This is a genomic window from Cloacibacterium caeni (assembly GCF_907163125.1).
GTDB lineage: Bacteria > Bacteroidota > Bacteroidia > Flavobacteriales > Weeksellaceae > Cloacibacterium > Cloacibacterium caeni_B.
Genome location: NZ_OU015319.1, coordinates 173,014 through 1,095,759, shown reverse-complemented (window position 1 = coordinate 1,095,759; position 922,746 = coordinate 173,014). Strand labels below are relative to the sequence as shown.

Annotated in this window: 824 protein-coding genes, 12 tRNA genes, 1 other RNA gene and 12 pseudogenes (2 of these 849 cut by a window edge); 406 read left to right on the top strand and 443 right to left on the bottom strand. The window is 33.5% G+C overall.

The genetic code is table 11. The features are described from left to right. The 5 genes in view from KKQ79_RS05055 to KKQ79_RS05030 are tightly spaced (at most 31 nt apart) and all read left to right on the top strand, a layout consistent with a single transcriptional unit that may run on beyond the window. A protein-coding gene (locus KKQ79_RS05055; RefSeq protein WP_250131192.1) for a type I restriction endonuclease crosses the window boundary here: on the top strand, positions 1 to 2,168 show its 3' portion. The gene continues 892 nt to the left of window position 1, outside the view; 2,168 of the gene's 3,060 nt are visible here — the last part of the coding sequence; the start codon falls outside the window, past its left edge; it ends in the stop codon at positions 2,166 to 2,168. Between the two features lie 6 nt (positions 2,169 to 2,174). Continuing rightward, positions 2,175 to 3,791, top strand: coding sequence for an HsdM family class I SAM-dependent methyltransferase (locus KKQ79_RS05050; protein WP_213189201.1), 1,617 nt, complete (start codon positions 2,175 to 2,177; stop codon positions 3,789 to 3,791). Then, entirely contained in the window at positions 3,784 to 5,001 is a 1,218-nt protein-coding gene (locus KKQ79_RS05045) for a restriction endonuclease subunit S (RefSeq protein ID WP_213189200.1), read from the top strand. The genes KKQ79_RS05050 and KKQ79_RS05045 overlap by 8 nt, the downstream gene beginning before the upstream one ends. Before the next feature lie 31 nt (positions 5,002 to 5,032). Beyond that, positions 5,033 to 7,207 carry an AAA family ATPase gene (locus KKQ79_RS05035; protein WP_250131191.1) on the top strand — a complete coding sequence of 725 codons (2,175 nt, stop codon included), beginning with the start codon at positions 5,033 to 5,035 and terminating at the stop codon, positions 7,205 to 7,207. Continuing rightward, entirely contained in the window at positions 7,188 to 8,564 is a 1,377-nt protein-coding gene (locus tag KKQ79_RS05030) for a 5-methylcytosine restriction system specificity protein McrC (protein ID WP_213189199.1), read from the top strand. The genes KKQ79_RS05035 and KKQ79_RS05030 overlap by 20 nt, the downstream gene beginning before the upstream one ends. 29 nt (positions 8,565 to 8,593) lie before the next feature. On the opposite strand, the gene KKQ79_RS05025 is transcribed toward KKQ79_RS05030, so the two are convergent. Then, a complete protein-coding gene (locus KKQ79_RS05025) occupies positions 8,594 to 9,823 on the bottom strand; it encodes a hypothetical protein (RefSeq protein WP_213189198.1) in 1,230 nt (409 codons plus the stop codon). A 328-nt stretch (positions 9,824 to 10,151) separates the two neighbouring features. Here KKQ79_RS05025 and KKQ79_RS05020 point away from each other — a divergent pair, with 328 nt between their 5' ends. The 16 genes from KKQ79_RS05020 to KKQ79_RS04945 all read left to right on the top strand — a co-directional run bounded on the left by KKQ79_RS05020 (position 10,152) and on the right by KKQ79_RS04945 (position 22,829). Next, positions 10,152 to 11,750, top strand: coding sequence for a reverse transcriptase domain-containing protein (locus KKQ79_RS05020; protein ID WP_213189197.1), 1,599 nt, complete (start codon positions 10,152 to 10,154; stop codon positions 11,748 to 11,750). A 178-nt stretch (positions 11,751 to 11,928) separates the two neighbouring features. Beyond that, on the top strand, positions 11,929 to 12,102 hold the full coding sequence (locus tag KKQ79_RS05015) for a hypothetical protein (RefSeq protein ID WP_213189196.1): 174 nt from the start codon (positions 11,929 to 11,931) through the stop codon (positions 12,100 to 12,102). A 152-nt stretch (positions 12,103 to 12,254) separates the two neighbouring features. Continuing rightward, a complete protein-coding gene (locus KKQ79_RS05010) occupies positions 12,255 to 12,560 on the top strand; it encodes a helix-turn-helix domain-containing protein (protein WP_213189195.1) in 306 nt (101 codons plus the stop codon). Beyond that, positions 12,557 to 13,786, top strand: coding sequence for a type II toxin-antitoxin system HipA family toxin (locus KKQ79_RS05005; RefSeq protein WP_213189194.1), 1,230 nt, complete (start codon positions 12,557 to 12,559; stop codon positions 13,784 to 13,786). Before KKQ79_RS05010 ends, KKQ79_RS05005 begins: the two co-directional genes overlap by 4 nt. A 610-nt stretch (positions 13,787 to 14,396) precedes the next feature. Then, entirely contained in the window at positions 14,397 to 14,735 is a 339-nt protein-coding gene (locus tag KKQ79_RS05000; protein WP_213189193.1) for a helix-turn-helix domain-containing protein, read from the top strand. A 259-nt stretch (positions 14,736 to 14,994) separates the two neighbouring features. Beyond that, positions 14,995 to 16,320: a site-specific integrase gene (locus KKQ79_RS04995; RefSeq protein WP_228378468.1), complete on the top strand. Its 1,326-nt coding sequence runs from the start codon at positions 14,995 to 14,997 to the stop codon at positions 16,318 to 16,320. Positions 16,321 to 16,537: 217 nt separating this feature from the next. Continuing rightward, complete coding sequence (locus tag KKQ79_RS04990; RefSeq protein ID WP_034867728.1) at positions 16,538 to 16,726, top strand: hypothetical protein; 189 nt, start codon at positions 16,538 to 16,540, stop codon at positions 16,724 to 16,726. Between the two features lie 21 nt (positions 16,727 to 16,747). Continuing rightward, a complete protein-coding gene (locus tag KKQ79_RS04985; RefSeq protein WP_123860968.1) occupies positions 16,748 to 17,140 on the top strand; it encodes a single-stranded DNA-binding protein in 393 nt (130 codons plus the stop codon). 44 nt (positions 17,141 to 17,184) lie between these two features. After that, a complete protein-coding gene (locus tag KKQ79_RS04980; protein ID WP_123860967.1) occupies positions 17,185 to 18,258 on the top strand; it encodes a DUF932 domain-containing protein in 1,074 nt (357 codons plus the stop codon). Positions 18,259 to 18,316: 58 nt separating this feature from the next. Next, the gene (locus tag KKQ79_RS13870; protein ID WP_228445162.1) at positions 18,317 to 18,694 is read left to right on the top strand and encodes a hypothetical protein; all 378 of its coding nucleotides are present in this window, start codon (positions 18,317 to 18,319) and stop codon (positions 18,692 to 18,694) included. 17 nt (positions 18,695 to 18,711) lie between these two features. Further along, positions 18,712 to 19,050: a molybdenum ABC transporter ATP-binding protein gene (locus KKQ79_RS04970; RefSeq protein WP_123860966.1), complete on the top strand. Its 339-nt coding sequence runs from the start codon at positions 18,712 to 18,714 to the stop codon at positions 19,048 to 19,050. Between the two features lie 221 nt (positions 19,051 to 19,271). Continuing rightward, the gene (locus KKQ79_RS04965; protein WP_123860964.1) at positions 19,272 to 19,874 is read left to right on the top strand and encodes a PRTRC system protein E; all 603 of its coding nucleotides are present in this window, start codon (positions 19,272 to 19,274) and stop codon (positions 19,872 to 19,874) included. A 27-nt stretch (positions 19,875 to 19,901) separates the two neighbouring features. Then, positions 19,902 to 20,120 (top strand): PRTRC system protein C, encoded by a 219-nt coding sequence (locus KKQ79_RS04960; RefSeq protein WP_213189192.1) that lies wholly within the window; start codon positions 19,902 to 19,904, stop codon positions 20,118 to 20,120. Between the two features lie 17 nt (positions 20,121 to 20,137). Next, entirely contained in the window at positions 20,138 to 21,304 is a 1,167-nt protein-coding gene (locus KKQ79_RS04955; protein ID WP_213189191.1) for a hypothetical protein, read from the top strand. Then, positions 21,301 to 22,023 (top strand): PRTRC system protein B, encoded by a 723-nt coding sequence (locus KKQ79_RS04950; RefSeq protein ID WP_123860962.1) that lies wholly within the window; start codon positions 21,301 to 21,303, stop codon positions 22,021 to 22,023. The genes KKQ79_RS04955 and KKQ79_RS04950 overlap by 4 nt, the downstream gene beginning before the upstream one ends. Then, entirely contained in the window at positions 22,023 to 22,829 is an 807-nt protein-coding gene (locus tag KKQ79_RS04945) for a PRTRC system ThiF family protein (protein ID WP_055133019.1), read from the top strand. The genes KKQ79_RS04950 and KKQ79_RS04945 overlap by 1 nt, the downstream gene beginning before the upstream one ends. Positions 22,830 to 23,107: 278 nt before the next feature. Here KKQ79_RS04945 and KKQ79_RS04940 read toward each other — a convergent pair whose 3' ends face one another. From KKQ79_RS04940 to KKQ79_RS04860, 17 genes are all read right to left on the bottom strand, one after another. After that, positions 23,108 to 23,557 carry a response regulator gene (locus KKQ79_RS04940; protein WP_066439708.1) on the bottom strand — a complete coding sequence of 150 codons (450 nt, stop codon included), beginning with the start codon at positions 23,555 to 23,557 and terminating at the stop codon, positions 23,108 to 23,110. Positions 23,558 to 23,831: 274 nt separating this feature from the next. Further along, complete coding sequence (locus KKQ79_RS04935; RefSeq protein ID WP_066439707.1) at positions 23,832 to 24,131, bottom strand: helix-turn-helix domain-containing protein; 300 nt, start codon at positions 24,129 to 24,131, stop codon at positions 23,832 to 23,834. Continuing rightward, positions 24,112 to 24,423: a helix-turn-helix domain-containing protein gene (locus KKQ79_RS04930; protein ID WP_066439706.1), complete on the bottom strand. Its 312-nt coding sequence runs from the start codon at positions 24,421 to 24,423 to the stop codon at positions 24,112 to 24,114. Before KKQ79_RS04930 ends, KKQ79_RS04935 begins: the two co-directional genes overlap by 20 nt. 153 nt (positions 24,424 to 24,576) lie before the next feature. Further along, complete coding sequence (locus tag KKQ79_RS04925) at positions 24,577 to 25,377, bottom strand: TIGR02391 family protein (protein WP_066439705.1); 801 nt, start codon at positions 25,375 to 25,377, stop codon at positions 24,577 to 24,579. Positions 25,378 to 25,439: 62 nt separating this feature from the next. Then, entirely contained in the window at positions 25,440 to 25,721 is a 282-nt protein-coding gene (locus KKQ79_RS04920; protein WP_066439704.1) for a molybdenum ABC transporter permease, read from the bottom strand. A gap of 111 nt (positions 25,722 to 25,832) precedes the next feature. Further along, the gene (locus KKQ79_RS04915; protein ID WP_066439702.1) at positions 25,833 to 26,282 is read right to left on the bottom strand and encodes a DUF3872 domain-containing protein; all 450 of its coding nucleotides are present in this window, start codon (positions 26,280 to 26,282) and stop codon (positions 25,833 to 25,835) included. Positions 26,283 to 26,293: 11 nt separating this feature from the next. After that, entirely contained in the window at positions 26,294 to 26,854 is a 561-nt protein-coding gene (locus tag KKQ79_RS04910; RefSeq protein ID WP_066439701.1) for a conjugal transfer protein TraO, read from the bottom strand. 21 nt (positions 26,855 to 26,875) lie between these two features. Next, complete coding sequence (gene traN / locus KKQ79_RS04905) at positions 26,876 to 27,769, bottom strand: conjugative transposon protein TraN (protein WP_066439697.1); 894 nt, start codon at positions 27,767 to 27,769, stop codon at positions 26,876 to 26,878. 24 nt (positions 27,770 to 27,793) lie between these two features. Continuing rightward, on the bottom strand, positions 27,794 to 29,128 hold the full coding sequence (gene traM / locus KKQ79_RS04900; protein WP_066439696.1) for a conjugative transposon protein TraM: 1,335 nt from the start codon (positions 29,126 to 29,128) through the stop codon (positions 27,794 to 27,796). Further along, on the bottom strand, positions 29,115 to 29,402 hold the full coding sequence (locus KKQ79_RS04895) for a hypothetical protein (protein ID WP_019974903.1): 288 nt from the start codon (positions 29,400 to 29,402) through the stop codon (positions 29,115 to 29,117). The genes traM (KKQ79_RS04900) and KKQ79_RS04895 overlap by 14 nt, the downstream gene beginning before the upstream one ends. 19 nt (positions 29,403 to 29,421) lie before the next feature. After that, complete coding sequence (locus KKQ79_RS04890) at positions 29,422 to 29,850, bottom strand: hypothetical protein (protein ID WP_066439692.1); 429 nt, start codon at positions 29,848 to 29,850, stop codon at positions 29,422 to 29,424. 12 nt (positions 29,851 to 29,862) lie between these two features. Beyond that, a complete protein-coding gene (gene traK, locus KKQ79_RS04885) occupies positions 29,863 to 30,486 on the bottom strand; it encodes a conjugative transposon protein TraK (protein ID WP_026357463.1) in 624 nt (207 codons plus the stop codon). A gap of 21 nt (positions 30,487 to 30,507) precedes the next feature. Further along, positions 30,508 to 31,503, bottom strand: a complete 996-nt coding sequence (traJ, locus tag KKQ79_RS04880) for a conjugative transposon protein TraJ (protein ID WP_059333820.1) — start codon at positions 31,501 to 31,503, stop codon at positions 30,508 to 30,510. A gap of 2 nt (positions 31,504 to 31,505) precedes the next feature. Then, positions 31,506 to 32,138 (bottom strand): DUF4141 domain-containing protein, encoded by a 633-nt coding sequence (locus tag KKQ79_RS04875; RefSeq protein WP_019974899.1) that lies wholly within the window; start codon positions 32,136 to 32,138, stop codon positions 31,506 to 31,508. A gap of 26 nt (positions 32,139 to 32,164) precedes the next feature. Continuing rightward, a complete protein-coding gene (locus KKQ79_RS04870; RefSeq protein WP_123860958.1) occupies positions 32,165 to 34,669 on the bottom strand; it encodes a TraG family conjugative transposon ATPase in 2,505 nt (834 codons plus the stop codon). Further along, complete coding sequence (locus KKQ79_RS04865) at positions 34,666 to 34,998, bottom strand: DUF4133 domain-containing protein (protein ID WP_019974897.1); 333 nt, start codon at positions 34,996 to 34,998, stop codon at positions 34,666 to 34,668. The genes KKQ79_RS04870 and KKQ79_RS04865 overlap by 4 nt, the downstream gene beginning before the upstream one ends. An 11-nt stretch (positions 34,999 to 35,009) precedes the next feature. After that, positions 35,010 to 35,315, bottom strand: a complete 306-nt coding sequence (locus KKQ79_RS04860) for a DUF4134 domain-containing protein (protein WP_002979435.1) — start codon at positions 35,313 to 35,315, stop codon at positions 35,010 to 35,012. Positions 35,316 to 35,519: 204 nt separating this feature from the next. Between KKQ79_RS04860 and KKQ79_RS04855 the strand changes: the two genes are divergently transcribed. The 3 genes from KKQ79_RS04855 to KKQ79_RS04845 are packed head-to-tail and all read left to right on the top strand — an operon-like array spanning position 35,520 to position 38,837. Then, complete coding sequence (locus KKQ79_RS04855) at positions 35,520 to 35,819, top strand: helix-turn-helix domain-containing protein (RefSeq protein ID WP_019974895.1); 300 nt, start codon at positions 35,520 to 35,522, stop codon at positions 35,817 to 35,819. 55 nt (positions 35,820 to 35,874) lie between these two features. Continuing rightward, the gene (locus KKQ79_RS04850) at positions 35,875 to 37,080 is read left to right on the top strand and encodes an SIR2 family protein (RefSeq protein WP_019974894.1); all 1,206 of its coding nucleotides are present in this window, start codon (positions 35,875 to 35,877) and stop codon (positions 37,078 to 37,080) included. 2 nt (positions 37,081 to 37,082) lie between these two features. Next, complete coding sequence (locus KKQ79_RS04845) at positions 37,083 to 38,837, top strand: ATP-binding protein (protein ID WP_026357461.1); 1,755 nt, start codon at positions 37,083 to 37,085, stop codon at positions 38,835 to 38,837. 56 nt (positions 38,838 to 38,893) lie between these two features. Here KKQ79_RS04845 and KKQ79_RS04840 read toward each other — a convergent pair whose 3' ends face one another. Genes KKQ79_RS04840 through KKQ79_RS04825 form a run of 4 tightly spaced genes read right to left on the bottom strand, consistent with a single transcriptional unit; the run spans position 38,894 to position 41,031 of the window. Further along, positions 38,894 to 39,529 carry a conjugal transfer protein TraD gene (locus KKQ79_RS04840; protein ID WP_123860957.1) on the bottom strand — a complete coding sequence of 212 codons (636 nt, stop codon included), beginning with the start codon at positions 39,527 to 39,529 and terminating at the stop codon, positions 38,894 to 38,896. A 12-nt stretch (positions 39,530 to 39,541) separates the two neighbouring features. Then, positions 39,542 to 39,847, bottom strand: coding sequence for a DUF3408 domain-containing protein (locus tag KKQ79_RS04835; protein WP_066434593.1), 306 nt, complete (start codon positions 39,845 to 39,847; stop codon positions 39,542 to 39,544). Continuing rightward, complete coding sequence (locus KKQ79_RS04830) at positions 39,847 to 40,251, bottom strand: DUF3408 domain-containing protein (protein ID WP_066434606.1); 405 nt, start codon at positions 40,249 to 40,251, stop codon at positions 39,847 to 39,849. The genes KKQ79_RS04835 and KKQ79_RS04830 overlap by 1 nt, the downstream gene beginning before the upstream one ends. Before the next feature lie 12 nt (positions 40,252 to 40,263). Beyond that, on the bottom strand, positions 40,264 to 41,031 hold the full coding sequence (locus KKQ79_RS04825) for a ParA family protein (RefSeq protein ID WP_123860956.1): 768 nt from the start codon (positions 41,029 to 41,031) through the stop codon (positions 40,264 to 40,266). A gap of 697 nt (positions 41,032 to 41,728) precedes the next feature. Here KKQ79_RS04825 and mobA point away from each other — a divergent pair. The 3 genes from mobA (at position 41,729) to mobC (ending at position 45,554) form a co-directional block, all read left to right on the top strand. Further along, positions 41,729 to 42,160, top strand: a complete 432-nt coding sequence (gene mobA / locus KKQ79_RS04820; RefSeq protein ID WP_066440844.1) for a conjugal transfer protein MobA — start codon at positions 41,729 to 41,731, stop codon at positions 42,158 to 42,160. Positions 42,161 to 42,168: 8 nt separating this feature from the next. Beyond that, positions 42,169 to 43,455, top strand: coding sequence for a conjugal transfer protein MobB (gene mobB, locus KKQ79_RS04815; protein ID WP_066440843.1), 1,287 nt, complete (start codon positions 42,169 to 42,171; stop codon positions 43,453 to 43,455). Positions 43,456 to 43,556: 101 nt separating this feature from the next. Further along, positions 43,557 to 45,554, top strand: coding sequence for a conjugal transfer protein MobC (mobC, locus tag KKQ79_RS04810; protein WP_109568746.1), 1,998 nt, complete (start codon positions 43,557 to 43,559; stop codon positions 45,552 to 45,554). A 65-nt stretch (positions 45,555 to 45,619) separates the two neighbouring features. Here mobC and KKQ79_RS04805 read toward each other — a convergent pair whose 3' ends face one another. The 8 genes from KKQ79_RS04805 to KKQ79_RS04770 form a co-directional block, all read right to left on the bottom strand. Next, positions 45,620 to 51,064, bottom strand: coding sequence for an N-6 DNA methylase (locus KKQ79_RS04805; protein ID WP_213189190.1), 5,445 nt, complete (start codon positions 51,062 to 51,064; stop codon positions 45,620 to 45,622). After that, positions 51,051 to 51,488, bottom strand: coding sequence for a DUF1896 domain-containing protein (locus tag KKQ79_RS04800; protein ID WP_066434609.1), 438 nt, complete (start codon positions 51,486 to 51,488; stop codon positions 51,051 to 51,053). The genes KKQ79_RS04805 and KKQ79_RS04800 overlap by 14 nt, the downstream gene beginning before the upstream one ends. A 146-nt stretch (positions 51,489 to 51,634) precedes the next feature. Further along, positions 51,635 to 52,516 carry an ORF6N domain-containing protein gene (locus KKQ79_RS04795; RefSeq protein WP_109568747.1) on the bottom strand — a complete coding sequence of 294 codons (882 nt, stop codon included), beginning with the start codon at positions 52,514 to 52,516 and terminating at the stop codon, positions 51,635 to 51,637. Continuing rightward, a complete protein-coding gene (locus tag KKQ79_RS04790; RefSeq protein WP_213189189.1) occupies positions 52,506 to 54,599 on the bottom strand; it encodes a type IA DNA topoisomerase in 2,094 nt (697 codons plus the stop codon). Before KKQ79_RS04790 ends, KKQ79_RS04795 begins: the two co-directional genes overlap by 11 nt. A 6-nt stretch (positions 54,600 to 54,605) precedes the next feature. Beyond that, positions 54,606 to 56,084 carry a DUF3945 domain-containing protein gene (locus KKQ79_RS04785; RefSeq protein ID WP_213189188.1) on the bottom strand — a complete coding sequence of 493 codons (1,479 nt, stop codon included), beginning with the start codon at positions 56,082 to 56,084 and terminating at the stop codon, positions 54,606 to 54,608. Positions 56,085 to 56,169: 85 nt separating this feature from the next. Then, positions 56,170 to 56,478, bottom strand: a complete 309-nt coding sequence (locus KKQ79_RS04780) for a helix-turn-helix domain-containing protein (RefSeq protein ID WP_002978404.1) — start codon at positions 56,476 to 56,478, stop codon at positions 56,170 to 56,172. 11 nt (positions 56,479 to 56,489) lie between these two features. Then, positions 56,490 to 56,843, bottom strand: a complete 354-nt coding sequence (locus tag KKQ79_RS04775) for a helix-turn-helix domain-containing protein (RefSeq protein WP_109568748.1) — start codon at positions 56,841 to 56,843, stop codon at positions 56,490 to 56,492. A 262-nt stretch (positions 56,844 to 57,105) separates the two neighbouring features. Then, positions 57,106 to 57,951, bottom strand: coding sequence for an RteC domain-containing protein (locus tag KKQ79_RS04770; protein WP_066436109.1), 846 nt, complete (start codon positions 57,949 to 57,951; stop codon positions 57,106 to 57,108). A 229-nt stretch (positions 57,952 to 58,180) separates the two neighbouring features. Here KKQ79_RS04770 and KKQ79_RS04765 point away from each other — a divergent pair, with 229 nt between their 5' ends. The 9 genes from KKQ79_RS04765 (at position 58,181) to KKQ79_RS04725 (ending at position 66,045) form a co-directional block, all read left to right on the top strand. Continuing rightward, a complete protein-coding gene (locus KKQ79_RS04765; protein WP_066436106.1) occupies positions 58,181 to 58,744 on the top strand; it encodes a helix-turn-helix domain-containing protein in 564 nt (187 codons plus the stop codon). Between the two features lie 90 nt (positions 58,745 to 58,834). Beyond that, the gene (locus KKQ79_RS04760) at positions 58,835 to 61,246 is read left to right on the top strand and encodes a heavy metal translocating P-type ATPase (RefSeq protein WP_066436105.1); all 2,412 of its coding nucleotides are present in this window, start codon (positions 58,835 to 58,837) and stop codon (positions 61,244 to 61,246) included. An 88-nt stretch (positions 61,247 to 61,334) separates the two neighbouring features. Next, the gene (locus KKQ79_RS04755) at positions 61,335 to 62,285 is read left to right on the top strand and encodes a cation diffusion facilitator family transporter (protein WP_066436104.1); all 951 of its coding nucleotides are present in this window, start codon (positions 61,335 to 61,337) and stop codon (positions 62,283 to 62,285) included. A gap of 48 nt (positions 62,286 to 62,333) precedes the next feature. Next, positions 62,334 to 62,723, top strand: coding sequence for a hypothetical protein (locus tag KKQ79_RS04750; protein ID WP_066436101.1), 390 nt, complete (start codon positions 62,334 to 62,336; stop codon positions 62,721 to 62,723). Positions 62,724 to 62,973: 250 nt separating this feature from the next. Next, a complete protein-coding gene (locus tag KKQ79_RS04745) occupies positions 62,974 to 63,312 on the top strand; it encodes a four-helix bundle copper-binding protein (RefSeq protein ID WP_066436100.1) in 339 nt (112 codons plus the stop codon). 169 nt (positions 63,313 to 63,481) lie between these two features. Beyond that, positions 63,482 to 63,991: a plastocyanin/azurin family copper-binding protein gene (locus KKQ79_RS04740; RefSeq protein ID WP_066439840.1), complete on the top strand. Its 510-nt coding sequence runs from the start codon at positions 63,482 to 63,484 to the stop codon at positions 63,989 to 63,991. Between the two features lie 107 nt (positions 63,992 to 64,098). Then, positions 64,099 to 64,344: a heavy-metal-associated domain-containing protein gene (locus KKQ79_RS04735; protein WP_066439837.1), complete on the top strand. Its 246-nt coding sequence runs from the start codon at positions 64,099 to 64,101 to the stop codon at positions 64,342 to 64,344. A gap of 105 nt (positions 64,345 to 64,449) precedes the next feature. Next, entirely contained in the window at positions 64,450 to 64,866 is a 417-nt protein-coding gene (locus KKQ79_RS04730; RefSeq protein WP_109568750.1) for a helix-turn-helix domain-containing protein, read from the top strand. Between the two features lie 108 nt (positions 64,867 to 64,974). Next, positions 64,975 to 66,045, top strand: coding sequence for a flavin reductase family protein (locus tag KKQ79_RS04725; RefSeq protein WP_164467814.1), 1,071 nt, complete (start codon positions 64,975 to 64,977; stop codon positions 66,043 to 66,045). Between the two features lie 61 nt (positions 66,046 to 66,106). Here KKQ79_RS04725 and dapB read toward each other — a convergent pair whose 3' ends face one another. The 3 genes from dapB to KKQ79_RS04710 are packed head-to-tail and all read right to left on the bottom strand — an operon-like array spanning position 66,107 to position 67,542. Continuing rightward, the gene (gene dapB / locus KKQ79_RS04720; RefSeq protein ID WP_066439833.1) at positions 66,107 to 66,907 is read right to left on the bottom strand and encodes a 4-hydroxy-tetrahydrodipicolinate reductase; all 801 of its coding nucleotides are present in this window, start codon (positions 66,905 to 66,907) and stop codon (positions 66,107 to 66,109) included. Positions 66,908 to 66,918: 11 nt separating this feature from the next. Next, positions 66,919 to 67,230 carry a hypothetical protein gene (locus tag KKQ79_RS04715; protein ID WP_066439832.1) on the bottom strand — a complete coding sequence of 104 codons (312 nt, stop codon included), beginning with the start codon at positions 67,228 to 67,230 and terminating at the stop codon, positions 66,919 to 66,921. A gap of 45 nt (positions 67,231 to 67,275) precedes the next feature. Then, positions 67,276 to 67,542 carry a hypothetical protein gene (locus KKQ79_RS04710; RefSeq protein ID WP_050377136.1) on the bottom strand — a complete coding sequence of 89 codons (267 nt, stop codon included), beginning with the start codon at positions 67,540 to 67,542 and terminating at the stop codon, positions 67,276 to 67,278. Positions 67,543 to 67,749: 207 nt separating this feature from the next. Here KKQ79_RS04710 and KKQ79_RS04705 point away from each other — a divergent pair, with 207 nt between their 5' ends. The 12 genes and pseudogenes from KKQ79_RS04705 to KKQ79_RS13935 all read left to right on the top strand — a co-directional run bounded on the left by KKQ79_RS04705 (position 67,750) and on the right by KKQ79_RS13935 (position 85,810). Beyond that, positions 67,750 to 68,340, top strand: a complete 591-nt coding sequence (locus tag KKQ79_RS04705; protein WP_066439830.1) for a helix-turn-helix domain-containing protein — start codon at positions 67,750 to 67,752, stop codon at positions 68,338 to 68,340. Between the two features lie 239 nt (positions 68,341 to 68,579). Beyond that, positions 68,580 to 69,650, top strand: a complete 1,071-nt coding sequence (locus KKQ79_RS04700) for an efflux RND transporter periplasmic adaptor subunit (protein ID WP_050377138.1) — start codon at positions 68,580 to 68,582, stop codon at positions 69,648 to 69,650. Between the two features lie 3 nt (positions 69,651 to 69,653). After that, a complete protein-coding gene (locus KKQ79_RS04695) occupies positions 69,654 to 72,785 on the top strand; it encodes an efflux RND transporter permease subunit (protein ID WP_066439828.1) in 3,132 nt (1,043 codons plus the stop codon). A gap of 9 nt (positions 72,786 to 72,794) precedes the next feature. Beyond that, complete coding sequence (locus KKQ79_RS04690; RefSeq protein ID WP_066439822.1) at positions 72,795 to 74,090, top strand: TolC family protein; 1,296 nt, start codon at positions 72,795 to 72,797, stop codon at positions 74,088 to 74,090. Between the two features lie 118 nt (positions 74,091 to 74,208). Continuing rightward, positions 74,209 to 74,736, top strand: a complete 528-nt coding sequence (locus KKQ79_RS04685) for a DUF2652 domain-containing protein (protein WP_185113527.1) — start codon at positions 74,209 to 74,211, stop codon at positions 74,734 to 74,736. 114 nt (positions 74,737 to 74,850) lie between these two features. After that, positions 74,851 to 75,276, top strand: a complete 426-nt coding sequence (locus tag KKQ79_RS13960; RefSeq protein WP_082738301.1) for a Fur family transcriptional regulator — start codon at positions 74,851 to 74,853, stop codon at positions 75,274 to 75,276. Between the two features lie 124 nt (positions 75,277 to 75,400). Then, positions 75,401 to 75,808, top strand: a complete 408-nt coding sequence (locus KKQ79_RS04675) for a hypothetical protein (RefSeq protein WP_146193372.1) — start codon at positions 75,401 to 75,403, stop codon at positions 75,806 to 75,808. Between the two features lie 40 nt (positions 75,809 to 75,848). Continuing rightward, a pseudogene (locus KKQ79_RS04670) lies at positions 75,849 to 80,166 on the top strand (CusA/CzcA family heavy metal efflux RND transporter). Between the two features lie 19 nt (positions 80,167 to 80,185). After that, entirely contained in the window at positions 80,186 to 81,475 is a 1,290-nt protein-coding gene (locus KKQ79_RS04665; RefSeq protein WP_250131190.1) for an efflux RND transporter periplasmic adaptor subunit, read from the top strand. Positions 81,476 to 81,632: 157 nt separating this feature from the next. Further along, a complete protein-coding gene (locus KKQ79_RS04660; protein WP_066434355.1) occupies positions 81,633 to 83,840 on the top strand; it encodes a heavy metal translocating P-type ATPase in 2,208 nt (735 codons plus the stop codon). Between the two features lie 260 nt (positions 83,841 to 84,100). Next, positions 84,101 to 85,183 (top strand): annotated as a pseudogene (locus tag KKQ79_RS13940) (Nramp family divalent metal transporter); the annotation flags it as partial. A 93-nt stretch (positions 85,184 to 85,276) separates the two neighbouring features. After that, positions 85,277 to 85,810: a universal stress protein gene (locus KKQ79_RS13935; protein WP_308196694.1), complete on the top strand. Its 534-nt coding sequence runs from the start codon at positions 85,277 to 85,279 to the stop codon at positions 85,808 to 85,810. Positions 85,811 to 86,003: 193 nt separating this feature from the next. Here KKQ79_RS13935 and KKQ79_RS04650 read toward each other — a convergent pair whose 3' ends face one another. From KKQ79_RS04650 to hppD, 3 genes are all read right to left on the bottom strand, one after another. Next, positions 86,004 to 86,414: an OsmC family peroxiredoxin gene (locus tag KKQ79_RS04650; RefSeq protein WP_066434354.1), complete on the bottom strand. Its 411-nt coding sequence runs from the start codon at positions 86,412 to 86,414 to the stop codon at positions 86,004 to 86,006. 100 nt (positions 86,415 to 86,514) lie between these two features. Continuing rightward, entirely contained in the window at positions 86,515 to 87,348 is an 834-nt protein-coding gene (locus KKQ79_RS04645) for a helix-turn-helix domain-containing protein (RefSeq protein WP_066434353.1), read from the bottom strand. A 63-nt stretch (positions 87,349 to 87,411) separates the two neighbouring features. Beyond that, complete coding sequence (hppD, locus tag KKQ79_RS04640) at positions 87,412 to 88,572, bottom strand: 4-hydroxyphenylpyruvate dioxygenase (protein ID WP_066434350.1); 1,161 nt, start codon at positions 88,570 to 88,572, stop codon at positions 87,412 to 87,414. Between the two features lie 370 nt (positions 88,573 to 88,942). Here hppD and KKQ79_RS04635 point away from each other — a divergent pair, with 370 nt between their 5' ends. The 20 genes from KKQ79_RS04635 (at position 88,943) to KKQ79_RS04540 (ending at position 110,206) form a co-directional block, all read left to right on the top strand. Continuing rightward, positions 88,943 to 89,164, top strand: coding sequence for a heavy-metal-associated domain-containing protein (locus KKQ79_RS04635; RefSeq protein WP_027384830.1), 222 nt, complete (start codon positions 88,943 to 88,945; stop codon positions 89,162 to 89,164). A gap of 35 nt (positions 89,165 to 89,199) precedes the next feature. Next, positions 89,200 to 89,643, top strand: a complete 444-nt coding sequence (locus tag KKQ79_RS04630) for a DUF3347 domain-containing protein (protein WP_082738211.1) — start codon at positions 89,200 to 89,202, stop codon at positions 89,641 to 89,643. 66 nt (positions 89,644 to 89,709) lie between these two features. Beyond that, positions 89,710 to 92,010: a multicopper oxidase family protein gene (locus tag KKQ79_RS04625; RefSeq protein WP_066434340.1), complete on the top strand. Its 2,301-nt coding sequence runs from the start codon at positions 89,710 to 89,712 to the stop codon at positions 92,008 to 92,010. A gap of 163 nt (positions 92,011 to 92,173) precedes the next feature. After that, complete coding sequence (locus KKQ79_RS04620) at positions 92,174 to 93,370, top strand: MFS transporter (RefSeq protein WP_066434337.1); 1,197 nt, start codon at positions 92,174 to 92,176, stop codon at positions 93,368 to 93,370. Between the two features lie 182 nt (positions 93,371 to 93,552). Further along, complete coding sequence (locus tag KKQ79_RS04615) at positions 93,553 to 94,407, top strand: heavy metal-binding domain-containing protein (RefSeq protein ID WP_219071571.1); 855 nt, start codon at positions 93,553 to 93,555, stop codon at positions 94,405 to 94,407. 122 nt (positions 94,408 to 94,529) lie between these two features. After that, positions 94,530 to 94,751 (top strand): heavy-metal-associated domain-containing protein, encoded by a 222-nt coding sequence (locus KKQ79_RS04610; protein WP_066434334.1) that lies wholly within the window; start codon positions 94,530 to 94,532, stop codon positions 94,749 to 94,751. A 151-nt stretch (positions 94,752 to 94,902) separates the two neighbouring features. Beyond that, positions 94,903 to 95,730 (top strand): RteC domain-containing protein, encoded by an 828-nt coding sequence (locus KKQ79_RS04605; protein WP_066434328.1) that lies wholly within the window; start codon positions 94,903 to 94,905, stop codon positions 95,728 to 95,730. Positions 95,731 to 96,796: 1,066 nt separating this feature from the next. Continuing rightward, the gene (locus KKQ79_RS04600) at positions 96,797 to 97,936 is read left to right on the top strand and encodes a tyrosine-type recombinase/integrase (RefSeq protein WP_213189187.1); all 1,140 of its coding nucleotides are present in this window, start codon (positions 96,797 to 96,799) and stop codon (positions 97,934 to 97,936) included. Positions 97,937 to 97,949: 13 nt separating this feature from the next. Then, positions 97,950 to 99,062, top strand: a complete 1,113-nt coding sequence (locus KKQ79_RS04595) for a hypothetical protein (protein WP_213189186.1) — start codon at positions 97,950 to 97,952, stop codon at positions 99,060 to 99,062. A 70-nt stretch (positions 99,063 to 99,132) separates the two neighbouring features. Further along, on the top strand, positions 99,133 to 99,414 hold the full coding sequence (locus tag KKQ79_RS04590; RefSeq protein WP_213189185.1) for a helix-turn-helix domain-containing protein: 282 nt from the start codon (positions 99,133 to 99,135) through the stop codon (positions 99,412 to 99,414). Further along, complete coding sequence (locus tag KKQ79_RS04585; RefSeq protein WP_213189184.1) at positions 99,402 to 100,508, top strand: BT4734/BF3469 family protein; 1,107 nt, start codon at positions 99,402 to 99,404, stop codon at positions 100,506 to 100,508. The genes KKQ79_RS04590 and KKQ79_RS04585 overlap by 13 nt, the downstream gene beginning before the upstream one ends. A 576-nt stretch (positions 100,509 to 101,084) precedes the next feature. Continuing rightward, on the top strand, positions 101,085 to 101,732 hold the full coding sequence (locus tag KKQ79_RS04580; protein ID WP_213189183.1) for a hypothetical protein: 648 nt from the start codon (positions 101,085 to 101,087) through the stop codon (positions 101,730 to 101,732). Positions 101,733 to 101,846: 114 nt separating this feature from the next. Next, positions 101,847 to 102,728 (top strand): hypothetical protein, encoded by an 882-nt coding sequence (locus KKQ79_RS04575; RefSeq protein ID WP_250131189.1) that lies wholly within the window; start codon positions 101,847 to 101,849, stop codon positions 102,726 to 102,728. Next, positions 102,721 to 103,920, top strand: a complete 1,200-nt coding sequence (locus tag KKQ79_RS04570) for an AAA family ATPase (RefSeq protein WP_213189182.1) — start codon at positions 102,721 to 102,723, stop codon at positions 103,918 to 103,920. The genes KKQ79_RS04575 and KKQ79_RS04570 overlap by 8 nt, the downstream gene beginning before the upstream one ends. 158 nt (positions 103,921 to 104,078) lie before the next feature. Further along, positions 104,079 to 107,315 carry a T9SS type A sorting domain-containing protein gene (locus KKQ79_RS04565; protein WP_213189181.1) on the top strand — a complete coding sequence of 1,079 codons (3,237 nt, stop codon included), beginning with the start codon at positions 104,079 to 104,081 and terminating at the stop codon, positions 107,313 to 107,315. Continuing rightward, on the top strand, positions 107,312 to 107,986 hold the full coding sequence (locus KKQ79_RS04560) for a hypothetical protein (protein WP_213189180.1): 675 nt from the start codon (positions 107,312 to 107,314) through the stop codon (positions 107,984 to 107,986). The genes KKQ79_RS04565 and KKQ79_RS04560 overlap by 4 nt, the downstream gene beginning before the upstream one ends. Positions 107,987 to 108,354: 368 nt before the next feature. After that, on the top strand, positions 108,355 to 108,819 hold the full coding sequence (locus KKQ79_RS04555) for a hypothetical protein (protein ID WP_213189179.1): 465 nt from the start codon (positions 108,355 to 108,357) through the stop codon (positions 108,817 to 108,819). A 12-nt stretch (positions 108,820 to 108,831) separates the two neighbouring features. Continuing rightward, positions 108,832 to 109,224: a hypothetical protein gene (locus KKQ79_RS04550; protein ID WP_213189178.1), complete on the top strand. Its 393-nt coding sequence runs from the start codon at positions 108,832 to 108,834 to the stop codon at positions 109,222 to 109,224. A 28-nt stretch (positions 109,225 to 109,252) separates the two neighbouring features. After that, positions 109,253 to 109,597, top strand: coding sequence for a phage holin family protein (locus tag KKQ79_RS04545; protein WP_213189177.1), 345 nt, complete (start codon positions 109,253 to 109,255; stop codon positions 109,595 to 109,597). A 165-nt stretch (positions 109,598 to 109,762) separates the two neighbouring features. After that, complete coding sequence (locus tag KKQ79_RS04540; protein ID WP_213189176.1) at positions 109,763 to 110,206, top strand: DUF2147 domain-containing protein; 444 nt, start codon at positions 109,763 to 109,765, stop codon at positions 110,204 to 110,206. A gap of 35 nt (positions 110,207 to 110,241) precedes the next feature. On the opposite strand, the gene KKQ79_RS04535 is transcribed toward KKQ79_RS04540, so the two are convergent. Then, the gene (locus KKQ79_RS04535; protein WP_213189175.1) at positions 110,242 to 112,011 is read right to left on the bottom strand and encodes an AMP-dependent synthetase/ligase; all 1,770 of its coding nucleotides are present in this window, start codon (positions 112,009 to 112,011) and stop codon (positions 110,242 to 110,244) included. Positions 112,012 to 112,133: 122 nt separating this feature from the next. Between KKQ79_RS04535 and KKQ79_RS04530 the strand changes: the two genes are divergently transcribed. The 3 genes from KKQ79_RS04530 (at position 112,134) to KKQ79_RS04520 (ending at position 114,683) form a co-directional block, all read left to right on the top strand. Beyond that, positions 112,134 to 113,276 carry an acyl-CoA dehydrogenase gene (locus KKQ79_RS04530; RefSeq protein WP_213189174.1) on the top strand — a complete coding sequence of 381 codons (1,143 nt, stop codon included), beginning with the start codon at positions 112,134 to 112,136 and terminating at the stop codon, positions 113,274 to 113,276. 90 nt (positions 113,277 to 113,366) lie between these two features. Further along, positions 113,367 to 114,431 (top strand): DUF2891 domain-containing protein, encoded by a 1,065-nt coding sequence (locus KKQ79_RS04525; protein WP_213189173.1) that lies wholly within the window; start codon positions 113,367 to 113,369, stop codon positions 114,429 to 114,431. Positions 114,432 to 114,446: 15 nt separating this feature from the next. Further along, positions 114,447 to 114,683 (top strand): hypothetical protein, encoded by a 237-nt coding sequence (locus KKQ79_RS04520; RefSeq protein ID WP_213189172.1) that lies wholly within the window; start codon positions 114,447 to 114,449, stop codon positions 114,681 to 114,683. A gap of 235 nt (positions 114,684 to 114,918) precedes the next feature. Here KKQ79_RS04520 and KKQ79_RS04515 read toward each other — a convergent pair whose 3' ends face one another. Continuing rightward, positions 114,919 to 116,085, bottom strand: a complete 1,167-nt coding sequence (locus KKQ79_RS04515) for a DUF4349 domain-containing protein (protein WP_213189171.1) — start codon at positions 116,083 to 116,085, stop codon at positions 114,919 to 114,921. Between the two features lie 182 nt (positions 116,086 to 116,267). Then, positions 116,268 to 117,863 (bottom strand): peptide chain release factor 3, encoded by a 1,596-nt coding sequence (locus KKQ79_RS04510; protein ID WP_213189170.1) that lies wholly within the window; start codon positions 117,861 to 117,863, stop codon positions 116,268 to 116,270. Positions 117,864 to 118,424: 561 nt separating this feature from the next. Here KKQ79_RS04510 and KKQ79_RS04505 point away from each other — a divergent pair. The 4 genes from KKQ79_RS04505 to KKQ79_RS04490 all read left to right on the top strand — a co-directional run bounded on the left by KKQ79_RS04505 (position 118,425) and on the right by KKQ79_RS04490 (position 121,773). After that, positions 118,425 to 119,264 carry a CPBP family intramembrane glutamic endopeptidase gene (locus KKQ79_RS04505; RefSeq protein WP_213189169.1) on the top strand — a complete coding sequence of 280 codons (840 nt, stop codon included), beginning with the start codon at positions 118,425 to 118,427 and terminating at the stop codon, positions 119,262 to 119,264. Between the two features lie 46 nt (positions 119,265 to 119,310). Beyond that, positions 119,311 to 119,880: an RdgB/HAM1 family non-canonical purine NTP pyrophosphatase gene (gene rdgB, locus KKQ79_RS04500; protein WP_213189168.1), complete on the top strand. Its 570-nt coding sequence runs from the start codon at positions 119,311 to 119,313 to the stop codon at positions 119,878 to 119,880. Positions 119,881 to 119,986: 106 nt separating this feature from the next. Then, a complete protein-coding gene (locus KKQ79_RS04495) occupies positions 119,987 to 120,901 on the top strand; it encodes a ribonuclease Z (protein WP_213189167.1) in 915 nt (304 codons plus the stop codon). Positions 120,902 to 121,005: 104 nt separating this feature from the next. Beyond that, positions 121,006 to 121,773, top strand: a complete 768-nt coding sequence (locus KKQ79_RS04490) for a TIGR02757 family protein (protein ID WP_213190679.1) — start codon at positions 121,006 to 121,008, stop codon at positions 121,771 to 121,773. A gap of 9 nt (positions 121,774 to 121,782) precedes the next feature. On the opposite strand, the gene mgtE is transcribed toward KKQ79_RS04490, so the two are convergent. Continuing rightward, on the bottom strand, positions 121,783 to 123,132 hold the full coding sequence (gene mgtE / locus KKQ79_RS04485; protein ID WP_213189166.1) for a magnesium transporter: 1,350 nt from the start codon (positions 123,130 to 123,132) through the stop codon (positions 121,783 to 121,785). Between the two features lie 133 nt (positions 123,133 to 123,265). On the opposite strand from mgtE, the gene KKQ79_RS04480 reads away from it, so the two are divergent. Further along, the gene (locus KKQ79_RS04480; protein WP_213189165.1) at positions 123,266 to 123,793 is read left to right on the top strand and encodes a coiled-coil domain-containing protein; all 528 of its coding nucleotides are present in this window, start codon (positions 123,266 to 123,268) and stop codon (positions 123,791 to 123,793) included. On the opposite strand, the gene rsmA is transcribed toward KKQ79_RS04480, so the two are convergent. Next, a complete protein-coding gene (gene rsmA / locus KKQ79_RS04475) occupies positions 123,790 to 124,563 on the bottom strand; it encodes a 16S rRNA (adenine(1518)-N(6)/adenine(1519)-N(6))-dimethyltransferase RsmA (protein ID WP_213189164.1) in 774 nt (257 codons plus the stop codon). The genes KKQ79_RS04480 and rsmA overlap by 4 nt on opposite strands. Before the next feature lie 89 nt (positions 124,564 to 124,652). On the opposite strand from rsmA, the gene KKQ79_RS04470 reads away from it, so the two are divergent. The 6 genes from KKQ79_RS04470 to rluF all read left to right on the top strand — a co-directional run bounded on the left by KKQ79_RS04470 (position 124,653) and on the right by rluF (position 128,745). Further along, the gene (locus KKQ79_RS04470) at positions 124,653 to 125,552 is read left to right on the top strand and encodes a cell division protein FtsX (protein ID WP_213189163.1); all 900 of its coding nucleotides are present in this window, start codon (positions 124,653 to 124,655) and stop codon (positions 125,550 to 125,552) included. A 12-nt stretch (positions 125,553 to 125,564) separates the two neighbouring features. Continuing rightward, positions 125,565 to 125,840 (top strand): DUF3098 domain-containing protein, encoded by a 276-nt coding sequence (locus KKQ79_RS04465; protein ID WP_213189162.1) that lies wholly within the window; start codon positions 125,565 to 125,567, stop codon positions 125,838 to 125,840. 78 nt (positions 125,841 to 125,918) lie between these two features. Continuing rightward, positions 125,919 to 126,734 (top strand): undecaprenyl-diphosphate phosphatase, encoded by an 816-nt coding sequence (locus KKQ79_RS04460; RefSeq protein WP_213189161.1) that lies wholly within the window; start codon positions 125,919 to 125,921, stop codon positions 126,732 to 126,734. A gap of 21 nt (positions 126,735 to 126,755) precedes the next feature. Then, complete coding sequence (gene truB, locus KKQ79_RS04455; protein WP_213189160.1) at positions 126,756 to 127,454, top strand: tRNA pseudouridine(55) synthase TruB; 699 nt, start codon at positions 126,756 to 126,758, stop codon at positions 127,452 to 127,454. Between the two features lie 2 nt (positions 127,455 to 127,456). Beyond that, positions 127,457 to 128,011 carry a hypothetical protein gene (locus KKQ79_RS04450; protein WP_213189159.1) on the top strand — a complete coding sequence of 185 codons (555 nt, stop codon included), beginning with the start codon at positions 127,457 to 127,459 and terminating at the stop codon, positions 128,009 to 128,011. 14 nt (positions 128,012 to 128,025) lie between these two features. Next, positions 128,026 to 128,745 carry a 23S rRNA pseudouridine(2604) synthase RluF gene (gene rluF, locus KKQ79_RS04445; protein WP_213189158.1) on the top strand — a complete coding sequence of 240 codons (720 nt, stop codon included), beginning with the start codon at positions 128,026 to 128,028 and terminating at the stop codon, positions 128,743 to 128,745. A 9-nt stretch (positions 128,746 to 128,754) separates the two neighbouring features. Here the strand turns inward: rluF and KKQ79_RS04440 are convergent. Together KKQ79_RS04440 and KKQ79_RS04435 are read right to left on the bottom strand one after the other, a co-directional pair. Further along, positions 128,755 to 129,123 (bottom strand): annotated as a pseudogene (locus KKQ79_RS04440) (DUF779 domain-containing protein); the annotation flags it as partial. Positions 129,124 to 129,198: 75 nt separating this feature from the next. Next, the gene (locus tag KKQ79_RS04435; protein ID WP_213189156.1) at positions 129,199 to 130,704 is read right to left on the bottom strand and encodes an aldehyde dehydrogenase family protein; all 1,506 of its coding nucleotides are present in this window, start codon (positions 130,702 to 130,704) and stop codon (positions 129,199 to 129,201) included. Positions 130,705 to 130,899: 195 nt separating this feature from the next. On the opposite strand from KKQ79_RS04435, the gene KKQ79_RS04430 reads away from it, so the two are divergent. After that, on the top strand, positions 130,900 to 131,844 hold the full coding sequence (locus KKQ79_RS04430; protein ID WP_213189155.1) for an AraC family transcriptional regulator: 945 nt from the start codon (positions 130,900 to 130,902) through the stop codon (positions 131,842 to 131,844). 62 nt (positions 131,845 to 131,906) lie between these two features. Here KKQ79_RS04430 and KKQ79_RS04425 read toward each other — a convergent pair whose 3' ends face one another. The 8 genes from KKQ79_RS04425 to KKQ79_RS04390 form a co-directional block, all read right to left on the bottom strand. Beyond that, complete coding sequence (locus KKQ79_RS04425; RefSeq protein ID WP_213189154.1) at positions 131,907 to 133,682, bottom strand: acyl-CoA dehydrogenase family protein; 1,776 nt, start codon at positions 133,680 to 133,682, stop codon at positions 131,907 to 131,909. A gap of 21 nt (positions 133,683 to 133,703) precedes the next feature. Next, complete coding sequence (locus tag KKQ79_RS04420) at positions 133,704 to 134,888, bottom strand: thiolase family protein (protein ID WP_213189153.1); 1,185 nt, start codon at positions 134,886 to 134,888, stop codon at positions 133,704 to 133,706. Positions 134,889 to 135,019: 131 nt separating this feature from the next. Then, positions 135,020 to 137,413: a 3-hydroxyacyl-CoA dehydrogenase/enoyl-CoA hydratase family protein gene (locus tag KKQ79_RS04415; RefSeq protein ID WP_213189152.1), complete on the bottom strand. Its 2,394-nt coding sequence runs from the start codon at positions 137,411 to 137,413 to the stop codon at positions 135,020 to 135,022. Positions 137,414 to 137,426: 13 nt separating this feature from the next. Next, the gene (locus KKQ79_RS04410) at positions 137,427 to 137,879 is read right to left on the bottom strand and encodes a MarR family winged helix-turn-helix transcriptional regulator (protein ID WP_213189151.1); all 453 of its coding nucleotides are present in this window, start codon (positions 137,877 to 137,879) and stop codon (positions 137,427 to 137,429) included. A gap of 165 nt (positions 137,880 to 138,044) precedes the next feature. Then, complete coding sequence (locus KKQ79_RS04405; RefSeq protein WP_213189150.1) at positions 138,045 to 138,968, bottom strand: ABC transporter ATP-binding protein; 924 nt, start codon at positions 138,966 to 138,968, stop codon at positions 138,045 to 138,047. 31 nt (positions 138,969 to 138,999) lie between these two features. Next, entirely contained in the window at positions 139,000 to 139,332 is a 333-nt protein-coding gene (locus KKQ79_RS04400; protein ID WP_213189149.1) for a hypothetical protein, read from the bottom strand. 35 nt (positions 139,333 to 139,367) lie between these two features. After that, positions 139,368 to 140,339, bottom strand: a complete 972-nt coding sequence (locus KKQ79_RS04395; RefSeq protein ID WP_213189148.1) for an iron ABC transporter permease — start codon at positions 140,337 to 140,339, stop codon at positions 139,368 to 139,370. 138 nt (positions 140,340 to 140,477) lie between these two features. After that, positions 140,478 to 141,032, bottom strand: coding sequence for a TlpA family protein disulfide reductase (locus KKQ79_RS04390; protein ID WP_213189147.1), 555 nt, complete (start codon positions 141,030 to 141,032; stop codon positions 140,478 to 140,480). Between the two features lie 180 nt (positions 141,033 to 141,212). Here KKQ79_RS04390 and KKQ79_RS04385 point away from each other — a divergent pair, with 180 nt between their 5' ends. From KKQ79_RS04385 to KKQ79_RS04305, 17 genes and pseudogenes are all read left to right on the top strand, one after another. Continuing rightward, positions 141,213 to 141,785: a SanA/YdcF family protein gene (locus KKQ79_RS04385; protein WP_213190678.1), complete on the top strand. Its 573-nt coding sequence runs from the start codon at positions 141,213 to 141,215 to the stop codon at positions 141,783 to 141,785. Between the two features lie 78 nt (positions 141,786 to 141,863). Next, positions 141,864 to 142,481: a uridine kinase gene (gene udk / locus KKQ79_RS04380; protein WP_213189146.1), complete on the top strand. Its 618-nt coding sequence runs from the start codon at positions 141,864 to 141,866 to the stop codon at positions 142,479 to 142,481. Next, positions 142,481 to 142,840, top strand: coding sequence for an FtsB family cell division protein (locus KKQ79_RS04375; protein WP_069798999.1), 360 nt, complete (start codon positions 142,481 to 142,483; stop codon positions 142,838 to 142,840). The genes udk and KKQ79_RS04375 overlap by 1 nt, the downstream gene beginning before the upstream one ends. A gap of 63 nt (positions 142,841 to 142,903) precedes the next feature. Continuing rightward, positions 142,904 to 144,061, top strand: a complete 1,158-nt coding sequence (locus KKQ79_RS04370; RefSeq protein ID WP_213189145.1) for a methylmalonyl-CoA mutase family protein — start codon at positions 142,904 to 142,906, stop codon at positions 144,059 to 144,061. 1 nt (position 144,062) lies between these two features. Continuing rightward, positions 144,063 to 144,491 carry a hypothetical protein gene (locus KKQ79_RS04365; protein WP_213189144.1) on the top strand — a complete coding sequence of 143 codons (429 nt, stop codon included), beginning with the start codon at positions 144,063 to 144,065 and terminating at the stop codon, positions 144,489 to 144,491. A gap of 3 nt (positions 144,492 to 144,494) precedes the next feature. Then, positions 144,495 to 145,643: a THUMP-like domain-containing protein gene (locus tag KKQ79_RS04360; RefSeq protein WP_250131187.1), complete on the top strand. Its 1,149-nt coding sequence runs from the start codon at positions 144,495 to 144,497 to the stop codon at positions 145,641 to 145,643. A gap of 77 nt (positions 145,644 to 145,720) precedes the next feature. Then, positions 145,721 to 145,939 (top strand): hypothetical protein, encoded by a 219-nt coding sequence (locus KKQ79_RS04355; protein WP_213189143.1) that lies wholly within the window; start codon positions 145,721 to 145,723, stop codon positions 145,937 to 145,939. Between the two features lie 72 nt (positions 145,940 to 146,011). Continuing rightward, positions 146,012 to 147,394: a dipeptidase gene (locus KKQ79_RS04350; RefSeq protein WP_213189142.1), complete on the top strand. Its 1,383-nt coding sequence runs from the start codon at positions 146,012 to 146,014 to the stop codon at positions 147,392 to 147,394. A gap of 363 nt (positions 147,395 to 147,757) precedes the next feature. Beyond that, positions 147,758 to 148,504, top strand: coding sequence for an electron transfer flavoprotein subunit beta/FixA family protein (locus KKQ79_RS04345; protein ID WP_213189141.1), 747 nt, complete (start codon positions 147,758 to 147,760; stop codon positions 148,502 to 148,504). An 85-nt stretch (positions 148,505 to 148,589) separates the two neighbouring features. Beyond that, positions 148,590 to 149,537 carry an electron transfer flavoprotein subunit alpha/FixB family protein gene (locus KKQ79_RS04340; RefSeq protein ID WP_069799018.1) on the top strand — a complete coding sequence of 316 codons (948 nt, stop codon included), beginning with the start codon at positions 148,590 to 148,592 and terminating at the stop codon, positions 149,535 to 149,537. 227 nt (positions 149,538 to 149,764) lie between these two features. Next, the gene (locus KKQ79_RS04335) at positions 149,765 to 150,364 is read left to right on the top strand and encodes a bifunctional nuclease family protein (protein WP_213189140.1); all 600 of its coding nucleotides are present in this window, start codon (positions 149,765 to 149,767) and stop codon (positions 150,362 to 150,364) included. A gap of 79 nt (positions 150,365 to 150,443) precedes the next feature. Then, positions 150,444 to 151,816: pseudogene (locus KKQ79_RS04330) on the top strand (nucleoside permease). A gap of 103 nt (positions 151,817 to 151,919) precedes the next feature. Further along, complete coding sequence (locus tag KKQ79_RS04325) at positions 151,920 to 153,098, top strand: acetyl-CoA C-acyltransferase (RefSeq protein ID WP_213189139.1); 1,179 nt, start codon at positions 151,920 to 151,922, stop codon at positions 153,096 to 153,098. 108 nt (positions 153,099 to 153,206) lie between these two features. Then, positions 153,207 to 154,730: an MFS transporter gene (locus KKQ79_RS04320; protein WP_213189138.1), complete on the top strand. Its 1,524-nt coding sequence runs from the start codon at positions 153,207 to 153,209 to the stop codon at positions 154,728 to 154,730. A gap of 136 nt (positions 154,731 to 154,866) precedes the next feature. Next, positions 154,867 to 157,698, top strand: a complete 2,832-nt coding sequence (gene uvrA, locus KKQ79_RS04315) for an excinuclease ABC subunit UvrA (RefSeq protein WP_213189137.1) — start codon at positions 154,867 to 154,869, stop codon at positions 157,696 to 157,698. 43 nt (positions 157,699 to 157,741) lie between these two features. Further along, positions 157,742 to 158,233, top strand: a complete 492-nt coding sequence (locus KKQ79_RS04310; protein WP_213189136.1) for a GNAT family N-acetyltransferase — start codon at positions 157,742 to 157,744, stop codon at positions 158,231 to 158,233. Between the two features lie 82 nt (positions 158,234 to 158,315). Then, positions 158,316 to 158,687, top strand: a complete 372-nt coding sequence (locus KKQ79_RS04305) for a hypothetical protein (RefSeq protein ID WP_213189135.1) — start codon at positions 158,316 to 158,318, stop codon at positions 158,685 to 158,687. A gap of 49 nt (positions 158,688 to 158,736) precedes the next feature. On the opposite strand, the gene KKQ79_RS04300 is transcribed toward KKQ79_RS04305, so the two are convergent. From KKQ79_RS04300 to KKQ79_RS04290, 3 genes are all read right to left on the bottom strand, one after another. After that, complete coding sequence (locus KKQ79_RS04300) at positions 158,737 to 159,207, bottom strand: methylglyoxal synthase (protein WP_104794106.1); 471 nt, start codon at positions 159,205 to 159,207, stop codon at positions 158,737 to 158,739. Between the two features lie 81 nt (positions 159,208 to 159,288). Next, positions 159,289 to 159,921 (bottom strand): peroxiredoxin, encoded by a 633-nt coding sequence (locus KKQ79_RS04295; protein ID WP_213189134.1) that lies wholly within the window; start codon positions 159,919 to 159,921, stop codon positions 159,289 to 159,291. A 157-nt stretch (positions 159,922 to 160,078) separates the two neighbouring features. Next, positions 160,079 to 161,278 (bottom strand): pyridoxal phosphate-dependent aminotransferase, encoded by a 1,200-nt coding sequence (locus KKQ79_RS04290; RefSeq protein WP_213189133.1) that lies wholly within the window; start codon positions 161,276 to 161,278, stop codon positions 160,079 to 160,081. 94 nt (positions 161,279 to 161,372) lie between these two features. Between KKQ79_RS04290 and rsmG the strand changes: the two genes are divergently transcribed. From rsmG to KKQ79_RS04265, 5 genes are all read left to right on the top strand, one after another. Beyond that, a complete protein-coding gene (rsmG, locus tag KKQ79_RS04285; RefSeq protein ID WP_213189132.1) occupies positions 161,373 to 162,008 on the top strand; it encodes a 16S rRNA (guanine(527)-N(7))-methyltransferase RsmG in 636 nt (211 codons plus the stop codon). A gap of 12 nt (positions 162,009 to 162,020) precedes the next feature. After that, the gene (locus KKQ79_RS04280; protein ID WP_213189131.1) at positions 162,021 to 162,437 is read left to right on the top strand and encodes a hypothetical protein; all 417 of its coding nucleotides are present in this window, start codon (positions 162,021 to 162,023) and stop codon (positions 162,435 to 162,437) included. A gap of 121 nt (positions 162,438 to 162,558) precedes the next feature. Next, positions 162,559 to 162,975 carry a DUF922 domain-containing protein gene (locus tag KKQ79_RS04275; protein WP_213189130.1) on the top strand — a complete coding sequence of 139 codons (417 nt, stop codon included), beginning with the start codon at positions 162,559 to 162,561 and terminating at the stop codon, positions 162,973 to 162,975. After that, the gene (locus KKQ79_RS04270) at positions 162,975 to 163,886 is read left to right on the top strand and encodes a glutaminase (protein WP_213189129.1); all 912 of its coding nucleotides are present in this window, start codon (positions 162,975 to 162,977) and stop codon (positions 163,884 to 163,886) included. Before KKQ79_RS04275 ends, KKQ79_RS04270 begins: the two co-directional genes overlap by 1 nt. 2 nt (positions 163,887 to 163,888) lie before the next feature. Beyond that, positions 163,889 to 166,576 (top strand): PD-(D/E)XK nuclease family protein, encoded by a 2,688-nt coding sequence (locus KKQ79_RS04265; RefSeq protein ID WP_213189128.1) that lies wholly within the window; start codon positions 163,889 to 163,891, stop codon positions 166,574 to 166,576. 327 nt (positions 166,577 to 166,903) lie between these two features. On the opposite strand, the gene KKQ79_RS04260 is transcribed toward KKQ79_RS04265, so the two are convergent. From KKQ79_RS04260 to gpmI, 20 genes are all read right to left on the bottom strand, one after another. Further along, positions 166,904 to 168,178: a dihydrolipoamide acetyltransferase family protein gene (locus KKQ79_RS04260; protein WP_213189127.1), complete on the bottom strand. Its 1,275-nt coding sequence runs from the start codon at positions 168,176 to 168,178 to the stop codon at positions 166,904 to 166,906. 26 nt (positions 168,179 to 168,204) lie between these two features. Beyond that, complete coding sequence (locus KKQ79_RS04255) at positions 168,205 to 168,522, bottom strand: hypothetical protein (RefSeq protein WP_213189126.1); 318 nt, start codon at positions 168,520 to 168,522, stop codon at positions 168,205 to 168,207. Then, a complete protein-coding gene (locus tag KKQ79_RS04250) occupies positions 168,519 to 168,809 on the bottom strand; it encodes a hypothetical protein (RefSeq protein ID WP_213189125.1) in 291 nt (96 codons plus the stop codon). The genes KKQ79_RS04255 and KKQ79_RS04250 overlap by 4 nt, the downstream gene beginning before the upstream one ends. A 422-nt stretch (positions 168,810 to 169,231) precedes the next feature. Next, on the bottom strand, positions 169,232 to 169,600 hold the full coding sequence (locus KKQ79_RS04245; protein WP_213189124.1) for a hypothetical protein: 369 nt from the start codon (positions 169,598 to 169,600) through the stop codon (positions 169,232 to 169,234). Between the two features lie 91 nt (positions 169,601 to 169,691). Next, complete coding sequence (locus tag KKQ79_RS04240; RefSeq protein WP_213189123.1) at positions 169,692 to 170,150, bottom strand: hypothetical protein; 459 nt, start codon at positions 170,148 to 170,150, stop codon at positions 169,692 to 169,694. Between the two features lie 2 nt (positions 170,151 to 170,152). Then, positions 170,153 to 170,611: a hypothetical protein gene (locus KKQ79_RS04235; protein ID WP_069797584.1), complete on the bottom strand. Its 459-nt coding sequence runs from the start codon at positions 170,609 to 170,611 to the stop codon at positions 170,153 to 170,155. Between the two features lie 11 nt (positions 170,612 to 170,622). Next, on the bottom strand, positions 170,623 to 170,817 hold the full coding sequence (locus KKQ79_RS04230; protein WP_213189122.1) for a hypothetical protein: 195 nt from the start codon (positions 170,815 to 170,817) through the stop codon (positions 170,623 to 170,625). Positions 170,818 to 171,008: 191 nt separating this feature from the next. After that, positions 171,009 to 172,190: an acyl-CoA dehydrogenase family protein gene (locus KKQ79_RS04225; RefSeq protein ID WP_213189121.1), complete on the bottom strand. Its 1,182-nt coding sequence runs from the start codon at positions 172,188 to 172,190 to the stop codon at positions 171,009 to 171,011. 142 nt (positions 172,191 to 172,332) lie between these two features. After that, on the bottom strand, positions 172,333 to 172,824 hold the full coding sequence (locus KKQ79_RS04220; RefSeq protein ID WP_213189120.1) for a hypothetical protein: 492 nt from the start codon (positions 172,822 to 172,824) through the stop codon (positions 172,333 to 172,335). 181 nt (positions 172,825 to 173,005) lie between these two features. Further along, positions 173,006 to 173,611 carry an alpha-ketoglutarate-dependent dioxygenase AlkB family protein gene (locus tag KKQ79_RS04215; protein WP_213189119.1) on the bottom strand — a complete coding sequence of 202 codons (606 nt, stop codon included), beginning with the start codon at positions 173,609 to 173,611 and terminating at the stop codon, positions 173,006 to 173,008. Between the two features lie 141 nt (positions 173,612 to 173,752). Further along, complete coding sequence (locus KKQ79_RS04210) at positions 173,753 to 174,970, bottom strand: IS4 family transposase (RefSeq protein WP_213188435.1); 1,218 nt, start codon at positions 174,968 to 174,970, stop codon at positions 173,753 to 173,755. Positions 174,971 to 175,136: 166 nt separating this feature from the next. Beyond that, the gene (locus KKQ79_RS04205; RefSeq protein WP_213189118.1) at positions 175,137 to 177,539 is read right to left on the bottom strand and encodes an alpha/beta hydrolase family protein; all 2,403 of its coding nucleotides are present in this window, start codon (positions 177,537 to 177,539) and stop codon (positions 175,137 to 175,139) included. Between the two features lie 303 nt (positions 177,540 to 177,842). Continuing rightward, positions 177,843 to 178,253 carry a DoxX family protein gene (locus KKQ79_RS04200; protein ID WP_213189117.1) on the bottom strand — a complete coding sequence of 137 codons (411 nt, stop codon included), beginning with the start codon at positions 178,251 to 178,253 and terminating at the stop codon, positions 177,843 to 177,845. A 52-nt stretch (positions 178,254 to 178,305) separates the two neighbouring features. Then, a complete protein-coding gene (locus tag KKQ79_RS04195) occupies positions 178,306 to 179,619 on the bottom strand; it encodes an IS1380 family transposase (protein WP_213189116.1) in 1,314 nt (437 codons plus the stop codon). A gap of 166 nt (positions 179,620 to 179,785) precedes the next feature. Continuing rightward, positions 179,786 to 180,661, bottom strand: coding sequence for a GTPase Era (gene era / locus KKQ79_RS04190; protein ID WP_213189115.1), 876 nt, complete (start codon positions 180,659 to 180,661; stop codon positions 179,786 to 179,788). A 238-nt stretch (positions 180,662 to 180,899) separates the two neighbouring features. Beyond that, the gene (locus KKQ79_RS04185) at positions 180,900 to 181,664 is read right to left on the bottom strand and encodes a class I SAM-dependent methyltransferase (RefSeq protein WP_213189114.1); all 765 of its coding nucleotides are present in this window, start codon (positions 181,662 to 181,664) and stop codon (positions 180,900 to 180,902) included. 113 nt (positions 181,665 to 181,777) lie between these two features. Beyond that, the gene (gene map / locus KKQ79_RS04180; RefSeq protein ID WP_213189113.1) at positions 181,778 to 182,587 is read right to left on the bottom strand and encodes a type I methionyl aminopeptidase; all 810 of its coding nucleotides are present in this window, start codon (positions 182,585 to 182,587) and stop codon (positions 181,778 to 181,780) included. Between the two features lie 51 nt (positions 182,588 to 182,638). Further along, positions 182,639 to 182,986, bottom strand: a complete 348-nt coding sequence (locus tag KKQ79_RS04175) for a four helix bundle protein (protein ID WP_213189112.1) — start codon at positions 182,984 to 182,986, stop codon at positions 182,639 to 182,641. A gap of 53 nt (positions 182,987 to 183,039) precedes the next feature. Then, positions 183,040 to 183,471 carry a BT0820 family HAD-type phosphatase gene (locus KKQ79_RS04170; RefSeq protein WP_104794096.1) on the bottom strand — a complete coding sequence of 144 codons (432 nt, stop codon included), beginning with the start codon at positions 183,469 to 183,471 and terminating at the stop codon, positions 183,040 to 183,042. Between the two features lie 101 nt (positions 183,472 to 183,572). After that, complete coding sequence (gpmI, locus tag KKQ79_RS04165) at positions 183,573 to 185,102, bottom strand: 2,3-bisphosphoglycerate-independent phosphoglycerate mutase (RefSeq protein ID WP_213189111.1); 1,530 nt, start codon at positions 185,100 to 185,102, stop codon at positions 183,573 to 183,575. A gap of 160 nt (positions 185,103 to 185,262) precedes the next feature. On the opposite strand from gpmI, the gene KKQ79_RS04160 reads away from it, so the two are divergent. Both KKQ79_RS04160 and KKQ79_RS04155 read left to right on the top strand, forming a co-directional pair. Next, on the top strand, positions 185,263 to 185,586 hold the full coding sequence (locus KKQ79_RS04160) for a translation initiation factor (protein ID WP_069797522.1): 324 nt from the start codon (positions 185,263 to 185,265) through the stop codon (positions 185,584 to 185,586). Between the two features lie 106 nt (positions 185,587 to 185,692). Then, the gene (locus KKQ79_RS04155) at positions 185,693 to 186,547 is read left to right on the top strand and encodes a nucleoside phosphorylase (protein ID WP_104794098.1); all 855 of its coding nucleotides are present in this window, start codon (positions 185,693 to 185,695) and stop codon (positions 186,545 to 186,547) included. A gap of 71 nt (positions 186,548 to 186,618) precedes the next feature. On the opposite strand, the gene KKQ79_RS04150 is transcribed toward KKQ79_RS04155, so the two are convergent. After that, the gene (locus tag KKQ79_RS04150) at positions 186,619 to 187,179 is read right to left on the bottom strand and encodes a DNA-3-methyladenine glycosylase I (protein WP_213189110.1); all 561 of its coding nucleotides are present in this window, start codon (positions 187,177 to 187,179) and stop codon (positions 186,619 to 186,621) included. Between the two features lie 306 nt (positions 187,180 to 187,485). On the opposite strand from KKQ79_RS04150, the gene KKQ79_RS04145 reads away from it, so the two are divergent. From KKQ79_RS04145 to KKQ79_RS04135, 3 genes are all read left to right on the top strand, one after another. Next, the gene (locus KKQ79_RS04145) at positions 187,486 to 187,764 is read left to right on the top strand and encodes a hypothetical protein (RefSeq protein ID WP_213189109.1); all 279 of its coding nucleotides are present in this window, start codon (positions 187,486 to 187,488) and stop codon (positions 187,762 to 187,764) included. Positions 187,765 to 187,856: 92 nt separating this feature from the next. Next, positions 187,857 to 188,666 (top strand): enoyl-ACP reductase FabI, encoded by an 810-nt coding sequence (locus tag KKQ79_RS04140; RefSeq protein ID WP_213190676.1) that lies wholly within the window; start codon positions 187,857 to 187,859, stop codon positions 188,664 to 188,666. A gap of 213 nt (positions 188,667 to 188,879) precedes the next feature. After that, positions 188,880 to 191,831 carry a VPS10 domain-containing protein gene (locus KKQ79_RS04135; RefSeq protein WP_213189108.1) on the top strand — a complete coding sequence of 984 codons (2,952 nt, stop codon included), beginning with the start codon at positions 188,880 to 188,882 and terminating at the stop codon, positions 191,829 to 191,831. A 200-nt stretch (positions 191,832 to 192,031) separates the two neighbouring features. Here KKQ79_RS04135 and KKQ79_RS04130 read toward each other — a convergent pair whose 3' ends face one another. Then, positions 192,032 to 193,372, bottom strand: a complete 1,341-nt coding sequence (locus tag KKQ79_RS04130) for a M28 family metallopeptidase (RefSeq protein WP_213189107.1) — start codon at positions 193,370 to 193,372, stop codon at positions 192,032 to 192,034. A gap of 19 nt (positions 193,373 to 193,391) precedes the next feature. Beyond that, complete coding sequence (locus tag KKQ79_RS04125; protein WP_213189106.1) at positions 193,392 to 194,423, bottom strand: threonine aldolase family protein; 1,032 nt, start codon at positions 194,421 to 194,423, stop codon at positions 193,392 to 193,394. Positions 194,424 to 194,907: 484 nt separating this feature from the next. Between KKQ79_RS04125 and KKQ79_RS04120 the strand changes: the two genes are divergently transcribed. Together KKQ79_RS04120 and rpe are read left to right on the top strand one after the other, a co-directional pair. After that, positions 194,908 to 195,774 carry a sigma-70 family RNA polymerase sigma factor gene (locus tag KKQ79_RS04120; protein WP_069797503.1) on the top strand — a complete coding sequence of 289 codons (867 nt, stop codon included), beginning with the start codon at positions 194,908 to 194,910 and terminating at the stop codon, positions 195,772 to 195,774. Between the two features lie 123 nt (positions 195,775 to 195,897). Further along, complete coding sequence (gene rpe / locus KKQ79_RS04115) at positions 195,898 to 196,548, top strand: ribulose-phosphate 3-epimerase (protein WP_069797499.1); 651 nt, start codon at positions 195,898 to 195,900, stop codon at positions 196,546 to 196,548. An 81-nt stretch (positions 196,549 to 196,629) separates the two neighbouring features. On the opposite strand, the gene KKQ79_RS04110 is transcribed toward rpe, so the two are convergent. Beyond that, entirely contained in the window at positions 196,630 to 197,049 is a 420-nt protein-coding gene (locus tag KKQ79_RS04110; protein WP_213189105.1) for a nucleoside-diphosphate kinase, read from the bottom strand. A 227-nt stretch (positions 197,050 to 197,276) separates the two neighbouring features. Here KKQ79_RS04110 and KKQ79_RS04105 point away from each other — a divergent pair, with 227 nt between their 5' ends. Next, on the top strand, positions 197,277 to 197,927 hold the full coding sequence (locus KKQ79_RS04105; RefSeq protein WP_213190675.1) for a metal-dependent transcriptional regulator: 651 nt from the start codon (positions 197,277 to 197,279) through the stop codon (positions 197,925 to 197,927). A gap of 54 nt (positions 197,928 to 197,981) precedes the next feature. Then, positions 197,982 to 199,336 (top strand): IS3 family transposase gene (locus KKQ79_RS04100; protein WP_213190656.1). Its coding sequence is split into 2 segments (ribosomal slippage): positions 197,982 to 198,456 and positions 198,456 to 199,336, totalling 1,356 coding nucleotides; the frame shifts between segments, so codons are not numbered across the junction. Positions 199,337 to 199,403: 67 nt separating this feature from the next. On the opposite strand, the gene KKQ79_RS04095 is transcribed toward KKQ79_RS04100, so the two are convergent. The 3 genes from KKQ79_RS04095 to KKQ79_RS04085 form a co-directional block, all read right to left on the bottom strand. Then, positions 199,404 to 200,792, bottom strand: coding sequence for a tetratricopeptide repeat protein (locus KKQ79_RS04095; RefSeq protein ID WP_213189104.1), 1,389 nt, complete (start codon positions 200,790 to 200,792; stop codon positions 199,404 to 199,406). 58 nt (positions 200,793 to 200,850) lie between these two features. After that, the gene (gene gyrA, locus KKQ79_RS04090) at positions 200,851 to 203,412 is read right to left on the bottom strand and encodes a DNA gyrase subunit A (protein ID WP_213189103.1); all 2,562 of its coding nucleotides are present in this window, start codon (positions 203,410 to 203,412) and stop codon (positions 200,851 to 200,853) included. Between the two features lie 153 nt (positions 203,413 to 203,565). After that, positions 203,566 to 203,937 (bottom strand): DMT family protein, encoded by a 372-nt coding sequence (locus KKQ79_RS04085; RefSeq protein WP_213189102.1) that lies wholly within the window; start codon positions 203,935 to 203,937, stop codon positions 203,566 to 203,568. A gap of 41 nt (positions 203,938 to 203,978) precedes the next feature. Here KKQ79_RS04085 and KKQ79_RS04080 point away from each other — a divergent pair, with 41 nt between their 5' ends. After that, entirely contained in the window at positions 203,979 to 204,293 is a 315-nt protein-coding gene (locus KKQ79_RS04080) for a DUF4286 family protein (protein WP_213189101.1), read from the top strand. 37 nt (positions 204,294 to 204,330) lie between these two features. Here KKQ79_RS04080 and KKQ79_RS04075 read toward each other — a convergent pair whose 3' ends face one another. Together KKQ79_RS04075 and KKQ79_RS04070 are read right to left on the bottom strand one after the other, a co-directional pair. Then, positions 204,331 to 205,020, bottom strand: coding sequence for a Bax inhibitor-1/YccA family protein (locus KKQ79_RS04075; protein ID WP_213189100.1), 690 nt, complete (start codon positions 205,018 to 205,020; stop codon positions 204,331 to 204,333). Between the two features lie 47 nt (positions 205,021 to 205,067). Further along, positions 205,068 to 206,105 carry an acyl-CoA reductase gene (locus KKQ79_RS04070; RefSeq protein ID WP_213189099.1) on the bottom strand — a complete coding sequence of 346 codons (1,038 nt, stop codon included), beginning with the start codon at positions 206,103 to 206,105 and terminating at the stop codon, positions 205,068 to 205,070. 136 nt (positions 206,106 to 206,241) lie between these two features. On the opposite strand from KKQ79_RS04070, the gene KKQ79_RS04065 reads away from it, so the two are divergent. The 6 genes from KKQ79_RS04065 (at position 206,242) to KKQ79_RS04040 (ending at position 211,804) form a co-directional block, all read left to right on the top strand. Next, entirely contained in the window at positions 206,242 to 206,592 is a 351-nt protein-coding gene (locus tag KKQ79_RS04065; protein ID WP_069799317.1) for a 4Fe-4S dicluster domain-containing protein, read from the top strand. Between the two features lie 79 nt (positions 206,593 to 206,671). Then, positions 206,672 to 207,727, top strand: coding sequence for a 3-phosphoserine/phosphohydroxythreonine transaminase (serC, locus tag KKQ79_RS04060; protein WP_213189098.1), 1,056 nt, complete (start codon positions 206,672 to 206,674; stop codon positions 207,725 to 207,727). 15 nt (positions 207,728 to 207,742) lie between these two features. Further along, complete coding sequence (locus KKQ79_RS04055) at positions 207,743 to 208,702, top strand: D-2-hydroxyacid dehydrogenase (protein WP_213189097.1); 960 nt, start codon at positions 207,743 to 207,745, stop codon at positions 208,700 to 208,702. Positions 208,703 to 208,776: 74 nt separating this feature from the next. Further along, entirely contained in the window at positions 208,777 to 210,027 is a 1,251-nt protein-coding gene (locus tag KKQ79_RS04050) for a DUF1015 domain-containing protein (RefSeq protein ID WP_213189096.1), read from the top strand. 59 nt (positions 210,028 to 210,086) lie between these two features. Continuing rightward, entirely contained in the window at positions 210,087 to 211,451 is a 1,365-nt protein-coding gene (locus KKQ79_RS04045) for a M20/M25/M40 family metallo-hydrolase (RefSeq protein WP_213189095.1), read from the top strand. Beyond that, complete coding sequence (locus tag KKQ79_RS04040; protein WP_213189094.1) at positions 211,451 to 211,804, top strand: diacylglycerol kinase family protein; 354 nt, start codon at positions 211,451 to 211,453, stop codon at positions 211,802 to 211,804. Before KKQ79_RS04045 ends, KKQ79_RS04040 begins: the two co-directional genes overlap by 1 nt. A 6-nt stretch (positions 211,805 to 211,810) precedes the next feature. On the opposite strand, the gene KKQ79_RS04035 is transcribed toward KKQ79_RS04040, so the two are convergent. The 6 genes from KKQ79_RS04035 to KKQ79_RS04010 all read right to left on the bottom strand — a co-directional run bounded on the left by KKQ79_RS04035 (position 211,811) and on the right by KKQ79_RS04010 (position 217,921). Beyond that, entirely contained in the window at positions 211,811 to 212,578 is a 768-nt protein-coding gene (locus KKQ79_RS04035) for a patatin-like phospholipase family protein (RefSeq protein ID WP_213189093.1), read from the bottom strand. Positions 212,579 to 212,657: 79 nt separating this feature from the next. Then, positions 212,658 to 214,046, bottom strand: a complete 1,389-nt coding sequence (lpdA, locus tag KKQ79_RS04030) for a dihydrolipoyl dehydrogenase (RefSeq protein ID WP_213189092.1) — start codon at positions 214,044 to 214,046, stop codon at positions 212,658 to 212,660. A gap of 122 nt (positions 214,047 to 214,168) precedes the next feature. Then, on the bottom strand, positions 214,169 to 214,405 hold the full coding sequence (locus KKQ79_RS04025) for a hypothetical protein (protein ID WP_213189091.1): 237 nt from the start codon (positions 214,403 to 214,405) through the stop codon (positions 214,169 to 214,171). 3 nt (positions 214,406 to 214,408) lie between these two features. Continuing rightward, entirely contained in the window at positions 214,409 to 216,838 is a 2,430-nt protein-coding gene (locus tag KKQ79_RS04020) for an alpha-ketoacid dehydrogenase subunit alpha/beta (protein WP_213189090.1), read from the bottom strand. Between the two features lie 274 nt (positions 216,839 to 217,112). Further along, positions 217,113 to 217,334 carry a hypothetical protein gene (locus tag KKQ79_RS04015; protein ID WP_213189089.1) on the bottom strand — a complete coding sequence of 74 codons (222 nt, stop codon included), beginning with the start codon at positions 217,332 to 217,334 and terminating at the stop codon, positions 217,113 to 217,115. 341 nt (positions 217,335 to 217,675) lie between these two features. Then, positions 217,676 to 217,921 carry a hypothetical protein gene (locus tag KKQ79_RS04010; RefSeq protein ID WP_104792739.1) on the bottom strand — a complete coding sequence of 82 codons (246 nt, stop codon included), beginning with the start codon at positions 217,919 to 217,921 and terminating at the stop codon, positions 217,676 to 217,678. A 184-nt stretch (positions 217,922 to 218,105) separates the two neighbouring features. Here KKQ79_RS04010 and KKQ79_RS04005 point away from each other — a divergent pair, with 184 nt between their 5' ends. After that, complete coding sequence (locus KKQ79_RS04005; protein WP_213189088.1) at positions 218,106 to 219,890, top strand: helix-turn-helix domain-containing protein; 1,785 nt, start codon at positions 218,106 to 218,108, stop codon at positions 219,888 to 219,890. Between the two features lie 268 nt (positions 219,891 to 220,158). After that, positions 220,159 to 221,883 (top strand): helix-turn-helix domain-containing protein, encoded by a 1,725-nt coding sequence (locus KKQ79_RS04000; RefSeq protein WP_213189087.1) that lies wholly within the window; start codon positions 220,159 to 220,161, stop codon positions 221,881 to 221,883. On the opposite strand, the gene KKQ79_RS03995 is transcribed toward KKQ79_RS04000, so the two are convergent. The 10 genes from KKQ79_RS03995 to KKQ79_RS03950 form a co-directional block, all read right to left on the bottom strand. Beyond that, on the bottom strand, positions 221,864 to 222,841 hold the full coding sequence (locus KKQ79_RS03995; protein WP_213189086.1) for a polyprenyl synthetase family protein: 978 nt from the start codon (positions 222,839 to 222,841) through the stop codon (positions 221,864 to 221,866). The genes KKQ79_RS04000 and KKQ79_RS03995 overlap by 20 nt on opposite strands. Before the next feature lie 97 nt (positions 222,842 to 222,938). Beyond that, the gene (locus KKQ79_RS03990) at positions 222,939 to 223,796 is read right to left on the bottom strand and encodes a hypothetical protein (protein WP_213189085.1); all 858 of its coding nucleotides are present in this window, start codon (positions 223,794 to 223,796) and stop codon (positions 222,939 to 222,941) included. Positions 223,797 to 223,801: 5 nt separating this feature from the next. After that, a complete protein-coding gene (gene rlmN / locus KKQ79_RS03985) occupies positions 223,802 to 224,839 on the bottom strand; it encodes a dual-specificity RNA methyltransferase RlmN (protein WP_069799345.1) in 1,038 nt (345 codons plus the stop codon). A gap of 92 nt (positions 224,840 to 224,931) precedes the next feature. After that, a complete protein-coding gene (queA, locus tag KKQ79_RS03980) occupies positions 224,932 to 225,981 on the bottom strand; it encodes a tRNA preQ1(34) S-adenosylmethionine ribosyltransferase-isomerase QueA (RefSeq protein ID WP_069799285.1) in 1,050 nt (349 codons plus the stop codon). 98 nt (positions 225,982 to 226,079) lie between these two features. Further along, on the bottom strand, positions 226,080 to 226,739 hold the full coding sequence (locus tag KKQ79_RS03975; protein ID WP_213189084.1) for a hypothetical protein: 660 nt from the start codon (positions 226,737 to 226,739) through the stop codon (positions 226,080 to 226,082). Further along, positions 226,736 to 227,227, bottom strand: coding sequence for a DNA-deoxyinosine glycosylase (locus KKQ79_RS03970; RefSeq protein WP_213189083.1), 492 nt, complete (start codon positions 227,225 to 227,227; stop codon positions 226,736 to 226,738). Before KKQ79_RS03970 ends, KKQ79_RS03975 begins: the two co-directional genes overlap by 4 nt. A gap of 101 nt (positions 227,228 to 227,328) precedes the next feature. Then, on the bottom strand, positions 227,329 to 229,320 hold the full coding sequence (locus KKQ79_RS03965) for a S9 family peptidase (protein WP_213189082.1): 1,992 nt from the start codon (positions 229,318 to 229,320) through the stop codon (positions 227,329 to 227,331). A 64-nt stretch (positions 229,321 to 229,384) separates the two neighbouring features. Next, positions 229,385 to 229,918, bottom strand: a complete 534-nt coding sequence (locus KKQ79_RS03960) for a DUF1697 domain-containing protein (protein ID WP_213189081.1) — start codon at positions 229,916 to 229,918, stop codon at positions 229,385 to 229,387. A 9-nt stretch (positions 229,919 to 229,927) separates the two neighbouring features. Beyond that, entirely contained in the window at positions 229,928 to 231,418 is a 1,491-nt protein-coding gene (locus KKQ79_RS03955) for an LTA synthase family protein (RefSeq protein ID WP_213189080.1), read from the bottom strand. Positions 231,419 to 231,544: 126 nt separating this feature from the next. After that, on the bottom strand, positions 231,545 to 235,030 hold the full coding sequence (locus KKQ79_RS03950; RefSeq protein WP_213189079.1) for a glycosyltransferase family 117 protein: 3,486 nt from the start codon (positions 235,028 to 235,030) through the stop codon (positions 231,545 to 231,547). Between the two features lie 271 nt (positions 235,031 to 235,301). Here KKQ79_RS03950 and KKQ79_RS03945 point away from each other — a divergent pair, with 271 nt between their 5' ends. The 6 genes and pseudogenes from KKQ79_RS03945 to KKQ79_RS03920 all read left to right on the top strand — a co-directional run bounded on the left by KKQ79_RS03945 (position 235,302) and on the right by KKQ79_RS03920 (position 242,849). After that, on the top strand, positions 235,302 to 236,339 hold the full coding sequence (locus tag KKQ79_RS03945) for a PLP-dependent cysteine synthase family protein (protein ID WP_213190674.1): 1,038 nt from the start codon (positions 235,302 to 235,304) through the stop codon (positions 236,337 to 236,339). Between the two features lie 74 nt (positions 236,340 to 236,413). Further along, entirely contained in the window at positions 236,414 to 237,688 is a 1,275-nt protein-coding gene (locus KKQ79_RS03940) for an aminotransferase class I/II-fold pyridoxal phosphate-dependent enzyme (RefSeq protein ID WP_213189078.1), read from the top strand. A 103-nt stretch (positions 237,689 to 237,791) separates the two neighbouring features. Then, a pseudogene (locus KKQ79_RS03935) lies at positions 237,792 to 239,543 on the top strand (B12-binding domain-containing radical SAM protein); the annotation flags it as partial. A gap of 96 nt (positions 239,544 to 239,639) precedes the next feature. Then, a complete protein-coding gene (locus KKQ79_RS03930) occupies positions 239,640 to 240,881 on the top strand; it encodes a transposase (protein ID WP_213189077.1) in 1,242 nt (413 codons plus the stop codon). 24 nt (positions 240,882 to 240,905) lie between these two features. Beyond that, positions 240,906 to 241,343, top strand: coding sequence for a hypothetical protein (locus KKQ79_RS03925; protein ID WP_213189076.1), 438 nt, complete (start codon positions 240,906 to 240,908; stop codon positions 241,341 to 241,343). Between the two features lie 151 nt (positions 241,344 to 241,494). Continuing rightward, positions 241,495 to 242,849 (top strand): IS3 family transposase gene (locus tag KKQ79_RS03920; protein WP_213190657.1). Its coding sequence is split into 2 segments (ribosomal slippage): positions 241,495 to 241,969 and positions 241,969 to 242,849, totalling 1,356 coding nucleotides; the frame shifts between segments, so codons are not numbered across the junction. Positions 242,850 to 242,912: 63 nt separating this feature from the next. Here KKQ79_RS03920 and KKQ79_RS03915 read toward each other — a convergent pair. After that, entirely contained in the window at positions 242,913 to 243,197 is a 285-nt protein-coding gene (locus KKQ79_RS03915) for a FoF1 ATP synthase subunit delta/epsilon (RefSeq protein ID WP_104792726.1), read from the bottom strand. 84 nt (positions 243,198 to 243,281) lie between these two features. Beyond that, positions 243,282 to 244,790 carry a F0F1 ATP synthase subunit beta gene (gene atpD, locus KKQ79_RS03910; protein WP_213189075.1) on the bottom strand — a complete coding sequence of 503 codons (1,509 nt, stop codon included), beginning with the start codon at positions 244,788 to 244,790 and terminating at the stop codon, positions 243,282 to 243,284. A gap of 104 nt (positions 244,791 to 244,894) precedes the next feature. On the opposite strand from atpD, the gene KKQ79_RS03905 reads away from it, so the two are divergent. After that, positions 244,895 to 245,821 (top strand): bifunctional riboflavin kinase/FAD synthetase, encoded by a 927-nt coding sequence (locus tag KKQ79_RS03905; protein ID WP_213189074.1) that lies wholly within the window; start codon positions 244,895 to 244,897, stop codon positions 245,819 to 245,821. Between the two features lie 88 nt (positions 245,822 to 245,909). Continuing rightward, a complete protein-coding gene (locus KKQ79_RS03900; protein WP_213189073.1) occupies positions 245,910 to 246,668 on the top strand; it encodes a TerC family protein in 759 nt (252 codons plus the stop codon). Between the two features lie 35 nt (positions 246,669 to 246,703). Here KKQ79_RS03900 and KKQ79_RS03895 read toward each other — a convergent pair whose 3' ends face one another. Beyond that, positions 246,704 to 247,057: an MmcQ/YjbR family DNA-binding protein gene (locus KKQ79_RS03895; RefSeq protein ID WP_213189072.1), complete on the bottom strand. Its 354-nt coding sequence runs from the start codon at positions 247,055 to 247,057 to the stop codon at positions 246,704 to 246,706. A 135-nt stretch (positions 247,058 to 247,192) separates the two neighbouring features. Here KKQ79_RS03895 and KKQ79_RS03890 point away from each other — a divergent pair, with 135 nt between their 5' ends. Then, complete coding sequence (locus KKQ79_RS03890) at positions 247,193 to 247,849, top strand: NAD(P)H-binding protein (protein WP_213189071.1); 657 nt, start codon at positions 247,193 to 247,195, stop codon at positions 247,847 to 247,849. A gap of 130 nt (positions 247,850 to 247,979) precedes the next feature. Here the strand turns inward: KKQ79_RS03890 and KKQ79_RS03885 are convergent, their stop codons facing one another. The 10 genes from KKQ79_RS03885 to KKQ79_RS03840 form a co-directional block, all read right to left on the bottom strand. Then, complete coding sequence (locus tag KKQ79_RS03885; protein ID WP_213189070.1) at positions 247,980 to 248,516, bottom strand: glutathione peroxidase; 537 nt, start codon at positions 248,514 to 248,516, stop codon at positions 247,980 to 247,982. 91 nt (positions 248,517 to 248,607) lie between these two features. Further along, on the bottom strand, positions 248,608 to 249,270 hold the full coding sequence (locus tag KKQ79_RS03880; protein WP_213189069.1) for an outer membrane lipoprotein-sorting protein: 663 nt from the start codon (positions 249,268 to 249,270) through the stop codon (positions 248,608 to 248,610). Positions 249,271 to 249,366: 96 nt separating this feature from the next. After that, positions 249,367 to 250,104, bottom strand: coding sequence for a 3-deoxy-manno-octulosonate cytidylyltransferase (gene kdsB, locus KKQ79_RS03875; RefSeq protein WP_213189068.1), 738 nt, complete (start codon positions 250,102 to 250,104; stop codon positions 249,367 to 249,369). A 39-nt stretch (positions 250,105 to 250,143) separates the two neighbouring features. Then, positions 250,144 to 250,500 carry a four helix bundle protein gene (locus KKQ79_RS03870; protein WP_213189067.1) on the bottom strand — a complete coding sequence of 119 codons (357 nt, stop codon included), beginning with the start codon at positions 250,498 to 250,500 and terminating at the stop codon, positions 250,144 to 250,146. Between the two features lie 24 nt (positions 250,501 to 250,524). Then, a complete protein-coding gene (locus tag KKQ79_RS03865; RefSeq protein WP_213189066.1) occupies positions 250,525 to 251,778 on the bottom strand; it encodes a pyridoxal phosphate-dependent aminotransferase in 1,254 nt (417 codons plus the stop codon). A 124-nt stretch (positions 251,779 to 251,902) separates the two neighbouring features. After that, positions 251,903 to 253,615 carry a phospho-sugar mutase gene (locus tag KKQ79_RS03860; RefSeq protein WP_213189065.1) on the bottom strand — a complete coding sequence of 571 codons (1,713 nt, stop codon included), beginning with the start codon at positions 253,613 to 253,615 and terminating at the stop codon, positions 251,903 to 251,905. Positions 253,616 to 253,748: 133 nt separating this feature from the next. After that, on the bottom strand, positions 253,749 to 254,462 hold the full coding sequence (locus KKQ79_RS03855) for a GIN domain-containing protein (protein ID WP_213189064.1): 714 nt from the start codon (positions 254,460 to 254,462) through the stop codon (positions 253,749 to 253,751). Positions 254,463 to 254,637: 175 nt separating this feature from the next. Beyond that, positions 254,638 to 255,591 (bottom strand): glycosyltransferase family 2 protein, encoded by a 954-nt coding sequence (locus KKQ79_RS03850; protein ID WP_213189063.1) that lies wholly within the window; start codon positions 255,589 to 255,591, stop codon positions 254,638 to 254,640. 6 nt (positions 255,592 to 255,597) lie between these two features. Next, positions 255,598 to 256,143 (bottom strand): hypothetical protein, encoded by a 546-nt coding sequence (locus KKQ79_RS03845; RefSeq protein ID WP_213189062.1) that lies wholly within the window; start codon positions 256,141 to 256,143, stop codon positions 255,598 to 255,600. Beyond that, the gene (locus tag KKQ79_RS03840; protein WP_213189061.1) at positions 256,143 to 256,721 is read right to left on the bottom strand and encodes a DUF4199 domain-containing protein; all 579 of its coding nucleotides are present in this window, start codon (positions 256,719 to 256,721) and stop codon (positions 256,143 to 256,145) included. Before KKQ79_RS03840 ends, KKQ79_RS03845 begins: the two co-directional genes overlap by 1 nt. Positions 256,722 to 256,794: 73 nt before the next feature. On the opposite strand from KKQ79_RS03840, the gene ffs reads away from it, so the two are divergent. Continuing rightward, positions 256,795 to 256,892, top strand: an RNA gene (ffs, locus tag KKQ79_RS03835) — signal recognition particle sRNA small type. A gap of 32 nt (positions 256,893 to 256,924) precedes the next feature. On the opposite strand, the gene KKQ79_RS03830 is transcribed toward ffs, so the two are convergent. From KKQ79_RS03830 to KKQ79_RS03815, 4 genes are all read right to left on the bottom strand, one after another. Beyond that, positions 256,925 to 257,605, bottom strand: coding sequence for a metal-dependent hydrolase (locus KKQ79_RS03830; protein ID WP_213189060.1), 681 nt, complete (start codon positions 257,603 to 257,605; stop codon positions 256,925 to 256,927). A gap of 15 nt (positions 257,606 to 257,620) precedes the next feature. Continuing rightward, a complete protein-coding gene (locus KKQ79_RS03825; RefSeq protein WP_213189059.1) occupies positions 257,621 to 258,052 on the bottom strand; it encodes a hypothetical protein in 432 nt (143 codons plus the stop codon). 124 nt (positions 258,053 to 258,176) lie between these two features. Next, positions 258,177 to 259,106, bottom strand: coding sequence for a 1,4-dihydroxy-2-naphthoate octaprenyltransferase (gene menA / locus KKQ79_RS03820; RefSeq protein ID WP_213189058.1), 930 nt, complete (start codon positions 259,104 to 259,106; stop codon positions 258,177 to 258,179). An 83-nt stretch (positions 259,107 to 259,189) separates the two neighbouring features. After that, the gene (locus KKQ79_RS03815; protein ID WP_104792711.1) at positions 259,190 to 260,029 is read right to left on the bottom strand and encodes a 1,4-dihydroxy-2-naphthoyl-CoA synthase; all 840 of its coding nucleotides are present in this window, start codon (positions 260,027 to 260,029) and stop codon (positions 259,190 to 259,192) included. A 211-nt stretch (positions 260,030 to 260,240) separates the two neighbouring features. Here KKQ79_RS03815 and KKQ79_RS03810 point away from each other — a divergent pair, with 211 nt between their 5' ends. The 3 genes from KKQ79_RS03810 to KKQ79_RS03800 are packed head-to-tail and all read left to right on the top strand — an operon-like array spanning position 260,241 to position 263,111. After that, positions 260,241 to 261,377, top strand: a complete 1,137-nt coding sequence (locus tag KKQ79_RS03810) for a Re/Si-specific NAD(P)(+) transhydrogenase subunit alpha (protein ID WP_213189057.1) — start codon at positions 260,241 to 260,243, stop codon at positions 261,375 to 261,377. Positions 261,378 to 261,389: 12 nt separating this feature from the next. Further along, positions 261,390 to 261,698, top strand: coding sequence for an NAD(P) transhydrogenase subunit alpha part 2 (locus KKQ79_RS03805; protein ID WP_213189056.1), 309 nt, complete (start codon positions 261,390 to 261,392; stop codon positions 261,696 to 261,698). 6 nt (positions 261,699 to 261,704) lie between these two features. After that, positions 261,705 to 263,111, top strand: coding sequence for an NAD(P)(+) transhydrogenase (Re/Si-specific) subunit beta (locus KKQ79_RS03800; protein WP_213189055.1), 1,407 nt, complete (start codon positions 261,705 to 261,707; stop codon positions 263,109 to 263,111). A gap of 112 nt (positions 263,112 to 263,223) precedes the next feature. On the opposite strand, the gene KKQ79_RS03795 is transcribed toward KKQ79_RS03800, so the two are convergent. After that, positions 263,224 to 264,150 (bottom strand): cation diffusion facilitator family transporter, encoded by a 927-nt coding sequence (locus KKQ79_RS03795; protein WP_213189054.1) that lies wholly within the window; start codon positions 264,148 to 264,150, stop codon positions 263,224 to 263,226. Positions 264,151 to 264,271: 121 nt separating this feature from the next. Here KKQ79_RS03795 and KKQ79_RS03790 point away from each other — a divergent pair, with 121 nt between their 5' ends. Both KKQ79_RS03790 and KKQ79_RS03785 read left to right on the top strand, forming a co-directional pair. Further along, positions 264,272 to 264,763 (top strand): hypothetical protein, encoded by a 492-nt coding sequence (locus KKQ79_RS03790; RefSeq protein ID WP_213189053.1) that lies wholly within the window; start codon positions 264,272 to 264,274, stop codon positions 264,761 to 264,763. Positions 264,764 to 264,808: 45 nt separating this feature from the next. After that, entirely contained in the window at positions 264,809 to 265,225 is a 417-nt protein-coding gene (locus tag KKQ79_RS03785; RefSeq protein WP_213189052.1) for a DUF4844 domain-containing protein, read from the top strand. An 89-nt stretch (positions 265,226 to 265,314) separates the two neighbouring features. Here KKQ79_RS03785 and KKQ79_RS03780 read toward each other — a convergent pair whose 3' ends face one another. The 3 genes from KKQ79_RS03780 to KKQ79_RS03770 all read right to left on the bottom strand — a co-directional run bounded on the left by KKQ79_RS03780 (position 265,315) and on the right by KKQ79_RS03770 (position 271,970). Beyond that, complete coding sequence (locus tag KKQ79_RS03780) at positions 265,315 to 266,727, bottom strand: APC family permease (protein ID WP_213189051.1); 1,413 nt, start codon at positions 266,725 to 266,727, stop codon at positions 265,315 to 265,317. A gap of 224 nt (positions 266,728 to 266,951) precedes the next feature. Then, positions 266,952 to 270,584: an LAGLIDADG family homing endonuclease gene (locus tag KKQ79_RS03775; RefSeq protein ID WP_213189050.1), complete on the bottom strand. Its 3,633-nt coding sequence runs from the start codon at positions 270,582 to 270,584 to the stop codon at positions 266,952 to 266,954. A 279-nt stretch (positions 270,585 to 270,863) separates the two neighbouring features. Further along, positions 270,864 to 271,970: a M14 family zinc carboxypeptidase gene (locus KKQ79_RS03770; protein WP_213189049.1), complete on the bottom strand. Its 1,107-nt coding sequence runs from the start codon at positions 271,968 to 271,970 to the stop codon at positions 270,864 to 270,866. Between the two features lie 359 nt (positions 271,971 to 272,329). Here KKQ79_RS03770 and KKQ79_RS03765 point away from each other — a divergent pair, with 359 nt between their 5' ends. Together KKQ79_RS03765 and KKQ79_RS03760 are read left to right on the top strand one after the other, a co-directional pair. Further along, on the top strand, positions 272,330 to 273,427 hold the full coding sequence (locus KKQ79_RS03765) for a TerC/Alx family metal homeostasis membrane protein (protein ID WP_213189048.1): 1,098 nt from the start codon (positions 272,330 to 272,332) through the stop codon (positions 273,425 to 273,427). Between the two features lie 145 nt (positions 273,428 to 273,572). Then, positions 273,573 to 274,169, top strand: coding sequence for a helix-turn-helix domain-containing protein (locus KKQ79_RS03760; RefSeq protein WP_347813930.1), 597 nt, complete (start codon positions 273,573 to 273,575; stop codon positions 274,167 to 274,169). A 125-nt stretch (positions 274,170 to 274,294) separates the two neighbouring features. On the opposite strand, the gene rplS is transcribed toward KKQ79_RS03760, so the two are convergent. Together rplS and rpsA are read right to left on the bottom strand one after the other, a co-directional pair. Further along, positions 274,295 to 274,648: a 50S ribosomal protein L19 gene (gene rplS, locus KKQ79_RS03755; protein ID WP_069799210.1), complete on the bottom strand. Its 354-nt coding sequence runs from the start codon at positions 274,646 to 274,648 to the stop codon at positions 274,295 to 274,297. Positions 274,649 to 274,881: 233 nt separating this feature from the next. Further along, positions 274,882 to 276,660 (bottom strand): 30S ribosomal protein S1, encoded by a 1,779-nt coding sequence (gene rpsA / locus KKQ79_RS03750; RefSeq protein WP_213189047.1) that lies wholly within the window; start codon positions 276,658 to 276,660, stop codon positions 274,882 to 274,884. A 269-nt stretch (positions 276,661 to 276,929) separates the two neighbouring features. On the opposite strand from rpsA, the gene KKQ79_RS03745 reads away from it, so the two are divergent. Beyond that, positions 276,930 to 278,237 (top strand): DEAD/DEAH box helicase, encoded by a 1,308-nt coding sequence (locus KKQ79_RS03745; protein WP_213189046.1) that lies wholly within the window; start codon positions 276,930 to 276,932, stop codon positions 278,235 to 278,237. Between the two features lie 45 nt (positions 278,238 to 278,282). Here the strand turns inward: KKQ79_RS03745 and KKQ79_RS03740 are convergent, their stop codons facing one another. Beyond that, positions 278,283 to 279,182 carry an SMP-30/gluconolactonase/LRE family protein gene (locus KKQ79_RS03740; protein ID WP_213189045.1) on the bottom strand — a complete coding sequence of 300 codons (900 nt, stop codon included), beginning with the start codon at positions 279,180 to 279,182 and terminating at the stop codon, positions 278,283 to 278,285. A gap of 80 nt (positions 279,183 to 279,262) precedes the next feature. On the opposite strand from KKQ79_RS03740, the gene KKQ79_RS03735 reads away from it, so the two are divergent. Both KKQ79_RS03735 and KKQ79_RS03730 read left to right on the top strand, forming a co-directional pair. Further along, positions 279,263 to 279,610 (top strand): MerR family transcriptional regulator, encoded by a 348-nt coding sequence (locus tag KKQ79_RS03735; RefSeq protein ID WP_069799204.1) that lies wholly within the window; start codon positions 279,263 to 279,265, stop codon positions 279,608 to 279,610. A 55-nt stretch (positions 279,611 to 279,665) separates the two neighbouring features. Further along, on the top strand, positions 279,666 to 280,997 hold the full coding sequence (locus tag KKQ79_RS03730; RefSeq protein WP_213189044.1) for a ComEA family DNA-binding protein: 1,332 nt from the start codon (positions 279,666 to 279,668) through the stop codon (positions 280,995 to 280,997). A 12-nt stretch (positions 280,998 to 281,009) separates the two neighbouring features. On the opposite strand, the gene KKQ79_RS03725 is transcribed toward KKQ79_RS03730, so the two are convergent. Then, on the bottom strand, positions 281,010 to 282,896 hold the full coding sequence (locus KKQ79_RS03725) for an endonuclease (protein WP_213189043.1): 1,887 nt from the start codon (positions 282,894 to 282,896) through the stop codon (positions 281,010 to 281,012). Positions 282,897 to 283,083: 187 nt separating this feature from the next. Between KKQ79_RS03725 and KKQ79_RS03720 the strand changes: the two genes are divergently transcribed. From KKQ79_RS03720 to trpA, 17 genes are all read left to right on the top strand, one after another. Further along, on the top strand, positions 283,084 to 284,223 hold the full coding sequence (locus tag KKQ79_RS03720) for an acyl-CoA dehydrogenase family protein (RefSeq protein WP_213189042.1): 1,140 nt from the start codon (positions 283,084 to 283,086) through the stop codon (positions 284,221 to 284,223). 156 nt (positions 284,224 to 284,379) lie between these two features. Beyond that, positions 284,380 to 287,640 carry a zinc-dependent metalloprotease gene (locus KKQ79_RS03715; RefSeq protein ID WP_213189041.1) on the top strand — a complete coding sequence of 1,087 codons (3,261 nt, stop codon included), beginning with the start codon at positions 284,380 to 284,382 and terminating at the stop codon, positions 287,638 to 287,640. Between the two features lie 108 nt (positions 287,641 to 287,748). Further along, positions 287,749 to 288,216, top strand: coding sequence for a pyrophosphohydrolase domain-containing protein (locus KKQ79_RS03710; protein WP_213189040.1), 468 nt, complete (start codon positions 287,749 to 287,751; stop codon positions 288,214 to 288,216). A gap of 19 nt (positions 288,217 to 288,235) precedes the next feature. Further along, positions 288,236 to 288,751 (top strand): TlpA family protein disulfide reductase, encoded by a 516-nt coding sequence (locus tag KKQ79_RS03705; protein WP_213189039.1) that lies wholly within the window; start codon positions 288,236 to 288,238, stop codon positions 288,749 to 288,751. Beyond that, positions 288,751 to 289,362: a DUF4230 domain-containing protein gene (locus KKQ79_RS03700; RefSeq protein WP_213189038.1), complete on the top strand. Its 612-nt coding sequence runs from the start codon at positions 288,751 to 288,753 to the stop codon at positions 289,360 to 289,362. Before KKQ79_RS03705 ends, KKQ79_RS03700 begins: the two co-directional genes overlap by 1 nt. A gap of 76 nt (positions 289,363 to 289,438) precedes the next feature. Next, complete coding sequence (locus tag KKQ79_RS03695) at positions 289,439 to 289,636, top strand: hypothetical protein (protein WP_213189037.1); 198 nt, start codon at positions 289,439 to 289,441, stop codon at positions 289,634 to 289,636. A gap of 101 nt (positions 289,637 to 289,737) precedes the next feature. After that, positions 289,738 to 291,657 carry a threonine--tRNA ligase gene (thrS, locus tag KKQ79_RS03690; protein ID WP_213189036.1) on the top strand — a complete coding sequence of 640 codons (1,920 nt, stop codon included), beginning with the start codon at positions 289,738 to 289,740 and terminating at the stop codon, positions 291,655 to 291,657. 137 nt (positions 291,658 to 291,794) lie between these two features. Further along, a complete protein-coding gene (gene infC, locus KKQ79_RS03685; RefSeq protein WP_069799165.1) occupies positions 291,795 to 292,325 on the top strand; it encodes a translation initiation factor IF-3 in 531 nt (176 codons plus the stop codon). Between the two features lie 130 nt (positions 292,326 to 292,455). After that, positions 292,456 to 292,653, top strand: coding sequence for a 50S ribosomal protein L35 (gene rpmI, locus KKQ79_RS03680; RefSeq protein ID WP_069799163.1), 198 nt, complete (start codon positions 292,456 to 292,458; stop codon positions 292,651 to 292,653). Positions 292,654 to 292,782: 129 nt separating this feature from the next. After that, complete coding sequence (gene rplT / locus KKQ79_RS03675) at positions 292,783 to 293,127, top strand: 50S ribosomal protein L20 (RefSeq protein ID WP_069799160.1); 345 nt, start codon at positions 292,783 to 292,785, stop codon at positions 293,125 to 293,127. A 251-nt stretch (positions 293,128 to 293,378) separates the two neighbouring features. Continuing rightward, positions 293,379 to 294,812, top strand: a complete 1,434-nt coding sequence (locus tag KKQ79_RS03670) for an anthranilate synthase component I family protein (RefSeq protein WP_213189035.1) — start codon at positions 293,379 to 293,381, stop codon at positions 294,810 to 294,812. Further along, positions 294,809 to 295,402, top strand: coding sequence for an anthranilate synthase component II (locus tag KKQ79_RS03665; protein ID WP_213189034.1), 594 nt, complete (start codon positions 294,809 to 294,811; stop codon positions 295,400 to 295,402). The genes KKQ79_RS03670 and KKQ79_RS03665 overlap by 4 nt, the downstream gene beginning before the upstream one ends. A gap of 52 nt (positions 295,403 to 295,454) precedes the next feature. Beyond that, positions 295,455 to 296,444, top strand: coding sequence for an anthranilate phosphoribosyltransferase (gene trpD, locus KKQ79_RS03660; RefSeq protein ID WP_213189033.1), 990 nt, complete (start codon positions 295,455 to 295,457; stop codon positions 296,442 to 296,444). Positions 296,445 to 296,518: 74 nt separating this feature from the next. Continuing rightward, positions 296,519 to 297,295 (top strand): indole-3-glycerol phosphate synthase TrpC, encoded by a 777-nt coding sequence (gene trpC / locus KKQ79_RS03655; protein ID WP_213189032.1) that lies wholly within the window; start codon positions 296,519 to 296,521, stop codon positions 297,293 to 297,295. 112 nt (positions 297,296 to 297,407) lie between these two features. Continuing rightward, on the top strand, positions 297,408 to 298,028 hold the full coding sequence (locus KKQ79_RS03650) for a phosphoribosylanthranilate isomerase (RefSeq protein WP_213189031.1): 621 nt from the start codon (positions 297,408 to 297,410) through the stop codon (positions 298,026 to 298,028). Beyond that, positions 298,025 to 299,218 (top strand): tryptophan synthase subunit beta, encoded by a 1,194-nt coding sequence (trpB, locus tag KKQ79_RS03645; protein WP_213189030.1) that lies wholly within the window; start codon positions 298,025 to 298,027, stop codon positions 299,216 to 299,218. Before KKQ79_RS03650 ends, trpB begins: the two co-directional genes overlap by 4 nt. Before the next feature lie 2 nt (positions 299,219 to 299,220). Beyond that, positions 299,221 to 299,952, top strand: coding sequence for a tryptophan synthase subunit alpha (gene trpA / locus KKQ79_RS03640; RefSeq protein WP_213189029.1), 732 nt, complete (start codon positions 299,221 to 299,223; stop codon positions 299,950 to 299,952). Between the two features lie 29 nt (positions 299,953 to 299,981). Here the strand turns inward: trpA and hisIE are convergent, their stop codons facing one another. The 8 genes and pseudogenes from hisIE to hisG (KKQ79_RS03600) form a co-directional block, all read right to left on the bottom strand. Beyond that, complete coding sequence (gene hisIE, locus KKQ79_RS03635) at positions 299,982 to 300,566, bottom strand: bifunctional phosphoribosyl-AMP cyclohydrolase/phosphoribosyl-ATP diphosphatase HisIE (protein ID WP_213189028.1); 585 nt, start codon at positions 300,564 to 300,566, stop codon at positions 299,982 to 299,984. Continuing rightward, positions 300,563 to 301,315 carry an imidazole glycerol phosphate synthase subunit HisF gene (hisF, locus tag KKQ79_RS03630; RefSeq protein WP_213189027.1) on the bottom strand — a complete coding sequence of 251 codons (753 nt, stop codon included), beginning with the start codon at positions 301,313 to 301,315 and terminating at the stop codon, positions 300,563 to 300,565. Before hisF ends, hisIE begins: the two co-directional genes overlap by 4 nt. Before the next feature lie 3 nt (positions 301,316 to 301,318). Next, positions 301,319 to 302,029 carry a 1-(5-phosphoribosyl)-5-[(5-phosphoribosylamino)methylideneamino]imidazole-4-carboxamide isomerase gene (gene hisA, locus KKQ79_RS03625; RefSeq protein WP_213189026.1) on the bottom strand — a complete coding sequence of 237 codons (711 nt, stop codon included), beginning with the start codon at positions 302,027 to 302,029 and terminating at the stop codon, positions 301,319 to 301,321. A gap of 65 nt (positions 302,030 to 302,094) precedes the next feature. Continuing rightward, positions 302,095 to 302,679, bottom strand: coding sequence for an imidazole glycerol phosphate synthase subunit HisH (gene hisH, locus KKQ79_RS03620; protein WP_213189025.1), 585 nt, complete (start codon positions 302,677 to 302,679; stop codon positions 302,095 to 302,097). A 104-nt stretch (positions 302,680 to 302,783) separates the two neighbouring features. Then, positions 302,784 to 303,881, bottom strand: a complete 1,098-nt coding sequence (hisB, locus tag KKQ79_RS03615; protein WP_213189024.1) for a bifunctional histidinol-phosphatase/imidazoleglycerol-phosphate dehydratase HisB — start codon at positions 303,879 to 303,881, stop codon at positions 302,784 to 302,786. A gap of 1 nt (position 303,882) precedes the next feature. After that, positions 303,883 to 304,911: a histidinol-phosphate transaminase gene (gene hisC, locus KKQ79_RS03610; protein WP_213189023.1), complete on the bottom strand. Its 1,029-nt coding sequence runs from the start codon at positions 304,909 to 304,911 to the stop codon at positions 303,883 to 303,885. After that, positions 304,901 to 306,193, bottom strand: a complete 1,293-nt coding sequence (gene hisD, locus KKQ79_RS03605; protein WP_213189022.1) for a histidinol dehydrogenase — start codon at positions 306,191 to 306,193, stop codon at positions 304,901 to 304,903. The genes hisC and hisD overlap by 11 nt, the downstream gene beginning before the upstream one ends. 45 nt (positions 306,194 to 306,238) lie before the next feature. Further along, a pseudogene (gene hisG / locus KKQ79_RS03600) lies at positions 306,239 to 306,652 on the bottom strand (ATP phosphoribosyltransferase); the annotation flags it as partial. A 66-nt stretch (positions 306,653 to 306,718) separates the two neighbouring features. Here hisG (KKQ79_RS03600) and KKQ79_RS03595 point away from each other — a divergent pair. Next, the gene (locus tag KKQ79_RS03595; RefSeq protein ID WP_213189007.1) at positions 306,719 to 308,293 is read left to right on the top strand and encodes an IS1182 family transposase; all 1,575 of its coding nucleotides are present in this window, start codon (positions 306,719 to 306,721) and stop codon (positions 308,291 to 308,293) included. A gap of 90 nt (positions 308,294 to 308,383) precedes the next feature. On the opposite strand, the pseudogene hisG (KKQ79_RS03590) reads toward KKQ79_RS03595, so the two are convergent. Then, positions 308,384 to 308,833: pseudogene (gene hisG / locus KKQ79_RS03590) on the bottom strand (ATP phosphoribosyltransferase); the annotation flags it as partial. 312 nt (positions 308,834 to 309,145) lie between these two features. Here hisG (KKQ79_RS03590) and KKQ79_RS03585 point away from each other — a divergent pair. Both KKQ79_RS03585 and KKQ79_RS03580 read left to right on the top strand, forming a co-directional pair. Further along, on the top strand, positions 309,146 to 309,961 hold the full coding sequence (locus KKQ79_RS03585; protein ID WP_213189020.1) for a glycosyltransferase family 2 protein: 816 nt from the start codon (positions 309,146 to 309,148) through the stop codon (positions 309,959 to 309,961). A gap of 88 nt (positions 309,962 to 310,049) precedes the next feature. Further along, the gene (locus KKQ79_RS03580; protein WP_213189019.1) at positions 310,050 to 310,868 is read left to right on the top strand and encodes a glycosyltransferase; all 819 of its coding nucleotides are present in this window, start codon (positions 310,050 to 310,052) and stop codon (positions 310,866 to 310,868) included. A gap of 225 nt (positions 310,869 to 311,093) precedes the next feature. On the opposite strand, the gene KKQ79_RS03575 is transcribed toward KKQ79_RS03580, so the two are convergent. Genes KKQ79_RS03575 through KKQ79_RS03560 form a run of 4 tightly spaced genes read right to left on the bottom strand, consistent with a single transcriptional unit; the run spans position 311,094 to position 313,671 of the window. Further along, complete coding sequence (locus KKQ79_RS03575) at positions 311,094 to 311,846, bottom strand: glycosyltransferase domain-containing protein (protein WP_213189018.1); 753 nt, start codon at positions 311,844 to 311,846, stop codon at positions 311,094 to 311,096. Further along, entirely contained in the window at positions 311,847 to 312,659 is an 813-nt protein-coding gene (locus KKQ79_RS03570; protein WP_213190672.1) for a 2,3,4,5-tetrahydropyridine-2,6-dicarboxylate N-succinyltransferase, read from the bottom strand. 19 nt (positions 312,660 to 312,678) lie between these two features. After that, positions 312,679 to 313,143 (bottom strand): hypothetical protein, encoded by a 465-nt coding sequence (locus KKQ79_RS03565; protein WP_213189017.1) that lies wholly within the window; start codon positions 313,141 to 313,143, stop codon positions 312,679 to 312,681. Positions 313,144 to 313,146: 3 nt separating this feature from the next. Further along, on the bottom strand, positions 313,147 to 313,671 hold the full coding sequence (locus KKQ79_RS03560; protein ID WP_213189016.1) for a C40 family peptidase: 525 nt from the start codon (positions 313,669 to 313,671) through the stop codon (positions 313,147 to 313,149). A gap of 206 nt (positions 313,672 to 313,877) precedes the next feature. Between KKQ79_RS03560 and KKQ79_RS03555 the strand changes: the two genes are divergently transcribed. Next, on the top strand, positions 313,878 to 314,522 hold the full coding sequence (locus KKQ79_RS03555; RefSeq protein WP_213189015.1) for a hypothetical protein: 645 nt from the start codon (positions 313,878 to 313,880) through the stop codon (positions 314,520 to 314,522). 1,056 nt (positions 314,523 to 315,578) lie between these two features. Here KKQ79_RS03555 and KKQ79_RS03550 read toward each other — a convergent pair. The 7 genes from KKQ79_RS03550 to KKQ79_RS03520 all read right to left on the bottom strand — a co-directional run bounded on the left by KKQ79_RS03550 (position 315,579) and on the right by KKQ79_RS03520 (position 322,480). Then, positions 315,579 to 316,781 (bottom strand): IS256 family transposase, encoded by a 1,203-nt coding sequence (locus KKQ79_RS03550; protein ID WP_213189014.1) that lies wholly within the window; start codon positions 316,779 to 316,781, stop codon positions 315,579 to 315,581. A gap of 209 nt (positions 316,782 to 316,990) precedes the next feature. Next, positions 316,991 to 317,935: a S41 family peptidase gene (locus KKQ79_RS03545; protein ID WP_213189013.1), complete on the bottom strand. Its 945-nt coding sequence runs from the start codon at positions 317,933 to 317,935 to the stop codon at positions 316,991 to 316,993. An 87-nt stretch (positions 317,936 to 318,022) separates the two neighbouring features. Further along, entirely contained in the window at positions 318,023 to 318,835 is an 813-nt protein-coding gene (locus tag KKQ79_RS03540; protein ID WP_213189012.1) for a GLPGLI family protein, read from the bottom strand. A 416-nt stretch (positions 318,836 to 319,251) separates the two neighbouring features. Continuing rightward, positions 319,252 to 319,842, bottom strand: a complete 591-nt coding sequence (locus KKQ79_RS03535) for a DUF6624 domain-containing protein (protein ID WP_213189011.1) — start codon at positions 319,840 to 319,842, stop codon at positions 319,252 to 319,254. A gap of 341 nt (positions 319,843 to 320,183) precedes the next feature. Further along, positions 320,184 to 321,068: a hypothetical protein gene (locus KKQ79_RS03530; RefSeq protein ID WP_213189010.1), complete on the bottom strand. Its 885-nt coding sequence runs from the start codon at positions 321,066 to 321,068 to the stop codon at positions 320,184 to 320,186. Continuing rightward, positions 321,065 to 321,451 carry a hypothetical protein gene (locus tag KKQ79_RS03525; protein WP_213189009.1) on the bottom strand — a complete coding sequence of 129 codons (387 nt, stop codon included), beginning with the start codon at positions 321,449 to 321,451 and terminating at the stop codon, positions 321,065 to 321,067. The genes KKQ79_RS03530 and KKQ79_RS03525 overlap by 4 nt, the downstream gene beginning before the upstream one ends. A 318-nt stretch (positions 321,452 to 321,769) precedes the next feature. After that, positions 321,770 to 322,480, bottom strand: coding sequence for a hypothetical protein (locus KKQ79_RS03520; protein ID WP_213189008.1), 711 nt, complete (start codon positions 322,478 to 322,480; stop codon positions 321,770 to 321,772). Between the two features lie 361 nt (positions 322,481 to 322,841). Between KKQ79_RS03520 and KKQ79_RS03515 the strand changes: the two genes are divergently transcribed. Beyond that, positions 322,842 to 324,416 (top strand): IS1182 family transposase, encoded by a 1,575-nt coding sequence (locus KKQ79_RS03515; protein ID WP_213189007.1) that lies wholly within the window; start codon positions 322,842 to 322,844, stop codon positions 324,414 to 324,416. A 118-nt stretch (positions 324,417 to 324,534) separates the two neighbouring features. Here KKQ79_RS03515 and KKQ79_RS03510 read toward each other — a convergent pair whose 3' ends face one another. Next, positions 324,535 to 325,551 carry a hypothetical protein gene (locus KKQ79_RS03510; protein WP_069797055.1) on the bottom strand — a complete coding sequence of 339 codons (1,017 nt, stop codon included), beginning with the start codon at positions 325,549 to 325,551 and terminating at the stop codon, positions 324,535 to 324,537. 426 nt (positions 325,552 to 325,977) lie between these two features. Then, positions 325,978 to 326,523, bottom strand: a complete 546-nt coding sequence (locus KKQ79_RS03505) for a hypothetical protein (RefSeq protein ID WP_104792580.1) — start codon at positions 326,521 to 326,523, stop codon at positions 325,978 to 325,980. Between the two features lie 503 nt (positions 326,524 to 327,026). Here KKQ79_RS03505 and KKQ79_RS03500 point away from each other — a divergent pair. The 3 genes from KKQ79_RS03500 (at position 327,027) to KKQ79_RS03490 (ending at position 330,402) form a co-directional block, all read left to right on the top strand. Further along, the gene (locus KKQ79_RS03500) at positions 327,027 to 328,322 is read left to right on the top strand and encodes a tetratricopeptide repeat protein (RefSeq protein WP_213189006.1); all 1,296 of its coding nucleotides are present in this window, start codon (positions 327,027 to 327,029) and stop codon (positions 328,320 to 328,322) included. After that, positions 328,297 to 328,734 (top strand): helix-turn-helix domain-containing protein, encoded by a 438-nt coding sequence (locus KKQ79_RS03495; RefSeq protein WP_213189005.1) that lies wholly within the window; start codon positions 328,297 to 328,299, stop codon positions 328,732 to 328,734. The genes KKQ79_RS03500 and KKQ79_RS03495 overlap by 26 nt, the downstream gene beginning before the upstream one ends. Before the next feature lie 735 nt (positions 328,735 to 329,469). Further along, positions 329,470 to 330,402, top strand: a complete 933-nt coding sequence (locus tag KKQ79_RS03490) for a hypothetical protein (RefSeq protein ID WP_213189004.1) — start codon at positions 329,470 to 329,472, stop codon at positions 330,400 to 330,402. Positions 330,403 to 330,939: 537 nt separating this feature from the next. Here KKQ79_RS03490 and KKQ79_RS03485 read toward each other — a convergent pair. The 5 genes from KKQ79_RS03485 to KKQ79_RS03465 all read right to left on the bottom strand — a co-directional run bounded on the left by KKQ79_RS03485 (position 330,940) and on the right by KKQ79_RS03465 (position 335,136). Continuing rightward, the gene (locus KKQ79_RS03485; protein WP_213189003.1) at positions 330,940 to 331,584 is read right to left on the bottom strand and encodes an SOS response-associated peptidase; all 645 of its coding nucleotides are present in this window, start codon (positions 331,582 to 331,584) and stop codon (positions 330,940 to 330,942) included. A 138-nt stretch (positions 331,585 to 331,722) separates the two neighbouring features. Next, a complete protein-coding gene (locus KKQ79_RS03480) occupies positions 331,723 to 332,031 on the bottom strand; it encodes a hypothetical protein (RefSeq protein WP_213189002.1) in 309 nt (102 codons plus the stop codon). 480 nt (positions 332,032 to 332,511) lie between these two features. Continuing rightward, a complete protein-coding gene (locus KKQ79_RS03475; RefSeq protein WP_250131185.1) occupies positions 332,512 to 333,804 on the bottom strand; it encodes a Y-family DNA polymerase in 1,293 nt (430 codons plus the stop codon). Continuing rightward, positions 333,777 to 334,244 carry a LexA family protein gene (locus KKQ79_RS03470; protein ID WP_213189001.1) on the bottom strand — a complete coding sequence of 156 codons (468 nt, stop codon included), beginning with the start codon at positions 334,242 to 334,244 and terminating at the stop codon, positions 333,777 to 333,779. Before KKQ79_RS03470 ends, KKQ79_RS03475 begins: the two co-directional genes overlap by 28 nt. A gap of 658 nt (positions 334,245 to 334,902) precedes the next feature. Continuing rightward, positions 334,903 to 335,136: a hypothetical protein gene (locus KKQ79_RS03465; protein ID WP_213189000.1), complete on the bottom strand. Its 234-nt coding sequence runs from the start codon at positions 335,134 to 335,136 to the stop codon at positions 334,903 to 334,905. Between the two features lie 105 nt (positions 335,137 to 335,241). On the opposite strand from KKQ79_RS03465, the gene KKQ79_RS03460 reads away from it, so the two are divergent. Further along, the gene (locus KKQ79_RS03460; RefSeq protein ID WP_213188999.1) at positions 335,242 to 335,601 is read left to right on the top strand and encodes a hypothetical protein; all 360 of its coding nucleotides are present in this window, start codon (positions 335,242 to 335,244) and stop codon (positions 335,599 to 335,601) included. Positions 335,602 to 335,630: 29 nt separating this feature from the next. Here KKQ79_RS03460 and KKQ79_RS03455 read toward each other — a convergent pair whose 3' ends face one another. The 4 genes from KKQ79_RS03455 to KKQ79_RS03440 form a co-directional block, all read right to left on the bottom strand. Then, positions 335,631 to 335,801, bottom strand: coding sequence for a hypothetical protein (locus tag KKQ79_RS03455; RefSeq protein WP_213188998.1), 171 nt, complete (start codon positions 335,799 to 335,801; stop codon positions 335,631 to 335,633). A 9-nt stretch (positions 335,802 to 335,810) separates the two neighbouring features. Beyond that, on the bottom strand, positions 335,811 to 339,509 hold the full coding sequence (locus KKQ79_RS03450) for an Eco57I restriction-modification methylase domain-containing protein (protein WP_213188997.1): 3,699 nt from the start codon (positions 339,507 to 339,509) through the stop codon (positions 335,811 to 335,813). 10 nt (positions 339,510 to 339,519) lie between these two features. Continuing rightward, on the bottom strand, positions 339,520 to 342,945 hold the full coding sequence (locus KKQ79_RS03445) for a helicase-related protein (protein WP_213188996.1): 3,426 nt from the start codon (positions 342,943 to 342,945) through the stop codon (positions 339,520 to 339,522). A 127-nt stretch (positions 342,946 to 343,072) separates the two neighbouring features. Beyond that, a complete protein-coding gene (locus tag KKQ79_RS03440) occupies positions 343,073 to 343,498 on the bottom strand; it encodes a hypothetical protein (RefSeq protein ID WP_213188995.1) in 426 nt (141 codons plus the stop codon). A gap of 12 nt (positions 343,499 to 343,510) precedes the next feature. Here KKQ79_RS03440 and KKQ79_RS03435 point away from each other — a divergent pair, with 12 nt between their 5' ends. Further along, complete coding sequence (locus KKQ79_RS03435; RefSeq protein ID WP_213188994.1) at positions 343,511 to 343,945, top strand: hypothetical protein; 435 nt, start codon at positions 343,511 to 343,513, stop codon at positions 343,943 to 343,945. Positions 343,946 to 343,959: 14 nt separating this feature from the next. Next, complete coding sequence (locus KKQ79_RS03430) at positions 343,960 to 344,811, top strand: IS3 family transposase (protein WP_213188993.1); 852 nt, start codon at positions 343,960 to 343,962, stop codon at positions 344,809 to 344,811. Positions 344,812 to 344,967: 156 nt separating this feature from the next. Here KKQ79_RS03430 and KKQ79_RS03425 read toward each other — a convergent pair whose 3' ends face one another. From KKQ79_RS03425 to holA, 10 genes are all read right to left on the bottom strand, one after another. After that, a complete protein-coding gene (locus KKQ79_RS03425; protein WP_213188992.1) occupies positions 344,968 to 345,612 on the bottom strand; it encodes an ATP-binding protein in 645 nt (214 codons plus the stop codon). Positions 345,613 to 345,623: 11 nt separating this feature from the next. Beyond that, entirely contained in the window at positions 345,624 to 346,526 is a 903-nt protein-coding gene (locus KKQ79_RS03420; protein ID WP_213188991.1) for a transcriptional regulator, read from the bottom strand. 138 nt (positions 346,527 to 346,664) lie between these two features. Then, positions 346,665 to 346,925 carry a helix-turn-helix domain-containing protein gene (locus tag KKQ79_RS03415; protein WP_213188990.1) on the bottom strand — a complete coding sequence of 87 codons (261 nt, stop codon included), beginning with the start codon at positions 346,923 to 346,925 and terminating at the stop codon, positions 346,665 to 346,667. 82 nt (positions 346,926 to 347,007) lie between these two features. Further along, positions 347,008 to 347,820: an RteC domain-containing protein gene (locus KKQ79_RS03410; protein WP_250131184.1), complete on the bottom strand. Its 813-nt coding sequence runs from the start codon at positions 347,818 to 347,820 to the stop codon at positions 347,008 to 347,010. 165 nt (positions 347,821 to 347,985) lie between these two features. Beyond that, positions 347,986 to 349,221 (bottom strand): site-specific integrase, encoded by a 1,236-nt coding sequence (locus KKQ79_RS03405; protein ID WP_213188988.1) that lies wholly within the window; start codon positions 349,219 to 349,221, stop codon positions 347,986 to 347,988. Between the two features lie 261 nt (positions 349,222 to 349,482). Beyond that, positions 349,483 to 349,567 (bottom strand) — tRNA-Ser (locus KKQ79_RS03400). Positions 349,568 to 349,684: 117 nt separating this feature from the next. After that, the gene (gene crcB, locus KKQ79_RS03395; RefSeq protein WP_213188987.1) at positions 349,685 to 350,050 is read right to left on the bottom strand and encodes a fluoride efflux transporter CrcB; all 366 of its coding nucleotides are present in this window, start codon (positions 350,048 to 350,050) and stop codon (positions 349,685 to 349,687) included. A gap of 4 nt (positions 350,051 to 350,054) precedes the next feature. Then, positions 350,055 to 350,996 carry a thioredoxin-disulfide reductase gene (gene trxB, locus KKQ79_RS03390; RefSeq protein WP_069796472.1) on the bottom strand — a complete coding sequence of 314 codons (942 nt, stop codon included), beginning with the start codon at positions 350,994 to 350,996 and terminating at the stop codon, positions 350,055 to 350,057. Positions 350,997 to 351,142: 146 nt separating this feature from the next. Then, the gene (locus tag KKQ79_RS03385; protein ID WP_213188986.1) at positions 351,143 to 352,105 is read right to left on the bottom strand and encodes a YitT family protein; all 963 of its coding nucleotides are present in this window, start codon (positions 352,103 to 352,105) and stop codon (positions 351,143 to 351,145) included. Between the two features lie 2 nt (positions 352,106 to 352,107). Beyond that, positions 352,108 to 353,139 carry a DNA polymerase III subunit delta gene (holA, locus tag KKQ79_RS03380; protein ID WP_213188985.1) on the bottom strand — a complete coding sequence of 344 codons (1,032 nt, stop codon included), beginning with the start codon at positions 353,137 to 353,139 and terminating at the stop codon, positions 352,108 to 352,110. A 4-nt stretch (positions 353,140 to 353,143) separates the two neighbouring features. On the opposite strand from holA, the gene KKQ79_RS03375 reads away from it, so the two are divergent. After that, the gene (locus KKQ79_RS03375) at positions 353,144 to 353,578 is read left to right on the top strand and encodes a type I restriction enzyme HsdR N-terminal domain-containing protein (RefSeq protein WP_213188984.1); all 435 of its coding nucleotides are present in this window, start codon (positions 353,144 to 353,146) and stop codon (positions 353,576 to 353,578) included. Positions 353,579 to 353,590: 12 nt separating this feature from the next. Further along, positions 353,591 to 354,199 (top strand): HAD family hydrolase, encoded by a 609-nt coding sequence (locus tag KKQ79_RS03370; RefSeq protein ID WP_213188983.1) that lies wholly within the window; start codon positions 353,591 to 353,593, stop codon positions 354,197 to 354,199. A gap of 75 nt (positions 354,200 to 354,274) precedes the next feature. Here the strand turns inward: KKQ79_RS03370 and KKQ79_RS03365 are convergent, their stop codons facing one another. The 4 genes from KKQ79_RS03365 to KKQ79_RS03350 all read right to left on the bottom strand — a co-directional run bounded on the left by KKQ79_RS03365 (position 354,275) and on the right by KKQ79_RS03350 (position 357,189). Next, complete coding sequence (locus KKQ79_RS03365; RefSeq protein WP_069796477.1) at positions 354,275 to 354,736, bottom strand: Lrp/AsnC family transcriptional regulator; 462 nt, start codon at positions 354,734 to 354,736, stop codon at positions 354,275 to 354,277. A 210-nt stretch (positions 354,737 to 354,946) separates the two neighbouring features. Then, positions 354,947 to 355,726, bottom strand: coding sequence for an alpha/beta fold hydrolase (locus KKQ79_RS03360; RefSeq protein ID WP_213188982.1), 780 nt, complete (start codon positions 355,724 to 355,726; stop codon positions 354,947 to 354,949). A gap of 138 nt (positions 355,727 to 355,864) precedes the next feature. Continuing rightward, entirely contained in the window at positions 355,865 to 356,227 is a 363-nt protein-coding gene (locus KKQ79_RS03355) for a cupin domain-containing protein (protein WP_213188981.1), read from the bottom strand. Between the two features lie 2 nt (positions 356,228 to 356,229). Further along, a complete protein-coding gene (locus tag KKQ79_RS03350) occupies positions 356,230 to 357,189 on the bottom strand; it encodes a LacI family DNA-binding transcriptional regulator (RefSeq protein WP_213188980.1) in 960 nt (319 codons plus the stop codon). Positions 357,190 to 357,427: 238 nt separating this feature from the next. Between KKQ79_RS03350 and KKQ79_RS03345 the strand changes: the two genes are divergently transcribed. From KKQ79_RS03345 to KKQ79_RS03330, 4 genes are all read left to right on the top strand, one after another. Further along, positions 357,428 to 359,737, top strand: coding sequence for a TonB-dependent receptor domain-containing protein (locus KKQ79_RS03345; RefSeq protein ID WP_213188979.1), 2,310 nt, complete (start codon positions 357,428 to 357,430; stop codon positions 359,735 to 359,737). A 302-nt stretch (positions 359,738 to 360,039) separates the two neighbouring features. Beyond that, a complete protein-coding gene (locus KKQ79_RS03340) occupies positions 360,040 to 361,434 on the top strand; it encodes an MFS transporter (protein ID WP_213188978.1) in 1,395 nt (464 codons plus the stop codon). A gap of 104 nt (positions 361,435 to 361,538) precedes the next feature. After that, positions 361,539 to 362,465 (top strand): carbohydrate kinase family protein, encoded by a 927-nt coding sequence (locus KKQ79_RS03335; protein ID WP_213188977.1) that lies wholly within the window; start codon positions 361,539 to 361,541, stop codon positions 362,463 to 362,465. Positions 362,466 to 362,475: 10 nt separating this feature from the next. After that, positions 362,476 to 364,386 carry an amylosucrase gene (locus KKQ79_RS03330; protein WP_213188976.1) on the top strand — a complete coding sequence of 637 codons (1,911 nt, stop codon included), beginning with the start codon at positions 362,476 to 362,478 and terminating at the stop codon, positions 364,384 to 364,386. A 65-nt stretch (positions 364,387 to 364,451) separates the two neighbouring features. Here the strand turns inward: KKQ79_RS03330 and ccsB are convergent, their stop codons facing one another. Then, complete coding sequence (gene ccsB, locus KKQ79_RS03325; protein ID WP_213188975.1) at positions 364,452 to 367,634, bottom strand: c-type cytochrome biogenesis protein CcsB; 3,183 nt, start codon at positions 367,632 to 367,634, stop codon at positions 364,452 to 364,454. 320 nt (positions 367,635 to 367,954) lie between these two features. Here ccsB and KKQ79_RS03320 point away from each other — a divergent pair, with 320 nt between their 5' ends. The 4 genes from KKQ79_RS03320 to KKQ79_RS03305 all read left to right on the top strand — a co-directional run bounded on the left by KKQ79_RS03320 (position 367,955) and on the right by KKQ79_RS03305 (position 374,294). Continuing rightward, positions 367,955 to 370,378 carry an FtsK/SpoIIIE family DNA translocase gene (locus tag KKQ79_RS03320; protein WP_213188974.1) on the top strand — a complete coding sequence of 808 codons (2,424 nt, stop codon included), beginning with the start codon at positions 367,955 to 367,957 and terminating at the stop codon, positions 370,376 to 370,378. A 113-nt stretch (positions 370,379 to 370,491) separates the two neighbouring features. Beyond that, positions 370,492 to 371,121: an outer membrane lipoprotein periplasmic chaperone LolA1 gene (gene lolA1, locus KKQ79_RS03315; RefSeq protein ID WP_213188973.1), complete on the top strand. Its 630-nt coding sequence runs from the start codon at positions 370,492 to 370,494 to the stop codon at positions 371,119 to 371,121. A 252-nt stretch (positions 371,122 to 371,373) separates the two neighbouring features. Continuing rightward, a complete protein-coding gene (locus KKQ79_RS03310; RefSeq protein WP_104792549.1) occupies positions 371,374 to 372,828 on the top strand; it encodes an LptF/LptG family permease in 1,455 nt (484 codons plus the stop codon). A 111-nt stretch (positions 372,829 to 372,939) separates the two neighbouring features. Continuing rightward, a protein-coding gene (locus KKQ79_RS03305; protein ID WP_213190656.1) for an IS3 family transposase occupies positions 372,940 to 374,294 on the top strand; the annotation gives its coding sequence in 2 pieces (ribosomal slippage) (positions 372,940 to 373,414 and positions 373,414 to 374,294; 1,356 coding nt in all). 66 nt (positions 374,295 to 374,360) lie between these two features. On the opposite strand, the gene frr is transcribed toward KKQ79_RS03305, so the two are convergent. Both frr and pyrH read right to left on the bottom strand, forming a co-directional pair. Continuing rightward, complete coding sequence (gene frr, locus KKQ79_RS03300) at positions 374,361 to 374,915, bottom strand: ribosome recycling factor (RefSeq protein ID WP_213188972.1); 555 nt, start codon at positions 374,913 to 374,915, stop codon at positions 374,361 to 374,363. A gap of 29 nt (positions 374,916 to 374,944) precedes the next feature. Continuing rightward, a complete protein-coding gene (gene pyrH, locus KKQ79_RS03295; protein WP_069796895.1) occupies positions 374,945 to 375,652 on the bottom strand; it encodes a UMP kinase in 708 nt (235 codons plus the stop codon). Positions 375,653 to 375,824: 172 nt separating this feature from the next. On the opposite strand from pyrH, the gene porQ reads away from it, so the two are divergent. The 4 genes from porQ to KKQ79_RS03275 all read left to right on the top strand — a co-directional run bounded on the left by porQ (position 375,825) and on the right by KKQ79_RS03275 (position 380,395). Continuing rightward, a complete protein-coding gene (gene porQ, locus KKQ79_RS03290) occupies positions 375,825 to 376,823 on the top strand; it encodes a type IX secretion system protein PorQ (RefSeq protein WP_213188971.1) in 999 nt (332 codons plus the stop codon). A gap of 100 nt (positions 376,824 to 376,923) precedes the next feature. Continuing rightward, positions 376,924 to 377,514: a hypothetical protein gene (locus tag KKQ79_RS03285; RefSeq protein ID WP_213188970.1), complete on the top strand. Its 591-nt coding sequence runs from the start codon at positions 376,924 to 376,926 to the stop codon at positions 377,512 to 377,514. A gap of 548 nt (positions 377,515 to 378,062) precedes the next feature. Continuing rightward, positions 378,063 to 378,599, top strand: a complete 537-nt coding sequence (locus KKQ79_RS03280) for a tRNA methyl transferase PRC-barrel domain-containing protein (protein WP_213188969.1) — start codon at positions 378,063 to 378,065, stop codon at positions 378,597 to 378,599. 5 nt (positions 378,600 to 378,604) lie between these two features. Further along, a complete protein-coding gene (locus KKQ79_RS03275) occupies positions 378,605 to 380,395 on the top strand; it encodes an endonuclease (RefSeq protein WP_213188968.1) in 1,791 nt (596 codons plus the stop codon). Positions 380,396 to 380,496: 101 nt separating this feature from the next. Here KKQ79_RS03275 and KKQ79_RS03270 read toward each other — a convergent pair whose 3' ends face one another. The 8 genes from KKQ79_RS03270 to KKQ79_RS03235 form a co-directional block, all read right to left on the bottom strand. Further along, complete coding sequence (locus tag KKQ79_RS03270) at positions 380,497 to 382,341, bottom strand: DNA topoisomerase 3 (RefSeq protein ID WP_250131183.1); 1,845 nt, start codon at positions 382,339 to 382,341, stop codon at positions 380,497 to 380,499. Between the two features lie 136 nt (positions 382,342 to 382,477). Then, a complete protein-coding gene (locus KKQ79_RS03265) occupies positions 382,478 to 383,770 on the bottom strand; it encodes a TolC family protein (RefSeq protein WP_213188967.1) in 1,293 nt (430 codons plus the stop codon). A 76-nt stretch (positions 383,771 to 383,846) separates the two neighbouring features. Continuing rightward, positions 383,847 to 386,276, bottom strand: coding sequence for an ABC transporter permease (locus tag KKQ79_RS03260; RefSeq protein WP_213188966.1), 2,430 nt, complete (start codon positions 386,274 to 386,276; stop codon positions 383,847 to 383,849). Between the two features lie 65 nt (positions 386,277 to 386,341). Next, positions 386,342 to 388,753 carry an ABC transporter permease gene (locus KKQ79_RS03255; protein ID WP_213188965.1) on the bottom strand — a complete coding sequence of 804 codons (2,412 nt, stop codon included), beginning with the start codon at positions 388,751 to 388,753 and terminating at the stop codon, positions 386,342 to 386,344. Positions 388,754 to 388,857: 104 nt separating this feature from the next. Next, positions 388,858 to 389,580: an ABC transporter ATP-binding protein gene (locus KKQ79_RS03250; RefSeq protein ID WP_213188964.1), complete on the bottom strand. Its 723-nt coding sequence runs from the start codon at positions 389,578 to 389,580 to the stop codon at positions 388,858 to 388,860. Between the two features lie 304 nt (positions 389,581 to 389,884). Then, positions 389,885 to 390,583 carry a GIN domain-containing protein gene (locus KKQ79_RS03245; RefSeq protein WP_213188963.1) on the bottom strand — a complete coding sequence of 233 codons (699 nt, stop codon included), beginning with the start codon at positions 390,581 to 390,583 and terminating at the stop codon, positions 389,885 to 389,887. A gap of 5 nt (positions 390,584 to 390,588) precedes the next feature. Then, positions 390,589 to 391,992: a DUF4932 domain-containing protein gene (locus KKQ79_RS03240; protein WP_213188962.1), complete on the bottom strand. Its 1,404-nt coding sequence runs from the start codon at positions 391,990 to 391,992 to the stop codon at positions 390,589 to 390,591. Positions 391,993 to 391,998: 6 nt separating this feature from the next. Continuing rightward, a complete protein-coding gene (locus KKQ79_RS03235; RefSeq protein ID WP_213188961.1) occupies positions 391,999 to 393,243 on the bottom strand; it encodes an efflux RND transporter periplasmic adaptor subunit in 1,245 nt (414 codons plus the stop codon). Positions 393,244 to 393,404: 161 nt separating this feature from the next. Here KKQ79_RS03235 and KKQ79_RS03230 point away from each other — a divergent pair, with 161 nt between their 5' ends. The 3 genes from KKQ79_RS03230 to KKQ79_RS03220 are packed head-to-tail and all read left to right on the top strand — an operon-like array spanning position 393,405 to position 396,387. Continuing rightward, positions 393,405 to 393,671, top strand: coding sequence for a TfoX/Sxy family protein (locus KKQ79_RS03230; RefSeq protein WP_213188960.1), 267 nt, complete (start codon positions 393,405 to 393,407; stop codon positions 393,669 to 393,671). A 29-nt stretch (positions 393,672 to 393,700) separates the two neighbouring features. Next, positions 393,701 to 395,035 carry a sigma-54-dependent transcriptional regulator gene (locus tag KKQ79_RS03225; protein WP_213188959.1) on the top strand — a complete coding sequence of 445 codons (1,335 nt, stop codon included), beginning with the start codon at positions 393,701 to 393,703 and terminating at the stop codon, positions 395,033 to 395,035. A 23-nt stretch (positions 395,036 to 395,058) separates the two neighbouring features. Then, positions 395,059 to 396,387, top strand: a complete 1,329-nt coding sequence (locus tag KKQ79_RS03220) for a sensor histidine kinase (protein WP_213188958.1) — start codon at positions 395,059 to 395,061, stop codon at positions 396,385 to 396,387. Positions 396,388 to 396,434: 47 nt separating this feature from the next. On the opposite strand, the gene KKQ79_RS03215 is transcribed toward KKQ79_RS03220, so the two are convergent. The 7 genes from KKQ79_RS03215 to amaB form a co-directional block, all read right to left on the bottom strand. Further along, positions 396,435 to 396,508 (bottom strand) — tRNA-Ala (locus KKQ79_RS03215). A 14-nt stretch (positions 396,509 to 396,522) separates the two neighbouring features. Then, positions 396,523 to 396,756, bottom strand: coding sequence for a putative signal transducing protein (locus KKQ79_RS03210; protein WP_213188957.1), 234 nt, complete (start codon positions 396,754 to 396,756; stop codon positions 396,523 to 396,525). A gap of 30 nt (positions 396,757 to 396,786) precedes the next feature. Beyond that, on the bottom strand, positions 396,787 to 398,055 hold the full coding sequence (locus tag KKQ79_RS03205) for an amidohydrolase family protein (protein ID WP_213188956.1): 1,269 nt from the start codon (positions 398,053 to 398,055) through the stop codon (positions 396,787 to 396,789). A gap of 12 nt (positions 398,056 to 398,067) precedes the next feature. Next, positions 398,068 to 400,989 carry an amidohydrolase family protein gene (locus KKQ79_RS03200; RefSeq protein WP_213188955.1) on the bottom strand — a complete coding sequence of 974 codons (2,922 nt, stop codon included), beginning with the start codon at positions 400,987 to 400,989 and terminating at the stop codon, positions 398,068 to 398,070. Between the two features lie 176 nt (positions 400,990 to 401,165). Further along, complete coding sequence (lat, locus tag KKQ79_RS03195) at positions 401,166 to 402,503, bottom strand: L-lysine 6-transaminase (protein WP_213188954.1); 1,338 nt, start codon at positions 402,501 to 402,503, stop codon at positions 401,166 to 401,168. A gap of 50 nt (positions 402,504 to 402,553) precedes the next feature. Beyond that, positions 402,554 to 403,171: a hypothetical protein gene (locus tag KKQ79_RS03190; RefSeq protein ID WP_213188953.1), complete on the bottom strand. Its 618-nt coding sequence runs from the start codon at positions 403,169 to 403,171 to the stop codon at positions 402,554 to 402,556. Between the two features lie 68 nt (positions 403,172 to 403,239). Further along, positions 403,240 to 404,793, bottom strand: a complete 1,554-nt coding sequence (gene amaB / locus KKQ79_RS03185) for an L-piperidine-6-carboxylate dehydrogenase (protein WP_213188952.1) — start codon at positions 404,791 to 404,793, stop codon at positions 403,240 to 403,242. A 227-nt stretch (positions 404,794 to 405,020) separates the two neighbouring features. Here amaB and serB point away from each other — a divergent pair, with 227 nt between their 5' ends. Next, on the top strand, positions 405,021 to 406,247 hold the full coding sequence (gene serB, locus KKQ79_RS03180; RefSeq protein ID WP_213188951.1) for a phosphoserine phosphatase SerB: 1,227 nt from the start codon (positions 405,021 to 405,023) through the stop codon (positions 406,245 to 406,247). A 247-nt stretch (positions 406,248 to 406,494) separates the two neighbouring features. After that, positions 406,495 to 406,635 carry a hypothetical protein gene (locus tag KKQ79_RS03175; RefSeq protein ID WP_164467601.1) on the top strand — a complete coding sequence of 47 codons (141 nt, stop codon included), beginning with the start codon at positions 406,495 to 406,497 and terminating at the stop codon, positions 406,633 to 406,635. Here the strand turns inward: KKQ79_RS03175 and KKQ79_RS03170 are convergent, their stop codons facing one another. From KKQ79_RS03170 to KKQ79_RS03090, 17 genes are all read right to left on the bottom strand, one after another. After that, positions 406,636 to 407,163 carry a GNAT family N-acetyltransferase gene (locus KKQ79_RS03170; protein ID WP_213188950.1) on the bottom strand — a complete coding sequence of 176 codons (528 nt, stop codon included), beginning with the start codon at positions 407,161 to 407,163 and terminating at the stop codon, positions 406,636 to 406,638. 360 nt (positions 407,164 to 407,523) lie between these two features. Next, complete coding sequence (locus KKQ79_RS03165) at positions 407,524 to 407,730, bottom strand: YgaP family membrane protein (protein ID WP_213188949.1); 207 nt, start codon at positions 407,728 to 407,730, stop codon at positions 407,524 to 407,526. Positions 407,731 to 407,740: 10 nt separating this feature from the next. Continuing rightward, the gene (locus KKQ79_RS03160; protein WP_213188948.1) at positions 407,741 to 408,043 is read right to left on the bottom strand and encodes a hypothetical protein; all 303 of its coding nucleotides are present in this window, start codon (positions 408,041 to 408,043) and stop codon (positions 407,741 to 407,743) included. 15 nt (positions 408,044 to 408,058) lie between these two features. Beyond that, on the bottom strand, positions 408,059 to 411,304 hold the full coding sequence (locus tag KKQ79_RS03155; RefSeq protein ID WP_213188947.1) for an efflux RND transporter permease subunit: 3,246 nt from the start codon (positions 411,302 to 411,304) through the stop codon (positions 408,059 to 408,061). A gap of 77 nt (positions 411,305 to 411,381) precedes the next feature. Further along, positions 411,382 to 412,470 (bottom strand): efflux RND transporter periplasmic adaptor subunit, encoded by a 1,089-nt coding sequence (locus KKQ79_RS03150; RefSeq protein WP_213188946.1) that lies wholly within the window; start codon positions 412,468 to 412,470, stop codon positions 411,382 to 411,384. A 15-nt stretch (positions 412,471 to 412,485) separates the two neighbouring features. Beyond that, complete coding sequence (locus tag KKQ79_RS03145; protein ID WP_213188945.1) at positions 412,486 to 413,793, bottom strand: TolC family protein; 1,308 nt, start codon at positions 413,791 to 413,793, stop codon at positions 412,486 to 412,488. 237 nt (positions 413,794 to 414,030) lie between these two features. Then, a complete protein-coding gene (locus KKQ79_RS03140) occupies positions 414,031 to 414,744 on the bottom strand; it encodes a peroxiredoxin (RefSeq protein WP_213188944.1) in 714 nt (237 codons plus the stop codon). Between the two features lie 122 nt (positions 414,745 to 414,866). Then, on the bottom strand, positions 414,867 to 415,010 hold the full coding sequence (locus tag KKQ79_RS03135; RefSeq protein ID WP_213188943.1) for a hypothetical protein: 144 nt from the start codon (positions 415,008 to 415,010) through the stop codon (positions 414,867 to 414,869). 29 nt (positions 415,011 to 415,039) lie between these two features. Then, positions 415,040 to 416,500, bottom strand: a complete 1,461-nt coding sequence (locus tag KKQ79_RS03130) for an NAD(P)/FAD-dependent oxidoreductase (RefSeq protein ID WP_213188942.1) — start codon at positions 416,498 to 416,500, stop codon at positions 415,040 to 415,042. A gap of 87 nt (positions 416,501 to 416,587) precedes the next feature. After that, positions 416,588 to 416,953, bottom strand: a complete 366-nt coding sequence (locus tag KKQ79_RS03125) for a NifB/NifX family molybdenum-iron cluster-binding protein (protein ID WP_213188941.1) — start codon at positions 416,951 to 416,953, stop codon at positions 416,588 to 416,590. A gap of 159 nt (positions 416,954 to 417,112) precedes the next feature. Beyond that, positions 417,113 to 418,297, bottom strand: coding sequence for a cytochrome d ubiquinol oxidase subunit II (gene cydB / locus KKQ79_RS03120; RefSeq protein WP_213188940.1), 1,185 nt, complete (start codon positions 418,295 to 418,297; stop codon positions 417,113 to 417,115). 38 nt (positions 418,298 to 418,335) lie between these two features. Then, complete coding sequence (locus KKQ79_RS03115) at positions 418,336 to 419,871, bottom strand: cytochrome ubiquinol oxidase subunit I (RefSeq protein ID WP_213188939.1); 1,536 nt, start codon at positions 419,869 to 419,871, stop codon at positions 418,336 to 418,338. 13 nt (positions 419,872 to 419,884) lie between these two features. Then, positions 419,885 to 420,127 carry a DUF4492 domain-containing protein gene (locus KKQ79_RS13955; protein WP_213188938.1) on the bottom strand — a complete coding sequence of 81 codons (243 nt, stop codon included), beginning with the start codon at positions 420,125 to 420,127 and terminating at the stop codon, positions 419,885 to 419,887. Between the two features lie 110 nt (positions 420,128 to 420,237). Beyond that, positions 420,238 to 421,113, bottom strand: coding sequence for an AraC family transcriptional regulator (locus KKQ79_RS03105; protein ID WP_213188937.1), 876 nt, complete (start codon positions 421,111 to 421,113; stop codon positions 420,238 to 420,240). 6 nt (positions 421,114 to 421,119) lie between these two features. Next, on the bottom strand, positions 421,120 to 421,485 hold the full coding sequence (locus KKQ79_RS03100) for a rhodanese-like domain-containing protein (RefSeq protein ID WP_213188936.1): 366 nt from the start codon (positions 421,483 to 421,485) through the stop codon (positions 421,120 to 421,122). 161 nt (positions 421,486 to 421,646) lie between these two features. Next, the gene (locus tag KKQ79_RS13930) at positions 421,647 to 422,690 is read right to left on the bottom strand and encodes a bifunctional transcriptional activator/DNA repair enzyme AdaA (protein WP_213188935.1); all 1,044 of its coding nucleotides are present in this window, start codon (positions 422,688 to 422,690) and stop codon (positions 421,647 to 421,649) included. Positions 422,691 to 423,009: 319 nt separating this feature from the next. Beyond that, positions 423,010 to 426,756 carry an nSTAND3 domain-containing NTPase gene (locus tag KKQ79_RS03090; RefSeq protein ID WP_213188934.1) on the bottom strand — a complete coding sequence of 1,249 codons (3,747 nt, stop codon included), beginning with the start codon at positions 426,754 to 426,756 and terminating at the stop codon, positions 423,010 to 423,012. A gap of 126 nt (positions 426,757 to 426,882) precedes the next feature. Between KKQ79_RS03090 and KKQ79_RS03085 the strand changes: the two genes are divergently transcribed. The 5 genes from KKQ79_RS03085 to KKQ79_RS03065 all read left to right on the top strand — a co-directional run bounded on the left by KKQ79_RS03085 (position 426,883) and on the right by KKQ79_RS03065 (position 433,937). Further along, positions 426,883 to 427,971 carry an AAA family ATPase gene (locus KKQ79_RS03085; RefSeq protein ID WP_213188933.1) on the top strand — a complete coding sequence of 363 codons (1,089 nt, stop codon included), beginning with the start codon at positions 426,883 to 426,885 and terminating at the stop codon, positions 427,969 to 427,971. A 2-nt stretch (positions 427,972 to 427,973) separates the two neighbouring features. After that, a complete protein-coding gene (locus KKQ79_RS03080) occupies positions 427,974 to 430,337 on the top strand; it encodes a S8 family peptidase (RefSeq protein WP_250131181.1) in 2,364 nt (787 codons plus the stop codon). Positions 430,338 to 431,044: 707 nt separating this feature from the next. Continuing rightward, positions 431,045 to 432,391 carry an IS5 family transposase gene (locus tag KKQ79_RS03075; protein WP_213188932.1) on the top strand — a complete coding sequence of 449 codons (1,347 nt, stop codon included), beginning with the start codon at positions 431,045 to 431,047 and terminating at the stop codon, positions 432,389 to 432,391. A gap of 199 nt (positions 432,392 to 432,590) precedes the next feature. Next, positions 432,591 to 433,034, top strand: coding sequence for a transposase (locus KKQ79_RS03070; RefSeq protein WP_213188931.1), 444 nt, complete (start codon positions 432,591 to 432,593; stop codon positions 433,032 to 433,034). 42 nt (positions 433,035 to 433,076) lie between these two features. Next, positions 433,077 to 433,937, top strand: a complete 861-nt coding sequence (locus tag KKQ79_RS03065) for a hypothetical protein (RefSeq protein ID WP_213188930.1) — start codon at positions 433,077 to 433,079, stop codon at positions 433,935 to 433,937. A gap of 40 nt (positions 433,938 to 433,977) precedes the next feature. Here KKQ79_RS03065 and KKQ79_RS03060 read toward each other — a convergent pair whose 3' ends face one another. The 39 genes from KKQ79_RS03060 to KKQ79_RS02870 form a co-directional block, all read right to left on the bottom strand. Beyond that, positions 433,978 to 434,955 (bottom strand): HNH endonuclease, encoded by a 978-nt coding sequence (locus KKQ79_RS03060; protein WP_213188929.1) that lies wholly within the window; start codon positions 434,953 to 434,955, stop codon positions 433,978 to 433,980. Next, entirely contained in the window at positions 434,952 to 437,030 is a 2,079-nt protein-coding gene (locus KKQ79_RS03055) for an AAA family ATPase (protein WP_213188928.1), read from the bottom strand. Before KKQ79_RS03055 ends, KKQ79_RS03060 begins: the two co-directional genes overlap by 4 nt. Positions 437,031 to 437,043: 13 nt before the next feature. Beyond that, the gene (locus tag KKQ79_RS03050; protein ID WP_213188927.1) at positions 437,044 to 438,150 is read right to left on the bottom strand and encodes a hypothetical protein; all 1,107 of its coding nucleotides are present in this window, start codon (positions 438,148 to 438,150) and stop codon (positions 437,044 to 437,046) included. Positions 438,151 to 438,162: 12 nt separating this feature from the next. Beyond that, positions 438,163 to 439,986: an ATP-dependent helicase gene (locus KKQ79_RS03045; protein WP_213188926.1), complete on the bottom strand. Its 1,824-nt coding sequence runs from the start codon at positions 439,984 to 439,986 to the stop codon at positions 438,163 to 438,165. Then, positions 439,976 to 441,718 carry an ATP-dependent nuclease gene (locus tag KKQ79_RS03040; RefSeq protein WP_213188925.1) on the bottom strand — a complete coding sequence of 581 codons (1,743 nt, stop codon included), beginning with the start codon at positions 441,716 to 441,718 and terminating at the stop codon, positions 439,976 to 439,978. Before KKQ79_RS03040 ends, KKQ79_RS03045 begins: the two co-directional genes overlap by 11 nt. A 110-nt stretch (positions 441,719 to 441,828) precedes the next feature. Then, positions 441,829 to 446,958 carry a helicase-related protein gene (locus KKQ79_RS03035; RefSeq protein WP_213188924.1) on the bottom strand — a complete coding sequence of 1,710 codons (5,130 nt, stop codon included), beginning with the start codon at positions 446,956 to 446,958 and terminating at the stop codon, positions 441,829 to 441,831. Then, positions 446,951 to 447,628 carry a hypothetical protein gene (locus KKQ79_RS03030; protein WP_213188923.1) on the bottom strand — a complete coding sequence of 226 codons (678 nt, stop codon included), beginning with the start codon at positions 447,626 to 447,628 and terminating at the stop codon, positions 446,951 to 446,953. Before KKQ79_RS03030 ends, KKQ79_RS03035 begins: the two co-directional genes overlap by 8 nt. 71 nt (positions 447,629 to 447,699) lie before the next feature. Further along, entirely contained in the window at positions 447,700 to 448,623 is a 924-nt protein-coding gene (locus KKQ79_RS03025) for a DUF6449 domain-containing protein (RefSeq protein ID WP_250131180.1), read from the bottom strand. A 36-nt stretch (positions 448,624 to 448,659) separates the two neighbouring features. Next, entirely contained in the window at positions 448,660 to 449,379 is a 720-nt protein-coding gene (locus KKQ79_RS03020) for a hypothetical protein (protein ID WP_213188922.1), read from the bottom strand. Beyond that, complete coding sequence (locus tag KKQ79_RS03015) at positions 449,369 to 450,208, bottom strand: M23 family metallopeptidase (RefSeq protein ID WP_213188921.1); 840 nt, start codon at positions 450,206 to 450,208, stop codon at positions 449,369 to 449,371. Before KKQ79_RS03015 ends, KKQ79_RS03020 begins: the two co-directional genes overlap by 11 nt. Further along, the gene (locus KKQ79_RS03010; RefSeq protein ID WP_213188920.1) at positions 450,209 to 452,200 is read right to left on the bottom strand and encodes a type IV secretion system DNA-binding domain-containing protein; all 1,992 of its coding nucleotides are present in this window, start codon (positions 452,198 to 452,200) and stop codon (positions 450,209 to 450,211) included. It abuts the gene before it with no gap. Then, positions 452,200 to 452,556: a hypothetical protein gene (locus tag KKQ79_RS03005; protein ID WP_213188919.1), complete on the bottom strand. Its 357-nt coding sequence runs from the start codon at positions 452,554 to 452,556 to the stop codon at positions 452,200 to 452,202. The genes KKQ79_RS03010 and KKQ79_RS03005 overlap by 1 nt, the downstream gene beginning before the upstream one ends. Before the next feature lie 11 nt (positions 452,557 to 452,567). After that, the gene (gene traN / locus KKQ79_RS03000; RefSeq protein ID WP_213188918.1) at positions 452,568 to 453,437 is read right to left on the bottom strand and encodes a conjugative transposon protein TraN; all 870 of its coding nucleotides are present in this window, start codon (positions 453,435 to 453,437) and stop codon (positions 452,568 to 452,570) included. Beyond that, positions 453,437 to 454,651: a conjugative transposon protein TraM gene (gene traM, locus KKQ79_RS02995; RefSeq protein WP_213188917.1), complete on the bottom strand. Its 1,215-nt coding sequence runs from the start codon at positions 454,649 to 454,651 to the stop codon at positions 453,437 to 453,439. The genes traN (KKQ79_RS03000) and traM (KKQ79_RS02995) overlap by 1 nt, the downstream gene beginning before the upstream one ends. Next, on the bottom strand, positions 454,648 to 455,037 hold the full coding sequence (locus KKQ79_RS02990; RefSeq protein ID WP_213188916.1) for a hypothetical protein: 390 nt from the start codon (positions 455,035 to 455,037) through the stop codon (positions 454,648 to 454,650). Before KKQ79_RS02990 ends, traM (KKQ79_RS02995) begins: the two co-directional genes overlap by 4 nt. 2 nt (positions 455,038 to 455,039) lie before the next feature. Further along, the gene (gene traK / locus KKQ79_RS02985; RefSeq protein WP_213188915.1) at positions 455,040 to 455,654 is read right to left on the bottom strand and encodes a conjugative transposon protein TraK; all 615 of its coding nucleotides are present in this window, start codon (positions 455,652 to 455,654) and stop codon (positions 455,040 to 455,042) included. 87 nt (positions 455,655 to 455,741) lie between these two features. Then, positions 455,742 to 456,989 (bottom strand): TraJ family protein, encoded by a 1,248-nt coding sequence (locus KKQ79_RS02980; RefSeq protein ID WP_213188914.1) that lies wholly within the window; start codon positions 456,987 to 456,989, stop codon positions 455,742 to 455,744. Positions 456,990 to 456,991: 2 nt separating this feature from the next. Next, positions 456,992 to 457,819, bottom strand: a complete 828-nt coding sequence (locus tag KKQ79_RS02975; protein WP_213188913.1) for a hypothetical protein — start codon at positions 457,817 to 457,819, stop codon at positions 456,992 to 456,994. A gap of 18 nt (positions 457,820 to 457,837) precedes the next feature. Then, on the bottom strand, positions 457,838 to 458,503 hold the full coding sequence (locus KKQ79_RS02970) for a hypothetical protein (RefSeq protein ID WP_213188912.1): 666 nt from the start codon (positions 458,501 to 458,503) through the stop codon (positions 457,838 to 457,840). A gap of 1 nt (position 458,504) precedes the next feature. Continuing rightward, complete coding sequence (locus tag KKQ79_RS02965) at positions 458,505 to 459,191, bottom strand: hypothetical protein (RefSeq protein WP_250131179.1); 687 nt, start codon at positions 459,189 to 459,191, stop codon at positions 458,505 to 458,507. Positions 459,192 to 459,198: 7 nt separating this feature from the next. Then, positions 459,199 to 459,912, bottom strand: a complete 714-nt coding sequence (locus tag KKQ79_RS02960; protein ID WP_250131178.1) for a hypothetical protein — start codon at positions 459,910 to 459,912, stop codon at positions 459,199 to 459,201. After that, complete coding sequence (locus KKQ79_RS02955; protein WP_213188911.1) at positions 459,899 to 462,976, bottom strand: TraG family conjugative transposon ATPase; 3,078 nt, start codon at positions 462,974 to 462,976, stop codon at positions 459,899 to 459,901. The genes KKQ79_RS02960 and KKQ79_RS02955 overlap by 14 nt, the downstream gene beginning before the upstream one ends. Continuing rightward, on the bottom strand, positions 462,948 to 463,262 hold the full coding sequence (locus KKQ79_RS02950; protein ID WP_213188910.1) for a DUF4133 domain-containing protein: 315 nt from the start codon (positions 463,260 to 463,262) through the stop codon (positions 462,948 to 462,950). The genes KKQ79_RS02955 and KKQ79_RS02950 overlap by 29 nt, the downstream gene beginning before the upstream one ends. A gap of 1 nt (position 463,263) precedes the next feature. Continuing rightward, positions 463,264 to 463,557: a DUF4134 domain-containing protein gene (locus tag KKQ79_RS02945; protein ID WP_317615415.1), complete on the bottom strand. Its 294-nt coding sequence runs from the start codon at positions 463,555 to 463,557 to the stop codon at positions 463,264 to 463,266. A 149-nt stretch (positions 463,558 to 463,706) separates the two neighbouring features. Continuing rightward, positions 463,707 to 464,243, bottom strand: a complete 537-nt coding sequence (locus KKQ79_RS02940) for a hypothetical protein (protein WP_213188909.1) — start codon at positions 464,241 to 464,243, stop codon at positions 463,707 to 463,709. Positions 464,244 to 464,253: 10 nt separating this feature from the next. Next, on the bottom strand, positions 464,254 to 464,904 hold the full coding sequence (locus KKQ79_RS02935; protein WP_213188908.1) for a ParA family protein: 651 nt from the start codon (positions 464,902 to 464,904) through the stop codon (positions 464,254 to 464,256). Next, complete coding sequence (locus KKQ79_RS02930; RefSeq protein ID WP_213188907.1) at positions 464,901 to 466,373, bottom strand: relaxase/mobilization nuclease domain-containing protein; 1,473 nt, start codon at positions 466,371 to 466,373, stop codon at positions 464,901 to 464,903. Before KKQ79_RS02930 ends, KKQ79_RS02935 begins: the two co-directional genes overlap by 4 nt. After that, on the bottom strand, positions 466,363 to 466,719 hold the full coding sequence (locus KKQ79_RS02925) for a hypothetical protein (RefSeq protein ID WP_213188906.1): 357 nt from the start codon (positions 466,717 to 466,719) through the stop codon (positions 466,363 to 466,365). Before KKQ79_RS02925 ends, KKQ79_RS02930 begins: the two co-directional genes overlap by 11 nt. A gap of 28 nt (positions 466,720 to 466,747) precedes the next feature. Further along, entirely contained in the window at positions 466,748 to 467,542 is a 795-nt protein-coding gene (locus KKQ79_RS02920) for a hypothetical protein (protein ID WP_213188905.1), read from the bottom strand. A gap of 755 nt (positions 467,543 to 468,297) precedes the next feature. Continuing rightward, complete coding sequence (locus KKQ79_RS02915; RefSeq protein ID WP_213188904.1) at positions 468,298 to 469,602, bottom strand: HlyD family secretion protein; 1,305 nt, start codon at positions 469,600 to 469,602, stop codon at positions 468,298 to 468,300. Continuing rightward, entirely contained in the window at positions 469,592 to 471,787 is a 2,196-nt protein-coding gene (locus tag KKQ79_RS02910) for a peptidase domain-containing ABC transporter (protein WP_213188903.1), read from the bottom strand. Before KKQ79_RS02910 ends, KKQ79_RS02915 begins: the two co-directional genes overlap by 11 nt. A 1-nt stretch (position 471,788) precedes the next feature. Next, positions 471,789 to 472,781 (bottom strand): hypothetical protein, encoded by a 993-nt coding sequence (locus KKQ79_RS02905; protein ID WP_213188902.1) that lies wholly within the window; start codon positions 472,779 to 472,781, stop codon positions 471,789 to 471,791. Beyond that, a complete protein-coding gene (locus KKQ79_RS02900; RefSeq protein ID WP_213188901.1) occupies positions 472,753 to 473,958 on the bottom strand; it encodes a radical SAM protein in 1,206 nt (401 codons plus the stop codon). The genes KKQ79_RS02905 and KKQ79_RS02900 overlap by 29 nt, the downstream gene beginning before the upstream one ends. A 65-nt stretch (positions 473,959 to 474,023) precedes the next feature. Continuing rightward, entirely contained in the window at positions 474,024 to 474,233 is a 210-nt protein-coding gene (locus KKQ79_RS02895; RefSeq protein WP_213188900.1) for a hypothetical protein, read from the bottom strand. Between the two features lie 216 nt (positions 474,234 to 474,449). Then, positions 474,450 to 475,277: a thiopeptide-type bacteriocin biosynthesis protein gene (locus KKQ79_RS02890; RefSeq protein WP_213188899.1), complete on the bottom strand. Its 828-nt coding sequence runs from the start codon at positions 475,275 to 475,277 to the stop codon at positions 474,450 to 474,452. Between the two features lie 5 nt (positions 475,278 to 475,282). Next, entirely contained in the window at positions 475,283 to 477,454 is a 2,172-nt protein-coding gene (locus tag KKQ79_RS02885) for a lantibiotic dehydratase family protein (protein WP_213188898.1), read from the bottom strand. After that, positions 477,455 to 479,569, bottom strand: coding sequence for a prolyl oligopeptidase family serine peptidase (locus tag KKQ79_RS02880; protein ID WP_250131177.1), 2,115 nt, complete (start codon positions 479,567 to 479,569; stop codon positions 477,455 to 477,457). A 68-nt stretch (positions 479,570 to 479,637) separates the two neighbouring features. After that, the gene (locus tag KKQ79_RS02875) at positions 479,638 to 479,787 is read right to left on the bottom strand and encodes a hypothetical protein (RefSeq protein WP_213188896.1); all 150 of its coding nucleotides are present in this window, start codon (positions 479,785 to 479,787) and stop codon (positions 479,638 to 479,640) included. Positions 479,788 to 479,915: 128 nt separating this feature from the next. Then, positions 479,916 to 481,643, bottom strand: a complete 1,728-nt coding sequence (locus KKQ79_RS02870) for a helix-turn-helix domain-containing protein (RefSeq protein WP_213188895.1) — start codon at positions 481,641 to 481,643, stop codon at positions 479,916 to 479,918. A 310-nt stretch (positions 481,644 to 481,953) separates the two neighbouring features. Here KKQ79_RS02870 and KKQ79_RS02865 point away from each other — a divergent pair, with 310 nt between their 5' ends. The 8 genes from KKQ79_RS02865 (at position 481,954) to KKQ79_RS02830 (ending at position 490,153) form a co-directional block, all read left to right on the top strand. Then, positions 481,954 to 482,124, top strand: coding sequence for a hypothetical protein (locus KKQ79_RS02865; protein WP_213188894.1), 171 nt, complete (start codon positions 481,954 to 481,956; stop codon positions 482,122 to 482,124). A gap of 68 nt (positions 482,125 to 482,192) precedes the next feature. After that, complete coding sequence (locus tag KKQ79_RS02860; protein WP_213188893.1) at positions 482,193 to 483,299, top strand: aspartyl protease family protein; 1,107 nt, start codon at positions 482,193 to 482,195, stop codon at positions 483,297 to 483,299. Positions 483,300 to 483,305: 6 nt separating this feature from the next. After that, positions 483,306 to 484,316: a hypothetical protein gene (locus KKQ79_RS02855; RefSeq protein ID WP_213188892.1), complete on the top strand. Its 1,011-nt coding sequence runs from the start codon at positions 483,306 to 483,308 to the stop codon at positions 484,314 to 484,316. 36 nt (positions 484,317 to 484,352) lie between these two features. Continuing rightward, the gene (locus KKQ79_RS02850; RefSeq protein WP_213188891.1) at positions 484,353 to 484,628 is read left to right on the top strand and encodes a hypothetical protein; all 276 of its coding nucleotides are present in this window, start codon (positions 484,353 to 484,355) and stop codon (positions 484,626 to 484,628) included. Between the two features lie 17 nt (positions 484,629 to 484,645). Next, positions 484,646 to 485,725: an HlyD family secretion protein gene (locus KKQ79_RS02845; protein WP_213188890.1), complete on the top strand. Its 1,080-nt coding sequence runs from the start codon at positions 484,646 to 484,648 to the stop codon at positions 485,723 to 485,725. Positions 485,726 to 485,821: 96 nt separating this feature from the next. After that, a complete protein-coding gene (locus KKQ79_RS02840) occupies positions 485,822 to 487,981 on the top strand; it encodes a peptidase domain-containing ABC transporter (RefSeq protein WP_213188889.1) in 2,160 nt (719 codons plus the stop codon). 6 nt (positions 487,982 to 487,987) lie between these two features. Then, positions 487,988 to 489,286, top strand: a complete 1,299-nt coding sequence (locus tag KKQ79_RS02835) for a TolC family protein (protein WP_213188888.1) — start codon at positions 487,988 to 487,990, stop codon at positions 489,284 to 489,286. Between the two features lie 327 nt (positions 489,287 to 489,613). After that, positions 489,614 to 490,153 carry a transposase gene (locus KKQ79_RS02830; protein ID WP_213188887.1) on the top strand — a complete coding sequence of 180 codons (540 nt, stop codon included), beginning with the start codon at positions 489,614 to 489,616 and terminating at the stop codon, positions 490,151 to 490,153. Positions 490,154 to 490,328: 175 nt separating this feature from the next. Here KKQ79_RS02830 and KKQ79_RS02825 read toward each other — a convergent pair whose 3' ends face one another. The 17 genes from KKQ79_RS02825 to KKQ79_RS02745 form a co-directional block, all read right to left on the bottom strand. Beyond that, a complete protein-coding gene (locus tag KKQ79_RS02825) occupies positions 490,329 to 491,156 on the bottom strand; it encodes a PRTRC system ThiF family protein (protein WP_213188886.1) in 828 nt (275 codons plus the stop codon). After that, complete coding sequence (locus tag KKQ79_RS02820; protein WP_213188885.1) at positions 491,153 to 491,875, bottom strand: PRTRC system protein B; 723 nt, start codon at positions 491,873 to 491,875, stop codon at positions 491,153 to 491,155. Before KKQ79_RS02820 ends, KKQ79_RS02825 begins: the two co-directional genes overlap by 4 nt. An 11-nt stretch (positions 491,876 to 491,886) precedes the next feature. Next, positions 491,887 to 493,071, bottom strand: a complete 1,185-nt coding sequence (locus tag KKQ79_RS02815; RefSeq protein WP_213188884.1) for a hypothetical protein — start codon at positions 493,069 to 493,071, stop codon at positions 491,887 to 491,889. Between the two features lie 107 nt (positions 493,072 to 493,178). Next, positions 493,179 to 493,397: a PRTRC system protein C gene (locus tag KKQ79_RS02810; RefSeq protein WP_213188883.1), complete on the bottom strand. Its 219-nt coding sequence runs from the start codon at positions 493,395 to 493,397 to the stop codon at positions 493,179 to 493,181. A gap of 25 nt (positions 493,398 to 493,422) precedes the next feature. Beyond that, positions 493,423 to 493,980: a PRTRC system protein E gene (locus KKQ79_RS02805; RefSeq protein ID WP_213188882.1), complete on the bottom strand. Its 558-nt coding sequence runs from the start codon at positions 493,978 to 493,980 to the stop codon at positions 493,423 to 493,425. A 4-nt stretch (positions 493,981 to 493,984) separates the two neighbouring features. Continuing rightward, positions 493,985 to 494,188 carry a hypothetical protein gene (locus KKQ79_RS02800; protein WP_213188881.1) on the bottom strand — a complete coding sequence of 68 codons (204 nt, stop codon included), beginning with the start codon at positions 494,186 to 494,188 and terminating at the stop codon, positions 493,985 to 493,987. Between the two features lie 31 nt (positions 494,189 to 494,219). Continuing rightward, the gene (locus tag KKQ79_RS02795; protein WP_213188880.1) at positions 494,220 to 494,711 is read right to left on the bottom strand and encodes a DUF1281 family ferredoxin-like fold protein; all 492 of its coding nucleotides are present in this window, start codon (positions 494,709 to 494,711) and stop codon (positions 494,220 to 494,222) included. Then, entirely contained in the window at positions 494,695 to 494,940 is a 246-nt protein-coding gene (locus KKQ79_RS02790) for an addiction module toxin RelE (RefSeq protein WP_213188879.1), read from the bottom strand. Before KKQ79_RS02790 ends, KKQ79_RS02795 begins: the two co-directional genes overlap by 17 nt. Positions 494,941 to 494,958: 18 nt before the next feature. Beyond that, entirely contained in the window at positions 494,959 to 495,363 is a 405-nt protein-coding gene (locus KKQ79_RS02785; protein ID WP_213188878.1) for a single-stranded DNA-binding protein, read from the bottom strand. Positions 495,364 to 495,937: 574 nt separating this feature from the next. Continuing rightward, the gene (locus KKQ79_RS02780; protein WP_213188877.1) at positions 495,938 to 496,792 is read right to left on the bottom strand and encodes a toprim domain-containing protein; all 855 of its coding nucleotides are present in this window, start codon (positions 496,790 to 496,792) and stop codon (positions 495,938 to 495,940) included. A 420-nt stretch (positions 496,793 to 497,212) separates the two neighbouring features. Further along, entirely contained in the window at positions 497,213 to 498,310 is a 1,098-nt protein-coding gene (locus KKQ79_RS02775) for a hypothetical protein (RefSeq protein WP_213188876.1), read from the bottom strand. Between the two features lie 44 nt (positions 498,311 to 498,354). Further along, positions 498,355 to 499,098 carry a hypothetical protein gene (locus KKQ79_RS02770; protein WP_213188875.1) on the bottom strand — a complete coding sequence of 248 codons (744 nt, stop codon included), beginning with the start codon at positions 499,096 to 499,098 and terminating at the stop codon, positions 498,355 to 498,357. 1 nt (position 499,099) lies between these two features. Beyond that, on the bottom strand, positions 499,100 to 499,351 hold the full coding sequence (locus KKQ79_RS02765; RefSeq protein WP_213188874.1) for a DUF3853 family protein: 252 nt from the start codon (positions 499,349 to 499,351) through the stop codon (positions 499,100 to 499,102). A gap of 36 nt (positions 499,352 to 499,387) precedes the next feature. Then, positions 499,388 to 499,672 (bottom strand): helix-turn-helix domain-containing protein, encoded by a 285-nt coding sequence (locus KKQ79_RS02760; protein ID WP_213188873.1) that lies wholly within the window; start codon positions 499,670 to 499,672, stop codon positions 499,388 to 499,390. A 92-nt stretch (positions 499,673 to 499,764) separates the two neighbouring features. Then, positions 499,765 to 500,673, bottom strand: a complete 909-nt coding sequence (locus tag KKQ79_RS02755) for a hypothetical protein (RefSeq protein ID WP_213188872.1) — start codon at positions 500,671 to 500,673, stop codon at positions 499,765 to 499,767. 139 nt (positions 500,674 to 500,812) lie between these two features. Further along, positions 500,813 to 502,030, bottom strand: a complete 1,218-nt coding sequence (locus tag KKQ79_RS02750; protein WP_213188871.1) for a site-specific integrase — start codon at positions 502,028 to 502,030, stop codon at positions 500,813 to 500,815. A gap of 557 nt (positions 502,031 to 502,587) precedes the next feature. After that, a complete protein-coding gene (locus tag KKQ79_RS02745) occupies positions 502,588 to 503,205 on the bottom strand; it encodes a DUF2911 domain-containing protein (protein ID WP_213188870.1) in 618 nt (205 codons plus the stop codon). Between the two features lie 131 nt (positions 503,206 to 503,336). On the opposite strand from KKQ79_RS02745, the gene KKQ79_RS02740 reads away from it, so the two are divergent. The 3 genes from KKQ79_RS02740 to KKQ79_RS02730 are packed head-to-tail and all read left to right on the top strand — an operon-like array spanning position 503,337 to position 505,892. Continuing rightward, positions 503,337 to 504,314, top strand: coding sequence for a hypothetical protein (locus KKQ79_RS02740; protein WP_213188869.1), 978 nt, complete (start codon positions 503,337 to 503,339; stop codon positions 504,312 to 504,314). Positions 504,315 to 504,317: 3 nt separating this feature from the next. Next, the gene (locus KKQ79_RS02735; protein ID WP_213188868.1) at positions 504,318 to 505,181 is read left to right on the top strand and encodes an ATP-binding protein; all 864 of its coding nucleotides are present in this window, start codon (positions 504,318 to 504,320) and stop codon (positions 505,179 to 505,181) included. Between the two features lie 24 nt (positions 505,182 to 505,205). Then, a complete protein-coding gene (locus KKQ79_RS02730; protein WP_213188867.1) occupies positions 505,206 to 505,892 on the top strand; it encodes a protein NO VEIN domain-containing protein in 687 nt (228 codons plus the stop codon). Between the two features lie 2 nt (positions 505,893 to 505,894). Here the strand turns inward: KKQ79_RS02730 and KKQ79_RS02725 are convergent, their stop codons facing one another. From KKQ79_RS02725 to KKQ79_RS02710, 4 genes are all read right to left on the bottom strand, one after another. Next, positions 505,895 to 506,800 (bottom strand): helix-turn-helix transcriptional regulator, encoded by a 906-nt coding sequence (locus tag KKQ79_RS02725; RefSeq protein ID WP_213188866.1) that lies wholly within the window; start codon positions 506,798 to 506,800, stop codon positions 505,895 to 505,897. Between the two features lie 119 nt (positions 506,801 to 506,919). Continuing rightward, positions 506,920 to 510,099 (bottom strand): carbamoyl-phosphate synthase large subunit, encoded by a 3,180-nt coding sequence (gene carB / locus KKQ79_RS02720; protein ID WP_213188865.1) that lies wholly within the window; start codon positions 510,097 to 510,099, stop codon positions 506,920 to 506,922. Between the two features lie 291 nt (positions 510,100 to 510,390). Further along, positions 510,391 to 511,470, bottom strand: coding sequence for a glutamine-hydrolyzing carbamoyl-phosphate synthase small subunit (carA, locus tag KKQ79_RS02715; RefSeq protein WP_213188864.1), 1,080 nt, complete (start codon positions 511,468 to 511,470; stop codon positions 510,391 to 510,393). A 61-nt stretch (positions 511,471 to 511,531) separates the two neighbouring features. Then, a complete protein-coding gene (locus tag KKQ79_RS02710) occupies positions 511,532 to 512,422 on the bottom strand; it encodes an aspartate carbamoyltransferase catalytic subunit (RefSeq protein WP_213188863.1) in 891 nt (296 codons plus the stop codon). A 232-nt stretch (positions 512,423 to 512,654) separates the two neighbouring features. Between KKQ79_RS02710 and KKQ79_RS02705 the strand changes: the two genes are divergently transcribed. The 10 genes from KKQ79_RS02705 to acs all read left to right on the top strand — a co-directional run bounded on the left by KKQ79_RS02705 (position 512,655) and on the right by acs (position 524,061). After that, positions 512,655 to 513,074 (top strand): IS1/IS1595 family N-terminal zinc-binding domain-containing protein, encoded by a 420-nt coding sequence (locus KKQ79_RS02705; RefSeq protein ID WP_213188862.1) that lies wholly within the window; start codon positions 512,655 to 512,657, stop codon positions 513,072 to 513,074. Between the two features lie 95 nt (positions 513,075 to 513,169). Further along, positions 513,170 to 514,411, top strand: a complete 1,242-nt coding sequence (locus KKQ79_RS02700; protein ID WP_213188861.1) for a hypothetical protein — start codon at positions 513,170 to 513,172, stop codon at positions 514,409 to 514,411. A gap of 44 nt (positions 514,412 to 514,455) precedes the next feature. After that, the gene (locus KKQ79_RS02695; RefSeq protein ID WP_213188860.1) at positions 514,456 to 516,039 is read left to right on the top strand and encodes an MFS transporter; all 1,584 of its coding nucleotides are present in this window, start codon (positions 514,456 to 514,458) and stop codon (positions 516,037 to 516,039) included. 127 nt (positions 516,040 to 516,166) lie between these two features. Beyond that, a complete protein-coding gene (locus KKQ79_RS02690) occupies positions 516,167 to 516,394 on the top strand; it encodes a DUF6814 family protein (RefSeq protein WP_213188859.1) in 228 nt (75 codons plus the stop codon). Positions 516,395 to 516,484: 90 nt separating this feature from the next. Continuing rightward, positions 516,485 to 516,679: a hypothetical protein gene (locus KKQ79_RS02685; protein WP_213188858.1), complete on the top strand. Its 195-nt coding sequence runs from the start codon at positions 516,485 to 516,487 to the stop codon at positions 516,677 to 516,679. After that, on the top strand, positions 516,672 to 519,332 hold the full coding sequence (locus KKQ79_RS02680) for an ATP-binding protein (protein ID WP_213188857.1): 2,661 nt from the start codon (positions 516,672 to 516,674) through the stop codon (positions 519,330 to 519,332). Before KKQ79_RS02685 ends, KKQ79_RS02680 begins: the two co-directional genes overlap by 8 nt. A 52-nt stretch (positions 519,333 to 519,384) precedes the next feature. Next, the gene (locus KKQ79_RS02675; RefSeq protein ID WP_213188856.1) at positions 519,385 to 519,738 is read left to right on the top strand and encodes a four helix bundle protein; all 354 of its coding nucleotides are present in this window, start codon (positions 519,385 to 519,387) and stop codon (positions 519,736 to 519,738) included. A 35-nt stretch (positions 519,739 to 519,773) separates the two neighbouring features. After that, a complete protein-coding gene (locus KKQ79_RS02670; protein ID WP_213188855.1) occupies positions 519,774 to 520,136 on the top strand; it encodes a response regulator transcription factor in 363 nt (120 codons plus the stop codon). 77 nt (positions 520,137 to 520,213) lie between these two features. Then, positions 520,214 to 522,106 carry an acetate--CoA ligase gene (locus tag KKQ79_RS02665; RefSeq protein WP_213188854.1) on the top strand — a complete coding sequence of 631 codons (1,893 nt, stop codon included), beginning with the start codon at positions 520,214 to 520,216 and terminating at the stop codon, positions 522,104 to 522,106. Between the two features lie 2 nt (positions 522,107 to 522,108). Then, complete coding sequence (acs, locus tag KKQ79_RS02660; protein ID WP_347813939.1) at positions 522,109 to 524,061, top strand: acetate--CoA ligase; 1,953 nt, start codon at positions 522,109 to 522,111, stop codon at positions 524,059 to 524,061. A gap of 121 nt (positions 524,062 to 524,182) precedes the next feature. Here the strand turns inward: acs and KKQ79_RS02655 are convergent, their stop codons facing one another. From KKQ79_RS02655 to KKQ79_RS02640, 4 genes are all read right to left on the bottom strand, one after another. Further along, positions 524,183 to 525,532, bottom strand: a complete 1,350-nt coding sequence (locus KKQ79_RS02655; RefSeq protein WP_213188852.1) for a RagB/SusD family nutrient uptake outer membrane protein — start codon at positions 525,530 to 525,532, stop codon at positions 524,183 to 524,185. Positions 525,533 to 525,542: 10 nt separating this feature from the next. Next, positions 525,543 to 528,335, bottom strand: a complete 2,793-nt coding sequence (locus KKQ79_RS02650; protein WP_213188851.1) for a SusC/RagA family TonB-linked outer membrane protein — start codon at positions 528,333 to 528,335, stop codon at positions 525,543 to 525,545. A 120-nt stretch (positions 528,336 to 528,455) separates the two neighbouring features. Next, positions 528,456 to 529,286 carry a cyanophycinase gene (locus KKQ79_RS02645; protein WP_213188850.1) on the bottom strand — a complete coding sequence of 277 codons (831 nt, stop codon included), beginning with the start codon at positions 529,284 to 529,286 and terminating at the stop codon, positions 528,456 to 528,458. 6 nt (positions 529,287 to 529,292) lie between these two features. Further along, a complete protein-coding gene (locus KKQ79_RS02640; protein ID WP_213188849.1) occupies positions 529,293 to 530,300 on the bottom strand; it encodes an isoaspartyl peptidase/L-asparaginase family protein in 1,008 nt (335 codons plus the stop codon). Positions 530,301 to 530,575: 275 nt separating this feature from the next. On the opposite strand from KKQ79_RS02640, the gene pheA reads away from it, so the two are divergent. Then, positions 530,576 to 531,415, top strand: coding sequence for a prephenate dehydratase (gene pheA / locus KKQ79_RS02635; protein ID WP_213188848.1), 840 nt, complete (start codon positions 530,576 to 530,578; stop codon positions 531,413 to 531,415). Positions 531,416 to 531,593: 178 nt separating this feature from the next. After that, positions 531,594 to 532,031: an Hsp20/alpha crystallin family protein gene (locus KKQ79_RS02630; RefSeq protein ID WP_250131176.1), complete on the top strand. Its 438-nt coding sequence runs from the start codon at positions 531,594 to 531,596 to the stop codon at positions 532,029 to 532,031. A gap of 37 nt (positions 532,032 to 532,068) precedes the next feature. Here the strand turns inward: KKQ79_RS02630 and KKQ79_RS02625 are convergent, their stop codons facing one another. The 6 genes from KKQ79_RS02625 to KKQ79_RS02600 all read right to left on the bottom strand — a co-directional run bounded on the left by KKQ79_RS02625 (position 532,069) and on the right by KKQ79_RS02600 (position 537,958). Beyond that, positions 532,069 to 532,758, bottom strand: coding sequence for an SCO family protein (locus KKQ79_RS02625; protein WP_250131175.1), 690 nt, complete (start codon positions 532,756 to 532,758; stop codon positions 532,069 to 532,071). Between the two features lie 9 nt (positions 532,759 to 532,767). Beyond that, positions 532,768 to 533,034 carry a YHS domain-containing protein gene (locus tag KKQ79_RS02620; protein ID WP_213188846.1) on the bottom strand — a complete coding sequence of 89 codons (267 nt, stop codon included), beginning with the start codon at positions 533,032 to 533,034 and terminating at the stop codon, positions 532,768 to 532,770. A 52-nt stretch (positions 533,035 to 533,086) separates the two neighbouring features. Further along, positions 533,087 to 533,446 (bottom strand): hypothetical protein, encoded by a 360-nt coding sequence (locus tag KKQ79_RS02615; protein ID WP_213188845.1) that lies wholly within the window; start codon positions 533,444 to 533,446, stop codon positions 533,087 to 533,089. Positions 533,447 to 534,450: 1,004 nt separating this feature from the next. Continuing rightward, entirely contained in the window at positions 534,451 to 535,731 is a 1,281-nt protein-coding gene (locus KKQ79_RS02610; protein ID WP_213188844.1) for a replication-associated recombination protein A, read from the bottom strand. 375 nt (positions 535,732 to 536,106) lie between these two features. Then, positions 536,107 to 536,931 carry an SDR family oxidoreductase gene (locus tag KKQ79_RS02605; protein ID WP_213188843.1) on the bottom strand — a complete coding sequence of 275 codons (825 nt, stop codon included), beginning with the start codon at positions 536,929 to 536,931 and terminating at the stop codon, positions 536,107 to 536,109. Between the two features lie 55 nt (positions 536,932 to 536,986). Beyond that, positions 536,987 to 537,958, bottom strand: a complete 972-nt coding sequence (locus KKQ79_RS02600) for a beta-ketoacyl-ACP synthase III (protein WP_213188842.1) — start codon at positions 537,956 to 537,958, stop codon at positions 536,987 to 536,989. 198 nt (positions 537,959 to 538,156) lie between these two features. Between KKQ79_RS02600 and yidD the strand changes: the two genes are divergently transcribed. Together yidD and lgt are read left to right on the top strand one after the other, a co-directional pair. After that, positions 538,157 to 538,402: a membrane protein insertion efficiency factor YidD gene (gene yidD / locus KKQ79_RS02595; protein WP_069796578.1), complete on the top strand. Its 246-nt coding sequence runs from the start codon at positions 538,157 to 538,159 to the stop codon at positions 538,400 to 538,402. A 28-nt stretch (positions 538,403 to 538,430) separates the two neighbouring features. Next, positions 538,431 to 539,288 carry a prolipoprotein diacylglyceryl transferase gene (gene lgt, locus KKQ79_RS02590; protein ID WP_069796581.1) on the top strand — a complete coding sequence of 286 codons (858 nt, stop codon included), beginning with the start codon at positions 538,431 to 538,433 and terminating at the stop codon, positions 539,286 to 539,288. A gap of 35 nt (positions 539,289 to 539,323) precedes the next feature. On the opposite strand, the gene KKQ79_RS02585 is transcribed toward lgt, so the two are convergent. Beyond that, positions 539,324 to 540,823 (bottom strand): NAD(P)H-hydrate dehydratase, encoded by a 1,500-nt coding sequence (locus KKQ79_RS02585; RefSeq protein ID WP_213188841.1) that lies wholly within the window; start codon positions 540,821 to 540,823, stop codon positions 539,324 to 539,326. Between the two features lie 134 nt (positions 540,824 to 540,957). Between KKQ79_RS02585 and mscL the strand changes: the two genes are divergently transcribed. After that, positions 540,958 to 541,341: a large-conductance mechanosensitive channel protein MscL gene (gene mscL / locus KKQ79_RS02580; RefSeq protein ID WP_213188840.1), complete on the top strand. Its 384-nt coding sequence runs from the start codon at positions 540,958 to 540,960 to the stop codon at positions 541,339 to 541,341. Positions 541,342 to 541,384: 43 nt separating this feature from the next. On the opposite strand, the gene KKQ79_RS02575 is transcribed toward mscL, so the two are convergent. Then, positions 541,385 to 542,341, bottom strand: a complete 957-nt coding sequence (locus KKQ79_RS02575) for a D-2-hydroxyacid dehydrogenase (RefSeq protein WP_213188839.1) — start codon at positions 542,339 to 542,341, stop codon at positions 541,385 to 541,387. Positions 542,342 to 542,633: 292 nt separating this feature from the next. Between KKQ79_RS02575 and idi the strand changes: the two genes are divergently transcribed. Next, a complete protein-coding gene (gene idi, locus KKQ79_RS02570; RefSeq protein WP_213188838.1) occupies positions 542,634 to 543,143 on the top strand; it encodes an isopentenyl-diphosphate Delta-isomerase in 510 nt (169 codons plus the stop codon). 112 nt (positions 543,144 to 543,255) lie between these two features. Further along, the gene (gcvT, locus tag KKQ79_RS02565) at positions 543,256 to 544,338 is read left to right on the top strand and encodes a glycine cleavage system aminomethyltransferase GcvT (protein ID WP_213188837.1); all 1,083 of its coding nucleotides are present in this window, start codon (positions 543,256 to 543,258) and stop codon (positions 544,336 to 544,338) included. Between the two features lie 49 nt (positions 544,339 to 544,387). Here gcvT and KKQ79_RS02560 read toward each other — a convergent pair whose 3' ends face one another. Continuing rightward, positions 544,388 to 544,735: an arsenate reductase family protein gene (locus KKQ79_RS02560; protein WP_213188836.1), complete on the bottom strand. Its 348-nt coding sequence runs from the start codon at positions 544,733 to 544,735 to the stop codon at positions 544,388 to 544,390. 69 nt (positions 544,736 to 544,804) lie between these two features. Here KKQ79_RS02560 and KKQ79_RS02555 point away from each other — a divergent pair, with 69 nt between their 5' ends. Together KKQ79_RS02555 and KKQ79_RS13855 are read left to right on the top strand one after the other, a co-directional pair. Then, positions 544,805 to 545,134, top strand: a complete 330-nt coding sequence (locus tag KKQ79_RS02555) for an acyl-CoA thioesterase (RefSeq protein WP_250131174.1) — start codon at positions 544,805 to 544,807, stop codon at positions 545,132 to 545,134. Continuing rightward, positions 545,125 to 545,268: a hypothetical protein gene (locus KKQ79_RS13855; RefSeq protein WP_250131173.1), complete on the top strand. Its 144-nt coding sequence runs from the start codon at positions 545,125 to 545,127 to the stop codon at positions 545,266 to 545,268. Before KKQ79_RS02555 ends, KKQ79_RS13855 begins: the two co-directional genes overlap by 10 nt. Positions 545,269 to 545,542: 274 nt before the next feature. Here KKQ79_RS13855 and rny read toward each other — a convergent pair whose 3' ends face one another. The 6 genes from rny to KKQ79_RS02525 all read right to left on the bottom strand — a co-directional run bounded on the left by rny (position 545,543) and on the right by KKQ79_RS02525 (position 550,176). After that, on the bottom strand, positions 545,543 to 547,114 hold the full coding sequence (rny, locus tag KKQ79_RS02550; RefSeq protein ID WP_213188835.1) for a ribonuclease Y: 1,572 nt from the start codon (positions 547,112 to 547,114) through the stop codon (positions 545,543 to 545,545). A 231-nt stretch (positions 547,115 to 547,345) separates the two neighbouring features. Then, the gene (locus KKQ79_RS02545; protein WP_104792506.1) at positions 547,346 to 547,633 is read right to left on the bottom strand and encodes a cell division protein ZapA; all 288 of its coding nucleotides are present in this window, start codon (positions 547,631 to 547,633) and stop codon (positions 547,346 to 547,348) included. After that, the gene (locus KKQ79_RS02540) at positions 547,633 to 547,935 is read right to left on the bottom strand and encodes a hypothetical protein (RefSeq protein WP_069796602.1); all 303 of its coding nucleotides are present in this window, start codon (positions 547,933 to 547,935) and stop codon (positions 547,633 to 547,635) included. Before KKQ79_RS02540 ends, KKQ79_RS02545 begins: the two co-directional genes overlap by 1 nt. Before the next feature lie 146 nt (positions 547,936 to 548,081). Next, positions 548,082 to 548,828, bottom strand: coding sequence for a type IX secretion/gliding motility protein PorT/SprT (porT, locus tag KKQ79_RS02535; RefSeq protein WP_213188834.1), 747 nt, complete (start codon positions 548,826 to 548,828; stop codon positions 548,082 to 548,084). A gap of 6 nt (positions 548,829 to 548,834) precedes the next feature. Further along, positions 548,835 to 549,551, bottom strand: coding sequence for a bifunctional demethylmenaquinone methyltransferase/2-methoxy-6-polyprenyl-1,4-benzoquinol methylase UbiE (ubiE, locus tag KKQ79_RS02530; protein ID WP_213188833.1), 717 nt, complete (start codon positions 549,549 to 549,551; stop codon positions 548,835 to 548,837). A 58-nt stretch (positions 549,552 to 549,609) separates the two neighbouring features. Beyond that, positions 549,610 to 550,176: a hypothetical protein gene (locus tag KKQ79_RS02525; protein ID WP_213188832.1), complete on the bottom strand. Its 567-nt coding sequence runs from the start codon at positions 550,174 to 550,176 to the stop codon at positions 549,610 to 549,612. Positions 550,177 to 550,281: 105 nt separating this feature from the next. On the opposite strand from KKQ79_RS02525, the gene KKQ79_RS02520 reads away from it, so the two are divergent. Beyond that, positions 550,282 to 551,349, top strand: coding sequence for a 3-oxoacyl-ACP synthase III family protein (locus tag KKQ79_RS02520; protein ID WP_213190666.1), 1,068 nt, complete (start codon positions 550,282 to 550,284; stop codon positions 551,347 to 551,349). Between the two features lie 73 nt (positions 551,350 to 551,422). After that, the gene (locus tag KKQ79_RS02515; RefSeq protein WP_213188831.1) at positions 551,423 to 552,628 is read left to right on the top strand and encodes a metallophosphoesterase; all 1,206 of its coding nucleotides are present in this window, start codon (positions 551,423 to 551,425) and stop codon (positions 552,626 to 552,628) included. Positions 552,629 to 552,798: 170 nt separating this feature from the next. Here the strand turns inward: KKQ79_RS02515 and KKQ79_RS02510 are convergent, their stop codons facing one another. Together KKQ79_RS02510 and KKQ79_RS02505 are read right to left on the bottom strand one after the other, a co-directional pair. Continuing rightward, positions 552,799 to 553,551: a polysaccharide deacetylase family protein gene (locus tag KKQ79_RS02510; protein ID WP_213188830.1), complete on the bottom strand. Its 753-nt coding sequence runs from the start codon at positions 553,549 to 553,551 to the stop codon at positions 552,799 to 552,801. A 112-nt stretch (positions 553,552 to 553,663) separates the two neighbouring features. Beyond that, on the bottom strand, positions 553,664 to 554,632 hold the full coding sequence (locus KKQ79_RS02505; protein WP_213188829.1) for an NAD-dependent epimerase/dehydratase family protein: 969 nt from the start codon (positions 554,630 to 554,632) through the stop codon (positions 553,664 to 553,666). 254 nt (positions 554,633 to 554,886) lie between these two features. Between KKQ79_RS02505 and ggt the strand changes: the two genes are divergently transcribed. Then, complete coding sequence (gene ggt, locus KKQ79_RS02500) at positions 554,887 to 556,575, top strand: gamma-glutamyltransferase (RefSeq protein ID WP_213188828.1); 1,689 nt, start codon at positions 554,887 to 554,889, stop codon at positions 556,573 to 556,575. Here ggt and KKQ79_RS02495 read toward each other — a convergent pair whose 3' ends face one another. From KKQ79_RS02495 to ribA, 8 genes are read right to left on the bottom strand one after another with little or no spacing between them, the layout of a single operon-like run. Then, positions 556,576 to 558,003: an SDR family oxidoreductase gene (locus tag KKQ79_RS02495; protein ID WP_213188827.1), complete on the bottom strand. Its 1,428-nt coding sequence runs from the start codon at positions 558,001 to 558,003 to the stop codon at positions 556,576 to 556,578. After that, positions 558,000 to 558,485, bottom strand: a complete 486-nt coding sequence (locus tag KKQ79_RS02490; protein ID WP_213188826.1) for an SRPBCC family protein — start codon at positions 558,483 to 558,485, stop codon at positions 558,000 to 558,002. Before KKQ79_RS02490 ends, KKQ79_RS02495 begins: the two co-directional genes overlap by 4 nt. Positions 558,486 to 558,504: 19 nt before the next feature. Next, entirely contained in the window at positions 558,505 to 559,224 is a 720-nt protein-coding gene (locus KKQ79_RS02485) for a lycopene cyclase domain-containing protein (protein ID WP_213188825.1), read from the bottom strand. Between the two features lie 22 nt (positions 559,225 to 559,246). Then, positions 559,247 to 559,717, bottom strand: coding sequence for a sterol desaturase family protein (locus KKQ79_RS02480; protein WP_213188824.1), 471 nt, complete (start codon positions 559,715 to 559,717; stop codon positions 559,247 to 559,249). A 9-nt stretch (positions 559,718 to 559,726) separates the two neighbouring features. Then, complete coding sequence (locus tag KKQ79_RS02475) at positions 559,727 to 560,182, bottom strand: hypothetical protein (RefSeq protein WP_213188823.1); 456 nt, start codon at positions 560,180 to 560,182, stop codon at positions 559,727 to 559,729. Between the two features lie 11 nt (positions 560,183 to 560,193). Then, on the bottom strand, positions 560,194 to 561,042 hold the full coding sequence (locus tag KKQ79_RS02470) for a phytoene/squalene synthase family protein (protein ID WP_213188822.1): 849 nt from the start codon (positions 561,040 to 561,042) through the stop codon (positions 560,194 to 560,196). Positions 561,043 to 561,094: 52 nt separating this feature from the next. After that, positions 561,095 to 562,549, bottom strand: coding sequence for a phytoene desaturase family protein (locus tag KKQ79_RS02465; RefSeq protein ID WP_213188821.1), 1,455 nt, complete (start codon positions 562,547 to 562,549; stop codon positions 561,095 to 561,097). A gap of 14 nt (positions 562,550 to 562,563) precedes the next feature. Further along, entirely contained in the window at positions 562,564 to 563,166 is a 603-nt protein-coding gene (ribA, locus tag KKQ79_RS02460) for a GTP cyclohydrolase II (protein ID WP_213188820.1), read from the bottom strand. A gap of 176 nt (positions 563,167 to 563,342) precedes the next feature. On the opposite strand from ribA, the gene KKQ79_RS02455 reads away from it, so the two are divergent. Genes KKQ79_RS02455 through KKQ79_RS02440 form a run of 4 tightly spaced genes read left to right on the top strand, consistent with a single transcriptional unit; the run spans position 563,343 to position 566,240 of the window. Next, positions 563,343 to 563,999 carry a TetR/AcrR family transcriptional regulator gene (locus KKQ79_RS02455; RefSeq protein ID WP_213188819.1) on the top strand — a complete coding sequence of 219 codons (657 nt, stop codon included), beginning with the start codon at positions 563,343 to 563,345 and terminating at the stop codon, positions 563,997 to 563,999. Between the two features lie 3 nt (positions 564,000 to 564,002). Then, positions 564,003 to 565,328 carry an ABC1 kinase family protein gene (locus KKQ79_RS02450; protein WP_213188818.1) on the top strand — a complete coding sequence of 442 codons (1,326 nt, stop codon included), beginning with the start codon at positions 564,003 to 564,005 and terminating at the stop codon, positions 565,326 to 565,328. Continuing rightward, positions 565,321 to 565,476, top strand: a complete 156-nt coding sequence (locus KKQ79_RS02445) for a DUF2256 domain-containing protein (RefSeq protein WP_213188817.1) — start codon at positions 565,321 to 565,323, stop codon at positions 565,474 to 565,476. The genes KKQ79_RS02450 and KKQ79_RS02445 overlap by 8 nt, the downstream gene beginning before the upstream one ends. Further along, the gene (locus tag KKQ79_RS02440) at positions 565,428 to 566,240 is read left to right on the top strand and encodes a deoxyribodipyrimidine photo-lyase (RefSeq protein WP_213188816.1); all 813 of its coding nucleotides are present in this window, start codon (positions 565,428 to 565,430) and stop codon (positions 566,238 to 566,240) included. The genes KKQ79_RS02445 and KKQ79_RS02440 overlap by 49 nt, the downstream gene beginning before the upstream one ends. Here the strand turns inward: KKQ79_RS02440 and KKQ79_RS02435 are convergent. Continuing rightward, positions 566,229 to 567,542 (bottom strand): IS1380 family transposase, encoded by a 1,314-nt coding sequence (locus KKQ79_RS02435; protein WP_213188815.1) that lies wholly within the window; start codon positions 567,540 to 567,542, stop codon positions 566,229 to 566,231. The two genes, KKQ79_RS02440 and KKQ79_RS02435, sit on opposite strands and share 12 nt — an antisense overlap. A 77-nt stretch (positions 567,543 to 567,619) precedes the next feature. On the opposite strand from KKQ79_RS02435, the pseudogene KKQ79_RS02430 reads away from it, so the two are divergent. From KKQ79_RS02430 to KKQ79_RS02405, 6 genes and pseudogenes are all read left to right on the top strand, one after another. After that, positions 567,620 to 568,132, top strand: a pseudogene (locus KKQ79_RS02430) (FAD-binding domain-containing protein); the annotation flags it as partial. Then, positions 568,114 to 569,595 carry a cryptochrome/photolyase family protein gene (locus KKQ79_RS02425; protein ID WP_213188814.1) on the top strand — a complete coding sequence of 494 codons (1,482 nt, stop codon included), beginning with the start codon at positions 568,114 to 568,116 and terminating at the stop codon, positions 569,593 to 569,595. The pseudogene KKQ79_RS02430 and the gene KKQ79_RS02425, both read left to right, overlap by 19 nt. Continuing rightward, positions 569,592 to 569,876, top strand: coding sequence for a TIGR03643 family protein (locus KKQ79_RS02420; RefSeq protein ID WP_213188813.1), 285 nt, complete (start codon positions 569,592 to 569,594; stop codon positions 569,874 to 569,876). Before KKQ79_RS02425 ends, KKQ79_RS02420 begins: the two co-directional genes overlap by 4 nt. Before the next feature lie 77 nt (positions 569,877 to 569,953). Beyond that, positions 569,954 to 570,652, top strand: a complete 699-nt coding sequence (locus KKQ79_RS02415; protein ID WP_213188812.1) for an SDR family NAD(P)-dependent oxidoreductase — start codon at positions 569,954 to 569,956, stop codon at positions 570,650 to 570,652. 5 nt (positions 570,653 to 570,657) lie between these two features. Further along, positions 570,658 to 571,305, top strand: a complete 648-nt coding sequence (locus KKQ79_RS02410; RefSeq protein ID WP_213188811.1) for a MarR family winged helix-turn-helix transcriptional regulator — start codon at positions 570,658 to 570,660, stop codon at positions 571,303 to 571,305. Between the two features lie 2 nt (positions 571,306 to 571,307). Next, positions 571,308 to 572,612, top strand: a complete 1,305-nt coding sequence (locus KKQ79_RS02405; protein ID WP_213188810.1) for a cryptochrome/photolyase family protein — start codon at positions 571,308 to 571,310, stop codon at positions 572,610 to 572,612. Here the strand turns inward: KKQ79_RS02405 and KKQ79_RS02400 are convergent. From KKQ79_RS02400 to KKQ79_RS02380, 5 genes are all read right to left on the bottom strand, one after another. Further along, positions 572,604 to 573,452, bottom strand: a complete 849-nt coding sequence (locus KKQ79_RS02400; RefSeq protein WP_213188809.1) for a diacylglycerol/lipid kinase family protein — start codon at positions 573,450 to 573,452, stop codon at positions 572,604 to 572,606. The genes KKQ79_RS02405 and KKQ79_RS02400 overlap by 9 nt on opposite strands. 120 nt (positions 573,453 to 573,572) lie before the next feature. Then, the gene (locus tag KKQ79_RS02395) at positions 573,573 to 574,373 is read right to left on the bottom strand and encodes an RsiV family protein (RefSeq protein ID WP_213188808.1); all 801 of its coding nucleotides are present in this window, start codon (positions 574,371 to 574,373) and stop codon (positions 573,573 to 573,575) included. 83 nt (positions 574,374 to 574,456) lie between these two features. Next, on the bottom strand, positions 574,457 to 576,391 hold the full coding sequence (gene gyrB / locus KKQ79_RS02390) for a DNA topoisomerase (ATP-hydrolyzing) subunit B (RefSeq protein WP_213188807.1): 1,935 nt from the start codon (positions 576,389 to 576,391) through the stop codon (positions 574,457 to 574,459). Between the two features lie 250 nt (positions 576,392 to 576,641). Beyond that, on the bottom strand, positions 576,642 to 578,339 hold the full coding sequence (gene lysS / locus KKQ79_RS02385) for a lysine--tRNA ligase (RefSeq protein ID WP_213188806.1): 1,698 nt from the start codon (positions 578,337 to 578,339) through the stop codon (positions 576,642 to 576,644). Positions 578,340 to 578,474: 135 nt separating this feature from the next. Further along, positions 578,475 to 578,867 carry a c-type cytochrome gene (locus tag KKQ79_RS02380; protein ID WP_213188805.1) on the bottom strand — a complete coding sequence of 131 codons (393 nt, stop codon included), beginning with the start codon at positions 578,865 to 578,867 and terminating at the stop codon, positions 578,475 to 578,477. A 153-nt stretch (positions 578,868 to 579,020) separates the two neighbouring features. On the opposite strand from KKQ79_RS02380, the gene lipB reads away from it, so the two are divergent. Further along, positions 579,021 to 579,743, top strand: coding sequence for a lipoyl(octanoyl) transferase LipB (gene lipB, locus KKQ79_RS02375; protein ID WP_213190664.1), 723 nt, complete (start codon positions 579,021 to 579,023; stop codon positions 579,741 to 579,743). Between the two features lie 16 nt (positions 579,744 to 579,759). Here lipB and KKQ79_RS02370 read toward each other — a convergent pair whose 3' ends face one another. Further along, complete coding sequence (locus KKQ79_RS02370; protein ID WP_213188804.1) at positions 579,760 to 580,050, bottom strand: putative quinol monooxygenase; 291 nt, start codon at positions 580,048 to 580,050, stop codon at positions 579,760 to 579,762. 180 nt (positions 580,051 to 580,230) lie between these two features. Between KKQ79_RS02370 and KKQ79_RS02365 the strand changes: the two genes are divergently transcribed. The 15 genes from KKQ79_RS02365 to KKQ79_RS02295 all read left to right on the top strand — a co-directional run bounded on the left by KKQ79_RS02365 (position 580,231) and on the right by KKQ79_RS02295 (position 594,361). Next, positions 580,231 to 581,574, top strand: a complete 1,344-nt coding sequence (locus tag KKQ79_RS02365) for a dihydrolipoamide acetyltransferase family protein (RefSeq protein WP_213188803.1) — start codon at positions 580,231 to 580,233, stop codon at positions 581,572 to 581,574. Positions 581,575 to 581,788: 214 nt separating this feature from the next. Beyond that, the gene (locus tag KKQ79_RS02360; RefSeq protein WP_213188802.1) at positions 581,789 to 582,397 is read left to right on the top strand and encodes a hypothetical protein; all 609 of its coding nucleotides are present in this window, start codon (positions 581,789 to 581,791) and stop codon (positions 582,395 to 582,397) included. A 3-nt stretch (positions 582,398 to 582,400) separates the two neighbouring features. Continuing rightward, positions 582,401 to 582,877, top strand: a complete 477-nt coding sequence (locus KKQ79_RS02355; protein WP_213188801.1) for a GNAT family N-acetyltransferase — start codon at positions 582,401 to 582,403, stop codon at positions 582,875 to 582,877. A 185-nt stretch (positions 582,878 to 583,062) separates the two neighbouring features. After that, positions 583,063 to 583,404, top strand: a complete 342-nt coding sequence (rpsF, locus tag KKQ79_RS02350) for a 30S ribosomal protein S6 (protein ID WP_213188800.1) — start codon at positions 583,063 to 583,065, stop codon at positions 583,402 to 583,404. A 26-nt stretch (positions 583,405 to 583,430) separates the two neighbouring features. Beyond that, the gene (gene rpsR / locus KKQ79_RS02345; RefSeq protein ID WP_213188799.1) at positions 583,431 to 583,733 is read left to right on the top strand and encodes a 30S ribosomal protein S18; all 303 of its coding nucleotides are present in this window, start codon (positions 583,431 to 583,433) and stop codon (positions 583,731 to 583,733) included. 74 nt (positions 583,734 to 583,807) lie between these two features. Beyond that, positions 583,808 to 584,284: a 50S ribosomal protein L9 gene (rplI, locus tag KKQ79_RS02340; protein ID WP_213188798.1), complete on the top strand. Its 477-nt coding sequence runs from the start codon at positions 583,808 to 583,810 to the stop codon at positions 584,282 to 584,284. Positions 584,285 to 584,449: 165 nt separating this feature from the next. Beyond that, the gene (locus tag KKQ79_RS02335; RefSeq protein ID WP_213188797.1) at positions 584,450 to 586,429 is read left to right on the top strand and encodes an alpha-ketoacid dehydrogenase subunit alpha/beta; all 1,980 of its coding nucleotides are present in this window, start codon (positions 584,450 to 584,452) and stop codon (positions 586,427 to 586,429) included. A gap of 22 nt (positions 586,430 to 586,451) precedes the next feature. After that, complete coding sequence (locus KKQ79_RS02330; RefSeq protein ID WP_213188796.1) at positions 586,452 to 586,619, top strand: hypothetical protein; 168 nt, start codon at positions 586,452 to 586,454, stop codon at positions 586,617 to 586,619. A 41-nt stretch (positions 586,620 to 586,660) separates the two neighbouring features. Next, entirely contained in the window at positions 586,661 to 587,338 is a 678-nt protein-coding gene (locus KKQ79_RS02325) for a DUF4197 family protein (RefSeq protein WP_213188795.1), read from the top strand. Between the two features lie 89 nt (positions 587,339 to 587,427). Next, positions 587,428 to 589,083, top strand: coding sequence for a peptidase domain-containing ABC transporter (locus KKQ79_RS02320; RefSeq protein WP_213188794.1), 1,656 nt, complete (start codon positions 587,428 to 587,430; stop codon positions 589,081 to 589,083). Positions 589,084 to 589,087: 4 nt separating this feature from the next. Continuing rightward, on the top strand, positions 589,088 to 590,389 hold the full coding sequence (locus tag KKQ79_RS02315; RefSeq protein ID WP_213188793.1) for an HlyD family secretion protein: 1,302 nt from the start codon (positions 589,088 to 589,090) through the stop codon (positions 590,387 to 590,389). Further along, complete coding sequence (locus KKQ79_RS02310; RefSeq protein ID WP_213188792.1) at positions 590,376 to 591,773, top strand: TolC family protein; 1,398 nt, start codon at positions 590,376 to 590,378, stop codon at positions 591,771 to 591,773. The genes KKQ79_RS02315 and KKQ79_RS02310 overlap by 14 nt, the downstream gene beginning before the upstream one ends. Continuing rightward, complete coding sequence (locus KKQ79_RS02305) at positions 591,770 to 592,078, top strand: DUF493 domain-containing protein (protein WP_213188791.1); 309 nt, start codon at positions 591,770 to 591,772, stop codon at positions 592,076 to 592,078. Before KKQ79_RS02310 ends, KKQ79_RS02305 begins: the two co-directional genes overlap by 4 nt. Before the next feature lie 58 nt (positions 592,079 to 592,136). Continuing rightward, the gene (locus KKQ79_RS02300; protein ID WP_213188790.1) at positions 592,137 to 593,036 is read left to right on the top strand and encodes a TIGR01777 family oxidoreductase; all 900 of its coding nucleotides are present in this window, start codon (positions 592,137 to 592,139) and stop codon (positions 593,034 to 593,036) included. Between the two features lie 93 nt (positions 593,037 to 593,129). Further along, positions 593,130 to 594,361, top strand: a protein-coding gene (locus KKQ79_RS02295) for an IS3 family transposase (RefSeq protein ID WP_250131172.1) whose coding sequence is annotated in 2 segments (ribosomal slippage) — positions 593,130 to 593,478 and positions 593,478 to 594,361 — 1,233 coding nt in all. Because the reading frame shifts where the segments join, the coding sequence is not laid out codon by codon here. 35 nt (positions 594,362 to 594,396) lie between these two features. Here the strand turns inward: KKQ79_RS02295 and KKQ79_RS02290 are convergent. From KKQ79_RS02290 to KKQ79_RS02220, 15 genes are all read right to left on the bottom strand, one after another. After that, on the bottom strand, positions 594,397 to 594,738 hold the full coding sequence (locus KKQ79_RS02290; RefSeq protein ID WP_213188788.1) for an arsenate reductase family protein: 342 nt from the start codon (positions 594,736 to 594,738) through the stop codon (positions 594,397 to 594,399). Positions 594,739 to 594,816: 78 nt separating this feature from the next. Further along, positions 594,817 to 595,431 carry a deoxynucleoside kinase gene (locus KKQ79_RS02285; protein WP_213188787.1) on the bottom strand — a complete coding sequence of 205 codons (615 nt, stop codon included), beginning with the start codon at positions 595,429 to 595,431 and terminating at the stop codon, positions 594,817 to 594,819. A 5-nt stretch (positions 595,432 to 595,436) separates the two neighbouring features. Beyond that, on the bottom strand, positions 595,437 to 596,198 hold the full coding sequence (locus KKQ79_RS02280; RefSeq protein ID WP_213188786.1) for a hypothetical protein: 762 nt from the start codon (positions 596,196 to 596,198) through the stop codon (positions 595,437 to 595,439). A gap of 59 nt (positions 596,199 to 596,257) precedes the next feature. Then, positions 596,258 to 597,277, bottom strand: a complete 1,020-nt coding sequence (locus KKQ79_RS02275; protein WP_213188785.1) for a glutaminyl-peptide cyclotransferase — start codon at positions 597,275 to 597,277, stop codon at positions 596,258 to 596,260. A gap of 83 nt (positions 597,278 to 597,360) precedes the next feature. Beyond that, positions 597,361 to 597,783 carry an SRPBCC family protein gene (locus KKQ79_RS02270; RefSeq protein WP_213188784.1) on the bottom strand — a complete coding sequence of 141 codons (423 nt, stop codon included), beginning with the start codon at positions 597,781 to 597,783 and terminating at the stop codon, positions 597,361 to 597,363. Positions 597,784 to 597,844: 61 nt separating this feature from the next. Next, a complete protein-coding gene (locus tag KKQ79_RS02265; protein WP_213188783.1) occupies positions 597,845 to 598,291 on the bottom strand; it encodes a VOC family protein in 447 nt (148 codons plus the stop codon). Between the two features lie 18 nt (positions 598,292 to 598,309). Next, positions 598,310 to 598,765 (bottom strand): GNAT family N-acetyltransferase, encoded by a 456-nt coding sequence (locus tag KKQ79_RS02260; protein WP_213188782.1) that lies wholly within the window; start codon positions 598,763 to 598,765, stop codon positions 598,310 to 598,312. 3 nt (positions 598,766 to 598,768) lie between these two features. After that, the gene (locus tag KKQ79_RS02255) at positions 598,769 to 599,140 is read right to left on the bottom strand and encodes a VOC family protein (RefSeq protein ID WP_213190663.1); all 372 of its coding nucleotides are present in this window, start codon (positions 599,138 to 599,140) and stop codon (positions 598,769 to 598,771) included. Positions 599,141 to 599,223: 83 nt separating this feature from the next. Then, on the bottom strand, positions 599,224 to 599,679 hold the full coding sequence (locus KKQ79_RS02250) for a DUF1569 domain-containing protein (RefSeq protein WP_213188781.1): 456 nt from the start codon (positions 599,677 to 599,679) through the stop codon (positions 599,224 to 599,226). Between the two features lie 107 nt (positions 599,680 to 599,786). Beyond that, positions 599,787 to 600,347, bottom strand: coding sequence for a Crp/Fnr family transcriptional regulator (locus tag KKQ79_RS02245; protein WP_213188780.1), 561 nt, complete (start codon positions 600,345 to 600,347; stop codon positions 599,787 to 599,789). A 91-nt stretch (positions 600,348 to 600,438) separates the two neighbouring features. Beyond that, positions 600,439 to 601,635 (bottom strand): ABC transporter permease, encoded by a 1,197-nt coding sequence (locus KKQ79_RS02240; protein WP_213188779.1) that lies wholly within the window; start codon positions 601,633 to 601,635, stop codon positions 600,439 to 600,441. Positions 601,636 to 601,781: 146 nt separating this feature from the next. Then, the gene (locus KKQ79_RS02235) at positions 601,782 to 602,741 is read right to left on the bottom strand and encodes an HlyD family secretion protein (protein WP_213188778.1); all 960 of its coding nucleotides are present in this window, start codon (positions 602,739 to 602,741) and stop codon (positions 601,782 to 601,784) included. Between the two features lie 36 nt (positions 602,742 to 602,777). Then, positions 602,778 to 604,184 carry a TolC family protein gene (locus KKQ79_RS02230; protein ID WP_213188777.1) on the bottom strand — a complete coding sequence of 469 codons (1,407 nt, stop codon included), beginning with the start codon at positions 604,182 to 604,184 and terminating at the stop codon, positions 602,778 to 602,780. A 192-nt stretch (positions 604,185 to 604,376) separates the two neighbouring features. Next, positions 604,377 to 606,023 (bottom strand): hypothetical protein, encoded by a 1,647-nt coding sequence (locus KKQ79_RS02225; protein WP_213188775.1) that lies wholly within the window; start codon positions 606,021 to 606,023, stop codon positions 604,377 to 604,379. Positions 606,024 to 606,180: 157 nt separating this feature from the next. Continuing rightward, entirely contained in the window at positions 606,181 to 612,192 is a 6,012-nt protein-coding gene (locus KKQ79_RS02220) for an alpha-2-macroglobulin family protein (protein ID WP_213188774.1), read from the bottom strand. 113 nt (positions 612,193 to 612,305) lie between these two features. Here KKQ79_RS02220 and KKQ79_RS02215 point away from each other — a divergent pair, with 113 nt between their 5' ends. From KKQ79_RS02215 to KKQ79_RS02200, 4 genes are all read left to right on the top strand, one after another. Continuing rightward, positions 612,306 to 613,046, top strand: coding sequence for a UbiA prenyltransferase family protein (locus KKQ79_RS02215; protein WP_213188773.1), 741 nt, complete (start codon positions 612,306 to 612,308; stop codon positions 613,044 to 613,046). 9 nt (positions 613,047 to 613,055) lie between these two features. Continuing rightward, on the top strand, positions 613,056 to 614,135 hold the full coding sequence (recF, locus tag KKQ79_RS02210; protein WP_213188772.1) for a DNA replication/repair protein RecF: 1,080 nt from the start codon (positions 613,056 to 613,058) through the stop codon (positions 614,133 to 614,135). A 33-nt stretch (positions 614,136 to 614,168) separates the two neighbouring features. Beyond that, positions 614,169 to 614,408, top strand: a complete 240-nt coding sequence (locus KKQ79_RS02205) for a hypothetical protein (RefSeq protein WP_213188771.1) — start codon at positions 614,169 to 614,171, stop codon at positions 614,406 to 614,408. 92 nt (positions 614,409 to 614,500) lie between these two features. Then, positions 614,501 to 614,791 (top strand): hypothetical protein, encoded by a 291-nt coding sequence (locus tag KKQ79_RS02200; protein WP_213188770.1) that lies wholly within the window; start codon positions 614,501 to 614,503, stop codon positions 614,789 to 614,791. Here the strand turns inward: KKQ79_RS02200 and KKQ79_RS02195 are convergent. Genes KKQ79_RS02195 through KKQ79_RS02185 form a run of 3 tightly spaced genes read right to left on the bottom strand, consistent with a single transcriptional unit; the run spans position 614,769 to position 618,546 of the window. Further along, entirely contained in the window at positions 614,769 to 616,796 is a 2,028-nt protein-coding gene (locus KKQ79_RS02195; RefSeq protein WP_213188769.1) for a recombinase, read from the bottom strand. The genes KKQ79_RS02200 and KKQ79_RS02195 overlap by 23 nt on opposite strands. Positions 616,797 to 616,809: 13 nt before the next feature. Continuing rightward, positions 616,810 to 617,454: a monofunctional biosynthetic peptidoglycan transglycosylase gene (gene mtgA / locus KKQ79_RS02190; RefSeq protein ID WP_213188768.1), complete on the bottom strand. Its 645-nt coding sequence runs from the start codon at positions 617,452 to 617,454 to the stop codon at positions 616,810 to 616,812. Positions 617,455 to 617,499: 45 nt separating this feature from the next. Next, the gene (locus KKQ79_RS02185) at positions 617,500 to 618,546 is read right to left on the bottom strand and encodes an ABC transporter substrate-binding protein (protein ID WP_213188767.1); all 1,047 of its coding nucleotides are present in this window, start codon (positions 618,544 to 618,546) and stop codon (positions 617,500 to 617,502) included. 45 nt (positions 618,547 to 618,591) lie between these two features. On the opposite strand from KKQ79_RS02185, the gene KKQ79_RS02180 reads away from it, so the two are divergent. Both KKQ79_RS02180 and KKQ79_RS02175 read left to right on the top strand, forming a co-directional pair. Next, positions 618,592 to 618,665 (top strand) — tRNA-Arg (locus KKQ79_RS02180). Between the two features lie 145 nt (positions 618,666 to 618,810). Continuing rightward, positions 618,811 to 619,521 (top strand): ABC transporter ATP-binding protein, encoded by a 711-nt coding sequence (locus tag KKQ79_RS02175; protein ID WP_213188766.1) that lies wholly within the window; start codon positions 618,811 to 618,813, stop codon positions 619,519 to 619,521. On the opposite strand, the gene KKQ79_RS02170 is transcribed toward KKQ79_RS02175, so the two are convergent. From KKQ79_RS02170 to dnaE, 8 genes are all read right to left on the bottom strand, one after another. Continuing rightward, complete coding sequence (locus tag KKQ79_RS02170) at positions 619,518 to 620,030, bottom strand: threonine/serine exporter family protein (RefSeq protein WP_069796791.1); 513 nt, start codon at positions 620,028 to 620,030, stop codon at positions 619,518 to 619,520. The two genes, KKQ79_RS02175 and KKQ79_RS02170, sit on opposite strands and share 4 nt — an antisense overlap. A 1-nt stretch (position 620,031) precedes the next feature. Continuing rightward, a complete protein-coding gene (locus KKQ79_RS02165; protein ID WP_213188765.1) occupies positions 620,032 to 620,826 on the bottom strand; it encodes a threonine/serine exporter family protein in 795 nt (264 codons plus the stop codon). 121 nt (positions 620,827 to 620,947) lie between these two features. Then, positions 620,948 to 622,366, bottom strand: a complete 1,419-nt coding sequence (locus tag KKQ79_RS02160) for a hypothetical protein (protein WP_213188764.1) — start codon at positions 622,364 to 622,366, stop codon at positions 620,948 to 620,950. A 152-nt stretch (positions 622,367 to 622,518) separates the two neighbouring features. Further along, positions 622,519 to 625,704, bottom strand: a complete 3,186-nt coding sequence (locus tag KKQ79_RS02155; RefSeq protein WP_213188763.1) for an efflux RND transporter permease subunit — start codon at positions 625,702 to 625,704, stop codon at positions 622,519 to 622,521. 8 nt (positions 625,705 to 625,712) lie between these two features. Next, positions 625,713 to 626,777, bottom strand: coding sequence for an efflux RND transporter periplasmic adaptor subunit (locus KKQ79_RS02150; RefSeq protein WP_213188762.1), 1,065 nt, complete (start codon positions 626,775 to 626,777; stop codon positions 625,713 to 625,715). A 12-nt stretch (positions 626,778 to 626,789) separates the two neighbouring features. Further along, on the bottom strand, positions 626,790 to 628,148 hold the full coding sequence (locus tag KKQ79_RS02145; protein WP_213188761.1) for a TolC family protein: 1,359 nt from the start codon (positions 628,146 to 628,148) through the stop codon (positions 626,790 to 626,792). Positions 628,149 to 628,183: 35 nt separating this feature from the next. Further along, complete coding sequence (locus KKQ79_RS02140) at positions 628,184 to 628,813, bottom strand: TetR/AcrR family transcriptional regulator (protein ID WP_213188760.1); 630 nt, start codon at positions 628,811 to 628,813, stop codon at positions 628,184 to 628,186. A gap of 119 nt (positions 628,814 to 628,932) precedes the next feature. Further along, the gene (dnaE, locus tag KKQ79_RS02135; protein WP_213188759.1) at positions 628,933 to 633,537 is read right to left on the bottom strand and encodes a DNA polymerase III subunit alpha; all 4,605 of its coding nucleotides are present in this window, start codon (positions 633,535 to 633,537) and stop codon (positions 628,933 to 628,935) included. A 125-nt stretch (positions 633,538 to 633,662) separates the two neighbouring features. Between dnaE and KKQ79_RS02130 the strand changes: the two genes are divergently transcribed. The 3 genes from KKQ79_RS02130 to KKQ79_RS02120 all read left to right on the top strand — a co-directional run bounded on the left by KKQ79_RS02130 (position 633,663) and on the right by KKQ79_RS02120 (position 638,550). Next, entirely contained in the window at positions 633,663 to 635,792 is a 2,130-nt protein-coding gene (locus KKQ79_RS02130) for a S8 family peptidase (RefSeq protein WP_213188758.1), read from the top strand. A 100-nt stretch (positions 635,793 to 635,892) separates the two neighbouring features. Further along, positions 635,893 to 637,971: an alpha-ketoacid dehydrogenase subunit alpha/beta gene (locus tag KKQ79_RS02125; protein ID WP_213188757.1), complete on the top strand. Its 2,079-nt coding sequence runs from the start codon at positions 635,893 to 635,895 to the stop codon at positions 637,969 to 637,971. Between the two features lie 3 nt (positions 637,972 to 637,974). Then, positions 637,975 to 638,550, top strand: a complete 576-nt coding sequence (locus tag KKQ79_RS02120; RefSeq protein WP_213188756.1) for a Crp/Fnr family transcriptional regulator — start codon at positions 637,975 to 637,977, stop codon at positions 638,548 to 638,550. Positions 638,551 to 638,666: 116 nt separating this feature from the next. Here KKQ79_RS02120 and KKQ79_RS02115 read toward each other — a convergent pair whose 3' ends face one another. Both KKQ79_RS02115 and KKQ79_RS02110 read right to left on the bottom strand, forming a co-directional pair. Further along, the gene (locus KKQ79_RS02115) at positions 638,667 to 640,007 is read right to left on the bottom strand and encodes an ammonium transporter (RefSeq protein ID WP_213190662.1); all 1,341 of its coding nucleotides are present in this window, start codon (positions 640,005 to 640,007) and stop codon (positions 638,667 to 638,669) included. A gap of 712 nt (positions 640,008 to 640,719) precedes the next feature. Beyond that, a complete protein-coding gene (locus tag KKQ79_RS02110; protein WP_069796750.1) occupies positions 640,720 to 640,920 on the bottom strand; it encodes a hypothetical protein in 201 nt (66 codons plus the stop codon). A 1,232-nt stretch (positions 640,921 to 642,152) separates the two neighbouring features. Here KKQ79_RS02110 and KKQ79_RS02105 point away from each other — a divergent pair. Further along, a complete protein-coding gene (locus KKQ79_RS02105; protein ID WP_213188755.1) occupies positions 642,153 to 642,902 on the top strand; it encodes a hypothetical protein in 750 nt (249 codons plus the stop codon). A 644-nt stretch (positions 642,903 to 643,546) separates the two neighbouring features. Here the strand turns inward: KKQ79_RS02105 and KKQ79_RS02100 are convergent. The 4 genes from KKQ79_RS02100 to KKQ79_RS13850 form a co-directional block, all read right to left on the bottom strand. Further along, on the bottom strand, positions 643,547 to 643,891 hold the full coding sequence (locus KKQ79_RS02100; protein WP_213188754.1) for a hypothetical protein: 345 nt from the start codon (positions 643,889 to 643,891) through the stop codon (positions 643,547 to 643,549). After that, positions 643,878 to 644,480 (bottom strand): transposase, encoded by a 603-nt coding sequence (locus KKQ79_RS02095; RefSeq protein WP_213188753.1) that lies wholly within the window; start codon positions 644,478 to 644,480, stop codon positions 643,878 to 643,880. The genes KKQ79_RS02100 and KKQ79_RS02095 overlap by 14 nt, the downstream gene beginning before the upstream one ends. A 153-nt stretch (positions 644,481 to 644,633) precedes the next feature. After that, positions 644,634 to 644,939 (bottom strand): hypothetical protein, encoded by a 306-nt coding sequence (locus KKQ79_RS02090; protein WP_213188752.1) that lies wholly within the window; start codon positions 644,937 to 644,939, stop codon positions 644,634 to 644,636. A 219-nt stretch (positions 644,940 to 645,158) separates the two neighbouring features. Further along, complete coding sequence (locus KKQ79_RS13850) at positions 645,159 to 648,767, bottom strand: type ISP restriction/modification enzyme (RefSeq protein ID WP_250131171.1); 3,609 nt, start codon at positions 648,765 to 648,767, stop codon at positions 645,159 to 645,161. Between the two features lie 742 nt (positions 648,768 to 649,509). Here KKQ79_RS13850 and ligA point away from each other — a divergent pair. Next, positions 649,510 to 651,516, top strand: coding sequence for an NAD-dependent DNA ligase LigA (ligA, locus tag KKQ79_RS02070; RefSeq protein WP_213188751.1), 2,007 nt, complete (start codon positions 649,510 to 649,512; stop codon positions 651,514 to 651,516). 543 nt (positions 651,517 to 652,059) lie between these two features. On the opposite strand, the gene KKQ79_RS02065 is transcribed toward ligA, so the two are convergent. Continuing rightward, positions 652,060 to 652,488: a hypothetical protein gene (locus KKQ79_RS02065; RefSeq protein WP_213188750.1), complete on the bottom strand. Its 429-nt coding sequence runs from the start codon at positions 652,486 to 652,488 to the stop codon at positions 652,060 to 652,062. A gap of 7 nt (positions 652,489 to 652,495) precedes the next feature. Further along, positions 652,496 to 652,888 carry a hypothetical protein gene (locus KKQ79_RS02060; protein ID WP_213188749.1) on the bottom strand — a complete coding sequence of 131 codons (393 nt, stop codon included), beginning with the start codon at positions 652,886 to 652,888 and terminating at the stop codon, positions 652,496 to 652,498. A 139-nt stretch (positions 652,889 to 653,027) separates the two neighbouring features. On the opposite strand from KKQ79_RS02060, the gene KKQ79_RS02055 reads away from it, so the two are divergent. After that, positions 653,028 to 654,593 carry a SulP family inorganic anion transporter gene (locus KKQ79_RS02055; RefSeq protein ID WP_213188748.1) on the top strand — a complete coding sequence of 522 codons (1,566 nt, stop codon included), beginning with the start codon at positions 653,028 to 653,030 and terminating at the stop codon, positions 654,591 to 654,593. A gap of 73 nt (positions 654,594 to 654,666) precedes the next feature. On the opposite strand, the gene KKQ79_RS02050 is transcribed toward KKQ79_RS02055, so the two are convergent. Continuing rightward, entirely contained in the window at positions 654,667 to 655,143 is a 477-nt protein-coding gene (locus KKQ79_RS02050; RefSeq protein ID WP_213188747.1) for a hypothetical protein, read from the bottom strand. Between the two features lie 146 nt (positions 655,144 to 655,289). Here KKQ79_RS02050 and KKQ79_RS02045 point away from each other — a divergent pair, with 146 nt between their 5' ends. Beyond that, a complete protein-coding gene (locus KKQ79_RS02045) occupies positions 655,290 to 657,428 on the top strand; it encodes a S46 family peptidase (RefSeq protein ID WP_213188746.1) in 2,139 nt (712 codons plus the stop codon). A 209-nt stretch (positions 657,429 to 657,637) separates the two neighbouring features. Here the strand turns inward: KKQ79_RS02045 and KKQ79_RS02040 are convergent, their stop codons facing one another. Continuing rightward, on the bottom strand, positions 657,638 to 660,508 hold the full coding sequence (locus tag KKQ79_RS02040; protein WP_213188745.1) for a M16 family metallopeptidase: 2,871 nt from the start codon (positions 660,506 to 660,508) through the stop codon (positions 657,638 to 657,640). Between the two features lie 18 nt (positions 660,509 to 660,526). Then, positions 660,527 to 661,528 carry an N-acetylmuramoyl-L-alanine amidase gene (locus KKQ79_RS02035; protein WP_213188744.1) on the bottom strand — a complete coding sequence of 334 codons (1,002 nt, stop codon included), beginning with the start codon at positions 661,526 to 661,528 and terminating at the stop codon, positions 660,527 to 660,529. Positions 661,529 to 661,661: 133 nt separating this feature from the next. Here KKQ79_RS02035 and KKQ79_RS02030 point away from each other — a divergent pair. From KKQ79_RS02030 to KKQ79_RS01975, 12 genes are all read left to right on the top strand, one after another. After that, positions 661,662 to 661,746, top strand: a tRNA-Ser gene (locus KKQ79_RS02030). Positions 661,747 to 661,758: 12 nt separating this feature from the next. Further along, positions 661,759 to 661,836: transfer RNA gene (locus KKQ79_RS02025), tRNA-Pro, on the top strand. A 103-nt stretch (positions 661,837 to 661,939) separates the two neighbouring features. Continuing rightward, positions 661,940 to 662,013 (top strand) — tRNA-Arg (locus tag KKQ79_RS02020). A gap of 55 nt (positions 662,014 to 662,068) precedes the next feature. Then, complete coding sequence (locus KKQ79_RS02015; RefSeq protein ID WP_213188743.1) at positions 662,069 to 663,283, top strand: glycosyltransferase; 1,215 nt, start codon at positions 662,069 to 662,071, stop codon at positions 663,281 to 663,283. Between the two features lie 65 nt (positions 663,284 to 663,348). Further along, the gene (locus KKQ79_RS02010; RefSeq protein WP_104792430.1) at positions 663,349 to 664,509 is read left to right on the top strand and encodes a THUMP domain-containing class I SAM-dependent RNA methyltransferase; all 1,161 of its coding nucleotides are present in this window, start codon (positions 663,349 to 663,351) and stop codon (positions 664,507 to 664,509) included. 133 nt (positions 664,510 to 664,642) lie between these two features. Continuing rightward, positions 664,643 to 665,188, top strand: coding sequence for a DUF1599 domain-containing protein (locus KKQ79_RS02005; protein ID WP_213188742.1), 546 nt, complete (start codon positions 664,643 to 664,645; stop codon positions 665,186 to 665,188). Between the two features lie 110 nt (positions 665,189 to 665,298). Then, on the top strand, positions 665,299 to 666,423 hold the full coding sequence (locus tag KKQ79_RS02000) for a BT_3928 family protein (RefSeq protein ID WP_213188741.1): 1,125 nt from the start codon (positions 665,299 to 665,301) through the stop codon (positions 666,421 to 666,423). A 17-nt stretch (positions 666,424 to 666,440) separates the two neighbouring features. Further along, positions 666,441 to 666,788 carry a hypothetical protein gene (locus tag KKQ79_RS01995; protein ID WP_104792781.1) on the top strand — a complete coding sequence of 116 codons (348 nt, stop codon included), beginning with the start codon at positions 666,441 to 666,443 and terminating at the stop codon, positions 666,786 to 666,788. Positions 666,789 to 666,976: 188 nt separating this feature from the next. Further along, entirely contained in the window at positions 666,977 to 667,738 is a 762-nt protein-coding gene (tpiA, locus tag KKQ79_RS01990; RefSeq protein ID WP_213188740.1) for a triose-phosphate isomerase, read from the top strand. A gap of 153 nt (positions 667,739 to 667,891) precedes the next feature. Beyond that, the gene (prmA, locus tag KKQ79_RS01985) at positions 667,892 to 668,719 is read left to right on the top strand and encodes a 50S ribosomal protein L11 methyltransferase (protein WP_213188739.1); all 828 of its coding nucleotides are present in this window, start codon (positions 667,892 to 667,894) and stop codon (positions 668,717 to 668,719) included. 110 nt (positions 668,720 to 668,829) lie between these two features. Further along, positions 668,830 to 671,487 (top strand): alanine--tRNA ligase, encoded by a 2,658-nt coding sequence (gene alaS / locus KKQ79_RS01980; RefSeq protein WP_213188738.1) that lies wholly within the window; start codon positions 668,830 to 668,832, stop codon positions 671,485 to 671,487. Positions 671,488 to 671,618: 131 nt separating this feature from the next. Further along, positions 671,619 to 674,078: a DUF5686 family protein gene (locus KKQ79_RS01975; protein WP_213188737.1), complete on the top strand. Its 2,460-nt coding sequence runs from the start codon at positions 671,619 to 671,621 to the stop codon at positions 674,076 to 674,078. 51 nt (positions 674,079 to 674,129) lie between these two features. Here the strand turns inward: KKQ79_RS01975 and KKQ79_RS01970 are convergent, their stop codons facing one another. Next, positions 674,130 to 674,600, bottom strand: a complete 471-nt coding sequence (locus KKQ79_RS01970) for a thermonuclease family protein (RefSeq protein WP_213188736.1) — start codon at positions 674,598 to 674,600, stop codon at positions 674,130 to 674,132. An 86-nt stretch (positions 674,601 to 674,686) separates the two neighbouring features. Between KKQ79_RS01970 and prfB the strand changes: the two genes are divergently transcribed. Together prfB and KKQ79_RS01960 are read left to right on the top strand one after the other, a co-directional pair. Next, positions 674,687 to 675,799 (top strand): peptide chain release factor 2, encoded by a 1,113-nt coding sequence (gene prfB, locus KKQ79_RS01965; protein WP_213188735.1) that lies wholly within the window; start codon positions 674,687 to 674,689, stop codon positions 675,797 to 675,799. Positions 675,800 to 675,864: 65 nt separating this feature from the next. After that, the gene (locus KKQ79_RS01960; protein ID WP_213188734.1) at positions 675,865 to 676,173 is read left to right on the top strand and encodes a hypothetical protein; all 309 of its coding nucleotides are present in this window, start codon (positions 675,865 to 675,867) and stop codon (positions 676,171 to 676,173) included. A 19-nt stretch (positions 676,174 to 676,192) separates the two neighbouring features. Here KKQ79_RS01960 and KKQ79_RS01955 read toward each other — a convergent pair whose 3' ends face one another. Both KKQ79_RS01955 and KKQ79_RS01950 read right to left on the bottom strand, forming a co-directional pair. Further along, positions 676,193 to 676,852: a VTT domain-containing protein gene (locus KKQ79_RS01955; protein WP_213188733.1), complete on the bottom strand. Its 660-nt coding sequence runs from the start codon at positions 676,850 to 676,852 to the stop codon at positions 676,193 to 676,195. A gap of 5 nt (positions 676,853 to 676,857) precedes the next feature. Continuing rightward, positions 676,858 to 677,490, bottom strand: a complete 633-nt coding sequence (locus KKQ79_RS01950) for a VTT domain-containing protein (RefSeq protein ID WP_069798028.1) — start codon at positions 677,488 to 677,490, stop codon at positions 676,858 to 676,860. A gap of 120 nt (positions 677,491 to 677,610) precedes the next feature. Between KKQ79_RS01950 and dnaG the strand changes: the two genes are divergently transcribed. From dnaG to KKQ79_RS01915, 7 genes are all read left to right on the top strand, one after another. Continuing rightward, a complete protein-coding gene (dnaG, locus tag KKQ79_RS01945) occupies positions 677,611 to 679,539 on the top strand; it encodes a DNA primase (protein WP_213188732.1) in 1,929 nt (642 codons plus the stop codon). Between the two features lie 49 nt (positions 679,540 to 679,588). Beyond that, entirely contained in the window at positions 679,589 to 679,888 is a 300-nt protein-coding gene (locus KKQ79_RS01940) for a nucleotidyltransferase family protein (protein ID WP_213188731.1), read from the top strand. After that, positions 679,881 to 680,219 carry a HepT-like ribonuclease domain-containing protein gene (locus KKQ79_RS01935; protein WP_213188730.1) on the top strand — a complete coding sequence of 113 codons (339 nt, stop codon included), beginning with the start codon at positions 679,881 to 679,883 and terminating at the stop codon, positions 680,217 to 680,219. Before KKQ79_RS01940 ends, KKQ79_RS01935 begins: the two co-directional genes overlap by 8 nt. A gap of 7 nt (positions 680,220 to 680,226) precedes the next feature. Further along, a complete protein-coding gene (clpP, locus tag KKQ79_RS01930; protein ID WP_069798035.1) occupies positions 680,227 to 680,901 on the top strand; it encodes an ATP-dependent Clp endopeptidase proteolytic subunit ClpP in 675 nt (224 codons plus the stop codon). Positions 680,902 to 681,146: 245 nt separating this feature from the next. After that, complete coding sequence (locus KKQ79_RS01925; protein ID WP_104792416.1) at positions 681,147 to 681,383, top strand: hypothetical protein; 237 nt, start codon at positions 681,147 to 681,149, stop codon at positions 681,381 to 681,383. 1 nt (position 681,384) lies between these two features. Next, on the top strand, positions 681,385 to 681,921 hold the full coding sequence (locus KKQ79_RS01920) for a hypothetical protein (RefSeq protein WP_213188729.1): 537 nt from the start codon (positions 681,385 to 681,387) through the stop codon (positions 681,919 to 681,921). An 8-nt stretch (positions 681,922 to 681,929) separates the two neighbouring features. Then, complete coding sequence (locus tag KKQ79_RS01915) at positions 681,930 to 683,393, top strand: M28 family metallopeptidase (RefSeq protein ID WP_213188728.1); 1,464 nt, start codon at positions 681,930 to 681,932, stop codon at positions 683,391 to 683,393. Between the two features lie 30 nt (positions 683,394 to 683,423). Here KKQ79_RS01915 and folP read toward each other — a convergent pair whose 3' ends face one another. Beyond that, positions 683,424 to 684,272: a dihydropteroate synthase gene (folP, locus tag KKQ79_RS01910; RefSeq protein ID WP_250131170.1), complete on the bottom strand. Its 849-nt coding sequence runs from the start codon at positions 684,270 to 684,272 to the stop codon at positions 683,424 to 683,426. Between the two features lie 68 nt (positions 684,273 to 684,340). Here folP and KKQ79_RS01905 point away from each other — a divergent pair, with 68 nt between their 5' ends. The 4 genes from KKQ79_RS01905 to KKQ79_RS01890 all read left to right on the top strand — a co-directional run bounded on the left by KKQ79_RS01905 (position 684,341) and on the right by KKQ79_RS01890 (position 688,009). Further along, the gene (locus tag KKQ79_RS01905) at positions 684,341 to 685,345 is read left to right on the top strand and encodes a glycosyltransferase family 2 protein (RefSeq protein WP_213188727.1); all 1,005 of its coding nucleotides are present in this window, start codon (positions 684,341 to 684,343) and stop codon (positions 685,343 to 685,345) included. 70 nt (positions 685,346 to 685,415) lie between these two features. Then, positions 685,416 to 686,414, top strand: a complete 999-nt coding sequence (locus KKQ79_RS01900) for an adenosine deaminase (protein WP_213188726.1) — start codon at positions 685,416 to 685,418, stop codon at positions 686,412 to 686,414. A gap of 97 nt (positions 686,415 to 686,511) precedes the next feature. Continuing rightward, on the top strand, positions 686,512 to 687,267 hold the full coding sequence (locus KKQ79_RS01895; protein WP_213188725.1) for a class I SAM-dependent DNA methyltransferase: 756 nt from the start codon (positions 686,512 to 686,514) through the stop codon (positions 687,265 to 687,267). 49 nt (positions 687,268 to 687,316) lie between these two features. Further along, positions 687,317 to 688,009 (top strand): ZIP family metal transporter, encoded by a 693-nt coding sequence (locus KKQ79_RS01890; RefSeq protein WP_213188724.1) that lies wholly within the window; start codon positions 687,317 to 687,319, stop codon positions 688,007 to 688,009. A 74-nt stretch (positions 688,010 to 688,083) separates the two neighbouring features. Here KKQ79_RS01890 and KKQ79_RS01885 read toward each other — a convergent pair whose 3' ends face one another. Both KKQ79_RS01885 and KKQ79_RS01880 read right to left on the bottom strand, forming a co-directional pair. Next, on the bottom strand, positions 688,084 to 689,493 hold the full coding sequence (locus KKQ79_RS01885; protein ID WP_213188723.1) for an OmpP1/FadL family transporter: 1,410 nt from the start codon (positions 689,491 to 689,493) through the stop codon (positions 688,084 to 688,086). Positions 689,494 to 689,522: 29 nt separating this feature from the next. Then, on the bottom strand, positions 689,523 to 690,503 hold the full coding sequence (locus KKQ79_RS01880) for a hypothetical protein (protein WP_213188722.1): 981 nt from the start codon (positions 690,501 to 690,503) through the stop codon (positions 689,523 to 689,525). A 142-nt stretch (positions 690,504 to 690,645) separates the two neighbouring features. Between KKQ79_RS01880 and proS the strand changes: the two genes are divergently transcribed. The 20 genes and pseudogenes from proS to KKQ79_RS01780 all read left to right on the top strand — a co-directional run bounded on the left by proS (position 690,646) and on the right by KKQ79_RS01780 (position 711,103). Next, on the top strand, positions 690,646 to 692,121 hold the full coding sequence (gene proS / locus KKQ79_RS01875) for a proline--tRNA ligase (protein WP_213188721.1): 1,476 nt from the start codon (positions 690,646 to 690,648) through the stop codon (positions 692,119 to 692,121). A 103-nt stretch (positions 692,122 to 692,224) separates the two neighbouring features. After that, positions 692,225 to 693,457: a DUF937 domain-containing protein gene (locus KKQ79_RS01870; protein ID WP_213188720.1), complete on the top strand. Its 1,233-nt coding sequence runs from the start codon at positions 692,225 to 692,227 to the stop codon at positions 693,455 to 693,457. 117 nt (positions 693,458 to 693,574) lie between these two features. Continuing rightward, entirely contained in the window at positions 693,575 to 694,897 is a 1,323-nt protein-coding gene (locus KKQ79_RS01865) for an Nramp family divalent metal transporter (RefSeq protein ID WP_213188719.1), read from the top strand. 211 nt (positions 694,898 to 695,108) lie between these two features. Then, a complete protein-coding gene (locus KKQ79_RS01860) occupies positions 695,109 to 695,648 on the top strand; it encodes a nucleotide exchange factor GrpE (RefSeq protein ID WP_213188718.1) in 540 nt (179 codons plus the stop codon). A 102-nt stretch (positions 695,649 to 695,750) separates the two neighbouring features. Further along, a pseudogene (dnaJ, locus tag KKQ79_RS01855) lies at positions 695,751 to 696,879 on the top strand (molecular chaperone DnaJ). A gap of 88 nt (positions 696,880 to 696,967) precedes the next feature. After that, entirely contained in the window at positions 696,968 to 697,567 is a 600-nt protein-coding gene (locus KKQ79_RS01850) for a hypothetical protein (RefSeq protein ID WP_213188717.1), read from the top strand. A 56-nt stretch (positions 697,568 to 697,623) separates the two neighbouring features. Further along, entirely contained in the window at positions 697,624 to 698,622 is a 999-nt protein-coding gene (locus tag KKQ79_RS01845) for an isoaspartyl peptidase/L-asparaginase family protein (RefSeq protein ID WP_213188716.1), read from the top strand. 270 nt (positions 698,623 to 698,892) lie between these two features. After that, the gene (locus KKQ79_RS01840; protein WP_213188715.1) at positions 698,893 to 699,822 is read left to right on the top strand and encodes an ABC transporter ATP-binding protein; all 930 of its coding nucleotides are present in this window, start codon (positions 698,893 to 698,895) and stop codon (positions 699,820 to 699,822) included. A 63-nt stretch (positions 699,823 to 699,885) separates the two neighbouring features. Then, positions 699,886 to 701,202 carry an ABC transporter permease gene (locus tag KKQ79_RS01835; RefSeq protein WP_213188714.1) on the top strand — a complete coding sequence of 439 codons (1,317 nt, stop codon included), beginning with the start codon at positions 699,886 to 699,888 and terminating at the stop codon, positions 701,200 to 701,202. Between the two features lie 205 nt (positions 701,203 to 701,407). Next, positions 701,408 to 701,854: a hypothetical protein gene (locus KKQ79_RS01830; protein WP_213188713.1), complete on the top strand. Its 447-nt coding sequence runs from the start codon at positions 701,408 to 701,410 to the stop codon at positions 701,852 to 701,854. Between the two features lie 104 nt (positions 701,855 to 701,958). Further along, a pseudogene (locus KKQ79_RS01825) lies at positions 701,959 to 702,332 on the top strand (DUF1304 domain-containing protein). A gap of 88 nt (positions 702,333 to 702,420) precedes the next feature. Then, positions 702,421 to 704,133: a DEAD/DEAH box helicase gene (locus tag KKQ79_RS01820; protein WP_213188712.1), complete on the top strand. Its 1,713-nt coding sequence runs from the start codon at positions 702,421 to 702,423 to the stop codon at positions 704,131 to 704,133. Between the two features lie 184 nt (positions 704,134 to 704,317). Further along, positions 704,318 to 705,040, top strand: a complete 723-nt coding sequence (locus KKQ79_RS01815) for a DUF2490 domain-containing protein (RefSeq protein WP_250131168.1) — start codon at positions 704,318 to 704,320, stop codon at positions 705,038 to 705,040. Between the two features lie 89 nt (positions 705,041 to 705,129). Continuing rightward, positions 705,130 to 705,768: a DUF47 domain-containing protein gene (locus KKQ79_RS01810; protein WP_213188710.1), complete on the top strand. Its 639-nt coding sequence runs from the start codon at positions 705,130 to 705,132 to the stop codon at positions 705,766 to 705,768. Between the two features lie 34 nt (positions 705,769 to 705,802). Continuing rightward, the gene (locus tag KKQ79_RS01805; RefSeq protein ID WP_213188709.1) at positions 705,803 to 706,945 is read left to right on the top strand and encodes an inorganic phosphate transporter; all 1,143 of its coding nucleotides are present in this window, start codon (positions 705,803 to 705,805) and stop codon (positions 706,943 to 706,945) included. 101 nt (positions 706,946 to 707,046) lie between these two features. Next, positions 707,047 to 708,018 (top strand): polyprenyl synthetase family protein, encoded by a 972-nt coding sequence (locus KKQ79_RS01800; protein ID WP_213188708.1) that lies wholly within the window; start codon positions 707,047 to 707,049, stop codon positions 708,016 to 708,018. Between the two features lies 1 nt (position 708,019). Beyond that, positions 708,020 to 708,970, top strand: a complete 951-nt coding sequence (locus tag KKQ79_RS01795) for a GSCFA domain-containing protein (protein WP_213188707.1) — start codon at positions 708,020 to 708,022, stop codon at positions 708,968 to 708,970. A 50-nt stretch (positions 708,971 to 709,020) separates the two neighbouring features. Next, positions 709,021 to 709,722, top strand: coding sequence for an SIMPL domain-containing protein (locus KKQ79_RS01790; protein WP_213188706.1), 702 nt, complete (start codon positions 709,021 to 709,023; stop codon positions 709,720 to 709,722). A gap of 73 nt (positions 709,723 to 709,795) precedes the next feature. Beyond that, positions 709,796 to 710,305 carry a GNAT family N-acetyltransferase gene (locus KKQ79_RS01785; RefSeq protein WP_213188705.1) on the top strand — a complete coding sequence of 170 codons (510 nt, stop codon included), beginning with the start codon at positions 709,796 to 709,798 and terminating at the stop codon, positions 710,303 to 710,305. Between the two features lie 33 nt (positions 710,306 to 710,338). Further along, positions 710,339 to 711,103, top strand: coding sequence for a TatD family hydrolase (locus tag KKQ79_RS01780; protein ID WP_213188704.1), 765 nt, complete (start codon positions 710,339 to 710,341; stop codon positions 711,101 to 711,103). A gap of 113 nt (positions 711,104 to 711,216) precedes the next feature. Here the strand turns inward: KKQ79_RS01780 and KKQ79_RS01775 are convergent, their stop codons facing one another. From KKQ79_RS01775 to polA, 15 genes are all read right to left on the bottom strand, one after another. After that, positions 711,217 to 712,467, bottom strand: coding sequence for a DEAD/DEAH box helicase (locus KKQ79_RS01775; protein ID WP_213188703.1), 1,251 nt, complete (start codon positions 712,465 to 712,467; stop codon positions 711,217 to 711,219). Positions 712,468 to 712,839: 372 nt separating this feature from the next. After that, positions 712,840 to 713,823 (bottom strand): GTPase ObgE, encoded by a 984-nt coding sequence (gene obgE / locus KKQ79_RS01770; RefSeq protein WP_213188702.1) that lies wholly within the window; start codon positions 713,821 to 713,823, stop codon positions 712,840 to 712,842. A gap of 83 nt (positions 713,824 to 713,906) precedes the next feature. Further along, on the bottom strand, positions 713,907 to 714,485 hold the full coding sequence (locus KKQ79_RS01765) for an adenylate kinase (RefSeq protein ID WP_213188701.1): 579 nt from the start codon (positions 714,483 to 714,485) through the stop codon (positions 713,907 to 713,909). Between the two features lie 68 nt (positions 714,486 to 714,553). Beyond that, positions 714,554 to 714,931 (bottom strand): four helix bundle protein, encoded by a 378-nt coding sequence (locus KKQ79_RS01760; protein ID WP_213188700.1) that lies wholly within the window; start codon positions 714,929 to 714,931, stop codon positions 714,554 to 714,556. Between the two features lie 52 nt (positions 714,932 to 714,983). Beyond that, the gene (hpt, locus tag KKQ79_RS01755; RefSeq protein WP_213188699.1) at positions 714,984 to 715,538 is read right to left on the bottom strand and encodes a hypoxanthine phosphoribosyltransferase; all 555 of its coding nucleotides are present in this window, start codon (positions 715,536 to 715,538) and stop codon (positions 714,984 to 714,986) included. 237 nt (positions 715,539 to 715,775) lie between these two features. Further along, positions 715,776 to 717,254, bottom strand: coding sequence for a lipopolysaccharide biosynthesis protein (locus KKQ79_RS01750; protein WP_213188698.1), 1,479 nt, complete (start codon positions 717,252 to 717,254; stop codon positions 715,776 to 715,778). Between the two features lie 97 nt (positions 717,255 to 717,351). Beyond that, positions 717,352 to 718,146, bottom strand: a complete 795-nt coding sequence (locus KKQ79_RS01745) for an FkbM family methyltransferase (RefSeq protein ID WP_213188697.1) — start codon at positions 718,144 to 718,146, stop codon at positions 717,352 to 717,354. Between the two features lie 7 nt (positions 718,147 to 718,153). Further along, on the bottom strand, positions 718,154 to 719,278 hold the full coding sequence (locus KKQ79_RS01740) for a hypothetical protein (RefSeq protein ID WP_213188696.1): 1,125 nt from the start codon (positions 719,276 to 719,278) through the stop codon (positions 718,154 to 718,156). A 4-nt stretch (positions 719,279 to 719,282) separates the two neighbouring features. Beyond that, positions 719,283 to 720,407 (bottom strand): hypothetical protein, encoded by a 1,125-nt coding sequence (locus KKQ79_RS01735; protein ID WP_213188695.1) that lies wholly within the window; start codon positions 720,405 to 720,407, stop codon positions 719,283 to 719,285. Between the two features lie 35 nt (positions 720,408 to 720,442). Next, a complete protein-coding gene (locus tag KKQ79_RS01730) occupies positions 720,443 to 720,694 on the bottom strand; it encodes a hypothetical protein (protein ID WP_213190749.1) in 252 nt (83 codons plus the stop codon). 15 nt (positions 720,695 to 720,709) lie between these two features. After that, the gene (locus KKQ79_RS01725) at positions 720,710 to 722,398 is read right to left on the bottom strand and encodes an amidohydrolase (protein WP_213188694.1); all 1,689 of its coding nucleotides are present in this window, start codon (positions 722,396 to 722,398) and stop codon (positions 720,710 to 720,712) included. A gap of 133 nt (positions 722,399 to 722,531) precedes the next feature. Continuing rightward, positions 722,532 to 723,002 carry a transposase gene (locus KKQ79_RS01720; protein ID WP_213188693.1) on the bottom strand — a complete coding sequence of 157 codons (471 nt, stop codon included), beginning with the start codon at positions 723,000 to 723,002 and terminating at the stop codon, positions 722,532 to 722,534. 91 nt (positions 723,003 to 723,093) lie between these two features. Further along, a complete protein-coding gene (locus tag KKQ79_RS01715) occupies positions 723,094 to 724,068 on the bottom strand; it encodes a glycosyltransferase family 2 protein (RefSeq protein WP_213188692.1) in 975 nt (324 codons plus the stop codon). Between the two features lie 3 nt (positions 724,069 to 724,071). Continuing rightward, entirely contained in the window at positions 724,072 to 724,341 is a 270-nt protein-coding gene (locus tag KKQ79_RS01710) for a YciI family protein (RefSeq protein WP_213188691.1), read from the bottom strand. Positions 724,342 to 724,772: 431 nt separating this feature from the next. After that, positions 724,773 to 727,616, bottom strand: a complete 2,844-nt coding sequence (gene polA, locus KKQ79_RS01705) for a DNA polymerase I (RefSeq protein WP_213188690.1) — start codon at positions 727,614 to 727,616, stop codon at positions 724,773 to 724,775. A 120-nt stretch (positions 727,617 to 727,736) separates the two neighbouring features. Between polA and KKQ79_RS01700 the strand changes: the two genes are divergently transcribed. Both KKQ79_RS01700 and KKQ79_RS01695 read left to right on the top strand, forming a co-directional pair. Beyond that, entirely contained in the window at positions 727,737 to 728,516 is a 780-nt protein-coding gene (locus KKQ79_RS01700) for a HipA family kinase (RefSeq protein WP_213188689.1), read from the top strand. Further along, the gene (locus tag KKQ79_RS01695; RefSeq protein WP_213188688.1) at positions 728,503 to 728,886 is read left to right on the top strand and encodes a DUF3037 domain-containing protein; all 384 of its coding nucleotides are present in this window, start codon (positions 728,503 to 728,505) and stop codon (positions 728,884 to 728,886) included. Before KKQ79_RS01700 ends, KKQ79_RS01695 begins: the two co-directional genes overlap by 14 nt. A gap of 100 nt (positions 728,887 to 728,986) precedes the next feature. Here the strand turns inward: KKQ79_RS01695 and KKQ79_RS01690 are convergent, their stop codons facing one another. From KKQ79_RS01690 to KKQ79_RS01660, 8 genes and pseudogenes are all read right to left on the bottom strand, one after another. Continuing rightward, complete coding sequence (locus tag KKQ79_RS01690) at positions 728,987 to 731,314, bottom strand: ATP-dependent helicase (protein WP_213188687.1); 2,328 nt, start codon at positions 731,312 to 731,314, stop codon at positions 728,987 to 728,989. Positions 731,315 to 731,522: 208 nt separating this feature from the next. Beyond that, complete coding sequence (locus KKQ79_RS01685; protein ID WP_250131167.1) at positions 731,523 to 732,749, bottom strand: WG repeat-containing protein; 1,227 nt, start codon at positions 732,747 to 732,749, stop codon at positions 731,523 to 731,525. A 24-nt stretch (positions 732,750 to 732,773) separates the two neighbouring features. Next, positions 732,774 to 733,073, bottom strand: a pseudogene (locus KKQ79_RS14005) (WG repeat-containing protein); the annotation flags it as partial. Then, complete coding sequence (locus KKQ79_RS01680; protein ID WP_213188685.1) at positions 733,070 to 733,789, bottom strand: hypothetical protein; 720 nt, start codon at positions 733,787 to 733,789, stop codon at positions 733,070 to 733,072. The gene KKQ79_RS01680 and the pseudogene KKQ79_RS14005, both read right to left, overlap by 4 nt. Positions 733,790 to 733,889: 100 nt before the next feature. Next, positions 733,890 to 734,738 (bottom strand): hypothetical protein, encoded by an 849-nt coding sequence (locus KKQ79_RS01675; protein WP_213188684.1) that lies wholly within the window; start codon positions 734,736 to 734,738, stop codon positions 733,890 to 733,892. Then, a complete protein-coding gene (locus KKQ79_RS01670; protein ID WP_213188683.1) occupies positions 734,722 to 735,441 on the bottom strand; it encodes a hypothetical protein in 720 nt (239 codons plus the stop codon). Before KKQ79_RS01670 ends, KKQ79_RS01675 begins: the two co-directional genes overlap by 17 nt. Next, the gene (locus KKQ79_RS01665; protein WP_213188682.1) at positions 735,441 to 736,616 is read right to left on the bottom strand and encodes a hypothetical protein; all 1,176 of its coding nucleotides are present in this window, start codon (positions 736,614 to 736,616) and stop codon (positions 735,441 to 735,443) included. Before KKQ79_RS01665 ends, KKQ79_RS01670 begins: the two co-directional genes overlap by 1 nt. Positions 736,617 to 736,664: 48 nt before the next feature. Further along, a complete protein-coding gene (locus KKQ79_RS01660; protein WP_213188681.1) occupies positions 736,665 to 737,687 on the bottom strand; it encodes a PDDEXK nuclease domain-containing protein in 1,023 nt (340 codons plus the stop codon). 117 nt (positions 737,688 to 737,804) lie between these two features. Between KKQ79_RS01660 and KKQ79_RS01655 the strand changes: the two genes are divergently transcribed. Together KKQ79_RS01655 and secG are read left to right on the top strand one after the other, a co-directional pair. Next, positions 737,805 to 738,287, top strand: a complete 483-nt coding sequence (locus KKQ79_RS01655) for a hypothetical protein (RefSeq protein WP_213188680.1) — start codon at positions 737,805 to 737,807, stop codon at positions 738,285 to 738,287. A 67-nt stretch (positions 738,288 to 738,354) separates the two neighbouring features. Further along, entirely contained in the window at positions 738,355 to 738,693 is a 339-nt protein-coding gene (secG, locus tag KKQ79_RS01650) for a preprotein translocase subunit SecG (protein ID WP_069799356.1), read from the top strand. A 52-nt stretch (positions 738,694 to 738,745) separates the two neighbouring features. Here secG and KKQ79_RS01645 read toward each other — a convergent pair whose 3' ends face one another. Genes KKQ79_RS01645 through recR form a run of 3 tightly spaced genes read right to left on the bottom strand, consistent with a single transcriptional unit; the run spans position 738,746 to position 741,003 of the window. Next, the gene (locus KKQ79_RS01645) at positions 738,746 to 739,585 is read right to left on the bottom strand and encodes a glycosyltransferase family 2 protein (protein WP_213188679.1); all 840 of its coding nucleotides are present in this window, start codon (positions 739,583 to 739,585) and stop codon (positions 738,746 to 738,748) included. Further along, positions 739,585 to 740,370 carry a glycosyltransferase family 2 protein gene (locus KKQ79_RS01640; protein WP_213188678.1) on the bottom strand — a complete coding sequence of 262 codons (786 nt, stop codon included), beginning with the start codon at positions 740,368 to 740,370 and terminating at the stop codon, positions 739,585 to 739,587. Before KKQ79_RS01640 ends, KKQ79_RS01645 begins: the two co-directional genes overlap by 1 nt. A gap of 21 nt (positions 740,371 to 740,391) precedes the next feature. After that, positions 740,392 to 741,003, bottom strand: a complete 612-nt coding sequence (gene recR, locus KKQ79_RS01635; protein ID WP_213188677.1) for a recombination mediator RecR — start codon at positions 741,001 to 741,003, stop codon at positions 740,392 to 740,394. A 70-nt stretch (positions 741,004 to 741,073) separates the two neighbouring features. On the opposite strand from recR, the gene KKQ79_RS01630 reads away from it, so the two are divergent. From KKQ79_RS01630 to KKQ79_RS01605, 6 genes are all read left to right on the top strand, one after another. Then, positions 741,074 to 741,676, top strand: a complete 603-nt coding sequence (locus tag KKQ79_RS01630; protein ID WP_213190660.1) for an LURP-one-related family protein — start codon at positions 741,074 to 741,076, stop codon at positions 741,674 to 741,676. Positions 741,677 to 741,723: 47 nt separating this feature from the next. After that, positions 741,724 to 742,107, top strand: a complete 384-nt coding sequence (locus tag KKQ79_RS01625; protein WP_213188676.1) for a hypothetical protein — start codon at positions 741,724 to 741,726, stop codon at positions 742,105 to 742,107. A gap of 77 nt (positions 742,108 to 742,184) precedes the next feature. Then, positions 742,185 to 743,627 (top strand): aminoacyl-histidine dipeptidase, encoded by a 1,443-nt coding sequence (locus KKQ79_RS01620; protein ID WP_213188675.1) that lies wholly within the window; start codon positions 742,185 to 742,187, stop codon positions 743,625 to 743,627. A gap of 233 nt (positions 743,628 to 743,860) precedes the next feature. Then, entirely contained in the window at positions 743,861 to 744,337 is a 477-nt protein-coding gene (locus KKQ79_RS01615) for a T9SS type A sorting domain-containing protein (protein ID WP_213188674.1), read from the top strand. 91 nt (positions 744,338 to 744,428) lie between these two features. Continuing rightward, the gene (locus KKQ79_RS01610; protein WP_213188673.1) at positions 744,429 to 745,193 is read left to right on the top strand and encodes a hypothetical protein; all 765 of its coding nucleotides are present in this window, start codon (positions 744,429 to 744,431) and stop codon (positions 745,191 to 745,193) included. A 116-nt stretch (positions 745,194 to 745,309) separates the two neighbouring features. After that, complete coding sequence (locus KKQ79_RS01605) at positions 745,310 to 747,811, top strand: M14 family zinc carboxypeptidase (protein WP_213188672.1); 2,502 nt, start codon at positions 745,310 to 745,312, stop codon at positions 747,809 to 747,811. A 72-nt stretch (positions 747,812 to 747,883) separates the two neighbouring features. Here KKQ79_RS01605 and KKQ79_RS01600 read toward each other — a convergent pair whose 3' ends face one another. Both KKQ79_RS01600 and KKQ79_RS01595 read right to left on the bottom strand, forming a co-directional pair. Beyond that, a complete protein-coding gene (locus KKQ79_RS01600) occupies positions 747,884 to 748,213 on the bottom strand; it encodes a 2Fe-2S iron-sulfur cluster-binding family protein (RefSeq protein ID WP_213188671.1) in 330 nt (109 codons plus the stop codon). A gap of 91 nt (positions 748,214 to 748,304) precedes the next feature. Continuing rightward, a complete protein-coding gene (locus KKQ79_RS01595) occupies positions 748,305 to 749,357 on the bottom strand; it encodes an NAD(P)/FAD-dependent oxidoreductase (RefSeq protein WP_104792358.1) in 1,053 nt (350 codons plus the stop codon). A 185-nt stretch (positions 749,358 to 749,542) separates the two neighbouring features. Here KKQ79_RS01595 and KKQ79_RS01590 point away from each other — a divergent pair, with 185 nt between their 5' ends. Then, positions 749,543 to 750,307, top strand: a complete 765-nt coding sequence (locus KKQ79_RS01590) for a DUF3108 domain-containing protein (protein WP_213188670.1) — start codon at positions 749,543 to 749,545, stop codon at positions 750,305 to 750,307. A gap of 133 nt (positions 750,308 to 750,440) precedes the next feature. Further along, entirely contained in the window at positions 750,441 to 752,867 is a 2,427-nt protein-coding gene (locus KKQ79_RS01585; protein WP_213188669.1) for a DUF5916 domain-containing protein, read from the top strand. Positions 752,868 to 752,942: 75 nt separating this feature from the next. Here KKQ79_RS01585 and pheS read toward each other — a convergent pair whose 3' ends face one another. Beyond that, positions 752,943 to 753,953 carry a phenylalanine--tRNA ligase subunit alpha gene (gene pheS / locus KKQ79_RS01580; protein ID WP_213188668.1) on the bottom strand — a complete coding sequence of 337 codons (1,011 nt, stop codon included), beginning with the start codon at positions 753,951 to 753,953 and terminating at the stop codon, positions 752,943 to 752,945. A 138-nt stretch (positions 753,954 to 754,091) separates the two neighbouring features. Next, positions 754,092 to 754,748 carry a YceI family protein gene (locus KKQ79_RS01575; RefSeq protein ID WP_213188667.1) on the bottom strand — a complete coding sequence of 219 codons (657 nt, stop codon included), beginning with the start codon at positions 754,746 to 754,748 and terminating at the stop codon, positions 754,092 to 754,094. A gap of 91 nt (positions 754,749 to 754,839) precedes the next feature. Here KKQ79_RS01575 and KKQ79_RS01570 point away from each other — a divergent pair, with 91 nt between their 5' ends. Next, positions 754,840 to 755,778, top strand: a complete 939-nt coding sequence (locus tag KKQ79_RS01570; protein ID WP_213188666.1) for a sulfate/molybdate ABC transporter ATP-binding protein — start codon at positions 754,840 to 754,842, stop codon at positions 755,776 to 755,778. Between the two features lie 305 nt (positions 755,779 to 756,083). On the opposite strand, the gene KKQ79_RS01565 is transcribed toward KKQ79_RS01570, so the two are convergent. Continuing rightward, the gene (locus KKQ79_RS01565) at positions 756,084 to 756,416 is read right to left on the bottom strand and encodes a zinc ribbon domain-containing protein YjdM (protein WP_213188665.1); all 333 of its coding nucleotides are present in this window, start codon (positions 756,414 to 756,416) and stop codon (positions 756,084 to 756,086) included. A 24-nt stretch (positions 756,417 to 756,440) separates the two neighbouring features. After that, positions 756,441 to 757,184: a DUF3575 domain-containing protein gene (locus KKQ79_RS01560; RefSeq protein WP_213188664.1), complete on the bottom strand. Its 744-nt coding sequence runs from the start codon at positions 757,182 to 757,184 to the stop codon at positions 756,441 to 756,443. 29 nt (positions 757,185 to 757,213) lie between these two features. On the opposite strand from KKQ79_RS01560, the gene KKQ79_RS01555 reads away from it, so the two are divergent. The 9 genes from KKQ79_RS01555 to KKQ79_RS01515 all read left to right on the top strand — a co-directional run bounded on the left by KKQ79_RS01555 (position 757,214) and on the right by KKQ79_RS01515 (position 767,971). After that, entirely contained in the window at positions 757,214 to 757,663 is a 450-nt protein-coding gene (locus tag KKQ79_RS01555; RefSeq protein ID WP_213188663.1) for a hypothetical protein, read from the top strand. Between the two features lie 173 nt (positions 757,664 to 757,836). After that, positions 757,837 to 759,039, top strand: coding sequence for an RsmB/NOP family class I SAM-dependent RNA methyltransferase (locus KKQ79_RS01550; protein WP_213188662.1), 1,203 nt, complete (start codon positions 757,837 to 757,839; stop codon positions 759,037 to 759,039). Between the two features lie 246 nt (positions 759,040 to 759,285). Then, positions 759,286 to 760,956 (top strand): asparagine synthase B, encoded by a 1,671-nt coding sequence (gene asnB, locus KKQ79_RS01545; protein ID WP_213188661.1) that lies wholly within the window; start codon positions 759,286 to 759,288, stop codon positions 760,954 to 760,956. A gap of 162 nt (positions 760,957 to 761,118) precedes the next feature. Beyond that, the gene (locus KKQ79_RS01540; RefSeq protein WP_213188660.1) at positions 761,119 to 761,994 is read left to right on the top strand and encodes a carbon-nitrogen hydrolase; all 876 of its coding nucleotides are present in this window, start codon (positions 761,119 to 761,121) and stop codon (positions 761,992 to 761,994) included. Further along, positions 761,994 to 763,049, top strand: coding sequence for an agmatine deiminase family protein (locus KKQ79_RS01535; RefSeq protein WP_213188659.1), 1,056 nt, complete (start codon positions 761,994 to 761,996; stop codon positions 763,047 to 763,049). The genes KKQ79_RS01540 and KKQ79_RS01535 overlap by 1 nt, the downstream gene beginning before the upstream one ends. A 51-nt stretch (positions 763,050 to 763,100) precedes the next feature. Next, positions 763,101 to 764,501: an MFS transporter gene (locus KKQ79_RS01530; RefSeq protein WP_213188658.1), complete on the top strand. Its 1,401-nt coding sequence runs from the start codon at positions 763,101 to 763,103 to the stop codon at positions 764,499 to 764,501. A gap of 69 nt (positions 764,502 to 764,570) precedes the next feature. Continuing rightward, positions 764,571 to 766,028, top strand: a complete 1,458-nt coding sequence (locus tag KKQ79_RS01525) for a sodium:solute symporter (protein WP_213188657.1) — start codon at positions 764,571 to 764,573, stop codon at positions 766,026 to 766,028. 123 nt (positions 766,029 to 766,151) lie between these two features. Further along, positions 766,152 to 767,003 carry a transketolase gene (locus KKQ79_RS01520; RefSeq protein WP_069799409.1) on the top strand — a complete coding sequence of 284 codons (852 nt, stop codon included), beginning with the start codon at positions 766,152 to 766,154 and terminating at the stop codon, positions 767,001 to 767,003. 20 nt (positions 767,004 to 767,023) lie between these two features. Further along, on the top strand, positions 767,024 to 767,971 hold the full coding sequence (locus KKQ79_RS01515) for a transketolase family protein (protein WP_104792343.1): 948 nt from the start codon (positions 767,024 to 767,026) through the stop codon (positions 767,969 to 767,971). 77 nt (positions 767,972 to 768,048) lie between these two features. Here the strand turns inward: KKQ79_RS01515 and ric are convergent, their stop codons facing one another. The 5 genes from ric to KKQ79_RS01490 form a co-directional block, all read right to left on the bottom strand. Further along, entirely contained in the window at positions 768,049 to 768,768 is a 720-nt protein-coding gene (gene ric / locus KKQ79_RS01510) for an iron-sulfur cluster repair di-iron protein (RefSeq protein WP_213188656.1), read from the bottom strand. A 95-nt stretch (positions 768,769 to 768,863) separates the two neighbouring features. After that, on the bottom strand, positions 768,864 to 769,298 hold the full coding sequence (locus KKQ79_RS01505) for an RrF2 family transcriptional regulator (RefSeq protein WP_069799414.1): 435 nt from the start codon (positions 769,296 to 769,298) through the stop codon (positions 768,864 to 768,866). A 63-nt stretch (positions 769,299 to 769,361) separates the two neighbouring features. Further along, the gene (locus KKQ79_RS01500) at positions 769,362 to 769,736 is read right to left on the bottom strand and encodes a hypothetical protein (RefSeq protein ID WP_213188655.1); all 375 of its coding nucleotides are present in this window, start codon (positions 769,734 to 769,736) and stop codon (positions 769,362 to 769,364) included. A 69-nt stretch (positions 769,737 to 769,805) separates the two neighbouring features. Then, positions 769,806 to 770,276, bottom strand: a complete 471-nt coding sequence (locus KKQ79_RS01495) for an Lrp/AsnC family transcriptional regulator (protein WP_213188654.1) — start codon at positions 770,274 to 770,276, stop codon at positions 769,806 to 769,808. A 134-nt stretch (positions 770,277 to 770,410) separates the two neighbouring features. Continuing rightward, complete coding sequence (locus KKQ79_RS01490; protein ID WP_213188653.1) at positions 770,411 to 775,183, bottom strand: translocation/assembly module TamB domain-containing protein; 4,773 nt, start codon at positions 775,181 to 775,183, stop codon at positions 770,411 to 770,413. Positions 775,184 to 775,188: 5 nt separating this feature from the next. On the opposite strand from KKQ79_RS01490, the gene tsaD reads away from it, so the two are divergent. The 5 genes from tsaD (at position 775,189) to KKQ79_RS01465 (ending at position 779,024) form a co-directional block, all read left to right on the top strand. Beyond that, entirely contained in the window at positions 775,189 to 776,205 is a 1,017-nt protein-coding gene (gene tsaD / locus KKQ79_RS01485) for a tRNA (adenosine(37)-N6)-threonylcarbamoyltransferase complex transferase subunit TsaD (protein WP_213188652.1), read from the top strand. Beyond that, complete coding sequence (locus tag KKQ79_RS01480; protein ID WP_213188651.1) at positions 776,205 to 776,666, top strand: WapI family immunity protein; 462 nt, start codon at positions 776,205 to 776,207, stop codon at positions 776,664 to 776,666. Before tsaD ends, KKQ79_RS01480 begins: the two co-directional genes overlap by 1 nt. Before the next feature lie 51 nt (positions 776,667 to 776,717). Continuing rightward, positions 776,718 to 777,599 (top strand): DUF808 domain-containing protein, encoded by an 882-nt coding sequence (locus tag KKQ79_RS01475; protein WP_213188650.1) that lies wholly within the window; start codon positions 776,718 to 776,720, stop codon positions 777,597 to 777,599. A 154-nt stretch (positions 777,600 to 777,753) separates the two neighbouring features. Beyond that, positions 777,754 to 778,206 carry an IS200/IS605 family transposase gene (gene tnpA / locus KKQ79_RS01470; protein ID WP_213188649.1) on the top strand — a complete coding sequence of 151 codons (453 nt, stop codon included), beginning with the start codon at positions 777,754 to 777,756 and terminating at the stop codon, positions 778,204 to 778,206. 125 nt (positions 778,207 to 778,331) lie between these two features. Further along, the gene (locus KKQ79_RS01465) at positions 778,332 to 779,024 is read left to right on the top strand and encodes an RsmE family RNA methyltransferase (RefSeq protein WP_213188648.1); all 693 of its coding nucleotides are present in this window, start codon (positions 778,332 to 778,334) and stop codon (positions 779,022 to 779,024) included. Here the strand turns inward: KKQ79_RS01465 and KKQ79_RS01460 are convergent, their stop codons facing one another. Then, positions 779,025 to 779,480, bottom strand: coding sequence for a hypothetical protein (locus tag KKQ79_RS01460; RefSeq protein WP_213188647.1), 456 nt, complete (start codon positions 779,478 to 779,480; stop codon positions 779,025 to 779,027). Between the two features lie 10 nt (positions 779,481 to 779,490). Beyond that, a complete protein-coding gene (locus KKQ79_RS01455; protein WP_213188646.1) occupies positions 779,491 to 780,156 on the bottom strand; it encodes a TrmH family RNA methyltransferase in 666 nt (221 codons plus the stop codon). Positions 780,157 to 780,242: 86 nt separating this feature from the next. Between KKQ79_RS01455 and KKQ79_RS01450 the strand changes: the two genes are divergently transcribed. From KKQ79_RS01450 to KKQ79_RS01395, 12 genes are all read left to right on the top strand, one after another. After that, the gene (locus KKQ79_RS01450; RefSeq protein WP_213188645.1) at positions 780,243 to 781,268 is read left to right on the top strand and encodes an asparaginase; all 1,026 of its coding nucleotides are present in this window, start codon (positions 780,243 to 780,245) and stop codon (positions 781,266 to 781,268) included. Between the two features lie 23 nt (positions 781,269 to 781,291). Continuing rightward, a tRNA-Ser gene (locus KKQ79_RS01445) sits at positions 781,292 to 781,378 on the top strand. Positions 781,379 to 781,627: 249 nt separating this feature from the next. After that, positions 781,628 to 782,860, top strand: a complete 1,233-nt coding sequence (locus tag KKQ79_RS01440) for a site-specific integrase (protein ID WP_213188644.1) — start codon at positions 781,628 to 781,630, stop codon at positions 782,858 to 782,860. A 394-nt stretch (positions 782,861 to 783,254) separates the two neighbouring features. Further along, the gene (locus tag KKQ79_RS01435) at positions 783,255 to 783,959 is read left to right on the top strand and encodes an RteC domain-containing protein (protein WP_284070066.1); all 705 of its coding nucleotides are present in this window, start codon (positions 783,255 to 783,257) and stop codon (positions 783,957 to 783,959) included. Between the two features lie 136 nt (positions 783,960 to 784,095). Continuing rightward, complete coding sequence (locus KKQ79_RS01430) at positions 784,096 to 784,356, top strand: helix-turn-helix domain-containing protein (protein WP_213188642.1); 261 nt, start codon at positions 784,096 to 784,098, stop codon at positions 784,354 to 784,356. 116 nt (positions 784,357 to 784,472) lie between these two features. Then, positions 784,473 to 785,447 (top strand): transcriptional regulator, encoded by a 975-nt coding sequence (locus tag KKQ79_RS01425; RefSeq protein WP_213188641.1) that lies wholly within the window; start codon positions 784,473 to 784,475, stop codon positions 785,445 to 785,447. A gap of 27 nt (positions 785,448 to 785,474) precedes the next feature. Continuing rightward, positions 785,475 to 786,116 (top strand): AAA family ATPase, encoded by a 642-nt coding sequence (locus KKQ79_RS01420; RefSeq protein WP_104792564.1) that lies wholly within the window; start codon positions 785,475 to 785,477, stop codon positions 786,114 to 786,116. Between the two features lie 133 nt (positions 786,117 to 786,249). Further along, positions 786,250 to 787,797, top strand: a complete 1,548-nt coding sequence (locus KKQ79_RS01415) for a type I restriction-modification system subunit M (RefSeq protein ID WP_213188640.1) — start codon at positions 786,250 to 786,252, stop codon at positions 787,795 to 787,797. Next, complete coding sequence (locus KKQ79_RS01410) at positions 787,794 to 788,780, top strand: virulence RhuM family protein (RefSeq protein WP_213188639.1); 987 nt, start codon at positions 787,794 to 787,796, stop codon at positions 788,778 to 788,780. The genes KKQ79_RS01415 and KKQ79_RS01410 overlap by 4 nt, the downstream gene beginning before the upstream one ends. Continuing rightward, positions 788,777 to 789,901, top strand: a complete 1,125-nt coding sequence (locus tag KKQ79_RS01405) for a restriction endonuclease subunit S (RefSeq protein WP_213188638.1) — start codon at positions 788,777 to 788,779, stop codon at positions 789,899 to 789,901. The genes KKQ79_RS01410 and KKQ79_RS01405 overlap by 4 nt, the downstream gene beginning before the upstream one ends. Before the next feature lie 14 nt (positions 789,902 to 789,915). Then, on the top strand, positions 789,916 to 793,017 hold the full coding sequence (locus tag KKQ79_RS01400; RefSeq protein WP_213188637.1) for a type I restriction endonuclease subunit R: 3,102 nt from the start codon (positions 789,916 to 789,918) through the stop codon (positions 793,015 to 793,017). 10 nt (positions 793,018 to 793,027) lie between these two features. Next, positions 793,028 to 793,900, top strand: a complete 873-nt coding sequence (locus KKQ79_RS01395) for an Abi family protein (protein WP_133159950.1) — start codon at positions 793,028 to 793,030, stop codon at positions 793,898 to 793,900. Positions 793,901 to 794,096: 196 nt separating this feature from the next. On the opposite strand, the gene KKQ79_RS01390 is transcribed toward KKQ79_RS01395, so the two are convergent. Beyond that, positions 794,097 to 794,288: a hypothetical protein gene (locus tag KKQ79_RS01390; RefSeq protein WP_213188636.1), complete on the bottom strand. Its 192-nt coding sequence runs from the start codon at positions 794,286 to 794,288 to the stop codon at positions 794,097 to 794,099. A gap of 353 nt (positions 794,289 to 794,641) precedes the next feature. Between KKQ79_RS01390 and KKQ79_RS01385 the strand changes: the two genes are divergently transcribed. The 17 genes from KKQ79_RS01385 to KKQ79_RS01310 all read left to right on the top strand — a co-directional run bounded on the left by KKQ79_RS01385 (position 794,642) and on the right by KKQ79_RS01310 (position 820,013). After that, the gene (locus KKQ79_RS01385; RefSeq protein ID WP_213188635.1) at positions 794,642 to 795,814 is read left to right on the top strand and encodes an IS4 family transposase; all 1,173 of its coding nucleotides are present in this window, start codon (positions 794,642 to 794,644) and stop codon (positions 795,812 to 795,814) included. Positions 795,815 to 796,583: 769 nt separating this feature from the next. Next, positions 796,584 to 796,967 (top strand): hypothetical protein, encoded by a 384-nt coding sequence (locus tag KKQ79_RS01380; RefSeq protein WP_069797733.1) that lies wholly within the window; start codon positions 796,584 to 796,586, stop codon positions 796,965 to 796,967. A gap of 26 nt (positions 796,968 to 796,993) precedes the next feature. Then, a complete protein-coding gene (locus tag KKQ79_RS01375) occupies positions 796,994 to 797,617 on the top strand; it encodes a DUF3347 domain-containing protein (protein ID WP_213188634.1) in 624 nt (207 codons plus the stop codon). A 14-nt stretch (positions 797,618 to 797,631) separates the two neighbouring features. Beyond that, entirely contained in the window at positions 797,632 to 798,915 is a 1,284-nt protein-coding gene (locus KKQ79_RS01370; RefSeq protein ID WP_213188633.1) for an efflux RND transporter permease subunit, read from the top strand. Positions 798,916 to 798,917: 2 nt separating this feature from the next. Further along, complete coding sequence (locus KKQ79_RS01365) at positions 798,918 to 800,876, top strand: efflux RND transporter permease subunit (RefSeq protein ID WP_213188632.1); 1,959 nt, start codon at positions 798,918 to 798,920, stop codon at positions 800,874 to 800,876. 18 nt (positions 800,877 to 800,894) lie between these two features. Next, the gene (locus tag KKQ79_RS01360) at positions 800,895 to 802,142 is read left to right on the top strand and encodes a TolC family protein (protein WP_213188631.1); all 1,248 of its coding nucleotides are present in this window, start codon (positions 800,895 to 800,897) and stop codon (positions 802,140 to 802,142) included. Then, positions 802,139 to 803,389: a heavy metal-binding domain-containing protein gene (locus KKQ79_RS01355; RefSeq protein WP_250131165.1), complete on the top strand. Its 1,251-nt coding sequence runs from the start codon at positions 802,139 to 802,141 to the stop codon at positions 803,387 to 803,389. The genes KKQ79_RS01360 and KKQ79_RS01355 overlap by 4 nt, the downstream gene beginning before the upstream one ends. An 11-nt stretch (positions 803,390 to 803,400) precedes the next feature. Beyond that, positions 803,401 to 804,606, top strand: a complete 1,206-nt coding sequence (locus tag KKQ79_RS01350; RefSeq protein WP_213188630.1) for an efflux RND transporter periplasmic adaptor subunit — start codon at positions 803,401 to 803,403, stop codon at positions 804,604 to 804,606. Between the two features lies 1 nt (position 804,607). Then, positions 804,608 to 805,069, top strand: coding sequence for a heme-binding domain-containing protein (locus tag KKQ79_RS01345; RefSeq protein WP_213188629.1), 462 nt, complete (start codon positions 804,608 to 804,610; stop codon positions 805,067 to 805,069). A gap of 10 nt (positions 805,070 to 805,079) precedes the next feature. After that, positions 805,080 to 807,206: a heavy metal translocating P-type ATPase gene (locus KKQ79_RS01340; RefSeq protein WP_250131164.1), complete on the top strand. Its 2,127-nt coding sequence runs from the start codon at positions 805,080 to 805,082 to the stop codon at positions 807,204 to 807,206. 7 nt (positions 807,207 to 807,213) lie between these two features. After that, complete coding sequence (locus tag KKQ79_RS01335; protein WP_250131163.1) at positions 807,214 to 809,961, top strand: multicopper oxidase domain-containing protein; 2,748 nt, start codon at positions 807,214 to 807,216, stop codon at positions 809,959 to 809,961. A gap of 200 nt (positions 809,962 to 810,161) precedes the next feature. Further along, a complete protein-coding gene (locus KKQ79_RS13945; RefSeq protein ID WP_430982092.1) occupies positions 810,162 to 810,482 on the top strand; it encodes a DUF6660 family protein in 321 nt (106 codons plus the stop codon). A 110-nt stretch (positions 810,483 to 810,592) separates the two neighbouring features. Next, positions 810,593 to 814,921, top strand: coding sequence for a CusA/CzcA family heavy metal efflux RND transporter (locus KKQ79_RS01330; protein ID WP_213188628.1), 4,329 nt, complete (start codon positions 810,593 to 810,595; stop codon positions 814,919 to 814,921). 21 nt (positions 814,922 to 814,942) lie between these two features. Continuing rightward, on the top strand, positions 814,943 to 816,178 hold the full coding sequence (locus KKQ79_RS01325) for an efflux RND transporter periplasmic adaptor subunit (RefSeq protein WP_213188627.1): 1,236 nt from the start codon (positions 814,943 to 814,945) through the stop codon (positions 816,176 to 816,178). A gap of 48 nt (positions 816,179 to 816,226) precedes the next feature. Continuing rightward, a complete protein-coding gene (locus KKQ79_RS01320; protein ID WP_088359974.1) occupies positions 816,227 to 818,335 on the top strand; it encodes a heavy metal translocating P-type ATPase in 2,109 nt (702 codons plus the stop codon). Between the two features lie 372 nt (positions 818,336 to 818,707). Beyond that, on the top strand, positions 818,708 to 819,028 hold the full coding sequence (locus KKQ79_RS01315) for a hypothetical protein (protein WP_213188626.1): 321 nt from the start codon (positions 818,708 to 818,710) through the stop codon (positions 819,026 to 819,028). Positions 819,029 to 819,587: 559 nt separating this feature from the next. Then, entirely contained in the window at positions 819,588 to 820,013 is a 426-nt protein-coding gene (locus tag KKQ79_RS01310; protein WP_213188625.1) for a DUF6943 family protein, read from the top strand. A gap of 119 nt (positions 820,014 to 820,132) precedes the next feature. Here KKQ79_RS01310 and KKQ79_RS01305 read toward each other — a convergent pair. The 5 genes from KKQ79_RS01305 to KKQ79_RS01285 form a co-directional block, all read right to left on the bottom strand. Further along, positions 820,133 to 821,487, bottom strand: a protein-coding gene (locus tag KKQ79_RS01305) for an IS3 family transposase (protein WP_213190657.1) whose coding sequence is annotated in 2 segments (ribosomal slippage) — positions 820,133 to 821,013 and positions 821,013 to 821,487 — 1,356 coding nt in all. Because the reading frame shifts where the segments join, the coding sequence is not laid out codon by codon here. A gap of 83 nt (positions 821,488 to 821,570) precedes the next feature. After that, positions 821,571 to 821,762 carry a hypothetical protein gene (locus KKQ79_RS01300; protein ID WP_104793489.1) on the bottom strand — a complete coding sequence of 64 codons (192 nt, stop codon included), beginning with the start codon at positions 821,760 to 821,762 and terminating at the stop codon, positions 821,571 to 821,573. A gap of 40 nt (positions 821,763 to 821,802) precedes the next feature. Further along, positions 821,803 to 822,015, bottom strand: a complete 213-nt coding sequence (locus KKQ79_RS01295; protein ID WP_213188624.1) for a hypothetical protein — start codon at positions 822,013 to 822,015, stop codon at positions 821,803 to 821,805. A 165-nt stretch (positions 822,016 to 822,180) separates the two neighbouring features. Next, positions 822,181 to 822,588, bottom strand: a complete 408-nt coding sequence (locus tag KKQ79_RS01290; RefSeq protein WP_213188623.1) for a DUF5675 family protein — start codon at positions 822,586 to 822,588, stop codon at positions 822,181 to 822,183. Between the two features lie 7 nt (positions 822,589 to 822,595). Then, positions 822,596 to 823,354 carry a hypothetical protein gene (locus KKQ79_RS01285; protein WP_213188622.1) on the bottom strand — a complete coding sequence of 253 codons (759 nt, stop codon included), beginning with the start codon at positions 823,352 to 823,354 and terminating at the stop codon, positions 822,596 to 822,598. 275 nt (positions 823,355 to 823,629) lie between these two features. On the opposite strand from KKQ79_RS01285, the gene KKQ79_RS01280 reads away from it, so the two are divergent. Both KKQ79_RS01280 and KKQ79_RS01275 read left to right on the top strand, forming a co-directional pair. Then, positions 823,630 to 823,833, top strand: coding sequence for a hypothetical protein (locus KKQ79_RS01280; protein ID WP_213188621.1), 204 nt, complete (start codon positions 823,630 to 823,632; stop codon positions 823,831 to 823,833). A gap of 233 nt (positions 823,834 to 824,066) precedes the next feature. Next, a protein-coding gene (locus KKQ79_RS01275) for an IS3 family transposase (protein WP_213190656.1) occupies positions 824,067 to 825,421 on the top strand; the annotation gives its coding sequence in 2 pieces (ribosomal slippage) (positions 824,067 to 824,541 and positions 824,541 to 825,421; 1,356 coding nt in all). A gap of 43 nt (positions 825,422 to 825,464) precedes the next feature. Here the strand turns inward: KKQ79_RS01275 and KKQ79_RS01270 are convergent. The 9 genes from KKQ79_RS01270 to KKQ79_RS01230 all read right to left on the bottom strand — a co-directional run bounded on the left by KKQ79_RS01270 (position 825,465) and on the right by KKQ79_RS01230 (position 836,142). Next, on the bottom strand, positions 825,465 to 825,824 hold the full coding sequence (locus tag KKQ79_RS01270) for a hypothetical protein (RefSeq protein WP_213188620.1): 360 nt from the start codon (positions 825,822 to 825,824) through the stop codon (positions 825,465 to 825,467). A 27-nt stretch (positions 825,825 to 825,851) separates the two neighbouring features. Beyond that, positions 825,852 to 826,889 (bottom strand): NAD(P)/FAD-dependent oxidoreductase, encoded by a 1,038-nt coding sequence (locus KKQ79_RS01265; protein ID WP_213188619.1) that lies wholly within the window; start codon positions 826,887 to 826,889, stop codon positions 825,852 to 825,854. Positions 826,890 to 826,954: 65 nt separating this feature from the next. Then, positions 826,955 to 828,043 (bottom strand): type IX secretion system ring subunit PorN/GldN, encoded by a 1,089-nt coding sequence (porN, locus tag KKQ79_RS01260; RefSeq protein ID WP_213188618.1) that lies wholly within the window; start codon positions 828,041 to 828,043, stop codon positions 826,955 to 826,957. Positions 828,044 to 828,079: 36 nt separating this feature from the next. After that, on the bottom strand, positions 828,080 to 829,648 hold the full coding sequence (gene porM / locus KKQ79_RS01255) for a type IX secretion system motor protein PorM/GldM (RefSeq protein WP_213188617.1): 1,569 nt from the start codon (positions 829,646 to 829,648) through the stop codon (positions 828,080 to 828,082). Positions 829,649 to 829,695: 47 nt separating this feature from the next. Beyond that, entirely contained in the window at positions 829,696 to 830,382 is a 687-nt protein-coding gene (gene porL, locus KKQ79_RS01250; protein WP_213188616.1) for a type IX secretion system motor protein PorL/GldL, read from the bottom strand. A gap of 42 nt (positions 830,383 to 830,424) precedes the next feature. Continuing rightward, positions 830,425 to 831,834: a T9SS ring complex lipoprotein PorK/GldK gene (gene porK, locus KKQ79_RS01245; protein WP_213188615.1), complete on the bottom strand. Its 1,410-nt coding sequence runs from the start codon at positions 831,832 to 831,834 to the stop codon at positions 830,425 to 830,427. Between the two features lie 113 nt (positions 831,835 to 831,947). Further along, complete coding sequence (glmS, locus tag KKQ79_RS01240; RefSeq protein WP_104793370.1) at positions 831,948 to 833,798, bottom strand: glutamine--fructose-6-phosphate transaminase (isomerizing); 1,851 nt, start codon at positions 833,796 to 833,798, stop codon at positions 831,948 to 831,950. 6 nt (positions 833,799 to 833,804) lie between these two features. Continuing rightward, positions 833,805 to 835,346, bottom strand: coding sequence for a DUF4270 domain-containing protein (locus tag KKQ79_RS01235; RefSeq protein WP_213188614.1), 1,542 nt, complete (start codon positions 835,344 to 835,346; stop codon positions 833,805 to 833,807). Between the two features lie 25 nt (positions 835,347 to 835,371). Next, the gene (locus KKQ79_RS01230; RefSeq protein WP_213188613.1) at positions 835,372 to 836,142 is read right to left on the bottom strand and encodes a glycogen/starch synthase; all 771 of its coding nucleotides are present in this window, start codon (positions 836,140 to 836,142) and stop codon (positions 835,372 to 835,374) included. Positions 836,143 to 836,254: 112 nt separating this feature from the next. On the opposite strand from KKQ79_RS01230, the gene panC reads away from it, so the two are divergent. After that, positions 836,255 to 837,097, top strand: a complete 843-nt coding sequence (gene panC, locus KKQ79_RS01225) for a pantoate--beta-alanine ligase (RefSeq protein WP_213188612.1) — start codon at positions 836,255 to 836,257, stop codon at positions 837,095 to 837,097. A 90-nt stretch (positions 837,098 to 837,187) separates the two neighbouring features. Here panC and KKQ79_RS01220 read toward each other — a convergent pair. The 3 genes from KKQ79_RS01220 to KKQ79_RS01210 form a co-directional block, all read right to left on the bottom strand. Continuing rightward, positions 837,188 to 837,260: transfer RNA gene (locus KKQ79_RS01220), tRNA-Lys, on the bottom strand. 44 nt (positions 837,261 to 837,304) lie between these two features. Beyond that, positions 837,305 to 837,387, bottom strand: a tRNA-Leu gene (locus KKQ79_RS01215). 36 nt (positions 837,388 to 837,423) lie between these two features. Continuing rightward, positions 837,424 to 837,496: transfer RNA gene (locus tag KKQ79_RS01210), tRNA-Lys, on the bottom strand. 89 nt (positions 837,497 to 837,585) lie between these two features. On the opposite strand from KKQ79_RS01210, the gene KKQ79_RS01205 reads away from it, so the two are divergent. Continuing rightward, positions 837,586 to 838,107, top strand: a complete 522-nt coding sequence (locus KKQ79_RS01205) for a shikimate kinase (protein WP_213188611.1) — start codon at positions 837,586 to 837,588, stop codon at positions 838,105 to 838,107. Here KKQ79_RS01205 and KKQ79_RS01200 read toward each other — a convergent pair. Further along, positions 838,085 to 838,516, bottom strand: coding sequence for an RNA-binding S4 domain-containing protein (locus tag KKQ79_RS01200; RefSeq protein ID WP_213188610.1), 432 nt, complete (start codon positions 838,514 to 838,516; stop codon positions 838,085 to 838,087). The two genes, KKQ79_RS01205 and KKQ79_RS01200, sit on opposite strands and share 23 nt — an antisense overlap. A gap of 74 nt (positions 838,517 to 838,590) precedes the next feature. On the opposite strand from KKQ79_RS01200, the gene KKQ79_RS01195 reads away from it, so the two are divergent. After that, positions 838,591 to 839,331, top strand: coding sequence for a hypothetical protein (locus KKQ79_RS01195; RefSeq protein WP_213188609.1), 741 nt, complete (start codon positions 838,591 to 838,593; stop codon positions 839,329 to 839,331). A gap of 77 nt (positions 839,332 to 839,408) precedes the next feature. Then, a pseudogene (locus tag KKQ79_RS13845) lies at positions 839,409 to 840,466 on the top strand (IS3 family transposase); the annotation flags it as partial. A 43-nt stretch (positions 840,467 to 840,509) separates the two neighbouring features. On the opposite strand, the gene KKQ79_RS01180 reads toward KKQ79_RS13845, so the two are convergent. The 5 genes from KKQ79_RS01180 to KKQ79_RS01160 all read right to left on the bottom strand — a co-directional run bounded on the left by KKQ79_RS01180 (position 840,510) and on the right by KKQ79_RS01160 (position 846,446). Beyond that, a protein-coding gene (locus KKQ79_RS01180; RefSeq protein WP_213188606.1) for an IS3 family transposase occupies positions 840,510 to 841,777 on the bottom strand; the annotation gives its coding sequence in 2 pieces (ribosomal slippage) (positions 840,510 to 841,438 and positions 841,438 to 841,777; 1,269 coding nt in all). A 39-nt stretch (positions 841,778 to 841,816) separates the two neighbouring features. Continuing rightward, on the bottom strand, positions 841,817 to 842,500 hold the full coding sequence (recO, locus tag KKQ79_RS01175) for a DNA repair protein RecO (protein ID WP_213188605.1): 684 nt from the start codon (positions 842,498 to 842,500) through the stop codon (positions 841,817 to 841,819). Continuing rightward, positions 842,500 to 844,737: a type IX secretion system anionic LPS delivery protein PorZ gene (porZ, locus tag KKQ79_RS01170; protein ID WP_213188604.1), complete on the bottom strand. Its 2,238-nt coding sequence runs from the start codon at positions 844,735 to 844,737 to the stop codon at positions 842,500 to 842,502. Before porZ ends, recO begins: the two co-directional genes overlap by 1 nt. Before the next feature lie 9 nt (positions 844,738 to 844,746). Continuing rightward, entirely contained in the window at positions 844,747 to 845,697 is a 951-nt protein-coding gene (locus KKQ79_RS01165) for a bifunctional metallophosphatase/5'-nucleotidase (protein WP_213188603.1), read from the bottom strand. Beyond that, on the bottom strand, positions 845,697 to 846,446 hold the full coding sequence (locus KKQ79_RS01160; RefSeq protein WP_213188602.1) for a 5'-nucleotidase C-terminal domain-containing protein: 750 nt from the start codon (positions 846,444 to 846,446) through the stop codon (positions 845,697 to 845,699). The genes KKQ79_RS01165 and KKQ79_RS01160 overlap by 1 nt, the downstream gene beginning before the upstream one ends. Positions 846,447 to 846,789: 343 nt before the next feature. On the opposite strand from KKQ79_RS01160, the gene dapA reads away from it, so the two are divergent. The 14 genes from dapA to KKQ79_RS01090 all read left to right on the top strand — a co-directional run bounded on the left by dapA (position 846,790) and on the right by KKQ79_RS01090 (position 860,614). After that, the gene (dapA, locus tag KKQ79_RS01155; protein WP_213188601.1) at positions 846,790 to 847,662 is read left to right on the top strand and encodes a 4-hydroxy-tetrahydrodipicolinate synthase; all 873 of its coding nucleotides are present in this window, start codon (positions 846,790 to 846,792) and stop codon (positions 847,660 to 847,662) included. 57 nt (positions 847,663 to 847,719) lie between these two features. Further along, a complete protein-coding gene (locus KKQ79_RS01150) occupies positions 847,720 to 848,208 on the top strand; it encodes a GNAT family N-acetyltransferase (RefSeq protein WP_213188600.1) in 489 nt (162 codons plus the stop codon). A 69-nt stretch (positions 848,209 to 848,277) separates the two neighbouring features. After that, entirely contained in the window at positions 848,278 to 848,667 is a 390-nt protein-coding gene (locus tag KKQ79_RS01145) for a hypothetical protein (protein ID WP_213188599.1), read from the top strand. A 66-nt stretch (positions 848,668 to 848,733) separates the two neighbouring features. After that, positions 848,734 to 851,904 (top strand): efflux RND transporter permease subunit, encoded by a 3,171-nt coding sequence (locus KKQ79_RS01140; protein WP_213188598.1) that lies wholly within the window; start codon positions 848,734 to 848,736, stop codon positions 851,902 to 851,904. A 94-nt stretch (positions 851,905 to 851,998) separates the two neighbouring features. Further along, positions 851,999 to 853,219, top strand: coding sequence for a TolC family protein (locus KKQ79_RS01135; protein WP_213188597.1), 1,221 nt, complete (start codon positions 851,999 to 852,001; stop codon positions 853,217 to 853,219). 7 nt (positions 853,220 to 853,226) lie between these two features. Further along, complete coding sequence (locus KKQ79_RS01130; protein ID WP_213188596.1) at positions 853,227 to 853,793, top strand: cytochrome b/b6 domain-containing protein; 567 nt, start codon at positions 853,227 to 853,229, stop codon at positions 853,791 to 853,793. A 52-nt stretch (positions 853,794 to 853,845) separates the two neighbouring features. After that, on the top strand, positions 853,846 to 854,979 hold the full coding sequence (locus tag KKQ79_RS01125; protein ID WP_213188595.1) for an efflux RND transporter periplasmic adaptor subunit: 1,134 nt from the start codon (positions 853,846 to 853,848) through the stop codon (positions 854,977 to 854,979). A 66-nt stretch (positions 854,980 to 855,045) separates the two neighbouring features. Further along, positions 855,046 to 855,489: a thioredoxin family protein gene (locus KKQ79_RS01120; protein WP_213188594.1), complete on the top strand. Its 444-nt coding sequence runs from the start codon at positions 855,046 to 855,048 to the stop codon at positions 855,487 to 855,489. Position 855,490: 1 nt separating this feature from the next. Further along, on the top strand, positions 855,491 to 856,411 hold the full coding sequence (locus tag KKQ79_RS01115; protein WP_213188593.1) for an FAD:protein FMN transferase: 921 nt from the start codon (positions 855,491 to 855,493) through the stop codon (positions 856,409 to 856,411). 2 nt (positions 856,412 to 856,413) lie between these two features. Beyond that, positions 856,414 to 856,632: a DUF4266 domain-containing protein gene (locus KKQ79_RS01110; RefSeq protein WP_104793350.1), complete on the top strand. Its 219-nt coding sequence runs from the start codon at positions 856,414 to 856,416 to the stop codon at positions 856,630 to 856,632. 30 nt (positions 856,633 to 856,662) lie between these two features. Continuing rightward, the gene (locus KKQ79_RS01105) at positions 856,663 to 857,967 is read left to right on the top strand and encodes a DUF3570 domain-containing protein (RefSeq protein WP_213188592.1); all 1,305 of its coding nucleotides are present in this window, start codon (positions 856,663 to 856,665) and stop codon (positions 857,965 to 857,967) included. Positions 857,968 to 857,977: 10 nt separating this feature from the next. Further along, entirely contained in the window at positions 857,978 to 859,075 is a 1,098-nt protein-coding gene (locus KKQ79_RS01100; RefSeq protein ID WP_213188591.1) for a VIT1/CCC1 transporter family protein, read from the top strand. An 89-nt stretch (positions 859,076 to 859,164) separates the two neighbouring features. After that, positions 859,165 to 859,557, top strand: coding sequence for a hypothetical protein (locus KKQ79_RS01095; protein WP_104793347.1), 393 nt, complete (start codon positions 859,165 to 859,167; stop codon positions 859,555 to 859,557). Positions 859,558 to 859,639: 82 nt separating this feature from the next. Beyond that, the gene (locus KKQ79_RS01090; RefSeq protein ID WP_213188590.1) at positions 859,640 to 860,614 is read left to right on the top strand and encodes a cytochrome b/b6 domain-containing protein; all 975 of its coding nucleotides are present in this window, start codon (positions 859,640 to 859,642) and stop codon (positions 860,612 to 860,614) included. A gap of 68 nt (positions 860,615 to 860,682) precedes the next feature. Here KKQ79_RS01090 and recG read toward each other — a convergent pair whose 3' ends face one another. The 5 genes from recG to KKQ79_RS01065 all read right to left on the bottom strand — a co-directional run bounded on the left by recG (position 860,683) and on the right by KKQ79_RS01065 (position 866,530). Continuing rightward, positions 860,683 to 862,776: an ATP-dependent DNA helicase RecG gene (recG, locus tag KKQ79_RS01085; protein ID WP_213188589.1), complete on the bottom strand. Its 2,094-nt coding sequence runs from the start codon at positions 862,774 to 862,776 to the stop codon at positions 860,683 to 860,685. Between the two features lie 351 nt (positions 862,777 to 863,127). After that, positions 863,128 to 863,200: transfer RNA gene (locus KKQ79_RS01080), tRNA-Phe, on the bottom strand. A gap of 75 nt (positions 863,201 to 863,275) precedes the next feature. Beyond that, positions 863,276 to 863,348, bottom strand: a tRNA-Phe gene (locus tag KKQ79_RS01075). A gap of 122 nt (positions 863,349 to 863,470) precedes the next feature. Further along, the gene (locus KKQ79_RS01070) at positions 863,471 to 865,285 is read right to left on the bottom strand and encodes a bifunctional lysophospholipid acyltransferase family protein/GNAT family N-acetyltransferase (protein ID WP_213188588.1); all 1,815 of its coding nucleotides are present in this window, start codon (positions 865,283 to 865,285) and stop codon (positions 863,471 to 863,473) included. A gap of 6 nt (positions 865,286 to 865,291) precedes the next feature. Then, a complete protein-coding gene (locus KKQ79_RS01065; protein WP_213188587.1) occupies positions 865,292 to 866,530 on the bottom strand; it encodes an aspartate kinase in 1,239 nt (412 codons plus the stop codon). 127 nt (positions 866,531 to 866,657) lie between these two features. Here KKQ79_RS01065 and fbp point away from each other — a divergent pair, with 127 nt between their 5' ends. The 3 genes from fbp to KKQ79_RS01050 all read left to right on the top strand — a co-directional run bounded on the left by fbp (position 866,658) and on the right by KKQ79_RS01050 (position 869,058). Continuing rightward, positions 866,658 to 867,674: a class 1 fructose-bisphosphatase gene (gene fbp / locus KKQ79_RS01060; RefSeq protein WP_069797829.1), complete on the top strand. Its 1,017-nt coding sequence runs from the start codon at positions 866,658 to 866,660 to the stop codon at positions 867,672 to 867,674. A gap of 85 nt (positions 867,675 to 867,759) precedes the next feature. Further along, the gene (locus tag KKQ79_RS01055) at positions 867,760 to 867,981 is read left to right on the top strand and encodes a PLDc N-terminal domain-containing protein (protein ID WP_213188586.1); all 222 of its coding nucleotides are present in this window, start codon (positions 867,760 to 867,762) and stop codon (positions 867,979 to 867,981) included. Next, positions 867,982 to 869,058 (top strand): o-succinylbenzoate synthase, encoded by a 1,077-nt coding sequence (locus KKQ79_RS01050; RefSeq protein ID WP_213188585.1) that lies wholly within the window; start codon positions 867,982 to 867,984, stop codon positions 869,056 to 869,058. It begins immediately after the preceding gene. 116 nt (positions 869,059 to 869,174) lie between these two features. Here KKQ79_RS01050 and KKQ79_RS01045 read toward each other — a convergent pair whose 3' ends face one another. The 4 genes from KKQ79_RS01045 to KKQ79_RS01030 all read right to left on the bottom strand — a co-directional run bounded on the left by KKQ79_RS01045 (position 869,175) and on the right by KKQ79_RS01030 (position 872,111). After that, entirely contained in the window at positions 869,175 to 869,966 is a 792-nt protein-coding gene (locus tag KKQ79_RS01045) for a sensor histidine kinase (protein ID WP_250131162.1), read from the bottom strand. A 19-nt stretch (positions 869,967 to 869,985) separates the two neighbouring features. Beyond that, positions 869,986 to 870,528 (bottom strand): hypothetical protein, encoded by a 543-nt coding sequence (locus tag KKQ79_RS01040; RefSeq protein WP_213188584.1) that lies wholly within the window; start codon positions 870,526 to 870,528, stop codon positions 869,986 to 869,988. Between the two features lie 112 nt (positions 870,529 to 870,640). Further along, positions 870,641 to 871,462 (bottom strand): hypothetical protein, encoded by an 822-nt coding sequence (locus KKQ79_RS01035; RefSeq protein ID WP_213188583.1) that lies wholly within the window; start codon positions 871,460 to 871,462, stop codon positions 870,641 to 870,643. Between the two features lie 19 nt (positions 871,463 to 871,481). Then, entirely contained in the window at positions 871,482 to 872,111 is a 630-nt protein-coding gene (locus KKQ79_RS01030) for a response regulator (RefSeq protein ID WP_213188582.1), read from the bottom strand. Positions 872,112 to 872,342: 231 nt separating this feature from the next. Here KKQ79_RS01030 and KKQ79_RS01025 point away from each other — a divergent pair, with 231 nt between their 5' ends. Continuing rightward, a complete protein-coding gene (locus KKQ79_RS01025; RefSeq protein ID WP_213188581.1) occupies positions 872,343 to 874,016 on the top strand; it encodes a glutamine--tRNA ligase/YqeY domain fusion protein in 1,674 nt (557 codons plus the stop codon). Between the two features lie 50 nt (positions 874,017 to 874,066). Here KKQ79_RS01025 and KKQ79_RS01020 read toward each other — a convergent pair whose 3' ends face one another. From KKQ79_RS01020 to KKQ79_RS00975, 10 genes are all read right to left on the bottom strand, one after another. After that, positions 874,067 to 878,287, bottom strand: a complete 4,221-nt coding sequence (locus KKQ79_RS01020) for a T9SS type B sorting domain-containing protein (RefSeq protein WP_213188580.1) — start codon at positions 878,285 to 878,287, stop codon at positions 874,067 to 874,069. 206 nt (positions 878,288 to 878,493) lie between these two features. Further along, complete coding sequence (locus KKQ79_RS01015; RefSeq protein ID WP_213188579.1) at positions 878,494 to 882,729, bottom strand: T9SS type B sorting domain-containing protein; 4,236 nt, start codon at positions 882,727 to 882,729, stop codon at positions 878,494 to 878,496. Positions 882,730 to 882,809: 80 nt separating this feature from the next. After that, positions 882,810 to 884,135 (bottom strand): hydroxymethylglutaryl-CoA synthase family protein, encoded by a 1,326-nt coding sequence (locus KKQ79_RS01010; protein WP_213190654.1) that lies wholly within the window; start codon positions 884,133 to 884,135, stop codon positions 882,810 to 882,812. A gap of 165 nt (positions 884,136 to 884,300) precedes the next feature. Continuing rightward, positions 884,301 to 886,802 carry a M1 family metallopeptidase gene (locus KKQ79_RS01005; protein WP_213188578.1) on the bottom strand — a complete coding sequence of 834 codons (2,502 nt, stop codon included), beginning with the start codon at positions 886,800 to 886,802 and terminating at the stop codon, positions 884,301 to 884,303. Positions 886,803 to 886,986: 184 nt separating this feature from the next. Next, a complete protein-coding gene (locus tag KKQ79_RS01000) occupies positions 886,987 to 887,781 on the bottom strand; it encodes a thymidylate synthase (protein WP_104792324.1) in 795 nt (264 codons plus the stop codon). A gap of 59 nt (positions 887,782 to 887,840) precedes the next feature. Next, positions 887,841 to 888,281, bottom strand: a complete 441-nt coding sequence (locus KKQ79_RS00995) for a GreA/GreB family elongation factor (protein WP_213188577.1) — start codon at positions 888,279 to 888,281, stop codon at positions 887,841 to 887,843. 116 nt (positions 888,282 to 888,397) lie between these two features. Then, a complete protein-coding gene (locus tag KKQ79_RS00990) occupies positions 888,398 to 889,747 on the bottom strand; it encodes an alpha-amylase family glycosyl hydrolase (RefSeq protein ID WP_213188576.1) in 1,350 nt (449 codons plus the stop codon). A gap of 100 nt (positions 889,748 to 889,847) precedes the next feature. Beyond that, complete coding sequence (locus KKQ79_RS00985) at positions 889,848 to 890,429, bottom strand: IS1096 element passenger TnpR family protein (RefSeq protein WP_213188575.1); 582 nt, start codon at positions 890,427 to 890,429, stop codon at positions 889,848 to 889,850. Positions 890,430 to 890,618: 189 nt separating this feature from the next. Further along, entirely contained in the window at positions 890,619 to 891,638 is a 1,020-nt protein-coding gene (locus KKQ79_RS00980; protein WP_213188574.1) for a sensor histidine kinase, read from the bottom strand. Between the two features lie 27 nt (positions 891,639 to 891,665). Next, positions 891,666 to 892,343, bottom strand: a complete 678-nt coding sequence (locus tag KKQ79_RS00975; RefSeq protein ID WP_213188573.1) for a response regulator transcription factor — start codon at positions 892,341 to 892,343, stop codon at positions 891,666 to 891,668. Positions 892,344 to 892,525: 182 nt separating this feature from the next. Here KKQ79_RS00975 and KKQ79_RS00970 point away from each other — a divergent pair, with 182 nt between their 5' ends. Next, the gene (locus KKQ79_RS00970) at positions 892,526 to 895,123 is read left to right on the top strand and encodes a TonB-dependent receptor plug domain-containing protein (protein ID WP_213188572.1); all 2,598 of its coding nucleotides are present in this window, start codon (positions 892,526 to 892,528) and stop codon (positions 895,121 to 895,123) included. Positions 895,124 to 895,168: 45 nt separating this feature from the next. Beyond that, complete coding sequence (locus KKQ79_RS00965) at positions 895,169 to 896,362, top strand: hypothetical protein (RefSeq protein WP_213188571.1); 1,194 nt, start codon at positions 895,169 to 895,171, stop codon at positions 896,360 to 896,362. A 123-nt stretch (positions 896,363 to 896,485) separates the two neighbouring features. On the opposite strand, the gene KKQ79_RS00960 is transcribed toward KKQ79_RS00965, so the two are convergent. The 3 genes from KKQ79_RS00960 to nadE are packed head-to-tail and all read right to left on the bottom strand — an operon-like array spanning position 896,486 to position 898,223. Next, positions 896,486 to 896,773, bottom strand: a complete 288-nt coding sequence (locus KKQ79_RS00960; protein WP_124878722.1) for a barstar family protein — start codon at positions 896,771 to 896,773, stop codon at positions 896,486 to 896,488. A gap of 60 nt (positions 896,774 to 896,833) precedes the next feature. Then, positions 896,834 to 897,394, bottom strand: a complete 561-nt coding sequence (locus KKQ79_RS00955) for a ribonuclease domain-containing protein (RefSeq protein ID WP_250131161.1) — start codon at positions 897,392 to 897,394, stop codon at positions 896,834 to 896,836. Positions 897,395 to 897,431: 37 nt separating this feature from the next. Then, on the bottom strand, positions 897,432 to 898,223 hold the full coding sequence (gene nadE / locus KKQ79_RS00950; RefSeq protein ID WP_213188570.1) for an NAD(+) synthase: 792 nt from the start codon (positions 898,221 to 898,223) through the stop codon (positions 897,432 to 897,434). An 89-nt stretch (positions 898,224 to 898,312) separates the two neighbouring features. Between nadE and gldB the strand changes: the two genes are divergently transcribed. From gldB to KKQ79_RS00910, 8 genes are all read left to right on the top strand, one after another. Then, complete coding sequence (gene gldB, locus KKQ79_RS00945; RefSeq protein WP_213188569.1) at positions 898,313 to 899,293, top strand: gliding motility lipoprotein GldB; 981 nt, start codon at positions 898,313 to 898,315, stop codon at positions 899,291 to 899,293. Between the two features lie 81 nt (positions 899,294 to 899,374). Further along, positions 899,375 to 899,698 carry a gliding motility protein GldC gene (gldC, locus tag KKQ79_RS00940; protein ID WP_069797807.1) on the top strand — a complete coding sequence of 108 codons (324 nt, stop codon included), beginning with the start codon at positions 899,375 to 899,377 and terminating at the stop codon, positions 899,696 to 899,698. 80 nt (positions 899,699 to 899,778) lie between these two features. Continuing rightward, positions 899,779 to 900,918 carry a trans-sulfuration enzyme family protein gene (locus tag KKQ79_RS00935; protein ID WP_213188568.1) on the top strand — a complete coding sequence of 380 codons (1,140 nt, stop codon included), beginning with the start codon at positions 899,779 to 899,781 and terminating at the stop codon, positions 900,916 to 900,918. Positions 900,919 to 900,924: 6 nt separating this feature from the next. Then, on the top strand, positions 900,925 to 901,371 hold the full coding sequence (locus KKQ79_RS00930) for a GNAT family N-acetyltransferase (RefSeq protein ID WP_213188567.1): 447 nt from the start codon (positions 900,925 to 900,927) through the stop codon (positions 901,369 to 901,371). 75 nt (positions 901,372 to 901,446) lie between these two features. Then, entirely contained in the window at positions 901,447 to 901,953 is a 507-nt protein-coding gene (locus KKQ79_RS00925) for a DinB family protein (RefSeq protein WP_213188566.1), read from the top strand. A 43-nt stretch (positions 901,954 to 901,996) separates the two neighbouring features. Further along, entirely contained in the window at positions 901,997 to 902,584 is a 588-nt protein-coding gene (locus KKQ79_RS00920; RefSeq protein WP_213188565.1) for a hypothetical protein, read from the top strand. A gap of 2 nt (positions 902,585 to 902,586) precedes the next feature. Continuing rightward, positions 902,587 to 903,135 carry an L-threonylcarbamoyladenylate synthase gene (locus KKQ79_RS00915; RefSeq protein WP_213188564.1) on the top strand — a complete coding sequence of 183 codons (549 nt, stop codon included), beginning with the start codon at positions 902,587 to 902,589 and terminating at the stop codon, positions 903,133 to 903,135. Between the two features lie 131 nt (positions 903,136 to 903,266). After that, on the top strand, positions 903,267 to 904,682 hold the full coding sequence (locus tag KKQ79_RS00910) for a CCA tRNA nucleotidyltransferase (RefSeq protein ID WP_213188563.1): 1,416 nt from the start codon (positions 903,267 to 903,269) through the stop codon (positions 904,680 to 904,682). Positions 904,683 to 904,741: 59 nt separating this feature from the next. Here KKQ79_RS00910 and hemL read toward each other — a convergent pair whose 3' ends face one another. From hemL to KKQ79_RS00890, 4 genes are all read right to left on the bottom strand, one after another. Then, entirely contained in the window at positions 904,742 to 906,040 is a 1,299-nt protein-coding gene (gene hemL, locus KKQ79_RS00905) for a glutamate-1-semialdehyde 2,1-aminomutase (protein ID WP_213188562.1), read from the bottom strand. A gap of 185 nt (positions 906,041 to 906,225) precedes the next feature. After that, positions 906,226 to 907,266: a glucosaminidase domain-containing protein gene (locus tag KKQ79_RS00900; protein WP_213188561.1), complete on the bottom strand. Its 1,041-nt coding sequence runs from the start codon at positions 907,264 to 907,266 to the stop codon at positions 906,226 to 906,228. A gap of 268 nt (positions 907,267 to 907,534) precedes the next feature. Beyond that, complete coding sequence (locus KKQ79_RS00895; protein WP_213188560.1) at positions 907,535 to 908,452, bottom strand: 1-aminocyclopropane-1-carboxylate deaminase/D-cysteine desulfhydrase; 918 nt, start codon at positions 908,450 to 908,452, stop codon at positions 907,535 to 907,537. Between the two features lie 251 nt (positions 908,453 to 908,703). Next, positions 908,704 to 909,033 carry a hypothetical protein gene (locus tag KKQ79_RS00890; RefSeq protein ID WP_213188559.1) on the bottom strand — a complete coding sequence of 110 codons (330 nt, stop codon included), beginning with the start codon at positions 909,031 to 909,033 and terminating at the stop codon, positions 908,704 to 908,706. 81 nt (positions 909,034 to 909,114) lie between these two features. On the opposite strand from KKQ79_RS00890, the gene KKQ79_RS00885 reads away from it, so the two are divergent. Together KKQ79_RS00885 and KKQ79_RS00880 are read left to right on the top strand one after the other, a co-directional pair. Further along, complete coding sequence (locus KKQ79_RS00885; protein ID WP_104792305.1) at positions 909,115 to 909,306, top strand: C1orf53 family protein; 192 nt, start codon at positions 909,115 to 909,117, stop codon at positions 909,304 to 909,306. A gap of 4 nt (positions 909,307 to 909,310) precedes the next feature. After that, entirely contained in the window at positions 909,311 to 909,838 is a 528-nt protein-coding gene (locus tag KKQ79_RS00880) for a DUF4136 domain-containing protein (protein ID WP_213188558.1), read from the top strand. A 138-nt stretch (positions 909,839 to 909,976) separates the two neighbouring features. On the opposite strand, the gene pafA is transcribed toward KKQ79_RS00880, so the two are convergent. Both pafA and KKQ79_RS00870 read right to left on the bottom strand, forming a co-directional pair. After that, a complete protein-coding gene (gene pafA, locus KKQ79_RS00875; RefSeq protein WP_213188557.1) occupies positions 909,977 to 911,647 on the bottom strand; it encodes an alkaline phosphatase PafA in 1,671 nt (556 codons plus the stop codon). Positions 911,648 to 911,787: 140 nt separating this feature from the next. Further along, positions 911,788 to 912,714, bottom strand: a complete 927-nt coding sequence (locus KKQ79_RS00870) for a malate dehydrogenase (protein ID WP_213188556.1) — start codon at positions 912,712 to 912,714, stop codon at positions 911,788 to 911,790. A 191-nt stretch (positions 912,715 to 912,905) separates the two neighbouring features. On the opposite strand from KKQ79_RS00870, the gene epsC reads away from it, so the two are divergent. Then, the gene (gene epsC, locus KKQ79_RS00865) at positions 912,906 to 913,730 is read left to right on the top strand and encodes a serine O-acetyltransferase EpsC (protein WP_213188555.1); all 825 of its coding nucleotides are present in this window, start codon (positions 912,906 to 912,908) and stop codon (positions 913,728 to 913,730) included. Between the two features lie 203 nt (positions 913,731 to 913,933). Beyond that, the gene (gene cysK, locus KKQ79_RS00860; RefSeq protein ID WP_069798709.1) at positions 913,934 to 914,869 is read left to right on the top strand and encodes a cysteine synthase A; all 936 of its coding nucleotides are present in this window, start codon (positions 913,934 to 913,936) and stop codon (positions 914,867 to 914,869) included. A gap of 497 nt (positions 914,870 to 915,366) precedes the next feature. Here cysK and KKQ79_RS00855 read toward each other — a convergent pair whose 3' ends face one another. The 9 genes from KKQ79_RS00855 to KKQ79_RS00815 all read right to left on the bottom strand — a co-directional run. Next, a complete protein-coding gene (locus KKQ79_RS00855; protein ID WP_213188554.1) occupies positions 915,367 to 916,422 on the bottom strand; it encodes a nucleoid-associated protein in 1,056 nt (351 codons plus the stop codon). Between the two features lie 176 nt (positions 916,423 to 916,598). Further along, entirely contained in the window at positions 916,599 to 916,877 is a 279-nt protein-coding gene (locus KKQ79_RS00850) for a hypothetical protein (RefSeq protein ID WP_213188553.1), read from the bottom strand. Positions 916,878 to 917,155: 278 nt separating this feature from the next. Next, complete coding sequence (locus KKQ79_RS00845) at positions 917,156 to 917,860, bottom strand: hypothetical protein (protein ID WP_213188552.1); 705 nt, start codon at positions 917,858 to 917,860, stop codon at positions 917,156 to 917,158. A gap of 395 nt (positions 917,861 to 918,255) precedes the next feature. After that, complete coding sequence (locus KKQ79_RS00840; RefSeq protein WP_213188551.1) at positions 918,256 to 919,731, bottom strand: DUF2779 domain-containing protein; 1,476 nt, start codon at positions 919,729 to 919,731, stop codon at positions 918,256 to 918,258. A 42-nt stretch (positions 919,732 to 919,773) separates the two neighbouring features. Further along, positions 919,774 to 920,691 carry a helix-turn-helix transcriptional regulator gene (locus tag KKQ79_RS00835; RefSeq protein WP_069798717.1) on the bottom strand — a complete coding sequence of 306 codons (918 nt, stop codon included), beginning with the start codon at positions 920,689 to 920,691 and terminating at the stop codon, positions 919,774 to 919,776. Between the two features lie 31 nt (positions 920,692 to 920,722). Continuing rightward, positions 920,723 to 921,526 carry a hypothetical protein gene (locus KKQ79_RS00830; RefSeq protein ID WP_213188550.1) on the bottom strand — a complete coding sequence of 268 codons (804 nt, stop codon included), beginning with the start codon at positions 921,524 to 921,526 and terminating at the stop codon, positions 920,723 to 920,725. Between the two features lie 127 nt (positions 921,527 to 921,653). Continuing rightward, positions 921,654 to 921,875, bottom strand: coding sequence for a hypothetical protein (locus KKQ79_RS00825; RefSeq protein WP_213188549.1), 222 nt, complete (start codon positions 921,873 to 921,875; stop codon positions 921,654 to 921,656). Positions 921,876 to 921,895: 20 nt separating this feature from the next. Then, a complete protein-coding gene (locus tag KKQ79_RS00820; RefSeq protein ID WP_213188548.1) occupies positions 921,896 to 922,126 on the bottom strand; it encodes a hypothetical protein in 231 nt (76 codons plus the stop codon). A gap of 367 nt (positions 922,127 to 922,493) precedes the next feature. Further along, positions 922,494 to 922,746, bottom strand: the end of a protein-coding gene (locus KKQ79_RS00815) for a HipA domain-containing protein (protein WP_165135960.1). It continues 689 nt past the right edge of the window; the window shows 253 of its 942 coding nt (coding positions 690-942); its start codon lies beyond the right edge, outside the window — the gene reads right to left on this strand; its stop codon occupies positions 922,494 to 922,496.

Below are 922,746 nucleotides of genomic sequence, written 5' to 3'. Positions count from 1 at the left end.
CTTCTAAAGCCATTACTCATAAACTGGATGAAGGCATTAAAAAAGGCATCATCTGGCATACACAGGGAAGTGGTAAAACTGCTTTGGCGTATTACAATGTAAAATACCTCTCTCATTATTACCAAAAGAAAAATACCATTGCTAAGTTTTATTTTATTGTAGATAGAATAGATTTGGCGATACAGGCACAGACTGAATTCCGTTCCAGAGGCTTGTCAGTAAAAATGGTAAATTCCAGAACCGAATTTATACAGGACATTAAAAAAGCAAGTGCCTTATTAAACAGTTCGGGGGAACAGGAAATAACTGTGGTAAACATTCAGAAATTCTCGGATGACAGCACTGTTTTAGAATCTTTTGATTACGACTTGAACATCCAAAGGGTTTATTTTATAGACGAAGCACACCGAAGCTATAATCCTAAAGGGAATTATTTGGTGAATCTTTTGCGTTCAGATAAAGAAGCTGTAAAAATTGCTTTAACAGGTACCCCTTTGCTGAAAGAAGTCGCTAAAGATTATGATTCTAAAGCCCTTTTTGGTGAATACATCCACAAATATTACTATAACCGTTCTATTGCAGATGGTTATACCTTAAGGCTTATTAGAGAAGGCATTGCCACCACCTACAAAATGCAGATGCAGGATGTAATGGAACAAATAAAAATTCTGAAAGGCGAAATTTCTAAAAGTGAAATCTTTGCCCATCCTAAGTTTGCAGAACCGATGCTGGGATATATTCTGAATGATTTAAAAGATTTCAGAAAAAAAGATGAAACCGTAGGAGGAATGGTGGTTTGTGATACTTCTGAACAAGCAAAAGAACTCTTTGCCCAATTTGAAAAAATCTACGGAAGGCAAGAGTTTGATTATGCCGTAGTGCGTGAAGAAAGAGAAAAATTTGGCAACAATACTCCTTTGAAAGCCAGTCTTATTTTACACGATGTTAATTCTAAAGATATTAGAAAACAGGAGATTGAAGCCTTTAAAAACGGAGATATAGACCTCTTATTTGTGTATAATATGCTTTTGACGGGTTTTGATGCGCCACGCCTTAAAAAACTGTATTTAGCAAGAGTAGTAAAAAATCATAACTTATTGCAGACTTTAACCCGAGTAAACCGACCATACAAGAAACACCGTTTCGGGTATGTGGTAGATTTTGCAGACATTACCAAAGAATTTAAAGAGACCAACGAAAACTATTTCCAAGAGTTGCAGCAGGAATTAGGAGATGAAATGCAGAACTACAGCAACCTCTTCAAGTCTAAAGAAGAAATAGAGCACGATGTTTTAGAAATCAAGGAAAAGCTCTTTCAGTATGATGTGAAAAATGCTGAAAATTTCCGTTTGCAGATGGATGATATTAAAGACAAAAAGCAATTGGCAGAACTCATCAAAGTTTTGCAAAATGCCAGAGAACTTAAAAATATCATCCGATTACAAGGCGAAGATGAATTGTTAGATTTATTAGATTTCTACAAACTCAATCAGTTGCTGAAAGAAGTTCAGAGAAGATTAGACACGCTGAATTTGGTGGACAGCATCAACAATGAAAACGATAACACCAACCTTATCAACACCGCTTTAGAAGATATTTTCTTCCAGTTTACCAAAATTTCGGAAGAAGAAATGATTTTGGCAGACCAGCTCAGAAATCAGCTCAGACAAACCCGAGAAGAATTGCAACGCAATATAGACCCTGCCGATCCTGAATTCGTTACCCTAAAAGAAGAGCTAGAACGTATTTTCAAAAATAAAAATCTAGATGAGGTAAACCAAGAAGATATGCGAGACAACATCCATATTCTCAGCAGAATTTATGACGAAGTAAGAGAACTCAATCGTAAAAATGCACTGCTAAGAGCCAAATATGAAAACGACGAGAAATACACCAGAATTCACAAAAGATTGGTAGATAACCCAACCATTAATGCTAAAGAAATACAGATTTACGAGGCACTTTTGGGAACGAAAACCATCATAGACGATATTTGTCTGCACAATGTAGAATTGGTGAAGAATGAAACCTATTTTAATCAGGAAGTGATGAGCATTGTGATACAAAATTTTATAGACCAACAGAAAATAAAATTAGACGCTCAAACTACAGAAAACATCAATAATCTTATTGTAAAAGAATACAAACAACAATATACTTACAACTAATATATAATGACGGAGATACAGTTTATCACGCAAACCAAAACTTTAATAGACGGACTCAAAAGCGTTTGCGCCAACTACGGACTGGGAAATGATGCCAGTGAATTCAATATTATTTCGCAGGTTTTTTTATACAAATACCTGAACGATAAATTTATCCACGAAGCCAAAAAACACAATGAGGATTTGGCGAATGCAGAAGATTTTCAGAAAGCCTATGAAAATTTAAGTGAGGAAGACAAAAAATTTCTCTTCTTTAGAATAGGAAATAAAGCCGCAAAACTGCAACCCGAACAATTAATTACCTTTTTGTTCAACAATTCTAACCAACCCAATTTTGGAGATGCCATTTTTGATGGTACGCTTAGAAGCATCAGTGCAGAGAATATCGATATTTATTCCGTGAGTTCTGCAACGGGGGTAAAAGATAAAATGTTTGATGACATCAGTCTGTTTATTCGAGATGCTTCTCAACGAGATGCTTTTTGCCGTGCTTTGCTCAATAAACTGGTGAATGTAAGTTTCGAGAAAATGTTTACCGAGAAATACGATTTCTTTGCCACCATTTTTGAATATCTGATCAAAGATTACAACAGTGATAGTGGTGGTAAATATGCAGAATATTACACCCCTCACGCTGTAGCCAGAATTATGGCAGCTATTCTTGTGAACGAAGAAGTAAAAAGTGCCAAAGTATATGATCCGAGTGCAGGTTCGGGAACGTTATTGATGAATATTGCACACGCGATTGGCGAAAAAAACTGCACCATTTATTCCGAAGATATTTCCCAGAAATCTGCCAATATGCTCAGACTGAATCTCATCCTGAATAACCTGCAACATTCTATCCCAAATATTATTAAGGGAAACACGATTTTGCAACCTGCACATCTTGAAAAAAAGTTTGATTATATTGTTTCTAATCCGCCGTTTAAATTAGATTTTTCTGATTATCAGGCAGACCTTACCAAAGACAGTTTTAAAGAACGTTTTTTTGCAGGCATTCCCAATATCCCGAAAAGCAAAAAAGAATCGATGGCGATTTATTTGTTGTTTATTCAGCATATTATGTACAGTCTGGATACCAAAGGTAAAGCTGCCATTGTAGTACCTACAGGTTTTATCACGGCACAAAGCGGGATTGAAAGAAAAATAAGAGAAGCACTGATAGAACGCAATTGGTTGCGAGGTGTAGTAAGTATGCCGAGCAATATTTTTGCCAGTACAGGAACCAATGTTTCTATTGTGTTTATAGACAAGGAAGGCGACAGCGAAAAGATAGTCTTGGTAGATGCTTCTAAACTGGGGCAAACCATCAAAGAAGGCAAAAACCAAAAAACGGTACTTACTGCAACAGAAGAACAACGCATTATAGATGCGATGAACCAAAAGAATGCAGAAGAAGATTTTTCTGTAGTAGTAACCAAAGAAGAAGTGATGGCTAAAAACTACAGTTTTTCTGCGGGGCAATATTTTGAGGTGAAGATAGAATATATAGAAATTACCGCAGAAGAATTTGCGCAGAAAATGCAAACGTATGAAACCAATTTGAGCCAATTGTTTGCAGAAGGAAATGATTTGGATAAAAAGATTTTGGAGAATTTGAAAGGATTTAGTTATGAATAATTACGAAAAATTAACAATCAATGATGTTTGTGATTTTATTGGAGGAAGCCAACCTCCAAAATCTATATTTTCTGATAAAAAATTACCAAACTATATTAGGTTAGTACAAACAAGGGATTTTAAAACTGATAATTTTATTACATATATCCCTAGAGACTCAACTACTAAGTTCTTTAAAAAAGACGACATTATGATTGGAAGATATGGACCACCAATATTTCAAATTTTCAGAGGTATGGAGGGTGCTTATAATGTTGCTTTACTTAAAGCCAAGCCAAAGTCAAATATTAATAATGATTATCTGTTTTATTTTTTAAAACAAAAAAATGTTTTTGAATATGTTGATAAACTCTCTGCAAGAACAGGAGGACAAACAGGAGTAGACTTAGTTTCTCTTAATAAATATCCAATTTTTCTTCCCGATTTACCCACCCAACAAAAAATAGCCTCTGTATTATCTGCTTTAGATGATAAAATAGAACTCAACAACCGCATTAATGCAGAACTGGAAGCGATGGCAAAAACGCTGTATGATTATTGGTTTGTACAGTTTGATTTTCCATATTCCCCTCTTTCAGAGGGGTGTCAAAATTCAGAGAATTTTGACGGGGTGTTTAAACCTTATAAATCTTCCGGCGGTAAAATGGTGTACAACTCAACCCTGAAAAGAGAAATTCCTGAAGGGTGGGAGGTGAAAACTGTTGGAGAATTTTCAAAAATTAAAAAAGGAACACTTATAACTGAAAAAACGGCTAATACAAAAGGTAATGTAAAAGTTGTATCTGCGGGATTAGATTTTTCTTATTTTCATTCAGAATCAAATTTTCCAAGTAATACAATTACGATAAGTGCTTCAGGTGCAAATGCAGGATATATTAATTTTTGGAGAGAACCAATATTTGCCTGTGATTGTACAACTGTAAGAGGAAATAATGATTTTGAAACTTTTTATATTCTACATTTTTTAAAATCAGTTCAAGAATTTATTTATTCTCAAGCTAGAGGTTCTGCACAGCCTCATGTATATCCAAAAGATATTGAAGCATTGAATATTATTGTTCCTAATGAAAAAATTCTAACTAAATATGGAGAAATAGTTTACTCAATGAATGAAAAAATAACTAATAACCTCAAACAAAACCAAGAACTCTCTGCCTTACGAGACTGGCTCTTACCCATGCTCATGAATGGGCAAGTGAAAGTGGGGTAGAGAAGAAAACTAATAATTAAAATTACAAATAATGACTTTCAATAATTTTGAAGAACTTGTCCATACTATCGAAAATGATCTTGGACAAGAATTTAAGAATGATTTTCGAAATTCCAGAAAATTTTTAGCGGGATTAACTAATTTGCCTAATTACATCATGTTTTCAGAATTCGATGACAAGAAATCTGAATGGGTTTATAATAGAGGTGGAAAAAAGGAAATACAGTATCACATTTTTTTAAGAGAAGGGAAAATTGGGTATGGTTTAGCTATAAATAGCCAAAGAGGTTCTTTTAATAATGACGATCCAGCAGAGATTGCAAATGATTTCGGAAAAGCCTTTAAAAATATATCAGATAAAATTTATCAAATTTTACCAGATTATTCCTTCATAATAGGTAGTCAAGATGAATTAGGTGTTATGGAAGAAGGAGAATTTATTCTTTTTGGAAATTTAATTCCTATTACTAATAATACAATACAAAATGATGATTATCAAAAACTCTTATCAGATTTAATTAAACAATTAGAGGTTTATAAGTTGGTTTACAAAGAAAAAAATTTATTAACAAGAAATAAAAAGAACTTATCAATACAAATGGAAAGCATTCAAGAAAAAATTGATATTTTAAAATACAAAAAACAAATCATCTTACAAGGTCCTCCAGGTACTGGTAAGACGAGAATGGCTGAAGAAATTGCAAATCAATTTATTGGGAATAAGTCTATTGTTTCTATTTCAGACTATGCTGAAGAATATATAAAGAATTTTAAAGCAACTGATCTTACATTAGAAATTGATACAAAATCTGAGAAACTTTTAAAAGAATTCCAAGATATTTTCCCAATTTCAAAATTAGAAAGTATTGATATTGAGGATTATGCTTTAGGTAATGGCTCGAAAGAATCATTTTGTTATTACATAGAAAAAGCATTAGCATATACGTGTCGCTTTAGTCCTGGTCCTGCTGGAACTACGGCATACGGTATTTCCTTTAATAAAGATAATGGAGATGTTAGAGTAGACTTTGGTGAAAATCCAGAATCATATATGGCTAAATTAAGAAAAATGTTGGTAGATTTAGCCTCATCTAAAGACTATTCAAAAGCTAGAGAAATGAAGTTTTGGTATAGCTTTATACTAAAAGTTTTACATTCTTATTTTCCTAATGATTATTTTCCTGTTCTTTCAAAAAAGCATCTTAAAATTTTTGCAAAGATTTTTAAAATAGAGATAAATAATTACGATGATATTCAATTGAATATATTAATCAATAATAAATTTAATGAATTAAAAACTAATTTGAAAAGCCCTATTTCTTCTATAGTTTTAATGAAGCATTTATATGAAAAATTTGATTTAAAAGACGAAAATTTTAATGATATTATAATTTCTGAAGTTGTATCAAAAGGAGGAGAATATAAAATAATTCAGTTTCACCCAAGTTATACTTATGAAGATTTTGTAAGAGGAATAAATGCTGTAACTACTACTAATGGAATAATTTATAAAGCTAAAAATAAAATTCTTGCTGATTATGCAGACAAGGCATTTAAAAATGAGAATGAAAAATATATATTAATTATTGATGAAATTAACCGTGCAAATTTATCTTCAGTTTTAGGTGAATTAATTTATGCCCTAGAATATAGATATAAATTTAATGATACACAAAGAGAACGTGAGAAGGCTGAAGTTTTAAGCATGTATGGTATAATTGATGACGAAGGAGAAAATAAAGAGAATTTTACTTTACGTTTACCAGAAAATCTTTACATCATCGGTACCATGAACACCGCCGATAGAAGTGTGGGGCATATAGATTACGCCATCAGAAGAAGATTTGCATTTGTGGAGGTATTGCCAGAAAAATTAGAAGATAATAGTGAAATCTATTTTAATACAACTGATTTTATGGATGTTGCAAAATTATTCATCAAAATAGGAGAAGATGATGTAGTAGATTTTGAAAATGCAGAAAATTCTGATTTCCTTTCAGATGATTTTTCAGCAAAAGATGTCGCTCTAGGACACAGTTATTTTATAGCAGACAAAAAGAAAATTTCGGAAGATAACAAGCAGGAATATTTTAATATGAAAATGAAATATGAAGTGATTCCTATTCTCAACGAATATCTAAAAGATGGTGTTTTCAATGAAAAAGCAACTGTTAAAATAAAAGAAATTGAGCAACGATTCGCATAGACTTATAAGACTTTACGAACATTGGGGGCAAGAAATTGAGCATCTTGAAATAAAAAAAGGATTATATTTCAAGAAAGATAATAATTGTCCTGTTTTTCAATATGAGAATAAGACAGAAAATGATGTTCAAAAGTGTACCATAAAAGCTAATTATTATATTGGAGTGGGAACAATTCCCAATGGTCATCCTATTTTTATTTCTCCAAAAGTAAATAGTAAACTTCTAAAGCTTATTCATGAAAATCTAGATGATGAAAATATTGATAATGCAATAAAAGCCAAGATTGAAAATGAAGATGAGGTAAAGTCATTGCCAGAAGTAGATGTTGTGAAAATGCTCTCTGAAATAGTTAAGCTTCCCAATGCAACCAAAGAAATTTCAGCACTTTTAGATATTGACTGGAACGCTACTGAAATAGAAGTAGATCATTTGGATAATGATTATTTATCTCCTTTTTTAGTTCTACAGTTTTTATATATAATGAAAACAATTGTTAAGAAAGGACTGAAAAAATCTTATTATTCTGTAGAAGAAAATCTGAACAGCAGGATAAAAGGTAAAATTTTAGTTCCACAAACAATAAAATTAAATCATCTTAAGAACAGAGTCACCAATACCTATTGTAAATATCAGGAATTTGGCTTTAATAGTATTGAAAACCAATTTCTAAAAAAAGTATTGGAATTTGTGAAAAACTACCTATCAGCTAACAAAGGACTGTTATCATCAGCGAATTCAGAAATCCAGCATACTTTAAATTATATTTCTTCTGCATTTGATTTGATTACTCCGCTTGATAACATTAGAGAAATAAAAGGAATAAAACATAATAAGTTTTACAAAGAATACAAAGATGCAATACAGATAGGTGAGCTTATTTTAAAAAACTTTTCCTACTCTATAACCAAATCAATTAAAACTATGCGAAAAACACCTCCATATTGGATAGATATGAGCCGCTTATTTGAGCTGTATGCCTATAAAAGATTGTTGGATAACCAAGAGTATAATCTAATTAAATATCATTGGAGAACATTTGGAAATGAAGTAGACTTCATAGGTTTTTATAAGAATCCCGAGAAAGAAAATATTTCACCAGTAATCATTGATGCTAAATATAAACTACACTATGAAAACAGTAAAGAGCATCAGGATATGAGACAGGTAGCTGGCTATTCACGATTAAAAAGAGTGTATAACTATTTTTCTGATAAGGTAAATAATAATCAAATTATCGATTGTCTTATCATTTATCCTACTCTTAATAAAGATATCGAACTTAAAATATCTGAAATAAAAGCTTATCAGAATATCTATAAAATGGGGATTTGCTTACCAATAAAAAACAGCGTTTAAAAGATTTAAACGCTGTTTTATTTTTACTTTTACTTATCATGGGGTTTAATGCCATAACCAATAATATCTTTAAAATCATCTTTTAATTCAGACCTTGCTGTAATATTGCTTACTCTAAAATGTCTAATTTTACCTTCTCGTAAAAGACAATTGGCAATGACAAATTTTACATCTTTCTCTTCATCTTCAGTTTCAAATTCTTCTACTTTACAATTTGTAATAATTCTAGTTGTAAATTTTCCTTTTTTATCTAAATAGTCAATTTTGTAAAATTTATCTTTTTGCCATTCCAATTTTAGTGGATTGTTATACTCGATATTTGAGTAATTAGGAAATTCTGAATCTACAAATTGTTTAAATTCCTTTTCTGAATCTATGATTTCTAAATTTTCAATTGTTTTACTTTCTATTTTATTGTTTATTAAGTTTTTATAGAAAATTTTTATTGTATGATTTTGAATTACAACTTCTTTTAATTCTATGATATATTTGTTGAAACTATATCTTAAATTTTCTAATGAAATATTTAAATCTTTTTCTATTAGTTGGAATACATTTTTTGTATTTATCCCCCTTTTTATGAGTTCTATTTTATTTGAATTAAATTCAACTATTTGCAGAATTTTGTAAGGTATAATTTCTTCTGAAAAAGTTTGCTTAATAGGATTAAACCATTTGCATTTCAAAAGAAATTTACAAGACTCCCTTTTAATTTCTCCATTTTTGGGATTGACTCTATCTTTATTGAAATTTTGATTCTCCACTACTTCAATTACAGTCATTACTGGAGATAAGAATTCTAAAAAAGCTTGAGTCTTATTGATGTCTTCTTCTTTGGTTCTTGACCAAGTTGTTTTCTTTTTACTTAGTTCTAAGTCAGCGGATTTTAAAACTACAAGGTTGTCTTTATACTTATTCAATAAACTTACTTTATCTTCAGTTTTTGTGACTTTTCCTTGATTGTTTTCAGTATCAGAATCTATTTTTTTTATTTCATTTTGTTTGAACCAATGTTTTTCAAATGTAGAAGTTTTAGAAGAATAAAAATAACATAGATATTGATTGGGTAACTTTTTTGCTTTCTTAGTTTCTATATCTAGTTCTTCGGATTCAGTATCATAAGAATTAGATTTTAAAACTTCAGAAATGACCATAATGGGAGGTGTGTTATCAACAAAAGCACCAATTAAAGATTCATTAAAGATATTAAAAGGGTGAGACTTTAGAGATACTAAATCCCCAATGTTTAATTTGTCCATGATGTTAGTTTTTTTTATATTTGTTTACCTTGTGGTAAGTTGATTTTTTACAATTGGTAAGGACTACAGGACTTTTAGTCTTACTGCTTTATGCAGGCAATTAATTTATCAACCAGGTAGTCTCCAACAATTGAGATTCCACCTGTAAAGATAATAAATAGGAACTTAATAATTGTTTTCATTAGATAATTATTTATAGTTAAAGTTAAATCTTGTCCTAGTTTACGAAAAATACAATGACTCAGTAATTGGGTGCTAGTCCGCTCTTAGGAGGTTTATGTAAAATAAATATCACTATTGCTAGAACTTTACCACAAGGTTTTTTATTATGACTCAAAAAAACGAAATGCCAATTTGGATGAAAACTAAGGGATATATTCATGTCTCTAAAAGTTTACATATTTCTGAAAATTGGAAACATTACAAAGCTAAAATTGAAAACCCTGATTTTGTTGCTAAATATGCTTTTTATCCTCTTTTGCATTCCATTATTCGTGAAAGAAAATTTAAAAAGGTTGATTCGTCTAAACATCTGAATAAAACATTAAGAACTCATAATTTTAAACTAGAAAAAGGAGGCAATGAAAAGACTGCTAAAAATAGACCTCTACATTACGCAAGTCATTTTGATGCGCTAATTTATGGTTATTATGCAAGTCTGATAAGTGAAAAATATGAGAATGAACTCAAGAAAAATAATGAACTAAATGAATCTGTAAATGCTTATAGGAAAATAAAAGTTTCATCAACATCGGAAAAAGGTAAAAGTACTATTCATTTTGCAAATGAAGTATTTGAAGAAATAAAAAGGAGAGGGGAAGCAGACGAAGTTGGTGTTTTAACTTTTGATATTAAAAGTTTTTTTTCAAGACTAGATCATTCTATATTAGAGAAGAGATGGGCAAATATTATGGGTTTTAATGAGCTCCCAAAAGACCATAAAAATGTTTTTAAATCTTGTACACAATTTAGGTATATATTAAAAGATGATTTAAGAATTGGAAATGTTAAATCTGGTAGAAGAAAAGGATTTGATGAAAAAAAGCTTTGCAATATTAGGAAATACAAAGGTTATAAATGTTTTTTTGAAGACAATAAGGATTTTAGAGAACATATTAAATCGGGAAAATTAAGGATTTATCAAAATCCTTTTTATCATAATAAAGTTAATGTAGGTATTCCACAAGGACTTCCAATTAGTGCAGTTTTAGCAAATTTATATCTTTTAGAATTTGACAAAAAAATTATTGAAAATGTTGTTTTAAAAGAGAATGGTTTTTATAGAAGGTATTCAGATGACATTATTCTTATTTGTAATATTGACTCACTAGAAAAAAATAAAAACTATATTGAAAATTTAATTAAAGAGAGCAATCTTGAAATTAGTACTGAAAAAACCGAGAAATTTGTTTTTAAAAATGAGACATATAATTTAAATAAAGAAACTAGGCTTACTTCCTTTAAAATTATAGAAAAAAAAGAAATAAAAAATGCACCTTTAATCTATTTAGGTTTTGAGTTTCGAGGGTATAATGTATGTATTAAATCTACTAATGTTGCGAAGTTCTATAGAAGATTAATAAGTATAGTTAAAAGAAGAGCAAAAAGAGCTAAAAAAGATAACAATCCAATGATTCCAAAAGCTATTTTTAAAAATCAAGTTAAAAAGCTTTACAAAAGACCTCTAAGGCAATTGGATAATGAACATAATGAAATAAAACAAGTCTTTAGAAAGAAAACATTTTTAGTTAAAAACGAAAAAGGAGAGTTTGATTTGATTTCAAAAAAAATAGACATAAAAAAACAATCTAATTACTTTAGTTATCTAAATAGATGTGTTAAAATATTTGATTCAAAATTATTTATACATCAACACAGAAAGAAAAGCCATATTTTGAATTCTGCAATTAAAAAGTATTTAGTTTAGTCTCTAGAATTTGTTTTGTTTTCTAACTTTCTAAATTTATTTCACACAATAATAATCATAAAATCATGCAGTTAAGTTTAACTGATTTTTGTAATTATATTGAGTAAATAAATAGCTATGTCAACCCAGAAAATGCCAAAAATGTGGTAAAACAACTGTAGTGAAAATCCTTTATGGTATGCCAACAGAAGAGGCATTTAAACTTTTAGAACAAGAAAAATTGGTAATAGGAGGATGTTGTATCACAGAGAAAAGTCCAGATTGGGCTTGCTCAAACTGTAAAACGGAATATTTCAAACAAAAGAATTCTACAATATTAAGTACGATTTTCAGAATATTTATTGATAATTAAAATACCTATACCCTAAAAGAGATTCCATAAAATTTTACCTCAATAGAAAGTATAAAAATATCAAATACCACCTTAAACCTATCAGTTTTTTAGTATATTTGTAATACAATAATGATATTTATTGATGTAAATTACAATTAAATACTACTATTATGTTATTTGTTTCATCATCAAAAGCACAAAAAAAATTAGCTGAAAATATCCGTGAAAGAAGATTGCAAATGGAGCTTACGCAGGAAGGCTTAGCAGAAAGATCAGGAGTGTCTTTGTCCACATTAAGGAAATTTGAACAAAAAGGAAGCATTTCTTTAGAATCGTTTTTAAAATTGCTTTCCGTGACAGGTGGTTTGGATGAAATTGTAACCGCTTTAAAGCCCAACAAACCCAATTTTAAATCAATTGATGAAGTCTTAAAAGCAGACGAGGAAATCACCAAAAAAAGAGGAAGAAAAAAATGAAAACAGCTATTAGAGAAATAAAAGTAGGATTAGATTTCGGTTCTAGTGTTCAATCTGTTGGGCGATTGGCGATTCGAAATGGAATCATCTATTTTGAATACGATGATGATTTTCTGCAAACAGGAATAGAAATATCGCCTATTCAACTTCCTTTGCAACGTGGAGTGGTAGAACTTCCAAGAGAACCATTTGAAGGTTTGGCAGGAGTTTTCAATGATAGTTTGCCAGACGGTTGGGGAAGATTACTTTTTGACCGTATGCTCCGTAATGAAGGAATTTTATCATCAGAAATCACTCCGCTAGATCGCTTGGCTCATGTTGGTTTACAAGGGTTGGGTGCTTTGGTTTATGAGCCAGATGAAAGCCCTAAATTTTATGATGAAATAATTGATTTAGATGTATTAGCTTCACAAACAAAAGAAGTTTTGGAAGGTGATTCTGATGATATAATTGCTGAACTTTTAGCATTGAATGGATCTTCTGCTGGTGCAAGACCAAAAGCATTGATTGGCGTAGATAAAAAAAGAAAAAATATCTCGTATGGAGCCCATCAGTTAAGCGATGGTTTTGAACATTGGATGGTGAAATTTCCAAACTCACAAGATGGCAAAGATGCTGGAGCGATTGAATATGTATATGCTTTAATGGCTACAGAAGCAGGAATAACAATGCCAAATGTTCATTTATTTTCTTCACAAATGGGAAATGGTTATTTTGCGGTAAAACGTTTTGACAGAAGCGAAAATAAGCGCCTTCACATGCATACTGTAAGTGGATTAATTCACAATAATTTTAGATTTCCTTCTTTGGATTATGAAGATTTACTATCATTAACGAGTTTTTTAACCAAAGATATTCGAGAGGTAGAAAAAATGTTTCGTTTAGCGGTTTTCAATGTCATGGCACATAACCGAGATGACCACGCCAAAAATTTCACTTTTCTAATGAATGAAATTGGCGAATGGAAATTATCACCAGCTTATGATCTTACTTTTTCAAATGGACCTGGTGGAGAACAAAGCACTATGGTAATGGGTGAGGGTAGAAATATAAACCTAAAACATCTTTTAAAATTAGGTTCAGAAGCTCAACTGTCAAAAGGTTTTATAGATAATGTTATTGATAAAACTCGTTCTGCGCTTAATAAATGGGAAATTTTATCTAAGAATTATGGAGTTAATGATTCAAATATTCAGTTGATTAATCGTAATATGTCTAAATTCTAATTTTTAAATTTGGAAAAAACTATTTCAATAATTTTAAAACATAAAAATAGTTCGCCAGAACCTTAAGGTTCTAAAATTTTGAATTAGGAAATGTTATCTATTTGAAAAACAGTAATTTATCCAATAAATTTTGTACAAAAGTAGTACAAATTCATTATTTTTGAACAAGAAAAAAAGGTGCAAAAAACAAAAAACCCTTTATTCATGGTGGTTTCGGAAGACGAAAGTTTCGTTAGAATCTTACAAAATAATATGTTGTGGTATGTTGGAAATGTACTACTTTTGTACACCTCAAAACACCTGAAAGTACCATTAATAAAAGAAAAATAAGATTCTGTATCGGGAAGTAATCGCTGATTTCTAAGTACTATATTTCAACTATTCAACCCGCACTAGCAAAGGAAAATCAGAAAGTGTTAATTGACATTTTCTGACATTTGTTGACATATTTTATACTACTAAATGTGATACTCCGTTGTTTTTAATCTCTAAAAAAATGAATTTTAGGATACTCTAAGAGAAATTTAAACGGTAAATAATAGTAAATACACGCAAATACCGCTAAATACTGAGAGATATTATTAACATAAAGAAAATCGGAAAGTATCAAATGAGCAGTAACATTAGGATTGAGAAGATTTGTATATTTTGTAAAGAGAAATTCATTGCTAAAACATTCTCCACAAAATATTGTTCTCATAGATGTAATCAAAAGGATTATAAGAAGAAAGTTAAGGAGGAGAAACTCCAAAAATCAAAAGAAGAATTCCAAACAGAGGTTAAACTTAAACAACTCAAAGTGGTCTCTATTGAAGATGTTCAGAAGAAAACATATCTCACAATAAAAGAAGTATGTTTAATTATGAATATTTCGGAATCTACTGTTAGAAAATTAATAAAGACAGGATTCATCAAAACAACACGTTTAGGAAAGAAACATTTTTATTAAAAAAGATTAGTAAAAAGCAAAAATAAGCAAAACGATTAAACCCGTTGCTATACAATGCTTTATAAAACAGTAGTCTTAGTTTGGAACTCGGTGTCTGATAGGTTTTGGGCTTGAAAACACAAGGTTAGGTTACTAATTCGTTACCGATTGATAAAGGTAACTACATAGCTTAACTGTTTATATTTCAGTCTTTTGCACCCTTTTTTACATTCCCTTGTAACTCAATGTAATTTAATTTTAAACATTAAACATTTGAGTTATGGAACAGACAAAAAAGTCCACGTTCAAACTGCTTTTCTACCTGAAAAAGAACGAACTGAAAAAGAACGGTAATGCACCGATTATGGCACGTATTACCATTGATGGAACAGCTAAAACTTTGGGAACAAAGTTAGAAATTAACCCGAAAAATTGGGATTTAAAATACGGAAGAGTTGAGGGCAAGAGTGCCACCGCTTTGAACATTAACCAAAAGCTGGATAACGTACGGGGTCGTATCGACAAGATTTACGAAGATATGCTGAAGCACGAGGGTTTTGCGACCGCACAGAAAGTAAAGCTCTCGTTTTTGGGTGTTGGTGTAATGGACGATGCCGTACTAAAAGTCTTTAAAGACCAAAATGAAGACTTTGAAAAAATGGTCGCTAAGGGAAAACGCTCTCAAAGCACGTATAGCAAATACAACACTGTTTACAACCATCTTAGCGAATTTATAAGGGAGCGTTACCATCGGGACGATATGGCTTTCCGGGAACTCACTTCTGATTTTATTCGTGAGTTTGATTTCTTTCTTCGCATTGATAAGGAATGTACCCATAATACGGTTTGGGTTTACACAATGCCAGTTATTGCTTTGGCAGAATTGGCTATTAAAAAAGGCTTGATACGGGATAATCCTTTTGAGGATTATGAAATCAGTATGGAAGAAACCGACCGCAGCTACCTTTTAAAAGAGGATGTAGAAACCTTAATGCTCCTGAAACCATCTAAGCCTCGATATGAACTTGTAAAAGACCTTTTTATTTTCAGTTGCTTCACAGGGCTTTCTTACATAGACATTAAGAAACTGAAATGGAGCAATATCCAGTCTTTCTTTGATGGACACCAATGGATAATCAGCAGGAGAAAGAAATCAGATGTTGCCTCCAACGTCCGTCTTTTGGAAATCCCCAAACGCATCATTGAGAAATATCGTGGAGCTACAAGAAATGATTTTGTATTCCCAATGCCATCCAATGCGACTTGCAACACGCATATAGGTAAACTTATTGAGGAAGCGGGTATTGTTACAGAACAGAAAGTTACATTCCACACCGCCCGTCATACATTCGCCACAATGTTTTTGACCGAGGGTGTTCCGCTTGAAAGCCTTAGCAAAATGATGGGTCATAAGAATATTTCCACTACACAGATTTATGCTAAGATTACCAGCCAAAAAATCAGTAAGGATATGGATTTGGTTTCGCCTAAATTTAAGGCAATGGAAGATGCGTTTATTATTAAAATGGAACGGGAAGAAATAGCATTATTGAATGAACATACAAACGCAGATAAAATTTACAATACCGAAGAAATTATGGTTTAAAAATTAGTGCATTCTTTACTTATCAGATTGAAGCAGGATTTAACTATCCTGCTTTTTTTATGCCCTTACTTTTCGATTATTCCAACCTCTATTTCAGGCTCTCATAGCCTGGTCATTTATTCCATAAAAATTAGAACAGAATATTTCCACAATCAACCGGTAAAAAGGCAGCTAAGTTATAGCGGGCAGCCACCGCACACACCCACCAATAAAAAAAATGAATGAACGGTTTCCCCCTAAAGGAACCCCCATTAAATCATTTTTTTTCTTGGTTTTCGCTATTGCCCGCTTGGATTATCTGCTTTCTTTTTTCCGGTTTTTCTTTTGGAAAAAATTATGCGAAGCGAAGCGGAGCAAACCACAACAGGAAGCAGGAAACGAGAAAAGCGAACGTAACAAAATGTAAAACTTTTAAAACAGGACGATTATGAACATTATCGGAAGACTGACAAAAAATGCGGAAGTACGCACATTGTCGAACGAAAAACAGGTAGTAAACTTTTCAGTAGCGACCAATGAAAGCTACAAAAACAAGCAAGGTGAACGAATAGAGCAAACAACCTATTTCGATTGTGCCTATTGGATTTCTGCAAACGTGGCAAGCCTACTCACAAAAGGCACTTTGGTAGAACTCACAGGCAGAATAAGCACAAGGGCGTGGATAGGCAAAAACGGCGAAGCACATTCGGGGCTGAACTTTCATACCTCTCAAATCAAACTGCACGGAGGTAGTAAGAGAGCCGAAACCATACAGGCTACTGCACAAGCCGAGAACAACAGCTTTACTGCACAGGGAGCAGATGACGACCTCCCATTCTAACAACGAGTATTCAATCATTTTTTAAACATCAAATTTTAAGCATTATGGCACATAATATCAATTTCAACGAGAGAACAGGACGTTATTCATTTTTTAGCGTACAACAAAAAGCGTGGCACGGTTTAGGTCAAATCGTAGAACAATACCCGACAAGTGAGGAAGCAATCAAATACGCAGGGTTAGATTACGAAGTCGTAAAATCCCCACTATTTACCAAAGGTTCGGGCATTATCGAAACCACCAACGGCATAGAGATAGGCAGTAGCGAATTAGAAGTACCTAACTATTTCGCCAACATACGCACCGATAACAATGCAGTATTGGGCGTAGTCGGTAAGGATTACCATATCGTACAAAACCGTGAAGCCTTTAATTTCTTTGATGCCATTGTAGGCGGTGGCGAGGGCATTCTGTACGAAACCGCAGGAGCGTTAGGCAACGGAGAACGTGTTTTTATCACAGCCAAATTGCCCGACTATATCCGTGTAGGCAATGGCGATGATGTTACGGAAAAGTACATTTTCCTAACCACTTCGCACGATGGTAGCGGAAGTATCACAGCCGCATTTACGCCTATCCGTATTGTATGCCAAAACACGCTGAATGCTTCGTTACGCAGTATGACCAATGTAGTCCGTATCAAGCACACTTCGGGAGCAAAACAACGTATCGAGAACGCTCACAAGATTATGGGACTTGCCAACACATTGAGCAACCAATTAGAGGGCATTTTCAACGAATGGGCAAAAGTAAAGGTAACAGACCGAGAAGTAAGAAAGCTAATACAGTTGGCACTTTGCCCAAATAAGGAAACGCTTGACCTAATCAAAAAAGGTGCGGAAGATGAAATTTCCACCGTGTTCAAAAATGTCGTTGAGGATGCTTTTGCGTATGCTATGATAAGCGACACCCAACAAATGGACACTACCAAAGGTACGTTGTTCGGAGCGTACAATTCTGTGACAGGCTACTATCAGAATGTAAGGAGTTACAAGAATGACGAAGCCAAGTTGCAGAGCATTGTATTGGGTGGTACTGCCCAACTCAAATCGCAGAAAGCATTTGAACTATGTACTGCATTTGCTCTGGACGGTGCGGAAATCCTAAACCTTAATTAGATAACCACAGGCTACCGCCTTAATCGGTGGTAGCCTATTATAAACAACAGCTATGACAATGGAAACCTATAAAGCAACGCTGAAACACGACACAGGCAAAGTAACGCTGACAGTAGTATCACTTAGCGGAAAGCAGAGAGCAATACAGCAGATAACAGCCGTAGAGGGTTGTCCCGAATGTGCCATTGTGGATATAGTAAAGATTGATAACGATACAAAACAGCAGAATATGAAAGCAAAAACCATAGACGAAGCCAAAAGTATGGCTAAAGAAAAAAGCCTTGAAACGCAATACAGGGATGAAGCTATATACATCATCTATTGCAACAGAACAGAGTATTTCTATGTAGATACCGACAGCCTAATACGGCTTTGGGAACGGCTTATAGGCTACTATGAAAATGGAAAATACACCGATGCTGAAACTAATTCATAACACTTAAAGCAGATACAATGGAAACGACAGCAATAGCCACAAAGTTTGTACGCTACGATGTTCCCGAATTGGAAACCCTGCAAAATGCAAAGGTTTACCTACTAAGGGAAAAACTGAACAAAAGCGACAAGTTGAGCCGAGCAGAAAAAAATTGGCTTGCGGAAGCAGTAAACCGAAATGCCTACTTCAAAAGAGCCGTACCCCTTATGGGTTATCGCTTCGGGTTTGAGGATATTTTGAAAACCTATGTAGTGAAGCAGTACGGCAGTTGGGCAGAATACAACGCCCCCGACAAAACAAGCCTTAGAAGTATTGTTTACGGCAGGATTGACCAAATAGCGGAAATCACTAAATAAGAATTAGAACAGGTATGAAAATAACGGATTTGAACGGTTACGAAATTGAAGTAACCGACCTAAAAGAAGCTATCTGTATTGCCAAACGAAATACAGGGTATAGCCACGAGGACAAAAGTTTTTCAGACTTCGATAAAAGGCAAAATGCCTATTGGATGGACATATACGAGAAACTAAAAGCAATCAAAAAACGGTTAAACAACAATTAAAATCAAAGAACGATGAACACAAATTTTTTCAATCAGATACAGCAGTTGGACTTTACAGGAGTATTGCAACTGAACATTTCAAAAGGAATAGAAAGCAACCTAATCGTAACAGTATTGCTCAATAACGAACAATGCGGAGATAGTGCCAAAAACCTTATTCCCCCATTGACATTTAACGCCACACCCCAAGAGTTTGACGAGGGATTTTTTGAACAGATTACCACACCTATACAAAAGGTATCGGGCTTAATGGTGGATATGGAAAAATTCTTAAAGCAATTGGAAGAAGTTAAAAAGCAATCGGCAATCGAGAAAGAAAAAGCAGAAAAGGAGAAAAAGGAAAAAGAAGCCAAAGACAAGAAATTTAAAGATGCTATGGTAAAGGCTGACGAGTTGGAGAAAGAGGGCAAGTTCCGCGAAGCGTGGATGAAAGTACCCGATATAACGGAGTTTCCCGAAAAAGCGGACGAGATACGCAAACGCAAAACTTCATTGTCCGACAAGTTCGCAACACCGAGCCTTTTCGGAGCAATGGAAGAAGCTACACCCGAACCGCCAAAGGTGGAAGAAGTTACTGCCGATTATCCTATTGATGAAGCGGACGAGGAAGAATAAAAGTGTTAACCCCAAAATTAGAAAGTTATGTTATTAGCAACGCAATTAGAACGAGTTTTCATACTCAAAGACAAAGAACAGGACATCAGACTGACCGACCCAGAGCCACGTTGGAGCGTGGAAGCCGTAATGAATTTTTACGCCAATATGTACCCGATTTTGACAACGGCAAAAGCATCTGCACCACAGATAAAAGACGATGCGGTAGAGTACAAATTTGAGAGCGTAATGGGTACGAAAGGTTAAACCAAAATTTTAAAACGATGAATTATGCAACGCAACATCATATCGGGAACAATCAATATACCCGAACAGAAACGACAACAGCAGTTACACCGACAGTTGGGCGAGTTCGCAAATTGGCTACAAAGACCAAAGGACGCAAACCAAGTGCAGAAAGACAAGCAGAAATCCGTACCGATAGCAATGCTACCAATGGTATTCTAAAGTGTACGTTTCTGCCTAAACTGAAAACAGCACAATCCGTACAGGCTTGTCAGAAAACGGAGAGGGATTTTTACAAGTCCCTTTCCCGACTTGCCGAGCATTACAGCATTGAACCGATGCAAACCCAAGATTTTGAGTTTCCATACAATGTAGTATTATCTATGTGGGATATGGAAACCAAAGTAAAACGTACCAACATAAATTGGGACAGTTTCAAATTGGTACAGGATAGTAAGAAAACCTTTTTTGTAAGTGAGGAAAGGTATAATGTAGGTACAACCTTGTATTATATTCCTATTGCACCACTCTTTAAAATGCTCAAAGACCCGAAGCGTAAAAAGACCGCACAGCTACTTGTATCGGTATGCAGTTATCTGTACCATATTGCCGATGTGCCGTATTACAGGCAGGAAGACAGCTATTTGTATTGGTTGTATGAAACGCATAAAGATTGGGTAGAACAGGACGAGGAAACGGACGAAACAGAAACATATAGAAGTGAGTTGAGAAATGCCGAATATATTGGCGACAGGATAGAACAAAAGTTATTTAACCGAAGCAATCTAAAGATATTTGAACAGCGTTTGAACCGATTTAAAAGCCTTGACACGTTCGACAGGGAATGTTGGCAGGTAGCGTGTAATGCGTTTGCCCTTTGTACTGAATATCCGAAAGCAACTTTTTTTAGAAACGCACCATTGCCCGAAGAAGACCCTTATGACGATGATTACGAAACCGAAGCAATCGGAATGGAAAAGTACATTTCATTTATCGCAGATACCAAAGGTTGGCTATATGAAAGCCTTTCCGAAAGCATCAACAATGAGTTCAACGAATACGGAAAAATGGAAGAGCCGACCATTTGCAAAGCATTTGACGGCAGTAAAATAACACAAGGCAACCTTGATTTTGAAAATCGCCTGTTTGAATTGTTGGATGACCTTTCTTACTTATTATATAACTATAAAACAACAGAAAAATGAACACCGTAAACGACATAACCAAAGATTTCGGCACATTATACTATCCAAAATCCGCTTTGGTTTTCTATGAAACCAAAGGAACAGATACAGCAATGTACGTGGAGCATTTCGATATGGATAGCAACGGAACGCCTATCAATGCCCACCCATTGACCGTAAAAGAAGCCAACGTATTGGCAAAGGCGTTACAGACCGATGAAGAAAAGAACACAGCCTTTTTAAAGTCAAAGGGAATATTGCCTACAAACATTCTGCATATCAATCCAAATGCTGAAAAAGGTATAGTATTATGGTACACCAAAGCACAGCAAAGACAACTGTATTTTGTGGATAGTTTGGGCATATCCAACGGAATGGCACAAGTACCGCCAATGCTTTGGTTAGCGAGCAAAAGCAGTCTTACTGTATTTGCTTTGGCAAGCGACAGAAGACCCACCGAGAAAACGCCATTGCATTACGCACCTTTCTTCAATATCTACGAAAAGGGCAATGTATGTATGGGTACTGTTAGTATTGATATTAAAAATTCGGCTTCGGTTGAGGAATTTACACAGGCGTGGGAACATTATTTTTTTAATTCCTATTTCAGCCATTCATTATGCGAGAACCTCACGAAAAAAAACATTGTAAACCTTTGGAAAGACCTTATCAATACTGATAAACCTTTTCCGAAAGAAGTATTAAAAAAGAATAACAAAACCCTTAAAAATCTATTGTGATGAATACAGCAAAAACAGCAATCCATTTTACGGACAATTATCTGCTCAATCCGACAAACCCAATTTCGGTAAACCTTATCGGGGCAGGTGGCACAGGCTCAAAAGTATTGACCGCTTTAATGGAAATAAACGAGAGCTTGATAGCGTTGGGACACGCAGGGTTGCAAGTCCGCCTTTGGGATGATGATGTTATCACGAGTGCCAATTTAGGCAGACAGCGTTTTTTTGAAAGTGAAACAGGATTGTACAAATCGGTTGCATTGATAAACCGTATCAATCGTTGCATCGGTACAAATTGGAAAGCCGAAACGGTAAAATTTGAAAAGGACAAGTTTGGCAGAATACCCGAAAAAGCAAGGGCAATCATTACTATTACTTGTGTGGACAATGTACAGGCGAGGTTTGGCGTTGCTGAAATTCTTAAAGAAATAAGTTACCGCAGACACTACCAAGATGAGCCGAAATATTGGTTGGATTTTGGCAACAGCCAAGATACAGGACAAGTGCTACTATCTACTATCGGAGAGATAAAGCAACCCAATTCAGAGAAATACCAAACGGTGGCAAGCCTGCCATTTGTTACCGATGAATTTGGCGAATTGCTGAAGCAATCCGAACAAGAGGATAACACGCCAAGTTGCTCACTTGCCGAAGCGTTGGAACACCAGGACTTGTTTATCAATTCCTCATTAACCCAAATGGGTTGTTCTTTGCTGTGGAACTTATTTCGCAGGGGAATGACTGAATACAAAGGATTTTTTCACAATCTGAAAGATTTCCGCACCCACCCGATAAAAGTCGCCTGACCCGAAAAGTCGGGCGGCAAAAAGACAGATCCTCCCGATGGTCGGGACAGTCTTTTTGCATCAAATCGGTGCAACCCCTTTGTCAAAATGCACCGCTACACAATTTCCTTTCTCTACCTTTTACCAAACAGGTTGCGACATTATTGTGTGGGATATTCATTATCCCAATGATTAGGTATGCAATGACTTCTTTTCTTTTCACATAAGCGACCAAAGAAAAGAAGCAAAAGAACGCCGCTTGATTAGAACAGATATTTTATACTATTATAATCGGAACGTTACTTATTACTGAAATATTCCTGTGCAATTTCCGCTACTCCCACACTAAAATATCTACCGCCATTGGTAACAACATCAATAGCTTTTTTAAAATCGTCCGTATCGCTACCAATGAGCAAATAACCTGTAAAACCAATTTCCAAAAGAGGTTTTACGGCTTTTTCTGCATCAATATCATTATGTGCAATCAGGTTAATGGTTGGATATTGTGTTCTCAATTCTTGAAGCTGTGCCAGCACATTCTTATTGTAAAAATCAAGGTCAATAATACAAATGTTGGGAAGTGTTTTTAATGCTGGTAATTGAGATAGTCCGTCTTCAATGTTTTCAGAACGGAACAATACTTCAATTCCTGAAGCAACGAGGTCGTTGCAGGTCAAATCCAAAATCGGGCTTTTATCATTGATAAAGGCGAGGGCAATTTTTTGTTGTGCTGTACCAGTTTCCATATCATTACTTTTTTGAGTTGATGTAGCCCTGCACAAAAAAAAGAAGCGCAGGCAACCACACTTACCGATACTGAGGCACTGGTACGCCTTAATCCCCGAATAAGCGAGCGCCCACGCCTATGACGTGAGCGTTCTTACTTATTGTCTTGGGGATACAAAAAATTACCAGTTTTCAGTACCAAGACCTAAAGCAAAAACACTTTAAGTATTGTTATATTTTACATAGCAAATATACTAAAGTCCTTCCGTTGAAACATAGTCAGAACCAAATTAATTAGAAGCAATGTCTGTCATTGGTTATATAGTTCTGTTCTAAGACGGTCAGAATATCCGTTTCCTTATAAATAATCTTACCCCCAATTTGTATATACGGCAGGATATTATCGTCACGGTATTGCTGTAAAGTCCGTTTACTGATATGTAACAGCCTACACACATCTTCGCCCGACAAGTATATTTCTCCGTTCATTACAGGACGGTAATTTTTTAATATTTCTTCAATACGGTTTCTCAACTGCATTATCATTTCCTGATGGGCGATGATTTCTTCCGTTTCATTCGTCAGTAAATCCATTGTCGTTGGTATTGTACGGCTGTCCGGCTTCGAGTAAAGCCTGTACGTCCGAGCGTTTATAATAATTCTTGCGGTTCAGTTTGGAATATGGTAATAAGCCTTTGTCCTTGTAGGTCTGCAAAGTCCGTTTGGTAATGTTCATCATCAAACACACTTCCTGGTTATCGAGCCATTGCTCCTCTTTGAAAATCGGGGTATATTTTCGTGTGGCATTTTCGGTCATTTCCAAAAGTTCCCTTAGGTCATTCTTCATTCCGTCCAATGCGGTTTTTTGTATTGCAATAACTTCCATTGTTTGCTCATTTTTTCTGTGGAAGTCGAATTTATAAAGGCTTATTGCAGGATTGGGAAAGGTTGCATTGATTGGCGTTGAAAGGCAGTGTTTGGCTTTTTACTTTTGCCATAAACGAAAAATCGGATAACCTTTTGAGCTATCCGATTTTTTTTATTTAAGCCCCGTTTTATAAGTGTTATCAAGTTTGTTGTGAATAATTGTTGCTACAACCAAAACTTCTGTCATTTGTGAAAGTTGGGTATCTTCCAATATTTTGGGGTTGTGTGCTTTTGGATTTCTGTACATAGAAAAAAATCCTTTGCAGAAATTTCCAAAACCTTTGTGTTCACTTTCTTCGCTTTGATTTTTCAGAGTATTGAAAGCAAGCATAGGTCTTTTGTCCTTTCCCAACGCAAAACAATCATCAACTAAATCTGCTCCGTCTGAAGTATAGCCACTTTTTTGCCTAAGCCTCTCTGCTACACTTTTCGTAATTTCAAGTATAGCGTGAAAATAATTTTCCTTTAACCATTCAGCTTCACAATAAGGCAAAATTTCTGAATGAACTCCAATTCCGTGTACTTTTTCTTTGATTTTTAGTGACCTGCTTTTTGCTTCCGAAATAGTTTTCGCCTTATCAACTTGTCGGGGCTGTCCACTTTTATCAATTTCTATCCCTTCATAAACAAGTTTCTCATTGATAGTTGTTCTATCTTTTTCAAATTCATCTTCGGAATTATATCTTTTAGGATTTAATAATCTAACAACAAATGCCAATACATTATTTCCACATCTGTCTTGTGCTTGTCTTTCTTTTAAAGCATAAAACAATCTGTCTGTTTTATTTGTGCCATATTGAGATTGAGAAATACCAGCACCTGATAAATGTTCTGTAATTTTCGTATGTGTCAGTATATTTGATATAATATCAGATATATTTCGTAGGGTTATGTCATCAAAGGATTTTGTCATTTTATAATTTTCCTCTTTATTATGAATACTAAATCATATAATCTAAATTTCCATAAAAATACTTATTTCGAGTTAGGTATCTCCACTTGTTGCTTCTCTTTGTCCTTTTTCATTTGGCTATAAGTCCATATACAGACAATACCGAGAATTATCAAAGCGTATGCAATCCATTTGCCGACACGTTCTATAAAACGGGTAAATACAGATGCTTCAAAACTCGAAAATCCCTCTGCACCCATACCATTACGCCTATAAAATTTCCTGCGGTTTATCCAATAAATAAGCACTATCGCAATAACGATAACAATAATACCAAACACCAATTGAGCCGTAACTGTATCCATACCCGTTAAGATTATAATTCAAGTAAATTTAAACAAAAAACAACGTACACCGAAAGCTGAAAAGCAAAAAACCGACCTGTAACAGTCGGTTTTGCTTTTATATAAGTAGCATTAATCACTACTGTTGAACTGAAAGCTCAACTGCTTTTCGTTACCGAAGTTATCGGAAATCCAAACCTCAAAGGATTGTGATACGGTAGATGCCGAAGTGTAATACAACCGGAACTGCTCCGTTGGCAACGAATACAAATCGTTTGGCAAATACGGTGGTTCGTCATAATACCGCAATGTGCCTTGACCGTCAAATTGAAAGTAGCGGAGAAAATATTGCGTGTTGCTGTAATTGCCTGTTCGCTGTATGGTAATCCGTATCTCTACGGTCTGCCCACTGGCAATATCTTTGGGTACAGGCATTACTTTGACCTCAAAAGGGAAATCGTTCTGTATTTCGAGTTCATCGTCTTTGCTACAAGATACCAACGTAACCGAAGCCGTGAGGATTGCCAAGAGTATATATATTGAGCTTAATCCTATCCTGAATTTATTGAATATTGCTATCATCATTTTACATTTTAAAAATTAAACCTTAATCCCACGCCTGCGGACGGTCGGAATTGTTCCAAGTCTGTACCCCACAAAACCTTTGTACGCCCTTGCAGGACTAACACAAAACGGTCGGACAGGTACGTTTCAAATGTGAGCCGTCCGCCTGCTCCGTAAACAAAATTGTCTTCGCTCAGTATCTTCGCTCCGTCATACAACATTGCTTCGCCACGGTTGATGCTTTCGTAACCGACTACGCCTGTTATTCCAAAGTTCAGCGTGATGTTCTTACGAACATCGCCCAACAGGAAGAAACTGTAACCGCCCTCTGCGGTATAAGTTTCCTGAGGTATGCGGAGGTCTTTATAATCGTGGTATTGGTGTGTATATTCCAACGCCCAAAGCTGGTAGTTACCATTTTTGCCGTTTACGGTCATTGCTACATTGATGTAATAATCGTTACCGATTTTATCATCGGACAGCACACCCGTACTCACTTCCAATCCTTTCTGTTTAGGTAACATTCTTTGTGCCTGTGTGACCGTGATGGCCATAAAGATGAGCATCACGGTATAGATATACTTTTTCATATTATTTACTTTAAAAGGTTATTAAAATTTCAGGTGCATATCGTTAATCAAACGAGCTTTGATTAAGTCGGAATTTTCTATCTGGAGTGTCTGATGCCTGCCACCGTTTTTCTCGAAAATCTCAATAAGTAGTACCTTGTCATCGGCAATGGTAAATTGGTCTAACAGGAACACGTTTTGCTCGGTCGTTTTTCCGCCAATCTCATCCAATGGTTTGTAAGTCCTAAGCGGTATCATCGGGCGTTCCTGCACTACGGTACGTTTGGCTACCTTTTTATCCACCACTTTGAAATTCACAAAATCAATCTGAAACGGCACATTGGTACGGTTTCTCAATTCCGTATGGAAATAGTATTTGCCGTTGTGTATGTAGATACCTTTGAGGATAAACTGAATACCGAAACTCTTAGCCCCGATATGCTTTACAATACGTTTGTCCTTTTTGTAAATGGTTTCCAAAAGCAAGCCTGCCAATGATGGCGAATTGTTGCCCAATTCTTCAAAAAGCACATCGTTTCCGTTGGCTTTATCAACCGCCTTTTGCATTGTCAAGAGGTCATAGCTCAACGCTTCGGGATAGGGACTGTAATACACATTGAAACTGTAAAAACGCCCGTCATTTGTGATAACTGAAAAATTGGTTTCCGCTTCAAATTCCCTTACCGATGCTTTTACACGCAATACATTTTCCGCATCTTCCGCTTTTCCAGCAATCAGGTATTCGCTTCCCAAATCCACATAACGGATGGCGGTCGGAAAAATAAGATGTGAAGTTTTATCGTAGGTAACTTCCATTCTATACGGTTCTATCTTGCCTAATGCAAGCGGAGTTTTTGCACTATCCTGTGCGTAAGATTGTACGGCAAAGCCGAGTATCAGGGCAAATGCCCAAAAGGTTTTTAAATGATTTTTCATTGTTTAAATTATTTGAGTTCAACATTATTTTTTAGATACAAGGAAGACCTGATGCCCTGCTTTTAGCGTAACCTTTGGGGTTCTTACCTTTTTGGCGAAATAGCCCGAAACACCCTGTACCACGCCACGGCTTAAATCAGCAGCAACCTGTTGTCCTGCATTCTGCGTGAGCATTATGCTTGTTCCCGAAGTCTGGCTCATATTGCCCGCCATTTCGGTAAGGGCGTTCATTTCGGGCGAATACGGAACGTACAAGCCTTGCTGTCCGTCCAAATCGTAAATAGTAATATCAACCGGAATGATGTTGCCCTCTAATTCTACGGAGGTAATCTTTAGCTGCAATCGACCTCCCTGAAATTTGGCATTAGCTGTTACAATCGTTCCTTTCGGAATGGTACGTTGAGGCGTTTGGGCTGGCTCTAACAATCGCAATCGTACCCCTGTTTCGCCAATAACCGTTTGCGCATCGTGTACACAGGCTTTGATACTGTTTTTCGGTTGTGCCGTTTGCTCAATAGAACCTGCGGTATAAAAGCCCCGGTTTCTTGTTTCGCTCCAATCGGCTAAAAAGGCACTGTCCGTAGGCTCACGATACAAAGCGGAAACGGTGTTCTTTCTTGTAGGTGTGAATGCCACAAAATGCTCCTTTTGAGTTGAACCTGCGGTAGCCGTACCTGCATCCTTAGCAGGTGGGGCTTCTGTCGAATTTGTACCTGTTGGCAGATACTTTGCCGCCATCTGGTAGGATTTCTCCATTATGGCAAGCTGGTCATCAACGGTTACAGATTTAGGTACATCTTTCTCGGCTAATTGTTCTTTTAGTTCGTCCAATTGCCTGCGGAGTTCTGTTGTTTCAGAGTTGTTATCCTGATAAAATGAACCCAATGTGCTTTGTGCATTGCGGTAACTGCTCAATGCAGGATTGCCGTTTCTTCCCGAACCTCTGCCAACGCCATAGCTGCTGTTTTCGTCTTCTTCGGGAAATTCATCATTAGGCTCTTTTTTGTCTTCAGTATTCCAATAGTCAGAAAGCGTGGTAAGTGCATTGCGTTTTTCTTGCTCTTTGCGTTCCAGCATTTCCAACTCGTAAGCCTTGCCTTTGTCGGCAGGCATTCCTGCTCCGGTAGCCTCCGGTACTGCATCGTTCAGCCCGATGTTCTCAATTTCCTTTTTGTCTGCGGATGGTTTAAATATGAGGTACATACAACCTACGAAGACAATTCCCATTAAGCCAAATATGAGTGGCTTTTTGAGCTTTTCGGCTTTGTTCTGTGTACCGTCTTGCAGTACATCAGTGGTTGCTGCCTGGTTCCCTTCCGTTACCCGAACAACCGACTTTTTGTTCTCATTTTCTTTCATAAATCTTGTTTTTTAGAATTGTTGATAATGTGTCCTGCAATCTTGCAGGACTTTCACTTTTTTTGAGGACAGGGTTTTCGATATGCTCAATGACCATATCGTTACCCGACTTTGAGGTATCGTACCATACTTTGCAAATGACACCTGCCGTAAGCAGTAGATACCCCACAAAAAAGTAAAGTGTGTATTGGTGCTGTTTCCGCAAGGGCAATGCCCGCCAGCGTTCGTCCAGCTTGTCAAAGTACCTGTCCATATTTGCTCTTAGTTTTTTCATAACCTTACTATTTCTGTTGTTATAGCTTGAAACGCTTAGGACTTTGACCTGCCTTTTGCTTCGGTTCTTCATTGACCAAAGCGACTGCCTCAACCGCTTTGGGTGCGGATATGACTGACAGGTTTGTCAGTTCCGATTTTTTCAGCAGTTGCCCAAATTGGTCTTTCCTTGCAACCTCCATTCTGTTAAGCGAGAATTTGCCGTTCAGGTATTTTACCCACATACTGCATTCTACACTTGGCTTGTCTTCGCCCGACCATTGCAGGTAGCCCGTCAGCAACAAGTCCTGTTTAGGCAAACTATCTGTACCTTTTTGGCAGTTTTCGAGGTATTCGCCGATACTTTCCTTCAACTTTCCAGCATACGCTCCCTGCGTATGGAAATAGCCGTTATATCCTTTATCGGTAAGGATTTTTGCAAACGTGCTTAAATCTGATAATGCTTCCATAAGATTGTTTTTTTAGCGTTCGATAACTTCTATATCCCTGTTTTCTATCACTGCAAACTTTTCGATGTTGAAGCCTTGCGGGTTGTTGTCCGAACGGACAGAGTTCACGAGATAACAGGAAGTAATCAGGTTACGCCTGGTCACGTTGCTCGAACGGATAATGAATTGTTTGGCGTAGGTACGCACCGCATAAGGATAGGTGTCGAAATTGCACACGACACTATCCACCTCAATGCGTTGCTGTACATTCCCCGAAATAATCCTGCTGTAATAGCCCTTTTCCGACAGGTCTTTGTAATAATCAAAAGCTGATTTATCGGCAAGGTTGAATGCCCTGCTCATATTGCTTTCGATAGCGTTCTTGTCGGGAGCAAGCGTAAAAAAGAGTTCGTGAAAACGCCTGACGTGTTCCCTTGCTTCCACAGGTCGGTTGATACTTGCATCTTGCGATAAGGCAAGCATCAACGATTTTCCATTATCCAGCACATAGATTTTTTGGCGTTGTTCGTCTGCAAAGCTGTAAGATTTCCAAAGTGAAAATCCTACCACGCTTAGGCAGAGAACGGCAAATACAATGGCATACAGCCGTATTTGCCTAAAACTGTTTTCGATATTTCTTAATGTTTTAAATTCCATTTTTAAATGATTTGATTGTTTTTATTTCCCCATTAACTTGCCACCGATATTTCCAACTGCCGAACCTGTTCCTGCTCCGGCGATATTTCCGGTTTTCATTGCGGCTTGGTTTACGTTACGGGTAAAGTTCCCTGCACCGCCTGCCTGAATAATCCAGCCTGTTACCGTTGGGATAGTGAAGTAGCCCACGATACCGATTATCATAAAGATGATGTACACGGTATTTGAGGTATCAGGAATGTAAGTCGGGTCGGCAAGCATTGCTATATCCTTTTCGATAATGAGGGATTGTATTTTGGCAAGCATAGAGCTGAACAGGTCTGCCACAGGCAACCACAGGTAAACGCTGACGTATCGGGTCAGCCATTGCGTGAGCGTGGACTGAAAACCGTCCCACACGCTTATCGCAAAGGCTATCGGCCCGAGTATGGACAGGACAATGAGAAAGAACGTCCTTATGGTATCAATAACCAAAGCTGCCGCCTGAAACAGTACCTCTAACAGATTGCGAAACCAATTCTTAATAGCTTGTTCGGTTTGGTAGGCAAACCTATCCATATACATTCCCGACATCGTAATCAAATCGCCGGGCGACCAGCCCAATTCTTCGAGCTTTTTATCAAATTCCTCATTTGATACGAGATAGGCTGTTTCAGGATTTCGTAGCATAGCTTCCCGTTCGAGCAGGTCTTTTTTCGCCTGCAAATTGTTGAGGTCAAGCACCTGATTTTCGAGGATTGTGTGAGTACCCTGTACCACCGGACTTAACACGGCATTGATTGTTCCCAATACGATAGTTGGGAAAAACATAATGCAAAGCCCCAAAGCGAAAGGACGAAGCAAAGGGTACATATCAATGGGTTCAGCCCTGCTCAAAGCCTGCCATACTTTTATGGCAACATAGAACAAAGCCCCCAATCCGGCTATCCCTTTAGCCACTGCCGCCATATCGGCGGACAGTGGGAGCATCTCATCATATAATGAGCGTAGGACTTCGTGAAGATTTTGAAATTCCATAACTACCAGTATTTTTGGTTAGGAGTTCCATAGAGGTCAAGCACTCTTTTGGTATTGTTCTGCTTTTTTGCTCTTAGAATACTTACAGAGATATTCTTATTGGTATAGTAGCGTACCAAGCTGTGGTATTCCTTTACTTCTTTGTACACTCTATCAATAATATCCATACGCTCTTTGTCGTTCAGCGAAAGGCTTGATGAGGTTACAATCTGTTTGAGTTCTTTCAGCAGTTCGGTACTTTCATTCAGCAATGCCGAATAACCATTGCTGATAGCTGCCAATTCCTGTGCAGAAAAATTCGGGTCGTTCATCATCTTACCGAAGTTGGTAACATACATTTCGGATACGTCACCGACAAGCAATACAGTCTGCTGTACCTTACGTGCATCTTTTACAAGATTATTTACAGCTTGTAGCTTGTCGTAATACTCCTTACCCTGTTTATACACCTTTTCCACTTCCTTGAAATTTTTAATTACATTGGATACCGTGGAAGAAGTCTGTACGATTTCATTCGCACTGTTGAGAATACCCGATGCCAGATTTGTGGGGTCGGTTACTACCCATTGTGCTTTTGCGGACGGTGCTACGGCGAGCATTAGTGCCGTACACACCATAAAAAGGAACTTTTTCATTTTTATGAATTTTAAAATGTTAATGACTATTGATTTGCTTTGTCACGCCTTTGCATTGCGATATGCTTAATGGCGAGTTCTACGTTACCGTCCAATTCGGAAGCTAATTGCATTACCTCCATTTTTTCGGTTTCTTCGGTGGTGTATGCGAGGTATTCCTCCAAACTAACTTCGGTGGCATAGACTGCCGAGTTCGTACCACCTAAGCCAATCCAAACCTCTTTGTACAGTCGGCTTGCATCGTTGTTCATATTGATAGAAAGTACCTGACCTTTTTCCTTATCTGTAAGCCCCAACATTGCCTGTATGTCATCGAATTTATTCATATACTTACGCTGGTCTAAGAGGATTTTACAGTCGGAATTGTTGATGATACTTTCTTTTACAATGGGCGACTGGATAATATCATCTACCTCTTGCGTAACGACAATCGCCTCTCCGAAGAATTTGCGGACGGTTTTAAATAAATATTTTATATATTCCGCCATTCCTTCTTTGGCAATCGCTTTCCACGCTTCTTCAATCAGGATGAGTTTTCGGATACCTTTCAGCCTCCGCATCTTGTTGATAAAAACTTCCATAATGATAATTGTGACTATGGGAAAGAGGATTTTGTGGTCTTTAATCGCATCAATTTCAAACACGATAAAGCGTTTGGAAAGCAGGTCTAACTGCTTGTCGGAGTTCAACAGATAATCGTATTCGCCACCCTTGTAGTAGGGTTCGAGGACGTTCAGGAAATTTGCAATGTCAAAGTCTTTTTCCCTTACCTGTTTTTCTTCGAGTACCTTGCGGTAATCACCTTTGACATACTCGTAGAAACCGTTGAATGATGGGTAAACATCATCTGTTTTGATACGTTCAATATAACCTGATACGGCATTGGATAATGCCACTTCTTCCGAACGGGTTGGCGGTTCATCATCACGTTTCCATAGTGTCAATATTAAGGTCTTAACACTTTCTCTCTTTTCGATGTCGAAAACCCCATCATCCGTGTAAAATGGATTGAATGCAATCGGGTTGCCTTCGGTGTACGTAAAATAAACACCGTCTTCACCTTTGGTCTTTCCTTTGATGAGTTCGCATAAGCCCTGATAAGAATTACCCGTATCTACCAACAATACGTGTGCGCCCTGTTCGTAGTATTGCCTTACCATATGGTTTGTGAAGAACGATTTTCCCGAACCTGACGGACCAAGTATAAACTTGTTCCGGTTCGTGATAATGCCACACTTCATAGGCAGGTCGGAAATATCCAAATGGATAGGTTTTCCTGTAAGCCTGTCAGCCATCTTGATACCGAACGGCGAGGGCGAATTGTGATAGTTGGTTTCTTCTGTGAAGAAGCACAAGGCAGGTTCGATAAAAGTGTAAAAACTTTCCTCACTCGGAAAATCGCCTGCATTGCCGGGCATTCCAGCCCAAAACAAAGTGGCTACGTCCGTAGTGTTGTGGCGAGGCTTACACTCCATCAATGCCAATGCACTACCGCAATCGTTCTTTAACTGTTTCAGCTCCGCAGGGTCTTCCGACCACGCCATAATGTTGAAGTGTGCCCTGATAGACGACAGACCGAAGCTGTGGGCTTCGTTCAGGTATTTTTCTATCCACTCTTTGTTGATTTGGTTTGCCCTGCTATACCTTGCCAAAGAGTGCATATTGCGGGCGGACTTTTCAAACTTTTGCAGGTTGTCTTCGCTGTTATCCAAAAACAAATATTGGTTGTAGATATGGTTACAGCTAAGGAGTAATCCCACGGGAGCAGCGAACGACAAACGGCAGTCGCTCCGGTCGGTGGATAGCTTTTCAAAACGGGTATCAGCCGATACCGTTCCGGGCAAATCGTCTGTATCGGACAAGGTGTGCAGGCTCAACCTTTTGTTTCCGATACGGACTTCTTCCGTTCCGAGTGCGATGTCCTGCATCGGTGTTCCGCTTTCCCTTGACAGGGTTAGGTACTGTTCCAACAATCCCTGCTTTTCGTCCGTTCCGATGATTTCATCTTCGGTAAGGCGTTGCAGGGTTATGAAACCGCTATCGTTCACGATACGCTCAAACTGTGCCACCGCTTCCATAAAGCGGTGTATCGTTTCCTTGTTCCTGATTTCCTTTGGTATGAGCGTACCTTTGCAAAGCGAACTGAAGTTGCTTTGCATACGCATTCTTTCCTTAGTGGTCTTGGTCAGGAACAGGTAACAATAATGGTTCAGAAATGGTCGCTCATTAAAATGGCGTTGGTAGGATTTAGCCAAAAAACTTTGGTCTTCCTTTGCCAAATCGGGAGCATAGCTTTCTTTGATGTACCAATCCTGTTTGTGGATGACCGTAAAATCCGGCAAGGTCTTGATAGCCTTATGCCAGGCGGAGTGAATAGCTTCGTATTCCGCCGATGCTACCGTAAACAGTTCCGGCAAACGAACCTCAAAGCAGGCGGTAATGTCCGCATCTTTGGAAAGGATGCAGTTGTTTTCTACTGCCAACAAAGGAAATTTGTTTTCCAGCGTTGTTGTCTTTGCAACGTTTCTCATAGGGCATTCGATTTAGGAGTGAATTTCAGATAGCGGTGTACAGGCTTGCGACAAATGATGTATCGGGGATGTCTTTTTCCTGCTCCGATTTTCATTAGCCCGTGTTCGCCGTACTTCCTGTTTAGTGAAAAGGTCTGCCACACAATGAGCGAAGCACCGCCTGCTCCGAGGAACAGGCAGATGTAAGAGTTTACGCCTGCCATATACAGTATCATCACGAGGATGAGCGTACCGAGCAGTCCGCCAGCGAAAATGAACAGGTATTGTGCTTTCAGTCCCTTAAATTCCACTGTCCTGCCAATGCCTTTGTTTATGTTGTAATTGTTCATAAAGCAAAGGATTAAAGGAAGAATGAACGCAGGATGGTAGCCGCTACGATTAAGAAGATACACGCACCGAACCAGCTTGCCGCAGTCTTCGATGTGTCGGGGTCGCCCGAACTGAACTTATTGTAAACTTTAACGCCCCCTATCAAGCCCACGACCGCACCGATGGCGTAGATTAATTGGGTTGCGGGGTCGAAATAGGAAGTTACCATTTGGGTAGCCTCGTTGATACCTGCCGAGCCGTTTCCCTGTGCGAACGCACCAATTCCTGACAGCATAGCCACGGCTGCCAGCAAAACTTTTTTTCTCTGTTTTTCCATAATTGAAACACATTAATTTGTTATTGTTATCCCGCACCTTGCGGACTTTCGGAACAAAGGTGTTTCAGAAATCAGGGCGTTATAATAAAGTGGCAGTCAAAGGAATGATTTGGCAGTGAGTGGCTTTATAGAAAGTCTAAATCCGTATTTATTAAACTATTTTGCTTAAATTTGACATATTTAGACAAGTCTTAAAAAAGCAAAATGGCATTTGGAAAACACATAAAAAGACTAAGAGAAAGTAAAGGATTGTTCCTACGGGAAGTTGGGGCTGCATTGGAACTGGATAGTGCTTTTATCAGTAAAGTCGAAAATGAAGAAAGACCATTGCCAAGAAAACACATCGAAAAGCTTGCAGAATTTTTGAATACCCCAATTGATGAGCTATTGGTTTTATGGTTTTCAGATAAAATAAAGGGACTTATTGACGATAAAGAAATAGGAAAGCAGGCTTTAAAAATTGTTTTAAAAGAATTAAATGCAATCAAGAATAATGCAGATTAGGTTTTTAACAACTCTTCTTTGGCAATAAAAAGGTTAACAAATAAAATATGCGAATATGAAATACATTTTACTCAACAATAACAGTTCTGTTGCTTATGATGATAGTGATGCTACTGATATAAAAGTATATATCGACGGCAAACTTCACGATTTCAAAGAAAGTACCGAAAATAGAATTGATTATGCAATTGCAACAAATAGGAATAAATACTCCCAAACTCTAAATAATCAGTTTGAGAATTTATTACTTCTAACTGGTGCAGGGTCATCTATTGGTTGGGGAAAAGATGGGAAGTTGGGTAAGTCGATGGCAAATTTATGGGATGATGCGGAAGCTCTTTTAACAGCCGATGTTTTTGGAAAGTTACTTGAAACTATTGGCTACGATGAAAAATGGGATGATGGCTCTATAGTAAAGAATTTAGAAAAGGTTCTTTCTATGGCAACACCTGCTATACCATATATACCCAAAGAGGATATAGATATTGAGGATTGTGTAAACAAAATTAAAGATTTTATCAAAGAAGCCTGTCAATTGAGTTTGCCAGATAATTCGCCACATACGCTCTTATTAAATAAAATAACGAAACGCAAAGTTACTTTACCAAGATTTAAGCTGTTTACATTGAATTATGACCTAATGTTTGAACAATCAGCTTGTGAAAGCAATTTTGTTGTTATAGACGGGTTTTCATTTTCTCAACCAAGAATATTTAGTGGGCGTAATTATGATTACGATATTGTTTCCCGCAATCAAAGTAGAGTAAAAGAAGAAGACAATTTTATTCAAAAAGTTTTCCATTTGTACAAATTACACGGTTCTGTAAATTGGGAAAAGCAAGACAACAAGATTATACAAAAAGAAGAACCTGACGAACCATTGATGATATATCCACATCAATCAAAATATGAAAGCTCTTATGAACAGCCGTATTTTGAAATGATGTCGAGGTTCCAGTCCAATTTGAGAAAGGAGAATGTTTTCCTTATTACAATAGGCTTTAGTTTCGGGGATAAACATATCGTAACCGCAATCATCGAAGCCTTGGAACAAAATCCAGGCTTTCAATTGATGATTGTAAATAAAGGGATAGATGAAACCAACGAAAATATGAAACCCTTTATTGATGCTGCAAACAAATATTCCAATATATCTATTGTTTCAGAAACCTTTGAGGATTTCGCTAAGAATTATCCTGACTTAAAATCTTACAATCAGGAAGATACACGACAAATAGTAATTAATATCCCTAATAGTTAGATATGAGCAATAGCCCCTTTAATCACAGTCATTTTCTTGGGTATGTAAATTTTGTATCCCCTGCATTTGTGAAAGTGCATTTCCCGTCTTCTGTTTTGATGAAAACATTTGTTCACCACGCAGAAGTGTTGAGAGGTGGACTTGTAGGAAACTATATTGTTGTTGAGGGAGAGGAAAAAGGTTTTCTGGGAAAAATGTTGGAAATATCGTTACCTGAAAAAGAACGGTTGGAATTAAGTGAAAGAACTTTTTCAACTAAAGCATTTCATCCAGTAGGAAGAATAGAAATTCTTTTATCATTTGATTTGTTTGACCCGAGTAGAATAGAAAAAGGGATAAATAGCCTCCCACTCATTGGTTCTAAGGTATTCATTTGTTCGTCGGAATTTCTTTCTACACATTTCAAAACCTTTGGCATAAAACCCGAAAATATCGAACATTCTCCTACTTTTAGAATGGGGAATTTGATATACGATAAAAATGTTCCCGTAGATATTTCTTTGCAAGCGATATTTAGTCGTCATTGTGCGGTTGTTGGTACAACAGGAGGAGGGAAAAGTTATACCATCAGCAAATTTATTGAGGGAGTTATAGAAACCGGAGCAAAAGCTATAATCTTAGACCCAACGGGAGAATACTCTACATTTGATGCTCATCCAAAAGTTGACCATTCAACACTGATTTCAGAAAGCTATTTTCCATATCAGAATTTAACCATTAATGATTTATTCGTTCTGTTCAGACCATCAGGACAAGTACAGCAACCCGTTTTATTGGAAGCTATTAAGTCGTTAAAAGTTGCACATTGCTTATTAGGGAATATTCCTAATAATGGACATAATAATGATGGAACTAACGATACTTTTACATTCAGGGGTCAGCAAGTAGTTATAAATAATGGATTAGTTGTAAAACAAAATAATATTACTGCGGCATATAATAATGCCTACTTTACTTATAAATCTATTATAGAAGATTTCACAATAAATAATTTCAGTATAAATCTACTCCACAGGCAAATAGGGAATGAATGTTTTCAAATATTCAACGACCGTTGGGCAAACAATAGAGATGAAAGAAATTATGGAAATGCAACGAGTTTAATAATGCGTGTTAACAATGTAATATCGGACAATGATTATTCCGGTATGTTTGGATTTAATGCTCCAACCACAAATAACCTAATAACCAAGATAGACGAGTTTTTGAATAATCCAGAATTAAATATTTTAAGAATTGGTTTTGAAAATGTACCTTATAATTTTCAGGCAAGAGAAATCTTGGCAAATTCATTGGGAAGATACTTATTGAATAAAGCTCGAACTAATATTTTCAGAGAAAATCCTCTAATTCTCTTTGTAGATGAAGCCCATCAGTTTTTAAACAAGAAAATTAAGGATGAATATTTTGAAAGCACAGAATTAAATGCTTTTGATAACATTGCTAAAGAAAGTCGTAAATATGGATTATTTCTATGTTTATCAACACAAATGCCAAGAGATATTCCTGTTGGTACGCTAAGTCAAATGGGAACATTCATTACTCATAGGCTGATAAATTATCAAGATAAGGAAGCAATCGCGAGTGCTTGCTCGACTGCCAATAAAGAAACTCTTTCTTTTTTACCATCTTTAGGGTCAGGAGAAGCAATTATTATGGGAGTTGATTTTCCAATGCCAATATCAGTCAAAGTAGATATGCCAACAATTACACCGAAGTTCGATACTCCAAAATTTGTAAAAATAGCGGGCACTTAGTTTTATAGCGTTTGAACAATTTTTAATTTGTGTCTAACATACAAAAGGGAGCTTGCCTAAACAAACTCCTCAATGTCAAAATCACTCAAATCACTTTTCCGCAAAGTGGAAGAACTGTCTTCCGTTTCAGATGAAAGGGTGCTATCCAAAAGCTCGGCTATTCTTCGGGAAGCATCTTCCATAGAATTCTCCAATAGGCTGAATAATTCGGTTCCCTGTATTTTTTGAACTATGGCTATCGCTGTTTCCTTTTGGGCTGGTTCCAATTCTTCTTTTTGGAGCAACACCCCCACGGAGCTTAGTTCTTCAAAGGTAACCCCTTGGGCAAAACCGTCATCGCCACCGGATATTCCGTACCTGTTCCAATCTTCTTCCTCTTCCTCCAAATCAGGTATATTACTGAAAACTTCGTCCAGCTCTTCCTTGCGGATTTGAATGCCGACGTTTTCATTTTCGTCGTATTCAATGTCTAAATTAGCGGGGTTTATCTCCGGTTCCTCAATTTGGCGTTCATTGGCAGCGTTTGGCATTGAAAGGCGTTCTACGGATTTTGGCTGCCCCATAATATCGGGCAGGTTCGGATTGACTTTCTTCTGCGGAGGTACTTGTTTTGTCCTTTTCTTAATGACAATCTTATCCTGTAAAAGCAGGACAATGACTATCAGCAGGCATATCACAATTACTATTTCCATAACGTAGGTTTTTTAAAACAAGCCTTTGTACTTTTCGTTGAACTCTTTTGTAATCATATCTTCAAATACTTTAAAATGATGTTCAAGAATATTATTGAGATAGGCAAACAAGGGTATTTTATCATCGCCTATAATCTGGACTATGCGGGTTAAACGCTCGTGATGTTCAGGACTTAGGTATATGCTTTTATTGCCTCTTTTCTGCATTTTATTCATTTGCATAAATGCGTTTTCATAGGTTGTTTTAGCTGTATTGCTAACTGTATCGGAGTTGCTGCCGGCTGCAACAGTATTCCTGTTCTTTTTATCTTTCTTCATTATAGAATGGGTTTAAAATGTTCATTGAAATAATCGGTAATATCGTCCCCGTACTCCCTGAAATGATGTTCAAGAATATTGTCAATGTAAGAGTAGAGCGTTGTTCTTTCTTCCCTTGTCAGTTGAACGATGCGGAGCAATCTTTCGTGGTATTCAGGGCGTATGTAAACGACCTTGCCATTACGCCCCGATGGAAAACGATTGACCAAAAACGTTTCCTCGTAGTCCGCTTTCTTTGATGAACTGTTACGGGCTTTTTCCCTGGGCTTGTTTTCCTTTGGTACATCCTGCTTTTTGTTAATGGTCGGTGGAGCAACAGGCTCATCGCCGCTTATGACGTTCATAAGGTATTCCTCATCAACATTGGGCTTTTCAAAATCGTTGTTTTTGTTATCTGAAGCCATACTTTACTATTTTTATAGATGAGTGATTTTTAAAAATTCCTCGACAAACAAATCCATTTTAGTTGCTTTCATTAACTGTGGTTCGGCAGGCAGCAAACTTGACCTGAATACATAACTGGCTGTGTCGTCTGTTTCCTTTCGGAAACGCTTGCTGTCCATTATCCTTGTTTCCATTATGGGCAGGTTGAGTTCTTTGATGACACTTTGATACGCATCATACAAACCTGTTTTTTCCCTGCCATCCACTTGGTTCCAGAACAGCCACATCTCTTGTTCGGGATTGCCCTCGTCCGTTTGGGGAAGTCCGAGAAAGGCTTTGGTAAAGCCCAATGTACTTTCCACTACCAAACGGTCGGCAGTAATGGGCGAAAAGATGAAGTCCATTTTTTTTAAGGTTGTCAGTACACCTTTGGTATTGGCTGTTCCCGGCAGGTCGAAGAAAATAACATCCGGCACAACCGCCGACTGGCTTCTGTATTCCGATGCTTTCTCCAGAGCTGTTTCAGCCTTGCATTTGATAATCGGGTACGCTTTTTTGTTGATGGCTTGAAACTGCTTCATTGCCGCCTTTTTATGGTAGTCGTTCTGCATTATGGTTCTCTTATCCCGTTCACGCATATTGGTCAGGCTGTGTTGCGGAAAGTCGCAGTCCATCACCAGCACATTAAAACCTAAACGGTAGTGAAGCACACTTGCCAGCAAGGTGGTCATTGTAGATTTTCCCACACCGCCTTTTTGGGTGGAGAAGCTGATTTTTAAAGTTTTCTTTGTTGTTTCCATTATTTAAAAATTTATTGTTACACACTTTATTTGTTTTGCAGGATTGAATATTGGTTTATCTGATTATTACCTCATTCCTATATTCCTGCATTCCCTTTTGCGTACTTTCCTGCACAGGTATTTGCTTTCATTTTTGCCTTGTCAGGCACATTCTTTAGCAAGTGGCAAACCTTACAATAGGTAAATTGCTTTACCGCTTTTATGCTTTTACACTTTTATTGTTTTATGCTTTTAAAACCTTATGCTTTTATTCCAAACTGCCTGTTTGCAAACCTGATTTTCTTCTTTGTCGAAATACATTTTTTACTACCTGCACTAAAATTATACGGCAAATAAAGCGATTGATTTATCCGCTGATTGAGGTGTGGCAGTGTTTGGCACTCAAAGGCAGTCTTTGTCCGGGTATCGCATTGCAATACTCTTACAGGTAGGGCTTTACTTTGTACAATGATTATTATTAACGGATTTATGCAAAAGTCTTTTGACAAAATGGAGGGTAACGGGAACGGCATCGAGCCGTTTTCCCTGTTACATTTAATCCGTCCCGAAGGGCGGATTTTTGTGTTCAACGGAACACGGCAAGTTGTGTTTTGAGCATCTCGGAATGATTTCCGATGCTCAAAACAACTTGCCCTTTGCAGGGGCAGAAAACACCTTCCGAAGTCAGGGTTTTGTATGGATTTAAAATGGATTAGTGATGAATGATAATAACAATAAGCAACAGAAGAAGACCGGACGCCGCCCGAAAAAAGACCCGGCGAACATCCGATACACGATTTCCTTTAACGAGCAGGAACACGCCCGTTTTCTTGCTCTTTTTGACAAATCAGGTATGCAGGTAAAGGCGCATTTTATTACGTCCTGCATCTTTGACAAGACCATAAAGACCATTCAGATTGACAAAGGAACAGTTGATTTTTATATGCGGCTGACCTCTTTTCACAGCCAGTTCCGTTCCATAGGCGTGAACTACAACCAAATTGTAAAGCTGTTGTACAAGAATTTTTCGGAGAAAAAAGCCGCAGCATTCCTGTACAAACTGGAAAAACAAACGGCTGAAATGGCGATGCTCTGTCAAAAAATCATTCAGATGAGCGAGGAATTTGATGCAAAATACCTCAAAAAATAGCGGTAGAAATGATAGCAAAGATTGGCAGAAGCGGGAATTTATACGGAGCATTGGCGTACAATCAGCTCAAAGTAGAAAATGAAAACGGACAAATTTTGTTCGCCAATAAGATAATTGAAACCGCTAACGGGCATTATTCCGTTGCACAATTAGCCCAATCTTTTGCGCCCTATCTGATTGCCAACCGAAATACCGAGAAACATACTTTGCATATTTCGCTCAACCCCGACCCGAATGACAAGGTAAGCGATGATAAATTTCGGGAAATAGCAGAGGAATATATGCGTGAAATGGGTTACGGCGAACAGCCTTTTGTAGTATTCAAACACACCGATATTGACCGCAGCCACATCCATATTGTATCGGTTTGTGTTGATGAGCAGGGCAAAAAAATTTCGGATAAGTTCGAGAAAATGCGGTCTATGAACCTGTGCCGGGAGTTGGAAAAAAAACACGGGTTGATACCCGCAACAGATAAAGAGCGCAATCAGAATGATAAGGTTTTCCGTCCGGTAGATTATAGGGCAGGCGATGTAAAAAGCCAAATCGCTTCGGTAGTCCGACACCTGCCGAACTATTACCAGTACCAAAGTTTGGGCGAATACAATGCCTTGCTATCTCTTTTCAATATTACCGCCGAGAAAATCGAAGGAGAATTGCAGGGAAAAATGCAGCAGGGTTTATTGTACATTCCATTAAATGAAAAAGGCGAAAGAGCCGGGCATCCGTTTAAGGCTTCCCTCTTCGGCAAGGGCGCAGGGCTACCTGCTTTGGAATTGCATTTTGCGAAATGCAAAACAGCTTTAAAAGACCACCCAAGCAAGCAAACCCTAAAAGCTGCCGCTACCATTGCCCTGAAAACAACGAGCGATGAGCAGGCTTTCAAAAAGCAATTGGCTGAACAGGGCATTAACGTAGTGGTACGCCGGAATGATACAGGTCGCATTTACGGAATGACTTTTATAGACCATAATTCTAAAACGGTTTGGAACGGTTCACGCTTAGCAAAGGAACTTTCTGCCAATGTCTTTAATGATTATTGGAACAATAACATCAAACCGGAGATAAAAGAACCTGCTTTACAGCAACCCAAAATATCCACATCAAATGATGCGGATCTTCCTGCGGAAGAAGCACACCATTTGTTCGATTTCTTAACTACGGAAAAACACGAAGACGGTTTGATTGAAGCATTGGGCGGTTTGCTACCCGAAGCCCAGGGCGAGGATTATGAAGAATTGGATTTTGCTAACAAGATGAAGAAGAAACGCAAACGCCAAAGAGGTCAGAAATAGTAATCAGCCAAATACTGCCACACAACGCCACTGGCTGCCACTTTCTTATAGCCACTCCATAGAGCCTTTAAATTCACGCCCGAACATTAAAACTTAAAATAATGCAGGGAGAAGACGATTTAAGAGGGCTTGCCAAGATAATGGCTTTTATGCGGGCAGTCAGTATTCTTTTGGTACTGATGCACCTTTATTGGTTCTGCTACGGTTTCTTTTTAGAACGTGGGTGGACGTTGGAAGTAATCAACAAAATACTGGGCAATTTCGACAGAACGGCAGGTTTGTTCTCACATACCTTATACACCAAAGCATTTGCTTTGGTTTTGTTGGCTTTGAGTTGCTTAGGAACGAAAGGCGTAAAAAATGAGAAGATAACCTGGTCTAAAATTTATGTGGCTTTGGGGGTAGGCTTTGTGCTGTTTTTTCTTAATACCTCATTATTAAAGCTATCTCCGGCAACAGGCACATTTCTGTATATCCTTACCATCTCTTTAGGTTATATCTCCTTATTGATGGCAGGTGTATGGATGAGCCGTTTGCTCCGTACTAACCTTATGGACGACGTTTTCAATAATGAAAACGAGAGCTTCCAACAGGAAACCAAGCTGATGGAAAATGAATACTCCGTCAACTTGCCCACCAAATTTTACTACAAGGGCAAATGGAACAACGGTTGGATAAACATCGTAAATCCTTTCAGGGCATCTATCGTGTTGGGTACTCCGGGTTCAGGAAAATCCTATGCTATCGTAAATAACTACATCAAGCAGCAGATTGAGAAAGGCTTTAGTATGTATATCTACGATTTCAAATTCGACGACCTTTCTACCATTGCCTACAATCACTTACTGAAGCATCGCGACAAGTATAAAATTCAGCCGAAATTCTATGTGATAAATTTTGACGACCCACGCAAGAGCCATCGTTGCAATCCACTCAATCCCGACTTTATGACGGATATTTCCGATGCTTACGAAGCAGCTTATACCATAATGCTGAACCTCAACAGGTCGTGGATACAGAAGCAAGGGGATTTTTTCGTGGAAAGCCCAATTATCTTGCTTGCAGCTATTATTTGGTATCTGAAAATCTATGAAAACGGCAAGTATTGCACATTCCCGCACGCCATTGAATTACTGAATAAAAAGTATTCGGACGTATTCACAATTCTTACCTCATACCCTGATTTAGAGAATTATTTATCGCCCTTTATGGATGCTTGGCAAGGCGGCGCACAAGACCAGTTACAGGGGCAAATTGCTTCTGCAAAAATTCCTTTATCAAGAATGATAAGCCCGCAGCTTTATTGGGTAATGACTGGCGACGACTTCACGCTCGACATCAACAACCCGAACGAGCCGAAGATTTTATGCGTTGGTAACAATCCTGACCGTCAAAATATTTACTCCGCAGCTTTGGGTTTGTACAATTCAAGGATTGTAAAACTCATCAATAAAAAAGGGCAGTTAAAGAGTTCGGTTATCATAGATGAGTTGCCCACAATTTATTTTAGGGGACTGGATAACCTTATCGCAACGGCGAGAAGTAATAAGGTAGCCGTTTGCCTGGGCTTTCAGGACTTTTCGCAATTAACGAGGGATTACGGCGACAAAGAGAGCAAGGTAATACAGAACACGGTTGGTAATATATTCAGTGGTCAGGTGGTTGGAGAAACGGCAAAAAGTTTATCTGAACGCTTCGGCAAGGTGTTGCAGAAACGCCAAAGTATGACCATTAACAGAAATGATAAATCTACTTCGATATCCACACAGTTAGACAGCCTCATACCTGCATCAAAAATCTCAACTTTGACACAAGGTATGTTTGTAGGTTCTGTATCGGATAACTTTGATGAACGTATCGAGCAAAAAATATTTCACGCCGAAATTGTGGTAGATAATGAAACAGTTGCTGCCGAAACAAAAGCCTATCAGAAAATACCGGAAATCCTGTCCTTTGTTGATAAGCAGGGTGAAGATAAAATGAAGCAGGAAATTGAAGCCAATTACAAACAGATAAAATCAGATATACTAAATATTGTTGTAAGTGAAATGGAACGCATCAAGAATGACCCCGATTTACAGCATTTGGTACAGGAGTGATAAAATAAAAGGGAAGTCTAACACCGTCTAACACCTCCCTTTTATTTTGCCCGTATGCTATATTACTACAATATACCACGAGGTATATGAATACCTTTTGCCCGTACAATGCTTTCCTGAACCATTGGGGTTTCTTTCTGCTTTTCCACTTGTTCCGGAGTATCTGCTTTTGTTTCCGGTGTAATGGATAGCTGTATTTTCCTCTCAACAGCAGCCAGTTCCGTTTTAAGTTCGCTCAATCGGCTTTCCTTAGCCCACGTACCGTTAACCACTTCCTGAAGTATGGGCAGGTCTTTTTGTATTTCAGAAATTTTCTCCTGCTCCTGCTTAATAAAGCCCGGCAGCTTTTCTAAAGCCCTCAAAAAATTCATTGCTGCGGTTTCAGGGTCTTTCGCCATTATGCCGTTGTTGTAGGTGTATTTGATGTTGCCCTCGCCCTGAACCAAAAAACGGTTTACCCTAATATCTGCTCCCTCTTTTTCAGAGATTTCAGTTTTAACCAACAGCGTAAAACCATACAAGCTGCCGATTTCTTCATATCGCCCTGCGGTACGAGCTTTATCCGCAATCTGGTTGAGTTTCGTACCGATTTGTTTCGGGTTTGCATTCGGCGGTAAGCCATCCAACAGCACCGGATTTGCGATTGTTCCGTCTGAATGCTTTTGTAGGCGTTGCTGCAAGTTTTCCCAGTCTGTACTCATCCGGTTCAAACGGGATTGGGTACTTTGCAACATTTCCGTATAATCCTGCACCTTAAATTTGGCACTGGATTTAGAACGGTTAAACGCCTGCTTTTCGCTTTCCAATCCGGCAATCTGCTTTTCAAGTTTGGCTTTATCCAACAGGTCTGTATTTCCTGATAGGATTGCCACATATTCCGAAAAGTTCATTCCCGATTTTTCGTCCATACTTCCCTCATCAATCGTTCTTTTGCTTAGGTTATTAGTCTTTAACTGGTCGATAAAAAGTTGCTTGTTATACAGCAGGTTGAACTTATAACTATCCAAAGATTTTTCAACGGCATAGATAATCACAGCAACTTTATTATCAGCGAAGAATTTGGCTATCTCGTTGCCTTTTCGGATAGCCCGCCCGTCCCTTTGTGCAAGGTCGCTCGGTCGCCACGGCGTATCTAAATGATGAACGGCAACGGCTCTTTTCTGTGCATTAACACCCGTTCCCAACATACTGGTAGAGCCGAACAGCACACGGATTTTACCCTCGTTCATTCCGTTGATGAGGTCTTTACGCTGCTTATCATTTTTGGCTTCCTGAATAAACCTTACTTCGTTTGTAGGTATGCCGTGGTCTTCCACGAGCTTGCGTTTTATTTCGGAGTACACATTCCATTCGCCTGGCTTGTAGGTTCCCAAATCAGAGAAAACGAACTGTGTTCCTTTTTGTGCATTAAACTGGTTGTAATACTTGGCAATATTTGCCGCACAATGCGAAGCCTTGTTGTCGGGATGGTCGTCATACATTCCGCTTACCATTCGCATATCAAGGGACATCTTACGGGCGTAGTCCGTAGCAATGAGCATCTTTGCTTTTTCTTCCCTTTGCGATAACGGTAATCTTCCGAGCAAAGTAGCATCGCCCGTTTTAGCAAACTGCATCAGGCTTTGGATAAAATCTTCTTGGTCGGGCGTTGGCGGTATATTGTACAATACCTCATTCTTTTCGGGGCGGTCAATACCAATATCCTTTGCCGTCCTGTAATCTGTGATTTCAGAATAGAACTGTGCCAGTTCCGGCACTTTGATGAAGTAGCGGAAACGCTCTTTAGCGACTATATTATTGGCTACCGAAAATTCATAATCGGTCGTTTTCCTTGCATAGATAGCTGCCCACGCATCAAAAGAATGAATGCCCTGTTTTTCCAATGCACGAGGGCGCAGGTATTTGAACAGCAGGTACAGTTCTGTTAAGGAATTGCTGATGGTTGTACCTGAAAGAAAGGTTGCACCCATATCCGCATTGGTTCGCTCCTGAATGGTGCGGATAGCAAAGAGCAGGTTAAGTGCCTTTTGGCTCCCGTCCACATTACCCAGTCCGGCTACCCTTGTATGACGGGTGTTGAACATCAGGTTTTTGAACTGGTGGCTTTCGTCCACAAACAAATGGTCTATACCCATCATTTTGAAGTCCACAATATCATCCTTGCGGTTTTCAATATCGTGTTGGAGTGTTTTCAGTTTTACTTCAAGATTTTCTTTCCTTTTGATTACACCCGCAAGCATCCCTCTTGTTACTTCCTTACCTTGCGATTGCAGGGCATCGAGGTTGCGCTCTACGCTGTCTAATTCTATTTCGAGGATTTCCTTTTGTATTTCGGGCGATTGCGGTATCATTCCGAACTGGTCGTGCGTGAGTATCACACAATCCCAATCGTTGTTTTTAATATCCCCGAAAATCCGGAGGCGTTTTTGAGGTGTAAAATCATCAATACCTGGATAAAGGATTTTAGCGTGTGGATAGGCTTTGCGGTAGTCTTCAGCAATGGCAGGTATATTCGCTTTCAGCCCAATTATCATTGGTTTATGGGCTAAGCCCAACCGCTTCATTTCCTGTGCTGCTGTACACATTATCAGCGTTTTTCCTGCACCTACTTCGTGGTCGCAGATAGCGCCGTTGTTCAGTTTTATCATCCAAACGGTGTCCTTTTGGCTTGAATACAGGTCTTCAATACCTGCTGCCTTTCGGTCTAATCCCGGAAAGTCCTGATGGCTGCCGTCATAGTTCGGGCGAACAAAACAGTTAAAGGTATCGTTGTATTGGTCGGTCAGCCTGTTTTTAAACTCATCGTTCTGTGCGTGTAGCCAGTCGGTAAAGGCGGTACGGATTTCATCAATCTTGGTGTTCGCCATTTGTATGGCTTCCATATCCCGTACCTTGACCTCTTGGTCGCCAACCATTACTTTTTTGGTAATATCCGGCGTGGTATTGACAAGGGCGTGTTTGAGCAGCGCAATACCATCAAATGTTCGGCTTTCTGCCTTGACTGCATATTTTTCCCAAATGTGCATATTGCCCTGATGACACTTTACGGAAAAGTCGTCGGAGCTTTCCGAATAATGAACCAGTACATCGGCATCAAACAAATGCGAAGCAAACCGGGCATAAATTCCCGTGGGTATCCACCGTTCACCGAGGTTAAAATCAAGTTCCTCAAATTCAATCCGTCTTGGTCGGGCTTCTTCTAAAGCGGTAAGGCTTTCTTTGGCTTCCTTATCATCAGGATTGTTTTCGAGATATGCTCGTACATCATTTGCTTTCTCAACAACATTGCCCGCTATCCACCGTTCAGCAATTTCATATTCCTGTTGTAGCGGATTGTAGAACAACCGCCCGTGCAAGGCTTCTTTCAGCGTATAGGCAGGCAGGCTGCTGATTTCGGACATAAAATCCAAATCCACGCTTCCGTATTTGTTCAGCGATGACGCTAAAGCCTCTTCGGGATTGTCGGTTGCTAATGTGGTAGTAGAAAAACTAACGGGGCGGCTGAATATATCTGCTTTGTGAATTACGCCCCCGATAATACGCTCCAGATACGGTATTTCCTTACCTGCGCTGTCTGTCTTTATGAGCTTGGCATTGTCGGCAGCATTCAGATTGCCGTATTTTTTAGTAAAGGCATCATAAAGGAGGTTCAGCGTTTCCCGTTCTTCCTTGTGTTCGGTTTGCCTTTCAGCTTCTTTTTGATAGAGGTTAATATAACTGTCCCTTACGGCAATATAGGCTTCGGCTCTTGCTTTTTGTAAAGTCGGTAATTGCAATGTATGAAAGGTTGCTGATGATTTTTCTTCGTTTCTTTCGACATCTTGCAGATAACCAACCCAACCATTATCCGCAACAAGGCAATCATTACGGTGGAATGATTGCAGTTCGCCACTATACGGGGTAGGTTCGGGAATGGCGTTATTAATGGCATTGGGAACGGCTGACTTATCAGTCTGGCCATTCCCGTTTATTTGTGAAAACAGGTCGCCAATTGCTTCCTGATTTTTGCTGTTTATCTTTGGAGTACCGTTAGCAGTACCGTTGGTTTTTGGCGGTATATAGGTTTGCTGCAATGCACCACTGAACAGATCGGTTTGGCGACCTATTGTATCTCTGCTTTTTCGGGTGCTTTGCTTTTTGCTTCGGGTAGTTCTTTTGGGTAACGCAATTACGGCAACAGGTTCGCCCGCACTTTCAAACAGGTCGAAAATGCTTAGTTGTTTCAATTCCTGCGGGCTTTCCTGACGGACTACCGGAGTTGGTTCGGGTTGTAGTTTTTGCCGAATGGTTACAGGCTCTATTACCGGAGGTATAACCTTTGGCTCAATCGGAATTTGTATAATAGGCTCATCGTTCCGTTTGCCTTTGTATAAACCCAAATTCAGATGCTTACCGAAATCTTCGGAAAGCATTTGTTTCAAATCTTTGGCAATCCCATCAACACCATTTTTATGCGTATAGATTAAGGCAGGCTGTCCGTATGGGTCAGTATCTAATTTGTAGTCTGTATGCACAATCCTTGCACTGTTTTGAAACAAGGCATTGCCTGGTGTATTGTATTCGGTTGGATTGCTTCGGCAAAACAGATCTTCCCTGTCGGTCAGATTTTCTTTTGCCGTATTTTTTTGCAGGATAATCAGGTCGCTTCCCACTTCCGTACCTGCATATTCTGTAAACAGGTTGTTAGGTAATCTTACAACCGATACCAAATTATTATCCTGCATTAACGCCCTGCGTATGGGTTCGTTTTTAGGGCTGTTCAATATGCCTTGTGAAGTGATATAAACTAACAAACCACCCTCACGGAGCATATCAGCACCTTTCAGAAAGAAGTAATTGTGTATGCTTCGGGCAGCCTGTATTTTTGCATTGTCCTTGCTTCGGGAATAAGAAAGGTCGAATACGGAAGTATCGCCAAAAGGAATGTTACTGGCTACTACATCATAGCTGTTTTGTTCCCTTTCGGGAATTTCCTCAAAACCGCTTACACGTACATTGCTTTCGGGATAGAGCTGCTTTAAAATCTTGCCTGTCAGCAAGTCCTTTTCATAGGCAGTAACATTGGCTTTTTGACTTTCCGAAAAGGATTGTATGAATGAGCCGATACCTGCGGAGGGTTCGAGGAATTTATCAATATGCAGACCGCTATCCCGCAAGGCTGATGAAATGGCATCTATGACCTCTGGCGGGGTATAAAAAGCCGTTAAAACAGAACTTTTCATACTATCCACATACCTGCGGTATTGCTTATCGTCTTCGGAATTTTCTTTGAGTAGTTGGTGGAGTTCCTGCGTAATCGGAAAGAGGTCGTGTTCCGTTTTTCTCCAATTATTGATGTCTATTTCATTTTCAAAGGGGTTCAGAACGAATTTAAGACCGCCAAATCCGCTGTATTGCATCATTAGCAGTCTTTCGCCTACGGTGGCTTGCCGTTTCTCCTTTTCCAGTTTAAAAACAATTCGCAGGGCATCAATATTCTGTTGGAGATGGAACCGCTTACTGAAGCCCATTTTCCTCAATCCATATTGCGATGGTTCCGGTCAGTTCGGTATAGAGTAAATCGAACTCAAACCCGTGGATGAAATCATCGGTTAATTCATATCCTGCAAATACAGGTTCGCAAACAGGAAACATTTTCAGGGCGAACGGTCGCAGTTCCTCATCTGCCATTATGGTATCAAACTCATTGCATACCACTTTAAAAACCGTGTCGAACTTGGAGAAGTGTAAGCCCTCAAACAATATGTAATTAGCTATTTCATTGCATTGCTCTAAGGCGTTTCCCGACCGGAACGCCCCCTCATAAGCGTTGGCAGCCCACGAAGACCGTTGGTCTATAAATTTTTGGTCGTGTACCTTTTCGGGGAAGCTGCTGTTTAATAATTCTTGCAGTCGTAATCTGAAATACGATAGGTCTTTTTGCTGTACGTCCATACTATATTTTGTTTAGAATTTTACTTAAATCCTAAAATTATAAGCGAAAGCAAATGCCTTTGTGAATGTTGCAGGGTTTGGCTTTGAGAGGCGGTATTTGGCGTAATGGACAATAAAAAACCTCTGAAAAATTCAGAGGTTCATTTTTATGGCTTGTTAAGGATTTGGAGCATCCTGCCGACTTCAATATCCATTCGAGAAAAGGCAAACCATTTTTTGCCCAGGTCTTTGAGCGATGCCCCTATATGGTAAAGCTCTGTATTGTCAATAATTAAAAAACGGTCGTGGGCATCGGAGAAAATCTCAATATCTATTACAGTATATTGGCTGTTGTAGCGTTGTAAATCCAACCGTAACTGGTGACTGATACTTTTGGTAAGGATAGTGGCAGTTACATTATCATTGCGCTTACCCAATAAAGTAAGCACCGTATCATCCACATAATTATCAAGCAGGATAATGGAACTTCCGGCACTACGGATAATATCAGAAACAAAAGCATAGGCATCAAAAACCTGTCCGTTGTAAAAGATACCTTTTTCGCTGTGCAGCTTGTCGCTTTCCAAAGCCTTAAAAATCTCTTCAAATTTTTGGTCGGCTTCCAGTTGTTTCAATTCAATATTATCTAGCCGATGAAACAAAGAAGCATTGCTAATGAGCATACGCCGCATTTCTACAAAGGCTTCCATTATTTGAACACTCATTCTTACCGCTATGTCCGAACGGAGTATGGCAGATGCCATTGCAACCCCCTGTTCGGTAAAAGCATAGGGTAAATAACGTCTGCCACCGTAATTTAAACTTGAGGTTCCAAATTGGAACCTCAAGTTTTCAACTTCCTTTTCAGTCAGTTGAAAGCAGAACGAAGCAGGAAAACGCTCGATATTCCGTTTTACGGCTTTGTTGAGGTTCTTTGTTTCCACCTGATACAAGGCAGCAAGGTCACTATCCAACATTACTTGTTTGCCCCGAATAGTATAAATCAGGTTCCTTATTTCTTTGGGTATAATAGACGATTTATTTTCCATTACGCTTATTGCTTTTGTTTTTTTCAAACTCAAAGGAGGTTTCTGCATTTTCTTTCAGCACGATATAAGCATCGAATTTCTTTCCGGCTTTGCTCGTCATTCCTTTGATTAAAGCCGTTTTACCCTTATTGATAAGGCTTACAATATTTTCGATACTGATTTGTACCCCGCAGACGGTACGGAACTGCACCCAATTACAAGCCTCATCAGAACATTTCACAATCTTGTCACGAATGATGAGTTGCTGACTTTTGCATTTCGGACAGGTCAATTTTGGCTGATTAGTATTTGCAATAGAAGTTTGCAGCAGTTCATCGGTAATAGATTTCGCATAGGTTTCCATTTCCTTTTGAAATGCTCCGGCATCCGCTTCGTTGTTTTCAATTTTCTGCAATGCCAGTTCCCATTCTGCGGTCATAGCTACATCTGCAATCTTGCGTTCTTTAACAAGCCCGTACACCTGCAATCCTTTTTCTGTAGGTATTAAAGAACGCTTATCCCTTTGGATATAATTACGGGTAAACAAGGTTTCGATAATGGCGGCTCTTGTAGCCGGAGTACCAATACCAATATTTTTCAGGGCTTTCCGTTCTTCCTCGTTTTCAATTTCTTTTCCGGCGGTTTCCATAGCCGATAGAAGCCCGGCTTCGGTATAAAGGACTGGTGGTTTGGTCTGCTTTTCCAAAACGGCAGCTTCTTTTATTTTGAGTTCATCGCCTTTAGTCAGTTCGGGTAGTTCCTGCACTGGCTCTTCGCCATCATCGGTAAAACTTCCTTTGATGGAACGCCAACCTGCTTCCTGAATTTTACAACCTTTTGCCGTAAAATCGTAGTGCAACACCTGCAATGATACATCGGTTATCTCTTTGACACAGGCTTGTGATATGGCTTCGAGCAGGCGAAGTGCAATCATATTGTAAATCTTATCTTCATCTGCATTCAGTACAGACGGCACTTTGTCGGTAATCAATAAACCGTGATGGTCCGTTACACGGAGGTCATTCACGATACGTTTATTGAACCGTCCCCATTTGATTTTGGTAAGGGCTTGTTTGCAATCTTCACGGTTCTGCAATGCCCGCACAAGGTTGGGAATTTCTGCCCACATATCTTCGGGTATGTATTTGCTTCCGGTACGGGGATAAGTAATAAACTTCTTTTCGTACAGGCTTTGCGCAATATTGAGCGTTGCTTCAGCAGATAATTTCAGCCTTTTGTTGGCTTCTTTTTGCAAGCCCGTCAAATCAAAAAGCAAGGGCGGTTGTTCTGTAACGCTTTTGGTTTCTACCGATGTAACGGTTGCAATTTCATTGCGCTGAATGGCTTTCAGCGTATCATCAGCAAGATGCTTTTCATCCCACTTGGTAACGGAAATACTTTTGAAATCAACCTGTGCTTTGTGATGTAGCAATTGTATCTGCCAATATTTCTTTACAGAGAAATTTTTGTTTTCGAGATAGCGTTTGCATATCAAAGCCAACGTCGGAGTTTGCACTCTTCCGAGCGAGTAAATACCATTGCCTGCGGCAATGCTCAACGCCTGTGTAGCGTTGATGCCTACAAGCCAATCGGCACGGCTTCTGCCTTGTGCAGCCTGATATAACCCGTCAAATTCTTTTCCGTTTTTAAGGTTGTCAAAGCCCTGCCTAATTGCCTTTTCTGTAAGCGAACTAATCCAAAGGCGTTCAAACGGCTTGTTGCATTTCAGGTATTCATAAATGTACCTAAAAATGAGTTCGCCCTCACGACCTGCATCTGTCGCCACGATAATGCTATCGCTTTTATTGAACAATTCTTTGATTACTTTCAGTTGCTTTAATGCGCCAGCATCGGCAGTATAGCCTTTATCTTTTTTGACTTTGCGAACGGTCAATAAAAACGGGTTAGGCAATATAGGCAAAGCGGCTTTGTCAAATCCCGTAATCCCATAATCTTCGGGCATTCCCAGTCCTATTAAATGACCGAATGCCCACGTAACAAAATAGCCGTTACCTGTCAGGTAGCCGTCCTTTTTTTCAGATGCTCCCAACAAGCCGGCTATCTCCCTTGCTACGCTTGGTTTTTCTGCTATAATTGTTTTCATACTGTATTACATTTTTCTGCCTTTGGATTTTGCAGGAGTTTCGGGTTTTTCTTGTTGTTCCTGCTGCTTTTCATTTTTCGGTCTTTGTTGCCCGGACTTCAAAGGCTCTTTGATGTTCTTGGTTGCTTCATTGGTCTTACCCTCTGAATTAACGGCAGTCTGTGTTTTATGGGTTTCGGCAGTTTCTACCCGTGCTTTATACTGACCGGGAAATTCAAAGTTGGTCTTTCCGGTATCTTTGTCGAAAGTGATATAACCCTTGTAGGGTTGGTCTTTTTTATCTTTCAATTCCACATATATGGTTTGCCCGGCTTTGAATTTGTTGTACTGCTCATCGTCCAGTTCTTTGCCCCTGAAAGTTTTCGGAGCTTCCTGCGGTTGGCTTTGCTGATTATTCTGCTGATTGCCCTGTTGATTGGTTTGTTGGTTGGTTTGCGCCTGCTGATGGTTATTGCTTCTGTCAAACAGGAACTCTACATATCGTTTGTCCGCATTAAACTGTACCATTGCAGAAAACTCTGTTCCTTTGGTAGAAATCATACCTTGCAGATAAAGCGGTTTGCCTTCCATTAAGGTTTGCTTTTGCTCGTCATTCAGTTTCACACCTTTTAACTCATCAGGTATTTTTATGAAATCAGTTCGCAATGCCACTACATCATTGGTAAGCCTGTCAATGCTGATAATAGACGGCATCAGTTCGCCCGTTTTAGAATTTACCAAATTGACTACACGCCCCATATTGCCCGTTTCAAGCAGGTTTTTCTTGTCTTCGTCCGTAAACTTGTGACCGAAAAACTCAAAATGGAGGTTAGGCTCTTTTTTGATACCGTGTATTGCCACGATAACATTACCGTCTTCCGCTTGCTGTAAAGACAAGCGGGCATCCGTGCGCAGAATAGAACCGCCGAGGTTAATGCCTATCGGTAAGAGTTCATTGGTTTTGTAACCTCTTAATAGAGGGTCAAGCAGGTTTCTTTTTTCAAGATACTCTTTGCTTAATCCGAGGTTTTTCATTGTGTCCCAATCAATCTGCTCCGGCTTGTAGCGATATTCACTCGTTTCCGTTGTTGTTTGTGCTGTTGCCATATTATTTTGATTTTCTTGTTTTTTGTCCTGTTGCGGTTCTGCCTTTACTTCGAGTTCTTTCAGCACTTTCTCGCCATCGGGAGTGGGCTTATCTACGTGCTTTTGTAATTCCTGTGCTTTTTCAGCAGCAATAGGGGCGGGTACTTTGAAGAAAGTAAAGTTTGTAGGGTTCTTTAACTGGCTGAAAAAATTGGAAAAGAAGTTGGAAAAGAAATCGCCGCTTTTGTCCACACGCATAAACTGGTTTTGGTTTTTCTTCGTGGGTTCGACGGTTTCCATTTTCCCGTTTTCGTCGATACTCTTCACTGCCTGGATTTTCATTTTTTCTTTATCCAGTACGAGTAATATGTCCGAAAGCTGTTCGGGCATTTCCTGTTTATTAGTTGTTTCTTCACTCATATTCTGAAAATTTTAAAAGTTCGCTGTCGAATGTAAAGGAAGCCTGCACCGTATTGCACTATGTGGCACTCAAAGGCAGTGTTTGTCACTTATTGGCATCCAGTTTGGGCAAAGGCGGGTTAAAACTTTCCCTGATGAACTGATGCACATCGGATAGTTTGTAATACAATTTTCCGCTGATGGTATAGTAAGGCAGCTTACCGATGGAGCGATACCGTTGCAGGGAACGGTTGCTGATTTTCAGCATTTGTAATAAATCCTGATTATCCAGTAATTCTTCTCCGTCTATGCTATTGCGCTTCTTTTGTAAATCGTCTATGTGGTTGCCGAGAATGTCAAGCCTATCCATTATGCGTTCCATCCACGCCACAAATTCCATTTTGTCGATATTCATACCCAAAACTTTTACTTATTACCTGATTTTAGCTTTCTGCCTTGTTTAATGTAGCTTTTGCCTTTCGCCATAAGCTGCTCCACATACTCATCGGTAGTTTGTACGGCATTGGCGTTAAGCATTTCCTTGATAGCACCAATCGTATAGTAATACTGCCCGTACATTTTTGAAAAGGCTATCTGCCCGTTGGTGCGCATACGCCACAATGTTTTTTCGCTGATGTGGAGGTACTGGCAGACTTCGTGATTGTTGAGCCACAAACTATCATAGCTTGTATCTTCCAGTTTCAGGATATATTCGCTAATGGCTTTCAACCGTTCGTTAAGGTGCTGCCACACTTCTTCGTCAACTGTTATTATATTCATTGCGCTGTCGTTTAATGTTCACAGGGCAAAATTCAGAATTGTGGCAGTGTTTGTCCGCCAATGCTTGCCAATTGAAAAAGCGGTTTTTTGAAAATTTTACAATTTGCCGGAAAGCCTTATTAAATAAGCGTTTCGGCAGATTTTCCGATTTTGGGATAAGGAAATATGCCCGTTCGCCAATTGCCATATATTGGCGAACGCAGGCACAAAAAAAAGCAATACGGAATGCGTATTGCTTTCAAAGCCTTTATTGATGGAGTGTTTATAAGTCTTTATCCATATATTCTTCCAGTGCTTGTTTCAACTGGTCTAAAAACAAGGTGCGAGAGCCTGCACGGGTTTTCATACGGTGGAATGCGTGATGCACATCGGTCAGTGGTATTCGGAACAACACTTGTGAAATAGCAGTGAGCTTCCGGATGCCTAACTTACCTCCTGAAATAGCACCTGATGCGTAGAGGGCATACGTTAGCTCAATCAGAGCATTCTTGCTGTCCGTCCAGGATAGCTCTTTAATTTCGCTGGCGCTACTGAAAAATGTATCGGAATTTTCTTCGGGGCTGATTTTGGTTAAGAGGTAGGCGTATAAGAGGTCGTTGGCGAGGATGCGGGCTACTTTGTAATCGTAATAGGTAGAGAATTGCGGGTCGATTTCAAATACGTAACTATTAAGCCCATCGAGGTAGTTTATCTGCCCACGCTTAAAATATTCGTGGTCTTTATCCACCCTGCCCGAACGGTAGTAGCGATAAAAATGGGAGTTGCAGATGTGTTCCCTAAACTCAATCTTTAGCTCCGTTAAATGGTTCGAGAAATAGTTATGATATATTTTCCCGTTATTGACCGGGCACGAGGTTTCTATCCGGTAGAGCTTGTTATAATAGATGAGTTTGCCCAGGATTTGGGGCTTAATCATTTTAAAGAACTCAATCTCTTTTGCATCGTTCTCAAATTCCGAACTTAGCACACATTCTTTTGCCGAAACCAATAGCTCCTGAAGAAAGACCGTCATTTGAAAAGCCTCTTCAATTAGCCCCGAGCACGTAATTGACAGTTTCCGTTCCTGCTCCTGAATTTCGGTAACAATAGTTCCTAATAACTTTCTCATAGTAGGGAGGATTACGTTATCAATATCAGAGTACCTTAGCAAATGTTATTAATAAACAGCACTTTAACCGCCAATATTCCCCTACAATGGGGAATATTTTAGCTATTTTCCCCTATGAAAACCGTCGTTTGCATCACTTAGTCACTCATAATCAATAAATACTTAATTTTTAATCTTAAATTTGTGGTTGCGTATTGATGCAACAAAATGAATTGTGATTTAGCGAAATATGAGTACATTATTTATCAAAAATATGGTCTGCAACCGTTGTATTCTCGTAGTTCAGAACGAACTCGACAAACTCGGCATAGAGGCTACCAATATAAAACTGGGCGAAATAATCCTTAAAAAAGATTTAACCACAGCAGAGCGTGAGGCATTGGAAAACGTTTTAGACCCTTTGGGTTTTCAGGTCATCGACGACAAGAAGAGCCGGATGATTGAGAAAATAAAGAACGTTATCATTGACCTGGTGCACCATCAGGACAACGATGCGAAAACCAATCTTTCGGATGTGTTGAGCGATGCGCTGCACCACGATTACAACTACCTTAGCAACCTGTTTTCCGATATTGAGGGTACGACCATTGAGAAGTACTTTATCGCACAGAAAGTAGAAAAGATAAAAGAACTGTTGGTGTACGATGAGCTGTCGTTAAGCGAGATTGCCGACCGTATGAATTATTCGAGCGTGGCATATTTGAGCAACCAGTTCAAGAAAGTAACAGGGCTTACACCGAGCCATTTCAAGCAGATAAGGGAAGACAAGCGCAAGCCACTGGATAAGGTTTAAGTAAATCTTACAAATCAAACCCAGAATTTCACAATAGAACTCCTCTTTATTGTTGCCACCTTTGCATTATGAAAATAAAGCAATCGAGATATGGCAACCAATAAAGAAACAATTTACATTCCTTTAGAGGATGTAGAAAGCGAGCACTGTGCATTAATCGTCGAAAAAGGACTGGCACAGGTAAAAGGCGTAGAAACCCACAAAGTAGAGCTAAATAACCGCAGGGCGGCTATTACCGTTAATGATAACGAGGTAGTAGGCGAAGCTGTAAAAGCAATTAAAGATTTAGGCTACGGCGTTCCCACTGTTAAAAAGACTTATCCCGTTTTAGGTATGACCTGTGCATCTTGTGCAGGCAGTGCCGAGAGTATGGCAAAATATACGCCGGGCGTAGTAAGTGCCGAAGTGAATTACGGTACGGGAAACCTCAACGTTGAATTCCTGCCGAATATAACCAATTCCGAGCAAATCAGGAAAGCGGTACAGGACGGCGGTTATGACCTATTGCTCGAAGACGAGAGCAAGCAACAGGAAACTTTAGAAGCTATCCACGCCGAAAAATTCAGAAAACTTAAAAACAAAACCATTTGGGCAGTAATCCTATCGCTACCGGTGGTCATTATCGGTATGTTCTTTATGGATATGCCTTACGGTAATGAAATAATGTGGGCATTCGCCACTCCGGTAGTTTTATGGTTAGGTAAAGACTTCTTTATCAATGCGTGGAAGCAGGCGAAACACCGTTCTGCCAATATGGACACACTTGTCGCATTGAGTACAGGTATCGCCTATATATTCAGCGTATTCAATATGCTGTTTATGGACTTTTGGCATCAAAGAGGTTTACACGCACACGTGTACTTTGAAGCCGCAGCCGTAATCGTTGCCTTTATTTTATTGGGCAAGCTATTGGAAGAAAAAGCCAAAGGCAATACCTCATCAGCCATTAAAAAGCTGATGGGCTTGCAACCGAAAACGGTTATCGTAATAGAAGCAGACGGCACGGAAAGACAAAAAGCCATCGAAGATGTAAACGCAGGCGATATTATTTTGGTTAAGCCGGGCGAAAAAATTGCGGTGGATGGTACAGTTGTATCGGGCAATTCGTATGTAGATGAAAGTATGCTAAGCGGCGAACCTGTTCCGGTACTGAAAAAGGAAAACGAAAAGGTATTTGCCGGAACCATCAACCAAAAAGGTAGCTTCCAGTTCAAGGCGGTAAAAGTGGGTAAAGAAACAATGCTTGCCCAAATCATCAAAATGGTGCAGGATGCACAGGGAAGTAAAGCACCCGTACAAAAACTGGTGGATAAAATCGCAGGTATTTTCGTTCCGGTAGTAATCGGTATTGCTATCCTGACATTTATTCTTTGGTTCTTCTTAGGAGGCGAGAATGGTGTTGTACAAGGTCTTTTAGCAGCCGTTACTGTATTGGTTATTGCTTGTCCTTGTGCTTTAGGCTTGGCTACTCCTACCGCTATTATGGTGGGCGTTGGTAAGGGTGCAGAAAACGGCATCCTGATTAAAGATGCGGAAAGTTTGGAATTAGCGAAGAAAGTAAACGCTATCGTGCTGGATAAAACAGGTACGATTACCGAGGGAAGACCACAGGTTACAGGCATCCAATGGCTGAACAATGACGATGCGACGAAAGATGTTTTATTGAGCATTGAAAAGCAATCGGAGCACCCATTAGCGGAAGCCGTTGTGAAAAATTTGGAGGGCGTTTCTACAACTTTATTATCAAACTTCGACAGTATAACAGGTAAAGGCGCAAAAGCCGATTACAACAGCGACACTTACTATGTAGGTAATAAAAAACTGTTAGCCGAAAACAACATTACCATTGCCGACCAACTGCAAAAGCAGGCGGACGAATGGGGCACACAGTCTAAAACCGTTATATGGTTTGCAAACAGTAAACAAGCTCTTTCTGTAATCGCTATTTCCGACAAAATTAAAGAGACATCGGTACAGGCTATCAAAGAAATGCAGGATGCGGATATCGAACTGTATATGTTGACGGGAGATAATGAGGCTACCGCCAAAGCTATCGCCGAGCAAACTGGTATCAAGCATTACAAAGCCGAAGTTTTGCCACAGCACAAAGCTGATTTTGTGAAAGAACTGCAACAGCAAGGCAAAGTAGTAGCAATGGTTGGCGACGGTATCAATGACAGTACAGCACTGGCAACTGCCGATGTAAGTATCGCAATGGGTAAAGGTTCGGATATCGCAATGGACGTGGCGAAGATGACCATTATTTCATCAGACCTTACCAAAATACCTCAAGCCATAAGACTATCAAAACAAACCGTATCAACCATTAAGCAGAACCTGTTTTGGGCATTTATCTATAACCTTATAGGTATTCCGATTGCAGCAGGTATTCTTTACCCAATCAATGGTTTCTTACTAAACCCAATGATTGCCGGAGCCGCAATGGCGTTGAGTAGTGTAAGTGTGGTAAGTAACAGTTTACGTTTGAAATGGAAGAAGTAAACCGATAAATCACACAAAGAATATTAAAATAGATAGAAACGTTTTGCTGCTGATATTTGCAGCAGTGAAACAATAATCACAAGTAAATATGGGACAAGACCACGGACACAGCCACTCGCATACTGCGAATAAAAAGACCCTGACCATTAGCTTGGTAATCATCACTACATATATGGTAGTGGAGGTAGTGGGAGGTTTTCTGACAAACAGCCTTGCCTTATTAGCCGATGCCGGACATATGTTGAGTGATGCAATATCGCTTTTCATTGCGCTGATGGCCTTTAAGTTCAGCAGTAAAATAGCCGATTACAGTAAGACCTACGGCTATAAGCGCTTTGAAATACTTGCAGCAGTTATCAACGGTGCAACACTTATCCTGATTTCAGTTTATATCATTTACGAGGCGATAGAACGCTTTCAGAGCCCACCGGAAATTCAATCAGGAGGTATGCTCATTGTAGCAATTGTAGGCTTATTGGTTAATGTGCTTGTAGCCTGGATAATGATGCGTGGTGCTGACGTAAAGGAAAACCTCAATATGCGTGGAGCCTACCTGCACGTCATCAGTGATATGCTCGGTTCGGTTGGTGCAATTATCGCAGCGTTGCTCATTATGTTTTTCGGTTGGGGGTGGGCAGACCCGTTGGCAAGCGTTATTGTTTCGATACTGGTATTGAGAAGTGGGTATTTAGTTACTAAATCATCGGTACACGTATTGATGGAAGGCACACCCGAAAATGTTGAAGTGGATAAGGTCAATGAAAAAATCCTTAAAACCGATGGTATTAAAAGTATTCACGACCTGCATATTTGGACAATTACAAGTGGATTGAATGCACTTACGTGCCACGCCGTTGTAAATGAAAAAATGACTATCGAAGAAAGTGAAATATTACTTCGTAAAGTAGAACACGAATTAGAGCATATGAATATCCATCACGTTACCATCCAGTTGGAAACACCAGCACATCTACACGATAATTCGGTGCTATGTATTGTAAAGGCTGAACCGTCAGCACACGACCATCATAATCATTAATCTTACTGGAATAAAATCAAGTTTTTAATCTCTAAAAAATAAATAGAAATGAAAGTGAACAAATTATTGATAGGCGTATTTGCCTCCTTAGCGATTTTCTTAGCATCTTGCGGGGGCGATACCAAAACAGCAAAAGACGGACACGCACACACCGAGGGCGACGGGCACGACCACGCTACGGAACAGGTGGTTGAAAAACCCGCCGAAAAAATTACAGCAAAAGACAGGAACGAAAAAGGCGAGCTGATTGATGCCCACGGACATTTGATTACAGGCTGTCCCGGTCATAAAGAAATGATAGGTTCAGAGGGTGATATGTGTCCGAAATGTGAGTATATGACTATGATACCTATCACTTGGGATATTACCGGGGTTGATACCGTAAGGGTAACAACATTGTCTGATTACAATCCTCCTGCCGACAAACTGAAAAAATAATGTAGAACTTAGCTTTATTGCGTTTGCTAAAACGGCGGTTCCTTAATTGGGACTGTCGTTTTTTTTATTCTAATTCTTTACAGAAATAATATTAGGTAGGTTTTATTTATATAGCCTTATATTACGAAATATCAAATCAGTAAATCTTACAATTCAAACAAGGAATTTTACAAAGCATTTCTTTTGCAAGGGACTGATATTTGTTAGAAACAGTATAAAATCTATTTCTTAATTTTTTAAATTTTATATTATGATACAAACAAAATTTCAATCGTGTATCGAGGCTTGCCTGAAGTGCGTAGCTATCTGTAACCAATGTGCCATTGCTTGTTTAAATGAAGATGATGTTGCACACGTAAAGAAATGTATCCAGTTAGACCTGGAATGTGCAGCTATTTGCCAAGCGGCAGCAAACGTATTAAGTCTTGATGGTAAATTTAGCAAAGAGATTTGCAAACTATGTGCTGACATTTGCAACGCTTGTGCTGAAGAGTGTGAGAAACACGCTGCAATGGGTATGGAGCATTGTAAAGAATGTGCAGAAGCGTGCAGAGCTTGTGCAAAGGCTTGTGAGGAAATGGCAGCGTAATACTGGCATTTTTTTTTGTTTAAAATTTAGAGGGTTATTGCAGCCCTCTTTTTTGTGCCCTGTCCAATCAGTAAATATCACAAATCAAACAGGGAAAAGCGTAATGAGGAAGTGACCTTATGTACTGAAATTTGCACTATCAGATAACAAAATAAAATCTCAAATAGAAATGAAAAAGTTAGTGTTAGCATTGTCGGTAATCGCATTTACTGCCTGTAACAACAATCAGCAAAAAGACAAGACCACACAGGAGAGCAATCAGCCTGTAATAGAAGAAACAGTTGCCCCCGCAGAAACAGGGAACGAAAATGTAATTACCATTAGCGGCGGCGATGATATGAAATTCGACAAAACCGAACTGAAAGCCAAAGCAGGCGAAACCGTAAAGCTCATTTTAAAGCACATCGGAAAAGCACCGATTGAGGCAATGGGGCACAATGTTGTTATACTTGCCCAGGGCACAGACTTCAACACTTTTGCCAATGCTGCGATAGATGCTAAGGACAACGGCTACATACCTAAAGGAATGGAAAACGCCGTAATCGCAAAAACGGATATGATTGGCGGTGGGCAAACCACAGAAATTACCTTTACGGCTCCGGCAAAAGGCTCGTATGATTTCCTGTGCTCGTTTCCCGGTCATTACATCTATATGAAAGGTAAATTAATCGTGGAATAACACGGCGATTTCAAAATCAGTAAAAATCACAAATCTTACAGGGAATACCATAATAGTAACACCTCGTTTAATACGGAAATTTGTATCACAATAAAAAATAAGTTCAAATGAAAAATGTAGAATTAAGCATACCAGATATGCAAAGTGCACACTGCCAGTCGAGAGTAAACGGAGCAATCAAAGACATTGACGGCATTAAAGTAGAAAAACTGGAAGCAGGAAAATTATCTGTTTCAGTTGAAAACGACGAAGTGAAAGAAGAGTTGGTTGAGGCGATTGAAAAAGCAGGCTACAAAGTTGGCGGCGACGACAGCGGAAAGGCTTCAAGTTGTTCAACAGGATGCTGCGGATAAGTTTTGGACAGTCCCGGAGCAAGCACACCAGTACTTCTCCGGTATTTTTTACCAAAGCTACCCAGCGTATGAAACAGTTAAATCTCGTTCCATAAATAAAAAGCAATGTTACAGAAACAAAATTCAGGCGACTGTTCGGAGATAATGACGAAAGTTTGCAATGTAGCAGACCGGATTATACAGAACAGGTTGGACACAGGTAAATCTGCACCGTTTGCCGTACAGCTTACAAACGAATTGAAAGCAGATTATCACCAGTTGAACAATCTGTTCCTTGTTAAATATGATATGAGCCTTGAAATTATCTATATCAGGCGCATTATCGAAAAGGTAAAAGAGTTACTGGTGTACACCGAGCAATCGCTGTCACAAATCGCAAAGGCGTTAGGCTATCAAAAGCCGACGGAACTGTCCGAGCAATTAATGACCTATACGGGATTAACGTCTGCCCATTTTAAGCAGATACGAAAAAACAAGCTCGAAATCATCAGAAGACAACAGGAAAAGCAAAACGAACTATAATTATCAGAACAGCAAACTTTTAAATAGAAGTCTTTATGAAACCTCGCTTTGTGTACAGGAGCAGAGGTTTTCTTTTTATCAGCAATGCAAGACATTAAAAACCGAGGGATGAAGAAATACACGTGGCGAACACATAAAATTATAAAGGAAACCGAAGATACCATTACCCTATACTTTGACACGGAGCAGCAGGCGTTTACCTACCTGCCCGGTCAGTACCTCAACATCAGGCTTACCGTAAACGGCGAACTGCTCATACGTTCGTATTCGTTCAGTTCTGTGCCGTCTGACGAATTTCCCGCCATTACTATTAAAAGGGTTACAGGTGGAAAGATGAGCAATTACATCTTAAATAATGCAGACAACATCGAAGCCTGGGAAATAGAAGCCCCATTTGGCAGCTTTGTTTTAGAAAAACCGATAGCCGAGCAATCCCAAATTGTTTTACTGGCAGGCGGTAGCGGTATTTCCCCGTTATACGCAATGCTGAAAAGCGTTGAAAACAGCAATCGGATACCCTTACTGGTGTACAGCAATAAAACACCGGAAGAAACCATATTTTGGAATGAACTGGAAGCGATGCAGGCAGCGCAAGAATTGAATATTTGTTATTCCTTTACTGCACCTGATTTTATTTCCACCAAACTCAACCACGTTGCAGGCAGGTTCAATCTGCTTGTTTTACGTTCGGTCATTAAAAGACTGGTTGGCGATGTTGCTGCAGCCCATTATTACATCTGCGGACCCAACGGGCTGATGGATTTGTACCAGGATGCCTTAACGGGCTTGTACATTCCCGAAGACCATATCCATTTGGAATACTTCGACCCGGTTCCGGGGAATGCGGGCGATTTGGAAACGGACGGTACTGTTAAAGATGTGATTGTAAACTATTACGAGGACTACTACGAGAACGAGGAAAAGCAAACGTATGAATGCACATCGCTCATTGAGGTACAGCCGAAGCAGTCGCTTCTGGATGCGATGAAAGAGCACCATATCAAAGTGGCGAGTTCCTGTAAGAATGGAACCTGCGGGGCTTGTTGGGCAGTAAAAACCGATGGCGAAGTTCGGATGCTCCATAACGGGGCACTGACAGAACAGGATATCGCAGAGGGAATAATTTTGCTTTGCCAAAGCTACCCGATGAATGCCGATGTTTGTGTGACGGTGCAGTAAATACCGGGTATAGAAAAAAGGCAAAATATCAGTTTCAGCTATTATTTTGCACTTTGTTTTTTTAGAAATCCATTACCGCATCAAGACCCCTTTTCAACCCTTTGAACGTGCTTACTTTTTCGATGGCAAGGATTGCGCCCTTTACATAAGGTTCGGCACTGTTTCCCGCATCGTGCCTTAAAATCAGCTTTTCGTCCGGCATTCCAAAGATGGCTTCAATACCCAACACGTGACCCGGAAGCCTTACAGCGTGCACCTGTACGCCCTCAATATCTGCACCCCTTGTTTCTTTGCTGCCAATGGTGTCCTTAACGGGAACCGTAATATTCGATTGCTGTATGCCCGACAAACGATGCGCCAGTTCCGCTACCGAGCCGCTCGGCGCATCCACTTTGTTTTGGCTTGCGTAGTCTATGAGTTCATAATTGGGAATATACTGCGCAGCAATAGAAGCGAACTTGAATAGCAGGACGGCTGTAATGGCAAAGTTGCCTGCGGCAAGTACTGAAGTGTTATTATCGTTGGCTGCCTTTTCTATTTCGGTATAATCTTCATTAGTAAGTCCCGAAGTACCCACCACAACTTTTTTTCCTTTATTTAAGGCTGACAGGATATTCTTTTTGGCAATATCTGGTTTGGTAAATTCGACAAGTACATCAAAATCCACTTGCTCCAGTGCCTCTTCTATGGTTCCGAACAATGGGATTTCATCATTTCCGAAATCCAGGATTTCGGCTAAATTCTCTTGTTTATTGAAGCGTGACAAGCCGCCTGCCAGTTGCATTCCTTTTTCGTTATAAACACCTTTTGCGATTGCCGAGCCTGCCCACCCGGTGGCTCCGGCTATAAACACTTTTATCATACTTTAAAATCTTAATCGTTTTTTAGTGCCAGTTTGCGGAGCATTGCCGTACTCATACTATCGGTATAAGCACCATAAGCCGTAACCAAAATTCCTTTTAAACCGTCTTTCGAGGCAATGCCATACACCGTAGCCTCATCGCTTGGGTTGCTTTCGCCCTCATAGCGATAGACCTGCTCAATCTCAAAATCATCAATGGTATATTTGTTATCGCCGCAGATTAAACAGTTCTCTTCGAGATTGAAATCCACGTTATACCCCTCGTTGCGTAGGTTCTGTATTGCTACCAAAACCGTAGCGTATTTGTACGTTACATTTGTCATAGTAATAGTATTTTAAATTGCTGCTTACCGCTCCCGACTGTCCTGTCAGAAATCTTCTTTCAGCAGGTCTTTGAGCTTCCGGTGCTGTATGCACAGTTCGGCATACATTGTTTTCAGCCTGCTGTTTTCTTCGTTTAAATTTACCAATTCTACAAGAATATCCATCCCTAAATCCTTGTATTTGTGTTTCAGTTCAAAAATGTTCGTGCCGTAAACGCCGTATTTCTCGAAAAGTTCCAGTCCGCTTTTACCTGCGTTGTAATCTTTCAGCACCTTTAAAACCTGATGTTCGTTGCTCTTTTTGTTCTTCATTTTTATACGGATGTTGTCTATTACAAAATTCCGTAAGATGGTCGGAAGTAGCTATGTACTTTTCCTTATTTAGTTTATGATATTTAATGTTACTGCACCGATTTTCATAAAATTTCACAAAACAAAGCCGGAATATCATAATAGTTTGTCGGGGGCAAATGCAGAATTTTGACCATTGAATAAAGGAACTTATACATTTTAGAAGATATGACACTATTAATAAAAGGAATGGTGTGCAATAGATGTACCTATGTTCTTGAACAGGAATTGACAGCTTTGGGTTTTGAGGTTTTGGATATAAAACTGGGGCAAGCCATCATAAAGGATACGACAGACTTTTCGCAGAAGTTGGGAGTAATCAAAACGATGCTGAAAGGCATCGGCTTGGAACTGATGTATGACAAAAACCAAAAGACAATAAACAGGATAAAAGAGTTGGTGGAGAAAGGTATCACGTTGCAACTGCAAAGCGGCACACCTACCAAATTCACAACCTTAATCAGTGGCAAGCTGCACAAGAACTACGATACATTGAGTGCCTTATTCTCTTCAGTGGAGGGAATTACACTCGAAAAGTACATCATTCGTCGGAAGATTGAAAAGGTAAAAGACCTTTTGGTACATACCGAAATGTCGCTGACCGAGATTGCCCACGTACTGGGGTACAGCAGTCAGGCATACCTTTCCAACCAGTTGAAAAAACACACGGGCTTTACATCAAGCTATTTCAAGCAGGTAAAGCAGGAACACGGGGAAGCCGTTACTATGCAGATGGACGAAGCGCAACCCCCGCATTAAGGGTTTTCCAATCCATCCCCCAAGCATTTTGCTATTTTTTTAATGCAGGCATCGGAGCTACTGAAACATCAGTAGCTCTGTTTGTTTCAGGCAGATACCACCAAATCAAAAAAGTAAATTTCACAACTTTTACCCGTCATTTCGTATAGCTGCACCTTAGCTGTAACCCGACCTTTGCCCCTGTATTTAAAATTTTCAAAGTTTAACTAAACAAAGAAGCGTAACAAAATAAATGTAAGATGAGAACAAGTAAAATTGGTTTGTTATCCCTCTTCCTTATCGGAGCCGGATTGATACAGAGTTGCAAACAAAAAGAAGAAAAACAGTTAAAAGATGAGCCTCCGGTAGTAACCGTAGCCACTATCAACAGTTCGGAAACCGAGCAATCCGTTTCCTATTCGGGTTCCATTGTTCCCGACAATATGACTACCATAAGTTTTGCCGTTCCCGGCACGATTAACAGTGTGGGTGTAAATGAGGGGCAGCGAGTGAGCAAAGGACAGTTTCTTGCAAGCATTGATGCCACCGAGTACGAAGCGGCATTGCAGATTGCCAATGCCAGTTTAGAGCAGAGCCAGGATGCGTTCAGAAGATTTGATGAACTGTACAAAAAAGGAAGTTTCCCTGAAAAGGATTACATCGACATCAAGACCAAAGTAGCGCAGGCAGAAGCCAACAAAAAAATCAACCGCAAGCGCATTGCCGACAGCCGTTTGCATTCGCCTACCAATGGTATAATTACCGTGAAAACTGCCGAGGTTGGCGGTATGGCAGCACCGGGCGTTCCTGCCTTTACCATTGTAAAAACAGATATGGTATATGCGCAGTTTGCCGTACCCGAAAGCGAAATCGGCAGCTTTAAACAAGGGATGCAGGTAGATGTGAATATTCCTACATTGCAACGCAATTTCACGGGTAAAATCACCATCATTAATCCCGTAGCCGATGAAATTTCAAAAGCATTTACCCTTAAAGTACGCTTGGACAATCCGGGCGGCGTGCTGATGCCGGGAATGATTACCGAAGTGCTTGCAGGCGTCCCGGTAAAGGTTAAGCAGGTACGTGTACCACTTACCGCCATCATCAACAATGTAGATAAAATCCCGCACGTGTACGTGGTAGATAAGAACAACACCGCTAAGCTGACGAGGGTTACAGTGGGCAAAATCGTAGGCGATGCGGTTATTATAACCGATGGTCTTAACGAAAGCCAGACCATTATCCTTGCCGGGCAAAATAACGTGAAAGACGGGCAGAAAGTAAAAGCGCAAACTACATCGGTAACAGCATCAGCCCCAAAATCTGAATAATTTATGAAAAGAAAGATAAACCTCATTGAAGCGGCAATGAAATTTCCGCAAGTACCGATAGCGATTACCGTTATTATGGTGTTTGCCGGGTTAATTTCATTAATGACGATGCCGAGAAGTGAAGACCCCCGTGTAACAGTTAGACAGGGGCTTGTTGTGGCTTTCTACCCCGGAGCCGACGAAGAGCAGATAGAGAAAGAAGTAACCGACAAGCTGGAACAATACCTGTTCGGTTTCGAGGAAATCAAAAAAGAAAAAACCCATTCGGAAAGTAAGCCCGGACAGGTGGTTGTAACGGTAGAATTGCAGGACTATGTAAAGGACACCAAAAAATTCTGGAATACTTTACAGCACGGTTTGGATGCCAATATGCCTTTAGCATTGCCACGGGGCGTACAGGGACCGTATGTGAACAGCGATTTCGGCGATGTGGTTGTTCAGATGATTGCCGTATCAGCCCCCGGTCGTTCTTACGCCCAGTTGGAAAACTATTTGGATGAACTGGAAGACGGCATTAAGACGATACCGTCCGTTTCCAAAATCAAGCGTTACGGCGGACAGAAGCAGCAGGTATTTATTACCCTGCGAGAAGATGTATTGAAGCAATACGGTTTCGGTATCAACGAAATCACAAACACATTAAGCCAACAGAATGTAACTATTCCGAGTGGCGATATTGAAATTGACAAAAACCGTTTCCTTATTTTCACGGATGCGCAGTATCAGAATGAAAATGAAATCGGGAACCTGATTGTATATAGTTCCCCGCAGGGCGGCAATATCCGTTTGCGGGATATAGCCAACATCGAGAGAAGATATGAAGACCTGAAAAGCAAAATTACCGTTTCAGGAAACGATGTAATGATGCTGACCGTAGAAATGCAGCCCGGACAGAACATTGTCGATTTGGGTAATGCGCTGACACAGAAAGTTGCTGAAGTAAAAGAAATCCTGCCATCAGATGTGCAGGTCAGCACCATTGTTGACCAACCCGAAGTGGTTGATATGAATTTGGGGCATTTCTTTATCGAGTTCGGTATCGCCATTGCAGCCGTTATCTTGGTCGTAATGCTCCTGCTGCCGTTCAGGGTTGCCACCATTTCAGCCATTGCAGCACCCGTTACCATTGCCGTAACATTTGCTATCCTCAATTTGTTGGGTATCGAAATGCACCAGGTTAGTTTGGCGGCAATGATTATCGTACTGGGGATGGTGGTCGATGATGCCATTATCGTAGTGGATAATTACATCGAGAAAGTGGACGAAAAAATACCGTCGTGGACTGCCGCCTGGCAGAGTGCCACGCAGTTGATGGTTCCCATTTTCACGGCTACGCTTACCATTGTCCTATCGTTTCTGCCGTTGGCATTTACGCTTACCGGGCTTACGAGAGAGTTTGTGCAATGGATACCGATTACCGTAAGCATAGCTTTGGCGGTTTCGTTCCTTGTAGCCTTGTTCCTTACGCCGTATATGTGTTACCACTTCCTGAAAAAAGGATTGAAAAAGCACGATGATAAACCCAAAAAACGCAATTTCTTAGACCGGATGCAGGACGGTTTCGACCGGGCAATCGAGTTCTGTATGAAATGGCAGAAAACTACGTTGGTAGCAGGTTTGGTTATCTTCTTACTGTCTTTCGTGGTAGGTAGTCAGGTTAAAACCGAATTTTTCCCTATCGTGGAAAGAAACCAGTTCAACCTTGAATTGTGGATGGATAACGGTACGAATATCCACGAAACCGAAGCAGCCGTTAAGAAGATAGAAAAGGAAATTGCAGGCGATAAGCGCATTGTAAACACAGCAAGTTTTATCGGTACAAGCTCGCCACGTTTCTACTCTACCTATGCACCGGAGCACCCACGGGAAAACTTTGCGCAGGTATTCATCAATACCACAAGCAAAGATGCAACGGCAGAAATGATAGACGAGTATGTACAGAAATTCAACAACTACCTGCCGAACGGTTATGTGCGGGTTAGGCAGCTAAGCAAGAAGCAGCAGCACGCACCGATTGAAATCCGTGTGATTGGCAAGGATATGACCGAGCAGAAAAAAGTAGCCAAGCAGGTTGCAGCATTACTGGAAAACACTAAAGGTTCTAACTGGGTGCGCACCGATTATCAGAATGATTATGTAGGGCTGAAAGCCGTGGTTAAAGAAGATGTAGCCTTGCGTTTGGGCGTTACCAAAGCGCAGATAGCACAGGCATTGGGTGCAAAGATAAAAGGATACCCGGTATCGCAGATGTGGGAGGGCAATAAAGCCATCGACATTGTATTGCGTACAGACGAAAGCGACAGGGAAAATCTGGATGCTTTGGGCAATATGTACATCAATTCAACATTCGGTGCTAAGGTTCCTCTAAAGCAGGTGGTAGATTTACAACCGTCGTGGCATACTGGGGCTATTGTACACCGTAACGGGTTAAGAACCTTAACCGTTTCTTCCGAAGCGCAGTTGGGCAGAAAACCCGCAGAAGTATTTGCAGAAGTACAGCCTAAAATTGACAGCCTGAAACTGCCTAAAGGCATTAAGATTGCCTACGGCGGCGAGTATGAGGATGGACTGGAAAGCGGTCCCAAAATGGGAAAGGCTTTTATGATAAGTTTCGTTCTCATCTTCCTTGTGCTGTTATTCCAGTTCAAGCGTGTGGGTAAAGTATTCATTGTACTGGCTTCGTTCCCGTTGAGTTTACTGGGCGCAATGTTGGGCTTGTTCCTTACAGGGTACGAGTTCGGGTTTATGGCAATCATCGGTATTACCGCCTTACTGGGTATCGTAGTCCGTAACGGGATTATCCTCGTGGACTATGCAGATGAACTGGTAAGGGAGCACGGTCATACGATTAGAGAAGCAGCCCTGTTTGCAGCTAAACGAAGAATGCGACCAATCTTCCTTACCTCAATGGCGGCAGCAATCGGTTTGATACCGTTAATGGCGAGTGGCTCGCCGGAATGGGGACCGATTTCAAGTACCATTTCAATCGGTATTCTGGTATCAATGATTACCACATTATTTATCGTTCCGGTACTGTATTACAGGTTCGTAAAACCACCTAAAAACAAACAATCGGATGAACAGCACGAGCGCAATACCGATACCGATGTTCACCACCAAAAATATTTATCATAAAAAGGGATTATGTTACAGAAAAGATATAAAACAGTCATAAAGGTTTTTATATGCGGTTTCGTTCTTTTGCAGGGAACAAACAACCTCTTTGCACAACAGCAGCTAACCCTTGCGGAAAGCAAAGAACTGGCATTAAAAAACAATAACAGAATAGGCAAAGCTAAAGAAGACGTAATTGCCACCCAATCCGACAAGCTGATTGCGGATGTGGCAGGCAGACCAAAACTGGATGCTTCGGCAACCGCCTTTTACTTTGGCGAGCCATTGAACACAATGCTGCCCGAATACGGGTTTGCACCGATGGTCAGCGTTACACAGCCGATTTACACAGGCGGTAAGATTAAGTACGGCAAGCAGATGGCAGAAACCAATATACAGATGAGCAATGCGCAACAACGATTGGTGGAAGACGAAGTATTACTGGCTACCGAAACCGCTTACTGGCTTTTAGTGCAGGCTAAGGAAGAAATCAAACTGGAACAGCAGGTTAAAAAGCAACTGGCTTCGCATTATACATTCCTGAACAACCAGTTTGGGGCAGGATTGATTTACAAAAACGATGTATTGCGGGCAAAGGTGCTCCAGAATGAAAACGAAGCCCGTTTGCAGGCTGCGGAGAATAAGCTCATCCTGGCAAAAAGAAGATTGAGCCAGTTAATCGGGATGGAAGCCCCAACAGGTATAGACGTAGCCGATACATTGAGTACGGGCGACTTTTCTAAGCAGGGTGTTTTGGATGCTGTCGATGCGAACCGACCGGAAATTGAGTTGGCAACCAATGGCATTAAAATGAGCCAGCTTACCAAAAGTATGCTCAAAGCCGACCTGAAACCATCGGTAGGCTTATCGCTCAATGGAATGGCTGCCTTTGGAAAAGAGGGTATTAACTTTGGCGACCCGACCAAAAACCATATGCTAACCTACTTTGGTATGCTAAGCGTGAAAATCCCGGTTTTTGACTGGGGTAGCAGAAAAGAAAAAGTAAAACAGCAGGAAGCTAATATACGTTCGGCTGAATACGGTTTGAAAGAACTGAAAAGCCAAATCACGGTGGAGATTGAGCACGCAATGCTTAATCTGCAATTGCAGGCGAATAACATTGATTTGATGCAGGCGTCATTAATTGAAGCCGACGAAAATTTGAAGTTGAGCAATGACCGCTTTAAAGCCGGAACCATTACCGGAGAAGATGTGCTGATAGCTGAAACGCTTTGGCAAAGAGCATACAGCAATATGTTGGATGCAAAAATACGGTACAAAATAGCCGAAGCTGTGTACCACAAAGCTACTGGGCAGATAAAATAGTTTTTGTTGGAGTGAGATACACTCAATTTGCGGGGGACGGTAACAAGCCCCTGCATTTTTAATGGTTAATACGATGATATAAATGCAACACGATACTGCCAATAAAAACGGTATGATAATGATACCCGACATTTCAGGCTTTACGGATTTCGTTATCAAATCAAATATGTTTGTTGGAAAATACATAACAGAAAGCCTGCTCAAATCAGTAATGGATAGCAATATCCTTTGCCTTGAAATTTCCGAGGTTGAGGGCGATGCGATACTTTTTTACAAGTACCACAACCTGCCCACCTTTGAAGAAACATTGATGCAGATAGAACAGATGTACAACGATTTTCAAAAGGAATGCAAACGCCTCGCATTACAACTGGCAATAGAAATTCCTTTATCATTAAAGATAATTGTACACTACGGGGAATTTACCAAATACAAAATCGGGAAATTCGAGAAGCTCTACGGAGCACCAGTGGTAGAAGCCCACAAGATGCTGAAAAATCACATTGCGGAATACCCGCCATATGCGTTATTTTCTAATGCGTTTTTGGAAATCAATTTTGACCAACCCGAAAAAGCAACCGTTGCGTATGACAACTGCGAAGACTGTAAATACCTGCCCGAAATAGGTTATATCCATTACCTATAAAACCTAACAGTAAAAATCACAAATTTATCAAAGGAAATTATAATACTTGTGCATAGCAGCTTCTATAATTTTACATTAGATTTTAAATACGGTTCTAAAACCGACAATGACAAAATGAAAGATTTAGAAGAAAAACTATTGCGCAGGAACATAAAACCAACTTCGGTTAGGCTGTTAATCTTTAGAAGAATGTCTGACTTTAAAAAGGCTTTCAGCCTGACTGATTTGGAAACCGAACTGGAAACGGTCAATAAATCGACCATATTCAGGACGTTGACCCTCTTTCACGATAACCTACTCATTCATACTATTGATGATGGCTCCGGCGCAATGAAGTATTCTATTTGCAGCGATAACTGTATGTGCACCGTTGGCGACTTGCACGTGCACTTTAACTGTAACCGATGCAAGAATACCTTCTGCCTCGAAAGTATTGCCATTCCGCCTATCCAGTTGCCCGACAAATTTTTGTTGGAGAGTATCAATTTTGTAATGAAAGGAATGTGCAACGAATGTTCGAGGTTCGTTAAAACAAAATAATATTTTATGATACTCATCTTTAAATTTACAAACAGCCATATTTCCCGATATGGCTGTTTGTATTTGCAACCAGGTTCCCAAAACCGACTGATAATTTTGCCTTGTAAATTAAAATAATATGACAATGGCAATAAAAAATCATTATTCAGCAGATATAGATACAGCCTACAAAAGCAACCGCCTGTTTGATGTAATTTCCTTTGAATGTGCAGTACCCGAAAAAGAAATCGTGATTGCTTATACGGCAGCAATGCAATCCCATTCCACGCACCGTATAGCAAGCAGTTTGCTCAAATTTCTTCCGGGTATCACGCTATCCGATTACAAGGTCGAAAAATTTGAAGAGATACCTGGTTATGGTATCAAAGGATTTGTAAACGGGCACGAAGTCATCATTGGCAATTTAGCCCTGATGAAATCTTATGACTTCTTCTACGATGAAAGCCTCGACGAACTGCGGGAGCCTGTAATTCTCATTATGATTGACGACCGATATTCCGGCTGCTTTTTAATGATGGAATATCCGCAGTAGACACCAAATACAAAACATTTCAGGCTTAATACAAATTCAAATGTTAGATAGTATAATTAAATTCAGCATCAAGAACAAAATCGTCATTGCTATAATGACATTGGTTCTTATCATTTGGGGCGTATGGAGTGCAACCAAATTGTCAATAGATGCCGTACCGGATATTACCAATAATCAGGTACAGATTATTACTGCCTGTCCTACACTGGCGGGGCAGGAAGTGGAACAGTTGGTTACGTTCCCCATTGAGCAGAGCATCGCCAACATTCCCGATTTAGTAGAAACAAGAAGTATATCCCGGTTCGGGCTTTCCGTCGTTACGGTAGTGTTCAAAGAAAATGTAGACATCTACTTTGCAAGGCAGTTGGTCAATGAAAAACTGAAAGAAGCCGAAGAAAAAATTCCGAAAGGTATCGGCACGCCTGAACTGGCTCCGGTAAGTACAGGGCTTGGAGAAGTCTATCAATACATCATCCACCCCAAAAAAGGCAGCGAGCATAAGTACAACGCCAAAGACCTGCGTACAATGCAAGATTGGATTGTTGCCCGCCAGTTGTACGGCACGCCAGGCATTGCCGAAGTAAACAGCTTTGGCGGAGAATTGAAACAATACGAGGTTGCGGTAAACCCCGACCGATTGAGAGCGATGACCGTAAGTATTCCCGACATATTCAACGCACTGGAACAAAACAATCAGAATACGGGCGGTGCATATATCGACAAGAAGCCTAACGCTTATTTTATCCGTGGTGTGGGCTTGGCTACTTCGTTGGAAAGATATTAGAAATATACCCGTAAAAATCACGGGGCATACACCCATTTTTATTAAAGACGTAGCCGATGTGCGTTACGGTAGTGCCGTGCGTTACGGCGCACTAACCTATAACGGAGAAGTAGATGCCGTGGGCGGTGTGGTAATGATGCTCAAAGGCGAGAACAGTAACGAGGTGGTAAAACGGATAAAAGAGAAATTACCCACCATTCAGAAATCATTACCGGAAGATGTAACCATCGAGCCGTATTTAGACCGTACCGAATTAGTAGGCAGGGCAATGGACACAGTGGAAAAGAACTTGATTGAGGGAGCTTTGATTGTGATTTTTGTGCTTGTGCTGTTTCTGGGCAACCTAAGAGCCGGGCTAATCGTAGCATCAGCCATTCCGTTAGCGATGCTGTTTGCATTGGGGATGATGAACGTGTTTGGCGTTAGTGCCAACCTTATGAGCCTGGGAGCGATTGACTTCGGTTTGATTGTGGACGGTGCCGTTATTGTCGTGGAAGCAACCCTACACCATTTGGGCTTGCGGAAATCCACCAATAAACTGACCCAAAGCGAAATGGACGAGGAAGTATTTTTGTCCGCTTCCAAAATCAGGACAAGTGCCGCATTTGGCGAAATCATTATCCTTATCGTATATATCCCAATCCTGACGTTGGTAGGCGTTGAGGGTAAAATGTTCACACCGATGGCGCAAACCGTAGGCTTTGCCATTTTCGGCGCATTGATATTGTCCTTGACCTATATCCCAATGATGTGTGCGTTGTTCCTGCCGAAAAAAGGGCACGACAAGCCGAATTTCAGCGACAAGTTTATGGATAAGCTGCAAGGCTTCTACCAACCTTTGTTGCAGAAAGCTATCAGGGTTAAATATTGGTTAGTGGGCGTTACCACTGCGGTATTTGTAGTTGCCGTTATTCTGTTCAGCAGAATGGGCGGCGAGTTCATCCCGCAGTTGCAGGAGGGAGATTTTGCCTTTCACTGTATTTTACCTCAGGGAAGTTCGCTCAATCAGAGTATAGAAACGTCGATGCAGGCATCCCGCATTCTTAAAGAATTTGACGAGGTTAAAATGGTAGTCGGCAAGACCGGAGCTGCCGAAGTGCCTACCGACCCGATGCCGCCTGAAGCTACGGATATGATGATTATCCTCAAACCGCAGGACGAATGGAAAAGCAAGAAAAGCTACAACGAGTTAGGGGATGAAATGATGGAAAGGCTGTCCGTTATTCCGGGCGTTTTCTTTGAGAAGAACCAACCGATACAGATGCGTTTCAACGAATTGATGACAGGTATTCGTCAGGACGTTGCCGTTAAGATATTCGGGGAGAATATGGACACGTTAAGCGTGTATGCCAATAAGGTTAGCGAAGTAGTACAGCAGGTAAAAGGAGCCACACCGCCACAGGTGGAAAAGGTAAACGGCTTGCCGCAGATTAACATCGACTACGACCGTACCCGGATGGCAAATTACGGGCTGACGATACAACAGGTAAACGATATTGTGAGTACCGCATTTGCAGGTAAAGCAGCCGGGGTTATTTATGAGAACGAAAGGCAGTTTGAGCTTGTGGTAAGGTTGGATAGCGTACACCGCAGCAGCATCGAAGATGTAAGGAACCTGATGATACCAACTAATACAGGCTTTCAGATACCCATATCGCAGGTTGCTGATGTCAATTACAAATTGGATGCCGCACAAATCAGCCGTGAAGCGGGAAAACGCCGCATTGTGATTGGCTTTAACGTAGCCGGACGTGATGTGCAAAGCGTTGTTACCGATATTCAGCAGCAGCTTTCCGAAAAAGTAAAATTGCCCACAGGGTATTACTTTACTTACGGCGGTCAGTTTGAGAACCTGAAAGAAGCCAGTAACCGCCTGATGATTGCCGTACCAGTATCGCTGTTATTGATATTCGCATTGCTTTATTTCACATTCCGTTCATTCAAGCAGGCAGGTTTGATATTTACTGCCATCCCGATGAGTGCCATCGGCGGTGTGTTTGCTTTGATGCTGCGGGGAATGCCTTTCAGTATTAGCGCAGGTATCGGCTTTATTGCCCTGTTCGGTGTTGCCGTATTGAACGGTATTGTATTGATAGGCACATTCAACCAACTGAAAAAAGACGGTTTGGATGATGTGATAAAACGGACAATCGAGGGAACAAAAATCCGGTTACGTCCGGTATTGATGACGGCAACGGTAGCATCACTGGGCTTCCTGCCGATGGCAATCAGCACCAGTGCCGGGGCAGAAGTACAAAAGCCATTGGCTACAGTAGTGATTGGCGGATTAATAACGGCTACATTTCTTACCCTGTTTGTATTGCCATTGCTCTACATCATATTCAATTCAAAATTTAATTTCAAAAACAGTAAAGGTGTGAAAACAACCGTAATCGCTCTTTTACTGGGTATCGGAGGTATGACCACTGCCAATGCCCAGGAAAGGGTAAGCATAGATACTGCTATTAATACCGCATTGCAAAGCAATGGGCAGGTCAACGTCAATAAGTCGGAGATTGATGCGGCTAAATACAATGTAAAGACCGCTAACGATATACCAATGACACAGGTATTTGTAGAAAATGAAGATTTAAGACCATCGGACAAAACGGGTATATGGAAAATCGGGCTTACGCAAAGTATTGCGTGGCCCGGCTTATATGCTGCCCGCAAGGACTATTTAAAAGCACAGCTAAAATATTCCGAATTGAATACAGAGGTTATGAATGCCAATATCCGAAAAGACGTTAGAACCGCTTATTACCAGTTGTGGTTTTTGCAGGATAAAAATCTGTTACTGAAAAGCCTTGACAGCATTTACACCAACCTCTTCAATACAACACAGGTTCGGGTTAGAACGGGCGACGTCGCAAAGCTCGACCAGATTGCGGCAGATGCCCAACTCAAACAGTTAAAAGCCTACGTGGAGCAGAACAATAAGGAAATTGTAATACAGCAACAGCAATTAATGGTATTGCTCAATCGTAACGAATGGATACTCCCAATAGATGAGCCGTTACAGAAATTGGAAACGAACTTGTATGATGAAAACAATGTACACCCGGTATTGCAGTTGCAGCAGCAAAATGTAAGCGTTGCGGCGGCAAATATCAAGATACAAAAGAAAAGCAATTTGCCCGAATTTTCAGCAAGGGTATTCAGCCAGAGATTGTACGGCGTTTCAGACCCGTTTACGGGCTTTTCGGTTTCGGTAGGCTTCCCGTTGTTTGGTGCAGGTGCGTATAAAAACAAAGTGAATGTAGCCAACAAGGAAAAGGAAGTACAGGAAAACCTATTGTCTTACCAAACGCAGGTAATGGCAACGGACAAGAAATCTGCCATCGCAGAAATGGAAAAGAATATGGCTTTGTTGAGCTTCTTTGAAACATCGGGACTGCAACAGGCAAAGGATATTACCGAAGCGGCGTCACAAAGCTACCGCTCGGGAGATATCAGCTTTGCAGAACTAAGCCAGTTCTTAACGCAGGCAATCAATATCCGCCAAAATTATCTGGACGTTCTGAACAGTTACAATCACTCAGCAATTCAATACAATTACCTTAATAACAAATAAGATGAACAATATATCGAAAATGTTTTTAGCAGCACTCTTTACAGTTTCCCTGACCGCCTGTGGAGATAGTCAAAAAAAGGAAAGCGAAGACGGTCATAACCACGAGCACAAAACGGAAGCAAAAGCCGATACAGGGCACGGACACGAGCACGGAGCCGAAGAGGGCGCTGCCACCGTTGCGGCACTTACGCCCCAACAGATTGAAGCTGTAGGTATCAAATACGGTGTGGTGGAAATGAAAGAACTAACCGCCACTATTAAAGCGAACGGTATTTTGAGTTTGCCCAACAGTAGCAAGGCAAATGCTACCTCTTTATACGGTGGCGTGATAAAATCTATTAATGTACAGATTGGCGACTATGTACGCAAAGGACAGGTTATTGCCACCATTGCCAACCCGCAGTTTATCCAGTTGCAGGAAGAATACCTGACCATCAACAGTAAAATAACTTTTGCCGAACAGGAAATGCAAAGACAAAAAGAACTGAACACCGGCAATGCCGGGGCATTGAAAAACCTGCAAAATGCCACCGCCGAACTCAATGCGTTAAGAACCCGCAAAGCCTCTTTGCATCAACAAATACAGCTAATGGGCATCAATCCAAATTCAGTCAGCAACAGTTCACTTAAATCCTCACTGATAGTTACAAGCCCCATTAGCGGAGCCATTAGCAATGTGTACGGCAAAATCGGCAGCTATGTAGATGTTTCTTCGCCTGTGGCTGAAATTGTAGATAACAGTTCCCTGCATTTGCATTTGAATGTATTTGAAAAAGATTTGCCCTTGCTGAAAACCGGGCAGACCATACATTTTACCCTGACCAATAATCCGGTAAACGAGCACGATGCCGTGATATACGGTATTGGTTCGGCGTTTGAAAACGACAGCAAAACCATTCCCATACACGCCCGTGTAAAAGGCAATGTAAAGGGACTGATTGACGGGATGAACATTACGGCGATTGTGAGCCTCAACAATGTGCTTTCCCCGTCAGTTCCAAATGATGCGGTGGTAGATGCGGACGGTAAGAAATACATCTTTGTCATTACCAACAAAAAGCCGCAGGCAGCCGGAGAAGAAGACGGACACGGGCACGACCACGGCGATGAAAAGACAGCGCATAAAGAGGAAGCGGCAGGCACGGTAAATTTTGAAAAAATTGAAGTGGTTACAGGTGTTACAGAAATGGGTTATACGAGCATTACTCCAGTAACGGAAATTCCCAAAGATGCAAGGATAGTTACCAAAGGTGCGTTTTTCATCAATGCGAAATTATCAGGTGGTGGCGGTCACGCTCACGCACACTAAAATAACAAATACCCTCTGATTGTTCCTAATAAGCAATCAGCCAGTAAATCAAATATAAGGGTTTTGCTAAAATGGTAGCTGTTTCGCTTTTGCAACCAGGTTCCCAAAATGGCAGAGTAATTTTGTTTTACAAATAGAAATAAAAAAAATTTTAGATATGTCAAAAATATGTTGTAGTACAGACGATAGTCTGAACCTGGTAAATAAAAAAGAGCATAAACATAAATATGATACACAGGGAAATCAACTATGCTGTTTGAAAACAGAAAAGATTTATAAAAATGCAGGTGCATCAGATTTGCTGAAAGATGCTAATCATTCCGATGACGGACACGGACACACTGGCGGCAAAAGTTGCAGTAAAGCCGATACTAAACATTGTGATGATGACCACAACCATATAGAAAAAAGCGGACGCAATCACGACCACCACGGACACAATCACGATCACCACGGGCACAGCCACGGTGATGACCACGACCACAGTCACGACATAGAGGGCAAAACGCCATTTCAGTTATTTATGCCTGCGGGTATATCTTTAGCTTTATTACTTGTTGCTATCGGTTTTGATAATTACTTTACTCAAAACTGGTTCACTGGTTGGGTTAGAATTGCCTGGTACGTTATCGCTTATTTACCTGTCGGATTGCCAGTAATCAAAGAAGCTATTGAAAGTATCCGATACAAAGACTTTTTTTCAGAATTTTTCTTGATGGCGATTGCGACAATCGGTGCATTTGCACTTGGCGAATATCCTGAAGCAGTAGCTGTAATGCTGTTCTACTCCGTAGGTGAAGTATTTCAGACTATTGCGGTATCAAGAGCAAAAGGTAATATTAAAGCCCTATTAGACCAACGCCCTGATGAGGTAACGGTTATCAGAGCAGGTAAGCCTATTGTTGTAAAAGCTGAAGATGCTTACATAGGCGATGTTATTCAGTTAAAGCCGGGCGAAAAATTGGGATTGGACGGCGAGTTGATTTCAGAAACCGCCTCTTTCAATACAGCAGCCCTTACAGGAGAAAGCAAACCTGATACAAAAAGTAAAGGCGAAGCTGTATTGGCAGGTATGATTAACCTCAACACTGTAAGCCAAATAAAGGTAACAACCGATTATTCGGATAGTAAGTTAAGCAGAATTTTGGAACTGGTTCAGGATGCCACATCGCAAAAAGCACCAACCGAGTTGTTTATCCGTAAATTTTCCAAAATTTATACGCCGATAGTCGTATATCTGTCTATTGCTATTACCTTACTTCCCGCACTTTTCGTAGATAATTATGTATTCAGTGAATGGTTGTATAGAGCATTGGTATTCCTGGTTATCTCTTGTCCTTGCGCTTTGGTAATCTCCATCCCTCTGGGTTATTTTGGTGGTATTGGGGCAGCAAGTCGAAACGGTATCCTGCTTAAAGGGTCTAATTTCCTTGATATTCTTGCCAAAGTAGAAAATGTAGTGATGGATAAAACGGGAACCCTCACCGAAGGTGTTTTCAAAGTCCAGGAAGTCTTTATCAAACCAGAATTCAATAAAGACGAAATACTCAACCTCGTCAACGTATTGGAAAGTCAAAGTACACACCCTGTTGCAACCGCAATCCACAATTATTGGGGAGAGGTAGATGCCGACGTAAATTTAGCAAATGTTGAAGAAATAGCAGGACACGGATTAAAAGCCACCGTTAACGGTAAAGAGCTTTTAGTAGGTAATTTCAAATTGCTCGATAAATTTAACATCAGCCACGATGCAGATACCGCAAACATAGTTTACACAGTAATAGCGATTGCTTATGATAGAAAGTTCGTAGGATATTTAACCATTTCGGACAGCATTAAAGTAGATGCAAAAGCAGCAATTGAAAATCTGCGTAAAATGGGTGTAAAAACCACAATGTTGAGTGGTGATAAAAATACCGTTGTTCAGTTTGTTTCGGGACAGTTGGGCATTGACAGTGCGTATGGGGATTTATTACCTGAAGACAAAGTAAATAAAGTAAAGGAAATCAAATCCCGTAATGGCAGCGTGGCGTTTGTAGGTGATGGTGTAAATGATGCTCCAGTAATTGCGTTGAGTGATGCAGGTATCGCAATGGGCGGTTTAGGAAGTGATGCTGCTATTGAAACAGCCGATGTTGTGATACAGGACGATATGCCATCCAAAATACCAATGGCTATTAATATCGGAAAACAGACTAAAAAAATCGTCTTTCAAAATATAGCATTGGCATTCGGAGTAAAAGCAATCGTGCTTATACTTGGTGCAGGAGGATTAGCAACAATGTGGGAAGCTGTATTTGCCGATGTAGGTGTAGCCTTATTAGCAATTCTTAATGCGGTGCGGATACAAAGAATGAAGTTTTAATTGTTAAGTTGGACTGCCGCAAGATTATTTTTGCGGCAGTTTTTTTATCGTAAGCAATTTTGGAAATGGGTAAACAACAATCACAGGCTTCACTAAGCGAAATACATAATTCAGTCGATACGACCACTCCTGGTAAATCCCGTTGGCGGAGAGTACTGGCTTTTTTCGGGCCAGCTTATCTTGTCAGTGTTGGGTATATGGACCCAGGCAACTGGGCAACTGGTTTGGCGGGTGGCAGCCAGTTCTGATATTCATTACTTTGGGTTTTGTTGATGAGTAGCATTATGGGTTTATTGCTCCAGAGCTTGTCAGCAAGGTTGGGCATCGTTCGTAATAGGGATTTGGCACAGGCAAACCGGGAAACATACCCGAAGAAAATAAACTTTATACTGTATCTACTTGCAGAAATAGCTATTGTGGCCACAGACCTTGCTGAAATATTGGGTATGGCGATAGGCTTGCAATTACTTACAGGAATGCCCTTGATTTGGGGTGTTGCAATTACTGCGTTAGATACATTCTTGTTGATGACCCTACAAAAATGGGGAATGAGAAAACTAGAAGCCTTTATTATTGGATTGATATTCGTTATCGGAATGTCATTCCTTGTGCAAATATGGGTAGCTAATCCCAATGTAGGAGAAATAGCGACAGGACTGATACCACACATTCAGAACGATACAGCATTGTATATCGCCATCGGCATTATCGGTGCGACGGTAATGCCACATAATCTATACCTCCATTCTGCATTGGTACAGACAAGAAAGTTTAACCGTGATGACGCCAGCATCAAAAAAGCAATCAAGCTAAATTTTTGGGACAGTGCTATTGCATTAAATATGGCATTGTTTGTAAATGCTGCTATATTAATTCTTGCCGCTACGGTTTTTTACAAAACCGGGCGTTCTGATGTGGCGGAGCTAAAGCAGGCTTACGAGCTATTACCTCAACATTTCGGAAGTAATTTTACAGCCAAACTCTTTGCCGTAGCATTGATAGCTGCCGGGCAAAGCAGTACCATTACAGGTACGCTTGCCGGCCAAATCGTAATGGAGGGTTATCTGCGGTTTAGAATAAACCCTTTATTAAGAAGGCTTATCACGAGGTTACTCGCCATAGTTCCGGCAGCTTTGGTAATCCTAATCAATGGCGAGGACAATGTAGATAGCCTGCTTATCTTCAGCCAGGTGGTATTGAGTATGCAACTGGGTTTTGCAGTTATTCCACTTATACATTTTGTAAGTGATAAAAGGACAATGGGCAAATTTGCCATCAAGCCCTTGATAAAAATAACGGCTTGGGTTATAACAATCCTACTGGTGTATCTAAATTCCAAACTATTAGCAGAGGAAGCATTTAGTTTTTTTGCTACTTCAGGTAACATAGCTTGTAAAAGTTTAATCATTTTGGGTGGGATAGGTTTTATCATTTTGATGGCATATACTACGTTGTACCCATTATTCAGTAGAAAAGCCTTTTGTGAAATAACACCGCACGACAAGCCGGAGCCTTTGCAGCTACAACCATTCGTGCCATACCGGAATATTGCGCTTACTGTGGATTTTAAGACCCTTGACCACAAGGTTATCAACCACGCCATTACGCAGGGCGGTAAAGACAGCAGGTACACGCTCATTCATATCGTGGAGAGTGTGGCATCCGCATCGCACTTTCACGACAGTACCGACGAGGAAACTGTAAAAGACAGGGAGTTTTTGGAGGAATACGCAAAGCAGTTACAGGACAACGGATATTTTGCTGATGCAAAACTAGGCTTTGGAAGGACTGCCAATGCCATTGCCGAAATCGTCAATCAGTCCGGTGCTGAACTGGTGGTAATGGGTGCACACGGGCATAAGGGATTGAAAGATTTGTTGTACGGCGCAACCATAAATCAGGTAAGGCATTTGGTAAATGTACCTGTGCTGGTTATCCCTAAAGAAAACACTGAAATAGTAAAAATTTAACCTTTAAAAATTGATAATATGAATAAACTGAATTGTTGGAAGTGCGTACTGCTATTGTCGTCGCTTCTTGGGTTGTTAATCCAAAGTTCTTAAAGTACTTTATGTAAATATTGCAAACTAAAAAGTCACGGGATATACCGTGACTTTAATTTGATTAAACTAATGAACTCAATCCCCCAAAATTGACCTGATTTTAATTTAAGGTGGCAGTTAATGAAATTTCTAAATTATATGCTTTTCCTACAGGACACATTGCTTTTGACTGTTCAGCGTATTTTAAAAAATCTTCATTGGTTAAACCAGGTATTTCTGCATCCAGTACCAAATCGGAATTAGTAATATCGAAGCTTGTTGCGGTTATAGTACAGGATGTTTCAATTTTCTCTGCCTCTATACCGTTGCTCGTGAGGATATAATTTAATGTCATTGTGTAACAAGCTGCGTGCGCTGCCGCCATTAATTCTTCCGGATTAGTAGCAGTAGTTTCTCCTTCTGCTTTATTGTGTTTAAAAACACTTCTACCAATAGTAGAATGCGATGCATCAAAATTTCCATTTCCGTTTTTAAAATTACCTTGCCATTTAGCTGTGATTTTTGCTTTCATTGTACTCTATTTTTAATTACATAACAAAATTACTGCTTCAGAGAAAGGCTATCAATACACATACTTCACACTTAATAGGACATTTTACCCATAAGTAGGGTTACATTGAATTTCGGAATGTAAGAGGTGAAGAGCCCGTTTGTGATTTGAAAAAGCGAAGAAAATAAGAATAGTCTTCGTACCCGAGATAAACAGCGATTTCTTTAATGCTTAACGTTGTATTGACAAGTAATCTTTTTGCCTGAAGGATAATTCGATTTTTGATAATTGTATTTGGAGCAATCTGTTTTTCTGTTACTATTTTTCGGTTGAGGTTTTTAGGTGTAAGATTGAGCATAGATGCATAATCTGCTACGGAGTGGATAGTTCGATAATTTTGCTCTACCAATTGGCTAAATTTTCTCGCCAGCTCTTTATCGAATGATACGGGGTGATAAATATCGTAGTCCTTTTTTGCAAGAGTTCGGGTAGCAAAAATAACAACCTGCTTGATATAGGTCTTAATCATTTCTTCCGCCCAAAAATCTTTTACCGCAATTTCCTCTTTAATAGAAATAAGTATTTTTTGAAAAATGTCTCTTTGATGTGCGGTGAGCGCTATAAAAGGAAGTTCAAAAACGTTGTCGAAAAGAAGTCCGTCACAAGCAAGCTCTTTATCGTGAAAAGCGATACAATAGAAATTCGGGTTAAAATAAACAATGCTTCCTTCCGAATTTTTAGATATTTTGAATTGTTGCCCTATACTAAAGAAAAGCAATGTACTTTCTTCAAAATCATAGTCAACAAAATCAACATTAACACGTCCTTCTTTTAAGAAAACAATTTTATAATTCTCGTCAAACCAAACTGTGTTGCTTACAATCCCATCTGGCATTCCAAAAAAATCGAAATAACCTATCATTTTATCCTGATTGTTCTCGGTCGCTATATCCATTCTCCTTTTTATATAAACAACAAAGCCCTGAAATAAATCAGGACTTTGCTAAAGTTACAAAAATTATAATGTTCCTCTGCGTTCTTGCTCTCTTTCGATAGATTGGAACAATGCCTTAAAGTTTCCTGCGCCGAAACCTCTTGCACCCATTCTTTGAATAACCTCAAAGAAAAATGTAGGACGGTCTTCAACTGGTTTGGTAAAGATTTGTAACAAATAGCCCTCTTCGTCCGCATCAATCAGAATACCCAACTCCTGCAATTCCTTGATATCTTCTTTAAAGCGGTGCATATGCGCTTTTAAGCGTTCAGGAATGGCATCATAATACGCTTGTGGCGGTCTTGACAGAAATTCAACCCCTCTTGATTTCAGGTCGTTTACGGTCTTTACAATATCATCCGTAGTTACGGCAATATGCTGAACGCCCTCGCCCTCGTAAAATTCAAGGTACTCTTCAATCTGTGATTTCTTTTTGCCCTCTGCGGGTTCGTTTATCGGGAATTTAATTCTGCCGTTACCGTTTGCCATTACTTTAGACATCAGGGCAGAATATTCGGTAGAAACCTGCTTATCATCGAATGACAGGAAGTTCTCAAATCCCATTACATCCTCAAACCATTTTACCCAGGTGTCCATTTGGTTCCAGTCCACATTGCCCACCATATGGTCAATATATTTTAGTCCCGCAGGCGCAGGGTTATATTCGGTTTCCCATTGCTCATAGCCCGGCATAAATATACCGTTGTAGTTTTTGCGTTCGGTAAACATAAAAATCGTTTCGCCATACGCATAAATGCCCGATTGTACCACTTCGCCGTTTTCATCGGTAGTTACAGTTGGTTCCATATAGGCTTTAGCACCTCTTTTCGTGGTTTCTTCAAAGGCTTTGCGGGCATCTTCTACCCAAAGACCCACTACTTTGATGCCGTCGCCGTGCTTCTTTACGTGTCCGTTAATTTCGGAATTAGAGCGCATCCCGGTCGTTAATACCAGTCTCACTTTGTCCTGCTTTACCACGTAAGAAGCCCTGTCCTGTAAGCCTGTTTCCAGTCCGGCATACGCCAACGACTGAAACCCGAAAGCTGATTTGTAATAGTGAGCAGCCTGTTTCGCATTGCCTACATAAAATTCCACGTAGTCTGTTCCTAAAATCGGTAAAAAATCTTGTGCGCCCTCGAATATCTTATCCAAGCCATATTCGACGTTCTTTAAATCGTTTGTCATTATATATGATTTTTAAAAATTATGTTATGTGTGATTTTGCAATAAAGATTGTTGCACAAAGAAGATTTGTGCAATCGTGTTGGGGTTGGGAACCCGAAGCTACAACATAGCCCGATGCAAAACGGAGAGAAAGGTTTTGATAGCCATTTTATAAAACAGTTAGCGTTATACTTCGATAAAAGTATTCCGCTTATTCTGAACGAGCACTATAATCAGTAAAAGTCATAAAACAAAGCCGGAATATTACAAGCGGAACCGTTTTTGAAATGCAATCAGTAAATATCATAAATCAAACAAGGAATTTCACAAACAGCTTAGCGCATTATCTACCGATTTTTGTATCAGCAAAAACAAATAAAAGTTCAAGACAATGGAAAGCAAAAATCTTCAATTCAAGACAAACCTTAATTGCAGCAACTGTGTATCAAAAGTGCAGGCAGATTTAGATAACGCAGGCGGTATCTGCGAATGGAACGTTGATACGACCAACGCCGATAAAATCCTGACTGTAAAAGCAGAGGGCATTACCGAAGACGAGGTTGTCGCCATCATCAAGAAAAAAGGGTTTAAAGCTGAACCCATTTCAGAATAATCAGCCATTCACTCATTATTAAAAAGGATAAAAAAATGAAAAAGTTAATAGTAGCAATGACCGTAATGTTGTTTGGATTTTCTGCCTTTGCGCAAAATACAGGCAACCTGCTGAACAACTACATCAGCGTAAAAAATGCTTTGGTAAGCAGCGATAGTAAAGCGGCAAGCACCGCCATTAGCGCACTGAACGAAGCCGTTAAGAGCGAGGGCGATTTTGCACAGAAAGCAGAATTGCAGAAAGCCACCGACAAATTAAGTAAGGCAGGTAACAACCTTGAAAAGCAAAGAGCCGCTTTCAACGAAGTATCAACCGTACTGTGGAAAGTGGTAAAATCATCAGACAAAGTAAACCAACCCGTTTACTACCAATATTGCCCGATGAAAAAAGCATATTGGTTAAGCAAAGAAAAGGAGATTAAAAATCCTTACTACGGTTCTTCTATGCTTACTTGTGGTAAAGTTACCGAAACTAAATAATAACCCACAAAGGCATTGCTCAATGGGCAATGCCTTTTAATCTTTATAACCAATGCGATTTTTAAAATGGATAATCAAAAATTTCTTTACAAAAAGCTGTTGCCGCTAACCCTGTTGGCAATCTTTATATCACAAGTCAGCATTGCACAAAAGGTAGTTCATTACGACCTGTATGTAAAAGATACGCTTGTAAATTATGCGGGCAAGGAAAAGAGGGCAATTGCTGTAAACGGGCAAATCCCGATGCCCACGCTTGAATTTACAGAGGGCGACACGGCAGAAATCGTAGTGCATAACCAGTTAAAAGAAAGTACATCCCTGCACTGGCACGGCTTGTTCCTGCCGAATAAGGAAGACGGCGTACCTTTCTTAACGCAAATGCCGATTGAGCCGGGCGCAACTTATACTTACCGATTTCCGATTATTCAGAACGGAACGCATTGGTATCACTCACATTCGGGATTGCAGGAACAGATTGGAATGTACGGCAGCTTTATAATGCGCAAAAGGGCTGATGATAAAACATTTAGGAAAGGAATTGACGATTTACCGGAAATTCCCATAATGCTAAGCGAATGGACGAACCTGAAGCCCGAAAATGTACACCGTATGCTGCACGCAGCAAGCGACTGGTTTGCGATAAGGAAAGGCGCAACACAAAGCTACGCCGAAGCCATTAGAAGCGGAAAATTCAAAACCAAGCTGAACAACGAATGGAAGCGTATGTTGGCAATGGACGTGAGCGATGTGTATTACGACCGTGTAATGATGAACGGTAATCATCATACCGATTTAAAAAGCATTGACGGCAAGCCCTTAAAAGCAGGCGATAAAGTACGTTTACGCATTTCCAATGGGGGTGCATCGTCTTACTTTTGGCTGCGCTATGCAGGCGGTAAAATTACCGTAGTGGCGAGTGATGGCAACGATGTGGAGCCTGTGGAAGTGGACAGGCTGATTATTGCTGTATCGGAAACTTACGATGTGGTTGTTACCATTCCCGAGGACGGCAAAGCCTTTGAATTTATGGCAACCACCGAAGACCGTACCCAATCCACAAGCTATTTTATTGGCAACGGTACAAAACAATTGGTCGGGGAAATGCCACGCCTGAAATATTTTGAGGGTATGCAAATGATGAACGATATGATGAAGATGAACGGCGACCTGGAAGATATGGGAATGAATATGAGCCTGAACCAAATGGATATGAACGTAGTGATGTACCCGGAGATTACAGGCGAGGAAAAGAGCAAAAAAAACAAGGGTACAGCACCGTCTATGGAGCATCACGGCGACCATAAGATGAATAGCGACGAAGACCCCAACCGTTATAATGCTAATGCGTTGAGCGACATTAAAACGCTCAATTACGCAATGTTGAAATCGCCGCATAATACCACGCTTCCGGCTGATGCCCCGGTTAAGGAACTGAAATTTACCTTAACGGGAAATATGAACCGTTACGTTTGGAGTATGGATAACAAGGTTTTGGCAGAAACAGATAAGATACCTGTTAAAAAAGGCGAAGTATTGAGGATTACGATTTATAATAACTCAATGATGCGCCACCCGATACACCTGCACGGTTTTGATTTCAGGGTGCTGAATGAGCACGGCGAAAATGCACCGATGAAAAACATCATCGACATTATGCCGATGGAAACCGATACGATAGAGTTCCTTGCGAATACCGAGGGTGATTGGTTTTTCCATTGTCATATCCTGTATCATATGATGGCAGGTATGAATAGGGTTTTCGCTGTGGATGATTACAAAAATCCGTATTTACCCAATAAGGAAAAAGCATATAAAATGTTGCAGCGTGAAAGCAATATGCCACATTTGATGGCTCAAAGTGATTTTGCGACCAATGGTATTGACGGAGAAGCAATGTTGATGAACGCCCGTTACAGTTTGGGTACGGAATGGCGTTTAGGCTATAATGATATGCACGGCTATGAAGTGGAAACGCATTTGGGACGTTACATTGGTAAAATGCAATGGCTGATGCCTTTTGTCGGTTTCGATTGGCGATACCGCAGAATGGGAATGGACGAGCACGAGAAAAACCTCTTCGGACAGGTTAATAAAAAAGACAACCGAGCTGCTGTGAGCTTAGGGGTAATGTACACCTTGCCGATGTTGGTCAACGTACAGGCAGAAGTTTACCACGACGGTATTTTCAGGGTATCATTGATGCGGGAGGATATACCTATCTCCAGACGGTTAAGAGCCGGGTTTATGGTCAATACCGATTTGGAATATATGGCAGACCTGCGGTACATTTTGACGAGGCATATCGGTATCAGGGCGCACTATGATAGTGATATGGGCTTTGGTGCAGGACTTTCGCTCAATTACTAAAGGATTTCATTCATAAAATAGACAAAGGTTGTAGCGGTTATGCTATAACCTTTTTGCATTTACAATACCAGACTAAATCAGTAAACCTCACAAATCAAACAAGAAATATCACAATAGGCAGCCCGAAACAAATTGCCAATTTTGCATCATAAATTTTAAGATTATGACAGCAAAAATAAAATGGAACAACGTGTATCTACTGTTTACCTCGCAGGCGTTGTTCCAGACTGCATCCATATTGGTCATTACACTTTCGGGTGTGGTAGGCTTACAAATGGCTCCCGATAAAAATCTGGCGACCTTACCATTGGCAATGATTACCGTAGGTACGGCAGGTATGATGATACCCGCATCCCTCATTATTAGAAAATTAGGTCAGCGCAATGCCTTTATGATAGGTACACTGATAGGTGTTTTGTCGGGTTTGGTTTCGTGGTACGGTATTATCCAAAATTCCTTTTGGCTGTTTTCAGTGGGTAATATGCTCATTGGTACTTATCAAGGCTTTTCGCAATACTATCGTTTTGCGGCGGCTGATGCCATTCCCGACTATGCGAAAAGCAAGGCAATTTCTTTTGTTATTGCAGGTGGCATTGTTGCAGCATTCGCAGGACCCAACTTAGCGAGGTTTACGCAGCATTTAGGGGCGGTTCCTTACGCTTATCCCTACTTTTCTATTATCCTGTTAAGCGTGGTCGCTTTGGGTGTTGTTTCCTTTTTAAAGCTGCAAAGAACATCTGCGGTACAAACCAATGAAGCGGTAAAGAAAGGTCGCCCGTTAAAAGAAATCATTAAGAATAAAGATACCATACTTGCAATACTGGCATCATCTACCGCATTTGCCGTAATGGGAATGTCTATGACTGTTACCCCGATAGCAATGCACAGCGTAGGGCATTCGTCCGACAGCTCCGCAACGGTTATCCAGTGGCACGTATTAGGTATGTTCCTGCCGTCATTCTTTACAGGTATGCTTATTCAGAAATTCGGCGTTTACCGTATCATTATTTCCGGTTTGGCGATTTTGTTCCTGTACATCATCATTGCCCTGATGGGAACAGGCTTTGCGCATTTCGTTTCCGCATTGTTCATCGTGGGCTTAGGTTGGAACTTCCTGTTTATCGGCGGTTCGTCATTGCTTACCAAAGTGTACCGTCCCGAAGAGAAAGAAAAAACGCAGGCTTTCCACGATTTCACGGTTTTTGCAGTAATCAGTATTGCTAGCTTCTTTGCAGGCAGCCTGTTTAATTACTGGGGTTGGAATGGCGTAAACATTGTACTGATACCGATGCTTATCATCACATTGATAGCGGTTATCAGGATTGTAATGAGCCAAAAGAACAGCGTTAGCAATCAGTAAAAATCGTAAATCAAACAAAGAATATCACAATAGATACAACCCATTTAATGCGGAAATTTGTATTGTAATAAGAGAGATAAATAAATGAATAATTTAAAACCATATTACTAAGCACGGTTGTTTCACTGGCAGCGTTATCTGCCTGCAACAATTCAGAAAGTAATAATAAAAAATCAGAGGATATGAATGCACATCAGCACGCAAATCACGACAGCGCATACGCTTGTCCGATGCACCCGGAAGTAAAAGGAAACAAAGGCGATAAATGCCCTAAATGTGGTATGGCTTTGAGCCCTGTTAATAAAGAGAAAAGCCAGTATGAAGTAAAAGTGGCTGCCGACCCGCAAAATGTGGAAGCAGGTAAACCAACTAATCTATCCATCGCCATTAGTGAACACGGTAAAAATGTACCGTTGGAAGTAGTGCACGAAATGAAAATGCACCTTTTGGTAGTGAATGAAGAACTGACCTGGTTTGACCATATCCACCCCGAAGAACAGGCAGACGGTTCTTATAAGGTTTCAGAAACATTCCCTACAGCAGGTAAATACCTGTTATTTACCGACTACAAACCGAACGGAGCCGAGGGAGAGGTCAATAAGCAAACCATTGAGGTAAAAGGTACGGCAGCAACACAAACAGCCGATTTAAAGACAAAATTGGTTTCAACCGTAGATGGTTTTACGGTAACGCTGCTTAACGGCGAAGACTTTAAAACAAACAGAAATCAGGGCTTGCAATTTTCGGTAGAAAAGGACGGCAAGAAATTAGAGGAAAAGGATATGCAGAATTATCTCGGAGCGACTGCCCATATCGTAATGATAAGTAAAACTAATAAGGATTTTCTACATATACACCCGGTATCAAAAGAGAATTTCCCAATCTATGCCGAAACGCTTATCAAAAAAGCAGGGCTTTATAGATTGTGGGCACAGTTCAAAATAAACAATGTGGTACATACGGCAGATTTTACTATTACCGTATCAGAAGGCGAAAAATCGGTAGAAGACCACAGCCACCACACGCACAACCATTAATAGTCTGTAACAGGAAAACAGTAAAAGTCACAAATTAAACCCGGAATATCACAATAGCAGACTTCGGGATTATGTTGAATTTTGCGACAGTTCAAAACAATAGTAAATAAGTTTAAAAAAATATGGAAAATACAGAATTTCAGTTCAAGACCAATCTTAATTGTGGCGGTTGTGTATCAAAGGTAAAAGCGGATTTGGACAGTACCGACGGTATCTGCGAATGGAATGTAGATACAGCCAACAATGACAAAATTTTAACCGTAAAATCAGAGGGTATAACACAAGATGAAATAGTTGCCATCGTTAAGAAAAAAGGCTTTAAAGCAGAACCATTAGTGGTTTAATCTCTTAGCCCTATCCAGTTTTAATTAAGGATAGGGCTCTCTTATACTCAATCAATACATACTAAAATGAGGCAATTTATTGTGGGCTATCTGCAATTGCTGCCTCATTTTGTGCTTTTTAATTGGTTTCATACTTTAAATTTCGCTTTCGATGACAAATTATTACCAAACTATAATAAACGAATTAGACGATAGAATTAACGAATTGACCTATGAGCCAAGTAATTCATTGATATCGTATGAAAATGCAATTATATTAGTCTTGCAGAAACTTGAGGAGATAAAAAAATACATTAAGAAGAATGGATTTAAAGATGATGAAGCCGAAATACTTTTTTTCAAACAGCTAAAGCCTCAATTAGTATCGAAGCTCATCTACTTCAATGCCATTTACAAGATTGAAACAAAAAGACCACGAGGCGGCGATAAAATCATCAAGAAATATCTGAATGTTGAGCTTTCCAAAATCAAGAGGTATTTCGATGCTAATTTGGAATTTTACAAGTATTACAGAACCAACAGCACTCATCTGGACTATAAATTCTTTTTACGTGGCAAGCACGATATAAAGTTGAGTTTAGACACCTATTATTTTGAAGCAGACCATAATTTTGCAACCTCGCACGATTACAAGGTAGCTAAGATTATTGCCAACGACTTGATACAGGTTTACCTCGAAGACCAGTTGAGCAATAACAATCAGAGAAAGCTACTTGAAACGCCTCCCCTAAACTGGACAGGTAGTAAAACTTCACTCATTGAGTTGATTTATTCGCTGCATTCGCAGGGTTCAATTGACAATGGTAATGCAGATATAAAAATCATCGCCAAGACTTTTGAAAATATATTTAATATTGACTTAGGGGATTTCTACCATTCCTATTTGGAACTGAAAGGCAGGAAGATAAACCGAACAAAGTTCCTCGATAGTCTTCGGGATGCACTTATCAAAAGGATGGACGAGCAAGACGAAAAATAAAGGTAAAGTTTCACTGCTTTACCTTTATTTTTTATACATTTGCAGTAATGATTTACAAGGTAATTGAATGAAAGCAAGTGTAGTAAGCACCATTACTAAATCGTTACCGATAACTCTTTCGGTTCTTGTAAACTACTCTTTATTAGTCAGTTTTGACTAAATTAATCTTTTTATAAAAAAATCAGAATTAGAATTTATTTAGTTATAAATTTAAACTATAACTCTAACATTTAAAATTTTCGATGTTATAACTTCAAAAATCGATTCAATTTAAATTTTAATGTTCTAATACTTTTAATAAATTTCTTAATGCTCTACACATCTTAAAAATTGTAATGGTGTTTTAACGTTTATTTTTTAATATCTTTTTTTCATAATTTTTATTTGTTAAAATTTCAACATATATATTATATATATAATATAAATATACTACTATAAAGTATAGATATATAACACATATAATATAAATATACTGCTATAAAGTAGAGATATATAATTATACTATATTGTAAAGAGAATAAAAGAGAATAAAAGAGAATAAAAGAAAACAAATAAATTAAAATCGGCAAAAAATCGTTAATTTTTAGATTTATTAATGAAAATTGAGTAGTAGATTTTAAACCACAGAGGAGTTTACTACTGTGAGGTTTAAAATTTAGAAGTTAATTTTCAATTTTGTTGATGATTAAAATATCAAATTATAGTGTAGAACAAAAATTTAGACATGTTCTCAACCATGAAAATACAATTAAGATGAATTTTGTGTTTAAAAATTTTTAATATTTAAAACAAAGTAAAATAAGTTTTTAGAAATTAATTATCTACAAAAGAATTTAAACCACAACTAAACTTTATAGTTGTGGTAATTTTTTTTAAAATATTTGGTAAAAAGTAAATGCGATCTATAACTGCTTAAAGGCTGTTAGAATGTGGTTAGTTTCTTATATAGAAAGTAAACTTGGAAAATTTAAAATATAATAATTAGGTTATTACCACTTGGTTACTGTTGCTTCCGAATAGACTTAGGAGGAATGTTACATCATAATTAGTAACAAAACCTAAGAAAATGAAAGTTTATTTAAAAATTAGAGAAGGAAAACTTAGTAAGAAAAGTATAGAAAAAGGACGTGTAAAAATGAATAGTTTATTTTTGATGTTCCACGATAGTTTAACTCAAAAAAGAAGTTATGAATTTTTAAAACTTTACATCTATGACAAGCCTAAAACTATAATTGAGAAAGATCATAACAAAGAAACATTACAACTTGCTGAATCTATTAAAGCTCAAAAGGTATTGGAATTTAATTCGAGAAAACATGGATTTGTAAGTAGTGCGAGTGGTAAGGTTGGATTTCTTTGCTATTTCAATGAATTAGTAGAAAAAAGATATGATACAGAGGGAACTTATGGGAATTGGTTTAGTACGTTGAAGCATCTAACAATTTTTTGTAAAGGAGTAGATATTCAGATTTCAAAAATAGATGAAACATTTTTGGAAAATTTTAAGGAGTATCTTTTGAAAGAAAAAATATCTAATAACGGAGGAAGATTATCACAGAATACGGCGTTATCTTATTTCAATAAAGTTAGAACTGCACTGAAAGAAGCTCATAGAAATAAAATAATTTCTGAGAATCCAGTACTAAGAGTTAAAACTATAAAGGAGAAAGAAACCAACAGAGAATATCTTACTCTGGAAGAATTGCAGAAGTTAGTAAAAACCGAATGTGAAGTGCCGATTTTGAAACAATCATTCATTTTCAGTTCACTCACAGGATTGAGATTTTCTGATGTGAAATCTTTGAAGTGGAAAAATCTATACTATGATTCCGAAAATGGTTGGATTTTGAAATATAGACAACAGAAAACTAAAGGAGTGGAAAATCTTCCGATAAGTGAACAAGCAGTAAAACTACTTGGAGAAAGAAAAGATGATGATGTATTGTTGTTTGAAAATTTAACGTATAGTGCCTACCACAACAAAAAATTACACAAATGGGTAAAAGAATCAGGAATCGATAAACACATAACTTATCATAGTTCACGACATACTTTTGCTACATTACAACTAACGATGAATACAGATATTTATACAGTTAGTAAATTATTAGGACATCGACATCTAAAAACAACAGAAATCTATGGAAAAGTGATTGATAAAAAGAAGATAGATGCTGTATCTAAAATTCCTGATTTATATTTGTAGAAAATATGAATTTATGGATTTTTTCGAAGAGAGTAAATATATAGAATCTAAAAAAAAATTTGATGTAGGGAAAATATCGTTGAAAATAACTACGAGTAAACTACATACTAAAGATTATATCAAATCTATTGAAAGAAAATTTTATAAAATTGAAGATTACGGAGAGAAACTATTGTTTTGGAAAAAGAATAATCTCTCTCCGCTTAAACTTCAATATGAATTCATAATTCATGATGAGAATAATAAACAGTTTAAACCTGTAATGTCAATCACACCCGAAGGAAATAAAGAAAAATTACAATATTTGAATTGGATTATTGAAGAATGTTATCAGGAGTACTCTAACAATTCAAAAAAATATAATTTCGACACAGTCCCTTTTGAACTTCTTAAAAATCGTTTTTTTGAATCAAAAGAAAGTCGATCAAAATTAATAGTATCAGAAGAAAAAATCACAAAGGATAGAATCAAAAAAACTGGAGTGAGTGAAGATGTTTACAAGTACATTAAACTCAAACAAAGAGAACCCAATGTTTTGTCAGATTTAGAAATTTGTAAGGGAGAAAAAATGGTTATTTCTTTACAAAACTTCGCTGTTGAATTATCCTTTGTTTATGATTACATCAGATATTTGATTTTTCTAAAATCACAAAATAAAAAAGAAATTTCGATTGATGAAGTTTTTTATGAAAACAAAACCTTTGCATCAACTTATGACATTCCTAAATTGATGAACATACATTCTTTATTAGAGGAAGAGGGAATTATTCAAAAGATAGATTTCGAAGAATTCAAATTAATTTTTACAGAAACTCCTTTTAAAGATATTAAAAATAAAATTGTGTGGTTACCAAAATCAACTCAAGGAGTTGATTGGGATAGTTTAGTAATTCTTCTAAAAAATATATGTGGATTTTCAAATACATCTTTTAACAATCGTACAATTATAGAAATTACGGAAAAAATTGGAAGATGTTTTGAATCCGTAAATGAGGAAAAAAAAGGTTTTAATTATAGTAATAGTGTTCCACGTTCTATAAGACGTTTGAGTGAAAACAATTTCAAACCGAATAGAACAAATAAAACTTTTCAAAAAATAGAAGATATTTTTTCGAAGATTTTCTAATGCATAAACTGTGCATTACACCGTCATTCCAAAATTGAAATTTTACAACATAATTAAAAATTAAAAAATTATGATTAGTGAAAATTCAAAAAAAGAAGTTTTAGATTTCTTAAAAATGAGAATGCTTAACACAAGAGAAGCAGCAATGTACTTAGGATTAAGCGTAATAACGGTTAGAAGAAAAGCAGGGAATGGTGAAATTTCTTCATACCGCCCAAACAAGAAAAATCTATATTTTAAAATTTCAGATTTAGATAATTATTTGTTATCAAAACACCGAAATAGTTTAGAAAAATCAGGAGAGGTAGCCGCAACGTTAAATTTTAAAATTTCTAAGAAATGGAAGATTTAGTTTTTGATATTTGGGAAAGTTTTTCAAAACGTATTGACTCTATCACATTTCCAGAATTTGTACATCAAATTAGAACAGGAAAGTACAAAAAAGAGGTTGAAAAAGTAAGAGATGAATTTTTTTATAAAGGAAAAACTGATTTTTATAAAAATTATAAAAAAAATATTTCAGCGATAACATTTAGCGGAAAATTCGGAGTTAGCAGAAGTATTGAGCACTTAGTACAATATTATCCTTTAATGATTTTAGATATAGATAACATTGAAAACGAAGAAAAACTTCAGACTATTTTTAAGAAATCAAAAGAAAACAAATTTGTTTACTCTGTTTTTCGTTCATTAACAGGTAATGGATTAAAAATAATTGTTAAAACAAACAACAAAGATTTTAAAAAGCATTCTGAATTTTATAAAAATTTAGTTAATTATTTTGAATCTGAACTGAATATAGAATTAGATAAATCAACTTGTGATGTTCCACGTTTATGTTTTTATTCTGATGATCCAGACATTTATTATAACAAAAAATCTGAAATTTTTATTTTTGAAACTGAAAATAATTATGAGAGGACCAACATTGATGAAGATGATAATATTTTCATGTTAGAAATGGAAGAAATGATTGATTTTACGGAGAAAAGACAAAAATATGAAGTTGGAAACAGAAATAATTTTATTAAACTATTGAGTGACAACTGCTCTAACCATGGGATAAACAAGTCTAAAGTTTTAGAATTTTGTTTGAATAAATTTGTTGAAGTCGATTTTGACGAATATGAGATTATGATTACAATTGAAAATTCATATGAAAAAAATTCTGAATACTTTGGAAGCTGGAAAAATCGTCTGAATAAAGAAGTTAAAAAGAAATTAGAATTAAAAAATAAATCTAAAAATAAAATTAAAAATACTGAAATTAAATCAAAAGACATCACATTCAAGGATAGTGTTTTCCAAGAATATTATGATGATTTAAGTAAAAGTTTTCCTGAAAAATATTTTAATTTTATAAGTAGTCTAAAATCAGAAAGGGAAAAAGATATAGTAATTCTGTCTATAATGACAGTGTTAAATTCTATTTATCAAATAGAATAGTTGTAAAGATTAGAACTAATTTATATATTTACAATACTAAAAAAAATAAAATTATAGAAATAAAATTATAGAAATAAAATTGTAGAAAATATTCAACATTAGCGAACTGATTTCTGTCTTTGAAAAGTCGAAATTTTAATATCCACAGGAAAAAGTTTAGCAAATGTTCAAGTCTATGGCTTGAGCGTTGCTTTACTTTGTGGATAAGGGCTTCGACTCCCTCAAAGACAGGTAGAGATAACGTCTCAGGCCTGTTTTTTTGTATTGCAAATTACTAATTTACGGTTTTCAGTAAAAAATGTTAAAAAAGAATTAATAATATTGAAAACTTAAAAATTATGTGGATTGTTTATTTGATTTTAATGATAATAAAAGGAATTAGTTTCTTCATTGGTTTATCTATGATAGTAAGGTTAATATTACTTCCAGGCTTCGCAAATTTATATTTTGAAGGTAAACGAAAAAATGAACCGATTTTGAGAAATAATATTCTTATGACTATTGTATGTTGGTTGATATTTTATTTTATGGGTGTTTTTGGAATTAACATTTTATAATATTTAAAACTTAATAGCTATGAAAAAAATAATTTTATTTTTTGTACTGATAACTTTATTTTCGTGTAAAAAGGGAAGTTTATTAGAGGGAGTTTACGAATATGAACCAAATAAAGAGAACAAAGAAAATTTTTTTCAGATTGGTAGAGAGATGGGATGTTCAATGATTGGTAGATTTGAATTCAAAAATGGAAAATGTTATTTCAATGTATTGGGAGTTGAACAAAGATTAGACTATGACATTGAAAACAATATTATTTATCTTAAAAACTACAGTGGAGAGGGCGGTGAAACAGGATTAACAATTATAGATAATAATACGATTAGTTTTATGGGATGCACTTTTAAGAAAAGGGAAAAAGTTTCAAATTTAAAATCAAATAATTTTGATGAAACAAGAGATGAAATTACAACATCCAAAGAGAATAAAAATGAAATAATAGATCCAAGAATTGCTTTAAGAGACACTATTAAAATTTATACATATTATTCGAACAAAGAAATAAATGAAATAAAAAAAGAGCTTAATAAATTTGATGTTAAATTTAATGAAAATGCATCTTATGCATATTTAGAAGAATATGGTAGTTTATGTTATTTGATAGAATTAGAGAAGATGAAAAATAAAATTAAAATTACTTATAGTTATGAGTGTTGTGATTTATAAAAAAATGAGAAATATATTTAAAAAATCTGTTGATTTTATGATGATTGTGGAAAAGTCTTCTTTACTAAAGAGGACTTTTTTAGTTAAATTTGTAGGAATGTAAAATTAATAATAATGAACAACCAATTAAATAAAATCTTTAATATTTATTATATCAATTTCGCAAAGGTCTATGAAATAAAAATGATGTTGAGTAACATTATTTCCATCGGAGGAGAAATTGAAAATCATATTGAAAAGGGTAATGAAAAGGAACTTAAAACTAAGTTAGGAGCTAAATTTCTAACGTTATTTAGTGGAGAGATTGAGGGAGGTGTAAAATCAAATAATTCTGATTCAAAAAAGGTTTTAGAAACATTTGAAATTAAAACGACAAAATCAATAATATTAAATGAGATAATAGAAAAGAGTAAAAATATAACTGATTTTGAAAACACTGATGAGGGAGAATTGGTAATCGTAGATGATGTTAATTTATCATTGGAAAATGATGCAGAATTGAGAACGGTAAAATTATTTTCTAATGGAGGTTTTAAAGGTATGGCTATACCTGGAGCAGAAGGATTTGATATAAACAATTTATTTAATTCTATGCTTAAGGATTACGCATATAAAATGAAAGGTAAAATTAAAAATAGTATTGAGGAGATTTTAGTAAAGATACCGTTATCTTTTGAAAGTGAATTTGAAAGTTCATATAGTGTAGATGATTTATTTATAGGAAAAGTTTCATTAGTAGGATTGTATAAAGGTAAAATCAAAATCAACACTTTGAGGAATTCATTCCAATTTTTTCAGGAACTTGGAAGTTTACAAAATCTGAATACGACTAATTCAACTGATGATGAAATTCAGGAAAGTCAATATACTGAATCAAATGTAAATCAGAATCTTTATCCATTTGTTTCCAGTGATGATGAAAAAGATTACCATTATATTGATTTGTTAGCTATAGTTCAAAATGTTAATATTCCTCAAGAAGTGAATAATGGGTAAGAAACTTATTTTTTTTCATAAAGAAGAATTTTCTACTTATAAAAGTATGATGACTAATAAAGGTTATATTATAAATAGTATAACTAAATATTTGAATTCTAACGATATATTAGAAAATTTTGATTATCAAAGTGAGATTATAGATTTATCTTCCTTAACATTTGCTTTTAAAAATGATAATCTTTCGTTTCAACTTGAACAACTATTACCATTTTTTTCAGATGAAACAATATTTATTGCAGATGTAAAATATGAAGAGGTTTTAACATACGAATTAAGATATTGCTTCGATGAATTTGAAGATTTAGAAATTGAGTTACCGAAAGATAATAAACCAAATATAGGGGTTGGTAAATCCTTTATAAAGAAAAAAATTATTGATCTAAAAGGGGATGAATTAAAAAATTTTTGGAATGAATTCAATGGTAGATTATACGGACATCAAAAATTTAAAGATGATTTTTTTAAATTAGTTAATGTGTTTAATATATTCAATGCTTTAGGAGAGCATAAAATTTTATCATTGTTTGTATTGGGAGATTCTGGAGTTGGTAAAACCGAAATAGCAAGAGTTCTCCAAAAATGCCTAAAAGGTAAAAACAAACTTGCTAAGATTAATTTTGGAAATTATAGTAGTAAAGATGCTTTAAACTCTTTAATTGGAAGTCCTCGAGGATATGTAGGAAGTGAAACAGGAGAATTATTTGAGAAAGTGAAAGAATCTGATGTTGGATTAATTCTAATTGATGAATTTGAAAAAGGAGATACGGCTGTATTCAATTATTTTTTAGAAGTTCTTGAGAATGGTAAAATGACAAATTCTCAAGGGGAAGAAATTGATTTGAATGGTTACACAATTATTTTTACTTCAAATATCTCTAAAGAGAATTTTAAAAAGGTTATTTCTCCAGAATTACGTTCAAGATTTAATTATAAAGTACATTTTAGTTTATTATTTAATAACGATAAGGATAAATTTGTTAGATACAGATTAGGGGAAATAATGAATAAATTTGAAACGAAATTTAATTTAGAATTTCCAAATGATACTCACGATAATTTAGTTAGTAAAATAGAAGTTTCAAAATTCAAAAATATGCGTGATTTGAATAAAGAAATAAAGGATAAATTTGTTGAATATATTACTCAAACGGTTATAGATAACGATGAAAATTTAGAGATAGATTATTAATTGGATACTAAAAATTCATAAACACCCACAACCAGTAAAGAGAAAGTTTCTGTATCGGAAAGTAATAAAATTACTCATCAGTAGCATAATAAAAATCATCAATAGAATAAAAATTATTTTTTTATTTTAGCATGACTTTAACTAATAACCTTATCTGAATGAAAAAAAGTTTATTTTTTCTCTTATTAAGTACATTACTTTATTCTCAAAACATAAATTTTACTTGGATTCAAGGTACAAATCAAACTGAACAAACTGCAGAAATTGGTTTATATGGACTAGACTCTGATGAAAACTGGCCAGGTATTCAAAGAGATATGTCTTATGTAGTAGACAAAGAGGGATTATTTTGGATGTTTGGCGGATACAGTGAGGGTAGCTATAGCAGTATATTATGGAGCTACAATAAGCAAAACAATAATTTTACGTTTAAAAAAGGCAGACCTTATAATGATTCTGACGGTTTTGATAAAGGAATCAACGTAGAGAGTTATCGCAATATGCCTTCTGGAGTTTCACTATCTTCATTTTGGACTTCAAATAATAATTTATATAAATTTGGAGGGATTACTAGCTCTTTAACAGCGAGCAATGATTTCTGGAAATTTAATATTGCAACCAATAATTGGATTAAAATATCTGAACCTACTAATGATGGAGCTGGGCATTTTGGAACGAAAGGCGTAGAAGACATTGCAAATATACCTCCTGCTTTAATTAATACAACAACTTGGACCGATGAACAAGGGAACCTATATCTTTTTGGAGGAAGAACAGGCCTTAGTAATAGATCTAATACTGTAGAATATGATACATTATGGAAATATAATATTTCTACGAAGATGTGGAGTTGGATTGGAGGAAGTGATCAACCTAATGCTACTGGTAATTATAATACATTAGGTCAGGAGCATTCATTAAACTCACCAGGTGCAAGGTATGGTTCATGTTCATTTAAAGATTCTCAAGGTAACATATATATTTATGGAGGTTTTTTTAATGGTAAATCTCAATATTATTTATTAAATGATCTTTGGAAGCTTAATATGAATACTGGACAATGGACTTGGTTAAAAGGTAGTCTAACTAGTAAAGAAAGTATTGTAAGTGACATTGGAGTAGAAGATCCAAATAATTTACCCAATACATTAGACTGGAGTTTGGACAATCCAAAACCTAATCATTGGGTAGATAATAGCGGTGATTTTTGGATATTTGTAAATCAATACATGTGGAGATACAGAATATCTACAAATTCATGGGCTGTAATGAAACAAAAAAAAATTATTACCGATGATGATAAAAAACCAATTTATGGAACAATAAATGTAGAAGATCCAAAAAACTTTCCAGGAACTATTAATGGATCAGCTTGTTGGATTGGAAATGACGGGAACTTGTATCAGTTTAAAGGTAGTAAAAACATTGATGCTATATGGAAGTACAATATCCAAACCAACAATTGGGTTTGGATTAAAGGTGTAGATAGTAACATTAATTCTGTTAATAAAAATACCTATCAAAAGCTTGCAGGACTATTAGAAAGTGAAAATACACCAGGCGGAACCTTAGATTTTGGCGCTAAATGGACTGATGAAGATGGAAATCTTTGGCTTTATGGGGTTCTAGGTTCATTCCATAAAGGATTTTCCCTATATGTGTATCGATCAGATGATTTATGGAAGTTTGATATTTCTCAAAAAAAATGGCAATGGATTAAAGGAAACTATTTTTCTTTCTACAATTTTTCTAATTATAATTCTTTAGATTATGGGGTGTTAAATGTTGAAGACAAGAGAAATTCTCCAGGATCTCGTAATGAAGCGTTTTCATGGATAGATAAAAATGGAAATCTATGGCTTTTTGGCGGTAATTATGGCAGCTTTGATAATCAATTGCATCAGGACTTATGGATGTATAACAGAAAAACTAATAATTGGGTATGGAAAGGGGGCAAACAAAAAAATGATGAACCATTTGCTAATTATGGAACGTTAGGCGTTTCTTCTATTACTAATATTCCTGGAGCGAGAAGAGATGGCAAGAGTTGGGTAGACCAAGAAGGAAATTTTTATCTCTATGGCGGCTATGGCTTTGATGAGAAGTCTTCTCAAAGAGGTTATCTAAATGATGTATGGAAATATGATATAACACTTAATCAATGGGTTTGGTTAAGTGGAGATAAAATAATCAACAGCACCAACAGTAAAGATTATCCTATTGCCAAGGAAGAAAGCGGCATAGGATGGCAAGATGAAAATAAAAATTTTTGGTATTATTTTTTTGGTATTATGTGGAAATATCAAACCAATAATAATACATGGACGAAAGTAAGGAGTTCAATACCTTTTACGGCTCTTAATTATGGAAATATTGGAGTAGAAAACGACACTAATTTTCCGGGAAACAGAGCCAATGCATTTACATGGACTGGAAAAAATGGTGACTTATGGTTTTTGGGAGGAAAGGACAGCTATTCTAAACTAGATTTATGGAGATATAATATTAATACAAATAATTGGACTTGGATGTATGGTCCTAAATCTTCATTACCAAAAAATTATGGTCAAATAAATGTTTCTTCGCCCACAAATCTTCCTCCTCATAGGTATAATTCTGCAACTTGGAATGATCAGTTAGGAAACTTATATTTCTTCGGAGGTGATTTATATAATGATGTTTGGCGAATAAATTTTAATAATTACGCACCTAATTTATTTACTGTTACTGCACAAGATGAAACTTGTGATACCAAAAATAATGGAGCAATATTAATTACTTCTAAAGAAAATTATACTTACAGCTATTCATTAAATGGAAGTAATTGGGTGTCTTTTAATTCATCTGTCACGCTCAATAACCTGAATGGCGGCACATATAATCTATGCATTAAATTATCAAATGATACGCAGTATTGTTATGTAGTAAATATCGGAAAACCTGAAAATTTAAAGGGAAAAATTGAACTATCTGGAAGGCTTGCTAAAGTTCAGATACAGTCAGGTACAGCACCTTTTACCATTACTTATGGAAAAAAAAATATTACGGTTTACAGTAAAGGAAGCTATGATTTAATTCTAGATAATTTTGCAGATAATATTGTATTAGAATCGTCCAAATCATGTGAAGGGAAAATTATTAAAGAATTAATTACTACCCAAAATGATATCGTAATATTTCCAAATCCTACGAGTGATTTGATAAATATTGTTAACCATTTAAATGAAAAGGTACACCTAGCTCTATACTCACAAAATGGTCAACTGATTATGGAAGATGATATCAAAGAAAATCACTCCAAAACTATTTCTATCAAAAAACAACCTTCAGGGACATACCTTCTAGTGTTGGAATCCGAAAATAGAAAAATGACTAAAAAAATTATTAAGCAATGAAAAACAATACTTCTATAATTATTATATTTTTTTGTCTTTTTTTCTTAGTAGCTTGTAGCGATAATAGAGAAGAAAATACTCCCAAAAAATTAGTAACAGCTACCACTTTACTGCTACCATCTGATAAACAAATCTGTATGGAAATGCCTATTACATTCTCTTGGAAAAGCGTAACAAATGCAACCAGTTACAACTTAACCGTAAATAAAGTAGAGAACGGTAAAGAAACTACTGTTTATACAGAATCTACGTCAAATACAAACTATTCATTTAATAATCTTGAAAAAGGAATATTGTATAAATGGAAAGTGGAAACTATAGGCCCTCAAAATTCTATGATGAGCAGTACTTTTCAGTTTCAAACAGAATCTTTAGCCATAACAAATCATACCCCATTTGCTCCAGAACTTATAAGTCCTACACTTGGAAGTACTATAGTTGATAATTCTGTGAGTTGGAAGTGTGAAGATTTAGACAATGATCCTCTTACTTATGATCTCTATTTAGGTACAGATATTAACAATTTAAGGTTAACAGAATCAAATCTTACATCAACTAATTATAAGTTTAAAGAATTAGTAGCCAACACAAAATATTATTGGAAAATTATAGCAAAAGATAATCACTCTAATGTGTCCGTTGGTCAAGTATGGAGTTTTATAACCTCGTAAATAGCATTGAAAATAAAACAAATATTGTTTTTTCAAATCTGCAAAATATGAAATAGGTTATATAGTTATGAAGTGATGATTTGAAAATTTGCTTTTTTTCGTTTTAATAAAATGAAATGTCAAAGATTGCAAATCCGAGATATCTTAGATTTTTCTTATATAAAAAAGATTTGATACTACTAATTTATTACTCGTTTAAATAACTTTTAAAAACTCCATCGCCCTCTTACGAATACTTGTGTTGCAAGGTTATTGTAAGATGGGTTTTCTTTTGCAAAGAAAGATTGTGCGCTAAAATCTAAATTGAAATAAAATTAATCAAAACTAAAAACATAAATCTAAATTTTCCTTACCTTTAATAGAAAAAAATGAAAGCTTTTTTATCTTTTGTAGTACTCATTTCATTTTTGGTTTCTTGCCAAAATAAATCCTCTGAAAAAGTATCAGAACGAATTAAAACAGATACTATTCTCCAAAAAAATGGTCAGGTTTTGAGTTATACCGTTTTTGATAAACAACTCTTTAAAATGAAGCGTGATCGCACTGTTTATAGTGATCCTTACCAAAAAAGAATTGCTAAATTGGTTGAATATTATCTGGATAAAAATAACCAAACTGGCGTACAATTTCAACTTAAAAATCCTGAAGCGAAGCTGGGCTATTCTGTAGAAGAAACCGATTGGGAAGGCGTACTTTATACCCAAATTGGCCTTTTTACAATGGGAAATACCAATATGAAAACATTTCAATGGCTATTTTACAATGCAAAAACTCAAGAACTCTATGAGTTTGACGTTCCAAAAAATACACCTATCTTATTTAATTACCGATAATTTTCAAAATATATGAAAATCAAACAACTACAAAGCATTTTAGACCAGCAACCTTCTGTTTCTGGAAACACTTATTTTATCTTCATTGTTTGGGGAATATCTTGGCTGTTTGCACTGGTCTTTTTACTCTTGGGCATTGGACTTTTGCTCGAAAGCATGCTTCATTATAAAATATTTTTAGATACAGTGGCCCAAAAATTACATCTTGTGCTTACTGATGAACAGCGCTGGAACATTTCTACGAGTTTGGGATGGCTCTCATTGATTCTCGCTTTTGTTTTTGGAGCGATGATTTATATCTGCAAAATGGTTTTGGTGAGAAATCACTTCATTATTCAGTTAGAAGAATGGCTCATTTCTGAAATAAAAGAAGTAAAAATAAATCGTAAAATTTCAAAAAAATAACTAAATTTACTTTTATAAATACCAAATTATGAACACTATTATTAAACTTATCATTACCGCAGTTGTGGCTTATTTATTGCCCAATGTTCTCAGTGGAGTACACGTTACTACTTTCTCTGCAGCGATTATTTTTGCTATTGTATTAGGTCTTTTGAATTTATTTGTAAAACCTATTTTGCATTTATTTTCTTTTCCGATTACGCTTTTAACTTTAGGATTATTTGCTTTGGTCATTAATGCCATCATAATACTTTTGGCAGACCATTTTACAGACGGCATTCAGATAGATGGTTTTTGGTGGGCACTTATTTTCAGTGTGGCTTTATCTATCATCACTTCTGTTTTAGAAAGCATCTTTATCAGCAAAGAATAAATTCATTTCATTTTAAATATAATGCAAACCTCAAGAAATTGAGGTTTTTCTTTTGTCTAAAAATTTTGAAAATCCTCTTCAAAATTCTGTAAATATTTTTACCCTTGACTTTTACATCTTTACAAAAAATTAAAAACAACACCATCACCTTAAAAATATAAAGTCATGAGCAGAATATTATTTATTTTTTTATTTCTTATTTTCGGAAATTTGAGTGCTACCAATCCTGATGATCTTTTGGGAACTTGGATGAGCACAGATAATAGTGTAAAAGTAGAAGTATATAAAGTCAATAATCAATTTAAAGCCAAAGTTCTTTGGTTTAATCATCTTTTAAGCGAAAGCAAAACGCCTATGCATTTATCTTTAGATACGAATAATCCCAACCCTGCATTGAGAAATAGAAAAATTCTAGGCATGGAAATTTTAGATGGATTGCGCTATGATGCTCAGAAAAAAGAATGGGTTAATGGGAAAATTTATGACGCTTCTAGTGGAAGATATTGGAGTTCTTGTGCCAAGTTGCTTCAAAATGGAATCTTAAAAGTTCGCGGTTTCTGGAAGGTAGAATGGATCGGAAAATCTATATCTTTTAAAAAAGTAGCCTAAAAAAAGACCTCCTAAAATGGGAGGTCTATTTTGATTTATGCTCTGTCGTATAATTTTTCGTAAAGATTGAAGAATTTTTCTTTTACTGCTTTACGTTTTAATTTCATTGTTGGAGTAAGCAATCCATCTTCAATCGTCCAGAGCGTAGGAGTAAGCTCTATTTTCTTGATTTGCTCCCATTTTCCTAAAGTAGCATTCAGCAAATTAATATCTTTCATAATTCTTGCTTTTAGCTCAGGAGAATTCGCCATTTCTTCTGGAGTTTTACCTATTTTAAGATGTTTTCTCTCTGCCCAAAGTTTTGCAAATGCATAGTCTGGCTGTACTAATGCGCACGGCATTTTTTCGCCGTCACCTACTACCATAATTTGTTCGATAAATTTAGAACCTTTCGCTAAATTTTCTAAAACCTGAGGCGCAACATATTTACCTCCAGAAGTTTTGAACATTTCTTTTTTACGGTCTGTAATGTGTAAGAAACCTTCTGCATCTATATGACCGATGTCTCCCGTCATAAAGTAACCATCTTCTGTAAATGCTTCTTTGGTTTTTTCCTCGTCTTTATAATATCCTTGGAAAACAGAAGGTCCTTTTACGGTGATTTCTCCATCTGCTTGGATTTTTACATCTAAATTATCTAAAACATGACCTACGGTTCCTATTTTCACTCTTTCGAAAGAGTTTACCGCAATTACTGGTGAAGTTTCGGTAAGCCCATATCCTTCTAAAATAGGAATTCCCGCACCTTGGAAACTTCTATTCAGTTTGGTAGACAGAGCAGCAGAACCACTTACTAAAGTGATAATATTGCCGCCTAAACCTTCTCTCCATTTAGAGAACACTAATTTATCTGCAATTCTGTGTTTTAGAGATTTAGGTTTCTTCATGTCATAATTTTCAAGCAATGACAATGCCCAATAGAAAATTTTGGTTTTTAAACCACCAGCTGCAGCTCCTTTGTCTACAATTTTGTCGTACACTTTTTCTATCAAACGTGGCACAACAGTCATAATCTGAGGCTTTACCTCTTTTACGTTTTCACCTACTTTATCTATACTTTCTGCAAAATAGATAGAGAAACCATTGCTTACATAAAGATAGTACAACATTCTTTCAAAAATATGACAAATAGGGAGAAAGCTTAAACTTTTCAGCTCATCTAATCCTTTGGTTACATCTGTAATTATAGGTGCACAAGCTGTAACGTTTGCTACAATATTTTTATGAGTTAGCATTACGCCTTTTGGTCTACCAGTAGTTCCAGAAGTATAAATTAAAGTCGCTAAATCATCTGGTTGAATCGTTTTAGCAATGTCTTCTACTTCTTGTTGATTGTCTTCATTTTCTCCCAAATCGAGTACTTCCTTCCAGTTTGCAGCTCCAGGAATTTCATCAAAGGTAAAAATTCCTTTCAAACTTTCTACCTGAGGTTTTACTTGAAGTAATTTTTCGTACAAATCTTTATCTGAAACAAAAACATATTTTATTTCCGCATTATTAAAGATATAGATATAATCTTCTACAGAAATGGTAGGATATACCGGAACATCTATTGCACCAATTTGCAAAATTCCCAAATCCATAATGTGCCATTCTGTGCGGTTATTGGTAGAAATTAGCCCGATTTTATCTCCCGGTTTAATCCCTAATTTTAACAGTCCTCTGGAAATTTTGTTTCCTTGACTTACGTATTCTTTTGTAGAAGTTTTTGTCCAAACTCCATTATATTTGGTCACCAAAGCATCCTCTTTTGGGAACTTGTATAGCGCATGATGAGCAAAGTCAAACAATCTTGTAACTGACATACTTTACGGTTTTTGATTTTTGTAAAAATAATACTTTTTCTTAATTAACAAATAGTTAATATCAATTTTCATTGAAATTCTTAAAAAATGTATATTTACGGCAATTAATTTTAATACAAAAAATGGATTTTAATTTAACAGAAGAACAACTGATGATTCAGCAAGCAGCGAGAGATTTCGCGCAGACTGAACTTTTGCCTGGCGTAATAGAAAGAGATAACGAACAGAAGTTTCCTTATGAACAAGTAAAGAAAATGGGAGAATTAGGATTCCTAGGAATGATGGTAGACCAAAAATACGGTGGAGCAGGAATGGATAGTGTTTCTTATGTTTTGGCAATGGAAGAAATTGCTAAAGTAGACGCTTCTGCAGCCGTAGTGATGTCAGTAAACAATTCTTTGGTTTGTGCTGGTCTAGAAAAATTCGCTTCTGAAGAACAAAAACAAAAGTATTTAGTTCCTTTAGCAAAAGGTGAAGTCATCGGTGCATTTGCACTTTCTGAGCCAGAAGCTGGTTCTGATGCTACTTCTCAAAAAACAACTGCAATAGATATGGGAGACCACTATCTATTAAACGGTACTAAAAACTGGATTACCAATGGTGGAAACGCTCAATATTATATTGTGATTGCACAAACTGATGTGGAGAAAAAACACAAAGGAATCAATGCTTTCATCGTAGAAAAAGGTTGGGAAGGTTTCGTAATTGGTAAAAAAGAAGAAAAATTAGGAATCAGAGGTTCTGATACACATTCATTAATGTTTACCGATGTAAAAGTTCCTAAGGAAAACAGAATTGGTGAAGATGGATTTGGTTTCAATTTTGCCATGGCTGTTTTGAATGGTGGTAGAATTGGTATTGCTTCTCAAGCTTTAGGTATTGCTTCTGGAGCTTATGAATTGGCGCTAAAATATGCTAAAGAAAGAAAAGCTTTCGGTACAGAAATCATCAATCACCAAGCAATTGCTTTCAAATTAGCAGATATGCACGTGAATATTATGGCGGCAAGAATGCTTTGTTACAAAGCTGCTGCTGAAAAAGATGCAGGTCTAGATATTTCAGAATCTGGAGCAATGGCAAAACTATACGCTTCTCAAGTAGCGATGGATACTACCATTGAAGCAGTACAAGTTCACGGTGGTTATGGTTATGTAAAAGAATATCACGTAGAAAGAATGATGCGTGATGCTAAAATCACTCAGATTTACGAAGGAACTTCAGAAATTCAGAAAATTGTAATTTCTAGAAGTATTGCTAAAAAATAATTGGCAAATTCTTTTCAAAATATGAAAGTCGGACAAGCAATTGTTCGACTTTTTGTTTTCCTATTTATTAAATTTTTATACATTTATTCAATGAAAAAATTAAGTCTTTTAGTCGTTTTGTTTTCCTTGAATCTTTCAGCGCAAGTTCCCACGCTTACTGATGAAATCGCATTTCAATTATCTGAAAAACCAGTGCATTGCATCAATCAAGAATACCCCAATAAAACCGCACATGTTATCAATAATGAAATAGATGTAAAACTGACTCCCAAAGAATTACACCCTAGTTTTTATGGCTGTTTTGACTGGCATTCATCAGTTCATGGACATTGGATGCTCGTAAAACTACTCAAAGACAAACCTTTTCTCAAAAATAAAGAAGAAATTGTAAAAATTTTGGAAGGTTCTTTTCAAGCCGATAAAATAAAAGCCGAAGCAGAATATTTCAGTAAATATCAAGTAGCTAAAGGTTTTGAGAGAACTTACGGTTGGGCTTGGTTGCTTCAATTAGATGCAGAATTGGCGAGTTGGGAAAATCCACAAGCGAAAATTTGGCATCAAAATTTAAAACCTCTCACTGATGAAATCGTAAAATTGTGGAAAGAATATTTACCGAAACAAACGTATCCCAATAGAACAGGAGTTCATCCCAACACTGCATTTGCACTAAGTTTTGCCATAGATTGGGCAAGAACGGTTGGCGAAAAAGATTTTGAAAACCAACTCATCGAAAAAGCAAAATATTTCTATCTAAAAGACGAAAAAACGCCTGCATATCTGGAACCAGACGGAAGTGATTTCTTCTCGCCAAGTTTAGAAATCGCTGATTTGATGACCAGAATTCTTCCGCAAGATGAATATGTAAAATGGTTTAATAAATTCTACGAAAAGAGAAGTATTGAGAATATTTCACAGATTCCTGTAATTTCGGATATTAATGATTATCAAACCGTTCATTTGGTTGGTTTAAGTTTTACTAGAAGTTGGTGTATGAAAAATATTGCTCAAGTTTTACCTAAAAATCACCGACACAAAAAGCATTTCGAGGAAACTTCCGCTAAATTTTTAGAAAATGCTTTACCATTGGTTTTTAAAGGAAATTATGGTGGCGACCATTGGTTGGCTAGTTTTGCGGTGTATGCTTTGAGTAAGTAATTTAATTTTAAAATAATGAATAAATCTATCTTTAATAATGAATATTTTTATAAAGGAATTTTATTAATTCCGATTTTTATATATTTTATTCTGAGAAAACATCTCACAATAGAAATAATATTTCCATTATTTATTATTTCTTCAATTATCAGCTCTTTTTTTGCTTATAAAAAAGGCAAAGGTGAGTTTTATCTCTCTTTATTTCCTCTAGCCGTAATTATTGTGGTTTATATTATGATACTTATTAACTAAAAAACCCTTCAGAACATTCTGGAGGATTTTGTTATAAATTTTTAGAGGGTATAAGATAAATTCATGTAAAATTTAAATCTGCTAATCAAAAAATTTAAAAAATACACACATAGTTTGTCATGCTGGAAGCATCTCAACAAAGAAAATTTAGATTCCTTCGGAATGACAAACTTTATGTTTAATTGGGATTACATAAATGTGAAAATATGTAAATAAATTGTGAACTCAATAAATTTTACTCTTTCGGCATATATTTAGAAATATCGTCATCGTTTTTATTTTCCTCAGCATTTGTTGGTTGTGCATTTTGAGGCGTTTCTGCTGATGGTTTTAATGCTTCCGCTGCTTTTATTTTTTCTCTTTCTAAAGCCAATTGTCTTTGGAATTCTTCTTCGCGTTTTTTCTTATTTCTTTTTACCACGAAATACCAAACAATTCCGCCGATTAAAAATATTGGCCAAAACGGAATAAGCGCTAAAAATAATCCACCCAAAACCGCAAATCCTTTCATAAATGCATTAGAAGATTTATCCCCGAAAGTTTCGTCTTTTTGTTCATCATTCAGAATGTTTAAATCCTCTGCATTATTGGTTTCTGGAGTATTGTCTACCAAAGTGAGTTCCACATCGCACATTTGGCTTCCTACATAATCATTGCCTTCTACTTCTGTGTTTTTAGATTCTACATTTCCCAGACTGCTCATTTTATTCACCAATTCATTGAAATTACTCAATGGTACTTTTACGGTCAAATATTGTTTGGCAATTCCTTCGTTTTCGGTATAATTTTCTGTGATAATATCTGCATTATAAGTGCTCAATTCTTGATTTAACAGGGCTTTTGCAGCAGCCAAATCTTCTACCGAAACTTGCAATCTCGTTGTTTTCGAAATAGGGTAGAGTTCACGCTGAGGAATAGGTTGATTCTGAGCTTGATTTTGATTTTGAACCTCAGGTTCTGGTTGATTTTGTGTATTATTTTTAGAAGTTTGCTTCAAGATTTTATTGGCCGTTTCAGCAATAACTAAAGCAGCGTTGTCGCCACTTTTTATGGCATTATTCGCTGAATCAATCGCTTTTCTAATGTCTTGTGCTTGTTGGCTTTTGTTATCTAACTTTTTAAATTCCTTGTTGAGGGAATCTATGTTTACATTTCCTTTTTTAATGGCGTCTTCTATGATTTCTTTATGCTTATTGATTTCTGGAAGGATTACTTTTCCTACGGTACTGTTAGAATCATTGACGATTTTAGAAATAGAATCGAGGGTTTGATAACTTTCTTTTGCTTGGTTAAAAAGGCTATCTGCTGTTTTAAAGGAATCAGCCGTTTGTTGAATATCGGTTTTATTACAAGCCACCAATAATAGAGTAGCAGTAAAAAGACTAAAAATTGTTTTCTTCATTTTAATAGTTTTGTTGATGCCAAACTTAATACAAAAAATGTTCCCTAAAAATAGGTAAAAAATCGTATTTACATTAAAATCATGAAAATCAATGAATTGTAAAATAATTTTCAAAATTTTTACAAAAAAATCTCCAAGTTTCCTTGAAGATTCATTTATAATCTAAAATCTATAATTTAAAATTATTTTGCATGATTCCATTCACTGATGAAGTGTAATTTCACATTCGGGAATTTTTCTTGAGTCATGTGAATCGTGAAAGCAGAATCTGCTAAAAACACCAACTGACCATGATTATCTCTTGCCATAAAACGCTGTTTTAATCTTGCAAATTCTTTGAATTCATCAGATTTTTCGTCGGCTTCTATCCAACACGCTTTATGAATTCCGATAGGTTCATACGTACATTTTGCGCCATATTCATGCTCTAATCTGTATTGGATTACTTCGTACTGAAGCGCACCCACAGTTCCAATAATTTTTCTGCCGTTCATTTCTAATGTAAACAACTGCGCCACACCTTCATCCATTAATTGGTCTATACCTTTCGCCAATTGTTTTGCTTTTAATGGATCATCATTATTGATATAACGGAAATGTTCTGGTGAGAAACTCGGGATTCCTTTGAACTGTAATTTTTCTCCAGCAGTTAAAGTATCTCCAATTCTGAAACTTCCAGTATCGTGTAAACCTACAATATCTCCAGGGAAACTTTCGTCTACCACTTCTTTTTTGTCTGCAAAGAAAGCATTTGGCGAAGAAAACTTCATTTTTTTACCTTCTCTTACTAGAAGATAGTTTTCATTTCTCTTAAAAGTTCCCGAAACAATTTTCACGAAAGCCAATCTATCACGGTGTTTCGGATCCATATTGGCGTGAATTTTAAAGACAAAACCTGTAAAATTTTTCTCTTCTGGTTTTACCAATCTAAGGTCAGATTCTTTGGGTTGAGGCATTGGTGCAATTTCTACAAAAGCATCCAACAATTCTCTTACCCCAAAATTATTCAAAGCTGAACCAAAAAACACCGGTTGTTGTTCACCAGTAAGATATTGTTCTCTATCGAATTCTGGATAAACAGACTCTATGAGTTCTAGTTCATCTCTTAAAGTAGCTGCAGCTTTTTCACCGATGATTTCATCTACCGAACTGTCATTGATATCATTGATGACGATGGTTTCACCTACTTTTTGTTTCTTTTCTTCAAGAAATAACTGAATGTTTTTCTCCCAAATATTATAAATTCCTTGGAAATCACTTCCCATCCCAATCGGAAGCGAAAGCGGAACTACTTTTAAACCTAATTTTTGTTCAACTTCATCCAGCAAATCAAATGCATCTTTTCCTTCTCTATCGAGTTTGTTGATGAAAACCAACATTGGGATTTTACGCATTCTACAAACTTCTACGAGTTTTTCAGTTTGCTCTTCCACACCTTTTGCTACGTCTATTACTACAATTACAGAATCTACCGCAGTAAGCGTTCTATAAGTATCTTCCGCAAAATCTTTGTGACCAGGTGTATCGAGAATGTTGATTTTCTTTCCTTTGTATTCAAATGCTAAAACCGAAGTTGCTACCGAAATCCCTCTTTGTCTTTCGATTTCCATAAAGTCGGAAGTTGCCCCTTTTTTAATTTTATTTGATTTTACAGCACCTGCTTCCTGAATTGCTCCTCCGAAAAGAAGTAATTTCTCCGTCAAAGTAGTTTTTCCAGCATCTGGGTGAGAGATAATCCCGAAAGTTTTACGTTTTGATATTTCTTGTAATAAACTCATTTCTAAATTTTGAAGTTGCAAAAATCGTGATTTTTATTGAGATTTGAAAATGATAGATGTATTTCCACGCCAAGGCGCAAAATATATCTATGAATTGATTATGTTTTTTAAGACGCGAAAAGACTTCGTCTTTATTTGTTTTGAAAATCTTTGATTTTCTTGCTTCTTATTTTATTTCTATTTTTTTAATATAAATATTGCGTCTTTGCGTTAAAAATTCTTTTGTAAAACAAATGATAGATATATTTCAAAGCAAGGTCACAAAATATATCTATGAATTGATTATGTTTTTAAGACGCAAAAAGACTTCGTCTTTATTTGTTTTGAAAATCTTTGATTTTCTTGCGTCTTATTTTCTTTCTATTTTTTTAATATAAATATTGCGTCTTTGCGTTAAAAATTCTTTTGTAAAACAAATGATAGATGTATTTCAACGCAAAGGCGCAAAAACTTTCAGCTTCCTACTTGTAGCTTCCCTCATTTTTCTATCTTTGAACAAAATAAGTTTTTAGAAATTTTTCTTTAGATTTTTTTTGAACACCCATCAACTTATCACCATTTATGAGTATAGACAATACAAAATACAGAAATTATATTTTTGATTTCAAAGCGGCGGCAGCATTATTTGCTGGACTATTTATTGGAATCATGGTTTTAGGCATGTATACGCTTTTTGCTTACTTTATACTTAAACAAAGTTATGCAGAAATCCAAAACAGTATGGTATTTTTTATCGTGAGCTATCTCTGTACAGTGCTTTTTCCGATTATAGGTTTTGATGTTTTTGTGATGAAAAGTCAAGGAAAAAAACTCAATTTTAACATGCAAACCAGACCTTTTCATGTTTATCTCATGATTTTTCCTATGATGCTGGGAATGATGTTGGTTTCTGAGTTTTTAGTTTCAAAAATTCCTATTGAAGGAGAGTTTTTTGGTCCTTTGTACGATCAAATGTCTGATGCTTTTAGCACTATCGCTACAGATACTGCGGGAATTTATCTTCTTACGGTTCTTTTTGCACCCTTTTTAGAAGAAATTCTCTTTAGAGGTATCATTCAAAAAGGATTGATTAATAAAGGTGTAAAACCAGCAAAAGCGATTATTTTTTCAGCTTTAGCCTTTGGAATTTTTCATCTTAATCCTTGGCAAACAGTCAATGCATTTTTATTAGGATTGGTTTTAGGCGTAGTTTATTACAAGACTAAATCCTTATTAATGCCCATTTTATTACATGCTTTTAATAATTTTATTTCTGCCTATTTATTACTGAATGGAAATTCAGAAAGCGTGACTGAAAACTTACATCTACCAGAATATTATGGTCTTATTGTAGGAATTGTACTTTTATCTGTTTCTTATTATTTATTCATGTACCGAAATAGAATTTATTACAGAGAATAAGCGCTAAAAATTTAAAAATTATAAATCTTATATTTAATATTACATAATGGAAATCCTCGTTGCCACGCACAACTTACACAAGAAAGAAGAAATTCAACAGATTTTAGGCGAAAAATACCACATTACTTCACTTACTGATTATCATATTCACGACGAAATTATAGAAGACGGAAAATCTTTCCATGAAAATGCTTTGATTAAAGCCAAGTTCTGCTTCGAAAAAACTGGAAAGCCCAGTTTAGGAGACGATTCTGGATTGGTGGTTCCTGTACTTGATGGAAGACCGGGAATTTACTCGGCACGTTACGCAGGGAATCATGATTTTGACAAAAATATGACCAAAGTTTTAGAAGAAATGCAAGACAAAAATGATAGAGAAGCTTATTTCATCACCGTTTTATGCTTGTACAACGAACATGGAGCAGAATACTTTGAAGGTAGAGTTTATGGTGATTTAAGCACCGAAAGAAGTGGAAACAAAGGTTTCGGTTATGACCCGATTTTCATTCCCAAAAATCATGAAATTTCTTTTGCAGATATGCCTGCAGAACAAAAAAATGCCATGAGTCACCGCAAAAATGCTTTAGATAAATTTCTTGCATTTTTAGAAAAGTAGAAATTGCAAAATTAAAAGATTTATAAACCATTATAACTTTTGCTATTAGAATAATTTTCACGAAATTTGCAGACTTTAAACCTCTAAAAATCATCATTTAAGCATTTTGAGCACCTATTTAACAATTCTCGGCTATAACTCAGCAATTCCTACCGTGAAATCTGCACCTACTGCGCAATTTCTAGAAATGGAAGAGCGTTGTTTCCTCATCGATTGCGGCGAAGGAACACAAGTTCAATTGAGAAAAGCTAAAGCCAAATTTTCTAAAATTAATCACATTTTTATCTCGCATCTTCATGGTGACCATGTTTTTGGTTTGCCGGGATTGATTTCTAGTTTTAGACTTTTGGGTAGAGAAACTCCACTTCATGTGTACGGTCCGAAAGGAATTAAAGAAATGATGGAAACTATTTTTAGAATTACCGAAACGCACCAAGGCTTCGAAGTGGTTTTCCATGAACTTTCTTCTAAAAAATCAGAAAAAGATTTTGAGGATAATCGAGTAGAGGTTTTCACTATTCCGTTAGACCATAGAATTTACTGTAACGGCTATCTTTTTAAGGAAAAACCAAAAGAAAGACACCTCAATATGCAGGAAATTTCTAAATATCCTGAAATTGAAATCTGTGATTATCACAATTTAAAACGTGGCAAAAATATTCAGTTGAGCGATGGTTATATTCTCAAAAATGAAAATTTAACGAAACCTGCAGAACCTTCTGTTTCTTATGCTTTTTGTAGTGATACTCGATATTTAGAGAGCATTATTCCTATTATTAAAAATGTAGATGTTTTGTATCACGAAGCAACTTTTTTACATGATTTAAAGAAAATGGCAGATTATACCGGTCATTCTACTGCTCTAGAAGCTGCTAAAATTGCCAGAAAAGCCAATGTTAAAAAATTGATTTTAGGTCATTTTTCTAATCGCTACAATGATTTATCGGTTTTTCTCAATGAAGCGTGTGAAATTTTCCCTGAAACTTATCTTCCGAAGCAATTGGAAGCCGTTAAAATTTAAGATTTACGATTTTTGATTTATCATTTTTATCTCGCAGTTAAAGTTTAACTATAATCAGTCTGCAAAATTTGAAACATCAAACATCCATCATCCCACAAATTATGATGAACGAGCAAGAAATCTTTGAATTTCTCAACCAAAAAGCCGAACAATACAATCATGTAGATTTTATTGAATTAGACCCTATTTCTATTCCGCATCAGTTTTCTTTGAAACAAGACATAGAAATTTCAGGATTTTTTGCGGCTACCATTGCATGGGGAAATAGAAAATCCATCATTACATCTGCTCAAAAAATCATCGATTTTATGGGAAATTCTCCTTACGATTTCGTGATGAATGTTACCCAAAAAGATTTCAAAAAATTAGAAAACAAAGCCGTTCACAGAACTTTTTCTGGCGAAGATTTTCAACAATTTATATTGAATTTAAAAAGCGTTTACATTGAATTTGAAAGTTTAGAGCAGTTATTTCTTTTAAAAGAACACGAAGAAAATTATTATCACGCTATCGAAAGATTTAGAACTCGTTTTTTAGGAGAAATTCCGCACAGAAGCCATAAACATGTAAGTTCGCCTTATAAAAATTCTGCTTCTAAGAGATTGGTGATGTTTCTGCGATGGATGGTTCGTCAAGATAAAAAAGGCGTAGATTTTGGCATTTGGAAAAACCTTTCTCCTCAATATTTATCCATTCCATTAGATGTGCACACTGCGAATATTTCTAGAAAATTAGGAATTTTACAAAGACCTCAAAACGATTGGAAAGCCGTAGAAGAACTCGACCAAATCATCAGAAAATACAATCCACAAGATCCTGCTGTATACGATTATGCGCTTTTCGGAATTGGCGTTTCTAATGAGTTATTATAAAAAATTTTTCTAAATGTGGAGGAGTGCTTTTGCGATGGCAAAGTAGATTAACACGCCTAAAATATCATTAGAAGTGGTGATAAACGGACCTGTAGCAATTGCGGGGTCTATTTTATTTTTCTCCAGAACAATAGGAACAATGGTTCCAATAATCGCCGCTACCATAATTACTGCTAAAAGAGAGATAGAAATGGTGACAGAAACCATCAAATCATTATGGTTAATCAATAAATTGAATCCAAAAATAATTAAAGAAAGTATCATTCCTGAAGCTGCAGAAACGCTTACTTCTTTGAATAAAGTTTTAAAAGTATCTTTTCCTAAAGTATTATTCGCTAAACCTTGTACGATAATCGCCGAAGCTTGTACTCCAATATTTCCCGCAGTTGCCGCAATCAGCGGCACGAAAAACATCAATGCAGGAATGTCGTGCATCGCATTTTGATTGCTTTGTAACACTCTAGAACCAATTAAACCACCTACCATTCCAATGAATAGCCAAGGTAATCTCGCTTTGGTTAAATGAAAAATGGTATCACTAGAGTCAACGTCTTGAGAAATCCCCGATGCTAACTGGTAATCTTTTTCTGCTTCTTCTGTAATAAAGTCGATAACATCATCCACGGTAATTCTTCCGACTAATTTTCCTAATTTATCCACAACAGGGACTTCGAACAAGTCATATTTTTGCATAAAACGCGCAACTTCTTCAGCAGATTCTGTATCTTTAACGAATTGAATTTTAGAGTTATAAACATCTGAAACTCTAGTAGAAGATGAAGTGGTTAATAATTTTTTAAGACTTAACAAACCCAGTAATTTTTCGGAATCATCTACTACATAAATAGAGTAGACTTCTTCCATTTCTTCGGCTTGTTTACGCATTTCTTTGACTGCAGAAATGATAGAAAGATTTTGATTCACTTTTACCAATTCGGTTGCCATCAAACCACCTGCAACATCTTCATCATAACGCAAAAGTTCTACAATATTCTGTGCGTGCTCCTCGTCATTTAAGTGCTGAATAATTTCATCTTGTTGATATTCAGGTAATTCCGCAATAATATCTGCTGCATCATCGGAATCAATTTCGTTGATGATATTATCTGCAATCTCTTTGGTAGAGAAGTTTCTCAGGAATTTTTTACGTTCGTCTTCGTCTATGTAGAGTAGTACTTCTGCAGAGCGCTCATTATCCATAATTTCGTAAAGAAATTTTTGATCTTCTTCTTCTAGAATTTCAAAAATATTGGCAATATCTACCGCTTCTACTTCCGAAATGGCTTCAGAAACAGCTTTTACATTTCTTTCCTCGATGAGAAACTGTAAGGTGTGCGATATTTTTTGCTCTTCAATCACAGAAATTAATTGGGATAAAAAGTTAGAATTTTTGCAAAAATACAAAATAAGAGTTCAAAAATTCGCATTAATAATCATTAAAGTCAAATTTTAGTCGATTTTTAATCGTAATTTTGTCAGAAAATTAAGCAAAATGAAGTTTAGAGAACTTAAAACAGAAAATAGTACGATGCTCGATAAAATGGCAGACAGCGTTATCAGTTGGATTGGTTCTACCGCTTCATTGGTCTTTCACACTTTACTATTTATCACCAGTTTTTTACTTCCGCTATTTAAAGTTGTAGATTTCGAAGAAATGCTTTTGGTTCTCACTACGATTGTGTCTTTAGAAGCCATTTACTTGTCTATTTTCATTCAAATGTCTGTCAACAAAAGCAATAAACACATAGAAGTGATTAAGGAAGATGTAAACGAAATTCAGGAAGACATTGATGAAATCCAAGAAGACATCGATGAAATCCAGGAAGACATCGACGAAATTCAAGAAGACATCGACGAAATTGCTGATGATGAAGACGAAGATGAACACAAAGAAAAAGCTCAAAAAGTAATTCTCAAGAGCAACGTTTCTAATAACAAGCAAGAAATCAAGGAATTAAAAGCGAAAATTCACGATTTACAAGCAAAACTTGAAGATTTGATACAGAAAGATTTTAATTAATTTTTTGCAGCTTTCCATTCTTGAGTGAAGTTGATAAAATCTTCTACACTCAGTTCTTCTGCACGTTTATCCATAAAAGCATGAGATTTTAACACTTCTGGAATATCTAGAGATTTCAGTGCATTGCTCAGTTTTTTTCTTCTTTGGCCAAAACCTGTTTTTACAATTTGTTTGAAAAGAATTTCATTTCCTTCCAAACCTTCTTTTCTGTTTCTGGTAAGTTTGATGACTCCAGATTTTACTTTTGGAGGTGGATTAAAAACGTTTTCGTGAACGGTAAAGAGATATTTCACATCATAATACGCTTGAACCAAAACTGACAAAATTCCATAATCTTTGGTTCTGGGAACCGCTGCGGTACGTTCTGCCACTTCCTTTTGGAACATTCCCACCATTTCTGGAATCTGTTGATAATTTTCTATAATCTTAAAAAGAATCTGAGACGAAATATTGTAAGGAAAATTGCCAATTATCGCTACTTCTCCAGAGAAAATATCATTTAAATTAATCTTGAGAAAATCACCTGTAAAATGTTTATTTTCAAGTTTTTGAAAATGTAATTTCAGATATTCTATGGATTCTGTGTCTATTTCTGCAACGTAAGTTTCGGTAGGTTTTTCTAGGAGATATTTGGTTAAAACACCAGTTCCAGGACCTACTTCTAATACATATTGATATGGTTGAAAGTCAAGACCTTCTACAATTTTTTTGGCAATATTTTCATCAGTTAAAAAATGCTGACCAAGATGTTTTTTTGCTTTTACGTTCAAAATTTTTAAGATTTTTTAACACAGTTTTGTGTTTGTTCAGGGGCAAATTTCGGAGTTTTTTTTCTATTTTAGCAGAAAATTTTTTATTGATGGCAAAATTAGCAGAAGATTTAAACAAGAAAAGGCTCCGTTCTAGCAACATTACCGTATCCATTAGTATTGCATTGGTATTATTTTTAGTAGGACTTTTTGGGTTGATATTGATAAATGCTCAAAAATATTCAGATTATATCAAAGAGCAATTGGTGGTAGAAGCTTATTTTGATGATTATATAGACCCTAGAGATTCTGCGAAAGCAGAGCAGTTGCAAAAATTAACTTACGAAAGAATAAAATTACAGCCTTTTGTGAAAAAAGCTAAATTTATTTCTAAGCAAGAAGCTACTGAACTTGCTAAAAAACAATTGGGTATAGAAACAGACGCTCTTTTTGAAGGAGATATTTTCCCACCATCTGTGGAAGTTACTTTGAAACCAGAATACGTAGATCCTGCAAAAATAAATGATGTTGTAAAAAAACTGAATGAAGTAGAAGGGGTAAAAGAAGTGAAAAACGACAGTAAATTGACGATTGAAGTTTACAATAACCTCAATAGAATTTTGACTTGGATTTTAGCATTTTCTATCTTATTCTTAATCGTAGCAATGGTGTTGATTAACAACTCTATCCGTTTAAAAATATTCTCTAAACGTTTCATTATCAAAACCATGCAATTGGTAGGTGCAAAACGCAGATTCATCCTTAAACCATTTGTAAAAGAAGCAGTCATTTTAGGAATTATCGGTGCTATTATTGGTTTAACAGCTTTATTTACAGGTTGGTATTTCTTTACCAGTGAAATCGGAACTCCATTTGTACAAGATACCAATCAATACATTTGGTTAGTTGCAATCGTATTTGGAGTGGGAATTCTTATTACCGTCATCAGTACAGTTTTTGCAACTTGGAGATTCTTAGCATCTAGCGTAGATGATTTATATTACTCATAGAAAATTTTAAAAATGTCTAAAAAACAAACTATAGAAAAGTCTGAATCCCAGCACAATCCTTTTTATTTTGGCAGAAAAAACTATCAACTCATGTTGGTAGGATTGGCTTTAATTTTAGCAGGATTTCTTTTAATGCTCGGTCCAGATGCTAATACAGTCGACGGAAAACTAGATCCTAATGCTTGGAATGAAGACATTTTCTCCATCAGAAGAATCAGAATAGCGCCGTTATTGGTAATTGCGGGATTTGTAGTTCAGGTTTTCGCGATTCTTAAAAGAAACAAATAAAAACATTTTAAAAACTAAAGAATTAAAAGATTTGAATTGGTATTTGAATCTTTTAATTTTTTTATCACAATACAGTTTATGGATTTAATCAGAGCAATTATCATTGCAATCATAGAAGGACTTACCGAATATTTACCCGTTTCTTCTACCGCACACATGATTTTCACGAGTTCATTTTTTGGAATTCAAGAAGATGAATTTGTTAAAATGTTTCAAGTTTCTATTCAGTTTGGAGCTATTTTGGCGGTAGTCTTTTTGTATTGGAAGAAATTTTTTGATTTTAAAAACATCAAATTCTATTTAAAATTGGCAGTTGCTGTTTTACCAGCTTTGGTTCTAGGAAAATTATTTGATGATAAAATAGAAACGGTATTAGAAAAACCAATTCCCATTGCAGTTGTTCTGATTTTGGGTGGTGTCATTTTACTATTTATCGATCAGATTTTCACCAAACATACGATAGATGATGAAAAAGATATTACTTTCAAAAAAGCACTAACGATTGGTTTTTGGCAATGTCTAGCGATGATGCCAGGAACGAGTAGAAGTGCGGCTTCTATTATTGGTGGGATGCAACAAAACCTTACCAGAAAAGCAGCTGCAGAGTTTTCATTCTTTTTGGCAGTTCCTACCATGTTAGCGGTTACCTTTTATTCAATTTTTGTAAAAGATTGGAATCATAATGGAGTTGAGCAAAAAGGTTACGAAATGATTTTTGCGACTCCAGAAAACACGATGAGTTTTTTTGTGGGGAATTTAGTAGCATTTGTAGTAGCAGTTATTGCGATTAAGTTTTTCATTGGTGTTTTGACCAAATACGGCTTCAAACCTTGGGGTTGGTATAGAATTATCGCAGGGATTTTATTGCTGATTTATTTTGGTTGGGTAAAATAATTTTATTTTATACTTTTTACATTGAACGCAGAAGATTTTTTAAACGGACAAATACTTTTGGTAGACAAGCCTTTGGATTGGACCAGTTTTCAGGCTGTTAATAAATTGAAGTACAAACTCAAAAGAGAGTTCCATCTTCCTAAAAAATTTAAAATCGGTCATGCTGGAACGCTGGATCCTAGAGCAACAGGCTTATTGATTGTATGCACCGGAAAATTCACCAAGAAAATTCCAGAAATTCAAGATGCACCAAAAGAATACATCGCCGAAATTAAAATTGGCGTACAAACCGAATCTTATGACACCGAAAAACCAGAAATCCTTCACACTGATTATTCACACATTTCAGAAGATTTCATCAAAGAAACTTTGGCAAAATTTGTAGGAGAAATTGAGCAAAAACCGCCTGTTTTTTCAGCCATAAAAATAGATGGAAACCGCGCTTATGATTTAGCAAGAGCTGGTCAAGAAGTAGAAATGAAATCTAGAAAAACGACCATTCATTATCTCAATAACATCGAAATTCATCTTCCTTTTGTCACTTTTACCGTAGGTTGCAGCAAAGGAACTTACATCAGAAGTTTGGCTCACGATATTGGTCAAAGTTTAGGAGTTGGTGCTTATCTTACTCAACTCAGAAGAACCAAAATAGGAGAGTACCATGTAGAAAATGCACACACAGAAATTTTGGAAAATGAGTTTAGATTTGAAAATTTCTAACCATGAAAAACTATTACTTTTTATTCATTTTTATTAGTTTTTTAGGATATTCTCAGCAAAAAGGAAATCTTAATCAAGGAATTTATTGGAGTACAGATGGACAAGTTGCCTATGGATTGGCAAAAGCAGTTGCAGACATCGTCAATGAAGATAACAATGTAGATTTTAATGCCAATGCTGGAATCACTTCTGTTATTGGTTTTCAACCGATTCATAGAATAGGTTTAGGCGCTGGTTTTCGATACAATTACATTTATGACAATATCCATAATTTGTACTTTCTGGTTCAGCCAAAAATTTATTTAGACAATACATCAGATTCTGGATATATCTATCTCAATGCAGGATTTGCCCTTACTAAAAGTGATGTAAGAAAAGCCAGAGTATATACTTTAGGCATTGGTGACCAAAACCCCATCAATGTGAGAATGAATTATTATTACTCCTTTTTTCTGGAAAATCACAGCATGAATTTCGGAGATGGACTAAAGAGTAACTTTTATATTGGTTTAAATCTTGGAATTACTTTTCACTCCAATAAAGTGAGAGAAGAATAAAAAAATTAAAATTTGTGGAAAGGCGTATCAATAAATATTTATCAGAAGTAGGTTTTTGTTCGAGAAGAGAAGCCGATAAACTTTTGGAACAAGGAAGAATTACCATCAATGGCAAAAAGCCAGAATTAGGAACTAAAGTTTCTGATGCTGATGAAATTTGCGTAGATGGCAAAAACATCAAAAAAACAGAAGAAAAACACGTTTATATCGCCTTTAATAAACCCATCGGAATTGTTTGTACCACAGATACCAAACGTGAGAAAAATAACATCGTAGATTACATCAATCACCCGAAAAGAATTTTCCCCATCGGTAGACTTGATAAACCTAGTGAAGGTCTTATTTTATTGACTTCTGACGGTGATATTGTGAATAAAATTTTACGTGCCAGAAACAACCACGAAAAAGAATACATTGTACGTGTAGACAAGCCGATCACCCCAAAATTTCTAGAAAAAATGCGCAATGGTGTTCCGATTTTAGACACCGTAACCAAAAAATGCGAAGTAGAACAAATTGACACACTGCAATTTAGAATTGTACTTACACAAGGGCTTAACAGACAAATCCGTAGAATGTGCGAATATCTAGGCTACGAAGTAAAAAAACTGAAGCGCATTAGAATCATGAACATCAAACTGGATTTGCCCATAGGAAAATGGAGAGATTTAACCGATGCTGAAATGAAAGAACTGGCTCAACTTCTCCAAGATTCTAGTAAGACTTTTGATTAAAATTATTCCATTCTTTTTTACAGGCTCTAAATCTTTTAATTCTTCTTCAGTAAAAAGCCTGTAAATAATTTTAAAAGTCTTTCCTAATGGTGTTTCTAGAGAAAAACCGCCTGGTCCGAAACCGTCTGTAACATCTAACGTGAAATGCGAAAATTTCCAGTATTCAAATAAATCTCTATCAATCCAAAATTCAAAACCATCTACCAAACCAATCATGGCATCATTTGTTCTTACGTAGAAATCTCCTTTTTCAAAACATTGAGGTTGGGTTCCTTCGCAGCAACCCCCAGCTTGGTAAAACATTAAATCACCGTGTTTTTCTTTTAGCGTTTTAATGACTTCCAACGCTTTTTCTGTTACGTCTAACCTTTTTACCATAATTTTTAATTTTAATAAAGATAAAAAAAGGAATGCTGATGAACAACATTCCTTAAAGTTTAAAACACAAATGATTTAGAAAAATCCTAGTTTATTTTTGTTGTAAGAAATCAACATGTTTTTTGATTGTCTGTAATGATCAAGCATCATTTTGTGGTTTTCTCTACCAATACCAGATTGTTTGTAACCTCCAAAAGGTGCGCCAGCTGGATATGCGTGATATTGGTTCACCCAAACTCTACCTGCTTTTATCGCTCTAGGAACTCTGTATAATTCATGTGCATCTCTCGTCCAAACTCCAGCTCCAAGTCCATACATAGTATCGTTCGCAATTTCTATCGCTTCTTCTGTAGATTTAAAAGTAGTTACTGCTAACACTGGCCCGAAAATCTCTTCTTGGAAGATTCTCATTTTGTTGTGCCCTTTAAAAATGGTTGGCTGAATGTAATAACCACCTTCTAAATCTCCACCTAGATGATTAACTTCTCCACCGCAAAGCAATTCTGCACCTTCTTCTTTGCCTAATTTGATATAAGAAAGAATTTTATCTTTTTGAATTTGTGAAGCTTGAGCACCCATCATTACGGTTGGGTCAAGAGGATTTCCTGTTTTGATGGCTTTAGTTCTTTCTACCACTCTTTCTAAGAATTTATCAGCAATAGATTCATGAACCAATAATCTAGAAGGACAAGTACAGATTTCACCTTGATTTAAAGCAAATAATACCGCTCCTTCAATGGCTTTGTCAAAAAATTCGTCATCTGCATCCATCACAGAAGGGAAGAAGATGTTAGGAGATTTACCTCCTAATTCTAAAGTCACTGGAATAATATTTTCTGTAGCATATTGCATTACCATTCTACCCGTAGCTGTAGAACCTGTAAACGCTGCTTTAGACACTTTTGGATTGGTTACTAAAGTTCTTCCTAACTCAGCGCCGAAACCATTGACAATATTCACCACACCTGCAGGAAGTAAATCTTCAATTAGCTCCATTAAAACCATAATAGAAACAGGCGTACTTTCTGCTGGTTTCAAGACTACGCAGTTTCCAGCAGCTAGAGCAGGAGCTAGTTTCCAAACCGCCATAAGAATAGGGAAGTTCCAAGGAATAATTTGTGCAATTACACCGATAGGTTCGTGTACGATAATTGAAACGGTGTCTTTGTCTAATTCAGAAATAGAACCTTCTTCAGCTCTTATTACACTAGAAAAATATCTGAAATGGTCTACTGCCAAAGGTAAATCTGCCGCCATAGTTTCTCTAATGGCTTTACCATTATCTACGGTTTCTACTGCAGCGATATAAGGTAGATTTTCCTCAATTCTATCCGCAATTTTATTCAAAATAATGCTGCGTTCTGTAGCAGAAGTTTCGCTCCATGTTTTGAAAGCTTCAGATGCTGCATCTACAGCCATTTCTATGTCTTGTTTCGCAGAATGTGCTGCTTTTGCCATAACTTTTCCATCAAGTGGAGAAAGCACTTCGAAATACTGTCCTGTAGAAGGAGCAGTCCATTTTCCATTAATGTAATTGTCGTATTTCTCTTTTAAAACCGGACGATTGATGTGTGTTGACATAATTTGTTGAATTTTTAATTTTCAGCCAAATTATCTTAAACATGACAAATGTCATGGTAAAATCGTCTCAAATGATAGTATAATAGTGTTTTGAAAATATTGATTATAATACTTTAATATAAGTCTTGTTTGATTGAAAAATTATTATATATTTAGCCAAATTGATTATTTTATCAAAAATATCATTCATAGTTTATGATACGAGAAGACAAACATTTGCTCTATACCCCTGAATTAACGGGACATGAGCAATTACAAAATATAATAGAAAACAAGACTACTTTCACCTTAAATAATTGTGAATTTTCTTTGTATGAAACGCACAAGAAGACAGAAGATGTTAAACTAAAGTTTAATGATTTGACTTTTACAGCGATGTTACGAGGGAAAAAGCACATGAAATTGGAAAATAAATCTGAGTATTTTGATTATTTTCCTGGTGAAACGGTTTTAGTTTCTCCTGGTGAAACAATGGTCATCGATTTTCCAGAGGCAGACGAAACTCCTTCACAATGTATTGCATTAAGTTTCAGTCCAGATTTTGTAGAAGAATCTTTGCATTATCTCAATACCAAATTGATGAAAGTAGACGAAAGCACTTGCTGGAGAATTTCTAGCAATGAATTTTATCTGTTCAACAGTTTGCCACTTGCTTCTGCAACCAATAATCTGATGAGAATTGCCATGGAAGATAACATGAATAAGGATATTATGGCAGATTTAGCACTGAAAGAATTGTTGGTAAGACTGATGCAAACTCAAGCAGGAAAACTCATTGAAAACGATTACAAAACCCTGAAAACTTCAAACCGATTGGCTTTTATCATAGATTATATTAAAAACAATCTGAATCAAAAATTAAGTATTGAACATTTGGCAAAATTGGCTTTCGTAAGTAAATCTAATTTCTTTAAACTTTTTAAATACGAACTCGGAACATCACCCAATGAATATATTCTTCAGCAAAGAATAAAACGTGCTAAAGAATTGCTCAAAGAAAACCAAAGCATCAAAGAAGTAGCTTTTGCTACTGGTTTTTCTGACACCAATCACCTCATCAAAACCTTTAAAACTTTTGAAGGTATTACTCCGAAAAATTATCAACGAAACTTATTTTCAGAATATAAAATCGTTTCTTAAATAAACAAAAAACCGCCTCAAAAATTTGAAGCGGTTTTTAAGTATAGTTGAATTAACAAATTTTAGTAAGAATTTTTCTCTACAAAATGCTTAGCAATTTTCTCAGTTAACGCGATTACGTTTGGCTGATTGGTATATTTTGTAAATCTTCTTAAACCAGAAAGCATCATTCTTTGCTCATCTCCATCAGCAAAAGAAACAATTCCTTCTTTAGCAGCTGCAATTACAGCTTCTACTGCTTTGTAAAGGTTTAATTGTGCCATTGCTGCTTCTATAGAATCTGGACCGAAGTTTTTCTCAACTCTTAGAATTGCAGATTCTGCCATGTAAATTTGGTTCAAGATTTCTGAAGCATTGATTAACAAGTGTTGTTGCTTTTCAATCTCCATCATGTATTTCTGAAGTGCAGCACCAGAAACCATTAAGAATACTTTCTTAAGATTAGCGATGATTGCTTTTTCTTCTGACATAAATTCTGAATAATCAGGCGTTTCAAAAGAAGGAATGCCCATTAATTCTTTACCAACTGCCATTGCAGGAGACATTAAATCGATTTCGCCTTTGAAAGCTCTCTTCACCAACATTCCTACAGAAAGAAGTCTGTTGATTTCGTTTGTACCTTCATAAATTCTAGAAATTCTAGCATCTCTCCACGCTGCTTCCATTGGTGTATCTTCAGAGAATCCCATACCTCCAAAAATCTGAATTCCTTCATCTGCTGCTTTTTGAGCGATGTCTGAAACATAAACTTTTAGGATAGAACATTCTACCGCAAATTCTTCCACACCTTTTAATTCTGCTTCTTGGTGAGACATTCCACCTGCAACTAAAGCATCAATTTTATCTTGAATATCTTGAGCCGCTCTATAAGAACCAGCTTCTGAAACGAAAGTAGCAGTAGCCATTTCCGCTAATTTTTTTCTAATGGCTCCGAAAGTAGAAATAGGAGTATTGAACTGTTTTCTTTCGTTCGCATAGTTTACAGAAAGGTTGAAAATTCTTCTCTGTGCATCTAAACAAGCAGCAGCCAATTTAATTCTACCTACATTTAATGCATTTAAAGCGATTTTGAAACCATTGTTTCTTTCACCTAAAAGACATTCTACAGGAACTTTCATATCATTAAAGAAAACCTGACGAGTAGAAGAAGCTCTAATCCCTAATTTGTGCTCTTCTTCACCGAAAGTAAGGCTTTCAGGATTTTCTAATTCACTTCTGTTTACTACAAAACCAGTGATATTTTTATCATCATCAATTTTAGCAAAGAATGTGAATGTATCTGCGAAACCTGCGTTAGAAATCCACATTTTTTGTCCGTTAATGATATAATGTTTACCATCTTCAGACAATTTAGCTTTTGTTTTTCCAGAGTTTGCATCAGAACCAGCATCTGGCTCAGTTAAACAGTATGCTCCGAATTTAGTTCCAGCTGCTAAATCTGGTAAATATTTTTGTTTTTGTTCTTCAGTTCCGTACAATAGGATAGGAAGCGTGCCAATTCCAGTGTGTGCTCCATAAGCAGTTGCCAATGAACCAGTTGCGCCAGAAATGTAATCACAAGCAATCATTGTTGAAACGAAACCTAAACCAAGTCCGCCATAATTTTCAGGAACTGCGATTCCTAAGAATCCCATTTCACCGATTTGTTTCATACACTCTTCAGTGAATGCGTAGTCTTTTTTCTCGAAACGCTCTTTGTTAGGAACTACAACTTTGTCAATAAATTCTCTTGCAGAGTCGCGAAGCATTTTTTGTTCCTCAGAAAAATCTTCCATCGTGAAGATATTCTTAGCTTCTATTTCTTTTATTAGGAATTCTCCTCCTTTTAATGTGCTCATATTATATATTAATTTTTTATTTTACAATAGTTCAATTACAGAAGCTGCGCCTTGTCCTGTTCCTACACACATTGAAACCATTCCGTATTTCACGCCTCTTAATTTCATTTCGTCAAGAAGTTGAACCGTCAATTTAGTTCCTGTACAACCTAGAGGGTGACCAAGAGCGATAGCTCCACCATTTACATTTAAAATTTCTGGATTTAAATCCAATTCTTTTTTAATCGCAACGGATTGAGAAGCAAATGCTTCGTTCAATTCAATTAAACCAATATCTTGAAGAGAAAGCCCAGCTTGTTTTAACGCTTTTGGAATGGCGTAAATTGGTCCAACTCCCATAATTCTTGGCTCTAAACCAACAGCTGCATAAGAAACTAATCTTGCAATTGGCTCAAGGTTTAATTCTTTTACCATTTCTTCTGACATTACTACTACGAAAGCAGCACCATCAGACATTTGAGAAGAGTTTCCTGCGGTAACAGAACCTCCAGCTGCGAAAACAGGTCTTAATTTTGCCAAACCTTCAACAGAAGTGTCTGCTCTAGGACCTTCGTCTACTGAGAAATCAAATTTTTTGGTTTGAACTTTTTGATTTTCATCTAAGAAATTATATTCTACAGGAATTGGAACGATTTGTTTTGCAAATTTTCCTTCAGCAATAGCTTTCAAAGCTTTTTGATGAGATTCAAAAGCAAACTGGTCTTGTTCTTCTCTTGTAATTTTATATTGCTTAGCAACTTCTTCTGCAGTATAACCCATTCCCCAATAATAATCTGGGTTAGATTTAGCATAATGACTTTCTGGAACTGGTTTATAACCGCCCATTGGAATGAAAGACATACTTTCTGCACCTCCTGCAATAATACAATCTGCCATTCCTGCTTGAATTTTAGCAGAAGCAATCGCAATCGCTTCAGAACCAGATGCACAATATCTATTTACGGTAACTCCTGGAACTTTATCGGTATTTAATCCCATTAAAGAAATGAGACGTGCCACGTTTAAGCCTTGTTCTGCTTCTGGCATTGCGTTACCAACGATTAAATCGTCGATTCTATCTTTATCTAATTGTGGCAAATCTGCCATCAATTTTTCTATAACTTTTGCAGCCATTACATCTGGTCTGGTAAATCTTAAACTTCCTTTCGGAGCTTTACCAACCGCTGTTCTGTAACCTGCTACTATATATGCTGTTTTATTTGACATATTTTTTAAATTTTAAATTTTGATTTCGCCACTTCGTGGCATTTTTATTTATGGCTTTTAATTTCATCGGGCTTTACCCGATGCTATTTTATTTCGCCACTTCGTGGCTCAAAACTTGATTTTTAATATTTTTAGTTTCTTAGCGGTTTACCTTTTTGTAACATAAACTGAATTCTCTCAAGTGTTTTTCTTTCACCACACAATTGTAAGAATGCTTCTCTTTCAAGATTCAATAAATATTGTTCTGTAACTACAGTTGGTTCAGAAAGATTACCACCAACCATTACATAAGCCAATTTATCTGCTATTTTCTTATCGTGTTCAGAAATGTAATTTCCAGTTAACATTTGGTCAGTTCCTACATAGAACATACCTAATGCACCTTGCCCAAGAACTTTTACTTTCTGTTGAATTGGTTGAGTATAACCTTGTTCTGCCATTAATTTAGCTACTTTCTTCGCTTCAGCAATTTGACGGTTTTTGTTTACCACCACGATATCTTTGTGATTTTGAAGAATTCCCATATCATAAGCTTCGTGAGCAGAAGTTGCAACTTTACCCATTGCGATATTCATAAAAGCTTCTCGCATTCTATTGTTTTTAACATCATCAGCAGCGAATTCTTTAGAAGTTCTCAAAGCGAATTCTTTAGTACCACCACCACCAGGAATTACACCCACTCCAGTTTCTACTAAACCGATGTAAGTTTCTGCAGCAGCAACTACTTTATCAGCATGCATGGTCATTTCGCAACCACCACCCAAAGTTAATCCGTGAGGAGCAACTACAACAGGAACAGAAGAGTAGCGAACTCTCATCATCGATTTTTGGAAGTAAGCAATTGCCATATTCAAATCATCCCAATCCTGCTCGATTGCCATCATCAAAATCATCGCTAAATTTGCTCCAACAGAGAAATTAGCTGCTTGATTTCCGATTACTAAACCGTCGTATTCTTTTTCTGCTAAGTCGATAGCTCTGTTTAAACCATCTAGAACTTCACCACCAAGAGAATTCATTTTTGAACGAATCTCAAAGTTGATGATTCCGTCTCCTAAATCTTGGATTGCAGAACCAGAATTGCTCCACAATGTTTTATTTTTTCTGATATTATCAAGAATGATGAAAGCTTCTTGACCAGGAATATTGTTGTAATTTCCAGAATTTTTGTCGAAGAAAATACTTTGTCCTTCTTCATTTACTTTGTAGAATGATTCTACGGATTTTACCCATTCTGAAACGGTAAAACCTGCTTCTGTAGCCAATTCAATGCCTTTTTGAACACCTACAGCATCCCAAATTTCGAAAGGTCCGTTTTCCCAACCGAAACCAGCTTTCATCGCATCATCTACTTTGTAAAGCTCGTCTGAAATTTCAGGAATTTTGTGAGAAACATAAGCGAAAAGAGCTCCCAGAGATTTTCTGTACAATTCGCCTGCTTTGTCTTTTCCACCAATTAAAACTTTGAATCTGTCAATTGGTTTATCAATATTTTTAGTGAGTTCAAGCGTTGCAAAATTTGCTTTTCCTTGATTTTCGTATTGATAAGAATCTAAATTAAGACCGTGAATTTCTGATTTTCCATCAGCATTTTTCACTTTTTTGTAGAAACCTTGTTCCGTTTTAGAACCTAACCATTTGTTTTCCATCATCATATTGATGTAATCTGGCAAAACAAAAGTTCCTTTGAATTGCTCATCTTCTACACCAGAAGCGTGAACACCGTTTGCTACGTGAACCAAAGTATCTAAACCTACCACGTCTGCTGTTCTGAAAGTTGCAGATTTAGGTCTACCAATAACTGGACCTGTTAATTTATCAACTTCAGTTACATTAAGACCAATAGATTTTACATTGTGAAGTAAATTCATCATAGAAAAAACTCCAATTCTGTTTGCGATGAACGCTGGGGTATCTTTTGCTAAAACCGTAGTTTTTCCTAAGAATTTAGCGCCATATTCCATGTAGAATTTCACGATTTCAGCATCGGTATCATTGGTAGGAATAATTTCTAAAAGCGGTAAATATCTTACCGGGTTAAAGAAGTGCGTTCCTGCAAAATATTTTTTGAAATCATCACTTCTGCCTTCTACCAACATATTAATAGGAATACCAGAAGTATTAGAAGACACCAAAGTTCCAGGTTTACGGAATTGTTCGATTTTTTCGTAAACAGACTTTTTAATGTCTAATCTTTCTACTACCACCTCGATAATCCAATCTGTATTTTTGATTTTTTGCAAATCATCATCAAAATTTCCTACAGAGATTCTTTCTGCAAACTCTTTTTTATAAAGTAGAGCAGGGCTGGCTTTTACTAATTTAGCCAAACTTTCTGTAGCAATTCTGTTTCGTACTGCTTTGTCTTCTTTGGTAAGACCTTTTTTCTGTTCAGCTTCTGTTAATTCAAACGGAACAATATCAAGAAGGAGAACTTCTACGCCAATGTTTGCAAAGTGCGCAGCAATTCCGCTTCCCATAATTCCTGAACCAAGAACTGTAACGTGTTTAATTCGTCTTTTCATTATAAATATAGGTTTATTTTTTATTGTTCATATCATTAGCAATTTTCAAAATCTCTCCCATGACTTCTTTAAAAACAGAAAATTTCTCTGGGTCTATTTTTTCTACTACTTTTTTATTAAATCCTACAACTACCTCTTTTGAAAGGTTTCTAGATTTAAGTCCTTTGTCTGTAAGTTTAATAATTACTTCTCTTTTATCAGAAGTTGTTTTTTCTTTGTAGATATAACCATTATCTTCTAAAAGTTTGATAATTCTAGTCAAAGAAGTGGGCTCAATAGCCATTTTAGGACCAAGATTGGTACTTCTTGTTCCTTCTTTAGGATCGATTTTAAGTAGTGTTAAAGCTTGTACAGCAGTAGAATTATGCATAGAAGCTTGTTCGGAGTACATTTTACTCACTGCCAACCAAACTGATTTAAGCATTAAGTCTACATTTTCTACTTTCTCTTTAGTCTTAGTTTCCATTTTTAAAAAATGTTATGCGTGCATAGCAAATATAAAAAAAATACTATGCGTGCATAGCATTTTTTATTACAAACAGATAACTTATTGATTATGTGATAATTATTTATTATGCAGAGAATAATAGAATGAAATTGAAAATGAGAAATTTCAAACGAAAAACGCTGATTATAAGCAATTTCTAATTGATATCAGTATTTCGTCAATAGATTGACAAGAAAACCTGATGTTTTGGTAAAAAATCTCCCAAAATGCACCCTGAAATTCTATTTTAAAACCAGAAAGGTCTCTTTTAAAGTTTTTTTGCAAAGCAGAGTACAACATTTCTTTTTCTAAAAATGGAGCTATAATTTCAGGTGAAACAAAGTCTTCATTGATGGTAAAAAGTCGAGGATTGGTCAATAAATCATTCTTCAAAAGAATGTCTTCTGCCAAACCTTCTTGGAGATTTTGGTCATTAATAAACCAAATTTTATCTGAAAATTCTTTAGCCAATCGCCAATCGTGAGAAGAAAAAAGAATGATTTTATTGTGGTTTTTAGCCAAATCTCTCAACAATTTTAAGATGATTATTTTATTTTCTTCGTCTAAATGAGTTGTAGGTTCATCTAAAACAATCATAGGAGAATTCTGTGCTAAAGCTCTTCCAATAAAGGCTTTTTGAAGATTTCCATCTGACAATTTCTGCAACTGAATATTTCTATATTCTTCCAGCTTTAACTGAGAAATAATGCTGTTGACATGTTCTATATCTTCAATTTCTAACTGATAATAAAAAGGCAAATGAATGAATTTTCCAAGGGAAATTAAATCTTCTGTGGTGTAATTTGCGGGAATTTGAGATTTTGCAAAAACCACTGCTATTTGTTCTGCAATTTCTTTATCTGTAAGTTTTTTATTTGATTTTTTGTTGATGAAAATTTCTCCATTCAAAGTTGGAATTTGATTGAGAATTGACTTAATTAATGTAGTTTTACCTACACCATTATTACCAATCAGCAAACAAACATCACCGTAATCCAATGACGCATTAACCTCTGAAATAAGAGGTTTTTGGTAACCAATTGTTGTATTTTTTATTTGTAAAAACATAATTTTTGTTTCCCTCAGATTTCGCAAATTATTAGTTGATTACTGTCCAAATATTTTTAAGAACAGAATGTATTCTTTCAATTTGATAAGGTATAGTGATAAATAATATAATAGGTGTTATACCCAATAAAATCCATAAAACATTTAAACCAAATTTTTTAAAATATAAAATAGGTAAAATTAATGATGAAATCATAGAAATAGGAAGGGCAAAAAACATCCACCAAATATGAGCATATTGATAAATCCAATGACATTCTTTATTTAACCTATAAAAATCTGAAAATTTCATCAACAAAAAACTTATTATAAATAATGAGATATTTGCAATAATTATTTTTTTTAAAGATATATTTTTATTCATATAAAATCTGCGAAATCTGCGGGAAAATTATTCATTTATTTTTTCTTCAAAATCATCATCAGAATTACAGGTACTCCAAACAAACTCGTAATGACATTAATTGGGAATTGAGAAATCTCTGAAATAATAGAGAAAAACTCCATAATAAAAACTCCCAGAATCATGTTCAAAATCCACTGTTGCCACAATTTCGCAGGCGAATAAATCATTCTGCTAAAATGAGGAACTACGATTCCTATAAACAAAATAGGCCCTAAAAACGCTGTAACAGAAGCAGAAAGTAGGGAAGAAGCAATGATGACAAAATATTTCAGTTGCTCTAAATTTACCCCTAAACTTTTAGCATATTGATTTCCTAAACTATTCCCGATGAGCGGTTTTATGCTTTTGAAACTTAAAAACAAACCAACTAATACTACAATGAATAGCACCCAAAGTTGATTTCTGGTCACCTGATTATTTGCACCAAAACTCCATAAAATATAGTTTTTCAGACTTTGATTTTCTGCATATAATTGTAAGATAGAAACTACTGCTCCAGCTAAAGCAGAAACCAAGAAACCAAAAATAATCAGATATGATTTATCTTGAAATTTTCTAGAAAAAATCAATAAAATACTCATCAGAAAAAGGCTTCCAAGAATTGCAGAAATACTGATGAAACCATTTTGCAAAAATTCTGGTAAAGTAAAATCTTGAGAAAAAAAGATGTAAAAGGCTACGCTTAAACTCGCAACAGAAGTTATCCCAAGAACCGAAGGTCCTGCTAAAGGATTTTGAAAATATTCTTGCAAAAGAAATCCAGAAGTAGGAATAGAAACGCCTGCTAGAAACATCGCTAAAACACGATTCATTCTGAGTTCTGCAATTTGTGAGTTCTGAGCATTGCCATCAAAAAAATCTGCTAAACCTAGTTTTATAAAGCCTATATTTAAATTGATGAGAATCGTAATCACCACCAATGAAAACAGGAAAATAAGAATGGTTTGGAAGGTTTTATTGTTCACAGATTTTATTTAAAAACTTCACAAATTTAATTTAAAAAAATCTATGAAAAAGAAAACTCTCGCTGATTTTGCAAATTTTTGCAGATTTTTTTGAGTCTATACATCTGCTTAATCAGCCCCATCTGCGAGAGAAATATTTTATTTAAAAGAATTCAGTTTTGCATCTAAATCTTCTTTGCTCATCATTCCTACTGTTTCTATTTCTTTATCACCTTTTTTAATCACGGTAAAAGGAATAGAACCACCGTCCCAAGTCTTGGTAATAGTAGTGAAATAATCTGGTGCAATCATAGAAGCATCAAAAAGAACTACATTTTTTCTGATATTGTATTCATCCGCAAAATCACTTACAGCGGTGTTCCAATCTTCTTTAGCATCTACACTTACAAAGGTAAATTTCACTGGTTTTCCTTTTAGTTCTTCCATTTTTTCTTTGAAATGCGGAATCTCTTTCATACAAGGTCCACACCAAGTTGCAAAGAAATTGGTTACATAAATGGTGTCATTTTTTTGTGGTGCAACCATTGCTTTTAATTGTTCTTGATTTACTTCAGGCAAAGCATTAGCAGGAGTTACAGCTGAACTATCTACTGTTTCAGTGGTTGTTTCTTCTGTTAATTGGTCTGGAGTTTCGTTCTTTTTACAAGAAAATAGTGCGGTTAATATAAGTGTGGAAAAGATTAATTTTTTCATAAATATTAATTGTTTATTTTTGTTATGGAATTGATTATTGAGTCGATTTTACAAATATAATAAAATCAAAATGCTTCTTTTGATATATTTGTTACCAACGAATTTAGAATTATTTTATTGAGAATCATTTTAGACATATTTAAAAAATTTTTCTTGTTGATAGAACTAGGATTTTTGCTGATGATATTGGCAAACTTCTGGGTATTTTCTCTCACCGAAGGAAGAACGTATACTAAAATTTCTAAAATTCCGCCAAGAGAAGTAGCACTGGTTCTGGGAACTTCTCCAAAAACGATGGCAGGAAATGCCAATCCTTATTTTATTTCTAGAATGGATGCCACTGCGCTGCTTTATCATCATGGAAAAATCAAAAAAATCATTGTAAGTGGCGAAAAAAGTAAAGGCTATAACGAACCAAAAGCCATGAAAAATTTCTTGATTTACCAAGGTGGCGTTCCCGAAAACATTATTCTAGAAGACCCAAAAGGTTTTAACACTCGCGAAAGTATTCTAAGATGCAAAAATGAATACAAACAAAAAAACGTAATCATTGTTTCACAAGGATTTCATAACCTTAGAGCTTTATTTTTTGCAAGAAATATTGGCATGAACGCATTAGGATTTGATGCCCAAGATGTTACTAAATATCAGAGTTATTACAGAAATCACTTTAGAGAATTTCTCGCAAGAGTACAGGCTGTAGTATATTATATTTTTGGAATTTCAAATGAAGAAGAACATCTGAAAAAATAAGGTTTCAGACCAAAAAAGAACGCATCAATCAACCAATTATTTAGGAATTTAGCTAAATTTGTAAAAAATATATTTTTAATGTTAGTAATAGGTATTGCAGGTGGAACTGGTTCTGGTAAAACCACCGTAGTGAATAATATTTTGCAACAATTGAATGCAGAAGGTGTAAATGTACTATCTCAAGACAATTATTACCATGATAATCACCAATTATCACTCTCAGAAAGAGAAGCGCTGAATTATGACCATCCAAAATCAATCGATTTTGAATTATTGGTAAAACATGTAAAAGCACTTAAAAGAGGAGAAAACATAGAACAACCTTTGTATTCTTTCGTAACGCATTCTAGAACGGGAGACCATGTTACTGTAGAGCCTAAAAACGTTTTAATTGTAGAAGGAATTCTGGTTTTGACCAATCAGGAACTTTTAAAGGAATTCGATCTTAAAGTATTTGTACATGCAGATTCAGACGAAAGATTAATCAGAAGAATTAAGCGTGACACACAAGAGCGCGGTAGAGATTTACACGAAGTTCTTCACCGTTATCAAACTACGCTGAAACCGATGCATCAAGAGTTTATAGAACCTTCTAAAAACGAAGCAGACCTTATTGTTCCTAACATGAGAAAAAATTCTGTAGCTATTGATTTTCTTTCTACAGTCATTAACAACTCTCTTAAAAAAGCCTATTAATGAAGGAACTAATTAAAGATATTCAGAAAAAATCTCCGAGTTGGCGTTTCGTGCAGAAATACCTTCTCAATAAATATTTCATTACCATTTTTCTTTTTTTGGTATGGATGATTTTTTTTGATTCCACATCTTGGTTAGTCATCAAAGATTTAAACAAAGAAATAGACAAATACGAAGAACAACTCTCGTATTACAAGTCAGAATATCATAAAAATGATGCTTTCTATAAAAAGCTCATGAATAACAAAGCAGAAAAAGAAAAGTTTGCGCGAGAAAATTATTTTATGAAAAAGAAAAATGAAGAAATTTTCATTCTCGTGGTAGACAGTTCTGCCATAAAACAAAAAGAAGAAGAATAAACAAATTATCTTGAATTTCGAATGTTGAAAAACATTTGAACATAAAACAAAAAACCATACATTATGTTTGCTCAAGTTACCCTTCAGGATTGGGAAAATCTGGTCAAAAAACAATTGAAAATAGAAGATATTTATGCCGTTCTTACCAAAGAAAACTTGGAAGGCATTTCTGTAAAACCTTATTATGCCGACACTGATTTTATCTTAAAAAACCTGCCAAAAGTAGAAGAATCTACGCATTTGGTCGCAAAATATCAAGATAATTTAGAAGAGCATGCTTATGCGTTTTTACTAGAGCATAATGTAGAACATTTGACTGAAAAAACACTTTTCGTAGCCAACAAAGATTTGGCAGGACACATTTCTCTTGCAGATGATAATCAATATATTTCTTTGATAGATGTTTTTGAAAATCAAGAAATCAACACAAAATTAGCGGAGGAATTATTGTCTAAAAATTTCAAAAGAAATATTGCGGTAGATATTACTTTCTATCAAAATGCTGGAGCTTCTATCACGCAACAATTGGCTTTAGCATTAGCAAAAGCAAAAGACTTAGCAGAAGTTTTTGGGGCTGAAATTTTAGAAAAATTGGTTTTCAAATTTGCAGTAGGCGGGAATTATTTCTTTGAAATTGCAAAAATCAGAGCATTTAAAATCCTTTTCAATCAACTTTCTAAAGAATTCGGACTAGACAGCATTCCTTACATTTTCACAGAAACTTCGCTAAGAAATAAAGCTAAAAACGACGAAGAAAATAACCTTATTCGTTCTACTTTAGAGCTTTCTGCAGCCATGATTGCTGGTTCTGATGCGGTTTATAGCAATGATTTTAAAGTACAAAATTCCAATTCACTTTCAGAGGAAATTTCATTTAAACAACAAATTGTTTTAGCATACGAAAGTATTATTAATGTCTTTGACGATGCTGCCAACGGAAGTTATTATATTGAAGAAATTACCCATCAATTCGCAGAAAACGCTTGGAAATTATTCTTAGAAATCGAAAATTCTGGTGGTTTTGTTGAAAATCTAAAATCTGGAAAAATTGCTGAAATGATCTATCAACAAGCAATTGCAGAACAAAATTGGGTAGAAGAAGGTAAAATAAAACTCATTGGTGTAAATCTTTACCCAAAACTAGAAAAAACTAAATCTGTAGAACAACTTTATAACGCTCAGGAAATAAAACCAGTAAGATGGGCTGAAATGTTTGAATAAAATGGAACAGAAAATAAGAATATTTCCTCTTCATGACGATGAAGATGATTTCTATAAATTTAAAATAGAAATATCTAATCATAATTGTTCTATAATTTCTGAATTTTATGGTTATTCTGATGTTTTTAATGACTTCAGTAATAAATTGATTGGTTTTCCAAAATCAATTTCTGATGAAATAATTTTTGAAATTGGAGAGGATTCAAAAACTTGGGCTTATCATTTTTTATTTAAAGTTTTGTGTTATGAAGCAAACGGTAATTCCGCAATTCATATTAAAATTTCAAATAATAAAGAGTTTGCAGATGTTGAAAATTCAGAATTTGTAATTAAAACAAAGCCTGCTTCATTAAATAAGTTAGGAAAATCTCTAAATGAATGGAATCCTTATAATAATAAAGAGTTTATATGGATTGCAGAAAATATTTAATCTGTGAAACTATTAACAAAAGAAATACAAAAATATATCAATGCAAATCTAAACACAGATTTGCATTCTTTGTTATTGAAAAAATCTCCATTTCCAGAGGTTTCTATGCAAGAATTGGTTCAGCAAATCAAAGGTAGAAAAGTAGCTGAAAAAAAGTTTCCTTTTTTGAATCAAGAAAACATTATTTTTCCGCCCAATCTTAATTTAGAACAGGCTTCATCACAAGATACCGCAGACTTCAAAAAACAGTTTTTTAAAGGAAGAAAATTCATTGATTTAACGTGTGGTTTTGGAATTGACGCTTATTTTATTTCTCAGAATTTTGAAGAAATTACTTTAATAGAGCAGAATGCAGAGCTTTTAGACATCGTAAAACACAATTGGGAAGTTCTCGGAAGAAAAGCGAATTTCATCAACAAAAAATTAGAAGATTTTCTCACAAACAATAAAGAAAAATTCGATTTAATTTATCTAGATCCTGCAAGAAGAGATAACCATAACAGAAAAGTATTTCTTTTGGAGGATTTGTCGCCTAATATTATTGAAATTCAAGAGCAATTAAGTGACATTTCACCTGAAATTTTAATAAAACTGTCACCGCTGATTGATATTCAGCATTTGGTTGCTTCGCTCAAAAATATTTATAAAATATGGATTATTGCGGTCAAAAATGAAGTAAAAGAAGTTTTGGTTTATCTCAAGAAAAAAGAAAATAGGCCAGAAATTTATTGCATAAATTTACAATCTACAGAACCTGAATTTCACTTTAATTTAGATGATGAAAAAAACTGTCAATCAGAATTTTCAGCTCCTAAAAAATACATTTACATTCCAAATAATTCTGTATTAAAATCTGGAGCTTTTAATTTAGTTTCAGAGAAATTTGGTTTGATAAAATTACATCAGAACACACATATTTATACTTCCGAAGAAAAGATAGAACATTTCCCAGGAAGAATTTTTGAAACTGAAGAAATCAATTCAAAAGCGATAAAAAAGGGTGAACAATTTAATATCATCACCAAAAATTTTCCTTTAAAACCTGAAGAGATCAAGAAAAAATACAAAATAAAAGACGGCGGAAACCAATACCTTATCGCGGTAAAATCTCTTTCTGGTAATCATTTCCTAGTAGGAAAACTTCTTGATTAAGAAAATTTTAAGTTTTTTTTGTGGTAAACTCAATATTTCTTACTTTTGGAAAAATTTATAAACGTAATAATTTAGATATGAAAAAATTGGTATTTGCTGTAGCTGCAGCGTCTTTTTTAGTTTCTTGTGGTTTACCTGAAGGAGGAAACAAGGGAGTTTTGAAAAAAACTGAAGATGTAGTAAGATATGACGATGAAAATGCTGAAGCGCCTACTTACAAAGAAAAAACTGACTCTGCTACTGTAGAACAACCAGCTGCTGCAGAAGCTAAGGTAGATAGCACTGCTAAAAAATAAGATATTTTCTCATACAAAATAGATGTCTTGCGATTGCGAGACATTTTTTATATTTACTAAAATTTTAAAACAATGTCGGACACACAAAGTTATATCCAACAAAACAAGCAACGTTTTCTAGACGAATTGATAGAATTATTGAAGATTGCTTCTATTTCTGCAGACCCAGCTTACAATCAAGATGTGCTCAATTGTGCTGATGCTGTGGCAAAACACCTTGCCAATGCAGGAGCAGATCAAGTAGAAATCTGCGAAACCAAAGGTTATCCTGTGGTTTATGGTGAAAAAATCATCAATCCAGAATTACCAACCGTTTTGGTTTATGGTCACTATGATGTACAACCTGCAGATCCATTAGAATTATGGGAAAGCGGACCATTTGAACCTGTGGTTAAAAAGACAGAACTTCATCCAGAAGGTGCGATTTTTGCAAGAGGAAGTGCAGATGATAAAGGCCAATTCTTTATGCACGTAAAAGCTTTTGAAGCCATGATGAAAACCAATTCTCTACCTTGTAATATTAAATTCATTATTGAAGGAGAAGAAGAAGTAGGTTCTGTAAGTTTAGCTGGATTTTTAGAAGAAAATAAAGAAAAACTTTCTTGTGATGTCATCTTAATTTCAGATACTCATATTTATTCTAACGAACAACCGACTGTGACGACTGGTCTTAGAGGTTTAAGTTATATGGAAGTAGAAGTAGAAGGTCCGAACAGAGATTTACACTCAGGATTATATGGTGGTGCTGTTCCTAACCCAATTAATGTTTTAGCAGAAATGATTGCTAAACTTCATGATGAAGAAGGAAGAATTACCATAGATGGTTTTTATGATAATGTAGAAATCGTTTCTGCGGAAGACAGAGCAGAAATGAATAAATTAAAAGACAATCCAGAAGAATTCAAAAAATCAATTGGTTTAAGCGGAGTAGAAGGTGAGACAGGTTACACTACCTTAGAGAGAACTTCTATAAGACCAACTCTTGATGTAAACGGAATTTGGGGAGGTTACACAGGTGAAGGCGCTAAAACCGTGATTCCTAGTAAAGCATTTGCTAAAATTTCTATGAGATTGGTTCCTTATCAAACAGACGAAGAAATTACTGAAAAATTCACGAAATATTTTGAAAAAATAGCTCCCGCTTCTGTTAAGGTAAAAGTTACTCCTCATCACGGTGGAAAGCCTTACGTTTTACAGAGCAATACTAAAGAATTCCAAGCGGCTAAAAAAGCTATGGAAAAAGCCTTTGGTAAAGAAGTTTTACCATATAGAAGTGGCGGAAGTATTCCTATTACTTCTCTTTTTGAGAAAATTTTGGGAGCAAAATCAGTTTTAATGGGCTTCGGTTTAGATTCTGATGCGATTCACTCGCCAAATGAACACTACGGATTGTATAATTTCTACAAAGGAATAGAAAGTATTCCATATTTCTTTGAATTTTATACTCAACAATAAATTTTAAGTTAATCCTCAGTCGAAAAGATTGAGGATTTTTTATTTCTGCTTAAAAATTGAGAATTAACTCCACATTTTTGGGAAAGAAAAAACCATTAATTTGTGGTAATTTTTAATGATTTCAAAAATTATTTCCGAAATAAAATCTCAAAATTTCCTTTATTTCAGGCAATTATTGTATATTTATGCATTGAATATAAATATTTTTAGAGTATTATGCATGCATAATATATTTTTATTTAAATTAGCAAACAATCAAATAAGAAAAATTGAACCTTATGAAATCGCCGTGATTACCAAAACTAATTATAATGATGAATGAGCGATTGCATTTGACCTAAAAAAAACAATAAAATTCTACATATGAAAATATTAGTTTGTATTAGTAGTGTTCCAGATACTACTTCTAAAATTAACTTTACTGCAGATAAATCTGCTTTTGACAAAAACGGAATTCAGTGGGTAATTAATCCTTACGACGAATTTGCTCTTACAAAAGCTGTAAAATTACAAGAATCTCAAGGCGCTACAGTGACCATCGCTACTGTAGGTGACGCTGCTACTGAAGCTGTAATGAGAAAAGCTCTTGCTATTGGTGCAAATGACGCAATAAGAGTAAACGCTGAACCAAAAGACAGCATTACCGTAGCTAAAGAATTGGCAAAAATTGTAGAAGAAGGTGGTTATGACTTGGTACTTTGCGGTAAAGAATCTATTGATTATAATGGTGCTGCAGTTCCAGCAATGATTGCTCAATTACTTAATAGACCTTTCGTAAACGCTTGCGTAGGTTTAGAAGTAAACGGTGCAGAAGCTACTGCAGTAAGAGAAATTGAAGGAGGAAAAGAAACTTTAACTGTAAAAATTCCTGCTGTAATCGCTGGTCAAAAAGGTATGGTAGAAGAAAAAGACCTTATCATTCCTAACATGAGAGGAATTATGTCTGCTAGAACTAAACCTTTAACCGTAAAAGAACCAACTGAAACAGATGTTAAAGTAAGTGCAGTATCTTTTGATGCTGTTCAGGCAAGAGCTCAAGTAAAACTAGTTTCTGCGGATAATCTAGATGAATTGGTAAGATTACTTCACGAAGAAGCAAAAGTTATTTAACAAATTATTAATCCATTTGAAATTTGAAATTTGAAATTCAAAAAATCTCAAATCTTAAATCTCAAATCTCAAATCTTTTTAAATTATGTCAATTTTTGTATATACCGAAAATATTTCAGGAGCATATAAAAAAGCGGCTCTAGAAGCTGTTTCTTACGCAAAAACAGTTGCAGATATGTCTGGAACTGATGTAGTAGCGGTAAGCATTAATCCTACAGATGCTGCAGATGTTCTTTACAAATACGGAGCTTCTAAAGTGGTTACTCTAAAAAGTGACGCACTTAAAAGTTTCAACCCAAAAGCTTATGCAGAAGCTCTTGCTACTGTAGTAGATGGAGTGGTAGTTTTCCCGCATTCTACAGATGCTAGTTCTGTAGCTCCTATGCTTGCTGTGATTAAAAACGCTTCATTATTAACCAATGTAGTTTCTGCTCCAGTTGCTGTTTCTCCATTCGAAGCGAAGAGAAAATCTTTCTCTGGAAAAGCTTTTATGGATGCTAAAGCTCATGGCGAAAATGTAGTGGTTACTGTTTCTCAAAACTCTTTTGGAGTAAAAGAAAATCCAGTAGCAGGTTCTGAAGAAGTAAAAGAAGTTTCTGTTTCTGCAGAAGGTCTTACTGTGGTGAACCAAGAAAAATCTTCAGGAAAATTAGACCTTAAAGAAGCAGAAGTAGTAGTTTCTGCAGGTAGAGGAATGAAAGGCCCTGAAAACTGGGGAATGATTGAAGAATTAGCTAATGTTTTAGGTGCAGCTACTGCTTGTTCTAAACCAGTTTCTGATATCGGTTGGAGATCTCACTCAGAACACGTAGGACAAACCGGTAAAGCCATCGCTCCTAATTTATACATAGCAGTAGGTATTTCTGGTGCTATTCAGCACTTGGCTGGTGTAAACTCTTCTAAAACCATCGTAGTGATTAATAATGATGCAGAAGCGCCATTCTTTAAATCTGCTGATTATGGAGTAGTAGGAGATGCTTTCCAAATTATTCCTGCACTTACAGAAAAAATTAAAGCATTAAAAGGACACTAAAACATCATCCTTTTTAAAAATATCAATCCGAGATTTTTATCTCGGATTTTTTTGTCGTTGCAGAAGCCAAAATTTTTTATTTCTTTTGAAGAATAATTGAATTTCTCATTATATAAAAAGCAAAATCAATTTTATCATCAAAACTTGTGAAATAAATCATCTGATGGCAGTGATAAAATTTTAAATATCAAATGTTAAATTTTAAAAATTAAAGTATATTTGTATTCATGGATTATAAACAACTAATCATACGCGGAATATCTTATAGCCAAACTCAATCTGGAGCTTATGCACTGCTTCTGGAACATGAAGAAACTGGCGTAAAACTACCTGTAGTAATTGGTAATTTTGAGGCTCAATCTATTTCTTTAGGTTTAGAAAAAGACTTGCGACCACCTCGTCCACTCACGCATGATTTATTTACCAAATTTGTAAATTCTACGCATTACACTCTAGAATCGGTAATTATTTATCAAATTATTGACGGCGTTTTCTTCTCTAATCTCAATTTTAAAAATACAGAAAACGGAGAAGAACTTATTTTAGATGCCAGAACTTCTGATGCCGTAGCAATGGCAGTACGTTTTGATGCTCCAATCTATACTACAGAACAAGTATTGAACGAAGCTGGAATTCTTCTAGAAATTGACAATAACAATGAATTGCCAGAACCTGAAACTGCTTCAGAAAGTGAAACTTCTGACCTTAAAAAACTCAGCACAGAAGAATTACAAATTTTATTAGACGATGCAGTGAGAGAAGAAGATTATGATACCGCTATGGAAATCCAAGAAGAACTCAAAAGACGAAATAAAAAAATTGACTAGCGCTAAAAATTAAAATTAAATAATAAACTCTGAAAACACTTAACGGTCTAAAATACCGTAAAAGAAAAAATTACTACTTATGAATATTAAATTTAGATTGACACTGCTCAGTTTTCTACAATTTTTTGTTTGGGGAGCTTGGCTAATCACCATCGCTAATTATTGGTTTGGAACCAAACAATGGGATGGAACAAAGTTTGGCGCTGTTTTTAGCACTATGGGAATTGCTTCTGTATTCATGCCTACTTTAGTAGGAATTATCGCAGATAGATGGATTAATGCTGAGAGAATTTATGGAATTCTGCATATTTTATACGCTGCGGTTCTGTTTTATTTACCTCAAGTAACCACACCAGATACATTTTTTGCAGTGATGCTTTTAGCGATGGTATTTTACATGCCTACTATTGCACTAGCCAACTCTATTTCTTATACACTTCTTAAAAACAATAATTATGACGTGGTAAAAGATTTCCCACCGATTAGAGTTTGGGGAACAATTGGATTTATCGTAGCGATGTGGATTACGAATTTATCTGGAAATAAAGCTTCAGAATTTCAATTTTACATTGCAGGTGCAGCAGCAGTTTTACTTGGTTTATATTCATTTGCATTACCTGCTTGTAAACCTCAAAAATTAATTTCTAAAGACTCTTCATTAGTAGAAGTTTTAGGTCTAAACGCATTCAAACTTTTTGGAAATTACAAAATGGCTCTTTTCTTCATATTCTCTATGTTTTTAGGAGGTGCTTTACAGTTAACCAATGCTTATGGAGATGTATTTTTAAGTGAATTCGAAAATTTTCCAAAATACGCTGATTCATTCGTAGTGAAATATTCTACATTATCATGTCTATTTCTCAAGTTTCTGAAACATTATTTATCCTTGCTATTCCTTTCTTTTTAAGAAAATATGGAATCAAAAACGTAATGCTAATGAGTATGTTTGCTTGGGTTTTAAGATTTGGTTTATTCAGTTTTGGTAATCCTACTTCAGGACTTTGGATGATTATTTTATCATGTATTATCTACGGAATGGCGTTTGATTTCTTCAATATTTCTGGTTCACTTTTCGTAGAAACCAATACCAATTCTAAAATTCGTTCATCAGCTCAAGGTTTATTTATGATGATGACCAATGGTTTCGGAGCGATTATCGGAAGCGTTTCAGCTGGTTGGGCGATTGATAAATTCTTTACTCAAAAATTCTCTACCGCAGATTCTTTAGCTGGATTTTTAGATACTACAGTAGACAATTCTAAATTTGTAGAATTCATAGGAAAACAAGGTTCTTCCATTGTAAATGGTACTTTGACTAAAGAGATTGCGATGAAAGATTGGCCACACATTTGGTTAGCTTTCGCTGCTTACGCTTTAGTGATTGCTGTACTTTTCGCTTTGATGTTTAAACACAAGCACAATCCAGAAGCAATAGGAAACGTATCTCATTAATCTAAATCATTGATTATAAACATAAAACACACTTTTTAGAAAGTGTGTTTTTTTTTGTACTTTGGCGAAAAGAATTTTAAAATTTAAATCTCTATTAAATATCATGAAAGAAGTATTTATCGTTTCAGCAGCAAGAACACCTATGGGAAGTTTTCTAGGAAGTTTATCTAGCATTCCTGCCCCTAAATTAGGTGCTATTGCCATAAAAGGAGCGTTAGACAAAATTAATCTTGATGCAAAACACGTTCAAGAAGTTTATATGGGTAATGTTTTACAAGCTGGAGAAGGACAAGCTCCTGCTCGTCAAGCTGCATTAGGCGCTGGTTTATCAAACGAAACACCTTCTACCACAATCAATAAAGTATGTGCTTCTGGGATGAAAGCCGTAATGATGGCTTCACAATCTATTAAATCTGGCGACCAAGACGTAATTGTAGCGGGTGGAATGGAAAACATGAGCCAAGTTCCGCATTATTACAGTGCGAGAAATGCTGTAAAATTGGGAGATGTAAAAATGCAAGACGGAATGTTAGTTGACGGTTTAACAGATGTTTACAATAAAGTTCACATGGGAGTTTGTGCAGAAAAATGTGCAGCAGAATATGAATTCTCAAGAGAAGACCAAGACAACTTCGCGATTCAGTCTTATAAAAGAAGTGCAGAAGCTTGGGCTTCTGGTAAATTTAAAGAGGAAATCGTACCTGTAGAAATTCCACAGAGAAAAGGAGAACCTATTATTTTCGCAGAAGACGAAGAATATAAAAATGTAAATTTTGACAGAATTGGAACTTTGCCTACTGTTTTCCAAAAAGAAAATGGAACAGTAACTGCTGCGAATGCTTCTCCATTAAATGACGGTGCTTCTGCATTGGTTTTAATGTCAAAAGAAAAAATGGAAGAACTTGGGTTAAAACCTTTAGCAAAAATTGTTTCTTATGCAGATGCTGCACACGAACCAGAATGGTTTACAACAGCTCCTGCAAAAGCATTACCAATCGCTCTTAAAAAAGCTGGTTTAGAAGTTTCTGATATTGATTTCTTCGAGTTTAATGAAGCTTTTTCAGTAGTTGGTTTAGCCAACAATAAAATTTTAGGTTTAGACGAATCTAAGGTAAATGTAAATGGTGGTGCCGTTTCATTAGGACATCCTCTAGGAAGTTCTGGTGCAAGAATTATCGTTACTCTAATTAATGTTTTAAAACAAAACAATGGTAAATATGGTGCTGCTGCAATCTGTAATGGAGGTGGTGGTGCTTCTGCAATTGTGATTGAGAATTTATAATTTTCTCATCTTACAAATAATTAACCATTAAGATTTATTGATTTTTTAGTCAATTTCTTAATGGTTTTTTTATTTTTGTGTAATAATTCCCTTTTACGGAAAAAAACTATGAAACAAAATATCAAAAACAACCCTAAAATTATGAAAGCTTGGGCTTTCTACGATTGGGCGAATTCTGTTTATTCACTGGTAATTACCTCTACCATTTTTCCTATTTATTATTCTATTATTACTACTGCTTACGAAAAAAGCGAGTACGTAACCGAAACAGGAAAATGGATAAAAGTTCCAGTGAGAAATATGATTAATATTTTCGGAAAAGATTATCAACCAGATGCAGTTTATGGCTATTCGCTTACCATTTCGTTTTTGATTGTGGTTATTCTTTCGCCGATTTTATCCTCTTTAGCAGATACCATTGGAAATAAAAAGTCTTTCTTGCAATTTTTCGCTTATTTAGGAGCCACTTCTTGTATGGGATTGGCTATGTTTACCAATATGAATAACGTCTTCTTAGGATTGCTTTTCAGTATTACTGCGAGTGTAGGTTTCTGGGGAAGTTTGGTTTTCTACAATTCCTTTTTGCCAGATATTGCTACACCAGATAAGCAAGATGCACTTTCCGCAAAAGGTTACGTTTATGGTTACATTGGTTCAGTAATTTTAGTGGTGATTTGTTTGGCTTTGATTATGTTTTTTGCGGACACCCCAAAAGAAGCACTTTTATACACTAGAATTTCATTCTTATTCACAGGAGCTTGGTGGTTTGGATTTTCTCAATACACCTTCAAACATTTACCTCAATTTGGTGAAGTAAAAGACCAATTACCAAAAGATTTAGTATTGCTGAATCTAAAAAATATTTTCCAAAATCATAAAAGTAATGGTGGCTTTGTAGAAGTTCTGAAAGACAATATTATCTTCTACATTGAAATCGTGAAAGAGAGTTTTAGAGAATTGTATAAAGTTGGTAAACAATTATTTAGAACCGCTAATCTCAAGTATTTTTTAGCAAGTTTCTTCTTTTACAGTGTAGGAATGCAGACCATTTTCCTAATGGCCACATTATTTGGAAAGAGTGAAATCAACCTAGACCAAGGAAAACTAATTATGACCTTGTTATTGATTCAAATAGAAGCCATTATTGGTGCTATTTTCTTCTCGAGATTATCCAAAAGAATAGGCAATAAAAATGTGATTAGCATTACTATTATTTTATGGATTTTTGCTTGTCTTTCTGCTTATTTCCTCAAAAAAGAAAATCCAAATGTAGAGTATCAATTTTACGGAATTGCAGCCATCATCGGTTTGGTAATGGGAGGCATTCAGTCTATGTCTCGTTCTACGTATAGTAGACTTTTACCAAAAGATTCTATGGATAATACTACGTATTTCAGTTTTTATGATGTGTTAGAAAAAATTGCAATTATTTTAGGAACATTTATTTTTGCTTTATTAATAGACAATTATGATGCAATTAGATTGTTCTTCTTACAAGAATGTTCATTCCAATTGCCTACCACTTCGGGAATGAGATTTGCAGCACTTTCCATGTCTGTTTTCTTTGCATTAGGATTGTTCTTCATTAGATTTTTGAAATTCAACAAAATATCAGACAAAGAAACTTTGTAAATCTTTAGAAAATATATTCACAAGAACCTCAAATTTGAGGTTCTTTTTTTATGCGGAAATCTTACGATTGATAAACTTTTTCAGAGAATAATTCCGTATTTTTGTAAGTCTTGATTTTTTTGACGAGATTGACATTATGAGTACAGAAAAAGAATACATCGAAATATACGGAGCTAGAGAACACAATCTTAAAAACATCAATGTTAAAATACCTAGAAATGAATTGGTTACCATTACGGGACTTTCTGGTTCTGGGAAATCTTCTTTGGCTTTTGACACCATTTTTGCAGAAGGACAAAGACGTTATATCGAAACTTTTTCTGCCTATGCTCGTCAGTTTTTGGGCGGTTTAGAGCGTCCAGATGTAGATAAAATCGAAGGACTTTCTCCAGTAATTGCCATCGAACAAAAGACTACCAATAAAAATCCACGTTCTACAGTGGGTACCGTGACAGAATTGTATGATTTTCTACGTTTGCTTTTCGCTAGAGTTTCAGATGCTTATTCTTTGGAAACTGGTCAAAAAATGGTGAGCTACACAGAAGAACAAATTCTAGAAACCATCAAAGAAAATTATAAAGGCGAAAAAGTTTTGCTTTTAGCTCCTGTCATTCGTTCTAGAAAAGGACATTATCACGAACTTTTTGTGCAATTGGCTAAAAAAGGATATTCACAAGCCAGAATTGATGGAGAATTGCAAGATATAGAATACGATTTAAAGTTAGACCGTTACAAAACTCACGATATAGAAGTGGTAATAGACCGATGGATTATCGGCGAAAACGCTACAGAATCTAGAATGGCAAAATCTCTGAAAACGGCTTTGCAAATGGGAGATGGAGTAGTAATGGTTCAGAAGTTAGGCGCAACAGACTATCAATATTTTTCTAAAAATTTGATGGATGCACACAGCGGAAATGCGTTGCCCATTCCAGAGCCAAATACGTTTTCTTTCAACTCACCAAAGGGAAGTTGCCCAACTTGTAAAGGTCTCGGAACCATCAAAAAAATCAATGAAGAATTTTTGGTAGAAAATCCTAATTTTTCTATCAATCAAGGCGCTTTATTGCCTCTAGAAGTTTTGAAAGGTAACAAATGGCTTCTCACTCAAATTAAAAATATTTTAGAAATTTTCGGGTTAGGCTTAAATACTTCTTTCAATGAAATTCCTCGTGAAGCTGTAGATTATATTTACTATGGGTGCCAAAAAGAATTTACTGCTGACTTGAAATACGCGGGAATTTCTAAGAAAATAAAAATCAATTTTGAAGGGTTGGTTCCTTATCTCAGTCAAGTAATTGAAGATAAAGAAAACTACGACGCAGTAGTGCTTGAAAGACAATTCACCACCGAAGAAACTTGTCCAGAATGTAACGGAGCGAGACTTCAAAAAAGCAGTTTAGCTTTTAAAATTGATGGAAAAAATATTGCGGAAATCAATGCTTTGAGTTTGTTGGATTTAAAAGATTGGATACATGAAGTTAAAGAAAAATTCAGCGAAAAAAATAAAATCATTGCCAATGAAATTCTGAAAGAAATAGAAACAAGATTGCAGTTTTTATTAGACGTTGGCTTAGATTATTTGAGCTTGAGTAGAAGTTCTAGAACGCTTTCTGGTGGAGAATCTCAGAGAATTAGACTCGCTACGCAAATTGGTTCTCAACTCGTAAATGTATTGTATATTTTAGATGAACCAAGCATTGGCTTACATCAAAGAGACAACGAAAGACTCATCAATTCATTGAAAAATCTTCGTGATATTGGCAATTCTGTTCTCGTAGTAGAACATGATAAAGACATGATTTTAGAAGCCGATTACGTTCTAGATATCGGTCCTAGAGCTGGAAAACACGGCGGTGAAATTCTTTGGCAAGGAAAACCTAAAGATTTAATCAAAGCCAATACAATCACGGCAGATTATCTCACGGGAAAAAGAAGCATAGAAATCCCTAAAGAAAGAAGAAAAGGAAACGGAAAATTTCTAAAACTAAAAGGCGCAACAGGAAATAACCTGAAAAACGTAAACCTAGAAGTTCCATTAGGAAAATTGGTGGTGGTAACAGGAATTTCAGGAAGTGGAAAATCTTCTTTGATTAACGGAACGCTTTATCCAATTCTCAACAAACATTTTTACAGAGCGGTTCAAGAACCTTTGCCTTACAAAAAATTTGAAGGTATCGAAAATATCGACAAAATTGTAGATGTAGACCAAACTCCTATTGGAAGAACACCACGTTCTAATCCTGCAACTTACACCGGAATGTTCACCGATATTAGAAATCTTTTTGCAGAATTGCCAGAATCTAAAATTCGTGGTTATAAAGCAGGAAGATTTTCTTTCAATGTAAAAGGTGGAAGATGCGAAACGTGTCAAGGTGGCGGTTTAAAAGTGATTGAAATGAACTTTTTACCAGATGTTTACGTGCATTGTGAAACTTGCAACGGAAAGCGCTTCAACAGAGAAACTTTGGAAGTTCGCTACAAAGGAAAATCAATTTCTGATGTGTTGGAAATGACGATAGATGAAGCGGTAGATTTCTTCCAACCGATTCCTAAAATTTATGCAAAAGTGAAGACTTTACAGGATGTTGGTTTGGGATATATTACTTTGGGACAACAATCTACCACGTTAAGTGGAGGAGAAGCTCAACGTATAAAACTAGCAACAGAACTTGCCAAAAAACAAACAGGAAACACGCTTTATATTCTGGATGAACCTACAACAGGTTTGCATTTTGAAGATGTAAAAATCTTGATGGAAGCCATCAATCAGTTGGTAGAATTAGGCAATTCTTTTATTATTATTGAACATAATTTAGATGTCATTAAATTAGCAGATCACATTATAGACATCGGTCCAGAAGGTGGAAAACACGGTGGCGAAATCATCGCAACGGGAACTCCTGAAGAATTGATAAAATCAAAAAAATCTTTGACAGCGAAGTTTTTGAAGAAGGAAATGGAATAAAATTTCATCTTTAAAATAAAATAAACCTAATCTTAGATAAAAAATGAAATACCAAATCAGTGAAATGCTTCCAGAAGATGGGACGAGAGTTTTAGAAATTTTAAAACAAGGTATTGATGGCGGCAATGCTACTTTTGACAAAGATGTGCCAAGTTGGGAAGCTTGGGATAATAAATATTTCAAATTGTGTAGATTGGTTTTGGTAAACGAAAATGGAGTAGTGCAAGGTTGGGCTGCCATTCAACCGGTTTCTGCAAGAGTATGCTTCAAAGGTGTTGCCGAAGTCAGCATTTATCTCGATAATTCAGTTCAAGGAAAAGGTTTTGGCGAAATGTTGCTCCATAAATTAATAGAAGAAACCGAGGAACATCATTTTTGGACTTTACAATCTGGGATTTTTCCAGAAAATGTAGCGAGTATTAAAATTCATGAAAAATTAGGCTTCAGAATCATTGGAATAAGAGAAAAAATCGCTGAAATGAACGGTGTTTGGAGAGATGTAATTCTTTTAGAAAGAAGAACCCATAAATTCTAAAAACGTTAAAGTTTTCATAAGAAATAAGATTTTGGCAAAGCTTTTGTTTTAAAGAAAGTATCAACCCCAAAATCTTAAAGAAATGAAAAATATATTTAAAATATTCGGCGCTTTAGCACTCACGATAACTGTAGTTTCTTGTGGTTCTAGTAATGTTTACGGAGATAATGGAAGAGTTTATAGAGCTCCAGATGGTAGAGTTTACAGACAAGGCGAAATTTATAGAGCACCCAATGGTGATGTTTACCGAAATGGTGTTTTAATCAGAAGTGGTTCTTCTACGGTAATCATTGTAGATGACAGACCACAAAATTTACCTCCTGGACAAATGAAAAAAGTCTATGGAACCAAATCTGCTAAAGTTTTCGCGCCTGGTCAACAAAAGAATGATCGTTATTACTATGATGAACACGGCAAAAAAAGAAAAATCAAGCACAAAAAGAATCACCGATAAAAACAGAGATTAAATATTGATAATGAGAGCCCGAATTTTCGGGCTTTTTTTATGAAATTCCTTTTTCTATATTTCTATTTAAATATACTTTATAATCAGGAGTTTCCACAGCATATTCTGTATGCATGAAAGGCGAAGTTAGAATAAAATCTGCGGTAGAGGCATCACATGCTACGATAATATTCCAAACGGCACAGATTCTTAAAAAAGCCTTTACATCTGGATCATGAGGCTGCGCTTCCATAGGATCCCAAAAGAAAATAACGATATCTATTTTTCCTTCGGCAATCATTGCACCGAGTTGTTGATCTCCACCAAGTGGGCCACTCATTACTCTGTGAACAGGAACGCCCAATTCATTTTCTATCAATTTTCCCGTGGTTCCCGTAGCAATTAATTGATGTTGTTGAATCACTTCACTGTGTTTTTTTACCCATTCAAGTAATTCATCTTTTTTATGGTCGTGAGCAATAAGCGCTATTGTTTTTTGAGGAGAAAGCAACCTTACATTTTTAGTCATTTCATACATTTTTGATCAAGTAAATTTACAAAAAAAGCAGAACAAAATGTTCTGCTTTGGTATTAATTGTACTTTAATATTTTAGTTTTGGCTAAGATATTCAGCAGTTGCAGTTCTATTAGCATTCATTGCTGCTTTACCTTCTTGCCAGTTTGCTGGACAAACTTCTCCGTATTTTTGAACGTGAGTGTAAGCATCAATTAATCTTAAATATTCAGCTACGTTTCTTCCAAGAGGCATATCATTTACACTTTCGTGGAAAACTTTTCCTTCTTCATCAATTAAATAAGTTGCTCTGTAAGTTACGTTAGACCCAGAAAAAGTTTCGTTTCCTTCTTCATCATATTCGAAATCTTGGTCTACAATTCCTAAAATATTAGCCAATTGTCTGTGTGTATCAGCTAAAAGTGGATAAGTCACTCCTTCGATTCCTCCCATATTTTTTGGAGTTGATAACCATGCGAAGTGTACCTCGTTTGTGTCACAAGAAGCACCAATAACCATAGTGTTTCTGTTTTTAAATTCTTCTAAAGCAGCTTGAAAAGCGTGTAATTCTGTTGGACAAACAAAAGTAAAGTCTTTTGGATACCAAAATAATAGAACTTTTGATTGATTTTTTACTGCTTCTTCTAAAACGTTAATTCTTAAATTTTCTCCTGATTTAGAGATTGCGTCTACCGTTACATTTGGAAATTTTCTTCCTACTAATGCCATTTTTTTGTTGTTTTTTACTATTATATTTTCAGACTGCAAAATTAATCAATTTTAAAATTTTTAAAATGAGAAACCGATAATTTTTTTCTATGACTCTTAAAAAGCAAAAAATCTTCAGCTTTTGACTGAAGATTTTAAAGATATTTTTAAAAATTTGTTAATGAATTTCTGCTTCTGTTAAAGCTTTTATAATTCTATTCATCGCTTCTTTTAATTCTTCTTCAGAAGCTGCATAAGAGAATCTGATACAATTAGCATCACCAAAACTTACGCCTCCTACACAAGCTACATGTGCTTTTTCTAATAAAAACATCGCAAAATCATCAGAATTATTGATGAGAACACCGTCAATGGTTTTCCCGATGTAATAAGAAATATCTGGGAAGAAGTAGAAAGCTGCTTTTGGCAAATTAACTTTAAATCCTGGAATATCTTTTATCAATTCAAAAACCAAATTTCTTCGTTTTTCAAAACTTTCTACCATAAAATAATATTCACTCGGATCTGTTTCCAATCCTGTAATCGAAGCTCTTTGCGCAACTGTATTCGCACCAGAAGTCATTTGTCCTTGAACCTTATCACAAGCTTTTGCCAACCATTCTGGACAAGCACTGTAACCAATTCTCCAACCGGTCATTGCAAATGCTTTAGACATTCCGTTGATTACGGCAGTTTGTTCATAAACTTGTGGGAATTCTGCAATAGAAGTGTGTTTTCCATCGTAATTGATGTATTCGTAGATTTCATCAGAAATAATGGTTACATAAGGATATTTTGCTACTACATTGGCTATTTTTTCTAATTCATCTTTCGTATAATAACTTCCAGAAGGATTACATGGCGAACTATAAAGAATCACTTTGGTTTTTGGAGTAATCGCTGCTTCTAGTTGTTCAGCAGTCATTTTAAACTCTGTGTCAATATTCGTTTCAATAAAAACAGAAGTTCCGCCCATCATTTTAACCATTTCGTCATAAGAAACCCAATAAGGAGCTGGTAAAATAACTTCGTCACCATCATTTACTACCGCAGCTAATACATTGAGAATAGACTGTTTTGCACCGTTTGAAACACAAATTTGAGTCGGCTTATAATCCAGATTATTATCTCTTTTCAACTTTTTAGCAATCGCTTGTCTCAATTCTAAAAATCCTGGAACAGGCGAATAATGAGAGAAATTTTGATTAATAGCATCAAAAGCAGCTTGTTTGATATTTGCAGGAACCTCAAAATCTGGCTCACCAAGAGTTAACGAAATCACATCTATTCCCGCAGCTTTCATTTCACGGGCTTTATTGCTCATTACAAAAGTTTGAGAATAACTTAATCTGTTTAATCTATCTGACAGTTTATTCATTTTTACGATTTTTAGCAAAGATAAATTTTAAAGTATAAATTCCGAAAGATTTCCGCGATAAATTCTTTATTTTTGTTGAAATATTAAAACGCATATGTCTTCAGAAATTATTTTAAAATATTTCCCCAATTTAACAGACCAACAAAAATCTCAGTTCCAACAGCTTGAAACGCTTTATAAAGACTGGAACGAAAAAATTAACGTGATTTCGAGAAAAGATATTGATGAATTTTACGAAAGACACGTTCTCCATTCATTGGGAATTGCAAAAATTATGGAATTTGCAGATGGAACCAAAGTTCTAGACATAGGAACTGGTGGTGGTTTTCCGGGAATTCCTCTGGCTATTTTATTTCCGAATGTAGAATTTACTTTGGTAGATTCTATTGGTAAAAAAATTACGGTAGTGAATGCAGTTGCCGAAAGTCTTGGATTAAAAAATGTAAAAGCCTATCACGAAAGAGCCGAAAAAATAAAAGATAAATTCCATTTTGTAGTGAGCAGAGCAGTTACACAAATGCCTGTTTTCTTGCGTTGGTTAAAAGGAAAATTCGAAAAAGAACAATTTAATCCAAAACACAACGGTGTTTTATACTTAAAAGGTGGAGATTTAGGAGAAGAACTTGCTGGAATAAAATGTGAAATTTACAATCTGAAAGACCAATTCGAAGAAGAGTTTTTTGACACTAAAAAAGTAGTATATTTATCCAAAGGAAATTTTAATTCATAAAAACTTAAATCAATGAAGAAAATTTTTAACCTCAGTGTAATCACTTTATTAGCTGGATTTATCGCTGTTTCTTGTGATAGAAATGACGAAGATGAAATTCAAAATGTTGAAGCCATCAAAATAGACAGCGTGAAAATTGCACAAGACACGATGGATGTTTTCACCATTCAAACCATCAAAACGTATTCTACTTATCCAAGTGCTTGTGATGATTTTTTTGGATATGATTACATCAGAAATGGTTTAGAAAGAAATGTGGTGGCTTATTCTTACACCATTAACGGAACTTGTACTCAAGCAACAAGAGTTGGAGTAAATGGTTTCAACTTTAGACCAGAAGAAAAAGGGATTTACAGTTTCAAATTTTGGAACGGAAAAGACAGCAGCAACCAAAACATTTGGATTGAGAAAACAATTGTAGTAGAGTAGTATGAAGAAAATTCTCAGTCTTATTATATTGTTTTGTTTTTTAACTGTTTTTTCTCAAAAATTAGTCTGGAAAGAAGGAACAAAACTTAATTGGAGCCTTTTTAAATCCCTAGAAAACAAAATGAAAAGTGACAGCACCATTGTCAGTTATTCTTCTTGTGGACTAAGTTACACCGCTTTTAAAGACAAAGCCAATAATAAAATGAAGGTGAGAATAGATGCTACTTTTGACCCAAGCAAATCTTGGAAACATCCTATTAAAACCAAAAATCTCAATATCAATCATGAACAAGGCCATTTTGATATTGCCGAAATTTACGCTAGAAAACTGAGAAAAGAATTTCTAGAAAATGTAAAAACGGAGAAAGATTACCAATTGAAATTTAAGTTGATTTATCAGGTAATGTATGGTGAATTTCTCGATTATCAAAACTATTATGATAACATTACCAAACGAGGAACTAAAGCAGAAAAACAAAATGAGCTAGATGCAGAAATTAAAGCTCAACTCAAAAAACTAGAACACTATAAAAACTAATGAATTACCAAAAAACCATAAAAGAAATATATGTAGAAAGCCAAGAATTTCCTAAAATAGGAGAAGTATCGGCTTCTATACCCGAACTTAAAAATATCAGTCCGGATAAGTTTGGAATTTTCATTTCTACACATGAAGGAACAGAATTTGGCAAAGGAGATTTTCAGGAAAAAATTTCTATACAAAGTGTTTCAAAAGTCTTCACGCTGTGTTTGGCATTTTCTATTTTAGGCGAAAAAATTTGGCAGCGTGTAAATGTAGAACCTTCTGGTAACGCATTTAATTCTTTGGTGCAATTAGAAAACGAAAAAGGAATTCCCAGAAATCCTTTTATAAATGCAGGTGCAATAGTTATTGCAGACATTTTACTGTCTCATCTTAAAAATCCAAAAGAAGATTTTTTAGAATTTATCAGAGAAATTTCAGGCAAAAAAAACATTCAGTTTAACCAAAAAGTTGCCCTTTCTGAAAAGCAAACAGGCTACAGAAATTTTGCGCTTGGTAATTTTTTGAAATCATTTGGAAATATCGAAAACAAGGTAGAAGACGTTCTGGATTTTTATTTTCATCAGTGTTCTGTAGAAATGACTTGCGAAGAATTAGCTCACGCTTTTTATTTTTTGGCCAACGAAGGAAAAACCAAATCTGGTAAAACCATTTTAAATAAAAGTCAGATAAAAAGACTTAATGCATTAATGTTAACATGCGGTTTTTATGATGAATCCGGAGAATTTGCTTACAAAGTAGGATTGCCCGGAAAAAGTGGAATTGGCGGTGCAATTGTAGCCGTTCTACCCAGAAAATTTTCGGTGGCAACTTGGAGCCCAAGATTAAATGAAAAAGGAAATTCAGAAGCAGGAATGTATGCTCTGGAACTGCTCACAACCAAACTGGGAATTTCAATTTTTTAAGCATGAAATTTCTAAAAAAAACCATAACCAATTTGCTTGATAAATCTAAAGATTTATCGGGTTTTTCATTGGTAATTCCAGGAAAAAGACCTGTAGTTTTCATCAAAGAAATTCTTAAAGAACTCAATTATAATGGTATTCTTCCAGAGTTTTTTACGATTGATGAATTGGTGCATAAAATCAGTCAAAAACAAGAAATCAAAGGCATTGCACTTTGGCTTTTTGCCTATCAAACCTATACTCAGCTTTATCAAGATGAAGATCTTGCCACATTTTTAAAATGGTTCCCAACACTACAAAAAGATTGGGATGATATGCTGAAATTCCATGGAAACGACAAAGAAATTCTGGAATGGATGCTCGCTGAAGAACGCATCAAAAACTGGGGCGAAAATCTGGGCGATGAAGAAGGCGCTAGAAAGAGAAATCTCAATTTTTGGAGAAAAATGAATGCTTTTCTTCCTTTTTTACAAGAAAAATTAGAGGAACAGCAATTGGCTACTTCAGGAATGATTCATCTTTACACCAAAGAAAATTTAGAAAATTATTGTAAAAATTTCAATCTTAGAGCCGTTTTTATTGGGTTTAATGCATTTACTCCCGTTGAAGAAAAATTAGTCAGAACACTTTTACAATGGGACAAAGCAGATATTTTCTTTCATGCAGATGAATATTATTTCCATGACGAAAGACAAGAAGCAGGGAAATTTCTCCGCGAATACAAAACTTGGAAAGAATTTAATGATTCTAGAGATTTCAACTGGATTGAAAATGAATTCATTGAACCAAAAAATATAAAAGTTTATGAAGTTTCAGGAAATATTGCTCAAACCAAAGTTTTGCCAGAAATTCTTTCAGAAATTCACACAGAAAATTCTGATTATCAGAATACTGCAGTAGTTTTATTGGATGAAAATTTACTTCCTGCAACGTTAGATTCTCTCGCATCTGTTGAAAAACTAAACATTACAATGGGCTTTCCGTTGAAAAATTTGGCTTTTTCAAACGCGATGAAAAAACTGTTTCATCTTCATAAACAACTAGAAAAAAATGCTTCTTCGTATTATTACAATGATATTTTGCCGATTTTAGATGAACTTCCAAAGAATTTTAAAGACGAAAATATCATCAAAAACTTCGTTGCAACCTTAGAAGAAAGAAACATTGTCTACATTTCTAAAAAGCAATTAAGCGAATTATTGAACGGACTTTCTTTCTATAATTTGTTTGAAAAACAAGACGCTGAAACTTTACTCAATACTTTAATTGATTTTTGTAAAGATTTAAAATACAATAAAATAGACAATGTCCAATATGAAAACATTTCTCATTTTGAGAAGAGTTTCGTCATCATCAAAAATCAACTTTCTCCATATCAATATCAAGTAAAAATCGAAACACTGGAAGTGTTGATTAATCAACTCATTAACTCTGAATCAATAGATTTTGTGGGAGAACCTTTAGAAGGTTTACAATTGATGGGACTTTTGGAAACACGATTGTTGAATTTTGAAAACATTATTCTTCTTTCTGCCAATGAAGGAAAATTACCACTGGGAAATTCGCAAAATACTTATCTTCCGTTTGATGTAAGAAAACAGTTTAATCTGCATACTTTCTTAGAAAATGATGGAATTTATGCCTATCACTTTTACCGATTTTTACAGAATGCCAAGAATATCTATTTGCTTTACAATGCTCTCGGTTCTGGCATAAATACAGGAGAAAAAACGAGATTCATTACCCAGATTGAAATGGAATCTCAGCATAAAATAGAGCATATCATCATCGAAAACACTTCTGAACCGATTAATCAAGAACCGATTACGATTGAAAAAACACCTTCAGTTCTTGAAAAATTAGAAGAATGGAAGCAGAAGGTTTCGCCGTCACATTTGGTAACCTATCTTTATAATCCTATTGATTTTTATTTGGATAAAATTCTCAACACCAGAGAAACAACAGAAATTGAAGAAGAACTTTCTCAGCGTAATTATGGGACTTTAGTTCACAATGCTTTAGAATATTTATACGGAAAAATAATTGGTAAAATATTAAAAGTTAATGATTTAGAAAATTTACTTCAACAAGTAGATGAATCAATTGACAAAGCCATTGAAAGACTCAAACATCAACCAGAATTCTACGAAAAAGGAATGAATTTCGTACACAAACAAATTGCCAAAAGAGTAGTAGAATCTGTTTTGAATTATGATTTAGAGTTGGTAAAAAACGAAAATTCTTTGGAAATTGTAGCTTTAGAAAGAAAAATAGAAAATATTCCTTTCAAAATTGATGAAAATAATGAAGTGATTTTCTACGGATTTATTGATAGAATTGATATTCTGAATGGGACTTTAAGAATTATAGATTATAAAACAGCAAAGCCTAAGAACCTGAAAATCAAAGTAAAAGAAGACAAAATTGAAAATCTTTTCTTTGATGATAAATACAAACAAGCGATGCAATTGTGTATGTATCAATATTGTATTTCTCAAATAGATGAGTTTAAAAATCGTGAATTAGAAACAGGAATTTGGAGTTTTGCAGAGGTGAATAACGGCGTACAAAAAGTAGAATTTACCGAGGATAATTTTGAAGATTCTTTAGTTTCTGTGAAAAACTTAATTCTAGAAATTCTCAATCCAGATATTCCATTTACAGAAAAAGTTCATGAAAGTTGGAATTAAATTTCCCGCAGATTTCGCAGGTTTTATTCATCACTTTTGTCATTGATTCCATGAAATTTTCAATTTCCGAAGGAATCAAAACAATTTTGTAGAGATATCTAAACTTCTTTAAATTAAAGTTCTTAATCTGAAAATCATTATTTTACATTCTAAGAAGGTTCCGAAGGAACCAAATATGTGTAGCAAACAAAGATTAAGAATTGTGGCGTTCCGTAGGAACGCAATGTAATAAAAAAGATAGCGTTCCTATGGAACGCAACTCCTACATATATTATTGAATTACACACATTACGTTCCTATGGAACGATAAATTTATTTATAAAATTTCTAAAAATTTTCCATATTTTTTTTAATCTCTGTTAAGAATTTCGAGGCAAGAGCACCATCTACAATTCTGTGGTCATAGCTTAAAGACAAAGTCATCACCGATTGAGGTAATATCTTTTCTTCACCGTTTTCATCAACAATCCAAGCTCTTCTCAGGATATTTCCTAAAGCCAGAACTGCAACTTGTGGCCGAGAAATAATAGGCGTTCCGCTTTCTGAACCGAACATTCCTGTATTAGAAACCGTGAAAGTGGTATCTTGAATGTCATCTGGTTTTAGTTTTCCAATTTTGGCTCTGGTTCCGATTTCTGAAACTTGTTGAGCAATCTCTGTAACCAATAAATCCTGTGCATTTTTAATATTCGGAACGATGAGATTACCGTCAGGAAGTGCTGCTGCAAAACCTAAATTGATGTTTTTCTTTTCTAACAATTCTTCATTATTAAACCAAGAATTTAGAGTAGGATAGACCTTAATTGCATCTATCACTGCTTTCATAATCACATGCGTATAAGTGAGTTTTACCGCATTTTCTTGTAGAAATTTCTCTTTATTTTCTTCACGATAAGCGACTAATTTCGTCACATTTGCATCCATAAAAGTAGTAACATGAGGAATGCTTCGCCAAGATTTTTCCATATTTTCGGCGATGAGTTTACGCATTTTAGAAAGTGGCTCCAACGTTTCACCGAGTTCTACTTTGAGTTGAAGTTTTTCTTCAATAAATGGAGTAGAAGTATTTTGTTTTCTTGGTTTTAAGAAATTTTCTACATCTTGTTTTCTGATTCTTCCGTTTTCTCCAGTTCCGTTAATTTTCTGCAAATCTTCTAAACTCAATCCGTTTTCTGCAGCCATTTTTCTTACCACTGGAGAAAGAAAAGATACGAGTTCTGAGTTCCGATAGCTATCGGAACGAGATACGAGTTGAGTTTTGTCATTTTGAGCGGAATGTAATGGAGTCGAAAAATCTTTATTAGACACTTCGACTGCTTCACTACGTTTCGCGCTCATTGTGATGGTTTCAGAAACAGCATCATCCACTTCCATGGTACAAATAGGAGTTCCTACAGAAACTTCTTCGCCTTCTTTTACGAGAATATCTTTGAGTGTACCTTCATATTCTGAGAAAATTTCAGAATCTACTTTGTCGGTTCCAATTACGGCAAAAAGTTCATCTCGTTTGATGAAATCTCCAGGTTTTTTCAGCCATTCTACAATTTTGGCTTCGGTAGTAGATTCTCCTATTTTAGGTAATGGTATGTTGATGGTTTTCATTTAATTTTTTAATTTTTTAAAAAATTTTATATCTCAAAAAAAACTTTAGCCATTCCTAATATAAAGTATAATAATGGCAACAAATTAATAAGTAGAAAAATAATTTTGTTTTTTATATTTTTTTCAAAATATAGCAAAATAGCATTTAATAAAGAAATTGGTAATACTCCAAAAAAAATTGCTAATGATATGAAGCTTCCGTATTGATAAATCCAACGTAAATCGCCAATTCTAAAAATTTCAATATATCTTTTTAAAATTATTGAGGAAACAAATAATAAAGGAATTAAAACAGCAATAGTTTTAAAAAGAGTAGGTCTTTTAAAAAGTTCTTTTATATTCATTTTTCTCTCGCTGATTTTGCTGATTTAGCAGATTTTTTTTCTTTTAAATCTCCTTGATAATCTTCTTTTATTAATCTTCCTCCTTTGAAAATAATTAGATACAAAACTAACAATGGAATAAAAGGAATAAATAAAAATCCGAAAAATTCTTCTTTTAATCTGAAATAAATTAAAGAAAATAAATCTTTAAATATAATTTTTGGTTCTTTAAGAAACGTATATATAATTGCAATGATGCCAATTGCAAAAATCAAAGGAACAATTATTTGTATAATTTTAATTTCCAATATTTTAATATTTCTATATTATTCATTTTTCGCGTGAGCGATTGCAGTGGAAATCCTTTTATTTTGTCAGTCTGAACGGAGTCGAAGACTGACAAAATAAAAAGATTGCAACGGAAAGCGCGACTTTTTTGCATGGCAATAGCGGTGGAAAAAAGGCACGCCAAAATCAAAAAAAACTTTGTCAAAGATATTACTATTTTCCGATATTTCATTTGATTGCTTCAAAGTGCTTGTTTCATTGGGTTTTACAATTTTAAGATAAGAAAACTAACGAATCCAAAAGCATCCAAATTAAGAGTTTGTTGAACTGCTTGTTGTACTTTTGTATCAGGTTGCTTCCCTTTGCGAAACTTTCTATTTAAGAGGTTTCTTTGCTTTGCACTGTTTTGCAAAGGGAATATAAAACCTAAAAATATACAACATTATGGCATCAGTAAAATTAGTTCTGAGAATTGTCTTAAATAACCTAAAATCTTCCATTCATATTCTACAGTAATGGGAAATGCAGAAATATGGCTATCTCCTCCTAGAGTAAGGTCAGGGTTAAGAATCAAGAAAATTTCTGTTCCTGGAACTTCTATGTCTAAGCGATTGGAGACTATTGAAAGACTATAAAAAGCAGCATCTCCTTTTGCACTTTTGCTATACTGTAAATCTTTATAATGTATTTTATTGAGTAGATTTACGACTCCTGTTTTAATGAAGCCTAAAATATCTGGAATGTCCTGTTCTGAAACTACAGAGGACAGCCGTGGATAATATCGGGGTACTATAGATTTTTGGGTAGGCATATTTCTTATTTTATTCTTATTGATTCAATCTTTTTGTAACACCTAGATTTCGTTGTTATATTAATTTTTTAGCTTCTAACATTGATGTAACTTAAAACGGATTATCACCATTAATGACATCTTGGATTCTACTTTCTATTAAACCCTTCAAAGTAAGATTTTTTATTCTTCTATAAATATTCGTAGGTGAAGGATCACTCTTTATTTGACATAGTTCTGGATTATCACCTTCATCTAAAAACATAAAAAGCTCACCATTACCACCAACTATATCTAAAAATAAATATGGTCTGTTCATAGTAACACCATAAATATTTAAGTAATCAGCTCTGTGTTCAATATTCATTTCTTCTATGCTATCCCAAGATCCAGTATCCATAACATAGCAGTAGTCTCCCGCCAAATACAAGAACTCTTTTAATACTTTAGGAAACAGATTCCCATTGTTAAAAACCTGTTCTAAATGAGTGATTTCCAATAGAGAAATGCCCCTATTTGTTGTTCCATCACTTGGAATATCTCTTAGCTTTTGTAAATAATCTATTGTCATAATTAAAAAGGATTATATCCTTCTAAGTAATTCTGAATTCTACTGTTAATTAATGTTTGCAAGGTTCCTCCAGTTCTACGATAAAAATTACTTTGAGTAGGGTGGTTTTCAAGCTGGTTCAAAGGAGGATTATCTCCTTCATCTAGAAAAATAAATGCAGGTAAACCAACTGAAGATAAATCCACAAAAAAATAGGGTCTTGTAATTGTAATCCCATATAATTCCTGTAGTTCTAACCTTTCTTCACTCTGTAGTTCTTGTTGACTGTCATAAATACTGTAGTCTAAATAATTACAACTATTTCCTGCTAAAAATAGTAGTTCTTTTAGTACTTGAGGGAATGGATTTCCGTTGTTACATAACTGCTCGAGTTGAGCAATTTCGGATAAAGATAGTCCTTCATCTGTAAAACCGTCCATTTTATTATTATCTCTTAGTTTCTGTAAATACTGAATTGTCATATTAAAATATTTTAAGGTAATAATTCTTTTGCTTTCTTTAATGTTTTGGCTTTAGGGTTAGAAACAATCTTAAAGGTAATATTTTTGCCGTGTTTTTCTGCTAATAATTGTAAATAACCTAAATAACCTTGGCAACTAGTACAGGTGAATAATGTTGAATTTGCAGAAATAATAAATTTATCACCAGAACCCCAATGATTTTCCAAAAAAGTAAAAATATATTTCAATTCTGTATCATCTGCTCTATCTATTTTCCTTTTATCAATTGCTTTTAATGAAAAAATATCAAATAAGGATTGGCTAGGATTTTTAATCCAGTTTGGAACAGGTGTTCCACCAAAAAGGGCTATAATTTTATTTTTTCTACCGGATAAAAAACTTTCACCAATTGTAGCTTTTATGAAAATGCGTTGATTCCTGTAATATCTAGACCCGTGATGAGTAAGTGAACGTCTTCTGTTCCTTCGTATGTGATTACAGATTCTAAGTTGGCAGCGTGACGCATCATTGGGAATTCTCCCATAATTCCCATTCCTCCAAGAATTTGACGAGATTCTCTTGCTATGTTAATTGCCATTCTCACGTTGTTTCTTTTTGCCATAGAAATTTGAGCTGGAGTAGCTTTATGGTCATTTTTCAAGGTTCCTAATCTCCAGCAAAGCAATTGAGCTTTAGTAATTTCAGTTAAAAATTCGGCTAATTTTTTCTGTTGAAGTTGGAAACTTGCAATCGGTTTTCCAAACTGTGTTCTTTCTTTAGAATACTGAACTGCTGTGCAATAGCAATCTATCGCAGCACCAATTACGCCCCAAGAAATTCCGTAACGTGCTGAATTTAAACAAGAAAGAGGACCTTTAAGACCTTCTACGTTTGGTAAAAAATTTTCTTTAGGAACTTTTACGTTATTAAAAACCAATTCACCCGTTTTAGAAGCTCTGAGAGACCATTTATTGGTAGTTTCTGGAGTGGTAAAACCTTCGTAACCACGTTCTACAATCATTCCGCGAACTTTTCCATCTTCACCTTTTGCCCAAACTACAGCAATATCACAAAGTGGAGCATTGGTAATCCACATTTTAGCACCGTTAAGCAAATAATGATCGCCCATATCTTTGTAATGCGTTTCCATTCCGCCAGGATTAGAACCGTGATTAGGCTCTGTTAAGCCAAATGCACCAATAAATTCACCAGAAGCCAATTTTGGAAGATATTTGCGTTTTTGTTCTTCTGAACCAAACTCGAAAATAGGAAACATAACCAAAGAACTCTGTACAGAAGCCGCAGAACGAACGGCAGAATCTCCACGTTCTAATTCTTGCATAATGAGTCCGTAAGAAATTTGGTCTAAACCAGCACCTCCATATTCTTCTGGAATATAAGGACCGAGAGCACCAATTGCTCCTAATTCTTTCATGAGATTAGGAATGTCTTTATGATGTTGCGCTGCATCATCAATTTGAGGCATAATAAATGACTGAACCCAATCTCTAACAGAGTTTCTGATTAAGATATGTTCTTCTGTAAGTAAATCATCAATTCCATAATAATCTGGAATGCTATTTAAAGGATAGTATGACATTGCGTTTAAATTTTGCTAAAAATACGAGGATTTCGCATAGTATCAAAATACCCAATAGAAAAAGTAAACTGCAACTATTTGTAGAGAAAAAATTAAAAAATTCATCTAAAATAGAGTAGAATAGCATGAAAAATTACTAATATTATTTACATTTAACAGGCGATAAAACTCTTCCAGATTTAAAATCTACACTTTTATCATTCACAATAATCATAGTAGAATCGTTCTTTTGTTTCATAGCAGTAATTCCTTCGTAAAGTTTATTGTCTTTGGTCAAAAAGCTAACATCAATTAACAAATGCATTCCTTCAGAAAACATGTCGTAAGTTAATTTTAAGGTATCACCAGATTTTACACCATACACTTTTCCAGTAGAACCATCTTTTTCAAAATTATCGTAGCTCATTTTTCCTTTTACAGAATCTGTAGGATAAAGAGTGTAAGAAAGGTGTAAAGAATCTTTGCCAACAACAGAAAGATAGCAAAATTGCAAAGTATCTTTTTTCGGCTCAAAAGTTTCTGGATAATTCTGGTGAATGGTATCTTCAGGAATTATGGTATATGAAGATGTTTCTTTTTTATTACAAGAAACAAAAGAAATACTTATCAAAAGAATAACTATAAAATTTTTCATAATTTTTCTTGTAAAAGTATGGCGATAAACGATTTACAACTTTATAGAATTCTCATCAATGTTTATAAACATTCAATAGATTAAAAGAAATGAGAAGGTTAGAAAACTATAATTATATTGAAGTCGTAAAAAATGCAATTTAACATAATATAAATTATAGGAATTAATTAGAATATTATGTTTAGTCGTTTACAATTGTTCTGAATGTCAAATTTATTCTTGGCTCAATGATTTTAGCATTCGTATAAAGCTTGTGTTTCCAATAGATTTGAGTTTCATCTTTCATGATGAGTAATGAGCCTTTCTCAAGCATTAGTGAAATTTCTTCTTTGCTAAAATTATGTTTGAAACCAAATTTTCTTTCCGCTCCGAAACTTACAGATGCAATTGCAGAATGCTTGAGAATTTCTTTTTCGTTATCAGAATGCCAACTCATTGCTTCAGAACCATTGTGATAATAGTTCAATAAACATGCATTAAATTTTTCGCCTGAGATTTGTTCCACCGTAGATTTTATTTCTAAAATAAATTTTAGCCAATTGACATTCGTCGAATTTAAAAATTTCTCAGCGATTTTAGTTTTTCCCGAATATTTATAAGAAATTCCTTCATCTCCTAAAAAAGCAACTTTTCTTTTGGTAGTTATTTCTTTACCAAAAATTTTAACTACATCATGTTGCCAATTGATTTCATTGAGCAATTTAACATAATATATTTCACTTTGTTCTTCCGTGAAAATTTTTCCATAATAATGTACAGTGCCGTCTTTTGGTAAAAGATTATTCATTTGTTAGATGTTAGATTTCAGATTTGAGATTCTAGACTTTTTTAAAATTACACAATTTTATCAAATTCAAGATTAATTTAAAAATAAAAAAGCTCCTTTTTGGTAGTCATGGTCGGAAGAAAATTCCGGCCATTTTTTATGTTAAGTTTTAAAAACCTTGTCGGGATTTCCTCCAGCAAAAATGATTAATATAGCGGTAATCATATCCCGAATTTCCATTGCAATACGTCTTTTGGCGGTTTTGTATCCCAAATCGTTTACTTTTTTATAAATCAGAAGTAGCATAGAAGCAATCATGGTCATATAAATCATTACTTCGATTCCGTTTTTGTTCATTGATACCAAATGACTTAGATTGAGTTCCTGCTTTAGGAATCTAAAAAACACTTCAATATCCCAACGTTTTCTGTAATAATCTGCAATTTCTTTTGCCGAAAGTTCAAATTCATTGGTCAAAAACCAAAATTCTTTGTCTTTTTTTTCGTTTTTGATGACTACTAGTCGGAAACAAGTTTCTACTTTTTCTTCACGATGATGAATATTCCCACGTTTATTCAAAACTGGTTTTCCAGTGTAAAGCTTTACTTTGCTGTCTTTCATCACTTCCCAGTCATCCCATTTTTGAGATTTTTTTCCATCAAGAAAAGATTCTATTTCTTCAAATTTGCGGTTTTCTTTACTTCGGATAATGAATTTTACCGATTTTTCATCAAAATCTTTCATCACTCTTGTGGATTGCAAACCCCTGTCTATCACGTAAATATTCTCGTGATGTTCTTCTTTTTTTACTTGTTTCAGAATAGCTTCGGGAAGTGCGGCTTCCTCTGACGAATATTTTTGTCCAGTAAAGACTTCGACACCTGAAGGCAAAATTCCATCAAATGAAAAACTGAATTTCACCAGTTTCTTCCCACTTTTCTGGTCGATTCCTTCTTTGAGTTTGGCGCAGGTATCGGCAACAATGGTGCTGTCAACCCTGATTAGGTTGTACTTTTCGATTTCGGTCTTCGAATAAAGTTCAGAAAACCTTCCGTACATCTGCTCGTAAATTTCTTTAAAATAATTGGAATCGATTTTGGAAAGCCTTTCAGAGATAGAACTTCTGCGTACTTTTTCCTCTTCACCCAAACCAAACAAGGCTTTGAAACCACTGCTGTTAAAGGTGTCTTCTAAGGTTCTTTGGCTTAATTTTTCATTATCAAAAATACAAAATAAAAGCAAATAAAACATTTTCTTACCGTGAAGCACTTTGCTATAGTGGTCTACTTTAGAAGTTGCAGAAAGATGGGTTAAAAGCGCTTCGGGAATAAACTCCAAAACTTGCTTGAGGGAGATTTTGTGGTCTTTAAAAACTGACATAATTAATTGATTATCAGCTATAAAGATACGAAATTAAATTCAAATAAACAAGTTAAATAATTGATAATCAACCTGTTAAATCACTTCATCTTCACAACAAAAAAAAACAAAAAAGTCGGAAGAAAAATCTTCCGACCATGACTAGCTTTTCAGCGTCTTTTAAAATTTATTTTTTTAAACATTTTTCTAAGAATTGGTCTTGTTCCCAAAGCAAATGTAAGATGTTTTCTTTAGCAACATAACCGTGAGCTTCTTTAGGTAAAATCACCATTCTGGCAGGTGCTCCCAAGTTTTTCAACGCTTGGAAATAACGTTCTGTTTGCAGTGTGAATGTACCAGGATTGTTATCTGCTTCACCATGAACTAAAAGCATTGGTTTTTTCATTTTATTAGCGTTCATAAATGGCGACATTCCGTTGTAGATTTCTGGAACATCCCAATAATTACGCTGTTCACTTTGGAAACCAAAAGGTGTCAAAGTTCTGTTATAAGCGCCACTTCTTGCAATTCCGCATGCAAAATCATTAGAATGCGTCAATAAATTAGCCGTCATAAACGCTCCATAAGAATGTCCACCCACTGCTACTCTATTTCTATCAATATAACCTAATTGGTCTACTGCATCAATTGCCGCTTTTCCATTCGCAACCAATTGTGGAATAAAAGTATCATTCGGTTCTGTAGTTCCTTCCCCAATAATTGGGAAACTTGCATCATCTAAAACCGCATAACCTTTAGTCACCCAATAAATAAACGAACCATAACTTGGGAAAGTAAATTCGTTCGGGTTTGCTGTGTTTTGTCCAGCAGTTGCTTTATCTTTAAATTCTTCTGGATAAGCCCAAACTAAAAGTGGTAATTTTGGTTTCTTTTTGAAATCATAATTTGCTGGTAGATAAAGTGTTCCTTTTAGCTCTACTCCATCATTTCTTTTGTATTTAATGACTTCTTTATGAATAGTAGAAATACTCGCAAAAGGATTGGCAAACTGAGTTACCGCATCTGCTTTGTTGTTTTTAATATTTCTAACATAATAATTAGGATATTGATTTTTAGACTGTTGCGTTACTAAAACCGTTCCTTTATTGGCATCAATAATGTCAATAATATCTTCTTTTACATTGGGTGTTTTAGAAGTGTATAATCTTTTGGTTTGGAATGTTTTAAAATCAAACTCATCAATGAAAGGAAACTGACCGTCCTTAGTAAATCCATCACCAATTAAGTGTGCTTTTCCGTTTTTTATGGAAATTACATATTGTCCGAATTCATTTTTATCGGTTTGGAAATTTCCTGGATCTGCATAAACATCTTGTGAATTTCTATCGGCAATTTCTTTAGATTCTCCAGTTTTTGGATTTAGGAAATAGGTTTTGGTAGAACGAGTATCATACCAAGAATCATACGCTACAGCATTTTCTTCGTTCCCAAATTGAATTCCTGCAAATCTTTGTTTGGTTTTCATCAAAGATTTAGGTTCTGCAGAAAAAGGTGCATCCCAAGTAAAAATTTCGTCTCTAAATTCTGCTTTTTTGCTTTGATCACCACCATCTAGAGCTTCTACAAAATATAAACTTGCAGGTTTATCTGCTCTCCAAGACATATTTCTTTTTCCTGTTCTAACTGATGAAAAACCTTTTGGCATAATTTCATTCAATGGAACATCATTTACGGTTTTTACTAAATTTCCTTGTAAATCAAAAACTTGAGCAGTCATAGGGAATCTAGAAAGCGGAACGATGTATGAAAACGGTTTTTTGATGGTAGAAATCATCACATAATTTCCGTCTGGCGAAAGTTGAATTCCTGCATAAATATCAGCAGATTTGTAAGGAGTTTCTGCTCCATCAAGATTCATTTTTACCAGTTCTGCTCTGGTTAAAGTCTCAAAATTGGCTTCATCCATAGGATTTTTTAACAAATCTTGATACGTTCTGTTTTGTGAAACTTTTCCGTCTGCATTAGAAACAATTGGTCCAGTTGGAAGATTTTTCTTCTCATTTAAAAGAGCTGGTCTATTTGCAGGAAGTTTTCTTACGATTAATTCCTGAGAGTTTTTCAGCCAAACAAACGGAGAACCTAAATTTGCATTGAGATTATCATTTGAGATTTTCTTTGCAGTTCTGGTTTCTAAATCTAAAATCCAAAGTTCTACTCCTTTTTCTGTAGTATTGGTAAATGCTAATTTTTTTTCGTCTGGAGACCAAGAAAGATTGGTAATTTTTGGATTCTGAGGCAATCCAATTACTTGTGTTTCTTGCTTTTCGTTGAATTTTCTAACTTTTAAATTACTAATATACGTAACAGAACTCGAAATATTGGTTACAGGATTTACACGTAAACCTGCCAATTTCATTTCTTCTTGGTTAAGGTCGTCTAACGTTTTATAAGTAGGTCTGTAAGAAAAAACCATCCAGTCTTTTTTGCTGTTCATAGAAACAGAAGGTGTTCTTTGGAAATCAGCGAGTTGAAGAATTTCAGCGGAAGGTTTTTGGTAGGTAATATTTTCTTGCGAAAATCCACAAATGGATAAAGCGAGAAATAAAACAGAAATTTTGATAGATCTCATATTTTTCAAATTATAGATTATAAATTTTAGATTCTAAATCTTAATGATTAGTGGTTTTATTGAAGGGAAAGTTACAATTTTTCCTGAAATTTCTGAAGATTTCTGCATTTGCGCTAACGATGGAAGCGGCATCCTTTTTTAAATTTTTTCCTCACTGACTCTCCTAAAAGAGAGAACCAAAATTTAAAAAAGATACAGCGGACAGCGTGTTAAAGCGCCAAAAAACACCCCGTCATTCAGAAAATCTGAATGCCACTCCTCTAAAAGAGGGGAACAAAAAAGACGCTAGAAGCGCCTTTAAATTTATTTTCGATTGATCATTCTGTCGATGGAAATACTTCCGGGACCGGCTACAAATATTAAAATGTAGTGGAATAAATAGAGCAATGCCATTTCTTGTTTGGCAAAAGGATCGTTTCCATGAACGATGAAAACAGCTACTAACATCGTGATAATGAGAGGAATAGAAACGAATCTGGTAAAAAGTCCTAAAATTAAGAAAAGTGAACAAAGAACTTCTGCAAGAACTGCTAAAACGAGGGATGTTTTGCTGCCGATTCCGAAGAAATTAATAAAATCATGACTTCCTCCGAGAAGTTGCATGAGTTTCGGAAATCCATGAGTGAGCATTCCTAATCCTACAAAAATTCTAATGGCTAATAACGCCCAATCTAACAAGGTTTTATTATAACCAATAGTATTCAAATTTTTCATTTTCTCTTATTATTTATTTTTTAGCTAACCAAAAATAAAAAATAAACCCAAATCACGCAGTTGAAATTTTTTGAGATAAGTCTATGGGGTAATCCCAAATTCCGACGAACCATTTTCTGCGTTTTTTGGTGAGTGCAATCTTCAGTTTGAGTGTGTCACCTACTTTTTCAAAATAAGCTCCAATAGCAAAGGTTCTATATCGTAGTGTAGATAATGTTTTCTGCGTTTTTTCCTGAAGAACAAACAGTCTGAAAATTGACATCAGATTATAAGCAATCATCGAAAATATAAGTGCAGCTTCTGTAGGGAAAAAGCCTTTAAGGTTAAAACTTTCGGCTCCAAAATCTGCCTTTAATTCCTTGATTCGATTCTCTGCATCGCCTCTGTTTCGGTACGTTCTCCAAACATCTGTTGCCGATTGTTCTTGGTTGGTAATATAGGCTGAATAGCGATAATTTCTATGGATTTCATCTTCCGGAAACAGGCTTAATATTCGGCCTGCCGCATTCGGTCGTTGTGCTATTTTTTGCCTTACAATGACTATCCTTCTTGGCTTTTCCCAGTTTTTTGCTTGATAATATTTGTCGCAAATTTCGATGCCCTCATCAACTTTTATCCAAAAATCTTGCCGGTCTATCAAGTGTTGAATGGGGTGAGTAAATTTTGCAGCGATGATGTATTGGAGTGTTTTTAATTCAAGATAATCCATAATGTCTTTCTGGAAAAAACCACTATCCAAACGAACTAATCCTACTTTCTTATCCCCAAAATTTAAGAGTGTTTCTTCTAAAAATCCTACAAAATTATTTGCCGAAGAAGTATTGCCGCTCCTGAGCCAAAAATTAGCGACCATCTTTACATCGTTCACAAATGCAATGATAGGATGATGGCTGTTTCTTCCTTTTTTCTTAGGATTGTAGCCTTTTTTTGCTCCCTCTTGCTCTCCGTATCGAGTAATTACAGATGAATCAATGTCTAACGTAAAATAATTGAGGTTCAAATTCTGAAAAAACCAACTGAAAAAATGATGCCCAACTTGCTGGTTGATGTGTTGTGTAAACTTGCCAAAATAGCGTTTATATGCGTCCTGAGCAGGGGTTTTCCGCCAGTCAAATATTTCCCCAAGAGCCTTATCTGCACGGGTAATTTCTGTGTGCAAAAAACGATTGGCGCCACACCAAATACTCGTAATAAAAGATTCAAGCAAAACTTCTTTTTTATAAGAATTATTGGAAAGTGACACAGGTAAAGATTCGCATTTTTCAATTTGCTCTCTAAAGCCGATTTTGTCCAACATTTGCTTTAAAAACACCATGCCTCCCCAAGGCGTAATCTCTTTATTGGTAAAGGATAGCTCGAATTTCATCGCTTATTTTTTTCTACTGCTACGCAGTTGGATATTAGAATACTAAAATACTCTTTTTTTTCTATTGCGGAATTTGGGATAAATTTAAATAAACTGTATTTAATGATATTAAGAAAATGTTTTTTTAATACAAAAAAAACTCAACCAAAAAGATTGAGTTTTTATTTTATCTGTAACCGAAATTCTTAAGGTCTCTTTCGTTTTTACGCCAATCTTTTTTGACTTTTACAAAAAGATTAAGGTGGATTTTCTTATCAAAAAATTTCTCCAAATCTATTCTGGCTTCGGTTCCCACTTTTTTGATGGCTTCACCTTTGTGACCGATGAGAATTCCTTTTTGGGTGTCTCTTTCTACGTAAATAATAGAGTCTATAAAGATAATTCCTTCTTTTTCTTTGAACATTTCTGTTACCACTTCTACAGAATATGGAATTTCTTTATCGTAATTCAACAAGATTTTTTCTCTGATATTCTCATTTACGAAGAAACGTTCAGATTTATCTGTGTATTGGTCTTTGTCGTAATAAGGCGGATTTTCTGGCAATAAAGCTTTTAATTTTGGCAAAATTAAATCGGTATTAAAACCTTCTAAAGCCGAAATCGGTAAAATTTCTGCTTTTTCAATTTTACTATGCCAATACTCTACTTTTTCGAGCATCGCTTCTTGATTAGAAATGTCTATTTTATTGAGTAAAATAAGGACTGGAACTGGAATTTTGTTCAGTTTATCTACCAAAAATTCATTCGGTTCTTCTTTATCATTAACATCTACGATAAACAAGAAAACGTCTGCATCTTGTAAAGAATCTTTTACAAAATCCATCATTTTTTCCTGCAATTCGTATTTAGGTTCTAGAACTCCTGGAGTATCAGAAAATACGATTTGTAGGTCTTCTTCATTATAAATTCCGAAAATACGGTGTCTTGTTGTCTGTGCTTTTTGGGTCACAATCGCCAGTTTCTCACCCATCAATTGATTGAGCAAGGTAGATTTTCCTGCGTTTGGTTTCCCAACTATATTTACAAATCCTGCTTTGTGCATTTGTTTTACTTAAAATTAAAGGGTTAAAAGATTTAAAATTTCTTTTTTGCAAAGGTAAGGAAAATAGAATTGGGAAATAATTAAAACGAAAAAATTGTCATTCCCTATAAATCTTTGAAACATTGCGTTCCTACGGAACGCTTTTTTCTGTTATTATTAATTTCTAAACACCTATCGTTCCTACGGAACGAGAATTATTTAAAAATTTCGAAAATTTACAATTTGTAAGAATTTAAAATTACTTTCTTACCACAGGTAAAATTTCGGTTACGTTTAATCCGAATCTTTTTTGTTCTTCTTTAGAAAATTTTTGAGAATAGAAATTAATATCTACTGAAAATCCTACTGATTTTAACCTTTCGAAATAATCCATTCCATACCAACGAACATGATCGTATTGCCCGAAATGTTTTTGGCGTTCTTTTGGGTCTGTTATGGTAAAATCTTCGTAAGTTTTCCCTAGAGAATTTTTCATGGGAACTTGCAGAATTCCCCAACCTCCTTTTTTCATCACTCTATAGAGTTCACTCATCGCTTTTTTGTCGTCTATAATATGTTCTAGAACGTGATTACAGAAAATGACATCAAAACTTTCATCTTCAAAAGTCAAATCTAGAATGTCTGCTTTTACATCTACAATTGGTGAGAATAAATCTGCCGAAGTATAATCTAAATTCTTCATTTTCTTGAATTTTCTCAAGAATTCTTGCTCTGGAGCAATGTGAAGCACTTTATAATTTTGAGTAAAAAAATCGGTTTCATTTTTTAGATACAACCACATTTGACGATGACGCTCTAAACTCAAAGTTCCGGGAGAAAGTGCATTTTCACGTTGTTTTCCGTAACCATAAGGTAAAAACTTACGGTAGGATTTCCCGTCAATCGGGTCGGTAAATTTATTTCCTTTGAAAAAAAGATAGATTAAAGGGCGAAGAAAAATGCTTAGGTTGATAAGCATTGGTCTTGGAATTTTATTCAATAAAAATGATGCGAGTTTCTTCATATAATTTCTAAACCAAATTTAAAAAAATATTTTTCATTTTTTTAAATAAATTTTGGAGTATCTATACATAAAAAAAACGGACAAAAGCCCGTTTTAATTGATATTCATATTTTCTAAAAATCCATTGTAAATAGTTCTTCTTCATTACTGGTAATTCCTAGTGCTTCGTAAATATATTTAAAAGTAGAAAGCAAAACTGGTTTTCCATTAATCACTGCAACATCATGTTCAAAATGTGCAGAAGGTGTTTTGTCTAATGAAGTCACCGTCCATCCATCTTTGTGGAATTTTACCTGATGTGTTCCCAAATTAACCATAGGTTCTATGGCGACAACTAGACCATCTTTGATGACTTTTCCGCTGCCTTTTCTTCCGTAATTAGGAACTTGAGGATCTTCGTGCATGGTTCTTCCCAAACCGTGACCTACCAATTCTCTTACCACTCCATAACCATGTTTTTCGCAGTGCGTCTGAATGGCGTTTGAAATATCTCCTATTCTTTTTCCGCGAACACATTGTTCTATTCCTTTGTAAAGTGATTCTTTGGTTACTTGAAGTAATTTTTTGGTTTCTGGAGCTACTTCTCCTACTTCGAATGAATAAGCATGGTCACCATAAAAACCGTTCATGTAAACCCCACAATCTACAGAAAGAATGTCTCCTTCTTCCAACGGAATATCTTTTGGAATCCCATGAACTACCTCTTCATTGGGAGAAATACACAGGGAATTGGGGAAACCATACATTCCTAAAAATGCAGGTTCACCGCCATGATCTTTAATAAAATCATGAGCTAATTTATCCAAATGTAATGTGGTAACTCCTGGCTTAATTTCTGCTGCAATCATTCCTAAAGTTTTAGAAACGAGCTGTGCACTTTCGCGCATTAAATGGAGTTCTTCTATTGTTTTAAGTATAATCATTTTATTTAAAGAGCCATGGCAAAAGTAAAAAGAGCCATGTATTATTAATATTTATAGTTTAGTATTGTTTATAATGGAAGCTAAAATATTTTTAAGTTCTTTACTCTCCTGTATAAGAGATTCTAACTGTTCATTTTCTGACCTTTCTAAAGCTTTAATTACTCTTAACCAATAATTGGACTCTCTAGCTTCTCGAAGAGATATTCTTACTTTATTTTTAAAATCAGCTTTAGAAGATCCAGCTTGTGATTCTTCATAATTAGCACCAATTGAAGTTGACGATTTTGTTAACTGTAATTTTATTACATTATATTCAAAATCATGAGGTAAAGTTCTTAAGAAAATAATGCAGTTTACCCCAAATTTAAAAGTTCTATCTAACAGATTATTATTTTGCATACATTAGATTTTAAAACTTGTGTCTTTTTACTTTTTACTTGGGTCTTTTACTTTTACCAAAATAAACCTCTTTTCTTTTCTTTTTTCATTTTAGAATAAGCTAAAACCTCGCCTCCTTCTACTCTGAATTCTATTCTTTCGGTGATGATATTATAGATTTCTCCCCAACCAGGAAAACCGCCTAAATTTCTATCATCTATAAATAAATCTGCATCTATTTTTCTGGATTGAGTTTCATCATCAAAGATTTCACCTTCGAAACTAGAGTTTACGGCGTAAAATTCTACTCCATTTTTTCTACAAAATTCTACCGCTTCTTCTAAAGACTTGCCATGTCTATAAGTCCAAAGAATTAATCTATAACCTTCTGATTGTAATTTTTTAAGGGTTTCAAAAGCAAAAATTTTAGGTTTTCCAATTGATGGATAAGCATCCTCTACAATAGTCCCATCAAAGTCTATAGCTAATTTTTTACTACTTAACATATTATATCGTTTGAATTTTTGGACAAATATATGAAATTAAAAAAGGCTATTAATAAGCCTTTTTTTAAATATTATTTTCTTTTTGTAAAAGTCTGTTTAATTTAAGAGACTAAAACTTCTCCTGTCATAATTTCAGGAATTTCTACGCCCATCACTTTTAAAATAGATGGCGCTACATCTCCTAATTTGCCAGGTTTTAAATTCCAAGTTTGGTCTTTATCCATCACAATTAGCGGAACTAAATTAGTAGAGTGTTGTGTGTTAGGACTTCCATCAGGATTAATCATATAATCAGAATTTCCGTGATCTGCCAAAATGAAAACAGCATAACCATGTTCATAAGCTGTAGTTGCTACTGCTTCTATACATTTGTCTACCGCTTCACAAGCTTTTACAGCCGCTTCGAAAACTCCAGTATGACCTACCATATCTGCATTAGCAAAATTTAGACAAATGAAATCTGCAGATTCTTTTTCTAATTCTGGTAAAATAGCATCTCTGATATCAAAAGCAGACATTTCTGGTTTTAAATCATAGGTTGCAACATCTTTTGGACTCGGACAAAGCAATCTTCTCTCTCCTACATATTCTTTTTCTCTACCTCCAGAAAAGAAGAACGTAACGTGAGGATATTTCTCTGTTTCAGCAATTCTGATTTGAGTTCTACCTGCTCTTTCTAGAACTTCGCCCATTGTTTCTTGTAAAACTTCTTCATCAAAGATAACTTTTACATTTTGGAAACTTTCGTCATAATTGGTTAAAGTCACATAGTAAAGATTCAATTTTTTCATTCCAAAATCTGGGAAGTCTTGTTGAGAGAGCACTTCTGTAATTTCTCTACCTCTATCTGTTCTGAAATTGAAACAGAATACTACATCATTTTCCTCAATTTTAGCAGTAGGAAGATTATTATTTTCTGAAACGATAATTGGTTTTAAAAACTCATCAGTAACTCCTTCTGCATAAGATTTTTCAATCGCTTCTACAGGATTTTTGGTGATTTCTCCTACTCCATTTACCATTGCATCATAAGCTAATTTCACACGCTCCCATCTCTTATCTCTATCCATTGCAAAATATCTTCCTACTACGGTTGCTAATTTCCCTGTAGAGATTTTCATGTGATTTTGTAAATCTTGTATGAAACCTTTTCCAGACATAGGGTCACAATCTCTACCGTCTGTAAATGCGTGTACGTAAACATTTTCTGTCAATCCAAATTCTTGAGCAGCAGTTAATAAACCTTTCAAGTGATTGATATGAGAGTGAACTCCACCATCTGAAACCAAACCGATAAAATGTACTTTTTTATGATTTAATTTCGCATATTCGAAAGCCATTTGAATTCCTGGCTCTAATCCTAGAGTATTTTTTTCTACCGCCATATTCAGTTTTACCAAATTTTGGTAAACTACTCTTCCTGCGCCTAAATTCATGTGTCCTACTTCAGAATTTCCCATTTGTCCTGCTGGTAAACCTACTGCAAGTCCAGAAGCTTCTAGCGTGGTATGTGGAAATTTTGTATAACAAGAATCTATAAAAGGTGTGTTTGCTTGGTAAATTGCAGACACTTTATTATCCGTTCCTAAACCCCATCCATCAAGAATGGCAAGTATTGCTTTTTTAGCCATTTTAGTATTTTTTTTTAATGATGCAAATTTACGAAAAATATAGGCATAGAATAATTCTTTTTAAAGGCGACATTTATCAGTATTTAAAATATTTTTAAAGATTAATTTTTCTGTTATCAGTTAATTTGTAACTTTACACTCCTTTTTTTGAAACAGTAATATGGATTTAAGAGACCAATTAAAAAACCTTTTCCCAGAACACGAGGAGCAAGATTTTGAAATGCCAGAAGAAAAATTTGAGCAGAAGAATCCTCTTATCTGTAAATTCGAAAAAAAAGGTAGAAATGGTAAACCTGTGACTTTAATAGAAGGTTTCGAAGGAACAGAAGAAGAACTGAAACAAATTTCTAAAAAAATAAAAACCACTCTAGGAATTGGCGGCTCAGAAAAAGACGGAATTATCGTGATACAAGGAGATAATCGTGATAAAATCATGAAAATTCTTCAAGATATGGGCTATAAAACCAAAAGAGTTGGAGGATAAAAAAGCAATCAGCAGTCAGCAATTGGCTTTCTGCAATTAAAATGAATATTAACAAATTTGGCTGAATGCAGATTGCTGAAAGCCGAAAGCAAATAAAATTATAATTATGCTAAATAAACTTGCTGCTTCAGAATTGGTTTTAAATCCAGACGGAAGCGTTTATCACCTTAATCTTCAACCAGAAGATATTGCAGAGAAAATTCTATTAGTAGGCGATCCAGATAGAGTGCCAAAAGTTTCTCAATATTTTGATACAATTGAAATTCAAAAAAATAAAAGAGAATTCTACACGCATACTGGAACTTTAAGAGGAGAAAGAATTACGGTAATGTCTACCGGAATTGGTACAGAAAACATCGACATCGTGATGAACGAGCTGGATGCTTTGGTGAATATTGATTTAAAAGAAAAAGAATTCAAATCAGAACATACTGCGCTTCAATTATTCAGACTCGGAACTTGTGGTTCTGTAAATCCTGATGTAGAAGTAGATAACATGTTGGTTTCTCAAAACGTTGTTGGTTTAGATGGATTAATGCATTTTTACCAAGATTATGAGTTCGAAAATGAGTTTTCTAGAAATTTCATGGAAAAATTCCCATACGAAAGAATTAAGCCAATGCTTTATTTTTCTGAATGGACAGAATCTCAGTACGATTACTTCAAAGATGCTAAATACGTAGGAAATACTGCTACTTTCCCTGGTTTCTATGCGCCACAAGGAAGACAATTGCGTCTAAAAGCTGTAGATGATAAATTTTTAGAAACACTTAATGATTTAGGCGTTACTAATTTCGAAATGGAAACTTCTGCGATTTATGGTTTGTCTAAACTTTTAGGACACAAAGCAGTTACCATTAATAACGTAATTGCGAATAGAAGACGCGGAGAGTTTTCTGCTGATCATCATCAATCAGAAAAAAATATGATTGAATGGGTATTAGAAAGAGTTATCAAATAATTAAGAATCTCTAACTTTATAAATAAAAAACCAGCTAAAAATTAGCTGGTTTTTATTTTTTGAGAAATTTTTTATTGGGTTTTAATCCAACAGTCTTCTACGTGATCATTCACCATTCCTGTGGCTTGCATATGTGCATAAACTACGGTAGAACCCATAAATTTAAAACCCCGTTTCTTTAAGTCTTTGGCAAGAGCATCAGAAATTTCGGTAGTTGCGGGAACTTCTTTCAAGGTTTTAGGACGATTGATAATCGGTTCATGATTTACAAAACCCCAAATATATTTACTGAAAGAACCAAATTCCTTTTGAACTTCCATAAATTTTTGAGCATTATTAATCGTGGCGAGAATTTTCAGTCTATTTCTTATAATTCCAGTATTTTGGATGAGTTCTTCTACTTTCTCCTCAGAATATTGTGCGATTTTTTGATAATCAAAATGATCAAAAGCTGCTCTGAAGTTCTCTCTTTTGGCTAAAATGGTATACCAACTTAAACCAGCCTGAAAACTCTCTAAAATCAGAAATTCAAAAATTGTGTCATCGTCATATATAGGTTTTCCCCATTCTTGATCATGGTAATTGCGGTATAAATCGTCTTTTTCGCACCATGCGCATCTTACTACTTCCATATTATAGATAGTATTGATAATTAATATTTTACGTTAAAAAATTTAATAAAATTTTATCAATTGATTAACAAAATCTTGTGAAATTAGTGAGTAAATTTGTTATGTAAAAATTCACAAAATCTAGGTAAAGATACAACCTTCCTAATAATAGTTATTCATAAAAAATCAAATTTTTGTTGCAAAGAACCTCTGATAATTTTCGGAGTTCTTTCTTTTTAACGATATAACAATTCTTCATAATTCTGTAAGACCTTCCGTGTTTAATAATTCTACATTTGCTTTACTAACCAATCAAAATATATTATTATGGACACGAACAAACCATTAGACAATGCTTCTGATAGATTAGACGAAGCAAGAGACAGAACAGTAAACTCTGTACAAAATACAGCAGAAAACATGTCAGAAAGAGCAGAAAATTTTGCAGATGATGTAAAAGATACTGCAGAAAATGCTTGGGAAAAAACCAAAGATGTTGCCAATGACATTTGGGAGAAAACCAAAGATGTCGCTGAAAACGTTAAGGATAAAACCGAAGACATGATAGACGATGTAAAAGACGAATACAGAGCCAGAACCCATTAATTTTTATTCATTATTTTGATTTAGAATCCCGAAAAATTCGGGATTCTTTTATGCTATAAGTAATATTTTTATAAATTTGCCTAAAATAAATTATTATGTACGGATTACTTAAAGGTAAAAAAGGAATTATTTTCGGCGCGCTTAATGATCAATCTATCGCTTGGAAAGTAGCAGAACGTTGTCATGAAGAAGGTGCAGAATTTATCCTTTCAAACGCTCCTATAGCAATGAGAATGGGCGAAATAGATGCTTTAGCACAAAAAACTAATTCAGAAGTAATTGGCGCAGATGCTACTTCTATGGAAGATTTAGGAAAACTTTTTGATGCGGCTATCGCTAAATTTGGTAAAATAGATTTCATCCTTCACTCTATCGGAATGTCTGTAAACGTAAGAAAAGGCAAACATTATACAGATATCAACTATGATTGGTTAGAAAAAGGTTGGGATGTTTCTGCAGTTTCTTTCCACAAAGTAATGAAAACCGCTTGGGAAAAAGATTGTATGAATGAGTGGGGTTCTATCCTAGCACTTACTTACATCGCTGCTCAAAGAACTTTCCCAGATTACAACGATATGGGAGATAACAAATCTTACCTAGAATCTATCGCAAGGTCTTTCGGTTATTATTGGGGAGAGAAAAAAGTAAGAGTAAATACCATTTCTCAATCTCCTACCGTAACTACAGCAGGTTCTGGTGTAAAAGGTTTTGGAGGTTTTATGGGATTTGCAGAAGATATGTCTCCTCTAGGAAACGCTACTGCATTAGATTGTGCTAATTATTGCGTGGCAATGTTCTCTGATCTTACAAAGAGAGTTACTATGCAAAACCTGTTTAATGACGGTGGTTTCAGCAATACCGGAGTTTCTCAAAAAGTAGTAGAAAAATACAACGGAGAGTAAAATCTCTAACATTTCAAAATACAGAATCCATTCATCACCTTGTTGAATGGATTTTTTTATGGCGCTTTAACACGCTGTCCGCTATATCTTTTTTAAATTTTCTCCAAACTTATTTTCCGAGGCTAAAAATTTAAAAAAGGATGCCGCTTCCATCGTTAGCGCGGTGAACGCAGATAAGAAAATTTAGTTATATTTGGAAAAAACTTCTCTACAATGAATTACCGCAAAATTCTACTTTCTACCGCTATTTTAGCATTTTCTTTTCATCATGCGCAAAACCTTAAACTCAATCCTACTTCGGCAGAAGAACGCTGGAAAGGTTACGAACAAAGAAAAAAATTAGAAGAAAAATCTATTCTCAAAAATTTAGAATTCAGAAATGTAGGTCCTACTACCATGAGTGGTAGAGTTACAGATATAGATGCCAATCCAGAAAATCCTACAGAATTTTATGTGGCTTATGCTTCTGGTGGATTGTGGTACACCAATAACAACGGAACCACTTTTACTCCTATTTTTGATAGAGAAGCTGTAATGACCATTGGTGACATTTACATAGATTGGAAAACAAAAACCATATTCATAGGAACTGGTGAAAGCAATTCTTCTCGTTCTTCTTATGCAGGAATGGGAATTTATAAAAGTACAAACCAAGGAAAAACTTGGCAAAACCTAGGCTTAAAAGATACGCATCACATTGGCCGAATTGTAGTAAATCCCGAAAACAATAATGAAATTTGGGTTGCAGCTGTTGGACATTTATATTCACCAAACGCAGAAAGAGGCGTTTTCAAAACCAATGATGGTGGTAAAACTTGGAAAAAAACACTTTCGGCAGACCAAAATTCTGGAGCAATTGATTTAGCGATTAATCCACAAAATCCAAAAGAAGTTTACGCTACACTTTGGTACAAAGAACGTAAAGCTTGGAAATTTGTAGAAAGTGGCGCTTCATCTGGAATTTTCAAATCAAATGATGGTGGTGAATCTTGGCAAAAAATTTCAACCAAAGATTCTGGCTTTCCAGAAGACGAAAACGTAGGAAGAATAGGACTTTCCATTTTCCCAAAAAATCCAAATATCATTTACGCAATTGTTGATAATCAAAAAACAAGACCTGCTTCAACTACAAAAGAAGAAAAATCTGAAAAATCTTTGGACAAAGCCAAAATGCAGAAAATCACCAAAGAAGAATTCTTGGCTTTAGATGATAAAATGGTTAATGAATACCTTGATGGAGAACGTTTCCCTGAAAGATACACCTCTGAAAATCTAAAAAAATCGCTCAGAGAAAATAAAATCACGGTAAAAGATATTTTCAACTATACGCATAATGGAAATGATGATTTATTCAACATCGAAATTGAAGGTGCAGAAGTTTATCGCTCTGATGATGCCGGAAAATCTTGGAGAAAAACCAACGAAAAAAATCTAGACGGTTTATATTACACTTACGGTTATTATTTTGGGCAAATTTGGGTTTCGCCAACCAATCCAGATAAAGTAATTATTGCAGGTGTTCCGATTTTGGTTTCAGAAAATGGCGGAAAATCTTTCAAATCGATAGACTCTCCAAATGTTCACGCAGACCACCATTCTATTTGGCTTAACCCGAAAAATGACCATCATTTCATCAATGGAAATGATGGCGGAATCAATATTTCTTACGACAATGGAAATTCTTACATTCATTGCAATTCATTGCCAGTTTCACAGTTTTATTCGGTGGATTATGATTTAGAAAAACCTTACAATGTTTATGGCGGAATGCAAGATAATGGTGTTTGGTTTGGGCCATCAAGCAATAAATTTGACTATAAAAAAGGAAAGTTTGATAATAGCGATAATTTCAAATTTCTTCTTGGTGGAGACGGAATGCAAGTTCGTGTAGATTTCAGAGATAATGCAACTTTATACACTGGTTTTCAGTTTGGGAATTATTTTAGAATCAACAGAAAAACCAATGAAAGAAAATATCTAGAAGTTCCGAGAGAAATTGGCGAAAATCCACTTCGTTTCAATTGGGAAGCACCTTTCCAGATTTCTCGTCATAATCAAGACATCGTTTATTTTGCTTCACAAAGTATTTACAGAAGTATGGACAAAGGCGAAACTTGGCAAAAAATTTCTGGAGATTTAACCAGAAATACCAAACAAGAAAATGTACCTTTTTCTACCCTTTCAACGATAGAAGAAAGTCCGAAAAAATTCGGTTTAATTTATGCAGGAAGTGATGATGGATTGGTAAATGTAACCAAAGACGGCGGAAATTCTTGGCAAAAAATTGGCGATTTCCCAGGATTTTGGGTTTCTATAGTACAACCTTCTTCTTTCTCAGAATCTAGAATTTATTTGAGTTTAAATGCTTACAGAGAAGATGATTTCCGTACATTGCTTTACAGTTCTGATGATTTCGGGAAAACTTGGAAAAAAATTGGCGAAGATTTACCTTCAGAACCTATAAATGTCATCAGAGAAGATCACACCAACGAAAATCTATTGTATGTAGGAACGGATAATGGATTGTACATTTCTCTAGACCGAGGAAAAACGTTTATGTCTGCCAACAATGCTACTCTTCCTAATGTAGCAGTCCACGATTTAAAAGTTCATCACAGAGATAATGAATTGATTGTAGCAACTCACGGAAGAAGTATCTACATTGCCGATGTGAAGAAATTACAAAAATTAACGCCAGAAAATTTAGCTAAAAATTTAATCGTTTTTGATGTTGAAAGCATTAATTTCAAAGAAAATTGGGGCAAATCTTACAGTAATTTCACTGAAATTGAAAAGCAGAATTTCCCAATAGAATTTTACACAAAAAATGCAGGAAATGCTGTCCTTAAAATCATCAATGCTCAAAATGAAACCGTAAAAACCATTGCTCAAAATGCTGATAAAGGTTTTAACACGATTGATTATGATTTGACAGTAAATGCCACTGAAAAGTCTAAAAAAGCAGATGATGGTAATGTTTACATCACGCCAGGAAAATACACGGTAGAAATTTCCATCAATGGAGTTACGGAAAAGAAATCGCTGGAAGTGAAAGAAAGACCTAAATCTAAAAACAAAAGAGTAACCGAAGTTCCGCAAGGAACAATGTCTCCAGGAGAATTTAAAAAATGGAGAAAAGAAGTTGGCTTCAAAAAACAATTATGATTTTAAAACGCAAAGAATTTTTAAAAAAATCTCTCTTTTAGGGAGCAAAGCTTATTCCGTAAACGGAATTGATTAAGCGAACGCTTCAAGAGTGAATTTATTCACTTTCTTTGCTTTCTTAAAATCTTTGTAAAGCAATAATAATCTTTGCGTTAAAAAGTTAACACAAAAAAAGTCCCGAAAATTTCGGGACTTTTCTATTATTTTACACTTGGAATTACGATGAGACTTTCGTTTCCTGAACTGTTTACCGCTTGTACTGCAAAGAAATAATTATCTTTAGAATAAGGCAGTTTCATAGAATTTTCTTTGGTGAAAAATTTCTTTTGCCAAGTAGAAGAATCGGTTTCACGCATGAGAACATAGTAACCTACAACTTCTCCATTTTTTGGTTTTTCCCAATGAATGGTCGTGAAATTGGTCAATTCTTTTACATCCATTTTCACATTTTCTGGTTTTGAAGGAGATTTTGCCAAATTTGCCAAAACAGAAACATTTACCCCAACATTTTTCTTGAAATATTCAAAATCCATAAATTCTGGTAAATCTCCAAATTGCTTACCGTTTTCTTTTCTAATATCTTGATGTTGATGGTCGTAATTTTCATTGAATTCAGTCAATCTTACCGCTGAAAAACCTTGATTCACGAAAGAAGTATGATCGCCGCCACGAAGAAATCTGTCGTTTCTATAGATTAATTTAACTTCTAAATTGTCCACATAACGCTCTCCAATTTCCTTAATGTATCTTGCCAACTGTCTGGCTTCTCCATCATTTTCTAAACCTAAATTTCTAATTCCTTGCGCTTTTTTATCCAAATCAAATTGCGGCAAACCTTCAGAAAAAACTCTTAACTGATTGGCATTGATTAGATTGGTTTCACTGGAAAGATTATTCCCAATCATATCATTATTCAACAAAGCTTCTAATTGCCAATTTTCATTTTTTGCCTTTTCTGCAAGCATTTTAGCACCTAACAAACCTTGTTCCTCACCAGAAAATGCTACAAAAACTATAGTTGCAGGAAATTTTGATTGGCTCAAAATTCTGGCAGATTCTATTACAGCACCTACTCCGCTTCCGTCGTCATTTGCTCCAGGTGCGAAATCTTTGGCATTCATCACATCAGAAACTCTGGAGTCAAGATGTCCGCCAATCATAAAAATTCTTTTATCATTAGGATCAGTTCCACGCAAAATAGCAATAGCGTTTCCTAAATCTGTTGGCTGATTGATTCTTTTTCCGTCTGGTTGAATGGTTTGATTTTGTAGAAAAACTTCCATTCTTCCATCAGCATTTTTAGCATAATTTCTAAATTTAGAAAGCACCCAATTTCTAGCAGCACCAATTCCTTTTTTAGCATCAGTAGTAGAACTCATCGTATGACGAGTACCAAAACTTACTAATTTATTGATATGAGATTTTAAAGAATCTGCGCTTACTTGAGACACATAATTCGCAATTTCTGCATCTCTGGAAACGGTTTGTTGTGCCGAGAAAACAGCAGGAATTAAAAAAACTAAAAGTATAAGTTTTTTCATTATTTAGAGTTGGTTTTATTTATTTTAATTTCAAAATTTCTTGACAAAAACGTTCTACCACTTCGGTTTCTGTAGCCCAAGAAGTAATAATTCTAATGGCTGATGTTTGTGCATCTATTTTCTTCCAAACATAAAAATCAAACTGTTCTGAAAGTTTCTCAATTTGTGAATTTTCTAAAATTGGGAAAATCTGATTGGTATCTGTTTCCGCCAAAAAATTACAACCTATTTCTTTGAAAGTTTGCTTGATTTTCATGGCTTGTTGATTGGCATGTCTTGCTAAATCCCAATATAAATCGTCTTTCATCAACTCTTGAAACTGAATTCCGAGTAATCTTCCTTTCGCGAGCATTGCCCCTTTTTGCTTAATGTGAAACCCGAATTCTTCTTGCAGACTTTGTCTGTTTATAATGATTGCTTCACCTAATAAAGCTCCGTTTTTGGTTCCGCCAAGATAAAAAACATCTGTAAACTTCGCTACATCTTCTAGCGTTACATCATTGCTTTCTGCCGTTAAAGCGTGTCCTAATCTGGCGCCATCCATAAATAAATATAGATTTTTTTCTTTGCAAAAATTTGATAAATTTTCCAATTCTTTTTTGGTATAAATCGTTCCAATTTCGGTAGAATTAGAGATGTAAACCAACTTCTGCTTTACCTGATGCGGAACATTGGCATGTACATCTAGCACATTCTGAATATCTTCTGGTCTTAATTTTCCATCTTTGGTTTCTACGCCGTGTACTTTATGACCTGTAGCTTCTATTGCACCAGTTTCATTGGTGAAAATATGACCAGTATTAGCCGAAACTACACTTTCGTGTGGTCTTAAAATACTAGAAATTACAATTAAATTGGCTTGCGTTCCACCACTTACCAAATGAACTTTAGACTCAGGGGATTTTGATTTTTCTCTGATGATATTTGCTGCATTTTCTGAGTAAATATCTAGTCCGTAACCGTTTTGTTGGTCTAAATTACATTGAGAAAGTGCCTCCAAAATTTTGGGATGGCAACCTTCGGAATAGTCATTTTTAAAAGAAAATTTCATAGGACTAAATTAAGGAAAAAGTGGAAGATTTTTAATACTTACAATATTAATTTTAAAATAAACATGTTCTTTTGTCTTGAAACAAAAGAACCAAAAATTCAAGACTGGAAACTCGGCTAAAATTTTAAATAATTTTCTAAAATTTCCAAAACTCGTCCCTAGCTTTTTCCTTACATACTCAAACAGTGGAAATTTCTTTACAAAAATTTTTAAAAATTTTTAAACGCCTCCGTTTCCTAGGTCATAAAAATCGAAAAACTTAATTCAAAAAGTTTAATAAAATACGAAAATTGCGCCCCAGATTGAGCCATTGTTGGAGCTCATCTCAAAAAATATGGGAATTAGGATTGGCTTTTGAGATAGCGACTGGCGAAAGCTGGAAATGGCGCCCAAATTATTGGCTTTTTCTATAAAATTTAGCTATTTTTTCATTAATTTCAATAAAGTGTGTAACCTTTTCGTTATAATGAACGTATAATAAGATATGAGACAGTTAAAAATTACAAAACAGGTTACCAATAGAGAAACCGCTTCCCTTGACAAATATTTGCAAGAAATTGGTAAAGTAGAACTCATCACAGCAGACGAAGAAGTAGAACTCGCTCAAAGAATCCGTAACGGAGACAGAGCTGCTCTAGAAAAGTTAATTAAAGCCAACTTGCGTTTCGTGGTGTCTGTATCAAAACAATATCAAAACCAAGGATTATCTCTTCCTGACCTTATTAATGAAGGAAACCTTGGTCTAATGAAAGCTGCTAAAAGATATGACGAAACCAGAGGTTTCAAATTTATTTCTTATGCAGTTTGGTGGATTAGACAATCTATCTTACAAGCTCTTGCTGAGCAATCTAGAATTGTAAGATTACCTTTGAACAAAATTGGTTCAATCAATAAAATCAACAAAGCTTACGCACACTTAGAACAAGAAAACGAAAGACCACCTTCACCAGAAGAATTGGCAGAAGTTCTAGACATGAGCGAAGAAGATATTAAAGAATCTATGAAAAACTCTGGTCGTCACTTATCTATGGACGCACCATTAGTAGAAGGAGAAGATTCTAACTTATATGACGTTTTACGTTCTGGTGAATCACCAAGTCCAGATAAAGACTTAATGCTAGAATCTCTACAAATAGAGATTGAAAGAGCTTTACAAACGCTTACGCCAAGAGAAGCAGATTTGGTAAGATTATACTTCGGTCTCAACGGAAAACATCCTATGACTTTAGAAGAAATAGGTGAAACTTTCGACTTAACGAGAGAAAGAGTAAGACAGATTAAAGAAAAAGCAATTAAGAGATTGAAACACAACTCTAGAAGCAAAATCTTGAAGTCTTACCTTGGTAAATAATTTAGCAGTCGGCTTTCAGCTATCTGCAAACAGCAAAAAGATAGCGAAAGCTATCTTTTTTTATTTTAAAATATTTTATTAATCAAGCTGAAAGCTAAAAGCTGACAGCAGAAAGCAATTTAAATGAAAACAAAACTTATTGCACCTTCAGTTTTATCTGCAGATTTTGGGAATTTACAGCGTGATATAGAAATGATTAACGGCAGTCAAGCCGATTGGTTTCATGTAGATGTAATGGATGGAAGATTCGTTCCGAATATTTCATTTGGTTTCCCAGTAATGAAAGCGATTCAGGAACACGCCAAAAAATTTGTAGATGTACATCTTATGATTGTAGAGCCTGAAAAATATGTAGAAGAATTCATCAATTACGGTGCAGACTTGGTTTCTGTACATTATGAAGCGTGTACACATCTTCACAGAACCATTAATTTGATTCAAGACAAAGGTGCAAAAGCTGGTGTAGTGCTTAATCCTTCTACTCCAGTTTGGGTATTAGAAGATATTATTACCGAAGTTGATTTGGTACTTTTGATGAGCGTAAATCCTGGTTTTGGTGGACAAAAATTCATAGAAAACACTTACAAAAAAATCAGAGAAACCAAAGAATTGATTCTGGAGAATAATTCTACAGCGCTCATCGAAATAGACGGCGGTGTAAATACCGAAAACGCACCAAAACTCTTCGAAGCAGGTGCAGATGTTCTGGTAGCAGGAAATGCTGTTTTTGCTAGTGAAAATCCAGAAAGAACAATTGAACTATTGAAAGTTTAAAATTACTTAAAGAGATATAAAAATAAAAAGTTCGAGAAAATTCTCGAACTTTTTTTATAAATTTTGGGTAAAACTATTTGATTAGAAAATTTCTCTTCCAGAAAAATGGAATTGCGCTTCAATTAGAGCATTTTCATCAGAATCTGAACCGTGAACTGCATTTTCACCTACGCTTCTTGCAAACATCTTTCTAATAGTTCCTTCTGCCGCATCTGCAGGATTAGTAGCACCGATTAGTTTTCTGAAATCTTGTACTGCATTTTCTTTTTCTAAAACAGCAGCTACGATTGGTCCAGAAGACATAAATTCTACTAATTCTCCGTAGAAAGGTCTTTCTGCATGTACTTCATAGAATTTTTTAGCATCTGCAACTGTAAGTTGAGTTAATTTTAATGCTTTGAATGTAAATCCTGCTTCCGCAATTTTCCCTAAAATTGCTCCAATGTGCCCATCTGCAACTGCATCTGGCTTAATCATTGTAAATGTAATGTTACCTGACATAATTTTTTTAAAATATTTTTTGCAAATGTAAGATTTTTTTGTATTTTTGCAAAGGAAACTTATTTCAAAGAGAGCCATTTTCTTTTGGCACGTTATTTGCAATATTAATAACGATTCTCATGTTTAATTTGAGTTTTCATGGTTATTAGTTTTTACCTCCAAGCAATTGGAGGTTTTTTTTATGTAAAAATAAAATGTTAGATTTGAAAAATATTACATCTAACAACATGAATTCCCTTACCGAAGAAAACTATTTAAAAGCCATTTTCCATCTATTAGATTCTGAAAATCAGGTTACTGTAAATGAATTAAGCAAATTTTTACAAATCAAAATGCCTTCTGTAAACAGCATGATGAAAAAGTTTGCAGACAAAAATTGGGTAATCTACGAGACCTATAAACCAATAAAAGTTACAGAATTGGGAAGAAAAGAAGCGGCTATAGTGGTAAGAAAACACCGATTAACAGAAATGTTTTTGGTTGAAAAAATGGGATTCGGTTGGGAAAATGTACACGAAATTGCAGAACAATTAGAACATGTACACTCTGAAGATTTTTTTGACAAGATGGATGAAATCCTCAATTTTCCAAAAGTAGATCCTCATGGTGAACCTATTCCAGACAAAGACGGTATCATTATTACTCAAAATCTTAAAAAACTAAGTGAGTGTAAAATAAATGAAACAGTAATTCTTACTTCTGTGACTATTTCTACAGATGATTTTCTGAATTACCTCAACCAGAGAAATTTAGCTTTAGGTGCAGAAATTTTAATTAAAAACATAGAAAAATTTGATGGTTCTATGCAGATATATTTTTCAGATAGAACAGAAGTTCTCAGCAAAATGGTTTGTGAGAAACTATTGGTAAAAAAATAAATCCCGAAAATGGACTGCCCCCAAAAAGTTAGACACTTTTTAGGGGCATTTTTTATGGGGAAAAGTAAATATTCATTAGACTTTAAATTAAAAGCTATAAAGAGATATCACAAAGGGGATATTGGAACAGACGATTTAGGAAAACGCATTGGAGTTTGTGGTTCCTTGGTTCGTAAATGGATAAAATTTTATGAACTTTATGGAGTTTCAGGACTTGTTCGGCTTTCCAATACGCATTACACAAAAGATTTTAAATTAAAGATTTTATCAGTAATTGAGAAAGAGAATTTAAGTTTAAAAGAAGCGTCGAGAAGGTTTAATATTCCTGCGGAGTCCAGTATTCTTAGTTGGCAGCGTAATTACAAAAAAAATGGTATTTTAGGTTTAGAAAACATACCCAGAGGAAGACCTAAAACCATGAGTAATTACACGCGAAAAAAAAAGAAAACAGGCAAACCCTTAACAAGGGAGGAAGAACTGTTGGAGAGGATTTATTATTTAGAAGCCGAGAACGCCATTTTAAAAAAGTTAGACGCCTTAATTCAGGAAAGGAAAAATCCAAAGCCATCGAAGAGTTAAGGCAGGACTTTGATTTAGCAGTACTACTGCATTGTACATCGATGGCAAGAAGCAGTTTTTATTACTATCAAAAACGCTTTCAAATGAAAGATAAATATGCGGAAATAAAAGAAATGATTAAGCAGATTTATCATCGTCACAAAGGAAGGTTGGGCTATAGAAGAATTACTTTGCTTTTGAAAGAAAAAGGAATTTTGATTAATCACAAAACTGTTTTACGACTTATGAAAATATTAGGTTTAAAGAGTATTATCCGAGTGAAGAAATATAAATCTTACAAGGGAGAGCAAGGGAAAATTGCGCCCAATGTTCTACAGAGGAATTTCAAATCGGACACTCCTAATCAGAAATGGGCAACCGATGTTACAGAGTTTAATGTATCGGGTAATAAACTTTATCTATCTCCAATCATCGATTTATTTAATGGTGAAATTGTCAGTTTTGACTTATCTGAAAGACCTGTGTTTAGCCAAATCATCAGAATGCTAAAGAAATCATTCAGAAAAGTAAAATCTACACAAAACATCATTCTACATTCTGATCAAGGTTGGCAATATCAAATGAAACATTACCAAAACTTGTTAAAAGAAAAAGGTATTATTCAAAGTATGTCCCGAAAAGGAAACTGTTTGGACAATGCGGTGATAGAAAACTTTTTTGGAACGATAAAATCAGAAATGTTTTATGCCAGAAAGTTTGGTTCCATTCAGGAACTTAAGATGGAAATAGTGAAGTACATTCACTATTACAACAATGATAGAATAAGACTCAATCTCAAAGGAAAGAGTCCGGTACAGTACCGAACTCTTTCCTTTGAAAATATTGTTTAATTTTGTCTAAACTTTTGGGTGCAGTCTAATTTCTTCGGGATTTTATTTTTATGTATTGAAATATCAATTATTTTCCAGCTTTTAGAGCAGCTTCTACTGCTTTCATTTCTTGGAATTTAGCATCATTATGTGAAGTTTGATATAAACCTTTTAATAAAGATACAATTTCTACATCTTTAGGGTTAAGAGAATAAATTTTCTCTGCATAAGGAATAGCCTTGCTTAATTTCGCTCTTCTTTCACCTAATAATTTATTGAATACATCCATTTTTTTAGCTTTTCTAGCTTCATCTATAGCAGCGATTGCCTTATCATCTCCATTTACATAAATATTATAAATCATACCTTGTAGAGCTTCTACATAGTTAGGGTCTATTTCTAAAGATTTTTTGAAATATCCTTCAGCGTCAGCTAATTTACTTGGATCTTTACTTGCTAAAACTCCTAAATTATACCAAGAAACTTTATCGTTAGGATTTTTAGCAACTTGGTCTTTTAAGTTAGCCATGAATTGATCTATTTTCCCTGATTTGTAGTAAACCGTACCTTGTTGTTCTGTTAATTTGCTACTTTTTGGAAATTTAGCCAATCCTTTATCTATTAATGCTAAAGCTGAGTCATAATTTTGATTTTCAATTTCTAAAGCTACAGCTGTTTCATATAATTCTTGTTCTACACTTGGAGTGTTTTCTGTTTTAAAATCAGTATAATCTCCGGTTGCTCCCATTTTTTTATAAAGCTCAAAAGAATTTTTGTCAAGATTTTCTACTGCTCCTGTTTTCTTATTTTTTGCTTTATATTCAGTTTTTACACCAGTATAACCTTCATTAATTAACTCATTATAAACCTTAGCAGCTTCTACATTTTTTTGACCTTGAGCATAAGATACACCTGCATAATATTTGTATAGTTTATCTTCACTACCTGCAGCAGCTAATAAATTATTTACTTCTAAGAATTTTTTTCCTGCTACTTCATGGTTTTTCGCATTATAAGCAGCCATAGCTTCTTCATTTGCTTTAGTCAAAAGTGGATTAATCTTTGCTCCAAGATTTCCTACAAGTGTAGGTGCGTAAGTTTCTTCTTTAAGATTAGCTACTCCAGATGCGTCTGCAGCTTGTTTACCTACGTAATACACTTTTTGTTTCTCTGCGTTCTTGCCTACATAAATTTTAGATTTTCCAAGTGCAGAGATATTTGCTAATACTTCTGCTCCTTCAGAAATTTTTCCTGTATTTAAAAGTCCAAGACCTTTAGCATAATAATATTGTTCTAAAACGGTAGGCTCTAAAAGGTAAGTTTTACCACCTAAAATTGCATCTGCAGCACCAATCTGTGTATTTGCTGTAGCAGTATCATTTGCTTCGATTGCTTTGAAAGCAGCTGAAATTTCTTTTTTTTGTCCAAATGAAAAACCAAAGGCAATAACTGCTGCACTTAAAATTATTTTTTTCATAATGTAAAAATTAAATTTTTAAAAAAGGACAAGTTTATGGCTTGTCCTCAATATAATACTATTCTTCTTCGTTCTTATTTAATGTATCTTCTTGAGATTCTAGAGGAGCTTGATTTTGAGTTTCTTCGTCATTATTTTCTACTGTCTCTTCAGTTTCTTCTTCTACCTCTTTGTCCATCATCACTTTAGCAACAGCAGCAATCTCGTCATTATTTTTCAAATTAATCATTCTTACTCCTTGAGTATTTCTACCCATAACTCTTAGGTCATCCATTCCCATTCTGATGGCAACTCCAGATTTGTTGATAATCATCAAACCATCTTCATCTGTAACCGACTGAATCGCAATAAGATTTCCTGTTTTTTCAGTAATATTAAGGGTGATTACTCCTTTTCCACCTCTATTGGTAATTCTATAATCTTCTACTGCGGTACGTTTACCATATCCTTTCTCCGAAACGACCAAAACAGTTTCATTTTGAATATCATTTACCACAATCATGCCAATTACCTCATCTCCATCAGATAAATCTACACCACGAACTCCAATAGAACTTCTACCAACTGCTCTTACTTTTTCTTCTGGGAACCTGATACATTTACCACCTTTAGTAGCAATCATGATTTCAGAAGTTCCTGTAGTTAATTTAGCTTCTAATAATTGGTCATCTTCTCTAATTTCAATAGCATTAATACCATTTACTCTAGGTCTAGAATATTGTTCAAGAGATGTTTTCTTGATGATACCATTTTTAGTCACCATTACTACATACATAGAATTTACATAATCTACATCTTTTAGATCATTGGTTCTGATGTACGCTCTGATTTTATCATCTGGTTCTATGTTAATTAAATTCTGAACCGCTCTTCCTTTCGCTGTTTTAGAACCTTCAGGAATTTCGAAAACCCTTAACCAGAAACATTTTCCTTTTTCGGTAAAGAACATCATGTATTGGTGATTAGTCGCCGAAACAATGTATTCTAAGAAATCTGCATCTCTAGTGGTAGCAGCTTTATTACCAACTCCACCTCTACTTTGAACTTTGTATTCAGAAAGTGGCGTTCTCTTAATATAACCAGCGTGAGAAATTGTAAGAACTACTTTTTCGTCTGGAATTAAGTCTTCGATAGACATTTCTCCACCTGAGTAATCTATTTCTGAACGTCTTTCGTCACCGTATTTTTCTTTAACTTCTAGCAATTCATCTTTGATGATTTGGTATCTTCTAGGTTCGTTGGTCAAGATATCTTCCAAATCTTTAATTAAAGCCATAATTTCTTCATACTCGGCTCTAATTTTGTCAAGCTCCATTCCTGTTAAACGAGCAAGACGTAAATCTAGAATCGCTTGAGCTTGAATTTCTGAAAGTTCGAATTCTGCAATTAATCCTTCTTTTGCTTCTTGTGGATTTGCAGAATGACGAATAATGGCAATGGCTTTATCAAGAGATTCTTGCGAACCAATTACCTTCATAAAACCTTCTAAAATATGCGCTCTTTCTTTCGCTTTTTTCAGCTCATATTCTGTTCTTCTCACAATCACTTCGTGACGATGGTCTACGAAATGATGAATAATATCTTTAAGATTTAATTGTTCTGGTCTACCATGAACTAAAGCGATATTATTAACAGAGAAAGAAGTCTGAAGCGAAGTGTATTTATACAATAAGTTAAGAACAACATTTGGAATAGCGTCATTCTTTAATTCATAAACTACTCTAAGACCGTTTCTGTCAGACTCGTCTCTGATTTCATAAATTCCAGGAATTTTTTCATCTTTTACCAATTCTGCAGTTCTGGCAATCATCTCTGCTTTATTCACTTGGTAAGGGATTTCGGTAACGATGATCGCATTTCTATTGCCTATTTCCTCAAAACTTACTTTAGCACGAAGCACAATTCTGCCTCTTCCTGTGTGGAAAGCATCTCTTACTCCTTCATAACCATAAATAATACCACCTGTTGGAAAATCTGGAGCAATAATATGCTTCATCAATTCATCTATGGTGATTTCTCTATTGTCAATATAAGCACAAATAGCATCTACAGCTTCAGATAAGTTATGAGGCGCCATGTTGGTAGCCATACCTACAGCAATCCCCGAAGTTCCGTTTACTAAAAGATTAGGAATTTTGGTAGGAAGAACTTTAGGCTCGGTAAGAGAGTCGTCGAAGTTGTTTTGAAAATCTACCGTTTCTTTGTCTAAATCAGAAAGAATTTCGTCTGAGATTTTTTTCAATCTAGCTTCGGTATAACGCATTGCTGCAGGTGGATCTCCGTCCATAGAACCGAAGTTACCTTGACCATCTACTTGCGGATAACGCAAACTCCATGGTTGCGCCATTCTTACCATCGCATCATATACCGAAGAATCTCCATGAGGGTGATATTTACCTAAAACATCCCCTACAATTCTTGCAGATTTTAAATATTTTCTGTTCGAAAAAACGCCCAAACCATACATCCCGTATAAAACTCTTCTGTGAACAGGTTTTAAGCCGTCTCTTACATCTGGTAACGCTCTGGAAACAATTACCGACATTGAGTAATCAATGTAAGAGGATTTCATTTCATCAACGATGTTGATAGGAATTAGTCTTTCTCCTTCTTTATGCATACTTTATTTTTTAATTATTTGAAAATCAGAATTATAGCAAAATAAACTGATTCCTAAATTTTTCAATTTTAAATAACGCACGAATATACGAAAAAATGCCGAAAAAATTGACGGAAATTCACAATTTGTTATCCACAAATAAGCTAATATTTATCATTTTTTGAAAACAAAATAAACCGCTAAAACCAAACAGACAAAAGCCACTAAATGATTCCATTTAAACGATTCATTTTTAAAGAAAAACACTGCAAAAACGGTAAAAACAACCAATGTAACTACTTCTTGTATAATTTTCAACTGAAACAAGGTAAATGGACCACCATTTTCTCTAAAACCAATTCTATTAGCTGGAACTTGAAAGATATATTCAAACAAGGCAAATCCCCAACTGATAAGAATAACCGACCAAAGTACAGATTTTTTCATCCAACCCCATTCTTGAAATTTGAGATGACCATACCACGCAAATGTCATGAATATGTTTGAAACCAATAAAAGTAGAACGGTGAGAATTCCTTTTGTCATTTTTGAGTATTTTTGCAAAATAATTTCCAAAAATAAGAAAAATGAGCATTTTAAGCATAACATTCCATACCGTAGAAAGCCAATTGCAGACTTGGGAACAGTATTTAGAGAATGAATTGATAACTTTAGTTGAAAACTTTATAGACGTAGAAAAATACATTCTTTCTGAAGTAAATACCGAAATGCTTACCGAAGGCAAGAACACTAATCTCCTTCTCATCTTCGAAAGCGATGAAAAAAGACAAGAGTTCACAGAAACTGAACTCTACAATCTTTCAGAAATAATCGCTCGAAAATTCGGGGAAAGCGTGATGATTTTCAAAACAGAATTAAACGAAAAAAAATCCAGATTTTAAATAATCTGGATTTTTTTTAATTTTATTTTAAACTGGTTTATTTTCTACTTGATAGAATTCTTAAAATATACCAGAAAAGAAGCATGATTGAAGCAAATAGTTGTAGTGACGCTCCTACATATTGATTAGGAGAATAAACATCTTTTAATTTCTGTGTTTCATATAAAATACTTGCCGAAGCCAATAAAACCATTCCTAGTGAAAACCATAATCCTAAATTAAATCCAAAAAGGATTGCAATTACGATTAATCCTAGAGAAACAAAACCTCCTATTACAATAACATTTTTCAGGAAAGAAAAATCCTTATTGCTTAAAAAAGCAACAGCTGTTAAGCCTCCAAATAAAGCTAAAGTAAGGAGCGCAGCTTGTTTTAAAACCTCTAAACTTTCTGTGTACACTACAGCCAAATAAATCATTGGCAAAAAGATAATCGCTTCTAATAAAACATAAAAAGCTAAGCCTAAATACTGCACATTTTTACTTTGAGAAAGCGTCCATTTATTCGCTAATGTAGAACCTAACCAAAATAACCCCAAAATTAATAACCAAGCAAATTTTTGAGAAACCATCGCAATGATATACTCTTCTGGAATGTTGAATAATAAAATGTATTCTACCAACGCAAATGCTAAAAGTGCAAAAGCAACATGTAAATACGTTTTTTTGTAGAATTCTCCTTTCTCAATATCAGTAGCTTGAGAAACTAATGTAGTTTGAATTTCCATAGATATTTGTTTTTAAAAATTTTAATTGTTAAAAATAGAAAAAATATTTATACCACACTTAAAAAAGCCATCGTATCAATATTATCTGCATAAGTATTGAGACTAGGATTTTGCGCTTCCCCAAAGTTTACAGAATTTTCTATTCCCAATTCTGGTTTTGCTACCACACACTGAATATTTGATTCATTTTCCACGAGAAAAGCGTGAACTTCTTCTACACTTTCGTATCTGCTGAAATTAAGCACAGAAAGCGGCGAAAATAGTGCGCTATCTTCTTTGAGCATTACAAAATTATTATCCCAAAAATTTTCTTGATTTAAGAGATAAACTGCTTTGTTATAATCATAGTTGTTAGCATACTTGTGATGATTAATCACGTCTTTAAAACCTAAAAAGTTCTCAAAAAGTCTGCTTAATTCATAATCTTTCGGGATAAGAAGTCTCGTTACATTTCTACAACCTAAACCAAAATATCTGAAAATATCTTCTGCCAATAATTGCAATTCTTCATCAGTTTCATCTCCTTTAATTACCGCCACAGAAGTTCTGTTTTTTCTAATAATAGACAAAGCATCTTTAAAATAATATTCTAAATATCTCGCCGTATTATTACTTCCTGTAGCAATTACCGCATCATATTCTGTCAATCTTTCTACGATTTGAAACTCTAAATTCCACTCAGAAAATTCACCCCATTTTTTCAAAAAGAAAGGCAAAAGAAGTCTGTCTTTAGAAGAGAGCTTAATCAGCGGAATATGATTGCTTAGAATCACACACATCACATCATGAAAGCCTACTAAAGGAATATTCCCCGCCAAAATCAATCCTACTTTTTTAGATAGTTGAGAAACCTGATATTCTGCGAGCCAATTTTTTATATTCTCTTCGGTTAAAATATCTGCCCAATTTTTAAAACAAAATCTTATGTTTTCTTGAGTAAACCAAGGGTTTTCTACCTCGCTTCGTCTCATCAATGCGGCTAATTCTTGCTCATCATGAGTATAATCAATTTCTGATTTTTGTAAAAACTGTTGAAGATAATGTCCTAATTTACTTAAACCCTGTATTTTGAGATCTTGTTTCATTTTATTTATTTAATCCTATTATTTTTGCACTTATTATTAAAAATTACCTCAAAAAAGATAAGTTTTACCATGCAAAACTTTTCCAAATCAACTGAAATTTACTAATTTTGTGCAAATTTAAAAAAAATACCTAGCAATGGCTATTATAATAACAGACGAATGTATTAATTGTGGAGCTTGCGAACCAGAATGCCCTAATAACGCGATTTATGAAGGAGCTGTAGATTGGAAAGCTTCAGACGGAACCAGTCTAAAAGGAACCGTAACTTTGAAATCAGGTTTAACAATGGATGCTAATGCACCTCAAAGACCTGTAAGTGATGATGTTTACTACATTGTTCCTGATAAGTGTACCGAGTGTAAAGGTTTCCACGAAGAACCACAATGCGCTGCGGTTTGTCCGGTAGACTGTTGTGTTCCAGATGACAACCATGTAGAAACGGACGCAGAACTTTTAGGTAAAAAAGCATTTTTACACGGCGAATAAAAATTAAAAAAATCCCGCTTCATTCTGCATGAGCGGGATTTTTTGTTTCAATAAATTTACAATCATTCTCAATAAAAATATGAAAAAACATAATTTCAGTGCAGGACCTTGCATTCTCCCTCAGGAAGTTTTCCAAAAATCAGCAGAAGCGATTTTAGACTTTAACGGAATGGGACTTTCAATTTTAGAAATATCTCACCGTAGCAAAGACTTTATCGCAGTAATGGATGAAGCCAGAGCCATTGTAAAAAGATTAATGAATCTTAATGATGACTATGATGTATTATTTTTAGGTGGAGGCGCAAGTTTACAATTTGCGATGGTTCCTTTTAACTTGATGAAAGAAAACGGAAAAGCAGCTTATTTAGATTCTGGGAACTGGGCTGCTAATGCAATTAAAGAAGCCAAAAAATTAGGAACAGTAGATGTAATCGGTTCTTCTAAGGAAGAAAATTACTCTTTCATTCCAAAAATTGAAGAAGTAGGTGCAGAATATGATTATTTCCACTGCACTTCTAACAATACCATTTATGGAACTCAAATCAAAGATTTTCCAAAAGCCAATACTTTAATGGTTTCTGACATGAGCTCTGATATTTTCTCTAGAGTGTTTGATTATTCTAAATTTGATCTAATCTATGCAGGTGCTCAAAAAAATATGGGACCAGCTGGAGCTACTCTTGTAGTGGTAAAAAAAGAAATTCTAGGAAAATCAGGCAGAGTTATTCCATCTTACTTAGACTACGCTCAACATGTAGCGAAAGAATCTATGTTTAATACGCCGCCAGTTTTTGCAGTTTACGCTTCACTACTTACCCTACAATGGTTAGAAAATAATGGCGGAATAGCTGCTGCCGAAGAAAGAAATATTGCTAAAGCGAAACTTCTTTACGATGAAATAGACAGAAATCCATTATTTGAATGTTTCTGCGTTCCAGAAGATAGAAGTTTAATGAATGTTTCATTCAAAATTACAGACGAATCTAAAAAAGAAGCTTTTGATAACGCTTGGAAAGCTGCGGGAATCAATGGATTAAACGGACACAGAAGTTTAGGTGGTTACAGAGCAAGTCTTTACAATGCCTTACCAATAGAAAGCGTACAGGTTTTGGTAGATGTTATGAAATCTATTTAAAATCTAAAGAAAAATATGAAAATTTTAGCAAACGACGGTATTTCAAATTCTGGAGAAAAAGTTTTGAAAGAAGCTGGATTAAATCTTCTTGACAATAGAGTTTCTCAGGAACACCTCATTCCTTTTATCAATGAAAATCAAGTAGAAGTTTTATTGGTTAAAAACGCTACACAAGTAACTAAAGAACTTATAGACGCTTGTCCGAGTTTAAAAATCATAGGAAAAGGTGGCGAATCAATGGATAATATAGATGTAGAATACGCCAAATCTAAAGGAATTCATGTCATTAATACACCAAACGCTTTTGCTAAATCCGTGGCCGAATTGGTTTTTGCGCATTTTCTGACTTTGATTAGATTTTTGCACGATTCTAATAGAAATATGCCTTTAGAAGGTGATACTAAATTTGCGTTTCTCAAAAAATCTTACGAAAAAGCAACAGAACTTTCAGGAAAAACACTAGGAATCATTGGTTTTGGAAACATCGGAAAAGAAGTTGCCAAAATAGGAATTGGTCTTGGAATGAAAATTATTTTCTACACCAGAAAACCTAAAACAGATACCATTTCTTTAGAATTTTTTGACGGAAGAACTATTGATTTTGAATTCACTTCTACCAATGATAAGGAAGCGTTTCTAAAAGAGGCAGATTTCATCAGCATCAATACTTCGGAAACTACTGAATACATTATAGATACGCCAGAATTTGAAATGATGAAAGATGGCGTTTTCATTGTAAATACTGCAAAAGGCGGTGTAATCAATGAAGTAACACTCATTGATTATATAGAAAATAAAAAAGTAGCGGGAGCTGCTCTAGATGTTTTCGAAACCGAACCAAAACCAGAAATTCAGATTCTGATGAATCCTTCGCTTTCGCTTTCTCCGCATGTTGGTGGAAGCACTTTAGAAGCCCAAGAAAGAATAGGAACAGAATTAGCACAACAAATTATTGACTTACAAAAACTTATATAATTTAAAAATTTATTATATTCGCAAAATTTAAAAAATTAAACTATATAAAACCTCAAATTAATTAAACGTAGAACATGCCAGTTTTTAAACCATTTAGAGGAGTTAGACCGCACCCTGATTATATTGATAAATTCCCAACTCATCCTTTGGATAATTTTACGCAGGAAGAAATCAATAAAAAAGCGACGGAAGACTCTTCTTACATACAGATGATTAAACCATATGTATGTAGCAAATCAAAAGATGTTGATAGAAATCTACGAAAAGTAAGAAGCAATTACGAAGAAATGTTGGGCGACAATAAACTTCTTCAAGACAGCTCTTCTTATTATTTGTATGAGCAAATTTTACCCAATAAATCTGTTTTCAGAGGATTATTAGGATTGACAAGTGTGGAAGATTTTTGGAACGGAAAAATCAAAAAACATGAATCTACCCTTACTTATAAAAAAGAAAAACTCGCTCATTTCTTAGAGAAAGTTTCACTTCAAGCAGAACCGGTTCTTCTTACCTATCAAGCTAATTCTAAAATAGAATTACTGATGAACCACGAAGAAAAAAATGTTCCCATCATTAATCATACAGACGAAACTGGAGTAAGACACAAAGTATGGAGAATAGACAATCGTCTAAAACTTCAGCAATTTAAAGAAGTAATAGACCAAATTGATTCTTTTTATGTAGCTGATGGTCACCACAGAATAGCTTCTGCAGCATTATACGCTCAAAAACACAAAGAAAAAAACAAAAGACATAATGGCAATGAACCTTATAATTTTGTTTTCAGTTTTATTGTTTCTAGTCAATCGATTAAAATTAATGACTATAACAGAGTTGTAAAAGATTTAAACGGAAATTCTGAAGAAGAATTTTTACAAAAAGTATCAGAGAACTTCCTTATCCACGAAAAAGGTGAAAACGCTTACTATCCATCACAGAAATTCCACATTTCTATGTATTTGGGTGGTAAATTTTATTCACTGCACGTAAAACATAATCTCAGAGATTTAGACCAAGGATTAGATAATGTAGACCATCATTTATTAGACAAATATATCTTCAAACCTATTCTCGGAATTAATGATTATGAGGAAGAAGAAAACAGCAAAATGAATTTTGTAAAAGGAAATTCTAATATTGAAGGCATCATCAAACTCAAAGAACAAGTAGATTCTGGCGATTATTCCGTTGGCTTTGGATTGTTCCCAGTAAGTTTTAACGATATTACCAAACTGGCGAATCAGAATTTGCAAATGCCTCCAAAATGTACTTACATAGAGCCAAAACTGGTTACTGCACTGTTAATGTACGACATGGATTGGTAATTTTTCTTGATTTATTACAAAAAAATAGTACTTTTAGATTTCCAAAAAGAAATCAGAACATGAAGAAACTACTTTACATACTTCCGCTCTTTTTGGGCGGATTTTTTTGGTCTCAAAATTTCAAACAAGATTCTCTTCAATTCAAGAAAATTTCAGACGAAATTTTGGTCAATGGTAAATCTTATGAAGACCTAAGAGAATTAACCAAAGACATTGGCAGCAGATTATCCGGAAGCAGTAATTACGAAAAATCTGCAGACTGGGCGATGAAAAAATTGCTAGAAGCTGGTGCAGACCAAGTTTGGTTTCAACCTGTAATGGTAAACGTATGGACTCGAGGTGATGAATCTTTAAAATTAAGAGTGAATCACGGAAAATGGAAAGAAGTAAAGATGCTTTCCTTAGGCAATTCTGAAGGAACCAAAGGTAAAGATTTAGAAGGAGAAGTGATTTTAGTAAAAACTTTAGAAGATTTCGAAAAATTACCAGATTACTCCGTAAAAGATAAAATTGTGTTTTTCAACTATGCCTTTAAACAAGAGTTTGTGGTAACCGGACAAGCTTACGGAGATGCTGGAAAATACAGAAGAGTTACTCCATCTGAAGTAGCAAAAAAAGGCGGAAAAGCCGTAATTATTCGTTCACTTACTTCTTCTTTTGACGATGTTCCTCACACTGGTTCTACTCGTTACGAAGATGGAATTCCTAAAATTCCTGCCGTTGCAATTGGTGCAGAGTCTGCGGATTATTTAGAAGAAATTTTACTCAAAAAACAAAAAGTTCAAGCCATTCTCAATTCTAATTGTGGAATGAACGGACAAATGATGACCAAATCTGTCATTGGCGAAATCAAAGGAAAATCAGACGAAAAAGTAATTGTAGTTGGCGCACATCTCGATTCTTGGGATGTAGGTGAAGGCGCTCATGATGATGGTGCTGGAATTGTACAAAGTATAGAAGTACTGAGAACTTTCAAAAGTTTAAAACTCAAAAATAATCATACCATAAGAGTAGTTTGTTTTGCCAATGAAGAAAATGGTGTAAGAGGTGGAAGAACGTACATGGAAACGGTAAAAAAATCTGAAGAACCACACATTTTTGCTCTAGAAAGTGACAGTGGAGGTTTTACACCGAGAAGTTTTAGCTTAGGAATGCATCCTGACAAAGCCAAATCTATGAAATCTTGGGAAAAACTTTTTAACCCATACGGAATTTATGAATTTGCAGGAGATCATTCTGGCGTAGACATAGAACCATTGAGAGAACTTAAAATTCCTGCATCTGGATTGGTAACAGATTCACAAAGATATTTTGACATTCATCATACTCCAGAAGACACTTTCGAGAAAGTAAATCGCAGAGAATTATTGTTAGGAGCTGTTGTTATGACACAACTTATTTACATGGTTGATAAAAATTGGTAATGAAAAGACCTCCATTTCACAAAAGTGTTTATTATGCTTTCAAAGGACTTTTTTGGATGCTAAAAACCGAAAGAAACTTTCAGTTAGAAGTATTAGCTCTTGTTATTAATTTATTTTTAATAGTTTATTTCGAATTAAATTCTACAGACGCTGTTTTAATTTTTATCGTTTGTTTTTTGGTTCTCATTGCAGAAATCATCAATACAGCCATTGAAAAAATTTGTGATTTCATAGAACCAAATTTCAATAAAAAAATAGGCTTAATCAAAGATTTAGCAGCAGCAAGTGTAGTAACAGCTACTCTACTTTCCTTAATTACAGGAGTTTTAGTCTATTCAAAATATGTTTTTTAGAAAATTTTAAAAATTTTCGGGGAAAGTTTTTACGGCTTCGTCGCAACCCAATTTAAAGATTTCGTTCATTCTGGCTTTATTGCTCTCGAACATTCCATAATTAGATAATTCTTTGGGAGAGATAAACCAATCACAATCTTTGAATTTATAGTTTTCTACACTGTGGCTCAGCAATTCATAAGCTCTGGTAGAAACTGCTTTGATACTATTGAGCTGTTTGCCTTCAATATCTTGCAATGGCGAAACATTTACTCCAATTAGTTTTTCACATTTCTCTCTGATGAGATTTGAAGGAAAATTATTCAAAATTCCGCCATCGCTTAATAACATTCCATCTTTTTGGAAAGGGCTTGTCAAACCAGGAACCGAACACGAAGCTATAATAGCATCTAACAAATAAGTGTCTCCATCAAAAACGTGCGTAACGCCTTGAACCAAATCAGTCGCTGTAATCAGCAATTCTAATTTTAAATCTTTAATTTTAATTTCTCCAATAATTGGTTTCAAGTATAATCTAAAAACTTCAGAATTGATAAATCCCGGTTTAGTCAAGGTAAAATGTTTCCAATTGAAAAAATAAACCGATTTAAAAAAATCTAAAATCTCATCTGGAGACTTTCCAAAAGAATACAATCCGCCAACAATTGCACCAGCACTCGTTCCTGCAATGACTTCTGGAAAAATATTTTTTTCTTCTAAAAATTTCAGTGCACCAGCTTCTGCAATTCCCTTAGTTCCACCACCAGAAAGTACCAAACCAATTTCTTTCTTCATATTATTATTAGTTTCATTTGTTAAAATTAAAAAAACCACAGCAAAAACTGTGGTTTTTTTTGTATTTATTACATAAATATTAAATGTGAATCACTTCTCCGTAAGCAGCCGCTACAGCTTCCATAATTGCTTCAGAAACAGTTGGATGCGGGTGAATAGATTTGATGATTTCGTGACCAGTAGTTTCTAATTTTCTAGCAACCACCGCTTCTGCAACCATATCTGTAACACCATCTCCAATCATGTGGCAACCTAACCACTCTCCGTATTTTGCATCAAAAATTACTTTGATGAAACCATCTGTATTACCATTTGCGGTAGCTTTACCAGATGCTGAAAGTGGGAATTTACCAACTTTAATTTCGTATCCTTTTTCTTTAGCTTGCTTTTCAGTTAAACCAACAGATGCAATTTCTGGATGACAGTAAGTACAACCAGGAATATTTCCGTAGTCAATTGTTTCTACGTGCATTCCTTTGATTTTCTCTACACAAGTAATTCCTTCTGCTGAAGCTACGTGAGCCAAAGCTTGGGTAGGAATTATATCACCAATTGCATAATAACCAGGAACAGAAGTTTGGTACCATTCATTTACCAAAACTCTACCTTTGTCTGTAGCAATTCCTACTTCTTCAAGTCCAATGTTTTCAATATTTGCAGCAATACCCACTGCCGAAAGTAGAATATCTGCTTCTAATGTGATGTTTCCATCTTTGGTTTTTACATTAGCTTTAACACCATTTCCAGAAGTATCTACAGATTCTACAGATGCATTGGTCATGATATCAATTCCAGATTTTTTAAGAGATTTTTCTAAGTGTTTAGAAATTTCTTCGTCTTCTACAGGAACGATATTTGGCATGAATTCTACAATCGTCACTTTAGTTCCCATTGTATTATAAAAATCTGCAAACTCTACTCCGATTGCTCCAGAACCTACTACAATCATAGATTTCGGTTGAGTAGGCATTGACAAAGCTTGTCTGTAACCAATTACTTTTACTCCATCTTGTGGAAGATTTGGTAATTCTCTAGAACGAGCTCCAGTTGCAATGATAATATGATTTGCTGAATATTCAGAAACTTTTCCTTCTTTATCTGTTACCGAAACTTTTTTGCCTTTTTGAACTTTGGCAGTTCCCATGATAACGTCAATTTTATTTTTCTTCATCAAGAAAGAAATTCCACCACTCATTTTAGTAGCAACTCCTCTACTTCTAGCAATTACATTAGGAAAATCAAAACTTCCCTCTACTTTATTAAGACCGTAATCTTCGGCGTGTTTTATATAGTTAAAAACTTGAGCAGACTTCAGTAATGCTTTGGTAGGAATACACCCCCAGTTTAAACAAATACCACCTAGATTTTCTTTTTCTATGATAGCCGTTTTAAAGCCTAATTGTGATGCTCTAATTGCGGTTACGTAACCACCAGGTCCAGAACCTATAACAATAATATCGTAATTCATTTCGAGATTAAATTTTTGCGAATTTACGGAATTTTTCAGAAAATTCGGGTTTTACTATGATATAAATATGATTTTTTGAAACAAAAAAACAACTCCTAATTTGAGTTGTTTCTTTATTTAACTTAATAAACTTCTTGTACTTTTATATTAGGGCAGTTTTTCTCTATCCAAGCGGCATCAAATTCCTTGATTTCTCTTCTTTCTCCTTTGTAAATATAATATTCATTAGGCGTTTGTGAGTTTCCATCAATCACTTTTGGCATTTTATTGATGATTTTTTCTTCTGGGCAATCTTGGATTTTTGCAACAGCACAACTCGAAAGCGTAAAAGCTGCTATAATTACAAATAATATTTTCATTTTTTAAATTTTTGGAAATTGAGAAGGGTTCGCTTCATGAAAAACTGCATATATTTTCTCAACCATATCATCTACAGATGGTTTTGAGAAATAATCTCCATCACTTGCATAAGCTGGTCTGTGATCATTTGCTGCAATCGTTAACGGAGCTGAATCCAAATATCTGAATGCTTTTTGTTTTTCTACAATTTGCTGAAGAATAAATGCAGAAGTTCCGCCTTCTACGTCTTCGTCTATAATTACTAAACGATTGGTTTTCTTCACGCTTTCAGCAATTTCATGTGAAATATCAAATGGAATTAGAGACTGAATATCAATTACTTCCGCAGAAATTCCTAATTTTTCTAATTCTTCGGCAGCTTCCATTACCAATCTCCAAGTAGAACCATACGTTACTAGAGTAACATCTTTTCCTTCTTTAGTTACTTCTATTTTACCAACTGGAACAGTGAACTCACCTAAATTATCTGGTTGTTTTTCTTTTAATCTATAACCATTGAGCGTTTCTACAATAATTGCTGGTTCATCACTCTGAAGCATCGTGTTATAAAAACCTGCTGCTTTAGTTAAATTCCTAGGAACCAAAACATTCACCCCTTTTACTAGGTTAATAATTCCAGCCATTGGTGAACCAGAATGCCAAATTCCTTCTAATCTATGACCACGAGTTCTGATGATAACTGGAGCTTTTTGCCCACCTTTTGTTCTGTAATGAAGTGTGGCCAAATCATCACTAATTCCTTGTAAACAATACAAAATATAGTCTAAATACTGAATTTCTGCAATCGGACGAAGTCCACGCATCGCCATACCAATTCCTTGACCAAGAATAGTAGCTTCTCTAATACCAGTATCAGCTACTCTTACTTTTCCGTATTTCTCCTGAAGTCCCTCTAAACCTTGGTTTACATCACCAATATTCCCTGCATCTTCACCGAAAACCAAAGTTTCAGGATATTTTTCAAAGATTTTATCAAAATTATTTCTTACCACTACTCTTCCATCTACCATTTCAGAATTTTCTGAGTAAATCGGTTTTACTTCTTTTACATTGGTTGATTTCCATTCAGACTCTGAATACAAGTGTGAAGAATAATTATCTTTTTCTTGCGCTAAAAGTTGTTCAAATTTAGAAGCAAGCCATTGTCTTTCAGTAGATTGATGAGTTCTAGTCAAAAGCAAAGTTTTTCTCATCAAACTGAATACATCCTTTTTAGCATAAGAAATCAAAGAACCAAATTTTTGCAGTTCTGCTTCTACTTCGCTATTCTGAGATTTTAGATTCTCTACTAACGGAAGTACTTCATTTTTAAGAACTTCTATAGAATTTCTATAATTTTCCCAAGCTTTTTTCTGACCGTCTTTTGCTATTTTTTTAGCTTCTTTTTCTATATTTTCAAGTTCTTCTACTGTAGCTAAAATTTCTTCTTTTCCTTCTATTTCAATAGAATAATTAAGAATCCATTCTTTAAATTTTTCTAAGCCGTCGAAATCTGCTTCCCATTTTAGTCTTTCTTCAGATTTATATCTTTCGTGAGAACCAGATGTAGAGTGACCTTGTGGTTGAGTTACTTCTGTCACGTGAATTACCACAGGAATAGATTCTGTTCTTGCAAAATGTTCGGCTCTAGCATAAGCGTCTAGAAGTGCAGGATAATCCCAAGCTTTTACTTGAATAATTTCGCAACCTTCTGTTTTTCCTTCTTTTCTTTGAAAACCAGAAAGCATTTCTGCCATGTCTTCTTTTGCTCTTTGGTCATGAGTAGGAACAGAAATTCCGTAACCATCATCCCAAATGGATAAAATCATTGGAACTTGTAAAGCACAAGCTGCGTTCAAAGTTTCCCAGAAATGGCCTTCTGCAGAAGACGCATCACCGATGGTTCCGAAAGCAACCTCGTTTCCATTATTGCTGAATTTTTCTGAACCGTGAAATTTTACTGATTTGTAAACCTTAGAAGCTTGAGCCAAACCTAGTAGTCTAGGCATTTGTCCTGCAGTTGGCGAAATATCTGATGATATATTTTTAATTTGAGTTAAATCTTTCCAAGTTCCATCTTCATTTAAACTGCGCGTTGCAAAGTGACCATTCATTTGTCTACCAGCAGAAGCAGGTTCTCTTTCTACAGAAGTATCTGCATACAATTGTGCAAAGAAACTCTCTACCGATAAAGCCCCAACTGCTAATGCGAAGGTTTGGTCTCTATAATAACCACTTCTAAAATCTCCATTTCTAAAAACTTTTGCCATGGCTAATTGTGGTAATTCTTTACCATCACCTACAATCCCGAACTTAGCTTTACCTGTTAAAACCTCTCTTCTTGCCATGTAAGACATTTCGCGAGAAATTCTACCTAGTTTATAGTCTGCTAATATTTGATTCTTAAAATCTTGAAAAGAAACTGTTTGTGTTTCGATATAAGTAGTTTGCATATCTTGGATAAGGATTTTTACAAAGATAATAAAATTATGGAATTGATAAAATAAATTGATTTTTTTGATTATTTTTCAATTACAAAACAAAACACAATATTTCTAGTGAAATACTGTGTTAAGCTCAACTTAATTAATATGAATGTATGAATAATTGTGATGATGTCTTTAAAAAATCTCCTTCGCTGCTCTGAGAACAAACAGCGAAAGGAGAAAACACAAACGATGAAAAAAAATTTTATTTTACTTTTATTAGATATATTTTAGCTGAATATTACTTATTAAGAAATATTAATGCTTCTTCTTCATTATGTAAAACTACAGTAGTCTTATTTTCATTACTATTTCTTAATTTTCTTTTATTTTGTATAATTTCTAAAATCTCAATGTCATTTTTACTCAAAACATCATCAGATTTCCCTGAACTATTTGATTGTTTAAATGATAATACTGCGATTGAAGCCAATGCTAACAATATTGGTGTAAATTTTTTCATAACAGTAAATTTTTAAATTAATATTTTAAATTTCTAAGATTAAAATATGGTTATGAATATAACAAAGTACATCTTAGATATTTCTTTAATTTGTATTTTAAAATTTTCATTTAAAAATCTCCTTCGCTGCTCTGAGAACAAACAGCGAAAGGAGAAAACACAAACGATGAAAAAAAATTTTATTTTACTTTTTATTAATATTATTTTTAAATCTTTCAAAAAATTTAAATAAAAAAATCTTCAAAAATCTCTTTCGCTGTTCTGAGAACAAACAGCGAAAAGAGAAAACACAAACGATGAAAAAAAATTTTATTTTACTTTTTTTATTAGATTTATATAAATTATCTTGGTGGCTTTACAATTTCATCAAATGATAAAACAGTTGAAAGAGAATCAGTTCTTAAAACTTGAGTTTTTATTGAAATAGTATCTTTTTTATTTTTATTATTTAATTCTCTTAAATCTCTATTCTTTTGTATTATATTAAGAGTTTGAATATCTTCATTACTTAGAATATCTTCATTTTGTCTACATGATACAAATAAAACACTTAACGCACTAACGGATAAAAGAATAATTTTTTTCATAACTAATTTTTTTACAAATGTATCATGAAACAACAGCTACAAACAAATTTTTCAACTGTCATTTCATAAAATATAAGTGTTGTTTTATAAAAAAACTGTTTTGTTTTAGAAAAAATAACAGTATTATTGTAAAAATAATTTATTATTAAATTAAAATAAATAAAGAATTCTGTTATTAATCAAAATGAATCAGCACTTTAGCATAAAAATATTGTTTTTTTTGATTCTACTTATTTCAAATATTTTTTTCTCTCAAAATAATAATATTGAGTATTTAAATTATGTAAAAATTGAGAAAAAAATTGATAGTTTATATGATATAAACCATAATGAAGGGATTAAGCTTGTCAAATTTTACATAAAAAAATCAAAAAAAGATAAAAATAATGAAGCATTATTTTATGCATATCGTTATGCCAGTAAAATTTTTAGCAGTCCTCAGAATTTTCAATACACAGATAGCGCTTTAATTACCAGTAAAATTTCTAATAATAAAAATCTAATAACAGATGCTTATTTGAATAAAGGAGTTGTTTTAATGGATGCTTCTTTGTATAAGCTCGCATTAGATAATATACTTACAGCTAATAAATATTCATTAGATTTAAAAAATCCATATATCACTAATAAGACAAAATATTTTATTGCTCAAAACAAAATTTATCTTGGATTATATGAAGATGCAAATGAAGAATTATTACAATGTATTTCATATTTCAGAGAAAATGTAAATAAATCATCTTTAGGTGAGGATAATGAAAAATATTATCTCTATAGCCTTATGAGCATTTTAGATACTAATACTAAAATAGGAAAACACTCTCAAAATAAACCATTTCTAAATGAAGCTTACAGCTACATTGATAATAAAGACTTAAATATATATAAACCATATTTTATTTCTTGTGATGGCGTAGATGATTATTTTTTAAAAAATTATAAGTCAGCTATAAAAAAACTTTCTGATGCTATTAGATTATATAATGATCAATGGCCGCACATTACTGATATTTTTTACATTGGCCTTTCCAATTGGAAACTTGGGAAAAGAGATGTAGCAGTTAAATATTTTGAGGAAATAGATAAAGAATATGACAAATCAAAAAAATTAAATCCTGAATTTAGACCAGCATATGAACTATTAATAAAGTATAATGACTCTATTGGTAATAGAGATAAGCAATTAAAATATATTAATACTTTAATGTCTCTTGATAAAAATTATGAGAAAAATTATAAGTACTTATTCTCTAAAATTAACAAAGAATATGATACTCATAAACTCATAAATGAAAAGAACAAAATTGAAAGTTCTCTAAAAAATCAAAGAACTATAATTAGTTTAATATTATTAATAACCATTCTTGCATCATTATTCTATTGGAATCGCTATAATTCTTTACAAAAAAAATATAAAGAAAAATTTGAAGAAATTATCTCACAGAAACCTATTTCAGAAAAAATAGAGACAATTGCAGAAGTAGAATTAAAAAAAGAGACTCAAGACCTAAAAACTCTTAAAATAAACGACAAAATAAAAATTACCGCTCCAAAAAATTCTTCTGAACTAGAATTCTATAACAAAATACCTGGTCTCAATCCTATTTTAGTTCAAAATATTTTGCAACAGCTAGATAAATTTGAAGAAGAACTTAGATTTACTGATAATCAAATGTCATTGAGACTTTTAAGTGAAGAATTTAACACCAATATACCTTATCTTTCTAAAATCATTAATGTGTACAAAGGAAAGAATTTTAACTATTATATTAATGATCTAAGAATCGACTATATTATCGAATTACTCAAAAATGATGCTACCTATTTAAACTATGATATCAAAAATCTAGCATCTCTAGCAGGCTTTACGAATGCGGTAAACTTCTCTGACAACTTCCAAAGAAAATTTGAGATTAAACCTTCTTTCTTCATTAAAATGATGAAGGAAAATATTAAAACACATTCTTAAAAACATCTAAATAAAAAAACTTCAACATTTTCATGTTGAAGTCCCCCTTTGAAGAAATACTTTACTATTCGGAATAGTAATGTTTTTTTTTGGTCATTAAATCTTACCTCTTTTTATTGTGTTTTATAAGATGAAGCAAAACTACACTTTCCATTATTCCTTTACTAAAAAGTGAACTCGGAATTCATAAAAATCAACCGGGATTTTTTGAAAAAATATCATATTTCTTATTCCATTTTTTTGTTTTATCATTGTAGAAAAGTGAAAAGTGAAAACAAAAATCAATAACTATCTAATAATCAAAAACTTATTTTTTGCAGTTCTGTTTTTTTCCCAAATCTCAATAAATGCTCAAGAAAAAAAATTAGAAGATTTATCATTTTTAGAATTAGAACATAAAATTGATAGTTTAGTTTATAACAATGCTAATGCATCGCCATTAATCCAATTTTATATCAAAAAATCCAAGAAAGAAAATAATTTAAAAGCATTAGTTTATGCCTACAGATATGCCAGTCAAAATCCTTCTGAAAAATATAAAGTCAAGTATTCTGATAGTGCTATATTAGTTGCTAAAAAAATAAATGATAATTCTATACTCGCAGAAGCATACATTAATAAATCTACTCTACTTATTGCAAAAAACCAACACGATGTTGCTTCTAATTATCTAATGCTTGCTAACAGAATTGCAGAAAAAACAAATGATAATTATTTAAAATATCAAACAATTTATTCTATTGCTCAAAATTATTTGTATTTAGGTCGATTATCTGATGCCAAAAAGGAATATGAAAAATGTGTAAATTTCTTTTCTGTAAATCTTGATAAATCGCAGACCTACGGGAAAAATTATGAAATGATGTTTATGTACTCTTTAATCAGTTTGATTGACATCAACTCAAAATTAAATCAATTTTCTGATAATAAAATATTATTAAAAAAAGCTTTTCAATATATTAAAGAAAACAATTCTAATTTTTATTATGCATATTTTATTTCTTGCGAAGGAACCAATGCTTATTTTCTCAAAAATTATTTTTTGGCTATAGAAAAATTGAAGAAGGCTCAAACTTTATACCAAGATAGTTGGCCTCACTATACAGAAATTTTCTACATAGGAATGTCTTATTGGAAATTAGGAAACAAAAAAGAAGCTGTAAAATATTTTGAAAAATTAGACAAAGAATATTACAAAGACAAAAATCAAGACCCTCAGTTCAGACCTGCCTACGAATTACTTATAGAATACTACGCTTCTAAAAATAACACAGATAAACAACTCGAATACATTAATAAATTAATGTCTCTAGATAAATCCTACGAAAAGAACTACAAATATCTTTTTGCCAAAATTCATAAAGAATATGATACAAAAAAATTGATTGACGAGAAAAACAGTATTGAAACCAACTTAAAAGTTCATCAATACCTCACGCTTTTTGTAATCATTATCAGTATCGTACTGATTTCTTTTTCTACTTATAAATATTTCCAAATGCAAAGGAAATATAAAGAACGTTTTGAGCAAATCATTTCAAAAAATACAGAAATAAAGAAAATCCCAGTTACTATTGTTGAAGAGGATAAAACTGTAATTCCAAAAATTGCGGGAATTAGTGAATCAACCATCACAAATATTCTAGAAGAATTAGAAATTTTCGAAAAAGAACAACAATTTCTAGATTCTAAAATCACTCAAAAATTACTCTGCGAAAAATTGGGAACCAATCCTACTTATCTTTCCAAAATTATTAATGCTTCTAAAGGGAAAAATTTCAGTAATTACCTCAATGACTTAAGATTAGAATATATTGTAGAATTGCTCAAAACAGAGCATCAATTTTTAGAAAAAGAAATTAAAGAATTGGCAAATATTGCAGGATTTACGAATGCAGAAGCATTTTCAGATAATTTCCAGAGAAAATTTGAAATTAAACCTTCTTACTTCATTAAAATGATGAAGGAAAATATTAAAACTTCCTCTCTATAACGTAATCAAGCATCAAATTAAGAGAATGTTTCGCGTCAGAATCAGGGAATTCTGCAAGAATATTTTTTGCTTTTTGCTGAAAATCTTTCATCACACCAATTGCGTAATCCAGTCCTCCAGAATTTTTCACAAATTCTATCAGCTCTTTTACGCGTTTTTGATCGTTATTATACCTTTTAATAGTATTGAAATAGTACTTTCTATCCGCTTCATTCGCCGTTTTCAGAGTATGAATAAGCGGCAAAGTCATCTTTTGTTCTTTAATGTCAATTCCAACTGGTTTTCCAATAATATTTTTAGAAAGATAATCAAACAAATCGTCTTTGATTTGGAATGCCATTCCTGTATAAGTCCCGAAATCTTGCATTTTTTTGGCTAAAACTTCATCAGCGCCATTAGACAAAACACCTACTTCGCAACAAGCAGCAATAAGTGTAGCCGTTTTTTGACGAATAATTTCATAATAAACGTCTTCAGTAATATCTAATTTTCTAGCTTTTTCTAATTGAAGCAACTCACCTTCAGACATTTCTCTGATGGTTCTAGAAATAACAGCCAATAAATCAAAATCTTTATTATCAGTAGAAAGTAAAACTGATTTAGAAAGCAAATAATCACCTACTAAAACTGCGATTTTATTTTTCCATAAAGCATTGATAGAAAAGAAATTACGACGTTTAAAACTTTCGTCTACTACGTCATCATGAACCAAAGTAGCGGTGTGAATCAACTCAATCATAGAAGCGCCTCGAAACGTCTTTTCGTTTACATTTCCTACCAATTGAGCGGTAAGAAATACAAACATAGGTCGCATTTGCTTTCCTTTGGTGGTTACAATAAAACGAGTAACTTTATCAAGCAAAGGAACTCTACTTTGCATAGATTCATAAAACTTTTGTTCAAAAAGTTTCATTTCTTCGTTAATCGGTTTCTTGATTTCTTCTACGATGTTTGACACGCTATAAATTGAATGATTATTGACAATAATTATAAAATCATACAAATATAATTAATTAAAACTATACTTACATAATCCGTTGAATGCAATAAAAAAATTATTTTAACTTTTCGAATGAAATAAAATACAAACGTTGTTTTACACTGAAAATAAACTTAGAAAAATCTTCATTTGAAATGTAAATCCCCTCTTTATTCACTGCAATTCCTTCTACTTGACCTATTGAAAGAAAAGAACCTAACTTATACTTTTTCAATGGTTTAGAGAAAAATAATCCTTCAGAATTTTCCTCAAAAATCATCATATACACTTTCGCTTTTCTAGTATAACCTACCACATAAAGTTTTCCTTCAAAATAAGCAGCATCTGTAATGACAAATCCTGCATGAAAAGATTCCAAACTTACAAGTGATTGATTTTCTGAATTTTGTAAGTCAATAGTATAATGAGAAATATTTTTAAAACTCCATTCTTTAGAAAAAACATGAACTTTTTCATTAAGGAAAATCATGGCTTCTGCATCAAAATTATGAGAAAGATATCGCGTAGAAAAATCGTCTTGTGCAGAATAATTAAAGGAATTTTTAGAATAATTTCCCTGAAAATCAGTTTTATAAATAGCTAAATCTTTTCGATTTCCTGCATTATTGCCAAAATCTCCTATATAAAAATTTTCACCATCACTGGTCATAGCTTCCCAATCTTTATTCGGAAAATTAATTTTCAGTTTTGATAAAATTTTACCAGAAATTTTATCAATTTCAAAAATTTCATTGGTATTTCCGCCATCGTTTAAAGTATAGAGTTTATCTTTAAGAAAAGTAAGACCAGATGTTTCTTTCAAAGAATCTGATAACGTGGCAATTTTGTATTTCCTAAGAGCTAACTTTTCTGTTTTTTGAGAAAAAGAAAAAAGAAAACTAAAAAATAGAAAAACAAGAATGAATTTTTTCATAGAGTTTATTCTCCAGAATTTTTGTTGGCCAATTGTCCACAAGCTGCATCTATATCTCCACCTCTACTTCTTCTCACCAAAGCTGTAATTCCCGCTTTTTCTAATTCACGAACATATTTTTCTTCGGCTTCTACACTTCTATGGTCAAATTTCCCTTCGCCAATAGGATTATATTGAATCAAATTCACTTTACAAGGAACTTGTTTACAATATTTAATCAAAGCTTTTATATCTTCGTCACCATCATTAATTCCTTTCCAAACACAATATTCAAAGGTGATTCTACTTCCAGTTTTATCATACCAATATTGCATCGCTTCCATAATTTCTGTTAACGGAAATTTTGTGGAAAAAGGCATAATTTCATTTCTTTTATGCTCTATTGCAGAGTGAAGAGAAAGTGCTAATTTGACCTTTAGATTTTCATCAGCAAGCATTTTCATCATTTTCGGAATTCCAGAAGTAGAAACGGTAATTCTTCGTGCTGACATTCCCAAACCGTCTTCTTGAGTGATTTTTCTGATGGCATCTACTACGTTTTTATAGTTCATCATAGGCTCTCCCATTCCCATAAAAACGATGTTTGACAAAGGTCTATCAAAATATAGTTTGCTCTGTTTATCAATCAGGGCAACTTGGTCTACAATTTCGGCAACTTCTAGATTTCTCATCCTTTTGAGTTTTGCCGTTGCACAAAATTCACAGTTTAAACTACAACCTACCTGTGAAGAAACACAAGCGGTAGTTCTGGATTCTGTAGGAATGAGAACAGATTCTACCAAAAGTCCATCATGAAGTTTTACTCCATTTTTGATGGTTCCATCTTTAGATTTTTGTAATAAATCTACAGAAATAGGATTAATGGTGAATTCTTGAGAAATTTTTTCTCTCAACTCTTTAGAAAGGTTGGTCATTTCATCTATGGAATGAAGATTTTTAGACCATAACCAATCATAAACCTGTTTCGCACGAAAAGGTTTTTCGCCAAGAGTGACAAAATATTCTTTGAGTTGTTCTAAACTTAATGTTCTGATGTCTTTCAAAATAATTTTAGATTTTAAATGATAAATTTTAGATTAAAAATATAGCGGACTACATAATTAATCTAAAATTTAAAATCTATAATTTATAATTTCTATAGAATCAACATTGCGTCTCCGTAAGAATAGAATTTATATTCATTTTTCACGGCTTCTTCATAAGCGTGCATGATAAAATCTGTTCCTGCAAAAGCTGCAATCATCATAATTAATGTAGATTTTGGCGTGTGGAAATTGGTAATCATAGCGTTTGCTACCCCAAAATCATAAGGTGGATAAATGAATTTATTGGTCCAACCTTGGTAAGCAGAAATCTTTTTGTTAGAAGAAACAGAAGTTTCTAATGCTCTCATTGTAGTAGTTCCTACAGCACAAATTCTTCTATTTTCATCAGCTGCTTTGTTGATAATATCAGCAGTTTTTTCGTCGATAATTGCTTCTTCACACTCCATTTTGTGCTTAGAAAGATCCTCTACTTCGATTGGGTTAAATGTTCCTAAACCCACGTGAAGTGTAACTTCTGCAAAGTTAATTCCTTTGATTTCTAGACGCTTCATTAAGTGCTTAGAAAAGTGTAAACCTGCAGTTGGAGCAGCTACTGCACCTTCTATTTTAGCATAAATCGTTTGGTAACGTTCTGCATCTTCTGGTTCTACTTCTCTTTTGATGTATTTAGGAAGTGGAGTTTCTCCCAATTCTTTTAATTTAGCACGAAATTCTTCGTAAGAACCGTCAAATAAAAATCTTAGCGTTCTGCCTCTAGAAGTAGTATTATCAATAACTTCTGCAACCAAAGATTCATCTTCTGTAAAGAAAAGTTTGTTCCCAATTCTAATTTTACGAGCTGGATCTACTAATACGTCCCAAACTCTGGTTTCTTTATCCAGTTCTCTTAATAAGAAAACTTCGATTTTAGCACCAGTTTTTTCTTTATTTCCGTATAGTCTAGCTGGGAAAACTTTGGTATTGTTAAAGATAAATAAATCGTCTTCGTTAAAATAATCGATAACGTCTTTAAATAGTTTATGTTCAATGGTTTGTGTCTTTCTGTCAAGAACCATTAATCTTGCTTCGTCTCTGTGTTCTGAAGGGTGTTCAGCCAATAAATGTTCTGGCAAGTGAAAATTGAAATCAGATGTTTTCATAAAATTTACGGATTTTATTTAAATTTTTTAAGCCTGCAAATATACGATATGAAAACAGGGGTTGTCAAGTGTTTTGGGATATTTATTTTTAATTGACATTATTTAACTTTACTTAAGTCCAAAATCACATCTACCTTTTGTGGAATAACATTTTTAATCATAGTTGATTTTTTAAAATATTTAATCTTTATTTCCTTTATATAAAAATTTCCAATCTGATTTTCTGACTTTAATTTATCTTTTATAAGCGTCTCTATTTGAAGTTCTTGTTCATGTGAAAGAGGCTCAAAATTTATAATAATTAAGTCATCTTCAAATTTTTCTAATTGCACTTCCATCTCAAAAATCTGATTTGCTGGCTTCAATATTTTTTCGGGAGTAATTTTATATTTTAATTCTCCAACGTTTTCAATTTTTAAATTAAAAAAATTATAATAAACCTTATAATCATTTAATATCTCAAAACCTCTCTCATATATAAAGTCAATGGGATTTTTGTTAACATCTGTAAGATTAAATCTGCTTACAATTTTTTTATCATTATCAACAAGGATTGAATAGTAATTATGATTAATATTATTTCTACCAACTTCCATATATAAATTATGGTTTTTGGAGTTTACCATGTCATAGCTTTGATAATTATAATCAGGATTTTCTCTCTTTACAGTAGATTTTAACATATAATCAAACAGATATTCTTGAGAAAAAACAAATAATGGAAATAGTAAAACGAAAGAAATAAATAGTTTTTTCATGGTAAATAGTTTTTAATTTTCTGCCAAGATAATAATTTTTCTTCATACTTCAAACTTGCATGAGCAGGACTTGTAGAAGGCAAAACAATAATTGGCAGATGAAAATCTTTCGGTGGAATTTTTTGCAAATTTTTATAAGATTTTTGTCCGTTGCAGAAAATAGCTTTTATGTTAGGATAATTATGCAGCAACTCTCCTATTTTATTAGCCTCTTCATTTCGGATTTCAGAATCTAGGCTTCCTTTTCTTTCGCAAGTGTCTATTACGTCCCAAAGTGCGACGTGATATTTTTCTAAAATTTTAATTCTTTCAGTATAATCTGTTGTAAATTCTTCATTAAAAATTTCACAAATAATTTTCCAGAATTTATTTTGAGGATGTGCGTAATATTGCTTCATTTCCAAAGATTTAATTCCTGGAATAGAGCCTAAAATCAGAATCTTTGACTCATAATTAATGATTGGAGGAAATGAAGAAATTTTTTGCATTTTAAAATAAGTTTCGGCTAAAGCCAAATCAAATATACAAAAAAAGAAAAAACGGGCTAAAGCCCGTTTCTATTGATAAAATAAAAATCTATTTCTGATTTCTACAAAGTTTCTTTCAACCAATCGAAAAATTCTCTTTGCCAAACTAAACCATTTTGAGGGTGTAAAACCCAGTGGTTTTCATTAGGGAAATAAAGGAATTTGGTTTTAAGACCTTTCATTTTAGCAGCTTGAAAAGCTTCCTGACCTTGTTCATAACCTACTCGGAAATCCAGTCCTCCTTGAATCACCATAATTGGTTTATTCCATTGGTCTACAAAATTGATTGGGTTAAAATCTGTATACGCTTTTGGTAAAGGTTTTTCCCAAGGCGAACCTAAATCCCAATTGGCAAACCATAATTCTTCGGTAGTTCCGTACCAAGATTTCATATCAAACAATCCGTCATGAGCAATAAACGTTTTGAATCTATTTTCATGAACTCCAGCCAACATGAAGACGCTGTAACCACCGTAACTTGCACCAACTGCAGCCATTCTATCACCATCTACATAAGGTAAAGTTTTTGCAAAATCTGCCGCTGCTAAATAATCTCTGATGGGTTGTCCTCCCCAATCTTTAGAAATATCTTCGTTCCATTTGGTTCCCCAACCTGGCATTCCTCTTCTGTTTGGCGCAACTACGATGTAATCATTTGCAGCCATTAAAGCAAAATTCCAACGGGTAGAGAAAAACTGAGTTAAAGCAGATTGTGGACCACCTTGACAATATAAAAGTGTAGGATATTTCTTATTTGGGTCAAAATTCGGTGGATAATGGAACCAAACTCCCATTTCTTTACCATCTGAAGTTTTCACCATTTTCAGTTCAGATTTTCCTTGAGATAATTTAGCGTAAGTGCTTTCATTTACAGAAGTTAACTGCAACATACTACCGTCTTTTACATTAACTTTAAATAAATCTGCATTATGATTAATATCTGTTCTGGTTACCAAAACGTTTCCGCTTTGGAAGGCAATGATTTCATTCACATCAAAATTACCACCAGAAATTTGCTTCACTTTACCATCTAAACCGATGTGGAAAAGCTGTTTTACACCTCTGTAAGCGGTAGAACAATAAATATTTTTAGAATCTGGACTCCATGCTACATCTCCCACTACACTTTCGTCCCAAGATTTAGTAAGATTTGTGATTTTTTTAGAAGCCAAATCCATCACTACAATGTCATTTTTGTCTGCTTCATAACCATCTCTCGCCATAGATTGCCAAAGCAAAGATTTTCCATCTGGCGAAAACTTAGGATTTACATCATAACCCATCATTCCTTCTGTCCAATTTTCGGTTTTACCAGAAGCTAAATCATAAGCGTAAATATCTGTATTAGTGCTGGTTGCATAATCTTTTCCCGATTTTTTCTTGCAAACGTATAAAACCTTAGAAGAATCTGGACTCCAAACGAAATCTTCGCTTCCACCATAAGGTTTTTGAGGAGAATCAAAAGGTAAATTTTCTAATAAATCTTTAGCTTTCGCAACATCTTCACCTACATTGGAAACGAAAACGTGATTGTATTTTCCTTCATTCCAAGCGTCCCAATGTCTGTGATTAAGATCTGTATAAATTTGAGCTGTCGTTTTAGGAAGGTCAGAATATTTGTCCTTCCCTAACAATTTTTCTACGTGAACCGACTTACTAAAAGCGATTTTTTTACCATCAGGAGAAATAATAATATTGTCTGCATCGCCAATGGTATAAAATTCAGTCCAAGTCAATCCTCTGTCTTTAGAAATATAGATTTTATCGCCTTCTGAAGCGTAAATTCCGTTTTTGTCCAACTGAATTAAAGATTTTTTACCAAAATCAACTTTAGAAGTTTGATTTTTTGACAAATCGTAGTAAAAGTGTTCTTTGTTGGTTTTTTCAGTTTTTAAATCTACTTTTCCTACGCTGTAAAATAGCCCAGATTGAGATGGTTCTACTGCAGTAACCGAGAATTTATTAAGCGTCCAGAGAATTTCTGGCGTCATTACCTGTTGTGCTTTCATAAGGAAAGGTGCTGCTAGAGCGATAATTGTATGTTTTAGTTTCATTTTATAATGATTTTAGCGGTCTAAAATTACTTAAATTTATGGATAAATTTTCTTTGCCTCTTTCCTAAAGGATTAAAAATTTATTGACAATTTTTTCAATGGTGTTGATGTTTCGGCTGGTTAGAATATTTTTAAAAGATTTCTTTCCCAAAATCTTACCAAACTCACTGTCAAGCGTATTTCCTTTAGGAATTTTCCAATAAAAATTACCTTTGATTAATTGAGCTTCTTCCTCTTCTTGATGATTGGTTTTTAGAAATTCTTGCATCAAAATATTTTCGTCTCCCGAATTACAAATAAAACTGTAAATATGTAGATTTTCGTCTTTCTCAAAAGGAGAATTTTCTAAAATCCCCTTCACTTCTTCATCAGTTTTTAAAAACAAAAATGCTTCGTATTGAAAATGCTCGGAAAGTGATTTTTCTAATTTCTGTTTTAAATTTTCTGGAGCTTCATCAGATTCAAATAAAATATTTCCTGTTGCCAAAACGCTAGAAACATCTTTCATTCCTGCTTTTTTGAAAATATCACAGACTTCCGCCATTTTCATTGCAGTTCCGTTTACGTTTACGCCGCGTAAAAAAGCACAGTATTTCATTAAGTAAATTTATTTTCTTTCGTAGAGATTATAATCCGTTCCAGAAGGTTTTAATCTGTATATTTTTTCCAAAATTTTATTGTCAGAATTTAAGTGATTTTTAATTCTAAACTCCTTCAACAATCGATAATTTTCTTGATAAAAACTTCCATCTTTTCCTTCAAATAAATTTTTGGGAGCCAATAAATACATTGGTTTCCTTTTTTCAACGGTATTTTTCCAATAATTAGTTTTGTCTTTTTTGATTTCGGTTTGAATTTCTTTATCCACCAAACCAACTTCATCTATTGCTTTTAAACCTGAAAAATAAGGAATATAACCTGCTGGTTCTAGCAAAATGTATTGATTTTTATCTTTCTCGTAGTCTTTTAGAAACAAACCAATGCTTCTTCTGTAATTCCACTCTCCGTTCCCTGTGGCGATAGAATGAACCGTTTGAAAAACTGCCATCGGTAAAATATAGAAAATCAAAAGCAAAGAAATCCACCACAATTTATATGTTTTTTGTTCTAAGACAAATACCAAAATCACTGCAAAAAGCAAAATCTGTGAAACCCAATAATACCAATCAAAATAACTTCTTTGAGAAATAAAAATCAATTGTTTTGTCCAGCCAAAAAGGAAATTAATCCAGATGAAAAGGTTTTTGCTTTCTTTCTTCGAAATGATGTATAAAAACGCTAAAAGCTCAAAAACTAAAACTAAAATCGTGAAAGGATTAAAATCTCCTGGAAGTTTTAGCATTCCCCAGAAATTACCATAATTCATTAGGAAATATTTCCACTGGAGTGCCAAACTCATGTTTTTTGCATACGTCACACTTTTGGCAACAATGGTATTATTCACCAATTCACCGAAGTAAAACCAGTTGAAACTCATCAAAACGGCAACTCCTAACATTCCACCTAAAATGTAGAACCAACGAATTTTTTTATTCCAAATAATATCGACCAAAAAGACGACACCTAAGAAAATCACTGTATCTATTCTGGTGAAAAGAATGAGAATGGGGAAAAGAATTTGCGCCCAGATTTTATTTTGCTTGAACCCAAAATACAACAAAGCCATTTCTAGAAAGAACAGAATTCCGTATTCCATTCCGAGAATTGAAATTTTAATAGATGGTGGCAAAATGCCAAATAAAAAAATAAAAATTGCTTGATGTACAGGATTTTCGAGGATTAATTTTGAAAGAAAATAGCTCCCAATCGTAAACAATAATGAATTGAAAATCAATAATGGATAAATGAAGTCTTCTTTGCCAAAAATCAGATTAAAAAAATAAGAAACAAAAACATACAAATGCGTAGTAGAAGCAGAAATTTTAGTTTCTCCATTGAAACCAATAACACCATAATCCAATAAGTTTTGCGCAACTCTCCACGTGATAAAAGCATCTTCCTGAATATGATGCGTGAGCAAAAAAAGAAGTTTTACCAATACGGTAAAAACAACTGCCAAAAGAGGAAATTTTGCGTACTTCTGTATAGTTTCAGACATTTTTTCGTGTAAATTTTTACAAATATAGTTTTAAAAAAATCGCTGTCAAAGATTTTAGACTTTCAGTCAGAAAAAAATCCGTCAGAAAATTTCTAACGGATTTTATATAGAATTTTAATTGAAAAACTAGTTCGTAGCTTTCATCATTTGTCTAGTGATTTCTGCTTCTTTTTCTTTTGGATAAGTAGAATCATAAGGTTTCATCACTTCGAACAAATAAGAATAAAACGGCGTGATTTTTTGTACTTTCTCAGCTTCTTTAAAAGCTTTTTCTTTTCCTGCCATTTGTAAATCACTGATGAAGTTTTTAAATCTCTTGTCAATTGGTTCGATGGATTTTAACAAGTAATTGTAACCTTTATCTTTTTGACCGATTTTCTTATACGCATCAGAAACTGCTCCTGTTACCAATGAATACAAGATTGGTTGAGCATTCATCTGTTTTTTCACATATTTTTGTTCATACTTAGAAAGCGACAAATAATAGTCATATTCTTCGAAAATATCTCTTTTTAATTGCTCTGCCAATTGTAAACCTTTTTGTTCTTGACCTGCAACAATATATCCATAAACCATTGCGCTTAAAGAACGAGGGTCATTATATTTGGTAGAAGGAATTTCTCTGCTCGCTAAATCTAAAACTTCGATGGCTTTTGCTTTTTTACCTTCTAAAGTCAATGCTTCTGCAGCTCTACTTGCAGAACTTCTGTAACTTACGATGTTCTGTGTACACGTTTCGTCCATGTGAACATTTAGATTTTTGAAATTGCCCCATTTGTAATTTTTGACAATTTTATATAAATCTTCAGCATCTACTCTTCCCATTTCGCCATCTTCTCTTTCTTCTGTTTTAATAGGAACCAATCTGTAACTGAATCCATCAAATTGAAGATATTCTTTCAAATAGAAAATGTTTTCGTCATCATAAATTCCGCCCACAGAGAAATTGATAGGACGTTTCCAATCGAAATTCGCCAAAATATCCATTAAAATATAATTGGCTTTAAACATATTTCCTCTTCTGTAATCTATGGTAATTTGGTCTACTGTACTCGGCAAATCTTTAGCAGAAATGATTCCAGATTTCACGGCATTTGCTTTATTTACAGGTAAAACAAATCTAGAAACAGGCAAGAAATTAAAACGTTCATATTTATCTTCTCCAAAAAGTAATTTTAAAATTTCATCTTTTTCTGGACTTCTTTTTCTCAAGAAATTTACGGCGTCTTTGATGTTCATAGAATCTTGAACCATATATTTTTTGTAAGGCTCAAATAAACTCTCTGGAACTCCTGCATCTACATTATTTTGAATAAAATTATTCCAATCTTCTGCAGAAAGTAAAACTACTTGATCATTGGTTCCATCTCTGTATTCTTCGTGGGTAAGAACTGACGGAACTGGCATTGAATTGTATGTTCTGCGTTTTACTTGGTCTATATTCCAAGGTGTTCCTAGAAGCGTGAAATTCACCACTTTTACATCATCTCTGAATTGCTCCGTTTCTTGTAATCCCCAAATTGGATACGTATCATTATCACCATAAACGAAGAAAATATCATTTTTTGGAAGGGATTTTAATGAAGAATAAGCGAAATCATAAGCTGCATAACGTTCACTTCTATCGTGAGAATTATAATTCTGGAAGCCCATCATTAATGGAACTCCTAATAAAACGATTCCTGTAACCCAAGTGGCTGCATTTGATTTAATTTTTTCTTGTAAATACCAAAGAATTGCTGCAGCTCCGAAACCTATCCAAATTGCAAAGGCGTAGAAACTTCCTACCATTGCGTAATCTCTTTCTCTTGGTTCAAAAGGTTTTACACCGGTGTAGAAAATAATTCCAAAACTGGTTAACACGAATAAAGAAAGTAGCGCCCAGAATCTTCCAAAATCTTTGTTGAACTGGAAAAACGCTCCTAAAATTCCCAATAACAATGGTAAAAAGAAGAAATAAACTGTGCTTTCATTTTTGAATTTTGCAGGCATATCTTTTTGACTTCCCCATTGCATTTCATCAATTGCAGGAATACCAGAAACCCAGTTTCCATTGGTATTTTCCATGTGACCTTCTAAATCATTCTGTCTTCCTACGAAATTCCACATGAGATACCTCACAAAATAATATCCAATTTGAAATTCTACAAAATACGTGAGATTTTGTGCTAATGTAGGTCTATGAACCTTGATTAAATCATATTCTCTGGCTTGTTTGTAATCATCAAGCGTAATGCTTCCGTCTTCAAATTTTTGTCTTAATTGGTCAAAAACTTCTTTAGCTTGAGGATTATCTGCAATATCCTGATTGTCATAATTGAATTCAAAATCTGGCGCTCCATACATAGAAATGTAATTGCTCATCACGGTTTCATCTTCATTGAACATTCTCGGCATAAAGCTTACATGTTCTTTAGAATAAACGTAATTGAAACGCTCGCCTACGATATCATAACGACCGGTTTTTTCATTTTTTTCGTAAACATCACCTGTTTTTTGCGTTTTATAACTACCATCATCATTTTTTTCAATACCATAATTATCTAAATATGCAGTATAGTTTTGTCCGTAAGAAGTTGGCCAATCTCCGTATTGTTCACGATTGTAATAATCTAGCATACCGATGGCGTTATCTGGATCATTCAAGTTCATTGGAGGATTTGCATTCGCTCTAATCGGAATGACTAACCAACAAGAAAAACCAATAATCATATAAATTACTGATAGTGCGATGGTTTGATATAATTTGCTTTTAGATTTTCTAGCATAAGAAATTCCTACATACATTAAAGCAAACAAAATGATAAATGCAGCAATTGTTCCTGAATGGAAAGGTAAGCCTAATCCATTAACAAAGAAAATTTCAGATTTACCGAAAAGACTCATGATAATTGGGAAAATTCCTTTGAAAACTACTGCTAGAATGAAAAGTGTCACCAAGTTAGCAATGATAAAACTCTTCCACGTAAATTCATAATTTCTAGCATAATAAACTAAACAAACGGCTGGAACTGCTAACATCACCATCATGTGAACTCCTACAGAAAGTCCTGTAATGAAGAAAATTAGAATGAGCCAACGTTCATTATCACTGTCATGATATTCGTTTTCCCATTTCGTAATGAGCCAAACCAAAAGTGCAATAAACATAGACGACATAGAATAAACCTCTCCTTCTACTGCAGAAAACCAAAAAGTATCTGAAAAAGTAAAAGCTAAAGCACCAATGACACCAGCAAATAGAATGGCAATTTCGTCTGAAACGGTTACATCTTCGAAGTCTTTATTCAAAAGTCTTCTTACGAAATGCGTAATTGTCCAAAATAAAAATAATATGGTGAATGCACTGAAAAGCGCAGACATAGCATTGATAATTACAGAATATTTAGAACCATCTCCAAAGCCAAAAATAGCTGCAACAGCACCCATTAACTGGAATAAAGCAGCACCAGGAGCGTGAGTAACTTCTAATTTTACAGCAGATGAAATGTATTCTCCGCAATCCCAAAAACTAAAATTAGGTTCAATAGTAGATAAATAGGTGAAAAATGCGATTGCAAAAACCACCCAACCTAAAATGGTGTTCCATTTTTTGAAAGTCCAATTCTTCATAGAAATTTTTAAAAATTTACAATGTTGCGAAATTAAGTTTTTTTATTCTGATATTTTCTAAAACATCGATTTATTAAGAATATTTTAAGAAAAAAAATGAAAAAATAAATTTAAACATTTGTTTGGCTTAAAATTTGGTAAAGAATTGAACAAAAAACATGAAAAAAATCATTTCTATTTGCTTTCCGTTCAAAATGTTAGGACAAAATGATAAATTTATTTGATTTTTTTCTTATTTTTGCAATCGGTTTTTTAGAGAAAAATGAAGAAAATGACGAACGTTTTTGATAATATTCTCGGGTTAATTGGTAATACTCCAATGGTGAAACTTAATGAAGTAACTAAGGATATTCAAGCAAAAGTTTATGCTAAAATAGAATCTTTTAATCCGGGGCATTCTACTAAAGATAGAATCGCGCTTCATATTATAGAAGCTGCCGAAAGAAAAGGGCTTTTAACTCCTGGTGCTACTATCGTAGAAACCACATCTGGAAATACGGGCTTTTCTATCGCTATGGTAAGTATTATAAAAGGATACAAATGTATTCTTTCTGTAAGTGATAAAACCAAGCCAGAAAAAATTGCTTATCTTAAAGCTTTAGGCGCTACTGTATACGTTTGTCCTGCTTCTGTTCCTGCAGATGATCCTCGCTCTTATTATGAAGTAGCGAAAAAAATTGCAGCAGAAACGCCAAATTCTATTTACATCAATCAATATTTTAACGAGCTGAATATAGACGCACATTATTCTTCTACTGGTCCAGAAATTTGGGAACAGACAGAAGGAAAAATTACTCATCTTTTTGCTTGTACAGGAACTGGTGGAACACTTTCTGGTTCTGCTAAATTTTTAAAAGAAAAAAATCCTGATATTAAAATTATTGGCGTAGATGCAGATGGTTCTATCCTAAAAACCTATCACGAAACAGGCGAAATAGACCCTTCTGAAATTCATTCATACCAAATTGAAGGATTAGGCAAAAACCTTATTCCATCCGCTTTACTTTTTGACAGAATAGATCATTTTGTAAGAGTAAATGATGAAATGAGCGCTTATTGTACCAGAGAAATTGCTCTTAAAGAAGCGATTATGGGCGGTTATACTACTGGAGCTGTTTTACAAGCACTTAGACAATATGCAAATGCAAATCCTTTCTCAGAAAACGATTTAGTTGTCCTTATTTTCCCTGACCACGGTTCTAGATACATTACCAAAGTATACAGTGATAAATGGATGGAAGAACAAGGATTCATCAATAATTGTGTCCATAATTACGAAGAAGTTTTTAAAACAGAATACATTAAATAAAAATAGAATTCAGATGTCCTTCTTGGCATCTGATTTTTTTAAAATTTAAAATACAAATCTACAATATCATCGAAATGAAAGATATTTTTGAAAGAATTAAAGAAAATCCTGGTCCTCTAGGTCAATTTGCAGATTATGGTGAAGGTTATTTCATTTTTCCAAGATTAGAAGGCCCAATTGGCCCTAGAATGAAGTTCCAAGGAAAAGAAGTAATTTTTTGGAGTGCAAATGATTATTTAGGACTCTGTAATCACCCAGAAGTTCTAGAAGCTGACGCTAAAGCAGCTGCAGAATACGGAATGTTCTATCCGATGGGAGCTAGAGCAATGTCTGGTGAAACAGAACAACACTTACAATTAGAAAGAGAATTAGCTGATTTCGTAGGAAAAGAATCTGCTTATTTATTGAATTTTGGTTACCAAGGAATGCTATCTACAATTGATGCATTGGTTTCTAGACATGATGTAATTGTTTATGATTCTAATTCTCACGCTTGTATTGTAGATGGAGTTCGTCTTCACATGGGAAAAAGCTTCATGTTTCGTCATAATGACATGGATAGCTTCGAGAAAAATATCAAAAGAGCGACTAAAGTTGCAGAAGAAAACGGCGGAGGTATTTTAGTAATCACTGAAGGAGTTTTCGGGATGACTGGCCAACAAGGAAAACTTAAAGAAATTGCAGAATTCAAAAAACAATACAGTTTCCGTTTATTAGTAGATGATGCTCATGGTTTCGGTACTTTAGGAAAAACTGGAGCTGGAGCTGGAGAAGAGCAAGGTTGCCAAGACCAAATTGATGTGTACTTCTCTACTTTTGCTAAATCTATGGCTGGTTTCGGTGCATTTATCGCTGGAAACAAAGAAATCATCAGATACTTAAAGTTCAATCTTCGTTCACAAATTTTCGCAAAATCATTGACAATGCCAATGGTAATTGGAGGTTTAAAAAGATTAGAACTTTTAAGAACAAGACCAGAAATCAAAGCTAAACTTTGGGAAAATGTAGAAAAACTCCAAAAAGGATTATTAGACAGAGGTTTCAACCTTGGAAATTCTAACACTTGTGTTACTCCTGTTTTCATGCAAGGGACACCAGTAGAAGCTACTCTTCTAGTTAAAGATTTAAGAGAAAATTTCGGAATTTTCACTTCTGTAGTGGTATATCCAGTAATTCCAAAAGGAAGCATTCTTCTAAGATTAATTCCTACAGCTTCTCACACAGATGCTGAAATCAATGAAACTCTTGCTGCTTTTGAAGCGATTCACGATAAATTAGTGAATGGTGTTTATAGAGAACAAGCAGAAAAACTTCTTGCTGAACAAGGTTTAGAATTTAAACCTTTATAAAAGTAAAAAATTAAAACTTATAGAATCCGTTAGAGACTCTTCTGACGGATTTTTTTATTCCAAAAATCTATAGGAAAATCATACCTTTGCAAAAATTCATTTTTTGAAAGATTTACTGCTCCTCACTCCTCCATTTACCCAACTCAATACGCCGTATCCTGCAACTGCGTACTTGAAAGGATTTCTCAATACCAAAAATATTTCGAGTTATCAAATCGATTTGGGGATAGAAGTCATCTTAGAAATTTTTTCCAAAAAAGGAGTTACCCAAATTTTTAAAGTAAAGACCAAAAATTTATCTGAAAACGCTCAGAGAATTTTTGCGTTAAAAGAAGAATACATCAAAACCATAGATGAAGTTATTGCTTTTCTTCAAAACAAAAAACCAACACTTGCAAGGCAAATTTGCAGTATGAATTTCTTGCCAGAAGCTTCCAGATTTAATCAGTTAGATGATATGGAATACGCTTTTGGAAACATGGGATTACAAGACAAAGCAAAGCATCTCGCTACCCTTTACTTAGAAGATTTATCAGATTATATTATAGAAAATATTGATGAAAATTTTGGATTTAGCAGATATGCAGAACGACTGGGAAGAAGTGCTAATTCATTTGACGAATTGTATGAAAAACTCCAATCAGACAAAACTTTCGTAGATAATTTTACTCTTGAAATTTTAGATAAAAAACTTCTCGAAACGCAGCCGAAATTGGTTTGTTTTTCCGTTCCGTTTCCTGGTAATTTGTATTCGGCGTTTAGATGCGCCCAACATATTAAAAATCATTATCCAAACATTAAAACGGCTTTTGGTGGTGGTTTTGCCAATACAGAACTTAGGGATTTAAAAGACAAAAGAGTTTTTGAATTTTTTGATTTCATCACATTAGACGATGGTGAACTTCCGATAGAATTACTTTTTGAAAACGTCTGTCATTATGAGCAGATTGAAGTATCTTTATTCAAACGAACCTTCCTCTTAGAAAACGGGGAAGTTGTTTATAAAAACAATTCCGAAAGACACGATTATAAACAAGCCGAAATTGGGACACCAGATTACACAGATTTACCTTTAGACCAATACATTTCTGTAATAGAAATCGCAAATCCTATGCATAGTTTGTGGAGCGATGGAAGATGGAATAAACTCACAATGGCTCATGGTTGCTATTGGGGAAAATGTACTTTTTGCGACATATCGCTCGATTATATCAAAATTTATGAGCCTATTGCTGCAAAAATTTTGGTGGACAGAATGGAAGAACTTATCGAAAAAACAGGAGAAAACGGTTTCCACTTTGTTGATGAAGCAGCACCACCAGCTTTAATGCGAGAAGTGGCTCTTGAAATTTTGAGAAGAAAACTCGTGGTAACTTGGTGGACAAATATTCGATTTGAAAAAAGCTTTACCAGAGATTTATGCTTTTTATTGAAACTTTCAGGTTGTGTAGCTGTATCTGGTGGTCTTGAAGTAGCTTCTGATAGATTATTAAAACTCATTAATAAAGGAGTTTCTGTTGCTCAAGTTGCCAAAGTCACCAGAAATTTTACTGAAGCAGGAATTATGGTTCACTCCTATTTAATGTACGGTTATCCTACACAAACCGAACAAGAAACCATCGATTCTTTGGAAATGGTTCGTCAAATGTTCGAAATGGGGATTCTACAAAGTGGATTTTGGCATCAATTTGCCATGACCGCGCATTCTCCTGTTGGGAAAAATCCTGAAGAATTTGGTGTAGTTCCTCATTTGAAAGAGATTACTTTTGCCAATAACGATGTAGAATTTCAAGATAAAACCGGAATTGACCATAGCAAATTTAGTTTTGGGTTAAAAAAATCGTTGTTCAATTATACAACACTTCGCTAAAAAGTATTATAATCAGTTGAAAATCAGTAAAATAAGCGTTTAAAAATTTGGATAACTCGTTGATTTTCAGTATATTTATGTTTGAAAAAAAGCATACAAAAATCCGAGTTATCCAGTGTTAAAGGTATTGTTTTTTCCGCATTTGAGCAAATGGAGGAAAAATTGGACTGTAGGATACCTAAAAGTTTCTTTTTGATTTTGATGCTTTTTTTGAGCATTAAAGGAAAGATAAATTTTTTGCAGCTAGAAAGATTTTCTGGTTTTTGCGAACAAAGATTTAGGTATTTTTTTGAACGAAGTTTTGATTTTCTGACATTCAATAAAACATTGATAACGATGAGCGTAAAGGGAAGGACGACTCTTGCCTTTGACCCCAGCCATATTTCAAAGTCTGGCAAAAAAACACCCGGAGTTGGATATTTTTGGAGCGGTTGTGCAGGAAAAACAAAATGGGGTTTGGAGTTTTGTGGAATGGCGGTTTTAGACGTGGCTAGGAAAACGGCCTTTCATTTGTTCGGATTTCAAACCATTGACCTACGGGATGATGAAAAATTGATAGCATTTTATGTGCGTAAAATCATGGAGAAAAAAGATGACTTGCTGAAAATCTCAAAATATCTGGTAGCAGATGCGTATTTCAGCAAAGTAACTTTTGTAAAACCATTTGTTGATGCAGGTTTTCACATTGTTTCAAGACTTCGTGATGATGCAGACTTGCAATATATTTTCTTAGGTGAACAGAAAAAAGGAAAAGGCAGGCCCCAAAAATATGATGGCAAAATTCACTTTAAAACTCTTAAAAACGAGTATGCCAAATTAGTTTCCGAAATTGAAAGTGAGAAGATTTACAGTTTGATTGCACATTCTAAATCATTGAAAATGAATGTTAATTTAGTTGTTGTCTTCACGAAAAACAAGAAAGAAGCTTGGTCTCACAAGATATATTTCTCGACTGATTTGCTGAAAAATTGGAACGAGATTTTGGAGATGTATCGTTTGAGATTCCAAATAGAGTTTTTGTATCGTGATGCCAAACAGTTCACAGGCTTGAACGACTGCCAAGCGAGAAGCCGAAGCAAGCTCAATTTCCATTGGAACATGTCGCTCACGGCGCTCAATTTGGCGAAAATAGCTTACTGGATTCCGAAAAAAGACGAAAAGCCAAACGAAGAAGTTGTTTTTTCGATGGCGGATATTAAAACACAGAATTACAACGAATTGCTGATGCGTCGGTTTATTTCAATGTTCGGGATAAACCCCGAACTTGCGAAAAATAAAGAAAAAATAAAGCTATTCCTTGATTTTGGAAAGATTGCGGCTTGAGCTTTTTAGCGAAGTGTTGATTATATGCATGGAATTTGTTTTGAAAATCCGCTGCAAGAATGGTTTGAATTTAAAATTCCTAAAACCACTATTCATCCTGATTATATTCACGATTGTCTATTAGAAGAAGATCACTTTAGCACCAAACCGAATGCTAAAATTATTTGGGCAGGAGCGAAACCTTTGGTTGAGTTTTTCACGAAATCAAAGAAAGGAAATTCTTGGGAAATGGCAACACTTACGTTCCATGAAAAGACCAATGTTTTTAGTATCAATTTAGAAAAAGAAAAAGCAGTTTGGCTTCTTGAAACAATTGATGAAATTTCTATTCATGCTGATAAAAACTTAACTTTCAACCAGTTAAAAGCAAAATATGAATTAGATTTTGATGATTTCGAATTGTTTTGGTATTCTAAGCAGATGCAAACTTTGAAAGAACATGGCACCATACTTACACTTTAAGTTTTGGCTAAAGCCAATGAAATTAAAAATTAAAAAGTCGGGCTAAAGCCCGACTCTATTGAAAATAAAGATAATTCCATTATTTATAGCAAAAAACTCGAGCAAAATGGACTGCCCCCAAAAAGTTAGACACTTTTTAGGGGCATTTTTTATGGGGAAAAGTAAATATTCAGTAGACTTTAAATTAAAAGCTATAAAGAGATATCACAAAGGGGATATTGGAACAGACGATTTAGGAAAACGCATTGGAGTTTGTGGTTCCTTGGTTCGTAAATGGATAAAATTTTATGAACTTTATGGAGTTTCAGGACTTGTTCGGCTTTCCAATACGCATTACACAAAAGATTTTAAATTAAAGATTTTATCAGTAATTGAGAAAGAGAATTTAAGTTTAAAAGAAGCGTCGAGAAGGTTTAATATTCCTGCGGAGTCCAGTATTCTTAGTTGGCAGCGTAATTATAAAAAAAATGGTATTTTAGGTTTAGAAAACAGACCCAGAGGAAGACCTAAAACCATGAGTAATTACAAGCGAAAAAAAAAGAAAACAGGCAAACCCTTAACAAGGGAGGAAGAACTGTTGGAGAGGATTTATTATTTAGAAGCCGAGAACGCCATTTTAAAAAAGTTAGAAGCCTTAATTCAGGAAAGGAAAAATCCAAAGCCATCGAAGAGTTAAGGCAGGACTTTGATTTAGCAGTACTGCTGAATTGTACATCGATGGCAAGAAGCAGTTTTTATTACTATCGAAAACGCTTTCAAATGAAAGATAAATATGCGGAAATAAAAGAAATGATTAAGCAGGTTTATCATCGTCACAAAGGAAGGTTGGGCTATAGAAGAATTACTTTGCTTTTGAAAGAAAAAGGAATTTTGATTAATCACAAAACTGTTTTACGACTTATGAAAATATTAGGTTTAAAGAGTATTATCCGAGTGAAGAAATATAAATCTTACAAGGGAGAGCAAGGGAAAATTGCGCCCAATGTTCTACAGAGGAATTTCAAATCGGACACTCCTAATCAGAAATGGGCAACCGATGTTACAGAGTTTAATGTATCGGGTAATAAACTTTACCTATCTCCAATCATCGATTTATTTAATGGTGAAATTGTCAGTTTTGACTTATCTGAAAGACCTGTGTTTAGCCAAATCATCAGAATGCTAAAGAAATCATTCAGAAAAGTAAAATCTACACAGAACATCATTCTACATTCTGATCAAGGTTGGCAATATCAAATGAAAGCTTATCAAAATATATTAAAAGAAAAAGGTATTATTCAAAGTATGTCCCGAAAAGGAAACTGTTTGGACAATGCGGTGATAGAAAACTTTTTTGGAACGATAAAATCAGAAATGTTTTATACCAGAAAGTTTGGTTCCATTCAGGAACTTAAGAAGGAAATAGTGAAGTACATTCACTATTACAACAATGATAGAATAAGACTCAATCTCAAAGGAAAGAGTCCGGTACAGTACCGAACTCTTTCCTTTGAAAATATTGTTTAATTTTGTCTAAACTTTTGGGTGCAGTCTAAAATTGCTCGAGTTTTTAATTTATTGTGAAGAATTTTAATCACAAAGGATTATTCCTTTATCATTACTAAATTCTACTACACCACTGTTGATAGAATAAGAAAAAACACTGTTCTTTTCGTTTTCTTTGGTAAAGAATTTTGCAAAATTTTCATTCTGAATTTCATTTGTGAAAACTCTTACTTTACCATTCACTAAAGAAGAAACAATAGCGGCGTGGTTTTTCATGATATGGAAATCACCATTTTTTCCAGGAAGAAGAACTGAATCTACTTCGCCATCAAAAACTACAAATTCCGGAGTTAATATTTTAATATTCATTTTTTTCAAATTATAGATTATAGATTTTAAATTTTAAATTGTTGAAATCAAATCTAAAATCTAAAATTTAACATTTAAAATTTATTAAGCGTTTTCAGCAAGCATTTTTTGACCTGCTTCGATAGCTTCTTCGATAGTTCCTTTCAAGTTGAAAGCAGCTTCTGGTAAGTGATCTAACTCACCATCGATGATCATGTTGAAACCTTTGATAGTATCTTTGATATCTACTAAAGCTCCTTTAAGACCTGTAAATTGCTCTGCAACGTGGAAAGGTTGAGATAAGAATCTCTGTACTTTTCTAGCTCTATATACTACTAATTTATCTTCTTCTGAAAGTTCTTCCATACCAAGGATTGCGATGATATCTTGAAGCGCTTTATATCTTTGAAGAATTTCTTTTACTCTCTGAGCTGTATTATAATGATCTGCTCCTAAAATTTCTGGAGTTAAGATTCTAGAAGTAGAAGCTAGTGGATCTACTGCTGGATAAATACCCAATGAAGCAATTTTTCTATCTAATACAGTAGTTGCATCTAAGTGAGCAAACGTAGTTGCTGGAGCCGGGTCAGTTAAGTCATCCGCAGGAACGTAGATTGCTTGTACAGAAGTAATAGAACCGTTTTTAGTAGAAGTAATTCTTTCTTGCATTGCTCCCATTTCAGAAGCAAGAGTTGGTTGGTAACCTACTGCAGAAGGCATACGTCCTAAAAGTGCAGATACCTCAGAACCCGCTTGAGTAAATCTAAAGATATTATCTACGAAGAATAATACGTCTCTACCTTGACCAGATTCACCACCATCTCTGAAATATTCAGCAACAGTAAGACCAGAAAGTGCTACTCTAGCTCTTGCACCAGGAGGTTCGTTCATTTGTCCGAAAACGAAGGTACATTTAGAATCTTTCATTTCTTCTAAATCTACTTTAGATAAATCCCATCCACCTTCTTCCATAGAGTGCATGAAACCTTCACCATATTTGATGATACCAGATTCTAACATCTCTCTAAGAAGGTCATTTCCTTCTCTTGTTCTTTCACCTACACCAGCGAACACAGATAAACCACCGTGTCCTTTAGCAATATTATTGATTAATTCTTGAATTAATACTGTTTTTCCTACACCAGCACCACCGAATAAACCAATCTTACCACCTTTTGCATAAGGTTCAATAAGGTCGATTACTTTGATACCAGTAAATAAAACTTCAGCCGAAGTAGAAAGCTGATCGAAATGAGGAGCTTCTCTGTGGATTGGCAAACCGCCATCTTTAGATAAATTAGGAAGTCCGTCAATTGCATTACCTACTACGTTAAAAAGTCTTCCGTTTACACCATCACCTGTTGGCATGGTAATTTGGTTTCCTGTTGCTACAACTTCTTGCCCTCTTTGTAAACCGTCAGTAGCGTCCATTGAGATACATCTTACCATATCTTCACCAATGTGTTGTTCTACTTCTAATACAACAGTTTCTCCGTTTGATTTTTTAATTTCAAGAGCATCATAAATTTTTGGTAATTCTTCTACTTCTTGAAAAAGAACGTCTATAACTGGACCGATAATTTGTGAAATTTTCCCTTTAATTTGGTTTGCCATTGCTTTATTTTTTCTTGTGGTGCAAATATAGTGATTCTCTTCAAAATACATAATCAAAAATCAATATTTTTTTTCATCTTTGCACACAGAAAATGTAAGCGGTTTTGAAACTCATAGAAGATTTAAATTTTTATCACGAAAAATCTCCTAAAGTTCTTTCTTTAGGAATGTTTGACGGAGTTCATCTCGGTCATATTTCCATCATCAATCAATTGAAAGACAAGGCAAAAAAAAATAATTTAGAGACTTCTTTGCTCACCTTTTGGCCACATCCAAGGAAAATTTTCAACCCAACTGACGACCTTAAACTGCTCAACACTTTAGAAGAAAAACTTTTTTTACTGGAAAAGGCTGGAATTGACATTTTATTTTTACAAAAATTTGATGAACACTTCAGAAACTTAACTGGCGAAGAATTTATCCGTGAAATTCTCATCAAAAAACTGAATGTAAAACACATTATCATAGGTCACGACCACGTTTTCGGGAAAAATAAATCTGGAAACTTTGAATTGCTTCAAAAAATTTCTAACGAATTAGACTTTACTGTAGAACAATTACTAGCCATCAAAAATGAAGATGATTTCAACATCAGTTCTACTAAAATCAGAAATTGCTTAGGTAACGGAAACATCGTTGGCGCCAATAAAATGCTGGGTTATTCCTACTCTCTTTCTGGAAAAGTAATTGACGGGAAAAAACTAGGAAGAACAATTGGTTACCCTACTGCAAATCTAGAAATAGACGAACTGAAACTCTTGCCTAAAAAAGGTGCGTATATTGTAGAAGTTTTTGTGAAAGACCAATTTTACAAAGGCATGATGAGCATTGGCACTAATCCAACTGTAAATGGTGATAAATTGACTGCAGAAGTATACATTTTAGACTTCAATCAAGATATTTATGGCGAAGTTATTACGGTAAAATTCAGATATTTTTTACACGAAGAAATTAAATTCGAATCGCTAGAAAAACTTATCGAAAGATTAGATGAAGACAAGGTTTTGACCGAAAATTTTAACTTTAGTTAAGAGTTAGAATCATATAAATTTTCAATCAGATTTTATAAAATTAGATTCATAAGTTTCTATAGTTTTGTGAAAATCATAAAATAAAACTATGGAAGCAGAAATTATTATTTCTTTACTTACTCTTATCGCACTAGAAACCGTTCTAGGAATAGACAATGTTATTTTCATTTCTATTTTGGCGAATAAATTACCTGTAAACCAACAGAAAAAAGCCAGAAGAATCGGGCTTATTCTTGCAGGAGTGATGAGACTTGGTTTATTACTTTTGATTAGTCAAATCATGAAACTAGACCAAGATTTATTTACCGTTTTCGAGACGGGAATTTCTGGTAAAGATTTGATTTTAATTCTTGGAGGTTTATTCCTACTCTACAAAAGTACCGCCGAAATTTATCATAAAATGGAAGGCGAAGATGGCGATGTAACCAAAACCATGATTGTAACGAGTTTCGGACAAGTGATATTCCAAATTTTATTAATGGATTTGGTGTTCTCTGTCGACTCTATTATTACCGCAGTAGGAATGGTAAAAGAAGTTTGGGTAATGTATGTAGCGGTAATTGTAACGGTGATTATCATGCTTTTTGCAGCAGAACCTATCAGCAATTTTGTGAATAAACACCCTGCTTTTAAAATTTTAGCACTTTCATTCTTGCTATTGATTGGTTTCTCACTAATCGTGGAAGGTTTTGGCAAAGAAATTCCGAAAGGTTATATTTATTTCGCTATGGCATTTTCGCTTTTGGTAAATATTATTCAAATGAAAACGACCAAAAAATCTGAACCTGTACATCTTCACGAACATTACAAAGAAGAAGAACAGCACCTTGATAAAGATGTTTTATAAAGCACAAAGCATTCAGGAATTTCTGAATGCTTTTTTTATGAATTTAAAATTTCTAATTTTATTTTCTTCGTTAAACTTTTATACACCAATTGATATGAATCATCAATAAGTTTTTTAATGAATTCTGGCTTCAATCCTTCACAAATTACAGAATTCCAATGTGTTTTGTTCATGTGATAAGCGCCAGAAATTTGGGAATATTGCTCTCGCAGTTCTTCGTTATAATCTGCAGTATTTTTTGCCGAAAAGACCAATGGTTGCTTTTCTAAAGCCATTAATAGAAACATTTTACCACCTACTTTAAAGACTAAAGTAGTTTCATCAAACGGAAAACCTTCCGTAACTCCTTTTTTGTTGAGACAATAATTACGGATTTCTTCAGCTTCCATTAGCGTAAATCATGATTGGGAATAATAAGTGACAATGTTGTTATTAGTTTTAACAAAAATACTAAATCATATTCAATTTTTTCTTAATTTTAAAGTAATATTTATCACTTTATCAATCCCTTTAAAAATTTTGTTATGAAGGCTTTAATTATAGGAGCAACTGGCGCTACAGGAAAAGATTTGGTTCAAAAACTAAGTCAAGACAAAGATTTCGAAGAAATTCATGCTTTTGTAAGAAAACCTGTAGAATCTACTTCTGAGAAAGTGAAATTTCATGTAGTAAATTTCGAAAAGCCAGAAGAATGGAAAGATTTGGTAAAAGGTGATGTCGCTTTTTCTTGCCTCGGAACTACCTTGAAAGATGCAGGAAGCAAGGAAGCACAGCGAAAAGTAGATTTTGATTATCAATTGCAATTTGCCAAAACTGCCAAAGAAAATGGCGTGGAAGATTTCGTTTTGGTTTCTGCTTATGGAGCCAATCCTAATTCTAAAATTTTCTATTCTAGAATGAAGGGCGAATTAGAAGAAGAAGTAAAAAAGCTTCATTTTAATAAAGTTACCATTTTCCAACCCGGAATGCTCGATCGAAAAAACACTGACAGAACTGGTGAAGTTTTAGGAGCTAGAATTATAAAATTTGCCAATAAATTTGGCGTTTTAGAATCTCAAAAACCATTGCCAACAGACATTTTAGCACAAGCTTTGGTGAATTCATCGAAAATAAAATCTTACGGATATTCTAAAATAAAATTAGGCAGTATTTTCAGTTTTGCAGAGAAAGGAAAAGAATAATAATTGCCACGAATACACAAATTTTATTATCTATTTCCCGCAGATTTCGCTGATTATGCAGATTTAAAATAAAAAACCGCAAAAATTACTTTGCGGTTAACTTTTATCTTTTGCCTTTATTCTTGATTCTTTATTTAAAATATTTCGTAATAGATTCAGAAGTAGGTTTCGTAGTACTTACAAAAGTATCGATTAACTCTCCTTTTTCGTTAAGCAAAAATTTCTCGAAGTTCCAAAGAATAGATGTGCTTTTTACTCCGTTTAGTTTTTTGTCTGTTAAAAATTTAAAAATGGGAGCAATATCTTTTCCTTTCACAGAAACTTTAGCCGCCATCGGAAAAGTAACTCCATAATTTTTTTTGCAAAAAGCACCAATTTCTTCATTGCTTCCTGGTTCTTGCCCACCAAAATTGTTTGCAGGAAAACCTACAATCACCAATTGGTCTTTATACGTTTCGTACAGCTTCTGTAAACCTTCATACTGTGATGTAAAACCGCATTCTGACGCTGTGTTTACAATCAAGATTTTCTTACCTTTAAACTTAGAAAAATCAATGGTTTTACCGTCTAAAGCTTTCACTTTAAAAGAATGAATGGATTTTGCTTGTTGCGCCTGCGAAGAAAAAAGTCCAAAAAATGCCATAAGAATAAATAATATTTTTTTCATTTTGATTTTATTTGATTTCAAATTTAGTCATAAAAAAACTGCAAAATCCAAAGAAATTGCAGTCATAGAAATTTTTTATCGTAAAGTTTTATTAGAACTTAAAAGTATTGGCAGGAAAGGCTTTGTTAACTTCAATTTTATAAAGAATCATCACGTAATCTCCTTCTTTTTTCGGCGTAGTTGCTTCAATTCTAAAAGGCATTACCAAATTATTCACTTTTTTGAAATCAGAATACACCAATGTTTCGTCTTTCTTTTCTTCTTTCAGCAATAAATAGTTCTGAACATCAAAATAATAAACGGTTTTATTCACATTTTTAGTCAGTTCTACCTTATAACAATCTCTTTCTCCTACTTTTTCTTTCCCTAGAACTTGTGCGGTAAAACCTTTGTTCTCATAATCGATGAAATCTGTGTCAAAGCTTTCTGGAACGTAATTTTTTTGAACCTGAAGCTTATTCACCACGTAATTCATCGCGTAACCGTTTTTACCATCATACCCTTCGATTACATTTTCTTTATTCCCGATGAATACTACTGTTTTCGTAAGATTAGGTCTTTGCTGATAAATTCTCATAGGATATTCATCATTTACGCCCAGAATTACTTTTCCTTGTAATATAATAGAATTCAGCAGTTTCCAGTTGGTTAAGCCTCCTGTTAACTCAATATTTTTATCAATAATTTGTTTAGCAGTTTGCGCCGAAAATATGGTGGTTACTAGAATTGTTGCGATTAATAGTATCTTTTTCATTCAATCTTTTTTACGAGATTCCAAATATATGATTTTGAAACGAAAACCAACTTAATTTTTCAAATTTTCAAATTAATTTTCTTCTTTTTGGAGAAGTCACGACTTGTCCCTACTTAAAATTGCTTTCGCTTTTTCTAAATCTTCGGGAACATCTATTCCTACCCCAATGAAATCTGTTTCTATCATTTTGATTTTCATTCCGTTTTCCAGATAACGAATCGCTTCTATTTTTTCTGAAATTTCAAGTGGAGTCATTTCTAAATTAGCAAATTTCAACAATGCTTCTTTTCTGAAAGCATAAACACCAATATGCTTGTAATATAGGTGTTCTACAGAGGTTTCTCTAGGATAAGGAATTACAGAACGACTGAAATACATCGCAAAATTCTGTAAATTTGTAATAACTTTTACATTATTCGGATTTTCGATTTCTTCCTTTTCCTTTAACCTGATTTTAAGCGAAGCCAATGAAATTTCTTTGTCTACATCATTTTTAAAAACTTGAATCAATTGTTTCAAAGGCTCAGTTTTCAAGAAAGGCTCATCTCCTTGAACATTAATCACAATATCGCAATCAATATTTTGAACCGCTTCTGCTATTCTGTCGCTTCCCGTTTCGTGTTCACCCGTCATTACAGCTTTTCCACCGATTTTGGTGATTTCTTCAAAAATAATTTCGGAATCAGTCGCCACGAAAACCTCATCAAATAACTTAGTTTCCACTACATTTTTGTAAGTGGTAGCAATTACAGTTTTGTCGCCTAAATTCTGCATTAATTTCCCCGGAAATCTACTTGCAGCGTAACGAGCTGGAATGACAGCGATAATCTTCATTTAGTTATAAGTTATGAATTATGAATTATGAATTATAAGTTATGAGTTTTTATTTTTTGTAGTAATGATAATGCTTCTGATTATTTTAAGAATTTCTACAGCAGGATTTTTCAAATCATTGTAAATTTCATCTGAAATATATTCTGTTTCTTTTAATAATTCAAGCCAATAGATTGTTTCATCACATTCTTTTTGAGCTATTGAGAATTTATGAATGAAATCCATTTTGCTTTGTGCATTTAACGCTTCTCTTACATTTGCACCAATTGAAGTTCCTGAACGCAAAATCTGTCTAGATAAAACATATTCTTTGTTTTCATGAGAAAATTTTTTGTAAAAATTTATAATTCTCACGGCAAATTCAAAACTCTTCTTTCCTACAATGCTTTCACTCATAATTCATAACTTATAGCTTATAACTTATTTTAGTTTGCTTAAAGCAGCTTCTAGTTTTGGGAACATTTTTTGTAAATCTTCTACTGAACAAGCGCCAACTGATGCTCTAAACCAAGGCATTTCTCTAGAATTTCCAAATGCTGAAAATGGCACTAATGCTACTCCTGCTTTTTCGATTAAATAGAAAACTAAATCGGTAGAATCTTTCAAAACCTTTCCGTCTTCAGTGGTTTTTCCTACATAATCTAATTTAATGGTTAAATATAAGGCACCCATTGGTTTAATGCTATCTACCGCGAAATTTTTAGATTTCATTTCTTGAATTCCAGCATGTAGAACTTCTAAACTGTGCGCAATTTTACCTTTAAAATCATTCACAAATTCGTTTACAGCTGGTGTATTATCTAAAAACTCAGCTACTGCTTGTTGTTCTGGTTTCGGCGCCCAAGCTCCAACGTGTGTTAATAGCGCTTTCATTCTATCAATCACTTTAGTTGGCCCAAAACTCCATCCTACTCTAACTCCAGTTGCTGCAAAACATTTAGAAGTTCCATCGATATAAATGGTGTAATCTCTAAGTTCTGGATAAAGAGAAACCGGATTAAAATGTTCTGAATCACCAAACGTAAGCATTGCATAAATTTGGTCGTACATTAAGTAAAGTGGCTTTTCGCCTTCTCCTCTTTTTTTATTTTCTGCAATTACCGCCTCACAAATTTCTGAAAGCTGTTCTTTGGTAAACATGGTTCCAGTTGGGTTAAGCGGAGAACAAAGCGCCAATAAAACTGCACCTTCTAAATGTGGGGTAATTACATCAGCTGTTGGCAAAAAATTATCTTCTGGAGTAACTTCTAGTTCAACTGCATTGGCAGAAGTTAAGTAAGCGTAGTGGTTATTATTCCAAGAAGGAACGGCGTAAACTACTTTGTCGCCTTCGTCTACAATAGTTTTAAAAGTAGCGTAAATTAAAGGTCTAGAACCACCAGAAACCAAAATATCATCTGGAGAATAATCTAAATCCCAACGAGATTTGATGTCTTTTGCCACTGCTTTTCTTAATGAAAGCAAACCATTTGCAGGAGGATAATTGGTTAAATTATCCGCGTAAGCTTTCTGAATATTTTGTTTTAATCCTGCAGGAATAGGATAAATGTTAGAATCTAAATCACCGATGGTTAGGTTGGCAATTTCAGCTCCTTGAGCTTTGAGTTCGTTTACTTGATTACCGATTTTAATAATTTCTGAACCGATAAGGTTTTGAGCGAGTTTTGAAACCACTTTTTATTAAGATTTTGTTGTTAATGATTTTTCAAATTTAAATAAAATAAAAAAGTTCACAAAAGATTAAAAACCTAAAGATTTGTTAAACTTCTGTGAACTTAAAAGCATTAGATTAAAATATTTATAGTTTTAAATCTTTTTTTACTTCATTGATTTTTTGTTCCAGAGAAGCTTGTTTAGCCTTGAAATCTGCTTCGTTTTCAATTTTATCTTTCACAGAAAAATAGAATTTAATCTTCGGCTCGGTTCCTGAAGGTCTGATACAAACTTTAGTTCCGTCTTCTGTGTAATAGATTAACACATTAGATTTCGGAATATCATTCATTACTTTTCTCTCTCCTGTAATTACATTAAGACAAGTTTGTTCTTGGAAATCTTTTACTTCCAAAACTTTAGAACCTGCCAATTCTTTTACAGGATTTTCTCTGAAATCTACCATCATTTGAGCAATTTCTTCGGCACCAGTTCTTCCTTTTCTTACTACATTTACTAAAGCTTCTTGGTAAACGCCAACATTTTTGTAAATATCAATCATGTATTGATACATGGTTTTACCGTTTGCTTTGCACCAAGCTGCAATTTCACAAGCCAATAAAATAGAACCACAACTGTCTTTATCTCTTACGAAATCTCCTGTCATAAATCCGAAAGATTCTTCCCCACCACAAATGAATTTTTCTTGACCTTCTACATCACGAATCATTTTACCAATCCATTTGAAACCAGTCAATCCTACTTTGCAATCTACTCCAAATTTTTCAGCTACATCAAAGAAACAGTCAGAAGTTACAATCGTAGAACCGATAAACTCTTTTCCTGTAATTTTACCTGCTTTTTTCCATTGGTCAAGAATGTAATACGTCAAAATCATATTGGTTTGGTTACCATTCAACAACTGAATTTCGCCATCTAGATTTCTTACCGCAATTCCTAATCTGTCGCCATCTGGATCACAACCGATAACAATATCGCCGTTGGTAATATTTGCCAAATCTACCGCCATAGAAAGCGCTTTTGGCTCTTCAGGATTCGGAGATTCTACCGTTGGGAAATTTCCAGAAGGAATCATTTGTTCTTTTACCAAATCTACTTTGGTGAAACCTGCTTTTGCTAAAGCTTTAGGAATCGTAGTGTAAGTAGTACCGTGAATAGAAGTGAAAACGATGTTTACATTATCTCTACCAATATTTTGGTACAATGAATTTTCCATACAAGTATCGATGTACACATCATCCTGTTCTTCGCCAATCCATTCGATTAAATCATCATTTCCGTTGAATTTAATTTCGTCGAATTTTGTAGCGTAAACTTCTTTGATGATATTTTCATCATTTGGTGGAACTACTTGTGCTCCATCATTCCAATATACTTTGTAACCGTTATATTCTGGTGGATTGTGAGAAGCCGTCAAAACAATTCCTGCATTACATTTTTTATCACGAACCGTAAAAGAAAGTTCTGGAGTTGGTCTGTGTTCTTTGAAAAGCAACACTTTAATTCCGTTTGCAGTAAGAACATCTGCACACATTTTACCAAATTCTTTAGAGTTATTTCTTACGTCATAAGCAATCGCTACTTTAATTTCCTCACCTGGAAATTGCTGATGAAGATAATTTGCCAAACCTTGTGTAGCTTGACCCAACGTATATTTATTTAGACGATTTGTTCCTACTCCCATAATTCCTCTCATTCCGCCAGTCCCGAATTCTAATTCTCTGTAAAAACTGTCTTCTAATTCTGGAGAATTGGTATCAATCCAATTCTGAACTGTTGCTCTGGTTTCTGCATCAAAAGTATCTGATAACCAAAGTTTTGCTTTTTCCAAAGTTGTCATATATTTAAATTTTTTGTTTTTTAATAATTTTAATGTTCTTTCATTCTGAATGCAGTGAAACGGAATGAAGTATCTCTTAAAATAGATTCTTTGCTACACTTTGTTTATCTCAGAATAACAAATCGTAAGTTCTTTATTTCAATTTTCTGTTTTCTACAGAAGCTTTGTCTTTTCTTGTCAATTTATTGAGCGGTTCTCCGTAGAAAATGAGTTTTGAGGTATTTTCTAGAGTTCCTTTCATTTCTTGATCTATGTTTAATCCTGCAGAAGCTCCATTTTTACTAAGAATTTCTAAACTTTCTACATAAAAATACGGTGCCATTATACTTGCAGAATCTGCTAATTTTAAATTCAAGTTTTTAGTTTCTCCTAGAATATTGGCATTAGATTTCTCTGCCATTTCTATTTTGCTTTTTGGTGCAATTACCGCTCCCATAAATTTAGAATTTCCTTTTAGATGAAGTGAAAATTCTGGTGTTTTTACTTGTCCAGAAACATTCATTTCTACTTTATCAGAAAGCGAAACCTCATTTAAATCGTTTTTACCAAAAATAGTGATATTGTAAAAATCTACTTGGTTTGTTTTTCGATTTTCTTCGATGGTTAAAATTCCGTTTTCTACTTCTATATCTAGATTTTTGTAAACATTAGGATATGTTTCTACACTTACCAAATTCTGATTTCCTTTCGCAAAAAACACTTTGAAATCTCCTTTAAGATTCAATTTAGTGAAATTTTCTACCGTTACATCTTTCACTTCTATTTCACCACTTGGAGAAATATTAGAGCAAGCCAAAAGTGTAAGGCAGAGATTAAGGTAAAGGAAAAGTTTTGTGATATTTTTCATTTTTTACATTGCGTTTCTACGGAATGATTTTATTTTTCATTTTTTTGGAATAAATTCCGACGTTATAATATCTGTCGTTCCTACGGAACTCTGCTGTTTGTTTTATTATTTCTACAAACGTTTCGTTCCTACAGAACTTTTTATTTTCAAATTTTCAAATTAGCACATTTTCAAATTAAATCACCTCTTCAATATGATAATTCTTATGACCTCTACTTTGTCTGATAATGAGTTCTCCTAAAAATCCTGCTACAAAAAGTAATGTTCCCATAATCATCATAGTTAAAGCGATGTAAAACCAAGGATTTTCGGCGATTAAATTACCATAAACGTGATAATAATACACGTCAACTAATTTGGTTGCACCCAACCAAAATGCTGAGAAAAACCCGAAAATAAACATTAAAGTTCCCACTGCTCCGAAGAAGTGCATTGGTCTTCCTCCAAATTTGCTTACGAACCAAAGCGTAATTAAATCGAGAAAACCACGGATAAATCTTTCTGTCCCGAATTTAGATGTTCCATAAGGTCTGGCTTGGTGCTGAACTGGTTTTTCGGTGATTCTCTTGAAACCTGCATTTGCTGCCAAAACAGGAATCCATCGGTGTAAATCTCCGTAAACATCTACCGATTTTACCACTTGTTTTCTGTAAGCTTTTAAACCACAGTTAAAATCGTGTAATTCTACTCCAGAGAGATTTCTTGCAGCAGAATTGAAGAGTTTTGAAGGAAGATTTTTGGTCATCACATTGTCAAAACGTTTTTTCTTCCAACCAGAAACTAAGTCGTATTTTTCGACTACAATTTTGTTGTATAATTCAGGAATTTCTTCTGGAAAATCTTGCAAATCTGCATCCATTGTAATCACTACATCGCCTTGTACTTTCTCAAAAGCGGCATGTAATGCTTGAGATTTCCCATAGTTTCTAGAAAATTTAATGCCGTGAACATGATGATTTTCTTTGGATAAATTTTCTATAATTTGCCAAGAAGAATCTGTACTTCCATCATCTACGAACCAAATTTCGTAAGACAATTGGTTTTCTTGGCACACTTTATTTATTCTTGCATAAAGTTCGTGCAAAGATTCTTCTTCGTTTAATAAAGGAACTACAACGGATAGATTCATTAAAAATTATTTTATTTTTTTGAAAATTAATATCGCTAAAACGAACAGCAAAATTACAAAATATAAGCTTGTAAATAGACTTTTTATTACAGTAAATGTGCTGATTATTCTCACGCCTATTTCTGAGATTTTAGGATAAGAAGTGAGTAAATAAATAAGACCGAAATTCTCTAAATAATCGAAAAATCCAGCAATTACAGGGAATAAAACCAAAAGAAACCAAGATTCTAATTTGCCAATTTTCTTAAGAAAGAAACTCAAAATCAGAATGTTACTCATCATAAACAAGAGAGGATATACGAAATCTAATGGCAACTGACGAAACAGATAAAAATTTCTGCCACTCTTCCCTAGATTTCCTAAAAGTTCTTTGGCATAAGTAAAACTGTAACCATTTGGTTTCATGTCAAAAATCTGTAAACCATTCGCAAAATCAGTCAATTTTGGAATCGTAAAAAAAATCATGGCAAAATAAACCACACTTGACAACACGAAAAAAGTAAGAACTTTTTTGCCCGTCAAATTTCTGGAAACAGTAGTTTTTAAACTCATTATTCTAAAGTTTTATTTCTAAAGAAAGTTCCGAAGAATGTAGACAGAATAGTATAAAATACCAAAACTGCAGCGAAAAAATACGTGAAGTTTCTGAAGGTAAACATATCTTTATCTTTTACCAATTCTGGCGCAAAACTCTGCAATCTTTCTTGATACTTTTTGTCTAGTTCTTCTTTGTCTTCTTTTTTAGCTAAAATCTGTTTTGCTTTGTTGTACTCATTGTCAAGCTCTGTTTTTTGACGCTCTACATATTGGTGATTCAGTAAATCTTTAGCATCTGTATCTACATAATTCAGAAATGCAAAAATGCTAAACATGGAAAGAAAACCACCAATAAACATCGGTTTAAAAGCTCTACCAAAAGCATCTCTAAAACCTATTTCTTTTACTTCTTTTTTGTAAGTTGTCACCGAAAAATAAGCACCTAAAGTATAAAGCGCAGGCATTAAAAATGCATTAAGAAGCATACTTGTGTTAAAATAATTGGTATTATAACCAAAAAAATACACTCCAAAGAACACTAACATGGTTGCGATAAATATCAGAAAACCAAATGTATAAACGTTTTTACTCATTTTATTTTTAAAAATTTTTCTCGAAAATACGAGATTAGATTTTGAATTTTAAATTAATTCAGTATTTTTGCAACGGCAAGTCCTAAACAACCAGCTCCTGAGAATCCTCCAGGGTGGGAACGCAGCAAAGGTAATCGGTCGTAGCGGTGTGATTTAGGTAGCTTGCCATTTTTTTATGTCTTTTTTTGAAATTTTTCAGAAAATTATACTTCAAATTCTTCTCCCAATTCTGGAATCAAAAACTCAATATTTCTTTCTGCAAACAATTGTTTCGCCGAATCGTGATTAATTTTTATCGGCTCGAAAGTATCAAAATGACAACCAATCACTCTTTTGGTTTTCAATAATTCTGCTGCTGCAAAACTCGCTTTTCTTGCACACATGGTATAATGTGAACCAATCGGAAGAATAGCAGCTGTAATTTCCCCGAAAAGTCTTGGAAACAACTCCATATCTGCCATTACACCTGTATCTCCCGCAAAATATAAGTTTTTACCTTGGAATCTAAACATATAACCGCAAGGTTGACCGCCATAAGTTCCATCTGGGAAACTAGAAGTATGATGTGCAGGAACCATAGAAATTTTCATGTCATCGAACTTGGCAGAACCTCCAAAATTAATATCAATAGAATTAGGATGATTAAAATAACCACAAATTTCTGGTTGACCAATCACTGTAGCATCTGGATGATGTTGCAACACTTCTCTTACATCTGCAATGTGATCACCATGAGCATGAGTAATGAGCACATAATCAATTTTTTGTGCAGAAATATCAAATCCTGTTTGCTCTTTCTGAAAATTATAAAAAGGGTCAGAAAGAATATTTTTACCATTATAAGTGAACAAAAAACAGTTTTGTCCGAGGAATTTTATTTTCATGATTAATTAATATTATTATGCAAATCCGTTAACATACATTTCATAATATTTTTTCGTTCTTATATTTATTTTTAAATTAAAATAATTATCTCCCCCATCTAACATTTCTAATATGCCTTTTTTCCATTCATTTTCATGACCAATATTTTTTCTTATACAATTTACCCAGATTATTTTTTCTCCTTTTTTATTATAAGAAACTACACATTGTTTATAATATTGGTTTTCATTTCTACTATTTGAAACGAATTCATTTTCTTTTAATGCTTTATTAATTTGCTCTTTTACAATTTTTTGTTCTTCACAATCTAATTCTTCAACAGTAGTAACATTATTATTGGAAAAATAAGCAAAACTTTCATCATAACAATTTTTTGAATCTTCATATTTAATATTACAACTAATAATCATAATGAACGAAAAGAATAAAAGGAATAAATTTTTCATATTTAACATTGCGTTCCTACGGAACGCTTTTTTTGTGATACTTTTTTTCTACACACATTTCGTTCCTACGGAACAAAAAAACTTCAAACTTTCATCTTCCAGCTTCTGACTTCCGACTTCCAGCTTACGCAAAATAATTCAATCCAAAAGCCACCAAAACACTCATTAATAAAGTAATGATTCCTACTTGTTTTAAGAATGGGTCTAATTCTTTTGGTTCTTTTACTTCCATCATTTTTCTGCGCAAAGCGGTCAAAGGAAAAACAGTAATAAAGAAAATAAATGCATAATATTTTCCTTGTTCTTCTAAACCTTCAAGAAACATATAAATCAAAACCAAAATCGGTGGAAGCATGAGAATAACCATTTCATAAATCATCGCATTTTTAAAACCTAATCTTAATGCAAGCGTTTTTTTGCCTGATTTTTCGTCGTTTTCAATGTCTCTCATATTATTGAGATTCAGAACTGCTGCACTCAACAAACCTATTGCAGAAGCAGGTAAAAGCATATCCCAATCAAAAGATTTAGTGAACAGAAAGTAACTTCCGCACACAGAAACCAGCCCGAAAAAGATAAAAACCATGATATCTCCTAAACCAAGATAACCATAAGGTTTTTTACCAACAGTATAACCAATTGCTGCTAAAATACACGCAACTCCCAATCCTATAAAAGTGTAAAATTCATTAATAAAATAAGGGAAAAATGCTTTGTACAACAGAACTAAAGTCGCCACTAATGATAAAAAGGCAAACAAAAACATAGCGTTTCGCATTTGCTTTGCAGAAATTTTACCAGAAGCTACCGCACGTTGTTCTGCCTCTCCTATTCTATTTTGGTCGGTTCCTTTTACGCCATCACCATAATCATTGGCAAAGTTTGACAAAACTTGATAAAGCAAAGTCACCAAAAGTGCCAAAGCAAAAATAGTCCAGTCCCAAGTTTTTCCTTGTTCTAGGAGTTTCCATCTTGCAATGAAAGAACCCATAATAATTCCGCTCATCGAAAGCGGTAAAGTACGCAAACGAGCTGCTTTTATCCAATCAATCATTTTAGTTGTTAGTTGTTGGTTATTGGTTGTTGGCAAATAATTTCAGAAAACTGACAACTATCAACTAACAACCGTCAACCAAATTAAGATATCCACTGATTATCGCCGAAATCTGGTTTACGTTTTTCTAAAAATGCGTTTCTGCCTTCTTTGGCTTCTTCAGTCATGTATGCTAATCTAGTTGCTTCACCTGCGAAAACTTGTTGGCCAACCATTCCGTCATCCGTTAAATTCATCGCAAATTTCAGCATTCTGATAGAAGTTGGAGATTTCGCCAAAATTTCTTGCGCCCATTGATAAGAAGTTTCTTCTAACTCAGCGTGAGGAATTACCGCATTTACCATTCCCATGTCTTCCGCTTCTTTCGCAGAATAATTTCTTCCTAAAAAGAAAATTTCTCTGGCTTTTTTCTGACCTACCATTTTTGCTAAATATGCCGAACCGTAACCCCCATCAAAACTAGTAACATCTGCGTCAGTTTGTTTGAAAATTGCATGTTCTTCACTTGCCAAAGTCAAATCACAAACCACATGAAGAGAGTGACCTCCGCCAACTGCCCAACCGTTTACCACAGCAATCACTACTTTTGGCATAAAACGAATCAATCTTTGAACTTCTAAAATATTGAGACGATGTCTTCCATCATCACCTACATAACCTTGATGACCACGAGCTTTCTGGTCGCCACCACTACAAAAAGCATGACCGCCATCTTTAGGACTTGGACCTTCACCTGTTAATAAAACCACACCAATGCTAGAATCTTCATAAGCATCATAAAAAGCATCATACAATTCTGAAGTGGTTTTAGGACGAAAAGCATTTCTAACTTCTGGTCTGTTAATAGCAATTCTCGCTACTCCATTGCACTTTTTGTACGTGATATCTTCGTATTCTTTAGCCGTTTTCCAATCTATATTCATATTTCAAAAAATTTGCTGGTAAAGATACTATTTTTGAAAAAAGGTGCAGAATAAAAATTTAGAAATATTAATGTGATATATGTTACATAATGATTATGAATTTAATAATTTTTAATACTATTCATTCACAATAATAACTTGTACATGAAATAAATCATTTTCCGATTGTCAAAAAATAGGTTTATATTTGAAAATATTTAAAATTAATAAAATGATTATAGGTGTATTAAAAGAACCTTCTTTCGAAACAAGAGTTTCTTTACTTGCAGAATCTGCAGCAGCACTCATTAAAAAAGGAAATAAAATAGTTGTAGAATCTGGTGCAGGTGATAAATCCTTTAATAATAACCAAGAATATGAAAAAGTAGGCGCAGAAATTAAATCTAGAGCCGAAGTATTAGAACAAGCAGACATTTTATTGTCTATTCATCCTCTTGAAAATGAGGATTTTGCCAAAGTTCATTCTAAAATTCTCTTAGGTGTTTATCAACCTTTATCTAACGGAGAAAACATCATTAAATCAATTGAAAGAAAAATCACTACTTTTTCTCTAGATATGCTTCCTAGAACGACCAGAGCACAAGCAATGGACGTATTAAGTTCTCAAGCCAATATTGCAGGTTACAAAGCAGTTTTACTCGCTGCTAATTCTTACGGAAGGTATTTCCCAATGTTTATGACTGCTGCAGGAAGTATTGCTCCTGCAAAAATGCTTATTTTAGGAGCTGGAGTTGCTGGTTTACAGGCCATTGCTACCGCAAAAAGATTAGGCGCTGTAGTAGAGGTTTTCGATACAAGACCTGCGGTAAAAGAAGAAGTAATGAGTCTTGGCGCTAAATTTGTAGAAGTAGAAGGCGCTGCAGATGCCAGTACAGCTGGCGGTTATGCAGTAGAACAAACCGAAGAATACAAACAAAAGCAACAACAACGTATCGCTGAAAGTGTAGCAAAATCTGATATCATTATCACTACAGCACAAATTCCTGGTAAAAAAGCTCCGATTTTAATTACCGAAGAAATGCTGAATTCTATGAGAAACGGCTCTGTAATTATAGATTTAGCCGCTTCTACCGGTGGTAATACTCCATTTACTAAAAATAACGAAACGGTAAATTATAACGGCATTTCTATTATTGGAAATTCTTCTCTACAATCTACCATGCCTTCTGACGCAAGTAAATTGTACGGAAAAAATATGGTGAACTTCTTACAACTCATCATTGACAAAGATGCAAACCTTAACCTCAACTGGGAAGACGATTTGGTAAAAGGTGCTTGTATTACCCACAATGGCGAAATTATTAACGATAGAGTAAAATCTATACTCTCTCCTTCAATGAATAACTAAAACAAAATTTTTATGAATATTATAGAGTGGATTTCTCAATACCAACAAATCATCTACATTGTAATTCTGATGATTTTTGTAGGAATTGAAGTGATAGGTCATGTACCTAGTGTACTACACACTCCTCTAATGAGTGGCGCAAATGCGATTCACGGAGTAGTGATTATTGGGGCAATTATTGTAATGGGAAAAGCTGAACCAGACAATTACTTGGCCTTAATTTTAGGATTTCTCGGGGTGATTTTAGGAACGCTTAATGTGGTAGGAGGTTTTGTAGTAACAGATCGAATGCTGGAAATGTTTAGTAAAAAGAAAAAATAGAAAATCATGGGACTACTTACAATATTATACCTCATTGGTTCAGTGACCTTTATTTTAGGGTTAAAAATGCTCTCGAATCCAGCTACTGCTAGAAAAGGAAATTTATTAGCAGCAGCAGGAATGGTAGTAGCCATTTTAGGAACTATTTTTCTTTATCAAGATGAAGAAGGTCAAAAATTAGGAAATTACGGTTGGATTTTTGGTGGAATCCTCATCGGAACAATCGTGGGAGCTCTTGCTGCCAAAAAAGTAAAAATGACGGCAATGCCACAAATGGTGAGCCTTTTCAACGGAATGGGAGGAGCTTGTGCTGCTTTAATTTCTTTGGTTGAATTCAATCACTTATCACACAATACTACTGGCGAAGTAAATTTAGGAACACTTTCTATTATCCTTTTAGGATTAATTATCGGTTCTGTATCATTTGCAGGAAGTATGATTGCTTGGGGAAAACTGAATGGAAACATTAAAAAAGATTTTGCTTTTCCTGGTCAACAATTCTTAAATATCGCTATTTTATTGGCTATTTTGGGATTATCAGTTTATTTGGTTATGACTTTCAGTCCAGAAAATGCTTATTTATTCTATGTCATTTTTGGATTATCTACGCTTTACGGATTACTTTTCGTATTCCCAATTGGTGGTGCAGATATGCCTGTTGTAATTTCACTTTTAAATTCATTTACGGGAGTTGCCGCAGCTTGTGGAGGATTTTTATACGACAACAAAGTAATGTTAACTGGTGGTATCCTTGTAGGAGCAGCTGGAACTTTATTAACCATCTTAATGTGTAACGCCATGAATCGTTCTTTATTAAACGTATTGATTGGTTCATTTGGAGGCGGCGCAAAATCTTCTGGCGGAACTTCTCCTTCTGGCGGAACTGTGAAAGAAATCACGTTGAGCGATACCGCAGTTTTAATGACTTACGCTAGCAAAGTAATGATTGTCCCAGGTTATGGTTTAGCAGTAGCTCAGGCTCAACATGCTTGTCATGAATTAGAAAAATTATTAGAAAGTAAAGGTGTAGATGTTTTCTACGCGATACATCCAGTTGCTGGTAGAATGCCAGGACACATGAACGTACTTTTGGCAGAAACCGATGTTCCTTATGAAAAATTAATGGAAATGGAACAAGCCAATGAAGAGTTCTCAACTGCAGATGTAGTGTTAATTCTAGGAGCAAATGACGTAGTAAACCCTGCAGCAAAAGAAGACACTTCCTCTCCTATTTACGGAATGCCTATTTTAGAAGTTGAATTGACTAAAAACGTCATCGTAAATAAACGCAGTATGAAACCTGGTTACGCAGGAATTGAAAACGAATTATTCTACAGACCAAAAACTTCAATGCTTTTCGGAGATGCAAAAAAAGTTTTGCAAGATTTAATCTCTGAGATTAAAAATCTGTAATACTCTCAAAGAAAACACAGAAATACAAAATCCTATTCAGAAATTATTGAATAGGATTTTTTTTTGTTAAAAAAACTCATACTTCTTACTTCATATTTCATAACTCATATTTCTAAAGCATTTCCTCTTCCAAGAATTCTCTGTCGTTAAAGTAAATTTCAAGTGTTGTATGATGCACATTGTAATGCTCTAATTCATGTTTTACTTTATCTTTCAACTTTTCAATTTCATTGTGAGAAAGTGATTTTTCAACTTGAAGATGAGCAGTTAATGCATTTTCTGTAGTACTTAATGCCCAAATATGAAGATGCTTGAAATCTTTCACTCCTTCTATTCCCAGAATTTGCTCCTTTAATTTATTGAAATCTACTCCTTCCGGAACTCCATCAAGAGCCAATTTTAGACTTTGAGTAAACAAACTCCAAGTTCCGTAGAGAATAACCAAAGCAATCACAATACTCATCACAGAATCTAACCAAAACCAATTGGTAAAGATAATCACAACACCAGCAATTACCACACCCAAACTCACCAAAGCATCTGCAGCCATGTGTAAATAAGCGCCTTTAATATTGAGGTCTTTGTCTTTATCTTTCATGAAAAAATAAGCAGTCAACGCATTGATTATAATACCAATAAACGCCACAATTGCCATTACTTTTCCTTGCAAAGGTTGAGGATTATAAAATCTGAAAACCGCTTCAAAAATAATTCCGCCCACTGCCGCAAAAAGTATTAAAGCATTAAGCAAAGCCACCAAAACCGTCACTTTTTTATAACCGTAAGTATAAGATTGTGTAGCCTTTGAATACATTAATTTAAAGGCAATGAGTGCCAAAATCAAGCTCACTACATCACTGAGATTATGTCCTGCATCTGAAAGCAAAGCCAATGAATTCTGAGACCAACCAACTCCCGCTTCTATAATTACAAAAGCTGAATTAAGGAAAATCCCAATGTAAAAAGCGTTTCTTAGTTTTTTAGAGTTTAAATCTAGCGCTGGAACGTGACTATGACCGTGATCGTGAGAATGCGACATGAAAGATATTTTAGTCAAATTTCGGGATTTTTTTTGAGAAAATTTATGCGAATTGTGTATATTTACGTGTTCGACTTAATTTGAAACAAAGATTTACTCAAAAGCAAACCCTACTAACTCAATGAAACTAAAAATAAAAAATTATCTAATTATTTTTTTTAGATTTTCACTAACCCTTATTTCATTTACTTTACCATTTCTCTTTATTGAAGGAGCATATCAAAATATGATTTTAAAAGGACATTATTTATGGTTTGCTTATTTCATCTTTATATTCTTTATATTAATCTATCAACTTGTAAAAACAGGTTATTATGAGTTGATTCAAGCTAGAATTCAAAATGAAAAATTAATTTATAAGAACTTGTTGTTTTTCAGAAAGGAAATTAAAATAAAAAATTTAACAGGATATAAAAATGGAATTGACGATTCTGGGAACGAGTTTATAACCATATTTAATGATAAAAACAAAAAAATTGCAACACTGAAAATAAATGTTTATGCAAATTTGCCTGAATTTATAATTGCCTTGAATTGTAAAAATATTGGAAACGAATTTACTTTATTACAAAAAATAATAATGAAGATTAAAAAGTTTTTTACAGAGAAATAATAAAAAATTTCCAAATAGAAAAAGTCACAAAATCTAAATTACAAAATGAAAAATTTATTCCTCTTTCTATCATTTATATTCATAACTTCCTGTCAAAAAACATATATTAAGGTTGACAAAACTGCTTTTGATAAAATTGAAGCATTCAAAAAAAAGGAAAAATTTCAGGTAGATATGAAAATATTATACCCTGGTATTGGAAATGAAAAATTAAAGCCTATTTTAACTGAAAAAATAAATTTAGCAGCCAATGATTTTCAAAAAATTATCAAAAGTGGCAATACCGACGAAGAAGAATTTCAAAAAGCAATTAAAATTGGATTAAACAGATTTTCAGACATTTACCTTGAATTAGATACCGAAAATAGAGAAAGAATTTGTGGTTATTTTGAAGAATTAATGGATATCGTTCATCTTAAAAGCTCAGATGGACAATTAAATAATTTTATGTATAATTTTTAACCCAAATAAATAATTTTAAATCTATTCGCAACAAAAAAGTCGAACAAAAGCCCGACTCTATTCATTAATTTCTTTATTTTTTTAATTATTTACTTCTCAGAATTCCTTCTATTAATCAAATAATACACTGGCAAACCAATTAAAATAAGCAGCAATCCTGGCCAAGTGTAATTCGGTTTGTAAATAAATAAAAGTACACAAAACGCTGTTCCTATCAACAAATAAATGATAGGCGTAACAGGATATAACCACGTTTTGTAGCTTCTTTCTGCATTTGGTTGTTTTATTCTCATATAAATTACTCCAAAAACGGTAATCATGTAAAACAAAACAATCACAAAGGAAATCATATCCAATAAATCGCCGTATTGTCCGCTCAAAGCGAGAAGTGAAGCCCATATTCCCTGCATCCAAAGAGATTTTTCGGGAACGCCATTTTTATTATTTTCGATAGCAGATTTTAAGAAAAGTCCATCTTTTGCCATCGTCTGAAAAACTCTAGATCCTGCCAAAACAATTCCGTTGACACAACCAAAAGTAGAAATCATCACCAGAACCGCCATAATAATCGTTCCTACGCTACCAAACATCTTTTCCGAAGCAGCAACAGCTACTCTATCATTCGCAGCAAATGCGATGGAATCTCGGTCTAAAGCATTCAGATAAACGAAATTTACCAAAAGGTAAAGCGTCATCACAGAAATTGTACCCAAAACCATAGATTTTACCACATTTTTCTGTGGATTTTCTATTTCCCCAGAAACAAAAGTCACGTTTTCCCAAGCTACAGAACTGAACACAGAACCAACCATTGCGGCTGCAATTCCACCCAACACGGTAGCTCCAGAGATTTTTTCCCAACCTAATTGTAAAAAATTACCTTTAGCATCTTTGGTGATATTATTAAAAGCTTCCCAATCGAAACTAAAATTATCTGCCAAGAAAGAGTTTTTAACCAAAATAAATCCTAAAAAAATCAAGCCTAAAAGCGCGACAATTTTAGAACCTGTGAAGATATTTTGAAGAAGTTTTCCACTTTCTACACCTCGAGTATTGATGTAAGTGAGCAACAAAATCACCGCAATACCAAGGATTTGAATCCAAGTAATTTTAAATTCGCCACTTTGGAAAAGCGGAGCCGCATCATTGAGCGCGGGAAAAAGATACGCCGAAAATTTCCCAAAAGCTACCGCAACTGCTGCAATGGTACCTGTTTGAATCACGGTAAACATTCCCCAACCATACAAAAATCCGAGTCTTTTCCCGAAAATTTCTGTAATGTAAGTGTATTGTCCACCTGCTTTTGGAAACATCGCCGAAAGTTCGCCATAGCTTAAAGCGGCTGCAACCGTCATAATTCCGGTAATTATCCACACGACGATGAGCCAATATCCAGAACCGAGATTTCTCATCATATCCGCAGAAACAATGAAAATTCCGCTTCCAATCATGGAACCCATCACGAGCATGGTTGCGTCCCAAAGTTTTAATTTTTTATTCATAGAGTTTTTGTTTCAAGTTTAAAATTCAAAATTTACTTCCTTTTGGATTAAGGTAAATAAATTTTGAATTTTTTAAGACTATCAAAGATATTAGAAAATTAAAAAGCCACAAAAATTTGTGGCTCATTGTTTATAAATTGAATAAAATTATTTAGATTTCTACGAAATACAAAATAAACAGTTATTTTGTAAACTTCCAGCATCCATCATCTAACACCCTATTTTTATCCACATTTAGAATTTCCACAATTTTTACAAATCAGGCAACCTTCTTGATAAACCACTTGGTCAGAACCACAATTGCTGCATTTTTGTCCGTCAACTTCAGTTCCATCAGGAATATAGCGCTTTAAAGCTCTTGCAACTCCCGCTTTCCAAGTATTGATAGATTCAGAATCTAGCTCTAATCTGTTGATTAATTCTACTACGTTTTCAATTGGCATTCCGTGTCTTAAAGTTCCTGAAATGAGTTTCGCATAATTCCAGAATTCTGGATTAAATTTATGAGAAAGTCCTTCAATAGTAGTTTTATACCCTCTTAAATTTTTGAATTGGAAATCATATCTAGAAACACCGTTTTCGTCTCTGTTTTTAATGATCAAACCTTCATTTACCCAACGTGGAAGCATAATTCCTTCTTCATCATCTGCCAAACCTGTAAAAATTTCGTAAGGTCTACCATTAACCAAACCTACAAAAGCAATCCATTTTTCTTTATTATTTTGGAATCTCACCACATCAGCTTCTAAAATCTGAGGTCTTTTAGTAGGGAAAGCTTCTAAAGATGAAGTAGCTTCTTCCTCATCTTTTTCTTCCTTTTTATCATCAGCAGCTACCAAAACTCCACTTCTAGAACCATCTCTGTAAACCGTAACTCCTTTGCAACCCACTTCCCAAGCTTTGATGTAAAGTTGATTCACCAATTCTTCTGTGGCTTCATTCGGAATGTTAATGGTCACCGAAATAGAATGATCTACCCATTTTTGAATGGCACCTTGCATTTCCACTTTGCTGAGCCAATCAATATCATTAGAAGTAGCCTTGTAGTAAGGAGATTTCTCGATTAAATCTTGAATTTCTTCGTTGGAATAATTTTTAGAAATATCATAACCATTCACTTCCATCCAAGTTTTAAAATGATGATGGAAAACAATGTACTCTTCCCAAGAATCTCCCACTTCATCTACAAAATCTACTCTTACATCTTTATCATTAGGATTTACCTTTCTCCTACGCTTGTAAACAGGCAAAAATACCGGTTCAATTCCTGAAGTAGTCTGAGACATCAAACTGGTACTTCCAGTTGGTGCAATGGTTAATAAAGCGATATTTCTTCTGCCATATTTCACCATATCTTGATACAGATTTTCATCTGCTTCTTTTAATCTCAAAATGAAAGGGTTGTTTTTTTCTTTTTCTGCATTAAAAACTTCAAAAGCACCTCTTTCTTTCGCCATTTCTACCGAAGAACGATACGCAGAAAGAGCCAACGTTTTATGAACTTCTACTGAAAACTCATTGGCTTCCTTGCTTCCATATCTTAAATTTAAAGCCGCCAACATATCACCTTCTGCCGTAATTCCTACTCCTGTTCTTCTTCCTTGAAGAGTTTTCTTGCGGATTTTTTCCCAAAGTTGTTTTTCAGTATGTTTTATTTCTTCGTTTTCTGGGTCTTTTTCAATTTTTGCCAAAATTGCATCAATTTTCTCCATTTCCAAATCGATGATGTCATCCATCATTCTTTGTGCATAAGCTGCATGTTTTTTGAATAATTCAAAATTGAATTTCGCTTTTTTGGTAAATGGATTTTCTACGTAAGAATAAAGATTTATCGCAATTAATCTACAAGAATCATAAGGACAAAGCGGGATTTCGCCACAATTATGAACATTAATACCATTGGCATCAAATTCATTAGCACCCATAATTTGGCAGTCAAAAACTTCTTCTTCGCCACAATATTTTATATCTAAAACTTCATCTAAAAAAGTTTCTTTGTACAAACCTCTTTTGTTAAGAGAAGCAATTGCAGTTTCTAATTTAGATTTTTTAAATTCGTCTTTAAAATTTATTAAATCTCTGAAAATCAATACATTATCTTTTGAAATAATCAATTCGTGCTGGTCTTTAATTTTGTAAGATTTCAATCCTCCTTTTCCGTCTGGTAAAAGTTTTTCTTGACTTTCTCTTCTTAATTTTGAAACGGTAGAAAAAATACCTAACCTCAAAAGCATTCTTTGAGCAATTTCTAAATTATATAAATCTGAAGAAGACAATCTCACCGAAATTCCTTTTTCTGTATTATTTAAGACAGTTCCATCTGCATCAAACCAACCACTAAAAAAACCTCTATAAAATTGATAATCAGTTTTTTCTATCGCATCAGAAATTTTTTTGCTCTTATCAAAATTAATTTCTTCACACAATTCATAAAGTCCTTTAGATTTAATGCTGATAATTTTTTTATCATTTCCAGAACCTAAATCGCTTCTATGTTTTACATTATTTTCTAAATATTTTACCGCAATTTCTTTCATTTGAGCATTATTTTCTCCCCAAAATCTTAAAATCGCAGTATTACCATCAAATGTTCCGTCTCCTAATAAATTACCAACTAACCAACCTTTCTCAAAATTGAGTTTAAAATCACCGTCAAAATTCTTTACATTTCTATTATTATTGATGCTAATTTTATCGCCTTTTTTCAGGTTCCCTAGTTCTATCCAATCAAAGGTTTTTTCTTGTCTTTTTTTAGAATTAAGTTTCTTAATTAAATGATTATCAGTTCCTTTTAGTTTCAAACCTCTCTTAGTTGTTATTTCAAAAATAGGTTTAAAACCTGTCTTAAAAAATCCTTCATCTGTAGAAGGAAAAAGATTTCCATCAACCCAAGCAAAATATTTTTTACCTACCAAATCATAAATTCTTTTCGCACCATTTTTAGTCATAATCCAAGTATCACCAGTAAGACAAGGATTGGTAGAAACCGTTTCAAAACCTAAATCTGCATAACAATCTGGAATAGACTCTCTGATAATCGTATCCCAGAATAGAATTCCTGGTTCTGCTGATTTCCAAGCGTTATAGACTATTTTTTTCCATAAATCTTCTGCAAAAATAGTCTTGGTATATTTAGGATTCTTGCTGTAAATAGGATATTTCTGTTGATATTCACTATTAGTTTTTACCGCTTTCATAAATTCATCATCTATTTTCACAGAAATATTCGCTCCTGTTACTTTTCCTTGCTCTAATTTAGCATTGATAAAATCTTCAGAATCGGGATGATTTATCGACACAGAAAGCATTAAAGCGCCTCTTCTTCCATCTTGGGCTACTTCCCTGGTAGAATTAGAATAACGCTCCATAAACGGCGCTAAACCTGTAGAAGTAAGCGCAGAATTCTTTACCGCAGAACCTTTTGGACGAATGTATGACAAATCGTGACCAACTCCACCTCTACGCTTCATGAGTTGAACTTGCTCTTCGTCTATTTTCATAATGCTTCCGTAAGAATCGCTATCATTTCCGTTGCCGATTACAAAGCAGTTTGAAAGCGAAGCAATCTGAAAATTATTCCCAATTCCCGTCATCGGACTTCCTTGCGGAATAATGTATTTAAAGTCTTTTATTAGATCAAAAATTTCTGCTTCGGAAAGCGGATTGGGATATTTTTTTTCTATTCTCGCAACCTCAGAAGCAATTCTTTGGTGCATATCATCAGGTGTTTTTTCATAAATATTCCCATCAGAATCTTTCAATGCATATTTGGTTACCCAAACTCTGGCTGCTAAATCGTCTCCTTTGAAGTATTTTAGTGTTTCTTCATAGGCAAAATTAGTTGTTACCTTCTCCATAGTTATATTTAATTTTTTACGAATCAAAAGTAAATAAAAATACAACTACTTTATGTTAAATTTAACAATGCCTAAAATTTTTTGTAAACTTTTTGAAAAAATAAAAAAATTAAAATATTATCAATCAATTATTTAAGCTAAAAAATTTGTAAACTTTTATGATTAATATCAATTATTCAATTTTTCTATTGAAAATTTTTGTTCACAAAAAAAACTAACTAATTTTCAAAAAAAGTTAGGTTATACGATATAATTCGATTGCTATTTCTAAAAAATCTACTATTCTATTGTGAAATTCTGAACCGCATCTAATTTGGGAAATTTATTTTGAGAAATAAACTTTTTGCCAGTGCAATCTATTTCTTTCCAACCTTTTTTTCTGTGCAGATCTCCCACTTCTACTACAATAGGAACAAAAGATATTTCCTCTTCTCCTTCTTTAATCTCTTCTTTATACTGAACCGCAACATCTAATACGCATTCAAAATCGGTATTAAGTTTCACATTTCTATAAATAACATCAAAATGCGATTCTTTGTTTTCTGGAATTTCGAAATATGTTTCATAACCAAACGTTTTTCTATCTAACAATCCAATACTAGAAAGCGCTGTATATAAAGCAATAGTGTAATATTTTCTAGTCCCAAAACGTTGATAATCATCAGGAAAATGACCACCTTCAAATAAAATTACTGGAATCCCAGCTCTCATGAAATTATCACCAGTAGAAGTTGGGTAAAACTCATCAGAATATCTTGCAATCTGATTAGGAATTTGCATTCTCAATACATTATATATACTAGCAATAACCGCCATACTTTTTTTACGATTTTCGGTAACAGTTCTGTCATAATCTTCTGAAGGCGCTAAAAATGATAAAGTAGCGGGATTTTTACCATCTGTAGAAAAAATTGTTCTCTGTTCGTGCAAATTCAGTGCGTAATCATACTTTTTAGAAAACGCAATTTCTTTTAAGAGCTTCATTTCGCAGCTTGCATTCTGTAAATAGTCTCTATTCATGTCTATATCAAGAGAATTTCTGCGCAACCAAACCTTAGAACCATCCGGATTGAGCATAAAAATGAAATCTAAGGATATATTTTGGAATAATTTCTCTTTAAGGTGAGGTTGAGATTCTAAAGAATACCACAAATCCAACATACAGTGAGTAGAATTACTCTCATTTCCGTGCATCTGAGACCAAGCCAAGACCTTAATATCACCAGAACCATAAGAAAATTGATAAATAGGCTCGCCTAGAGTAGAAGTACCCATTAAAGTAATATAATCGCTGAGATTCTCTTGTAGAAAATTTTGAAGGCTTTTAGGCGAAATATAACGATTTGGGAAATTAGGGTTTTTCTGATACTGAAAAGTAGAATGCATAATGTGGATAAATTTTGAAAACTCAAAAATACTATAAAAAGAATTAATCTCCTAATTAACATTTGTAAATTATTTAAATAATAAAAAAAGTCATAATGTCTGTGGAAAAAATTGTTAATTACATTTTTAATAAATAAAAAATATAAAATATACAAAATCAGTATTTTATGAAATTTATATAAAGTTAATTTATATATTTACTTTAATACTTAAATCTTGTTGGTAAAACCATTTGTAGAGTTATACCATTAAACATTTTTAATGTTAATAAAGTTTTCAGATTTCATATATTTACAAATGTAAAATATTGAAATTTTCTTAATTATGGTTATCTTTGACCACTTAAAATTTTAAAATTTATGTCAAACGAGACTTTGTTTTTACTATCATTTGTAGTATTTATCTTTTTCATATTAGCTTTAGACTTAGGACTATTGCACAAAAAATCAGACACCATCTCGCTGAAACAAGCTGGATTAATGAGTTTTTTTGTGGTTTGTTTGTCTTTAGGCTTTTATTTTTTGTTGATTACTTATGGACATATGCTCCACGGAATTGATAGTATTGAGAAATTACAAACGGTAATTAATAAACATCACCATCCTGTTACAATAATTCCGAATGATTTAGAGCACAGTATTGCACTTTATAATCAGAATTTAGGATTAGAATATCTTACAGGTTATGTAGTAGAATATGCATTATCAGTAGATAATATATTTGTAATCGTGTTGGTATTTACAGCTTTCGGGGTGGCACAAAGAAATTATCACAGAGTTCTTTTTTGGGGCATTTTAGGCGCTATCGTAATGCGTTTCATCTTCATCTTCGTAGGTGCAGCTTTAATTGAGAAATTCAGCTGGATAATGTATGTATTTGGAGCATTTTTAGTATTTACAGGTATTAAAATGTTTGTGGATAAAGATAAAGATGAGGAAATAGATACTCAGAACCACCCAGTTGTAAGATTTGCCAATAAATATTTTAAAGTTCATCCTCATTTTGTAGGCAGTAAATTCTTTGTAAGAATTGACGGAGTTAAGAAACTTACCCCATTGTTCTTAGTTCTTATCATCATAGAATTTACCGATTTGATTTTTGCAGTAGATTCTATTCCTGCAATATTTTCGGTGACTAAAGATCCTTATATTGTCTTCTTTTCAAACATTTTTGCGATTATCGGACTTCGTTCTATGTTCTTCCTATTAGCAGGAATTATCGATAAGTTTAGATTCTTAAAAATAGGTTTAGCAGCATTACTCACATTCATTGGGTTAAAAATGCTAGGACATAGTTATCTAGAAGAATGGGGCTTTACTACTACGCATTCCTTGTTAATCATTGTAAGCATTTTAGGAGCTAGTGTATTCTTCTCATTACTTTTTCCAGAGAAGAAAAAAGACAGGAAACTGAAATTTAATCCAGACGATGAAAAGCATCTTCATCATCACGAATAAAAACTTAAACTCTCAGTAATGAGAGTTTTTTTTGTGCTTTATTAGAAAAATAATTTAGAATTTTAATATTGTAAATTACATAAAATTCTTTATCCATAATGGTTTTAGTCATATTTATACAATTGTGAAATTGTAAATTTTTTCTTTGTTTACAATTGTATTCACTTATGTAAATTATAATTATTACATTTGTAACATGAATATAAATGACAGATTTACTAAAATTTTAGAATATTCTGGATTTACCGCATCAGATTTTGCAGACGAAATAGATGTTCAGCGTTCCAGTATTTCACATATCATTTCGGGAAGAAATAAACCTTCCCTAGAATTCATTGTCAAGATTAAAAACAGATTTCCAGAAATCAATTGGGACTGGATCATTTTAGGTCAGGGAGAAATGCTACAAAATAATTCTGCTCTATCCACTAGCGAATCAAAAATAAATCTAGAGGAAGAAAATTCTTCGCCTGATCTTTTTACATTAATTGATGAAGATTATAAAAATGAAATTTTCATTCAAGAAAATCTTCAAAAAGAAACACCGCGAGAATCTAATACATCTTTCCCTACTCCAAAAAAAGAAAAAATAAGCGATTCTCAGCGATTAGAAGTTCAGGAAGACATTTCAGAAGTTCAAAATATTGTAAATCAATCAATTACAAATTCACCTACTGAAAACAAGATTAAGAGAATTGTTTTCTTCTACGAAAACGGAAAATTTGAAGCTTTTGAACCCTAGTTAATGTGATGATGTGGTGATGTGATGATGTGATGAATAGAAATTAAAAATTCTTAGATTCCATAAAATAAAAAAGCATTCCAAAAATTTTTGGAATGCTTTTATTCTTTTTTCTAGAGAGGTGATTACTTTTTGTAAGCAGCATCTTTGATTCTTGCTCTCTTACCTCTAAGATCTCTGAAGTAGAAAATTCTAGATCTTCTAACTTTTCCTCTTCTATCTACTTCAATTTTTTGTAAAGCAGGCATGTTGATTGGGAAAACTCTTTCTACACCTACATCACCGCTCATTTTTCTGATGGTGAAAGTTTTAGTAGCACCTGTTCCTCTCAATTGGATTACAACTCCTTTGAAGAACTGAGTTCTCGTTTTGTTACCTTCTTTAATTTCGTAATACACAGTAATGGTATCACCAGCTTTGAATTCTGGGAATTCTTTTTTAGCAATGTACTTGTCTTGTACGTACTTTAATAAATCCATTTTTTATAAAAATAATTTTTGGAAAGCTAAACAACGTTCACGGCTTTCGTCAGAGGTTGATTAACAGGTTGCAAAATTATTAATTTTCTTTGAAACAAACAAATATCTTTTGCAATTTTTATTGATAAAAACTGAAATCAATGACAAGTAAATCAATGAGTTATAGGTTAAACATAAAAAACCGCCTCATTTATAAAATGAGACGGTTTAAAATTTATGAAATCTCAGGAAGATTATTTACCTTCTTCCATTCTTTTCTTTAATTCTGCCAAAGCATCAATATCACCAAGTGTAGATTTTTCTTCACCTGAAGAAGATGCAGCTGGTTTAGATTCCTTTGCAGCTTTTTTCTCTTCATCTCTGAAGATACCAGTGTGAGATACTACTACTCTTTTGAATTCTTTGTTGAACTCGATTACTTTGAAATCAGCAGTTTCACCTTTTTTGATTTTAGAACCATCTTCTTTTTCTAATAATCTAGAAGGAGCGAAAGCTTCTACTTCAGCATCTTCGAACTGAACTTGAGCACCTTTATCGAAAACATCTGTAGCTTTTCCTGAGTGAACAGTTCCTTCTGCATATTTAGTTTCGAATTTATCCCAAGGATTTTCAGTCAATTGTTTGTGACCTAAAGAAAGTCTTCTAGCTTCAGTATCTAATTCTAGAACGATTACGTCTAGTTTATCACCTACAGCACAGAACTCAGATGGATGCTTGATTTTCTTAGTCCAAGAAAGATCAGAAATATAGATAAGACCATCAATTCCTTCTTCTAGTTCTACGAATACACCAAAGTTAGTGAAGTTTCTTACAGTACCAACGTGTTGAGAACCAACTGGATATTTAGTTTGGATATCAGCCCATGGATCTGGAGTTAATTGCTTAATTCCTAAAGAAATTTTTCTTTCTTCTCTATCTAAAGTAAGAACTACAGCCTCTACTTCGTCACCAATTTTCACGAAATCACCAGCAGATCTTAAGTGAGTAGACCAAGACATTTCAGAAACGTGGATAAGACCTTCTACACCTGGAGCAACTTCTACGAATGCACCATAGTCAGCAAGAACTACTACTTTTCCTTTTACTTTGTCACCTACTTTTAAGTCAGCAGAAAGAGCATCCCAAGGATGAGCTTCTAATTGCTTCATACCTAATTGGATTCTAGTTTTCTCATCATCGAAATCAAGGATAACCACTTTCACCACTTGTCCGTCTGAAAGGATTTCTGATGGATGGTTAACTCTAGACCAAGAAAGATCTGTAATGTGGATAAGACCATCTACACCTCCTAAATCTATGAATACACCGTAAGAAGTAATGTTCTTAACTGTTCCTTCAAGAACTTGACCTTTCTCTAATTGAGCGATGATTTCTTTTTTCTGACCTTCGATATCAGCTTCGATTAACGCTTTGTGAGATACAACTACGTTTTTGAACTCAGGGTTGATTTTCACCACTTTGAATTCCATAGTTTTACCTACGAATTGATCGTAATCTTTGATTGGTTTAACATCAATTTGAGAACCTGGTAAGAATGCTTCGATACCGAAAACATCTACAATCATACCACCTTTAGTTCTAGATTTTACGAAACCGTTTACGATTTCTCCAGACTCATGGTATTCATTTACTCTATCCCAAGCTTTAAGCGTTCTAGCTTTTTTGTGAGATAATTGTAATTGACCAGATTTATCTTCTCTTCTGTCTACCATTACTTCTACTTCATCACCTACTTTAAGACCTTGGTTGTAACGGAATTCGTTAAGAGAAATTACACCTTCTGATTTGAAATTGATATCTACAATCGCTTCTTTGTCTGTTAATCTTACTACTTTACCGATGATAACATCAGTTTCAGAAAGATCATTAAGAGAACCTTTGTAGATTTCTTCTAAATCATTTTTTTCTTTTCTTGCATCAGCGTCAAGACCTGATTCAAAAGAATCCCAATCAAATTGTTCTGGTGCTACGTTTGCATTTAATAATGCTTCTTGGTTTGTCAATTCAGACATAATAAAAAAATTTGTATTCCTTCTTTTTTAGCTTTGGCATAATGTGGATTCTAAAAAATACGGAAGATGTTAATTACTAATGTTTTACTTCGCCAAAACTACTTCCACAAAAGTGGTGCAAAAATACAAACTTTTTACAAAATAGCAATGCCTTTTTCTGCTAATTTTCAAAGAATTATTCCGCTTAAAATATACTTAATCAAGACCTTAATTTAAGGCATTATTAATAAGTTTCTGACAAACCCAAACCTTTACCTTAAATTTGCAAAATGGAATTACAACCAATTTATGAAAAACTGCAGATTCAGGAAATGAATCAAATGCAGAAATCTACCTTTCAATCATCTGAAAACGAACAAGATATCATTTTACTTTCCCCAACAGGTTCGGGAAAAACGCTCGCATTTTTGTTTCCTGTGCTTAGAAATTTGCAAAAAGATATTTCGGGAATTCAAGCGATTATTCTGGTTCCGGCAAGAGAATTGGCACTGCAAATAGAACAAGTTTTCAAAAATATGGGAACCGATTTTAAGGTAACTATTTGCTATGGTGGTCACGATAAAAAAATTGAAATCAACAATCTTACTGAAGCTCCTGCTGTATTAATAGGAACTCCAGGAAGAATTTCTTATCATCTCAAAAATAATAATTTCGAGCCGAAAACCATTAAAACTTTGGTTTTAGATGAATTCGACAAAGCTTTAGAATTAGGTTTTGAAGAAGATATGAATTTAATTATCAGCTCTTTAAAAAATATTTCTCAGCGTTTTCTTACTTCTGCAACTGCGATGGATAATATCCCGAAATTTGTAGGATTAAACAACGAAAAAACCCTCAATTTTTTGAAATTAGGCGAAGCAAAACCTAATATTCAACTGAAAAAAGTGATGACGATTCCAGAAGAAAAACTGGAAACACTTTTTAAACTCATTTGTAAAATCGGGAACAAAAGAACGCTAATTTTCTGCAATCACAGAGATGCTGTGGATAGAATTTCTGAACTTTTAAGAGAAAAAGGCATCGATAGAGAAACCTTTCACGGTGGTATGGAACAAGACGAAAGAGAACGCGCTTTGTTGAAATTCAGAAATGATTCTACCCGAATTTTAATCACTACCGATTTGGCTTCCAGAGGTTTAGACATTCCAGAAGTAGAATCTATTGTGCATTATCAATTACCACCAAAAGAAGACGCTTTCATCCACAGAAACGGAAGAACTGCAAGAATGCATGCTAAAGGTTTTGCTTATTTAATTATGACTGAGGAAGAAAATTTCCCTTTCATTAAAGGAAATACGCCAGAAGAAAACATTACTGAAAATTACAGAATTCCGGCAAAAACGCCTTTCCAAACGATTTATATAAGCGCAGGAAAAAAGGACAAAGTCAACAAAGTAGATATTGTAGGTTACCTTATCAAAAAAGGAGAATTGTCTAAAGATGATATTGGCATCATTGAAGTAAAAGACACTACTTCTTACGTTGCAGTTGCCCGAAACAAAGTGAAAGATGTTCTGAAAAAACTTGCCAACGAAAAGCTAAAAGGCAAGAAAATAAAAATGGAAATCGCTTATTAAAATAAATGCCAAAGATAAATTTCTTTGGCATTTTTATTTCGATTTTTATTTAATTCCTGAAACATTCATTTTTAGCGTGTAAACTGATTTAGAAGCAGTTATAAACAGAGTAGAGAAATTTTCGCCACCGAAAGTTACATTTGCCGTCCAATTTTCTGGCACAGAAATATGATGAATTTGTTCTCCATTTTTATTAAAAACCGTCACTCCTTTTCCAGTTAAATAAAGGTTTCCGAGATTATCTAAAGTCATTCCATCTGAACCTAAATTGCAAAATAATTTTTTATTTGCCAATTTCCCATCTCCTTGAATGTCATACACATAAGTTTTATTGGCATCAATATCAGAAACGTACAATTTTTTCAATTTCTGACTTCCTACAATTCCATTGGGTTGAGTGAAAGTATCTAATTTGGCAATTTTACCATCAGAATTTCTGTAATACAAGTTTTTTTCTTGAATTTCTTGTTTGAAATTTTTCCAATAATCTCTCACATATAAAGGGTCTGTAAAGTAAATTCCGTTGTTTTCATCCACCCATAAATCATTAGGACCGTTTAATCTTTTGCCTTCAAAACTGGTGGTTAACACTTCTGCTACTCCATCTTCGTTGATTTTCCAAATTTCTCCGTTTTCATCAGAACACGTCAGTAAATTTCCTTTTTGGTCAAAAAAAGTTCCGTTAGCTCTTCCTGTTTTATCTAGAAATTCTTCAATTTGATTGGTTTTCCAGTTCCAAACGTAAATTTTGTCATTCGGTTGATCTGTAAAATAAACATTTCCAAACGCATCAGAAGCAGGACCTTCTGTGAAGCTAAATTGGCTGGAAACAAGCTCTATTTCTGCATTTTTTTGAACCAAATCGTTTGATATTATGGATTTTTTTGAAGAACAATTCACAATCAGAAAGAAAGCGAAGAAAAATGCAGTGATTTTTTTAAACATGAGATTTAAATTTCTTGGCAAGTTACGATAGCGCTTTAAAACAAAAAAATTTCTATCTTTGAAATTCGATTTTATAGACTATGAAACTCAATTTACCAGACAAATTATACTATTCTATAGGAGAAGTTTCAAAAGCTTTCGGTGTAAATGCTTCCTTAATCAGATATTGGGAGCAAGAATTTCCTATTATAAAACCTAAGAAAAACAAAAAAGGAAACCGTTATTTTACTCCAGAAGACATCAAAAATCTTAAAATCATTTATCATCTCGTAAAAGAAAAGGGTTATACTTTAGACGGCGCCAGAATTGCACTTACTACCAATCAAAAAATCAATGAAACGGTAGAAGTTTTAGACCGTTTAGAATTTGTGAAATCTGAACTTTTGAAACTCAAAAATTCTTTATTAGATAGAGACGAAGCCGTTTAAAAATTTCATTTAGTTTTTTTTCTGAAAATTCTTATATTTGGGTAAAACAAACACCATGAAACCCAAATTACCTTTTGAAATAAGGAAAAAGCAATTCTATGCTCTTTCTTTACTCGGAATTTTCATTGTCATATTTCAGTTAAGTTATCTTGTTTACAAAGGAAAACAAGAAACAAAATTCCCTGAAATTCATTTTACAAATAGCAATGAACCTCAACTATTTCTGACTGAATTTGACCCAAATCAGCTCAATGAAAAACAATGGGAAAACTTAGGTTTTACTGCCAAACAAGTGAAAACCATTTTAAAATATAAAGAAATTGTTGGCGGAAATTTCACTTCTAAAGAACAACTGAAAAAATGCTATTCTATCTCCGAAGAAAAGTTTGCAGAACTAGAACCCTACATTCTTTTACCCGAAAATAATTCTAAAAATTCGCAGAAAAATTTTACAAAATTTGAGCATAAAGAGCTCCAAATGAAAGGTAAATTCAATCCAGACCAATATTCTCAAAAAGATTGGGAAAAATTAGGTTTTTCGGAGAAACAAGCTGCTGCGATCATTAAATACAAGCAATATTTAGGCGGAAGTTTTGTGAGTAAAGAAAAATTTAAAGAATGTTTCATCATCAGTCCAGAAAATTACCAAAAACTCTCTCCTTTCTTGCTTCTTCCAGAAAAAACACCCGAAAATTTTGAAAGAAAATACCAAAATATAGCTTCCGAAAAACCGAAAATTCAATATTTCGAATTTGACCCAAACACTTTAGATACAAATGGTTGGCAAAAATTGGGTTTTAGCGAAAAACAAGCTATTGTAATTGTAAATTATAGAGAACGCAATCTGAAAGGCAGCTTCAAATCATTAGAAGATATTAAAAAATGCTTTGTGATTTCAGAAGAGAAATTTAATGAATTGAAACCTTATATTAAATTGAATTTCACTCAAAAAACTTCAGAAAATACAGCACAAAACCTTCCTGAAAAGGCTAAAATAGCTACTGATTTTAGCAAAACAGATTTGAATAAAATAACGTTTCAGCAACTTATAGAATTTGGTTTCGACGAAAAATCTGCTGCAAGTTTCATTGGTTTTAGAAATAAACTGGGTGGTTTTGTGAAAAGCAGTCAGATTTTAGAAACATATAATATTGACAAAAATTTAGCGGAGAAACTTATTAATATCTCTCCGCTAAATAATATGAATGTTCTAAAGTTTAGTTTATTAGATGCTCCCGAAGATTGGTTGAAAAACCATCCTTATTTCAGATATTATGCCAATAAAATCATCTATTACAGAATTAGTTTCCCGAAAGAATCTACCATTTTTGAAAAAATGAAAGCAAAACCCGAAGATGAAGCTAAAATGCGATTATACCTGAAATAGGCAATCACAAAATTACTTTTTCAAAAATTTATAAGAATTTTCATCAATTTTTAAAATATAAATACCTGTTTTATAATTTGAAACATCAATGCTATTAAAATTATTGAAAGGATTATTAATTTCTTGAATTAATTTTCCCGAAACATCATAGATAGCAGCTTTTGAAACTTTAGAAAGATTTTTACCCGTTACATAAAGCTTTTCAGTAACTGGATTTGGATAAATTTCAAATGCTAAATCTACTTTTTCAGGTTCATTTGCAGCTAAGAAACTTCCTAAACCTGTTGCATAATTCATTCCGTATTCTGTCCATTCAGAGGTATTAAAAGCATAATTAGGATTGCTTATATTAGATTTTCTGTAAAGTGATTTATCGGCATTCGTATTAGAAATTCCTCTTGAACCTACAGCATCTACCGTTTCAAATAACATTTCATAATTATTGGTAGAAGCAGTTTTTATGGTTTTAGTACCGTAAGAAAGTTCTACATATTGACTTCCCGTAAAGGTTAATGGTGTAGAATTGGTCACAAATTTATATTGATTAACATCTACTGCATCAAAATTAGATTTAGGATTAATAATCACAATACTTTCACCGTGAGCAATTTTCCCTTCTAATTGATATGGGTCTGATAAATAATAAGATGTAGTACCTTTAAATTCTATATTTAAATAATAGTTACCTAAATTCACATCGTGACCAGTAAGATTAGTAATTTCAATAGCAGTATTGTAAACATCAGAAGTACTACTTGTAGTTCCCTCAATGTATTTGGTAATCATTAAATCTTTAGCAAAATTATCTGATGACAAAGTAGTTGCAGAAATTTGATTGCTATCTGGAGAAAGTAAATATCCTTTATCATAGGCTTTTACAGTCACATTATATGCTGTAGAAGGAGATAATCTATCAATGGTAACCGAATTGGTTTTAGAATATTTTACATAAGTTCCATTTACATAAACTTTATATCCTAATACATCTGTATCTGAACTTGACGTCCACGAAAGGGTAACAAAATTCTTGCCCAGTTGCGAAATCGACAAATTAGAAGGAGCTTGAGGAGCAACTGCATCTGGTGTTTCACTCCAAATCATATTAACCCATTCTGGATGGTCTATGAAAGGATTTCTTATTTTTTGAATAGCATATACTGCATTATTTCTATCTCTTTCTTTCTGAGAAACAGGGTCTAGTTCATTCCAATCCTTAAGCATAGTAATATACCAATCTTCAAAAGCTTTTTCTTCGCTTCCATCAAGAGGCATAGTAGAAAGTTGATGATTATAAAGGTTCAGATTACCTTCGTATCTTACTGCAAAATATAATAAATATCTCGCCACATCTCCTTTGAATTCATCAATAGGTTCAAAAACAGTATTGGTGTAGCCTGGAGTTGTAGATTTACCATATTTACTTCCATTAGAAAAAGTAATATTTTCTCCTTTATTTCTAGCATATGGATAATTACTTCTTCTTTGGTTGATATACGCATCTGCAGGAATTAAATAATGCATATCAGAATACATAGGATACATTCCGTAATAAGTGCTTTGAGGCATTCCATGTTCTTTATTCCAGCCCTGACCTTCGGCTGTAGCAGAACCTATATTTTGTGACAAATCATAATTAAAACTTTCTGCAGCGGTAGGTTTTTCAGAATAAATATCTAAAATGGTGTTATCATTTTCATAATATTTATCTAAATCTGTGTAAGCATACAGTGGTCCTATTTGATTGTAACTATAAGAAAATATTTTTTGTGAAATAATTTCATGCACTTTACTTTTTAGTGCATAGCCAGTTAATCCTTCAGTTCCGTTATAATAACCAACAGGAATCTGTGCACAATAACTTATTGGCACGATAAATAAAAATAGTAAAAACTTCTTCATCTTAATTTTATGGGGACACAAATATACTACTTTATTTAACATAAAAAAACTAAGTTTACCTTTATAAAACCTGACAATCAACATGTTAAAAAACAACATGATAAAAATTTTCTATTTTTAAAATTCCTTCAAAAAAAACTCTTTTGTGCATAAAGTTTTTAAATTATATTTGAGCAAACAAAAATTTATGAACACAGAAATATTAAATAATCTCAAAATGATAGCCGAAACTGCAAGAGATTTTGCAGAAGTAAACATTAGACCTCACATTATGGAATGGGACGAAAGTCAAACTTTCCCTGTAGATTTATTCCATAAACTGGGCGAAATGGGATTTATGGGAATCATCATTCCAGAAGAATATGGAGGTTCTGGATTGGGCTATCATGAATACGTAACTATTTTAGATGAAATTTCACAAGTAGACCCTTCTATTGGTCTTTCTGTAGCTGCTCATAATTCACTTTGTACTAATCATATCTATGAATTTGGAAATGAAGAACAAAGAAAAAAATGGTTACCAAAATTAGCGAGTGGTCAAGTCATTGGAGCTTGGGGTTTAACCGAACATAATACAGGTTCTGATGCAGGAGGAATGTCTACCACTGCTGTAAAAGATGGTGACGAATGGGTGATTAATGGTGCTAAAAACTTCATTACCCATGCTATTTCTGGAGATATTGCTGTAGTAATGACCAGAACTGGCGAAAAAGGAGCACCTAATAATTCTACTGCTTTTGTTTTAGAAAAAGGAATGCCTGGATTTACTTCTGGCAAAAAAGAAAATAAACTCGGAATGCGAGCTTCTGAAACTGCAGAATTGATTTTTGACAATGTTAGAATTCCAGATTCTAACAGATTAGGAGAAGTAGGTGATGGTTTTAAACAAGCTATGAAAATCCTTGATGGAGGTAGAATTTCTATTGCTGCTCTGAGTTTAGGAATTGCAAGAGGTGCATATAAAGCTGCTCTGAAATATGCTCAAGAAAGGCATCAATTCGGGAAATCTATTTCTAATTTTCAAGCGGTAAATTTTATGTTAGCTGATATGGCAACAGAAATTGACGCAGCAGAATTACTCATCCAAAGAGCATCAGAACTTAAAAACAATAAGCAAAAAATGACCAAAGAAGGCGCTATGGCAAAACTTTACGCATCAGAAGCTTGCGTTAGAATTGCGAACAACGCTCTTCAGATTTTCGGTGGTTATGGCTATACTAAAGACTTCCCAGCGGAAAAATACTATAGAGATTCTAAACTTTGCACCATAGGAGAAGGGACTTCTGAAATCCAAAGATTAGTAATTGGTAGAGAAATTACAAGATAAAAACATAAATTCAATGTATCAAGCCATACTTTTTAAGTATGGCTTTTTTGTGAATTAAATTTAACACAAATATTAACTTTTTAAAAATTTATTAATTTAATTACTTGCTATTGATTGATATTTACTAGCTTTGTTGTCCTTTTTAAAAAATTAACTATGAAGAAGACACTACTTTCTCTTTTTGCTATTCTTTGTTTTACTTTAATTTTTGGACAAAAAGACAACTTGTGGACACCCGCAAAGAATCTAAACAACAAAGAAATTAAAGTAAACAAAAGAGCAATTAGCACGCCCACTCTGTTTAATCTAGATGTAGATAAACTGAAACAAATTATTTCGGAATCCCCTAGAAAAACAACCAAACTTTCAAAATCTGCGGTTACAGTTTCGTTTCCCGTTTCTGAAAGTGAATTTCAAAATTTCAGCATTTATAAGACTTCTAACTTCTCACCAGAACTAGAAGCTGCACATCCAGAAATAGCAACCTATTATGGTGAAAGCATTGATGGAAAATCTGCAAAAATTTATTTCAGCCTTTCTCCTCTTGGACTTTCGTCTATGCAGTTAAGACTTGGCAAAGAAGCAGTTTTTGTAGAACCTTATGACAATAACAATTCTACTTATGTAGTATATAAAAAATCAGACAAAGGAAGTTCAAAAAACAAATTTGAATGCGCTACTTCAGCAAAAAGTTCTACCGACGGTCTAAAAATGGGAAAAATCTTAAGTGCAGATGATGGCTTATTGAGAACTTATCGCTTAGCATTATCTTGTACTGGAGAATACACTCAATATTTTGGTGGAACTAAAGCTCTTGCTCTTGCAGCCATGAATAACACCATGACTAGAGTAAATGGTGTTTTCGAGAATGATTTTGCGATAAGATTAGTTCTTATTCCCGAACAGGAAAATATTATATTTACTTCTGCATCTACAGACCCTTACTCTAATGCAACTGCTGGAGCAGATGGCGCTTGGAACACAGAACTAATGAATGTATTACATGGAACTACTTACGGAATTGGTGACAGTAAATTTGATATTGGTCACTTATTCGGAGCAAGTGGTGGTGGTGGAAATGCAGGATGTATCGGTTGCGTTTGTAATAACAGCACTACTTATGATGCTACTGAACAATGGTATTGGTATAAAGGTCAAGGATATACTTCACCAGCAGATGACGTACCTTCTGGTGACAGTTTCGATATAGATTATGTAGCACACGAAATAGGACACCAATTTGGTGGAAACCACACTTTTACAGATTCTGAAGAATACACGATTGCTCAAGTAGAACCTGGAAGTGGCTCTACAATTATGGGATACGCAGGTATCACTACAGAAGATGTACAAGCGCATTCAGATCCTTATTTTCACGCAGTATCTATTCAACAAATTACAGAATATGTAAAAAGTACAAGTGGAAGCTGCTCTGTAAATACCCCTACTGGAAATAACGCTCCTACTGCAAATGCTGGAGCTGATTTTACCATTCCAAAAAGTACTCCTTTTATGCTAACTGGTAGTGCTTCTGACTCAAACGGAGATGCACTAACATACACATGGGAACAGATGGATGTTCAAAATTCTACAGTTTCTGACCCTTCGGCAACTAAAACTACTGGTCCTGCTTTTAGATCTTACAGTCCTACAACATCTCCTGTTAGATATTTCCCTAAAATGAGTTCCGTTCTAAATGGCGCAACTACAACTGCTGGTTTAGAACTTAACGTAGAAGTTTTACCATCTGTAAGCAGAACTTTAAAATTTAGATTTACAGCGAGAGATAATAAAGCTAATGGTGCAGGAAATGCTTATGATGATATGATGGTCACTGTAAGTTCAACTGCAGGACCTTTAATTATTACTTCTCAGAACGCTGCAGGGATTTCTTATCCTCAAGGTTCAAGTCAAAATGTAACTTGGAATGTAGCCAATACCAATACGCTTGCTGCAAATGTAGACATATTACTTTCTACAGACTCAGGAAACACTTGGTCTACTCTAATTACTGGAACTCCTAATGATGGATCACAAAGTGTTACCATTCCTAGTGTTACAAGTAATACTTGTAGATTTATGGTAAAAGCATCTGGAAATATTTTCTTTAATGTAAATACTGCTAATTTTTCCATAACCGCACCAGATACAGAAAATCCTACAGCTCCTACCTTATCAGCAAATAATACAACTTCTACCAAGACTACATTATCTTGGACAGGAGCTACTGATAACGTAGCAGTGGCAAGTTATGATATTTACAAAGATGGAACTTTGGTTGCAAATTCTACCACTTCTCCTTACACAGTAACAGGATTATCTGCTTCTACAAGTTATGTTTTCACGGTAAAAGCAAAAGATGCTTCTAATAATATTTCTGTAAGCAGCAACGCTGTTACAGTTACGACATTAGCTCCAGACACAGAGGCTCCTACAGCTCCTTCACTGTCAGCTTCTGGAACTACAAATGTTTCTACAACTTTAACATTTACAGGAGCTACAGATAATATTGGCGTAACTGCTTATGAAATTTACAAAGATGGAGCGTTAATCGCTAACGTAAATAACTCTCCTTACACAGTAACTGGACTTAGCGCATCTACTACTTATATTTTTACAGTAAAAGCAAAAGATGATGCAGGAAATGTTTCTCCATTAAGCAATGCAGTTTCTGTAACCACTTTAGCTGCTCCTGCCGCTACAGAACTTTACATTTCAGAATATTACGAAGGTACTAGCAATAATAAAGTACTAGAAATTACCAATCCTACTCTTTCTGCAATTTCTTTAAGTTCATACTCTATAAAGAAACAAGCAGATGGTTCCGGCGCATGGAATAACGAACTTAAACTCACAGGCACAATTAACCCAAAATCTACTCTTGTACTTAAAAACACTTCCACCTCATTACCTTGTAGCTTTACTGCGCAAAGTGTAGGTAGTGCCCCAATAGATTTTAACGGTAATGACCCAGTAGGTTTATTCAAAAATAGTACATTGATTGATGTTGTAGGAACATTTAATAGTTCTTCTAATTTTGCTAAAGACACGGATTTAAGAAGAAATGTAATTATTCCAAATCCAGTATATACTCCATCAGAATGGGACGTTCTTGCTATTACAACTACAGTTCCTAATTGTGATAATCTTGGAATTGCAAATCCTGCAAGTGCACTAGGCGTGAAAGACACTACATTAAATCCTACAGATGTAGTGATTCTTCCAAATCCTGTAAAAGGAGATGTAATGATGGTGAAAAACCTAAAAAACAATTCTAACTACGAAATCCTAGATTTCTCTGGAAAATTAGTTCAAAAAGGAAAACTCACGAATGATACCATTCATGTAAATGGTCTTCCAAAAGGTAATTATATCCTAAAAATAGAGCAAGTTTCTAAGATTTTCATCAAAGAATAAAATCATTCATTAAATTTAATCATGAAGGCAACTAAAATTTAGTTGCCTTTATTTATTTGTCGATTTTAAATTATATTTTTGTTCAAAATTCAACTTCAAATTAATTAAATGGAAAAAATTGACAGTTTAAACCAAGTTGCAGAATTTCACAGAACTTTCAACGCACCTATTTTAGAAAATCCACAGATTCCTTCTGCAGAAAGATGCAACCTAAGAATAGCTTTACTTCAGGAAGAATTAAACGAACTGAAACAAGCCATTGAAGACCAAGACATCGTAGAAATTGCAGATGCACTTTGTGATTTACAATATGTACTTTCTGGCGCAGTTCTTGAATTTGGTTTAGGCGAAAAATTTGTAGATTTGTTTAATGAAGTACAGCGTTCTAACATGTCAAAAGCTTGTGAAACAGAAGAAAAAGCCCAAGAAACTGTAGAATTTTACACTTCTAAAGGAGAAGAAGCTTATTACGAAAAATCTGGAGATAAATATAATGTATACAGAGTTTCAGACAATAAAGTTTTAAAAAATAAGTACTATTCTAGTGCAAATCTAAAAAGTATATTAGAAAAATAAACACATAATTTTGAAAAAAATGAAAAAAATAATCACATTAATCATTTTAGGTATGGCACTTAATTCTTGCGCTCAAAAAGTAATCATCAATAGAGAAATTGACACTCCAGAATACGGAAAAATGCTTCTAGGAAGCCAATCTTTAGACCAATTTCAAAAAGAGCCTTACAAAGCTTGGTATGATGAAAATTACACCATCTATCCTATCGACAAAACCGCTCTAGAAGGCTTAAAGAAAGAAAAAATCAATTCATATAATATCATCGTATTTCTAGGAACTTGGTGCGGAGACAGCAAAAGAAATTTCCCTAGACTGATGAAAATTCTAGAAGAAACCAAATTCCCTGAAAGCAAACTCCAAATCATTGGGGTAAACAGACAGAAACAAGCTCCAGATGGTGAAGAAGTAAAATATAACATTACGCACGTTCCTACAATAATCGTAGAAAAATATGGCAAGGAAATTGGTAGAATAACCGAAGAACCAGAAACTGGTTTTATTGAAAAAGATTTATTGAACATTATCAAAAAATAATGAATTACATTAAACAAATCATTGGTTTTACCTTAGGTGTAATCCTTACTTTATTGCTCGTTTATTTTTTTAGAAATATTGGCAAAAATGACGACCAAGTTTCTACAGATTACTATGTGCTCACCAACCAAATTTCTAAAATGAATAAAATGGTGGTGATAGAACAAGATTTTTCAAACTTGCAAAAAACCAAAATCACCAATCAACTTTTCGGAATCAAAGGTTTACCTTCTAGTGAAAAAGAAATCGTGATTTTTACCAAAGCAAAAGCACAAGTAACTTATGATTTAAAAAAAATGAAAATCGAGGTAGATTCTGCTGATAAAAAACTGATTATCAAAGAAATCCCAAATGCTGACATCAAGATTTTTACAGATGCGGAAATCACTTCGCTTGACGATTCATTTTTCGACCGTTTTTCCGAAGAAGATTTCAAAAGAATTTCCAATAATGCTAGAAAAAATGCCGAAAAAACCGTTGACCAAAATAAGTTGAGAACAGAAGGCAGAAAACAATTAATGACAAATCTGAATGAAATTTTCGTTTTAGCGAAAGCATTGAATTATGAAATCATAGACGAAACGCAAAGTTTTGATTTATCTAAATTCTAGAAACTTTTCACAATATTGTATAACATATTTCCTTAGAATTTTCCAGAATTTTGAATAACTTAAAAATTCAAAAATCATGGAAAAAGATAAAAGAAAAAATACCGCAGAAAATAACGCGCAAAACGCTAAACAAAATCAAGATTTCCCTAATCTGCCTCAAACTCCAAGATTAGAAGGCGCTTCTAAAATTGAAGAAAAACAAGTCAAAAAAACTTCTAAACTTCACCAAGATGGCAGAACAGACAATACAGAACAAAATAAAACCGAAGCGTAATTTCTTCGGTTTTCTATTTTAAGTTCTAATATTAGCTCTGAATTTAAGAAACATCAAAAAAAATCCTTATTTTTGCACATTATTAAAATTAGGATTCCAAAATGATTAAAATTACTCTTCCAGACGGAAGCATTCGTGAGTTTGAAGGTGTAGTTACACCTCTAGAAGTTGCAAAATCTATCTCTGAAGGTTTGGCTAGAAACACTATTTCTGCTGTTGTAAACGGCAAACAAGTAGAAGTCACGACGCCAATTACAGAAGATGCTACGCTTACATTGCTCACCTGGAATGATGATTTAGGAAAGAAAGCTTTTTGGCATTCTTCAGCACACATTTTGGCTCAATCTATTTTAGATTTTTATCCAAATGCTAAATTAACCATCGGTCCTGCAATTGAAAACGGGTTTTATTACGATGTAGATTTCGGTGATGAATCTCTTTCTGAAAAAGATTTTGAAAAAATAGAGAAAAAAATGCTCGAAAACGCCAAAAAAGATGCGACTTTCAATCTTTATTCGGTTTCTAAAGCAGGTGCACTGAAAGAATATGCAGACAATCCATACAAAACTGAATTAATAGAAAATTTACAAGACGGCGAAATCACTTTCTGTACGCATGATAACTTTACAGACCTTTGTAGAGGTGGTCATATTCCAAGTACAGGAATCGTAAAAGCAGTAAAAATTCTTAATGCAGCAGGAGCATATTGGAGAGGAGACGAAAAAAACAAGCAATTGACTAGAGTTTATGGAATTTCTTTCCCTAAACAAAAAGAATTGACAGAATATCTAGAAAGATTAGAAGAAGCAAAAAGAAGAGACCACAGAAAACTAGGAAAAGAACTAGGGATTTTCGCTTTTTCTGAAAAAGTAGGTGCTGGTTTACCACTTTGGTTGCCAAAAGGAACTGCACTAAGAAAAAAATTAGAAAATTTCCTTTCAGAAGCTCAGAAAAAAGGTGGTTATGAATTTGTAATGACTCCTCATATTGGGAATATTGAATTGTACAAAACTTCTGGTCACTATGAGAAATATGGAGCAGATTCTTTCCAATCGATTAAAACTCCAAACGAAGGAGAAGAATTTTTCTTAAAACCAATGAACTGTCCGCATCACTGCGAGATTTATAAAACTTCTCAATGGTCTTATAAAGATTTACCTAAGAGATATGCAGAATTCGGAACAGTTTACAGATATGAGCAATCTGGTGAATTACACGGTTTAACCAGAGTAAGAGGTTTCACTCAAGATGACGCACACTTATTCTGTACACCAGACCAATTATTAAAAGAGTTTGAAGATGTAATTGACTTGGTTCTTTACGTTTTCAAAAGCTTAGGATTTGAAGATTTCGTGACTCAAGTTTCAATTAGAGACAAAGAAAACAGATCAAAATATATCGGTTCAGAAGAAAATTGGGAAAAAGCAGAAAATGCAATCATCACTGCTGCACAAAATAAAGGTCTTAAAACCATCGTAGAATATGGCGAAGCTGCATTCTACGGTCCTAAATTAGACTTTATGGTAAAAGATGCATTAGGCAGAAGTTGGCAGTTAGGAACCATTCAGGTAGATTACAATTTACCAGAGAGATTTGACCTTTGGTACACTGGTAATGACAATGAAAAACACAGACCAGTAATGATTCACAGAGCACCATTTGGTTCTATGGAACGTTTTATTGCAATTCTATTAGAAAACACTGCAGGAGATTTCCCACTTTGGCTAAGTCCAGACCAATTTATCATTCTGCCTATTTCTGAAAAATATGTAGATTATGCTAAAAAAGTTTCACAATTATTAGAAAATCACGATATTAGCGGATTAATTGACGACAGAAACGAAAAAACAGGTAAGAAAATTCGTGATGCAGAATTGAAGAAAATTCCGTTTATGTTAGTGGTAGGAGAAAATGAAGAACAGAACGGCACCATTTCTGTAAGAAGACGTGGAGAAGGTGATTTAGGAGCTATGAAATTAGAAGATTTCGTAACCTATTTCAAAGAAGCAGCAAAAATCTAAGAAATTTTAGATTTAATTATAGAAAAATTTTGTTTTAATTTAAAATTCAAAATCTATAATTTAAAATTTTTAAAAAGAATTAACTTTAAAATTATACAACTATAGCACAGAAATTTAACCACAGAGGAAGAGGACCAATGCGTCGCCCTGTACAAGAAGACTTACATCAAATTAACGAAAAAATCCGTGCAAAGGAAGTTCGTTTAGTAGGAGATAATGTAGAACCAGGAGTGTATCCTTTAGCAAGAGCTATTGCAATTGCTCAGGAACAAGATCTTGATTTAGTCGTTATTTCAGATAAAGCAGAACCTTATATCTGTAGAGTTCTTGAATACAAAAAATTTCTTTACGAACAAAAGAAAAAACAAAAGGAACTCAAGGCTAAGCAAGTAAAAGTTGTAGTTAAAGAAATCAGATTCGGACCTCAAACAGACGATCATGATTTCGAGTTCAAGAAAAAACATGCCGAGAAATTTTTAGAAGAAGGCTCTAAATTGAAAACGTATGTTTTCTTCAAAGGACGTTCTATTATCTTCAAAGACCAAGGTGAAATCTTACTTCTAAGACTCGCTCAAGAGCTAGAACACGTAGGAAAAGTAGACCAAATGCCTAAACTAGAAGGTAAGAGAATGATTATGATGATGAGCCCTAAAAAAGCAGCAAAATAATCTTTCAAAAGAAATAATTTTACATCAAGGGATTTCTCCTCTGAAATCTCTTGATTATAGTATTGCAGAGTATTATAAATTTTTATAATTTTGCAAACTCATTGATAACAAATACATAAAAAGCAAAACAATGCCAAAATTAAAAACGAAATCAGGTGCTAAAAAGCGTTTTGCTCTTACTGGTACAGGTAAGATCAAAAGAAAAAATGCTTACAAAAGCCACATCTTAACTAAAAAAGAAACGAAGCAAAAGAGAAATCTTACGCAAACTTCTTACGTTGCTACTGTGGATGAGAAAAGCGTTCTTCGCCAATTAGCAATTAAGTAGTTTTTATAAATCAATATTCGGTTTATAAGAATTCCTAAAAAATTCATTAAAAGTTAACCCTGAAACGGAGCCTATAAGAGAACTTTAAACGCAGTTCCGCCCTTTTCAAAAAAACAAAAAATTTAAATTATGCCAAGATCAGTAAACGCTGTAGCGTCTAGAGCGCGCAGAAAAAAAGTTTTAAAGCAGGCTAAAGGTTTTTTCGGTAGAAGAAAAAATGTTTGGACTGTTGCTAAAAATGCCGTAGAAAAAGCAATGCAATATGCTTACCGCGGTAGAAAAGAGAAAAAAAGAAGCTTCAGAGGACTTTGGATTACCAGAATTAACGCTGGAACTAGAGAACACGGAATGTCTTACTCTCAATTTATGGGAGCTCTTAAAAAGAACAACATCGAGCTAAACAGAAAAGTTCTTGCAGACCTTGCAATGAATCATCCAGAAGCTTTCAAAGCTGTTGTAGATCAAGTAAAATAATGTAAAACAAATTTGTTATCAATAATAAATCCTAAACTTTTTTAGTTTAGGATTTTTTTATTTCAAAAACTTTTATAAATTTGCCCCAATGAAAATGAATAGCAACAAAAATTGGTGGTGGCACTTATACTCTACGCTGAGTCTAAGATAATACTGCTATGCTTTGAATCTATAATAAAATAAAATTCATTTCATGAGAAGACTTCAGCGATTATACCGTTGAAGTCTTTTTTTTATTTAAATCTTTAATTATGCTGACAACCAACAACCAACAACCAACAACTAAAATAAAAACCTCTTCTAAATCATTGATGGGAGACCTTCATACAGCGATGGGAATTTATCTGAAACTCAGAGATAAATTCAGAGATACCATTCTACTGGAAAGTGCCGATCACAATGTAAATAACAACAGTTTTTCTTACATCGCTATCAATGCAATTGCAGGAGTAGAAATTAAAAATCTACAGGAAATGGAAGTGAAATTACCATTAACCGCTCCAGAAAAATATCAAATTCCAGAAAATTTCAACATCACTGAATATTTAGAAAATTTTTCCAAAAGTTTTGATTGCGAAAAGGTAAAAAATCCAGTTGAAAAAATGGCTCAAGGTTTATTTGGTTATACCAGTTTTGATGCCGTACAATTTTTTGAAACCATCCAATTCAAACCTCAAAGCAAGGAAGTAGAAATCCCAATTTTACGTTACAGATTTTATCAATATGTGATTGCTATTAATCATTTTAATGATGAAATGTTCCTCATCGAAAATAAAATTGATGGACTAAAATCTGAACTTTCAGAAATTGAAAGTATCATTCAAAATAAAGACGTTGCGCTCTACCCTTTCGAAAAAATAGACGAAGAAACCTCTAATTTAAGTGATGATGAATATAGATATTTGGTAGAATTGGCGAAGAAACACTGTTTCCGTGGAGATGTTTTCCAGTTGGTTTTAAGCAGAAGATTTGAACAAAAATTCAAAGGTGATGAGTTCAATGTTTACCGAGCTTTACGAAACATCAATCCTTCTCCTTACCTATTTTTCTTTGATTATGGCGATTACAAATTAATGGGCTCAAGTCCTGAAAGTCAGTTGATTATTCAAAATCATAAAGCTATAATTCACCCAATTGCAGGAACTTTCCGCAGAACTGGTGATACTAAAAAAGACTTACAATCGGTAGAAACCCTGAAAAAAGACCCGAAAGAAAACGCAGAACATACTATGTTGGTAGATTTAGCCAGAAACGATTTAAGCAAATTAGGAAAAAACGTAACGGTTTCTAAACTGAAAGAAATTCAATTGTTTTCTCACGTCATCCACATGGTTTCAGAAGTCACCGCAGAATTAGACGAAAAAACCAATCCTTATGAAATGATTGCGACTACTTTTCCGCAAGGAACATTGAGTGGCGCTCCAAAATATAAAGCTCTGGAGCTTATTGACGCTTACGAAAAAACTTCCCGCGGTTATTATGGCGGTTGTATTGGTTTTGTAGGGTTTGATGGAAGCTGCAACCAAGCCATTATGATTAGAACATTTTTAAGCAAAAATAATACGCTTTTCTATCAGGCTGGCGCTGGAATTGTAGCCAAATCTTCCGCAGAAAATGAGTTACAAGAAGTAAATAACAAACTAAATGCCTTGAAAATGGCAGTTAAAAAAGCAGAAAAATTATGAAAGTTTTAGTTTTCGATAATTACGATAGTTTCACCTATAATCTCGTTCAAATTGTAGAACAAATTTTGGGCGAAAAAGTAGATGTCTTCAGAAATGACGAAATTCCTTTGGAAGACATCAATCAATATGATAAAATCATCCTTTCTCCAGGTCCTGGCATTCCAGAAGAAGCAGGAATTTTGCTTGAAGTGATTAAAAAATATGCCCCTACAAAATCTATTTTTGGAGTTTGTTTGGGGCAACAAGCGATTGCCGAAGCTTTTGGCGGAAGTCTCATCAATCTTTCAGAAATCTATCACGGTGTTGCAACCGAAGCTAAACAAGTAAAACCTCACAAAATTCTAGAAAATTTACCCGAATTTTTAGAAGTGGGACGTTATCATTCTTGGGCGGTAAATCCTGACGATTTCCCAGAGGAATTAGAAATTACCTCTGTAGATGATTCTGGAATGATTATGAGCCTAAAACACAAGGAATACGATGTTCACGCGGTTCAATATCACCCTGAAAGTATCTTAACTCCAAAAGGAAGAAAGATTTTAGAGAATTTCTTAAAGTCGGAAGACGGAAGTCAGAAGTCAGAAGAATAAGTATAACCCTAAAAGCTTCCGACTTCAGACATCTGACTTCGGACTACATATTATGAAACAAATTTTACAATACCTTTTCAATCATCAAACTTTAACAAAAGCCGAAGCAAAGGCTATTATGATTGAAATTGCTCAAAATAAATTCAATGAAACAGAAGTTTCGGCGTTTATAACGGTTTTTATGATGCGAAGCATTACGCTAGAAGAAATGCAAGGTTTCCGTGAAGCTTTGCTAGATTTAGCGGTGAAAGTAGATTTAGGAACGCACGATTTAGTAGATATTGTAGGAACTGGCGGCGATGGAAAAAACACCTTCAACATTTCTACTTTGGCAAGTTTTATTGTGGCCGGAACAGGACAAAAAGTGGCGAAACACGGCAATTACGGAGTTTCTGCGATTTCTGGTTCTTCTAACGTGTTAGAAGAATTGGGCTATCAGTTCAAAGATAATCAGGAAGATTTAAAGAAAGATTTGGAAAAAGCCAACATCTGTTTTCTTCACGCTCCGCTTTTTCACCCAGCATTAAAAACGGTGGCTCCTTTGAGAAAAGGTTTGGGATTGAGAACATTTTTTAATCTTTTAGGACCATTGGTAAATCCTGCAAAACCAAAATTTTCTATGATTGGCGTTTACAGCTTAGAAATTGCGAGATTGTATCAATATATTTTGCAAAAAAACAACAAAGATTTTATGTTGGTTCACGCTTTAGACGGTTACGACGAGATTTCTTTGACAGGAGATAGTAAAATTTTCAACAAAAACGGTGAAGAAATTTTTTCAGCCGAAGAACTTGGATTTAAAAATATAGAAGCAGAAACCATTTTCGGTGGAAATACCAAAGAAGAAGCGTCCAAAATTTTCAGAAATATTTTAGAAGGAAAAGGAACGTATGAACAAAACGCTGTAGTTCTCTCCAATGCTGCAAAAGCACTTCAAAACACAGGAAAATACGAAAATTATGAAGCAAGTTTAGCTGCTGCAAAAGAGAGTTTAGAAAGCGAAAAAGCGCTAGAATGTTTGAATAAATTAATTATAAAATAAGTCTCGCGGATTATGCAGATTGTGTAGATAAAAAAATCTGTTTAATCTGTGAAATCAGCGAGAGAAAAAAAAACATGAATATTTTAGATAAAATAGTAGCTCGAAAAAAGGAAGAAATTGCTTTCTCAAAAAGTAAAATTTCTATTAATGAACTTAAAAATTCAGAATTTTTCGGGAGAGAAACTTTTTCTTTGAAAGAATCGGTAAAAGCCAGAAACGGAATTATTGCTGAATTCAAGAGACAATCGCCAAGCAAAGGAATCATCAATGACAAAGTATCGCCATTAGAAATCGTAACGAAATATGAAGAATTCGGCGCAAGTGGAATTTCAATTCTCACGGATAAAGATTTTTTCGGAGGTAGTTTTGAAGATATTTTGAATGTGAGAAGTTCTGTAAATATTCCGATTTTAAGGAAAGATTTTATGGTAGATGAATACCAATTTTACGAAGCAAAATCTATCGGTGCAGATGTTGTTTTATTGATTGCAGCGTGTCTTTCTCTTAATCAAGTTCAAGAATTTACAGCTTTAGCCCACGAATTGAATTTAGAAGTTTTATTGGAAATCCATACCAAAGAAGAACTGAAACATTTCAATTCTGACATTGATTTAGTTGGAATTAACAACCGAAATTTGAAAGATTTTAAGGTTGATTTGCAACATTCTGTCAATTTAAAAAACTTGCTCCCAAAAGGAACTTTATCTGTCGCAGAAAGTGGAATTTACAATTTAGAGGATTTTAAATTTCTAAAAGAAAAAGGATTTGACGCTTTCTTGATGGGCGAATATTTTATGAAAAACGAAAATCCGGGAAATAAATTCAAAGAATTTGTTGATGTGATAATTTGATGATTTGGTAATGTGTTACTGTTATGATTATTAATTTTTCATCAATAGGAAAGGGCTTTAGCCCGTTTTAAAAATTAAAAAAAACAAATTGGCTTTAGCCAAAACTTATATTATGAAACTGAAAGTTTGTGGACTTACAAAAATGGATCAAATTCAAGAATTAATATCTTTGAACACCGATTTTTTAGGCTTTATATTTTATGAAAAATCCCCGAGATTTGTTTTGAATCATTTAAGCTTAGAAGGAATTTTAGCAATCAATCATCAAGGAAAAGTAGGCGTTTTTGTGAATGAAACGATTGAAAAAATTGCCGAAATTTCAGAAAAAGCAAAACTCAATTTTATTCAATTGCACGGAGATGAAGATGAAGAATTTATTTTAAGTTTGAGCCAAAGGTTAAGCAAAGATGTAAAAATCATCAAAGTTTTCAGAGTTGGAACCCAAAACTTGAAACTTGAAACTTGGAACTTGGAACAAATATACTATTTCCTTTTCGATACCGATTCTAAAGCTTTTGGCGGAACAGGAAAAACCTTTGATTGGCAAATTCTCAACGAAATAGAAATTCCAAAACCTTATTTTTTGAGTGGCGGAATTTCTTTGGAAAACATCCATCAACTATCAACCATCAACCAACAACCAATTGTCTTAGATATCAACTCAAAATTTGAGACAGAATCCGGAATTAAAAACCTAGAAAAAATAAAAATATTTAAATCATTACTAAAATGACAACATATAGAAACCCCGACGAAAACGGATATTACGGAGAATTTGGAGGCGCATTTGTTCCAGAAATGCTCTATCCAAACGTGGAAGAACTTCAACAAAATTATATAGAAATTATAGAATCTGAAGAGTTTAAAAAAGAACTCAATGATTTGCTTAAAAATTATGTTGGCAGGGCTACTCCACTTTATTTTGCCAAAAATTTAAGCGAAAAATATGCCACAAACGTTTACTTAAAACGCGAAGATTTAAATCACACTGGTGCGCATAAAATCAATAACGCTCTCGGACAAGTTCTTCTCGCCAAAAAACTAGGAAAAAAGAGAATTATCGCGGAAACTGGCGCTGGTCAACATGGCGTTGCAACGGCTACAGCTTGTGCTTTGATGAATTTAGAATGCATCGTTTACATGGGCGAAATCGATATTGCGAGACAAGCTCCAAATGTTGCCAGAATGAAAATGCTCGGTGCAAAAGTTGTTCCTGCAACTTCGGGTTCTAAAACTCTGAAAGACGCTGTAAATGAAGCTTTAAGAGACTGGATTAACAACGCTACAACTACCCATTACATCATCGGAAGCGTAGTTGGTCCGCATCCTTTTCCTGATTTGGTGGCGAGATTCCAGAGTGTGATTTCTGAGGAAATTAAATGGCAATTGAAAGAGAAAATAGGAAGAGAAAACCCAGATTACGTCATTGCTTGTGTTGGTGGCGGCAGCAATGCAGCAGGAACTTTCTACCATTTTGTAGATGAACCTTCGGTAAAAATTATTGCAGCGGAAGCTGGTGGTTTTGGTGTAAATTCTGGAAAATCTGCAGCCACAACTTTCTTGGGAACAACAGGCGTTTTGCACGGTAGCAAAAGCATTGTGATGCAAACCAATGATGGACAAGTTATCGAGCCGCATTCTATTTCTGCAGGGTTAGATTATCCAGGAATTGGGCCTTTTCACGCGAATTTATTTAAAAATAATCGTGCAGAATTTTTCAGCATTAATGATGACGAAGCGCTAGAATCTGCTTTTGAACTCACCAAATTAGAAGGCATCATTCCTGCTTTAGAAAGTTCTCACGCTTTGCAAGTTTTGAAAAAGAAAAATTTTCAAAAAGACGATGTGGTGGTGATTTGTTTGAGTGGACGTGGAGATAAAGACATGGAAACTTATTTGAAAGAATTGAAAATTGAAAATTAAAAATGAAAAAATTAAATATATATTTCACTGCCGGAATTCCTACTTTAGAAGATACTGCAGAAATTATGAAAACCATCCAGAATTCTGGCGCAGATATGATGGAAATCGGGATGCCTTATTCTGATCCTGTTGCTGATGGACCAGTTATTCAAGGTGCACACGAATTAGCACTTTCTAACGGAATGACCATCGCTCAACTTTTTTCTCAACTGAAATCGGTGAAAGATGAAATCAAAATTCCTGTGATTTTAATGGGTTACATTAACCCTGTTTTAAGTTTCGGTTTTGAAAAATTCTGCGAAGAATGTGCCAATTCTGGAGTTTCAGGATTAATTATTCCAGATTTACCACCGATTGAATTTGAAAAAAATTATCAACCTATTTTAGAGAAATATGGATTGAATTTTACCTTTTTGGTGACTCCAGAAACTTCGGAAGAACGCATCAAATGTTTAGATTCTTTGAGTTCAGGATTTTTATACGCTGTTTCTAGTTCATCTACCACAGGAAACGAAAATAAAGAAGTGAAAAATGATGAATACTTAAATAAATTGGCTTCCATCAACCTTGAAAATCCTGTAATGATTGGTTTCGGAATTAAGAACAAAACTGATTTCGAACAAGTTACCGAAAAATCACAAGGCGGAATTATAGGAACTGCATTTGTGAAAATTCTTTTAGAAAATAAAGATTGGAAAGAAAAAGCGGAAGCTTTCATCAAATCTATCAAATAAAAAAACAGAGCAAATTGCTCTGTTTTTTGTTAATGTCTTCCTCTCAAAACTTCTTCAATATCTTTTAATTTGAAATTTTTAGCTTTCAATAAAATTAAAAAGTGATACAATAAATCTGCTGCTTCATTTTTGAACAAGTCATCGTTATTATCTTTTGCCTCAATTACCAATTCTACTGCTTCCTCTCCTACTTTTTGAGCCACTTTATTGATGCCTCTTTGATAAAGTTTTGAAGTATAAGAACCTTCTACATTTTCATCAATTCTTTGGTTGATAATCGATTCTAATTCATACAAAAAACCTTTGGTATCTTTTTCTCCGAAACAACTGAAATTACCAGTATGACAAACCACATTTGTTGGTTTTACTTTGATGAGTAAAGTATCATCATCACAGTCTTTTTCGATGCTTTTTACATATAAATAATTTTCAGAAGATTCTCCTTTTAACCAAATTCTATCTTTGGTTCTGCTAAAAAAGTGAACTTTTCCTGTTTCCTCTGTTAATTTTAGAGCTTCTTCGTTCATAAAACCGAGCATTAACACTTGTAATGTGGTTTCGTCTTGTATAATTGCAGGAATTAAACCTCCTGATTTTTCGTAATCTAAATTCATCTTATGGCAATATTTTGTTGTTTTAAAACTTGTTTTAAATCGTTGATGTTAATTTCTCCAAAGTGGAAAATACTTGCTGCTAAAGCTCCTGTAGCTTTGGTTTCGTTAAAAACTTCTGTGAAATCTTCAATTTTTCCAGCGCCTCCAGAAGCGATAATGGGAATATTGACAATATTAGAAATTTCATTGAGCAATCTCACATCGAAACCTTGTTTTGTTCCATCAAAATCCATTGAAGTCAACAAAATTTCTCCAGCTCCTAATTCTTCTACTTTTTTTGCCCAATCGTGGGTTTTATAGTCGGTTTTTATTCTTCCACCGTTCACAAAAACGTAATCTTCATCTCCAAATTGTTTAGAATCTATCGCCACCACTACGCATTGACTCCCGAATTTATCTGCAAAAGTTTTAATTAAATCAGGATTTTTCACCGCCGAAGAATTGATGCTGATTTTATCTGCGCCTGCTTTCAAAAGATTATCAACATCAGAAATTTCTGAAATTCCGCCTCCAACAGTAAACGGAATATTGATTTCCTCAGCAATTTTCTCCACCAACTGAACCAAAGTTTTTCGATTTTCGTGAGTTGCGGTAATATCTAGAAAAACCAGTTCATCTGCACCCTCATCTACATAACTTTTTGTCAATTCCACAGGATTTCCTGCATCTATCAAGCCAACAAAATTAACACCTTTTACGGTTCTTCCGTCTTTTATATCCAAACAAGGAATGATTCTTTTTTTGAGCATTTTTTAAATTTTTGACAGTTGTTCTAATGAAATTCTTCCTTCATAAATAGCTTTACCAATGATGGTTCCAGCACAACCTATTTCTTTCATTTTTTGTACATCTTCTATGTTCGAGATTCCACCACTTGCAATCAATTCAATCGTTGAATTTTCTATAATTTCTTGATACAATGCAGTGGACGGACCTTGCAACATTCCGTCTTTTGAAATATCGGTACAAACCACTTCTCTGAAGCCTTTCTTCTGATATTCTTTAATGAAATCTACCACATCTGTTTCAGAATTTTCTAGCCAACCTGAAGTTTTGATTTTTCGATCCAAACAATCTGCTCCCAAAATCAATTTTTCAGCACCAAATTGCTCTAACCAAGCCAAACACAACTCTGGATTTACCACAGCAATACTTCCTAAAGTTACCTTTTTTGCACCGCTATCAAAAGCTTTTTGCAAATCTTCTTCAGAACGAATTCCACCTCCAAAATCGATGATGAGATTGGTCTTTTTAGCGATGTTTTCAATCACTTTTTGGTTGATGATTTTCTTGGCTTTTGCACCGTCTAAGTCCACCAAATGCAAATATTGAATCCCGAAATCTTCAAATTCTTTGGCTACTTCTACTGGATTTTCGTTGTATATTTTTTTGGTATCATAATCACCTTTAGAAAGTCTTACACACTTTCCTTCGATGATGTCTATTGCAGGAATAATTTTCATATTTTTTATTTACGAAGTACGATTTATGAATCACGATTTTATTTTTTTAATCTAAAATCGTAAATCTAAAATCTTAAATTTAAAAAGTTTTCTAATAATTTAAAACCAGCATCTCCAGATTTTTCTGGGTGAAATTGAGCTGCATAGAAATTGTCTTTTTCCAAAGTAGCACTGAAAGGCGTAATATAATCACAAACCGATGTTGTACTTTCACCAACTTCTGCATAATAACTGTGAACGAAGTAAAAATTATCCATTTCTGATATATTTTCCAATAATTTTCCTTTTATTTCAGCAACATTATTCCATCCCATATGTGGAACAATGTCAGAATTCGGGAACAATTTCACCTCACAATCAAAAATTCCCAATGCTTTTGTATTGCCTTCTTCCGAAGCATTACACATCAGTTGCATTCCAAGACAAATTCCCAAAACAGGTTGTTTTAAATTCGGAATAACTTTATCTAAACCTCTCTCCTGAAGTTTTTTCATCGCCGAAGAAGCTTCTCCAACTCCTGGAAAAATCACTTTATCAGCGTTTTTTATCGTTTGGATATTAGAAGTAATCACCGCTTCAAAACCTAATTTTTTCAAGGCATTTTGAACGGATTTTACATTTCCTGCATCGTAGTCTATAATTGCTATCATAATTTTTGGTTGATGGTTGTCAGTTGATGGTTGTTAGTTGATGATAAAAATTTCTATTTACAATAATTAAATCTATCAACCGATAACCATTAACTATCAACTATTTATAAAGTTCCTTTTGTACTTGGAAGGTTGAAATTTTGGTCGGTTTGTGCTACTGCATTTCTTAAAACTTTCGCAAAAGCTTTGAAAATACTTTCTATTTTGTGGTGTTCATTTTCTCCTTCCACAGAAATATTCAGGTTACATTTTGCACTGTCTGAAAACGATTTGAAGAAATGATAAAACATTTCTGTTGGCAGTTCTCCAATTTTTTCACGCTTAAATTCTGCATTCCAAACAATCCAAGGTCTTCCACCGAAATCAATCGCCACTTGTGCCAAACAATCATCCATTGGCAAAACGAAAGCATATCTTTCAATGCCTTTTTTGCTTCCTAAAGCTTGTAAAAAACAATCTCCCAAAACGATGGCAGTATCTTCAATCGTATGATGTTCATCTACTTCTAAATCGCCATTTACTTTTACAAATAAATCAAAATTTCCGTGTTTTGAAATTTGTTCTAACATATGATCAAAGAACTTCAAACCCGTATCAATACTAGATTTTCCGCTTCCATCAAGATTTAATTCTACCGAAATATCAGTTTCTTTGGTTGTTCTTTTTACTTTCGCTTTTCTTGGAATTTGTTTAAGATATTGATAGATTTCGTCCCAACTTTTTGTAGAAAAAGTAGCTTCATCATTGGTTTCATCTGAAATAAAAATAGATTTTGAACCAAGATTTTTCGCCAATTCTACATCGGTTTTTCTATCTCCAATCACAAAAGAATTTTCTAAATCGTAATTTCCGAAAATGTATTTTTGAAGCATTCCTGTTCTAGGTTTTCTGTTCGGAGAATTATCGTGCTCGAAACTTTCATCTATAAAAACATCAGAGAAGAAAATTCCTTCATTTTCGAAAGCTTTCATCATTTTTTCTTGAGGTTTAATAAAATCTTCATACGGAAAGCTCTCAGTTCCCAAACCGTCTTGATTGGTCACCATTACCAATTCGTAATCCAATTCTTTGGCAATTTTGGATAAATTCTGAAAAACTCTTGGATAAAATTCCAGTTTTTCTAAAGAATCAACCTGAAAATCAATGGGTGGTTCTATAATTAAAGTTCCGTCTCTATCGATGAATAATACTTTTTTCTTCATTTTACTTTTTATAATTTTTCAAGGTTTCTATTAATTTTTGATTTTCTTCTTTTGAGCCTACGTTTATTCTCAACGCATTTTCAATTTGAGGATGTCTCAGACTGGTCAAGATATTCTGAGCTAGCAAAAATTCATATATTTCTATTGGATTTTCTACTTTGATTAAGAAAAAATTGGCTTCTGTATGATAGATTTTTTTCACAAAATCCAATTGATTCAGTTGAACTTTTAGAAACTCTCTTTCTGCTAAAATTTGTTCCAGATTTTCTTTAAAAACTTTTTCATCATTAAGTTGTCTCAAAGCTATTTTTTGGCTTAAAGAATTCACGTTATAAGGACCTTTTATGGTATTCATCAAAGTAGCGATTTCTGTAGAAGCTGCGCCAATTCCAATTCTCAAACCTGCCATTCCATGAGCTTTAGAAAGAGTTTGCAGAACTATAAGATTTGGATATTTCGCTAACCAAGAAATTGCTGATTTTCTAGAAGAAAATTCTATGTAAGCCTCATCTAAAACCACAATTCCCGAGAAATTTTCAATGAAAAACTCTAAATCTGCCAATTCATTTCCTGTAGGATTATTGGGTGAACAAAGAAATAAGACCTTCAAATTTTCATTCTGAATTTTTTGTAAAAAATCTTCTTTATCAATTTGAAAATTTTCATCTAATTCTAAAACATTAACTTTATTATCATTGATTTTAGCATAAAAAGAATACATCACAAATGATGGATTCATGACCAAAATTTCATCTTTTTTGGGTTCACAAAAAGCTTTGATAATCAAGTCTATCAATTCATCACTTCCATTCCCGATGAAGAGATTCTTTGGGTTGATATTTTTAAGTCCACTTAATTTTTCCTTTAGTTTTTTTTGTGTAGAATCTGGATAACGATTGTATTCACCGAAAGGATTTTCGTTGGCTTCTAAAAAAACAGGCGCATCAAAATCTAGACTATCACGAAGCGTAGAATAAGGTTTTAGATTTTTAAGATTTTCTCTTATCAAATTTTCGAGTTTAAATTCCATTTTCTAATTTTTTTAAGCGTAATGTAACTGCATTTTTATGCGCAAAAAGTCCTTCTTCTGCTGCCATTTTTTCAATCGTTTTCCCAAGATTCTGAATTCCTTTTTCAGAAATTTTTTGAATGGTAATTTTCTTCACAAAACTATCTAAAGAAACACCACTGTAAGCTCTCGCATTTCCGTTGGTTGGTAAAGTGTGATTGGTTCCACTGGCATAATCTCCTGCACTTTCTGGCGTATAATTCCCTATGAAAATAGAACCTGCATTGGTAATTTCTGATAAAATATTTTCAGGATTTTCAATGAAAAGAATTAAGTGTTCTGGTGCATATTCATTGCTCAATTCAATACATACTTCTATGGAATTTAAGAGGATAAAACTACTGTTTTCTAGAGCTTTTTCTGCGATATCTTTTCTAGGTAAATCTTGTAATTGAGCTTCGGTTTCCTGTTTTACTTTTTCTAAAATTTCTTTAGAAGTCGTCAAGAAGACCACCTGAGAATCTACTCCATGTTCTGCCTGAGAAAGTAAATCTGCTGCTACAAAACTTGGATTAGCGGTTTCATCTGCGATGACCAAAACTTCACTCGGTCCAGCTGGCATATCAATCGCAATTCCTAATTTTTGAGCAAAAATCTTGGCTTCGGTTACAAATTGATTTCCTGGCCCGAAAATTTTAAAAACTTTCGGAACAGTTTCCGTACCTAAACTCAGTGCAGCAATGGCTTGAGCTCCACCCACTTTAAAAATTTTAGAAACTCCGCAAACGTTGGCAACATATAAAATAATAGGATTAATTTTTCCATTTTTCTGAGGTGGTGAACACAAAATAATCTCTTTACAACCCGCAATTTGTGCTGGAACCGCTAACATTAAAACCGTAGAAAAAAGTGGCGCAGTTCCTCCTGGAATGTACAAGCCAACTTTATCAATCGCTCTGCTTTCTCGCCAACAAACTACTCCTTCTGTTGTTTCTATTTTTTTGGGAACTTCTTTTTGAGATTGGTGAAATATTTCAATATTATTTTTTGCTGTATTGATTGCAATTTTCAGTTCTTCATCTACCAAACTGATGGCTTCTATAATTTCTTGCTCAGAAACTTCAATGGTATCTAAAACTTGATTGTCAAATTTTTCAGCGTAAAATTTCAAAGCATTATCGCCTTCATTTTCTACTTTTTCGAAAATTCCTTTGATAAGATTTTCGATGTCATTTTTTTCAAAAACAGGTCTTTTGGTAAGACTGCTGAATGTATTTTTAGGTGGAAATTCTATTATGTTCATAATTAATTGTAAAGTTGTGAAGTCGTACAGTCGTTGAGTTGTAAATTATAGAATCATCTTTTCGATTGGAATAATAAGAATGCCTTCTGCACCAGCTTTTTTGAGTTGGTCTATAACTTCCCAAAATCTTTTTTCTTCAATCACAGAGTGCAAACTGCTCCAACCCTCTTCTACCAAAGGTACGATGGTAGGACTTTTCAACATTGGCACAATGCTAGAAACCTCTTGAATTTTTTCATTAGGAACGTTCATCAAGATATATTTGGTGTTTTTAGATTTCAAAACGGCCTGAATTCTGAATAAAAGTCTCTCTAAAATTTCTAATTTTTCAGCAGAAAGATTTTTATTTTTTGCCAAAACTGCCTCAGATTTTAGAATAGTTACAGTTTCTCTAAGACCATTTTTAAAAAGTGTACTTCCTGAGCTTACAATATCACAAATTCCGTCTGCTAATCCCATGTGCTTGTTGCACAACTCAAATATACAAAAATTTGTATAAAAATTGGATATTTCGTAAATTTAAATATGCAAGGAAAGAAGAGTTTTACGCCCCAATTATTTGTTTCGGTTAATTTGTTGGATTTGGTTCCAGAGGATAATTTTTACAGAAAATTGCAAACCGAACTCAATTTACATTTCATTTACAAAGCTACTCAAAAGTATTATGGCAAAGAAGGCCAAGAGAGTATAGATCCTGTAGTTTTCTTTAAGATATTGTTGGTGGGATATTTGAATAACATCAATAGTGATCGACAATTAATTGCTTTTTGTAGTGATAGCTTGTCGATACGATTGTTTTTAGGTTATGATGTACATGAGCAGCTTCCTTGGCACAGTACCATTAGCCGAACTCGCAATTTATATGGCGAAGAAGTGTTTTTAAACTTGTTTAAAGAAGTCTTGAGAATGTGCGTTTCTAAAGGCATGGTTCGTGGTAAACGACAAGCGGTGGACAGCGTTTTCATCAAAGCCAACGCCAGTATGGATAGTTTGGTAGAGAAGGAAGTTTTGGAAGATGCCAGTGCTTTTGTAAACGAATTAGAAGAAAACAGCGAATACAAAGTAACTTCCACCCGCAAGAAACTGGTAGAACGCCACCACGATTGGAAAGCAGAAGCGTATAAAGGAATGCCAGCAAATAGCAACAGCAATCAAACCGACGAAAACGGCAATCTCATCCGTCCCAAATACTTGTCTAATCACACCCATTATTCTCCCACAGATACAGATGCCAGAGTAAGCGTAAAACCTGGCAAAGCGAGACAATTAAATTATTTTGGACAAATCGCAGTAGACGATGCGCACCATGTCATTACAGGAGCGTGTTCTGATTTTGCTGATAAACGCGACAGTCAATGTTTAGAACAAATTGTAGAACTTACCGAAGAAAACTTAAAAGAAAACGGAATCGAACTCGAAGAACTCTTAGCCGATGGTGGTTACAGCAGTGGTGAAGCATTGGCGTATTTACATGAAAAAAACATCAACGCTTACATCCCAAACTTCGGACAATACAAACCCGAGCGAGAAGGTTTTACCTTCAACAAAGAAGAAAATTATTACCAATGCACAAAACCCGAAGGCAACCAAGCGAAACTGCTTTTCAAAGGCGAAAAAAGGGATAGTAAAGGCTACACCAAACGAACGTACCGAAGTAGCGAAACAGATTGCAAAAACTGTCCACTAAGAGAACAATGCTGTGGCAAAAGCACCAAGTTCAAAAAATTAGACGACAGCATCCACAAAGAACATTACGACCGCATGCACCAAAAACTCACCCAAAACGAGAAATATGCCAAGAAAATGGTAAAAGTGCGAAGTAAAACAGTAGAACCCGTGATAGGAACGTTGGTCAACTTTACGAACATGAAGAGAGTCAATACACGAGGCATCAAAAACGCAAACAAACACGTATTAATGGCAAGTTTAACCTACAACTTGAAAAAATACTTACGCTTTATCACCAAAAAACCGAGTGTTTTAGCCCAAGTTCTATCTCTAAAACAAGGGAAGAACTTTGCTTTTATAAAATCAGTCTTCCCAAGCATCAATAACTCAATTTTAAGCACCCCAAATTTTATGATTTTGAATCTTAATTAAAAAATAAACCTCTCTAAAATTGCTTCTAAAGAGGTCAAAATTTTATGTTTTTGAAAACTATTTTCTAAAAAAAGGAGTTGTGCAACAGCTACCCATGTTTGGAGCAATTTCTACGGAACCAGAAATCACGTGAATTTCTGCTTCAATATTGTTTTCGGATAAGAAATTTTTAACGGTATTTGGATAAGAAGTCGCTATTTTTTTGCCTTGGAAATACGTTACATCATCAGTTTCTACCTCTTTTGGAACGGCTAAAGAAACTCTACATTTAGAAAAACCTAATTTCTGAACGATTTCGATGTCTTTTTGCTTTTCGATGAGTAAATTTTCGCCCACGATGGCTACATCTACCACTCCATCTTCTACATATTGAGGAATATCTGAATTTCTAAGAAAATAGATTTCGATAGGGAAATTTTCTACTTGAACTTTTAATTGGTCTTTGCCATTATCATAAGAAATCCCGCAATCTTTGAGAAGTTTAATAGAATCTTCGAAAAGTCTTCCGCTTTTTTGAACTGCAATTTTAAGTGAACTCATTTTTTGATTTTATTTTTTAAGCCTCGAGTTCTGCAGTAATGAAAAAGAAAAATCCGCCTGAAAAACTCAAGGCGGATCGTAAATATTTTATTAACTATAATACATGATACATTATCAACTCGCCTTTAGATGAGATGATGATGATGATGGATTAAGTTTAAATTTTTCATTTTTTGTCTAATTCTTTTGCAAATATAGAGATTTTTTTGAAAATGGAAATTATTTTCAAATTTTTGAACGTAACAAATATCGTTCTGCGGAATTTTTGAATATTAGGCTAAAAAAGTATCTTTGTGACGAAATATAAAAAATATGAAAGCATCGGTAATTTTTAGTACCTATAATTCGGAAGAATGGCTAGAAAAAGTGATTTGGGGATTTAGCGTACAAACTACCAAAGATTTCGAAATTATTATTGCTGATGATGGTTCTAGAGAAGCCACAAAAAACTTGATTGAGAAATACAAAACTGAACTCGACATTCCTATTATTCATGTTTGGCAAGAAGACAATGGTTTTCAGAAATCGCAGATTCTAAATAAAGCCATCCTTGCTTCTACTACGGATTATTTGATTTTTACTGATGGAGACTGTATTCCCAGAAAAGATTTTGTAGAAACTCACCTTAACAATAGAGAATCGGGAAGGTTTTTATCGGGAGGCTATTTCATGTTGCCCATGAATATTTCAAAACTCATCAGCAAAGAAGATGTGCTTTCACAAAAGTGTTTTGATGTGAATTGGTTAACCCAAAATGGATTGAAAAAATCTTTCAAAAACAATAAACTGCCTGCTAAAGCTTTCAAAGCGAAACTCCTCAATTTTTTAACCCCTACTAAACCATCTTGGAATGGTCATAACGCTTCTGGTTGGAAAAAAGATTTGGTTAAAATCAATGGATTCAACCAAGAGATGCAATATGGTGGACAAGACCGAGAATTAGGAGAAAGGCTGGAAAATTTAGGAGTTAAGGGAAAACAAATAAGATACAGCGCAATTTGCGTGCATCTAGACCATGCAAGAGGTTATGTAAATCCTGAAACTTGGGCAAAAAACAATGCCATCAGAAAAAACACAAGAGACCAAAAACTGACTTGGACTGAACAAGGAATCACCACCAATTTATAAGCATGAAATCGCCATAATTAGAAAACACAAACGCTAATGAAGAATCAGCGATTGCATATGACCTTAAAAAAACAATAAGTAACTACATATGAAAACAGCACTTATCATTTCTGTATATAAAAATACTGCCGATTTAGCCGTCGTTTTAAAATCTGTAGAGCAACAAAGTGTTTCTGACTTTATAACTGTGATTTCCGAGGATGGAAACAGTACAGAAATGGCTGATTTTGTAAAAAATTACAGTGGTAAATTAGATTTAATTCACTTAACACAAGAAGATCTAGGTTGGCAAAAAAATAAAGCGCTCAACAATACCATTAGAACAATAGATGCTGATTATTTTATTTTTATAGATGGTGATTGCGTTTTACACCCAAATTTTATAGAAAATCACTTAAAATTTGCTCGAGAAGATAGAATTTTAGCGGGTAAAAGAATCAAGCTCGGCCCTAATTATTCTGACCAATTAAGAAATGCAAAAACGGTTTCTGAATTTGCAAAAGTGATTCTCCCCGAGATAAAATCCATCAAAAAAGATGGTGCAAAATTCTATGAAGAAGGAATTTACATTTCACCAAAATCTATCTTTTCTTTCATTGCTTACCTTAGAAAAATGAGCCAAATAAAAGGTTGTAATTTTTCTTGTTACAAATCAGCATTGGAAAAAATTAATGGGTTTAATGAAGATTATGTTTTGCCTGCAATTGGTGAAGATATTGACTTAACTTGGCGTTTTGAGGGAATGGGTTACCACTTGTATTCGCTTAGAAATTTTGCAGTACAATATCACCTTTATCACAAAGAAAATTGGAGCGACCAAAGTGTGAATGAAGCCATTATGAAAGAAAATCAAAGGCTAAAAAGATACGTAACGCTTAATGGATTGAAAAAATTAGAAGAAAATTAATAAACCATCGTCATCAGAAAAATCTAATTTATTTTTAAACGCAAAGATTAATTGCATAAAACAAAAATAATCAAGAAAGCAAAGTTAAAATTCGCTAGCGAATTGAAGAAGCTAAGAGTTTTAGATTGAAAAAAAATAAAGTAAATAATTGAAATTCTTTGTGTTTTATGAATAAAAGACAACAATTTATAAATAAAAAATCTACTCGTGAAGAGTAGATTTTTTTTATGAGTTAAGACCTAAAAATCGTTTGATTTTATATTTCCATAAGTCTTTGGCAATATTGCTTTTATGCTTCCCAAGAAGGTAAACGTAATCATTCTTCTTTCTGATGTCTCCTGGAATTACATTGTATTTAAAATGATGTTTCCAAGCGACATAATTGAAACTCAATTGGTCTCTTTTAGAAAAGTTCTTCACGAAATACCACCATTCTTCCATGACTTTGATGAGCTTTTCGTCAAAATGTTTTCTCACTAAAACACCGCCAGAAATAAGACCATTGTTTTCAGGATAGTTTTCAGATTTTAGGAAATCAATATGTTTTTTGATGACTTCTAAATCGTCTTTTACCTTATTTTCAGTTTCGGCTAATGCTACGATGGCTTCATATTCTTGATAAACGCAATTTCTAGGGTCCATAATGGTTTGATTATGATCAAAACAGGCCATGGAAACTTCTTCATTCAAGAAATTTTTAATCAATAACTGTGGATTTTTTTTAATAATAAAATTACCATCAATATAAATGCTGTATTGATAATCCTGCAAATGAAGATGCGGTAAAATTTTGTAGTATCTGTTGTTTCGGGTATTGTCGTTGCCAACTGGCGGTTCTGGAATTACCACCACCTTCCAAGTAGAAGATGAAAGATTACGGTCTGTGAAACAAACGTAATCTACATTTTCAAATTGGGGTTGTTCAATAAGCTCATTATACCCTCCAAAAATAGCAGTGTAAACTACAATTTTCTCCATTTATACTGCTACATTATTTTCTCTTAAAGCATCGTTAAGAGAGGTTTTCTTATCTGTAGATTCTTTTCTTTTACCGATAATTAAAGCACAAGGAACTTGGAATTCGCCTGCAGGAAATTGCTTCGTATAACTTCCCGGAATCACCACAGAACGCGCAGGAACTCTTCCTTTCAATTCTACTGGAGTATCACCCGTAACGTCTATAATTTTTGTAGAAGCTGTAAGCACTACATTTGCGCCTAAAACTGCTTCTTTTTCTACATGAACTCCTTCTACTACGATACATCTAGAACCCACGAAACAATCATCTTCAATGATTACTGGAGCTGCTTGTAATGGTTCGAGAACTCCACCAATTCCTACTCCACCGCTTAAGTGAACGTTTTTACCAATTTGAGCACAAGAACCTACCGTTGCCCAAGTGTCTACCATGGTTCCGAAATCTACATACGCCCCGATGTTTACATAAGAAGGCATTAAAATAACTCCTGGAGAAATATAAGCCCCTTCTCTAGCCACAGCATGAGGAACCACTCTCACTCCTTTTTCTGCATAATTTTTCTTCAAAGGAATTTTGTCATGAAATTCAAAAGGACCTACTTCTATGGTTTCCATTTTCTGAATAGGGAAATACATTACTACCGCTTTTTTCACCCATTCGTTTACTTGCCAACCGTTTTCTGTAGGTTCAGCAACACGCAATTCGCCTTTATCTAAAAGAGCAATCACTTCTCTAATGGCAGTTTTACTCTCTTCTTTTTGTAATAAATCTCTGTTATCCCAAATGTTTTCAATGGTTTGTTGTAAAGACATCATTATTTTAATTTTTTAGTTAAAATTGAAAATTCTCCAGCAATTCAGCCTCTGGAAAATACTTTGCAAAGGTATTAGATAATTTTGAATTTTTAAATTTTATTAGACTATAACTGCCATCGTAAGCATAAATCTCTATTTCGGCGTCATCTCTTAAAAAATCATTATACCAAATTTCCGGATTTCCTTCTACATAAGGCAAATTTTCTAAGTCTAAGACAATCTCTTTATCCTTTGGGATTGCTGCAAAATATCCATAATTGAACTTGATATCTTTTTGGGCTAAGTCTAAAAAATTTTCAGCATCAAAGATTTCATAATTACTGGAAAAATTCTGAATCGGTAAGTCTTTTTCAGGAGAGAGGAAAAGGTAGTCTGTTATTAAAAACTGATACTCTTTCAGTTCACTTTCTATAGGTTTTAAGAGTGAACCTAAATGTGTATGGTAAGGTAAATTTTTAAGTTTTTGGATAATATAATTCATTATTTAGAGTACTCTTTTGGCAAAGAGAAAAGCTTTGTTCCAATATTTTTCGTTCAGCGAAGATACGATTACTCCTTTAGAAGTAGAAGCATGAATGAAGGTAATTTCTCCTCTGTTTTTAATTTCTTTTACGATACCTACATGAGAAACCACTCTATTCCCATTAGTGGCAAAAAACAACAAATCTCCGGGTTTTGCTTCCCAAATTTCTATTTTTTTTCCTTGTTGTGCTTGGTCTATTGAACGTCTTGGCATTTTCACCTTATTCTCATTGTAAACATTGATGACCAACCCGCTGCAATCTAGACCAGACTTGCTGGTTCCGCCAAACTTATATGGTGTTCCTAAGAAATCTTCTGCGTCATTTAGGATTTTTTTGACTTGATAAGAATTTTGACCTTCAAATTTGGAGGTTAGGTTTCTAAGATTCTCTGTGGAAGTGTTAGGTTTGTGAGACACCGTTTTACGGGAACCACAAGAAATTACCGTGAGTATCAATACGACTAGAAAAAGTATTCTTTTATTCATGATTCAGTTTTCCCTCTTTTTAGGATATTACAGTGATTTATTCATTATTAGAATACATCGCTTATAACACCCTTCGTTTACTACTTTTATACAAATATAACATTAATTATTTATATATCAACTATACTATAACTATACTATAACTATATATTAAAGTTGTGCATGTCATGACTATTCCTTACTTTTGATATTCATTTGATTAACCCATGGCGAGATACAAGAGCATTTTACAATTTCAGGGATCTATAGATGGTTTGGTTTTTTATGAACTAAACGGGGTTTCTGTGGTGCGCAAGAAAAGTGGTTTTAATCGAGATGATTTTAAAACCAAGGAAAACTATGCTCGAGTAAGAGAAAACAGCAGTGAGTTTGGGCATTGTTCTAAAACGGGGAAAATGCTCAGAAATGCCATTTATCCTTACTATAAAAAGTGTGGCGACCGATATCTGTATCAGAAATTTGCAAAATTGATGACCGCGATTAAAGATTTGGATACCATTTCTGAACGTGGAAAAAGGACTGTTTACCAAGGTTTGAAAACCACAGAAGGGAAAAGATTGCTTTCTTCATTTGTCTTTGGAAAAATTCCTTCGGCGAAGGATTTTATTAAAAAAACAAGTTATGATGAGGGGATTTCTGTACAGCTGAATATGCCACAACCTCTACCCTCTCTGCATTTGGTTTCTATTTTACCGAATTATGAAAGTTACCGTTTTGAGATTCAAGAGCAAAAAGTTAGTGTTGATAATGGTATTTTCACTTTTGATTCCTATTTCCACGAGGAGGAAGCTTTGCAGTTTGTTGCTATTTATGATGGCGAGGAGATTCTTGGGATGGGGTTTCTTGGGTAATTGTTTTTATACGCAAAGATTTTCTTTATTTTCTTTATATTTTTAAGGGGGGCAAAGTTGGCGAAATTCATTCGCTTTGAAGCGGGGTGGAAAATGATATGGGATGAGATGCGAGATGCGAGATACGAGGTGCGAGATGCGAGTATTTCTATCACAAAGTTCACCAAGTATAGGTGAAATGATTGTGTTTTTGAGTGCACTGAGGAACATCGGAGATGTTCTGGGAAGTGCACAGGTTTTTCAGTTTATGTAGGTAGAAAAGAACCTATTCTATTATAAAGAGATTCTTCACTTTGCTACGCTTCGTTCAGAATGACAGAGTTCTGGTTTTTAGTCACGGATTAGAAATGCGAGACATGGGGATTCTTGGGATGGGGTTTTTAACCTAAATAGTTTTACACGCAAAGATTTTTTTATTCTCATTATGTTTTTAAGGGAGCAAAGTTGGTGAAATTCATTCGCTTTGAAGCGATGTGGAAAATGAGCTTATTTTTTATCACAAAGTTCACGGAGAATTGGTGAAATGATTGTGTTTTTAAGGGCTCTAAGGAACAACGGAGATGTTATGGGAAGCGCACTAGTTTTTCAGTTTATGTATGTAGAAGAGAACCTATTCTATTATAAAGAGATTCTTCACTTTGCTACGCTTCGTTCAGAATGACAGGGTTACGGTTTGTAGTCACGGATTAGAAATGCGAGACATGGGGATTCTTGGGATGGGTTTTCTTGGGTAATTGTTTTTATACGCAAAGATTTTCTTTATTTTCTTTATATTTTTAAGGGGGGCAAAGTTGGCGAAATTCATTCGCTTTGAAGCGGGGTGGAAATTGATGCGGGATGAGATACGAGATACGAGATGCGAGGTGCGAGTAGTTCTATTACAAAGTTCACGGAGAATTGGTGAAATGATTGTGTTTTCGAGAGCACTGAGGAACATCAGAGATGTTCTGGCAAGTGCACAGGTTTTTCAGTTTATGTAGGTAGAAAAGAACCTATTCTATTATAAAGAGACACTATCCCAAAAAGTGTGTAAGTTAAAAAGTTAAGGCTTGGATTTTATAATCTGAGCCTTTTGTCAAAAATAAGCATAAATTGGTTTAAAACAATACCCCAATTTTGGATTGGCATTGACCATTTTTTGGTAGCTTCCTTTAAAGCAAGAAAAACCGACTTCAAGACTGCATCATCCGTAGGGAAAGACATTTTGTTTTTGGTATATTTTCTGATTTTTCCATTGAGATTTTCAATTAAATTAGTAGTGTAAATAATTTTACGGATTTCCAAAGGAAAGTCAAAAAATACAGTCAGTTCGTCCCAATTATCTCTCCACGATTTTATCGCATAAGCATATTTGGATTCCCATTTTTCTGCAAAATCATTCAGAGCGGCTTCTGCCGCTTGTTTATTTGGAGCATTATAGATGTGCTTCATATCGGCAGTAAAGTCTTTTCTGTCTTTCCAAACCACGTATTTACAGGCGTTTCTAATTTGATGAACTACACAGATTTGGGTTTGAGATTCAGGAAAAATTGAGCGAATAGTCTGGGTAAATCCATTCAAATTATCGGTAGCTGTAATTAAAATATCTTCTACACCATGAGCTTTTAAATCGGTTAAAACAGTCATCCAAAAACTAGAACTTTCGTTTTTTCCGAGCCACATTCCGAGAACTTCTTTCTTGCCATCACGGTTTAAACCTACCGCTAAATAGATGGTTTTATTGATGACTTTTGAGTTTTCACGAACTTTAAAGACAATTCCATCCATCCAAACAATGAGATAAAGGTCTTCTAATGGTCTATTCTGCCAACTCACTACTTCGCTTGCAACTGCATCAGTAATCCTAGAAATGGTAGAAGTAGAGACTTCAAAATCGTACATCTCACGAATTTGCTCCTCAATATCGCTCACGCTCATTCCTTTAGCATAAAAGGAGATAATGATATTTTCTAAACCTTCTATAATATTGTGTCTTTTAGGAACTAGAGCTGGTTCAAAACTACTTTCTCTATCTCTGGGAATTTTTATTTCAGATTCACCAAATGAGGATTTTATCTTTTTGGTTCCGTGTCCGTTACGATAGTTTCCAGTGGTGGTTTTTTCGTGTTTCTCGTTGTCGAGATGAGCATCAAGTTCGGCTTCGAGCATGTGTTCTACAGCTCGTTTGTGCATTTGTTTAAAGAATGAGGTTAAATCTTCTCCATTCTTAAAGGATTTGTAGAAATCCTTGTTGTTTAATAAGTCTTCTTTGTCAATCATAACTATGTAAATATATAAAATAGTAAAAAGTTATTTCCGAAAAATTTTTTGAGCTTTTATTGCTCAAAATTTTTCAGAATAACTTTTCAACTTACACAGTTAATGAAATACTACCTATAAAGAGATTCTTCACTGTGTTGTGCTTCGTTCAGAGTGATAGGTTTCTGATTTGTTTTCACGGATTAGAAATCCATGCTATCGATGTTTATTTATTCTGATTTTTCTAGCCATTTTACTGCACTCCCTAATATATCCTCATTTTCTTCAATCCATACCTCTGGATTAATTCCATCGGTATATTTTTTTTTATTTTTATCCATAGAATAACTCACCGCTAAAAGAAGAGTTGCCCCGTTACTCAGTTTATACATTGCATTAGCTGTTGTGTATCCAGCAGTTTTATTACCAAATGTTTTTGAATTTTCTCTACCTAGAAGAGATATTGCTGTCATTTCACCACTACTTGCTGTTTTGTCACTTATTAAAACTGCAATTTTTTTGCTTAAATCCTTGCATTTATAATTATTTGTCATTCTCTTAACCCCAATTGGCTTTATTGATTTTGAATACCAATTTGTAATGGTTTTATTACTTGCAAAAAATCCTACAATTCCATCTTGAATTAAAGGATTGAGTCCTGCAATCATTGGCCACATATTACCTCCCTCATTTTCTCTTACATCTACAATCCAACCTGAAATCTGGTTTTGATCCAAATTTTGAATTTCTTCTCTTAGAATAGTAGCATATTTTAAATTTTCCTCTGGATTCATTGATAAATGAGATGGTAAAATTAAAAGACCTATATTTCCATTTATTAATTTAGAGGTAGGGTATGAAATTGAATCTTTTTTTGAATAATAGGTCTCAGTCTCAATTTTGTCTTGATAAATGGAATGATTATCTCCATAGCTTCTTAGTTTTCTGATAATCTTATAAATTATAAAATTTGCTTGGGATATCTCTGTTTCATTGACATCGTTTTCAATTTCATGAGTAAATGTAGGCCAGTCAATAGAATCTCTGACCATTGATTTTCTTTTAATAATGTCTAAGATTTCACTTGTCACTTTTTTGAATTCTTTTTTATTATTAAATTGACCAAATGCAAATGATGAAGTAATCATAAAAAATAAAATTGGTATTAGTTTCATTTCAGGAGGTTATTAAAATTTAAGAATTGGGTTATGAGTTATGAAATAAAGGAAGTCACGGATTAAAAATCCGCACCATCGTTTTTTTTAGTGTAGCAAGTTTATTTCTATGATGTTATTATCTTTCTTAAAGTTTTCTAACCATTTATCATTTAATTCTTTTATTATTTGAGCGGAAGTTTTGAAGTTTCCTTCTGCATCTCTTTGGTCAGGAATTTGACCCATTAAATCAGCTGTTGGGTTTTTACGATACTCTTTAAACTTTTTCACGTATTGGTCAAAATTCAATTTATATTCTTTATAGTTGTTCAAATTGGGATAAGAAAAATTATGATCATTTGTTCTTATTCCCTTTAATTCAAAAATATGACTTTTACTAGTGTCTTCAATTTTTAAAATTAAACCAGGAAGATTTTTGAATTTATAAGGTCCGTCTGGAATTGGTAATTCTTTTGCAAACCAAGCAACCCACTTTCTTCCACCGAATTCAGTAGTTGCTTCTTGCACATCATAACCTAAAATTTTTGAAAATCTATTTTTCAATTTCCAGTTTAGATCTATTTCTTGTTTAATAATATACTTATCCCAAGACATAAAAGTTATATAATCAATTTGATTTGAATTAGGATATTTAATAATTCTTTCATTAATCAGAACTTTATTTTTTGGCATAGCCATATTCCCTTTTTTACTTTCAGATAACTGTATTGAATCAGAAGAATATCTTTCGTAACTATAGAATTCTGTTCTATCTTTCTGAACATTCAAAATCATTATTTCATTTTTTACATTCATTCTATTGGTAGAATCAGAAATGAATTTATAATCATATAAAAAAAGTTTATCTTGAGAATATGTGTAATTTATGATCAATAGGAAAAGAAAAAATTGAATTTTCATTATGTAGTAGTTTTTTAGAGATTCCGGCTAACACACAAAATAGACAAAGAATGATTGTAAAATTCTTATCATCTAATAATTGTAATTAGTTCAGTATTTGAGTTCTTATTTATTCGTTTATAACACATTTAATTAAAGTAAATGATATGAGTATGAAAAGTCACGGTTAGAAATCTACGCTATCGGGAGTTGTAAAGTCGTGAATTTGTAAAATCGTGAATTTGTAAAGTTGTGAAGTTGAAATATTTTGCCTTTTGAAGAGATTCTTCACTATGCTTCGCATCGTTCAGAATGGCAGGATTCTGTTTTGTAGTCACGGATTAAAACCCGCGCTATCGGGATAGAATAAAAAATTCACAATTTCAGCACCAACTTCAAGCCCGCATTTTGTCAATTCCAATGTTATGTGTAGTATTTTAATTCGGATTAAATTTAATATTGAAATTTTTTAAATAATCCTCTATTGGTTCCATTCCCATTTCTTTTCTTCTTTCATTCACAGTTTCAGGATTTTCTAATTTATACAATTTACCATTTTCTATTTGTGAACCATATATTTGGGGTTTTCCTTCGTCCATTAAAATCCTATCTTTCATCAGTGCATATTGTTGTTTAGATAAGTCTCCATTTTTAACCGCTTTCTCTATTTGTGGAAAATACTTTCTTCTAATTTCTTTAGTACTATGTTGCAGTCCCAACCAGATTGCGTCCATTTGTCTATGACCTACCTCCTTCAATGTTGGCATACCACACTTTTCAATAATACTAATCACTAATTCTTGATTCCTATGATCTTCTTTAGCGTATTTGATGAAGTCATTTGATTTTCTGATCCTTTGGTCACTTTCTAAAACTTCGCTCAAGATTTGTCGTTTTTTGCTGCAATCGACTTCAATAATATCTACTGAACCTACATAGACAAACTTATCCTTATTCATAAATAGGAATATTGATATCATTAAAACAAGAGCAGTTAATATGCTAATTATTATTTTTTTTATTTTCATTTTATATTTTGGTTAATATTACACATAAGACTCAAATAGACGAAGTATTGTTGTAAAACACTTAAAATCGAATCAATATCAGTTTGTAAATTATTATTAGCATTTGTTTAGTTCGGTATTTGAGTTCTTGTTTATTCGTTTATAAGACATTTAATTAAAGTAAATGATATGAGTATGGAAAGTCACAGAGTTGTAAAGTCGTGAATTTGTAAAATCGTGAATTTGTAAAGTTGCGAAGTTGAAATATTTTGCCTTTTGAAGAGATTCTTCACTACGCTTCGCTTCGTTCAGAATGACACGGTTCTGTTTTGTAGTCACGGTTCGAAAGCTGAGGTATCGGGTTATTTTACATTCATTACTTTTTCTAATAATGGAGGTAATTTCGTGTCAGAATTAATTAGATCATTATTCCAAAAACTCATTACACAACTTATATTCTTGTTTCTCACATTTTCTGCAATGTAATAAACGGTCAATGATTTACCTCCTGACATTCCCGCTAAAGCAGAAGTCACTCCAGTAAATTCTACGATAACTTTTTTTGCTTTGGTTGGAACGCCTTCAAATTCGACATCAACGATATTTTCACTTGCAATTTTTATATTTTTCCTTGTTTTTGTTATATTAAATTGATTTTCAATAGATTGTTTTGCGTCTTCCAAAGTTTTATGGATAGACCAATTCATTTCTCCAAAGTAAGGACATTGCACCGTATTTAAATATGACCAATAGCAACTATTCCCAAGTTCTATTTTTCTTCCTACAAAATCAATTGACTGGATTTGCAACTGAACAAAATTTTCTCTAGGAATTTGGTTCTTAATTATTCTATTAACTAATTCTTCCTCGGTCTCTCTATCTGTGATTCCATTTTTTACAAACCAAACAACAGTAGTAGTATTGTTAGGATTCTCCACAAAATAGTAATTGTTAGTTTGAAAAATGTTTCCAGCGATATTCTGTTTTTTTGTGATGAAATAATTATTGAAATCAATTTTTTCATCTCTAATTTTTAAATCGGTTTCAGTAATATTATGCTTTTTAAAAATTTTCTTTAACCCTTTTTCGTCAAAAGAATTGTTAAAAACTTCACTTGTTACGCTGTAACCATCAATATTATACCAAGTTTTCCCATTGTTGTCTAATACAGAAAGTCTATCAAAAATATTGGATTGCGAATATGCAAAAACCGAAGTAAAAAGTAAGATTAATTTTAGAGATTTCATTTGTTTATGGTAAATGTATAGGTTGGAACATTGTCATTAGATGTTTTTTTCCAATTTTCAGCAAGGTTTGGATTATTCATTTCAATACCATCTACTGGAAAGATATCAAATTTAGAAAACCATTTTTGTGGATTTTCGCCATCTTTTTTGAAATAAGTTTGTCTTACAATAATGCTGTCTTTTGCTTTAACCGTAAATGAATTTGTTACTTCTTGAGGTCCGAACGTTTGCGACATTTTTATAACGCTTGCAGAAAAACTTATAGGCTTTTCAGAAGTATTTTTCACAATAAATGCTGTCATTGGAGTTCCTGACATAGGAAGGCAAGAAATTAAAATTACCGAAATAAGTAAAAATAATGTTGATTTAAATAAATTTTTCATATTCTATGCGATTTTATGCATTATTTCATATAACGGTCAAATAGACGAAGTGTAATTATAAAATTCTTTTCATCTAAATAATCGTAAATTTCTGTTACAGTATTTGAGTTTTTGTTTATTAGTTCTTAACAAATTTAATTAAAGTAAATGATATGATTTATGTTAAGTCACGAATTAGAAATCCGCGCCATCGGGTAAGCCGCATTTTTGCAGACATCAAACGAGAAACGCCCTATGTAAAAACCCATCAATTTGCCAATTGAAAATATTTAAAATTTTTCTTGTTTTTTGACATAGAATATGTTGTAGGATGTTTTTTTAAAATTTTTTTCCAATCTTTATACCTAATCTTAAGGTTTCATCAAAGCTAAAGCCACCATGTTTAAAAAAGAAATCATCTCTTTTTATAGGAAATTGTAATCTCAAATTGGTTCCAATAAACCAATTGCTGTTTAAGAAAAGATAATCATATCCAACACCTGTTTGACAAATAATGGTGTTTGAACTTCTTTGAGAATAAAAGTCAGTGTAATTTACTAATTCAGTAGTGCCATTTTCATAATATTTTATTTTAGCACTTTCAATACCATATTCTAAAGCGTCTTGGATATTAATGCCAAAACCACCTGTAATGTATAGATTATGATGTTTCTTGTTTATGGGGAAATAATTGAGATTTATAGAATAAATACTTTGATTAACTTTTGTCCATAATCCTCCTGCTGAACGAACATTAGTATAAATATACTTTAATAATTCAGGGTTAGGATTTAATCCAGTATTCATACCCCCATTAACAAATTTTGGAAAATTATTATGTCTGTCAAACTCAATATTTGCAGATAATGATAATGATTTGTTTAAGAATCTACTGTATTCAAACTCTAATCCATTTAATAAAAAATCACCTTGGCTTTTTTCTGGTTTCGAAATAACATACCCTAATGAAAACTTATTATTTTCCTGAGAATACGATTCTGAAAAAAGCATAGCAGTAATTATTACTATGCATAATTTTAATTTATTCATTATTGAACAATTTTTTTTAGATACGGCTTGAAATAATACTGTTTTTTTTCTGTTTGATTATCAATTTTGTTTATTTTTTCATAACAGTTATTGCTTTTAAATATCCTACAACGGAAAGGGGCTTTGCGAGGTGCGGGTTACTGCAACCGAGAGTTGTAAGGGAAACTGAACGCTAGCAAAAACTTTTTCCATTTTTTAAAATTACAAAAAAATATAAAAATGGAAAAGTTTTTTGCGGGTATTTTTTACAAGTCTTTCTAAGGATTCCTTCAACCCCGCATCTTGCAAAACCGCTGTGCTTGTTGCACAACTCAAATATACAAAAATTTGTATAAAAATTGGATATTTCGTAAATTTAAATATGCAAGGAAAGAAGAGTTTTACGCCCCAATTATTTGTTTCGGTTAATTTGTTGGATTTGGTTCCAGAGGATAATTTTTACAGAAAATTGCAAACCGAACTCAATTTACATTTCATTTACAAAGCTACTCAAAAGTATTATGGCAAAGAAGGCCAAGAGAGTATAGATCCTGTAGTTTTCTTTAAGATATTGTTGGTGGGATATTTGAATAACATCAATAGTGATCGACAATTAATTGCTTTTTGTAGTGATAGCTTGTCGATACGATTGTTTTTAGGTTATGATGTACATGAGCAGCTTCCTTGGCACAGTACCATTAGCCGAACTCGCAATTTATATGGCGAAGAAGTGTTTTTAAACTTGTTTAAAGAAGTCTTGAGAATGTGCGTTTCTAAAGGCATGGTTCGTGGTAAACGACAAGCGGTGGACAGCGTTTTCATCAAAGCCAACGCCAGTATGGATAGTTTGGTAGAGAAGGAAGTTTTGGAAGATGCCAGTGCTTTTGTAAACGAATTAGAAGAAAACAGCGAATACAAAGTAACTTCCACCCGCAAGAAACTGGTAGAACGCCACCACGATTGGAAAGCAGAAGCGTATAAAGGAATGCCAGCAAATAGCAACAGCAATCAAACCGACGAAAACGGCAATCTCATCCGTCCCAAATACTTGTCTAATCACACCCATTATTCTCCCACAGATACAGATGCCAGAGTAAGCGTAAAACCTGGCAAAGCGAGACAATTAAATTATTTTGGACAAATCGCAGTAGACGATGCGCACCATGTCATTACAGGAGCGTGTTCTGATTTTGCTGATAAACGCGACAGTCAATGTTTAGAACAAATTGTAGAACTTACCGAAGAAAACTTAAAAGAAAACGGAATCGAACTCGAAGAACTCTTAGCCGATGGTGGTTACAGCAGTGGTGAAGCATTGGCGTATTTACATGAAAAAAACATCAACGCTTACATCCCAAACTTCGGACAATACAAACCCGAGCGAGAAGGTTTTACCTTCAACAAAGAAGAAAATTATTACCAATGCACAAAACCCGAAGGCAACCAAGCGAAACTGCTTTTCAAAGGCGAAAAAAGGGATAGTAAAGGCTACACCAAACGAACGTACCGAAGTAGCGAAACAGATTGCAAAAACTGTCCACTAAGAGAACAATGCTGTGGCAAAAGCACCAAGTTCAAAAAATTAGACGACAGCATCCACAAAGAACATTACGACCGCATGCACCAAAAACTCACCCAAAACGAGAAATATGCCAAGAAAATGGTAAAAGTGCGAAGTAAAACAGTAGAACCCGTGATAGGAACGTTGGTCAACTTTACGAACATGAAGAGAGTCAATACACGAGGCATCAAAAACGCAAACAAACACGTATTAATGGCAAGTTTAACCTACAACTTGAAAAAATACTTACGCTTTATCACCAAAAAACCGAGTGTTTTAGCCCAAGTTCTATCTCTAAAACAAGGGAAGAACTTTGCTTTTATAAAATCAGTCTTCCCAAGCATCAATAACTCAATTTTAAGCACCCCAAATTTTATGATTTTGAATCTTAATTAAAAAATAAACCTCTCTAAAATTGCTTCTAAAGAGGTCAAAATTTTATGTTTTTGAAAACTATTTTCTAAAAAAAGGAGTTGTGCAACAGCTACCGCTGTTATCGGTAGTCTCTTTATTTTCATTTCAAAGTCCATTCAACAAAATTATTCATAACTTCTTTCCAATGTGGTTTATCGTGGTTTGCTCTTCCATCTTCACCGACTTCAAAAAAATTATGTTCAAGGTTTAGATATCTTTTATAAGTCAGATTAGTTTTATGATTTCTTATGAAGTATAAAGGAACCAAATCGCATAAATCACTTGCGATATCGTATGTACCGTACGCTAAATAAATTGGCTTATTAATTTCTAACCAATCGTCTATTAAAGGTTCGGAAAAAGATCTCCATGCAATTAAATTGACATTTGCTTTTACTTTTTGCGGATTATTCGCATTACGATAAATTTCATATTCTTCCTCAATTTCTTTATTTGCTTTTTCCCAAGTTATTTTTTTATTTTCTGCGTCTTTTCTTGATTCTCTTATGTTTTGATCAATTCTTCCGAATGGATTTGCTCCAAATAATCCAAGTTTTGTTACTGCCTTATAATTTTTCGCAATTTTTGTGGCAACTTTTGAACCTTGTGAATGACCTGCAATTATTAGTTTTGAGTTGTCAACCCATTTTTGCTTGTGCAAAAACTTTAAAACTTTTATTGCTCGGTTTGTATAGTTTTCTAAAAAATCTGCTTTTTGAAATTCTTCTGTTGGAATGTTTTTGTCCTTTGAGTGGCCAAAATACCAATAGGAATCATTTATTTGGCTTTCCTCTGCAACTAATGGCGTTTTAGGCATAGAGACGATTACTAGATAATAATTCTTTGTAATCTTCTCAATATCAAAATTTGTAATTCCACCGCCAATTAACCAGATTCCTTCCTTCGAATTTACATAAAGTGGATAAGGAAGTGAACCTTGACACCAAAGAAAAATAGGCTTTTTAGTTTCAAGTTTTGTATCAAAAACTATAAAATCTATATTTTCATCTCTACTTGTTAATTGGAAAGTCGTAGATTCATTATTAATTATTTTTTTCTGCTGACTAAAAGAAAGGTTAATAATTAGTAAAAAAAATATTATAATTTTAATTTTCATTCTCTGTTATGTTAATAGTTTTTTAGAGATTACCGATAACGTTCGCGCGGATTTGTGAAGTTCCAAATCCGAACTTGTTCGAGATTTGAGAATTTTACAAATCCGCTTGTTGTGCGAAGTCCGCGAAGCGGCGGCACAACAAGCGGATGTAATCCGCGCGAACGTTGTGGCGAAAGGAGCGGAGCGGATTTCGCCACAACACTCAAATAGACGAAGTACAATTGTAAAATTCTTATAATCAAGGAAATATTCGTTTGTAAATGATTGTAAGTATTTATTTTGTTCGTTATTTGAGTTTTTGTTTATTCGTTCTTAACAAATCTAATTAAAGTAAATGATATGATTTGTGGAAGGTCACAGAATAGAAATCTGTGTCATCGGATTTTTTATTTGTGTTTTGTCATAGAATATGTTATCTGTCGCTTTTTAGAACATTTTATAACCAAATCTTAATCCAACTGTAGGTGTTATATGTCCATCTTTCGAATCAAAATCTGTAATATATCCAAGTCCAATGTGAGTGTTGAATAAGAATTTTTTTCCTAAATTTCTTTGAATTCCCCAATGAATCTCTGTCAATAATGTTTGGTTTAACTTGTAATGATTATTATTTCCAAAACTATATTTTGTTTGTAATCCAATATAATTTCCTGAATTATTCAGAATACTTTTTTGTTTTGAAATTCTCCTTTCAGTATTATAAATGTATTTTAATTCTGATTTAATATAAGGTGTAGGTTTGGTAAAGTCGAATAGATATTCAACAGAACTTCCATATACACTACTACCCATACCCATACCAATACTGTTTTCCCAAACTATTTTTTTTGAAATTAGCATTTCATAAGAGGCATCAAGTCCGTGCAACCCTAAATTAATACGTCCAAAATTTGTTAATTCATTGTTTTTAACATTTTGTGCAAAACATAGATTTGTAATTGTAATGATTACAATAGCGAAAATTTTTTTCATTATTTATTCTTTGTTTAAAGTTATTTTTTTTAAATGACATATAACGTTTCGACGGATGTGCGAAGTTCGTGTAGCGACGAGCAACATCTGCGGATATAATCCGCCGAACCGATGTGGCAAAATCCGCTCTGCTCCTTTTGCCACATCACTCAAATAGCCAAAAAATAATTGTAAAATTCTTATCATCTAATAATTGTAATTTTTAGTTCGTTATTTGAGTTTTTGTTTATTAGTTCTTAACAAATTTAATTAAAGTAAATAATATGATTTGTGGAAAGTCACGGATTAGAAATCCGCGCCATCGGCATTATAATATAAAATCATTTTTTAATATTAGTAAGACAAAAGTCAATTGATTTAAGCAAAATAAAAAAATATACCTACCGAAATTTATCAATTTCTATATTTTTGTCTTACTACATCATTGTATTTATCTCTTCAAATCACTGAATAAGAATTTGTAATACTGATAAAATATCTATTTTTGTAGGATATAACCGTGTATGAAAAGAATTCATTTCATTTTAATTTTTCTCTGTCCTTTTTTATTATTCTCTCAAAGTAAAAAAGGATTTAAAATACCCGATTCATTAAAGAATAAAAGTACTCAGTATATATACAATGCTTATCGTGATGCATATCAAATAGATAATGAACAAGCTGAATTCTATGCGAATGTAATTCTCTCCAAAGGAAAAAAAGACAACAATAAAGATTTGCTCTATGATGGGTATTATAAAATTGCCAGAATAAAAAATCTAAAGGGAGAAAACGGACATCCCTATGCAGACTCACTCATTGCCCTGGTAAAAAATAAAACGTATAAAAATTATCCTTCTAATGCATACATTATTAAAGGGATTTTATACAACAATGAGGGGAAGTATAAGGACGCTTTAGATCAATATTCAATAGCTTTAAAATACAGTCCAAAAGACGATCAAGAATTTTTCTACCGTATAAAATTACTAATAGGCATACTGAAAACTGCAACTGAAGAATATAAAGAAGCTTTACCCCTTTTCAAAGAATACTATGAGTATCAGAAAGCTAAAATAGGCACTCGCCATGAAGATAAAGGAGCATACATCGGTTCTATTTTTTCACTCGCCAATATTTATGCTAAATGTGAGCAATATGGAAAAAGCAATGAACTTATAGCATTAGGAATAAAGGAATGTAAAAAGTACAAAATCTACTCCCAATACAATTACCTCATCATGCTGAAAGGCATTAATAATTACTATTTAAAAAACTTGCCTTTGTCATTACGCTACTTACAATCTGCTGAAAGATTATTAAGAAAAAATAAAGATTACTCTAATCTCTCCATTTTATACTATTTTATTGGTAAAGTGAAACATGAATCTCATCTGGAAGAGGAGGCCATCCGTTATCTTATTCAATCTGATTCAATCTCTTATGCCATACAAGATTACAATCCTGTAAGCAGAGATGGATATGAAATTATTATCGATTATTATAAGAAAAAAGGAGATATCAAAAATCAATTAAAATATATTAATCAACTTATCTATGCAGACAGCGCTATTGCAAAGACACAAAAAAATCTTTCCAAAGAAATTTTCAAAAAGTATGATACTGCTTTGCTGATAAAGGAAAAAGAAGGACTCATAAAAACTCTGAATAACCGAAATTCAATTTATATATGGTTCATTTTATTTTTAATCATCTGCTCAGGTCTTTTTATCTATATCATCTTTGAAAATAGAAAAAAAATCAAAAGATATGAGAAGCATGCAAAGGACTTGCTTGAAAAAATTGACCACAGAAAATGAACCCTTCAATGCGCCTAAAAAAGATGAAGAGGAGAACAAAAACCATATATCCTCTCATCCTAAATTCCAAAATATCATCCAAAAAATAGAAATTTTCGAAAAAAATCATTCTTTTTTAAGAAAAAACATCACATTAGATTCACTTTCTAAAGAGTTTGATACGAACAGAGATTATCTGTCTAAGTTAATCAATGAATTAAAAGGAAAAAATTTCACTCAATACTTGAATGAACTCAGAATAAACTACATTGTTTCAGAGCTTAAAACGAACGAAAAAATGAGAAAGTATACCATAGCTGCTATCTCTGAGGAAATTGGGTTCAATAATTCTGAAACTTTCACCAATGCTTTTAAAAAGATTACAGGAACATTGCCTTCTTATTACATTAAACTTTTAAATGAAGAAAATTAGAATTTCTGAAATGGTTGTGGATGTGGATGTGGTGATATGGTGATGAAGTGATGAAGTGATGAGGTGATGAAAAATAATTCATTGCACTAAAAACAAAAAATACCAGCAGTTATTTACTTCATTACCAGAATTTTAAATTTCAAAACACACCCAATACCCCCTCTATTTTATCTCGTTTTTTATCAATTTCGGCAGGCTTTTCTTGAAAAACTTAGATAATGATTTCATATTTGTAATACCGAAAGAGATGAGGTAAAAACTAATAACAAGAAAAGCGGAAACCGAAAAGCTAAAAGAACAAAAAAATCTAATCAATGTAATTCTATGAAAGTTCCTGAGAAGCAACTTTATCAGATACGTAAAATCACTAAATTAAATTTCTCAGAATAAAATTAATTAGAATGATTCACTGACTTTAGACCTCCCCCATCGGATGTTTATTCCGGAAGATCTGAACAAATTTTGGAAAAAGAAGACAAGTAAAATCTGATTTCATCTGAAATTGAAGAATGTAGTATTTTCAACAAAATTACTAAGTTTATAAGCTGAAATTCTCCTTAAGGATTAATTGATAAATGTCTATTTTACATTGAAAACGTAAAAGGAATTTGTACCATTCTCTTATTTTTTATTATTATGAAACATATTATTTCTTTTACTTTTATGTTTATTTTTTTTTCATATCATGCTCAAAATTATGAACTAAAAGACAAAACTCTAATTAAATACTATAAATTGATAAATGAAGCAGAAAAAAAGATAATTAACGACAGCCTTATTGAAGCAGATAAACTATATGTTGAAGCATTTAAAGTTTTCAAATACCCCCATGCTAAAGATTTATTCAATAGTATGAAAGTTGCATTAAAAACAAATAATATGCCCTTGGCTTTTAATAATTATCAAACATTAAAATGTTTAGGTAAAAATTTTGATGAATTTTTTTTTAACGAAAATTTAAAAAAAAATAATTATTCTAAATTATTACCCTGTAAGAATGTAATAGATTATAATTATAAAAAAAAATTAGACTCATTATACAATATAGATCAATACTATAGAAAACTTTCAAAAGGTAATTATGGGATTTATAAAAATGAATTGACACGAACTGATAGTATTACTTCTAATAATTTATATAAAATTATACAAGAAAAAGGTTTTCCAAACGAATATAATATTGGTATAAGTTCTGATAATGAAACATTTTTCCATAATTTTTATTTTATAATCTGGCATCAGTTAGCGAGCAATAATATAAGTAGCCAGAAAGTTAACTTTTCAATCGAAATTAATAAAGCATTAAATTCTGGCAAAATAAGACCAGACATTGCTGGTTTTTTATTGGATTTAAATAATGGAACTAATGATTACTCATTTTTTCCAATTATAATGTTTGTAAAAAATAATGGTAACACCGACTGTTGCTACATTGCCAAAAGTTATTTGCCTGAAAATAGAAATAGTATTGTAAATGATAAAATTCAATTCATTAACAATAAAAGAAAATCATTAGCATTGCCTCTGGTCGAAGATGATGTTAAAAAAAATATTTTTTATTTAGACAATAAAGATTATATTTTTTTTAGTAAAACAATAGAAGGATATAATTTTCAAAGTGAAAATGATGAAGAAATCATAAAAAAAGGACTTATTAAAATTAAATGATCTTAATTATATTCGCTAATAGTGATATTGTAACAGATTAAATATGTAGATGGCTCAAATATCAAAATCCAAATTTTATCAGATTAAATGAGCTCAGAATTAACTACATTGTTTCAGAACTTAAAACGAACGAAATTATCTCGTTTTTTATCAATTTCGGCAGACTTTTCTTGAAAAAGTTGAATTATGACTTCATATTTGTAATACCGAAAGAGATGAGGTAAAAACTAATAACAAGAAAAGCGGAAACCGAAAAGCTAAAAGAACAAAAAAATCTAATCAATGTAATTCTATGAAAGTTCCTGAGAAGCTACTTTATCAGATACTTAAAATCACTCAAATAAAGTTCTCAGAATAGAATTAATTAGAATGAAGCGATGACTTTTGGCCTCCCCCAGCCCCTCCTAAAGGAGGGGTGACAGTTGGGATTAAAAAAGTGATATTTACATTTGAAATTCTTTTCTAATTCAAACAAAAAGAGCCGAATACTTTACATTTTCGGCTCAAATGTTTATTTGATATTTACTTTAATTGAAATTAAAATAATGACTGGCTTTCTAAATTGGTAAGATTTTGAGCTGTGAGTTCTGGATTGTAGTTTGGGTATAGAAAGTCTTCTACTGGGATATCATCTAACCAACGGTATTCGATTTGGTTGTTTAATAGAATTGGCATTCTGTGTTTGGTGTTGTGGATTTCTGCCATCAATGGGTTGGCTTCCGTGGTTCCTATGGTGCAGGTAAGTATTTCTTCATCTGTAGCTGGGTTTACCCAGATGTTGTACAGTCCACCAATAGCAAAGATTTCCTGGTCTTTGATTTTGATGAGGTAGTTGTCTTTTCTTTTTCCTTTGTCGTCCAACCATTTCCATTCGTGGAAAGCATTGACTAAAATAAGGCAACGGTTATTGGTGTAGTTTTTATAGGTTGGCTTCTGGTGTACTTCTTCCATTCTTGCATTGAGGGTTTTCTTAGCGAATTCGCTATCCTTAGCCCAAGTTGGGAGGAAACCCCACTGCGCTGCAACGATATGGTCTGTGTCATGGTCTAAAATCACTGGTAGTTTAGGATTGGCAAAACCGTTGATTTTGTCGTCTCTGGCGTAATCGTCTCCTTTGTATTCTGCTTGGTAGGCTTGTTCTAGTTCTTTAGGGGTGGATTTTATTCTAACGTAGTTGCACATGGTGATTTTGGTTTAATCAAAAGTAGGGATTTTTTGATTATCGGGAATGTGAGATTTTAAGATAGATGTTTTACGACAGATTTTGTCGGTTTAATTAAATGTGGGTTTTGTAAGTTCTTTAAAATCAATCATCTACTTTCAAAATTTCCAATATTGACCAGATGAATAAATTGGTCTTGGGGATTCACCATATGGTTTTTTTGGTGGAACTATAAAATCTTGAAAATTTTCATTATTATCAAGATATAATTTAAAACCGTTTTTGAGAAGTCCTTTTTCTGCGTCCTCAATTGTTTTAAATTCAATTTTGTCAAAAACCATAGATGCATCTTGTATAAAATAAACAATTACTTTATCATCTATCATTTCAATTAATGCCCAATTTTGTTGAAGAAAATCAACTATTTTAACCCAAAATGTTTCACTATTTAATTCTATGTTTTTCATATTATTGTTTAACTTTTTAAAATTTCTACTAAGTCATATTTTAACACTATTAGAAACTATTATATTGATTAAATAAGATATTAGTTTGCAAGTAATTTTATTTGATTGGATGTAATTTTGAGTTTATACATATTTGTTTCTAACAAATTTATACAAAATGAATGAAATGTAATTACGGAAAACCTTAATTTTTTGGATAGGGCTTCGACAAGCTCTGCCACCAGGCTTTGGCAGGTTGACTTCGACAAGCTCAGCCACCGGGGAGGAAAATTATTATGAAGTTTTGGAAGTAGACACCCCGTCATTCCGATTCTCGGAATGCCACCCCTCTAAAAGAGGGGAACTTTAAGTATTGCGTTTTTTGAACAGTTGGGATGCCAGTTCTCTAGAAGAGGGGAACTTTAAGTATCATGAATTAAACACCCCGTCATTCCGATTCTCGGAATGCCAGTTCTCTAGAAGAGGGGAACTGATAGTGTGTTATTTTGCTTTGACATTGATGATTTGGTGGAGGTCTGTGGTGTAGCGTGGGGAGAGGTTCTTTTGGTTCATCTTCCAAGTTCTTTGGACATCCATGGAGCCGAGTTTGACTTTATCTGCTCCTAGTCTTTTGTTCATCACGTCTATTACTTGCATGATTGGGCGGTGTTTGGCGTGGAGGTCTTCATCAAATAATGAGGTCATTCTCTCGGTTTCGGGGACGAATTCTGTGACCATTACCCCTGCTTTTTTGTATTGGAAAAATGGCAGGTAGATTCTCTCCAGTCCTTGTAATGCTGCTTTGGAAATTTCAATCGCTGAATTGGAGGGATTGGTTAAGGTGATGGTGATGGAGTTGCTGTATTGTTTTAAGTCCTGTTTGAAACGGTCGGTCATAATGAAAACGGTCACGTATCTGCAGCAAGATTTTTGAGCTCTTAGTTTCTCGGAGCATTTATAGGCGAAGGTAGAAACTCTTTCTTTCAAGGTTTCTAAATCGTCTGTTCTTTTGTCGAATGTTCTGGTGGTGGCGATTCCTTTCTTGGGTTTTGGAATGGTAAGGTCGTATTGTGGTATTCCTCGTAATTCGCGGTGCATTCTTAGTCCGAGGATTCCCATTTCTTTTTGGACGAAAGCTTCTGGGAGTTGGGTAAAGTCCCAAGCGGTTTTGATGCCTCTTGCCGAAAATCTTTCGAAGTATCTTCTTCCGATGCCCCAAATATCTTCTAGGGGGAACCATTTGATGGCTTTCTCAATTTTTTGAGGGGTGTCTATGCTGTACACGCCGTTTGTTTTTTCTGGAAACTTTTTCGCGATTTTATTGGCCAACTTTGCCAAGGTTTTGGTGGGTGCTAATCCGATACTGGTGGGAAGGTCTAAACCTTTGAGAACTTTTTCTCTAAGCTCGAGACAATGTTTTTGTAGGTCTATATGTTCATAGCCGTGAAAATCTAAGAAGGATTCGTCTATGCTGTACACTTCAATGTCTTTGCAATATCTACGGCAGATATTGACCACACGGTTTGAAATGTCGCCATACAAAACGAAGTTGGCAGAGAAAACATTTAGCCCAGCTTCTTTTTCTAGGTGTTGGATTTGGAAGTATGGTTGACCCATTTTTATTCCCAAGGCTTTGGCTTCATTAGAACGAGCAATGGCGCACCCATCGTTGTTGGATAATACCACAACGGGTTTGTTTCGCAAGTCTGGGCGGAATACCCTTTCGCAACTTGCATAGAAGTTATTGCCATCGATTAAGCCGTACATTATTTTCTTAGTTTGTGTAGGTTCCAAGTTGCCACGCCCCAAAGCTCGAAGTCTGTATCTTCGTTGATGTCCATATCTGAGTAATTGGGGTTCTCGGATTTAAGTTTTATGCTTTCAATTTTTAGGGAGTTTTCTTTGTATTTCGGTTTGTACCTTTTTACATAAAATTCGCCTTGATAGAATACGACTACAATGTCATTTTCTCTTGGGAATAGTCCTTTCTGAACGATAAGAATATCTTCATTGTATACCCCAATCCCAATAAGAGAATCTCCTGTTACCTTTGCAAAGAAAGTGGTTTCTTTGTCTTTGATTAAGAGCTTTAAAAGGTCTATGGTGTCTTCGGGGAAGTCTAAAGCAGGACTTTCAAAACTGCCATAACCACCCGCTTTTACTTTGGCAGGAAGGACTGAGATAGCAATGTTTTCATCGCTTTCGAGTTTGAAAAGTTCTATTTTGGATTTCATTTTTCAAAGGTATAAAATAAAGCAAAATGAATTAGGGGGTGTGGAAAAGTTTTGGTTTATCTATGTCTTTTATGTCCTTTTGACTCCATAAAGTCGTCGAACCACTTCGTTAGGTTTGCCTTGATGCAAAAGAACGAAAAGTTGCCTCAATCATTTTATTATTTTCAAAGGAATCGGCGAACCGCTTCGCTAGGTTTCAAGTCTGGAAATCCTCAGCTAAAAATGAATATTCTTTTCTAAAAACTCTGAAACTCACTCGACAGAATGCCGAGCTTAAACAGCAGACTTTTTTAACGAAAAGTCTATTCATTTTCTTAACGCTTGCGGTTTCCTAGGACAATTAAAATACGTTACTTAAATTTTATTTTGAGTTTTTACACCTCCGTTCCCTATGTCATTAAAGAGTGATGTCTTAAAGAACGAATTATTTAATACTGCAAGCTTAGTCATCGTAGGTGGAAACAATTTTCTTTTCCCCATCCCTAAAGGGAGGAAAATTGTTTACCTCATCGTTAAGATTAGCGAAATGAAGCAAACAAATAACTGGCTATAGGAATACTTGGACTAGAGACGGTTTTTGTGCAGCTGAATGAGATAATGATTTCGGAAAAGCACAAGATGCTAAATTCACATTGTGAGGAAGAGAAATCAAGGATTCCTAGTTGAATTTGTTTTGGATTTTTGCTATTTGTACAAGAATTGAATTTATTGAGTCTTGAATTTCACTTTCAAAAATTTTTTCTATGTCTTGAGGATTTTCCTTATACATTTCTAATAATTCTTGGTCTTTACATTTTCTTTTTATCGATACATTAAATGGTTCTGATATTTCGATAAAAATATCAAAATCTTCCGTAAGACTGGATTCTTGAATTGAAACTTTATATTTCATATTACAAAAGTACAACTAATATTTGTAGAGTTTATTTTATAAAAAAATTTTGGGGAATAAGAATAATTTAAAAATGTAAATTAGTGATATGAAACTTCAACTATTATGAATGATATAAATGCACTTTTTGTAGAGTATTTGGCGAATGAGCCTCGGAATGTATCATCTTACTTGAATGATTGCATGGATTTATTGCATGGATTTGCCCAGGAGAAAGGAATAGAGTTTGATGGTTATTTTCAGGAGCGTTGGGAAGATAGTGCGGATACCATCGTGGACTTTGATGAGGATTATTTTGAGAACAGGGATAGGAAAAATTTGTATGTTTTTCTTTCTGCGCTTTATGATGATGAGGTTTTTGAATATTTGAAAAGTGCTTATGAAATAGCAAAATTGGAAGCTCCTACAAAAGAATTTGTGAAGCTGCAAGTGGATTTATTGATTGCTAAGGGGGTGCGGTTTTGATAGGATTTGCCTATTTACAAGCTCCGAAGTCAGGAGACTTCGGAGAGCAGGGATATTTCACTATTATGTAGCCAGTATTTTTCTTCTTTACCTTTAATAATTACATTGTATAATGCAACAGCTCTATTGGTTACATAGTCCTGAACTTCCAATTTACGGTGCTGCCAAACTTGCTCAGCAATTTCATTTAACTTTGACATAAAACTTAATTATATGCTATACTTATTAAAATCTTCCTTAGTTAAAGACTCATCAATCACACAAGCCTCTTCATAGGATAGGTTATATAGATGATACACCATAACATCAATTTGATGTTCTAGTTCAGAAGTATCTACTCCGATTTTTTTTCCTTCGAGAATTTGATCAACTTTTATTGACATATCAGTATCAACAATTTTATCAATGCTTGGCAAAGGGAAATTTTTAATATCTTCAACCAAAATTTTTGGAAACGATCCTTTGGTTGCTTTTGGTGAAGAGTTGAAATGATAAAAAGTAGTAAGTTTAGAATTTAGAATTGCCATTAGTACTTTAATATTGAATTTATCACTTTTTAATATTACAATATTAGCTGGATCATGATAAAGCTCTTCTTCTGTATAACCGCAGTAAACAGAAGGATTTGTTATTTCTCGAATCAATAATCTTTCTCCTTTAAAGTATTTTGGATCTCTTGGATTTGCAATTTGTGGACAATAATCTAACCATTCCTGTTCGTTCCATTTTATAATATACCTATTAACATCACTGCCCCATAACCATTTTTTTAATTTGCTATCCGCAAACGAATTATAATGAAAAATTCTATTTTTGATCGTATATTCATCTTGCCCTTTATATTTATCATAAGCAATTAAACCCTGACTGATTTCTGGACATAATTCTGCAAGTTTTTTACAATTTTCTTTAATTTTTAAGACCAAGGATAATACTGTTTTTTCAAGTTTAAATATTAAACACCAATTCTGATTATTTTTAATAATATTTTCTTTTGTTACTCTTTCATTTTGATTGTTAACTAATTCCTCAAAATTATTAACGTTTTTAGTTATTTTATACTCTATATAATCATTATTTTTTGAGTTAATAAATATTGTTATAGCATTAAAGACTGTAGCCCCTTCAAAAATTTTAAAGGATGTACAATCTATAATTTTTATATCCCAATTATTAAGCAATTTAATTCTATAATCACTTGCAAAAACATTGAAAAGAAAAGTATTAGGAATTATAAAAGATTTAACACCATTTTCTTTTAATAATTTTTTTGATATTTCTATAAAGTAATAATAAATCTCAAAATCAGGAACTTTTCCTAAATGTTTAAGAACATCTTTTCTATACTTATCCTTGATTGAAACCCCATATGGAGGATTACCGATGACAATATCAAAACCATCTGAAATATCAAACATCCATTCTTTATCAAAGAAAGGAGAGGAAGTATTTTGATCATAAGGATCCCATTGTGCTAAAAGTTGTGCTGTTTCATTTCCTAATTGTTCAGCTAAAGCCAATTGCATTTCCTCTCTTAGCTCTTTATCTTTTGCCCTTAATTCTCTTTTAATGCTTGGGGTTTTAACGCTAAATAATTTATGGCGTACTTTTTTGAGTTCATCTTCCAACTTTTTAACTTCTCTTTTGTCAAATAAACTACCCATTATTTGCTTTGGCAAACCAATTAATGTATTTGCTGCTACAAACTTAGTTTCTAAGTTAGGCAATGGCCTTACTCCAAAATTTTCTTTATTTGGGTCAACCTTTTGATCTACTACTAAAGAAATAAAGAAACGTAATTTAGAAATTTGTGTAGCGATAGGTTGTATATCTACGCCATAAATACAATTTTCTATTAAAAAAAGTTTACGCCCATAATCGAGTTCATTGTTATTAAAAGCAGCTTCAATATCTGCAATTTGTGCTTTTAGTTCTTTTATTGCCTTGTTTTTAGTCTCAGCATCTTCTACATACTCTAGGCGATCAATTGCTTCATTTACGCGGTCTATTTGACGTTGCTTCCATTCGGTATTATTTGGATCTATTTTATGTAAAATGTGCACCATTTTTTGTAAAATACCCATTGGATACGCTCCTGAGCCACAAGCTGGATCAAGGATTTTACAGGTGTCCAAAGCCTTAATAATTTTCTTTTGTACCTCTGGCATATTGTCAAAAGGATTTACATTAGAAAAAGAAACTAATTGATGTAACTTTTTTTCTAATTCTACTTCATTTCCTTTAAATGGACTTTCATCTATTTTAGTTTCTAAAGTTAATTGTCCTTTTTTAGTCTCATTACCAAATAACGCTATTTGATCTTTCCCCAATTCAACAACGCCTGGCTCCTCATTTAATAATTCATTTTTTAAATAAGCAATTAAACTTTCTTCCACCATATAATTTACAATTTCACGTGGTGTATAGAAAGAACCTGTTTGCTTTCGAGCTGTAGTTTTAGTTTCAGGATTGTAAGAAGCCAATAGGTTTTCAAAAACTTTCCCAAGTAATTCTGGGTCTAGTGCAACCTCTTCATCAATTGGAGTATTTTCTGTTATCGTAAATTTATATGATTTTAAAATATTAAATAATCCACGTGTTTTTTCTTTTTTAGATTTAGCATTCCCATATTCCTTACTTAAATCTAACTCTTCGTCGGTATCAAAGAATAAGAAATCTGGAACTATCAAATCATTATCTTCTCTATCTGAAAAACCGTCTACATATATTATTTTATCTCCACCGTGTGAACTTTTTAATGTAGGGTGTGGTTTATCTAAACATTCAAAAAGGCCTCCATTCATAAAAGGAACTTTACCTTCCATTAATTCTATGAAATAATCGGGTTCCTTTAAATAAGATTTGTATCGCATTAATTGCGTGGCATTCATATGCTTACCATCTGTTCTGAATTGGCGTTCACCACGAGGCTGGTTCAAGGTTGCAAAAAAAAGATTCTGCAAAATCGCTCTGTAGTATTTACTGCTGTATTTACCATTAGCGAACATTCCTTTTGGTTTTTCTGGAGTAAATCCATCAATAAAGTGTTTTGCTATTTCTTTTTCATCAAATATTTCTTCTGGAATTAATCCTTTTTCTTTGATAAACCAAATAAATAACAAACGTGTCAATAGCCGAATTACATTTTTCCCTCTGTGTTCTTTCAAAACTTCATCAAACTTCTTATTATCTACCCCAAGTTCTAATTGGTTAGGCTCATTAGGAAATCTAACTTCGTTAATTGCCCAGAAATACCAATTTGATAATTCTTTATAAAAAACTTTATTTAAGATAGAGACACTTAAAACATCTTGCCAATATTTATAAAGTGATTTGAAATCAATTACAGAATTTTTACCACTTCTTTCTATTTCAAGGTTTTTTAAAATTCGTAAATGACCAGAATGAACATTTAAAAGATTAATGTCTCTCAAGAGAATTACTTTACCTACTTTTTCACCTTCTTTAAATCTAACTGCATAAGGTATTCTTTCACTATTGGCAAGAGCTATACAATTCCCATATTTATAAATAACTGTAACAGGCGTTGCTATAAAAGAACGGTTTAAAACCCTTGTAATCTCTGACAGCTGAGATCTTAAAGGATTATGAGTTTTCAATTCAACTGCTAATATCACAAGACCTGAATAATCACCACCTAGTTTTTGTACTTCAGTATATGAATCAAAATTGGTTTTACCTTTAAATGCTGAATCATCAACAATACCCAAAACGTAAATTTTTTCAATAAGTTGATGTGACAGATTCTTTGGGTTGTACTTTTCATGGAGTACATCTTCAGGTTTAAATGCTGAATCTTCAAATGTGTTGATTGGAATATTTAAGTCTTCAAAAAATTTTGTTCCTGCTTCAAAAAGAGTTTTAGTATTAAAATAATCTAAGTTCATTGTTATTAGTTTAATTAATTGTTATCCAAGCGATTAAATCCCAATTCTCTTTGTTGTATTTTTTAGAAATTTTCTCTCCTTTTTTGGCTTCTTTTATTTCTTTATTTTTACCTTTCATGAAGTTATTCAAAAAGGAAATACTTTCTTTCCCTGCTGTAACAATCTCATTACCATTTTTATCTTGTGAAATTTCTTTCTGCTGTGATATAAACCATTTTTCTATTGCGTTTGAATATTTATTTACTTCAGCAGTTTCTCCTACATCTAGTTTTTCACAACCAAAACGCTCCTGCTCTTTTACTTCATTAAGGTATTGCAAAATATCTTTATCATTCAAAAGAATTTCTTCACCATTATTATTAAGGTATACCAGACGCATTGTTTGATAATTTTTCTTTTCGTGTGGCTTCTTTGGTGGTGATCCTAATAATGCAATGAGTCCTTTACCACTATCGACATTCTTTGATTTCGTATGTTTTACACCAGAAAAAATGGCATTTGGAAGGTTTTCATAATACTGCCTTCTTTCATTTAACTCTACGGCTAAATCCTGTCTAAAAGTTTCCAGCGAAAGATCATCAAAACCGAATGACTTTTCAGCATCTAGTTCATCAATACTATTCTGCATTTGTTCGAGCATTCTATCTGTATGTTTGTTATCCAATTCTGGATCTGTGGCAATGTCTGAATAATGTTCTGTAAAATCTTTAATATCTTCGGAACCAATAATTTTCATGGCTGCCATTCTTCTTTCAATTCTCCCCTGAAGATTCAAGTATTCATTGATATTATCTGCTGGCCAGAAATTTACAGTGAAAACCTCATTGTTGGGTGAACCAAGACGGTCCACACGACCAACACGTTGTATAGTTCTAACAGGATTCCAGTGAATGTCATAATTGATTACCATATCACAGTCCTGAAGATTTTGCCCTTCACTTAAAGTGTCTGTAGCTATTAATATATCGATTGGGTTATTTAGTTTTGCTGTAACTTTTGGATCTATTTCTGAAACCCATTTTTTCCAATCTTTATATTTTTTATTGTGACTTTTGGATTCAGAATGAAAATTTTCCCATTTCTTTTCTACAAAGAGTTTGGTATATGGAGCAAAACGTTCTAAAACAGGTTCGAAATGCTTTTGCAACTCTAGATTATCATCTGTTCTAGCACCTGCCCCACTGACCATCGCTATTTTTGTAAACCCACGAGCCATCAACTGATTAAACAGATATTCAGCTGTATCTGTATAGGTTGTAAAAATTAGAATTTTTTGATTTTTAGAATTATTACCAGCTTCTCTTTTCTCATTGATCACTTTAATCAACTCCTGTAATTTAGTGTCTGCACTACTAAGGTTATTCTGTTTTTCAGTTTCTGCTTTTATCGTTTCAGAAAACTCATTCATTCCAAAAATTAGTTTTTCTAGTTTGCGGATGTCTTTATTAAGTGCTTTTTCAAAAACATCCAGATTGCCAGATTTAGCAATGTCATCAATTTTAATTTCTCTTTTACCAAGTGTTAAATCTTCGAAATCTTCGAAATCTTCGAAATCCTCTAAAGAAAAATCATCTGATTCAGTTTTGCTTTTAGAATCTTTGTACCTCAGTACTTTGTTCAATGCATTGTTATGATGGTCTAAAATTTTCTTTGCAGTAGATTCAAAAGAGTACCATGAAGATTCTAACCGTTTTAATAATAATATATATATCATTTTGACAAGGAAAAAATCTCTCTGAATATCATCTTCGAGAACATCTCTATCATAAGTGCCTGCAATTATTTGTTTTGTTCTAATCTCTTTTTCTTTCTTGGTAAGCGTATAATATTTTGGTTGGTAGCCTGATAAAGAAGGAGGAAATAAACTTATCAATTCATCTAATGTATCAATATTTTCCATCACCTTAGGAGTGATATATTTATTTATAGGTTTTTGCTTTATAGGAAATACTAGGCCCTCTTGCTGACCTACAATCATTTTACGAGTTCTAGCAACAATCAAAGCATCAGTTAATCTAAAAAAAGAATCATCAAGGTTTTTCACTAAATCAGAAATTGGACTGCCCATTTTAGATTGCCATTCATTAAAATGTTTTGAGGTATTTATAAATAAATTATAGAGATTCTTAATATCCAATTTTTCATCGTATGCCTCATCATTACCTGCAGTAATCAATTTTATTTGATTTCTTACATCTTTAAATGAATTATTGATAGGCGTAGCAGACAATAGAAGAATTTTAACATCTTCATTTTCTTGAATTATTTTTTCCAGTAAGTAATTAAATCTGCTAGATTTATCATTTCTGAGGTTGTGACTTTCGTCAATAACAAAAAGCTTTGGTTTTTTATTTGTAAAGTTGAAATCTGCTCTTTCTTTTACATACTCATTTTTCGACATTAAAGATTCTACCAAATCTGTATGATATCTTATCGCATATTCAAGACCATCTTTTTCAAAGCGTGAATCTTGCCCTTTTCTGAATTTCAGCCAGTTTTGCTCCAATTTTTTGGGACAAAACATTACGATGTCTCGGCCTTGATTTTGAAAATACTTCATTACCGCCAAAGCTGACCAAGTTTTACCTAAACCTACAGCGTCAGCCAGTATTGCTCCATCATATTTTTCAATTCTCTTTATAAGACTTATCACCCCTTTCTTTTGAAATTCATATAGAGCATTATATATTTCAGAATTTTCTAATCTTCCAATTTTTTTTGCAAAATCTGGATTATCTATATCAATAAATATGTCCTGTGAGAATAATTCGAACAGTATTTTATAATAGATATCTTTAGGTAAATAATCTTGGAACAATTTACTAATTTCATCAATGAGATATTGCTTAAATTTGACTGTCCTTTCTGTTCCTTTATCATCAACAATGATTTTTTCATTAAATGCCTTTTCATGATTCCATAAATTTTCAAACCAGTCCTGAAGATCTTTATACTGGGAACTCCCTCCAAAGTCTGCAACATTAAGTTCAATGTTATGTGATTCTTTAAGACCAATCCCCGCTTCTGTAAGATTAGAACTACCTGTAATATAAAAGTGATTTTTAGGATCATTGTCTTTACTATTAAATAAATACAATTTTGCGTGGCAGAAATTAGGTTCTAAAGTTCTAACAGAAACTTCGTCAAGTTTCAAAAATTCAACAGCATTCAAAGCAATCTTTTTTAGAGATAGTGCCTTTTCTATACTTAAATCAGCATTCAGTAAATCTAATGATTTAACTATACCAGAATCACGCTGTGTTATATCTCCTAAAATAAAACGATAGTTATTTATCTTTTTCTGTGCCAAATTAGAAAAGAAAACAAGTGCACCGATAGTGAAATAACCTGTCACTAATGAGAAGTCACCTTCTGCAATATATTTTTCAATCCAACTATAAACTTTTTTATCAGAAGAATGGTTATCAATTAGCATAAAATATAAAATATGAGTTTATAATGTTTGTATAGTTCTAAAACCGTAAATATACAAAAAAGCTATCTATCTTAAAATAAGGAAAACCTTAAAATTTGGAATAAAAGACGATAAAACGAATTAAATTTTATTTAAAAAAAGTTCTTTTCCCCATAAATTTATTTAAACTTTTGAGTAATAAAATAAATTCGGGAGTATAAGAAGTAGAAGATAATGGATGAAAAGGTGAAGATATTTTATGAGGGATTGGGAATTCATTTGAACCATAATATTCAAAAACAGTCTTATTATCATTGTACAGCAAAATTAAATTCCATTCGATTGAATTTGGAATTTTATACGATACATAATTTTTTTTCCAGTTTTTTAAATCTAATTTATTTAAGTTTTTTATAAGCTCAATCATATCATTTGAATCAAATTTTTCAAATTTAACTATTGTAGATTTACCGGTATTTAGATTATCTAATGAATAACTAAAAATATCATCAATAATCTGTATATGAGATTTTTTTTTGAAAGGATTGTCTAGTCCTGAAATAGCGATACACAAAAAAACATCGTTATGCAAGAACAACAAGAAATGCTTTATTTAAAGCGAACACAGAAAGATTACAGTTTAAGTTTAAAACTTCAAATCGTGAAAGATATCGAAGAAGGAAAACTAGGAATTACCGCTTGCAAGAAAAAGTACGGTATCCAATCACGCTCTACAGTAGTGAGTTGGTTAAGAAAATATGGTAACTTTGATTGGGAAAACCAAACACCAACCAATATGTCTAAAACACCAGAACAACGCATCATGGAGTTAGAAGCTGAAGTAAAACTGCTTCAAAAACAGAAAGCATTTTTAGAAAAACAGGCTTATGTTGCAGATAAAAAGGCCATCATTTTTGATATGATGATAAACCTTGCAGAAAAAGAGTATCAAATTGATATCAGAAAAAACTTACCACCCGAACAATCAATGACTTCCGCAGAGAAGAAAAAGAAACCCTAATTTTTACCTGTGGATTGTTTGGTTGGAATAGACAAGTCTATTATAGAAGTACAAAGCGTAGTAAAGCCTGTAGGAATAAAGCAGAACAAGTGGTGGATTTAGTGGAAGATATCCGAATAAAGATGCCAAAACTTGGCGGAAGGAAACTGTATTTTTTATTAAGCGAACCTTTAAAAGAGCTAAAAATTGGAAGGGATAAATTTTTTAATATTTTACGGGCCAACCATTTATTAATAATACCCAAAAGGAGTTACCACGTTACCACGAACTCCCATCATCGCTTTAGAAAGCATAAAAATTTAGTGTCAGATTATCAAGTTACAAAACCCAACCAAGTTTGGGTAGCAGATATTACCTACATTGGAAATAGAAAAAACCCAAGTTATTTAAGTTTAATAACTGATGCGTATTCCAAGAAAATTGTGGGGCATCATGTTGCCGAAAACTTAACAACAGAAGGAAGTCTATTGGCATTAAATAAAGCGATAAAAAATCAGGAACCTGTTCTAAAATCAATAATTCATCACTCAGACAGAGGATTACAATACTGTAGTGATGAATATCAAAGAATCTTAGAAAAAAACAATATTAAATGTAGCATGACTCAAAACTCTGACCCTTATGAAAATGCGGTGGCAGAGAGAATAAATGGAATTTTAAAACAAGAATTTGATATTGATAAATTTGATGTTGAAACAAAAATCAAAAGAAAAATAGTAGACGAATCAATTAAAATTTATAATGAATTAAGGCCTCATTTTTCTAATCATTATCTTACTCCGAACCAAATGCACAAACAAGAAAAATTAAAAATCAAAACCTATAAAAACAAAAACCAAAGCAAAAACGTTTTTACTTTGGTTTAATTATTTATTTTTGTCCTATAATCTGTATCGGTTTTTTAGGACTAGTCAGATGGTATAAAGTAAATTCTAGTAAATTTATCTTCTTAATTAATTTGCTCATTATTAGTTTTATTTAAGTCGCTAATTTAGAAAAATAAAATTTACATTTTAATACAATCACTTCCTTTTATCGTTGGAGCTTTGGTCATAGCCAAAAAGATTGAACATTTCTCTCATTCGGGAACGGAGCCTATTCCCATAAATGGATTCTATTTCTGCAGCTGATAAATTGGTGGTGAGGTGTGTGATTAGCCCTCTATCTTTGAATAAGTCATATCGAGTGAGGAGGATTTCTGCCATGACATTGCAATCATTTCCGTAGTATTTTGATGAGGTTTCAATGCCTAAATCGTCAAAGCAATAGATTTTTGGTTTTCGGGCATCGTGGGAAAAATTGCCTTTGGAATAATTTTCTAAAACTTGATAGCCAGACTGCATGAACTCTGAAACGATTTGGCGAGTGGAAACAATACCAAATTTGTTTTGAGTAGAACTGGTGAATTTTTGCATGAGCTTAAATAAGGTGGTTTTTCCGCAACCAATAGGACCAGAAAGGAGAATTCCTTTCTGAAGGTCGAAGTCCATTTCTTTGGCTACTAAATCGTCCTGTAGCATCCATGCGAGGACGGCAAAGACTATGGGTTTTTCTTCATCTGGAATGAGATATTTTTTGCCAACAAATTCGGAAGCGAATTTTTTGAACTGTGGAATGATTTTGTAATAATCGTATCGGGTTTCTATCAGTGTGGTAGGGAAAGTCATAGGTTAAGTTTTTAGAGTGGTTCTTTGTAGCTTTTGTTGGTGGTGGCTTGGAGATTTTTAGGGGATGGTATATGATTTGGAGAAATAGAATTAAATCTATTTGATTTTTCTAACCAATTTTCTACAGAAGCTTTCCAGTTTTTCATTTTAGATTTTCCAGCTACTAACCAGCCGTTTGACTCATAATGATTAAAAAATTTCTGAGCTTCAATTAATGGGGCATTTAATTCTTTGAAAAAATTAATCAGCTCTTCAAATGGTGGTGGAATGATATTTTCAACATTCAAATTTTCGGTAGTATCGTTCCATTGTTCTTTTTCTTTTTTGGCGCAACTTTTTTCTTTTTTTAAAAAACTGTTTTCAGGAATTGTATACTGATAAGCTAAATTTTGGTTCAGTGAATTTGAATTATTAAAAAATTGATAATTGATTTTGGGAATGGGTGCTCCCTCTTTATTTTCGTTTGATTCTTTTGTAATGTTTATATTGTTTATAATAGGTACTAAAGCTTGTTTAATACCTACCTTAGAAGTTGTTCTTTTGTTGATTAGAGCTTGTTTATCAACTATTTCAATAACTTGTTCAGATGATGTCTTAGCGTTTTTAGACAGAGGCTTTAAATCCTCGGAAAAATCAAACATGACTATCTGGCTTCCTTTGAATGGATTGTAAGAAGGCTGATAGTCAAAATATCCTAAAGCATGGAGGTTTTTTAGGCATTTGTGATATGTAGCTTTTGAACTTATTTTGCTGATTCTCATTACTTCGTCTCTGGATATGCTTATTGGATTTTTGAAACGGTTAAAATTCCAGAATTGAAACAGAGCAACATAAAGGCTCACATGAGTTGCATTGAGATTTCTATCCTGTGCAACTTTTTCAAAAAAACCGGTAAGGTGTTTAATATAATTCATTCTTAAAAGATGGATTTTGTTGATAGAAAATAGATGGTATTCCCAACCCTAAAGTGTAGAAATTGTTTCCCCCTTATCTAAAGGGAGAAATTTCTACACTAAAAAGCTGAGGGAGGAAGTAGGATTTTAGTTTAGAATTTAATTATTGGACTGCAGCAATTTTTCAATATCATCATAACTGTAGTAAAGGGTACCCCCGATTTTTGAGAAACGGAGGGTGCCATTAATACGCAACGTTTGCAAGGTACCTGAAGAAATTTTGAGAATCGTTTTTACTTCTGAAGAACGAAGCCATTGCTTATGTTCTTTATTTTTCGGTTGAAGTAATTTTGTAATCTCTACAAGTAAATCTGCTTTAAAATCCTGTAGGTCTTCTTTTGTTAAAATGTTAACTGCCATAATTATAAAATTTAATTAAGGCAAATTTGTAAGATTTGATGATAATTCATTCACAACGGAGACTGCGTTGGGTATAAAAAAATTAATAAAATTCATCAGAATCATCCATTCTTCTGATTAGATTGCTCTTTAAAGAATTTAAAAACCTTGTTCTATCTTCTCTTCTAGTTCTGATTTCTAAGAAGTTACGTCTGTACTGACCTAAATCTATTCCAAATAATTCTTCGAAAGTTTCGGCAATATCTTTCAAGCTAGCAGTCCCATTATTGAAAACACCTTCCGTTTGAAGGGCATAAATTAGTTCTGTGAGTGCTATTTTTGAACCTGTCCAAGTAAGTTTTGAGTTGAGGTTGCGTTGGGTATGTTTGAGCTTTAAGTTTTCTTGCTGAATGATCTTATTCTCTAAGTATATTGAGAGCAAATCATTAGCAATGAGTTTGGCTAATTTCAAATCATGGGAAGTAGAAAATGTTTTATCTATGGAAACATAACAGGTTTCCAGATTCAATTTAAAATCATGATTATTTCTAGTGAAATATTTTTCATCAAGATAATTTGAATTGGTACGATAGTACTTGTAGAATTCTAAATTATCTTCAAAAAAATATTTAATTTTCTTCTGTTCTTTCTGGTAGTAATTAATAACTATCTGATTACTGCCAATAGGCTTATTGGTTTCAATTCTAAGAATATTGTTATTGTAAATTAACTTAGAAGTGAATTTTGGTTTTATTTCCTTAAAGAATTTTATTTCCTCAATACAAGTTTTAAAGTTGTAATTAGAAACAACATTCTTTAATTTTTCAATTGATAAGTAAATAAGTTCAATGTTTTTTTCTGTTTTAATAATTTCATCTTCAAATTCCGATTCTAAGAACTGAATTTGTCTATTCAATTCCGTTAGTAGTTTAATTGATTTCGATTCCAAGTTATTTAGTTTATAAAAAAAAAAGCGTATTTCAAAAATACGCTCCTAAAATATTTATTTCTTGAAAATTTTAGAACATAAAAATTATGCAACAAATAAATTACAACTATTTTACATAACACACTTATGATGTTATGATATTTTAGAAATTTCCAAATCTTTTAATCTGTCTTTTAAAACCTGCATATCTGTGGAAATTTTTTGATCTAAAATTTTAGCATAATGCTGTGTAGTCTTTATATTCGTGTGACCAAGCATCTTACTTACACTCTCTATCGGAACACCATTTGAGAGAGTGACAGTAGTAGCAAAAGTATGTCTAGCAATATGGAAAGTAAGCTCTTTATTAATCTCGCAAACATCTGCAATTTCTTTGAGGTAAGCATTCATTTTTTGATTGCTTAGAATAGGGAGTAAGATATTAGAATTAATACATTGAGGATGATCTTTGTATTTTTCAAGAATACCCTCAGCCGTTGGAAGAATAGGAATTCTTGAAGGAGTGTCAGTTTTTTGTCTATGGGTAAAAATCCACTTATTGCCATCAATGCCAATATTTAGATTTTCTTTGGTCAATTTTTTCACATCCACATAAGCCAGCCCAGTGAAGCAGCTGAAAATAAAAATGTCTCTTACCAATTCTAGTCTTTCTGAAACAAAACTTTTATTTAGTAGAGTTTGGATTTCAGTATGGGTTAAAAAAACTCTTTCGACAACTTTAACTTTAGACTTATAATTGATAAATGGGTCTTTATCTAACCACCCATTTGCCATACAAATTCTGATAATTTTTTTGAAATTTTTAATATATTTAACTGCAGTATTATTTGCGCATTTTCTTACACTTCTTAACCAAAATTCGTAATCGGTAATAAAAGCATGGTCAATATCAACAATGTCAATATCCCCTTTTTGGAACTTCCACATAAGAAAATCTTGGGTATGTTTTAATGATGTATTATATCTCTCTAGAGTTCCTGGAGAATAATCCGTACCAACGAGCACTTTAATTTTTTCATTATGATCTCTAAATATGGGAATTAACATTCTATTTGTGGTGTTTACTCCCAATATTTCTTCTCTTAGACTGTCTGCACTAATTGGTACATTTTTTATAATTAATTTATTCTCAGCTTCTAAAATTTGAAATTTGAGTAGTTCAAGATGTTTATTAATAAGTCTAGCTTCTTCATTGTTGCCTTTAATTTTAGAAGCTTCTGCTGACCATTTATCTGGAGCAACAAATTTATTAGAACTAAATTCAAATCTTTTGGAATTAACCGTTACTCTAACATAGATTGGACAAATGCCATCCTTATTAACTTTTGCTCTCTTAATGTAGAAAAGAACAGATACTGTAGAATTCATAATGTGGTGATTTTATTTGTTAAACAATTTAATTTTAAATTCCTATAAAATCAAGATGTACAAAAATTGAAACACTCTCTAAACTGTCTTTTAAATGGAGTTTCTAAATTTCGAGGAGTCACTTGGTAGACTAAAATAAGTGACACCTTTTAAGACACCTAAATTTTAAGAATTATTGAAAAAATTGAATACCACAGAAAATAAAAAACCCACTAAACATTGAAGTTTAGTGGGTTTTGTTTGATTTTGTTTTTCAACTTGCGGAGAAAGAGGGATTCGAACCCCCGGACCTGTTACAGTCAACAGTTTTCAAGACTGCCGCAATCGACCACTCTGCCATTTCTCCAGAAACGATTATCTCGTTTTCAGTGGTGCAAATATAGAACCTTTTTAAATTCTGACAAAATTATTTTTTTACATTTTTTTACATTTTTTATAACGCATTAATTTTCAACATCAAAAATTAATTATTTGCTGCCTGAAAACCCAATATTACTGCTATAATCCCTAAGATTATGCTCAATAAAACATAAGAAATAAGCACGATATAATTTTGATTTTGTAATAAAGAATAGTTTTCTGCCGCGAAAGTAGAAAACGTGGTAAAACCACCACAAAAACCTGTAATCAATAGAAATTTAAGGGAATTGTCTACTTTAATAAAATAAGACGAAAAAAGTCCTATTAAAAAGCATCCGATGAGGTTTACCAAGAATGTTCCGAGAGGAAAACTCCCAATAGAAAGGAATTTGGAAGTGTAAAACGATACCAAATACCGCATTACACTCCCTAATCCGCCTCCTAAAAATATGTAAACTAAGGTTTTCAATGATTTATTCTAATTCTGATAAATAACGTTCAGCATCTATTGCTGCCATACAACCAGAACCTGCTGCTGTAATCGCTTGTCTGTAGATGTGGTCTTGTACATCTCCTGCTGCGAAAACACCCGGTAAATTGGTTTTAGAAGATTTTCCTTCGGTGATGATATAACCGTTTTCGTCTAAGGTAATTTGACCTGCAAAAACATCAGTATTCGGTTTGTGACCAATCGCGATGAAAATACCATGAACATCAATCTTAGAAGTTTCTTGCGTTTGGTTATTGATGACCACTGCTCTTTCTACTAAGCTATTTTCGCCTTCGATAGCAATTAATTCATGATTGAATTTCACTTCGATATTTGGTGTATTGTTTACCTTATGAATCATTGCTTTAGAAGCTCTGAAATGGTCCTTTCTCACCAACATGGTCACTTTGTTACACAATTTAGAAAGATAAGTAGCCTCTTCTGCTGCAGTATCTCCTGCTCCAACTACGATTACGTCTTTGCCTCTGTAGAAAAATCCGTCACAAGTAGCACAAGCAGAAACTCCACCTCCAGAATATTTTTTCTCGTCTTCTAGACCTAAATATTTTGCAGTAGCTCCTGTAGAAATAATCACTGTTTTTGCCAGAATTTCTTTTTCGCCTGCCCAAAGTTTATGAACACCCCCTACTTCTTTAGAAAATTCTACTTTCGTAATCATTTCATAGTGTACTTTGGTTTCGAATCTTTCGGCTTGTTTTTGCAAATCCATCATCATTTCAGGACCTGTAATTCCGTTTGGATAACCTGGGAAGTTTTCTACTTCGGTGGTAGTCGTCAACTGACCTCCTGGCTCTAAACCAGTGTATAATTCAGGTTTTAAATCTGCTCTGGCTGCATATATAGCAGCAGTATAACCAGATGGTCCAGAACCTACAATCACGCAATCTAATATATTATTTTCCATAGAATATAAGGGTTGTTATTTTTTGAGTTGCAAATTTCGTGAATTTCATTGTTTTGATAATGATTCTCCGATGAATTTTTTCAATGAAAGCAATTTTTGATTTGACTTTACAATTTTGAAAATTTTTATATGATGAAAAGTTGAAATTAATGTTTCAATGGTCTTTTCTTAATCATTCCACCTTTGGTATCTTTTACCGTGTGCATCACCACGAAAGCAGTTGGCGCAATTTTCTCTAATTCCGTGGTCAGTTTGCTCACTTCTAAACGGGTAATCACGGTAAAAATAATGTCGCTATCTTCTTTCATTCCTCGTTTTCCGAAGCCTTTTTTACCATTATAAACGGTAACTCCTCTTCCTAGTTTATTGTAAATCATTTCTTTAATCTCATCACATTTTGAAGAAACAATGGTTACTCCGATGTATTCTTCAATTCCTTCTACAATAAAATCGAGTGTTTTAGAAGCCGATAAATACGTAATCATGGAATACAACGCGATTTCTACGCCTAAAAAGTACGCTGCAGCAGAGAAAATCATCACATTGATAATGATGATAACGTCTCCAATAGTCGTCCCTAATTTTTTACTTAAATATAATGCTAAAACTTCAGTTCCGTCAATTACAGCACCTCCTCTAATAGACAAACCGATTCCTGCTCCTAAAAAGAAACCACCAAATACTGCCACTAGAATATTATCATTGGTTACATTCGGGAAGTCTACATTCGCTAAAACCAAAGCCAATCCACCAATTGCGAGCGCCGTTTTTACCGCAAAATTGATTCCCACCGTTTTGTGCCCCATAATAATGAAAGGCAAGTTGATGAGCGGAATTAAGTAATAAATCGGAATTTCTGTCAACGCAGAAACCAACAACGAAATCCCAGTTGCGCCACCATCTATAAATTTATTGGTCAAAAGAAATCCTTTGAAACCGAAACCTGCTGAGAATACACCGATGGTAATGAGTAAAATATTTTTGACTTCGTTTCTTAGGGAAACCAAAATATTATTTTTGGTTTTAATGACTCTATATCGACTGGCATCTGCTTCGCCTTGTAAACGAAGAATGAGTAAAATGATTTGTTTCCAGATATTTTTAATCATTTTTAGCTTTTGATTTTATCAATGTTTACAATTTTGTAGACCATTTCTTTTAAAAGTTCGCCATCTTCCATATTTACCGCTCCTAGACCTTTTGATTTTAAATCAATTTCTCTCAAAACCGAGATAACTCTGGTCGAATATTTCAACGGATAATTTCTGGCCGCTTCTGCATAATCTTTCACAAAATAAGGATTCACACCCAATGCCGAAGCAATAAGACTTTGGCCTTGATTCGCTACGGTATGATACATCACTACATTGCTGAAAAAATTATAGAGATTTCCTATGGTCATGACAATAGGATTGGTTTTGGGATTTTTTCCCATATAATACGCAATTTTGAAGGCTTGATTGCTGTCTTTTTTTCCGAGTGCTTTTTGCAATTCAAAAACATTAAATTCCTTAGAAATTCCAATGTGCGTTTCTACCAATTTACCATCTAAAACTTCTCCTTCTTTCAGCACCAATTTCATTTTATTGAGCTCATTGGAAATTCTGGAAAGGTCATTCCCTAAGTAATCTGCCAATAGTTGAGCAATTCCTGGCGCTAGTTTTATTTGAAGGTTTTTAGATTCGTCTTCTATCCATTTCGCCAAGTTATAATCTTTTACAGGTTCGCTGTGAAAGAGCATATTTGCTTTGTCCAGAACTTTGAACACTTTTTTTCGGCTGTCTACTTTTTTATGCTTGTGTGCAAAAACCAGAATGGTAGATTCCACAGGATTTGTGGCGTAGTTTTCTAGAATTCTAGATTCGTCTTCATTTAATTTTAAGTCTTGTGCTTCTTTTACGATGATGAGTTGCTTGTCTCCCATCATAGGATACTGTCTAGAAAGTGCCAAAATATCATTATAATTGGTATCTTTGCCATAGACTACGGTTTGGTTAAAAGCTTTTTCGTCTTCTGTAAGCACATCATTTTCTAATGCTTTTACAGCTGCGTCTATAAAAAAAGCTTCTTCGCCATGGAAAAAGTAGATGGGTAAAAATTCCCTATTTTTAATATGTTTGAAAATCTGTTCTAATTCTTTCATCTGAATGCAGCTGCCGAAATTAAATTTTAAAGAAGATTTTGTTTTTGATATCAAGCGAGACAAAGATACGTTTTTTATTTATGATATGGTAAGGAAATCTTGGTTGGTTCTCACTCCTGAAGAGTGGGTAAGACAGCATTTCGTACACTATTTCACTCAAGTAAAAAAGTATGCGAAATCTGCATTAATCCTAGAAAAAAAACTAGAATTAAACGGAACCATCAAGAGAATAGACCTCTTGATTACCGAAAAAACATCTCCTAAAATTTTGGTAGAACTCAAAGCACCGCACATTACCCTTACAGAACAAACTTTTGAACAAATTGCAAGATACAATTCGGTGATTGGTGCTGAAAAAATTATTTTGAGCAATGGTTTACAACATATTGCTGCGAGATTTGAAAACGGAAACTATCATTTTGAAAATGTAGAATTTTAAAATAACAAAAATATGAATATCAAAAATATCATCTTTGATTTTGGCGGAGTGGTTATGGACTGGGACCCGCGTTATTTTTTCAGAGATTATTTCAATGACGACGAAAAAATGGAATATTTCTTGGGAAATATCGCTACCAATGAATGGAATGCGGAACAAGACCGAGGCAGAAGCGTAGCCGAAGCCAATGCTTTGCTGATTGCACAACATCCAGAATGGGAAAAAGAGATATTGGCGTATTATGAAAACTGGCACATCATGTTGCGTTCAGACATACCAGAAAACGTAAGTGTTTTACAAAAATTAAAAGGAAAATATGAACTTTTCGGGCTCACGAATTGGTCGGCAGAGTTTTTTCCTTACGCTTTAGCGAATTATGAATTTTTCAATGTTTTTGAAGGGAAAATTGTAGTTTCTGGTGAAGAAAAACTCATCAAACCGAATCCTAAAATTTGGGAAGTTCTCCTCGACCGTTATCAAATAAAAGCCGAAGAATCTGTTTTTATCGATGATAATTTCCACAACATCGAAACGGCAAAAAGTTTAGATTTCATTACAGTTCATGTGAATGAAAACATGAATTTAGAAACCGAACTTAAAAATTTAGGTTTAGATTTTTAAATTCATCAAAAACATATTCCATCAAAAAAGTCACATCGTGATGATGTGACTTTCTATCTTTTATTTTTAAAAATTTTACAAGAAAATTTTAGTTTCTTCTTTTACCGTACACAGTACGATGCTGCTGTGATAATCTCCGATGTGTGGATAATTGGTAAATGTTTTTTCTACAAAATCATTGTATTCTTTGATGTTTTTGGTCACAATTTTAATCATATAATCATACACTCCAGAAACACTCACTACTTCTACTATTTCAGGACATTTGTTGAGTTTTTCTTCAAAATCCCTTAAGATTTCGACTGATTTATTTTTGATGGTTACGTTGCAATACGCCACCAGTTCATACCCTACTTTTTCTCTATCTACGATGGCTACATATTTCTTGATGATTCCATTGTTTTTGAGAGACTTTACTCTTTCGTAAGTGGGTGTGAAAGATAAACCAATTCTTTCTGCCAAATCTTTGATGGCAATCGTGTTATCTTCTTGCAGAATATTGAGAATTTTGTAATCTAACTTATCGAGTGACTTCATAAATTTTATCTAAAAACGAAGTCAAAAATAAGAATTATTTTTAAAATATCCTGTATTTTGGAAGTTTGACCATAAAAAAAATCTATAAAAGGTATTTTGTAGATTGATATTTTTTAACGCAAAGGCGCTATTTTATTCTTTTATTATTCTCATATTTTTAAGGCGCTATGTTTTAACAAAGTTAAAACAAGTGATGTCTGATGGATGAAATTAAGATCTTTTGAGTGATTCTAAAAATCGAATCACTTTGCTGTTGAAAACATGTGGAGCATCTACATTGACTACATGACCGCAGTTTTCTATCACCAATAAACTCGATGATTTTTCGTGGTTTTTTACCACTTCTTTTACCGAAGGCAAAAACATATAATCCTCTTCTCCCATCACATAAAAAGTGGGAATATTGAGCTCCTTTTGTCTGAACCAACGCAGAACTGGGTTAATTTCTGTGGTCAATTTAAACCACTTGATAAATTCTTTCTGGTATAATTTCTTTGCTTCGTTGATGAAGAGATTTCGAGAAGATTTATGATTTTTCTTGGGCATGATAATGAAGGCAAAAAGACGGTACAAAACCAAATATGGTAAAATGTATTTAAAAATATTGCCAATTTTCATTAAAATCTGTGAACGGAAATTCATTTTCAGAATGGCTCCTCCCATTACCATAGATTTTACTCTTTCTGGACGCATTTCTGCCAACTGACGAATCACAATAGACCCTAGAGAAATCCCCACAAAATGAGAACTTTTGATTTTAAGATGGTCTATGACTTCTAAAATATCGTGCGCAATAGATTGAAAGGTGTATTTCTTAGCTTTTAATTTATTAGAATTGCCGTGACCTCGTAAATCGAGCAATAAGACATTAAATTTCTTCTGAAATTCGCGAATTTGTTTGAACCAAATAGAGGAACTTCCTCCCGCTCCATGAACAAAGGTCACCCATTCTGCACTTTCAGAATTTTGATAAATGGTATATGAAATCAAATTTTTAACTTTTTTACAAAAATATAATATTATGCAATCAATAGAATTAATTTTTTGTGAATTTTTATCGCTTTTATCAATAAAAAATCCTTCTCAAAATTATTTTCCCCTTCCCTAAAGGGTGTAATTTTGAATACTTTATTCTTCTCTATTCACCAAATCCATGGAAAAAGCAGGCAAACAGATGGCTAAATATTCACATTCTTCTTCGAAAGGGTTGCTGTAACGAATTCTTGCACCTTTTTGGATTAAAATGCTTTGTCCAGCTTCTAAAACTACTAATTCCCCATCTATTTCAAACTGTTTTTTCCCTCTGATGATGATGGTAAATTCATCGAAATCTGGCGTTTGATGCGGTTCGCTCCAATGCGGTGGCGCAATCATGTGTGCAATAGAAATTTCTGAATTCCCTGTAGAATTTCCCCAATGTTCTTGAATTAATTTACCATCTGTAGTAGGAACTACAAAAGGATTTTTCTGAATTTTATATTTTCTAGACATTATTATATGTAATAAGTATTTATGTTTTTCTGATCTTTATTTTTTATTTTATCGAGCAAAGTATTTGCAGCCATCATTCCCATTTTTATTCCATCATTCTTTTGAAATTGAAAATGAGGATTAAGATACTTAGGAAAAATCCCTTCACTAATTGCCATAACTTTATAAGATTTTGCGCTTAAACCTTTCACTTTAAGTGCATAATTAAGCCCAGCTAAAGTTTCATCGCTCATTGCAAAAATACCATCAAATTTTTCATATTCTAATATGATTTCTAATTTTTCTTTTACTATTTCAGCGGAATTACAAAAGATAGATTTATAGTTAACATCAGAAAAATTGCTGAGATATTTTTCAAAACTGCTTCTTCTTCTCTCTGTAATTTCTAAATCTTTATTTCCAAAAATGGCTAGAATATTTTTACAATGACTATCAATTAATTGTTTTGCACATTCTTCTGCATCTTTTTCATTATTAAAGACTACTTGATCATATTTTTCTTCGGACAAGCTCTTATCAAAAATTACTACAGGAATTCCTAAATCATCTAATTTTTTGAAATGTTCAAAATTTTGAGTTTGAGAAGTTAGAGAAACCAAAACTCCATCTACTCTAGAATTGGCACAAGTTTGCAGGTTTTCTTTCTCTATTTCTAGAGATTCTTCGGAGGAGAGCGTAAAAAACTGATATCCCTCTTTATTAAATTTTGCTGAAATCCCCTCTATAATTGACGGAATGAAAAACATAGACATTTTAGGAATAATTAAACCTATTACTTTAGTAGATTTTTTTCTAAAATTAATGGCAAAATCATTCGGAATATAATTAAAAGTCTCTGCAGCCTCCTTTACACGCTTCTTTACTGCATCACTAATATCAGGATGATTGCTTAGAGCTCTAGAAACTGTAGAAGTACTAATTTGGAGTAAATCTGCAAGGTCTTTTATGGTGATTCTCTTCATTTTGGAAAGTTAAGTAAAGTTTTGGTAAAATTGAGCCTTCAAATATTAAGAATAATTTGTTAATTTTATGTTAAAATAAAAGCAAAAAAAGTTAATTTTTGTTAATAAAATAAGAAACTTACCAACAGCAAACGTTTGCGCAAACGTTTGAAAAACAGTATTACAGAAAAACTGACTAAACTCATTTCCAAATAAATAGAAATAAGATAATTTTATGAAAAAATAAAACCTACATAAAATGTATTCAAAATCTATTTCCAAAAGAAGCCTGAATATCATTGCTTTGAGCATTGCCGTTTCAGTCTTTTCACAAAACACTAAAAATAGTTCTGTTCAAACAGAAAATTCAAGGAAAGATTCCACAAAATTAACTATTGTAAAAGAGGAACGCAACGTAATGCTGAATGCATCTGACGCCAATGCTCCAAGGGAAATTCCTATTGGTCTTCCATCTACTTTTGTTAATGTTTACGAAAATGGAATGCCCGCAGTTTATTCTTCTGTACTGTATAATGTTTCTGCCAATTGGAGAAACGAATCTAGCCTTGCTTCACTAGGGTTGATGGATCCAATAGAATCTGCAATTTCTACAGGAAATGTAGCTTATTCAGTAACCTCAAAATCGCACCTTGGGACTGAAAACCAAAGAGGTATCATTAACTATGCAATAAACCACCGAGGTTTACAGCAATTTGACATCAATAATTCTGGTTCATTGGGAAATGGTTGGCTATATTCTGCAACTATGTATCAAATCTTTGATACTGGTACTCAGAAGTGGAGATTTACCAATTTTTATGACCGCACACAAATGTACAAAGGTGCTATTACTAAAAAGTTCAATAACAACAAAGGACAGGTTTCTTTACTCTACAAATATATTGAATCTAAAAAAGCAGCGAATATGGATTCTCAGGGTCCATTTATCTATGTTGGCGACGGTACTATAAAAGAAGCAAACAATTTCCATCTGGGAACTTCTAGCTATGTCCCTGGAAATGGAGAAATACAGTACATGGATTTACTTACAGGAAATATCTATAAGGATAACTTTAGAAATAATAATTATAATCAAGGAAATGACGTTTCTTTATTATCAGAATATAATTTTGATAATGGAATGAAATTAAATCTCAACATACGCTATCTAAAGGCAAAATCTAGAGAAGTAGCAAGAGGATTTTCTACAATTACAAATGTAGTAAATGGCTTAGAACCTAATGGAGAAAATCTTAATCTATATTATGATATGGACGGAAATCTTTTCACTGGCAAAAAACAACTTGCTATTGCTTACCAGCATATTGCAGATATTAATAATTTTTTCATTACTTCGGAACTAGCCAAGAAAACTGAAAAACATCATTGGAAGATTGGGTTTAACGAATGGCTTTACAAAGTAGATTACCACTCCAATACTTCAATGTATGACACTACGGTTGAGCCTTACCCTAGTTTTATATACCATATTACTCCTGATGGTGAAAAAGTACAGTATTTCAATTATAACATTGCTGGATCTGAGTACCATATCGGACATGAGAATAAAACAGCATTATATTTTGTGGATAAATGGAAACCTTTAAATAAACTAATTGTAAATTATGGTGGAAGATTAGAATATTATAATGTAGCAGGTGAGAATCTCCCTTATGAAAGATTTAACGATTTCCATATTGGTACTACTGCTATAGAAGGAGGTTCTATAAAACCAGTACGTTTTGATAAAAGTTACCTAAATTATGCCGCATCTCTTCAAGCAGAATACAATATAACAGATAATTTCGGAGTAGTGGGAGACATTACACTTACCAGACTTCATCCACCTATCGACAATTATGCTTCTTTTAGTAACCCAAAAGACGATGCAATCAAGGTAAACTTATTTAGAGGAGGTATTTTTTATAAAAACTCATGGCTGAACCTTACTTCTATGGTTACCCAGATTGAGAAAAGCAATTTCTATACTTTGATTAATGTAGCTAATCCTCAAAATAATACAGAATCTAAGACTACAGCATTCAACTATAATATTAAAACTTTGGGATGGACAACCACTGCAGAATTAGATCCCTTGAAAGGATTCCATCTACACTTGCTACTTACATTACAAAAACCAGAATATGACAACTATGAAACCATACTACAATTCGGAAACCTTTCTTATCCTGTAAGCGCCAGTGGAAAAACAGTAATTGGAATTCCAAAAGTAATCGCAGAGTTTGATCCTAGCTATACTTTTAACAATGATAAGCTAAAATTGTGGATGAGCATTCGATATTATGGAAAACAGTACGCCAACCTAAGCAACGCTCTCTACTTTAATGGAAGATTTGAATCTTTTGCAGGAGTTGACTATAAATTAAACCAGCATTTATCTTTTAGTGGTAGCGTTGTAAATTTCTTAAATCAAACTGGTGCAACTGGTATGATTGCGGGAGCAGAGCTTATAACACCTGAAGAAGCATCAAAATTCAATAATAGTTGGATGACGGGATATTTCCTTCGCCCTTTCATACTTCAATTTGGAGCAAAATATCAGTTCTAAGGAAAATTACTTCCAGTTCAGTTTTTAAATTCTTTATTAAATAAATTGGAAGTTCAATTTTTATTTGCCAAATCATCCGCAAAAGAAACAAATTATATACTATTAGAAAATATTTAAAATATTATTTATCATGAAGTTGTTTAAAGTAAAATTCAATATCAAAAATAAGCTATATCCAATCGGTATTTTTGTCATTTTATGTTGAATTTTTCAGAAAAAACTCTTCAAAATTTATATTGAATTCTATTTTTTCTATCAATAAAAATTTACTTTAAACAAGTTCTATATTTAAATCTTGCAATATGTTAAAAAAAATTAACCCTCAACTAAATTTTTGGCAAATATTCAACATGAATGTTGGCTTTTTTGGCATACAATATAGTTTTGGATTACAGCAAACTGCCATTAATCCTATTTATTCTTTTTTAGGAGCTCATGCAGAACAATTACCTATTCTCAATTTGGCTGGTCCTGTTACAGGATTAGTAATTCAACCCTTAATTGGTGCTATTTCAGATAAAACTTGGTCTCCAAAATGGGGAAGAAGAAAACCTTTCTTCATGATAGGAGCTTTATTTTGTAGTCTTGCCTTATTTGCTTTCCCTTTCAGTAAAGAACTTTGGATGGCTGCAGGTTTATTGTGGATTTTAGATGCTGCAAACAATACTGCAATGGAACCTTACCGTGCTTTTATTGGCGATAAACTTCCTGAAAGCCAACAGACCTTTGGTTTTCAAATGCAGAGTTTATTTGTAGGAGCAGGAATTACTTTAGCCAATTTATCTCTTTTCTTTTTCCAAAAATATTTTGGAGGAGGTTCAGAAACGGGAATTCCAACTTGGGTGTATTATTCGTTTTTTATTGGGGCGTTTTGTTCTATCGCTTCTGTTGGTTGGTCGGTTTATAAAACTCCCGAAAATCCTCCTACAGAAGAAGAATTGGCAAAATTAAAAATAGAAAAAGAACACAGCAATTTCTTTACACCTTTTATAGAAATTGCAAATGCAATAAAAGACATGCCGAAAATTCTTTGGCAATTGGCTTTGGTGTATTTATTTCAATGGTATGCTTTGTTTATCTATTGGCAATTTCTTACGCCAATGCTCAAAAAAACATTATTTGGACTTACAGAAGCAGATGAAACCAAATCTTCAAAAATTTTAGAATTAGCACAAAAAGGAAATCATATAATTTCAACAGATTTATCTTGGGCAACACAAATTTCTGAATTGGTTCAAAAAGCAGTCGGACAAACTGGACTTATGAATGGAACTTACAACATTGTTACCATGATTACTGCATTAATGCTGGTTCCGTTAGCAATGAAATTTTCCACTAAAAAAGTTCACGTTGCTGCTTTATTCGGAACTGCGATTGCTTTATTCATGCTTCCTTTCATTAAAAATGAATATTTTATTCTTTTCCCGATGATACTTTTCGGAATTGGTTGGGCTGCAATTATGGGATTGCCTTATTCTATGGTTTCGCCAGATATTCCTTCAGAAAAACGTGGCGTTTATATGGGAATTATCAATATGATGATTGTAATTCCGATGCTTTTACAAACCATTTCATTCGGATTTATTTATAAAAATTTATTGGGAAGCAATCCTGTTAATGCGATACTTTTGGCTGGAGTTTTATTTGTTTTGGCAAGTATTTCTGTTACTTTTATGAAAGTGAAGAAAGTGAATTAAAAAAGAACCATTTAAAAAGTAAAAAGAAACAAGTTTTAAAAATCATTTATCGATTATCAACCATCATTTATCAACCATCAATTATCAACCATCAATTATACAATATGAAAACCCTTTTCTGCATCGGCGAGCTTCTTATAGACTGGATTTCTACAGACATTGATTCTTCTTTAGTAGATTCTGTAAACTTTATAAAAAAAGCTGGAGGAGCACCTGGAAACGCCGCCATTTCTTGTAATAGATTAGGAGGGAAATCTGCATTTGCAGGAAAAGTAGGAAATGATGCTTTTGGATTATTTCTAAAAGAAACTCTAGACCAAGAAAATGTAGATACCACCAATCTGATTTTAGCAAATGAATACACTACTTTTGCCTATGTAAGCATCAAAAAAGGCGGCGAAAGAGACTTTATTTTTATGCGCGGTGCAGATGCTCTATTAAGAAAAGAAGAAATAAACCTGCCCTCAGAAAATGCTGTTTTTCATTTTGGTTCAGCAACAGGTTTTTTGGGTGGAGATTTATCTGAAACATACTTTAAAGCACTAGATTATGCCTTAGAAAAAAAATTTTTCATCAGTTTTGATCCTAATTTCCGAGAAGCACTTTGGCCCAATCCTGAAAAATTTATAGAGTTTTCTAAAGATTTCATTTCAAAATCAGATTTAATCAAACTTTCAGAAGAAGAAGCTCTACTCATTTCAGGAAAAAAGGATTTACAAGAAGCCATCGCCACTTTTAAACTAAAGAAAAACGCAATTGTGTGTGTTACTCTTGGCAAAAACGGGACACTCCTCTACTTCCAAGAAAAATTAGAAATTGTACCAAGTATTTCAGTAGAAGCCATTGATACCACAGGAGCTGGAGACGCCTTTATAGGAGCAGTATTAAAGCAAGTTTGTGACAAAACGCCAGAAAGTTATAATGAAATCAAAAACTATGTGAGTTTTGCCAATAAAGTAGCTGCAATTTCTACTACGAAATTAGGTGCAATAGAAGCACTTCCTACATTAGAACAAATATTAAAATATTAAAATATTAAAAATGCAACAAGCCTATAAACTTTCAAGATTATATGCTCTACTAGATAAAAACAGAACTCCAGATTCTTGTTTTCACATAAGACTTGGTTCTAACTTTCCTATTATTTTAGATTTATTTGAGAGACTTTATTCTACTCATCCCTATAAAAAGGAAGCATTTGAGAATCTTATCGAAATTTTAATCAATAGACATCTAGAGCGTTCTGAAGAACAAAAAAAACTAGACCTGCATCGTTCAAAAAATCCAAACTGGTATTCATCTAATGAAATTGTAGGAATGATGCTCTATACCGAAAGATTTAACCAAAATTTTAAAGGATTAGAAGAAAAAATTCCTTATTTTAAAAAATTAGGGATTAATACCCTTCATTTAATGCCATTTTTAGACGTTCCAGAACCCGAAAATGATGGAGGTTATGCTGTGAGAAATTATAGGGAAACCAATCCTAAATTAGGAAGCATGGAAGATTTCGAAAATCTAGCCAAAAACCTTCACCAGAACGGAATGAATGTGATTATGGATTTTGTGCTAAATCACTGTGCAGACACTCATCAATGGGCAATAAAAGCTAAAAACGGAGACGAAAAATATAAAGAATATTTCTATTTTTTTAAAGACAGAACAATTCCTGATGCATTAGAAAAAACCATGCTCGAAATTTTTCCAGACACAGCTCCCGGAAATTTCACTTGGTTAGAAGAGCAAAAAGAATGGGTAATGACGCTTTTTCATCACTATCAATGGGATTTAAATTATAAAAACCCTAGAGTTCTAGTAGAAATGATAGACAACATGCTGTTTTTAGCAAATAAAGGTGTAGATATATTTCGTCTAGATGCAGTAGCGTATATGTGGAAAGACATTGGAAGATTTAACCAAAACTTGCCAGAAGTTCACACTCTTTTACAAATTTTTAAAATGTGCGGACAAGTTGTAGCTCCAGGAATTGCTTATATTGCAGAAGCCATCGTAGCGCCAGAAGAAATTGTAAAATATTTTGGAGAAGCTGAAGCAGAAGGTAATGAATGTGATATCGCTTATAATGCTACTTTCATGGCATTAAGTTGGGAAGCTATAGCTTCTGGAAACACTGATTTACTGAGAAAATCAATGTACTCTGTTCCCAAGAAACCTATGAATACCACTTGGATTAATTATGCTCGCTGTCATGATGACATAGGCTTAGGATTTGAGGATAAACTCATTCAGGAATTAGGTAAAAACCCGTTAATGCACAGATTATATATGTTAAGATATTACTGTGACGAACAAGGAACATTCGGAAGAGGAAAGCGTTTTATGCAAGAACCCAACGGAAACGCAAGGCTTTCTGGTTCTATGGCTAGTTTATGTGGTCTAGAGAAAGCTCTAGAAGAAAAAAATGATTTTCAAATCCATTTAGCTCAGAAAAGAATTCATCTTCAGCATGCTATTATTTTAAGTTTAGGAGGGATTCCTATGATCTATAGTGGAGACGAAATTGCTTCTACCAATTTCTACTATTATTTAAATGAAAGTGATAAAAAACACGATAACCGATGGCTTCATCGCCCTATGATGAATTGGGACATAGCCGAAAACCTAGAGAAGTATCCTATTCAAAAATCAGTTTTTGAAAATTTAAAAAAAATGATTTCTTTGAGGAAAGAAATTCCTGCTTTTGCAGACAATAATGATTTAGAATTTATAGACAGTGGAAACAGTCATCTTTTAGTATTTAAAAAAACAGATAAAAAAGGAGAACACGTTTGGGTAATTTGTAATTTTTCTGAATACGAAACCACATTCCCTAGCTGGTTTATTGGTTTAAACAAAAAGGTAAAAAATTTACTTACAGATGAACAGTTCTCCCTGCAGTATCAAAACTTCATAGGAAGATATGATGTACTATGGCTTACATTATCAACTTAAATTTTACTTTACAATTTAATATTTTTCACAAAAAAACCTTTATCACAAGATAAAGGTTTTTTCTATTATTTAGAAGAACTTAGTTTTTTGTACTTGTAATAAGCACCTAAACCTAATGCCGTCATTACTCCAATACTGATGTACACCCAAGCTGGAACAGGAATAGGATCTCCTGCTGCATAAGAATGCAGTCCTGAAAGGTAATAATTTACTCCAAAATAAGTCATTACCATACTACAGAATGCGAACATGGTCATTAAGTGGAAGGCATATCTTCCTCTCAAACCTGGAACCAATCTCATGTGGAGTACAAATGCATAAACAATGATAGAAATGAACGCCCAAGTTTCTTTCGGGTCCCAGCTCCAATATCTACCCCATGATTCATTCGCCCAAATTCCACCTAAGAAATTCCCAACGGTTAATGCAAATAATCCAATGGTTAAGGACATTTCTGAAACGATGGTTAATTCTTTAATCGTAGAATGGTCGTGCTTATCAAATGTATTTTTACTTGAAATGATATAGAAAAACAATGAAATCACTGCAATAATCATTGACAAAGCGAAGAAACCATAACTGCTGGTAATAATCGCAACGTGAATAATTAACCAATACGATTTCAATACTGGTACTAATGGTGTGATTTGAGGATCTAATTGAGAACCACCATGCGCAAATCCCATCATGATTACCGCCACCATAAATCCTGCAGCTGGAATGAGTGCATTGGCATTTCTGTACAGCATTAAACCTGCTGAAATTCCCACCCAAGAAATAAATACAATGGCTTCGTAACCATTACTCCAAGGAGCGTGACCAGAAATGTACCATCTTCCGATTAATCCTAAGAAGTGAAGGAAATATCCTACTACTCCTATGTAAATGATGAATTTGATGGCCTTGTGTAAAGTTTTATTCGGTTTGAAAAGTTCAATAAATCCTAAAACGATTAATAAACCTCCAATGATGGTATAAAAAATCAATAACCAAAAGTTAAGATTTGCTTTGTTCATAAACACTTCTAGACTCACTTTGCTCTCATCAGGAAGTACATTTTTACCCCAAGTTTTTTGATATTCTAGAATTTTTGTTAGCGCTTCGTCTGCTTTTGTCCAATCTCCGTTTCTAGAAGCATCTACTACGCTGATGAAATAAGGCGCAATAACGTTTTGTGCTTGTGGATCTGCTTTTTGTTCTGCATCTAGCCAAGAGTTCCAAGTATGATTAGGATCGTTTTGAATAGGAACTACTCTAAAATATTGTCCAGAAAGCAATCCGTAAAATACTTGCACTCTTTCGTTTACAGAAATAACTTCCTTATCATAATTGCTTTGTTCTGCAGGTTTTTTTCTAAAAGCCGTATTGAAATCCTCTTCTAAAATGAATTTTGGCATTCCCATCGCATCGGTTACGAAAAGATTCATCATAGAAGTATAGCCATCTTCGTTGGCTTTGGTTTTTTTCTTCAATTCTTCGCCACCTTTTGTTCCGATTTTGATGATTTTATCATTCATCCAAGCCATCGGATTGATGTTAATTGACAAGAACCACTGGTTCGCATTGAGCTCTCCCCATTTTTCTTTTTTGGCTAATTTTCTCAAAACATCTAATGCTTGAGTATTCATCGGTTCAATTCTTCCGTCGAAACCTTGCACGAGAAGATACCCGAATTTATCGGCATGTTCTTTGGAAATTTCGGCGTGAACCATTTGTTGAGGAACACTTTGCGGTTGAGCAGTTGGCGCAGCTTCAGCATGAACTTCTCCTTCTTTATGTTGATGCTCTTGAGCATTTAACCCCACCATTGAGAACAATAAAAGGAAAATTGCTACTTTCTTTTTCGCCATATCTTTTAAAGATTGGTTCAGTTTCCAGAAGTGTGTTCCTTTCCAGAAAAGTGCTACAAATAATCCTAAAAATAAGAATGCATAGCCAATATATGTTACCAAAGTTCCCCAGAAATCGTGGTTTACCGATAATACGGTTCCTTGTCTATCTGGGTCAAAACTTGCTTGGAAGAATCTGTATCCTTTGTGATTTAAAACGTGGTTCATATAAATTTTATAAGGCGTTTGTTTGCCTTCGTCTACAATTTGAACGTGAGATTCATACGCTGATGGAGAATCACTTCCTGGGTAAGTTTCCATCACGAAATCATCTAATTTCAAAGCAAATGGAGTTTGATACACTTTCGGACCGAACCCAAGAATAATGTTTAATCCGTCAATTGTCATTTGTTTAAATGCGTTAGGATTTCCTTTTTCTACTGACAAATCGATGGTTTGTTCTGTTTTAGGACCTTTCACCAAAACTTTTAACATATCAGGAACATTTTGGTCTCTTTTTTTATCTCCAGAATACGCAATTAGGTTTCCTTTTTTCAATGGTTCTGGAACTACCAATTTTAAATTTTCTATGGTATAAAGACTTCTCAAAGCCAATGGTTGGAATTCATCTTTTTTAGTCACACCAGTCGCTTGAGTTGCCATGGTCATATAATTGGCTTCAACAGGTGTTTTGATAAATAGATTCCCGTTTTCCTGTTTGAATTCTACAGCTCCTTCTATTCCTTTGTTGAAAGAAACTAAGAATCCATTGATGCTTTTTACATCACCAGAACCCAAATAAATATCTTCTCTTCCATTATCATTGGTTGAAACCAAGTGAAGATATTCTTTACCTGAATCGCTAACAACTAAACTGTCTTTTTTTCTCTGAATATATTCTAACTGTTCTACTTGAACAAGTTCCCCATGGAAATCGTACTTTGCCTTAAATCTGTGTGGAATAATTTTCGCAATGAGTGGTTCTTGAGAAGCCATCATATAAGGAATTTCGGCATAACTTAAACGGTCGCCACCTCTTTCGATTTGAATTTTAAAGAAATTTTTATCAGTAATAATTTCATTAGAAGTTTCTCCTTCTCTGATGTGCATTTGCCCTTCGTAACTGATGTAACGGGTGATTGCACCCCCAATAAAAATAAAGACAAAAGCCAAGTGAAACACCAATAACGGCCATTTTTCTCTTCTCCAAAGTCTGTATCTATTAATATTACCAATAAAGTTAATAATAAGTAAAATCATTACTACTTCGAACCATTTTGCTTCATAGATTAAAGCTTTGGCAGTAGGTGTTCCGTAATCGTTTTCTACAAAAGTAGCATAAGCCATTGCAAAAGCATAAACGAACAATAAAACAGCCATTGTTCTCGTAGAAATCAGAATATTAATCAGTTTTTTCATTATAGATTTTTAAACTGCACAAAAATACATTCTATAAATTGAATTAGCGAATTTTGATAGTTGGATTTTATCTATAACTGTGTTAAAATTTTTATAAAATTTTGTTTTTTTTTAACTTCTTTGGTGCATAGAAACATTTGATTTCTCTGTATAAAAATTCAATCTCATAAAAGACGAATCCTCATTTTGCATTTGAAGACCTCAAAATCAGAAAATTAAATGCTATTTCTAGTTAAAAAGTTACTATTTTTAAAATCAAAAAACGATTTCAAAAGTTTTCATTTTTCATATAAAATATTACCTTTGCGTGTTATCACATTATGGCAAAATTAGCATCTAACAATAGACAAGAGGTAGAAGAAAGCAAAACGCTCTCTAAACCCAGAATTTTTTTCGGACTTTTATTTTTGTTTTTATCGGTAGTTTTTGCGTTATCCTTCGCATCTTATTTACTGAACTGGAAGGCTAACCAAAGTCAGACCGGCGCAATGTTGGATAAAAGCATTAAATCTTCTAATATTTTTGGAAAAGTGGGAGATTGGCTCGGGAATATTTTTATATTCGACAGTATCGGGATTGCTGCTTTCATTGTGGCTTTTTTGATGATGGTTTTAGGTTTCCAAATCTTGAAGAAAAACTATTTTAAAATCTGGAAAACCCTTTCTCACTCTCTCTTTTTTCTTTGTTGGCTTCCTATTCTTATGGGCGCCATCACCAAAGGAAACGGAACATTAAGTGGCGTTTTCGGGAATGAAATTCAAGAATATTTGGCTTCTATTATTGGTGATTTCGGATTATGGATGACGCTTTTAGCGGCGATTATCTTGTATTTTGTTTTGGAATTTAATCTAAGACCGAGTTCTATTAAAAATCAAATCGATTCTATTAAAGATAAATTTGCCCCAGATTATGATGCAGATGAAGATTTCGAAGCAGACAAAGAACTGAAAGAAGAACCTCATTTTGAAAATCTAAAAGTCACTTCGGAAGTTGAAGCTCCTAAAACAGAAACTTTTGAAACCATTAAAACGCCTAATCAGACAGGTTTTGAAGCGCCGCCAGTTGTAGCTGAAACTCCCATCAATATTCCAGTTAAAAAAGATTTAGAGCCTACAGGTTTTAGTTTTCAAAAAGAAGAAAAACCTGCAGACAATATTGCTTTCAGTATTGAAGAAGTAAAGGAAGATTTAGACGATTCTGAAATAAAAGCAAAAGATTTGGTAGACAAACACGGTTTGTATGACCATAAATTGGATTTGGCAAATTTCCAAATGCCAAAAATTGAACTTTTAAGAGAATATGGCAACGAAGAAATCGCCATCAATAAAGACGAACTCGAAGAAAATAAAAATAAAATCGTTGGCTTGCTGAAAAACTTCAACGTAGGTATTGCAGAAATTAAAGCAACCATCGGTCCTACTGTTACACTTTACGAAATTGTTCCAGAAGCGGGAATCAGAGTAGCAGCCATCAAAAAATTACAAGATGACATCGCCTTGAATTTATCTGCTCTAGGCATTAGAATTATCGCACCGATGCCAGGAAAGGGAACGATAGGAATAGAAGTTCCACGCAAAAATCCTTCGATGGTTTCTATGCGAAGTGTTATTTCTTCTCCAAAATTCCAAAATGCAGATATGGATTTGCCAGTAGTTTTCGGGAAAACGATTTCTAACGAAGTTTTTGTGGCAGATTTAGCCAAAATGCCTCACTTATTGATGGCTGGAGCAACTGGACAGGGAAAATCTGTTGGGATTAATGCCATTCTTACTTCACTGCTTTACAAAAAACATCCTAGTGAATTGAAATTTGTAATGGTAGACCCTAAAAAAGTAGAACTTTCATTGTATTCAAAAATTGAAAGACATTATTTGGCAAAACTTCCAGATGGTGAAGACGCCATTATTACGGATACGCATAAAGTGATTAACACGTTGAACTCTCTTTGTATAGAGATGGATACGCGTTATGATTTGCTGAAAAATGCTTTTTGTAAAAATATTAAGGAATACAATAAGAAATTCACAGAACGCAAACTTAATCCTGAAAACGGTCACCGTTACATGCCTTACATCGTTCTTGTGGTAGACGAATTTGCAGACCTTATCATGACGGCAGGAAAAGAAGTAGAACTCCCAATTGCCAGATTAGCTCAATTGGCAAGAGCAGTAGGAATTCACTTGATTGTAGCGACTCAAAGACCGTCTGTAAACGTCATTACAGGGATGATTAAAGCCAATTTCCCAGCGAGAGCAGCGTTTAGAGTAATTTCTTCTGTGGATTCCAGAACGATTTTAGATTCTACTGGCGCAGAACAATTGATTGGAAAAGGTGATATGCTTTACTTCAACGGAAATGACTTATTGAGATTGCAATGTGCATTTGTAGACACTCCAGAAGTGGAAAAAATTGCAGAATACATTGGCGAACAAAAAGGTTACGCCTCTGCATTTATGTTACCAGAATATTCAGGGGAAGAAACCACTTCTACAGTTGGAAGTTTTGACCCGAATGAAAAAGACCAACTCTTCGAAGAAGCAGCTAGAATTATTGTTTCTACACAACAAGGTTCCACTTCTATGCTTCAAAGACAATTAAAATTGGGCTACAACAGAGCCGGAAGAATTATGGACCAATTAGAAGCTGCAGGAATTGTAGGCGGTTTCAATGGTGCTAAAGCAAGAGAAGTCATGATTTCTGATTTAAATTCTTTGGAAAGTTTCTTGGAAGAATTGAGGAAGTAGGAAGTCCGAAGTCAGAAGATGGAAGACTGAAGATTTAGAAGTTATTTAACATTCTTTAAGTTTTCTTGGCTCGCTTTTTGAAATCTACACCAAGAATCATTAAAAATAAAAACATGAAATATTTTAACAAGATTATATTAGCAAGTGCTTTGGTTGGAAGTTTTACCTTTTCGTTCGCGCAAAAAGTAGATGCTAAAGCCAAAACTATTTTAGAAACCGTTTCTAAAAATTATAAAGCCAAAAAAAATACTTACTTCAAATTTTCTTACGGAACGGGAACTGGAAAAGTGAGCAAAACCGAAACGGGAATCTTCTACTCTACTCCTACTCAGTATAAACTGAATATCATGGGAAATGAGCAGATTTTTGACGGGAAAAAAGTGTACAACATTTCTAAAGAAGACCAAGAAGTGACGATTGCTCAACCGAATGGTTCAGAAAAAGCACTTTCCCCTATCAATTATCTTGATGAATACAAAACAGGATATACCGTAACTTATGCAGGAAAAAGTGGCGGTCTAGACCTCATCAAAATGGTTCCTGTAAAAGATAATGGAGTAAAAAGTGTGGTTTTGTATATCAATACTCCTAAAAAGCAGATTGCTAAAATTGTACAGACTTCATCAGGCAATGATTTGGCCGTGATTACCGTAAATCAATACAAAGAAAACCAAAGTTTAAGTGCTTCTACGTTCAGCTTTGATAAAAACAAGTACAAGAATTACCTCATTACAGAATTATAACGTTAATCCTTCTCATTTTGAGAAGGATTTTTCTATGACATAGAATGCGGAGGCGTTAAAAATAATTGAAATCTAGGCGTTAAAAAATTCCTGCTGTTTGAAGTCGAAGCAAAGCGAAGACAAGTTTCAGGGATTTTAGAATAGATTTCAATTATTTAGCTGAGCATTCAAGTCTTGAACTTTTGGTTCTTTTGTTTCAAGACAAAAGAACTAAAACCAAAATAATTCTAACTTTTTTCATAATTTTGGCAAATGTTAAAGAAACTCGATCAATATATTATAAAAACCTTTTTCGGGCCGTTTCTATTTATTTTCAGCGTGCTGTTTTTCATCTTTATGGTGAATATTGTATGGATTCAGCTTTCGCAGTTTACAGGAAAAGGCTTGAGCAATTGGGAAATTGTAAAATTCTTGTTTTATCTGAGTGTAAACGTTGTCAAAATGGTATTACCATTAACCATTCTTTTGGCTTCCATTATGACTTTTGGAGATTTCGGGGAACGCTATGAACTCGCCGCCATGAAATCTGCGGGAATTTCCCTCACCAGAATTATGATGCCTTTGTTTGTAGTAGTTTCTTTACTCTCTATCATGCTTTTTGTGTTTTCGAATAATGTAATTCCAGATTTTCAGAGGAAGGCCAAAAATATGATGTACAATATTGCCGCCACCAAACCCGCCATCAACTTTACCGCAGGACAATTCATCAACTCATTGCCTGGAGCAACAGTAAAATTTGACAAAATTTATGGGGAAAACGGCGAACATTTAGAAGGCGTTTTTGTGCACAAAGTGGCTAATGCTTATGAAGACCAAAGAACTATTATTGCTAAAAAAGGTGAATTTACACCCGCTGCGAATAGAAATTATTTGAAATTGGTTTTATATGATGGCTATATTTTCGAGGATAATATTCAAGACAAAAATTATTTAGAACGACTTAAACAGCCTGGTCAATCGGTAAAATTTGATTCTCTGGTTCAGCATTTTGACGTGAGTGATGTCATCAACAAAGCCATTGAAGACGAAAAAATTACAGACGATTACCGTTTTCAAAATTATAAAGAGATTAATAAAACGATTGTAAAGGTTAAGAAAGAAAACGACTTTAGTTTTAACTCTATTAACTCTGAAATGGTAGGACAAACCAATAATTATGTGACTTACATCGACAAAATTAAAAATCCTGCCAAACCTACAGAACCTTTTGCAATAGAAAAATTAAAAGAAGATAAAAGGTTAGAAGTACTCTATCAAGCGTATACTAAAATTTCTTTTCTACAAAACGAAAAAAAGAATAAGGATACCCAAATCTTAGATATTGTAAAGTATTACAATAAGATTATCATGTATCAACAAGGGATTATTGCTTATTCCGTGACGTGTCTTATTTTCTTTATGATTGGCGCAAGTTTAGGTTCTATCATCAGAAAAGGAGGTGTAGGTTTACCTGTAGTGATTGCAATTATCATTTTTATTGTCTTCTATGTGATGAACTTGACCGTAGAAAATATTACTTGGAAGGGAAAACTCAATCCTTATTTCGGAGCTTGGCTTTCTAATTTGGTTTTATTTCCTTTCGGTGTTTGGCTCACGTATAAAGCGCTTACCGATTCTCAAGTTTTCGATGTAGAAAAATATAAAGCCTTGACGAAGCCTCTTTGGAGCAAATTTGTGAAAGAAAGAGAGCATGAAAGGTATCAATAAATCTAGATTCTAGATACTAGATACTAGATATGAGATGCAAGATGTTATAATAAAAAAACTCCAGAAATGGACTGCCCCCAAAAAGTTAGACACTTTTTAGGGGCATTTTTTATGGGGAAAAGTAAATATTCATTAGACTTTAAATTAAAAGCTATAAAGAGATATCACAAAGGGGATATTGGAACAGACGATTTAGGAAAACGCATTGGAGTTTGTGGTTCCTTGGTTCGTAAATGGATAAAATTTTATGAACTTTATGGAGTTTCAGGACTTGTTCGGCTTTCCAATACGCATTACACAAAAGATTTTAAATTAAAGATTTTATCAGTAATTGAGAAAGAGAATTTAAGTTTAAAAGAAGCGTCGAGAAGGTTTAATATTCCTGCGGAGTCCAGTATTCTTAGTTGGCAGCGTAATTACAAAAAAAATGGTATTTTAGGTTTAGAAAACATACCCAGAGGAAGACCTAAAACCATGAGTAATTACACGCGAAAAAAAAAGAAAACAGGCAAACCCTTAACAAGGGAGGAAGAACTGTTGGAGAGGATTTATTATTTAGAAGCCGAGAACGCCATTTTAAAAAAGTTAGACGCCTTAATTCAGGAAAGGAAAAATCCAAAGCCATCGAAGAGTTAAGGCAGGACTTTGATTTAGCAGTACTACTGCATTGTACATCGATGGCAAGAAGCAGTTTTTATTACTATCAAAAACGCTTTCAAATGAAAGATAAATATGCGGAAATAAAAGAAATGATTAAGCAGATTTATCATCGTCACAAAGGAAGGTTGGGCTATAGAAGAATTACTTTGCTTTTGAAAGAAAAAGGAATTTTGATTAATCACAAAACTGTTTTACGACTTATGAAAATATTAGGTTTAAAGAGTATTATCCGAGTGAAGAAATATAAATCTTACAAGGGAGAGCAAGGGAAAATTGCGCCCAATGTTCTACAGAGGAATTTCAAATCGGACACTCCTAATCAGAAATGGGCAACCGATGTTACAGAGTTTAATGTATCGGGTAATAAACTTTATCTATCTCCAATCATCGATTTATTTAATGGTGAAATTGTCAGTTTTGACTTATCTGAAAGACCTGTGTTTAGCCAAATCATCAGAATGCTAAAGAAATCATTCAGAAAAGTAAAATCTACACAAAACATCATTCTACATTCTGATCAAGGTTGGCAATATCAAATGAAACATTACCAAAACTTGTTAAAAGAAAAAGGTATTATTCAAAGTATGTCCCGAAAAGGAAACTGTTTGGACAATGCGGTGATAGAAAACTTTTTTGGAACGATAAAATCAGAAATGTTTTATGCCAGAAAGTTTGGTTCCATTCAGGAACTTAAGATGGAAATAGTGAAGTACATTCACTATTACAACAATGATAGAATAAGACTCAATCTCAAAGGAAAGAGTCCGGTACAGTACCGAACTCTTTCCTTTGAAAATATTGTTTAATTTTGTCTAAACTTTTGGGTGCAGTCTAAAATTCTGGAGTTTTTTGTTTTGCTTATGTTTATAGCATTAGATTTTGAAAATATCTGTTTCTTTTGCTTTAAGATGTTCGTCTGCTAATTTCACATACTTGTCAGTCAGTTCTTGGATTTTAGCTTCTGTATCTTTGATGATGTCTTCAGAAACGCCATCTAATTTTTTAAGTTCTTTCATACCATCTTGTCTAGCATTTCTGATAGTTACTTTGGTTTGTTCGGTTTCCGCTTTCGCTTGTTTTGCTAAATCTTTACGTCTTTCTTCAGTTAATGGTGGAACATTAAGAATAATTGTATCTCCATTGTTAGAAGGTGCAAAACCAAGGTTAGAATTGATAATCGCTTTTTCAATGGCGTTAATCGCTGATCTATCCCATGGTTGAATAGAAATCGTCATCGCATCTGGAACAGATACATTCGCCACTTGATTGATTGGCGACATTGCTCCGTAATATTCTACCACAACATCTTGAACCATAGATGTAGAAGCTCTACCTGCTCTAATTTTTTGGAAAGCGTGATCAAGGTGCTTAATTGCAGCATCCATTTCTTGCTTTACCATATCCATAATCATGTTTAATTCTTCCATTGTATATTGAAAATTTGATAAGTTACACATTATATATTCACAAGAGTTCCTACTTCTTCTCCTAAGACTACTTTTAATAAATTACCGTCTTTATTCATGTCAAAAACAATGATGGGTAAATTATTTTCTTTACTTAGGGTAAATGCAGTCATGTCCATTACTTTTAAATCTTTCTCAAAAACTTCGTCATAAGAAAGCGAATTGAATTTCACTGCATCTGCATTTTTTTCTGGGTCAGAATCGTAGATTCCATCTACTCTCGTTCCTTTCAGAATTACATCTGCACCAATTTCTATTGCTCTCAATGTAGCTGCAGTATCTGTCGTAAAATACGGGTTACCTGTTCCTGCTCCGAAAATCACCACTCTTCCTTTTTCCAAGTGTCTTACTGCTCTTCTTTTGATGAAAGGTTCAGCTACTTTGTCCATTTCGATTGCCGATTGCAATCTGGTTTTAATGCCTTGATCTTCTAGTGCGCCTTGTAACGCCATTCCATTAATTACGGTAGCCAACATTCCCATATAATCACCTTGCACTCTATCCATACCTTTGGCTGCTCCTGCTACTCCACGGAAAATATTTCCTCCTCCTATTACAATTGCTAATTCTACGCCTGCATCTACTACTTTTTTAATTTCTTTAGCATATTCTACCAATCGATCATTATCAATTCCGTATTGTCTGCTACCCATTAAAGCTTCTCCGCTTAATTTTAAAAGAACTCTTTTGTATTTCATTGTTATATTTTTATCAAAATTGGTGTCTCAAAAAGTATAGATTTGAGGCAAAAAATAAATTTACTGCAAATATAATGAATCGTAAAGAATTTCGTTAATAGAATTATGTTTTCACATTTAATTTTTGTTAAAGTGTAAAATAAATTATTTTTGCAAAGTTATAATTGAAATTTTGAAGAAACTATTTACCACATCCTTCTGTTTATTCGCATTATGGGCTTCTGCACAAACTGGAACCAAGGTCTATCCTTTTCTCAATGTTCCCGTTTCTGCCAGACAAGCTGTATTAGGTGGTGATGCCGTTTCTGTAAGAGATTATGACGTGAATTTTGCAGCCATCAATCCTGCTTTGATGAATCTAGACATGGACAATAGAATCGGGATTAATTACGGTTCTTACATTGCGGGTTCTAATTTAGGAAGCATTAATTACGTGAAAGATTTAACGGCAGGACATTTCATTTCCGTCAATGCTAGAGTTTTAGACTTCGGAAAGACACCTAGAACAGATGAATTCGGGAATGTAAATGGCGAATTTTCTGCAATGGATGCTTCATTTGGTGTAGGTTATGCTTATCAGTTTGATGATGATTTCACGGTTGGCGCCAATGTGAATTACCTGACTTCTAAAATCGACAATTATACTTCTTCGGCCATTTCTGCGAATGCTGGAGTGACTTATCACAATGAACAATCCAAAGAAACTTTAGCTCTAGTTTTCAGAAATTTTGGCTATCAAATCAAATCTTACAACGGAACCAAAGAACAATTGCCTTTCCGAGCAGATATCGGTTACACCAAAATTTTGCCAGATTTTCCTTTAGCTTACACCATTACTTATCATGATTTGCAGCAATTCAATATTTCTCAATCGTATGATATTAATGGCAAAGAAGTTGGTTTTGGTAGAAAATTGATGGATCATCTTTCTGGCGGAATCGAATTGTTTCCTGAACAAGCCTTCAACATTAGAATGGGTTATAATGTAAAACGCGGAAACGAACTCGCTGTTTTGGACCAAAGAAATTTCTCTGGATTGAGTTTTGGCTTTGGAATCAAAATCTCTTCTTTTAGGTTTGATTATTCCCATGTTCGTTATCACAACGCCGACAATGTGAATCAAATTGGCTTAATGCTGGATTTGGTAGAACTTTCTGGAAATAGACGTTGATTATTTTAAATTTTAGATTCTAGATTTTAGATTCTAGATTTTAGATTTTAGTAAACTAATCGAAAGAAATCTTTTGTATATTTGGATTAAAAGTTAAAGTATGAAAAAAATTGGGACTTTAATTCTCTTATTTTCTGTTTTTGGGATTTTTTCGGCACAAAAAAATGATGGCTTGAAAATCTCACAAAGTAAGAGTCAATATTCTATTAATGACACTATTCCGAAAATCATTTATCCACAAAGATGGGAAAATAATAAAACTTTGGTTTTACTTAATGAACAACCTACTTCCCTTGCAAGTTTAACTACTATAAATCCCGAACATATTGAAAATATTAAAATTGAAAAAGAAAAATTTAATTTTAAAAACAAAGAATATGACTCGAAAATCATTGTAAGAACGAAAACAAAATTTACTCCTCCTTTTATTAATATCAGTGAATTAATTTCGAAATATACCCATCTAAAAAAGGAAGATAAATTTATTTATAGTATAGACGGAGAAGTTGTAAATTCAAACGAAAAATATATACTTGTTGACGAAAAATATATAATGCAGATTAAGGTTGTAAAACTTGACAATGTAGAAGAAAATCTTTACTTAATTAAAATCTTAACAAGACGGAAAGAGAATCTGAATAAAGCAAATGAGATTATGATTAGAGGTAATGAATTATCAATGATTAAATAAACACAGCGGAAAACCAGTTACCTTTTGACAATTATTTTTTTAGAAAAATAACCTTCAAAAAATATAAATTTAAACCTCGTTTAAGCAGTTTTAAACGAGGTTTATTATTTTAACCCAAACATTTATTTGACTTACAAATAAAATTTTCTCAGTTAAATTTGTAAATATGGCTCATGGAAGATATAAAATGCAAGCCAAGTCATTCTTGCAAGTAAAAGATTGCTAGAAAAAAGCATAAAGTTCACAAATACTTATCATGAAATCATTCATTATTGTGAGACTATTTCTGAAAAAAAATAATGTTAGAAAGAAATTTTTTATTTTTCATTATTACTATTTTTCTTAAAAGACTACACCAATTAATAAACTTTTCTATAATACTGCCTTTTAGTTATATTATTTAATTATCATTTGAACGAATCTGCCGTAGAATGATTTTTATTATGAAATCAAAAAAAAATAAATTCATGACTTATTATTAAAATAAAATACCTAGCTTAGCCGCCCTCTTTTAGTCAAAAACCTTTCTATAAGGGAATTAACAAAAAATGAAGCAAAAAGGACAAATTGTAGAGATTTTACCAACCTCACCTATTTACAGTAGTGATTTATCATCGAGTTTATCTACTGAGACAGATTTTTTATCTGCTTCTCAAAAAAGACAATATTCTCTTTTTGATGGAATTTTGGTAGGCGAACATGATGGTTGGTCTAATTTTAGGTTAGGTCAAAGAAAAGGAATTAATGTAGGTGGTAAAAAAAAACCACTATATGTAATAGGAATAAATAAAAAAGAGAATAGAGTTTTTGTAGGAGAAGGAATAGACCATCCTGGACTTTTAACAAAAGTAATAGCCATTGAAAAAAATGAAAATATCGATTACAAAAAGATCTTAACATTAGAAAATAACACCCCAGTAGAATTAAAAATTGAGCTAGAAAACCATTCAGTCCCTGCATTTTTTTATGAATTTGAACATTACATCTTCATAAGACTTAACAAATTGTTTAGAATTGATCTCTTCAACCATAAAATATCTATACATTATAAAAACACAATGTTATTAAACATTTTTATACCCTAAACATTATGAAATTAAAAATTTCTTTCTTGGCATGCATTCTAACAGTGTTTGCTTTTGCGCAATCAGCGCCTTCTTACTATTCTGGTATTAATTTCAGCAAAACAAAAAATGATCTTAAATCAGATCTTGCTACACTTATTACCAATACCCACACCCAGAATATTTCTTATTCTGCAGGACTAGCAGATCTTTTTAAAACCAGTGACGCAGATCCTCAAAATCCTTCTAATTTATTATTGATTTATGGATCTCAGGCATCTGGAACTCATCAAAGAAGCCGTCCTTATTCTGCAACTTGGAATAGAGAGCACGTTTATGCAAAATCAAAAGGAACGCCAAATTTAGGAACATCTGGCCCTGGAGCAGATGGCCACCATCTTCGTCCTGCAGACAATACATTAAATAGTACGAGAGGAAGTTTATTATTTGACGATGGCTCAGGTGCTACGGCTTATTCTACTAATAGAGGTGGATGGTATCCAGGAGATGAATGGAAAGGTGACGTAGCAAGAATATTAATGTACATGTACGTGAGATATAAGAGTCAATGTTTACCTCTAAATATCACAATGAATCCAGCTACTTATTCTTCTGATTTCCCAGATATACTTCTTAAATGGAATGTAGAAGACCCTGTTTCTGACTTTGAAAGAAACAGAAATAATGTAGTGTATAATATTCAACATAATAGAAACCCATTCATAGACAATCCATATTTAGCAACCGTAATTTGGGGTGGCCCATCTGCACAGAATACTTGGCCAGACAGCATTTCTGGAGGCGGAAGTGGCTCAACAACAGATACCGAAGCGCCTACAGCTCCCACAAATTTAAATGTGACAGGAAAAACTTCTACAAGTATTGTTTTAGCATGGACAGCATCTACGGACAAAGTAGGAATTGCTAGCTATGATGTCTACGTAGACAATGTATTTAAAACAACTGTTTACACTCCTGGAACTACTATTTCTGGTTTATCCCCATCTACAACATATAGTTTTTACATTGTAGCCAAAGATTACGCGGGAAATAAATCTACAAACAGCACTACAGTAAATGGAACAACAGAAGCAACAGGAGGAACAGGAGATACTGGTGGAACAGGCTCTGGAACATCTTGCGGTACGGAAGATTTTGAAAGCATTCCTACAGGTGGCTCTACATCAGACTCTTCTTATGCAGGAAGAACTTGGACTAATAAAAACATTTTATGGACTGCAACTAGCGCAAGAACAGATTCACAGATTTACATAGATGGAAATAACAATAAAGCGATTTGCATTAAAAACGGAACATTAAAATCTTCTACTATTTCTGGAGGAATAGGTTCTTTAACGGTTAAAACCTATTTGCCTTTTTCTGATTCTGCGGGAAGCTATACTCTTAAAATAAATGGTGTAGTAAAAGCTCAAATCCCTTATTCTAAAACAGCAACAACACAAGTGATTAATGACATTAATGTTGAAGGAAATGTAATTATAGAATTAGTAGATACTAGTAACAATAGAGTCTCTTTTGATAATTTAACATGGACTTGTTATTCTGCAATGGCTACCGAGGACGTAAATTTAAAAAATTCAAAATTATCCATATATCCAAATCCAGTAACCAACAACGAGTTTTACATTAGCGGTATTACGAAAAAAGAGACTATTCAAATCTATGATTTAAATGGCAAATTGATTCAAGTTGTAAAAAATGTAGGAAATAAAGAAAAAGTTAATCTTACTAAATTGCCAAAAGGAGTTTACATTATAAAAACTCAAGGTAAATCAACAAAAATAATTGTAAACTAATTATAAATTGTAATGAGAAAAAGCCAGAAGAAAATTTTCTTCTGGCTTTTTTATTATGATCTTTTTCTTTCACTTGATAACTAAAATCCAATAATTTTAAATTATTTTTTCTTTTTGGATTTAGATTTGGTGGGTCTTTCTTCTTGAAAAGAGATAACTTTTCCTTTGCTATTGATGACTTTTTTGGTGAGTTGGGTTACCATTTCTATGAGCTCTTCTTTGAATTTTTGTGCTTCGTATTCGCCTTTTTCAATTTTTCTGAGTTTTTGTTCCCACTCTCCTGTTAATTCGGCACTTTTTAACAATTCATCTTCTATGGTATCAATTAAATCAATACCCGTTTGAGTCGCGAAAAGATTTTTCCTCTTCTTTTCGATGTATTTTCTTTTAAAAAGTGTTTCTATGATGTTTGCTCTGGTAGAAGGTCTACCGATGCCGTTGTTTTTCAAAAGTTCACGCAGTTCTTCGTCTTCTACCTGTCTTCCTGCGGTTTCCATGGCTCTTAACAATGTAGCTTCTGTATATGGTTTTGGCGGAGAAGTTCTTCCCTGATGCACGAAAGGTTCGTGTTCGCCTTTTTCGCCTACTGTAAATTCGGGAATAAGTTGTTCTTCGCTTTTTTCTTCTTTCTCGTCCTTTTCAGCATTATTTTTAGAATCTTTGGCATAGACTAAACGCCAACCTGGCTCGAGAATTTGTTTTCCCGATGCTTTGAAATTGATGGTTCCTACCTGACCTTCTACCAAAGTATTGGAAATTTTACATTCTGGATAAAAAACCGCTATAAAACGCTTTGCCACCAAATCATAAACTAATTTTTCTTCTCTGGTTAAATTGGAAGTTGGCGGAATTTCCGTAGGGATAATCGCATGATGGTCAGTCACTTTGGCATCATCAAAAACGGCTTTTGACATTGGAATTGGCGCTTCTAAAAGAGGAGCCGTTAAGTCTGAATAAAAATTCATGCTTCTGAGAATTCCCGAAATTTTTGGATATAAATTCTCCGAAAGGTAGGTGGTATCTACTCTAGGATAAGTGGTGTGTTTTTTTTCGTAGAGGCTTTGGATATAATTGAGTGTGCTTTCTGCAGAAAATCCATATTTTTTATTGGCTTCTACCTGAAGTCCAGTTAAGTCGAACAATCGAGGATTTTTTTCTTTTCCTTCTTTGATTTCAAAAGCAATGATTTCAAAAAGATTTTGTTTGAGATATTCCAAACCTTTTTCTGCTCTTTCTGCCGATTGTAAACGGTCAATTGCCGCTGTGAAAACCACTTCTCGGTATTTGGTTTTGAGTTCCCAATAGTCTTTTTGCACGAAAGCGTCTATTTCTTTTTGGCGTTTCACGAGCATTGCCAAAGTAGGTGTTTGCACTCTCCCAATGGATAAAACAGCTTTGTTTCCGCCAAATTTTTTGGTGAATAAACGGGTAGCATTAATTCCGAGAAGCCAATCTCCTATTGCTCTAGCGTTTCCTGCTAAGTAGAGATTTTTGTAATCTTCGGCAGATTTTAATTTTTCAAAACCTTCTTTTATGGCATCTTCGGTCAAAGAAGAAATCCAGAGTCTTTTTACGGGTTTGTCACATTTGGCTTTTTGTAAAACCCATCGCTGAATAAGCTCTCCTTCTTGACCAGCATCCCCACAATTGATGACCTCCTCACATTCTTTGACCAAAGATTCAATAACTTTGAACTGTCTTTCTACTCCGATATTGTTGATTAATTTAATTCCGAAATTTTTAGGAATTATGGGCAGTAAGAAGAGATTCCACGCTTTGTATTCGGGTGCATAATCGTGAGGCTCTTTCAAGGTACACAGATGTCCGAAAGTCCACGTTACGCAATAACCATTGCCTTCCATATAGCCACTTTTAGGAGTTGTAGCTCCCAAAACTTTGGCAATATCTCTTGCTACACTTGGTTTTTCTGCAATACAAAGTTTCATTTTCAAAATCTAAATGGGGTGCAAATTTGCAATTTTTTATAAACTTTTGAAACATAAATGTACAAAATAAAAAACTGCTCTAAAAATTAGAGCAGTAAAATTAAATTTAGTTATTGTGAAAAAAAATAGTATTCTTTTAATTATTATTTTCGAAAACGTTAATCAACGCTTGTTGTTGCATCACATCGAACTTGCTGGCATTGAGGTTAAAATTTGCCTGAAGCCAACTGTTTCTTACCACAAAAAATGTATAAGCATCCATCAATCCTTCTTTATATTTTTCTTCAGAACGCTCGAAAGATAATTTTTGATTTTCGAAATTTTGTTGTAAAATTTTATTTTTTTCAATGGCATTGTCATATTGTTCTGCAATTATATTGAGTGTTTTGTACAATTCATTCAGTTTTCTTTGATTTTCAAAAACAGTGTATTGTTGGTCTAATTTTGCGGTCTCAACAGCATTTTTTACCTGAAATTTTTGAAACAGAGGAACATTCAGTCCTATAGAAACCTGAGAATTTTTGTTCTGATTAAACTGGGTTGAAAAATTAGTGGTTATATCTTCTTTCAAATTTTTGTTGAAAAAAGAAGACCATTGATATTGTGCCGTAATGGTAGGCAAATAATCTGATTTTGCAGCTTTAATCTTCATTTTTGCAGCTTCCAATTCTTTTTGATTTTCAATAAAAATTGGATTTTTTTGCACCAAATTGTCAATCATTTCTTTTGAATTGATAAAATTTGGCGTTATTTCTGAATTTTCGTCCGAAACAAAATCGATGCTGTCTTTATTAATATTGAGTGCTGCCAAAAGATTAATTTTAGAAATATTCATTTGGTTTTGCGCCGAAATCCATTGTTCTTGTATGGTTCCAAAGTTGGCTTTGATGTCGTAAACATCACTTTTTGCACGATTTCCAATTTCTACTTCTTTTTCGGTTCTGGCAATTTGTTCTTTCATACCAGAAATTTGTGGTTCTAATACTTCAAACCAAGATTTATCTTTCATATATTGAAAAAACAAACCAACAATGCTGAGTTTAACATCGTTTTGAACGGTTTTCAATCGGTATTCTGAACTTTCTTTATTAATTTTAGAAAGAGAAATATTAAGATAATTTTTCCAGTTGAATAATTCTGTACTTGCCAACGCATAGAAATTGTCCGTTTGCGTATTAATCGCTTCTCTTTGATTGTTCTGCGTATTGATGCCGTTTCCAAAACTGTAATTATGATTGATGCCGATACTTGCCGAAGGAAGCAAATTTCCTTTAGCAGTATTGATTTGTCTTTGGTTTTTGCTTACATTAATAATGCTTTGTTGCACTTCCGGACTGTTTTTCATGGCAAAATCTAGACATTGTTGCAAGTTCCATTTTTGCTGAGCCGGCAAAAAATTAATCAGCAATATGAAGAAGAGTTTTTTCATTGTCAGTTGATTGTTGATAGTTGTTGGTTGTCAGTAAAAATTCCATCAACTTTCAACCGACAACCATCAACTAAGTTTATTCGTATTTTAAGTAATTTACAAGGTTTATTTTTGTAGCTCTGTATGCTTTGATGCTTACCACAGCAAATGTTAACAGCAACAGCATTGCAAAACTCAAAATGTATGGCCAAATTGGCATTTCGATTCTGTAAGCGAAATCTTTCAACCACTCGTTCATGGCGTAATAACCAAATGGAATACTGATAATTACAGCAATTGAAGCGATAATTAAAAATCTTTTGGTTAAATCCCAAACAATTGTTCTTTCGTCTGCTCCCAAAGTTTTTTTGATGGCGACATCTTTCAATTTTTGTTCAATTAAAAGAGAAGACAAGGCAAATAAACCAAGCAATGCCACCAACAAAACCACTATATTTAAAATGGTAAAAAGTGTTTGTTGCTTTTGGAATTTCTCAAAAGTTTTGGCAAATTGTTTATCCACAAATTCATAATCAAAAGGATAACCTGGTTCTGCTTTGGTGAGCCAAAATTGTTTAATTCTTTCTAAAGTCCCATCAATATCGTCGCCAGTAAGTTTTATTTGCAGATTAGACATATTGTTTTTTGCCCAGTTTCTATCATAATTAAAGAAAAGAATAGGTTCTACAGGTTTATCAACTCCATTCACATAAAAATCTTTGAGAACGCCTATAATTTTGTATTTTTTCTTGTCTTCCCAACCAGGATAAATTTCTTTGCCAAGCGCGTTATCTTTGTTCCAGCCCATTTGTTTAATGAATGTTTCGTTGGCAATAGCTCCAGAAATAGTATCAGAAGCCAGACGTAAATCTAAATCTCTACCCGAAACAAATTTCATTTTGTAGAATTTAAAATAATTATAATCTATACCACCAACTCCTACATTATTAATTGTTTTTGTAGTATCTATTGCATTTTTAACAGATGAAGAATTCATTAATCCTAAGCCTATTCTAAATACAGAACTTGTAATATCTTGTACACCTGCTATTTTTGAAACTTCGTTTTTAAGTCTTATGTATTTTTTAGAATTATAATCATTTTGCCAATCTGTTTTTTTGAATTGAATTTGAATCACCTGATCACCTTTGAAACCCAAATCTTTATTCATCATGTATTTTACCTGACTATGAATAATTAAAGAACAAATAATGAAAAACGAAGAAATAATCAATTGTAAACTCAAAATAGAATTTCTCAACCAAACGCCACTTTTACTTCTTGCAAAATTACCTTTCAAAGTATTAATTGGTTTAAAATTAGACAAATACATCGCAGGAATAACACCTGAGATCAATGCAAAAACCAACAATAAAACTCCGGAATAGATAAAAATTCGATAATCATTCAGTAAAATTTCTTTTCCTAAGAATTTGTTATAAGATGGCAACAATAGTTCTATAGAAGCAAATGCAATAATGTAAGCGACAAGACAAATAATTAAATTTTCTAATAAAAATTGAGCGATAATTTTAGACTTAGAACTTCCAATTGCTTTTCTTACGCCCACTTCTTTGGCGCGTTGAGAAGCTTGCGCCGTTTTTAAATTAACCAAATTAATTCCTGATAAAAGCAAAATTAAAGCAGAAAGACCAAGCAAAATCATAATCGATTTTTTGTCACCTTTTTCTACACCCTCGCTTTTAGCTTCTAATTTCATATCCGAAATTGGTGTTAAAAAAACATTGGCTTTGTTTTTCTCATCATATTTTTCCCCCCATTTTTCAGAAGCAATTTTTTCTTGTTCAGACATTTGAGCAGAGAGTTTTTTCTCTAGAGCTGCAACATCAGTACCTGACTTTAATTTAAAATAACCTATGTAACTATAATTGGTCCATTCTAATTTTTTTTGATCCAAACCAGGATGTCTCATAATGAATCCTGGCTTAAAAACGGTATTCTTTTCTGGTATTTTGTAAACTACAGTAATGATTAAAGATTTATTTTCATTATCATCTAGTTTCACGGTTTTCCCAATACAATTTTTATATTCATTTCCAAATAGAGACTTAGCGGTTTCTTCAGAAATGGCTATTTTACCATTATCACTGATGGCATTTTTAAAACTCCCTGCCAATTTTTCCATTGGAAAAAAATCAAAATAAGTTTCACTAGCTCTACAAGATGTAATATAAACAGATTTTTCACCTGCCATCAATCTTGTTTTATAAGCTCCCCAAGAATTGGCAATGGCAAAATCCTCTATTTCTTTAAATTTTTCTTTTGATACCGCCAATGCAGGAAAGCTAGAAACCACAATATTTCCGAAATCAGAATTGGAATTTTCTACCAAATAAATATTTTCTTTATTAGGAATCCATTGTTCATAAGATTTTTCGTCTTGCCAATGGATAAAAGCCATTAGAAAAATGCATAAACCTAAGCTTAATCCCAAAACATTAATAATGGTAGAAAGCCAGTTTTTTTTATAGTTAGCAAATGCTATTTTGAGCCAATTGTTTAACATAATTTCTAGTGTTTTGTTTCTAGTGTATTGTATTTGGCTAAAAACCAAATAGTAAACACTAAAATTTATTCATATTTCAAATATTTCACAAGGTTTACCTTTGTAGCTCTATATGCTTTGATGCTTACTACTGCAAAAGTTAAGAGAAGCAAAATCACTAAACTAAATATATATGGAAAAACTGGCATATCTATTCGGTAAGCGAAATCTTTCAGCCATTCGTTCATTAGATAAAAACTTATCGGAATGCTTACGAAAACTGCCATTGCTGAAATCCACAAGAATTGTTTGGTAAGTCCAAAAACCAATGTACTTTCCGAAGCTCCCAAGGTTTTTCTGATGGCTACGTCTTTCAATTTTTGTTCAATCATTAATGATGACAAAGCAAATAATCCTAACAATGCCACCATTAAAACCATGGCATTGAGAATCGTAAAAAGTGTTTGTTGTTTTTGGTATTTCTCAAAAGATTTTGCAAATTGTTTATTGATAAAATAACCATTAAAAGGATAGCCTTGTTCTACTTTGCTTGTCCAATAATCTTTAAGTCTGTTTATCGTTCCGTCAATATCATTTGCTTTTATTTTAACCTGAATATTATCCATATTATAACGTTTCCATTCTGTTTCTCTGTAGTGGAAAAAAATTATAGGTTCTACTTCGCTTTTCAAACTTCGGATGTTGAAATCTTTTACAATTCCTACAATTTTATATGGTTTATAATCAAAACCTGGTTTAATTTCTCTCTTGATAGCTTGGTCGTTTGTCCAACCAAATTTTCTCACAAAAGCTTCGTTTACTAAAACTGTATTAATAGTATCTGATGCCAATTTCGGATTTAGCCAACGTCCTTTTAGAAGCTTAGCTCCAATAAACTGAGGATAATCATAATCCATAGAACCGTGTTGCGCTTGGATGCTTGTATCCATATAATCCATATTAGAACTACTGAAACTATTTGTTCCTGGAGGCGCTTCGGAATAAGAAATGCTTTCAACACCAGAAATTTTTGCCATTTCCGCTTTTAATCTTTCATATTTTAGCCAAGGTTTTTGTCCGTATTCATTAAAATTAATTTGATAAACTTGTTTGCCGTCATAACCCAAATCTTTATTCATCATATATTTCACTTGGCTATGAACAATTAAACCACCAATAATGAAAAAAGATGAAATAACCAATTGAATAGAAAGAATTCCGTTTCTAAGCCAAATCCCATGTTTGCTTCTCGAAAAATTGCCTTTCAAAGTTTCAATTGCTTTGAAATTTGACAAATAAATTGCAGGAATAATCCCAGAAATTAAAGTCACTAACAAAACCATCAATAAAGAATAGAAGTAAATTCGCCAATCGTTCATTGTAATTTCTTTGTTAAAGAATTTGTTGAAACTTGGCAACAAAATTTCCGTTAAAACGAGTGAAAGAAAATACGACATGATACAAATGATAAATGTTTCTAGTAAAAATTGAAAAATTAAAGAAGTTTTACTGCTTCCAATGGCTTTTCTTACACCCACTTCTTTTGCTCTTTGTGAAGATTGAGCGGTTTTCAGATTTATGAAATTAATGGCAGATAAAATCACAATTAAAACTGAAAGTGTAAACAGAATTAATAACGTTTTGAAATCTGGCATTCCAAACCAAGTAGATTTTGCATGCAATTTTATTTTATCTAAAGGCGTAAGCAAAGAATCTGTAGGACCATACATGTCAATATATTGCTGAGGTGTAATGCCAGAACCTTTAGATTGCAACTTTGCTCTGAGCATAATAATATCTAGAAATTTTTTCTCAAAACTTCTAGGATCTGCACCTTTTTTCAACATAAAAAAACAACCATAATTGAAATTCCCCCATTGTTCTTTATCATTTTTTAATTGGTCGGCTGGTTTTATAACAAAATTTGGGTTTATCTGGGTATTTCCTTCTGGTAATTCGTAAACTGCGGTTACAATAAAATTAGTGGTGTTAATTTTGATGGTTTCTCCTATCACATCTGTTTTGCCAAAAAGATTCAGTGCTGTTTGTTTTGAAATAATAATATCAGTATCATTTTTCAAAGCATTTTTATAACTTCCAGAAATTAGTTTGAAAGGAAAAAAATTAAAAAAGTTCTCCGAAAAAGCAAAACCATTTTCTTGGTAAACAGATTTATACTTAGTCGTCATCTTGTAAGCACTCCCTGTATTCGTCATTAAAACAAAATCCTCAACTTCTGAGATTCTTTTCTTTGCATTTTCTGCTAACGGAACAGAAATAGCAGCTCCATAAGTATTTTCCTTTTTATTATACGTTTGAAAATAGTAGATATTATCCTTTTTGGGATTCCATTTTTCGTAAGATTCTTCGTCATTCCAATGCATGAGAATGAGCATAAAACCAGTTAAACCTACCGTTAATCCAAATAAATTGATAAACGTAGAAAGCCAGTTCTTTTTATAATTGATAAATGCTATTTTGAGCCAGTTTTGTAACATAATCGTTCATTTTGTCCGATGTCCGAAGCTGGATGTCGGATGATTAAAAATTAAAATTTAAGCAGTATACAACTTCAGACTTCCGTCTTCCATATTCTTACTTTTTATTCAAAATCCTTAGCATCAGCTTTTTCGAAAGCATCTTTTCTTTGGGTTGCGTGTTCTTCACTGTAGATTTCGCCATCTTTCATATTCACAATTCTGGATGCAAAACCAGCATCATAAGAAGAGTGTGTTACCATTACGATGGTAGAACCTTCGCGGTGAAGTTCTGCCAAAAGATTCATTACTTCGTTTCCGTTAGAACTATCAAGATTTCCTGTTGGTTCGTCGGCAAGAATCAATTTTGGTCTCGTTACCAAAGCTCTGGCAACAGCAGCACGTTGCTGTTGACCACCTGAAAGTTGCTGTGGATAATGTTTTGCACGATGTGCAATGTTAATTTTCTCCATAATTTCTTCTACACGTTTTTTTCTTTCTGAGGAAGAAACACCGTTGTAGATTAATGGAAGTTCTATGTTTTCGTAAACTGTTAGTTCATCAATCAAATTAAAATTCTGAAAAATAAACCCAATATTTTTCTTTCTGATGTCAGATTTTTTCTTCTCAGAAGTTCCTACAGTTTCTGTAGTTTCAAAAAGATAAGAACCTTCTGAAGCCGCATCCAAAAGCCCGAGAATATTCAGCAAAGTAGATTTTCCGCAGCCCGAAGGTCCCATTATTGCTACAAATTCTCCAGGTTTTATATTGAGGCTCACTTTGTTAAGCGCTGTAGTTTGTACGTCTTCTGTTTTATAGATTTTTGATAAATTGCTTGTTGTAATCATAATTTTATAGTTGTTGGTTGATGATTTTTTTTAATATTATATAAAAAGTTCAATAATCATTGTTATTAATAGTAATAATAGTTTTTGAATTATATTATTTTAAAGCTCCGAAGGAGCGGAATCTGTGTAAAAAATATGCGAGTTGCAGATAGAGAACTCCGTAGGAGTTCAATCTTTTTTAACATTTTGGAGTTAGAGATAGCGCACCTACGGCGCGCACCGTTAATCATTCCATTTCTACACAGATACTGCTCCTACGGAGCAACCCGATTTTATTTTTAAATTTTAACTTTTCCCTTTTAAATTATTTCACATAAATTTTCGCTAAAGAACTGCTTTCTTGCTGAATATTTTTGTATTTCAAATTTTCAAGATTAATTTTTGCAACGCTATTAGCATTTATTTTAATTTCTTCCGTACTTCCGCTCAGATTAACTTTAGAAGCAGAACTCGCATCAATTTCAATGATTTTAGATTGAACTTTAGACTCTAAAAATGCTGCACTAGAAATATTTACAAATAATTTTTCTGCAAAAATATTTCCCGTCACTTTTCCTGCACTGTCGAGGTTTATTTTTAGTTTATTCAATTGAAAATCATCATTAATAAAAATTTGTCCGGCACTAGAAGCCGAAAGTCTCTCAAAATCTGGCGTATAAACCGTAACTTCTGCATTTACATTGTTTATAGAATTATTTTGATTGTTATATTCTACTTTTAAAATTCCGTTTTCAGACGAAACTACGATGTAATTAATTGCGTTAGAACTTACCACAACTTTTTGTTGAGGTGCTTTTTTTATGTAAACTTTCATAGCAGAATTCGCTTTAATTTCTGAGAATTTTTTCACCTCAAAATCTCTGCTTTCGATTGGTTTTCCTGCAAAATCTTGTACTTTTTCTGAGTTATCATAATTTCTGTAAACGCCATCTCTATCTGTTCTTATAATGATGCAAGATTGTAGCATCATCGCTCCGATGAATAATTTTAAAATATTTTTCATAATTTTTATTTTGTTTTGAATTTTATTGTGGTTTCTTCAAGTGGAAATCCTGCTAGGTCTCTAAATCTGTTTCCGAGAACAAATTCATATTCTGTATTTGGTTTTAGTTCTACTTTAAATTTTATCGATTTATTTTCATTCTCAAAACCTAAACTTTGCTTCAACGGAAAATGCTCCATTCCCAATTTACCAATTTTCACATTCATTCTTTCCGAAGAAAGTTTTGTACTAAAATTGACGGTAATTTCTGTAATACTTGCATCTACATCTTCTTTATCCCAAATGTCTGGCGATACCGAAACTACTTTCGGTTGTTTGTCAATTAAAGTTTTCAAATTAGGTTCTAAATTTTTGTAAAACGCTATAATTTCTGGATAAAAGCTCTCTAAAGTTGGATATTTTTGTCTGTTTTGTTCGTAGTTTCCAAGCAAATCTACCAATTCTTTAATCCAAAGAAATTTGCGACCTCTTTGTATCAAAATTTCTTCATTAATTTCTTTTTGAGAATAATTATTATCTATCATATATCGAATGACAGAAGCTCTTACCAAACTTTCGTTAATCATGGTTTCCCAGTTTCCGTAAGCTTGAGATTTCATGTCTTTTTCAACCAATTTGTAGATTTTTTCAGCAGAATTTTCCAGTTGAGCCTGATAATCTTTCATCTCTAAAATATAATTGACGAAAGAATGATTAAACTCGTGAATTAACAATGTTTGAAACTCATTTTTGTCGAATTTTGCCTCTCCGTTTTCATCAAAATCCCAAACTCCAACTATTGCATTTACGATAGTTTTGCCATTTTTAGGATTTACTTTTATGCCATAGTTTCCGCCACCGTTTCCAAAGCCTAAAATAATTTTATACTCTTCATTAGGCGTTTTTCCATAGAATTTAGGATACCAATTTTGGTTAAAATCACTCAAAACAACTTTCTGATATTCTTTTTCTGCTTTAGCATAATCCTCAGCGTGATTGTTAAAAAAATTCTGAAAATTTGTTTTTTTATAGAATTCATTCAACAGAGATACAAACTTCTTAATATCTACTTTTGCCCATCTTTTGTCTAAAGTATTTTCTTTTTCTGTTATCAACTTGAATTTATTTTTTTCAAAAGAAATATGAGTCGCCATAGACATTACGGCATCATATCCCAAACCATTTTGGTTTCTATTTTCTTTAATAAATTCTATAATTTCTGAATTTTTAAAAGATTCAAAATAAGTTCTGATGTCTTCTGCATATTTTTTATTTTCATTTCTGCTGTATTCTTCTGCGCCTGCCAATCTAAAAACGATACTTACCGCTTCTACTCTTTCATCCACTTTAGGAATTAATTTTTCTTGTGAAAAACCAAAAACAGAAGCAAAAAAAACACAAAGTCCTAAAATTTTCTTTTTCAATACCATTTTCACTTATTTTTTAATTTCTAAAATCTCATAATTTTTGTAATCTGTATAATCTGAAGTGATTACTTTTTCGCCGTTTTTCAATCCCGAAACCACTTCATAATACAATGCATTTTCTCTTCCAAAAGTTACGTTTCGTTTTTCGGCTTTATTTCCTTTTACTACAAAAACCCATTTCCCGTTAGAATCTTTAAAGAAATTTCCTTTCGGAATCATCATACTTTGCGTATCGGCAGAGAGTTTCAATTTCACTCCGAAAGTCATCCCAATTCTTAAATCTTTAGGTTTGTTTTCGTCCGCAAAATTAAGTTCAGCAGAGAATTGTCCATCTTTTACTTCTGGTAAAATTTTGGTAACGATTACGTTATACGATTGGTCTGTATTGTCCAAAGTTCCTTTAATCCCAGGTTGAAGTTTATTGATGTAGTATTCGTCTATTTTTGCTACTAATTTGTAACCGTCCATCAAATCTATTTTTCCAATGCTTTGTCCGGAAGTAAGATTTTCGCCCAAATTAATATTGAAAGAAGACAATCTGCCAGTTTCCGGAGCCAAAATCAAGAAATTATTTTTGTTATTTCTCAGAACATCCAAACTTTTCTGCATTTGCCCGATAGATTTATTAACATCTGCAATTTGCTGATTTCTAGAACGATTTTCATTTTGAATTCCTTGTTCAGTCAATTGTTTTCGTTTTTTCTGATATTCTAGATTTTGTTTTGCCAAATCAAATTCTGTTTTTCTTCCAATTTCGGCGTCATATAATCTTTTTTGAAGATTATATGTTTGCAAAGCCGTATTGTAATCGTTCTGAGATTGCAATAATTCTTTATTTTGATTGAATTCCTGATTTTTAAGTTCCAAAAGCGAACTTCTCATTTGGCTAATTTGCTGCATAATTCCCGTTTCCTGATTCATGAAATTGAATTCAGTATTCGGATTATAAATTCTGGCAAGCGGTTCGCCTTTGCGCACCATTTGTCCGTCTTCTGCATAAATTTCTTTTACCATTCCGCCTTCTAAAACGTTTACCAAAGAAGAGTGAAGAGACTGGGACTGAGCTGTAATCATCAACATATCTTCAAATTTGCCGTACGTTACTTCTGAAATTTGAATTTCGTCTGACGGAACATTATACGTTTTTTTCTGCTTCAAAAAATAAGTAGCAAAAAGAACTACAGCAATAATACTTGCGGAAATAATTAAAATAATTTTGAGTTTAGATTGTTTTTTTTCTAATTTCGTATCCATTACAGTGAATTGATTTACAATATATTACACAAGCTAAATGCCACAAATTTATAAAGTTATAAAGCACTGATAATGAGAAGAAATTCAAATCAAATCAAAATAAAAACCGTCCGATTCCGAACACTTTTCGTTCGAAAATGAACAATTTAAATTTTCAAATTATGGGAAATTCATTATTAACTCAACTACCAAACATTGGAAAAGTATTATCTGAAAGATTAAAAGAGATTGAAATTGAAACACCAGAAAAACTTAAATCTTGTGGAACAGAAAATACGTTTATTAAATTAAAAACCATTGATAGTGGAGCATGTTTGAATGAATTATTTGCAATAGAAGGTGCTATACAAGGTATTAGATGGCACAATTTGACTCTTGCAAGAAAAGAAGAATTGAAATCTTTTTTCCAACAATGTTCTAAAAAATAATATAAAAATTCGGAAATAAATTCAATAAAATGCGAAAAAAAGAAGCAGGAATTTTAATTGTAGATGACGACGAAGACATTTTGTTTTCGGCAAGAGTTTGGCTCAAAAAATTCTTCACAGAAGTAGTTACCATTAATTCTCCTAATAAAATTATTACGGCTATTCAAAATCATCAAATTGATGTTATTCTTTTGGATATGAATTTCCGAAGAGGTTTTGAAGACGGAAAAGAAGGTTTGTATTGGCTTTCCGAAATTAAAGAAATTGATAAAGACGTTCCTGTGATTCTGATGACCGCTTATGGCGAAGTAGAATTGGCAGTAGAAGCTCTAAAAAATGGCGCAACCGATTTTATTCTAAAACCTTGGAACAACGAAAAACTCTATGCTTCTGTAAATCTTGCGGTAGATATTTCCAGAAAGAATAAAAAACTTTCGCAATGGGAAAATCTTCAAGAAAATGCAGAAAATTATGAATTGCAAACGCAATCTCCTAAAATGCAACAAGCCATCAACACCATCAAAAAAGTGGCTGCTACCGATGCCAATCTTTTGCTTTTGGGAGAAAACGGAACTGGAAAATATGTAATGGCAGAATATATCCATCAAAACTCCAAAAGAAAAAACGAACCTTTTGTACACATAGATTTGGGTTCAATTTCGGAAAATTTGTTCGAAGCTGAACTTTTTGGTTATGCAAAAGGAGCTTTTACCGATGCTAAAACAGACAAAGCAGGAAAAATTGAAAATGCTGATGGAGGAACCGTTTTCTTAGACGAAATTGGAAATTTAACACCACAACTTCAACAAAAATTACTGACTCTAATTCAGACCAAAAAACTTTCTAGAATTGGAGAAACCAAAGAACGCTTTCCAGATGTGAGGTTTATTTTTGCAACCAATGCTGATTTGAAAAAAATGATTTCGGAGAATACGTTCAGAGAAGATTTGTATTTCCGAATCAACACTGTAGAAGTAGAATTGCCTCCTTTGCGAGAAAGAAAAGAAGATATTGCTTCTTTAGCCGAATTTTTCATCAAAAAATATGAAAAAAAATATGGGAAAAGCAATCTTAAAATTACAAACTTGGAAGAATTGCAAAATTATCATTTCCCAGGAAATATTAGAGAATTAGAGCATTCTGTAGAACGAGAAATTATTTTGTCTGAAAACGAAAACATTAAACTTTCTCTCTCTCATACTGCTTCAGAAGAACAAATTACTTCTTTAAATTTAGAAGAAATGGAAGAAAAAATGATTAAAAATGCGCTGAAAAAACACAAAGGAAATATTACTTTGGCAGCTGAAGCATTAGGTTTAACAAGAGCATCTTTATACAGAAGAATGGAGAAATTTGGGATATAAAAATGAAAAATTTGAACTAAGAAATGAAAAAATATTATTTTCTTCAGTGGTTATTTTTTAGCATTTTGGGCATTGTATTCGGGATTATTGCCTATCATTTTTGGATTGAAAAACTATTTTTCAGTACTTTTCTTTTTGCGTCGTTTTCTTGTGTTTTGATGGGATATTGTTATGTTCTCATCTCGGCAAAAATTAAAGAAACAGAGAAAATAATCACTTCTATTCAGCAAAAAGATTTTTCACTTTTCCCTAAAAAAGAACAATTTGATGACCTTAAAAATGCTTCCGTAAAACTTTATTATCAAAGCAAAGAAGAGCACAACCAGCTCTATTCTTACAAGAATTTATACGACACCATTCTCAATAAATTAGAAATAGGACTCATTATTCTGAGTAAAAACAAAGAAGAAAAAAACTGGCAGGTTTTCTATTGTAATCCCAGTTTTATGAACATTCTGAAAATCCCGAAATACAACAATTGGAGTTTTTATGAAAGTAAAATTCCAGAATTTTATAACTTAATTGAGAAGACATCTTACCAAGATTCGCAAGATTTTATAGATGTTTCCATACAAGAAAGCAGCAAGCAATCTTATTCGATACGAACGTCCAGAATTACCACACAACACAACGATTTTTGTGTGATTTCTTTAGAATCTATCCAGAAAATTATTGATAAAAAAGAAAAATTAGCGTGGAATAATCTGATGAAGGTAATTTCGCACGAATTATTGAACACTTTAACGCCGGTAAACAGCTTGGTTCACAATCTGGAATACATTACAGAGCAAGAAGAATTAACGAAAGAAGACCAAGATGACATAAAAGACAGTCTGAAAATCATCAATTCAAAATCTCAACAGTTATTGCATTTTATAGACAGTTATAGGCAAGTAGCAGAGCTTCCAAAACCGAAAAAAACACATTTTAATCTTAAAAATTGTGTAGAAAATGTTTTGAAAATTTTCAATACCGAATTTAAAAACAAGAACATCGAAATTGTTTTAAATTTAAAAGATTTCCATATCAAAGCAGACGAAAAAATGATAGAACGTGTGCTGGTAAACCTAATTACCAATTCTATTTTTGCGCTAGAAAATCTTCATACTCAAAAGAAAATAAGCATTGAATTACAGGATTTTAACAATAGAACCTTAATAAAAGTAGAAGACAACGGTGGCGGAATTGACGAAAAAATTGCCAATAAGATTTTCTTACCTTTTTTCACAACTCGACAAAACGGTTCTGGAATTGGGCTTACCCTTGCCAAAAGTATTATGGAAGCACACAACGGATATCTTACTTACAGAAAAACCGAAAATGGTAGCTCGTTTGAAGGTTGGCTAATCTAATATTTTAATAAAAAAAGCACTTACCATTAAAGATAAGTGCTAAAAAGTGGAGAATATGGGACTCGAACCCACCACCTTTAGACTGCCAGTCTAACGCTCTAGCCAGATGAGCTAATTCCCCATAAAAAAGAAAACTTAGTTTTCTTTTTCTGCCAAATAATGGTCTATAATTTCAAAAGCTTTTTGTTCGTCATGAATATTCACCTCTAGTTTTAAAGCGGTAGCGGTAGGTGTAGCTAATAAATTATTAAGGTATTTATTGCTCACTGAACAAGCGATTCCTGCATCTTCTAATTTCTTTTTCACGATTTGTATTTGAACCATTTCATCTGCTTCAAATACCGAAACTCTTGGTAATTCTGCTCCCATATTTCTAATTTTAACACAAATTTATAAAAATTACTGATTTAATCGATACTTCTCTTGATATGTTTTGTAAAGTTCTTTCTGCTGATTGTCTAGATTAATTTTTCTTCCCTCTATGAAGGCTTCAGTCACATTATTGGTCAATTGATCCAGTGCATCGCCCTCAGAAATGAAGAGTGTAGCGCTTTTTCCTACTTCTAAAGTTCCGTAGTTTTTATCAATTCCCAACATTTTGGCTAGGTTAATGGTGATGCTTTGTAGCGCTTTTTCTTTTTCTACACCATAGGCAACTGTAGTTCCTGCCAAAAACGGAAGATTTCTAGAGTTCTGATATTCCATATCTCCGCTGTAATCTAACCCATAGAGAATACCTTTATCTTGCACCAATTTTGCAAACTCATAAGGCAATCTCGGAGAATCAGAACTGTTTACCGGCAAACTGTGAACTCTCTTGATAATGAGTGGAAAATTGCTCTTTTTAATACCATCTAAAACCCCTACCAAATTGCTTTCACCAATCAAAACTACATTTTTTAGGTTTAACTTATTAGCCCAAGCAATCACTTCTAGCGTTTCATTGGCTCCTGCTACTTCCACAAATAGTTTTCTGTTTTCAAAGACTGGTTTTATGGCGTTCAGTTTATAATCCTTCACTTGCTGTTTGTCATATTGTTGCGCTCTCTGAAAGAGGGAAGTCAGTTCTTTAATTTTTTCTGTTCTTCTGGTTTGGAATTCTTTGTTTCTTTTTTCATCGTCAATTCTAAAAATTTCAGGCCAAGAAAGGTGCAAAACATTATCCGTAGCTACCACCGCATCTTCCCAGTTCCAAGCGTCTAGTTGCATGATGGAAGAGGTACAAGACAATGTGCCGTGTTTCAGAACTGGCTGAGTCAATAAAACGCCATTGCTTCTAATCACGGGAATAACATGAGAGTCTGTATTGAAAGAGATGAGCGAACGTACTTCTGGCGAAATATCATTGGCTTCTCTATAATCTACTGTAGCATTGGTTGCGGAAATTTCTACCAAACCTAATGTATTGTTCACCAAAATAAAACCCGGATAAACATGTTTATTTTGGGCATTGATGACTTCTGCATTACTCGGAATGCTTCCATTAATCTGGGTGATTTTTCCGTTTTCAAAAACGAGAGAAGCATTATTTAAAACCGCTCCTGTTGCAGTATGAATCGTGGCATTGGTAATGGCAATTGGATTTTTTTGTGCTGGTGCAGGATTCGGTCTTTGTGCCAAAACCATTGCAGATACCAAAATATATAAAGTGAAAAATATTTTTTTCATGAAATTTAATTTTTAGTGTTGATGAAAATCTTCTTCTAAAGTATCACAGTGGTACAATTTCTTTTGCTCTGTTTTTACCGACTGGGTATTTCCTTTTTTGGCATCATCAGAGAATAGCATTTTTTGAATAATTCTGTTTTTCTCGTTCTTTACCATTTCATCTTTTTCGGCTTGTTTTTGAGTATCAAAAATGAGTTTTCCGTCTACAAAAGTTTTGTTTACTGTGGCATAAATACTCAATGGATTGTCCGTCCACAATACCAAATCAGCATCTTTACCTACTTCTATCGTTCCTAATTTATGGTCTAGTTTCAACATTTTGGCAGGATTAAGGGTAACGGTTTTCCAAGCTTCTTCTTGAGAAATGTTTCCGTATTTTACTAATTTTCCTGCTTCTTGATTCAGTCTTCTTGCCATTTCTGCATCATCTGAATTGATGGCTGTATTCACCCCAGATTTTAATAAAATCGCAGCATTGTAAGGAATAGCTTCTCTTACTTCTTCTTTATAACCCCACCAATCTGAGAATGTAGAAGCATTTGCTCCGTGATTTTTCATCTTGTCTGCCACTTTGTAGCCTTCTAAAATGTGCGTGAACGTATTGACTTTGAAATTAAATTTCTCTGCAATTTTCATAAACATGTTAATTTCACTCTGCACATAAGAGTGACACGTGATATAGCGTTTAGATTTTAAAATTTCTAAATGCGTTTCCAGTCTTAAATCTTTTCTGTAATTTTTATTGGTTTGCTTTTCTTTTTCGTATTCTAAAGCTCTGGTGAACCAAAAGTCAAATGCTTGTTCTACTCCACCTCTCGACTGAGGAAAACGATTAGGATTATTGCCCCAATTAGACTGTTTTACGTTTTCTCCCAAAGCAAATTTGATGAACTGAGGTGCATTCGGAAACTTCATAATTTCGGCATTTTCTCCCCAAGCAAATTTTACAATTGAAGACTGCCCGCCAATTGGATTTGCAGAACCGTGTAATTGTTGTGCTGTGGTAACACCGCCTACAATTTGTCTGTAAAAATTCACATCATCGGGATTGATGACATCGCTCATTCTCACCTCCGCAGAAGAATTGCTTCCCGCTTCATTTACGCCTCTAGAAAGTCCGATATGCGTATGTTCATCGATAATTCCGTTGGTTAAATGTAAGTTGGTTCCGTCAATTTCTTCAGCGTTTCCTTTGCTTAATTGACTTCCTACTTCTACGATTTTTCCTTTAGAAATTTTGACATCATAATTTTTCACAATTCCTTTAGTGGTATTGGTCCAAACCGTAGCATTTCTAATGATATAGTCTTTTTGAGTCGGCACATTTTCGCTTCCAAAAGCTGCAAAAGGATACCAAATTTTACCGATTTCTTTTGGCGTTTCTTCTTCTTTTTTGGTTTCAGCTTCATTATTTTTTACAAAGGTGATGCTGTAAGGCACTTTGTTTCCTTGTTTGTTCAGGGCAAAACCATTGGTATTTTTATAGTCTGCAAGCGGATAAAGAATTCTATAATTCTGTACAGAATCTTTCGGTAAAACCAGTTCCAGAGCAATTTTATAATCGCTCACGTTTAGTTTTGCTTTTCCGTCTTTTTTCTCCTGAATTACTTTGGCTTCAGGCTTCAGAAGCGAACCTGCAATTTTTAAATCATAGTTCTGATTGTTGATGGTGAGTTGATACACCCCTCTAATGTCTTGGTCTAACAATTTATTTACTACGAAATTTTTACCTGCCACCCAATTTTCCTGTAAAACTGCATCTTTGCTAAATAATTCTTCGGTAAACAATAAGAAATTGGCATAACTTCCTTTTCTTAAATTCCCTAAAGTAGTTTCTGATTTTACAATTTTTGCAGGGTTTTCGGTCAAAGATTTCAGAATTGCTTCTTTAGACAAACCATTTTTATAGAGTTCTCTTATTTTTCCTAAGAATGAAGATTTGTCTTTCAACTTGTTCATCGTGAAGGCAAAGTCTACATTTTCTTTTTGAAGAAATATTGCATTATAAGGCGCTAATTCCCAATGCTTTAATTCAGCAACATTGGCATTTTCTACATCTAAAGCATCATTAATCTGATACGGTTTTGGATATTCTAAAGGCAATAAAAAGAAACCGCCTGTAGATTTCATTTCTTTGGCTCTCTGGTATTCATTTCCAGAACCCATAAAAACGAATTGTTGTAGGGCTTCGTCCCCAATTTTATCCGCTCTTAAAACATCCCACTTTTCAGAAGTTTCGATGATGGTTGGTAATTTTTTATATTTATTGAATGCTTCTAAATTTAGATTTTTCTCTACTGCATTTCCGCCTTTTTCATACCAGTCTGCATCTAAATAAAACTGTCTCAACAAGGCAATAGAACCCGCCAAAGAAGTAGGATAAGACTGTCTAGAACTGCCTTTGTCAAAAGAAAGCATGAGTGCAGCATCTTCTTTGATGATTTTTTCTGCAGGTTTTCCGTTTCCTAAATTGTACAGCACCGCAGAACCTCTCACGATTCCATCCTGGTTGAAACTTAAAACTGTACCGAAACCCTGATTTAAGTATTCTTCGTAGTCTTTTCCTTGATTGGTGAATTGATCAACTGCTCTAGAATAGGCTTTTACGGCATCATTGTACGCCGCTGCAGAAGCCGTATTTGGAAGATAGATACTTCTAGAATCTGCTTGTTTTGCCTCAGCTTTTTCTACGCCAATATTGGTATACAAATCAATAAATGAAGGATAGACAAACTTTCCTTTTCCATCAATCACCACTGCATTTTTCGGGATGGCTACTTTACCCGATTCTAACACTTTGCCATTCTGAATGACCAAAACTGCATCTGGAATCACTGTTTTGTAATCTTGATACAAGGTGATGTTTTTAATTGCATAAATGCTTTGATCTTTGGTAGTGGTATCATTTTGCCAATACCCTAATTGTGCTTGCATCCAACTGAAAAGAATGCAAGAAAAGAGACTCAATACTTTCTTCATATCAATAATAATGAACTATTTTTAGATTTTTTAAAAATAGGAATATTTTTTGAAATAAAAAGAGGTCAAAAAAAATCGCCCAATTTTAAAAAATTGAACGATTGTGAGAAATATAGTAAATGTTAATAGTTTTAGTAGTTTGATGCAATTTTTTCTATTTTATCCAAAGCAAATTGCAAGTCTTCTTGAGTTACATTTAGGTGTGGACGGAATCTAATCGATTTTTCGCCACAGATGAGTACAATTACGTTTTCTTCGAAAAGTCTTTCTTGGAAATCTGCTCTTGCTTTTCCGTCTGGTAAATCAAAAGCACACATTAATCCTCTTCCTCTTGCATTAGAAATTAGGTGTGGAAACTTCGCTTGAAGTTTTTGTAAACCTTCCAATAAAAATTCGCCTTGTTTCTGTACATTTTCCAGAAGATTTTCTTTTTCGATAATTTCTAAAACCAATTGGAATCTTAGCATATCAATGAAATTTCCTCCGAAAGTAGAGTTGATTCTAGAACTTTCAGCAAAAACGTGGTGTTCTACTTCGTCTAACTTGGTTTTACTTGCCAAAATACCACAAACTTGTGCTTTTTTCCCGAAAGAAATCACATCCGGAACTACGCTGTAATTTTGGAATGCCCACATTTTACCTGTAATTCCAATACCTGTTTGCACCTCATCAAAGATAAGCAACATTTCGTTTTCGTCGCAGATTCTTCTTAATTCCACCAAAAATTCATCACGGAAATGATTGTCTCCACCTTCTGCTTGAATGGTTTCGATGATGATGCAAGCTGCCTTATCTTGATTTGATAAAATCGCTTCTTCAATCTGTACCAAAGCCAATTGTTCATTCTTGATGGTTTCCTGTAAATTTTCTTCGGTGATTGGGAAATACAATTTCGGATTGATGATTCTTGGCCAATCAAACAATGGAAAATATTGATATTTTCTAGGGTCATTGGTATTGGTTAAACTCAGGGTATAACCACTTCTTCCATGGAAAGCCTGTTTAAAGTGAATTGCTACAGAACCTTCTGTTTTACTTCCTTTGAGCCAATTTTTTCTGGTTTTCCAATCGAAAGCTGTTTTCAAAGCGTTTTCTACCGCTAAAGCTCCTCCTTCTACAAAGAAACAATACGGCAATTCTTCTGGAATAGCTACTCTGCTGAAGGTTTCTACGAAATCTGCATATTCCTGCAAATACACATCGGACATGGTAGGTTTGTACACCGCCATTTTGCCTAACCAAGCAGATTTCCCCACAATATAGGGATGATTATAACCCACAGAAGCAGAACCGAACATAGAAAACATATCTAAAAATTCTGTTCCTGTTAAACGGTCATGAATCCAAGAGCCGTGAGATTTTTCGTAATCCATCACGAAATCAAATCCATCTGCTAAAATATGTTTTCCTAATGTTGCTTTTACTTTGTTGCCTGCAACTTCGTGGCTTAATTCTATTGTTTTGTTCATATGATTAATGTGATAATATGTTAATTTGTTAATTTGTTGATTTGTTGATTTTATCCTGCAAGTTGAATATCAATCAATTTCAATTTTTCATTGATTATTTTAAATTCATAGATAACTGAAAATTCCATATTTCCCATTCTTTCTTCGTATTCAGCTTCTGAATACAAATTCAAAATGTAAAGATCTTCTACTTTAGAACAAATCATTTTATATCTTTCTTTTCCTTTTTGAATAAATTTTGTTTCATAATTGCTTTTGACGTAAAACTCATTGAAATCTATTTTTTGAAATAATTCAAAAAAAAATGGACTAAAAATCAAATGATGATACTTTTCGAAGTCCTTATTAGTAAATGGAACTTCAGTATTGTCATTTTTCGTAACATCAATCTCTAACAAATGCCAAATACTATTGGATTCTGAAATTATTGGGTTCTTAATAAAAGTTTTAATTTGAGTTTTATCTTTTTCTAAAAAAGCTTTCTGAAGTTCTTTAAATTGAGCGGCCCAGTTTAAAGAATCTTTAAGTTCAAGTTCAATCAAATCTTTTGGGTAGAAAATTTCTGAATTTTCTTTTTTAATTAAATCGTTATTATTGACTTTCTCTTTTTCCTTCTTTTCACAAGAAAAAACCAGAAAAAATGATAATATTAAAAATAGATTCTTCATTTCACTTCGTTTCATTCAGAATGACAAATGGTAAAACTTACAGCATCCTGTATCTAACATCTAGCATTCTACAAATCAAATTTAATTCCTTGTGCTAAAGGTAGGTTTGTGGTGTAATTGATGGTATTGGTTTGTCTTCTCATGTAGACTTTCCAAGCGTCTGAACCTGATTCTCTACCGCCTCCTGTTTCTTTTTCGCCACCGAAAGCGCCACCAATTTCAGCACCAGAAGTACCGATGTTTACATTGGCAATTCCGCAATCTGAACCTACTTGAGAAAGGAATTTTTCGGCTTCTCTAAGATTATTCGTCATAATCGCAGAAGATAAACCTTGTGCTACTCCATTTTGAATTTCGATGGCATTTTCTACGTCTCCTGAATATTTTAGCAAGTATAAAATCGGTGCAAAAGTTTCGTGCTGTACAATTTCAAAATGGTTTTCTGCTTCGGCAATCGCTGGTTTTACATAGCAACCGCTTTCGTAACCTTTTCCTTTTAAAACTCCACCTTCTACAATGAGTTTACCGCCTTCTTTTTTCACTTTTTTCAATGCCTCTTCGTACATTTTCACTGCATCGGTATCGATCAATGGACCTACATGATTATTCTGATCTAGAGGATTTCCTATTTTTAATTGTCCGTAAGCTGCTACAATCGCATCTTTTACTTTATCATAAATGCTTTCGTGAATGATGAGTCTTCTGGTAGAAGTACAACGTTGACCCGCAGTTCCTACTGCTCCGAAAACCGCACCAATTACCGTCATTTTAATATCTGCATCTGGTGTTACGATAATCGCATTGTTACCGCCTAGTTCTAGAAGAGATTTTCCTAATCTCGCTGCTACATTTTGAGCCACAATTTTCCCCATTCTGGTAGAACCTGTTGCCGAAACTAGAGGAACTCTGGTGTCTTTTGCCATTAAATCCCCAATTTCAGAGTCGCCGATGACTAAATTTGAAATTCCTAAAGGAAGATTATTCTCTTGAAGCACTTCGGTGATGATGTTTTGACAAGCAATACCGCACAATGGAGTTTTTTCTGAAGGTTTCCACACGCAAACATCTCCACAAATCCAAGCTAATGCAGTGTTCCAAGACCAAACCGCCACTGGAAAATTAAAAGCAGAAATAATCCCTACAATTCCAAGAGGATGATATTGTTCGTACATTCTGTGACCTGGACGTTCTGAATGCATGGTTAAACCATGCAACTGACGAGATAAACCTACGGCAAAATCGCAGATGTCTATCATTTCCTGAACTTCGCCCAAACCTTCCTGTAGTGATTTTCCCATTTCATAAGAAACGAGTTTCCCTAAATCTTCTTTATGTTTTCTGAGTTTATCGCCAAACTGTCTTACGATTTCTCCACGTTTTGGAGCTGGCATCAGTCTAAATTCTTTGAATGCTTTTTCTGCTTCTGCGATTACTTTTTCGTAGTCTTTTTTAGAAGAAGCGGTGACTTTAGCAATTAAATTTCCATCTACTGGTGAGTAACTTTCGATTACTTTTCCTGTGGCAAACCATTTTCCTCCAGTAGAAGTACCTTTATTCTCTGCTTTAATTCCTAAATTTTTTAAAACTTTTTCAATCCCGAAATCTTTATTTTTCTTTGACATTATGTTGAATTTGAATTTCGGTAAATATATCAAATTTTAAAGAATCAATAAAAAAAATCGCATTTTGTTAAATATTTTTCAAAATTAAAGGTTAGATAAATTTATTTTTTACAATAAAAGAATTTGAAAGATAAAATATCTATTATATTAAAAATTTCAGAAAAGAAAATGAATGGTATAGAAAGGGAATTTTGCAGAAATTGTGTATTTTTGGGCAAAGAATTGCTATGACCAAACATGAAATTGTATTAATGAGTATTACCGGAGAAGACAAACCCGGGTTAACCTCATCGCTCACTGAAATTTTAAGTAAACACAATGCAACAATTCTCGATATTGGTCAGGCAAACATTCATCAATCTTTATCTTTAGGCATTTTGTTTCGTTTAGACCCACAAATGCAAGGCAATATTTTGAAAGACTTGCTTTTTAAATCTTATGAACTTGGTGTACAAGCCAAATTTACGCCCATCGAAAGAGAAGATTACGACCAATGGGTTTCCAGACAAGGCAAAGAAAGTTATGTGATTACGGTTCTTGGTCAAAAAATAGAAGCCAACCAATTAGCTCATGTCACCAAAGTCATTGCAGAGCAAGGTCTCAACATTGACACCATTAAAAGATTGACAGGAAGAATTCCGCTGGATTCTGAAGACGATAGTCAGAATAGGTCTTGTATAGAATTTTCGGTGCGTGGAACTCCTCAAAATGTGAATTTGATTCACGAAAAATTTGTAACTTTAAGTGGCGCATTAGACATTGACATTTCATTTCAAAAAGATAATATTTACCGCAGAAACAGACGATTAATCTGTTTTGACATGGATTCTACTTTAATCAAAACAGAAGTTATTGATGAATTAGCAGAAAGAGCTGGAGCTGGTGAAGAAGTAAGAGCCATCACCGAAGCAGCGATGCGCGGCGAAATAGATTTTAGCGAAAGTTTTAAAAAACGTGTTTCGCTTCTCGAAGGTTTAGAGGAATCTGTATTGCAAGAAATTGCAGAAAATCTTCCGATTATGGATGGTGCAGACCGACTGATGCATATTTTAAAGAAATGCGGTTATAAAATTGCTATTCTTTCTGGTGGATTTACCTTTTTCGGAAAATATCTTAAAAAACGTTTTGGGGTAGATTATTTATATGCCAACGAACTCGAAATAAAAGACGGAAAACTTACGGGGAAACATTTGGGAGACATTGTAGATGGAAACAGAAAAGCAGAACTTTTGAAATTTTTGGCTCAAGTAGAAAATATAGAATTGGATCAAGTAATTGCTGTAGGAGACGGCGCCAATGATTTACCGATGCTGAACATTGCAGGATTAGGAATTGCTTTTCATGCCAAACCAAAGGTTAAAGAAAATGCCAGACAATCTATCTCATCAATAGGTTTAGACGGGGTTTTATACTTTTTAGGATTTCGAGACAAACACATCAACGAAGATTTTTAGAATCTTCATCAAATTAGAACCAATTTTAAGCCATTAAGATTTATAAAAATTTAGAATCAATTATCTCGCTGATTAGACGGATTTAGCAGATTTAGATATTCAAAGAATATCGGCTTAATCTGCAAAATCTGCGAGAAATACAATATAAAAAACATTTTTAAATTGAATATTTCAGAGTTTACAAAATTTAAAATAATAAAATCTAGATAGGCTCTTAAATTCAATATTATAAATTAAAAAAATATTTATGGAAGAAAAAAAGACTCCAAAATGGAAAACCCTTCTAAAAAAATACGGTTGGCTCGGCATTTTATTTTTCTCAGTAAAAGGCACGCTTTCTTTGATTGCTATTATTTGGGGTGCTAATGCGCTGAAAGGCTGTATGTAATTATTTCCAGTTTTCTTTTTTAATCCAATATTCTACGTTTTGTTTGGTAGGTTCGCAATGATAGGCTACCATTACTTCTCCTTTGAATTCGGCGCCTAATTTTTCCATGGCTTTTCGGGAACGCCAATTTTCTGCGCCTACATGAAATTTCACCAAATCTACATATTGGAAAATATAGTCTAACATCATTTTTTTAACAATAGGATTCAACTGACCGCCCCAAAATTTCCTACCATAAAATGTATAGCCTATGAAAATAGAGTTTTCATCTTCGTCATAACTGTAAAATCTGGTACTTCCAGCCACTTCATTGCTTACTTTATCGATGATGATAAAAGCGCCTTCGGAAATCAAGGCTCCATCAAAAAAATTTCTAAAAATATCTCTTTGAAAACGGTTTTTATTCGGATGTTGTTCCCAAACCAAAGGGTCTGAAGCGACTTGATACAATCTTTCGAAATCTGATTCCTGAAGCGGAACCAGTCTTACTTTGTGACTTTCTAAAATGGGTTGTATGCTGAAATCCATGATGTTAATTTTAACAAATGTAATAAAAAAATGAGGCCAGCATAAAAAATTTATTTTAAAGCTTCTGTTCTTTTCCTTGATGAAAAGAACCAAAAATCAAGACTGCACTTTCTTCGGCTAAAATTGAAATTAAAACTCTAAAATCCCTGAAACTCAATCCAACGCTTTTGCCCATGCTTTTTCAAACAACAGGAATTTTTTAACGAATTTTAATTTCAATTTTTTAACGCCTACGAAACTAAGGTCATAAAAAATCTTTTTTATCAAATATTATATTAATTACTTCCTAAGGATAAATCATAAAAAAAGGCCCCACTTGTAAAATACAAATGAAGCCTAAAAACACAAATGAAAAAAAATTTAGTTACAACAAGTGTCTTTTTCTTCTTTTAAGCCCAATTTTTCTAAAATGGTACTTAATAAACACCAGTTGGTAAAAGCGTTTTGAAACAAATTAGCGCCTACGAAACCTGTTAACCAAAACCAATTTTGGTGTACAAAAATTCCCAGTAACAAACTTGTTAATATAATGGTTCCAGCGAACCCGTGTATTACTCTTGTCTTCATATTTCTATTGTTATATTGATTTTTCTATATTTAATGTGGCTACATGAATTTTAGAAAGGAATTTTTGTTTCCCATTGAAAAACTCCACTTTTTTATACACTTCTTCAGTAAAATTCTCGTCGATAAAAACGGCAAATAATACAGAATCTATCTCGGTGTGTGAAGCTCCGAACCAGTTTTCTGAACTGCCATCGTTTTCATTTTTGTAACCTTTTACATAATGGTATGAAAAAGATTTTACTCCAGAATGATTGAGAATGTCTTTTACATTTTTCTCAAATTCTCTAATCGCTGTAATCATTAAAAGTTTCATATTGAATACATTTTTTTATAGGTTATCCTCTGAAGAAATCTCGCCATATTCTGTTTTTTCATCTGCGTGTATTTTCTCCCATTTTTTCTTTTCGGTCATGTAATAAATCAACGGAATGACAATCAGTGTTAATAAAGTAGAAACGATTGCTCCAAAAACCAATGAAATGGCTAATCCTTGGAAAATAGGGTCGAATAAGATGATTACCGCTCCTATAACTACTGCTCCTGTTGTTAATAAAATTGGGGTAGTTCTCACCGCTCCTGCTTCTATAATCGCTTGTTTCATCGGAATTCCTTCATTGAGTCGAATTTCTATAAAGTCAATGAGCAATACTGAGTTTCTTACCATGACTCCCGCTAAAGCAATCATCCCGATGAATGAAGTTGCGGTGAAGAAAGCTCCTAATAACCAGTGTCCTAACACTATCCCAATCAAAGAAAGAGGAATAGCAACCATCATGACCATTGGTGTTTTAAAATTTTGGAACCAACCTACAATCAGCATGTAGATAATGATGATAACCACGGCAAAAGCAGCTCCTAAATCACGGAATACTTCTAACGTAATTTGCCATTCTCCGTCCCATTTTACGGTATAATCGTCTTCATTGCTTGGTTGATTCATGTACAATTCATTGATAGAATATCCTTTTGGAAGTTGCATTTTTTTCAATTTTTCTTCCATTCCTAGAATTGCATACGCTGGACTTTCTAAATCTCCTGCCATATCTGCCAATACATACACTACCCTTTTTTGGTCTTTTCTGTAAATGGTTTTCTGTAATTCTTCGCGCTGAACTTTCACCAAATCACTTACAGGAACCATATTTCCCATTTGTCCTTTGATTTTTACATCAGTAATATCTGTAATTGATGTTTTATCTGCATCATTCAATTTCATGACAATGTCTACCGCATCATTCGATTTTTCATCATACAGATTTCCGATAGGATGTTCACCCATCAAATACGTAAGATTTCCTACAATTTGTGCTGGAGCAACACCGTTCAACATTGCTTTTTCTTTATCAGCAACCAATTTGAATTCTGTTTGTGGCGCTTCAACCATCCAATCTACATCTACCACATCATCTGTATTGTTCAGGATATTTTGAACTTGGTTGGCTACTTTAATTTGCTCATCGTAATCAGGACCATAAATTTCTGCAACAATGGTTGATAAAACTGGCGGACCAGGTGGTACTTCTACGATTTTTACATTGGCATTGTATTTTTTCGCAATTTTCTGAATTTCTGGGCGAATGTTTTTTGCTACATCGTGACTTTGATTATCTCTGTCTTCTTTGTGCAATAAATTCACCTGAATATCAGCAGTATTGCTTTGTCCACGCATATCATAATGACGAACTAGACCATTGAAAGTAATCGGTGCAGATGAACCAACATAAGACTGATAATTCACCACTTCTGGAACCGTTTTCAGGTACTGCGCAATTTCCTGTGAAACTGATGCCGTTCTTTCCAAAGTCGTTCCTTCTGGCATATCAATCACCACTTGGATTTCATTTTTATTGTCAAAAGGAAGCATTTTTACTGCCACCCATTTTGTAGCGAAAGCCAACATAGAAATCAATAACAACACTACGGTAATTCCCATCATCGTCCAACGTTTTTTACCGCTGTCTAAGAATGGTTGCTCTATTTTTTTGTAAATTTTATAGATTTTACTGGTTTCCATTCCCTGTTCTTCCTTATGCTCTTCGTTATCTTTTACTTTCAATAAATGATAACCTAAATAAGGGGTAACCGTTAACGCTACGAATAATGAAAGCATCATCGCAATAGAAGCACCAATTGGCATTGGAGACATATAAGGCCCCATCATTCCGCTTACGAAAGCCATTGGTAAAATGGCGGCAATTACGGTGAACGTTGCCAAAATCGTAGGGTTTCCTACTTCATTTATGGCATAAATCGCAGCTTGTTTGAATGGCAATTTCTTCATGTGGAAGTGTCGGTGCATGTTTTCAGCAATAATAATACTGTCGTCTACCACAATTCCCACTACAAAAACTAGAGCGAAAAGCGTGATTCTGTTCAGCGTATAACCCAACATATAGTAACTGAAAAGCGTCAATGCAAAGGTTAAAGGAACTGAGAAAAACACGACTAATCCGCCTCTCCAACCCATTGCCAGCATCACCAAAACCGTTACTGCTAAAATCGCAACTCCAAGGTGCATCAATAATTCTGAAACTTTGTGAGAAGCAGTCTCTCCGTAGTTTCTGGTGACTTCTACATGAACATCATTCGGAATTAAAGTTTTCTTTAAATCTTCTACTTTATCCAAAATCTGTTCAGAAATTTTCATGGCATCTGCTCCTTTCACTTTAGAAACCGAAAGCGTAACTGCAGGATATTCTGATTTGAATTTTTTACCATTTTCTACTGCATTACCATAACCGAAACTCACATAATTGGCTGGAGATTGCGCTCCATCTTCTACTTTTGCAATTTGTTTCAGGTAAACGGGCATATTTTGCGAAGTTCCTACCACCAAATTTTCTACATCTTCCGCAGAACTTAAAAACTGTCCTGTAGTCAATAGATATTCAGTATCATTAGCATCAAAACTTCCTGATTGTGAACTTCCGTTATTGGCTTGAATCATTTGCATCACGTTTAATGCGTCAATGCTCAATTCCGCCATTTTATCTTTGTCTAACTCAACTTTTAACTGACGGTTTCTCCCTCCAATCACTTTGATTAAAGAAACGTCTTTAATTTTCTTGATTTCAGAAGACAATTCTTCTGTCATCTGACGAAGTTCGTAATCGTTGTATTTTTCGCTCCAAAGTGTTAAACCCAACATCGGAACATCGTCAATAGAACGGGTTTTCACCATCGGTTCATAAACGCCTTTCGGAAAAATATTTTTATTTTTCATGAGTTCGTCATAGAGTTTCACGTAAGAACGTTCTGTATCTTCGCCTACATAAAACTGAACGATAATCATGGCTTGTCCGTTCATTGCCATCGAATGAACGTGCTCTACTCCTTTTATGTTTGAGATGATTTTTTCTAATGGTTTTACCACTCTGCTTTCTACCTCTTTAGGTGAAGCACCGGGATAACCTACCATTACGTCTGCCATCGGAACAATAATCTGTGGCTCTTCTTCTCTTGGTATTAATGTGGAACTGTACACCCCAATAATCATCAATGCAATCATCAACAAAATTGTTAATTTTGAATTGATAAAAAACTCGGCGATGCGTCCTGCAAATCCTTTTTCCATACTATTCTCTATTTGTTACGGGTTTCGGGTTACGGGTTTCGAGTAAAAAACTCGTATCTCGTATCTCGGAACTCATATTATTTTAAAATAACTTTTGCACCGTTAAACAATTTTCCTTCTGCTGAAATGATGTACTGGTCATTTGCGTTAAGACCTGATAAAATTTCTACTTGATCACCGAAAGTTTTACCCACTTTCACCCATCTTAGAACTGCGGTATTTTGTGAACTTACGGTGTACACTCCTGTTAATTGTCCGTTTTCTACGATTGAAGATTTCGGAATCATTACGCCTTCTTGAAAATCCTGATTTACATTTCCAGAATTTTTGAAAGGAAACTGAACATTCACAAACATCCCTGGTAATAAATCTTTAGAAGCAGGAACATTAATTCTCACCATGTATTGTCCACCTGTATTTGATGAAGATCTGCTGATTTCTGAAACCGTACCCGATACTTCTTTATTGGTAGATTTCAACGTAAGTTTTACCGGCATTCCAGATTTTAAAAGGGTAATATTCTGTTCAGAAACTAAAACTTGCGCCTGTAAAGCTCCCGGAGATTCTATAGTTAACAAAGGCATTCCTGGACTTGCCATATCACCTTGGTTGGCATATTTCGCAGTAACTGTACCAGAAATAGGTGCGGTAACATTGGTATATCTGTACTGAGCATTTACTTCGTTTTTCATTTGCTGAGCTGCTTGTAAACCTGCTTGAGCCATTTCGTAACGCGCTCTCATATCATCTAATTCTTTTTGAGAAGCAGACTGATTTTTGTATAAATTTTGAAATCTTTCAAAATCTTTTTTCGCGATATTATAATTGGCTTGAGCTTGGGCTATTCCAGCAGAAGCTTGTCCGCCTTTTGCTTGAATATCTGTACTGTTGATGCTTACTAAAAGTTGACCTGCATTTACGTATTGCCCAACTTCTGCGCGCATTGCAGTAATGTACCCCATCATTCTGGTGGAAACATTTACAGAATTTTTAGCGACTAATTTTCCACTTGCTGTAGCATTAGAACCTACTGCGTTGGTTGCAGATTTATTTACGGTAACCGCGATAGGTTTATCATTCAATTCTGCAGATTTATTTTCGTCTGAAGAACAACTTGCAAGGAATACGCTTCCTAAAAATAATGCTGAATAAATATATGTTTTCATATGTAGATTTTATTGTTATTGTTTTAAAAATTTATAGTATTCTAAAGCGACATTGTATTCAAAAATAGCTTGTTGGTATTCCAAATCTTTTTGAGACATCGTGGTTTCGCTCATTAATAAGTCTGAAGACTTTTCTAAACCTTGGTCGTATCTGTTTTTACGAATTCTGTAGGCTTCTTTGCTTTGTTCCAGTGCTAGTTTAGTAAGGTTTACCTTGTTTTCAGCATCTTGAACTTGGCGATTTGCTTTACTGAGTTCTAACTGACTTTGTTTATTGTATTGAGTGATTTCGGTTTGTGCTTTGGTGAGTTCTGCTTTGTATTTTTCCTGTTCAGATTTTGCTTTTAATCCATCAAAAACATTCCAAGACAACTGAACTCCTGCCAAATAACCATTGGCACCAAATTGTGCGAATTTGTTATCATACAATTCAAAACTTCCGAAAGCATTTAATCTTGGTAAAAATTTGGCTTTGGTAGATTTAATCAGATAATCGTACGCTTCCAGAGATTTTTGATACGCCTGTAAATCTTTTCTTTCTACATTTAGTGTAGCTGTATTTTCTAAAATCTGGTTTTGAAATTCTAATTTTTCAGTAGGCTTGAAAACCTTATTGAAAGACTCTTCGTCTAATAAGAAATAAAGGTAATCCGAAGCATTTTTTATGTTAGATTTTGCATAAGCAATCTGATTTTCTATCTCTTTTACACGAACGTCTATGTATAACACTTCCGTTTTCTGAATCATTCCGTTTTTGAAATAATTGTCGATTACTTTTTTGTTTGCCAGCGTAGTTGCTTTTGCATTTTCAAGTGTTTCGAGCATTCTGTATGCTAATTGCAGTTGCATGTATGCTTTTTTGAACTCAAACTGAATGTATTCTTTGGTTCTTTCTGCTTTAATTTTTAAAACTTCAGATTTTACTTGTCCTGCTTTTTTAAGATACACTGCATCCATGTTGATGATGGGTTGTTGCACCTCAATTTTAGTAGCGAAATTAGAAATTGCGTCTGGAGCATTTAATTTAGCTGGGTCAAAATCCATTTGCGTAATACGCTCCTGATTCAATTTAGAACCGAAAGCATACAAAGGATTATTGGTATTCGAAAAGGTGTAAGAAGCATTTACGTTAGGTAAATACATTGCTCTTGTCCCCAATAGTTCTGCTTGTGCTAATTTGGCTTCGTCATTAGCCAATTTCATTTGAAGATTTTGGTCTACCATTCTTTGTTCTAATTCTGCTCTAGAAATTCTGATGGTGTCTTGAGAGAAACCTTTCAGAACGAGCGAAAAAACAAAAACTATCGTAAAAAATTTTCTCATTGTATTTAAATTTTTCTATTTTTTAATTTATTTTAATAATTGAAATTGAGATTTTTGATACACGTTCTCTATTTCTTCGGCAAAAATATTGGTGATAAAAATCATGTGCAGTAACTTATGTTACATTAAGAAAATTCTTTTGTTAGAAAGAAAAAAAACAAAACGATAGACTATTAAAATCTATCGTTTTCAATTAATATAACAACTACTTGTTCAGTATACTATATAGTTCAATAGTTAGTCTTTAATGAGCTTACTATAGATTTCTTTTTCGTCTAATTTTTTTGTGCAGAAGAACCAATCTTTGCAATCTAAATTTTCTTTATCTTCCATCCTTTCTTTTGCAACACCACAAGATCCGGCAGTAGGAACAATCACGTCATCTCCAGGTCTCCAATCTGCAGGAGTGGCTACTCCAAATTCATCTGTAGTCTGCATCGCAATAAGGGCACGATACAATTCATCAAAATTTCTACCGATACTTAATGGATAATAGATAATTGCTCTAATAATGCCTTTTGTGTCAACAAAAAATACAGCTCTTACTGCTTTGGTATTGCTTTCCCCTGGTTGAATCATACCATATTTCTTAGCTACTTCCATTGTAATGTCTTCAATCAAAGGAAAAGTAACTTCAATGTCTTTCATTCCATTAAACTCTATTTTTTCTTTAATGGTTCTTAACCAAGCTATATGACTGTAAAGACCATCTACAGATAAGCCAACCAATTCACAATTAGCTTTTCTAAATTTCTCCTGAAGATGTGCAAAAGTCATAAATTCTGAAGTACACACCGGTGTAAAATCAGCAGGGTGACTAAATAGAATACTCCATTTTCCTTGATAATCAGAAGGGAAATTAATTTCACCTTGAGTTGTAACTGCTTTGAACTGCGGAGCTTTTTCTCCAATTCTTGGCATGTTGAATGTTTCTTGTACTTGCTGTTCCATTTTATTTATTTTTTAATTATAGAGCAAATTTAAACCCATTTTAATAGAAGAAGTGTTACTTGAGTTACACTTACGATAGACGGAATCAATTACTCTAATTTGCTCTTTTCTGTATATTTTTATTAATGTTTATCCTCTCCTCTTGTTCCTCCATGACCAAGAGTTACTACTCGCAAAATTTTGATATTAAGAATAAGAAATCTAAAAAACTGATAGAACGGATTTTGCATTTTAGATTTCATTTTTGCAGATATTCTTTGTGCCATAACTTTTATTTTAAATTAAGATTAAAAATTTATTCGGGGATCATAAACCAAAATGGTTTCATCTTAGCTTTCCAAAGAAATGCAAAATGTAAAGAATACTTAACCCAATGACCTCCTAGACCAATTTCGCCAAAAGTTTTTTTCAAATCTCTACCGCCAGAATTTTTATATTTTATATAGTCTGGGACAATAGGAAAAGTAGTGATAGTAACCGCAGAACCCTTGGTGAATCCAAATCCTGAAGATGCTACACAAGCAGCTCCCATATTTCCTAAAGAACCACGATGCGGTGTAATAATTTCACCTTTTTTAATACTTTCTATGATATTTTCTGCAACCAATTTAGCAGTAATTCCAGATGGCATTCCTGTTCTTGGTGGCGCTGGAAAAATTTCGGTTCCATTAGGTGATTTTCTCGGTTTAGAAATAGAATGCGGTGGTGCAAAAGCAATTCCTGGAGCAAAAATATTAGGATAGCTAGGATTTTGATAGGTTTCTGGCCAGTCTTGCACTGTCCATTCCTCATAAGGTTTTGCTGTATAATCTGCGTCTACTACCATAAATCCACGAAATAATTTTTCGGTAATATCTGCTCCATACTTGTCGTATGCTTTAAAGCCGTGTCCTGAAAAAGCAGGAATTAACATTGCAAAATCAAATGTTTCTGTTTTATATTCTCCATCTAAGTTTTCGTAATGAGCAATCCCATTTTCAATTTTGTTTACACCAGCTCCCAAAATCCACTTAATTTCTCTATCTTCAAAAACCATTTCTACCATATCGCTCGATTTCATAATCATATCGCCATAAGTGAGCAACATACCGTCCATCCCAAAATCTCCGAGATGATATTCATTAGAAATCCAAGTAATTTCTGCTTTTTCTCTTAAGCCACAACGTCTTAACTCTGAGTCTACATTCAGTATGTATTCAAATGCTGCACCTTGACAAGTAGCTTTTGCATGACCAGTACCAATGAGTATTTTAACTTTTTCTGTAGATTTTTTGAGTTTTAATTTTAAATTAGTGAAGGCAGCAGAAGCATGCTCTGCATGATCATAGCTACAAACCGAATAACACTTATTTGTTCCGGGGTTCAAACCTTCGGTTAGGTCAAACGCTAGTTTCGGTCCTGTTGCATTAATCAAAAAATCGTAATCAATTATTTCTTGTTTTCCCTTATTGCCTCCAAAAACATATTCTGCAATTACATAAGGTTTAGCATTTTTTACATCCCCTTCTGGATGAAAAGAAATTACTTTTGCTTGTTTATAGCCTATATGATGTTTTTTATATAGTGGAGCTAATGGAAATTTCACATCATTAGGAGACATTCTGCCGACACCTACCCAAATATTAGATGGCACCCATTGATAATTAGAATTGGGAGAAACCACCAAAATTTCGTGCTCATTACCCAATTTTCTACGAAGATGCGTAGCTGCGGTATGACCAGCAATACCAGCACCAAGAATTACAATTTTCGACATAATTTATAAGTTTGTTAGCAAAATAGCAATAATTATTACTTTTAAACTGTAACCCATGTTACAAAAAGCATTTTTTATTAATAATTTTTAAAAATTTAAATTTTCAATAATTTCTCTAATTTCAAAATACTTTGCTTTTTCGAAATTGATATGATTCTTCGTCAATTCATTGCGTAAACCCATTCCCATTCCGTAATAATAGAATTTATCTACTCCCGAAAGTTGAGTAAGGATTTCGGCATGATGATGATGTTTATTTTGATTACTATCATGAGAATGATGATGATGATGATGATTACGGCAACCGTCTTCGTGATGATGAGTATGAAGATTTTCTTCGAATTTTTCTGAAATTAATTTTCCATTTTCTATTTCAAAAAATGCAAATTCTCTACATTTTCCGGTATGTGCAGCAATGGTTTTTCTGTCATTAGTTGGGATTGCAATTTTCATTTTTAGTTTAATTTATTTTCTTTTTCTAATTTTTTAAAAAGCCAGAAAGTGATTCTGTATGAAACGTAAATCATGACGGGCAAACTGATGAATTGTATAATTTCTTTGGTGTACATTTTAATGAGTTTAAAGTTATAAAATCGTAAATCTTAAAAACGACTAATAAACGTGTGCTTCTGTTTCTTCTAAATCTTTTTCGGAAATATTTTTGGCATCTAATTTCTTCCAAACAAGAGCGATATAAGCCAAAACAAAAGGTACTAACAACGAAACATAACTCATCGTTCTCAACGTAAATTCACTGGAAGAAGAGTTGTAAATTGTGAGCGAATTTTGCAAATTATAAGTTGATGGATAATACGCCGTATTATTGAAACCTGCATTGAGAAGTAACATCCAAACGGTAAGAACTGTCCCAATTCCTGAAAACCAAATTCCGTTTTTGCTTTTTCGGAATACATTGATGAAAATTCCCACCAAAACCAATACAACTCCAATCAAGAAAACGACTAAAACAAAAGGCATTTCGAGGAAATTGTTCAAATATTTGTGAGCTTCCATAGAAACTTCTTGATTAGCTGGATTTACTGCAAATCCATCAATCAACAATAGTCTTATCAGCCAAAAAAGAAAGAAAACCAAGAACAAAATACTATTTATTTTCAAGCTTTTAATAGAATTTTTTTGTATATTTTCACTATCAATGATTTTTTGAAAATATAAATTCGCTAAAATTCTCGCCAAGAAAAAAACTGCCAATCCTAAACTTATATTTTGAAGAAATGCGAGTTTTTCAACCGTCCAAACTGCCTCTAACCCGTGAAACGGAGTTTCCCAAGCAGAAATAATCGGCATTTTCTGTAAATTTTGATTAATGATATTGCTTTTCTCTACAGAAAATTCGGAACCTGTAAAAAATGTAGAAACCGCCACTCCCAATAAAATACTGCCTAAAACTCCATTGATGAATAGGAAAACATCGAAAGTTTTAGTACCTAAAAAATTATTGGCCTTGCTTCTAAATTCATAAGAAACCGCTTGAATAATGAATGCAAAAAGAATCGCCATCCAAACCCAATAAGCACCACCAAAACTGGTAGAATAAAACAATGGAAAAGACGCAAAAAAGGCACCACCAAAAGTAACCAAAGTAGTGAATGTAATCTCCCATTTTCTACCTGTTGCATTCAGAAGCATGGTCTTTTCTTTTTCGGTTTTGGCAAGAGAAAAGATGAGCGTTTGTCCGCCCTGAACAAATAGCATAAAAACCAACAAAGCACCAAGAAGCGAAACAATTATCCACCAATAATGCTGTAAACCGCTATAATCTAAAAATGAAAACATTTTGTAAAATTTAAAAGTTAAAATTCTATTTCCTAAAATTAATGAGCTGTACGATTTTTGATTGCAGAAAGCATAATTTTAATTTCTGCAATTAAAAGTGTAGTAAATATGATTAAGAAAAGGAAAAAAGTAATTTGAACACTATACGCATCAATCTGTGAAACCGCTGCAATATTTGGTAAAAGATTTTGTATTGTCCATGGTTGTCTTCCTACTTCAGCCACAATCCAACCAGCTTGTGAAGCAACATAACCGAAAGGTATGCTCCAAAGCGTAAGTCTCAAAAGTGTTCTGCTTTTTTCTAAATTTCCTTTGATCATTTTATAAAAAAGTAACGCAAACAACACCAAAAACCAAGTTCCCAAAATCACCATAATGTGAAAAGAATAGAAGCTCATTTTCACGTTCGGAATGAGCATGTGAGGATCTTTCCCGAAATAATATCCGTACCCGAAATCTTTTTCGTGAGTTCTGAAAATTGCCAATTCTTTTTCAGCATTGGTTACATCTCCAGATTTTTTGAATTGAATATAATTTCCGAGTGCATCAATAGCGATTTTACCACTGTTAATTCTTTCTTGATACGAAACGATTCCTTCTTTTTTATTTCCGTGAACCAAATCATTAATTCCTGGAACAAAAGCATCACCTTGAAGAAATGCTAAATAAGACAATGCCATTGGAATTTTAACCTCAAAAATGAATTTTTCTCTGTGGTGTTCATCTTTTTCAGGATCTCCAAAAATTCCCATTGCAATTAACGGAGCATTTCTATCGCCTTGATATAAACCCTCCATTGCTGCCAATTTCATTGGTTGAGTTACGGCGACTTGTCTTGCAGATTCATCGCCACTCCACATGGTTCCGATGGTGGCTAATAAGCCAAAAACTGTTGCAACTAAAATACTTCTTTTACCAAGAACCACATCTTTTTTCTTTAAAATAAACCAAGCGCTTACTCCAGCAACAAACAAAGAAGCTACGATATAAGAGGAAATTACGGTGTGTAGAAATTTATTTACAGCCACTGGATTCATGAGAATCGCCCAAAAATCTACCATTTCGTTTCGCATGGTATCAGGATTAAATTCCATTCCTACAGGATGTTGCATCCAACCATTTGCCACCAAAATCCACAATGCAGAAAGATTAGAACCTATGGCAACCAACCAACTCGAAAGTAGGTGAAATTTCTTGCTTACTTTGTCCCAACCAAAAAACATTACGGCGATAAAAGTACTTTCCATAAAGAACGCCATAATTCCTTCAATCGCTAACGGTGCGCCGAAAATATCACCTACAAACCAAGAGTAATTACTCCAATTGGTTCCGAATTCAAATTCCATAATAATTCCTGTGGCAACACCAATTGCGAAATTAATTCCGAAAAGCTTCATCCAAAATTTGGTGATTTCTTTCCACTTTTCATCGCCTGTTTTCACATAAATGGTTTCCATGATGGCAATGATAAAGGTAATTCCTAAAGTTAGCGGAACAAAAAGCCAATGGTACATTGCTGTAAGTGCAAATTGCGCTCTGCTCCAATTGACGAGTTCCCAATCTATATGATTCATCGTTGTAATATTTCTATTTTTTAATTTTTGTCAAAGTATTTTGCAAATATTCTATTCTTTGTTCATTACTCTCAAAATTAGTTTTAAGAAAATCCTTAAAGAAAAACATCTTAAGAATCCCGAACATGATAAATAGTTTAACAACAGCAATAATCCAAAGAGATTTACTTTCCTTTGACATAATGCTAAAACCATGTTTATAGAGTTTTAGCAACTCGATAAAAGGATACAATAAAAAGTTATAGAAAGTTTGCATTGTTGAAAAATCAAAAATTTATGATAAAAAAAACTTTATTTTTCACAATACAAAGTTAAGCTAGGAATGCTCTAACTTCTTGGCTTACAAAACGGGGAAAATGGTAATAATTATTTATTTAGATTTTTTCTAAAATCTATTGGAGAAACTCCAGCATTGGATTTAAAGAATTTAGTAAAATAGGAATTGTCTTCAAAGTTAAGTTCAAAAGCAATCTGCGAAATGGTAGATTGAGTATTAACCAATAATCTCTTAGCCTCTAAGATGATTCTGTTTCTAATCATTTCACCAGCTGTTTTACCCGTAATAAATTTACAAACGGAATTTAGATAATTTGGAGTAACAGCTAATTGATCTGCGTAAAATTTGGGATAATGTTCTTCTTTGAAATACTTTTCAAGTGATCCTTCAAATTTTCTTACTAAATTATTTTGAGTATAATTAAAATTAGTTTGGTTCACTGATTTTACATCTTCAGAAATTAATAGTAAAATTTCTAAAATGCACAATTTTATAAGTTCTGATGAATATTTATAACTTCCATCATTAAAATCTAAAATTTTTGCGAAAGCATATTTTATGTCCTTTTGATTGTTTTGAATCTGATGATAACAGTTCTTACCACTTTTACTAAATAGAGGTAATTGATCAATGAAATTTGCTTGTAAAAGAAATTGATTGAATAAATTTTCATTAAAATTTATAAGAAAACCTTTAGTATTTTTATGATTAAAAACTAAATCGTGAACTTGACCAGGTCTAAGAAAAAAAACAGAATTATCTTGGATTTCGTAATCTTCAAAATCAATTTTATGAATACCCGAACCCTTCTCTATATAAAGAATTTGATAAAAAGTATGACGGTGCGGTTTTTTCGGAAGGTAAATATCTTCATGAAGCAATTCCTTCAAATCATGAATAATGTAGTTTTGAATTTTTTTTTCATTATTCACTAAATCGCAGACATTTAAAACTGGAAATTTCATAAAAAATTAGTTAGAACACTCTCCAGTTTTAGAAAGGGAATGTGAAATGATTTCTGGTGGATTTCCAAGAAGTGGTAAATCATTTTGTTGCCATTTTACCAAACCACCTTCTAAATAGTAAATCTGGTTAAAGTCTCTGTCTTCCAAATATTTGGCAACACTTTTACTTCTCACACCGTTATTACAAACCAAAACGATTTTTTTATCTGCATCAAAATTTGACCATAATTCTTCTATCTCGCTGAAAGGAATATTTTCTACGATAGGAAGATTCATTTTATACAATTCAAATTCATAGCGTTCTCTAACGTCTACCAACTGAATGGTATCGTTTATCATCGTTTGAAAGGTATTCGGACAAATGCTTTTCATGGAAATTTTCAATTTATTGGGTTAAAAAAGACTCTGTTTATCTTATTTGAGTACAAAATTGAATTTTTCTGAAAAACCGCTTTGTAACCAATGTTACAGAAATTAAAAGAATTGATACTATCTATTTAAAACCAAAGTTTTGATTGAAAAAATATAAATAATTAGAATAAAATAGCGCCTTCTAATTCTAATAATTTTTGTTTTCGCCAAATTCCACCGCCATAACCTGTAAGATTTCCATCACTGCCAATCACTCTGTGACAAGGAACCAAAATGGAAATTTTATTCATTCCATTGGCATTTGCCACTGCTCTTACTTTTTTCACATCTCCCAAAATTTCAGATTGTTTCGCATAGCTCCATGTTTCACCATACGGAATTTTCATCAACACTTCCCAAACTGATTTCTGAAAATCTGAACCCACAAAATGAAGCGGAACGGAAAATTCTTTTCTTTTTCCTTCAAAATATTCGGTAAGTTGTTCTTCTAAACTATTAAAATGAGGATTCTCTCCTTGAATAATATTGGCATTTAAGGATTTAGAGAGGTGTTTTAATTCGGTTTCCAGCATTTTTCTGTCTGTAAATTCTAGCATACAAATTCCCTCATCCGTTGCAGCAGCATACATGGTTCCAAGAGGTGTTTCGATGCGTTTTAAATCAATTACTTTCTGATTTTTAGAATTTTTAGGAGACACTCCGAAAATATTTTTAAAACTTTCGGTAAAACCGCTTAAACTTTCGTAGCCACTTTCCAAAGCTGTTTCTGTTACGGTTTCGCCTTGTTGAATTTTCTTAAATGCAGAATTAATTCTGAACATTCTTTGATATGCCTGAAACGTGATTCCGTGATTTTTCAGAAACCAACGTCTCATGGTTGCAGGTTCTATTCCGCGTTTTACCAAGTCGTAATCTTTGAACTTCAAAGAAGGATTTTCTGCTAATTCCGTGATGATTTCCTGAATATATTTCGGGGTTTCGTTCAGTTTTTCTAATGGTTTACAAACCTTACAAGGACGATATCCTTTTAGAATCGCATCTTTGGTATTGCTGAAAAATTCTACATTTTCGGGTTTTGGTTTTCGGGCAGTGCAAGTTGGTCTACAGAAAATTCCTGTAGTTTTTACGCCCATCCAAAAAACGCCTTCGAAACTTGCATCTTTATTGAAAGAAGCATTATACATGATATCGTTTGGTAAATTCATAAATGATGATTGATATATGATGATTGAAAAAAGATATGATAAACTTTGTCAAAGATTTTAAAACTTTGACAAAGTTAAAGTAAATTTCATGTATAGCCTTAAACAAATAGTTTTTAGGCTTTTTTCATTTCATTAGTACAACATAAGTGCAACAAATTAAAAAGTTTTGAAAAATAGAAGTTTCCCTTTTACTTTGCACTATAGCAAAGATATAAAATGTTTTTTTGTTGTGTGAAAATATTGATAAAATATATTTTATCATAAAATCTGTTTTATCTTGCGAGAATTTTCAATAAATTCTTTTATAAAAAAAATAATTTTACCAATTTGGGTTTAAAAACTTTCTTAACCTTTCTCTTTCAGCGTCTTTTATTGCCCAATCAATTTCTTTTCTAACTCTGCTTTTTATTGGAATTAATTCAAGTTGATTTTTACCATTTTCAAGCATCTTGTAAATTCTTTGCCAATCTCCTTTATGGATTTCCCCAATATTTACATCACCAGAATATGTGCCACCATTTCCACGCCACCAAATTTTAGAAAAATCTTCCTCATCAGAGTTATGTTCCAAATAGAGCAATAGAAACTTTTCAAATTCATTAGAAAAAAAATGTCTAACCGAACTTATTACAGAGTTTACCTTATCAGAATCTTTGCAATATTTGACTATATAAAATTCTAAAAATTTTATTGCCCTTTCTCTTTCTTCTTCTCGAATATTTTTAAAAAACATATCTATTCCTTCTTCCCCCATGCCAAAGAAAAATCTATTCCCAATTAAAGAATTAAAAATATTTTCAATTTCAAAATCATTATAAAGTGACCAGATAAAACCTAATTCATCTTCGTAGCCTATGCTTATATGTCCATTTTTATCATAAAAGAATTCAATATATTTGAATATAAAATCTTTATCATTTTTTAAAATTTCTACAAGACCTTCTCTTTTATAATCAAAATGATTTTTGTTGTTTATAAACTCATACAAATACAATTCTTCTATCAAATCAATTTTCTCATTTAACTTATTTGTAAACTCTTTGTAAAAGTCATGATCTATAAAAATTGGAATTCCATTTTTCTTTTTTTTCAGAATAATTTCTAAAACTTCTAAACTAATATTTGGCTTTATCTTTTCAAATTTTGAAAACATATCAAAACTAATAAAAGAATTGGAGTCAATATTTTTTATTAATTCAAATAGTTCTGTAGTAATTTTTTCATCTATAAATTGATTTGGAAGTATATCAAAAAATGGAATCTTGTATAGCAAGGCATTTTCACTGTTCCAATTTTTTAAGTAATCCCATAATTTATTGTAATAGTCTTTATCATTTATAATTAATGACATAGCACGATATGGAATAAAATGGAATCTTTTTGAGAAATCATTTAAAAAATGAATAAATAATTTAAACCCGACTTCTTTATCTTTCTTAAAATTTGATTCTAAAGTAACATTTATAGGTGCCTGAATTTGATAATCCTGCTTTAATACTTGTAGACTATTATTAATGACGTTTGTCAATTTTGAGAAATCTCTACTTTTAGAAAAATCAAAATGTTTGCTAATATCTTTTGATTTTAAACTTTCAAAATCTGAAATATTTTCATAGTCATAATCTGCTTTACCACGATAATAATTCCAATCAAATATTCTAAAATCATCAAATTCTTGACTTTGAAAAAGATTTTTTAAATTTCTATAGCCTTTATCTTCCAATTGTTCTTTATCTAACCAATTAACAAATTCGTTAACGAAGTAAATATTTCTGAAGTCACTTCTATTTAGTTTATTCTCAATGAATGGTAAAATAAACTCCAAATCAAAATTTAAGATTTTTAAATTTAAGTCTCCATAATGAGGTTTATAGTCCGTGATAACATTAAGTATTCTATCTGGATAATATAAATAGAGTTTAAAAAATTTTTTCCAAATTTTTCTTCTGATACTTTTAACTTTGTTGTTTAGGGGTATAGGATAATTATAATGAATAAAAGAATGTCCTTTCCTTCCAGATTTAAAAACTCTATTATAATGCGGTAGAAAATTTGAAGCAAGACCTAAAAAAGCCTCGGTATAATGCGGTAAACCTTCTTTGGTTTTGCTAATTAGTAGGTCAATGAATTTGTTTTGCTTTTCAAAATTATTGCTATACTCATCATCGTCATCAAAACTTAAATTTTCTTTTAGCCTGCGAATCAATTCAGTAAATGCAATTGGAATTTTTCTACCATGTTCAAAAGCCAATTCTAGTGCTGGAACAAAACTATCTTGGGTGTAGCTTCTAAAAAATGGGGTTAGAAATGGCAATATTTTATCCTCCTCAAAACTGAAATGATTATTTTCATAAGTTGAAACATATATAGGATTTGGATCTTCCTCTTCGGCTTTTATTTTATTGTAAATGTAGGATAATGTTTCTTCCCTCTTGTAGAACCAAAACAATTTAATAAATTTTGATATTCTTTCTTCATTACTCAAGTTAATATCAAAATACCTATCAATGTCTGGTTTAATTTTATCCAACACCTCAAAATACCCAAATGTATTATTTGAATGAATTACAGTTTCTTTAAACCTATTATCATATCTATCAAAATATTCAAACAATAATTTATTAAATGACAAAATCTTATCCTTTATAAAAACTTTGTAAAAGAAATAAGTTGACATTACTTGTTCTGAAATTCTTACAAAAGAATCTTTCACCTCAACTAATTCTCTGTTATGAAGTTCTTCAATTGCTTCTTGAAAATCTGAGTAATTTAATTCAAAGTCCATTAATAATTTTTCAACAAATTCTTTATTGTCTCTTTCTATTGTAAAGAAAAAAGAAATAATCCCTATGCTTTTTAGCAAAATTGTGTTTTTAAAGAGATCAAAATCTTTAATGAATGTTTGAAAATATACGTCATATAAATTATAAATACCACCTGATAAAAATTCAAATTGTTTTTCCAACGCTAACTTAGAAGCCATAATTGCCAATCGTGCATTACCATCCGATAAGGATATAATTTTATTGTGATAATGTGGATGTTTTATCTTGAAAGAATCGCTACTTATTAGTTCTTTTATTTCATCATCAGTAAATTTTTCTAGAAAAATTGAGCCTGTATCAAATTCAATACAATGTCTAAATAAATCATCATAAGCATAGTTTCTTACAGAAATTATTAACTTTAATTTACCTTTTCTATTTTCTTTAAATATGCCAAGAATTTGATCAAGATTTGATATTTGTCTATTCGCATCGTCGATGAGAAGTATGTAATTTTTATCATGTTGTAATTGCACTCTCAAATCCTCCCATATATCAACATCTTTTTTTGAAATAACAAAAGGAGTGTAGTCTTTATTTTCTAAAATGAACTCTTTAATTATTTCTATAGCCAATTTAGTTTTTCCAACACCTGCAGAACCGGAAATTATGAATAAATCTTTTTCCTGTAGAATTTGTTTCGCATTTTGCAATTCTACCTTTCTATTTAAAAAAATATTATCCAAAGGAGTGGATAAGTTGCCACCTTTATGGTTATATTCTTCAATAAAATTTGATATTGGTAATATTTGCCCTGTTTCAAGTGGAATTCCGAGAATGTCTTTTGATAATATTGGGTATTCTGAATAAATATCTAACGCAAGTTTGTCCAATCCAATTAATTCAATAAATACCTGTTTGTCTTTTGCATATTGAAAAATATCTTTCTCTTGATCTGTTGTTAGTCTAGCATTAAAAAACAACACAATTTTACTAATGTCTTTTTTTGAAATTTTAGTTAATTTTGAATCTAGACATTTATCAATGTCCTCTTTAAGTTTTTTTACTACATCATCAGATTTAGTTGTAAATTCTACATACCGCAATTTTCCTGAATCTGTTCTAAAAAAAGTATCTGGAGTTCCTTTTATCGTTTTTTGTTTTCCAAATTGGCTTCCAATTCTATTAAAACTGGAAATACCTTCCTCTCTCAAATTTAAATACAAATCACATAGTGTTTGAAATGTTGAACTATCAATACCTATAAGTTTCTGTTCAATTAAAATTAATCTTCCTGACATAACTAACAAATTTTGAGACAAATATATCAATTAAAAATAAAAATATTACATTTTATTATAAATAAATAACATTTTTTGATTTTTATATTACATTTTTTATACATTTGTAACGTTAAAACTATAAAAATGTACACCGAAATTTTAAGAATAATTGAAGGAGGCTTGAATAAAGACCTTAAGAAAATTAATAATTACTCTCGTATTCTTGCTGAAAAATTTGAAAAAGAAGGACAGCCTAAGTTGGCTAAAATGATTATTAAGACTCTTGAAAACAAACCAAGTTCAATGGTTACAATGGATTCATTAATATCAACACCAGTAGATCAGGAAAGTAGAATGAATATAGTGGATATACAAATGCCTTCTGAAAATAATGATGATATTATTTTATCACCAAATATTTACAACAAAGTTGAAGATTATATTAACCTATATCAACATCAAGGAGAATTGTTAAAAAATGGACTTGAAATTTCCAATTCTTTATTATTATATGGAGTTCCCGGAAGTGGAAAAACTACTATTGCGAAATACATCTCTAACAAAACAGGACTACCTTTAATTACTGCAAGATTTGATGCAATTGTTTCATCATTATTAGGGAATACATCAAAAAATATCCGAAAAATTTTTGAATATGCAGATGAAAAACCTTGTATTCTTTTCTTGGACGAATTTGATGCTATTGCTAAAGCAAGAGATGACCAATATGAATTAGGAGAATTAAAAAGAGTTATTAATAGTTTATTACAAAATATTGATACATTTTCAAAATCAAATCTCCTTATTGGCGCAACAAACCACCCCGAATTATTAGATAAGGCAATTTGGAGAAGATTTAATACATTAATAGAAGTTGGTTTACCAAATCAAAACGAAGTTTACAAATTAATTGAGACTTTTAGTAAAGATTCCAATAACGATTTCTTAAATGATGAAAAGAAAACGAACAAATTAATTCAAAATTTAGAAGGAAAGACTCCATCATATATCAAAACCTTATTCAATAATGTTTTAGCACAAAAAATTATAAAAAACAAAGAGTATTTGTCTTATGAAGATATATTACTTGAAATTTTTGAATCAAAAAACAAAGAATATACAATTGAAGATATTATTACTTTTCTAAATGAAAATGGTGTTTCACAAGAAAAGATAACTCAAATACTAAACATCTCTATAAGACAAGTAAGAAATAATTTAAAAACAAAATAATCATGGAAAGGAATTTACCAATAAAATTTTTTCAAAAGAGAGCTAATGATGAAAGAAATACTGAAGGCGGCGGAAATTCAGAACCACCAAAATGGTTCAATGAAGCGCTAATACCTGAAAAAGTAGAAAGTTTCGTAGAAACTCTTAAGGACGTATCTAAAAGTTTAAGAAATAAGCAACAAAATGGGAATTATATTCCGAGCGTTGTTAAACTTACTTTAAATAATGATGCATTAGCAAAAACTTATAGAAAAGAAATTGCAAATATTTTCAACACTCAAAAAATAAATCTTTTTGGATTAAATAATAATGATGAAGTTTTGGTTAAAATTGAAAACGATGAAGATCTTCATAAAATAAGCACGAAAATCTCTTCCGCCAAAAAACATTTAGTAGGTAAAGGTGTAAAACTAGGTATTGGAGCAATAGAGGAAATGGAAGAATTTGAGCCTGAAATTGATGTTAGTACAGAAGACATTGAGAGCGATGTTTTAAAAGTTAAACTTTTCAATTTTGGAGATTCAGAACTTAACACAATATTGATTCGTTCTTTTGAAAAATTTTGTAAAGAAAAACATATTGATTTTAGTCGTACTGTGTATTCTGCAGACTTAAATATATTTAAAGTTCAAAACATAACACTAGACGAGTTTAATGAACTGAAGGAATTTGACGGAATACAAACGATAAGCGAGATGCCATTTTATGAAGTTACATTAGATGAATTACAAGAAGCCGAAATAGTGAATGTAAAAATTCCTATTGAGGGAAAAAATTATCCTGTAATTGGAGTTTTAGATACCGGTATTGCTAATATTCCTCATTTAAAACCATGGCTATTGCAAGAAAATTTTTCTAAATTCCATACAGATGATATTGATAAAAGGCACGGCACAGCCGTTTCTGGAGTAATAGTTTATGGCGATGAACTTGAAAACGAAAAATATACTGGTTTTGGTGGAGCAAAACTTTTTGAAGCCATAGTTTATCCAGATGAAAAAATGCTTAAAATACCTGAAGATGAACTTATAGAAAATATCAGAGAGGCAATAAGCGAAAATAATCAAATAAAAATTTGGAATTTATCTCTTGGAACCAATAAAGAAGCAGATTTGATCGAGTTTTCAGATTTTGGGAAGGCATTAGATGAAATACAAGATGAAAATAATGTTCTTATCTGCAAATCCGCGGGAAACTGTGATAATTTTAAAATAAATGCACCTAGAAGAAGAATCTCACAATCTGCTGATTCAATAAGAAGTCTTGTTGTAGGATCAATTTCAAAGAATAAAATAGAATCAGACTTGTCTGAAAAAAATCATTCATCGCCATTTTCAAGAATTGGACCTGGTCCATCACATCTTATTAAACCCGACATTGCCCATATTGGTGGTAATGCAGGATTTGATGACAAAAACCGTCTAATTTTAAATGGAATTAAAACTTTTTCTTCTGATGGAAAAACAAAATCTGTTGTTGGAACAAGTTTTTCAACACCAAGAATTACCTCAATTGTTGCAGGAGTTGACAATGCGCTGAACGAAGGATTTAATCCATTACTACTTAAAGCATTAACACTACATTCTTGCAATTATCCAGAAGAAATGAAGATAAGTATTGATGAGAAATTAAAACATGTAGGCTTCGGAGTTCCTTCAACTATTCAAGATATCTTGTTTAATCAACCAAATGAAATCACATTGATTCTTCAAGATACTATTGAAAAAGGAAATTTCATAGAGATTTTAGACTTTCCTTTTCCACAATCAATGATTGATGATGAGGGATATTTTTATGGTGAAATAACTCTCACATTAGTGACCTCACCAATTTTAGATTCTAATCAAGGGTCTGAATATTGCCAATCAAACATAGATGTAATGTTTGGAACCTATGATGAAAAAAAAGATAGAGATACATCAAAAGCAACTGTAATAAACCCAATAGGCCCCGATGGAAACAAAAATTTACTTACTCATAGTTTGTACAGTAAAATCGCAATGAAAGATACGGAAAACCCATATAACAAGGAAAGGGTTTTGGTTGCTTACGGCGATAAATTTCAACCTGTAAAAAAATGGTCAGTAAATCTTGATGAATTTACTGCAACTAATAAAGAAAAATTTTTAAAAATACCAAAAAATTGGTATTTAAAGATTGATGGATTATTTAGACAAGCAATAGAAAGTAAATCAGAATTACAAAGAATAACACCAAGTCAAGAATTTTGCTTGGTTATAACAATTAGAGATACTAAAAAAGAAGGGAACATCTATAATGAGGTAACCCAATTATTAAATAATTTCAACTTTATACATCAAAATGTTAAACTTAAAGAAAACGTTAGAATTCAATTAAACAATTAATATTATAACAACAAACCACAAAACAATTGACGGACATAAAACTGGGCAGTAAAAAACAGACTCCAAGTATTTAACCTTGAAACGTTAGACAAAATTAAAATAAAATTTCTGTAAAATATTTTTTGATTTTTTTAATTCATAAGTCCAACAAATTAAAAAGTAAAATAAAAATAGATGGTTTCCTTTTATACTTAAATAACAAGCATAAAGCATAATAATGTTTTTTGTTGTGTTAAATATTGATTAATAAATTTTATCATATAAGGCATAATACTGAAAAATAGTTGGGAAAATCATTGGGAACAATGATTAATAAAAGGATAACAAGAAGTTTCATTAAACCTGTTTCATTAAACTTTTTCTTTGTCGTAAAAATGGTAAAAAAATGGTTCTTAGTCATCTATAATCGTTTTATATCAATCATTAGAATCAATTTTCAATAAAGAATTATTATAATAACAAAATGAATTTGGATGAGCATAAGGAGAACGTTTTAAAAATACTACTTATTACTTTTTTATGGAGGAATATTTCTCTCAATTCAATCATATCTTCTTAAAGTATTTAAAATCTCAAAACCAAAATTGCAGCATAAATAGTCTCTCCTTAATTCACCTATAATTTACTGATTATTAGTATTTTGGGGTTAAAATAGCTTGTTTTTTATTGCAAGAATTTGTATCTTAGAGCTTTAAAACCTTGCAAATATGTTGGGAAAAAATCCAGAAAAGAAGCCAGAATTATTCCGCCCAATGTTGGTGGATTTTATTGACCACGAGCATGAACTTGTTCTACTTTCAGAAAAAATAAATTGGAATTATTTTGAGAAAGAATTTTCGCCCTTGTATTCCAAAGTGGGCAATCCGAGCCATCCGATTCGGTTTATGGTGGGTTGTTTGCTACTGAAACATTTGTATAATTTGGGCGATGAGACGTTGGAAAAAGCCTGGATCATGAATCCTTATATGCAGCATTTTTGTGGCAGGGTTTTCTTTGAACACGAATTTCCTTGTGACCCGAGTAATTTTGTTCATTTCCGAAAAAGAATTGGCGAAAAAGGTATCGAAAAAATCTTTGCCTACAGCGTAAGAATGCACGATGCCAAGACGAACACCTCAAATTTTGTTTTGTCCGATACTACCGTTCAGGAGAATAATACCTCTTTTCCTACCGATGCAAAATTGTGCAAAAAAGTGATTGATTATTGCAACAAAATAGCCGGAAATGAAGGCATAAAACAAAGACAACGCTACACAAAAGTCAGCAAACAAATGGTGCGCAACACCTACAACGGAAAACATCCCAAGCGTGCAAAAACGGCAAGGAAATCTCAAAGACAGCTCAAAACCATCGCCATGAGACTGATTCGTGAATTGCAACGGAATTTTAATGCAGAACAGCAAGAATTTTATAAAGATTTAATGACATTGTACACCAAGGTTGTCACACAAAAAAGAAACGATGCCGATAAAATTTACAGCATTCACAAGCCTTTTACCCGATGTATTGCCAAAGGAAAAGCGCATAGCCAGTATGAATTTGGGAATAAGGTAGGTTTGATAACCACCGCCAACAAAGGCAAGAAAATCATTCTCGGGATTAAAGCATTTTTGCAAACTCCTTACGATGGTCACACCATAGAACCACTTTTGGAACAGATGGAAACCGGTGGTCAAAAGCTCCCAAAAGAACTCCTTTACGATAGAGGTGGCAGAGGGAAATCAGAAATAAAGGGCGTGAAAATCTCCATCCCAAGCACTCCAAGAAAAAAAGACACTGCTTATCAAAAGCAGACAAAGCGCAAAAAATTTAGAACCAGAGCGGCAATAGAACCTATCATCGGACATTTAAAAACCGATTTTAGGCTGGCAAAAAATTACTTCATGGGAGAAACGGGACCACAAATCAATGCATTACTAGCTGCAACCGCTTGGAACATGAAGAAAATGATGGAACTACTGAAACAGAAAATTATTTTCTTATTTTATAAGATACAAATTATGCTGTTTTCTAATCCTGTTTTTAAAAATAAATTAAATAGTGGGTTTTGTTAAGGAACGACTAAATAATTTGCTTCAAATTTATAGAATCACAACTTAGCGAACCAACAAAATATAAAATTTCAGGTAATTACATCATAACTAGTCTCTCCTTAAACCACCTATAATCTACTGATTATTAGTATTTTGGGTTTAAAATAGCTTGTTTTTTATTGCAAGAATTTGTATCTTAGAGCTTTAAAACCTTGCAAATATGTTGGGAAAAAATCCAGAAAAGAAGCCAGAATTATTCCGCCCAATGTTGGTGGATTTTATTGACCACGAGCATGAACTTGTTCTACTTTCAGAAAAAATAAATTGGAATTATTTTGAGAAAGAATTTTCGCCCTTGTATTCCAAAGTGGGCAATCCGAGCCATCCGATTCGGTTTATGGTGGGTTGTTTGCTACTGAAACATTTGTATAATTTGGGCGATGAGACGTTGGAAAAAGCCTGGATCATGAATCCTTATATGCAGCATTTTTGTGGCAGGGTTTTCTTTGAACACGAATTTCCTTGTGACCCGAGTAATTTTGTTCATTTCCGAAAAAGAATTGGCGAAAAAGGTATCGAAAAAATCTTTGCCTACAGCGTAAGAATGCACGATGCCAAGACGAACACCTCAAATTTTGTTTTGTCCGATACTACCGTTCAGTAGAATAATACCTCTTTTCCTACCGATGCAAAATTGTGCAAAAAAGTGATTGATTATTGCAACAAAATAGCCGGAAATGAAGGCATAAAACAAAGACAACGCTACACAAAAGTCAGCAAGCAAATGGTGCTCAACACCTACAACGGAAAACATCCCAAGCGGGCAAAAGCGGCAAGGAAATCTCAAAGACAGCTCAAAACCATCGCCATGAGACTGATTCGTGAATTGCAACGGAATTTTAATGCAGAACAGCAAGAATTTTATAAAGATTTAATGACATTGTACACCAAGGTTGTCACACAAAAAAGAAACGATGCCGATAAAATTTACAGCATTCACAAGCCTTTTACCCGATGTATTGCCAAAGGAAAAGCGCATAGCCAGTATGAATTTGGGAATAAGGTAGGTTTGATAACCACCGCCAACAAAGGCAAGAAAATCATTCTCGGGATTAAAGCATTTTTGCAAACTCCTTACGATGATCACACCATAGAACCACTTTTGGAACAGATGGAAACCGGTGGTCAAAAGCTCCCAAAAGAACTCCTTTACGATAGAGGTGGCAGAGGGAAATCAGAAATAAAGGGCGTGAAAATCTCCATCCCAAGCACTCCAAGAAAAAAAGACACTGCTTATCAAAAGCAGACAAAGCGCAAAAAATTTAGAACCAGAGCGGCAATAGAACCTATCATCGGACATTTAAAAACCGATTTTAGGCTGGCAAAAAATTACTTCATGGGAGAAACGGGACCACAAATCAATGCATTACTAGCTGCAACCGCTTGGAACATGAAGAAAATGATGGAACTACTGAAACAGAAAATTATTTTCTTATTTTATAAGATACAAATTATGCTGTTTTCTAATCCTGTTTTTAAAAATAAATTAAATAGTGGGTTTTGTTAAGGAACGACTAACTAATCTTTACTTTTTTAATAATCCTCTTTTACTTCAGTTTTAACGATTTGATATCTTCAGAAATCTCCTGATAAAATTTTGCCAAAGGTCTTTTTAAAGATTCGTCCTTTTCTGAATAATTTCCATATATAATTCTTTTGACAATAGTTTTGTTCAACGAAGTGTTATTTAAAATATTTGATATAGAATCTAAGTATATCTGGTTGAATTTTATTTCTTTATAAATTAGTTCTTCAACAATGTCTTTGTACTCATTGTATTTTAAATTTAATGAAAATCTTTCATCAAAATTTTTTAGAATTTTTTTGTTTGGATGAGAAATTTCCACAATAATATCATTCTTATTTTTTGTTGCAATATATTTTGCAACACATCCTTTTGAAAGGGTGAATTTAAAATTCTGTATTAAAGATTTAGATTCTATATAAAAATCAAAATCAATAGTTTTATCCTTTTTTGCTTTATTACAAGATGAGCATATTGGAATTAAATTATAAAAGGAAACGCATAGAAATGGATATTTACTTTTTGGATAGTAATGATCTAACTCGAAAAAGGCTTTAGGTTTCTTTAATTCTCCTTTTTTGTGTGGTTTATGATTTCTTTTGTAATATTCGTTAACGACATATGTACCTTGTGTATGACAATATGCACAACAATTTATTTCTAAATTTTTTAATGATTTAATAAAATATTCTTTTCGAACTTTCTTATATAGCAATGCGTCAACAATACTTTTATAAAAACTTGTATCATTGCTTGGAAGATTAAAATTTAAAAATTCACTTTTCATTTCGTTTGGTTTTAAAATAATTATGGCTTCCAATTTGCTTAAGATGGCTTCTATATAATCTTTCTTAATGGCATATTCTGCATTTGTAATATCTAATTTAACTATTAAACTATTAAGATTTTTTCTAATATCTGCTTCGCATTTATTTAAAAATTCTTTTTTATAATCTTCTGCTATTTTTTCAATTTCATTATTAATAATTAGCTGTATCATACACCATATTTTTTATTCAATCTTTCAATTTCTTTTTCTAATTCTTTTATTTTGGTGCTTTCTTCATTAATTCCAAATTTTTCTTTGTATAAACTTCTAAATGATTCTCTAATTAATGGATCACCGATTATATTAATGAAATTCAGTATGCTTTCTTCGTTCCAGTCTTTATTTTCCTTTTTATTGGACGTCAAAAAATCACCTAAAGACTTAAATTTATTTTTTGCAAAATCTCCAATAAAATCATTTAGAAAAAAAGAATGCTTTAATAAATCATAAATGTTTTCAGCAAACGTATTATCTCCTTCATACTCTTGTGGGGTTGATTGTTTTGTTTTTTCATCGACATTTAAAAACAATACGTTTTGTTTTGGGATATCTGATAAAATAAATGGAGAATGAGTAATGAAGAGAATGTTGATTCCTTTTAAACTTAAATTAATGTTTTTGATTTGCCTTAAAAGATAATTAACTAATTTTCTTTGAAATTCAGGATGAAAATATAATTCAATTTCATCAAAAATTAAGTTTACATATTCATATTTGATAATCTTTGTCCCATTTACTGAATTTATATTATTTAAATGGTACGTTATAGAACTAATAGAATGTATTAACTGTTGTTCACCAGAACTTAAATCATTTAACTTTATTAACTCACTGTTTTTTTCATCTTCTAAAAATATTTCGGTATCAAATATGGGTGGAGGCAATATTTCAATAAAGTCTTCTGTATCTTTTAGTAACGAATTAAGCTCTATGGATAAACGATCTAAATCCAATTTTTCATCCGTGTTTATATCTTTCCAGAACTCATCATAGTATTTAATATAGTTGATTGTTTGATATAACTTGTATGTGATATGACTTTTATATTTTTTAATATGTTTTATAAAATCGGTTATGTTAATTTTATATCTCTTATACTCCCTATCTTCGAAAATTTTATACGAATCAGTAATAAAGTCTTGATATTCAATATATTTATCGCAAATGCTTATTACTTTGTATATGATATAGTAATCTAGTTGCATTTGTAAATCCTCATCTGGTAAATTGTTTAATTGAAATTCAGATTTTATGGTTTTTAAAATTTCAAAAACATTATGACAAGATAAAAGAGGTGCTTCCTGATTATAAGCATCAATATTTACTGAAAAATCAAATGAATCACTATCTTTAAATTGATTATATAATTCCTGTTTATCTTTAAATTCGGTATATTTTATACCTATCTGATTTTCATCATTTGAATAAATAAAAAAATCTCGAATTTCTTTTTTGTTTAACTCTATACTAACCGCAGTCATGTAATCTCCAATCTTCCGAAAAGTTTTATCATCTTTAATGGGTTTTAAAAGATTACTCAATAATCGTTGGTTTAGGAGATACTGTTCGTTATTAACATCTATTATTCCCGCCCAATGAGGATTGTCTTTTCCTTCTCTTTTAGGATTAATAACTATAGGTATTTGATAAGCATCATTTTTATGGAATAAGCTATCAATCCATGAACCTATTGTATTTGAATTAAATGCATAAATTGAATAATTGACTATTTCGGTATAAAAAAATTTTTCAAGACTAAAAATTTCTAAATTATTGTTGAAATTTTTAAATGTGAAGTTTTCATCATCGATTCTTAACGTAAAAAAAACGCCGTTTTTTAATTCATAAAACAAATCACACTTTATTTTGTATTTCCCCTCTTTTGTTACGCTTATTAAATCTGCCTCGGAAAATAATTTTTCATCATTTTTTAATTTGAAAGATAATTGATTCATACAAGCTATGAACAATTCTATAAGGCTACTTTTTCCACTCCCATTTTTCCCAACAATAGCAGATATATTTATTTTTGTTTTTCCTATGTCATAAAGGTTTTCAGGAAGAGAACTAATAGGATCATATTTAATTTTAACAACATCACCATTGATAGCATTCTCAACTTTATTTTCTCCTATGTAAAACTCATATTCATTATAAAATTTATAAATTTGATTAGGAATTAAATTTTTAAGAAATTTTTTATTGCAGCCATCTAATGGCCTTATCGCTAATAATTTAAAACTCATTTTTCATATTCTTTTATGATGTGTATTCCCAATAATCCTCAATTTCTTTTTGTATTGTAATTCCAATTTCATGATAATATTGAGTTTCTGATTTTAGTTCTTTAATAATTACTTCAGGATCGACGTTTATGAAAAGAACACCCTCAGCCTTAAAATTACTTGACAATAATCTCCAATTCAAATTTAAATCAGTTTTATTTGGTGGTGTTTTAATATAAAATTTTTCAAAAAAATATTCTTCATCTCCCACAAGAATTTTTTTTGAAGGTATAATCTCAATTCTTTTTTCTTCCTTTTTTATCTTAAGATTTGATTGAGAAATAATTTTTTTCATATTAATTCTCACATTGTCTATATTTTCTTCTAAAATATCAACTATATCTCCATCAAATTCTATAATAATTTTAAAATTAGTAATGTCTTTTTTTCCTGTGTTTTTTATTTTTAGTTGTATTTTATTTAGACTTAAATTTATTTTTTCACTTGAAGAACCTGAAATAAAAGAAGCTCCTAAAAGATCTAAAACATTACTTCTAGGATTATATCGTTCAATTGTTTTTCCTACTTTGATTATTGTGTCTTTTCTAAACTTTGGAGAAAGCTCTAAAACATCACTGTTATTGATGAATTTGACTTCGGCAGAATAATTATCTTTGAAATTGAGACTGTTGACATAATAGTTGTAAGTGTCTTGATTTTCAAAAATCAGATCAACAATATCTCCCCAACAATAAAGATGTACTTCAAAAAAACCGTCTTTAATGTTTTTTAAATTGATTTTTCTTACATATTCTTCTATTTTAGAGTCTTTTTCAGCAGTGGTTGCAAAATATAATTTTTTAAGAGCTGGAATAAAATTCTTTGCTTTTTCAATTTCTCCATCTATTTCCTTTATTGTGAAATTTTTCCCAGTATAATCATCTTTCCCTTTGCATTGAATTCCATAATATCCCGATTCTCCTTTAGGCATTCCACAGACATCTACACCATTTTGAGCCTGTCCTTGTCTTCCATTTTTTTTAATTTCAGGACAGCTCCATATTTCTCCCCACAATTTTTTACATAACGTTTCAAAGTCTTGCCAGTTCTGTGGTTTTGGCAGTGATTTAGATATTTGCATTGACAAAAGTGATTAATTAAAATTTTTTAAAAAACGGGATTTGGCTCTAGCTTTATTGTCTCCCCATGGCATTTTACGAATAGCAGGGTAAGTCAAATAAAGAAACCGTTTAGCCCGAGTAAAGGCAACATATAAATTATTTTTTTCTTGATTCAGTTCTTCCTCTCCTTTTTCTATAGCTAAATAATATGGGAAAGTTCCATCGTCCAAGCCAATAAGAAAAACAATATCAGATTCTTGACCTTTCATTGTATGAACAGTACTGATACAAACCCCTTCTTCTTTTTGATTCTTCATAACTGTTCCTAGTGAAATAGCATTTTTAAAACCTGTCAGAGAGGGTTTTAAAGTATTGAACGAATAAGTTCCCCATAAATCATTTAATCCTTCAAGCTCACTAGAAATTTGAATTTTATCTTCGTCTAAAAGCAAGTTACTTTCTTTAATAAAGTTTTCAAACGTTTTTACCGATTTTTTGAAATTGTCTTCGGTTAAATTATCTACTGTGGTTTTGATAAATGAAAAGTAACTATATCTTGATGTTTGAATTTGATTAGCATCCTCAAAATTCTCTACTTTAAGTAGACTTTTAAGCTTTCTAGCGTGTATCTTATCCGAAGGATTAATAACAATTCTGAAATAATTATCAAAGAGTTTCATAAAAATAGTTTCAAATTTAACCCCGATATTTCCAGATTTAAAATAAAAAGGGATTTGATTTTCTTGCAATTGTTCTTCAATGTACTTAAATACAAACCTATTTCTTCCTAAAATTGAGATTTTGCTATATTCTATATTTCCTTCAATATCTGGGTGTGTTTGCAATGCAACAAGCTCATTTATTTTTTGAACAATATACTTAGCTTCGTCTTGTTCACTTTGAGCTCTATAAATTTCAAATTTCCCTTCTTTTACATATTTATCAGCAGCGATATTTAAGTCCATCAACAAATTTGATGCGGTTATTATTTTTTTTGAACACCTATAATTTTCATCCAAAATAATTTTTGTAGCCTTAAAATCTTCAATGAAAAAATTTTTCATGTATTCTGGCGTAGCACCATTAAATCCATAGATTGATTGGTTGGGGTCGCCTACAATCATTACATTTTTAATGTTTTCTCCACATAGTGATTTCAATAAATAATATTGTGCTTTATTTAAATCCTGTCCTTCATCTATAAAAATGTAGTTATACGATTTAGAATATAGATTTTGAACGGCTTCATTATTCATAAATAATTGATAAATGAGCAAAGTTAGGTCATCAAAATCTATTGCATTATTAGATCTGAGATTATCCTGATATTCATTATAAAGCATAAGAAAATGCTCTTCTCCTTCTTCTGTTATCAATTCTTCTGGTTCAGCAAGTTCTCTTTTAACTTCTGAAATGAAATGTAGCACTCTTGTTTTATATGAAGATTTTTGCTTCGAATCCATTCCATTAAAAATATCCGTAAAGTAGGGGATTGATTTTATAACCTCTTCAACAATTTCACTCCGATCACTTTCATCCTCAAAAATGTGAGGCATTTTTTGGAATCCTAAAAGTTTAAACCTAGATTCTAGTATCGACTGACAGAAAGAGTGAAATGTACCTACGAAAACATTTTTGTTTTTAATTTTATCTAAAGAAATCCTTTCTTTTAGTTCTTCACTTGCTTTATTGGTAAATGTAATTGCCAAAACTTTAGAAGAATTATCTTCTAAAAGTTTTTTAACACGCTCCGTTAGAACTCTAGTTTTCCCACTTCCTGCACTTGCTTCAATCAAAAATGCACCTTCTCCTAAGTTGACTATTTCAGACTGTTTTATGGATAAATTAATTTGCATTTGTAGTTGTTGGATTTAATATTTCATTTATTTTATCAAATAACTCTGTTATTTTTGTTGGAAGAGGTTTTGCAGAAATTAAAAGTTCATTTGCAATTATAGGAGCAAATTGAGTTTTCACACCAGTGATAATGCCGTAGTAATCAGTGTCTGCTATATTATTTAATTCTACTTGTTTTGCTGCTTTGTGTTGGTTATTAAAACATTTTTCTAATTCAATCTTATGATATGCTTTTTTTACTTCATCTAAGTAACCGTTGTCGCAGAGTTCTTTTTCAAAATCATTCCCTGCGTTTACAAATATGACTTTAGTTGGATCATTCTTTTTAGAATTTGAAATTTGTCTCAAAACATCAGTATTTACATCAGTCTCATTATCGCTAAAAATAAAGTATTCAATATTAAATGACTCACAAAATCTAATGAAAGGGAGGTACTTTGTATAGCCTCCAACTCCTACAAAATTAACCCCTAATTCAACATAATTAATGTCAAAATATTTACTAATTAAAATAGGTAAGGCTTGTTCTTCAGTTTCTCCTTCGAAAAGGACGACAACTCTAGAAAAATATAATTCTCCTCGTGTATTTACAACCTGTCTTTGAATTTGTCTTAATTGTTCATCATCAAAATCAGCGACAATTAATTTTCCAATTTTAATAGTCTCATTAAACTTACTAATTGATCTTATTTCTTTTAATTGAGCATTAGAAGCGATGTAATTAGAATGTGTTGAAACAATTTTTTGCCCCACAATATTGTTTATCTGAGAATATAATTTTTTTTGTGCATTAGGATGTAAATGAGATTCAGGCTCTTCAATTGCTATTATTGGAAAATAGGGTTTATCATTGTCTAAAAATAATCTTTGATTTAAATTTAGAAAAGATTTTAAAACCAACATAGAAGACCAACTTCTTGTACCCATACCGTGATAATCCATTGAAAATTCAGAATAATTTATTCTGATGCCCTTGTTTAAATCGCGGACTTTCTTAGTAAACGGGGTTAATTGTACGGAGTTATTTGGATTATCCATTGCGGTATCTAATTCTTCTAATGTATTTTGTAAGTCAGACAGAATATCGGAATTAGCTATTGTAGCATCATTTAACTCTGAAATTAAACTTTCAATTGTTTGCTTTGCTTCAGGGGTAAATTCTAAAGATGATAAAATTCTCCCTAAATAGGAAGATTTGGATTTTATATCTTCTAAGATATCTCTATTAGCCTCAAGATAAAAAAAAGGAATTTCATCAAAATAAAAACTTAAGTCATTGCTATATTCATGGTCATACCAATTTAAACTATTTTCAAAAAAGGGCTCCCATTGGTCAATGTAATATTGCTTTTTTCTAAAAGTTTTATTATTTTCATTAATTACAGTTCTGAAAGCCATTATTTGATTGCCTTCAGAATCAATCCCAATTCTCTCAGCCTTAAATACATCAGCCCAATTTTCATCAAATTGACTAGCAATTACGCAGTCTTCATCTATTGGCACAAATAGTAAATCAATAATTATAGTATCATCAATATAATCATCACAGTAGAAAAAATCATCATTAGAAATAAAGTGTGTATTTGATAATGCTAATTGTAGTGCTTTTAAAATTGTTGTTTTGCCTGAATTGTTAGTGCCTACCAATACTGTACTATTCTCGAAATCAATTTCTATATTTCTAAAACCTCTAAAACCTTTTATTCTAAGAGATTGTAATTTTATTCCCATATAAGTAATTAATTAGAAATTTAAACTATAAAAATACGGTAAAAAAGTCTTAGAAAAAAATCTATCTGAAGAGGGGTTACAAGTAAGCAAAAATAGACTGTTTTCAGTTATTATCTCTTCCTACCAAAAACTGTTTGCTCATTTTCTTTTATTTCTTTTTCAATTTCTTGTTGTTTCATAACACTAAATAAGAGTGAATTTTCAACGCTCCTCTCACCTAAATAATCCCTCTCCTCATTAACCTTCAACTGCATTTCCTTCTCCTCCCGATATTTACAAACCAAACCCTCTCGAACATTAGGCAAATCCTCCAATTTTTCATCCAATTCTTCAATTTTATTTTCGGTTACTACTTTTTTACTTTCAATTTCAGTAATATCAACTCCTTTTTGCAATAAATGCTCCATTTCCTCTTGTACTTTTTCTTTAGCTAAATGAATTGATTTCTGATAAAAAGGAAGTTGATTTTTCCAATATTCAGCATTATCTCCTTCCTCTTTAGAATAACTAAGAATTCTATTATAATTATTCTGAGCTTTGTTGACTTCTTCCTGTACCTTTAAAAAATCCTGATGTTTCCTCAAAACAAAAGCAATATCAGCAAGGTGCTTATTTTTCTCACTTTCAATTCTTTTCTTCATCAGTTCAATTTCAATATTCGCTCTAGTTTCAGGATTGGTGATAATGGCGGTTTTCAATTCCTGAGTACTGATATCTGAAACATCCAAAACATCAGCACCTTTTTTCATTGCTTCTAAATATCTTGCTTGTTTAGATTGTAACTTTTGAAGCATAAACACATCAATACTATCGTTAGTCAACATAAAATTGATTCGTACATTTTCGTTTTTATTTCCTTGTCTCCACGCTCGTCCCTCCACTTGTCGTAAAGAAGTGAAATTATAAGGCAAAGAAAGCATATAAACATCCGTTGTATTTTCCTGAAGATTCATTCCTTCTTGGATGGCTTCACTTCCAATCACTACCTTTATTTTTCCAGCATTAAAATCATTTTGAATAGAGATTCTTTGATTTTTATTTGTTGCTCCAGTAATAATTCCAATTTCTTCGGGTTTGTAACCAATTTCCTGAATGAGATATTCTTTGAGTTTTGGAAATTCCGCTACTGCTAATTCAGAATAAATAATTTGTCCAGATTCAGGAATATCTTTTTTATTTTGTTGAATTAAATCCATTGTTTGCTTCAACTTTGGAGAATTTTCAATAAATTCTTTTAATGACGGATTTTCGCCATCATAGTAAGGTGATAAATATGGAGAAATTGCAATCAGACGTGCGTTAAGAATATGAGTAAGAATCGCTCCTTTTTGATTTTCATTAAAGCTCTCATTAAGCAAATCGTATTGTTCCTTCGTTAAATCATTCTGCTCAATTTTATATTCTTTATTAATTTTATTAGGGCGTTTCAGTTCTGGATTGTCTTCTTCCCCTTTAATATCAATAAATTCAGATAGAAGCTGTTGAAACAAAGAATTATTCTTGAATCTTCTGACATTGGCTTTAAATTTCACATCACCTTTAGCATCAATTTCCATATCATTATCCGCCTCCATAAAAGTCTCAAAGAAAGTATTCACATTGAAATATCCCGATTCTTCCAAACGCTTATTGGCTATTAAAGAAAGTATAGAATAATATTCTAAAGGCTTATTGGTAAAAGGAGTTGCAGAAAGTAGCGTAACATTTCTGCCATCGTTTCTGTCTTGAATGTATTGAGCAGCCATCCAAGTATTGATACCCAGTTTTGAAGTCTGTTGGTTCTGACTTCTAAAATCTGAAGCAAACCTGCGGTCTTCGATCTTTACTTTTCCAACAATATGGTTGGCGTTGTGAACTTCATCATAAGTGAGATGATCAAAACCAAAATCTTCCCAATCATAGATTTTCCCACGTTTCATCTTTCCCTCTGTTTCCTTAACTTTTTCGAGTTCCTTTTGAAAATCTCTTTCACTGATGGAGTTTACACTTTTTAATTCGTTTTCAGAAATGTAGGAAAATTTTGAGGCCAGATTTTGGGTAATGCTTTCTGAAAAGCCAATGTTATTAAAACCTTCATAAGTCACTATGGTAATTTCCCCGTCCTTATTATCAAATTTTGATAAGTCGTAATCTTTCCCAAGATTGCCAAGAACATTTACTTTTGCATTAGGAATGGTTTCAAAAATGGTTTCCACCCATTGTTTCAAAATGCTGTCATTTGGAACTACAATCAGAGGTCTTCTCGCATTTCCTCTTTCCATTGCTTCATGCATTGAAAGAATTCCTGATAAAGTTTTTCCAAAGCCAACTTCGTGAGCTAATAAACTAACGCCTTTCGTTGTACATCTTCCTACACCAGATTTTTGAACTTCAGTCAAACGCAGTTGTTTTCCTTTAAAATTTTGATGAATTTTAGAGAACAACGGAAATTTAGAATAATCAGGAACGTGAATATTATTGTAATTTCTGTTGAATTCTTTTACAAAACGATTTCTTATATCATCGGATAATTCTTCCCGAACAAACTTATAAAACAAATCATTTGCAGCTGCTTTTCGTCTTTCTCTGACTAATGCATTTCTTTCTTTATCGCTTCCTGTCACCGTTTCATTATCTACAAAACTTCGCACTTCCCAAGCTGAAGAACCTGCAAAAGCCTCACTGGATAAAGTACCTACAAAATCTTTGAACTTTTCTGCAAGATTGTAATCAACAATAACAGTTTCGGTACGTTTTGTTGCATAGTTATAAGTTTCCTTTTCTGTTTGTCCTAAATCAAATTGGTGTACAAATTCGTGATTTGGACTAATAAAGATTTCGTCTAAAGATTTTGGTTTTGGAAGAACTTTGAGAAGTAGTTCCCTTTGCTTTTCATACTGGTTTATCGTCCCACCAATGGTATTTTTATCAGAAAAATCTTTTTCAAGTTGTTCTAATTTGGCGTAAATATTTCCTTCAGCATAATAAAAATCGTGTATCCATTTTCCATCAATATAGTTTGCAAACTGAAAATGTTTTCCGTGATTATTAAGCGTTCCATCATAAGCCGTATCTCTGAAAGCTTCAATTTGTTCTTGGGTAATATCTGAACTGTTTTGTAATGAAGTATTGACGATTTCGTCTTGTTTGGAAAACTGATATTTTAAAACTCCTTTCTTGAGTTCAGGCTTTGTTTGAATTTTATATTCGTTCTGATTTTTGGTGTTGTGAATAGAAATTATTCTACCACTTTTTTCAATGAGCTCTTTTAAATTTTCCTCTGAAAACGATGTTGGTTTTGTAGTTAAATTTTCTCGAAGGTTTTCATATTTTCTTATCTCTGAAATAATTGTAGGCGATTTAAATTTGATATTATTGAGTTGAGAAAGTACCGTTTCAACTTTCTCTTGAGCTAAATCAAACTCTTTTTCAATAGTTTGGCTTTCATTTCCCGTTTTAATTTCATTTTTAGCATTAAATTTTTTATCGATTTCAGATTCAGAATTTTCTAAATATAAATCTTCAAAAAGATTTCCGATTCTTGCAGTTTCCTTTTTGTTTTTAAACTGTTGAATTTTTGATAAAGCCTCTTCTAAACTTCCGTGAACATAGTTTTCCAAGCGTCCAAAACGATTAGTCTTTTCTCGTGTTTCTCCTAAAATTCTTGAAGGATTAGTTTCAAAATATTTAGAAATATCTGTAGAAATTTTCTGATTGTTTTTTTTGAGAATAATAATATCTGTTCCGATTTGAGTTCCTGCAAAAGCACCGTTTGGCAAACGAAAACCTTCAACTAGAGTGGCGTTCTGCAGATTCCTTTGTCTATTCAGCCAACCTGAAGGAAGCACCATCGCCAAAATTCCGTCTACTCTTAAAGAATCTAAAGATCGTTTTACAAAATAATCTTCGTATTTGGCTATTTTCGGTTCTTCTCCCAAACCTTTGTATAATCCGCGATGTTCGCCATAAGGCGGGTTTCCGATGACTAAATCATACACCAAATATTCATCTTTTTTGTTGCCTTTTTCATCAATAAATTCGGTTTCAAACGAACGCAGATTAATTTCGGCTTCGGGATGCAGGATTTTTGCAATTTTTGCGGTGGTTTCATTGATTTCAAATGCCGTAATAATTGATTTTAGTGCTAAATCTTTTGTAGCATAAAGAAAATTACCCGTTCCAACACTTGGCTCTAAAACCGAAATTTCTACTTTATTTTGTAACTGGTCTTTGATTAAGTTGCGAACGGCATTTACAATTTTATCGTCGGTGTAATATTCATCTAAAATCCCTCTACCTTCTTTTGCCGTTCCGCCACTTTGATATTGGTTGCAAATTTCTTTTAAGTCATCAGTAATTTTGAGATTTTCATTAAGAAATACCTTGTGATTATTAGAAACAAAACAAGCTGCAGAAACGACTTCTGCAACTTGTTCATTGGTCAAATTTTGACCTTTATATTTTGAAATAAGAATATCTAATTCCTCATAATTTGTAGAATTAGAATTTAGTTCTCTTTCTGATTTATTGGATACAGTTCTCCTGGATACGATTCCGCCCAAGAAATGTTCTGCTCTCTCATTTTTTTCATCATCATTCTGTTGTGGATGGTCATCGAATCTTCTTTCTCGTTCTCTGTCTCCGACCAAATGCTTCCAGATTGTGTCTCCAAGTCCATTTCCAGCATCGTTGCTGCCCAATCTTTGTCCGCTTGTGTAATTTCTGTTTTGCTCGGATTGGCTGTTTTCGCCAAATTTTCCAAGATTTCTTCCAGTAGATTCGGATCCCAAGTGCTCAACGTTGGAAATTTCTTCGGATTGAGTTCTGTCTTTTTCATTCTGTGCTTTTTTTGATTCAACTAAAGTAACATTTTTATCTTTATTTTGAAGTTTATTTTTTAAATATTCTTCCAAATTCTGATTGGCATTTTCAGAAATGTTGTATAGTGCTCGAATGTCTTTAATATTTTTGTTTCTAAATTCCGTAAGAATTTTGAGCGTCTGCATATTTCCTGTTCTATCTCCCTCTAAACAAAGAAATATTTTACCCTCATAGTTTTGAAATCTATTGATAAATTTTTTGGAATTTTCACCGGCATTGAGTGTTACTAGAGTTCTATTATTGTTTTGATTATTCAACCTCAAAAGTTCCAAAAACGATTCTTTGTCTTTATGATTCTTAAAGACAATCAATTCATTTTTATTTCCTTCCTCAACGGAAATATCCTCAACAAAAGGACTTAAAGTTTCTTTGTCACTCACTTTTTCTGTTTTTCACAAAATGGTTAAACTCAAAAATTTCTTTGGCGGTATCGTCCCAATTTTTTCTAGGAATTAACTGAAGGGTTACAAAGATGTCTTTCTTTTTATCGTAGGAATCTATTCTTTCAATTCTCCCGTGATAATCCTTGCCAACTTCTTTGTATAGCGAATAAGGCAGAATCGTATCCGTCGGATAAATGTAATATCGGGTATAATTCCAAGGAGAGTTGATTTCAAAGCGTTTGTAATTCTTCTCGAAAAGGACAGTGTCACTCAATTTTCTGCGATTTCTATAATTAAGTAGTGGAATTTTTGTAAAGACTGCTCCCAAAGTTTTGGCATACACCGAAGTTGGTTTTTGCTTTTTTTGTAGTTCTGATAAAACGGATGAAGTGTTATTATTCAAATCGTAAAAAACAGAGTCTTTGATGAAATAAGAAGCAGTCGTCATTTCTGGAAATTCTAAATCAGGAACCAATTCTATGATGGAATCATTCTGATAGTTGAGCCTAGAAATGTGAAAATTCTGCATCTTATTTAATCCTTTGGAAGCATCAAAATAAACATTGGAAATGAGGTCGATTCCACCTTTTTCAGCCTTGATTTCTTTGTGACAAGAAATCAAAGCAAAAAGCAGAAATAAATAAGGAAATATTAAATATTTTTTCATTTTAAATTGATTAAAAAAAGCGGCAAATCATTAAGACCTACCGCTTTTCGGATTAAGGGTCAGGTATTATTTTATCGTTTAATGCTTTGTTCTTTTACATTATTTTTTTCGTGCTTATTGTCTTGTTCGAGACCTTCTAAAGGTTTGTTGGTATTGATTCGGTTCATATCAGAATCATAGAGTTTGAGATTTCTGTTTTGAGGGTTGAGTATGGCTTTTCCTTCTATAACTTTATCATCTTGCTCAAATTTCACCTTTACGATATTTCCCTTTTCCAAAGATTTGATGGTGTTTTCTTTATATTCAGGTTTGTCAAAAATAAGGTTGGATTTTTCTACAATTTTATCAGCTTCCACACCGTAATTTTTATAGAAATTTTGGAACAGATAATTTCCTTTTTCTGTTTTAGGTTCGTCAAAATTGAACTGTACAAAAGCAGTTTCCTGCTGGTCGCTTTTCGGATTGTGAAATTCTATTTTTACACTTCTGCCTTCTAAAAGATTGATGGCTTCTTTTGCTGTAAACGTGTTTTCTCGGTTGACTGGAAAATTATGAGAAATCTCCTCATTTTTTTCGTTTGTCAATTTTGCGTTGTACGAATTGAGAAAAATACCACCACTATCTGTTTTGTTAAACTTCAAGGTAAAGTCCACTTTGTTTTCAGGCAATGCTTTGTCGGAAGTGGTCTTGATTTCAAATTGTTGATTTTTAGATTTGATACCTTTTTCTAAATCTTTGTGAAGTTTTTCTCCTTCGCCGAAACCAAGGTATTTTAACTGATTTTTTAGATATTCCACTTGGTCGAATTCTTTTTGTGTTTCCATAATGTTTGGGGTTTGATTGTTAATATTTAATTTTTCGTCTTTTTCTTTAAAATCATCTGGTGAAAACAGATCGTCAAACTTTAGATTGTTTTCTTCCCAATCTAGTTGCTGGGAACTCTTCTGATTTTTGCTATCTGCTTCTTCAAATCGGAATGATTCACTGTCCATCATATTTTTTAAGTTGGTTTAAAAGAAATTTAGATTGATTTATCTTCTAAATTTTCGTGATTTTTCTTGTTCTTCCGATTGCTCTTCTTGCTCCTCTCGATTTCGATTGGCATCTTCATATAGATCTCTGTCATTAACATTTAGTTGAACACCAGAATTATTTTCTTTTGTGATTTGTTTTTCATCTGGAGTAATGCTGTTCACAGATTCAATTTCTCGGCAAACAATATTCAGGTCGTTTGTAATTTTCTTGGCGATTTCTGGATATAGGTCTATTTTATCCTGTAAAAAGCTTTTCAGCTTTTCGAGTTCCAATTTGTATAGACTGATTTCTTCTGGATTTTTTCTTTCCGTAACGAGTTTGGTAAGTTCTGGAGCATTTTTGATAAAATCCAATTCTTCTACGGTACTCGTTTCTTTGTCAAAAACAAATACTTGTTTTGAAAAACCTAATTGAGCAGAATTCTGATTGTCATTAACATTGTATTGTGCTTTAGTTTCAGAATACTGAATCTTTTCTTTACTTTTTTCTAGTATTTCAGACAGGCTTTTATCTCTTTCCAAAAAGATAACTTTTAGCTTGGTGTTGTTTTCAGTAAGTTGAAAAGTTGCTCTGTTTTTGTCGTTGTCGGCAACGATGGTATATCCTTGTAGGAATTTCTGAATATCATCTGCATTTAGTTTTTTGGAGAATGATAAATCTTCATTGATAATACCGAATTTTTTCAGTTCTTCGGTTGGTAAATTTTCATTTTGCATAATGGGTAGCGATTAATTGGTTTACTTTTATAAGGTCATTTAAAAAATGGGTAGGGTTGATATTTTGTCCAAATTCTTTCACGGAAAAGTGCAGATGCGGCCCTGTAGAATTTCCAGAATTTCCGCTTTTGGCGATAATAAAACCAGTATTTACAAACTCTCCGACACGATAATAAATTTCGGAAAGATGGAGATAAGCGGTTTCAAAACGGTCAAAGTGTTTTATTTTGATGTAATTTCCACCACCATTACTGTCCCATCCTGTTTCAGTGACTTTCCCGTCCAGAACCGAATAGACATTTTCATAATTCGCAATCAAGTCAATTCCATTATGAAATTTAGAGGCTCCAAAAATCGGATGAGTCCTTATTCCATAAGGTGATGTGATGGAGATTTCTCTATTCAATGGCATTACGATTTTGGAAAAATTGACTTGTTCTGGCTCATTTACAAAATTGTATTGAGGCAACTGATTATTACTGTTCTGAGAATGAATGAGCATTTTAGTTTGAGCAACTAAAATCAGGGAATCCTGCATTTTTTGTCTATTCCATTTTTTGTTGTTGGCGGATGAAGTTTCTTTAAACAATGTTTTCAAAGAATCTAGTTCTTTTTTCAGGTCAGCTTTTTTGATAATGCTAAAAATCTCTTTCCAAGATTTTTTTTCTTTTTTTGGCTTTGGATTGTCCTCTTCTTTTACTTGCTCTGTTGCTTTTGCAGATTCCGTTTTCTTCGACAGTGTAGGTGTTAGTGTATTGAACTGCCCGAAAACTGCTATCTGAAAGGACAATATCAATACGGTTATAAAATATTTTTCTATGGTTTTCATTTATGCTGTTTTTATGTTTTCATTGACAATGAGTTCTACTTCCTTGTTGATTTTTCTGAAGTTAGTCATCAGAACTTCTTCTTTGCGATTGTTTCCAGCTTTATCTATAAATGAATAGTAAACTGGCATCGGAACGTAGTTTTGTTCTTCTTGCTTGATGGCTTTCATATCCAAATTGATTTTCCCATTAATTGCTGATGTTTTGTATTCATCGGTATCATTTTCTTCTCCCTGCGCAATCATTCCTACCATTTCTCCTGTTCTCAATGCTGCTATTTTTCCGGCAGGAATCATAAAATCCATTTTTTCATTAATACTGGTTGTAGTTCCTTGTTGGGAAATGGATTGGGAAAACGATTTCTGCTTGATTTTTCCGAATAGTTTTTCAAGCCACTCCAAAGTGTTTTTATCTCTCGCCGAACCAGAAAGAATATTCCCAACAATGGCAGAAATAGTATCTGCGACTTCTTTTTTATAAAACTGGCGAAGTTGTGGTATTTCTTGCAATCCTAATAATACAGCAACTTTATTGCTTCTTGCGGTAGCTACCACATTATCAATTTTATGTATGTAAATGGTAGGAAACTCATCGGCGATAATTCCTCCTTGTAAATTATGTTTGGAATTAATCAAACGTAATGTTCTGTTCAGAACTGCGGAATACAGCGCCGAATTAATATCCTGTGTTCCTGGGTCAGAAGCGAGAATTAGAATGGAAGGATTTTCTCTGTCTGTAATTTTTAATTCGACTTCATCTCCTGAAAAAACCCAAAAACTTTCTTTTGTCGCCAATCGGGAAAGGAATATTTTTAATGTTCCTATTTGTCCTTCCAATTGGTCAAAAGCTTTGTTATCATAGGCTGTTTTGAAGGGTGAAAGCAAGGAACCAATCTCTTCATTCTTAAATAATGAATCAAAAATTTCTTGATAGCTGCGATTCATAAAAGAAAGAATATGGGGCAAGTCTGAATATTTTCCGTTTTCTAGTTTTGCAAAGAAATAAATACAGGAAGCCAAAAAGTTGATGGCTGATTGAGTAAAAAATGCTTCAGAACCACCTCCAGAACTTGAACCTCCTTTTTGCAATGATGACACCATTGATTCTGCCATTTCCTGTGCTTCCGCCAAAGTTTGGATATACTTTTTATGAAATGGATTGACTCTTTTTGATTTTTCGACTTCATTTAAGTTAATTACATGAAAGCTGTATTTATAATCCGAATCTTTACTTTTTTTCATCAGATAATGATAGTAGGCAATCTGTGCCAAATCGGGAAATTTAAAATCATAAATGCAAAGGCAAAAACCTTTCGCAATCATTTGTCGGATAGCAGGATTAATGACCCCGAAAGATTTTCCGGAACCAGGTGTTCCAATCACTATTGTTCCACGAAAAGGATTTAGATTAATCCAACCTTTATTACTTTTTCCTTTGTATCTGAATAAATAAGGAATGTTGATATTAGTGTCTGATTTTATCAATTCCTGATTTTGGTCAAAAGATTCTTCCTCTACATTCCATCGGTCTTTTCCCATTTTTTGTTGCATTAGTTTGGAAATGCTGTCAGCCCCCATTTGAAGAATTACTGCTCCTAAAAAAGAAAGAACAGCATAAATTACCTGATAAAGATTCATTCCGGGAAAGACTTTCGGAATATTTTGATTTCCAGCCTCGTTCTGCCATACCAAAGATGAAAAAATCATAAGCAATCCCATAACCATAGGAACTACAATTTCTGTAGCAATGTTTAAGTCTTTCTTTTTTTTGGCTTTCGTTCCAACAGCTACCAATCCTATCAAAATCAATGTGGCAAACTTGGCATTGATTGGAGGATAAATGAAACTCATTTTGCTGAAATTCTTCAATAAATTGGAAACTACAGGAATATTGGCATTGAGATAAAAAAGTGATGCACAATCTAAAGCCACAATCGCATACACTGCTTTTTGCAGGAATCCGTAAATCTTAATTTGATGTTGTTGCTCTTGCATTAAGAATAATTTTCGAAATATTGATTCAGAAGTTTATGTTCTTCTAGTAAATTATGGTGCAGCTTTTGTTGTTGTTCTTGCAAATTTTTGTGTTGTTCCTGTATTGCAAGAAGATGGGCGTTCAACAGATTCAATTGATTAATTAATTCATGTCCTCTTTTTTCGACGCTCTCAATAATGTATGAGCGATTTGCTTCTTCAGATATTTTCTCATACCAATCTTTAAGGTTTAATAGCTTTTCATAGTCATTTATGAGTTCTTTTCCTTTTTTATCAAAAAGGATTATTGTAATAGAAAAGTAGCTAAATATTAATAGCATGAGTGCGAAGCACAGTATAATTGAAAAAATTTCCATTGTATTAATAATTAAAAGGTATCTGCTTTTAGAATGTCCGAATAGTTGATCTTCATTTCAATGGTGCGTCCTGAAAGTTGTTCTTCAATTAATCGTATCATCATCACTTTTGAGTTTGGAAAAGTGAATTTTTTAAAGACATAAATATTTCTGAAATTTTTACGGAAGTGTTTTTGAGGATTCAGTTGAAAAACGGGAGTCATCTCAATACTCTGATTGTTTGTGGCTTTATATATTATTTTGTCTTCTATAGAGAATTTCAAGTCATCAATGTCATAACTCAAATTGGAGTTGTTTTTAACCGTCATATCTAAAAATATGTAGTCACTCATTACATAAACATTGTTCAACTGAATATTGAGTTGAAGATTTTTCTCTTTCCTGATTGGATTTTTTTCTGATTTTTTCTGAATAATATCCATTGCAAACTTTCTCAATTCAAGATTAGAAAAAACCATTTTATCAAACTCAATGGGTTGCATATCTTCGGGCTGAATATGAATATTGGTGATTGTATTTAGGTTTTCAGAATTTCTGTAAATCGCTTTGTACTGGGCGATGAAGGATTGTCCGACAACGGTGATAATTCCAATGTTTTGTCCACTTGTAAAAGTTGTCTGCTTTATTATTTTTTCTGTCTCATTAGATTCGGGACTATCCGTAATTTTAATTCTGGCAATATTTGTAGCTGGCAAATCTCCCGTAAGTTTTAGAGTAGATAAATCAACGTACTGAATCGGTTCCGGTGAAATGATATGCAGGTTAATGCCTTCCGTAATTTCTATTTCGGGTAAATCGGAACTCAATTGTTCTTTGGTTGCAGTTTGTGCGGTTAAAAATTGTGCTGTACATAGTAACAGACTATATAATATCGTTCTCATTATTTTATTTTTTGTTGGTTTTGTGAATCTTTCAGTTGTTTTTCGTCAATCAGGAATACATAAGAATTGTATTTCAACTTGGCTTTATTGGTTTTAATCAGGTTGGTAATGGATTTGGAAGTAGATGTAAATAATTTAGAACCGAGACTGGTAAAAAATCCTTGTCCTCCCATATCCATTTGAGTTCCTTGTATGGAATTGCTCCCCATTTCCCGAATCATATCTCTGAAAACACTTTGGGGTACATACAATCCTTTCATACCATCCACATCATAGATAGAAAGATTGACAGGAAAAATTTCTCCTTTCGTGAATACGGACACAATATTCAAATCAACTCTTTGCATAGAAAATCCCGAAATTTGACCATATAAAATGGAGCCTTTGCTTATTTTTCTGTTGCTTACAAAGATGTCTTCCAACAATCGAAATCTAATCCTGCTTCCAAGAAATCCTTTGTTATTTTCATCTATCACGGCTTTGATAAAGCTGTTTTCTTTTTCCTTGTAAAAAGCATTGAAATCGTTGTTAATTCCTGATTTGCTTACATTGAATGTCGAATTAAGAAACTCGTTCATTTTTTCTTTATTGGTTTTAAGTTTTTGTTCGGCTGCGAGTTTGCTTTGATACTCTGGATCTCTAGCTTTTTCTAAAGAATCCATTACCAGCATTTGCTGTTTCAGATATTTTACTGGATCTTGTGGCTCATTTTTAGATGTAACTTTCGAACTTTCTGAATCATATCCATTTTCTTGTTTTCCGTAAGATTTATCATTCAGCATTCTGATAATTTCCGAAGATCTTTGGTAATCTTTATCTTCTCTCTGAGATGAATTAGGGTTATAGTAAGAAGATGGATTTCCTTTTTCACGATATTGGTTTTGTCTTGAAGAAACGGCTTTTAATGAATCAATTTTTCTTTTCTGTGCTAATGACAATTGGTCATCGTAGTTGTATAAGCTGTCCTCTTCTTTGTCCAGACTTTCCAACATGGTTCTGTTGTCGTCTTTTTTGAAAAATGCATCATACGCATCATTCTTCGTCATAATAGAATCTTGCGTTTCACCGAGTGAAAGAGAAAGTTCTTTAGGTTGGTCTTTTTCCGATGTGTCTTCTTTGGTAAATTGTGCTCCTACATAGACAAATAGCATCAGAAAAGGCAATGCTAAAAGAGGCAAAACATATTTTTTTTGTTTAAAATCTAGTTTTTTCATTGAGTTTTTATTTTAGATAAATTGTCTCTGGTGCTACCTGCATTTTTTAATTTTTGGTATTGGTTAAACAAGTAGTCAATTCGTAAACTGTCTTCTTTTTGTAATTGTTTACGGTCGCTTTTCACTTTTAGTGATTTAAGTTCATTCACTATTTTTGCCATTTCTTTTTCATTGTTTACGGTGGTATTTTGTTCCATCTTACTTTTGGAATACAAAATCGGAGGCTTTATTTTAAAAGCATTATCTGAAGGGAAAAAGATGCCTTGAATGAGAGAGCCAATGAATGACACCGATAAAAATACCATCGAATAGATGAAGAATTTTTTCGGATGTTGATTTGCCCAATTCAGCCATTTTTGTCCAGTTTGTTTTAATGTTGTATTCATTTTTAATATGAGTTTTTGGTTTGGTTAGAGATTTCTTCGTTGTCTAGGATTCGCCAGTTTTTAAGCATTACGCCATGAGGATTGTTAGGGCTTCGGATAATGTCATCAAAATAACCTTCAGTGATTAGCTTTCTTGTAATGACGGAAGATTTTCTCGTAATCATCTGCTTTCCGAAAAAAGCAAACTTCTTTTGCTCCATATTGAGTGCAATAGAATCTGCGTGAATACTGACCATTGAACTAGATGCGATGATTTGATTGTAAAATCCTTTTTCTTTTAGATTGGTGTATTCTTTTTTTCCGCTATCATCAATGAGATATAATGACTTCTGAATATTGTCTTTGATGTAAACATCGTCTGGTGCGAGCGTAAAAAACAATCGATGGAATAGCTCAATTTGTGCTTTGTACTCAACAGGACGATTCAGCAAGACATCAGATTGCTTTGCCAATACAGGAACTCCATTATCTAGGATGTAAATGGACTTTCTGGAATCTTCAATCATTCTGTAGGCAAAGAAGAAACCTGCAATAACGATGAAGACTGCAAACACTATGACGGAGATGGAAACCACCTTGTTGATTTTAATTCTTTGTTCTATATTTTTAATAAGCATTTTTTTAGTTGTTGGTTGATAGTAGTTAGTTGATGGCTGTTTGTTGTCGGTTGAAGGTTGTCAGTAATTTGTAATTGATGATTACATTTATTTTCTGTTTTTCATTGCTTCCTGAACTCTTCCCGATGCAGAACCTGCTGCTACGGATTTTGTTGCTGCTGCGACTGTAGAAGCTCCTCCTGTTTTTGCAGTTAATATTGCTGTTTTGGCACTGCTCGTCATTTTTCCTACAGCACTTTTCATTTTGGTCATCGCTCCAGCTCCTCCTGCAGTAACAATGGTGTCAGCAATGGTGGGTGTCATCAGAACTCCAATTCCTGTAACGATATAGGCAACGCAAGTAAAGAGTTGGTTGTAAATCATCCCGGAATTACTTACATAGACCATTAAAGCATCCAAATTGATGATGGTACCATTGGATAGAAGGGTGTCGTATCGTTCTATTTCCATGGTATAGCCAGAAGCAATGAGTTGCTGTCCGATATTGATAATGGTATATGCTACAAAAGTGTAGAGATTGATATTGATAAATTTGGATACCCAGCTGTACAAGGAATTTTCAAATCCTGGAACTAATGCCATTCCAACTGCGATAGGTCCTAAAATAATTAGAATGTATGCCCAAATTTTTTGGATAAAGAAAATGAGATACACACAAATTCTCAAGATGGAAAGGCAGACAAATTCAATGACTTCGGCGACTAATTTTTGCATCTGAAATTGCATTCTGATCTGCCATTCTTTGATGGGCTGAATTAATTTATCCAATCCCTCACTTACATCAAACCAAGAATCATCGGCGTTTTGACTGGTATTATTGATGACTTCCTGTTTTGCATCTTCTTCCGCATTGAGTTTGATAACAGCATCTAATAGTTGTTGCTGCTTTTTGAATCTTTGCACTCGTAAATCATTGACTTCAGATTCGATGTCACTGAAGATGACAATTCCAGGTTGGGCAATGGCTTCAAAAGGAGCTTGAATCAGATTGACAAATCCTGTCCAATACACAAGTGTAAATCCAATCAGAATTGGTTTTAGCATGGGTGTGATTTCCCATTCTCTGTCCCCAGCTGCCATTTGCCAACCCATATATCCGAGATACATCAAAGCTCCTAATCCTCCAATCGCTTTTCCTACCAAAGCTGAACCTTGTGCGCTATCTTGCACACTATTGTCCAGCTTGGTAAAGACTTCCATAAACCATTTTTCAAAAGCACCATCGCCTTTTAAAAACTGGAGCAGATTGCTGTAATCGCCGTCTGTTTGGGAAAATCCCATAATTGGCAATACTATTGCCAAAAGACAAAATAATAAGGTGAATTTTTTATTCATTTCTAAAATCGGTGTTTATATTGTTGCATCGTACTTTGGACAATTTGTTTATCTGAAGCAGGTGTCCATTGGTTGGGTAAAGCAGTGGATAAATGATTTTTCAGAATATTTTTATAATCTAATAGAAGTGTAGTCCTGTCATTGTACTTCTTTAATTCTTGTACGAAATTTCTCCATTTGATGAGTGTTTCATGATACATGATGAACCGTTTTCCTCTGGGCATATCCATACTTCGGGACATGGCATATTTTTCTTTAATAAGATCCAATTCTTCCTGCCATCTTTTTAATGTGCCTGTGGTATTGAGCGTTTCATATGTTTGCTGATCTTTCAGTCTCCATTCTATAAAATTTTGAGGGGTGTTGGGAAACTCGGTAATCGGTTTTAGCATTCGTTTGTAATACAACAACCACAATGGATCAGCATCAACGGTTGCAGAAGTCCAATGCGCAAAATCCTGAACACTTCTTTTGTAAATGGTGTCTGAAACTGCTTTAATTTTTTTCGCTTCTTCTTCCTGAAGTTTTAACTGGGCTAATCTTAAATTTTGTTCTCCGTTTGGTTTTAATGGTCGAATGTCTTTGCCATTTTTGTAATCTCTGTTAATGCTCGGCGCCCACATTCCCCAAACTGTGGCATAGGCAAAATTGGTCTGAATGCCTAAAAAGTATTTTGGATAAGGTCGCCAATCTCCCCAGCTTTCAAAAGTCATTCTTTTGTGTTGGGCTACAATGGAGGGATCGTTCAATTTCTTTATACTTTGTCCAAATGCTGAAGTTGCAATAAATAGTAAGAGGACAAATTTTCCTTTTTTAACTACATTTTTCATCTATTTATCTATTTGTTATTAATTAAAGATGTATTTATATTTTGTGATAATATCTCCCACAATTGCTCTGTCGATATTGATATAGTTCCGAAGCTTGGGAACTTGATACAGATAAGGGATTTTCTTGGCATTCTCTAATCTTAAAATGATATAGAGAATGTTCCCATTGATGTTTCTTACTCTTGTAAATACTTTTTCGATGAGCATTTCTCTATCACTGGCATTCATCAAGAAATCTTTATTTTCATTCAGAATCTCCTGCGAAACTTCTTGTTTAAGTTTCATCGTTTGATTTCCTATTTCTACATAATATTTGGAAACCAAAACAGCATATTCAGGATGTTGTGCTGATAAATCCAGCATTCTGTTGGAGTTGGTCACAACCTTTCCTAAATACTGATAGAGATACATCAGTTTTTTGCTTTGAGTAAGCGCTGAATTGACATTTTTGAGCTGCTGGTAAATGTATTCCTGAATGGCAATTATTTGTGCGGTTTTGTTTTTAATATCATCATACAGTTGTTTTTGCTTTTCATAGGAACTTAAAAATGTTTGTTCGCTTGCCAATCTTACCGCATGATCTTTTGTCATTTGCGCAAAAAGCTTGTCATTGAATACTATCTGTTGGCTTTTGATTAAAATTCCAAAAAATGTCAATAATCCAAAAATCACTATTTTCTTCATTTTAAAAAGATTTAATATTTTTCATGATGCTTTCCACCACTTGCTTATCTCTGTTCACATAATATTGGAAAGCTCTTTTGTTGCGTAATACTTTGGCTTTGATATCTCTAACTTTTAAAAGCATATGCGTAGAGTTTCTGCTTAATGTTTTGACTTCTCCCAATGCGTAATCCAATAAAATTTTGCGTTCTGATTTTTCCATCTGGTTGATGGCTCCATATGAAATTACTATTCCCATGATTAACCTCGTTACCATTTGCAGATCATCTACAAACTTTACTTGGGAAGGCAATACTGCAATAATGGAATAAGGAGCTGAATTGATTTCATTGATAATGTCTGTCTGGTTTTGATTGATTTTATTAACTTCTCTACTCATTGCTATTCCCGTAGGAATTGCCTGAATAGCAAATGACACAATCCTCAATCTGTCTTGAACTTTGGTTACCTTATCTTTAAAGTTGTCCCATTGAGTTCTATTGGTGGTTTCTATGGTAGCATTGGCTGTTTGCTTTTGCCTCATTTCTTTTTGTCGATTGTGTTCTTTCATCGTGGCATTAATTTCGATGTTCATCATGGGAAATGATACATTTTCTTTTTGCCAAGCTGGCGTAGAACCACCACTGGAAGAAGTAATGACAAGATAGATTGTAGGAATTAACAGGATTTGGAAAATCTTTTTCATCATATGATTCTTAAAAATTTCGCTTATACTTATTCATTATATTTTCTACAATGCCTTTATCGGTATTGATGTAGCCAGCAAATGGATTAATGGAGTTCCAGAATCCTAATCGGTTGGCTTTTTCCAATCGTAACTTGATTGCCAGTAACCACAGTTTTAAATTTTTTACATTCTCGGAAATGTTGTGTAGGATTTTGTAACGGTCTCCTGCGGTCGCCAAATTGAGTTCGCCTGATGCCAAAATATCAGAAACATCGGTAACAATTTTTAGACTTTGCTCGTATGTTTTCTGCGAAGCCTTCACACCGAAAATTGCATATTGAGGATGTTGTGATGCTAATTGTACCACTTGAGAGGAATAGGTATAACATTTATTCAATTCAGAATAAATTTCTTTTACCTGAATTCCGTTTTGTAAGGTTCCTGAAACTTCTTTTAATCCTTTCAATATTTTATTTTGAATTTCATTGGCTACTACCATTTGAGTTCCTACCCATGCTTGTGCATCTTTCAATTTGGAGGTTTCGTCAATGACTTCATTCTGTTTGGCTTTTAAATTTTCTGAATATAGAATCATAGCAGCCGTTACAGTCGGGTCGATGTAAGTGTTTTGAGCGAAGCCCCCTATCCCCCAAAGGGGGAAAAGAAGCAGGAAAATTCTTACTCTTAAATCTTGCGATAGGAAAAGTCCCCTTTGGGGATTTAGGGGCTTATACTTTTCCATATAGCTCTTGTTTTTGGTTGATTAATTCTGAAAAACTGATGTTTTGGTTTTCTAATTCTTGTAAAATAATTTTGAACACATTTTTTCCTTTGTGTTTTTTCTTCATCCTTTTGTAAAAAGAATTTATTTTATCGTCTAGGGGGTTTTGGTACAGATTGACTAGAGACACCATATTTTCAAGGCTATCTCCAAAGATTTTTAAATCATCAACGATTTTGCGTAAGGCTTCATCGTAGTTACCATACTTCTGTACATAATATTCGACAGCGGACTTCTCGGGTTTTTCAGTTGTATAGGTTAAATATTGCTCCAATGAAACTTCATTTCCATAGACTTCTCCTTTAGAACCTCTTTTCAAGTAAAATTCTTTAAAACGACTTCTGCCGAATTTGTTGTTCAAATTATTGATGGTGAAAATCTTATTCTGTTCCACCTTATTTAAAGAGAGTAAAGCCGCTATGCGGTCAAAATTGTCCTTGAATTTGGTTTGATCTAACAATATGAAAGTATCAGAATTGTTGATGATGGAATCTTTTACCACTGCATTGCCAATAATATCATCCAGTTCCTGAGTAACAACAACCGCTTCTCCCCAAAATTTCCTTACCGTTTTGTAGAGATACAGAATATATCCTCCCATCAGTTTACTGGCAATGGCTTTCCACGCTTCTTCAATAATCAAGGCTTTCCTGCGGTCTTTTCTCAATCTCATTTTCTGAATAAACGTATCCATAATAATGAGCGTTACAATTGGAAAAAGCTTCGGATTATCTTTTACATTGTCTATTTCAAAAACAATGAATGGTTCATCAAATAAACTCTCGTCTGCTTTATTATTTAAGGTGGTTCCATATCTTCCGCCTTTATAAAAGTCTTTCAGAACAAATAAAAAAGTACGCAGGTTGAATTCTTTTTCGTTGATTTTGTGCTTTTTATTGTTTAAGTAAACCGGTAGGAACCGGTCGCAATACTCATAGAATCCATTGAAAGAAAGTTCTTTTGCTACTAACTTTTCTTCGAGTTCCTTAATTTTTTTGATGATGGCTTTTCTAAAGGATTCGTTCCATTCTTCTGCAGATTTAGGTTGTCTAATGATTTCATTAGATTTGATAAGAATCAATTGTGTTTCGTTATAAATTTTTCGCTTTTCTTCGTCATTTAAGGTTTCATAAGCCTCATAGACTTTGTAAAATTTTTCGCTGTCATAATCGGGATTGTTCAGGTTTTTATCGGGATGATATTCGATAGCCAATCTTCGGAAGGCTTCCTTGATCTCATCAGACTTAGCATCGAATGCAATTCCTAGAATATCATAATAATTGCGTTTTCCTTTAGCTTCATTCTCATATTCTGTAAATAGATCTTCTTCGTGAATATTATATTTGCTTAAATAGAGAATGAGCTCTTCCGAAGTTTTATTCTCATACCACGGAGTTCCCGAATTGAAATACTGGTGATAATAAGACATCAACACATTGTCCAATATGGATTTTTGTGCGGATGACATCATCGCATCGGGACCTTGCCAAATCAAGAATATTAAATTGGTTAAAAACTCAATTTTTTCAATATTGAACTCTTCTTTATTCATCAGAAAGGGATTCATGGTAATGGGTTTTTCTTCGGTGTACTGAATATATCTTCCTCCCTTATATTTACAGGTTCCTGAATAGGAATCTCCTGTATCCACAATGACCACATCATAATTGTAGGTGAGATATTGTTCGATAATATTATTCATCAGGAATGATTTCCCCGAGCCCGAAGGTCCCAGAACAAACTTGTTTCTGTTATTAATCCTTCCAGTTTTCATCGGTGAATCTGAAGGGTCAACTTTCAGCGGAACGCCTTGTCTGTCGGTAAATCGTAAATAAAAATTCGATTCTTCGTTCACGGGGTAACTTTCTTTAAAAAAAAAACACAAGGCCGCTTCGCTTGTCGTCATAAATAAATCGTACTCTCTCAATTCTGTTGCATTTCCTGGAATGGCAGAGCGAAAGAGTTCCAACTGGTTGTAAGCATTTTTGGAAACAATGATACCTTTTGTAAACAGCTTATTCTCTACCAGGGACTGTGTCCCCTCCATTTTTTCTAAGGTTTCTGCGGAAAACAAAATCGAAAAATGTGCATTCACAACGAGTTGTCCATCAATAGCGATATTATGAAGTAGGGTTTGAATTTCCTCTGCAATAATGGCATTGGACGGCGAGTTGTTGGCGGCTCCTTCGTGCTTTTTCTTCTTTTTGTCGAGTTCCCTTTGCTGTTGTGCCTGTGGCGGAATGGTAATAATTTGATTATAAACAATCGTTTCGTAATCTTCCAGCTCGTTGATGAAAGTAAAATTATCAACCGCCGTTTCTGCTGCGGCACCGTTTCCTCCAAGAATAGAGTAAGGTTCAATTTCCGAAGGTAAATCAATGTTTTCAACATCGACGTAAGAAATGTTTTTCACAAAACGATTTCCGATTTGTAAATACTCGTTGGTGCTTTTGATATTATCAAATGTTGGAACCTCTGAAAATTTCATCGACAAAACTCCTGAAATATAATATTCAAAATCTTTTTCAAATAAAAACTGGGGTTCACAATTTTCTTGCTTTAGAAGCATAAATACTTTCTGACATTTATCACGAAGTTCTTTGTAGTTTTTTTCTGAAAATGCCGAAGTTCGGCCTGCTTTTTTCTTTGTTTTATCTTGAACAATATCCGTAAACAGCAATACCGTTTCAATGGTTTTGAAAAGTCGTCCATCAAAATGCTCTGAATATTTTTGCTGAAGAAACTGGTTAGATGGTTCTGCGGTATATTTCTTTTTTGAAAAAATATCGAGTTTCTGAACAATTCTTCCTTCTCCAATAATCGATACAGCTTGATTTAAAACCGTATGGAAATTCAGGTATTTATCGGGATCGGCTGAATATTGTTCGACCATATTTTTTATTTTAATCCCAATAATTGGGTTTCCAAATTGACCAAAAAGTACATCGAAATCCCAATTGAAGTCTTTCCCATAATCGTAGCCGATAAATGGAATATCAAATGCTTGTTTTTTTGTTGTTGCCATGTTGCAAAAGTCTTTTGTTGTTAAATCTTTTTGGAAAAATGAATATCTGATTGAAATTTTTAGTTTTGTCATACAAACCGTACTTGTCCTGCCTTTTGAAGATGAGATAAACACCTCCTGCAGTAACTGCCAATCCTAAAAGTGAACCGAGTAAACCGAATTTGGATAATACTAATGCGGCAATGACTCCGCTACCTATAACACCAACTGCATAAAAAATGTATTTCCCTTTAAGTCCGAAGAATACAATGGGTTTTTTAAGCCCCTTGTAAAGATAGAATCCCATATTAGGCAAAGAATGCGGTGACAAACTCCGGAACTACAATGAGGAAAATCATTGCTCCTCCATAACCGAGAATTTCTTTGTTCACATCCTGGTCGCCATTCGTCCATTTGTTGTACACTCGAAGACCACCAATGAAACCCACCAATCCGCCGACTGCTTTCAAAATCAGTTTAATCGGATCCCAATAATCTTTGATGTCACTTGCTGCATTGGAGATGGCTGTTGCACCTCCTTGTGCAAAGGCTGGAGTAATGGCTAAAAGTAAAATGAAAGCAGTGAATACTTTTTTCATCATTTGGTTTTTTTTGAATTTTTGATTCATAATAAATAAGGTTTTTTAAAGGTTAATATTGAATTGATTTTTAAGTTTAAAGCAAAAAATACCCAGCAACGGATTTTTAATGCGTTGTTTATTAAGTTGTTAATTATTTTTATGGATAAGGATTACATAATGGAATGATATATCTTATATCCGTCATTATGGGAAATCATCTGCACACTGGTTTCTGCCAGATTGAGCAATTGATGCCATTTGTTTCTGTTTGATTTTTGAATGGATGAAGCTTGTTCTTCTTGAATCTGGTTTTGATAATTTTCGTTATTTTTTGATTGAACAACTTCTGTATTTTCAGTTGTATTTTTTACTGGTTCGTCGTCGTTATCAAAACCATCAATATCTTGTTCGGATTCAAATCTTCTTCTTAATTCTTCCAAATCGGGGTTTTCTTCAAAAGTGTTTTGAACTTGAGCTGTCGGAATTTCAGTTTTCAAAAAAGATTTTGGAGTACGAATATTTTCTACATCTTCAATTCCTACTGAACTTGGAGGAAGGTTCTCTGACTCTGCAAAATCAGCAAGTGAAAATTCTTCTGTAGCATCGGTATGTAGGGTTTTCTCTTTTTTCAGAAATAGGTCATAAACTATGTTTCCAGCATAGTACAGGAGATAAGCTCCTAGAAGGATAAGTGAGTATTTTAACATTTGTTTTTATTTAAAGAGTTATTTTTAAAATGCTGTTTATTAGGTCAATAATTTCATTAAAAGGCTTTTTTACAGCGTATTTTTGTTCGTAGGTGAGATTTCTGGTATCTATGGTTTGAAGGCAGTTTCTTTTGAGTACAGGGTTTTCGATAAGTATTCCATATTTTGTGATTTCTTCATCCATTTCCTTTTGGTTGGGGTATTTGTAACCTTTATCATATTTGGAGCGAATAAAGATTCGTTCAGCTTCGCTTTCTAATAAGCCTAACAGATTTTTAAATACCAAAGTTGATTTTACTGACACATCGGAATATTCAAAAGGAATGATGATAAAATCGCTGTAAATCAGCAAGTCACTGTATTTCTGGTCGAGTGTTCCTGCCAAATCAAAGAGGTTAATCTCTTCACTTTCTTTTAGATTAATGAGTGTTTCAAAATCGGAAAATGGTTGTTCATCATCTTCACCAATGGTTTCTACCTCATACAATTTTGGAAGGTCTGACTGCTCGTCTTCTTTCCATTTGTAGTAGAAGGATTTTTGAAAATCGAAATCATATACCTTGATTTTCCTTTCTGATAGTCCAGAAATGTAATTGGCAAATGCAATGGCAAGTGTCGTTTTTCCTGTTCCGCCTTTTTGCGTGGCAAATGTGATAATCATAATTTCTTTCTTTTTTTTCTTTTTTTGAGTTCTTCTTCCGAAGGATCTTTAGATGTTCCTGAATGTTTTGTCCATTCAAACAACATTTCATTTATTGCTTTTGATAATTCTTTAGTATCATTACTTTCAGTTTGGTTTACTGTTCTGGTTTCACTGGCTTGATTTGGATTTAGAAATTTTTGATATTCTTTTTCTCCAATTAATGATTGAAGTTCTCCTACATAATGCAGTTTTGCGTCGACTGCATAATAGATTCCTTCTTCTGATTTTATAATTTTAACATGATCATTGTTTTGTGTTTTGAGATAATTTCTTAACTCATTTTTCACCGAATTGAATACTTCTTTGTTTTTTCTTTTCTTGTTCTCAAAAAGCATAAACTCTTTGGGTACATTTTCTGGATTCTGGTGTTTCAGATATTCCATCAATACTTGTTTTGATGCTTTATCCAATAGGTTGTAATCCTTTAAGCTTTCAAATAGTTTCTTGTCCATTACTTCAGAAGTGAAGTCAAACAAATCATTCATTTTCAGAATATCACTTCCTTTATAAATTGTTTCTGTTTTATGGTCAATTAAAGTATAACCAAAAGGGTGGAGTTCGTCTTTATGATGAAAAATTACATCTATACCGAATACGTCTCTGAGCTTTTTCTGAAGCTCGCTTTCAAATTCAATCTTTGGCTTCCAATTTTCCTTTTGCTTTTCTTCAGGAAGCAATTTTTCTAAATATCTTCGGTCTTCCACTTTGAAAACCTTGTTAGAATACACCTCTTTATATTTATTCAAAATCGCCTTGATTTGCTTTGCTCTATTGTCATTTTTAGGGTTGCTAATATTGAGTTGATTTCCATAAATCGTTTTCTCTCGAACTCCATTTTTTAGAATACCCAAAGCATTTTCATCATTTGTGTTTTTTGTGAGCTTAAAGCCATTTCTTTCAAGTAATATTTCTAATTGTTTAAGTGAACTAATTTGGTAGTTCAATAGTTTTTCCAATTTTTCCTCGGAACTTATTCCGTAGCGTTTTTCCAATGTGTCAGCCAGTGCTTTTTGGGCTTTCAGTCTCTCGTAACTGTCGTTGAGCTTTTTCCTGGTCGATTTATCTACTCTCGTGGAAACAATATGTACGTGGTTATTTTCGGTGTCGTTGTGAAAAACTACGATGAACGGTTGGTTTCCGTAACCCATTTCCTGCATAAAATCTTCCGCAACTTTTGTCAATTCTTCTTTGCTATGCTGTTGAAATTTTGTTGAAATCACTGCATGGAATTGTGGCTTCTTTACTTTCTCGTTTTTTGAAATAGATTTGAGGTAATTCCTAACTTCTTCCTGACTGCTGTTTTCATCAATGAAAGAAGGAAAATTTTTCATCAGCATCAACTCACCAGTTCCTTTTTCTACTTTTTTATCGTTATACTGTACTCCGTGAAAATTGGAACTTGCTGAACCTAAAATCTTAACTATCATTAGCAATTAAGGAGTAGATTTTTATGAAAATTTCGTTTTGCTTTTCTTTCAGTTCAGTAATGTTTTTCAGTTGGCTTTGGAAATAATTTAATTCCTTACTGCTGATAAATTTTTGAGCGTTTGCAATTCTGGCAATCTGATTGATGTTGGTCTCAATTTTTATGAAAATGTTATCTTGTTTTTCAATGAACGTCAATATCTTTTTTCTCTCATCTTCTAGAATTCTGTTCTCAACTGATGCGATGATTAAGTTGGTTAGGGTGATGTTTTTTTCTTTGCAAATTTTTTTCCAGTGTTGTTTTCTTGTTTTGGATATCCTAATTTTTATATAGTCTCTTTTTTCCATTTTTTATCAAACTCCTTGTAGCTATTTTCTATGGCAAATAAGGTTTCCTCCAGTTGGAGTATCCCTGTACTTCTCCATAAGTGTAGTAAGAGTTGGACATTGCATTTAAAGATGTCTGCGGAAATTGTATGGCATAATTTTCGAGTAAGGCAGGAAAATACTGCGTAGAATTTTCGGTATGTAGCAGAGCAATCTGATTTGGAATATAGCCTATATCGCTGTATATATTAGCAATGCTAATGAATGCATCTCCAGTGATGGGGGCAGAATCAGACGATCTGTATATTTGAAAATGAACATTGACAATACCTTGAATTTTTCTGAATGTTATAGCTCCCTTTAATCCTCCGAAATTCTTGGTTCCGATGGTATAGGATTTTGAGGCGGTCAGATAGGTATTGGTATTTCCCCAATAGTTCACTGGTGCAGACCATACCGAAGTTGCTGTTAGTCCAGCTGTGCTGTTTGAATCTAATGTTAACACGATATAGTACTCAATAGGAGCTATCTCTTTTGAAAAAGACTGCCATAAGGTTCCGTCAAAATAATAAGGGGCTGCTTCGGTAATATTTTTGACCTGACCTGCCAAATTTGAAGGAGGAGATGTTGCATAAACCACTGCTCCTTGTTTAGCAGATGAATACGTTTTGGCTGCTAATTGATTTCCGGTAATACGTGGTGGAATAATTCCATCATAATGACTAATATCATTTGGTTTTCCTACAACTTCTAAAGTAGTCTCTGGAGTTTGGGTGTTAATCCCAACTTGTCCGTAAATTAAAGTTGTAGATAATACGAATAAAAGATAGCTCGATTTTTTCATCTCTTTTTGATTAAAATTCTGAAGCAAAATTGAGCGGTAAAAATCTTTAAAACAATAGTATTCAAAGGGCTTGGGCTAAATAAGAATAGTTTGGATTAATCTGGATTCTCTAAAGATTAAAAAAGAATATTTTGGACTAATCTGGAAAATTAAATCCAATTTGTTAATAAAAAAAGCAAGTTCCGTAGCTTTTCATTCCTTTTCCAAAAAAGGCAAGAGAGTCTTTGGGCTCAAAACTTGAAAAGTTTGTGGGTACAAAGACACATCTTGCCAAATAAAAGATAATCATTTTCAGAGCTCTGAAAAAGCTTATTTGGTATTGATAATGAGATGTTTTAGAAATTTATTGCTTTGAAAGGAAAAATTCTGAATAAAATATTTTGAGCCTGTGTATTTTATATGCAGGTATATAAATAAGACATGTAGAAGTTACGCAGGTTTTTGTTATAACTGTATAAAATATATAGAGGTTTAGAAATAGAATGCTTCTTTTTTATTCAGAGTGAAGTTTGATGAAGCTCCCCATAACATTTTTACACAAGTAGCTGTTTGTAACTTTATTACTCATGTACAGGAAAAATCTGTGTCTTTTTTGTGCGGGTTGAGTAATAAAAAATGCTTAATTTATGATAGTTAAAATAATAACCTGTATAGAATTTATTCTTATTTTTATAACAGCTGGGTAAATTTTAAACAGGTTTTGTAAGCAGGCTCTACCATGAGCTGATTTGATTTTTAAAGATTAGTAATTCATATTATGATTGATACCCCAATAATTTTCTAATTTGATAGAAGAAACGCTCAATTAATCTTAAATCTTGGGTTACAATTTCTGCATTGCCTTTTAGTTCTTTGTCAAAAGTAAGAGTTTTATTATAAGAAGTTTTCAATCCTTTAGGTAAAATAACATCAACATAATAATTGCCATTATCATCTGGAGTTAGAGAGATATTTTGAACTCTACCTTCTACAATACCAAATTCTTGGTAGCGATAGTTATCGAGTTTTATAAGAACTTTTTGTCCTGAAATTACTTTTCCAGAATTTATAGATGGAATAGACATTCTGCCTACTAGAGCTTCTTTATTTGTTGGTAAAATAGATAGTATTGCTTCATCTGTTTTTACAAATTGGTTTTCTCCCAAAAATTGCTGAAAACTCACCGTTCCATTTGTTGAAGAAATAATCAAATAGTTTTGTTCCCATTGCTTCAAAGATTTTCTCAATTGTTCAAAAAGTTGTAGAGTTTGAGAAGAATAATTGATTTTATCCTTTTCAGAATTTATTGCGACACCACTTTTTGTTTTATTTAAATTATTAAGAGACTCTTCTAATTGAGAAATTGAAAGCATTATACTTTTTACATTTTGTTGGGCTTGAAGATATTTTATTCTTTCATTTTCCAATTCCATCTTAGCAATTACTCCTTGATTAAAGAGTTGTTGAGAACGTTCATAATTTTTCTTGGTTAAATCAAATTTAGCATTTTCTAAATTCAATTGTTGTTGTAATGTGGCAATTCTTCCTCTACTTTCTGATAGACTTTGGCTAGTTGCAATATCTTCTGGAGCATAAGGTTTTAGTCTTGAAAACAATCTTTCATCCTGAAAAGCTTTTGCAAAAGAATTATAGTCGCTTTGTAAATCTCCTAATTTGAATTTTGAAGTTTCACTTAATGGAAAATTGAATATTTGATTAGGCGAAATAGAATCAACAATTTTTTTGAGTTTTAATACATCACTATAGTTGGCTGTTGATTGTAAAATCATTAAAACATCACCTTTTTTAACTTCTTGATGATCTTTAATAAATATTTTTTCAATTTTAGAATTTGTCCTTGACAATAGCTTTTCAGGCGGATTTTGGGAGGTTACTATAATTGGAGCTGGTACAAACTCTGGATATTTTATGAAATAGCTCATTAATAAAACCATTGTTAAACATCCAAAAATAATAGTATTCCCCCAACGAATCATCCAATGTGGTGGTCTTGTAAGAATGTCTTGTACGCTTTCTGAACGTAGTTCTAAATTGTCTAATATGTCTTTTTTAGTTTCCAAGTTCTAATTGATTTTTTACTAATCTGTAATATTCTCCTCTAAGTGCTACAAGCTCTTTATGATTTCCTTCTTCTACTACTTTGCCTTTGTCTAAAACAATAATTTTATCTGCATGTTTTACGGTAGAAAGTCTATGTGCAATTACAATAGCGGTCTTGCCTTTGAAAAATTTTTCTAGATTTTCCATAATGATTCTTTCATTATTGGCATCTAAAGCAGAAGTAGCTTCATCAAAAAAAATATATTCTGGAGATTTATATACTGCTCGAGCAATGAAAAGTCTTTGTTTTTGTCCACCACTTATTCCGATTCCTTCATTACCTATTTTAGTGTTATAACTTAACGGTAATTCTTCAATAAAATCTTTGATGTTTGCAATTTCCACTGCTTTTCTAAGTTTTTGTTTATCAATGTAATCTTCCCCGACAGCAATATTTTCAGCTATTGTGTCATTGAAAACATAACCATCTTGCATAACAACACCACAATGTTCTCGCCAAAATCTAGGAGAAATGTTTTTGATATTGGTGTTTCCTATTTTTATTTCGCCTTTATTAGGCTCATAAAATTTCATTAATAATTTGAGTAGAGTAGTTTTACCACTTCCACTAGCTCCCACGATTGCTGTGGTTTTTTGATGAGGAATTGTGAGGTTTAAATTTTCAAAAACAAATTGGTCAGAACCAATATATCTAAAAGAAACATTTTCGATTTCAATATCTTTTTTAGGGATTTCAGAAGCATAATGTTCCTCAGTATTTTCTTCATCTTCTTTATCGTGAATTTCTGCAAGCCTTTCCAGTGAAATAGATGCATCTTGGTATTGCTTTATAAAATCAATCAGCTGCATTAGAGGACTGTTTAATTGACCAATTATATATTGAACTGAAAGCATCATTCCTAAAGTCAAATTTCCACTTAAAACTAATTTCGCAGATAGAAAACTGACTAGAATATCTTTCATTTGATTAATAAAACTTCCCCCAACTGATTGCCATTGTTCTAATGAAAGTGATTTTATTCTTAATTTAAACAACTTGACTTGCAAAAATTCCCAACCCCAACGTTTTTGTTTTTCGGCATTATGCATTTTGATTTCCTGCATACCATTGATAAGTTCAATCACTTTACTTTGCTCTTGGGAAACCTGCGAAAATCTTTTATAGTCTAATTCTTTTCTTTTATTAAGAAAAAAGGTAATCCAGATAATATAGAAAACCGCTCCAATCAAATAAACTAGAAATAGTCTGTAATCATAAAACAGTAAAACAATGCTGAAAATAATCAGATTAACTAACGAAAATAAAGTATTGAGAGAAGAATTGGTAAGAAGTTGTTCTATTCTATGGTGATCATTAATTCTCTGCATAATGTCCCCCGTCATTCTGGTATCGAAAAAACTAATGGGAAGCTTCATTAATTTGATAAAGAAATCTGAAATAATAGAAATACTAATTCTTGTGGAAAGGTGAAGAAAAATCCAACCTCTAATAATTTCTATTCCAATTTTCCCAAAAAAAAGCATTAACTGCGCTAACAAAACCAAATAGATGAAATTAATATCCTGATTTTGTATACCAATATCTATAATGCTTTGGGTTAGAAAAGGAAAGATTAACGACATTATACTTCCTATAAATAAACCAACCGAAAGTTGAATTACTAAGGGTTTATATTTAAAAAGGTATTTGGAAAGGAAAGAAAAGTTTGCCTTATTTTCAAGTTCATCAAAATCATTTTTGAAGAAAGAAGATGTAGTTTCAAATAAAAGAGCAATACCTTCCTCCGTATTTTCATTAGAATTATTACCAATCCAGTGTTTGATAAATTCCGCTTTAGTATAGGTCAATAAGCCAAAACTTGGGTCTGAAACATATACATTTTCTGATTTATCAATTTTATAAACTACAACAAAATGTTTCTTATTCCAATGAACTACGCAGGGTAATGGAACCTCTTCAAATAAGGTTTTGAAATTAATCTGCACCCCCAAACTTTTGAAACCTAATTTTTCTGCTGCATCACTTAACCCTAATAAGCTACTACCTTCTCTTGTTGTCTCAGTAATAACGCGAATTTGCTGTAAAGGAATAGATTTTCCATAATATTTTGAAATAATACGGAGACAGGTTGGCCCACAATCTTTAGCGTCTGGCTGTTTATAAAATGGAAATAGTTTTTTCAAATTACTGTTTTAACCAAATAATTACATCTTCAAATACTTCTTGCCAATAAAACTTCTTTTCTTTTTCATTTTCCTCTTCAAAATTATGGTTTAATTTATTATAAACCTTAAAGAAAATATTATCTTTTCGATTATTCAAAAACTCAAATCTAGCCAAATCATTAGAAAAAGAAACCCCAACATCCTTTCCTCCATAAACAATTAATACTGGGTTCTGTTTTTTTACAAGAAAACTTATAGTTGTGGGAAAAGAAAAGGATTTATATGATATATTAGACAATGTATTTTCATCATTTCCAATTAAAACAGCATTCTTTAAATTTTTATAATTGCTATAGATGGCATCCCCATCTTTTAAGTATTGCTTATTTAATAAATTATTAAATCTTAAATTAGAAATTTCTTCCTGAAAGCGACCATATAAATTCACCGATAATATGGCAGTCTTTTTTATTTTTTTTTCGTTAAGGGCGGCCGCTATTCTTGCTCCTTGAGAATGCCCAATTATATATATATTTCTTACATTTGGGCTTTTACTATATTTTTTAATAATTTCGTAAATATCTGATAATAAGACATTAAGTGTATTTAACTTTTGATAATCGTATAGAATTTTTTTATCAATAATATTATAATTTTCATCTAAATCTTTAGCATTTTTGAAAATCGGAATAAAAGGTTTAGAGACAAATAAAAACAAATTATCTTTTAAATAATTTTTAATTTCAAAAGGAATAATTAAAAATTTACCCCCTTCATCTTCAGAAATTAGCGGTGTAACATTTGAACCTTGTATAAAAATTATTAAATCTTTTGGATTATTGTCGTTATTAGTAGCTTCTATAAAATTAACAATCCGTTTCTTTTTTTTAATTTCTTTATGCAAATATGTAATAGAATCAATTTCAAATTTTTCAATAAATTTCTGGGAAAAAGAAAAAACAGAAAAAAGGAATAAAAATAAACTAAAAACTTTGTAAATATATATTTTCATGATATTTAGCTTTATTAAAACGTATGTTATTAATTAAGTTTGACAAATTTAATTTTTCTAATTTCAATTCATCATAAATTTCTACTGCAATAATATTCTGAACATGACAAATAAACTCTGCTAAATCCTCACAATACACTGACTCATTATTGAATCCATTCTTTTTACTATATCTATTAACAAGATAACCTCCTGCACAAATTTCTTCTAAATCACAGTTTTGACACATAAAAGGTAAACGATGATGCGCATAATAATATAATTCAGCTAGTTTTATATTTTCAATAGAATCAAGATTATCTTTATTTATATTAAATTTTGAGTGAGTTATTCCAGGTTTACTAACTCGTAGGGTATCATTGGTTTGTATATCTCCATTTGTTTCAATTATCATAGTAGCTCCAAATCTTTTTCCCATTACATCATTTCCTTCTGGCAATGATAAGATTAATTTTATCAATGTTGAAAATAAAAGAATTTCTGGTCTTTCTGCAGATTTATCAAAAAACCACAAATTAAACATCTCCACAAGCCATTTGCCTATTTTGCCTCTAGTATCGTTAATGATAATTGTATCATGGTTTTCATCCGGAAAGAGTAAATTTACAAAACTGATTTTTAGTTTTTTATATTGATCATAAACATCTGAAGGTTTATCTTCAATATTTATCACTGAAAGTACCCCTGAGTTTCCTAATATCATATTACATAAATCAATCCCATTTTTAATTTCTTTATAAGAAGATTTATTATTATGATATACCCTATATTTTGAATTTGTTTTTTCTGTGCCATCCATACTTATTCCAATGCTTATACTTAATTTATTTAAATCATGAACATATTTTTCATTTAACAAAGTACCATTAGTTTGCATAATAAAGTTAATCTCTTTAAATGTATCTTTAAAGGTTCTTTGATATTCACTTATAAAATATTTGTAATATTCTATGCCAGCTAATAGTGGCTCTCCTCCATGAAAGATTATATTATATTTTTTTAAATCTTTTTTTTCCATATATTCTAGAATTCTTTTAAGCAAAATAGGAATTAGTGATTTTGCAAAAATTTTGGGCATATTTTTATATGTATCGTCACCTTTATTATAAACATAACAATAAGAGCAATTTAAATTACACAAACTTGCGGTCTTTAAAACAATCGAATTAATTTTCATATGATATTATTAAAAAAGCGTCCCATAGAACGCTTTGTTTTCAAAAATTAAGAGTCTAATTTTTTTTATATTTTTGGTTTTACTGGTCTTGCTCTATTGTATGAAGTGCTCTCAGCATAGTTTTTCCAATCTAAACCATCTTCTTCTTCTTCTTCTTCTACCATACCTCCTTTGATATCAATTAGTTGTTTTTGAGATAATGTAGAAAAAACATTTTGAAGTTTTTCTTTACTTGTATCTTTTGATACAAAAAAGTTGTTTTTGTTTTTTTTCATAGTGATTTCTTTTTAAATTTTCCCTACTCTATAAGCTTTTCGGATACCGCTTTTATTGTTATTATATTTTACCTCCTGATTTTTTTAACAAAATCATTTGTGTTTTTTATTTTTCCAAAATTGAAAATTCAAATATATAAATCCAATAAAAGCATACCGAAATTGATAAATTTTGGTTAATAACAAGCCATCTATTTGCCTTAATAGATTGACATTCTATGCTTTATAAAACCTCAACAAATGATCATAAATAATCATTTCAAACAATCTTTGATTAGAAACAAATAGTCTATTGATGTGCATATGAAAAATACTTTGAAAAAAATCTATCATTCCTACGTTCAAACACTCTTTCTTTTTCAATTCTAAAATTTTTTCAATAACAATATGAATGTCTGAAATATTATTTGTGATTAAGTTCCTAATGTCTTTAAACTCATTTGACTTAATAAATTCAAAATATTTAGGCTGAAAATCTATATACTTTCTCTTTAATTGATTATTTAAATTTTTGTCCGCATTAAATTCTGTCTTAAAAGCATTATCAAAATTCTTAATCCAATTTATTTTCTCTTCATTTGATAATCCTAATTCAGAAAAAATAAAATCAATATAAAATAAAGCAACCATTATTTTCTCTTCATCATCGTATTCTAAAAATTTTAGAATCAATTCACTGCTTCTAAAAAAGATTTCCTCTGCATATTCTATTGTATTTTCTCCATACCGTTCAAGTTCTCTTTTATAAGTGTCAATAATTATATTCGAAATCTCTCCAGAATTCAAATATTCTCCAAATAGAGAATTAATTTTTCCCAAAATATAATTATAGTTGTTAAGGTTACTAATATTAAATCTTATTCTTAAATGTGGTTTCGGGTCGTTATACCTTATAAAAAACCACTTTTTAATCTTATTTTCATTCTGTAATTGTTCAACAAATGGCTTTATCACTTCCAAAAGAAATTCAGAAGTTTTAACTCCTGTATAAATCTTAAAATATAACCATTCACTTCCTGGATAAAATATTCTACTTTCAGACATTTTGTTTATAAATCTTTATAAAGTGAAAACACAAATTGATGAACATAATCAGACTTATCATTAATTAAAAACTCTTCAATAATAATTTCTTTTTCATTTTTAACAGATGAAAAAAACATTTGAACTAAATCGAAGTTTTGTAAATTAACTGCCAAAGTATTATCTCCTTGCACCCATTGAATCCATTGTGGAATTTGCTTTAATTTTCTCCACTCTTCAATTTTTTGAAACAAGTGTTCCATATTTTCAGATAGAATAATTGAATTAAAAATTTTAATTTGCTCAGAATTAATTTTCCATTGAGCTTTTGAAAGGATTATATTTTCATATTCAACTCTTGGCAAGAAATCATAAATTTTTGACAATCCACCCCAATCAAAAAATAAACTTGTCCTAATTTTTTGTTTACTATAATCGCATAAAAAATGGTAGATAGGCAAAGAGTTATTAGAATAGTTGTGAGCATTCGTCAAATGAGGAATAACTTCTTTATTGTGTTTTTTTGATCTTAAAAATAACTTACCATTCTTTATTGAAAGATACAAATCATCTACTGATATTTGATTTTCTTTCTTTAAAGCAGAATTAGCCAAGTAGGGGATTTCGTAACTCCTTAATTGAGGTCTTCTTATCACATTTCCAATTCTAGATTCTGGAAGATGTATAATTTCGGCTAAAATTTTCTCTGGATTTAGTTCTTGTTCCTTATCCGAAATTTGTATTACAAAATCTTTTATTGTTGACTTTTCTGAACAAAATCTTCCAAGTAACCTTCCTGCATTTCCACTAATATTGTTAATGTATAATTTTTCTTGTTGATTATCAGAAACTATTTCTCCAATTAACGATAAAGTATCCGACAAATCATTCCAATTTTCTTCAAAATCATTAAAATCATCTTCTGATAATTTTATGACATAATCATTATTCCAATAGGATTTTTGTAACCTTTGATTGAGAATAAGATGTATTGGATTTAATTTAAATTGAAGTTCTCTTTTTTGTTTGGAAGAAGGTAAGACTATATCTTCTAAATACGGATGAACTCCTTTTGTTGGTATATTTTGCAAATAGCCTATCCCAATTTCAGAATCTAAAGCATAGGAAAGGGAAACCTCTTCATTTTCAAATCTTTCGTAAAATGCTTCTTTAAATTTTTCTAAAACAGTTTCTCTATTTAAGATAGTAATCTTATTTAAAAATGAAATCCCCTTTTTTAGTTGTCTTTTCCATTCATATGATAATTTTATTTTGCTATCATAATATAAATCCGTCTGAAAGAGATACTTTTTATCATATTCTAAATTGAGATTATTAATAAGTTCTTCAATTTCAGCATACATGTTTTCTGAATTTCCAAAATTTAAATCGAGCTGCTGCATTTTAATTTTTATGGCAACCAAAAGGTCTCTTTCTTCGTTAGCTCCAATTCTTTCTAAAATTGAAATGATTGAATCTAAAAAATTATTTCCTGCTACATTTGGTTCTAGTTCACTTACCAAAACCTGATTTTCTATGAGCTCATCAATAAATTCTCTAGCTTCTTCTAAAGATATTTCTTCATTAATAAGTACTGATGACAGTTCATCAATTGTTTTACCTTCTTTAGAAACAAGTAATATTTGTTCTAACTCTTCAGAAAGAGGAGCAGAAGAAATTATGTAATCTCTTTTTCCCTCTTTATTTTCATATTCTACAAAACGGATTTTATTTTTTCCAATTGTATAAATACTATTATTGGGAAAGTATAAAATGTTATTTTTAATATGAGGTATTGAATTAAGATGCTTTGATAGTTCAACCAAAAAGTGCATATCAAGCTTGGTGTCTCTAGATCTTTCATTCTCTGAAAATAATTTAGGGAAATCATCTTCTTTATCAAATTTACCTAAACTTACTCCAGCAAATAATCCAAATGGTGTATAGCGTGTACTAGCTCTATTGTAATATTTCACTAATGAGACTTTAGACTTTTCACTAATTTTAGTCTTAGTTTCATTAAACAAAGAAAGAGAAGCTAAGTAAATGGCTTCTCTAAAAATAATACTAGTAAGATATTTTTCTATATTTTCATCATCTGTGCATTTCTCATAAAAATTTCTTTTAAATTCTTTAAAAGATAAATGAGGTAATCTGACAATAAAATCATCAAAAAAATTGTAAGGGAATTTTGGCATTTATTTTTTCTCGTCTTTTTTGAGTTGATAATCAGGATGTCCTAATTGCCAAAATGCAAAAACAAAAATATCCGCTAGATTTTCATATAATTGTAGAGTTGGAATGTCTCCACCATGACCGCCTTCGTAATCAATTTTTAAAAGGGTAGGATTTTCTGAATCATTATTTGCAAGCAGTTTTGCTGCAAATTTGGTAGGCATCCATGGTGATACTCTAGGATCATTAATTCCCCCAGTAATAAGTGCAGCAGGATATTTAATTCCTTTTTTAATATGTAGATACGCATCCATTTCTAGTAAAGCCTTAAATTCAGATTCTATTTTTAATGAACCTAATTCTTTCACATTATTTAGTCCGTTTGGAGTAAACTCCATTCTTGAAGCATTTACAACGCCAGCATCAATAATTGCGGCTTTAAATAAATCAGGTCTTTCGGTCATTGCTCTTCCTATGGTAATTCCTCCAGCACTTGCTCCCCAAATAGCTATATTTTCTGAAGATGTGTAATCTTTATTTATCATATACTCGGCACAAGAGATTAAATCTTTCCATGAATTTGGTTTAGTTTCTTTAAACCCACCTAGGTGCCATTCTTCTCCTTTCTCTCCTCCGCCTCTAACATGTGCAATTGCCATTATTCCTCCTTCTAAAGCCCATAACATATATGTTTTTGAAAAATAAGGGCTATTAATAATTCCATAGCCACCATATGCATCAATAAGGAGAGGATTATGTTTATTTTTATTTATTCCTTTTTTATATATTAAAGAAAGAGGAATGTCTACTCCATCATGAGACTTCACAACAGTTTCTTCTACAATAATATCTTTAAACTCAGGATAATCAATTATAGGGGAAAGATTTTCTGATGTGAATTTTTTTAAAGCATAATTGTATTTAAATCTTTCAGAGTCATTTTTCCACCCACTACATGTAATCCAAAAATTATTTGACCTAGAACTTTGTGTGCCTATTGAAATGTCTCCAGCAGGAAAAGGAAGGACTAATTGTTCTACATGTGTTTTTTTGTATAAATAAAGTTTTGCTTCTACTCCATTTTTTGTACTACTAAATAAAAATCCATCTTTTATATTAGATAATCCATTTATTACTTCATCAGAAGTGTTAGGGACTATTAAATCCGGGTTTTCAAAATTAGGTTTTAATAATGAAGTCCTATAAATAGCTGTCATACCATTTTTTTCTGATACAAAAATAATATCGTTTCCTTTTACAATAAAATTGCTTACTTTTTTATCTTTGTCAAATAATAATTTCCAACTGCCTTTTTTATTTATTTCATTTAACGGCTTGTAATAGGTGTTAACAAAATTTGTAGCACCAGCTATATAACCAAATAGAAATTTAGATTCTTTATTGGGTAAATTTACAATAGGAAAATCTTCGGAATTAATTTTTAAATTGGGATCATTTTCTTTTGAAAATATGTCATTTAATATTTGGGGATCCTCTCCGATTTTATAAATGACCGATTCCATATTTTTTAGAAAAAAAATTGAATTTGGGTCAATAACTGGATAATGAAGATAAATAAAGCGTTCATTATCAGGGAACCAAGATACACCTCCACCATCAGATGGCCAGCAATTGGTAATAACATCAGAGAGTAATTTATTCTTTTTCACATCATAAATAATCATTTCAGAAATTTCTTTACCACTTTCAGTTAAAGCAATTGCTATTTTTGAACCATCAAAATTTGGTTTAATGTAACTAATTTGATAGTTTTTTTTATTCTCAGGTTTATAACTTTGAGGATTAAATATTTCAGTTTCTGTTCCATTAAAAGTCTTTCTAAAATATAGTTTAGCTGTGCTTTCTTCGGGTTTTTTCTTCAAATAAAAATAAAAACCATTTTCTGTAACGTTTATACTATTTACAGAAAATGATTTACGCTTATCAAATTCTTTTCTTTTATCAATATAATATTGTCTATTTGAAATGGATTTCAAAGTATTTGTTGAATATTTTGTTTGCTCACGCATCCAATTAACAACAGAAGAATCTTTTAAATTTTCTAAATTTCTATACTCATCAACTATATTAATTCCAAAATATTTTTCTGTTACAGTTGAAGATGGTGCAAGATTCATTTTTTGAGCATTTAATAATCCCAAACAAAAGATAAAAAAAGTATAAAAGCAGAATTTGAATTTATGCATTATTGATCAGTTTTCTTTGTTGGGACTGTACCAGTTGGTATGTTAGCATCTGCATCTCCTCCTTTTATGATTTGAGGATTATTAATTTTTGCTATTCTTAATTTGTTTAGAGATAGCTTTTTCTGATTTTGATTTTGTGTCTTTTTCATTTTGGACGAATTTTTTAAATTAAACTTGTTACAAAAAAAGTGAATATTTTATAATGTATGTAAAAAAAGATATCGAAATTTATCAATTTTGGGAATTTATCATATTTAAACACCTTTAAATAAGTGCATTATAAAATTTCGTTTTTTTTCTCTTGTAATGCTTTTATATAATATGAAGGCAAAGTTCCTGTGTGTTTTTTAAAAGAATTAGTAAAGGATTCAGAATTATTATATCCTGCTTCTTCTGCAATTCCAGCAATTGTATATTTTTGAAGATGAGGATTGTTCTTAAGTTCTTCCACTATATTGTTAATTCTTAATTCATTAATATATTGAGAAAAATTTTTCCCTTTCAACTCATTAACCGTTTTTGAAAGATAATCTCTATTAGTTTCAAAGTCTTTTGCTAAGTTATCCAAGGTAAGACTTTTATTCAAAAAGCCTTTTTCATTTTCAAATTGTGTGAACTTCAGTCTAAGGTTTTCTATAATATCTTCTGGAAGTGAGGATTTTGGTTTATCAACTTCTTCTTTTCCAATATTCCAACTATTTGTATTAATAGAGATGTCCTCTATGTTAACAATATCTTTTGAATTTTTTAATAGAGCTTCTGCTTGTCTTTCATAAAATTTAATTTGCTTTCTATTTTTATAATAAATTATTATTAAGGAGATGGTCAGCAATCCAATAATTCCAATTATCCAAAATAATGTAGAGTTTTTAGAATTTAAATCAGAAATCAATTTTTCTTTTTCAATTATAAGGTTTGGAGTATCATACTTTTTATTAATTATTGTAGAAAGGTTATATTTATTAGAACTCGATATGCTATCAAAAGTTAATAAATGTTCAATATATAATAATTGCTTTTGCTTATCATTATTCTCCTTATAATGTTCAATTAAAAAAGGATATATCTCTCTTAACTCCGATGTAACGTTTTTAGTTTTAAATATGATGGAATCAACTGTTTTGAATTTATTTAAAAAATTAGCATCATTAATCCTATTTAAGCTTTTACCAATATAAAACTCACTAAGAGCTAGGTTTTGCAGATTATAAGAATTTTTTCGGGTCAATTTGTCCACTTTTTCTAATTTCTCTATTGCCTCCTTATAGTTTTTCCTTTTGTAAGAATTTATTCCCGATACCAAAAGTAAATTCAGATAACTTTCTTGATCTTTTATTTGTTCATTTGCTTTTAAACCCAATTTTACAAAAGACTCTGATAAATCAATCATATTTGTTTTGTTATAAGTATATGCAATAGCATATAAGCAACTCACGTAGTCAATGCGTTTTGTCTGCCCCTTATATTCAATATATTTTTTAAAATCAAAAAATAGATTTTGAGCCTCTTGATAATTGCCTAATTCTAATTTTAATAACCCAATATTAAAATTAAGAATATGATAAGTTTCACTATTATTTTCAGCATAATTTCTCGCTTCTAAATAGCTTCCTAGTGATTTTAAATAGTCTCCTTTCAAATAATAGTAATTTCCTTTGTACATATAACCATCAGACAAATACTCTTTATTATTTATTTTTTTAGAAACTATCATCATACTATCCAAATATGACAAAGCAGATAAATCATCATCTTTTAAACGATACAATGATATATATCCATCTATTGTTTTTAAATCATTTTTTTCTTTTTTACCTTTTAATAATAAACAATTGGCATATAATTCAGCTAAGTTCTTTTTCGATTGAAATTCTTTATCATATCCTTTTTTTAAATAATCAAAAGATTTAGTTTTTAAAGTATCGGGCAAATAAAATCCCTTTTTACTCTGAGAAAAGAATAAAATTGGACAGATAATGATTAATATTAAATAAATTTTTCTCATATGTGATTTTATCTCACAAAATTAGTGATTATTATTAATTTTTAACAATTAGCATGTAATTGATTGATAATGAAAAGGTAGGCATTTGATTTAAACCGTTAATTTATAAATTTTAGTATTCAAAATGTCGGAATTTATCAATCTTGGATAGCTTTACTTGTGTTATCTTTATTATTAATTCATTTTTGTTCTCGGAAAAGAACCTAATTCTTTACCTTTTTGAAGTGTACAATTCAAAAATGCTGATCAGCAAAATCCCAATGTCAGGGTTTATATGACACAAATTTATTAACTTTAAAAATTTTACAAAATGAAAAATTTACAAGAAATGTCTCTTCAAGAGATGAGAGAGACAGAAGGAGGGTTTCCTTGGCTAGCTGTATTATTTGTTGCTGCTATTCTTTTGTTAGCTGATGCATTTGCAAAAGATAATAACCCTGATACTATAACAACTGTTAATGGGAAAAGGGTTGGGAATTAATTTAAATTAAAGAAAGGGAGGTTTTCTCCCTTTCCTAAATTATTCAATAAAAATCTACAATTGTGGTTATGAAATTTGCTCTACAATTTTTACTGATATTTAATCTTTTTAACTCACAACAACTCAAACTTTTTCATCTAAAAGAGAAAGGTAATGTTTTGATTTGTGATTCTATAAAAATTAACGGCAGATTTGTTTCGGGTAAATTAATATTTGATACAGGTTCAACAAAAACGTTATTGGACGTTGGTACTTTGGATATAGAAAATTATAGAAGAAAAGAAACAATCAATACTTACTATGGTCAATTATCTTTTAGGAATATTAGATTAAATAGCCTCGAAATAGGAAATTTAAGAGAAGAAAAAATAGAAGTTAGGTTTATTGATATTAAAAAGATTTTAGGGAGTTGTAATCCTGAAAATATTATTGGCATAATCGGGATGGATATCATTAAAAAATATAATTGGAAACTTAATTTAAAAAATAATGAACTTTTATACTCGAACTCAGCTTTTAATAACGATGGCTATAGTATATATCCTATAAATTTTAAACATAATGGGGGAAAGTTTTTTGGGTCAGATAAGAAGCCAACTTTTAGTTTAAAGATAAATGACATAAATACTGATTTTATTATTGATACAGGCTCTTTCGATATTATATCTGTAAATAAGAAAAATCAGAAAATCCCTAAAATAAAATTATTAGAAATGCAAAATTCTTATGGAAATATTATTTCTGAAGAATATATTGCAAAAGGTAAAATTTATGTAATTGACAAGGAAGTTGATCTCCCAATAAAATACTCTGATCATTTGTTAACATCCATAGGGGCTGGTTTTTTAAAAAACTTTGAAGTTATTTTTGATGAAGGTTTTAAGAATATCTATCTGAAAAAACATGAAGATTTTAAAACGGATGTGGATATTAAAATGAATTTTGGTTTTTCAATTGAAAAATTCTACAATAATATTAGAGTTTCAAATGTCTATAAAAACAGTCTGGCAGATAAAAGTGGACTAAAAGTATTGGATGAAATAGCTTCCATTAATGGCATCAATTTAGAACAATATGATTTATGTACAGATGCGCAAAATATTGTAGCTCAATTTGAAAAATCTCAGATGATAATTCGATTGAAAAATGATAAAATAATAAATATCGTAAAATAATAAAACATGAGAATACTTTATTTAACCTTTATGCTATTGTTTTCAATAGCAAACGCTCAAGAAGTTAAGTTTATATCTAAAACTTCTAATAAGCCTTTAGTCAATGTCTTAGTTTTTGACAAAAACGGCAATGTGGTTACAAAAACGGACATTAATGGTGTAATTAATAAAGAAGAACTTACCAAAGAAGACTTCTACTTACTTTCTCACGAAAACATTATCACAGATACTTTGAGGTTAGCAGATTTAGAAATGAATAGTTTCTATATTTCTGATAAAATTGTAGAAATTAAACCAATTGTTTTAGAAAAGAAAGATGAGTTAAAAGAATATTACATTAAAGGATATTTCATAACTTATGTATTGATGAACAAGAAGTTCAATTGCTATGCAGATGGTATTATTACTTATAAAATCAATAAACAAGAGAGCAAAATTGAAAATGAATATTTAGAGCAATACCGAGTTTTTACCTTAAAAGATGCGGATCAAAAATATAAAAAAGTAGCTTCTTTTGATTTGAAAACGCAAATGAAACTTCCAAAATTAGAAGCAGTCGAAAACATAAAAGCAGTAATGGATAATGGCAAGTATTCTTTCTCTGAAAATAAACAAGAGAGCGAAAAAATAAGCTTGACCAAAAAGAATATTGAAAGTATGAATGTGAACTTTTTGGGCTTTCAAATGAATAACTTTTCAAGAGAAATCTTTGCCAATTATTTATCTGGTGCTTCTCTTAAGAATTATCCCTTTAATTATCTTAATAAGTTTTCTAATACAATCCGTTTTAGTATGAAACACAAATCTGAGGAAAATAATAATGATGTCGTTTTATACACAGAATTTATTCCTATTTCTTATGAATATGTCAAACCAAAAGATGACATAGGTTTTAGCAAAAATAAAAGTTCTTACCAAGAATCTTATTGGCAAGATAGCAACTTCCCTAACACAATTGATATATTCTCTTCGTTTTTCAAAAATGATATTGAGGAACAAAAGAACGCCAAAAAATAAATTAAAAAAACTAGAACAAATTTTAAAACAAAACAAATGTTACCAAATATATCTATAGAAAAGGCACAACTTCTAAAGCAAAAAATAGAAGATATAAAAAACACATTAGACCAAGAAGTCATTACACATAGCTCTAATGGAGTTTCAATTGAAATTTCTGTTTTAGGAAATATCAAAAAAATTTCTAATCCCCTGAATAAAAATTTAGAAGAAATTATTTTTATTCTAAATGAAGCTATTGCAAAAGCTAGACAAGAGTATGAAGTAAAACAAGCTCAGCTCCTTCAAAAAGAGATGATGAACCTTATGTAAAATATAAAATTTTACTAATGTCAAAAACCATAAATCTTACCATTTTAGCAATGGTAATAGTAATTCTTGTAACCTTACCTATTATTCATCTTCCCATATCTTCTTCTAGCAGAGGGGTGGTGCGCTCTGTGCAAGAAAACACACAGCTTACGGCAGTAGTAAGCGGTAGAGTGATAGAAACAAAACTAGAAAAGAATAACCAAAACATAAAAAAGGGAGAAACGCTCCTAGTGGTAACCGCAGAACAACTAGATACGCAAAAAAATCTACAAGCCAATCAAAGTGCAGACTACCAAGCACAGCTTTCAGACTTGCAAAAAGTATCTAGTGGTAATTTTACAGGATTGCAGACAGGGCAATACATCAGAGAGGTCTCAGCTATGCAAGAAAAAATAGCACAAGTACAATCTCAGCTAGCTCTCGCCAAAAAAGATTATGATAGAGCATTATTACTCTATAACCAAGGTGTAATTCCTAGAGCAGATTATGATAAAGTCTTTTACAACTATCAAAACCTAAAAACACAAATTTCTAGTATAAAAGAGCAACAATTGGCGCAATGGCAAGCTCAAAAAAGAGATACAGAAAGACAACTTCGATCTCTAGGCTCAGAGATTACTCGTATCAATCAAGAACAAAAAAATTATATTGTTACAGCTCCTATTTCAGGTAGGTTGGTTAATTTTTCAGGAATACAAAAAGGAAATTTTATAGTACAAGGTCAACCAATTGGGGAAATTTCTCCAGAAGAAAACCAAGTGGCAGAATGTATGGTATCTCCTAAAGACATTGGCTTTATTAAGAAAAACCAAAAAGTAAAGTTTCAGATAGATGCTTATAATTATAACCAATGGGGACTGCTAGAAGGAAAAGTAATGGATATTGATCAAAACATTACTGTAAACCAACAAACTGGAGATGCTTACTTTAAAGTACGTTGTATGATGGATAAAAATTATCTACAACTAAAAAATGGTTACAAAGGACAAGTTGGCAAAGGAATGACGCTTACCACAAGATTTTATTTACTGGATAGAACACTTTGGCAATTACTATTTGATAGAGTTGATGATTGGTTTAATCCAAATTTGAAATAAGCTGTAGGTTATAAGCTTTAAGCAGTAAACAAAGTTCTATAATTAAAAAATGATCTCTAAAGTCTATAGCATATTGCTTTTGACTTATAGCATAACATGAAAAATTCTACATTAATAAAACAACACGACATCAGAGACTGCGGAGCTGCTTGTTTAGCTTCCGTTTCGGCACATTACGGACTTAAAATTCCTATTGCAAAAATTCGACAAATTTGTCATACTGATAAAAGAGGAACTAATGTTCTAGGTATGGTGCAAGGTTTAGAAGCACTTGGTTTTAATGCCAAAGGTGTAAAAGGTGGAGCAGATGCTTTACCAGAAATTCCGCTTCCTGCAATTGCACACGTAGTTGTAAAAGAGCAATTGCACCACTTTGTAGTAATCTATAAAGTTTCCAAAGAAAAAATCTATGTAATGGATCCTGCTTTTGGAAAAATAGAAGAATACACCATAGATGATTTTTCAAAAATTTGGACAGGTGTTCTTATCTTACTAGAACCTAACGAATATTTTGAGCAAAAAGACGAAAGTACAAGTATATACAGTAGATTTTGGAACTTGGTTCAACCACATAAAAGCATTTTGATACAAGCGCTTATTGGCGCTGTTGTTTATACTGTTCTAGGTTTATCTACTTCTATTTATATTCAGAAAATTACTGATTATGTTTTAATTGATGGAAATAGAAGGTTACTTAATTTGCTTTCTATTGCAATGATTGTGATTCTTCTTTTCCAAATTTTCATTGGATATATGAAATCTGTTTTGGTTTTGCAAACAGGACAGAAAATGGATAAACATTTGATATTGGGTTATTACAAACATTTATTAAAACTTCCTCAACGTTTTTTTGACACGATGAAAGTCGGGGAGATTATCTCCAGAGTTAATGATGCCGTAAAAATTAGAACTTTTATTAATGATGTTTCCATTCAAATTTTTGTAAACATTTTTATTGTTTTGTTTTCGTTCGCTTTAATGTTTACATACTATTGGAAACTGGCTTTAATTACTGCTTTGGTTATTCCTTTTTATCTGTTGGTTTATTTTATAACGAATAAACTCAACAAAAAAGTAGAAAGAAAGCTAATGCAAGAAAGTGCAGAACTAGAAAGTCATTTAGTAGAATCTCTTAATTCTGTAAGAACCATTAAACAGTTTGGCGTAGAAACCTTTGCGAATAATAAAACCGATAATCGTTTTTCAAATTTATTAAAGACGATTTACAAGTCTGTTATTAACGCTTTGTTCTCGGGAAATTCATCTGAATTCTTATCTAGAATATTTACTATTGTTTTACTTTGGGCCGGTGCAGGATATGTTATTGATAGAGAAATAACACCTGGAGAACTGCTTTCTTTTTATGCTTTAATTGGCTATTTTACTGGTCCTGTTTCTCAATTGATTGGAATGAATAAAACCATACAAAACGCATTGATTGCTGCTGACAGACTTTTTGAGATAATGGATTTAGAAAGGGAAGAAACCACAGATAAGATTGAACTTACAGCAGAAAGTATAGGAAACATACAGTTTAAAGATGTGTATTTTAGTTATGGAAGTAGGGTTGATGTTTTTGAAGGATTCAATTGTGAAATAGAAAAAGGGAAAACTACTGCTATCGTAGGTGAAAGTGGAAGTGGTAAAACAACTTTGGCTTCTTTAGTACAAAATCTTTATCCTTTAAAGAATGGTAAAATAATGATTGGAGATTATGACATTAATTACATTTCTAATTTTTCTTTAAGGAATTTAGTTTCGGTAGTTCCTCAACAAATTGATTTATTTTCTGGTAATGTTATTGAAAATATTGCTTTAGGTGAAGATATTCCTGATATTCAAAGAATCATTGACATCACAAAAAATTTAGGGATTCTAGAATTTATAGAAAAATTGCCTAATGGTTTTCAAACCTATCTTGGTGAAAATGGCTCTCAACTTTCTGGCGGACAAAAACAAAGAATTGCTATTGCAAGAGCTTTATACAAAAATCCTGAAATTTTAATTTTAGATGAAGCTACTTCTTCTCTTGATACTGAAGCAGAACAAATTATTCAGAAAACACTTAATGAATTAAAAGCACAAGGAAAAACAATGATTGTAATTGCTCACCGATTAAGCACTATTGCTAATTCTGATATAATTTTGGTGATGAAAGAAGGTAAAATTATTGAAGAAGGCACTCATAGAGATTTACTCTCTACTGATACCTCTTATAAATCTATGTGGGAAAAACAAATAACAAATTTAGGTTAGAGTTTTATGAAGAAGATTTTAACTGTTTTTATCTTATTCGTTTCTATTTTTGGATTGTGCCAAAAGAAATGGAGTTTAGAAGACTGCATAGAATATGCTAAAAAAAATAATTTGCAAATAGCACAAAATACTATTTCAAAAAAAATACAAGACAAAAATTTAGAAATTGCTAAAAGAGAATACCTGCCTGTCATTTCTGGAAATTTCAACAATAGTATAAATTTTGGACAAGCTCAATATTTAGGAACAAATGTAAGGAATGATAATTTTAAAAATACAATTAATGTTGGAGCTTCTGTTTTATTATACAATAACAGAAGGTTAGAAAAATCTGTTCGGAAAGCTGAGTTTGAAGTAGAAGCTAGCCAATATGATATTATAAGCACTCAAAATAATATATCCGTACTGATTATTCAACAATACTTAACAATTCTTCTGAATAAAGAAAAGATTAAAATATTTCAAAGTTCATTTGAAAATGCTCAAAAAATATATGATCGTTCAAAAATTACCACCAATGCGGGAACAACCTCAAAAACAATTGAGTATGAGTCTGCAGCTGCTTTATCTAGGGAAAAACAAAATTTAAAAACCGCAGAGATAGAAACAGAGAAAAGTCTATTCTTGCTCTCACAACTTCTCCAGATGTCTAATTATAAAGAACTTGATATAGAAGCTATTAATCTTTCTGACAATTTAGAGAATAATATAATTGAAAAAGATATTTGGAATATAACAAGCGCTCAACCAGAATTAAAGGCTGCTAAAAGTAGAATTAATTCTGCAAAATTATCAACATCTATTTTAAAGACTAATTATTATCCATCAATAACTATTCAATTAGGGATGAACAGTTTTTATAATAATTTATTAAATACAAAAGATAAAAGTAGTTTTTTAAAACAATATTCAAACAATTTTGTTCAAGAAATTGGGGTATCTGCAAATATTCCTATTTTTAATAAAGGCATTACCAAATTACAAATTGAACAAAGTGAAATAAATGAAAATCTTGCAAAAAATAACTTAGATCAGCAAAGACAGAATGTAGAACAAAAAATACAAAAAATACTTTTTGATATGAAATCTAATTTTGAAATATATTCTACTGCAAAGGAAAATGAAAAAAGTGCATATTTAGCACTAGATTTTGCCGAAAAAAGTTTTAAAGCAGGCTTAACATCAATTTATGATGTTAATGTTGCTAGAAATAACTACATAAATGCACAAAGTTCATTGCTACAATCAAAATATTCTTTTATTTTTAGTAAAAAACTATTGGAATTTTATGAAAATGAGAGATAAACATATTACAAATATCTTATCTTCTTTTTTATTTTAGTACAAAAATCTATTTTTAAAAATTAAAATGAGAGTTTTTAAAAATGTTATTGTTTCTTTTCTTGCAAAATGCATTTTCAGTATTTTTTCCGACTTGAAATAATTTGGATTTTTTGAACAGAAAATTGGAAAATGCACTCGAGGATTTATATCATAGCTTTTAATAATTTGTAAAGATTTTTAGATTTATTGCAAGTAATATAGCTTTTAAAGTACTGGAATTTTGGAAAATTTAATTGTATATTTGAACATCAATCAATATCTTAACCAATGAATTTTAACAAAAACAAAATGAAGAAATTATTAATATTATCAGTGCTTTCAATCACAACACTTGGGTTCAGCCAAACCAATTGCGAAGATCTCAAAAAAGAAAACGAAGCTCTTCAATCAACGAATAAAATTTTGACTTTGGAAAATGACTATCTAAAAAAAATAGTTGAGATTAATAAAGCAATTTTAGAAATAGAGAAAGATAACTCTTCGTTTAAAATAACAAAAGTAATTGGAAACAAAGCCGAAAAAACGATTGCTATTACCTTTCTTGTGGAAGCAAAAGATGAGAACAAAAAGATGACAATTGGAGATATTTCTATTATTGATATTGAAGGAGTAGAATATGAAATTGATTTTTACAAATCCAGTAAACCGTACCCTGAATTGGCTTTGAATACCCCTATTAAATTAACTTTTTCTTTTAAAAATGTAGAAAACGAGCCACTTTTTATAAAACTTTTTAGATTCAAAGAAACTTCACAGCCTATAAGAAACTTGTTTGAGGATACGAAATCAAATCTAGAATTTAAAGATTTGAAAGTAAATTGGAATTAATTTTTCCTAAAAATTATCACTAAAAACTCTGCAACCTTTTTTCAAAAACATCATAAAAGGAAAAGGATAGAAATATTTTAGAAATATGGTTGCTCCGTTTTCTGCAAAAATGCGTTTCCGACCAAAGGGAGGAATTGCATTTTTGCAGCCCGATTTTTACATCGAACCGCAAAACCTACAATTTAATTGGCTGTGCAGTGAAATTTTTCAGATTAAGAAAAAAGCCTCTGTTTTCAATCAATCCATTGCGAAATAAGCTCCAAAGTAGCGAACTTCCCATTTGTGCTAATACAGAATTAATGAACAAATCCTGCTTTTCTAGTGCTTCTGCTAAACTACAACTTGGCGTATTATCTTCTAATTCAGAAATCTTCAAAAGTTCACCAAATTCTTCAGTTATAAAAGGAAGACTTTCCACCGTTTCATATTTCTCGGAATTAGGTTGTTTGATATTTCCGATGGTCGAAAGCAAAACCTGTCCTGTAAATTGACTGTTTCCAAAATCTATCCAATATTTGCATTTATTTCTGTAATATCCTTTATCAATCTTCAATTCATTTAAAATTTCAGCAATATCAAAACGTGATTTTACGCTATCTACACAAGAAATATAAATTTCTGATTTCATATTGCTTTGCAATTTTCCTAAATCGTCTTTTTGGAATTTTTGTTTTTCGGCTTTCCAATTTGTTCCAAAAAATCTGTTGGCTCTATTGATTAATGCTACAGATTTGTACAATCCCAATTCACATTCTGCAAAAAGTTGTCTGCCTAAATTCGCTTCGTTTATTACATCATCGTCCCATAATCTCACAGATAAACCTGCGTGATTGAGTTCTGTTAAAGCGTGGTTCATTCTTGCCAATGCAGTTAAAACCTGCGAACCTGTTCCACCTGCTCCAATTAAATTAACAGTAACGGGATTTGTTGGATTGATTAACGTATTTTCCGTAAAATGAACTTTTGTTTTGACTTCTTGGTATTTCGTTATTTCTGTGTTCATAGTAATAGATTTTTTAAAGTTCTGTTTGCTGTTCTTAATGTTTCTTTTGGGAATTGTTTTTCTGTATTGATAAGGCTTTTCCATAAGTTTACACAATTTCCATTGATGGGATTGTGTTCATTCATCAGATGGCTGAAATATGAATTAAAAAAATAATCTTCCCATTTTTTTGTAAATTCTTCCAACGAAGTTGAGTTTTGAATATGAACATCCACCGTTCCCATACAAACATTTCCGTTTTCATAAACATTGAAAAACGGTGCATAAAAAAGTTCTGTTTTTTCTGTTGGTCTTCGATTACTTGAAAGTGCAAAAATCATAAGACTTCGTTTATTTGCCAACCACAACATTGCAGGTACTTCTGCCATTCCGTTGGGAATTTCTAAATTTTCAGTAAAATAGAGTTGTCGTTTCATTGATTTCGTGAACCATAATACTGAACCATTTTCACTTGGATTGATATGTAGAATATGGGTTGGTAAAATTCCTTTTGGCTTTAGAAAATCTTGACTTTTTTCCTTTTGGGTATTAATGGTAAGTGCTTTAATCAATTCTTTTGCTTCTCGCTCTGTCAAAGGATGGGCATTGATTGGATTTCCGTTTTTATCCATTTCAAAATGCTCTACATAAGTTTCTATGTTTCTTTCATTGTTTTGATAAAATACCAATGCTGTTGTTGGGTGGTAGAGTGTACCAAAATCATGGGTAATATCTTTCATCATCGATTTATTTAAAAGTTGTTCAAAATGTAAATGAGTTCTTCAATCAAGGGGAAAAGGCGATTTTCAAAATCGAGGTTGTTGTTTGAAATATTTCTTCCATCAAATTTTTTAATAACCATCGGTTCTTGCATTGTTGTGCATTCTTGAAACTCAGAATTTACTGATTCAAAAAGTGTTTGGAAAAGTAATCCTCTTGCTTCGGCACAAAAAGAAATGTATTTGTCCATTGATACGATAGTTTCACTCTCATAATCCTCTGTATCTATAATAGATTTCAGGTTTTGATAAATGGTAGCACTTGGATATTGCTTATAAAGAGAAAATATTTTTCTCGCCAACATAAAACAATCATTGTCAAAAATGTCTTTGGCTTTAAAGTTTTTTAAATGGTCTTTAAATCGTATTAAATTATGATGATTGTAAATCTTTTGTTCCATAAAATCACCTATTTGTTCCGCTTGTTTGATTTCTGATAAATAAAAGAGTGTTTCTTCATTTTCATCATCAGAGGTAATCCAGTCTGTTACCATTTCGTACATCCAAAGCAAGTAACTGTCCTGTTTTCGGTAATAAGGAATTTTAGTAATATGATACAAATAAGAACAAACGGATTGTAATAGTTGAGCTACTTTTTTTCGTTTCGGATTTTTAGATAATTGGTACAACGGAACTATCGGAATGTAATAAAGCGTTGCACCTGTACTATATCGTTCCTCACTTGTAAAGTAGGTTTTCCCTTTTTCCTCTATCAATCTGATTTCTTCCCAATCTTTCACTTTATTTTTCAATTGTTTCTGAATGTCATCTAAAGCCAAAGCAATATTGTAAGGATAACCAAAATACTTTGTTGATATTGGATTTAATCCATAATGCTCTGTTAATCGTGAAAGGGATTGATAAAAATCTCTTTCCGTTTTGGTGTTTTTCCTTTGAATTTGAGTTAAATTTTGTTCGTCTGATGCCAATTTTTGAGCAATATTTTCTTTTAATTTTGGAAGAAAAGTACATTTTAGAAAACCATCGGAAGTTGATTTATCGGAACAGATTTCCGTCGGTCTTTCCGAATTTCCGAAGCGTTTTTGTCCTGCTTCATCCAATCTGCAAATTCTCCCAACTGTTGATGCAGTTGATTTTGCTTTGGTTTTTCGGGAATTTTTATTTTTCCCGAGATTATTTTTCGTTGCATATTTCATAGATGATGAATGATAATTGATGAATGATTTTTTGGTTATCAGTTGATGGTTGTCAGTATTTAGTTTGTAATTCTATCAACCGACAACTATTAACCATCAACCAAAATTTATCCTTTTGTTCCCATTACACTTTCAAATTTGTATTGTACAGTATCTTCTTTAATTTGTGGTGCGGAAACTTTGGCGTTGGTTAAAATTGGATAAGTATTGGCGTAAAAATTCATTACGGCTTCTACACTCCATTTTGGTTCAGGGTCGGGTAATTTTATTTCCTGTCCGTTATCTTTGAGTATAAAAACTCTTTCTAATTGGGTTGCGAGTAACATTTTTTTAGTATTTGGTAGTTGGTATTTAGTAATTTTCTTGATTTTCAGCCATACTATCCGATGAATTTTCAGTAAAAAGGCTTGGTGCAAAATGTCTTTCGTATTCATCTTGTTTTTTGCGAATTGTATCGGCAAAGTCGGGATATTCGGAAACCTTTGGTAATGCTGTCCAAGCTTCTTTGTATTTACCTTCTTTTTCTAATTCTTCGGCTTTCTGTAAGGCTTCATTGTACTTTTTCTCTTTGGCTTCCTTTTCCTTTTTCTCTTTTTCGGATTTTCCCTTTTCCATAGCGGATTTCTTTTTGGCTTCTTCGAGTTGTTTCATGAAACTTTCCATATCTACCATCAATCCCGATGCAGTTTGTAATGGTATAGAAATAGTTTCAAAAAATCCATTGTCTAATTCTTCGGCTGTACCACGAAGATTGAGTGGCGGAATGAGTTTTCTTGCTTCGTCACCGCATTGTTCGTTATTGAGCAATAAGGAAAGGACAAAACTATTTTCTGTGGTTGCTCTGAATGTGATTTGCAAATCGCCTGTAAGGTTCAAATTGGCAAGTTGTCTGAAAAAATTGGTTTGCATAATTTTAAATTTTTGATTTTTCTTTTTTTTGGGATTTTATTTTAAGTAGTTTTTCATATAAATCCGTCCAATATTGATTGAGTTTTTTGTCTAATTTTGAAAAACCTTTGCTTTCGTGTTCGTATCTTTTGTATCTTCTAGTTATTTGAATTGCTTCATTGAGATTAGTAATTTCAATTGTACACCCATTTAAGTCTTTAATTTTCATAATTTATAGTTTGTAATTTTTACTGTTTTTATCATACTAAAATTTGACTTTGAATTTTTTTAATTTTCCTTTTCAGTAAGATTTCTAAAATTTCATAATCACTTTCGTAGTTTTCTTCCTCAAAAGAGTAAGTGTCTGTCTCTTCGTGATAATCATATTGTTCAAAGTCTTCCTCTTCTAAATAGATTTCCGTGAGTTCGTTGTTTGAATAGACTGCAACACCATAGATTTGATTGCCTATTTCTTCATAATTGTAAATAAAATCTACTTTATAATGTTCGGCTATCTGTAATAAAATTTCGGTATTGGGAGACCATCTTGTTTGGTAATTGAAAATACAGTCGCCATCTTCCAATAAAATATCAAAAAAATAACCTCTTTTTTTATCCGAAATAAATTCGGGAAGTTGTCCGCAGTTTTCTTCATTTTCTCGGAGTTGCATTTTTATAAACTCTAATTTTACATGTTCTAAAGCGATTTCGTTGCCCTCAAAAGCAACCGAGTTGCTACACCAATTTGCCATAATTTCTAATTTTTAAAGGTTCTGTTTGTTCGTAAATGTATGTTCCGCTTGTTTTGAATGGCTCTTTTCCCTCTGTCAATCGGATTTCCGAATTGAATATTTTGGAAAGATTTCTTGCATAGCGTATTGCAGTAGTCCTATCGCAATGGGTTTGATAATACACCTCAATATCTTCCCATTCTCTTTTATCGTTTCGGTGTCTTAACTGAAAATTAAATTGTGCTTCCATAATTTTTTTAAGATTGAATTAAAATGGTAAATCATCATCAGTTTCATCTGAAAAAGGATTGCTATTGTTGTTTTGTGGGTTTGCAATCGGTTCTTTGTTGAATTCAGATTTTTGCTTTCCACCGTGCAATTTGATGTTTGAAGTATGGAAGTTCAGTCCAGACTTTATTTCTCCATCTTTTCCTATCCAAGCACTACTGCTTATCCTGCCTGATAATTCCACCAAAGTACCTTTGGTAAGATATTCTGCTATTTTGGCATTTATCCAATAAGAGCAATTGTAATAGGTAGTTTGCTCTTTGCGTTCGCCTTGTTTTGTTTTGTAACTGTCATTGATGGCTACTGAAAAGTTCACGACTTTTTTGTCGTTTTTTAAGATGTTGATTTTTGCGTTTTGGGTAACTCTTCCGATAATTGTGTTCATAATGTTTCGATTTAATTGTTAATTTTTTAATTGATTTTTCGTCTGTATTTGGTTGAAATTTTCGAGTGAATTGATTTGGTATCGAGGACACTCGGCTTTTCTTTTTATATTTTTCTTTCTTTTAATTTTATTGGAAAACAATGTTTTTCGTTTTTTTTTTGATTTTTCTAATGATGTTAAAGAGCAACTGCTATTGAATTGATTTGTACAACTGAGGTTCCGGCTTTTTCTTTGCCGATGATCATAGGACAGCATCAGGCACACAAAACCCGATTCAGTTCCCGTAATTACTTACAAGTTTTGAATCGGGCTCGAAATCTTTTTGTCCGAAGGATTTAGGAGTGTCTGAAAAAATTATTGGAACTTGTGGAAAGAATTTTTATAGAAACCCAAAAAGATTTTTTTGAGTGAATGATGATGTCCTACATTTGCAAACGTAAAAGCCAAAACCAAAGTCGGAAGTAATTATACAGTTATATTTAATAATGAAAAACTCAAAAAAACATTAAAATTATAGGGTTTTCTTTGATTGAATTATTTTTAATGTCTTAAAATGTTTATGAGTAAAGATATCTTATAAGTCTTCTTTTGAGCAAAACCACTCATTCAAATCCTTAAATTTTTGATAAATTAAGGAACAATCTTCTACATTCTTATACTTATACTGATTCTGAATTTTTGACTTTACAAGCTCTCCATTATCATCGTTATCAAGAAACAGAGAGATTTTTTGGTATTTTCTTAATAATTCCTCAACTTTAAAAAGCATCGCAGTAGAATTTAGAATCAGATAATCTGAATTAGAATTTTCTTTTTGTTCCAAATTCTTATATGTCAAATAATCAAAAAAACCTTCAAAAATGCAAATTTCATTAGAAATATTCAATTCATTTTTTATCAATGTCACATCTTTTTTCCCTAAACATATTTTGGAATATTTATTTCGGATTTCAACTCCTCCAGAATTATTGAAAAACCCAATTCCGAAATACTTTTTACCATTCAACTCGTATTCAATTTCTTTCACCAACTCTTTTTGTTCATATACTTTTCGAGATTTTAAATATTGAATTAATGCAGGATGCTGAATTTCACGAACGTTGAGGATTTTGTACTCTTTTTGTAGCTTTGCTTCTTCATTTTGAAACTTTTTTTGAACGGAAAACACAAATTTTTCTAAATATTTCAATGCTTCAGAAACAGAACATTGATTCATTTGCTGAACAATCGAAATCACATCATAACTTTTTCCCGTTCCAAAATCAAACGCTTTATTTTTGACGAAATCAACGGATAAACTCGGAATTTTTTCTTCTCTGTCGAGCGCAAAATAAAAAGCCGTTTTTCTGTTTTCTTTCACAGGGGAAAGGTTGAATGATTCTAAAACCGTTCTTATATTTATTTTTTCTTTTACTTCTTCACAATTCATTTTTTTTTCTTTTTAAAGCAAATTTTTTATCCACATTTTCCTTTTAAATAAAAAAAGACTTTTTAATTACTTTTATAATACTTTTAATGAAGCACTGTATCGACTTATAGAAAAGGGTTTGAACCACTTTTTCGGTGAGTGCAATTCCGAATTGGAAATGAGCGGAAATCCGAATTTCAGATGAGTGGAATTCCGAAAAAACTCCTATTTTGGAATGAGCGGAATTCCGAATTGGATTTTATATTTCTCTTCAATTTTTCGCTTTATCCACAAAACCATAGGGTTATCAACGATTTTGTCGTTTTCTAAAATATCCGAATGAGCGGAAATCCGAATACATCATGAGAAAGAATAAAATTTTAACATTTCATTAACTTTTACTACCGCAATTCCGAATTGCGAATGAGCGGAATTCCGAATTCACACAATGATTGGATATCCATTTGGTAATAGTTCTCCCATTTTTGTACTTCTATAAATCTGTTTCATATGTTCTTGAATCTCATTCAGAAATTGTTGACCTTGGTAGTTCGTTGATTTAATTTTTTTCAATCTACAGTTTCGCACATATTCTTTAAAGGATTTTTCTATCAATTCCCTTGTTTGCGAAATGTTTCTGTATTGATGAAAAAACTGAATCATTTCATGCTCTTTTAGTCCGTATCTTTTCTTAAAATACCCTAATCTTTCATTTATTTTTAATGATTTCTGATTATTTTCGGTCATTACTTTATCAGAAATGACTTTAGTTAAAATTGGAATGATATATATTTGATCCGCTTTGTATCTGTAATTGAAAGACAATATGTTGAATTTATCCAAACTGATTTTTGCTGGTTTTAGAAATTTAAAACAAAAATCCTTGGTTGTTTTATAGTTCAATCCAAACTTTTTATTCAGTGTAGAAAGCTTTAGAACCGTTCCATTTTCAGGTAATTTTGAAAGCCAAATCGCAAAAATAATGTGTTTGTTGTTTCGCACATTGTACACCAAATTATACAGAATATAGTTGTATTCGGGAATTACCAATAATTTCTTGAGCCAATAACTACTGACTAAAAATGTGGTGTAGCCTCTTTTGTCATAACTAGGTGTAGAAATGAGTCCACCGAAAGTTTTAATTTCTTTGCCCTTTGAATTAACCGATTTGTACCAACCCATCTTAAATTTAGCAAGAAACTCATAAGCATCAATTACTTGCTTGGTAGATCCACTTGGAGAAATTTTACTGTTTTTAATTTTGATGGAAGCAAAAATGTTATTTTCGGTTTCAAATTCTTCGTCAAAAAGTGAAAGTTGTTTCGGTCGGTCTTGAGGTCGGAACTGTTCATTACTGATAATGGAAATAATATTAAAAATCACACGAAGAGCATTAATAGGAATATCTGCGGCTTCGGAATCATCAAAAATAAAATCGTCCACAAAACGGTTTCCGATGCGGATTTTGTCAATATTTCTTTCGTTTTTATTTTCAAAACCTTTACGGATAAGCCGTAAATCTTTTTCCGAAACAGTCATAGTTTATTTCGTTTTTAAATAAATTTAATTTTGATGATTTTACCTTAAGATTCAGGACGTTTTATATTTGGAATGTCTTGCAACGAAAGGGAATTTTCCTCACTTTTATTTCTCAGATAAGGCAAAGTGCTTTTTAGTGTAGATTTCCAATTGCTAATTGGACGATTGGAGGTGTTTTTCCAATCATTATTTATCCAAACTTCATATTTTTCGCTGATACTCAATTCTAATTCCAGTTCATAGCCTTCCAATGATTTTGCATATTCCATAAACTCATCCAAAGAAGGAATTTTGGAATTTTTAAGGTTTTGTTGTTCTAATTCTAGCTTTTGCTTTTGTGATGATTCTGAAGATGCCTTTACATCACTATTAATTTCAATTTCTTTTATTGCCTCAACTGAATTTTGTGCAGATAGAATATTTTCAAATATTTCTAAAACTTCTCTATTTTGATCTTTTTCAACAATTGTACTTTCTTCATTTCTGATTGATTTTTTAGATTCAATTTCAAAGGAATAATTCAACAGCAATCGGTAATGACAAGGAAGTCCATTTTTGGATTGAAATTGAATTAAACCTAAATTTTTGAGTTTCTCTTTTGTTGACTTTATCGTTTTTCTGGTTAATCCCAGTTCTCTTCCCAATTCAACATCAGAAATTTTGAAATCGTAGCGGTCATTTTCATAGCCCATTTTCAGCAAATAGAAATACAATAATATTTCTGTAGGACTAATTTTTGCCGTTTTATTAAAATCCCAAAACCGCTCTATCAATTCAAGGTAGTACATCTTATTTTTTTGCAAAAAGTTGCAACGCTTTTTCTTTATCAATGATAATGATATTCCCATTTTGAATAATGGCTTCATCTAATATTCTCGAAGATTTTATTTCAGAGGCTTTAGAAACAGAACAACCGAGAATTTTTGCCAAACCTTTCAGTCCGTATTCATATTTGCTTTCCAAGTTAATTTTTTGGGAAATTTCCAAAAATTCTTCAACCGTCAGCTTCCAAATGGGGGTTTGTGGATTTATGTTTTTCATAGAATTGATGATTTGATGGAAAATACAATTGTTTAATTACCATTTTTTAGAAAAGGATTTATTATAGTATTCATCCATCGTTTTTTCTACATCAGAAAGTTTGTAATAGATTTTGTTTCCAACTTGTGAAAAAGATATTTTGCCTTCATCACGCCAGGTTTGTGCAGTTCTTCGTGAGATTTTTAGCATTTTGATAAATTCTTCGTTATCTAAAAATACTTCCTGCTTTGGTAGGTTTTTTGAATTGATTTTGTGATGTATGTCATCGATTTTTGACATTAAAGCATCGAATTGCTCTTTTGAGAGAATAATTGCCTCCATTTTTTCTTATGTTTTTAATGATTATGGAGCAAAATTGAGCAAACAAAAAAAGTCCCGAAGTCCCGAAAAAGTCTCTCCGAGACTTGTTTTTTTTAGATTAATTTATTAACATCAATACGTTTATGAGATTTGGGTCTTTTATCGTATTTAGAGGGACGTAAAATCGTTTCAACAGTTGCTGTGCTGATTTCGTGACCATCTTTATCTACGAAATTATTGCAAATTAATGCCACAAAATCATTTGTATTGGCATCCAAATATGGTTTGCCTTCAATAAATAGTTCACGGTTCAGTTGAAAAAATACATCCACAATCTGATTGAGGTTGCTGTTGATTTTAATTTTGTTTTCTAGTGTGGGTCTCTGTATATAATTAGTCTTCTTCTTTGTAAGTTGTTCTTCCAATTTTCTTACTTCAATGAGACGTTCAATCTCATTAGTGCATTGTTCATCAAATGGGGGAAGATTTTTGTTTACAAAATCAATGACAGATTGTTGATAATCAAATTTTTGATTGGTTAGATAAACTATTTTCTCTTCAAAAATAATTATTCGGTCAAGTTCCTCTTTCACTTCTTTAAAACTGAAGTATCTTTCTTCATTTTCTGCGTTAATTTGCTTTTTATTTAGTCTCGTAGGACTTTCTTGTGTTTCATCACAAATTAAATTGAGCCTTTTCAATTCGATACAGGTTTGAAACTTTATATGTCTGCTCTCATTACTTCCTTTTTGAAAGAGTTTTTCATTAACAACAATGAGTTTTTCAAATGTGTTCAGCCAGTCAATTGGATTTTTGGCAATACTAAAATGATGGTTAATAAAATTTTGGATTTGAGAATAGTGCAATTGAAAAATTTTATTGATAAGTGATTGGCAATAAGACTGTAAATTTTCTTCTGTGTTTTTTTCTATGTCAAATAAATGGTTAAAAGCATCTGTAACTTTTACAGACGTAAACTCCATGAAAGGAGCCGTTTCCAAAAGTGGATAATGTGAAATCATAATAAGTTTTCTTTTATCATCTCAAATTTTGTGCTCTAAGTATTTTTTTGACTATAACTCATAATAAGACATTGAAAAAAGAAGAATGTTTTCCATAAGAATAACACTCTTCTTTTTTGCTTTATTTATATTCTAGAGATTAATACACAAACTTGTCCATCGAAGCATCAAGTTCTGTATTGATTACTTTTGCATAAATCTCGGTTACACGAATGCTCGAATGATCCATGACTTTTGAAACGTGTTCAATACGCATTCCATTATTCAATGCATTTGTAGCAAATGTATGTCTGCTCATATGGAAGGAAAGTCCTTTGTTTAAATCAATTTTTTGAGAAATGTATGATAGTGATTTATTGATATTACGAGAAATTCTTTCAATTTCTGAAATGGCATAATGTTCATTTTTCAAAAATTTCTCTTCATTTTTTACTAAAGAAAAAACGAAGCTTTCATCGGTGCTGTTTTCATTTTTGTGTTTTTTGAGAACTTCTAAAGCTGGTTGGACTAGTTTGAAGCTATGCAAGTTCCCTGTTTTTCGGATAACTTTTGATAATTTGGAATCTTCAAAATTAATGTGCTTCCATTGCAAAGAAATCACATCGCCCATCCTAAGTCCACCTGCATAAATGCAAAAAACAAACATATCTCGGAATTTTGACATTAAACTTCCTTCTTCTAATTCTGCATTTTTCAGCAGTTCAATTTCTTCTTTTTGGAGAAATTTTATTTTCGCAGAATCTTTTTTGGTCTTGATTTTATTGAAAGGATACAGATTTAGAGGGACCATGTCTTCTGCAATGGCATCATTGTAGAATTTCATCAGGCTTCTTATATTGGTTTGTACCGTATTGTTTTTGTTTTTTAAAGTAGAATAGCAATAGGTAATGTAGTCGTTCAGCAAGACGGTAGTAAGGTCTTCAAAATAGAATTCTTTTTCACCTACATATTTTTTAAACTTCTCTAGGTGAGCCTGATATTTGCGTTGTGTTAAAATGGAAATGGAACCATTGATTTTTTCTAATCTTTTAAAGGCATAATCAAAAAACAATGAAGATTCTTTCCCTTTGATTGCTTCTTTTAGCTTCTTGGCAGAAACTGACTCATTTTTCCTTGAAACATCAGCGACCTGACCTTCCGCATCGGCAATAACTTGAGACAAATAGGCATTTAATCTTGCACTATTCGGATGGTTTTTCTTTACTTTTTGCTTTGCTTCGTCCCATTCTGAAGGCTTTAATTTCTGACCTGTCGTGAGAAATTTTGCTTTTCGGTCTTTTATAAGTCTAATGTAAAGTGGACAATGTCCTGTTTGGGATTCTTGTGCTGTTCTCAGAACTAATTTTACTGATGCCATAATGTTGTATATTTTTAGGTTTTATATTCCCTTTGCAAAACAGTGCAAAGCAAAGAAACCCTTTAAATAGAAGGTTTCGCAAAGGGAAGCAACCTGATACAAAAGTACAACAAGCAGTTCAACAAACTCTTAATTTGGATGCTTTCGGATTCGTTAGTTTTCTTATCTTAAAATTGTAAAACCCACTGAAACAAGCACTTTGAAGCAATCAAATGAAATATTGGAAAATAGTAATATCTTTGACAAAGTAATGCAAATGTAAATTTTTAGGAATGGATGATACAACCGAAAAATGAACAAGTATTTTTGATTTTAGATTTTAGATGTGAGATGTTGGATGGGACTCTTCGACTACCGCTCAGAGTGACAATTATTTAAAATTCTGTTGTTTTTGCGCGAGGGCGAAGTGTATTGTTGGAGCTCTTTTTAATTTTTTTCTAAAAAATTAAAAAAGCGACTACACGAAGACCGACCTTTTTTCGGCGGATGAAAAAACGCTTTTAGAAAAATTTCTAAAAGCGTTTTTAGCGTTGGCAAAAAAAGGACGCGCCCAAAAATTACTTTTTCGGTTCGTTTTTCTTTTTAATATCGCTTTCTATTTTTTTAATCGCCTTTAAATTATCAATAATCTGTAGTGTTTCTTCTACATTTAGAATTTCTACCGGAACATCTGCTCTGGTTTTGTCCCACTCGAAAACTAAATTGAGTTTTTCGTCTGTAATATCTTCGAAATTTATGGTAAAACGCTCCATTTTTTCGTTCATCATTTTTACAGGAACGGTAGTGGTTGCTACATCTTCTTTTGCATCATAGGTATAAGCTCCCCAATTGTTAACCCCTCTGTTTAAAATGATTTTCCATTCTTTTTCTTGAGGAATCACATACAAAGCGTAGGTTCCTTTTTTCACTTTTTGACCGCCAAAAAGCACTTCTTGACCAAAAGTAATTTTGGTAGCTTCATTCGCTCCAGCTCTCCAAACTTGACCGAAAGGAACCAGTTCTCCGAAGACTTTTCTTCCTTTTACCGCAGGTCTACCATATTCTATAGAAATTTTGGTCACCGAAAATTGCTGTTCTACGGTTTGTCTTGGGCTTACAGCCGGAATGTTATATTGCTGAGAAAAACCAAGCATTGCTACATTTAGAAATGCGAAAAGTGAAATTCTTTTTAACATAAATATCATTTTTAAATTTTTGATAAAGATAATATTTTTCAAACAAAAAACCTTTAAGTTTTTTTGTGTGCAAATTGTAAACTACCTGTTTTTGGTAGTTAAATTAATTTTCTTTGCAAAAAATTACAGAGATGGATAACTATATTTACACAGTAGAAATACCAGCAATACTTAATTTATTATTAAATTATGAAACAAGAGAATTTAAAGATTCAAATCCCAGGATTGCAAGGGAAAAAGCTATAATCTATTTATCAGATATAATTAAAAAAGCTATTGAAAGAGAAATTATCACTATTAAATTTTTCACAGATAATAATTCTTTGGAATTAAAAAAAATTGAAAAGAAAGAAGATTTACCTTGTTTAGAAAATACACAAATTTTAGATTTTGAAAAAATTTCAGAGTACTCTATTCAATATTCTTACAATGATTATATTATGTGGGATGCTTATAGAATTAGAAATAATGGTCAAGAAATACTTGAAAATTATGGTTTTCTGAGGATAATGTTATCTAGCTCAAAATATAATATAAAAGAATGCATTTTAGATTTCAAAAATACAGATTATCAATCAATTAATTTAGAAATAAAAATTTTAAAAGATTTTTTAGATTACAATAATTTAGAATTACGTCCTGTCATTTCTAAAAACAACTTTTTTAACCAGATTAAGAAAAGAGAATTAAAACAACTTTTTTATGATAAAGAAAATTTATACCAAAAAGAGATTTTGTTAACAGAAAATTTTAATGATATAGAAAAAATATATCTTTCCTTTCTTAATTCTTTTTATTTAAATAAATATCTATTCATTCCTAAAAAAAATTCGGGGTTTAAAATTAGAGTTTTAAAAATTTTAGAAAAAGCTTATGATTCTGAGAATAAATTAAAGCATTATGATTCTTTAGAAATTGATGCAATAAATTATGAAGTTTTTTGCTATGAAAATTATTATGCTGAAGAACTAATCTATTCGAAACAAGGAAAATTATACATCCGAAACAATAAAGGACTAACAGAAGTAGATGAACAAACAACACTTACAGAAATTTTCGAAATAAAATATATAAATCCTGAATTACAAGAAATTATCAATATTATCTAAACTATGGAAACTAAATTACCTCTTATTAGCTTTGTTGTAAAAACTCAATTTATCACCAATAATTCTGGTTTAAGGAGAATACACCAACAAGTATTTACAAATCAAGACATTCTTTTTGCAAGAGAAAAAGCCTTTGAATATTACGAAGCAGCAATAAATGTTTTAGAACGAGAAGGAGAAATATGGCGAGATGAAAAAACAAGCAAAATTATCTATAAAAATCCCGAGAATTATTTAAAAGGCATCTCTATCTATATTAGAATTAATGAAGATGTAAAAAAATATGACTTGGCTGATAAAGAAAACCAAATTTATCTTATTAATATTCATTTTTCTTTAAATGAAATTCTGAAAAGACACATAGAACAGGGAAAAAAAATAGAAAAAAAGTACTTTGATCTATTGAAAATTAATTTTGAAAATAAACATTCTTACATTCTTTTTATGGGTAGAAGATTGGAAGAAGTTTCTAAAAAAAATAAAATTTTGGGGAAATCTCCTAAGGAAATAGAATTCATAGAATTTAAAATAAAAAATAGAAAATCTGACATTGAATTGTTATTAGAAAGCATCTGTGCTTTTGCAAATTCTGATGGTGGAACAATTATTATTGGGCAAAAATCTAGCTTTGATAATTATTCTGCAAATGAAAACATTATATCTTTTGAGTATATTATTAATAGGCTGATTTCCTGTATTTATAAAGATTTTGCAAAAAAAATTATAATAAAAGCAGAAAACATTCTTGGCTGTAATTTTATAAGTATAGCTATCCCAAAATCAGAACAAAATATTTTTTATAACGGCGTGTTTTTTTACCGAAACAACTTAGGAAATGTAATTGATTTTGATAGAAATTTTCACTAAATTTGTTTAATAAAAAATAATACTATGAGTGAGAAACAATTCGAAGATTGGTTAAAAAATATTTATCCAAGTAAATCCGACTCCACTATCAAAGATACTTTGATTTTTGCAAATAACTATCTTAAGGGAATTAATCGTTATATAGAAAGAAATAAACTTAGTTCTTTTTTTGAACAAAGTACTTCAGATATCGATACATTCTTAAATTCGATGGATAAAAATACTAGGTTTGAAAAAAATGAAAAAACCTATTTGAAAAGATTTGTTGAATTTAAAAATCTAGATCCAAACAATTATAATGTATTTGATAGAAAAAACAACGAAAAAAAAGCGAAAAGGAGTGAAAAACGAGCAATAGATGATATTAAAGCTTTTTATGAAAAAAAAGGCTACAAAGTAGAGAGTGTAGAATCAAAAAACTGTGGTTGGGATTTAGAAACAACAATTGGTAACATAAAATTATTACTTGAGGTTAAAGGACTTAATGGAAAATTTTATTCTATAAATTTAAGCGAAAATGAATATAATAAATTACAAGAAAATCAAGAAAATTATAGAATTTGTATTGTTTCAAATTGTAATTCTAGCGCTAAAAATAGACATATCAAAATATTAAAATTTGAAAACAATGAGTTTTTTGATGAAAATGACAAAGAAGATAAAATATCTTATAAAATTATAAAATCCTTAAAACTGACAAATAAAAAATAGATTCATTCATTTCTCTCCAAAGCCAATTTCCAATAATTCATAATTTTCTGTTTTAGAAAAATAGGTTCTATCACTTTTAAAGACCAAGAACGTTTCATTAATTCCATTATAAAATCTTCATTTGGTTTTATAAAAAACTCAAAAGTAATTCGGTTCTCTTTTTGTGATAGAATTTTTTGGGAATGATGAATAGGATTAGCTTTCAAATAGTTACCATCTCTATAATCGTATTCTACCACAACCTTTGTAGGAAATTCATTAGTAAACATACCAATTGAATCTTTGTAGGGTGTTTCAAAATCTATACTTAAATCTGATTTAAACTTTCCCAAAATATCAATTGTTCTAATTCTTTCTAGTGCATAACTTTTAAAAGAAATTGCGCCATCATTTATATCTTTAGCCAAAACATACCATTTAAAATCTTTTTGCTTCAAACGATATGGATTTATTAATTTTTCATTTTCATTTTCTGTTACATAATCAAAATAAGAAATTTTGAGACAAAGTTTTTTTTCTATAGCAGATGAAATAGTATGAAAATATTCCATACCTGTATTTTTTCTAGTCTCAGTAATTACATAACTAGGAAGCAACATATCTGTATTAATTGATGAAAGAAAAACCAATGAATTAAGTATATCGTTTTGAAACACACTTTCAAAATCTGTATTTATATAATACAAATTATTTTTACATTCTAAATCAATTTTCCAAGCGTCTTTAATTGCTTTCTTATCCTTATCAAAAGTTGAAATAGGATATTCATCCATTCTAAGTATTTCAATATCTTCATAGGCTTTAAACCTCTTTAATATCTCATCAATAATATCTTCACGATTAAATTTACCATTGTATTGCAAAACAGTTCTAACTAAAAAAACCATTCTTAAAAACTTTCTATTCATTTAGTTATTTTTCTATTTCAAATATAAAAAAAACCTCTAAGAAATAAAATCTTAGAGGTTATCTATTAAAAACTTTGTCAAAGATTTCTTTGCTTCGCAAAAACTTTGACAAAGCAGATTTACATTTTTTCCATTTTGAAAGTCATGCTTTCGATTACTTTGAGCATTGCTTCTACGGTATCCATACTGGTAAGACAAGGAACGCCATTTTCTACCGAAGTTCTACGGATTAAGAACCCGTCATTCATCGATTGTTTTCCTTTCGTAGTAGTATTCACTACATATTGTACTTTTCCTTTCTGGATTAAACTGATTAAGTTCTCTGTTTCTTCTTCTATTTTATATCCAATTTTGGTTGGGATATTGAGTTCGTTAAAATATCTAGAAGTTCCTCTGGTTGCCCAAATTTTGAAACCTATATCGTAGAATCTTTTTGCTAATTTTGCGGCTTCTGGCTTATTTACATCATCTATGGTGAATAAGATAGAACCATGCAAAGGCACTTTTCTACCTGCACCGATTAAACCTTTGTACAAGGCTTTTTCTAGCGTAGAATCTTTGCCCATTACTTCTCCCGTAGATTTCATTTCTGGACCTAAAGTTACATCTACTCTTGTTAATTTACTGAACGAGAATACTGGTACTTTTACAAAAATTCCTTCTTTATTTGGAACCAATCCATCTTTATAGCCTAAATCTTTCAGATTTGCTCCGAGAATTGCTTTGGTCGCTAAATTCGCCATCGGAACTTCTGTGATTTTTGACAAGAAAGGAACGGTTCTAGAAGAACGCGGATTTACCTCAATCACATAGACATTTCCATCAGAAATTACATACTGAATATTCATTAAACCTACTACTTTCAACCCTTTTGCTAAACGTTTGGTATAATCTTCTAGTGTTGCAATCTGGTCTGGAGTAAGCGTTTGTGGAGGATATACCGCAATAGAATCTCCTGAGTGAACTCCCGCTCTTTCGATGTGTTCCATAATTCCTGGAATGACTGTAGTTTCGCCATCGCAAATCGCATCTACTTCTACTTCTTTTCCGGTAAGGTAACGGTCTACTAAAACAGGGTGTTCTGGACTTGCATCTACCGCATGTTCCATGTAATGGTCTAGTTCTGCATCGTTGTATACGATTTCCATTGCTCTTCCTCCCAGAACGTAACTTGGTCTCACCAATACTGGGAATCCAATTTCATTGGCAATTTTAATTGCTTCTTCTTTAGAGAAACACGTTTTACCCAATGGTTGTGGAATGCCTAATTCTTGCAGTGCATGTTCGAATTTATCTCTGTTTTCGGCTCTGTCTAAATCTTCTAGAGAAGTCCCCAGAATTTCTACACCATGAGCTGCTAATTTATCTGCAAGGTTGATTGCAGTTTGTCCACCAAACTGTACAATCACTCCTTTTGGTTTTTCGAGTTCTATGATGTTCATTACATCTTCCTCTGTTAAAGGCTCGAAATATAGCTTATCCGAAATCGAGAAATCCGTAGAAACCGTTTCTGGGTTATTATTGATGATAATTGCTTCGTAACCCATTTGTTTGATTGCCCAAACTGAGTGAACGGTAGCGTAATCAAATTCTACCCCTTGACCAATTCTGATAGGACCAGAACCTAAAACGATGATTTTCTCTTTATCAGAAGGAATGCTCTCGTTTTCTTCTTCATACGTTCCGTAGAAATAAGGAGTAGCAGATTCAAATTCTGCGGCGCAAGTATCTACCATTTTGTAAACTGGCATTACTCCGTTTTCTTTTCTGAACTTGAAGATTTCTCTGTGGTCTGTTTCCCAAAGATGTGCGATATTAATGTCTGAGAAGCCTAATCTTTTCGCTTCCAGTAATATTTCTTTGTTGAATTTATTTTCCGCAATGGTTTTTTCAAAATCAATGAGTTTTTTGAATTTCCAAACGAAGAATTTATCTATTTTACTCCATTCTACAATGGTTTCCCAATCATAACCTCTTCTTAAAGCTTCGCCGATGATGAATAATCTTTCGTCATCACACACTCTAATTCTGCGTTCGATATCTTCATCTGTTAAGGCAAGTGCAGGTTTGGTTTTTAATCCTAAATGTTGCAATCCCGTTTCTAAAGAACGAATCGCTTTCATTAATGATTCTTCAAAACTTCTACCAATCGCCATTACTTCACCCGTTGCTTTCATCTGCGTAGAAAGTCTTCTGTCAGCCGTTTCGAATTTATCAAATGGGAATCTAGGAATTTTTGTCACTACATAATCTAGAGCAGGCTCGAAACATGCGTATGTTTTTCCTGTAACCGGATTAAGCATTTCGTCTAAAGTAAGTCCCACTGCAATTTTAGCGGCTAATTTCGCAATTGGATAACCTGTTGCTTTACTTGCTAAAGCCGAACTTCTAGAAACTCTAGGATTTACTTCGATGATATAATAGTTGAAAGAATGAGGGTCTAAAGCCAATTGAACGTTACAGCCTCCTTCTATTCCTAGTGCTCTAATAATTTTGAGTGAAGCATTTCTGAGCATCTGATATTCTCTATCAGAAAGCGTTTGCGAAGGCGCTACTACAATAGAATCTCCAGTATGAACACCTACTGGATCTATGTTTTCCATATTACAAACTACGATAGCATTATCGTTTTTGTCGCGCATTACTTCGTATTCTATTTCTTTAAACCCAGCAATTGATTTTTCAATTAAACATTGAGTCACTGGAGAATATTTCAGTCCAAGTTCTGCAATTTCTGTCAGTTGCAATTCATCATGAGCGATTCCACCACCTGTTCCACCCATGGTAAAAGCAGGACGAACAATTACTGGATAACCAATTTTTTCTGCAAAAGCTAATGCACCTTCTACTGTATTTACAATATCAGAATCTGGAACCGGCTCGTTTAATTCTCTCATTAATTCACGGAACAAATCTCTGTCTTCTGCTCTATTAATCGCAGAAAGTTTGGTTCCTAAAACTTCTACTCCACATTCTTCTAAAATTCCAGAATTCTGTAATTCTACTGCCATGTTCAATCCAGTTTGTCCACCCAAAGTTGGCAAAAGCGCATCTGGACGTTCTTTTCTGATGATATGACTTACAAATGGAAGAGAAATTGGCTCTATATATACTTTGTCTGCAATTTCTACATCGGTCATGATGGTAGCAGGATTAGAATTGATGAGGATTACTCTGTACCCTTCTTCTTTTAATGCAAGGCAAGCCTGAGTTCCTGCATAGTCAAATTCTGCAGCTTGCCCGATGATAATTGGGCCGCTTCCTATTACTAAAATGGTTTTAATATCTGTTCTTTTCATTTTTTATTAGATTTCAGATGTCAGATTTAAGACATCAGATTTTATTTCTATTTTTATTTCTTCTTTTTCAGTTTTTGTCTGTAAGATAATTTGATTTCCATTATTTTTAAACTCATAATTTAGATTCATATGGAAAGACAAACTTTGTGGTTTTTATCATTGATTGAATTTATTTTCCAAGCGCTTTGCACTTGGCTATTTCTTGCGCCACTTCGTGGCTTATTTTGTTAATTTTAAATAAAAAAGTATCTCCTCTTCATAAATTTTATAAAACTTGGCTCTTTTTACTTTTTACTTGGCTTTTTTAAACTCTTCCATCATTTCCACAAATTCATCAAAAAGATAATTGGCATCTTCTGGACCTGGACTTGCTTCTGGATGATATTGTACCGAAAAACATGGATATTTCTTATGACGAACTCCTTCGTTTGTTTTGTCATTCAGAGCGACGTGTGTTACTTCTAAATCGGTATTTTCTAGAGATTCTTCGTCTATTGCATAACCGTGATTCTGAGAAGTAATCGCTACTTTCCCTGTTTTTAAATCTAGAACTGGGTGATTTCCACCTCTGTGACCGAATTTTAATTTATAGGTTTTTGCTCCACAAGCCAAACCAATTAACTGGTGACCTAAACAAATTCCGAAGATTGGAACTTTACCCAGTAAACCATTGATTAATTCTGAAGCACCTTTTACATCTTGTGGATCACCAGGACCGTTAGAAAGCATTACTCCATCTGGATTCATTAGTAGAATCTCATCTGCAGTTGTATCTTGAGATACCACGATGATGTCACAATCTCTCTGAGAAAGTTCTCTGATGATGCCTAATTTAGAACCAAAATCTACTAAAACCACTTTGAAACCTCTTCCCGGACTTGCATAAGGCGTTTTAGTAGAAACTTGCTCTACTTGATTGGTTGGGAAATTTTTAGTTTTCAGTTCAGCAATTACTGCTGTTTCATCTGCATTTTCATCTACAATTTTCCCTTTTAAAACCCCGTGATTTCTGATAATTCTGGTCAGTTTTCTGGTATCAATCCCTGAAATTCCTGATAGCTTTTTTTTGGAAAAAAATTCATCTAAAGACAATTGACTTCTGAAATTAGAAGGAAAATCACACAATTCCCTCACGATTAAGCCTTTAATTGCGGGCTCAATACTTTCGAAATCATCTCTATTAATTCCGTAATTACCAATTAATGGATAAGTCATGGTTACAATCTGACCGCAATATGAAGGGTCCGAAATGAGTTCCTGATAACCAGTCATTCCAGTATTGAACACCACTTCTCCTTCAGTATCGGTATTTGCACCAAAACCTTGTCCGTGAAAAACTTCACCTGATTCTAAAATTAATTTCTTTTTCATTCCTTTTTAATAGATTTCCAGAGCAGTATTACTCTGACTTTTCACTTTTATCTGTATTAATTTATTCAAATTCAAAACCTCTCTCTTCTAACACTTTTTTCAAGATGGCCATTCTTGCAAATACCCCATTTTGCATTTGTTTAAAGATTCTAGAACGTTCACATTCTACCAAATCACTGTCTATTTCTACACCTCTATTGATTGGTGCAGGATGCATAATGATGGCATTTGGTTTCATTTTTTGCTCACGCTCTTTGGTAAGACCATATTTTCTGAGATAATCTTGAGGCGTCAATTTCATTTTTTCATCATGTCTTTCGTGCTGAATTCTTAATAAAATGAGCACATCTACATCGGTAATCATTGCATCTAAATCTCTGTAGGTTCCATTCATTATACTTCCTTCGTCAAACCATTCTCTTGGTCCAGAAAAATATACTTTCGCTCCTAATCTTCTCAGTGTATCTGCATCAGAATTGGCTACTCTACTGTGTTTGATATCTCCTACGATTCCCACTTTCAAATCTTTAAAATCACCAAATTCTTGTTTGATGGTTATTAAATCTAGTAACGCTTGACTTGGGTGATGCCCAATTCCGTCTCCAGCATTTACCACTCCCATTTTCACACCTTTCAATTCATCATAAAATCTGGTTTTTTGGTGCCTGATTACGGAAAGATTTATCCCAATTGATTCCAGCGTTTTAATCGTATCTAAAAGACTTTCGCCTTTATTGATAGAACTTTTAGACTCATCAAAATGTACTACATTTAATCCTAATTTTTTCTCAGCCACCTCAAAACTTATTTTCGTTCTAGTACTGTCTTCAAAAAAAAGATTCGCTACAAAAATGTCTGATTTGGCCTTTACTGTTTTGCCGTTTGCGAATTCTAGCGCTTGATGTAATAGTTTTTCAACGCTTTCTAGTGACAATCTGGATAATTTAATCATGATACTATGGTTTTAAACAAAAAAAACGAAGCCCCAACAGCTTCGTTTTCAATAAATAAAAATATTTTGTCCGTCGGATTGAAGTCCGATATTTATGTTCAATAAAAAATTTATCGTTTTCATTGGTTGCAAATATACATATTAACTTTTTGCCTTCAAAATTTTTAGAAAAAATTAATTTTATTTAACATTATTATTGCAAAATAAGTATATCTTTGCTAAAAACGTATATATGAAAATAAATTGTTGCCCGAAATGCGAAAACTCCGAAATCGTGAAAAGCGGCATTGTTAAAGGGAAACAGCGCTATTTTTGTAGAGACTGCAAATACTATTTCACGGTAAATAAAATTGGCAAAAAGATAGATGATTACTATGTAACGAAGGCATTACAACTTTATTTAGAAGGCCTCAGTTTACGAGAAATAGAGCGCATTTTAGGCATTTCTCATGTCACCATCAGTTCTTGGATTAAGGAATACAATATTAAGAAACCACCTCATTCTGATTTTCATGCTACCTATAAGGTTTTCAAACAAATAGAACTGGCAGAATACATCAGAAATGAAGAAAATCTTAAAGGTTCTGGACTTATTATTACCGAATTCGGGGATAAGTTTATGATGATAAAATGGGAACGTTTTAAAAAGTAACTATACTTATTTACAAAAATATATACAAAATTTTTACAGAGTTTTTTTTATTATCAGTTTAGCGATGTTAAAATCACAAAAAACTGTTTAATATTATGAAGAAAACTCAATTAATCTTCGCTAGTATTGCTAGTTTATTATTTAGCAATGCTTTATTCTCTCAAGAGAAACCAAAAGAATGGGATGTAAGTCTCTATGGTTTTGCAAGAGCAGATTATATTTTCGACTCGAGACAGTCTGCACAGGTGAGAGAATACCATCTCAACCTTTATCCTTTAGACAAAAAATTAGATGCAAATGGTGATGATATTAATGCTACTGGTGCCAGTAATTTTTTATCAGTAGTTTCTCGATTGGGTGTTAACTTTAAAGGTCCCAATGTTTGGGGCGCAAAAGCGAGTGGAAAATTAGAAGGCGACTTCTTTGGAAACACTCAAGAAAGCATCGGACTTTTCAGATTAAGACATGCTTATGCACAGTTGGCTTGGGAAAAATCTTCCCTTACTTTAGGACAGACTTGGTACCCTTCTTTTGTTCCTGAAGTTTTCCCGGGAGTTGCCAATTTCAGCACGGGAATTATGTTTAATCCTTTTGGCTGGGTTGGTCAAATTAGATTTAGACAAAGTTTAACTTCAAATCTTTCTTTAGATTTAGTCGCTTACAAAGACAGAGAGTTTCAAGCTCCTGTAGTTTCTGGAAACGCTAATAACTCTCCTACTTTTAATTCTACTACTCCTACTTTACACGCACAATTGCAATACAAAACCAAAAATGTGATTGCAGGTTTAGGCGCAGAATATCAATCTTTAAAACCTGTGATTACCAGTGGAGGATTGGCTTCTGATGAAAAACTCAATTCTACCATGCTCATGGGATATTTTAAATATTCTAATGAAAACGTAGTTGCAAAATTCTATGGAATTTCTGGTGGAAATTTACATCATTTAGTGATGCTTGGTGGTTATGCTTCTTATGCTGAAACTAACGGAATAGATTCTTACAAACCTACTAAAACCTCAGCTTTTTGGGTAGACATTGCGAGTAATAAACCGAATGTAGCCCCTGGAGTTTTCTTTGGATATACTAAAAACAGTGGTTTAGAAGACGCTAATTACAAATCACTTTATGTAAGAGGTGTTTCTGGAACCAGAGTGGTAGACAATGTTTGGAGAGCTTCTGCTAGAGTAGATTTCAAGCAAAATAAATTTAAAATTTCGCCAGAATTAGAATACACTGCCGCAACTTGGGGCGATTTAAAAACTGATGCCACATCAGGAAACAATGAAACCAATGTAGGAAATTTCCGCGCACTGGTAAGTGCTTCTTATTCTTTCTAAAAACATCTTTCAATACATTATTAACAAAACTAAAAAATAAACACATGAGTCATCAATTTAACACACAAGCAGAGCATGATGCTTACGTAGATGAACGTAAAAAATCTTCAACTCTTTGGAGCATTATCATGGCGTCTTCTCTAGGAACGCTTATCGAATGGTATGATTTCTATATTTTCGGGAGTTTAGCTGTAGTATTATCTACTAAATTCTTCCCAGCAGATAATCCTACTGCAGCATTTTTATCTACACTAGCCACTTTTGCAGCTGGATTCGTAGTAAGACCTTTCGGAGCTTTATTTTTCGGAAGATTAGGAGATATTATTGGTAGAAAGTATACTTTCTTGGTTACTTTATTAATCATGGGATTCTCTACTTTCTTAATCGGGTGTATTCCAAGTTATGAAACCATCGGTTTTATGGCTCCTGTTTTAGTATTAATTCTTCGTTTATTACAAGGTTTAGCTCTTGGTGGTGAATACGGAGGCGCTGCAACTTATGTAGCAGAATACGCAGAACATAATAGACGTGGTTACTGGACTTCTTGGATTCAGACCACTGCCACTTCTGGTTTATTCATTTCACTCATCGTGATTTTGGTGACTAAAAGTTCATTAACTGCTGAAGAATTTGACAATTGGGGATGGAGAGTTCCTTTCTGGATTTCTATCTTAATGGTGGGCGTTTCTTATATCATTAGAAAAAACATGAAAGAATCTCCACTTTTTGCAAAAGCTAAAAAAGAAGGAAAAACTTCTACCAATCCATTAAAAGAATCTTTCGGGAATAAATACAACTTTAAATATGTTTTATTAGCATTATTCGGTGCTGTAATGGGACAAGGTGTAGTTTGGTACACTGGTCAGTTCTACGCGATGTCATTCATGCAAAAAGTAATGAATATAGAATCTGCACAAGTAGACTCATTAATGGCAGCCGCATTATTTATCGGAACTCCATTATTCGTATTATTCGGTTGGCTATCTGATAAAGTAGGAAGAAAACCAATTATGATGCTTGGTCTTTTATTGGCAATTTTCGCATACAGACCTATTTACAACCAAATGTTTAAACTGGGAGATTTCTCTCAAAAACAAGAATTAAAAGATAAATTCACTTCTGAAGCAACTGCTAAAGTTCTAGAAGGAACTAAAGTAGACTCTGTTTATACTACTCAAAAATTCTATGCAGATGGAAGCAATGTAAAAGAAGTGGTGACTAAACATCTAGAAAACGGAAAAGTTTTACTAGACGAAAAAGGAAAAGATAAAGTAGAAACTAAAATCACGAAAACAATAGACAGCACTACCAAATGGACACTTGCTTTCTGGGTTTTCTTACAAGTTGTTTTCGTAACGATGGTTTATGGACCTATTGCTGCTTTCTTAGTAGAAATGTTCCCTATCAGAATTAGATACACTTCTATGTCACTTCCTTATCATATTGGTAATGGTATCTTCGGAGGTTTATTGCCTGCAGTAGCTACTTATTTGGTAACCTCGGCTAAAGAAGCCGGAAATCCAGAATATTACTTACAAGGTCTTTGGTATCCAATTATCGTAGCGGCAGTGAGTTTAATCATTGGGGTAATTTACTTAGACGGAAAAGATAGAAATGTAGAGGATTAAAAATGTGATCATTTGTGGATGTGATCATTTGTTAGTCAATTTAAAAATCTTATTCTTTTTAAAATTATCACATTACCACATTTTCAAATTATCTAAATAAAATTTATTAACTTTAAAAAACAAAAAAATGGACGCAATAAAAAAAATATTAGGTATCGTTTGGCTAGCTCTAGCAGCAGTGGTAGCTTACCTTGGATTGACTGTTCTAGGGATTCCAAAAATAACTTCGGGTAAACAAGAAGACTTGGTTTTCGGGAGCATCATCGTTTTTATTTTAATGCCTATTGTGGTAGGTGGATTAGCAACTTTCGGTTTGTATTCTCTGAAAGGCGAATATTCTGCCGATAAAAAATAATTTTTGGTATCAGAAATAAGAGATTTCAGCTTTTTCAGTCATTGGAAAACTGAAATCTCAATTCTGATTTTTAGATAAACCTTCTGAAAAATGAAAAAAAGACACGAGCAAAAATTGGTGATTCTAAGTATGGTGCTTTTTGTATTGTTCAATGCACCTATTTTGCTTTTGTTTAATCAGGTTAAAGCCTATTTTGGGCTTCCGTTTATTTACATTTACATTTTCGGAATCTGGTTCGCTTCAACTATCATTTCTTTTGTAATATTTAAAAAATTTGATGAATAATTTTCAGTTATTTGCCATCATCATGCTTTATTTAGCACTTTTGTTCTTCATTGCTTACTGGGCAGAGAAGAAGAAGAGTAATTTTTGGGCGAATAACCCTTACATTTATTCCCTTTCATTAGCGGTATATTGCACCGCTTGGACGTATTACGGAAGCATCGGCGTTGCTGCTAATCAAGGTTTAGAATATTTGGCAATTTACATCGGTCCTATTATTATTATTCCCGCTTGGATTGTCATCAATAATAAAATCATTAGAATTTCTAGAGTCAATAAAATCAGTTCAATTGCCGATTTTATTTCTTTGAGATACGGAAACAGTAGATCTTTTGGCGCACTGATTTCCATCGTTTGTATTCTCGCGATTATTCCATATATCGGAATCCAAATTAAAGCGATTTCTGATACTTTTCATCAGATTACCCTTTCTGAAAACTCAGACAATATTTTTACCGATACTGCAACGTATGTGGTGATTCTTATTGCTATTTTTTCATCTTATTACGGAACCAGATATGTAGATGCTTCAGAAAAAAGATTGGGAATTATTTCTGCTGTAGCTGTAGAAAGTTTCTTAAAACTCATCTTTTTTGTAGTTCTAGGGTTATTTGTAACGTATGGCGTTTTCAATGGTTTTGAAGACATCTATGAACAAGCTCAAAAATTTGAAGATTTTGCTGCTAAAAACACTTTTAACGGATTAGAAGGAAGCATTAATTTCGCAATTACGTCTCTCCTTTCTATGTCTGCCATTTTTCTATTGCCAAGACAATTTCACACCACAATTGTAGAAAACAGAAAGGAAAAACACTTAAAAACAACCATTTGGTTATTCCCACTTTACCTTTTGATTTTCAATTTTTTTGTATTCCCAATTGCATGGGGCGGAAGAATTTTGTTTGAAGGTCAAAATGTAAATCCAGAGCTTTTCCCTATTCTAATTCCTCAAAAATTTGGAAATATATTGGTTTCCGTAATGGTATTCTTAGGTGGATTGAGTGCCAGTGTTTCTATGATTATTATTTCGAGTATTACGCTTTCTGTAATGCTTTCGAACAATGTCATTATTCCTTACGGCTGGATCGATACTTTCAAGAAAAATCCGGAAAATTTCAACACCAAAAACATTGTCAACATCAGAAAAGTAAGCATTTTCATGTTGATTATTTCTGCGTTTTTATTCTATAAATACCTCATTATCAAATCCAGTTTATTCTCAGTAGGTTTGGTTTCATTTGTACTCATTGCACAATTGGCGCCTTCGTTTTTTGGAGCTATCTTTTGGAGAAGAGGCAGTTATTATGGTGCTGTAACAGGAATTATCGCGGGAGTTATTATTTGTTATGTGAATTTGATTATTCCCCAATATATCCAGACTATTAACCCAGAATTTTCATTGGAAAATTATAAAATTCTTGATTTTTTCAGAATTCCTTATCTGTCTACCCTTGCTCAAGTTTTTTTCTGGAGCATTTTAGTCAATTCTTTCCTTTTTGCAGTGATTTCTGTAAGTGTAAAAGGCAATTACAGAGAGCGAAATTTTGCAGAAATTTATATTGATATAGACCAATACATTCAAAATCATGAAGGAGCATACATCTGGAAAGGAAAAGCGAATATTTCTGATATTGAAAAAATTCTGGTAAGATTTTTAGGTGAGAAAAAGACCAAACAAGCGCTGAAAATCTTTAACACAAAATATAATATTACCGATGAAACCGATACTGCAGACTCGCGTTTGATTAAGTTTTCGGAAAACCTTTTGGCGGGAAGAATCGGTACTGCTTCTGCCAAAATTTTGGTGGAAGGTGTAACCAAAGAAGATAAAATTTCTTTGCCAGAAGTACTCAATATTTTAGAAGAATCTAAAGAAAACATCACCCTAAATAGAAAACTCACCGAACAGTCTAAACAACTCAGAAGACTTTCTGAAGATTTGCAAGTTGCCAACACCAATTTGATTGAAAAAGACAAACAAAAAGATGATTTCCTAGATTCTGTTGCCCACGAACTCAGAACACCTATCACCGCAATTAGAGCTGCCAGCGAAATTCTGTTAGATGATGACGAAATCCCTACCGAAATCAAAAAAGAATTTTTAGGAAACATCATTTCTGAGTCTGACCGATTGAACGAAATCATCAATGATATTCTGTATTTAGACAAGTTAGAATCAGGAATTATTCAACTCAATATCCAGAAAAATAATATTGTAGAAACCTATCACAAAGCGTTAAAACCTATTCAGCATTTGATTCAACAGAAAAATATTCACCATTCTGAAATTGATTTATTGAGCCAAAAAGAATACGAATATGATGAAGCCAGAATGATTCAAGTTTTTCAGAATATTTTAGGAAATGCCTACAAATTCACGGATGAAAGTGGCATGATTCAAACTAAATTTATAGAAAAAGATGGTCAACTGAACATCAGCATTTTCAACACGGGTAAAAAAATACCTGAAGAAGATATAGAACTGATTTTCGATAAGTTTTATCAATCCAAAAATCAAAACATTAGAAAACCCATAGGAACAGGATTAGGATTAGCCATTTGTAAAAAAATTATTGAAGCGCACAAAGGCGAAATCTCCGCAGAAAATAAAGAAATTGGAGTGGTTTTTAACATTATCTTGAGATTTGAGACATGAGATTTGAGATACTAGATATAAGAATAGCAATTATTAAAAACATAAAATAACCATGCATCAATTTGAAAAATTAATTTTTTGGCAAAAATCAATTCAACTCGCAAAAAATATATATTTAGCATGTACAGAGATACCCCATGAAGAAAAATTTGGATTAATTTCTCAAATAAAAAGAGCTGCCATTTCTATTCCTTCGAATATTGCAGAAGGCGCTGGTAGAAATAGCAATACCGAGTTCAATCATTTTTTAGGAATCGCAAACGGTTCCTCCTTTGAACTTCAAACACAACTTATTTTAATTAAAGAACTAGAATTAATAAAAGAGGAAAAAGTAAACATTTTATTATCAGAATTAAATGAAATTCAAAAAATGATTTACAGTTTTAAAATAAATTTAAAAATCTAAAATCTGATGTCTAACATCTGAAATCTAAAATAAAAATGAAAAAGATACTTATAGCAGACGACGAACACAAAATCATCATGACCTTAGAATACACCTTCCGAAAAGCAGGTTATGAAGTCTTCATCGCAAGAGATGGCTCGGAAGTTTTAGAATTATTAAAGGAGGAAACACCAGATATTATTTTACTCGATATCATGATGCCCAATGTAGATGGTTACACCACGTTGCAAGAAATAAAAAAACAAGAAAAACTGAATCAGTGTAAGGTCATTTTCTTATCTGCAAAAACCAATCCTGCAGACATAGAAAAAGGATTGAGTTTAGGAGCTGATGCTTATGTTACCAAGCCTTACTCTATCAAGAAACTGGTTCAGCAGGTAGAAGAATTATTAACTTAAAAAATTAAAAAAAATCTACAAAATATTAATTGTTTCAGCGTAAAATCTGAAATCAAAATCCAAAAAAATCTAAAATTATGAAAGCGCATGAAATGTTCTTGAACAGTATTGAAAACAAGGAACAATTTTGGGCAGAACAAGCCGACCAAATTCATTGGTTCAAAAAACCTCAAACGATTCTTTCTCAAGGAGAAAACAACTATCCTGTATGGTTTGCAGATGGAGAGTTGAACGCATGTTTTCTCGCCATAGACAAGCACATAGAAGATGGTTATGGTGACCAAGTTGCCTACATTTACGACTCCCCTGTTACGGATACGAAACAGAAAATTACTTTTAACGAGTTAAAAGAAAATGTTTCAAAATTCGCGGGAGGTTTGCAATCGTTAGGATTAAAAAAAGGTGACAATGCCATTATTTACATGCCTATGATTCCACAAGCTGCCTATGCTATGCTCGCTTGTGCCAGATTAGGAATCACTCATTCTGTAGTTTTTGGAGGTTTTGCGCCACATGAATTAGCCATTAGAATAGATGATTGTAATCCAAAAGCAATTATTACAGCAAGTGCTGGTGTAGAGGTTAAAAAGAGAATTCCTTATTTGCCTTTCGTGAAAGAAGCTTATGAAATGGCTTCTCATAAACCTGAACATATTGTGGTTTTTGACCGTCAACTTTGGGGCAATAAAGTAGATTGGAAAAACGAACCTCAACTGACCAATTTTCAAGAATTGTTAGAAAAATCAGAACCTGCAGATTGCGTCCCCGTAAAATCTACACATCCACTTTATATTCTTTATACCTCAGGAACTACAGGAAAACCTAAAGGTGTAGTTCGTGATACGGGAGGTTATGCTACCGCACTTAAATTTTCCATTGAAAAAATTTATGGCGCAAAACCCGGCGAAGTTTTCTGGGCAGCTTCAGATATTGGTTGGGTAGTTGGTCACAGTTACATTATTTACGGACCGCTTATCAACAGAAATACCTCTATTATTTTCGAAGGAAAACCGATTATGACGCCAGATGCAGGAACTACTTGGAGAATCCTCTCTGAATACAAAGTTTCTGTAATGTTTACCGCGCCTACAGCTATAAGAGCGATTAAAAAAGAAGATCCAGATGGTGAATTCATCAAAAAATACGATTTATCCCATTTCAGAACCCAGTTTTTAGCGGGTGAAAGATGCGATGTAGCTACTTTAGACTGGTACGAAGAAAAAGTAGGTATTACTCCTATTGACCATTGGTGGCAAACAGAATCTGGTTGGCCTATGTTATCACTAATGCGCGGCGTAGAAGATGATGGCGTAAAACGTGCTTCCGCTGGAAAACCAATCCCTGGTTATGATATTAAAATTTTTGACGAAGAAGGTTACGAACTAGAAGCACACCATGAAGGTTATTTGGTGATAAAACTACCGCTTCCTCCAGGAACTTTAATGGGAATTTGGGGAGATTACGAAAGATTCCACTATGGTTATTTAGCAAAATTCCCGGGATATTATTTTTCTGGAGATGGCGCCATCAGAGATGAAGACGGATATATTTTCATCACAGGAAGAGTTGATGACATCATTAATGTAGCAGGACACCGACTTTCTACTGCAGAAATGGAAGAAGCTGTTTCTGAACACAAAGATGTTGCAGAATGCTGTGTAGTAGGAATAGAAGACGATTTAAAAGGTCAAATTCCTTTCGGATTGGTGGTTTTAAAATCTGGAACTCAAATTTCTGAAACCGAAGTGGAAAAAGAAGTCGTAGCATTGGTTAGAGAAAAAATTGGAGCAGTTGCCGCATTAAGAAACATTGTCGTGGTAAAACGACTCCCAAAAACCCGAAGTGGAAAAATTTTGAGAAAACTTATCAGAACTATGTTAGACGGAAAAGAGTTCCAAATTCCTTCTACCATAGATGATGAAGCAATCATTGGTGAACTTCAAGAAAAATTCGAAGAATATAGAAAATAAAGATACTTTCCTTACAAAAGGAATCTAAAAAATTAAAATTTGATATGAAAAATTATGTAATTCACGATTTGCCTGATTATTTCAAGCAGTACAAAAAATCAATTAAGAATCCTAAAAAATTCTGGGACAAAATTGCAGATGAAAACTTTGTTTGGTATCAGCGCTGGAACAAAGTGGTAAAATTTGACATGGAAGAAGCCAAAATCGAATGGTTTAAAGGTGCAAAACTCAATATTACCAAAAACTGTTTAGACCGACATTTGGCAGAAAGAGGTGATAAAACCGCGATTATCTGGGAACCTAATGATCCAAATGAAGAAGCGCAATACATTTCTTATCGAGAACTTCACGAAAGGGTTTGCAAAATGGCGAATGTTCTTACAGAATTGGGCGTAAAAAAAGGTGACAGAGTTTGTATCTATTTACCGATGATTCCAGAATTGGCTGTTACCATGTTGGCTTGTGCTAAAATGGGTGCTGTACATTCTGTTATTTTCGCTGGATTTTCTGCTTCTGCGGTAACTTCTAGAGTGAATGACTGCGAAGCAAAAATGATTATCACTTCAGACGGAAGTTACAGAGGAAACAAAGCTATTGACCTAAAAGGAATCATCGATGAAGCCGTAGAAAAAACACCTTCTGTAGAAAAGGTTTTGGTGGTAAAAAGAACCAACACCGAAGTAAAAATGAAAGAAGGAAGAGATGTTTGGTTAGATGATTACTATCCAAAAGCTTCTGCTGATTTCGTTACCAAAATCATGGACGCAGAAGATCCATTATTCATTCTTTATACTTCTGGTTCTACAGGAAAACCAAAAGGAATGTTGCACACTACTGCTGGTTACATGGTTTACACGGGTTATACTTTTAAAAATGTTTTCAATTACAAAGAAAATGATATTTACTGGTGTACTGCAGATATTGGTTGGATTACAGGTCACTCTTACATTTTATACGGACCATTAACCAATGGTGCTACTACGGTTATTTTTGAAGGAGTTCCTACTTATCCAGAGCCAGACCGTTTCTGGGCAGTAATTGAAAAACACAAAGTAACACAGTTCTACACTGCTCCTACTGCGATTCGTTCTTTGGCTAAAGAATCTTCTTCTTGGGTAGAAAAACATGATTTATCAAGTCTTAGAGTGATTGGTTCAGTAGGTGAACCGATTAATGACGAAGCTTGGCACTGGTATAATGACCATGTTGGCAAGAAAAAATGTCCAATAGTAGATACATGGTGGCAAACCGAAACAGGCGGAATTATGATTTCTCCACTTCCTTTTGTTACGCCGACTAAGCCAACTTACGCTACCCTTCCACTTCCGGGAATCCAACCGGTTTTAATGGATGAAAAACGCAACGAAATCACAGGAAATCAAGTAGATGGAAACCTTTGTATCCGTTTTCCTTGGCCGGGAATTGCCAGAACAATTTGGGGCGACCATCAAAGATACAAAGAAACCTATTTTACCGCTTTCCCTGGGAAATATTTCACAGGTGATGGCGCATTGAGAGACGAAACAGGGTATTATAGAATTACAGGTCGTGTAGATGATGTGATTATTGTTTCTGGTCATAATTTAGGAACTGCTCCAATTGAAGACAGCATCAACTTACACCCAGCTGTTGCAGAATCCGCAATTGTAGGTTTCCCTCATGATATTAAAGGAAATGCATTGTATGGTTTTGTAATTTTGAAAGAATCTGGTGAAGAAAGAGACAAAGAAAATTTAAGAAAAGAAATTAATATGTTGATTTCTGATACCATCGGTCCAATCGCTAAATTAGATAAAATACAGTTTGTTTCTGGCCTGCCAAAAACACGTTCTGGAAAAATTATGCGTAGAATTTTAAGAAAAATTGCCGAAGGAGATTTCAGCAACTTTGGAGATATTTCTACCCTACTCAATCCAGAAATTGTAGACGAAATAAAAGATGGAAGGATCAACTAATGATTATTGTTAATTTTTGGTCACACGAAAACCTCTCATTTTTGGGAGGTTTTTTGTATTTTTATTTATTGAAAAAGTCAGCAAAATATTGCTGACTTTCTTTTTTATTATTTTCTAAATATTAGTTGTATCCAGGGTTTTGAACCAGTTTTTTATTCACTTGGATTTCTCTTAAAGGAATAGGAAAAACCAATTCATCGCTATTCCAGCTTAAGTAACCTACGTTTCCTTTAGTACGTTTAACATCATGTATTAAGAAGCCTTCAAACGCAAGTTCTCTTCTTCTTTCTGTCAAAATATCATCTAATGTAACTGATAATAATTCTGATGCGTGAGCTCTTCTTCTTATTGTATTGACATCATCTAAAGGAGTTGCTCCTAAAGAAGTATTCATTCTGAAATTTGATTCTGCTCTAATCAAATACATTTCCGCTAATCTAATTACATGAATATTACCATATTGATTGGTGTATTTACTTGTAAGAACATCATCATAGTAATTATAGTAATAGAAAGATCCTCTAACATCATCTGCCTCGAATAAATTTAAATAATCTTCAGTAAGAGAAATATCTCCTCCTCTTCCACCTTGTGGTTCATCTGCATAAAAAGTAATTAAATCATTTTCTCCTGACTGAGATGTTACTTGCATTGTGAACAGATCTTCACTTATGTTTTCTGAAGTATTGAAAGCATCTTTATAATTTGTCATTAATGACTTACCACTGTTTTCAATTACATCATTTGCTATATTTCTGGCATTGGTGTAGTCTTGTTTTTGAAGATAAACTCTTGACAAAAGTGCTTTTGCAGAGTAAGCATCTGCATAAAAAGAATTCTCTTCGGGCAAATTAGCTATTGATTCGTTTAGATCTTTAATTACTTGAGTGTAAACTTCCTCTACTGTATTTCGAGCAACAGATAAATCTCCATTAAAATCTGTAACAGTTTTAAGAACAATAGGAACCCCTAATTGTGTATTATTTTTACCAGCTTCATATTGTTTACCAAAGAATCTTACTAATTCAAAATAGTTTAATGCTCTTAAGAATTTTGCTTCACCTTCAATTCTTTTTTTGTCATCTGCATCCTTTACTACGCTAAGATTTTCTAATATAACATTTGTAGCATTAATTACTTTATAAGCTCTACCCCAAGTATCTCTTACATAAACATTATCAGATATAATATTTTTTTCGTGAATATTTCCTAATTCTGCATAAGTTCCCCACCAATACAAGTAACTGTCATCTGCAAGAAGATCAGCATAAATTTGTAAATCTCCTCCGAAAAGGTCACCATCACCAGTGTTTGCATAAGCTCCAATTAGAATTTGCTGAATTCCTTCTGGAGTTGAAATTGCTGTTTCAGTATCAATTCCTTGTTCAGGGTTTATGTCTAATTCTCTATCACAAGATGTCAACAGAAAAAGACTTGATATGGTTAAAATTAAATATTTTAAATTTTTCATTTGTTTAGTTTTAAAAATTAACATTAATACCAAAAGTTACCGTTTTAGCTGGTGGTGCTGAATAAAATGTAGAACCACCTCCGCCTCTATTTGTATCTGATCTTGCTTCTGGGTCGTAACCACTATATTTTGTAAAAGTGAGTACATTGATAGCAGACACATATAGTCTAAGCTTATTAACTCCAATTGATGAAGTTAAATTTTTATTAAAAGTATAACCTAAGCTTAAATTTCTCAATCTAACAAAATCGTTCTTTTCTAAATATCTTGTAGATTCTTCTACTCCATTTCCTTTTCCTAATCTTGCTTGTGGCACATTGGTAATATCACCAGGGTTTTGCCAACGGTTCATCTGATCTACCGTTTGGTTATCATACCCATTACTTGCTGAAGTAGACATGAATTTACCTCCAGAATTGTATAAATTTCCTCCGAATTCTCCGTAGAATGTAAAAGAGAAATCAAAATTCTTGTACTCTACTGTGTTGGTTAAACCTGCTATCCAATCAGGAGTAGAGCTTCCTGCAATTATTCTTTGAGCTTCGCTGTAATCATTGGTTTTAGTTTTATCTAATGAACCATCTGGATTTAAAGTGTTTTTATAAAACAATGCATCTCCATTATTTGGGTCTACTCCCGCATATTCTACTAAATAAAAAGAATCTAATCTTTCGCCTACTCTTCTAATTACATTTCCAATAATTTGATCTCTATTATCATCTGGCAAAGCAGTAATTTCATTATTATTCTTTGCTACATTAAAATTGGTATCCCAAGTAAAATTATCTTTTTTAATATTTTGAGTATTGATTACCATTTCAAATCCTGTGTTTTTCATATCACCAATATTTCTATAGATATTAGAATATCCTGAAGTATATGGTATGTTTTGATAGAATAACAATCCGTTTGTTTTTTTGTTATAAAAATCAATTTCCCCAGAAACTCTATTATTGAAAACTCCAATGTCTAATCCTATATCTGTTTGGCTTGATTTTTCCCAAGTAAGATTTGGACTCTCTGGTTGCACTGGTTCAATGGCTGGTAATTGCTTATAAGATGCTGCATTCCATAAATCACGAGATGCAAAATTACCAATTTCGGCATTACCTGTTTTTCCCCAGCTTGCTCTTAATTTTAAGAGAGAAATTACATCAGATGAAGACAAGAAATCTTCTTTTGAAAGTACCCAACCTGCAGAAAATGCTGGAAAAATCCCATATCTATTTGCTTTACCAAATCTAGAAGAACCATCCTTACGAATAGAAGCTTTAAATAAATATTTTCCTTGATAATCATAATTTGCTCTGGCAAAGTATGAGAAAAATGAATATTCTGTAGTATTTCCTCCACCCGCATTAATTTCTCCAGCACTATCAATATTTTGGAAATCATCAGAAGGAAACCTAATTCCCGTTACACTTCCGTATTCTCTTCTATTCTTATTAAGTTCTGTTCCTGCTATTGCACTGAAATTATGCGCTCCCAATTTTAAATTATAAGATAAGTAATTAGAAAAAATTATATTTTCTGTGTCTACCCAAGAGTTAAACGCATAACCATCTGTTGACATAAATGGAGTCTTTTTCCCTCTATATTTTTTCTCTTTTTGATTATAATAATCATACCCAAAATCAGAATTAAAAGTTAAATTTTTCAAAATTTTATATTCCCCAAATAACTTACCTGTAACTCTTTTAATCAACGTATTATAGCTTGCATACTTATCTTCTAATAAAAAATTAGCGTAGGTAGTACCATCAAAGGGTTCTCCATCAACAAAAGCTGGAGAAATAGGAGCTAATGCAATGGCTTGCATAGGTGTAGTAAATTGGTTATCATTAGAAACTCTATCAATACTTGTTCTAGAAAAACCTAAATTTAATCCCAATTTTAATTTATCAGTTGGACTTGCACTAATATTTAATCTAGCAGTATTTCTGTCTAAATCATTTTTTCTAATAATACCTTGTGTATCGTTATTAGAAGCAGTAAACATATAATTATATTTATCATCACCACCCGAAACTGAGAAATCTGCATCTCTTACTGCTCCTTTTTTAAAGATATAGTCTTGCCAATCTGTATCAATTACTCCATTTTGCCAATCTGTATTATTAGAATACCTATTAAGCCTTGTAATTACTGAACTTTCTCGTCCTACATTTCTACCTGCTTCTAGAAACAATTCTACATATTGTTTTGCATTTAAAAACTGTACTTTATTAGTAGGCTCGCTAAAACCTTGAGATAAATTTAAGGTAAGTTTTGGTTTGCCTTTTCTACCTGTTTTAGTAGTAATCAAAACAACTCCATTACTACCTCTAGAACCATAAATAGCTGCTGAAGAAGCGTCTTTCAAAATTTCTATTGATTCTATCTCAGTAGCACTTAGAGTAACCAATGGGTTTACTGCTGCTCCGTTAGTAGACTCATCATTATTAATCATAGGAATTCCGTCTATCACATACAATGGACTTGTGCCTGCACTAATACTTGCCGAACCACGAACATTAATATTAAAACCTGATTCCAATTTACCATTCGTTTGGTTTACTCTAACCCCAGCTGCTTTACCTACTATTGCATTTTGAAAATTGGCATTAGGAATTTCTTTTAATGATTCAGAGCTAATTTTAGCTACATTATCGGTAAGTTTAGCTTTTGTAGATTTACCATAACCTACTACTATTACTTCGTCTATTTTTCTTTCTTTGGTAATGGTGTCTGACTTTTGACCATACACGCCAACTCCAATGAAAAATAATGACGCAACAGATAATTTAAGCACATTTTTTCTCATATTTAATTAATTTTTATCAACATTAGTAATAATTTTATTATTTAACAAATTTTAACATAAAAAATTTGCAAATTATTTCTTTTCAACGATTAAAATATTGTTTTTTCTTAATTTTAATCATTAAAATGTAAATTCATCACCGTTTAAATAAATATCTAGAGTTATCCCTCTAGATCCTAACTTTTCGGTGTAAGAACTTTTAGAATTCTTAGGATTTTTAAAGACTATCACTTGAGCCCTCCCTACAACCTCGGCTTTATTATTATTTTTAACCAAAATCGCTGTCCCTTCATCAATTCCTATCCCTTGATAACCTGGGTTTTCTATGATTAAAGAAAGGAGCCTGTTATATCTACTGCGCACCACAAAATGCTGGTCTATAACAGCAGATTTAATAAATCCCATCCCTGAAGAAGTTTCTACGTTTTGAGACTCAATATTATCAAAAGTATTTTCGTAATCCTTATATTTCAGTTGATTCCCTGTAATCATTACCTCACTCATAATAGCTGCTCCTGCACTTGTACCAGCAATCATATTACCCTTTTCGTAAGATTCTTGCAAGATATTTTTCACTTCTGGATAAGTATTAATTATATCCATAAAAATTACCTGATCTCCACCTCCAACATAAATCAATTTAGCTTTTTTCAAGGAATCTAACTTAGATGAAGGCAATTTTTCGCCTTTTTTGAAAGCATAATTTACAGCCTTCAAATTTCTTTTTTCAAATTGTTGTTTTGCGTAATAAAAAGAAGAATCCTGCTCTGAACTAGCTTGAGGGAAAATAGCCACCGCATCACCAGGATTCAAGCCTGCCTCTTTTACCATTCTATCTACTAAAAAATCTGGTCGGGAACCTCCTCCAATGATAAAAAGTTTACCCTTATTGTTTTGCGAAAAACTGAGGCTAAAAAGGAAAACAGTTACAACTAATAAAAATTTCTTCATTTTATCTTATTTATAAATTTCAATAGTAATTTCGCCATCTTCTGTTACCATGCCTCTATACATCCCCTCGGTATTGAAAGTCATTGCCACGTTTCCATTTTTATCTAAAGCGATCATTCCGCCGTCTCCTCCTAATTTTTCTATTTCTAGCATTACTTCTTCAGTAGCAGTTTTTACATCTTTATTTTGATATTCGTATTTTGCAGCAACCGTTCTAGCGGCAGATGTTCTTATATAAAATTCTCCCCATCCTGTTCCAGAAATTCCTATATTTTCGTCTGCATAAGTTCCCGCACCAATAATAGGTGCATCTCCCACTCTCCCATATTTTTTATTAGTCATGCCTCCTGTAGAAGTTCCCGCTGCAATATTTCCTTCTTTATCTAGAGCCACACATCCTACTGTACCAAATTTTCTATCTACCCAATAATAGCTTGGATAATGATGATTATTCATTGCATTAGGTTGATTAGCTTTCAACTCTGCTTTCTTCACTTTCTGAAGTGCATCCCATCTGTTTTGAGTCCAAAAATATTTGGGGTTTACAATCTCTAGTCCTTGATTTTTTGAAAATTGCTCCGCTCCTTTTCCTATCATCATTACATGTTCAGACTTTTGCATAACTGCCAAAGCTGCTTTTATAGGATTTTTAACTACAGTAAGACCAGCTACCGCTCCAGCAGATTTATCTTTTCCATACATTACAGAAGCATCCAACTCATTTCTGCCATCACTGGTAAAAACAGCACCTTTGCCTGCATTAAAAAGCGGACTATCTTCCATTACTACTATTGCTGCTTCTACAGCTTCTAGAGAGGACTTTCCTTCTTTTATCTTTTCGTAAGACTTTGTGAGCGCTTCTTTCAATTTATCTCTGTATTTTTGCTCTAATTCTGGTGACATTTCTTTTTTAAGGATGGTACCAGCTCCTCCATGTATTACCACCACATATTTTTTTTGACCATAAAAAAACATTGAAATACTAACTAAAAATAACAGTAAAATTTTCTTCATTTTTATCATTAACTTAAAATAGATGCTAAAAATATAAAAAAAAACGAAATTTAAAATCATATAGTCAAAATAAAATAATATTTCTAATAAAATCATCAAAATCATTAATCAGTAATTATTATTTATCCACAAAAAGGATTATTTATCTAAAAAAAAACAAAAAAAACTTTAAAAAAATCAGAAAAAAATAATTTAACTTCACTAATTAAATCAATATTTAAAATTACAAAACTTATATTCTGTATTTTTGCATTTTTAAATTGTTAAATCAAATAATGAAAATCGCTTTCCTCGGACCACAAGCTAGTTTTACACAGCTTGCTACTTCACAAATTTTTCCCAATGAAGAACTCTTGCCACAGTCTAATATTTTAGATTGTTTCAAGGCAGTACAAAATAATTTGGTAGAAAAAGCCGTAGTTCCCCTCGAAAATTCTATCGAAGGAACTGTTTCTATGACGCTGGATTATCTTTATGATTTTGACGGAATTTTTGTGGAAACAGAAGTAGTGATGCCCATTTCGCATCAATTGATGATTCATCCAGACAATACAGAAATTGAAAAAATTTATTCTCATCCTCAAGCTTTGGCGCAATGTTATCATTTTTTGGACAAAGAATACAAAGATGTCATAAAGCAAGAATTCGGTTCTACTGCTGCTGCTGCTAAAAGAGTGGCCGAAAATCCTGAAAAAAAATATGCTGCGATTGCCAATTCTTATGCCGCAAAATTATACGGACTGAAAATCATTCACCAGAATATTCAAGATATTGAACAAAATCACACCAAATTTATTGTGATTTCTAAAAAGGGAGAAAGACTGAATCTTCCACAAAATAAAATCACCGAAAAAACCTCTCTCATCATTACTTTACCAGAAGATCATGCAGGAGGTTTACATCAAGTTCTCTCTGTTTTTGCATGGCGAAAAATGAATTTAACCAAAATTGAAAGCCGAACCCTGAAAACTGGATTAGGAAATTACTTTTTCTTCATTAATGTAGCGAATGAATGGCATCCTGTCTTGTCTAATAACGCCTTAGAAGAACTGAAATCTCTCGGTACAGAAGTGAAATTTCTAGGTCACTATAATGAATACTTATTAGAAATTTAAACTATTGATTTTTAGTATATTAATTTTATAAATTATAGAAATTTTCAATCTAAATTTATCTAAAAACACTTTCTAAAATCTTTTAATCGTTGTAATTTTGTTTTGAAAATTCAGCGATTTTTTATTACTGTTTCATCACGGATGTTTAACCTTAAAACTTAAAAAAATGTCAACTTTAATGAAAAGAAATCCAATGACAGGGTTAAATAGTTTCTTTGAAGATTTTTTTACCAAAGATTTATTTAACTGGAATGAAAAAAACCTTACAGAAATGGGCTTTACCATGCCTTCTGTAAACGTTAAAGAAACCGAAACCCATTACGAAATTGAAATGGCGGTTCCAGGATTGAAAAAAGAAGATTTTAAAATTAACATCGATCGAAACATTCTTACCATTTCTTCGGAATCTCAAACCGAAAACGAAGAAAGAGATGAGAAGAAAAACTACACCAGAAGAGAATTTAATTATCAATCATTCACCCGTTCATTTACCTTGCCTTCTGATATTGTAGATGTAGAACACATCGAAGCAAAATATGACAACGGCATTCTGAAATTGGCGGTTCCGAAAAGAGAAAACGCTAAAAAAGAAGTGAAAACCATAGAGATTAAATAACAAATGAAAACGGTGAGAAAATTTCTCACCGTTTTTTTTATTCTTCTAGAAGTTTCTGAATATCTTCTATCAATAATTTTCTGTCTGGCTGGAATTTGCCTTTTAAACTCGCATTTTTTCCTTCTTGATCATCATAATTCAGTCCAGAATAATAAAGAATCGGCATGCCATCTTTTCCAAATCTGCATCTCACATTGCCTTCTTTGTCTACCAAAGCCAGCATTCCGCTGTGATTAAGACTTTCTGACTGGTCATCTTTGTCGCCTACATAAATATCAAATTCATTGGCTAAATCACCGATGTAATCTCTATTTCCTGTCAAAAAATGCCAATTGGGATTGGTAACGCCTAGTTTTTTGGCGTGTGCTTTTAAAAATTCTGGCGTGTCATTTTCTGGATCTATAGAAATGGAAATAATCCCAAAATCTTTGCTCTTAATCGCTTGATCTACGAATTTCAAGTTGTTATTCATAATCGGGCAAATCGTAGGACATCTCGCATAGAAAAACTCTACTACATAGACTTTTCCCAGCATATCAGTATTTGAAATTCTACGATTATTTTGGTCGATTAATTCAAAATTTGGCGCCTTCATTACCGTATGAAGACTTTTCTTGAAAAAGTAATTTCCTGCGATAAATGCTAGAATAATAACGACTAAAGCTATCATTTGGTATACCAGCATTTTATTCATTCCAAAACCAGACGCTTTTTTAGGTTTCGGCATGTTCAGAAATTATTTCGCGTATTTTTTTGGATTTTTTTTGAATTCTTCTTTGCAAAGTTTATTGCAGAAACCATAGGTTTTTCCTTTATAAACAGCAGTATCTTTTAAAAACTTTGCTGTTTTCATTCCGCAAATCGGGTCTTCTTCGTTCACCACTTTTACGTCTAATTTTTGTGTCGTTTTTTTATGGTCGTGAACTTTTTTAGTTTCTGGCGTTTGTTGACAAGAAGATAATATAGAAATTGCTACAAAAGCAACGGTTAATATAGATTTCATTTTTTGATTTTTTAAAGTTAAAATTAATTGAATAAAAGTACGAAAATTAATTTCAAACTAAAGGTGGATGAAAAAACTCAGGGTAAAAATCTTGAAAAGTAAAATTAAAGTGATGGATGAAAACTTTCGTTTTTGAAAAATCCTGATGTTTTTGTTCTTGTACCACTAAACTTTCCGTGGGAAGAAATAACTGTAAAAACTCCACTTTCTGAATTTTAGTCGATTGATTTTCAGAAGATTTTGCCATTTCGTTTTTCACGTAGCATTTTCCGTTGCATCGCAAATCAGGTTCAGATTGGTTTTCGCAAAGTTGAGTAGAAATGTAGTTGTAATTCAACGCATAATCTAATAATGGCAGCACAGAACGCACCGACATCACCAAAAATAAAAATATGGCAATTACAATTCTCATTTTTTAAAGAATGACAAATTTAAGGAATTTTAAATATAACTCTTTGTGATTTTTGTAACTTTGAGGAAAGCTTTTTCTTTGTGATGTTGTATCTACAGACATAGCGTTCCTACGGAACGCATTTTCTAGGTGGTCATAATTTCTACAAACCTTTCGTTCCTACGGAACTATATTATATCTGGGAAAATTTTCTACACATATAGCGTTCCTACGGAACGCATTTTCTAGGTGGTCATAATTTCTACAAACCTATCGTTCCTACGGAACTTTATTTTATTGGGAAAAATTTTCTACACATATAGCGTTCCTACGGAACGCATTTTCTAGGTGGTCATAATTTCTACAAACCTTTCGTTTCTACGGAACTTTATTATATATGCGAAAATTTTCTACACATATAGCGTTCCTACGGAACGCATTTCTAGGTACTCTTTTTTCTACAAACCTATCGTTCCTACGGAACTTTATTTTATTTTGGAAAATTTTCTACACATATAACGTTCCTACGGAACGCTTTTTCTTTGTGGTATTGCTTCTACACATATAGCGTTCCTACGGAACTTTATTTTATTTGGGAAAATTTTCTACACACATAGCGTTCCTACGGAACGCCATTCTAGGTGGTCATTATTTCTACAAACCTATCGTTTCTACGGAACTTTATTTTATTGGGAAAAATTTTCTACACATATAGCGTTCCTACGGAACGCATTTCTAGGTACTCTTTTTTCTACAAACCTATCGTTTCTACGGAACTTTATTATATTTGGGAAAATTTTCTACACATATAGCGTTCCTACGGAACGCATTTCTAGGTACTCTTTTTTCTACAAACCTTTCGTTCCTACGGAACTTTATTTTATTTTGGAAAATTTTCTACACATATAGCGTTCCTACGGAACGCATTTCTAGGTACTCTTTTTTCTACAAACCTATCGTTCCTACGGAACACTTCATAGAAATCCAATCTTCCATCATCTAGCTTCCAACATCAAACATCAAACCTAAAAATATTTTCCCTTCCATTTTTTCTGCAATTCTTCGCGGATTTTTCTTTCAGTGGCATTTTCGCCAGGAACATAGAATTGGGTTCCAGAAATTTCATTGGGCAAGAATTCTTGGTTTACAAAATTCCCTTCATAAGAATGCGCATATTGATATTCTTTGCCATAATCTAAGTCTTTCATCAGTTTCGTTGGTGCATTTCTCAGGTGCAACGGAACTGGCAAATTCCCGGTTTGTTTTACGACAGCAAGTGCTGCATCAATCGCTTTATAAGTAGAGTTAGATTTCGGTGAACAAGCCAAATAAACGGCTGTTTCGCTCAAAATAATTCTAGATTCTGGATTTCCAATGACATTCACCGCTTGAAAGCAATTATTGGCAACCGTCAAAGCATTTGGATTCGCCAAACCAATATCTTCAGCTGCTAAAATGAGCATTCTGCGTGCTATAAATTTTACATCTTCACCACCCGCAATCATTCTAGCAAGCCAATACACCGCTCCATTTGGGTCAGAACCGCGCATAGATTTGATAAACGCCGAAATAATATCATAGTGTTGTTCCCCATTTTTATCATAAAGTGCCATCGTTTCTTGTAAAACCGAAAGCACATCTTCGTTGGTGATTTCTTTTTCTTTTACATTTTTGAATTGATTGAGAACCAACTCTATAGAATTAATGAGTTTTCGAGCATCGCCACCAGAATATTGAATCAGCGCTTCTTTTTCTTTGAGTGTAAAATGCGTTTGTTCTTCTTCATTGTATCTGGAAAGGGCTATTTCTGCGAGTTCTTCTAATTTTTCAAAACTGAGAGACTTCAAAACATATACTTGTGAACGAGAAAGCAACGCCGAAACCACCTCGAAACTAGGATTTTCTGTAGTTGCTCCAATTAAGACTATCCAACCTTTTTCCACCGCATGAAGCAATGAATCTTGTTGAGATTTGTTAAACCGGTGAATCTCGTCTATGAACAAAATCGGTGATTTCCCTGTGAAAAGATTCTGTTTTTTAGCATCTTCTATCACCTCTCTCACTTCTTTTACTCCAGAAGAAACCGCCGAAAGCTTGAAAAATTTCCTTCCAGAAGTAGAAGATATAATTTCTGCCAAAGTAGTCTTTCCAGTTCCGGGAGGTCCCCATAAAATGAGAGAATTGAGCGTGTCATTTTCTAGCATTATACGGATGGTTCCATTGTCTCCAGTAAGATGTTCTTGCCCTAAAACTTCGTCTAGTGTTTTAGGTCTGAGTTTTTCGGCTAAAGGAATATTTTGGTACAATTTTTTTAGGTTTGAGATACAAATTTGAGAAAATTTTTAGGATTTTCTATTTGAATTTGATTTTAAATTCCGTTAAAGTATAAAATCTTTAAATTTTGGCTAAAGCCAAATGGAATTTTCTAAAAAAAAGAAACGGGCTAAAGCCCGTTCCTATTGATATTTTTAAAATTCGCGAATTTATTCTTTTTACTATTTCTAAAATTTGAAACCTATTCTTTTTAAGAAAGTGAAAAGAAGAAAAATGGTGAAAAATAGCCGTGATGCTGCCATTGTTTGAGCTCTTTTTTATGTTGGCATAAGCTTTGGGAAAAAAAGCGAGTGGCTGCAGCACGAAGACAAGTGAAAAAATGTAGAAAGCGTGTGCTTCTAAAAATTTTAACCCATAATGTGAAAACCACCGTCTACATGACGAATTTCGCCTGTAATTCTAATGTCTTTTCTGAATAAATGTACTACTTCATGAGCTAAATCTTCGGGATGTGCATTACCTAAAGGACTGATTCTATTGGCTCTTTCTACATCTTCAATTTTTAGCGTCGCATTTCCTGCTTTACTTCCCATATATGGTGAAAAACGAACACAATTTGCTCTAATGCCGAAATCTCTACCTAATTCATAAGCCATTTCAATCGTCAACCTTTCTAATGCTGCTTTTGCAATACTCATATTGATATATGGAAAGAATGAAACCTTCTCTGCTGCAATGTAACTTAAAGTAACTATAGATGAGCCGTTTTGTAAAACTTTGCTTTTCAATAATGCGTGAGAAAGGCTTATTAAAGAAAATGCAGACACCTTCATGGTATCATTAAATTCATCTGCTGTAACTTCCAGCATGGGTTTTACAGATTTCTGACGTATGGTTTTGTCCATAGCAATTGCATGAAGAAAACCATTGAGCTTAACATTCTTTTCATTTAGAAAATCTGTGAGAGCCTCTAAACTTTCTGGCAAGGTAATATCTAAAGGAAAAGTTAGCACATTTTCTCCTAATAATTTTTTACAAGCATTTTCAAAGTCATTGTAAGATTTATTAAGAAAACTTTCTGCTTTTTCTGAAAGATTTTTATGAAATGGAGTTACGCCAAGACCTGTACACACTACGTTTCCGTTATATTTGATGATTTTTTTGGCAACGTACATAGCGAGTGAATTTTCGTCTGCGATTCCTGTAATTAAAAAGGTTTGATTAGTAAACATAATAAAATAGGGGGTTTGAAATAATTGATAAAATTTTTAATACACGTCTGAAATTTTAGACTTTATATAAGGCTGCTCCCCAAGTCCAACCAGAACCTACGGCTGCAAAAAGTAAGGTATTCCCTTCTTTTATTTTTCCACTTTTATAGGTTTCGTCTAAAACTATTGGGATGGTTCCCCCAGAAGTATTGGCGTATTTATCCATATTGGTCATTACTTTTTCAAACGGAATATTTACTTCTTCTGCTACTTTTTGTAAAATTCTAACACTTGGCTGATGTGGAATCACCCAGTCTATATCATCTACCGTTAAGTTATTATCCGCTAAAACTTCGTGGATTACTTCTGGCAATACTTTAGTCGCTGTATTAAAAACTTCTTTTCCATTCATCTGGAAATAGTGAAGCCCTTGTTTGATGGTTTCTTCACTTGCCGGAATTTCACAACCACCAGCCGGAATATTAAAATGATATTTTCCTGTACCATCTGCATGAAGTTTAAAATCTATAAACCCTTTGTCTTCAGTAGTTGCCGATAACAATACCGCTCCTGCTCCATCTCCAAAAAATACAGAATCTTTACGTGACCAATCTGTAATGCTCGAAAAAACATCAGCTCCTATCACCAAAACATTTTTATACATTCCGGTTTGTATAAATTGGCTACCAATGGCTAAACCATAAATTCCGCCCGAACAAACTGCAGAAATATCAAAAGCGACAGCATGAGGTGCATTTATTTTTTCTTGTACGAAACAAGCCGTAGAAGGCGCTTGTCTGTCTGGTGTAGAAGTAGCTACGATAATGAGGTTCACTTCTTCAGCTGTAATTCCAGCATCTTCTAGTGCAATTAAAGCCGCTTTAGAAGCCAAATCACTGGTTACTTCACCTTCTACAATCCTGCGTTCTTTAATTCCTAAATTTTTAAAAATCCATTCATCATTAGAACCTACTGCTTCAAAAAAATCATTTTTTATCACTTTTGGCGGAGTATAAGAACCCGTCCCTTTGATATACGCTCTCTTCATAATCTTATTATTTTACTAACAAATGTCATGATAAAAATTGTAAATAAAAAATATTAACGCATTTTTTTATCATTTTAAAAACCTAATTAAACAAATTTTTATAAAATTCATTGCTAATATTATTAAAATGAAATAAATAATTTAAAAATCAAGTTTCAGGAAAACTTAAAAAAAACTTACATTTGTATTTTATACCTCATGCTGAATAAAATTCTCATATTTCCGCTTATTGTATTGATAAAAATTTATCAATACGGAATTTCTCCATGGTTGGGAAAAAATTGCAGATATGAACCTACCTGTTCGCATTATACGGTGGAAGCATTAAAAGTTCACGGACTTTTTAAAGGAATTTATCTCAGTGCAAAGAGAATTTCTAGCTGTCATCCTTGGGGAGGAAGCGGTTACGATCCTGTACCGCCCAAAAAAGAGCATCAACATTGAAAAAATACTAACAAATCAATAAAAATATATGAATTTAGCTACGCTATTATATTTCACTTGGGATCCTTCTAAAGGAATAGAAATCGGAACTTTTACCTTACATTATTACAGTTTAATGTTTGTTTTAGCCTTCGGAATTGGTTATTATTTATTTGTAAAAATGTTCAAAATAGACCACGAAAGCGAAAAAAGTTTAGACACCATTTTCACTTGGACTTTAATCGGAACGATTCTCGGCGCGAGATTAGGTCACGTTATTTTCTATCAACCAGAATTATTTAAACAAGATTTCTGGAGTGTTTTCTTGCCAATTCAGACGGTTCCAGAATTCAAATTCACAGGATTTTCGGGACTTGCAAGTCACGGTGCTGCAATAGTCCTGGTTATTTCTACCATTATTATTGCGATAAAAGTGTTGAAGAAAAATCCACTTTGGTTATTAGATAGATTGGCGATTACTGTGGCTTTAGCAGGATTTTTCATCAGAATGGGAAATTTTTTCAACTCAGAAATCGTAGGAAAACCAGCACCAGATTCACCATTTGCCGTATTGTTTCCTCAACAAAGTATGGAATACGGAGAAATTGTTCCACGCTATCCTACTCAATTGTTTGAGGCATTTTCTTATTTGGCATTATTTTTTGTAATGTGGGGAATTTATCTTTACACGAAGAAAAAATACAGTCAAGGTTGGCTTTTCGGGTTTTTCTTTGCTGTACTTTGGACCATCAGATTTTTAGTAGAATTCTTAAAAGAACCTCAAGGAGAAGAAAAAATCACCCTTGGAATTCTCAATACAGGTCAGGTTTTATCAATTCCATTGGTCATTATAGGATTAGCGGTAATGCTTTATTCTAAAAATTTCAAATACGAAGACAAATTTTAACATCATAAAAAAGGGAAACAGCAAATTGTTTCCCTTTATTTTTGTAAATATTTAAAGACTTCGCCAATATGCTGAATGACATCTGAAGCGAGCATCGCTTCTTTAGAATATTTTTCGGCGGTGAAATCCGCAGCTTTCCCATGAAGCCAAACTCCAAATATTGCTGCATTTTCAGGCGAATAACCTTGTGCTAAAAATGAGGTAATGATTCCCAATAAAACATCTCCACTTCCACCTTTTGCCAAGCCAGAGTTTCCTGTAATGTTATAAAATACGTTTCCTTCAGGAGTGATGATTTGGGTGTGATGACCTTTGAGAACGATATAAATATTCAATTCTTTTGCCTTTGATTTGGCTAATTCTAATCGTTCAAAAGAATCTTTGGATTCTCCAAAAAGTCTAGAAAACTCTTTAGGATGAGGCGTAATAATTGAATTTTTTGGAATTAAATTTAAATTTTCTGGATTTTTGGAAATCAAATTCAACGCATCTGCATCTAAAACCAATGGTTCATTATAATTTTTGAGAAAATGCATTAATTTTTCCTCAGTTTCGTAATCTGTTCCCAATCCAGGACCTATTCCATACGTGAAATCATTCTCTACTGTAAAATTTTTAATAAAATCTTCTCCTCCGTATAAATACATCGCTTCTGGACAAGTGGTTTGCAGGATTTCGTAACCGCATTTTGGCGCCAAAATATAAGTTAAACCGCTCCCGGAAAACAAAGCTGATTTCGTGGCCAAAACCGCAGCTCCAATTTTCCCAAAACTTCCCGCTACAATGCATGTTTTGCCATAATTTCCTTTGTGAGAAGTATCTTTTCTTTTTTTATAAATTTTTCTTATGACTTCTTCGTCTATAATATAATGCGGCGTTTCAGTATTTTCTATATATTTTTTACTGATTCCGATTTCTAAAATGTGAATTTTACCACAATATTCGCCGATTTCTGGATGCAAAAATGATTGTTTGCAGAACTCTAAAGACAAGGTTTCATCTGCTTTAAAAACGACTGCATTTCCGGGAATATTTCCATCTGCCAAAATTCCTGAAGGAATGTCGATTGCGACTTTATGAACATGAATTGGGTTGAGTTTTAGAATAATTTTGGCTATTTCACCTTCGATTTTTCTGTTCAATCCTGTACCGAACAAAGCATCAATAATGATGGAATCTTCATTAATGAAACTCTCATTAAAATCTATAAAATCTAGAATTCTGATTCCCAAAAATTCTTTTAATCTATGGTAATTGATTTCCGCATCTTTTGAAAAATCTTTCTTACTTTTATCAATGAATACATCTACATCAAAACCTTTTTGATAAAGTAATCTAGCCATTGCCAAACCATCTCCTCCATTATTTCCATAGCCACAAAAAATAAGAATATTCTGCGTTTTAAGATATTTATGGTGAATAAAATCGGTGCAAGCCATCGCTGCTTTTTCCATTAAATGAACAGAAGCAATGGGTTCATTTTTGATGGTAAATAAATCTCCATTTTTAATTTGAGCAGCTGAAAAAATTTTCATACAGGGATTGTGTTTTACAAATTTACAACAAAAACTAATCAATATAGAGACTGTTTTGAGCTAAATTTTTGAACAAATTTCAAAGAATGTTTAGATTAAATTTTTAAATTTGTTAAAATATTAATTATAAAACTATGGGATTAATAAAAGAATTTAGAGAATTTATTGCTAAAGGAAATGCAATGGATTTAGCAGTAGGAGTAATCATAGGTGCTGCTTTCGGAAAAATCGTTAGTTCATTGGTAGATGATGTCATCACTCCTGCTTTACTAACACCAGCTCTAAAGGCTGCAAACTTAGAAAAAATCCAAGAATTAAAAACTGATGGTGGAATTTTATATGGTAATTTCCTTGCTGCTGTACTCAGCTTCTTGATTATTTCTTTTGTCATCTTTTTATTAATAAAAGTGATTAATGGAATGAAAAAGAAAGAAGAACCTGCTCCAGCTGCACCTGCAGGACCAACACAAGAAGAACTTTTAGCAGAAATAAGAGATTTATTAAAAAACAAATCATAAATTAATACAAAAAGAAACTCCGAAAATTTTCGGAGTTTTTTTATTATGAAATTTTTAAAATATTTGCAACCTGCATCGCCAATTCTTCGCCAATTCTGTCTTGGGCTTCTAAAGTAGACGCTCCAGTATGAGGTGTTAAAGAAATTTTAGGATGGGTAAGAATTTTTTCTGATGGTGTAGGTTCATTCACGAAAACATCTAATCCAGCAAAAGAAACTTTACCCGCATCTAATGCTTCTATTAAGGCTTCTTCATCTATTACTCCACCTCTTGCACAATTGATTAACGCTACTCCATCTTTCATTTTAGCGATTTCTTCTTTGCCAATAATCGCAGATTTTTGGGCAGGAACGTGAAGCGTAATAAAGTCCGCTTTTTTTATCACTTCTTCAAAAGGTTCAGTTACAATTTCTATATCGATATATTGATTGTTATAGAAATCTAATCTAATACTCGTTTTATCTATCATTAGATCAGAAGCGATGACTTTCATTCCTAATCCTAGTGCGATTCTTGCGACTTCTTGACCAATTCTACCCAATCCAACAATACCAATGGTTTTCCCTCTTAATTCTAAGCCTTTTTCGTAAGATTTTTTAAGTTTCGCAAATTCTGCTTGACCCGAAACTGGCATTTTTCTATTAGAATCTTGTAAAAATCTGCATCCTGTAAATAAATGTGCAAAAACCAATTCTGCCACGCTTTCAGAGGAAGCAGCTGGTGTATTGATTACATGAAGTCCTTTTTCTCTAGCGTATGCTACTTCTATATTATCCATTCCTACTCCGCCTCTTCCTATGATTTGTAGAGATGGGCAGTTGTCTATAATTTCCTTAGTCACCTTAGTTGCACTTCTTACCAAAAGTGCTCTAATTTTTTCTGCATTGATGTAAGAAATAAGCTCTTCTTGAGGAACTTTTTCCGTAATTACAGTGAAACCTTTTTCTTCTAAAGCATTGATTCCTGATAGTGTCAATCCATCATTTGCTAATACCTTCATTTATATTTTTTTTAGATTAATCATTAAAATTTTAGAATCTATAAATTCTTGTTGCTCAAAATTTTTGTCTTTAACAAGAGTTTCAGCAGCAGCAGCATTTGTATTGAATGCTCTAATATCTGATTTTCAAGTTGCAAAGTTAGAGAAAATTATAGATATTAAATCCCTAATTAATAAAGGTTTTTTAAAAATTTTACGCACAAAAAAGCTATGTTAAGTATAAAAAATTCAAATTTCTAAAATCAATTCTTTATCTCGTAGATTATCATTAAATTTGAGAATTCGAACAATTATGGAAGAAAAAGTAGTTTTAGTTACCGAAAATGATGAAGTTCTGGGCTTGATGGAAAAACAGCAAGCACATATCAATGGCTTGTTGCACAGAGCGTTTTCTGTATTTTTATTTAATTCAAAAGGCGAAATGTTACTCCAAAAAAGAGCCGCAGAAAAATACCATTCTCCCAATCAATGGACGAATGCTTGTTGCTCCCATCCTAGAGCGAATGAAACCTATGAAGAAGCAGCCAAAAGAAGATTAAAAGAAGAATTGGGAATAGATACCGAAATTTCGGAAAAATTCTATTTTATTTATAAAGCAGATGTAGGTGGAAATCTTTGGGAACACGAATTAGACCATGTTTTTGTAGGTAATTACGAAGGAGATTTTCAACTCAATTTAGAAGAAGTAGCCGAAGTAAGATACATTTCTATGGAAAAATTAGACCAAGAAATGAAACAAAACCCTGAACATTTTACTGAATGGTTTAAAATCATTTTAGAAGAATACAAACATCATCTTTAAGGTAGAGGTAAAGGTAGAGGTAAAGGTAGAGGTAGAGGTAGAGGTAGAGGTAAAGGTAAAGGCAAAGGTTAAAAATTAAAAAATATCTTTTATCAAGTTAAAAAAATAAAAAATGGATAAAAAAACAGCGCTGTATAACAAGCACGTTTCTTTAGGAGCTAAAATGGTTCCTTTCGCAGGTTTCGAAATGCCTGTACAATATTCTGGCGTTACAGAAGAGCATTTTGCTGTACGCGAAAAAGTAGGAATTTTTGATGTTTCACACATGGGACAGTTTTATGTAGAAGGTCCAGAAGCTAAAAACTTACTCCAATTTATCACTTCTAATAATGTAGAAAAACTGACGAACGGACAAGCACAATATTCTTGTCTACCGAATGGTAAAGGCGGAATAGTAGACGATTTAATCGTTTATAAAATGAATGACGAAAAGTATTTTGTAGTCGTTAACGCTTCTAACATCGAAAAAGATTGGAATCATTTTTCTCATTATAATGAAAAATTCGGGGCTCAATTAAGCAATATTTCAGATGAAACTTCTCTCATTGCGATTCAAGGTCCGAAGGCTGTAGAAACCCTTCAAAAACTTACCAACACCAATCTTTCTGAAATTTCTTACTATCATTTTACAGTAGGAACTGTTGCTGGCGTAGAAAACGTAATTATTTCAAACACTGGCTATACAGGAAGTGGCGGTTTTGAAATTTATTTCGGAAACGAAAGTGCAGAAAAACTTTGGGACGAATTGACAAATGCAGGTGAAGAATTCGGACTTATTCCTTGTGGATTGGCTTCTAGAGATACTTTGAGATTAGAGAAAGGTTTTTGTCTTTACGGAAATGATATTGATGATACCACTTCTCCATTAGAAGCTGGATTAGGCTGGATTACTAAATTCGACAAAGAATTTGTAGATAAAGAATTCCTTTTGAAACAAAAAGAAGAAGGAGTTTCTAGAAAATTAGTTGGCTTCGAAATGCAGGAAAAAGCCATTCCTAGACATGATTATTTGGTGGTAGATGCTGAAGGAAATGAAATCGGGAAAGTAACTTCTGGAACCATGAGTCCTTTGAAAAAAGTGGGAGTTGGTCTTGCTTACGTAGCTAAACCTTACTTCAAATTAGATTCTGAAATCTTTATTCAAATCAGAAATAAAAATATTCCTGCTAAAGTGGTAAAATTACCATTTGTATAAGGAAACTTTTATAACATACTCAAAAAGCAGTTCTTTTCGAACTGCTTTTTTATTTTAATTTTTCTCTTAAAAGTTCAATATTCTTCTTGTCACTTCCTATAAAAATCTCTTGACTGATGATAAAAACGGGGCGTTTTAGAAAACGATAATCCTCTAAAATCAATTTTTTAAAATCCTCTTCTTGTAAAGATTTCACGTCTATATTTCGTTCCTTGATTTGAGTAGATTTTTTGCTGAAAAGCGCTTCATAAGACTTTGACAAAGCATACATTTCTTGCAATTCTTCTTCAGATACAGCTTTTGATTTGATTTCTCTTTGTTCAAAATCAGATAAATCAAATTCAGACATGATTCTTTTGCAAGTGCTGCAAGTCTTTAAAAAATATACTTTTTTCATCTTTCAAAAATAAGATTAATCTCAATATTTCAAAAATTATTGAATATCTTTATTCAAATTTTAGAGCAAATGAGCAACAAGACTATTTTTCAGTTTATTTCTGAGCCTGGAGACGTAAATTATGGCGGAAATGTACACGGTGGAAGCGTAATGAAATGGATAGACCAAGCTGGTTATGCATGCGCAAGTTCTTGGAGTTCTAGCTATTGTGTAACGGTTTACGTAGGTGGAATCAGATTTTTTTCGCCTATAAAAATTGGTCACATTGTAAAAGTGGAAGCAGAAGTGATTTACACTGGCAAAAGCAGTATGCATATTGCCATCAATGTATTTTCTAGAAATATAAAACGCAAAGAATTTGAGAAAAAACACATTGCATCATCGTTTTTGTGGCAGTAGATGACGAAGGAAACACCATAGAAGTTCCCAAATTCATCCCCGAAACTGAGCAGGAAAAACAAATGGAACAATACGCCATCAAATTGATGGATCTGAGGAAACAAATAGAAGACGAAATGAAACCGTTCTTGTAAGCCGCAAAACAGTTTCTATCCGTCCCAAGTTGGGAAAAGTTGAACCAAAAATATTTCTATTCATCCCAAATTAGGAAAGTTTAAAGTAAAACAATTTCTATCCGTCCCAAGTTGGGAAAGTTTCAATCAAAAGAATTTCTCTTCATCCCAATTCAGGAAAGGTTAAATCAAATTATTTTTACACTCTCAGAATCTATTATTTGTAAAAATTTGCAATAAAAAAACTCCTTTCAAAAAATTGAAAGGAGTTTTAATTTGTTATTTTGAAGAGTAATTATCTTGCGATATTTACCGCTCTCGTTTCTCTGATTACCGTAACTTTTACCTGACCTGGGTAAGTTAACTCATTCTGAATTTTTTCAGAAATATCATAAGAAAGTTGGTGAGCCACTTCGTCTGTTACTTTTGCAGATTCTACCATCACTCTCAATTCTCTACCTGCCTGAATCGCAAATGCACTAGACACGCCGTCAAAGCTTAATGCAGCTGCTTCTAAGTCTTTTAACCTTTGAATATAAGATTCTAAAACTTGTCTTCTTGCTCCTGGTCTTGCACCAGAAATTGCATCGGCTACTTGAATAATTGGTGATAATAAAGATGTCATTTCTACCTCGTCATGGTGCGCTCCTATGGCATTTACCACTTCTGGATTTTCTCCAAATTTCTCTGCCCACTGCATTCCTAAAAGTGCGTGAGGAAGTTCTGATTCTTGCTCTGGAACTTTACCAATATCGTGTAATAAACCTGCTCTTTTTGCTAATTTTACGTTTAAGCCTAATTCAGCAGCCATAGTAGCAGCGATATTTGCCACTTCTCTAGAGTGCTGTAGTAAGTTTTGACCATAAGAAGAACGGAATTTCATTCTACCTACGATTTTAACCAATTCTGGGTGTAAACCATGAATTCCTAAATCAATAATGGTTCTTTTACCCACTTCTATGATTTCTTCTTCTATTTGTTTACGCGTTTTTTCTACTACTTCTTCTATTCTCGCTGGGTGAATTCTACCATCTGTTACCAATCTGTGAAGTGATAATCTTGCCACTTCTCTTCTTACTGGGTCAAAACAAGAAAGCAAAATTGCTTCTGGAGTATCATCTACGATGATTTCTACACCTGTTGCTGCTTCTAACGCTCTGATGTTTCTACCTTCTCTACCGATGATTCTACCTTTTACCTCATCAGATTCTATATTAAATACAGACACTGAGTTTTCAATTGCTTGTTCCGTACCGATTCTCTGAATGGTTTGAATCACAATTTTTCTTGCCTCATTTTTAGCGTTCAATTGCGCTTCTTCCATGATAGATTGAACGAGAGCCTGAGCTTTGGTTTTCGCTTCAGCTTTCATAGACTCTACGAGTTCTGCTTTTGCTTCTTCTGCCGAATAGTTAGAAATTTTTTGTAACATTTCTACTTTTTGAGCAATTGCAACGTCTAATTCTTGTTGTTTTTTCTGTACGATTTCGTGTTTTTTTTCGTACTCTGCTTTTTGTCTTTCTAAATCTTTTTCTAGTTTTCCAGTTTTAGAAAGTTCGTCATTTAGTTTTTGTTCTTTGTCTCTAATTCTTTTCTCAGCCTCCTGCATTTTTTTCTCACGACTGTTAATGTTTTCGTCATGCTGAGATTTGAGTTCTAAGAATTTTACTTTTGCTTGAGCTTCTTTTTCTTTTTTAATAGCTTCAGCCTTTACATTCGCGTTTTCTATAATGTTTTCGGCGCTTTTTTTAGCATCTTTTACGATGAATTTAGCTTTAGAGTTTAGGGAACTTTTTGCGAACAACGTTCCTGCAACCAAACCTAAAATCAGGCAAATAGCACCGATAATAATAGTGGTTATATCCATATATATCGAGTTTTAATTGTCAATTACTTAATTTTTAAAAATAAAAAAACCTACAACAGTTCAGTGATATAGAGTAAACTCCTAATCAACACGATTTGAACTGTTTTCTATGCTCTGTAATCTGCGTAAAGCAGCACGCCATTGCAAAGACATTCGTTCGGTAATTGTTTAGCGTTGAGTTTACCTGTAATGTGTTAGAACTATTGTAGGCAAGTTTTTATAGAAAAGTTTTTACTTTTCTAATTCATCTAATTGCTGATTAATTTGCATTAATCTATCATTAGCATTTTTTATAATTTTTTCTGAGTTAAGTTGATGTACTTCTGCATTAGCTCCTAATTTTAGGGCGCACATTGCGAGTGCATCTTGTTTATCCTTAACATCAAAATTAGCTTCAAATTCTCTAATCATTCCTTCTATCTGTTTCCCTACTCTACGAAGCGTTTCTTCTTCGGCGGCAGGAACATTAAGAGGATAATTTCTTCCGGCAATGTTTATGGTAATTCTTCTTACTTCCATTACAAGCCACTATTTTGAAGTTGTGCAATACAAGCATCTATTTCTTTGACCAATCTATTGATATGATTTTTCATCAATCGATTGTGGTCTGGATTGCCAGATATTGCTGAGATTAATTTTATTTTTTTTTGCTCTTCTGTTAACTCCTGATTTCTCTTATGCTCTTCTTCATATTTAACTTTCAGATTCTCAAAGTCTTCTGAGAGAATAGCATGCTTTTCTAAAAGATTTTGATAACTTTTATTCATCTCAAAAATCTTTTTTTCAAGTAAAGAAAAATTATTCTCTAATTCTTTAAGCATTTCAGGTGTTAGTTCTAACTAATGCAAAAATATAAAAAAAATAATCAGTTAAACAGAAATTTAATAATAATTTAAAGCAAAACTTTAAATAAAAAAAGAAGACTCCTTAGAATCTTCTTTAAATCAAATATTTAGAAAAATTTTTGTTACTCAAATTTCAATACAAACATGAAAGCTCTTGTTTGCATGGTAGAGATTGCTGTCGTCCAATAAGGTGGCGTTCCAGCGTTATCTGCTACAATTTCGTTATTAAAGGCAAAGGTTCCTCTAAAAGCTGGAGTTAACTTAAATCTTGAGAAATAAAACTGTATTCCTGCTTCTGCGCTCCATGCAAAATTATGAGTAGTGCTTCTGAAAATCCCTTGTTGATTGTCTTCTGCCGCACTAGAATTAGACTGTACGTTCACCATATAATTAAGTCCAGCTGCTGCATAAGGTCTAGAATTATACCATCTGTCTGCGTGAAATTCTAGCATAATAGGAATATCTACATACGTAGATTTTACTTTTCTTATTTTGTCTGCATCTGTAAGAACCAAAGCATCAGAATTATTATGTGTATTAAAAGTAAGTTCTCTTTCTACAAACTGTAAACCTGGCTCTATTCTTAAATCAAAGTTGTCATTCAATCTCATTCTCCCAATTAAACCAGCTCCAAAACTGTAAGTGGGTTTGGTTTGAACAAGATTTTTTTTGTCTTCCATTCCATAATTCGGGTCTAGAACGAGTTTATAGTCAAATTGGTTAAGATTTAAATAAAAACCATAACTGTATTGATAAGAATCTTGCTCTTGTCTTCTGTCTTGTCTATCTCTGTTTCTAAATTGAGCTTGAGTAAACAAAAAAATTCCTAAAAAAAGGAGCGAGAATGTTTTAATTAATATTTTTTTCATGGGTGATTATTTAGTGGCTTTATAAATGGTAGCTATCCCTAAACTTAGTTTTTTATATTCTACTTTGCTGTATCCTGTGTCTAGTAAAATTTGTTTCATTTTTTCACCAAAAGGAAAAGCATTTACAGAATCTGGCAAATACGTATATGCTCTATTATCTTTAGAAACTAACTTACCGATTTGCGGTAAAATATTTTTAAAATAAAACATATAAAATGGCGCTAAAAACCCTTCTACTTTTGAAAATTCTAAAATATAAACGCTAGAATTTTCTTTCACCACTCTTCTTAGCTCGGCTAAACCTTTTTCTAAATTTTCGAAATTTCTTACTCCAAATGCAACGGAAACTGCATCGAATTTATTATCCTCAAAAGGAAGATTTTCTGCATCTCCTTTTTGCATTGATATTTTTTGGTCTAGATTAATCTTCTTAATTTTATCAATCCCTACATTTAGCATTTGTTGAGAAAGGTCTAAACCTACAACTTCTGCTTCAGTTCCTTTTTGTACCGCAATGGCAAGATCACCTGTTCCTGTCGCTACATCTAGTACGAGTTTCGGAGCATCTTTATTCATCCATTTCACTAAAGTATTTCTCCAAAGTACGTCTATTTTCATCGATAAAACATGATTTAATAAATCATATTTTGGAGCGATGTTGTCAAACATATCTTCTACTTCAGTTTTTTTACTTTGATCGGTATTGTATGGTTTTACTTGCATCTATTTATGTAATAAGTATTGAGTAATATTAATTTTAGCTAACTTTTTCCTAGGTGTATTATTGATAATTCTCTTTGTAGAAAAGTTTAAAATCTTCTTTTCTATAAATTTTAGTTCTGGACTCTAATTTATCAATATTTTTAATCACTTTATCATAATCTTCGTCTACATTATAATAAAAGTCTTCTATATATAATTTTTTATGCTTGGTAACATGCCCAGGAAGTTTTACGCCGTCCATTTCAAAAGTACTCGCCATTAAAAGGGAATCTTTATTCGGAATATAGCCATAAAACTGACGGTGTACAAAATATTCTTCTCCGGCAATATTCAATAAACCTCTGTATTGTGAAACATTAAAAGCAGAATCAAAAAGAAGCTTCTTTTTATCATCAAAAACCTTAATGCTGTTTTGTTTCCCTCTGTTAAGGTCTACTTTTACAAACTGACCAGAAGTAATGATTTTTTCTTCGCCGTTATTTATTTTAAAATAATACGTTTTAGTAGTAGGATTATCTACTAAATATTCATTTTTCTTTGCTAAAAATAAATAATAAATTCCGAAGGCAATTAGCATTACACTTGCCGAGACAATAAGCCCAATAAGAGGAGCGTTTTTTTTCATATTTAAAAAAATATTGAGAATTGCAAAGTTAATAATTATTTTCTATGCGTTTGTTATGATTTAATTTATAAATTTGCTCCTTAATTATAAATGTATATAGAAATTATGCCAAGTTCAGTAATTGTAGGTTCAGGTAGTTGCATTCCAGAAAGAGTAATTGATGGCTCTCATTTTATCAACTCTAAGTTTTATACAGACGCAGGAGATTTTATTGATAAACCCAATGAAGAAATTATTAAAAAATTTGTAGACATCACAGAAATTGAAGAAAGAAGATATCTGAGAAATGACCAATTTAATTCTGACCTAGGTGTACAAGCTGCTAAAGAAGCCATTTATGATGCTAAAATAGAAAAAGAAGAAATCGACTATATTATTTTCGCGAGTAATTTTGGAGAAGTTTCTGCTAACGGAATGGCGAATTTCATGCCGAATATGGCAGCAAGAGTAAAACACAAATTGGGCATTAAAAACAGAAAATGCATCACTTATGATATGATTTTCGGTTGTCCAGGTTGGGTAGAAGCGATGATTTTGGCAGACGATTTAATTAAACTAGGAAAAGCAAAAACCATCTTAGTTATCGGTGGTGAAACTTTAAGTCGTGTTACTGACCCATTTGACAGAAATAAAATGATTTTCGCAGATGGAGCTGGAGCTGTAGTTTTACAAAAATCTGAACAAGAAAACGTGGGAATTATTGCTACCAATACCGTTTGTGATAATGCCGAAGAACTATTGTATTTAGAAAATTCTCATTCTCTTAATCCAGAAGCAGATCAAGAAAAAATGTATATCAGAATGCATGGCCGTAAAATTTACGAATATGCTCTCAAAAATGTACCTGCTGCGGTAAAAGAAACAATGGATAACGCTCAAATTGGTATAGAAGACATTGATAAAATCTTAATGCACCAAGCCAACGCTAAAATGGACCATGCTATGGTTTCTAGATTATATAAATTATACGGGAAATCAGAATATGACGAAAATGTGTCTCCTATGACGATTCAATATTTAGGAAATTCTTCTGTAGCGACTATTCCTACTATGTATGATTTAATTGCAAAAGGAGAAATGAAAGGTCATTCTTTCAAAAAAGGTGGTTACGTAGTAATGGCTTCTGTAGGTGCAGGAATGAACATCAACTGTATTATTTACAAGATGCCTTAATCAGAATTCTGAAACAAAATAAACAAAACTTCGACTACTCTACTTGTCGAAGTTTTTTTATGAAAAATTATTTATGAAAACAAATTTTATAATATTACTCGCTGTATTTTTCATCATCGAAATATATGTTTATCAAGCGATTAGAAATATTACTACCAATAATTACATTAGAATTGGATATTGGGTTTTTACGCTTTTGGCTTATGGAATCATCTTATATTGGATTTTAACATTTAATAGAGCTTCCAGAGACCATCAACAAATTCAATTAATGGTTTCTGCGATGATGATTTTCGTTCTTCCGAAACTATTGTCTGTAATATTTTTATTAATTGGAGATTTTACCAGATTTGTAGAATTTGGTTTTAAATATTTCACCGCTAAAGAAAACTATTTCCCTGAGCGCAGAAAATTTATTTCTACCACCGCTCTTGCTGCTGCTGGAATTTTCTCTTTATTGGCAATTGATGGCATTATTTTCGGAAAATACAGACACACGGTAAGAAAAGTAAAATTGAGATTTAAAAACCTCCCTGAAAATTTTAAAGGCTACAAAATCGTACAAATCTCAGATGTTCACAGCGGAAGTTTTTTCAATCCTCAAAAATTACAAAAAGCGATTGATCTGATTAATGAACAAGATGCAGATGTGGTTTTATTCACCGGTGATATGGTGAATAATTATGCAGATGAATTCAAACCATTTATTCCACTTTTTAAAAGCATTAAAGCCAAAGATGGAAAATTTTCTATTTTAGGAAATCATGATTATGGCGATTATGGAGCATGGAATTCTCGAGAAGAAAAAGCACAAAACATCCCAACTTTGAAAAACTATCAAGCCGAAGCAGGTTTTAAACTTCTGCGCAATGAAAATATTGCTTTAGAAAAAAATGGAGAGAAAATTTATCTTTTGGGCGTAGAAAATTGGGGAATCAAACCTTTTCCACAATATGGTGATTTAGACAAAGCTTTGAAGGGCGTTCCTGAAGACGCGATTAAAGTTTTGATGAGCCATGACCCTACTCACTTTGACGAAGTGGTAAAAAAGCACAAAACCCATGTTCATCTTACCCTTTCTGGTCATACTCACGGAATGCAATTTGGTTTAGATTTGAAAAACATCAAATGGTCGCCCGTAAAATTCAAATACAAAAAATGGGCTGATTTATATGAGTCAGAAGGAAAATATCTCTATGTAAACAGAGGTTTCGGCGTCATTGCTTATCCTGGAAGAGTGGGCATCAATCCAGAAATTACGGTTATAGAGTTGGTATAAATTATTTTAAAACGCAAAGATTTATCTATCCATTGTTTTTTTGAAGAAAGCAAAGGAGCGAATAAATTCGCATAAAGCTCTCGCTTATTCAATTCGCTAAAGCGAATAATTCTTTGCTTACTTAATCAGTATAAAAAGGGTATAAATCTTTGCGTTTTTTTAGTTGAATTTTAGAAAAAGAAATCCTTCATTCTGGTAATAGCCAAATCATTTTCTTCTACAAATTTTAGAAAACGATCGAGTTTTTCTTCCATTTGTACGCCAAGATTGTATTTTCTGTAAAAAGACAATCCAAACTTTTGATCATTGAGCTCTACAAACTGCCAAGAATTTAGATAAATCATCACATATTCTTCTTTTTGCAGCGTTTCCGTTACCATATTTTGATAAAATTTCATGGGAATCATCTGAAACGTAAAATCATTATACGGAAGTCTAGAATATGGCGAAACACTTTCTGGAATCACCATAATTTCATGTTCTTCGTAAGCAATTTTTCTTTCCAAAGTATTCTTGAAAAAGAAAATATTAGAAAAGTCCATCGGTGAACGATAAATAAATTGCATGGCTTTCAGTTTTTCAGAACTCAATCTTTTTTCGGGAAACTGTCTCATTCCTCTGATGGTTTTCCCTGTCAGTTCTTCTAAGAAATCTTTAGCCGTTTCTATTTCTTTTTGATAAGAATATTTATTGAGCAAGCCCAATTCATGACCTTTTTTAGCAATGGTTTTTAAAAGTTCTGGTAACTTTTCCACCAAAGAAATTTCCACAAAAAAAGTAGTGTGAACTTGATATTTTTCTAGGATTTCCAGAATTTTCTGTGTTCCATCTGTTGTAATCTTTAAAAGTTCCTCTTCTGTAACTATTTTTTGATAAGAAACTGGAATTTCGGGAGCGATGATGTTAAAAGTAAGTAAAACCATAACGTAAAAATAAAAAACTTTGTCTACAATCCGCAGACAAAGTTTAAAATTATTTTGTGGTGAAGAATTTAAGTTCTCTAGAACTCTACTATTCTAAAATTCTATCACTTGATTATTTTCCCAATTTCACTTTCAGGTTTTTAATCATATCCTTGGTCATTTCTGTAATGCCAAAATCATAGGTTAATCCCCAATCTTTTTTCGCCACAGAATCATCTATAGAAGCTGGCCAAGAATCCGCAATCGCTTGTCTGAAATCTGGCTCATAAGAAATCTCAAATTCTGGAATTTCTTTTTTAATTTCTGCTGCCAATTCTTTTGGCGTAAAACTCATTCCGCCCAAATTATACGAACTTCTTACAGTGAGATTTTCAGATGGCGCTTCCATAAGTTTTAGCGTTGCATTAATCGCATCATTCATGTACAACATTGGCATTGCTGTATTTTCAGAGATGAAAGATTTGTATTTTCCTTCTTCAATTGCTTCGTAGAAGATTTCTACTGCATAATCAGTAGTTCCACCACCAGCTGGAGTTTTCCAAGAAATTAAACCAGGATATCTGATACTTCTAATATCTACTCCGTATTTTTCATGGTAATATTCGCACCATTTTTCTCCTGCCATTTTAGAAATTCCGTAGACCGTTGTAGGATTTAAAACTACATCTTGACCAACGTTTTCCTTAGGAATTCCTTTCCCGAAAACCGCAATAGAACTTGGCCAAAAAATCTTTTGAATTAGTCCTTCTTTTGCCAATTCCAGAAAATTCAGTAGCGGCTCTACATTCAGTTTCCAGGCAAATTGGGGCTGTCTTTCTGAAGTTCCAGACAATAAAGAAGCCAAATGATAGACAGTCGTAATTTCGTAATCTTTACAGACTTGTCTTACCAATTGCGTGTTAGAAACGTCCATTCTCTCATAAAATCCCGCAGAAGTCAACTTCTTGTCCCATCTATCCAGTCCAGAAGCAATCACATTTTCTGCGCCATGAATTTCCACTAATCTATTGGTCAGTTCGGTGCCTATTTGTCCTAAAGCACCAGTAATAAGAATTTTTTCCGTGTGCGTATCGGTTTCCATTTTTAAATTTTAGGATTTTCACAAATTTAAAAATTTTGGAGGTTTTAAGAAATTTATTTTTAAAAATCTTTTGAGTACCAAATTTCACTTCTTCTAATTTATTTTTTTATGGCGCCAAATTTCCTCGTTCCGCTCCCACTTTTTTGCTCCGCAAAAAGAGTTCCGCTCAACTCGGGGCGCAATTTAGTTATCAGTAGAAACTTTTGAAAAATATTTAAAATTTTTCGATTATTTTTGAAAAAAAATATTTCCCAATGAAAAATCTACTTTTCCTTCTCCTCATTTTAGCACAAACAGTTTCTGCTCAATTCACTGACATTTCTATTGTCAAAGAAGTCAAGGCAAAAGAAAAAGGTTTGGTCGTTTCTGCGCATCCATTGGCAAGTGAAGCGGGTGCTCAAATTCTAAAAAAAGGTGGAAATGCCTTTGACGCTGCGATTGCTACGCAATTTGCTTTGGCAGTTGTTTATCCACAAGCTGGAAATATTGGTGGTGGTGGATTTTTGGTAGGTTATACCAAAAAAGGTGAAAAAATCGCATTGGATTATAGAGAAACTGCTCCTAAAAATGCATCTAGAGATATGTATCTTGACGAAAAAGGAAAAGCCAATACTGATTTGTCACAAAACGGAAGATTGGCAGTCGGTGTTCCTGGTTCGGTTTCGGGGATGTTTTACACGCATCAAAAATTCGGGAAATTGCCGATGGCTGATTTAATTCAACCTGCCATTGATTTAGCACAAAAAGGTTTTGCCCTTACAGAAAGAGAAGCGAATTTACTTAATGAAACCAGAGAAGATTTTCTAAAACACAATTCACATCCAACAGCTTTTACCAAAGAAATTCCTTGGAAGAAAGGAGATATTTTAGTTCAAAAAGAATTGGCTCAAACTTTAAAATTAATTCAAAAACAAGGTCAAAAAGCTTTCTACGAAGGAAAAAACGCTCAACTTTTAGTTTCCGAAATGAAGCGAGGAAACGGAATCATTACCCTTGAAGATTTGAAAAATTATAAAACCAAAGAAAGAAAAGCATTACAATTCGATTATAAAAATCACGAAATTGTTTCGATGCCGCTTCCTTCGAGTGGTGGAATTCTTTTGGCTCAAATGCTTAAAATGAGCAGTTTTGAAAATTTAGAAAATTTCCGACAGAATTCTCCAGAAGCAGTTCAAGTAATGGTAGAAGCAGAACGCAGAGCTTTTGCAGACCGTGCAGAATTTATGGGAGACCCTGATTTTATAGAAGACAAAACCCAAATCCTTATTTCTGAGGAATATTTAAAAAATCGTTGGAAAAATTTCAGTTTTGAAAAAGCTACTCCAAGTGCAGAAGTGGGGAAAATCATTGCCCAACCCAAAGAATCTACAGAAACTACGCATATTTCTATTATTGATAAATTCGGAAATGCAGTTGCTGTAACAACTACTTTAAACGGTTTATACGGAAGCAAAGTCGTGGTAAAAGGTGGCGGATATTTCTTGAATAATGAAATGGATGATTTTTCTGTAAAACCGGGCGTTCCGAATATGTTTGGTGCAGTTGGTGGTGAAGCCAATAAAATTGAACCCAATAAAAGAATGCTTTCTTCGATGACGCCAACTATCGTTCTAAAAAACGGAAAACCTTACATTGTGGTGGGAACTCCAGGAGGAACTACTATTCCTACTTCTGTGTATCAAAGCATCGTGAATGTGATTGATTTTAAAATGATACCAAGTTCAGCGGTGAATTCTGCAAAATTTCATCATCAATGGTTGCCAGAAATGGTTTTTGTAGAGAAAAATTTCCCTGAAAGTACTTTGAAAATTATAGAACAAAAAAATTACAAATTTGAAAAACGTGGCGGAATTGGTAGAACAGAAATGATCGTTATTGATGAAAAGGGTAATGCTACTGCTGTTGCCGATAGTCGTGGTGATGATTCTGTTGCCGTAGAATAATTATTTCCCAGCTAATTTACGAAGCATTCCATTGAAAATTAAACCGTGGAATGGTAAAACTGAGTACCAATACAACCTTCCTGATAAACCTAGTGGTCGGAAAGTTGCTTCTTGGTACAACTCTCCATTTTTAATGTAAAATTCTAACCAAGCTTCGCCAGGAACTTTCATTTCGGCGAAGAGTAAAAGGCGTTTTTCTTCTTTGTTGGCATATAAAACGCGCCAAAAATCTACAGAATCTCCTGCTTCTAATTCGTTTTGATTTCTTCTGCCTCTTCTTAATCCTACTCCACCGATTAATTTATCTAAAAAACCTCTGATTTTCCAAAGAAAATTAGCGTAATACCAACCTGTTTTTCCACCAATACTGAAAACTCTCTCCAACGCCAATTCCTCATTGTCTACTTTCATAATTCTGAAATCTGTAAAACAACCTTTCTCTGGAACTTCTAAATATTGCCAAACATTTCGCTTGTGAAACTGATTGGTAAAAGAATCATACCAACTACTTAACACGTCATTTTGCTTGATTTTGTCAAAAGCCATGTTAATTGCTTCTTTGTAAGAAAATAAATGAATTCCTAAGTCCGAAGCCAAAGAATTTTGTCTTGCAATGACATCTATTTTCATGCTGTCTACCAAATTCACCGCCAAAGAATAGGTGGTAGAAGTAATAAAGTATAACCAATACGAAGACAATTTAGGCGTCATTACTGGAACAGTGAAAATCCACCGTTTCAGACCTCTCACTTCGGCGTATTGCAACAACATTTCTTTGTAAGTAAGAACATCTTGACTTGCAATATCGTAGTTTTGATTGTAGGTTTTTTCTACACCGATAACTTTGGTTAAAAACTGAATCACATTTCTGATGGCAATCGGTTGACATTTTGTTTTCAACCATTTAGGAGCCACCATAATCGGCAGTTTTTCTACCAAATCTCTGATAATTTCAAAAGAAGCACTACCAGAACCTACGATAATTCCAGCTCTGAGACAGGTTAAAGCGTATTTATCACTTTTCAAGGCTTGCTCTACATTTTTTCTAGACTGAAGATGTTCTGAAAGTTTTTCTTCATTGATAATTCCAGTGAGGAAAACGACTTGCTTTACTGAAGTTTTTTCTAATGCTTTTCTGAAATTTTCGGCAGAAATTTTCTCTTTTTCTGAGAAATTTCCACTACCAGAAGACATAGAATGCACCAGATAATAAGCAAAATCTATATCTTGTGGAATATTTTGTAAAGAATTTTCATCTAGAAAATCATTTTCTATGATTTGAATTTTTTCAAGATGATTTTGATAGAGTTTAAGGCTTAATCTTTTTTGGTCTCTTACAGAACACACCACATCATGACCTTCTTCTAACAACTGAATGAGAAGTCTTTTCCCGATATAACCTGTGGCTCCTGTAAGAAAAATTTTCATGATTTAAAGATTTCTTCTAAAATTTTAAAACGACTTTCAAAAATAAATTTCACTTTATTTTTCACATAAAAACCTGCCAATAAATCTCCAAAAACTCCAAGAGGAAGTTTGAAATTGACAATATCCGTCATTTTCACTTTTCCATCTTCTGTAGCTTCGAAATGGTGTTCGTGATGCCACATTGCATAAGGTCCAAAACGCTGTTCATCTACGAAAAATTTTTGGTCTTCGAAATGCGTAATTTCTGTAATCCAATTGCTTTTTACCATTGGTAAAATTCCTATTTTATAGGTAATAATTTGACCAAGATACGTTTTATCTGGTGGATTATTGGTGATTTCAAACTGCATTTCTTTCGGTGTAATTCTGTCTAAATTATTAGGATGGGTAAAAAATTCCCAAGCTTTTTCTAAAGAAATAGGAAGAATCTGTTCCGAAGTAAGTGTATAAATTCCTGACTGCTTTTTTATATTGATTTTCATCTTTGAAATTTATTTTAAATTAAGATTTTACAGACATTGATAGAGAATAGTTCCATTTTCTTCTAAAATATTCAAACAATAAAACACTTCCGTAAAGCATCGAAAAACAGTAAAAACTGTCTTCTAAAGGCATGGTTCCCACTCTGATTCCTAGGTTTTCATTGTTGTCATAAAAAACCACTGGATTTTCTGAATAACTTCCCGTCAAAGCGGAATTAACAAAGAAAAACGGCACATAAATCAGCACAAAACTGATGTAAAACTTTCGTGCATATTCCCATTGGTAAAATATTTGAAAAATCATCAATAATGCAAACAAACCAAAACTTGCTGCGGTGTAAATTCTATCTAAATTGGTGACAAAAACACTTGCGCTTACGATTAATAGAAGAACAGAAATCCATTGTGTCAATTTTTTGGGCAACTGCAATTTCGGGAAGAAATATTCTAAAGAATAGTGAATAAAATTGCTGGAATATGGAATGAGCAAGAAAAATAACCATTCTTCGAGTGGCAATTTAAACCATCTGATTCCCATTAAGTATTCGTCATTAAAACCCCAAACATTTTGGTAAGCAAAATAAATATCCCATAGAATAAAGAAAATTCCCACCGTAATGATTGCCAAAAAATAAGGCTGCCAAAAACGGATAAAATTCATCCATTTTTTCTCAAAACTGAATATAAAAGGAATGCTGAAACTCAAGATATCTAGAGCTATGTAATAATAATGTTGCAAAACTTTGATTTTAAATTATTGACTATGCCATTTTTGAATTCATAGCTTCTCTGAAATATTTCAAAGGCACGAAAAGCATTCCGAAACACTCTCCTTCTTCTTTCCCAAGATGTTTATGGTGCATTTTGTGCGCTTTTCTCAATCCACGTAAATACCAGTTATTGGTTTTATCAAACCATTTAAAACGTCTGTGAATGAGAACATCATGCACTAAAAAATAAGCCATTCCGTACAGTAAAATCCCTAGTCCTATGAAAAAAAGATAGTTGATTCCATTTACCGTTCCGAAATAGAATAACAGAATACTAGGAATTGCAAAAATCACAAAAAAGAAATCATTTTTTTCAAAAACATGAGGATAACCTGGTTGGTGGTGATCTTCGTGAAAATACCAACCTAAACCATGCATAATATACTTGTGCGTGAGCCAAGTAATGCCTTCCATGGCAACGAAAACGCCTAATGTGATGAAAAAATATTGTAATGCTTCCATTTTTTTATTTTAGATTTTTAGATAGTTTTTAATGAATTTCACTAGATTTTCATCATCTGAATTTTTATAGTTCTTAATAATGAAATTTCGGTCTGCTTCTATATTTTTATTGTAACCCAAAAAACTTGGTGTTTTTTCTTGAGAAATTAATCTCATTAATCTGATTTCTATATTGTTGGGCTCTTTTTTAATTGCATCTTCAAGCAACTTTTTCCCTTTATTGAAATAAGAATATTTATTCAAAGGATTAGATGCGTGTTTTGCCATAAAAAAATTACCTACCGCATAAAATGCCATATAAATAGGCTTTTTAGTTGTATCATAAGCATTTTTAGATTTTGAAATAAGTGTTTTACTTACTTCTTCTGAGTTTTCTCCTTTTTGAAGGTAACCTCTTAACTCTACTAAACTTTGCGCATTCACGAAACTGCAAAACAATAAAAATACAAGAACTAACTTTTTCATAGATTTTAAATTTATCTTACGAAGTTAAGATTTTTAAACAAAATCATCTCTCCGAAAAGATAAACTTTTCTAGCATTAGAAACACTGATTCTTTTGTGCATCAATATTTCTGGCTTACATTTTTTAATTTTCTTGAATAAATTCGTGTAGTATTTATACGCCATAAAAACCGCTAATCTAGAAGACATCGGCAACATTTTAATCCCGATTAAAGAATGTTCAAAATCTTTAGCAATGTCTTTTTCTATTTCTAATTTATCCTGTTGAGAAAAATTTCTGAAATTCACATTTGGAAAATAAGTTCTTCCTAAATCTGTATAATCTGCAGAAATATCTCTTAAAAAGTTGATTTTTTGGAACGCCGCTCCTAAACTTTGTGCATAAGGTTTCAGTTTTTGATATTCTTCTTCATTGCCATCTACAAATACTTTCAAACACATTAAACCAACTACTTCTGCACTTCCGTAGATATATTCATTGTATTTTTCGTCATTTAAATCCTTGATATCACCCAAATCCATTCTCATAGAATGCAAAAACGCATCTACCAAGTGTTGAGGAATATTTTTCTCTCTCTGAGTAGTACAAAAAGAATGAAGAATAGGATTGAGAGAAATACCATTTTCCAGTGCATCTCTGTAGTTTTTCTCGAACTCATCTAGCAATTTTGCTTTGTCATAATCATGAAAAGTATCTACAATCTCGTCTGCAAAACGCACGAAACCATAAATATTATAAATATGCTGACGAATTTCTGGCTTAAACAAAGTAGAAGCTCTAGAAAACGAAGTGCTGTATTTTTCGGTAACCATTTTCGAGGTTAATCCAGAAATGTGATTAAAAATTTGAAAATTATTCATTTTTCTTGTGTTTTGTGTGGTTTAAAATTGAGTCTAACAAATTTTCAATAGATTAATTGTTCTTTAGAATATAATCTGTCACTACTTTTCCAGAAATTAATGCAGGCGGAACTCCAGGTCCTGGAACAGTTAATTGCCCTGTATAAAAGAAATTTTTCAATTTTTTATTCTTAATCGTTGGTCTTAAAACCGAGGTTTGCAATAAAGTATTTGCCAAACCATAAGCGTTTCCTCTACAAGAATGATAACGCTCTTTGAAATCTTTTACACCGAATGATTTTTTGAAAACTATGGCATCACTTAAATCTTCTCCCGTACATTTTTTAATTCTATCGAGAATCAATTGGAAATATTTTTCGTGAATTTCTTCGTTGTCTTCTAAATCAACCGCAACTGGAATAAGGAAAAATCCAACTTCCTTACCTTCTTCACAAAGAGAATCATCTGTTTTGCTCGAAAAATTAGCATAAAACAAAGGTTGTTTTGGTAATTCTTTGGTATCATAAATTTCTTTTGCATGCGCTTCAAAATCTGTATCAAAGAACAAATTATGATGCAAAAGATGGTTCACTTTTCTGTTAAAAGCTACATAATATAAGAAAGAACTCGGCGCAAAGGTTTTCTTTTGCCAATATTCTTCACTGTAATTTCGGTTTCCGTTTAAAAGTTTTTCGGTGTGAGCGTAATCTGCTCCCGAAATGAAAATATCTGCTTCGTAAATTCCGTTGTTGGTTTTTATTTTTTTAGCTTGACTATTTGAATATTCAATTGCTGTAACTTCTTCATTTACTTTAAATTGCACACCTAATTCTTTCGCCAATTTTACCATTCCAACAGCAACCGCATTGAAACCTCCTTTCGGATACCAAGTTCCCAACCCGAAATCTGCGTGATTCATAAAGTTGTAGAAAGCAGGAGTTTTATTCGGTTTTGCCCCTAAAAATAATACAGGAAATTCTAAAATACTTCTCAATTTAGGATTTTTAATTTCCTTTCTTACTTGCTCAGAAATATTTTTGACAAATAAATTTAGTCTTTTTGCACTTTCTACAGAAACCAATTCTAGCAATGATAAACCTGGATTATACACCAAATCCTGCATCGCAATTCGGTAGTTTTCTTGAGCTTCATCCATGAATTTTTTCAGATGTTTTCCGCTGCCTGGTTCTATTCTTTCGAAAGTTGCAATGATTTTTTCTGGAGTATCTTCGATGTCGATGTAATCATTTTCACCAAAAACCACTCTATAAGCTGGCGAAAGTTTTTCTAGCTTATAATAATCTGAAACTTTTTTACCAAAATCTGCAAAAAATCTCTCGAAAATATCTGGCATCCAATACCAACTTGGGCCCATATCAAACTTATAGCCATCAATTTCCATCATGGAAGCTCTTCCTCCTAATTGTTCATTTTTTTCTAAAACCGTCACTTTGTAACCCGCTTTTGCCATATAACAAGCAGAAGCTAGCGAAGAAAATCCGGAACCAATAATTACTGTTGTTTTCAAGGGTATTTAATTTTTTATATTGATGATAATGCTTCTTCTAATTGATGTCCAAAATAAGTTTTTTTGGTTTCTAAATATGATTTATTGATATGATTAGCCTTAATATTCAGTGGAATTCTTTTAACTAATTGAATATTACTGTTTTCCACAAAACTTAATTTTTCGGGATTATTCGTTAAAAGATTGATTTTTTTAACGCCTAATATATTAAGAATTTCTATCGCTACATTAAAATCTCTATCATCTGCTGGTAAACCCAACTGAAGATTAGCTTCTACCGTATCAAGTCCCAATTCTTGCAACTGATAAGCCTTTATTTTATTGATAATCCCAATATTTCTACCTTCCTGACGAAGATATAAAATAATTCCTCCATTTTCATCTATATATTTCATAGATGCGTCTAATTGTTGACCACACTCGCATTTTTGAGAATGAAAAATCTCTCCCGTAATACATTCTGAATGAATTCTTACGTTTACCACTCCGTTAAAATCTGTGTTTTCAGAGATTAATGCAATGTGCGGCATCCAATCTTCTTGTGATTCTGAAAACGCTACAATTTTGAAATTCCCAAAATCTGTAGGCAATTTTGATTCTGCTTGTATCTTGATCATATTATCTATTTTTTAAATCATAATTATTGTACAAATTTATACTTTATTTTGTTAAATAGTAAAATATTTTACTATTTTTGTCATCAATAAATTCTATTGAATGTATCAATTAATAGAAATTAATTCAAAAAAACTCATTATTAAAGGAATACAAACCGATTTAAAAAAATTCAAATATGAAAAATAAAACCATCAATTCAGAAAAAATATTATCCGATTACGGAAATTATCTACTTACTCACGGAGAAAGACCCAAAAATATCTACGTTTTTGCACAAGAAAATCACTTTGATGAAAAAGAATTTTATCAATTCTTTTCAAGCTTCGAACATCTGGAGAAAGAAATTTTAAAGCATTTTTTTCAAAAATCTTTAGAACTTTCTCTAGAAATCGAAGGTTATGAAGACATGAGCGCTAAAGAAAGATTACTGAATCTTTATTTCATCTTTTTTGAAAACCTTACCATGAATAGGTCTTTAGTTCTTATGATTTTAGGAAAAAAGAATCTTTCTACTGTACAAAAACTACATGAACTAAAATCTGAACATCAAAAATTTATCAAAACATTAGACTTTAATGACTTAGAAATTTTAGAAAAAGCTAAAGATTCTATTAAAAATTTCAATGAAAAATCTAGAGAAGAAGCGCTTTGGTTGCATTTTCTCTCTATCATTGAATTTTGGCAAAAAGACGAATCTCCAAGTTTTGAAAAAACAGATTTATTCATCGAAAAAACCATTGACACAGGTTTTGAATTCTTAAACAATGAACCTTTGAAAAAAATCATTGATTTAGGAAAATTCTTGTGGAAAGAAAAATTTCAAAAATCGTAAAAAATGAAAACCCTCAATAAAATTCCCACGGGAAAAATAGAACGCGCCAGCAATTTACTGAAAGCTGGTGCAAAAGTTGGCGTAAATTACATTAAATATTACGGCAACAAAATCACCAAAGACGAAGAAGAAGCCAAAAAAATTCTAAACGAAGACAATGCAGCAGACATCTATGACAGCTTAAAGGAATTGAAAGGTTCTGCGCTGAAAGTAGCACAAATGCTGAGTATGGAAAAAAATATCATGCCACAAGCTTATGTAGAAAAATTTTCGCTTTCGCAGTTTTCGGTTCCGCCACTTTCTGGAGCTTTGGTTAAAAAGACTTTTAGAAAATATTTTGGCAAAAATCCTGAAGATATTTTTGATGAATTTTCACCAGAATCAGTCAATGCAGCGAGTATTGGTCAGGTTCATAAAGCTAAGAAAAACGGTCAAGAATTGGCCGTAAAAATTCAATATCCTGGAGTTCAAGAAAGCATTTCCAGCGATTTGAAATTGGTAAAACCAATCGCAATGAAGATGTTCAACATCAGAAAAGAAGGTTCTGAATCCTATTTTAAAGAAGTAGAAGATAAATTGTATGAAGAAACCAATTATGATTTAGAACTCTCTAGAAGTGAGCAAATTGCGCAACAATGTGCTCACTTAGAAAATATAAAATTTCCAAAATATTATCCAGAATTTTCGTGTGAAAAAATCATCACGATGGATTGGTTGCACGGAAAACATTTCTCTGAATTTATTAAAACCAAGCATCCACAGAAAACGCTGAATAAAATCGGACAAACGCTTTGGGATTTTTACATGTATCAAATGCACGTTTTGAAGCAAGTTCACGCAGATCCACATCCTGGAAATTTTTTGATTTCGGAAAAAGGCGAATTAATGGTGATCGATTTCGGTTGCGTGAAGGAAATTCCGAGTGATTTTTATGAGCCTTATTTTGAATTGGCAAAAGTGGAAAACTTAATGAATCAAGCGTTTTTTGAACAAAAATTATATGAATTAGAAATTCTAAAAGCAGAAGATTCATCTGAAGAAAAAGTCTTTTTCAGTAAACTTTTCCATGAAATGTTAGAACTATTTACCAGACCTTTTAATCAAGAATTTTTCGATTTTTCTGATGAGAGTTTCTTTCAAGAAATTGCAGATTTAGGTCAGCGTTATGCTAAACTTAGTGATTTAAAAAACATGAATACCAATCGTGGTTCTAGACATTTTATTTATCTGAACCGAACGTTTTTTGGTTTATATAATATGATGCATGATTTAAGAGCTGAAGGAATAGAAATTAATCATTTTCAAAAATTTATGGTAGAAAATGCCTAAAAATTTGCCCTCAAAAATCTGTGAAGTTTGCGGTTTACCTTTTAACTGGCGCAAAAAATGGAAAAAAGACTGGGAAGAAGTGAAATACTGTAGCGAAAAATGCAGGAAAAACAAAAAATCAACATCGTTTGGTTCAAAAATGATTTAAGAACCAAAGACCAAATATCTCTATTTAAGGCATCTCAAGAAGATTTGCCTTTTATAGCTTTGTATATTTTCGATGAAGATTTTTATCAAAAAAAGCAGTTTGGTTTCAGAAAAATCGGGAAATTCCGTGCAAAATTTTTGTTGGAAAGTGTTCAAGATTTACAACACAATCTTGCTGAACTCAACATAACTTTTTTGATAAAATTTGGAAAGACTAAGGAGATTTTTGAAAAATTGAATGAACACTACTCTATTCAAAAAATCTTTTGTGAAGAAGAATTTACTCAAGAAGAAATAGATTTAGAAAAAAGTGTTGCTTCTGCTCTATCCAATGTGAAATTTGAAAAATCTTATTCACAATTTTTATTAGAACCAGATTTTGTTTTCGAAAGATTAGAAAAAATTCCTGCGCTTTTTACCACCTTCAGAAATAAGGTTGAAAAGAATTTCAGCGTAAGAAAACCTTTAAAAATAGAAAAAATAAGAGCGTTTTTTAAGCTAGAAATTCCATCAGAAAAAATTGATTTAGAAAAATTAGGTTTTGAGGATTTCGAAACACATCCTGACTCAGCATTTCCTTTTTCTGGCGGTGAAAATGCAGCTTGGGAAAGATTGGATTATTATTTTGAAGAAACTCAATTGGTTAAAGATTATAAAAATACCAGAAATGGATTGGTAGGAAGTGATTACAGTTCCAAATTTTCGGCGTGGATAGCCAATGGAAGTATTTCGGCGGTTTCCATTTATCCCAAATCACGCAGTTGAAATTTTTTGAGATAAGTCTATGGGGTAATCCCAAATTCCGACGAACCATTTTCTGCGTTTTTTGGTGAGTGCAATCTTCAGTTTGAGTGTGTCACCTACTTTTTCAAAATAAGCTCCAATAGCAAAGGTTCTATATCGTAGTGTAGATAATGTTTTCTGCGTTTTTTCCTGAAGAACAAACAGTCTGAAAATTGACATCAGATTATAAGCAATCATCGAAAATATAAGTGCAGCTTCTGTAGGGAAAAAGCCTTTAAGGTTAAAACTTTCGGCTCCAAAATCTGCCTTTAATTCCTTGATTCGATTCTCTGCATCGCCTCTGTTTCGGTACGTTCTCCAAACATCTGTTGCCGATTGTTCTTGGTTGGTAATATAGGCTGAATAGCGATAATTTCTATGGATTTCATCTTCCGGAAACAGGCTTAATATTCGGCCTGCCGCATTCGGCCGTTGTGCTATTTTTTGCCTTACAATGACTATCCTTCTTGGCTTTTCCCAGTTTTTTGCTTGATAATATTTGTCGCAAATTTCGATGCCCTCATCAACTTTTATCCAAAAATCTTGCTGGTCTATCAAGTGTTGAATGGGGTGAGTAAATTTTGCAGCGATGATGTATTGGAGTGTTTTTAATTCAAGATAATCCATAATGTCTTTCTGGAAAAAACCACTATCCAAACGAACTAATCCTACTTTCTTATCCCCAAAATTTAAGAGTGTTTCTTCTAAAAATCCTACAAAATTATTTGCCGAAGAAGTATTGCCGCTCCTGAGCCAAAAATTAGCGACCATCTTTACATCGTTCACAAATGCAATGATAGGATGATGGCTGTTTCTTCCTTTTTTCTTAGGATTGTAGCCTTTTTTTGCTCCCTCTTGCTCTCCGTATCGAGTAATTACAGATGAATCAATGTCTAACGTAAAATAATTGAGGTTCAAATTCTGAAAAAACCAACTGAAAAAATAATGCCCAACTTGCTGGTTGATGTGTTGTGTAAACTTGCCAAAATAGCGTTTATATGCGTCCTGAGCAGGGGTCTTTCGCCAGTCAAATATTTCCCCAAGAGCCTTATCTGCACGGGTAATTTCTGTGTGCAAAAAACGATTGGCACCACACCAAATACTCGTAATAAAAGATTCAAGCAAAACTTCTTTTTTATAAGAATTATTGGAAAGTGACACAGGTAAAGATTCGCATTTTTCAATTTGCTCTCTAAAGCCGATTTTGTCCAACATTTGCTTTAAAAACACCATGCCTCCCCAAGGCGTAATCTCTTTATTGGTAAAGGATAGCTCGAATTTCATCGCTTATTTTTTTCTACTGCTACGCAGTTGGATATTAGAATACTAAAATACTCTTTTTTTTCTATTGCGGAATTTGGGTTTATGATGAAGTGAAAAAATTTGAACAAAAATTCGGAGCCAATGAATCTACGTATTGGTTGATTTTCGAATTGCTGTGGCGAGATTATTTCAAATTTATTGCTTTGCAACACCACAACGAAATTTTTTACAAAAACGGACTTCAATCCCATAAAAATGTAGAATTTCAGAATAATCCTAAAAAATTAGAACAGTGGGTTTCTGGAAAAACGCACTCAGAATTTGTGAATGCCAACATGATTGAACTCCAAAAAACGGGTTTCATGAGCAATCGAGGAAGACAAAATGTAGCTTCTTATTTCTGTAAAAATCTGAAACTAGATTGGCGAATTGGCGCTGCATATTTCGAGCAAATGCTCATCGATTATGATGTTCACAGCAATTACGGAAACTGGTTGTATTTGGCTGGAATTGGGAATGATGCACGAGACAGAAGTTTCAACACAGAAAAACAAGCAGAACAATACGATAGCGATAAAAAATTTAGAAATTTATGGCTGAAAAACCACTAAAAACGGCACAATTGATATTTCCGAATCAGTTATTTCAAGAGATTTCTTTTCTTGAAAAGGAAATTCCTATGTTTTTAGTGGAAGAATTTTTGTTTTTCAAACAGTATACATTTCACCAACAGAAATTAGCATTTCATAGAGCTACGATGAAATTCTATGAAAACTTTTTACTCGAAAAAGGATTCCAAGTTCATTATATAGAAAGCATTTCGCAGCTTTCAGACATTCGAAATTTAATTCCATTTTTAGAACAAGAAGGTTTTGAAAAAATCAAAATCATAGATGTTTGTGACGATTGGTTGGAAAAGAGAATTTTAAAGACAAAACTAGAAGTTGAGATTATTGAAAACCCAAGTTTTATCAATTCAAAAGAAGATTTAAAAGTATATTTTGAAGGAAAAAAGCATTATCATCAAACCGATTTTTACAAGCAACAGCGGATTTCTAGAAATATACTTTTAGAAAATGGAAAACCAATTGGCGAAAAATGGACTTTCGATACAGAAAACCGAAAAAAATATCCAAAAAATAAAAAATCGCCTTCTATTTCATTTCCTCAGAATAACCGTTTTTACAAAGAAGCGAAAGTTTATGTTTCTGAAAATTTCGGAAATCATTACGGGGAATTAACAGATTATCAAATCTATCCAATTACCTATTCAGAAGCGGAAATTTGGCTTGAAAATTTCTTGGAAAATAGATTTTTGGAATTTGGAATTTATGAAGACAGCATCGTAGAGCATGAGCATTTTTTGCATCACAGCGTGCTGTCTCCATTGATGAACATTGGCTTTTTAACCCCAAATTACATCATCGAAAAATCCATAGAATTTGCTCAAAAAAATGAAATTCCGCTCAATTCATTAGAAGGATTCGTTCGTCAGATTTTAGGTTGGCGAGAATTTATTCGAGGAATCTATTTGTACAAAGGAAGTTTCGAAAGAACCCGAAATTTTTGGAATCATCAAAGAAAAATTCCAAAATCTTTTTACGATGGAACTACAGGAATTGCTCCGATTGACAAAACCATTAAAAAAATATTGAAAACAGGTTACGCTCATCACATTGAACGACTGATGATTCTTGCCAATTTTATGAATTTGTGTGAATTTCATCCAGATGACGTCTATCAATGGTTTATGGAGATGTTCATTGATGCGTATGATTGGGTGATGGTTCCTAATGTGTATGGCATGAGTTTGTTTGCTGATGGCGGATTGATGAGCACAAAACCGTATATCAGCGGAAGCAATTATCTCAAAAAAATGAGTGATTATTCAACCGAAAATTGGGGAGAAATTTGGGATTCCCTTTTTTGGAATTTTATTGCTAAAAATCAAGAATTTTTTAGAAAAACTCCAAGATTGAGCATGATGCTTATCACTTGGAATAAAATGACGGAACAGCAAAAAGAATTACATCTCGTGAGAGTTCAAAACTTTTTAGAAAAATTAGACCAATGACGAAAAAAAATCTTAGTGTAGAACAAATCGACAGAATTATAGAAATGGCATGGGAAGACAGAACGCCATTTGAAGCCATCACTTTTCAGTTTGGGATTTCTGAAGCTGAAACCATCGCTATTATGAGAACTGAACTGAAAAGAAGTTCCTTCAATCTTTGGAGAAAAAGAGTGAATTCTGGCATTAGTCAAAAACATCTCAAAAAAAGAAATCCAGAAATTGAGAGATTTAAATGTACCAGACAGAGAACCATAAGTTTAAATAAAATATCAAAGAGATAAATGAGATTTTAGATGTAAGATTTTAGATTTTAGATTTAAAATCTGTGAGAAAAAATAAAACAAAAAATTAAAATAACATGAAAAATATAGTCATCATCGGTTGTGGAAGCGGAATAGGTTTAGCCACCGCAAAACAATTACAAAACCAAGCTCAAATCATCGGAATTTCTAGAACAGAAACTCCAGAATTGAATAATGTAAAACTTCATTTTTATCAAAAAGATATTTTAACAGACAGTTTGGATGACGTTTCTTTTCCTGAAAAAATTGATGGATTGGTTTATGCACCAGGAAGCATTAACCTAAAACCTTTCGGAAGATTATCTGACGAAGATTTTAAAAAAGACTTTGAAATTAACGTTTTGGGAGCTATTAAAATCATTCAGAAATTATTGCCAAATCTTAAAAAATCTGACAGTGCAAGTGTGGTTCTATTCAGCACCATTGCAGCAAAATTAGGGATGCCTTTTCATTCTTCTATCGCTGCTAGTAAAAGCGCTGTAGAAGGTTTGGTAAAAAGTTTAGCGGCAGAATTTTCGCTACAGAAAATAAGATTTAACGCTATTGCGCCGTCACTTTCAGACACCAATTTAGCCACTGCTTTATTGGCATCGCCAGAGAAAAGAGAAGCCGCTGCGAAAAGACATCCGCTTCAGAAAATAGGAAATCCTGAAGAAATTGCAAAAATGGTTGTATTTTTACTTTCTGATTCTTCTTCTTGGATTACCGGACAGATTTTTGGCATTGACGGAGGAATGAGTACTATTAAATTATAAGCAATATGGAAACCAGTTTTTTAATTAATCTCCTTTTAGAAGTTCAGGAATACGAACATTCTAAATCGTTTAAAAATCATGCTACGATAGAAGATTTCAGAATTTGGCTCAACGAAAAAAAATATACTACGGAAAGTCCGACCAAACTTTTTAAAAATGAAAACCACGAAGTAAGTTTCACCGAAAATGAAATTTGCAAACAGGTTTTGCTTTTGGGCAGATTCTCTAAACAAATGATTCGCAAAGGTTTAAGCGATTTTCCGACTTTAGCGAACGAAGAATTCACTTATTTGTATAGACTCAAAGATGAGCCTTCTTTGACCAAAATGCAACTCATCGAAAGAAACGGTCACGAAAAACAAACGGGAATTCAAATCATCAAAAGACTTCTAGACGATGGTTTGATTCAAGAAACCGTTGATGAAAATGACAAACGTGCCAAAAGATTGACTTTGACCAAAAAAGGAGAAGAAGCCTTCCATCAATCGGTAGAAAAAGTCAATACGACTTCTAAAATTCTTTCGGCAAACCTTAAAAATGATGAAAAAACAAAATTGCTGGAATTACTGAAAAAAGTAAATGATTTTCATTACACTTTGTACACAGAACACAAAAATTCTGAGATTAAAGAACTCCTTCATTTGATAGAATAAGCATGGATAAAATATCTATTTTTTGGTTCAGACGAGACCTTCGTTTAAAAGACAATCACGGATTATATCAAGCATTAGAATCGGGAAAAAAGGTTCTGCCGATTTTTATTTTTGACGAAGATATTTTAGATTTATTAGAAAATAAGTCGGATAAGAGAGTTGATTTCATTGTACATGCTTTACAAACCCTAAATTCTTTTCTAAAATCAAAGAATAAAGGCATCAAAATCTTCAAAGGAAAACCTCTTGAAATTTATAAAAAACTCACTGAAAACTATGAAATAGAAACCGTTTATTGCAATGAAGATTATGAACCTTACGCAATAAAAAGAGACCAAGAAATTGCCGATTTTTTGGCTTCAAAAAATATCGCTTTTCACCCATTTAAAGACCAAGTTATCTTTCACAAAGACGAAATTGTAAAAGCCGATAAAAAACCTTACACAGTTTATACTCCATATTCAAAACTTTGGCTCAATGAATTTCAAAAATTTGATTTACAAGGATTTCCATCAGAAAAAAAACTAGATCATTTATTAGAAATTCCTTTTGAGGAGTTCAAAATTGAAGATATTGGTTTTCAAAAAACAGATTTAACATTTGAAGTTCCAGAAGCAGATCTTCATATCATCAAAACCTATGAAGAAACTCGAAATTTCCCTGCGGTAAAAGGAACTACACAACTGGGTGTTCATCTGAGATTTGGAACCATTAGCGTGAGAAAATTAGCCAAAATTGCCAAAGAAAATAACCTTACTTTCTTGAAAGAATTGATTTGGAGAGAATTTTTCATGCAGATTTTGTATCATTTTCCGAAAGTGGTCAATCATTCTTTCAAGTCAAAATATGATGCGATTCCCTGGGAAAATAATCCTGAATTTCTAGAAAAATGGAAAGCTGGAAAAACAGGATTTCCTCTTGTAGATGCGGGAATGCGTGAACTGAATACTACTGGTTTTATGCACAATAGAGTGAGAATGATTACAGCGAGTTTCCTCATCAAACATTTGCTTACCGACTGGCGAATTGGCGAAGCTTACTTTGCGGAAAAATTAATGGATTACGATTTAAGTGCGAATAATGGAAACTGGCAATGGTGCGCAAGTTCTGGTTGTGATGCCGCTCCATATTTTAGAATTTTTAATCCAGAGGAACAACAGAAAAAATTCGATCCTGATTTTAAATATATTAAAAAATGGATTCCTGAATTTGGAACGAAATACTATCCAAAACCTATCGTAGAGCATAAAAAAGCCAGAGAAAAAGTACTGAAAGTGTACAAAGAAGCTCTAGATAATTTAGACTAAAATTCTTAAACTTTTTGGGAGCACTTTTACTTTAACTGGAGATGAAATTTGGTTAAACTCGCCGTCGAGATGCCACAAATCTGAATCTACAGAAAACTCAATTTCTGGAACCGATAAATAATGAATGTACTGATTGGAAACCAATTTTTTGGTAAACATTCTGTAGGCAAAAACGCCAGAATGAGTGAAAGGAAACTTCTTTACCAAAGCAATTTCTAACAAGCCATCACTTTTACTTGCATGAGGAGCAATGTAGGCATTATTTCCGAATTGTCGCGTGTTTGCAACGTTGAGCATCAAATATTTTCCGTCAAATTTTTTATATTTTTCTTCGAATTTGATGGAAATTGGTTGGTATTTAAAAAAAGTCTGGATAGAAGTTTTGATATAATTTTTAAAACCTCTGGAAGTTTTCTCAAAAGCTTCAATAACCGCTCCATCAAATCCTACTCCAGCTACATTAATCGAAAATCTTTCGTTTACTGTAAACGTATCAATTTCTTTAAAATTTTTCTTTTGAATTTTCGCTAAAAGTTCGTCTAAATTTTCAGAAAACTTGGTTTCATTAGAGAAACCGTTACCACTTCCTGCTGGGAAAATCCCGAGAATTTTATCCGTGTGAATTAAATTTTTCGCAACCGTAGAAATGGTTCCATCACCACCAATGGCAACGAAAATGTCTACTTTTTCAAAATTTTCTTTGATGAAATTTTCAGTATCTTGAATGGATTTTGAAATTAAATACAACGGATTTTCAACCTTTGCTTGTAAAGAATTAAGAAAAGGCTGATAATTTTTCTTTGCAGAAAAAGGATTGATGATAAATGCTACATTTTGCATGGGTGCAAAAGTACGGAATTATACCGATTAGTAATTTATAATTATTTAATTAAAATTAAATCAATAAATTATCTATCGGCATAAAACCAAGTCAAATCTCATTGTATAATTGATTTGGTTTTATTTAATGTTATTCCTCGAAATAAATTCTGGTTTTAAATAAGCTTTCAACTCAGAAAGTGGAATAGAAATTTCCACTACTCCTGCTGCATAAGCTGTAATTTCGTATTGATTGTACACAAAAGTGATGTTTTGGGAATCAAAATAGAAATTGTTATTTACGGGAATTTTATCAACTAAAAGCATTTCTTTTTGGTCTGGATTTTTAAAATTTTTCATTAAAATTTTATTCCAATCTACTTTATTGATATCCATAAAAATATCAGAAAGTTGAATTACTGTATTAGTTTTTAAGTCAAAATTTTTGAACAATATATTATAGTAACCATGCGCTCCACCAGAAAAGCCATCATTTTCATAGGAAATAGTAAGAACATCATTTTGATTAGAGAAGACCTTCATATAGGAATTTTCATCCCAAGTTTGTTCGTAACCTGATTGAAATTCTAAGGAATTCTCTTGACCTTGAGAAAAATAAGCTTCTTTTTGATTTACCAATTCTTTCTGTAATTTTTCTTTAGAATAAGCCTCTAATCTGATTCCTGATGGACTATAAATGCTGTCTAACAAAGTTTTATTATGAAGCGTAGGAAATAACAAAATGGTAGAAGAAGTTCTTAATTTCAAAGTTTTTGCTACAGAAATAGAATCTTGCAATTGAAGAGAATCTACTGCAAAAGGTAAATTTTCAGAAGCCAATTCATTGGAATTTTCTGGAATAATTCCTTTATTTCCAGTGGTTTTTGGGCTGCAAGAAAAGAGTACGAAAGCAGTAGCTAAAGCTAGAAAAACGGTTTTCATGGAATTCATATTTGTGAACTTAAATATAGCAAAAAACCGTCCAAAGATTGAACGGTTTTGAATTTATTGATAAAATATTGATTTTAAGCGTCAATATTTGCATAGATTGCATTCTTCTCGATGAATTCTCTTCTTGGTGGCACTTCGTCGCCCATTAACATAGAGAATACGTTATCTGCTTCTGCAAGGCTTTCTATGGTTACTTGTTTTAAGATTCTGTTTTCAGGATTTAAAGTCGTTTCCCATAACTGTTCTGGGTTCATTTCCCCAAGACCTTTGTAACGCTGTACTTCTACTCCTTTTCCATCTGGAGCCATTTCTAATGTTTTTGCTTCTCTTTCTTTCTCGTTGTAAGCATACATTTTTTTGTTTCCTTTTTTCAATAAATATAAAGGAGGTTGTGCAATGTAAATGTATCCTTGCTCGATCAGTTCTTTCATATATCTAAAGAAGAACGTAAGAATCAACGTAGAAATGTGGGAACCATCAATATCAGCATCGGTCATGATTACGATTTTGTGATATCTTAGTTTTGCCAAATTCAAAGCTTTAGAATCTTCTTCAGTTCCTACAGAAACACCAAGTGCAGTATAAATATTCTTGATATCGTCATTATCATATACTTTGTGAAGCATAGATTTTTCTACGTTCAAGATTTTACCTCTCAATGGAAGAATCGCTTGGAAATGTCTATCTCTACCTTGTTTAGCAGTTCCACCTGCAGAATCTCCCTCTACTAAGAATATTTCTGAAATTTCTGGATCTTTAGAAGAACAGTCAGATAATTTTCCTGGTAAACCAGAACCTCCCATTGGAGATTTTCTCTGAACCATTTCACGAGCTTTTTTCGCAGCTTGTCTTGCTTTTGCAGCTAGAACTACTTTTTGTACGATTTGCTTCGCTTCATTAGGGTTTTCTTCTAAGAAATTGGTAAGCATTTCGCCTACAATTTTATCTACAGCACCAGAAACTTCTGAGTTTCCTAATTTGGTTTTGGTTTGCCCTTCGAACTGAGGCTCCATTACTTTTACTGAGATAATCGCTGTAAGACCTTCTCTAAAGTCATCACCCGTAATTTCTACTTTTTCTTTTGCAGGAAGACCTAGTTCATCAGCATATTTCTTTAAAGTTCTAGTAAGAGCTCTTCTGAAACCTGCTAAATGCGTTCCACCTTCGTGCGTATTAATATTATTTACATAAGAGTGTAAATTCTCGTTGAATGAAGTATTGTAACGCATCGCTACTTCTACTGGAATATCATCACGTTCTCCTTCCATGAAGATTACGTGTTCCATGATTGATTCACGGTTTCCATCAATGTAGGCAACAAACTCTTTAAGACCACCTTCTGAATGGAACGTTTCAGTTGGGAAACTTCCATCTTCATTTTTTCTTCTTTCGTCTGTTAAAGTAATAGTAATTCCTTTATTGAGGAACGCCAATTCTCTTAATCTAGCAGCTAAAGTATCATAATTGTACACCAATTCTTGGAAAATGCTTCCATCTGGTTGAAAGAAAACTTCAGTTCCTGTAGAAGTAGAAGTGCCTATTTCTTGTACATCTGCTAATGCTTTTCCTTGAGAATATTTTTGTTGGTATAATTTTCCGTTTCTAGAAACAGTAGCGATAAGTGAAGTAGAAAGTGCGTTCACACAAGAAACCCCAACTCCGTGAAGACCACCAGAAACTTTGTAAGAATCTTTGTCAAACTTACCACCTGCACCAATTTTGGTCATTACTACTTCTAGCGCAGATTTTTGTTCTTTTTGGTGAAAGTCTACAGGAATACCTCTACCATTATCTTTTACAGAAATTCCGTCTCCTTCGTGGATGGTTACTGCAATGGTATCACAATGACCTGCCAAAGCTTCGTCAATAGAGTTATCAACTACCTCATAAACCAAGTGATGCAAACCTCTAACACCTACATCACCAATGTACATAGAAGGTCTAAGACGTACGTGTTCTATTCCTTCTAATGCCTGAATACTGTCTGCTGTATATTGTTTTTGACTCATATTTTTTGCTCTCTGCTTTCAGCTTTTTGCCTTCAGCAAATTAAAATTAATATTATTTTTTTTGAAATTTTTCTTTTTTCAAAGACTTACAAATATCGTAAAAATTAGTGAGATATGAAAGAAAAAACGGCTTTAAAAATCATAAAAAGTTATCAACATTAACACAAAATTCCCTTGCAAAGTTCATTCAATTTCCCCCAAATAAAAAAGCGAACTAAAGTCCGCTTTTATCAATTGTATTTATATAGTTTTACACTAATTTCATTAACAAATCATCATCTGTTTTCTCTACTTTCACTACATTCAGTTTGGTAAGGTTTTTAGAGGTTTTGTCCCATTTTTTTCCTGAAAATTGAGATTGCGTTTTTACCTCAGCTAAACTCATTTCACCTCCATTTTTTTCTAAAATCTCAATGATAATTTTATCATCTTCATTCAATTCTACTTTTGGAACCGCTTTTTCTGGTCTCATTTGCGGAAAGAACAATACTTCTTGAATAGATGCATTATTGGTCAAGAACATAATTAATCTATCCATACCAATTCCCAAACCTGAAGTTGGTGGCATTCCATATTCTAACGCTCTTAAGAAATCTTGGTCTATGAACATTGCCTCGTCATCACCACGCTCAGAAAGCGCCATTTGAGACTCGAAACGTTCTCTTTGATCAATTGGATCATTCAACTCTGAATATGCATTGGCAATTTCTTTACCACAAACCATTAATTCAAAACGTTCGGTAAGACCTTCTTTGCTTCTGTGTTTTTTAGTTAAAGGCGACATTTCGATTGGATAATCGGTAATGAAAGTTGGCTGAATAAAGTTTCCTTCGCATTTTTCTCCGAAAATCTCATCAATTAATTTTCCTTTACCCATCGTTTCATCTACTTCAATCCCGATAGATTTTGCAAAATCACGCAATTCATCTTCGTTTTTTCCAGTAATATCAAAACCCGTGAATTTCTGAATCGCTTCCGTCATCGAAACTCTTGGATATGGAGCTTTCCAATTGATGGTATGTTCACCAAACTGAGATTCTGGAGTTCCGTTAACAGAAACCGCACAGAATTCTAACAATTTCTCAGTGAAATCCATCATCCAGTTGTAATCTTTGTACGCCACATAAATTTCCATCGCGGTAAACTCTGGATTGTGCGTTCTATCCATTCCTTCGTTACGGAAATTTTTAGAAAATTCATAAACCCCATCAAAACCACCTACGATTAATCTTTTCAGATATAATTCGTTTGCAATTCTCATGTACAATGGAATATCTAGTGCATTATGATGCGTAATGAAAGGTCTTGCAGCAGCTCCACCAGGAATTGCCTGCAAAATAGGCGTTTCAACTTCGAAATAACCGGCATTATTGAAAAACTCACGCATTGCATTGAACAACTTGGTTCTCTTTACGAAAATTTCTTTTACGTGAGGATTCACCGTCAAATCTACATAACGCTGTCTGTATCTAAGTTCTGGGTCATTAAAAGCATCATGAATTACTCCATTTTCATCAGTTCTAGGTTGAGGAAGCGGACGAAGTGCTTTGGTTAATAACGTAAAGTTTTTCACCATTACCGTCATTTCTCCCACTTGAGTTTTAAACAATTCTCCTTCTACACCGATGATATCACCAATATCTAAAAGATGTTTATAAACTTCATTATAAAGCGTTTTATCTTCGCCAGTACAGATTTCATCACGATTAAAATACACCTGAATTCTGCCTTCAGAATCCTGTAATTCTGCGAAAGAAGCCTTCCCTTGAATTCTTCTAGACATTAATCTACCTGCGATTTTCACTTTTTTTCCTTCAGCAAAATCGTTCTTGATAGACTTAGTAGTATCCGTAATTTTATATTCATCTGCTGGGAATGCGTTTATTCCCATTTCGGTCAGTTTCTGTAATTTCTCTCTTCTGATGATTTCCTGTTCTGATAAAGACATTGTTTTTCAATTTTTTGGAATTGCAAAAATAAGGATTTTTTTACGAATTTTTAAATTTCTTAAAAATTAGCTTGGTCAAGAAAAAAGCAACCCAAAAAGGTTGCCTTCTGTTAAAATCACAATTGGTACAATTGTTTATTTTTTTAAGGTAAGAATATATTTCACCATTTTTTTAGCATTTTCTTTATCCATTCCAGCGTGAGCAGACATAGGAACTTCTCCCCAAACTCCACTACCACCGTTAATGATTTTATCTGCTAACATATCAATATCTGCTTCAGTATATTTTGCCGCTACTTCTTGATAAGAAGGGCCTACTAATTTAGCATCTTCTTTGTGACAAGTAAGACAATCTGAACCTGCGATTAATGCTTTACCTTCTTCTTCAGGAGTTGCAGCAGCTGTAGCAGCAGTTTGTTCTGTAGGTTCTGGCAACATTACATTGGTTTCTTTTACTGGCTCTTCTTTTTTAGAACAAGAAACCGCTACTAATGCACCGAAAGCTAGTGTTAAAATTACTCTTTTCATAGATATAATATTTTATTTATTTTAATTTTTTCAAATTTAGTGAATAAAGCCTTCTCTTTTTTCAAAATGCTAAAAATCATATCATATTTTTTTAAAATTTATTCAAAGCATAATTATTAAAAAAAACTTATTTTTGTGAACCAAAAATTAGAAATGAACGCTTCACAAAACAAAAAAATAAAATTCGAAGAACTGGGTCTTAAAAATTATCTTGAGGCTTTTGAATATCAACAATCTTTAATGGATGAAATCATTGCCATTAAAATCAAAAACAGAGAAAACGAAGACCAAGAACCCGAAACTACTCCTAATTATTTACTGTTTGTAGAACACCCACATGTTTACACTTTAGGAAAATCTGGTGATGAGCACAATATGCTAGCTAATGAGAGCAAACTGAAAGAAATAGACGCTACTTTCGTAAAAACCAATCGCGGTGGAGACATTACCTATCATGGTTTTGGTCAACTTGTAGGGTATCCGATTTTGGATTTAGACAACTTCAAATCAGATATTCATTTATATATGAGAAATCTGGAAGAAGTAATCATCAGAACCATTGCAGAATATGGTTTAAAAGGCGAAAGAAGTGTGGGCGAAACTGGAGTCTGGTTAGATGTAGGAAAACCTTATGCTAGAAAAATTTGTGCATTGGGCGTTAAAACTTCAAAATGGGTGACTATGCACGGTTTTGCCATCAATATCAATACAGACTTACGATATTTCGAATACATTATTCCTTGCGGAATTAAGGACAAAGCCGTTACTTCTCTAAAACGTGAACTAGAAAGAGAATTTACAACGACAGAAGTGGAAGAAGTAAAAGAAAAAATAAAGAAACATTTTCAAGATGTTTTCGAAGCGGAACTTTTTTAAGTTTCGCTTTTTCTTTTTAAAAAATTTTCGTTCCTCTGTAAACCTCCGTTTGAGATTCCATCAGCGGAGCTGCGTTTTGTCTAAAAGTAAAAAGATGCTCCGTTCCTGCATGTAAATGATGATGTTCTTCAGTTTCCCAAAGTTCAATTAAGAAAAAAGTACCTTTATTTTCTCGGTCTTCTACCAAATCATATTGCAAGCAACCTTCTTCTTTTCTGGTTTCTATTACTAACTTTTTTAATAGTTCTATCGCATCAAAAAGATGATTTTCTTTGAATCTGAATAATGCTACAATGTGTAAATTCATAACTGACTGTAATTTCTAAAACAAAAGTATTGATTTTTAAAAGCACATCAGAAATAAATTTCTGAAAGTTTCTCAGAATCCTAAAATTTTCCCATTAGAAAATTCATAAAAAAAGTATCTAATTTTTATTAATTCGTAATTCCAAAAAATTTTTATCTTTGTGAAAATTCAAAAAGTAAAATGGCAGAATACAAATTAATCCTTCCAAGCATGGGAGAAGGCGTGATGGAAGCTACTATTATCAGTTGGTTATACAATGAAGGCGACACCGTAAATGAAGATGATTCTGTTGTAGAAATTGCTACCGACAAAGTAGACTCTGATGTTCCTACACCAGTTTCTGGGAAAATTGTAAAAATTTTAAAACATAAAGACGAAGTTGCTAAAATTGGTGAAGCAATCGCTATTTTAGACATTTCGACTCCGCTCAATAGAACAGCAGGAGAAGGAGAAGCTGCACCAGTTGCAGAAACTCCGAAAGCAGAAGAGCCTAAAACTGAAGTTCCTGCTGCAGAAGTAGTAAAAGAATTAGAAAAACCTTTAGCTACCACTTCTACTCCTCAAGAATTTTCGGAAGATGCATATCTTTCTCCACTCGTAAAATCTATTGCTCAAGAAGAAAACATCTCTGAAGCAGAACTTAAAACCATTAAAGGTTCTGGTTTAGAAGGCAGAATTACCAAAGAAGACATTTTGGCTTTTGTAAAAAATAGAAGTGATGAAAAGGTTGAGGCAAAGGTAAAGGTTGAGGAAATTTCTCCATCTCTCCAACTCTCCAATTCTCCCACTCCAACTCTCCCACTTTCTACAAATGAAGGTGACGAAATTATCCCAATGGATAGAGTAAGAAAAATCATTGCAGATGCTATGGTTAATTCTAAGAGAACTTCACCGCACGTTACTTCTTTCATAGAAACAGACGTAACAAACGTTGTAAAATGGAGAGCAAAACACAAAGACGCCTTCGAAAAAAGAGAAGGTCAAAAACTTACTTTTATGCCAATTTTTGTAAAAGCGGTAGTAAAAGCCATTCAAGATTTTCCATTAATTAACATTTCAGTCGATGGTGACAAAATCATCAAAAAGAAAAACATTAATATTGGTATGGCAACTGCTTTACCAGACGGAAATCTCATTGTTCCTGTCATTAAAAATGCAGACCAACTTTCGCTTTCAGGTTTAGCAAAAGCAATTAACGATTTAGCGTACAGAGCAAGAAACAAAAAACTGAAACCAGAAGATACGCAAGGTGCTACTTACACCATTTCTAACATTGGAAGTTTCGGAAATTTAATGGGAACTCCTATCATCCCACAGCCGCAAGTGGCGATTTTGGCAATTGGCGCCATTGTAAAAAAACCAGCAGTTTTAGAAACCACAGACGGAGACGTAATCGCGATTCGTCAACTGATGTTTATGAGTCATTCTTACGACCATCGAGTTGTGGACGGAAGCTTGGGCGGAATGTTCCTAAAACACGTACACGATTATCTCCAAAATTGGGATATGAATACAGAAATTTAATTTTACACCTTCATTGCGAGGAACGAAGCAAAGCAATCCATTTATAAAACTAAACCTTCGAAATTTTTCGGAGGTTTTTTTTGTAGCTATTTCCCGCTTTTCGCTATATCTTTTTCTTGCCCTAGCTTATTCCTTTTCAAGAAAAAGGATGCCGCTACAATCGGGGCTAGTTACGTTTTCGTCAAAAAATTACTATTTTTGAAAAAAACAACCAATGAACATCTATCAAAAACCATATCATTATCTAATAACTCAACAAGAAGAAAAAACATTACAAGAAATAATTACTGAACTTTCTGATGAGCACATTCTATCTTTTGATAACAATCCTACTCTTGATTTTAAAAAATTTGAAACATTTTCACATTACTCAGATATAAAAATACTTTGCTCAATTAATTTTAATTCTCAATTTCAAGTCCTAATCATCAATATTGAACATCATTTCATTGGCGGAAGACACGGAGATTCTATACATAACGAAAATCAAATATTAGGAATTAAAATGCTAGAGAAAGATTATGGAAGAATATTGATTCGTGAAGAAAATGTTTTTGATAAAATCTTAGAAATATTGATTAAAACAGAAATAGATTTCAAAGATGACAAAGAATTTAGTAATAGATTCTTTGTTCTTGCAGATAATGAAAACAACGCAAAACAATTTCTAAATTCAGAAGTCAGAAAAAATTTTAATTCAATTCCTAAGAAAGAAAATTTCACCATCGAAATTTTCAATAATGAATTAATAATCAGTAATAAAAAAACATTTAATAAAATAAATTTCAATCAAATAATTAATTTTTTAAAAAACAATTTTTAAATCATGTCCAACTTCCAAATCCGAAAAGCAACACCAGAAGATACACCAACCATCTTCAATTTAATTTACAAACTCGCTGTTTATGAAAAACTTGAAAACGATGTAATCACCACTGTAGAAGAACTCCGCACCAATATTTTTGAAAAAAATTACGCCGAGGTAATCATTGCCGAGGAAGACGAAAAACCTGTTGGTTTTGCACTTTATTTTCACAATTTTTCTACGTTTGTTGGCAAACCTGGTATTTATTTAGAAGACCTTTTTGTAGAACCAGAAATGCGAGGAAAAGGTTATGGAAAAGCACTTTTAGTAGAATTGGCAAAAATCGCCAAAGAAAGAAATTGTGGCAGATTAGAGTGGAGCGTTCTAGATTGGAACACACCTTCCATAGAATTCTATAAATCTCTTGGCGCAAAACCAATGGATGAATGGACGGTTTTCCGCCTAGACAAAGAAGGAATAGAAAATCTAGCAAAATAAACTAGAAGTACGAAGTTGGAAGTAAAAAGTACGAAGTAAAAAGTTGGAGGTTAGAAGTTCAAAATTGCAACTAATAATCAAACTATTTCAAACCACTTCAAACAAATTACTGCATTAATATTGTGTACTTTAAAAAGTTTCACTAATTTTGCACCTCGAAATAATTAACAAATATTTTTAACATTATGAACAATTACGAAACTGTTTTCATTTTAACTCCCGTTCTATCTGACGCACAGGTGGAGGAAGCAGTAAAAAAATTCGAAGACTTTTTGAAAGAGCACAATTGCGAAATCGTTACCAGAGAAAACTGGGGTCTTAAAAAATTAGCTTATCCTATTCAATTAAAAAAGAATGGATTCTACACTTTGATCGAATTCAAAGGTGAAGGTACTGTAGTAGCAGGTCTTGAAACTGCTTTCAAACGTGACGAGAGAGTTATCCGTTACTTAACAACTAAGCTTGACAAACATGCAGTAGAATATGCTGTAACAAGAAGAGCTAAGTTAAAAACTTCTAAAGCTTAATTTCTAACCCTTAAAAATTTAAAAAAATGGCAATCGACGAAATGGCAAAACAAGCCTCAGCAGGCGGTGAATCTGAAGTAAAATTTCTTACTCCACTAGATATTACTACAAAATCTGAAAAAAAATATTGTAGATTCAAAAAATTCGGAATTAAGCACGTAGATTATAAAGATGCTGATTTCTTATTACAATTTGTAAACGAACAAGGTAAAATCTTACCAAGAAGATACACAGGTACTTCTCTTAAATATCAGAGAAAAGTTTCTGCAGCTATCAAAAGAGCTAGACACTTAGCTTTAATGCCTTACGTAGCAGATTTATTAAAATAATTATTTAACAAAAATAAATTGTTGGTTTTAGTCTATTCTAAACCTAACTTTTTAATTAAAAAAAGGACAACAACATGGAAATTATCCTAAAAAAAGACGTAGAAAACTTAGGTCTTGAGTTTGATACTGTAAACGTAAAACCTGGTTATGCTAGAAATTTCTTAATTCCTCAAGGTTTTGCACTTCTTGCTACTCCTAAAAACAAAGCAGCTCTAGAAGCTACTTTAGAAGCTAGAAAAGAAGAAGAAGCTAAATTAGTAGCTGCAGCTACTGCAATTGTTGAAAAACTAAAAGCTACTCCTGTTACTATTACTGCTAAAGCTGGTACAGGTGATAAACTTTTCGGTTCTATCAATAATGCAAACTTAGCAGAAGCTCTTGCTAAAGCTGGTGTAGAAGTTGATAAAAAATACATCAAAATCCCTGGTAATACAATCAAGAGAACTGGTAAATTCTCTGCTAAAGTAAGACCACACAGAAACGTAGAATACGAATATGAATTCGAAGTTGTTTCTGATGTAGCAACTGAAGAAGCAAACACTGAAGCTTAAAATTCAGACTTATAAATATTAAGAACGCTCTCAAAATTTTGAGAGCGTTTTTTTATGCTTTTCATTTCACAAATAGATAATTTATCTAGACTTTATTAAAAATTTGGCAATTTATAAATTGTTGCTCTCATCACATTTGATTATTTTTGAGTTTAAACATTCCTTATGAGTTTCAACACCGAAAATCTTGATAAAGAAACACTACTCCACCTTTATAAAGCAATGGTTTTACCCAGAACCATAGAGGAAAAAATGCTCATTGCTTTGCGCCAAGGTAAAATTTCGAAATGGTTTTCTAGTTGGGGACAAGAAGCCACTTCTGTAGGTTCTGCTCTTGCGATGAACAAAGAAGAATACATCTTGACCATGCATAGAAATTTAGGTGTTTTTACTTCAAGGGAAATTCCATTGGATAGACTTTTTTCTCAGTTTCAAGGAAAAATGAATGGTTTCACCAAAGGAAGAGACAGAAGTTTTCATTTTGGAACTCAGGAATTCAAAATTGTGGGAATGATTTCTCATTTGGGTTCGCAAATGGGAGTTGCAGACGGAATTGCTCTTTCTCATTTATTAAATCAAGAAGAAAAATGCACACTGGTTTACACTGGTGATGGTGGCGCTTCTGAAGGTGATTTCCACGAAGCTGTAAATACCGCTGCAGTTTGGAATTTGCCTGTCATCATCGTCGTTGAAAATAATCAGTGGGGACTTTCTACACCTTCTCGTGAACAGTTTAGATGCAAATCATTCGCAGACAAAGGAATTGGCTACGGAATAGAAGCCCATTCTATTAATGGAAATAACATTCTGGAAGTTTACCAGACTTTTAAAAATTTAGCAGAAAGCATCAGAAAAAATCCTAGACCTGTTTTAGTAGAGTGCAATACTTTTAGACTCAGAGGTCATGAAGAAGCTTCCGGAACGGCCTATTATCCAGAAGGAATGATTGAAGAATGGACAAAACAAGACCCAATTGCTAACTATGAACAATTCTTACTTTCTGAAGGAATTTTAACTCAAAATTTAATTGAAGAAATAAAAGAATCCTATAAAAAACAAGTAGACGAAGCACTTGACCAAACCATTGCAGAACCAGAAATCATTCCCAATAAAAAAACAGAATTAGAAGATGTTTACGCACCTTTTGATAATCACGAAATCTTACCACAAAAATTACAAAACAGAGAAATCAGATTCATTGATGCGATTTCTGAAGCCATAGAAATTTCCATGAAAAACCATCCGAATTTGGTTTTAATGGGACAAGACATTGCAGAATACGGTGGCGCTTTTAAAATCACAGAAGGTTTTGTTGAAAAATTTGGCAAAAAAAGAGTGAGAAATACACCATTGTGCGAAGCTGCAATTGTAGGTTCTGGTTTGGGACTCAGCATTAATGGCTACAAATCTATGGTAGAAATGCAGTTCGCAGATTTTGTAACGGAAGGCTTCAATCAAATCATCAATAACTTGGCAAAAACCCATTACAGATGGAACCAAAATGCTGATGTAGTGGTAAGAATGCCAACTGGAGCAGGAACTGGAGCGGGACCTTTTCACTCTCAAAGCAATGAAGCTTGGTTTACCAAAACTCCAGGACTAAAAATTGCCTATCCTGCGTTTCCAGATGACGCAAAAGGTTTATTGATTCAAAGTTTTGAAGATCCAAATCCAGTATTGTTTTTCGAACATAAAAAATTATACAGAAGTCTGAAAGGCAAAGTACCTGAAGGTTTCTACACTACTCCATTTGGTAAAGCCAGAACAGTGAAAGAAGGTAATGAACTTACGATTATTACTTATGGTTTAGGAGTTCACATTGCCTTAGAATTTGCAGAAAAAAATCCTGAAATTTCTTTAGAAATTGTTGATTTAAGAACGTTGATTCCACTCGATACAGAAACCATTTACGAATCTGTGAAAAAATGCAATAAAGTGATTATTTTGCATGAAGATACTTTAACTTGTGGTTTCGGAGCGGAACTTTCTGCATTAATTTCTGAACATTGTTTTGAGGATTTAGACGCTCCTATTTTACGTGTAGCTTCTATGGATACACCAATTCCATTCAACAAAAAGCTAGAAGACCAATTTATGCCCAATGAAGAATTGGCAGAAGCTGTTGATAAAATTTTGAAATATTGAGAAGCTAGAAGTTGGATGTTGGATGTTGAAACTCGGAACTGTTTTGCGTGAGCGATTGCAGCGAAAATCCCGCAGTGAAAATGGCGCGAGCGAAGCGAGCGTTAGTTTTCACGAGGAATTGCAGCGAAAAGCGCGGTATTTTTTGCATGGAAAAAGCAAAGGAAAAAAATACACGCCAAAAAAAATGTAACTTTGGCTTGATATTTGAAAACTTCTCTTAAAAAAAATATTATGAAAAAATATATTTTAGCAGCAGGATTAGCATTAGGTTCGGTGGGAATTATTACCACTACCACGCAATCTTGTATGACAATTGCCACTACAGTAGGACTTTCGGTTCTTAAAAAGATTTTAATCGGTGGCGTTTCTAAAGGTTTAGGAATTTTTAAAGATAAAAATAGTTTCTTGGGCAATGAATTGATTAATGCTGCACTTCCACAACAGCTGAAAGACATTAATTCTACCCTAGAAAAATTAGGATTAAGCAATTTGGTTCAGAAGGAAAAAGGCTACATTGCAGATGCTGCAGCATTTGTTGCTCCGATTGCAGAACCTATTTTAATCAATGCGATTAATGATATGACTTCGGCAGAAGCTCAACAAATTGCACAAGGTGGAAGTGGCGCTGCAACTGCTTATCTTAAACAAAAAACCAGTGCACAACTCATGGCTGCAATTGCACCAAAAGTAGATGCGAAACTCAATGAATACGGTATTGTAAGAAGTGTAAATCTTGCTTTACAAGGAAATAATTTGCTTGGAGGTTTATTAGGAAACCAAAATTCTAATTCTTCGGCAAGTTTGAGTCTGAGCAATTTAGCGGCTGAACAAATGGTGAATGGACTGTTCAATATTGTTGAAAATTACGAAAAAACAAATCCAGAAAATCCTATGAATATTCTGAAATAGAGGTTTTCATCACAATAATATGTAAAATCAATTGCGAGCTATTGCAATTGATTTTTTTGTGCATTACTTTTGACAAAATTTAAAGCACAATGACGGCAAAAGAGCAAGGAAAAAGGCTTCTGAAGTATATAACTAAAGAAAGAAAAGATGTTCTGAATATTTACTTTTATGCCATATTAAGTGGTCTGGTTCAGTTGAGTTTACCACTAGGAATACAAGCCATCATCAGTTTTGCGATGGGTGCAACAATGGTGACTTCTATTTATATTCTCATTGCATTTGTAGTTCTTGGAACTTGGTTAGTAGGATTTTTCAGGGTGAAAGTAATGGAAATCATTGAAAAAATTCAACAAAAAATATTCGTAGAATATGCCATCTCTTTTTCGGAAACTTTACCAAAAATAAAACTCGAAAAGACCAATCAATATTACTTACCAGAACTTATCAATCGTTTTTTTGACACCCAAAATTTACAAAAAGGAATTTCTAAAATTCTCCTTGAAATCCCTACCGCTATTATTCATATTTTATTTGGGATTATTCTCCTCTCTTTTTATCATCCATGGTTTTTAGCTTTTGGCGGAATTGTATTGGTAGGAGTCGTTTTGATTTTTAATTATACTTCAGAAAAGGGGATAGAAACAAGTTTAATCGAAAGTGATAAGAAATATTTTGTCGCATCTTGGTTAGAAGATATTGCCAGTTCGGTGAAATCTTTCAAAGCTAATAAACATACCAACCTTCACCTTAGAGAAACGGATGACAGACTTCTGGATTATCTAAGTTACAGAACGCATCATTTCAAAGTTCTATTATTTCAATATAAAACCATTATTTTCTTCAAAGTTTTGATTACACTGGTTATGTTAGTAATCGGAACCTATTTATTGGTCAACCAAAAGCTAAACATTGGCGCGTTTATCGCTGCTGAAATTGTAGTGCTTACCATTTTAACCGCCGTAGAAAAACTCATTAAAAGTTTAGAAAGTTATTATGATGTCATTACGGCGCTCAGCAAACTTTCGAAGGTTACCGATTTACCACAAGAAAATGAAACAAGCGATATTATCCATATCAAAGATGATATTCAATCTATTGAATTTAAAAATGTTTCTTTTGGTTTTGGAGATGAAGATATTCTGAAAAATTTAAATTTCAAAGTTCAACCAAGCAGCATCAATGTGATTTCGGGAGAGCTTTCTTCAGGTAAATCTTTGCTTATCAATCTGATGTCTGGTATTTACGCCCCTACTTCTGGACATATTTTATACAATAATGTTTCTTCTAAAAATTTAACTCAAGACCAAATCAGAAGAGGAATCAGTATTCACACAGATGATATAGATGTTTTCAAAGGAACAGTACTGGAAAATATTCAACTGGGAAATGAAAAAATAACCGTAGAAAAAATTAATCATATTGCTCAAAAAATAGGAATTGATGATTTCGGGACTAAGTTTACCAACGGATTTTTGACCAAAATTCAAGATGGAAACTCTCAACTTTCTTACAGCAATAAGAAAATAATCCTTCTGCTAAGAGCTCTTGCTACGGATAATAAAATCATCATTTTAGAAGATCCTTATGATGGACTTTCAAAAGAAATCAAAGAAAAAATGATAGCGTTTTTACAAGAATTAGCCAAGGAAAAAACCATTATTGTGGTTACTCAAGATGATGACTTTATCCAAAAAGCACATCAACATTTTCACATGATTAATGGCCTATTAGAAACTAAAAAATAAAACGATGCAACTCAAATCACTCGAAAATATTTATCATATCAATAAGAAATCAAATGTTGCCAAATGGTTTTTATTTACATTTTTAGCATTTGTTTTCATTATGTTTTTACCTTGGACTCAGAATATTAAAACTCAAGGGAATGTTTCTACTTTATATCAGGAACAAAGACCTCAAAAACTCAACTCTCCTATTCCTGGAAGAATTATCAAATGGTACGTAAAAAACGGAGATGTAGTCAAAAAAGGCGATACCATTCTTCAAATTTCTGAAATTAAAGACGATTATCTAGACCCACTTTTGGTAGAAAGAACTCAGGAACAAGTTCAAGCCAAAAAAGGGGTTAGAGAGTACTATAATGCCAAAATTTCTACAACAGAAAACCAAATTGCAGCGATTACTGCTGCTAAAGATTTAAAACTGAATCAAATTAAAATTAAAATTGCTCAGTTACAAAATAAGTTAAAAGCAGAACAAGCCGAACTTATCGCGGTAAACAATGAATTAAAAATTGCTCAAGACCAGCTTAATCGTCAGAATAAAATGTATGAAGAAGGTTTGGTTTCTCTTACTCAGTTGCAACAACGAAATGTAAGTTATCAAAATGCTCTAGCCAAGAAAACTTCTGCGGAAAACAAATTGGCACAAACTCAACAAGAAATCGCCGCGCAAAACATAGAACAAAACGCTGTTATTCAAGAATATACAGAAAAATTAAGTAAAACTGAAGGCGATCGTTTCCAAAGTATGGGACAAGTTGCAGGAAGCACTGGTGACATTGCAAAATTAGAAAATCAAGTGGCAACCTATAAAGTAAGAAAAGGTTTGTATTACATTTTGGCTACGCAAGACGGACAAATTACACAACTCACGAAAGCTGGAATTGGCGAAATTGTAAAAGATGCAGAAACCATCGGAATTATTGTTCCGAAAAAGATAGATTACATCGCAGAAATTTATGTAAAACCTGTAGACTTACCGCTGATTAGAGAAAATCAAAAGGTGATGCTCACTTTCGATGGATTTCCTGCGATTGTTTTCTCAGGTTGGCCTAATTCTAGCTACGGAACTTTTTCTGGTAAAATTATTGCCGTAGAAAATTCCATCAGTGAAAACGGTTTGTTTAAAGCGATTGTTGCCGAAGATAAAACTCAAAAAAGATGGCCACCCAACATGAAAATTGGAACAGGAGCCAGTGGAATTGCCATTCTGAATGATGTGCCGATTTGGTACGAAATATGGAGAAATATCAATGGTTTTCCGCCAGATTATTATCAAGTAAACACCCAAAAGAATGAGAAAAAATAAAATTTTATTGCTTATTTTTCTTTTCACGTCTTATCCTTTTTTCGCTCAAGATTCTATTGCTTTGAGCTATGAAAATTATATTTCTTGGGTTCAAAAAAACCATCCGATTATTAAAATTTCTGATTGGGAAAAAAATATTGCTCAGAATAATATTTTGAAAGCTAAAGCTTTACTTGACCCAAATATTTCAGCAAAAATTGGCGAGAAAAAAATAGACAACACGCTTTATTACAGTCAAAAAAACATAGAACTGAATCTACCAACTTGGTACGGAATAGATTTCAACATTGGCACCAATGATTTGACGGGAAATAAACTGAATAATGAAGAAACTAAAGGCGTTCTGAATCATGTAGGAATAAGCATTCCGCTTGCAAGAGATTTGGTTTACAATAAACGAAGAACCGCTATTCAGCAATCTAAAAATTTCAGCAAAATGACTTTTTACGAGCAAGAAATGCTCAAAAATGAAATCCTTTTGGAAGCTAATTTTAGCTTTTGGGAATGGGTAAAAAATTACGAAATTTTAGAATTGAACAAAAAAGTCCTAGACCTCAACAAAAAAAGATATCAATTGGTAAAAAAATCTTTTGAATTGGGAGAGAGACCAGCCATAGATACCGTAGAAGCTTTCGCGCAACTGCAAAGTTTCGAAGCCAAAACCATAGAATCTCAGAACAAGTATAACATTTCTACCATAGAACTTTCACAATTTCTTTGGAAAGAAAACGGTAAAAATTACAATCTTCCGCTGTTTACTAAACCAAGTGAACAACTGAATACACAGTTTACCCAAGATTATTTTATCATCACCGAGAAACTTTTACAAAATATTGATGCACAATATGCGCTGAATTATTATTTTGAAAAATCTAAATCTTTGGAACTGGAAAGGAAACTAAAATGGCAAAATTTTCTTCCTAAAATCAATTTCAACTACAATTTGTACAATAAAGAGTTTAAAAATCAGGACATTCTGCCACTTTTTGACAATAATTATCAATATGGTATAAAATTGGATTTACCCATATTCATGAGAGAAGCTCGTGCTGATTATCAAAACATTAAGCTGAAAATTCTCCAGAATAATGAGAATATAAAATTTAAAAATCAAGAATTAAAGACCAAAATACAGACTTACAATGCAGAAATGGGCAATTTCTTATCTTTAACTCAAAATAACGAATCGCTCATTGAGAATTATAAAAGGCTTTTAAAAGCCGAAGAAATAAAATTTTCTAATGGTGAAAGTTCACTTTTCTTAATTAACAGCAGAGAAAACAAACTATTAGAAACTCAAGAAAAATTTTTAGAACTGAAAGCCAAAACGATTAAAACTTATTTTAAATTGAACTGGCTGGAAAACAACACTTTAAAACAATGATAGAAGTAACAGGAAACGAACCATTTGATGAACAAGCAGAATTTTATGCTTCTTTAAAAATAAACTTAGAGAAAAATCACAATTTCCCTGAAGATTATCTTTATAAATTCATCATTGTCAATAATCAAGAAAAACTTACCGAAATTTATAAGGTTTTTGACGGCACCAAAAATACTTTTTCTACCAGAGAAAGCAGTAACGGAAAATACATCAGCATTTCCATACAATGTTTCGTACTCGATGCGGAACATGTTATCAGACTTTATCAAGAAGTTGCCAAAATTGAGGGCGTAATTATGTTGTAATAATGAAGGATGAAGGATGAAGGATGATGGATGATTTATAAATTTTGAAATTTAACTTATGAAAATTTTAGTAACAGGAGCCACTGGTTTAATCGGGAAATACTTAGTTCGAAAACTAAAAGAAATAGGTCATGAAATTGTAATTTTGACCAGAAAAAAAACGGGAAAACCTAATGAATTTCAATGGAATCCAGATCAAAATTTCATAGAAGATGCTGCTTTTGAAAACATAGAAGCTATTATTCATTTAGCAGGTGCTACCATTGCCAAAAGATGGACGAAAGAATATAAAAAAGAACTTTACAGCTCTAGAATTAATGCTGCTAATCTTCTCAAATCTTACTGCGAAAAGCATCAAATCAAACTAAAAAGTTTCATCTCAGCTTCTGGAATTAATTATTACGGAACTTTTACGAGTGATGAAATTCTCACTGAAAATTCGCCCATCAAAAAACTAGATTTTTTGGCAGAACTATCAGTGGATTGGGAAAAATCTGCCTATCAATTTTCTGAAATTGCAGAACGTGTGGTTTGCTTAAGAACAGCAATGGTTTTGGCAAAAGAAGGCGGAAGTTTTGTTCCATTGAAAAAATTAACAGATTTCAACTTGGCTTCACCTGTAGGAAAAGGTAAACAATGGATGAACTGGATTCATATAGAAGATTTGGCGAATATGTATGTAGAAGCGATAGAAAACCCTCAATACAATGGAAGTTACAACGCGGTAGCAGATGAAACAGTGACCAATGAAACTTTCATGAAAAGTATGGCTCAAAAATCAAACAAATTTTTCTTGCCCATTCCTATTCCAGAATTCATGATGAAACTGATTATGGGAGAAATGTCTACGATTATCTTAGATGGAAGCAGAGCGTCAAACGAGAAAATAAAATCAACAGGATTTACTTTTAAATACCCAGATTTAAATGCTGCTTTAGATGATTTAATTAACAAATAAAAAGTTTAGATAAAAAAAGCGAACTCTTGTGAGTTCGCTTTTTTGTTTATTTTTGACCCGTCCTAAAATAAGTTTACACCAAATAGACTTATTATGGAAAATCGAGAGAAGACAGTAGAAAAGCGTACACAACAAGATTACACAATGGCTTTTAAATTAGGTATTGTAAGCCGTGTAGAAAAGGGCGAATTCACTTACAAACAGGCACAGCAACATTACGGTATCCAAGGTAGAAGTACCGTTTTGGTTTGGCTCAGAAAATATGGTAATTTAGATTGGAGCAAACCCACCATTCATACCATGTTACAATCCAAAGAAACACCCGCCGAAAAGATTAAAAGATTAGAGAAAGAATTAGCTGATGAGAAACTAAAAACCAAAGTTCTCAATATGATGATTGATATCTCGGACAAGCAATACGGCACACAGATTCGAAAAAAGTTTACGCCCAAACAGTCAGACAACTCCAAGAAAAAGGATTGAGTTTATCCAAAATCTGCAGATTGTTTGGGATAAGCAGACAAGCCATTTACCAGCAGCGCCAAAGATTATGTGTTCGGGAAAAAGAATTGGAGAAAGTTAAACGATTTGTTGAGGAGATTCGTTTAGAACAGCCCAGAATAGGAACAAGAAAACTTTATTATTTGCTTAAAAATAAGTTCAAGCTTGAAAAGATAAAAATAGGCAGAGATGCGCTGTTCAATTATTTACGAAGAGAAAACCTGCTTATTTATCCTAAGAAAAGATATACAAGAACAACTTTCTCCAAACACTGGCTCAGAAAACACCCCAACCTTTTGAAAACGACTTGCCTGAAAAGAAAAGAACAGGTATTTGTAAGCGATATCACTTATATAAAAACCAAAACGAATGTCTGTTATTTATCTTTGGTTACGGATGCTTACAGCAGAAAAATAATGGGTTACGAATTAAGTGAAAATATGAATGCTGAAAATGTAGTCAAAGCTCTGAAAATGGCCGTTAAAAACAGAACAACACATCTTCCGCTTATTCATCACTCAGACAGAGGATTGCAATATTGCTCAGAAGTGTATCAGAAAGTACTTGTTGAAAACAAAATAAAACCCTCAATGACAGATGGCTATGATTGTTATCAAAATGCTTTGGCAGAAAGAATAAACGGAATATTGAAGCAGGAATTTTTAATTTATAAATGCAAAAACATTCAGGATTTAAAACAAATGGTTAAAGAAAGTATTTATATTTACAACAACAAAAGACCACATCTTAGTCTGAAGATGAAAACCCCGGAAACAATCCACAAAAAATCCGGAAAATCAATATCTTCCGGATTGGTATCTTAATGTAAAACTTGTAAACCTATTTTAGGATTAGTCATTTATAAAAATTTTTCTAATTTTTCTATTTCTCTTGCGATGATGGCTTTATTATCTTTTATCACAATTGGTCTTTGCAAAAGTTTAGGATAATTTGCCAAAATAGAAACTAAACCACTATCAGAATACGTTGTTTCTGAGAAATTTTCTTTCCACAAATCTTCATTTTTTCTGATAATGTTATGTATTGAAGTATCTAATTTAGATAATAAATCTTCTATTTCTACTTCAGACAATGGGTTTTCTAAGTAATTTCTTACTTCAAATGCCACACCTTTAGATTCTAAATACTGTAAGGCAGCTCTAGATTTTCCGCAGCGATTATTATGTAAGATGGTAATCATAAATTTTGGATATTAGATGTTTAATGATGGATTTTTATCAATGTTCTCTAATTCTCAATCATTCTACAACGCTAATGCTTAAAAAAGTCCGTGCAATTCTGCTTCTATTTTCTCTAAAATATACCCGAAATCTTCTGGTCTTTCTACAAAATCTAAATCATCAACTTCTATAATAAGTAGTTTTCCTTCTTTGTAGTTAGAAATCCATTTTTCGTATTTTTCGTTTAGTTTAGATAAATATTCTATGCTAATGCTGGCTTCATAATCTCTTCCTCTTTTGTAGATTTTCTTTACTAAATTAGGAACATCTGACTTTAAATAAATAAGCAAATCTGGTGCCGAAACAAAGGATTTCATCAGATGAAACAGCGAAGAATAATTGTTAAAATCTCTTTCGGTAAGCAAGCCCATATCATTTAAGTTTTCCGCAAAAATATAAGCATCTTCGTAGATGGTTCTGTCTTGAACTATATTTTTACCACTCTCTCTAATTTCTTTTACTTGGCGAAATCTGCTTCCTAAGAAATAGATTTGGAGCGCAAAACTCCATTTGCTCATGTCTTCGTAAAAGTCTTCTAAATATGGGTTATGATCTACATCTTCAAATTGCGCATCCCAACCATAATGTTTTGACAACATGGTAGTTAGAGTAGTTTTTCCCGCGCCTATGTTTCCAGTAACAGCAATATGCATCGATTCTATTTTTCTATTCCGTAAAGATAAAGTTTGTCTTCTATCAAAGCCAAAAATTGATTGCTGTTTTTTTCCACAATGATAAAATTTTCTTTAGAAAATACAGGATAGAATAATTGAGCTGGTGTGTAGAGTGAAATGGTATTTTGTTCTATGACGTAAATTTTATCATTTACGCGTCTTAATCTTTTACCATTTTCTATGTCGATAGAATATTTATGAGCACCTTTGAGTTCATAAACGCTGAAACAATTTTCTCTGAGTATGTATAATTGATTTTGATACACGATAAAATCTACCACAGTACTCAAATCCATGTCAAAAGGAAAGATATTGATAATTTTATCCTCTCGATAATTGTACTGTATCAATTGCTTTCGAGCAGAATCTAACACCCAAATAAACTGTAAATCTTGCGAATAAACCGCTTTTACATGTCCGAATTTTTGGTATAGGTTTAGATACTGAATTTCATTAAGATTCTGGTCTAGAATTTTAATTTCCTGTCCGTTTTCTGAGAATAAAAAAATATTCAGAGGGTTTTCAACCGATTGTATTTTAAACGGTTGCGGAAACATGACTTGTGCTTTTTTATGACCTAGAGAATCATATTTCAGAATACTCAAATCTGTATTGCGATACACATAAATGTTCTCATAATCATCTATAAGAACATCTCTAACACTATCTTTTATGATAATAGGAAATTCTTTTTGTGCAAAAAGTGTAGCACAAATAAATGTAAAAATAAGTGATAATCGTTTCATGGCATTTGTGTTTGTAAAATGTATTATCAAGAAAAAACCAGAAACTTTCAGTATAAAATTTACTTAATTTTTACTTCATAGATTTTGTCCCAATTTTTTCCTGTAACAAGCATATTTTGCCCTTTGAAGGCAATTCCGTTGAGAACATCATCTGTTCCTGTGTTGTGTTTTTTCACAATTTCTGAGAAATCTATTCTTGCCACCACTTCTCCAGATTTTGGATTAATTTTTAGAATATACGGTTTTTGCCAAACATTAGCGTAAACAAAACCGTTATAATATTCTAATTCATTTAATTGGTCATACACTTCAGTATTTCCAGCTACAGAGATGTATTTTACCATTTTAGAAGGGTCATTTACATCTAAGAAATATAGATTTTTAGTTCCGTCTGAAGCGATAAGATTTTTACCATCATACGTTAAACCCCAACCTTCTCCCATTACATTAGGATAAGGAAATTCTGATAGAAGTTTAAGCGATGATTTATCATAAATAAAACCTTTTTTATTTTGCCAAGTCAACTGATACACTTTATTTCCTACAATAGTGCTTCCTTCAGAGAAAACATCTGCAGGTTGCGCGGTATAAGTTGTAGCATTGGTTTGACCTAAGGTATATTTTAAAATTTTAGATTGTCCGTTTTGTCCATCACTTTCATAAATGGTGTTTCCTTCTAGCTGAAATCCTTGTACAAAATTAGCCTTATCGTGAGGATATTCTGCCACGATTTCATAAGTCAATTGCGCTTCTGGATTTTTGGCAAAAACATTTATGGTAGCATCTTGACTCAGCACTTTTCCATCTCTGGTAATATTGATGGTTACCGCATTATCTCCTAAAGTAAAAAATGCTGGATCTACTACTAAATCGCTTGTTTCCTTGTCTCCAAAACTGATGCTGATGCTTTCTGCGTTTTCTGTAACTTCTTTGGGTAGGTTTATTTTGTCCCCGAAATGATAACCTTTGGTTTCCATTTCTGTATTATAGGTATTGAGAGCGTCTAAAATCTCTTTGTCTTTATTACATGAAGTCAATAAAAATAGGGCAAATATACTTACGAAAAGTGTTTTTTTCATTCTTAAATTATTTAGTTCAAAATTACAAAAAAAGCACCACTCTATAAGAATGATGCCTAATATTTAATAAATTTTAAGAATTTTTAGTTTTCAACAAAATTTTTCAAAGCTTTGTTTAGGATTTCGTCCCAACCTTTTTGGAATTTTTCTTTCTTAAAATCAGCGCCTAGATGATCAAAGTTTTCTAAACCTTTGTGTGTAAGAGTAACCAGCGTTCCGTTGCTTTCTGGCTGGAGCTCCCATTTTACTAATGTTTTATCATGGGTATAATCAGGATACGTCCAAGAATGTTTTAATTTTTTCTGAGGAATAATCTCTACGATTTCGCAGTGATGGTGTAATTTTTTATCTTCTCCTTCAAAGAAATTAAAAGCGGCATGCTCTTTCAATTCGAAGTCTGGTATATTAAAATACCATTCTTTCATCTGTTCTCTATTCGTAATCGCATCCCAAACTTTTTCTATTGGTGCGTTAACTTTTACGCTGATTTTAACATTATCGTGCATAGCGTTATCATTTTTAAGATTGAACAATTATTTATACTCGAATTTACAAAAAATATCTTGATTAATGTTGCTGAATTTTATCAGGGGCATCATAGTTCACCATCCATTGAATCCCAAACTTGTCTTCCCACATTCCGAAATATGCTCCCCAAAAAGTATCTTGTAATGGCATCGTTACATTTCCTCCTTCTGAAAGACCGTTAAATAATTTTTCTGCTTCAGCTCTAGATTGTGCATTGAGTGAAATTGCAAAATTATTTCCTTTGGTAATCTTATGAATTCCTGGCATAGAATCGCTTCCCATCAAAACAGTTTCTGTAGAAATAGGAAGTGTAACGTGCATAATTCTGTTTTTATGTTCTTCAGAAAGTGGTGGCATTCCTTCTTGTGGAGGCATTTCGCCGAATCTGTTCCACATAGGAATTTCTCCACCTAAAACCGATTGATAAAACTTGAATGCTGCTTCGCATTCTCCATCAAAAGTAAGATAAATGTTTGCTGTAGCCATATTTTTAAATTTTTATGTTTATAGTTTTAAAGTCATATAAATATTTGCTCTTTTGTAATCTGAACTATCAAAATGTTCTTCTAAAAAACCTACTTTTTTATAAAGATTAATGGCTTTATCCAATTTGGTATTAGAAAAAAGAAAGATTTCTTTCAAGCCTAGATTTTTAGCTTCATCAATACATTTTTGCATGAGCAGACTTCCTATTCCTTTTGATTGAATTTTTTCTGTAACAGCCATTTTGGTCAATTCAAAAGAACTATTTTTCGGCATTAAAGCTACAGTTCCTATAATTTTATCCTCAAGTTTTGCAAAAAAAATTTTTCCGCCTTTTTCTAAAATATATTTTTCAGGATTAGATAAAACCTCTTTATCATAAGGTTCTACTTCAAAATATTTATCTAGCCACTCTACATTTAGATTTTTAAAATCATCACGATATTTCGGTTCAAAATCAATAATTTCAATATTCATAGCTTATCTGTGTTGGTCTATTAAAATAGGATTTCCGTCTGGATCTTTCAAGATGATGTATTCTGGACCAGAAGTTTTCTCATCAGCTTCTCTGTCTAATTTTACATCTTTCGCTTTCAATTTTTTTTGAATTTCTCTTACATCGTTAAATTCAGGAAGATTTTGCGCTTGTTGGTCCCAACCTGGATTAAAAGTAAGTGTATTTTCTTCTATAAACCCTTGAAAAAGTCCGATAACTGTATTTCCGTTTTTAAGAACAATCCAATTTTGATCTATGTTTCCAGCTTTGTAAGTGAAACCCAGTTTTTCGTAAAATTCAACAGATTTTTTAATATCTTTTACTTTAAGACTTATTGAAAATGCTCCTAATTCCATATTTTTTTGATTTGAAGTATTATTTTCTTGAGCAAAAATTAATTGCGAAAGCAACAGAAAACTAAATAATATTTTTTTCATGTTTAAACTCCAAATTGCTCTAAATGGTGATTGAGATGTTTCGCAAACATATTATTCCAACATTGAGCCGTCATTTTTCCGAAATTAATATTTTCTTTTCCTTCAAAAGCTTCTCTTCCCAATTGTTGCACACGCTGAATATTGCCAATTAATTTGGCTTTTTCTTCTTCAAAGTTTCTTTCATCGGCAATGATAAAAGCTGGACTTGTTGGCAAACTCTGTTTATAAGGAATTTCGTTGGTGATTTTAGGCTTTACAAACCTCGAAAGTAAAAATTTGGCAATAAAACTAGGCTTTGGAAATTTTTCTGACGTAAAAGTTAGGTCATAGGCTACATTTAAATGTGCTAAAACTTGGTCTACACTCATTTTACCCCATTTTCTTGGGGTTTCTGGTGTTAAATTATTGATTCTATTGATGTACTCTTGCGCATCTTGTGCATCAAAAACGTTTTGCATGGATTTTATTTTTAAAGAATCTCAAAGTTAATTGAAATTTCTAAAACGCCTACCAAAAGAATCTTAAAAATATGATAAAATTTAGAAAATAAAAACCGTTTTTGACTTTAAATATCACTTCTGATACGGCTTAAAGTCTCCTGAGAAATTCCCAGATAAGTAGCAATCATTCCGAGTGGAGCTCTGAGAATGATATTAGGATTTTCTTCAAGCAATTGAATGTACTTTTCTTTTGCCGTCATATATTGCAGCGAAGAAATTCTGCGCGACATCTCTATCATTAAGTTTCCTAGAATATATCTGCTGAAATTTGCCGCAGTTAGCGAAACCGAACATAATTCCTCTAATTTATTGAAATTACAAGTGGTAATTACCGATTTTTCTAAAGTTTCAATGTTATTTCGAGTAGGTTGATTCTTAAAAAGCGTATCGATATTGGCTGTAATCTTGCCTTCAGAATAAAAATTGGTAGTGATATCTTTTCCGTTTTCGTAGTAAAACATTCTCAGCAAACCTTCATCTACAAAGAAAACAGTATGATTGTATTGATTCTGCTTGCTCAATATTTCACCTTTTTCAAAGACTTTTGTTTCACATTCTTCATTTAAAAAACGCTCTATTTCTGCATCTACCTTAATGTGCTTATTAAGTTCTTGAATTAATTTCATGAAAACTAAATTTCTGGCAAAAATACACAAAAAAGGCGTTTCAGTAAACTGAAACGCCTTCGAATAAACATTAATAAAAAAACTATATGGATTAAACGAACCCTTGGTCGTCATAATCTTCGGAGAGATGATATTCTTTGAACAGCATTTTGATTTTGATTTTCAAAGCTATCCAACCTAAAAGGAAATAAACCCAACCTAGAATAAACAAGTGCCAGAAATATTTTTGGGTTAAATAATCGGAACCTTTTTCTACCACCATAATTTTCAAAGCTTCTAAATATGGTGTTAAAGGAATAATTTTAGTGAAATAAGTAATGAAATCTGGCATCGCATAATTTGGCCAAGTAAATCCACTGATGATAAACGCAGGCGAAGCAATTACCATTAAAATCTGAGTCGCTTTGAGCGCATCTGGAACCATAATACTCACCAAAACGCCTAAATTGGTTGCTGCTACTACAAAAATTGCTGTTATCAAGAAGAAATTCATAGCGTTTTCTGGAACTGGAATTTTAAAATACAAGCTACACAAGTAAAAGAATAAAATATTTAAATTGGAGAAAATCCAAACGGGTAAACATTTAATCGCCATTACCAAAATCGCATATTTGTGTTTCCCTGCAAAATCTTTTATGAAAGAATCTCTTTTAAATTCCTCGGAAAACGTAACTGCCATCGCCAAAAGAATAACTTGCTGTAAAACCACCGCCATCATTGCTGGCCACATGAAAATCAGGTAATTACTCGTGGTGTTAAAAAGCGTAATATAATTGGCTTTATAGGGTTCTATATTGGCTTTTGCTTGGTCTGCATTCATCCCTTTTTTCTGCAAAGCTTTCATTTCGGCACCTGCTGAAAAAGTGCCTAAGGTTAATTGAATCGCTTTTGAAGCAAAATTAGCGGTCAACACATTCGAAGTATTGAGATAGACGTTAATTTCTGGATATTTCTTTTGCAACATATTCGCCTCGAAACGTTCAGGAATAATCACTACTGCTCCTGCTTCTGTTTTGATGACCTCATCTTTCAATATCGCTGGTTCTTCTACATAATTCAGCACTTTCAGCGTTTGATTATCCTCTAACATGTCTACAATTTGGTTAGACAAAGGAGTTTGGTCATGATTAATTACAATCACAGGAATATCCGTTACTTTTCCCTTTTTGTAGGTAAAACCTAACAAAAGCGCGTAGAAAATGGGAGCCATAAAAAATACAGAAAGCATGGTTTTGTTCGTGAAGAACAAATGAAACTCTCTTTTTAAAAGGTATCTTAACTGTTTCATTTTTTCTAAATTTTATTTTTTTTAACCACAAAAGAGACAAAAGCTTTTCCGTTTTAAAGTTTTCCAAAAGAAAAAAAACTTTTTTTACTTTTGAATTGCTTATTTTCAAACATTTCTTTTGGAGCTTTTGCGGTTTTTAGTTAAGATTATTTTAAAGTTACGCTAGAATTCACCAAAATATTATTCACTTTTGCTCTATCTGTAGGAATTACTTTAATTTCGTAAACCGCATCATCTGGTTGATAATCTGGGAAAGCAGTGGTAATATCTGCATATTTTGTCAATTGCTTGATAGAAACTATTTTCCCTGAAAACTCTTGATTTCCGTATGTAGATTTCATATTCACGGTCATTCCTTTTTGATATTTAGAAATTTTACTTTCTGGAATGGTAAAACGGAAATAAGTCGAATTCGGAATATAACCGTTGAAAAGTGCATAACCAGCAGTTGCCAATTCGCCTACATTTAGAGAAATAGTTTCAATTTCCATATCATTGGTTGCGATAATATATCTTTCAGAATAGGCAACATTAGCTTCCTGAAGAACACCTCTCGCTTGATTTTCTTGACCTATCGCCATTTCTATTTTTTCTAATCTTGTACCGATTTCCACATCGCGCAATTCTGCGTTTGCAGCTTCATATTGAGCTTTTGCGGCTTGTAATTTTGCGAAAGCCTCATCATAATTTTGTGGAGAAAGCAGACTGTCTTTGTACATATTTTGCGCTCTTCTAAAGGATTTTTGAGCGTACTGATATTGTTCCGCTAAACCCTTTTGTTTGGCTCGTAACTGACGAAGTTGATCTGCAGTTGCTCCATTTTTTGCCATTTGTGCTTGTGCGGCGGCAGCGGCAGTTGCTCCTTTTGCTTGAGCAATTTTCGCAGAAACTTCTGGAACGTCTAACATTGCGAGCGTATCTCCTGCTTTTACAGTTTGTCCTTCTTCTACATAAATTTTTAAAATTCTACCTGTAACTTTTGGCGCAAAAGAAACAATTTCTTTTTTGGTTTTTCCTTCGGTTAATTTTTGTGGAGTTTCATTTTTACAAGCTCCGAGAGAAAGTAAGGTTACTAAAAATAAAGATATTACAATATAGTTTTTCATTGGATTAAAATATTTAATTGATTAATGTTTATCGTTTTATAGTTTTTCTAAGTTTAAATTTTGAGTGGACTTCATCAGTTCAATCGCTGCCCTTCTTTGGTTGAAGATAGCGGTTTGATAATCTAATTCTGCAACTTCCAAATCGTTTTCCGCTTCAATCAATTGCGTCGCTTTAATCAAACCATATCTGAATTCTTTTTCGGCTTGTGTCAATGCATTTTTAGCAATTTGTTTCGCCGTCGCTTTTAGATCAACTTGGGCATTTGCGATGTTATAATTGGTTTGATTATTGGCTAAATTGAGTTGTAATTTTCTTTCGGTATCAGATTTTTTACTTTCTAAAATCTCTCTTTCTATTTTTGCTTTTTCTACTTCATGCTTTCCTTCATTACCATCAAAAACATCCCATTTAAAACCAATTCCCGCTTGAAAAATGGGCAATAAATTAAGATTAGTCAAATCATAATCTAACTTTGCGCCAGTTCCCGGCATTAATTCTTTAGATGAAGAAAGATTGGTGTTGTAAAATCCCATATAAGAAAGCGATGTAGAAGCCTGAACTTTCGGAATCCACCAGGTTTTTTCTGCTTTTATTTTGGCATCAATGGCTTTAATCCCGAAATCCAAAGCTTTCAATTCTGCTCTATTTTCGATGGTTTCATTGGTAAGCAAATAATCTATTTTTTCTAAATCAGGATGAATGAGAGCAATTCTCTCTTTTTCAATTCCCGTTAAAACATTTAACTGCGTAATCAGCAACTCCTTTTTGCCTTCGTATTCTACCATTTTAGAATCCAAAGTAGCTTGTGCCAATTCTATTTTTTTGTAATCATAAGGAGTGATTAAGCCATAACCTAAAGCTTTTTCTGCTGTTTTTTTATTGGCATCGAGACGTTTTTTGCTTTCATCTAAAACTTTTTTAGATTCTATTACAAGTGCAAATTGATCATACGCTTTAGAAATTTGAGTAATGACTTCGTCTTGATTTTTGACTTGTAAAGCTTGAGTCGCATTATTTTTCTCGGTCAAAGCTTGTTTCAGATATTTTACTTTTCCGCCAGAATAAAGAAGCGCTTTTGCTTCAACTTTTGCGGCTGCATCAAAACCTGACAAAGTAAAATTATTGTTAAAAGTTCCTTCTGGAAAAACCGCACCCGGAAAAATAGGTTTAATCGCAGGAATGGCAATTTCTGGTGAAAGGAATTTTGCCGTAGCATTTAAATATTCTCCTTTTCCTGAAATTTCAACTTTGGGTAAGAAAATGTCTTTTAATTTTTGTTGGTCTAATCCATTTGCTTTAGACTCTAAGTTTTGTTGTTCTATGGCAGCATCTTTACTCATCGCTGCGTCTACCAATTCCTTGAGTGAAGGAGCTGTTTGCGCAGAGAAGGACAAAGGAAAGCCCATCATTGCTGTAAAAATTAATGTTTTATAGTTTTTCATTTTTAATGTTTGTTTACAGATGCAAAGTTGCGACGATTGAAAAAATATTCCTTTGACATTTGTCAAAAAATAAAATCGCCCACAAAAAATTTGTGGGAGAGATATAGATTTATGTTTTGGCTAAAGCCTTGAAATTTTCAACTAAAAAAGTTGGGCTAAAGCCCGACTCTATTGATGTTTCATTTTCAATTTTTATTTCAATTTTTTTAAAACCAAAGAAGAAAAGCCATAGCTACCAAATCCAAATGAATTTTTACTAAAATATGATTTTAGATGAGCATTATCGTATTTTGAAACTAAAAAATCTGCCAATTTTTCATCTTCACTTCCTACAGAATTCCAACTAGATCTTCGACTTACCTTAACTAAAAATTTTTCTTTATCAATTAAATAAAGTTTTTCAGAGTATTGATTAATAACGAATGTAGGAAGGTTTTCATCTATCACATCTAGCATTTTAGTATAGTTTTTTTCGTATTCTAAAATCTGAAAATATATTTCTGCATTTTCGGGATATTGGTAAAAACCTCTACGCAAATTTGCTAAAATCTTGGTTCTGAATTTTTTAAATTCTCCATTATCTATTTCATTTTGCTCAATAAAAATATAATCTTCTAAAGTAGGGTTCCCTTGAAATTTTAATTTTTTAATAATTGCTAACTTTCCTAAATCATTATTTTCAAGATACAATTTTTCTAAAATTTCGTAGTAAGGATAATTGTATTTTTCATTAGAATTTCTGTTGATAATCTCATTACAATATTTTTCGACTAGATTTTTATCAAATTTCAATAATTCATTTAAAATTTTAATATTATAAGAATTTTTGTAAAAAGCAATAGGAAAATAGGATTTTACAGAAAAAAACATCTCATTCTCTATCATAATATCCAACAAATGTTCTCGAAGTTCCGTTCGTAATCCCACATCATTTTTAATCCAAATATCGATTTTCTCTTTTACTAATTTTGCTATAAATTTTTTCTGAGGAATATCTGCATATTTATAAATATCAAACAACAAATGGTATAAAGTATACGGAATACTTCCTGTGCCTTTCAAATAATAATTCCAATATTCCTGTGCCAATATTTCCCATACCGATTGGTCTTTTATTTGATTGAAATTGATGGCAAATTTCGTTCTAAATTTATCTATAAAACTCTCAATTCTATTGCTGGTAGTATAAATATTCATCTGAAAACTCAATAAATGATCACAGATGAGATTGTATGTTTCCAAAGCAATATTTTTTGTAATATTCTGCCACATAAATTCTTCTACAGGCTCCAAACTTTTCGTGAGAATATCTACTATTTTTTTAATTTCTGGTGCGGTAATATTTTTCTTTTTTCCTACTACAGATTGTATGCTTTTGTCAATAATACTCTTGATTTCATGATCAGAAAAATCAGTCTTTTTTTCTCCAAATTCTAATAAAAATTGAATTTCTGCCTCTTTATTTTTTTTGAAAAATTCTAAAATCCACCCTTTAATTTCTTCAGAATTTAGATTTTCTATTGCTAATTCTGCTTCCGAAATTTTTTTTGCTTTTAATTTTGATTTTTTGGTTGGTTTATTATTCTTTATTTCAAAAATATGAATTGCCAAAGCTAATAAATGATTGCAAAAACCTTTCTCTGAACAATCACAAGAAGAATCTATGATTTCTAATTTTTCGCTGATAGAAATTTGTGCATCATAGCTTTCTTCACCTTCATCTACAAAACAAATGAAATGGTTTTTTTTATCTTCTTCAATCTCTCGTAAAGAAAGTTTTTTAGCTTTATTAATTTTTTGCTTTGAAAACTGAGTTTCTAAATCTATAATATTGAGCATTCCCGGCTTTTTTTCAAAGGTAAAAAATTATATTTTCTCATAAAAACAAATACAGAAAGTTTTAACTAAAAATTTTGAAAAGCATTATTTCTGTAAATCCTTGAAGGAAAAAGTCGGGCTAAATCCCGACTCTACTTATGTTTCTTATTTCAAAAAATTATTCTGAAATAGAAACTTGCGTTCCTTGTGTATGAGCGTTCATTTGCGGAGCATAATAGTTCTGCATCGTTGTAATTCCGTTGCTGAACGTTCCTGCTACATTACAAATATAATCATACTCAAAAACGTATTTTCCTTTCGGCATGTATTCGATGTAGAAATTAGTGGAAGCATCTTTGGTGACTTGATAATAACCCAAATTATTCTTCCATTGATAGCCAGAAAGTACGTCAACTGGTTCAAAACCTGCCGCTCTCATATCTTTCAGATGAATAAATTCCATGTTTCTATCGGTGTTCAGAATCATTCTGACCGTAACTTTATCCCCAATTTTAAGAGGAGCATTTTCTGTAATTTTCTGCAATTCTTCACCGTTTACCGTTTTCACTTTTTTGTACAATTCTTTGGTAATAGAAATATAAGTTTCCGAAGATTTAATTTTATCTAAATCCTCATAATATTGCCAGAATAAACCACCTTGAACAATTCCAGCTCCTGGTTTTGTAATGGTTACTGTGGCTAAATTTTTATCTATTTTATCTGAATTCACTGCTGATTTCACATAACCCGTTGCTTTTGTATCAGGATTGGTAAGTTCTTTTCCGCCCCAAATGATGGTGGCTTTATCGCTTTCCGCTGAAGTCCAAGATTTTCCAGAATTGAGAATCGTGTAAATCACTTCTGCTGTACTTCTGGAAGTATCCCAATTGGAAACTTCTTTCTGTGTGATGAGCCAAATTTTCATTTCTTCTACAAAATTTTGGTCAGTAGTTAATTTATTAAACGCTTCCAAAGCACCAGCGTGATTTACAGTTTTAGAAGAATACCAACCCCAATCGTTGAGATTTTGTTTCCAATAAACGCCTTGTGTTTCGCTTTGTACAGAAGTTTCTTTCAGATAAGTCATTAATTTTTTAGAAACATCTTTCAAATTGTACGCATCAAAAAGTAATGCTGCTCTATGTAAACCAAAGAAAGTGAAGTCGGTTATTTTTGCAGTTTTCGCTTTTGAAATCACTAAATCTTTCATTTTCTTGCCATCACCTTTTAACGGATATTCTTTTTCCCAATAATGACGAGTGTCCAGATAATCCAACGCATAATTACTCCAAACATTGCTTCGACTACGCTCAGCAACCGCCTTTACATCGAAATATCTGCTTACTTCATTGTCCACATATTTCACCAATTGAGAAACCATTTCTTTTTGTTCAGAAGATTGATAATCTGCTAAATTTCCTTTCAACCATTCATTAATTCTGCCTAAATTTTTCAAAATATACAATGAATTATAGTATGAACTTGGGTAACCGGCATACCAAGAAAAACCGCCATCAGGATTTTGCAATTTTTTCAGTTCGCTCCAATCGTCGTTGATGGAATTTCGCATATTATTCGCATCGAACAATCTTGCCAATTTCGCCATTTGTTCGGTTTCGTTTTTAGCATCTAAAACCCAAGGTGTTTCTTCCAACAATAATTGTTTCAACTCTTGATTTTTCTCCAAATTTGAATTGAGTAAACCTTTAGATTGATATTCATCAAAAACGGTTTTCAGTTTTGGATTGGCTTTGAAAATTTCAGACGCCAAAACATCTGCAAACCATTTATTGAAAACCACATCCGCAGAAAGATTATTGTCATTTTTAAGACTTGGCAACGCAAAAATCACTTCCCAAATTGGATTGGTCGTCAATTCTAAAGTATTGGATACATTTGTCGCTGTTTTAGATTGATTATTTTTCAAATTTTGTAAAACAAATGTTTTGGTCTGTCCTTCTTTCACAAAAACCGGAACTGCATCTGTTACCAACATTCTATTTGGCAAAACTGCGATTGCTTTTTGTTCACCATCAGAAAATTTTCCTTGTCCACTGAGCGAAGTCGAAGTGGCTACGTTTTTAATGATAATAGAAGAAACACCATTCGGAACTTTTACATTCCATTGAACGGTTGTGCTTCCATTTGCATTGAGTGTAAATGATTGTTCTACGTTGTAACCAGCAGCTGCATTTAACTGGTTAATTCCAAATTTTTCAGTAATATCTTCATTGGTGAAAGCGTCTAATATTTGCAATTTCGCAAAACCTTTGAGTTGTTGAGTCGTTAAATTGCTCAATTTAGATTTGAAAACCAATTCATCGCCTTCTCTCAAAAATCTAGGATAATTAGGTGTTACCGAAAATTCTTTTTGTGTAACCACCGTTTTTTCTAAAGTGGCAACTTGTGCATTTTTGGTATGTGCTAGAAACATCAATTTCCATTGTGTAAGTGCTTCTGGAGATGTAAATTCAAACGATACATTTCCGTCTTTGTCTGTCATTAAATTAGGATAGAAAAATGCAGTTTCGTTGAGATTTTGACGAACTGGAATTTTTTCTAAATTTTCTTTTTTCCTTCCATATGCTACTGTTACTACTTCTTCAATATTCTTAGTTTTTACGGAATCTGTTACAGCTTCTGCCTTCATTGAAGCCATTCCTCTAATTTTGACATTTGCGGAAGGAACTGCACTTTCAGTAATAATAAGGCCATTAGCTCTTCCTCTTAATTGGTAAGTAATTCCTCCATCAAACCAATCAAAATCCGGTCTATTCACGCCGAAATTATTAAAATATTTCAGTCTTTTACTGTAATATTTTTGGTCTAAATTTTCATTAATTCCGTATTGAGAAATCCAATAAGGTTTGCTGTAAAGACTTTGCCAAGAATAAGTATTTACCGCAAATTGGTCTAAAGATTTATCATACATATTCGCTAGAACTTCGGCAGTAATCTGGTCGGTGAGCGAAGTCGAACTACCAGAAATTTTCACACTCCATTTTTCTTTGGAATTCGGTTGTAATTTATCTCTAAATGTTACCAATTCTATTTTCAAAGGCTTTTTATCCGAAGAAATTTTCACATCTTGCGAAACAGTTTGCACATCATTGAAAGCAATCATTTGAAACTGAACATTCAGATTTTCTATGCTTTCATCTTTCGGAAGTGGAACTTCGTAAACTAAAATTCCGTTTTTAATCGGCAATTGCTCAAACTGTGTTTTCCCATCACCGTTTTGAACATATACATTGACCAAAGCATCTGGAATGGCTGAATAAACGTAGAATTTAGCCTTTTCAGTTCTATTGTATTCAGATTTTTCAGGAATTACTTTTAAGAAAGGCTTTTGATTTTCAGAAAGTTTAGCTTTATCAAAAACTTCAAAAATTTTCTCCGTTTTGATGGTATCTTTTCCTTCGATGTTGAAAAGCTCTAGTTTGTATTTTCCTGCTGATAATTTCCCTATTTCAAAGTCAGTTGCAGTTCCTTGCTGATTAATTAGTTCAGAATTAACACTTGTCATTCTAATAATTTTAGAATCTGGAGTTTTTTCAAAAATTACTTTTTCTATTCTATTTTCTTTCTCCGATTTATCAAAATAATCATGTGGGAATTTTTGCACAAAAACTTCTTTACTAAAGAAAGGGGCATTCTGAATTTCACTCTCAAAATTGGTTCTAAAAACTCTTTCTTGAGGTGATAATTTTGACAATTTTGCGGTGTAACTTTTCTTTAAAATCTGGTCGTTGTAATTTTTAGTTTCAACTTTAAATTTTATATTTTCATCCGTAAAATAATCTGTCACACTGAGCGGAGTCGAAGTGTTCGCTTCTGAAAGTGAAATATAATGCGAAACCGAAGCCACTTTCAGATTGGTTTGGTCAGATTGCGTTTCTCCGTTAATATCGGTAACAGAAGCATTGATTTGATAATTATCAATCTGAATTCCTTCTAAAGTTTCATCTTTTTTAAGGTCAATTTTTATGGTAAATTCACCTTTTTCATTGGTTTTTACTTCGCCAAGAATTGAGTTCTCGTTATCATTTCCACGAGGATACCACCAGAAATATCTCCAACGAATATTCTGTTTTTTGATTTCATAATTTACGGTAGCATTATTGAGCGGAACTCCCGAAAACATCATGGCTTTTCCTTGCAATTCAATGGTTTGTCCGTACTGATATTCTTGTTTTACCGGTTCAAAACTTACTTCAAATTTCGGACGTTTATAATCCTCCACTCGGAAACTTTTATAGCCGTCCATCACATAATCTGTGACTTCATCATCGTCATTATCAACTTCTATAGAAAATTGTCCGTTCAGTTTTCCTTGTGGAAGCGTAAAACTTCCGTTCACAGAACCAAATTCATTAGTAGTCAATGTTTGCGTAGAAATTTCCTCGCCATTTGTATCTTTCAAAGTGATATTCAACTTCACTTTTGGCGTTACTTTTTCTTTGTTGGTTTCACTGCTAAAAGCGGTTCCAATCACTTTAAAATAAACGGTTTGTCCAGGTCTGTAAATTGCTCTATCTAAGAAAATTTGCGCTTGTTCTACTTCATTTCTAGTGTTAAAAGAAGTATCATACTGATTGCCATAGACTTGCAAAAGATTCACATCATTGGTAGAAGGTTGACGCACCAAAACATAGCGATAATAGCGTTTTTTATCATTTTCTGGAATTTTGAAACCAGCTTTAGCATCTGTAACTCCCGCAGATTTTTCTATATTTTGTTGAGCAACATATTCATAAAACTCTAAGTTTTCTTTTGGTAAAATTTTCCCATTATTTCTGAGTACCAATTGCAATTCGTTTTCGAAAATTTGTTGGTCTGATTTATTCTTAAAAATAATTCTAGAATTAGCGGCAATAAAGTAAAAATGGTCTTGAACATTCCCATCTACCAAATATTCTCCCACGTAAATTCCCGAAGGAAGTGGCGCAATTTCCAGCGAAGTTTTATGAGAAGTGTAATCTTTGAAATTTTTCAAAGGAAAAGTTTCTTTTTTTACCAAAGTTTTCTTGAGTTGAGAAAAATAATCTTTGTTCCAAGAATTATAAATATACTTCAAAAAGCCTTGATAATCAGATTTCACTTCATAGATATTGAGAGAGAACTGTGAAGTATTTTTGTATTCTGCAATCAAATGAATCGGTTGATTCGGCAAAGTGGACGTTTCAAATTTTATATTGACAAAAGGCTGTTTGATTTGATTTTCCTGATTTTTGATGTTTTCTAAAAATTTGGATTTTGGATAGGCTTTTTTCACTTTTTCAATCCAAGAAAGCGCTTCATCAAATTTTTGTTCTCCTTGAAGACTGGAAATAATTTCTTGAGCGATTAAAACTTTATAATCGCCTTCTGTTGCAGAATTATAAAGAGAAATTAAATGTTCTTGCTTGTTTTTACAGTTGGTAAAAGCACATTCATCATTCAGTTTTTGATGCTTGAAGTACAATTGCGCATTTCCTGAATTTTTAGCAATCAACGCATCATAAATTCCTAAAATTTTAGGCTGATTTTCTTTCAGTTCATTTTTAGTAAAATAATAATTACTTTGAAGATAATCAACATATTGCATTGATTTATAATCAAAGAAGCTAGGAAAATAAACGATATCTTCTACTTCATCAAAAATCTCTGCATATTTTGAAATGGTGATTTTTTGTAACGCTGCATCTTGTTTTGAAATTTCAGAAAAATGTTGGGCAAAATAATTTTTAAAATCTAATTTGCTCCATGTTTCGATTTGAGAAAAATCTTGTTTTTCGCCAGTGTTTACATTCGTTTTTTGGTTAATTTTCCATTGATTTTCATCGTAATAATCTTGAAAAAAGTCTCCCAACAATACTTGAAAAACCAATTTTTGTTCGCCTTTTAATTTTTGGTCAAAAGATTGTAATTTTTTGAAAAATTGAGAAGCAGTATCATTTTGAGTATCATCTTCGGTAAGGTCTATCACACTTAATTCCGCTTTCAAAGATTTAATCAATTGAATCGCGTTGTCTTCTGAAATTGCACGTTTCTGAATGTCTAAAATGAGCGGAAGATTAGATTTATAAGTTCCTTTCTTATAATTTTCAGAAATTTTCTTCCATTGTTGGTCATAGTATTTTTGAGCTTTCATAGGAGTAATATTCCAAATGAGGAATAGTAAAATGAAGATTTGGGTTAGTTTTTTCATAATCAAAAAAGATTTTTATTGCATTAGAATAAAATGTCACGAAAAATCAAAAAATAGATTCTTCATTTCGCTTTGCTTCATTCAGAATGACAAAGTGTTTTTATATTTGCTTAATGAACGTTATAAATTTACTAAAAAATATTCTACTAAAATCGCAGATTTATGTTTCTCTGTGCGCAACGCTATTAGGCGTTTTCATCTTGCAAGAGCAAGAATCTTACCAAAATACTTTAGCATTCGTCCTTTTCCTTACGTTTTGGAACGGATATTTTTTCACCGTTTATCACAAAAGAAAATTTGCAAAAATTTGGAATATTTTAGGATTTGTTCTTATCAGTTCCATTCTTTTGAAATATTTTGACCTGAATTTTTACTTGAAATGGCTGATTGTTTTAATTCTTGGTTTTATTTACAACGCAGATTTTTTGAACATTAATCTTCGACAATTTTCTTTGGTCAAAACTTTTTATGTGGGATTTATTTGGGCGCTGAGTTTGGTTTGGTTTCCTCTGAAAGAAATGAATTGGGCGTGGTTTTTTATTATTTTCTTCTATACTTCTGCCATTACTTTTCCATTCGAAATTAGAGATTTAAAACGAGATGATTTTACAACTTTGCCTATGAAAATTGGCATTCAAAACACAAAATATTTAAGTTATCTATTTCTTTTTATCAGTTCAGTTCTGGCGATAAAATTTTTGAAACTGGATTATGCTTTGGCTTTTTCTATCAATGCAATTTTAGCGGCTATTTTGGTTTATTTTTCTCATCAAAAACGTGCAGATTGGTATTATTCTTTTTTAATGGAGAGTTTAAGCGCAATGCCGTTTTTAATTCTCGTTTTATTGAAGTAATTTTGCTACATGATCATCAAAAATCTGAAAATATTCAATTTCAAAAATCACAGTGAAAAATCATTCGATTTTTCGCCAGAAATCAATTGTTTCGTGGGAAATAACGGCGCTGGAAAAACCAATATTCTAGATGCGCTTCATTATCTTTCGATGGCAAAAAGTTTTCTGGGAAATCTTGATGCTCAAAACATTTTACACGACAGTGATTTTTTTGCGATAGAAGCAGAAATTCAAGGAGAAGAAAAAAACGACATCATCAAAGTGCAATTGCCCAAAGAAGGTAAAAAAATCATTAAAAAAAATGATAAAACCTACGAAAGAATCGCCGACCACATTGGTTTTTTGCCAAGTGTGATGATTTCTCCTTACGATTCGAACCTCATTTCTGATGGCAGCGAAAGCAGAAGAAAGTTTCTAGATGCCATGATTTCGCAGACCGATTCTGATTATCTTTTTGCTTTGATTCAATACCAAAAAACGCTTCAACAAAGAAATGCTTTGCTCAAATATTTTGCTAAAAACAGAACTTTCGACCTTGATTCGCTTGAAATATACAACGAACCTTTGACCAAATTTGGAACTCAAATTTTTGAAAAAAGACAACGATTTGTAGCGTCTATTTTGCCAACAATTCAACATTTCTATGAGATTATTTCAAAAGGAAATGAAAAAGTTACTGTTATTTATGAAAGTAATTTGAATGAACAAAATTTCGAAGAAATCTTAAGCGAAAACCTCGAAAAAGACAGAGTTCTTACTTATACTTCACGAGGAATTCATAAGGATGATTTGCGCTTCGAAATGAACGGAAATTTGATTAAAAAATTCGGAAGTCAAGGTCAACAAAAATCTTTCCTCATCGCTCTGAAATTGGCTCAAATCAAAAGAATTAAAGACATCACGAATAAAAATCCTATTCTACTTTTGGATGACATTTTTGATAAATTAGATGACAATAGAGTTTCTCAGTTGATAGAATTGGTGAACCAACAGAATTTCGGACAGATATTCATTACAGACACGCATAGAGAACGTACAGAATCTGTGGTGAAAAGAATTAATGAAGAATCGAAAATCTTTCAGATTTAAGAGCCAAGTAAAAAGTAAAAAGAGCCAAGTAATATGAAGACTATAATAAAACTTGAAAATTATCTAAAAATTAATTATCCTGAATTAGATTTTTACTTAATTGGCAATTTCGGAAAATATGGAAATGAAGGCTTTGGTTTGGAAAAATTTGGAAGTTTATATGTTTGGTTTAACTATGAAAGAGGAAATAAAGAAAACTTACACTATTTTAGAACTGAAAAAGAAGCTGTAAATTTTGCTTTTTTGGAAATTGAAAAACATATTAAAAAATAAAATTTCGCACTGATTGAGCTAATTTTGCTGATAAAAATTTGTGAAATCTGTGGGAAAATAAAAACAAATTGCTTCGCTGCGCTCGCAAATACATGAAAAAGAAAAGAGAATATCAAAGTTCTGAATTGGTGAAAAGTTTTGCCAAGTTGTATGGTTTTGAGGATAAATTATTGGCTTTACAAGTCAAGGATTTTCTAAAAAACTATTTAGACGAAGCATTTTTCAAAGAAATAGAAAGTGTAAATCTGAATGAAAAAATTCTAGAAATCAGAATAAAATCTCCACTTTTCAGAAATGATTTTAGAATGAAAAAGTCATTTTTCCTCAAGAAATTTCAAGAAGAATTTGGCGAAGACCAATTTATGGATGTGTATGTTTTGTAGTGTCTGAAATTAATTTTTTGGCTCTTTCGTCTAACACAGAACGAATTGGGAAAAAGAAAATCAGCGGATTTTTAAAGAAATATTTAATGATGCTTCGGTTAAGGTTTCTCACCTCACCAAAGTTCACTTTTCTAGAACGGAATGCTAAAACCATCGACAATCCAAAGCTTACTATAAAGTTTAAGAATCCAATCAAAAATACCGTGACAAAAGCAATAATAAACGTTTGGGTATCGATGGAAAATTCTTTTCCGTATAATCCTAATGCAAAATTTCCTGCCGCGAAAGTTATGTGACGAATATCTAAATCCAGTCCAAAAAACTTACCGATGGTGGCTGTAGAACCTAAGAAAATCCCTAACCAAAGGTTAGACATAATTCCCGCCCAATTTTTAGAATAATATTGTGAAAGATTTTCGGCAAAATTTCTTCCGAAAAGGTAATGGATATAAGGATTTTTGGCAATTCTCTCTGGAATTTTATAAAAAACAGAAGTGTTTCCTACATTTCCTGCAATAATCCCCGAAATGAAAAGATAAACTCCCGCTAAAGCGGCATGTAATAAGGCTTTAGAATGAAATGGGTCTAAATCTTTGAGTAAGGTAGAAGATTTTTCAATGGCAAAATTCTGTCCGAAAAGAATTTCTAAACCATAAATAATGGCCAAAGCAATCGGGAAACTCAGCAATACATTTCCTACAAACGCAATGAACTGACTCCTGAATAATTTGGAAACCAAATGGGCAAAATCTAGATAATTTTTAGAATTATTTTTTCCTTCAGAAAGCACTTTTGCCATCGTTGCAGCGGTCATGGCTGGTTGTTTTGTAGCCAATGTGAAATTCATTAAATAAATCATAATGAAACCCATAGCATAATTAAAAGAGTATAAAAATGCGTGGTAAAATTCACTGCCTGGAACATAAGCATATAGCATTTTTATGACACAAAGCGCACCTACGATAATTCCACCACCACTTGCTTTTTTGAACATTTTAAAATATTCTTTTGGCGAAGTCGTAATGTAATTGGTTCCTGTTTCTGCGGTATGTGTAGTAATGAGATGCGAAAGCAATGTGGTGCTATCATTGAATAAATCTCTGATGTTATTACGGTGAGATTTATAATCTAAAATATTGATAACCAAATTTTTAGACTTTCTTATCACATCTTTTTCATCATCAATGACTAGAAGTTCTAAAATTTCTGAAATGCGCTGTAATTGTTGACGAATTTTCAATAAAGATTGATTGGTTTTACCTGAAATGCCGTATTTAGAAGCATTTTTGAACGCTTTGCTGATGAAAGCAAAACATTGTTGAAGATAAATTTTAATTTGCTTATAATGACTGTCTTTAGAGGTAAGAACGATGGCTTGATTCTTTTTGAAATCGCTGATAAGAATGTCTAGCTCATCTTGTAATGCCAAAAATGGATTGTCGAAATTTTTATATTCTGGAGCCATTTTTAGCACATCTACATCTAAGGCGTTTCCAATAGCTCTCCACGCCAAAATATTCATCGAAAAAAGAAGTTCTTTTTTCACTTTTGGCTGTAGAATCATGCGGTCGATTTCTAACATTCTGAAAAGTTCGTCAGATTCTTGTCTAGAAACTTTTTTGATGAATTTAAAATCAGCATTATCTCTAAAAAAGACGTTTGAAATAATGTTAGAAATAGTATTATCATCTTCTACTGGTGGTAGAAATTTTGACAAAATTCTTTTTCTTAATTCCGGAAAAAAAGCGTCTTCTGAAAGAATATTGGCTTCGGTAAGAGAAAGGTTAAAAGCTCTTCCCATAAAGACTGTATTGATGTAATACACCAAGTTTTGTCTTATTTCTTCGTGCTCTTTAAGAAAAGTTAAAAAATCAGAGAAATTTTCTTTTTGTAAAGAATGAAAAAGCTCTGTAAGAGGTTTTAAATCACGCGTTTCGTTCTTGATAGAAAAATATTTATCAAGAATCTCTGCTGAACTTTGCGATGTATTGAATTGAAACCTCACGAATTGTCTTTATTTACTCCAAATTTACGTAATTCATTTGTCTCATCACCCAAGAATGTTTTCTAGAAAGATAAGAACTCGGATTTTTCGGGTCATATTTTTTAGGATTTGGGAGACAAACTGCAATCCAAGCTGCTTCCGATTTGGTTAAATCTGCTGCAGATTTCCCAAAATAGTAGTGACTTGCTGCTTCTACCCCGAAAACACCTTGTCCCATTTCTATGGAATTCAGGTAGCGTTCTAAAATAATGTCTTTGCTCCAAACTTTTTCTATGATAAATGTGAAAATAGCTTCCAGACCTTTTCTTACATAACTTCTACCGTTCCAAAGGAAAATATTTTTAGCGGTTTGTTGAGAAATGGTACTTCCTCCTTTTAATTTTTTTCCTTTTTGATTATCTGCAAATGCTTTTTGGATGGCTTGAAAATCAAAACCATTATGTCTGTAAAAATTCTGATCTTCGCTAGCAATGACCGCCTTTTTTATGTTTCTTCCCATTTCATCAAAGCTGATGTAATCTCTGTCTAGTTTTTGATATTTCACCAAACCTTCTATTTGCGTAATGGTAATAATAGGATTAAAAAATCTTCCCCAAATAATAGAAAAAATGCTGATGATGGCAATGGTATAAAATAGTTTCTTAATAAATTTCCACATAAAAATGTAATCTATAATAGTTTATTTAAGTTGCAAAAATAACGACTAATTCAGTTTTTTCATATACAATAATGAATCTTTTGGAAAAATCTCTGGATGAAAAATTTTTATATAATCTTTCAAAACTAAATCTCCTCTTACTACTCCACTTTCGAAATAATCATTGGCAGAGCCTTTTTCTCTACCAGAAATCGTGTAAATATCGCCTTTTTGGTAGACTTTCATCTTTGCATAATTAGGATTGATTTGAAGTAAATCTTTCTTGTTTTTATGATTTCCTACATTTACCCAAAATTCTGCATTTTCGGCTCTAAAAAAGACTTCTTCGAAACTTTTCGGGGTAGATTTAGATTCTGAATTGTCTCCAAAAATATATTGGGCATTTGCATCTTTTATAAAATGTGCGATGTGAGAGTTTCCACCAGCTACAAACCATTGATTTCCGTAGATTTCATTGGTCAAAACTTGCGGTTTATTCGTAGATTTTGCTGCTAAATTCTTATACGAATTATAATTTTTTTCAATTTCTGAATATTTTTCTAATGCTTCTTTTTCTTTACCGAGAAGTTTACCGAAAACCTCTATTATTTTTGCTTTTTCGAGGGGTTTCTCTTCTAAATATTCATCAATAAAGATAATTTCTATTCCGTTTTTCTTTAAAACTTCATAAGTATTCTCGAAACTGGCAACGTAATTGGTGAAAATAGCATCTGGTTGATACGCGATGATTTTTTCTACGTTGTATTTCTGTTCGTTTCCGATGTTTTGAATTTTATTTTCTTGGATTGATTTCTGTATTTTCTCTGAAAAAATATATTCTGGACTGGAAACGCCAATGATTTTTTCTTCTGCGCCTAATTCTGTAATGTACCCCACTAAACTTGCGTTGAGCAACATAATTTTTTGGTACGGCAATTTAGAATGAGGAATTTTATACTGAAGTTTTCCTGATTTTAAGAGTAAAAAATCGCCATTTTCTTTGAACTGAATGTTTTTAGAAATAACAATCCAATCTGTGGATGATTGATAAGTTTCTTTTTTACAAGAAATTACCACCAATAACGAAAAAAAAGCAAAAAAATATGATTTCATTCTTCAAAGAAAGCAAAAAAACATTATATTTGCAAACCGAATTTCGGCCTCGTGGCGCAACTGAATAGCGCATCTGATTACGGCTCAGAAGGTTACAGGTTTGAATCCTGTCGAGGTCACAAAAATCCCAAGAATTTTCTTGGGATTTTCTTTTTGGAAGAAATTCCAATTTTATAAAATCAATCGTTCTTACGGAACTCTATTTTCAAAATATTATCTCTATTTTTGCGTTAACAAATTACTATTTCTTATTACGGATTACTTATGTCTTTAGAAATCAAAAATCTTACAAAAAAATTTGGTGAACAAACAGCGCTTCACAACATCAATTTAGATATTGACAAAAATGAAATCATAGGACTTTTAGGACCGAATGGTGCGGGAAAATCTACCTTGATGAAATCTATTGTGGGTGCTCTAAAAATAGATGAAGGAGAAATTATTTTTGATGGAAAAAACATTACCGAAAACGAAACAGAAGTAAAGAAAAACATCGGTTTTTTGCCAGAAAATAATCCACTTTATTTGGAAATGTATGTGAAAGAATATTTGCAATTCGTGGCAGATATTCACCAGATTTCTAAAGAAAAAGTAGATGAAATCATAGATTTAGTAGGTATTACTCCCGAAAAATCAAAGAAAATTTCTCAGTTATCGAAAGGTTACAAACAGCGTGTTGGCTTGGCTCAAGCGATTCTTCATGCTCCAGATTTATTGATTCTAGATGAACCTACCAATGGTCTTGACCCAAATCAAATTCTAGAAATTAGAAATGTAATTAAAGAAATTGGCAAAGAAAAAACCGTAATTCTCTCTACTCACATTATGCAAGAAGTAGAAGCGCTCTGTACCAGAGTGATTTTGATTCATCAAGGAAACATTATTCAAGATGCTGATATTGCAGATTTCAAAGGGAAATTCAATAATTTAGAAGAAGCTTTTGCTCATTATACCAGCGTAAAAATAGAAGACTAATCGTTTTCTATTTTTCTTTTGTGTGCAAATTTCAGCATTTTCACACTCGACTGTCTGAAAAGCAATACTCCGATGGAAATTCCGACTGCCAAACAAAACAATAAAGAAGCGGTAAGAACCAAATTGTGAAAAGTATTGTCTAAATCTTGAGGATTTCTGACTAATCCGCTTTCGTCTGTCAATCGAATGAAACCCAACATGGTTTTGTAGGCGTACATTCCGGGAATCATGGTAATACAAGCTGGCATGGTGAAAACAATAGGCGGAGTGTGAACTCTATGTGCCAAAACTATTCCTAATAAACCAATAAGAACAGTTCCCGAAAGTGTAGAAGTTATTAATCCTAAACCAACTCCTTCGTACAAAGTAAAACGCAAAGCGTGACCTAAACCACCTAATAATCCTGCGATTAATAAAACTCTGTTTGGCGTGTTAAACAAACTTCCAAAACCAATGGCTACACAAAATGCGAAGCTAAAATCTTTTATGATCAGTAGAAAAAAATCCATTTTAGTAAAAATTATTAATTCCAAAAATTAGAATACTCAAAGCCATTCCTGCAGCAATACATAATAAAAGAAATCCCGAATAAAAACCTCTTGCAATAGCAGTAGCGACGTATCCTTCGATTAAATCTATAACGGCATTCACCAATTGAACACCCGGAACCAAATACAGCACTGAAGTAGCCAATGCTTTTTCGGGGAGCGCTCCTATTCCATAAAAAACATTAATGGAAGCGATAAAACTGGTAACAAATGCTCCACCACTAATCGCTAACATTACATTAAATTTTCTTTTTGAAATTTCTTGTCTCGCAAGTATTCCTAGCATAGAAGCAAAAAATGCAAAAGTGGCATCTATGAAATCTCCTTTAGCTAAAATACAAAGAGATGCACAAGCAATTCCCACTCCTATAACAATTTGAATTCGTTTATGATGAGAAAGTTTCTTAATTTTTTCGAACTCTCTTTTCACATGTGGATAATCTAGATGATCACTCACCACCTTCCAAGAAAGCAAACTTATTTCATTGAGAATCCCGAAATGTACACCATGACTTGGTAATCTTTTATAATGAGTGGCGGTTTCCGAAGGGTTGTTTCTCATTTTAGTGGTGAGAATAATTCCATTGAAAGAATAAAAGATTTCTATATCTACCCCGAAAACATCTGCAATACGCTTTATATTCCGGTCTATTCTACCACAATGCGCACCTGCAACCATCAATGTAGAGCCTATATCTAAGAGTAAATCATTATATTTTTCGATTAAAGGTTTCTCTTGCAACATTTCTGATTTCATCTTTAAGTTTTTACTGCGCAAAGTTAGGAATTCCTAAAACGAAAAGATTAAAATTTAAACCTATTTTATATCATAAAAAAACAGTTGCAATTTTCATTGCAACTATTTTTATATTCTAATTTTATTTATCACAATAACATTCCTTTCTAGATCTTCGAGATTCTGAACTGTCCCAAAAAGGATAAATTTTAAATCCAAAATAGACATCAAAAGAATTAAACTTATCTTGTCTAAAAAAAACGGGCAAAATATTATCGCTTCCTATAAAAAATGGTCCAAATCTAAGATATGCGCCCAATTGAGGTTTTTTATACTCAAATAAAGATAATTGTGCTGAGTAGGTTATTAAATGGTGTGTTTTAGCTAAATTAACATAAAACAGATTAGGCGTTTTAAAAGCATACTTATACAATGGCACTCTTTGATTAACTCCAAGAGTTAAATATCTATTTCTGCGTAGATTTCCACTATAAGATAAATGCAAAGCTGTAGGTAAAGCAACTGTAAACTGAGTTCCAACAAGAGAAGCGTTTGGATCACCATAAACATGCGAACTTAGTTCTTGTAAAAAATCAGAGATGCTTGTTAAGTGTTGAAAATCGTTAGTTCTATCAATCAAAAATGGATCGCCTTTAAAGATATGCTTTTCTCCATTGACTTTAATAAAACCTATGTCTGTAACAGAAAATGCCAATTTTTGAAGATACTCCCCTTTTTCTTTGTCATAATCTCCGTAATCTACATATGTAAAACCAATATCGCCACCTATAGAGTGTCCATAATCTTTGGGTTTATAACTATTATTATCAAAGTTGACAGAAGTAGTAACCAAAGCTTCTACATCATAATGATTGTATTCAAAAGTTGCGGAAGCTTTATCATATTTGAAATCAAATGAATTTTTCTCTTTAACTATTAATGCATCCCAAACTTTAGAGTGTTTAAAATTTAATCCAATATTAAACTCAGAAGACTTTGTTTGAAAAAAAGACTTAGAAATAAAAAAATTATTTTCTTGCAAGGTGGCCAAACTTCCTGAAAAGGGTTTAAAATCTAAGGCAAATGATGGTTGATGAACAAAATTATCATATTTATAATTTCCGTCTAAATTAAAGGAATTACCAAAAGTTCTTAATCTGGTATAAAATCCTGCTGCAAAATCTTGGTCTTTAATTTTGAATTTTACGGCAATTGCGGGACCTAGAACGTCTGCTTGAAAGTGACCATCAAATTTTTTATACACACCAAAACCGATAGTATTCTTAGGTAAATCTGGTGAACTTTTATCATCATTCACAACAAAATCCTTTTCTCCCAAAACACCTAAAACGTTCTGTTTAGAGATATATCCATAATTATTGTTCAAAAACACATCAGTAGAAATAATATTTAATTCCCAAGGATTAGAACTTTGTAAAAAAGATGATGGATTTCCTTGTACAGCATTGGTAAATATAAAACCATCATTAAAAACTCCTGTAGTATTTTGAGAGAAAAAACTCTGATATAGTAACAAGATTAATAAAAAATATTTTTTCATAATAACACTATCTTCATAATAAGCGTAAATTTCGTAAAAAAAATTCTCACTCCAATATTTAGGAGTGAGAATTCTCAAAATAAACTATTAAAACAAAACTATGACAGTAAGAATTTTCAGAATTTAATCTTCAATTCTTTATCTGTATATTTTTAATCTAAATGTTTTGGTGTAAAACCGTCTTCACTGAGTTCTTTATGATCATAATCAGCTTTCATTTCTGCTTCGTAATCTATTTTTTCATCTTTACCCAACCTTCTAAGAATTGAATCAAAAATGGAATATACTACTGGCACAATAATTAATGTAAGGAATAAAGATGATGTTAAACCACCAATAATTACCCAAGCAAGTCCTTGGTTCATTTCAGCACCAGCACCATTAGCTAAAGCAATTGGCAACATTCCGAAGATCATCGCAATTGTCGTCATTAAGATAGGACGAAGACGCGCGTGGTTGGCTTGTATTAATGCATCATGAGTAGATTCACCAGCAGCTTTTCTCATATTGGTAAAATCTACCAATAAGATTGCGTTTTTCGCAACGAGACCAATTAACATAATCATCCCTAACAAGGTGAAAATATTGAGTGAATTGCCTGTAATAGCCAAAATCAACATTACCCCAATTAATGCTAACGGAATAGAAAATAACACTACAAATGGATGTATGAAACTATCATATAAAGATACCATTACCAAATAAACCAATATCATAGCTGCCAATAAGGCATATCCTAATGTACCGAAACCTTCGCTTTGGTTTTCCATTGTTCCTCCCCAAATGTAATCTACCCCCGCAGGTTTGTCTTTGCTATTCATGAATTGATTAGACCATTCTTTAGCAACATCACCCACAGGACGACCAACCACCTTAGAAAGTACTTTTACAGCAGGAGATTTATCACGACGTTGTAATAAACTTGGCCCAGATGACATATCTACATCTGCAAACTGACTCAAGCGAATTTGCTCGCCTTTAGCGTTTTTAAACAAGATATTCCTTACATTTTCAATAGAATTTCTATTGCTTTCATCAAGTCTAATATTGATATCATACTCATATTCACCAGCTTTAAATTTACCATCAGTATTTCCATTAAATGCTGTTTGCATTACTTGCCCCACAGAAGCAAGATTAAGTCCGAGAGCAGCCATTTTATCACGATCAAAACTAACTCTAACCTCTGGATTACCAGTATCAGTTGATAATTCTGGATCTACTGCACCAGGTACTTTTTTAAGTAATTCTAAAATTCTAGTTGCTTCTTTATTTGCTGTCTGAACATCTGGCCCTGTAACCACCATTTCTATTGGAGAACCTTCTGCACCCATTAAACCAATTGGAGCTGATTTAAATTCTACACCTGTATATTTTTCTTCGAGCTCTCTTTTTAATTTAGCTGCTAAGATGTCTGTACTTTCTGAACGTTCTGATTTATCTGTTAAAATCACCTGAATTTCTGACTGATAAGCTGTTGATTGCGCACCTCCCATCCCTGTAGATTGCTGACCAACAGTAGTAATCATATCTACCACTTCTGGTTTTTGTCTCAAGAATTTCTCAATGCTTAAAGTAGTTTGGTTCATTTTTTCAACAGTAGCATCTTTAGGCAATTCCATCTGTAACAAAAACTGTCCTCTGTCTATTTTAGGGAAAAAGTCTGTTCCAATATATCCTAAACCGACCAAAGAAAATGAAGCAATTAGAACCATAAATGTTGCAACTACAGTCAATATTCTTCTTGTAGCTGTTTTAAGACACCATTCTAAGATGCCCGTAATCCAATGAGTGAATAAGTCTAATTCTTTTTCGAACCAAAGAATGAATTTTTCAAAATAATTTTTACCCGTTAAATGTTGTAACTTTCCAAATCTTGAAGAAAGCCACGGTATAATCGTAAATGAAGCCAACAATGAGAACAATGTTGCAATAGCTACCGTAACACAAAATTGTCCCAAGATATTTGCCACCAATCCACTACTCATTGCTATTGGTATAAATACTACAACTATAACTAAAGTAATAGCAGCAACGGTAAATCCAATTTCTGCGGCTCCATCATAAGCTGCTCTAATTTTTGATTTACCCATTTCCATATGTCGGTAGATATTTTCTAATACAACAATCGCATCATCCACCAAAATACCAACTACTAAGGATAAACCAAGGAGTGACATTAAATTCAACGTGTAACCCATTAGATACATACCAATAAATGAAGCAATAAGCGACATTGGGATAGAAACCATTACAATAAAGGCGTTACGAACACTGTGTAAGAACAATAACATCACAATTGCCACGAGAATAATCGCTAAGAACAAATCGAAAATTACATGGTTCGCTGACTCTAAAGTAAATGTCGTGGTATCATTCACAATCTTAAGATTTATCCCTTGCACAGAGTAATCTTTTGCTACTTTTTCAATTGTTTTTTGGACGCTTGAAGAAACTGCTACTGCATTGGCATCAGACTGTTTTTTTACTTGCATTAAAATAGTAGGACGCTCATTAAAACGTGCTATTTTTTCTACATCTTTTTGTGCATCCATTACCACTGCTACATCAGACAAACGAACTTGCGCTCCATTTTTGTTAGAAATCACAAGGTTGCTCATTTCTTCTACAGATTTGTATTTTCCAGACAAACGGATAGTAGATTTAGACGTTCTGGTCTTTATATTACCCGTTGGGAAATCCATATTAGAAGTTAGGATAGCTTGTTGAACTTCACCAATGGAAAGTCCGTAACCCTGTAATTTTTTATCATCAATATTCACCTGTATTTCTCTCTCTTGTCCACCAATGAGGTTTACTTGTGCAACACCGTTCACACGAGAGAAAATAGGCTCTATTTTTTTATCTAAAAGATCATAAAGCTCTTTACTATTAAGTTTATCACTAGAAATACTCATTGTAATAATAGGCAAATCATCTAGTGAAAATTTATTAAGCGAAGGCGCATCTGCACCATCTGGTAATTTAGAAAGAATAGCATTTACTCTACGCTGTGCATCATTTAGAGAATAATCTACATCTGTACCAGCATTAAGCACTACCATTACCACTGAAAGATTTTCGTAGGATGAAGCTTCTACTTTCTTTACGTTTTCTAAAGCACCAACAGCATCTTCTATTTTTCTAGTAACGGATGTTTCAACCTCGCTTGGAGAAGCACCAGGATATACTGTAGAAATGGTTACAATGTTGGTTTCAAATTTTGGAATAAGCTCGTAACCCATTAAAGAGTAACTGAGCAAGCCTCCTAAAGTAAGCAATGTAAATAATACAATGACTATGGAAGGCCTTTTGATTGATATTTCTGCTAATTTCATCTACAACCTTATTTTACAATATTAATTTTGGAACCGTTATCTAAGTTAATTTGCCCACTGGTAATAACTTGCTCACCTTCTTTTAAGCCACTAATAATGTGTACTCTATTTCCATAAACTTTTCCAATGGTTACTTTTATCAATTTTGCAGTTCCGTTATTATCAACAATAAATAATTGACCAGAAGTTACCCCATTTACAAAGGCTTCAACAGGTACAGTTAAAAGATTTTGATTAGAAGCACCATTATTTGTCTTGAAAACAGCACTTGCATACATCCCTGCTTTTAATTTACCGTTATTAGAAACTTCTATTTCTACAGGAAAGTTAAGAGACGCATCACTTTTCGGTGCAATGAAAGAAATTCTACCACTGAAAGAATCTTCAGGATAAACACTTACCGAAATTGGCACTACTTGACCCAACTGAAGTTTGCTTACCTGACTTTCATCAACCAAAACAGAAAGTTTTAGCGTGTTGATATTCACAATCTCAAACATTGGTGTTCCTGGCGAAACCACAGCACCTGGTTCTACCATTTTCTTATTAATAGTCCCGCTGATACCAGTACGAACAGCAGCATTGTTTACACGAACGCTTTGCGCACGTACAGCAGCTTGCGCATTTCTAAGTTGCAATCTAGAGTTGTCTAACTGCTGCTTAGTTACACCACCAGTTTTAAAGGCGTTTTCGTAACGTTGGTTATCAATAATTGCGTTTTGTAAATTATTTTGCGCTTGAGACATATCTACCTCAATTGCGTCTTTTTTGATGGTTGCCACCACTTGTCCGGCTCCTACTCTAGAACCTTCTTTAACCAAAACGCTTACTACTTTCCCAGAAATTTCAGAAGAAAGATTGGTTTCTGCTTTTGGCAAAAATGTACCGTTTGCGGTATAATCTGTATCGATATGATCAAACTTTACTGTTTCAACATTTACATTTATTTTATCTACTTGCTTAGCAACTTCTTGTACTTTAGCCGTTTGCTGTTTCTTATTATCTACAATTTTATAAGCAGCAAAACCTGCGAATAATAGAGCTATGACAATATATATTAAAGATTTTTTCATTTTAAAATACGTTTATTTTGAAGGGTTTTGTAATGTATTAAGTTCTCCTTTAGCTTTAATAAGCTGTATTTCAGCTTGTTTATAATCTAACAATGCTGTAGCATAATTTTGTTTTGCTTGGGTTAAAGCATTTTCTGCATCCAGAAGCTCTGTTAAATTAGCCAATCCGTACTGATAATTCGACTGAGAATTTTTCTGTACTTTCTCTGCCAACTTCACATTTTCCTTCATGGTTTCTAAATTGATGAGTGCATTTTCTATATTTGTGATAGAGTTTCTATAATCTAAGTTTAAACCTTGCTTAGTATTTTCTATATCTTGTTCTACACTTTCAATATCAATTTGCGCTTGTTGAATTTTAGATTTTGTAGCACCTCCTGTGAAAATAGGAATATTAATATTTAGTGCAACCGCTGCAAAATCGCTCCAATTTACACCATTGCTAGAACCATTTGTCCATGGGAATTTAGTCCCTAAACCAGCCCAACCATATTGCCCTTGTAAACCAACTGTAGGGTAAAGTGCAGCTTCTGTAGCTTTTTTATTATATTGCAAAAGCTCTTTTTGTTTTTCTAAGACTTTTATTTCTGATCTTTCATCAAGATTAGCTAAACTCGAAATAATTTCTGGTCTCGGTTCAATGCTTTTTTCTTCTAAAACGATAGGCGTTTCAATAGGAATTCCCATATAGAATTTCAGAGCATTTTTGGTTAATTCTACCGCATTCACTACTTTTTGCTTAGAAGCACCAATATTGGTTAACTGAACATTGGTTCTATCTAAATCAATCTGTTTTGCCAAACCGTTTTCCGTTAAACTTTTAATAATATTTCTAACTTTTTCGGTATTTTGGTAACTTGCTTCTAGCGTTTTAAGGTTTTCTTGTTGCACAAAAACGTTGTAATAAGCAGTAGCAACGTTGGTAATAATCTGCTCATTTGTAAGTTGTGCATTAAGGACATAAAACTCTCTGGTAGATTTTGCTGCCTTTAAACCAATAAATACTTTTTGATCGAAAAGTGCCTGATTTACCGTTGCAGAAATATTAGAAGTCCACGGTTGCCCCATTTTCACTACTGTTTTCTGTCCTCCAAACTCAATTACAGATTGCTGAATTATCGGATTATAAGTTAGGTTACTCCCAACACTTACGCGTGGTAATGCACCTGCTTTTGCTTCTGTTATTTTGTATTCGGCTTTTTGAATTTCCAAAGCTGCTTTTTTCGCTTCCGCTTTGTTATTAAGTGCTTGCGAAATTGCATCTTGCAAAGATATTACTTGCTGAGCGTCTGCAGAAGCACTGCCGAAAACCATAAGAGCAACAGTAATGCCTACTTTCAGGCGACTTGCTTTAAAAGGTTTTCTATTCATAAAATATATTTTTCTTTTTAAGTTTTTAAATTCAATTAAATGGTTTTCAAAAATTCTGTTTTTTGGAACTTTTCTCTCAACTCATTAAGTCTTTTTTTACCTTTATCAGTAACTATAGCTTCCAGATAAAAAATCTTCATCGCAATAGAAATAGGAAACTTATCTTTTTCGTCTTCAAAAATAGGCGATACATCTACCGCAAATAATAAAGAGATTAAAAATTTAATGTAAAGATTAATCGGAACGTCTGTTCGGAAATACCCCAACTCAACTCCTTTCTCGTAATTATTTTTAACCGTTACAGATACTTTTCCTGAGATTGATTTCTGATGCGCGTGGAAAATATCTGGATAATACTTAATCAACTGAAAAACGAAAGCGTTTTTCTCTTGGCAAGTAATTTCGTCTATTCTACTCCCCGAAACAAATAGAACTTCTAAAGGGCAATCATACTTTTTTTGCACTTCTTTTACCGCATCTATTGCTTCATTCGAAATAAATTCCAGAACTTCGTGGATAAGGTCTTCCTTATTTTTATACTTCTGGTACAGAGTTTTCTTTGATATAGAAAACTCTTTTGCAATATCATCCATTGTTAATGTTTTCACGCCATAAACATGAAACAACTCAAACAATTTTTCTAAAAAATATTTTTTATCATCCATAATTGGGTGCAAATATACAAAAGAAAACTTTAAAACAAAAAAAGTTTCCAAGTTTTTATCTATTTCGTTTTAGATAAAATCAATCACAAAAAAAACTGAGACAAAATCTCGGCTTTATGTTAGTTTAAATAAATTTCAAATTTTCCAAATTCATGAATTTTTTCAAGCAATTGATTATTAATATTAATCGTTTGATGCAAGGCTCTCGCTTCCACAAAAGTATTGTCTAAAGGATTCTGGAGAAAAACATTCAATTTATGTTCTCCTTTTTCTGCCAACAATTGCGTTTTGAAAAATTCTATATCGGTTTTATTCAGTTCATTTACAGGAATTATTAGTGACAAGGATTTTGCATACTTTTCGAAAGCATCTTTCAAATCCATAATATCTGTAACATTGGTAAAAACTCTGCCTTCGCTTCCTTGTGTAAATTTCATTTTTAAGATGACAAATCGGTCTTTGGCAATTTTTTCACGCAACTTCATGTAATCTCTATCCCCTAATCTGAAACTGTAACTTCCCGTGTAATCTTCTAAAGTCAAGAAACAAATCTTTTCACCAGAATTTTTCCCATCTCGCAAAATCATTTCGGTAATCAAGCCAGAAACCGTGTATTCTCTAGCATTATCAAACATTTTTTGTCTTTCCTTCCAATCTTTTGGCGCTTCAAAAAGACTTCCTGCAGGAAATAATTGCTCTTTAAACGCATCAATTTCGTCTAAATTCAAGAAATTGAAGTTTCCTTTTGGTTCAGCTTTTTTCGCAGAAGATTCTTCTACCAATTCTTCATCTTCTGAAACATCTAAACTTATATCAATGCTTTCATCATCGTCTGTTTCCTCATCTAAAATCTTGGCAGACAAATCATTTGGAGCAATTTCATCTTTTTTGTTGTCTTCTAAAACGAAATTTTTAGAAAATTCTCCATTGATAAACTTATACTGGAATTTATATTCATCTAAAGGATGCGCCGAAAGATAGAAACCGATGATTTCTTTCTCACGATTCAGTTTATGCATATTTTGCCATTCTGCACAAGGCAAAAGCTTCGGCCTTTCTATCTGAACCTCATCTGCAAAATCAGCAAAAAGTGAATTTTCCACCGAGTTTTTATTGTCTTGGAAGGATTGTCCGTAACGCAAAAGCTTTTCAATATTGGTTCTTCCTGCATTATCTACATCGAAATATTGTGCTCTGTGATAAGAATCTAATTCATCAAAAGCACCTGCAATCACCAAACTTTCTACCACTCTTTTATTGACTTGCGAAGAAGGCATTCTTTCAAAAAAATCATAAATATCTTTGAATCTTCCGTTTTGTCTTTCCATATAAATGGCTTCAGAAGGCGCTTCTCCCATTCCTTTAATCGCTCCCAAACCAAATCTGATTTGTCCTTTTTCGTTCACAGCAAACTGGAATTGAGATTCATTAACATCTGGCCCTAAAACATCTACACCAATCGCTCTACAGTCTTCCATAAAGAGCGTAATTTGCTTGGTATTGTTGATGTTATTACTCATCACACTCGCCATATATTCCGCAGGATAATTGGCTTTGAGATAAGCAGTATGGTAAGCAATTAAGGCATAACAAGTGGAGTGAGATTTGTTAAATGCATATTCTGCAAACGCTTCCCAGTCTTTCCAAATTTTATTGAGTTTCACCTCATCCAAATTATTTTTCTTACCGCCTTCTATAAATTTCGGGTACATTTTATCCAGAACGTCTTTCTGTTTTTTCCCCATTGCTTTTCTTAGCGTATCGGCTTCACCTTTGGTGAAATTTGCCAATTTCTGAGAAAGCAACATTACCTGCTCCTGATAAACCGTAATTCCGTAGGTTTCTTTTAAATATTCTTCGGTTTCTGGTAAGTCATACACAATTTCTTCTAAACCGTGTTTTCTGTTGATGAAATTCGGAATGTATTTAATCGGACCAGGTCTGTACAAAGCGTTCATCGCAATTAAATCCGCAAAAACCGTAGGTTTCAGTTCGCGCATGTATTTTTGCATTCCCGCACTTTCATACTGGAAAATCCCAATCGTTCTTCCTTCTTTGAAAAGTTCGTAGGTTTTTTTATCATCAAGAGGAATTTCATCCGTATTGATTTCAATTCCGTGACGTTGTTTAATGAGTTTTATTGCATCTTTGATAATGGTTAAAGTTCTTAAACCTAAAAAGTCCATTTTCAACAAACCTGCACTTTCTGCTACAGAGTTATCAAACTGAGAAACCAAAATTCCTGCATCTTTTGCAGCGATGGAAATCGGGACTAAATTTGAAATATCTTCTGGCGTAATAATCACACCACAAGCGTGAATTCCAGTATTTCTGATGCAACCTTCCATTTTCTGTGCCGAAGCCAAAACTTGATGTCTAGAATCATTAGGATTGGCCAAAATCGCCTTCATTTCTTCAGCTAAAGGTTTATCTTCTGGTTTTAATTTTTCTGGTTTATTGAGTGCTTTTGCAATATTCATTCCCGGAGTTTCAGGAATTAATTTCGCAATCGCATTCGTATCAGGAATCGAAACATCCAAAACTCTTCCCGCATCTTTAATCGCTGATTTTCCTCCCAAAACGGAGTAAGTAATAATCTGCGCCACGTTCATTTGTCCGTATTTTTCAATTACCCATTTTATGATGGCATCTCTACCTTCATCATCAAAATCGATATCAATATCGGGCATTGAAATACGTTCAGGATTCAAGAAACGCTCAAAAAGTAAATCATATTTAATCGGATCTACATTGGTAATTCCGATGCAATACGCAACTGCAGAACCTGCTGCAGAACCTCGACCAGGCCCAACTGAAACGCCCATTTTTCGGGCTTCATTACAGAAATCCTGAACAATCAAAAAGTAACCAGGATAACCTGTATTTGCAATAACTTCAAGTTCAAAATCTAAACGTTCAGCAATTTCTGGAGTAATTTCATCATATTTTTTTCTAGCACCTTCATAAGTTAGATGTCTTAAATAGGCATTTTCACCACGTTTTCCCCCGTCTTTTTCATCTTCTTCACTTTGAAACTCTTCGGGAATATCAAATTTCGGAAGCAAAACATCACGCTTTAAAGTATAAGGTTCAAATTTTTGTAAAAATTCAGAATAAGCTTCGAAAGCATCTGGAAACTGACGAAAAGTTTGTTTCAATTCTTCTGCATTTTGAACAAAATAATGGTCATTAGCTAAACCTTTTCGTTTCCCAAAACCTTTACCAATAGGCGTAGAAACTCTTTCTCCGTCTTTGATACAAGTAATAATATCCTGAATTTTAGCATCTTCTTTTTTGGTATAAAAAGTTTCATTCTGTGCTAAAATTTTCACCTCATGTTTATCGGCTAGTTCTAATAAAACTTCGTTTAAGTGCTCTTCTTCTTCAATGTCATGATTCTGAATTTGCACATAGAAATCGTCTCCAAACTGCTCTTTCCACCAAAGAAAAACTTCCTCTCCTTTTTGTTCCCCGAAGTTCAAAATCGCATTTGGAACATCTCCGTAAATCCCTGCTGTAACAGCAATAAGATTTTCTTTATATTCGGCAATTTGTTTCTTAGAAATCCTTGGTACACCAGCATAATAACCATTTGTATATCCTAAACTCGAAAGTTTTGCGAGATTTTTATATCCTTGAAAATTTTTAGCCAAAAGAACCATGTTTGTTCTTCTATCTGGATCATCTTTGGTAAATTGTTTCTGCTCTGGTCTTTCTGAAATATAAAATTCACATCCCAAAACTGGAACCAAAGGCGTTTTAGTAAACTCTTCACCTTTTTCTTCAGCTTCTGCTTTCTTTTTTTTGAGGTCGCCGTTGTATTTTTCAACTTCGGAAACAAACTTGAAAGCACCCATCAAATTTCCTAAATCTACCATTCCAACTGCCTTAAAATCGTTTTCGGCAGCTACTTTTATCAGTTCATTAAAATGAGAAGTAGCGGCAAGTGTAGAATAAATGGTATGATTATGAAAATGGAAATAATCGCCAATTTCTACTTCTTTGGTATCGCCAAAATCTACAGTAGATTTCTTTTTCTTAGAATCTGCAACTTGCCTTCTAATAACAATATCAAACGGTTTAATCGGCTCACTCCAAATTTTCTGAAATTGCTGAAACTGAGCATCAGTCCATAGCATTTTCTCTGCAGGAATAATGCGTTGTCTCGCCATTTCGAAGAAAATCTGCGCCGTCGCATTTACGTCTGCCGCAGCATTGTGCGCTTCATCAAATTGGTAACCGTATAATTTTTCGAAAAGCTCACCTAGTTTTGGAGATTTAAATCTTCCTCCTCTTCCTCCTGGCAAAGCACAGAAATCGGTTCCCAAATCCATGGTATCAGCTTTGGGAATTTCTTGAAGATTATTTTCGATTTCTTTTCTAAAAAATTCTGCACCTACAATTTTATAATCAAAATCAATATTGTGACCAACACCAACTTTTGTCTTCTCTAATGCTTTTTTAAATTCTTCTAAAACCCATGCCAAATCCTTTCCTTCTTCTTTGGCCATTTTGGTAGAAATCCCGTGAATTCTGGTCACGTTAAAAGGAATATCATACCCTTCAGGTTTGATGATATAATCCTGATTTTCAATTAATTTACCTTCGTCATCATGCAATTGCCACGCAATCTGCACCATTCTGGGCCAATTGTTTGAATCTGTGATGGGTGCGTTAAAATTTTGGGGTAAACCAGTAGTTTCCGTATCAAAAATCAAGTACATTCTTTAGAAAATTTGTTCAAATTTAATCGAAAAAAAATTAAAATTTAATTAATCTATTTAATATTTTATATTTTCTTTAAGCTATTAGTATCTCTTTTTTTATATTTGTTGAAAATTAATTTGATATGAGAAAAACATTTATATTTTTATTGAGTATATCCGCTCTTAACTTTGTTTTTGGTCAAAAAAACAATGAATTACAAAAAAAATTCTCAACAGAAAGAGTTGAAAACGAAAAAAAACTTGAGAAATATTTAAACCAAAATAAAGGAAAATTTACCAATGAGCAAATAAAAGAAATGCAAGCAAAAATTGCTGGATTTGCTGGAAACATTCCTGTATTTCTACAAACGGATGATCAACCTTCTAACCGAAGTGCAAATTTAACTGCTTTACAAAATGGTACCCTTTTAGGGCTTAATGGAACAGAAATTAATGGCACTGGGATTAATATTCTAGTCATGGATGGAGGCAGAGCACATAATACCCATCAAGAATTTAAATCTTATTCTGATGGTACCTTCCAAGTAACTAATGCAGAAGCTGAATCTGTTTTAAAATCATCACACGCAACTAATGTTACAGGAGTAATCTTAGCCTCGGGATCATATTCAGGAATTATTAATTGGAGTAATGGAACATCTTCTAATGTTTCTGATGTAAGAGGAATAATTAGAAATGCAACTACAACAAATTACGCCTTTGACAATACTGATTTGGGTACTAATTACCAAAAATTAGAATGGTATTCTCAAAATATTTCCAATCATTCCTATGGAATTAATTTAGGTTGGACTTACGCTAGTAGTGCAAGCTCTACCTATCCTCAAGTTGGATTTTATTGGATTGGTAATTATGATTTAAATACAAGAGACACATATAATGGCAGCTATTATACTCAAGATGCAAATTTTGACAAAATTGTTTACAGCAATCCTTATCAAATCGTTGTAAAATCTGCAGGAAATTACTACGGAACACATCCAAACAATGACCCCTCAAAAGCTAAATTTAAATACGACAACAATACTAAAAGCTATGTCCCATTTGCCGCCAACAATATCATCCCAGAACCTAATTGTAGCTTAGGATATAATTGTATTGGCTGGGGTTCTCTTGCTAAAAACATAATTGTAGTAGGAGCAACTCAACAAATTGGAACTATAGATAACACCTATACTTCAGCAAATGATGTTATTAAAGCAAGTTTTAGCAGTGCGGGACCAAGAAAAGACGGTGCAATAAAGCCAGACATTACCGCTGTAGGAGTTGAACTTTTAGCTCCAACTTATAGTTCAACTTACCCCACTAACAATGGATATTATACAAAATCTACAGGAACGTCTTTTTCTGCTCCAATGATTTCTGGAATTATTGGTGCATTAACACAAGTAAGTAGGGTTATTAATAATGATAGTGGATTTATGTTTAAAGCAGACGAAATAAAAGCATTATTAACACATACTGCAAATGAAGCAGGTAATCCGGGACCAGACGTTTGGTATGGCTGGGGATTTGCTGATGCTACTAAAGCAGCCCAGTTAGTTATTGATAAGAAAAATAAAAAAGCATATTTTGAAAGAAATAAACTCACTTCTGGAGTAAAATTCACCAAAACTATTACCGCTAAAGCTGGAGAACCATTAAAAGCTACCATTTCTTGGATTGATCCAGCAGCTGTTCCATTTACTACAGATAATGACTTGCAAAACAATACTTCTTCCAGATTAGTAAATGACTTAGACTTAAGAATTATTGACACCACCACAAACACGATATATTACCCTTGGAAACTTAATGTAGCTTCTCCTATGGATAACGCAACTAAGGGTGATAATACTGTAGACAATGTAGAACAAATACTTCTTGAAACTCCTATAGCAGGTAGAGCTTACAGAATTGAAGTTTCTAACAAAGGAACACTTAATAATGGTGCCACTCCAGTTCCTGCAACTGTACCACAAGATTATGCACTTATCATTACAGGTGTAGAAGAATCTTCTCTAGGAACCGCAGAAATTTCCGCAGAGAAATTAGTGACTATTTATCCTACCAAAACTAAAGATTTTGTAAACGTACTCATTCCAAAAGGTGCTAAAACAATAGATATTTTTGATTTATCAGGAAAATCAGTTCTGAAAACAGAAGCGAAAAGTTTCCAAACCATTGATGTAAGCCAATTACCAAAAGGTACTTACATTATCAATGTGAAGACCGATAAAAATGTAAGCTCTCACAAGTTTATTAAAGAATAATTCGAGGATTAAAAACCTTCTAAATCATTGAAAACGCTAACTTTACGAGTTAGCGTTTTTTATTTTCAATCAAAAGAGAGAATGCTTATATTTGTTTTCTATGGAATCTGACTTTACAACAAAAGAAATTATTTCAAAAGAAATTTTGCTCAAGGCATACACTCAAATGATGTTGGCAAAATCAATGGCCGATATTTACGAAGAAAACAGAAATATTTGCAAGTACGTACACAGTACTTCTAGAGGCCACGAAGCCATACAATTGGCTACGGCTTATCAATTATCCAAAGAAGATTGGGTATCTCCTTATTACAGAGACGAATCTTTATTATTGGGAATAGGCTTCACTCCTTATCAATTAATGCTTCAATTATTAGCAAAAGCAGAAGACCCATTTTCAGGTGGTCGTTCTTATTATTCTCATCCTTCAAGTAAATCAGAAGAATTTCCTAAAATTATTCATCAGAGTTCTGCTACAGGAATGCAAGCCATTCCCACCACTGGTGTTGCTCAAGGAATAAGATATATTGAAGATTTTAAACTTCAAAATTTTGAAAAAAATCCTGTTGTCATTTGTAGTTTAGGCGATAATTCTGTTACAGAAGGAGAAGTAGCCGAAGCTTTTCAATTTGCAGCACTTCATCAACTTCCCATTATCTTTTTGGTTCAAGATAATGAATGGGGTATTAGCGTAACCAAGGAAGAAGCCAGAACTTCTGATGCTTATGATTATGCGACTGGATTCGTAGGGCTAAATAGAATGAGAATTGATGGAACTGATTTTGTAGAAAGTTTCATTCAGATACAAAAAGCGGTACATTTTGTAAGAGAAGAAAGAAAACCTCTTTTAGTTTGCGCTAAAACCGTATTGATTGGGCATCATACTTCTGGCGTAAGAAGAGAATTTTATCGTGACGAAGCAGATTTAGCCAAACATAGAGCAAAAGACCCGGGAATTATTCTCAAAAAATATTTATTAGAAGAAGGTTTTAACGAAGAGACCTTATCTCAAATAGAAATTGAAGCCAGAAAACAAATAGAAGAAGACTTTAACAAAGCCATTCTCGCTCCAGACCCAAAGCCTGAAACCGTAAAAGAGCATGTTTACGCTCCTACTCCTATCACAGAAGAAAAAGGAACTAGAATTCCAGAAAATGGAGAAAAAATCCCAATGGTAGATGCTGGAATTCACGCCATACAAGAATTGATGCACAAACATCCTGAAGCATTGCTTTATGGTCAAGATGTAGGCGGAAGAATTGGGGGCGTTTTCAGAGAAGCGGTAACGCTTCAACAAAAATTTGGAAATAAAAGAGTTTTTAACACCGCCATTCAAGAGGCGTACATCATTGGTTCTACTGTAGGAATGAGCGCAGTAGGTCTTAAACCTATTGTAGAGGTACAATTTGCCGATTATATTTATCCAGGGATCAATCAATTGGTAACAGAAGTTTCTAAATCTTGCTACCTCAGCAACGGAAAATATCCTGTTTCGAGCATCATTAGAGTTCCGATTGGAGCTTATGGAGGTGGCGGTCCTTATCACAGCGGAAGCGTAGAAACCATGTTGGCTCAAATCAAAGGAATTAAAATCGCTTATCCAAGCAATGCTGCAGATTTTAAAGGCTTATTTAAAGCTGCTTTTTACGACCCAAATCCTGTCATTTTCTTAGAACACAAAGGTCTTTATTGGAGTAAAGTTCCAGGAACAGAAGAGGCAAAAACTGTAGAACCTGCAGAAGATTACATATTACCTTTCGGGAAAGCCAATATTGTAAAATTTGCCAATGAAGAAGAAGTCCAAAAAGGTCGAACTCTAGTTGTCGTTACTTATGGAATGGGTGTTTATTGGGCCAAAGAAGCGGCTAAAAATTTTGAAGGAAGGGTAGAAATTATAGATTTAAGAACCATCAAGCCGATAGATGAAGAATTGGTTTTTGAAAGGGTTAAATTACACGGGAAATGTATTCTTTTAACGGAAGAAGCACTAAACAACTCCATGATGGAAGCTTTCGGGGCAAGAATTTCTAAAAATTGCTTTAAATACCTCGATGCAGCTGTAGAAATCATGGGTTCGCTGGATTTACCAGCTGTTCCTATCAATTTGATTTTAGAAAAAGAAATGCTTCCCAATGCAGAAAAATTAAGCCTTAAAATCAATGAACTTCTCAACAATTAAAGCATGGAAATTTTAGATAATTTTTTAATTGACCTTATAAAAGACATACCCAAAACAGATTTGACCAATTTTTTTGGATTATTCAAGAAAGTTAAAATAAAAAAAAATGAAGTATATTTTAGTGAAGGAAAGCAACACTTCAAAATATTCTATATCAAAAAAGGATTATTAAGAGGATTTTACACAGATTCAAAAGGAGAAGAAAAAACCATTTTCTTCCGTTGGGAAAAAGAATTTTGCGCAGACCCAGATTGTTTAATTCATAAAAAAACCTCCAGACTTACTTGGACCGCCATAGAAGACAGTGAGATTATAGAGATTGACATGCTAAAATTTGAAGAATTAAGTAAAAGAAACGGTGCATTACTCAGATTAAGAATCGCCACTAATCAAAAATTATCGTACAGATTATACGAGAGATTAGAAAGTTTTATTATATTAACTCCTGAGGAAAGATTTGTGCAACTCAAAAGCACTTACCACGATTTATGTGAAAGAATTCCCGATAAGCATTTAGCTTCATTTTTGGGAATTATTCCAGTTTCTTTGAGTAGAATTAAAAAAAGATTAGAAAATTAACAAATGTTAATTTTCATTAAAACATTATACAATATATTTGCATAAAGGAAAAACACAAATGAATGAAAATTGCCTTAAAAAGAAAGCCTTCTAGATTAACGGAAGGCTTTCTTTATTTATATAGATTCATTGTGTTGCGATATATCCAACCCTAATTCTTCGGAGGTTTCTTCTACTCGAAGTGGAATAATAAAATCTGTAATCTTATAAATAACCAAAGCTCCAAAAAAGGTAAACACAGACACCAAAAGTAGCGCAGTCATGTGATGTGCAAAAACGCCTATTCCACCGTGCAGAAGACTGGCATTTTCGCCTCGAGCAAAAATAGCGGTGAGTATCATTCCCATAATCCCTCCGATTCCGTGACAGGCAAAAACATCTAACGTATCATCTACGCTTTTCAGTTTTTTCCAGTTGACCGCCATATTAGAAACAATTGCCGAGATAAAACCGATAAATATACTTTCTGCAATGCTTACGTAACCACAACCCGGTGTAATCGCCACCAATCCTACTACCGCTCCAATACATGCTCCTAATGCTGAAATCTTTCTTCCATTTATTCTATCGAAAAATATCCAAGTCATCATCGCTGAAGCAGAAGCTATCGTTGTAGTTCCAAAAGCCATCGCTGCAGTGGCATTGGCAGCTAAAGCTGAACCCGAATTAAATCCGAACCAACCAAACCACAACATTCCTGTTCCTAAAATCACATACGTAATATTGGAAGGTTCGTGATGGTCATTTTTTCTTTTCCCAATCATCAAAGCACCTGCTAAAGCTGCAAAACCAGCACTCATGTGAACTACAGTTCCACCTGCAAAATCTTTAATTCCAAAAAATTTAACCAAGAATCCGTCTCCGCTCCAAACCATGTGAGCCAAAGGTGCATAAATGAACAGTGAAAACAGTACGATAAATAAAAGGTAACTTACAAATCTTACTCTCTCTGCAAAACTTCCCGTGATAATGGCAGGAGTAATCACTGCAAATTTCATTTGGAACAATGCAAAAAGGATAAAAGGAACGGTAGAAGCCATTTTAGAATGTGGCAAAACGCCTACTTGGTTAAAAAAAGTAAAACTAAAAGGATTGCCTATGATTCCGTAATGTTCTTTGCCAATATAAAATCCTAGAGAATCTCCGAAAGAGAGCGAAAAACCAACCACTACCCAAACCAAACTGATGACTCCCAATGCAATAAAACTCTGCAACATGGTAGAAATTATATTTTTTTTGCCCACCATTCCGCCATAGAAGAAAGATAAACCCGGCGTCATGAGAAGGACTAAACCCGATGAAGCCAATAACCAAGCAATATCTGCTCCAACTAAATTATTTTCTTCTAAAAAAACTCCCGAACTAGCATCTGGCAACTTTGTTGGCCAGAATAAACTTACCATTGCTACTATCGCTGTGATGATAAAAGCAATAACCCAACGTTTTTCTACTTTCAATAACATATTTTCTGTTTTAACCCCTACAAATGTAAACATTTTATTTAAAAAAATATATTTTTTGAAACACAACCCCTATATTTTTATATAAATATTTTAAATTTATATAGTTTCAACTTATAACACCCCAATAATAATATCACAAGAAAAATATTTTTCTTTATAAAAAGATTCTTGGCTTTGCTGCGCTTCATTCAGAACGACAAGGTTCTTTGAAGTGGCTTATTTTTATCACAAAGTTCACTAAGTAATGGTGAAATAATTTCGTTTTTAAGTTCTCAAAGGAACATCATAGATGTTCTATGAAGTACACAGGTTTTTCTATTTACACTTTTAGAAAAATCTTTTTCTTCATGAAAAGATTCTTCACTATGATGCGCTTCGTTCAGAATGACAGGGGTCTATGAAACGGATTATTTTTATCACAAAGTTCACTAAGTATTGGTGAAATAATTTCGTTTTTAAGTTCTCAAAGGAACATCATAGATGTTCTATGAAGTACACAGGTTTTTCTATTTACACTTTTAGAAAATCTTTCTCTTCATAAAGAGATTCTTCACTTTGCTGCGCTTCGTTCAGAATGACAGGGTTATGTTTTGTAATTATGGATTATAAATCTACGAGTACAGAATAATGTCTACATAAAAAAGCCACAACACTTCCTGTAAAGAAAGCGTTGTGGCTTTGTGAATCGCATCTAATAGAAAGAAGGTTAATGGTCTTTAGAAAAAATCTTTCTAATATCATCGGCGTTTATGCCAAGATATGCACCTACTTCTTCTACGGTTACTTTCTGATGCTTGAGTTTTCTCTTGGATTTTCTTATTTCCCTCAAGATTCTTCTGCAATGCCCGATACTGTAATCAGTAATTGCTTGAACGTCATTAGCGTTCATAATTAATTTTACTTTCATTGTGCTCTACATGGCTATTAAGCTCTAATATTTACATAATGGAGCGGTTGATATTCCGTGATGACAGTTAAGAAAATAAAATAGGCTAAATGCTAAGAAGTAAGCAAGAAATAAAACGAAGCAGTAGAAAGAGGTTTATAGTTAGTGTTTTTCATAATTAAATTTTTCATTTATAATATATGTCTATAGACATAAAAGGTTTTAAGGATTATGTATCACCTGCTCTTTGTTGTACACATTTTTCTACAACGGGTAGTATAAATTATTAAGTTTTATAAAAATAAATTAGTGCATAATCTTTTCCGTGCATAGGTATTTTAGAATACTTGCACGATTTATTAAAAATCTACAATTTGTTTTATTTCCGTTACCTCAAAGAACTTATACTACAGTACATTCTCTACTGTTCTTTCAAAGGTAAAAAGAAAAATCTAAAAATGGCGATGTATTTTTCCACAATTACATAGAAACCTCATGAATAAAGGGTTTTCTAAAAATTAGGATAAAAGCTGATTGCTTTACAGCACTTTACAAATCTCTGTAAACCACGATAAACACTGGGCAAACCACGATAAAAGACCTCACCATCAATTAATTAAACTACTGTTTAAACACACCGTTTAAACCCCTATGGATAAAGGATTACTCGAAAAATGAGCACTCCGTAAAATGATGCAAAAAAACCCTATTTACAGCCTCTATTTTCATAGAAGAAGACTTCTTTTCTACTTATTCTTTCTCTAAAGTAAGGATGCCCCAATCAACAATTTTTAAGCTAAAGAAATATCCCCCATAGTGACAAGATATTCTTATAAAACCACTGGTTCTATACCCCAATTTTTAGTCCTTGTAAAAATGACGAATCCATGCTCATTAAAAACTTCACCATATTCTATTTTTTTGACACGAGATTGACACGGGATTGACACGGGATTGACACGGGACTGACACGAGACTAGAATAAGGAAGAATTGAAGTGTTTTTTATCTAGCCTATTGTCTTGTTAGGTTATGAGACAAAACAGACTTAAACGAACATTTTGAAACAAAACGAACTATAAGTTTTTATTTGCACAAAATGCACTTATTAGAATAAAAAGAATCAAAAAAAACAAAGACGAACCAAACGAAACATGGCATTTGGAGAGGGTTTATTGCTTATCTATCTTTGTGGAGTAATGCATTGGCCAATGGTTACCCAAATCATTTATTAACACCCAAAAAACAAGTATTATGGCAAGAGAAATGTCCATTTTAAAACTTCGAGGGAAACTCGATGGAATGAGTTTCTACAAGAACTCAGAAGGCCACTTTGTAAGAGCGAAAGGTGGCGTAGAACGCAACAGAATCATGAATGACCCTAACTATGAAAGAACGAGGGAAAACATGAGTGAATTTGGCACTATAGCCAGTAGTGGTAAATTACTAAGAAACAGTATTTCTATACTGATGAATCGTGCAAAAGATACCAGAACCAGTAATAGAATTGTAAGTCTAATGTCTACTATAAAAAATTTAGACAACCAATCTCTAAGAGGACAACGAAAAGTTGCTGAGGGGATAAAAAGCGTAGAAGGAAAAAGGGTTTTAGAAGGTTTTGATTTTAATAAAAACTCACCTCTTGGCATTTTATTTAAAGCTCCCTACACGCTAGATGTAGAGGCTGGCAGTGTAAATATAGCCCTTTTTAATCCTAAAGAGCATTTATTACTCCCTGAGTATGCAACACATGTTTCCTTAAGCATCGCTTGTGCGAGTTTAGATTTTGAACTGCAACAATCTGAAGTAGCGTATAGTGAAGTGCATACCATAGCGATAGATGCAGATGCCGCCCCTCTGGAAATAGGATTAGAAAATCTTCCTACCCTAGAAGGAACTTTATTTTACCTATTATTGGTAGAACTGATGCAGAAAATAAATGGGCAATTGTATCCTTTGAAAAATGGTACTTACAATGCGCTGAATCTTATAAAGGTAGTATAAACCTATCTGTAAGATTTTTCATAACGAATTAAATAAAATGAATTAAGCAGACCATAGGTCTGCTTTTTTTGTGAGATCATAACTTTCTTTTCCCTGCGTTCTACAAGTTCAGGCACTGGGCTTCGTGAACTACGTTCGCAGACCTTTGGCCTGTGCTCAGGCAAGGAGTTGGAAATAAAAAATCTTTTACCCCGACCCTAAAGGGAGAGATTTTTTATAATGATCTAAATGATGAGGGGTTTCTTTTGCGAGCCTAGAAAACCTTTTTCTCTGCCTATAAATAAAAAATCTTTTACCCCGACCCTAAAGGGAGAGATTTTTCTTGGTATTTTTGGGTGGAAATTATTAACCATAAAAAGCACGAGGTTCGTGCTTTTTTTATTTTTTATGGGGTGTGTTTTTTTGGCGTGAGCTCACGGATTACAAATCCGGGAGATCGGGTGATGTGTTTACTCTCAACTTCGGCAAAGTTTGGAGCTTTTTTAACTTCTTCAACTTCGGCAAAGTTTGGAGCTTTTCAACTTCGGCAAAGTTTTAAACTTTGCCGAAGTTCTCTTTCCCGGAGTTCTCTTTCCCGGAGTTCTCTTTGCTGAAGTTAAATTTCCACAATTCTCTGGTGACAAAATTTAAAATTATCAATGTCTTCAAAGTTGGAACTCTTTTTTAACTTCTTCAACTTCGGCAAAGTTTAAAACTTTGCCGAAGTTCTCTTTGCTGAAGTTCTCTTTGCTGAAGTTCTGTTTGCTGAAGTTCTCTTTCCCGAAGTTCTCTTTCCCGAAGTTCTCTTTCCCGAAGTTCCCTTTGCTGAAGTTCCCTTTGCTGAAGTTCTCTTTGTTGAAATTCTCTTTCCCGAAGTTCTCTTTCCCGAAGTTCTCTTTCCCGAAGTTCTCTTTCCCAAAGTTCTCTTTGCTGAAGTTCTCTTTGCTGAAGTTCTCTTTGCCGAAGTTCTCTTTACCGAAGTTCTCTTTGCTGAAGTTAAATTTCCACAATTCTCTGGTGACAAAATTTAAAATTATCAATGTCTTCAAAGTATGAAATTACTTCTTCTCTTTTTAATTCTGTTTTAGAGTTTGATAAAATAATTTTATAGGAAGAAAAATCATACTTTTCTAATTGCTCATTAATATCTAAAGAATTTTGATGAATATAAATTATACAGTTTCTAAGATAAACCTCATCCGTTATTCTTATTCTTTTAAAAGGGGTCTCAAATAGACTACCATGTCTATTATAATATTTATTAAAACCTTGTGTATAACTACTCATTAATTTTGCAAATTGCTTGCTAACAATAGAATGTAACGCATGAATCCCCTCAGCTCTTATTTTAGTATTTTTATTCTGAGAATCAAAAAAAGTTTTTAATTCTACTTCTGGTTTTATTCTTACCAACAAGTGAAAATGATTTTTCATAAGGCAATAAGCATAAATATCAGCAACTGGCAATAAAAATTCTTTTGCCTTTTTTAAAAAATACAAATAATTATCTTTGTTTTTATAAACATCTTCACTGTTAATTCCTCTGTTATAGATGTGATAAAAAAATTCTGGCTCAAGATGGTCTCTTCTTATTTCCATTTTAGTTATATGATTTTAGTTTTTTTAATCAACTTCGGCAAAGTTTGGAACTTTTTTAACTTCTTCAACTTCGGCAAAGTTTGGAACTTTTTTAACTTCTTAAACTTCGGCAAAGTTGGAACTTTTTTTTAACTTCTTCAACTTCGGCAAAGTTTAGAACTTTTTTTTAACTTCTTCAACTTCGGCAAAGTTTAGAACTTTTTCAACTTCGGCAAAGTTTAGAACTTTTTTAACTTCTTCAACTTCGGCAAAGTTTGGAACTTTGCCGAAGTTCTCTTTCCCGAAGTTCTCTTTCCCGAAGTTCTCTTTCCTGAAGTTCCCTTTGCTGAAGTTCTCTTTGCCGAAGTTCCCTTTGCTGAAGTTCCCTTTGCTGAAGTTCTCTTTGCTGAAGTTCTCTTTGCCGAAGTTAAATTTCCACAATTCTCTGGTGACAAAATTTAAAATTATCAATGTCTGCAAAGTTGGAACTTTTTTAACTTCTTAAACTTCGGCAAAGTTTAGAACTTTTTTAACTTCTTAAACTTCGGCAAAGTTTAGAACTTTTTTAACTTCTTCAACTTCGGCAAAGTTTGGAACTTTTTTAACTTCTTCAACTTCGGCAAAGTTTAAAACTTTGCCGAAGTTCTCTTTGCTGAAGTTCTCTTTCCCGAAGTTCTCTTTGCTGAAGCTATTTAAGTTTTAAACTTCGGTGAAGCAAATATCATCTATCTTCTTCATCAGTTCATCTGTTTTGGTAAGGGCGTAGATGATTTTTTGGTAATGAAGAATGTCTTCATAAGAAAGTTCTCTTTCTTTACGGTCTTTTAGCCATTTTTGCGCGGGTTGATAACCACCAATGTAGAAATTCCATGCGGTTTCTGGTACGTTGTCGAAATACTGGGTTTCGTTGATGAAGACTTTTCCTGTGAGGTTTTCAACTTCTGGAGCGCTCTTAACTTCGGCAAAGTTTGAAACTTTGCCGAAGTTCTGTTTGCTGAAGTTCTCTTTGCCGAAGTTCTCTTTGCCGAAGTTCTCTTTGCTAAAGTTTTCAGTTTTTACAAAAGTAGGTTTTGCTACCACGTTATTTCCAGCAATAGGATATTTGGTTTGGAGGTCTTTATTCGCAATTTCTTCTAAAAGATGGAGTTTTCTGATTTCTGAACCTAATTGTACCAAATCCCAAAAATTCTTTTGAATAGTGGACAAGTCACGACTTGTACCTACAGCATCTGGAAAAGGAACTCTAGGGAAATCTATTTTTAGGAATTCTTTATAGGTTTCTCTGTATTTTGGGGAATGTAAAACGGCGTAGATGTAATCTAAAAGATTGAGTGGAGAAAAGTTTGTTTTTTTACTCTCAGCTTTTGAAGCGTTCTTAGCTTCAGGAGTGTTCTCAACCTCTGGAGTGTTCTCAACCTCTGAAGTGTTCTCAACTTCTGAAGTGTTCTCAACCTCTGGAGTGTTCTCAACCTCTGGAGTGTTCTCAACTTCGGCAAAGTTTAAAACTTTGCCGAAGTTCTCTTTGCCGAAGTTCTCTTTGCCGAAGTTCTCTTTGCCGAAGTTCTCTTTCCCGAAGTTCTCTTTGCCGAAGTTCTCTTTGCCGAAGTTCTCTTTGCCGAAGTTCTCTTTGCCGAAGTTCTCTTTCCCGAAGTTCTCTTTGCCGAAGTTCTCTTTGCCGAAGTTCTCTTTGCTGAAGTTCTCTTTGCCGAAGTTTTCTTTGCCGAAGTTTTCTTTGCCGAAGTTCTCATCATCTACGCATTTCATGCCGAGTTTTGCTTCTATCTCTGCCAGAATTTTAGGATTGAAATTAGGGATTCTTTCTCGCTCATCAAATGCAGTGGGTTCTTGGTAAAGGTAAAGCGGGAAAACGTTTCCTCCACCACGATAAAACATATTCAAATCAACAACTTCGTTTGAAGAAAAAATCAAATTCCAAGGCATATTTCCAACAACCTGACCTTGTCTACCAATAATCAAATTTACATTTTCTTTAAGCATATTTTTCATCAGTGAAAATCTTGTTCTATAAGATTTAGGAATTTCAATGCCAAATTTTTCTTCTCCCAAACCTTTAATAAAGAACATATGCCCAAAATCAAAAGGTCTATATGCAATTCTTTTTATATAATCTGAAATTTCATTAGTTGAAATTTCATTTAAAGCTTTAACTAAATTTTCTTTATTGTAATTAAATAAGAACTTGTCATTTCCTGTTTGAGTTCCTGTTACATTATTCAAAAACAAATCATTAACCTGAAATGTATTATTAAAATAACTTCCCTCATTTATTCTATTAACAAAAAGTAAAAACGGTTTTTCAGGTTTCAATTCTTTAAAATCAATAGTTCTTAATGAATTTTCTTGTAAAAAATTGTATTTATCATTTCTTTTCCCAAACAAATCATAATGAAAAACTTTTCCTAATTCATTTTTAGCTTTTTTATTGGTTTTTACAAAAAGGTTAATAGAAACACCTTGCATAATATCAAACACATTTTGGTCTGCACTTCCATCTGGAGCAGTTTCTTTTTTCTTGCTGTTGCCATGCAAATCAATGGTGTAAATTTTATCAAAAGTTTTTAATAAATTCCAACGCATTCCTCTAAAAGTAGGGTTATCGAGATAACCATGAGGATTGATAAACGCAACAATTCCCTCTCCATTTTTTTCTACCAAATATTGAGCAAATCTTATAAATTTTACATAATCATCATTCAACCAATGTTTTCTTTCATTAAAATGAACTCCATCTACATATTTATAATCATCAATTAATTTAGAAATCCACTCTCCATTATTAGAAGAAATTCCTGAATACGGTGGATTTCCAATGACGCACATTACAGGTGTATCTCGTTTAATTTGGTTTGCCAGAGTAGATTCATCAGAAAGCCAACTGGCAAAGAGTGTACCTGTATCTTTGTGGTGTTCTTCCAGAGAATTGGTCAAGAAAATATTAAAACGCTGGTCTTGGTTGGTTTCGTAACCTGTTTCAGAAAGCAGCATATCTAGTTTAAGATGTGCCATAGAATAACTCGCCATCAAGAGCTCAAAACCATTAATTCTAGGAATGAGATCTTTTTCTACATATTGAGGCCAAATTCCCTCGTTGATGTTTTTAAAATTTTCTTCGTAGATGTGTTTTATGGTTTCGGCTAAAAAGGTTCCTGTACCTGTTGCAGGGTCTAGAACTTGCACTCTGTGAAATTCTTTATCTACTTTTTTGCCGTGAAAATCTATTTTGCTTTTGATTTTAGAAGTATCTGCCAAACCTTGAGACAATCCAAATTCAGATTTCAGCAAATCATCTACTGCACGTACGATAAATTGCACCACAGGTTGTGGCGTGTACCAAACACCGCGAGATTTACGGAGTTTTGGGTTGTATTTTCCCAAGAATGTTTCGTAGAAATGAATAACGGGGTCTTCTTGTCTGGTAGATTTCCCGAAGTTTTTCATAATATCCTTCACATCAGAAGCGAGGAAAATCTGCACCAATTCTTCCACAATCCATTTGAGACGTATATCTAAATCAAAACCTGCAATATGCTGAAAAAGTTTCCTCAAAAAAGGATTAGATTTCGGGATAAGATTGGCGGCTTCTATCCTATCAAACGTAGGCAAAGTAGGGTCGTGATAACGTGCCACGAAAAGTCCGTAAGCAATGGTCTGAGAATAAAGATCTGCAAAAAGTTGGTTATCAATATCATGAATCAGCATATCTTTAAACGCTGTTCTTTGCTGTACCAATTCTGTATTTTTTTCCGCCAAATCGTCTTCGTCTAAAGCATTGTGTATCACATCTGCCATTAACAAAGCTTTATTAGCCATCATTTCTGCTAGTTTTTCAGAATTTTTGATGGTTTGCGAGACTTCTTGCCCAAAATCTTTGATGAGATGAATGAATGTTTCAAAGTTTTTCTCATGTGGAACGATTTCGTTCATCAAGATTTCGCCAAGAGCGATTTTGGTTTTCAGTTCGCCATTTTTATAGAATTCAAAATGTAGATAATCGGTAATAATTAGATTTTCGAGTGCATTTCTATAACGGTCGAACTGTGGTTTATTTTTCTTATGGTCTATTCCTAATTTTAAATCTTTGGCTTCTATATAACCAATAGGCACTTCTTTTTTGGAAACAATATAATCTGGAGCGCCACATTTTTGGCGGGTTGGCTCATTAATTACAGAAAATTCTTTACCTAGAATCTCCTGAAGCAGAATTTGTAAATCTCCACGATAAGAATGTTCGGTTGCATTACCTGCAAAATATAATTGAGAAAGTTTAGAAAGGTATTGATTAATCATAGTTATTATTGAAGTGCATAAAATTAATGAAAAGTTTTTAAAAAATGTTATTAGAACAAGAAAAAGCACAGCGTAGATTGCTGTGCTTGTATTTATATGCTCATGGATTGGAAGTTTGTATTACATATAAAACATTTTGTCATTTTGAGCGGAAGAATGAAGCGAAAAATCTGTTTCATAATGTAGAGATTCTTCACTTTGCTGCGCTTCGTTCAGAATGACAGAGCTCTATGAAACGGATTATTTTTATCACAAAGTTCACTAAGTATTGGTGAAATGATTTCGTTTTTAAGTTCTCTAAGGAACATCATAGATGTTCTATGAAGTACACAGGTTTTTCTATTTACACTTTTAGAAAATATTTCTCTTCATAAAGAGATTCTTTACTTTGCTACGCTTCATTCAGAACGACAGGGCTCTATAAAGTAACTTATTTTTATCACAAAGTTCACTAAGTATTGGTGAAATGATTGCGTTTTTAAGTTCTCTAAGGAACATCATAGATGTTCTATGAAGTACACTGTTTTTTCTATTTACACTTTTAGAAAATCTTTCTCTTCATAAAGAGATTCTTCACTTTGCTGCGCTTCGTTCAGAATGAAAAGGTTATGTTTTCAACATTCGGATTATAAATCCTAGACACTTGCTAGATACTTACAGGATAAAGGCAGGACACTTGCTCTTTTCCTTAACCTAATTTCCAACTATTTTAGTTATTTTTGCTAAAATCTTTCTACAGAAAATGCCTGAACATATCCTACAAAGAATAGAAGAATTAAGAGAAGAACTGCATCAGCATAATTACAATTATTATGTGTTAGATGAGCCTACGATTTCGGATTTTGAGTTTGATGCCAAACTTAAGGAGCTGCAAGAACTGGAAGCAGCGCACCCAGAGTTTTATGACCCGCATTCTCCTACCTTGAGAGTAGGTGGAGAAATCACCAAAAATTTCCCTACCGTTCAGCATCAGTTCAGAATGTATTCTTTGGACAACTCTTATGATTTCAATGATTTACAGGATTGGCACACCAGAATTTCTAAAATTTTAGAAACCGAAGACATAGAATTTGTCGCCGAACTGAAATATGATGGTGCTTCTATTTCCATTTTATTTGAAAACGGTAAACTTTCTCAAGCCGTAACAAGAGGTGATGGTTTCCTAGGCGATGAAATCACTGCCAATGTGAAGACCATCAAAGACATTCCGCTTCAGTTGCAGGGAAATTTCCCAGAAAGATTTTACATGCGTGGCGAAATTTATCTTACGCACCACAACTTCAACAAAATTAATGAAGAGCGATTGGCAGAAGGTTATGACGCTTTTATGAACCCAAGAAATACTGCTTCTGGAAGTCTGAAACTGCAAGATTCTGGCGAAGTAAGAAAGAGAAATCTTTCAGCGGTACTCTATCAATTTGTGAGTGAAAACAGTCCTGCCGAAACGCATTTCGAACTGCTTCAACAGGCAAAAACCTGGGGGTTCAAAATTTCTGAAAACGCCCAACTTTGTAAAAATATTCAAGAAGTACAAGATTTCATCAATTTCTGGGACGAAAAACGCAAGAAACTGAATTTCGACATTGACGGAATTGTAATCAAAGTAAATTCCCTGAAACAACAGCAATTATTAGGTTACACCGCAAAATCTCCACGTTTTGCAATGGCTTATAAATTTAAAGCCGAAAAAGTAGAAACAGAATTACTCAGCATCGATTATCAAGTGGGAAGAACTGGTGCAGTAACACCTGTTGCGAATTTGGCTCCCGTTCTCTTGGCTGGAACCATTGTAAAACGCGCTTCTCTGCACAACGAAGATATTATCAAAAAACTGGATTTGCATGTAGGAGATTTCGTCTATGTAGAAAAAGGCGGAGAAATTATTCCGAAAATTGTAGGCGTAAATGTAGGAAAACGAAATGTTTTTGCTACAGAAGTTCAGTATGCTACGCATTGTCCAGAATGTGGAAGTGAGCTGATTCGTTTAGAAGATCAGGCTGCTCATTTTTGCCCTAATGAAACGCATTGTCCACCACAAGTTGTTGGGAAAATGATTCATTACGTTTCCAGAAAAGCTTTGAATATTGAAAATTTAGGCAGTGAAACCATAGAACAACTCTACCGTGAAGGTTTACTGAACAATATTGCAGATTTTTACACTTTGCGCAAAGAACAATTGCTTCCGCTAGAAAGAATGGCGGAAAAATCTGCCCAAAACATCATTGACGGCGTAGAAAAATCTAAACAAATTCCTTACGAAAAAGTATTGTACGGAATCGGCATCAAACACGTAGGAGAAACGGTTGCCAAAAAATTGGCGAAGAATTTCCCTAGTATTGATGATTTAAAAAATGCCACTGAGGAAGAACTCTGTCAAGTAGAAGACATTGGCTCTAAAATTGCGGAAAGCATCGTTTCTTATCTTCAAAATCCCGAAAACTGGGAGGTGATAGAACGATTGAGAAGTTATGGCGTTCAACTGGAAAAAGGTGAAAACACCACAGAAGTTTTGAGTACTGTTTTAGAAGGCAAAACCTTTCTTTTCACAGGGAAACTTTCGCTTTTTACGCGTGAACAAGCCGAAGAAATGGTAGAAAAGCATGGCGGAAAAAATATTTCGGCAGTGTCTAAAAACCTCAACTATTTGGTGGTTGGAGAAAAGGCAGGAAGCAAACTCAAAAAAGCGCAAGACATCGGTACGATTACGATTTTAGATGAACAACAGTTTTTGGATTTGATTGAAAGTTAATGCAAGTCATTTCTATCACAAAGTTCACGAAGAACAGTTGATCTGTTTGTGTTTTTGAGAGCACTAAGCAACATCAAAGATGTTGTTCAATATTCTTCAATCGCAAAGATTTTTTATTTACCTGAATATTCTAAGCAAGCAAAGTTGGCGAAATTCATTCGCTTTGAAGCGTATGCTTTTCTTTCGTTTCAAACAAATGCTTTTGGATTTGATTGAAAGTTAATGCAAGTCATTTCTATCAAAAAGTTCACGGATAACAGTTGATATATTTGTGTTTTTGAGAACTTTAAGCAACATCATAGATGTTGTTCAATATTCTTCAATCGCAAAGATTTTTTATTTACCTGAATATTCTAAGCAAGCAAAGTTTGCGAAATTCATTCGCTTTGAAGTGTATGCTTTTTCAATTCGCTAGCAAATTTACTCTTTGTTTCCTTTGATTTTATTTTTAACTGTGAAAAACTTTCCGTTTTTAATATTCAAAAATTAATTGTTTTTTGAAAATAAACAAAAAAGCTCAAGAAAATTCTTGAGCTTTTGCTTTTAAATGGAAACTTTAACGGCTAATTCATAAAAATGAGAATTGGCAAGTTTCTTTAATCTTTCTTTTAAACAAGGAGAATTATGATAATCTCCATTAAAAATAATCACGTTTTGAGCATTGAGTGTGTTTTGATTTTCACATTCATAATTTTGTTCATGTTCGGCTGGAGTGTATTTTTCAAAAAACTCATCATTAGAATAAAAAACCGTGTAGTCTTGTGAAAGTTCTACATTGAACGGCATTTTCTTTTCTACTAATTTGGCTTTATCTGAAAATTCTGGCTCTATTTTTCCGTCATGATATACAATCTCTGTGAGTTCGCCATTGGTTTTTTGGGCAAACTCTTCTGCTTGTTTGTAGTTTCCAAAACCGGTGTAGATTTTGAAATTTCCTACCATAAATTCTAATATTTTTTTCCCGTAGTGCATTTAATTTTTATTTTTTTAAATCGTTGTACTCAATATTTTTAATTTTTGCTTCTATTTTTTCGGCTTTTAGGTTTTGTCTCAAGAAACCAAATAAGCTCATGTAAATATTGGCTATCCAAACTAATGAAAATCCTGCAATGAGATATCCTCGCCAATCTTCAAAGAACAAGGTGAAATTTGTGATCAATAAGAAAAATATCGTCACATAATGACTAAAACAATACTCACAGGTAAAGAGATAAAAAAACTTTTTCTCCGAGAGTGAAGTTGCGTTTTCTACTCTTTTTTGACAATATTCTCGCGGTTCTTTGAAAATTTCTTCGTGCGTAACTGTCCAAGCGATACAAGCAATAGGTATCGCCAAAATAAACAGTTGCAGTATGTGATTAAAACTAAGCATGATTTTACAGTACAAAATTAGATTAAACAAGCGCTTAGTATTTTATAATATTTTCTTGATTTCATACAGAATTAACATTTTATAACTTTCTCAGGACAAAGTTTTAAATTTTCATAAATTTGTATTAAAATTTAGAACAATGGATTTGCATCTTGATAGAACGTTTAAGTATTATTGGTTAATGTTTAAGAGACACGATTTATCAGCAGGTCTCACGGTTTTTCTAGTTGCACTTCCCTTGTGTTTGGGTGTTGCATTAGCTTCTGGAGCTCCACTTTATTCGGGTATTTTATCAGGAATTATCGGTGGAATTGTAGTAGGAGTTTTGAGTGGTTCAGATTTAGCTGTTTCTGGTCCTGCTGCTGGTTTAACTACGGTTGTCGCCGCTTCTATCATCAGTCTAGGCGATTTTCAAACTTTTTTATTAACTGTTATTATTGCTGGACTATTCCAAATTTTATTAGGCGTTTTAAAACTGGGTGTTTTTGCCAGTTATTTTCCCAGTTCGGTGATTAAAGGAATGATGGCTGCTATAGGAATTATCTTGATTTCTAAACAAATTCCATTGGCTTTAGGTTACAATCAACCTGATTTTTGGACGAGTGGTTTTGTACAAATCTTTACTTCAAAAAATTTCTTAGGAAACTTAGTTGAATTTAATTCTCATATTACCAGAGGTGCCGTTTTTATTTCTGTGATTTCTTTGGCGATTTTAATTCTGATGAAAAAACCACAGTTTCAAAAATTCAATAAGATTCCTGCTCCACTTTTGGTGGTTATTTTTGGAATTTTAATCAACTTTTTAATGAATTATTTCGGTTCTTCTTATGCTTTGAAACCTAATCAATTGGTGAATATTCCAGAAAATATGTTTGCAGAAATTAAATTTCCTGAATTTTCTAAAATTCTGAGCAATCAAGAAATCTGGAAAGACGGAATTCTCATAGGAATTTTGGCTACACTAGAAACTTTGCTTTGTATAGAAGCGATGGATAAACTAGACCGTCACAACAGAATCACGCCTGTAAATCGTGAATTAATTGCGCAAGGAATTGGTAATTTCCTTTGTGGACTTGTAGGCGCAATTCCCATCACTGCAGTAGTTGTAAGAGGTTCTGCTAATATAGAAGCTGGCGCAAAAACTAAAGTTTCAGCCTTCATGCATGGAATATTTTTATTGCTCTCTGTATTGCTGATTCCGTTTTTGATTAATATGATTCCGTATGCTTCTTTATCTGCTATTTTGATTATTACAGGTTTTGGATTGACAAGAATTGAGATTTATAAACATCTCTTTAAACTCGGTTTAAAACAGTTTATTCCATTTATCGCCACTATTATTATTATCCTTGTAACAGACTTATTAATAGGTGTTTCTATTGGTTTATTGATTTCTATTTATTACATCATCAAAGAAAATTTCAAAGAAAATTACGACATAGAAAAAACGCATTTTCAAGGGATTAACCAATATAAATTGAAACTTCACAGCAATGTAACCTTCATCAATAAAGTGAAAATTAAAAATGCTTTGGATAAAGTTCCTGCTTATTCCGTATTAACTATTGACGGCTCCGAAGTTCATTTTATAGACCATGATGTTTTAGAAATTATTTCAGATTTCAAAAATAAAGCACATGACAGACACATTCAGCTTCAAATGATTAATATAGAAACCGTAGAAACTGCGGCGATTTCTCATTAAAAAGCCCTCATAACATTATGAAGGCTTTCGGTCTAAAAATCAAATACTGAAAATATGAAGTAAATTTGTCTGTTTAAATGTTATTTGTTTTTACGGCAAGTTCGTATACATTTCCTCGCATTAAAAATTTAATTCTTTCTCTAGTAGTTACGGTATTTACACCGCTTTCATCTGTGATAATGATTCTATCTCCTGGTGCAATATTTTGGTCAGACAAAATATCTTCTGGCAGCATGTCATTTTCTGCTTTTTTCATTTCAAAAAGAATTTGGTCTGCCATTTCTTGAAATCCTTCAGCATCAGAATAAAGCACTCTATAATTGGGATGATCTGGTAATTCTACCTTAAAAGGTTTTTTACTTTCTACCAACTTCGCCGAATCATTGGGTGTAGGATTATCAGAACCATCTGTAAAACCTACTTCTACCAATTCACCTTGGTGTTCATTGGCATAATTTACCGCATCTTCATAGGTTGCAAAATTGGTGGTCACCGTATACTGGTCAAATTCATAATGCTGTAATCTATCTTCTGTGTGATGTGTAGTCATTTTATAAAAATTTTGTGATTTGGTTAAGGCAAAGATAGATGGATACGTCTCCAAATGTTTTATACAATTATGTTAAATGCTTTCAAAATTGTGAGATGATGATATTTTTTGATTAATTTTAGGCACTCATTTTAAAATATGAATTAATGCTTAAGAAAACGTTTATTATAGCGACATTATTTCAGGCTGTTGCTTTTTTTTGTCAGCAATACGGAGGAATGTGGATTCCTACTGAAATTAATGAAAAAGAGATGAAATCTCTGGGAATGAAAATCAAAGCCCAAGACATTTGGAACACTGAAAAACCGAGTATCAAAGACGCTGTAGTTCAGTTTGACGGAGGTTGTACCGCAGAAATTATTTCTCCAAAAGGTTTATTATTAACCAATCACCACTGCGGTTATGACAATATCCAAAGCCATTCTACCGTAGAAAATGATTTATTGACCAATGGATATTGGGCAAAAAACATGGAGGAAGAATTGCCAAACCCTGGCGTTACCGTAGATTTTGTTACGGATATTAAAGAAATTACTCAAGATATTTTAGGCAATACTTCTTCATTAAGTGGAGCAGAATTGACTAAAAAAATCAATGAAAATATAGACGCTTACAAGAAATCTCAAAAAATAGAATCTTACCAAAGTATTATTGTAAGACCTATGTTTGCAGGAAATAAATATTATGCATTTGTAGTAGAAACCTATAAAGACATCAGATTAGTAGGAGCACCACCACAAAGCATTGGTAAATTCGGTTCTGATACGGATAACTGGGTTTGGCCAAGACATACTGGTGATTTTTCTATGTTTAGAATTTACGCTGATAAAAACAACAAACCAGCGGAATATTCTAAAGACAATATTCCTTTTACGCCAAAACATTTCTTACCGATTTCTGTAAAAGACATTAAGGAAAATGATTTCACTTTCGTTTTCGGATTTCCGGGTAGAACCAATGAATATTTGCCAAGCGTAGCGATTGAAAAAATCATCACAGATACCAATCCTGCGAGAATTGAAGTAAGAGACATCGCGCTGAAAACGCTAGACGAAAAAATGCGTGCAGACGATGCTACCAGAATTAAATATGCTTCTAAATACGCTTCTGTTGCCAATTATTGGAAAAAATGGATTGGCGAAACAAAAGGTCTTAAAAAATCAAACGCTGTTGCTAAAAAACAAGCTTATGAAAGTTCTCTAGTGGCTAAAAATTCAGAAATTAAAACGTCTCTTGATGAATTTAAAAAACTGTATGACCAACAAGCGCCTTATGCTTTAAACAATGCTTATTACAGCGAAATTCTACGAAATGCTGAAACATTAACGTTGGCAAATCAGTTTTATGCTTTCGTACAAAATTATGAAGCAGGAAAAGTAGATGATAAAGCTGTAAAAGGTTTTAAAAACAGACTTTCTGGATTCTACAAAGATTATGACGGCGAATTAGATGCTAAAGTTACTGCTAAACTTTTGGCTTTATATGCAAATAAAACTGCACCAGAATTTTTACCAGAAGGTTTTGCTCAATTTAAAGATGTGAACCAAAATCTTCAAGTTCTTGAAAACTGGAGCAGAAATTCTGTGATTTCAGGAAGAAATTCGGTAAACGGAGCTACCGTTTATTCTAATATTGACCAAGTTTTCTCAAATATTCCAGAATTGGTAAAAAATCTGAAAGCTGACCCTATTTATCAGACTTTAACCAAAATGAGAGAAACTTATGTAAATAAAGCAGATGCTCAATATGTAGGTTTACAAAGCAAAATAGACGCTTTGCAAAAGAAATATTTAGCGCAAATGATGGCTACAGATACCGAAAGAAAATTTTTCCCAGATGCGAATTCTACACTCAGAGTAACTTACGGAAAAGTGAAAGGTTCTAATCCTGCAGATGCGATTTCTTACCACTATGAAACCACTTTAGATGGTGTAATGGAAAAATATGTACCTGGAGATTATGAATTTGATGTTCCACAAAAATTAATTCAGTTATACAACACCAAAGATTATGGCGATTACAAAAATGCAGCAGGAAAAATCCCATTAGCATTTACTGCAACCAATCATACCACTGGTGGAAACTCAGGAAGTCCAGCTCTCGACAAAAAAGGAAACCTTATCGGTTTAAATTTTGACAGACAATGGGAAGGCACGATGAGTGACATTAATTTTGACCCTAGATTCAGTAGAAATATTATGGTTCAGACCAAGTATATTTTATTTATCATCGATAAATTTGCTGGAGCAAGATGGTTATTAGACGAAATGAAAATTGTAAAATAATTTTCGATAAAATATTTTAGTAAGAACGCGCCAAAAGGTGCGTTCTTTTTTTTTTAAAATCTAGTCATAAAAAAAACCTCAGAATTTCTTCTGAGGCCAAACACAAATGATGAAATTTACTCTTACCTCTGTAGAGTAATACAAAGGTAAGTCTATTAAATTTTTTATTTGTTACACTATAACTACCTTATTTTATAAAATTTTCAGTTTTAATATCCAAAAATTTCTTCTAAACTCAGTTCGTGAAAATCTCCTAAGTTTTCAATCGCAGAATGGTCTAAATTTTCTTTTTTGCCCATGATGGCAACATTATAAGAGATCGGTTTTATTTCTTGATTGTAGAATTGGGTTAAATCTTCTAACTGTAGATTTTCTATTTCGTGGTAAATTTTTTCTCTAATATCATAATCTATTCCTATTTTTTTAAGATTTAAAAAATTAAAGAAAATATTGGTTCTGGTTATTCGGGTAGATGCAATTTGTTTCAGCGCAGAATTTTTAGCATTATTAAATTGCGTAGGAATTTGAGGCAAATCTTGCATTAAATCCGCCATCGCATCTACTGCTAAATGCAATTTATTGGCTTGTGTACCAATGTAACTTACCACGTAATTATGTCTATCCAAATAAGTCGCAGTAGAGTAATTTACATACGCAGAATACGCTAAACTCTTGCTTTCTCTGAGTTCCTGAAAAACAATAGACGACAAACCTCTGCCAAAATATTCATTAAAAACATTGATTTTTCCGTAATTTTCGGTATTCAGTTGAGAAGCCCTACCAATTTTACTCATTTCCATTTGTACCATATCATAATTGGTAAAGAAAACTTTTCCTTGAGTTTCCAGTTCTTGATAAATTTTCGGCTTTGGAATGGTGAGTGTTGCTTTTTCTAACAACGGCTGAATTTTTTCTTTGAACCCCTCAAAATCTTTACCGTAGAAGAAAATTTCATAAGGTAATTGGGTCAAATTCTTCACTTTTTCAGTAAGATGTTCTACTTTCGTTGCTCTTAATTTTTCTTCAGGAATCACATCTCTGAATCTGGAATTTTCACCAAATTTAGCATAATGACTTAATGCCGTCATGATTCTTGACTTGTCTTTTTTAGCGACATTTCGGCTTTCTAAAATCAATTCTATCGTACTTTCATAGACCTCATCATCTGGTTTAACTTCGGTAATCCAATGTTTTAAAAGTTCAAAACCTTTGATTAGATTTTCCTCAAAACCAGTGAGCAAAATAATCATTTGGTCGTCATACGTTTTAAAATCATTACTGATTCCCAATTTAAAAAACTCTTGGCTTAATTGATCCGCCGAAAAACGAGAAGTTCCCAAATATTGCAAAACTTGTACCGCTAAGAAAAGCTCTTTATCATGGTCTGTTCCGATTTTGTAAATCAAATGCAACTGCGCAATATGATTGTATTTATTTCTAACAAAACTGATTTTTTTATCCCCAATTTGAGTTTCCTCAATCATATTTTTATAATCAATAAATTTAGGAGTAATTTCTGAAGATTTTTGGTGAAGAATTTCGGTCAAAAACTCAGATTGTGCTTCTCTATTGATTTTAACAGGAGTAATTCCCGGATTTTCTACTCGGATAAGATTTTCGTTTTCGCCACGCAATTTTTTAACGATCACATAATTTTTTTGGAAGAATTTTTGTGCAAAATCTACCACATCTTGCTTGGTAATTTTCTCAAATTTCTCAATTTCCGAAAGTTCTTCTTCCCAAGTTCTGTCATTGATATAAATCCCGTAAAGCGCTGTTGCTAAACCATCTGCAGTTTCTAGATTTCTGATTTTCTGCAATTTCATATCATTGATAATCGCAGGAATTAACCAATCTGGGAAATCACCATTTTTCACTTTTTCTATCTCTGCCAAAAGCAGTTGTTCTGCCTCTTCTAAAGATTGATTTTCCTTCGGAACAATCATGAGCGAGAACAATCCGTATTGCTTAAAACCCAATTCATAAGCATAACTTCTGAGCGCTTTATGCTTTTGGTTAATGTTTAAATCCAGCAAACCTGCTTCGCCAGAATTGGAGAGAATCTGAGCCACCATTTCTGCCAAATGCTCTTCTTTTGTTCCATAAGAATCTGTTCTCCAAGCGATGTTTAATCTAGGCGCAGAAGGACTTTTTACAATTCTTTCTACAATTTCGGTTTGAGGTTCTTCTATGATTTTTTCTTTCTTAGGAAGTTCTTTGTACTCAAACTTTCCAAAATATTGATCGACCAAAAGAATGGTTTCTTCAAAATCTAAATCTCCCACCAAAACCATCGCCATATTATTAGGCACATAAAAATCATTGAAATATTGATGAATAGCCTGCATAGAAGGATTTTTCAAATGCTCAGATTTCCCCAGAGTGGTTTGTTGACCATTAGGATGCTTCGGAAAAAGGGCTTCCATAAGCGCGTAATTTACCAACCTCACATCATTGTCTTGCGCACGATTGAATTCTTCGTAAACCGATTCTAACTCAGTATGAAAAAGCCTTAAAACTAGACTAGAAAAACGCTCTTTTTCTATTTTGAGCCATTTTTCCAATTCATTATTCGGAATGTTATTTTTATAAACGGTTTCGTCTAACCAAGTGTGCGCATTGGTTCCTGTTGCACCCAAAGAAGAAATGACTTTGTCATATTCATTGGCAATCGCATATTGACTGGCTTCTTGAGAAATTTCGTCTATTTTTCTATAAATTTCCTTCTTTATTTCTGGGTTTTGTTCTGATTTGTGCAGTTCGTACAAATCAGAAATTTGGTCTAATAATACTTTTTCTTTTTCCCAATCCAGAGTTCCTAATTTGCTCGTTCCTTTGAACATCATGTGCTCTAAATAATGCGCCAATCCTGTATTGTCTGATGGATCATTATTGCTTCCCGTTCTTACTGGAATATAGGTTTGGATTCTAGGAGCATCGTCATTTTGAGCCAAATAAACCGTTAATCCATTGTTTAATTTGTAAATTCTTACACCCGTTTCATCTCCTTCTACTTGTTGGTAAGTGTACCCGTTTTTATCTGTAAAATTTTTAGTTTTTAATACTAATTTCGTCTGCATTAATTTCTTATTTCTTAATTATTTATTGGGATATTTCTGAATGAGAGCCTGTAAAATCGCCCACGTTTCTATATCTATTTTTCCATCGTAATTTTGTGGTCTAAAATGATATTGGAAAGCCTCAATAGTCTTCTTAGTAGCATCATCCCAAACTCCAGTTTCTGTAACTCCATAGCCAAATTGTTTTAGGGCAATCTGTACTTTCATCACAAAAGCCATGTCATTGATTTTTGCATTAAATTCTTCTGGAATAATTTGAGATTGGAAACTCTGCACTGTAGCATCATCATACCACATTCCTATTCCGTATTCGTCATACAATTTTTTCCAAGGAAATAATGGACCTGGATCTTGTTTACGAGTTGGCGCAATGTCTGAATGTGCTAAAACATTGGTCGGCGGAATTTGGTAACGCGTTACAATATCTTGAACCAAAGCGGCTACTTTTTTCACTTGATGTTCAGGAAACGGAACGAAAACTCTTTTTCCGACAACTACTTTAAAACCTTCATTCACGATTTCTATGCCGATAGAAGTATCATTAAGCGTTGCATCTTTTCTCCATGAACTGATTCCTGCATGATAAGATCTTTTATTTTCGTCTACCAACTGATAAATTTCTATATCGGTAGAATCATTCACCAAATAGTGAGAACTTACGGCTTGAGTGGTTAAAACCCTCACAGATTTATCATGATCTAAAGCTGTGTAATGTAAAATCACATATTTCTGTCTGAAATTTTGTGCAATGGCAGGAAAATGATTTCTGGTTACTTTATACCCTTCTGGTTTTGCTCCCACCAAAGAACCATAACTGATGGTGTTATCATTTTTAGTTGGGTCTGCTATATTTACTGTAAAATAATCGCCATGTACATCATGTTTAATCTCTGATTTGGGAGGATTTGGTATCGTAGATGTTGCGGGTTGAGGTAAATTATTAGGTTTTGCAATTTCTTTTTGCGAACCGCAAGAAATAATTAAAGACGCTAAACCTATGAAATATAATGAATTACGCATTTTATTGATTTTTTAAAAGATTATTTATTCAAAAATACGAAAATTTTTAGCAATTTTTTTTTGGTTATTAAGGAAAACTGTCCTATATTTGCACTCGCAATTACGGAAGAGAAGTTCTTAAAAGAATTTGCAAGGAGGGTTGCCGGAGTGGTTAACGGAGCAGTTTGCTAAACTGTCGACTCGCAAGGGTCGCAAGGGTTCGAATCCCTTACCCTCCGCAACCAAGAATTCGGGGTGTAGCGTAGTCCGGTCATCGCGCCTGGTTTGGGACCAGGAGGTCGCAGGTTCGAATCCTGCCACCCCGACCAAAAAAATCGAAAATTTTAAGAAAATTAAGGTTAGTAGCTCTGCTAAATTGAGCATTCCGATTTTAATCGGAACGGTCTCGAGAGAAACCTTTTTAAAAACTTCGGGTGCGTAGCTCAGCTGGATAGAGCATCTGCCTTCTAAGCAGACGGTCTCAGGTTCGAATCCTGACGCGCTCACGAAAACCTCGCTTTTAGCGAGGTTTTTCTTTTTTTTAATTTATTATTTAAATGAATGAAAAATTTGATAATCATTGGCAGGGTTTTTCCAGAGCCTATTTCTACAGCTGCCGGTTCTAGAATGATTCAATTGATGGATTTATTCTTAACTCAAAATTATCAAATCACCTTTCTTTCCACGGCTTCTATTTCAGAAAACAGTTTTGATTTGAGTTCTAAAAACATCTCTTTTCAAAATATTGTTTTGAATGACAGTAGTTTTGATGAACTCATCAAAAATCTAAACCCAGATTTTGTTGTTTTTGACAGATTCACCACCGAAGAACAATTCGGGTGGCGAGTTTCGGAGCAAGTTCCGAACGCCGTAAAAATTCTTGACACCGAAGACTTACATTTTCTAAGAACCGCCAGAGAAAAAGCCTTTAAACAAAATAGAAACTTAGAACATTTAGATTTAATTAATGACGTTTTCAAACGTGAAATAGCTTCCATTTTAAGATGCGACCTTTCCCTCATCATTTCTGAATTCGAAATGAATTTACTCATCGAAAAGTTTAGAATTGACGAGAATATCTTATTTTACCTCCCACTTTTTGGAGAAGTTAAAAAACCTGAAACTTCTTTTTCTAAAAGAAAAAACTTTATCAGCATCGGTAATTTTTTGCACGAACCGAATTGGCAAACCGTTCTTCAACTGAAAAAACTCTGGAAAAACATTAAAAACCAACTTCAAGAAGCCGAAATTCATATTTATGGTGCTTACGCAAGTGAAAAAGTCTTTCAATTACACAACGAAAAAGAAGGCTTCATCATCAAAGGAAGAGCCGAAAATGTAGAAACTGTTTTTAATACTGCTAAAGTTTTACTTGCACCCATTCCTTTTGGAGCTGGAATCAAAGGTAAATTGCTCGAAAGTATGCAATTTGGATTACCCAATGTTACTTCCGCAGTTGGTGCAGAAGCGATGCATGGAAACCATGACTGGAATGGTTTTATTACCGATAACGAAACAGAATTTGTAGAAAAAGCAGTTCTACTCTACCAAGATGAAAATCTTTGGCAAAAATCTCAAGAAAACGGTTATAAAATTGTAGAAAATAGATTCAAAAAAGAACTTTTTGAGCCCCATTTCATTCATAAAATTCAAGAAATTTCTGAGAATTTAGAATCACACAGAAACCAAAATTTCTTAGGTCAAATTCTTCAACATCACACGCTACAAAGCACTAAGTATCTGAGTAAGTGGATTGAAGAAAAGAACAAAAAATAATCCCACAAAATTTCCGTATTTTTACGCATTCAATTCAAATAAGGCAAAAGCCTTTTGAAAAACCTATGGATACAGAAAATTTAAAAATTCAGATAAAAACATTTTTTGGTTTAGAAGAAGTTCTTGCCGAAGAAATTAAAAAGTTAGGCGGGAGAAAAGTAGAGATTAAAAACCGTGCGGTAAATTGTGAAGGCGACCTTGGTTTTCTATACAAAATCAATTATTCAGCGAGAACCGCTGTTAAAATTTTGGTTCCTATTGCAACTTTTAAAGCATGGAATGAGAATAAATTTTATGACAAAGTTTTCGATTTTCCTTGGGAAACCGTAATGAGTGTAGACCAAAGTTTTGCCATAGATTCTACGGTTTATTCTGAAACGTTCACGCATTCACAATTTGTAGCCTTGAAAATGAAAGATGCAATTTGTGATTATTTCGTGATGAAAGAAAGACGCAGACCAGATGTAGACCCTAAAAATCCTGATATTAAATTTCACCTTCATATCGACAGAGAATTGGTAACGATTTCTTTGGATTCTTCTGGAGACCCTTTATTTAAGCGTGGTTACAGAAAAGAACAAGGAGAAGCGCCGATTAATGAAGTCTTGGCTTCGGGAATGTTGCAATTGGCTGGCTGGGACGGCAAAGGAAATTTTCTTGATCCAATGTGCGGAAGTGGAACACTTTTGATAGAAGCTGCGATGCTCGCAATGGATTTACCAGCGCAAATTTTCAGAAAGAAATTCGCATTCCAAAATTGGAAAAATTATGATGCTGAATTGTTTGCAAAAATCAAAGAATTCAGAATCAACAGAATTAAAGAATTTACTGGGAAAATCGTAGGTTACGACATTGATGCAAGAATGCTCAACGCTGCTAGAATCAACATAGAAGCAGCAGAAATGGAAGATGTAATTGAAGTAAAAAAACAGAATTTCTTTGAATCTGAAAAAGATATGTTCCCTTTGTTAATGGTTTTCAATCCGCCTTATGATGAGAGAATTGCGATTAACCAACCCGATTTTTACAAGAAAATTGGCGATACTTTTAAACAAAAATATCCAAATACTTTGGCTTGGATGATTTCATCAGATTTAGAAGGCGTGAAAAATGTAGGTTTAAGACCTTCCAGAAAAATAAAATTGTTCAACGGAAAATTAGAATGCCGTTTCTTGCAATACGAAATGTACGAAGGCACTAAGAAAATTCATAAGTTGGAAAAATAGCATCTCGCAGATTGAGCAAATTTAGCTGATTTAATCTGCTTAATCTGCAAAATTTGCGAGAGAAACAAAATTATTAAATTTCTTTTTTTGAGGTAAATCCTTATCTTTACACATCAATTTTTCAAAAAATTCCATGCAAAATACAGCTTTACAATTTAGCGAAGTCATTAACCAATGTCGTGATTTATTTTCTAAAAAATTACAAGATTACGGTGCAGCTTGGCGTGTTTTAAGACCGAGTTCTATTACTGATCAAATTTATATAAAAGTCAATAGAATCCGTACTTTACAGATGACAGACGTAAAAATGGTAGATGAACACGAAGAAGATGAATTTATAGCGATTGTGAACTACTCTATCATTGGTTTAATTCAGTTGGAGAAAGGTTTTTCTGAAAATTTAGACGAAGACAGAACTGAAATTCTGAAATTATATGATGATTACGCTCAAAAAGCAAAAAATTTAATGCTTCGCAAAAACCACGATTATGGTGAAGCATGGCGCGAAATGAGGATTTCATCTATCACCGATTTAATTTATCAAAAAGTTCTTCGCACGAAACAAATTGAAGACAACCAAGGGAAAACTCTGGTTTCGGAAGGTTTAGACGCCAATTATTATGACATGCTAAATTATGCGGTTTTCTGTCTCATTAAAATGATGGAAGAGAAAATTTGAAAACGTTTGTCATTTTGAGCGAAACAAAGTGAAGCGAAAAATCTATTTTAAAAAGATTCTTCATTTCGTTACACTGCATTCAGAATGACAAAAAAACCAAACTATAAAAAATGAAAAGAATTTTAAGATACATTATAGCCATTATTTTCATTGCATCTGGCTTTGTAAAAGCGATAGACGTAAAAGGTTTTTCTTTTAAACTCGAAGAATATTTTTCGCCAGACGTTTTTAATTTGACTTTTTTACAAAATTTCACGTTAGAAATTGCAATTTTAGTAGTCGCATTAGAACTAGTTTTAGGATTAATGCTTTTGTTGAAGGTGAAGCTAAAATGCACACTTATTTCGTTAATTGCTTTGTGCGTTTTCTTTGCATTTCTTACGTTTTATTCGGCGTATTTTAATAAAGTTACCGATTGTGGTTGTTTCGGAGATGCCATTAAATTCACACCTTGGCAGAGTTTCTGGAAAGACATGGCGCTGCTTTTTGGTTTAATTATTCTTTGGTTTTTAAATAAAAAATCAGACACATTAAATAATGAAAAAGGATTTCTAAAAATGCCATTTCTTGGAATTGGAATTTTAATTTCTGCGTACGTTATTTATTACGGAATTGTACACGAACCTTTAATTGATTTCAGAGATTATAAAATTGGAACTGACTTAAATGTAGAAAAACAAAAAATATCGGTCAATCCTTCGGAATACAAAACTTCTTACACGCTGAAAAACGCCAAAACTAGCGAGGAAAAAGTGGTAGGACAAGATGATTTCATCAATCAAAAAGAATATTGGGAAGAAGGAACACCATGGCAAATTCAGAAAGGTAAAGAAGTTTCTGTTTTAGTAAAACAAGGTTATCAGTCTTCTATCGATAAATTTAAATTAGAAGATGAAAACGGAAATGATATTACCGAACAAATTCTACATTTGCCAAAAGTTGTTATTTTCTTTTCATACGCACCAGAAAAAATAAAAGAAAATGATAAAAATTTTCTTGAATACGGAATTGAAGATTTCATTTTCAATTATAAAGAATTAAATCCAAAATCAGAATTTTATGGCGTTTCAACTCAAAAATCATTTTTTAAAAAGGTGAAAAGTTTAACAATGGACGGAACTGCCATCAAAACTATTGCAAGAAGCAATCCTTTTGTTTTGATTCTAGAAAACGGAAAAATTGTAGAAAAGAAAAGTCTAATTGAGTACATGAATCAAGTTATTCCAAAAGAATAAACTAAAAAAAACATTTTATGAGAAAAACCAACAAATCCATCGCAGGATATCATTTATTGATGATTCTTTCAGCTGTAGATTATAAATTTCATGCAGGCGAAGAACAAGTCATCAGAGAATATCTAGAAGAAGAATTTCCTTTCCATGTGAATTTGGATAACGAGTTAGAAGTGATTTCTGCGCTTCAACCTAGCGATTGGAAAGACCATTTTGAGTTTCAGGCACATTGTTTCCTTGACGATTCTACCGAAAAAGAACGTAAAGAATTTAAACAATTTGCAAAAAAACTCATCAAAGCAGACGCAACTGTTTCAGACAGAGAGCATGATTTCTACTCTTTGATGAAAACCATTTGGAAAATGTAATTGGTAATTGGTAATTGGTAGTTGGTAATTAGATTCTAGATTTATTTTAAATAAATCTCCGAAAATCAATAAAATCTACGAAAGAAATTCATTAAAACTGATTCAATTCATACCCTCAAATTTCTGTAAATCTTTAAAAATTCAGAAATTTGTAAAAATTTAAAATTTAACCTCAATACTTTATAGAAATGAGAAAAAACATTGTAGCAGGAAACTGGAAAATGAACAAAAATGTGATTGATGCTCAACAATTAATGGCTCAATTATTAGATTATAAAAAAGCAAACGCTACCAACTGCGAAGTTTGGATTGCACCGCCTTCATTGTACTTAATGATGGCAAGAGATATTTTCGAAAATAACGAAGTTGGTGTTTTTTCACAAGACATGAGCGAATACGAAAGTGGCGCTTACACAGGTGAAATTTCTGCAGATATGTTACAATCTATCGAAGCGGACGGTTCTATCATTGGTCACAGCGAAAGAAGACAATACCATGGTGAAACCGATTCTCACTGCAACAGAAAAGTAAAATTGGCTTTAGATAAAGGTTTAACTCCAATTTATTGCAACGGAGAAACTCTAGAACAAAGAAAAGCTGGTCAACATCTTGAAGTGGTGAAAAACCAAACCGAAGTTGCTCTTTTCACGCTTACTGCGGAAGAAATTAAAAAAGTAGTAATTGCTTACGAACCAGTTTGGGCAATCGGAACTGGCGAAACAGCTTCTCCAGAACAAGCGCAAGAAATTCACGCTCACATCAGAAGTTTAATCGCTGCGAAATACGGACAAGAAGTTGCTGATGAAATCTCTATTCTTTACGGAGGTTCTGTAAAACCAGACAATGCGAAAGAGATTTTCTCTCAACCAGATATTGACGGTGGTTTAATTGGTGGAGCTTCTCTTAAAATCGAAGATTTTTCTAAAATTATTGAAGGTTTTAATCAATAAGAGCCAAGTAAAAATATCCAAGTAAAAAGTAAAAGTCGGGAATTATTCTCGGCTTTTTTCTTTTGCAATTCGGAAACTTAGCCGCTCGCTTCGCTCGCGCCATAAAATTTCACTAAATTTGCATGGAATTTAAAAACATCTAACACGCAACAAATGCAAAACTATACAGAATTCAACTTCACAATACAACCTCTAGAACCTTGGAATGAAATCTTAATGGCAGAACTTATTGAAATAGGTTTTGACAGTTTCACTGAAGAATTAGAAGGCATTCTAGCTTACATTCCAACAGATTTAGTGAATGAAGAGAATTTCAAAACCCTAGAAATTTTCAACAATGAAAATGTGAAAATTTCTTACACTTTCCAAGAAATGCCCAACATCAACTGGAACGAAGAATGGGAAAAAAACTTCTCTCCAATTAATGTAGAAGACAAAGTCTTAATTCGTGCAGAATTCCACGAACCCAATCCAGCCATGGAAGAAATCATTATTCAGCCGAAAATGTCTTTCGGAACGGGACATCACCCAACTACGCATCTCATGATTCAGCAAATGTTGGAAATGGATTTCACAGACAAAAAAGTTTTGGATATGGGTTGCGGAACCTCAGTTTTGGCTATTTATGCCAAAATGAAAGGTGCAAAAGATGTTTTGGCGATTGATATTGACGAATGGTCTGTGGAAAATTCTAAAGAAAATGCCGAGAGAAACAACGTAGAACTCAGAATTGAACTTGGAACTGCTGAAAATTTAGGCAAAGAAAAATTTGATATTATCTTAGCAAATATCAACAGAAATATCTTGATTTCAGACATCCCAACTTACGTAAAAGACATGAATGAAGGCAGCGAATTATTGCTTTCTGGCTTATGTTTCTTTGATGTAGCAGATATTTTGGAAGTTTGCACAGAACAAGGGCTTAAACTCAAAAACAAACAACAGCGCGAAGAATGGTGCAGTTTACTTTTGGAAAAATAAATTTTTAGAAAAACGTTCAATTAAATTTGAGCGTTTTTTTATTTCCACATCATGTTCAAAATCATTAAATTTGCGTCTTTACAAAAACATATATAGAAAGCATTATCAATATGACTTCACAAGAAATACGCCAACAGTTTTTAGATTTTTTCAAAAGCAAAGGACACTTAATTGTTCCTTCTGCTCCAATTGTGCTGAAAGACGACCCTACTCTAATGTTTTCCAACTCTGGAATGACGCAGTTTAAGGACTATTTCCTTGGTTACAAAGAACCAAAAGCACCTAGAATTGCCGATACTCAAAAATGTTTGAGAGTTTCTGGAAAACACAATGATTTGGACGATGTAGGTCGTGATACGTATCACCACACCATGTTCGAAATGTTGGGAAACTGGAGTTTTGGAGATTATTTCAAAAAAGAAGCCATCGATTTTGCTTGGGAATTATTGACAGAAGTTTATAAAATTCCAAAAGAAAACTTATATGTAACCATTTTTGAGGGAGACGCTTCAGAAAATTTAGAGCGCGACCAAGCTGCTCATGATTTCTGGAAAGCACACATTTCAGAAGATAGAATTATCAACGGAAATAAGAAAGATAATTTTTGGGAAATGGGCGAATCTGGACCTTGTGGACCTTGTTCAGAAATTCACGTAGACCTACGTTCTGAAGAAGAAAAAGCACAGACTTCGGGAGTTCAGTTGATTAACCAAGATCATCCTCAAGTTGTAGAAATTTGGAATAACGTATTCATGGAGTTCAACAGAAAAGCTGATGGAACTCTAGAAAAACTTCCTGCGCAACACGTAGATACAGGAATGGGATTTGAGAGACTTTGTATGGCGTTGCAAGGTAAAAAATCTAATTATGACACCGATGTTTTCACTCCGCTGATTGCAAAAGTAGAAGAACTTTCTGGCAAAAAATATGAAGGAATTTTAGAAAACGAAAAAGATATTGCGATTAGAGTGGTTGTAGACCATATTCGTGCGGTTGCTTTTGCCATTGCAGACGGTCAGTTGCCTTCTAATGGTGGTGCTGGTTATGTTATCAGAAGAATTTTGAGACGTGCCATTTCATATTCTTACAGATTTTTAGATATGAAAGAGCCTTTCTTATATGAATTGGTAGCTGTTCTTAAAAATCAAATGGGTGCATTTTTCCCAGAAATCGTGAAGCAAGAAAAATTGGTGACCGAAGTGATTAAAGAAGAAGAAAATTCTTTCTTGAAAACTATTGAACATGGTTTGGTGCGCCTAGATCACATCATAAAAGATACCATTGCTAAAAACGAAAAAGTATTACCTGGCGCTGAAGTTTTTGAATTGTATGATACTTATGGTTTCCCAGCCGATTTATCTAGAATTATTGCCGAAGAAAAGCAATTAACTGTAGATGAAAAAGGCTTCGATGAAGAAATGGAGAAACAAAAACAACGCTCTAAAAAATCATCGGCGCAAAAAGTGTATGACTGGGTAATTTTAGAAGAAAAACCTGAAACTTTCGTAGGTTATGACCAAACTTCTTCTGAAACTTACATTACAAGATATAGAAAAGTAGAAAATAAAGACGGAGAATTCTTCCAAATTGTACTGAATAAAACGCCTTTCTATCCTGAAGGTGGTGGTCAGGTTGGTGACAAAGGAATTCTTATCCCAAGTTATGCAGAAGGTTTTGACCTTACTAATCCTGCTGCTTTTGACAGAGAAAATTCAACTGAAATTTTAGAAGTTTTAGAAACTAAAAAAGAAAATAATCTGATTATTTCTTTGGTGAAAGAATTGCCAAAAGATGCTGGAGCGCTTTTCTACGCAGAAGTAAACACCGCAGACAGAAAAAACACTCAAGCAAATCACTCTGTAACACACTTGTTACACGAAGCTTTGAGAGACGTTTTAGGAACTCACGTAGAACAAAAAGGTTCTTATGTAGGTCCAGAATATTTGCGTTTTGACTTCTCGCATTTTTCTAAAATGAACGAAGAAGAATTAGCTTTGGTTGAGGAAAAAGTAAATGCCAAAATCAAGGAAAATTTGCCATTGCAAGAATATAGAGATTTACCAATTGCAGAAGCTACTGAAAAAGGCGCAATGATGCTTTTTGGGGAAAAATATGGCGACAAAGTTCGTATGATTCAGTTTGGTAGTTCTAAAGAATTATGCGGTGGAACTCACGTAAAATCTACTGGCGAAATTGGGCATTTCAAATTGGTTGCAGAAAGTTCTACTGCTGCTGGAATTAGAAGAATAGAAGCAATTTCTGGTGATAAAGCAACGGAATATTTCAAAAATTTAGAAAACCAACTGAAAGAAGTTTCTGCCTTATTAAAATCTAAAGATTTAGTAAAATCTATCGAAAAATTGTTAGAAGAAAACGCAGCTCTAAAATCTGAAATAGATGCTTTGAAAAAAGAAAAAGCAAAAGGCGAAATTAACGATTGGAAAAACGCTTTCATACAAAAAGGAGACAAGCAATTATTGGTAAAACGCACTTCTCTAGACGCTGGCTCGGTAAAAGATATTGTCTTCCAATTGAAAAAAGAAATTCCAAATTCTGTAACGATTGTAATTTCTGACGCAGGCGAAAAACCAATGATTACGGTTGGCGTTTCTGCAGATTTAGAAGCAAATTATCACGCTGGAAACATTGTAAAAGAACTCGCAAAAGAAATTCAAGGTGGCGGTGGTGGAAACCCAGGTTTCGCAACTGCTGGTGGAAAAAATCTTGCAGGAATTGAAAATGCTTTGAATAAAGCAATGGAAATTTAATTTTACAAAAATTTAAAATATTTTAACCCTTTCAAGAAAATTGAGAGGGTTTTTTAATAAAAATTTGTGATTTCATAAGCGTTTGTGTAACATTTTAATCCCTAGTTTTGTCTTATTAAAAAAACCAACCAATGAAACAATCTCTATCCTCTCTATTTTTACTGATTTTCGCATTTTCTTTTAGTCAGATTCAATTAAAAGTAATCAGTTCTAAAAACCAAAAACCAATCTACAACGCATCGGTTTATTGTGACGACAATCTTCTCGGGAAAACCAATGCCAATGGCGAATTATCTTTCAAAACGAAATGTAAAAAAGTGGACATTCTTGCCAATAATTTCGAAAGTGAAGAAGCAGATATTAAAAAATTAATGCAAATTTCTCTGAAACCTTCTTCGGAAAAAACGGGAAACATAGACCGAATCGTTTTAACAGACAAAAGCGACCCAAAAGCACTAAAAATGCTAGACGAACTCTTGAAAAGATACAAAGAAAACAGTCCAAAAGCTTTAGATTCTTATGATTTTAAATCGTATAGTAAAATCTCAATTGATTTTGATAAAGATTCTGTTGCTGCTTATCAGGATTTTATGGCAAAAAGAACAGATTCTATCAAGAAAATAGAAAACCGAACGCTGAAAAATCAAAACGACAAAAAAAAGAAAGATTCTCTAGCAGAAGATGATTTAACAAAAATGGCTCAAAACAACCAATTTTTCCTTTGGGAAAAGGTTTCGGAGTACAAATATTCTCAGAAATTTGGAGAAAAAACCAATATTATAGACAATAGAATGTCTGGTTTCCCTAATCCTATTTATGAAGCTTTGGCGCTTAATATTTCAAATTTAAACCGAATTCCGAGGCAAATAAGACCCGAAAACAGAAAAATTTATAACTATTATCTTTCGGATACCATTTCTCTGGACAACAGAAAAACGTTTGTGATAAAATTTAAAGAAGTAAACAACAAAGGCAAGCAAAATCCTAGAAAATTCAATGGGAAAATCTATGTAGATGCCGAAAATTTTGCCCTCAAAAAAATTGAAAGCAGCAGCAAAAAAAGCAACGAAGGAAATGTAGTTTCGGTGTGGAAACCTATCAACAACAAGTGGTTTCTAGATTATGAAAATCTGAAAATTAGAATGGGCGACCAAACTTTTACCACAGGAAAATCTAACGATACTGTAAAAGCCGGACAAAAGCCTAAAATGAATAAAAAATCCTTTAGTAATTTTCTTTTTGTAAAAAATCAATATTTCGATTTTGAAATTAATAAAGAACAAAAATCTGCTGATTTTAAAGGTTACGCTCTGGAGGTAAAAAGTTCTGATGGGAGCCAACTTCAAAAATACAGAACAGACAGCTTAACCACCAGAGAAAAAGGAACTTACGTTAAAATAGACAGTTTAGTAAAAAAGTATAATTTTGACAAAAAAGTAAGCCTTTTTACCAATTTAATGAAAGGAAATTTTCGTTATAAAATGGTCGATTTCGACCTTACCAAAATTTTTAATTACGATAAATATCAAGGTGTAAGATTGGGAGCTGGCGCAAAACTCAACGAAAAATTTAGTAAAACTTTTTCGCCGGATGCTTATTTCGGCTTTGGTTTTAGAGACCACACTTGGAAATATGGCGCAGGTTTAGATGTGAAACTTTCAGAAAAAAGAACTTCTATTTTCAGAGTAGATTATTCTGATGATGTTTTTGCCGCAGGAAGAATCAGCACCGCACTTTGGGACAATCCAATGAAATTGAAAGACTTAGGAGTAGATTTATACAATGCTAATTTCTATCAAAGTAAAAAATTCGGAGCTTCATTTTTGTATGATGTTTCTAATAGTTTGACGGCAAAAATTGGTTTAAATCACGAAAATCAGAATGCGCTTTTTGATTATCAATACCAAAATTTAGGAAATAGTTTCAAAAATGTGAGCACAACTGTATCATTGAAATTTTCTCCAAACGATAAAAATATGATGACACCAGGCGGAAAATTAACGTATGAAAAGAAATTTCCCCAATTTTTCTTGAACTATGAAATGGGAAGCAAAATCTTCGATGGCGAACTAAATTACCACAGATTAGACGCTTTGGCAATTCATCAATTCAGAAGCAAATTAGGAACCACAACGCTTAAATTTTTGGGTGGAATATCTTCCGGAACCGCTCCTATTTGGAAAAATTTTGAAATTACCGGACAAACCAATGGTTCATCAGAAAACTGGACTTCAAAAATCAATACACCATCCACTTTAGGATTTGTAACCATGCCTTCAGGAACTTTCTATGCAGATAAATTTGTGAGTTTGCAGGTTTCTCAATACCTGCCTTTCAGATTTAAAACAATTGGGAAAACCTATTCTACCATAGAATTAGAATACAAGTCGGCAATTGGAAATTTCAAAAATCCAGAAAATCATCAGTTTAATTTCCAAGTTTTAAATCATAATTATCAAGAAGTTGGCTTGGTTTGGAATAGATTTTTGGGAAGAAAATTTGATGTAGGATTTTCTTATAGACTTGGTTATTATCAAACTTCTCAGTTTAAAGATAATTTTGGTTTACAAATCAGATTATCAGGATTTTAAACACAAAAAGGTATCATTTCGGAGGAAAATCCCCTTCGGAATGATATTTCTTTACTTCCACAATCCTAATTTTTTATTTCTTGCAGATTTTTCAGCTTTGGTAAAAACTTCTACAAATTTTACATTTGGTGGAAAAGTAGCTACCACTGCAAAACCATTTTCTACTAAATATTGATTGAGAAAAACGCCATTTTCTAGATAAGCATACGCTAAAATCCTTCCGTATCTATCGGTTTTTTGAACATCAAAAGTCAATTTTACTTTTTTATTTTTGAGAAGATTGGTTGCGAAAACTTTTGCTTCTTTCCCGAAATATTCTTTGCGAAATTTCTTGCCAACATTATAACTTTCTGGCGCATCAATCCCAATTAATCTAATTTTGAATTTTTCAGAATTTTTGGTCATTACATAAAAAGTATCACCATCTGTAATTTTAGAAACTTTGTACCAAGTATTTTCTTGTAATTGAGCTTGAGCAAAGAAAAACAGAAAAGAAAAAAGAAAAATGAGTTGGTTTTTCATTCCACAAAACTAGAAATTTTAAAAATAAAAACAGTGGCATACAATCTAAATAAAACCTTATTTTTGCACATCTAAAGATTTTAGCTTTGATTACAACAGACCAACTTAAAGATACACAAAAACGCATCGAAGATTTGCATAAATTTCTTCAAATTGAAAAGAAGAAACTTGAAATCATCAACGATGACGAAAAAACGGCTGCTCCAGAATTTTGGGACAACCCAAAAGAAGCTGAAGGTTTCCTAAAACAACTGCGTTCTAAGAAAAAATGGGTGGAAGAATATGAAGAGATTCATACGCAGTTTGAAGATTTACAAGTTTTGGTAGAATTTGCCAAAGAAGATGCCGATTCTGAAAAAGAATTGGACGAACAATTCCCAGAATTGGTAGAAAAAATAGAAAATCTGGAATTCAAAAATATGCTTTCTAACGAAGGCGACGAACTTTCTGCCGTTCTGCAAATTACTGCAGGAGCTGGTGGTACAGAATCATGTGATTGGGCTTCTATGCTCATGAGAATGTATCAAATGTGGAGCGAAAAACAAGGCTATAAAATTCGTGAACTGAACTATCAAGAAGGCGATGTAGCTGGTGTAAAAACTGTAACCTTAGAAATTGACGGAGAATATGCTTTCGGATATTTGAAAGGAGAAAATGGAGTTCATCGTTTGGTGAGAATTTCACCGTTTGATTCTAATGCAAAACGTCATACCAGCTTTGTTTCGGTGTATGTTTATCCTTTGGTAGATGATTCTATAGAAATTAATATTAATCCAGCAGATATAACTTTTGAAACTATGAGAGCTTCTGGAGCTGGTGGACAAAACGTAAACAAAGTAGAAACTGCAGTACGTCTTCGTCACGCTCCTACTGGAATTATTATTGAAAATTCTGAATCTCGTTCTCAACTTCAAAATAAAGAAAAAGCAATGCAACTCTTGAAATCTCGTCTCTACGAAATGGAATTGGAAGAAAGAATGAAAGCTAGAAACGAAATCGAAGCCAATAAAATGAAAATTGAATGGGGAAGCCAAATCAGAAACTACGTAATGCACCCTTATAAATTGGTAAAAGATGTGCGTTCTGGCTATGAAACTTCTGATGTAGACGGCGTAATGAACGGTAATATCACTCCTTTCCTCAAAGCATTTTTAATGAACGAAGGAACTGCGGTTTCTGATGATGATTTTGATTTATAAGATTTCTTCTGAAAAACAATTGTTTGTGAGAATTATTTTCTAATTTAGTAACAAATTAAAGAAAGATGAAAAAATTGTATTTACCATTATTGTTAGCAATTTCATTTGTTTCTAAAGCTCAAATTTTAGATTCTACAAAAGTTGAAAACGCAAAAGTATATTCTTTAAAAATAGCAAATCCTATTGTTAACAAACCTATGTTTTTTAAAGAAACTCAAAATGAAGGGAACGACATCCAAAAAAATTTGAATCAACTTAATTCAAGATTTACAGTTAATCCGTATCAAATTCCTAAAACCCTCATCAATCCTAATGGTTCTGCAACTCCTAAACAAGCTATTATTTCGGGATTATTAAAAGGAATGACTAGATAAAAAAAGGAAGTTTAAAATTTTAAACTTCCTTTTTCTTTGAAAAAAATATTTGTTTGATGAGCGGAATATTTGCCAAAATAATAATTCCCCAAATCATTAAATCTAAATTTTCTTTCACCCATTCTATTTTCCCTAGATTATACCCGAGCAAACCGATTACACCAACCCAAAGAACAGCTCCAATCATACTAAAACTTAGAAAAGTAGAATATTTCACTTTGGTAGAACCACATAAAAAGGGAACGATTGTTCTAATTACTGGAACAAATCGGGCAATGATGATAGAGTTCTTTCCGTTTTTATCAAAAAAATCTTTGGCTTTTTCTAGATGTTTTTTCTTAATGAAAAAATCTTTTTCGCTGTTCATGATATACTCACCAAAACGTTTTCCCACGTAATAGTTTAAATTATCACCTAAAATCGCCGCGAAAATAAGCAAGGGAATCACCAAATAAATATTAAGAGAACCTTCTTGAGCCAATAAACCAATGGTAAATATCAATGCATCACCAGGTAAAAATGGCATGAGAAAAGAAGCAATGATAAGACCTGTTTCCGCAAAAATGATTAAGAACAAGAAAACATACACCCAATTATGATACTTTTCAATAATCGCTAAAAGTACCTGATCAGGCTTGGAAACAAAATCTAAGAGGAAACTCCAAATGCTTTCTAACATCTATGCTATTTTCTTTTAATTGCTTTAAAGATAATAGGTAAAACTGAAATAAACACAATTCCTAAAACAAATTTTTCAAAATTTAATTTCACCCACTCGATATTTCCTAGAAAATACCCAAGCAAAGTAATAGAAGTCACCCAAATAAAAGCACCTGTAATACAGTACAATAAATAAGTTCTGTACTTCATTTCTCCCGCTCCTGCTACGAAAGGAGCGATGGTTCTCACAATTGGGATAAATCTTGCTAGAATAACTGTTTTCCCGCCGTTTTCAGCAAAATATTTCTCGGTGTCTTCTATGTGAGATTTCTTTAAAAAGAGTATTCTTTCTTTAGACTGAATAAAATCCCCAAATTTTTTCCCTATAAAGTAATTCAAGTTATCTCCTAAAAGTGCTGCTAAAACTAATAAAGGTATAATCGTATAAATATCTATTTGACCTGTTGTAGAAGCAATTAAACCCACTGCAAAAAGTAAAGAATCTCCTGGTAAAAATGGCATTACTACCACACCAGTTTCTACGAAAATCACTAAAAATAAAAATAAGTAAATGTAAATGCCATAGTCTCTAATAATTTCGGTAAGCACTAATAAGGGATTTCCTAAAAAATCTAGGATAAATTGTAATAATTCCATTCAGTTAATTTATATGACGACAAAGATAATATTTAAAAACAAAAAACTTTGTTAAAGAATTCTAAAAAAATCAACAAAAAGCCATTAAAAAAGCTTAACTTATTTTTGTAATTTTACAAAATGATTTCTCAAAAGACCATAGATAAAATTTTCTCTACGATTCGAGTAGAAGAAATTATCGGCGAATATGTTCAGTTAAAACGTGCAGGCTCTAATTTCAAGGGCTTGAGTCCGTTTCATGAAGAAAAAACGCCGAGTTTTGTGGTTTCTCCCAGCAAACAAATTTGGAAGGACTTCTCCTCTGGAAAAGGTGGAACTGCCATCACTTTCCTCATGGAAATCGAAGGATTTACCTATCCTGAAGCGCTGAGACATGCTGCCAAAAAGTACGGCATAGAAATAGAAGAAGACCAAGTAGAATATTCTGAAGAGCAGAAAAAAGCCCAATCCGAAAGAGAAATTCTTTACAAAATTCATGAAGTTGCCAATACTTTTTTCCAAGAAAACCTTTGGGAAACCGAAGAAGGAAAAACCATTGCACTCTCTTATTTCAAGGAACGTGAACTGCATGATGACATCATCAAAAAATTTCAACTAGGCTATTCTCCAGAAAAGAAAAATGCTTTTACTGAATACGCTCTAGCAAAAGGTTATGAAAAAGAAATTTTAGAAAAATCTGGAATTTCTATTTTTCCAGAAAATTCACCATCAGGAATTGACCGATTTCGTGATCGCGTGATTTTTCCAATACATAGTTTTTCGGGAAGAGTTTTAGGTTTCGGAGCGAGAATTCTGAAATCCAATGTAAAAACTGCCAAATATCTCAATTCACCAGAAACCGAAATTTATCATAAATCTAATGTTCTCTATGGCTTAAATCAAAGTAAGCAAGCCATTTCCAGAGAAAATTTATGTTTATTGGTAGAAGGTTATATGGATGTGATTTCACTTCACCAAAGCGGAATTGAAAACGTGGTAGCAAGTTCTGGAACTGCGCTTACAACGGAACAAATTAAACTCATCAAACGTCTCACCGAAAACGTAACCATTCTTTTTGACGGAGATGCTGCAGGAATTAAAGCCAGTTTCAGAAGTATAGACATGTTGCTTTCTGAGGGCATGAATATTCGTGTGGTATTATTTCCTGATGGCGATGACCCAGACAGTTTTGCTAGAAAAAATCCTAGAGATTTTGTAGAAGATTTCATTAAAAATCAAGCGAAAGATTTTGTAATTTTTAAAGCAGAAACCCTTCTCAAAGAGACTGAAAACGACCCAATAAAAAGAGCAGAATCTATTAGAGACATTGTAAAATCATTATCATATTATAGTGAACTTAAAAAAGATGTCTACTTCAGAGAAATCCAAACAAGATTTGGAATTAAAGAAGAATCTTTATTTAATGAATTAAGTATACTTAACCAAATAAAGAAACATGAGGAAGAAAAACAATTTCAAAAATCTTTAAATAAAGTTAAACCAACAAAATTAGAAGTTGTTTCTGATGCTGAATTTATTAGTAAAAATCCTCTTTTGGTTTTAGAAGAAAAATTGGTAGAACTCATGTTGAAATTTGGTCAATTTAAATTGTTCAGAAAAACACCAGACAACGAAAATTACGAAACCACCGTCATTGAAGAAATCATTAATCATTTAGAAGAAGACCAATATCAACCGATTTCTCCTTTGAATCAAAAAATTATTGAAGAAATAAAAGCAGGAATTCAGCAAAATGAACTTCGTTCTAGTGATTTTTTCATAACTTTCATGGATGAAGAAGTGGTGACAAAAACTGCAGATGCATTAATTAACGCTCATGAAACCAGCAATTGGGAAAAACACAACATCTATTTCAGTAAAGAAGAAGAGTTGGTAGACAAAATTGTAAAAGATGTCATTATAAGACATAAAAGAGAATTTGTGGTAAAAATCATTAACGATTTAAAACACCAAATTTCAGAGGAAAATTCAGCAGAAACTTATTTAAAAATCATCAACCTCACAAAACTTAAAAACAAAATAGACGAAAATTTATTTAGAATTTTGTGACACTTTGGCTAAATTTGTAAAAAGGAACAGACTTTGAATAAAAAGAAGTATGAAGAAAATACAAATACATCAAAATGCAATCGCTCAACTTTGTAAAAAATACAATGTTGAAAAATTATATGTATTTGGTTCTATTCTTACAGAAAAATTTAATGAAAATAGTGATATAGATTTTATCGTAAAATTCCATCAATTAGATTTATCAAAATATGCAGACAATTATTTTGATTTAAAATTTTCATTAGAAGAAATATTGAAAAGAGAAATAGATCTATTGGAAGAAAAATCCATTAAAAACCCATATTTTCTTGAAGTAGTTAATCATCAAAAACAGTTAATATATGGATAAGGAAATACAAGTTTGGCTATTTGATATTCTAAATTCAATTTTAGAAATTGAGAGTTTTGTAGATTTTGAAGAAACCAATTTTCAAGATTATTCTTCAGACATTAAAACCAAACGTGCAGTAGAAAGAAATTTAGAAATAATAGGAGAAGCAGTAAATAGAATTTCTAAAAAAGATGAAAATTTAGAAATTACTGATAAAAGAAAAATTATAAGTGTAAGAAATAGAATAATTCATGGATATGATCAAGTTTCAGATGAATTAATTTGGTCTATTATTACACAGTATTTACCTGTTTTAGAAAAAGAAGTTAGACAATATTTAAACGAATAACAAATATATGGACATAAAAAAAGAATTCAGAGATTTCTCTGTAAAACATTTAGGAAATAGCGGATTAGCAACTGACCAATACATGGGAATTTTTAACCCAACCAATCTTACTCCTTACATTATGGAAGAACGTAGAATGAACGTAGCTCAAATGGACGTTTTTTCTCGTCTCATGATGGATAGAATCATCTTCTTAGGAACCGGGATTGATGACCAAGTTGCCAATATTGTAACCGCTCAATTATTATTTTTAGAAAGTTCAGACCCTTCTAAAGACATTCAGATTTACATCAATTCTCCTGGTGGAAGCGTTTACGCGGGATTAGGAATTTATGACACCATGCAAATCATCAAACCAGATGTTGCTACTATTTGTACAGGTATGGCTGCAAGTATGGGCGCTGTTTTATTAGTTGCTGGCGAAAAAGGAAAACGTTCTGCGCTTAAACATTCTAGAGTGATGATTCACCAACCAAGTGGTGGCGCTCAAGGTGTGGCAAGTGATATGGAAATCAACCTAAGAGAGATGCTAAAGCTTAAAAAAGAGTTGTATGACATTATTTCTGCACATTCTGGTCAGTCTTACGAATGGGTAGAAAAAGCATCAGACCGTGATTATTGGATGACTTCTTACGAAGCCAAAGAATACGGAATGGTAGACGAAGTTTTAGAGAAAAAATAAAATTTTCTAGAAATTTTTAAAATATAGAGAACGTGCTTTTTAGTGCGTTCTTTTTATTTTTTTATGGCAATTTTTGCAAATTATCCATCGCAAAATCCATTTCAAAAATTTGCAAAACCAGGCTGTCCGTTGCAATTCCTCGCCTCGTCTTTCAGACGAGACTGCGGGATTTACACTTCCATCCTTATTGCAAGACTTCGTTACAAATTCACTATTTTTACCAAAAATTTAAGATTTTACCCAAAATGAAAGTTATCCAAATAAAAGCCAAAGATTTTTTTGAATTTATAAAACTGAAAGACACTTCTATGTGGGAAATCTTCTCACAAATGATAGACGGAGAAGAAAAAGAAATCATCTTTTTAGACGAAGAAGAAAAAATACTTTTCAATTACATTCTTCCCCCAAATTTAGAAAAATTAGAAGAAGACCGAAAAACCTTTGCCAAAGAATACGCAGATAAAATCTCTAATTTGAATTAATATGAAATTTCTTCTGATTTATTTTTTAGTATTATTATCAAGTTGTGGTTCAATAAAAAACCAAACAGAAAATTTTGAATTTATTTCTTTTTACGGACAATTTTATTTGCAAGACAAAAATGCTAATATTAACGCTCAGAAGTATAATTTTTCTGATAAAGACGGTGAAAAGAGATTAGTAGAATATGGAGATGAACTAGTCATTTTTACACAAACTTATGGAAACGTAAAAGGAAGTTATAAAGTCTTAGATAGTGAACCTTATATTTCAGACTTTAAAAAATATGACCATGTTGTTGAAGGAAGCATTAGCATTAAAAATAACGAATTAGATATTTTTGCTTGGGGAGAAAAAACACCAAACAAAAAGATTAGATTAAATAATGGAAATTATAGAGTGAGGATTTTATGTTCTAATTTCAATTCAGTAAAAGAAAGAGATTTACAATATGATACTGATAATGATTTTTATGAAATCTTAATTTGGAGAAGTCATGAAAAAGGGATTAAAGTTCTAAAAATGTATTCAAACAAATAAAATATAATATGAAAAAACTTTTTACTTTATTGGCTTTAGGAACTTTAACGTTCTGTAATGCTCAATCTTACAAAAAACCTTTGGTTTCTGCCATTACAGAAAAAGATTTAAGAACTGATATGTACCAAATGGCGGCAGACCAATTTTGGGGAAGAGAAGCAGGAACTTTAGACGAACTGAAAGTTTCGATGTGGTTTGCAGATAAAATGAAAGCTGCAGGAATGAAACCAGCAGGTGATAACGGAACTTTTTTCCAGTTTTTTGACATGTATCGTCATCAAGTTTCACCGCAGAGTTCTGTAAAAATTGGAGACAAAAACCTCAAAATCTGGAAAGATATTTTGGTGCAAGATGTTACTGACAATAATTTCAGTGCTCCAATTTTATATTTAGGAAAAATAGAACCTCAAGATTTGGCTTCAAAAAACATTGCAGGAAAAGTAGTTGCTCTTAAAGCTTCAGACCTCAACGTTTCTAAAGAAATGACGCTTTTTGAGAGAAGATATCCTGGTTTCATCAGAACTAAATATTATAAAACCATTTCTCAATTAGGTGCAAAAGGAATTATCTTCATCACAGATGATATTTCAGATAAAAGTTGGGTAGAAGTTCTGCCACAAATGACCAGAGGAACTTACGGTGTGGAAGGATTGAGAGAAAAAGTAGATGTAGGAATTCCTGTTTTTTGGATTAAACAAGAAAACGAAAATTGGGTAAAAAACAATCCTGAAATTTCTCTAAATATTCAGACTGAAACGTATAAATATCCGTCAGTAAATATCATCGGAAAAATAGAAGGAACAGACGCTCAATTGAAAAAAGAATATGTTCTTTTGAGCGGACATCAGGATCACGACGGAATTCGTCATCCTGTAAAAAATGATACGATTTACAATGGTGCAGATGATAATGCAAGTACTTGCGTAGCAATGTTGGCAATGGCAAGAGCTTATAGCAAACAGCCATCTAAACGCAGTATTTTATTCGTGATTCACGGTGCTGAAGAAAGAGGATTGCTAGGTTCTCGTTGGCATGCTGCACATCCAGTTGTCCCAAAAGAAAGCATTGTTGCTGTGCTAAACGGTGATATGATTGGTAGAAATGATAATAATGAAGCGGCGCTTCTTGGTGGTGAATCTCCACATAAAAATTCTGAAGAATTGGTAAAAATGGCTCTTGATGCAAATAACGAAAGTACTAAATTCAAATTTCTAAAAGCTTGGGATTTGCCAGAACATCCAGAATATTTCTACTTTAGAAGCGACCATCTTCCTTATGCAAAAGCGGGAATTCCTGCACTATTTTTCACCAGCGTTCTGCACCATCAATACCACACTCCACAAGATGAATCAGAAAATATTAATTTCAAAAAATTATATAAAATGACGGAATGGATGTACAGAACTTCTTGGAAAGTAGCCAACGAACCAGAAAGACCAAAATTAATTCCAGATTTTAAACTAGAAAGATAAAATTAAAGAGCAGAAATTTCTGCTCTTTTTTTATCTCATTTCTTCAATTGTTTTTCTTGTTTCAGCTACATCATGAACTCTCAAAATTTTTGCACCTTTTTCTAAAACTTTTCGGTGTAGTATTTGGGTTTCTTCTCCAATTTCAAGCGGTTTTTTATTCAGAGGTTTATAAATGAAAGATTTTCTGGAAATCCCTATCAAAAGTGGAAATCTTCCAAAACCTAAATGCTCTAATTCTTCAATCATTTTATACTGATCTTCCACCGTTTTTCCAAAACCAAAACCCGGGTCTAAAATAATATCATGAATTCCCAATTTTTGCAATTGATTTATTTTTTCTGAAAAATAATAATTCACACTCATGGTAATATCATCGTAATGAATTTTTTCGTGCATGGTAGAATACGAAGTATTACTGTGCATTAAAATATACGGCAGTCCAGTTTCGGCAACTGTTGGCAATAAATTTTCATCAAAATAGCCTCCCGAAATATCATTCACCACATCCATTCCTTCATTATAACCAAATTTTACCACTTCCGCATAAAAAGTATCAATAGAAATCAAAGCCTCTGAAAATTCTTTTTTCATTAAAGAAATCATTTTTCCAATTCTCAAAATTTCTTCTTTTGCCGAAAGAAATTCAGCATTCGGACGAGTAGATTGCGCTCCAATATCTATAAAATCAGCTCCATCTTTAAGTAATTTTTCAGCATGAAGAAGTGCTGATTTTTCATTGTTAAACTTTCCACCATCCGAAAAAGAATCTGGAGTAAGATTAAGAATTCCCATAATTTTGGGAGTGTTTAAATCAACTAATCTACCATTACAATTGATAGAAAAGTTAGTATGTTGAATGCTTGATGCAGGAAGTTTCATTTTGCAAATTTATAGAATTTCTTGGTCTAAATTTATTCAAATACGTTTGAAACCACTATTTTTGTTGAATGCAAAAAACCATTTCCATTGTAGTCGCAATTTTCAATAGAAAAGACGAATTATTCGAGCTTTTGAACTCTCTTATTGCTCAAACCGATAAAGATTTTGAAGTCATCATTGTAGATGATGGTTCGTTCGTAGATTTATTGCCTACTGTGGAAACTTTTAAGGAAATGTTGAACATTCAATATTTCAAAAAAGCGAATTCTGGACCTGGTTTATCCAGAAATTACGGAGCAAATCGCGCCAAAAATGATTGGTTGGTTTTCGTAGATTCAGACGTCATTGTAGAAAAAGATTACATAGAAAATATCAAAAAAAATCTTGAGAAAACAGATTGCGCCGCTTTTGGTGGTGCAGATAAAGCGCACAAAGGCTTCAATCTTTTACAAAAAGCCATCTCCTACTCCATGACTTCGGTTTTCACAACTGGTGGAATTAGAGGCAACAAAAAAGCAGTGACCAGATTTCAGCCAAGAAGCTTTAATATGGGCGTAAATAAAGAAATTTTCCTAAAAATTGGAGGTTTCTCTGAAATGCGAATCGGCGAAGATCCAGATTTATCGATGACGATTTGGGAAAACGGTTACCAAACTGCTTTTTTTGACGATATTGGCGTTTATCACAAACGCAGAACAGATTTAGGAAAATTCTCAAAACAAGTGTATCAATTTGGTTGTGCAAGACCAATTCTAAACCAGAGACATCCTGATTATGTAAAACCAACTTTCTGGTTTCCTACTTTGTTTTTATTAGGTTATGTTGCAGGAATTTTAGAATATTTCCTATTACAAAAAGGTTTTGTTTTGGCTTGTTACGGTTTTTATACTTTGGTGATTTTTCTTCATGCTTTGTATTTGACTAAAAATATTGCGATTGCTGCACAAGCAATCATTACCACTTACATTCAAATGTTTTCTTACGGTTACGGATTTTTAGAATCTTGGGTTAAGCTCAATGTATTGAATATAAAGCCAGAAGATGCTTTCCCGAAACATTTTCATCAAAAATGATTTTTGACACTTCTTCGGATTCTAAAATTTTTATCCCTACCTTTGATTCCCTTTTTAAAAAAATTAAAGTATGGATATTATCTCTTATATCAAAAAAGTTCCGAAAGCAGAATTGCATTTGCATATTGAAGGAACTTTTGAACCTGAATTGATGTTTGAAATCGCTCAAAGAAATCAGGTTAAAATTCCCTACAACAGTGTGGAAGAAGTAAAAAAAGCGTATCAATTTAACTGTCTTCAAGATTTTCTAGACATTTATTATGCAGGAGCAAGTGTTTTGCTCTACGAACAAGATTTCTATGATTTGACCATGGCTTATTTCAAGCATTGTGCAGAAGAAAACGTAGTACACACCGAAATTATGTTTGATCCTCAAACCCATACCAAAAGAGGGGTTTCTTTTGAAACGGTAATTTCTGGAATTAAGAGAGCTCAAGATGATGCAGAGAAAAATTTCGGGATTACTTCTTATTTGATAATGAGCTATTTAAGACATTTATCAGAAGAAGATGCTTTCGAAACTTTAGAGCAATCATTGCCTTATAAACATTTGATTAAAGCAGTAGGTTTAGATTCTTCGGAGAAAGGAAATCCACCTTCTAAATTCCAAAAAGTTTTTGCCGCATCAGTGAAAGAAGGTTATAAAATTGTAGCTCACGCTGGTGAAGAAGGTCCCGCTGAATATGTTTGGGAAGCGCTAGATTTATTAAAAATCGACAGAATAGACCACGGAAATAATAGTTTAACTGATGAAAAATTGGTTAATTATTTAGTGGAAAACAAAATGGCTTTAACGGTTTGTCCACTTTCTAACACTGCTCTTCGAGTGGTAGATGATTTGAAACAGCATCCGATTAAAAAAATGCTTGATTTAGGAATAAAAGCAACCGTAAATTCTGATGATCCGGCTTATTTTGGCGGCTATATTACTAAAAATTATACCGAAATTATTGAAGCCCTCGATTTATCTTTAGAAGATGTAAAAACATTGGTGAGCAATTCATTTGAGTATTCATTCTTAGACGAAGAAACTAAAAAGAAATACTTGCAATTGGTTCATGAGAATTAAGAAAAATATTAAATAAAATCTGATATAAAAATTCCAGCGAAGCCTTTCGTTGGATTTTTTTTCTAGTAAATGATAAAGTTTTTGATAAATTTGCAATATGAGTTGGTTCAAAGAATGGTTTAACACACCTTATTATCATATTCTCTACAAAGACAGAGATTTTGTAGAAGCAGAAAATTTCATTAGAAATCTTACCCAAGATTTACAAATTTCTAAAGATTCCAAAATCATTGATTTAGCTTGTGGCAAAGGCAGACATTCTGTTTTTTTGCAACAATTAGGCTATGAAGTTTTAGGAGTAGATTTATCCGAGGAAAGCATAGAACACAATAAACAGTTTGAAACTTCGGCTGATGAAAGTCCAAAATTGGCGTTTAAAGTTCACGACATGAGAAATGAACTTTATCCCAATGTTTCTTCTGAAAAAGTAAATGCAGTTTTCAATTTATTCACCAGTTTTGGGTATTTTGATGATGATGAAGATGACAGAAAAGTATTTTCTTCGGTGAAAAATGTTTTACAGAACGATGGAATTTTCGTTTTGGATTTTCTCAATGAAAAATTTGTAAAAAATACTTTGGTTGATGAAACTACTGTTACCAAAGACGGAATAGATTTTCTCATCAAAAAAAGAACAGAAGAAAACCATGTCATCAAAGATATTTTCTTTGAAGATAAAGGAGAGTCCTTTCATTATTTCGAAAAAGTAAAACTTCATACTTTAGAAGAAATAAAAAACATCGCCGAAAGTTTCGGTTTTGAAGCGGTAAAAATCTGGGGAAATTATCAGTTAGAAGATTTTGAAAGAGAAACTTCACCGAGATGTATTTTCCAGTTCAGAGTTAAAAATTAAAATTTATAAAAGCTGAAAGCGTTTTGCTGAAAGCCAAAAAGCAAAGAAAATGATTATTATTCTATTGATTTTAAGCGTTATCATTGGTGTTTTTCTGGGAAAATATTTCGGAAAGAGCCAATCATTTGCTAAAAATTTATTGATTCTAAGTGCTGGTTTTTTGATTACGGTTTGCGTAAGCGAAGTTTTTCCAGAAGTCTATGAAGCAGATGACCATAATATTGGAATTTGGATTATTGGTGGCGTTTTGCTGCAAATGATTTTAGAAAGTCTTACCAAAGGTTTTGAACATGGGCATTTTCATCATCACCACGAAGAAAAAAACATTTTGCCTATTGCTTTGATGGCAGGAATGTTTGTTCATGCGTTTTTAGAAGGAATTCCTCTTGCCAATATTACAGATGTAACTTCTCCTTATTTATTGGGAATTGTGTTCCATAATTTACCAATTTCATTTATTCTCGGAACATTTTTATTGAGAGAAAAAAACAATATTTTTTCTTGGTTTATCATTGCCTTATTTGCATTAGCATCACCATTAGGAATGGTTTTTGGTGATTATTTTAATCCAAATTGGCAACCTTATTTCTTGGCATTAGTTGGCGGAATTTTCTTACATATCTCATCAGTAATTATTTTCGAAAGCAATAAAAATCACAAAATGGATTGGCAAAAACTCTTTTTAGTGATTGCTGGAGTTGGACTAGCGTTAGTGAATCATTTGTTTCACGCTCATCATTAAAAAATTTGATTTCAAATAAAAACAAAAACTCCCGAAATTTCGGGAGTTTTTATATGTTTTAAGAGGAAAGATTTTTAGAATTTCCAGCCTAATGTAAGCGTTACATTGTTCTTAACATCTTCTAATTTAGAAGTAAAAGTATTAGGATTATTCGTAAAGAATTCTACATCTCCGTTATTCGCTAAACTGTAATAATTACCATCTCCGTAAACATTGGTAGAATTGGTGGTAATCTTATTATAAGCTGCATCAATATAGAATGATTTAAAATCAAATCCGAATCCTACCCCTAAAGTTTCTCTTTTTCCAATAAAATTATTTTTACCATATATATTCTCGAATGGTGAATTAGAAATTCCGTAACCACCTCTTAATCTGAAGTTGTTATAACGGTATTCACCTCCTACTCTAAGTTCTGATAAGTTTTTGTAATATGAATTAAAAAAATCATTCAGTTGATGTTCAGCAGACTCTTCACCATTTGGTAAAGGTCCGGGATCTTTGTATTTCGGCTTGGTTAAACCTAATGAATAGTCTACATTTAGTGCGAAATTCTTATTCATTACTAAAGCTCCACTCAAAGTCGCTTTCATAGGAGAAGTGAATTTTCTGTCTTCATCATAATAATCAAAGAAATACCCTAAATTATCTTCGTTTACTTCGCTGTAAGTTCTGTATTGAGTCCACCAAGTTGGCGATTCAATAGATGCTCCTAATCGTATATTATTATTAATTTTTCCAATAATACCCGCAGAAACCGAGAATCCATTAGAATCTTCAGTATAAGGCGTTCCTTGTTTATTTAAAACGTAGCTGTTATTATTGTCTACATCTAGTGAGAGTCTAGAAGAATCATATTGCTCAATCGTAGCTCCTTTGAAATTAAGGGAACCTCCCACATAGAATTTATTATCATAATTCCCACCAAAAGCGATGTTCATGTTGGTAAGATTTCCCGTTCTGTCATAAGCATGACCTAGAGAAGTAAAAGTTCCTGTAACAGGATTTCCATTGGTATCTACCAAATTGCTATCTTGAAATTTATAGCTAGAATTGGCTGGCGTTTCTATGTATTCTTCTAAATTTTGATTGGTATAATTCACTCCAAAATTTATAAATTTCCAAGGTGTGTTTCCACTTGTTGCAAAAACGGCAACTCCACCTAATTGACCTAAGTCTGCATTGTTTAATTTATATGAGTTTGCAGCATTAGAAAAAGAAGATGTGGTTTTAGAATTATTAATCGCTAAAGTTCCACTGATATTTCCTGTGATGAAAACTCCCACACTTGCAGGATTGGTATTGATTGCAGAAAGATCTCCTCCTAAAGCTCCCATAGAACCTGCCATTGCATTAAATTTAGCAGAGCCAGTTAATGGATTGGCAGAATAAACATCTACAGAATTTCTGATAATCGAAACATCTTGCGCTTGAAGATAAAATGCAGATGCAATACTTAATATTGTTAAAGATTTTTTAAACATTTTTTCAAAAAATTATAGTTTATTATTTCTTATCTAAAACCTCCTGATCTGAAACCTCCTCCAGAACTTGAGCTTCCGCTAGAGCTAGAGCTACCACCTGATCTGAAACCACCGCCAGAATTAGAACTTCCTCCCCAGTCATTTCTTCTAGGCTCTTGTCTAGGAGCTTCGTATTGTCTTGGTTCTTGTCTTGGAGCACTTCTAAATCTTGAAGGATTAGAATTTTGTGGTGGCTGAGTCATATTTGGATTAGTATTTCTAGGTGGTGTAGTTCTAAATCCAGAGTTATTAGAATTATTGGTATTCATTCTATTGTTAAAACTTCTGTTATTAGAATTTTGGAAACCATTTCCTCTGGTAATGGCATCAGCTCCACTTCTCTTATAATTATTTCTTGGATAATAATAACCTCCATAATAGTAAGGATTATATCCATAGTAACCTCCATAATAAGGAGAATAATATCCATACCAAGGATTATAATAACCGTAACCTCCATAACCAAAGAAAGGATCCCAACCCCAGTTATTCCAACCAAAACCCATTCCCCAATTATTCCAGCCCCAGTTATTCCAACCAAAACCAATTCCTATATTCCAACCATTTCCCCAACCGTAATAAGGCGAATAATATCCGTAAGGATTCCAACCCCAAGTATTATAATTATTATAATAGATGTTTTGTTCTGTTCCTGCGTAAGTTCCCCAGTCAGATTCTGTTCCGTTCCAAGTTTGATATTTGTTTTTTTGAGCCGCTTGGTTTTGTTGATTTTGCTCTATAATACTAGCAGAATCAGACTCATAAGCATATACTTCATCCACTTGATTAGGTTCTGGCATTACAATACCTTCTGGTATCACATCTTTATTAGGGTCATAATACACCCCATCAGTTTCTGTGTAACCTCCCATTTGAGAGCCACATGAAACCAAAAGCAAACCAGCTGCAACCCCTAGAACACCTTTTGTTCTAAGAATTTCTGATAAGTTTTTATAAGTAGAATTTTTCATGATAGATGTAATTAAGTTTATTTATCTTTGCAAAATATTAATACCAAAATTATACCAATATACTCGGTATTTATATTTTTCATCAAAAATACAATATAACATTAGATATTCTCAAAATTAAAAAGTTAAATTTTAATAAAAAATGGCAAAATTAACAACAAGGAGTGAAGATTATAGCAAATGGTATAACGAACTTGTAGTAAAAGCAGACCTTGCGGAAAACTCAGGTGTAAGAGGAAGCATGGTGATTAAACCCTACGGTTATGCAATTTGGGAAAAAATTCAAGCAGAACTAGACAAAAAATTCAAAGAAACTGGTCACCAAAACGCTTACTTCCCGCTCTTTGTCCCGAAAAGCTTATTCGAAGCTGAAGAAAAAAATGCAGAAGGATTTGCCAAAGAATGTGCTGTAGTAACTCACTACAGACTAAAAACTGACCCAAACAATCCGCATAAATTAATCGTAGACCCAGAAGCAAAATTAGAAGAAGAACTGATTGTTCGTCCTACTTCTGAAGCAATTATTTGGAACACCTATAAATCTTGGATTCAATCATATAGAGATTTACCAATTCTTATCAATCAATGGGCAAATGTTGTTCGTTGGGAAATGAGAACCAGACTTTTCCTAAGAACTTCTGAGTTTCTTTGGCAAGAAGGTCACACTGCACACGCAACTAAAGATGAAGCCATCGAGGAGACTGAAAAAATGCTAGAAGTCTATGCTGATGTAGTAGAAAATTTCATGGCGATTCCTGTAATCAAAGGTTTTAAAACACCAACTGAAAGATTTGCAGGTGCAGATGAAACCTATTGTATCGAAGCGATGATGCAAGACGGAAAAGCGCTTCAAGCTGGGACATCTCACTTCTTAGGACAAAATTTCGCTAAAGCTTTTGATGTAAAATTCACCAATAGAGAAGGAAAACAAGAATTTGCTTGGGCTACTTCTTGGGGCGTTTCTACCAGATTAATGGGTGCCTTGATTATGACACATTCAGATGATTTTGGTTTGGTACTTCCTCCAAAATTGGCTCCAATTCAGGTAGTAATTGTTCCTATTTTCAAAGGAGAAGAGCAACTAGCTGAAATTTCTGTGGTAGCTAATGACATTTTTGACAAATTAAAAGCAAAAGGAATTTCTGTAAAATATGACGATAGAACGGAATACAAACCAGGTTGGAAATTTGCAGAATATGAATTAAAAGGAGTTCCATTAAGAATTGCAATGGGCGCTAGAGATTTAGAAAATAAAACGGTAGAAATTGCAAGAAGAGATAACCTAACCAAAGAAGTTCGTTCGTTAGAAAATATCGAAGATTACATCGAAGAACTATTGGTTACCGTTCAAAATGACATCTACAAAAAAGCAGAAACGTATAGAAACGAACATATTACCAAAGTAGATTCTTACGAAGAATTCAAAAAAGTGTTAGAAGAAAAAGGAGGTTTCATTGCTGCACATTGGGACGGAACTTCTGAAGAAGAAGAGCAAATCAAAGAAGAGACCAAAGCTACCATCAGATGTATTCCTCTAGATGCAGAAGAAGAGCAAGGAATTTCTTTGATTACAGGAAAACCTTCTAACAAAAGAGTTCTTTTTGCAAAGGCTTATTAAGATTTCAAGGAGAAGATTAATTTCTCATCATATTTTTTAAGAATTAACGAAGTAAAGGAAAAAATTTTTAACTTTAACTTCGTTAATTTTTTATACCAACACCATGTCACTCATTGACCTTATAAAACCTCAATTAAATCAAGAATTAATTTCCGAAGCTGCCATTCAGTTAGGAGAAAGCGAATCAAATGTTTCAAAAGCTTTAGGAAGTCTTTTTCCAGCGGTTTTAGGAGTTTTTGCCCAACATTCTAAACAAGATGATGTGATTAACGCACTTCTTGAAGCTTCATCTCTCGATTTCTCTGAAAATTTACTCGAAAAAGCAGGAAATAGTCCAGAAATAGAGAATATTATTTCTAAAATTTTAGGAGAAAAAAGTGAACACATCCTTTCTCATGTCTCTGAGTATGCTAACATCAATAAATCTTCGGCTGAAAACCTTTTAAAAGTTGCAACTGCTGCCACACTCCAAGGAATAAAAAAATGCGCACATGAAAACGGATTAGATGACCAAGGAATTCTTTCAAAATTAGCCGAAAACAGATACTTAATCCCCGCTTTATTACCTGCAGGAATGTCTTTAGAACAATTAGGTTTAGAAAATTTACTTGAAAAAAATACAGAAACTCTGGTTGAAACTTCTGCTCCAATTACTCATAAAACCAAAGAAGAAGTTAAAATCTTACATCAAGAAAACTCAGAAAAAAGTTCCTTCTGGAGATGGCTTCTTCCCTTACTCGTTCTTGGTATTGTTGCATGGTTTTTGTGGAACCAATTAGCTCAAAAAGAAGTTCTTAAAACTAAAACCGCAACAGAAAACGTTACTATAATTCCAGAACCTATTCCAGCTGATTCTTTATCAGATGCTCAGAAAAAAATTGATTTCAAAGGAAATTCTCTACAAGTGGTTTCTGATGGTTTAGAAGATAGAATGATTACATTTTTAAAAGCAGAAAATTATAAAAATGCTAAAGATGACGATGCGTTAAAATCTACTTGGTATGAATTTGACCAAGTGAACTTTGCATCTGGAAAATCAGACCAATTAACATCTGGAAAAGAACAAATTGCTAATCTTATTAAAATTTTAAAAGCGTATCCCGAAGTAAAAATTAAAATCGGTGCTTACACAGACAAATCTGGAACAGAAACTGAAAATTTAGCCCTTTCTCAAGCAAGAGCAGATTTTATAAAAAATGAATTGACTAAAGCTGGCTTAGAAAAACAAATTGTAAATGCAGAAGGTTACGGAAGTAAATTTGCAACTTTACCTGCTACTGCAACTGATGAAGAAAGAGGCATCGACAGAAAAATAGCATTAAGATTTGCCAAATAATTATTAAAATTATTCCCTCAATAATAGACGCTTAGAAAATTTTCTAAGCGTTTTTTTTCATATTTATTTTCAGAATAAGAAATATTTAACTAATTTTGTTAGAATAATCTAACATTTATGAAAAAACCCTGGAGAAGAAATAATGACCAAAACTCCTTATCAGAATCTTTTGCTTCTATTCACATTCCTACTGATGGCAGTTTCTGGAAGAAACTTTTTGCATTTGCCGGTCCTGGTTTAATGGTAGCTGTAGGTTATATGGACCCAGGAAATTGGGCAACTGATATTGCAGGAGGTTCACAATTTGGTTATACTTTATTATCCGTAATTCTTTTATCCAATATTTTTGCAATTATCCTTCAACATTTATCTTTAAAACTGGGAATTGCAGCCGAAAGAGACTTAGCACAAGCTTGCAGAGACCATTTTTCGCCAACGGTAAATTTTATTTTATGGGTTTTATGCGAAATTGCCATTATTGCTTGTGATTTAGCAGAAGTTATCGGTTCCGCAATTGCTTTGAATTTACTTTTCGGAATTCCGCTTCCTGTTGGGATTTTAATTACAGGAATTGATGTTTTGCTTATTTTGATGCTTCAATCCAAAGGTTATAGATGGCTCGAAAGTTTTGTTGCAGGACTTATTTTCGTCATTTTTGCTTGCTTCTTATACGAAATCTTAGTAAGTCAACCAGAAATAATGCCTATTTTAAGCAACCTACTTCCGAAGAAAGATATTATTTTTAATCCTTCAATGTTGTATATCGCAATTGGAATTTTAGGCGCGACAGTTATGCCTCATAATTTATATTTACATAGCAGTTTAGTACAAACCAGAGCTTATCCTAGAACTTCTGAAGGAAAAAAAATGGCGATAAAATTCGCAACCATAGACAGTACTGTTTCGTTGCTTTTCGCCTTTTTTATCAATGCAGCCATTTTAATTGTTTCGGCGGCCACTTTCCATTATTCTGGTTACAAAGATGTAGCAGATATTCATGATGCATACAAATTACTTTCTCCTATTTTGGGAACCAGTTTAGCCAGTATTTTATTTGCAGTAGCCTTATTAGCTTCCGGACAAAACTCTACACTTACAGGAACTTTAGCAGGACAAATCGTGATGGAAGGATTCCTAAATCTTAAATTAAAACCTTGGCTCAGAAGATTAATTACCAGACTTTTAGCAATCGTTCCAGCGTTTATTATTGCCATTATTTATGGTGAAAAAGGAACTACTGATTTATTGGTTTTAAGTCAAGTCATTTTATCAATGCAACTCAGCTTTGCGGTAATTCCTTTAGTCATGTTTACAAGTGATAAACTAAAAATGGGAGAATTTGTGAATAAACCAGCTTTGAAAACTCTTGCTTGGATTATTTCCATCATCATCGTGGTTCTAAATCTTTACTTATTGTATCAAACATTCACAGGAAAATAATTTATAATTTTTAGAAGCCGAGAAGCTACTTTCCGCTTTTACTCCTCCTCCATTTCTACTCCTAAAACTTACTGCGTGGCAACCGCTTCAATAAGGGCTAAAAAAGAACTCTAATTAAAAACTTATTTAAAATTGAAATTTTTCTGCCAATTTTTCCTAAACTACTCTTTGGCAAAATCTTTGAAATATTGCAGTAGAAAATTCTAATGAAATGAGCGAAAACAAAGAACTACACGAAGAAAATTTAAATAAAGAAGGTCAAGAAAATCTACAAAACGAACAAAACACTACAGAAAGTGTGACAGAACAACCTACTGCAGAAGAACTTTTGGCAGAAGAAAAAGACCGTTACATTCGTTTGTATGCAGAGTTTGAAAATTATAAAAGAAGAACCTTGAAAGAAAAAATGGAGTTTGCACAATATGCAAATACCGAAATGATGATTGCTATGCTTTCTATCTTAGATGATTTTGAAAGAGCCATCAAAGAAATTGCAAAAAGCGGCAACGAATCAGACTTGAAAGGTGTAGAATTGATTTATCAAAAATTCAAAAATACATTATCAGACAAAGGTTTAAAAACAGTTGAAGTAAATGCTGGTGATGAATTTAACGTAGATTTCCATGAAGCGATTACCTCTATTCCTGCTCCTTCTGAGGAACTAAAAGGAAAAATTGTAGATGTAGTAGAAACTGGTTATCAGTTGCATGATAGAGTAATTAGATTTGCAAAAGTAGTTACAGGAAACTAAAAATAGTCAAATTTGCTTCGCTAGTGAATTTCAGTGAGTCAATTTAAAAAATTCACCAACTCATAGCGTAGCGAATTCACAAGAAATAATTCACCTTATAAGATGTCAAAAAGAGATTATTACGAAATATTAGGCGTATCAAAATCAGCCAGCGCAGACGAAATCAAAAAGGCTTACCGTAAATTGGCCATCAAATATCACCCAGACAAAAATCCGGGAGATAAATCTGCAGAAGAAAAATTTAAAGAAGCTGCAGAAGCTTATGAAGTATTAAGCGATGCCGATAAAAAAGCTCGTTATGACCAATTCGGTCATGCTGGAGTTGGCGGAGCTGCAGGTGGTGGTTACGGCGGCGGTTTCGGCGGTGGCGGAATGAACATGGAAGATATTTTCTCACAATTTGGAGATATTTTCGGTGGACATTTCAGTGGCGGCGGTTTTGGTGGTGGCGGAAGAAGCCATCAAATCAAAGGTTCTAACTTGAGAGTTAGAATTAGATTAAATCTCGACGAAATGGTGAATGGCACCACTAAAACCATAAAAGTAAAAAGAATGAAAGTAGCGGAAGGAGCTACTTCTAAAACGTGTACCACTTGTAACGGAAGCGGAGTTCAGATTAAAATAATGAACACCATGTTCGGACAAATGCAAACGCAAACCACTTGTGGAACGTGTAACGGTTTAGGTAAAATTGCAGATAAAATTCCTGCAGGAGCCAATTCTGAAGGACTTATCAAATCAGAAGAAGAAGTTTCTATCAAAATTCCAGCGGGAGCAAGAGACGGAATTCAATTAAACGTTCGTGGAAAAGGTAATGACGCTCCTTTTGGTGGAATTCCAGGAGATTTATTAGTAGTTATCGAAGAAGAACAAGATGCTACTATAAAACGTGAAGGTGATAATCTACACCAAGAACTCTATATTTCTTTTGCCGAAGCAGCTTTGGGAACTTCTAAAGAAATTAATACCGTCGGTGGAAAAGTTAAAATTAAAATTGATGCAGGAACGCAATCTGGCAAAATTTTAAGATTAGCAGGAAAAGGATTACCTAGCATAGATTCTTACGGAAAAGGCGATATGTTTGTACATGTAAACGTTTGGACTCCTCAAAAACTCACTCCAGAACAAAAAGAGTTCTTCGAAACGCAAATGAAAACCGGACAAATGCAAGCAGAACCTTCTGGAAAAGAAAAAATCATTTTTTGACAAAGTAAGAGACATGTTCTCTTAAAAATTTATGGATAAATACAAAAATCCAACTGAAATATCAGTTGGATTTTTTCATACTATTTTGGCAAAAAAATTGTTTAATAAAAAGTATGAAAAACCAAATTCTCAAAAATATATTCTTTTTCATTGGCTTTATTTCGCTTATGAGTTTTTCTTTTGTGAAAGATAAATTTATTCTTTGGCAAGAAAATAAAAAGTTGAAAATTCAAGATTTTAAAGCGGAAAACAATGACACGATTAAAGTAAACCGAAAGCAATTTTTAGGAGCAATAAGTGCCATTAGAATAGAATATTCATCACTTCAAAGAAATAAAAATTCGGTACCTGAATTTTCTATTAAAACGTATTTTGACCCTAATGAATCTTGGATGCTTCTCAAAAATGATTATGTTTTACAACACGAGCAAATTCATTTTGACCTCACCGAATTATATGCTCGAAAAATGAGAAAATCCGTAGAAAGTCTCAGACAAAAAAACGTAACCAATATTTCTATTTACCGAAAGAAAATTCAGCAGTGGAATGTAATGAAAGAAAAAGCTTCCAACCAATTTGACGCAGATAATCAAGATTATTACATTAAAATTGGGCAAAAAATTCTCTTCCAAAAAAATCCAAAACAAGAAGCTTGGAAAAAAAAAGTAGACCGAGAATTATTTCAATACAGTCTATTTAAAAATGCTGATTAATCAAAAATAGTGCTTAATTTTTTCTAAATTTGAGCCACACGAAATTATATCTCAACATGAAAAAATTAGCGTTACTCTTCGGACTGTTCTTTTCTTTATTTCTAATGGCTCAAAAAAAATACGTAGTTGTTATTCACGGTGGTGCAGGAACCATCATCCGAGAAAAAATGTCTCCCGAGTTAGAAGAAGAATATTTAGAAAAACTCACCGAAGCGCTTCAAAAAGCTTATGCAGAAATTAAAAACGGTAAAACTTCCGTGGAAGCGGTAGAAGCAGCCATCGTAGTGATGGAAGATTCTCCGTTGTTTAACGCTGGAAAAGGAGCGGTTTTTACACATGATGGAAAGAATGAACTCGATGCCGCCATTATGAATGGAAAAGATAAAAAAGCAGGTTCCATCGCAGGAGTTCACACCATCAAAAATCCTATAAAAGCAGCGATTGCGGTAATGGAAAAATCAGAACACGTGATGCTTTCTGGTAACGGTGCGGAACAATTTGCTAAATTGCAAGGGTTAGAAATCGTAAATCCTAAATATTTCTGGACAGAAAACCGTTGGAAATCCCTTCAAAAAGCAAAAGAATTAGAAAAATTAAAAAATCCAAAAGCAGAAAATTCAAAACCTGACTATTTCATCGTTGACCAGAAATTTGGAACCGTAGGTTGTGTAGCTCTTGACCAATTTGGGAATTTGGCAGCAGGAACTTCTACTGGCGGAATGACCAACAAAAAATATGGAAGAATTGGCGATGCACCGATTATTGGTGCAGGAACTTATGCTGATGAAAATGTAGGAATTTCTGCAACAGGATGGGGCGAATTTTTCATTCGTTCTACTGCAGCAAGAACCATCGCAGCAAAAATTCAATATTTGAATAAAGATGTGAAAACCGCAGCTCAAGAAACCATAGACGAAATCGAAAAAATGGGCGGTGATGGTGGTTTAATTGCGCTAGACAAAAACGGAAATATCGCTATGCCATTTAATACTTCTGGAATGTACAGAGGTGCCATTACAGAAGATGGAGAAATAGAAGTGGAGATTTATAAATAAGTTGGATGTTAGATGTTGGATGTTGAAAATAGAAGATTTAAATTTTAACTATTTTTCATTAAAGTAATTTAATTTTTTTAAAAATTTAAAAAAGTGAGTTCCGTAGGAACGAAACGTTTGTAGTAAAATTCAGACAAAACAAATAAAGTTCCGTAGGAACGACAGAGCATATAAAACAAATAATTGTATTATTAGTATTGCTTTTAAATCTTCTTTTATCTCGTAACAATTCCGTAATTTCGCAACTAATTCTTTAGAATTTAAACTATAATGCTACAAGCAAATCACGTTACCAAAACATATAGTGCTGGAAAAAAAATTGCATTGCAAGATTTCAGCATTCACGTTCCAAAAGCTACTGTTTATGGACTTCTTGGTCCAAATGGAGCCGGAAAAACCACTTTCATCAGAATTATCAACCAAATTACACAAGCAGATTCTGGCGAAGTTTTCATCAATGGAGAAAAACTTAATCCTCATCATATTAAAGACATCGGTTACATGCCGGAAGAAAGAGGATTGTACAAAAACATGACTGTTGGCGACCAAATTCTCTATTTCGGAGCGCTCAAAGGAATGAAAAAGCAAGATGCACTATCTCAAGCGAAATATTGGTTTGACCGTTTAGAAATTGACCAATGGTGGAACAAAAAACTCTCTGAACTTTCTAAAGGAATGGCGCAGAAAATTCAGTTTGTGGTAACTGTATTGCATCAACCAAAACTATTGATACTCGATGAGCCTTTTTCTGGATTTGACCCGGTGAATGCAAATTTAGTAAAAGACCAAATTCTTCAATTGAAAGAACAAGGAACCACCATCATTCTCTCTACTCACCGCATGGAAAGTGTAGAAGAACTTTGTGATAGTGTGGCTCTCATCAATAAATCCAGAAAAATTCTTGACGGAAAAGTCTTTGAAGTAAGAGAAAAATTCAAGCAAAATCTATTCAACGTAGTTTTGTCTGATGTAATTGCTGAAAATTTAGAAAAGCTGAAAAATCAGTATCAACTGGTCAATATTCATGACCAACATGGTTTAATTTCATTTGACTTAAACTACAATGAAGACCAAAATCTTCTGCTCAATGATTTAATGAAAGCTGGAAAAATCAGAAGTTTTGACGAAAAAATTCCGAGCATGAATGAAGTTTTTATTACAGCAGTAAGCGCTCCGCAATCAGCAATCAGCAGTTTATAATTATTAATTTTTCACAAAAAATATAAGGCAGAATGCATATTGCAGAAAGCCGAAAGCAACAAAATGAAAAATATCTTCATCATAACCAAAAGAGAATTTTTAACACAGGTTAAAAAGAAATCTTTTATCATTCTCACGCTTTTAGCACCAATTCTATTGATAGGATTCGGTGCTTTAATTGCTTTTATGCTCAAGGCGAATGAAACCGAATATACTTTTAATGTCATCGATAAAAGTGGCGTCTTTCAACAAAACATGAAAACGCCAAAAGATGTGAAGTTTATTTATCTGCCAGAATCTACAGAACAAGCTTTAACGAATACACTTCCAGAAATGGTAGACAATGTAGATGGACTGCTTATTATTCCCAAATTGCAAGACCAAAATTTTGAAAATTTACAAAAACAAACCCAACTTCTGGTCAATAAAAATATTGGTTTTGATGTGAAGCAAAACATCGCCTTTTCCATGTCTGAAGTGATTAAGAAAGAAAAAATCAAAAATCTAGGACTTACAGAAGCTCAAATCGAAAATATTGATAAAAACTTCGAAATCAACACCAAAAATGTGGTGGACAATAACAAACAAGATAGCACACTTGCTTTTGGGGTAAAATCTGGTTTGAGTATGGGATTAATGTACGTGACATTTATGTTCATCATCATCTACGGAGTTCGTGTAATGCGCAGTGTTTTAGAGGAAAAAAACAACAGAGTGGTAGAAATCATCATCTCTTCTGTAAAACCTTTTGAACTCATGATGGGCAAAATTCTGGGTGTTACATTGGTCGCTTTAACCCAATTTGCGATTTGGATTACCATGACCATTTTGGGCGCTATTTTCTTTAACCAAGGTTTTTCTAAAATTTCTGGAAATCTTCCTCAGCAAGAAGAAATTCCGTTGGATAAATTAGATATTCAAAGCGTTTTCGCAGAAATTTCACATTCTCTTTTGGACATGAATTTCGGAATTATCATTTTTGTGTTTATCATTTTCTTTTTATTGGGCTACATTTTTTACAGTTCTATGTATGCAGCGATAGGTTCTGCTGTAGACAATGAAACCGAAACCCAACAATTTACCATGATTGGTATTTTACCATTGATGCTGGGAATGTACGGAAGTTTTGGGATAATCAATAATCCAGAAGGACCGATGGCTTTTTGGTTATCTATTATTCCGCTTACTTCACCAGTAGCGATGATTGCGAGAATTCCTTTTGGCGTTCCTGTTTGGCAAATTGCACTTTCTATTTTCTTATTGGTGATTTCTACGCTAGGAATGGTGTATTTGGCAGCCAAAATTTACAGAGTAGGAATTCTAATGTACGGCAACAAAGCGACTTTTAAAGAACTTTGGAAATGGATTAGAACAAGCTAAACTCAGTGATGAGTTATGAATTATAAATTATAAAATCGTTGCAGTGATGTGACGATTTTTTACTTTTCAATTTTATTATTGATTATTTTAGTAATTTAGTTGAATTACTTTAACTATTAAAACTATTGTTAATTAGAACACTCGAAAATGATAATTCAATAAAACTTTTACTTAGCTTAAATTTATGAGCTAATATTATTGTCAAATGAAAACTCACGAAAAAAAATTTGAAGAAATTTATAACTTGCTGAAAGAAAAACTTTGCGAAAGAGTAATTTTTTCTCAAGGACATGAAACAAAATTTTTGGAGTTGAAAGATTCAAATTTTTGGTTGTCCATGAATAAAGATGAATTAACTGTTGGTTTTGGACTAAACCACAGCCATTTTAGTGAAGATTACAACAATTTGGAAAATGGAATAATTAGAGTATTTGACTTATTGACTAATCAAATTAAAACGACATTACATATAAAAGGAGATTATATTTATAAAGAAATTACAGAAATTATTTATTCAAATGGAGAAACTGTTAATATTGGTAAATCTAGTATTTTGTTTTATCCCTTCTGGAAAAAAAAGAAAATCATCACCAAATATTCAGATGTAATAATAGAGAAAAATAAAATAGAACTTGAATTCAACAAGATTTAATTTTAATCACATTACATCAAAATCAATAACAAAAAATTAAAAATTAGTATTTCTTTTTTCACTTTAACATTTACAATTAATTTTAATTCATAAAATTTTAATATATGCAAATCTTCTCCACCATTTTAGTCGCATTAGTAGCCCTAGAACATCTTTACATTTTATATATGGAGATGTTTGCTTGGGAAACTTTGGCAAGAAAACTTTCAAAGGTTCTCTGCCAAATGAACTCTTTAAACCTACCAAAAAATTAGCCGCCAATCAAGGTTTGTATAATGGTTTTTTGGCAGCAGGTTTAATTTGGAGCTTTTTTATAGAAAATCCAGAATGGCAAAAGAATATTCAACTTTTCTTTTTGGGTTGTGTAATCATAGCAGGAATTTATGGTGCACTTTCTGCTTCTAGAAAAATATTTTTTGTACAAGCATTACCAGCGATTTTGGCTTTAGCTTTTGTACTTATAAGTAGCAAAATTTGATTTTATTAATTATTGATTTTTTTACGCAATTTTTTATTAAAAATAAAATCACTATCTTTGCCGCTTAATTATTATAGACGATCTTTAAATGAATTTATTTACGGAATCCAATTTAAGTCCTGATTTATTGAAGGCAATTGGCGAACTCGGCTACGAACAGCCGACAGAAATCCAGAAACAGACTATTCCTTTTATCCTTTCGGATACTCGCGATCTCATCGCACTTGCGGCAACAGGAACAGGCAAAACAGCAGCATTTTCGCTTCCGATTCTGGATATGATAGACGACGCAAGTCGTAAAATCCAGTTATTAGTGCTTTGCCCTACTCGTGAACTTTGCCTTCAGATTACCAAAGACATTAAAAACTATACAAAGTACCTTCCTAACCTAAAAACTACCGCAGTTTATGGAGGAAGCAGTATTACAGACCAAATTCGTTCACTTCGTGAGAAACCACAGATTATTGTAGGAACTCCAGGACGTGTAATTGATTTAATTGGTAGAAAAGCTTTAGATTTTTCAGAAATCCATTGGCTCGTTTTAGACGAAGCTGATGAAATGCTTTCTATGGGTTTCAAAGATGATTTGGAAACTATTTTAAACGAAACTCCTTCTGAAAAACAAACGTTACTTTTCTCTGCTACAATGAGCAAAGAAGTAGAACGTATTACCAAAAATTATTTGACCAATCCACACAGAATTTCTGTAGGTTCTATTAACGAAGTTAAGAAAAACATTAAGCACGAATATTATGTGGTAGGTTACAGACAGAAAAAAGAAGCTCTAAAAAGATTATTGGATGCCAATCCTAATCAGTATTCTATTATTTTCTGTAGAACAAGAATGGAAACTCAGGAAGTTGCAGATTTCTTGATGCAAAATGCTTATGCAGCAGATGCACTTCATGGTGATTTATCTCAAGCACAAAGAGATACGGTAATGAAAAAATTCCGTTTGAAAAACATCGATATTTTAGTTGCAACAGACGTAGCAGCTAGAGGTTTAGATGTAAATTCTCTTACGCACGTAATTCACTACTCGCTTCCGGATGACCCAGAAGTTTTCGTACACAGAAGCGGTAGAACTGGTAGAGCTGGTAAAGATGGTATTTCTATGTCTTTAATTAAACCTGAAGAATCTAGAAAACTAAAACAAATCAAACTTTCTACAAAAATTGAAATTGTAGAGAAGAAAATTCCAACGGGTGAAGAAATCATCAAAGCTCAAGTAGAAGGTGTTTTCGAAAAACTGTTTACAGAACACGAAGAGCTTTTCACTTTTGACGACAGCCTTATCCCAGATTTATCTGCATTCTCTAAAGAAGAATTGGTTCATAAATTGTTACAATTACAATTAAGAGACTTAGCGCTTTTCTACAAAGACAAACAAGACTTGGCAGACCAAAAATTATCTAATGACAGAGATGACAGAGGCAGCAGAAGAGATCGTGACCGTGATAGAGGAAGAGATAGAGGAAGAGACAGAGGAGATAGAAGCGAAAGACGTTCGGACAGAGACGGAGGAAGAGAAAGAGGTGGAAAACCAAAACGCAGAAACGAAAACATGACCAGATTTTTCTTTAACCTTGGTAAAAGAGACAATTTAAAGAAAATGGACATGCTAGAAATCATCAATAAAGCTACGGCTAAATCTAAGAAACGTGCAGACATAGGTGATATAGAAATTCTAGAAAAATTCTCATTCTTCGAAGTTGAAAAATCTTTTAAAGATGAAGTTCTAAAAGGTTTACAAACTCAGAAATTCAAAGGAAAAGATATGCGCGCCGAAGTGGCCAACTAATTTTTTCTGACTTAACATAAAAACGCTACTTTTTCGTAGCGTTTTTTTATTTTGTGTACATTTGTATAGAGATAAAATTTTTAAAGTTATGGTAAACATTTATTTTATATGTTAATTTAACATTACCGTAACATTAATTTTCTTTATTATGATTAGCTTCGCACCACTCAAAAAAAGCATTCTAATGATACGCAAATTTTGCATTATCTTCATTTTTACTTTTGCTATTTTCGCAAAATCTCAAACCAATAGTTCAGAACATCTTTCTGGTTTTGCTGTAGTTTCGCTCAATTACAAACATAACCCAAAATGGAATGCTTATTTAGAATTACAAGAACGTTCGATAGAAGATTTTAGCAAACCTGATTATTACGAAATCAAAGGTGGAATAGGTTATAATCTTAATAAAAGCAACCAATTTTTCGTGGGATTAGGAAGATACGCAACCTACAAAGAAAGCAAAATTGCCAATGAAGAATTCAGAATTTGGTTACAACACACTTACTCCATTAATGTAGATAAATTAAAGATTGACAATAGAATACGTCTGGAAAAACGTTTCTTTCATAACGCAATTACAGACGTTAACACCAATGACGAAAGATACAGATTCAGAACTGCATTAACACTGCCTCTTAACAGTGATAAAATGGCTCCAAAAACCATTTTTGCGAATGCTTTTGACGAGCTTTTCATTGGTCCAAATGGAGATTTATTCAAGAGAAATAGAATTTTCGGAGGTGTAGGATATGTATTGAGCTCAAGCGTTTCTACCAATCTAGGCTATATGTGGCAAAGAGAACTTAATCCTAACCTTAGAAGCTTACATTTCTTGTATTTGGCCTTTAATTTTACCTTAGACAGAGCTAAACTCGGGCATCACGAACCTTATAACGTAGCAGATTAAGTTAATGTTAATAAAACTTAACAAAACTATAACCATCGCACCACATTTTTTTCAGAAATTTGCAACAAATTATAATTAAATATAAAACAATGGGAATTGGAAACATTTTCAGAGCATTTCAACCAAAAGACAAAATTTTCTTTGTATTGTTTGAACAAGTAGCAGAAAAATTGATAGACATGTCAAAAGAATTTCACGAAGGAATTACAGATTTTGACATCAATGATGATACTTTGTTAAAAAAAATGAGTGATTACGAGCATCAAATGGATGACCTTACTCACGAAATTTTTGTGCAATTAGGTGAAAACTTCATCACTCCTTTTGACAGAGAAGATATTAATTATCTTGCAGCTGGTTTAGATGACATCGCAGATTATTTATTTGCTTCAGCTAAATACATCTATTTATACAAGAGCCCAGAAGTAAAACAATATTCAGAGCTTTCTTTATTGATTTACAAATCTTGTGTAGAAATTCAAAACGCAATTAAAAACTTAAAAGAGTTTGCAAATCCTAAAGAAGTTAAAGAATCTTGCATCAAAATTAATTCTTACGAAAACATTGCAGATGATGTACTAAGCCAAGGAATTGTAGATGTTTTTGAAAGCAATGACCCTATCAAAATCATTAAAGTAAAATCAGTTTTAGAATATCTAGAAATCGTAACTGATAAAGCGGAAGACGTAGCCAATACCATTGAAAACATTGTTATTAAATACGCATAAATCTATTTTCATTAACCTTAAAAATTTATAGAGAATGGATTTTCCCTTACTATTAATCATCATTATTGCACTTGCATTAATTTTTGATTTTATCAACGGTTTCCACGATGCCGCGAATTCTATTGCAACCATAGTTTCTACTAAAGTACTTTCGCCGTTTCAGGCAGTATTATGGGCTGCACTTTGGAATTTTGTTGCTTTTTTCTTTGCAGCATACGTCATCGGAGAATTTAAAATCGGTAATACCATCGCCAAAACAGTAAATGAAAATTACATTACCTTAGAAGTGATTTTTTCAGGATTGATTGCGGCTATCGCTTGGAATTTATTAACCTGGTGGTTTGGTATTCCTTCATCATCATCACACACACTTATCGGTGGTTTCTTAGGTGCTGCTCTCATGCATGCTTTAGTTTTAGATTACAATGCTGTAGCTCTTGCTCACCCAGATTTTACCATTATTGAAAAATTAAAACTTGCTTTTTCGGAACTTTTTACACAGAATGTGGTTAAATATGAAAAGGTAATTCCTATCTTTTTATTCATCTTCTTAGCACCAATTATTGGGATGATTGTTTCGGTAATCATTACTTTAATTATTGTATATTTTTCTAAGAAATCTAATCCACACAAAGCTGATCAACAGTTTAAAAAATGGCAGTTGTTTTCTTCTGCACTTTTCAGTTTAGGTCACGGATTAAATGACGCTCAAAAAGTAATGGGAATCATAGGTGCTGCAGTTATTTACTACCACGTAAATATGATTGGTGGTACAGATGTATATGCCACTATGGAAAGTGCTGATCGTTTTAATCACTTCACCACAGATTACATTTGGGTACCATTCGTATCATTTTTAGCCATTGGTTTAGGAACAATGAGTGGTGGTTGGAAAATTGTAAAAACCATGGGTACTAGAATTACTAAAGTGACTCCATTAGAAGGTGTAAGTGCTGAAACAGCTGGTGCTATTACCTTATTCCTTACCGATCACCTTGGTATTCCTGTATCTACTACACACACTATTACAGGTTCTATTATTGGTGTAGGTCTTACCAAAAGAGTTTCTGCAGTAAGATGGGGAGTTACCATCAGTTTACTTTGGGCATGGATAATTACTATTCCTATCAGTGCAGTTATTGCAGCATTATGCTATCTTGGTGTAATCGCTTTATAAAAAATAATATTTTTTAAATAATATTGAAACTACTTGTCTTTACAAGTAGTTTTTCTTTTTTTTAAACCTTAAGAATTGTATTTTTGTAAAAATTAACATGTATGGAATTCATAGACAGATATCAAGAAATAGTTGCCAAAGCAATTGAAAAACACTCCTTCAAAAATAAGCCAACCGAACTTTACGAACCCATGAATTACATCATTTCTCATGGCGGAAAAAGATTAAGACCTATCATGGTTCTCATGGCTAATGAACTTTTTGGTGGAGACATAGAAAAAGCAATGAAACCAGCTCTTGCCATAGAGTTTTTCCATAATTTTACACTCATTCATGATGATATTATGGATGAAGCACCACTCAGAAGAGGAAAACCTACCATTCATACTTTGCACGGAATTAATATCGGCATTCTTTCTGGCGATGCATTACTGATAAAAGCTTACCAATTTTTTGAAGATTTAGAACCAGAACTTTTCAAAGAATGTATTAAAATTTTCTCTGAAACAGGTGCTGTTCTTTGTGAAGGTCAACAAATGGATGTGAACTTCGAAACCATGGAAAACGTAACCTATGATGATTACATAGAAATGATTACCAACAAAACAGGAGTTCTAAGTGCCGCTTCATTCCAAATTGGAGCACTCATTGCTGGTGCCAAAAAAGAAGATGCAGAACTTCTTTATAATTTCGGAAAACACATTGGTATTGCCTTCCAAATTATGGATGATTATTTAGATGTTTTTGGAAATGTAGAGCAATTCGGTAAAAAACACGCCGGAGATATTTATGAAAACAAAAAAACCGTGCTTTATCTCCTTGCGATGGAACATGCCAATGAAGCAGAGAAAAAAGAACTCGATTTCTGGTATTCTAAAAAAACTGAAAATGTAGACAAAATCTACAGCGTAGAGAAAATTTTTAGAAGAAATAAAGTAGACGAAAAAGTGCTTAGACTGATTCAAAAACACAACGAAATAGGTCACGATTTCTTAAAACAAATTGACGCACCAGAAGAAAAGAAAAAACCTTTCATTGAATTGGCCAATTATTTATTGAGAAGAAACTCTTAAAATGAAATTCAGAACAGAAGTCCATATTCCTATTTCTGAAAAGAAAATCCTTTTAACCGACAGCATTTTTTCTGTCGGTTCTTGCTTTGCTGCAGAAATGTCTCAACTGCTCAAAAACGGACAAATGCAAACACTTTGCAATCCTTTTGGAACGATTTTTAACCCATTTTCGTTGAATATCGCCATCAAAAATCTACACGATTGCAAAAAATATAAAGAAGAAGATTTAATTCTTTATAATCAAGAGTACATTTCTCTAAATCACCACACTTCTTTCAACAGTTTTTATGCACATAAAACTCTAGAAAGAATCAACCAAAATATAGAAACAGGAAATCAATTTCTACAAAAAACCAATTGGGTGATTATCACCTACGGAACTTCATTTATCTACGAATTTTTGCCTAAAAATCAATTGGTGGCGAACTGTCATAAAATTCCGCAAAAGTTTTTCAGCAAAAGACTTTTAACAGATGAGGAATTGAAAAATTCCATCACAGAAACCATTGAAAATCTAAAAGATATTTGCGAAAATGACGTTCAGATTCTATTTACGGTTTCACCAGTTCGTCATACCAAAGATGGAATGACCGAAAATCAATTGAGTAAATCTAAGTTGATTTGTGCACTTCATGAAACACTTCCCCATTTCGAAAACTGTCATTATTTACCGATTTACGAAATCATGATAGACGATTTGCGTGATTACAGATTTTACAAAGAAGACTTAATTCATCCTAATAATCAAGCCATTCAATACATTTGGGAAAAATTCGGGAATGCTTATTTTTCAGAAGAAGTAAAAGATTTCATTACCGAAAACTACAAAATAAAAGTAGCCTTAGAACACAGACCGAATGACGAAAAATCTCCAAAATATTTGGAATTTTTAGAAAAATTAAAAGAAAAAATAGCACTTCAACAACAGAAAGTGAAGCATAAAATTTTCTAAAACTTCCAACTTAAATAAAAAAATAACCATCTTTAAAATAAATATTTATTATGAAAAATTTTTTGTCCATCATCGCTTTATGTATTGTTTCGTTTGTATTTTCTCAAACTAAAAATTTCATAGACCAACCTTATTTAGAAACTTCTGCAGAAGCGGATACTTTAGTAATCCCAGATAGAATTTATCTTGATATTTTAATTTCAGAAAAAGATACAAAAGATAAAAAGTCAATTGAAGAATTAGAAATTTTGATGGAAGAAAAGTTAAAATCAATTGGAATAGATACTAAAAAGCAGTTAACGCTAAATGATTTAGCGAGTAATTTTAAAAAATATTTTTTAAAAAATACCGATATATTAAAAACAAAATCATATAGTTTAATTCTATATGATGCAAAAACAGCAGGAAGAGTTATTTACGAATTAGAAAATTCTGAAATTTCTAATGTTAAACTTATTAAAACTGAACATTCTAAAGCAGAAGAAATAATCTTGGATTTAAAGGCTAAAGCTGTAATAAAAGCAAAAAACAAAGCTATATTAATCACTAAAGCTCTTAATCAAAAATTAGGAACTGCAATTTTTATATCTGACTTAGAAAACAATATCTACAATTCTAATAGTGGAGATGTAGAAGGTGTAGTTGTAATGGGATATTCTGCGAGGGAGAAAAAAGAATTGAAACCAATTGATATTGAGTTTAAAAAAATAAAATTTGAAACCAACATCACTGTTAAGTTTAAATTAGAATAAAAATCAGTAGGAACGGGCTTTAGCCCGTTTTTACAATAGCAAATTTCATTTGGCTTTAGCCAAAACCTAAAATATGAAAATCAGAAAAATCAATATCGATGATTTAGAAGCGCTTAGAAATCTCAGTATTCAAACCTTCAAAGAAACCTTTGAAGAAGTGAATACAGAAGAAGACATGCAAAAATATCTCCTTGAAAATCTGAGCATTCAAAAGCTAAAATCTGAGTTAGAAAATCCAAATTCAGAGTTTTATTTCGCTGAAAACAATGATGAAATCTTGGGTTACTTGAAACTGAATTTCAAAGATGCTCAAACCGAAAAATTAGAAGAAAACCATTTCGAAATTGAAAGAATTTATGTTTTAAAAGCATTTTTAGGTCAAAAAATCGGACAAATTCTATTTGACAAAGCAATAGAAATCGGAAGAGAAAAGAATTTAGAATATGTTTGGCTTGGCGTTTGGGAAGAAAACCACAGAGCTATTCGTTTTTACGAAAAAAATGGTTTTGAAATCTTCGGAAAACATGACTTTGTTCTCGGAAAAGATGTACAGACTGATTTGCTGATGAAACTGAAACTTTAAAAAAACTCGGAACTCGAAACTCGAAACTCTACTATGATTGACACACATACACACTTATATTCAGAAGAATTTGATGAAGACAGAGCAGAAATGATAAAACGCGCCCTTAACAAAGGCGTTACCGAATTTTATTTACCTGCCATTGATTCAGAATCACACGAAAAAATGCTTGATTTGGAAGCTGAATTTCCCAATCAAATTTTCGCAATGATGGGGCTGCATCCTTGTTATGTAAAACCAGAAACTTGGGAAAAAGAATTAGACATCGTAGAAAATTATTTGAATCAGAGACCATTTCCCGCCATTGGCGAAATCGGAATTGATTTGTATTGGGACAAAACTACGCTTGATATTCAAATAAAAGCTTTTGAAAAACAAATAGATTGGGCTATTGAAAAAGATTTACCGATTGTCATTCATACCAGAGAAAGTTTTGATGAAACTTTTGAAGTTTTAGAACGTAAAAAACACCCGAAATTAAGAGGGATTTTCCATTGCTTTTCTGGAAATTTAGAACAAGCAAAACGAGCGATAGATTTGAATTTCCTTCTCGGAATTGGCGGCGTTGTTACTTTTAAAAATGGTAAAATCGACCAATTTTTACATGAAATTCCTTTAGAAAAAATTGTTCTGGAAACAGATTCGCCTTATCTTGCACCAGTTCCGCATCGTGGAAAAAGAAATGAAAGTTCTTACCTGGATTTGGTCGTTGGAAAACTCGTCAATATTTACAATAAAGATTTTGCAGAAATTGATAGAATTACTACCGAAAACGCACATCGAATTTTCGGGAAGTAATTTCACGCAAAACGCATAAGAAAAGCAAAGACCGCAATGAATATCATTACGGTCTTTTTTATAAATAATCTTTGCGCACATTGCGAAAAATCTTTGCGTCATTGTGTGAAAACCTATTTCTTTCTATAAAAAACTTTCTTTTTCGGTTTTTTAAAATTGATGTCTTCTTTTTTCTGAGGTTTTGGTTTAGGAACAAAAGGTTTGTTATTAGAATCTCTTTTTTGCTCAACTAATTTTTCAGGATGAAAAGGATGATCTTTCACCACAGGAATTTTCTTACCAATGAGTTTTTCGGTGTTTCTTAAATTCACTAAATCTAATCCATCTACAAACGAAATAGAAGTACCTTCTGCTCCCGCTCTTCCCGTTCTACCAATTCGGTGAACATAAGTCTCAGAAACGTCTGAAAGCTCAAAATTAATCACATATTTTAAGTCATCAATGTCAATTCCTCTTGCTGCAATATCAGTCGCTACTAAAACTCTTGTTTTCTTGTTTTTAAAATTACTCAAAGCGGTTTGTCTGGCATTTTGAGATTTATTTCCATGAATCGCTTCAGCAGAAATATTGCTTTTATGGAGTTTTCTGGCGATTTTATCAGAACCGTGTTTTGTTCTGGCAAAAACCAATACTTGGTCTAATTTTTCATCTTGAAGAATGTGTGTCAACAAATCTAATTTATCGTCTTTTTCTACAAAATAAATCGATTGATTAATCGTGTCAGCAGTTGAAGAAACTGGAGCAACTTCTACTTTTACAGGATTTCTGAGCATAGAGTTTGCCAAATCTTGAATTTCTTTAGGAAAAGTAGCCGAAAAGAAAAGTGTTTGTCTTTTTGGCGGAAGTAATTTTACTACTCTTTTCACATCGTGAACAAAACCCATATCGAGCATTCTATCTGCTTCATCTAAAACAAAAATTTCTAAATTCCTGAGCGAAACGATGCCTTGATTGATAAAATCGAGCAATCTTCCTGGAGTAGCTACCAAAATATCAACCCCTTTTTTCAGCGCTTGTTCTTGAGCGCCTTGTTTTACGCCTCCAAATATTACCAAAGTCTTTAATGGCAAATGTCTTCCGTAGGCTTTGAAACTTTCTTCAATTTGAATCGCTAATTCTCTGGTTGGCGTAAGAATTAAAGCCTTAATTTGATGGTTTTTGGTGTTTTTATGATAAAGATTTTGCAAAATAGGAATGGCAAAAGCTGCTGTTTTTCCGGTTCCTGTTTGAGCAGTTCCTAGTAAGTCTTTGCCTTCTAATAAATGAGGAATCGCTTGTGATTGAATAGGTGTTGGTTTTTCATAACCTTCTTGGGTAAGCGCATCAAGGATAGGCTTAATCAATTGTAAATCTGTAAATAACAAATGTTTAAATTTTAAAAATGTGTGCGGGCGAAGTATTTTACTTCAACATTTTTTGCGCAAAAATCTGTTTATTATTTACAAATTTTTGAAAAGTATCTTCTACTTTGGATAAAGAATGCCGCGAATAATGGGACAAAGATAGTCTTTTAGAAATAAATGAAAAAAAGAATTATTTATAAACCACAAAAGAGACAAAAGAAATACATGAAAACAAGTACTTCAAAAGTAAAAAAAGTAAAATATTTCGCTTTTTTTACTTTTGAATAGCTTATCAACTAAAGATTTTTTTTTTGCTTTTGCGGATTAAAAATAAAATTTTAAATAATTATTATGTACTAAAAAAGCGCTCAAAAATGAACGCTTTTTATATTTTTATCCGTGTAATTTTTTCCAGATAACGTCTTTCAGTTCTACCAAACCTTCTTGCGTAACTCCTGAAAAGAAAAGCGGTTTCAGTTTTTCTGGAAACTCTGCAGTGATTTCTTTTTTCAATTCATCATCTAACAAATCAGATTTAGAAATAGAAACGATGATGTCTTTATCTATCAATTCTGGATTGTATTCTTCTAATTCATTCAGTAGAATTTGATATTCTTTGTAATGATCTTCAGAATCTGCAGGAATCATAAAAAGCAAGATTGAATTACGCTCAATATGTCTTAAAAATCTATGACCAAGGCCTTTTCCTTCTGCAGCTCCTTCAATAATTCCGGGAATATCTGCCATTACAAAAGACTTGAAATTTCTGTATTCTACAATTCCTAAATTGGGAGTCAATGTAGTAAAAGCGTAATCTGCGATTTTAGGTTTTGCCGCAGAAACAGCAGCTAAAAGTGTAGATTTTCCAGCATTTGGAAAGCCAACTAATCCTACATCTGCTAAAATTTTGAGTTCAAAAACTACGTAACCTTCCTCGCCAGGCATTCCGGGTTGTGCATATCTCGGAGTTTGATTGGTAGAAGATTTGAAATGCTCATTTCCAAGACCACCCATTCCACCTTTCATGATGATGATTTCTTGACCATCTTCCATGATTTCTCCAATAATCTCGCCTTCTTCATTTTTGGCAATGGTACCAATAGGAACATTAATGTAAACATCAGCTCCATAAGCTCCAGTCAATTGGTTTTTGCCACCATTTTCGCCGCGTTCTGCCTTTACATGACGAGTATAACGAAGCGGAAGCAATGTCCATTCCTGAGCATTTCCTCTCATAATAACATGTCCTCCTCTTCCTCCATCGCCACCATCAGGTCCACCTTTGGGAATATATTTTTCTCTACGAAGATGCGCAGAACCTGCACCACCGTGACCTGATTTACAATGTATTTTTACGTAATCTACAAAATTGCTCATATTTTTTTGCTTTCGGCTTTCAGCTTTAAGCAATCTGCTTTTAAAATTTTACGCTGAAAGCGGATTGCTGATCGCAGATTGCATTATTTTATTTTTTCTACTTCGGCAAAAAGTTTCTCAGAGATTTCAGAGATTTCTCCTACTCCATTAATTTCTACATATTTGCCTTGTTGTTTATACAGTTCTGCTACTTCAGCAGTTTTAGCATAATATTCTTCAATTCTGTGTCTGATGATTCCTTCTTCACTATCATCTACTCTGCCAGAAGTTTCACCTCTTTTTACTAATCTTTGCACTAAAATTTCATCTTCTACGATAAGTGAAAGACATACAGAAATTTCTGAATGTAATTGTTCTTTTACAATTTGGTCTAAAACTTCAGTTTGGTAAGAAGTTCTTGGGAAACCATCAAAAATAAAACCATTAGTATCTGTAGGTTTTTTAAGCTCATCTACTAACATATTGATGGTTACTTGGTCTGGAACCAATTCTCCTTTGTCAATATAATATTTAGCCAATTTTCCTAATTCCGTATCATTTTTCATGTTAAAACGGAACAAATCTCCTGTAGAAATTTGCTTAAGGTTAAATTTTTCAATTAGGTTTTGTGCTTGGGTTCCTTTACCACTTCCTGGAGGACCGAATAGAACGATGTTTATCATTTTTAGCATTCGGCAATCTGCTTTCAGCTTTCAGCTTTGCAATGCCAATTTTTTTTGGTTAATATTATTTATCTATTTTTATTTTTATTGAAATCTTCTTCAATTTTGAGAATTAATTTAGAGATTTTCATTTTCAATTCTTCTGCTTTTGGAGTTAATCCTATAAATTTCTCTTCTGAAATATAATTCAAATCTTTTGAGAGCAAAAGTATATATTCTACTTCAAAGGCAGAACCAGATGCATTTCTCAAAAATCTTTTAAAATCCTCATCACTTCCTCTACCACAACCTTCTACTATATTTATCCCTATAGAACTTGATGCTCTTCTAAACTGCGATGTAAGCCCAAATATTTCTTCTTTTGGAAAACTTTCAGTTATTTTATAAACTTCTAAAGTCAATAAATGACTCAATTTCCAAATATCATATTTTTTATAATCACGCATTTTGATTATTAGTTTTTTTTGCTGATTGCTGATTGCAGAAAGCTGACTGCAATCAATGATTTATTCTACCATCTTCTAATTGGTACAAATCTGGTAAATTTCTTCCTAATTCATCATAATCTAATCCATAACCCAACACGAATTTATTAGGAATTTCTTTGGCTACATAATGTATTTTGAAATCTTTTTTATAGACTTCTGGTTTAAGTAAAAGTGTTGCCACTTTTAGAGATTTTGGTCTCTGTGTATTTTCGAAATAATTGTATAAACTTTCGATGGTATTTCCTGTATCTACAATATCTTCCATTAAGATAATGTGTCTTCCTTCTACTTCTTTTGTCAAGTCCATTTTCTTGTAAACAATCCCTGTAGATTGTGTTCCTGAATAAGAAGACATTTGGATAAATGCCAATTCGCATTTCCCTGGATAATACTTTAAAAAATCAGAAAAAAACATGATTACACCGTTTAAAACCCCGATAAAAACAGGAGTTTCATCTTTATAATCTTCGTAAACTTTTTCTGCAAGTTTTTTTACGATTTCTTGAAGTTCGTCGTGCTTTAGGTAAGGCACGAAAGATTTGTCGTGAATTTGTATGCTTTCCATAACTTGTTGTAAGTCGCAAATTTACAGAAATTTTAGGAATTTTGGAGGGTAAATTTGGTTAAAAGGTATATATTTCTGCAATAGGGATAGAAGTGAAAATCCTTTTATTTTTCTTTGACAAATGGAAAAATAAAAGATTGTAACGAATAGCCCGACTTTTTCTTGCTTTGGCAAAAGTAGAGGCAGAAAAAGATTGCCCTATATATTTACGATTTTAGATTTTAGGTTTAGGATTTTTTAAAACTTAAAAAGTGACTTTAGAAAATCTTTGGTTAAAAATTTATCTAAAGGATAAATTCTCATAAAGTGATTCCCCACAAAGAAAATAATCAAAACCAGAGCTGGTTTGTAAACCAAATTCAAAAAACTATTTGAAAAATTAGGCAAAACAATCGCCAAAGAAATGGCTAAAGTTGCTAAAATAACGCTGTACAACATCTCTATCGTAAAAGGAGAAACCTTGAATTGATAGTAGTTGAACGCAATTTTGGTTAAGTTAAATATCGTCAATGAAACGGCGTAAGAAATGGAAATCCCCAGAATTCCTAAACTGGTTTTATTGATGAAATAAAAGTTGAGACTCGTGGTAAGAACCGCCAAAAACAACATCACATAAATATTAAATCGATAATATTTTGACATGGAAATAATGTGACTGTTAAAACCTGTTGCCAATTCGAACAACAGTGCAAAACCAATTACCCAAACCAGCGGTTGCGCTTCTAGTAATAATTTTCCAGATTTTGGCATGAAATCCGTGAGGTAAGGATAACCAACTGCGATACAAGAAAACAACACCAAACCTAGAAAAAATAAACTCAGTGAGGTTTTTTTATAGTATACATCAAGGTCCTTAATGGTGTCGTCTGCAAAATGCTTACTAATAATGGGCGCAGAAATATTATATAAACCCATCGCAGGAATACTTATAAGTTGAACAATTGAAAAAATAGTGGCATACACACCATTTTCTTCGAAAGACAAGTATTCGCTAATCATATAACTAGAAATATTGAGCGCCAAAACACTGCCTAAATTTCCCAAAAATCCGTAAAAACTATAACTGAAAACTTCCTTCCAAAAATGGTTTTCTTTAAGAAAATCTGTATTAAAATCTAATTTTATTTTTTCTAATTTGTTGGTATAAAAAATATACCCGAAAAAACTTAACAGAAAAACTACAAAAAATACCACGAAAGAAATACTTTCAACATCTACAAAGACAAACAATCCAAAAGCTAGTAAATTGGCAATTTTCGGGAACAAATTCTCAAAAATATTGGGTACAACTATCCTTTTGAAATTAGAAACATACTTATTAAACACCGAAGAAAGCGATAAAACCAATATAAGCGGAACAATCACTTTTCTTAAACTCCAGAGCTTAGAATCTTCTTTAAGACTCGGAAAAAAGTAAAAAACTGCAAAAAAAATCGCAGTAAAAAACACAAAATTTATCGTAACGAGAAGCAAAGACCAAGACAGAAAATTCTGTTGCTTATTTACTTCTTTTAACCTCCCAAAAAAATAAACGTTAGAAAAAGACAACCCAAAAACCACCACTGTCATGTACATTTGTGCAGCGGGCAATATATAGCGCAATTTACCATAATAATCTAAATCACTCTGAAAAATAAATATAGAAACAGTTCCCAGTAAAAAACCTAGGTATCCTATGATAGAATATTTAAAACTTTGTCTGGCTATTACGCTCATTCTTTTTTAAGTTGTTGATTTGTTGATTTGTAAAGTCGTGAAACTGTAAAATAATTGAGTCGGAAAAACATCTTAACCATTTTACAACTTTACGATTTTACGATTTTACAATAAATATAATATTGTTAACGTAATTTTCGTAATCTTTTACAAAGATAGTATTTTGAGATTTGATAAACTCTTCTGTCAATCTTTTCAATTCAAAAGTATTTCTTTCTAAATAATGCGCTTCAAAACCCCAATTTTCCACTTCTGAAATCAAGTTCCAAACAGGTTCTTGGTGATGGCGCTGTTCCATTTCCACCATTACCGTTGGTTTAAATTTTAAAATCGTTTCCTTCGCTCCGAAAAGCGTTTTCATCTCGTTTCCTTCCACATCTATTTTGATGAAATCTACTTTTTCTAATTTTTGAATGGGAACAAAATCATCTAGTTTTACCACTTTCACCTTTTGAATAATGGTTTTTTCTTCATTTTCTTCTCTGAAATCGGTCTGCAAAGTTCCTCTTGAATTTACTTTTTCACCTTTCAAAACTGGAATTTTAAATTCTGCCACCGTATTTTCGTCTGACAAAGCCACCGAAAACAATTTAACCTTCGGAAATAGCCTTTTCAATCTTCTGTTCAAAGATTTATTCGGTTCAAAAGCATAAATATTTTGAGGAAAAAGATGATATTCTAATTGATAAATAAAATGTCCTACGTTTGCACCAACATCTATAAAAACTGCATCTTTCGGAAGAAATTCGCTCAACCAAAGCAATTCTGGTTCTACTTTTCTGGAAATAATATTTTCGCGGGAAAGTTGATTCTGTTTCTTAAAAAACCTCTGTTTATACAACTGAGGAATGATATATTGTGACGCTTCTGTGAGAAGTTGATAGAATTTCATGAATGAATTATAAGAGTGCAAAAATAGTTTTTTCTAGTTCTTGTATGACTTTTTCTTTGCTAAATTCTGAAAAATCTACATCTTTTCTGGTAAATAGAAAATCTCCTAGACTTCCTTTTTCTGGAATAATAAAAGAATATTTTGAAGGATAATCATCTGGAAAAACTGCCAATTTTCCGAATTTAACAGCATCGCCAATGTTTCCACTCATTTTGGTAAAGCCGTAAATTTCTTTTTGACTGAAAAATTCCGTTTTTTGTTGAATCGGACACCACAAAACATCTGCTTTTTGCATATAAACATCAAAATTATCTTGTGAAACTTTTTCTGTGAAATATTTGATGGAGATATTTGTCATTCTGAGCGAAGTCGAAGAATCAAAATCTTGAAGCATTTCTAACTCTTTTCCTTGCGCTTTTCCTAAGAAAATAACTTGTATTTTTTGTGTCGTTCCTACGGAACTTCCTCTTTCTGAAAGCGTATTCTCTACAAACGTTTCGCTCCTACGGAGCTCACTTTCCTCAAAATTTAATTCTAATTTTTTTAATTTTTTAATTACACTTTTGTAGTCTCTCCTTTTCTGCGAAACCGCTCCTGGAATTACAATAGTGAACGTTTCGTTGTCTGGTTTTTCGAAAAATTTAGTGTAAAAAATCGGTAGATTTTTATTATTATTATTTGCTAAATTAGCATCCAAAACCAAAAGGTTTTTCGCTTGTTTGTAAACATTCGATTTCCTCAACAAACCTTCTTTCAACAATAGTTTCAAACGATATTGAATATCTTCTTTGAAAACAGAACTCAACAAATCAAATTTTGAAGCTTTCACAAAATTCAAATTATGACAAATTATCGAAGTGTTGAATTGTTCTGCAACTTTCTCAAAATTATTGAAGTAACGATGAACTGTTCCAATGATAATGAGTTGATAGTTGTTGGTTGATAATTGTTGGATAAGATTTCCTGAAGTTGTTTTTTTTATGTTTTCAGATTCTTTCAAACCCAATGTTTTCAGAATTTTTTCACTGAAATAATAATCCACAGAAAACGAGGTGGAATCATTCATTAATTCCATAAAATTCAGCGCTATTTCCGCGTGAGTATCCAGTTCTATGTATGCGATTTTTTTCAAAATTTTAATGATATTCTATTTCTCTTTTCCACATATATAAATCTTTTCCGTTTACATTCTTTATTATTTCTATCCAATTATTATTTTCATCAAATCTATATCTGAATGTAACTTCAAAGCAATTTTCATTATCAAAAAACTCTATTTTTGAAATATTATCATTATCATCATAATAATAGGTTGTACTCATATTTAAAGATTTATTATCTGTATAACTTTGTTTTTTTAAAAGTTTACCAAACTTATATTCATAAATTGTTTTTGTTCCTTTTTTTAATTCTGTTTTATTTAATGCAGAATTCCAATCTCTCCAAAAATCTTGTTTGGAAATTAATTTATTATCATCGTATTTATATTCAACTTTAGAATTCAAATAATTAGTATTATCCTCACTTAATTTATAATTTTCAACCTTAATCAAATTATTTTTTTCATCAAAATAATTTTTCTTAATCATTTCTTTTACCCCGACAGGATCTTCACAAAAACATCTTTGATTATTATCTATATTTTTCCATTTTCTTTTATGTAAGACATATTCTTCAACAAGATTTTTTTTATCATAAACAAAAACACTGTCATATTGTTTTCTTCCATTAACATATCTTGAAATTTTTTTTAATTGATTTTTTTTGAAAAAATATTTTCTTGTATTGTAATCTTTTGTCTTAGAAAATTTCATTAATCTTATTTGTTTGGGATTTCTATTTTTATAATTTATAAAAATAGTTTTATATCTATTTACTGCACTTGAATCAAGGACCAATTTTGTTAATTTACCATTATAAAATTCTTTTGAAAAACTTGCCAAAAAAGAATGATCTTTGTAAAACCAATTTTCCTTGATTAGTAAAGAATTATTTTTTTTTTTATAAAACTTTTCATAATTAATATAATACACAAAGTCATAATTGAACCAAATTTCTTTAAATTCTTTCTTAGTAAACTCATTTCCTAAAAATCCTTCGTGCCCATAATCACTATTATATAAAAACTGAGGATTTTGTTTTTCTGTTAAAAAAGAAACATATTCTCTTACATATTTAGGATTACCAATAATAGTGTCTTGAAATTTTTGAGATTTAACACAAAATGAAATCAAAATGAAAATTGAAAAAAGATATTTCATTGTTTATTTTTTAATTCAAAAACTTTTTATAATTTCTACTTTTCTGCGAAGCCATTCCTAGAATAACTATTGTGAAAGTTTCGTTTTCCAAATTTGAAGAAAATTTCGTTTATAAAACAGTTGAGATTATTATTCCTGTCATCATTCTGAGCGAAGCCTAAGAATCTCAGAATTTTTTCACTGAAATAATAATCCACAGAAAACGAGGTGGAATCATTCATCAATTCCATAAAATTCAGCGCAATTTCTGCGTGAGTATCGAGTTCTATGTATGCGATTTTTTTCAATTCAGAATTCTAATTTTATTTTATCTGCGGATTTTTATTTTCTATTATCTTTGGTTTTTTAATATCAAGATAACCTGGCGCAGAATTTTCTATATCATAAATCAAATCTATAAAAACAATTTTTCCATCAACGAAAGTTTTTAAAACATTCGTTTTCAAAATATCTTTCTCATCAATATTCATTAAATCTTGGTTCAAAATAATAAAATCTGCATTTTTACCTACTTCTAAACTTCCTCTTTCTTTCTCTTGAAACACCGATTTCGCTGCCCAAATGGTCATTCCACGCAAGGTTTGTTCTCTGGTTAAAGCATTCTCTTTTTGGAAACCATTTTCTGGATAATTCTGAGCATCTTTTCTAGCAAGTGAAGCCAAAAACGTTTTAAACGGATTGATGTCTTCCACAGGAAAATCCGTTCCCAACGCAACCCAACCATTTTGTTTCAATAAATCTTGATAAGCATACGCTGTTTTAATGCGTTCACTTCCCAATCTTTCTTCCGCCCAATACATGTCTGAAGTAGCATGAGTTGGCTGAACAGACGGAACAATATTATATTTTCCAAAATATTGAAAATCATTTGGATTTACAATTTGCGCGTGTTCTATTCTCCATCTTTTATCGTTTTTACCTTTTAGAACATCACCATAAATTTTTAGAATTTCTCGGTTGGCAGAATCACCAATGGCGTGAGTACACATCTGTAAATCACTCTTAACCAGTTTTTTAGCTAAATTTTCAAAATGAGATTTTTCACTTAATAGAAAACCTCTCCATTTCGGTTTATCGTGATAATCGCTTAACAAACATGCTCCTCTACTTCCCAAAGCTCCGTCTGCATAAACTTTAAAACCGCCAACTGTGATTTTTCCGTTCGTGTAGCGACCTTTTTTAGTCCATTTTTCATAATAATCAGGATTGTCACTTAAAAGCGCAAAAACATTCATTTTTAACACTTTTTGCTTCTGAGATTTTTCTAAAAGCGACAAAGTATGCTCAGAAATCCCGCAATCATGAAGTGAAGTTAAACCGAAAGCAAAGCATTCTTTTTGCAACTCCCCGAAATATTTGATGGCCAAATCATCTTCAATCTCTGGAATCACTTTTTCTACCAAATCCATGGCATTATCAACTAAAATCCCGGTTAATTTTCCGTTTTTTTGTTCAATATCTCCACCCAAAATTTTAGTTTCGGTTGTAATTTTAGCCAAATCCAAGGCTTTTTGATTGGCAATGGCAGCGTGACCATCCACTCTTTTTAAATAAACCGGACGATTAGGAAACAATTCATCTAATTTTTCTTTGGTTGGATATTCTTTTACCGCCCAATCATTCTGATCCCAACCTCTTCCATACAACCAAAATTTATGAGCCGTTTCGCTGTATTTTTTGATTTTTCCTACAATTTCTTCCCAAGATTTAGTGCCAACCAAATCACTTTTCCAACGATCTGTTGCATAACCTGTAAAATGGCAATGCGCATCTATAAAACCCGGATAAACGGGCTTTCCTTGAGCATCAATTTTTTGAGTTGCAGTATATTTTTTTAGAATCTCTTTTCCTCCAATAGCTACAATTTTTCCTTTGGAAATCGCCATGACTTCAGCAATATCAAAATTCTGATTTACGGTGTAAATTCTAGCATTGTGAACAATTAAATCTACCTTTTTTTGTGCGGAAAATAAAATACAAAAAAACATCATTATTATCGTAGGGACAAGTCGTGACTTGTCCGAAAACCGTAGGTTTTCAAAAATAAAATTAGGACAAATAATAAAATGTTTTTTGGAATTTTGGACAATTCGCGACTTGCCCCTACAAATGTTTGTGCATTTATTAATTTCCATAAAATTTATCTTTTTTCCAATTTTCAGGATTATTTGTGATGTAATTGTAAATATTTTCATAACTATTTTCTGACCTTACAATATGATCGTGAAATGACCTTTGCCAAGAAAAATCAATATTTCCATGCAAATGAATTTCTTTAGAAACCACCATTTTATAGGCGCCTATTAAAGATGAAACAGATTTTATTTTCACCTCTTTATCAATTTTATTTATTTCAAAAAGTATGTGAATATGATTGGGCATGATAATAAAATTATGAATTTCTACATAAGGATATTGATTTTCTAACCAAATGCATTTTTCATAAGCTACTTTTCCAAAATTACTCAAATTCATTTTACCGCTTTCAACTTTCCCAAAATAATGAACTCTATTTTGTGTGCAAATCGTAACAAAATAAATAGCTTCTGACCAATAATCAAAATCTAATTTTCTATTTCGTTTTCTTCCTTGCATTTTTAATTTTTTCTGAAATTTGGTTTTTGGATTTATACACATTGAAAACCTTTGGTTTTTCGGACAAGTCACGACTTGTCCCTACGTGGAATTACGTGAATTTTTGCTTTATTTCATTCCACCTCAAATTTCTAATAAACGCAATTTCTTTTTTCGTTAAAATTCTATCGTTTTTCTTTTTCAAAAAAGATTTCATGGTGATAAAAAATTCAAAAATAGATTTATTTTTCAACGAAGATTTTGCCGAAGAAATAGCAGCCAAAGGAAAATTAAGTCCAATATTATAGAAATATTCTCCCAATTTCTGGGCTTTTTGAGATTTGTATTTATAGGCAGTTGGGCGAAGATGTTTCACCCAAAGTTCTTGAAGTGTTACTGTTTCAAATCCGTGCATTTTACACAACATCACATCGATATTATCCCAACCGAGAACCGCTCTCAAACCATTCATTTTCTGGAAAACTTCTTTTCGGTAAGATTTTATAGGACCACGAACATGATTTTTAGAAGACAGATTTTCAAAAATCCATTCATTTTGATTGGTAAAATCGTGAAGTTGTGAAATTGTAAAATCGCTTTTAGATTCTTCATTTCGCTGCGCTTCATTCAGAATGACAGAATTTCTTTTTGTCATTCCGAGGAACGAGGAATCTTTTTTAATGTAAACCAACCCAGAAACCATTCCTGCGTTTGGATTTTTCTCGTAAACTTCGTTGATTTTTTCTAAATAATTTTCAGGGAAAATAATATCTGCATCGAATTTACAAACCACGTCAAAATTTTCTAAATTTTCGGTTTCTAAACCTTTATTGAAAGTTCTCACGACTTTTGCGCCGGGTTGATGTTCGGATTTTTCTAAATTTAAAACTTTGAAACTTAACGCTTCGACTCCGCTCAGCGTGACACTTTTAATAAAATTTTCTACAATTTCTCGAGTTTTATCCGTAGAACCATCGTTCACAATGACGCATTTAAAATCATGAAACGTCTGATTTTTCAGCGATTCTAAACACGGAAGTATGTTTTCTTCTTCGTTGTGAGCGGGAATTATAATAAGAAACTTCATGGATTACATTAATTCGTCATGCCATTCTTTGATGATTACTTTCGAAACCAAACCTGTGGTTACAAATGGGTCGCCTTTTACAAATTCTTCGGCAGATTCTCTATCAGTAAAAATAGCCATCGCTCCTTCTCCCGGAATTGCAAACGGACCAATTCCTAGAATTTTTCCAGCTTTTACAAAGATTTCTTCATTGGCTTGATGCGCAGGAAAAATTTCCATCATTTTTTCCATAGTTGTATCTGGAGCGGTTTCGTAAAGAACTACTGTTTTCATATTTTTTTTTGATTAGTAATTAGTATTTTGGTATTTGGTATTTGGTATTTTTTAAATTTTGGCTAAAGCCAATTGATTTTTTTTATTTTGAAAACGGGCTAAAGCCCGTTCCTATTGAAACTAATACTTGTTATTGGAGTAAATTCCAAACCTCAAATTATCTATCGTTCCTACGGAACTTCCTTTCAAAATCTACATTTTTTTTCTACAAGCCTTTTGCTTCTCCGAAGCAAAAACATCTATTAAACTCTCTAATGTTTGGAATAAATTCCAAATCTTAAAAATCTGTCGTTCCTACGGAACTTCCTTTCAAATTCTACATTTTTTTCTACAAAACTTTTGCTTCTACGAAGCAATTTTTAAAATAAATTTTGAATTTTTAGAAAAGCAAACTCTCCAATTTTCTAACTCTACCATTCTCCCACTCAAAATCAATGCGCTTCCAGCCAATTTTCACCCACGCCAACTTCCACTAATAAAGGAACTTCAGTTTTGTAGGCGTTTTCCATATTTTCTTTAATCAGTTTTTTGGCGATTTCTACTTCGTTTTCTGGTGCTTCAAAAACCAATTCGTCATGCACTTGTAAGAGCATTTTAGTTTTCAGATGTTCCTGTTCCAGAACTTCCTGAATTTTAATCATCGCCAATTTGATAATATCTGCCGCAGAACCTTGAATCGGTGCGTTTACAGCATTTCTTTCGGCGTGACCTTTTACCACAAAATTATTAGAATTGATGTCTTGCAAATGGCGTTTTCTACCCAAAATTGTTTCTACATATCCTAATTTTCTAGCTTTCGCAACTTGTTCAGCCATGAATTCTTTCAATTTCGGATAGGTTTCGTAGTAAGAATCAATGAGTTGTTTTGCTTCCGTTCGCGAAAGTCCAGTTTGTTCTGCCAAAGCAAACGCACCTTGACCATAAATAATCCCAAAATTCACGGTTTTGGCTTGTGAACGCTGTGTTTTGGTCACTTCTTCGATTGGGATTTTAAATAATTTTGCCGCAGTAGAAGCGTGAATATCTTCGCCATTTTGGAAGGCTTTAATCATATTTTCTTCGCCAGAAATTTCTGCAATCAAGCGCAATTCTATCTGAGAATAATCGGCAGAAATAAGTTTGTTTCCTTCATCTGCTACGAAAGCTCCACGAATTTGTTGACCACGCAAAGTTCTAATCGGAATGTTCTGTAAATTCGGGTTCAGAGAAGCCAATCTTCCTGTAGCAGCTGTAGTTTGCGAAAAGTTGGTATGTACTCTTTTCGTGTCTTTGTCAATCTGATTCGGCAATGCATCTACATACGTTGACTTCAATTTTTGGTAGGTTCTGTATTCTAAAATATATTGGATAATTTCATGTTTAGAAGCCAATTTCTGCAAAATATCTTCCGAAGTAGCGTATTGACCAGTTTTGGTCTTTTTCGCTTTCGGGTCTAATTTTAACTTTTCGAATAAAATTTCGCCGAGTTGTTTCGGAGAATTCATGTTAAATTCTTCTCCACAGAGTTCAAAAATTTTGGTTTCAAGGTTTTTCAAGTCGTTTTCTAAATCCTTGCTTTCTTGAATTAACCAATTTTCGTCTAAAGAAATTCCCGCAAATTCCATTTTTGCCAAAACGCGCATTAATGGCATTTCGATGTGATAAAACAAATCTTCTACCCCTTCTTTTTTCAGTTGAGGCGCAAAAATTTCATAGAGTTGAAACGTTACATCTGCATCTTCGGCAGCGTAATTGGTTTGTTCTTCTAGCGAAACATCACGCAATGTTCCTTGGTTCTTGCCTTTTTTGCCAATTAAACTTTCAATAGAAACAGGCTTATAATTGAGGTAAATCTCTGATAGATAATCCATTCCGTGTCTTCCGTCTGGATTTAGAAGATAATGGGCAATCATCGTGTCAAAAATCGCTCCTTCAACTTCAACACCGTAATGTTTCAGAACTTTATAATCGAATTTAAGATTGTGAGCGATTTTTAAAATCTCTTTTTTCTCAAAAAACGGACGGAAAATTTCTAACGTTTTCTTTGCTTCTTCTTGGTTTTCAGAAATCGGAATGTAATAAGCCAATCCTTTTCTGTAACAGAAACTCATCCCGATAAGTTCGGTTTCCATTTCATTAAGCGAAGTAGTTTCTGTGTCAAAACAAACTACTTTTTGTGCCAAAAGATTTTTGACTAAAATTTTCTGAGCTTTTTCGGTATCAATGTATTGATAAATTTTATCCGTAGTTTCGATATTGAGCGTAGTAGAAGTAGATTGTTCTAGCGCTTCGAAATCTGCGAAAAGGTCTAATTGTAGAGCATTCTGCTTTCCGCTTTCCGCTTTCTGCGAGACTGGTTTTGAATCACTTTCATTCGCTGATTGCTGATTGCTGATTGCTGATTGCTCATTATGAAATGCTCTGTACAGATTTTCATACAATCTTCTAAATTCTATTTCGTCAAAAATCTCACGAACTTTTTCAAAATCTGGAATATCTAAATCGTATTGCTCTTGGTGGAATTCAACGGGAACGTCACAAATAATCGTTGCCAATTTTTTTGACAAAATCCCTCTTTCTGCAGAATTTTCTACTTTTTCTTTCAGTTTTCCTTTCAGTTGAGAAGTGTTTGCCAAAAGATTTTCTATACTGCCAAATTCTTTCAAAAATTTCATAGCAGTTTTTTCGCCCACTCCTTCCAATCCTGGAATATTATCCACAGCATCTCCCATCATTGCCAGAAAATCGATGACTTGTTTTGGGTCTTCAATTTCGTATTTAGCTTTAACTTCTTCTACGCCTAAAATTTCTACATCGCCACCTTTTAAACCCGGTTTGTAGATTTTAATTTTGTCGGTAACCAACTGCGCAAAATCCTTATCTGGCGTTACCATAAACGTGGTGTACCCTTCTTTTTCGGCTTTATTGGCAATGGTTCCTATCACGTCATCTGCTTCATAACCTTCTACTCCCAAAATTGGAATATGCATGGCTTCTAAAATCCTGTGAATGTATGGAACTGCGTTTTTAATCGCTTCTGGAGTGTCACTTCTGTTGGCTTTGTATTCTGTAAAATCTGCGGTTCTCACATTTTCTTTTCCTACATCAAAAACCACAGCCAAATGTGTAGGTTTTTCTCTTCTAATCAACTCAATTAATGAATTGGTAAATCCAAAAATAGCAGACGTATCAAAACCTTTAGAAGTTAATCTAGGATTTCTAATCAGGGCGTAATAACCGCGGAAAATCATCGCATAAGCATCGATGAGAAAAAGTCTTTTGTCAGAATTTGTCATAAAAACAAAGATAGGGAAAAGTCAGAAGTCGGAAGTCAGAAGTTGGAAGAAATTTGTGAGAAGTTGGTATTGAAGTTTTTATTTTTGAGAAATTTTAAATTTAATCGTATTTTTGACTCAATGAAAGATTTGAATTTAAGGAACGTTACGGTAATGCGTTACATTCTTCCGCTTCGTGAAGGTGGAAGTTTGCCTGCATTAGCAGAAGCGGATGATGATTTTAAATACGTTTTGAAATTTCGAGGCGCTGGTCACGGTGTTAAAATGCTGATCTCTGAACTTTTGGGCGGAAAAATCGCTGAAATTCTAGGTTTGAAAATTCCAGAATTGGTTTTTGCGAATCTAGATGTAGATTTCGGGAGAACCGAAGCCGATGAAGAAATTCAGGATTTACTGAAATTTTCAGAAGGCTTAAACTTAGGTTTGCATTATCTTTCTGGAGCTATTGCATACGATCCAAGTATGAAAATCGATGCGCTTTTGGCTTCTAAAATTGTTTGGCTCGATGCGTTTATTACCAATATCGACCGTACTTTCAAGAATACCAATTTGCTTTGGTGGCACAAAGAACTTTGGGTGATTGATAATGGAGCTTCTTTCTATTTCCATCACTCTTGGCAAAATTTTGATACAGCTGCGAAAACACCTTTTAAATATGTAAAAGACCACGTTTTGCTTCCTCAAGCCAGCAAATTAGACGAAGCAGATGTCTTTGCAAAATCGGTTTTAAAGGATGACGTTTTCAAAGCGATTGTGAATTTAATTCCTGAAGATTGGTTGCAATGGAATGACGCCGATGAAACGCCAGAAGAAATACGAGAAATTTATTTTAATTTCTTGAAAACCAGATTAGAACATTCAGAAATCTTTTTAAACGAAGCCAAAAATGCAAGAGGATAAAATTTACGAATACGCAGTAATAAGATTGGTTCCTAAGGTTGAAAGAGAAGAATTTTTCAACATAGGATTGGTGATGTTTTCTAAGAAAGAAAAATACATAAGAGTAGAATTTTATCTTTGTAAAGACAAATTCCAACTGATGCACAGCAAATTAGATTACGATGAAGTTTTTAAAAATCTGGAAAACTTTCAAAAAGTTGCCAAAGGCGAAAAAGAAGGCGGCCCAATTGCTTTGCTAGATATTCCTGAACGTTTTCGTTGGCTCACTGCAGTAAGAAGCGCAGTCATTCAAACCTCAAGACCTCATCCCGGAAAATCTAAAGATTTAGACCAAACTTTTGACAGACTTTTTGAAGAATTGGTGAAATAAAGTTTATGAATTTCACGCAAAGACTCGAAGATTTTTCGCAAAGAACAATTAGAAATTCTGATTAAAAATAAAAAACGTGCTTATTTGCACGTTTTATCGTTTATAGTTTCGTCAGTTTTGCAAATTTCAGGATTAGATTTTTTTCTCCTTCAGTTACAAATTTCACTTTAGCTTTAATATTTTCTGGGTCAGTTCCATCAAGAAAAACTACTTCTCCTACTCCAAATCTATCATGACGAACTCTGTCTCCTACTTCAATATCTTGAGAAGAATTTCCGCTCGGGTTGATGATTTTTGCTGAAGCAACCGGTTTTAATTTTTTAGGTAAAGGCAAAGATTCAGGTTCAGAAGAAGAAAGCTTCTTCTTTTCAATTTTTTTGAAAGTTCTCGGCTCAAAAGAATTATCACCAAAAATATCAGAACTCAAACCAGATTTATTCACAAATCTGCTTTCTACGGCTGGATTTAAGAATTCTATATACTCTTCGTCTACTTCGCTTAAAAATCTGGAAGGTTCTGCATCTGTAATTTTTCCCCATTGAAATCTGGAAACGGCGTAAGAAAAGAAAACCTGTTTTTCGGCTCTGGTTAAAGCTACGTAGAATAATCTTCGCTCTTCTTCCAACTCTTCACGCGTGGAAGAACTCATAAAACTCGGGAAAAGATTTTCTTCTAAACCTACCAAATGAACCACTGGAAACTCCAATCCTTTTGACAAGTGAATCGTCATCAAAGAAACTTGGTCTTCGTTTTCAGATTTCTTGTCTTGGTCTGTAGAAAGGGCGATGTTTTCTAGAAAACTCGACAAACTTGGGTCTCCATCTTCTAATTGTTGCTGCTCCTCTATGAAACCTTGCATAGAGTTCATGAGTTCCTGAACGTTTTCTACTCTAGAAATTCCTTCAGGAGTTTGGTCGTCTTTCAAAAACTTGATTAAACCACTTCTTTGGGCAACTTCCATTGCAACGGTATACACATTTTCGGTTTTCAGCATCACTTGGAAGGCTTTAATCATGCTCCAAAAATCTGCCAACTTAGAAATCACGCCATTGTTAAAACCTAAATGTGGTGCATAAATTCCTAAATTATCTAAAACATTAGCCAAACTCACATTTTGTGAATCTGCAAAAACAATCAATTTATTCTGAGTCGTTTCTCCAATTCCACGAGTGGGATAATTAATGACTCTAAGCAAAGCTTCGCTGTCATTTTCATTGACCAAAAGTCTTAAATACGCCACCAAATCCTTAATTTCTTTTCTTTGATAAAAACTTAAACCGCCATAAACTCTGTACGGAATATTTTTACGTCTCAGCGCATCTTCGAAAGCTCTGGTTTGGGAATTGGTTCTATATAAAATGGCAAAATCTGTAAATTTTCTTTGGTTCGCGTTGTGCTGTTCCCAAATGTTATTCGCCACAAAATTGGCTTCGTCTGCATCTGAAAGCGCTCGGAAAACCTTTATTTTATCGCCTACTTCATTATCACTGAATACATTTTTCTTGAACTGTTCTTTGTTTTTGGCAATGACTACATTCGCAGCATTCACAATATTCTGTGTAGAACGGTAGTTTTGCTCCAGAGAAACCGTTTTGGCATCTGGATAATCTTTCTTGAAGTTCAGGATATTGTAAATATTAGCACCACGGAAAGAGTAAATGGACTGTGCATCATCTCCTACCACACAAATATTTTCAAATTTTGAAGAAAGTGCTTTTACAATTAAATATTGAGAATGGTTGGTATCTTGGTACTCATCTACCAAAATATATCTGAATCTATCTTGATATTTGGCTAAAACTTCTGGAAATCTCGTCAATAATTCATTTGTTCTCAAGAGTAAATCATCGAAATCCATCGCGCCATTTCTGAAACATTGTTCTACATATTTCTCGTAGATTTTGCCAATGTATTTCATGTTTGCACGTTCGTCTGCTTCGATTAATTCAGGATTATTATTGTACGCACGAACCGTGATGAGATTATTCTTATAGGTAGAAATTCTGGACTGAACTTTTTTAGGTTTGTATAATTCTTGGTCAATATTGAGGTCTTTCAAGACTTTTTTGAGAACATTCAGAGAATCTTGCGTGTCATAAATGGTAAAATTAGAAGGAAAACCGAGATAATGCGCTTCGCTTCTCAGAATTCTGGCAAAAACCGAGTGGAAAGTTCCCATCCAAAGAGATTTGGCATTTCCTTCTCCTACTACTTTAGCAATACGCAGTTTCATTTCCTTGGCGGCTTTGTTGGTAAAAGTAAGCGCCAAAATATTAAAAGGATCAATTCCGTTGGTAATTAAATGTGCAATTCTCATCGTAAGAACTCTCGTTTTACCAGAACCTGCTCCTGCCAAAACCATCAATGGTCCGTGCAAAGTGGTAACTGCTTCATACTGAGGTTCGTTTAATCCTTCTAAATAATTCATTCTTTCATTAAAATTTTGTGTTGCGAATTTATGAAAATATTTGGGAAGACGGAAGTCCGAAGTCGGGAGTTGGGAGTCGGGATTTAGACGGTTAGTTTGTCATTCTGAAAGAAACTCTACAAAGTTTGTGGAAATATTAGTTTAGATTGACTTCGTCGAACCACTTTGTTAGATTTACTGCGGAAGGTGAAAATTTAATAATTTCAGTTTATTCATTATTATCTCTTTGTTCAAAAACTTTGTTTTGAGGAACGTCTAAAGTTAAACCTAATCTACTACTTCCCAAATAATTATTTTTGTAATCATAAAAATAATAATCATAATCTTTATAGATAACAAAATAATTTTTAGCATAAAAAAATTGTGCTTCAGTTATATTATTATCTAAATAATTTCCTTTAGAATCTGTGTAATAAAATAATTCCCATCCTTCACGATTTGGATCTCTTTTGGCAACTCTATAATAGAAATCATTCTCATTTGTAATTCTGTAATACTCTGCTTTAACTATAATTTCTCCCAAATAATTCATCAAGCCAACATTTTCATTTTTATCTGTAAACTGAGTATTTCCGTATGAATCAAAACCTCTAACGCCTGAAACATTAATTTCATTTAATATTTCTAATTTATCATTTATTCTATACCACTTTCCATCTTTAAGCGCAAAAGCATAATGATTATAAAAATTAGTGAAAGTTGTGTAAGCTGGTTTTATTGTAAAAGCTGGTCTAATGATATTTCCTTTTTTGTCTAAATAAGAATATGTATAGGTATCTGTAAAATAAATTAGATGCAAATCTGAATTAAAAGATGGATAAAAATTTCCAAAAATATTTTTATCTGATAAATTTTTAATTAATGTCTTTTTATTATTCTCTAAAAGATAAAATCTTTTATTTATAGAATCATAAGAAATTGAAGCTTTGCTACTAAAAAAAATAATTGGTAAATAAGACTTTATAACAATTTCTCCTTTTTTGTTTAATACTGTATATCTCTTATTTTTATTTTGATGACTTTCCACTAAATAGGAACCATTTTGATAATAAATTTTATCATAAAAATCTGTAATTATTTTTTTATTTTTATCTAATAACGCAAAACTTTTACCTTTCCAAACTACATTTTTAAAAGGAACTTCAAATGGTGCTTCTTCAACTTCTTCATTATTAATAGTGACTTTATTACCATTGTAATCATATTGTTTACTTTCATCATAATCAACATATAGCATTTTTTTGTCCCAAAAAAAAGAAACATTTTTAAAAGGTCCAAAAATTTTATTAGAAAACACTTTTTTATAAAAAAACTGATTTTCTTTATTAGTGAAAACAATAACAGAATCTTTTAAATATACTAAATTTTCTTTAGGCTTTTCTAATTTTTTTTCTTGGTAATCTATAATCCAAGTTTCCTTTTCATCTGTAGCCAAGCATAATCCTTTTGAACAAATGAGTCTATCATATTTTGGTTTTATTAATATTTTCCCTTTTTCAGAAATTAAACCTGACTTTTTGGAAATTACAATATTGCTGTTCTTGTAATAATTATTCTCCACAAATACAGTTGCAGAATCTATTTTATTATATTGATAATCAAAAAACTCACCTATTGAAGAATATTTTGGTTGCACTACCCATTTTCCAAAACTATTTATAATGCCATAATTTCCTAAACTATCTTTTGCTGGATAATTAATTTGTGAAAAAACGAAATAAGGAATTAAAAAACAGAATATTAAAAGTACTTTTTTCATTCTTTATAAGTTAGAATTTTTCTACTAATTACATTTCCATTTTCGGTATTAATCAAAATTTCTTGATTACCAGAATTAACCAGCCAAGTAATTTTATTCTCATAAATTACTTTATTAACATCAAATCTATTTGCAAAATATGTATAATTATCTTTGTCAACTGGCATATATTTTTTCTCAATTTCTTCAATTGTGTATTTCACATTTTCATCCCAATCAAAAGACTTTATTATTTCATTATTTTCATTATATTCTAATGAATTTCCCATTTTATAATTGTATTTTGAATTAAAATTATCAGAATATTTTATCTTGTTATTTACATAAACATTTTTCGTGTAAATTTTTCTGTTATCATCAATTAAAAATTCTTGTATAAAATTATCAATTGGCTGTATTTTTATATGAAAAGTTTTACTATCCATCAATAAGACTTTTTTACCAATTACATAATAATAAAAATCATTTTCTTTAAGAGTAAAAATAGCGTATGGTAAAACAATATCATCATTTATTCTCCACAAATTTGGCAGAATATCATTTTCTGTTTTCGCACCGTTTTTAATAAGCTGTTCTCTTTTGAATTTATCCTTTATAAGAAGTAAACTATCAAGTTTTTTCACAGAGTAATAAGTGTTTTCTATGAAAACAACTTCACTAGATTTTTTTTTTGTTTGGTTTTCATATTTTTTTATTAGCTCATCATAATTAGACAAACTGTAAGGTGAAACAACTCTTAAACTCTTCTGCGCACTCACCACCAAAAAAGCAAAAACCAAAAAGAAAGAAAAGTAGGGTTTCATGGGGTTATAATTTTTAAAATTTGTATTCATCTGTTGTTGGGATTTCTACCCAGTTTTTGTTTTGGTATTGGTAGGTTTTGTAAACTGTATCCTCATCTTTAGAAATAGGCTCATCAAGATTATATTTAAATTTCACTACTACTATTTTTCCTGGTTTATTTAAAAATTCTAAAAATATAGTATCAAAATTCTGGTTCTCTCCTTGTAATGTTATCAATTCTAATTTATCTTTGTTATAAGGAAAATAGTAGAATTCTTTTTTTTCATTTATTGTATCAACTTTATTAGACGAATCGAATCTTTTATATTTTTTTATAAGAGTTCCTTTTGATTGTTTTTTTGTTAATTCTATTAATTTTTTTGATTCTCTAAAATAATAATATTCAGTTTTTTCGTTTAAATTTTCTTCGTTATTATCAACAAAAACATAATCATCAATTCTTTGTAAAAAAGGAATTAAATTTTTATTTAGCTTTTTCTGAATATACTTTATTGTCTTCTTGTTCCAAAAACTTGTCTGATTATAGAAAGGATTCAAACTATTATTTCCACAAATCCATTCATCTTCAAAAACAAAACCTATTCTTTCATTTTCCAAATTTCTAAAATAAAAAACAAGATTATCATCTTTAATTTTTTCTAAATCAAAATCAGAGACTATTTTGATATAAAGTTTTGAAAAATCAACTTTCTTAAAATCTTTTTCGAGCCCTAAATAAATTTTATTTTGTTCGATGCAATATTTTTCAATTTGATTACTCCTTGTACTTTTCGTTTTTTGTCCAAACCCAAGCAAAAACAGAAAAAGTAAGAGAAAAGAAAGTGGGGTTTTCATAAATTTATTTTTAATTTTTAGTTTCAAAAAGTTTCCATTTATGATTAGTGTATTGAAATTTAAGAATTTGTGGTATTTGTTCCTGATTATAGTAAATTTCTACTTCTATTATTTTATTTAAATGGTTTTTAAAATACATAAATATCATATCTGAATCACTAATTTCTAATTTTTCTTCATTGTAGGGAAAATAGATGTAATCTTTATTTTCAAAAGTAAATTTATTTACTTTTAATTGATTTATTATTTTAGGGTTTACAGTAAAAAATTCATGTCTATAATAATTTGTATGATAATACGACTTTGAATATACAGATACAATTGGAACTATATTCTTTTTTAACTTTTTTTGCAGTAAAAGAACGGTTTCAGAACTCCAAAAATGTATGTCATTATAAAAATTATTGGTTAAATTATATTTGGAAATACAATCTCTAAATATATCCCATCCACAAATAGCCATTTTCCTTTTTATTAAAGAAATTTTTAGGTTTTGTTTCTTTAATCTACTTTCATCAATATGGTTAATAATTAACTTGTTTAGTTTAGAAAAATTTACCTTTTTAAAATCTTTTTCTAAAACATCAAATTTTTCTTTTTCTGCTTGATGAAATTTTGTACAATCTGGTTGTCTAAAAACAGTGTCTTTCTTCTGCGCACTTGCAAAGAAAAAAGCAAAAACCAAAAAGAAAGAAAAGTAGTGTTTCATGGGGTTGTGTATGTTTCTCATTATTTTAAATTTTTATAATAATATTCGTAAACATCTAATAAACCTAAACCTACTCCTCCAGAAATGGAATTGTTTTCATACAATAATTTAATCTTCCAATCCTCAATTCTTGAAGAATGATTATAATATAATTTTGCATAAATATTATCAGATTCATTATTAAACGTTACAGTATCGAAGATTACAACAGGATAAGACATTTCAAAATCTGGCGTCATTCTATTTTTAATATATTCTTTATTGTCTAAAAATCCAAAATAAAAGGGAAATGCAGACTTAAAGTTTGGATTATATTTTTTATTAAATTCTTTGTTTGCTATTAATAAATATTTGTAATTTTCAACTGCTCTATGCTTAATATCTTCTAAAGGAATAATTGTATTACTAACAACAATTTTATCATTTATTCTCAAGCTCATAATTATTTTGTCATTAAATCTAGAGAATTTGTCACCGTTCTTCTTAGCAAAAAAGAAAACTATTTGATTTACGCTTTCTTCTTGGAGTTTTATATTTGAATTTTCTCTATAAGATGCTCTACCTGATACTAATGGAAAATAACAAACTTTATTTTCATCATTTTTGTCATAAAAGTTTAAATAATCAGAATGAAGAGAAGGATAAGGCTCTAAATTTTCTTTAATATTATTTTCTAATTTATATCTTTCCCAAACAGGATTTACTGGCTCAATTTCTATATTATTTTCATTTATATAGCTATAAATGTAGTTTCTAAAATCATTATAAGACATTTCTTTTTTGGGTCTTATCACTATTTTATAAGGGTCTTCTACATAATAATTATAGAATTTTTTATTGGGTTGTTCATCAGAAGTTTCATAATCAAAATCATAATAATTCTGTAATGGTTCGTGCAGTTTAAACTTTAGTTCTTTTGGCAAACCATTAATATCTTGAAATCCTTTTTCATTATACTTTTTATGGTAAACCATCACGGTATTATAATTTTTAGGGATTTCTGTAAAATAATAGTACTTTTCTTTCTTGTTATACTGCGCTTTTATAGCAGGTATTTCAAAGCCTTCTAAACATACTTTAGCATTGCCAATGTTTTTGTCATTTTCTGCATCTGCAACGTATATTTTAATTGCAGGACTTTGCCCAAACCCAAGCAAAAACAGAAAAAGTAAGAGAAAAGAAAATGGGGTTTTCATAAGGTGTGTTTTTGGTTTTTATAGCAAAAAGATTGCCATTGTTACGCATTAATCTTTTAAATTTTTAAAATAATTTTCAAATTTTTCTGATAGTTCTTCATTGCTTGGCAAAAGATTTTGGTAGTTTTTTGGCAATTTCTCCGAAGTAGAATAGGTAGAAATCCCAATCGGTAAATTGCTAGATTTCAGAGAATATTCTACAATGGTTCTGTCTTTGCTTTTACAGATGATAATTCCTATCGCTTCGTTTTCGTGGGGTAGTTTTACTTTGTCGTTCAGAATATTGAGGTAGAATTCCATTTTGCCTTTGTATTCTGGTAGAAATTCTCCTATTTTCAGTTCTATTGCTACCAAACTTTGCAATTTCCTGTGAAACAGCAACAAATCTATAAAATATTCTTTATCAGAAAGTTCTACTTTGTATTGGTTTCCCAAAAAGGAAAAATCGCTTCCTAATTCCAACAAAAATGCTCTGATATTTTGTATCAATTTTTGCTCTAAATCTCTTTCAGAATGTTCTTCTTCTATACCGAGAAAATCAAAAATATATTCGTCTTTTACCGCTAAAATGGCTTGGTTTTTAATTTTTTCGGGTAAAGTTTCCTCAAAATTGGTTTGGTTGAGCAAGTATTTTTCAAACGTTTTATTTTCAATTTGATGAATTAGCACGTTTTTAGTCCACCCAAATTTTTTGGTTGACAAAATGTAGAATTCTCTTTCTTTTGGGTTTTTGCATTTTTTTAAAATTGAAATATGCTTACTCCAACTAATTTCTCGTACCAATGGTGCGAGATTTTCAACTGATTGATATTCAGAATAAAACTGTGCCATCAACCAAAGATTCCCTACCGAAAAACCGCCAACTCCTGGAAATTCATTTTGTAATTCTTTAGAAAGTGTAGGAACGATAGATTTGCCCCAACTTTCGGATTGTTTTTCTGCAATAGATTTACCAATTTCCCAATACAAATTAATTAAAGCCACGTTTACAGCTTTCATGGCTTCGTATTGCGCGTTTCTTACCTTGGTTTTAATTTCAGAAATAAAGGTAATTTGTGAGTTTTCTAACATGGTGGTCGTTTTTAAAAATATGGTATTGCTAATTTATGAAAATTTAAATCTAAATTTTACTTAGATTTACCAACAAAATTATCCAATTAATATTAACGTTTTGATTTAAATAAAAATATGACAAAAATAGCTTTAGTTCTAATAGCGTTCGCTTTAGTTTCTTGTCAGAAAAAAAATGAAACTCCTGAAACCCTTTCTCCTGAATTGGCTTCTTATGAGCAAAAAAGCGCTTCTGATTCATCAAATGTGACAAATGCACAGAATTCTGCGCCTATCATAATGAACAACTCTGCTCCTGTTGCTCCACAAAGTAATACAGTTTCAGTCAATCAGACTCAACCAACTGCACCGGGAATGAATCCACCTCATGGACAACCGAATCACAGATGTGACATCCCAGTTGGCGCTCCATTAAATTCTAAAAAAGCAGAACCTACAACGGTAAAAACTACTGATATTCAAACCACTACCACTGCTCCTATTGCTACACCACAAAACAACACCTCTTCTACAACAATAGCAGCTGGAATGAATCCTGCACACGGACAGCCCGGTCACAGATGTGATATTCCAGTGGGCGCACCTTTACCAACAAATTAATTTATAATATTTTACAAATTTTATAAAAATAATCACTACATTTGCAACTCAAAAATTTTAATATAAGATGAGTACTATATTTAGTCTTTTCATGGTGTTAATCATCATAGCTTGTGTTTTATTAGTTATTATTGTAATGGCACAAAACCCAAAAGGTGGAGGTTTATCTGCTACGTTTGGCGGTTCTTCTGCACAATTCGGCGTACAGAGAACGAATGATTTTATGGAAAAAGCAACTTGGGTATTAGCAATTATCATTGTTTCATTGATTTTCTTAAGCGTAGTGCTTACTGCAAAACCAAGCGTACAAATTAAAGACGTAAATGCTCCAGAGAAAAAAGAAGCTAAAGCTCCTGCTCAATCAGCTCCACAAGCTCCGGTTCAAAAACCAACTGCTACGAAATAATTTATTATTTACGATATTTAAAAAAGCGATTCAGAAATTCTGAATCGCTTTTTTATTTGAGTTGAAGCTTTGCAATAAAGTGTCGAACTTTTAGTCCAAACTTTAAAAACTGATATTGCAACGGTGATTGTTTCTTGTAATATTTTTCAATGAAAATCTGCATGGCTCCGTAAAAATTAGAAAGGTATTTTTCATCTTTTACCGTACTTTCGCCTTTGATGTGCAAAATAGAATGTTTGCCGTAATACCAGTTCTGATAACCTTTTTTCAACAAGGTGTAACACAAATCTATATCTTCTCCGTACATAAAATACGATTCATCTAAACCGCCAATTTCCAGATACAATTCTCTTTTCATCAATAAAAAAGCACCTGTAATCACTTCGACTGGTGCAATTTCTGTTTCTGCAATGTCGTTTCGGTAATAGTTTTTCTTAGAAGACTGATTCGACTGAAATGGTGAAAATAATTTTTCAAAGGAATTAAACACATCAGGAACAGAACGCTTGCATTCTGGTAAAAAATTACCTTGCAAATCGTGAAATCTCACGCCAAGACAACCCAAATTTTCTTGAGCTTCTGCAAAATCCAAAATTTCACGCATGTAATTCCCTTCCAATTCTGTATCTGGATTCAGCAATAAAATATACTCGCCTTTTGCAGTTTTTACGGCTTTGTTATTGGCTTTGGCAAAACCTTCATTGGAAGAATTTTCTATAAAATTCACTTGAGGAAACTCCGCTATCAATTCTTTCCATGAAGAATCAGGTGATTGATTATCAATCACAATTACCTCATAATCAATATCATGTACATATTTTTCAATGGATAAAAGACAATTTCTTAACCACTGCGTTACGTTGTAATTTAATATGATGATGGAAAGCTTCATTATATTCTCGCTCTTATAATTCTAATGATATATTTTAACTTCAAAAACAAATAGAAAAAGAAATATTCTATTGCCGAAATTCTTTTTCGCTGAAGCATTTCTTTAAGATTTTTCTGAAAACCTTTTTCCATTGCTGGAAGATTTCCCGAAAGTCCTGATTCTCCGAAAGATTTCTTTCCTGAACCTGTAATCACTAAACTTTCTCCTAAAACAAACATTTTATTATTTTCAGAAATTCTAAGCCAATAATTCGCGTCTTCTGCAAATTTTTGATTTTCATCAAAATAGCCTGTATTTCCTAATACTTTTCTTCGGAAAATTGCGGTGGGAGTTGGTCCTACATTTCTAATTATTGTTTTCCACATAGAGATTTCCGCCAGTTTTTTTTCATTGAAAATATAGGGGAATCCAGATTGTTCATCATTGGCTAAAGCCACCAAAAAATCTATTTCTGAATTTTCTGTTAAAACCTTCATCATCACTTTGGTTTTATGAGACAACCAAACGTCATCCGAATCTAAAAAAGCAATCCATTCTCCTTTTGCTAATCTTAAACCTGCATTTCTAGCCGAAGAAACACCTTTGTTTTCCTGATGAATTAATTGAATCTTTAACTGAGGATTTTCGTCAATGAATTGTTGAACTTTTTCAGCGCTTTTATCGGTAGAACCGTCATTGATTACCAAAATTTCAAAATCAAAATCCCCTTCCTGATTTTTCACCGAATCTAGTGCAGCTAGAATGGTATTTTCGGCGTTGTAAAGAGGAATAATTACAGAAATCATGCAGTGAAATTTTTATAAAAATTACATTTTTTCGTTGTAAGGCAAGCGGTTCACAATACTTCTTCCCAAAGAGATTTCGTCTGCATATTCCAGTTCATCACCCACAGAAATTCCACGAGCAATGGTAGAAAAAGTCACCGGAAACTCTTTGAATTTTTTGTATAAATAATACGCTGTAGTATCTCCTTCCATGGTTGCAGAAAGGGCAAAAATCAATTCTTTTACTTTTCCTTCATTCAGTTTTCTTTCAATAGAAGAAATATTTAATTGATGTGGCCCAATTCCTTCCATGGGAGAAATCTTACCTCCCAAAACCAAATATTTACCATTAAATTTTGCAGTATTTTCTATCGCCATGACATCTCTTACATCTTCTACAATGCATAGCACCTCATCATTTCTCTTATGATTACTGCAAATTTCGCAAATATCTTCATCTGAAAAATTATGACATTCCTGACAATATTTAATGTCCGTTACCAATTTTTGGATGGCTTTACCTAGTGCCATTCCTTGAGATTCTGGAACGCGAAGCAAATGCAAAGCAAGTCTCAATGCAGATTTTTTACCAATTCCAGGCAAACTAGAAATTTCTTCTACGGCTTTTTCTAAAACTTTACTGGGAAAATTCATTATACAAATGTACTTTTTAATTTGAAAATCTGAAAATTTGGAAATTTAAAATTATCTTTATCAAAAATAAATTTCTATGCAAAATCTTCAGTATCCGCTATTTTTAAAATTTAAAATTTCTACCCTTTCAAGTGATTTCAATATTTCTGACAAAAACGGCAATTCTTTGGCTTATGTTCGTCAAAAATTATTCAAACTCAAAGAAGATGTAGTTGTTTACAATAACGAAAGCAGAACGCAGGAAAACTTCAGAATAAGAGCCAATCAATGGATAGATTTTAACGCAAGTTATGCCATAGCAGACCACACTGGAAAGAATTTAGGAAAAATCGCCAGAAAAGGAATGCGCTCTATTTGGAAGGCTACTTATTTTGTAATGGATGCTTTTGACAACCAAAAATATAAAGTTCAAGAAGAAAATGCTTGGGTAAAAATTATAGACGGATTCTTTACCGAAATTCCAATTTTGGGAATTTTTACAGGTTATTTTTTCAATCCTACTTATATCATTTATGATAATAACGGGAAGGAAATTTACCGTTTGAAGAAAATGCCTTCATTTTTTGGTAGAAAATTTCAGTTAGACCAAATCAATGAAATTGCAGATGAAGATGAAACTCTGGTAGTTTTAAGCCTAATGATGATGGTTTTATTAGAAAGAGCAAAAGGTTAACATCAAATCAAAAAATATTTATTATCTTTGATAAAATCCAAAAAATTATGAAAAAGCTAATATTAATTTCCGCAATACTTTTTTCTGCACTTTCTTTTGCGCAACAAAATTCTTCTAACAATGTAAAAAGAGATAGCGATAATTATCAAAGCTATTTTACCATGAATGACGCTTCGTTTAAAAACAATGAAGCAGATTTAGAAATTAGCAAATATTATTTTGACATCAGAAAATACATTAAATCAAAGAAAGCAGAACTTTCTTCAGAAGATTATGAAACGCTAATGAAGCAAAACGAAAAAGACTTTACCACCATTAATAAAGCGGTTTATGGAATGAGCGCTCGATTATTTTTAGAAAAATACGGCGAAGAATTAGAACAATACAAGAAAAAAATTTACGAACAAGTAGATTTACTTGCTAAAAAATAAAAGAAAAGCCTGCATTTTGCAGGTTTTTTTATGTTTACATTTTCACGATTCATTATCTTTGTAAGAAATCATTTTATATGTCAATTACCCATTTAGAACCTCAAAATATTTGGAAAAACTTCGCGGCGCTTAATGCCGTTCCACGTCCTTCTAAAAAGGAAGAAAGAGTAATCGCTTTTATTAAAAATTTTGGCGAAAATCTTGGTTTACCCACTTCTGTAGACGAAGTTGGAAACGTCATCATCAAAAAACCAGCAACCGCAGGAATGGAAAACCGTCAAACTGTGGTTTTACAATCTCACCTGGACATGGTTTGTCAGAAAAATAATAATGTAGATTTCGATTTTGATACGCAAGGAATCGAAATGTATGTAGACGGAGACTGGGTAAAAGCAAAAGGAACCACTTTAGGTGCAGATAATGGACTTGGCGTTGCAGCCATTATGAGTATTTTAGAAAGTACAGACATTGCTCATCCTGCGATTGAAGCGCTTTTTACGATAGATGAAGAAACGGGAATGACGGGTGCGCTTGGTTTAAAACCTGGTCAATTAACAGGCGAAATTTTATTAAATCTAGATACAGAAGAAGATGACGAAATAGATATAGGTTGTGCTGGTGGAATCGATGTAACTGCTTCTGCCAACTATACTCTGACTTCCACTTCATCAAATTTTGTAAAAATTGAAATCAAAGGTTTACAAGGTGGCCACTCTGGAATGGATATTCATAAAGGTTTTGGCAACTCTAATGTAATCTTGGGAAGATTACTTTATACAGGCATTTCAAACGAAATTCAATTGATTTCTATTGACGGAGGCGGATTGAGAAACGCTATTCCTAGAGAAGCTCACGCTTTGGTTGCCGTAAATAACGCTTCTGAATATTTACAGAAATTAGAAACTCTTAAATCTGATATTTTAGAAGAATTTGCATCGGTTGAAAAAGATTTAGAAATCAATTTCGCTACCGATGAAAATACAGAGAACGGACTTTCTGTGGAAGATTCTAAAAAAATTATTTTAGTTTTAAAATCTGCTCACAATGGTGTTTACAGAATGTCTCCAGACGTTGCAGATTTAGTAGAAGCATCTAATAATATCGCAAGAGTAGAACTGAAAAACGGTGGCTTAAAAATCTTAAACCTTACTCGTTCTTCGGTAGAATCTACCAAAATGGCTGTTGCCGAACAACTGAAATCTGTTTTTGAACTGGCAGGAATGCAAGTTGAGTTTTCGGGTTCATATCCAGGTTGGAAACCAAAACCCGGTGCAGAAATCATTAAAATTATGACAGAAATTTATGAAAAAGACTTCGGAGCAAAACCTCACGTTGTAGCTTGTCATGCTGGTTTAGAATGTGGAATTATTGGAGCGAATTATCCAAAAATGGAAATGGTAAGTTTCGGACCTACGATTAGAGGAGCGCATTCTCCAGACGAAAGAGCGAATATTCCTTCAGCACAAAAATTCTGGAAATATTTACAAGAAATCTTAAAGAATATTCCTGTGAAGAATTAAGAATTGTCTTTTAACTTTAAAAAAAATCCAAAACATTTAGTTTTGGATTTTTTTTATATATTTGAATAATAATAACCCTGAAAAAATCCTTTATAGAAAAATATTAAATAAAAATCTATTTTTCAATTGAAATTTCTCTGAAAACAAAAATACATTAGCATAAGTCTAATAGTATTTTATTCTTTGTCAAATATATTTTACCAATTACAATTAAATTAATAACAATTATTAAAATGAAGAAAAAAAAGTACATTATTTTAGCTTTGGTCTTAAGCAATTTTTTTCTTATAAAAGCCCAATCTGCTATTGTCTCTTCTGGTTCTGACACTAGTTCTTCAGCAGGAATGGTAAGCTCTACTATTGGAGAAACGATTTACACTACTACAAGCTCGGGAAACGGAAGTATTTCTCAAGGCACCCAACAAGCTTATGAAGTAAGCACTTATTTAGGAATTAATGAAACAGAAATCAAACTTCTTTTCAACGCTTATCCTAATCCGGTTACAGATTATTTAACGATTAGCATCAATAAAGATTATAAAAATGTAAGTTTTGAACTTTTAGATTCTAATGGTCGTCTCTTAGAATCAAAAGAAATAACTTCAAAAGACACAAATATTAATATGATTAAGCGTCTCCCTTCTCTTTATTTATTGAACATAAAAAAAGGAGCTAAAACTATTAAAACTTATAAAATAATTAAAAAATAATACTATGAAAAAAAATCTATTTTCGCTGTTTGCCTTTTTATTTGCAACTTTATTAATTGCGCAGACACCTAATTTAATTAGTTATCAAGCAGTGGTAAGAAATGCATCTAACGCATTAGTAGTTAACCAATCTGTAGGAATTAAGTTTAGTATATTAAAAAGTTCTATTAATGGAACTACAGTATACTCTGAAACCCAAAACTCAACTACAAACAACAACGGACTTTTTACTGCTAAAATAGGTAGCGGAAGTCTTGTAAGTGGCTCTCTAACAAATATCAACTGGGGAAACGATTTATATTTCATAAAAACTGAAATAGACCCTACTGGTGGTAATTCTTATACCATTAATGGCACTTCTCAACTTCTTAGCGTTCCTTACGCTTTACATGCCAAAACGGTAGACGACAACTCTATAACCACAACTAAAATTTCAGCAACAGGCACTGCTAGTTCTAGTACTTATCTAAGAGGAGATGGAACTTGGGCTACATTATCCACAACAAACGCTCCTTTTTCTGTTGTAAATGTAAATTCTACAACATTTAATTACACCGTACAAAATTCTAGTATTGGAGGTGTATTACTTTTAAATTATTCCGCTTTTACTTCTGAAACTGTTAATATAAACATTACTTTACCATCTCCAGCTGTTGTAGGAAATGGCGCAAGACTAAAATTATCATACACTCAATATAACAGTAATACAACAATTAAAGTAAAAAGTAAAACGCCTTTTGGACTACTTTACACTGCTTCTGATGGGATAAAAGCCTCTAACACTTATGGAATAACTATTAGCGCAACGGAATTCATTTGCGATGGAACAAATTGGTATGAAGTACCTTCTCTTTAATACTAGTTTTAAAATAAAATAAAAAAAATTCCAAAACATTTAGTTTTGGAATTTTTATTAAAAACCTATTTCTAGTAATGATATAATCGTTATTTTTGAGAAAATTTAAATCAGATATGAAAAAACTCTTATTTCTTTCATGGATTAATATTTTTGCAATTGGTTTTGCACAGGTAAAAAGTCCAAATGAATTTATACCCACTTATGGAAAACAAATTACCCTTTATCATCAAGTAGAAGATTATTTCAATCATCTTACCACTCAAACTCCTTATGTAAAACACCAGAAATACGGTGAAACTTCAGAACATAGAAATCTTAATCTTTATTATATCTCAACTCCTGAAAATTTAGCCAACCTAGAAGAAATAAGACTTCAGAATTTAGCTTCTATTGGTATGGCTCCTAAAACCTCAACCAAAATCGGCGACAAACTCATTGTTTGGCTAAGTTTTAATGTACATGGCAACGAATGGGCTGGAACCGAAAGCGCTCTTTCTGTAGCTTACGAATTAGCGAACCCAGAAAATAAAACAACTAAAGAATGGCTGAAAAACACGATTGTTATCTTAGACCCATGTCTTAACCCTGATGGATTTTCCAGATACGGAAACTGGCTAAGAGAAATTTCGGGTAAAAATACCAATCCTAATAAATTCGACAGAGAACATGCAGAAGAATGGCCTGGCGGAAGATACAATCATTATGTTTTTGATATGAACAGAGATTGGGCTTGGCAAACACAAGCAGAAACTAAGCAGAGAATGGCAATTTATAACCAATGGATGCCACATGTACATTCGGATATTCATGAGCAAGGATATGATTCTCCTTATTTTTTCCCGCCTGCAGCAGAACCTCAACATGAATTTATTGAAGCCTATCAAAAAGATTTTCACAAATTATTAGGAAAAAATATTGCCGCAAAATTTGATGAAAAAAATTGGTTATATAATACCAGTGAAAGATTTGATCTTTTTTATCCTAGCTATGGAGACACTTATCCTATGTACAATGGAGCCGTAGGAATGACCATAGAACAAGGCGGAATTCGTGCCGGTAGAGAAGTTACGATGGAAAATGGTGTAAATCTTACCATCAAAGAAAGATTAACCCATCATAAAACTGCTGTTTTAGCAGTAGTAGAAACCTCTGCTTCGCAGATGGAACCATTAATAAAAGGATTTAGAAATTTCATGAATAATCCTAGAACGAAGATGAAAGGAAAATATGCTACATATGTGGTTAAACACAATCCTAAAAACGTTCAATTAGCAGAACTCCTCAAAATTAATAAAATAGAATATGCTTATGCAACTGAAAAAATGAGCACAAGCGGTTATAATTATTTCAGTAAAAAAGATGAAAGTTTTTCTGTAGAGCCCAATGATTTAATTGTAAAAGTAGATCAACCGAAAGCGGTTTTCACACAGATTTTATTTGAACCGACTAATAAAATGACGGACAGTCTTTCTTATGACATTACCGCTTGGAGCCTTCCTTTAGCTTACGGCGTGCAAGGTTATGCGGTGAAAAATGCTTTAAATATAAAAACAAAAAATTCTATTGAAACTACTTCTAAAGAAATTCCGAAAAACGTTTACGCATTTTATGTACCTTGGAACAACAGAATTTCTGCAGAAATTGTAGGCGAACTTCACAAAAAAGATATTAAAGTAAGATATGCCATGAAACAGGCTATTTTTGGCGAGGCTACCATAGAACCTGGAGGAATTGTTATCACTAAAGGAGACAACCCAAAAATTACTGATTTTGAAAACCTTGTAGGAGAAATCGTAAAAAAGAAAAATGATTTCACTACTATTTCTACAGGTTTTTCTAAAAATGCTAAAGATTTAGGTGGAGAGAACTTCCCGTTGATGAAAGCTCCAAAAGTACTTTTACTCTCTGGTGAAGGCGTTACTTCTACTGAGTTTGGTGCTGCTTGGTATTATTTTGATGAAGTCTTGAATTATCCTGTAACAATTGTGGAGCAAAATAAACTCAAAAATGTAAAACTTTTTGAATTTAATACTTTGGTGTTGGCAGACGGAAAATATAATTTTTCTGATGCTGAAATGAAGAGATTAACAGAATGGATTAACAATGGCGGAAAAGTAATTGCAATTGATGGCGCACTAAATATCTTTGACGGAAAAGAAGGTTTCGCCTTAAATCCTTATGCTTCAGATGAAGAAAAACAAGCTGCGGAAAAATTAAAAAAAGAAAAGGAGTTGAAAGAACGTTTCTTAGATTCTGGCAGTGAAGAAAGAAGATTATTGGCCAATTCCATTCCTGGTGCAATCATTGAGAATAATTTAGACATTACCCATCCTTTATCTTTTGGATTAGGCAAAAAATATTACAGTTTAAAAACGGGAGACAAAATCTATTCTTTATTGAAAGGAAGCAACAATGTAGTTTATGTACCTAAAAACTATAAAAGCTATGGTTATATTGGCCACAATTTCGGAAAAAAACTACCCGAAACAGTAAGTTATTCAGTAGAAAGCAAAGGCTCTGGTAAACTGGTTTACATGATAGACAATCCGCTTTTTAGATCATTTTGGGAAAACGGAATTCTGTTATTTAGCAATGCTTTATTTTTAGTGAATTAATTCAATCTTGATAAAGAAAAAGGCTGTTTCGGAAATTGAAACAGCCTTTTTTTATTTTTTTCAGAAGAACATTTACTCGTAAGGAGCCAACTCTACTTCCAGACCTTCTAAATCTTCTGTAATGTGAATCTGACAGCCTAATCTAGAATTTTCTTTCACATTATAAGCTTCAGAAAGCATCGCTTCTTCTTCATCTGATTTTTCAGGAAGCGTAGTATCACTTTTTACATAGCATTGACAAGATGCGCACATTGCCATTCCTCCACAAACACCAATGGTTCCTTCTTCTGCTAATTCATAGAGTTTCACGATTTCCATCAAGTTCATCGCCATATCTGTAGGCGCAGCAACTTCATGGGTAACTCCGTTTCTATCTGTAATTTTTATGTTTACATCTAACATTTTAGTAGTTATATTTTGGTAATTGGTAGTTGGTAATTGGTAGTTGGTAATTAGTAATTGGTAATAAGTCTAGCTACCAAATACTAAAAATTTAATCTATCTTCTTCACTACTGCTTTTTCAGCTTCTTTTCTGGTTCCATCGAAACCATCTACTCCACTTACAGTAGTATATTTCAAGACATATTTTCTACCAGGATTCATTCTATTGTAGACACTTTGACACATCAAAGTTGCTTCGTGGAAACCACACAAAATTAATTTTAATTTTCCTGGATAAGTATTCACGTCGCCAATTGCATAAACGCCTTCAATATTGGTTTGATAATCCAAAGCGTTATTTACCACAATCGCATTTTTCTCAATTTCTAATCCCCAATTCGCAATATCACCTAATTTAGGAGTTAGTCCAAAAAGCGGAATAAAATAATCGGTTGCCAAATCGTAAACTTCACCTTCTTTATCTACTGTAATAGCTTCTATATGACCATCACCTTTTAGACCAATTACTTCTGCAGGTGTAATTAAGTTAATCTTGCCCGCATTTTTAAGTTCTTGTACCTTTTCTACGGAGTCAAGAGCACCTCTAAACTCATTTCTACGATGAATAAGCGTAACAGATTTTGCCACATTAGACAAGAAAATACTCCAGTCCAGTGCAGAATCACCGCCACCAGCAATTACAATATTTTTATCTCTGAAATGTTCAGGATTTTTCACAAAATATTCTACTCCTTTTTCTTCGTAGTCTGCAATATTGTCAATCAAAGGTTTTCTCGGCTCGAAAGTTCCTAAACCACCAGCAATTGCCACAGCTTTTGCACGGTGAATAGTACCTTTATTGGTAATCACTTCGAACGTCCCATCTTCTAATTTATTAAGAGTAGTTGCAGTTTCTGCCAAAGTAAAACCAGGCTCAAACTGTTTAATTTGTTCCATTAAATTATCTACCAATTCACCAGCTAACACTGATGGATAGCCAGGAATATCAAAAATTGGTTTCTTAGGATAAAGTTCTGCCAATTGCCCACCTGGTTGTGGTAATGCATCTATGATGTGACATTTAATTTTAAGTAAACCTGCCTCAAAAACAGCAAAAAGACCGGTTGGTCCGGCTCCGATAATCAATAAATCTGTATTTATCATTTATATATTTTTTATTGTAAATTTGAATTACGAATAAAAACTTTTCATTTTTTGCAAATATAGCAAATTTTGTGGTTTGGCCTATGTAACTTTTATGACATTTGTCACAACTGATTATGCGTAAAATTGCCACTTTAAAATTTTGGCAAAGAATTTGCGAAGGAATAAATATTTAAAAATCGATTATGAAAAAAATATTCAATTTTATATTTTTATTAATTTCAATCTCTGTTTTTTCACAAATTGACAATATTAAAAGTGGTGAAAAACTTTCGTATAGGTTACATTATGGTTTCTTAAATGCAGGAACAGCAACTCTTACCACCAACCAAATCATGTATAAAGGAAAACCTCATTACAGAGTAACAGGAGTTGGGAGAAGTACAGGTGCGGTAAGAGCTTTTTTCAAAGTAGATGATGTGTATGAAAGTTACATTAATATCGCTACTGGATTGCCTAGTTATTATGTTAGAAACGTTTCGGAAGGTGGTTACAGAAGACATTATGAAACCGAATTTAACCATGATAATCAATCTCTTACACTCACCAATAAACTAGACCAAACTTCTAAAAATTTTAAAACCATGAGAGGAATTCAAGATATGCTTTCTTCTTTTTACAACCTTAGAAGCATGGACAAATCTAAATTTAAAGTTGGAAGCAATATTAAAATGAATGTTTGGATTGATGACGAGTCTTATCCTTTTATGCTAAAAGTGGTTGCTGTAGAAAACAAAACCACCAAATTTGGAGATATTTCTTGTCTTAAAATCAAACCTTACGTAATGAGTGGTAGAATTTTTAAATCTCAAGAAGGCGTTACGATGTGGGTAACCAATGACGAAAACCACGTTCCCGTAGAAATCAGAGCAGAACTTTTAGTAGGTTCTCTCAAAGCAAGTTTAGACGGATATGCCAACGTAAAATATCCTTTGAATTTTTCTAAATAAATTTCTTGAAATATAAAATCCGACAATTTTTGTCGGATTTTTTTGTACTTAATGTAATAAAACTAAAAGATTAGTTGTTCTAATTGAAACAAATGAAAATTTTTTGCAACTAATTTCTTTAAATAAAAAATACATGAAAGTTCAAATCATCATCTTATTCACTTTTCTTTTTGTTGGTTTTTCCTCGGCACAAGAAGAAAAAACCGAAAACATTACCCGGAAAACCATTAACGCGGTAAGAGTAGAAAAAGCGCCAAAGATTGATGGAATTTTAGATGATGAAATTTGGAAAAACGCACCTATTGCCAATGATTTTATAGAACTAAGACCTAATAATGGCAAAGCTGAAAATCCTGATTTCAAAACAGAAGTAAAAGTCGCTTATGACGATACTGGGATTTATGTTTCTGCGATGATGTATGATAAAGAACCTTCTAAAATCGGGAAAGAACTCACCGAAAGAGACAATATAGGAAATGATGATTTTTTCGTACTTTTTATTAATGGATATAATGATAAACAGCAGAGTTTAGAGTTATTCGTAACTGCAGCAGGTGTACAAGCAGATAGTAAAATCACCAATCAAAATGGGGAAGATTTTTCATGGAACGGAATTTGGTATTCTGGCGTAAAAATTTTAGAAAACGGTTGGTCTGTTGAGATGAAAATCCCATATTTCGAGATGAGATTTCCTAAAAGCGAAAAACAACAGTGGGGAATTAATTTTTTTAGACAAATTAATAGATTGCAAACCGCTTATACATGGAATCATGTGAATAATCAAAAAGGTAGTTTCTTATTATATGACGGAATTCTAAACGGTGTAGAAAATATACAAACGCCTACCAGATTATCTTTCCTTCCTTATTTTTCGAGTTATGTAAATTATTTTGACGGAAAAACCACTACCAACATCAATGGCGGAATGGACGTGAAATATGGAATTAATGACGCTTTTACACTAGACACCACTTTAATTCCCGATTTTGGACAAACCAATTTTGATGCTACCGTTCTAAATTTGGGACCATTTGAACAACAGTTCAGCGAACAGCGTTCGTTTTTCAATGAAGGAACAGAGCTTTTCAACAAAGGAAATATGTTTTATTCCAGAAGAATTGGTGGTTTCCCAAGTAAGTTTCCTCAACTTGCAGCCGATGAAGAATTTGCAGAAAATCCAGAAAAAGTAAAACTTTTTAACGCTACTAAAATTTCAGGAAGAACAAAAAAAGGATTAGGAATTGGATTTTTCAATGCCATTACCGAAAAAACGGAAGCTTCCATCAGAAATATCAACACTGGCGAAATCAGAAAAGAAGTAACAGAACCTTTGGCGAACTATAATGTCTTTGTTTTAGACCAAAGATTTCGTGAAAATTCTTCGGTTTCCCTCATCAATACAAGTGTGATGAGAAGCGGAGATTTCAGAGATGCTAATGCAACTGGAGTTTTCCTAGATTTAACCAATAAGAAAAATACATTTAATGTTTTCGGTTCTACAGAGGGAAGTTGGGTTTTCGAAAATCAAAAACAAAAATTCGGTTTCGAAGGAAATGCTGGTTTTAACCAAATTATTAAAGGTCATCAATTCGGCGCAGAAGTTTTCTTGAGAGATAAAAATTATGATATTAACGACCTTGGATTTACTGGACAAACCAATTATGTGAATTATAGTGCGAATTACAATTACCGTTATTTGCAACCAAAAGGCAATATCAATCAATTGAATTACAGCCTTAGAGTAAACAATAACAGAAGATTAGAAACCGATTTATTTGCAGATTTCGTGATTCACCAAAATTTACAAATTACCAATAAAAAGTTTTTCAATTTCGGAGGTGGATTGATGGTAAAACCACTTGGAACCAATGATATTTACGAACCGAGAACCTTCGGAAAATATCTTTTCATTCCGGCAATGTATAATCCATGGGTTTTTGCCAATACAGACGAAAGAAAAAAATTCAAAATCGGTGGTTATGTAGAATTTTATAAATATAATGAAGATAAGAGAATTACGTATATGTCAGAAATCAATACCCGATATCGTTTTAATGACCATTTCTCTATTTTCCACACTTTAAATTATGCTAATTTCAATAATGAAACAGGATTTGTAGGAAAAGACGCCACGAATATTTTCATTGGCCGAAGATTAAGAAATTCTGTGGAAAACAGTGTTTCTTCTCAATATACTTTTAATGAAAAAATGGCGATTAATCTAACTTTCCGTCATTATTTTTCGGAAGTTGCCTACAGACAATTTTACACGTTAAAAGATAATGGAGAACTCAATCCAGACACTAGTTTCGCCGAAAACAAAGATGGCACCTTCAATTCATGGAACTTGGATTTACGTTACAGTTGGTGGTTTGCGCCAGGTTCACAGCTCACTTTACTGTACAGAAATCAAGCTCAGAATTTCTTAGATGTAGCCAGATTAAGCATGAGAGATAATTTTGACCGATTATTTAACGAACCTATGATTAACAATCTTTCGCTCAGAATTACCTATTTCTTAGATTACAACAGAGCAAAAAATTGGTTCAAAAAATCTTAAAAATAAAAAAGCGTTCAAAAAATTTTGAACGCTTTCTTTTTATCATTTCTGAAAATTTCAATAATAAATTCTAATTTATAAATGCCCGAATTGCTCTAGCATTCTCTTATCATTTTCGAAGAACATTCTGATGTCTCCCAATTGATAAAGCAACATTACGATTCTCTCAATTCCCATTCCGAATGCGTAACCAGAGTATTTATCCGCATCGATATTTACATTTTTAAGAACGGCAGGATCTACCATTCCACAACCCATAATTTCTAACCAACCGGTTCCTTTGGTAATTCTATAATCGGTTTCAGAATTCAATCCCCAATAAACATCTACTTCTGCACTTGGCTCTGTAAAAGGGAAATAAGAAGGTCTCATTCTGATTTTTGATTTTCCGAAAAGTTCTGTTGTGAAAAACTGTAAAGTCTGTTTCAAATCTGCAAAACTCACGTTTTCGTCTATATATAAACCTTCTATTTGGTGGAAAATACAGTGTGAACGAGAAGAAATAGCTTCGTTACGGAAAACTCTTCCCGGAGAAAGAATTCTAATTGGCGGTTGATTTTCTTCCATGTGACGAATCTGCACCGAAGAAGTATGCGTTCTTAATAAAACATCTGGATTTTTCTCAATGAAGAACGTATCTTGCATATCTCTTGCAGGATGATATTCTGGTAAATTAAGCGCAGTAAAGTTGTGCCAATCATCTTCTATTTCTGGTCCATCAGAAACTGCAAAACCAATAGATTTAAAAATCTCAATAATTCTGCCTTTTACTAAATTAATAGGATGACGAGAACCCAATTCCAACGGAAAAGCAGGTTTCGTAAGGTCTTCTTTTTCGATAATAATTTGGCTAGAAGTAGCTTCTTTCAGCTCTTCTAACTTAGTATTTACTGCTTGTTTGAGTGTATTGATTTTTTGACCAAATTCTTTTTTCTGTTCATTAGGAACTTCTTTAAATTTTTCGAAAAAATCATTTAAAATTCCTTTTTTCCCATTGAATTTGATACGAAATTGTTCAATTTCGTCTTTGTTAGTAGAAGTAAAACCTTGCACTTCTTTCAATAACTCATCTATCTTATCTAACATCGGTTTGTTTTATAGAATTGCAAAAATACGGATTTTAATTTTTAACCACAAAAACCAGCACAGAATAATCCCGAACTTAAATCATAAAAAAAGAACTCACAAAACTGCGAGTTCTATTTTTTACTTGGTTCTTGAAAATTACTTGCTTTCTAAAGCTTTTACCAAAATCTGAAGATTAATTTCTTTGTTCAGCAAACCATTTTCTAGAGGAAGCTCAAATTTCAACCCGAAATCTTCTCTGTTAATATCTGTTGGTTCACTTGCAATGCTTACATTTCCGTCAGCTACCGTTACATTTGCTTTAAACTGAACTGGCTTTGTGATGCCTTTAATCGTAAGATTTCCTTCTAAAAGCGTGTTATAATCTCCAGCTGCATTTTCGGTTACTTTGGTAATTTCATAAGAAGCGGTAGGAAATTTTTCTACCTCGAAGAAATCTCCACTTTTTAGATGACCTTCTAATTTGGCTTTCATTTCTTGGTCATCTTTTAAATCTATATTTTCTAGTGTGGTAATATCTGCCACGAATTTTCCTGATTGCAGTTTACCATCTTTTACGGTAACGTCTCCACTTTCAAATTTTATAGAACCGAAATGTGTGGTTTGATCAGACTTTAGCACTTTATAACCTTTCCACTCTATTCTACTGTTCATGGTGTCTACTTTGTAGAGCACACCATCAGTTTCGGTTAAAACTTCATTCGCTTCGCTGGTTACAGGTTTATCTTTTCCACAAGAAATCACCAGAAAAGAGAGGACTAAAATCCCAAAAACGCTATATAAATTCTTTTTCATTTTTAACTGTTTTTTATCATTTTACTTCTGCTAAAGTAAGAAATTTCTCTTCAAATTTTCAAAAATTCTTTTATTATGCTTATTTTTGTATATGCTTTTGAATGTTAGAAACTTATATTTCGGTTACAAACCCGGAACTTTACTTTTCAGAAATATCAATCTTTCTGTAGAAAAAGGTAAAATTATTGCTTTGGCTGGCGAATCTGGCTGTGGAAAATCTACTCTTCTTAATATTATTTACGGTTTGTTTGATTGGCAAAGCGGCGAAATTTATTTGGAAGACGAAAGACTTTTCGGACCGAAAGGAAACATTGTCCCAGGAGAACTCGGCATGAAGTTGGTTTCTCAGAATTATGATTTAATGCCCTATCTTACTGTGGCTGAAAACATAGGGAAATTTATTTCTAACACCAATCTTTCGGAGAAAAAGCAAAAAATTCAGGAGCTTTTACAAGTAGTTGGACTAGAAGATTACGCGCATGTTTTGCCAAAAAATTTAAGTGGCGGTCAGCAACAGCGAGTTGCGATTGCGAGAGCGCTTTCTGTAATGCCAAAACTGCTTTTATTAGACGAACCTTTCAGTAATTTGGATTATTCCAGAAAAATGGAATTGAGAGAACGTTTGTTTAACTATGCTAAAGAACATGAACTTTCTGTGATGATTTCTACTCACGAAATTCAAGAAATCCTTCCTTGGACTGACCAAATCATTGTACTACAAGAAGGAAGATTGATTCAAAATGACAATGCTGAAGAAACTTTCAGAAATCCTTATAATGCTTATGTAGCAAAACTTCTAGGCGAAGTAAATACCATTTCCGAAGAAGAAAAATCTGTACTCAACGTTTCTAAAAATTATTTCTTTCCGCATCAAGTAAAACTCACCGAAAATGGTTTAGATGCTCAAATTGTAGAAAGCAGATTTGCAGGAAACCATTATTGGAACAAGATTTTAGTTCATAATATTCCGCTTGTTATGTATTCAGAAAACAGATTGGAGGGAAATATTAAGATTGAGATTAAGGATTAGGTAAAGGTAAAGGTTGAGTTTAAAATTCATCGTTTAGAACATCCAACTAAAATTTCATTTTATTTCTAGAAAAATTATTAATTTTGTCTTCCCTGAAAAACGTAAGGAAATTTTTGGTTAATTCTCTTTCTGCCTTGATGGACTGAAATTAGATTCGTTTCATACGAACAATCAAAGTCTTAGAAAAGAACCCTGCCAAATCTTTCCTTTTTTTTATGTATAAAAAAACGCAAAGATAAAATCCTTGCGTTTCATTTTTTTATTACAAATGAAAATCAGAGATTCTCATCTTCGCATTTAAAATATTAAGCTTTCTTCACGAATTCAGACTTCAATGCCATTGCTCCGAAACCATCTATTTTACAATCGATATTATGATCAGAACCTGGTCTTAATCTAATGTTTTTCACCTTAGTTCCAGCTTTTAAAGGTTTTGGTGCGCCTTTCACTGGTAAATCTTTAATGACTACCACAGAATCACCATTTTGCAATTCATTTCCGTTGCTATCGAAAATCTTATCTTCTGCACCTACTTCTGCAGGATCAAACTCATGGAAACATTGGCTGCAAACCAAAAGATTGTCTTGTTCGTAGGTAAATTCGCTGCCACATTTTGGGCAAGGCATTAATTCACTCATTTTTTAATTTTTTGCAAAGATACTTTAAAATCTGTAACCTAAAGAAATCCCTGCTCTTAAACCAGCCCAAGGTCCGTCTACTTTTAGATTGGCACCATTTGCATTTACAGTAGCTTTGTATTTCACCACTGGAATATCTAAGTTGTCTAATTCATCCTGAACTTGCTGTTGCTCAACTGAAGTTAATGTTCTATCTGTAATACCATCTAGATCTCCGGTTGATGTTCCATAATGAGCACCTAAAAACCATGCATCTAAAACGAAATTATCTTTTTTGCCTAAAAACCATTGCGCGCCGATTAACAAACCTGCACTGTGAGCTGTAGAATTTCCTTTGAAAGTAACGTCTACGGTATCATACACTACTCCATTGATTTCCACATCTATGGTTTCTGTAAAATTTGAAACTTTGAAGGTAGAATATCTATAATAAGGAGCTAAATAAAAACCATGACCATAACCTTTTTTTCCTAAATAAAATCTGGTTTCTAAAGTAGCATTGCTTCCACCGAGTTCTACTTCTTCTAAATTCACCTCACTATCATTGGGTAAAAGTGAAGAAAATGGCAATTTACCTTCTGGTATCATTCCATAACTTACAGAAAGTGAAAATGTTTTGGTAAAAACTCTTTCATAATTCAATTGAAAATTCTTAAATGCAAAAGCAGTAACATTAGTTTTGATAATGTTCTTTCTTTGCGTGTCATTTTCCTGAGCATTCATACTTAAACTCAGTAAAAATAATGTTCCTAATAGTAGTTTTCTCATTTATTTTGATTTTCGGCAAATATATTAATTTGATTGAAGATGGAAGAATGGATGCTAGAAGTTTTTGCTTTGATATAAAAATATTCTTAATTTTAAAGAAATTTTTAATCATGAAATACTTTATTTTTATTATCACATTATTCACTTTTATTTCTTGTGATCCTGGTTATGCATATTACATAAGTAATAATTCAGAAAAAGATATTTATGTAATCACAAAACCTCCAATAAAAGTATATGATAAAAATATTTATGGTAGAGAACTAGATTCTGCTATTATTAAACCTAAAGAAACATTTAGAATATTTGGGTATATTGGTTATGGTGGCGGTGAAGATAGTTTTCCTTTTCATCAAATAATTATTAATAAAGAGAATGATTCAATCGTTTTAAAAGATAAAAGTGAAATAAATAAAATATTTAATCAAAATAGAAAGAAAAATTTTTTTTCAGCTACCTATACTTTATATGTTAATTAAAACTATTTCTTCAAATAAATTCTTCACTTCGCTTTGCTAGGTTCAGAATGAAAGCGTTCCAAAAAACCTTTATAAAAACTACTATACTCATTTGTTTGAACTTCCAGCAAAAAAATCCGTATTTTTGCAAAAATTTTAGGTTTAAAATCTAGAATTCATAATTTAATATTCGTATGCAACTTATCCACAGAAATCTACTCATCGGTATTCACGATGCACTACAAGAAACTTTTTTCGAAAAAAATAAATACGCAGATAAAGTTATAGAAAGACTTTTGAAAGCTCATAAAAAATGGGGAAGCGAAGACAGAAAGGTAGTTTCTGAAATTTTCTACAACATTATCCGTTGGAAAAAACGCCTAGAATATTACATTGGAGAAGGCGCAAAACCTAATAACATTTACAGACTTATCCTAGCTTATTTGCTTTGGAGCGAAACAGAATATAAAAAATTCGAAGAGTTTCAAGGAATAAAAGTTGCGGATATTATTACCAAATTGAAGAAAGGAACCGTTCCTACTAAAGCTTTTGAACATTCTATTCCAGATTGGTTGGTAGAAACTTTAGAAAAAGAACTCGGCGAAAATTGGGAAAAAGAAATGATTGCGCTTAATGAACAAGCGCCAACTATTTTACGTGCCAATTCTTTGAAAACCTCAACAAAACACTTAATCGAAGAACTAAAACACGAAAATGTAGAAAGTTTTCAAGTTCCGGGCTTCGAAAATGCAGTACAGTTGGAAGAAAAGAAAAATGTGTTCTTAACTTCAGCTTTTAAAGATGGCTTTTTCGAAGTACAAGATGCTGGTTCACAGAAAATTGGAGAATTTCTAGACGTAAAACCCGGAATGCGTGTAGTAGATGCTTGTGCTGGAGCTGGTGGAAAAACTCTTCACCTTGCTGCTTTGATGGAAAACAAAGGTCAAATCATTGCCATGGATATTCACGGTTGGAAATTAGCCGAACTGAAACGTAGAGCAAAAAGAGCGGGAGCTCACAATATAGAAACCAGAGAAATTACAGATAATAAAGTCATCAAAAGATTACACGAAAAGGCAGACAGACTTTTGATAGACGCACCGTGTTCTGGTTTAGGCGTTTTGAAAAGAAACCCAGATTCTAAATGGAAAATAGACCAAGATTTTATTGATAGAATTAGAAAAGAGCAAGAAACCATTCTTCAAGATTATTCTAAAATCATTAAAAAAGGTGGAAAAATGGTTTACGCCACTTGTTCTATCTTGCCAAGTGAAAACAATGAACAGGTTGAGAATTTCTTGAAAAACAACCCTGATTTTAAATTAGTAAAAGAAGAAAAAGTACTACCAAGTACAGGTTTTGACGGATTTTATATGGCGCTGATTGAAAGAGTTTAAATAAATTACAAAATATAGCTTTTAAAGCAACCTTTTTGTAAGGTTGCTTTTTTTGTTTTTCCAACTTAAAAAAATTCGCATCCTTGTTTCAAAACAAGCGTTTAAATTAAAATATTTCTAAAATAAAATTAATTAGTTAAAATTATTAATCAATTTTAATATTTTATTTTTATTTATAAACTTTAAATCTATTTTTGCATACGAAACGTAAACATTTAATCAACTTTAAAATTATTTATATAAGATATGTGCGGAATTGTATGCTTGTTTGATGCGAAACAAAAAACAGACGCTCTGCGTCCTCAGATATTAGAAATGTCTAAAAAAATTAGACACCGCGGTCCAGATTGGAGCGGAATTTACCAATCAGAAAAAACTGTTTTTTCTCACGAAAGATTAGCAATTGTAGACCCAACTTCAGGGAAACAACCTTTATTTACCAAAGACGGGAAAGTAGTTCTTGCCGTAAATGGTGAAATCTACAACCATCAAGAGCTCAGAAAAGAATTCCCTGATTACGAATTTCTTACTCAGTCTGACTGTGAAGTTATCTTGGCACTTTATAGAAAATACGGCAAAGATTTTATTGAAAAACTCAACGGGATTTTTGCATTTTCGCTTTATGATATCGAAAACGACATTTATTTAATTGCAAGAGATCACATGGGAATTTGCCCGCTTTATCAAGGTTGGGACAAACACGGAAATTATTATGTAGCTTCTGAACTGAAAGCTTTAGAAGGCGTTTGCAATAAAATAGAAACTTTTTTACCTGGGCATTTTGTTTATAGCAAAGACGGACAAGAATTGCAACAATGGTACAAAAGAGATTGGGAAGATTTTGAAAATGTAAAAGACAAAGAAACTAGCATTGCGGCCATAAGAAAAGGCTTAGAAGATGCGGTACACAGACAAATGATGAGTGACGTTCCTTATGGAGTTTTACTTTCTGGTGGACTTGATTCTTCTATTATTTCTGCAATTGCTGCAAAATATGCCAAAAAAAGAATCGAAAGTGGAGACGAACAAGAAGCTTGGTATCCTAGATTGCACAGTTTTGCGGTAGGTTTAGAAGGTTCACCGGATTTAGCGGCTGCACAAAAAGCGGCAGAACACATCGGTTCTGTTCACCACGAAATCCACTTTACCGTTCAAGAAGGTTTAGACGCAGTAAAAGATGTAATTTATCACCTCGAAACGTATGATGTAACCACAGTTCGTGCTTCTACACCGATGTATTTAATGGCGAGAGTGATTAAATCAATGGGAATTAAAATGGTACTTTCTGGTGAAGGAAGCGATGAACTTTTTGGTGGATATTTATATTTTCACAAAGCTCCCAATGCTAAAGAATTCCATGATGAAACGGTAAGAAAACTAGGAAAATTACACTTGTACGATTGTTTGAGAGCCAACAAAGCATTAATGAGTTGGGGAATTGAAGGAAGAGTTCCTTTCTTAGACAAAGAATTTATGGATATTGCTATGACCGTAAATCCAGCGGATAAAATGGTTACTGCTCACGAACCCAAAATTGAAAAATGGTTATTGAGAAAAGCTTTTGAAGATTTGTTACCAGAATCAATTGCTTGGAGACAAAAAGAACAGTTTTCAGACGGAGTTGGTTATAGCTGGATTGACACTTTAAAGGAAGTGGCCGAAAAAGAAGTGACTGATGAAATGATGGCAAATGCAAAATTCCGTTTTCCTCAAAACACCCCTCAAAATAAAGAAGAATACAGATACAGAACTATTTTTGAAGAGCATTTCCCAAGTGAAACCGCTGCTTTAACAGTCCCATCTGTTCCATCAGTAGCTTGTTCTACGCCAATTGCTTTGGAATGGGACGAAGCTTTCAAAAAAATGAATGATCCGAGCGGAAGAGCTGTGATTTCCGTTCATGAAGATTCTTATTAGAAATTGTTATTCAAAATTTGATATGAAGAGAAGTCTGTTCTAAAATTAGGGCAGGCTTTTTTGTAATTTGTAAGACTAAAAACCACAATTTGATTAAGCATTAAAAAAATCATATTTTTGCATAGAATTTGTATCAAAATAGAAATTTAAAAATTCCAAAAAATGTCAAAAGTAAAAGTAGGCACAGTACAAATGACCTGTGTAAAAGATAAAAACGAAAATCTGCAAAAAGCCATCGAAAAAGTAAGAGAAGCTGCTGCAAAAGGTGCTCAAATTGTTTGTTTGCAAGAACTTTTTACATCGCTTTATTTTTGTGATGTAGAAGATTATGACAATTTTGATTTAGCAGAAGCCATTCCTGGACCTTCTACCAATGCTTTGAGTGAAGTTGCCAAAGAATTAGGCGTGGTAATCATCGCTTCACTTTTCGAGAAAAGAGCGCAAGGTTTGTACCACAACACTACCGCAATTTTAGATGCAGACGGAACTTATCTTGGAAAATACCGCAAAATGCACATTCCAGATGATCCAGCTTTTTACGAAAAATTCTATTTCACGCCTGGAGATTTAGGTTATAAAGTTTTTCAAACCAAATTTGCGAAAATTGGTGTTTTAATTTGTTGGGATCAATGGTATCCAGAAGCTTCCAGAATCACCGCATTGATGGGAGCTGATATTATGTTCTACCCTACTGCAATTGGTTGGGCAACAGACCAAGACGAAGAAACCAACCAAGACCAATACAACGCTTGGCAAACCATACAAAGAAGTCATGCTGTTGCAAATGGAGTTCCTGTAGTTTCTGTAAACCGAGTAGGTTTTGAGCAAGATGGCGCTATGAAATTCTGGGGCGGAAGTTTCGTTGCTAATGCTCAAGGTAAATTATTGTATCTCGCATCTCACGACCAAGAAGAAGTAGTAGTTACTGAATTAGATTTATCTCAAACTGATTATTTCCGTAAACACTGGCCTTTCCTGAGAGACAGAAGAATTGAAACTTACAGCCCTATCACCAAAAGATTTATTGACGAAGATTAATGATTGATCTAACAAAAACTCCAAAATCACAAGGCTACGTTTTCCCAGCAGAATGGGAAGAACACGATGCTACTTGGCTTTCTTGGCCTCATAAGGAAGAATCTTGGCCAGGTAAATTAGAAGAAATTTATCCTTATTACTGTCAATTTATTAAAATTCTTTCCGAAGACGAATTCGTGAGAATTAATGTAAAAGACGAGGAAATGAGAAAATTTGCTATGGATTGTATCATGCAAGCTGGTGCAAATCTCGAAAATATTGAATTCTATTTCCACGAAACCAACGATGCATGGTGCAGAGATCACGGTCCCGCTTTTTTGATTAATAAAAATGGTGAAGAACCAGAAAAAGCAATCGTAGATTGGGGTTATAATGCTTGGGGAAACAAATATCCTCCGTTTGATTTGGATGATGTAATTCCTACAAAAATTGGTAAAGAATTTGACATTCCTGTTTTTCATCCAGGAATCGTAATGGAAGGTGGAAGCGTAGAATTTAACGGAAAAGGCACTATTTTGACATCAAAATCTTGTCTTTTGAATAAAAATAGAAATCCTCATCTTTCAAAAGAAGAAATTGAAGAATATCTGAAAAATTATTACGGACAAGAGCAAGTTCTTTGGGTAAGTGACGGAATTATTGGTGATGACACTGATGGACATATTGATGACACCGTTCGTTTTGTGAATGAAAATACCGTTCTTACCGTTGTAGAAGACAATCCAGAAGACGAAAACTACGAAATCTTGCAAACCAACCTCAGAGAATTGCAAGAAATGAAACTTTTAGATGGCTCTCCTTTAAATATTATTGAATTGCCAATGCCAGATCCTGTAATTTGGGAAGACCAAAGATTGCCAGCTTCTTATGCTAATTTTTACATCTCGAACAAGCACGTTATTGTACCAACTTATAGATGTGAGAAAGACGAAAAAGCATTAGAAATCATCCAAAAATGTTTCCCAGAAAGAAAAGTAGTAGGTATAGATTCCACAGAAATTATTTGGGGATTAGGCAGTTTTCATTGTTTAAGCCAACAAGAACCATTAGTATAAACTATCAAAACCTGCAAATTTGCAGGTTTTATTTTTTGTAAATTTGATGAAATGAAAACATCACAGATTGAAAATATAGAAACCACCAAAAAAATTCTTCCATTAATATTGGCTACTGCTATTTTTATGCAAATGCTAGACTCTACTATTCTCAACACCTCTCTACCATCTATTGCAAAAGATTTAAACGAGTCACCGCTCAATATGCAAAATGCCATTATCAGTTATGTTTTGACATTGGCTTTATTTATGCCTGTAAGTGGTTTTTTGGCAGATAAATTCGGGACGAAAAAAGTATTTATTATTTCTTTAATCCTATTCAGTTTAGGTTCTCTTTTGTGTTCACTTTCCCCAAACTTAACTTTTTTGGTGATTGCGAGGGTAATACAAGGAATTGGAGGAAGTTTAATGACACCAGTTGGTAAATTAGCACTTATCAAAACTTTTGACAAAAGTGAATTACTTAAAGCGATGAATTTTGCTATTATTCCCGCTTTAATTGGCCCAGTTCTCGGTCCATTAATTGGAGGTTATATGGTAGATTATCTTTCTTGGCATTGGATATTTTTAATAAATCTACCAATTGGAATTTTAGGAATTGTGCTGAGTGTAAAATATATGCCAAATTATTTTTCTAAAATCATAGATTTTGATTTTAAAGGTTTTCTATTTTTTGCAGCCGCATCTTTGTTGCTTTCCATCTCACTAGAATGGATGGGAAACGCTAAAAATATAACTCCTGTTCTGTTGGTATTTTTAATGGGTTTTATTTTTATTTATCTCTATTACAGACACGCCAAAAAAGAAGAAAATCCCATTTTTCCTTTAGAATTATTCATGGTAAGAACCTTCAGAGTAGGATTTTTAGGAAATCTAGCGACGAGATTAGGCATAAGCTCAATTCCGTTATTAATTCCTTTGATGATTCAAATTGCTTACGGACAATCTGCAGTAGTTTCTGGCTGGATTGTAGCACCTATGGCGATTACAGCCATGTTTGGAAAATCTGCCGTTATTAAAATCCTGAATCGTTTTGGTTACCGAAAAACATTGATGTTCAACACTTTTCTTATTGGCACACTCATTTGTTTAATGGCAATCCCTGGAATTAATACGTCTATTTATTGGTTTATTCCTTTAATTTTGGTTTTAGGATTTTTTAATTCTATTCAATTTACCTCTATGAATACTATTTCTATTTCGGATTTACGAGATAGTCACACGAGTAGTGGAAACTCTTTAATTTCTGTAAATCAACAAATTGCCATAGGATTTGGAATTGCATTTGGTTTAATCATTTTAAAACTTTTTGAAGGTGATACGCAACTTATCAAAGGAAATATTCACAATGCATTTCGATACACTTTTTTGGTGATGGGAATTCTCACCATTTTGTCTGGTTTTGTTTTTAGAAGACTTCATTTCAGAGATGGCGATAATATGAAATCTTAAAATCTTTCCTTGAAATAACTTTCTGAAAACGCTAAAAAAACTATATTTGCTCAACTTAAAATCAAATCAATGAATCCAGTTTTTGTAGGAGTAATTTTATCCGTTTATTTTCTGGCGCTACTTGGCGTTTCTTACTACACTTCTAGAAATGCAAATAACCAAACATTTTTTATAGGAAATAAAAATTCTAACTGGCTTTTAGTAGCTTTTGGAATGATTGGCACTTCCCTTTCTGGAGTAACATTTGTGTCGGTTCCTGGAACGGTAGGAACAGGTGGTTTTACTTATTTTCAAGTAGTCTTAGGTTATTTTTTAGGATATTTTGTAGTGGCATTTGTCTTACTTCCTTTGTATTACAAACTGAAACTTACTTCTATTTACACTTACCTCAACGAAAGATTTGGGTTTAATTCTTACCAAACTGGCGCTATCTTTTTCATTATTTCTAGAACTTTAGGCGCCACTGCTCGTTTATATTTGGTTATCAACATTTTAGACTTGCTTATTTTCCATAATGATATTACTAAAGCTACCGATATTTCTTGGAGTTTTGTTGCCATTTCTGTCGCTATTTTATTAATGATTTTAGCTTATACTTTTAAAGGTGGCGTGAAAACTATCGTTTGGACAGACACTTTGCAGACCGTTTTCATGTTAGGAGCGTTGCTTATTACTGTAGGTTATATTCTTACCAAAATGAATTTAGGAATTGGCGAAACTTGGTCTCAATTTCAAGGTTTGGGTTATGATAATATGTTTGTTTTAGATATTAATTCTAAAGATTTTTTCTTAAAATCAATTCTCGGAGGAATGTTCATTACCATTTCTATGACAGGTCTTGACCAAGAAATGATGCAAAAAAATATTTCCATCGAAAAATTAGGAAATTCACAGAAAAACATGTTCACTTTTTCGGTGGTTATGGTGATTGTAAATTTCATTTTCCTTTTTATGGGCGGACTTCTTTATATGTACGCTGCTCAAATTGGTGTAGATGCAAAAGGAGACGATTTATATCCTATTTTAGCGTTTCAAAAAATGTCACCCATTATTGGCGTGGTTTTCATTATTGGACTTATTTCTGCGCTTTTTCCTTCTGCAGATGGTGCAATTACAGCACTTACTTCTTCTTTTTGTATTGATATTTTAGGCATCAACAGAAATCAAAAATCAGAACTTGAAAATTCTAAAACCAGAAAAATAGTTCACCTAACGTTTACTTTAATTTTCTTGATTTTAGTTATTATTTTTAAAGTTATCAATGACAAATCCATCATTGGCTTAATTCTAAAAATCGCAGGATATACTTATGGTCCACTTCTTGGCTTATTCGCATTTGGAATTCTGACCAAACATCAGATTAAAGATAAATTGACACTTTGGGTTTGTTTAGCGGCGCCCATTATCACTTATGCACTAAGCACTTATCTAGAAAAAGCAGAATACGCCTACCAAATAGGAATAGAAGTCTTAATTATTAACGGCATCATCACCTTTTTAGGACTTTGGCTCATCAGAAAGAAATAAATTTTAAAAAATTCGGTAAATCATTGCCGAATTTTTTTATTTCAAAAAGTAAGAAATCTTTTCATTTTTAATTCTTTCATGCCCCTTAAATTTAGTAAATTTGCAAAACTTATTTTATAAATCATGAGTAAATCTATTGAAGAGTTAAAAGCTCAGGCAACACAAATCAGAAGAGACATTTTAAGAATGGTTCATGCCGTAAATTCAGGACACCCAGGTGGAAGTCTTGGCTGTGTAGAATACTTTACAGCGCTTTATGGCAAAGTAATGAACTACAAACTCCCTTTCTCTATGGAAGGAAAAGGAGAAGATCATTTCTACCTTTCTAACGGTCACATTTCTCCCGTTTTCTATTCTACATTAGCAAGAAACGGTTTTTTCCCAATTTCTGAACTTTCTACTTTTAGAAAATTAAATTCTAGATTGCAAGGTCACCCAACTACACACGAACATTTAGAAGGCATCAGAATGAGTTCTGGCTCTCTTGGCCAAGGTTTATCTGTAGGAATAGGAGTAGCTTTAGCTAAAAAATTAGATGGAGATTCATCTTTAGTGTACACACTTCATGGAGATGGAGAATTACAAGAAGGACAAATCTGGGAAGCATTAATGTTTGCTGCTGCTAAAAAAGTAGACAACTTAATTTCTACAATAGATTATAACGGAAGACAAATCGATGGTGATACAGATGATGTATTATCTCTAGGAGATTTAAATGCTAAATTAAGAGCTTTCGGTTGGGAAGTTTTAGAAGAGAAAAACGGCAACGATTTAGAAGCGGTAATAGCAGTTTTAGAACATGCAAAATCTAAAACAGGAAACGGAAAACCAGTGGCCATCATTCTTCATACAGAAATGGGACAAGGTGTAGATTTTATGATGGGTTCTCACTCTTGGCACGGAAAAGCTCCGAATGATGCTCAGTTAGAAAGCGCTCTTTCTCAACTTTATGTAGAAACCGAAGCAGATTATTAATTCTTCTAAATTTAATACACATGAAATTTACATACACAGAAAAAAAAGATACAAGAAGCGGTTTTGGAGCAGGTTTAGCTGAGTTAGCAGACAAAAATCCAAATGTAGTAGCACTTTGTGCTGACTTAATCGGTTCTCTAAAAATGGAGAAATTCATAGAAAAAGCTCCAGAAAGATTTGTACAAACAGGTATTGCAGAAGCAAATATGATGGGTATTGCTGCGGGTTTAGCAACTGCTGGTAAAATTCCTTTCGCAGGAACATTTGCTAACTTTGCTACTTCTAGAGTTTTAGACCAAGTTCGTCAATCTATCGCTTACTCTAATAAAAATGTGAAAATTGCTGCTTCTCACGCTGGTTTAACTTTAGGAGAAGACGGTGCAACTCACCAAGTTTTAGAAGACATTGGTCAAATGAAAATGTTACCAGGAATGGTTGTAATTAATCCTTGTGATTATAACCAAACCAAACAAGCTACTCTAGCTGCGGCTGAATATGAAGGTCCAGTTTATTTAAGATTTGGTAGACCTGTAGTTCCTGTTTTCATTCCAGAAGATATGCCTTTCGAAATTGGTAAAGGAATTTTACTTCAAGAAGGAAAAGATGTTACGATTGTAGCAACTGGACATTTAGTTTGGGAATCTCTTCTAGCTGCTGAAGAATTAGAAAAAGAAGGAATTTCTTGTGAAGTGATTAATATTCACACCATTAAACCTTTAGACGAAGAAATTATTCTAAAATCTGTAGAAAAAACGGGTAAAATTGTTACTGCAGAAGAGCACAATTACTTAGGTGGTTTAGGTGAATCTGTAGCAGGAATGTTATCTAGAAAAAGACCTACTCCACAAGAATTTGTTGCTGTAAATGATACTTTCGGAGAAAGTGGAACTCCAGCAGAATTAATGCATAAATACGAAATAGATGCAGAAGCTGTAGTAAAAGCGGTAAAAAGAGTTTTAGCAAGATAATTTAACTTATCATACCATATAAAACAACCCTAGAAGTTTTTCTAGGGTTATTTTTTGAAAAAACAATTAAAGTGAATTTAATTTTGCAATTCTTTTTGCAATTCAATTGCTTTTGGAAACAGAATATTATTCTCTAAATGGATATGAGTATGTAAATTTTCTTCGAATTCCTGAAGCATTTTATAAGTAACTTGATGCGTGTTACAAGCATCTGAAGGTGGTGTATATTGATTTAAAAGTTGGGCTATTTTTTCGAAACGATCTCCTTCATTTTCGTGTTCGTGTTTCATCATCTCAATTGGATTTTCTACTGCGCCAAAATGTGGTTTTGGTAATTCTACTCCTCTTCTTTTTGCTTCTACCATGTTTCTAATGAATGGGAATAATACCAATTCTTCTTTTTTCATGTGAGCCCCTAAATCTTCGGCAGATTGTTTAAACAATTCGTGAACTTCAATTAACTCTGGATATCTATCGCCTTTTACTCTTCTTAATTTATCTAAAAACTGAAGCAGATAAATGGTTTTTTCTTCTACATAACGGTGGTGCGTTTTCTCGATATAATCTGACAATAAATCTAAATCCCAAGCTTTAAAATCGATGTTCTGAGTTGCATTTTGCGTTACTCTTTCTAAATCTGCATAAATATCTTCTGGATTTTTCTTTTTCACTGCACAAACTTCTTCTATACTTCTATTTCCTTTGCAACAAAAATCGATTCCGTATTTTTTAAATACAGCTGCTGTTCTAAAATCTTCGGCTACAATTCCGCCTATTGTTTTGTCTTTTATTTCCATATTTTTTTCTTTTTTGACAAGACAAAAATACAAAAATATTTTAATAGGACAAATTTATCCGAATTAAATTTAAAAAATAAAAAAAAGAACTATCTCTAGTTCTTTAAGAAGGCAATGCCTTGTTCTGTTTTAAGCGCCATATCATAGACTGATATTTCACTGAGAGAATCTCTTAATTCTTCCCTTATTCCTTTGAATTTATCGTGAAAAGGACAAGGTTTCTCTGAAGTACATTTTTCTAAACCAAATGCACATCTCGTTAAAATATCTGGACCATCTGTTGCGAGTACAATTTCTATGAGTTTAATCTTATCAATCTTGTCTAATTCTACCGAAAAACCACCTTGTTTTCCTTTATTAGACGTCAATATACCCTTCTTAGAAAGAGGTTGTAGAATTTTTGCAACAAAAGCTTCTGGAGCATTTGTAGCTTCAGCGATTTGTTTTACATTGGTTTTTTTACCAGCAAGAGCTTCTTGTGCTATATAAATAACTGATTTTATAGCGTATTCACAAGCTTTAGAAAACATTTTTAATCATTTTAATCATCATTACGACATCAAAGTTAAGCAATTTATTCGGATTTTTTTATCTTATTTGAAAAAATTCCATTTTGGTATGATTGCCAATAAACCTAATGCCACATAAGAAAACAGTGTAAACAAATCTGAATACAGCATGGTAGAAAGATAAAACTCATGCAAGTAAAAATGAAACAGAATTGCTACCGGGAATAAGATTACGCCTATTTTTCTATAAAAATAAATTCCCACAATTGATAAAAGTCCGATAATATCTATCGTGAAAATCAAATAAAAGTACCAAACAGGAATATTAATGTCTGTTTTCTGAGAATACTCGGTAAGATCTACTCCTATTCCTAAAAAAGATAATGCTACCATAAAGAAAATGGCAACATAAAAAAAAGTGGTTTTTTCAGGATTTTTGTCAAAATAATTATCTTCCATTCTTTCTAAATTTATAAAAAAAGCTTTTGAAAATTCAAAAGCTTTATACTTTGCGAAAATAATAAATTATTAAACAGAAATAGCATTAATTAATCTATTTTTATCACTGAGGAACTCTTCCATAGAAATCATAGATTCAGTTCTCATAACATCTTGAATGTCATCTATTTGATAAATGATTCTTTTAGCGTCTTCAGTATTTTTAGCTCTTACCTTGCAGAAGATGTTATACTTACCAGAAATTACGCTTGCTTCTACCACATTTGGAATAGACGCTAATTCTGTAAGAACTTCTTGAGTTTTGTTAGATTTGGTTAATAAAATCCCAATAAACGCAGTAAAATGATAATCTAATTTACCATAATCTATATTTAAAGAAGAACCGAGGATAATTCCTGCATCTTCCATTTTCTTTACTCTTACGTGAATAGTACCTGCAGACACATCCATTTGTTTAGCGATTTCTGTGAAAGGCATTCTTGTATTTTCTACTAAAAAATCTAAGATTTTTTTGTCTATTTCATCTAATTGATAATTCATACCAGTATTTTTAGATTATTAAATTTATAAAAATTGCTATCTTTTTTTGCAAATTTATGAAATTTAATTGAAATGATAAAATATTATTTTGACAAAAAAACATTGATTTTTATCAGAAAATTTCTAAAAATCTATTACTTAGCAGAATCAATTTTAATAGTTTCGGGTTTATTTTTATTAGAATTCTTTAAAGAATCTTTCACTTTATTTTTCTTTTTGAAAAGATTATTAAAGCTTTTACTATACACTACACCTGCTCCATAAGTTTGGTTGGCGGTAGAGTTTAGCGTAGTTCCTAAACCTAAATTAGAAGGCTTAGAATAAGCTCTAAGGATTAATGAACCATCATTTTTCTTAGACACATCATATTCTATAATTCCTTCACCAGAAAGATAATTTCCGTATGTATTTTCGGTTTTTGCAACAGGAATTCCAAAACCAGTTTTCAGTGTAACTCTTGGCGAAAGAATAAAATTACCGCCAATATTGGCTCTATCTGCTGTATTAGAAGCTTGGTCACCTTTAATGTAATTTAAGTCAATTTGGAACTGCTCACTAATCGTATTGATTACATTGCCCAATTGTTTTAAAACCAAATTATACCCCAAATCGGAACCTACATTCCCAATATTGATATTTCCAAATCCACCTGTACTAGAAGTATTAAAATTATTGAGAAGCAATACAGAACCAAATTGTAGTGTTTTTTCGTCGTTATTGCTCATTCTTACCGTCAAAGCTTCTTTTACTTGTGAAGAAACATCTGGCGCTTGAACATCAAACTCTATTTTAGGATTTCTAAGATTTTGGGTGATTTTTGTTTGAAGCATTACATTAATCGGCGGCAAATTTCCAACGCCTAAATATTCTGTAGCATTAGAAACTGTTCTGTAATAATTTGCAGTAATATTCAATGCTGGATTAAATGGATCTCCATCCCAAGAAATGCTACTGAATTTATCAATTTGGAAGGTTTTCTCAAGAATTGCTTTAGAAATATACGTTCCGTTTTCCACAGAATATGTTCCATCAAGAGAAATTCTTCCATTAGGTTTCATGACAAATTTTAATTTATCTGAATCTCCTCTCACCACAATATCTCCGATATCATCTCCCACCAAAACGCTTACAGTAGAACCTTTATCAACACTCAAAAGAAGGTTAATATCCATATTTACCCCTTTTTTCGTTCCTTCGTCAATACTTACCACACCTGTTTTATCTTCTTTTAAGAATCTGAGCATTTTAAACTCATCTACAGAAGAGGTAGTATTACTATTAAGAGTAAAAATACTGTTATTCAAAATTTGGAAAGGCTCTGAATCTGTTGGCGTATCTTTACCTGCAGTAATACTGAGTTTTCCATTATCAAAACCTACATACAAGTCGCCTTTTCCATAAATTTTACCCCAGAATAAATCAAAATCGCTTTGTTTGGTATCCAAAAGCATCAAATTATCCGAAGTAATTAAGACGTTGGCTCCAATATTAGAAAGATTACTCAAATTAATCTGCGCCAATGAAAGCGTTCCCGAAGAATTATTTCTTCCGTCTCTAATTTTCACAGGTTCAGTAACTAAGATGTTTCCGTTTTGCAATAAGACTGTAGCATCTGCAAAAGTATAATCTACTCCGTTAAAATTAACTTTCAGACCAAAATCCTTTAAAGCAATGTCTCCACCGTAATTTATATCATTCATAGGACCGTTAATCGAAACAACTCCAGTTGCTTTTCCACGGAAATTAGAGAAAATATTGGTCACAAATGCCTGCACAAACCCAAGATTAAATTCTTGCAAATCTGCAGTCAAATTTAATGTAGGAGAAGTGGTATTATTATCTATAGTTCCCGTAACTTCTAATTGATTTTTTCCTAAAAATTCAGAAGAAAGGATTTTTGCATTAATGTCAAAAATATTAGGTTGAGCACTATTTTTCGCTGAAATCACCATATCTCCCAATTGTTTTCCGCTTAAGAAAATATCTTTTACTTCTAAATCAACCAAAGGTTCGAAGCTGGTTTTGCTCATTTTCAACTGTATGTTTCCATTGGCAATTCCTTTTAGGTCAAGATTTCCTTTTTGGCTCGGTAATAAATCTATAATTTTAGAAATTTCTACATTTTTTACATCAATATCTGCTGTGAAATCTTTAGCATCTTTATAAGTTGCTTCCTTTACAAATAATTCGCTTTCCTCAGAATATAATCGAAGATTTTTAATAAGAAAATCTCTCGTTTTTTTACGATAAGTAATGCTATGATTAAGTTCTGGAGAGGTGTCTACATTCCAAGTAAAATTGTTCAGTTTCAGTTCCGTTGGCTCAAATCTTATCACGTAATCACCATTTGCATCTACACTTTGATTGAGATTAATGGCATAAGATTTCATGGCATCATTTTGCTCATCTTCTAGCGTTCCAAGTTTAAAATTAGCAATCAAATGCAATCTTTCATCATTTTCATTTTCCCCAAAAAGTGTTACATCTTTTAATACATTTTTGCTGTATTCTACCCTACCAATATTGGCGAAAATTTGTTCAGAAGGATTTGCTGTATTGATTCTAATGGTGATATTATTAATCATCGCAGAATCTTTGGTCACCTTATTTTCGTCTAGTTTATATTCTGGATTTGCTTGCGCCAAAAGTCTGTCTGCTTGAGAAATCTCTTGCTTTTTAGTCATAATATATTTCAGAGAATTCGAATTAAGATTCAGAACCAAATCATTGGTGTTTCCGTTATACGAACCTTCAATTTTCGCACCTTCAGGAATTTTTAAATTCGGTTCAAAATAATTCACCAGTTTTTGACTCACATCAAAATTATAGGTAAACTGTTGACCTTTGTACAATCTTCTTTGTGGATTTCCGACCAAAATTTTATCAAAACCATTTTGGAACATTTTTCCTAAATCTCCCAAATTATATTTTCCAGAAATGTTTCCTTTTACCACATTCGGAATATCTGCATCTACAATTCTGTTTCCGTTTTCGAAGTAGGCTTTTACGCTACCATTCGGAACGTCTATTTTTTGGTCACCCGCATAGAAAATCACATTGTTGAGTTGCGCATCAAGATTCATATCATTCAAATCTTTGAATGCTAATTTCCCATCAATATTTCCACTGAAAACGGATTTTCCGTTACCTTGAACTCCAAAATAACTCAAATTAAGATAATCGATATTTCCTTTGATATCCGCCAAAAGTCTTGGCGTAGAAAAATCTATTTTTCCAGTTATTTTTCCTTTTGCTTCTTCATCATTAATCGTGATAATTCCGTTATATTGTTTTTTATTAAGCGTTCCGTCTAGATAGAGATTATTAATGGTTTTTCCTGTGATATCAATTTTAGAAATATTAGATTTGGTTCTTAAAGTCAAGGTATTGACATCAAAACCTCTTCCATCTACATTAAATCTCCCCGAAATTAAACCTACCGTATTGTTTTTAGTAATCGCAGAAGTATTGAAATCTTTCACATCTAAAACACCAACATATCGAGGATTTTGCTGGTCAATATCAGACAAAACAATATCTGCATTGGCTCTACCAATAGTTGTAATAGCATTTCCTTTGGCAATCACTCTTTTTGGCGTAACATCTACCGCTCCTTTGTACTGAATTCTTCCAAAAGGATCTGCGAAATTCTTCATTTTATTGGCTACGAAACTCGGAACCATCGCTCGAAGCGCAGGATAAGTAAAATTGGTGGATATATCGTTTGTTACAATATTGAAATTCCCTTTCAATAAATCTTTAAACTTAGTATTGGGTGTGTAAATATTTACATTTTCGCCTGTTAAAAGGAAATCATTGAGTCTGAAATTATTCAGCGGTCCGTTCATCTCTCCCGAAAGATTGATGGCAGAATAATTGTCCCATTTTGTAGCAAAATAGGAAATATCATAACCTGAAACTGCACTTCCGCGCTTCATTTTCATTTCCCAATTCACTTTATTATTGAAATCTTGCCACTTGGTTTCTTTATCTAAATGAAAAGTAAGGTCACCTTGTAAAAGCGAATGATCAGTATAAAGTGTTAAATCTTTTAAACTCAAAAATTCCTTAGACATCGAGAAATCTGTAGAAAAAGTATCTAAAGTGTGTACTTTCCCCCATCTTTTGGTCTTAAAACTAAGATTATTAATTCTAGCAGAAATATCTGGTCCAGAAATATTAAGATGTGGTGCAATAAGATTTACATTTTCTGCTTGCAACCATTTTCCTTCGTCACCTTCATGATTTTGATTAATGATAGAAATTTTAGAATTTAAAATAACTACTCTAGAATTGAGTTTGAAAGGTGGTTTTTTAGGATCACTTGGTTTTCCACTATCAAATTTGGTAATAAACCTGTTGAAATTATCAATAGAATCACCTTTATAAGTCACCACTTTTACATCTGCTTCAGAAAGCGTCAATGTAGAAAAATCAAGTTGTCTAGATTTACCAATTTTCAAGATTGATAACCAGTCAGAATCTGCTCTAAATTGCTTGGCATAGATAAAATCATTCTTTCTGTCGTCCTTTATTCTAAGACCATGAATAATAACATCTCCCAGAATGTTTACTTCTACTTTTTCTTTGGATATTTTTACTCCAAAGTCTTCTTCCAAAAATCCTAAAGCATAATTTGCAGCACGATCCTTAGTTGCAGGAAGATTGATAATGATTAAAAAAGTAAGAAATAAAAAAGACGCAATTGCGGCAAACCAAAGGAATAATTTGGCCCACCAAGAAAACTTTTGTACATCTTCTACAGCCTGAGCTACAGTTTCTTTGGCGGCTTCTACAGGATGTTCTATGGTGTGTTTTACGCCTTCTGCAACATCAGTTATTTTTTCACCAACTTTTTCTGAAATTGGTTTGTTGTTTTCGGAGTTATTATTTTCTAAATTTGCCATTAATTATGAATGAACCAATTATTTTAGGAATAGAATCTTCTTGTGATGATACTTCTGCTGCCATTATTAACGGAAATAAAATCCTTTCTAATATAGCAGCGAATCAAACGGTACACCAAGAATATGGTGGCGTAGTTCCAGAATTGGCTTCTAGAGCCCACCAACAAAATATTATTCCCGTAGTGGAAAAATCCTTCACTAAAGCAAATATACAACAAAAAGATATTTCTGCCATAGGATTTACTCGCGGACCTGGACTTTTAGGTTCTCTACTTGTAGGAACTTCTTTTGCCAAATCTTTAGCGATGAGTTTAGATGTTCCATTGATTGAAGTTAACCATCTTCAGGCGCATATTCTTTGCCACTTTATCGAAGATGCAAATCCGATGCCACCAAAATTTCCATTTTTGTGTCTTACCGTTTCTGGAGGACACACTATGATTGTTTTGGTGAAAGATTATTTTGATATGGAAATCATTGGGAAAACCATAGACGATGCAGCTGGTGAAGCTTTTGACAAAATCGGAAAAATAATGGGATTAGATTATCCTGCAGGTCCAATTATCGATAAACTCGCTAAATTAGGAAATCCAGATGCTTTCACTTTTGGAAAACCTAAACTCGAAAACTACGATTATTCATTCAGCGGAATTAAAACTTCGGTTTTATATTTCCTTCAAAAACAATTGAAAGAAAACCCAAATTTCATTCAAGAAAATGTAGAAAATCTTTGTGCTTCTGTTCAGAAAACCATCATTGATGTATTGATGAAAAAATTAGAAAAAGCTGCCAAAGATTATGACGTAAATGAAGTAGCGATTGCTGGTGGTGTTTCTGCTAATTCTGGCTTGAGAGAAGCCATGCAAAAAAATGTAGAAAAATTAGGCTGGAACGTTTACATCCCGAAATTTGAATACACAACAGACAATGCAGCAATGATTGCCATGGTTGCAAAACTGAAATTCGAACGTGGAGAATTCACAGATTTAAGAACCAGCGCAACTGCAAGATATGACATGTAATGATGGAAAAACTATCAATAAAAGGAGAATCAGGTAACTTTATAGAAATTATTTATTTAGAAGTTTATGGATTCCCAGATAACACCTCTCATTTCGGAGGTTATGATGTCTTGGCAAAGATAAATTTAAAGAGTGAAGACTTTACAATAAATTCTGATTTTTATACTTCAACAGGAGAAATTTACAATTTTTTTGAGAATTTAGAAAAATGTAACAAAAATCTTTCTGGCTCTGTAAAATTCATTTCTTGTGAAGACAATCTAGAATTTTTTGTTTCTTATAACAACTTAGGACACGTTAATATTAATGGTAGTTTTCATAATCACTCTATCTTAAATAATAAGCTTACATTTGAGTTAATATCAGATCAATCATATATTTCTGAAACCCTCAAAAATTTTCAACCAATTATTGATAAATATGGAAATAATTCAGGAATAAAAAATGATTTTATTTTTTGAAATATAACTATAATTTTTTTAAACAAACTTATAACACTTAACTAAACACTTATGGCTTCAGGCTTTTTTGCAATTTTAGATGATATCGCTGCATTGATGGACGATGTAGCAGTTGCTAGTAAACTGGCAACTAAAAAAACCGCAGGGATTTTAGGAGACGACTTGGCTGTAAACGCCGAAAAAGCGACAGGCTTCCTTTCCTCTAGAGAATTACCTGTACTTTGGGCAATTACCAAAGGTTCATTTCTTAACAAATTGATTATTTTACCCATTATTTTTGGGTTAAACTGGTTATTTCCTGCAGCCATCAAAATCATTTTGGTGATTGGTGGTTTATATTTGGCCTATGAAGGTGCCGAAAAAATTATAGAATTTTTCTTTCATAAAAATGACCACAAAACAGAACACGAAGAAGCTTTAGATGTGATGGATGATCCTATCGCTGCAGAAAAAGCAAAAGTAAAATCTGCTATCACTACTGATTTTATTTTGTCTTTAGAAATTGTAATTATTGCATTAGGTTCTGTATTAGACCAACCGCTTCTTAACCAAATTCTAACCGTTACAGTCGTTTCAATCATCGCTACAGTTGGGGTTTATGGAATTGTAGCTTTAATTGTAAGAATGGACGATGCTGGATATAAACTGCAAAAAAAATCTAAAAAAGAAGGCGGAATTTTATTTAATATTGGTCAATTGCTTATCAATATGTTGCCTTGGGTAATTAAAATTTTAGGAGTAGTTGGAACGATTGCTTTAATTCTAGTAGCTGGAGGGATTTTCCTACACAATGTAGAATATTTACATCATTTGGTTGAAAATTTACCTACACCTGCTATTGTCAATGAATTTGCCGCTGGAATTATTGGCGGTTTATTGATGGTAATTTTGATTACAGTGGGCAAAAAAATCATTTCACTGTTCAAAAAGTAATGAACACTGATAACGCAGATTTTAAGGATTTTTGCTGAACATAAAGAAAATTAGGTACAAAGTACCGAAATCAATAGCAAAGTGTGGAGCACTTTGGCAAAAATATGCCATAACAAAAAAGGTGCGAAGCACCGAAATCTAAAAAACTATTAAAATGGGACAATCTTTAGTAAAAAATTATATTCACATCACTTTTAGTACTAAAAATAGAAATAATTTAATTACTGAAGATATTGAAGAAGAACTCTACAATTATATAGGAGGAATTTGCAAAAATTTAAAATGTAATCCTCTAAAAATTGGTGGGTACAAAAACCACGTTCATATTTTGTGTTTATTACATAAAAACGTGGCGCTATCAAATTTAATTGAAGAAATAAAGTCTCATTCATCAAAATGGATTAAAACTAAAGGAGATAAATTTAAAATTTTCTATTGGCAAAATGGTTATGGAAGTTTTTCTGTAAATCCGAGAGAGGTTAATAAAGTAGTTGATTATATTAAGAATCAAAAAGAACATCATAGAACAAAAGGTTTTCAAGAAGAGTTTTTGCTATTTTTGAAAAATTATGAAATTGAGTTTGATGAAAAATATATTTGGGATTGATTTCGCCACTTCGTGGCTTCGAAAAATCAATTTTAATTTTACAAAGGGCTAAACCCTTTGCTAATGATATCGCCACTTCGTGGCTTACTAAATGTACAAAACATTTCAAAAATATTTAAAATAAAATGAAACTTTTCTTTGGCGAAATTATTCCAGATGTAAAAATTAATGACGAAGAGCAACAGCACATTGTGAAAGTTCTTCGTATGAAAGAAGGCGAAGAAATTTTCGTGACGGATGGAAAAGGAAATCTCGCCAAAGGAAACCTCGTTTTTGAAGGGAAAAAAGTCAGTCTGAACGTTACGGAAGTTCAAGAATATTTTCCGAATCTTACCAGACAATTGCATATTGCGATTGCTCCTACCAAAAACATCGACAGAATTGAATTTTTTGTTGAAAAAGCAACAGAAATGGGTATTTCCGAAATTACCATTCTGAATACTGAAAAAACAGAACGTAAAAACCTGAACATCGAAAAACTCAGAAAACAAGCTGTTGCTGCATCTAAACAAAGTTTAAGATTCTTCTTTCCAAACATTAATAATGTTACAAAACTTTCAGATTTTATTAAAAATGTAAATCCGGAAATGACTTTTGTGGCGCATTGCGATGTTGCTTTTGAACGCATCAACCTCAACGAAATTCCAGAATTGACCAATCCTACTTTCCTTATTGGTCCAGAAGGTGATTTTTCTGAAAAAGAAATTAAAATGTTAGCCGAAAAAGGCATTAAAGCCGTTTCACTGGGACACCAAAGATTAAGAACAGAAACCGCAGGGATTTTCGTAGCTGCGTGGAATTATGAAAAAATGATTTAATTATTCATATTTAATCTTAATTTTCTCAAAATTAATTTTTCCTTTTTTTAAGTAAAACTCTAAGGAATCATTTGTTCTTATATTCTCAAAAGACCAACCTTTTTTTATTTTGGAAATTGTATCCTTATTTACTTCAAATTCATAAAACTTGTTTGATTTCCCAACACCGCCTTGGATATAAACGAGTCTCCAAATATTTTCCTTATTTGCTAAAAAACATAATTGTTGATGTGGCTTATTTGGATATACTTTAACATCTGTTATATTGAAATTTTCATTTGGATTTGCTAATTTAAAATCTCTTCCGTACAAAGCTTCTAAAAATTTAATAATTGAAATTGGAAAGTATTTAACATCAGTATAAATTTGCCAATAATTGGAATTTTCCACAGAAGAATTCTCTTTTTTACACGAAAAAGTAAATAATAAAAATAATATAAAGATTAGTTTTTTCATAGCTTTTCATTTATCTATTCAAAAACCTTTCCAAAAGTTCTTCTCCACTTCTGATGGAATTTACTGTCCATCTGATTTTCATTTCTAGTAATTTTTCTTCAGATAATTTATAATCAATTCGAGATTTCATAAGTTTTTGCTTCAATTCGTACATACAAATTGCAGCGGCAACCGAAACGTTAAAACTTTTGGTAAAACCATACATGGGAATTGCCAAAGTTTCGTCTGCAAACTCTAAAATTTCATCAGAAACGCCTTCCAATTCTGTCCCAAAAACCAGTGCAATCGGTTCTTTTACTTCGTAATCAGGCAACATGGTTGCGTTATTCTCTGGAGAAACCGCCAAAATTTTATAACCTCTGCTTTTAATTTCTTTTAAAGAATCAAGATTATTTGGCATTTTTTCTACTTTTACCCAAGTTTCTGCACCTTTCGTAACCTTTAGATTTGGATTGAACACATTTTCTTCTTCCAAAGCAACTACGTGATGAAAACCACAAGCTTCCACACTTCTTACAATCGCTGCTGCATTACGGAACTGATACACATCTTCCATCACGGGAAGCACAAAATCTGAACTTTCCTGAGAAAAATGCTCTATTTTGCTCAATCTTTCATCGGTAAGAAATTGTTTTAGATAATCAAAAGTTTCTTGAAGTCTGTTTTTAGGAATCATTTGGCAAAATTGCAAAATATTTTAGAAATTAACTTTAAATTTTTAACTTTAAAGTCTGAAAAATTCTACAAAAAAGAAAATTTTACATGAAAAGAAAAGTCCTCATCATATACACAGGCGGAACTATCGGAATGGAGAAAGATTATGAAACCAATAGTCTTCGCGCTTTTGATTTCAATCATATTTTCAATAAAATCCCAGAGATGAATCTGCTGGAATGCGAAGTAAGCGTTCATCAGTTTTCAGAACCTTTGGATTCATCAGATGTAGGACCAGAAGAATGGAAGGAAATCGCTCAATTGATTGAGGAAAATTATCACCTTTTTGATGGATTTTTGATTCTTCACGGAACAGATACTATGGCTTATACTGCTTCTGCACTGAGTTTCATGCTTAAAAATTTAAGAAAACCTGTGATTTTGACGGGTTCGCAGTTACCAATCGGGGATTTAAGAACTGACGCCAAAGAAAATTTGCTCACCAGTCTTTATTATGCGAGTTTATATCAAAATAATGAAGCGGTGGTACAAGAAGTGGCGCTCTATTTCGAATATAAATTATTGAGAGGAAACCGTTGTTTAAAATATTCTGCCGAGAATTTCGATGCATTTATCAGTCCAAACTACCCTATTTTAGGAGAATCTGGTGTTCACTTGAAAGTAGAAGAAGCCATGCTGTACAGAACGCCTTATCAAGAAGATTTTTCTGTAGATTTACATTTGAATGACAGTATTCTTTTGTGGAGAATTTTCCCTGGAATCAATTTAGAAAGTTTGCCACAAATTCCTAAAATCAAGGTTTTAATTCTTCAAGTTTTCGGTTCTGGAACGATTTTTAGCAATAAAAAAACAGAAGAAGTCCTCCAAAAAATCAGAAATAACGGAACTGAAATCGTGGTGATTTCTCAATGTGTTTCTGGTGGAATAAGCATAGGGAAATACAATAACAGTAACATTTTCAAAAAGATAGGCGCAATAAGCGGTCATGACATCACTGCCGAAAGTGCTTTGGCAAAAGCTATGCATTTAATCGATAACCCGAATTATTCAGGAAATTTTGCAGAAAATTTTAAGAAAAATCTGCGTGGAGAAATTTCGGAAATTGAAGAATAAATTCTACCTTTGCCATCTGAAAAAGAAAGGTGTCCGAGTGGTTGAAGGAGCTACCCTGGAAAGGTAGTATACGGGTAACTGTATCGAGGGTTCGAATCCCTTCCTTTCTGCAATACGAAATACATATTTCATTAAAACCCTTTAAAATGTACGTTTTAAAGGGTTTTTTGTTTTATGTAATATCATAAATAACTAAAATAATTCAATCTGTAAGGGTGTAATTAGGTGAGTATCAAAAAATCACCAAAGTACTCACCTTTCTCTCTTGAAACTGCTTATACAAAGCCATTTCAATGATTGAACATCTTGTAGGTTCTTAGGGTCAAAAATAAATTTATAACCTTTAAATGTCACCACACATGAACCACTACAGTTTACTTTTCTACGCCAAGAAAACAAAAGGCAATCCAGAACTATCAGCCATTTATTTACGTATTACAGTGAGAGGAAAACGCTCTGAAATATCAACTGGGCAAACTATCCCAACAGCTTCATGGTGTTCTAAATCTGGTAAATTAAAAGGCAATTCCCAACAATCCAAATTCATTAATTCACTTTTAGAGCATATAAAATTCAAAGTATTTTCAAGTTATAACGAATTAATTTTGGCAAATAAAGAAATAACGAGTGAAACTCTTAAAAATCGTTATTTAGGTATTGACGAAAAGAAAGTAACTATCGTTGAAGTTTTCAAAGAACATAACAAACAAATGTATGACTTAATAGGAGAAACTTATTCCAAAGGAACTTGGGAAAGATATGAGACTTCCCTTAGACATACGATTGAATTTTTAAAATGGAAATATAATGTTTCGGATATGGACGTTAAACAAATCAATCCCGAATTTGTTTCTAGTTACGAATATTGGTTAAGAACAGTTCGTAAATGTGCCAATAATTCTGCTGTTAAGTACATTAAGAATTTTCAAAAAATCATAAATATCTGCTTTGCTAATGAGTGGATTTCAAAAAATCCTTTCATCAATTACAAATCAAAATTAACAACTGTAGTTCCTAATTTTTTATCTCAATCTCATATAGATCAAATTTTGAATAAAGAATTTAAGTCAGAAAGATTAGCATCAGTCAGAGACATTTTTATTTTTAGTTGCTATACTGGTTTAGCATACGTTGATATTAAAAATCTTACTTATGAAAATATATTTATTGACTTAAAAGGTGAAAAATGGATAAAAACAAAAAGAACAAAAACTAAGGTGGAGGTAAGAATTCCTATTCTCCCTATTGCAGAAATGATTATGAATAAATACAAAGATCATCCTAAATGTTTAAATCAAAATTTAGTCCTCCCAATACTAAGCAATCAAAAAATGAACGAGTATTTAAAAGAAATTTCTACACTATGCGATATAGAATTTGATTTAACTTTTCATGCAGCAAGACACACTTTTGCCACAACAGTAACTCTAAATAATGGTGTACCAATCGAAACAGTAAGTAAAATGCTAGGTCATAAAAGTATTAAAATGACCCAACACTACGCCAAAATCCTAGATTCCAAAGTCAGCAACGACATGAATATCTTAAAAGAAAAATTAGCCCAAAAAGAACTAAAAATGAAGATTTCTTAATCTTCATTTTCTTTTTTGGTAAAAACCCAAACAGCTCCAAACCAGTCTTATATAGTAACTTTCATATATTTTGTAACAATGTTGTTATATTTTCAATATATCATCATGTACTAGTAATTATTTTTCATTTATATAAGAGATTGATTATGAATAATTAATAAAATTCGTTTATTGTTGTTGAAAATATTTTTTAATATTTTTTGTTGCATTATCGTTAAAATTATATTTTTAGCACCGTTAAAAACAAAATTTAACTGTGGAAACGAAATCTATTGATCTCTTAAGAGAGCTTAATGGGCAGATTGAGTTTTTAGAGTCCGAATTTGATAACGTTCTCCAAAAATCAGAAGAGACAATCAAAGTCATTCTCAAAACTCTAGAGCAGCTGAAAAAAATGCTCATTAAACATAAATTTAAATCTAAGCATGAAGAAATTTTATTTTTTAAATCCATAAAACCGCAATTCACTTCCAAGCTATATTATCACATGGCAATTTATAGAATTGCTTCCCAAGCTCCATTAGGAGGTGCATCAATCCTCAAAAAATATTATGAAGCTGAACAGGCCAACATAAAAGATTTCTTTGATAAGAATTTAGATTTTTATCAATACTACCGTACGAATAGCACTTTCCTAGATGAGAAATATTTTTTGAGAGGAAATGTAGATTTTAAAATCAACCTCAACAATTATTATTTTGAATTTGACCCTAAATTCTCAACCGCCCATGATAGCAAAGTCGCTTTAATCATGGCGAACGACCTTTTGTCTATATACATAGATAAAAAGATTTTAGAGCTTGAAAAAGCACTAAACGGGATTTATACAACCCAATCATCCAAACTCCAATGGACGGCCTCAAAAGTCGCCCTTATTGAACTCATCTACGCCCTCCAAACCGAAGGCGTTTTCAACAACGGAACTGCTAATGTTAAAGACATTGCAGAACAATTCCAAGAAACCTTCAATGTAGATTTAGGACAATACAGGCGTATGTTCCTAGACATCAGAACCCGAAAAGACGACAGAGCCAAATTTATCAATACCCTCAAAGATAAACTTCTGTTAAGAATGGAGGAAACAGACGAAAATTTTTAAAAAATCATTCACAACGCAGTCTCCGTTGTGAATAAATCTTACCAAAACAGCACAATTTCGCTGTAAACAATTCCGGGGATGAAAGTCATTGCTGGAATTCTAAACCAACTTAACCTTAACCTTAACCTATTGAATTATGGCACTAGAAATTATTACCAAAGAAGACCTTCAAGAGTTCAAAAATGATCTTTTACAAGAACTCAAAAACTTACTGCTCCCAAAAACAAACAACCAAAAACAATGGCTCCGTAGCGCAGATGTTAAAGCACTCCTCAAAATATCCTCGGGAACACTCCAAAACATGAGGATTAACGGCACTCTCCGTTACTCTAAAGTCGGAGGTACACTATACTACAACTATGAGGACATTGAAAAGCTCTTACAATCTAATAATTAATCAATCACCAATCATAATGTCACGCTGAGCATAAACAGAAGTTTACGAACGAAGTTCACGAAGCGACCATCACCCAACTTCCAACTCCCATCATCCCACATCCAGCATTTAAAAATATGAACTACATCCGCCACCTTACAGGATTTTACGAAAAAATCCACGAAGACTCACGCCTTAACCCCACACACATCAGCTTATACCTTGCTTTATTTCAGTTCTGGAACCTCAACCACTTCCAGAACCCAATAAGCATTTCACGACATGAAATGATGAAGCTCAGTAAAATTGCAGCGTTAGGAACTTATCACAAGTGTATAAAAGACCTTCAAGATTTTGGATATATCGAATATTTACCCTCATTCAATCCATACAAAGGAAGTTTGGTCAATCTTCATAATTTCGAAAATATAGATGTTCACCATTTGAACAAGAACCGTATCAAAAATCAAACAAGCTCTGAACAAGCATTGAACCAGCACCATATCAAAATCGAAACAGGTATTGAACAAGCATTGATACCTTCTATAAACTATATAAACAATATAAACAATAAACATAGTATTACCTCACCCGAGACCAGTTCAAATTTTAAACAAGCTTTTTTACCTGCAATTCCTTTCCAAGAAATTGTTCCAAAATCACTATCCCAAAAAAGTGAAGAAAAAGAAAAGTTGCGCGAAAAGAAAAAGAAAATCGCAAAGCTTTCGCCAACTCTTATCGAAAACAATATTCAAGTTGGAGGCAAAAAGAATTTTCCTGTCATTCTGAACGAAGCAAAGCGCAGTGAAGAATCTCACTACATCAAACCAGCTCCCAAAATCCCACCCACCTTTGCTGAGGTAAAACTTTTTTTCGAAGAAAAAGACACTCCGCTTTCCGAAGCCGAAAGATTTTTTGACCACTACGAATCCAACGGCTGGCTCGTGGGTGGAAAATCCAAAATGAAAAATTGGGAAGCAGCTGCACGCAATTGGCTCAAAAACTCCAAAAAATTCAATGATAATTTAAAACCACGTAGCCTGAGCGGAGCCGAAGGCAAACGCAACAATCTCCAAGCCACCACCAACAAAAGCTACAAAGAACCACTTTAACCTTTACCTTAACCTCAACCTCACTCTATGAACTTTCCTACACCACCCATAGAAACCCGTTATGATTATTACAAAATCATTCCAGAATTCAAAAAATTCGCTTCCCAATACATCGGTAAAAACTACCTCATTCCAGACGAAGAAAAACCCATAGTCTTCGCCACCATTGCATGGATGCTCCAAGACGATTTAGTAGCTAAAGAAATGGACTTCGACCTCCAAAAAGGAATTCTCCTTTCTGGTCCTATCGGTTGCGGAAAAACCACCTTATTCAAGCTCATGCAAAAATTCATAGGAAACAAAAACAAATTCGGCATGGTCTCCACACGCCAAATCGTTTCAGAATTCATGCAGTCGGGCTATCAAATCCTTGAGAACTACTCCAAAGGAAACTTCGCCCACGATGCTCGAAAAGCCAAAGTCTATTGCTTTGACGATTTAGGCATTGAAACCTCATCGAAGTATTACGGAAACGATTGCAATGTCATGGCAGAAATCCTCCTCACACGCTATGACCTGTTCAAAGAAAAAGGACTCATCACTCACCTCACCACCAATCTTTCTGCAGCTGAAATAGAATCCATCTACGGAAACAGGCTTCGCTCCCGAATGAGAGAAATGTTTAATCTTTTCGGTTACGACCAAAACTCCACCGACAAAAGAAAGTAATTTAATTAGTTTTATTTCAATTTATTGTAATTTATTGCAGATTTTACGGTTTGCCCTTTTTAATAAGACTCGGTTTTGTTATATTTGAAATTTAATAACCATAAACTTTTTCTAAAGAATTATTTACTTAAAAATGACAAGCATAGCACAAAGAGCGGCATTACAAAATCAAATTTGGAAGATTGCCAACGACGTTAGAGGCTCAGTAGATGGGTGGGATTTCAAACAATTTGTATTAGGAACTTTGTTTTATCGCTTCATTAGCGAAAACTTTACCAATTACATTGAAGCTGGAGACGAAAGCATAAATTATTCCCAATTATCTGATGAGGTCATCACTCCCGAAATCAAAGATGACGCCATAAAAACAAAAGGCTACTTCATATATCCAAGCCAGCTTTTTGTGAACATTGCAAAAAATGCCAATAACAACCCCAATCTAAACACAGACCTAAAAGCCATTTTTGATGCCATAGAAAGTTCTGCCAATGGTTATCCTTCGGAAGAAGACATCAAAGGTTTGTTTGCAGATTTTGATACCACAAGCTCAAGACTAGGCAACAATGTAGAAAACAAAAACGCTCGTTTAGCAGCAGTCATCAAAGGCGTGGAACAACTAGACTTTGGTAAATTTGAAGACAACCAAATAGACCTTTTTGGTGATGCCTACGAATTCCTTATCGGCAATTATGCAGCCAACGCGGGGAAATCGGGAGGTGAGTTTTTCACCCCTCAACACGTTTCTAAACTCATTGCTCAACTGGCAATGCACGGACAAAAATCAGTCAACAAAATTTACGACCCTGCAGCAGGTTCTGGCTCATTACTATTACAAGCCAAAAAACATTTTGACAACCACATCATAGAAGAAGGTTTCTACGGACAAGAAGTCAATCATACCACCTACAACTTGGCGCGTATGAATATGTTTTTGCACAATATCAATTATGATAAGTTTCACATTGTTTTAGGAGATACCCTTAGAGACCCTCAGCTGATGGACGAAAAACCGTTTGACGCCATTGTGTCTAATCCGCCGTATTCTATCCCTTGGATAGGGAGTGATGACCCTACCTTGATTAACGATGACCGTTTTGCGCCTGCAGGTGTTTTAGCTCCTAAGTCTAAAGCAGATTTTGCATTTGTATTACACGCCTTGCATTACTTATCGAGTAAAGGGAGAGCAGCTATTGTGTGCTTCCCAGGTATTTTTTACCGTGGCGGTGCCGAACAAAAAATTAGAAAATATTTGGTAGACAACAATTTTGTAGAAACCGTCATTGCTTTAGCCCCTAACTTATTCTACGGAACGTCTATCGCCGTAAATATTCTCGTGCTTTCTAAACATAAAACAGATACCAAAACCCAGTTTATTGATGTTACAGGGGAAGATTTCTTTAGAAAGGTAACCAATAACAATTTGCTAGAAGACGAACATATCGATAAGATTATGGCGATGTTTGACAGTAAAGCCGAAGTGCCACACGTAGCCACCACTATTGACAATGCTAAAATTGCAGAAAACGATTACAACCTATCCGTAAGCTCGTATGTAGAAGCCAAAGATAAGCGCGAGAAAATTAATATCGAGGAACTGAATGCAGAGATTTCAAAAACGGTGGAGAAAATAAATATACTTCGTGCGAATATTGATAAAATTATAAAAGAGATTGAAGTATGAGCGAAATAATTTTATATACCACGGACGATGGACTGACTAAAATAAATGTCCAACTCGAAGATGAAACCGTTTGGCTTACACAAGACCAAATAGCAATGTTGTTTGACAAAGCAAAATCAACCATCAGCGAACATATTAAACACATTTTTGAAGAAGGTGAATTAGATGAAAAATCAGTTGTTCGGAAATTCCGAACAACTGCTGCTGACGGCAAAAATTACGAAGTAAATTATTTTAACCTCGATGTTATCATTTCCGTTGGTTATCGGGTGAAATCGGTACAAGGCACTCGTTTTCGACAATGGGCAACGCAACGCTTAAAGGAGTATATAGTAAAAGGGTTTACAATGGACGATGAACGCCTTAAAAACTTGGGCGGTGGCAATTATTGGAAAGAACTATTAGACCGCATTCGCGACATTCGTTCCAGCGAAAAGGTAATGTACCGTCAGGTGTTGGAATTGTATGCGACTGCTACCGATTATGACCCAAAAAGCGAAGAAAGTTTGACTTTTTTTAAAATTGTTCAAAACAAATTGCATTATGCAGCTCACGGAAATACGGCAAGTGAAGTAATTTATTTGCGTGTGGACAGCGATAAACCTTTTGCAGGGCTCACCAATTTTAAAGGCGAGCAACCCACACAAGCCGAAGCAATGATTGCCAAAAATTATTTGGAAGAAAAAGAATTGAAAGTGCTCAACAATTTAGTAGCCGCTTATTTTGATTTGGCAGAATTAAACGCTATTGAAGAACGGGAAATGCGTATGACAGATTATGTGCGTGAATTAGACAATATTCTTGGTTCTACAGGAAGAAAAATATTGGAAGGTTCGGGAAAAATATCGCATACTCAGGCAGCAGAGAAAGCAAAGTTGGAATATAAGAAGTACAAAGCACAAACGCTGCTATCCGTAGAAAAAGAGTATTTGAAAACTATCTCGGATTTGGAGAAAAAAGCAAAAAAGAAAGGGAAACAATGAGTTACATAGATAAATTATTAGAGGGTGTTGAGGTCGTGTGGTTACCCTTAGAAAAATTCGCTGAATATGAGCAACCAACAAAATATTTGGTGAATTCAAATATTTATAACGACAATTTTAAAATTCCTGTTTTAACGGCTGGTAAAACCTTTATTCTAGGTTATACTGATGAAACCGAAGGAATATATAGAGCATCAAAAAATCCTGTCATAATTTTTGATGATTTTACAACTGCAAACAAATGGGTTGATTTTGATTTTAAAGCGAAGTCTTCAGCTATGAAAATGATTACTTCCAAAGATGAATCATTAGTGTCATTAAAATATATTTATTATTGGATGAATACGTTGCCAAGTGATTTAATAGATGGTGACCATAAAAGACAATGGATTAGTAATTATTCTAAAAAACTTATCCCCATTCCATGCCCAGAAAACACTAAAAAATCTCTCGAAATCCAACAAAAAATAGTTGCAATTCTAGATACATTCACCGAACTTACAGCAGAGCTTACAGCAGAGCTTACAGCAAGAAAATCGCAATATACTTATTATAGAGAAAAGTTGCTATCTTTTGATGAAAATAAAGTGAAATGGAAGACGTTGGGGGAGGTGGCGGAAATTGGCACTGGCAGTCATAATACACAAGATGCTGTTGATTATGGCATTTATACATTTTATGCAAGAGGTATAACTCCCTTAAAACTTAATTCATATGATTTTGATGAAACAGCTATCATTACAGCAGGTGATGGAGTTGGTGTTGGAAAAGTATTTCATTGGGCAGTTGGAAAATATGCACTACACCAAAGAGCATATAGAATTGTGCCAAATAGTGTCGTTAATTCAAGATATGTCTATCACTACATAATTACAAAGTTTTATGATTACATTCTTAAGACCTCTGTAAATTCATCTGTTACTTCAATGAGAAAGCCCATGTTTTTAAATTTTCCAATCCCCATTCCCTCACTCGAAGAACAAGAACGCATTGTTTCTATTTTAGACCAATTTGATACGCTCACCACTTCCATCACCGAAGGTTTACCAAAAGAAATAGAGCTAAGAAAAAAACAATACGAGTATTATAGAGATATGTTATTATCTTTTCCTAAAAATTAAAACCAAAAACTACTATGTACAGCACCATCGCAGAAACCAGCAATTTTATTGTTTTAGACCGTTATAATAAATATTCTTCACTGAATGAATCTCCAGCAGGTTTTCAGTCAGAATCTGCTTTAGAACGTGAATTTATCCAAGATTTAATCAATCAAGGATATGAGAATCCTTCTGGTCTTACTACATTGCAAGCCATGTTGGCTAATGTAAGGGTGCAGTTACAGGCTTTAAACAATATGGTTTTTACCGATGAAGAATGGGCTCGCTTTGTAGAAGAATACTTAGACAGACCCAGTGAAGGTATTGTAGACAAAACCAGAAAACTGCATGATAATTACATCCATGATTTTGTGTTTGATGATGGTCATATCCAAAATATTTACTTGGTAGACAAAAAAAATATTACAAGAAATAAACTACAAGTTATTTCACAATTCGAACAAAAAGGTCGTCATGCCAATCGCTATGATGTTACCATTTTAGTCAATGGCTTGCCAATGGTTCAAGTAGAACTCAAAAAAAGAGGAGTTGCCATAAGAGAAGCTTTTAATCAAGTGCATCGCTACAGCAAAGAAAGCTTCAATAGTGAGAATTCACTTTTTAAGTACCTGCAAATTTTTGTAATTTCTAATGGTACAGACTGCCGTTATTTTGCCAATACGGTAAAACGAGATAAAAATAGTTTTGATTTTACCATGAACTGGGCTAAGGCGGATAATACTTTAATCAAAGACCTCAAAGATTTTACAGCCACTTTTTTTCAAAAACAAACGCTGCTAAATGTTTTGCTTACGTATTCAGTTTTTGATGTAAGTGATACTTTGCTCATTATGAGACCCTACCAAATTGCAGCAACAGAAAGAATGTTATGGAAAATTAAAAGTTCTTTCGAAGCTAAAAAATGGTCTACCACAGAAGGAGGGGGCTACATTTGGCATACTACCGGTTCTGGGAAAACATTAACCAGTTTCAAAGCAGCTCGTTTAGCTACAAAACTAGATTTTATTGATAAAGTCTTCTTTGTAGTAGACCGCAAAGATTTAGACTTTCAGACCATGAAAGAATATCAGCGCTTTTCTCCCGACAGTGTTAATGGATCAGACAGCACTGCGGGTTTAAAGCGAAATATTGAAAAAGACGACAATAAAATCATTGTAACCACCATTCAAAAACTCAACAACCTCATGAAAACCGAGAATGACTTGCCAATATACCAAAAGCAAGTGGTTTTCATTTTTGATGAAGCACACCGTTCTCAATTTGGGGAAGCACAAAAAAACCTGAGAAAGAAATTCAAAAAATTCTATCAGTTTGGCTTTACAGGAACACCTATTTTTCCTCAGAATGCTTTAGGTGCAGAAACTACCGCCAGTGTGTTTGGTAGAGAACTACACTCTTACGTGATTACAGATGCCATAAGAGACGAAAAGGTATTGAAGTTCAAGGTAGATTACAATGATGTTAGACCTCAATTTAAGAGCATTGAAACAGAAATTGACGAGAAAAAATTGACAGCGGCAGAAAACCAAAAAGCTTTTTTACACCCTGCTCGTATCAGAGAAATTGCTCAATACATTTTACAAAATTATAAATTTAAAACCCACAGAACTCGTGGAGGCAATACTGGCTTTAATGCCATGTTTGCTGTGAACAGTGTAGATGCAGCCAAATTATACTACGAAGAACTGAACAAACAGCAAAAACAAAGTGATAATCCGCTTAAAATCGCTACCATATTTTCTTTTGCAGCCAATGAAGAACAAAATGCCATCGGTGAAATCCCTGATGAAAACTTTGAACCTTCAGCTATGGATTCTACGGCTAAAGAATTTTTAACCAAAGCGATTGAGGATTATAATACAATGTTTAGAACCAGCTTTGGGGTAGATAGTAAGGAATTTCAAAACTATTACCGTGACCTTGCCAAAAGGGTAAAAAACAAAGAAATAGACCTCCTCATCGTAGTGGGTATGTTCTTAACGGGTTTTGATGCACCTACTCTTAATACTTTATTCGTAGATAAAAATCTACGTTATCATGGTTTAATGCAAGCGTTTTCGCGTACCAATCGTATTTATGATGCTACAAAAACATTTGGCAATATTATCACTTTTAGAGATTTAGAATCAGACACCATAGATGCCATAACTTTATTTGGAGATAAAAATACCAAAAATGTAGTATTAGAAAAAAGCTACAAAGAGTATTTAGAAGGCTTTACAGATTTAGCAAACGGTACTGCACGCAGAGGTTTTATTGAGATTGTAAAGGAGTTAAATGAAAAATTCCCAAACCCAGACGAAATCGTCACAGAGAAAGATAAAAAAGAATTCTCTAAACTATTTGGTGAGTATTTGCGTGTAGAAAACATCCTCCAGAATTATGATGAGTTTACCCATCTAAAAGCTTTACAAACTATAGACCTAAATGACGAAGAAGCAGTAAATGTTTTCAAAGAAACTTATTTTGTCACAGACCAGCAATTAGCAGAATTGCAAGAAATTAAGTTGTTACCAGAAAGAACCGTTCAAGATTACAGGTCTACTTATAATGACATTCGAGATTGGTTGCGTAGAGAAAAAAATGGCAAAGAAACAGAAGAATCTCAAATAGATTGGGACGATGTAGTTTTTGAAATAGATCTATTAAAATCTCAAGAAATAAACCTAGATTATATTCTAGAATTGATTTTTGAACACAATAAGAAAACCACAGACAAAGCAGCTTTAATAGAAGAAATCCGCAGAGTGATTCGTGCCAGCATTGGCAACAGGGCAAAAGAAAGTTTAGTGGTAGATTTCATTAATGATACAGAATTAGACTCTATCGAAGATAAGGCAGGAATAATTGATACATTTTTCAATTATGCTCAGCGTAAACAGAAAGCAGAAGCTATCGAAATAATCACCGATGAAAATCTAAACGAGGAAGAAGCCAAACGATACATCACCACTTCATTAAAAAGAGAATATGCCAGTGAAAACGGAACAGAGCTCAATGCACTATTGCCAAAAATGAGCCCTTTAAACCCTCAATATTTAACCAAAAAACAAAACGTCTTCCAAAAAATATCTGCATTTGTAGAAAAATTCAAAGGCGTAGGTGGTCAAATTTAATATATTATTTATGGGTAGAGTTGCACTAAGTATTGATGATCAGATTAAAAGATTGGAAGAAAAAGGATTGGATTTATCTTGTTATGAAACTTCCAAATTGAAAGAAATCTTACTTGATATAGGTTACTATAGACTTGGTTTTTATACCTATTATTTCATGGACGATGAAAAAGAGAACTTCTTAAATGGAATTAAAATTTCTGAAATAATTGAATTGTATTATATGGATATTGATCTTAAGTACATTTTAATGAAGTATATTAATAGAATTGAAATTAATTTCAGAACTAAATTAATTTATTATCCGTCAATAATTAATAAGCAAGATCCTTTTTGGTTTGTTGATGAAGCTTTAATGAAAAAAGATTTTGTTGAAGACTTCAAAAAAAGGTATGATGACAATTTCAAAAGAGATAATTTAATGTTGAAAAAGCATCACATAAATCATCCTGCTGATATTTACGCTCCAGCATGGAAAACATTTGAATATCTCTCCTTTGGATCCATTATTACTTTATTCGATGCAATAAAGGATTTAGAAATAAAAAACAGAATCTCAAAATTATATCAAGTAAATGATTTAGGTAAATTTATGAGATTAATACATGCGGTTAGACAAATTAGAAATATCTGTGCTCATAGCAATGTATTATTTGATTTTTCCTTACCACAGAGTTTAAGTTCGCATCCGAAAATAAATTACAATAATGGTGACCGAAACTCTTTAGATGCCTCATTAAAAGTTATTGCATTCTTTTTAGAATCAATTTCTATAAATCGATTAGCAGAGTTTAAATCTGAAATTTATTCTTTTTTTGAAAAACACAAAGTGAAGCCTCACTTATTAGAAATTATAAGAAATCATATAAAATATTTGGATTAATATTTGCTTTATATAAAAATCTTTGTAATTTTGCAACATAAAAGTGCCTCACTAGACATCGCGCTCTCTTGGTGCACTATAAAAAAATATTTGAGCCTGGTTTCCCAGGCTTTTTTATTTTTACACAGAAGTTTTCCAATACTAACCCGCTCTCCGAAGTCTCCAGACTTCGGAGCTTATAAATAGGTAAATTCCATCAAAACCTCACCCCCTTAGCAATCAAACCATCCACCTGCAGCTTCACCCATTCTTGGGTAGGAGTTTCTAACTTTGCAATGGCGTAAGCACCTTGTAAATAATCAAAAACCTCATCATCATATAGCGCAGAAAGAAAAACATACAAATTTTTCCTATCCCTGTTCTCAAAATAATCCTCATCAAAATTCACAATCGTATCTGCTGCATCTTCCCAACGCTCCTGAAAATAACCATCAAACTCAATTTGCTTTCTACAGTAATTTTTCGCCTTGTGCTTTTTTTAGTTTTTTGCTGATATTAAGACCTAAATATGTTCCTTTTTTTTAGAAACTCAGTATGGAAATATTGGTCGAATATTTTAGAATGATATTCTTTTAGAATAATTTGTACAGAATCGGTTACAGAAAATAGAAATTTTCAATAATAGTAATAGGTTATTTGTAATTTTATGTTAATCTTTCAATAGCGTCCTAAATAAAAAAATAAGAAGGAATTAAAGTAACTCAAAGTATCTTTGAGGTTGCACAACAAAAAAACCTTCTTATGGACTCAAAATTAACATTATTTTCTCAGATTATTTCAAAAATAGACCGAGGGATTTTCAAAAAAATAGTAATTGAGAAGAAAACCGATTACCGAAATAAAGGATTTGATAGTTGGAACCACTTAGTTTCTATGCTTTTCTGTCATTTTGCCAAAAGCACTTCGGTTCGGGACATTTCCAACGGACTTCGCAGTGCCACAGGAAACCTGAATCATTTAGGGATAAAAACAGCACCTTCCAAATCTTCTATTAGCTACCAGAATGGAAAACGAGATGCAGATTTGTTTAAAGACGTGTATTTCAAACTATTAGAACAATTAGGACAGCACACGAAAGAAAGACGGATAAAACTCAAAATAAAAGTTCCTGTCTATTTATTAGATTCTACCCTTATTTCTCTATGCCTGTCTTTGTTCGATTGGGCAACATATCGAACTAAAAAAGGAGCCGTGAAAATGCATACCTTACTTGAATATGACGGGAAACTTCCTGTTTATGTGAATATTACCAAAGGAAGTGTTGCTGATAACAAGGGAGCGGAAAACATTCCTTTGGAAAAGGGAGCAGTCATTGTTGCAGACAGATTCTATAACGATTTTCCAATGCTCTCTATTTGGGACAGCAAAGGTGTTTTCTTCGTAATAAGACATAAAGAAAATCTGAAATTTGAAACTTTACAGGAACGAGAACTTCCACCAAAAGGAGCTCAAAGCATCCTAAAAGACGAAGAAATAGTACTCTCAAATCCTTTATCCAAAGAAAAATATCCAAAAAAATTAAGAAGAGTGGCTATTTGGGATAATGAAAACAAGCAAACCATTGAAATGATTTCCAATAATTTCTCTTGGGCTGCTTCTACCATAGCAGAATTATACAAGCAAAGATGGCAAATTGAGATCTTTTTTAGAGATATCAAGCAGTTGCTTCACATCAAAACCTTCATTGGAACTTCTGAAAATGCAGTGAAAATCCAAATTTGGACGGCACTTATCACTATTCTCATTCTGAAATACCTGAAATCCATCGCTAAATATAATTGGCAATTATCAAATCTGGTAGCTTTTATCCGATTGAATATTTTTGTTAAAATTAATCTTCAATTTTGGCTCGACAAACCATTTGAGCAACCGCCTGAAACCCCCAAAAACTATTATCAAGGGGTTCTTTTTTGAAATTAAATGTAAAGCTAAATGTAAAATAGGTATTTAGGCTGTTTCTATTTTTAATAATTTTTTTTTAGGACAGTATTGAAACTTCAAAAATATTTCCTAAATTTGTACTGTTTATACTTTATAATGCACGGTAATTTAAAAATACTATTCCTTTCCTTTACACTCGCGTTATTTCTGGCGCCGGGGATATCTTTAGCTTGCAGCAAAAAGGAGAAGCAGCTTTTTAAAAACCGGGCACATACGGAAACTTTCATCAAACAGTCATTCGCGACGATCCACCCATCTTGCGACAGTGGCGATTGCAAAGACAAATGCTGTCACACCAAATCACACAATTGTCAAACTGAAGGATGCTCAGGAAACTGCAGCGGAAACCTTTGCAGTTCTGCTCAATACACCCTTTTAGTCTACAGAAATTTCTTAGAGGATTCCAAAACTGAAGCCTCCGGCTACTATAGCAAAAATTCCAATTTCTATTATCAGAATCCTCATTACTCCTGTGAATTCCATACCGTTTGGATACCGCCCAAAATAGGGTAATACTTCTTTCTTACAGCCCGAGTTATGTCCGGTCGTGAAGAGTTTTTTAACACTTTATCCCTGATGACTTATCAGCGCTGTATATTCCTTTGAACTTCAACTTTTCCTTTAAAAGTAAATCTTTCACAAAAGATTTTCCTTTTGGAGCGAGGACGCTTTTGAAGATCTGAATGTTCGTAAGCAGTTTCTTAACAAGGAAACTTAAAATTAACCTGTAATCTAAAATTTAATGAAAAATATTCTTTTGGGAATACTGGCTTTTGCATCGGTATTTCTCGTTTCCTGCAACAATTCAAAAGCTGAAAACACCCAAATCTCGGTCGCAAAGTTCACCACCGGCGACATTGTTCCGCACGATCAGGTATGTATGGTAAATAACGCCTATATGGGTAAAAAACAACTCGAAGTACAGCACGAAGGTAAAACGTATTACGGCTGCTGCGAAAACTGCAAACTGAGAATCCCGCAGGAAGAAAATGCACGAATGGCATACGATCCGATTTCTCATCAACTCATCGATAAAGCAACCGCAATTATAGCGATATCCGATAAAAACGACAATGTCGTGTACTTCGAAAACAAAGCAAACTACGAAGCCTTTTTTAATAAATAATAAATAACCTTTAAACTTATAAAATAATGAAAATACTAGTATTCAGCCTTTTGGCAATCGGAACATTGGCACTCACTTCTTGTAAAGAAAACAAAGAACAGAAAAGCACTACTGAAACATCCATGCAGCACGATATGAGCATGATGTCTGACAATTCAGCAATGGGCGATATGCCTATGGATGAAAAGGTAACCGTGATTGACGCAAAAAAAACTTCCGCAAATCTTACAGAACTCTATTCCCATTACACCCACCTTACATTTGCACTCTCAGGTGATGATGATAAAGAAGCAGTTAATACAGCCAAAGGAATTCTGGAAGCATTGCCTAAAATAAACAAAAAGGGATTTTCCGCTGAACAGAAAAAAGAATATGCAGAACTGGAATCAAGCATTAAGGAACACGCACAGCATATTGCGGATAATGCCGGAAACATTGATCATCAGCGCGAACATCTGGATTTAATGAGTGAAGATTTTTACGACCTGCTGAAAGACTTCGGAACATCAAAAACGGTGTACAAAATATTTTGTCCAATGTATAACGATAACAAAGGCGCTTTTTGGCTTAGTGATTCACGTGAGGTGAAGAACCCTTATTACGGCAAAAAAATGGCTTCATGTGGTGAGGTTCAGGAAGAAATTAAGTAAATAGATTCTAAATCATGATTCAAAATTTAATCAAACTCTCCCTCCGCAACAGGTATTTCGTTTTGCTGATTGCAATCGGCCTTTTTATCTGGGGTATTTTTGCGGTAAGGGACAATCCCATCGATGCCATTCCGGATCTGAGTGAGAACCAGGTCATCGTTTTTACCGAGTGGATGGGCAGAAGTCCCCAGATTATTGAAGATCAGGTGACTTTTCCTCTGGTCAGCAACCTTCAGGGAATACCGAAAATTAAGAACATCCGCGCCTCTTCCATGTTTGGGATGAGCTTCGTGTATGTTATTTTCGAAGATAACGTGGACATTTACTGGGCCAGAACCCGGGTAATGGAACGGCTCAACTATGCCCAACGCCTACTCCCGCAAGACGTAACGCCTACGCTCGGACCGGATGGCACCGGTGTTGGTCACGTTTTCTGGTACCATTTTGATGCACCCAAAATGGATTTGGGAGACCAGCGCGCACTCCAGGACTGGTACGTGAAATTTGCCTTGCAGACGGTTCCCGGTGTCGCGGAAGTGGCATCCTTTGGCGGCTTCGAAAAACAGTACCAACTTATCGTAGATCCTGTAAAATTGCAGTATTACAACGTCTCCCTCATGGAGGTGATGAATAAGGTAAAGGCTAACAACAACGATGTAGGAGGACGGAAATTTGAGATGGCCGATATGGCCTACGTCATCCGTGGACTTGGTTACATTAAGAATGTAGCCGATATCGAAGAAATCGCGGTGGGAAATTACAACGGTATTCCCGTGCGGGTGAAAGATATTGGCTCGGTACAAATGGGTGGAGATCTTCGGCTGGGTATTTTTGATGCGGACGGTGAAGGTGAAGTCGTGGGCGGTATCGTGGTGGCACGGTATGGCGAAAATGCGGATAAGGTCATCAACGATGTGAAAGAGAAAATGAAGGACGTTGAAAAAGGACTCCCTGAAGGCGTCACCTTCAAGACATCGTACGACCGCAGTACGCTGATTGAAGGGGCAATAGACAATATTAAAACCAAGCTGATTGAAGAAATTATCGTGGTGGCAATCATTGTTATTCTGTTCCTATTCCACTGGCGAAGTGCATTGAGCATCATCATTCAGATTCCGGTCACCATTGCCATCAGTTTTATTCTGCTCAATGCGTTTGGACTCTCCTCCAATATCATGTCCCTTACAGGAATTGCACTGGCAATTGGGGTGATTGTAGATAACGGAATTATCATGTCCGAAAATGCCTATAAAAATCTCTCCGATTGGCAGAACCATCAACAAAATAAAAACCCATAACAATGAAGACCAACTGGTTTAAAAATATATTCAGAAAAAAAGACAAAGAGAAAGACAGTTACGTTAAAATTCCCGAAGACATTCGGTTGAAGATTATCGAAAAATCATCCTTACAGGTATCCAGAGGCGTATTTTTTTCTACGGTAATCATCGTGGTTTCTTTTCTCCCGGTATTTATGTTGACCGGTCAGGAAGGTAAACTTTTTCATCCGCTGGCGTACACTAAAACATTCATCCTGATTGTTGATGCAATCCTGGTGCTTACCCTTGCCCCGGTGCTCATCTCCTTTTTCATGAAGGGAAAATTTAAGGACGATAATAAAAACCCAATAAACAGAGGCTTGGAACGGATTTACGAACCGCTGATAAGATGGTGCATGAAATGGAAAAAAACCACGCTGGGAATTAATATTTTGGCACTGCTCATCAGTATTCCAATGATAATGAACCTTGGACGTGAGTTTATGCCGCCTTTGGATGAAGGATCCCTGCTCTTTATGCCGGTTACCCTTCCCGATATTTCAAACTCTGAAGCCAAAAGATTACTGCAGGTACAGGATAAAATCATTAAGGGAATTCCGGAAGTGGATCATGTCCTCGGAAAAGCCGGAAGAGCCAACACGGCGACAGATAATTCACCCATCTCCATGATTGAAACCATTATTTTGTTGAAACCGCAAAGCGAATGGCGCGAGGGCAAAACAAAAGATGATCTCATCAATGAGCTGAATGCCAAACTGCAGATTCCAGGCGTAACCAATGGCTGGACCATGCCGATTTCCAACCGAATCAATATGCTTTCAACCGGGATCAGAACGGATGTGGGCGTAAAAGTATACGGACAGAACCTGGACAGTATTGCCGTCCTTTCAGAAAAGATTAAAAAGGAACTCACCGGTATTGAAGGAATAAAAGACATGTACGTAGAACCCATTACCGGCGGAAAATATGTGGACATTCAAGTGAAACGCGAAGAAATAGGAAGATACGGCCTAAGTGTGGATGATGTAAATGCCGTCGTGGAAAGTGCGCTCGGCGGAATGAAACTCACCACCACCGTGGAAGGCCGACAGCGCTTTTCGGTAAATGCCAGATACGGCCAGGATTTCAGAAATAATGTGGAATCTCTGAGAAGACTCCCAATGCAGACGATGGAATTTGGTTCCATTCCGCTAAGTGCAGTGGCGGACATTCGTCTTACAGAAGGACCACCAATGATCAATTCTGAAAATGCCATGTTACGCGGAACTGTTCTGTTCAACGTCCGTGATCGGGATTTAGGCAGTACCGTAGCAGAAGCACAGAAAAAACTCAACAGCATGGTCACCAAAATGCCTAAAGGCTATTTCGTGGAATGGAGCGGCCAGTACGAAAACCTGATTCGAGGAGAGCAGACTTTAAAAATGATTATGCCCCTCGTATTAATCGTGATCTTTCTTTCCATGTACTTTGCATTCAATTCTTACCGCGAAGCTTTCTTTAATCTCATCAGTATTCCTTTTGCCTTAATCGGCGGCGTTTTTATGATTTCGATTTGGGGGGTGAACCTTTCCGTAGCAGTAGCAGTAGGATTTATTGCCCTATTCGGACTTGCGGTGGAAACCGGAATCGTGATGGTCATCTACCTGAACGACGCCATGGTTCAGCTTATTGCAAAAAATGGCAACTCAAGGGAGACCATCACCAATGAAGAACTTCGTGAATATGTCATTCATGGTGCAGCCAAAAGATTAAGACCAAAGATTATGACGGTTTGCGTGACCCTCTTCGGGCTTGTACCCATCCTGTGGAGCCACGGCGTGGGAAGTGATATGATGAAACCAATCGTATTGCCGATGGTTGGTGGTGTTTTCACTTCGGCCATTCACATCCTTTTGGTAACACCAATTATCTTTTATATGCAGAAGGAATGGGAACTGAACAAACTAGGGAAAATTGACGTCCTCGACGCTGCCCATTAATCCTTAAATGATTACAAAATGAAAAAATTAATAATAACAGCAGTACTGGCCTTCCTTTACACTACCATTGATGCTCAGCAAATGTCCCTGCCCGCAGTAATGGACAGTATCGCAGCCAACCATCCGGTGGTAAAAATGTACAATGCCGAAATCCGGTCAATGGATGCTGCCGCAAAAGGAGCAAGAAGCTGGATGCCTCCAACCGTAGGAGCAGGTTTCTTTATGACGCCCTATAATGCAAAACTCTGGCAGCGCGACGGCGATATGCTCGGCATGGGCTCAGTAGCAGTTTCGGTGGAACAGATGTTTCCTAACAGAAAGAAACTCAACGCCAACGAAAATCTGATGAAGGCAATGTCTGCTGTAGAAAAGGAAAAACTTTATGCCGCCCTCAATGAAAACTTTCAGGATGCAAAAAAACTGTATTACAGTTCCATTGTCCTGGATAAAAAGCTGAAGGTCGTTAAGGAAAACGAAAAGATGCTGGACTTTATGATTAGAAACGCCGAAATCCGGTACAAAAACGGACTTTCCAAAATATCCGCCTATTACAAAGCCAAAGCGGCTCTCGGAAGTTCAAAAAACATGCAGCTCATGTATGAGAATGACCTGCGCGTCAACCGCATCCGGTTGAATGCCCTCATGGGAAGAGACCCGCTCGCGCCACTGGAGATTGAACCGGAATACAACCTGAATGATTATTCTCTCGAGACTTTTGGTCAGGATCTATTTTATCAGAACAGAAGTGATCTCCGCGGCATCGACCGGGAAATCAATATTGCCAAACTCAAACAGGATCTGGAAAAGCAGAATCTAAAGCCGGAATTTGGCGTAAAGTTCGAAAACATGTTTGGTTTTGGCGGCCAGCCCATGCAGTTTTCTCTGATGCTGATGGCAAAACTGCCTTTCGTATCCTGGGCTTCAGGCATGAATAAAGCCAATATTGAAAGCCTGAAACTGAAAGAAGAAGCCTTGCAGGCACAGAAAGAAATGATGGTTAACGAATACAGCGGAATGGCCTACGGAATGCGCAATGAACTGGATCTGAATAAAAATCAGCTGAAACTCTATGAAGACACCATTATTCCGGCCTTAAAAAACAACTACAAATCCATGCAGTTGGGCTATGAGCAGAATACGGAAGAACTCTTCATGTTATATGACGCATGGGAACAGCTGAATATGGCCCAACTGGAATATTTCGAGATCCTTACCAAAGCACTGCAGACGCAAACTGAAATTGACCGCTTAATTGAAAGAAGATGAGAAAAATTATAATATTCACTATGCTTTTATTTGGTTTGACGGCGTGTGACAAAGTTAAGTTCTGGGAAGATAAGCACTCGGCAGAAGCTGCAATGCATACTTATACCTGTCCGATGCACCCGGAAGTGATTTCAGACAAACCCGGCAAATGTCCCAAATGTGGGATGGATTTGGTCCTGAAAGATGCCCCTGAAAAAAAGGAAGAGGGGATTAAACTCGACGATCTGTTGAAACCAACCAATGAATTTGTAGTGTCGGAACAGCCCGTAATAAAAGTAAAAAGAGAAAACATACCCACCACGGTTGATGCTTTAGGGACGGTAGAATACGATACTCGACAGATTGGCAGTATTTCCTCACGCGTTGCGGGCCGTATCGAGAAACTCTATGTGCGGTATAAATACCAGAAAGTGTCGAAAGGGCAGCGTATTTTAGATATATACAGCCCGGAACTTTTAACCGCACAGCAAAACCTGCTCTTCGTTATTAAAAATGACCGCTCAAACAAAACAATGATCGATGCTTCACGCCAGAAACTCCTTCTTTTGGGAATGCCGGCTTCACAGATACAGAAAGTCATCCAGCGAGGGAAACCTGATCTCACAGTTCCGGTTTTCAGCAATTACAGCGGACACATTCAGCAGGCAGGATCGGCCGGAAGCATGGGGTCATCACCACAATCTGCACCCGCAATGGCTTCAAATAACGCGGTCACCGCTGAACTACCCCTAAAAGAGGGAATGTATCTCCAGAAAGGACAGAATATTTTCAGTGTCTACAATCCCAACAGAACCTGGGCCCTGATCAATATTTTCTCTGAAGACATTGCACTGGTCAGCAAAGGACAGTCAGTCATGATCATCCCTGAAGCCAATCCTGAAAATCGCTTCAAAGGAATCATCGGTTTTATTGAACCCTTTTTCAGGCAGGGCAGCAAAACCGTAACGGCGCGCGTCTATTTTGATAATTCCACCGCAAAAATTCCTGTCGGAAGTCAGGTTAAAGCGGAGATTATGAGCCACAACAGAATGGCAGATTGGCTGCCGAAATCAGCAGTGGTTTCTTTGGGGATTGATAAAATTGCGTTCAAAAAAGTTGAAGGCGGTTTTATTGCCCACAAGGTTGTTACCGGCGCGGTGGTAGGCGATAAAATTCAGATCGTCAGTGGTTTGCTTCCTGAAGATGGAGTTGCCGAAAATGCACAGTACCTGATGGACAGCGAAAGTTTCATAAAAATTAACAGATAAAAATTGATAAGATGAAATTTAATATTTTAATGCTGGCCTTGCTGGTTTTTCTTTACTCCTGTAAAAAGGAGGAAGATCCGCATGCCGGCCACGATATCTACTACACCTGTTCCATGCACCCGCAGGTAGTCTCCGATAAACCCGGAAAATGCCCCATTTGTCACATGGATTTGGTGCCTGTCGAGAAGAAAAAGAATACTGATCCTAACGAAATTATCTTGAATGACGAGCAGGTTAAACTTGGGAATATCAAAACAGTCGCGCTATCTGATGGGTCTATGGCCGACAAACTTACCCTGACTGGAACACTCAATTTTAATCAGTACCAAATGCAGGCAGTAAGTTCCAGAGTAATGGGCAGAGTTGAACGGTTGTATTATAAAAACATTGGCGATTTTGTTCCGAAGGGGGCGCCGTTGGTCGATATTTACAGTGAAGAACTCAATAATGCAAAGCAGGAATATTTGCTGGCATTAGAAAGACGCAAACTGTTTGTCGGCAATACTTCCATTGATTTTGATCAGTTGCTCCAAAGTTCCCGCAACAAGCTTTATTTATGGGGAATGTCCGAAAGCCAGATCAAACAGTTGGAAAGATCAGGAAAAGCCACACCTACTACTACCGTGTTCAGCAATGCAGCCGGGTACATCACCGATCTGAGCATTGCTGAAGGTGATTATCTTGCGGAAGGCGGCACCATCGTGAATCTGGCAGACCTTTCATCGCTGTGGGCGGAGGCGCAGGTTTATTCCTCTCAAATGGCTCTCCTTCAGAAAGACAGCAAGGTCACCGTATATATTCCCGATCTGGATAATTTGAAGATTAATGGGAAGGTTGATTTTACAAACCCTGAAATAAGCGCCTCCAGCAGGATAAATCTGGTTCGCATTTCCGTGCCCAACAAAGGAAATCTGCTGAAACCCGGCATGCCGGTATATGTTCTGGTGGAAAACAAATCCCGTGATGGTCTTTCAATGCCTGTGGATGCGGTAATCAGGAATGGCAAATCTTCCACGGTGTGGGTGAAAACCGCGAAGAACACCTTCGTCAACAGAATGGTGGAAACGGGTCTCGAATATGAAGACAGAATAGAAATCACATCCGGAATTAAGGCGGGGGACGAAGTAGTGGTTTCCGGGGCCTATCTGCTGAACAGTGAATACATATTCAAGAAAGGGGTTGATCCCATGGCGGGTCACGATATGAGCACCATGTAATATGAGAAAATTGAATATGATAGGCTGGCTGGCGGTGCTAGTGGTGGCTATTGTTTTAGTCATTCAGGTCATACCGGTGGAGCGTAATGTCTCCACCGTTCCGCCAGGTCAAAGTTTTGAAAAAACCGAAAAGGTGCCCGCCAACGTGGCTGCAATCCTTAAAGTTTCCTGCTATGACTGTCATTCCAATAACACCCGTTATCCCTGGTATTCGGAATTAAAGCCGGCCGCATGGTTGATGGCCAGGCATATTAAAAAAGGTAAAAAAGAACTCAATTTTGATGAGTTCAATGATTATTCAAAAAGACGGAAAAAAGCAAAAATAAAAAGCATAATTAGCCAGATTGAAAAAGACGAAATGCCTTTAAAATCTTATCTACTGTTGCACAGTGATTCCAAATTAACAGCAGAGGAAAGAAAGATGCTGTTAGATTTTTTTACTTCAAGAACAAACCCACAATAAACCGAAAATCATGAAAAAATTCACCTGTCCCATGCACCCCCAGATATTGAAGGACGAACCTGGGAAATGTCCACTTTGCGGAATGAACTTAATTCCCTTGGGTGGAACCGCCCGACCTGAAAAAGACGAACACAGCCATCATCATCAGAATCATGATCATCACTCAGAATCTGATAGTTCAGCGGCGGGATTTGACAAACATGCAGGTCATCATACTCCGGATTTTCTAAAAAGATTCTGGATTACACTGGTACTTTCTGTCCCGGTGCTGCTGCTTTCCCACATGATTCAGCAGTGGCTTGGTTTCACCATAGCTTTTCAAGGCGATAAATACGTGCTGTTGGTTTTGGGAAGTATTATTTATTTCTACGGTGGAATGCCTTTTTTCAAAGGGTTTTTGGGCGAAGTGAAAGCCGGAGCTATTGGGATGATGACGCTCGTTGCTTTGGCGATTACCGTAGCTTATGTCTATTCCGTTGCCGTCGTATTCGGGCTGCCGGGCATGGATTTCTTTTGGGAGCTCGCCACCCTAATTGTCATCATGCTTCTGGGTCATTGGCTCGAAATGCGTTCACAGATGGCAGCTTCAAAAGCGTTGCAATCTCTAGTTGCCTTACTACCAAATGACGTAACCGTCGAGCATAACGGAAGTCCGGTTAAAATAAAACTGGAACAGCTGAAAAACGGAGATACAGTAATCATAAGACCGGGCGAAAAAGTCGCCGCTGACGGTCTGATTGTCGAGGGCAGTTCCTATTTAAATGAAAGCATGCTGACCGGAGAAAGTGTTCCTGTAAGAAAAGAGTCCGGTGGAAAGGTTATCGCAGGGTCTATCAATGGAGACGGGGCTTTAAAGATAAAAGCAACAGGGGTTGGAAAGGATTCGTACCTCAATAAGGTCATTAATTTGGTTCAGGATGCGCAGGCAGCAAAGTCGAACACTCAGAATCTGGCGGATAAAGTAGCCAAATGGCTTACTATAGTAGCAATTGTGGTGGGAGTAGGAACTTTCGCTTACTGGTACATCACCATGGGAGATTTGGCTTTTGCTCTGGAACGGATGGTAACGGTAATGGTAACGGCCTGCCCTCATGCTTTAGGAGTGGCAATCCCTCTGGTGGTGGCCATTTCCACTACACTTTCAGCGACAAATGGTTTACTCATCAGAAATCGCACGGCTTTTGAAACCACCAGAAAATTATCGACCATTATTTTCGATAAAACCGGCACCCTTACGAAAGGTTCCCACACTGTGCAGAAAATCATTCCTCTAACGGAACACTATTCGGAAAACGATTTACTCCAGTATGCAGCAGCAGTGCAGCAGAACTCCGAACATCACATTGCAAAAGGAATCATGCAGACCCTTTCCGAGAAAAAACTGGAGCTATGGAAGTCAGACAATTTCCGCTACATGCAGGGAATTGGAGTGACAGGAATCGTAAACGGTAAATCGGTTGTCGCGGCTGGTCCTAATTATTTTGTTCAAAACAATAAACAGGTACCTGCCATTCCGGAAGGAATCAACCAGGATGCAGAAACAGTGAACTTTATTTTGATTGATGACGTGCCCGTGGGTATTGTTTCTTTAGCAGATACCATTCGCGAAGGCGCAAAAGAAGCTATTGACCAACTTCGAAGCATGAACATTAAATCATTCCTGCTTACAGGTGATAACGAAAAGGTAGCGGCGGCGGTGTCAAAGCAGTTAGGAATGGACGGATATTTGGCAAATGTACTTCCGCACCACAAACAGGAAAAAGTAAAAGAATTTCAGGATAAAGGGGAAATCGTTGCGATGACAGGTGACGGCGTAAATGATGCACCGGCTTTGGCAGCAGCAGATGTAGGCATTGCAGTTGGCAGCGGAACTGATGTTGCTGCCGAAACCGCAGATATTATTCTGGTCAACAGTGACCCTCGAGACGTGGTGAAAATGATAAATTTTGGAAAAAAAACCTACAGCAAGATGATCCAGAATCTCGTATGGGCAGTGGGCTACAACGTCGTGGCTATTCCACTTGCTGCGGGTGTTCTGTATCCTACATTTGTCCTGAGTCCCGCCATGGGCGCAGTGCTGATGAGTGTAAGCACCATCGTGGTCGCACTTAATGCAAGTTTGTTAAAAATTAAATAATCACAGGATGAAATATATATTTTCGCTCTTCCTATTTATGGCAATGTCCATAAACAGTTATTCACAGAGCACCAAAACCGTGTACACCTGCCCGATGCATCCGCAGGTCGTGAAATCAGCACCCGGTAACTGCCCCATTTGCGGTATGACCTTGGTGAAGAAAACCGTTACTGAGAAAAAAACGGCGGCCAAATCCGCGCCCGCTCCTAAAAAGGCCACCGTAGTTAAAAAAACTACGGGTAAGAAACCTGAAATTACCGCTGCAAAAACAAAGACGGTAACGGAAGTTAAAAAACCGGTGATGCCAAAGACTAAAGCAGTACCGAAAGACCCAGCGAGCATCAAAACGCCGGAACATTCAACACCTGCTCCGCATCAGCATGAAGCAGCGCAAAAAGGTTACACCTGTCCGATGCATCCCGAGGTGATTTCGGACAAACCGGGAAAGTGTCCCAAGTGCGGTATGAATCTGGTCCCTCAAAAAGGAAAGAAGGAAGATCATTCTGCACACGGAAACATGCAGATACATGGTGAACACAAAATGGTCATGCCCATGCCCGAAAAGCACCTAAAAGGCGGACGCAAAGTGACCTACCATCTTTATGTGAAAGACACCCTGGTAAATTTCGCGGGCAAACAGAAACGCGCCATTGCCGTAAACGGGCAGATTCCGATGCCAAAGCTGGAGTTTTATGAGGGCGATACGGCGGAAGTGATTGTCCATAATTTAATGGATGAAGAAACTTCTCTGCACTGGCACGGTCTTCATCTTCCAAATAAAGAAGATGGGGTTCCCTGGCTTACCCAGAAACCCATTCCACCACATTCAACCTACACGTATTCGTTTCCGATCATCCAAAACGGAACCCACTGGTATCACTCACATACTGGTCTGCAGGAGCAGATTGGAATGTATGGGATGATGATTCTGAAAAAACGTCCCGAAGATCCTACTTTCCGACCGGGGATTGATAATTTGCCCACGGAGCACCTTATCCTGAGCGAGTGGACAAACCTGAACCCCAATAATGTTCAGCGGATGCTTCACAACGCCAATGACTGGTTCGCAATAAAAAAAGGCAGTACTCAAAGTTATGCAGAAGCCATAAAAGAGGGACACTTTAAGACAAAACTCACCAACGAATGGAAGCGGATGCTTGCCATGGACGTGAGTGACGTGTATTATGACGCCTTTCTGATTAACGGTAAAATCGAAAGTCAACTCTCCCGATATAAAGCCGGTGATAAAGTTCGGCTTCAAATAGCCAACGGCGGGGCTTCCTCCTATTTCTGGCTCAATTATGCCGGAGGAAAAATAAAAGTAGTGGCCAGTGATGGATTGGACATTGAACCGGTCGAAGTGGATCGCCTGATCCTGGCGGTTTCCGAAACGGTGGATATCGTAGTGGAAATTCCTGAAAGAAACACCTCCTACGAGCTCCTTGTTACGCCCGAAGACCGCACAAAATCGGCTTCCGTTTACATTGGCGAAGGAATTAAAAAAGCCCAGGCACCATTACCCAAACTCAAATATTTTGAAGGAATGAGGATGATGAATGACATGATGAAGATGAACGGTGACATGAAGGATATGGGCATGGAGATGAGTTACCAGACTATGGATATGAATCAGGTGATGTACCCTGAGATTATTGCTGAAAACAATGCAGCAATGCCGATGAATACAATGGACAACAGTGATGCGGAAATGGATCACTCAAAGCACCAGATGCCTGCTTCCGGGATTACCACATTGAATTACGGAATGATGAAATCGCCTTATGACACTTCGCTTCCGAAAGACAGTCCCGTGCGCGAGCTCAAGTTTACCCTTACGGGAAACATGAACCGCTACGTTTGGAGCATGGACGATAGAGTCCTGGCAGAATCGGACAAAATATTGGTGAAGAAAGGGGAAATTCTCCGCATTACCCTTTTCAATAACTCAATGATGCGCCACCCGATGCACCTGCACGGATTTGATTTCCGCGTACTCAACAAAAATGGTGTTCAGGCACCCCTCAAAAATGTGTTGGATATTATGCCGATGGAAACTAATGTCATCGAATTTGAAGCAAAAACTGACGGGGACTGGTTTTTCCACTGTCACATCCTCTATCACATGATGGCGGGGATGAACCGTGTTTTTGCTGTTGGTGATTATCAGAATCCTTTGCTGCCCGATAAAGCTTCAGCTTACAAAAAGCTCCAGCGCGAAAGTAACATGTGGCACCTTATGGCCGAAAACGATTTTGCTACTAATGGTAACGACGGGATGGCGAGGATCTCAAATGCCCGCTGGGAATTGGGAACAGAATGGCGTTTAGGTTACAATCCCCATCACGGCTACGAGGTGGAAACCCAACTCGGCAGGTATGTGGACCGTATGCAGTGGCTGAAACCATTTATCGGATTTAACTATCATTATAGAAAGATTGACAGGAATAATATTGAAAAAAACCTTTTTGGACAGGCATCTACTAAAGATGAAAGAAAAACTTTCAGCGCTGGTATCATGTATAAACTCCCGATGTTGGTGGACCTGCAGGCAGAAATATTTACAGACGGAATTGTAAGGTTCCAGCTGAAACGTGAAGACATTCCATTGACTGCGCGTTTGCGCGGGGCATTCATGGTCAATACCGACAAAGAATATATGGCAGGTCTTAAATATATCGTCACAAAAAATATCGGAATCTCAACCCACTACGACAGCGATATGAGCTGGGGTGCAGGGATTACACTGAACTATTAAAGGAGTTTTTATTGTGTCAATTTTAAAGAGTGCAGCTGCGAAATAAAGACCGGTTGCACTCTTTTTTACAGCGTATAACGACCGCCGGAAACACAGATTCTCATGAGGCAAACAATACCAGCCTACAACCTGAGGAATCATTGCAGTAATATGAGCTAAGACATAAATTGAAGTAAATATATTTTTATTAAATTAGCACCGTGAAATTTTTGGCCTTCTCTTTATCCTTGTTCTTTATGGTGCTTACTATGGTGCCATGCAACGACGCGGCAAAGGGTTTAAGCGAAAAATTTTGTCAGAATCAGGATGTTCACCTCGAACAAAGCCAGAATCAACACGCTGATCTTTGTTCTCCTTTCTGCGTTTGCAATTGTTGTGGTATGAATTTATCAGTTTTACAGATTAATACGTTACTTCCTGAGCACCACAAGGTTGTAATAAAAGATATTCTTCCTGATAGGAAATATGATCACAAGATTCTCCACCCTGCCGATATCTGGCAACCTCCCAAAATAGGTTAATTACTTTTTCTTCGGATTTTTTCGGAAGACCACTCGGCTATTAAATAGTCGCGCATTTTCGTGAACAATACGGAATGTGCTTTACCTTCAATTAACCTTAATTTTTACAAATGATATATAAAATTATACAGTTTAGTGTAAAGAATAAGCTCATTATTGGGCTCATGACTTTCGCACTAATCATTTGGGGCGTGTATAGCGCTACTAAGCTTCCCCTAGATGCTGTGCCAGATATCACCAATAATCAGGTTCAGATCATTACCAGTACACCCACATTAGCCGCACAGGAAACAGAACAGTTGGTAACATATCCAATTGAACAGAGCCTCGCCAACATTCCCGGAATTACCGAAATGAGGTCAATTTCAAGATTTGGCTTGTCCGTAGTGACGGTCGTTTTCGACGAAAGCGTGGATATTTACTTTGCACGCCAACTCATCACTGAAAAACTGAAAGAGGCCGAAGAAAATATTCCACAGGGTATTGGCACCCCCGAAATGTCCCCGGTTTCTACCGGCTTGGGAGAAATCTATCAATATGTTATTCACCCTAAAAAAGGGTCAGAAGATAAATACTCCGCTACGGATCTGCGTACCATGCAGGATTGGGTCGTGGCAAGGCAACTTTACGGGACACCCGGAGTAGCTGAAATTAACAGTTTCGGCGGGAAACTTAAGCAGTATGAAGTCGCGATTAATCCCTATAGGCTTAAAGCAATGAATGTTACCATTGCAGATATTTTTGCTGCACTCCAGAAAAATAACGAAAATACCGGCGGCGCTTATATCGATAAAAAACCTAATGCCTATTTTATTCGCGGCATCGGTCTGATCTCTTCTTTAGATGATATTTCCAACACCGTAATAAAAACAGTCAACGGTATCCCTGTACTTATCAAAGATGTCGCGGAGGCACGTATAGGCAGTGCCGTTAGATATGGTGCCCTTACCTATAACGGCGATAAAGAGGCTGTCGGGGGTATTGTAATGATGCTCAAAGGTGAAAATTCCGCGGAAGTAGTGAGTCGGGTTAAGGAAAAAATGCTCACCATTCAAAAATCCCTTCCAGCGGATATTATCGTAGAACCTTTCGTGGACCGGACTAACTTAATAGACCGGGCGATCCGTACCGTAGAAACAAATTTGGTGGAAGGCGCTCTTATTGTCATCCTTGTGCTCGTTCTGTTTCTGGGTAATTTTCGTGCAGGGCTTATTGTGGCTTCTGCCATTCCACTTTCTCTCCTTTTTGCCTTAGGTATGATGAATGTTTTTGGAGTCAGTGCAAACTTGATGAGTTTGGGAGCTATTGATTTCGGGCTTATTGTAGATGGCGCAGTAATCATTGTGGAGGCGACCCTTCACTTTCTCGCGGTCCACCACAAATCCCAAAAACTGTCGCAGCACACAATGGACCGGGCTGTGGAAGCCAGTGCAAAAAAGATGATGAGTTCTGCAGCATTTGGCCAGATCATTATACTTATTGTCTACCTACCCATTCTGTCACTTCAGGGAATTGAAGGTAAAATGTTCCGTCCTATGGCAGAGACCGTATCATTTGCCATTGTCGGAGCACTGATCCTCTCTCTTACTTATATACCCATGATGTCCGCATTGTTTTTATCTAAAAATATCAGTGCCAAAAAGACCTTTGCCGATAAAATGATGGCTAAGATCCATAATTTTTACGTTCCGTTGTTGCAGAAGGCTATTGCATTTAAATATGCAGTAGTTGCCGCGGCCATAGCGCTGCTTACGGTGTCGCTTCTGCTGTTCTCTCGCATGGGCGGCGAATTTATACCCCAACTTCAGGAAGGTGATTTTGCCGTACATTGTATTCTGCCACAGGGCACCTCCCTTTCACAAAGTATAGAAACTTCTATGCAGGCAAGCCGTATTTTGAAATCATTTCCCGAAGTCAACACCGTGGTCGGTAAAACCGGAAGCGCGGAGGTTCCAACAGACCCTATGCCGCCCGAAGCAACCGATCTTATTGTCACGCTAAAACCTAAAAAAGATTGGAAAGACAGCGACAAATCTTACGAAGAGTTAAGTGCCGAAATGATGGAAAAACTGGAAATGATACCTGGCGTGTTTTTTGAAGTCTCCCAACCCATACAGATGCGTTTTAACGAATTAATGACCGGGGTAAGACAGGATGTGGCGATTAAAATATTTGGTGAAAATATCGACACCCTCGCTGAATTGGCACCGGACGTTGCCAAAGTCGTCCAGACCGTTCAGGGGGCCACAGAACCCCAGATTGAGCAGACCGTGGGATTTCCCCAAATTACCATTACCTACGACAGAGCCCGCCTCGCCTCCTACGGTCTCAATATTGAGGATATTAATCACACAGTAAGTACTGCGTTTGCTGGTGAAACAGCAGGAGTAGTGTTTGAAGATGAAAAGAAATTCAATCTGGTCGCGCGTCTGGACAGTGCGAGCAGAAGCTCTATTGAGGACGTCAGCAGCCTCTTTATTCCAACCGCAAACGGAGTCCAGATTCCGCTTTCACAGATCGCAAAAGTGGAATATAAAGACGGTCCGGCACAGATAAGTCGGGAAGATGGAAAGCGCCGCATCGTCGTAGGTTTCAATGTAAAAGATAGAGATGTAGAAAGTGTGGTGACCGAAATTCAGCAAAAACTCACTGATGCCAACCTGCTGCCCCCCGGATATTATTATACCTATGGTGGTACTTTTGAAAACCTGGAACAGGCCTCTTCCAGATTACAGATTGCCGTGCCGGTTGCTTTAGCACTCATTTTTCTCTTGCTTTATTTTGCCTTCCGCAACCTAAAAGACAGCTTGCTTATATTTACTGCAATACCAATGAGTGCTATTGGCGGTGTGTTTGCGTTGCTCATAAGAGATATGCCATTCAGTATTTCTGCAGGAGTGGGCTTCATTGCGTTATTTGGTGTGGCCGTCCTGAACGGTATCGTCTTGGTGAGTACTTTCAAAGACCTACAGAAATCCGGTGTAAATAATGTAATACGAAGGGTCATAGAAGGAACCAGTATCAGGCTTCGTCCTGTATTGATGACGGCAGCCGTAGCATCATTTGGATTTTTCCCGATGGCTTTTTCTACCGGGAGCGGTGCCGAAGTGCAAAGACCGCTTGCAACAGTAGTTATCGGCGGTTTGGTTACGGCGACCTTTCTAACGCTGTTTGTATTGCCTTTGCTGTATATCATCTTCAATTCTAAAAACCAATTCAGAACTAAATTGAGAAATATTAAAAATTCACCGCTTCCGGTGCTGGTCTTGCTGCTCTGTCTTGTGACAGGCTCCTTCCAGGCACAGGAAAGGATCTCGCCAAATGATGCAGTGAAAATAGCACTAGCCAATAATTTGCAGTACTCCGTAAACCGTGCTCAGGTAAGCAAAGCTGTGCTGGAGACCAAAACTACGCGTGAAATTCCTAAGACCGGCATTTTTATAGAAAATGACGATATGAGGCCAAGTGATCCCAATGGCGAATTAAAAATTGGAGTCCAGCAATCAATCCAATGGCCGGGATTATATAAGGCGAAAAGAAAGTATTTTGAGGAGCAGCTAAAATACCACCAGCTTAATAAAGGTATGCTCGATGCCGTAATTAAAAAAGAGGTAAACACAGCATTTTATCAGCTGTGGTACCTTCAGGATCTAGCCAGACTTTATCAGAAACTTGATGAATATTACACCAGTATGTACGAAGCAGCTAATCTTCGTTTCAAAACGGGTGAAGCTGCAGGACTGGAAAACATTGCTGCCGAAGCACGGATGAAGGAGCTGCAGGCACAGAAACAGCAAAACCAACAGAATATTTCAGTACAGCAGCAGCAGTTGAGCCTTTTTCTCAATACTCAGAAGATGTACTTGCCGGAAGACACCAATTTGCAGAAACTGGATGTGGATGACTTTCCGTCAGACAGTTTTCATCCCTCATTGGCTCTGCAGCAGCAGAATATAGAAATAGCAAGGGCGAATATAGAGGTTCAGAAAATGCAGAACAAACCTGACTTTTCGGGAAGAATATTTTCCCAGAGATTATACGGAATGAAGGATCCCATAACAGGCTTTTCAGTAGCGGTAGAATTTCCCATTTTTGGAAAGACTGCTTACAAAGCCAAATTGCAGTCTGCAGAAGCCGAGGTCGAAATTCAACAATCTCAGCTGCGCTATCAGGAAAATCAGTTCGCGGCACAAACCCGCTCCAGCTATACTGAAATTCTGAAAGCTGCTGAAATGCTTAAATATTATGAAAGTATAGGTTTGAAACAGGCAGACCAAATTTTCGATGCGGCAATGCTGAGTTACAAAGCTGGGGAAATAGGGTTTTCTGAAATGCACCAGTTTTTCACCCAAGCTATAGACATTAGAAAAAACTATTTGATTGCACTGAACGAATACAACATGGCAGTAATACAATATAACTACTATATTAAAAATTAAGGATCCAAAAGAGAATATAACATGAAAAAATATATCACCCTAATTTTTGCGGTCTCTGTCTTGTTGACAGGATGCAAAAAAGAATCAGAAGTCACTGAAACCAAAGAAGCAACTGCAGTAGAGAAGCCCGATGAGCACGAAGATCCTAATGTGGCACATTTCACCGAAGAACAGATAAAAACTGTAGGCATCCAGATGGGCAGTATCGAAAGTAAGGAGCTTTCCAATACCATCAAGGTGAGCGGTATGCTAACCGTGCCGAATCAGAATAAAGCATTTGTCACGCCCTCATACAGCGGTATAGTGCGCTCATTGTATGTCCAGCCTGGAAGTTATGTGTCGCGGGGAAAAGTTATAGCAACGATATCAAATCCCGATTTAATCGTGATGCAGCAGCAGCTGCAGCAGGTGAATGGCCAAATCAAGATGGCAGAGCTGGAGGTAACGCGTGCCCAGCAGCTTTATAAAGGAAATGCCGCACCGTTAAAGAAATTTCAGCAGGCACAGACAGATCTTGCAACATTACGAAGCCAGCGCTCCGGACTGCAGAAACAGCTAGGCAGCATCGGTGCAGCTCAGGGTTACAGTTCGTCCCTTGCGGTGCGCGCGCCCATCAGCGGAACGGTAAGTAAAGTGATTGCGCAAATCGGGAGTAATGTAGACATGGCTTCGCCAATTGCCGAAATTGTAAGCAACTCAGCCCTGCATTTAGATATCTATGTATATGAAAAAGACTTGGGTAAAGTACAGCCAGGACAAACCATTCATTTTACACTTACCAACAGTCCAGGTAAAGAGTATGATGCAAAAATAACTTCAATAGGTACAGCCTTTGAAGGAGAAAGCAAAACTGTTCCTGTTCACGCACAAGTCGTCGGTGACCGATCAGGTCTTATTGATGGCATGAATGTTACCGCAGTCATAAGTCTTGATAAGCAAACTACTGCATCCGTTCCTACTGAAGCTATAGTTAATGATAAGGGACAGGATTTTATCTTTATAATGCAGTCCGATCATGATAAAGAAGAAAATAACGAAAAAGTATCAACTTCAACAAACGGAAATAACAAAAAAACAATTGTGGAAAAGGAAGTAGGTTTTGAAAAAATTCCTGTTGCTAAAGGGGTTACTGCTTTAGGCTACACACAAATTACACCTTTAAAACCAATTCCTGCCGATGCTAAAATCGTAATTAAGAACGCCTTCTTTATCTTGGCTAAGTTAAATAATAAGGGAGAGGAAGGTGATGGTCATTAAGAAATAGCACTTCAAAATAAGAATTAATACATTATTAAAATAAAACTTATGGCAAATAATAAATTACATACACATACTTTCGACGAAAATGGTCGTCAGTTGTGTTGTACAGAAGAAGAAAAAATCAATTTGGTTGCAGACCAAAGATTGAAAAAAGAGTTAGGCGATAAAGCATGTTGTGCTGTAGATGAGAAAATAAACCGTTCAAAAAGCGAGCATTCAGAAAAGGATGGCCATAAACCTGGCGATGAACACGATGATGATGATGATGGTCACGATCATTCTAATCAGGGAAAATCAACTTTCCAGCTATTTCTTCCGGCTATTATTTCATTCGTGATTCTAATGGCAGGATTGGGAATCGATTATTTGATCCCTCAATCTTGGTTCAATGATTGGTTGCGGGTTGGTTGGTATGCAGCGGCATATCTTCCGGTAGGTTTACCGGTTCTTAAAGAAGCGTTTGAAAGTATCAGGAAGGGAGATGTGTTTTCGGAGTTTTTTCTAATGTCTATTGCCACAATAGGTGCCTTTGCAATTGGTGAATATCCTGAAGGGGTAGCTGTAATGCTCTTCTATTCAGTAGGCGAAGTTTTCCAGACTTTAGCCGTTCAGCGCGCAAAAGGAAACATAGCAAAACTTCTCGATCAGCGTCCCGATGAAGTGACCATCTTGGTGGATAACCGCCCACAAACGGTAAAAGCGGCGGAAGTTGCACTGGATTCGGTTATTCAGCTGAAACCGGGAGAAAAACTGGCCCTGGATGGAATTTTGATTTCAGACAGTGCTTCGTTCAATACTTCGGCACTTACCGGTGAAAGCAAACCGGATACAAAACAGAAAAACGATACCGTCCTTGCAGGAATGATTAACCTGAATACGGTAGCAAAAGTGCAGGTCAATACCCTCTACAATGATTCGAAACTTTCAAAGATTCTGGAATTGGTACAGAATGCGACTGCACAGAAAGCACCCACCGAATTGTTCATCAGGAAATTTGCCCGCATCTATACCCCAATCGTGGTATTTCTCGCTGTGGCAATCTGTCTGTTACCCTATTTGTTTGTCGATGAATATATTTTCCGGGACTGGTTATATCGCGCCCTTATATTCCTGGTAATATCCTGTCCATGTGCATTAGTAATTAGTATTCCACTAGGATACTTTGGTGGCATTGGTGCCGCAAGCAGAAATGGAATTTTATTTAAGGGCAGTAACTTTCTGGATGCGTTGGCAGAGGTCAAAAATGTGGTTATGGATAAGACCGGAACCATGACTGAGGGCGTCTTTAAAGTACAGACCGTCAATCTAAAGCAGGAATTTGACCGGGATTTAATTCTAAAATTAGTGAATGTAATCGAAAATTCATCAACCCATCCGGTGGCAACTGCCATTCACGATCATCTCGGTGAACCCGACCATACTATAATTCTCGACAATGTAGAAGAAATAGCGGGACATGGCCTGAAGGGATCGTATCAGGGAAAAGAGTTGCTCGTAGGAAACTTTAAACTGATGGATAAATTCAATATCCAATATGATGTAAATCCAAACGATATTGTAGAAACATTGATTGCCATTGCTTATGAAGGAAAATTTGCGGGATACCTTACCATTGCGGATAGCATCAAAGAAGACGCTGCCGAAACTGTACAGAAACTTCAAAGTTTAGGAGTAAAAGTTACCATGTTGAGCGGTGATAAAGCAACGGTAGTCAAAGCTGTAGCAGGAAAACTGGGCATACCTAATGCTTTTGGCGATTTATTGCCGGAAGATAAAGTGAATAAAGTCAAAGAAATAAAAGCACGGAATGAAACGGTTGCATTTGTTGGCGACGGAGTCAACGATGCGCCGGTTGTAGCTTTAAGTGATGTTGGCATAGCGATGGGTGGCCTTGGGAGTGATGCCACCATTGAAACCGCTGATGTGGTAATTCAGGACGACAAACCTTCAAAAATCCCAATGGCCATTAATATTGGCAAGCAAACCAAAAAAATTGTTTGGCAGAACATCGCGTTGGCCTTTGGAGTAAAAGCAGTGGTCTTGGTATTAGGAGCAGGGGGGTTAGCCACGATGTGGGAAGCAGTCTTTGCAGATGTGGGCGTAGCATTGCTTGCCATACTAAATGCGGTAAGGATTCAGAAAATGAAATTTTAAACAAGGCGGGCTTCGGTCCGTTTTTTTATGGGAGATATTGTGCAAAAATAATGAGCCTCCAAAATATCCCCGATGCCACAGCAAGTAACATAATGACAATTATACGCACAGGCCAGCCGCTACAACGTTGCCCTCCATTCCGCACGCCTGTGCTCAGCCTGCCGAAGTACTTCATTACGTGCAAACCAGCACCATAGTGCCTATAATTGGAAATTATGTTAAATGCTTTCCTAGCAACAGGCATAGCCTTTATGCGCTACACCTTGCAACCGCTCGCTTGGTTATAATTTAGTAGTGCAGTCCCACAAAGAACACCTTCTAATCCCCTCCAAAGCTTAGGAGTTTACCCTGAGCGGAGTCGAAGGGCAGAAAATGGTGCATTCGTTTTCTCTTTTTCCAGTACCTCCAGCAAACCACTGCCAAAAAAAATCTTTAGAAAAAGAAAAAGATTTTTTGGTCATTGGTCAGCTTCCAGTACCGCGCACAGTAGTATTAGAGCTGAAAAAATCACTTTTGCCCTCCGCTATATTATCAGACGGCACAAAGCATAATAGTAGTCAAAGTCTTTTATATGGTCTATGCTCTGCGCCATCTGATAACGCCAACAAAAAGCAATTTTTTTCAGCTAGAATACCACTGTCTTTACCTCCGCTTATCACTGTCTGTCATCTTTTTACGTTTTTACCTAGTTGAATTTTTCTACACCACCATTTTCTGCACGAAGTGTTTACCCCGTTTTTCCAGCACCATTCCCAATTTCCACCGCTTCCCAAGTTCCTGCAGCCCATGTTCGGCATTCCCTTTCACGGAAATAGGTCCGTTTCATTCCTGCCTCACATGCGCTGACTAAGGAACCGCGCACAGTCGTGTGCTTTTCCCTCACCTAATCCTAAGGGCACACCACTGTCTTTGCCACTCCTTCCCATTTAGTGTTGTTATCAAAAGAACGTGCACATTTTTCAAGCGTTTTCGTCAAAAAATAGGATGCCGACCCTCGGCAAAAAATAAAAAAAAAGAAAGTAAAGGTATACGTCCGGGAAAATGCGCTGACAATATCTAGCCCATAAAGGGTTTTTTGAAAAAACTATGTTCGTGAAAAGCAAAAAACGCCCATACTTTTTTCAAAAAAATATTGCATCGCATTTTCCCTCCTGTAGAATTGAACACTTTCTTTTTTTTCCTTTTTTTTCTTTTAGAAATTTTCCTGCGAAGCAGGGTTGATGAGCATAGTCGAATCATTAAATCCCGAGTTATGCAAAATTTCAAAGTACGTACATACGATGTACAACAGGCTACGCCAAAAACCGCAATTTTTATTCTTAACCGTGGCAGAAATGCAGGAAAACCGCTCCAAGAACCTTGTCCGAACTGCTTTATTTTATACTGCAGCAGCTTAGAAGAAATGGAAAATGTTTACTGGACATTTTACGCCCTCTGGAAACATGGCTTTTTCCATCCTTACTTGTGCGGAAGTGTTATTGAAATGCTTCGTATTTCTGAACTAAAAACACTGATGCGCAATTTTATTATTCCAGCTCTTGAAAAATCCTCCCAAAACCCAGAAATGACACTTAAAATCAAATCTACATGGGAACTAGAAAAGAAAATTGAACAGCAGGCTAAAGCAGTAAAAGAACTTCGTGATAGTTTAGTTAGACGTTACTATTTATCGATGTAAATTTTTAAAACTTCCTTCGGGAAGTTTTTTAATTTTTCAAGATTGATAAAATTTTCTACCAAATTTTATAAACGAAAAAGCCTCTCCAACTTAGACTGCACCCAAAAGTTTAGACAAAATTAAACAATATTTTCAAAGGAAAGAGTTCGGTACTGTACCGGACTCTTTCCTTTGAGATTGAGTCTTATTCTATCATTGTTGTAATAGTGAATGTACTTCACTATTTCCTTCTTAAGTTCCTGAATGGAACCAAACTTTCTGGTATAAAACATTTCTGATTTTATCGTTCCAAAAAAGTTTTCTATCACCGCATTGTCCAAACAGTTTCCTTTTCGGGACATACTTTGAATAATACCTTTTTCTTTTAATATATTTTGATAAGCTTTCATTTGATATTGCCAACCTTGATCAGAATGTAGAATGATGTTCTGTGTAGATTTTACTTTTCTGAATGATTTCTTTAGCATTCTGATGATTTGGCTAAACACAGGTCTTTCAGATAAGTCAAAACTGACAATTTCACCATTAAATAAATCGATGATTGGAGATAGGTAAAGTTTATTACCCGATACATTAAACTCTGTAACATCGGTTGCCCATTTCTGATTAGGAGTGTCCGATTTGAAATTCCTCTGTAGAACATTGGGCGCAATTTTCCCTTGCTCTCCCTTGTAAGATTTATATTTCTTCACTCGGATAATACTCTTTAAACCTAATATTTTCATAAGTCGTAAAACAGTTTTGTGATTAATCAAAATTCCTTTTTCTTTCAAAAGCAAAGTAATTCTTCTATAGCCCAACCTTCCTTTGTGACGATGATAAACCTGCTTAATCATTTCTTTTATTTCCGCATATTTATCTTTCATTTGAAAGCGTTTTCGATAGTAATAAAAACTGCTTCTTGCCATCGATGTACAATTCAGCAGTACTGCTAAATCAAAGTCCTGCCTTAACTCTTCGATGGCTTTGGATTTTTCCTTTCCTGAATTAAGGCTTCTAACTTTTTTAAAATGGCGTTCTCGGCTTCTAAATAATAAATCCTCTCCAACAGTTCTTCCTCCCTTGTTAAGGGTTTGCCTGTTTTCTTTTTTTTTCGCTTGTAATTACTCATGGTTTTAGGTCTTCCTCTGGGTCTGTTTTCTAAACCTAAAATACCATTTTTTTTATAATTACGCTGCCAACTAAGAATACTGGACTCCGCAGGAATATTAAACCTTCTCGACGCTTCTTTTAAACTTAAATTCTCTTTCTCAATTACTGATAAAATCTTTAATTTAAAATCTTTTGTGTAATGCGTATTGGAAAGCCGAACAAGTCCTGAAACTCCATAAAGTTCATAAAATTTTATCCATTTACGAACCAAGGAACCACAAACTCCAATGCGTTTTCCTAAATCGTCTGTTCCAATATCCCCTTTGTGATATCTCTTTATAGCTTTTAATTTAAAGTCTACTGAATATTTACTTTTCCCCATAAAAAATGCCCCTAAAAAGTGTCTAACTTTTTGGGGGCAGTCCAACTCGGAGAGGCTCTTTTTTATCCAAATAGTCACCACAACTAAGGATTAGGTTTTTTTTTCATCATTTGGAGTAATCTCTTAACCAAAAGTGTTGCTACAAAACTCGATACACCACCCAAAAATCCAAGAATGATGGTCTTCAGAATATCTTCGGCTTGTAGGTTAACAAATATACTTAAAACCGTCCCAAATGCAGTGCTAAATTTTGTCGAGTTATCCACGTAATTCATAACAAATCAATATAAAATGAATACCCATCGACCAAAAATGCTAATCATCACGATATACTGCAGCTTGACTTACCGCCGAAGCAATGCCTCCAGCTACTGCCAAATATCCTGCTACACTCACCACCAAAGCTGGTAGCGAAACAGGAGCCGTCACAATAACGCTACTTACAGCTGTTAAGGCTAAACCAATGTTTCTAAGCTTGCGGAAAAACTTTGGCGTTGGTTCCTGAATTCTTTGCACTAATTTTTTCATACTATTTTATTTTTTAGAAATTTTCCTCCCTTTACAATAAAGAAAAATTTCACCCTTTAGGGTTGGGGCAAAAATTTTTCTTTCAAATTTTCCTCCCATGGTGACTGAGCGTCGTCGAAGTCTGGTGACTGAGCGTCGTCGAAGTCAGGGTCGGGGAAAAGAAAATTATTTAATATTTTTTTTGGTAACAATGAGTTCTACTACAAAACCATTCTCTAGATAAGGAAAAATCAAATTTTTGAGCTTCTCAAAAGCCTTTCTTGATTCATTTCCTCTACCTTCTCCTGTAATTTGACTTACTGGAGCAATACAACCATTCAACTCCTTCAAAGCGTTATTGGCTGGATGTAAAAGAATGTATTTTCTATTTTTTACATTGATCAACTCCAAGTGCCACTTAAACTTTGCACTAAAACGCTTTCGGATTTTGTATTTTCCCTCTGGAATACACGAAACTCGAGCTTTATTATTTCGCCAAGGCAATTCTATCGTTTTACAAATTTCTTTGCCGTTTAGGCTTAAAACGCCGTTCGTTCCTTCGGGAAAATACATCCTTTCCAATACGATTTCCATGTAAATTTTACACTGGTGTATCTACTTTCACAATCGACAATGCGTTGAAAGCTCCATTTTTCAATGGGTATTTTTCTCCATTCACTTCTTGGAAGAATTCTACTCCCAAAAACAAGAAGATGGGGTGAGGGCTATTCGGAGTCAATTCATTATCCAAAATGAATTCGTCCGTTGCCGTTTCATTCCACGCTTGAACTGGAGACTCATTCATCTGAGTTTCAAAAACACCATTTTCAAAATCCACTGCAGCTGCAGCTGTTACAATTTTGAAATGAGTAGTTCCTCCAGGAGCGGCAATCATCACCGTTGGCGTAAAAGCTGGAATGTTTACTTGGCATAAACCACTGGTTCTCGTGATATCCACCGTTTTCGGTGCGAAAAGCGTGTTTCCCAACTTCCCATTGATATTGAAGTCAAAACCATCTAAAAGGATAGCTTCGCCATCAATCACGTTTCGAGCTCCTCTAGGATTGGTTTGATCCATTTGGATAACCTTAACCATTTCTTTGGTCAATCTGCTTACCATTCTGGAATCAGAAGCTCTTAACAAAAGCGGACGAACTGCATTTCTGAGAACCTTCCCAGAATTCCCCGCTCTCCCGAATTCTGAACCATTTTCTCGGGTTCTCTGGAAGGTAGGGTCATTTTTAATTCTTTCCGCCGAAACACCGCCTTTCTCTCTTGCGAGGTAGCCATCTTTAGATTTGTAAAAGGTGATACCACCAATGGTACCATCTAACTTGATAATACTTTTTTGTCTTGCCATTTTTTTACTTTTTACTAGATTTATTTTTCAGATGATGAGGTTCACCTGTTCAAACCTTCGCGAATTCACATGACAAAATTTGAGAATTTAACCTCCCAAAGCAAATAATAAAGCGGTTTTACCCACATTTAGCGGAAAACGATACTTTCTGTTGCAAACACAATTTTTAGCGGATTTAGAGCTTATTATAAGAATTAGTGTATTTAGAAAATAATTAAATTTGATATCAGTATACCACACCTAAGTCAACTCCATATCAAAAGCATAGATAGTGTATGAAAAAAAGATTTTTTAGGCTGTGCATCTACCCAAAAGACGTAATGAAAATTACAGGCAAAAGTGAAACCTATTCACGCACACTTATCGCCAAAATTAAAGCTTCATTAAGCAGACCTCCACACCAATTCATTACCATAGAAGAATTCTGCCAATACACAGGTCTAGAAATAGAAAAAGTATTAGAAATAATCACAGATTAATCACAAAACATAGTGATAAGTTAAACCAAATTTTGTAAATTTACTCTATCAAAATGAACCAAAAACCTACAAATTAATAGGTGAGTAATTAGGTGAAGTATTGATATTACATTATTAAAAAAGTCCTATAAATAAAGGGTTTTCAGAATAGGTGGTTTTCCCTTCCTTTCTGCAAAAAATCCGCAAACTTGGACTGCCCCCAAAAAGTTAGACACTTTTTAGGGGCATTTTTTATGGGGAAAAGTAAATATTCATTAGACTTTAAATTAAAAGCTATAAAGAGATATCACAAAGGGGATATTGGAACAGACGATTTAGGAAAACGCATTGGAGTTTGTGGTTCCTTGGTTCGTAAATGGATAAAATTTTATGAACTTTATGGAGTTTCAGGACTTGTTCGGCTTTCCAATACGCATTACACAAAAGATTTTAAATTAAAGATTTTATCAGTAATTGAGAAAGAGAATTTAAGTTTAAAAGAAGCGTCGAGAAGGTTTAATATTCCTGCGGAGTCCAGTATTCTTAGTTGGCAGCGTAATTACAAAAAAAATGGTATTTTAGGTTTAGAAAACATACCCAGAGGAAGACCTAAAACCATGAGTAATTACACGCGAAAAAAAAAGAAAACAGGCAAACCCTTAACAAGGGAGGAAGAACTGTTGGAGAGGATTTATTATTTAGAAGCCGAGAACGCCATTTTAAAAAAGTTAGACGCCTTAATTCAGGAAAGGAAAAATCCAAAGCCATCGAAGAGTTAAGGCAGGACTTTGATTTAGCAGTACTACTGCATTGTACATCGATGGCAAGAAGCAGTTTTTATTACTATCAAAAACGCTTTCAAATGAAAGATAAATATGCGGAAATAAAAGAAATGATTAAGCAGATTTATCATCGTCACAAAGGAAGGTTGGGCTATAGAAGAATTACTTTGCTTTTGAAAGAAAAAGGAATTTTGATTAATCACAAAACTGTTTTACGACTTATGAAAATATTAGGTTTAAAGAGTATTATCCGAGTGAAGAAATATAAATCTTACAAGGGAGAGCAAGGGAAAATTGCGCCCAATGTTCTACAGAGGAATTTCAAATCGGACACTCCTAATCAGAAATGGGCAACCGATGTTACAGAGTTTAATGTATCGGGTAATAAACTTTATCTATCTCCAATCATCGATTTATTTAATGGTGAAATTGTCAGTTTTGACTTATCTGAAAGACCTGTGTTTAGCCAAATCATCAGAATGCTAAAGAAATCATTCAGAAAAGTAAAATCTACACAAAACATCATTCTACATTCTGATCAAGGTTGGCAATATCAAATGAAACATTACCAAAACTTGTTAAAAGAAAAAGGTATTATTCAAAGTATGTCCCGAAAAGGAAACTGTTTGGACAATGCGGTGATAGAAAACTTTTTTGGAACGATAAAATCAGAAATGTTTTATGCCAGAAAGTTTGGTTCCATTCAGGAACTTAAGATGGAAATAGTGAAGTACATTCACTATTACAACAATGATAGAATAAGACTCAATCTCAAAGGAAAGAGTCCGGTACAGTACCGAACTCTTTCCTTTGAAAATATTGTTTAATTTTGTCTAAACTTTTGGGTGCAGTCTAACTATTGCGGATTTTTTATTTTTGAAAAATCATATTTGAAGTATCCATATCATCTGGATTTACATCTCCTATTTCAAATTTAGTGGAAGAAACCTGTTTAAAATAAATGGTTTTCACTTGCCCACCAATTGTAGTTAAGGTTATAGAGTTTCCAGAAATTTTGAACGCATAAGGTGTTCCCCAATTGCTATTTGGATTATTCATTACAGTTAATTTATTCCCTTCATTAAAATCAATTCTTGTTCTACCTGAAACCGGATTTACTTCTGTATAAATTCCAAAATATTGGGAAGCAAATTGGTCTCCATTATCTGTATCTCTACTACATGACAAGACTATTAAGAAAGCTGTTATTAGTTTTAAAGTATTTTTCATTTTTTGTTTTGAACAAATATAATATTTTTATTGAAATCTTTTTAAATCTACTTCTGGATGAATTTCTTCACCGTTTTCTAAATGATGGTAAAGGTTAATGGAGAAATAATTTCCATTGAGAATTCCTCTTGCTCCCAATCCGTTAAACACATATAAGTTGCCAAATTCTGGATGATTTCCTAAAATCGGCCTTCTATCTTTAACAGTAGGTCTAAAGCCAAATTTCACCTCTTTTACTTCGAAATCATGAGGATAAAACTCTGCTAAAGCATTGGTAAGTTTTTCTACCGCAGCATCGTCTATTTTATGATGGATTTGTTCGCGGTAATACGTTCCGCCGTAATAATAATTCCCGTTGTTAAATGGAAAAATAAAATGCTTCTTTTTAATGGTAAAATCATCTTCTAAAGGCACAGAAAGTTGAACTTCTAAATGATGACCTTTATTCTGATGTACTGGAATTTCTGAGAAAAATGGGTTTTCTTTAACCGCCATTCCTTCGGCAAAGATTATTTTTTTAAACGAAATATCTTTGTAGGTAGAATCATTTGGTTTCAATAACTGATAATCAAATTTTTCTTTGATAAGATAATTTTGATTTTCTAAAAAGTTCATCATATCTGTGAAAAAACCACTTACATCTAACCGAGCCGATTGATTCACAACTCCACATTCAAATGGATTTTTGACAGAATTTAGTTTTACAAAATCTTTAGAAAGGAAAGGTTTTAAACTTTCGTCATCTGATTTTTTCAGCCATAATTCTTTTTCTTTTTCGTCATGAAAAACTCTTAGAATAGGTTTTTCTATCAAGTAATTTTGACCTGTATATTGCTCAATTTCGGTCATGGTATTTTTAAGAGAATCGATTTGTTCTTGCGCCAACCAAAACGTGGTAAAACGTTTAAGAACCGCAGGATTTATCATTCCAGCAGAAACCATTGATGCACTTTTTTTGCCTTCGGTAAAAAGTAAAAATGATTTATTATTTTTAATGAATTGATGCGCTAAAAACATTGCTGCATAACCATCTCCTACGATAATATATTCTACGGATTTCGTCATAAATTGTCAATAAAAAAACCTAAGCAAAGATACTTAGGTTTTTTGTTTAAATAAGGTTATTTGGATTAATAATTCCACATATCGTTTTCCATTTCTAGAATTTGATTTTTAATTCTGTCAGATTCTTCTAATTGTTCTTCAGCATCATTAGGAATATAGTCTTTGATAATTCCTGTACCTAAACCATTATCTGATTTATAAATAATTGAAGAAAATCTTCTAGCATTAAGAATATCATCATAGGTTAAATCTGAAGATAAGTTTTTACTATTGAAAACTACAGAATTTGCAAGAACTTCTCTAGCATCTGGATAGAAAACCCAGAAAAGATCAATCAATTCATCTTTATTACCTAACGAAACTCCGTCTGCAGTTTTTTCTGCCATCATGGTAGGATCTGGTCCCATCGCAGCAATACCTAGAAGTCTGTATTTCATTTGACCATCTCTTCTGTCTACGTACCACATTCCTTTAATTTTAAGAAGTTTTACGTTTTCGGTTTTGGTTTCAATAACATCTGTTCCAGCTTTGATGTCTTCTGGTGTAAGTTTTTCTCCAGCATTTCTTTTATCAATTAACCAATCTGATTCTTTAGTAATTGAAAGTCTTTGTTTAATTGCTTCTGGAGACAATTTGGTCATGAACATTTCATCATCATAAACTTCTTTAATCTTCCCACTCATAATATTTTCTATCAGTAATTGATAAAGGGATTTATTACTAGAAACTATACCGTCTGCATTATGATAAAATGGTTGATTAATCTTTTCATTCATATCTATGATTTCCCAAACGACCATACTTCTTAGTACATCTTTTTCGTCAATATAACCATAACTAAGGGGTACATTTCTAGAAGAAACTATAGAATCTCCTTTTTTAACTTTTCCCATATCTCTGTATACTCTAAATGCTTCAGGTGATTTAGCATTTAGAATAGAAAGTGAGTTAATCGGTTCTAGCTCTTCTTTTGGTTGTGGCGTAACTTCAATATTAACATTAGTAGTTGGAGTAGAAGTTACTACTTTAGCTGCTAGAGTTTCTTTTTTAGCAACAGTAGTTTTTTTAGCAGTCTTCTTCGTAGTTCTTCTCTTCGTCTGCGCGTCTACAGAAAAAACACTTAATGCTAATAGTAAAATTAAAATCTTTTTCATTTTAATGATATGATATGTATATTCTTAATAACTAAATTATTGAACATTTATTACAACTGGGCTGATTTTCTTGAGTGTCTGCCCTCCCAAACCTGAAGCAGTAGCTTGAATGTCAGCGATGTAACAAATATCACCTGTTCTTAAATTCTTAGTAAGACTAGCAACTGAGCTTAATGAATTTCCGTTTATAAACATTGCTGCTCTACCTGGAACTTTAAATTTAAAACCAGTAACCTCAAATGTAACTGGGAAATCAAAATCAGGGATTCCTGCTCCTACAGTTTGATTTGCGATAGAACTTGCTGGCATTGTAAGTTCATTTTCCCCTCTAATTTGTCCTTGTGGTCTTGGTACATTTTTAATTCTAAACTCAAATTTCTGAGTAATTACTTGACCTTTTGGTCCTTTTCCAGAAATGGTTAATGTAGTAGTATTTCCTGAACCTGGAGTTACTACCCAAGAACCACCTCCTTTTTTAGTAACCGTTCCGCCAGTTGCTGTAAGTGTAGTTTGGCTATTATCAGCACCAAGGATAGAACCAGAAATAGGGTTCTGCACTCCACGGTATAAAACGTTCATTTTATCAGCAGATAATAAAGCTCCACTTTCGAAGGCTACCTCTTTAGCTCCTGAAACTACTCTATATGGATGAGAGAATTTATATTCTAATTTTTTACCATTAGCATCGTTAAATGAAACTACGCCATTAAAAGTATATTCACCTGGAGTAGAAGAAACTAATGATTTATAACCAATTCCGTTTTCTGTTCTGTCTGCACCAGCAACACCAAATCCTGGTAAATTGCTATCATAAGTACCAATGAATACTTTTGCTTCAGCTGGTTCTCCTTGAATAATTACATCTGGAGCAGCAACTACCGCTTCGAAAGCATCAAATTTGATATCTGCATCTACTTTTTCTCTTAACATTAAAGAAAGAGCATCTGATTGTAAGTTTCTCGCTTCTGACTGAATAACTTCTAAGTTAGAGAGCGCAGCAATTAAAGGCTGATTATAAAATTTATATTGTATCCAATTTTTTCCTTGATTTTTATAAAGTGCGTCATCAGTAGACAATCTCTCTTTAGCTCTTTCAACTACAGAAACTAAATCTTTATTGTTTCCAAAATTTTGAATAATATAATTTTGAAGAGCGGTCATTCTAGTTTTTAATTCCTCAGAATTATTAGATGGCAACTCAGCATCACCGCCTTTAAAGAACTTTTTAGTTACAGCATCTGTATTGTTTAGAGAAGAAAAATTATCTTCTACAGTTTTGTTAGCATCAAAACCTGCTTCCGTTTTCAGTTGTCCTTTAATTGATTCAATAAAACCAACTAACTCATCAGCTTTTGACTTCATTCCTTGGTATTGTTGACTTACCAAACCAAAAGTTTCAGGTGAATTATCAGCTTTTTGTTTTAGGGTAATTTCGAAAATACTGTTTTTCTCTTCTGAAGATTTTCTAGAATCTGTAAGAGATTGATTAGTATCTTGGTATGACCTTATGATTTCTTGGTCTATCTGCATTGCAAGCATAGCAATGAAAACCAGATACATCAAGTTAATCATTTTCTGACGAGGTGTTTGTTTTCCTTTTGCCATTTTAATTCTTTTTTAAAATTTTTATTGATTAAAATATTGAAAGAAAATTAAGCTTTCATTGCAGAAAGCATACCTCCGTAAACTCTATTAAGATTATTTAAATTAGATGTAAGACCTGCTAATTCCTCGTTAAATTTCTGAGATTGGTCTGCAGATTTTTGAATATCTTCTACATACTTTTTACTCATTTCGCTTTGTGCTTTACCATGCTCTAATTGTAGTGCATATAATGCATTCATACTTTCCAGATGACTTGTAGCTAAAGTTAATTGATCATTATACTTAGAAGTAGCTTGAGAAACATCTACCGTAGAATTAATTTGTTCTACAGAAGTTGAGAATTTATCAATTCCTGTTTTTAGTCTTTCGAATAATTCTACATCTAGTTTAGCATCAGCTAACATTTTATTTAATTTATTTGACAAGGTAACGTCTAAATCAGAAGTTTCTACTGCAGCTACTTTTCTAGCTTTAGGCTGAGCATCTGCATCTAATAATTCTGGATAAACATTTTCCCAAGCGTATGTTGCTTCTTCTTTTGGAGCGTCAAATGCGAAAATTAAGAAAATTAAAGCTTCTACACCTAAGCCGATTGCCAGAATCCAAGACCCAGTTAATGGTCCAATATTCCAGTGATTTAACTTAAATAATGCTCCTAAAATTACAACAGCAGCTCCTGCTGAATATATAAAATTTAAAGTTGTGTCTTTAGTTTTAAACGGATTCCCAATCATACCTTTGATTTTTATAGTTTTTGATAATTTAGTTTTTAATTTTTATTTACTTGTTCTTCTAATCTGGACTGTTCCTGCAGGAATATCTTGTATTGTTCTAAAACCTATATAACTTCTAGCAGAATCTTTTCTTTCCCAATCTCTGTATCCTGTCATTAAAAGATAACCTACATCCTTCCAAGAACCTCCTCTCACAGATTTTTTTACCTCTCTATAAGCTTGATTTGATAAATAAGGATTCAGAGTAGACGAAAATTGATAGGTTGAATTACTGTAAGGCGACTCTGTCCATTCTGCAACATTTCCTGCCATATCATAAAGCCCAAAACCATTTCTATGGAATTTTTTTACAGGAGCGGTATAAGGATATGTTCCTTTCTTTTCGTCTTCTATATAATTTCCTCTTTTCGGTTTAAAGTTTGCTAAATAACAACCTCTATCATCTGTAAGATAAGGACCACCCCAAGGATAAGTTGCATTTTCTAAACCACCTCTTGCAGCATATTCCCATTCTGCTTCTGTTGGCAATCTAAATTTCATTGGAGCATCTCCTCTTTTTTTACCAGATTTTACATAATCTCTTTTTGCTTTCGTTTTATAATCACAAAAAGCTCTTGCTTGATCCCAAGTTACTCCTACTACAGGATAATCCTTATATGCTTTATGCCAAAAATATCTATCAAATAAAGGCTCATTATAAGCATAGTTGAAATCTTTAACCCAAACTGTAGTATCTGGATAAACGGCTATGCTTTCTTTTTTAAGGTATTTTGCACTTCTGTTATTATCTTTTACAGCTGTAGCAATATCTTCCCACTCATAAGAATATTTTAATTTCTGAGTATCTAGAAGTCTTTCATTATTAATTCTTTTAGCTGGTGGCAAGTAAAGAGATTCCATTACTTCTGCATATTTATCGTCTGGATATTGACTAGTTTTCCAGTATAATGGAGCTTTCCAATCTAATTTTTTAGAATCATTGTAACCATCTCTGTCTCCTTGCGATTCTAAATACTTCTGGTAAGCATTCGCATCTTCGCCCGCCTTTTTTGCTAAAAAAGCATATCTTCCTATTCCATCATCATTAGTATCATCACCTGCAGCTTCTGCTAATAATGTTCTTGCAATAGAGTCTCTTACATAGTTTACGAAGAGTCTGTACTCTGAATTGGTTACCTCTGATTCATCCATAAAAAATGAAGAAACGGTAACTGTTTTTAGTGGCGCTTTTTCTGGAGTTCCTGTATAATCTGCATCACCTTGCCCCATCACGAATGAACCACCTGGAATGGCCACCATCCCAAAAGGTCTTTGTGCAACAAAAGATTTTTTACTTTCTTTCGGCACCAATTCTCCTCTAGAGTCTGGTTTTCCAGAGCTTGCTCTTCCTCCACCTTTAGAACATGAAACCACAAAAGATGCTGCAAGCATCAAAAGAAACATTCTTTTCATTATACTATTATAGTTTAAAGCGGTAAATATATAATTAATTTTTTTTTTAACAAATCTTTAAGATTTTTTTTAAACGAAAATTAAAGTAAAATATTTTGTATTTGATTAAAAATTTATTCTACTGTTACAGATTTTGCAAGATTTCTTGGTTGGTCTACGTTTGCACCTCTATAAACGGCAATGTAGTAAGCTAATAATTGTAACGGAATAGATGCTACTATTGGAGAGAAACATTCTGAAGTTTCCGGAATTTCTATTACATAATCTGCCATTGAAGCTACTTGCTCATCTCCATAATTTACCACAGCGATTACCTTACCTTTTCTGGCTTTAATTTCTTGAACGTTACTTACAATTTTATCATAATGACCTTTTTTAGGAGCAATGATTACAATTGGCATATTTTCGTCTATCAAAGCAATAGGACCATGTTTCATTTCTGCTGCTGGATAACCTTCTGCATGAATATAAGAAATCTCTTTCAATTTAAGTGCTCCTTCTAATGCTGCAGGAAAATTAAATCCTCTACCTAAGTATAAGAAATTAGTAGAATTCACAAAATCATGTGCAATTTCTTTCACATAATCATGTGTAGATTTTAGAACCTCTTCTACTTTTTTCGGGATATTGTCCAACTCCGTGATGAGTCTCATAAACTCTGCATTACTTAGATTGCCGTTATGCTTACCTAATTTAAGGGCGATAAGTGATAAAATTGTTAATTGAGCTGTAAATGCTTTGGTAGAAGCCACTCCAATCTCTGGACCAGCATGAGTATAAGAACCTGCATCTGAGAATCTTGCAATAGATGAATCTACTACATTACAAATTCCATAGATGAATGCTCCTTTTTCTTTAGCCAATTTAATCGCTGCCATTGAATCTGCAGTTTCTCCTGATTGAGAAATAGCTACTACGATATCTTTTTCGGTAATGATAGGATTTCTGTATCTGAATTCTGAAGCATATTCTACTTCTACCGGAATTCTTGCAAATTCTTCGATAAGATATTCTCCGATTAAACCAGCATGCCAAGAAGTACCACACGCAATGATGATGATTCTTTCTGCTTTATTAATTCTATCAAGGTGATCCCAAATTCCGGCCATTTTAATAATGCCTTCATTTACGAGTAGTCTACCTCTTAATGTATCTTGAATAGATTTTGGCTGTTCAAAAATTTCTTTTAGCATGAAATGTTCATAACCTCCTTTTTCTATTTGTTCTAATGATAATTTAAGCTCTTGGATGGCAGGTTCTATTATTTCATTTTCTTTTATACTTCTTATTTCTACTCCTTTTTCTAGAGAAATAGTAGCCATGTGTCCATCTTCTAAATAGACTGCTTCTTTAGTGAATTCCACAAATGGAGAAGCATCCGATGCGATGAAATACTCTTTATCTCCTAAACCAATAGCAAGCGGAGAACCTAGTCTTCCTACAACTAAAACGCCAGGATAATCCTTGTGCATTACAGTAATTGCATACGCCCCATAAACTTCGTTTAGAGCATATCTTACTGCTTCGGAAAAATTAATTTTTTGGGTATCTAATATATATTGGATAAGATTTACAAGAACTTCTGTATCTGTTTCAGAAGAAAAGGTAAATCCTTTGCCTATAAGCATAGTCTTAATCGTATCATAATTTTCGATAATACCATTATGTACAAGAGCAATTTTGCCATCATTTGAAACATGTGGGTGAGAATTTCTATCGCTAGGAACACCGTGAGTGGCCCATCTTGTATGTCCCATTCCTACATGAGAAGTTGCTTTTAGATTCTCAGAAATTTCTACTAAATCAGAAACTTTACCCTTTGTTTTTTTAACTTCGAAGCTATTATTTGTATCTTCTAGTACAATTCCTGCACTATCATAACCTCTATATTCTAATCTTCTCAAGCCGTTGATAACGATATCATAAGCGTCTTGAAAACCTGTATAACCTACAATTCCGCACATAGTTATTTATTTTTTTGAGTAAATTATTTTTAATTGAGCCTTATATTGAGTATTATTAGCATCAGATCCTACTAAAACAATTCTATTCGGAGTATACGCTTTAGTTGTATATTCTGTTCCTAAAAGAGCTCCGGTTGAACTAGAAGTTTGAAAGCTTCCTATATTAATAGAAATAGGTTTATTCGCTTCTTCCTTTTCTATAATATTTTTAACAAACTGAGTAATACTTATTTCATAGTAAGCAGGATTTTTATCTAAATCTACGCCTTTTACCATTTTGTAAACACCTGAATAAGCAAAAACATCTTTATCTGGGAAAAATGAATATGTGACTTTATTATCCGTGTCTACTGTTTTGACAACAGGTGTAAATGTATCTGGTTTTGAGTAAGAACTATTCCATAATGAACCATCAGAATACAGTCTAATTTTAGCAGAAAGTAATCCTACCTTTTCATTTTTGTATAAATTCTTTAGTTGTGCAATAGTAGCATCAGGAATTAAAATTTCTGCGCCTGGTCCTCCCATGCCTTGAAGGAAAAGTTTAGTATCACCATTAGTATTTGGAGTACTAGGAACATGGTTTACAAATGTATTACTTCTATTATATTGAATTTGATTAAAATGAACATTCGATGAACCTAAATCTAGTGTATAACTTCCTTGAGTTCTTGTGGTAGTACTATTCTCTGTTTTATCATATTTATAATAAATAGTTACTGATAATTCATTTGGATTGAAATTAAAAATATAACCATCATTTTCTGCTACAGAAAGCTTTAATCCTCTAAAATATCTAATAAAACTTGCAACATCTTTTAGTTCAAAAGAACCTTTTTTATCAATAATTTTAGATTGAAAAAAATCTTTATCTAAAGGTATTCTTAAACCTGCATCTCTGCTGAATAATTCAGAATTATCAGAGTCTTTGGTAATTTTAATAGATCTAATGAATCCATCAAAAGATTTAGTTCCTAATAAAGTTCCTGTATTAACTTGTTGATTAGAATAAAAGTTAGTTTCTGTAGAATATAAGAAATCTGTAACTTCATGTACGTTGATGGTAAAATTTCTTTTCGCTTTTCCGTATTTTTTAATAGGATAACTCGTTACTACTTTTTTTGCAGCGATATTATCTGAATGTACATAATCTTCGTAAGTTTTAGTCACTACAGAATCGGTTGCAGTTTGGTAAAGAGGTTTCATCTGTAAAACTACAGAATCTACTACAGCATTAGCGCCAAAATCTGGATCATAAGAAGATAATCTTACTTGGGTAACATACGATGATTTCTGCATCCCGAAGTTAGACTCATCAAAGGCACCTAAAGTTGCTTCTGAAAGTTTATCATTATCTGCTTCTAGCGCATCATTATTATAAACATTATAGGCTACTACATCGAAACTTGCTTCCGTTCCTTGAGCTGTACCGTTTTGGAAAAATTGCATTCCTAATTCGTCTGGCTCAGATTCACAAGCTACTGTAATAGCAGCTCCCGAAAATAAAATAAAAAATAGCCTAAAGATATTCTGAATTTCTTTTATCATTTAAGTAATTATATGTGATTTGTGATTAGTAAATTTCGCTTATAGAACCGCCGTCTACATATTCGTTTTTAGGTGTTTTAGATTCTTCAAAGGCTTTGTCTAGTTTTTCTTCTAAAAATTCATCTCCTTTTACAATAGTATCTACCAAATTCATACTTTCTATTACAAAACTTTGGATGGTAGGTTCTTCTAATGCTTTAAGGTTTTCAATATTATCAAACTTTAATTTTTCAGTAATATTGTCACCTAGAGATAAATCTTTTTCATTGTACACAGAAAGTACAAGTTGAGTATCGTTAAAATAAGAATCTGTCTTATAGTAATTTTTAAGGTAAATCGGGATAAATGACGCCATCCATCCATTAAAATGGATAATATCTGGAACCCAATTTAGTTTTTTAATGGTTTCGATTACACCTCTTGCAAAGAAAATTGCTCGCTCATCATTATCATCAAACGGTTGATTTTCTTCATCCTGATAATATTGTTTTCTCTTGAAATATTCTTCATTATCTATGAAATAAACCTGCAATCTTTCCCCTGGCAAAGAAGCAACTTTTATGATTAAAGGCTGGTCTAAATCATTGATAATGATATTCATTCCAGATAATCTAATCACTTCATGCAACTGAAATTTTCTCTCGCTGATAAATCCAAATCTCGGCATAAAAACTCTTACGTCATTGCCTTCTTGGTGCATCTTCAGTGCCATCTTGTTCACCATCATCGCCATATTACTATCTTCCTGATATGGAAACATCTCTGTGGTGACGTATAAAATCTTTTGATTCGGCATAATATTTTTTTCTTCTCTATACAAAGACGGTTAATTATGCAAAAATACAAAAAAATAACCGAATTTCTTTTAATTAACAATTTTTTATAACTTTACCCTAAATACAATTTTTATGAAAGTTCTGAAAAGCAAAAAAACACTGATTGATTATGTTGAAAGACAGAGAGAAATGGGCAAAAAGATAGGTTTTGCACCAACCATGGGCGCACTTCACCAAGGTCACCTTTCTCTTTACAAAGCAGCCAAAAAAGAAAATGACGAAGTTATTTCTTCCATTTTTGTAAATCCTACCCAATTTAATAATCCAGATGATTTTCAAAAATACCCGAAAACCTTAGAAAAAGACTTAGAACTTTTAGAAAAAGCAGGTGTAGACGCTGTTTATGTTCCTAATGTAGAAGAAATGTATCCAGATGGACTGAACAGTAAAAAATATAATTTTGATGGTTTAGAAAATGAAATGGAAGGCAAATACAGACCTGGTCATTTTGACGGAGTAGGAACCATCGTAGAAGAACTTTTCAGACAAGTACAACCCCACAATGCTTACTTTGGCGAAAAAGATTATCAACAATTAGCCATTATCAAAAAAATGGTAGAAAAATCAAAACTACCCGTAAAAATTCACGGAGTTCCTACTTTAAGAGAAGAAGATGGACTTGCCATGAGCTCTAGAAATGTAAGACTTACTGAAACCCAAAGAAAAGAAGCAACAATCATCTACGAAACACTTGTAAAAGCAAAAGAGTGGTTTAAAGTGCTTTCTGTAGAAGAAATAAAACTAAGAGTACTAGAAATTTTTAGAAATTCTAATTTTGAGTTAGAGTATTTTGTAATTGCAGATGAAGAAATGCTTAAAGAAGCAAATGCTATAGATGAAGATAAAAAATACAGAGCATTTATAGTAGCGTATGCAGACACGGTAAGATTAATAGACAATATGCATTTAGGATAAAAAAAATAAAAAGCCTTCAAGTTACCTTGAAGGCTTTTAAACACCAAATCACAAAATATTAATATGAAAAAAATTTACTTTCGTAAATTGTGACCTGGCTGGGATTCGAACCCAGGACCCATACATTAAAAGTGTATTGCTCTACCAGCTGAGCTACCAGGTCTTTGAAATTTAAAAAATTTCTAAGTTTTTATTTTTTGCTCTTCGTGCCTACGACTGGACTCGAACCAGCACATCCTTAGGAAACCACCCCCTCAAGATGGCGTGTCTACCAATTTCACCACGTAGGCAAAAAAAATCCGTAAAGGGTATACGGAATTTTGTTGTGACCTGGCTGGGATTCGAACCCAGGACCCATACATTAAAAGTGTATTGCTCTACCAGCTGAGCTACCAGGTCTCCTTAACATCTCTGTTAAAAAGTGGTGCAAAGATACGCCTTTTTTTAAATTCTCAAAATTTTTTAAGAACTTTGTGCAAAATAAAATTATGATTATTTCACTTGTAGGCTACATGGGAAGCGGTAAATCTCACATTTCCAAAATATTGGGAGAAAAAATAAATTTTAAAATTTTTGACCTCGACAAAGAAATTTCTAAGAAAAAAAACATGACTATACCCGAAATTTTTGAAAAAAAGGGTGAAATCTACTTTAGAAAGTCAGAAAAAGAAACTTTGGAAGAGCTACTTGCAACCCAAGAAAATTGCATCATCAGTCTAGGTGGTGGTACTCCTGTGTATTATAATAACATGGAAATCCTTAATAATAATTCTATCACCATTTATCTCAGAGCAAATATTGGCACACTGGTTCAAAGATTATCTAAACAAAAAGAAAAAAGACCACTAATTGCGAGAATAAGTGACGAAGATTTACCAGAATTTATCGCCAAACACCTTTTTGAGAGAAATATTTTTTACAATAAAGCACAATACGTTGTAGATACCAACCATAAAACGCCAGAAGAAATAGTAGCGGAAATCACTACTATTCTTCAGCTACATCCTTAAAGAAAGAATCCCAATCATCTTCTGTCATAGAAGTTTCATCATGGTCTGTTTCTAAGAAATCATCCATATCTCTTCTGTCTTTTTTGGTTGGCCTTCCTTCTCCTTTGGTACGATAATAATCCTGAGACATTTTTCTGAGTTTTAGCAATTCATATTGCTCTTTCTCGGTCATGTCTGCTACATGAAGGGCAACTAATTTGGCTCCTATTCTACTTTTGGGAATTTGTAAAACCTTAATTTTATAGTCGATTTGATTTTTTCTTATCTTGATAATGTCTCCTTCTTTTACTTCTTTGGAAGATTTTACAGTGTTTTCTCCTATAGAAACTCTATTTTTCTTAATTTCTTCGGCCGCGATATTTCTTGTTTTGTAAAACCTAATACTCCATAAAAATTTATCAATTCTCATAATTTATTTATACTTTTGCAGTTATTGAAAATATCGAGCAATTTAATTAAACAAATCTAAAGGATAAAAAACTTATGAAAAAAATATTTTTGTTTCTTGCTTTAGCTTCTTTAGCTATCACATCATGTAATAATGATGATGACAATAACAGCACTACAGAAGAAGTGAGTATAGAAACTCAGAATACATATGATGATGAGGCCATTCAAAAATTTTTAAAAGACAACTATTTTGATTCTAGAGGAAATATCGTAGCATTTAGCAGTACTTCTACTACAGATGATAATGAGAAACCTCTATCTGATTACAATCCCGTAAAACTAAATTCTGGAGTAATTTACATCAGCAGATACACTCCACCCAATGGAAAAGCCATCGTAGCTACTGATAAAATAAAATTAATGCACAACACTTACACGTATGTAGCTGTAAAAGGAAGCGATAATGTAGTGAAATTTGACTCTAAATATCCTTTTAGAACCACTATTATTACTACTGGAACACCAGAAATAGACCCTGCTTATTTCCATGTAAGAACAAGTGTTCTAAACAAATACAATACAGACAATAGCACGACTAAAACCAGAGCATTCTATGAAATGGAAGGTTTCCAGGAAGCGATTAAAAATTTCCAAAGTTGTGAATTAAATGACACGGATAACTACAACTTACAAGGCGTAATTATAGTACCTTCTAGAGCTGCATTTGCAAGAGATGAACATTTTGCTTATTCTGCTTTTAGTTTCAGAAATAGAACATTTGTTTTCAACTTCCAAGTGTTTAAAACAGAAACGAGAACATCTGCAGATGACTAAAAATATAACCGCCTAATTAGGCGGTTTTTTTATTTTTATGTCTTGTCCTGAAAAAAGTTGACTAAAAACTACTTAATATGTCAACAAAAAAGAAAATTTCAAAAATTCCAATTGCCCCACAAATTTATAGCGAAGCATTTAAACGTCAAGTTGTAAGTGAATTTGAGAGGGGTTTATTTACAAAAGCAGAACTTCGAAGACGTTACAATATTCTAGGCAATAGTTGTCTACCAAGATGGTTAAAAAAATATGGTAAATTTACCTATGAAGATAAATTAACTATTGGTCGTCCTATGAAAGATCCTCAACAACAGCGTATAAAAGAGCTAGAAGCTCAATTAGCAAAAAAAGAAGAAGAATTAAAAGTATTTAAACGATTTATTGAAATAGCTGAACGTGAGCTTAAAATTGATATTGTAAAAAAGTCTGGTTCCAAACAGTCGAAGAAATAAATGTAAATAGTTCATTGACTATTTATGAGTTATGCGAACTGTTTGGATACACAAAACAAGCATTTTACAAGCGAAAGAAAAACGTTAGAACACCTAAATACAACTCAGAATTATTACGAAGTTTAGTCGTTACTATTCGTAAGCAATTACCCCGAACAGGTGGCAAGAAACTTTATGTAATGTTACAAGATGAATTTACAAAACATCATATATCAATTGGTCGAGATAATTTCTTAGATTTTTTAAAAGCAGAACATTTACAAGTACCTAAAGTTCGAAGATATTACAAAACAACAAACTCACGACATTGGATGAAACGCTATCCAAATTTAATTAGCAATTTAGTACTTAACAGACCTGAGCAAGTTTGGGTTGCTGATATAACTTATTTACGAACAAAAGAGAAAACATACTATTTGCATTTACTCACTGATGCTTGTTCCAAGAAAATCGTTGGTTATCAACTGTCAGATAATTTAATGAGTTCAACTACAGTAAAAGCTTTAGAAATGGCTTTGATTAACAGGGAAACAAAAAATCAACTCATTCACCATTCTGATAGAGGTTTACAATATTGTAGTAAAGAGTATACCGAATTGTTAAAGAAAAACAATATTTTAATTAGTATGACGCAAGAATACGATCCATATGAAAATGCAGTAGCAGAAAGAGTAAATGGAATGAGTTGTCCTAAAAAAGGTTGACTCGTTAATAATTCAAATATAGTTAAATCGTAGCAGAATTAATTCTGTTACGATTTATTTTTTTCCATTGTTTTAAATGTATTATTTTTTGTTGATGTGCTTGGTTTGGAGTTATCATATTAATTGACATATGTATTCTAAAATTGTTGTATAAAGTTATGGCTTGTGTAACTTGTTTGTTTAAATTTTGATAGTTTTCAAATATTTCATGTAAACCAAATTCTTCTTTTAAAATTCCATTTACTCTTTCTGCTACTGCATTTTCATATGGATCGTATTCTTGCGTCATACTAATTAAAATATTGTTTTTCTTTAACAATTCGGTATACTCTTTACTACAATATTGTAAACCTCTATCAGAATGGTGAATGAGTTGATTTTTTGTTTCCCTGTTAATCAAAGCCATTTCTAAAGCTTTTACTGTAGTTGAACTCATTAAATTATCTGACAGTTGATAACCAACGATTTTCTTGGAACAAGCATCAGTGAGTAAATGCAAATAGTATGTTTTCTCTTTTGTTCGTAAATAAGTTATATCAGCAACCCAAACTTGCTCAGGTCTGTTAAGTACTAAATTGCTAATTAAATTTGGATAGCGTTTCATCCAATGTCGTGAGTTTGTTGTTTTGTAATATCTTCGAACTTTAGGTACTTGTAAATGTTCTGCTTTTAAAAAATCTAAGAAATTATCTCGACCAATTGATATATGATGTTTTGTAAATTCATCTTGTAACATTACATAAAGTTTCTTGCCACCTGTTCGGGGTAATTGCTTACGAATAGTAACGACTAAACTTCGTAATAATTCTGAGTTGTATTTAGGTGTTCTAACGTTTTTCTTTCGCTTGTAAAATGCTTGTTTTGTGTATCCAAACAGTTCGCATAACTCATAAATAGTCAATGAACTATTTACATTTATTTCTTCGACTGTTTGGAACCAGACTTTTTTACAATATCAATTTTAAGCTCACGTTCAGCTATTTCAATAAATCGTTTAAATACTTTTAATTCTTCTTCTTTTTTTGCTAATTGAGCTTCTAGCTCTTTTATACGCTGTTGTTGAGGATCTTTCATAGGACGACCAATAGTTAATTTATCTTCATAGGTAAATTTACCATATTTTTTTAACCATCTTGGTAGACAACTATTGCCTAGAATATTGTAACGTCTTCGAAGTTCTGCTTTTGTAAATAAACCCCTCTCAAATTCACTTACAACTTGACGTTTAAATGCTTCGCTATAAATTTGTGGGGCAATTGGAATTTTTGAAATTTTCTTTTTTGTTGACATATTAAGTAGTTTTTAGTCAACCTTTTTTAGGACAACTCATTATTCGAATACTTCTAAAATTACAGGTAAAGATTTAGGCGAATAAAATTCTGGAAAATGCATTTTATAATACTGCAAAATAGAATCTAATAAAGGTTTTCTGTATTTTTTTTCAATAATAAAAGCTTCGTCTATCTCTTCATCTAAAATTTTCTTCCAGAGGGAAGACAGTTCTTCATCCATTTCTTTTTGAGTAATTTCTTCTTGAAAAACTCCCTTTTCAATATTTAAAAATTTTTCTTCGGATACCAATGGAGAAATACCAAAAAACTGAAGCATCCTAATCAGAAAAAAGTAATGCGCATGCATCTTTTTCTCTAAAATTTTCTGTTTGAAAAATTTAATTTCTTGATAAAGAGCAACGTGCTGACTTTCGTTCTTCAAAATTTGATTGAGAAAATCCGAAAGAAAAAAAATCACCGCGTTCTGATGAACATTTACCTCATCTGGTAACTTCTCATTCAGTTCTACCTTTTTAATCGTTGAAAGGTTGCCGTGATGACTTGAAAAGGTAATTCCCAGCTCATTAAGCGGCGAAAGAAAGGCTTTCTTTTTGTTTTTAGCAGAATATATTCCTCTCATGAAAAACGACTGAAAACCGCTTTCTAATGTATAACAATGCAGAATAGCATCATAATCTCCGTATTTAATGTATGAGAGTAAAAATCCCGTGTTTTTATCCATTAATTCACCACTGCAATTTTTGCGGTAGCTTTATCGGTTCCATCTTCATTGGTCATTAAGACAAAATAAATTCCCGAAGCTACTCTTATGCCTTTTTGATTATTGAGATTCCATTCGTAATAACCTCCTCTAGCTACTGCTTGATGCACTACGTTTCCTGCTGCATCTGTAATTCTAATATTAGTTTTTTCAGCAAGTCCTGTAATTTTTACATTTCCTCTGTATTGACTTGTAACGACTGGATTTGGATAAACTTTTATCTCAGAAAAATCGCTAGAAACATTGATTACATCTCCTTGATACACCACAATTCCATCAAAGGTTACAAAATAGACTTTTCCGGTTTTAGGGTCAACTTTTATATCTGTCACTACATCACTTGGTAATGGTGAATTTACTTTTGTAAAATGAGAAATGGTATTTTCGCCATTAGAACTGAGGTAAAACACGCCTCCTCCTTCTACAGAAACCCATTTTTGATTCCCTGAATCTACTTCTACTTGAAGAATCACCAAATCTTTAAAAAGTTCTTCTGGGATTCCGTTTTGAGTAATAACAATAGGCTCTGCTTTATTATCAGTATTATTAATTGCATTAGAAGCGTTTGGTAAAATTCTAAGACCTAATCTAGTTCCTATCCAAATGTCATCATTTTTATCTATCGCTGCTGAAACAGTTCCAGAAGCTGCCAATCCATTTTTTGAATTAATCAGTATGGTTTTATCATCTGAAAAACTAAGTGGTGTATTTTTATAATCAGAAATAATCAAACCTCCTGGATTATAGTAAGGAGATGGAATAAATAATTTGCCTTCTTTTACAAGTGGCTTCTGCATACTACCCGCAGAAATTAATGAATTAATAACAAACTGATCGGTAGATTTATCATAAACATAGACACCTTCTGTATATTTCTGATTTTGCAAAAGTCCAACGGAACAAAAAAGTTGATTATTTTCATCAAAAACACAACCTGCAGGTCTATTATAAAGACTATTAGCGTCCGTTTGATTATAAGCTTTTATAAAAACATTATTATCCATTTTATAAATCCCTTTTTGCCCTTGTATCCAAGAATAGTTAGTAAAGAAAACTTCGGAAGGTTTAGAAGGATTAGGAACTACATCTAAAATATTCCAAACGAAAGGAGAGATTTTAAAATAATTAGGATAATTCCATTTATTACCATCAAAATGATAATACCCTAAACTTGTATAAAATGGACCATTATAACCATCTCTTCCTCCCGTAGAAACCCACAGTTGATTATCTAAAAGACTAATTTTATACGAAATGTTAGAATATGGACCATCTGGTTTATAGGAGTTTTTAGACTCATCATAAATTCCTGAAAGTTTAGTTCCTGTATAAATTTGATTGTTTACAACAAAAGCCGTATTAACTTCTTCTGCGATATCAATTGTTTTTTGCAAAGTTCCTGTAAGTGTATACGCGTATACTTTGGTTTGGTCTGCAACAATAATTTGGGAATCGGTAATCTTAATGTCTTTAATTTTGGTAAAACTTTGCGGAATTGAACTTAAACTTCCCACATTACCATAATACACTGTATTGTTATTAGATAATACCAAAGTTGCTTTAGAATCTATTTGTGTATAATTTCCTGCTGCGGAATTCCAATTGCTGTACACCGAAAAAGTTACATCTATAGGATGATATTTAAGGCTATTTTCTGTAACTGCATAAACCGTATTGTCTTTTATGGTGGCTTCTAAAACCTTTTCGTAAGAAGTACCATTAAAAAAGAAACAAGTATCCCCAAATTCTTTTTTGGTAATGTTAAAAATAGAAACGCCATAACCTACAGAAATCACGGCTTTGTCTCCATTGATAGAAATATTATTAATCGTTTTACTTCCTGTGTAGCTTTGAGAAAGCGGAATATCTACCACATTCGTTACACCATCTGCAGTTACCACATCTAAATTACCAGATTTATAACCTATAATAGCTGTATTAGTAGCTGCGTCATAGTCAAAAGCCGAAATTTTCACTTCGTGCAAACCATTAGCTTTAGAAAGTTTGGTAATTTCACCTGAAATGGTGTTGTAATAAAAAACTCCATTTTCGGTTGCTGCAATGATTTTACCGTCTTTTTCTTTGAAAGCCAAAACATTATTGTAAGAGAACAAATCGCTCCACTTACTATTGGTGCTTTGCGAAAACACTGAAAAATACGATAAAAGCAGTAAAAAGACTAATATATTTTTTTTCATCATCAATTTTTAACCTAAAATCCTATCATCTATAACTTGATTATTCCATGAAATATTTTGTAAGCTCTTATTTTTGTCAAAATAAAAATCTATTCTTCCTAAAAGCAATCCTGCCCAACCTACTTGATTCACCAAAACGTTTTTGCCACTTTTATTGGTAAAAGATTGTGGTTCTGGTAAAAAAGTATGAGTGTGACCTCCTAAAATTAAATCAATATTATCTGTCTGAGCTGCTAATTTTTTATCAGAAATTTTATCCGCATCATCTCGGTAATCATAACCAATATGTGATAGACAAATTACCAAATCACAACCTTTTTCTTTTCTCAGAAAATCTGCATAATGCTGTGCAATTTCTACTGGATTCAAATATTTAGTTTCCTGGTATTGTTTCTTGCCCACCAATCCATCTAACTCTATTCCCACTCCGAAAAGACCAACTTTAATTCCATCTTTTTTGAAGATTTTATATTTTTCGGTTTTTCCATCAAGAATGGTATTGCTGAAATCGTAATTAGAAGTGATAAAAGGGAATTTAGCATTCGGTAAAGCCTTCAAAAAACCATCTAAACCATTATCGAAATCATGATTTCCCATAGTTGCAGCATCATAACCCATCATAGACATTAATTTGAACTCTAATTCACCTCCATAAAAATTAAAATATGGTGTTCCTTGAAAAATATCTCCTGCATCAAGCAAAAGAACATTTTTTTCTTGGCTTCTAATCTGCTGAATTAAAGTAGCACGTCTTGCAAAACCTCCCTGATTAGGATTTCTAGAATAACTAGAATCAAATGGTTCTATTCTACTGTGTTGGTCATTGGTATGTAAAACGGTTAATTTATAAGCCGCATTTTTATCTAGAATACTTTTTTGACTGGCAAAAACTAAATTTGGCGCTAAAGAAAGTGCTAATGTTCCGCCTCCTACTGTTTTTAAAAATTCTTTTCTGTTCATTAGTTTTTCCCTTTAAAATGTAAACGAATATCTTTATTAGCTTTTACTTCTGGATTTTTCTTGAAATATTCTAAAAATAAATCTCTTAATTTAATTCCTGTAGAAATCAATTCTCCTTTGCTGAAAAACTTCATATTATCACCACCTAAAGCAAGATAATCAGATGTAGCGATGTAATACACCTTATCATCTTCTACATTTTCGCCATCGATTAAGGCTTGATTGATTTTACCGTTTTCTGTTTCGATGTAAAGATGAGAAACAGGGTTATTTTTTTGTGTTTCTAGATAATATTGAAATAAACCTCTTAAATCACTCCCTTTCATTTTTACAATTACCACTTCATTTTCAAAAGGCATAACTTCGAAAACATGTTTGGTCAAAATATCTCCTGCACCAATCGTAGAACGAATTCCCCCGATGTTAATTACCGCAGCATCTACATCAATATCATTTTTTTCTCCCCATTCTTCCGCTCCTTCATAAGTAAAATCTGCCAAAAGGTTCCCTAAATTAGAATTGTCTCCCGATTTATTAAGGTCTACAGAAGTGTAAGAAATTTTAGAATTCATTTTTTTCTCCAACTCTGCTTTATATGGAGCGATAACGGATACAAAATTCTGATTTTCTGCAATTTCAGAAGTAATAGAAGTATTTTTCTGCGGTTGAACTTGAGCCACTTGAAGCGGAGTTCTGCATGCAGAAGCAGTGAGCGCAACGATGGCCAACAACCAAATATTATTTTTCATGATTTTATAAAAATTGTAATGCAAATATAATTGATTATCTGTTATTATGAATAGATTTTTTGGCGGGCGTGAACCGAAGAAATTTGAGTGAAAAATAGCCCCGATTGCCTCTTTGTATTTTTTATATTTTTAAAGGAATCGGCGAAACTCGTGCCTCGTTTTGAAGCGGAAATCCTTTTAAAATTTTCAGGTTTTTTCATTTTATGAAACCTGAGTGAAAAAATTTTAAAAGATTGCAGCGAAAAGCGGGACCAAAAGTGATGAGAATTAGTAAACTTCTTGCTCCTGAAAAAAAATTTTTCACTAATTTTGAACAAATTAATTTTTATAACACAATTTAACAATGAGTAACTTAAAAGGAGTAGGTGTAGCATTAGTAACACCTTTCAACGAAGATTTATCAGTAGATTTTGACTCGCTAACGAGATTAGTAGAATACAACATCGAAAATGGCACCAATTATTTAGTAGTTCTAGGAACCACAGCAGAAGCTGCTACTCTTTCTGCAACAGAAAAACAAGAAGTTATAAAACACGTTATAAAGATTAATAATAAACGTTTACCATTGGTTTTAGGAATCGGTGGAAACAATACTCTAGAAGTTAAAAAACAAATTGAAGAAGCAGATTTAACTGATTTCGATGCAGTTTTATCGGTATCTCCTTACTATAACAAACCCAATCAAGAAGGACTTTATCAACATTACAAAATGCTAGCTTCTACGGGAAAACAAATTATTATTTATAACGTTCCAGGAAGAACTGGTCAAAACATAGAGGCTTCTACCACATTGCGTTTAGCGAATGAATTCCCTAATCTTTTTATGATTAAAGAAGCTGCACCAAACATCTTACAATATTTTGACATTTTAAGAAAAAAACCTACAAATTTCTCTTTAGTTTCTGGAGATGATGAATATACACTTCCAGTAACTTTAGCTGGTGGAGACGGTGTAATTTCTGTAATTGGACAAGGTTATCCTAAGGAATTTTCTACAATGGTACAACTTGCTTTCGAAGGAAAAGTAAAAGAAGCTTATGAAATTCATAACAAATTGGTAGAAATTACCAGACTTATTTTTGCTGAAGGAAATCCTTGTGGAATTAAAACCGTTTTAGCAGAGAAAGGAATCATCAAAAACTACTTAAGATTGCCTCTAGTTGTTGCTTCTGAAGGTTTACAAGCCAAAATAAAAGCAGAAATGGCAAAAATTTAATTTTATAAATTTTAAATTTCAATATTAAGAACTTACCTTTGTGTAAGTTCTTTTTTTATGATTACAAAAGCTACCATAAAAGACATTCCTTTAATTCAAGATTTAGCAGAAAAATCTTGGAGAAGTCACTATCCGGGAATCATTTCTCATGAACAAATAGATTTTATGCTGGATTTAATGTATTCGGAAGAAGAAATCACCCGTCAATTTAATAATCCCAATTATCATTATTATCTTTTGGGTGATGCAGAAAATTTCTATGGAATTATGGGCTTCGAAAATCATTATGAAGAAAACACTACTAAACTCCATAGAATCTACATTACCGAAGAAGGAAAAGGAAAAGGTCTAGGAAAAGAAGCCATTCAATTTCTAAAAAATCAAATTTTAGAAGTAGGTGACCAAAGAATTATCCTTGCCGTAAATAAGCAAAATCCATCTTATCATTTTTATCTTTCTCAAGGCTTCAAAGTCTATGAAGAGGGCGTTTTTGACATTGGAAATGGCTTCGTGATGGATGATTATTTGATGGAATGGAATGCATAAATTATCTTATCTTTAACACTTCATAGACATTCTCTATTAATTTTTTTACTAACTTTGTGAAATATTCAGATGAAAAGACATTTTTCAATATTTCTCTTAACAATTTACCTCTTTAGTTTTACTGAGGTAAAAGAAGTATTGAAAATTCCTGCATTAGTCGAACATTATCAGGAACATAAATCTGAAAATAAAAACATCAGTATTATTGGGTTTATCGCGCTTCATTATTTAAGTGGAAGCCAAAAAGACAGTGATTATGAAAAAGATATGAAACTGCCTTTTAAAGCCCATGAAATTTCTTCCGTTAGCTTTGCTATCCAAGACTTACCTAAAACTTTTGAGTTAAATTTAGCTCAAACTAAAAAGTTTTTTGAAGAAAAAAACGAGAACTTTCATTACGCTGAAAGTTTTATCAATCCACATTTACTTTCATTTTTTCAACCGCCAGAGCTGATTTAATTTATTGGTATAGAAAACTCATTACTATTTGGTTTTGAGACGTTTCACTCTATAAATTAAATTAAAATGCTTAACAAAATCATAGAATTTTCCATCAAGAATAAACTGATTATCGCTTTATTCACGCTTGGATTAATCATTTATGGAATATTTGAGGTAAGAAAATTACCTATCGATGCGGTACCTGATATTACAGACAATCAGGTACAGATTATTACCGTTTCCCCAAGTTTGGGAGCACCAGATGTAGAAAGATTCATCACTTTTCCGCTAGAACAAGCCAATAATAACATTGCAGGAATTAAACAAATGCGTAGTTTTTCGCGTTTCGGGCTTTCTGTAATTACTATTGTTTTTAAAGATGAAGTAGATTTACATTGGGCACGTCAACAAGTTGCAGAAAGGCTTCAGCAAGTTTCTAAAGATATTCCTACCAGTTTGGGAACGCCTTCTATGGCACCCATTTCTACAGGTTTAGGAGAAATTTATCAATATGTAGTTCGCCCAAAAAAAGGTTATGAACACCGCTACAATGCGATGCAACTCAGAACCATTCAAGATTGGATTGTTCGTAGACAATTATTAGGAACTGAAGGAGTTGCAGATGTAGCGAGTTTTGGTGGAGATTTAAAGCAATATGAAGTTGCTGTAAATCCATCTCAACTGAAATCTATGGGTGTAACCATGACCGAAGTTTTTGATGCATTACAAAAGAACAATCAAAATACTGGTGGCGCTTATATAGAAAAAGGTCCGAGTGTTCTTTTTATCAGAACCGAAGGATTAATGGGAAAAATTACAGATATTGAGAACACTGTAGTTAAAAATTTAGAAGACGGAACTCCAATTTTGATTAAAAATATTGGAACCGTACAATACGGAAAAGCCATCAGATACGGCGCAATGACTTACAACGGACAAGGAGAAGTTGCAGGAGCCGTGGTGATGATGATGAAAGGAGAAAACTCAAACGAAGTCATTAAAAAAGTAAAAACAAGAATAGAAGAAATCCAGAAAACTTTACCAGAAGGCGTAAAAATTGATGCATTCTTAGACCGAACCAAAATGGTAAATAATGCCATCGGAACGGTAGAGAAAAACCTTTTAGAAGGGGCATTAATTGTAGTTTTCGTATTGGTGTTATTCCTAGGGAATCTGCGTGCTGGATTTTTGGTAGCTTCTGTTATTCCGCTCTCCATGCTTTTTGCCATCATTATGATGAATATTTTTGGAGTTTCAGGGAATTTAATGAGTCTAGGCGCATTAGATTTCGGGTTAATTGTAGATGGAGCCGTCATTATTGTAGAAGCGGTTTTGCATAGATTACAACACTTGAAAATCTATCAAAATCAAAGCATTTCTCAAACCATGATGGATGACGAAGTCTATACTTCTTCCAGCAAAATGATGAATTCGGCGGTGTTTGGACAAATCATTATCCTTATCGTTTACTTACCAATTCTCACTTTGGAAGGCGTAGAAGGCAAAATGTTTATTCCGATGGCGCAAACTGTAATTTTTGCATTATTGGGAGCATTTATTCTTTCTTTAACCTATATCCCGATGATGAGCTCTCTTGTTTTGTCTAAAAAAATTGACAATAAGAAGACCATTTCGGATAAAATGATTGAAAAAATTGAGAAAAACTACGATAAATCATTAGAAAGAGTTTTAAAAATTCCTAATTTAATATTCTTCGGAATTGTTGCTGTATTTTTCTTTGCAGTCTTTATAATGACCAGATTAGGTGGAGAATTTATTCCTAGTCTTCCTGAAGGAGATTTCGCAGTAGACACCAGAGTTTTACCAGGCAGTAATCTGAAAACTTCTACAGATGCTGTTCAAAAGTCATCACAGATTTTGATGAAAAAATTCCCAGAAATTGAAAAAATTGTAGGAAAAACAGGAAGTTCCGAAATCCCAACCGATCCAATGCCAATTGACGCGAGTGATATGATGATTATCTTAAAACCTCGTGCTGAATGGACTTCTGCAACAACTTATGATGAACTTTCAGAAAAAATGTCCGCCGAATTGAAGAAAAATATGATTGGCGTGACTTACTCTTTCCAATATCCTGTTGCAATGAGATTTAACGAATTAATGACAGGAGCAAGACAAGACGTAGTTTGTAAAATTTTTGGAGAAAATCTTGACACCTTAAAAGTTTATGCTGAAAAGTTAGGTCAAATTTCTAAAAAAATTGAAGGCGCACAAAACATTTATGTAGAGCCCGTTTCAGGAATGCCACAGATTGTAATTACTTACAAACGTGAAGCCATGTCACAGTTTGGACTTAATGTAAGTGATGTAAATAATATCGTGAATACCGCTTTCGCGGGACAAGCTACAGGCTCTGTATTTGAAGGAGAAAAGAAATTTGATTTGGTGGTTCGTTTAGACGGAAACCAAAGAAAAAATGTAGACGATGTCAATAATCTACTCATCTCTACTCCTTCTGGAATTGAAATTCCACTCAGTACAGTTGCAAATGTGGAATTAAAGGAAAGCATCAACCAAATTCAGCGTGAAAATGCTCAGCGAAGAATTATTGTTGGCTTCAATGTTAGAAACCGAGATATACAATCTACGGTAGAAGATTTACAACAAAATGTAGAAAAACAACTGAAACTTCCTGCTGGTTATTCCATAAAATATGGTGGAACTTTTGAAAATCTTCAACAAGCGAAATCACGTTTAGCAATAGCCGTTCCGGTGAGTTTATTTTTAATTTTATTGATGCTATATTTTGCATTTAATTCCGTAAAATACGGATTGCTCATCTTCTCTGCCATTCCACTTTCCGCGATTGGAGGAATCCTCTCACTCTGGTTAAGAGATATGAATTTCAGTATTTCTGCGGGAGTAGGTTTCATCGCATTATTTGGGGTTGCGGTTTTAAATGGCATCGTTCTTATTTCGGAATTTAACCGCCAAAAAACAATACAACCAGATTTAAAAACTGCAGTAATCATTGGTGGTAAAACCAGATTAAGACCCGTTTTAATGACTGCATTTGTTGCATCTTTAGGATTTTTGCCAATGGCAATTTCTACAGGTGAAGGTGCAGAAGTTCAGAGACCTCTCGCTACAGTTGTAATTGGTGGCTTATTATTAGCCACTTACCTTACACTTTATCTATTACCTGTAATGTACATTTGGTTTGAGGCACATTTCCCTGAAAAAAATAGAAAATTGCAAGAAATAGAAGATACTGAAGATGGATACCAACTATAAATCTAAACACAGAGACACAAAGAATTTCAAGGAGAACACCGTGAACTCTAATAATTTCTCTGTGACCTCTGTGGTAAAAAATAAATCAAATAAAATGAAAGATAAATTTTTAAAAATATTCACTTTTCTAATTTTTGGATTAGGATTTTCACAAACTCCTATTTCGTTAGAAAGTGCTATCAATAAAGCCCTGAACAATAACTTATACATCAAAGACGGAACATTAAAGGTACAATACCAAGAAAAAATGCAACGTTCTGCTACAGTTATTGATCCATTGATGATATCTGGAGAAATCGGGCAAATGAATTCAGCTTATGTTGACAATAAATTTTCGGTTTCTCAAACGATTAGATTGCCAAAATTTTACAACAGTCAGAAGAAAGTTTTAGCAGAAGAATATAAAAATTCTACGCTACAATTGGATGTTCATAAATGGCAAATCAAAAAAGAAATTTCTTTGATTTACAATGAGTTAAAATATCTAGACGAGAAGAAAAAACTGCTCACAAAAGCAGACAGCATCTTTTCTCAGTACTACAAAAGAGCAGAACTCAGACTGAAAAAAGGAGAAAGCAATCTCTTAGAAAAAGCGACTGCCGAAAACTTGAGAAGTCAAGCAGAACTGCAACTCAATGCACTCGAAAAAGACAGAGAAATTGCTTTACAGAAATTTAATTTCCTAATCAATGACGGAACTTTTTACCAAAATGATAAAGAAAAATATACTGTTTTAGATATTAACAATCTTGGCGAAAATTTCTCTGGAAATCCAATTATTTTGAAACAATTAGAACAAGAAAAAAACATTCAAAACGCTAAACTTTTAGCTGAAAAATCTAAGCTTACTCCTAGTTTTAACATTGGATACAACAATATGTCGATGTACGGAAATGGTGCAGATGATAAATTTTATGAACGTTCTGCAAGATTTCACTCTGGAATGGTCGGAATAGGTTTACCTGTTTTTAATTCAGCTCAGAAATCAGTGATTGAAGCTCAGAAAATCAACCAACAAATCGCTGAAAATAATTATCAACTGGGTTCATTGAAACTAAAAAATCAATACACACAGAACTTTAATCTTTATCAAAAACTAACGAATGAGATTTCTTACTATCAGAAAACAGGTTTGGCAAACAGCGAAAGCATCTTAAAAACTGCCAATAACCAGTATTATACCGGAGAAATCAATTATTTAGAATGGACTCTTTTAGTGAATCAAGCATTTGAAATTGAAAACAAATACACAGATCGATTAAAAGAACTCAATGATATTATTATAGAAATCAACGCGCTGAAAAGCGATAATTAATTAAAAGATGAAAAAATTTACCGCAACACATAGAATTATACATTGGGTTATCGCAATTTCAATGTTCGTATTATTAGCCACTGGATTTTTAAGAATGTATTGGATGGGTAGAAAAACCATTTCTGCTGCTATCAATAACGAACTTACTGCTAAAGGTTTAGAATTACCAGAAGAAAGCGTTCGTGCTATTGCAAAATCCATTATCAATCCAATGTTTGAGTGGCACGTTAACTTTGCTTATGTACTCGTTTTTGCTTTTGTTTTAAGGATAATTTATATGCTGGTAAAAGGCATTAAATTTCCTAATCCTTTTTCTAAAACGGCTTCTGGAAAAGACAAATTCCAAGGGACTATTTATTTTATTTTCTACTTTTTAGTGGCTGTAGAAGCAGCAACAGGTATGATGCTAAAATTTGAATTAGCAGGAGAAAATATTCTAGAAAAAGCCGAAGAAATTCACAAACTAGCCATTTATTGGATGCCTGGATTCATCGTCCTTCATTTTGTAGGAATTACCATTGCCGAATTGACCAACAAAAAAGGAATTGTTTCTAAAATGATTGGAGGAGAATAATCCTTAATCAAATGAAAATTTTAATTTTTTTTAAGCAAAAAATGAATCAAAAATGAAAAAAATAATTTCAATTATAACGATAACGCTTCTACTCTTTTCTTGTGGCAAAAAAGAAGAAACTGCCAAAGAAGAATTTGAAGTAGTAGCCGCTGAAAACCAAATTACACTAAACGATAACCAAATCAAAAATGCGGGTATAGAAATAGGAAATTTAGGATACGAAGATATTTCAGCAAAAATTATCCTCAACGGAGCTGTAGATGTGCCGCCACAGAATTTAGCAAGCGTTTCTGCACCAAGTGGTGGTTATGTGCGTTTTATTCGTCATATGCCAGGAATGCACGTAGATAAAGGCGAAACCTTAGCTGTTTTAGAAGATCCACAGATTGTTCAGTTGCAGCAGGATTATCTTTTGGCAAAATCTAATTTAGGTTACGCACAAAAAGATTATGCTAGACAAAGTGAATTAAATCAAAGCAAAGCCGCATCAGATAAAGCGATGCAACTAGCCCAAACTGAAGCTCAAAATCAAAATATTTTGATGAGAGGAATGGCCGAAAAACTGAGAGCTCTTGGAATAAATCCAAATAATTTGAACGCTGGAAATATCAAAAGAAGTGTAGCCGTTACATCACCAGTTTCTGGTTATATTTCTAGTGTAAATGTGAAAATGGGACAATATGTTTCGCCTACAGAAAGACTTTTTGACGTAGTAAACACGGATGATATTCATCTTGCATTAAAGGTTTTTGAAAAAGATTTAAATAAAATTGCTTTGAACCAAAGAGTTTTTGCCTATACCAATCAAAATCCTGATAAAAAATACGCAGCTAATGTTATTTTAATCGGTAGAGATTTTCAACCAGACAAATCAGTGATTATTCACTGTCATTTTATAGAATATGACAAGAGTTTAATTCCCGGAACTTACATGAATGCCGGAGTAGAAACTAAAACTGAAACAGGCAATACTGTTCCAGACGATGCAGTAGTTACTTGGGAAGGCAAACAATATATTTTTGAAGAAATACAACCAAAAACCTATAAAATGTTTCCTGTAACGATAGGAAATTCGGAAAATGGTAGAACAGAAATTTTGAACCTTGACGAAAAGGCTAAAAACAAGAAATTTGTAACCAAAGGAGCTTATTATCTATTGATGGGACTTAAAAATGTAGAAGAATAAATATTTTCTAAAACATTTTTATAATAATTACACAATTTACAACGTTACAATTAAAAATTTAAATAAATGAGAACTAAAAAGGTAATATTCAGCATATTACTACTCTTCAGCCTATTCGTTTTTTCACAAGAAAAATTTAGCAAGTTTCAGCAAATTAAAGACGCTGCTCAACAGGAAAACAAAAGTATTCTACTCAAATTTTCAGGCTCAGATTGGTGCATTCCATGTATTAAGCTGCAAAAAAAAGTGATTGATGACCCTATTTTCCAAGAGTATATTTCTAAAAATCTAGTCTATATAGAAGCAGATTTCCCTAGAAAAAAAGGGAAATTAAGTGCCAATATCATTACAAGAAATAAAGAATTAGCAGACATTTACAATAAACAAGGCGTTTTTCCTAAAATGGTCTTATTGAATGCTAATGGCAAAATTCTAAAAACTTGGGAAGGTTTTGATAATGCGACTGTAAATACGATGATTCAAGAAATTAATCAATCTACTGGTAAATAATATGCAAAAAAAACTGACCCAACTTTTGATGGGAAATCGGTTTGAAATTACTGTAGAAGCCAAAACAGATGCAGAAGCAGATTTTTTTCTAAAAAAAGCGGTAGAAGAAATTTCTAGAATAGAAGCATTACTCTCTACTTATCAATCTACCAGCGAAACCAATCTCATCAATGAAAATGCAGGAATAAAACCTGTAAAAGTGAGTGATGAAACTTTTTCGATTATCGCAAGGTCTAAGAAAATTTCTAAAATTACTCAGGGAGCTTTTGATATTACTTACGGCTCTATTGATAAGCGTTTTTGGAATTTTGACACCGAAATGACTTCGCTTCCAGATGAAGATTTGGCTAAAAAAAGCATCGCTTTAATTGATTACAGAAACATAGAACTAGACGCAGAGCACAAAACTGTTTTCCTCAAAAACAAAGGAATGAGAATTGGTTTTGGGGGCATTGGAAAAGGCTATGCTGCAGAAAAAGCCAAAAATCTACTAAAAAGTCTTGGTGTAAAAGCAGGAATCATCAATGCTTCAGGAGATTTATCTTGTTGGGGAATCCCCGAAAACGGAAAATCTTGGACCATAGGAATTGCACATCCTGATTTTTCGGGAATGCCATTTTCTACGCTTGAAGTAACAGATTTAGCCATCGCAACATCTGGAAATTATGAAAAATTCGTGATGATTGATGGCAAAAAATATTCGCATACCATAGACCCAAAAACAGGATTTCCTATTCACGGAATTAAAAGCGTAACAGTAATTAGTCCAAACGCAGAAATTTCTGATGCTTTCGCAACACCTATTTCGATTATGGGCATAAAAGCTGGACTTTCTTTGATTAATCAAATGAAAGATATAGAATGCATCATCATAGATGATGATAACAATATTTATTACTCAGAAAACATCAAAATCATATAAAAATGAACTCTATTAAAGTATTTTTTGCACTATTCTTCGTCTCGATAATGGTGCAAAACTGCGTTTCTGTAAAAGAATACGAAAAAAACTATGTGAACGATAGTGAAATGCAACTTTCTACCAAAAAATCTGCAAAAACAGAAAATAATTTTCTTTTATACAGAGAAGCAGCTTCTGGTGCAGATGGTGGGAAAAACGGTGGCGGTTGCGGTTGCAACTAAGTAAATTACGAATCTATATAATCATTAACGATGAAAAAAAGCATAGTATCCGTATTTTTACTAGCCATCACTTTTGGTTTCTTTGGAAAATCAAAAGCACAAGAAAAAGACTCACTTTACGAAGCGAGAAAACTGAAAATTGACGAAATTAACTTTGTATCAGGATATTACACTCAGGAAGGTGACCACTCTTCTATTGGCGGGGGAAAAGGTGATGAAGCTTTGACCAATATTTCTAATTCTATACAGGTAAGATTACTTAAAAACAGTCAAAAATATGAACATAGACTAGACGTTGCTGTAGCAGTAGACCATCACACTTCTGCTTCTACCAAATTAATTAATAATGTTCCAGATGGTTCCCCTACCAATATATATTCTGGAAAAATAAGTGCCAAAACTGCTGCTTCTAGTGGAACTAGCGGAGTTACTGGTGCTTCTTCTAAATTTGTAGGTTGGAGAATTTATCCTTCTATTAATTATTTTGCTAAAAATTTAGAACGAAATACTACTTATGGAATTGGAGCTTACTATTCCCGAGAATTTGACTATCAATCCATTGGTGGTGAACTTTCTTTTGTAAAAGCGTCTCAAGATAATAATGCTGAGTTCAGTGTAAAAGCAATGGCATTTTTTGACCAAAGACTAGAAATTTTACCAGTAGAACTTAGACCAGTTAATACAGGAGTAAACAACAAAATAGCTGACGATGACGAAGACGAACATGAAGGAGGCGATGATAATTATAAACTTTGGAATAAAAATTCTTATAGTGTAAATTTTGCCTATTCTCAAATTATCAATCCAAGATTACAAGTTTCATTGTTGGCAGATTTTGCATTTCAAGATGGTTTACTTTCTATTCCTTATAACAGAGTTTATTTTACCAATAATACGGTTTCCAGCGAAAAATTGCCTATGCAAAGAATGAAAATCCCATTAGGAATGAGACTCAATTATTTCTTGGGCGAAACATTTATTTTCAGAACCTATTATCGATATTTCTTTGATGATTGGGGAATCAAAGCACATACTGCACAATTAGAAATCCCGATAAAAATTTCGCCATTTGTTTCATTAAGTCCTTTTTATAGATATCATCATCAGACCAGCAATGATTATTTTAAACCTTACGGACAACACAATCCTGGCGAAAAATATTATTCTTCAGACTATGATTTATCTAGTTTTAATAGCCAAAACATTGGGTTAAATCTTCATTATTTACCTTTAGAATCTAAGATTTTTAAAAGTGTAGATTTCAGATATAGTTTTTATAAAAGAAGTGAAGGTTTATCAGCACATAATCTTACATTTGCTATAACCTTTAAATAACCATCACAAAATGAACTTAAAAAACATCCAAACCGAAGTAGATGCTTCTTTTCTGTACGGTTTATTAGCAGAGAAAGAAGAAAACCAAAATGTAAAAGAGATTTTCTCACAAATGTCTGCCATCGAAAAATCTCACGCAGTAGCATTTTTACAGAAAGTAGGACTCACGGAAAAAGACATGCCGAAACCTTCTACAAGAGCAAAAATTCTTAAAAAAATTGGAGGAATTTTAGGTTATGATTATGTTTTAGGTGTTTTAATGGATACCGAAAAATCACTTTCCAGCTCTATCGGAAAAGCCAGAGTTAATACAAAAACTCAAGCATCTATTTCGGATACTGCCCACGTGAAAATTTTAGAAAATATTCTTCAAAATAATCCTAAAATCGGCGGAAATGCACTTTCTCGTTTTGAAAAAAGACATCGTTCTGTTGGCGGAAACGCACTTAGAGCAGCTGTTTTAGGAGGAAATGACGGTTTAATTTCCAACTTTTCATTAATTATGGGAGTTGCAGGAGCAAGTAGCGGACAAAAAGAAGTACTGCTCGCAGGTTTAGCTGGGCTTTTAGCAGGTTCATTGTCTATGGCATTAGGAGAATGGATTTCCGTACAGAGTTCCAAAGAATTATACGAAAACCAGATGTCTTTGGAAATGGATGAATTAGAAGTAAACCCTGAAGGAGAATTAAAAGAAATAGAATTGATTTACAGAGCGAAAGGAATTCCTGCTGATCAAGCCGCACAAATGGCAATAGAACTCATGAATGACAAAAATTCTGCACATCAATTTTTGGTAAAAGAAGAATTAGGAATCAACTCCGAAGAACTGAAAGGTTCTGCTATGGAAGCAGCGATTTCTTCTTTTGTATTATTTGCAATTGGAGCCATTTTACCACTGTTCCCGTTTTTCTTTTTAGGAGGAACTCCCGCAATTATTGCAAGTGCTATCTCTAGTTCTGTTGGCTTGTTTTTAATCGGTTCTGCCATTACACTTTTCACAGGAAAGAGCATTTGGTATTCAGGTTTCAGACAAGTTATTTTCGGATTATTGGCTGCAGCAATCACTTTCGGAATCGGTAAATTAATTGGCGTTTCCGTTATAGGATAATCATAAAATTAATGGCTAAAGTGAAAATGAATCACTTTATTTTTGATAAAATTTAACTTTAGCCTAATTTTTGTATCTAAAATACTGAGTTGAAAAAATTTATTTCCATATTATTCATTTCTGTTTATCTATTTTCCTTTCAAGAATTTAGACAAGTTTTCAAGTTGCCTAATTTGGTAGAGCATATTGTAAAACATAGGATAGAAAATGGTGAATTTTCATTGGTTAATTTTCTTAACCACCACTATTTCAGTGGAAATGTTATGGATAATGATTATGCTCAAGATCAGAAACTTCCTTTCAAACAAATAGATTTCACTCAATTTTCTACCATCGTTTTTGTAGTAGAATCACTTAATGTTTTAAAAATCGAAACTCCCAAGAGATTATTTATAGAAAATAAGAACTTTTTCATTTATAAAAACGATTTCATTTCTGAGTTTCATTATTCTATTTTTCAACCACCAGAAATTTTAATGTAATTTTTTGATTTACATCAACTTTATCTTTTTTCAAAAAGAAAAAGATACTCCTCACATTCATATTACATTAAAATTTAAGAAAATGAAAACAAAAACTTGGTCTTTGACGACCAGAATCTCGCACTGGCTTTTAGCCATAGGATTTACCGTAGCCTATATCACCGGCGAAAATGAATGGCAAATGAATTACCACTATGCTTTTGGAGCATTAGTTGGTGGAATTTTATTTTTCAGAATTCTTTACGGAATTATCGGTCCAAAATATTCTAATTTTGAAGATTTCCCAATGGGAATTTCTAAACAAATAGATTTCATTAAAAATTATTTCTCTAAAAATCAAACGTATGTAGGTCATAATCCTTTAGCATCTTTAGTGATGTTTTCTATGATGTTTTTAGGAATTTTCACAGCATTTACAGGTTATTTATGGGCTACAGAATCTGCACATTTTTTAGGATTTACTTTTACTGAAGAAATGGTAGAAGAAGGCCACGAAATTGGTGCAAAACTATTCTTAATTCTTGTATTTGCACATTTAGCAGGAATATTTGCTGACACTATTTTTCACAGAAAAACAGGAACTTTGGGTTCTATCTTCACAGGATACAAAAACGTACAAGCAGATGCTTCAAAAACAAATGCTTTTCATAAAATCTTCTCTATAATTTGGTTAGGCGTACCGATGATTTTATTCTACCTTGCTTTCGGTTTACCTGTAAATGAAAGAGGTAATGAAAGAGAAAATGAGGAAGAAGATGAATGGGAATCGCTGCTCTACCCTGACAAAAATTCTGAAAAATCACCAATGAATCTCATTGTGAAATTGACTAAAAACAGAAGCAATGTAGATGGAACCAGTTTGGCTTCTAGCAGTAGACAAACTGAGACTAATACTACTGTGAATACAGAAAGTAATTCTATCCAGAGTTATGCACAAAACTCACAATATTACACCGAAAACAGTAATGATGAGCGTGAATATTATGAACATGAAGAACATTCTAAACATCATCACGTAAAAAGAGAACATCATGATTATGATGAAGATGATGATTAATTTTAAAAAATAATAGAAAATACCGATGAAAATTTCATCGGTATTTTTATTAAGTTTTGGTTAAAAAATTAAGAGATTTTACCCCATTTATTTTTGCCTTTGTACTGCTTAACGTAGTAATTTCTAAGGCTTTGATGCTCAGGAAGCTGTAGATTTCCATCTATTTTTAGCAAATGTTCTACGGTTTCTTTTGCTGCTTTTATGATATTACCATCATTTACCAAGTCTAGGCGTTTAAAATCTACCATTCCGCTTTGTTGAGTTCCCAGAATATCTCCAGGACCGCGCAATTGCATGTCTACTTCAGAAATTTTAAAACCGTCATTGGTTTCGCACATGGTTTTGATGCGTTTTCTGGATTCTGTGGAAAGTTTATCGCCCGTCATCAGAATACAATAGCTTTGTTCTGCGCCTCTTCCTACTCTACCACGAAGCTGGTGCAACTGTGAAAGACCAAATCTTTCAGCACTTTCTATCACCATTACCGAAGCATTTGGAACATTTACGCCTACTTCTATTACGGTAGTTGCGACCATAATATCTGCTTTTCCTTTGGCAAAATAATTCATGGCTGCATCTTTTTCATCGGGTTTCATTTTCCCGTGAAGCATGGTGGCATTATAATCTGGAAGCGGAAAAATTTCTGAAATATGCTCAAAACCTTCCATCAAATTTTTATAATCTAGCGTTTCAGATTCTTCAATTAATGGATATACAAAATACACTTGTCTGCCTTTGGCAATTTCTTCTTTGGCAAAACCATAAACAGAATTTCTATCTTTTTCTCTTCTATGAGCTGTGATAATGGGTTTTCTACCAACAGGCATTTCATCAATTACCGAAACATCTAAATCTGAGTAATAACTCATTGCTAGAGTTCTGGGAATTGGAGTTGCCGTCATTACCAAAATATGCGGTGCAATTTTATTTTTAGCCCAAAGTTTCGCACGTTGCGCTACTCCAAATCTATGCTGTTCATCAATAATCGCCAATCCTAAATTTTTGAACCGAACAATGTCTTCTAAAACCGCATGAGTTCCTACTAAAATCGAAAGTTCACCGTTTAATAATTCTTCATGAATGATTTTTCTTTCGACGGTTTTGGTAGAACCGGTGAGTAATCTTACTTTGACATCTGTTTCCTTCAATAAATCTGCAATCGAATTAAAATGCTGCGTTGCCAAAATTTCTGTAGGCGCCATCATACAACTTTGGAAACCATTATCCATCGCCAAAAGCATCGCCAAAAGTGCCACCATCGTTTTACCAGAACCTACATCTCCTTGCAATAATCGGTTCATTTGGATAGGCTTTTTCAAATCATTTCTGATTTCTTTCAGCACTCTTTTTTGAGCATTGGTCAATTCAAAAGGAAGGAAATTTTCGTAGAAATTATTGAAATTTTCGCCTACTATCGGAAAAGGATTCCCAATGGTAAAACTTTTGTTGTAATTTTTTTTGAGACCGTAACCCAACTGGAAAAAGAACGCTTCTTCAAATTTCAATCTTCTGTCTGCATGTTTGGCAAAATCTGCATTTTGTGGAAAATGAATGTTGAGATACGCTTGTTGACGACTCATCAATTTCAGAGATTTCATGAGGGAAACTGGCAAATTCTCTTCTATCAACTGAGGAATCTGCGAAATGATGTTGGCTTGAACCGTTTGAAAAAATTTCTGGTTCAATCCTCTTTTCGTCAATTTTTCTGAACTGGGATAAATAGGTCTGAGTCTTTCTTCTGCCGATTTTTTGTCTTCTAATTCAATTTCTGGATGCGGCATGGAGAAAGTGTGATTAAACTCCTGAACTCTCCCAAAAATATAGATTTCTCGGTTTACGGGAATCTGTTCTTTCATCCAATTAGAATACTGAAACCAAACTACATCTAGTGTTCCTGTCCCGTCTGTAAACTTCCCCGAAAGTCGTTTTTTCCCTTTAGCATAAGTGATTTCCTGTAATTCTGTAATTCTTCCTTTAAGTTGAATTTCTAAATTATCTTCCTTGATGTCTGCAATTTTATAGACTTTCGATTTATCTAAATATCTTATCGGAAAAAAATGCAAAAAATCTTCCACCGTTCTAATATCTAATACATTAGCAATCAGTTTGGCACGTTCTGTACCAATTCCTTTTAAAAATTCTATGGAAGTGTCTAATGTCAATGGTGAATTTACTTCGCAGTGAACTGTGAGTTTTACGATGTGAAATTAAGGAAATTTGTTCAAAACTAAAAAAGAAAGACCTTCAATAATGAAAGTCTTTTTTATTCTGTTTTGGCTAAAGCCAAATTGATTTTTATGATTTCTGAAATGGAAAAATAACCGTTTCAATTTTACATGAAAGTAACTCGCATTTAAAATATACTTTTCATGCACTCTTCATGAGCTATCTACGGAGTATCTATGAACCACCTATGCTATATCCAAATTGGGGAGTCAGAATAAATTGAATTTTAAATAATTACTTGAAAAACATATAAAAAACAAAAACCGCCTCTCGAAAGAAGCGGTTTGTGGTTTCTCCAGGAATCGAACCAGGGACACACGGATTTTCAGTCCGTTGCTCTACCAACTGAGCTAAGAAACCTAAATGATTTAAAACAAACTTTCAATAAAAACCCTTAAATTTTTAAAAATTTAAGGGCAAATTGAAAAATGTATGTGGTTTCTCCAGGAATCGAACCAGGGACACACGGATTTTCAGTCCGTTGCTCTACCAACTGAGCTAAGAAACCAATTTTCTTTTGTCTTAGTTTTTAAGTTGTGCAAAATTAAACACTTTTTGTATACCATGCAAATATTTGCTCTTTAAATTTCAACTAAATACTAAAACAATTGATTTTCAAGTTCATTATTTTTAACTTTCTTTTAATTGTTCACTCATTTCTTCTAAAACGGGCTTAATTGTACTTTCTGGAAGGTCGCTTATTCTGATATACATGAGTCCGTCTATCGCATCATTGAAATTAGGGTCTACATTAAATGCGATAACCTTAGCATTTTGTTTGATGTATTTTTTTATTAAAACCGGCATTCTCATTTCTGGCTCTAAATCATCGATAAGTTTATCAAACTTGTTCAAATCATTGTCTAAACCTTCGAAAAAGAGGTGTTTTTCCTTTACCTTAAGTTTTACCTTAAAATCGTTTTTAGGATGCACGTATTGCGCCACCACAGAATCATAATAATGCGAACGCATAAATTCAATCATCAAAGACTTAGAAAAATCTGAGAATTTATTACTGATGCTTACTCCACCCATTAAGAATTTATGTTCAGGATTTTTGAGGCAAACATGCACAATTCCTCTCCACAACAAGAATAGTGGTAATGGTTTTTGCTGATATTCTAAATTCACATAAGCACGCCCCATTTCTATCACTTTTCTAAAGAAAGGTTGTATTTCTTGGTCAAACTCAAATAATGAGCTGGTATAAAAGCCGCTAATTCCAAATTTCTTCATGACTTGAGCACCTAATGCCATTCTATAAGCTCCCGCAATTTTTTGAGCACTATTATCCCAAAGAATAAGATGATGGTAATGCTTATCATACTCATCTAAATCAAAAGGCAGGTTGGTTCCCTCTCCTATTGCTCGGAAGGTTAACTCACGCTGTCTTCCGATTTCTCTCATCATCGAAGGAATTTCGTCATATTCGGTGAAATACACTTCGTAATTAGAGTTGGAGAATAAGAGTTTATCTTTCTTTTTAAGATTTTCTAAATCTTTTAGAATGTCTTCATGAGGTGTTTCGTCTATGATATTCTGAATCACTTCTTGTCCAGACTTCAGCGGAAATTTAATCGGCAAATTAGACAGTTTAAAGAGCTCCGCAATAGATTTTCTCCTTTCATAGTAAGACTTCATCATGTAGACTTTCTTTCTCAAGAAATCGCCTAATTCTTTCACCGATTCATATTCTTCTTGGATTTTTGGCGAAACAGGCTTTCCTATTCTGATTCTAATGGGCTTGTCTCTTTTCTTCATCATTTCAGACGGAAGCAAGAGCGTTTGTAAATCTGCATGAATTTTGGCAATGCTATAAAACTTGCTCGAATTCTTGGTATGAAAATACATCGGAACCACAGGAACCTTTGCTTTTTTTATTAATTTAAGTGCTGGAATTTCCCATTCTTTATCCAAAACCTCATCAAAAATATTATTACGATTCGACACTTCTCCCGCAGGAAAAATACCGACACAACCGCCTTCCTGAAGGTGTTTCAAGGTCTCACGCATTCCAGAAATACTGCTGTATGCCTCTTTTCTGGTTTCAAAAGGATTTACCGGAATTACATAATCTTTCATAGGCTCTATTTTCTGCAAAAGAAAATTGCCCATGATTTTAAAATCAGGTCTAATTTCTGTAAGGATTTTACACATCAGGATGCCATCAATCGCTCCTAGAGGATGATTGGCTACCAAAATGAAAGGTCCTGTTTTTGGGATTTTAGCCAAATCTTCTTCGAAGGCTACGTATTGGATTTCTAATTTTTTGAGAAAAGCATCAAAAAAAGCTACTCCATCGTGGTGTTTTATGCTGTCATACAATCTATTGACATCATTCAACTTGGTAAGTTCCATAATGGTAGAAGCAATCGGACTTTTAATAAATCCGAATTTCTGCAATCCTGCTGCTTTGATAAAATCTTGTTTAGAAATGAGGCTCATGGTTGGTTATTGCGTAACGATTTGTACAGTGTTTTTTGAAATTTGTTCTAAAAGGATTTTTTTATCAGCGTAGAAAGTAGAAAGTTCATCCATATTGGCATTTCTTACGGTATATAGCGAAACATTTTTCACTACATCTGTGCTGAATTGTTGAGTTAACGTTTGATTAACCTCATCAATTTTCCCAAATTTATCTTCCAGACAAAGCGCCAAAGAAATCGCAGAGTTCTGCATCATAGAAACTTTGATTTTATGTTTTGCCAAAAGATTAAAAATCTGACTGATGTGGTCTTCGGCAATGAAAGAAAAGTCTCTCGTAGAAATGTTCATTAACACTTGATTTTCTTTCAGGATATAACTTTCTTCGCTTTGGTTGACATCAGAATTTCCTACTTTGGTTCCTGGTTTTTCTGGCTCAACAAAAGATTTCACATAAAAAGGAATATGCTTTTGTTTCAGCGGTTGTAGCGTTTTCGGGTGAATTACCGATGCTCCGTAATATGCCATTTCTATGGCTTCTTCGTAAGAAATATTAGAAAGTAAGGTTACGTTTTCAAATTTTCTAGGGTCACCTGTCATCACACCTGGAACATCTTTCCAAATGGTCATGGCTTCTGCATTTAAACAATAGGCAAAAATCGCCGCAGAGTAATCTGAACCTTCTCTTCCTAAAGTTACAGTAAAATTATTGGCTTCTGAACCGATGAAACCTTGTGTAACATACGATTGATTTTGGTCTAGATCGCTGATGTTTTTCTCGGTTTCTTGCCAGTTCACTACGCCTTCTCTGTATGTGTCATCCGTTTTGATGTAATCTCTAGCATCTAGCCAAGCATTGCTAAAATTGATATCATTAAGATACTCACTCAGAATTTTAGACGAAATCATTTCACCACAACTCACCACTTGATCATACACAAAATTGTAATTTGGAGATTTATTTCTTCTCAAAAAAGCTTCTAAATCATCAAAAAACAAAGCTACTTCCCCAAAAATTTTATGATTTTCGGCAAAAAGACCTTTGGTAATTTCTAAATGAGATTGTTTTATTTTTTCTACCTCATTTTGGTAATCTTCCTTCTTAAAATAGTATTCTACTACTTTTTCTAATGCGTTGGTAGTTTTTCCCATGGCAGAAACTACTAATAGGCATTTTTCAAAACCTTGCGAGTTTAACACTTTCGCTACATTCTTTACACTCTCTGCATCTTTTACTGATGCTCCTCCGAATTTAAAAATTTTCATCTTCTTTTATCTAAAATCAATTCAAACCTTCAAATTTATTAAATTATTTCCATATGAATCAATTGAATATTTTTTGGGAAATCTCACTAATAATTACGAAATTTACAAACAAGCAAATACCAAAAAAATGTCTGAACAAACTTTTCAAACTTTAGGTGAATTTATCATTGACAAACAAGACGATTTTAAATATTCTACCGGGGAACTCTCTAGACTTTTGAGCGCCATCAGATTGGCTTCTAAAGTAGTGAATAGAGAAGTAAACAAGGCGGGAATCGCAGAAATCATCGGTCATGCTGGAAACCAGAATGTGCAAGGTGAAGACCAACAAAAACTAGATGTTTTAGCCAATAATCTTTTTATTGAAGCGCTTTCTCAGCGTGAAGTAGTCTGCGGAATTGCCTCTGAAGAAAGTGATGATTTTATAGAAATTAAAGCGACAAGCAACGCTCACCTTAATAAATATGTGGTTTTGATTGATCCATTAGATGGTTCATCTAATATTGATGTAAATGTTTCAGTAGGAACCATTTTCTCTATCTACAGACGTGTTACGGAACCTGGAACACCTGTTCAACTCAAAGATTTTTTACAAAAAGGCGTAAAACAAGTAGCAGCTGGTTATGTAGTTTACGGAAGTTCTACCATGATTGTATACACTACAGGAAATGGCGTAAATGGATTTACGCTTGACCCTTCTATTGGTACATATTACCTTTCTCACCCGAATATGAAATTCCCAACAACTGGAAAAATTTATTCCATTAACGAAGGAAATTACATTAAATTTCCTCAAGGTGTGAAAGATTACATTAAATATTGTCAGTTAGAAGAAGGTGACAGACCTTATACTTCTCGATATATTGGTTCATTGGTTTCAGATTTTCACAGAAATATGATTAAAGGAGGAATTTACATCTATCCTTCTACGTCACAATCTCCAAAAGGAAAACTAAGATTATTATACGAATGTAATCCAATGGCATTATTAGCAGAACAAGCTGGCGGAAAAGCGAGTGATGGCTACAGAAGAATTCTGGAAATAGAACCTACAGAATTGCACCAAAGAGTACCTTTCTTCTGCGGAAGTGCTGCAATGGTAACCAAAGCCGAAGAATTTATGGCAAAAGCTTTAAAACCTTAGAAATTTATAAAATTGCTTATTATAAAATCGTAAAGTCTCTCTTGATTTTACGATTTTTTTATTATTTTTATATCAAAATATTATCATGATTCTCACTTTTTTATCGTTGTCTATTCTGCATTTGGTTTTCGTTTTGTTCATTATTCTTTTGCCTTCTGTTTTATGGATTTTTGCCCTTATTGACATTTTAAAAAGCAATTTTAAGGATTCTACCAATAAAATTATTTGGGTTTTAATTGTACTTTTGTTGCCCGTTTTAGGCTCTATTCTGTATTTTATTTTTGGAGGCCAACAAAAAATAAATTAAATGAACGCTCAATTTACCAGACACGAACTCATCTTTAAACAAGCGAGTGGAACTTCTAGAGGAGTTCTTACCACTAAGGAAACTTATCTTTTAGAAATTTCAGAAAATAACAAAAAAGGAATTGGCGAATGTGCCATTTTCAGAGGATTGAGCTATGATGATGTTCCTGATTATGAAGAAAAACTTACTTGGCTTTGTGATAACATCAATCAAGATTTTGAAGTTTTAAAAAAAGAACTTCTTCATTATCCTTCCATAATTTTTGGATTAGAACAGGCTTTGTTAAATTTAAAATATGGCTCAGATATTTATTTTCCGAGTGATTTTACTGATGGTAAAGATTCTATAAAAATCAATGGACTGATCTGGATGGGAAATGCAGATTTTATGCAATCTCAAATTGAAGAAAAATTAGCAAAAGGTTTTGACTGTATTAAATTAAAAATCGGGGTAGATTGGAAATCTGAAAAAGAAATCATCAAAAAACTCAGAGAAAAATTCCCGAAAGAACAATTGGAACTAAGAGTAGATGCTAATGGTGCTTTTTCTTATGATGAAGCTAGTATGGTTTTACAAGAATTGGCAGATTTAGGAATTCATTCGATTGAACAACCGATAAAGAAGAGCCAAGTAAAAAGTAAAAAGAGCCAAGAAATTGATGAAATAAATTCAACGGACTGCTGTGTTCCTTGGAATGAAATGGCGAAATTATGTGCAGAAACACCTACTCCTATTGCTTTAGATGAGGAACTTATCGGCGTGATAGATTTTGAAGATAAAAAGAAACTTTTAGAAACCATTAAACCACAATACATTATTCTAAAACCAGCTTTAGTGGGCGGATTTTCTGGCTCTGATGAATGGATTGCCATTGCAGAAAGTTTAGGAATCAACTGGTGGATTACTTCTGCTTTAGAAAGCAATATTGGCTTGAATGCGATTTGCCAGTACACTTACACCAAGAAAAATCCTTTACCTCAAGGATTAGGAACAGGCGCACTTTTCACGAATAATTTTGAAACTCATTTGCAATTAGAAGGCGACCAAATGTGGCATAAAAAAACGTCTTATTGTTAAGACGTTCATTTTTTCAGCGTTTAAATTTGTGTTTTCAGAATGTTTTCATGGTTGTTTCTACCGTGCACAAATGTATAAAAGAAAATTCTACTACGCTATTACACTTTTGTGTAATTTTACAGTTGCACCTGAAAGAGGAGATGCAGCCCTTTTTTAGAGGGTTTTATCTCAAAACTACCCTCTATTGCATTCATTCTTCTTTCCATATTATGCAGGCCATTTCCTGATTTCCTTTTATTTTGGATTCCAATTCCATCATCAATAATTTCTAAGGTAAAAATATCTTTCTCTAAAAGAAAAAATATGCTAAGACTTCTTGTCTGACTGTGTTTGTAAATATTATTTAATGCTTCTTTGGCACATAAAAAAAGATGTCTTCTGGTTTCTGCATTAAGTTGTTTCTCTGGATGGTCTACTTTTCTATCTATCTTAATCTCAATCTCTGTTTTTTTGAAAAAATTTTCGGAATAAATGGTCAAATACTGAATAAAATTGCCTAGAGTGTCATTATTGGAATTAAGACTCCAGAGCATTTCTCTCATAGAAAGATTCATTTCTTCTGATGTCTTAAGTAAATCATTAATATCTTCTTTGAGGTGTTGTTCGTTTATTTTTTGTTTTAAAAATTCTGCTTGAAGTTTTAGCGCAGAGATTCCCGCACCTAAATCATCATGCATATCATGAGAGATTCTTTCCCTTTCTTCTTGAATTTTCTTTTGTATTTCTAATTCTTTTTCCAGAATTTGGTTTCGATATTCTATTTCTTGGAGCAATTTTTCTTTGATAAAAACTATTTGTTTCTTTCTATATACCATGACTACTAAAATAATAAACCCTACAAACATTAGTAAAATAACGATTGCAAAGATTAAAACTAATAAAACAGCGTCTGGCAAATGTCTAATCAAAATGTGTTACTTTATAAAGTTAGCTATATTTTTTTTCTATTACTCTTAGACCTTGTAAGAAAAAAAGATACATGGTAATATTTGCTATATTGAACAAATAGGCTATAATAGAAAAAATATCTCTATCATAATCATAGAGCCATTGATTAAGAAATAACCTAAACAATGCAAAAACACTCCAAATAATTAAAGCTACGCTTACCCAGAAAGCTTGTTTATGAGTAATGTTCTCTTCATCAATATGATTAATAATATATAGCAACCATTGTAAACTAATGAGCAGGAAAAAGAGAACTAAAGCTACAAATATTCGGGTATCTATCTTAATAATAGGCGTCTCTAATTGTATATAAGTTATTACCAACATAGTAAGAAACGAAATCCCGTAAAGAAAATATTTATTTAAATTATTCTGGTAATCTACCAAAAAAAAATAACTAAAATATACAATAGATAAAACATTAAAAGGCATAAACAAATAGAACTGATCTATTTGAAAAGCCTGTCTGATATAAATCCCTAAAACATCTACGAAAAAAACTGCAATAAGGTATATATACATAAACCTTTGTTTATGAGTATAACCTTTTTTGAGCCACAGATAAATAGAATATGACATTGCTGTAAAAATTACAGTGTCATAAATGAGCGATAAAATTTTGAATAACATACTATTAAGGGCAATCTTGAGGACAAAAATGATTTAAATCAAAGCCAGACAAACTTTCTACATCTCCGCTTTCAGGATTCTGACAGTCTGTAATAAAGGTCATTTGCCCTACACTTTCATCTGTATATAATTTTAATTTTTTTCTAAGTATACTTGATTCTGTCTTGGAGAGAAGAGATTCATAATTAACCCACTGAGCTAGAGTAATTTTAAAATTTTTTACATTCTTCTTTGTCATCGCTCTATTTTTATAAGCCAGCAGTTCATCTTTCATCATTTTCACTCTAAGAGTGTTTCCTTGCGTACCCTTCACTACTTTGTCAATATAAGGTTTTATGTTATTTATATAATCATTCTCCATTATTTTATAATCCTTTTCATCAATTTCTATGGTTTGCTTTACATCTAACATTGCATAGGCTCTTCCAGTAATGTTTTTACCAGATTTATCCATATAATAATATAGCATATAGAGTTCCCCATCAAATTGAGCCAACTCTTGATATTGATTAGGAAACTTATCTTTATTAAACTGTACAAAACTAAATGCTACTTTATCTGCACCAGCAGGAATCTGTTCAATCATTTGCAAATAATTTTCTTTATTTACTTTAAAAGATTTCTCATTTTTAGCATTTAATTTTTTAAGAATTTTGTAGGTTTCCTTATCAAAACTGTGACGCATTGCAGAATCTAATTTCTCAGGCATAGGAACATGAGCAAGTAATACATCCTCTTTTGGTAACTGTTTTTTATCTACACAAGCTATTAAAAATAAACAAAGCAAAAGACCTTCTAACCATGGAAATTTAATTAATTTTTTCATGCTGAGTTATAAGAAATTATTATAAGTTTTTAAGAATATTTATGGCTTCAACTTTATTATTCACATGAAGTTTTTTGTAAATATTGCTCACATGTTTTTTTATAGTATCTATGGTCACTTGTTTTATTTCTGCGATTTCTTTATACAAATAGCCTTTTGCCAAGAGTTCTAAAATTTCAAATTCGGTTTTTGACAAATCGTTCAGTTGTTGATTCACAATTGTTTTTTCTTCTCTAAAATATTGTAAAACTCTTTTTGCAACTCCAAAACTCATCGGTGCGCCACCTTGGTAAACATCTTTTATGGAAGCAATAATTTTATCCATCGTTTCTCCTTTGATAAGATAGCCAGAAGCTCCTGTTTTTAGCGCATCATAAATATGCGCATCATCTTCAAAACTGGTACACATTATAAATTTGGTTTCTGACATATTATCTATAACTCTAGAAACCACTTCTATACCGCTCATATCAGGAAGTTTAATATCCATCAAAACCACATCTGGTTTCATCTCTTTTAATAAAGCTAAAGATTCTGCCCCTGAATATAATTGAGCTACACAGTCCAACTCCGAATCGTTGTCAATAATTTTTTTTAGTGCATTATTATAATGCTTTTCATCTTCTACTACGGCAACTTTGATAGACATTTTTAAGCAATTTAAAGGAAAAACTCTAGTCAGAAACTTAATTTTTAAGGTTATTACCACAAATTAAGAAATAAAAATAATATTTTTCATCGAAATATCTCAACTTTATTACTAAAATTACACTAAATAACTTAAAAAACAAACAAATACTGCTTATAGTATAATTAAAGCAGATTATCATATTTATAAGCCTAATAATTTTCTTAAATTTGCAAGATTCAAGAACTGATTATGGAAGAAGAAAAAAAACCGCTCAATTTTATTGAACAAATCATCGAAAATGATTTAGAAAATGGTTTAGATAAATCTAAATTGCGTTTTAGATTTCCACCAGAACCTAATGGTTATTTACACGTAGGACATACCAAAGCGATTTGCATCAACTTCGGTTTAGGAGAAAAATATGGTGCTCCTGTTAATTTACGATTTGACGACACTAATCCCGAAAAAGAAGAGCAAGAATTCGTAGATGCCATCAAAGAAGATATTAAATGGCTAGGTTTTAAATACGACCAAGAACTATATGCTTCTGATTACTTCCAGCAGTTGTATGATTGGGCTGTAGAAATGATTAAACAAGGAAAAGCCTATGTAGATGAGCAACCTTCTGAAGTGATTACAGAACAAAGAAAAAATCCTACCGAAGCCGGAATAGAGTCTCCATATAGAAACAGACCTATAGAAGAATCTCTAGATTTATTCGAAAGAATGAAAAACGGAGAGTTCGAAGAAGGTACAATGTCTCTAAGAGCTAAAATAGACATGACTTCGCCAAATATGAACATGCGTGACCCTGTTATGTACAGAATTCTGAAAAGACCACACCACAGAACTGGTGAAAAATGGAAAATCTATCCTATGTACGATTGGGCTCATGGTGAATCTGATTATTTAGAGCAAATTTCACATTCCCTTTGTTCATTAGAATTCGAAAACCACAGACCTCTTTATGATTGGTATTTAGACCAAGTTTATGAAGATGGAAAAGTAAGAAATAAACAAAGAGAATTTGCGAGAATGAACGTTACTTACATGGTAACTTCTAAACGTAAATTACAAAGATTAGTAGCAGAAGGTGTAGTAACAGGCTGGGATGATCCTAGAATGCCTACGATTTCTGGAATGAGAAGATTGGGTTACACTCCGAAAGCCATCAGAGAATTTATTGACAGAGTGGGCGTTGCAAAACGTGAAAACCTCATCAATATTCAGTTGCTAGAATTCTGCGTAAGAGAAGACCTCAACAAAGTTTCTACCCGAGTAATGTCTGTGGTAAATCCTGTAAAACTTATCATCGAAAATTATCCTGAAGATAAAGAAGAATGGCTAGAAACTGAAAATAATCCTGAAGACGAAAACGCAGGAACTAGAGAAGTGCCATTCAGCAGAGAACTTTACATTGAAAGAGAGGATTTCATGGAAGAAGCTCCGAAAAAGTTCTTCAGATTAACCATTGGTGGAGAAGTAAGACTAAAATCTGCTTACATTATTAAAGCCAACGGAGTAGAAAAAGATGAAAATGGCGAAATCACTACTATTTACGCTACTTATGACGAAGAATCTAAATCTGGAAGTGGAACTGAAGCAAGTATGAGAAAAGTAAAAGGAACGCTTCATTGGGTTTCTGCAAAACATGCTTTACCAATTGAAGTAAGAATTTACGACAGATTATTTACTCACGAGCAACCAGATGCAGAAAAGGAAACAGATTTCATGGAATTCGTGAACAAAGATTCTCTGAAAAAAGTTCAAGGTTTTGCTGAGCCAAGCCTTAAAAATGCAAAAGTGGGAGACCATTATCAGTTCCAAAGAATTGGGTATTTTACTCCTGACAAAGATTCTACAGCAGACCAACTAATCTTTAACAGAACGGTTACGCTGAAAGATAGTTTTAAAATTGATTAAAATTTTAAGTTATATAGAAAAAGCTTCACGATGGTGAAGCTTTTTTAGTTTTATTTTTTATTCTTAAGATAAATCCATCCTTTGTAAATTCTCTCATCTCCAGCCGTTATAACAAACCAATAAGTATCTGAATTTAATACTCTAGAATTTGATTTTCCATCCCATCTAAATTCAGTATTGCTTACCTCTTTGTACACCATATTGCCGTACCTATCAAAAATCTGCAACGTAGAATTGTTACTGAAAACATCTAATCCAGTTAGCTCCCAATAATCATTAATTCCATCTCCATTTGGTGAAAAAGCATTTTTCAGATTAAAAATTTTTCCTTTAATAGAATCTCCATAGCAATCTGAATCTGCATATTTTACATAAAAAGTATAATCACCAGCCTCTAAATTATAAAATACATTACTGTCATGCCAAGTTTCCAAATCCTTAGAATAGACTATTTTTTTGCCTGGTATACCCTCAGCTTTTATGGTGTAATAATCATTTTTTCCAGTTAAAGATACAATTCTAGGAGTTTCTTCATTTAAAACTTTAAACGTTGTAGTATATGTACAACCTAGTGAATTGGTTAATGTTAATGTATATGTTCCTAAGGTTTTGATATTTGTTAAATAATCAACTCCATCTTTAATCGTTCCGCCTGGGAACTCCCAATGATATTTCTCCACATTTAGCCCATTGAAATTTGGCCTTATTTCTAATCCTATTTCATCATTTTTACAATAATAATAGTCAGGAATTTCAATCATAGGTGTTGTCTTCAAAACAACATTTATGGTATAAAAATCTGGACAAAAACCTTCTTGAGAAACCTTCACATAAATGGTAGGATCCCCACTATTTCCATCATAAGCATAAGATGCAGGATTTTGAATTTTATTTTGACCTAGCCATAAATCAGACTGATTACCATAATATTCATAAGTGAAAGGCGAGCTAAAATTTCTTTCGAAACCTGTAAGGTCTATTATTTCTTTTTTGTCATTATTTATATCACAAATATTATCTATTTTAAATTGTTTTTTATCAAGAGTCAATACTTCCCCTTTCTTAAAATTAATCTCTGCATAACTTCCACAGTTAGGTAAATTTTCTACATATACCCAAATTTTAGAAGTATTAGCATCAAGTATAAAATGTCCAGGATTTGTAATTTCTTCTCCAGGAGAATTATTACCAGGTAATACTTTATAAAATTTAAATATATTCTCCTCACTAGGATTTTGTACCATACTATCTTTATATGCAAGCAGATTTACATCATACGCTCCGTCTAAATTATTGTCACAAATAGTAATTTCTGAATTAATTGCTTTAGCTGGGAGTACAAATAATAAATTAATTGGAGCTATAGAATAACATCCGTATTGTGACTGAAATCTAGCGTAAACATAAGTGTTAGCAGCGGTAGAAACATAAGAGCTAGGTGCAGAAATCTTTCCTGCCGAGGTTCCTTGTTTTGCAGAATTTTCGTTTACATAATAAGTAATTTGAAGATTTTCTAACAAAACATTATTATTTTGTTGGTAAAATAGTTGAGAGACTGCCTCTTCTAAATTGAAGGTTTCACTGACCGAAAAATCCTCATTACATATTTTTAAAACCGCTTTTTCTTTTAAATTAATTACATCGTTAATGACGGGTAATTTTACCGTAACTTTTGCAACAGAAAAACAATCAGAATCTATAAATTTAACTTTTACATATAAAATATCTCCATCTTGAACTTCTGTATTTGATGGTTCTGAATAAGGGTCTGCAAAAGTACCGTTTTGTGCATTATAGCTTTTAAAATAAGAAAACTCCACCAGCTCAATATTTGTATTAATTAATGGTTCAAGCTTTGTAAGGTCTATATTTTCTTTTCCATCAGCAAGATTATCACAATAAATAGGGAATTCTCGTACTATTTCGGTAACGATATTTGGAGTACGTACTAGGTTGAAAGTTATACGAACTACTAAAAAACAATCTGGTAAACTTATTCTAGCAAACAACTCTGTAGAGCTTGATCTGAGATCTAAAAATCTTAAACCGGTTGTAGAACCATCTCTTGCTTCAGGTTCAGATAGATAAAAGGCAACTCTAGTTCCGCTTTGATTGTTTATTTCACGAGTATACTTGCTTAGTGTAATTCTCTCTAAGCCGTCATTTTTTATATCGCAGACTTTAAATTTATCTTTATTTACAGTAAGTTTTACGAGAACTATTCTTATTCTCTTTATGGTATAACAATCGCCATTACTAAATCTAGCATAAAAACTTTTGCTTATATAATCGCCATTATTAGTAATTGTCTGAATAGGATCAATTTTATTTGAATTATTTTGTGCATTTCTTAAAGATCCAAAAAAATCAACATGTTCTTCTCCTGATGGATTTCTCAACATTTCATTTTTGTAATTACTTAGATCTATGGTTTTATCCTCATTACCATCAAAACATATATATTTATCTACATTTATTGCCTCAATGGAATTAAAAGTCACATTCATATTAACCTCGGCAATGGAGAAACAACCCGAAGTACTTTGTACTCTAGCATATACTTTATAATTTCCTTCCCTGATCTGGGTAAGTCCTAATTGATTAGGTAATGCAGTGAATGCCTCATCATAAGTATTAAAAACCCTTATAGACATTCCTGATTCTGTAGTTAATTTATTCTTTAAGTTTTCTGCCCAATTAAAATTTTCTACTCCGTCATCATTATTATCGCATATTGTCACATTTAATGAGGCATTATTTACAACAGGAGATGAGTTAAATCTAACTTCGATTGGGCCTAAAACATTTACGCATCCCCCTTGAACAAGCCTTATATAGAATTGAGTTCCATTATTTAAGTTATAATTTGTAATTGCATTATGATCATTGTTTGCATCATTAAAAGATGTGAAATAAGAAACTGTTCCTTGATAATCTGTTCCTACTAATTGTGAATTTAGATTACTTAATAAAAAATTGTTTTCTATTCCATCATTAGCAAAATCACATATTACTGGCTTGTCATTGTAAATATTCTGAGAAAGAAATGATAGATTAGCCACTTTTTTACAATTAGCATCATTCTTATTAGAAACTGTAACTTTAAAATTTCTATTCGCACTTATCGAGAAAGGAGTATTTTCGTCTACCGCCAAACCAGTTGCCGCATCTATAAACTCAAAGTTAAAAAGAGAAGGATTTCCGGTTACAATGGAGCTTTTATAATCTTTCAATTTTACTAGCTCCGTATTATTACAAAAAATTTTGCTATAGTCTTTTACGAGTGGATAATCTGCAGCAAAATTAACATTTATGGTATCAGAATAAATTATTTCTTCATTATTACAATTGGTGTAAATAATCTCTACTCTATACGTTTCATTTTTGGTAGGACAAACCTTCAAATCTTTATTTGTCCCAATAATATTATTATTACTATCATACCATTTAATCTTTGGTGTTAATGAATCTGCATTTGGAGTAAATACCCAAGCTTCATTTTGCGCAGACCAATTACCTGTATTTCTTCCTGGAGCTGCAAGTCCTAAGTCTCCAGTAGCATCATTAATTCCTATTACGGCATTTTTAACACTTGCAAGATCACATGCAAGTGGTTTATTTACTACAAAAATTTCTATATTATTACTTCCTTCTGATAAAACGATTTGAGATGACGAAGCCTCAGAATCACATCCAGAAATTCTACCATTTCTGAAATTAACCACAAATTTTCTATATGGTGCCGTTCCTATTACCGCATAATTAATTTCAGAACCATTTGATTCTGAAAAAAACATATCATGAAAGACTCCAAAAATGGCTTCTTTAGGTAAATTTTGATTTGGTAAAGCTTCTGAAAAATTGGCAGGATTGGCTTGATTGGCTTGAAAAGTATCAAAACTTATCATTCCATTAGAGCCTATAACCAATTGTTTATAAACTTGTCCATAAAAACAAAATTTAAATGGTAAATCAATTATTTCCGAGAAAGAATCATCTAAATTACCTGTAATAACAGTTTTATTAACTACAGCGTAAGGAGTATAGTTAATAGAGGATACGGCATAATTATCTGTTTGTTTAAAAGAAGGATAATTTGCAGTTAATGCTACACAATTACCATTAACTAAAGGATAGTTACAGTTTACTAAGACTTCTCTTTCGTTTTTAGCATCAGAAATAAAAAAGTCTGATGCGGTTTGGGCTTTAAAAAAGCTGAAAGAAATTAGTAAAATGGCAATAAAAAAGCTATAGTTTTTTTTAAGTTTCATTAAAATTTATTTTCATTTTGCATTCAAATTTAATAAAATTCTTTTTAAAAGTGGATAAAAAAATTAACTTATGTTAAGATTTCATTGATGTTAGAAAATTCTTGTTAAGTTACTATTATTTTTGGTTAATAGTTGTCAATAATAAATTTAAAGTACTAACGAAAAAAAATCACCTAAGATTAAAACTAAATTTATATAAAAACACTTTAATTTCTATTTTTAAGAAAAATCCATCCTTGGTAAATTCTTCCATTGCCTACTTTTATTACATACCAATATGCATCTGTATTTAAACTTCTTGACTGAATTTTACCATCCCATCTAAATTCTTTATTGCTTGTTTGCTGGCAAACAACTTTACCAAACTTATCTACAATTTGCAAGGTTGAAGTTCCACCAAAAACATCTAAACCAGAGAACACCCAATAATCATTTATTCCGTCTCCATTTGGAGTAAAGGCGGTTTGAACGGTGAAAACTTTGCCTTTCTTCGCATCACTATAACAGTCAGAATCTGCATATTTTGCATAAAAATTATATTCACCGGCTGCTATGTAGAAAACATTACTATCTTGCCAATGAAGTAAATCTTTAGAATAAACAATTTTTTTTCCTGAAATTCCCTGTGCAGTCACTTCAAAATTGTTATCTTGTTCTATTAGTGAGACGATTTCTGGAGTATCTACATTGAGCACTCTAAAGCTCGTAGTGTAACTGCAATTGTAAACTGTAGTTAAACTTAATGTATATGTTCCTATGGTTTTTATCCCTGAAAGATAATTTTTGTCTGCTCCTTCTATAATGGTTCCATCTGGCAATTCCCATCTATAATTTGCAATTTTCATTGTAGAAAAATTCGGTTTTATCTCTAATCCTTGAGAAGCATTTTTACAATAATAATAGTCTGCTATGTTTATAATTGGCATTTTATTTAATTGAACTTCTATCGAGTAAAAATTAGGGCAAAAACCTTCTTGAGAAACTTTCACATAGAAGGTAGAACTTCCTTTAGTTTCATCATAAGCATAATAAGCAGGATTTTGAATTTTATTTTGATTCTGCCACATATCGCTATCTTTCTCAAAATACTCATAAGTATAAGAAGCACTAAAATTATTTTCAAAAATCGTAAGGTTTATTTGCTCTTTTCCATCATTACCTGTATCACAAATGTTATTGATACTGAATTGATTTTTATTCAAAGTCAAAATATTTCCTTTTTTAAAATTTACTTCTGCAATGCTTCCGCAATTGGTTAAATTTTCTACGTATACCCAAATTTTAGAGATGTAAGGATTCAATTTAAACTTTTCGGGGTTTTTTATTTCTTTTCCTGGGATGTTTATATCGCTTTCTCTGAGATAGAATTTATATACATTTTGGTCATCAGGATTTTGTACCATATAATTTTTGTATTCTAGAAGATTTACATCATAATATCCATCAAGGTTGTTATCACAAATAGAGATAACAGAGTTTTTAGCCTTTGTAGGAAAATAAGACAGTAAATTAATAGGAGCTACAGAATAGCAACCGTCTTTTTTTGATTGAAATCTTACATAAACAAATGCATTTGCGGTATGGGTATGATGCAAAGAATTTATTTTGCCTACCGTTGTTCCTACATTTGCATCATCTTCACATTCATAATAAGAAATAATAAGGTCAGACAGCGGAATAGAATTTAAGTTTGGGTCATATAATTGAAGAATAGATTCTGATAAATCAAAATATTCACCAAAATCAAAATCATCATCACATTTTTTTAAAGTTACTGTTTTAGAAAGTTTTATTGAAGGTAAATAATCTATATTGACAATAATTTTTGATACAGAAAAGCAATCTGAATCTTTGAATTTTACTTTTACATAGATTATTGTTGCATCTTGGACTTCTACATTAGAAACATTAGAATAGGGATCAGCGAAGGTATTATTTACAGGATTATATGTTTTAAAATAAGTAAAGTCTACTGATTCTTTATTTACATTTATTTCGGTAGCATAAGAGCTTAAATCTACATTTTCTTTTCCATCTGCATTATTATCACAAACATCTTTAAGGTTTATTGTTAATTCAGAAAGAATATCTGGAGTTTTAACTAAGGTAAACGTAACAGGTATTATAAGCAAACATTTTTTTATTGTAATTCTGGCATAAACAATTTGGCTAGAAGTTACTGTAAGAGATTTAATATCTGTTCCTGAGACATTGGCTAATGCTTGTGCTTCTGTATTAAAATAAAATACTTTTGAACCACTTTGATTATTTATTTGTTTTGCATAAGTACTTAATGTAATGGTTTCTGAATTATCATTCTTTACATCACAAATATTAAACTGATCTTTATTTTTCACTAAATGAACCAAATAAATTTTTATTGGTTTTATAGTATAACAATCTGTTCCATTATTAAATCTCACATAAAATGTTTTAGAAATATAATTTCCATCATCCTTAATAACTTGAGTAGAAGGTATCATATTAGCTGGCAAATTATCTATTGCAGCCTTATTACTTGTAAAAAAGAAAGGACCCGTTAAATTACTATTAGGATTTACAAGCATATTATTTGCTATAGCAAGAAGATCTACTGTTATATCTTCAAAACCATCAAAACAAATATAAGTATCTATATTTTTAAGCTCTACTCCAGATAGAACAACATCCATATTAATCTCTGCAATCGAAAAACAAGCACCCGGAAATTCTACTCTTGCATATACTTTGTAATTGCCTTTTGTTATTTTATCTAGACCTAACTGAGTAGATAATGCACTTAATGCTTCATCATATGTCTTAAAAACTCTTATTGAAACGCCAAGATCTGTAGTAACTTTATCTTTTAAATAATCACCCCAATTAAAATTTTCTACTCCATCATAATTTAAATCACATATTTGTACTCTAAGATTTAACGGCGAAACAACTTGAGGTGGAGATGTAAGTTTTATAGATATTGGTCCAAATACATTATAGCAATTATTTTGTGACACTCTTATATAAAACTGAGTATTATTCTCCAAATTATAAGTTGTAACAGAATTTATATTATCTAACGCGGATTGTCTAGTTAAAAAATAAGAAATCTCACCTTTGAAATTTGAGCCTACTAAATTTACATTTAAATTACTAAGAAGATAATCGTTTTCTTTTCCATCTTTCCATAAATCGCACACAGAAACTTGATTGGTTAAAATATTTTGAGAAAAATATTGAAAAGAAAGAGTTGTAGATCTTTTACAATTACGGTTATCTTTATTGGAAATAATTACGTTGAAATCTCTGCTAGAATCAACCGTAAATGGTATAGTTTCATCTATAATTTGGTTACTTAAAGCATCTATAAAAACAAAACTAAATTTTGAAAAATCATTAGTCGTAAGAAATTTTTTATAATCTGATAAAACTATTTGCTCACTACTATTACATATTATTTTACTATAATCTATTGTTGTTGGATAATCTGAAGAAAAAGTAATGTCAATTTCGTCTGTATATGTATAGGTCTGTCCGTTACATATAGTATAAAGAAAATCTAATCTATAATTTTCATCTTTTTTAGGAGATACTATTTGCTCATTAGAACTTCCAATTAAATTGCCACTTCCATCATACCAAGCAAATTTAGGCACTACATTTTCTCCATCTGGAGTGAATAACCATGCTTCATTCTGTGCTTGCCAAATCCCAGTATTTCTATTGGGAGCTGCAAGTCCAGAGTCTCCTATCTCATCATTTATTCCTATAAGAGAATTCTTGAATTTTGCTAAATCACATGCAAGAGATTTATTTTCCACGAAAACCTCTATATTATTACTTCCTTCTGAAAGTACGATCTGTGAAGTAGATACTGAATCATCACATCCAGACATTCTTCCTTTATAAAAATTTATTACAAATTTTCTAAAAGGCGCACTACCTATTACAGAATAATTAATTTCGGAATCATCTGATAGAGAAAAATACATGTCGTGTAATGCTCCAAAGATTGCAGCTTTGGGTAAATCTTCACTAGGTAAGGCTGTAGATATATTAGGTGCATTCGCTTGACCTGCTTGATTTATATCAAAACTTACCATTCCATTAGAACCTATTACTAACTGATTATACGCTTGACCATAAAAACAGAACTGGAATGGTAAATCAATGATTTCAGAAAAAGAATCATCTAAATTATCTTTTATAACTACTTTATTAGAAACAGAATAAGGGGTATAATTAATAGCTGAAATGATGTACTTATTCGTAAGCTTAAAAGAAGGATAATTAGATTTTAACAGTACACTATTATCTTTAACGAAAGGATAATTACAATCGATAAAAACATTTTGTTCATTTTTAGAATCTGATATAAAAAACTCTGATTGACTTTGAGATTTAATAAAAATAACACTAAAAAACAAAATTGTAAAAGCAGATATGAAATGATATTTAAACATAATTAAATTCATTTATACCTCAAAGTTACGAAACTTTAAATCCTAAGTCAATAAATAAACAAAGACATTTATCAGTTTTTTTATCTTTTTTCGTAATATCTTGCTCCCACTAAAACTGGGCTTTCTTTTTCTACTTTTACCAATCCAAAACCTTTCCAATCTGGATTTACCGAAGTATTGAGTTTTTTTCGGTGGAGATTTTCATACGTATCAAAATCTATTGCTCTGCGCTGATTCAGCACTTCGAAAATATTCCATTTTTCTACCACAGATTTCCAATCGTTTCCTATTTTTCCAGCAAAAACTTTAGATTTACTTCCACTTCCATAGGCTAAAAACCCTAGTTCTTTTCCGGCTAAATCTTCCCCATTTTCATAAGAAACTTGAAAAGCAGAAAGCAATGCCATAAAAATAGAAGCGGTGTACATATTCCCAATTTCTGAACTTGCACGTTGTGTAATTTCTATTTTTTCAGCAACTAAATTTTTATATTCATCGGTTTGAGCGATGGCTTTTATATCTTCAGAAGTGGTGGCATTCATTCCGTTTTCTATCCCAAAAATCTCAGTAAATAATCTCTTCCCGTGAAATGCATAAGGAAGGTGGAAAATCAGAAATCGCCAATTTTCATAAGGCTTTTCTCTTCCACTTTCTTCTTTGTAATGTTGGTAGGCTTCTCTAATTCTATCTTGGTAACATTGATTAGAATATTGACCGTCAAAAACAGGTTCATCTGTAAAAATTTCTACTTTTTCGGCGAAGGTTTCTGGTAAATTCTGCACCAAGTTTTTAGTGGTTTCTCTTCTTGGTTTAAAGAAATCAAAAACGCTTTCTGTAGCGACTCCAAATTTATTTTCAATTTCCAACAATGTAGGATTTGCCGATACCAAAACTGCAACTGCACCACCACCTTGCGTATATTCACCAGTAGAAGCCAATTCATATTTCGCATAATCAGAAGCAATTACAATGGCTTTTTTCTCAGGATTCGCTCTTACAAAATCAAGAGAATTGTGCAGCGCATCTACAGCACCTACACACGCAAAAGTCATATCTACTACATCACAATTTTTGAAACATCTTGCTCCAAATTCTTTTTCTAGTTCTTTTTCTACCATTTGCATGGCATAAGTAGCAGTAGGTTTTGCAGCATCTAGCGCAGATTCTGTTCCTAGATAAATTCTAGAAATTTCTTTGGGATTTATTTTATAATCTTGTATGAGTTTTAAAAGTGCTTCTGCGGCAAAAGTGGCTGCGTCTTCGTGTACATCGGGAAAAGCCATCCTCTTCAGTCCTAAACCTTTTTCTAATTTTGCAGGTTCTATTCCCCTTTTTTCGGCTAAATCCTTAATTTCTAAATATAAACTTGGCACAAAAAAACTTGCCGCTTCGATTCCGATTTTCATCATAATTCCTCAATTTTTGTGCGAATTTAACGAGTTGAAAATTCCTGACAAAAGAATTATGCTAAGAATTTTGTTTTTTATTTTAAATCTAAATAATTTTTAACATCAAAAAAGCCCTTTTTACAAAAAATGTAAAAAGGGCTTCAATTTATTAAAACAAATTAATTAGTTGCTGTAAGAAGTAATCGCTTTATTCAACATTTCTATTTGTGTATTTAGACTGGTGCTAGAAGGATTCTCTCTAAATAGTTTCATCTTTCTTTCTAAACCTTTTTTCAGCATTTGAACAATCATCATTTTGGCTTGTACATTATCGCCAATTTGACTTTTGGCTTGTCCTAAAACTTTCGTAAGATTGTATACTGCTTTTGTATTATCAGAATCCATAATCCAATTGAAACCTTCTTCTGCAGGTGCTGCTAGTTTAGGATTTTGAAACCCAATAAAAGGATAAAAAGCTACAAGAGAGGCAATATTTGGCATTTGAGCAGTAATTTTATTTTTTACAATCACCGGCAAAAGTGTCATCACTAAATCTTCCGAAGCGCTTTCTAAATCTATTTTTTCGGCATAATTTACTACTTTTTCAGGAGCAACTTGAGCAATTCCAGAAAGTGAATTTCCTTTCACCGAATTAGAAATTGCATTGATTCCTTTTTCAAATAATGGTAAATATTTAGGGTTTTTAGTTTTTGCTAAAACACCGATTGCAGCTCCTTTCACCAAATTTTTCTCATCATTTTGCGCTAATTTTTCTACATCTGCCAAAAATGATTTTGGATCTTCTGGTAAACCTTCCAACGCTAACAATCTATTTCTGTAAAACTTATCTTTCAAAGCTGCTGCATATAATTTGTCTGCAAATGGATTTTTAGAAACTTGGTCTTTTGCTTCTTCTATAGCCGTGTATTTGCTGTACAAATCTTTAGCAGTAGTGTATTGTAAAAATAATTGTTCTGGAGTTTTGTCTTGTTTAATATCGCTCAGCAATAAACCTTCAGGATTTGCATTAATCAATTCAGGATTTTTAGTCACATCAAAAACGAAGTCATTTTTAGCTTTTGCCGTTACCCAAACTTCTTTTCTAGAAATTTTACCATTTTCTAAAACATCAATCGACAATGGAAACTCAAATTTTTCTTCTTGTGTCTGAGCAACATTTACGATGACTTGTTTTTTCATCGGGTCAAAAGTAGATTTAACCTCTAACTTAGGATAACCTTTCCCGAAATACCATTGATTAAAGAACCAATTTAAATCTTTTCCCGAAACTTTTTCCAGAGAAAGTCTCAGTTGATGCGCTTCTCCAGTTCCATATTCATTGGTTTTAAGATAATCTGAAAGTCCAGCGAAAAACGCATCATCTCCCAAATAATTTCTTAGCATGTGTAGAATTCCGCCTCCTTTATTATAAGAAACGCCATCAAACATGTCTTCTCTGCTTTCATAGTTGAATCTCACTAAATCTTTTCCAAAATTTCTTGGGTCTGCTTTAGAATTTCTAAGAGATTTTAATCTTTTATAATCTGCTTCGTCTTTTCCGTACTTGTATTCGTTCCAAAGATATTCTGAATAATCTGCAAAACTCTCATTTACAGTAAGATTACTCCAACTTTCTGCGGTTACCAAATCTCCAAACCAATGGTGGAATAATTCGTGAGCGATTACATCTTCCCACTTGTTTTCGTCTGCTAAATCACCCGCTTTTTGTTGTGCAGATTCTTCGTGAATTACTGCGGTAGTATTTTCCATAGCACCAGAAACGTAATCTCTGCCTACAATCTGTGCGTATTTTTGCCAAGGAAAATCATAATTTAATTTTTTAGAAAAGAACTCTATCATTTCTGGAGTATTCCCAAAAATTTGTTTTGCATACGGTTCGTATTCTTTTTCTACATAATAATCTACATCTATATTTCTCCATTTATCTTTAATCACGGCATATTCTCCCACTCCCATGAAAAATAAATACGGAGCGTGTTTTTGATCCATTACCCAATGATCCGTTCTCAGGTTTTCGCCTAAATTTTCAGAACTATTTAAAATTCCGTTAGAAAGGGTTACATATTGTTTAGGAACCGTCATGTAAATTTCCTGCGTGGTTTTCTGATTGGGTTTATCTATTGTAGGAAACCAACAAGAAGAAGATTCCGTTTCACCTTGAGTCCAAATTTGCGTAGGTTTATCTGCATCTTTTCCTTGAGCATTGATGAAATAAAGTCCTTTCGCATCATTAATGGCAGCAGAACCTTTCTGTTTTACTTCATTTGGTCTCGCTACATATTTGATATAAACGGTATAATCTTGATTTTTTTGGTAAGTTTTATCTAAAGAAATTTTTAGAATATCTTCTTTATAATCATATTTCAAAGGAGTTCTTGCACCATTTTTTTCTAATGCGACCTCATTAATAATCATTCCTTTAGCATCTAAAACCAATTCATTGGAAGCATAAAAAAATGGAGAAGCGGTAATCCAAGCTTCGCCGTTCATTTGTTCTTTTTCAAAATTGAAATTCACACGCAATTTGGTGTGTTTCAACTCTGTAGATTTGGTATGAGTAGCTCTGTAAACACCAGTTCTGCCAGAAGTTTCGGTTTGTGCAAAAGTGAAATTGTCAGTAGAAAAAAGCCCTAAAAATAAGGCTGCAATGAGTAGTTTCTTCATTTTAAAATTTTGTATTTCGGTTAATTAGTCCCATTTATGTACTCTTTGTTACGTATAAAAACTTTGCCAAAGTTAAAATTATTCTCAAATTAACTTTGGCAAAATCCTAAAAAAAAATCAAAATTTACTCTCTAAATCTTAGAGGAAATAAATTTTGATTCTTAAATATTTAATAAATTATCTTTTAAATCGCAACTGGTGCTTTAATTCCAGGATATGGATTATAATTTTCTAGCGTAAAATCTTCAAAATCGAAATCAAATAAATCTTTAATTTCCGGGTTGAGTTTCATGGTTGGCAATGCTCTAGGTTCACGAGAAAGTTGCAATTTTACCTGCTCAAAATGGTTGTTGTAAATATGAACATCTCCAAAAGTATGCACATAATCTCCTACTTCTAATCCACAAACTTGCGCCACCATCATACAAAGCAACGCATAACTCGCAATGTTAAAAGGAACGCCCAAAAATACATCAGCACTTCTTTGATACAGTTGTAAAGACAATTTTCCATCAGCTACATAAAACTGAAACAATGCGTGACAAGGCGCTAAAGCCATATTTGGAATTTCTGCTGCATTCCAAGCAGAAACGATAAGTCTTCTAGAATCTGGATTTTTCTTGATTTGCTCTACTACTTCTACAATTTGATCTACCACTTTTCCATCTTTGCCTTCCCAAGTTCTCCATTGTGCTCCGTAAACTGGACCAAGATTTCCGTTTTCATCTGCCCATTCATTCCAAATAGAAACCCCATTATCAGTGAGATATTTGATGTTAGTGTCGCCTTTTAGAAACCACAACAATTCATAAATAATAGACTTCAAATGCACTTTTTTGGTCGTTACCAAAGGAAAACCTTTAGACAAATCATATCGCAATTGGTAACCAAAAACGCTTCTGGTTCCTGTTCCTGTTCTGTCTGTTTTATCGGTTCCGTGGTCTAAAATATGTTGGAGTAAATCGAGGTAGTTTTGCATAATGGTTCAATATTCTTGGTTCTAAGTTCTGAGTTGACTTCTACAAATTAATGAAATTTTCACCAAATATTTTTGATGAATTGATTTAAGTTATTCACAATGAATACATCGCCTTCTTTTTTACCATTCATCGCTTTTGCTAAAGGAGATTCTGCCGAAATGATGAATATTTTTTCTTGGTTAAAACTCAATTCGCCTAAAGAAACGGCAATAAAAAATTTGCCTTTATCTGTTTCCACTAAACTTCCTAAATTGACGGTTTTATGAGAAATAGACTGAATGTTTTTAAGAATCTGTTGAGATTTCAGTTGTTCATTCAGTTGAAGCTGAAGGTTATTAATTTCTTGCTGAAGCATTTCTCGGGAAGTTTCATACTTGTCTCCCATAGAACTTTTGGTATCATTATTAGAAGCTCTGGTTTCGGCAATGAGTTGTTCTAATTTCTGAATTTTTTCAGAAATTTTTTTTTTTACCAGTTCTAAAAGTTCAGCTTTGTTCATAACATAATTTTTGACTAAAGTCTAAATGAATTATTTATTAAAAAGTCGGGCTAAAGCCCGACTCTATTGATTTTATTATCACATCAAACATCCATCTTCTGACATCTGACAAATTTTTATTTTTCGAAAACAATATATTCCCACTTGTACATTTCTATGGTAGGTTTCGCATCAAAATCTGTGGTCAAACCAGAGAAAATACTTTTGAATTTTCCTTTTACCGTTTCGTCTAAAATCTGCACTTTCAAATGTTGAGCATCTGATAAATTAAGGATTACCAAAACTTCGTCATTTCCATTTTTTCTAAGATAAGCCAGAACTTGATCTGGGGCGGTGGTTTTCAAAATTTGAGTAGTTGCTTGGTCATCGCCACCTCTCAATGCAGGATTTTTAGATTTAAGTTCGAACAACTTTTTGTAGAAATTTTCTAATTTATTTTCGCCATTCCAAGGAATTGGGTCTTTTTCAAAAAATTCTAATCTTTTATTTAACAATGGCAGTTCTTGACCGTTGTACATCAAAGGAACACCGTTCCAAGTTGCAGAAAATACGGCTAGAGTTTTCGCCATTTCACCATACTTTTCATATTCTGTTCCGTTCCATGTATTTTCGTCATGATTAGTGGTAAACCAAGCTCTCATGCTTTTGTTTCCGATGGCAGAATACTGTGACAAAAGATTCGTTAAATCCGTAATTGGTAATTTTTTCTGATAAAATTCTTTGGTTAGATGCATCCATTTCCAGCTATAACTCGCATCAAAAACTGTAGCATAATCTGGATTGTCTAATTCATCATATTCTCCTAACCAAAAAAGTGGTTTTATGGTTTCAACTTCTGGTTTTGCTTGTTGCCAGAAATCTACTTCTACCCAAGAAGCTAAATCACATCTAAACCCATCAATATCCGTTTCTCTTACCCAATATTTCATGGCTTCAATCATGGCTTCACGCATTTTTGGGTTTCGATAATTGAGTTCTATGATGTCATCCATTCCAGAAGCTATTTGAAAATCATTGGTTTTAGGATCCATCAAATAAAAGTCTGGATGCGTTTTGGTCCAAACATGATCCCAACCCGTATGATTCGCCACCCAATCGATGATGACTTTAAAACCCATTTTATGAGCTTCATTTACTACACTTTTGAAATCTTCTAAAGTCCCAAATTCTGGATTGATAGAGGTATAATCTTGCGCAGCATATTGACTACCAAGTGTTCCTTTTTTATTTTTTTGAGCAATAGGTGTAATTGGCATAAACCAAAGTGTTTCTACGCCCATTTTTTTAAGTCTTGGTAATTCTTTTTCTACAGCTTTGAAGGTTCCTTCTTTAGAAAATTGTCTTACGTTTACTTCATAAATGTTGGTGGTGTGTTTCCAGTCAGTTGTCATTGTTTTCTGATTTTGTAAAGCGCTGCAAGAGATTAGTGACAAGCCTAACATTGCAGATAAAAATAGCTTTTTCATAGTTGAAAATTTTAGCGAAACAAATGTAGTGATTGTATGCTAAAACCAATAAAAAATCCGGAAAATTTTTCCGGATTTTTATCATAAATTTCAATATTATTTAATCATCTTCCCCTCCTTCATCGATAAAATCATCGCCAAAACCATCATCTTCTTCTTCGTCTTCTGTAGCAAACTCGTCATCAAAATCATCTTTGAAGTCTGCGTCTAAATCTCCAAAATCATCATCCATGAAAGCAGCAGCAACTGATGCTTTACCAGAAGCGCCACCAGATTTTCCTGGAGCCTTTAATGGAACGTTACCAAATCTAAAAACGGTAATAGGATAATTTACAGCAGGTTTCTCGTCTATAATCTCTACCAATTCACAGAAAAATTCCCATAAATCGATTAGACCATACTGAAACTGCACTTTATCACCTACTTCTTCGAAGGCTTCCATCAGGTAAACATCTGACATAATTTCTCCGTCGCCATCATCGCTCATGTCTTCTAGTGGAACGGTTTTTACTTCCATTCCTTCTTCGTCTAGAATAGTGAACATAGACAATTCGTCACCTTGCAAACTGAAAGCACTTTTAATCCCGTTATGTAAATTCCAAAGGGTTTGCTTTTCTTTAATTTCAATATCTCTAAAAATATTGTCTTTTGAATCTAGAATTACTCTAATTTTATAAACCATATTTTACTTTTTACTAATATTTAGAAGCTAATTGTATTAAAGTATTTTTATTGATTTTGATGTTTAAAATTTCGGTTACAAAGATAAAACAAAAGAAACTTGACTTTCTAAAAAAATAAATTTTTATTCAAAAAAGATTTTATTAAATTCCCAGCGTTTTCTGGGGCCAATATACAGAAATAATTAATACTACAAAGCTTTTTCTAGATAAAAAGTGAAGAGCGTTCCTTCCAGATATTTGCTTTCTACAGTAATGCTTTGATGGTGAGCTTCTAGAATATGTTTTACGATGGCAAGACCTAGTCCAGAACCGCCGTCTTTACGGTTTCTGCTGGTTTCTACCCTATAAAACCTTTCGAAAATTCTAGGCAAGACTTCTGGCTTGATTCCCATTCCGTTATCTTGCACGATAATTTTCACTTTTTCTTGCTCAGTTTTGGTGATTACTTTAATCAAAGCTTCTTCTCTATTAGAATAATGAATGGCGTTTGAAATAAGATTGGTAAGTACTTGAGAAATTTTTTGCTTGTCTGCTCTTACCATAATAGCATTTTGCGAGGTTTGCAAAACTAATTTTGCGGATTTTTTATGGGCTTCGATTTCTAATAAATCAAAGATTTCTTTTATCAAAGCATTAATATCAAAAACAGAATAATTGATGGAAATTTCTGCGGCTTCGTATTTAGAAATCTGGTCTAAATCGGTGACGATGTTCAGTAATCGTTCTACAGAATTCCCGATGCGTTCTAGATATTTATCTCTAATGTTAAGATTTTCTACCGCGCCATCTTTCAGTGTTTCTACATAACCTTGAATGGAAAAAAGTGGTGTTTTAAGCTCATGAGAAACATTCCCGATGTATTCTTTTCTGTAATCTTCCATTTCTTTCATCATGTCGATTTCTGAAACGTTTTTTTGGATTCTCTCACCTAATTGTTGGAAATTTACATTTTCTTCTTCTTGAAGAATATTTTCGGGGAGAATATCAGAAATTCGCTTGATTTGTTTCTTTCCATAAGAATTAAAGAGTAATTCTAACACGAAATAATTAAGCAGTGCAATAAAAACGAGACTGATGCTTAAATAAAAGTAAAAAGACTGTGTATCTGCAATCACTTTTTGTTGCACATAATTGAAAGCCAAGGCTACAATTGCCATAGCAGAAGTAAGAATACATGCTGCAAAAAGTGAAAGTCTATGAATTTTCATATTACATTTTCTGAGAAAAAGGTAGAATTACACTACTAATTTGTAGCCAATTCCTTTGAGAGTCTGTATAGAATTATCTCCTAATTTTTCTCTCAATCTTCTGATGTGTACATCTATGGTTCTTTCTCCTACAATCACATCATTTCCCCAAACTTTGTCTAAAATTTCTTCTCTTTTAAAAACTTTTTGGGTATTAGAAGCTAGAAGATATAACAAATCAAATTCTTTTTTCGGGAGTAGGAAATTTTCGCCGTTTTTGGTGACTTTAAAATTATCTTTATCAATCACTAAGTCGCCTAGTTCTATTAATTTAGACTGTTCTGCTACTTGTGTAGTGAGTTGTAAAAGTGCATTAACTTTAGAAATCAGCACTTTTGGCTTGATAATTTTCACAATGTAATCATTAGCTCCTGCATCAAAACCTGCTAACTGAGAAAATTCTTCGCTTCTAGCAGACAAGAAAACAATCAATGTTTTCTGAAGCTCTTTTATTTGACGCATTTCTTGGCACGTTTCTATCCCATCTTTTTCTGGCATCATTACATCTAGTAAGATTAAATCTGGGATAATTTCTTTGGCTTTTACGATGCCTTCATTGCCATTATTAGCTGTAAAAACCTGATATCCTTCTTTTTCGAGGTTGTATGACAAGATTTCTAAAATATCTTGTTCATCATCTATTAAAAGAATCTTTTTTCCTTTCATCTATACATTTTAACCTCTCAAAATTAATGAAAATTTACATTGGAAACACGAATATTTAAAACTTCACAATAATTTAACATAAAATAATTTTTGGTAAAGATTTATTAAAACAAAATTAATTTTTGCTAAACCAGACTTGCACGTGTTTCTTTATTTCTTTGCGCCAAATAAGAAGTAAAAAAATGAATTATAGAAAAATAAGTTTAGCAGCCCTATTTTTATTGACTTCGCAACAAGTGGTTTTCGCTCAAGCTACCAAAACAGATTCGGTAAAAACCAAAGACGAAAAAGTAATAGAAGGAGTTCAACTGAGAGGAAATGCCAATAAAAAATCTGAAAGCGCAATTTTAGTAGAACAGAAAAAAGCCATCATCCAAAAGCAAAGTATGGGAACAGAAGAAATTTCTAGAAAAGGAATTTCAAATGTAGAACAAGGTCTTACTAAAGTGACGGGAATAAACACTGTAGATGGAAGAGGAATTTTTGTACGCGGCTTAGAAGAAAGATACAACACACTACTTATCAATAATTTAGGCTCTCCATCTAATAACCCTTTCCAAAAAATTATTGCCCTAAAACAATTTCCTACAGATGTAGTAGGTAAATTAAATATCTATAAAACATTCAATGCTAACTTATACGCAGATTTTGCAGGAGCAACATTTGACATAGAAACCCTCACTTACGAAAAGCCTTTCAGCAAAGTAGAATTTTCTGTAGGTGTAAATTCCGTGAGTAGTTTTAGAAATTTCAGAATTTCTGAAAACGCTAATACCATGAAAGGTTATATAGGTCTCAATTCAGAAGATCGTAAATTACCATCAGAAGTTAGAGGTTACATCCCAGAAAACTATCAATTTACTAAGGATGAATCTATTCATTCTTTTAAAGATTCTTGGAATGTAGATGTGGTAAAATCTTTACCTAATACCAGCATTGGTTTTACTACTGCTCAAAAATTTAGAGTAAATGATACTTCTAGCCTTGGTTTACTATTTTCTATTAACCAAGGAAGCAGTTATGAATACAGAAATGGTAAAAAGAACCAGTTTGTGTATAATGGGAACTCTATTATTCTGAACAATAACTTAAATAAAACCCAATATAATTACGAAATAGAATCTTCGGCTTTACTTGGTTTAGGATTTAAATCTCAAAAAACAGAAATCAACTTGAATGCAATTTTCTTACAGAATGCAGACAATATGATTCAGGATTTTAGTGGATATAGAAACAACCAGATCCAAGCGCCAGAATTCTTCCGTGTAAATCAGTTAGATATTTCTAGATTTACAGATGTGCAGCTTTTTGCTTCTCACAAAATCAATGAAAGAAACCAAATTAGAGGTGGTGCAAGTTGGGTAAATAACCATTTTTCTCAGCCAGATAGAAAAATCTTTAACGGAACTCCAGTTAATGCAAATAATGAAACCGAAATTTCTTATGGTGGCAATAACTTCATCAGACAATATCTAGATGTAAACGGTAAAAACTATTTTTCTGGATATGCAGAATATGTGCTAAATCTTGGTGAAAAATCTGGTAAAGAGTATCCTTATACTTTTACTGTAGGTTACAACGGATTTTTTGACAAAAGGTCTAATTCCTACCGTTTCATCTTCGGAAGAAATAATACCAATGCTGCAGGAATTATGGTGGATATTGATAGAATACAAGACACTCTTAATCAATCCATTCAAAACAATGAAATCTATTTCCAAGAAAGTGCTTGGAATTTTGAATACAGAAGTTTTATGTATCAATTGGTAAATGCTGGTTATCTTACATTCAACTATAAACCTAATCAAAATTGGGATATTTTACTAGGAATGAGAGCAGAAAGCAATACGAATCTTACCCGTTATAAAAACTCAGATTCTTTGCCTAATTCGCCATTCATAAACCTAGAAAGAAACCAAACCTTCATTCTCCCAAGTTTATCGGTAAAGAAAACCTTAAACAATTCTTCTAACATTAGATTTTCTGCAAGTAAAACCATTACCAGACCTATCTTGATTGAATACATGCCGATTACATATATCAATCCAGACAACGAAAATATTATTGGTAACAAAGATTTAAAAAACTCAGAAAACTACAATTTAGATTTAAAATATGAAGTTTTCCCTACATCTAAAGAACTTTTTGCAGTAAACCTTTTTGCTAAAAAAATAGACAACGCTATTGAGAGATCTTTCGTAGCTTCTGGAAACTCTAACGGACAAACCATCACCTTCTACAATGCAAAACACGCCATTCTTGCAGGAATAGAATTAGAAGGAATTTTTGCCCTGAAAAGAATTCACGAAAATTTAGAAAAATTCTCTTTGGGAGCTAATGCTACTTTAATGTATTCCGAAGTAAAAAGAAGTGCAGCACAATCTGGTGAAACAGATGCAGAAGCTAATAGAAAAAGAACTTTACAAGGTGCAGCTCCTTTTACCATTAACGCAGATATAAAATATGAAACCAAAAACAGAAACAATTTCTCTAGAACGGCTTCATTAGTATATAACGTTACAGGGAAAAAAATCTATGGGGTAGGTTTCAGTAAATTAGATAACATCTACGAAAAACCATTCCATCAATTAGATTTTGTGTACAGCAATCAGATTAATAAAAACTGGAATTATAAATTCTCTGTACAGAATATCTTAAATGATACGTACAAACTAGATTTAGGCGAAAACAGCTTAGTAACTGTAGACAGTAATTCATTAATCATGACCGATTTCAAACGCGGAACTACTTATAGCTTAACCGTAGGATACAGTTTTTAATCCTTAAACCAACACAATTATTCGTAACTCAATAAAAATAATAAAATGAAAAACAAATTTCTAGCAATCGCATCTCTTACTTTATTTTTAAGCATTACTTCTTGTACGATAGAAGTAAGAGAAGATAATGACATCCCAAAATCTGACAATGTTTTCACAGGAAATACCATTTCTGGAACCATTACTAAAAATACTACCATCAAAAAAGGAAATTATACATTAGAAGGAATTGTAAAAGTAGCAGACGGAATTACCTTAACCATAGAACCAGGCGCAGTTTTTACAGCTAAATCTAGCGTAGGTACAAGTTTAGTGGTTCTAAAAGGTGGAAAAATTGATGCTCAAGGAACTGCTACAGAACCCATTATTTTTACCTCAGACAATAAAAAACCAGGAGATTGGGGAGGAATTACCATCTACGGAAATGCGCCTATAAAAGCTGCAAACGGTGCTTCTACTGCATTATCTGAAGACGGAAACAACCAAACTTATGGCGGAAATGATGCCAATGATAACTCTGGTGTAATGAAATATGTAAGAGTAGAATACGGAGGAAGAAAGATTGGAGATGGAACTTCTGAAACCAATACCATGACTTTCTATGCAGTAGGTGCAGGTACAATTTTAGAAAATCTAGTGGCTTACAAAGGAACTGATGATGGTTATGAATTTTTCGGAGGTACGGTTTCTGCAAGCAATTTAGTATCTTACGGAAATTATGATGATGCTTTTGACTGGCAAGATTCATGGAGCGGACAAAACAATAGCAACTGGTTTGCGTATCAAACTTCTATTGGTAACTTTGGGATGGAAATAGAATCTTCTTCTAATGCAGACAATACTGCTCCTAAAATCTCTGGAATTACCTTAATTAGAGAAGCTGGAACCAACCCAGAAGTGGCAGGTTCTGCAGAAATTTCTGCTATCCAATTCAAGAAACAAGGTTCAGGAATTTTCACGAATGTATTTATCGATGGTTATAAAAACTTAGGCGGTAAAAATGCATTTGCCGTTCTTATTCAAGATGCAGGAACAGAAACTGCTCAAGTTTTAACAAACAAGGTAAAAGTTTCTCCAATTTTTGTTCAGAATTCAGACAACTTAGGAAATTGGGGCTATGCGTTTACTTCTACTCAGCCAAAAACGTACACTAATGATAACACTGTTAAGAAAATCTCTTTAACTTCAGGAGCTTGGGCTAATGTAAATGGTGTAGATTTATTAACAGCGCTTAAATAATTTCTTCTTATTTAAAAACCGTTTTTTTGATTTTAACGAATACGCCCCGAAAAAATTTTCGGGGCGCGGTTTTTATCTAAATTTTTAAATCGTAAATCTAAAATCGTAATTCTTATATCAAAATTATTCCTCATCTTCATATTGCTCTAGATAATAGGCAAAAGTAAAATCTTCTACCTCATCTTCCGCATCTTCTAAAGTAGTAAGTAAATCTTCGAAAATTTCTAATTGCTCTACGCTCATATTGACAAATTCTAAATGAAGCGGCATTTCTAATTCGCCTGTAATCACATCAAAAAGCGCATCGAGATTATCCCCGAAATGCTCTGGTAAAGTCAATTTTTCTTTCAGTTGAGCATAAAAATCCTCGTAATCTCCAATTTCTAAAAAATCTATATATACTTCCATAATTTTATTTCAAGTTTCAAAGTTAGTAAACATCTGGATTCCAACATCCAACTTCCAGCAAATTTATTTTTCCTCAAAACTTCTGTAATGATCAAACGTCACGAAAACCAAACCATCATTAGAAAACACTACTCTATCTGCATTTCTATTGCCGCAATTGTAATTAAGGTCTGCTTCGAAATATTTTCTTCCAGATTTTATTGGGAGCGATTTTTGACGGTTTGTCCAGATATCACCACCTATAGCTTTTCCGGGAGCAACTTCGCAAAGATTTCCTTTACTCGGAACCCAACCCAAAGATTTTGCTTCGGATTTTGTGATGTAATAATCGGGTAATTCGCCGTGTTCTTTTAGATATTTTACCACCAATTCATCATTGGTAAGTTCATCAATATTTTCTGAATTATCAGAAGGATGGGAATATTCATTCTTCTTATCTTCATAATTTTTTATTGTATAATCATCAATATAGTTTTTATCTTTATTTTCAGATTTCTGATAGGTAACTTCTTGATTATTTACTTCATTTTTCTTCTCAATTTTGTAGTTATTGAAAAGATACATCAATAATAATCCTGCCACAAAAGCAAGGACTATATAGATTAAATTTTTATTTTTTTCCATAAATTTTGTTTTAAGTTTCCAAAGCTCCCACTTTAATTCAATCTCTCCACTCTTCCGGAATATCGCATACCGGAATTGGGTTCATTTTATGTTGCGCAGCTTTGTGCATTCTGCTGAAAATTTGGTAAACTTCTAAATCTCTACCGTTGTAATCTGCTTCGGTTTTGGTTCCCCATTCTTTTTGAATTTTTTCTAATTCGGGATACGTTGCGCCAATTTGTTGCTCATCTGTTCTATCCACATCCCAAAGTCCATCTGTAGGAATCGCATTTTTAATAGATTCTGGCAAATCTAAAGCTCTTGCCAAAGCATATACTTCGGTTTTGTACAAATCAGCAATCGGCGAAACATCTACTCCACCATCTCCGTATTTCGTGTAAAAACCAATCCCGAAATCTTCCACTTTATTCCCAGTTCCACAAACGAGAAGTCCATTGATTTGTCCGTAATAATACAAAGTTAGCATTCTCAATCTGCTTCTGGTATTGGCAAAAGCCAATTTTTCGGCAGGAAATTCATTATCTTTTACATCAAAAGTTTTGTACAACGCTTCGAAAGGTTCATTTAAATCAACCGAAAAACCTTCCACATTTGGAAATTTATTTTTTAGAAATTCTATATGCTCTAAAGCACGAGAAGCTTGATCTTTTTGTTGACGAATCGGCATTTCTAGAGCCAAAACTTTCAATCCAGTCATGGCGCAAAGTGTAGAAACCACACCAGAATCTACTCCACCAGAAACTCCAATTACATAACCTTTTACACCTGCTTTTTCAGCGTAATCTTTTAGCCAAGAAACTATTCTTTCAATTATTTTTTCTGATTGCATTTTATTGTATTTTTGCGAAACTAATTTTTTGTAAAAATAATTAAATTTTTGCCGAACTCACAGATTAGTTTGGTCAAATGTTTTAGCCCATGAAAAAATATATTGTATACACTCTTATTTACAGTTTTTTCCTACTTCTTTTTTCTTGTAATAAAGAGGCAGAAAACCGTTGGAATATAGAAATCAAAACTACTGAACCTGTAAAAATCACTGATATTTCTGCAGCTTTTTATAATGATAAAATTCCGTTTCAGAATTTCAAGAAAGATTTCGGTTTTTTCTTGGCACCACAAGTTCCAGATGCTACCTACGAGAAAAAACGTGCAGATGCCATCGAAAAAAGAGTCTATAAAGACGCTTTAAATAAAAATAATCTGGCAAATTTAGAAAAACAATTGGCTACACTTTTTGCACATATAAAATACTATTTCCCTGAATTTAAAAATCCACAGGTGTATGTGTTTTCTTCGGCTACGGAATTGTATGAAGAACCTATTTTATATGTTCCAAATGAAGGTGTACTGTTCATAGATTTATCTGCATTTTTAGGCGAAAAATCAGAATTTTATGAAGGAATAGATGTTTACATGAGAAAAGAAATGACGCCTCAAAACGTTTTGCCAAAAGTAGCAGAAACCATAGCTGCAGATTATGTTCCTGCAACTCCAGACCACAATAAATTTTTGGACAAAATCATCAATTTTGGAAAATTAATGATTCTCCAAGACGCTTTTCTTCCTGAAACGATGGATCAATTCAAAATGCATTATTCTAAAGACCAACAATCTTGGGCGATTTCTAATGAAGAAAATATTTGGAATTATTTTGTAGAAAACGACTTGCTTTTCAGCGATGACAATAGATTAGATGAAAGATTTTTGGCAAAAGCTCCTTTTTCTAAATTCTATACCGAAATAGACCCAAAATCTTCACCAAGAGTGGGCGCTTTTATCGGTTGGCAAATTTGCAGACAATATTTAGAAAAAAATCCTGAGGTAACTTTGCAAAAATTCTTGCATTTACCTGCAACAGAAATATTTAACAACAGTAATTATAAACCTAAAAACTGATGTGTTAATTAGATAATGTGATGATTTGCCAATTTAGTAATTCTTCATCACATCATCATATCATCACATCATCACATCAACATGAGACAAACACAGATAACAATCAACGTAGAATTAGACGAAAACCACGTTCCAGAAAAAATGACTTGGAATGCTCAAGATGGCGGTGTAGAAAATCAAGAAACCAAAGCCACCATGATTTCAGTTTGGGACGAAAAAGCAATGGAAGCATTACGCATCGATTTATGGACTAAAGATATGCCTGTAGATCAAATGAAAATGTTCCTTCATCAGATTTTTGTTTCTCTTGGTCATACTTATCAAAGAGCAACTGGCGAAGATGATGTAGCCGAAAAAATTCAAGAATTTGCGGAAGATTTCGCTTTTATGAGTAAAATTAAATAATGTGATAATTTGATGATGAGATGATGTGTTAATTTTATACATCATCAAATCAACAAACCAACTAATCAACACATCAACAAATGAAATTCAATACCAAAGTAATACACGGCAATCAAAGCCACGAAAAAGTAACAGGTTCTGTAAATGTTCCTGTATTTCTTACTTCTACCTTTGCACAAAAATCTCCGGGAGAACATTCTGGTTACGAATATTCTAGAGCGGCAAACCCTACAAGACAAGCGTTAGAAGACGCTTTGGCATCTATAGAAAACGGAGCTCGAGGTTTGGCTTTTGGTTCTGGTTTAGCAGCAATAGATTGCGTTTTGAAATTATTAAATCCAGGAGACGAAATCATCGCTGTAGACGATTTATACGGAGGAAGCTACAGAATGTTTACCAGACTTTTTGAGAAATATCAACTCAAATTTCACTTTGTAAATCTTGAAAATCCTGAAAACATTCTTCCGCTCATCAACGAAAAAACCAAATTGGTTTGGCTGGAAACTCCAACCAATCCTTTAATGAAATTAGTTGACATTCAAAAAGTTGCAGAACTCATCAAAGGAAAAAACATTCTTTTAGCGGTGGATAACACTTTTGCAACACCTTATATTCAGACACCTTTGGATTTAGGTGCAGATATTGTGATGCATTCTGCTACCAAATATTTGGGTGGACATTCTGATGTTATTGCAGGAGCTTTAATTGCAAAAACTCCAGAATTAGGAGAAAAACTGCACTTCATCCAGTTTGCAAGTGGCGGAATTTTAGGACCTCACGACTCTTATTTGGTTTTGAGAGGTATTAAAACTTTGGCTTTAAGAGTTCAAAGACATTCTGAAAACGGACAAAAAATTGCAGAATATTTACAAAATCATCCAAAAGTAGATCAAGTTTTTTATCCTAATTTAGCGAGCAATCCTCAGTTAGAATTGGCGAAAAAACAAATGAAAACTTTCGGTGGAATGATTTCTTTTACTTTCAAATCAGGTAAAAAGGAAGATTCTATCCAATTTTTAGAAAAATTGAAAGTCTTCACTTTAGCAGAAAGTTTGGGCGGTGTAGAATCTTTGGCTAATCATCCAGCATTGATGACTCACGCCTCTATTCCTGCAGAAAAACGTGCAGAATTAGGCATTACCGATGATTTGGTAAGACTTAGTTGCGGAATTGAAGATGTAGAAGATTTAATTGCAGATATAGAACAAGCTTTTAATTAAAAATCTATGTTGACGAGAAAAGCCACTTTAGAAGATTTACCTCAACTGTCAAATTTATTTGACCAATACAGAAGTTTTTATCATAAGGAAAGTGATATTGAAGGTGCTGAAAATTTTCTAAAAGAAAGATTAGAAAACCAAGATTCTGAAATTTTCGTAGCAGAAGAAAACGGAATTTTGACTGGTTTTACTCAATTGTACCCATTGTTTTCTTCTACAAGAATGAAAAGATATTGGCTTTTGAACGATTTATTCGTCAACGAAAATCACAGAGGAAAAGGGCATTCTAAAGCTTTGATAGAAAGCGCAAAAGAACTTTGTAGAGAAACAAAAGCTTGCGGAATTCTTTTAGAAACCGATAAAACCAACGAAATTGGCAACCAACTTTATCCGAGTTGTGGTTTTGAACATTATAATCACGCCAATTTTTATGAATGGACTAATCCTATTTAATGTTTGATTTTGGATTTACGATTTCTAACAGAATAATGTTAAATTTTAAATCCAAAATCTCAAATCTCAAATGTTATGACTGAATTTCAAAAATATATTCAAAGATATTTAGACCTAATTCCATCTGATAATTGGTTGGAAGAAATGATCAATTCAGGAGCAGAAACCATTCAGATTTTTTCTGGTTTACACAATGAAAAATCACTTTTTGCTTACGCAGAAGGAAAATGGACGCTCAAGGAATTGCTTCTTCATTTAATAGATACCGAAAAGATTTTCCAATACAGAGCGCTTCGCTTTGCCAGAAAAGACCAAACCGAATTATCTGGTTTTGATGAAGATTTCTTCGTAGCGAATTCTTTTGCCAATGACAGAACTTTGGTAAGTTTGTTAGAAGAATTCAGAATTGTGAGACAAACGTCTATCATTTTCTTCGAAAATTTACAAAATGCAGCACTTACCAACACTGGAAAAGCTAATGGAAACGAAATTTCTGTAGAAACCATCGGAAGATTAATCGTGGGACATAATTTCCATCATTTAAAAATAGTTGAGGAGAGGTATTTACCGAATTTGAAATAGAATAAATCACATCGTTTGTCATTCCGAAGGAATCTAAACAATTATGAATTATAAAGTTACCATACAATATTTATTAATTTCTGTTCTATTAATTGGAGTTTCATTCTTATTAGCTTATAATTTTTGGTGGAAACTTGATTTATATTCTGGAGAATTCTTTTTACTATTTTTCATTTTAGGATTATGCTGGTTTGGTACTTTGCACATAGGAATTCTAGTTTCAAGAAAAATAAATTTTAAGAATGATAACTTTGGATTTATTGGTTTATTAAATTTAAACAAACTCACGTCTCAAGAAAATTTTTTAAAATTCAGAAAAACTTTAACAATATTCTCATTTGCCATTTTAATTTTAACAATATTCATATTTTATAAAATTGTAAATTTCGTAGAGTACACAGATTTAACCTATTATGGAATTGAAAAATCAGTTAAAATTGAAGATATTTCATATTATAAAGGCAACAAAAGAGCAAAAATAAATTTTGAGTTTAATAATGAAAAGATTTCAAAAATGTTGTTTTTGAAAGATACTTTAAAAAATGTTGGAGATTTTGAAACCATCATTTTTTCATCAAGAAATCCTAATATTATAGAACTAAAATCAGAGTTTGAAGAAAATTCTAAATAATTATGGAAAAAGCATTAGAAATATTAAAAAACGGCGGCGTTATCCTCTATCCTACTGATACCATTTGGGGAATTGGTTGTGACGCAACCAATGTAGAAGCCATCAACAAAATTTTTGAAATCAAAAAGCGTGAGAAAACCAAATCTATGATTATTTTGGTAGAAAACGAACGCCGATTACAAGATTTGGTAGATGTTCCAGAAATGGCTTGGCAAATTATTGATTTGTCTGAAAAACCTGTCACTATCGTTTATGAAAATCCTAAAAATCTGCCTAAAAAAATTTTAGCTGAAGATGGAAGTATTGGCATTAGACTGGTGAAAGATGATTTTTGTAAAAAATTGATTTCTAAACTTAATAAACCTTTGGTTTCTACTTCTGCCAATTTTAGCGGAGACAAATCACCATTGAAATTCTCAGACATTTCTCAAGAACTCGTTGATGCGGTAGATTACGCCGTAGAAGAAAACAGAGAAAGCGTTTCCAAATATTCTGGTTCTTCTGTGATAAAAGTCTGGAGTGACGGAAGAGTAAAAGTTTTAAGAGAGTGATTAAATTCAGAAGTTTTTGAAAAACTATATTTAATCTTATCTTTGCAAAAAATTAATTTCTCGCAGATTTAGTAGAAACCGCAGATTAAACCTGCAAAATCGGCTCAATCTGCGAGAGTTTTTATACAAAAATGAAAATCAATTTAACCCAAAATAAAAATTTCAAACTTTTTAAAATCATTTCTAAAGTCGCCCAAGAAAATAACCAAACGGTTTATATTGTTGGCGGTTACGTTCGTGATTTGTTGATGCAAAGAAAAGCACCAACAGACATCGATTTTGTAACCGAACAAAGCGGAATAGAACTCGCAAAAGCAGTAGGAAAAGAACTCGGAGATTTGAAAGTTTCTGTGTTCAAAACTTATGGAACTGCCATGATTAAATACCAAGATTTAGATTTAGAATTTGTAGGTGCCAGAAAAGAAAGTTATTCCGAAGATTCTAGAAAACCGGCGGTAGAAACCGGAACTTTGGAAGACGACCAAAAACGCAGAGATTTTACCGTAAATGCACTCGCTATTTCTCTGAATGCTGAAAATTTCGGGGAACTGATTGATCCTTTTAACGGAAGAGAAGACATGCAGAATAAAATTCTGAAAACGCCTTTAGAACCAGCTCAAACCTATTCTGACGATCCTTTGAGAATGATGAGAGCGATTAGATTTGCATCGGTTTTACATTTTGAAATTGAGAAAAATTCTCTAGAAGCCATCAAACAAGAAGCAGAACGCATCAAAATTGTTTCTATGGAGCGCATTATGGTAGAATTCAACAAAATTATGTTGAGCGAAAAACCTTCGGTTGGTTTAAAATTGATGGAAGAAACCACACTTTTAGAAAAAATAATTCCAGAATTAACAGCGCTAAAAGGCATTGAAGAAGTAGAAGGACAAACGCACAAAGATAATTTTTGGCATACTTTGGAAGTTGTGGACAATATTTCTAAAAACACCGATAATCTTTGGTTAAGATGGGCTGCTTTATTGCACGACATCGGAAAAGCTCCGACTAAAAAATTTGTAGAAAAAATTGGTTGGACTTTCCACGGACATGAATTTTTAGGTTCTAAAATGGTGAAAAATCTATTTACAAGACTGAAATTACCTTTAGGAACTGATATGAAATATGTTCAAAAAATGGTAAAACTTTCATCTAGACCGATTGCTTTGATTGATGATGGAACTTCGGATTCGGCCTTGAGAAGATTGCTTTTTGACGCTGGTGAAGATTTAGAAGATTTGTTCACGCTTTGTAAGGCTGATATTACCACAAAAAATTCTTCAAAACAGGAAAAATTCAAGAAAAATTTTGAATATGTAGCGAAGAAAATAAAAGAAGTGGAAGAAAAAGACCATGTTAGAAATTTTCAACCACCGATTTCTGGAGAAGAAATTATGGAAATGTTCCAATTGAAACCTGGTCGTGAAATTGGAATTTTAAAAGAAAAAGTAAAAGAAGCGATTTTAGAAGGCGAAATTGCCAATGATAAAGAAGAAGCCAAAAATTTTGTGATTAAAGAAGCGAAACTTTTAGGCTTGGAAATATAAATTATGCCACGAATGCACAAATTAATTTTAAAAATATTCGTGTATTCGTGGCAAAAAAATTAGTCTTCAACTTTATCTGAATAATCAAAATTTCTTACGGCTTCAAGCGTTTTATCAATTTCGGTTTCGTTAATCGAATCAGAAATAAACCACGTTTCGTAACCACTTGGCGGAAGATAAATTCCTTGAGCCAACAATTGATGGAAGAAATTATTGAATAATGAATGGTTAGAATCTGCAGCTTCCTCAAAATTAGAAACCCTATTCGTATGGAAGAAAATGCTCATCATACTTCCTTTTCTATTGATTTTATGGGCAATTCCTTTTGCATTGAGAATTTTGCCAATTTCAAAATCAAGCGTTTCTGTAGTTTTATTGAGTTTTTCGTAGAAATTAGGATTGTTTTTGATGAGTTGAAGCGTTGTAAGACCTGCTCTCATTGCTAGAGGATTTCCGCTTAAAGTTCCGGCTTGATACACATCACCTCGTGGCGAAAGTTTATTCATAATTTCGTTTCTTGCCGCAAAAGCACCAACTGGCATTCCTCCGCCAATTACTTTTCCGTAAGTCACAATATCTGCTTTTACATTAAAAACTTCTTGCGCTCCACCGAAAGCCAATCTGAAACCAGTCATCACTTCATCAAAAATCAATAAGGCGCCGTTTTCATCACAAACTTTTCTTAAATTTTGAAGAAAATTATTTTCTGGCAAAACGCAACCCATATTTCCAGCAACGGGTTCTACAATTATCGCAGCAATCTCACCTTGATTATGACGGAACAAATCCTCTACTTGTTCTATATCATTGTATTTTGCTAAAAGCGTATCTTTTGCAGTTCCAGAAGTTACTCCTGGAGAATTTGGGTTCCCAAAAGTGGCAGCTCCACTTCCTGCTTTGATCAAAAATGAATCAGAATGACCATGATAGCAACCTTCAAATTTGATGATTTTTTCTCTTCCTGTATAACCTCTTGCTAATCTGATGGCGCTCATACAAGCTTCTGTACCTGAGGAAACCATTCTGATTTGATCAATATTCGGAACATTTTCGATGATAAATTTTGCAATTTCTGTTTCTAATTCTGTTGGCGCACCAAAGGAAAAGCCTTTTTCTGCTTGTAATTTTACCGCTTCTACTACCTCATCATGAGCGTGACCTACAATTGCGGGTCCCCAAGAATTGATGTAATCTACATACGTTCTGTCATCTGCATCTGTTAAATAGGCACCTTTCGCAGATTTCATAAAAATAGGAACTCCTCCTACAGATTTGAAAGCACGAACTGGCGAATTAACACCTCCTGGAATATATTTGTACGCCTCTTCAAATAAAGCCGAACTTCTTTGATATAACATAATTTTGAATTTATTTTTTTAATGTTTTGGGCGTGTCCTTCATAAAAATTTCAGATTCTTCATTCCATTCAGAATGAAAAAAATTTTTATTTCAGGTCGCGCTTTTCGTTACAATTCCTCACTCGCTTTCAGCGGTTGCGGGATTTTCACTTCAATCGCTCACGCAAAATTCTTTACAAAAAATTTTATCTAGGTTTTCTGTTTTTAAGATAAATTAATTGCCCTTCTTTTACTTTATCTCCATATTCCATGCGGTTTTTGTCATAAAGTTTATCGAGTCTTATTGCAAATTTCTGAGCGATAGAATACATATTATCTCCTTTTTCGGCGCGATACGTTTCTACACTTCCGCTAGAATTTTTCTTTTCGAGGAAGAGAATTTGTCCTTCTTTTAAAGTTTGAGAAGAAAGCTCGTTCCATTTCATCAATTTAGAAGTAGAAACGCCATATTTTTTAGAAATATCTTGTAAGCTTACTTCCGAAGCATCGTCATAATCTGGTTCCATCGGAATTACAATATATCTCAAAGCTTCATTAGGATGTGCTTTCATCAGAACCGATAATAAAACTTCTTCTTTAGTCAATTTTTTAGGTTCTGGAGCATCGATTACGACTTTTGGAGCCTCTTCTTTTTTAGGAGTTGGCAAATTTTTAGCTAAAAATTCTTTATCATTCACCAAATCAGGATACAAAGCCAAAAGTTTTTCGGTGACTTGTTCTTTTTTGATATAGTCAAATTCAAAAAGTTTATATTTCTGAATTTTATCAATCAAAATATAAGCGTATCTAGGATTGGTCGCATAACCTGCCTTTTTCAAACCATGAGCCCAAGCGTTATAATCTTTTGGGTCAAGTTGAAATAAATTTTTGTAAAAAGGACGATTCACCAAAAACAAAGAATGGTCTCTGTAAGATTCTCTAGGATCTTCATACACACGGAAACATTCATTTGGTGCGTCATCTGTATGTTTCATAGTTTTGCCCGTCCAGTTTTCTTTACACTTAATCCCGAAGTGATTTTTCCCTTCTTGTGCCAATCTAGACTGACCACCTCCTGTTTCTAAAAGTCCTTGCGCCAAAGTAATAGAAGCGGGAATATTGTATAATTCCATTTCTTCTACAGCATATTGTGCAAATCGCTGAATGTATTGGTCTTCGGTTTTCCAAGTTTGGGCTTGGATATTTGAAAACAAGGCAATTGAAAATATTAAAATGAGTTTCTTCATATTTATGTGTCGTTCCTACGGAACTTCCTATTGATAATGATGTTTTATCTACAAACCTTTCGTTCCTACGGAACTTATTTTAAAATTTAAAAAACTTTAATTAGATTATTTAGGACATGACAATTTTTTAAATTATATTTTTAACCGCAAAAGCGACAAAAGATTTCACCTGTTTATAAGTTATTCAAAAGTAAAAAAAGCGAAATGTTTTACTTTTTTTACTCTTGAAATACTTTTTTAAGTATTTCTTTTGATTCTTTTGTGGTTATTAATTTTTGTCATGTAATAAAATTAAATTTCTGTTTTTCTTTTTCAACATTTCGTTTGCACCTTTTATTCCTTGCAAACCTCCTGTATGAAAAGCTAAAATCTTGCTATTTTCTGGAAAATAATCTTCTTCTATGAGTTCAAAAATCTTCCTGAGCATTTTTCCAGTGTAAACAGGCTCTAAAACAATGCCAAAATCTTGATAAAATTTATTTATAAAACGAATATTTTCGTCTGTTATTTTGCCAAAACCGCCATCAGAAGCATCAAAAATGGTGAAATTTTGTCTTTTAGAAAAATTTAAAATCCTTTTTTCTAAAGATTCATCTTTCACGGCTTTGAAACCTAACACTTTTTGATGTTTTTCTGCATATTTAGAGATTCCAGAAATGGTTCCTCCTGTTCCTATAGCGCTGCAAAGATAGTCAAAATCTTGAGTTTCTTCATTGAGCATAAACTGAATTCCCTCCACCGCATTTTCATTAGTTCCTCCTTCTGGAACTACCAAACTTTCGGGGAATTCTTCTTGAAGGTTTTTCATCAAAGTTTCCTTGTCTCTATAAGTTTCTCGGGTTACAAATCTGAAAGTCATTCCGTTTTGGTGCGCTAAAGAAAGTGTAGGATTTTCTTGCCAAGTGTTTTCTAATTCATCTCCTCTGATAATTCCTTGAGTTTCGATATCAAATTCTTTTCCCAAAGCAGCCGCTGCTGCAATATGATTAGAAAACGCACCTCCGAAAGTAATGATTTTCCTTTCAGAAACTTCTTTTTCTAAATATTTTTTGATATTGTAAAACATTTTCCAATATTTATTTCCTGAAATTTCGGGATGGGTAAGGTCTTCTCTTTTGATGAAAAGTCTTACTTTTTTTCCGATAGGAATTTCTATAATTGGAATTTTATGTTTGGGTAAATTCATAATACAAATTTAAATAAAGCAGTAAGAAGAAAAAATCAAAGGCAATCAATTATTTACCAATTTGAAACGCAAAGTTACATTAATAAGGAACTAAAATTTAAGAAAGCAAAGATTGAGTTCGCTAGCGAATTGATGAAGCGAACGCTTAAAAACGAATTTATTCGTTGACTTAGCTCACTTAATCGTTAAATAAATAATTAAAAATCTTTGCGTTTTAAAATTAAAATGTGAATGAATTAGTCATGTCCTATTCACACTCTGTACTTCCAAAAACTCCAAATTTTTCTGGTTTCGAGGTAATTTAAATCTTCTTCCATAGCGTAAGCTTCTCTTTCGAAACTGATATTTCGGTAAGCCAAATGTTCGTCTTTTAACTTAAAATACCAATAGTAATATTCTACTATATACCACAAATAAAAGAAAATAATGAGGAGTTCTAATTGCTGACGAATGTGTATTTTTTCGTGATTAATGAGTGTTTTATTTTCCTTAAAAGCTGATTCACGAAGAAAAATGAACGGAAAAATGGTAATTCCGTTGATTCTAGTCTTTCGGAGAAGGCGTAAACTCAAAATAATCATAGAACAAAGATATGAAAAGTTAAAAGGAGCAATTATCACAATGATTTAAAAATATGATTGAATTTTTTGTAATTTTATGGAATGAAATTTGATAAAGAATTAGTAGAAGGCGAAGATTTTTATTATAATGAATTAGGCTACAAAGTTTTCACCGAAAGATACCACTTAAAACGCGGTTATTGCTGTAAAAGTGGTTGTAAACATTGCCCTTATGGTTATGATAAAAAGACTGATTCTTTTAAAAAAATTGAGAAAAAACCACATAAATCATAAAAAAATGAAGAAATATTTTTTCCTTTTGTTGGCTTCAGCAGCACTTTTTGTTACGTCTTGTTCACCATTTAATGTGAGAACAGATTACGCTGAAACTGCCAATTTTAGTTCTTATAAAACATATCAGTTTAGAGTAGATGATTTAAAACTGAATGATTTAGACAAAGACCGTGTTTTAAACGAAGTAGCTAAAAACCTACAAATGAAAGGTTTATCAGCATCTCAAACTCCCGATTTAGTTGTAAACCTGAAAGCTTCTCATAAAAAAGTAGAAGATACGAGAATTGAACCTAGTTTCGGAATGTATGGTTGGGGAAGACCTTTTGGTTGGGGAGTTGGAATGAGCAGAGCTTGGACTAGCGATTACAACAGAGGAAGTTTGATTATTGACATCGTAGATGCTAAAACTGGAAAATTAGTTTGGCAAGGTGTAGGAAGCGGAATCAATGTAGATTCTCCTAAATCTAAGCAAAAACAAATTCCAGCCATTGTAGCAGAAATTATGGCCAACTATCCGCCTGTGAAAAAGTAAAAATCCTTTTCACTTGAATATTATTGTTTAAAAACGTACGGCGCGAGCAAAGCTCGCGCCGTACGTTTTTTCTTACTTTAAAACAAAAAAATCGGGAAAATTTCCCGATTTTATAATATAGTAATAGATAAAAATCTATTATTTCTCTAAAACTTCTGTAATAGGATTTCCTATGTTTCCACTTGGATTTTCAACTTTCAGCATTTGAGCTAGAGTTGGTGCAATATCAGTCATGTGATATGGTTTTGCACTTTGTCCGTTTTTAACTTTCCAACCCATGAAAATTAATGGAATGTGAGCGTCGTATGAATTCCAAACACTGTGAGTAGTTCCTTTTTTAGCATAAGTTGGCAACATGCTGTCATGTGTAATAATTTGAATATCACCACTTCTTTGCCAGTTGTAACCATTGATAATTCTGGTTTTAATCGGTTCAGGAATTGCTGTTTCTGCTACTTCTTCTAAATCTACTGCGTACAAAACTCTTTTATCTTTATTCAGCAAACCAAGAATCGTTTTCTTTACCTCATCTGTTTCTAATCCTTTTTCCTTGATGACATTTTGGTTAAGATAAACTTGGTAATTATCAATTCCTAAAATCAATTTACTCCCAGCATATTTTTTTTCAAGTTCATCATTAAGTGTTTTTTCTAAACCTTCGCCAAAGAAACCTGTTGCCATTTTATTGGCTTGCATATAACCTTCTGAATGCGCAGCACCGTGATCTGCAGACAAGAATACCAAATAGTTTCCTTTTCCTACTTTTTTATCTAATTGCTGGAAAAACGCTTCTAAATCTTGATCTAATCTTAAATAAGTATCTTCTATTTCTATAGAATTTGGACCAAAAGCATGACCTACATAATCTGTAGAAGCAATATTAATCGTTAAGAAATCTGTAATTTGGTCTTCACCCATTCCGTAACCATTGATAGAAGCTTCTGCCATTTTAAGGGTTAAAGAATTCCCAAAAGGCGTTGTTCTAATCACTCCTTTTTTAGCATCGTAATCTTTTGCTAAATTTTCATAAGGAAAAGTAGGCGTTTTAGCACTTCCTAAAAGGCTTTCCCAAGATACATTATCCTCTGTACTTTCGAAATATTCTGAAATAGGAAGTAATGTTTTCCAGCCATTTGCAACTAGTTTTTTACCGTTTTCTTCTTTGTTAAATTCATTCAACCACTGTGGTAATTCTTTCAAATAATAATCAGAAGTAATGAAATTCCCTGTAGTTTCATCAAACCAAAAAGCCGCAGTAGGATTATGACCTGCTGGTAAAATAGAAGCTCTATCTTTCAAAGAAACACCAACTACTTTTGAACGGAAATTGGTCGCAATTCCTAACTGGTCTGTAATGGTAGTACTCCAAAGATTTCTAGGAGAATGCTGACCTATTTTTTTAGCTTCTGTTCCTACAGCATTTACCGTTTCATCTGTGGTACAGTAAACATTTTTGCCAGTTTCTTTATCGGTCCAGTCGTTTCCAGCAATTCCATGAATCGATGGAACAGAACCTGTATAAATAGAAGTATGACCTAATGCAGTAACCGTAGGAATATAATCAATCATCACATTATTAAAACTGTAGCCTTCATTTAATAATCTTTTGAAACCACCGTTTCCGTATTTTGCTTGATATTTATATAAGAAATCCCAACGCATCTGGTCAACTACAATTCCTACTACTAATTTAGGTTTTTGTATAGCTTCTTGTGAAGGTTTTACATGCTTATTCGCATCAGATTTTTGCGCATAGCCACTTCCAACAGATAAAATTGCAATGGCAAGTATTGTAATTTTTTTTAACATAGAATTTAATTTTGGTTGAGTATGGCAAATTTATTGGTTTTGTTTCGGAGGTGCGTCACAAATAGTTTTAAATAATGTTAAAGAAAACAAAAAAACGCACCAAAAATGATGCGTTTTTATTTATTTCAAAAAAAGATTTTTTAGAATTTTAAATCTCCATTTACTTCTCTTACCGCTGCTGCTGCAGTTGCAAATTTTTCTTTTTCTGCTTCAGTTAATTCAATTTCTACTATTTTTTCTACTCCATTTTTCCCGATAATCGCAGGAACACCTAAACAAATGTCAGATTGTCCATATTCTCCGTCTAACATAAGTGAACAAGGAATCATTTTCTTTTGGTCACAAGCAATTGCCTGAACCATTACAGAAACTGCTGCACCTGGTGCATACCAGGCTGAAGTTCCTAATAATTTAGTTAATGTAGCCCCACCTACTTTAGTTTCTTCTACTACATACGCTTGTTGTTCTTCAGACAAGAAAGAAGTTACAGGAACACCATTTCTAGTTGCTTTAGACAATAAAGGAAGCATACCAGTATCTGAGTGTGCTGCAATTACCATTCCGTCTACATCAGAAATTGGAGCTTCTAAAGCTTCTGCTAATCTGTATTTGAATCTTGCAGAATCTAGAGCTCCTCCCATTCCAATGATTTTATGTTTTGGTAAACCAGAAGTTTTGTGAACTAGGTAAGCCATAGTATCCATTGGGTTAGAAACCACGATAATGGTTACATTAGGAGAATGTTTTACTAAGTTAGCCGTTACATCTTTTACAATTCCTGCATTGATACCGATTAACTCTTCTCTAGTCATTCCTGGTTTTCTAGGAATACCAGAAGTGATTACCGCTACATCTGAACCAGCAGTTTTACTATAATCACCAGTTGTTCCCGTAATTTTAGTATCAAAACCATTCAAAGAAGCAGTTTGCATTAAATCCATTGCTTTACCTTCAGCAAAACCTTCTTTAATATCTACTAAAACTACTTCTGAACAGAAGTTTTTCATAGCAATATATTCTGCGCAAGATGCACCTACAGCTCCTGCTCCAACTACAGTTACTTTCATTTTTTTTATTTTTTTTAAAGTTTAAAATTAAGTTGCTCAAATTTAGTGATTATTTGAGGATTAGACAATTTTCTTGATATGAATTACATCCTAATTTTAAAATTTTTCAATCGTGTAAATAGATGTAAAAATTACCATAAATCAAGGACAAAAACAGAGACATTGCTTACCTTTGTTTTAAATTTTGAAGGATGGAAAATTTTTTGAAGCATTTACAAGACGGATATTCTAACAGAAAATATGATTTAGATAAAAAGAAAATTGAAACCTTTATCGATGATTTTTTTAGATTCGTGTTTTTTCTAGAACTTCAAAGATGTGCTTCAGAAGATGAAATCGCCAAGCGTTTACAGCAATTTAAAATAGATTTTATCAAGATTCTTTATTCTGTTTTTGATGACAAAGAAAAAGCCACAGCATGTGGAGAGTATTTTTTCACCAAATTCCCAGAAATTTATAAAACTTTAGAAAAAGACGCTGCTTTTGCCTTAGAAAATGACCCTGCTGCAACCTCTGTAGAAGAAGTCACTTTTTCTTATCCCGGTTTTTATGCGATTGCAATTTACAGATTGGCACACGAATTACAATTGGAAAAAATTCCGTTGATTCCTAGAATCTGGACAGAGTTAGCGCACAGCAAAACAGGAATAGACATTCATCCTGGTGCTACCATTGGTTCGCCATTCTTCATCGATCATGGTACGGGAATTGTAATAGGTGAAACCTCAGAAATTGGAAATGGTGTCAAAATTTATCAAGGAGTCACCTTGGGAGCGCTTTCTGTTTCAAAAGAAATTGCCAATACCAAAAGACATCCTACCATAGAAAACGGTGTAGTTATTTATGCGAATGCTACCATTTTAGGAGGAGAAACCGTGATTGGAGAGAACAGCATCATCGGTGGAAACGTTTGGATTACAGACAGCCTACCGAAAAATTCGGTAGTTTTTCACAAAGGTCAAGTGACGGTGAGAAATAAATTTCCGGGAGATGAACCGATAAATTATTTTATATAATTGAGTTCTTTTGTCTTGAAACAAAAGAACCAAAAGTTCAAGACTCTGATTTCTCGGTTAAAATTTCTTATCAATTCTAAAATCCCTGAAACTCGCTTCGCTCAGACAACAGGAATTTTTTAACGAATTGATTTCAAAATTTTTTAACACCTCCGAAATCAATGTCAAAATAATTAATAATTATAAATTAAAATTTTAAAAATATGAAAGTTAATAATGTACTAGAAGTGATTGGCAACACTCCATTGGTAAAATTAAATAAGATTTTCGGGAGTGATGTAGAAGTGTGGATGAAATTAGAACGCCAAAATCCTGGTGGAAGCATCAAAGACAGAATTGCTCTTGCGATGATAGAAACGGCGGAAAAAGAAGGAAAAATTAATAAAGACACCTTGATTATAGAACCTACATCGGGAAACACAGGTGTTGGTTTAGCAATGGTTTGCGCAGTAAAAGGTTATAAATTAGTTTTGGTAATGCCAGAATCTATGTCTGTGGAACGCAGAAAACTCATGTCTGCTTATGGCGCTGAATTTGTCTTAACTCCTAGAGAATTGGGAACCAATGGTGCGGTGAAAAAAGCTTACGAATTGGCTTCTACGATTGAAAATTCATGGATTCCACAGCAATTTGAAAACGATGCGAATCCAGAAATTCATAAAAATACCACTGCTCAAGAAATTTTGGCAGATTTCCCTGAGGGATTTGACTATGTGATTACAGGTGTAGGAACTGGTGGTCATATTACGGGCGTAACCGAAGTTTTGAAAGAAAAATTCCCGAACCTGAAAAGTTATGCCGTAGAACCTACAGATTCTCCCGTTTTAAGCGGTGGAAATCCTGGTCCGCATCCTTTGCAAGGAATTGGAGCTGGTTTTGTACCAAAAGTTTTGAATTCTGAAATTCTAGATGGTGTGATTCAAGTAGAAAAAGCAGAAGCTTTTGATTTTGCTAGAAAATTAGCGGCTCAAGAAGGAATTTTAGCAGGAATTTCTACTGGTGCTTCTCTTGCTGCAATTGCGAAGAAATTACCAGAATTACCAAAAGGCGCTAAAGTTTTGACCTTTAATTATGACACTGGTGAAAGATATTGGTCTGTTCCAGATTTGTTCCAAGAAAATGAATCTGAATTGAAATAAATTGAAAACGCTCCAAAAATTTGGAGCGTTTTTTTGTTTCTCACTGATTTTGCAGATTAAGCCGATGTTTTTTAAAATTAATTAACCGCAAAAGAGACAAAAGAAAAAATTGAAAATAAGAAATTCAAAAGAACAAAAAAGTAAATTTTTGTCCTTGATTTTTTTTCTTTCACTGATTTTGCAGATTAAGCCGATGTTTTTTAAAATTAATTAACCGCAAAAGAGACAAAAGAAAAAATTGAAAATAAGAAGTTCAAAAGGACAAAAAGTAAATTTTTGTCCTTGATTTTTTTTCTTTCGCTGATTGTGCAGATTAAGCCGATGTTTTTTAAAATTAATTAACCGCAAAAGAGACAAAAGAAAAGATTGAAAATAAGAAATTCAAAAGGACAAAAAAGTAAATTTTTGTCCTTTATTTTTTAAACTCTAGCTTATTATACTGATGAATATTTTTTTTTAAAATCTGCTAAATTTGCTAAATCAGCGAGATATTTTTTTTAGTTCTCTTCTTCGAAATAGAGCATATAATATTTTCCGTTTTCATCTTGTCCTTGCTGGATGAGTTTTCGGTCACCGTGAATGTAAATATGGAAGTTTTTGTCTAGTTTGATGACGCTTTTAAAAATTCTAGCGTTTTTCTTAACTGCCGCATCATTGATGGCAAATTCATCTGACAAAGCATAATCTCTTTCGTCTTCGTATTGGGTTTTGAAGGCATTGAAACTTTGGATGACTTCTTGGTCTCCCAAAACTTCTCCCGTGAATTCTTCCATCTTAAATTCTTCTTTTTCTTTGAAAAAACTCAGCGATTTGTTCAAGAAATCTGCTTGGTCTGCTTTGGTGATTTCAAATTCCTTCGGAAGTTGTTTCGTGATGTATTCTTTGTAAAGCGTAAGCGTTTCTTGCGTCTCGAAATATTCGTCTTGACGCTGACGAACCTGTAAGAAATCGTCCATCCAATAACTGGTTTCGGCTCTACTCGTTCCATCAATAATAGACATGAGATAGCCTTGTTCTTTGTTGGTATTATAAATTAAGCAACCTTTGTCTACTTTATTCAAATTGATTCCTTGTAAGGTTTCTAACTCAAACACTTCGACTCCGCTCAGTGTGACATCGTTTTTGGTAGAAACTTTCAGGAAAGTGTCTTTGTTTTCGGATTTAAAAAGTCCCACTGCGTCATATCTTTCTCCTTTTACGATGCAATCTTTGAAAAAGCAAACGTAGAATTCTCCACCTTTGGTTCTAGGATTGGTAGAATGTTCGTAAAGCAGTTTTGCCAATTTTTTGGATTGGTTTTCTAGCAATTCTGGTTGTTCAAAAATCTCTGAAACGTAAGTAAACACTTCGTTGTTCTCAATATTAGAACTATGGAAAAACTCGAAAAAGATTTCGGGTTTAAAATTTTTAAGGAAATAATCTTTGAGCAATGCTTTCATCTCATCTGTGATGAAAACTTCTGAATCTGTGGTTACCAAAGCTTCTTGATGCGTTTGGTTTCCTACGTAATTGATGCAAAGATGTTCTAGTGTGGTTTCTTCTGTGAAAATCATGCTGCGAAAATAGGGAAAATAAAAAAAGAAAAAAACTCGTTCTAAGAATATTGAATTCGCTTCTTAATAACTGTCATTAAAACTCATAATCTTTTTCTTTTGAGAGGTTTGCCAAAAATCCCTATCATTATAGTAATCAGAAAAAGCATAAGGTAGTTCTTCCTCATTTAATTCAGCTAACATATAAGAAAACCACATGGTATATTTTTTATTTTCTCCTTTACATAATTGTAAAAAACCAAAAATTCTCTTTCAAAAAGATCGGCTAATTCTACATTAGATTCTGTTATTTCTTCTTTTTCAATTTTAAAATGACACTCTAACCACTTAAATGCTGATTCTCTTTGACTCCAATCTGCATTAAATAGTTCTAAACGCCAACTTGCTCCAGAAGGAGATAAAGAAGGAATTGCTTTAAGGCTTTCGTATCCTCTTTTATGTAACTCTTCAATCATAAAAAGAAGTTTTTGCAGGTTAAGCATGGAGGTAGTTTTAAGACATAGCAGTTTGATTAAAAAAACATAAATGAATATCAAAATAATGAAAATCTATATTTCCTCCCTTAAGGAAAACCGTAAAAAAAGGTATTTTTTAGCAGTTTTCTTTGAGTCAAGTTCTACTCAAGTTTTAGGTTTGTTCGTGGTTTGTTCGTAATTTATGGTACTTTTCCGAGGCTGATTCGAAGGAAACACGAACAAACCACGAACAAACCCCATAGAAAACCCGAATTTGACTAGTAGTTGATTGCAGACCATTCTCTAATTATCTGCGCTGGTTGTAACGAGATAAAATATTTATCCGAAGGCAAAACGCAGCAAATTTCTTCCCATTCGTCTTTTAGAATAATGCTATTGCCCGAAATTTCTAGGTACCCCAAAAACTCGAAGGTATTTCTAGAGTTAATGAGTTCTGTATTTTTCAGATAATAAGGTTGCTCTTCAGTCCACATTTCATACGTTCCTTTCAATTGATATTTTTTATCAATTTCTTGGTCTTCCTCAAAATAGCGCTCTATAAATTCATGTTCGGTTACCTTTACCAAACTGCTGATTTTCATCCTCTTTAAGCCTTTTTTTTCAGGAATTTCTTTACAAATCAAAAAACAATGGAGTTTTTCTTCCAACAGTTCTTGATTTTTCAAAGTCTCTATTTGTTTTTGATTAAGAACTTTTACCAATTCTTCTGTTGCATATTCACTAAAATCCTCATCTATGTAGTTCAAATGCAAATTATACCAAGCATATTTTTGATTGATTCCGTCAAAAGGTTCGTAGAAATTATCAAAAACGTTTGTTTGATTTATGGGTGTCTCATCCTCAAAAATTTCAGCTTCTTGAGTTTTTAGAAAATAATCAAATCCTATTTCTGGATTTTCGGCTCTTTCAATGCTGATGCTTCTGCCTTCTGTAAGGACTTCAAAAACGATTTCTCTTTCCATGATATTGTCTTTTTTTAAATTTTGTACATCAAAGTTAGGTTAGTACTCGGACAGAATGTGACGGTGGAGAAATAATGTGATGATGTGATGATGTGGTGATAGATGTGGAGTTTCTCGCAGATTTTCGCAAATTTCTACCGCTAATTTTCGCTGATATTTGTGAAGAATGATTATATGTTGGATGTTGGATGAAGGAAGTTGGATGATGAATGATGGATATTAAATTTAGGCTAAATCCTCATTCCATAACCATAAAAAACGGACTTACTTCGACTAAACTCAGCATAAATAGCCCGTTCCTATTGATAAAATTAAAAATCTTAAATCTCAATTCTCGACTCTTAACTCTTGAATCTTTTTACTTGATTCTTGGCTCTTGATTTTTGATTCTTTTCTCAAGCTACACTTAATAAAAACTGATAAATCACCACCATTGTATAAGTATCGAGTTCACAATATTTTAGTAAATGAATTGCAAGATCTTCTTCTACAAATTTTTGTTGAAGAATTGATTGATGATAAAGCGAACTGGCGGTTCCTCCTTCTTGAATGACCAAATTTCGATAGGTAAAATCTGGGGCAACCGCTGGTAAAACAGATTTAATAGAAGCAGAATTTTTCATCTCTGGAAAATAACAAAATCCCCCTTGAAAAACCGGCAACAAATCTACTACTCTACTCACTAAATTTTTTAAAAACGGAGCATCTTCGGGAAAGATATTTGCCAATTCATTTAATCTTGCCACTTCAAAACTCTGATTATATGTGACAATATTTCCTTCATTTCCGAAATCTTGTTTGAGTTGCTCTACCAATAATTTCAGTGGATTTTTACCATTAGAAAAATCTTCAGGATGGGCTAAAAATTCTTTGTGCGAAAGTTTGCCATCTTCTTCTAAAATATGCAAGGAATATTGAAACGGAACTTGCTGATAAGGTCTCGTTCCGTCCAGAACAGGAATAGCAGGGAAAACAGTTTCAAAATCAAAGAAATACAGAGGAAACTGCCAAGAAGAAATCATATTCTTAATGGCTTCTTTATTGATGTACTGCTCTTGATTTCTCAGTCCTTTTCTTTGTAAATGTTGAAAATGTGTAAGCGGAAAACCATCTTCTATATCTTCAATTTTCAGAATTCCTTGCTTATATAATTCCCATGCTTTATTGCCACCTCGATATAATTCAAATACAGAATTTTCGGGAATGTCTTTCCAACAATGATGTACGAAATCACAAGCAAAAGGAGACGAACAATGTGCACCGATGGAAATATTGGGTTCCTGTTTATTTTCTAACATTACAAGTAATCTTTCCAAATTTTCTTCTACCCAAGTTTGTTTAGACAAAACTTTATCTGTAATATCTTCCAAATGAAAAAATTCATCTGTTAACTCACCATTTTTAATGTACTGATTGTTAATATGCATCAGAAAAAACTTATCTGGTACATAACCCGCTTCTTTCATCACAAAATATTGCAATGATGCATCGGTAAGATGATAATCTTTGACAGAAGTACTGTTTTTTACTTCTATTGCCCAGATTTCATCATTCATTCGATGTAAAATATCAAGCATACAAAGTGCATTTTTTGCGGTGAAAGTAGCTTCGTAGATGGTTTCTACTTTTTCTGCAATCCATAGTTTGGTTTTTTCAATGGAAGGAGAAAAATCCGAAAAATCTTCTGGAGTGGCATCTTTACCATTAGGAAATCTATTTTGTGCCAAATTTCCTATCTGATGTCCTAGGTCAAAAATTGCTTGAGTCTGCTCATCAGTAGGCAGTTGTAAGTCTTTTCGGTAATAGGAATACCAAAGTTTTTTTTCGCATTGTACGCCAGAAACGAAACGAGATTTAGAAAGTGTTTTCATGGTTATTGGTAAATGTTAGATAATTAGTTTATTTTTTAGCAATTACAAAAAATTCTTGAGCATGATTTCTACTTCTTCTTTCATTTCTTTTTTGAAAGATTCTGGAGCCAGAATTTGCACCCGTTTTCCGTAAGAGAGAATTTCTCTCTGGAAATCATAAGTAGGCACTACAAAAACTTTAAAAACCGTCTCGTTTTCATCTTCAGAAATGATGGTTTGTGAATGATGCAGTGGCAAAGCTTTTACATAATTGGCTTGTTCATTATCAAACTTCAATAGAATTTCTTGAGGCAAAGCTCCGTCTGCACTAATGATACCGAAAGAATTTTTGTACGTTTCTTCTATATTAATTTCTTCTCTTGTAAAACTTGCTGTGGTAATATCTAGGTCCGAAATACGGTCTAAACCAAAGGTTTTCAAGAAAAAAGAACCATCTTTTGATTTGTAATCTGCAGCCAAAAGATACCATCTGTTTTTAAATTCTTTCAACGCATAAGGTGTTACTACTTTGGAAGATTTTTCGTTTTCCCAAAATTTTTGGTAACTGAAGGTGATGACTTTTTTCTGAGTAATGGCATGCACAATTCCGTTTAAATATTCAAAACCTCTGGCTCTTCTTGGCTCGAAGAACATGACGTCTGTTTTATCTTGCGTTTCACGATAGGCTTGTACCAAAAGCAATTGGTCAAAAACACTTTCCTGAGAAAGTTCTAGTTCTTCTTGCTCTATAAAATGTACATTTCGCTTTCTAGAAAATGAAATCTGTATCCCAAAAACATCTGCAATGGCAACTTTGTCTCGCTGAAAAGTGCGTTCTGTAAATTTAAGCGTGAGACCTTTTTCTTGAAATTTATCTTCTAAAAAATCAGAAATTTCTTCGTAAGATGCGCCTCTATCTTTTCTTCTTCTTAATAATTGTTCTATTAAAACTAAGCGAAGCATTTGTTCATTTTTGGCCATGAGATTTGGTTTTTAGGTTCATTATTTTTTTCTATGAACCAAAGCTAAGCAAACAGAACGTCAATTTAAGTCGTTTTAATACAAATTGTGATTTTTTTTCTTCCACGAGTTTATCATTCAAGAAACACTTCTTATTGACTTCTGTATAACTATCGGTTAGAAATCTATATTGAAATAATTGACTGTTAAATCCTTTTTCGTCATCAAATTCTTGGAGTAACAATTTCCCTTCTTCATCGAAATTTTTAAACGCTTTTCTTTTTTTAACTCCTAGAAAATAAAAATCACAATCAAATGAATGAGAAAATCGTCTTTCGGAATAGACACAGTCATTGATTTTCAAAATTTGAGCTTTTACATTCTGTTTTTTATCTGTGATGATGATTTCTTCAAAATCATTTTCTTTTTTGATAAAAGAAGTCTTCAACCAACCATCGGGAAGCTGACCTTTCCAAAAATATTTATAAAAACACAACTGACCTTTTTCCTCTAATGTAAAATGATGAAAGTTTTGTTCATAGAAAATACTGTTTTGGAAAAATAGAGATTTTGGTCTTTTATACGAATCACAATTTGTCACTTTTCCTTTTTCATCAAAGAGGGTAATGGTGTAATCTTCCGTTTCGTTTTCTATTTTATTGGATTCAAAAAAATAAAAAATATTTCCATTTTCAAATCGTTTTTCTTTGACGATTTTTTGGTTTCCATCTAGCCAAACCTCCCGAAAATCATCCTTATAATAGATTAAACATTGCGAAATTTCTAGTACTTCATCTATCTGAAAATCTGGCTCATATTCTAAAATATCTAAGTGATGATAGTTGAAAAATTTCATGGTATTGGATTTTTTTAATTTTAATGAAATCAATATTTCTTGGCAAAGAAAAAGCCTTACTCAGACAAAGTAAGACTTGGAGAAAAATTTTTTTTATGAACAATAATTTTAATTAGCGTTTAATTTTTCATTCCAATTTCTCTATTTTAAAATTGTGAAGATTTACAGAAAGCGGATTGCAAACTGTATCATATTTTTCTTCCACTGCAGCCGCTATTTTCATTCTATCTTCTAATAAAAGTAGAGGATTATTCTGCGCAATGCACTTTACTTCCACTACCCAATTCTTCTGAAGAATCGTAGAAAAAGTATTCAAATCTCTTATCGTAGTGAATCGATATTGTGGCATATTTTGAATAAAAACATTTCTTAAACTCTGAAATTGACCCAATTTCCCGAAAGTGGATTCAGTGAATCATAAAAACCATTATCGGTAAAAATTACCATCAGATTTTTAGAACTCAACAAATAATGAATGGTAGCTTCGAAACTTTTAAATGAAGTAAAGTTCTTTGCAGTAGTTCTCTTAATCAATAATTCTTTTCTGTTTTCTGGATTAATCTTAAACGTAAATCCGTTAAATTCTACAATTTGTGCCATAACTTTTTTTTAACAAAGAAAGCCTGAAGAAAAGTCAAAAGAAGTCGTTTGAAAATTCATGGCGTTTAATTTTAATAAAACTTCACAAAAAAAATCCCAACCATTACTGATTGGGATTTGATATTAATATTTATCGTGATTTACTTCACTTCTTCAAAAATAACGATATATGATAATCAATTAGTTATGATTTTACGGTACAAATAAGGTACAGATAAAAGATCGTGAACATTGTCTTCTTTTTTATTCTTTTTGCCGTTTTCTTTAATTTATTAATTTTTGAAAAATAATTCATAAATATCAAAATTAAAGATTAACGCGTATTATTTCATACATTAAATTTGTCGGTGAAAAAAAATATAATTTTTTATTGAAAGATTAGCAATCTATTTTGGAGCAGTTTGATGTATTTTTCTTGATGTTCTTTACTTAAATAGGATTGATGAATGAGTGATAACATTTTCTTCTCTGATTTTAGAAAACGTTTAAAAGTATTCTCCACTTGTTTTTGGTTTAATCCTAATTTTAATCCTAAATTAATAAAATCGCTTTTGGAAAGTTTTTTCTTTTTTCCACCAATAGTTAATGCTGATTCTTCTTTATCTTCAGGTAAATGAAGT

What these genes read in the sequence shown, in the direction of transcription:
- KKQ79_RS04775 (WP_109568748.1), bottom strand. Translation starts at nt 56,843, where the DNA reads ATGAATATAATAACAGTTGACGAAGAAGTGTGGCAGCACCTTAACGAA.
- KKQ79_RS04405 (WP_213189150.1), bottom strand. Translation starts at nt 138,968, where the DNA reads ATGTTTTTACAAATAAAAAATACAACAATTGGTTACCAAAAACCTCTT.
- KKQ79_RS02895 (WP_213188900.1), bottom strand. Translation starts at nt 474,233, where the DNA reads ATGAAAAAAAACAAAAACAACTTTTTTGTATCAAAAGATACAAGTAAA.
- KKQ79_RS04025 (WP_213189091.1), bottom strand. Translation starts at nt 214,405, where the DNA reads ATGAAAATATTATTTGTAATTATAGCAGCTTTTACGCTTTCGAGTTGT.
- KKQ79_RS02680 (WP_213188857.1), top strand. Translation starts at nt 516,672, where the DNA reads ATGAATAATTTTCAGTTATTTGCCATCATCATGCTTTATTTAGCACTT.
- KKQ79_RS04255 (WP_213189126.1), bottom strand. Translation starts at nt 168,522, where the DNA reads ATGAATATAAAAGAACTTTTTAAAAGACCTACTCTTTTTAAAACTATT.
- KKQ79_RS04040 (WP_213189094.1), top strand. Translation starts at nt 211,451, where the DNA reads ATGAAAAGACCTCCATTTCACAAAAGTGTTTATTATGCTTTCAAAGGA.
- KKQ79_RS04895 (WP_019974903.1), bottom strand. Translation starts at nt 29,402, where the DNA reads ATGAAAAAACTAAGAGCAAATATGGACAGGTACTTTGACAAGCTGGAC.
- KKQ79_RS01835 (WP_213188714.1), top strand. Translation starts at nt 699,886, where the DNA reads ATGAAAAATATCTTCATCATAACCAAAAGAGAATTTTTAACACAGGTT.
- KKQ79_RS00825 (WP_213188549.1), bottom strand. Translation starts at nt 921,875, where the DNA reads ATGCCACAATATCGATTCACTACGATAAGAGATTTGAATACTTTTTCT.
- KKQ79_RS04095 (WP_213189104.1), bottom strand. Translation starts at nt 200,792, where the DNA reads ATGAAAAAAATAATTTTAAGTGCAGCAGTTATTGCCTTTGGTTTTTCA.
- KKQ79_RS01915 (WP_213188728.1), top strand. Translation starts at nt 681,930, where the DNA reads ATGAAAAAACTTTTTACTTTATTGGCTTTAGGAACTTTAACGTTCTGT.
- KKQ79_RS01050 (WP_213188585.1), top strand. Translation starts at nt 867,982, where the DNA reads ATGAACGCTCAATTTACCAGACACGAACTCATCTTTAAACAAGCGAGT.
- KKQ79_RS02890 (WP_213188899.1), bottom strand. Translation starts at nt 475,277, where the DNA reads ATGTCTGAAAGTAGAATATTTTATCCAGGAAGTGAATGGTTATATTTT.
- KKQ79_RS04555 (WP_213189179.1), top strand. Translation starts at nt 108,355, where the DNA reads ATGAAAGCTTTTTTATCTTTTGTAGTACTCATTTCATTTTTGGTTTCT.
- mscL (WP_213188840.1), top strand. Translation starts at nt 540,958, where the DNA reads ATGGGATTAATAAAAGAATTTAGAGAATTTATTGCTAAAGGAAATGCA.
- KKQ79_RS01920 (WP_213188729.1), top strand. Translation starts at nt 681,385, where the DNA reads ATGAAATTTCTTCTGATTTATTTTTTAGTATTATTATCAAGTTGTGGT.
- KKQ79_RS01820 (WP_213188712.1), top strand. Translation starts at nt 702,421, where the DNA reads ATGAATTTATTTACGGAATCCAATTTAAGTCCTGATTTATTGAAGGCA.
- KKQ79_RS03060 (WP_213188929.1), bottom strand. Translation starts at nt 434,955, where the DNA reads ATGATACAGCTAATTATTAATAATGAAATTGAAAAAATAGCAGAAGAT.
- gldC (WP_069797807.1), top strand. Translation starts at nt 899,375, where the DNA reads ATGAGACAAACACAGATAACAATCAACGTAGAATTAGACGAAAACCAC.
- KKQ79_RS02205 (WP_213188771.1), top strand. Translation starts at nt 614,169, where the DNA reads ATGAAGACTATAATAAAACTTGAAAATTATCTAAAAATTAATTATCCT.
- KKQ79_RS02280 (WP_213188786.1), bottom strand. Translation starts at nt 596,198, where the DNA reads ATGAAACGATTATCACTTATTTTTACATTTATTTGTGCTACACTTTTT.
- KKQ79_RS01150 (WP_213188600.1), top strand. Translation starts at nt 847,720, where the DNA reads ATGATTACAAAAGCTACCATAAAAGACATTCCTTTAATTCAAGATTTA.
- KKQ79_RS03275 (WP_213188968.1), top strand. Translation starts at nt 378,605, where the DNA reads ATGAAATTAAAAATTTCTTTCTTGGCATGCATTCTAACAGTGTTTGCT.
- KKQ79_RS05045 (WP_213189200.1), top strand. Translation starts at nt 3,784, where the DNA reads ATGAATAATTACGAAAAATTAACAATCAATGATGTTTGTGATTTTATT.
- serC (WP_213189098.1), top strand. Translation starts at nt 206,672, where the DNA reads ATGAAAAAACATAATTTCAGTGCAGGACCTTGCATTCTCCCTCAGGAA.
- KKQ79_RS03030 (WP_213188923.1), bottom strand. Translation starts at nt 447,628, where the DNA reads ATGAAAAAATATTTAATATTTCCTTATTTATTTCTGCTTTTTGCTTTG.
- KKQ79_RS00995 (WP_213188577.1), bottom strand. Translation starts at nt 888,281, where the DNA reads ATGAACAAAGCTGAACTTTTAGAACTGGTAAAAAAAAAAATTTCTGAA.
- pheS (WP_213188668.1), bottom strand. Translation starts at nt 753,953, where the DNA reads ATGTTAGATAAGATAGATGAGTTATTGAAAGAAGTGCAAGGTTTTACT.
- KKQ79_RS04755 (WP_066436104.1), top strand. Translation starts at nt 61,335, where the DNA reads ATGGGACAAGACCACGGACACAGCCACTCGCATACTGCGAATAAAAAG.
- KKQ79_RS04175 (WP_213189112.1), bottom strand. Translation starts at nt 182,986, where the DNA reads ATGCAAAATAATAATCTGTTAGATAGAACTTTTAAATTTGGGGTAAAC.
- KKQ79_RS01130 (WP_213188596.1), top strand. Translation starts at nt 853,227, where the DNA reads ATGAAAAAATTTACCGCAACACATAGAATTATACATTGGGTTATCGCA.
- KKQ79_RS01550 (WP_213188662.1), top strand. Translation starts at nt 757,837, where the DNA reads ATGCAACTTATCCACAGAAATCTACTCATCGGTATTCACGATGCACTA.
- pafA (WP_213188557.1), bottom strand. Translation starts at nt 911,647, where the DNA reads ATGTTAAAAAAAATTACAATACTTGCCATTGCAATTTTATCTGTTGGA.
- KKQ79_RS02045 (WP_213188746.1), top strand. Translation starts at nt 655,290, where the DNA reads ATGCTTAAGAAAACGTTTATTATAGCGACATTATTTCAGGCTGTTGCT.
- KKQ79_RS03075 (WP_213188932.1), top strand. Translation starts at nt 431,045, where the DNA reads ATGTTGGGAAAAAATCCAGAAAAGAAGCCAGAATTATTCCGCCCAATG.
- KKQ79_RS04280 (WP_213189131.1), top strand. Translation starts at nt 162,021, where the DNA reads ATGAAGAAAATTTTTAACCTCAGTGTAATCACTTTATTAGCTGGATTT.
- KKQ79_RS02935 (WP_213188908.1), bottom strand. Translation starts at nt 464,904, where the DNA reads ATGATTATCACATTTGCCACGCAAAAAGGCGGAACAGGAAAAACGACA.
- KKQ79_RS04990 (WP_034867728.1), top strand. Translation starts at nt 16,538, where the DNA reads ATGAATGAACGGTTTCCCCCTAAAGGAACCCCCATTAAATCATTTTTT.
- KKQ79_RS04520 (WP_213189172.1), top strand. Translation starts at nt 114,447, where the DNA reads ATGAATAAATCTATCTTTAATAATGAATATTTTTATAAAGGAATTTTA.
- KKQ79_RS03885 (WP_213189070.1), bottom strand. Translation starts at nt 248,516, where the DNA reads ATGAAAAAAATATTATTTATTCTTATGGCATTTTTTGGACTTTTTTCT.
- KKQ79_RS02055 (WP_213188748.1), top strand. Translation starts at nt 653,028, where the DNA reads ATGGATTTGCATCTTGATAGAACGTTTAAGTATTATTGGTTAATGTTT.
- KKQ79_RS01790 (WP_213188706.1), top strand. Translation starts at nt 709,021, where the DNA reads ATGAAAAATTTTTTGTCCATCATCGCTTTATGTATTGTTTCGTTTGTA.
- KKQ79_RS03425 (WP_213188992.1), bottom strand. Translation starts at nt 345,612, where the DNA reads ATGACTTTCCCTACCACACTGATAGAAACCCGATACGATTATTACAAA.
- KKQ79_RS00935 (WP_213188568.1), top strand. Translation starts at nt 899,779, where the DNA reads ATGAAATTCAATACCAAAGTAATACACGGCAATCAAAGCCACGAAAAA.
- KKQ79_RS01840 (WP_213188715.1), top strand. Translation starts at nt 698,893, where the DNA reads ATGCTACAAGCAAATCACGTTACCAAAACATATAGTGCTGGAAAAAAA.
- KKQ79_RS03915 (WP_104792726.1), bottom strand. Translation starts at nt 243,197, where the DNA reads ATGAATATTAAAATATTAACTCCGGAATTTGTAGTTTTTGATGGCGAA.
- KKQ79_RS03925 (WP_213189076.1), top strand. Translation starts at nt 240,906, where the DNA reads ATGCATGGAATTTGTTTTGAAAATCCGCTGCAAGAATGGTTTGAATTT.
- KKQ79_RS01665 (WP_213188682.1), bottom strand. Translation starts at nt 736,616, where the DNA reads ATGAAAACCCCATTTTCTTTTCTCTTACTTTTTCTGTTTTTGCTTGGG.
- recR (WP_213188677.1), bottom strand. Translation starts at nt 741,003, where the DNA reads ATGAATTTTCCCAGTAAAGTTTTAGAAAAAGCCGTAGAAGAAATTTCT.
- KKQ79_RS04610 (WP_066434334.1), top strand. Translation starts at nt 94,530, where the DNA reads ATGGAAAATACAGAATTTCAGTTCAAGACCAATCTTAATTGTGGCGGT.
- KKQ79_RS01570 (WP_213188666.1), top strand. Translation starts at nt 754,840, where the DNA reads ATGCTTTTGAATGTTAGAAACTTATATTTCGGTTACAAACCCGGAACT.
- KKQ79_RS01935 (WP_213188730.1), top strand. Translation starts at nt 679,881, where the DNA reads ATGGATAAGGAAATACAAGTTTGGCTATTTGATATTCTAAATTCAATT.
- KKQ79_RS04435 (WP_213189156.1), bottom strand. Translation starts at nt 130,704, where the DNA reads ATGTCAACACACATCAATCGTCCGGTTTTAAAAGAGAAATACGACAAT.
- porZ (WP_213188604.1), bottom strand. Translation starts at nt 844,737, where the DNA reads ATGAAAAAAAATATATTAGTCTTTTTACTGCTTTTATCGTATTTTTCA.
- KKQ79_RS00990 (WP_213188576.1), bottom strand. Translation starts at nt 889,747, where the DNA reads ATGAAAAAGCTATTTTTATCTGCAATGTTAGGCTTGTCACTAATCTCT.
- hisF (WP_213189027.1), bottom strand. Translation starts at nt 301,315, where the DNA reads ATGCTCAAAAAAAGAATCATTCCTTGTTTGGATATAAAAGACGGAAGA.
- KKQ79_RS01010 (WP_213190654.1), bottom strand. Translation starts at nt 884,135, where the DNA reads ATGAAAATCGGAATCGAAGCGGCAAGTTTTTTTGTGCCAAGTTTATAT.
- KKQ79_RS02925 (WP_213188906.1), bottom strand. Translation starts at nt 466,719, where the DNA reads ATGGAAAAAAGAGACTATATAAAAATTAGGATATCCAAAACAAGAAAA.
- KKQ79_RS04710 (WP_050377136.1), bottom strand. Translation starts at nt 67,542, where the DNA reads ATGAAGAACAAAAAGAGCAACGAACATCAGGTTTTAAAGGTGCTGAAA.
- KKQ79_RS04850 (WP_019974894.1), top strand. Translation starts at nt 35,875, where the DNA reads ATGAAATACATTTTACTCAACAATAACAGTTCTGTTGCTTATGATGAT.
- KKQ79_RS01320 (WP_088359974.1), top strand. Translation starts at nt 816,227, where the DNA reads ATGGCAAATAATAAATTACATACACATACTTTCGACGAAAATGGTCGT.
- KKQ79_RS04010 (WP_104792739.1), bottom strand. Translation starts at nt 217,921, where the DNA reads ATGAAAAAAATTATTCTTTTATCCGTTAGTGCGTTAAGTGTTTTATTT.
- KKQ79_RS04375 (WP_069798999.1), top strand. Translation starts at nt 142,481, where the DNA reads ATGAAGGAACTAATTAAAGATATTCAGAAAAAATCTCCGAGTTGGCGT.
- KKQ79_RS03100 (WP_213188936.1), bottom strand. Translation starts at nt 421,485, where the DNA reads ATGAAAAGCATTTGTCCGAATACCTTTCAAACGATGATAAACGATACC.
- KKQ79_RS01375 (WP_213188634.1), top strand. Translation starts at nt 796,994, where the DNA reads ATGAAAATACTAGTATTCAGCCTTTTGGCAATCGGAACATTGGCACTC.
- idi (WP_213188838.1), top strand. Translation starts at nt 542,634, where the DNA reads ATGGAAGAAAAAGTAGTTTTAGTTACCGAAAATGATGAAGTTCTGGGC.
- KKQ79_RS04400 (WP_213189149.1), bottom strand. Translation starts at nt 139,332, where the DNA reads ATGAATAAAAATATATCTTTAAAAAAAATAATTATTGCAAATATCTCA.
- KKQ79_RS03420 (WP_213188991.1), bottom strand. Translation starts at nt 346,526, where the DNA reads ATGAATTATATTAAACACCTTACCGGTTTTTTTGAAAAAGTTGCACAG.
- KKQ79_RS00975 (WP_213188573.1), bottom strand. Translation starts at nt 892,343, where the DNA reads ATGAAAGGAAAAAAGATTCTTTTAATAGATGATGAACAAGATATTTTA.
- KKQ79_RS01620 (WP_213188675.1), top strand. Translation starts at nt 742,185, where the DNA reads ATGTCAATTACCCATTTAGAACCTCAAAATATTTGGAAAAACTTCGCG.
- KKQ79_RS04785 (WP_213189188.1), bottom strand. Translation starts at nt 56,084, where the DNA reads ATGAGTGAAGAAACAACTAATAAACAGGAAATGCCCGAACAGCTTTCG.
- KKQ79_RS04210 (WP_213188435.1), bottom strand. Translation starts at nt 174,970, where the DNA reads ATGTCAGTTTTTAAAGACCACAAAATCTCCCTCAAGCAAGTTTTGGAG.
- KKQ79_RS02220 (WP_213188774.1), bottom strand. Translation starts at nt 612,192, where the DNA reads ATGAAAAAACTAACCCAAATCTTCATTTTACTATTCCTCATTTGGAAT.
- KKQ79_RS04855 (WP_019974895.1), top strand. Translation starts at nt 35,520, where the DNA reads ATGGCATTTGGAAAACACATAAAAAGACTAAGAGAAAGTAAAGGATTG.
- KKQ79_RS03015 (WP_213188921.1), bottom strand. Translation starts at nt 450,208, where the DNA reads ATGAAAACCATAGAAAAATATTTTATAACCGTATTGATATTGTCCTTT.
- traN (WP_213188918.1), bottom strand. Translation starts at nt 453,437, where the DNA reads ATGAGAACGATATTATATAGTCTGTTACTATGTACAGCACAATTTTTA.
- KKQ79_RS02975 (WP_213188913.1), bottom strand. Translation starts at nt 457,819, where the DNA reads ATGAAAAATGTAGTTAAAAAAGGAAAATTTGTCCTCTTACTATTTATT.
- KKQ79_RS04835 (WP_066434593.1), bottom strand. Translation starts at nt 39,847, where the DNA reads ATGAAGAAAGATAAAAAGAACAGGAATACTGTTGCAGCCGGCAGCAAC.
- KKQ79_RS03050 (WP_213188927.1), bottom strand. Translation starts at nt 438,150, where the DNA reads ATGCAAATATCTAAATCACTGCCAAAACCACAGAACTGGCAAGACTTT.
- KKQ79_RS03725 (WP_213189043.1), bottom strand. Translation starts at nt 282,896, where the DNA reads ATGAAGAAGTTTTTACTATTTTTATTTATCGTGCCAATAAGTTATTGT.
- KKQ79_RS03970 (WP_213189083.1), bottom strand. Translation starts at nt 227,227, where the DNA reads ATGCAAAAAATTTCTTCATTTCCTCCAATCATTAATTATGAGTCAAAG.
- KKQ79_RS04170 (WP_104794096.1), bottom strand. Translation starts at nt 183,471, where the DNA reads ATGTTAAGTAGTAAAAAATTAGCTATAGACTTTGATGGGACTATTGTA.
- rpsR (WP_213188799.1), top strand. Translation starts at nt 583,431, where the DNA reads ATGGCAATCGACGAAATGGCAAAACAAGCCTCAGCAGGCGGTGAATCT.
- KKQ79_RS03280 (WP_213188969.1), top strand. Translation starts at nt 378,063, where the DNA reads ATGAAGCAAAAAGGACAAATTGTAGAGATTTTACCAACCTCACCTATT.
- hemL (WP_213188562.1), bottom strand. Translation starts at nt 906,040, where the DNA reads ATGTTATATCAAAGAAGTTCGGCTTTATTTGAAGAGGCGTACAAATAT.
- KKQ79_RS03365 (WP_069796477.1), bottom strand. Translation starts at nt 354,736, where the DNA reads ATGAAGTCACTCGATAAGTTAGATTACAAAATTCTCAATATTCTGCAA.
- KKQ79_RS03010 (WP_213188920.1), bottom strand. Translation starts at nt 452,200, where the DNA reads ATGCAAGAGCAACAACATCAAATTAAGATTTACGGATTCCTGCAAAAA.
- KKQ79_RS03165 (WP_213188949.1), bottom strand. Translation starts at nt 407,730, where the DNA reads ATGAAGACAAGAGTAATACACGGGTTCGCTGGAACCATTATATTAACA.
- KKQ79_RS01605 (WP_213188672.1), top strand. Translation starts at nt 745,310, where the DNA reads ATGAAAAAACTCTTATTTCTTTCATGGATTAATATTTTTGCAATTGGT.
- KKQ79_RS02605 (WP_213188843.1), bottom strand. Translation starts at nt 536,931, where the DNA reads ATGTTTACTAATCAAACCTTTTTAATTACAGGAATCGCAGACGAAAAT.
- KKQ79_RS02885 (WP_213188898.1), bottom strand. Translation starts at nt 477,454, where the DNA reads ATGCCAAAATTCCCTTACAATTTTTTTGATGATTTTATTGTCAGATTA.
- KKQ79_RS04615 (WP_219071571.1), top strand. Translation starts at nt 93,553, where the DNA reads ATGAATGCACATCAGCACGCAAATCACGACAGCGCATACGCTTGTCCG.
- KKQ79_RS01535 (WP_213188659.1), top strand. Translation starts at nt 761,994, where the DNA reads ATGATTGATCTAACAAAAACTCCAAAATCACAAGGCTACGTTTTCCCA.
- KKQ79_RS04545 (WP_213189177.1), top strand. Translation starts at nt 109,253, where the DNA reads ATGAACACTATTATTAAACTTATCATTACCGCAGTTGTGGCTTATTTA.
- KKQ79_RS03710 (WP_213189040.1), top strand. Translation starts at nt 287,749, where the DNA reads ATGGAAAAAATTGACAGTTTAAACCAAGTTGCAGAATTTCACAGAACT.
- KKQ79_RS02175 (WP_213188766.1), top strand. Translation starts at nt 618,811, where the DNA reads ATGTCTTTAGAAATCAAAAATCTTACAAAAAAATTTGGTGAACAAACA.
- KKQ79_RS02880 (WP_250131177.1), bottom strand. Translation starts at nt 479,569, where the DNA reads ATGAATCTTGCACCATCTTCAACTGTAACAGAAAAATATTTTGGAATT.
- KKQ79_RS03850 (WP_213189063.1), bottom strand. Translation starts at nt 255,591, where the DNA reads ATGAATCTATCCGTTGTAGTTCCTTTATTAAACGAAGAAGAATCTTTG.
- KKQ79_RS04805 (WP_213189190.1), bottom strand. Translation starts at nt 51,064, where the DNA reads ATGGGCTTCAGTAAGCGGTTCCATCTCCAACAGAATATTGATGCCCTG.
- KKQ79_RS01780 (WP_213188704.1), top strand. Translation starts at nt 710,339, where the DNA reads ATGATTGACACACATACACACTTATATTCAGAAGAATTTGATGAAGAC.
- KKQ79_RS01295 (WP_213188624.1), bottom strand. Translation starts at nt 822,015, where the DNA reads ATGAAAAAATTAGTGCAAAGAATTCAGGAACCAACGCCAAAGTTTTTC.
- KKQ79_RS04240 (WP_213189123.1), bottom strand. Translation starts at nt 170,150, where the DNA reads ATGACAATAGATTATTTACAAAAGCTAAGAGATATTCCAAGTGATGGA.
- menA (WP_213189058.1), bottom strand. Translation starts at nt 259,106, where the DNA reads ATGATTGATTGGATAAAAGCAGCTCGTTTGCGTACTTTACCGCTTTCG.
- KKQ79_RS04910 (WP_066439701.1), bottom strand. Translation starts at nt 26,854, where the DNA reads ATGAAAAAGTATATCTATACCGTGATGCTCATCTTTATGGCCATCACG.
- KKQ79_RS04415 (WP_213189152.1), bottom strand. Translation starts at nt 137,413, where the DNA reads ATGAAAAGACGAATTAAACACGTTACAGTTCTTGGTTCAGGAATTATG.
- KKQ79_RS04890 (WP_066439692.1), bottom strand. Translation starts at nt 29,850, where the DNA reads ATGGAAGCATTATCAGATTTAAGCACGTTTGCAAAAATCCTTACCGAT.
- KKQ79_RS01590 (WP_213188670.1), top strand. Translation starts at nt 749,543, where the DNA reads ATGAAAAAAATATTCAATTTTATATTTTTATTAATTTCAATCTCTGTT.
- KKQ79_RS01120 (WP_213188594.1), top strand. Translation starts at nt 855,046, where the DNA reads ATGAGAACTAAAAAGGTAATATTCAGCATATTACTACTCTTCAGCCTA.
- dapB (WP_066439833.1), bottom strand. Translation starts at nt 66,907, where the DNA reads ATGATAAAAGTGTTTATAGCCGGAGCCACCGGGTGGGCAGGCTCGGCA.
- KKQ79_RS04965 (WP_123860964.1), top strand. Translation starts at nt 19,272, where the DNA reads ATGAACACAAATTTTTTCAATCAGATACAGCAGTTGGACTTTACAGGA.
- KKQ79_RS01895 (WP_213188725.1), top strand. Translation starts at nt 686,512, where the DNA reads ATGAGTTGGTTCAAAGAATGGTTTAACACACCTTATTATCATATTCTC.
- KKQ79_RS03085 (WP_213188933.1), top strand. Translation starts at nt 426,883, where the DNA reads ATGTACACCGAAATTTTAAGAATAATTGAAGGAGGCTTGAATAAAGAC.
- fbp (WP_069797829.1), top strand. Translation starts at nt 866,658, where the DNA reads ATGTCTGAACAAACTTTTCAAACTTTAGGTGAATTTATCATTGACAAA.
- KKQ79_RS04450 (WP_213189159.1), top strand. Translation starts at nt 127,457, where the DNA reads ATGAAAAACTATTACTTTTTATTCATTTTTATTAGTTTTTTAGGATAT.
- KKQ79_RS02495 (WP_213188827.1), bottom strand. Translation starts at nt 558,003, where the DNA reads ATGAAAATTTTTCTTACAGGAGCCACAGGTTATATCGGGAAAAGACTT.
- KKQ79_RS01505 (WP_069799414.1), bottom strand. Translation starts at nt 769,298, where the DNA reads ATGTTTTCTAAAGCTTGTGAATACGCTATAAAATCAGTTATTTATATA.
- KKQ79_RS01100 (WP_213188591.1), top strand. Translation starts at nt 857,978, where the DNA reads ATGAACTTAAAAAACATCCAAACCGAAGTAGATGCTTCTTTTCTGTAC.
- KKQ79_RS03785 (WP_213189052.1), top strand. Translation starts at nt 264,809, where the DNA reads ATGAAAAATTTATTCCTCTTTCTATCATTTATATTCATAACTTCCTGT.
- KKQ79_RS04055 (WP_213189097.1), top strand. Translation starts at nt 207,743, where the DNA reads ATGAAAATTTTAGCAAACGACGGTATTTCAAATTCTGGAGAAAAAGTT.
- KKQ79_RS04005 (WP_213189088.1), top strand. Translation starts at nt 218,106, where the DNA reads ATGAATCAGCACTTTAGCATAAAAATATTGTTTTTTTTGATTCTACTT.
- KKQ79_RS04370 (WP_213189145.1), top strand. Translation starts at nt 142,904, where the DNA reads ATGTTTGCTCAAGTTACCCTTCAGGATTGGGAAAATCTGGTCAAAAAA.
- KKQ79_RS00900 (WP_213188561.1), bottom strand. Translation starts at nt 907,266, where the DNA reads ATGAAGAAACTCATTTTAATATTTTCAATTGCCTTGTTTTCAAATATC.
- KKQ79_RS00820 (WP_213188548.1), bottom strand. Translation starts at nt 922,126, where the DNA reads ATGGCACAAATTGTAGAATTTAACGGATTTACGTTTAAGATTAATCCA.
- KKQ79_RS04635 (WP_027384830.1), top strand. Translation starts at nt 88,943, where the DNA reads ATGGAAAGCAAAAATCTTCAATTCAAGACAAACCTTAATTGCAGCAAC.
- KKQ79_RS02320 (WP_213188794.1), top strand. Translation starts at nt 587,428, where the DNA reads ATGACGGCAAAAGAGCAAGGAAAAAGGCTTCTGAAGTATATAACTAAA.
- KKQ79_RS03055 (WP_213188928.1), bottom strand. Translation starts at nt 437,030, where the DNA reads ATGAGTTTTAAATTATTAGCGATAAGGCCATTAGATGGCTGCAATAAA.
- KKQ79_RS04935 (WP_066439707.1), bottom strand. Translation starts at nt 24,131, where the DNA reads ATGGATTTACTGACGAATGAAACGGAAGAAATCATCGCCCATCAGGAA.
- rpsA (WP_213189047.1), bottom strand. Translation starts at nt 276,660, where the DNA reads ATGTCTGAATTGACAAACCAAGAAGCATTATTAAATGCAAACGTAGCA.
- KKQ79_RS01660 (WP_213188681.1), bottom strand. Translation starts at nt 737,687, where the DNA reads ATGTTAGAAAACTCACAAATTACCTTTATTTCTGAAATTAAAACCAAG.
- KKQ79_RS02695 (WP_213188860.1), top strand. Translation starts at nt 514,456, where the DNA reads ATGAGTCATCAATTTAACACACAAGCAGAGCATGATGCTTACGTAGAT.
- KKQ79_RS05015 (WP_213189196.1), top strand. Translation starts at nt 11,929, where the DNA reads ATGCCAACAGAAGAGGCATTTAAACTTTTAGAACAAGAAAAATTGGTA.
- KKQ79_RS01140 (WP_213188598.1), top strand. Translation starts at nt 848,734, where the DNA reads ATGCTTAACAAAATCATAGAATTTTCCATCAAGAATAAACTGATTATC.
- lolA1 (WP_213188973.1), top strand. Translation starts at nt 370,492, where the DNA reads ATGAAATATTTTAACAAGATTATATTAGCAAGTGCTTTGGTTGGAAGT.
- KKQ79_RS03735 (WP_069799204.1), top strand. Translation starts at nt 279,263, where the DNA reads ATGAAACTCAATTTACCAGACAAATTATACTATTCTATAGGAGAAGTT.
- KKQ79_RS03240 (WP_213188962.1), bottom strand. Translation starts at nt 391,992, where the DNA reads ATGGTATTGAAAAAGAAAATTTTAGGACTTTGTGTTTTTTTTGCTTCT.
- KKQ79_RS03105 (WP_213188937.1), bottom strand. Translation starts at nt 421,113, where the DNA reads ATGAAATTTCCAGTTTTAAATGTCTGCGATTTAGTGAATAATGAAAAA.
- thrS (WP_213189036.1), top strand. Translation starts at nt 289,738, where the DNA reads ATGATTAAAATTACTCTTCCAGACGGAAGCATTCGTGAGTTTGAAGGT.
- ric (WP_213188656.1), bottom strand. Translation starts at nt 768,768, where the DNA reads ATGGAAATAAAAGACAAAACAATAGGCGGAATTGTAGCCGAAGATTTT.
- KKQ79_RS02960 (WP_250131178.1), bottom strand. Translation starts at nt 459,912, where the DNA reads ATGGAAAAGTATAAGCCCCTAAATCCCCAAAGGGGACTTTTCCTATCG.
- KKQ79_RS04865 (WP_019974897.1), bottom strand. Translation starts at nt 34,998, where the DNA reads ATGAACAATTACAACATAAACAAAGGCATTGGCAGGACAGTGGAATTT.
- KKQ79_RS01500 (WP_213188655.1), bottom strand. Translation starts at nt 769,736, where the DNA reads ATGGAAGATAATTATTTTGACAAAAATCCTGAAAAAACCACTTTTTTT.
- traJ (WP_059333820.1), bottom strand. Translation starts at nt 31,503, where the DNA reads ATGGAATTTCAAAATCTTCACGAAGTCCTACGCTCATTATATGATGAG.
- KKQ79_RS04980 (WP_123860967.1), top strand. Translation starts at nt 17,185, where the DNA reads ATGGCACATAATATCAATTTCAACGAGAGAACAGGACGTTATTCATTT.
- KKQ79_RS01400 (WP_213188637.1), top strand. Translation starts at nt 789,916, where the DNA reads ATGTACAGCACCATCGCAGAAACCAGCAATTTTATTGTTTTAGACCGT.
- KKQ79_RS03090 (WP_213188934.1), bottom strand. Translation starts at nt 426,756, where the DNA reads ATGTCAGGAAGATTAATTTTAATTGAACAGAAACTTATAGGTATTGAT.
- KKQ79_RS01735 (WP_213188695.1), bottom strand. Translation starts at nt 720,407, where the DNA reads ATGAAATATCTTTTTTCAATTTTCATTTTGATTTCATTTTGTGTTAAA.
- KKQ79_RS03210 (WP_213188957.1), bottom strand. Translation starts at nt 396,756, where the DNA reads ATGGGAGCAGAATTACCAAGAGTTTCGGTATTTGAAGCAGATGAAATG.
- KKQ79_RS03960 (WP_213189081.1), bottom strand. Translation starts at nt 229,918, where the DNA reads ATGAAATACTGTGCTTTTTTACGCGGCGTAAACGTAAACGGAACTGCA.
- KKQ79_RS02990 (WP_213188916.1), bottom strand. Translation starts at nt 455,037, where the DNA reads ATGAATACAACATTAAAACAAACTGGACAAAAATGGCTGAATTGGGCA.
- KKQ79_RS02520 (WP_213190666.1), top strand. Translation starts at nt 550,282, where the DNA reads ATGCCAAGTTCAGTAATTGTAGGTTCAGGTAGTTGCATTCCAGAAAGA.
- KKQ79_RS02855 (WP_213188892.1), top strand. Translation starts at nt 483,306, where the DNA reads ATGAGAATACTTTATTTAACCTTTATGCTATTGTTTTCAATAGCAAAC.
- KKQ79_RS04945 (WP_055133019.1), top strand. Translation starts at nt 22,023, where the DNA reads ATGAATACAGCAAAAACAGCAATCCATTTTACGGACAATTATCTGCTC.
- KKQ79_RS04665 (WP_250131190.1), top strand. Translation starts at nt 80,186, where the DNA reads ATGTTTTTAGCAGCACTCTTTACAGTTTCCCTGACCGCCTGTGGAGAT.
- KKQ79_RS04560 (WP_213189180.1), top strand. Translation starts at nt 107,312, where the DNA reads ATGAAAAACAATACTTCTATAATTATTATATTTTTTTGTCTTTTTTTC.
- KKQ79_RS04630 (WP_082738211.1), top strand. Translation starts at nt 89,200, where the DNA reads ATGAAAAAGTTAATAGTAGCAATGACCGTAATGTTGTTTGGATTTTCT.
- KKQ79_RS01360 (WP_213188631.1), top strand. Translation starts at nt 800,895, where the DNA reads ATGAAAAAATTAATAATAACAGCAGTACTGGCCTTCCTTTACACTACC.
- KKQ79_RS03455 (WP_213188998.1), bottom strand. Translation starts at nt 335,801, where the DNA reads ATGTCAAAGTTAAATGAAATTGCTGAGCAAGTTTGGCAGCACCGTAAA.
- KKQ79_RS03705 (WP_213189039.1), top strand. Translation starts at nt 288,236, where the DNA reads ATGAAAAAAATAATCACATTAATCATTTTAGGTATGGCACTTAATTCT.
- KKQ79_RS00885 (WP_104792305.1), top strand. Translation starts at nt 909,115, where the DNA reads ATGAAATTTGATAAAGAATTAGTAGAAGGCGAAGATTTTTATTATAAT.
- atpD (WP_213189075.1), bottom strand. Translation starts at nt 244,790, where the DNA reads ATGGCAAACCAAATTAAAGGGAAAATTTCACAAATTATCGGTCCAGTT.
- KKQ79_RS02740 (WP_213188869.1), top strand. Translation starts at nt 503,337, where the DNA reads ATGGATAACTATATTTACACAGTAGAAATACCAGCAATACTTAATTTA.
- KKQ79_RS01815 (WP_250131168.1), top strand. Translation starts at nt 704,318, where the DNA reads ATGATACGCAAATTTTGCATTATCTTCATTTTTACTTTTGCTATTTTC.
- gyrB (WP_213188807.1), bottom strand. Translation starts at nt 576,391, where the DNA reads ATGAGTCAAAAACAATATACAGCAGACAGTATTCAGGCATTAGAAGGA.
- KKQ79_RS02410 (WP_213188811.1), top strand. Translation starts at nt 570,658, where the DNA reads ATGGAAACCAGTTTTTTAATTAATCTCCTTTTAGAAGTTCAGGAATAC.
- KKQ79_RS03810 (WP_213189057.1), top strand. Translation starts at nt 260,241, where the DNA reads ATGATTATAGGTGTATTAAAAGAACCTTCTTTCGAAACAAGAGTTTCT.
- KKQ79_RS00910 (WP_213188563.1), top strand. Translation starts at nt 903,267, where the DNA reads ATGAAAATCAATTTAACCCAAAATAAAAATTTCAAACTTTTTAAAATC.
- KKQ79_RS02850 (WP_213188891.1), top strand. Translation starts at nt 484,353, where the DNA reads ATGTTACCAAATATATCTATAGAAAAGGCACAACTTCTAAAGCAAAAA.
- KKQ79_RS02950 (WP_213188910.1), bottom strand. Translation starts at nt 463,262, where the DNA reads ATGGGATTCTATCTTTACAAGGGGCTTAAAAAACCCATTGTATTCTTC.
- traN (WP_066439697.1), bottom strand. Translation starts at nt 27,769, where the DNA reads ATGAAAAATCATTTAAAAACCTTTTGGGCATTTGCCCTGATACTCGGC.
- KKQ79_RS01430 (WP_213188642.1), top strand. Translation starts at nt 784,096, where the DNA reads ATGGCACTAGAAATTATTACCAAAGAAGACCTTCAAGAGTTCAAAAAT.
- KKQ79_RS04875 (WP_019974899.1), bottom strand. Translation starts at nt 32,138, where the DNA reads ATGAAAAAGTTCCTTTTTATGGTGTGTACGGCACTAATGCTCGCCGTA.
- KKQ79_RS04150 (WP_213189110.1), bottom strand. Translation starts at nt 187,179, where the DNA reads ATGGAAGTAGTAAGATGCGCATGGTGCGAAAAAGACGATTTATACCGC.
- KKQ79_RS02015 (WP_213188743.1), top strand. Translation starts at nt 662,069, where the DNA reads ATGAAAAATTTGATAATCATTGGCAGGGTTTTTCCAGAGCCTATTTCT.
- KKQ79_RS02260 (WP_213188782.1), bottom strand. Translation starts at nt 598,765, where the DNA reads ATGAATATTGAAATTATTGATTTTGAACCGAAATATCGTGATGATTTT.
- KKQ79_RS02400 (WP_213188809.1), bottom strand. Translation starts at nt 573,452, where the DNA reads ATGCAAAATGTAGCATTTATCATCAATCCTTTTTCTGCAAAGAAAAAT.
- KKQ79_RS02820 (WP_213188885.1), bottom strand. Translation starts at nt 491,875, where the DNA reads ATGAAAGATATTACCCATGATTTTGGTACACTCTACCACCCAACAACA.
- KKQ79_RS03550 (WP_213189014.1), bottom strand. Translation starts at nt 316,781, where the DNA reads ATGATTGACAAAGAAGACTTATTAAACAACAAGGATTTCTACAAATCC.
- KKQ79_RS04730 (WP_109568750.1), top strand. Translation starts at nt 64,450, where the DNA reads ATGTTACAGAAACAAAATTCAGGCGACTGTTCGGAGATAATGACGAAA.
- KKQ79_RS02785 (WP_213188878.1), bottom strand. Translation starts at nt 495,363, where the DNA reads ATGAACACAATTATCGGAAGAGTTACCCAAAACGCAAAAATCAACATC.
- KKQ79_RS03205 (WP_213188956.1), bottom strand. Translation starts at nt 398,055, where the DNA reads ATGAAAAAAATATTTTTCACTTTATATATTTTGGTATCTGCAATGGTT.
- KKQ79_RS04740 (WP_066439840.1), top strand. Translation starts at nt 63,482, where the DNA reads ATGAAAAAGTTAGTGTTAGCATTGTCGGTAATCGCATTTACTGCCTGT.
- gldB (WP_213188569.1), top strand. Translation starts at nt 898,313, where the DNA reads ATGAAAAAATATATTGTATACACTCTTATTTACAGTTTTTTCCTACTT.
- KKQ79_RS04675 (WP_146193372.1), top strand. Translation starts at nt 75,401, where the DNA reads ATGGCAATAAAAAATCATTATTCAGCAGATATAGATACAGCCTACAAA.
- hisB (WP_213189024.1), bottom strand. Translation starts at nt 303,881, where the DNA reads ATGAAGAAAAAAGTATTATTCATCGATAGAGACGGAACTTTAATTATA.
- KKQ79_RS02225 (WP_213188775.1), bottom strand. Translation starts at nt 606,023, where the DNA reads ATGCTCAATATTATAGATTTAGAAACTCAGTTTTCAAAGCAAAAAATT.
- KKQ79_RS04735 (WP_066439837.1), top strand. Translation starts at nt 64,099, where the DNA reads ATGAAAAATGTAGAATTAAGCATACCAGATATGCAAAGTGCACACTGC.
- KKQ79_RS02825 (WP_213188886.1), bottom strand. Translation starts at nt 491,156, where the DNA reads ATGAACACAGAAATAACGAAATACCAAGAAGTCAAAACAAAAGTTCAT.
- KKQ79_RS02305 (WP_213188791.1), top strand. Translation starts at nt 591,770, where the DNA reads ATGATAGAAGTAACAGGAAACGAACCATTTGATGAACAAGCAGAATTT.
- KKQ79_RS00880 (WP_213188558.1), top strand. Translation starts at nt 909,311, where the DNA reads ATGAAGAAATATTTTTTCCTTTTGTTGGCTTCAGCAGCACTTTTTGTT.
- KKQ79_RS04160 (WP_069797522.1), top strand. Translation starts at nt 185,263, where the DNA reads ATGGATTTAAGAGACCAATTAAAAAACCTTTTCCCAGAACACGAGGAG.
- KKQ79_RS04470 (WP_213189163.1), top strand. Translation starts at nt 124,653, where the DNA reads ATGGCAAAATTAGCAGAAGATTTAAACAAGAAAAGGCTCCGTTCTAGC.
- KKQ79_RS02690 (WP_213188859.1), top strand. Translation starts at nt 516,167, where the DNA reads ATGGACGCAATAAAAAAAATATTAGGTATCGTTTGGCTAGCTCTAGCA.
- ggt (WP_213188828.1), top strand. Translation starts at nt 554,887, where the DNA reads ATGAAAAATCTACTTTTCCTTCTCCTCATTTTAGCACAAACAGTTTCT.
- KKQ79_RS01005 (WP_213188578.1), bottom strand. Translation starts at nt 886,802, where the DNA reads ATGAAGAAACTACTCATTGCAGCCTTATTTTTAGGGCTTTTTTCTACT.
- KKQ79_RS02380 (WP_213188805.1), bottom strand. Translation starts at nt 578,867, where the DNA reads ATGAAAAGAGTAATTTTAACACTAGCTTTCGGTGCATTAGTAGCGGTT.
- folP (WP_250131170.1), bottom strand. Translation starts at nt 684,272, where the DNA reads ATGAAACTTCCTGCATCAAGCATTCAACATACTAACTTTTCTATCAAT.
- KKQ79_RS05020 (WP_213189197.1), top strand. Translation starts at nt 10,152, where the DNA reads ATGACTCAAAAAAACGAAATGCCAATTTGGATGAAAACTAAGGGATAT.
- KKQ79_RS02700 (WP_213188861.1), top strand. Translation starts at nt 513,170, where the DNA reads ATGAAGAAAACTCAATTAATCTTCGCTAGTATTGCTAGTTTATTATTT.
- KKQ79_RS02945 (WP_317615415.1), bottom strand. Translation starts at nt 463,557, where the DNA reads ATGATGAAAAAAGTATTCACTGCTTTCATTTTACTTTTAGCCATTACT.
- KKQ79_RS03255 (WP_213188965.1), bottom strand. Translation starts at nt 388,753, where the DNA reads ATGTTACAAAACTGGCTCAAAATAGCATTTATCAATTATAAAAAGAAC.
- KKQ79_RS03595 (WP_213189007.1), top strand. Translation starts at nt 306,719, where the DNA reads ATGCAAGGAAAGAAGAGTTTTACGCCCCAATTATTTGTTTCGGTTAAT.
- KKQ79_RS04110 (WP_213189105.1), bottom strand. Translation starts at nt 197,049, where the DNA reads ATGTCAGGTAACATTACATTTACAATGATTAAGCCAGATGCAGTTGCA.
- KKQ79_RS02860 (WP_213188893.1), top strand. Translation starts at nt 482,193, where the DNA reads ATGAAATTTGCTCTACAATTTTTACTGATATTTAATCTTTTTAACTCA.
- KKQ79_RS03800 (WP_213189055.1), top strand. Translation starts at nt 261,705, where the DNA reads ATGGGACTACTTACAATATTATACCTCATTGGTTCAGTGACCTTTATT.
- KKQ79_RS04065 (WP_069799317.1), top strand. Translation starts at nt 206,242, where the DNA reads ATGGCTATTATAATAACAGACGAATGTATTAATTGTGGAGCTTGCGAA.
- tsaD (WP_213188652.1), top strand. Translation starts at nt 775,189, where the DNA reads ATGAATGAACCAATTATTTTAGGAATAGAATCTTCTTGTGATGATACT.
- KKQ79_RS03135 (WP_213188943.1), bottom strand. Translation starts at nt 415,010, where the DNA reads ATGGCACAAAGAATATCTGCAAAAATGAAATCTAAAATGCAAAATCCG.
- KKQ79_RS01615 (WP_213188674.1), top strand. Translation starts at nt 743,861, where the DNA reads ATGAAGAAAAAAAAGTACATTATTTTAGCTTTGGTCTTAAGCAATTTT.
- KKQ79_RS02930 (WP_213188907.1), bottom strand. Translation starts at nt 466,373, where the DNA reads ATGATAGTTAAGATTTTAGGTTCAGCAAGTTCCAATTTTCACGGAGTA.
- KKQ79_RS02870 (WP_213188895.1), bottom strand. Translation starts at nt 481,643, where the DNA reads ATGAGAAAAATTTATTTAATATTAATCATTATCTGTCCAATTTTATTC.
- KKQ79_RS02905 (WP_213188902.1), bottom strand. Translation starts at nt 472,781, where the DNA reads ATGAAAATATATATTTACAAAGTTTTTAGTTTATTTTTATTCCTTTTT.
- tnpA (WP_213188649.1), top strand. Translation starts at nt 777,754, where the DNA reads ATGGGACAATCTTTAGTAAAAAATTATATTCACATCACTTTTAGTACT.
- KKQ79_RS01885 (WP_213188723.1), bottom strand. Translation starts at nt 689,493, where the DNA reads ATGTTTAAAAAATCTTTAACAATATTAAGTATTGCATCTGCATTTTAT.
- gpmI (WP_213189111.1), bottom strand. Translation starts at nt 185,102, where the DNA reads ATGGCTAAAAAAGCAATACTTGCCATTCTTGATGGATGGGGTTTAGGA.
- KKQ79_RS02040 (WP_213188745.1), bottom strand. Translation starts at nt 660,508, where the DNA reads ATGCAGACGAAATTAGTATTAAAAACTAAAAATTTTACAGATAAAAAC.
- KKQ79_RS01765 (WP_213188701.1), bottom strand. Translation starts at nt 714,485, where the DNA reads ATGATAAACATCGTTCTATTCGGTCCTCCAGGAAGTGGTAAAGGAACC.
- KKQ79_RS04015 (WP_213189089.1), bottom strand. Translation starts at nt 217,334, where the DNA reads ATGAAAAAATTTACACCAATATTGTTAGCATTGGCTTCAATCGCAGTA.
- KKQ79_RS04260 (WP_213189127.1), bottom strand. Translation starts at nt 168,178, where the DNA reads ATGAAAACCATCAACATACCATTACCTAAAATAGGAGAATCTACTACC.
- KKQ79_RS03580 (WP_213189019.1), top strand. Translation starts at nt 310,050, where the DNA reads ATGAAAACAGCACTTATCATTTCTGTATATAAAAATACTGCCGATTTA.
- KKQ79_RS00845 (WP_213188552.1), bottom strand. Translation starts at nt 917,860, where the DNA reads ATGGAAAGAGAAATCGTTTTTGAAGTCCTTACAGAAGGCAGAAGCATC.
- KKQ79_RS01495 (WP_213188654.1), bottom strand. Translation starts at nt 770,276, where the DNA reads ATGAATTATCAATTAGATGAAATAGACAAAAAAATCTTAGATTTTTTA.
- KKQ79_RS03450 (WP_213188997.1), bottom strand. Translation starts at nt 339,509, where the DNA reads ATGAACTTAGATTATTTTAATACTAAAACTCTTTTTGAAGCAGGAACA.
- KKQ79_RS04085 (WP_213189102.1), bottom strand. Translation starts at nt 203,937, where the DNA reads ATGACAAAAGGAATTCTCACCGTTCTACTTTTATTGGTTTCAAACATA.
- lysS (WP_213188806.1), bottom strand. Translation starts at nt 578,339, where the DNA reads ATGTCTTTATCAGAACAGGAAATCATCAGAAGAGAGAAATTACAGAAA.
- carA (WP_213188864.1), bottom strand. Translation starts at nt 511,470, where the DNA reads ATGAAAAAGAAATTAATTTTAGAATCAGGTGAAGTTTTTCACGGACAA.
- nadE (WP_213188570.1), bottom strand. Translation starts at nt 898,223, where the DNA reads ATGCAATCAGAAAAAATAATTGAAAGAATAGTTTCTTGGCTAAAAGAT.
- KKQ79_RS04590 (WP_213189185.1), top strand. Translation starts at nt 99,133, where the DNA reads ATGATTAGTGAAAATTCAAAAAAAGAAGTTTTAGATTTCTTAAAAATG.
- KKQ79_RS04940 (WP_066439708.1), bottom strand. Translation starts at nt 23,557, where the DNA reads ATGGAAACTGGTACAGCACAACAAAAAATTGCCCTCGCCTTTATCAAT.
- KKQ79_RS04565 (WP_213189181.1), top strand. Translation starts at nt 104,079, where the DNA reads ATGAAAAAAAGTTTATTTTTTCTCTTATTAAGTACATTACTTTATTCT.
- KKQ79_RS04770 (WP_066436109.1), bottom strand. Translation starts at nt 57,951, where the DNA reads ATGAGAAAGTTATTAGGAACTATTGTTACCGAAATTCAGGAGCAGGAA.
- KKQ79_RS01670 (WP_213188683.1), bottom strand. Translation starts at nt 735,441, where the DNA reads ATGAGAAACATACACAACCCCATGAAACACTACTTTTCTTTCTTTTTG.
- KKQ79_RS04705 (WP_066439830.1), top strand. Translation starts at nt 67,750, where the DNA reads ATGACACTATTAATAAAAGGAATGGTGTGCAATAGATGTACCTATGTT.
- KKQ79_RS04425 (WP_213189154.1), bottom strand. Translation starts at nt 133,682, where the DNA reads ATGAGCACATTAAAAGGAGGAGAATTCCTAATAAAAGAAATAGAAGCT.
- KKQ79_RS03670 (WP_213189035.1), top strand. Translation starts at nt 293,379, where the DNA reads ATGCTGACAACCAACAACCAACAACCAACAACTAAAATAAAAACCTCT.
- pheA (WP_213188848.1), top strand. Translation starts at nt 530,576, where the DNA reads ATGAAAATCGCTTTCCTCGGACCACAAGCTAGTTTTACACAGCTTGCT.
- holA (WP_213188985.1), bottom strand. Translation starts at nt 353,139, where the DNA reads ATGAAAGAATTAGAACAGATTTTCAAACATATTAAAAATAGGGAATTT.
- KKQ79_RS02525 (WP_213188832.1), bottom strand. Translation starts at nt 550,176, where the DNA reads ATGAAAAAAAACGCTCCTCTTATTGGGCTTATTGTCTCGGCAAGTGTA.
- panC (WP_213188612.1), top strand. Translation starts at nt 836,255, where the DNA reads ATGAAAGTTCTGAAAAGCAAAAAAACACTGATTGATTATGTTGAAAGA.
- KKQ79_RS03815 (WP_104792711.1), bottom strand. Translation starts at nt 260,029, where the DNA reads ATGAATATAGATTGGAAAACGGCTAAAGAATACGAAGATATCACGTAC.
- KKQ79_RS02795 (WP_213188880.1), bottom strand. Translation starts at nt 494,711, where the DNA reads ATGGCAAATTGGTGTAGCAACTCGGTTGCTTTTGAGGGCAACGAAATC.
- KKQ79_RS03045 (WP_213188926.1), bottom strand. Translation starts at nt 439,986, where the DNA reads ATGCAAATTAATTTATCCATAAAACAGTCTGAAATAGTCAACTTAGGA.
- trpA (WP_213189029.1), top strand. Translation starts at nt 299,221, where the DNA reads ATGAAAAAATTAAATATATATTTCACTGCCGGAATTCCTACTTTAGAA.
- KKQ79_RS02545 (WP_104792506.1), bottom strand. Translation starts at nt 547,633, where the DNA reads ATGGAAGTAAGAAGAATTACCATAAACATTGCCGGAAGAAATTATCCT.
- KKQ79_RS04760 (WP_066436105.1), top strand. Translation starts at nt 58,835, where the DNA reads ATGGCAACCAATAAAGAAACAATTTACATTCCTTTAGAGGATGTAGAA.
- KKQ79_RS01435 (WP_284070066.1), top strand. Translation starts at nt 783,255, where the DNA reads ATGCTCATTAAACATAAATTTAAATCTAAGCATGAAGAAATTTTATTT.
- KKQ79_RS02765 (WP_213188874.1), bottom strand. Translation starts at nt 499,351, where the DNA reads ATGAAAAACATAAATCCACAAACCCCCATTTGGAAGCTGACGGTTGAA.
- KKQ79_RS03700 (WP_213189038.1), top strand. Translation starts at nt 288,751, where the DNA reads ATGAATTACATTAAACAAATCATTGGTTTTACCTTAGGTGTAATCCTT.
- KKQ79_RS02865 (WP_213188894.1), top strand. Translation starts at nt 481,954, where the DNA reads ATGAAAAATTTACAAGAAATGTCTCTTCAAGAGATGAGAGAGACAGAA.
- KKQ79_RS02165 (WP_213188765.1), bottom strand. Translation starts at nt 620,826, where the DNA reads ATGAAATCAGAAATGTTGCAAGAGAAACCTTTAATCGAAAAATATAAT.
- KKQ79_RS03245 (WP_213188963.1), bottom strand. Translation starts at nt 390,583, where the DNA reads ATGAAAAATATTTTAAAATTATTCATCGGAGCGATGATGCTACAATCT.
- KKQ79_RS03945 (WP_213190674.1), top strand. Translation starts at nt 235,302, where the DNA reads ATGACGAACGTTTTTGATAATATTCTCGGGTTAATTGGTAATACTCCA.
- KKQ79_RS02555 (WP_250131174.1), top strand. Translation starts at nt 544,805, where the DNA reads ATGAGCAACAAGACTATTTTTCAGTTTATTTCTGAGCCTGGAGACGTA.
- KKQ79_RS04765 (WP_066436106.1), top strand. Translation starts at nt 58,181, where the DNA reads ATGAGTACATTATTTATCAAAAATATGGTCTGCAACCGTTGTATTCTC.
- KKQ79_RS01145 (WP_213188599.1), top strand. Translation starts at nt 848,278, where the DNA reads ATGAAAAGACATTTTTCAATATTTCTCTTAACAATTTACCTCTTTAGT.
- KKQ79_RS04825 (WP_123860956.1), bottom strand. Translation starts at nt 41,031, where the DNA reads ATGGAAACAACAAAGAAAACTTTAAAAATCAGCTTCTCCACCCAAAAA.
- KKQ79_RS04995 (WP_228378468.1), top strand. Translation starts at nt 14,995, where the DNA reads ATGGAACAGACAAAAAAGTCCACGTTCAAACTGCTTTTCTACCTGAAA.
- KKQ79_RS01300 (WP_104793489.1), bottom strand. Translation starts at nt 821,762, where the DNA reads ATGAATTACGTGGATAACTCGACAAAATTTAGCACTGCATTTGGGACG.
- KKQ79_RS02250 (WP_213188781.1), bottom strand. Translation starts at nt 599,679, where the DNA reads ATGCAAAACGTTTTTGATGCACAAGATGCGCAAGAGTACATCAATAGA.
- KKQ79_RS04290 (WP_213189133.1), bottom strand. Translation starts at nt 161,278, where the DNA reads ATGAATAAACTGTCAGATAGATTAAACAGATTAAGTTATTCTCAAACT.
- KKQ79_RS03235 (WP_213188961.1), bottom strand. Translation starts at nt 393,243, where the DNA reads ATGGATACGAAATTAGAAAAAAAACAATCTAAACTCAAAATTATTTTA.
- KKQ79_RS02130 (WP_213188758.1), top strand. Translation starts at nt 633,663, where the DNA reads ATGAGAAAAACATTTATATTTTTATTGAGTATATCCGCTCTTAACTTT.
- KKQ79_RS02315 (WP_213188793.1), top strand. Translation starts at nt 589,088, where the DNA reads ATGCAACTCAAATCACTCGAAAATATTTATCATATCAATAAGAAATCA.
- KKQ79_RS03940 (WP_213189078.1), top strand. Translation starts at nt 236,414, where the DNA reads ATGAAAGATATTTTTGAAAGAATTAAAGAAAATCCTGGTCCTCTAGGT.
- KKQ79_RS01450 (WP_213188645.1), top strand. Translation starts at nt 780,243, where the DNA reads ATGAAAAGAAAAGTCCTCATCATATACACAGGCGGAACTATCGGAATG.
- KKQ79_RS05010 (WP_213189195.1), top strand. Translation starts at nt 12,255, where the DNA reads ATGTTATTTGTTTCATCATCAAAAGCACAAAAAAAATTAGCTGAAAAT.
- KKQ79_RS03775 (WP_213189050.1), bottom strand. Translation starts at nt 270,584, where the DNA reads ATGGAGAAGGTAACAACTAATTTTGCCTATGAAGAAACACTAAAATAC.
- KKQ79_RS04080 (WP_213189101.1), top strand. Translation starts at nt 203,979, where the DNA reads ATGAGCATTTTAAGCATAACATTCCATACCGTAGAAAGCCAATTGCAG.
- KKQ79_RS02510 (WP_213188830.1), bottom strand. Translation starts at nt 553,551, where the DNA reads ATGGTTTTACTTACTTTTAACATCATCGCTCCCGAAATTCCAGTTTCT.
- KKQ79_RS03515 (WP_213189007.1), top strand. Translation starts at nt 322,842, where the DNA reads ATGCAAGGAAAGAAGAGTTTTACGCCCCAATTATTTGTTTCGGTTAAT.
- KKQ79_RS02900 (WP_213188901.1), bottom strand. Translation starts at nt 473,958, where the DNA reads ATGAAAATTAATTCGATTGTTTTAAAGACCGCAAGTTTGTGTAATTTA.
- KKQ79_RS03200 (WP_213188955.1), bottom strand. Translation starts at nt 400,989, where the DNA reads ATGCAAGCACAATTAGGGTATTGGCAAAATGATACCACTACCAAAGAT.
- KKQ79_RS01585 (WP_213188669.1), top strand. Translation starts at nt 750,441, where the DNA reads ATGAAAGTTCAAATCATCATCTTATTCACTTTTCTTTTTGTTGGTTTT.
- KKQ79_RS01940 (WP_213188731.1), top strand. Translation starts at nt 679,589, where the DNA reads ATGAAGAAAATACAAATACATCAAAATGCAATCGCTCAACTTTGTAAA.
- KKQ79_RS04550 (WP_213189178.1), top strand. Translation starts at nt 108,832, where the DNA reads ATGAAAATCAAACAACTACAAAGCATTTTAGACCAGCAACCTTCTGTT.
- KKQ79_RS02625 (WP_250131175.1), bottom strand. Translation starts at nt 532,758, where the DNA reads ATGCCGAAACCTAAAAAAGCGTCTGGTTTTGGAATGAATAAAATGCTG.
- KKQ79_RS04480 (WP_213189165.1), top strand. Translation starts at nt 123,266, where the DNA reads ATGAAGTTTAGAGAACTTAAAACAGAAAATAGTACGATGCTCGATAAA.
- rplT (WP_069799160.1), top strand. Translation starts at nt 292,783, where the DNA reads ATGCCAAGATCAGTAAACGCTGTAGCGTCTAGAGCGCGCAGAAAAAAA.
- KKQ79_RS04300 (WP_104794106.1), bottom strand. Translation starts at nt 159,207, where the DNA reads ATGACTAAAAATGTAAGGTTGCTTTCTCCTCAAAAAACAATAGCGCTT.
- KKQ79_RS03805 (WP_213189056.1), top strand. Translation starts at nt 261,390, where the DNA reads ATGAATATTATAGAGTGGATTTCTCAATACCAACAAATCATCTACATT.
- KKQ79_RS00855 (WP_213188554.1), bottom strand. Translation starts at nt 916,422, where the DNA reads ATGATTTTCACAGAAGAAACCACACTAGAACATCTTTGCATCAATTAC.
- amaB (WP_213188952.1), bottom strand. Translation starts at nt 404,793, where the DNA reads ATGTCAAAGAAAAATAAAGATTTCGGGATTGAAAAAGTTTTAAAAAAT.
- KKQ79_RS01905 (WP_213188727.1), top strand. Translation starts at nt 684,341, where the DNA reads ATGCAAAAAACCATTTCCATTGTAGTCGCAATTTTCAATAGAAAAGAC.
- KKQ79_RS02920 (WP_213188905.1), bottom strand. Translation starts at nt 467,542, where the DNA reads ATGAAAAAATCGAGCTATCTTTTATTCGTATTATCTACAACTTTAATT.
- KKQ79_RS01395 (WP_133159950.1), top strand. Translation starts at nt 793,028, where the DNA reads ATGGGTAGAGTTGCACTAAGTATTGATGATCAGATTAAAAGATTGGAA.
- KKQ79_RS04305 (WP_213189135.1), top strand. Translation starts at nt 158,316, where the DNA reads ATGAAAAATATATTTAAAATATTCGGCGCTTTAGCACTCACGATAACT.
- KKQ79_RS01785 (WP_213188705.1), top strand. Translation starts at nt 709,796, where the DNA reads ATGAAAATCAGAAAAATCAATATCGATGATTTAGAAGCGCTTAGAAAT.
- KKQ79_RS02790 (WP_213188879.1), bottom strand. Translation starts at nt 494,940, where the DNA reads ATGGAAGCACAATTTAATTTTCAGTTAAGACACCGAAACGATAAAAGA.
- KKQ79_RS03765 (WP_213189048.1), top strand. Translation starts at nt 272,330, where the DNA reads ATGTCAAACGAGACTTTGTTTTTACTATCATTTGTAGTATTTATCTTT.
- mobA (WP_066440844.1), top strand. Translation starts at nt 41,729, where the DNA reads ATGAATGATAATAACAATAAGCAACAGAAGAAGACCGGACGCCGCCCG.
- KKQ79_RS04695 (WP_066439828.1), top strand. Translation starts at nt 69,654, where the DNA reads ATGAAAAGAAAGATAAACCTCATTGAAGCGGCAATGAAATTTCCGCAA.
- KKQ79_RS04845 (WP_026357461.1), top strand. Translation starts at nt 37,083, where the DNA reads ATGAGCAATAGCCCCTTTAATCACAGTCATTTTCTTGGGTATGTAAAT.
- KKQ79_RS04410 (WP_213189151.1), bottom strand. Translation starts at nt 137,879, where the DNA reads ATGGAAACTAAGACTAAAGAGAAAGTAGAAAATGTAGACTTAATGCTT.
- KKQ79_RS04135 (WP_213189108.1), top strand. Translation starts at nt 188,880, where the DNA reads ATGAATTACCGCAAAATTCTACTTTCTACCGCTATTTTAGCATTTTCT.
- KKQ79_RS02515 (WP_213188831.1), top strand. Translation starts at nt 551,423, where the DNA reads ATGAAAACAAATTTTATAATATTACTCGCTGTATTTTTCATCATCGAA.
- KKQ79_RS04035 (WP_213189093.1), bottom strand. Translation starts at nt 212,578, where the DNA reads ATGAAGAAAGAAATTGGTTTGGTACTTTCTGGTGGTGGAACTAAGGGA.
- KKQ79_RS02760 (WP_213188873.1), bottom strand. Translation starts at nt 499,672, where the DNA reads ATGGAGGCAATTATTCTCTCAAAAGAGCAATTCGATGCTTTAATGTCA.
- asnB (WP_213188661.1), top strand. Translation starts at nt 759,286, where the DNA reads ATGTGCGGAATTGTATGCTTGTTTGATGCGAAACAAAAAACAGACGCT.
- rpmI (WP_069799163.1), top strand. Translation starts at nt 292,456, where the DNA reads ATGCCAAAATTAAAAACGAAATCAGGTGCTAAAAAGCGTTTTGCTCTT.
- KKQ79_RS03720 (WP_213189042.1), top strand. Translation starts at nt 283,084, where the DNA reads ATGAACACAGAAATATTAAATAATCTCAAAATGATAGCCGAAACTGCA.
- KKQ79_RS04265 (WP_213189128.1), top strand. Translation starts at nt 163,889, where the DNA reads ATGAAATTTCTAAAAAAAACCATAACCAATTTGCTTGATAAATCTAAA.
- KKQ79_RS04780 (WP_002978404.1), bottom strand. Translation starts at nt 56,478, where the DNA reads ATGAATATCGACAAAATGGAATTTGTGGCGTGGATGGAACGCATAATG.
- rny (WP_213188835.1), bottom strand. Translation starts at nt 547,114, where the DNA reads ATGGATATAACCACTATTATTATCGGTGCTATTTGCCTGATTTTAGGT.
- KKQ79_RS04390 (WP_213189147.1), bottom strand. Translation starts at nt 141,032, where the DNA reads ATGAAAAAATTAATCTTTTCCACACTTATATTAACCGCACTATTTTCT.
- KKQ79_RS03225 (WP_213188959.1), top strand. Translation starts at nt 393,701, where the DNA reads ATGCGAAAAAAAGAAGCAGGAATTTTAATTGTAGATGACGACGAAGAC.
- KKQ79_RS03565 (WP_213189017.1), bottom strand. Translation starts at nt 313,143, where the DNA reads ATGAATTATATTATCCAAAAACTTAAAAATTTACCTTACCATACACAT.
- KKQ79_RS02965 (WP_250131179.1), bottom strand. Translation starts at nt 459,191, where the DNA reads ATGATGAAAAAGATTTTCCAAATCCTGTTAATTCCTACAATCTATCTT.
- KKQ79_RS13960 (WP_082738301.1), top strand. Translation starts at nt 74,851, where the DNA reads ATGAAAGATTTAGAAGAAAAACTATTGCGCAGGAACATAAAACCAACT.
- KKQ79_RS01625 (WP_213188676.1), top strand. Translation starts at nt 741,724, where the DNA reads ATGAAAAAGCTAATATTAATTTCCGCAATACTTTTTTCTGCACTTTCT.
- KKQ79_RS02810 (WP_213188883.1), bottom strand. Translation starts at nt 493,397, where the DNA reads ATGTTACTCGCAACCCAATTAGAAAGAGTTTTTATACTCAAAGATAAC.
- KKQ79_RS01165 (WP_213188603.1), bottom strand. Translation starts at nt 845,697, where the DNA reads ATGAACAGAAAAGAATTTTTAAAAACAGTAGGAGGCGGAACATTAGCA.
- KKQ79_RS02230 (WP_213188777.1), bottom strand. Translation starts at nt 604,184, where the DNA reads ATGAAAAACTATAAAACATTAATTTTTACAGCAATGATGGGCTTTCCT.
- KKQ79_RS01715 (WP_213188692.1), bottom strand. Translation starts at nt 724,068, where the DNA reads ATGAAGTTTCTTATTATAATTCCCGCTCACAACGAAGAAGAAAACATA.
- pyrH (WP_069796895.1), bottom strand. Translation starts at nt 375,652, where the DNA reads ATGAAATACAAAAGAGTTCTTTTAAAATTAAGCGGAGAAGCTTTAATG.
- KKQ79_RS04800 (WP_066434609.1), bottom strand. Translation starts at nt 51,488, where the DNA reads ATGGACGTACAGCAAAAAGACCTATCGTATTTCAGATTACGACTGCAA.
- kdsB (WP_213189068.1), bottom strand. Translation starts at nt 250,104, where the DNA reads ATGAAGATTATCGCTGTCATTCCAGCTCGTTACGCTGCAAGTAGATTT.
- KKQ79_RS02540 (WP_069796602.1), bottom strand. Translation starts at nt 547,935, where the DNA reads ATGCTTAAAGAATTAGAGAATAATTTTTCTTTACTTGAAAAAAAGATT.
- KKQ79_RS04585 (WP_213189184.1), top strand. Translation starts at nt 99,402, where the DNA reads ATGGAAGATTTAGTTTTTGATATTTGGGAAAGTTTTTCAAAACGTATT.
- KKQ79_RS02290 (WP_213188788.1), bottom strand. Translation starts at nt 594,738, where the DNA reads ATGATTACCATCTTACATAATAATCGCTGCGGAAAATCTAGAGCTGCC.
- gyrA (WP_213189103.1), bottom strand. Translation starts at nt 203,412, where the DNA reads ATGCATAAAGAAGGAGAAAGACTAATTCCTATCAACATCGTTGATGAA.
- KKQ79_RS02805 (WP_213188882.1), bottom strand. Translation starts at nt 493,980, where the DNA reads ATGCAAACCAATTTTTTCAGACAACTTGCCAATTTGAACCTTACAGGC.
- KKQ79_RS03555 (WP_213189015.1), top strand. Translation starts at nt 313,878, where the DNA reads ATGGCGAGATACAAGAGCATTTTACAATTTCAGGGATCTATAGATGGT.
- KKQ79_RS04595 (WP_213189186.1), top strand. Translation starts at nt 97,950, where the DNA reads ATGGATTTTTTCGAAGAGAGTAAATATATAGAATCTAAAAAAAAATTT.
- KKQ79_RS04225 (WP_213189121.1), bottom strand. Translation starts at nt 172,190, where the DNA reads ATGTCATACTATCCTTTAAATAGCATTCCAGATTATTATGGAATTGAT.
- KKQ79_RS00955 (WP_250131161.1), bottom strand. Translation starts at nt 897,394, where the DNA reads ATGGAAAAAAATAAAAATTTAATCTATATAGTCCTTGCTTTTGTGGCA.
- KKQ79_RS04020 (WP_213189090.1), bottom strand. Translation starts at nt 216,838, where the DNA reads ATGCAAACTACTTATATCGAAACACAAACAGTTTCTTTTCAAGATTTT.
- KKQ79_RS02480 (WP_213188824.1), bottom strand. Translation starts at nt 559,717, where the DNA reads ATGGAAGCATTACAATATTTTTTCATCACATTAGGCGTTTTCGTTGCC.
- KKQ79_RS03130 (WP_213188942.1), bottom strand. Translation starts at nt 416,500, where the DNA reads ATGTCGAAAATTGTAATTCTTGGTGCTGGTATTGCTGGTCATACCGCA.
- KKQ79_RS04525 (WP_213189173.1), top strand. Translation starts at nt 113,367, where the DNA reads ATGAAAAAATTAAGTCTTTTAGTCGTTTTGTTTTCCTTGAATCTTTCA.
- KKQ79_RS01415 (WP_213188640.1), top strand. Translation starts at nt 786,250, where the DNA reads ATGACAAGCATAGCACAAAGAGCGGCATTACAAAATCAAATTTGGAAG.
- yidD (WP_069796578.1), top strand. Translation starts at nt 538,157, where the DNA reads ATGCTGAATAAAATTCTCATATTTCCGCTTATTGTATTGATAAAAATT.
- KKQ79_RS01745 (WP_213188697.1), bottom strand. Translation starts at nt 718,146, where the DNA reads ATGAAATTCTATCAACTTCTCACAGAAGCGTCACAATATATCATTCCT.
- KKQ79_RS03870 (WP_213189067.1), bottom strand. Translation starts at nt 250,500, where the DNA reads ATGAGTGAAAGCATTGTAGGAAAGAAGAGTTTTGAATTTGCCGTGAGA.
- KKQ79_RS02475 (WP_213188823.1), bottom strand. Translation starts at nt 560,182, where the DNA reads ATGAAAAAGTTAGTTCTTGTATTTTTATTGTTTTGCAGTTTCGTGAAT.
- KKQ79_RS04620 (WP_066434337.1), top strand. Translation starts at nt 92,174, where the DNA reads ATGACAGCAAAAATAAAATGGAACAACGTGTATCTACTGTTTACCTCG.
- KKQ79_RS03125 (WP_213188941.1), bottom strand. Translation starts at nt 416,953, where the DNA reads ATGAAAATTGCAATCCCAACTAATGACAGAAAAACCATTGCTGCACAT.
- KKQ79_RS03965 (WP_213189082.1), bottom strand. Translation starts at nt 229,320, where the DNA reads ATGAAACTAAAACATACAATTATCGCTCTAGCAGCACCTTTCCTTATG.
- KKQ79_RS04355 (WP_213189143.1), top strand. Translation starts at nt 145,721, where the DNA reads ATGAAAAAATTGGTATTTGCTGTAGCTGCAGCGTCTTTTTTAGTTTCT.
- KKQ79_RS01750 (WP_213188698.1), bottom strand. Translation starts at nt 717,254, where the DNA reads ATGAGCGTAATAGCCAGACAAAGTTTTAAATATTCTATCATAGGATAC.
- KKQ79_RS03545 (WP_213189013.1), bottom strand. Translation starts at nt 317,935, where the DNA reads ATGAAACTAATACCAATTTTATTTTTTATGATTACTTCATCATTTGCA.
- KKQ79_RS04215 (WP_213189119.1), bottom strand. Translation starts at nt 173,611, where the DNA reads ATGAATAATCTTTTACCAAAAGACGGCACTGTACATTATTATGGAAAA.
- KKQ79_RS02505 (WP_213188829.1), bottom strand. Translation starts at nt 554,632, where the DNA reads ATGGAAACCGATACGCACACGGAAAAAATTCTTATTACTGGTGCTTTA.
- KKQ79_RS01125 (WP_213188595.1), top strand. Translation starts at nt 853,846, where the DNA reads ATGAAAAAAATAATTTCAATTATAACGATAACGCTTCTACTCTTTTCT.
- KKQ79_RS02330 (WP_213188796.1), top strand. Translation starts at nt 586,452, where the DNA reads ATGTTGAAACTCGGAACTGTTTTGCGTGAGCGATTGCAGCGAAAATCC.
- KKQ79_RS01115 (WP_213188593.1), top strand. Translation starts at nt 855,491, where the DNA reads ATGCAAAAAAAACTGACCCAACTTTTGATGGGAAATCGGTTTGAAATT.
- KKQ79_RS01975 (WP_213188737.1), top strand. Translation starts at nt 671,619, where the DNA reads ATGAAACAATCTCTATCCTCTCTATTTTTACTGATTTTCGCATTTTCT.
- KKQ79_RS01475 (WP_213188650.1), top strand. Translation starts at nt 776,718, where the DNA reads ATGGCTTCAGGCTTTTTTGCAATTTTAGATGATATCGCTGCATTGATG.
- KKQ79_RS04310 (WP_213189136.1), top strand. Translation starts at nt 157,742, where the DNA reads ATGAAATACCAAATCAGTGAAATGCTTCCAGAAGATGGGACGAGAGTT.
- KKQ79_RS02685 (WP_213188858.1), top strand. Translation starts at nt 516,485, where the DNA reads ATGAAAAAAAGACACGAGCAAAAATTGGTGATTCTAAGTATGGTGCTT.
- KKQ79_RS03435 (WP_213188994.1), top strand. Translation starts at nt 343,511, where the DNA reads ATGCAAGAACAACAAGAAATGCTTTATTTAAAGCGAACACAGAAAGAT.
- lpdA (WP_213189092.1), bottom strand. Translation starts at nt 214,046, where the DNA reads ATGAATTACGATATTATTGTTATAGGTTCTGGACCTGGTGGTTACGTA.
- KKQ79_RS03955 (WP_213189080.1), bottom strand. Translation starts at nt 231,418, where the DNA reads ATGTCTGAAACTATACAGAAGTACGCAAAATTTCCTCTTTTGGCAGTT.
- KKQ79_RS01040 (WP_213188584.1), bottom strand. Translation starts at nt 870,528, where the DNA reads ATGTATATATACCTTATTGCAGTTTTTTTCGTAGATGTTTTAGGGATT.
- KKQ79_RS03150 (WP_213188946.1), bottom strand. Translation starts at nt 412,470, where the DNA reads ATGAAAACATATATTTATTCAGCATTATTTTTAGGAAGCGTATTCCTT.
- KKQ79_RS01230 (WP_213188613.1), bottom strand. Translation starts at nt 836,142, where the DNA reads ATGCCGAATCAAAAGATTTTATACGTCACCACAGAGATGTTTCCATAT.
- KKQ79_RS02420 (WP_213188813.1), top strand. Translation starts at nt 569,592, where the DNA reads ATGACGAAAAAAAATCTTAGTGTAGAACAAATCGACAGAATTATAGAA.
- hpt (WP_213188699.1), bottom strand. Translation starts at nt 715,538, where the DNA reads ATGGAAAGCATACAAATTCACGACAAATCTTTCGTGCCTTACCTAAAG.
- porM (WP_213188617.1), bottom strand. Translation starts at nt 829,648, where the DNA reads ATGGCAAAAGGAAAACAAACACCTCGTCAGAAAATGATTAACTTGATG.
- KKQ79_RS03285 (WP_213188970.1), top strand. Translation starts at nt 376,924, where the DNA reads ATGAAAAAAATTGGGACTTTAATTCTCTTATTTTCTGTTTTTGGGATT.
- KKQ79_RS04270 (WP_213189129.1), top strand. Translation starts at nt 162,975, where the DNA reads ATGAATTACCAAAAAACCATAAAAGAAATATATGTAGAAAGCCAAGAA.
- KKQ79_RS01810 (WP_213188710.1), top strand. Translation starts at nt 705,130, where the DNA reads ATGGGAATTGGAAACATTTTCAGAGCATTTCAACCAAAAGACAAAATT.
- KKQ79_RS02185 (WP_213188767.1), bottom strand. Translation starts at nt 618,546, where the DNA reads ATGAAATCATATTTTTTTGCTTTTTTTTCGTTATTGGTGGTAATTTCT.
- KKQ79_RS01035 (WP_213188583.1), bottom strand. Translation starts at nt 871,462, where the DNA reads ATGAAAAAATTAATTAAATTTCCATGGTTAGAAGGTCTTTTGCTTTGT.
- KKQ79_RS13955 (WP_213188938.1), bottom strand. Translation starts at nt 420,127, where the DNA reads ATGCAAACTTTCTATAACTTTTTATTGTATCCTTTTATCGAGTTGCTA.
- KKQ79_RS04530 (WP_213189174.1), top strand. Translation starts at nt 112,134, where the DNA reads ATGGATTTTAATTTAACAGAAGAACAACTGATGATTCAGCAAGCAGCG.
- KKQ79_RS04925 (WP_066439705.1), bottom strand. Translation starts at nt 25,377, where the DNA reads ATGACAAAATCCTTTGATGACATAACCCTACGAAATATATCTGATATT.
- KKQ79_RS04535 (WP_213189175.1), bottom strand. Translation starts at nt 112,011, where the DNA reads ATGTCAGTTACAAGATTGTTTGACTTTGCTCATCATGCGCTATACAAG.
- mobB (WP_066440843.1), top strand. Translation starts at nt 42,169, where the DNA reads ATGATAGCAAAGATTGGCAGAAGCGGGAATTTATACGGAGCATTGGCG.
- trpB (WP_213189030.1), top strand. Translation starts at nt 298,025, where the DNA reads ATGACAACATATAGAAACCCCGACGAAAACGGATATTACGGAGAATTT.
- KKQ79_RS02285 (WP_213188787.1), bottom strand. Translation starts at nt 595,431, where the DNA reads ATGCATATTGCTGTTACTGGAAACATAGGCGCGGGAAAAACTACTCTA.
- KKQ79_RS03540 (WP_213189012.1), bottom strand. Translation starts at nt 318,835, where the DNA reads ATGAAAATTCAATTTTTTCTTTTCCTATTGATCATAAATTACACATAT.
- KKQ79_RS01645 (WP_213188679.1), bottom strand. Translation starts at nt 739,585, where the DNA reads ATGAAGCTTTCCATCATCATATTAAATTACAACGTAACGCAGTGGTTA.
- KKQ79_RS01440 (WP_213188644.1), top strand. Translation starts at nt 781,628, where the DNA reads ATGAACCACTACAGTTTACTTTTCTACGCCAAGAAAACAAAAGGCAAT.
- KKQ79_RS02470 (WP_213188822.1), bottom strand. Translation starts at nt 561,042, where the DNA reads ATGAATAATTTTCAAATTTTTAATCACATTTCTGGATTAACCTCGAAA.
- KKQ79_RS03270 (WP_250131183.1), bottom strand. Translation starts at nt 382,341, where the DNA reads ATGAAACTTTGTATTGCAGAAAAACCAAGTGTAGCAAGAGATATTGCC.
- KKQ79_RS01420 (WP_104792564.1), top strand. Translation starts at nt 785,475, where the DNA reads ATGAACTTTCCTACACCACCCATAGAAACCCGTTATGATTATTACAAA.
- KKQ79_RS01925 (WP_104792416.1), top strand. Translation starts at nt 681,147, where the DNA reads ATGAAAGTTATCCAAATAAAAGCCAAAGATTTTTTTGAATTTATAAAA.
- KKQ79_RS04325 (WP_213189139.1), top strand. Translation starts at nt 151,920, where the DNA reads ATGAAAGAAGTATTTATCGTTTCAGCAGCAAGAACACCTATGGGAAGT.
- KKQ79_RS03780 (WP_213189051.1), bottom strand. Translation starts at nt 266,727, where the DNA reads ATGAATAAAAAATTAAAACTTTGGGACGCAACCATGCTCGTGATGGGT.
- secG (WP_069799356.1), top strand. Translation starts at nt 738,355, where the DNA reads ATGAGTACTATATTTAGTCTTTTCATGGTGTTAATCATCATAGCTTGT.
- hppD (WP_066434350.1), bottom strand. Translation starts at nt 88,572, where the DNA reads ATGACAAACGATTTAAAGAACGTCGAATATGGCTTGGATAAGATATTC.
- KKQ79_RS04490 (WP_213190679.1), top strand. Translation starts at nt 121,006, where the DNA reads ATGAACGAGCAAGAAATCTTTGAATTTCTCAACCAAAAAGCCGAACAA.
- KKQ79_RS04515 (WP_213189171.1), bottom strand. Translation starts at nt 116,085, where the DNA reads ATGAAGAAAACAATTTTTAGTCTTTTTACTGCTACTCTATTATTGGTG.
- KKQ79_RS04245 (WP_213189124.1), bottom strand. Translation starts at nt 169,600, where the DNA reads ATGCCTACCCAAAAATCTATAGTACCCCGATATTATCCACGGCTGTCC.
- KKQ79_RS04600 (WP_213189187.1), top strand. Translation starts at nt 96,797, where the DNA reads ATGAAAGTTTATTTAAAAATTAGAGAAGGAAAACTTAGTAAGAAAAGT.
- KKQ79_RS02050 (WP_213188747.1), bottom strand. Translation starts at nt 655,143, where the DNA reads ATGACTACACATCACACAGAAGATAGATTACAGCATTATGAATTTGAC.
- KKQ79_RS02770 (WP_213188875.1), bottom strand. Translation starts at nt 499,098, where the DNA reads ATGTACTACCTTGAATTGATAGAGCGGTTTTGGGATTTTAATAAAACG.
- KKQ79_RS03415 (WP_213188990.1), bottom strand. Translation starts at nt 346,925, where the DNA reads ATGGCAGTTAACATTTTAACAAAAGAAGACCTACAGGATTTTAAAGCA.
- dnaG (WP_213188732.1), top strand. Translation starts at nt 677,611, where the DNA reads ATGATTTCTCAAAAGACCATAGATAAAATTTTCTCTACGATTCGAGTA.
- KKQ79_RS01455 (WP_213188646.1), bottom strand. Translation starts at nt 780,156, where the DNA reads ATGATTCCTAAAAACAGACTTCAAGAAACTTTTGATTATCTAAAACAA.
- traK (WP_213188915.1), bottom strand. Translation starts at nt 455,654, where the DNA reads ATGCTTATTAAAAATATAGAACAAAGAATTAAAATCAACAAGGTGGTT.
- rpe (WP_069797499.1), top strand. Translation starts at nt 195,898, where the DNA reads ATGAAAACAAAACTTATTGCACCTTCAGTTTTATCTGCAGATTTTGGG.
- KKQ79_RS01850 (WP_213188717.1), top strand. Translation starts at nt 696,968, where the DNA reads ATGAAAAACCAAATTCTCAAAAATATATTCTTTTTCATTGGCTTTATT.
- KKQ79_RS03385 (WP_213188986.1), bottom strand. Translation starts at nt 352,105, where the DNA reads ATGATTAAAAATATCTGGAAACAAATCATTTTACTCATTCTTCGTTTA.
- uvrA (WP_213189137.1), top strand. Translation starts at nt 154,867, where the DNA reads ATGAGTACAGAAAAAGAATACATCGAAATATACGGAGCTAGAGAACAC.
- KKQ79_RS01460 (WP_213188647.1), bottom strand. Translation starts at nt 779,480, where the DNA reads ATGAAAAAACTAATCTTTATATTATTTTTATTATTTACTTTTTCGTGT.
- KKQ79_RS03335 (WP_213188977.1), top strand. Translation starts at nt 361,539, where the DNA reads ATGAAAACCCTTTTCTGCATCGGCGAGCTTCTTATAGACTGGATTTCT.
- KKQ79_RS04465 (WP_213189162.1), top strand. Translation starts at nt 125,565, where the DNA reads ATGTCTAAAAAACAAACTATAGAAAAGTCTGAATCCCAGCACAATCCT.
- KKQ79_RS02065 (WP_213188750.1), bottom strand. Translation starts at nt 652,488, where the DNA reads ATGCACTACGGGAAAAAAATATTAGAATTTATGGTAGGAAATTTCAAA.
- KKQ79_RS02150 (WP_213188762.1), bottom strand. Translation starts at nt 626,777, where the DNA reads ATGAAAAAATCTTTAATATATATTGTCATAGCTCTATTATTCGCAGGT.
- KKQ79_RS04070 (WP_213189099.1), bottom strand. Translation starts at nt 206,105, where the DNA reads ATGAAACAAGATCTCAAAATACAGGGTTTAAGTAAATTAGGACATTAT.
- KKQ79_RS02270 (WP_213188784.1), bottom strand. Translation starts at nt 597,783, where the DNA reads ATGCACGATAATGTTAAAATCAGCGTAAAAGTTAACGCACCAATAGAA.
- KKQ79_RS00835 (WP_069798717.1), bottom strand. Translation starts at nt 920,691, where the DNA reads ATGGCCAAAAATGAACAAATGCTTCGCTTAGTTTTAATAGAACAATTA.
- KKQ79_RS00920 (WP_213188565.1), top strand. Translation starts at nt 901,997, where the DNA reads ATGAATTATAAAGTTACCATACAATATTTATTAATTTCTGTTCTATTA.
- KKQ79_RS02415 (WP_213188812.1), top strand. Translation starts at nt 569,954, where the DNA reads ATGAAAAATATAGTCATCATCGGTTGTGGAAGCGGAATAGGTTTAGCC.
- KKQ79_RS04275 (WP_213189130.1), top strand. Translation starts at nt 162,559, where the DNA reads ATGAAAAGTGACAGCACCATTGTCAGTTATTCTTCTTGTGGACTAAGT.
- KKQ79_RS04625 (WP_066434340.1), top strand. Translation starts at nt 89,710, where the DNA reads ATGGATAATCAAAAATTTCTTTACAAAAAGCTGTTGCCGCTAACCCTG.
- KKQ79_RS03855 (WP_213189064.1), bottom strand. Translation starts at nt 254,462, where the DNA reads ATGAAAAATATCACAAAACTTTTCCTTTACCTTAATCTCTGCCTTACA.
- KKQ79_RS02585 (WP_213188841.1), bottom strand. Translation starts at nt 540,823, where the DNA reads ATGAAAATTTTTTCAGCTGCTCAAATTAAAAATGGAGATTTATTTACC.
- KKQ79_RS00870 (WP_213188556.1), bottom strand. Translation starts at nt 912,714, where the DNA reads ATGAAAGTAACTGTAGTTGGAGCAGGAGCTGTAGGTGCATCTTGCGCA.
- KKQ79_RS02325 (WP_213188795.1), top strand. Translation starts at nt 586,661, where the DNA reads ATGAAAAAATATATTTTAGCAGCAGGATTAGCATTAGGTTCGGTGGGA.
- KKQ79_RS03770 (WP_213189049.1), bottom strand. Translation starts at nt 271,970, where the DNA reads ATGCATTCTACTTTTCAGTATCAGAAAAACCCTAATTTCCCAAATCGT.
- KKQ79_RS04960 (WP_213189192.1), top strand. Translation starts at nt 19,902, where the DNA reads ATGTTATTAGCAACGCAATTAGAACGAGTTTTCATACTCAAAGACAAA.
- KKQ79_RS02355 (WP_213188801.1), top strand. Translation starts at nt 582,401, where the DNA reads ATGTCCAACTTCCAAATCCGAAAAGCAACACCAGAAGATACACCAACC.
- KKQ79_RS01465 (WP_213188648.1), top strand. Translation starts at nt 778,332, where the DNA reads ATGAAACTTTTCTTTGGCGAAATTATTCCAGATGTAAAAATTAATGAC.
- KKQ79_RS02000 (WP_213188741.1), top strand. Translation starts at nt 665,299, where the DNA reads ATGAAAAGAATTTTAAGATACATTATAGCCATTATTTTCATTGCATCT.
- KKQ79_RS04970 (WP_123860966.1), top strand. Translation starts at nt 18,712, where the DNA reads ATGGAAACGACAGCAATAGCCACAAAGTTTGTACGCTACGATGTTCCC.
- KKQ79_RS02735 (WP_213188868.1), top strand. Translation starts at nt 504,318, where the DNA reads ATGGAAACTAAATTACCTCTTATTAGCTTTGTTGTAAAAACTCAATTT.
- KKQ79_RS03140 (WP_213188944.1), bottom strand. Translation starts at nt 414,744, where the DNA reads ATGGAACAGCAAGTACAAGAAACATTCAACATGCCAAGAATTGGAGAA.
- KKQ79_RS02830 (WP_213188887.1), top strand. Translation starts at nt 489,614, where the DNA reads ATGAAGAAATTATTAATATTATCAGTGCTTTCAATCACAACACTTGGG.
- queA (WP_069799285.1), bottom strand. Translation starts at nt 225,981, where the DNA reads ATGAAAACATCTGATTTCAATTTTCACTTGCCAGAACATTTATTGGCT.
- KKQ79_RS02710 (WP_213188863.1), bottom strand. Translation starts at nt 512,422, where the DNA reads ATGATTAAATTATCCAGATTGTCACTAGAAAGCGTTGAAAAACTATTA.
- KKQ79_RS02675 (WP_213188856.1), top strand. Translation starts at nt 519,385, where the DNA reads ATGCATCAATTTGAAAAATTAATTTTTTGGCAAAAATCAATTCAACTC.
- KKQ79_RS02365 (WP_213188803.1), top strand. Translation starts at nt 580,231, where the DNA reads ATGGCAGAATACAAATTAATCCTTCCAAGCATGGGAGAAGGCGTGATG.
- KKQ79_RS02310 (WP_213188792.1), top strand. Translation starts at nt 590,376, where the DNA reads ATGAGAAAAAATAAAATTTTATTGCTTATTTTTCTTTTCACGTCTTAT.
- KKQ79_RS01490 (WP_213188653.1), bottom strand. Translation starts at nt 775,183, where the DNA reads ATGGCAAATTTAGAAAATAATAACTCCGAAAACAACAAACCAATTTCA.
- KKQ79_RS01860 (WP_213188718.1), top strand. Translation starts at nt 695,109, where the DNA reads ATGAGCGAAAACAAAGAACTACACGAAGAAAATTTAAATAAAGAAGGT.
- KKQ79_RS01995 (WP_104792781.1), top strand. Translation starts at nt 666,441, where the DNA reads ATGAGAAAAACCAACAAATCCATCGCAGGATATCATTTATTGATGATT.
- rdgB (WP_213189168.1), top strand. Translation starts at nt 119,311, where the DNA reads ATGGAAATCCTCGTTGCCACGCACAACTTACACAAGAAAGAAGAAATT.
- KKQ79_RS03520 (WP_213189008.1), bottom strand. Translation starts at nt 322,480, where the DNA reads ATGAATAAATTAAAATTATGCATAGTAATAATTACTGCTATGCTTTTT.
- KKQ79_RS02730 (WP_213188867.1), top strand. Translation starts at nt 505,206, where the DNA reads ATGAGTGAGAAACAATTCGAAGATTGGTTAAAAAATATTTATCCAAGT.
- KKQ79_RS04715 (WP_066439832.1), bottom strand. Translation starts at nt 67,230, where the DNA reads ATGACAAATGTAACGTACAAATACGCTACGGTTTTGGTAGCAATACAG.
- KKQ79_RS01015 (WP_213188579.1), bottom strand. Translation starts at nt 882,729, where the DNA reads ATGTTTAAATATCATTTCATATCTGCTTTTACAATTTTGTTTTTTAGT.
- dapA (WP_213188601.1), top strand. Translation starts at nt 846,790, where the DNA reads ATGAGTAACTTAAAAGGAGTAGGTGTAGCATTAGTAACACCTTTCAAC.
- KKQ79_RS01830 (WP_213188713.1), top strand. Translation starts at nt 701,408, where the DNA reads ATGAAAACTCACGAAAAAAAATTTGAAGAAATTTATAACTTGCTGAAA.
- KKQ79_RS03560 (WP_213189016.1), bottom strand. Translation starts at nt 313,671, where the DNA reads ATGAATAAAAGAATACTTTTTCTAGTCGTATTGATACTCACGGTAATT.
- hisIE (WP_213189028.1), bottom strand. Translation starts at nt 300,566, where the DNA reads ATGAATTTAGATTACGAAAAATCAGGAGGTTTAATTCCTGCAATTATA.
- KKQ79_RS04690 (WP_066439822.1), top strand. Translation starts at nt 72,795, where the DNA reads ATGTTACAGAAAAGATATAAAACAGTCATAAAGGTTTTTATATGCGGT.
- KKQ79_RS01480 (WP_213188651.1), top strand. Translation starts at nt 776,205, where the DNA reads ATGATGGAAAAACTATCAATAAAAGGAGAATCAGGTAACTTTATAGAA.
- rplI (WP_213188798.1), top strand. Translation starts at nt 583,808, where the DNA reads ATGGAAATTATCCTAAAAAAAGACGTAGAAAACTTAGGTCTTGAGTTT.
- rplS (WP_069799210.1), bottom strand. Translation starts at nt 274,648, where the DNA reads ATGGATTTATTAAAGTACGTACAAGACAAGTACATTGCTAAAAAAGAA.
- KKQ79_RS03505 (WP_104792580.1), bottom strand. Translation starts at nt 326,523, where the DNA reads ATGAAAAAAATTTTCGCTATTGTAATCATTACAATTACAAATCTATGT.
- KKQ79_RS01135 (WP_213188597.1), top strand. Translation starts at nt 851,999, where the DNA reads ATGAAAGATAAATTTTTAAAAATATTCACTTTTCTAATTTTTGGATTA.
- KKQ79_RS01710 (WP_213188691.1), bottom strand. Translation starts at nt 724,341, where the DNA reads ATGAAAACAGTAGTTCTTTACGAAACCGCTCCAGATACAACTATGGAA.
- KKQ79_RS01720 (WP_213188693.1), bottom strand. Translation starts at nt 723,002, where the DNA reads ATGCAAGGAAGAAAACGAAATAGAAAATTAGATTTTGATTATTGGTCA.
- KKQ79_RS04540 (WP_213189176.1), top strand. Translation starts at nt 109,763, where the DNA reads ATGAGCAGAATATTATTTATTTTTTTATTTCTTATTTTCGGAAATTTG.
- KKQ79_RS04660 (WP_066434355.1), top strand. Translation starts at nt 81,633, where the DNA reads ATGTCAAAAATATGTTGTAGTACAGACGATAGTCTGAACCTGGTAAAT.
- KKQ79_RS01805 (WP_213188709.1), top strand. Translation starts at nt 705,803, where the DNA reads ATGGATTTTCCCTTACTATTAATCATCATTATTGCACTTGCATTAATT.
- KKQ79_RS03460 (WP_213188999.1), top strand. Translation starts at nt 335,242, where the DNA reads ATGAATGATATAAATGCACTTTTTGTAGAGTATTTGGCGAATGAGCCT.
- KKQ79_RS02955 (WP_213188911.1), bottom strand. Translation starts at nt 462,976, where the DNA reads ATGGCAACAACAAAAAAACAAGCATTTGATATTCCATTTATCGGCTAC.
- polA (WP_213188690.1), bottom strand. Translation starts at nt 727,616, where the DNA reads ATGACAAATTCTGACAAAAGACTTTTTCTCATCGATGCTTATGCGATG.
- KKQ79_RS02110 (WP_069796750.1), bottom strand. Translation starts at nt 640,920, where the DNA reads ATGAAAGTAAAATTAATTATGAACGCTAATGACGTTCAAGCAATTACT.
- KKQ79_RS01565 (WP_213188665.1), bottom strand. Translation starts at nt 756,416, where the DNA reads ATGAGTGAATTAATGCCTTGCCCAAAATGTGGCAGCGAATTTACCTAC.
- KKQ79_RS04220 (WP_213189120.1), bottom strand. Translation starts at nt 172,824, where the DNA reads ATGAAAAATTTTATAGTTATTCTTTTGATAAGTATTTCTTTTGTTTCT.
- KKQ79_RS05035 (WP_250131191.1), top strand. Translation starts at nt 5,033, where the DNA reads ATGACTTTCAATAATTTTGAAGAACTTGTCCATACTATCGAAAATGAT.
- trpC (WP_213189032.1), top strand. Translation starts at nt 296,519, where the DNA reads ATGAATATTTTAGATAAAATAGTAGCTCGAAAAAAGGAAGAAATTGCT.
- KKQ79_RS02640 (WP_213188849.1), bottom strand. Translation starts at nt 530,300, where the DNA reads ATGAAGAAAATTTTACTGTTATTTTTAGTTAGTATTTCAATGTTTTTT.
- KKQ79_RS01425 (WP_213188641.1), top strand. Translation starts at nt 784,473, where the DNA reads ATGAACTACATCCGCCACCTTACAGGATTTTACGAAAAAATCCACGAA.
- KKQ79_RS04345 (WP_213189141.1), top strand. Translation starts at nt 147,758, where the DNA reads ATGAAAATATTAGTTTGTATTAGTAGTGTTCCAGATACTACTTCTAAA.
- KKQ79_RS00970 (WP_213188572.1), top strand. Translation starts at nt 892,526, where the DNA reads ATGAATTATAGAAAAATAAGTTTAGCAGCCCTATTTTTATTGACTTCG.
- KKQ79_RS01280 (WP_213188621.1), top strand. Translation starts at nt 823,630, where the DNA reads ATGAAAAAAAGATTTTTTAGGCTGTGCATCTACCCAAAAGACGTAATG.
- recO (WP_213188605.1), bottom strand. Translation starts at nt 842,500, where the DNA reads ATGGATAAAAACACGGGATTTTTACTCTCATACATTAAATACGGAGAT.
- KKQ79_RS02575 (WP_213188839.1), bottom strand. Translation starts at nt 542,341, where the DNA reads ATGAAGGTATTAGCAAATGATGGATTGACACTATCAGGAATCAATGCT.
- KKQ79_RS00980 (WP_213188574.1), bottom strand. Translation starts at nt 891,638, where the DNA reads ATGAAAATTCATAGACTTTCACTTTTTGCAGCATGTATTCTTACTTCT.
- KKQ79_RS02145 (WP_213188761.1), bottom strand. Translation starts at nt 628,148, where the DNA reads ATGAATAGAAAACCTTTTAAAGCAAGTCGCCTGAAAGTAGGCATTACT.
- KKQ79_RS04235 (WP_069797584.1), bottom strand. Translation starts at nt 170,611, where the DNA reads ATGACAATTCAGTATTTACAGAAACTAAGAGATAATAATAAAATGGAC.
- hisA (WP_213189026.1), bottom strand. Translation starts at nt 302,029, where the DNA reads ATGAAAATTATTCCTGCAATAGACATCATCGAAGGAAAGTGTGTAAGA.
- KKQ79_RS01160 (WP_213188602.1), bottom strand. Translation starts at nt 846,446, where the DNA reads ATGAAAAATAATATTTGGTTGTTGGCCATCGTTGCGCTCACTGCTTCT.
- KKQ79_RS01725 (WP_213188694.1), bottom strand. Translation starts at nt 722,398, where the DNA reads ATGATGTTTTTTTGTATTTTATTTTCCGCACAAAAAAAGGTAGATTTA.
- traM (WP_066439696.1), bottom strand. Translation starts at nt 29,128, where the DNA reads ATGAAAGAAAATGAGAACAAAAAGTCGGTTGTTCGGGTAACGGAAGGG.
- KKQ79_RS02670 (WP_213188855.1), top strand. Translation starts at nt 519,774, where the DNA reads ATGAAAAAGATACTTATAGCAGACGACGAACACAAAATCATCATGACC.
- KKQ79_RS01065 (WP_213188587.1), bottom strand. Translation starts at nt 866,530, where the DNA reads ATGAAAATTTTTAAATTCGGAGGAGCATCAGTAAAAGATGCAGAGAGT.
- KKQ79_RS02835 (WP_213188888.1), top strand. Translation starts at nt 487,988, where the DNA reads ATGAAGAAGATTTTAACTGTTTTTATCTTATTCGTTTCTATTTTTGGA.
- recF (WP_213188772.1), top strand. Translation starts at nt 613,056, where the DNA reads ATGATCATCAAAAATCTGAAAATATTCAATTTCAAAAATCACAGTGAA.
- KKQ79_RS02435 (WP_213188815.1), bottom strand. Translation starts at nt 567,542, where the DNA reads ATGAAATTCGAGCTATCCTTTACCAATAAAGAGATTACGCCTTGGGGA.
- trpD (WP_213189033.1), top strand. Translation starts at nt 295,455, where the DNA reads ATGAAACAAATTTTACAATACCTTTTCAATCATCAAACTTTAACAAAA.
- KKQ79_RS01410 (WP_213188639.1), top strand. Translation starts at nt 787,794, where the DNA reads ATGAGCGAAATAATTTTATATACCACGGACGATGGACTGACTAAAATA.
- KKQ79_RS03020 (WP_213188922.1), bottom strand. Translation starts at nt 449,379, where the DNA reads ATGCAAAATGAAAATTTACCAACCGAAGAACTGAAAAAATTCGGTATT.
- KKQ79_RS03070 (WP_213188931.1), top strand. Translation starts at nt 432,591, where the DNA reads ATGTTGGGAAAAAATCCAGAAAAGAAGCCAGAATTATTCCGCCCAATG.
- KKQ79_RS01600 (WP_213188671.1), bottom strand. Translation starts at nt 748,213, where the DNA reads ATGTTAGATGTAAACATAAAAATTACAGATAGAAACGGAGTTACCCAT.
- porK (WP_213188615.1), bottom strand. Translation starts at nt 831,834, where the DNA reads ATGAAAAGAATGTTTCTTTTGATGCTTGCAGCATCTTTTGTGGTTTCA.
- KKQ79_RS02125 (WP_213188757.1), top strand. Translation starts at nt 635,893, where the DNA reads ATGGAATCTGACTTTACAACAAAAGAAATTATTTCAAAAGAAATTTTG.
- KKQ79_RS01900 (WP_213188726.1), top strand. Translation starts at nt 685,416, where the DNA reads ATGGATATTATCTCTTATATCAAAAAAGTTCCGAAAGCAGAATTGCAT.
- KKQ79_RS04930 (WP_066439706.1), bottom strand. Translation starts at nt 24,423, where the DNA reads ATGGAAGTTATTGCAATACAAAAAACCGCATTGGACGGAATGAAGAAT.
- KKQ79_RS01950 (WP_069798028.1), bottom strand. Translation starts at nt 677,490, where the DNA reads ATGGAATTATTACAATTTATCCTAGATTTTTTAGGAAATCCCTTATTA.
- KKQ79_RS02450 (WP_213188818.1), top strand. Translation starts at nt 564,003, where the DNA reads ATGAAAACCCTCAATAAAATTCCCACGGGAAAAATAGAACGCGCCAGC.
- KKQ79_RS04195 (WP_213189116.1), bottom strand. Translation starts at nt 179,619, where the DNA reads ATGAAATTCGAGCTATCCTTTACCAATAAAGAGATTACGCCTTGGGGA.
- KKQ79_RS04860 (WP_002979435.1), bottom strand. Translation starts at nt 35,315, where the DNA reads ATGGAAAAACAGAGAAAAAAAGTTTTGCTGGCAGCCGTGGCTATGCTG.
- KKQ79_RS03500 (WP_213189006.1), top strand. Translation starts at nt 327,027, where the DNA reads ATGAAAAGAATTCATTTCATTTTAATTTTTCTCTGTCCTTTTTTATTA.
- KKQ79_RS04125 (WP_213189106.1), bottom strand. Translation starts at nt 194,423, where the DNA reads ATGAAATTTTCTTTTAAAAATGACTATTCCGAAGGTTGCCATCCCAAA.
- KKQ79_RS01870 (WP_213188720.1), top strand. Translation starts at nt 692,225, where the DNA reads ATGTCACTCATTGACCTTATAAAACCTCAATTAAATCAAGAATTAATT.
- KKQ79_RS02970 (WP_213188912.1), bottom strand. Translation starts at nt 458,503, where the DNA reads ATGAAGAAAATAGTGATTTTTGGATTATTGACATTTTTTGGAATTTTA.
- KKQ79_RS04075 (WP_213189100.1), bottom strand. Translation starts at nt 205,020, where the DNA reads ATGGAAATTCAAACTACATTAGTTTCTCAAGCTACTGATATTGAGAAA.
- KKQ79_RS01880 (WP_213188722.1), bottom strand. Translation starts at nt 690,503, where the DNA reads ATGAAAAATTCTACTTATAAAAACTTATCAGAAATTCTTAGAACAAAA.
- KKQ79_RS02395 (WP_213188808.1), bottom strand. Translation starts at nt 574,373, where the DNA reads ATGAAAACCGTTTTTCTAGCTTTAGCTACTGCTTTCGTACTCTTTTCT.
- KKQ79_RS04725 (WP_164467814.1), top strand. Translation starts at nt 64,975, where the DNA reads ATGAAGAAATACACGTGGCGAACACATAAAATTATAAAGGAAACCGAA.
- KKQ79_RS03845 (WP_213189062.1), bottom strand. Translation starts at nt 256,143, where the DNA reads ATGAGTTTAAAAACTACTGTTTCCAGAAATTTGACGGGCAAAAAAGTT.
- KKQ79_RS01030 (WP_213188582.1), bottom strand. Translation starts at nt 872,111, where the DNA reads ATGTCTATCAAAGTTGCCGTAGTAGAAGATGAAAAGCATTATAATAAT.
- KKQ79_RS03890 (WP_213189071.1), top strand. Translation starts at nt 247,193, where the DNA reads ATGAAGGCTTTAATTATAGGAGCAACTGGCGCTACAGGAAAAGATTTG.
- KKQ79_RS04050 (WP_213189096.1), top strand. Translation starts at nt 208,777, where the DNA reads ATGCCAGTTTTTAAACCATTTAGAGGAGTTAGACCGCACCCTGATTAT.
- KKQ79_RS02405 (WP_213188810.1), top strand. Translation starts at nt 571,308, where the DNA reads ATGGATAAAATATCTATTTTTTGGTTCAGACGAGACCTTCGTTTAAAA.
- KKQ79_RS00840 (WP_213188551.1), bottom strand. Translation starts at nt 919,731, where the DNA reads ATGAAAACACTTTCTAAATCTCGTTTCGTTTCTGGCGTACAATGCGAA.
- KKQ79_RS03470 (WP_213189001.1), bottom strand. Translation starts at nt 334,244, where the DNA reads ATGAAATCCAAAATAGAACTTTTCAAACTCGAAAGCGATGAAAACATT.
- KKQ79_RS01345 (WP_213188629.1), top strand. Translation starts at nt 804,608, where the DNA reads ATGAGAAAATTGAATATGATAGGCTGGCTGGCGGTGCTAGTGGTGGCT.
- proS (WP_213188721.1), top strand. Translation starts at nt 690,646, where the DNA reads ATGGCAAAATTAACAACAAGGAGTGAAGATTATAGCAAATGGTATAAC.
- KKQ79_RS01700 (WP_213188689.1), top strand. Translation starts at nt 727,737, where the DNA reads ATGAAAGATTTGAATTTAAGGAACGTTACGGTAATGCGTTACATTCTT.
- KKQ79_RS01365 (WP_213188632.1), top strand. Translation starts at nt 798,918, where the DNA reads ATGAAGACCAACTGGTTTAAAAATATATTCAGAAAAAAAGACAAAGAG.
- KKQ79_RS13935 (WP_308196694.1), top strand. Translation starts at nt 85,277, where the DNA reads ATGGCATATACTACGTTGTACCCATTATTCAGTAGAAAAGCCTTTTGT.
- traK (WP_026357463.1), bottom strand. Translation starts at nt 30,486, where the DNA reads ATGGAATTTAAAACATTAAGAAATATCGAAAACAGTTTTAGGCAAATA.
- KKQ79_RS01235 (WP_213188614.1), bottom strand. Translation starts at nt 835,346, where the DNA reads ATGATAAAAGAAATTCAGAATATCTTTAGGCTATTTTTTATTTTATTT.
- KKQ79_RS01595 (WP_104792358.1), bottom strand. Translation starts at nt 749,357, where the DNA reads ATGATAAATACAGATTTATTGATTATCGGAGCCGGACCAACCGGTCTT.
- KKQ79_RS01865 (WP_213188719.1), top strand. Translation starts at nt 693,575, where the DNA reads ATGAAAAAACCCTGGAGAAGAAATAATGACCAAAACTCCTTATCAGAA.
- KKQ79_RS04335 (WP_213189140.1), top strand. Translation starts at nt 149,765, where the DNA reads ATGGATTATAAACAACTAATCATACGCGGAATATCTTATAGCCAAACT.
- KKQ79_RS03310 (WP_104792549.1), top strand. Translation starts at nt 371,374, where the DNA reads ATGTTAAAGAAACTCGATCAATATATTATAAAAACCTTTTTCGGGCCG.
- KKQ79_RS01025 (WP_213188581.1), top strand. Translation starts at nt 872,343, where the DNA reads ATGGAAGAAGAAAAAAAACCGCTCAATTTTATTGAACAAATCATCGAA.
- KKQ79_RS01540 (WP_213188660.1), top strand. Translation starts at nt 761,119, where the DNA reads ATGTCAAAAGTAAAAGTAGGCACAGTACAAATGACCTGTGTAAAAGAT.
- KKQ79_RS04700 (WP_050377138.1), top strand. Translation starts at nt 68,580, where the DNA reads ATGAGAACAAGTAAAATTGGTTTGTTATCCCTCTTCCTTATCGGAGCC.
- KKQ79_RS04920 (WP_066439704.1), bottom strand. Translation starts at nt 25,721, where the DNA reads ATGGATACAGTTACGGCTCAATTGGTGTTTGGTATTATTGTTATCGTT.
- serB (WP_213188951.1), top strand. Translation starts at nt 405,021, where the DNA reads ATGACCAAACATGAAATTGTATTAATGAGTATTACCGGAGAAGACAAA.
- KKQ79_RS02455 (WP_213188819.1), top strand. Translation starts at nt 563,343, where the DNA reads ATGAAAAATAAAACCATCAATTCAGAAAAAATATTATCCGATTACGGA.
- KKQ79_RS02780 (WP_213188877.1), bottom strand. Translation starts at nt 496,792, where the DNA reads ATGAATTGTGAAGAAGTAAAAGAAAAAATAAATATAAGAACGGTTTTA.
- KKQ79_RS02755 (WP_213188872.1), bottom strand. Translation starts at nt 500,673, where the DNA reads ATGATTTCACATTATCCACTTTTGGAAACGGCTCCTTTCATGGAGTTT.
- KKQ79_RS04320 (WP_213189138.1), top strand. Translation starts at nt 153,207, where the DNA reads ATGAAACAAAATATCAAAAACAACCCTAAAATTATGAAAGCTTGGGCT.
- KKQ79_RS04870 (WP_123860958.1), bottom strand. Translation starts at nt 34,669, where the DNA reads ATGAGAAACGTTGCAAAGACAACAACGCTGGAAAACAAATTTCCTTTG.
- KKQ79_RS03825 (WP_213189059.1), bottom strand. Translation starts at nt 258,052, where the DNA reads ATGAAAAATTTATTCCTTTTATTCTTTTCGTTCATTATGATTATTAGT.
- KKQ79_RS02255 (WP_213190663.1), bottom strand. Translation starts at nt 599,140, where the DNA reads ATGGAATTAGGAGCATTTTCAATAAGTCTTAAAGTAAAAGATATTAAA.
- KKQ79_RS03350 (WP_213188980.1), bottom strand. Translation starts at nt 357,189, where the DNA reads ATGAAGAGAATCACCATAAAAGACCTTGCAGATTTACTCCAAATTAGT.
- KKQ79_RS03260 (WP_213188966.1), bottom strand. Translation starts at nt 386,276, where the DNA reads ATGTTAAACAATTGGCTCAAAATAGCATTTGCTAACTATAAAAAAAAC.
- porL (WP_213188616.1), bottom strand. Translation starts at nt 830,382, where the DNA reads ATGATTGGGAATCCGTTTAAAACTAAAGACACAACTTTAAATTTTATA.
- infC (WP_069799165.1), top strand. Translation starts at nt 291,795, where the DNA reads ATGCGTCGCCCTGTACAAGAAGACTTACATCAAATTAACGAAAAAATC.
- KKQ79_RS04385 (WP_213190678.1), top strand. Translation starts at nt 141,213, where the DNA reads ATGATATTGGCAAACTTCTGGGTATTTTCTCTCACCGAAGGAAGAACG.
- KKQ79_RS01325 (WP_213188627.1), top strand. Translation starts at nt 814,943, where the DNA reads ATGAAAAAATATATCACCCTAATTTTTGCGGTCTCTGTCTTGTTGACA.
- KKQ79_RS04830 (WP_066434606.1), bottom strand. Translation starts at nt 40,251, where the DNA reads ATGGCTTCAGATAACAAAAACAACGATTTTGAAAAGCCCAATGTTGAT.
- KKQ79_RS03330 (WP_213188976.1), top strand. Translation starts at nt 362,476, where the DNA reads ATGCAACAAGCCTATAAACTTTCAAGATTATATGCTCTACTAGATAAA.
- clpP (WP_069798035.1), top strand. Translation starts at nt 680,227, where the DNA reads ATGGACATAAAAAAAGAATTCAGAGATTTCTCTGTAAAACATTTAGGA.
- KKQ79_RS03190 (WP_213188953.1), bottom strand. Translation starts at nt 403,171, where the DNA reads ATGAAGAATCTATTTTTAATATTATCATTTTTTCTGGTTTTTTCTTGT.
- KKQ79_RS02440 (WP_213188816.1), top strand. Translation starts at nt 565,428, where the DNA reads ATGCAGGAAAAACAAAAAATCAACATCGTTTGGTTCAAAAATGATTTA.
- KKQ79_RS01520 (WP_069799409.1), top strand. Translation starts at nt 766,152, where the DNA reads ATGAGTAAATCTATTGAAGAGTTAAAAGCTCAGGCAACACAAATCAGA.
- KKQ79_RS02725 (WP_213188866.1), bottom strand. Translation starts at nt 506,800, where the DNA reads ATGAATAGAAAGTTTTTAAGAATGGTTTTTTTAGTTAGAACTGTTTTG.
- KKQ79_RS13870 (WP_228445162.1), top strand. Translation starts at nt 18,317, where the DNA reads ATGGAAACCTATAAAGCAACGCTGAAACACGACACAGGCAAAGTAACG.
- KKQ79_RS04430 (WP_213189155.1), top strand. Translation starts at nt 130,900, where the DNA reads ATGATACGAGAAGACAAACATTTGCTCTATACCCCTGAATTAACGGGA.
- KKQ79_RS03485 (WP_213189003.1), bottom strand. Translation starts at nt 331,584, where the DNA reads ATGTGCAACTACGTTAGAATAAAATCCACCCCTAAAGAACTAGAACAA.
- KKQ79_RS03160 (WP_213188948.1), bottom strand. Translation starts at nt 408,043, where the DNA reads ATGAAACTTTTAATGATTACAGCGATTAGAGAATTTGAGAAAAATGTA.
- KKQ79_RS02215 (WP_213188773.1), top strand. Translation starts at nt 612,306, where the DNA reads ATGAACGTTATAAATTTACTAAAAAATATTCTACTAAAATCGCAGATT.
- KKQ79_RS02800 (WP_213188881.1), bottom strand. Translation starts at nt 494,188, where the DNA reads ATGAAAATTAAAGACTTAAATGGGTGTACAATTGAAATTACTAATCTC.
- KKQ79_RS00915 (WP_213188564.1), top strand. Translation starts at nt 902,587, where the DNA reads ATGGAAAAAGCATTAGAAATATTAAAAAACGGCGGCGTTATCCTCTAT.
- KKQ79_RS04915 (WP_066439702.1), bottom strand. Translation starts at nt 26,282, where the DNA reads ATGATAGCAATATTCAATAAATTCAGGATAGGATTAAGCTCAATATAT.
- KKQ79_RS04295 (WP_213189134.1), bottom strand. Translation starts at nt 159,921, where the DNA reads ATGGCATTAGTAGGAAGAAAATTTCCAAATGTAACGGTAGACGCAATC.
- KKQ79_RS01530 (WP_213188658.1), top strand. Translation starts at nt 763,101, where the DNA reads ATGAAAACATCACAGATTGAAAATATAGAAACCACCAAAAAAATTCTT.
- KKQ79_RS02615 (WP_213188845.1), bottom strand. Translation starts at nt 533,446, where the DNA reads ATGAGAATTGTAATTGCCATATTTTTATTTTTGGTGATGTCGGTGCGT.
- KKQ79_RS01525 (WP_213188657.1), top strand. Translation starts at nt 764,571, where the DNA reads ATGAATCCAGTTTTTGTAGGAGTAATTTTATCCGTTTATTTTCTGGCG.
- KKQ79_RS03465 (WP_213189000.1), bottom strand. Translation starts at nt 335,136, where the DNA reads ATGAAATATAAAGTTTCAATTCAAGAATCCAGTCTTACGGAAGATTTT.
- KKQ79_RS01340 (WP_250131164.1), top strand. Translation starts at nt 805,080, where the DNA reads ATGAAAAAATTCACCTGTCCCATGCACCCCCAGATATTGAAGGACGAA.
- KKQ79_RS03790 (WP_213189053.1), top strand. Translation starts at nt 264,272, where the DNA reads ATGAAACTAAAAATAAAAAATTATCTAATTATTTTTTTTAGATTTTCA.
- KKQ79_RS02240 (WP_213188779.1), bottom strand. Translation starts at nt 601,635, where the DNA reads ATGAAACAGTTAAGATACCTTTTAAAAAGAGAGTTTCATTTGTTCTTC.
- lipB (WP_213190664.1), top strand. Translation starts at nt 579,021, where the DNA reads ATGAACGCTTCACAAAACAAAAAAATAAAATTCGAAGAACTGGGTCTT.
- KKQ79_RS03220 (WP_213188958.1), top strand. Translation starts at nt 395,059, where the DNA reads ATGAAAAAATATTATTTTCTTCAGTGGTTATTTTTTAGCATTTTGGGC.
- KKQ79_RS01195 (WP_213188609.1), top strand. Translation starts at nt 838,591, where the DNA reads ATGAAAAAAATATTTTTGTTTCTTGCTTTAGCTTCTTTAGCTATCACA.
- KKQ79_RS04575 (WP_250131189.1), top strand. Translation starts at nt 101,847, where the DNA reads ATGAACAACCAATTAAATAAAATCTTTAATATTTATTATATCAATTTC.
- KKQ79_RS03715 (WP_213189041.1), top strand. Translation starts at nt 284,380, where the DNA reads ATGAAGAAGACACTACTTTCTCTTTTTGCTATTCTTTGTTTTACTTTA.
- KKQ79_RS04950 (WP_123860962.1), top strand. Translation starts at nt 21,301, where the DNA reads ATGAACACCGTAAACGACATAACCAAAGATTTCGGCACATTATACTAT.
- KKQ79_RS02620 (WP_213188846.1), bottom strand. Translation starts at nt 533,034, where the DNA reads ATGAAATCTATATTAACCGTTGCTTTTGTAGCAATTTCTATATTATCT.
- carB (WP_213188865.1), bottom strand. Translation starts at nt 510,099, where the DNA reads ATGAAAAGAACAGATATTAAAACCATTTTAGTAATAGGAAGCGGCCCA.
- KKQ79_RS04790 (WP_213189189.1), bottom strand. Translation starts at nt 54,599, where the DNA reads ATGAAAACAATTATAGCAGAAAAACCAAGCGTAGCAAGGGAGATAGCC.
- KKQ79_RS02170 (WP_069796791.1), bottom strand. Translation starts at nt 620,030, where the DNA reads ATGGATTTTTTTCTACTGATCATAAAAGATTTTAGCTTCGCATTTTGT.
- mobC (WP_109568746.1), top strand. Translation starts at nt 43,557, where the DNA reads ATGCAGGGAGAAGACGATTTAAGAGGGCTTGCCAAGATAATGGCTTTT.
- KKQ79_RS02095 (WP_213188753.1), bottom strand. Translation starts at nt 644,480, where the DNA reads ATGGAAATAAGAAGAGACCATCTTGAGCCAGAATTTTTTTATCACATC.
- KKQ79_RS03005 (WP_213188919.1), bottom strand. Translation starts at nt 452,556, where the DNA reads ATGGAAATTTTTTCAATTATACTGTGCTTCGCACTCATGCTATTAATA.
- KKQ79_RS01110 (WP_104793350.1), top strand. Translation starts at nt 856,414, where the DNA reads ATGAACTCTATTAAAGTATTTTTTGCACTATTCTTCGTCTCGATAATG.
- KKQ79_RS04685 (WP_185113527.1), top strand. Translation starts at nt 74,209, where the DNA reads ATGATACCCGACATTTCAGGCTTTACGGATTTCGTTATCAAATCAAAT.
- KKQ79_RS02600 (WP_213188842.1), bottom strand. Translation starts at nt 537,958, where the DNA reads ATGAAGAGAGCGTATATCAAAGGGACGGGTTCTTATACTCCGCCAAAA.
- KKQ79_RS13930 (WP_213188935.1), bottom strand. Translation starts at nt 422,690, where the DNA reads ATGAATTTACCAAACGATATCATGTATAATGCTTCTTTCAATAAAGAT.
- KKQ79_RS02750 (WP_213188871.1), bottom strand. Translation starts at nt 502,030, where the DNA reads ATGGCATCAGTAAAATTAGTTCTGAGAACAGCACAAGAATCCCAAACA.
- KKQ79_RS01335 (WP_250131163.1), top strand. Translation starts at nt 807,214, where the DNA reads ATGAAATATATATTTTCGCTCTTCCTATTTATGGCAATGTCCATAAAC.
- KKQ79_RS13850 (WP_250131171.1), bottom strand. Translation starts at nt 648,767, where the DNA reads ATGATTAATCAATACCTTTCTAAACTTTCTCAATTATATTTTGCAGGT.
- KKQ79_RS02650 (WP_213188851.1), bottom strand. Translation starts at nt 528,335, where the DNA reads ATGAGAAAAAATGTGCTTAAATTATCTGTTGCGTCATTATTTTTCATT.
- KKQ79_RS02560 (WP_213188836.1), bottom strand. Translation starts at nt 544,735, where the DNA reads ATGAAAAAAGTATATTTTTTAAAGACTTGCAGCACTTGCAAAAGAATC.
- KKQ79_RS05000 (WP_213189193.1), top strand. Translation starts at nt 14,397, where the DNA reads ATGAGCAGTAACATTAGGATTGAGAAGATTTGTATATTTTGTAAAGAG.
- KKQ79_RS04580 (WP_213189183.1), top strand. Translation starts at nt 101,085, where the DNA reads ATGAAAAAAATAATTTTATTTTTTGTACTGATAACTTTATTTTCGTGT.
- KKQ79_RS04840 (WP_123860957.1), bottom strand. Translation starts at nt 39,529, where the DNA reads ATGGAAATAGTAATTGTGATATGCCTGCTGATAGTCATTGTCCTGCTT.
- KKQ79_RS01890 (WP_213188724.1), top strand. Translation starts at nt 687,317, where the DNA reads ATGATTATTATTCTATTGATTTTAAGCGTTATCATTGGTGTTTTTCTG.
- traM (WP_213188917.1), bottom strand. Translation starts at nt 454,651, where the DNA reads ATGAAAAAACTAGATTTTAAACAAAAAAAATATGTTTTGCCTCTTTTA.
- cydB (WP_213188940.1), bottom strand. Translation starts at nt 418,297, where the DNA reads ATGTTTTCATTTTTAGATTATAGCGGTTTACAGCATTATTGGTGGATA.
- alaS (WP_213188738.1), top strand. Translation starts at nt 668,830, where the DNA reads ATGACTTCACAAGAAATACGCCAACAGTTTTTAGATTTTTTCAAAAGC.
- KKQ79_RS04505 (WP_213189169.1), top strand. Translation starts at nt 118,425, where the DNA reads ATGAGTATAGACAATACAAAATACAGAAATTATATTTTTGATTTCAAA.
- obgE (WP_213188702.1), bottom strand. Translation starts at nt 713,823, where the DNA reads ATGAGCAATTTTGTAGATTACGTAAAAATACATTGTAAATCAGGTCAC.
- KKQ79_RS05005 (WP_213189194.1), top strand. Translation starts at nt 12,557, where the DNA reads ATGAAAACAGCTATTAGAGAAATAAAAGTAGGATTAGATTTCGGTTCT.
- KKQ79_RS01370 (WP_213188633.1), top strand. Translation starts at nt 797,632, where the DNA reads ATGATTCAAAATTTAATCAAACTCTCCCTCCGCAACAGGTATTTCGTT.
- frr (WP_213188972.1), bottom strand. Translation starts at nt 374,915, where the DNA reads ATGGAAGAATTAAACATGATTATGGATATGGTAAAGCAAGAAATGGAT.
- KKQ79_RS01845 (WP_213188716.1), top strand. Translation starts at nt 697,624, where the DNA reads ATGAAAAAATTAGCGTTACTCTTCGGACTGTTCTTTTCTTTATTTCTA.
- epsC (WP_213188555.1), top strand. Translation starts at nt 912,906, where the DNA reads ATGGAAAATTTTTTGAAGCATTTACAAGACGGATATTCTAACAGAAAA.
- KKQ79_RS00930 (WP_213188567.1), top strand. Translation starts at nt 900,925, where the DNA reads ATGTTGACGAGAAAAGCCACTTTAGAAGATTTACCTCAACTGTCAAAT.
- KKQ79_RS03950 (WP_213189079.1), bottom strand. Translation starts at nt 235,030, where the DNA reads ATGAAGAATTGGACTTTCAAAAAATGGAACACCATTTTAGGTTGGGTG.
- mtgA (WP_213188768.1), bottom strand. Translation starts at nt 617,454, where the DNA reads ATGTGGAAATTTATTAAGAAACTATTTTATACCATTGCCATCATCAGC.
- KKQ79_RS03025 (WP_250131180.1), bottom strand. Translation starts at nt 448,623, where the DNA reads ATGATGGACAGTGAATCATTCCGATTTGAAGAAGCAGATAGCAAAAAT.
- KKQ79_RS02645 (WP_213188850.1), bottom strand. Translation starts at nt 529,286, where the DNA reads ATGAAGAAATTTTTATTAGTTGTAACTGTTTTCCTTTTTAGCCTCAGT.
- KKQ79_RS02745 (WP_213188870.1), bottom strand. Translation starts at nt 503,205, where the DNA reads ATGTTAAAAAGAATTTCACTTTTCGCATTTCTAAATGTAGCAATGCTT.
- glmS (WP_104793370.1), bottom strand. Translation starts at nt 833,798, where the DNA reads ATGTGCGGAATTGTAGGTTATACAGGTTTTCAAGACGCTTATGATATC.
- cysK (WP_069798709.1), top strand. Translation starts at nt 913,934, where the DNA reads ATGAAAGTTAATAATGTACTAGAAGTGATTGGCAACACTCCATTGGTA.
- KKQ79_RS01960 (WP_213188734.1), top strand. Translation starts at nt 675,865, where the DNA reads ATGAAAAAATTGTATTTACCATTATTGTTAGCAATTTCATTTGTTTCT.
- KKQ79_RS04955 (WP_213189191.1), top strand. Translation starts at nt 20,138, where the DNA reads ATGAATTATGCAACGCAACATCATATCGGGAACAATCAATATACCCGA.
- KKQ79_RS04205 (WP_213189118.1), bottom strand. Translation starts at nt 177,539, where the DNA reads ATGAGATCTATCAAAATTTCTGTTTTATTTCTCGCTTTATCCATTTGT.
- KKQ79_RS04200 (WP_213189117.1), bottom strand. Translation starts at nt 178,253, where the DNA reads ATGAAAAATTTGAATACTATTGGTTATAATAAAACCTTGTTAGATTGG.
- KKQ79_RS05025 (WP_213189198.1), bottom strand. Translation starts at nt 9,823, where the DNA reads ATGGACAAATTAAACATTGGGGATTTAGTATCTCTAAAGTCTCACCCT.
- hisD (WP_213189022.1), bottom strand. Translation starts at nt 306,193, where the DNA reads ATGAACATAATAGAATTTCCACCTAAAAATACATTCAGCAGTCTTACC.
- KKQ79_RS00985 (WP_213188575.1), bottom strand. Translation starts at nt 890,429, where the DNA reads ATGGTTTATAAAATTAGAGTAATTCTAGATTCAAAAGACAATATTTTT.
- KKQ79_RS04570 (WP_213189182.1), top strand. Translation starts at nt 102,721, where the DNA reads ATGGGTAAGAAACTTATTTTTTTTCATAAAGAAGAATTTTCTACTTAT.
- KKQ79_RS03975 (WP_213189084.1), bottom strand. Translation starts at nt 226,739, where the DNA reads ATGAAAAAACTATTTATTTCTTTCGTTTTACTATTTCCATTATTTGTT.
- KKQ79_RS02200 (WP_213188770.1), top strand. Translation starts at nt 614,501, where the DNA reads ATGAAAAAGAAAAGAGAATATCAAAGTTCTGAATTGGTGAAAAGTTTT.
- KKQ79_RS03880 (WP_213189069.1), bottom strand. Translation starts at nt 249,270, where the DNA reads ATGAAAAAGATACTATTAATCGCAACAATTCTAGTAACCACCATATTT.
- KKQ79_RS01405 (WP_213188638.1), top strand. Translation starts at nt 788,777, where the DNA reads ATGAGTTACATAGATAAATTATTAGAGGGTGTTGAGGTCGTGTGGTTA.
- KKQ79_RS03525 (WP_213189009.1), bottom strand. Translation starts at nt 321,451, where the DNA reads ATGAAAAATTTATTTAAATCAACATTATTTTTACTTATTTCGGTAATT.
- prmA (WP_213188739.1), top strand. Translation starts at nt 667,892, where the DNA reads ATGCAAAACTATACAGAATTCAACTTCACAATACAACCTCTAGAACCT.
- KKQ79_RS01695 (WP_213188688.1), top strand. Translation starts at nt 728,503, where the DNA reads ATGCAAGAGGATAAAATTTACGAATACGCAGTAATAAGATTGGTTCCT.
- ccsB (WP_213188975.1), bottom strand. Translation starts at nt 367,634, where the DNA reads ATGAAAAAACTGATTAATATTCTGATTTCTACGAGAACAATGGCTGTT.
- lgt (WP_069796581.1), top strand. Translation starts at nt 538,431, where the DNA reads ATGAATTTAGCTACGCTATTATATTTCACTTGGGATCCTTCTAAAGGA.
- KKQ79_RS01070 (WP_213188588.1), bottom strand. Translation starts at nt 865,285, where the DNA reads ATGAGCCTCATTTCTAAACAAGATTTTATCAAAGCAGCAGGATTGCAG.
- KKQ79_RS03155 (WP_213188947.1), bottom strand. Translation starts at nt 411,304, where the DNA reads ATGGAAAAAGGATTTGCAGGACGCATCGCCGAGTTTTTTATCAATTCA.
- KKQ79_RS02845 (WP_213188890.1), top strand. Translation starts at nt 484,646, where the DNA reads ATGTCAAAAACCATAAATCTTACCATTTTAGCAATGGTAATAGTAATT.
- gcvT (WP_213188837.1), top strand. Translation starts at nt 543,256, where the DNA reads ATGGATAAAAAAACAGCGCTGTATAACAAGCACGTTTCTTTAGGAGCT.
- KKQ79_RS01020 (WP_213188580.1), bottom strand. Translation starts at nt 878,287, where the DNA reads ATGAAACTTAAAAAAAACTATAGCTTTTTTATTGCCATTTTACTAATT.
- KKQ79_RS04750 (WP_066436101.1), top strand. Translation starts at nt 62,334, where the DNA reads ATGAAAGTGAACAAATTATTGATAGGCGTATTTGCCTCCTTAGCGATT.
- KKQ79_RS03535 (WP_213189011.1), bottom strand. Translation starts at nt 319,842, where the DNA reads ATGAAAATAAAAAAAATAATAATTAGCATATTAACTGCTCTTGTTTTA.
- KKQ79_RS02010 (WP_104792430.1), top strand. Translation starts at nt 663,349, where the DNA reads ATGGATACAGAAAATTTAAAAATTCAGATAAAAACATTTTTTGGTTTA.
- KKQ79_RS03265 (WP_213188967.1), bottom strand. Translation starts at nt 383,770, where the DNA reads ATGAAAAAACTCTTCTTCATATTGCTGATTAATTTTTTGCCGGCTCAG.
- KKQ79_RS04650 (WP_066434354.1), bottom strand. Translation starts at nt 86,414, where the DNA reads ATGAAAGCAAAAATCACAGCTAAATGGCAAGGTAATTTTAAAAACGGA.
- KKQ79_RS04420 (WP_213189153.1), bottom strand. Translation starts at nt 134,888, where the DNA reads ATGTCAAATAAAACAGCATATATAGTAGCAGGTTACAGAACAGCGGTT.
- KKQ79_RS01000 (WP_104792324.1), bottom strand. Translation starts at nt 887,781, where the DNA reads ATGCAAAACTACCTCGATTTACTCCAACATATTTTAGACCACGGAACC.
- KKQ79_RS01800 (WP_213188708.1), top strand. Translation starts at nt 707,047, where the DNA reads ATGGAATTCATAGACAGATATCAAGAAATAGTTGCCAAAGCAATTGAA.
- KKQ79_RS04645 (WP_066434353.1), bottom strand. Translation starts at nt 87,348, where the DNA reads ATGGATATAGCGACCGAGAACAATCAGGATAAAATGATAGGTTATTTC.
- KKQ79_RS02875 (WP_213188896.1), bottom strand. Translation starts at nt 479,787, where the DNA reads ATGAAAAAGACACAAAATCAAAATCAGAAAAAGCTATCTCTAAACAAA.
- rpsF (WP_213188800.1), top strand. Translation starts at nt 583,063, where the DNA reads ATGAACAATTACGAAACTGTTTTCATTTTAACTCCCGTTCTATCTGAC.
- KKQ79_RS02160 (WP_213188764.1), bottom strand. Translation starts at nt 622,366, where the DNA reads ATGAAAAAATATTTTTTATTAATCTTGTTACTATATCAGAGTTTTTTC.
- KKQ79_RS02060 (WP_213188749.1), bottom strand. Translation starts at nt 652,888, where the DNA reads ATGCTTAGTTTTAATCACATACTGCAACTGTTTATTTTGGCGATACCT.
- KKQ79_RS04350 (WP_213189142.1), top strand. Translation starts at nt 146,012, where the DNA reads ATGTCGGACACACAAAGTTATATCCAACAAAACAAGCAACGTTTTCTA.
- KKQ79_RS04340 (WP_069799018.1), top strand. Translation starts at nt 148,590, where the DNA reads ATGTCAATTTTTGTATATACCGAAAATATTTCAGGAGCATATAAAAAA.
- KKQ79_RS02425 (WP_213188814.1), top strand. Translation starts at nt 568,114, where the DNA reads ATGGCTGAAAAACCACTAAAAACGGCACAATTGATATTTCCGAATCAG.
- KKQ79_RS03370 (WP_213188983.1), top strand. Translation starts at nt 353,591, where the DNA reads ATGAATATCAAAAATATCATCTTTGATTTTGGCGGAGTGGTTATGGAC.
- KKQ79_RS02265 (WP_213188783.1), bottom strand. Translation starts at nt 598,291, where the DNA reads ATGGCTACAGCAAACATTTATCTTACTTTTGATGGAGAATGCGAAGCA.
- KKQ79_RS04460 (WP_213189161.1), top strand. Translation starts at nt 125,919, where the DNA reads ATGGATTTAATCAGAGCAATTATCATTGCAATCATAGAAGGACTTACC.
- KKQ79_RS01690 (WP_213188687.1), bottom strand. Translation starts at nt 731,314, where the DNA reads ATGAATTATTTAGAAGGATTAAACGAACCTCAGTATGAAGCAGTTACC.
- KKQ79_RS03795 (WP_213189054.1), bottom strand. Translation starts at nt 264,150, where the DNA reads ATGTCGCATTCTCACGATCACGGTCATAGTCACGTTCCAGCGCTAGAT.
- KKQ79_RS04145 (WP_213189109.1), top strand. Translation starts at nt 187,486, where the DNA reads ATGGACACGAACAAACCATTAGACAATGCTTCTGATAGATTAGACGAA.
- ligA (WP_213188751.1), top strand. Translation starts at nt 649,510, where the DNA reads ATGCCTGAACATATCCTACAAAGAATAGAAGAATTAAGAGAAGAACTG.
- KKQ79_RS01200 (WP_213188610.1), bottom strand. Translation starts at nt 838,516, where the DNA reads ATGAGAATTGATAAATTTTTATGGAGTATTAGGTTTTACAAAACAAGA.
- KKQ79_RS02275 (WP_213188785.1), bottom strand. Translation starts at nt 597,277, where the DNA reads ATGAAAAAAACACTTTTCGTAAGTATATTTGCCCTATTTTTATTGACT.
- KKQ79_RS02840 (WP_213188889.1), top strand. Translation starts at nt 485,822, where the DNA reads ATGAAAAATTCTACATTAATAAAACAACACGACATCAGAGACTGCGGA.
- KKQ79_RS03730 (WP_213189044.1), top strand. Translation starts at nt 279,666, where the DNA reads ATGAAACCCAAATTACCTTTTGAAATAAGGAAAAAGCAATTCTATGCT.
- KKQ79_RS03170 (WP_213188950.1), bottom strand. Translation starts at nt 407,163, where the DNA reads ATGGATTTCAGCATACAACCCATTTTAGAAAGTCACAAAGTAAGACTG.
- KKQ79_RS01350 (WP_213188630.1), top strand. Translation starts at nt 803,401, where the DNA reads ATGAAATTTAATATTTTAATGCTGGCCTTGCTGGTTTTTCTTTACTCC.
- KKQ79_RS04985 (WP_123860968.1), top strand. Translation starts at nt 16,748, where the DNA reads ATGAACATTATCGGAAGACTGACAAAAAATGCGGAAGTACGCACATTG.
- trxB (WP_069796472.1), bottom strand. Translation starts at nt 350,996, where the DNA reads ATGGAAAATAATATATTAGATTGCGTGATTGTAGGTTCTGGACCATCT.
- KKQ79_RS03230 (WP_213188960.1), top strand. Translation starts at nt 393,405, where the DNA reads ATGGGAAATTCATTATTAACTCAACTACCAAACATTGGAAAAGTATTA.
- dnaE (WP_213188759.1), bottom strand. Translation starts at nt 633,537, where the DNA reads ATGTACTTGATTTTTGATACGGAAACTACTGGTTTACCCCAAAATTTT.
- KKQ79_RS02360 (WP_213188802.1), top strand. Translation starts at nt 581,789, where the DNA reads ATGAACATCTATCAAAAACCATATCATTATCTAATAACTCAACAAGAA.
- KKQ79_RS03145 (WP_213188945.1), bottom strand. Translation starts at nt 413,793, where the DNA reads ATGAGAAAATTTTTTACGATAGTTTTTGTTTTTTCGCTCGTTCTGAAA.
- KKQ79_RS03405 (WP_213188988.1), bottom strand. Translation starts at nt 349,221, where the DNA reads ATGAATTCTACAGTATCTGTTCTTTTCTACATTAAGAGAGCAAAAGTT.
- KKQ79_RS02005 (WP_213188742.1), top strand. Translation starts at nt 664,643, where the DNA reads ATGCAAAATACAGCTTTACAATTTAGCGAAGTCATTAACCAATGTCGT.
- KKQ79_RS03990 (WP_213189085.1), bottom strand. Translation starts at nt 223,796, where the DNA reads ATGAAAAAATTCATTCTTGTTTTTCTATTTTTTAGTTTTCTTTTTTCT.
- KKQ79_RS01285 (WP_213188622.1), bottom strand. Translation starts at nt 823,354, where the DNA reads ATGGCAAGACAAAAAAGTATTATCAAGTTAGATGGTACCATTGGTGGT.
- KKQ79_RS02775 (WP_213188876.1), bottom strand. Translation starts at nt 498,310, where the DNA reads ATGACTGTTTCGGAAAAAGATTTACGGCTTATCCGTAAAGGTTTTGAA.
- lat (WP_213188954.1), bottom strand. Translation starts at nt 402,503, where the DNA reads ATGAACAAAACAATAGAATTAAGCCACGAAGTTGCAGGCAACAAAGTA.
- KKQ79_RS00850 (WP_213188553.1), bottom strand. Translation starts at nt 916,877, where the DNA reads ATGATTGAAGAGTTACATAAAAGAGGATACGAAAGCCTTAAAGCAATT.
- ubiE (WP_213188833.1), bottom strand. Translation starts at nt 549,551, where the DNA reads ATGCAAGTAAAACCATACAATACCGATCAAAGTAAAAAAACTGAAGTA.
- KKQ79_RS03830 (WP_213189060.1), bottom strand. Translation starts at nt 257,605, where the DNA reads ATGAAAATAAAATTCCTCGGACAAAACTGTTTTTTGTTCACTTATAAT.
- KKQ79_RS01265 (WP_213188619.1), bottom strand. Translation starts at nt 826,889, where the DNA reads ATGACGAAATCCGTAGAATATATTATCGTAGGAGATGGTTATGCAGCA.
- KKQ79_RS02155 (WP_213188763.1), bottom strand. Translation starts at nt 625,704, where the DNA reads ATGAAATTAGCAGAAATATCAATCAAAAGGCCTTCCATAGTCATTGTA.
- KKQ79_RS01315 (WP_213188626.1), top strand. Translation starts at nt 818,708, where the DNA reads ATGGTGCATTCGTTTTCTCTTTTTCCAGTACCTCCAGCAAACCACTGC.
- KKQ79_RS02335 (WP_213188797.1), top strand. Translation starts at nt 584,450, where the DNA reads ATGAGTTTCAACACCGAAAATCTTGATAAAGAAACACTACTCCACCTT.
- KKQ79_RS02705 (WP_213188862.1), top strand. Translation starts at nt 512,655, where the DNA reads ATGAAAATAAATTGTTGCCCGAAATGCGAAAACTCCGAAATCGTGAAA.
- ribA (WP_213188820.1), bottom strand. Translation starts at nt 563,166, where the DNA reads ATGATCAAGATACAAGCAGAATCAAAATTGCCTACAGATTTTGGGAAT.
- KKQ79_RS02300 (WP_213188790.1), top strand. Translation starts at nt 592,137, where the DNA reads ATGAAAATTTTAGTAACAGGAGCCACTGGTTTAATCGGGAAATACTTA.
- KKQ79_RS03175 (WP_164467601.1), top strand. Translation starts at nt 406,495, where the DNA reads ATGGAAGAAAAAAAGACTCCAAAATGGAAAACCCTTCTAAAAAAATAC.
- KKQ79_RS01090 (WP_213188590.1), top strand. Translation starts at nt 859,640, where the DNA reads ATGAAAACAAAAACTTGGTCTTTGACGACCAGAATCTCGCACTGGCTT.
- KKQ79_RS01310 (WP_213188625.1), top strand. Translation starts at nt 819,588, where the DNA reads ATGCAAAATTTCAAAGTACGTACATACGATGTACAACAGGCTACGCCA.
- KKQ79_RS04105 (WP_213190675.1), top strand. Translation starts at nt 197,277, where the DNA reads ATGAATTCCCTTACCGAAGAAAACTATTTAAAAGCCATTTTCCATCTA.
- era (WP_213189115.1), bottom strand. Translation starts at nt 180,661, where the DNA reads ATGCACAAAGCAGGATTTGTAAATATAGTTGGGAAACCAAACGCAGGA.
- KKQ79_RS02940 (WP_213188909.1), bottom strand. Translation starts at nt 464,243, where the DNA reads ATGTTAAAATACTCACTTATCCTTCTAGGAGCTTATCTCCTGTACTAT.
- KKQ79_RS03445 (WP_213188996.1), bottom strand. Translation starts at nt 342,945, where the DNA reads ATGCTAATTGATAACCATTCTTCTGATAAAAAAGTTTATAGTTGGATT.
- KKQ79_RS02630 (WP_250131176.1), top strand. Translation starts at nt 531,594, where the DNA reads ATGAAAAGAAATCCAATGACAGGGTTAAATAGTTTCTTTGAAGATTTT.
- KKQ79_RS04510 (WP_213189170.1), bottom strand. Translation starts at nt 117,863, where the DNA reads ATGAGTTTATTACAAGAAATATCAAAACGTAAAACTTTCGGGATTATC.
- KKQ79_RS03530 (WP_213189010.1), bottom strand. Translation starts at nt 321,068, where the DNA reads ATGAAATCTCTAAAATTAATCTTACTTTTTACTTCGGTTTTTGCATAT.
- KKQ79_RS03895 (WP_213189072.1), bottom strand. Translation starts at nt 247,057, where the DNA reads ATGGAAGCTGAAGAAATCCGTAATTATTGTCTCAACAAAAAAGGAGTT.
- KKQ79_RS04795 (WP_109568747.1), bottom strand. Translation starts at nt 52,516, where the DNA reads ATGGAAAATAAATCGTCTATTATACCCAAAGAAATAAGGAACCTGATT.
- KKQ79_RS01330 (WP_213188628.1), top strand. Translation starts at nt 810,593, where the DNA reads ATGATATATAAAATTATACAGTTTAGTGTAAAGAATAAGCTCATTATT.
- KKQ79_RS01760 (WP_213188700.1), bottom strand. Translation starts at nt 714,931, where the DNA reads ATGCGTGATTATAAAAAATATGATATTTGGAAATTGAGTCATTTATTG.
- KKQ79_RS03355 (WP_213188981.1), bottom strand. Translation starts at nt 356,227, where the DNA reads ATGTCTAGAAAATATAAAATTCAGAAAAATCCTTTTGTAGTTCCTACT.
- KKQ79_RS04130 (WP_213189107.1), bottom strand. Translation starts at nt 193,372, where the DNA reads ATGAAAAAACTTATACTTTTAGTTTTTTTAATTCCTGCTGTTTTCTCG.
- KKQ79_RS03860 (WP_213189065.1), bottom strand. Translation starts at nt 253,615, where the DNA reads ATGACAACTTTGGAAAAAGCAAAACTTTGGTTATCAGATACTTTTGAT.
- KKQ79_RS02035 (WP_213188744.1), bottom strand. Translation starts at nt 661,528, where the DNA reads ATGCGTAATTCATTATATTTCATAGGTTTAGCGTCTTTAATTATTTCT.
- KKQ79_RS03080 (WP_250131181.1), top strand. Translation starts at nt 427,974, where the DNA reads ATGGAAAGGAATTTACCAATAAAATTTTTTCAAAAGAGAGCTAATGAT.
- KKQ79_RS01970 (WP_213188736.1), bottom strand. Translation starts at nt 674,600, where the DNA reads ATGAAAAACCAACTCATTTTTCTTTTTTCTTTTCTGTTTTTCTTTGCT.
- KKQ79_RS03650 (WP_213189031.1), top strand. Translation starts at nt 297,408, where the DNA reads ATGAAACTGAAAGTTTGTGGACTTACAAAAATGGATCAAATTCAAGAA.
- map (WP_213189113.1), bottom strand. Translation starts at nt 182,587, where the DNA reads ATGATTATACTTAAAACAATAGAAGAACTCCATTTAATGCGCGAAAGT.
- KKQ79_RS03665 (WP_213189034.1), top strand. Translation starts at nt 294,809, where the DNA reads ATGAAAGTTTTAGTTTTCGATAATTACGATAGTTTCACCTATAATCTC.
- KKQ79_RS03585 (WP_213189020.1), top strand. Translation starts at nt 309,146, where the DNA reads ATGAAAGCATCGGTAATTTTTAGTACCTATAATTCGGAAGAATGGCTA.
- KKQ79_RS03480 (WP_213189002.1), bottom strand. Translation starts at nt 332,031, where the DNA reads ATGAAAAACATAGAATTAAATAGTGAAACATTTTGGGTTAAAATAGTT.
- tpiA (WP_213188740.1), top strand. Translation starts at nt 666,977, where the DNA reads ATGAGAAAAAACATTGTAGCAGGAAACTGGAAAATGAACAAAAATGTG.
- udk (WP_213189146.1), top strand. Translation starts at nt 141,864, where the DNA reads ATGTTAGTAATAGGTATTGCAGGTGGAACTGGTTCTGGTAAAACCACC.
- KKQ79_RS02980 (WP_213188914.1), bottom strand. Translation starts at nt 456,989, where the DNA reads ATGAATAAAAAATTCACCTTATTATTTTGTCTTTTGGCAATAGTATTG.
- KKQ79_RS01355 (WP_250131165.1), top strand. Translation starts at nt 802,139, where the DNA reads ATGAGAAAAATTATAATATTCACTATGCTTTTATTTGGTTTGACGGCG.
- rsmG (WP_213189132.1), top strand. Translation starts at nt 161,373, where the DNA reads ATGTCTTCAGAAATTATTTTAAAATATTTCCCCAATTTAACAGACCAA.
- KKQ79_RS02105 (WP_213188755.1), top strand. Translation starts at nt 642,153, where the DNA reads ATGGCAAGAGAAATGTCCATTTTAAAACTTCGAGGGAAACTCGATGGA.
- KKQ79_RS00925 (WP_213188566.1), top strand. Translation starts at nt 901,447, where the DNA reads ATGACTGAATTTCAAAAATATATTCAAAGATATTTAGACCTAATTCCA.
- KKQ79_RS03695 (WP_213189037.1), top strand. Translation starts at nt 289,439, where the DNA reads ATGGAAAAAGATAAAAGAAAAAATACCGCAGAAAATAACGCGCAAAAC.
- KKQ79_RS01515 (WP_104792343.1), top strand. Translation starts at nt 767,024, where the DNA reads ATGAAATTTACATACACAGAAAAAAAAGATACAAGAAGCGGTTTTGGA.
- KKQ79_RS02370 (WP_213188804.1), bottom strand. Translation starts at nt 580,050, where the DNA reads ATGAATTTACACATTGTAGCATTATTCAGATTCAAAGAAAATCATCTT.
- KKQ79_RS01205 (WP_213188611.1), top strand. Translation starts at nt 837,586, where the DNA reads ATGATTATTTCACTTGTAGGCTACATGGGAAGCGGTAAATCTCACATT.
- KKQ79_RS03510 (WP_069797055.1), bottom strand. Translation starts at nt 325,551, where the DNA reads ATGAAAATTAAAATTATAATATTTTTTTTACTAATTATTAACCTTTCT.
- KKQ79_RS01055 (WP_213188586.1), top strand. Translation starts at nt 867,760, where the DNA reads ATGATTCTCACTTTTTTATCGTTGTCTATTCTGCATTTGGTTTTCGTT.
- KKQ79_RS03115 (WP_213188939.1), bottom strand. Translation starts at nt 419,871, where the DNA reads ATGAATCATATAGATTGGGAACTCGTCAATTGGAGCAGAGCGCAATTT.
- KKQ79_RS03570 (WP_213190672.1), bottom strand. Translation starts at nt 312,659, where the DNA reads ATGTCTTTACAACAAACCATTGAAAACATTTGGGATAACAGAGATTTA.
- KKQ79_RS01575 (WP_213188667.1), bottom strand. Translation starts at nt 754,748, where the DNA reads ATGAAAAAGAATTTATATAGCGTTTTTGGGATTTTAGTCCTCTCTTTT.
- KKQ79_RS04185 (WP_213189114.1), bottom strand. Translation starts at nt 181,664, where the DNA reads ATGAAGAAACTCGCATCATTTTTATTGAATAAAATTCCAAGACCAATG.
- KKQ79_RS00895 (WP_213188560.1), bottom strand. Translation starts at nt 908,452, where the DNA reads ATGAATTTACCCAAACATAAAATTCCAATTATAGAAATTCCTATCGGA.
- KKQ79_RS00965 (WP_213188571.1), top strand. Translation starts at nt 895,169, where the DNA reads ATGAAAAACAAATTTCTAGCAATCGCATCTCTTACTTTATTTTTAAGC.
- KKQ79_RS00890 (WP_213188559.1), bottom strand. Translation starts at nt 909,033, where the DNA reads ATGATTATTTTGAGTTTACGCCTTCTCCGAAAGACTAGAATCAACGGA.
- KKQ79_RS02120 (WP_213188756.1), top strand. Translation starts at nt 637,975, where the DNA reads ATGGAAATTTTAGATAATTTTTTAATTGACCTTATAAAAGACATACCC.
- KKQ79_RS01560 (WP_213188664.1), bottom strand. Translation starts at nt 757,184, where the DNA reads ATGAGAAAACTACTATTAGGAACATTATTTTTACTGAGTTTAAGTATG.
- KKQ79_RS01380 (WP_069797733.1), top strand. Translation starts at nt 796,584, where the DNA reads ATGAAAAATATTCTTTTGGGAATACTGGCTTTTGCATCGGTATTTCTC.
- KKQ79_RS03745 (WP_213189046.1), top strand. Translation starts at nt 276,930, where the DNA reads ATGGAATTACAACCAATTTATGAAAAACTGCAGATTCAGGAAATGAAT.
- KKQ79_RS03040 (WP_213188925.1), bottom strand. Translation starts at nt 441,718, where the DNA reads ATGGGAATAAAATTACAATCTCTTAGAATAAAAGGTTTTAGAGGTTTT.
- KKQ79_RS03575 (WP_213189018.1), bottom strand. Translation starts at nt 311,846, where the DNA reads ATGGAGAAAATTGTAGTTTACACTGCTATTTTTGGAGGGTATAATGAG.
- KKQ79_RS02235 (WP_213188778.1), bottom strand. Translation starts at nt 602,741, where the DNA reads ATGAAAAACTATATTGTAATATCTTTATTTTTAGTAACCTTACTTTCT.
- KKQ79_RS03375 (WP_213188984.1), top strand. Translation starts at nt 353,144, where the DNA reads ATGCAGCTGCCGAAATTAAATTTTAAAGAAGATTTTGTTTTTGATATC.
- KKQ79_RS02245 (WP_213188780.1), bottom strand. Translation starts at nt 600,347, where the DNA reads ATGAAATTAATTCAAGAACTTAATAAGCACATTAAGGTAGATGCAGAA.
- porN (WP_213188618.1), bottom strand. Translation starts at nt 828,043, where the DNA reads ATGAAAAAGATTTTAATTTTACTATTAGCATTAAGTGTTTTTTCTGTA.
- KKQ79_RS01290 (WP_213188623.1), bottom strand. Translation starts at nt 822,588, where the DNA reads ATGGAAATCGTATTGGAAAGGATGTATTTTCCCGAAGGAACGAACGGC.
- KKQ79_RS04045 (WP_213189095.1), top strand. Translation starts at nt 210,087, where the DNA reads ATGAAGAAACTACTTTACATACTTCCGCTCTTTTTGGGCGGATTTTTT.
- KKQ79_RS01105 (WP_213188592.1), top strand. Translation starts at nt 856,663, where the DNA reads ATGAAAAAAAGCATAGTATCCGTATTTTTACTAGCCATCACTTTTGGT.
- KKQ79_RS03345 (WP_213188979.1), top strand. Translation starts at nt 357,428, where the DNA reads ATGTATTCAAAATCTATTTCCAAAAGAAGCCTGAATATCATTGCTTTG.
- KKQ79_RS04745 (WP_066436100.1), top strand. Translation starts at nt 62,974, where the DNA reads ATGATACAAACAAAATTTCAATCGTGTATCGAGGCTTGCCTGAAGTGC.
- KKQ79_RS02490 (WP_213188826.1), bottom strand. Translation starts at nt 558,485, where the DNA reads ATGAAAATCAATATAAAAAAGCAGTCAGGAATTTATACACTTACTTCG.
- KKQ79_RS03740 (WP_213189045.1), bottom strand. Translation starts at nt 279,182, where the DNA reads ATGTTTAAAAAAATCACTGCATTTTTCTTCGCTTTCTTTCTGATTGTG.
- KKQ79_RS00830 (WP_213188550.1), bottom strand. Translation starts at nt 921,526, where the DNA reads ATGAAATTTTTCAACTATCATCACTTAGATATTTTAGAATATGAGCCA.
- KKQ79_RS02665 (WP_213188854.1), top strand. Translation starts at nt 520,214, where the DNA reads ATGAAAGCGCATGAAATGTTCTTGAACAGTATTGAAAACAAGGAACAA.
- KKQ79_RS05050 (WP_213189201.1), top strand. Translation starts at nt 2,175, where the DNA reads ATGACGGAGATACAGTTTATCACGCAAACCAAAACTTTAATAGACGGA.
- KKQ79_RS01795 (WP_213188707.1), top strand. Translation starts at nt 708,020, where the DNA reads ATGAAATTCAGAACAGAAGTCCATATTCCTATTTCTGAAAAGAAAATC.
- KKQ79_RS02815 (WP_213188884.1), bottom strand. Translation starts at nt 493,071, where the DNA reads ATGAAATATGCAACGAAAAATAATCTCGGGAAAAATAAAAATTCCCGA.
- hisH (WP_213189025.1), bottom strand. Translation starts at nt 302,679, where the DNA reads ATGATAGCAATTATAGACTACGATGCAGGAAATGTAAAATCCGTTCAA.
- KKQ79_RS01955 (WP_213188733.1), bottom strand. Translation starts at nt 676,852, where the DNA reads ATGTTAGAAAGCATTTGGAGTTTCCTCTTAGATTTTGTTTCCAAGCCT.
- KKQ79_RS01385 (WP_213188635.1), top strand. Translation starts at nt 794,642, where the DNA reads ATGGACTCAAAATTAACATTATTTTCTCAGATTATTTCAAAAATAGAC.
- KKQ79_RS03340 (WP_213188978.1), top strand. Translation starts at nt 360,040, where the DNA reads ATGTTAAAAAAAATTAACCCTCAACTAAATTTTTGGCAAATATTCAAC.
- hisC (WP_213189023.1), bottom strand. Translation starts at nt 304,911, where the DNA reads ATGGAATTTAAACTCGAAAATTTGATAAGAGAAAATCTTAAAAATCTA.
- KKQ79_RS04155 (WP_104794098.1), top strand. Translation starts at nt 185,693, where the DNA reads ATGCTAAATAAACTTGCTGCTTCAGAATTGGTTTTAAATCCAGACGGA.
- KKQ79_RS04365 (WP_213189144.1), top strand. Translation starts at nt 144,063, where the DNA reads ATGGAACAGAAAATAAGAATATTTCCTCTTCATGACGATGAAGATGAT.
- KKQ79_RS03250 (WP_213188964.1), bottom strand. Translation starts at nt 389,580, where the DNA reads ATGATTACAACAAGCAATTTATCAAAAATCTATAAAACAGAAGACGTA.
- KKQ79_RS02140 (WP_213188760.1), bottom strand. Translation starts at nt 628,813, where the DNA reads ATGGATGATAAAAAATATTTTTTAGAAAAATTGTTTGAGTTGTTTCAT.
- KKQ79_RS02445 (WP_213188817.1), top strand. Translation starts at nt 565,321, where the DNA reads ATGCCTAAAAATTTGCCCTCAAAAATCTGTGAAGTTTGCGGTTTACCT.
- KKQ79_RS04120 (WP_069797503.1), top strand. Translation starts at nt 194,908, where the DNA reads ATGAGACAGTTAAAAATTACAAAACAGGTTACCAATAGAGAAACCGCT.
- KKQ79_RS01270 (WP_213188620.1), bottom strand. Translation starts at nt 825,824, where the DNA reads ATGAAAAATACTTTAAAACTAATAACAGCTTTCTTAATAGTCTTGTCA.
- KKQ79_RS03900 (WP_213189073.1), top strand. Translation starts at nt 245,910, where the DNA reads ATGGAAGCAGAAATTATTATTTCTTTACTTACTCTTATCGCACTAGAA.
- porT (WP_213188834.1), bottom strand. Translation starts at nt 548,828, where the DNA reads ATGAAAAAAATATTAATTAAAACATTCTCGCTCCTTTTTTTAGGAATT.
- KKQ79_RS03840 (WP_213189061.1), bottom strand. Translation starts at nt 256,721, where the DNA reads ATGAGTAAAAACGTTTATACATTTGGTTTTCTGATATTTATCGCAACC.
- KKQ79_RS02655 (WP_213188852.1), bottom strand. Translation starts at nt 525,532, where the DNA reads ATGAAAAATTTAAAATATTTAATTTTAACCATATCAAGTCTTTTTCTG.
- KKQ79_RS03320 (WP_213188974.1), top strand. Translation starts at nt 367,955, where the DNA reads ATGGCAAAATTAGCATCTAACAATAGACAAGAGGTAGAAGAAAGCAAA.
- KKQ79_RS01640 (WP_213188678.1), bottom strand. Translation starts at nt 740,370, where the DNA reads ATGATTTCTGTAATTATTCCTCTTTACAACGCCGAAAATACCATTCTA.
- KKQ79_RS04605 (WP_066434328.1), top strand. Translation starts at nt 94,903, where the DNA reads ATGACAAATTATTACCAAACTATAATAAACGAATTAGACGATAGAATT.
- KKQ79_RS01655 (WP_213188680.1), top strand. Translation starts at nt 737,805, where the DNA reads ATGACAAAAATAGCTTTAGTTCTAATAGCGTTCGCTTTAGTTTCTTGT.